This is a genomic window from Psychrobacter sp. 28M-43 (assembly GCF_014770435.1).
In the GTDB taxonomy this organism is placed as follows: Bacteria; Pseudomonadota; Gammaproteobacteria; order Pseudomonadales; family Moraxellaceae; genus Psychrobacter.
In genome coordinates, this window is sequence record NZ_CP061739.1 from 57,672 (window position 1) to 980,417 (window position 922,746).

The 922,746-nt window shown below is 42.9% G+C and carries 756 protein-coding genes, 23 tRNA genes, 3 rRNA genes, 1 other RNA gene, 7 pseudogenes and 1 riboswitch (2 of these 791 running past the window's edge); of the genes and pseudogenes, 505 read left to right on the plus strand and 285 right to left on the minus strand.

Annotated elements, in window-relative coordinates:
• A protein-coding gene (lptG, locus tag IEE84_RS00240) for an LPS export ABC transporter permease LptG (protein ID WP_191114482.1) crosses the window boundary here: on the plus strand, positions 1-197 show its 3' end. The gene continues 1,012 nt to the left of window position 1, outside the view; 197 of the gene's 1,209 nt are visible here — the last part of the coding sequence; its start codon lies beyond the left edge, outside the window; its stop codon occupies positions 195-197.
• Positions 198-311: 114 nt separating this feature from the next.
• Here the strand turns inward: lptG and IEE84_RS00245 are convergent, their stop codons facing one another.
• Positions 312-920 carry a class I SAM-dependent methyltransferase gene (locus tag IEE84_RS00245; RefSeq protein WP_101204678.1) on the minus strand — a complete coding sequence of 203 codons (609 nt, stop codon included), beginning with the start codon at positions 918-920 and terminating at the stop codon, positions 312-314.
• A 241-nt stretch (positions 921-1,161) separates the two neighbouring features.
• Here IEE84_RS00245 and IEE84_RS00250 point away from each other — a divergent pair, with 241 nt between their 5' ends.
• Positions 1,162-1,605: a PH domain-containing protein gene (locus tag IEE84_RS00250; protein ID WP_191114483.1), complete on the plus strand. Its 444-nt coding sequence runs from the start codon at positions 1,162-1,164 to the stop codon at positions 1,603-1,605.
• A 27-nt stretch (positions 1,606-1,632) separates the two neighbouring features.
• Here the strand turns inward: IEE84_RS00250 and IEE84_RS00255 are convergent, their stop codons facing one another.
• The 7 genes from IEE84_RS00255 to recN form a co-directional block, all read right to left on the minus strand.
• Positions 1,633-1,998, minus strand: coding sequence for a DUF3817 domain-containing protein (locus IEE84_RS00255; protein ID WP_224737797.1), 366 nt, complete (start codon positions 1,996-1,998; stop codon positions 1,633-1,635).
• A gap of 68 nt (positions 1,999-2,066) precedes the next feature.
• On the minus strand, positions 2,067-3,005 hold the full coding sequence (gene xerD, locus IEE84_RS00260) for a site-specific tyrosine recombinase XerD (RefSeq protein ID WP_191114484.1): 939 nt from the start codon (positions 3,003-3,005) through the stop codon (positions 2,067-2,069).
• Between the two features lie 66 nt (positions 3,006-3,071).
• Complete coding sequence (gene tusA / locus IEE84_RS00265) at positions 3,072-3,398, minus strand: sulfurtransferase TusA (RefSeq protein ID WP_191114485.1); 327 nt, start codon at positions 3,396-3,398, stop codon at positions 3,072-3,074.
• A gap of 92 nt (positions 3,399-3,490) precedes the next feature.
• Entirely contained in the window at positions 3,491-3,985 is a 495-nt protein-coding gene (locus tag IEE84_RS00270; protein WP_191114486.1) for a hypothetical protein, read from the minus strand.
• An 86-nt stretch (positions 3,986-4,071) separates the two neighbouring features.
• On the minus strand, positions 4,072-4,653 hold the full coding sequence (gene ruvX / locus IEE84_RS00275; protein ID WP_224737798.1) for a Holliday junction resolvase RuvX: 582 nt from the start codon (positions 4,651-4,653) through the stop codon (positions 4,072-4,074).
• 50 nt (positions 4,654-4,703) lie between these two features.
• Positions 4,704-5,267, minus strand: a complete 564-nt coding sequence (locus IEE84_RS00280) for a YqgE/AlgH family protein (RefSeq protein ID WP_101204671.1) — start codon at positions 5,265-5,267, stop codon at positions 4,704-4,706.
• Positions 5,268-5,433: 166 nt separating this feature from the next.
• Entirely contained in the window at positions 5,434-7,113 is a 1,680-nt protein-coding gene (gene recN, locus IEE84_RS00285) for a DNA repair protein RecN (RefSeq protein ID WP_191114487.1), read from the minus strand.
• Positions 7,114-7,877: 764 nt separating this feature from the next.
• Between recN and ppnP the strand changes: the two genes are divergently transcribed.
• Positions 7,878-8,213, plus strand: coding sequence for a pyrimidine/purine nucleoside phosphorylase (gene ppnP, locus IEE84_RS00290; RefSeq protein WP_191114488.1), 336 nt, complete (start codon positions 7,878-7,880; stop codon positions 8,211-8,213).
• A 223-nt stretch (positions 8,214-8,436) separates the two neighbouring features.
• Positions 8,437-9,207 (plus strand): 23S rRNA (guanosine(2251)-2'-O)-methyltransferase RlmB, encoded by a 771-nt coding sequence (rlmB, locus tag IEE84_RS00295; protein ID WP_102078746.1) that lies wholly within the window; start codon positions 8,437-8,439, stop codon positions 9,205-9,207.
• Here the strand turns inward: rlmB and coaE are convergent.
• The 4 genes from coaE to pilB form a co-directional block, all read right to left on the minus strand.
• The gene (gene coaE / locus IEE84_RS00300) at positions 9,170-9,856 is read right to left on the minus strand and encodes a dephospho-CoA kinase (protein WP_191114489.1); all 687 of its coding nucleotides are present in this window, start codon (positions 9,854-9,856) and stop codon (positions 9,170-9,172) included. The two genes, rlmB and coaE, sit on opposite strands and share 38 nt — an antisense overlap.
• A gap of 126 nt (positions 9,857-9,982) precedes the next feature.
• Positions 9,983-10,882, minus strand: a complete 900-nt coding sequence (locus IEE84_RS00305; protein ID WP_191115319.1) for a prepilin peptidase — start codon at positions 10,880-10,882, stop codon at positions 9,983-9,985.
• Between the two features lie 7 nt (positions 10,883-10,889).
• On the minus strand, positions 10,890-12,113 hold the full coding sequence (locus IEE84_RS00310; protein ID WP_191114490.1) for a type II secretion system F family protein: 1,224 nt from the start codon (positions 12,111-12,113) through the stop codon (positions 10,890-10,892).
• 220 nt (positions 12,114-12,333) lie between these two features.
• Entirely contained in the window at positions 12,334-14,049 is a 1,716-nt protein-coding gene (gene pilB / locus IEE84_RS00315) for a type IV-A pilus assembly ATPase PilB (protein ID WP_191114491.1), read from the minus strand.
• Positions 14,050-14,433: 384 nt separating this feature from the next.
• Between pilB and tpiA the strand changes: the two genes are divergently transcribed.
• The 14 genes from tpiA to pnp all read left to right on the plus strand — a co-directional run bounded on the left by tpiA (position 14,434) and on the right by pnp (position 28,243).
• Complete coding sequence (tpiA, locus tag IEE84_RS00320; protein WP_191114492.1) at positions 14,434-15,246, plus strand: triose-phosphate isomerase; 813 nt, start codon at positions 14,434-14,436, stop codon at positions 15,244-15,246.
• Between the two features lie 214 nt (positions 15,247-15,460).
• Positions 15,461-15,769, plus strand: a complete 309-nt coding sequence (secG, locus tag IEE84_RS00325; protein ID WP_191114493.1) for a preprotein translocase subunit SecG — start codon at positions 15,461-15,463, stop codon at positions 15,767-15,769.
• Between the two features lie 141 nt (positions 15,770-15,910).
• Positions 15,911-15,994, plus strand: a tRNA-Leu gene (locus IEE84_RS00330).
• 123 nt (positions 15,995-16,117) lie between these two features.
• Positions 16,118-16,194, plus strand: a tRNA-Met gene (locus IEE84_RS00335).
• A gap of 452 nt (positions 16,195-16,646) precedes the next feature.
• Entirely contained in the window at positions 16,647-17,147 is a 501-nt protein-coding gene (rimP, locus tag IEE84_RS00340; RefSeq protein ID WP_191114494.1) for a ribosome maturation factor RimP, read from the plus strand.
• Between the two features lie 135 nt (positions 17,148-17,282).
• A complete protein-coding gene (gene nusA, locus IEE84_RS00345) occupies positions 17,283-18,767 on the plus strand; it encodes a transcription termination factor NusA (protein WP_057757751.1) in 1,485 nt (494 codons plus the stop codon).
• Between the two features lie 148 nt (positions 18,768-18,915).
• Positions 18,916-21,642 (plus strand): translation initiation factor IF-2, encoded by a 2,727-nt coding sequence (infB, locus tag IEE84_RS00350; protein ID WP_057757754.1) that lies wholly within the window; start codon positions 18,916-18,918, stop codon positions 21,640-21,642.
• A 201-nt stretch (positions 21,643-21,843) separates the two neighbouring features.
• The gene (locus tag IEE84_RS00355) at positions 21,844-22,233 is read left to right on the plus strand and encodes a ribosome-binding factor A (protein ID WP_102078739.1); all 390 of its coding nucleotides are present in this window, start codon (positions 21,844-21,846) and stop codon (positions 22,231-22,233) included.
• Positions 22,234-22,242: 9 nt separating this feature from the next.
• Positions 22,243-23,334, plus strand: coding sequence for a tRNA pseudouridine(55) synthase TruB (truB, locus tag IEE84_RS00360; RefSeq protein ID WP_191114495.1), 1,092 nt, complete (start codon positions 22,243-22,245; stop codon positions 23,332-23,334).
• Between the two features lie 398 nt (positions 23,335-23,732).
• Positions 23,733-24,257 carry a type 1 glutamine amidotransferase domain-containing protein gene (locus IEE84_RS00365; protein ID WP_191114496.1) on the plus strand — a complete coding sequence of 175 codons (525 nt, stop codon included), beginning with the start codon at positions 23,733-23,735 and terminating at the stop codon, positions 24,255-24,257.
• 97 nt (positions 24,258-24,354) lie between these two features.
• The gene (locus IEE84_RS00370; protein WP_162799524.1) at positions 24,355-24,516 is read left to right on the plus strand and encodes a hypothetical protein; all 162 of its coding nucleotides are present in this window, start codon (positions 24,355-24,357) and stop codon (positions 24,514-24,516) included.
• A gap of 112 nt (positions 24,517-24,628) precedes the next feature.
• Positions 24,629-24,805: a hypothetical protein gene (locus tag IEE84_RS00375; protein WP_191114497.1), complete on the plus strand. Its 177-nt coding sequence runs from the start codon at positions 24,629-24,631 to the stop codon at positions 24,803-24,805.
• Between the two features lie 378 nt (positions 24,806-25,183).
• Complete coding sequence (gene rpsO / locus IEE84_RS00380) at positions 25,184-25,450, plus strand: 30S ribosomal protein S15 (RefSeq protein ID WP_045443035.1); 267 nt, start codon at positions 25,184-25,186, stop codon at positions 25,448-25,450.
• A gap of 690 nt (positions 25,451-26,140) precedes the next feature.
• Positions 26,141-28,243, plus strand: coding sequence for a polyribonucleotide nucleotidyltransferase (gene pnp / locus IEE84_RS00385; RefSeq protein WP_191114498.1), 2,103 nt, complete (start codon positions 26,141-26,143; stop codon positions 28,241-28,243).
• Positions 28,244-28,362: 119 nt separating this feature from the next.
• Here the strand turns inward: pnp and IEE84_RS00390 are convergent, their stop codons facing one another.
• The 4 genes from IEE84_RS00390 to IEE84_RS00405 form a co-directional block, all read right to left on the minus strand.
• Positions 28,363-28,926, minus strand: a complete 564-nt coding sequence (locus tag IEE84_RS00390; RefSeq protein ID WP_191114499.1) for a hypothetical protein — start codon at positions 28,924-28,926, stop codon at positions 28,363-28,365.
• A gap of 34 nt (positions 28,927-28,960) precedes the next feature.
• Positions 28,961-29,509 carry a hypothetical protein gene (locus tag IEE84_RS00395; RefSeq protein WP_191114500.1) on the minus strand — a complete coding sequence of 183 codons (549 nt, stop codon included), beginning with the start codon at positions 29,507-29,509 and terminating at the stop codon, positions 28,961-28,963.
• Between the two features lie 142 nt (positions 29,510-29,651).
• Entirely contained in the window at positions 29,652-29,909 is a 258-nt protein-coding gene (locus tag IEE84_RS00400) for a YheV family putative zinc ribbon protein (protein WP_191114501.1), read from the minus strand.
• A complete protein-coding gene (locus IEE84_RS00405; protein WP_191114502.1) occupies positions 29,910-32,120 on the minus strand; it encodes a M3 family metallopeptidase in 2,211 nt (736 codons plus the stop codon).
• A gap of 490 nt (positions 32,121-32,610) precedes the next feature.
• On the opposite strand from IEE84_RS00405, the gene IEE84_RS00410 reads away from it, so the two are divergent.
• The 4 genes from IEE84_RS00410 to IEE84_RS00425 all read left to right on the plus strand — a co-directional run bounded on the left by IEE84_RS00410 (position 32,611) and on the right by IEE84_RS00425 (position 36,958).
• Positions 32,611-33,723 carry an AOC03_06830 family ribosome hibernation factor gene (locus tag IEE84_RS00410; protein ID WP_191114503.1) on the plus strand — a complete coding sequence of 371 codons (1,113 nt, stop codon included), beginning with the start codon at positions 32,611-32,613 and terminating at the stop codon, positions 33,721-33,723.
• Positions 33,724-33,931: 208 nt separating this feature from the next.
• Complete coding sequence (locus tag IEE84_RS00415) at positions 33,932-34,687, plus strand: endonuclease/exonuclease/phosphatase family protein (protein WP_191114504.1); 756 nt, start codon at positions 33,932-33,934, stop codon at positions 34,685-34,687.
• A gap of 186 nt (positions 34,688-34,873) precedes the next feature.
• Complete coding sequence (locus IEE84_RS00420; protein ID WP_191114505.1) at positions 34,874-35,905, plus strand: NADP-dependent oxidoreductase; 1,032 nt, start codon at positions 34,874-34,876, stop codon at positions 35,903-35,905.
• Positions 35,906-36,100: 195 nt separating this feature from the next.
• Positions 36,101-36,958, plus strand: a complete 858-nt coding sequence (locus IEE84_RS00425) for an EcsC family protein (RefSeq protein WP_191114506.1) — start codon at positions 36,101-36,103, stop codon at positions 36,956-36,958.
• Between the two features lie 32 nt (positions 36,959-36,990).
• Here IEE84_RS00425 and IEE84_RS00430 read toward each other — a convergent pair whose 3' ends face one another.
• The 3 genes from IEE84_RS00430 to IEE84_RS00440 form a co-directional block, all read right to left on the minus strand.
• Positions 36,991-37,608 (minus strand): alpha-ketoglutarate-dependent dioxygenase AlkB family protein, encoded by a 618-nt coding sequence (locus tag IEE84_RS00430; protein ID WP_134292268.1) that lies wholly within the window; start codon positions 37,606-37,608, stop codon positions 36,991-36,993.
• 20 nt (positions 37,609-37,628) lie between these two features.
• The gene (locus IEE84_RS00435) at positions 37,629-38,519 is read right to left on the minus strand and encodes an alpha/beta fold hydrolase (RefSeq protein ID WP_191114507.1); all 891 of its coding nucleotides are present in this window, start codon (positions 38,517-38,519) and stop codon (positions 37,629-37,631) included.
• Between the two features lie 81 nt (positions 38,520-38,600).
• Positions 38,601-40,517, minus strand: coding sequence for an ABC transporter ATP-binding protein (locus IEE84_RS00440; protein WP_191114508.1), 1,917 nt, complete (start codon positions 40,515-40,517; stop codon positions 38,601-38,603).
• A gap of 369 nt (positions 40,518-40,886) precedes the next feature.
• On the opposite strand from IEE84_RS00440, the gene IEE84_RS00445 reads away from it, so the two are divergent.
• Together IEE84_RS00445 and IEE84_RS00450 are read left to right on the plus strand one after the other, a co-directional pair.
• Entirely contained in the window at positions 40,887-41,735 is an 849-nt protein-coding gene (locus tag IEE84_RS00445) for an EamA/RhaT family transporter (RefSeq protein WP_191114509.1), read from the plus strand.
• Positions 41,736-41,911: 176 nt separating this feature from the next.
• Positions 41,912-42,802 carry a fructose bisphosphate aldolase gene (locus IEE84_RS00450; RefSeq protein WP_191114510.1) on the plus strand — a complete coding sequence of 297 codons (891 nt, stop codon included), beginning with the start codon at positions 41,912-41,914 and terminating at the stop codon, positions 42,800-42,802.
• A gap of 124 nt (positions 42,803-42,926) precedes the next feature.
• Here the strand turns inward: IEE84_RS00450 and thiC are convergent, their stop codons facing one another.
• Positions 42,927-45,041 carry a phosphomethylpyrimidine synthase ThiC gene (gene thiC, locus IEE84_RS00455; protein WP_224737800.1) on the minus strand — a complete coding sequence of 705 codons (2,115 nt, stop codon included), beginning with the start codon at positions 45,039-45,041 and terminating at the stop codon, positions 42,927-42,929.
• Positions 45,042-45,289: 248 nt separating this feature from the next.
• Positions 45,290-45,434: riboswitch (TPP riboswitch) on the minus strand.
• 293 nt (positions 45,435-45,727) lie between these two features.
• On the opposite strand from thiC, the gene pstS reads away from it, so the two are divergent.
• From pstS to phoU, 5 genes are all read left to right on the plus strand, one after another.
• On the plus strand, positions 45,728-46,894 hold the full coding sequence (gene pstS / locus IEE84_RS00460; protein ID WP_101211185.1) for a phosphate ABC transporter substrate-binding protein PstS: 1,167 nt from the start codon (positions 45,728-45,730) through the stop codon (positions 46,892-46,894).
• Positions 46,895-47,103: 209 nt separating this feature from the next.
• On the plus strand, positions 47,104-48,057 hold the full coding sequence (gene pstC, locus IEE84_RS00465) for a phosphate ABC transporter permease subunit PstC (protein WP_191114511.1): 954 nt from the start codon (positions 47,104-47,106) through the stop codon (positions 48,055-48,057).
• 61 nt (positions 48,058-48,118) lie between these two features.
• Entirely contained in the window at positions 48,119-49,024 is a 906-nt protein-coding gene (gene pstA / locus IEE84_RS00470) for a phosphate ABC transporter permease PstA (protein WP_191114512.1), read from the plus strand.
• A gap of 172 nt (positions 49,025-49,196) precedes the next feature.
• The gene (pstB, locus tag IEE84_RS00475; protein WP_101204716.1) at positions 49,197-50,033 is read left to right on the plus strand and encodes a phosphate ABC transporter ATP-binding protein PstB; all 837 of its coding nucleotides are present in this window, start codon (positions 49,197-49,199) and stop codon (positions 50,031-50,033) included.
• Positions 50,034-50,152: 119 nt separating this feature from the next.
• Positions 50,153-50,935 carry a phosphate signaling complex protein PhoU gene (gene phoU, locus IEE84_RS00480; RefSeq protein WP_057757817.1) on the plus strand — a complete coding sequence of 261 codons (783 nt, stop codon included), beginning with the start codon at positions 50,153-50,155 and terminating at the stop codon, positions 50,933-50,935.
• 101 nt (positions 50,936-51,036) lie between these two features.
• Here the strand turns inward: phoU and IEE84_RS00485 are convergent, their stop codons facing one another.
• Both IEE84_RS00485 and argH read right to left on the minus strand, forming a co-directional pair.
• The gene (locus IEE84_RS00485; RefSeq protein ID WP_057757820.1) at positions 51,037-51,327 is read right to left on the minus strand and encodes an oxidative damage protection protein; all 291 of its coding nucleotides are present in this window, start codon (positions 51,325-51,327) and stop codon (positions 51,037-51,039) included.
• Between the two features lie 317 nt (positions 51,328-51,644).
• Positions 51,645-53,018 carry an argininosuccinate lyase gene (argH, locus tag IEE84_RS00490; RefSeq protein ID WP_191115321.1) on the minus strand — a complete coding sequence of 458 codons (1,374 nt, stop codon included), beginning with the start codon at positions 53,016-53,018 and terminating at the stop codon, positions 51,645-51,647.
• Between the two features lie 332 nt (positions 53,019-53,350).
• Here argH and IEE84_RS00495 point away from each other — a divergent pair, with 332 nt between their 5' ends.
• From IEE84_RS00495 to IEE84_RS00520, 6 genes are all read left to right on the plus strand, one after another.
• Entirely contained in the window at positions 53,351-54,283 is a 933-nt protein-coding gene (locus IEE84_RS00495; protein WP_224737802.1) for a histidine kinase, read from the plus strand.
• Between the two features lie 329 nt (positions 54,284-54,612).
• Entirely contained in the window at positions 54,613-55,350 is a 738-nt protein-coding gene (locus IEE84_RS00500) for a LytR/AlgR family response regulator transcription factor (protein WP_102078269.1), read from the plus strand.
• 228 nt (positions 55,351-55,578) lie between these two features.
• Positions 55,579-56,613 carry a hydroxymethylbilane synthase gene (hemC, locus tag IEE84_RS00505; protein WP_191114514.1) on the plus strand — a complete coding sequence of 345 codons (1,035 nt, stop codon included), beginning with the start codon at positions 55,579-55,581 and terminating at the stop codon, positions 56,611-56,613.
• 110 nt (positions 56,614-56,723) lie between these two features.
• Complete coding sequence (locus IEE84_RS00510) at positions 56,724-57,731, plus strand: uroporphyrinogen-III synthase (RefSeq protein WP_191114515.1); 1,008 nt, start codon at positions 56,724-56,726, stop codon at positions 57,729-57,731.
• Between the two features lie 60 nt (positions 57,732-57,791).
• Positions 57,792-58,826, plus strand: a complete 1,035-nt coding sequence (locus IEE84_RS00515; protein WP_191114516.1) for a hypothetical protein — start codon at positions 57,792-57,794, stop codon at positions 58,824-58,826.
• Positions 58,827-58,878: 52 nt separating this feature from the next.
• Entirely contained in the window at positions 58,879-59,370 is a 492-nt protein-coding gene (locus IEE84_RS00520; protein ID WP_191114517.1) for an acyl-CoA thioesterase, read from the plus strand.
• 141 nt (positions 59,371-59,511) lie between these two features.
• On the opposite strand, the gene ribBA is transcribed toward IEE84_RS00520, so the two are convergent.
• Entirely contained in the window at positions 59,512-60,624 is a 1,113-nt protein-coding gene (ribBA, locus tag IEE84_RS00525; protein WP_057757842.1) for a bifunctional 3,4-dihydroxy-2-butanone-4-phosphate synthase/GTP cyclohydrolase II, read from the minus strand.
• Between the two features lie 346 nt (positions 60,625-60,970).
• A complete protein-coding gene (locus tag IEE84_RS00530; protein WP_191114518.1) occupies positions 60,971-62,260 on the minus strand; it encodes a replication-associated recombination protein A in 1,290 nt (429 codons plus the stop codon).
• A gap of 437 nt (positions 62,261-62,697) precedes the next feature.
• Here IEE84_RS00530 and IEE84_RS00535 point away from each other — a divergent pair, with 437 nt between their 5' ends.
• Entirely contained in the window at positions 62,698-63,228 is a 531-nt protein-coding gene (locus tag IEE84_RS00535; protein WP_224737805.1) for a type IV secretion protein Rhs, read from the plus strand.
• Positions 63,229-63,439: 211 nt separating this feature from the next.
• Positions 63,440-64,372 carry a hypothetical protein gene (locus IEE84_RS00540; protein ID WP_191114519.1) on the plus strand — a complete coding sequence of 311 codons (933 nt, stop codon included), beginning with the start codon at positions 63,440-63,442 and terminating at the stop codon, positions 64,370-64,372.
• Positions 64,373-64,504: 132 nt separating this feature from the next.
• Here the strand turns inward: IEE84_RS00540 and gltA are convergent, their stop codons facing one another.
• Positions 64,505-65,785 carry a citrate synthase gene (gltA, locus tag IEE84_RS00545; RefSeq protein WP_057757851.1) on the minus strand — a complete coding sequence of 427 codons (1,281 nt, stop codon included), beginning with the start codon at positions 65,783-65,785 and terminating at the stop codon, positions 64,505-64,507.
• Positions 65,786-66,802: 1,017 nt separating this feature from the next.
• Between gltA and sdhC the strand changes: the two genes are divergently transcribed.
• The 13 genes from sdhC to IEE84_RS00610 all read left to right on the plus strand — a co-directional run bounded on the left by sdhC (position 66,803) and on the right by IEE84_RS00610 (position 85,197).
• The gene (gene sdhC, locus IEE84_RS00550; protein ID WP_082624524.1) at positions 66,803-67,189 is read left to right on the plus strand and encodes a succinate dehydrogenase, cytochrome b556 subunit; all 387 of its coding nucleotides are present in this window, start codon (positions 66,803-66,805) and stop codon (positions 67,187-67,189) included.
• Between the two features lie 2 nt (positions 67,190-67,191).
• Positions 67,192-67,596 carry a succinate dehydrogenase, hydrophobic membrane anchor protein gene (gene sdhD, locus IEE84_RS00555; RefSeq protein WP_224737948.1) on the plus strand — a complete coding sequence of 135 codons (405 nt, stop codon included), beginning with the start codon at positions 67,192-67,194 and terminating at the stop codon, positions 67,594-67,596.
• A gap of 327 nt (positions 67,597-67,923) precedes the next feature.
• On the plus strand, positions 67,924-69,774 hold the full coding sequence (gene sdhA / locus IEE84_RS00560) for a succinate dehydrogenase flavoprotein subunit (RefSeq protein ID WP_057757857.1): 1,851 nt from the start codon (positions 67,924-67,926) through the stop codon (positions 69,772-69,774).
• 223 nt (positions 69,775-69,997) lie between these two features.
• Positions 69,998-70,708 carry a succinate dehydrogenase iron-sulfur subunit gene (locus IEE84_RS00565; protein WP_055123743.1) on the plus strand — a complete coding sequence of 237 codons (711 nt, stop codon included), beginning with the start codon at positions 69,998-70,000 and terminating at the stop codon, positions 70,706-70,708.
• A gap of 914 nt (positions 70,709-71,622) precedes the next feature.
• Entirely contained in the window at positions 71,623-74,499 is a 2,877-nt protein-coding gene (locus tag IEE84_RS00570) for a 2-oxoglutarate dehydrogenase E1 component (RefSeq protein ID WP_191114521.1), read from the plus strand.
• A gap of 155 nt (positions 74,500-74,654) precedes the next feature.
• A complete protein-coding gene (gene odhB / locus IEE84_RS00575; RefSeq protein WP_191114522.1) occupies positions 74,655-75,902 on the plus strand; it encodes a 2-oxoglutarate dehydrogenase complex dihydrolipoyllysine-residue succinyltransferase in 1,248 nt (415 codons plus the stop codon).
• Between the two features lie 261 nt (positions 75,903-76,163).
• Positions 76,164-77,618 carry a dihydrolipoyl dehydrogenase gene (gene lpdA / locus IEE84_RS00580; RefSeq protein ID WP_114701392.1) on the plus strand — a complete coding sequence of 485 codons (1,455 nt, stop codon included), beginning with the start codon at positions 76,164-76,166 and terminating at the stop codon, positions 77,616-77,618.
• A gap of 158 nt (positions 77,619-77,776) precedes the next feature.
• Positions 77,777-78,943, plus strand: coding sequence for an ADP-forming succinate--CoA ligase subunit beta (gene sucC / locus IEE84_RS00585; RefSeq protein ID WP_057757869.1), 1,167 nt, complete (start codon positions 77,777-77,779; stop codon positions 78,941-78,943).
• A 150-nt stretch (positions 78,944-79,093) separates the two neighbouring features.
• On the plus strand, positions 79,094-79,969 hold the full coding sequence (gene sucD, locus IEE84_RS00590) for a succinate--CoA ligase subunit alpha (RefSeq protein ID WP_101204626.1): 876 nt from the start codon (positions 79,094-79,096) through the stop codon (positions 79,967-79,969).
• Between the two features lie 81 nt (positions 79,970-80,050).
• Positions 80,051-81,127, plus strand: coding sequence for a UDP-glucose 4-epimerase GalE (galE, locus tag IEE84_RS00595; RefSeq protein WP_224737808.1), 1,077 nt, complete (start codon positions 80,051-80,053; stop codon positions 81,125-81,127).
• Between the two features lie 80 nt (positions 81,128-81,207).
• Positions 81,208-82,092 (plus strand): UTP--glucose-1-phosphate uridylyltransferase, encoded by an 885-nt coding sequence (locus IEE84_RS00600; RefSeq protein ID WP_191114523.1) that lies wholly within the window; start codon positions 81,208-81,210, stop codon positions 82,090-82,092.
• A gap of 3 nt (positions 82,093-82,095) precedes the next feature.
• Entirely contained in the window at positions 82,096-83,775 is a 1,680-nt protein-coding gene (gene pgi / locus IEE84_RS00605) for a glucose-6-phosphate isomerase (RefSeq protein ID WP_191114524.1), read from the plus strand.
• A gap of 63 nt (positions 83,776-83,838) precedes the next feature.
• Positions 83,839-85,197 (plus strand): UDP-glucose/GDP-mannose dehydrogenase family protein, encoded by a 1,359-nt coding sequence (locus tag IEE84_RS00610; RefSeq protein WP_191114525.1) that lies wholly within the window; start codon positions 83,839-83,841, stop codon positions 85,195-85,197.
• Positions 85,198-85,299: 102 nt separating this feature from the next.
• Here the strand turns inward: IEE84_RS00610 and IEE84_RS00615 are convergent, their stop codons facing one another.
• Positions 85,300-86,787 carry a phosphohexomutase domain-containing protein gene (locus IEE84_RS00615; RefSeq protein WP_191114526.1) on the minus strand — a complete coding sequence of 496 codons (1,488 nt, stop codon included), beginning with the start codon at positions 86,785-86,787 and terminating at the stop codon, positions 85,300-85,302.
• 138 nt (positions 86,788-86,925) lie between these two features.
• On the opposite strand from IEE84_RS00615, the gene mazG reads away from it, so the two are divergent.
• From mazG to yjgA, 8 genes are all read left to right on the plus strand, one after another.
• Positions 86,926-87,792: a nucleoside triphosphate pyrophosphohydrolase gene (gene mazG / locus IEE84_RS00620; RefSeq protein ID WP_191114527.1), complete on the plus strand. Its 867-nt coding sequence runs from the start codon at positions 86,926-86,928 to the stop codon at positions 87,790-87,792.
• Positions 87,776-88,150, plus strand: coding sequence for a ComEA family DNA-binding protein (locus tag IEE84_RS00625; protein WP_191114528.1), 375 nt, complete (start codon positions 87,776-87,778; stop codon positions 88,148-88,150). The genes mazG and IEE84_RS00625 overlap by 17 nt, the downstream gene beginning before the upstream one ends.
• Positions 88,151-88,316: 166 nt before the next feature.
• The gene (gene pcnB, locus IEE84_RS00630) at positions 88,317-90,533 is read left to right on the plus strand and encodes a polynucleotide adenylyltransferase PcnB (RefSeq protein WP_191114529.1); all 2,217 of its coding nucleotides are present in this window, start codon (positions 88,317-88,319) and stop codon (positions 90,531-90,533) included.
• Position 90,534: 1 nt separating this feature from the next.
• Positions 90,535-91,056, plus strand: coding sequence for a 2-amino-4-hydroxy-6-hydroxymethyldihydropteridine diphosphokinase (gene folK, locus IEE84_RS00635; RefSeq protein WP_191114530.1), 522 nt, complete (start codon positions 90,535-90,537; stop codon positions 91,054-91,056).
• Positions 91,057-91,182: 126 nt separating this feature from the next.
• The gene (panB, locus tag IEE84_RS00640) at positions 91,183-91,983 is read left to right on the plus strand and encodes a 3-methyl-2-oxobutanoate hydroxymethyltransferase (protein ID WP_191114531.1); all 801 of its coding nucleotides are present in this window, start codon (positions 91,183-91,185) and stop codon (positions 91,981-91,983) included.
• A gap of 65 nt (positions 91,984-92,048) precedes the next feature.
• Positions 92,049-92,951 (plus strand): pantoate--beta-alanine ligase, encoded by a 903-nt coding sequence (gene panC / locus IEE84_RS00645; protein WP_191114532.1) that lies wholly within the window; start codon positions 92,049-92,051, stop codon positions 92,949-92,951.
• 51 nt (positions 92,952-93,002) lie between these two features.
• A complete protein-coding gene (gene rapZ, locus IEE84_RS00650; protein ID WP_191114533.1) occupies positions 93,003-93,968 on the plus strand; it encodes an RNase adapter RapZ in 966 nt (321 codons plus the stop codon).
• 49 nt (positions 93,969-94,017) lie between these two features.
• On the plus strand, positions 94,018-94,530 hold the full coding sequence (yjgA, locus tag IEE84_RS00655) for a ribosome biogenesis factor YjgA (protein WP_057757930.1): 513 nt from the start codon (positions 94,018-94,020) through the stop codon (positions 94,528-94,530).
• Positions 94,531-94,730: 200 nt separating this feature from the next.
• Here yjgA and IEE84_RS00660 read toward each other — a convergent pair whose 3' ends face one another.
• The gene (locus tag IEE84_RS00660) at positions 94,731-95,351 is read right to left on the minus strand and encodes a thiol:disulfide interchange protein DsbA/DsbL (protein ID WP_057757933.1); all 621 of its coding nucleotides are present in this window, start codon (positions 95,349-95,351) and stop codon (positions 94,731-94,733) included.
• Positions 95,352-95,856: 505 nt separating this feature from the next.
• Between IEE84_RS00660 and ubiG the strand changes: the two genes are divergently transcribed.
• From ubiG to IEE84_RS00680, 4 genes are all read left to right on the plus strand, one after another.
• Positions 95,857-96,684 carry a bifunctional 2-polyprenyl-6-hydroxyphenol methylase/3-demethylubiquinol 3-O-methyltransferase UbiG gene (gene ubiG, locus IEE84_RS00665; RefSeq protein WP_191114534.1) on the plus strand — a complete coding sequence of 276 codons (828 nt, stop codon included), beginning with the start codon at positions 95,857-95,859 and terminating at the stop codon, positions 96,682-96,684.
• Between the two features lie 67 nt (positions 96,685-96,751).
• Positions 96,752-97,462, plus strand: coding sequence for an HAD family hydrolase (locus IEE84_RS00670; RefSeq protein WP_191114535.1), 711 nt, complete (start codon positions 96,752-96,754; stop codon positions 97,460-97,462).
• Between the two features lie 125 nt (positions 97,463-97,587).
• Positions 97,588-98,424, plus strand: coding sequence for a YciK family oxidoreductase (locus IEE84_RS00675; protein WP_224737810.1), 837 nt, complete (start codon positions 97,588-97,590; stop codon positions 98,422-98,424).
• A gap of 157 nt (positions 98,425-98,581) precedes the next feature.
• Positions 98,582-98,848, plus strand: a complete 267-nt coding sequence (locus IEE84_RS00680) for a DksA/TraR family C4-type zinc finger protein (protein ID WP_101204603.1) — start codon at positions 98,582-98,584, stop codon at positions 98,846-98,848.
• Positions 98,849-98,926: 78 nt separating this feature from the next.
• Here IEE84_RS00680 and IEE84_RS00685 read toward each other — a convergent pair whose 3' ends face one another.
• Together IEE84_RS00685 and ompR are read right to left on the minus strand one after the other, a co-directional pair.
• Positions 98,927-100,186: a CobW family GTP-binding protein gene (locus IEE84_RS00685; protein ID WP_224737813.1), complete on the minus strand. Its 1,260-nt coding sequence runs from the start codon at positions 100,184-100,186 to the stop codon at positions 98,927-98,929.
• A 79-nt stretch (positions 100,187-100,265) separates the two neighbouring features.
• Entirely contained in the window at positions 100,266-101,024 is a 759-nt protein-coding gene (ompR, locus tag IEE84_RS00690) for an osmolarity response regulator transcription factor OmpR (protein ID WP_057757943.1), read from the minus strand.
• A 378-nt stretch (positions 101,025-101,402) separates the two neighbouring features.
• On the opposite strand from ompR, the gene IEE84_RS00695 reads away from it, so the two are divergent.
• On the plus strand, positions 101,403-103,949 hold the full coding sequence (locus IEE84_RS00695) for a Tex family protein (protein WP_191114536.1): 2,547 nt from the start codon (positions 101,403-101,405) through the stop codon (positions 103,947-103,949).
• A 116-nt stretch (positions 103,950-104,065) separates the two neighbouring features.
• On the opposite strand, the gene IEE84_RS00700 is transcribed toward IEE84_RS00695, so the two are convergent.
• Together IEE84_RS00700 and IEE84_RS00705 are read right to left on the minus strand one after the other, a co-directional pair.
• Positions 104,066-104,644: a hypothetical protein gene (locus IEE84_RS00700; RefSeq protein WP_191114537.1), complete on the minus strand. Its 579-nt coding sequence runs from the start codon at positions 104,642-104,644 to the stop codon at positions 104,066-104,068.
• A gap of 753 nt (positions 104,645-105,397) precedes the next feature.
• Positions 105,398-106,684 (minus strand): saccharopine dehydrogenase family protein, encoded by a 1,287-nt coding sequence (locus IEE84_RS00705; RefSeq protein ID WP_191114538.1) that lies wholly within the window; start codon positions 106,682-106,684, stop codon positions 105,398-105,400.
• Between the two features lie 502 nt (positions 106,685-107,186).
• Here IEE84_RS00705 and IEE84_RS00710 point away from each other — a divergent pair.
• The gene (locus IEE84_RS00710; RefSeq protein ID WP_082624527.1) at positions 107,187-107,342 is read left to right on the plus strand and encodes a DUF1328 domain-containing protein; all 156 of its coding nucleotides are present in this window, start codon (positions 107,187-107,189) and stop codon (positions 107,340-107,342) included.
• A gap of 110 nt (positions 107,343-107,452) precedes the next feature.
• On the opposite strand, the gene IEE84_RS00715 is transcribed toward IEE84_RS00710, so the two are convergent.
• The 4 genes from IEE84_RS00715 to IEE84_RS00730 all read right to left on the minus strand — a co-directional run bounded on the left by IEE84_RS00715 (position 107,453) and on the right by IEE84_RS00730 (position 111,206).
• The gene (locus tag IEE84_RS00715) at positions 107,453-107,746 is read right to left on the minus strand and encodes a 4a-hydroxytetrahydrobiopterin dehydratase (RefSeq protein ID WP_057757953.1); all 294 of its coding nucleotides are present in this window, start codon (positions 107,744-107,746) and stop codon (positions 107,453-107,455) included.
• A 157-nt stretch (positions 107,747-107,903) separates the two neighbouring features.
• Positions 107,904-108,197 carry a GNAT family N-acetyltransferase gene (locus IEE84_RS00720; RefSeq protein ID WP_191114539.1) on the minus strand — a complete coding sequence of 98 codons (294 nt, stop codon included), beginning with the start codon at positions 108,195-108,197 and terminating at the stop codon, positions 107,904-107,906.
• A 199-nt stretch (positions 108,198-108,396) separates the two neighbouring features.
• Positions 108,397-109,845, minus strand: coding sequence for a fatty acid desaturase family protein (locus IEE84_RS00725; protein ID WP_191114540.1), 1,449 nt, complete (start codon positions 109,843-109,845; stop codon positions 108,397-108,399).
• A 158-nt stretch (positions 109,846-110,003) separates the two neighbouring features.
• The gene (locus tag IEE84_RS00730; RefSeq protein WP_191114541.1) at positions 110,004-111,206 is read right to left on the minus strand and encodes a flavin reductase family protein; all 1,203 of its coding nucleotides are present in this window, start codon (positions 111,204-111,206) and stop codon (positions 110,004-110,006) included.
• A 450-nt stretch (positions 111,207-111,656) separates the two neighbouring features.
• Here IEE84_RS00730 and ettA point away from each other — a divergent pair, with 450 nt between their 5' ends.
• On the plus strand, positions 111,657-113,318 hold the full coding sequence (gene ettA, locus IEE84_RS00735) for an energy-dependent translational throttle protein EttA (protein WP_057757965.1): 1,662 nt from the start codon (positions 111,657-111,659) through the stop codon (positions 113,316-113,318).
• 102 nt (positions 113,319-113,420) lie between these two features.
• Here ettA and plsB read toward each other — a convergent pair whose 3' ends face one another.
• Positions 113,421-116,225, minus strand: a complete 2,805-nt coding sequence (gene plsB, locus IEE84_RS00740; RefSeq protein WP_191114542.1) for a glycerol-3-phosphate 1-O-acyltransferase PlsB — start codon at positions 116,223-116,225, stop codon at positions 113,421-113,423.
• 247 nt (positions 116,226-116,472) lie between these two features.
• Here plsB and ybaK point away from each other — a divergent pair, with 247 nt between their 5' ends.
• Together ybaK and IEE84_RS00750 are read left to right on the plus strand one after the other, a co-directional pair.
• Positions 116,473-116,961, plus strand: coding sequence for a Cys-tRNA(Pro) deacylase (gene ybaK, locus IEE84_RS00745; RefSeq protein WP_191114543.1), 489 nt, complete (start codon positions 116,473-116,475; stop codon positions 116,959-116,961).
• Between the two features lie 205 nt (positions 116,962-117,166).
• Positions 117,167-117,541, plus strand: coding sequence for a 5-carboxymethyl-2-hydroxymuconate Delta-isomerase (locus IEE84_RS00750; protein WP_191114544.1), 375 nt, complete (start codon positions 117,167-117,169; stop codon positions 117,539-117,541).
• Between the two features lie 123 nt (positions 117,542-117,664).
• Here the strand turns inward: IEE84_RS00750 and IEE84_RS00755 are convergent, their stop codons facing one another.
• A complete protein-coding gene (locus IEE84_RS00755) occupies positions 117,665-119,485 on the minus strand; it encodes an acyl-CoA dehydrogenase C-terminal domain-containing protein (RefSeq protein ID WP_191114545.1) in 1,821 nt (606 codons plus the stop codon).
• Positions 119,486-119,866: 381 nt separating this feature from the next.
• Here IEE84_RS00755 and IEE84_RS00760 point away from each other — a divergent pair, with 381 nt between their 5' ends.
• Complete coding sequence (locus tag IEE84_RS00760; RefSeq protein WP_191114546.1) at positions 119,867-120,988, plus strand: FUSC family protein; 1,122 nt, start codon at positions 119,867-119,869, stop codon at positions 120,986-120,988.
• 32 nt (positions 120,989-121,020) lie between these two features.
• On the opposite strand, the gene aroE is transcribed toward IEE84_RS00760, so the two are convergent.
• On the minus strand, positions 121,021-121,884 hold the full coding sequence (gene aroE, locus IEE84_RS00765; protein ID WP_191114547.1) for a shikimate dehydrogenase: 864 nt from the start codon (positions 121,882-121,884) through the stop codon (positions 121,021-121,023).
• A 490-nt stretch (positions 121,885-122,374) separates the two neighbouring features.
• On the opposite strand from aroE, the gene IEE84_RS00770 reads away from it, so the two are divergent.
• Both IEE84_RS00770 and IEE84_RS00775 read left to right on the plus strand, forming a co-directional pair.
• Positions 122,375-123,037, plus strand: a complete 663-nt coding sequence (locus IEE84_RS00770; protein WP_165598150.1) for a hypothetical protein — start codon at positions 122,375-122,377, stop codon at positions 123,035-123,037.
• 3 nt (positions 123,038-123,040) lie between these two features.
• Positions 123,041-124,051 (plus strand): aminotransferase class IV, encoded by a 1,011-nt coding sequence (locus IEE84_RS00775; RefSeq protein ID WP_224737814.1) that lies wholly within the window; start codon positions 123,041-123,043, stop codon positions 124,049-124,051.
• Here the strand turns inward: IEE84_RS00775 and IEE84_RS00780 are convergent.
• Both IEE84_RS00780 and IEE84_RS13050 read right to left on the minus strand, forming a co-directional pair.
• A complete protein-coding gene (locus IEE84_RS00780) occupies positions 124,048-124,878 on the minus strand; it encodes a DNA-methyltransferase (RefSeq protein WP_191114548.1) in 831 nt (276 codons plus the stop codon). The two genes, IEE84_RS00775 and IEE84_RS00780, sit on opposite strands and share 4 nt — an antisense overlap.
• Positions 124,879-124,880: 2 nt before the next feature.
• On the minus strand, positions 124,881-125,129 hold the full coding sequence (locus tag IEE84_RS13050; RefSeq protein ID WP_224737816.1) for a hypothetical protein: 249 nt from the start codon (positions 125,127-125,129) through the stop codon (positions 124,881-124,883).
• 89 nt (positions 125,130-125,218) lie between these two features.
• Here IEE84_RS13050 and IEE84_RS00790 point away from each other — a divergent pair, with 89 nt between their 5' ends.
• Together IEE84_RS00790 and IEE84_RS00795 are read left to right on the plus strand one after the other, a co-directional pair.
• Positions 125,219-125,440: a helix-turn-helix domain-containing protein gene (locus IEE84_RS00790; protein ID WP_191114550.1), complete on the plus strand. Its 222-nt coding sequence runs from the start codon at positions 125,219-125,221 to the stop codon at positions 125,438-125,440.
• 1 nt (position 125,441) lies between these two features.
• On the plus strand, positions 125,442-125,963 hold the full coding sequence (locus tag IEE84_RS00795) for a hypothetical protein (protein WP_191114551.1): 522 nt from the start codon (positions 125,442-125,444) through the stop codon (positions 125,961-125,963).
• Between the two features lie 24 nt (positions 125,964-125,987).
• Here IEE84_RS00795 and IEE84_RS00800 read toward each other — a convergent pair whose 3' ends face one another.
• Positions 125,988-126,887, minus strand: a complete 900-nt coding sequence (locus IEE84_RS00800) for a DNA adenine methylase (protein ID WP_224737818.1) — start codon at positions 126,885-126,887, stop codon at positions 125,988-125,990.
• Positions 126,888-127,039: 152 nt separating this feature from the next.
• Here IEE84_RS00800 and mltG point away from each other — a divergent pair, with 152 nt between their 5' ends.
• Both mltG and tmk read left to right on the plus strand, forming a co-directional pair.
• Positions 127,040-128,329, plus strand: coding sequence for an endolytic transglycosylase MltG (gene mltG, locus IEE84_RS00805; protein WP_191114552.1), 1,290 nt, complete (start codon positions 127,040-127,042; stop codon positions 128,327-128,329).
• A 100-nt stretch (positions 128,330-128,429) separates the two neighbouring features.
• The gene (gene tmk, locus IEE84_RS00810) at positions 128,430-129,149 is read left to right on the plus strand and encodes a dTMP kinase (RefSeq protein ID WP_191115328.1); all 720 of its coding nucleotides are present in this window, start codon (positions 128,430-128,432) and stop codon (positions 129,147-129,149) included.
• Between the two features lie 159 nt (positions 129,150-129,308).
• Here tmk and IEE84_RS00815 read toward each other — a convergent pair whose 3' ends face one another.
• Positions 129,309-131,582 (minus strand): cation:proton antiporter, encoded by a 2,274-nt coding sequence (locus IEE84_RS00815; protein ID WP_191114553.1) that lies wholly within the window; start codon positions 131,580-131,582, stop codon positions 129,309-129,311.
• Between the two features lie 967 nt (positions 131,583-132,549).
• Between IEE84_RS00815 and IEE84_RS00820 the strand changes: the two genes are divergently transcribed.
• From IEE84_RS00820 to purC, 4 genes are all read left to right on the plus strand, one after another.
• On the plus strand, positions 132,550-133,914 hold the full coding sequence (locus IEE84_RS00820; protein ID WP_416383477.1) for a Do family serine endopeptidase: 1,365 nt from the start codon (positions 132,550-132,552) through the stop codon (positions 133,912-133,914).
• A 653-nt stretch (positions 133,915-134,567) separates the two neighbouring features.
• Positions 134,568-135,473 carry a 4-hydroxy-tetrahydrodipicolinate synthase gene (gene dapA / locus IEE84_RS00825; RefSeq protein WP_191114554.1) on the plus strand — a complete coding sequence of 302 codons (906 nt, stop codon included), beginning with the start codon at positions 134,568-134,570 and terminating at the stop codon, positions 135,471-135,473.
• A gap of 141 nt (positions 135,474-135,614) precedes the next feature.
• On the plus strand, positions 135,615-135,959 hold the full coding sequence (locus IEE84_RS00830; protein WP_224737823.1) for a hypothetical protein: 345 nt from the start codon (positions 135,615-135,617) through the stop codon (positions 135,957-135,959).
• 128 nt (positions 135,960-136,087) lie between these two features.
• The gene (gene purC / locus IEE84_RS00835; protein ID WP_057757995.1) at positions 136,088-136,801 is read left to right on the plus strand and encodes a phosphoribosylaminoimidazolesuccinocarboxamide synthase; all 714 of its coding nucleotides are present in this window, start codon (positions 136,088-136,090) and stop codon (positions 136,799-136,801) included.
• 224 nt (positions 136,802-137,025) lie between these two features.
• On the opposite strand, the gene IEE84_RS00840 is transcribed toward purC, so the two are convergent.
• Positions 137,026-137,466 (minus strand): hypothetical protein, encoded by a 441-nt coding sequence (locus tag IEE84_RS00840; protein ID WP_191114555.1) that lies wholly within the window; start codon positions 137,464-137,466, stop codon positions 137,026-137,028.
• A 368-nt stretch (positions 137,467-137,834) separates the two neighbouring features.
• On the opposite strand from IEE84_RS00840, the gene IEE84_RS00845 reads away from it, so the two are divergent.
• Together IEE84_RS00845 and IEE84_RS00850 are read left to right on the plus strand one after the other, a co-directional pair.
• The gene (locus IEE84_RS00845) at positions 137,835-138,467 is read left to right on the plus strand and encodes a DNA-3-methyladenine glycosylase (protein ID WP_191114556.1); all 633 of its coding nucleotides are present in this window, start codon (positions 137,835-137,837) and stop codon (positions 138,465-138,467) included.
• 37 nt (positions 138,468-138,504) lie between these two features.
• On the plus strand, positions 138,505-138,816 hold the full coding sequence (locus IEE84_RS00850) for a YqfO family protein (protein ID WP_191114557.1): 312 nt from the start codon (positions 138,505-138,507) through the stop codon (positions 138,814-138,816).
• A gap of 142 nt (positions 138,817-138,958) precedes the next feature.
• On the opposite strand, the gene IEE84_RS00855 is transcribed toward IEE84_RS00850, so the two are convergent.
• The 4 genes from IEE84_RS00855 to IEE84_RS00870 all read right to left on the minus strand — a co-directional run bounded on the left by IEE84_RS00855 (position 138,959) and on the right by IEE84_RS00870 (position 142,700).
• Positions 138,959-139,333 (minus strand): hypothetical protein, encoded by a 375-nt coding sequence (locus IEE84_RS00855; RefSeq protein ID WP_191114558.1) that lies wholly within the window; start codon positions 139,331-139,333, stop codon positions 138,959-138,961.
• A gap of 84 nt (positions 139,334-139,417) precedes the next feature.
• Positions 139,418-140,080 (minus strand): hypothetical protein, encoded by a 663-nt coding sequence (locus IEE84_RS00860; protein WP_191114559.1) that lies wholly within the window; start codon positions 140,078-140,080, stop codon positions 139,418-139,420.
• Between the two features lie 737 nt (positions 140,081-140,817).
• Complete coding sequence (locus IEE84_RS00865; RefSeq protein WP_191114560.1) at positions 140,818-141,021, minus strand: CsbD family protein; 204 nt, start codon at positions 141,019-141,021, stop codon at positions 140,818-140,820.
• 437 nt (positions 141,022-141,458) lie between these two features.
• The gene (locus IEE84_RS00870; RefSeq protein WP_191114561.1) at positions 141,459-142,700 is read right to left on the minus strand and encodes an NADH:flavin oxidoreductase/NADH oxidase family protein; all 1,242 of its coding nucleotides are present in this window, start codon (positions 142,698-142,700) and stop codon (positions 141,459-141,461) included.
• 210 nt (positions 142,701-142,910) lie between these two features.
• On the opposite strand from IEE84_RS00870, the gene IEE84_RS00875 reads away from it, so the two are divergent.
• Together IEE84_RS00875 and IEE84_RS00880 are read left to right on the plus strand one after the other, a co-directional pair.
• Positions 142,911-143,609, plus strand: coding sequence for a TetR/AcrR family transcriptional regulator (locus tag IEE84_RS00875; RefSeq protein ID WP_191114562.1), 699 nt, complete (start codon positions 142,911-142,913; stop codon positions 143,607-143,609).
• A 65-nt stretch (positions 143,610-143,674) separates the two neighbouring features.
• Positions 143,675-145,873 carry a molybdopterin oxidoreductase family protein gene (locus IEE84_RS00880; RefSeq protein WP_191114563.1) on the plus strand — a complete coding sequence of 733 codons (2,199 nt, stop codon included), beginning with the start codon at positions 143,675-143,677 and terminating at the stop codon, positions 145,871-145,873.
• 89 nt (positions 145,874-145,962) lie between these two features.
• Here the strand turns inward: IEE84_RS00880 and IEE84_RS00885 are convergent, their stop codons facing one another.
• Together IEE84_RS00885 and ygfZ are read right to left on the minus strand one after the other, a co-directional pair.
• A complete protein-coding gene (locus IEE84_RS00885) occupies positions 145,963-147,288 on the minus strand; it encodes a D-amino acid dehydrogenase (protein WP_191114564.1) in 1,326 nt (441 codons plus the stop codon).
• Between the two features lie 91 nt (positions 147,289-147,379).
• A complete protein-coding gene (gene ygfZ / locus IEE84_RS00890; RefSeq protein ID WP_191114565.1) occupies positions 147,380-148,132 on the minus strand; it encodes a CAF17-like 4Fe-4S cluster assembly/insertion protein YgfZ in 753 nt (250 codons plus the stop codon).
• 468 nt (positions 148,133-148,600) lie between these two features.
• On the opposite strand from ygfZ, the gene IEE84_RS00895 reads away from it, so the two are divergent.
• Both IEE84_RS00895 and hemL read left to right on the plus strand, forming a co-directional pair.
• Complete coding sequence (locus IEE84_RS00895) at positions 148,601-148,954, plus strand: zinc ribbon domain-containing protein YjdM (protein WP_057758016.1); 354 nt, start codon at positions 148,601-148,603, stop codon at positions 148,952-148,954.
• Positions 148,955-149,057: 103 nt separating this feature from the next.
• A complete protein-coding gene (hemL, locus tag IEE84_RS00900; RefSeq protein WP_191114566.1) occupies positions 149,058-150,359 on the plus strand; it encodes a glutamate-1-semialdehyde 2,1-aminomutase in 1,302 nt (433 codons plus the stop codon).
• 161 nt (positions 150,360-150,520) lie between these two features.
• On the opposite strand, the gene IEE84_RS00905 is transcribed toward hemL, so the two are convergent.
• Positions 150,521-150,856 carry an Mpo1-like protein gene (locus tag IEE84_RS00905; RefSeq protein ID WP_191115331.1) on the minus strand — a complete coding sequence of 112 codons (336 nt, stop codon included), beginning with the start codon at positions 150,854-150,856 and terminating at the stop codon, positions 150,521-150,523.
• Positions 150,857-151,316: 460 nt separating this feature from the next.
• Here IEE84_RS00905 and ppx point away from each other — a divergent pair, with 460 nt between their 5' ends.
• The 5 genes from ppx to IEE84_RS00930 all read left to right on the plus strand — a co-directional run bounded on the left by ppx (position 151,317) and on the right by IEE84_RS00930 (position 157,305).
• The gene (ppx, locus tag IEE84_RS00910; protein ID WP_191114567.1) at positions 151,317-152,882 is read left to right on the plus strand and encodes an exopolyphosphatase; all 1,566 of its coding nucleotides are present in this window, start codon (positions 151,317-151,319) and stop codon (positions 152,880-152,882) included.
• Positions 152,883-153,059: 177 nt separating this feature from the next.
• Entirely contained in the window at positions 153,060-153,863 is an 804-nt protein-coding gene (locus IEE84_RS00915) for an acetyl-CoA carboxylase carboxyltransferase subunit alpha (RefSeq protein WP_191114568.1), read from the plus strand.
• Positions 153,864-154,030: 167 nt separating this feature from the next.
• On the plus strand, positions 154,031-155,605 hold the full coding sequence (tilS, locus tag IEE84_RS00920) for a tRNA lysidine(34) synthetase TilS (RefSeq protein WP_191114569.1): 1,575 nt from the start codon (positions 154,031-154,033) through the stop codon (positions 155,603-155,605).
• 177 nt (positions 155,606-155,782) lie between these two features.
• Positions 155,783-156,616: a pyrroline-5-carboxylate reductase gene (gene proC / locus IEE84_RS00925; RefSeq protein ID WP_191114570.1), complete on the plus strand. Its 834-nt coding sequence runs from the start codon at positions 155,783-155,785 to the stop codon at positions 156,614-156,616.
• Positions 156,617-156,744: 128 nt separating this feature from the next.
• Positions 156,745-157,305, plus strand: coding sequence for a YggT family protein (locus IEE84_RS00930; RefSeq protein WP_224737825.1), 561 nt, complete (start codon positions 156,745-156,747; stop codon positions 157,303-157,305).
• Positions 157,306-157,413: 108 nt separating this feature from the next.
• On the opposite strand, the gene IEE84_RS00935 is transcribed toward IEE84_RS00930, so the two are convergent.
• On the minus strand, positions 157,414-158,208 hold the full coding sequence (locus IEE84_RS00935) for a hydroxymethylpyrimidine/phosphomethylpyrimidine kinase (RefSeq protein WP_191114571.1): 795 nt from the start codon (positions 158,206-158,208) through the stop codon (positions 157,414-157,416).
• A 351-nt stretch (positions 158,209-158,559) separates the two neighbouring features.
• On the opposite strand from IEE84_RS00935, the gene IEE84_RS00940 reads away from it, so the two are divergent.
• From IEE84_RS00940 to IEE84_RS00950, 3 genes are all read left to right on the plus strand, one after another.
• Positions 158,560-158,649 (plus strand) — tRNA-Ser (locus IEE84_RS00940).
• 181 nt (positions 158,650-158,830) lie between these two features.
• A tRNA-Arg gene (locus IEE84_RS00945) sits at positions 158,831-158,907 on the plus strand.
• Between the two features lie 329 nt (positions 158,908-159,236).
• On the plus strand, positions 159,237-159,899 hold the full coding sequence (locus IEE84_RS00950) for an RDD family protein (RefSeq protein WP_191114572.1): 663 nt from the start codon (positions 159,237-159,239) through the stop codon (positions 159,897-159,899).
• A gap of 79 nt (positions 159,900-159,978) precedes the next feature.
• Here the strand turns inward: IEE84_RS00950 and IEE84_RS00955 are convergent, their stop codons facing one another.
• The 7 genes from IEE84_RS00955 to IEE84_RS00985 form a co-directional block, all read right to left on the minus strand.
• On the minus strand, positions 159,979-161,004 hold the full coding sequence (locus tag IEE84_RS00955; protein ID WP_191114573.1) for a calcium/sodium antiporter: 1,026 nt from the start codon (positions 161,002-161,004) through the stop codon (positions 159,979-159,981).
• A gap of 188 nt (positions 161,005-161,192) precedes the next feature.
• The gene (gene panD, locus IEE84_RS00960; protein WP_010196068.1) at positions 161,193-161,573 is read right to left on the minus strand and encodes an aspartate 1-decarboxylase; all 381 of its coding nucleotides are present in this window, start codon (positions 161,571-161,573) and stop codon (positions 161,193-161,195) included.
• Between the two features lie 100 nt (positions 161,574-161,673).
• Positions 161,674-162,255: an aminoacyl-tRNA hydrolase gene (pth, locus tag IEE84_RS00965; protein WP_101205142.1), complete on the minus strand. Its 582-nt coding sequence runs from the start codon at positions 162,253-162,255 to the stop codon at positions 161,674-161,676.
• A gap of 175 nt (positions 162,256-162,430) precedes the next feature.
• Positions 162,431-163,111: a 50S ribosomal protein L25/general stress protein Ctc gene (locus tag IEE84_RS00970; RefSeq protein WP_057758040.1), complete on the minus strand. Its 681-nt coding sequence runs from the start codon at positions 163,109-163,111 to the stop codon at positions 162,431-162,433.
• 421 nt (positions 163,112-163,532) lie between these two features.
• Positions 163,533-164,480 carry a ribose-phosphate pyrophosphokinase gene (locus IEE84_RS00975; protein ID WP_057758042.1) on the minus strand — a complete coding sequence of 316 codons (948 nt, stop codon included), beginning with the start codon at positions 164,478-164,480 and terminating at the stop codon, positions 163,533-163,535.
• A gap of 109 nt (positions 164,481-164,589) precedes the next feature.
• Positions 164,590-164,665 (minus strand) — tRNA-Gln (locus IEE84_RS00980).
• Between the two features lie 239 nt (positions 164,666-164,904).
• Positions 164,905-164,980, minus strand: a tRNA-Gln gene (locus tag IEE84_RS00985).
• A 220-nt stretch (positions 164,981-165,200) separates the two neighbouring features.
• Between IEE84_RS00985 and IEE84_RS00990 the strand changes: the two genes are divergently transcribed.
• Positions 165,201-165,614 carry a DUF6911 family protein gene (locus IEE84_RS00990; RefSeq protein ID WP_191114574.1) on the plus strand — a complete coding sequence of 138 codons (414 nt, stop codon included), beginning with the start codon at positions 165,201-165,203 and terminating at the stop codon, positions 165,612-165,614.
• A gap of 39 nt (positions 165,615-165,653) precedes the next feature.
• On the opposite strand, the gene ispE is transcribed toward IEE84_RS00990, so the two are convergent.
• From ispE to IEE84_RS01005, 3 genes are all read right to left on the minus strand, one after another.
• Positions 165,654-166,616 (minus strand): 4-(cytidine 5'-diphospho)-2-C-methyl-D-erythritol kinase, encoded by a 963-nt coding sequence (ispE, locus tag IEE84_RS00995; RefSeq protein WP_191114575.1) that lies wholly within the window; start codon positions 166,614-166,616, stop codon positions 165,654-165,656.
• A gap of 90 nt (positions 166,617-166,706) precedes the next feature.
• Positions 166,707-167,339, minus strand: coding sequence for a lipoprotein insertase outer membrane protein LolB (gene lolB, locus IEE84_RS01000; RefSeq protein WP_191114576.1), 633 nt, complete (start codon positions 167,337-167,339; stop codon positions 166,707-166,709).
• 191 nt (positions 167,340-167,530) lie between these two features.
• Positions 167,531-169,348: a tetratricopeptide repeat protein gene (locus IEE84_RS01005; RefSeq protein ID WP_224737827.1), complete on the minus strand. Its 1,818-nt coding sequence runs from the start codon at positions 169,346-169,348 to the stop codon at positions 167,531-167,533.
• A gap of 689 nt (positions 169,349-170,037) precedes the next feature.
• On the opposite strand from IEE84_RS01005, the gene hemA reads away from it, so the two are divergent.
• From hemA to IEE84_RS01025, 4 genes are all read left to right on the plus strand, one after another.
• Positions 170,038-171,450 (plus strand): glutamyl-tRNA reductase, encoded by a 1,413-nt coding sequence (hemA, locus tag IEE84_RS01010; protein ID WP_191114578.1) that lies wholly within the window; start codon positions 170,038-170,040, stop codon positions 171,448-171,450.
• Positions 171,451-171,805: 355 nt separating this feature from the next.
• The gene (locus IEE84_RS01015) at positions 171,806-172,942 is read left to right on the plus strand and encodes an aminotransferase class V-fold PLP-dependent enzyme (RefSeq protein WP_191114579.1); all 1,137 of its coding nucleotides are present in this window, start codon (positions 171,806-171,808) and stop codon (positions 172,940-172,942) included.
• A 235-nt stretch (positions 172,943-173,177) separates the two neighbouring features.
• Positions 173,178-173,615 (plus strand): YeeE/YedE family protein, encoded by a 438-nt coding sequence (locus tag IEE84_RS01020; RefSeq protein ID WP_191114580.1) that lies wholly within the window; start codon positions 173,178-173,180, stop codon positions 173,613-173,615.
• 98 nt (positions 173,616-173,713) lie between these two features.
• Complete coding sequence (locus tag IEE84_RS01025; RefSeq protein ID WP_191114581.1) at positions 173,714-174,133, plus strand: DUF6691 family protein; 420 nt, start codon at positions 173,714-173,716, stop codon at positions 174,131-174,133.
• Positions 174,134-174,240: 107 nt separating this feature from the next.
• Here IEE84_RS01025 and IEE84_RS01030 read toward each other — a convergent pair whose 3' ends face one another.
• Positions 174,241-175,905: an AMP-binding protein gene (locus IEE84_RS01030; RefSeq protein ID WP_191114582.1), complete on the minus strand. Its 1,665-nt coding sequence runs from the start codon at positions 175,903-175,905 to the stop codon at positions 174,241-174,243.
• A 388-nt stretch (positions 175,906-176,293) separates the two neighbouring features.
• Between IEE84_RS01030 and IEE84_RS01035 the strand changes: the two genes are divergently transcribed.
• Complete coding sequence (locus tag IEE84_RS01035) at positions 176,294-178,429, plus strand: NADPH-dependent 2,4-dienoyl-CoA reductase (protein ID WP_191114583.1); 2,136 nt, start codon at positions 176,294-176,296, stop codon at positions 178,427-178,429.
• A 145-nt stretch (positions 178,430-178,574) separates the two neighbouring features.
• On the opposite strand, the gene IEE84_RS01040 is transcribed toward IEE84_RS01035, so the two are convergent.
• The 4 genes from IEE84_RS01040 to IEE84_RS01055 all read right to left on the minus strand — a co-directional run bounded on the left by IEE84_RS01040 (position 178,575) and on the right by IEE84_RS01055 (position 181,804).
• The gene (locus IEE84_RS01040) at positions 178,575-179,342 is read right to left on the minus strand and encodes a lysozyme inhibitor LprI family protein (RefSeq protein ID WP_191114584.1); all 768 of its coding nucleotides are present in this window, start codon (positions 179,340-179,342) and stop codon (positions 178,575-178,577) included.
• Positions 179,343-179,471: 129 nt separating this feature from the next.
• On the minus strand, positions 179,472-179,888 hold the full coding sequence (locus IEE84_RS01045) for a VOC family protein (RefSeq protein WP_191114585.1): 417 nt from the start codon (positions 179,886-179,888) through the stop codon (positions 179,472-179,474).
• Between the two features lie 210 nt (positions 179,889-180,098).
• Complete coding sequence (locus IEE84_RS01050; protein WP_191114586.1) at positions 180,099-181,103, minus strand: lipoate--protein ligase; 1,005 nt, start codon at positions 181,101-181,103, stop codon at positions 180,099-180,101.
• 287 nt (positions 181,104-181,390) lie between these two features.
• Positions 181,391-181,804, minus strand: a complete 414-nt coding sequence (locus tag IEE84_RS01055; RefSeq protein WP_165597771.1) for a hypothetical protein — start codon at positions 181,802-181,804, stop codon at positions 181,391-181,393.
• Between the two features lie 603 nt (positions 181,805-182,407).
• On the opposite strand from IEE84_RS01055, the gene IEE84_RS01060 reads away from it, so the two are divergent.
• Both IEE84_RS01060 and nemA read left to right on the plus strand, forming a co-directional pair.
• Positions 182,408-183,331: a DMT family transporter gene (locus IEE84_RS01060; RefSeq protein ID WP_191114587.1), complete on the plus strand. Its 924-nt coding sequence runs from the start codon at positions 182,408-182,410 to the stop codon at positions 183,329-183,331.
• Positions 183,332-183,581: 250 nt separating this feature from the next.
• Positions 183,582-184,685 carry an alkene reductase gene (gene nemA, locus IEE84_RS01065; protein ID WP_191114588.1) on the plus strand — a complete coding sequence of 368 codons (1,104 nt, stop codon included), beginning with the start codon at positions 183,582-183,584 and terminating at the stop codon, positions 184,683-184,685.
• 87 nt (positions 184,686-184,772) lie between these two features.
• Here nemA and IEE84_RS01070 read toward each other — a convergent pair whose 3' ends face one another.
• Both IEE84_RS01070 and IEE84_RS01075 read right to left on the minus strand, forming a co-directional pair.
• Positions 184,773-185,738, minus strand: coding sequence for a pirin family protein (locus IEE84_RS01070; protein WP_191114589.1), 966 nt, complete (start codon positions 185,736-185,738; stop codon positions 184,773-184,775).
• A gap of 241 nt (positions 185,739-185,979) precedes the next feature.
• The gene (locus IEE84_RS01075; RefSeq protein ID WP_191114590.1) at positions 185,980-187,320 is read right to left on the minus strand and encodes a BaiN/RdsA family NAD(P)/FAD-dependent oxidoreductase; all 1,341 of its coding nucleotides are present in this window, start codon (positions 187,318-187,320) and stop codon (positions 185,980-185,982) included.
• A 347-nt stretch (positions 187,321-187,667) separates the two neighbouring features.
• On the opposite strand from IEE84_RS01075, the gene IEE84_RS01080 reads away from it, so the two are divergent.
• From IEE84_RS01080 to pgsA, 9 genes are all read left to right on the plus strand, one after another.
• The gene (locus tag IEE84_RS01080) at positions 187,668-188,546 is read left to right on the plus strand and encodes a branched-chain amino acid ABC transporter permease (RefSeq protein ID WP_057758078.1); all 879 of its coding nucleotides are present in this window, start codon (positions 187,668-187,670) and stop codon (positions 188,544-188,546) included.
• A gap of 76 nt (positions 188,547-188,622) precedes the next feature.
• Positions 188,623-189,720 carry a branched-chain amino acid ABC transporter permease gene (locus IEE84_RS01085; RefSeq protein WP_057758081.1) on the plus strand — a complete coding sequence of 366 codons (1,098 nt, stop codon included), beginning with the start codon at positions 188,623-188,625 and terminating at the stop codon, positions 189,718-189,720.
• Positions 189,717-190,484, plus strand: coding sequence for an ABC transporter ATP-binding protein (locus tag IEE84_RS01090; RefSeq protein ID WP_191114591.1), 768 nt, complete (start codon positions 189,717-189,719; stop codon positions 190,482-190,484). Before IEE84_RS01085 ends, IEE84_RS01090 begins: the two co-directional genes overlap by 4 nt.
• On the plus strand, positions 190,484-191,326 hold the full coding sequence (locus IEE84_RS01095) for an ABC transporter ATP-binding protein (RefSeq protein WP_228724810.1): 843 nt from the start codon (positions 190,484-190,486) through the stop codon (positions 191,324-191,326). The genes IEE84_RS01090 and IEE84_RS01095 overlap by 1 nt, the downstream gene beginning before the upstream one ends.
• 5 nt (positions 191,327-191,331) lie before the next feature.
• Entirely contained in the window at positions 191,332-193,308 is a 1,977-nt protein-coding gene (locus IEE84_RS01100) for an AMP-dependent synthetase/ligase (RefSeq protein ID WP_191114592.1), read from the plus strand.
• 121 nt (positions 193,309-193,429) lie between these two features.
• Positions 193,430-194,668, plus strand: coding sequence for an ABC transporter substrate-binding protein (locus IEE84_RS01105; RefSeq protein ID WP_191114593.1), 1,239 nt, complete (start codon positions 193,430-193,432; stop codon positions 194,666-194,668).
• Positions 194,669-195,083: 415 nt separating this feature from the next.
• Positions 195,084-197,045 carry an acetate--CoA ligase gene (gene acs, locus IEE84_RS01110; protein WP_165597556.1) on the plus strand — a complete coding sequence of 654 codons (1,962 nt, stop codon included), beginning with the start codon at positions 195,084-195,086 and terminating at the stop codon, positions 197,043-197,045.
• Between the two features lie 281 nt (positions 197,046-197,326).
• The gene (locus IEE84_RS01115) at positions 197,327-198,520 is read left to right on the plus strand and encodes an NAD(P)/FAD-dependent oxidoreductase (RefSeq protein ID WP_191114594.1); all 1,194 of its coding nucleotides are present in this window, start codon (positions 197,327-197,329) and stop codon (positions 198,518-198,520) included.
• Between the two features lie 624 nt (positions 198,521-199,144).
• Entirely contained in the window at positions 199,145-199,828 is a 684-nt protein-coding gene (gene pgsA, locus IEE84_RS01120) for a CDP-diacylglycerol--glycerol-3-phosphate 3-phosphatidyltransferase (RefSeq protein ID WP_191114595.1), read from the plus strand.
• 101 nt (positions 199,829-199,929) lie between these two features.
• On the opposite strand, the gene IEE84_RS01125 is transcribed toward pgsA, so the two are convergent.
• On the minus strand, positions 199,930-200,424 hold the full coding sequence (locus IEE84_RS01125; RefSeq protein WP_057758090.1) for a pyridoxamine 5'-phosphate oxidase family protein: 495 nt from the start codon (positions 200,422-200,424) through the stop codon (positions 199,930-199,932).
• 483 nt (positions 200,425-200,907) lie between these two features.
• Between IEE84_RS01125 and purL the strand changes: the two genes are divergently transcribed.
• Both purL and IEE84_RS01135 read left to right on the plus strand, forming a co-directional pair.
• A complete protein-coding gene (gene purL / locus IEE84_RS01130; RefSeq protein WP_191114596.1) occupies positions 200,908-204,918 on the plus strand; it encodes a phosphoribosylformylglycinamidine synthase in 4,011 nt (1,336 codons plus the stop codon).
• Between the two features lie 216 nt (positions 204,919-205,134).
• Complete coding sequence (locus tag IEE84_RS01135) at positions 205,135-205,533, plus strand: ACT domain-containing protein (RefSeq protein ID WP_191114597.1); 399 nt, start codon at positions 205,135-205,137, stop codon at positions 205,531-205,533.
• Between the two features lie 192 nt (positions 205,534-205,725).
• Here IEE84_RS01135 and tdh read toward each other — a convergent pair whose 3' ends face one another.
• The 10 genes from tdh to IEE84_RS01185 form a co-directional block, all read right to left on the minus strand.
• Positions 205,726-206,751, minus strand: a complete 1,026-nt coding sequence (gene tdh, locus IEE84_RS01140) for an L-threonine 3-dehydrogenase (RefSeq protein WP_191114598.1) — start codon at positions 206,749-206,751, stop codon at positions 205,726-205,728.
• Between the two features lie 65 nt (positions 206,752-206,816).
• Positions 206,817-208,007 carry a glycine C-acetyltransferase gene (kbl, locus tag IEE84_RS01145; protein WP_191114599.1) on the minus strand — a complete coding sequence of 397 codons (1,191 nt, stop codon included), beginning with the start codon at positions 208,005-208,007 and terminating at the stop codon, positions 206,817-206,819.
• Between the two features lie 383 nt (positions 208,008-208,390).
• Complete coding sequence (locus tag IEE84_RS01150; RefSeq protein ID WP_191114600.1) at positions 208,391-208,582, minus strand: hypothetical protein; 192 nt, start codon at positions 208,580-208,582, stop codon at positions 208,391-208,393.
• 29 nt (positions 208,583-208,611) lie between these two features.
• Positions 208,612-209,493, minus strand: a complete 882-nt coding sequence (locus IEE84_RS01155; protein ID WP_191114601.1) for an N-acetylmuramoyl-L-alanine amidase — start codon at positions 209,491-209,493, stop codon at positions 208,612-208,614.
• A gap of 107 nt (positions 209,494-209,600) precedes the next feature.
• The gene (locus IEE84_RS01160) at positions 209,601-210,965 is read right to left on the minus strand and encodes an APC family permease (RefSeq protein WP_191114602.1); all 1,365 of its coding nucleotides are present in this window, start codon (positions 210,963-210,965) and stop codon (positions 209,601-209,603) included.
• Between the two features lie 157 nt (positions 210,966-211,122).
• Entirely contained in the window at positions 211,123-211,902 is a 780-nt protein-coding gene (locus tag IEE84_RS01165; protein WP_191114603.1) for an MOSC domain-containing protein, read from the minus strand.
• A 230-nt stretch (positions 211,903-212,132) separates the two neighbouring features.
• On the minus strand, positions 212,133-212,546 hold the full coding sequence (gene rsfS, locus IEE84_RS01170; protein WP_057758112.1) for a ribosome silencing factor: 414 nt from the start codon (positions 212,544-212,546) through the stop codon (positions 212,133-212,135).
• Positions 212,547-212,677: 131 nt separating this feature from the next.
• The gene (locus IEE84_RS01175; protein ID WP_191114604.1) at positions 212,678-213,640 is read right to left on the minus strand and encodes a nicotinate-nicotinamide nucleotide adenylyltransferase; all 963 of its coding nucleotides are present in this window, start codon (positions 213,638-213,640) and stop codon (positions 212,678-212,680) included.
• A 218-nt stretch (positions 213,641-213,858) separates the two neighbouring features.
• The gene (gene pta, locus IEE84_RS01180; protein ID WP_191114605.1) at positions 213,859-216,006 is read right to left on the minus strand and encodes a phosphate acetyltransferase; all 2,148 of its coding nucleotides are present in this window, start codon (positions 216,004-216,006) and stop codon (positions 213,859-213,861) included.
• A 153-nt stretch (positions 216,007-216,159) separates the two neighbouring features.
• The gene (locus tag IEE84_RS01185; RefSeq protein WP_191114606.1) at positions 216,160-217,392 is read right to left on the minus strand and encodes an acetate/propionate family kinase; all 1,233 of its coding nucleotides are present in this window, start codon (positions 217,390-217,392) and stop codon (positions 216,160-216,162) included.
• Positions 217,393-218,197: 805 nt separating this feature from the next.
• Here IEE84_RS01185 and lptM point away from each other — a divergent pair.
• The 4 genes from lptM to IEE84_RS01205 all read left to right on the plus strand — a co-directional run bounded on the left by lptM (position 218,198) and on the right by IEE84_RS01205 (position 222,364).
• The gene (gene lptM, locus IEE84_RS01190; protein WP_057758119.1) at positions 218,198-218,512 is read left to right on the plus strand and encodes an LPS translocon maturation chaperone LptM; all 315 of its coding nucleotides are present in this window, start codon (positions 218,198-218,200) and stop codon (positions 218,510-218,512) included.
• 336 nt (positions 218,513-218,848) lie between these two features.
• A complete protein-coding gene (gene lysA / locus IEE84_RS01195) occupies positions 218,849-220,078 on the plus strand; it encodes a diaminopimelate decarboxylase (RefSeq protein WP_224737953.1) in 1,230 nt (409 codons plus the stop codon).
• A 329-nt stretch (positions 220,079-220,407) separates the two neighbouring features.
• A complete protein-coding gene (gene dapF / locus IEE84_RS01200; RefSeq protein WP_191114608.1) occupies positions 220,408-221,295 on the plus strand; it encodes a diaminopimelate epimerase in 888 nt (295 codons plus the stop codon).
• 46 nt (positions 221,296-221,341) lie between these two features.
• Positions 221,342-222,364, plus strand: coding sequence for a tyrosine recombinase XerC (locus IEE84_RS01205; protein ID WP_191114609.1), 1,023 nt, complete (start codon positions 221,342-221,344; stop codon positions 222,362-222,364).
• Positions 222,365-222,397: 33 nt separating this feature from the next.
• On the opposite strand, the gene IEE84_RS01210 is transcribed toward IEE84_RS01205, so the two are convergent.
• A complete protein-coding gene (locus IEE84_RS01210) occupies positions 222,398-223,267 on the minus strand; it encodes a nitrilase-related carbon-nitrogen hydrolase (protein WP_191114610.1) in 870 nt (289 codons plus the stop codon).
• 287 nt (positions 223,268-223,554) lie between these two features.
• Between IEE84_RS01210 and rpoN the strand changes: the two genes are divergently transcribed.
• Both rpoN and hpf read left to right on the plus strand, forming a co-directional pair.
• Entirely contained in the window at positions 223,555-225,213 is a 1,659-nt protein-coding gene (gene rpoN / locus IEE84_RS01215; protein WP_191114611.1) for an RNA polymerase factor sigma-54, read from the plus strand.
• 359 nt (positions 225,214-225,572) lie between these two features.
• On the plus strand, positions 225,573-225,953 hold the full coding sequence (gene hpf / locus IEE84_RS01220) for a ribosome hibernation-promoting factor, HPF/YfiA family (protein ID WP_057758130.1): 381 nt from the start codon (positions 225,573-225,575) through the stop codon (positions 225,951-225,953).
• 208 nt (positions 225,954-226,161) lie between these two features.
• Here the strand turns inward: hpf and thiS are convergent, their stop codons facing one another.
• The 4 genes from thiS to IEE84_RS01240 form a co-directional block, all read right to left on the minus strand.
• Positions 226,162-226,362, minus strand: coding sequence for a sulfur carrier protein ThiS (gene thiS / locus IEE84_RS01225; protein ID WP_057758131.1), 201 nt, complete (start codon positions 226,360-226,362; stop codon positions 226,162-226,164).
• Between the two features lie 127 nt (positions 226,363-226,489).
• Entirely contained in the window at positions 226,490-226,864 is a 375-nt protein-coding gene (locus IEE84_RS01230; RefSeq protein ID WP_191114612.1) for a DUF423 domain-containing protein, read from the minus strand.
• A gap of 24 nt (positions 226,865-226,888) precedes the next feature.
• Positions 226,889-227,752, minus strand: a complete 864-nt coding sequence (gene rpoH / locus IEE84_RS01235; RefSeq protein ID WP_224737955.1) for an RNA polymerase sigma factor RpoH — start codon at positions 227,750-227,752, stop codon at positions 226,889-226,891.
• 240 nt (positions 227,753-227,992) lie between these two features.
• Positions 227,993-228,448, minus strand: coding sequence for a sulfurtransferase TusA family protein (locus tag IEE84_RS01240; RefSeq protein WP_191114614.1), 456 nt, complete (start codon positions 228,446-228,448; stop codon positions 227,993-227,995).
• A 539-nt stretch (positions 228,449-228,987) separates the two neighbouring features.
• On the opposite strand from IEE84_RS01240, the gene IEE84_RS01245 reads away from it, so the two are divergent.
• Positions 228,988-230,559, plus strand: coding sequence for a M48 family metalloprotease (locus IEE84_RS01245; protein ID WP_224737830.1), 1,572 nt, complete (start codon positions 228,988-228,990; stop codon positions 230,557-230,559).
• A 42-nt stretch (positions 230,560-230,601) separates the two neighbouring features.
• Here the strand turns inward: IEE84_RS01245 and IEE84_RS01250 are convergent, their stop codons facing one another.
• Both IEE84_RS01250 and rpsU read right to left on the minus strand, forming a co-directional pair.
• Positions 230,602-231,051, minus strand: coding sequence for a GatB/YqeY domain-containing protein (locus tag IEE84_RS01250; protein WP_057758141.1), 450 nt, complete (start codon positions 231,049-231,051; stop codon positions 230,602-230,604).
• 203 nt (positions 231,052-231,254) lie between these two features.
• Positions 231,255-231,470 carry a 30S ribosomal protein S21 gene (gene rpsU, locus IEE84_RS01255; RefSeq protein WP_010195908.1) on the minus strand — a complete coding sequence of 72 codons (216 nt, stop codon included), beginning with the start codon at positions 231,468-231,470 and terminating at the stop codon, positions 231,255-231,257.
• Between the two features lie 698 nt (positions 231,471-232,168).
• Here rpsU and IEE84_RS01260 point away from each other — a divergent pair.
• The 4 genes from IEE84_RS01260 to crcB all read left to right on the plus strand — a co-directional run bounded on the left by IEE84_RS01260 (position 232,169) and on the right by crcB (position 235,007).
• Positions 232,169-232,534, plus strand: coding sequence for a hypothetical protein (locus IEE84_RS01260; RefSeq protein WP_191114616.1), 366 nt, complete (start codon positions 232,169-232,171; stop codon positions 232,532-232,534).
• A gap of 125 nt (positions 232,535-232,659) precedes the next feature.
• Entirely contained in the window at positions 232,660-233,190 is a 531-nt protein-coding gene (locus IEE84_RS01265) for a c-type cytochrome (RefSeq protein ID WP_191114617.1), read from the plus strand.
• A gap of 342 nt (positions 233,191-233,532) precedes the next feature.
• Entirely contained in the window at positions 233,533-234,591 is a 1,059-nt protein-coding gene (gene tsaD, locus IEE84_RS01270; protein ID WP_191114618.1) for a tRNA (adenosine(37)-N6)-threonylcarbamoyltransferase complex transferase subunit TsaD, read from the plus strand.
• 44 nt (positions 234,592-234,635) lie between these two features.
• The gene (gene crcB, locus IEE84_RS01275; RefSeq protein ID WP_102078044.1) at positions 234,636-235,007 is read left to right on the plus strand and encodes a fluoride efflux transporter CrcB; all 372 of its coding nucleotides are present in this window, start codon (positions 234,636-234,638) and stop codon (positions 235,005-235,007) included.
• A 120-nt stretch (positions 235,008-235,127) separates the two neighbouring features.
• Here crcB and IEE84_RS01280 read toward each other — a convergent pair whose 3' ends face one another.
• From IEE84_RS01280 to potA, 6 genes are all read right to left on the minus strand, one after another.
• Positions 235,128-235,571 (minus strand): hypothetical protein, encoded by a 444-nt coding sequence (locus tag IEE84_RS01280; RefSeq protein WP_191114619.1) that lies wholly within the window; start codon positions 235,569-235,571, stop codon positions 235,128-235,130.
• A gap of 91 nt (positions 235,572-235,662) precedes the next feature.
• Entirely contained in the window at positions 235,663-236,055 is a 393-nt protein-coding gene (locus IEE84_RS01285) for a CDI toxin immunity protein (RefSeq protein WP_191114620.1), read from the minus strand.
• A 253-nt stretch (positions 236,056-236,308) separates the two neighbouring features.
• The gene (locus IEE84_RS01290; RefSeq protein ID WP_191114621.1) at positions 236,309-237,199 is read right to left on the minus strand and encodes a LysR family transcriptional regulator; all 891 of its coding nucleotides are present in this window, start codon (positions 237,197-237,199) and stop codon (positions 236,309-236,311) included.
• A 157-nt stretch (positions 237,200-237,356) separates the two neighbouring features.
• Positions 237,357-238,163, minus strand: a complete 807-nt coding sequence (gene potC, locus IEE84_RS01295) for a spermidine/putrescine ABC transporter permease PotC (protein WP_191114622.1) — start codon at positions 238,161-238,163, stop codon at positions 237,357-237,359.
• A complete protein-coding gene (potB, locus tag IEE84_RS01300; protein WP_191114623.1) occupies positions 238,163-239,041 on the minus strand; it encodes a spermidine/putrescine ABC transporter permease PotB in 879 nt (292 codons plus the stop codon). Before potB ends, potC begins: the two co-directional genes overlap by 1 nt.
• A complete protein-coding gene (gene potA, locus IEE84_RS01305) occupies positions 239,041-240,282 on the minus strand; it encodes a spermidine/putrescine ABC transporter ATP-binding protein PotA (protein ID WP_191114624.1) in 1,242 nt (413 codons plus the stop codon). Before potA ends, potB begins: the two co-directional genes overlap by 1 nt.
• A gap of 413 nt (positions 240,283-240,695) precedes the next feature.
• On the opposite strand from potA, the gene IEE84_RS01310 reads away from it, so the two are divergent.
• The 3 genes from IEE84_RS01310 to IEE84_RS01320 all read left to right on the plus strand — a co-directional run bounded on the left by IEE84_RS01310 (position 240,696) and on the right by IEE84_RS01320 (position 243,139).
• Entirely contained in the window at positions 240,696-241,334 is a 639-nt protein-coding gene (locus IEE84_RS01310) for a carbonic anhydrase (RefSeq protein ID WP_057758161.1), read from the plus strand.
• 191 nt (positions 241,335-241,525) lie between these two features.
• Entirely contained in the window at positions 241,526-242,089 is a 564-nt protein-coding gene (gene gloA, locus IEE84_RS01315; RefSeq protein WP_191114625.1) for a lactoylglutathione lyase, read from the plus strand.
• A gap of 72 nt (positions 242,090-242,161) precedes the next feature.
• A complete protein-coding gene (locus IEE84_RS01320; protein ID WP_191114626.1) occupies positions 242,162-243,139 on the plus strand; it encodes a mechanosensitive ion channel family protein in 978 nt (325 codons plus the stop codon).
• A gap of 129 nt (positions 243,140-243,268) precedes the next feature.
• Here IEE84_RS01320 and IEE84_RS01325 read toward each other — a convergent pair whose 3' ends face one another.
• The 3 genes from IEE84_RS01325 to ribA form a co-directional block, all read right to left on the minus strand.
• Positions 243,269-243,745, minus strand: a complete 477-nt coding sequence (locus tag IEE84_RS01325) for a c-type cytochrome (protein ID WP_057758167.1) — start codon at positions 243,743-243,745, stop codon at positions 243,269-243,271.
• Positions 243,746-244,122: 377 nt separating this feature from the next.
• The gene (gene hemF / locus IEE84_RS01330; RefSeq protein WP_191114627.1) at positions 244,123-245,133 is read right to left on the minus strand and encodes an oxygen-dependent coproporphyrinogen oxidase; all 1,011 of its coding nucleotides are present in this window, start codon (positions 245,131-245,133) and stop codon (positions 244,123-244,125) included.
• A 7-nt stretch (positions 245,134-245,140) separates the two neighbouring features.
• Positions 245,141-245,869, minus strand: a complete 729-nt coding sequence (gene ribA, locus IEE84_RS01335) for a GTP cyclohydrolase II (RefSeq protein ID WP_191114628.1) — start codon at positions 245,867-245,869, stop codon at positions 245,141-245,143.
• Between the two features lie 633 nt (positions 245,870-246,502).
• Here ribA and dxs point away from each other — a divergent pair.
• Positions 246,503-248,575, plus strand: a complete 2,073-nt coding sequence (gene dxs, locus IEE84_RS01340; RefSeq protein WP_191114629.1) for a 1-deoxy-D-xylulose-5-phosphate synthase — start codon at positions 246,503-246,505, stop codon at positions 248,573-248,575.
• A gap of 354 nt (positions 248,576-248,929) precedes the next feature.
• A complete protein-coding gene (locus tag IEE84_RS01345; protein ID WP_191114630.1) occupies positions 248,930-249,757 on the plus strand; it encodes an inositol monophosphatase family protein in 828 nt (275 codons plus the stop codon).
• Between the two features lie 92 nt (positions 249,758-249,849).
• On the opposite strand, the gene IEE84_RS01350 is transcribed toward IEE84_RS01345, so the two are convergent.
• Together IEE84_RS01350 and IEE84_RS01355 are read right to left on the minus strand one after the other, a co-directional pair.
• Positions 249,850-251,289: a WS/DGAT/MGAT family O-acyltransferase gene (locus tag IEE84_RS01350; RefSeq protein WP_191114631.1), complete on the minus strand. Its 1,440-nt coding sequence runs from the start codon at positions 251,287-251,289 to the stop codon at positions 249,850-249,852.
• Between the two features lie 173 nt (positions 251,290-251,462).
• Positions 251,463-252,284 carry a thiazole synthase gene (locus tag IEE84_RS01355; RefSeq protein ID WP_191114632.1) on the minus strand — a complete coding sequence of 274 codons (822 nt, stop codon included), beginning with the start codon at positions 252,282-252,284 and terminating at the stop codon, positions 251,463-251,465.
• 318 nt (positions 252,285-252,602) lie between these two features.
• On the opposite strand from IEE84_RS01355, the gene gspE reads away from it, so the two are divergent.
• Positions 252,603-254,156: a type II secretion system ATPase GspE gene (gene gspE, locus IEE84_RS01360; RefSeq protein WP_191114633.1), complete on the plus strand. Its 1,554-nt coding sequence runs from the start codon at positions 252,603-252,605 to the stop codon at positions 254,154-254,156.
• Positions 254,157-254,261: 105 nt separating this feature from the next.
• Here the strand turns inward: gspE and IEE84_RS01365 are convergent, their stop codons facing one another.
• Together IEE84_RS01365 and IEE84_RS01370 are read right to left on the minus strand one after the other, a co-directional pair.
• Positions 254,262-254,735, minus strand: coding sequence for a RidA family protein (locus tag IEE84_RS01365; RefSeq protein WP_191114634.1), 474 nt, complete (start codon positions 254,733-254,735; stop codon positions 254,262-254,264).
• 38 nt (positions 254,736-254,773) lie between these two features.
• Positions 254,774-255,499 carry a DUF4442 domain-containing protein gene (locus IEE84_RS01370; protein WP_191114635.1) on the minus strand — a complete coding sequence of 242 codons (726 nt, stop codon included), beginning with the start codon at positions 255,497-255,499 and terminating at the stop codon, positions 254,774-254,776.
• Positions 255,500-255,925: 426 nt separating this feature from the next.
• Here IEE84_RS01370 and IEE84_RS01375 point away from each other — a divergent pair, with 426 nt between their 5' ends.
• The 24 genes and pseudogenes from IEE84_RS01375 to IEE84_RS13200 all read left to right on the plus strand — a co-directional run bounded on the left by IEE84_RS01375 (position 255,926) and on the right by IEE84_RS13200 (position 281,956).
• The gene (locus tag IEE84_RS01375; protein WP_224737831.1) at positions 255,926-257,443 is read left to right on the plus strand and encodes an McrB family protein; all 1,518 of its coding nucleotides are present in this window, start codon (positions 255,926-255,928) and stop codon (positions 257,441-257,443) included.
• Between the two features lie 15 nt (positions 257,444-257,458).
• Complete coding sequence (locus IEE84_RS01380) at positions 257,459-258,982, plus strand: McrC family protein (RefSeq protein ID WP_224737832.1); 1,524 nt, start codon at positions 257,459-257,461, stop codon at positions 258,980-258,982.
• Positions 258,983-259,236: 254 nt separating this feature from the next.
• Positions 259,237-259,313 (plus strand) — tRNA-Pro (locus IEE84_RS01385).
• 105 nt (positions 259,314-259,418) lie between these two features.
• Positions 259,419-259,495, plus strand: a tRNA-Arg gene (locus IEE84_RS01390).
• Positions 259,496-259,536: 41 nt separating this feature from the next.
• Positions 259,537-259,612 (plus strand) — tRNA-His (locus IEE84_RS01395).
• 447 nt (positions 259,613-260,059) lie between these two features.
• Positions 260,060-260,992 carry an AraC family transcriptional regulator gene (locus IEE84_RS01400; RefSeq protein WP_191114636.1) on the plus strand — a complete coding sequence of 311 codons (933 nt, stop codon included), beginning with the start codon at positions 260,060-260,062 and terminating at the stop codon, positions 260,990-260,992.
• Between the two features lie 320 nt (positions 260,993-261,312).
• Complete coding sequence (locus IEE84_RS01405) at positions 261,313-262,374, plus strand: hypothetical protein (protein WP_191114637.1); 1,062 nt, start codon at positions 261,313-261,315, stop codon at positions 262,372-262,374.
• 83 nt (positions 262,375-262,457) lie between these two features.
• Positions 262,458-263,660 carry a type II secretion system inner membrane protein GspF gene (gspF, locus tag IEE84_RS01410; RefSeq protein ID WP_191114638.1) on the plus strand — a complete coding sequence of 401 codons (1,203 nt, stop codon included), beginning with the start codon at positions 262,458-262,460 and terminating at the stop codon, positions 263,658-263,660.
• Positions 263,661-264,187: 527 nt separating this feature from the next.
• Entirely contained in the window at positions 264,188-264,625 is a 438-nt protein-coding gene (gspG, locus tag IEE84_RS01415; protein WP_102094728.1) for a type II secretion system major pseudopilin GspG, read from the plus strand.
• 338 nt (positions 264,626-264,963) lie between these two features.
• Positions 264,964-265,419: a protein-disulfide reductase DsbD domain-containing protein gene (locus IEE84_RS01420; protein ID WP_224737833.1), complete on the plus strand. Its 456-nt coding sequence runs from the start codon at positions 264,964-264,966 to the stop codon at positions 265,417-265,419.
• Positions 265,420-265,466: 47 nt separating this feature from the next.
• On the plus strand, positions 265,467-267,596 hold the full coding sequence (dsbD, locus tag IEE84_RS01425; protein WP_191114640.1) for a protein-disulfide reductase DsbD: 2,130 nt from the start codon (positions 265,467-265,469) through the stop codon (positions 267,594-267,596).
• Between the two features lie 384 nt (positions 267,597-267,980).
• Positions 267,981-269,429 (plus strand): phospholipase A, encoded by a 1,449-nt coding sequence (locus IEE84_RS01430; RefSeq protein WP_191114641.1) that lies wholly within the window; start codon positions 267,981-267,983, stop codon positions 269,427-269,429.
• Between the two features lie 75 nt (positions 269,430-269,504).
• On the plus strand, positions 269,505-270,341 hold the full coding sequence (locus tag IEE84_RS01435; protein ID WP_224737834.1) for a ComF family protein: 837 nt from the start codon (positions 269,505-269,507) through the stop codon (positions 270,339-270,341).
• A gap of 325 nt (positions 270,342-270,666) precedes the next feature.
• Positions 270,667-271,185 (plus strand): pilus assembly FimT family protein, encoded by a 519-nt coding sequence (locus IEE84_RS01440; protein ID WP_224737835.1) that lies wholly within the window; start codon positions 270,667-270,669, stop codon positions 271,183-271,185.
• Entirely contained in the window at positions 271,182-271,772 is a 591-nt protein-coding gene (pilV, locus tag IEE84_RS01445) for a type IV pilus modification protein PilV (protein ID WP_191114642.1), read from the plus strand. Before IEE84_RS01440 ends, pilV begins: the two co-directional genes overlap by 4 nt.
• A 1-nt stretch (position 271,773) precedes the next feature.
• Positions 271,774-272,883 (plus strand): PilW family protein, encoded by a 1,110-nt coding sequence (locus tag IEE84_RS01450; RefSeq protein WP_191114643.1) that lies wholly within the window; start codon positions 271,774-271,776, stop codon positions 272,881-272,883.
• 98 nt (positions 272,884-272,981) lie between these two features.
• Positions 272,982-273,026: pseudogene (locus IEE84_RS13230) on the plus strand (hypothetical protein); the annotation flags it as partial.
• Positions 273,027-273,029: 3 nt separating this feature from the next.
• Entirely contained in the window at positions 273,030-273,686 is a 657-nt protein-coding gene (locus IEE84_RS01455) for a hypothetical protein (protein WP_224737837.1), read from the plus strand.
• A gap of 82 nt (positions 273,687-273,768) precedes the next feature.
• The gene (locus IEE84_RS01460) at positions 273,769-277,842 is read left to right on the plus strand and encodes a pilus assembly protein (RefSeq protein WP_191114645.1); all 4,074 of its coding nucleotides are present in this window, start codon (positions 273,769-273,771) and stop codon (positions 277,840-277,842) included.
• A 1-nt stretch (position 277,843) separates the two neighbouring features.
• Positions 277,844-278,350 carry a type IV pilin protein gene (locus IEE84_RS01465; protein WP_191114646.1) on the plus strand — a complete coding sequence of 169 codons (507 nt, stop codon included), beginning with the start codon at positions 277,844-277,846 and terminating at the stop codon, positions 278,348-278,350.
• A gap of 77 nt (positions 278,351-278,427) precedes the next feature.
• Complete coding sequence (locus IEE84_RS01470) at positions 278,428-278,880, plus strand: type IV pilin protein (RefSeq protein ID WP_323969846.1); 453 nt, start codon at positions 278,428-278,430, stop codon at positions 278,878-278,880.
• A 368-nt stretch (positions 278,881-279,248) separates the two neighbouring features.
• Positions 279,249-279,692 (plus strand): pilin, encoded by a 444-nt coding sequence (locus IEE84_RS01475; RefSeq protein WP_191114648.1) that lies wholly within the window; start codon positions 279,249-279,251, stop codon positions 279,690-279,692.
• Positions 279,693-279,766: 74 nt separating this feature from the next.
• The gene (locus tag IEE84_RS01480) at positions 279,767-281,374 is read left to right on the plus strand and encodes an O-antigen ligase family protein (protein WP_191114649.1); all 1,608 of its coding nucleotides are present in this window, start codon (positions 279,767-279,769) and stop codon (positions 281,372-281,374) included.
• A 135-nt stretch (positions 281,375-281,509) separates the two neighbouring features.
• Positions 281,510-281,956 (plus strand): pilin, encoded by a 447-nt coding sequence (locus IEE84_RS13200; protein WP_191114650.1) that lies wholly within the window; start codon positions 281,510-281,512, stop codon positions 281,954-281,956.
• A gap of 87 nt (positions 281,957-282,043) precedes the next feature.
• Here IEE84_RS13200 and fdxA read toward each other — a convergent pair whose 3' ends face one another.
• Both fdxA and mutS read right to left on the minus strand, forming a co-directional pair.
• Positions 282,044-282,367, minus strand: a complete 324-nt coding sequence (gene fdxA / locus IEE84_RS01490; RefSeq protein ID WP_101205516.1) for a ferredoxin FdxA — start codon at positions 282,365-282,367, stop codon at positions 282,044-282,046.
• Between the two features lie 206 nt (positions 282,368-282,573).
• Entirely contained in the window at positions 282,574-285,675 is a 3,102-nt protein-coding gene (mutS, locus tag IEE84_RS01495; RefSeq protein ID WP_191114651.1) for a DNA mismatch repair protein MutS, read from the minus strand.
• Between the two features lie 455 nt (positions 285,676-286,130).
• On the opposite strand from mutS, the gene secA reads away from it, so the two are divergent.
• Positions 286,131-288,932, plus strand: a complete 2,802-nt coding sequence (gene secA, locus IEE84_RS01500; protein WP_191114652.1) for a preprotein translocase subunit SecA — start codon at positions 286,131-286,133, stop codon at positions 288,930-288,932.
• Between the two features lie 241 nt (positions 288,933-289,173).
• Positions 289,174-289,707, plus strand: a complete 534-nt coding sequence (locus IEE84_RS01505; RefSeq protein ID WP_191114653.1) for a hypothetical protein — start codon at positions 289,174-289,176, stop codon at positions 289,705-289,707.
• A gap of 124 nt (positions 289,708-289,831) precedes the next feature.
• Here IEE84_RS01505 and IEE84_RS01510 read toward each other — a convergent pair whose 3' ends face one another.
• From IEE84_RS01510 to IEE84_RS01530, 5 genes are all read right to left on the minus strand, one after another.
• Positions 289,832-290,398 carry a YsnF/AvaK domain-containing protein gene (locus tag IEE84_RS01510; protein ID WP_191114654.1) on the minus strand — a complete coding sequence of 189 codons (567 nt, stop codon included), beginning with the start codon at positions 290,396-290,398 and terminating at the stop codon, positions 289,832-289,834.
• A gap of 247 nt (positions 290,399-290,645) precedes the next feature.
• Entirely contained in the window at positions 290,646-291,494 is an 849-nt protein-coding gene (locus IEE84_RS01515; protein ID WP_191114655.1) for a DUF2382 domain-containing protein, read from the minus strand.
• Between the two features lie 397 nt (positions 291,495-291,891).
• The gene (locus IEE84_RS01520; RefSeq protein WP_191114656.1) at positions 291,892-293,073 is read right to left on the minus strand and encodes a thiolase family protein; all 1,182 of its coding nucleotides are present in this window, start codon (positions 293,071-293,073) and stop codon (positions 291,892-291,894) included.
• A gap of 109 nt (positions 293,074-293,182) precedes the next feature.
• On the minus strand, positions 293,183-294,523 hold the full coding sequence (locus IEE84_RS01525) for a homoserine dehydrogenase (protein ID WP_191114657.1): 1,341 nt from the start codon (positions 294,521-294,523) through the stop codon (positions 293,183-293,185).
• A gap of 428 nt (positions 294,524-294,951) precedes the next feature.
• A complete protein-coding gene (locus IEE84_RS01530) occupies positions 294,952-295,806 on the minus strand; it encodes a DsbC family protein (RefSeq protein ID WP_191114658.1) in 855 nt (284 codons plus the stop codon).
• A 405-nt stretch (positions 295,807-296,211) separates the two neighbouring features.
• Here IEE84_RS01530 and IEE84_RS01535 point away from each other — a divergent pair, with 405 nt between their 5' ends.
• Positions 296,212-297,153, plus strand: coding sequence for a DUF808 domain-containing protein (locus IEE84_RS01535; RefSeq protein WP_057758232.1), 942 nt, complete (start codon positions 296,212-296,214; stop codon positions 297,151-297,153).
• A 116-nt stretch (positions 297,154-297,269) separates the two neighbouring features.
• Here IEE84_RS01535 and IEE84_RS01540 read toward each other — a convergent pair whose 3' ends face one another.
• Entirely contained in the window at positions 297,270-301,442 is a 4,173-nt protein-coding gene (locus IEE84_RS01540; protein ID WP_191114659.1) for an Rne/Rng family ribonuclease, read from the minus strand.
• Positions 301,443-302,630: 1,188 nt separating this feature from the next.
• Here IEE84_RS01540 and IEE84_RS01545 point away from each other — a divergent pair.
• On the plus strand, positions 302,631-303,641 hold the full coding sequence (locus IEE84_RS01545; protein WP_191114660.1) for an RluA family pseudouridine synthase: 1,011 nt from the start codon (positions 302,631-302,633) through the stop codon (positions 303,639-303,641).
• Positions 303,642-303,774: 133 nt separating this feature from the next.
• Complete coding sequence (locus IEE84_RS01550; protein WP_191114661.1) at positions 303,775-304,482, plus strand: HAD family hydrolase; 708 nt, start codon at positions 303,775-303,777, stop codon at positions 304,480-304,482.
• 124 nt (positions 304,483-304,606) lie between these two features.
• Here the strand turns inward: IEE84_RS01550 and yihA are convergent, their stop codons facing one another.
• Complete coding sequence (yihA, locus tag IEE84_RS01555) at positions 304,607-305,377, minus strand: ribosome biogenesis GTP-binding protein YihA/YsxC (RefSeq protein ID WP_191114662.1); 771 nt, start codon at positions 305,375-305,377, stop codon at positions 304,607-304,609.
• A gap of 392 nt (positions 305,378-305,769) precedes the next feature.
• Here yihA and IEE84_RS01560 point away from each other — a divergent pair, with 392 nt between their 5' ends.
• The 4 genes from IEE84_RS01560 (at position 305,770) to IEE84_RS01575 (ending at position 308,938) form a co-directional block, all read left to right on the plus strand.
• Entirely contained in the window at positions 305,770-306,105 is a 336-nt protein-coding gene (locus tag IEE84_RS01560; RefSeq protein WP_057758239.1) for a c-type cytochrome, read from the plus strand.
• 318 nt (positions 306,106-306,423) lie between these two features.
• The gene (locus tag IEE84_RS01565) at positions 306,424-307,092 is read left to right on the plus strand and encodes a c-type cytochrome (RefSeq protein ID WP_101205531.1); all 669 of its coding nucleotides are present in this window, start codon (positions 306,424-306,426) and stop codon (positions 307,090-307,092) included.
• A gap of 353 nt (positions 307,093-307,445) precedes the next feature.
• A complete protein-coding gene (locus tag IEE84_RS01570; RefSeq protein WP_191114663.1) occupies positions 307,446-308,579 on the plus strand; it encodes a hypothetical protein in 1,134 nt (377 codons plus the stop codon).
• Positions 308,567-308,938, plus strand: a complete 372-nt coding sequence (locus tag IEE84_RS01575) for an RnfH family protein (protein WP_224737840.1) — start codon at positions 308,567-308,569, stop codon at positions 308,936-308,938. Before IEE84_RS01570 ends, IEE84_RS01575 begins: the two co-directional genes overlap by 13 nt.
• Positions 308,939-308,972: 34 nt before the next feature.
• Here the strand turns inward: IEE84_RS01575 and IEE84_RS01580 are convergent, their stop codons facing one another.
• On the minus strand, positions 308,973-309,392 hold the full coding sequence (locus IEE84_RS01580) for an outer membrane protein assembly factor BamE (RefSeq protein WP_191114664.1): 420 nt from the start codon (positions 309,390-309,392) through the stop codon (positions 308,973-308,975).
• A gap of 317 nt (positions 309,393-309,709) precedes the next feature.
• On the opposite strand from IEE84_RS01580, the gene fur reads away from it, so the two are divergent.
• Positions 309,710-310,144: a ferric iron uptake transcriptional regulator gene (gene fur, locus IEE84_RS01585; RefSeq protein ID WP_057758249.1), complete on the plus strand. Its 435-nt coding sequence runs from the start codon at positions 309,710-309,712 to the stop codon at positions 310,142-310,144.
• Positions 310,145-310,270: 126 nt separating this feature from the next.
• On the opposite strand, the gene IEE84_RS01590 is transcribed toward fur, so the two are convergent.
• Positions 310,271-311,392, minus strand: a complete 1,122-nt coding sequence (locus tag IEE84_RS01590) for a PilT/PilU family type 4a pilus ATPase (RefSeq protein ID WP_191114665.1) — start codon at positions 311,390-311,392, stop codon at positions 310,271-310,273.
• A 132-nt stretch (positions 311,393-311,524) separates the two neighbouring features.
• Positions 311,525-312,580 carry a type IV pilus twitching motility protein PilT gene (locus IEE84_RS01595; RefSeq protein WP_179798169.1) on the minus strand — a complete coding sequence of 352 codons (1,056 nt, stop codon included), beginning with the start codon at positions 312,578-312,580 and terminating at the stop codon, positions 311,525-311,527.
• 342 nt (positions 312,581-312,922) lie between these two features.
• Between IEE84_RS01595 and IEE84_RS01600 the strand changes: the two genes are divergently transcribed.
• Positions 312,923-313,639, plus strand: coding sequence for a YggS family pyridoxal phosphate-dependent enzyme (locus IEE84_RS01600; RefSeq protein WP_224737843.1), 717 nt, complete (start codon positions 312,923-312,925; stop codon positions 313,637-313,639).
• A 46-nt stretch (positions 313,640-313,685) separates the two neighbouring features.
• Here IEE84_RS01600 and paeA read toward each other — a convergent pair whose 3' ends face one another.
• Positions 313,686-314,960 carry a polyamine export protein PaeA gene (gene paeA / locus IEE84_RS01605; protein ID WP_057758257.1) on the minus strand — a complete coding sequence of 425 codons (1,275 nt, stop codon included), beginning with the start codon at positions 314,958-314,960 and terminating at the stop codon, positions 313,686-313,688.
• A gap of 212 nt (positions 314,961-315,172) precedes the next feature.
• Positions 315,173-316,864 (minus strand): NAD+ synthase, encoded by a 1,692-nt coding sequence (locus IEE84_RS01610; protein ID WP_057758259.1) that lies wholly within the window; start codon positions 316,862-316,864, stop codon positions 315,173-315,175.
• A gap of 875 nt (positions 316,865-317,739) precedes the next feature.
• Here IEE84_RS01610 and IEE84_RS01615 point away from each other — a divergent pair.
• From IEE84_RS01615 to epmA, 3 genes are all read left to right on the plus strand, one after another.
• Positions 317,740-318,867: an AI-2E family transporter gene (locus IEE84_RS01615; RefSeq protein WP_191114666.1), complete on the plus strand. Its 1,128-nt coding sequence runs from the start codon at positions 317,740-317,742 to the stop codon at positions 318,865-318,867.
• 108 nt (positions 318,868-318,975) lie between these two features.
• The gene (locus IEE84_RS01620; protein ID WP_191115338.1) at positions 318,976-320,085 is read left to right on the plus strand and encodes a 4-phosphoerythronate dehydrogenase; all 1,110 of its coding nucleotides are present in this window, start codon (positions 318,976-318,978) and stop codon (positions 320,083-320,085) included.
• A 50-nt stretch (positions 320,086-320,135) separates the two neighbouring features.
• On the plus strand, positions 320,136-321,164 hold the full coding sequence (gene epmA / locus IEE84_RS01625) for an EF-P lysine aminoacylase EpmA (RefSeq protein WP_191114667.1): 1,029 nt from the start codon (positions 320,136-320,138) through the stop codon (positions 321,162-321,164).
• A gap of 158 nt (positions 321,165-321,322) precedes the next feature.
• On the opposite strand, the gene IEE84_RS01630 is transcribed toward epmA, so the two are convergent.
• The 6 genes from IEE84_RS01630 to IEE84_RS01655 all read right to left on the minus strand — a co-directional run bounded on the left by IEE84_RS01630 (position 321,323) and on the right by IEE84_RS01655 (position 326,540).
• The gene (locus tag IEE84_RS01630; protein WP_191114668.1) at positions 321,323-321,964 is read right to left on the minus strand and encodes an NAD(P)H-binding protein; all 642 of its coding nucleotides are present in this window, start codon (positions 321,962-321,964) and stop codon (positions 321,323-321,325) included.
• A gap of 235 nt (positions 321,965-322,199) precedes the next feature.
• Entirely contained in the window at positions 322,200-322,649 is a 450-nt protein-coding gene (locus IEE84_RS01635) for a YaiI/YqxD family protein (protein ID WP_102093310.1), read from the minus strand.
• Positions 322,649-324,013, minus strand: a complete 1,365-nt coding sequence (locus IEE84_RS01640) for a 5-(carboxyamino)imidazole ribonucleotide synthase (protein ID WP_191114669.1) — start codon at positions 324,011-324,013, stop codon at positions 322,649-322,651. Before IEE84_RS01640 ends, IEE84_RS01635 begins: the two co-directional genes overlap by 1 nt.
• Before the next feature lie 199 nt (positions 324,014-324,212).
• The gene (gene purE / locus IEE84_RS01645; RefSeq protein ID WP_082624535.1) at positions 324,213-324,764 is read right to left on the minus strand and encodes a 5-(carboxyamino)imidazole ribonucleotide mutase; all 552 of its coding nucleotides are present in this window, start codon (positions 324,762-324,764) and stop codon (positions 324,213-324,215) included.
• A 107-nt stretch (positions 324,765-324,871) separates the two neighbouring features.
• The gene (locus tag IEE84_RS01650; RefSeq protein ID WP_191114670.1) at positions 324,872-325,828 is read right to left on the minus strand and encodes a metallophosphoesterase; all 957 of its coding nucleotides are present in this window, start codon (positions 325,826-325,828) and stop codon (positions 324,872-324,874) included.
• Positions 325,829-325,931: 103 nt separating this feature from the next.
• Positions 325,932-326,540, minus strand: coding sequence for a rhomboid family intramembrane serine protease (locus tag IEE84_RS01655; protein ID WP_191114671.1), 609 nt, complete (start codon positions 326,538-326,540; stop codon positions 325,932-325,934).
• Positions 326,541-326,963: 423 nt separating this feature from the next.
• On the opposite strand from IEE84_RS01655, the gene IEE84_RS01660 reads away from it, so the two are divergent.
• Together IEE84_RS01660 and IEE84_RS01665 are read left to right on the plus strand one after the other, a co-directional pair.
• Positions 326,964-328,598 (plus strand): hypothetical protein, encoded by a 1,635-nt coding sequence (locus tag IEE84_RS01660; RefSeq protein ID WP_191114672.1) that lies wholly within the window; start codon positions 326,964-326,966, stop codon positions 328,596-328,598.
• A gap of 297 nt (positions 328,599-328,895) precedes the next feature.
• Positions 328,896-330,494: an OmpA family protein gene (locus IEE84_RS01665; protein WP_191114673.1), complete on the plus strand. Its 1,599-nt coding sequence runs from the start codon at positions 328,896-328,898 to the stop codon at positions 330,492-330,494.
• 112 nt (positions 330,495-330,606) lie between these two features.
• Here the strand turns inward: IEE84_RS01665 and nagZ are convergent, their stop codons facing one another.
• Positions 330,607-331,683, minus strand: a complete 1,077-nt coding sequence (gene nagZ, locus IEE84_RS01670) for a beta-N-acetylhexosaminidase (RefSeq protein ID WP_191114674.1) — start codon at positions 331,681-331,683, stop codon at positions 330,607-330,609.
• A gap of 464 nt (positions 331,684-332,147) precedes the next feature.
• On the opposite strand from nagZ, the gene IEE84_RS01675 reads away from it, so the two are divergent.
• A complete protein-coding gene (locus IEE84_RS01675) occupies positions 332,148-334,358 on the plus strand; it encodes a carboxy terminal-processing peptidase (protein WP_101205548.1) in 2,211 nt (736 codons plus the stop codon).
• 506 nt (positions 334,359-334,864) lie between these two features.
• Here the strand turns inward: IEE84_RS01675 and IEE84_RS01680 are convergent.
• Positions 334,865-335,350, minus strand: coding sequence for an FKBP-type peptidyl-prolyl cis-trans isomerase (locus IEE84_RS01680; protein WP_057758283.1), 486 nt, complete (start codon positions 335,348-335,350; stop codon positions 334,865-334,867).
• Between the two features lie 324 nt (positions 335,351-335,674).
• Between IEE84_RS01680 and IEE84_RS01685 the strand changes: the two genes are divergently transcribed.
• Positions 335,675-337,705, plus strand: a complete 2,031-nt coding sequence (locus tag IEE84_RS01685) for a M61 family metallopeptidase (protein ID WP_191114675.1) — start codon at positions 335,675-335,677, stop codon at positions 337,703-337,705.
• A gap of 166 nt (positions 337,706-337,871) precedes the next feature.
• Here the strand turns inward: IEE84_RS01685 and copM are convergent, their stop codons facing one another.
• Both copM and IEE84_RS01695 read right to left on the minus strand, forming a co-directional pair.
• Positions 337,872-338,735, minus strand: coding sequence for a CopM family metallochaperone (gene copM / locus IEE84_RS01690; protein ID WP_191114676.1), 864 nt, complete (start codon positions 338,733-338,735; stop codon positions 337,872-337,874).
• Positions 338,736-338,948: 213 nt separating this feature from the next.
• The gene (locus IEE84_RS01695) at positions 338,949-339,563 is read right to left on the minus strand and encodes a pseudouridine synthase (RefSeq protein WP_191114677.1); all 615 of its coding nucleotides are present in this window, start codon (positions 339,561-339,563) and stop codon (positions 338,949-338,951) included.
• Positions 339,564-340,000: 437 nt separating this feature from the next.
• On the opposite strand from IEE84_RS01695, the gene icd reads away from it, so the two are divergent.
• Positions 340,001-341,260: an NADP-dependent isocitrate dehydrogenase gene (gene icd, locus IEE84_RS01700; protein WP_191114678.1), complete on the plus strand. Its 1,260-nt coding sequence runs from the start codon at positions 340,001-340,003 to the stop codon at positions 341,258-341,260.
• 234 nt (positions 341,261-341,494) lie between these two features.
• Here icd and IEE84_RS01705 read toward each other — a convergent pair whose 3' ends face one another.
• Complete coding sequence (locus tag IEE84_RS01705) at positions 341,495-343,714, minus strand: NADP-dependent isocitrate dehydrogenase (protein WP_191114679.1); 2,220 nt, start codon at positions 343,712-343,714, stop codon at positions 341,495-341,497.
• Between the two features lie 607 nt (positions 343,715-344,321).
• Between IEE84_RS01705 and IEE84_RS01710 the strand changes: the two genes are divergently transcribed.
• The 4 genes from IEE84_RS01710 (at position 344,322) to IEE84_RS01725 (ending at position 350,181) form a co-directional block, all read left to right on the plus strand.
• The gene (locus IEE84_RS01710; RefSeq protein ID WP_191114680.1) at positions 344,322-345,704 is read left to right on the plus strand and encodes a GNAT family N-acetyltransferase; all 1,383 of its coding nucleotides are present in this window, start codon (positions 344,322-344,324) and stop codon (positions 345,702-345,704) included.
• A gap of 99 nt (positions 345,705-345,803) precedes the next feature.
• Positions 345,804-346,292 (plus strand): chorismate--pyruvate lyase family protein, encoded by a 489-nt coding sequence (locus IEE84_RS01715; RefSeq protein WP_191114681.1) that lies wholly within the window; start codon positions 345,804-345,806, stop codon positions 346,290-346,292.
• A 687-nt stretch (positions 346,293-346,979) separates the two neighbouring features.
• On the plus strand, positions 346,980-348,236 hold the full coding sequence (gene glyA, locus IEE84_RS01720; RefSeq protein ID WP_191114682.1) for a serine hydroxymethyltransferase: 1,257 nt from the start codon (positions 346,980-346,982) through the stop codon (positions 348,234-348,236).
• Between the two features lie 409 nt (positions 348,237-348,645).
• A complete protein-coding gene (locus IEE84_RS01725) occupies positions 348,646-350,181 on the plus strand; it encodes an alanine/glycine:cation symporter family protein (protein ID WP_191114683.1) in 1,536 nt (511 codons plus the stop codon).
• 135 nt (positions 350,182-350,316) lie between these two features.
• Here the strand turns inward: IEE84_RS01725 and gltS are convergent, their stop codons facing one another.
• The 4 genes from gltS to IEE84_RS01745 all read right to left on the minus strand — a co-directional run bounded on the left by gltS (position 350,317) and on the right by IEE84_RS01745 (position 354,350).
• Positions 350,317-351,591, minus strand: coding sequence for a sodium/glutamate symporter (gene gltS, locus IEE84_RS01730; RefSeq protein WP_057758303.1), 1,275 nt, complete (start codon positions 351,589-351,591; stop codon positions 350,317-350,319).
• A gap of 138 nt (positions 351,592-351,729) precedes the next feature.
• Positions 351,730-352,179, minus strand: coding sequence for a barstar family protein (locus tag IEE84_RS01735; protein WP_224737844.1), 450 nt, complete (start codon positions 352,177-352,179; stop codon positions 351,730-351,732).
• Between the two features lies 1 nt (position 352,180).
• The gene (locus tag IEE84_RS01740; RefSeq protein ID WP_191114684.1) at positions 352,181-352,927 is read right to left on the minus strand and encodes a ribonuclease domain-containing protein; all 747 of its coding nucleotides are present in this window, start codon (positions 352,925-352,927) and stop codon (positions 352,181-352,183) included.
• 121 nt (positions 352,928-353,048) lie between these two features.
• The gene (locus tag IEE84_RS01745) at positions 353,049-354,350 is read right to left on the minus strand and encodes a glutamate-5-semialdehyde dehydrogenase (protein ID WP_191114685.1); all 1,302 of its coding nucleotides are present in this window, start codon (positions 354,348-354,350) and stop codon (positions 353,049-353,051) included.
• A gap of 431 nt (positions 354,351-354,781) precedes the next feature.
• Here IEE84_RS01745 and IEE84_RS01750 point away from each other — a divergent pair, with 431 nt between their 5' ends.
• The 10 genes from IEE84_RS01750 (at position 354,782) to IEE84_RS01795 (ending at position 366,441) form a co-directional block, all read left to right on the plus strand.
• On the plus strand, positions 354,782-355,087 hold the full coding sequence (locus IEE84_RS01750; RefSeq protein ID WP_165598284.1) for a hypothetical protein: 306 nt from the start codon (positions 354,782-354,784) through the stop codon (positions 355,085-355,087).
• A gap of 348 nt (positions 355,088-355,435) precedes the next feature.
• On the plus strand, positions 355,436-356,233 hold the full coding sequence (locus IEE84_RS01755) for an ABC transporter ATP-binding protein (RefSeq protein ID WP_057758311.1): 798 nt from the start codon (positions 355,436-355,438) through the stop codon (positions 356,231-356,233).
• A 330-nt stretch (positions 356,234-356,563) separates the two neighbouring features.
• Positions 356,564-357,364, plus strand: coding sequence for a transporter substrate-binding domain-containing protein (locus IEE84_RS01760; protein ID WP_179799075.1), 801 nt, complete (start codon positions 356,564-356,566; stop codon positions 357,362-357,364).
• A gap of 152 nt (positions 357,365-357,516) precedes the next feature.
• Complete coding sequence (locus tag IEE84_RS01765; protein ID WP_191114686.1) at positions 357,517-358,413, plus strand: transporter substrate-binding domain-containing protein; 897 nt, start codon at positions 357,517-357,519, stop codon at positions 358,411-358,413.
• A 72-nt stretch (positions 358,414-358,485) separates the two neighbouring features.
• Positions 358,486-359,439, plus strand: coding sequence for an ABC transporter substrate-binding protein (locus IEE84_RS01770; RefSeq protein WP_416383471.1), 954 nt, complete (start codon positions 358,486-358,488; stop codon positions 359,437-359,439).
• Between the two features lie 436 nt (positions 359,440-359,875).
• Positions 359,876-360,610: an ABC transporter permease gene (locus IEE84_RS01775; protein WP_057758316.1), complete on the plus strand. Its 735-nt coding sequence runs from the start codon at positions 359,876-359,878 to the stop codon at positions 360,608-360,610.
• A 12-nt stretch (positions 360,611-360,622) separates the two neighbouring features.
• Entirely contained in the window at positions 360,623-361,348 is a 726-nt protein-coding gene (locus tag IEE84_RS01780) for an ABC transporter permease (protein ID WP_191114687.1), read from the plus strand.
• Between the two features lie 202 nt (positions 361,349-361,550).
• Positions 361,551-362,180 carry a fumarylacetoacetate hydrolase family protein gene (locus IEE84_RS01785; RefSeq protein ID WP_416383478.1) on the plus strand — a complete coding sequence of 210 codons (630 nt, stop codon included), beginning with the start codon at positions 361,551-361,553 and terminating at the stop codon, positions 362,178-362,180.
• A 314-nt stretch (positions 362,181-362,494) separates the two neighbouring features.
• On the plus strand, positions 362,495-364,711 hold the full coding sequence (locus IEE84_RS01790; RefSeq protein ID WP_191114689.1) for a PhoX family protein: 2,217 nt from the start codon (positions 362,495-362,497) through the stop codon (positions 364,709-364,711).
• Positions 364,712-364,947: 236 nt separating this feature from the next.
• Positions 364,948-366,441, plus strand: coding sequence for a PGAP1-like alpha/beta domain-containing protein (locus tag IEE84_RS01795; RefSeq protein WP_191114690.1), 1,494 nt, complete (start codon positions 364,948-364,950; stop codon positions 366,439-366,441).
• A 47-nt stretch (positions 366,442-366,488) separates the two neighbouring features.
• On the opposite strand, the gene IEE84_RS01800 is transcribed toward IEE84_RS01795, so the two are convergent.
• Together IEE84_RS01800 and hslO are read right to left on the minus strand one after the other, a co-directional pair.
• Positions 366,489-367,358, minus strand: a complete 870-nt coding sequence (locus tag IEE84_RS01800) for a hypothetical protein (RefSeq protein ID WP_191114691.1) — start codon at positions 367,356-367,358, stop codon at positions 366,489-366,491.
• A gap of 160 nt (positions 367,359-367,518) precedes the next feature.
• The gene (gene hslO / locus IEE84_RS01805) at positions 367,519-368,499 is read right to left on the minus strand and encodes an Hsp33 family molecular chaperone HslO (protein ID WP_191114692.1); all 981 of its coding nucleotides are present in this window, start codon (positions 368,497-368,499) and stop codon (positions 367,519-367,521) included.
• A gap of 376 nt (positions 368,500-368,875) precedes the next feature.
• On the opposite strand from hslO, the gene IEE84_RS01810 reads away from it, so the two are divergent.
• The 12 genes from IEE84_RS01810 (at position 368,876) to IEE84_RS01865 (ending at position 384,214) form a co-directional block, all read left to right on the plus strand.
• Positions 368,876-369,850, plus strand: a complete 975-nt coding sequence (locus tag IEE84_RS01810) for a glutamate/aspartate ABC transporter substrate-binding protein (protein WP_180958124.1) — start codon at positions 368,876-368,878, stop codon at positions 369,848-369,850.
• Positions 369,851-369,947: 97 nt separating this feature from the next.
• On the plus strand, positions 369,948-370,694 hold the full coding sequence (locus IEE84_RS01815; protein WP_191114693.1) for an amino acid ABC transporter permease: 747 nt from the start codon (positions 369,948-369,950) through the stop codon (positions 370,692-370,694).
• The gene (locus tag IEE84_RS01820) at positions 370,691-371,359 is read left to right on the plus strand and encodes an ABC transporter permease subunit (RefSeq protein WP_102091653.1); all 669 of its coding nucleotides are present in this window, start codon (positions 370,691-370,693) and stop codon (positions 371,357-371,359) included. Before IEE84_RS01815 ends, IEE84_RS01820 begins: the two co-directional genes overlap by 4 nt.
• A gap of 248 nt (positions 371,360-371,607) precedes the next feature.
• On the plus strand, positions 371,608-372,339 hold the full coding sequence (locus IEE84_RS01825; protein WP_057762314.1) for an amino acid ABC transporter ATP-binding protein: 732 nt from the start codon (positions 371,608-371,610) through the stop codon (positions 372,337-372,339).
• A gap of 403 nt (positions 372,340-372,742) precedes the next feature.
• Positions 372,743-373,351: a DJ-1/PfpI family protein gene (locus tag IEE84_RS01830; RefSeq protein ID WP_191114694.1), complete on the plus strand. Its 609-nt coding sequence runs from the start codon at positions 372,743-372,745 to the stop codon at positions 373,349-373,351.
• A gap of 99 nt (positions 373,352-373,450) precedes the next feature.
• Entirely contained in the window at positions 373,451-374,704 is a 1,254-nt protein-coding gene (locus IEE84_RS01835) for an FAD-dependent oxidoreductase (RefSeq protein WP_191114695.1), read from the plus strand.
• Positions 374,705-375,073: 369 nt separating this feature from the next.
• Positions 375,074-376,849: an AMP-binding protein gene (locus IEE84_RS01840; protein ID WP_191114696.1), complete on the plus strand. Its 1,776-nt coding sequence runs from the start codon at positions 375,074-375,076 to the stop codon at positions 376,847-376,849.
• A 239-nt stretch (positions 376,850-377,088) separates the two neighbouring features.
• Positions 377,089-378,699 (plus strand): carboxyl transferase domain-containing protein, encoded by a 1,611-nt coding sequence (locus IEE84_RS01845; protein WP_191114697.1) that lies wholly within the window; start codon positions 377,089-377,091, stop codon positions 378,697-378,699.
• A 152-nt stretch (positions 378,700-378,851) separates the two neighbouring features.
• Complete coding sequence (locus IEE84_RS01850; RefSeq protein ID WP_191114698.1) at positions 378,852-379,661, plus strand: enoyl-CoA hydratase/isomerase family protein; 810 nt, start codon at positions 378,852-378,854, stop codon at positions 379,659-379,661.
• A 77-nt stretch (positions 379,662-379,738) separates the two neighbouring features.
• Positions 379,739-381,838 carry an acetyl/propionyl/methylcrotonyl-CoA carboxylase subunit alpha gene (locus IEE84_RS01855; RefSeq protein WP_191114699.1) on the plus strand — a complete coding sequence of 700 codons (2,100 nt, stop codon included), beginning with the start codon at positions 379,739-379,741 and terminating at the stop codon, positions 381,836-381,838.
• Between the two features lie 59 nt (positions 381,839-381,897).
• Entirely contained in the window at positions 381,898-382,815 is a 918-nt protein-coding gene (locus tag IEE84_RS01860) for a hydroxymethylglutaryl-CoA lyase (protein WP_191114700.1), read from the plus strand.
• Positions 382,816-383,026: 211 nt separating this feature from the next.
• Positions 383,027-384,214 (plus strand): isovaleryl-CoA dehydrogenase, encoded by a 1,188-nt coding sequence (locus tag IEE84_RS01865; RefSeq protein WP_191114701.1) that lies wholly within the window; start codon positions 383,027-383,029, stop codon positions 384,212-384,214.
• A 139-nt stretch (positions 384,215-384,353) separates the two neighbouring features.
• On the opposite strand, the gene IEE84_RS01870 is transcribed toward IEE84_RS01865, so the two are convergent.
• Both IEE84_RS01870 and IEE84_RS01875 read right to left on the minus strand, forming a co-directional pair.
• Positions 384,354-385,082, minus strand: coding sequence for a pantothenate kinase (locus IEE84_RS01870; protein WP_191114702.1), 729 nt, complete (start codon positions 385,080-385,082; stop codon positions 384,354-384,356).
• Between the two features lie 59 nt (positions 385,083-385,141).
• Complete coding sequence (locus IEE84_RS01875) at positions 385,142-386,083, minus strand: biotin--[acetyl-CoA-carboxylase] ligase (protein ID WP_191114703.1); 942 nt, start codon at positions 386,081-386,083, stop codon at positions 385,142-385,144.
• 175 nt (positions 386,084-386,258) lie between these two features.
• Here IEE84_RS01875 and IEE84_RS01880 point away from each other — a divergent pair, with 175 nt between their 5' ends.
• From IEE84_RS01880 to IEE84_RS01910, 7 genes are all read left to right on the plus strand, one after another.
• Entirely contained in the window at positions 386,259-387,062 is an 804-nt protein-coding gene (locus IEE84_RS01880; RefSeq protein WP_191115341.1) for a sulfite exporter TauE/SafE family protein, read from the plus strand.
• Between the two features lie 51 nt (positions 387,063-387,113).
• Complete coding sequence (locus IEE84_RS01885; RefSeq protein ID WP_191114704.1) at positions 387,114-388,055, plus strand: hypothetical protein; 942 nt, start codon at positions 387,114-387,116, stop codon at positions 388,053-388,055.
• A 66-nt stretch (positions 388,056-388,121) separates the two neighbouring features.
• Positions 388,122-392,066, plus strand: a complete 3,945-nt coding sequence (locus IEE84_RS01890; RefSeq protein WP_191114705.1) for an AAA family ATPase — start codon at positions 388,122-388,124, stop codon at positions 392,064-392,066.
• A gap of 215 nt (positions 392,067-392,281) precedes the next feature.
• On the plus strand, positions 392,282-393,298 hold the full coding sequence (locus tag IEE84_RS01895) for a cell division protein ZipA (RefSeq protein ID WP_191114706.1): 1,017 nt from the start codon (positions 392,282-392,284) through the stop codon (positions 393,296-393,298).
• A 315-nt stretch (positions 393,299-393,613) separates the two neighbouring features.
• Positions 393,614-395,659 carry an NAD-dependent DNA ligase LigA gene (gene ligA, locus IEE84_RS01900; protein ID WP_191115342.1) on the plus strand — a complete coding sequence of 682 codons (2,046 nt, stop codon included), beginning with the start codon at positions 393,614-393,616 and terminating at the stop codon, positions 395,657-395,659.
• A gap of 3 nt (positions 395,660-395,662) precedes the next feature.
• Positions 395,663-396,727 (plus strand): HNH endonuclease, encoded by a 1,065-nt coding sequence (locus IEE84_RS01905; RefSeq protein WP_191114707.1) that lies wholly within the window; start codon positions 395,663-395,665, stop codon positions 396,725-396,727.
• A gap of 354 nt (positions 396,728-397,081) precedes the next feature.
• Positions 397,082-397,945, plus strand: a complete 864-nt coding sequence (locus tag IEE84_RS01910; protein ID WP_224737845.1) for a MauE/DoxX family redox-associated membrane protein — start codon at positions 397,082-397,084, stop codon at positions 397,943-397,945.
• Between the two features lie 57 nt (positions 397,946-398,002).
• Here IEE84_RS01910 and IEE84_RS01915 read toward each other — a convergent pair whose 3' ends face one another.
• From IEE84_RS01915 to IEE84_RS01925, 3 genes are all read right to left on the minus strand, one after another.
• Complete coding sequence (locus IEE84_RS01915; protein ID WP_224737846.1) at positions 398,003-398,566, minus strand: hypothetical protein; 564 nt, start codon at positions 398,564-398,566, stop codon at positions 398,003-398,005.
• Positions 398,567-399,002: 436 nt separating this feature from the next.
• Positions 399,003-399,413, minus strand: a complete 411-nt coding sequence (locus IEE84_RS01920) for a hypothetical protein (RefSeq protein WP_134292608.1) — start codon at positions 399,411-399,413, stop codon at positions 399,003-399,005.
• Between the two features lie 326 nt (positions 399,414-399,739).
• A complete protein-coding gene (locus tag IEE84_RS01925) occupies positions 399,740-402,202 on the minus strand; it encodes a YgiQ family radical SAM protein (protein WP_191114708.1) in 2,463 nt (820 codons plus the stop codon).
• A gap of 579 nt (positions 402,203-402,781) precedes the next feature.
• Between IEE84_RS01925 and IEE84_RS01930 the strand changes: the two genes are divergently transcribed.
• Both IEE84_RS01930 and IEE84_RS01935 read left to right on the plus strand, forming a co-directional pair.
• Positions 402,782-404,092, plus strand: coding sequence for an ammonium transporter (locus tag IEE84_RS01930; protein WP_191115345.1), 1,311 nt, complete (start codon positions 402,782-402,784; stop codon positions 404,090-404,092).
• A 10-nt stretch (positions 404,093-404,102) separates the two neighbouring features.
• Entirely contained in the window at positions 404,103-404,744 is a 642-nt protein-coding gene (locus IEE84_RS01935; RefSeq protein WP_191114709.1) for a hypothetical protein, read from the plus strand.
• Between the two features lie 133 nt (positions 404,745-404,877).
• On the opposite strand, the gene IEE84_RS01940 is transcribed toward IEE84_RS01935, so the two are convergent.
• On the minus strand, positions 404,878-405,543 hold the full coding sequence (locus IEE84_RS01940) for a YidX family protein (protein WP_224737847.1): 666 nt from the start codon (positions 405,541-405,543) through the stop codon (positions 404,878-404,880).
• A gap of 253 nt (positions 405,544-405,796) precedes the next feature.
• Positions 405,797-406,264 (minus strand): Lrp/AsnC family transcriptional regulator, encoded by a 468-nt coding sequence (locus tag IEE84_RS01945; protein WP_114701186.1) that lies wholly within the window; start codon positions 406,262-406,264, stop codon positions 405,797-405,799.
• Between the two features lie 242 nt (positions 406,265-406,506).
• Here IEE84_RS01945 and rarD (IEE84_RS01950) point away from each other — a divergent pair, with 242 nt between their 5' ends.
• Positions 406,507-407,529, plus strand: coding sequence for an EamA family transporter RarD (gene rarD / locus IEE84_RS01950; protein WP_224737849.1), 1,023 nt, complete (start codon positions 406,507-406,509; stop codon positions 407,527-407,529).
• 139 nt (positions 407,530-407,668) lie between these two features.
• On the opposite strand, the gene smpB is transcribed toward rarD (IEE84_RS01950), so the two are convergent.
• Positions 407,669-408,145, minus strand: a complete 477-nt coding sequence (gene smpB / locus IEE84_RS01955; protein ID WP_057758370.1) for an SsrA-binding protein SmpB — start codon at positions 408,143-408,145, stop codon at positions 407,669-407,671.
• A 251-nt stretch (positions 408,146-408,396) separates the two neighbouring features.
• Here smpB and coaD point away from each other — a divergent pair, with 251 nt between their 5' ends.
• The 13 genes from coaD (at position 408,397) to IEE84_RS02020 (ending at position 419,781) form a co-directional block, all read left to right on the plus strand.
• The gene (gene coaD, locus IEE84_RS01960; protein WP_102094580.1) at positions 408,397-408,915 is read left to right on the plus strand and encodes a pantetheine-phosphate adenylyltransferase; all 519 of its coding nucleotides are present in this window, start codon (positions 408,397-408,399) and stop codon (positions 408,913-408,915) included.
• Between the two features lie 267 nt (positions 408,916-409,182).
• Positions 409,183-409,431, plus strand: coding sequence for a YfhL family 4Fe-4S dicluster ferredoxin (locus tag IEE84_RS01965; RefSeq protein ID WP_021814308.1), 249 nt, complete (start codon positions 409,183-409,185; stop codon positions 409,429-409,431).
• A 55-nt stretch (positions 409,432-409,486) separates the two neighbouring features.
• Entirely contained in the window at positions 409,487-410,812 is a 1,326-nt protein-coding gene (bioA, locus tag IEE84_RS01970; protein WP_191114710.1) for an adenosylmethionine--8-amino-7-oxononanoate transaminase, read from the plus strand.
• Complete coding sequence (bioD, locus tag IEE84_RS01975) at positions 410,809-411,525, plus strand: dethiobiotin synthase (RefSeq protein WP_191114711.1); 717 nt, start codon at positions 410,809-410,811, stop codon at positions 411,523-411,525. The genes bioA and bioD overlap by 4 nt, the downstream gene beginning before the upstream one ends.
• Positions 411,526-411,599: 74 nt before the next feature.
• Positions 411,600-411,966, plus strand: an RNA gene (gene rnpB, locus IEE84_RS01980) — RNase P RNA component class A.
• A 121-nt stretch (positions 411,967-412,087) separates the two neighbouring features.
• Positions 412,088-412,164: transfer RNA gene (locus IEE84_RS01985), tRNA-Met, on the plus strand.
• Between the two features lie 381 nt (positions 412,165-412,545).
• Positions 412,546-414,345 (plus strand): translation elongation factor 4, encoded by a 1,800-nt coding sequence (gene lepA, locus IEE84_RS01990; protein ID WP_101204270.1) that lies wholly within the window; start codon positions 412,546-412,548, stop codon positions 414,343-414,345.
• Between the two features lie 102 nt (positions 414,346-414,447).
• Positions 414,448-415,350 carry a signal peptidase I gene (gene lepB / locus IEE84_RS01995; protein ID WP_191114712.1) on the plus strand — a complete coding sequence of 301 codons (903 nt, stop codon included), beginning with the start codon at positions 414,448-414,450 and terminating at the stop codon, positions 415,348-415,350.
• Between the two features lie 131 nt (positions 415,351-415,481).
• Entirely contained in the window at positions 415,482-415,874 is a 393-nt protein-coding gene (locus IEE84_RS02000; protein WP_224737850.1) for a DUF4845 domain-containing protein, read from the plus strand.
• 102 nt (positions 415,875-415,976) lie between these two features.
• On the plus strand, positions 415,977-416,774 hold the full coding sequence (rnc, locus tag IEE84_RS02005) for a ribonuclease III (RefSeq protein WP_191114713.1): 798 nt from the start codon (positions 415,977-415,979) through the stop codon (positions 416,772-416,774).
• A 345-nt stretch (positions 416,775-417,119) separates the two neighbouring features.
• Positions 417,120-418,085, plus strand: a complete 966-nt coding sequence (era, locus tag IEE84_RS02010; RefSeq protein ID WP_057762330.1) for a GTPase Era — start codon at positions 417,120-417,122, stop codon at positions 418,083-418,085.
• A 63-nt stretch (positions 418,086-418,148) separates the two neighbouring features.
• A complete protein-coding gene (gene recO, locus IEE84_RS02015) occupies positions 418,149-418,940 on the plus strand; it encodes a DNA repair protein RecO (RefSeq protein ID WP_191114715.1) in 792 nt (263 codons plus the stop codon).
• 67 nt (positions 418,941-419,007) lie between these two features.
• Positions 419,008-419,781, plus strand: coding sequence for a pyridoxine 5'-phosphate synthase (locus tag IEE84_RS02020; protein ID WP_191114716.1), 774 nt, complete (start codon positions 419,008-419,010; stop codon positions 419,779-419,781).
• Between the two features lie 20 nt (positions 419,782-419,801).
• On the opposite strand, the gene IEE84_RS02025 is transcribed toward IEE84_RS02020, so the two are convergent.
• Complete coding sequence (locus IEE84_RS02025) at positions 419,802-420,530, minus strand: GspH/FimT family pseudopilin (protein ID WP_191114717.1); 729 nt, start codon at positions 420,528-420,530, stop codon at positions 419,802-419,804.
• Positions 420,531-421,114: 584 nt separating this feature from the next.
• Here IEE84_RS02025 and IEE84_RS02030 point away from each other — a divergent pair.
• From IEE84_RS02030 to mscL, 3 genes are all read left to right on the plus strand, one after another.
• Entirely contained in the window at positions 421,115-422,296 is a 1,182-nt protein-coding gene (locus tag IEE84_RS02030; RefSeq protein WP_102091525.1) for an OmpA family protein, read from the plus strand.
• A gap of 349 nt (positions 422,297-422,645) precedes the next feature.
• A complete protein-coding gene (gene typA / locus IEE84_RS02035; protein WP_057758402.1) occupies positions 422,646-424,496 on the plus strand; it encodes a translational GTPase TypA in 1,851 nt (616 codons plus the stop codon).
• Positions 424,497-424,776: 280 nt separating this feature from the next.
• Positions 424,777-425,232: a large conductance mechanosensitive channel protein MscL gene (mscL, locus tag IEE84_RS02040; RefSeq protein WP_191114718.1), complete on the plus strand. Its 456-nt coding sequence runs from the start codon at positions 424,777-424,779 to the stop codon at positions 425,230-425,232.
• 112 nt (positions 425,233-425,344) lie between these two features.
• Here mscL and IEE84_RS02045 read toward each other — a convergent pair whose 3' ends face one another.
• The 6 genes from IEE84_RS02045 to cysM form a co-directional block, all read right to left on the minus strand.
• Entirely contained in the window at positions 425,345-425,785 is a 441-nt protein-coding gene (locus tag IEE84_RS02045; RefSeq protein ID WP_191114719.1) for a hypothetical protein, read from the minus strand.
• A gap of 290 nt (positions 425,786-426,075) precedes the next feature.
• Complete coding sequence (mutM, locus tag IEE84_RS02050; RefSeq protein ID WP_191114720.1) at positions 426,076-427,017, minus strand: bifunctional DNA-formamidopyrimidine glycosylase/DNA-(apurinic or apyrimidinic site) lyase; 942 nt, start codon at positions 427,015-427,017, stop codon at positions 426,076-426,078.
• A 55-nt stretch (positions 427,018-427,072) separates the two neighbouring features.
• On the minus strand, positions 427,073-429,610 hold the full coding sequence (locus IEE84_RS02055; protein ID WP_191114721.1) for a RelA/SpoT family protein: 2,538 nt from the start codon (positions 429,608-429,610) through the stop codon (positions 427,073-427,075).
• Between the two features lie 423 nt (positions 429,611-430,033).
• Complete coding sequence (rlmD, locus tag IEE84_RS02060) at positions 430,034-431,605, minus strand: 23S rRNA (uracil(1939)-C(5))-methyltransferase RlmD (RefSeq protein WP_416383472.1); 1,572 nt, start codon at positions 431,603-431,605, stop codon at positions 430,034-430,036.
• Between the two features lie 61 nt (positions 431,606-431,666).
• Positions 431,667-432,491 carry a 3'-5' exonuclease gene (locus tag IEE84_RS02065; RefSeq protein ID WP_057758412.1) on the minus strand — a complete coding sequence of 275 codons (825 nt, stop codon included), beginning with the start codon at positions 432,489-432,491 and terminating at the stop codon, positions 431,667-431,669.
• Between the two features lie 142 nt (positions 432,492-432,633).
• Positions 432,634-433,605 carry a cysteine synthase CysM gene (gene cysM / locus IEE84_RS02070; protein ID WP_191114722.1) on the minus strand — a complete coding sequence of 324 codons (972 nt, stop codon included), beginning with the start codon at positions 433,603-433,605 and terminating at the stop codon, positions 432,634-432,636.
• Positions 433,606-434,197: 592 nt separating this feature from the next.
• Between cysM and IEE84_RS02075 the strand changes: the two genes are divergently transcribed.
• The 10 genes from IEE84_RS02075 (at position 434,198) to tsf (ending at position 447,864) form a co-directional block, all read left to right on the plus strand.
• On the plus strand, positions 434,198-437,827 hold the full coding sequence (locus IEE84_RS02075; RefSeq protein WP_191114723.1) for a hybrid sensor histidine kinase/response regulator: 3,630 nt from the start codon (positions 434,198-434,200) through the stop codon (positions 437,825-437,827).
• Between the two features lie 223 nt (positions 437,828-438,050).
• On the plus strand, positions 438,051-438,863 hold the full coding sequence (locus tag IEE84_RS02080) for a crotonase/enoyl-CoA hydratase family protein (RefSeq protein WP_134292623.1): 813 nt from the start codon (positions 438,051-438,053) through the stop codon (positions 438,861-438,863).
• A gap of 355 nt (positions 438,864-439,218) precedes the next feature.
• Positions 439,219-440,478, plus strand: coding sequence for a multidrug effflux MFS transporter (locus tag IEE84_RS02085; protein WP_191114724.1), 1,260 nt, complete (start codon positions 439,219-439,221; stop codon positions 440,476-440,478).
• Positions 440,479-440,835: 357 nt separating this feature from the next.
• Positions 440,836-441,699 carry a substrate-binding periplasmic protein gene (locus IEE84_RS02090; RefSeq protein WP_191114725.1) on the plus strand — a complete coding sequence of 288 codons (864 nt, stop codon included), beginning with the start codon at positions 440,836-440,838 and terminating at the stop codon, positions 441,697-441,699.
• An 82-nt stretch (positions 441,700-441,781) separates the two neighbouring features.
• The gene (locus tag IEE84_RS02095; protein WP_191114726.1) at positions 441,782-443,965 is read left to right on the plus strand and encodes an ATP-binding protein; all 2,184 of its coding nucleotides are present in this window, start codon (positions 441,782-441,784) and stop codon (positions 443,963-443,965) included.
• Positions 443,966-444,026: 61 nt separating this feature from the next.
• Positions 444,027-444,389 carry a response regulator gene (locus tag IEE84_RS02100; protein ID WP_057758425.1) on the plus strand — a complete coding sequence of 121 codons (363 nt, stop codon included), beginning with the start codon at positions 444,027-444,029 and terminating at the stop codon, positions 444,387-444,389.
• Between the two features lie 30 nt (positions 444,390-444,419).
• Positions 444,420-444,869, plus strand: a complete 450-nt coding sequence (locus tag IEE84_RS02105) for a chemotaxis protein CheX (RefSeq protein ID WP_057758427.1) — start codon at positions 444,420-444,422, stop codon at positions 444,867-444,869.
• A 35-nt stretch (positions 444,870-444,904) separates the two neighbouring features.
• Positions 444,905-445,354, plus strand: a complete 450-nt coding sequence (locus IEE84_RS02110; protein ID WP_057758429.1) for a chemotaxis protein CheX — start codon at positions 444,905-444,907, stop codon at positions 445,352-445,354.
• 462 nt (positions 445,355-445,816) lie between these two features.
• The gene (gene rpsB, locus IEE84_RS02115; RefSeq protein ID WP_057758431.1) at positions 445,817-446,608 is read left to right on the plus strand and encodes a 30S ribosomal protein S2; all 792 of its coding nucleotides are present in this window, start codon (positions 445,817-445,819) and stop codon (positions 446,606-446,608) included.
• Between the two features lie 374 nt (positions 446,609-446,982).
• Positions 446,983-447,864 (plus strand): translation elongation factor Ts, encoded by an 882-nt coding sequence (gene tsf, locus IEE84_RS02120; protein ID WP_057758434.1) that lies wholly within the window; start codon positions 446,983-446,985, stop codon positions 447,862-447,864.
• 156 nt (positions 447,865-448,020) lie between these two features.
• Here the strand turns inward: tsf and IEE84_RS02125 are convergent, their stop codons facing one another.
• The 4 genes from IEE84_RS02125 to hflX form a co-directional block, all read right to left on the minus strand.
• A complete protein-coding gene (locus IEE84_RS02125; RefSeq protein ID WP_179799031.1) occupies positions 448,021-448,827 on the minus strand; it encodes a lytic transglycosylase domain-containing protein in 807 nt (268 codons plus the stop codon).
• A 486-nt stretch (positions 448,828-449,313) separates the two neighbouring features.
• On the minus strand, positions 449,314-450,003 hold the full coding sequence (locus IEE84_RS02130; protein WP_191114727.1) for an LrgB family protein: 690 nt from the start codon (positions 450,001-450,003) through the stop codon (positions 449,314-449,316).
• A gap of 16 nt (positions 450,004-450,019) precedes the next feature.
• Positions 450,020-450,454 carry a hypothetical protein gene (locus IEE84_RS02135; RefSeq protein WP_057758440.1) on the minus strand — a complete coding sequence of 145 codons (435 nt, stop codon included), beginning with the start codon at positions 450,452-450,454 and terminating at the stop codon, positions 450,020-450,022.
• Between the two features lie 376 nt (positions 450,455-450,830).
• Complete coding sequence (gene hflX, locus IEE84_RS02140; protein ID WP_191114728.1) at positions 450,831-452,258, minus strand: ribosome rescue GTPase HflX; 1,428 nt, start codon at positions 452,256-452,258, stop codon at positions 450,831-450,833.
• A 306-nt stretch (positions 452,259-452,564) separates the two neighbouring features.
• Here hflX and IEE84_RS02145 point away from each other — a divergent pair, with 306 nt between their 5' ends.
• Positions 452,565-453,365 carry a lysophospholipid acyltransferase family protein gene (locus IEE84_RS02145; protein ID WP_191114729.1) on the plus strand — a complete coding sequence of 267 codons (801 nt, stop codon included), beginning with the start codon at positions 452,565-452,567 and terminating at the stop codon, positions 453,363-453,365.
• 174 nt (positions 453,366-453,539) lie between these two features.
• Here the strand turns inward: IEE84_RS02145 and IEE84_RS02150 are convergent, their stop codons facing one another.
• Both IEE84_RS02150 and IEE84_RS02155 read right to left on the minus strand, forming a co-directional pair.
• Positions 453,540-454,580 (minus strand): aldo/keto reductase, encoded by a 1,041-nt coding sequence (locus IEE84_RS02150; protein ID WP_191114730.1) that lies wholly within the window; start codon positions 454,578-454,580, stop codon positions 453,540-453,542.
• Between the two features lie 116 nt (positions 454,581-454,696).
• Positions 454,697-455,194 (minus strand): FKBP-type peptidyl-prolyl cis-trans isomerase, encoded by a 498-nt coding sequence (locus IEE84_RS02155; protein ID WP_191114731.1) that lies wholly within the window; start codon positions 455,192-455,194, stop codon positions 454,697-454,699.
• A 183-nt stretch (positions 455,195-455,377) separates the two neighbouring features.
• Between IEE84_RS02155 and IEE84_RS02160 the strand changes: the two genes are divergently transcribed.
• Together IEE84_RS02160 and IEE84_RS02165 are read left to right on the plus strand one after the other, a co-directional pair.
• Positions 455,378-456,034, plus strand: coding sequence for a DUF1294 domain-containing protein (locus IEE84_RS02160; RefSeq protein WP_224737853.1), 657 nt, complete (start codon positions 455,378-455,380; stop codon positions 456,032-456,034).
• 95 nt (positions 456,035-456,129) lie between these two features.
• The gene (locus IEE84_RS02165; protein WP_191114732.1) at positions 456,130-456,762 is read left to right on the plus strand and encodes a S24 family peptidase; all 633 of its coding nucleotides are present in this window, start codon (positions 456,130-456,132) and stop codon (positions 456,760-456,762) included.
• 122 nt (positions 456,763-456,884) lie between these two features.
• Here IEE84_RS02165 and lspA (IEE84_RS02170) read toward each other — a convergent pair whose 3' ends face one another.
• From lspA (IEE84_RS02170) to IEE84_RS02185, 4 genes are all read right to left on the minus strand, one after another.
• Positions 456,885-457,535, minus strand: a complete 651-nt coding sequence (gene lspA / locus IEE84_RS02170) for a signal peptidase II (protein WP_191114733.1) — start codon at positions 457,533-457,535, stop codon at positions 456,885-456,887.
• Positions 457,528-460,389: an isoleucine--tRNA ligase gene (gene ileS / locus IEE84_RS02175; RefSeq protein WP_191114734.1), complete on the minus strand. Its 2,862-nt coding sequence runs from the start codon at positions 460,387-460,389 to the stop codon at positions 457,528-457,530. Before ileS ends, lspA (IEE84_RS02170) begins: the two co-directional genes overlap by 8 nt.
• Before the next feature lie 450 nt (positions 460,390-460,839).
• Complete coding sequence (locus IEE84_RS02180; RefSeq protein WP_191114735.1) at positions 460,840-461,388, minus strand: protein disulfide oxidoreductase; 549 nt, start codon at positions 461,386-461,388, stop codon at positions 460,840-460,842.
• Between the two features lie 186 nt (positions 461,389-461,574).
• On the minus strand, positions 461,575-463,212 hold the full coding sequence (locus tag IEE84_RS02185; RefSeq protein WP_102094613.1) for a carbon-nitrogen hydrolase family protein: 1,638 nt from the start codon (positions 463,210-463,212) through the stop codon (positions 461,575-461,577).
• Positions 463,213-463,749: 537 nt separating this feature from the next.
• Between IEE84_RS02185 and IEE84_RS02190 the strand changes: the two genes are divergently transcribed.
• Positions 463,750-464,379 (plus strand): BLUF domain-containing protein, encoded by a 630-nt coding sequence (locus IEE84_RS02190; RefSeq protein ID WP_114701153.1) that lies wholly within the window; start codon positions 463,750-463,752, stop codon positions 464,377-464,379.
• Between the two features lie 92 nt (positions 464,380-464,471).
• On the opposite strand, the gene IEE84_RS02195 is transcribed toward IEE84_RS02190, so the two are convergent.
• Positions 464,472-465,908 carry an FAD-binding oxidoreductase gene (locus IEE84_RS02195; protein WP_191114736.1) on the minus strand — a complete coding sequence of 479 codons (1,437 nt, stop codon included), beginning with the start codon at positions 465,906-465,908 and terminating at the stop codon, positions 464,472-464,474.
• A gap of 336 nt (positions 465,909-466,244) precedes the next feature.
• Here IEE84_RS02195 and serA point away from each other — a divergent pair, with 336 nt between their 5' ends.
• Positions 466,245-467,471 (plus strand): phosphoglycerate dehydrogenase, encoded by a 1,227-nt coding sequence (serA, locus tag IEE84_RS02200; protein ID WP_057758460.1) that lies wholly within the window; start codon positions 466,245-466,247, stop codon positions 467,469-467,471.
• Positions 467,472-467,620: 149 nt separating this feature from the next.
• Here serA and trhO read toward each other — a convergent pair whose 3' ends face one another.
• The 4 genes from trhO to metX all read right to left on the minus strand — a co-directional run bounded on the left by trhO (position 467,621) and on the right by metX (position 471,858).
• Positions 467,621-468,679: an oxygen-dependent tRNA uridine(34) hydroxylase TrhO gene (trhO, locus tag IEE84_RS02205; protein ID WP_224737855.1), complete on the minus strand. Its 1,059-nt coding sequence runs from the start codon at positions 468,677-468,679 to the stop codon at positions 467,621-467,623.
• 229 nt (positions 468,680-468,908) lie between these two features.
• Entirely contained in the window at positions 468,909-469,490 is a 582-nt protein-coding gene (locus IEE84_RS02210) for a tetratricopeptide repeat protein (RefSeq protein WP_057758462.1), read from the minus strand.
• Between the two features lie 413 nt (positions 469,491-469,903).
• A complete protein-coding gene (gene metW / locus IEE84_RS02215) occupies positions 469,904-470,512 on the minus strand; it encodes a methionine biosynthesis protein MetW (protein ID WP_057758464.1) in 609 nt (202 codons plus the stop codon).
• Positions 470,509-471,858 carry a homoserine O-acetyltransferase MetX gene (gene metX, locus IEE84_RS02220; RefSeq protein WP_224737961.1) on the minus strand — a complete coding sequence of 450 codons (1,350 nt, stop codon included), beginning with the start codon at positions 471,856-471,858 and terminating at the stop codon, positions 470,509-470,511. Before metX ends, metW begins: the two co-directional genes overlap by 4 nt.
• 489 nt (positions 471,859-472,347) lie before the next feature.
• On the opposite strand from metX, the gene hemH reads away from it, so the two are divergent.
• On the plus strand, positions 472,348-473,367 hold the full coding sequence (gene hemH, locus IEE84_RS02225; protein WP_191114738.1) for a ferrochelatase: 1,020 nt from the start codon (positions 472,348-472,350) through the stop codon (positions 473,365-473,367).
• Between the two features lie 122 nt (positions 473,368-473,489).
• Here the strand turns inward: hemH and IEE84_RS02230 are convergent, their stop codons facing one another.
• The 4 genes from IEE84_RS02230 to IEE84_RS02245 all read right to left on the minus strand — a co-directional run bounded on the left by IEE84_RS02230 (position 473,490) and on the right by IEE84_RS02245 (position 478,633).
• Positions 473,490-473,864 carry a hypothetical protein gene (locus IEE84_RS02230; protein WP_191114739.1) on the minus strand — a complete coding sequence of 125 codons (375 nt, stop codon included), beginning with the start codon at positions 473,862-473,864 and terminating at the stop codon, positions 473,490-473,492.
• A gap of 288 nt (positions 473,865-474,152) precedes the next feature.
• Positions 474,153-474,611 carry a hypothetical protein gene (locus IEE84_RS02235; protein WP_191114740.1) on the minus strand — a complete coding sequence of 153 codons (459 nt, stop codon included), beginning with the start codon at positions 474,609-474,611 and terminating at the stop codon, positions 474,153-474,155.
• Positions 474,612-474,975: 364 nt separating this feature from the next.
• On the minus strand, positions 474,976-477,954 hold the full coding sequence (gene polA, locus IEE84_RS02240) for a DNA polymerase I (protein WP_191114741.1): 2,979 nt from the start codon (positions 477,952-477,954) through the stop codon (positions 474,976-474,978).
• Positions 477,955-478,219: 265 nt separating this feature from the next.
• A complete protein-coding gene (locus tag IEE84_RS02245) occupies positions 478,220-478,633 on the minus strand; it encodes an Ohr family peroxiredoxin (RefSeq protein ID WP_191114742.1) in 414 nt (137 codons plus the stop codon).
• A 268-nt stretch (positions 478,634-478,901) separates the two neighbouring features.
• On the opposite strand from IEE84_RS02245, the gene IEE84_RS02250 reads away from it, so the two are divergent.
• From IEE84_RS02250 to rimI, 12 genes are all read left to right on the plus strand, one after another.
• Positions 478,902-479,804, plus strand: a complete 903-nt coding sequence (locus tag IEE84_RS02250) for a hypothetical protein (protein ID WP_191114743.1) — start codon at positions 478,902-478,904, stop codon at positions 479,802-479,804.
• A 205-nt stretch (positions 479,805-480,009) separates the two neighbouring features.
• Positions 480,010-481,605, plus strand: a complete 1,596-nt coding sequence (locus IEE84_RS02255) for a peptide chain release factor 3 (protein ID WP_191114744.1) — start codon at positions 480,010-480,012, stop codon at positions 481,603-481,605.
• A gap of 202 nt (positions 481,606-481,807) precedes the next feature.
• Positions 481,808-482,659: an RsiV family protein gene (locus IEE84_RS02260; protein WP_191114745.1), complete on the plus strand. Its 852-nt coding sequence runs from the start codon at positions 481,808-481,810 to the stop codon at positions 482,657-482,659.
• Positions 482,660-482,816: 157 nt separating this feature from the next.
• On the plus strand, positions 482,817-484,085 hold the full coding sequence (locus IEE84_RS02265) for an FHA domain-containing protein (RefSeq protein WP_191114746.1): 1,269 nt from the start codon (positions 482,817-482,819) through the stop codon (positions 484,083-484,085).
• Positions 484,086-484,260: 175 nt separating this feature from the next.
• Entirely contained in the window at positions 484,261-485,757 is a 1,497-nt protein-coding gene (trpE, locus tag IEE84_RS02270) for an anthranilate synthase component I (protein ID WP_191114747.1), read from the plus strand.
• 192 nt (positions 485,758-485,949) lie between these two features.
• Positions 485,950-486,025 (plus strand) — tRNA-Thr (locus IEE84_RS02275).
• A gap of 67 nt (positions 486,026-486,092) precedes the next feature.
• Positions 486,093-486,176: transfer RNA gene (locus tag IEE84_RS02280), tRNA-Tyr, on the plus strand.
• An 84-nt stretch (positions 486,177-486,260) separates the two neighbouring features.
• Positions 486,261-486,334 (plus strand) — tRNA-Gly (locus IEE84_RS02285).
• Between the two features lie 103 nt (positions 486,335-486,437).
• Positions 486,438-486,512, plus strand: a tRNA-Thr gene (locus tag IEE84_RS02290).
• 209 nt (positions 486,513-486,721) lie between these two features.
• Positions 486,722-487,039 (plus strand): DUF6122 family protein, encoded by a 318-nt coding sequence (locus tag IEE84_RS13065; protein ID WP_224737857.1) that lies wholly within the window; start codon positions 486,722-486,724, stop codon positions 487,037-487,039.
• A gap of 278 nt (positions 487,040-487,317) precedes the next feature.
• Positions 487,318-488,508: an elongation factor Tu gene (tuf, locus tag IEE84_RS02295; RefSeq protein ID WP_057758488.1), complete on the plus strand. Its 1,191-nt coding sequence runs from the start codon at positions 487,318-487,320 to the stop codon at positions 488,506-488,508.
• 196 nt (positions 488,509-488,704) lie between these two features.
• Positions 488,705-489,199, plus strand: a complete 495-nt coding sequence (rimI, locus tag IEE84_RS02300; protein ID WP_191114748.1) for a ribosomal protein S18-alanine N-acetyltransferase — start codon at positions 488,705-488,707, stop codon at positions 489,197-489,199.
• 101 nt (positions 489,200-489,300) lie between these two features.
• On the opposite strand, the gene IEE84_RS02305 is transcribed toward rimI, so the two are convergent.
• Genes IEE84_RS02305 through trxB form a run of 3 tightly spaced genes read right to left on the minus strand, consistent with a single transcriptional unit; the run spans position 489,301 to position 491,594 of the window.
• Positions 489,301-489,735, minus strand: coding sequence for a MerR family transcriptional regulator (locus tag IEE84_RS02305; RefSeq protein ID WP_057758493.1), 435 nt, complete (start codon positions 489,733-489,735; stop codon positions 489,301-489,303).
• 29 nt (positions 489,736-489,764) lie between these two features.
• Positions 489,765-490,571 carry a leucyl/phenylalanyl-tRNA--protein transferase gene (gene aat / locus IEE84_RS02310; protein WP_191114749.1) on the minus strand — a complete coding sequence of 269 codons (807 nt, stop codon included), beginning with the start codon at positions 490,569-490,571 and terminating at the stop codon, positions 489,765-489,767.
• Positions 490,572-491,594, minus strand: a complete 1,023-nt coding sequence (trxB, locus tag IEE84_RS02315; RefSeq protein WP_057758497.1) for a thioredoxin-disulfide reductase — start codon at positions 491,592-491,594, stop codon at positions 490,572-490,574.
• A 547-nt stretch (positions 491,595-492,141) separates the two neighbouring features.
• Between trxB and IEE84_RS02320 the strand changes: the two genes are divergently transcribed.
• Both IEE84_RS02320 and IEE84_RS02325 read left to right on the plus strand, forming a co-directional pair.
• On the plus strand, positions 492,142-495,519 hold the full coding sequence (locus IEE84_RS02320; RefSeq protein ID WP_191114750.1) for a DNA translocase FtsK: 3,378 nt from the start codon (positions 492,142-492,144) through the stop codon (positions 495,517-495,519).
• Positions 495,520-495,843: 324 nt separating this feature from the next.
• Positions 495,844-497,337, plus strand: a complete 1,494-nt coding sequence (locus tag IEE84_RS02325) for an amidase (protein WP_191114751.1) — start codon at positions 495,844-495,846, stop codon at positions 497,335-497,337.
• A gap of 29 nt (positions 497,338-497,366) precedes the next feature.
• Here the strand turns inward: IEE84_RS02325 and IEE84_RS02330 are convergent, their stop codons facing one another.
• The 8 genes from IEE84_RS02330 to dapC form a co-directional block, all read right to left on the minus strand.
• Positions 497,367-498,257 carry a DODA-type extradiol aromatic ring-opening family dioxygenase gene (locus tag IEE84_RS02330; RefSeq protein WP_191114752.1) on the minus strand — a complete coding sequence of 297 codons (891 nt, stop codon included), beginning with the start codon at positions 498,255-498,257 and terminating at the stop codon, positions 497,367-497,369.
• 84 nt (positions 498,258-498,341) lie between these two features.
• Positions 498,342-498,830, minus strand: a complete 489-nt coding sequence (rlmH, locus tag IEE84_RS02335; RefSeq protein ID WP_057758501.1) for a 23S rRNA (pseudouridine(1915)-N(3))-methyltransferase RlmH — start codon at positions 498,828-498,830, stop codon at positions 498,342-498,344.
• 85 nt (positions 498,831-498,915) lie between these two features.
• The gene (locus IEE84_RS02340) at positions 498,916-499,452 is read right to left on the minus strand and encodes a DUF421 domain-containing protein (protein WP_102094292.1); all 537 of its coding nucleotides are present in this window, start codon (positions 499,450-499,452) and stop codon (positions 498,916-498,918) included.
• A 185-nt stretch (positions 499,453-499,637) separates the two neighbouring features.
• Positions 499,638-500,123 (minus strand): ABZJ_00895 family protein, encoded by a 486-nt coding sequence (locus IEE84_RS02345; RefSeq protein WP_191114753.1) that lies wholly within the window; start codon positions 500,121-500,123, stop codon positions 499,638-499,640.
• Positions 500,124-500,192: 69 nt separating this feature from the next.
• On the minus strand, positions 500,193-502,235 hold the full coding sequence (locus IEE84_RS02350) for a D-alanyl-D-alanine carboxypeptidase/D-alanyl-D-alanine-endopeptidase (protein ID WP_191114754.1): 2,043 nt from the start codon (positions 502,233-502,235) through the stop codon (positions 500,193-500,195).
• Between the two features lie 323 nt (positions 502,236-502,558).
• On the minus strand, positions 502,559-503,164 hold the full coding sequence (locus IEE84_RS02355) for a 3'-5' exonuclease (protein ID WP_191114755.1): 606 nt from the start codon (positions 503,162-503,164) through the stop codon (positions 502,559-502,561).
• An 82-nt stretch (positions 503,165-503,246) separates the two neighbouring features.
• A complete protein-coding gene (locus tag IEE84_RS02360; protein ID WP_191114756.1) occupies positions 503,247-505,241 on the minus strand; it encodes a DUF294 nucleotidyltransferase-like domain-containing protein in 1,995 nt (664 codons plus the stop codon).
• Positions 505,242-505,394: 153 nt separating this feature from the next.
• On the minus strand, positions 505,395-506,624 hold the full coding sequence (gene dapC / locus IEE84_RS02365; protein ID WP_191114757.1) for a succinyldiaminopimelate transaminase: 1,230 nt from the start codon (positions 506,622-506,624) through the stop codon (positions 505,395-505,397).
• 259 nt (positions 506,625-506,883) lie between these two features.
• Between dapC and IEE84_RS02370 the strand changes: the two genes are divergently transcribed.
• Positions 506,884-507,555, plus strand: coding sequence for a hypothetical protein (locus IEE84_RS02370; protein ID WP_191114758.1), 672 nt, complete (start codon positions 506,884-506,886; stop codon positions 507,553-507,555).
• Between the two features lie 81 nt (positions 507,556-507,636).
• On the opposite strand, the gene glnD is transcribed toward IEE84_RS02370, so the two are convergent.
• On the minus strand, positions 507,637-510,393 hold the full coding sequence (gene glnD / locus IEE84_RS02375; RefSeq protein WP_191114759.1) for a [protein-PII] uridylyltransferase: 2,757 nt from the start codon (positions 510,391-510,393) through the stop codon (positions 507,637-507,639).
• A 239-nt stretch (positions 510,394-510,632) separates the two neighbouring features.
• Positions 510,633-511,424: a type I methionyl aminopeptidase gene (map, locus tag IEE84_RS02380; RefSeq protein WP_371548431.1), complete on the minus strand. Its 792-nt coding sequence runs from the start codon at positions 511,422-511,424 to the stop codon at positions 510,633-510,635.
• A 298-nt stretch (positions 511,425-511,722) separates the two neighbouring features.
• Between map and IEE84_RS02385 the strand changes: the two genes are divergently transcribed.
• The 7 genes from IEE84_RS02385 (at position 511,723) to IEE84_RS02415 (ending at position 518,097) form a co-directional block, all read left to right on the plus strand.
• Entirely contained in the window at positions 511,723-512,799 is a 1,077-nt protein-coding gene (locus IEE84_RS02385) for an esterase/lipase family protein (RefSeq protein WP_191114760.1), read from the plus strand.
• A 46-nt stretch (positions 512,800-512,845) separates the two neighbouring features.
• The gene (locus IEE84_RS02390; protein ID WP_191114761.1) at positions 512,846-513,955 is read left to right on the plus strand and encodes a lipase secretion chaperone; all 1,110 of its coding nucleotides are present in this window, start codon (positions 512,846-512,848) and stop codon (positions 513,953-513,955) included.
• A gap of 355 nt (positions 513,956-514,310) precedes the next feature.
• Complete coding sequence (locus IEE84_RS02395) at positions 514,311-514,796, plus strand: META domain-containing protein (protein ID WP_191114762.1); 486 nt, start codon at positions 514,311-514,313, stop codon at positions 514,794-514,796.
• Between the two features lie 304 nt (positions 514,797-515,100).
• Positions 515,101-516,072, plus strand: a complete 972-nt coding sequence (locus IEE84_RS02400) for a PD40 domain-containing protein (RefSeq protein WP_191114763.1) — start codon at positions 515,101-515,103, stop codon at positions 516,070-516,072.
• A gap of 68 nt (positions 516,073-516,140) precedes the next feature.
• Positions 516,141-516,311, plus strand: a complete 171-nt coding sequence (locus IEE84_RS02405; RefSeq protein ID WP_010196547.1) for a DUF2256 domain-containing protein — start codon at positions 516,141-516,143, stop codon at positions 516,309-516,311.
• 45 nt (positions 516,312-516,356) lie between these two features.
• Positions 516,357-516,503, plus strand: a complete 147-nt coding sequence (locus IEE84_RS02410) for a DUF2256 domain-containing protein (protein WP_191115352.1) — start codon at positions 516,357-516,359, stop codon at positions 516,501-516,503.
• Positions 516,504-516,717: 214 nt separating this feature from the next.
• Positions 516,718-518,097 carry a hypothetical protein gene (locus IEE84_RS02415; RefSeq protein ID WP_191114764.1) on the plus strand — a complete coding sequence of 460 codons (1,380 nt, stop codon included), beginning with the start codon at positions 516,718-516,720 and terminating at the stop codon, positions 518,095-518,097.
• Positions 518,098-518,319: 222 nt separating this feature from the next.
• On the opposite strand, the gene IEE84_RS02420 is transcribed toward IEE84_RS02415, so the two are convergent.
• A complete protein-coding gene (locus IEE84_RS02420; protein ID WP_191114765.1) occupies positions 518,320-519,249 on the minus strand; it encodes a bile acid:sodium symporter family protein in 930 nt (309 codons plus the stop codon).
• A gap of 199 nt (positions 519,250-519,448) precedes the next feature.
• On the minus strand, positions 519,449-523,105 hold the full coding sequence (gene metH, locus IEE84_RS02425; RefSeq protein ID WP_416383479.1) for a methionine synthase: 3,657 nt from the start codon (positions 523,103-523,105) through the stop codon (positions 519,449-519,451).
• A gap of 725 nt (positions 523,106-523,830) precedes the next feature.
• Here metH and IEE84_RS02430 point away from each other — a divergent pair.
• Positions 523,831-524,385 carry a fasciclin domain-containing protein gene (locus IEE84_RS02430; protein ID WP_191114767.1) on the plus strand — a complete coding sequence of 185 codons (555 nt, stop codon included), beginning with the start codon at positions 523,831-523,833 and terminating at the stop codon, positions 524,383-524,385.
• A 422-nt stretch (positions 524,386-524,807) separates the two neighbouring features.
• Entirely contained in the window at positions 524,808-525,413 is a 606-nt protein-coding gene (locus IEE84_RS02435) for a fasciclin domain-containing protein (protein WP_057758535.1), read from the plus strand.
• Between the two features lie 440 nt (positions 525,414-525,853).
• Here the strand turns inward: IEE84_RS02435 and IEE84_RS02440 are convergent, their stop codons facing one another.
• The gene (locus IEE84_RS02440) at positions 525,854-527,401 is read right to left on the minus strand and encodes an alanine/glycine:cation symporter family protein (RefSeq protein ID WP_191114768.1); all 1,548 of its coding nucleotides are present in this window, start codon (positions 527,399-527,401) and stop codon (positions 525,854-525,856) included.
• A 956-nt stretch (positions 527,402-528,357) separates the two neighbouring features.
• On the opposite strand from IEE84_RS02440, the gene IEE84_RS02445 reads away from it, so the two are divergent.
• The 4 genes from IEE84_RS02445 to IEE84_RS02460 all read left to right on the plus strand — a co-directional run bounded on the left by IEE84_RS02445 (position 528,358) and on the right by IEE84_RS02460 (position 532,095).
• Positions 528,358-528,990 carry a LemA family protein gene (locus IEE84_RS02445; RefSeq protein WP_101204949.1) on the plus strand — a complete coding sequence of 211 codons (633 nt, stop codon included), beginning with the start codon at positions 528,358-528,360 and terminating at the stop codon, positions 528,988-528,990.
• A gap of 123 nt (positions 528,991-529,113) precedes the next feature.
• Positions 529,114-530,298 (plus strand): TPM domain-containing protein, encoded by a 1,185-nt coding sequence (locus tag IEE84_RS02450; protein ID WP_191114769.1) that lies wholly within the window; start codon positions 529,114-529,116, stop codon positions 530,296-530,298.
• Between the two features lie 71 nt (positions 530,299-530,369).
• Positions 530,370-530,894 carry a TPM domain-containing protein gene (locus IEE84_RS02455; RefSeq protein WP_191114770.1) on the plus strand — a complete coding sequence of 175 codons (525 nt, stop codon included), beginning with the start codon at positions 530,370-530,372 and terminating at the stop codon, positions 530,892-530,894.
• 202 nt (positions 530,895-531,096) lie between these two features.
• Complete coding sequence (locus IEE84_RS02460; protein WP_191114771.1) at positions 531,097-532,095, plus strand: adenosine deaminase; 999 nt, start codon at positions 531,097-531,099, stop codon at positions 532,093-532,095.
• A gap of 111 nt (positions 532,096-532,206) precedes the next feature.
• Here IEE84_RS02460 and IEE84_RS02465 read toward each other — a convergent pair whose 3' ends face one another.
• Positions 532,207-533,007 (minus strand): SIR2 family NAD-dependent protein deacylase, encoded by an 801-nt coding sequence (locus IEE84_RS02465; protein WP_191114772.1) that lies wholly within the window; start codon positions 533,005-533,007, stop codon positions 532,207-532,209.
• A gap of 35 nt (positions 533,008-533,042) precedes the next feature.
• Here IEE84_RS02465 and IEE84_RS02470 point away from each other — a divergent pair, with 35 nt between their 5' ends.
• A complete protein-coding gene (locus tag IEE84_RS02470) occupies positions 533,043-533,405 on the plus strand; it encodes a hypothetical protein (RefSeq protein ID WP_191114773.1) in 363 nt (120 codons plus the stop codon).
• A 136-nt stretch (positions 533,406-533,541) separates the two neighbouring features.
• Here the strand turns inward: IEE84_RS02470 and IEE84_RS02475 are convergent.
• Positions 533,542-533,618, minus strand: a tRNA-Arg gene (locus tag IEE84_RS02475).
• Between the two features lie 367 nt (positions 533,619-533,985).
• Here IEE84_RS02475 and IEE84_RS02480 point away from each other — a divergent pair.
• The 4 genes from IEE84_RS02480 (at position 533,986) to queF (ending at position 537,663) form a co-directional block, all read left to right on the plus strand.
• On the plus strand, positions 533,986-534,627 hold the full coding sequence (locus IEE84_RS02480) for a c-type cytochrome (protein ID WP_224737860.1): 642 nt from the start codon (positions 533,986-533,988) through the stop codon (positions 534,625-534,627).
• Between the two features lie 317 nt (positions 534,628-534,944).
• Positions 534,945-535,907, plus strand: coding sequence for an ABC transporter ATP-binding protein (locus tag IEE84_RS02485; protein ID WP_057758608.1), 963 nt, complete (start codon positions 534,945-534,947; stop codon positions 535,905-535,907).
• 29 nt (positions 535,908-535,936) lie between these two features.
• Positions 535,937-536,710, plus strand: coding sequence for an ABC transporter permease (locus IEE84_RS02490; RefSeq protein WP_160023143.1), 774 nt, complete (start codon positions 535,937-535,939; stop codon positions 536,708-536,710).
• A 68-nt stretch (positions 536,711-536,778) separates the two neighbouring features.
• Entirely contained in the window at positions 536,779-537,663 is an 885-nt protein-coding gene (gene queF, locus IEE84_RS02495) for an NADPH-dependent 7-cyano-7-deazaguanine reductase QueF (RefSeq protein ID WP_191114774.1), read from the plus strand.
• A 106-nt stretch (positions 537,664-537,769) separates the two neighbouring features.
• Here the strand turns inward: queF and IEE84_RS02500 are convergent, their stop codons facing one another.
• The gene (locus IEE84_RS02500; protein ID WP_191114775.1) at positions 537,770-539,488 is read right to left on the minus strand and encodes a proline--tRNA ligase; all 1,719 of its coding nucleotides are present in this window, start codon (positions 539,486-539,488) and stop codon (positions 537,770-537,772) included.
• 593 nt (positions 539,489-540,081) lie between these two features.
• On the opposite strand from IEE84_RS02500, the gene IEE84_RS02505 reads away from it, so the two are divergent.
• Positions 540,082-540,822, plus strand: a complete 741-nt coding sequence (locus IEE84_RS02505) for a DUF4230 domain-containing protein (RefSeq protein ID WP_224737861.1) — start codon at positions 540,082-540,084, stop codon at positions 540,820-540,822.
• A 21-nt stretch (positions 540,823-540,843) separates the two neighbouring features.
• Here the strand turns inward: IEE84_RS02505 and IEE84_RS02510 are convergent, their stop codons facing one another.
• Entirely contained in the window at positions 540,844-542,496 is a 1,653-nt protein-coding gene (locus IEE84_RS02510) for a cryptochrome/photolyase family protein (protein ID WP_191114776.1), read from the minus strand.
• A gap of 201 nt (positions 542,497-542,697) precedes the next feature.
• On the opposite strand from IEE84_RS02510, the gene IEE84_RS02515 reads away from it, so the two are divergent.
• From IEE84_RS02515 to IEE84_RS02545, 7 genes are all read left to right on the plus strand, one after another.
• Complete coding sequence (locus IEE84_RS02515) at positions 542,698-543,369, plus strand: phosphoribosylanthranilate isomerase (RefSeq protein ID WP_191114777.1); 672 nt, start codon at positions 542,698-542,700, stop codon at positions 543,367-543,369.
• A gap of 160 nt (positions 543,370-543,529) precedes the next feature.
• Positions 543,530-544,804: a tryptophan synthase subunit beta gene (gene trpB, locus IEE84_RS02520; protein ID WP_191114778.1), complete on the plus strand. Its 1,275-nt coding sequence runs from the start codon at positions 543,530-543,532 to the stop codon at positions 544,802-544,804.
• A gap of 142 nt (positions 544,805-544,946) precedes the next feature.
• Positions 544,947-545,771, plus strand: a complete 825-nt coding sequence (gene trpA, locus IEE84_RS02525) for a tryptophan synthase subunit alpha (RefSeq protein ID WP_191114779.1) — start codon at positions 544,947-544,949, stop codon at positions 545,769-545,771.
• Between the two features lie 413 nt (positions 545,772-546,184).
• Positions 546,185-547,132, plus strand: coding sequence for an acetyl-CoA carboxylase, carboxyltransferase subunit beta (gene accD, locus IEE84_RS02530; protein WP_180952657.1), 948 nt, complete (start codon positions 546,185-546,187; stop codon positions 547,130-547,132).
• A 200-nt stretch (positions 547,133-547,332) separates the two neighbouring features.
• Positions 547,333-548,706, plus strand: coding sequence for a bifunctional tetrahydrofolate synthase/dihydrofolate synthase (gene folC, locus IEE84_RS02535; RefSeq protein ID WP_191114780.1), 1,374 nt, complete (start codon positions 547,333-547,335; stop codon positions 548,704-548,706).
• A 258-nt stretch (positions 548,707-548,964) separates the two neighbouring features.
• Positions 548,965-550,170, plus strand: coding sequence for an SPOR and LysM peptidoglycan-binding domain-containing protein (locus IEE84_RS02540; protein ID WP_191114781.1), 1,206 nt, complete (start codon positions 548,965-548,967; stop codon positions 550,168-550,170).
• Positions 550,171-550,421: 251 nt separating this feature from the next.
• The gene (locus tag IEE84_RS02545; RefSeq protein WP_057758628.1) at positions 550,422-550,964 is read left to right on the plus strand and encodes a DUF2726 domain-containing protein; all 543 of its coding nucleotides are present in this window, start codon (positions 550,422-550,424) and stop codon (positions 550,962-550,964) included.
• Between the two features lie 81 nt (positions 550,965-551,045).
• Here the strand turns inward: IEE84_RS02545 and IEE84_RS02550 are convergent, their stop codons facing one another.
• The 7 genes from IEE84_RS02550 to IEE84_RS13170 all read right to left on the minus strand — a co-directional run bounded on the left by IEE84_RS02550 (position 551,046) and on the right by IEE84_RS13170 (position 557,372).
• Positions 551,046-552,023, minus strand: coding sequence for a DUF1853 family protein (locus IEE84_RS02550; protein ID WP_191114782.1), 978 nt, complete (start codon positions 552,021-552,023; stop codon positions 551,046-551,048).
• A 240-nt stretch (positions 552,024-552,263) separates the two neighbouring features.
• Positions 552,264-552,836: a DUF4760 domain-containing protein gene (locus IEE84_RS02555; RefSeq protein WP_191114783.1), complete on the minus strand. Its 573-nt coding sequence runs from the start codon at positions 552,834-552,836 to the stop codon at positions 552,264-552,266.
• Positions 552,837-553,105: 269 nt separating this feature from the next.
• Positions 553,106-553,182: transfer RNA gene (locus IEE84_RS02560), tRNA-Pro, on the minus strand.
• Positions 553,183-553,296: 114 nt separating this feature from the next.
• Positions 553,297-554,823: an Asp-tRNA(Asn)/Glu-tRNA(Gln) amidotransferase subunit GatB gene (gene gatB, locus IEE84_RS02565; RefSeq protein ID WP_102092404.1), complete on the minus strand. Its 1,527-nt coding sequence runs from the start codon at positions 554,821-554,823 to the stop codon at positions 553,297-553,299.
• Positions 554,823-556,319, minus strand: coding sequence for an Asp-tRNA(Asn)/Glu-tRNA(Gln) amidotransferase subunit GatA (gatA, locus tag IEE84_RS02570; RefSeq protein ID WP_191114784.1), 1,497 nt, complete (start codon positions 556,317-556,319; stop codon positions 554,823-554,825). The genes gatB and gatA overlap by 1 nt, the downstream gene beginning before the upstream one ends.
• 81 nt (positions 556,320-556,400) lie before the next feature.
• Complete coding sequence (gene gatC, locus IEE84_RS02575) at positions 556,401-556,715, minus strand: Asp-tRNA(Asn)/Glu-tRNA(Gln) amidotransferase subunit GatC (protein WP_057758683.1); 315 nt, start codon at positions 556,713-556,715, stop codon at positions 556,401-556,403.
• Positions 556,716-557,243: 528 nt separating this feature from the next.
• Positions 557,244-557,372: a hypothetical protein gene (locus IEE84_RS13170; protein WP_267442912.1), complete on the minus strand. Its 129-nt coding sequence runs from the start codon at positions 557,370-557,372 to the stop codon at positions 557,244-557,246.
• A 25-nt stretch (positions 557,373-557,397) separates the two neighbouring features.
• On the opposite strand from IEE84_RS13170, the gene IEE84_RS02580 reads away from it, so the two are divergent.
• The 33 genes from IEE84_RS02580 (at position 557,398) to rplQ (ending at position 577,261) form a co-directional block, all read left to right on the plus strand.
• A complete protein-coding gene (locus IEE84_RS02580) occupies positions 557,398-558,435 on the plus strand; it encodes a rod shape-determining protein (RefSeq protein WP_057758685.1) in 1,038 nt (345 codons plus the stop codon).
• A gap of 313 nt (positions 558,436-558,748) precedes the next feature.
• Positions 558,749-559,609: a rod shape-determining protein MreC gene (mreC, locus tag IEE84_RS02585; RefSeq protein WP_102092406.1), complete on the plus strand. Its 861-nt coding sequence runs from the start codon at positions 558,749-558,751 to the stop codon at positions 559,607-559,609.
• Positions 559,610-559,750: 141 nt separating this feature from the next.
• Positions 559,751-560,236 (plus strand): rod shape-determining protein MreD, encoded by a 486-nt coding sequence (gene mreD / locus IEE84_RS02590; protein WP_057758689.1) that lies wholly within the window; start codon positions 559,751-559,753, stop codon positions 560,234-560,236.
• Between the two features lie 105 nt (positions 560,237-560,341).
• Complete coding sequence (locus IEE84_RS02595; RefSeq protein ID WP_191114785.1) at positions 560,342-561,025, plus strand: Maf family protein; 684 nt, start codon at positions 560,342-560,344, stop codon at positions 561,023-561,025.
• Positions 561,026-561,145: 120 nt separating this feature from the next.
• A complete protein-coding gene (locus IEE84_RS02600; protein ID WP_191114786.1) occupies positions 561,146-562,744 on the plus strand; it encodes an Rne/Rng family ribonuclease in 1,599 nt (532 codons plus the stop codon).
• A gap of 410 nt (positions 562,745-563,154) precedes the next feature.
• Positions 563,155-563,466 carry a 30S ribosomal protein S10 gene (gene rpsJ / locus IEE84_RS02605; protein WP_010196670.1) on the plus strand — a complete coding sequence of 104 codons (312 nt, stop codon included), beginning with the start codon at positions 563,155-563,157 and terminating at the stop codon, positions 563,464-563,466.
• 49 nt (positions 563,467-563,515) lie between these two features.
• Entirely contained in the window at positions 563,516-564,154 is a 639-nt protein-coding gene (gene rplC, locus IEE84_RS02610) for a 50S ribosomal protein L3 (protein WP_057758696.1), read from the plus strand.
• A gap of 14 nt (positions 564,155-564,168) precedes the next feature.
• Positions 564,169-564,771: a 50S ribosomal protein L4 gene (rplD, locus tag IEE84_RS02615; RefSeq protein ID WP_057758698.1), complete on the plus strand. Its 603-nt coding sequence runs from the start codon at positions 564,169-564,171 to the stop codon at positions 564,769-564,771.
• A complete protein-coding gene (rplW, locus tag IEE84_RS02620; RefSeq protein WP_057758700.1) occupies positions 564,768-565,118 on the plus strand; it encodes a 50S ribosomal protein L23 in 351 nt (116 codons plus the stop codon). The genes rplD and rplW overlap by 4 nt, the downstream gene beginning before the upstream one ends.
• Positions 565,119-565,129: 11 nt before the next feature.
• The gene (gene rplB / locus IEE84_RS02625) at positions 565,130-565,957 is read left to right on the plus strand and encodes a 50S ribosomal protein L2 (protein ID WP_057758702.1); all 828 of its coding nucleotides are present in this window, start codon (positions 565,130-565,132) and stop codon (positions 565,955-565,957) included.
• 12 nt (positions 565,958-565,969) lie between these two features.
• On the plus strand, positions 565,970-566,245 hold the full coding sequence (gene rpsS, locus IEE84_RS02630; protein ID WP_010196682.1) for a 30S ribosomal protein S19: 276 nt from the start codon (positions 565,970-565,972) through the stop codon (positions 566,243-566,245).
• A 10-nt stretch (positions 566,246-566,255) separates the two neighbouring features.
• Positions 566,256-566,585 (plus strand): 50S ribosomal protein L22, encoded by a 330-nt coding sequence (gene rplV, locus IEE84_RS02635; RefSeq protein ID WP_021813373.1) that lies wholly within the window; start codon positions 566,256-566,258, stop codon positions 566,583-566,585.
• A gap of 3 nt (positions 566,586-566,588) precedes the next feature.
• Entirely contained in the window at positions 566,589-567,311 is a 723-nt protein-coding gene (gene rpsC / locus IEE84_RS02640; protein WP_057758704.1) for a 30S ribosomal protein S3, read from the plus strand.
• A gap of 3 nt (positions 567,312-567,314) precedes the next feature.
• Entirely contained in the window at positions 567,315-567,728 is a 414-nt protein-coding gene (rplP, locus tag IEE84_RS02645) for a 50S ribosomal protein L16 (protein WP_025644399.1), read from the plus strand.
• Positions 567,728-567,925, plus strand: coding sequence for a 50S ribosomal protein L29 (gene rpmC / locus IEE84_RS02650; RefSeq protein ID WP_025644397.1), 198 nt, complete (start codon positions 567,728-567,730; stop codon positions 567,923-567,925). Before rplP ends, rpmC begins: the two co-directional genes overlap by 1 nt.
• The gene (gene rpsQ / locus IEE84_RS02655; RefSeq protein ID WP_021813375.1) at positions 567,922-568,197 is read left to right on the plus strand and encodes a 30S ribosomal protein S17; all 276 of its coding nucleotides are present in this window, start codon (positions 567,922-567,924) and stop codon (positions 568,195-568,197) included. The genes rpmC and rpsQ overlap by 4 nt, the downstream gene beginning before the upstream one ends.
• A 183-nt stretch (positions 568,198-568,380) precedes the next feature.
• Complete coding sequence (gene rplN, locus IEE84_RS02660) at positions 568,381-568,749, plus strand: 50S ribosomal protein L14 (protein ID WP_010196702.1); 369 nt, start codon at positions 568,381-568,383, stop codon at positions 568,747-568,749.
• An 8-nt stretch (positions 568,750-568,757) separates the two neighbouring features.
• Positions 568,758-569,075 (plus strand): 50S ribosomal protein L24, encoded by a 318-nt coding sequence (gene rplX, locus IEE84_RS02665; RefSeq protein ID WP_101204866.1) that lies wholly within the window; start codon positions 568,758-568,760, stop codon positions 569,073-569,075.
• A 21-nt stretch (positions 569,076-569,096) separates the two neighbouring features.
• Positions 569,097-569,633 carry a 50S ribosomal protein L5 gene (gene rplE / locus IEE84_RS02670; RefSeq protein WP_101204865.1) on the plus strand — a complete coding sequence of 179 codons (537 nt, stop codon included), beginning with the start codon at positions 569,097-569,099 and terminating at the stop codon, positions 569,631-569,633.
• Between the two features lie 12 nt (positions 569,634-569,645).
• Positions 569,646-569,951, plus strand: a complete 306-nt coding sequence (rpsN, locus tag IEE84_RS02675; protein ID WP_010196705.1) for a 30S ribosomal protein S14 — start codon at positions 569,646-569,648, stop codon at positions 569,949-569,951.
• Between the two features lie 11 nt (positions 569,952-569,962).
• A complete protein-coding gene (gene rpsH / locus IEE84_RS02680) occupies positions 569,963-570,361 on the plus strand; it encodes a 30S ribosomal protein S8 (protein WP_191114787.1) in 399 nt (132 codons plus the stop codon).
• Between the two features lie 176 nt (positions 570,362-570,537).
• A complete protein-coding gene (gene rplF, locus IEE84_RS02685) occupies positions 570,538-571,071 on the plus strand; it encodes a 50S ribosomal protein L6 (protein ID WP_057758710.1) in 534 nt (177 codons plus the stop codon).
• Between the two features lie 11 nt (positions 571,072-571,082).
• Positions 571,083-571,433, plus strand: a complete 351-nt coding sequence (gene rplR, locus IEE84_RS02690; protein ID WP_057758713.1) for a 50S ribosomal protein L18 — start codon at positions 571,083-571,085, stop codon at positions 571,431-571,433.
• Positions 571,434-571,435: 2 nt separating this feature from the next.
• Positions 571,436-571,951 carry a 30S ribosomal protein S5 gene (gene rpsE / locus IEE84_RS02695; RefSeq protein ID WP_057758716.1) on the plus strand — a complete coding sequence of 172 codons (516 nt, stop codon included), beginning with the start codon at positions 571,436-571,438 and terminating at the stop codon, positions 571,949-571,951.
• A gap of 20 nt (positions 571,952-571,971) precedes the next feature.
• Positions 571,972-572,151: a 50S ribosomal protein L30 gene (gene rpmD, locus IEE84_RS02700; RefSeq protein ID WP_057758718.1), complete on the plus strand. Its 180-nt coding sequence runs from the start codon at positions 571,972-571,974 to the stop codon at positions 572,149-572,151.
• Entirely contained in the window at positions 572,151-572,591 is a 441-nt protein-coding gene (gene rplO, locus IEE84_RS02705) for a 50S ribosomal protein L15 (RefSeq protein WP_057758719.1), read from the plus strand. Before rpmD ends, rplO begins: the two co-directional genes overlap by 1 nt.
• Before the next feature lie 19 nt (positions 572,592-572,610).
• Complete coding sequence (secY, locus tag IEE84_RS02710) at positions 572,611-573,942, plus strand: preprotein translocase subunit SecY (RefSeq protein ID WP_166739245.1); 1,332 nt, start codon at positions 572,611-572,613, stop codon at positions 573,940-573,942.
• A gap of 31 nt (positions 573,943-573,973) precedes the next feature.
• Positions 573,974-574,090: a 50S ribosomal protein L36 gene (rpmJ, locus tag IEE84_RS02715; protein WP_010196721.1), complete on the plus strand. Its 117-nt coding sequence runs from the start codon at positions 573,974-573,976 to the stop codon at positions 574,088-574,090.
• Between the two features lie 247 nt (positions 574,091-574,337).
• The gene (rpsM, locus tag IEE84_RS02720; protein WP_021813384.1) at positions 574,338-574,694 is read left to right on the plus strand and encodes a 30S ribosomal protein S13; all 357 of its coding nucleotides are present in this window, start codon (positions 574,338-574,340) and stop codon (positions 574,692-574,694) included.
• Positions 574,695-574,714: 20 nt separating this feature from the next.
• Positions 574,715-575,104 carry a 30S ribosomal protein S11 gene (rpsK, locus tag IEE84_RS02725; RefSeq protein WP_010196728.1) on the plus strand — a complete coding sequence of 130 codons (390 nt, stop codon included), beginning with the start codon at positions 574,715-574,717 and terminating at the stop codon, positions 575,102-575,104.
• A gap of 48 nt (positions 575,105-575,152) precedes the next feature.
• Positions 575,153-575,794 (plus strand): 30S ribosomal protein S4, encoded by a 642-nt coding sequence (gene rpsD, locus IEE84_RS02730; RefSeq protein WP_057758723.1) that lies wholly within the window; start codon positions 575,153-575,155, stop codon positions 575,792-575,794.
• Positions 575,795-575,874: 80 nt separating this feature from the next.
• Positions 575,875-576,882, plus strand: coding sequence for a DNA-directed RNA polymerase subunit alpha (locus IEE84_RS02735; RefSeq protein WP_021813386.1), 1,008 nt, complete (start codon positions 575,875-575,877; stop codon positions 576,880-576,882).
• 19 nt (positions 576,883-576,901) lie between these two features.
• On the plus strand, positions 576,902-577,261 hold the full coding sequence (rplQ, locus tag IEE84_RS02740) for a 50S ribosomal protein L17 (protein ID WP_021813387.1): 360 nt from the start codon (positions 576,902-576,904) through the stop codon (positions 577,259-577,261).
• Between the two features lie 130 nt (positions 577,262-577,391).
• Here rplQ and IEE84_RS02745 read toward each other — a convergent pair whose 3' ends face one another.
• The 7 genes and pseudogenes from IEE84_RS02745 to IEE84_RS02775 all read right to left on the minus strand — a co-directional run bounded on the left by IEE84_RS02745 (position 577,392) and on the right by IEE84_RS02775 (position 585,458).
• On the minus strand, positions 577,392-578,012 hold the full coding sequence (locus tag IEE84_RS02745) for an L-threonylcarbamoyladenylate synthase (protein ID WP_160023599.1): 621 nt from the start codon (positions 578,010-578,012) through the stop codon (positions 577,392-577,394).
• 231 nt (positions 578,013-578,243) lie between these two features.
• Positions 578,244-578,600 (minus strand): annotated as a pseudogene (locus tag IEE84_RS02750) (elongation factor P hydroxylase); the annotation flags it as partial.
• Between the two features lie 409 nt (positions 578,601-579,009).
• Positions 579,010-579,507: an elongation factor P hydroxylase gene (locus tag IEE84_RS02755; RefSeq protein WP_057758727.1), complete on the minus strand. Its 498-nt coding sequence runs from the start codon at positions 579,505-579,507 to the stop codon at positions 579,010-579,012.
• 103 nt (positions 579,508-579,610) lie between these two features.
• Positions 579,611-580,030, minus strand: coding sequence for a hypothetical protein (locus tag IEE84_RS02760; RefSeq protein WP_057758729.1), 420 nt, complete (start codon positions 580,028-580,030; stop codon positions 579,611-579,613).
• Position 580,031: 1 nt separating this feature from the next.
• Positions 580,032-582,071, minus strand: a complete 2,040-nt coding sequence (locus IEE84_RS02765) for a hypothetical protein (RefSeq protein WP_057758731.1) — start codon at positions 582,069-582,071, stop codon at positions 580,032-580,034.
• The gene (locus IEE84_RS02770; RefSeq protein ID WP_057758733.1) at positions 582,068-584,029 is read right to left on the minus strand and encodes a hypothetical protein; all 1,962 of its coding nucleotides are present in this window, start codon (positions 584,027-584,029) and stop codon (positions 582,068-582,070) included. Before IEE84_RS02770 ends, IEE84_RS02765 begins: the two co-directional genes overlap by 4 nt.
• The gene (locus IEE84_RS02775) at positions 584,022-585,458 is read right to left on the minus strand and encodes a tyrosine-type recombinase/integrase (protein ID WP_057758735.1); all 1,437 of its coding nucleotides are present in this window, start codon (positions 585,456-585,458) and stop codon (positions 584,022-584,024) included. Before IEE84_RS02775 ends, IEE84_RS02770 begins: the two co-directional genes overlap by 8 nt.
• Positions 585,459-585,725: 267 nt before the next feature.
• Between IEE84_RS02775 and IEE84_RS02780 the strand changes: the two genes are divergently transcribed.
• Together IEE84_RS02780 and IEE84_RS02785 are read left to right on the plus strand one after the other, a co-directional pair.
• A complete protein-coding gene (locus tag IEE84_RS02780; RefSeq protein ID WP_057758737.1) occupies positions 585,726-586,670 on the plus strand; it encodes an Arc family DNA-binding protein in 945 nt (314 codons plus the stop codon).
• 106 nt (positions 586,671-586,776) lie between these two features.
• Positions 586,777-587,525, plus strand: a pseudogene (locus tag IEE84_RS02785) (IS5 family transposase).
• Positions 587,526-587,825: 300 nt separating this feature from the next.
• Here IEE84_RS02785 and IEE84_RS02790 read toward each other — a convergent pair.
• Positions 587,826-589,985: a cytochrome c biogenesis protein CcdA gene (locus tag IEE84_RS02790; protein WP_057758740.1), complete on the minus strand. Its 2,160-nt coding sequence runs from the start codon at positions 589,983-589,985 to the stop codon at positions 587,826-587,828.
• Between the two features lie 113 nt (positions 589,986-590,098).
• Positions 590,099-590,980 (minus strand): IS982 family transposase, encoded by an 882-nt coding sequence (locus IEE84_RS02795; protein ID WP_057758743.1) that lies wholly within the window; start codon positions 590,978-590,980, stop codon positions 590,099-590,101.
• 218 nt (positions 590,981-591,198) lie between these two features.
• On the opposite strand from IEE84_RS02795, the pseudogene IEE84_RS02800 reads away from it, so the two are divergent.
• Positions 591,199-592,423, plus strand: a pseudogene (locus IEE84_RS02800) (IS3 family transposase).
• A 140-nt stretch (positions 592,424-592,563) separates the two neighbouring features.
• Here the strand turns inward: IEE84_RS02800 and lnt are convergent.
• On the minus strand, positions 592,564-594,132 hold the full coding sequence (lnt, locus tag IEE84_RS02805; RefSeq protein ID WP_191114788.1) for an apolipoprotein N-acyltransferase: 1,569 nt from the start codon (positions 594,130-594,132) through the stop codon (positions 592,564-592,566).
• 239 nt (positions 594,133-594,371) lie between these two features.
• Here lnt and IEE84_RS02810 point away from each other — a divergent pair, with 239 nt between their 5' ends.
• Both IEE84_RS02810 and IEE84_RS02815 read left to right on the plus strand, forming a co-directional pair.
• Complete coding sequence (locus IEE84_RS02810; RefSeq protein WP_007394850.1) at positions 594,372-595,016, plus strand: DUF411 domain-containing protein; 645 nt, start codon at positions 594,372-594,374, stop codon at positions 595,014-595,016.
• A gap of 796 nt (positions 595,017-595,812) precedes the next feature.
• Complete coding sequence (locus tag IEE84_RS02815; protein WP_068405068.1) at positions 595,813-596,535, plus strand: CHAP domain-containing protein; 723 nt, start codon at positions 595,813-595,815, stop codon at positions 596,533-596,535.
• 116 nt (positions 596,536-596,651) lie between these two features.
• On the opposite strand, the gene IEE84_RS02820 is transcribed toward IEE84_RS02815, so the two are convergent.
• From IEE84_RS02820 to cadR, 3 genes are all read right to left on the minus strand, one after another.
• Positions 596,652-597,833 carry a cation diffusion facilitator family transporter gene (locus IEE84_RS02820; protein WP_077448184.1) on the minus strand — a complete coding sequence of 394 codons (1,182 nt, stop codon included), beginning with the start codon at positions 597,831-597,833 and terminating at the stop codon, positions 596,652-596,654.
• 265 nt (positions 597,834-598,098) lie between these two features.
• Positions 598,099-598,851, minus strand: a complete 753-nt coding sequence (locus tag IEE84_RS02825; protein ID WP_191114789.1) for an IS5 family transposase — start codon at positions 598,849-598,851, stop codon at positions 598,099-598,101.
• A gap of 192 nt (positions 598,852-599,043) precedes the next feature.
• The gene (cadR, locus tag IEE84_RS02830; RefSeq protein WP_007394845.1) at positions 599,044-599,454 is read right to left on the minus strand and encodes a Cd(II)/Pb(II)-responsive transcriptional regulator; all 411 of its coding nucleotides are present in this window, start codon (positions 599,452-599,454) and stop codon (positions 599,044-599,046) included.
• A gap of 142 nt (positions 599,455-599,596) precedes the next feature.
• Between cadR and IEE84_RS02835 the strand changes: the two genes are divergently transcribed.
• The 8 genes from IEE84_RS02835 (at position 599,597) to IEE84_RS02870 (ending at position 608,953) form a co-directional block, all read left to right on the plus strand.
• A complete protein-coding gene (locus IEE84_RS02835) occupies positions 599,597-601,798 on the plus strand; it encodes a heavy metal translocating P-type ATPase (protein ID WP_102083145.1) in 2,202 nt (733 codons plus the stop codon).
• A gap of 121 nt (positions 601,799-601,919) precedes the next feature.
• Positions 601,920-603,974, plus strand: a complete 2,055-nt coding sequence (locus tag IEE84_RS02840; RefSeq protein WP_191114790.1) for a heme lyase CcmF/NrfE family subunit — start codon at positions 601,920-601,922, stop codon at positions 603,972-603,974.
• Positions 603,967-604,617 carry a DsbE family thiol:disulfide interchange protein gene (locus IEE84_RS02845; RefSeq protein ID WP_058025866.1) on the plus strand — a complete coding sequence of 217 codons (651 nt, stop codon included), beginning with the start codon at positions 603,967-603,969 and terminating at the stop codon, positions 604,615-604,617. Before IEE84_RS02840 ends, IEE84_RS02845 begins: the two co-directional genes overlap by 8 nt.
• Entirely contained in the window at positions 604,614-605,165 is a 552-nt protein-coding gene (locus IEE84_RS02850; protein ID WP_191114791.1) for a cytochrome c-type biogenesis protein, read from the plus strand. The genes IEE84_RS02845 and IEE84_RS02850 overlap by 4 nt, the downstream gene beginning before the upstream one ends.
• The gene (gene ccmI / locus IEE84_RS02855) at positions 605,162-606,442 is read left to right on the plus strand and encodes a c-type cytochrome biogenesis protein CcmI (RefSeq protein ID WP_191114792.1); all 1,281 of its coding nucleotides are present in this window, start codon (positions 605,162-605,164) and stop codon (positions 606,440-606,442) included. The genes IEE84_RS02850 and ccmI overlap by 4 nt, the downstream gene beginning before the upstream one ends.
• Positions 606,443-606,583: 141 nt before the next feature.
• The gene (lspA, locus tag IEE84_RS02860) at positions 606,584-607,291 is read left to right on the plus strand and encodes a signal peptidase II (RefSeq protein ID WP_057758795.1); all 708 of its coding nucleotides are present in this window, start codon (positions 606,584-606,586) and stop codon (positions 607,289-607,291) included.
• Positions 607,292-607,524: 233 nt separating this feature from the next.
• Positions 607,525-608,361, plus strand: a complete 837-nt coding sequence (locus tag IEE84_RS02865; RefSeq protein WP_057758797.1) for a cation efflux transmembrane domain-containing protein — start codon at positions 607,525-607,527, stop codon at positions 608,359-608,361.
• A gap of 433 nt (positions 608,362-608,794) precedes the next feature.
• A complete protein-coding gene (locus IEE84_RS02870; RefSeq protein ID WP_224737862.1) occupies positions 608,795-608,953 on the plus strand; it encodes a transposase in 159 nt (52 codons plus the stop codon).
• A gap of 37 nt (positions 608,954-608,990) precedes the next feature.
• On the opposite strand, the gene IEE84_RS02875 is transcribed toward IEE84_RS02870, so the two are convergent.
• A complete protein-coding gene (locus IEE84_RS02875; RefSeq protein WP_058025361.1) occupies positions 608,991-609,200 on the minus strand; it encodes a helix-turn-helix domain-containing protein in 210 nt (69 codons plus the stop codon).
• A gap of 84 nt (positions 609,201-609,284) precedes the next feature.
• Between IEE84_RS02875 and IEE84_RS02880 the strand changes: the two genes are divergently transcribed.
• Together IEE84_RS02880 and IEE84_RS02885 are read left to right on the plus strand one after the other, a co-directional pair.
• Entirely contained in the window at positions 609,285-610,577 is a 1,293-nt protein-coding gene (locus tag IEE84_RS02880) for a hypothetical protein (RefSeq protein WP_057758801.1), read from the plus strand.
• Positions 610,578-610,705: 128 nt separating this feature from the next.
• On the plus strand, positions 610,706-610,954 hold the full coding sequence (locus IEE84_RS02885; protein ID WP_057758803.1) for an antitoxin VbhA family protein: 249 nt from the start codon (positions 610,706-610,708) through the stop codon (positions 610,952-610,954).
• A 781-nt stretch (positions 610,955-611,735) separates the two neighbouring features.
• Here IEE84_RS02885 and IEE84_RS13235 read toward each other — a convergent pair.
• Positions 611,736-612,014: pseudogene (locus tag IEE84_RS13235) on the minus strand (elongation factor P hydroxylase); the annotation flags it as partial.
• A 302-nt stretch (positions 612,015-612,316) separates the two neighbouring features.
• On the opposite strand from IEE84_RS13235, the gene IEE84_RS02895 reads away from it, so the two are divergent.
• The 6 genes from IEE84_RS02895 to lysM all read left to right on the plus strand — a co-directional run bounded on the left by IEE84_RS02895 (position 612,317) and on the right by lysM (position 616,829).
• On the plus strand, positions 612,317-612,910 hold the full coding sequence (locus IEE84_RS02895; protein ID WP_191114794.1) for a YceD family protein: 594 nt from the start codon (positions 612,317-612,319) through the stop codon (positions 612,908-612,910).
• A 318-nt stretch (positions 612,911-613,228) separates the two neighbouring features.
• Positions 613,229-613,411 (plus strand): 50S ribosomal protein L32, encoded by a 183-nt coding sequence (rpmF, locus tag IEE84_RS02900; protein WP_057758809.1) that lies wholly within the window; start codon positions 613,229-613,231, stop codon positions 613,409-613,411.
• 425 nt (positions 613,412-613,836) lie between these two features.
• The gene (gene fabD, locus IEE84_RS02905; RefSeq protein ID WP_191114795.1) at positions 613,837-614,805 is read left to right on the plus strand and encodes an ACP S-malonyltransferase; all 969 of its coding nucleotides are present in this window, start codon (positions 613,837-613,839) and stop codon (positions 614,803-614,805) included.
• Complete coding sequence (gene fabG, locus IEE84_RS02910; protein ID WP_057758813.1) at positions 614,802-615,530, plus strand: 3-oxoacyl-ACP reductase FabG; 729 nt, start codon at positions 614,802-614,804, stop codon at positions 615,528-615,530. Before fabD ends, fabG begins: the two co-directional genes overlap by 4 nt.
• Before the next feature lie 270 nt (positions 615,531-615,800).
• A complete protein-coding gene (acpP, locus tag IEE84_RS02915; protein WP_057758815.1) occupies positions 615,801-616,037 on the plus strand; it encodes an acyl carrier protein in 237 nt (78 codons plus the stop codon).
• 282 nt (positions 616,038-616,319) lie between these two features.
• Complete coding sequence (gene lysM, locus IEE84_RS02920) at positions 616,320-616,829, plus strand: peptidoglycan-binding protein LysM (protein WP_057758817.1); 510 nt, start codon at positions 616,320-616,322, stop codon at positions 616,827-616,829.
• A gap of 193 nt (positions 616,830-617,022) precedes the next feature.
• Here the strand turns inward: lysM and queG are convergent, their stop codons facing one another.
• Positions 617,023-618,180 (minus strand): tRNA epoxyqueuosine(34) reductase QueG, encoded by a 1,158-nt coding sequence (queG, locus tag IEE84_RS02925; protein WP_191114796.1) that lies wholly within the window; start codon positions 618,178-618,180, stop codon positions 617,023-617,025.
• A 245-nt stretch (positions 618,181-618,425) separates the two neighbouring features.
• Here queG and IEE84_RS02930 point away from each other — a divergent pair, with 245 nt between their 5' ends.
• A complete protein-coding gene (locus tag IEE84_RS02930) occupies positions 618,426-620,249 on the plus strand; it encodes an NAD(P)H-hydrate dehydratase (RefSeq protein ID WP_191114797.1) in 1,824 nt (607 codons plus the stop codon).
• Positions 620,250-620,271: 22 nt separating this feature from the next.
• Here IEE84_RS02930 and IEE84_RS02935 read toward each other — a convergent pair whose 3' ends face one another.
• The gene (locus IEE84_RS02935; protein ID WP_101204858.1) at positions 620,272-620,769 is read right to left on the minus strand and encodes a DUF4124 domain-containing protein; all 498 of its coding nucleotides are present in this window, start codon (positions 620,767-620,769) and stop codon (positions 620,272-620,274) included.
• Positions 620,770-621,759: 990 nt separating this feature from the next.
• Between IEE84_RS02935 and IEE84_RS02940 the strand changes: the two genes are divergently transcribed.
• From IEE84_RS02940 to IEE84_RS02975, 8 genes are all read left to right on the plus strand, one after another.
• Positions 621,760-623,472 carry an acetolactate synthase 3 large subunit gene (locus IEE84_RS02940; protein ID WP_224737964.1) on the plus strand — a complete coding sequence of 571 codons (1,713 nt, stop codon included), beginning with the start codon at positions 621,760-621,762 and terminating at the stop codon, positions 623,470-623,472.
• Positions 623,472-623,969 carry an acetolactate synthase small subunit gene (gene ilvN, locus IEE84_RS02945; protein ID WP_057758828.1) on the plus strand — a complete coding sequence of 166 codons (498 nt, stop codon included), beginning with the start codon at positions 623,472-623,474 and terminating at the stop codon, positions 623,967-623,969. The genes IEE84_RS02940 and ilvN overlap by 1 nt, the downstream gene beginning before the upstream one ends.
• A gap of 134 nt (positions 623,970-624,103) precedes the next feature.
• Positions 624,104-625,120 (plus strand): ketol-acid reductoisomerase, encoded by a 1,017-nt coding sequence (ilvC, locus tag IEE84_RS02950; RefSeq protein WP_101204856.1) that lies wholly within the window; start codon positions 624,104-624,106, stop codon positions 625,118-625,120.
• 297 nt (positions 625,121-625,417) lie between these two features.
• A complete protein-coding gene (locus tag IEE84_RS02955) occupies positions 625,418-625,849 on the plus strand; it encodes a hypothetical protein (protein ID WP_191114798.1) in 432 nt (143 codons plus the stop codon).
• 362 nt (positions 625,850-626,211) lie between these two features.
• The gene (locus IEE84_RS02960) at positions 626,212-626,424 is read left to right on the plus strand and encodes a cold-shock protein (protein WP_057758834.1); all 213 of its coding nucleotides are present in this window, start codon (positions 626,212-626,214) and stop codon (positions 626,422-626,424) included.
• Positions 626,425-626,691: 267 nt separating this feature from the next.
• The gene (locus IEE84_RS02965; protein WP_191114799.1) at positions 626,692-627,261 is read left to right on the plus strand and encodes a DUF421 domain-containing protein; all 570 of its coding nucleotides are present in this window, start codon (positions 626,692-626,694) and stop codon (positions 627,259-627,261) included.
• A gap of 449 nt (positions 627,262-627,710) precedes the next feature.
• On the plus strand, positions 627,711-628,460 hold the full coding sequence (locus IEE84_RS02970; RefSeq protein ID WP_191114800.1) for an electron transfer flavoprotein subunit beta/FixA family protein: 750 nt from the start codon (positions 627,711-627,713) through the stop codon (positions 628,458-628,460).
• 167 nt (positions 628,461-628,627) lie between these two features.
• Positions 628,628-629,560 carry an electron transfer flavoprotein subunit alpha/FixB family protein gene (locus tag IEE84_RS02975; RefSeq protein WP_057758839.1) on the plus strand — a complete coding sequence of 311 codons (933 nt, stop codon included), beginning with the start codon at positions 628,628-628,630 and terminating at the stop codon, positions 629,558-629,560.
• Positions 629,561-629,765: 205 nt separating this feature from the next.
• Here IEE84_RS02975 and IEE84_RS02980 read toward each other — a convergent pair whose 3' ends face one another.
• Both IEE84_RS02980 and IEE84_RS02985 read right to left on the minus strand, forming a co-directional pair.
• Entirely contained in the window at positions 629,766-630,560 is a 795-nt protein-coding gene (locus IEE84_RS02980) for a TrmH family RNA methyltransferase (protein WP_191114801.1), read from the minus strand.
• 281 nt (positions 630,561-630,841) lie between these two features.
• Positions 630,842-631,822: a class 1 fructose-bisphosphatase gene (locus tag IEE84_RS02985; protein ID WP_191114802.1), complete on the minus strand. Its 981-nt coding sequence runs from the start codon at positions 631,820-631,822 to the stop codon at positions 630,842-630,844.
• A 388-nt stretch (positions 631,823-632,210) separates the two neighbouring features.
• Here IEE84_RS02985 and IEE84_RS02990 point away from each other — a divergent pair, with 388 nt between their 5' ends.
• The 3 genes from IEE84_RS02990 to IEE84_RS03000 are packed head-to-tail and all read left to right on the plus strand — an operon-like array spanning position 632,211 to position 635,095.
• The gene (locus tag IEE84_RS02990) at positions 632,211-633,284 is read left to right on the plus strand and encodes an aspartate carbamoyltransferase catalytic subunit (protein WP_057758845.1); all 1,074 of its coding nucleotides are present in this window, start codon (positions 632,211-632,213) and stop codon (positions 633,282-633,284) included.
• A gap of 58 nt (positions 633,285-633,342) precedes the next feature.
• Positions 633,343-634,554, plus strand: coding sequence for a dihydroorotase (locus IEE84_RS02995; protein WP_191114803.1), 1,212 nt, complete (start codon positions 633,343-633,345; stop codon positions 634,552-634,554).
• Positions 634,555-634,609: 55 nt separating this feature from the next.
• On the plus strand, positions 634,610-635,095 hold the full coding sequence (locus IEE84_RS03000) for a DUF2127 domain-containing protein (protein ID WP_416383480.1): 486 nt from the start codon (positions 634,610-634,612) through the stop codon (positions 635,093-635,095).
• 78 nt (positions 635,096-635,173) lie between these two features.
• Here the strand turns inward: IEE84_RS03000 and IEE84_RS03005 are convergent, their stop codons facing one another.
• From IEE84_RS03005 to IEE84_RS03015, 3 genes are all read right to left on the minus strand, one after another.
• The gene (locus tag IEE84_RS03005) at positions 635,174-636,448 is read right to left on the minus strand and encodes a cation:proton antiporter (protein ID WP_191114805.1); all 1,275 of its coding nucleotides are present in this window, start codon (positions 636,446-636,448) and stop codon (positions 635,174-635,176) included.
• 154 nt (positions 636,449-636,602) lie between these two features.
• Positions 636,603-638,219 carry a DUF2254 domain-containing protein gene (locus tag IEE84_RS03010; RefSeq protein ID WP_224737863.1) on the minus strand — a complete coding sequence of 539 codons (1,617 nt, stop codon included), beginning with the start codon at positions 638,217-638,219 and terminating at the stop codon, positions 636,603-636,605.
• Complete coding sequence (locus IEE84_RS03015) at positions 638,212-639,795, minus strand: YihY/virulence factor BrkB family protein (protein ID WP_191114806.1); 1,584 nt, start codon at positions 639,793-639,795, stop codon at positions 638,212-638,214. The genes IEE84_RS03010 and IEE84_RS03015 overlap by 8 nt, the downstream gene beginning before the upstream one ends.
• A 256-nt stretch (positions 639,796-640,051) precedes the next feature.
• On the opposite strand from IEE84_RS03015, the gene wrbA reads away from it, so the two are divergent.
• Both wrbA and IEE84_RS03025 read left to right on the plus strand, forming a co-directional pair.
• Positions 640,052-640,669, plus strand: coding sequence for an NAD(P)H:quinone oxidoreductase (gene wrbA, locus IEE84_RS03020; RefSeq protein ID WP_057758854.1), 618 nt, complete (start codon positions 640,052-640,054; stop codon positions 640,667-640,669).
• Between the two features lie 140 nt (positions 640,670-640,809).
• A complete protein-coding gene (locus IEE84_RS03025) occupies positions 640,810-641,259 on the plus strand; it encodes a hypothetical protein (protein WP_191114807.1) in 450 nt (149 codons plus the stop codon).
• A gap of 110 nt (positions 641,260-641,369) precedes the next feature.
• Here the strand turns inward: IEE84_RS03025 and IEE84_RS03030 are convergent, their stop codons facing one another.
• Positions 641,370-642,149, minus strand: a complete 780-nt coding sequence (locus tag IEE84_RS03030) for a DUF3108 domain-containing protein (protein WP_191114808.1) — start codon at positions 642,147-642,149, stop codon at positions 641,370-641,372.
• A gap of 478 nt (positions 642,150-642,627) precedes the next feature.
• Here IEE84_RS03030 and groES point away from each other — a divergent pair, with 478 nt between their 5' ends.
• Both groES and groL read left to right on the plus strand, forming a co-directional pair.
• Positions 642,628-642,918 (plus strand): co-chaperone GroES, encoded by a 291-nt coding sequence (gene groES, locus IEE84_RS03035; RefSeq protein ID WP_057758860.1) that lies wholly within the window; start codon positions 642,628-642,630, stop codon positions 642,916-642,918.
• A gap of 123 nt (positions 642,919-643,041) precedes the next feature.
• Positions 643,042-644,691 (plus strand): chaperonin GroEL, encoded by a 1,650-nt coding sequence (gene groL / locus IEE84_RS03040; protein ID WP_101204842.1) that lies wholly within the window; start codon positions 643,042-643,044, stop codon positions 644,689-644,691.
• Between the two features lie 284 nt (positions 644,692-644,975).
• Here the strand turns inward: groL and IEE84_RS03045 are convergent, their stop codons facing one another.
• On the minus strand, positions 644,976-645,431 hold the full coding sequence (locus tag IEE84_RS03045) for an Lrp/AsnC family transcriptional regulator (protein ID WP_165598234.1): 456 nt from the start codon (positions 645,429-645,431) through the stop codon (positions 644,976-644,978).
• A gap of 147 nt (positions 645,432-645,578) precedes the next feature.
• Here IEE84_RS03045 and IEE84_RS03050 point away from each other — a divergent pair, with 147 nt between their 5' ends.
• The 3 genes from IEE84_RS03050 to IEE84_RS03060 all read left to right on the plus strand — a co-directional run bounded on the left by IEE84_RS03050 (position 645,579) and on the right by IEE84_RS03060 (position 648,387).
• Positions 645,579-646,496: a DMT family transporter gene (locus tag IEE84_RS03050; RefSeq protein ID WP_224737865.1), complete on the plus strand. Its 918-nt coding sequence runs from the start codon at positions 645,579-645,581 to the stop codon at positions 646,494-646,496.
• Positions 646,497-646,514: 18 nt separating this feature from the next.
• Positions 646,515-647,693 carry an amino acid aminotransferase gene (locus IEE84_RS03055; protein WP_224737867.1) on the plus strand — a complete coding sequence of 393 codons (1,179 nt, stop codon included), beginning with the start codon at positions 646,515-646,517 and terminating at the stop codon, positions 647,691-647,693.
• Positions 647,694-647,796: 103 nt separating this feature from the next.
• The gene (locus IEE84_RS03060) at positions 647,797-648,387 is read left to right on the plus strand and encodes a glutathione S-transferase family protein (RefSeq protein ID WP_267442913.1); all 591 of its coding nucleotides are present in this window, start codon (positions 647,797-647,799) and stop codon (positions 648,385-648,387) included.
• Between the two features lie 98 nt (positions 648,388-648,485).
• Here the strand turns inward: IEE84_RS03060 and yaaA (IEE84_RS03065) are convergent.
• Positions 648,486-648,677, minus strand: a pseudogene (gene yaaA / locus IEE84_RS03065) (peroxide stress protein YaaA); the annotation flags it as partial.
• Positions 648,678-648,934: 257 nt separating this feature from the next.
• Between yaaA (IEE84_RS03065) and IEE84_RS03070 the strand changes: the two are divergent.
• Positions 648,935-650,548: a glucosamine inositolphosphorylceramide transferase family protein gene (locus tag IEE84_RS03070; RefSeq protein ID WP_191114810.1), complete on the plus strand. Its 1,614-nt coding sequence runs from the start codon at positions 648,935-648,937 to the stop codon at positions 650,546-650,548.
• A gap of 94 nt (positions 650,549-650,642) precedes the next feature.
• Here IEE84_RS03070 and yaaA (IEE84_RS03075) read toward each other — a convergent pair whose 3' ends face one another.
• A complete protein-coding gene (gene yaaA, locus IEE84_RS03075; RefSeq protein WP_191114811.1) occupies positions 650,643-651,455 on the minus strand; it encodes a peroxide stress protein YaaA in 813 nt (270 codons plus the stop codon).
• Between the two features lie 497 nt (positions 651,456-651,952).
• On the opposite strand from yaaA (IEE84_RS03075), the gene IEE84_RS03080 reads away from it, so the two are divergent.
• From IEE84_RS03080 to IEE84_RS03105, 6 genes are all read left to right on the plus strand, one after another.
• Complete coding sequence (locus IEE84_RS03080) at positions 651,953-653,104, plus strand: Re/Si-specific NAD(P)(+) transhydrogenase subunit alpha (protein ID WP_191114812.1); 1,152 nt, start codon at positions 651,953-651,955, stop codon at positions 653,102-653,104.
• Between the two features lie 115 nt (positions 653,105-653,219).
• On the plus strand, positions 653,220-653,558 hold the full coding sequence (locus IEE84_RS03085; protein WP_197707696.1) for a proton-translocating transhydrogenase family protein: 339 nt from the start codon (positions 653,220-653,222) through the stop codon (positions 653,556-653,558).
• Positions 653,555-654,955, plus strand: coding sequence for an NAD(P)(+) transhydrogenase (Re/Si-specific) subunit beta (locus tag IEE84_RS03090; RefSeq protein ID WP_101204835.1), 1,401 nt, complete (start codon positions 653,555-653,557; stop codon positions 654,953-654,955). Before IEE84_RS03085 ends, IEE84_RS03090 begins: the two co-directional genes overlap by 4 nt.
• Before the next feature lie 279 nt (positions 654,956-655,234).
• Positions 655,235-655,771, plus strand: a complete 537-nt coding sequence (locus IEE84_RS03095; protein ID WP_191114813.1) for an acyl-CoA thioesterase — start codon at positions 655,235-655,237, stop codon at positions 655,769-655,771.
• Between the two features lie 176 nt (positions 655,772-655,947).
• A complete protein-coding gene (gene iscX, locus IEE84_RS03100) occupies positions 655,948-656,157 on the plus strand; it encodes a Fe-S cluster assembly protein IscX (protein ID WP_021812734.1) in 210 nt (69 codons plus the stop codon).
• 65 nt (positions 656,158-656,222) lie between these two features.
• Positions 656,223-656,726, plus strand: a complete 504-nt coding sequence (locus tag IEE84_RS03105) for a GyrI-like domain-containing protein (protein ID WP_191114814.1) — start codon at positions 656,223-656,225, stop codon at positions 656,724-656,726.
• Between the two features lie 142 nt (positions 656,727-656,868).
• Here the strand turns inward: IEE84_RS03105 and dapE are convergent, their stop codons facing one another.
• Together dapE and IEE84_RS03115 are read right to left on the minus strand one after the other, a co-directional pair.
• Complete coding sequence (gene dapE / locus IEE84_RS03110) at positions 656,869-658,086, minus strand: succinyl-diaminopimelate desuccinylase (protein ID WP_191114815.1); 1,218 nt, start codon at positions 658,084-658,086, stop codon at positions 656,869-656,871.
• Between the two features lie 62 nt (positions 658,087-658,148).
• Complete coding sequence (locus IEE84_RS03115) at positions 658,149-658,904, minus strand: 2OG-Fe(II) oxygenase (protein WP_191114816.1); 756 nt, start codon at positions 658,902-658,904, stop codon at positions 658,149-658,151.
• Between the two features lie 141 nt (positions 658,905-659,045).
• Here IEE84_RS03115 and IEE84_RS03120 point away from each other — a divergent pair, with 141 nt between their 5' ends.
• The 7 genes from IEE84_RS03120 to rrf all read left to right on the plus strand — a co-directional run bounded on the left by IEE84_RS03120 (position 659,046) and on the right by rrf (position 666,926).
• Complete coding sequence (locus tag IEE84_RS03120; RefSeq protein ID WP_057758888.1) at positions 659,046-659,933, plus strand: 23S rRNA (adenine(2030)-N(6))-methyltransferase RlmJ; 888 nt, start codon at positions 659,046-659,048, stop codon at positions 659,931-659,933.
• Between the two features lie 26 nt (positions 659,934-659,959).
• Entirely contained in the window at positions 659,960-660,874 is a 915-nt protein-coding gene (pssA, locus tag IEE84_RS03125) for a CDP-diacylglycerol--serine O-phosphatidyltransferase (RefSeq protein ID WP_224737870.1), read from the plus strand.
• A 776-nt stretch (positions 660,875-661,650) separates the two neighbouring features.
• Positions 661,651-663,189 (plus strand): 16S ribosomal RNA (locus IEE84_RS03130).
• 75 nt (positions 663,190-663,264) lie between these two features.
• Positions 663,265-663,341: transfer RNA gene (locus IEE84_RS03135), tRNA-Ile, on the plus strand.
• A gap of 9 nt (positions 663,342-663,350) precedes the next feature.
• Positions 663,351-663,426 (plus strand) — tRNA-Ala (locus IEE84_RS03140).
• 347 nt (positions 663,427-663,773) lie between these two features.
• Positions 663,774-666,627, plus strand: a 23S ribosomal RNA gene (locus IEE84_RS03145).
• A gap of 185 nt (positions 666,628-666,812) precedes the next feature.
• Positions 666,813-666,926: ribosomal RNA gene (gene rrf, locus IEE84_RS03150) — 5S ribosomal RNA — on the plus strand.
• Together the 16S, 23S and 5S rRNA genes with 2 tRNA genes alongside form the textbook arrangement of a ribosomal RNA operon.
• Before the next feature lie 994 nt (positions 666,927-667,920).
• Here the strand turns inward: rrf and IEE84_RS03155 are convergent.
• Complete coding sequence (locus IEE84_RS03155; protein ID WP_224737872.1) at positions 667,921-668,946, minus strand: purine-nucleoside phosphorylase; 1,026 nt, start codon at positions 668,944-668,946, stop codon at positions 667,921-667,923.
• A gap of 449 nt (positions 668,947-669,395) precedes the next feature.
• Between IEE84_RS03155 and IEE84_RS03160 the strand changes: the two genes are divergently transcribed.
• The 4 genes from IEE84_RS03160 to IEE84_RS03175 all read left to right on the plus strand — a co-directional run bounded on the left by IEE84_RS03160 (position 669,396) and on the right by IEE84_RS03175 (position 671,753).
• Complete coding sequence (locus tag IEE84_RS03160; protein WP_191114817.1) at positions 669,396-670,052, plus strand: hypothetical protein; 657 nt, start codon at positions 669,396-669,398, stop codon at positions 670,050-670,052.
• A gap of 31 nt (positions 670,053-670,083) precedes the next feature.
• Positions 670,084-670,497: an OsmC family protein gene (locus tag IEE84_RS03165; RefSeq protein WP_191114818.1), complete on the plus strand. Its 414-nt coding sequence runs from the start codon at positions 670,084-670,086 to the stop codon at positions 670,495-670,497.
• A 1-nt stretch (position 670,498) separates the two neighbouring features.
• The gene (locus IEE84_RS03170) at positions 670,499-670,963 is read left to right on the plus strand and encodes a flavodoxin family protein (protein ID WP_191114819.1); all 465 of its coding nucleotides are present in this window, start codon (positions 670,499-670,501) and stop codon (positions 670,961-670,963) included.
• Positions 670,964-671,063: 100 nt separating this feature from the next.
• Positions 671,064-671,753, plus strand: a complete 690-nt coding sequence (locus tag IEE84_RS03175) for a DUF938 domain-containing protein (protein ID WP_191114820.1) — start codon at positions 671,064-671,066, stop codon at positions 671,751-671,753.
• 129 nt (positions 671,754-671,882) lie between these two features.
• On the opposite strand, the gene IEE84_RS03180 is transcribed toward IEE84_RS03175, so the two are convergent.
• Positions 671,883-672,674 carry a dienelactone hydrolase family protein gene (locus IEE84_RS03180; RefSeq protein WP_191114821.1) on the minus strand — a complete coding sequence of 264 codons (792 nt, stop codon included), beginning with the start codon at positions 672,672-672,674 and terminating at the stop codon, positions 671,883-671,885.
• Positions 672,675-673,232: 558 nt separating this feature from the next.
• On the opposite strand from IEE84_RS03180, the gene IEE84_RS03185 reads away from it, so the two are divergent.
• A complete protein-coding gene (locus tag IEE84_RS03185) occupies positions 673,233-675,320 on the plus strand; it encodes a catalase (protein ID WP_191114822.1) in 2,088 nt (695 codons plus the stop codon).
• A gap of 310 nt (positions 675,321-675,630) precedes the next feature.
• The gene (locus IEE84_RS03190; protein ID WP_191114823.1) at positions 675,631-676,419 is read left to right on the plus strand and encodes an MBL fold metallo-hydrolase; all 789 of its coding nucleotides are present in this window, start codon (positions 675,631-675,633) and stop codon (positions 676,417-676,419) included.
• Positions 676,420-676,521: 102 nt separating this feature from the next.
• On the opposite strand, the gene IEE84_RS03195 is transcribed toward IEE84_RS03190, so the two are convergent.
• From IEE84_RS03195 to leuS, 7 genes are all read right to left on the minus strand, one after another.
• Positions 676,522-676,597 (minus strand) — tRNA-Lys (locus IEE84_RS03195).
• A 159-nt stretch (positions 676,598-676,756) separates the two neighbouring features.
• Positions 676,757-676,832, minus strand: a tRNA-Lys gene (locus IEE84_RS03200).
• A 194-nt stretch (positions 676,833-677,026) separates the two neighbouring features.
• Positions 677,027-678,976: a MacB family efflux pump subunit gene (locus IEE84_RS03205; protein WP_191115360.1), complete on the minus strand. Its 1,950-nt coding sequence runs from the start codon at positions 678,974-678,976 to the stop codon at positions 677,027-677,029.
• Between the two features lie 314 nt (positions 678,977-679,290).
• A complete protein-coding gene (locus tag IEE84_RS03210; RefSeq protein ID WP_191114824.1) occupies positions 679,291-680,616 on the minus strand; it encodes an efflux RND transporter periplasmic adaptor subunit in 1,326 nt (441 codons plus the stop codon).
• Positions 680,617-680,893: 277 nt separating this feature from the next.
• A complete protein-coding gene (locus tag IEE84_RS03215; protein WP_191114825.1) occupies positions 680,894-682,012 on the minus strand; it encodes a DNA polymerase III subunit delta in 1,119 nt (372 codons plus the stop codon).
• Positions 682,013-682,174: 162 nt separating this feature from the next.
• A complete protein-coding gene (locus tag IEE84_RS03220; RefSeq protein ID WP_224737874.1) occupies positions 682,175-682,888 on the minus strand; it encodes an LPS-assembly lipoprotein LptE in 714 nt (237 codons plus the stop codon).
• A gap of 66 nt (positions 682,889-682,954) precedes the next feature.
• Positions 682,955-685,642, minus strand: coding sequence for a leucine--tRNA ligase (leuS, locus tag IEE84_RS03225; RefSeq protein WP_191114826.1), 2,688 nt, complete (start codon positions 685,640-685,642; stop codon positions 682,955-682,957).
• 211 nt (positions 685,643-685,853) lie between these two features.
• On the opposite strand from leuS, the gene IEE84_RS03230 reads away from it, so the two are divergent.
• On the plus strand, positions 685,854-686,225 hold the full coding sequence (locus tag IEE84_RS03230) for a Spx/MgsR family RNA polymerase-binding regulatory protein (RefSeq protein ID WP_191114827.1): 372 nt from the start codon (positions 685,854-685,856) through the stop codon (positions 686,223-686,225).
• 128 nt (positions 686,226-686,353) lie between these two features.
• Here the strand turns inward: IEE84_RS03230 and argB are convergent, their stop codons facing one another.
• The 5 genes from argB to IEE84_RS03255 form a co-directional block, all read right to left on the minus strand.
• Positions 686,354-687,265 carry an acetylglutamate kinase gene (argB, locus tag IEE84_RS03235; protein WP_191114828.1) on the minus strand — a complete coding sequence of 304 codons (912 nt, stop codon included), beginning with the start codon at positions 687,263-687,265 and terminating at the stop codon, positions 686,354-686,356.
• A 77-nt stretch (positions 687,266-687,342) separates the two neighbouring features.
• Positions 687,343-689,163, minus strand: a complete 1,821-nt coding sequence (locus IEE84_RS03240; RefSeq protein ID WP_191114829.1) for a phosphohexomutase domain-containing protein — start codon at positions 689,161-689,163, stop codon at positions 687,343-687,345.
• Positions 689,164-689,300: 137 nt separating this feature from the next.
• Entirely contained in the window at positions 689,301-689,765 is a 465-nt protein-coding gene (dut, locus tag IEE84_RS03245) for a dUTP diphosphatase (RefSeq protein ID WP_191114830.1), read from the minus strand.
• Between the two features lie 199 nt (positions 689,766-689,964).
• Complete coding sequence (gene mgtE / locus IEE84_RS03250; protein ID WP_416383473.1) at positions 689,965-691,368, minus strand: magnesium transporter; 1,404 nt, start codon at positions 691,366-691,368, stop codon at positions 689,965-689,967.
• A 168-nt stretch (positions 691,369-691,536) separates the two neighbouring features.
• On the minus strand, positions 691,537-693,570 hold the full coding sequence (locus IEE84_RS03255; protein WP_114700718.1) for a UvrD-helicase domain-containing protein: 2,034 nt from the start codon (positions 693,568-693,570) through the stop codon (positions 691,537-691,539).
• Positions 693,571-694,398: 828 nt separating this feature from the next.
• Here IEE84_RS03255 and ndhC point away from each other — a divergent pair.
• From ndhC to IEE84_RS03325, 14 genes are all read left to right on the plus strand, one after another.
• Positions 694,399-695,022 (plus strand): NADH-quinone oxidoreductase subunit A, encoded by a 624-nt coding sequence (gene ndhC / locus IEE84_RS03260; protein ID WP_102091044.1) that lies wholly within the window; start codon positions 694,399-694,401, stop codon positions 695,020-695,022.
• Between the two features lie 174 nt (positions 695,023-695,196).
• The gene (locus tag IEE84_RS03265; RefSeq protein WP_101206265.1) at positions 695,197-695,865 is read left to right on the plus strand and encodes a NuoB/complex I 20 kDa subunit family protein; all 669 of its coding nucleotides are present in this window, start codon (positions 695,197-695,199) and stop codon (positions 695,863-695,865) included.
• Positions 695,866-696,057: 192 nt separating this feature from the next.
• Positions 696,058-697,833, plus strand: coding sequence for an NADH-quinone oxidoreductase subunit C/D (gene nuoC, locus IEE84_RS03270; RefSeq protein WP_057758925.1), 1,776 nt, complete (start codon positions 696,058-696,060; stop codon positions 697,831-697,833).
• A gap of 147 nt (positions 697,834-697,980) precedes the next feature.
• Complete coding sequence (gene nuoE, locus IEE84_RS03275; protein WP_057758927.1) at positions 697,981-698,490, plus strand: NADH-quinone oxidoreductase subunit NuoE; 510 nt, start codon at positions 697,981-697,983, stop codon at positions 698,488-698,490.
• On the plus strand, positions 698,487-699,911 hold the full coding sequence (gene nuoF, locus IEE84_RS03280; RefSeq protein ID WP_114700720.1) for an NADH-quinone oxidoreductase subunit NuoF: 1,425 nt from the start codon (positions 698,487-698,489) through the stop codon (positions 699,909-699,911). The genes nuoE and nuoF overlap by 4 nt, the downstream gene beginning before the upstream one ends.
• Positions 699,912-699,921: 10 nt before the next feature.
• Positions 699,922-702,990 carry an NADH-quinone oxidoreductase subunit NuoG gene (gene nuoG, locus IEE84_RS03285; protein ID WP_191114831.1) on the plus strand — a complete coding sequence of 1,023 codons (3,069 nt, stop codon included), beginning with the start codon at positions 699,922-699,924 and terminating at the stop codon, positions 702,988-702,990.
• A gap of 52 nt (positions 702,991-703,042) precedes the next feature.
• Positions 703,043-704,035 (plus strand): NADH-quinone oxidoreductase subunit NuoH, encoded by a 993-nt coding sequence (nuoH, locus tag IEE84_RS03290; RefSeq protein WP_191115363.1) that lies wholly within the window; start codon positions 703,043-703,045, stop codon positions 704,033-704,035.
• Positions 704,036-704,090: 55 nt separating this feature from the next.
• Positions 704,091-704,639: an NADH-quinone oxidoreductase subunit NuoI gene (gene nuoI, locus IEE84_RS03295; RefSeq protein ID WP_191114832.1), complete on the plus strand. Its 549-nt coding sequence runs from the start codon at positions 704,091-704,093 to the stop codon at positions 704,637-704,639.
• Positions 704,636-705,379: an NADH-quinone oxidoreductase subunit J gene (gene nuoJ, locus IEE84_RS03300; protein ID WP_114700722.1), complete on the plus strand. Its 744-nt coding sequence runs from the start codon at positions 704,636-704,638 to the stop codon at positions 705,377-705,379. Before nuoI ends, nuoJ begins: the two co-directional genes overlap by 4 nt.
• A gap of 98 nt (positions 705,380-705,477) precedes the next feature.
• A complete protein-coding gene (nuoK, locus tag IEE84_RS03305; RefSeq protein WP_025653102.1) occupies positions 705,478-705,786 on the plus strand; it encodes an NADH-quinone oxidoreductase subunit NuoK in 309 nt (102 codons plus the stop codon).
• Positions 705,787-705,790: 4 nt separating this feature from the next.
• Positions 705,791-707,665 (plus strand): NADH-quinone oxidoreductase subunit L, encoded by a 1,875-nt coding sequence (nuoL, locus tag IEE84_RS03310; RefSeq protein WP_191114833.1) that lies wholly within the window; start codon positions 705,791-705,793, stop codon positions 707,663-707,665.
• 2 nt (positions 707,666-707,667) lie between these two features.
• A complete protein-coding gene (nuoM, locus tag IEE84_RS03315) occupies positions 707,668-709,293 on the plus strand; it encodes an NADH-quinone oxidoreductase subunit M (protein WP_114700724.1) in 1,626 nt (541 codons plus the stop codon).
• 3 nt (positions 709,294-709,296) lie between these two features.
• A complete protein-coding gene (locus IEE84_RS03320; protein ID WP_057758941.1) occupies positions 709,297-710,775 on the plus strand; it encodes an NADH-quinone oxidoreductase subunit N in 1,479 nt (492 codons plus the stop codon).
• A 192-nt stretch (positions 710,776-710,967) separates the two neighbouring features.
• On the plus strand, positions 710,968-711,798 hold the full coding sequence (locus IEE84_RS03325; RefSeq protein ID WP_416383481.1) for a ferredoxin--NADP reductase: 831 nt from the start codon (positions 710,968-710,970) through the stop codon (positions 711,796-711,798).
• 107 nt (positions 711,799-711,905) lie between these two features.
• On the opposite strand, the gene IEE84_RS03330 is transcribed toward IEE84_RS03325, so the two are convergent.
• Complete coding sequence (locus tag IEE84_RS03330; protein WP_224737876.1) at positions 711,906-712,685, minus strand: hypothetical protein; 780 nt, start codon at positions 712,683-712,685, stop codon at positions 711,906-711,908.
• A 581-nt stretch (positions 712,686-713,266) separates the two neighbouring features.
• Between IEE84_RS03330 and IEE84_RS03335 the strand changes: the two genes are divergently transcribed.
• Both IEE84_RS03335 and IEE84_RS03340 read left to right on the plus strand, forming a co-directional pair.
• On the plus strand, positions 713,267-714,154 hold the full coding sequence (locus tag IEE84_RS03335; RefSeq protein WP_191114835.1) for a TonB family protein: 888 nt from the start codon (positions 713,267-713,269) through the stop codon (positions 714,152-714,154).
• Positions 714,155-714,343: 189 nt separating this feature from the next.
• Positions 714,344-715,219, plus strand: a complete 876-nt coding sequence (locus tag IEE84_RS03340) for a mechanosensitive ion channel family protein (protein WP_102092965.1) — start codon at positions 714,344-714,346, stop codon at positions 715,217-715,219.
• A gap of 49 nt (positions 715,220-715,268) precedes the next feature.
• Here IEE84_RS03340 and ybeY read toward each other — a convergent pair whose 3' ends face one another.
• Positions 715,269-715,868 (minus strand): rRNA maturation RNase YbeY, encoded by a 600-nt coding sequence (gene ybeY / locus IEE84_RS03345; RefSeq protein ID WP_191114836.1) that lies wholly within the window; start codon positions 715,866-715,868, stop codon positions 715,269-715,271.
• Between the two features lie 318 nt (positions 715,869-716,186).
• Entirely contained in the window at positions 716,187-717,290 is a 1,104-nt protein-coding gene (locus tag IEE84_RS03350) for a PhoH family protein (protein ID WP_191114837.1), read from the minus strand.
• A gap of 600 nt (positions 717,291-717,890) precedes the next feature.
• On the opposite strand from IEE84_RS03350, the gene IEE84_RS03355 reads away from it, so the two are divergent.
• Together IEE84_RS03355 and IEE84_RS03360 are read left to right on the plus strand one after the other, a co-directional pair.
• Positions 717,891-719,219, plus strand: coding sequence for a UbiH/UbiF/VisC/COQ6 family ubiquinone biosynthesis hydroxylase (locus IEE84_RS03355; RefSeq protein WP_191114838.1), 1,329 nt, complete (start codon positions 717,891-717,893; stop codon positions 719,217-719,219).
• 166 nt (positions 719,220-719,385) lie between these two features.
• The gene (locus tag IEE84_RS03360; protein WP_191114839.1) at positions 719,386-720,669 is read left to right on the plus strand and encodes an FAD-dependent monooxygenase; all 1,284 of its coding nucleotides are present in this window, start codon (positions 719,386-719,388) and stop codon (positions 720,667-720,669) included.
• Between the two features lie 4 nt (positions 720,670-720,673).
• Here the strand turns inward: IEE84_RS03360 and IEE84_RS03365 are convergent, their stop codons facing one another.
• A complete protein-coding gene (locus tag IEE84_RS03365; protein ID WP_191114840.1) occupies positions 720,674-721,585 on the minus strand; it encodes a LysO family transporter in 912 nt (303 codons plus the stop codon).
• A gap of 265 nt (positions 721,586-721,850) precedes the next feature.
• Here IEE84_RS03365 and IEE84_RS03370 point away from each other — a divergent pair, with 265 nt between their 5' ends.
• From IEE84_RS03370 to IEE84_RS03380, 3 genes are read left to right on the plus strand one after another with little or no spacing between them, the layout of a single operon-like run.
• Positions 721,851-724,544, plus strand: a complete 2,694-nt coding sequence (locus IEE84_RS03370; protein ID WP_191114841.1) for an alpha/beta fold hydrolase — start codon at positions 721,851-721,853, stop codon at positions 724,542-724,544.
• Positions 724,545-724,547: 3 nt separating this feature from the next.
• The gene (locus tag IEE84_RS03375; RefSeq protein WP_191114842.1) at positions 724,548-725,741 is read left to right on the plus strand and encodes a patatin-like phospholipase family protein; all 1,194 of its coding nucleotides are present in this window, start codon (positions 724,548-724,550) and stop codon (positions 725,739-725,741) included.
• Positions 725,738-726,565, plus strand: coding sequence for an SDR family NAD(P)-dependent oxidoreductase (locus tag IEE84_RS03380; RefSeq protein ID WP_191114843.1), 828 nt, complete (start codon positions 725,738-725,740; stop codon positions 726,563-726,565). The genes IEE84_RS03375 and IEE84_RS03380 overlap by 4 nt, the downstream gene beginning before the upstream one ends.
• A 26-nt stretch (positions 726,566-726,591) precedes the next feature.
• On the opposite strand, the gene IEE84_RS03385 is transcribed toward IEE84_RS03380, so the two are convergent.
• The 3 genes from IEE84_RS03385 to nadA form a co-directional block, all read right to left on the minus strand.
• Positions 726,592-727,485, minus strand: a complete 894-nt coding sequence (locus IEE84_RS03385; protein ID WP_191114844.1) for a phosphatidate cytidylyltransferase — start codon at positions 727,483-727,485, stop codon at positions 726,592-726,594.
• 121 nt (positions 727,486-727,606) lie between these two features.
• On the minus strand, positions 727,607-729,517 hold the full coding sequence (gene nadB / locus IEE84_RS03390; protein WP_191114845.1) for an L-aspartate oxidase: 1,911 nt from the start codon (positions 729,515-729,517) through the stop codon (positions 727,607-727,609).
• 70 nt (positions 729,518-729,587) lie between these two features.
• On the minus strand, positions 729,588-730,727 hold the full coding sequence (gene nadA, locus IEE84_RS03395; protein WP_191114846.1) for a quinolinate synthase NadA: 1,140 nt from the start codon (positions 730,725-730,727) through the stop codon (positions 729,588-729,590).
• A 360-nt stretch (positions 730,728-731,087) separates the two neighbouring features.
• On the opposite strand from nadA, the gene IEE84_RS03400 reads away from it, so the two are divergent.
• From IEE84_RS03400 to IEE84_RS03410, 3 genes are all read left to right on the plus strand, one after another.
• On the plus strand, positions 731,088-732,119 hold the full coding sequence (locus tag IEE84_RS03400) for an NUDIX hydrolase (RefSeq protein ID WP_191114847.1): 1,032 nt from the start codon (positions 731,088-731,090) through the stop codon (positions 732,117-732,119).
• 161 nt (positions 732,120-732,280) lie between these two features.
• Positions 732,281-733,141: a carboxylating nicotinate-nucleotide diphosphorylase gene (gene nadC / locus IEE84_RS03405; protein ID WP_191114848.1), complete on the plus strand. Its 861-nt coding sequence runs from the start codon at positions 732,281-732,283 to the stop codon at positions 733,139-733,141.
• 338 nt (positions 733,142-733,479) lie between these two features.
• Positions 733,480-734,085 carry a MarC family protein gene (locus tag IEE84_RS03410; RefSeq protein WP_057762384.1) on the plus strand — a complete coding sequence of 202 codons (606 nt, stop codon included), beginning with the start codon at positions 733,480-733,482 and terminating at the stop codon, positions 734,083-734,085.
• Positions 734,086-734,234: 149 nt separating this feature from the next.
• Here the strand turns inward: IEE84_RS03410 and IEE84_RS03415 are convergent, their stop codons facing one another.
• Complete coding sequence (locus tag IEE84_RS03415; RefSeq protein ID WP_101206238.1) at positions 734,235-734,837, minus strand: LysE/ArgO family amino acid transporter; 603 nt, start codon at positions 734,835-734,837, stop codon at positions 734,235-734,237.
• A gap of 166 nt (positions 734,838-735,003) precedes the next feature.
• Between IEE84_RS03415 and IEE84_RS03420 the strand changes: the two genes are divergently transcribed.
• From IEE84_RS03420 to IEE84_RS03430, 3 genes are all read left to right on the plus strand, one after another.
• Positions 735,004-735,732 (plus strand): hypothetical protein, encoded by a 729-nt coding sequence (locus IEE84_RS03420; protein ID WP_191115364.1) that lies wholly within the window; start codon positions 735,004-735,006, stop codon positions 735,730-735,732.
• 175 nt (positions 735,733-735,907) lie between these two features.
• Positions 735,908-736,594, plus strand: coding sequence for a hypothetical protein (locus IEE84_RS03425; protein WP_191114849.1), 687 nt, complete (start codon positions 735,908-735,910; stop codon positions 736,592-736,594).
• 40 nt (positions 736,595-736,634) lie between these two features.
• Entirely contained in the window at positions 736,635-737,186 is a 552-nt protein-coding gene (locus IEE84_RS03430) for a hypothetical protein (protein WP_191114850.1), read from the plus strand.
• A gap of 155 nt (positions 737,187-737,341) precedes the next feature.
• Here IEE84_RS03430 and rluB read toward each other — a convergent pair whose 3' ends face one another.
• Complete coding sequence (rluB, locus tag IEE84_RS03435) at positions 737,342-738,268, minus strand: 23S rRNA pseudouridine(2605) synthase RluB (RefSeq protein ID WP_191115365.1); 927 nt, start codon at positions 738,266-738,268, stop codon at positions 737,342-737,344.
• A 584-nt stretch (positions 738,269-738,852) separates the two neighbouring features.
• Between rluB and IEE84_RS03440 the strand changes: the two genes are divergently transcribed.
• The 16 genes from IEE84_RS03440 (at position 738,853) to IEE84_RS03515 (ending at position 758,315) form a co-directional block, all read left to right on the plus strand.
• The gene (locus IEE84_RS03440) at positions 738,853-739,944 is read left to right on the plus strand and encodes a polysaccharide biosynthesis/export family protein (RefSeq protein ID WP_191114851.1); all 1,092 of its coding nucleotides are present in this window, start codon (positions 738,853-738,855) and stop codon (positions 739,942-739,944) included.
• A gap of 198 nt (positions 739,945-740,142) precedes the next feature.
• Complete coding sequence (locus IEE84_RS03445; protein ID WP_224737879.1) at positions 740,143-742,404, plus strand: polysaccharide biosynthesis tyrosine autokinase; 2,262 nt, start codon at positions 740,143-740,145, stop codon at positions 742,402-742,404.
• Positions 742,405-742,462: 58 nt separating this feature from the next.
• Complete coding sequence (locus IEE84_RS03450; RefSeq protein WP_191114853.1) at positions 742,463-744,484, plus strand: polysaccharide biosynthesis protein; 2,022 nt, start codon at positions 742,463-742,465, stop codon at positions 744,482-744,484.
• Between the two features lie 132 nt (positions 744,485-744,616).
• Positions 744,617-745,933: a lipopolysaccharide biosynthesis protein gene (locus IEE84_RS03455; RefSeq protein ID WP_191114854.1), complete on the plus strand. Its 1,317-nt coding sequence runs from the start codon at positions 744,617-744,619 to the stop codon at positions 745,931-745,933.
• A gap of 69 nt (positions 745,934-746,002) precedes the next feature.
• Positions 746,003-747,019 carry a glycosyltransferase family 2 protein gene (locus IEE84_RS03460; protein WP_191114855.1) on the plus strand — a complete coding sequence of 339 codons (1,017 nt, stop codon included), beginning with the start codon at positions 746,003-746,005 and terminating at the stop codon, positions 747,017-747,019.
• Complete coding sequence (locus IEE84_RS03465) at positions 747,012-748,202, plus strand: hypothetical protein (RefSeq protein WP_191114856.1); 1,191 nt, start codon at positions 747,012-747,014, stop codon at positions 748,200-748,202. Before IEE84_RS03460 ends, IEE84_RS03465 begins: the two co-directional genes overlap by 8 nt.
• A 13-nt stretch (positions 748,203-748,215) precedes the next feature.
• Positions 748,216-749,298 carry a polysaccharide pyruvyl transferase family protein gene (locus tag IEE84_RS03470; RefSeq protein ID WP_191114857.1) on the plus strand — a complete coding sequence of 361 codons (1,083 nt, stop codon included), beginning with the start codon at positions 748,216-748,218 and terminating at the stop codon, positions 749,296-749,298.
• Positions 749,295-750,341, plus strand: coding sequence for a glycosyltransferase family 2 protein (locus tag IEE84_RS03475; protein ID WP_191114858.1), 1,047 nt, complete (start codon positions 749,295-749,297; stop codon positions 750,339-750,341). Before IEE84_RS03470 ends, IEE84_RS03475 begins: the two co-directional genes overlap by 4 nt.
• 5 nt (positions 750,342-750,346) lie before the next feature.
• A complete protein-coding gene (locus IEE84_RS03480; protein ID WP_224737880.1) occupies positions 750,347-751,459 on the plus strand; it encodes a glycosyltransferase in 1,113 nt (370 codons plus the stop codon).
• A 39-nt stretch (positions 751,460-751,498) separates the two neighbouring features.
• Positions 751,499-752,539, plus strand: coding sequence for an EpsG family protein (locus IEE84_RS03485; protein WP_191114859.1), 1,041 nt, complete (start codon positions 751,499-751,501; stop codon positions 752,537-752,539).
• Complete coding sequence (locus IEE84_RS03490) at positions 752,539-753,402, plus strand: glycosyltransferase family 2 protein (RefSeq protein WP_191114860.1); 864 nt, start codon at positions 752,539-752,541, stop codon at positions 753,400-753,402. Before IEE84_RS03485 ends, IEE84_RS03490 begins: the two co-directional genes overlap by 1 nt.
• Positions 753,403-753,434: 32 nt before the next feature.
• Complete coding sequence (locus tag IEE84_RS03495) at positions 753,435-754,577, plus strand: glycosyltransferase (RefSeq protein WP_191114861.1); 1,143 nt, start codon at positions 753,435-753,437, stop codon at positions 754,575-754,577.
• 3 nt (positions 754,578-754,580) lie between these two features.
• Positions 754,581-755,192: a sugar transferase gene (locus tag IEE84_RS03500; protein WP_191114862.1), complete on the plus strand. Its 612-nt coding sequence runs from the start codon at positions 754,581-754,583 to the stop codon at positions 755,190-755,192.
• 144 nt (positions 755,193-755,336) lie between these two features.
• On the plus strand, positions 755,337-756,536 hold the full coding sequence (locus tag IEE84_RS03505; RefSeq protein ID WP_191114863.1) for a DegT/DnrJ/EryC1/StrS family aminotransferase: 1,200 nt from the start codon (positions 755,337-755,339) through the stop codon (positions 756,534-756,536).
• A gap of 282 nt (positions 756,537-756,818) precedes the next feature.
• Positions 756,819-757,697 (plus strand): bifunctional methylenetetrahydrofolate dehydrogenase/methenyltetrahydrofolate cyclohydrolase FolD, encoded by an 879-nt coding sequence (gene folD, locus IEE84_RS03510; RefSeq protein WP_191114864.1) that lies wholly within the window; start codon positions 756,819-756,821, stop codon positions 757,695-757,697.
• 99 nt (positions 757,698-757,796) lie between these two features.
• Positions 757,797-758,315, plus strand: coding sequence for a phosphate-starvation-inducible protein PsiE (locus IEE84_RS03515; protein ID WP_191114865.1), 519 nt, complete (start codon positions 757,797-757,799; stop codon positions 758,313-758,315).
• An 80-nt stretch (positions 758,316-758,395) separates the two neighbouring features.
• Here IEE84_RS03515 and corA read toward each other — a convergent pair whose 3' ends face one another.
• The gene (gene corA, locus IEE84_RS03520) at positions 758,396-759,550 is read right to left on the minus strand and encodes a magnesium/cobalt transporter CorA (RefSeq protein ID WP_371546973.1); all 1,155 of its coding nucleotides are present in this window, start codon (positions 759,548-759,550) and stop codon (positions 758,396-758,398) included.
• Between the two features lie 145 nt (positions 759,551-759,695).
• The gene (locus tag IEE84_RS03525; protein WP_057759025.1) at positions 759,696-760,085 is read right to left on the minus strand and encodes a DUF2237 family protein; all 390 of its coding nucleotides are present in this window, start codon (positions 760,083-760,085) and stop codon (positions 759,696-759,698) included.
• A gap of 488 nt (positions 760,086-760,573) precedes the next feature.
• Here IEE84_RS03525 and IEE84_RS03530 point away from each other — a divergent pair, with 488 nt between their 5' ends.
• The 12 genes from IEE84_RS03530 (at position 760,574) to IEE84_RS03585 (ending at position 776,778) form a co-directional block, all read left to right on the plus strand.
• Positions 760,574-761,872, plus strand: coding sequence for an ATP phosphoribosyltransferase regulatory subunit (locus tag IEE84_RS03530; RefSeq protein ID WP_191114867.1), 1,299 nt, complete (start codon positions 760,574-760,576; stop codon positions 761,870-761,872).
• Positions 761,873-762,107: 235 nt separating this feature from the next.
• Positions 762,108-763,397 carry an adenylosuccinate synthase gene (locus IEE84_RS03535; RefSeq protein ID WP_057759029.1) on the plus strand — a complete coding sequence of 430 codons (1,290 nt, stop codon included), beginning with the start codon at positions 762,108-762,110 and terminating at the stop codon, positions 763,395-763,397.
• Positions 763,398-763,727: 330 nt separating this feature from the next.
• The gene (gene ndk, locus IEE84_RS03540; protein WP_057759031.1) at positions 763,728-764,159 is read left to right on the plus strand and encodes a nucleoside-diphosphate kinase; all 432 of its coding nucleotides are present in this window, start codon (positions 763,728-763,730) and stop codon (positions 764,157-764,159) included.
• 513 nt (positions 764,160-764,672) lie between these two features.
• The gene (gene rlmN / locus IEE84_RS03545) at positions 764,673-765,902 is read left to right on the plus strand and encodes a dual-specificity RNA methyltransferase RlmN (protein ID WP_191114868.1); all 1,230 of its coding nucleotides are present in this window, start codon (positions 764,673-764,675) and stop codon (positions 765,900-765,902) included.
• Positions 765,903-766,113: 211 nt separating this feature from the next.
• Positions 766,114-767,049 carry a type IV pilus biogenesis/stability protein PilW gene (pilW, locus tag IEE84_RS03550; protein WP_224737881.1) on the plus strand — a complete coding sequence of 312 codons (936 nt, stop codon included), beginning with the start codon at positions 766,114-766,116 and terminating at the stop codon, positions 767,047-767,049.
• Positions 767,046-767,858 (plus strand): helix-turn-helix domain-containing protein, encoded by an 813-nt coding sequence (locus IEE84_RS03555; RefSeq protein ID WP_191115367.1) that lies wholly within the window; start codon positions 767,046-767,048, stop codon positions 767,856-767,858. The genes pilW and IEE84_RS03555 overlap by 4 nt, the downstream gene beginning before the upstream one ends.
• Before the next feature lie 179 nt (positions 767,859-768,037).
• Positions 768,038-769,153 carry a flavodoxin-dependent (E)-4-hydroxy-3-methylbut-2-enyl-diphosphate synthase gene (ispG, locus tag IEE84_RS03560; RefSeq protein WP_057759039.1) on the plus strand — a complete coding sequence of 372 codons (1,116 nt, stop codon included), beginning with the start codon at positions 768,038-768,040 and terminating at the stop codon, positions 769,151-769,153.
• Between the two features lie 123 nt (positions 769,154-769,276).
• Positions 769,277-770,566: a histidine--tRNA ligase gene (hisS, locus tag IEE84_RS03565; RefSeq protein ID WP_191114870.1), complete on the plus strand. Its 1,290-nt coding sequence runs from the start codon at positions 769,277-769,279 to the stop codon at positions 770,564-770,566.
• 70 nt (positions 770,567-770,636) lie between these two features.
• A complete protein-coding gene (locus IEE84_RS03570) occupies positions 770,637-771,431 on the plus strand; it encodes a YfgM family protein (protein ID WP_191114871.1) in 795 nt (264 codons plus the stop codon).
• A 146-nt stretch (positions 771,432-771,577) separates the two neighbouring features.
• Positions 771,578-772,786 carry an outer membrane protein assembly factor BamB gene (gene bamB, locus IEE84_RS03575; protein WP_191114872.1) on the plus strand — a complete coding sequence of 403 codons (1,209 nt, stop codon included), beginning with the start codon at positions 771,578-771,580 and terminating at the stop codon, positions 772,784-772,786.
• Positions 772,787-773,179: 393 nt separating this feature from the next.
• Positions 773,180-774,601 (plus strand): ribosome biogenesis GTPase Der, encoded by a 1,422-nt coding sequence (gene der, locus IEE84_RS03580; protein WP_057759046.1) that lies wholly within the window; start codon positions 773,180-773,182, stop codon positions 774,599-774,601.
• A 206-nt stretch (positions 774,602-774,807) separates the two neighbouring features.
• Positions 774,808-776,778 carry a sensor histidine kinase gene (locus tag IEE84_RS03585; protein WP_191114873.1) on the plus strand — a complete coding sequence of 657 codons (1,971 nt, stop codon included), beginning with the start codon at positions 774,808-774,810 and terminating at the stop codon, positions 776,776-776,778.
• Between the two features lie 185 nt (positions 776,779-776,963).
• Here the strand turns inward: IEE84_RS03585 and IEE84_RS03590 are convergent, their stop codons facing one another.
• Together IEE84_RS03590 and IEE84_RS03595 are read right to left on the minus strand one after the other, a co-directional pair.
• Positions 776,964-778,130: a D-alanyl-D-alanine carboxypeptidase family protein gene (locus IEE84_RS03590; protein ID WP_191114874.1), complete on the minus strand. Its 1,167-nt coding sequence runs from the start codon at positions 778,128-778,130 to the stop codon at positions 776,964-776,966.
• 500 nt (positions 778,131-778,630) lie between these two features.
• Positions 778,631-779,065, minus strand: coding sequence for an MCR_0457 family protein (locus IEE84_RS03595; protein WP_057759051.1), 435 nt, complete (start codon positions 779,063-779,065; stop codon positions 778,631-778,633).
• A gap of 540 nt (positions 779,066-779,605) precedes the next feature.
• Between IEE84_RS03595 and surE the strand changes: the two genes are divergently transcribed.
• The 12 genes from surE (at position 779,606) to modB (ending at position 790,188) form a co-directional block, all read left to right on the plus strand.
• The gene (surE, locus tag IEE84_RS03600) at positions 779,606-780,424 is read left to right on the plus strand and encodes a 5'/3'-nucleotidase SurE (protein ID WP_191114875.1); all 819 of its coding nucleotides are present in this window, start codon (positions 779,606-779,608) and stop codon (positions 780,422-780,424) included.
• A gap of 135 nt (positions 780,425-780,559) precedes the next feature.
• On the plus strand, positions 780,560-781,348 hold the full coding sequence (locus IEE84_RS03605) for a peptidoglycan DD-metalloendopeptidase family protein (RefSeq protein ID WP_057759055.1): 789 nt from the start codon (positions 780,560-780,562) through the stop codon (positions 781,346-781,348).
• 69 nt (positions 781,349-781,417) lie between these two features.
• Entirely contained in the window at positions 781,418-782,716 is a 1,299-nt protein-coding gene (locus IEE84_RS03610; protein ID WP_191114876.1) for a lytic murein transglycosylase, read from the plus strand.
• 406 nt (positions 782,717-783,122) lie between these two features.
• A complete protein-coding gene (locus IEE84_RS03615; RefSeq protein WP_191114877.1) occupies positions 783,123-784,418 on the plus strand; it encodes a molybdopterin molybdotransferase MoeA in 1,296 nt (431 codons plus the stop codon).
• Positions 784,419-784,540: 122 nt separating this feature from the next.
• A complete protein-coding gene (gene moaA, locus IEE84_RS03620) occupies positions 784,541-785,653 on the plus strand; it encodes a GTP 3',8-cyclase MoaA (RefSeq protein WP_191114878.1) in 1,113 nt (370 codons plus the stop codon).
• Positions 785,654-785,781: 128 nt separating this feature from the next.
• Positions 785,782-786,312 (plus strand): molybdenum cofactor biosynthesis protein B, encoded by a 531-nt coding sequence (gene moaB, locus IEE84_RS03625; RefSeq protein ID WP_102078147.1) that lies wholly within the window; start codon positions 785,782-785,784, stop codon positions 786,310-786,312.
• Positions 786,313-786,368: 56 nt separating this feature from the next.
• On the plus strand, positions 786,369-787,073 hold the full coding sequence (mobA, locus tag IEE84_RS03630; RefSeq protein WP_191114879.1) for a molybdenum cofactor guanylyltransferase: 705 nt from the start codon (positions 786,369-786,371) through the stop codon (positions 787,071-787,073).
• Positions 787,074-787,103: 30 nt separating this feature from the next.
• On the plus strand, positions 787,104-787,610 hold the full coding sequence (gene moaC, locus IEE84_RS03635) for a cyclic pyranopterin monophosphate synthase MoaC (RefSeq protein WP_191114880.1): 507 nt from the start codon (positions 787,104-787,106) through the stop codon (positions 787,608-787,610).
• A 97-nt stretch (positions 787,611-787,707) separates the two neighbouring features.
• Entirely contained in the window at positions 787,708-787,989 is a 282-nt protein-coding gene (locus IEE84_RS03640) for a MoaD/ThiS family protein (protein WP_057759069.1), read from the plus strand.
• A gap of 94 nt (positions 787,990-788,083) precedes the next feature.
• On the plus strand, positions 788,084-788,575 hold the full coding sequence (locus IEE84_RS03645; protein ID WP_191114881.1) for a molybdenum cofactor biosynthesis protein MoaE: 492 nt from the start codon (positions 788,084-788,086) through the stop codon (positions 788,573-788,575).
• Positions 788,568-789,440 carry a molybdate ABC transporter substrate-binding protein gene (gene modA / locus IEE84_RS03650; protein WP_191114882.1) on the plus strand — a complete coding sequence of 291 codons (873 nt, stop codon included), beginning with the start codon at positions 788,568-788,570 and terminating at the stop codon, positions 789,438-789,440. Before IEE84_RS03645 ends, modA begins: the two co-directional genes overlap by 8 nt.
• Before the next feature lie 46 nt (positions 789,441-789,486).
• Positions 789,487-790,188: a molybdate ABC transporter permease subunit gene (gene modB, locus IEE84_RS03655; RefSeq protein ID WP_191114883.1), complete on the plus strand. Its 702-nt coding sequence runs from the start codon at positions 789,487-789,489 to the stop codon at positions 790,186-790,188.
• Positions 790,189-790,345: 157 nt separating this feature from the next.
• Here the strand turns inward: modB and IEE84_RS03660 are convergent.
• Both IEE84_RS03660 and IEE84_RS03665 read right to left on the minus strand, forming a co-directional pair.
• Positions 790,346-790,422 (minus strand) — tRNA-Asp (locus IEE84_RS03660).
• A 37-nt stretch (positions 790,423-790,459) separates the two neighbouring features.
• A tRNA-Val gene (locus IEE84_RS03665) sits at positions 790,460-790,535 on the minus strand.
• A 283-nt stretch (positions 790,536-790,818) separates the two neighbouring features.
• Between IEE84_RS03665 and IEE84_RS03670 the strand changes: the two genes are divergently transcribed.
• From IEE84_RS03670 to IEE84_RS03700, 7 genes are all read left to right on the plus strand, one after another.
• On the plus strand, positions 790,819-792,456 hold the full coding sequence (locus tag IEE84_RS03670) for a cardiolipin synthase (RefSeq protein WP_191114884.1): 1,638 nt from the start codon (positions 790,819-790,821) through the stop codon (positions 792,454-792,456).
• Between the two features lie 116 nt (positions 792,457-792,572).
• Entirely contained in the window at positions 792,573-794,105 is a 1,533-nt protein-coding gene (locus tag IEE84_RS03675) for a tetratricopeptide repeat protein (RefSeq protein ID WP_191114885.1), read from the plus strand.
• Between the two features lie 132 nt (positions 794,106-794,237).
• A complete protein-coding gene (locus tag IEE84_RS03680; protein WP_191114886.1) occupies positions 794,238-795,794 on the plus strand; it encodes a 3-deoxy-D-manno-octulosonic acid transferase in 1,557 nt (518 codons plus the stop codon).
• Entirely contained in the window at positions 795,791-796,513 is a 723-nt protein-coding gene (locus IEE84_RS03685) for a 16S rRNA (uracil(1498)-N(3))-methyltransferase (protein ID WP_191114887.1), read from the plus strand. The genes IEE84_RS03680 and IEE84_RS03685 overlap by 4 nt, the downstream gene beginning before the upstream one ends.
• A gap of 264 nt (positions 796,514-796,777) precedes the next feature.
• Positions 796,778-797,902, plus strand: coding sequence for an extracellular solute-binding protein (locus IEE84_RS03690; protein WP_191114888.1), 1,125 nt, complete (start codon positions 796,778-796,780; stop codon positions 797,900-797,902).
• Between the two features lie 170 nt (positions 797,903-798,072).
• Complete coding sequence (locus tag IEE84_RS03695) at positions 798,073-799,749, plus strand: ABC transporter permease (protein ID WP_191114889.1); 1,677 nt, start codon at positions 798,073-798,075, stop codon at positions 799,747-799,749.
• 124 nt (positions 799,750-799,873) lie between these two features.
• Positions 799,874-801,199 carry an ABC transporter ATP-binding protein gene (locus IEE84_RS03700; protein WP_224737883.1) on the plus strand — a complete coding sequence of 442 codons (1,326 nt, stop codon included), beginning with the start codon at positions 799,874-799,876 and terminating at the stop codon, positions 801,197-801,199.
• Between the two features lie 33 nt (positions 801,200-801,232).
• Here the strand turns inward: IEE84_RS03700 and IEE84_RS03705 are convergent, their stop codons facing one another.
• Both IEE84_RS03705 and IEE84_RS03710 read right to left on the minus strand, forming a co-directional pair.
• The gene (locus IEE84_RS03705) at positions 801,233-802,090 is read right to left on the minus strand and encodes a methyltransferase domain-containing protein (RefSeq protein ID WP_191114890.1); all 858 of its coding nucleotides are present in this window, start codon (positions 802,088-802,090) and stop codon (positions 801,233-801,235) included.
• Between the two features lie 55 nt (positions 802,091-802,145).
• Positions 802,146-802,427 carry a hypothetical protein gene (locus tag IEE84_RS03710; RefSeq protein ID WP_191114891.1) on the minus strand — a complete coding sequence of 94 codons (282 nt, stop codon included), beginning with the start codon at positions 802,425-802,427 and terminating at the stop codon, positions 802,146-802,148.
• A 468-nt stretch (positions 802,428-802,895) separates the two neighbouring features.
• On the opposite strand from IEE84_RS03710, the gene IEE84_RS03715 reads away from it, so the two are divergent.
• The 7 genes from IEE84_RS03715 to IEE84_RS03745 all read left to right on the plus strand — a co-directional run bounded on the left by IEE84_RS03715 (position 802,896) and on the right by IEE84_RS03745 (position 811,262).
• On the plus strand, positions 802,896-803,075 hold the full coding sequence (locus IEE84_RS03715; protein WP_191114892.1) for a YdcA family protein: 180 nt from the start codon (positions 802,896-802,898) through the stop codon (positions 803,073-803,075).
• Between the two features lie 292 nt (positions 803,076-803,367).
• Positions 803,368-806,166, plus strand: coding sequence for a DNA gyrase subunit A (gene gyrA / locus IEE84_RS03720; protein WP_191114893.1), 2,799 nt, complete (start codon positions 803,368-803,370; stop codon positions 806,164-806,166).
• A 176-nt stretch (positions 806,167-806,342) separates the two neighbouring features.
• The gene (gene rarD, locus IEE84_RS03725) at positions 806,343-807,413 is read left to right on the plus strand and encodes an EamA family transporter RarD (protein ID WP_191114894.1); all 1,071 of its coding nucleotides are present in this window, start codon (positions 806,343-806,345) and stop codon (positions 807,411-807,413) included.
• A gap of 240 nt (positions 807,414-807,653) precedes the next feature.
• The gene (rarD, locus tag IEE84_RS03730) at positions 807,654-808,724 is read left to right on the plus strand and encodes an EamA family transporter RarD (RefSeq protein WP_191114895.1); all 1,071 of its coding nucleotides are present in this window, start codon (positions 807,654-807,656) and stop codon (positions 808,722-808,724) included.
• Positions 808,725-808,936: 212 nt separating this feature from the next.
• On the plus strand, positions 808,937-809,605 hold the full coding sequence (locus IEE84_RS03735; RefSeq protein ID WP_191114896.1) for a glutathione S-transferase: 669 nt from the start codon (positions 808,937-808,939) through the stop codon (positions 809,603-809,605).
• A 94-nt stretch (positions 809,606-809,699) separates the two neighbouring features.
• Positions 809,700-810,011, plus strand: a complete 312-nt coding sequence (locus tag IEE84_RS03740) for a hypothetical protein (protein ID WP_191114897.1) — start codon at positions 809,700-809,702, stop codon at positions 810,009-810,011.
• Between the two features lie 102 nt (positions 810,012-810,113).
• Positions 810,114-811,262 (plus strand): ribonuclease Z, encoded by a 1,149-nt coding sequence (locus IEE84_RS03745; protein WP_191114898.1) that lies wholly within the window; start codon positions 810,114-810,116, stop codon positions 811,260-811,262.
• Positions 811,263-811,302: 40 nt separating this feature from the next.
• On the opposite strand, the gene IEE84_RS03750 is transcribed toward IEE84_RS03745, so the two are convergent.
• Positions 811,303-812,274 carry an ATP-binding protein gene (locus tag IEE84_RS03750; RefSeq protein ID WP_191114899.1) on the minus strand — a complete coding sequence of 324 codons (972 nt, stop codon included), beginning with the start codon at positions 812,272-812,274 and terminating at the stop codon, positions 811,303-811,305.
• 191 nt (positions 812,275-812,465) lie between these two features.
• Here IEE84_RS03750 and IEE84_RS03755 point away from each other — a divergent pair, with 191 nt between their 5' ends.
• The 3 genes from IEE84_RS03755 to IEE84_RS13150 all read left to right on the plus strand — a co-directional run bounded on the left by IEE84_RS03755 (position 812,466) and on the right by IEE84_RS13150 (position 814,660).
• Positions 812,466-813,491: a serine/threonine protein kinase gene (locus IEE84_RS03755; protein ID WP_191114900.1), complete on the plus strand. Its 1,026-nt coding sequence runs from the start codon at positions 812,466-812,468 to the stop codon at positions 813,489-813,491.
• Between the two features lie 154 nt (positions 813,492-813,645).
• On the plus strand, positions 813,646-814,206 hold the full coding sequence (locus tag IEE84_RS03760) for a DJ-1/PfpI family protein (RefSeq protein ID WP_323969952.1): 561 nt from the start codon (positions 813,646-813,648) through the stop codon (positions 814,204-814,206).
• Between the two features lie 55 nt (positions 814,207-814,261).
• Positions 814,262-814,660, plus strand: a complete 399-nt coding sequence (locus tag IEE84_RS13150) for a ribbon-helix-helix domain-containing protein (RefSeq protein WP_191114902.1) — start codon at positions 814,262-814,264, stop codon at positions 814,658-814,660.
• A gap of 213 nt (positions 814,661-814,873) precedes the next feature.
• On the opposite strand, the gene IEE84_RS03770 is transcribed toward IEE84_RS13150, so the two are convergent.
• From IEE84_RS03770 to IEE84_RS03780, 3 genes are all read right to left on the minus strand, one after another.
• Positions 814,874-814,958: transfer RNA gene (locus IEE84_RS03770), tRNA-Leu, on the minus strand.
• 218 nt (positions 814,959-815,176) lie between these two features.
• The gene (locus IEE84_RS03775; RefSeq protein ID WP_191114903.1) at positions 815,177-816,958 is read right to left on the minus strand and encodes a sigma 54-interacting transcriptional regulator; all 1,782 of its coding nucleotides are present in this window, start codon (positions 816,956-816,958) and stop codon (positions 815,177-815,179) included.
• Between the two features lie 99 nt (positions 816,959-817,057).
• The gene (locus IEE84_RS03780; protein WP_191114904.1) at positions 817,058-818,422 is read right to left on the minus strand and encodes a two-component system sensor histidine kinase NtrB; all 1,365 of its coding nucleotides are present in this window, start codon (positions 818,420-818,422) and stop codon (positions 817,058-817,060) included.
• A gap of 135 nt (positions 818,423-818,557) precedes the next feature.
• On the opposite strand from IEE84_RS03780, the gene rimO reads away from it, so the two are divergent.
• From rimO to IEE84_RS03840, 12 genes are all read left to right on the plus strand, one after another.
• Entirely contained in the window at positions 818,558-820,144 is a 1,587-nt protein-coding gene (rimO, locus tag IEE84_RS03785) for a 30S ribosomal protein S12 methylthiotransferase RimO (RefSeq protein ID WP_191114905.1), read from the plus strand.
• Positions 820,145-820,316: 172 nt separating this feature from the next.
• Positions 820,317-821,042 carry a UMP kinase gene (gene pyrH, locus IEE84_RS03790; protein ID WP_057759121.1) on the plus strand — a complete coding sequence of 242 codons (726 nt, stop codon included), beginning with the start codon at positions 820,317-820,319 and terminating at the stop codon, positions 821,040-821,042.
• 112 nt (positions 821,043-821,154) lie between these two features.
• On the plus strand, positions 821,155-821,709 hold the full coding sequence (frr, locus tag IEE84_RS03795; RefSeq protein ID WP_057759123.1) for a ribosome recycling factor: 555 nt from the start codon (positions 821,155-821,157) through the stop codon (positions 821,707-821,709).
• 389 nt (positions 821,710-822,098) lie between these two features.
• Positions 822,099-822,857 carry a polyprenyl diphosphate synthase gene (gene uppS / locus IEE84_RS03800; protein WP_191114906.1) on the plus strand — a complete coding sequence of 253 codons (759 nt, stop codon included), beginning with the start codon at positions 822,099-822,101 and terminating at the stop codon, positions 822,855-822,857.
• A 189-nt stretch (positions 822,858-823,046) separates the two neighbouring features.
• Complete coding sequence (locus IEE84_RS03805) at positions 823,047-823,856, plus strand: phosphatidate cytidylyltransferase (protein ID WP_191114907.1); 810 nt, start codon at positions 823,047-823,049, stop codon at positions 823,854-823,856.
• Positions 823,857-823,914: 58 nt separating this feature from the next.
• Positions 823,915-825,123 (plus strand): 1-deoxy-D-xylulose-5-phosphate reductoisomerase, encoded by a 1,209-nt coding sequence (gene ispC, locus IEE84_RS03810; RefSeq protein WP_191114908.1) that lies wholly within the window; start codon positions 823,915-823,917, stop codon positions 825,121-825,123.
• 95 nt (positions 825,124-825,218) lie between these two features.
• Positions 825,219-826,595 carry an RIP metalloprotease RseP gene (gene rseP / locus IEE84_RS03815; RefSeq protein ID WP_191114909.1) on the plus strand — a complete coding sequence of 459 codons (1,377 nt, stop codon included), beginning with the start codon at positions 825,219-825,221 and terminating at the stop codon, positions 826,593-826,595.
• Between the two features lie 262 nt (positions 826,596-826,857).
• Positions 826,858-829,251 carry an outer membrane protein assembly factor BamA gene (bamA, locus tag IEE84_RS03820; RefSeq protein WP_191114910.1) on the plus strand — a complete coding sequence of 798 codons (2,394 nt, stop codon included), beginning with the start codon at positions 826,858-826,860 and terminating at the stop codon, positions 829,249-829,251.
• A 146-nt stretch (positions 829,252-829,397) separates the two neighbouring features.
• On the plus strand, positions 829,398-830,414 hold the full coding sequence (gene lpxD / locus IEE84_RS03825; protein ID WP_191114911.1) for a UDP-3-O-(3-hydroxymyristoyl)glucosamine N-acyltransferase: 1,017 nt from the start codon (positions 829,398-829,400) through the stop codon (positions 830,412-830,414).
• Between the two features lie 52 nt (positions 830,415-830,466).
• Entirely contained in the window at positions 830,467-831,003 is a 537-nt protein-coding gene (fabZ, locus tag IEE84_RS03830; protein ID WP_057759133.1) for a 3-hydroxyacyl-ACP dehydratase FabZ, read from the plus strand.
• Between the two features lie 175 nt (positions 831,004-831,178).
• Complete coding sequence (lpxA, locus tag IEE84_RS03835) at positions 831,179-831,958, plus strand: acyl-ACP--UDP-N-acetylglucosamine O-acyltransferase (protein ID WP_057759135.1); 780 nt, start codon at positions 831,179-831,181, stop codon at positions 831,956-831,958.
• A 302-nt stretch (positions 831,959-832,260) separates the two neighbouring features.
• The gene (locus tag IEE84_RS03840) at positions 832,261-833,613 is read left to right on the plus strand and encodes a sodium-dependent transporter (RefSeq protein ID WP_191114912.1); all 1,353 of its coding nucleotides are present in this window, start codon (positions 832,261-832,263) and stop codon (positions 833,611-833,613) included.
• A gap of 142 nt (positions 833,614-833,755) precedes the next feature.
• Here the strand turns inward: IEE84_RS03840 and tgt are convergent, their stop codons facing one another.
• Positions 833,756-834,907, minus strand: coding sequence for a tRNA guanosine(34) transglycosylase Tgt (gene tgt / locus IEE84_RS03845; protein WP_057759140.1), 1,152 nt, complete (start codon positions 834,905-834,907; stop codon positions 833,756-833,758).
• A 361-nt stretch (positions 834,908-835,268) separates the two neighbouring features.
• Between tgt and IEE84_RS03850 the strand changes: the two genes are divergently transcribed.
• Entirely contained in the window at positions 835,269-835,919 is a 651-nt protein-coding gene (locus tag IEE84_RS03850) for an SOUL family heme-binding protein (protein ID WP_191114913.1), read from the plus strand.
• Positions 835,920-835,983: 64 nt separating this feature from the next.
• Here the strand turns inward: IEE84_RS03850 and asd are convergent, their stop codons facing one another.
• Entirely contained in the window at positions 835,984-837,117 is a 1,134-nt protein-coding gene (asd, locus tag IEE84_RS03855) for an aspartate-semialdehyde dehydrogenase (protein WP_191114914.1), read from the minus strand.
• A gap of 439 nt (positions 837,118-837,556) precedes the next feature.
• Here asd and IEE84_RS03860 point away from each other — a divergent pair, with 439 nt between their 5' ends.
• A complete protein-coding gene (locus tag IEE84_RS03860) occupies positions 837,557-838,687 on the plus strand; it encodes an endonuclease/exonuclease/phosphatase family protein (protein ID WP_191114915.1) in 1,131 nt (376 codons plus the stop codon).
• Positions 838,688-839,164: 477 nt separating this feature from the next.
• Here IEE84_RS03860 and IEE84_RS03865 read toward each other — a convergent pair whose 3' ends face one another.
• Together IEE84_RS03865 and IEE84_RS03870 are read right to left on the minus strand one after the other, a co-directional pair.
• A complete protein-coding gene (locus IEE84_RS03865) occupies positions 839,165-840,550 on the minus strand; it encodes a peptidylprolyl isomerase (protein WP_191114916.1) in 1,386 nt (461 codons plus the stop codon).
• Between the two features lie 156 nt (positions 840,551-840,706).
• The gene (locus IEE84_RS03870; RefSeq protein ID WP_191114917.1) at positions 840,707-843,781 is read right to left on the minus strand and encodes an LPS-assembly protein LptD; all 3,075 of its coding nucleotides are present in this window, start codon (positions 843,779-843,781) and stop codon (positions 840,707-840,709) included.
• A 381-nt stretch (positions 843,782-844,162) separates the two neighbouring features.
• Here IEE84_RS03870 and IEE84_RS03875 point away from each other — a divergent pair, with 381 nt between their 5' ends.
• On the plus strand, positions 844,163-845,266 hold the full coding sequence (locus IEE84_RS03875; RefSeq protein ID WP_224737885.1) for an aminoglycoside phosphotransferase family protein: 1,104 nt from the start codon (positions 844,163-844,165) through the stop codon (positions 845,264-845,266).
• 46 nt (positions 845,267-845,312) lie between these two features.
• Positions 845,313-846,050, plus strand: coding sequence for an N-acetylmuramate alpha-1-phosphate uridylyltransferase MurU (gene murU / locus IEE84_RS03880; RefSeq protein WP_191114919.1), 738 nt, complete (start codon positions 845,313-845,315; stop codon positions 846,048-846,050).
• A gap of 178 nt (positions 846,051-846,228) precedes the next feature.
• Here the strand turns inward: murU and IEE84_RS03885 are convergent, their stop codons facing one another.
• The 7 genes from IEE84_RS03885 to IEE84_RS03915 all read right to left on the minus strand — a co-directional run bounded on the left by IEE84_RS03885 (position 846,229) and on the right by IEE84_RS03915 (position 855,751).
• Positions 846,229-846,345 carry a DUF2474 domain-containing protein gene (locus IEE84_RS03885; RefSeq protein ID WP_101206161.1) on the minus strand — a complete coding sequence of 39 codons (117 nt, stop codon included), beginning with the start codon at positions 846,343-846,345 and terminating at the stop codon, positions 846,229-846,231.
• A 95-nt stretch (positions 846,346-846,440) separates the two neighbouring features.
• The gene (gene cydB / locus IEE84_RS03890; RefSeq protein ID WP_114700807.1) at positions 846,441-847,457 is read right to left on the minus strand and encodes a cytochrome d ubiquinol oxidase subunit II; all 1,017 of its coding nucleotides are present in this window, start codon (positions 847,455-847,457) and stop codon (positions 846,441-846,443) included.
• A complete protein-coding gene (locus IEE84_RS03895; RefSeq protein WP_191114920.1) occupies positions 847,457-848,953 on the minus strand; it encodes a cytochrome ubiquinol oxidase subunit I in 1,497 nt (498 codons plus the stop codon). Before IEE84_RS03895 ends, cydB begins: the two co-directional genes overlap by 1 nt.
• A gap of 454 nt (positions 848,954-849,407) precedes the next feature.
• Positions 849,408-851,882 (minus strand): esterase/lipase family protein, encoded by a 2,475-nt coding sequence (locus IEE84_RS03900; RefSeq protein WP_224737888.1) that lies wholly within the window; start codon positions 851,880-851,882, stop codon positions 849,408-849,410.
• A 302-nt stretch (positions 851,883-852,184) separates the two neighbouring features.
• The gene (locus IEE84_RS03905) at positions 852,185-853,309 is read right to left on the minus strand and encodes a tetratricopeptide repeat protein (RefSeq protein ID WP_191114921.1); all 1,125 of its coding nucleotides are present in this window, start codon (positions 853,307-853,309) and stop codon (positions 852,185-852,187) included.
• A gap of 236 nt (positions 853,310-853,545) precedes the next feature.
• Complete coding sequence (coq7, locus tag IEE84_RS03910; RefSeq protein ID WP_201571247.1) at positions 853,546-854,184, minus strand: 2-polyprenyl-3-methyl-6-methoxy-1,4-benzoquinone monooxygenase; 639 nt, start codon at positions 854,182-854,184, stop codon at positions 853,546-853,548.
• Positions 854,185-854,419: 235 nt separating this feature from the next.
• On the minus strand, positions 854,420-855,751 hold the full coding sequence (locus IEE84_RS03915) for an MFS transporter (RefSeq protein ID WP_191114922.1): 1,332 nt from the start codon (positions 855,749-855,751) through the stop codon (positions 854,420-854,422).
• Between the two features lie 465 nt (positions 855,752-856,216).
• On the opposite strand from IEE84_RS03915, the gene IEE84_RS03920 reads away from it, so the two are divergent.
• Entirely contained in the window at positions 856,217-859,777 is a 3,561-nt protein-coding gene (locus IEE84_RS03920; RefSeq protein WP_191114923.1) for a BamA/TamA family outer membrane protein, read from the plus strand.
• 102 nt (positions 859,778-859,879) lie between these two features.
• Positions 859,880-864,874, plus strand: a complete 4,995-nt coding sequence (locus tag IEE84_RS03925) for a translocation/assembly module TamB domain-containing protein (RefSeq protein ID WP_191114924.1) — start codon at positions 859,880-859,882, stop codon at positions 864,872-864,874.
• Between the two features lie 151 nt (positions 864,875-865,025).
• Here the strand turns inward: IEE84_RS03925 and hemP are convergent, their stop codons facing one another.
• Entirely contained in the window at positions 865,026-865,184 is a 159-nt protein-coding gene (hemP, locus tag IEE84_RS03930) for a hemin uptake protein HemP (RefSeq protein WP_227672156.1), read from the minus strand.
• Between the two features lie 299 nt (positions 865,185-865,483).
• Here hemP and IEE84_RS03935 point away from each other — a divergent pair, with 299 nt between their 5' ends.
• From IEE84_RS03935 to IEE84_RS13280, 19 genes are all read left to right on the plus strand, one after another.
• Positions 865,484-866,632 carry an NUDIX domain-containing protein gene (locus tag IEE84_RS03935; protein WP_191114925.1) on the plus strand — a complete coding sequence of 383 codons (1,149 nt, stop codon included), beginning with the start codon at positions 865,484-865,486 and terminating at the stop codon, positions 866,630-866,632.
• A 449-nt stretch (positions 866,633-867,081) separates the two neighbouring features.
• Complete coding sequence (locus IEE84_RS03940; RefSeq protein WP_191114926.1) at positions 867,082-868,308, plus strand: lipocalin family protein; 1,227 nt, start codon at positions 867,082-867,084, stop codon at positions 868,306-868,308.
• Between the two features lie 343 nt (positions 868,309-868,651).
• Positions 868,652-870,094 carry a glyceraldehyde-3-phosphate dehydrogenase gene (locus tag IEE84_RS03945; RefSeq protein ID WP_191114927.1) on the plus strand — a complete coding sequence of 481 codons (1,443 nt, stop codon included), beginning with the start codon at positions 868,652-868,654 and terminating at the stop codon, positions 870,092-870,094.
• Between the two features lie 290 nt (positions 870,095-870,384).
• A complete protein-coding gene (cgtA, locus tag IEE84_RS03950; RefSeq protein ID WP_057759175.1) occupies positions 870,385-871,590 on the plus strand; it encodes an Obg family GTPase CgtA in 1,206 nt (401 codons plus the stop codon).
• 77 nt (positions 871,591-871,667) lie between these two features.
• A complete protein-coding gene (gene proB / locus IEE84_RS03955) occupies positions 871,668-872,840 on the plus strand; it encodes a glutamate 5-kinase (RefSeq protein WP_057759177.1) in 1,173 nt (390 codons plus the stop codon).
• 92 nt (positions 872,841-872,932) lie between these two features.
• On the plus strand, positions 872,933-874,069 hold the full coding sequence (gene hemE, locus IEE84_RS03960; protein ID WP_191114928.1) for a uroporphyrinogen decarboxylase: 1,137 nt from the start codon (positions 872,933-872,935) through the stop codon (positions 874,067-874,069).
• A gap of 136 nt (positions 874,070-874,205) precedes the next feature.
• Positions 874,206-875,273: an N-acetyl-gamma-glutamyl-phosphate reductase gene (gene argC, locus IEE84_RS03965; protein WP_191114929.1), complete on the plus strand. Its 1,068-nt coding sequence runs from the start codon at positions 874,206-874,208 to the stop codon at positions 875,271-875,273.
• A gap of 103 nt (positions 875,274-875,376) precedes the next feature.
• A complete protein-coding gene (locus IEE84_RS03970; RefSeq protein ID WP_191114930.1) occupies positions 875,377-876,243 on the plus strand; it encodes a hypothetical protein in 867 nt (288 codons plus the stop codon).
• A 166-nt stretch (positions 876,244-876,409) separates the two neighbouring features.
• Entirely contained in the window at positions 876,410-876,805 is a 396-nt protein-coding gene (locus IEE84_RS03975; RefSeq protein WP_101206289.1) for an ATP-dependent Clp protease adaptor ClpS, read from the plus strand.
• A gap of 637 nt (positions 876,806-877,442) precedes the next feature.
• Entirely contained in the window at positions 877,443-879,974 is a 2,532-nt protein-coding gene (gene clpA, locus IEE84_RS03980) for an ATP-dependent Clp protease ATP-binding subunit ClpA (protein WP_191114931.1), read from the plus strand.
• 196 nt (positions 879,975-880,170) lie between these two features.
• The gene (locus IEE84_RS03985; RefSeq protein WP_114700820.1) at positions 880,171-880,908 is read left to right on the plus strand and encodes a uracil-DNA glycosylase; all 738 of its coding nucleotides are present in this window, start codon (positions 880,171-880,173) and stop codon (positions 880,906-880,908) included.
• Positions 880,909-881,460 carry a tRNA adenosine(34) deaminase TadA gene (gene tadA / locus IEE84_RS03990; protein WP_191114932.1) on the plus strand — a complete coding sequence of 184 codons (552 nt, stop codon included), beginning with the start codon at positions 880,909-880,911 and terminating at the stop codon, positions 881,458-881,460. It abuts the gene before it with no gap.
• 189 nt (positions 881,461-881,649) lie between these two features.
• Positions 881,650-882,417 carry a (d)CMP kinase gene (gene cmk, locus IEE84_RS03995; protein ID WP_191114933.1) on the plus strand — a complete coding sequence of 256 codons (768 nt, stop codon included), beginning with the start codon at positions 881,650-881,652 and terminating at the stop codon, positions 882,415-882,417.
• Positions 882,418-882,724: 307 nt separating this feature from the next.
• Positions 882,725-884,413, plus strand: coding sequence for a 30S ribosomal protein S1 (gene rpsA / locus IEE84_RS04000; RefSeq protein ID WP_191114934.1), 1,689 nt, complete (start codon positions 882,725-882,727; stop codon positions 884,411-884,413).
• Between the two features lie 324 nt (positions 884,414-884,737).
• Positions 884,738-885,043, plus strand: a complete 306-nt coding sequence (locus IEE84_RS04005) for an integration host factor subunit beta (RefSeq protein WP_057759195.1) — start codon at positions 884,738-884,740, stop codon at positions 885,041-885,043.
• A 62-nt stretch (positions 885,044-885,105) separates the two neighbouring features.
• Positions 885,106-885,513, plus strand: coding sequence for a lipopolysaccharide assembly protein LapA domain-containing protein (locus IEE84_RS04010; RefSeq protein ID WP_191114935.1), 408 nt, complete (start codon positions 885,106-885,108; stop codon positions 885,511-885,513).
• Between the two features lie 104 nt (positions 885,514-885,617).
• The gene (pyrF, locus tag IEE84_RS04015) at positions 885,618-886,316 is read left to right on the plus strand and encodes an orotidine-5'-phosphate decarboxylase (RefSeq protein ID WP_191114936.1); all 699 of its coding nucleotides are present in this window, start codon (positions 885,618-885,620) and stop codon (positions 886,314-886,316) included.
• Positions 886,317-886,540: 224 nt separating this feature from the next.
• Positions 886,541-887,338, plus strand: a complete 798-nt coding sequence (locus IEE84_RS04020; RefSeq protein ID WP_224737891.1) for a metallophosphoesterase — start codon at positions 886,541-886,543, stop codon at positions 887,336-887,338.
• A gap of 156 nt (positions 887,339-887,494) precedes the next feature.
• Positions 887,495-888,331 carry a histidine phosphatase family protein gene (locus IEE84_RS13280; protein WP_191114938.1) on the plus strand — a complete coding sequence of 279 codons (837 nt, stop codon included), beginning with the start codon at positions 887,495-887,497 and terminating at the stop codon, positions 888,329-888,331.
• A 155-nt stretch (positions 888,332-888,486) separates the two neighbouring features.
• On the opposite strand, the gene rpsT is transcribed toward IEE84_RS13280, so the two are convergent.
• Positions 888,487-888,753 carry a 30S ribosomal protein S20 gene (gene rpsT, locus IEE84_RS04030; protein ID WP_010200097.1) on the minus strand — a complete coding sequence of 89 codons (267 nt, stop codon included), beginning with the start codon at positions 888,751-888,753 and terminating at the stop codon, positions 888,487-888,489.
• Between the two features lie 464 nt (positions 888,754-889,217).
• Between rpsT and IEE84_RS04035 the strand changes: the two genes are divergently transcribed.
• The 5 genes from IEE84_RS04035 to IEE84_RS04055 all read left to right on the plus strand — a co-directional run bounded on the left by IEE84_RS04035 (position 889,218) and on the right by IEE84_RS04055 (position 896,884).
• Positions 889,218-889,919, plus strand: coding sequence for an NAD-dependent epimerase/dehydratase family protein (locus tag IEE84_RS04035; protein WP_191114939.1), 702 nt, complete (start codon positions 889,218-889,220; stop codon positions 889,917-889,919).
• Positions 889,920-890,108: 189 nt separating this feature from the next.
• Positions 890,109-890,645 (plus strand): ribonuclease E activity regulator RraA, encoded by a 537-nt coding sequence (gene rraA, locus IEE84_RS04040; RefSeq protein WP_191114940.1) that lies wholly within the window; start codon positions 890,109-890,111, stop codon positions 890,643-890,645.
• A 217-nt stretch (positions 890,646-890,862) separates the two neighbouring features.
• The gene (gene mfd / locus IEE84_RS04045; protein ID WP_191114941.1) at positions 890,863-894,573 is read left to right on the plus strand and encodes a transcription-repair coupling factor; all 3,711 of its coding nucleotides are present in this window, start codon (positions 890,863-890,865) and stop codon (positions 894,571-894,573) included.
• A gap of 149 nt (positions 894,574-894,722) precedes the next feature.
• Complete coding sequence (locus IEE84_RS04050; RefSeq protein ID WP_057759208.1) at positions 894,723-895,154, plus strand: HIT domain-containing protein; 432 nt, start codon at positions 894,723-894,725, stop codon at positions 895,152-895,154.
• A gap of 308 nt (positions 895,155-895,462) precedes the next feature.
• Entirely contained in the window at positions 895,463-896,884 is a 1,422-nt protein-coding gene (locus tag IEE84_RS04055; protein WP_191114942.1) for an adenylate/guanylate cyclase domain-containing protein, read from the plus strand.
• 97 nt (positions 896,885-896,981) lie between these two features.
• Here the strand turns inward: IEE84_RS04055 and fdx are convergent, their stop codons facing one another.
• The 8 genes from fdx to IEE84_RS04095 form a co-directional block, all read right to left on the minus strand.
• Positions 896,982-897,320, minus strand: coding sequence for an ISC system 2Fe-2S type ferredoxin (gene fdx / locus IEE84_RS04060; protein ID WP_101206134.1), 339 nt, complete (start codon positions 897,318-897,320; stop codon positions 896,982-896,984).
• A gap of 86 nt (positions 897,321-897,406) precedes the next feature.
• Positions 897,407-899,287 (minus strand): Fe-S protein assembly chaperone HscA, encoded by a 1,881-nt coding sequence (gene hscA / locus IEE84_RS04065; protein WP_191114943.1) that lies wholly within the window; start codon positions 899,285-899,287, stop codon positions 897,407-897,409.
• Positions 899,288-899,496: 209 nt separating this feature from the next.
• Positions 899,497-900,078: a Fe-S protein assembly co-chaperone HscB gene (hscB, locus tag IEE84_RS04070; protein WP_191114944.1), complete on the minus strand. Its 582-nt coding sequence runs from the start codon at positions 900,076-900,078 to the stop codon at positions 899,497-899,499.
• 175 nt (positions 900,079-900,253) lie between these two features.
• Positions 900,254-900,574: an iron-sulfur cluster assembly protein IscA gene (iscA, locus tag IEE84_RS04075; protein WP_021814983.1), complete on the minus strand. Its 321-nt coding sequence runs from the start codon at positions 900,572-900,574 to the stop codon at positions 900,254-900,256.
• A gap of 226 nt (positions 900,575-900,800) precedes the next feature.
• A complete protein-coding gene (iscU, locus tag IEE84_RS04080; RefSeq protein ID WP_057759218.1) occupies positions 900,801-901,211 on the minus strand; it encodes a Fe-S cluster assembly scaffold IscU in 411 nt (136 codons plus the stop codon).
• A gap of 154 nt (positions 901,212-901,365) precedes the next feature.
• A complete protein-coding gene (locus IEE84_RS04085) occupies positions 901,366-902,592 on the minus strand; it encodes an IscS subfamily cysteine desulfurase (protein WP_057759220.1) in 1,227 nt (408 codons plus the stop codon).
• Positions 902,589-903,098, minus strand: a complete 510-nt coding sequence (locus IEE84_RS04090) for an Rrf2 family transcriptional regulator (RefSeq protein ID WP_057759222.1) — start codon at positions 903,096-903,098, stop codon at positions 902,589-902,591. Before IEE84_RS04090 ends, IEE84_RS04085 begins: the two co-directional genes overlap by 4 nt.
• 395 nt (positions 903,099-903,493) lie before the next feature.
• A complete protein-coding gene (locus tag IEE84_RS04095; RefSeq protein WP_191114945.1) occupies positions 903,494-904,138 on the minus strand; it encodes a hypothetical protein in 645 nt (214 codons plus the stop codon).
• Between the two features lie 524 nt (positions 904,139-904,662).
• On the opposite strand from IEE84_RS04095, the gene IEE84_RS04100 reads away from it, so the two are divergent.
• The gene (locus tag IEE84_RS04100; RefSeq protein WP_045445077.1) at positions 904,663-904,935 is read left to right on the plus strand and encodes an HU family DNA-binding protein; all 273 of its coding nucleotides are present in this window, start codon (positions 904,663-904,665) and stop codon (positions 904,933-904,935) included.
• A gap of 351 nt (positions 904,936-905,286) precedes the next feature.
• On the plus strand, positions 905,287-907,161 hold the full coding sequence (locus tag IEE84_RS04105) for a SurA N-terminal domain-containing protein (RefSeq protein WP_191114946.1): 1,875 nt from the start codon (positions 905,287-905,289) through the stop codon (positions 907,159-907,161).
• Positions 907,162-907,353: 192 nt separating this feature from the next.
• Here IEE84_RS04105 and purH read toward each other — a convergent pair whose 3' ends face one another.
• From purH to mrcB, 6 genes are all read right to left on the minus strand, one after another.
• Positions 907,354-908,934, minus strand: coding sequence for a bifunctional phosphoribosylaminoimidazolecarboxamide formyltransferase/IMP cyclohydrolase (gene purH, locus IEE84_RS04110; protein WP_191114947.1), 1,581 nt, complete (start codon positions 908,932-908,934; stop codon positions 907,354-907,356).
• Between the two features lie 149 nt (positions 908,935-909,083).
• The gene (fis, locus tag IEE84_RS13250) at positions 909,084-909,446 is read right to left on the minus strand and encodes a DNA-binding transcriptional regulator Fis (protein WP_191114948.1); all 363 of its coding nucleotides are present in this window, start codon (positions 909,444-909,446) and stop codon (positions 909,084-909,086) included.
• A 178-nt stretch (positions 909,447-909,624) separates the two neighbouring features.
• Positions 909,625-910,887, minus strand: a complete 1,263-nt coding sequence (locus IEE84_RS04120; protein WP_191114949.1) for a DUF3426 domain-containing protein — start codon at positions 910,885-910,887, stop codon at positions 909,625-909,627.
• 172 nt (positions 910,888-911,059) lie between these two features.
• A complete protein-coding gene (gene prmA, locus IEE84_RS04125) occupies positions 911,060-911,986 on the minus strand; it encodes a 50S ribosomal protein L11 methyltransferase (protein WP_191114950.1) in 927 nt (308 codons plus the stop codon).
• A 133-nt stretch (positions 911,987-912,119) separates the two neighbouring features.
• A complete protein-coding gene (locus tag IEE84_RS04130) occupies positions 912,120-912,932 on the minus strand; it encodes a tetratricopeptide repeat protein (RefSeq protein WP_224737893.1) in 813 nt (270 codons plus the stop codon).
• 63 nt (positions 912,933-912,995) lie between these two features.
• Positions 912,996-915,500, minus strand: coding sequence for a penicillin-binding protein 1B (mrcB, locus tag IEE84_RS04135; protein WP_416383474.1), 2,505 nt, complete (start codon positions 915,498-915,500; stop codon positions 912,996-912,998).
• A 441-nt stretch (positions 915,501-915,941) separates the two neighbouring features.
• Between mrcB and IEE84_RS04140 the strand changes: the two genes are divergently transcribed.
• A complete protein-coding gene (locus tag IEE84_RS04140; RefSeq protein WP_191114951.1) occupies positions 915,942-918,740 on the plus strand; it encodes a heavy metal translocating P-type ATPase in 2,799 nt (932 codons plus the stop codon).
• A 120-nt stretch (positions 918,741-918,860) separates the two neighbouring features.
• On the opposite strand, the gene IEE84_RS04145 is transcribed toward IEE84_RS04140, so the two are convergent.
• Positions 918,861-919,583 (minus strand): Bax inhibitor-1/YccA family protein, encoded by a 723-nt coding sequence (locus IEE84_RS04145; protein WP_057759239.1) that lies wholly within the window; start codon positions 919,581-919,583, stop codon positions 918,861-918,863.
• Positions 919,584-919,998: 415 nt separating this feature from the next.
• Between IEE84_RS04145 and IEE84_RS04150 the strand changes: the two genes are divergently transcribed.
• Together IEE84_RS04150 and IEE84_RS04155 are read left to right on the plus strand one after the other, a co-directional pair.
• Positions 919,999-920,907 carry an NAD(+) kinase gene (locus IEE84_RS04150; RefSeq protein WP_057762401.1) on the plus strand — a complete coding sequence of 303 codons (909 nt, stop codon included), beginning with the start codon at positions 919,999-920,001 and terminating at the stop codon, positions 920,905-920,907.
• 55 nt (positions 920,908-920,962) lie between these two features.
• Positions 920,963-921,274: a YeaC family protein gene (locus IEE84_RS04155; RefSeq protein WP_102094259.1), complete on the plus strand. Its 312-nt coding sequence runs from the start codon at positions 920,963-920,965 to the stop codon at positions 921,272-921,274.
• Positions 921,275-921,400: 126 nt separating this feature from the next.
• Here the strand turns inward: IEE84_RS04155 and IEE84_RS04160 are convergent, their stop codons facing one another.
• The 3 genes and pseudogenes from IEE84_RS04160 to IEE84_RS04170 all read right to left on the minus strand — a co-directional run.
• Complete coding sequence (locus IEE84_RS04160; RefSeq protein ID WP_191114952.1) at positions 921,401-921,775, minus strand: HopJ type III effector protein; 375 nt, start codon at positions 921,773-921,775, stop codon at positions 921,401-921,403.
• Positions 921,776-921,954: 179 nt separating this feature from the next.
• Positions 921,955-922,122: pseudogene (gene csrA, locus IEE84_RS04165) on the minus strand (carbon storage regulator CsrA); the annotation flags it as partial.
• Positions 922,123-922,545: 423 nt separating this feature from the next.
• A protein-coding gene (locus IEE84_RS04170) for an aspartate kinase (protein WP_057759246.1) crosses the window boundary here: on the minus strand, positions 922,546-922,746 show its final stretch. Its footprint extends 1,086 nt past the window's final position; the window shows 201 of its 1,287 coding nt (coding positions 1,087-1,287); its start codon lies off the right edge, out of view — the gene reads right to left on this strand; the stop codon is at positions 922,546-922,548.

Genomic DNA, 922,746 nt, shown 5'->3' on the forward strand with positions numbered 1-922,746 from the left:
TCTTTGGCTCGCTACGGACGCACAGCTTAGGCTTGCGTATCGTCGTGGCATTGTTGTTTGGTCTGCTATTTAGCTATATTCAAGACCTAGTTGGTTTTGTATCGCTAGCCACAGGCTTTTCACCAATGCTTATGGTGCTATTACCGATTATCGGCAGCGCGCTATTGGGTGGATATTTGATAAAACGCCAGATGTAGAAGGACAGTTGGTCCTACCAAGTAAAAAGCACGCTAAATCTAATTTAGCGTGCTTTTTTATGTCGATTTCAATCTCAATATGAATAACTGAGACTTAATCAGGCAAAGCTAAAACTAGTCTTTGGTCGCCATCGTAATCGTATAGGTTTTACCTTGTTTGATTTTATCGCTATTGCCAAACACTTCGGTAAACGAGCGCTTCACAAATTGGCGTAGGCCATTGATGGTCACGACATAAAAACGGCCACCTTTACGCATGCGTGCATAGGCATCGAGGAAGTATAAATAATGCTGCTCTTTACCGACTTTGGCTGGCAAGTTTGACATCACAAGGCTAAAGTCTTTGTCTTTTGCCACATGATTAAAGCCATTTGATAAATGCACATCGACATTGTTTAGACCATTTTTCTCACAGTTACGGCGTGCGTATTCTACCGCCATAAAGTCTTTATCAATCAGCGTATGCTGACCATTTGGACATTCACGTGCTGCCGTCATACCAAGTACACCATAACCACAGCCCAAATCGATCGAGTCATCATCCTGCTCAAAATCCACATAATCAAGCAGCATCAAGCTACCGTCATCGAGCTTTTGCGGTGAAAAAATGCCCCACGTGGTCGCAAAATCAAACGGCTTACCCAGCACTTCTTGGCGAAAGTTAATGTCTTCGCGCCAGTGTTCGGCGTTTTTTAGTAGGTCAGCAGGTGGTCTATGGCTCATGAGATTCTCGGATAATAGATAGGTAAAAGGTAGTGCGCAGCCCAGTTAGGCAGCATGTACATCATGACGCACTTTAATAAGGGTATTGTAACGAGAAAAGGATGGGTTTGCAGCTATCTATTTCTAGAACTGCATTTTGCTGTATCGCAAAAATTTTTAAGAAAAAATGCTAGAGATATTAGATAAGAGGTATCGCTTAATATAGAATCGAATTTAACCTAATAGTCGCTAAGTATTATTTATGCCAGACATTATATTCGTATCTAAAGTAGACTTCTGGCTCGCACTGTTACTTTGGAGTTTGAGTTTATTTACTGTGTTTGTTCCATTATGGCAGTGGCAGCGAGGTGCTCACAAATCCCTCATACAAACTATATTAATGACGGTTATTCTCATACCTTTTGCAGCACTAATGCTCATCCCTTTTTTCGGTACTAAGTACATATTAACGAATGACCAACTACAAGTAGATAGTGGGTTCTCTGTTCAAAAAATTGAGATTACAGATATCACCTATATTACGCCGACTCGAAGTATGAGTTCTGCGCCAGCACTATCACTGGATAGAATTAAAATAGAATATCGGAACAAAGAAGTATTGATATCACCGAAAGATAGAGCAAGTTTTTATCAAGAAATACGAGCACGTAATCCCAAAATAGTGATAGATACAGCAGGCGAATAGAATGGTATTATCGTTAGCCGGATTCAGTTATACATCGTTCCTGATATTGAGTTTTTTTTGAAACCACTCCCCCAAACTCTTCTTTAATAAATGATCAAATATAAATGGTCCGAATGGCAAAAACGAGCCGAGCACCCCCGCAGGTAGCGCCCACAGTGGCATCTTTATTCTGCTCGCGGTGATGATTAATACCATGACATAAGCAACGAATAATACCCCATGCACTGGACCGACATAGCTTACTGCTTCTGGAATATCGAACATATACTTGAGTGGCATCGCGATACCAAGTAACAATAGAAAGGAAGTACCTTCTAAATAACCCATGATAGTAAGATTTCTGAGTGCAAAGTTTTGACTCTTTGTTAAGGTAGAAGGTTGAGCTTGCGACACAATATATTCCTCTTACAATCATCAATAATATTAGATTTCAATGCTGCCCATATAGCAATATGGTAAGGCTACCCACGTGGATGATGCTCGGCATGCAATTTCTGCAATCTTGCCGTTGCTACATGAGTATAGATTTGCGTGGTTGATAAATCGCTATGTCCTAGCAATAACTGCACACTACGCAAGTCTGCACCGTGATTGAGTAGATGCGTGGCAAAGGCATGACGTAGCGTGTGCGGGGATAATTCTTTATCGATACTGGCAACTTTGGCATACTTCTTAAGTAGATACCAAAAGTTCTGCCGCGTCATATATCCACCTTGCGCCGTCAAAAATACCGCTTGGCAATTGCCTGATTTCAAATGGGCAATCAAATCGCCACGTCCATGAGACAGATAATCTTCCAATGCATCCGCTGCATATTCGCCGAGGGGCACCAGTCGCGTTTTGTTGCCTTTACCCGTAATTTGTAGCCAGCCTGAGTTTAGATTCACTTGCTCTAATGAGAGGTTAATCAACTCACTCACTCGCAAACCGCAGGCGTATAAAACTTCTAGCATAGCTTTGTCACGCAGTCCAAGTGCCGTACTGGTATCAGGTGCGGCAAGTAGATTATCGACATCCGATTCAGCTAAGTCTTTTGGCAGCGGACGACCTAGCTTTGGGCTTTTAATACGCTCACAAGGATTATCCTCACGCAGATTGCTGGCAATCATCCATAAATAGAACTGACGCAAGCTTGAGAGCATGCGTGCTTGGGTACGTGGAGTTTTGCCATCTTTAGCAAGCAGGGACAGACAGTGCAGCACATCATCAGGCTGCCAGCGTGTCAGGGCGATAGAATTGGTCAGCTCGCAAGAGCGTAGGTCACGGACGTACGCATTACGAGTACGCGTTGCTAGACCGCGCGCCAGCATAGCTTGACGAAACTCAGTCATATAAGCTGGCTCATCATCGACCGCTAATGCTTTAGGTTGGCGTTGTTGCACGGCACGATCACGGCTCATAGGATAATACTCAGGTAGGGGTTAAGTGAGCGATGACAGACAGTCATTAATATAACGTCAAACCTATCATGCCATTTTTTTCTTAACCAGATAGCGATATAGCGTCACGCTTGCAGGCGTATTATCATCGCTATCGATGGTGATTTCATCAGGATCAGCATCTAAGTTTACGTTTTCAGCCAATGTTTCTTGACCGATTAGCTCATGACCCAAATGACGACAGAAATTCGGAATGTCGCGCGTGGTAGCAGGATCTGTCGCCAATATCTCAATCACTTCACCGCCATCTGCCTTTCGAATGACGCGGTGTAGCATCATGACCGGCTCAGGACAGATCAGCCCTTGAGTATCTAAGTGATGGTGGATAGGCGTGTCTGGTATCGAAGTGGTCATAGTCATTATCGTAAAACTAAATAAGTGGGTTTAAGGACAAGTAGGGTAAGTAGTTTGCTTAAGTGCTTATCGCGGCGTACTTTGTAGATCATCTATGCTTCAGTACTTTCAGCCTCTTCGTCGGCATCAGGCGTATCAGCTATTTCTAAAAAGTTAAAAAACCGCTTAAAGCTTACTTTAAATAAGAATGCCACGCCTAGCCAACAAGATAGTCCTAACCATGCAGTATCGGCAAAAATTAATCCACCAACCAATATAATGGTTGATACACCAATACTCATGGCAATCATCGATGGCTGATTTAAGCGATAACGATAAACGACCAATGCATCATAAATAGTAATGGGTATCGTGAGGGCTACTAAGGCATAGGGTAAATTGTAAAATAACTGATAAAGCAGCTGGTTATCATGGAAAGCTTTGATACTAGCAATCGTGCCAAAGACCACAAATGCAAAAACAGCCGCATAAATGAGATAAATCGCTATTTGGTTGGCACGTTGTGCGCCTTTAATACGGGCAATAGCAAGTGGAGCAAAACCATGCTGTGACTTATGTTGCGAAGATTGGTCTGAGACAGTGGTCATAGTAATCAGTCATTTATCCGTTGAGAGGTATGATGTATCGAAGTGACATTATAGCCGCACACGTGTCTTTTACCTATTTGGCTGCTTTATTCTGCTTTGATTGCATCGATAGCGATACTACTATTAGGATCAGCAAAATAGGTCGACATCAGAATACAAGCGGAGATATCATCGATTGGGTCGCGTTCGTTTTTGATCCAACCATTGTCCCATGCGATTTCTCTTGCTTCGATGGAAGTCAGCCGCTCATCACACAGTGATACGGTCACTGGCAAATGCTGCTCCATTACTCTATGGGCCAGACGACGAGCGAATTTGTGTGCTCGTTTTGAGAGCATAGAGCTAGTGCCATCCATATTAAGCGGTAGACCGACCACGACTTGCGTCACGCCCCAAACTTTGATGATACCAATTAGATTGTCCCAATCTGGCTGACCGTTATTCATTGCCAAAATATCAAAGGCACGCGCCGTCTGCGTAATGGTATTACCGAGCGCCATACCCATCTTTTTGACACCGTAGTCTAGCGCCAAGATAAGATGCGGCTTTACTTCTAGCTCAATAGTTTCAGCAGTGCTATTACTATCGTTATCGAGAGTATCAAATCCACTTTCAATGTCATTATCTATAGCGTCTGTGCTACTGGCTGTAAAAGTACTATCTACCATAGTAATGGGTGTCCTTTATTTCTTTATCTAAATTCGCAGAGCGTATGATATTACGCATGACCTATGTCACTACTAAGATAGTCGAAATTGACTCCGATTTTGTCGGCTGCGATTTGCCAGCGTTCTTCAAACGGGGTATCAAATAATAAATTCAGATCAGCAGGGCAGACTAACCAATCACCATTACTCAGCTCTTGGTCTAGCTGTTTTTTGCCCCAGCTGGCATGACCTAGGCACAGCTGATAGTGACCGACGCCTTGACCTGCGGCAATACGCTTTAGAATATCTTGGCTAGTCGTGATGCAAACATTTTCTGAAATAGCAAAAGAAGATGCCCATTCTGGCTGACCAGTATGCAGCACAAAGCCGACCTCAGGATACATAGGGCCGCCCTCTAATGCCACATCTTCCATCACCTGCGGATTGGTCACTTCAATGTCTAAATCTTCTAGCAGCTTACCTACGCGAGATTGCTCAAGCGGACGATTGACCATCAGACCTAGCGCACCATGCTTGTCATGACGGCAAATATATATAAGTGCCTGCTCAAACCTCGGGTCTGACAGTTCTGGTGCTGCGATCAAAAAATGATGGGTCAAATTGGTTTTAGACATAGAAACAAACGCAACCTAATAATAAGGGTGAAAGACCACTATATGGTGATAATCAACAGAAAAGCAAGATTCGCACCAATTGCTACTGACCATCATACATACTCAGCTAACCATCCGTTTTGATGCAAACGAACGATTATTTAACGTTAGATAGGTCAGATAAGCGTTACTTAACATCGGATAATAAACTGCGGGCATGATCGCGTGTGACATCGGTAATAATGACACCACCAGACATACGTGCTAACTCGTCTACTTGCGCACTGTTGGTCAGTATGAGTAGCTCGCTTTCGGTCTGTTCTTGATGGTGCTTTTGTACCAAGATATGTTGATGCGCTTGTGCCGCGACTTGCGCTTGGTGCGTAATAGCTAACAATTGCTGTGTTTGCCCAAGTGAACGTAGCAGTTCACCAACCACTTGCGCAGTACCGCCACTGATACCAACGTCGACCTCATCAAATACCAACATAGGCTTGGCGGCATTGTTATCAGCATTGGTCGCTTGTAAGACTTGCATCACGAGCGCCATACGTGACAGTTCACCACCTGAGGCGATTTTGTGTAGAGGCTGCATTGGCATACCAACATTGGCACTAAACAATAAATCAATATCGAAACAACCTTGGGCATTGTACTGACTAGGTTCAGCTTTCTTAGTAAAAACAAATTCACAGCGAGCATTAGGTAGCGCAAGTGGTTGTAGCTGTTTGATGAGTTGCTTACTGATTATCGGGGCAGCTTTTGCGCGCTCTTTATTTAACTGTGTGGCCAGAGCGAGATAGTCTTGCCAAGCCTGCTCAATTTGCGCTGCCATTGCATCACTACTTGGCTCGTTCTCTAGCTGCTCTAATTGCGCTTCCCAGCCTTTTGCTTCATCAATTAAATCACTCGCTGGCAAGCTATGCTTACGTGACAGACGATGTCCTAAGCTGATTAGGTTGTCTAGTGTTTGCAAACGTTCAGGATCAGGTAGCTGCTGTTCGGCGTAATCTGATAGCAGGGCAGTTACCTCAGTAATTTGCTGCTGTGCTAGATGGAGCTGTTCAGAAGCTTGTTCAAACGTTTGACTGACGCTTACTTGGTTGTCACAGAGTTTAATCGCTTGTCCGAGCAAGGTCATGACGTCTGGCTCATCGGTATCATTGTCGAGCAAATGCAGACCATGACTGGCCTCTTGCATTAGGGCTTCAATGTTGGAGAGCTCTTCGTGTTCAGATTCAACTTCTGCGTAGTCCACAGCCAATAACGGCGCAATATCTGCTAATTGACTCTCCAACAACTGAATACGATCTTGACGCTGGGCTTCGCGGCTCGCGATGTCATCTGCGCGACGTTTTAGCTGCTGATAGGCTTGATAGCTACTGGCAGTTTGGTTAGCTAACGGTGCTATCTGTGCCATCTCATCGAGCCATTGCACCACAAATTGCGGCTTAAGCAATGCTTGCTGAGCATGTTGGCTATGTATATTGACCAGTAAAGTGCCTAAACTCTTTAGCTCCGCTAAGCTAACCGGTGAACCATTTAACCATGCTTTTGAGCGACCAGTATTGCTTAATTGTCGACGAATAAGTACTTCAGGCTCTTCTAGCGGTCGATCATTTTTGGTAAACCACTCAGCGACGACACTGTTATTTTCTACATCGAATTGAGCGTAAATATCTGCATGCGCAGCGCCATGCCTGACCATCGCACTGTCTGCTCGTTCACCGACACATAATGATAGTGCATCTAGCAATAACGACTTGCCAGCACCTGTTTCACCAGTGATGACATTAAAACCTTCAGCCACGCTCAGCTCATGCTGAGCAATCAACGCAAACTGATGTAAAGTTAACGATACTAGCATCAACGCCTCTCAGGACAGACAATGGACATCATATAAATCTTAGGAAGCCATCTATAAATAGGGTAAATAAGGAAGTGGAAATATCTATTTAAACTTGCTAATTAGATAAATATTGTAGGCAAATAGTATGGTGTTAAATGTGCGTAAATACAAACTTTAAGACGAGGTATAACAGAATTTATTATTGGCAGATTACCATAAAACTATCAAAAACTGACAATAAATCATCAACATAATACCTATAATGTTAATCATTAGGGTTATTGAATATCTAAAGATAAGTATAGTATGCAAAGAAGTATTTTGACTGATAATTATAAAAACATACCTAAGTTAGTGGCCTAGCATCCGCCTAGAAAAATACTAAATAAATATTAAATGAGCGAATGGATACTTGCCATCAAATAGAATTTTCCTAGCCGCTTTAACAAACTTTATAGATATAATGTGGTAGCATAATCTCACATAATGATAAACTCTTCTTATGAGTTTGATGCGCGATACAACCTAATAACGAGTCATAATTTCGTAAAATTGTAGGCGTATAGTGGTAAAAACATGCCACTCGATCATTATTCAAAAGCGTTTTCATAGAACCTGTGGCTACCTTTAGCACGCAGATATCTACTATAGAGGGGTAAGGTGCCTAAAGCAGGCGTGTTTGCTTACTGGTCGCGTATTTGAAGCCCAGTGCAACTCTGTCGGTACTTTAACCCGTTACTTATTTTTTAGTTTTGCCATAATTATTTGATAAGGAAGCCACTATGACAGCGGCGCAATTTACTAACGTAACAGTTAATGCCCAAGCGACAGTATCTTATGATGGTCGCTGCTCAAGCCATACCATTATGTTTGAGGATGGTCGCCATAAAACGCTAGGCGTTATCTTACCTTGTGACAACTTGGTTGAGTATTATCACTTTAGCACCAATACCTCTGAGCGTATTGAAATCACCAGTGGTGAGTGTGAAGTGAAGATCAATGGTGATGATGAATTCAGCTACTACCGTGCAGGTCAGTCATTTGTCGTTGAAGGCAATAGCGGTTTTAACCTACGTACTGAAGAGATTGTTCAATATGTCTGTCATCTAGAAGGCTGATATTATTAATAGGGCGCTTGAGCTTTCATTCTAGCGTCTGTCCTATCACACATTAGTGTTTCGAGAAAATAAACAATATCTGATTGGTATTGTTTATTTCTTTTTTTTGACGTTTAGTTTATTGTCCTCTCATCATCAATGAGCTATGACATTTAAAGCCGACGTTATTCTCTTTTATCCCGTCGCCTAGTGCGATGTCCACTTTATATTTAGTAGGCCTATTATGGCAAAACCCATTTATTTTTACGGCATTCATGCAATCGATGCGTTACTTGAACATCGTCCTCTTGATGGTCTTAGCTTGTTTGTACAGCAAGGGCGTGAGAGTGACAGTCATGTACAAGCTATCATGGCCGAAGCGGAAGCAAACGGCATTAGCATTCAACCAACCCAAAAAGACAAGCTAACGCAATTATGTGGCAGTCCGCAGCATCAAGGCGTGGTGCTCAATGCTCGTCCGTTAGGTTTCGCTGATGAAGGTTTGCTTGATACTATTATTGGCCGTGAACAGTGCTTATTATTGGTACTAGATCAAATCACAGATGCACATAACTTTGGCGCCTGCCTACGTACCGCAGTGGCTATGGGTGTGGATGCAGTGGTTTGTCCAAAACACCATGCAGCGAGCCTAACGCCAACAGTGGCGAAAGTATCGGTTGGCGCAGCAGAGATGATGCCGATCGTCAGCGTTACGAACTTAGCACGCACGTTGTCGCAAATCAAAAATGCAGGCGTTTTCGTATTTGGTACGGCACTTAGTGAAGAGGCTAAGCCAATACATGCCGCTGACCTAACTGGCAAGACCGCTATTATTATGGGTTCAGAAGGAGAGGGTATGCGTCGCCTGACAATGGAAAGCTGTGATGAGTTGGTTTATATTCCAATGTCAGGAAACGAGCATGGTAATCTACAGAGCCTAAACGTGAGTGTTGCTACTGGCATGGCGTTGTATGAGGTTAATCGCCAGCGAACTTTAGCTGCTGGGCAAGCGTAAGATACTCTTGGTGCAAGGGTTCTAACTGTAGATATAGAGAGGCAAGGTCGCTCTCATTGAGTATGACATTGTCTGCATGACGATTACGTTCTTCACGACTCAGCTGATTGGTCATAATGGCCTTAATTTTTTGTATGCTTTGATCATCACGCTGACTGGCACGAGCAAGCTGCGTGTCTTCGGTCGCATCCATGACCAAAATACGTTGACATAAATTGGCCAGTCCTGCCTCTGCCGCCTCTATAAGTAGAGGCGCAGACAAGATTATATACGGTGAAGTACTAGCATCTAGCTGTGCTTTTGCTGTCTCACGTATTGCTGGGTGAGTGATAGCCTCAAGCTCAATCAGCGCTTCAGGATTTGCAAATACGTGTGTACGTACCGCTGCCCTATCCATGACACCATCATCCGTCAATATCCAATCACCAAATTTTTTCTGGATTTTTTGCAGAGTGGCGCTACCTTTAGCGACAATCTCATGGGCGATCACGTCTGCATCAATGATATCAATGCCTTGCTCAGAAAACCAAGCACTAGCGGCAGATTTGCCACTACCGATACCACCCGTCAAACCAACCACAAGCTTCTTATTTTTTGGTTGCGTGGTTTGTGGTTGGTGTGAATAAGAGTGTGATGTATTTTTTGACATAATAATGGCTTATCTGACAGATAGAACAATGAATGCAGCTTTAAACTCACAATCGGCCTTTTGAGGCTTTATTTATAAGTCACTGCCGAAAATTTACTACAATAATCTAGTGTACGCTGTCAGTTATTAGACATACATACCGAGATACCAGCTGACGATATCTGAGCCGTATAATAAGGCAACAATACCTGCAATAGCGATATAAGGTCCGAAAGCGAAAGGTCGGCTTTCACCCTGTTTTCTCATCAAGATTAGCCCAACGATAGAGCCGAGTAAAGATGATAGTAGAATAATCAAAGGTAACATCATAGGTCCAAGCCAAGCACCTAACACTGCTAGTAGTTTAAAATCCCCTTGACCCATTCCATGTTTCTTAGTAATTAAATAGAATACCTTGACTACTATCCATAGCGATAAAAACCCAAGTAGTAATCCCCATATCGACTGTGCTGGTGTGACAAACCAGCTTTGTGAATTCACCGCCAACCCTAAGCCTGCCAATGGAAAGGTGAGACGATCAGGTAGTAGCTGTGTGTCAAAGTCGATACCTGTTAGAGCTACCAATGTCCATACTAAAACCATTGCGGACAAACCTGTAGCGTTTACCCCAAACTTATATATTACTAATACGGATAGGATGGCAGTTACTAGCTCAACGAGAGGATAACGCAGACCGATAGCCGCTTTGCAGCTTGAACAGCGTCCACGTAATAACAGCCAACTTATTAAAGGGATATTTTCATACCACTTAATTTTATGTGCGCAATGAGGACAGCGTGAGGCAGGTCGACTTAAAGTAATTGGTTGGTCAGTAGCGACAATATTTGCTATAGGTAGCGTATGCTCGCGTGGCATATCTGCCTGTTCAGACATAAATTGGCTACACTCTTGTCTCCAACCATAGACCATCATCAGCGGTATGCGATGAATCACAACATTTAGAAAACTGCCAACGCAAAGACCTAATAGGCCAAATACGAATAAAGCTAGGGTACTGTTCTCTTGTAGTAACTGTATAAATTGCATCAAATCATTATCCTACTACTGAGCCCATCTGGAAGATAGGCAAGTACATTGCGATGACTAGACCACCAACTAATACACCTAATACTGCCATAATTAACGGTTCCATCAAGCTAGTCAAACCATCAACCGCATTATCAACTTCATTTTCATAGTAGACAGCGACTTTATCTAGCATCTCTTCTAAGCTACCAGACTCCTCGCCAATACCAACCATCTGAATGACCAGGCTCGGGAATAAGTTGGTCGAGCGTATGGAAAACTGTAATTGCTGGCCAGTAGATACATCATTTTTGATCTGTTGAGTCGCATTGTAGAACACAACGTTATTGGTCGCACCTGCAGTAGAGTCTAGGGCATCGATAAGCGGCACACCAGCGGCAAAAGTTGTAGATAGTGTACGAGAAAAGCGTGCAATAATCGCTTGATAGGCAATGTTGCCAAATATCGGAGCTTTAAGTACAGCACGGTCTAAAAAGTCACGGAATTTCTTAGATCGTTTTTTAGCTTCTGAGAAGCCAACGATTGCACCGCCGATAGCAATAATAAGGATAAACCACCATGCTTGCATCCATTCGGACATACCAACAACCATTTGCGTAAACGCTGGTAGCTCTGCACCAAATGAGCTAAATAAGTCAGAGAAAACAGGTACTACTTTTATCAACAGAATCATGGTGACAATGATAGCAACCACAATAACGGCAATAGGATACTTCATTGCTTTTTTGATTTTTGCTTTTAGTAGCTCACTCTTTTCTTTGTAAGTAGCGACTCGTTCAAGCATCGTCTCAAGTGCACCTGATTGTTCACCAGATTCGACGAGGGAGCAGAATAAATCATCAAAGTAACGAGGATGTTTGCGCAATGCAGAGGCAAAGGTACCACCTGCTTCAATATCTGCTTTGATTTGCAATACTAAGTCTTTCATACTCGGATTATCGAGGGAGTCGGCGACAATTTCGAAAGACTGGGTTAAAGGTACGCCCGCTTTCATCATTGTTGCTAGTTGCCGAGCAAAAATAGCAATATCAATGGCTTTAATGGCTTTTTTGAAGGTATAAAGTGGTTTTGGTTTTTTCTTAATCCCTTTAACCGTGATACCTTGTTTACGTAGGGTCGCTTTTGCCAGCTCTAAGCTACGACTGGTAGTTTCGCCCTTAACTTTCTGCCCGCGTCGGTTTACACCATCGTAAACAAAATCTAACAACATATCGGTCTTAGCTTTTGCCATATTACTACCCTCAAAATTGTCCAATATATATTGTAAATTTACAACAAAATACCAGACTTGAAATATTAGTCAGGCATACTTTATTTTAGCGTAAAAAACCAGTGTTTATCTGTTTTATTTTTAAAGTTATACGATAAAGAACATTGCTAGTTTATAACTTTTCTAGCAACCAAAAGTCAAGATGCTAAGAAATAGCAGATACATTCTACGTTTTTATTTATTATTCAGAAGTTACTCGCATCATTTCTTGAATACTTGTGACACCTTGCAACACTTTTAAAATCCCAGAACGACGCAAATCACGGAAACCATTTTTAATGGCAGCGTCTTTGATATCTATTGCATTTCCGTCTTCCATAATAATTCGTGAAATATCAGGGCTCACTTTCATGACTTCATAAATACCTACACGACCTTTATAACCTTCACGGCATTCGTTACAGCCTACTGGTTCATAAATGATATTATCAGTGTTATCTAAATCAGTATCGGTAAAACCAATCTCTAATAAGCTCTGACGCGGAATGCTAATAGGCTTTTTACAGTTCTTGCAGAGACGTCGTGCCAATCGTTGGGCAATAACTAGGTTGACTGATGTGGCAATGTTGAAGGAGGCGACGCCCATATTGCGTAGACGCGTTAATGTTTCAGGTGCCGAGTTGGTATGCAAGGTAGAAAGAACCATATGACCTGTCTGCGCCGCTTTAATAGCAATCTCAGCAGTCTCAAGGTCACGAATCTCACCGACCATGACAATATCAGGATCTTGACGTAAAAAAGACTTGAGCGCATTGGCAAACGTCAGACCAACTTTGGCATTGACATTGACTTGGTTAATCCCTTCAAGGTTAATTTCGACTGGATCTTCAGCTGTTGAGATATTGGTTGCGCCAGTATTCAAGATATTGATACCAGTGTAAAGGGAGACAGTCTTACCAGAACCAGTAGGGCCAGTGATAAGCAACATGCCTTGTGGTTTGTGTAATGCTTCTAAAAACATTTCTTGCTGATCTGGTTCATAGCCCAATGCATCAATACCTAGCATGGCTGATGATGGGTCAAGGATACGCAAAACAAGCTTTTCACCGAATAACGTCGGTAATGAGTTTACCCGGAAATCAATCGCTTTATTTTTAGAAATTTTTAGTTTAATACGCCCATCTTGTGGTACCCGACGTTCTGAGATATCCATCTGAGACATGACCTTTAAGCGTGCTGCAATTTTATTCGCAAGTTGAACCGGTGGATTGGCCATTTTTTGCATGACGCCATCGACACGAAATCGTACTCTGAAAGATTTTTCGTATGGCTCGAAATGTAAATCAGAAGCACCCATACGGATAGCATCGACTAGCATTTTATTGACGAATTTTACGACAGGTGCTTCATCGACGCCGTCGTTCAGCTGAGTTTCGCCATCCTCTTTATCTTCATCACCGTCTTCAAAGCCAACATTCAAATCACTATCAGAGAAGCTATCAAAGCTTTGCATCGTATCTGCATATGCACTTTCTATACGCTTTTTGAGCTTATTTTCTTCGACAACAATGGTTTCTATCGACAGTCGAGAATTAAAGGCTATTGCATCAATAGCATCAACGCGTGTGGGATCACTCAGCGCGACAAACAGTCGTTGTCCTCGTTTAAAGAGTGGTAATGCATTAAACTTGCGAACGATTTTTTCATCCACCAAGTCTTTTGGAATAACATCAATGTTTAATGCATCAAGATCAAATAGAGGGTCGCCGAAAGCTTGGGATAGCATTTGGGCAAGTTGATAAGCATCGGCCAATTTATTGTCTACCAGATAAGGTACCAGTCCTATTTGCTGCTGTTGCGACTCAGTCTGTGCCGTCTTCATATTCGCTTCGCTAACGACACCGTCGCTAATAAGTTGCTGCGCTAGACCACCATACTTACTGGTTGCGATAGACATTGTAACCTCTCCTTTGATACAAAATATTCTGTAGAACTGCTTTGTATTGCACGCTATATACTTGTCGTTGCTAGTCGATAACTCGCTCGAACTATCTTGCTTTGTTTATCTTATCTACCTGTAAATCTATATATAGAACTAGCAATAATATTTGATTTTATAAACTCTGTAGTATAGAACTTTACTTTAGTTTGAAAAAATTATATATACCATTAGACGACTAGCTCGTAAAAATAACGGTCTATTGATGTATTCTCTGTAGATAAGTTTGCAGAAGTGATTCTACTCATGGTGGCACGCTACTATAGCACTTACGAATTATTTGTTATACTGACGCGCATATTAGCCGAATTGGCATGAATACATGAGACAAGGTAAATAAGTATGCAAGCTTGGGTAATTGGCAATTGGAAACAGAATCCTGCGACTAACAGTGCTGTCAATGCACTATTGGACGACTTATTGACTAAAGTTAATACTGAAGAACAAGCCAACTCGCAGGCATCAGAAAACCGCTGTAAATTAATGGTAGCGCCCAGTTGTGTTCATTTAAGTACAGTGAGTACGTGTCTAGCAGATAGCTCAATACTCTGTGCCGCACAGGACGTCAGTACCTATAGTGCAAGTACAGGAGCCTATACGGGTGACTGCTCAGCACAGCAGGTAGCAGATGCAGGTGCTACTTGGACGCTACTTGGCCACTCTGAGCGTCGTCAATATCATAAAGAGTCTCATGATTGCCTGATAAGCAAATTGTCTCATGCGTTTTCTCAGAATTTAGGCGTGGTGTTTTGTATCGGCGAAACGCAAGAGCAGTACGACAATGGTCAAACACTCGACGTTATCAATGAGCAACTTTCGGTTATTAAGGATTTACTGACTCAACAGCCAGAGTTAGCATCATCGTTATCTGAAAAGCTGCTCGTCGCTTACGAACCTGTATGGGCCATTGGTACAGGTAAAGTGCCTACTGTGGCAGAAGTGAGTAAGACTCATCAGTATATCAAGCAGACGGTTGCAAGCTTTGCTGATATAACAGATACGATTACCGTGCTGTATGGCGGTAGTGTTAATGCTAATAATGCCAATAGCTTTGCTTCTGACGCTATGATTGATGGTGCATTAGTGGGCGGCGCCTCATTAAAAGCAGAGAGCTTCCTAGCGATTGCCGATGCCTTTAACCAAGCCAATGCTTAAATGAATAAATAACGCTCAGATATCAAGATCATAGCTTATAGAGAGTGTGGTTTTATCGGTTGGTAAAAGTAGGTTTAACACTACCCTTGCAATCGTGTACAATGCGCCTTATTTATATAGTCGATCTGGCATTTGATCATGCCGATTGTCATTCTATTAACCTTACGTTTTATTTTCCGTTATCAGTCGTCATTACGCGGCAAAAGAGGCCACCATGTTTACGTTTATATTAGCCCTGCATATTATTGTGGCCATTGCCATGATCGGCTTGATTCTGATACAGCATGGTAAAGGGGCAGACGCTGGAGCTTCTTTTGGTGCTGGTTCATCAGGTACCGTGTTTGGCGCAGCAGGAACTGCTAACTTCTTGACACGTGCCACGGCAGTACTAACGGTCATATTTTTTATTACAAGTATGACGCTTGCCGTTCATGCGCGTAAGCAAGCAGAAGATCAGTTTCGTCTAGATGCGCCAGTTTCAGCACCGCAAACGCCGCGTCCAATGACTCAACATTCCGAGTAAGCCTCTTTTAAGTAGGCAGCGCTTGCTATTTTGGTAGGTTAGATTTACAATGCTTTCCTGTTTTCGCAACTCCTGTTCTATAGGTGCCTACCTTAAGCATCATTGATTATAGACTGGATGATAGGAACAGAGCAGTACAATGCGATTGTGGTGGAATGGTAGACACGCCATCTTGAGGGGGTGGTGGCGAAAGCTGTGGGGGTTCAAGTCCCCCCAATCGCACCAAGTTTTACAGACGCAGCATAGCGTCAGGTTGGATTTTTAGCAGATAATACTTAATTTATAATTAATTTAAAAAAAGTATTGACACTTCTATTAAACCTCCCTATAATATGCGTTCTAGATTGATGCGGGGTGGAGCAGTCTGGTAGCTCGTCGGGCTCATAACCCGAAGGTCGTTGGTTCAAATCCAGCCCCCGCTACCACTTTTTATACTGATGTTTTGTACACTAAATTTGTCAGTACCGATTAGCCCACCATTATGTTTGTGGGTTTTTTTGTATCTAAAGGTCAGTGTTATCGCGGTATCTATCCTACTTATGCTAAGCTCTAAGTCTATAGAGTACGATATTACTCGTCACTGGTCATCATCGGCCGCTACCGGCACGATGCTTCTTAAGCAACACTATCTTTTATTCCTCATACTTTTATCGATAGTAGTGCTTTATAAATAATAAAAGCATTGTCTGGCCGAGCTTGATGTTTTTTACGCTCGTCCCTATATAAATGCACAATATGTATCATATATTTGTGATTTAAAATTATATACTGACCGTGATTCTTATCATCATAAGATTGTTATATATAGATAAGAGTTCATCTTTAATACGGTTTACTAAGTACGATAGATAAGTGAATAGGAAAATACAAAGAGATTATGAAGCTTTCGACTAAAGTTGCAGAACTGACTAATATTATTGCCCCTGCCGTGGCCGCTTGTGATGTGTCATTATGGGGTATCGAGTTTGCGCCACAAGGTCGTCGCTCTTTACTACGTATCTATATTGAGGCATTGCCAGAAGAGCAAGCCCAAGATAAACAAGTAACGATTGAAGATTGCGCGGCAGTAAACCATCAAGTAAGCGGTATTTTAGAAGTTCATGATCCTATCGCTGGTGAGTACGTTTTAGAAGTATCTTCACCTGGCTTTGACCGTGCGTTTTTCTCAGATGAGCAAATGCATGCGTATGTTGGTCAAACTGTGAGCTTGCGTCTGATTCAAGCTATCGGTACAGGCGATCAGAAACGTCGTAAAGCCACAGGTACTTTAGATAGTATTGATGAAAACTCTTTAAAACTGACGTCAAGCGATGGCGAGCAGTTTGAGATTGCATTAAGTAATATTGATAAAGCCAATTTGATTTATGAAGATGCCTAGATTTTTACTAGGGTAACTGTTTATAGATAGACAGTTTTATCTTCCAATAGCTTATGTGGCTTATAGCAACTATATAATAGCAGCACCCAAATTATAAAATTTAAGTCAATTAAAAAATGATAGGACAGGTATAGCATGAGTCGTGAAATCTTAACGGTAGTAGAAACTGTCAGTAATGAAAAGGGCTTAAATCCTGAAGATATCTTTGAAGCAATTGAAGACGCTTTGGTGGTATCGACTAAGAAGAAAGTATATACCGAGCAGCCAGAAGTGGCTGTACGAGTAGCGATCGACCGTGCAACTGGCGATTACGATACTTATCGTTACTGGACAGTGGTTGCAGATGAAGACCATGAAATGCCAGCTTGTCAGCTTGCTATCACCGATCTTGATCAGGAAGAATGGTCAATTGGTGATATTAAAGAAGAGCAAATTGAGTCAATCGAATTTGGTCGTATTGCTGCTACTCAAGCCAAACAGGTTATCATCCAAAAAATTCGTGAAGCTGAGCGTGCACTAGTTGCAGATGCTTTCGAGCCACGTGTTGGTGAGATGATGTATGGCGAAGTCAAAAAACAGACTCGTGATGGGTACATTATTGATTTGGGTGACAATGCCGAAGGTTATTTGTCACGTGATCAAATGTTGCCACGTGAACAACTACGTGCAAAATCGCGTATCAATGCGATCTTGTACCATGTGAACCGTGAAAACCGCGGTGCACAGTTATTGTTATCTCGCACGCATCCTGAAATGCTATCAGCATTGATGCAAAAAGAAGTGCCTGAGATTGCAGAACAAATTATCGAAATTCGTAACGTTGCTCGTCTGCCAGGTACTCGTGCTAAAATAGCTGTGAAGACCAACGATCATCGTATTGATCCAGTTGGCGCCTGCATTGGTATGCGTGGTACACGTATCCAAGCAGTACAGCAAGAGCTAGACGGTGAGCGTATTGATGTGGTGGTATGGTCAGATGATCCTGCCCAGTTTATCATCAGCTCTCTAGAGCCTGCTGACGTAAGCAGTATCATTTTAGATGAAGATACGCAAACAGCAGATATTATCTTTAGCACCAATGATCAATTGGCGCGTGCTATTGGCTCACAGGGTCAAAACGTACGTCTAGCGTCTGAGTTGACGGGCTATAAGCTTAATATGATGCTCGAAGAAGAGTATCAGCAACGTCAACAAAACGAATCAAAAGCGTTTATTGAATTATTCTATGAGCGCCTAGAAGTAGATAAAGATTTAGCACAGGCATTGGTTGATATTGGTTTTACCAGTATCGAAGAAGTTGCCTATGTACCAGTTGAGACTTTCTACGATATCGAAGGTCTAGACGATGAAGCGATTGATATGATTCAAGAGCGTGCTAAAGAAGTCGTCATCGCTGATGAACTGGTTAAACAACAGAACATGAAAGAGCCAAGTCAAGAGCTTCAAGAGCTTGAAGGTATGACAGTCAGTTGGGCTTATAAAATGGCGCAAAAAGACATCATTACTGTTGATGACTTGGCAGAACAAGCCGTCTTCGATCTAGAAGATATCGAAGGATTAGACTCTGAAACTGCAGGAAAACTCATCATGAAAGCTCGGGAATCTTGGTTCGATGAATAAGCGGTAACTGCATATCGCTGTCTTTTGGTGATATGCTATTGAGAATAAAGCGCTGATATCTATTTATAAATATCAGCCTTAACCCAATCATTTGTAGCCAACAACTGAATTGAACATATAGCAAATAATAGACAGTAGGTGATAATAAATGGCAGATAAGACCGTCAAAGAACTGGCAGAAATGGTAGGCAAAACTACAGATGCTGTAAAGCAGCAATTAGTAGATGCTGGCCTGCCTGCTCGCGCAGAGGATGACCTAGTCACCGAGCTTGAGCAAGAAAAGCTGGTGACGTATTTAAAGCAAAGTCATGGTCAACAAGAAAAGCGTCGTATTAGTCTTAAATCTAAGACGACCAGTACTGCACGTGTGACCGGCTCTTCTGGTAAATCTAAGAGCGTCAACGTAGAAGTGCGTAAAAAGAAAGTATTCGAAAAGCCTGATCCAGAAAAAATGGCTGAAGAGTTAGCCGCTCGTGAGCAGGCTCTAATTGAGTCTCAAGAACGTGCTGCAAAAGAAGCTGAAGAACGCGCCGCTACTAAGAAAAAAGCGGAAGAGCGTCAAGCAGCAACGCTAGCAGCGATGCGTGCAAGCTTAGGCTCTAGCAAAAAATCAGACGACAAAAACGATGATATTTCTACATCAGTTGTTGTCAAAAAGGGCGGTAAAGCAACTGCTGAAGTTAAGCCTAAAGAGCAGCCGAAGAAGAAAGTTGCTGCAACTAAGCCTAAAGTTGAAACCGCTGCTGAACGTAAAGCTCGCGAAACTCGTGAGAAAGAAGAAGCACGTCTGCGTGAAATCGAATTAGAAACACGCCGCACACAAGCTGAAGAAGCGCAAAAGCGTACACTTGAGCAAATGCGCAAAATGGCTGGTAAATATACAGATCGTGAACCTGTTACTGAAGTACGTAAAGATGAGCCATTGGCTGAAGGTCTGGTCGGTGATGCACTAGAAGAGTCTTTCGAAAAAGAGCGTCGCGAAATCAAACGTGGTTCGAACAGTACTGGTACTCGTGGTCGTCGTCGTAAGAACCAAGATGAGCGCGAAATCAAAAACCGCAAAAACGGTTTGCGTTCAACTCAGGCATCACAGCATAAGTTTGAAAAACCTGTCGAAAAAATCGTCTATGATGTCGAGATTAGTGAGCAAATTTCAGTTGCCGATCTTGCACAGCGTATGGCGGTTAAAGCTCGCGAAGTAACTAAATTACTTATGAAAATGGGTGAAATGGCTCGTGAGTCAGATACGATTGATCAAGCAACCGCAAGCTTGCTTGTTGAAGAAATGGGCCACAACCCAGTACCAGTTAGTGATACTAAAGTTGAAGATGACTTACAGTACGCAGTTGATGAGCGTAGTAGTAACATCCAGACTCGTCCACCAGTAGTGACTATCATGGGTCATGTTGATCATGGTAAAACCTCACTACTAGATAAAATTCGTGAAACGAAAGTTGCGAATGGTGAAGCGGGTGGTATTACCCAGCATATCGGTGCTTACCATGTAAAAACTGATCGCGGTGTTATCACCTTCCTTGATACTCCAGGTCACGCAGCGTTTAGCGCAATGCGTTCACGTGGTGCTCAAGCGACTGATATCGTTGTATTGGTGGTTGCAGCTGACGATGGCATGATGCCACAAACAGCAGAAGCCATTGATCATGCACGTGCAGCTGGTACGCCGATTATTGTTGCTATCAACAAAATGGATAAGCCAGGCGCTGATCCTGACCGTGTTCTTAATGAATTAACGACGAAAGAAGTTGTTTCAGAAGAATGGGGCGGCGATACACCAATGGCTCGTATCTCAGCCAAAACAGGCGAAGGTATCGAAGACCTACTAGAATTCATTAGCTTACAAGCTGAGCTAATGGAACTAGAAGCGCCACTAGACGGTGCTGCTCAGGGTGTGGTTATTGAATCAAGACTTGAAAAAGGTCGTGGTCCTGTCGTTAGTGTCCTAGTGAAAAAAGGTACATTGAAACAAGGCGACTTGGTTCTAGCTGGTGAACATTATGGTAAAGTTCGTGCATTAACAGACGAGCATGGCCAACGTATTAAATCAGCTGGTCCTTCTATCCCTGTAGAGATTTTAGGTCTGCCTGAGACACCTGCTGCTGGTAGTGAGTTCCTAGTGGTAACGGATGAGAAAAAAGCTCGTGAAGTTGCGGACTTTAGAACCAACCGTGAGCGTGAGCGTCAACTCGAACGTCAAAATGCTATGCGTTTAGAAAGCATGTTTGATCAGATGGGTCAAGGCGATGTGTCATTCTTGAATATCGTACTAAAAACAGACGTACGTGGTTCACTTGAAGCACTACTAGCTGCCTTAAATGAACTGTCTACTGACGAAGTAAAAGTCAGAGTGATCAGTTCAGGCGTTGGTCCTATCTCTGAGTCTGATGTAACCCTTGCAGAATCTAGTGAAGCGGTACTTTTAGGATTCAACGTTCGTGCAGATGCTACCGCACGTCGCAAAGCAGATACTGCTAATATGGATATTCGCTACTATAGCGTAATCTATGGTTTGATCGATGATGTTAAATCAGCAATGAGCGGTATGCTTGCTCCTGAACATCGCGAGAAAATCCTTGGTGTTGCAGACGTTCGTGAAGTTTTCCGTTCTAGTAAGTTCGGTGCCGCTGCTGGTTGTATGGTGGTCGAAGGCACAATCTATCGCAACAAACCTATCCGCGTATTGCGTGATGATCAAGTTATCTTTACTGGTCAATTGCAATCATTGCGTCGCTATAAAGAAGACGTTAATGAAGTACGTACTGGTATGGAATGTGGTCTGGCCGTTCGTGGCTATGATGTTGAAGCTGGCGATAAGATCGAAGTCTTTGAAATCCAAGAGTTCGCACGTACTATCTAAAGCTGTTGTTCGATAGCAGGGTATGTATTAATGCAATATGCGTAATCCGCTGAGCTGTTTAGATACTTTGCTAATATTCAGCTGTACTTAGGCCTAACAGGTACATCCTGCTAGGCCTTTTTTAGCACATATCAGTGCCACATCTATTAATCAGCAGACTTATACAGTAATAAAATAAGCCCATTAAAGTAAGGTAACAACATGAACCAACGTTTACAAAGATTGTCGGATCAGATTCAGCGTGAGCTTGCTGTTCTTATTCGCGATGAAGTTAATGATCCTCGTCTAACAGGTTTTGTCACGATTTCTAGTGTCAAAGTTAGCCCAGATTTAGGCTATGCGGACGTCTATGTCACTATCATGGAGCCTGAGCTCAATGATGCTATGAACAAGACCAATCATGAAGAAAGCATCAAAGTATTGAATAAAGCGGCAGGATTTTTGCGTACAGAATTAAGCCATAGCTTAAAGACACGTACTACGCCGCGCCTACGTTTTCATTATGATGAAGTAACGGCTCGTGGTAACTACATGATGGACTTGATTAGTAAGGCCGTGACTAAAACTGAGCAAAACGAGAATGACGAGTAAATTATTATTATGTCTATAGCGTCTAAGCAAGTTGATAAACAAGCCAATATGACGCCTGAAAAAGTAAAAGTTTCAGGTGTCATATTGGTGGATAAACCCAAAGGTATGACCTCGCAGCAAGTCGTGTCAAAAGTGAAGTATTTATTTAAATCACCGATACACGATAGTAAAAAAGCAGGGCATACAGGAACGCTTGATCCGATGGCAACTGGCCTGCTGCCTATTTGTTTGGGTGAAGCCACCAAGTTTAGCCATTATCAACTGGATGCTGATAAATCTTATCAAGCGACTATCTTGCTAGGTAGTCAAACCGATACTGGTGATGCTGATGGCCAAATCGTAACGCAGGCTTCTATCCCCGTATTTGATGAAGTATCATTGGCGACTATTGCACAGCAGTTTTTGGGTGCTCAGCAGCAGATACCACCGATGTATTCAGCGCTAAAAAAAGACGGTAAAAAACTGTATGAATATGCTCGCGCTGGTATTGAGGTTGATAGACCGCCCAGAGATATCACGATTAAAGCAATCAATCTACAGATGATAGATGATACCCAGATTAATCTAACGGTTACTTGTACTAAAGGTACGTATGTACGTGTATTAGCGGAAGATATTGCAAAGCAGCTAGGTACGCTAGGACATTTGACGGCATTACGCCGTACACAGGTAGGTAACTTCAGCATTAATGATGCGATCGCTTTATCATCGTTAGAAGAGCATGGTTTAGAGGAGCGTCAGTCTTGGCTACTGCCCATCGACGCTTGTATTGATATCGATGCTGAGCTAACCCTGACAGATGAGCAATGCGCCCGCGTACATATGGGGCAACGCCTAAACATATTTGATGAGCTGACAGGTAAGCTCAAAGATTATGTTGCTAATATGGTTTCTGACCAGCTGTCTAATAATAGCTCTGTCGATATCAACGATGACGCTAGTACCAATGGTAAAGCTGATACTGATCTTGATGTGCCTCAGCTCTTAGAGCACGAAATACCAGTTGATATACGTCTACTCAATGAGCAAGGAGAGTTTCTTGGTTTGGGGTCTGTGAGCTTAAACGGACGTTTACAACCTAAGAAATTGATTCAACGCTAATAGTCACGTTTTCACCAATGTTACTTAAATATAGAAACTACCACCTAACATTGACCTGATTTACTAATAGTTTACACTAATCACATACCGTCACATTTTATTGCAGGTTTCGCCTATGGTGAAACCTGTTTTTTTTGTACTCTAGATTCATCAGATAGGGAATGCTGAGCTAAAAAATAAAACGGATAAATATTATAAAAATAAAAAATTGCTATGAAGCAAATAATTAAAATAACAGACAATTAAAAATAGTCAATTAAAAGTAAAATCAATGCGGAAAGGATGCATTTTAATAAAAATAAAATAGTTCAAAGGAAAATGTACTACCGATTAATAATAAAACTAACTTATAAAAATATACTGACTCACAAAACTAATAGATAAGAAGAAGGAAAGTTATGAAAACGATCGCTTTTTTACTACATAACCACTTCGAACAAGCAGAGTACGAAGACGTCAATAATCAGCTAAAAGATAAAGGCTACAAAACACTTCTCATAACAACAAATGATAAAAAAGAAGTGCAAGCCATGCAGCAAGATGTAGATAAGAGTGATACTTTTACTGCTGATATCTTTGCGGAAAATGCCAACGTCTCTGACTATGATGCATTGGTGTTACCAGGTGGTACTGTCAACGCTGATACTATCCGTGGTAACGAAAAGGCTCATCAAATTATCAACGCTATCAATGAAGCAGGAAAGCCATTAGCTGTTATTTGTCATGCTCCTTGGGTTCTCATCAATACAGGTATTGCTAAAGGCAAAACCCTTACCGCTTATCCTACTTTGCAATTAGATTTAGAAAATGCTGGAGCAAACTACGTAGATAAGACAGTACAAGTAGATGGTAATCTTATTACCTCGCGTAACCCAGATGATATTCCTAATTTTGTTAATGCCATAGATAAAGCATTATCTTAGAATTTCGACTTCTAACTAAATAATTTCAATTAACTAAGTACTATTAAATTTCAAATTTTTATAACTAACATTTATAACCATAACTAAGGAAGATACTATGTCAAACTCTAATCCAAACGATACTAAGCTTGAGCAACAACGTTCTGATTCAGCAGAAGCAGCACTTAAAGGTCAAACTGAAGACAATCATAGTGAAAACAGCGAAGCAGCAGCAGAACGTATCGCAGCTAACTTAGAAAATGCGAAAGAAGATAAGTAGGTTTTAATATGCCACCTGTAATAGGTGACATTGATATGTTTATAGTTTGCACGTCTTATGATCGATGAGTGCAACGACAGTTAGTCCACAAAATAATAATTCAGGAGCTAATATGAGTAATTCACCGAGCAATATGGACGAGCAAGAAAAAGAGATTGAAAAGCTTGCAGAAGAAATCAATCCAAGTGAGCATACTGCCCCAGACAGTCTAGCGGAAGTGACTACTGCCGCCCCTCTTGAAGATGATGAACTAGGTGGCAATGCGACAGAGTCTGACGTTAATAAGTAGCTTAGGTAGGCTCTTAATAGATAGTTATCTATAGAATACTAGTTGTTAGAAATTAAATGTCGCTTTACAAGTATTATGAAAAACTGCTGCTAGTTCAGCAGTTTTTTGTTATAATTACCTCCACATTTAAATTAGGTTTTGAATGATGTACTGTAGTTAGCCCATTACTTTGATTAAGTAGTGCTATAGCTAACTATAATGTACGATTCAAAATATACTAAATGGTTGTTAACTGAGCTTGTCGTACACTAGGTCAACTCTAGTAATGCAGGGTTGTCCTGAATGGCGTACAGGTTATTTTATTTATTATTCTATTGCTTTAATACTGACTCAAATTGCAGTCCGTTTTTAAAGTTATTAGCATTGCTGGAGATATTTATGCTAACTAATACCGATCGTGAACAAATCATTGCTCAATACCAACGTGGCGAAAATGACACTGGTTCTCCAGAAGTTCAAGTGGCTTTGTTGAGTGCTCGTATTAATGATTTGCAGAACCACTTTAAAGCACACAAAGCTGACCATCATAGCCGTCGCGGTCTTATCCGTATGGTTAACACGCGTCGTAAACTGCTTGATTATTTAAAAGGTAAAGACCTTGGTCGTTACACTACTCTAATCAGCCAGTTGGGTCTACGTCGTTAATCTAACGACAATAGTACGAGTGTATGCTGAATTTTTTGCTAAGTCGCTTGGAACTTGTTTGTTATTATCGATAAAATAGATTTTTCTAAAAACGGTGTGGAATAGTTTCACGCCGTTTTTTTATGCTTATTCGTTTTAGATACCGTGCTCAAATAGTAAGAGCTATAACTCCTTCTATAGAATCGTTAAGAGGGATATTGGTATAAACTGTACTAACCAAGTCTCAAGTACGGTATTTCCTGACGATAATTGCGCTACTGTGCAATTAATTGGTCAATGGCCATAAATCACTGTAAAATAATGCCTTGTGAGTTTGATAGCGCATCTGCTACAGATATGGCGATTATTGTTAAGATATTTATGATTTGGCTTGGTAATCAGCGCAGATAGCTGATATTTGAAAGTTCAGAAAATAGCCTGTAGGGTTTTTAGCATCGAAGTCTTTTGACTTAATGTCTTTTTGATAGTATTTATAGTAAAGCCAAAATTGCACGACCGAATATACATAATAGTACGATGTCTAACTCAGACAAATATATGAGATAACCAAGTAACGTTATTGGCATTGGTTGCGATGATTTCTAATAGAAAGCATGTCAACTGATAGCCATATACACAGAATTTTAATGACAGATATCAGCTTTTTTTGACGCTGATATCAGTTTTGTCAGTCAACATTAGGAAGATTATATGACAATGTTCAACACCATTAAGCGTGAATTTCAGTATGGCAACCAGCAGGTTGTTATCGAGACAGGCCGTATTGCCCGTCAAGCAAACTCTATTTTAGTACACATGGGCGGCGTAACCGTATTAGTTGCAGCAGTCGTAAAATCAGAAGCTAAAGAAGGTCAAAACTTCTTTCCGCTAACGGTTAATTATCAAGAAAAAATGTATGCAGCGGGTAAAATTCCAGGTGCTTACGGCAAACGTGAAGGCCGTGCGAGCGAATTTGAAACCTTAACTTCACGCTTGATTGACCGTCCGATTCGTCCACTATTCCCAGAAGGCTATGTAAACGAAATCCAAATCACCGCTACAGTGGTTTCATCAGATAAAACTCAGTCTGCAGATATCGCTGCACTAATCGGTGCTTCAGCAGCACTAGCTATCTCTGATGCACCATTTAATGGTCCTGTTGCTGCCGCTCGTGTTGGTTTCATTAACGGCGAATACGTTCTAAACCCAACGTCTGAGCAGCTTGAAACTAGTGATCTAGATTTGGTTGTGGCTGGTACTAAGTCTGCAGTATTGATGGTTGAGTCTGAAGCGGCAGAGCTGTCAGAAGACCAGATGCTAGGTGCAGTATTGTACGGCCATCAGCAACAACAAATTGTTATTGATAACATTGCTTCAATGGCTGAAGAAATCGGTACTGCTAAGCAGCAATACTCTGCTCCTGAGCGTGACCAAGCACTTACTAGCAGCATGAAAGAACAGTTCGGCGAGCAAGTTGCTGACGCTTATACCATTACTGATAAGCAAGCACGTTACACGAAGCTTGATGAAATTAAGCAGTCAATTATTGATGCACTTGCTGGTGATGCTGAGTCAGAAACTTATGCTGATACCGTATCTGAGCTTAAAGAAATCTATAACGACCTTAAATATCGTACCGTTCGTGACAATATCTTGTCAGGTAAGCCGCGTATCGATGGTCGTGACCCTGAGACAGTTCGTGCGCTTGACGTACAAGTTGGTGTATTGCCGTATACGCATGGTTCAGCATTGTTCACACGTGGTGAGACGCAGGCATTGGTTACTACCACACTTGGTAACAGCCGTGACGTCAACATGATTGACTCACTAGGTGGTACGATTCGTGACCATTTCATGCTGCATTACAACTTCCCGCATTTCTCAGTTGGTGAAACGGGCCGTGAAGGTATTCCAAAACGTCGTGAAATCGGTCATGGTCGTCTAGCACGCCGCGGTGTACAAGCGATGTTACCAGATAGTGAGCGTTTCCCGTATGTGATTCGTGTGGTATCAGAAATCACTGAATCTAACGGTTCATCTTCTATGGCTTCTGTTTGTGGCGCAAGCTTGGCATTGATGGACGCAGGCGTACCATTAAAAGCACCAGTTGCTGGTATCGCGATGGGTCTGGTTAAAGAAGGCGATCGTTTCGCTGTATTGTCAGACATCTTGGGTGATGAAGATCATCTAGGTGATATGGACTTTAAAGTAGCTGGTTCTAAAAATGGTATCACTGCACTTCAGATGGATATCAAAATCGAAGGTATTACCCCTGACATCATGGAGCAAGCGCTTAAACAAGCCCATGCAGGTCGTATCCATATCCTAGAAGCAATGAACCAAGTATTGCCTGAGAGCCGTACTGAAATCAATGCTCATGCACCAAACTACGCGGTTATCGAAATCAACCCAGACAAGATTCGTGACGTTATCGGTAAAGGCGGCGCAACTATCCGTCAGCTAACGGAAGAAACTGGCGCGGTTATCGATATCGATGATGCAGGTACTATCCGTATCTTTGGTGAAAACAAAGCAGCGACCAAAGCAGCTATCGGCAAAATCGAAGCACTAACTGCTGAAGTTGAAGTTGGTAAAACTTATCAAGGTACCGTTGCTCGTATCGTCGACTTCGGTGCATTTGTAAATGTCTTGCCAAACACGGATGGCCTAGTACATATTTCACAAATCGCAGAAGAGCGCGTAGAGAATGTATCAGACTATCTAAAAGAAGGTCAGGTCGTTAAAGTACTCGTACAAGACGTTGACAACCGTGGTCGTATCAAACTAACTATGAAAGGTGTTGAGCAGAACTAATACTCAATATCTGATGTGGTTTAAGTAATAAAAAACCGCCTTGAAGTGCTCGTTATGAGTATTCAAGGCGGTTTTTTTATGTGCTCAAAAAGACGATGACTGGCTAGCTAAAAGGCCATTTATAACTCAATGCTTTTAGGCAGGTGTATATCGATACGAAGTTTTGGTAGGTCTTGTAAGTACTCAGTTAGTAATGGCAACGTATCAGCATGCCAGTCTAGGGGCAGGGTATCTGCTGTAGTGCTTTCATTGGATACGATATCACGTGGTTTGCCTGAGATAAGCGGCCGCGCAAGCAATGCAACTCTGCGTATACCTTGGTAACGTATAAGCGGCATTATTTGCTGTTGTAAATCAATTAAAGCAGCAGTCAGCCAGCTTGTGCGCGTTGGATGATAAGGATGGTTTGATATCACAAGGTTGGCAATATAGTTTGGCAGATTCCCGTTACTACTAATACCAAGTCCGACCTGCTCACGTGTACGCTTATTAAGTAAGCAGCTACCAACGTTCAGACTACCATCGCGGCACGCACGATGATAGCGACTATAATTATCAGGAAATAGAGTTTTTGCTCGTGTGAGTACAGGATCTAAAACGACACCAGCATTGTTGACAGGTAAAACAAGTAACTGTGCATTGCTATTTAAAATAGAGGCATGTGTGAGTTGTAAAATTGCCATCGTAAGCCTCTCTATAACCAAATCAAGTATACGGTTATTGAACCGTCGCTTTATTAGAGTCGTTTGCTTCTAACTGAGCAATTTGCTGTTCGAGTAGCGCAATTTGTTCTGCCTTCATATCAGTCAATTGCTTATTCATAGCCACTTGTTCAGCTGCTAACTTTTCTTGTTCGGCCAGTCGCTGACGCTCATCTTCTAAACGATCAATCTCTTCTTTCGCCAAGCTATTATTTTCTGGTAGAGGCGCATCTAATATAGCAGTAGGATTTGGTATCGCGTTATTGTCATTATTGGCTGCTTCAGAGTTTTCATCCATGAGTACACCATCGTTAATGACAGAATCATCTGATACTTCTGAGGTGCTGTCTGTGACTGATTCTGTCTGCATTTGCTTAGTTACTGGTACTGAAGTGGCGTCATCTATAGCGAGTGTGGACTGAGTGCCAGACCTTCCTACGATAAGGTAGACAATGACGATAAGTAGCAATACTGAGATAAGTATTGCCAAAATTTTCTGACGTGATTTAGTCTGCTTTTTCTTAGAAGCGTGGGTTGATGAAGGCCGGATGTTGTCTGGTTTCATATTATGATCGATTCATGTCAAGAATATAAGTAGCCATACTATAGCAAACTCAAAATAAAAAGCCTATCTATTGATAGATAGGCTTAATAGTCCATTAAATAATCAGGTATTTAATCTGTTTTTAAGTATGAAAACTAAATTACTAAGATTTAAATTTCACGGTACCACTAGTGCCAGTCGCCATCGCATCACGAGCTATCTGATCTTCTAAGTGGTTCTTGGCACTAATGGCATCAGGATCGGGGCGGTGCTCTGTGTGTCCGCACTGAGTGCATTCAATATACTCATCTGGGGCTGGGATGACGATATTGACTTGCACCACAGCGTCCATCTCCTGACATTTCGGACAACGTACCCCTGCTAAAAATCGGCGCTTGGGACTAGGTGATTGATAACGCATTTAAATGACCTCGCGAGTCGTTTGAGTATTTGCCGCCTCAATATTTTTAGCATCAGTGAAACCATTATGACGTAGCAAAGCGTCGATACTGGCGCTACGACCGCGGAAGTTTTCAAAGTTGGTCTTTGCTGGGAAACTGCCGCCAACAGATAAGATAGATTCACGGAACGCTTTGCCTGTCGCTGGGTTAAAAACACCGTCTTCTTCAAACTTGCTAAACGCATCCGCTGATAGCAGTTCCGCCCACTTATATGAGTAATAACCGGCAGCATAACCGCCCGCGAAGATATGACTGAAACCATTAGCAAAGCGGTTATAGTCAGGTGTTTGCATAACGGAGATATCATTACGGACAGTATTGAGCGTCTCTAAAATACCATCGTAATTAAACGCTGGCGTATGAGCATGAATGAGTAAGTCAAATAGAGCAAACTCAATCTGACGCAGCGTTTGCATGCCGCTCTGGAAATTTTTCACTGCTAGTAGTGCATCGAGCTTTTCTTTAGGTAATGGCTCACCAGTCTCAACGTGGCTGCTGATAAGGGCGATACCTTCAGCGTCCCAAGCCCAGTTTTCCATAAACTGACTAGGAAGTTCGACCGCATCCCACTCGACGCCATTGACACCAGCGACATCACCGACCGTGACTTGGGTTAATAAATGATGTAAGCCATGACCAAACTCGTGGAATAAGGTTAATACTTCATCATGGGTCAATAGACTAGGTTTGCCATCAAGTGCTGGCGTGAAATTACCAACCATAAAGCAGACGGGTAGTTGCTGATGGTTTTGTTCTTCATAGCTATAGCGAGATTGAAAACCACTCATCCATGCACCGCCACGCTTACCACTACGCGCAAATAAGTCAAAGTAAAAACCACCAAGCAAGCGATCATCAGCGTCGAATAATTGATAAAAACTCACATCGTCATGCCAGCGAGATACTGAATCACTTTCTGCATTTTTATGGCTTTGCTCTTGTACTTTGATACCGTATAGACGCTCAACGATAGTGAACAAGCCATTAACCACTTTAGGTAATGGGAAATATGGACGAATTTCCTCTTGCGATAAGCTGAACTCACTTTGTTTCACTTTTTCAGCGATGTAGGCGCTATCCCATGGTTGCAACTCGTCAATGCCATAATCGCTTGCGTATTTCTGTAGCTGTGCCAAATCTGCTTTGGCAGCAGGGTTTGCTTGCGTTGCTAAGTCACGTAAGAATGTTTCAACTTCTAAGACGCTATCTGCCATCTTAGTCGATAGCGATACTTCAGCATAATTTGCAAAACCAAGTAGCTTGGCTTTTTGCTCACGTAATGAGAGGATTTGACTCATATTGTCAGCGTTATTTAATGAGTTGCCTTTTACATTGGTATGTTTATCAAACTCAGAGGCACGCGTAACATAAGCACGATACAGCGTCTCACGTAGGCTACGATCGTCCGCATGAGTCATGATCGCTAGATATACAGGAATATTTAAACTGGCCACATAGTACGGAGTAGGAAGCGCATCTATATCTGTTTGACTTAGAGTGCCATTAGCAAGCTCACGCGCTTTGTATTGTTCGCCTGCATCTGCCAATAATGCCAAACCGCTCTCTGTTAAACCTTTTAATTGAGAGTCTTCTAAAGGCAGGGCAAATGCTTGCGTCGCATCCAAGATATTGTCCGAGAAAGTTGCAGACAGGGTTGATAACTCACTTTGGATAGCGGCAAACTTTTCTTGCTCAGCTTGAGGTAACGCAACGCCTGATAACTCAAAGCTACGTAATGCCAGTTCGATTGCACGTGCACGAGCAGGCTCTAACGTAGCAAAGAAATCTGTGTCATTGACGATAGCTTGATAGCGATTAAACAAAGGCTGATGCTGTCCAACTCGCGTACCGTAAGCAGATAGCTTTGGTAGCAGCTCATGATGAACATGACGAATCTCATCGTTGCTCATCACGCTATTGAGATGCGACAAAATACCCCAGCTACGATCTAATGCCAAATTCATATGATCAAAACTCATCACATCTGCCAAAGCTTGTTCAGCGCTTATTTTTTCAGCACTTGTTTTTTCAGCACTGTCGCTTTCTATCACGGTTAAGGTATCTAAAAAAGCATTGGCAGCATCAATAGCGTCAATCACTTGGTTCTGTAACGTATGTGGCGCAGTGTCGGCAAAATCGACAAGGCGTAAATCTAAAGGAGAAGGTGTCATATAGGTATCCGGTATCAATGAATTATTATTAATAAAAACGAGAAAAGTCTGGCTACTATTGAAATATACAGTGTGTTCTTATTTTATATATAGATTATATAAAAGATGGGTTCGTTTAGTAAAAATACAACCTAAGCACTTTTATACGATTCAAGTAATTAGGAGAGTGCTAGCAATCTGGAAGTAAATATCGAAATTCTGATACTTAGATTCAACTTCTCAAGATAATTATCCAAATATGTAGCTATGCTCGTTAAAGCAGTTCTTTAACAATATAGAGTGCTCTACTTACAAAGCGCTATCATTTGCTTGCAAATTAACCCTACAGGGAGTGGGGTATAGCTGTTAGCATCAAGATAATGGAATTTAAATATTATGCATCGACAGGATGCAAGAAAAACACGGATAGAAATTTCTACGCTTATAACAGTATATGAGTGAAGAAATACATAAAGTTAAAAATGAACGATAATAAAACAAGGAGCAATATATGAAAGCGACTCTTAAAAGTTTACGTGAAACTAAAGCTAACCCTGCAGTAAGTATCTTTGTTAAAACGCATCGTGAACATCCAGCTAACGAGCAAGATCCTATCGCTCTAAAAAACCAATTGAAGGTTGCCGAAGATCGTCTGACGAAAGAGTACGATAAACGCACAGCGACTACCATTCTAGATAACATTCAAAATAAAATCAGTGAGCTCAATCACAATTATAACCTCGATACTTTAGCTATATTTGCTAGTACAGATGATGTGCAAGTTATCCGTATGCCAATTGATACAACGGAACGTGTTGTGATCTCAGATAGGTTTGCTACGCGTGACTTGGTTCGTGATATGGCAAGTGCGGTTCATTATTATACTGTGGTCTTAACCCGTGACAATGCTCGTTTGATCGAAGCATCTAATGACCGTGTTGTGAGAGAATTCGACAAAGATGACGATGCACAAAACAATATGGAGAACATTCAGTTCCCTGTCGAAAACAACGGACTATACACAACAGGTGACGGTGGCTCAGATCGTTCATCAAACAACGAAAGCAGTCACTTAAAAGAATTCTTTAACCAAGTTGATAAAAGTGTCCAAGAACTATGGGGCGAGCATAAAATGCCTCTTGTCATAGTTGGTGATGCAAAAAATATTGGCTACTATAAAGAAGTCTGTGATCGTCCAGACAACATCATCGCTACAGTATCGAATGCGACCAATTTAGAAGATGGTAGCGCTCAACATATTGTAGATAGTGTGCAAGAAGCTGTAGAAGAGTATCGCACATCGCTGCACAAAGCTGCCTTAGGTGAAATTGACAAAGCTCGCGGTGCGAATATGTTGCAGACTGATTTACAGGAAGTATATCGCAGTGCCTTCCAAGGGGCTGGCGAGACACTTTATGTACGCCGTGGTTATATACAGTCCGCTAAGATTGATGAAAAGGCACAAACGTTAAGCCCTGCCAATGATGCGACTACGGAAGGTATCACAGATGATGCAATCGGTGAAATCATCGAACACGTCATTCACAATGGCGGCGAAGCTGTATTTATGCCACAAGACATCATGGGTGAAGATCAACCAATAGCGCTAGTAACTCGCTACTAATCTGACGATGCCACCTATACGCGATGTTCATTCATGAATCAGCCATTTATGAATTAGCCATTGATAATACATAGGTGTAATATGAGAGCATTGGTTCAATACGAGCCAGTGCTCTTTTTATGTCTGTCATTACCATCACTATGGATGCTATCGTAGCTGAGCTATTGATCTTTACTCCATAAATAATGAGCGTACAACTAATCAAACTATGACTACCACCTCTTTTGTTTTAACCAGCTACAACATCCATAAAGGCATGTCACCGCTAAATCGCCAAGTGAAGATGCAAGGTATTGCTCAGGCGCTAGAGTCTGTCGGTTCAGACGTCTTGTGTTTGCAAGAAGTGCAAGGCCAAAACCTCAAACGTAATATGCAATACAACGAGTACCCAGATCAGTCGCAGCATGAATGGTTTGGCGAATTTTTAGATCTGCAAAATAGTTATGGTAAAAACTCCGAATACGAAAACGGCCACCACGGCAATGCAGTATTGAGCCGCTTTCCGCTAGACCCCAAACACAATGTAAATATTACGGTTAATAAGCTTGAGCAGCGCGGTGTCTTGCACTGTGAGGTACAGCCTATCGGTTGGGAAATGCCAGTTGTCGTATTGTGTGCACATTTGAACTTGTTTGAGCGTGATCGTATCAAGCAGTATCAAGCGATTAGTGATTATGTGCGAAATGAGATTGCGCCGGATCAACCACTTATCTTGGCAGGCGATTTTAATGATTGGAAAAAGATGTCTTGTGACAAACTGGCGACAGATCTCGGTATGATAGAAGCGTTCAAGCATTGTCATGGCAAGCTGTTGCCAACCTTTCCAGCAAAGCTACCAGTACTCAGCTTGGATCGTATCTACGTGCGCAATTTGCTTGTGAAGGATGCTTGGGTACATACTGGGAAACCTTGGTCATCGCTATCAGACCACCTGCCTATCAGTGCAGAGCTGATGCTGCCCTAATACCCAACTATAATAATTCGTTTAAATGTATTATATTGGCAATCTATCGATATATGAACAATTGTCTTTATTGATCATATTATTGATTAACCATGTTTTCGATTGAAAGTGCTATTAACAGTACAACGTTTCAATAAAATGAATAACAAGTACAGCCTAATAAACAAAATATAAGGATATTCTACGATGGCAACAGCGTCTACTACCGATAATAATCAACAAGCTAACCACAACATACCTAAGACACAGCACGCCGTACTCATACGCGAGTTTGGTGAGCCTGAAGTAATGAAATACCAAGATGGTGCTGATGTCCCTGAGCTACAGGACGATCAAGTACTGGTAAAAATTGCCTATGCTGGAATTAACCCTGTCGATTATAAGACCCGCCAAGGTAAAGGCTGGGGTGCAGAGAACATTCGTAAAGACAAGTTTGAGAATGATCAGCCAGCTATTTTAGGGTTCGATGTATCAGGCGAAGTAGTCAGCAGCAATAGCGACGAATTTGCTGTCGGAGATAGAGTAGCGGCCTTGACCTTTAGTGGTGGTGGCTATGCGCAATATGTGGCAGTAGATGCCAAGTTGCTTGCAAAAGTACCAGAAGGTGTCAGCTTAGAGCAGGCAGGTGCTTTGCCTTGTATTGGACAAACGGCACTACAGTTTGTGGATTTTGCTGATATAAAAACAGGCGAGCATGTGGTGATTAATGCACCAGCAGGCGGTGTCGGTCATTTACTAATCCAATTGCTCATGAATAAAGTGGCGCAAGATAACATCAAGGTAACGGTAATTTGCTCACCAGAAAAGTACGCCAAGCTTGATGAGTTGATAGACGTGTCTAAGCTAGCGGGTTGGGTAGATTATACAAAAGATGAAGTGTTCCCTGATCTACAAGCCGACGTGCTACTTGATTTAGTTGGTGATGAAGCAGGTGTCCGTGCGCTTAGCGTGCTCAGATCAGGCGCTCGAGTAAATGTGTTGCCAACTATTTGGGTTGATAAGCTCAAAGAAGCTGGTCAGCAAAAAGACTTAGCAGTAGCAGGCTACAAAGCGCAGCGTAGTGGTCAAGATATGGCGCGTGTTTTACAGGAAGTGGCCGATGGTAATTTAACTTTAAAAATTCAAAAAACCTATCCACTCTCAGAAGTTGTTGCAGCGCACCACGAGCTACAAAAAGGCGATGCTTTTGGCAAGATTGTCTTGGCCGCTGCTGAGTGAATGTCAAGACTGCCCAAGTATTAGGTAGTGTTTGATAGGATTTATTAGTAAGTAGATGTCTGTTGAAACCCAGTAAACTTAACTGATGACTTAACAAATCATACAAAAGTTTTATTTTGGACAACAGAACATCCCTGTAGTCTTCGCTTATTTATCATAGGATAAAAAGCGAACGATACTAATAAAGGAAATAATATGACTATCAACAATAAGACCAGCACTGAAAAAACAGATGACCACATTGCTTATGAAGCAAAAGTACGTGCAGAGATAGAAGCATGGAAGAACCCTGATAAAGGGATTTTGGATAAGACGCTAGCAGTGCTTAATACCCCTGTGGTAGCCGCCGGTGATGCGTTGATGGAAGCTCCACAATTTGGCAATTCTCTAAAAAAAGCAACTGAGGAAACGATTACTGCTTTGAGTGATGCAGCCAACTGGACATTGGACACTCAAGGCATTATCGATACCTATCAAGAGACAGCAGATATTAATGACTCCTCTATTAAAACGCTGTCTGACATTAAACGTCTACCCATTGCTGTTGTAGATAAACAAGTTAAGCTTTTCAAAAGCAAATATGTAGCGCTAACCAGTGCGCAAGGGGTGACTACAGGGGTCGTAGGCTGGGCAGGTATCCCTGCTGATGTCGTTGGACTTATTACAGCTAATCTACGTGCGATTGGAGAATATGCAACGTACTATGGCTTTGATATCAATGATAAAGGCGAGCAGCTATTTGCTATGTCTTTATTGGCTGTAGCAACTTCTGCCTCTGTTGAGGAACGTAAAGCGGCGTTAGATGACACTCATGCAATGATCAAAGATCCAGAAACTCAAGCATTTAATCAGATTAATGAAGAAGTCATGTCTCGTGTACTGCGCCAGACAGCGACTAAAGTAGCCACTAACATCGTTAAGACAAAAGCCGCGCAAATTATTCCAGCAGTGGGTGCAGTAGTCGCAGGTGGTGTTAATGCTAGCTACACTGCCAATGTGTGTGAAGCTGCTTACCAGTGTTATCGTGAGCGCTTTTTAGATCGTCTCGCGTAAGATTTAGATGGCTCGTTAAGTCAGCGATAGTATCAAGATGTAAGCATATGCCGAAACGTTAAACTGATTCGCCCAGCATCGACCGTCTTTGTCTTGGTGATCGTATGTTTCCAAAAGGTTTGTGTGTCACCATGCATCACAACGAGCTGACCAGACTCAAGATAAAGTTCAACTTTGTCTTGAGTTTTTTTATGCTTAAAAACAAATTTGCGTGTGGCACCAAGCGATAAGGAGGCGATGACTGGTTGCTGACCGAGCTCTTTTTCGTCATCAGCATGGTAGCCCATACCATCAGCGCCAGAAGGATAGTAATTAAGCAGGCAGGTGTTGAAATTAGTGGTGACACCGATTTTTGCTAAAGCTTGCTCAATTCTCTGTTTCACGTGAAACACTTTATCTGACCATGGAACGGTTTGTCGCACATGTCCCGAGTATTGGTAATTGGCATTTTTGTCTCCCATCCAGACAATTTGCCGAGTGGTTATATGGGTTTTACCAAATAACGTCACGATGTCTGGCTGCCAAGGTAGCTCATTTAGTAGAGTGTTATAAAGGGCAGTGGCATCGTCGATAATTACGCCTAAATCATTTACCTTACCATCATAGGGTAGTAAGTTATCCGTGGGTGCAGGGGCAAAGAGGTCAGTCATAATTCAGTCGTTGTAAATCCTTATTTACTGCTTTGGTAGTGTTCGTTGATGATTTGAGCACATAGTTCAGGCGCTTCCATTGGCAATAGATGACCGTAATCTGACAGCGAAATAAGACTGCTATCTGGGACAAATTTTTTCCATTGCTTTCGTACTTTGTCATTGATGAACAGAGTAGGCTTGCCTGTAATCAACGTGTAGGGACAGTGTAGTTTTTTGAGTGCGGCATCGATATGAGGTGCGCCAAAATAATTGGCCAGCTCTTGTTCTGGTGCAAACATAAGCGTATAGCTACCATCTGTATTTTTGCTCAGACTTTGCTCAGCAAATACTTGCAAGTGTTCATCGCTGATACGTTTATAAGCACGCTGCGCACGTAGGCTCTCATAATAATTATGGGTACTTGGCCAAGTAGATTGCTTGGTTAACGTGCTTTTGAAAGGCTCGCGGCTCAGTAGGACAGAGCGTGGCAAAAGGTTATATAAGGTAGCTTGGTTTTTGGTAAATGTGACAGGCTCGATCAAGTATAACTGCGAAAATAGCTCTGGACGTTTGGCAGCTGCCATTGCTGTGGCCGTCGCCCCTTGCGAGTGACCAATACCTATGACAGGCTTATTTTGGGTTTTTTCTAAAAACTCAATCAGCATGTCGGCATCTTGCTCGCGCGTCAGACGACGGCTTTGCGGCTTATCATACCAGTAGCCACGCAGAGCAAGTGAGCTGATATCAAACCTAGTGGCTAGCTTGCTCAATAGTGGTGTGTAGGTACCGACGGTAAAACTATTACCACTATAAAAATGTGCTGGGGCGCGGGGAGTAAAGCTTGAATCTAGCGGCTGATTAAACTGGCTAAGGTCATAATAGCGTGCCTGTTTTCCGCCAAGATTAATGCGGTTTGTGAATGCTTCCATAAAATAAACACTTCCTTGTGACTTATTTTGAGTGATTTTTTTGTAGTTTGTCTTCTTATGATTGAGCTTACTTAATGTATCTTAGTTGTCTTCACCTAAGAAGCCACCGCTTTGACGTTGCCAAAGTCGAGCGTAGACACCATTCAATGCTAATAGTTCATCATGACTACCTTGCTCGATGATGCGGCCTTGATGCATAACGACCAGTCTATCCAATGCGGCAATAGTAGACAGGCGGTGGGCAATAGCAATAACGGTCTTGCCGGTCATGATGTCATTTAAGCTTTCGGTAATGGCATATTCAATCTCAGAATCTAGCGCACTGGTCGCTTCATCCAAAAGTAAAATCGGCGCATTTTTTAGCATAACACGTGAGATAGCGATACGCTGACGTTGACCGCCAGATAGTTTGACTCCGCGTTCACCCACTTGGGTATCAAGTCCTGTATTGCCTTTATCATCGTACAAATCTTTGATGAAATCCCATGCCTGAGCTTGTTTGGCAGCGATCATAATCTCTTCATCAGTAGCATCAGGACGACCATAAGCGATGTTCTCACGTACAGTACGATGTAGCAACGAGGTATCTTGAGTCACCATACCAATCTGTTGACGCAACGATTCTTGAGTGACCTCATCGATAGCTTGTCCATCAATCAAAATCTTACCGCTATCGACATCAAAAAAGCGCAGTAGCAAATTGACCAAGGTCGATTTACCAGCACCTGAACGCCCAACCAAACCAATCTTTTCACCCGGCTTAATATCTAAGTGGAAGTTGTCCAACAGTTTGATATATGAGTTAGGAGCGCGTTTATCAATGTTGGTACTATCAATAGGCTTACCAGTTTGGCCATTGTCTTCTTCGTCATTTTCATAACTGAAGTCAACATGGTCGAACACGATGCGACCGTCCGTGACGGCCAGCGCTGGCGCGTCAGGTTTATCGATGATTGTCTGCGGTGCTGACAACGTACGCATACCGTCTTGAACTGTACCGATACTCTCAAACAAACTGGCTGTCTGCCACATAATCCAACGCGTCAAACCATTTAGACGCAACGCCATCGCAGTCGCAGCAGCAATGGCACCAACACCAACTGCGCCTTGTTGCCACAAGTACAATCCAATACCTGCCGTACTACTGACCAAGATCACGCTGATAAGATGGGTCGATACTTCTAAATAGCTGACCCAGCGCATCTGCGCATGTACCGTACCTAGAAACTGTCCCATGGCATTTTTGGCATAGCCTAGCTCACGACGCGAATGGCTAAATAGCTTAACGGTCATGATATTGGCATAAGCATCAGTGATTCGCCCTGTCATCAAGGCACGCGCATCTGCTTGGACAATGGCTGTCTCTTTGAGTTTGGGGATAAAGTACCAAATGGTGATGGCAACCAAAACCAGCCAAATGACAAAAGGAATAAGTAGTAAGCTGTCTAAATTAAACAAAATCACCCCTGAGGTGATAAAGTAGACAGAGACATACATAAACATATCGGTGACGGTCATCACAGTATCGCGTACTGCTAGCGCTGTCTGCATTACCTTAGCTGAGACGCGACCCGAAAACTCGTCCTGATAAAACTGCATGGATTGCCCAAGCATGCGCTGATGAAACCGCCAGCGCATCTGCATAGGAAACACGCCTTGCAAGGTCTGAAAGTGGATAAACGATGACAAGGCAATCCACAATGGGCTTACTATCATGACGGCGAGCATGATGAGTAGCATATCGCCTTTTTCTACCCATAAGTTTTGCGGCGTATAAACGCCCAACCAATCGACGATATTACCTATCCAAGCAAACAGCATGGCCTCGTAGATACCGATACCAGCGGACAAAATCATAAAGATTAGTAGCCAGCCGCGTAAGCCATTGGTACATGCCCACAAAAACTTCAGCATACCATCGCGAGGTGATGGCAATGGCATAGGTGTATCTGGAAAGGCGGGTAGGCGGTTTTCGAAAAAGCGAAATAAAGCATTCATAGGCAGTAATAAAACGTCAATAGCAGTACGTCAAGATGAACGAGAGGACTCGTTATCTAGAATCTTTACTTTTGTGATTGGGATTAGGTGTTATTTTAGCAAAATTACTAATCATACCTGCATGCTAATTGTAATTTGCTTAAGAATAGCTGTGTCTTTAGTGCCTTAGTCACAACTATAATAAATAGATTGCTGTAGAAAACATATTTTGTTACATTCTACATCCAAACTTATTTATAGTTTAAATATTGCTTTTATAAGCATGATTTTATTGCAAAAATCAGCTGATTAGCGGGCATTCTATTTATTGGTTTTTATAAATATACGAACAGTAATAACTCAACATTGAAGTTCAAAAGGTAGCAGTGAATGATGTATTTAATAATAGCGGTGCTATGTAGCGTCGCCGTCTCCGTACTTTTGAAGATATTGCGCCAGAAAAATATAGATATTCGTCAGACCATCGTGGCAGGCTATCCTGTGGCTTTTTTACTGACTTGGGTATTACTAAAACCTGATGTAGGTGCCATTCATGCGCTTGATAGTGCTTGGGGAATCATCATCGCGCTTGGAGTATTATTACCTGCTGTATTTATCATTCTCGGACGAGCCATTGAGGCGGTGGGAATGGTAGCAACCGACGCGTCTCAGCGCTTATCACTCATTATTCCTATCGTAGCGGCTTTTTTGCTATTCGGTGAGGTGCTGACTGGTACACGTATACTTGGACTGGCGTTGGGTTTTCTGGCGTTAGGTGCGCTTGTCTATCGACCACAGCATAACGATATTAATCGGCAAGCAAAGCATACGCCACTGTGGTTATTCGGGGTATGGGCAGGCTACGGCATTATTGATATTTTGTTCAAACAAGTTGCCAAACAAGGTGCGGCCTTTCCATTGACTCTACTGGTAAGTTTTGGCGTAGCAGGTGTATTGCTTTTAGTCTATTTACTTGTCACGCGAGTACGTTGGCAAAAACAAGCACTTATGACAGGCTTGCTGCTCGGTATATTAAACATGGGCAATATTTATGCCTATGTACGGGCACACCAAGTGCTGCATGATTCTCCTAGCATCGTCTTTACTGGTATGAATGTCGGTGTTATTGCCGTAGCGACATTGATTGGCGTAGGTGTATTTAAAGAGCAGCTGAACCGTATCAACATAATAGGATTAGTATTGGCAGTCTGCTGTGTAGGGGTACTGTTTTTGGCGTAATGCACACTGTCCAAAAGTATTGGTTTCATGATTTTTAGGCTATATTGTCACGTATCCTATATAGGCATATAAATCATCCTATGATAAGGTTATCTACAAATAACACGGCTTGTATGGAATAAAAAAGCTTAGTTTATGATATTTAATTTAACCAATAAAAATAGGATGCAGGCTCAATGGAATACGATAAGCAATTACAGCGTATAAAAAATAGTTCAGGTTTTATTGCTGCTCTTGATCAAAGTGGCGGCAGCACACCGAAAGCGTTAGAGACTTATGGTGTCAGCAGCGATGCTTATGATAATGATGAGGCCATGTTTGATTTGGTTCATGAAATGCGTGCTCGTATCATGACTTGTGATTGTTTTGATAGTGAGCGTGTACTTGGTGCAATTTTATTTGAAGACACCATGGAGCGCGAAGTCAATGGCAAATCGACGGCCAATTATCTGTGGGAAGATAAAAATATCGTACCATTTTTAAAGGTAGATAAAGGTCTGGCTGAGCAAATGAGCGGTGTACAAGTCATGAAGCCGATTCCGAATCTAGATCTATTATTAGATAAAGCAAAAAACTATCCTGTATTCGGTACTAAAATGCGCTCAGTCATTTATGAGCCAAACGTCGATGGTATCGAGATTGTGGTACAGCAGCAGTTTGATGTGGCGAAGCAGATTATTTCAAAAGGCCTGATGCCTATCGTCGAGCCAGAGGTCAATATTGATAGCACTCAAAAGCATGAGTGCGAGTTACTGCTAAAGGCAGATATCTTGCGTAATCTGGAACGCTTGAATGACGAACATCAAGTGATGCTTAAGCTGACCCTACCAGAAGAGGCAGGGTTTTATCAGGAGCTGATTGACCATCCTAAAGTGCTAAAAGTAGTGGCGCTGTCTGGTGGTTATAGTCGTAGCGATGCTTGTGCCAAGCTTAAACAAAACCCAGGTATGATTGCGAGCTTCTCGCGTGCCTTTACCGAAGGTTTGAGTAAGCAACAAAGCGATAGTGAATTTGCCGAGACCATTAATGCTTCAATTGAAGAGATTTATCAGGCGTCAAAAGTGTAAACGTAGTAAATAGAAATTCGCACATAAGTCATGAGTAAATAAGCCAAAAAAAGCCCTACTAGATAAGTACGCAGATACTTAAATAGTAGGGCTTTTCTTATTTCAAAAGTATAGGTTATTAACCCTACACCTCCTTATATAACTGGCGCCCTTCGTTGTTATATTTCTTAGTCATCTCCGCCATGCCTTGGCGAATTTCCTCAGCAGTGGCTTCCCCAACTTGTCCGACGAGCTCTGTATCTACCTCTTTGATTAGATGACCAGCATCGGTTAAGTCGCCTGTTTGCGGCGTTACTTTTTGGTTAGCGGCATCTTTATCTAGTCCCGCTGCATATTCACGTACGTTTTGAGTGATTTTCATTGAACAAAACTTAGGGCCGCACATGGAGCAAAAGTGTGCCGATTTGTGTGCGTCTTTTGGCAACGTCTCATCATGATATTCACGTGCAGTATCAGGATCGAGCGCTAGATTGAACTGATCATCCCAGCGGAATTCAAAACGGGCTTTAGATAGTGCGTTATCACGTGCCTGTGCTCCCGGATGACCTTTAGCAAGGTCAGCAGCGTGTGCAGCGATTTTATAAGTGATAATGCCGTCTTTGACGTCTTTTTTGTTTGGCAGACCCAAGTGTTCTTTTGGCGTGACATAGCACAGCATCGCTGTACCAAACCAACCAATCATGGCAGCTCCGATGGCGCTAGTGATGTGGTCATAACCTGGGGCGATGTCTGTCGTTAATGGCCCTAAAGTATAGAAAGGCGCGTCCGCACAAAGCTCAAGCTGCAAGTCCATGTTTTCTTTGATGCGATTCATCGCGACGTGTCCAGGGCCTTCGATCATTACCTGTACATCGTGCTCCCATGCGACTTTGGTCAATTCACCAAGCGTACGTAGCTCGCCAAACTGCGCTTCATCATTGGCATCTTGCAAGCAACCAGGACGTAGGCCATCACCTAGACTAAATGCCACATCGTACTGTTTCATAATCTCGCAGATGTCTTCGAAATGCGTATATAAAAAGCTTTCTTTGTGATGGGCTAGACACCACTGCGCCATGATAGAGCCGCCGCGTGAGACGATACCTGTCAAACGTTTTGCGGTAAGTGGCACATAGCGTAATAGTACGCCAGCGTGAATAGTAAAGTAATCCACGCCTTGCTCTGCTTGCTCGATCAACGTATCACGGAATATCTCCCATGTTAGGTCTTCTGCGACGCCATCGACTTTTTCTAATGCTTGATAAATCGGTACCGTACCAATCGGCACAGGAGAGTTACGGATTAGCCATTCACGAGTTTCATGAATGTGATTGCCCGTTGATAAATCCATAATGGTATCCGCACCCCAACGCGTGGCCCACGTCATTTTGGATACTTCTTCATCGATAGACGAGCCTAGCGCTGAGTTACCGATATTGGCATTGATTTTCACCAAGAAATTGCGCCCGATGATCATCGGCTCAGATTCAGGGTGGTTGATGTTGTTTGGGATAATAGCGCGTCCAGCCGCCACTTCATCACGAACAAATTCAGGGGTAATGATTTGAGGCGTATTGGCACCGAAGCTCTCGCCATCGTGTTGACGCATATCGGTCAGTTCATGCTGCTTTTGCGTTTCGCGTATGGCGATATATTCCATCTCAGGAGTGATGATGCCACGACGTGCGTAGTACATTTGCGTGACGTTCTGTCCTGCTTTGGCGCGACGCGGTTTATCAATATGAGCAAATCTAAGGTTAGCAGTGCTGATATCGCGAGCACGTGCTTGTCCGTATGAGCTAGATAGGCCGCTTAACTGCTCTGTATCATTGCGTTCTGCGATCCAGTTCTCACGCAACTTTGGCAATCCACGTGTGAGGTCGATATCGACATTAGGGTCGGTATATACACCTGAGGTGTCATACACATAAAACGGTGGATTATGCTCACCGTCTTTATCTCCAGTACCGCCAACAGGCGTATCCGCCAAGCTGATTTCACGCATCGGTACTTGGATGTCAGGTCTTGAGCCTTCGATATAGACTTTTCTTGAGGCAGGTAAAATACGGTGTAGGTCGCGCGCATCTTCTTCGAAACGGGCATCACTTGCGGCACGGTGAGCAGGGGTTTTTAACGCATCTGCTTTTTTATCTGCCTTGACGTTGGTCGTGTCAGCAGCATTTGAGGCAAGCGTTGTGTTGTCGGCTGGGTTATGCGTTTGGGCTTTCGGTGCAATTGAGGTAGTGTCTGCAGTAGTCATATGCTGTCCTAGCGTGTTGGTTTTTGAATAAAATCAACACCGCCAGTATCTGCGGGGGTAAGCATCCATCATTTAGACAAATTTATATCATGAACCCACAACTTCGACCAAAAAATATCGTCGCGGATGGTGCTCATCAAATATTGGACGCAGCTTGATATCCTCTCTTCTTATCTGGTTATGCATCACGCATATCAAGACAGTAGTGACGATAAAAATGTATTTCTACGCGCCCTTTGTCATAAATAACAAAGTGCTTAAGACTTCCCTGCGTCGGTACTAACCGCATCAGGTTCGGCGGGTGATCTCTCAGCGAATGTATCAAGGCGACTACTTTAGTAAAGCAAGTTTAATAAAGTGAGCCAAAAATACACCGCACCCCGAGTCTGTCAGTGTTGTAAATCAGCCTTCATACTAACAAAATTATGTACCAACGGCTAATAGTATTTGGATACAAATATTCTGTGTCACGCACACAGTTCCATATTTTCATGAATAATTTTTCTGAGTGTTGATAGATGAGGATGCTTAGTACTACTAGGTTGTAGACAAATTATTCAAATATTATGTAAAGCGAATGAAGGATTCTAGAAGTTGTCATTAAACTGTCATAAAGATTTGGCAAGATAACACGCATATCACAAGCAATGCTTTTTTATACCGTTGTTAAACTTCAGGAGTCCTACATGCGTTATTCGTTATTAGCAGTGGCCGTCAGTTGTACATTAATGCTTACGGCGTGTAATAAGTCAACAGATACGGCGGAGCCAACTGCTGATACTAGCAGTAGCGCTGTGACAACAGCTGAAACAACCTCTCAAACAGCATCTTCTGCTACGTCAGATTTTAAATCTGCTGAAAATATCGCTATGAATATTACAGGTGCAGGTGCGTCGTTCCCGCAGCCTATCTATGCGAAATGGTCATATGACTACAATGCTGCGACCGGTGGCCAAGTCAACTATCAGTCGATTGGTTCATCTGGTGGTATCAAACAAATCCAGTCAAAAACAGTAGACTTTGGTGCTTCTGATGCCCCAATGACGCCTGAAGAGTTAGACGAAGCAGGTTTGATTCAGTTCCCAACAGTCATCGGTGGTGTTGTACCAATCGTCAACATCGACGGTGTTGAGCCTGGTGCATTGAAGCTAGACGGCACAACGTTGGCTGATATCTATTTGGGTAAGATTAGCAACTGGAATGACCCTGCAATTAAGGCGATGAACCCAGATTTGACCTTGCCAGATGCCGCAATCACAACGGTATTCCGCTCAGATGGTTCAGGTACGACGTTTAACTTCACTGATTATCTTGCCAAGGTTTCACCAGACTGGAAAGACACTGTTGGCGTTGATAAAACCGTCAAATGGCCGACTTCTGCTACTGGTGCAGGCGGTAAAGGTAACGAAGGCGTTTCAAGCTACGTAAACCGCATGAAAAACTCTATCGGTTATGTTGAGTATGCTTACGCTAAGCAAAATAAGATGTCACATACTGCGCTGAAAAACGCAGCTGGTAACATCGTACAGCCATCTGCTGAGACGTTTGCAGCAGCAGGTGATATCGATTGGTCACAACAAGAAGGCTTTTATAAAGTCATCACGAACTCTGAAACTGACCAAGCATGGCCTATCGCTGCTGCGACCTTTATCTTGGTACATAAGCAACCAGAAAATCCTCAGCAAGTCGCTGGCGTGTTGAACTTCTTTGACTGGGCTTATACCCAAGGTGATGACAGCGCCATGGAACTAGACTACGTACCATTCTCTGACACGGCAGTGGCCTTGTTCAAAGAGAAGTGGAACGAAGTAAAAGGTAGTGATGGACAGCCTGTCTACAAGCCAGCTCAGTAATTTGTTTCTGCTAAATACTATTTAGCAACTGACAAGTTATCCTCTCGAATAACTATTCTCCGGTAGTTGTTTGAGGGGTTTTAACACAGCAAATTTGACGAATACATCTCGATAAATATGCTTACACATCCCATTTAAGTTTGTTGTGTTAAAACCTGAGATACATCTTTTTAATATTTCGATTCATCCCATTCAATGCTGAGACACTTATGACAGACTTAAGGTCCCAACTGGCTAAACAAAAACGTTACGACGCTTTATTTGTGAATTCTACTAAAGCGTTTGCCATACTCGTCCTCCTATCTTTAGGGGGCATTTTGGTGTCTCTAATTGTTGGAGCATGGCCGAGTATTCAAGAGTTTGGTTTGGGATTTTATACCAGCAATAACTGGGATACAGTCGCCAATGAATATGGGGCATTAGCGCCTATTTACGGCACCTTAGTCACGTCATTTATCGCTATTATTATCGCGGTTCCAGTCAGTTTCGGTATTGCGATATTTTTAACCGAGATGTGCCCTAAGTTCCTCAAAAAACCACTTGGTATCGCCATTGAGTTGTTGGCTGGTATCCCATCTATTATTTATGGCATGTGGGGACTGTTCGTATTTGCGCCATTCTTTGGTGATCACATTCAGCCATGGTTCATTGAGCACGTCGGCCCTTTACCTATTATCGGTAAGCTGTTTGCAGGTGCACCTATGGGACTGGGTATGTTTACCGCCTCCCTAGTACTTGCCATTATGATCATACCGTTCATCGCTGCCACCATGCGTGATGTTTTCTCTGTCGTACCAGATTTACTGAAAGAGTCAGCATATGGCATGGGCGCGACGACTTGGGAAGTCATGTTCAAGATTATCCTGCCTTATACCAAAGCTGGTGTCGTTGGTGGCGTAATTTTGGGTCTTGGTCGTGCATTGGGTGAGACGATGGCAGTTACCTTCTTGATTGGTAATGCGTTTAATATCAGTCCAAGCCTATTTACTTCTGGTGTGACGATTACCTCGGCCTTGGCCAATGAGTTTGCTGAAGCGTCTAGTGAGCTACATCTTGCGTCTCTACTACATCTAGGCTTAATCTTATTTGTCATCACCTTCATTGTGCTGTCTTTAGCAAAACTGATGCTCATGCGCATGGATCACAAAGCAGGTAACCGATAAGTCTGTTACCGATTTATTGAACCTTGATAGATATTGATAAAAGATATGGGAAATAAATATTATGCCTGCTAACAATGCGATCAATGCACCACTACCTACTAAGCCAAACGGCGCTACTCGCTACAATCAAAGCCTGTATAACAAGCGTCGTTTGACCAACAAGTTAGGTCTAGGCTTTGCTATGTCAGCGATGGTTTTTGGCCTGTTTTGGTTGTCATGGATTTTGTTGACTTTGTTTGTTGAAGGCTTCCAAGGCATGGTGCAGCTACCAATCTTTACCGCTGATACGCCGCCACCGATGAGTGCGGGCGGTTTACGCAATGCTATCGTTGGTTCGGTCATGTTGGCGTTTTCAGGATTGTTTATCGGTGCACCTATTGGTCTTATGACAGGTATTTATTTATCTGAGTTTTCTAAAGGCAGTATGCTGGGCAAGGTCACTCGCTTTTTAAATGATATTCTATTGTCAGCGCCATCGATTGTCATCGGTCTATTTATCTATGCACTGATGGTAAAAGGTCAAAGTTTCTCTGGTTGGGCAGGCGCGTTGGCATTGGCACTGATTGTTATTCCAGTGGTGGTACGTACGACAGAAAACATGCTGAACTTGGTACCTAATAGTCTACGCGAAGCAGCCTATGCGCTAGGTACCCCTAAATGGAAACTGGTCACTCAGGTTACTGTGAAAGCTGCGCGAGCGGGACTGACCACAGGTGTGCTATTGGCTTTTGCTCGAATCACTGGTGAGACAGCGCCGTTACTATTTACCGCACTTAACAATCAATACTTCAGTACAGATATGGGTCAGCCTATTGCTAACTTACCCAATACCATCTACCAGTTTGCGATGAGTCCTTATGACAACTGGCATACATTGGCTTGGGCGGCAGCACTACTTATCACCGCGTCTGTCCTAGTGTTGAATATTTTGGCAAGATTTATCGGTGGTAGAGGTCAGCCCAAATAAGGGCTGAGAGCAGACCAGACTGTAGTACGCTACACGCTAAGCATTTACTTAAACTTATATGAAATTAATTAAGCTAGGTTGAAATATTATGAATGATGTCCTAAGCAACGTCCGTACGAACACGACTGCTGACAACTTTAATACGGCAACAGGCAGCCTATTAAATAGACCCATGTCTACTAGCGCCCAAGCTCAGCAACCAAACACTGCTGATTTTAATAAGCAAACGATTCAAGATATTCCTAAGAATATGCCTGCTGCAAAAATGGAAGTTCGAGATTTAAATTTCTATTACGATGATTTTCAGGCATTGAAAAACATCAATATCGATATCGCGGATAAAAAAGTGACTGCTTTTATTGGTCCTTCAGGTTGTGGTAAGTCTACGCTACTACGTACCTTTAATCGCATGTACGATCTATATCCAGGTATGCGCGCAGAGGGCAATATCAATCTAGATGGCAAAAACATCTTGGGTAAAGACATCGATGTGAACTTACTGCGTGCACAAGTTGGCATGGTTTTTCAGAAGCCAACGCCGTTCCCGATGTCAATCTATGACAATGTCGCCTTTGGCGTACGACTATACGAAAAATTAAGCAAAGACGAGCTGGATCATCGCGTAGAGTGGGCACTGAAAAAATCAGCGCTATGGCCAGAAGTGAAAGACAAGCTAAAAGCATCAGGACTGTCGTTATCAGGTGGTCAGCAGCAGCGTCTGTGTATCGCACGTAGTGTGGCGACCAAGCCTGAAGTACTGTTGCTTGACGAGCCGACATCAGCGTTGGATCCTATCTCGACGGGTGCTATCGAAGACTTGATCGAAGATCTGAAAAACGACTACACCATCGCCATCGTCACTCACAATATGCAGCAAGCAGCACGCGTATCTGATTATACGGTCTATATGTATCTAGGCGATATGATTGAGATGGGTGAGACCGATCAGATATTTACCAAACCTACCCAAACCGCGACGGAAGACTATATTACAGGTCGTTATGGCTAACATTGATTGAGATTGAAGTCGGTACAAGCAGACAAAGCTGATTTGCATGTCATAAGCCGACTTTCTAACTTCACAAGCACACCGCGCTATTAAAATATAGATTCTAGGGAATACCTCTCATGCAAAGTGATAAGCATATCTCCAAAAGTTTTGACCAAGATCTTGATGAAGCCATCCGTTTATTTTTATACATGGGTGATAGCGCGGCCAACCAAGTGGCCAAAGCTATCCATGCTCTTATCGATAAAGACGAAACACTGGCGCAAGAAGTCATCGATATGGACTTCGATATCAATCGAATGGAGGTCGAACTCGACGAGCACATTTTATTATTGGTTGCCAAGCGCCAGCCAGCTGCCAGTGATTTGCGCTTAGTCATGTCGATCAGTAAAGGTGTGGTTGATTTGGAACGTATCGGCGATGAAGCGGTAAAAATTGCGCGAATGGCCAGTAAAATTGCGGCAGAAGGTAAATCAGCATACGGCTATGCTGAGGTTCAGCATCTGAGTAATCAAGTGCGTCTGATGCTAAACAACTCGCTAGAAGCTTTTAGTCAATCGAATGCGGAGCAAGCGTTTGAAGTGATGCGTAATGACAGCGCGGTCAATACCGAATATCAGTCAGCCATACGCGCCTTGATGACCTATATTATGGAAGACTCGCGCCATGTATCAAAAGTCATCAATATCATGTGGATATTACGATCGCTTGAACGTATCGGTGACCATGCACAAAATGTCGCAGAGCTAGTGATTAACTATATCAGTGGGCAAGACGTACGTCATTCAGACTATGCGATGGTCGAAAAAGCGGTGCAAGAAGCAAATGACCGATTGGCTGCTCGTCAAGTTAGTACATTGTCAGCCAATGAGCTTGAAACGTCAGATAGTGATGAAGGCTAATAGGAAAGACTGTGATTTTCACCTTATAAAAAAACGCGCTATAGTAAGCGCGTTTTTTTATAACTACTAAATGTAGGTAGCTCGTAGAAGGTGAGTAAATACTAACTTTCAGGTGTCCAACCTTGTGCGCGCTCATAGTCTTCATTGTCTAAGAACTTATCACGCTGCTCTGTTAAAAACTTTTTAGCAGCAGGATCCATCATGCTTAGATGATTTTCATTGATGAGCATCGTTTGATGCTCAAGCCATTCTTTCCACGCCTTTTCAGATACGGTCTCTTGCAGCTCTTGACCTTTTTTATTAGGGAAGGGTGGATGCGGCATTTTCGGCAAATCTTGCTTATATTTACGACAAAACACAGTATTTGCTTGAGGGTTAAAAGTCTCAGTCATAAGGCATTCCTTATTCATTATATTAAGTGGTTAAATCAAATATCATATGAGTCTATGATAACGGTCTTGGTAGATTTAGCAAAGGGTACTAATGTATAGCGTCAAGCCTCTATCCATTTGTTATAAAGTCTCTGGTAGTTGGTGTATGACAAATATTATCTACGTTTAACCTTTTTATTTAGGTTTTTAAAGCTAGTGATATTTTGAAAATAACATTGGCCAAACCAGTAGAGGTCATAGGACAAATAAAAACACCCGCAGAAGTAGCGGGTGTTAAGTTTATATTAGCAAGTTGGCTGTTATTTGCAAATTAATGATTAAGCAAAGGCTTTTAAGCGAGCGCGGCCATTGACCACCGCTTGCTTGACTTGGTTTGGTGCAGTGCCACCTAGATGGTCACGAGCTGCTAATGAGCCTTCTAGCGTTAGATAGTCAAAGACATCCTCACCGATAGCATCGCTAAATTGCTGTAGCTGTGCCAATGACAAATCACTTAGATCAACACCCTCTTTGATGCCTAAAGCAACAGCGTTACCAACCACTTCATGGGCGTCACGGAATGCCACGCCTTGACGTACTAAGTAATCTGCCAAGTCAGTCGCAGTCGCATAGCCTTTCATCGTAGCAGCGCGCATGCTCTCCTTGTTTGGTGTGATATTCGGTAGCATATCAGCAAATGCTAATAGCGAACCTGTCAACGTATCAACGCAATCAAACAAAGGCTCTTTGTCTTCTTGATTGTCTTTATTGTAGGCGAGTGGCTGGCTTTTCATTAGGCTAAGTAAAGTCATCAACTGACCAAAGACACGTGCCGCTTTACCGCGTACCAACTCAGGTACGTCAGGATTTTTCTTTTGCGGCATGATCGATGAGCCAGTACAGAAGCGATCTGGTATTTGCACAAAATTAAACTGCGCTGACATCCAAAGAATAATCTCTTCGCTCATACGCGACATATGCATCATGAGAATAGATGCTGCTGAAGTAAACTCAATCGCAAAATCACGGTCTGAAACGGCATCGAGTGAGTTTTGGCAAATACCTTCAAAACCTAGTAGTTCAGCAGTGATGGTACGATCGATTGGGAAAGTCGTACCAGCAAGCGCTGCGCTACCAAGTGGCATCTGATTGATACGGCGACGTGCATCGACAAGACGCTCAGTATCGCGATACAACATCTCAAACCATGCCATCACGTGATGCCCAAAGCTAACAGGCTGTGCTGTTTGCAAATGAGTAAAGCCTGGCATGATAGTATCAGTATGTTGCTCAGCCAAATCAAGTAAACCACTTTGCAAACGTACTAATAATTCAATGATACTATCAGTCTCTTCGCGCAACCATAGGCGAATATCTGTGGCTACCTGATCGTTACGGCTACGACCAGTGTGTAGCTTTTTACCAACAGCACCTACAATATCAGTCAGACGTGATTCGACGTTCATATGCACGTCTTCAAGGGCGATTGACCAGTTAAACTCACCCGCTTCAATCTCGCGCAATACTTGCTGCAGGCCATCGATAATGGTGGCAACTTCATCAGCAGTTAGAATGTCACATTCTTTTAGCATCGTTGCATGAGCAATCGAACCTTGAATATCGTGACGAGCAAAGCGTTGGTCAAAGCCCACAGAGGCAGTAAAGGCAGCTACGAAGCTATCTGTCGCTTCACTGAAGCGTCCGCCCCACATTTGTTGGCCTTGACTACTCGCAGGCGCAGTCTGCGTTGTGGTACTTGTTATAGGAGCATCTGTGCTAAAATCAGAGTCAGATGAACTTTTACTTGATTCAGGATTACTAGGTTTTGAAGAATTGGCGTTCATATCAGTACAAGACAAGTCAAAAGAATAAGAACTCGAGTATAGCAAATGATGAGGTTGCCTTACTAGCTACACGCTTAGAGTTTTTTATTCCTAAACTCATGGAAATCATGAGGCCTTGGCAGTGGCTGACATATATCTTTTTTTGGTCCTTGTTCCTAACGGTAATGGAGCGCCATAGCTTAGCCACTTGGTCAGACTTCATGATTCAGCTTGTACGTAGCTTCACTCAAAATGCTCTGACAGTTATCCCGTCACTTTATCTAGTTGACTACCTACGCCCTGCCTTCAAAAACGCCAGTATTCTTAGCGTAAGTATGCGGATTGTATTGTTACTGATGTTTGCTGCTGCAGTTTCGATGGCGTTAGTTACATTATCTATGATTAATTTCGGTTGGCTAACATATGATAGTCGCACGTTTGTATTAAATATCGTGCTCAATACAGTGTTGGCGGGTGGTTTTACAACTGTATTTTTATTATATTTTTTGCGCAGCTATCGTGAGCTCAATGCACTTAAGCTGTCCTTTGAATATAAATTAACCGCGCAAAACGACCTAATCAAAGCCCGTACGGCTCCACACTTTTTCTTTAATACTATCAATACACTCGTATCACTGATTGAATCGAACCCGCCTAAAGCCGCTGACTTATTACAGCACGTCTCTGCACTATTCCGTGCTAGTTTTAGCGGTACACGCGAGATTAGCTTTGAAGAAGAGGTAGATCTCTGTGAGCATTATTTGGCAATCGAATCTAGTCGTCTGGCAGACAAGCTCGAAGTTAATTGGAAGTTGCCTGATGAAGATATCATGTACGATATGGTTATCACTGCGCTAACGCTACAAAGCGTTCTAGAGAAAATACTGCTTAATGTGGTAGAAATGACCACAGAAACTATCTGCATTAATATCGAAGTCACGTGGGAACAACACCGAGTTAAAATTATGATTGATGTTGCGCTTCCCAAAAAGACATTAATCATCAATCATGATTTGCGCCAACATATGAATTTCTATATTCAAGCTGATCGTTTGCGCGCCCATTTTGGACAAAGTGCTGACATTCAAAGCTCGGTAGCCAGCACTCAAATTATCACCATCATCGACTATCCTCTACAAGACGTCGGTTTATAACCTACTGTTCTTTATTAACTTTCTCCATTCTTTTAACTCTTAAAAGCCTATGTGGCATACTTATTGCAGAACCATGTATAGGTATCATTATTTATTTTTGATAAATAATGATTACGAATCATTAATATCATAACTACCGTGAAACACAATTACACCATATAAAATCTACCGATAGCAGGAATATATTGTCCGCTATAAAAACTGGTGGTTTTTGTCAGAATTTTATTAAATAATTTAGATTTTATATTCTAAGTGATTGATAATGAGTGCTAATATAGCCGTAATACTATTGAAAAAAATATTAAGTATGTCCTTGGATGGGAGTTTGCATGCGTATCGTAGTTTGTGATGATGAGCCCCTAGCGCGTGAGCGCTTGGTGAGAATTGTACAGGAGTCAGGCCATGAGGTAGTTGCTCAGGCCACAACAGGTGCAGAAGCCATCGTCGCTGTAAAAACCCAGCAGCCAGATATTATATTATTAGATATCCGAATGCCTGAAATGGACGGAGTGCGCTGTGCTCAAGAGCTTGCCAAACTTGAGCATCCACCAGCGATTATCTTTGTGACGGCATACGACCATTACGCGATCGCAGCGTTAAAAGCCAATGCAATTGGCTATTTGCTGAAACCTGCGAACAAAGATGAGCTACTAGAAGCATTAAACAAAGCAAAGAACTTAAATGCCGCTCAACTAAATGAAATTCGCAAGCTTGAAGACCCGACAGCACGCCCGATACGTGAACATATCGCTGCTCGTACGCATCGCGGTGTTGAACTGATTAAGCTAAAAGATATCTACTATTTTGCAGCAGATCAAAAATACGTCAAAGTGCGTCACAAAGACGGCATGGTATTGATTGATGAAACGCTAAAAGAGTTAGAGCAAGAATTTGATGATCGTCTGTTCCGAGTACATCGCAATGCCATCATCAACCTTAGTTATTTGGACTTTTTAGAAACTTTGGATGCAGGCCAGTATCAGATACGTTTTAAAGGTATTGATGAGACGCTAGCGGTCAGTCGTCGCCACTTACCTGCCTTACGTGATAAAATCCAAAGCATGTAATAGGCTGTCCTGATAGCGACCAATCATTCCATATCATCAAACCCTTATTTATGCTTAAATAGGGGTATTTTTTTGCGTCAGCATCTACTATTAATCATTTGAGTCGCCTATGCTTTGGCAAATTTGCCCTATCGAGTAATATCGATATTAGTCAGTATAAAGATGAACAGTACTGACATTAGGACTATAGCCACTACAATATTAATATCGAACTTATTGAGGCCCTTTATGAGCAATCCGCAGCAACCTGTTTTGACTACTTTAAATATCGCCACACGTCAAAGTCCTCTAGCCTTATGGCAGGCTGAGCATATTCGTGATCGATTATTGGCGTTGTATCCTAATCTAACGATTAATTTACTAAAAATTGTCACTAAGGGTGACAAGATTTTGGACACACCTTTGGCCAAAATTGGTGGTAAAGGATTGTTTGTAAAAGAGCTTGAACAAGCACTGTATGATAAACAAGCCGATATTGCAGTGCACTCGCTAAAAGATGTACCCATGCAGCTTCCCGAAGGTCTCACATTAGGTGTCTACTGTAAACGCGCCTCACCAACAGATGCCTTTGTCTCAAACACTTATAATAGTATTGATGAGTTACCACAGGGTGCGGTCGTTGGGACGTCAAGTTTACGTCGTCAATGCCAGATCAAAGCCTATCGACCTGACCTGCAAATCAAAACCTTGCGCGGCAATGTTGGCACTCGTTTGGGCAAGCTAGATGCTGGTGAATATGATGCCATTATTCTGGCAACAAGCGGCTTGCAACGTATTGAGCTAAACGCGAGAATACGCGGTGAGCTTGATATCGCGGCTTGCTTACCTGCAGTTGGGCAAGGTGCCTTAGCAATCGAATGCCGTGAAGGCGATGAAGAGGTACTTAAATTACTTGCACCACTCAATGATGATAAAGCCCGTATTCGACTTATCGCTGAGCGTGCTCTGAACCGTCATCTAGAGGGCGGTTGCCAAGTACCGATCGCCGCTTATGCAGTTTTGCAGACAGCTGAAGAAACCAGTGTTAATAATGATAACAATGGTGATAATGGTAATAACGACAACGGTAATGTGCTGTGGCTACGCGGTCGAGTAGGTCAAGCCGATGGTAGCGAATTGTTGAAGGCAGACAAACGAGCTACGTTGATTGGGACACAAGCCGAGCAAGAAGCCCAAGCCAACCAACTAGGTATCGATGTTGCAGAAATGCTACTTGCTGATGGCGCAGGCGCTATTTTGTCAGCTATTTATCAGCCTGAGTAGTACAAGTACAGTCGCTATAGGTTTGATTAACCGTAAGATAGGCTGATCTAAGCATCAGCCATTTTTGTAGGCTTGAACTTTTTTCATTCTTTTTTTGTCATGGTATACATATGTCATCACTGCCAACTCAGTCTACATACGTAACTTCTCATAAGAATTATGCTAATGATAAGTCAAAAGTAATGCCGCAAATTGTCATCAATACTCGCCCAGTAGAGCGAGCAGCACCGTTGACTCAGCATTTACAAGCGGCAGGATTGACAGCGATTGATATACCGATGTTGACGCTACGACCACGTCCAACAACTGATATAGATATTGCATTAATGCATCAGTGGTTGGCGGGGGAGTACAAAGTGCTTGTTATCGTCAGCCCAACTGCGGCAGCTTCAGGGTTAGCCGTTTGGCAATCACTCGACCATAAATATAAAGAGCATGAATACAAAGCAGAAGACAGTAGTGACAAGTACGAACAGAATTTACTAGAAGGTTTGTCACTACCTAGTCCTCTGGTTGCGGTTGGTGAAGCAACGGCGGCAGAGTTCAGTCAGGTGCGTATAGATACAACAAGCTATCAAATACTTCAGCCTGAGACGGCCAATAACGAAGGCATGCTAGCAATGCCTGAAATCGATAGCTTACAAGCAGGCGATAAATTGCTGATATGGCGCGGGCTTGGTGGACGACGATTATTGGTTGATACATTGCAGGCGCGCGGTGTACATATCGATAGTATTGCTTGGTACGAGCGTACAATGCCTATCGATGCAATGGCTGAGTATCAGCAGTGGCAACAAACATTTCTTACTCATAGTACTGCGTCAGATATTGCCCTACTAAAGCAGTCAAAGCCAATAGTCGTAATCAGTAGTGCGGCAGCTTTTGAGCATTGGTCAAATATCGTCAATAATGGCCAATCAAAGATAATAAACAAAGAGCAAGATTCTGATGCAGTGGCTAATACAACACAGCTTCTATCGCTTACGTTAAAAGATTTTTCTTACGTTGTGTTGGGTGAGCGTTTGGCCAATATGGTTGCCGCACAGCAGTTGAGCTACTGGCGAGTAGAGGATTTGTCGCCAGCTACGATTCTCTCAGCCATTCATTCTAAAATATAATACTTTAAACTTTCCATTTGCTTTAAACATGTTTATCTATACCAATAACGGTACTGCCTTATGTCAATGAATTCTGAGTCCTTATCTAAGGATCCTTCAACTGTTCAGCAGCGCCGGCAAGCAAATATTTTGCTGCTACGGATGCAATGGCTGGTTATCTTATTACTGATCGCTGCATTATTGTGGCTATATATTAGTCAGCAGCGCTTTCAGCATAGTGTCAACGATCGTTTGCAAAGTAATGAGCAAGTAATCAGTCGATTAAACGAAATGGACGATCGTCTATTTGCTATGAGTCAGCAGACGCTGCCAGAACCTAGAGTTAAAGCGAGTAGCCAAGCTCAGAATCAGTTGGACCTATTGCGTATCCAAATTAAAGCGGCTGATAGACTGTTGGCGGATAGTAATGACAGTGCCGCGATTGAGTTATTGCGAGGTCTACATTGGCAGTTATCGCAAAGCAGTAATGAGATTGCGCCTGCGCTCACCATCGTTATTAAGCAAAGTTTGCTCAAAGATATTGAGCGTCTGCAGGCCCAAAGCTCTCAGCCAAGCCCATGGCAAATACAAAATCTTGCGATTCAAAACATTCAGGAATTTTTGCATAGTCATGAGCGTCTTGGCAGCTATGAAGGTACGGATTTACAGCGTCGAGAGCTGGTAGATGCAGCTATTGAAAATAAACAGCAGCTCAAAACAACCAATGCTACTGATGCCCCAGCGGATAGTGATACAAACTTAACGCGTCGTCAGCTCACTATTCATGAAGTCATCATGACGTTAAATTTAGCAAGCCAAGCCAGTAATATGCGTAAGCAGGATCAACTGGTCAGCTATTTGACGCAAGCACGCAAACAGTTAAAAACGTTGGTGCCTAAGGCCTCAACTAGCGACAATAAAAAGTCAGTACAAGCTGGCGCGATTGGCATTGTACAAGCTGATAAAAAACCAATCGATGGTCAAAGTAATCTTGAGACAATGAAAGCGCCGAGTGACATACCAGAAGTAATTGTATGGCTAAATCAGTTGATTGCTCATGCACCCAAACCAACGCCATTATTGACGACAGAAATTTTGGATAAGCCGCAACGCTAACGAGAGCTAGTCACAATAGTTAATACGGAAAATATAAAACGTAAGGTAAGCAATGACCCATTTTAATGAAAGCTCAACATCTATGTTTGATGCAGCAAACGAACACCGCCCTGAATTACTAGCTCATTATCCTGTTATTCATCATCAGCCGATACAGTGGGGTGAGATGGATGCCTTCAATCACCTGAATAATGTGGTTTACTATCGTTACGCTGAGTCAGCACGCATTAGTTATTTGCATGCGCTAGGTATGTTTGATGGGAGTATGGTCACTGTTTTAGCCCAGTCTAGCTGTCAGTATTTACGCCCAGTTACCTATCCTGATACGTTATTGTTAGGAGTTCGTTGTAAGCGTTTGGGCAATACGAGTATGGCGATGGAATATAGTTACTATAGTACCGCGCAAGAAACAATCGTTGCTACGGCAGAGGCCGTGGTAGTGCGTCTGGATAGTGATGGAAAAGGTAAATTGCCATGGACAGCGGCAGAGCGTCAACAGCTGCTAGCACTGGAAGCCAAGTTTGGTCATACGCCTAAGCTTTAGGTTGGTTCCTATGTGAGTCGATTGTTCATTTCTTGAAAAAAGTTATCATAAAGTAAAAGCTAAAAACAAAAAAGGCACGCTAACATAATGTCAGCGTGCCTTTGTTATCACTCATTCTGCAACTATTTTCTTAAATAGTCGTTAATCTTGCTGCGGTGCATGAACAAAATCAACCACGTTTAGATCGAAACCTGACAATGCAAAAAACTTCATTGGTGATGACAATAAGCGCATATCACGGACACCTAAATGACGTAATATCTGTGCACCAACGCCGATACTACGATAAGGTTGCTGCGTGATGGTTGATTGCGACTCGTTGTCCGCGGCTTTGTCTAACGCATCTCCCAAATCAACTGGCTGATTGCTACCAATCCATACCAGCACACCGCGATCTGAAGCACTGATTTCTTCTAGTGCTGATTGTACGCTCCAGCCACTACGGCCAGTCATATCGTTTTTAGCTGCAAATAAATCGCGTAATGGGTGAAAGCCATGTACGCGTACAGTGCTGACGCCTTCGCTAACATCACCTTTTACCAAGGCTAAATGTGTTTCTTCAGCGCCAAACTCACGGAAGCGATGTAGCGTAAAAGTACCGTGTTCAGTTTCAAAAGGATGTGACTCAATTTCTTCTACTGTTTGCTCATTAGCGATACGGTAGTTGATAAGGTCAGCAATCGTGCCTATCTTGATGTCATGCTCTTTTGCAAATATTTCAAGGTCGTCACGGCGCGCCATCGTACCATCTGCATTGATAATCTCTACAATCACCGCTGCAGGCTCTAGACCCGCTAAACGTGCTAAATCACAACCTGCTTCTGTATGGCCTGCACGGTGCAGAACACCGCCGTTTTGTGCCATAATTGGAAAAATATGTCCAGGCTGAACAATGTCTTCAGGCTTTGCTGATGAAGATACCGCTGCCTGAATAGTACGTGCACGATCACCTGCAGAAATACCGGTGGTGACGCCTTCAGCCGCTTCAATCGAGACAGTAAAGTTGGTGCTAAACTTCGCCTCGTTACGATCTGACATCAGTGGCAGTGCCAATTGCTGGCAACGCGCTTGTGATAAGGTCAAACAAACCAAGCCGCGTGCGTGAGTAATCATAAAGTTAATATCTTCAGGGCGGACATGCGTCGCTGCCATGATGATATCACCTTCATTTTCGCGGTCTTCATCATCCATCAAGATGACCATTTTTCCAGCACGAATGTCTTCGATAATCTCAGGGATTGCATTTAAACTCATAGTAAATCTCAATATTTTATTATTTATAAATAGGTGTCATTTAGAATATAAGGCTCTATCTGCTTATTGTAGCAATAGATAATACAAAGCGCTGTTACGGTCAAGCAAAGCGCTACTACGGTCAAGTAAATCGCGTTATAAGCAATATAATTTGATATAAAAGTGACTCGCTTAATTGCTTGTATATATCATTATGAGGTTATTTTAACGCTTTTCAGCGTCACGTGCTGCGCCATCTTCCCACTATATCGTTCAGTATGTCAAAAATAGTCATAAATATTATTAATGAACATTAAAACTGACTCGTAAATCTGTGCGTTATCTTTTTTATTGATCTATATCGTAGTTAGTCATTGCTCGCAGCTTGGCTTTTTAACCAATCCATAAACTGCTTACTGTGCTGTTCTCGCTGATTATCTGCAAACTCATAAAAACTGGTACCAACCAAATTATCTGGTAAGTAGCTTTGAGGATAGTAATGGTTAGGATAATCGTGCGGGTAAGCATAACCTTGACCGTAGCCTTGACTACGCATCAGTTTCGTGACGCCATTGCGCAAATGTAGCGGTACAGATGAGGCATCTTTTTCAGCCAACGCCATTGCAGCATTGATCGCTTTGTAAGTGCTATTACTTTTGGCACTGGTCGCTAGATACACCACAACTTGACCTAAAATAATACGCGCCTCTGGCATACCTATGGATTGCACACTACGCAATGCTGCATCAGCTAGGAGTAAGGCATTAGGATTGGCATTACCAATATCTTCACTGGCCAAAATCACTAAGCGCCGCGCAATAAAATCAGCAGGTTCGCCGCCTACGAGCATACGTGCCATCCAATACAATGCCGCATCTGGATCTGAGCCGCGGACGGACTTTATCATCGCTGAGATAATATCGTAATGCTGCTCACCATCTTTGTCATATCTTACCAAAGCAGTCTGTGCCACTCGGCTGACCAATTCATCATTGATAATCACTGGCGACTGCTTGGTATCAGCGGTCTGAATGGCTAGCTCTAATAAATTTAGCGCTTTTCTAGCATCACCATGGGACAGCTGGCTGATGGTATCTTTTGCTTGTAAGTCGACGGTTAGTTTTTTGAGGATATTGTCTTCTGAAAGCGCTCGTTGCAGCACGGTACTTATCTGCTCAGGTGTTAACGGCTCTAAACGATAAACTTGGCAACGTGATAGTAGAGCGTTGTTGACACTAAATGATGGGTTCTCCGTAGTGGCACCAATCAAGGTAATATCACCAGACTCTACCGCACCCAAAAGTGCATCTTGCTGTGCTTTATTAAAGCGATGAATCTCATCAATGAAGACCACAGGTGATTCAAATGCCAACGAATCTTTATTATCTAGGACTTCACGTAACTGTTTAACGCCAGTATTTAACGCGGAAAGCGCATGAAAAGGTCGACTAACGGCATCGGCTAACAACATCGCAATGGTTGTTTTGCCAATACCTGCTTCACCGTGCAGGATAATAGATGGCAGATGCCCTTGCTCTACCAAACGTCGTAACGGTGCACCAGTTGCCAGCAAATGCTCTTGACCAATAATATCGGTAAGAGAAGTAGGGCGCATACGCTGAGCAAGTGGGGTATCGGCATGGAAGTTAGGTGGCATAAGACTCTCTATCGAAAAATGAAAAAACTATTTACTAGCTGCAAAAGTAGTAACGGCAAGGTCTCTATAGTTAAATCCAAATAACAGCATACTAGGCTAACTTCACCATTCTCATTGGATTTTAACACTCGTATACGTTTGGCATGATTTTCGCAGCAATTTTATAATAGCAATGAGTATTAGACATCAGCAGTAGAAGTAGGCTAGTTTATAAGGATGGTACTTGTTATAAATCATACGCGCTAGGTTAACGCAAAAATATGTTAATGAAAGCTAACTAAGCGTATAGCTTGTGTCCCGAGCGCTTTAGTTTTCATCATTCATCTATATTAACGGCTCTACTATTAACAGTTCTACCGTATTGATGACAAAGGTTGGCCAATCGCGACTATTAACTATTAAAAATGGCTTATCAAATATAAGGTATTGCATTAACGATGTCTGAACCGACTCTTAAACGCTTATTCAATAGCTACTGGCGTAGTGATACAGGTAAGCAGCAGTCACGTTATCTGACAGCTGGCGAGATAGCGTTGGCGTATTCAGTATTTGGTGACAGCATCAAACTTGATGAAGTGCAGTTAAAGACAGCGTGGTGGGTACTAAAACATTATGCCGTTAGCCCCAATGGCAATATCTACTTTAATTCAGTCGATTGGATTACGGATTTTAGCGAGGCTCCACTGAGTAAACAAAGCTGGCTTATACATGAGCTAACACACGTATGGCAGTTACAGCAAGGCTTAAAAGTGGTACGCGGAGCGATTATCAACCGAAAATACGACTACGTGTTAGAAACAGGCAAATCATTTTTTAAGTATGGTATTGAGCAGCAGGCACGCATGGTACAAGACTATTTTGTACGTCGTCATCGTGGTCAGAATTGCCAAGAGTGGGAAGCTTGTATTCCATTTTTGACAGAGCAGCCTATTAAGGCAAAAAATACTGATAATCCATCAATCATCTAATTTTTAAAAGTAACAGTAAGCTTGGCTATGATAAGTCATAACCGAACTATAGAACGATACATCAACTGAAACACAGGTCAGTTGGATAAATACTGGATAACTATATTGGACGATTTAATAGTCAGTTGTGTTTCTAAAAATCAAAGAATAATGAACCGCAATTGTAATTTACCCTTTAATAATTTTGCTTTACCAAAGGATATGTACTCTCATGTTTAAATTTTTGTCAGTAAAGCCTAATGTTGATACCCGCTACCCACCGACTCTGCTTGTAGCCGCACTGTCAGGAGTGTTGTTTTTGACAGGCTGTCAGCAGTCTGACACATCACCTGTGGCTGATGACAGTCAAACCAGTGAAAAAACAAGCGTAGAAGACAGTCAGCCTATGCCAAAAAGTGACTCAGCTGCTGCGCGCATAAAACAATTTCAGCCGATATATGTCGCACAGGCGCAGAGCTTACAGAGACGATTGCAAGCAGAGTATGAGTCATTGCAAGCGGCAGATGCGTCAGACAGTGAGGAGCTTTTATTACTGAATACTAATAATAGTGAAAATACAGATAGTAATAACGAAGTAGCGACCGATAATACCGCTCCTAACGTAAATACTACCGCTACCAGTTCTGAAGAAGTGGTGTCATCGAATATCGATATCGCCCCGATAGACAGCAATCCAAATGTAGATGCAGAGGTTGACGTCAATACTAGCATTGAAGTTGGTGAGCGTGACTTAACGGTGTTAAAACGTATCAGTCTTGAGCCGCGTAAACCTGTTATGTTGACTGAGGACCAAATTATAGAACGCTATCAGCAAACCATGGACGCTTTATATCAACCGGTGACAACACCGCTGAGCGCAGAGGATTCTGATACATTAATCAATGTGGCGACCTTGGTTCCGCAGTTATTTGAGCATGCAGAGATTGCTGGTAGAGTAAGTGCAAAAAGTCCGGCACTTGCCCGTTTAATTATTCAGCATCAGGTATGGGAACAAATAGAAGCTCAACAAGTGGTTGATATGCAGCAAATGAAACAGAAGCAGCAACAAGAGTTTGAAGCGTTAATGGCTAAGTTTAATGAAACTATTGAAGGATACGATGAACAGATTGCCAAATATGAGCAAACGTTAAAAGAGTTTCAGTAACTGACTATAATTTTATAAACTGATTGAGTTAGTCATTTCTCATAAAACAGCCAGTATTGAATAAAGAGAGTCAAGACAATAAAAAATCCCGCACGATGGCGGGATTTTTTATTGGATAACGATTATTTTTGCTTACTTGCGATCTTCAACTTTTACAAAATCACGGCGCGTTTCACCAGTGTATAACTGACGTGGACGACCGATTTTGAACGGTGCACTGTGCATTTCTAACCAATGGCTGATCCAACCTGAAGTACGAGCCAATGCAAAGATTACGGTAAACATTGACGTTGGGATACCGATAGCTTTCAAAATGATACCAGAGTAGAAATCAACGTTTGGATATAGGTTACGCTCGATGAAGAACGGGTCTTCTAACGCAATTTTCTCTAGTGCCATTGCCAATTCAAGCTTAGGATCGTTGATACCTAGTGCTTCTAGTACTTCATCACAAGTCTCTTTCATTACTTGAGCGCGTGGATCGAAGTTTTTGTAGACACGGTGACCAAAGCCCATTAGCTTCACTTCACGGCTTTTCACTTTTTCCATGAACTCAGGCACGTTCTCAACAGTACCGATTTCATCTAGCATCTCAAGAACAGCTTCGTTCGCGCCGCCATGTGATGGTCCCCAAAGGGCTGCGATACCAGCAGCAATACACGCATAAGGGTTTGCGCCAGTAGAACCAGCTAAACGTACCGTTGACGTAGAAGCGTTTTGCTCATGGTCAGCGTGCAAGGTAAAGATTTTGTCCATTGCGCGAGTGATAACGTCGTTTTTCTCATAGTCTACATCAGCAGGCGTTGCAAACATCATGTATAAGAAGTTTTCTGCATAGTTAAAGTCGTTACGCGGATACATGAACGGTTCGCCTTGTGAGTATTTATAACTCATCGCAGCAAGCGTAGGCATCTTAGCAATCAAACGAATAGCTGTGATTTCGCGATGTTCTTCATTGCTCACGTCTAGATCTTCATGATAGAACGCTGATAAGGCACCAACGACACCAACCATGATAGCCATTGGATGCGCGTCACGGCGGAAGCCTTCAAAAAACTTACGCAATTGATCATGAACAGGAGTATGCTCGCGGATTTTTTCAAAAAATTCTGCTTTTTGCTCAGCAGTAGGTAGGTCACCATGTAAAAGTGCATAAGCAACTTCTAGGTATTCAGCATTGTTCGCTAGCTCGTCGATAGGGTAGCCGCGGTGTAATAACTCGCCTTTGCCACCATCAATATAAGTAATCTTTGATTCAACAGGAGCAGTTACTTTAAAACCAGGGTCATAAGACCAAAATCCTGATTCTTGTAAAGCAGCAATATCGATAACTGGGCGCCCTAAAGTACCTTTAATAATAGGAAGTTCGTATTCTTCACCATTCACGGTTAGTTTGGCATTAGTATCAGCCATAAATTGCTCTCCATTGGTTTGACTTGTTAGAATAAATTACTACAGACGCATACCCTCGCGTCATTGTCGGTTGAACGGTAAAAGTGCATTCAACTCATTTAGTACGCAGGGTATATTAGCAGCAATTCTTGATGATTTGAAAAAACTTTTATGGACCATGTGTCCAATTGGCGCGGTGTGGCGGTAGTTATTCGCTGTAATTTTTGTATCAAAATATGTCTGTCGGGTTATTTTGCTTAAAATTCCTCTATTTTTGAGCAAGTTTATAGCAGCATTATCGAGCCAATATTTTGGGTTTCTAAACATATTTTAGAGACAAAACTCATAAATAATGACACCAAAAACTGGCAGACTATGCCTAGTAAGCGGATTAAAGTTTGTCATAATAATCAATGTTAAAACTAGCATTATTCTTATCCATTCATTTATTGATTAAATATGTATATATTCTTACTGAATGGATAAATTTGTAATTATTGCTCAGGCATTTTATAATTGTAGGAATTAACTGGCACTAGCTTTGCGCGAATTAATAAATGACCATGTTATAGTGTCGTTCAGAGCGTCTTCTATTCATGCTTATTTACGATTGTCTGGTGTTACGATAGACCAAACCGCATTCTATGGTTTGAAATTTCTTCTTAACCAATCTTTTTTATTTGTTTAGCACAAGATTTCAAGTGCCTAATATAAGGTCTGCTCTGATATAGAAGACATAGTAACGTTGTCTTACTATTCATACGACCTCTAAAATAGACTGGTTAGTCGATGTTACTCATGTTTATTCTCTTTGTTGTATAATAGATAGGTTGTTTGATAGGCCTGTCGATTTGACAAGCGACATTGAACAGTCTATCAATACCTTTATATACATGATCCTTTCTTCATATTTAGCGCAAACTAAACGAAGTCAGCTAGCTCTTCCTTACTTTATTCGTCTCGTGTGTTGCTCAATGCTCAATTGGCACTATTTATGTCAGGCGTTGATAGCAGATACAGGAGTATAACCGCAAAAGGATGCCCGCTGTGAAAAGCAACCGACCTATTGATCTGCCTTTAAGCCAAGTGATTAGCGTTAATCGCTCACCGATCGCGATCGCCTCTATCTTGCATCGTATCTCTGGCATTATTTTATTTTTATTGATTCCTGTCATGTTATGGATACTACAGAACTCATTGGCATCGCCTGAGAGTTTTGCGACCGTATTTGACAATGTACTTGTGCGCTTTTTGGCATGGATATTTGTTGCCGCTATTGCATATCATTTTGTAATGGGTATCAAACATTTATTTGCTGATATGGGCATGAACGAAGAGCTAAAATCTGGCCGCACTGCCTCTATGGTCAGTTTTGTGATTGCAGCGATTTTAGTTGTCGCGTCATTTGTATGGGTGATGTTCTAATGATAAAAAATGATTCAGGAATCAAAAGTGCTACTGGTCTGACAGGTTCAGGCTCACGTGATTGGATTGTCCAGCGTATTAGTGCTGTTGTTTTAGCCGTTTATAGTGTGGTATTGCTGGGCTTCTTTTTGACCCATGGTGATGTCACTTTTGTTGAATGGTCATCATTTATGACCAGCCTACCGATGCGTCTATTCAGCTTGGTTGCAGTACTTGCCCTAGCTGGTCATGCTTGGGTTGGGATGTGGACAGTATTTACTGACTATATTACATCTGGCAAGATGGGTGAAAGTGCGCCAAGACTACGTTTGGTATTACAGACTTTGATGATTATCGCTATTTTAGTATTTCTATTTTGGGGCATCATGATTTTTTGGGGTAACGGTTTCGGTATCGCTGCCGTTTAACCATCTCATAAAAAGCTCTGATATCTATATAACGACGGATGCATCCAACTGATACATTAGTTGGCAAAGTATTTTAGAGCCATCCGTTGATAGCCAAGAATAGTCATAGCATTGGACTGGCATTACTGATCAGCTAATCTGATTATAGTTGAGTAGGCTTAGTTCAGTATAACGATAGATATGCAAATTAAGTGATTAATGACTATTAAGACTCTTTATTTTATAAGCTTAGAAATGGCTAAATAGTAAGCCTTTATAGCTGTAATAGAGATATCTCAAAAGTCTTTAATTTACTTTTACGCATTAACAGGCATTAGGAAAACCGTAATGGCAACTAGACAAGACAATACCATTAGTAATATCAAGACCTTAAACTACGATGCAGTTATCGTTGGTGGCGGTGGCTCAGGTATGCGTGCTTCATTGCATTTAGCGGAAGCGGGCATGAAGGTTGCAGTCCTTACCAAAGTATTCCCAACGCGTTCGCACACGGTTGCCGCTCAGGGTGGTATCGGTGCAAGTTTGGGTAACATGAGTAATGACAACTGGCACTTTCACTTTTATGATACCGTTAAAGGATCAGATTGGTTAGGTGACCAAGACGCTATCGAATATATGTGCCGTGAAGCGCCAAAAGTAGTCTATGAGCTTGAGCACATGGGCATGCCGTTTGACCGTAACGAAGACGGTACTATTTATCAGCGTCCGTTCGGTGGTCACACGTCTAACTATGGTGAAAAAGCAGTACAACGTGCTTGTGCTGCTGCTGACCGTACAGGTCATGCACTACTACATACGCTATATCAGAAAAACCTAGAGCAGGGCACTGAGTTCTTTATCGAATGGATCGCCCTTGACTTGATCAAAGACGAAGCTGGTAACATCAACGGTGTTGTCGCGCTTGAGCAAGAGACGGGTACGATTGCTGTATTCCAGTCACCGATTACAGTTCTAGCGACAGGTGGTGCTGGTCGTATTTTCGCAGCTTCTACCAATGCTTATATCAATACTGGTGACGGTATTGGCATGGCAGTACGTGCTGGCATTCCATTGCAAGATATGGAGTTCTGGCAGTTCCACCCAACTGGTGTCCATGGTGCAGGTGTACTATTGACTGAAGGTTGCCGCGGTGAAGGTGCTATCTTGCGTAACAAAGATGGCGAAGCGTTCATGGAGCGTTATGCGCCAACCGTGAAAGACTTGGCACCACGTGATCTCGTATCGCGCTCAATGGACCAAGAAATCAAAGAAGGCCGTGGTTGTGGTCCTAATGCTGACCATATCGTAATGGATATGACGCATTTAGGTGTTGAAACCATTATGAAGCGTCTACCATCAGTATTTGAGATCGGTAAAAACTTCGCTAACGTTGACATCACTAAAGAGCCAATTCCAGTAATCCCAACCATTCACTACATGATGGGCGGTATTCCAACCACTATTCATGGTCAAGTGATTGTACCAGATCTAGAAGCAGGTACTGATGAAGACGGCCTATATGCTAAAGGCAATGTTGTTAAAGGTCTTTATGCAATTGGCGAGTGTGCTTGTGTCAGTGTACATGGTGCTAACCGTCTAGGTACGAACTCTCTACTAGATCTATTGGTATTTGGCCGTGCAGCTGGTAAGCATATCGTTGATGAATTCCATCATGCAGATCATAACTACAAGCCACTTGATCCACGCGTACTTGACTTTACAGTGAAGCGTTTAGACAAATTGCAACAGTCTACTGAAGGCTACAACGCGCAAGACGTGGCTGATGAGATTCGTGCTACGATGCAAAAACACGCTAGTGTATTCCGTACGCAAGCGATGATGGACGAAGGCGTTGAGAAAATTTTAGCGCTAGGTGAAAAAATCGACAAGATCCATCTTGGCGATAAATCACAAGTGTTCAACACAGCACGTATTGAAGCATTCGAAGTTGCTAACTTGTATGAAGTAGCAAAAGCGACAATGATATCTGCAGCGAAGCGTCATGAAAGCCGCGGCGCGCACAGTGTATCTGACTATGATCGTCCAGAAGATGATGATTACGCACCTAACGGCCGTAATGACCACGATTGGATGAAGCATACTTTATGGTACTCTGAAGGAAATCGCATCATTTATAAGCCAGTACGTAAAGTGCCATTGACTGTTGATTATATCGAACCAAAAGTCCGCGTCTACTAATTCTAGATTGCATACTTTATGTATAGTTGATAGATAACAGCAGTGTTAACGTTTTATCCCTTATTAATTTATTAAAAAGGTGACCGCCAGCTACATGCTCATGCCAGCGCTACTATGCTATTAATTGGTATCCGATATTGGTTATCAGTACTGATTAATAGCTAGCGCAAATATGTTGCAATCTTTGTATGCCCGCCATCACCTACGTGTGGAGTTTAGCATTATGAGCCGAGGTACTCGCACCATCGAAATCTATCGCTACGATCCTGATCTGGACGCAGCGCCACGTATGCAAACTTATACGATTGAGCTACTTGATTCAGATCGTATGTTGCTTGACGTACTATTACGCCTAAAGAAAGAAGACGAAACGCTTACTTTCCGTCGCTCTTGCCGTGAAGGTATTTGTGGCTCTGACGGCATGAACATTAATGGTAAGAACGGTTTGGCATGTCTAATCAACATGAACACGCTACCAGAAAAAGTAACGGTTCGTCCGCTACCTGGTTTGCCAGTGGTTCGTGATTTGGTTGTTGATATGAACCAGTTCTATGAGCAGTATGAGAAAGTACATCCATACTTAATTAATGATCAGCCAGCACCGCCAACAGAGCGTTTACAGTCGCCTGAACAGCGTGAAAAGCTGAACGGTCTATACGAATGTATTCTATGTGCTTGCTGTTCAACCAGCTGCCCATCATTCTGGTGGAACCCTGATAAGTTCCTAGGTCCATCAGCGTTACTGCATGCTTATCGCTTCGTTGCTGATAGCCGTGACGGTGATACTCAAGCACGTTTAGCTCGCTTAGACGATCCGTTTAGCTTGTTCCGTTGCCGCGGTATCATGAACTGTGTATCAGTTTGTCCAAAAGGCTTGAACCCAACCAAAGCCATCGGTCACTTACGTAATATGTTGATTGATCAAGCTGGTTAAGCATAAGTAATTGATCTCTATAGTTACTATACGAAAAACACCACCTATTCATTAGGTGGTGTTTTTGTTAGTTAAAAAGCTGATATATAGGTTTACTACTTTTTACAGCTAACTTGTCATTTAAAAATATGATGAATTTAGCCTATTAAAAAATAGGTATTAAATGATTTAAGAGTAAAACTGTATGGTCAATACGTTGGTCGTATGTAAGAAGAAATAATATATAGACAATCACCCTATATAATCGAATATAGACACAGTCGAATTTTGGTATAATTGTATTTGGTATTTAATGAGATGATCAAAGCGTCTTTTTTGGCGCTTAATATGTGTCGTTTGAGAAGATTATGACATTATCAGGCTAAAATACTATGCGCACAATGATTATGCGTTTATAATTGATGATAGATATTCATTACATAAATACCTAGTATTGAACAAACAAACTATGTCGCAAAAAATGGGCATGATAATCTATACAGCAATGTATGTCTGTCTGAAAAGGCAGGATTTATCAGCAAATTTAGGGTAATTCAGCATCGATAACCAGTTGATAGGTTAGCTGAAAATATAATTATCTATTAATAGCTTATCATTAATGGATTGGTTATGACTCAAAGAAGTATATATAAATTAATGTTGTGAAACGAGCTAGATAAGAAAACTGAGCGTTCACAAATAGTTTTATTTTTAGACGGGTATTGCAATAAGACTTGTTACCACTATTTAGCATCACTTGCTCTTGTAGACAATAACAGCAATATTCTATGGTGATGGCAATACTTAGGGATAAAAGTGTTTTATCGAATAGTATTTAACAGGATATGACACATTGTCTAACTACCTGAGCATACAACGACTGACACAATAATAAGCACGATTCCATTCATTTATCTATCAAATAGACGATTATTATGAATAGTATAACCAAAGAAAAATCTGGCCAAGTACATACCGAACTGGCTGCCGATAACGCCAACTATATAGAAGCTCTCTACGAGCAATACCTAACAGACCCTGATAGTGTTGATACTGACTGGCAAACGTACTTTGAACAGTATAAGTCGCAGAATGATGCTCAGCATAACGCTATCAAAGATCAGTTCTTACTACTTGCTCGTAATCAAACGGCAAATAAGAGTAGCAGTACTGATACCGATTCTAGCAGCTCTGCCAACTGCGATCCTAAGCAGATGGGCGTACAGCAACTAATCTCAGCATACCGTCGTCGCGGTCATCGCCGTGCCAAGCTTGATCCTTTAGATTTGCATCCACGTGCAGAAGTAGAAGACTTGACGCTTGCTTATCATAATTTGTCAGAAGCTGATCTCGATACCGTATTTCCAACCAATGATTTAGTCATTGGTAAAGATGAAGCGACATTGCGCGAAATCATCGAAATCATGGAGCGTGTTTACTGTGGCCATATCGGTGTCGAGTATATGCACGTTACCACCAGTACAGAAAAACGCTGGATGGAAGAATACCTAGAGACTAATCTAGGCTATATCAAATTCGATAAAGAAAAACGTTTATCTATTCTTGAGCGCTTGACGGCTGCTGAAGGTCTAGAAAAATATCTTGCTCGTAAATATACGGGTGTTAAGCGTTTTGGTTTGGAAGGCGGCGAGAGCTTCATTCCTGCTATCAATGAAATCATTCAACGTGCTGGTGGATATGGCACAAAAGAAATGGTCATTGGTATGGCTCACCGTGGCCGCCTAAACCTACTAGTCAACATCTTAGGTAAAAACCCTGCAGACTTATTTGATGAGTTTGATGGTAAAGTACAGCCAGAAAAAGGCTCAGGTGATGTTAAATACCACAATGGTTTCTCATCTAATGTGATGACACCAGGTGGCGAAGCGCATTTGGCTTTAGCATTTAACCCATCGCATCTTGAAATTGTCGCACCAGTACTACAAGGTTCAGTACGTGCCCGTCAAGTACGCCGTAACGATCAGCCACTATTAGACAACACTGGTGGCAACTCAGTATTACCTATCGTGATTCATGGTGATGCCGCTTTTGCTGGTCAAGGTGTGGTTCAAGAAACTTTCCAAATGTCACAGACTCGTGCTTATACCACTGGCGGTACTGTGCATATCGTGATCAACAACCAAGTTGGCTTTACTACTAGCCGTCAAGAAGATGTTCGTTCAACTGAATATTGTACTGACGTTGCCAAGATGGTTCATGCTCCTATCCTACATGTAAACGGTGATGATCCTGAAGCAGTCGTATTTGCCGCTCAGTTAGCATTAGATTATCGTCATAAGTTTGACAAAGACATCATCATTGATTTGTTCTGTTATCGCCGTAATGGACATAATGAGGCAGATGAGCCATCTGCAACTCAGCCATTGATGTATGCTGTTATTAAGAAGCTTCCAACTACTCGTACTCTGTATGCGCAGAAGCTTATCGCAGAAGGTATCTTGAATGCCGAAGAAGAGAAACAGTACGAAGATGACTATCGTGAGTCGTTAGACCGTGGTGATTATGTTGTTAGCTCATTGGTTCAAGAGCCTAACGAGCAGTTATTTGTAGATTGGAAACCTTATCTAGGTCATGACTTGGTTGATGACTGGGATACCAGTGTTGATATCGAAAAACTGAAAAGTTATGGACGCCGTATGGCCGAAATGCCAGAAGGTTATAAGCTACAACGTCAGGTTCAAAAAGTCGTTGAGCAGCGTCTAGCAATGCAAACGGGCGAAGAGCCTCTTAACTGGGGTGCAGCTGAGACATTGGCTTATGCATCATTGGTTGACAACGATGGCGTATTAGTCCGTATTACTGGTGAAGATGTAGGCCGTGGTACTTTCTCACACCGTCACAGCGAAATATACAATGTCAATGATGGCAGCATGTATGTACCGTTGTCTCATTTGAGCGAAAATCAAGCGCGCTTTGCTACTTATAACTCATTGCTATCAGAAGAAGCGGTACTAGCCTTTGAATATGGTTACGCGACCACCGTACCAAATGCATTGATCGTTTGGGAAGCACAGTTTGGTGATTTCGTTAACGGTGCTCAGGTTGTGATTGACCAGTTCATCTCAAGCGGCGAGACTAAATGGCAGCGTGTTTGTGGTTTGACGATGTTGTTACCACATGGCTTTGAAGGTCAAGGCCCTGAGCATTCATCTGCACGTCTAGAGCGTTTCTTACAGCTATGTGCTGAAGACAACATGCAGGTCATTACCCCAACGACTCCTGCGCAAATTTATCATGCATTACGTCGTCAGGCAGTACGTCCTATTCGTAAGCCATTGATTGTCATGTCACCAAAGAGCTTATTACGTCATAAGCTAGCAACTTCTAATCTAGAAGAGCTTGCTAACGGTAAGTTTGAGACGGTATTGCCAGAGATGGACGATCACAACGCAGATAAAGTGACTCGTATGGTTCTGTGTGGTGGTAAGGTTTATTATGATTTGTTAGAGCAGCGCCGCGCATTAGGTCTTGACCATGTGGCTATCGTTCGTATTGAGCAATTGTATCCATTGCCAGAGACTCGCTTAATCGCTGAAATTGAAAAATACAGCAACCTAACTGAAATCGTATGGACGCAAGAAGAGCCATTGAACCAAGGCGCTTGGTACTACTTAGCACCGCATATGTTCCGTATTGTCGTACCGCATCCAACCAAAGCAAAAGTCATGGAGCCAGTAGCGCGTCCTCCTAGTGCAGCCCCTGCAACAGGATCACCGAAACTGCATGCTCAACAACAGCAAGCACTCATTGCTGGTGGCCTTGGCATAAGTGTTGATGAATTAGCTCAGTAACACCTTGTCTAATCAAAAGATTATAGAAGATAAATGAATCAGGCGATGACAGTCAGTGTTTTTTAATAAAATATAAGCAAAGTTATTAGAAAACTACTGACTGCCTATCACGACTTAATAATAAGTATGAATATCCAAATCTAAGGAGTATATCGATGGCTGACATCAAAGCCCCCGTTTTTCCAGAATCGGTTGCCGATGGCACAATCGTTGAGTGGCACGTCACTGAAGGTCAACAAGTTAATCGTGATGACCTATTGGCTGAAATTGAAACTGATAAAGTTGTATTAGAAGTTGTGGCACCTGATGATGGTGTATTGACCAAAATCGTAAAGCAAGTTGACGATACTGTATTGTCTGATGAGCTTATCGCTCAGTTTGAAGCCGGTGCAAGTGCTAGTGCTAGCGCAGAAGAAGCGCCAGCAGTAGATCCAGACCAACCAGCTGCGCCAGTTCAAGCAAAGCAAGCTGCTGATGGTGGCGAGCCTGTTCAAGCAACAGATAAGAAAGGCGAAGCTGATCATAAAGATCAAAGCCCAGCAGTTCGTAAAGCAGCAAAAGAGTCAGGTGTAGACCCTAAAGAAGTTGAAGGTAGTGGCCGCGGTGGTCGTGTAACCAAAACTGATATGGCTAACCCAACATTGAAATCAGACAGCAGTATCAAGTCTGACAGTGGCCGTCCTGTTGCTGAATCAATGGGTGAGCGTACTGAAAAACGTGTTCCAATGACTCGTCTTCGTAAGCGTGTTGCTGAGCGTCTATTATCAGCATCACAAGATACAGCGATGTTGACGACGTTTAACGAAGTGAACATGAAGCCATTGATGGACATGCGCGCTAAGTACAAAGAGAAGTTTGAAAAACGTCATGGCGTACGTTTAGGCTTTATGTCGTTATTCGTAAAAGCAGCGACAGAAGCGCTAAAACGCTTCCCAGCAGTAAACGCTTCACTAGATGGCGATGACATTGTTTATCATGGTTTTTATGATATCGGTGTAGCAGTATCTTCAGATCGCGGTTTGGTTGTTCCAGTACTACGTGATACTGATCGCATGAGCATGGCTGACGTTGAAAGCACAATCCGTGAGTTTGGCGGTAAAGCACAGCAAGGTAAGCTTGGTCTAGAAGACATGACTGGCGGTACGTTCACTATCTCTAACGGTGGTGTATTTGGTTCATTGATGTCAACACCTATCTTGAACCCACCACAAACTGCTATCCTAGGTATGCATGCTATCAATGATCGCCCAATGGCAGTCGATGGCAAAGTTGAAATTTTACCAATGATGTACCTAGCACTATCTTATGACCATCGTATGATTGATGGTAAAGAAGCAGTACAGTTCTTGGTAACTATCAAAGAGTTGGTCGAAGACCCTGCAATGCTACTACTAGACCTGTAAGCTTTTAAGCTTGTATTGGCAACCGCTGATACAAGCTTTTTAACTTTGGTATAGATAATGATTTTTATTACTCAGCGATCACTTGATGCGCTGATAACTGTATTTAAATGAATTTAATAATGGTGACTTGCTATCGATTATCGATGAGTGAGTCTATCTCACTGATATAGTGTATTAACTATTCAGTGTAGATAACGCTGATCTATCAGCAAGATAACAACCAGTTTAAATGACACATACAATTAAAAATAGGAACGTACTATGAAAGACAATTATGATTTAGTCGTCATCGGCGGCGGTCCTGGTGGTTACGAAGCAGCTATTCGTGCAGGCCAGCTCGGTATGAGCGTTGCTTGTATCGAAAAGCGCGTTTATAAAGGCGAGCCAGCACTTGGTGGTACTTGCTTAAACGTTGGTTGTATCCCATCAAAAGCCCTACTTGACAGCTCACATCGTTACGAAGCTACTAAGCATGACCTTGACGAGCACGGTATCAGTACTGGTGACGTTGCTATCAATATCGAAAAAATGATAGAGCGTAAAGAAGGTATTGTTAAGCAGTTGACTGGTGGTGTTGCAGCGTTGCTAAAAGGCAATGGTGTTGACTGGCTACAAGGCTGGGGTACTTTAGTTGACGGTAAAGGTGCTGACAAAAAAGTTAAATTTACTGCTCTAGAAGACGAAAGCGAAACGACGATTACTGCTAAGAATGTCATTCTTGCGGCAGGTTCTGTGCCTATCGAGATTCCTGTTGCCAAAACTGACGGTGACCGTATTGTTGATTCAACTGGCGCACTTGATTTTACCTCAGTACCTAAGCGTCTAGGCGTCATCGGTGCTGGTGTTATTGGTCTTGAGCTTGGTTCAGTATGGCGTCGTCTAGGTGCAGAAGTAGTGGTATATGAAGCACTTCCTAGCTTCTTAGCTGCTGCTGACAAAGACATCTCAAAAGAAGCCGGCAAAATGCTGAAGAAGCAAGGTCTTGATATCCGTGTCGATACCAAAGTAACCAATGCTGAAGTACAAGGTGACCAAGTTGTCGTCACTAGCGAAAGCAAAGGCGAATCGAGTGAGGAGAGCTTTGACAAGCTAATCGTTTGTGTTGGCCGCCGTGCTTATTCTGAAAAGCTGCTTGGCGATGACAGCGGTATCACGTTGACTGAACGTGGCCTTATCGATGTCAATGACCAGTGCAAAACCAATCTTGATGGCGTTTATGCTATCGGTGATTTGGTCCGTGGTCCTATGCTTGCGCATAAAGCGATGGAAGAAGGCATGATGGCTGTTGAGCGTATTCATGGCGAAAAACCTCAAGTTAACTATGACACTATCATCAATGTCATTTATACTCACCCAGAAATCGCATGGGTAGGTTTGACTGAGCAAGAAGCTGAAGAAGCTGGCTATGAAGTTAAAACAGGTTCTTTTAACTTAGCTGCCAACGGACGTGCATTAGCGCAAAGTGAAGCGCAAGGTTCTGTGAAAGTAGTTGCTGATGCAAAAACAGATCGTTTATTAGGTATGCATGCTATCTCTGCTGGTGCTGGTGATATCGTCCATCAAGGTATGATCGCGATGGAGTTTGTCTCTAGTATCGAAGACTTGCAGTTGATGACATTTGCTCATCCAACTATTTCAGAAGCAGTGCATGAAGCTGCTCTATCTGCAGATGGCCGTGCTATTCACGCTATCCAGCGCAAAAAGCGTAAGAAATAAGTAGTTGCTCGTTTAGTTATTATCGATTTACAACCTGATTGGGGTATCGCTATTTTGGTGATGCCACAATCATGAGTGCGTCAGACGTATGATTAATATGTATATGTGCGCACTTGATTTCACTTTTTATTAATTGTAAAAAATAAAGGATACAATCAATGAATTTACATGAGTATCAAGCAAAAGAGCTATTAAAAAGCTACGGTTTGCCAATTCAAGAAGGCATCATCGCTCATAACGGCGAAGAGGCTGCTGCAGCTTTTGATAAAACCCCAACTGACATTGCGGTAATTAAAGCACAAGTACATGCTGGTGGTCGCGGTAAAGCTGGTGGTGTAAAACTGGTTAAAACTCGTGAAGAAGCTAAGCAAGTTGCTGAAGAGCTGATCGGTACTAACCTAGTAACGTTCCAAACTGATGCTGATGGTCAGCCAGTAAACTTCGTATTGGTTGCAGAAGATATGTATCCAGTACAAACTGAGCTATATCTTGGTGCAGTCGTTGATCGTGCAACTCGTCGTGTAACTTTCATGGCATCTACCGAAGGTGGCGTAGATATCGAAGAAGTAGCACACAGCACTCCAGAAAAAATCTTTAAAGTAAATGTTGATCCTTTAGTTGGTTTAATGCCTTTCCAAGCGCGCGACGTTGCGTTTAAACTTGGTCTAGAAGGCAAGCAAATCAATCAATTCGTTAAATTGATGACTGGCGCTTATAAAGCATTTGTTGAAAACGACTTTGCCCTAATGGAAATTAACCCATTAGCTGTTCGTGAAAATGGCGAAATCGTTTGTGTAGATGGCAAAATCGGTATCGACTCAAACGCACTATATCGTCTGCCAAAAATCGCAGCGCTACAAGACAAGACTCAAGAAAATGAGCGCGAGCTTAAAGCCGCTGAATTTGACCTAAACTATGTTGCTCTAGAAGGTAACATCGGTTGTATGGTTAACGGTGCTGGTCTTGCAATGGCGACCATGGACATCATCAAATTGTATGGCGGCAAGCCTGCTAACTTCTTGGACGTTGGCGGCGGCGCAACTAAAGATCGCGTTGTTGAAGCGTTCAAAATCATCCTAGAAGACAGCAGTGTTGAAGGCGTTCTAATCAACATCTTCGGCGGTATCGTACGTTGTGACATGATTGCAGAAGCTATTATCGCTGCTATCAAAGAAGTTGACGTACAAGTACCAGTTGTTGTTCGTTTAGAAGGTAACAACGCTGAGTTAGGCGCACAAATCCTAGAAGAGTCTGGTCTGAAACTGATTTCAGCTCAAGGTTTATCTGACGCGGCTCAAAAAATTGTCGATGCTGTTAAAGCGTAAGTCTTTAAATATAAGTGTTTAGAGATAAACGCTTAAGCATAGTAGTCAAATCGTAATAGTGGTTTTTATAATAGAGATTGGTTATCAATATTTGATAATAATAGTTATAAAGACCACTGTTACAAGACAACCGAATACAAGGAAAATATAATGAGTGTATTAATCGATAAAGATACCAAAGTATTGGTACAAGGTTTTACTGGTAAAAATGGTACGTTCCATTCTGAACAAGCCATCGAATATGGTACAAAAGTAGTTGGTGGTGTAACGCCAGGTAAAGGCGGTCAAACGCATCTAGGTCTACCAGTATTCAACACCATGGCGGAAGCCATGGAAGCGACTCAAGCTGACGCTTCTGTTATCTACGTACCAGCACCATTCGTACTAGACTCTATCGTTGAAGCAATCGATGCTGGCGTTAAGTTGATCGTTGTGATCACTGAAGGCGTACCGACTATCGATATGCTAAAAGCAAAACGCTATCTTGAAGAAGCTGGCGACGTACGTTTGGTTGGTCCTAACTGCCCAGGCGTTATCACTCCAGGTCAGTGCAAAATCGGTATCATGCCAGGCCATATCCATCAGCCAGGTAAAGTAGGTATCATCTCACGCTCTGGTACGTTGACTTACGAAGCTGTAGCTCAAACTACTAAACTTGGTTTTGGTCAGTCAACTTGTATCGGTATCGGTGGTGATCCTATCCCTGGTATGAACCAGATTGACGCATTGAAATTATTCGAAGCTGATCCACAAACTGAAGCTATCATCCTAATCGGTGAGATTGGTGGTACTGCTGAAGAAGAAGCTGCTGCTTATATCAAAGACCATGTAACTAAGCCAGTTGTTGGTTATATCGCTGGTGTTACTGCTCCAGAAGGCAAGCGTATGGGCCATGCTGGCGCTATCATCTCTGGTGGTCAAGGTACTGCTGAAGAGAAATTCAAAGCGTTTGAAGATGCTGGTATCGCGTACACACGTGACCCATCTAAACTTGGTGATAAGCTAAAAGAAGTTACTGGTTGGTAAGATAGGCATTAGTCTACAGTTAAACTACTAAATCTACATTGAAATATGATAAAGACACCCCTACAATGGGGTGTCTTTTTTATGCCTGAAAATTTTATGAAAAATAAGATACTAGTCACGGGTGGGGCAGGTTATATTGGTACGCATACCTGTATAGCATTGCATGAAGCAGGCTATGATGTTGTTGTGTACGATAACTTATCCAATAGTAGCCTTGAAGCGATTAACCGTGTCTCTACGCTTATTGGAGAGACAATTGAGTTTGTCGAAGGGGATGTTCGAGATACTGAGTCACTTAAAAAAGTGTTTGCTGCATATCATTTTTTTGGTGTGATTCACTTTGCTGGGTTAAAAGCAGTTGGGGAGTCAGTAGCAAAGCCATTGCTGTATTATAATAATAATGTCAGCGGCACCATAACCTTATTAGAAGTTATGGCAGAATATAATGTGAAGAATTTAGTTTTTTCATCGTCTGCCACTGTCTATGGTGATCCTGAATCCTTACCTATCGATGAGAGCTCAAAGCGTTCTTGTACCAATCCTTATGGACAAAGTAAGCTTGCTGTCGAATACATATTAGAAGACTTAGCTGTGTCTGATGGCAGCTGGAACCTGATTGCTCTTAGATACTTTAATCCAGTAGGCGCGCATCCATCAGGACAGATTGGCGAAGACCCTAATGACATTCCTAACAACTTGATGCCTTATATTTCTCAAGTAGCCGTCGGCAAACTTGAAAAGCTCAGTATCTTTGGTAATGACTATCCTACTGTCGATGGAACAGGTGTCCGTGACTTTATTCATGTTACTGATTTGGCTCAAGGTCATGTGGCTGCATTAAATTATCTAGATAAACAAACCAGACCAAACGAAAGTGGTACGACACAACAATATTCAATAGGCTTTTTACCTATTAACTTAGGAACTGGTAAAGGTACTTCTGTCTTGGAATTGGTATCTGCATTTTCTGATGTATCTGGAAAGGTTATTGCTTATCAGTTTACAGATCGTCGAGCAGGTGATATCGCGAGTTGTTATGCCAGTGCCGATAAAGCGAAAACGTTGTTAGGGTGGCAAGCTGAATTATCGATTACTAATATGTGTCAAGATACATGGCGTTGGCAGAGCATGAACCCGAATGGCTACGATGTCTCTTAAGTCGTATGGTGTTACAGCTGCCTAATAATGCGTTATGATTGACTCATTCCTACCCACCTTCTTAATATAGCTAACATACTATGAAAAAAATCACTCACGCCGTTATTCCTGTCGCAGGCTTTGGTACTCGTATGTTGCCATTGTCGAAATCTGTACCAAAAGAGTTGTTACCGCTTGGCAATCGTCCTGCCATCCATTACGTGGTCGAAGAGGCCATCGCTGCGGGTATCAAGCATATTGTCTTGGTCAGTCATGCGCAAAAGAGCGCGATTGAAAATTATTTTGATATCAATGCGGAATTGGACAATCAATTACGTCATAAAGGTAAAGATGAGCTAGCTGATAACTTAAATTGGTTGCCAGCGGATGTGACGGTATCGATGATACGCCAAGGTAAGGCGTTAGGTTTGGGACATGCAGTACTGACAGCGCGACCAATCATTGGTGAGCATGACTTTGCCGTATTGTTACCTGATGTCGTACTTGATCCATTCAGCACTAATATGTCTGCTGATAATTTGGCCTTTATGCTAGATGCCTTTGCTACAGATGGTCATTCACAGATATTGGTCGATCAAGTAGCGGATGAAGACGTACATAAGTATGGTATCGCTCGACTAGATGAAAAGTTCAGTGATACTAATGATATTAATGAAGAAATAAATATTAATGCTAGCTTTAAAGTGGTTGGTTTTGTAGAGAAGCCCAATTTAGATGATGCTCCTTCCAATCTGGCTGTGGTAGGGCGCTATGTATTTAGCAACCATATCTTTGATTACTTAACCAATACTAAAGCTTCAGTTGGCGGTGAGATTCAACTGACAGATGCGATTGACGCGCTCATTAGTGAATATGGTGTCCATGTCACAACTATGCGCGGCAATAGCTATGATGCAGGCGATATGCGCTCTTATATGCAGGCATTCATTTACTTTGCCGAGCAGCAATTAGCAGATGATGAATAGCTGATGAAAGAGATAAAGGGCGACAAGGCATATAGCAGTGCTCGACATTCTAAATACTGGCAGCAACTAGAAACGCTTGCAAAGCATCCGTGGTCGCTTGCACAGTTATTTGCGCAAGATGATAAGCGTACCAAGCATTTTAGCGTGCAGGCTGGTGCGCTGTATATGGATTTTAGTAAGCAGCGTATCGATCAGACAGTATTGTCTAACTTGCTAAGTTTGGCCGATAGTTGTGAGCTGGATGCTCGTATTGATTCATTACTACAAGGTGCAATGGTAAATACCAGCGAGCAGCGTGCTGCGTTGCATACGGCGCTACGTTTGCCAGCGACAGCGACATTACAAGTCGATGGACAAAATATCGTCACTGATGTACATCATAGTTTGTCACAAGTGGCACGCCTCTCAGAGCGCGTGCGCAATGGCACGTGGCGCGGGTTTTCGGGCAAGGCAATTACAGATGTCGTCAATATTGGGGTTGGTGGCTCTGATCTTGGCCCACTCATGGCAACTACGGCGCTTGATGAATGGGCAGATACCAGTATTGAGGTGCATTTTGTCTCCAATATGGACGGTACGCAGCTTGATAATCTACTCAAGCATTTAAATCCTGAAACCACACTATTTATTATCTCTTCCAAATCCTTTGGTACGGTTGACACTTTATCAAATGCTAAAACGGCGCTATCTTGGCTACTTGCAACGGCAAAACTTCGCGCCGGTACAGAAGATAGTGTGTTGCGTCGACACTTTATCGGCATCTCAGCCAATAGTGAAAAAATGAGTGCTTGGGGAATTCATCCTGAGCATCAGTTACAGCTTTGGGAATGGGTAGGCGGGCGCTTTTCTTTATGGTCGGCTATAGGACTTGCCATTGCTATTCGTATCGGTATGAATGGCTTTAAAGCTTTATTAAGCGGTGCCCATAGTATGGATGAGCATTTTGCACAGGCGGGCTTTGCTGATAACTTACCAGTGCTGCTAGGCTTGTTAGCTGTTTGGAACAGTACTTTTTTACAAGTAAATGCGCATACCGTATTACCTTATGATGGCAGGCTAGGCTATCTACCCAGCTATCTTACCCAGCTAGAGATGGAGAGTAATGGTAAGTCTGTTACTCGAAATGGGGATCATATTGATTATGATACGTGTCCAATTCTATGGGGTGAAATTGGCTCAAATGCGCAGCATGCATTCTATCAGCTGCTACACCAAGGCACGCAGCAGGTTTCCTGTGACTTTATCGCTTGTGTACGTCGCTACGGTGATGAGGCGCGAAACTCCTCATTGCAACAACAGCACGAATTGTCTTTAGCAAATTGTTTGGCGCAAAGTCGAGTATTGGCATTTGGCAATGCTGCTGTAACAGATCTGGTCGATCCACAGACAGTTTCTGAAGCAGACAAATATAAGTATTACCGTGGTAACCAACCGTCAACCACATTACTGATTGATGAGCTGACGCCGCATAGTTTAGGCGCATTGATAGCGCTCTACGAACATAAGGTCTATGTCATGGCCAGCATTTGGGATATCAATCCGTTTGATCAATGGGGCGTCGAGATGGGCAAGCAAATGGCAGATTCCGTACACCATGCCATGCAGCACGTGCAGGAAGACTCTCAAGGTCTCTTTGATACGTCTACTGACCAATTACTACAGCGTATCAAACAGCTGTCTTAGTAGTATTGATACGTCAATAATATAGGAAAGACGCTCATGGGGACGGCTTTATATGGTAGCTATATGAATAAAAACAATAATAAATCTGAACCAAACCAATTAACTGATTCTACAGTTTGTGTGCTTATTGGTCACAGCATAGAGGCGATTACCAGTGCAGTGGTGCTAGCAAGTTTAGGTCAGTGTGTGCATCTTTATGCAGACAAGGCGCTACTGACGCAGCAGATACAACAGTATGGTTTTGAGCATCATCTGCAAGCTCTATGGCAAATGTATGAGCAGCAGCAAGTCATTATCAGTAAGGAATTACCAACTAGTGCTGACATGCTAATAAGAGGCTATGAAGCAGCTGGTCATAATGAAACTGATGTTCAAAGTCCGGTGACGCTTTACTGGTTGTTTTTAGACAGTATTAAGCCTGTATGGACAGAAGAGAGTTGGATTACCGCTTTTAATCAAAGCCATCAGCAAGCACTACCTGTGATTATAAGCGGCATTGAGCAATTAGGCCATGTAGCCGATTTGGCTCAGCGCCTACAACGTGCTTGGGTGTATTACGTGCCATTTGTATTCTTGCAAGATGGCGATGCGTATAGCTCGATGCTGAATCCTTCGTTATGGCTACTGGGTGAAAAAACAGCAAGTAGCAGCCAACACTTGAATGTGTTGAAACCTTTAATACAGCATGCACGCGCTACTCATCATGCTGATATTGCAACGATAGAGTTTGCTCGCAGTAGTATCATGGCTATGCTAGCGACTAGAGTGAGCTTTATGAATGAGATGTCACGTTTGGCTGATAGTCAAAATGTTGATATTAGTCAAGTCAGTCGCATCATGGGATTGGATGAGCGGGTAGGCAGTAGTTATCTAAAAGCAGGGTGGGGATTCGGTGGTAATACTTTGCCCACTGAGCTGGCTAAATTGCAACAATCAAGCTTCACACACAGTTTAGATATGCCTTTATTACAATCTATTATGCATATTAATGAAGATCAAAAAGAGCTGATATTCCGTAAATTCTGGCAATATTTCGATGGTTTTATCGATAATAAAACAGTCATGATTTGGGGCGGTAGTTATAAGTCAGGTTCAGGACGTACCGCTGGTTCAGCTATCCATCCGTTGTTAGCATTACTGTGGTCTTATAATATTCGCACACTGGTTTATAGCGATAAGGCACAGCATGAACTTGCCGAGCTCTATCAACAACAACCTTTGCTTGAGCTTATTACTAGTCCCTATCAACAGCTTTGCGATACCCATGCTATTTTCATCGTTAGTTGGTCACCACGAGATCAATTGGATATTGGCAAAATCAATCAACAAGCCATGCCAGTATTTGATGCGCAAAATGCCCTGACACGCTCGCAAATTAATAGCTTAGTAGGTGACTATATGGGTATTGGTCGAACTAAATAGTTTGATTTAAGGTTTTCTGTGTATAGAAAAAAGGCTCGCTAATACTCATTAGCGAGCCTTTTTCGACTGACAATCAGAATGATTTTTACTGGGTCAATGACTTTATGCTGGTACGGCACCTTGCGTTGCTAACCATTGCTGAATTTCTTGAGTTTTAGCAGCCAGTAACGGTTGATCACCGCGACTTTCAATATTCAATCTGATAAGCGGTTCGGTATTCGATGCACGCAGATTGAAGCGCCAGTCACCAAAATTCAGACTTAAACCATCGAGTGTTGATTTAATTGGTTGCTCGTTGCTGAATTTATCTTCAATTGCGCTAATAATTGTTGGTGCGTCATAGGTTGTAAGACGAAAGTTTAGTTCACCTGAGCTAGGATAGGCGGCAATATAGCCTGTGACCAATTCGGATAGTGTTTTACCAGTGATAGACAACAGTTCAATGGTCAATAACCATGGAATCATGCCACTGTCGCAATAGAAGAAGTCGCGGAAATAATGATGCGCGGACATTTCACCGCCATATACAGCACCTGAGTCCCGCATGACTTGCTTGATAAATGAGTGTCCAGATTTACTAATGACAGCCTTACCGTTGTGTTCCTCTATCACTGCTTCGGTGTTATAAATCACTCGTGGATCATAGACGATTGATTCACTCGGGTATTTGTTCAAAAAAGCTTGAGCGAGCATACCGACGATATAGCTACCATCGATAAATTCGCCACGTTCATCGAATAGGAAGCAGCGATCAAAGTCACCATCAAAGGCAATGCCAAGATCCGCGTTATTTTCCAAAACGGCTTTCTGGGTGGCCACTCTATTGGCCTCAATCATTGGATTGGGGATGCCATTAGGGAAGCTACCATCTGGTGTATGATGCAATTTAATCACTTCAATCGGTGCATCTGCTTGTGCTAATTTATCAACTAATAAATCGACCACAGGACCTGCACTACCATTGCCTGAATTAACGACCAGTTTAAGTGGTTTTAGTTTATCAGTATTGATAAAAGTCATGACATGATCGATATACGCGCTTTTATCCGTCAATAACTGTAATTTGCCTGATTGATTATCCGTAGTGAACTGCCCAGATTCTGCCAGTGCTTGAATCTCTGCCAGCCCATCATCGGCACTGATTGGTTTTGAATGTTCTTTAACCAGTTTTAGGCCATTATAGTTGATAGGATTGTGACTGGCAGTCACTTCGATACCACCTAACGCCTGATAGTGACTGGTAGCAAAATATACTTCTTCAGTACCACTCATGCCCAAATCAATAACATCAACGCCTGCATCAACGATGCCTTTGATAGCGGCTTGCTTTAACTGCTCACTAGAGTGGCGAATATCACTACCGATAACGATAGCAGGTTTTAGAGTTGCTACATCATCGGCTTGGGTTTGAGCTGCTGCCTGATAACGCTGATATAAAATCTGTGCGAACGCGCGCCCGATACGGTAGGAAATCTCTTCATCGAGATTGACCCCAAGCTCACCCCGAATGTCATAGGCCTTAAATGAGCTGATAGTAATAGGGTCGAATGTCGCAGCTGGTTGATAGTTGGTGGTCGCAGAAGTGGGCATAATGATAAAATTCCTCTCGCATGAGCAGTGGTAAAATGAAGTCGTCAGTAGCACAATTATAAGCCAAGCTGTGTTCAATGATACACTAACTATTAGACGAATCAGCAAACAACACATAAAACGATAAGAGCCATCCTTATGAGTATTTCAGACAATAAAATTACCGTGCCCAAGCCCGTGCAAGGAACTCCAGACGCTACTGGCCAGCTTGATGATTTGTTAGCGTTGATGGCACGACTAAGGGCAGACTGTCCGTGGGACAAAAAGCAAACCAACCATAGCCTTATTCCGTATGCCATCGAAGAGGCTTATGAGCTAGGCGAAGCGGTACAAAGCGATGATGATGAGGACATCAAAGGTGAGCTTGGCGATGTGCTGCTGCAAGTGGTGTTTCATTGTCAGATGTATGCGGAGCAAGGGCGCTTTGATATGAGTGATGTCATTACGACCTTACAAGAAAAACTGGTTCGCCGTCATCCGCATGTGTTTGAAGCCGAAACGCTCAAAGACGATGCGGCAGTAAAAGTACGCTGGGACGAAATCAAGCTTGAGGAGCAGCAGGCACGCGAAGCACGTGGTAAATCAAAGCGTCGCTTAGATCAAATCAAAGCGGGTAGCGCATTGATGCAGGCGCAAGATGTACAAAAGCAAGCGTCAAAATTGGGTTTTGATTGGGAAGGTATTGCAGGGGCAGTGGATAAGCTAGATGAAGAGATTGCCGAGCTAAAACATGAGCTAACAGATAAGTCTACAGCTGAGGTTAAAGCTAACGTCAGAGAGGTCGAAAAGGAATTAGGCGACTGTATGTTTGCACTGGTCAATGTTGCACGCAAATTAAATTTGGATGCAGAGACAGCAACCTTAACCTGCGTGCACAAGTTTAAATCTCGCTTTGGCTACATTGAAACTCAATTGGCTGCTGCTGGCAAGCGTATCGAAGACAGCGATATAACAGAAATGGATGCACTGTGGGAAGCGGCGAAACAACATGAACGCTCATCGTAAATTTTCATTTGCCAACTTACTGACGACCACCGCTTTTAGTCTCCTATTGTCTGTGGTCGCACTCAGTAATGCAAATGCAGATCCTTGTTTTGACGACCCTCAGCGTGCCTATAAATATTTAATAGAAAAAGAACAAGCTATCACACAAGCGCGTGAGCAGAAAGTTATCAATATCAATCGAGCTAATGAAGGTGAGCTAGTGTCGTTAGATGGTATCGGCAGTAGTAAAGCGCAGGCGATAATTTTATATCGTGACATGTTTGGCGATTTTAAGACGGTGAATGAGTTGGCAAAGGTGAAAGGTATCGGTGCAAAAACAGTCGAGAAAAACCAAAGACGTTTAAGCGTGCGTGATTAATTATGGTGTTTTGCATTAATTAACCCCAATATTGACAAAATAGCATGTAAGTAAATGTCATAACACCCCCAGTAGGTCCAAAATTTGTTAAACTAGCGGGTACATCCGCCTGATAAACGCTGTGTTATTCAGGGGTAGTTAAAGAATACCGGCGAGGAGTAGATGCATGGCCGAGCGTGCCGCCAAGCAGTTAGAACTGAACAAATCTGAATTACCCAATTCCATTACTGAAGTGATTGCCACATTGACCCGTGCTGGGTTTGATGCGTATATCGTCGGTGGTGGTGTGCGCGATACTTTACTAGGTCTGCGCCCGAAAGACTTTGATGCCGTCACCGATGCCAAGCCGCATGAGATTAAAGATGTCTTTGGCAAGCGCTGCCGCATTATCGGTCGCCGCTTCCAGTTAGCGCATGTATATTCAGGTCGCGAGTTGATCGAAGTTGCTACTTTCCGTGGTCCACCAACCAGTGATGCTAATACCAATCAAGACGGTATGATTCTGCGCGACAATGTTTGGGGCGATATCCAACAAGATTTCTCCCGTCGCGATTTCTCTATTAATGCGCTTTATTATCAACCGCTCAAAGGCATCGTTCATGATTTCTGCGGCGCGCTTGATGATATTGATAACAGAATCATTCGTCTATTGGGCAATGCGCCAGTACGTATCGAAGAAGATCCTGTGCGCTTGTTACGTGCCTTACGTTTCAAAGCCAAGTTAGGTTTTGAGTTTGATGAAGCGTTGTCTGCTCAATTTAATGATGGGAACTGGGCGCTGCTTGAGCAAATATCACCGCATCGTCTCTATGATGAAACGCAAAAGATGTTTACCGGTGGCTATCTAGTACCCCTATTGCCATTATTGTTTGAATCAGGTGCGATTGATAGTCTCATTATCTATCCACCGTCTGAGCCAAGTGCTTTAGTCAATCAGGTAGCTATCAATACTGATAAGCGTATTGCAGCGGGCAAGAGTATCAACCCTGCGTTCTTCTATGCTGCCTTACTATGGGAAAACTATCTGCATCAATTGGCAAAAGCTAAGAAGCGCAATATGCCGTTTGCCGAAGCGCAAATGCATGCGGCTGGCAAAGTCATCGACCGTCAGCGTATCAAAACCGCTATTCCGAAGTTTGCTGAGCAGTTTATCCGTGATATCTGGATATTGCAGCCAAAACTTGCAGCCCCGCGTAGCAAGCAAATCGTTCAGCTATCTGAGCATCCACGTTTCCGTGCTGGCTTTGACTTTTTGTTATTGCGTGAGCAATGTGGCGATGCTGAGCATCCGCTATCAGAGTCAACCAACGATATGGGTGACTGGTGGCAGACGTATCAGACCTTGTCTGAACAAGAGCAGCAGCAAGCGATTGATGAGTTTGATGAAAATATTCGCCGAGGCGCTTATAAAAAAGGGCAACGTGGTCGCGGACGTAATCGTCAAGAATCAAAAACACAGACTACTGATAACGCAACACCTAATCAGAACAGTACAAAGCAAAATAAAGCCGATGACCGTGCTGAAAAAGGTGGAAATGATCAAACAATGGTAAATGATTCGTCAAATATTCCAGCCCGTCGTCGCCGTGCTGCCAGCCAATCTAAAGCTAGTCGCAATGACAGCGGAAGACACGGCGTGCAGCAAATAGAGCAAGACAATAACGAGCTTGCTCAGTTGCAGCAGTTGTCTCTTGCTAATAACAAACAATCGGCAAATCAACAGGCAAAGCCTAAGCCGTTATTTGTTATCGAGCACGAGAACGTTGTACCGCCATTGCAGAAGCAACTGTCAGCTGATGATACGTCGAAACGTAGTAAAGCACCTGTGCGAAAGCCAGCATCAACCAATCAAGATGCACCAAAGCAAGTGGTTAAGTCTGAACGCGTAGATAGTAGCACTCAGCCGTCTAAGACTAACCAGCCAGAAGCTCAAGCGTCAGCTAGTCAGGCTAGACCAGCTCGCTCGATCGCAAGATCACCTGCGTTAGTCAGTATGAATAACGAGCCGATCCCGCATAAGCGTCGCCGTCGTCAACCTACTGTAGACAATACGAGCAATATCGAAGTACAAGGCAATAGCGATGCGAAGGGTAGTAATGGCAAAGCACAGCCAGCAGCGAAGTATACAAAAAAAGCGCCTAAACCTGCCGTTGAATCGACTGATAAAAGCGATACTAAAAGTGTAAAGTCAGTAGGTAGCAAAGACGCGGCAAAAACCGCTGCACCTGCGAGAGCAAAGAAATCGGTGAAAACAAGTACTACAAAGGCTGCTAAAGCGAAGCAAGATACGAATGATCAGATGCCTGCTGTGAAAGTAACTGATAACAAAGGCCCTGTACCATCGAAGCGCCGCCGCCGTCAGCCTAGTACTGAAAGCGCATAATATGAATAACAGTACAGATAATAGTAACTGGGTTACCTGTTATGTGGGCTTGGGTAGCAACCTCGCTAATGAGCTAGGTTCGCCTGCCGATCATTTGCAGCAGGCACTTGCAGTAATGCGAGCACATGAGCAGGTACGTGAAGTAAGTGTCTCTTCTTTTTATGCTTCAGCACCGATGGGTCCGCAAGATCAGCCAGATTTTGTTAATGCAGTAGCTGGTTTTGAAACGACACTTACCCCTTATGAGCTGCTTGCTTTTTGTCAGCAGTTAGAGAGTATGGCCAAGCGGGCACGTTTGCGTCGTTGGGGTGAACGTAGTCTAGATGTTGATATTTTGCTATACGGCGAGACACAGATTATTGATCCAACACTGACAATACCGCACGCTGGTTTAAGTGAGCGCAATTTTGTCTTAATACCACTGCGAGAGTTGGCACCAAACTTAACCATCGCAGGTAAGTTGATAAGTGACTATTCACAGAGTCGCGATTGGACAGGTTTAATATTACTATCAAGCGATTGATTATAAGTAATTGATGCTAAGTGATAGACGTTAAATGTTTGAAAGATTCATCTAACGTATTTCAAGCATAGCTCTTATAGTAGCAATATTGATAATCAAAGGCATTGCAGATTAATTGAGGGTCATATGACGACATTATCTACTCTAAATAAATTTAAGAAAGACGGTACCAAGTTCACGTGCTTGACCTGTTATGACTCGATGTTTGCACGAATGATGGAAAAAGCCGAAATTGACACGATTCTAATTGGGGATAGCTTGGGCATGGTTGTACAAGGCCATGACTCGACATTACCTGTGACAGTCAATGATATGGCTTATCACACTGCCAATATTGCCCGTAGTAACAAGCATGCGTTGATATTGGCTGACCTGCCGTTTATGAGTTATGTGACATTGCCAGAAGCCGTTGCTAATAGCCGCACGCTGATGCAAGCAGGGGCGCATGTCATAAAAATCGAAGGTGGTAGCGAGCTGTGTGAATTGGTAACGACCTTGGCGCAAGCAGGTACACCAACTTGTGTACATCTTGGTTTGACTCCGCAATCAGTCAACGTGTTTGGCGGTTATAAAATTCAAGGTCGCGGTGATGAAGCGGCTGATAAACTGCTTGCTGACGCCAAAGCAGTTGTCGCTGCAGGTGCTGCACTGCTAGTACTAGAGTGTGTTCCAGCCGCGCTTGCAAAAGCCGTTACTGAAGCCGTTGCCGTGCCAGTTATCGGTATTGGTGCTGGAGCCGATACTGATGGTCAGGTATTGGTTATGCACGATATGCTAGGTATGGCGCATGGCCGAGTGCCACGTTTTGTCCATGACTTCTTAACCGATGAGCGTAATAGCGCACACAGTATCGAAGGTGCTTTTGCGCTCTATCAGCAGTCAGTACGTAAAGGTAGCTTCCCGACTGGGCAGCACCAATTTAGCTGATTTTGACGTTATTAAAGTTGTTTAAGCTATTGAAAAAAGAACGTTTGAATAGAAGAAAAGTAATCATGTCTCCAATTATTTATCATGATATCTCGTCACTACGTGAAGCGCTTCAGCCTTATCGTGGTCAGCAAAATGACAAACAAGGCCGTCAGCAGCGCATTGCGTTAGTACCAACGATGGGTAATCTGCATGACGGTCATCTTGAGCTAGTAAGAATTGCCAAGCAGCATGCAGATGTAGTGGTGGTCAGTATCTTTGTTAACCCTACTCAGTTTGGCGTTGGGGAAGATTTTGATAGCTATCCACGTACATTAGATGCAGATGTGGCCAAGCTTGCGACAGTTAATGCAGATTACGTGTTTGCACCTAGCATTGATGCAATGTATCCAGTATTACCACCACCTACTGCGGTGTTGGCTGGTGCTATTGCCAATCAGTTATGTGGTCAATCACGTCCTGGACACTTTGATGGTGTTGGTATTGTGGTCGCTAAATTATTCAATATCGTACAACCAGATGTGGCAGTATTTGGACAAAAAGACTATCAGCAGCTTGCTATCATTAAGCAGTTGGTACGTGACTTGAGTTATCCTATTAATATCATTGGTGCACCTATTGTTCGTGCTGATGATGGCTTAGCGCTATCATCGCGCAATCAATACTTAAGTGCAGATGAGCGTCAAGTAGCTCCTGTATTACATGAGGCATTGCAAGACTTAGCGCAGAGTTTGAAAAGTACGGTTCTTAGTCAGCAAGCATTTGATAAGCTATTAATAGAGACGCGGACACATATTAGTGACGCAGGTTTTATTATTGATTATCTGGAAATAAAGACTGAGGAGTTAGGTTCTGTCGTAAGTGACTCTAAAGCCTTTAATATAGAAAACAAAAACATCGTTATTTTAGTTGCAGCGTGGCTAGGAAAAGCGCGTTTGTTAGACAATCAGTTGGTAGTGGTAAATTAGCTTTTATGACATAGCAGTAGACTAGACACAATAGACTTGGATGAGTAGATCATGGGTGTAAGTCAGGATCAAAATAGTAATACAGCAGCAACGATAGCGGATCAGACGTCTACGAATAAGCTCAGTATATTGGTGGTCTCAGGGCGTTCAGGATCTGGTAAAACCTCAGTATTGAATATCTTAGAAGATCTAGGCTATTACTCTATTGATAATTTGCCGCTGTCTTTATTACCTAATGCTGCTCATAAGTTAGTCAATGAAAGCGGCATTCATCGTATTGCGCTGGGTGTCGATATTCGAACGCCACGTGCGGATTTATCTAACTTTGTAGTGACGTATGCTTCTCTCAAGGAGACTTATGGGTCTCATGCGGTACAGGTCTTATATGTGACTGCACAAGAGAGTACGCTGATAGCCCGTTTCAATGCGACGCGCCGTGTACATCCGCTAATGTCACAAGATATTGATAGTGATAACGCTAAACATATTGCCTTTAATTTACCTGCTGCTATCAAAAAAGAAGTTGAGCTATTAGAGCCAATTGCTAGTCATGCTGATATTAGGATTGATACCAGTAGCCTAAATATTCATCAGCTGAAAGACAGCTTGCGTGAACACATAGGCATGGACAATCAGATTGTCATCAATCTACTGTCTTTCGGTTTTAAATACGGTAGTCCTATCGATGCTGACTTTGTATTCGATGTTAGAATTTTACCGAATCCGCATTGGAACCCTGAGTTACGTGACTCGACAGGTCTAGATACTGAGGTAGGCGCATTCTTTTCAGATTATCCAGAAGTAGCAGAAATGATGGGTGATATTTATAAGTTTTTGACCCGTTGGCTACCAGAGTTTTTGCACAATAATCGTCATACGGTCACGGTTGCTATAGGCTGTACGGGCGGCAAACATCGCTCTGTTTTTATCACTGATCATCTACAACGCCGCCTTGCTGAGGCCATGCCTAAAGGCGTGAAGGTATTGGCAAAACACCGCGAAAAAAGTCGTTGGTAATGATATCAGATACTATTTAATTTATTAATTATTATTTTGGAAAGCTTTTATGATTGACTGGAAAGAACAGGACATGCGCGTCTCGCGCACAGAACTCAAAAAAGCCCATGAGCGCTTGCAGCAGTTATCGATACCGCTTGCTAGCTTATCGAAAAAACAGCTAAAAGCTTTACCTGCCAGTGATTATTTTATGGCAGAGCTAATGGCATTGGCTGATATTACTAGCGCCAATGCTCGCAACCGTCAGACCAAACGTGTTGGCAAGCTGATGATTGAAGAAAATCGCCATGAGCTGATAAAGGCATTATTTGATGCCTTTTTTCCTAAAGAGCAAGTCTCAAAAATAGAGAGCTGGTACGAGCGCCTGAATATCAATGATGAAGGTACGCTTAAGCAGTTTGTGAAGCAATATAAAGCTTCTGAGCACCATAGTATGTATCAGTTACTATTGTGGATAGAGTATGCCAAACACATGCAAGATGATGAGTTGCTAGCAGAATCCAAAGCAGATTTGGCAAGTTATATACGTGAAGTGGCTATTTTATCGCAGCTGAAGAAATAACATCTATATACCAAGCTAGAAATCTATTAATTAAAGTTTTATTAGTTGAAAGATAAGTAGTTAGAAAATGAGTAATTAAAAGACGTATAGCTAAAAGGTTAAGATGCAAAAAAGCCAATCAATTTATGATTGGCTTTTTTGTTCATGGCGTATAGATAGATCGTACGTCATGTGAGTTATTCAAGTACTTATGGCTTGAATTATTTCTTTTCAGCGCGAGTTTTGTCAACTAAGTAGTCAACAACTTTAGCGACTTTAGCGTTTTCACCAGTTACCACATATTTGCCTTGTACAACGACAGATGGAACACCAGTGATTTGATAACGCTTGGCGCCTTCTTGAGAGCGACCAATTTTTGTACCAACAGCGAATGAGTTATATAGGCTGTTAAATTTCTTTTCATCAACGCCTTTTGATGCATACCATTTGCTTAGTGACGCTTGATCAAACAGTTTTTTACCATCTTTATGGATAGCGTCAAATAATGCGTCATGAGTTTTGCTTTCAAAGCCTAAAAGCTGAGCTGCATAAAAACCGCGTGCATTGGCTTCCCAAACAGGGTTAAGTGCCGCTGGTGTCTTAAAGAATGCAACGTCTTTGTCTTTGGTTTTTGCCCATTTTTCCATGTGCGGGTTAAGCGCATTACAATGTGGGCAACCATACCAAAAGAATTCACGAACAATGATAGCATCACCGCTGATTTTCTCTGGGTTGTCTAGCACACGGTAATCTTTTCCAGCGACATAGTCTGCAGCTTGTGCGCCCATAGAGGCAAGTCCAATGGCCATGGCTAGACCAGTCAGTGTGATGACACGTTTCATACTTTATCCTTGAGGTGTGGAGACTTAGAATGGGTTAAGAGGTTGGTGTCTATATGGTTGTTAAACATTTGACACTTCAAAATATATAGCTTTTAAAGCGTCTAAACCAGACAGTGTCGAGTATAATCGAACAATAGCAAAGTATCGACTATGATAACGTAAAATGTATGTACTTGTGAATCGCATTCTTAACCGATAGTTGTAAAGCTGTTAGCTATTATTTAAGGTATATTGCTTGTTACTTTCTGAACCTACTGTTTCTCAAACGTCTAATTTGTTTCTATATAGGATTTAAGAGATTTAAAAGTATCAGAATGCGATGTTGTCACAAGGATACGTATCTTTTCTATATCAAGATACTGCCCAAAAAACAGGGTAAAGTTTAAGCCTATTCACAATCGCTGACGATGTGCTTACGACAAAACTGCTACTCTCATGCTAATATTAAGCACATAATCGTGCACTGTAAACGATAATAACGATAGTGACAATCAAGGAATATACCATGAGCTCAGCTTTAAATTCTTCATCAACTTCAAGTGATCAGAATAATAATAGTGCTTTCAATAATACAGAGTCTAACACCATCAACGTGGATCCTAGCGAAGTCGAAAAATTTAATAACTTGGCGAGTGAGTGGTGGAGCAATACAGGGGCGTTTGCAACGCTACACGAGATCAATCCATTACGTTTAAACTGGATAGAAGAAAACGTCAAACGTGGTTATCAAGACGCTGCTAATAAAACCGCTGAGCAAGGACTTGCTGGCAAAAAAGTACTCGATGTAGGGTGCGGCGGCGGAATATTGTCAGAATCTATGGCACGCCGCGGTGCTGATGTGACAGGGATTGATTTAGGTACAGAAAACTTAAAGGCTGCAGCATTACATGCGGAGCAAAGCCAGTTAGAGAGCACGCTTCGTTATCAGCATATACCCGTTGAAGAGTTGGCAAAAACACATGCTGGTCAGTTTGATGTAGTGACTTGTATGGAGATGCTAGAGCACGTGCCAGATCCTAGCTCGATCGTGCAGGCTTGTTATGAGTTGTTGGCTCCTGGCGGTGTCTGTGTACTATCAACGATTAATCGCAATCCTAAGTCTTATCTGTTTGCCATCGTTGGTGCAGAGTATGTACTGCGGTTGCTTGATCGCGGCACCCATGACTATGCTAAATTTATTACGCCAGCAGAATTAGACAAAATGGCCCTTAACACTGGATTTGTTCGTCAGGATATTATCGGTTTGCATTATAATCCGCTGACCAAACGCTACTGGCTTGCCCAAAACGTCGATGTTAATTATATGATAGCCGTACAAAAGCCATTGGTTTAATGCTGCACGCAGCCATTTATTTGCCATACTTTCACTAAACACGTCATCAATCTCAAGAGCATTCACTATGACCCAATTTGTAAAAGCTGTTTTATTTGACCTTGATGGGACATTAATCGATACTGCTGCTGATTTTGTTCGTATCATTGGTAAAATGAGTCTCGAAAATGACTGGCAGGCACCGCCTGAAGCGGAAATCCGCGAGCAAGTCTCTGCGGGTGCCTCGGCCATGGTGCAATTGATGCTAAGACATAACGATCAACTCGAAGTCAGCGAGGAAGAGTTGCTTGAGTTTCGTCAGCAGTTCTTAGATGATTATGAAGCAGATATCTGTGTCGATAGCTGCGTGTTTCAGGCGCTTGAAGCGGTACTGACTGAACTTGAAGCAAAGGGCGTGCCATGGGGTATCGTTACCAACAAGCCGCGTTATTTAGCCGAAAAGCTATTAAGTGAGATGCAACTGGATCAACGCTGTGCGGTTTTGGTCTGTCCAGATGATGTATCACGTACCAAACCAGACCCAGAGCCAATGTATATGGCGCTGGAAAAACTGGGTATTCCACGAGGCGCGGCAGGCTGCGTGCTCTATGTCGGTGATCATGTGCGTGATATTGAAGCTGGCAACGCCGCTGGCATGCCAACGATTTTGGCCGCTTATGGATATATTCCACCTGAAGATCAAAAGTCTTTAAAAAAATGGGGCGCCGACTATATTACGGATACGCCTGAGCAGTTAAATAAATTACTGCTATCGTCTGGTAAGTTTGAGTATTTATAGACTGCTATTTTCTAAGCTGCCTTAGTAGAGCTAGTAATAAAGCTAAAGCACAAATTTTATAACATCGAATTTATAACTATAAGCACATATCCTCAACGATTTAATGATAAGTAGTGAGCAATGCCATGAGTGACAATAATAACCAACCAGTCGTTCCACAAGACAATAAAAAAACTGCTCAAAGTCCTATTCAGCCTTTGACTCATGATGATATTCGTAGCTTTGTACCGTCAAGTAACTGCTTAAATGGCAAGACTATTTTAGTGACTGGAGCAGGGGATGGTATTGGCCGCGTTGCGGCGTTGACCTATGCTCGTTATGGTGCCACTGTTCTATTGTTAGGACGTACTAGTAGTAAACTTGAATACGTCTACGATGAGATTGAGAGCCTTGGTGGTAAGCAGCCTGCTATGTTGCCGATGAATCTAGAAGGGGCGACTTACGCTGAAATGCAGCAGCTCGAAGGGCTAATCAATAAAGAAGTCGGCCAGTTAGATGGCATATTGCATAATGCTGGTGTATTAGGACAACTGACGCCGCTTGAGATGTATGACGTCGATACTTTTGCCCAAGTGATGAAAGTTAATTTCACTGCGACTTTTATGCTGACTCAAGCGCTATTACCGCTATTAAAAGATGCTGATCATGGCTCTGTTGTCTTTACCTCTAGCACTGTAGGTACACATCCTCGCGCATTTTGGGGTGCTTATGCACTCTCCAAACAAGCAGTAGAAGGTATGAGTGATATCTTTACTCAAGAGACGCAGAACACAACCAATCTACGTTTTAACTGCGTTAATCCAGGTGGTACTCGTACCAATATGCGCTCACATGCGTATCCAGGTGAAAACCCTATGAGCTTAAAAACACCTGAAGATATCATGGCAGGCTATGTCTGTCTGATGAGTGATGAAAGTATTGGCGTACGCGGTCAAGTGATTGAGCTACAACCTAAAGATTAGTAGCGAAGTTTTAAGTTGAGTCAAAATAACTACGTCATTCTTTATTGACGGTTTTATACACTATTGCAGGTTGCAATTAACCATAGCTAGCCCCATCTATTTGTTATTAAAGACATTTGCATTGTCTAATTATAATGAATAAAAATAGGATAAAATTATGGCAGGTGGCTGGTCAAGAGATGGTGCTGAGCACGAACAAATGGATGCAACTGTAAATGATGCGTTGGAGCGAGCGCGACGTTCGTTACCGACAGGTGTGAGTGCTGAGCTGTGTGACGAATGTGGTAAGCCTATTCCAGAGGCAAGGCGACTGGCAGTGCCCGGTATTCAGCACTGCGTTAGCTGTCAGACGGAGCTTGAACAAGAAGCAAAAGCGGCTGAGCTATTTAACCGTCGTGGTAGTAAAGATAGTCAATTGCGTTAAAAAATAGTTAGTTGCGTTGAAAAAAAGGGCGGACATTGCTAGATAAAATAGCAATGTCCGCCCTTTTTTTGTCTGTTGCTATATAACCAGTGCCATCAGTTCGCGATCGCACTCTTCCCAATCTATCAATACTGATGACGCTTTGGCATCATTCTCAGTTTCTGATTTTTCTGTAGCTTTATCGACAGCATTTGTATCGACAGTATTGCCTAATTGCAAAATAATTTCCAATCGACTATCAGTCTGTGGGTCGATAGTTTTAGTGGTTAGACTACCAGGGTTAAAATTGATCTGCATCCAGCCGTCAGAAGTATGTACCACGCCTTTGATACGTTGCCAGTTTGGCAATGCTAACAACCAATTCTGTAAATCGTCAGCGTTTAGTATGTAGTGTGCAGGTAGTCGCCATCCAGCCAATTGAAAATCTTGCTGCTCTTCATGATAGCGATAGGGCAGATCACTATCAGCACTGGTCTGAGGATTGGCCTGAGCCTCGCTCTCATCGGTAGATGAACTCGATGATGGCAGAGTTGCTAAAGAGTTGGCTTGAGACTGTACAGCAATCATCGATTTTGTAGGATTAGAGATACTTACTTTTCGTTGATTCGAAATGATAGAGCTGGGCTTATTCAGTTGGTCGTTTAAAGTAGACGAGTATGCATCTGCTACAAGTTTATTTGCTACAAACTTATCTGATGAATGGACATCTGATGAGTCTGTTGTCTCAGGTGCCGTTAGTTCTGATGCTGCCCAGATGATTTTTACTTGTGAATTTAGCTTGGTTATCCATTCTACCAAGACCTGTTTTTCGCTAGTATCTAATTGGGTATAACGATTGATTATCAGCACATCGGCATCACGGACATGCGCTTGAAAACCATCATGGTCACGATACTTAATCTGTTGCCACTGCTCGCCACTCAGTACGGTTATCACTGCATTCATCTTTAGGGCAGTTTGCCAATGCGGCGCACTAAGTTGTAGTATCAGCTCACGTGGATGTGCCAATCCTGTGGGCTCGATTAATAATCGCTGTGCATGATGGTCACTGAGCAGACGACTGATTGCAATTTGTAAGGGCAGCTGACTGGTGCAGCAAATACAGCCACCACTGACCTCACGAATGGCGATATTTTTTTGCTCAAGATCGTTATCTTGAGAGCTTGCAAGGAGTGCGCCATCAATACCGATACGGCCAAACTCATTGATTAGGAGAGCCCAGTGCTCGTCATCAGGTTTCGAGGCCAGTAACTGATTAATTACAGTGGTTTTGCCAGCACCTAAAAACCCTGTCACTAACGTGCAGGGTATGTTTTGAAAAATAATTGGGTTTTTCACAAATAGGCTCATCATATTGGCACGTGTTTGTGAGTAAACAAACACGGCCTATATTAAAAGGAATTAGATCAGTCAAAAATTATTCACTCTTGATGGTTTCTACCTCAGCTTCATCAGGAACGAACACGTAGCCCACGCCCCATACGGTCTGGATATAACGCGCTTGTGAAGGGTTGTCCTCAATCAAGCGACGTAGACGTGATACTTGGACGTCGATAGAACGCTCCATCGCACCCCATTCACGACCACGGGCAAGGTTCATCAATTTATCACGGGTCAATGGCTCACGTGGATGCTGTACGAGCGCTTTTAGTACTGAAAACTCACCTGTCGTCAAAGTGACTACGTTACCATCACGTTTGAGCGTACGAGTCGATAGATCTAGTGTCCATGGACCAAACTCGACCACTTCCATTTGATGACTTGGCGCACCTGGCAACTCACGGTTTTGACGACGCAGTACTGCTTTGATACGAGCCAATAGCTCTTTTGGGTTAAAAGGCTTAGGCAGATAATCATCTGCACCCGCTTCTAGACCTGCAATACGGTCAGCATCGCCACCTTTGGCAGTCAGCATAATGATAGGAATATCTGCATTGTCTTCACGCAGACGCTTACAGATACTGATACCGTCTTCGCCTGGTAGCATCAAATCGAGTACGACCAAAGAGAAAAGCTCACGTTGCATGAGTTTGTCCATCTGACTACCATCATGAGCAGTACGAACGACAAAACCGTCGTCTTCTAGGAAGCGTTGCAACAAAGAGCGCAGACGAGCATCGTCATCGACGACTAAAATACGCTGAGTTAACGTGTCAGGGCTGTTGTTATCAGTCATACAGGCATCCTTTTATAAAAATTATTGTTATCAGAAACTACAAGTAAATAGCTATGAGCAAAAACACTGCCACTAATTATCATTATTTAATTATTGGTTACGAATAAGCACTTCATAAAATTAAAAACTATTGTTCAATATGTCAGCACATATCAATATTTGTGTTATTGATACTTTAGTGTATAAGATTGCACCGAGAATTGCATCACCCATGATAATAAATGCTGTATGCGTTTGTTTAACAAGTCCATAGGATGTGTGATATAGAACGATTTGCGTCCTAAAATGCGCAATAAATAACGAAAAGATAAAAAGGATTTTTATTCATGCAGCTTTTGCTATAATGCAAAGCTACATTTCTCAACGATTGATACGTATATGAGTAGCACTGATACCTTAACGTCATCTCAAACCTCGACAAATGCACAGGTTTTAGATGCAACCACACACGCGAATATTCACGACAAGCTTGCTCGCGCGCTTGGCATTAAGACTGCTCAAGTCAATGCGTTTGTCAAACTTTATGATGAAGGCGCGACGGTTCCTTTTATCGCGCGTTACCGCAAAGAAAAGACTCAGAATCTTGATGATGCGCAGCTGCGTGCTTTAGAGAAGTCTCTTAACTATGAGCGTGACATGGCAACACGTCGCCTCAAAATTACTGAGCTGCTAAGCACACAGGGCAATCTGACTGAAGAGCTACAGACGCGTATTGATAACGCGACGTCTAAGCTTGAGCTTGAAGACATCTATCTGCCATATCGTCCGCGTCGTCGTTCACCTGCTGCCAAAGCTCGCGCCGCTGGTCTTGATACTGCTGCCCAAGCGGTCTTGACCCAAGAAATCACTCCAACGGATGCCTTGGCTGATTATCAAGTCCAGTCAAGTATCACTGATGACAGTGGTAATGAAATCGAAGTTGATTTTAGCGATATTGAAAAACAACTCGCTGGCGTACAAGCGATTATCGTTGATGAATGGACACAAGCATTGGGCTTGTTGGACAACTTGCGCAGTGGCTTTGCCAAGACTGCTAGTATCGTATCGAGCGTTGCGAGCGAAGAAAAGCGCGAAGTTGGCGAAAAATTCAAAGACTACTTTGAGCATAGCGAAAGCCTTGCTCGACTGCCAAATCATCGCCTATTAGCAATGTTGCGCGGTCGTCAAGAAAACGTCTTGGGTCTAAAAATTGAAGGCGAAGACGCACCATTTATCGAAAAAATTATCAGTCATTTCGATGTTGATGCCAAAGCGCCAGCAGCACGCCGTGAGTTTTTGGCAGAGGCAGCCAGTAGCTTGTGGAAAGACAAATGGCGTCCGCATATTGAGCATCGCCTGTTAACTGAAAAGCGCTTAGCCGCAGAAGCGGATGCGATTGATGTGTTCGCTAGCAACTTACAGCATTTGCTAATGTCTGCACCTGCAGGCCCTAAAGTAATCTTAGGTGTCGATCCTGGTATCCGTCATGGCGTAAAAATGGCTATCGTCGATGCGCAAGGTCATGTCATGTCAGATAGCGAAGAGAAGCCTGTCATAGCGACAGTGTATCCGTTTGCACCTGATAATAAGATGGATGAAGCCAAGAAAGTCATCGATGCGCTGTTGAGCACTTATAACGTTGATTTGGTCGCTATCGGTAATGGTACGGCAAGTCGCGAAACAGATGCGATGATCAAAGAGATTCTGGCTGCAAATGATGCACTGAAAGCCAAAGCTGTCATTGTTAATGAGTCTGGCGCGTCTGTTTATTCAGCGAGTGAACTTGCTAGTGATGAGCTTGCCAATCTAGACGTTTCTGTACGTGGTGCGGTTTCTATCGCGCGTCGCTTGCAGGATCCATTATCAGAGCTTGTGAAAGTTGATCCAAAAGCCATTGGTGTGGGTCAATATCAGCATGACGTCAATCAAAACCAGCTTGCCGATAGTCTTGATAAAGTAACTCAAGATAGCGTGAATGCCGTGGGTGTGGATGTAAATACAGCCAGCCCAGCTATCTTGGCTCACATCGCAGGTCTTAACCGCAATGTGGCGCAGCAAATTGTCACCTATCGCAAAGAGCACGGTGCATTTGATAGCCGTGAAGCGCTTAAAAACGTCCCACGTCTAGGTGCTAAGACATTTGAGCAAGCAGCTGGTTTCTTGCGTATTCATAATGGTAGCAATCCATTAGATGCTACTGGTGTGCATCCAGAGAGCTATGCATTGGTCGATAGCTTACTCGCACAAGCGGACAAGCCGCTGTCAGAAGTCATCGGAAATGATGGCGTGTTAAATACTATTGATACGACTACATTGGCTGCTAATGACGACAATGTCAGCGTAAAAGCGATTATCGAAGAGCTTGCTAAACCTGCTCGTGATCCTCGTCCTGAGTTTAAAACGGCCAATTTCCGTGATGACGTCAATAGTATCAAAGATTTGAGCGAAGGCATGACGTTAGAAGGGGTAGTCACTAACGTAACGGCCTTTGGTTGTTTCGTTGATGTTGGCGTACATCAAGATGGTTTGGTACACATCTCGCAGATGGCCAATGACTTTGTCGCAGATCCTATGAATCGTGTCAAACCTGGTGATATCGTATCGGTACGGGTTATCTCTATCGATGAGAAACGTGGTCGTATCGGCTTTAGCATGAAACCTGAATCTGAAAAACCTGTCCGTACGGCTGCCAAGTCTACGACAGCTAGTACAGATGGTGAGAAAACCAGTCGTCCACGCAATAATAACGCAAATAGTGACCGTCCAAATAATAGCCGTCCAGCTGCTGACAAACGTCCGTCTAAGCCACGTAGCAAGCGTCAGGATAAAGACAACGCGAGCAATCGTAGTAAGCCAGTAAAAAATGATAAAGCTGAAGCCCCAAGTAAAATGGGTACATTCGGCGCTTTATTACAAGAAGCTGGTGTGACTAAAACTAAGAAATAAATACTGATAAAAATAGCTAAAATTTATAGTTTGGTATAACAAAAAAGGCAGCCATATGGCTGCCTTTTTATATAAGTAATACGCTTACAAACTAATCAAATAAACTAACTATCTGCTTAGCGTGATACAGCGATACGACGGTTTTCTTTAAACTGTACGTTTGCTGGCTGAGTAGCTAATAACTCACCACGTTTGTCTTTTTTCTTTTCTTGCAACGTACTAGCAGCATCTGCAACTTTATTCTCAGTAACCGCTTCACCAGCGATTAACGGCTGATAGTCTGCATTGCTGTGTTGCATGTTAGGCGCTTGAGCGTTCTGGACAGGAGCCTGAGCAGTTGTAGCAGTAGTCATTGCTGCCGCATTGGTTGTTGCCTGAGCGTTATTCATCAAAGCTGCGTTATCATCGCTTGCTTCATTACCCATATCGTCAGTTTCGTCGTTCATTTCATCTGCTTCACTATCCATGTCCATATCGACATCAGCAGTATTTGACGCTTCGACATCTACAGCGCCAGGTTGTGTCGCTAGCAACTCACCATCAGGACCTTCTATTTCGGCCTGTACAGTGCTTTTGACAGCAGCGTTACGCATATCTGCTGGCATTAGATCGCTATTGTTAACGGGTGCTGCCATTGCCATAGTTGGTAATACAAGGGTAGCGCCGACGATTAGTGATAAAATATTCTTTTTCATTATAGAACTCCATGATACATAATTAGCAATAGTTAAAAACGATAACTCATATTTAATGATGAGCCGTTTTTATTTAAAAGTGTCTGTAAATACTGTATGCAAATTATCAACGATGTAGTTTATATTTCAGTAGCAAACTCATTAAGGTTCTAACAGTTTAATGTTTTCTTGTGACGTTATGAAACTGTCATACTTAAAGTCTAGCTAGCATTCTGTCTTTAAATTTTATTAAAGATTCATTAGTAGCAAAGGTCGATTGTGTTATTAAAGCTGTTAATAAATGAGTCTGCTAATAACAAATATCTACCGACATCTCTAGTATTAAAAATATGAATTTTTGATTACTTATAGTTGTTATTTGAACTTAGCTGATTGTTATTAATAGTTTTTTTGAGTGCTATTTGTCAGCATTATAGAGACTTTTATCAGTAGTTTTTATTTATAATTTAAAGCCAGTGTTTAGATAATTCTTAAGTTCTATTATATAAATCCTTTGATAATGTATACTTAATTAAACTAATGTTTACATATAATTTTTCTACAATATCTATAAAATGATAGTAGCAATATTGGATTAGTAGTTAGTATCATAAAGTATTAAATAATCGGTAAACAGAAACATTGTTCACCAAAAAAATACGTTGTTCTTAATTTTATCTTCGTCTAAATATTTAGAGTAGACCATAAAAAAACCGTATCTCGAAACCAAGATACGGTCATAAAGACATTGAGCCTTTGTTCTCACTCAATAGACTAACTCTCAATCACTTCAAAGCTAAGACCAGAATGCGCTTCTAAGCGTGTTATGAGCTTATCTCCCATCGCAGATGCTGGCGTCCAGAATCCACCGCCAACGTCCTCTTTGCTGATATCTTGTGCCAGACATAATGCCGCCTGCGAAATCATGCGAGAAGTACTGCCGTAACCAGGATCTCGATCACCTGTTACTTTAACGGTAATAGTGTCATTTTTGGCCGTTTGTCCAAAGTGACGAATATCAAAGTAGCCGTTCTCTTGCTCGTCCTTAGAAGGGCCTGAGCCAGCTTTTGGTAAGACGTGCTTGGATAGTAACTCGCGACTTGGTTTAATCATCATCGCAGTGGCAAAGCCCAATAAACCTGCGCTCATGGCATAGCTAGACAGTTTTCCTTTGACACCGTCTTTCATCCACATCGCTTCGTCATACTTGAAATCGCGACCGTACTCATAGCTGAGCAATTGGTTAGTGCGATGGACGATACGCGTATTGATGGTTGCCATGACGAAGGGCGCTAACCAGCGCTTATGATTACTGTCATATACTGGTTTGCTAACATTATCCTGACGTACATTTGGTGCATCAGTATCATCGTTTAACAAGTAAGGGTTGGCCACTTGTTTGCGACGTGCTTTGTCCTCACCAGCTTCTTCAAATATTGATGCCATTGATGCGATAGTACCACCTGAGATACCACCTTTCGCTGCTTTGACACGCATATGGATGACATTACAGGTCTCACCGAACTTTTCTTCTGCCTTAGCTTGGGTAAAGTACGCACCCAAATCTGAAGGTATAGAATCAAAACCACAAGAGTTTACGATACGGGCACCACTTTGCTTGGCAGTGTCTTGGTACTTGTCCATCATATCTTTGATGAAAATAGCCTCACCAGTAAGATCGACATAATCCGTACCGTTTTCAGCACAAGATTTAATCAGTGGCTCACCATATTTCAGATATGGGCCTACAGTAGAAATGATGACTTTAGTTTGCTTTGTCATCTTATCAAGGCTGGTAGCATCGTTACTGTTGGCAATAATAATGTCTACCTTACTCTCAAGTTTGGCCTGTAGCTTATTGAGCTTGTCTTCATCACGACCTGCGATCGCCCATGATACATTTGAGCCATCTTCATTCTTATTATTTGACAAAAAATTGGTTAAATAGTGAGCAGTGATCTGACCGACGAAGCTTGTCGCACCATATAGAACAACTGCATAAGGGCGTGTGTCGCCGCTGGTTTGTTGTGTAGGGGTTTCAGTATCCGTATTAGTATCCATATGTATTGTCCTTAATAAGTTTGAGAATAAGTGGATAGTAAACTATAAACCAAGTCGTTTGATTAGGTTAGGGGTTTGTGAGGTCGCTACAGTTTATAGTTTGCAGCCAACCTTCCATAAAACATCGTATATAACGTGAGAAATTTAAAATAGTTCTGCATACAGTTGGAAGAGTAGCGTTCAGTAAAAGAGTACTCAATAAAAGCACATTCAGTTAAAAAGCGCTTAGTTAAACAACTCTCAGTTAAATAACGCTGTATTCAGAAATATAATTCTATTTCGAAAATATCATCTATTAAAGAAAAAGAGGTATGAGATATCAACAGTTACTACAAACTTTACATAACCTACCGATATTATTACTAAAATGAACGTTTTTTAGAGACGAACATTGCTAATCTATAAGCGTAAACAGTAATAACTAGCATTAGATAAAAACAAGTTAAATAGATGCTATATAAATTCTAATATCTGTTTTTTACCATTATTTGAGGAGAAGACTATGTTTCGTTGGGCTATTATTTTTGCAGTGATCGCATTATTAGCGAGTTTCCTAGGTTTTGGCGGTGTCGCAGGCTTGTCTGCTAATTTGGCATACATTTTCTTAGCAGTCGCTGTTATTTTGTTTATTGTTGCCTTTGTCAGTCGTAAAATGTAGACACGGCCTATTGTTGTAGATACCTACTATAAAAAAGACCCTCAATTGAGGGTCTTTTTTATGTTTCATCAAAGTTTTTGCTTATTAATCTGACGAATATGAATGTACTGCTATAATCGCTTGGGCTGAATAATATGCTCCATGCGTTTGGCTAAACGAATATCTAGGCTAGATATACCGCCTGTATCATGATTGGTTAAACGGACCTCTACTATATTGTAGGTATTGCGCCATTCTGGATGGTGCTCAAGCGCTTCAGCATGAAATGCTGCTTGGTTCATAAAGCTCATCGCTTCGATAAAGTCGCTGAAGTGATAGGTCTTGACGATACTATTGCCATCACGCTGCCAACCGGCAAGCTCTTCTAGCTGTAGATTTATTTGTTTGTCAGATAAACTACTCATATTAATAACCTTTATTGTTATGTCGAATTGGTTTATTAAAAGTGGTGCTGGGGTATGTCTCCTATGTTAAATAAATATCTACATATTTTTCTGCTTCGCCCGATGTCACTTAACTGAGTCTCGTTAACGAATTGATTAAGTCTAATTAGGTAGCCAGTTAAATCAAATCTTGATACTCAGGATGTTTGCTAATGTATGACGCGACAAATGAGCATTGCGGCACCACTTTCTTGTCTTGCTCACGCGCATAATTCAATGCGTGCTTTACCAGTGCTGAACCAACGCCTTGACCGCCTAATTGCTGCGGTACGATAGTATGATCGTAGACCAACTTGTCAGCACTGTCCTGATAGCTAATATAACCTGTCTGACCATTGATAGATGTCTCAAAGCGGTTCGCTGCTTGATTATGAACAATTTCTAGATTTGGTTTAGAGGTTTGGTTACTCATTCATATACTCCATTTCTTATTATCAAATTTTTATTATGAACTAAATATTTTATTAATTTAATAGTGCCAGTTTAGTATGTAGGTTTGATGCTTAACAATCTAGACGCTTACCGTAATGGTTGATAGGACGACTGTTAACGTCATCTATATCTTCCGTCCTACCTTATCATGGCCGTATCTGGTTGCAAATCTGAATATGTCACCATGCATAGGATATGGCTTTACGAACGACTGGAGGTAAAAAGCGAGTAAGATCGCCAGTATTTTCTATCGCTAATTTGTTTTCTAAATTGGCCGCTGACCTATCATCTTTATGAGTAGTACTATCTGCATTTTTCGTTGACTGTACATAGGCTTGCCATTCTTTTTCACTAGGTTTGCTAAAGTGATAAATACGTCCCAGTACTTGCTTGAGTTGTGTGCCAAAGCGGCCAGTGTTGTAGGTTAAACCATACTTACGGCATATGGCCTGTACCTGCGGTGCAATCTTTGCATAGTGGCCAGCTGGCATATCAGGAAATATATGATGCTCAATCTGATGAGATAAGTTACCTGTCAAAAGATGAAACCATTTGCTGCCTTTGATATTGCTAGAGCCAAGGATTTGGCGTACGTACCAGTCGCCTTTACTTTCATTGGCATCAAGATGGGTATAGATGTGCGCTTGCTCAGTGAAATGTCCGCAAAAAATCACCGCCCACGTCCATAGGTTACGGACAGTGTTGGCAGTCATGTTACCGCTCAACGTACTAAAGGCACTACGACGGCCTAGCGTCATCGCTACTATAGACGGCAGTACGATATAGTCTTTGCCTATTTGTCGTCCAATTTTAGCAAATAACGCGCGAGACTTTTGCTGCATGATTTTGTGCAAATCAGGAGAGTCAGCGTATTCATCTGCACTGATTTGAATATCATGAAAAGCTACTGCCCATTCAAAGCCAAATGCCAGTACCGCTGTACTAAACATATTGTAGCGATCTTCTGGCGTCCAAGGCTGCTCGTCGGTCACTCGAATCAAGTGATAGCCTACGTCATGATCACGGCCAACAATATTGGTAAAAGTGTGATGTAGATAATTATGTGAGTGTTGCCATAATGGAGCAGGGCAGACAATATCCCAGTCGAATTTTTGACTATTAAGGTGCGGATGTTGCATCCAGTCATATTGACCATGCATGACGTTATGACCCAGCTCCATATTGTTCAATATTTTGCTAAAGCTAAGTAAAGACGTACCTAGTAGCCAAGTAGTGATTAGACTGCGTTTCGATGGCATACGCCCAGCCGCAGCGAGTAAACCACGGGCAATAACTTCACTATATACCACGGTGGCATATATCCGCTGTATGTAGCGTGCATCCTCACTGCCTAGCGCATCCATAACGCTTTTATATAATGCATTGAGCTCTACGGCTAAAGCATCACTCTGAAGCTTTGATAAAGGTGCGCCAGTTACTGTTGGGTAGCGAGTCCGTATTAACGTGTCTGACTGATCGCTATCATTGATTGCTTTATCATTAAGCTGCGAGTACGGCGTTTGTGGCGTCAAAGGCAAAGGCGCGTTTTTCGCTAGCTGTGCATCGGACAGGGGCGTCAAAATAGGCACAGCAGATTGTGGCGTAGTAACGGGTGGTAGTAAGCGCATAAATAAATCCTTAACCGGAACGGCATGAGTAAGCAGCACTGCATCCGGTTTGATAAGTTATCTGAGTTTTAGCCTATAAAGTAACGCTTGTCTTCTATTTCTCATAGGTTGTCTGGCATATGCTTTCTTTTGAGCTGGTCGTTCTATTAAGTCAGTCATTAAATATCGAGTATTACATCAGTCATGGCAATATTGATGCAAGTCTGAATAGACTCGTAACCATCACCACTCACTTTCCCTGTTTGAATATTTTTGACCACGCCGCTGACTTTATTACAGCGGCACAATTGGCAAATGCCTTGCCGGCAACCATGTGCTAGCCGTACATCTGCATTCTCAGCCGCAGCCAGTATGGTCGTGTCACTGCTAAACTGTCGTTGCCGTGACCGCAAATAGACAGTGTGTTCTTCTACAGGTATCGTTTTATCGAATGTTTGATTACTGCTGATATCAACATTAGCTAGGGCATTACCAAAGCTCTCTACGATGATGTTATCGCGCAGCTGTTTGTCTGTAGGTAAGGTTATCTCTGCGGCAGCTTTATATAAGCCAGCTAATAACGCTTGTGAACCGCAGGCAAATATTTGCGTATCTGCTAGAGGTAAGTTTAGCGACAGCAGACCCTCTGCACTTAAACATCGTGTGCCAGCCAAATAGGTAGTCGGCTCTTCAGTATGGATTAGATGATAAGTGAAGTCTGGATATGCCTCGTTCAGCTGTTGCCACTGATGTTGCAGTTTGGATGAAACAGTCCGACTATAATGCAATAGCGCCACCTGATGTCCATTACTCAGGGCTTGAGTGATAAGTCCGAGCATGGGCGTGATACCGCTACCACCAGCAATAAATAGCAAAGGAATAGATTTGTCATTCTCTGATATTTCATGCCTTAGTATCGAGGTCTGTTCCAAAGTGAAATGCCCAAGTGGCAGACTTGTATCAACGACGCTAGCCAGTGGCATCTGCTTGGTTAAATAGTTAGATACCAATCCTTGCGGTTTAATCGCGATAGTTACCGTATGGCGTTGGTCTGCTGTGTTACTACTGGTAGTATCATCGAGCCACCAGAGGGGTTGATGATCCAAGCCCACTATCGAGTAGCTACGCTGGTAATAAACTCCATCGATACAAACGCGCAAATCAAGATATTGACCACCTTGCCAACCACCCATCAGCTCAGAAGTCTGTTGTTTAAAAACTCTATTGCTCTCAAATCGAAGTGCTATCAAATCATCACTTAATGTATAGCGTGCGATCAGGCGTAATTTAGGCGTCGTCAATGACCAAAACGGATGTAAGCGCGATCCGATAAAATCGACAAACGCACGTTGAATAATTTCAGGGCGATAGCCGTTGGCCATATTATCAGTACCTGTATGATTGCTATAAAGTAGGTGTTGAGACGAACACAAGGTCAGGTTATCAATCATTTTGATAATTAAATATCAAACGGATCTACTCGACCTTGTTAAGCCACACTAACATGCTAACGGCTATTGATTAAATTTGCGAAAGTTTTGATGCTATTTTTTGTGGTCTTTATAAAACGCTAATGAATCAAAATGTTAAGTTAGTTCATTAAGATAAGACTGCTTGAGTTACTTTTCCAACGCGTGTTTTATAGCTAAAGGCCATAGCCTGCTGTCAAAAACAGTAAAACAACTGGTAAAACAACCTGTCAGCTTGCAGGGTATGCGCCACAATGCGATAATGACCTATAATTTGTAACCCTGATTTTGAGGTACGGCACGCTTGGCATCATCGCTGAGTTGCATTTGCTGTTCTCTTCTATGCAGTCTATCGGAGTGTTAATGGCTCAATATATTTACACGATGAACAACGTGTCAAAACTTGTTCCCCCTAAGCGTGAAATCCTAAAAAATATTAACCTATCGTTTTTCCCTGGTGCCAAAATTGGTGTTTTGGGTATTAACGGTTCAGGTAAATCAACCTTGCTACGTATCATGGCAGGTGTGGATACTGAGTTTAGTGGTGAAGCACGCGCGCAAGCAGGTACCAAAGTTGGCTATCTGCCACAGGAACCACAGCTAGATGATAGCAAAGACGTTCGCGGTAATGTCGAAGACGGTATGCGCGAAGCGTTAGATGCGCTAGCACGTTTAGATGCTATCTATGCTGAATACGCAGAGCCTGATGCTGATTTTGATAAGCTTGCTGAAGAGCAAGGCAAGATGGAAGACATTATCCAGTCTTGGGATGCACACAACTTAAACAACCAGCTAGAAAAAGCAGCTGATGCGCTCCGTCTGCCACCATGGGATGCTGACGTTAGTAAGCTGTCTGGTGGTGAGAAACGCCGTGTGGCACTATGCCGTCTGCTATTGTCGCGCCCTGACATGCTATTACTTGACGAACCGACCAACCATTTGGACGCCGAGTCTGTTGCGTGGTTAGAGCAATTCTTGCAGAACTACAGCGGTACTATCGTTGCCATTACCCATGATCGCTATTTCTTGGATAACGTAGCTCAGTGGATCTTGGAGCTTGACCGTGGCCATGGCTATCCGTATGAAGGTAACTATACCGAGTGGCTAGAGCAAAAGAACACGCGTCTAGAGCAGCAGAACAAGCAAGAAGAATCATTTGCTAAAGCGCTGAAAAAAGAGCTTGAGTGGATTCGTAAAAACCAAAAAGGCCAACAGGCTAAATCTAAATCTCGTGTACAGCGTTTTGAAGAATTGAACTCAACTGAGTTCCAAAAACGTAATGAGACCTCTGAGATTTATATTCCACCTGGTCCACGTTTGGGTAACAAGGTTATTGAGATTAATGATATCTCTAAATCATTCGGCGATCGTCTGCTATATGAAAACCTAAGCTTTAACGTACCAGCTGGTGGTATCGTTGGTATTATCGGTCCAAATGGTGCGGGTAAAACCACGCTGTTTAACATGATTACTGAGCGCGATACGCCAGATACTGGTTCAGTCGATTTGGGTGAAAGTGTTAAAGTTGCCTATGTCGGTCAGGTACGTGATCATCTAGATGATAATAAAACCGTATGGGAAGAAGTTTCTGATGGCCTTGATATTATTACGGTTGGTGACTACACCACGCCAAGCCGTGCCTACATCGGACGTTTTAACTTTAAAGGCTCAGATCAGCAAAAGCACGTTGGTCAACTATCAGGTGGTGAGCGTAACCGTTTGCAGTTAGCGAAGACGCTAAAGCAAGGCGCAAACGTATTGCTCCTCGATGAACCATCAAACGATTTGGATATCGAAACCTTACGTGCACTAGAGGATGCGATTCAAGTATTCCCAGGTACAGTAATGGTCGTATCGCATGATCGCTGGTTCCTTGACCGTATCGCGACTCATATCTTGGCGTTCGAAGAAGAAGGCCCAGTCTGGTTCGACGGTAACTATACTGAGTTTGAAGCGTATCGTAAAAAGACAATGGGTGATGACGCCAGTCCTAAACGTGCCAAGTATAAGAAAATTACCAACTAATACGGCTGTTTAATGTAGTCCAATCCAAAAAAAGACCGCTAATCGTTAGCGGTCTTTTTTTGTTCAGCTTAAAATCTTAAAGGGTATGGGTATCCGTTAAAATTAACGCTTACGCCCAAACTTACGCTGCTTTTTATTACTAATCTCAGTAATGGCGTGAGTGATTTCTTCTTCATCCAAACTAGCAACTTGCTGCAAGATTTGCATCATATCAGGCGTTAGTACGTACTTAGCATGATGAGCGATGTCATTAATACGATGATCGAAAGTCAATATGCCTGTTTCATCATCTTTTTGTAGATAGTCAAGACGAGTCAACGCACTAATGAAACTGGTAAACAAGGCGCGGTCAAAGAAATCGGGAATATCATCTGCATAGAGCACAGACAAACGCTGCCCAAGCAGATGACACAGGTCCACAACTTCGTTTTCAGTTAAATTGCCAGATCCTTGCTGAGCAAGTAAAGCAAGCGTCATAAAGTAACGCTCAAGGCTTTGTCCAACTGGAGTCGCCAGTACTTGCAGCTGCTGATAGTGCTTGCTATTAGACTCAGGAACACTGAGCGTATCATCACCCAAGTCAACGATGAGTCCATGAGACAGCAGATTATCAACTTTCTTATTGAGCGTATCAGCCAAGCCATGTGCTGGATAATACAAGAACAGCTCACTTTGTAAGAACGGATATAACTGCTCAGCGATACTATCGAGACGGCTGCGTTTGATACGTCCATTGCGTGCGACTAGCGCAGACAGGAACGACAGCAGGATAAAGACATGCAAAATGTTGTTGCGGAAGTAGCTAAGTAATGCTGCTTGCTTACCTGCGACCTGAATGATATCGCCCAAGATATGCGGCGTACGCTCAATAAGTTTTAGCTTAATACCATAATCAATGATTTGCTGCGGCGTCATGTCAGTGATAACCGTATCATCTGAGTAGACCAACTGCTGAGCCAGACCTTGATACAAAGCGATTTGCTCACGGCAGATATTTTCATCCAATGCCGCTTTCGGTGCCGAGAGTAGAACCAATGATAATAAGGATACAGGGGTTACTACTGCAGCTTTATTGATATGCTGCATGACTTTCACACCAATGTTATCAACCATAGCACTGGTTTTTTCATCGAGCGGCGAGTCAGTACGATCAGATGGCAAGCTATTGGCTGGCACATCAAATTTTGTCATAAAATCGCTAAGGTGCAACGGTGTACCAAAGCTCAAGTGCACATTACCAAAGATACGTTCGATTTTGCGGCCAACTTTGAGCAGTCCGATTAAAGACTCTGATTCTTTTGGTTTACCTTTTAGCTCACCGACATAAGTGCCGCCTTCCATAATACGCTCGTAACCAATATAAGTCGGTATAAATACTACAGGCTTATTAGTTTGGCGTAGTTGGCTATGGACGGTCATCGCTAGCATACCCATTTTTGGCGGTAGCAGGCGACCTGAACGTGAGCGACCACCTTCAATAAAGTATTCAATCGGGGTGTTGCGCGTGATAAGGGTATGCATATATTCGCGCAATACTGCGGTATATAGTGCGTTACCACGGAAGCTACGACGAATATAAAAAGCAACGGCACCGCGTAATAGTGGGCCTAATACAGGTACATCTAAGTTATCACCTGCTGCAACATAAGGGATACTCAGGCCGCGTTTGTAGATGACATAAGATAGTAATAGATAGTCGACATGGCTGCGATGACAAGGCACATAAATCAGCTCATAATCGGTCGCAAGGTCACGTACTCGCTCGAAATGATGGACTTCTACGCCGTCATATAACTGCGTCCACAACCATGTCAGAAATTTATAAAAGCCTCTAATAATGGAATGAGAGTAGTCGTTGACCATCTCATTAGCATAGCCTCTGGCCTGACTGCGAGCTTCTCGAACGCTAGTCCCTTTTTCTGCCGCTTCCATCTCGATCGCATGCTTAATCGCTGGCGAGTACACCAGTTTGTCTACCAAGTTGCGTCTATCTGATAGATCTGGGCCAAGCATACTGGCGCGCTGCTTGTCTAAATAAAGCGACAGTTGCTGCTGTAACATACGAACCAGTTCACGATTACTATCGGCCGATGCGACTAGTGCATAGCTTGGTGCTTGCTCAGCGTCAGCTGCGGCATCACTGTTAGTGACAGTTGACTCTGTATCGACTGAATCCGCCGTTGTTAAATCTGCTTTAAGGGCATCTGTAGCAACTGAGTCAAAGGTAGCAGGTCCTTCCACGTCGCCTTTGAGATTATCATTGATAATGGTACGTAAGTCTTGCGGTGGGTGAAACTGTACAAAAGTGTCGCGGCCCATCACCCCGATATTAAATAATTGCTTAGTAATGCTAGGATCTTGCCAGTTGTCAGCAGTCAGTAGCTTAAATAACGAATCTTCTTTTTCAGGTGCACGTCCCCACAGAATCGATACTGGTACCAGACGTACCTTTAGCTCCGGATATTGCAGTACAGCTGAAACCAAGCGAGAAAGGCGAGGAGACAATTGGCTGTCTTTGGCACTTGGGTGATTCAAAAATATGATGGCCGCATTTTCTTTAATATTATGGGCGGCATCATTTACTCCAACCAATGCTGGCGGTAAGTTGTGCTCTTGCGTCTGCAAGTCAATCAGAATACTGTTGGAACGAGAGTAGTCCTGCAGTACATAAAACCTTAGCGTCTGATCATCATTGTCGAACTCAGGTAGCTCGCCTAATAGCTTAGGTTTTACGGCGATATCGAGCATCTGACCTGACAGCTTACGATACAGCTGATTGATCGGTGCATTAGAATAAGGCTTAGTAACGACTGCATTGCCATCAGTTTCAGCAGTGTCAGTTTCAGACGCACGGTCAGTCGCGACTGGAGCTTTAAAAATCCGTTTTTTTAGGAACTTCGGTATCATAATCAGTATCAAAAATAGTCAAATATGTTGCGCTTATGATGCCATAAAAGCCACCAAAGCGATATATAGTGTCTGTATATACTACCAATATTAATACGGTCTGGTTACGCTGTAGTGAGTGACCAATTATACAAAATGCTCAAACATTTGAAAGTTCATATATTTAGCGTAATAATATATTTTTATCACCGATGACTGATACATATAGCGTCCACTTTCCGATTCCATTTTACTAAGCCTAAAACTTATGACTCCAGCTATCGATCTTGCCAAAAAACGTAACCTTGATTACCAAATACACGAGTATACTCACGACAGCAATGCTGCATCTTTTGGTTTAGAAGCCGCAGAAAAGCTCGGCGTAGCGGTGACACAGGTGTTCAAAACTTTAGTAGTGACCACCGATACTGGCGTACTGGCTGTGGCGATATTGCCAGTCGATAAGACACTTAATTTTAAAAAAATGGCTAAGGCTTTATCTTCTAATAAATTGCTATCTTGCAAAAAAGTGCAGATGGCTGACCCCAAACAAGTAGAGCGCAGCACGGGCTATGTATTGGGCGGTGTCAGTCCACTGGGTCAAAAGAAGCGACTAAAAACCGTGATAGATAGCACAGCTCAAGATCAGGCCACAGTCTATGTAAGTGGGGGTCGCCGTGGTCTGGAGATTGAATTGCCGCCTGCACAGTTGGCTGCAACGCTTGATGCTTGCTTTAGTGACATTACTGATGAATAAAAGATTCTACGGTGGCTATAATCTGCCTATTATAAATTCGCCATGTCGACAATTTTGCTAAGCATATTTATGAGTAATCTATACTGGGTTTGCTTGTATTGAAGATATTTTGGCGCAAGATTGTTGTAGATTGACCATAGCGATAAGGCGTAGACTTATACGCCAGCTTATCTATTAATTTTTATCTACATTCAAGGACATGCTCATGCCACATTTAACCATTCAAGTAACACCCAACGTCAGTATCGCTCACGAAGAATCACTGCTCAAATCGTTAAACAAGGCGTTATGGGATAGCGGTCAGTTTAAGCTGCCTACTGATATCAAAGCCCGCATTGTGCCTATTAAGTCATTTCTAGTTGGTGTTGAAGACGATGAACAGGCCAATGGATTTATTTATGCTCACCTAAAGCTGATGAGCGGACGCGATACGGTCACTCGTGACCAGTTGGCTGAACTGTTGGTCGCTGCTATCGAGGAAAAAATAGGCGCAGAGCAGTCAGGACGTGCAGCATTGCAGATATGTGTAGAAGTTGAAGAGATAAGTGCTGTCTATCATAAGAAGATACTTGGTAGCTAACAGTACTCGCCTTAAATTGCTCGTTGCTGTGGATTCTATATAAATAGATTTTCAGTTAAGCATAAAAAAGCGCCTAAATGATAGGCGCTTTTTTATTAATTATCGATGCAGTTTTAGTCAATTTTAATCTAAGAAAGCAAAGTGATCGATTTCCATTGATGTCATGCTTTCGCTTGGGGCAACCATCGCTTCTGCGTGACCAGAAGTACGTGGTAGCAACTTATCAAAGTAGAATTCAGCAGTCTGAATTTTTGCTTTGTAGAATTCTGGTGCTTCTGTGCCGCCGGTTTCTAACTTTTCATAAGCGACAGCTGCCATACGCGCCCAATGATAACCCATCATTACGTAGCCTGAGTACATTAGGAAGTCCTCTGACGCTGCTGAGATGATTTCACGATCTTTACGTGCCATCAGCATCAAGCGTACCGTCAAGGTGTTCCACTCAGCACATAGTTTTGTCAGTGCCCAAACAAATTTACGCATTTCTTTATCGAGTGCGTACTCGCCACACCATTTCATGATGCTAGAGGTGTAGTCACGGATAATCTTACCTTTAGACTGTAAGATAACTTTACGACCTAGTAGATCAAGTGCTTGTACGCCAGTAGTCCCTTCGTACATCGTCGCAATACGAGCATCACGAGCGATCATCTCCATGCCCCATTCTTTGATGTAGCCGTGACCACCATAGACTTGCTGACCATGCTTAGCAGCTTCGATACCTAGCTCAGTTAAGAAGCCTTTTAGAATTGGCGTATAGAAGCCCAATTTGTCGTCCCATTTTTCGAACTCTTCGTCATCGCCATTGACGATACCTTGTGCCATTTTGTCAGCATAACGTGCTGAATGATAAATCATTGAGCGACCGCCTTCAGCAAAGGCTTTTTGCGTCAGTAGCATACGGCGTACGTCGGCATGATGGATAATAGCATCAGCTACCTTTTCAGGATCTTTAGTACCAGATAGCGTACGCATAGAACGGCGTTCTTTAGCATATGGCAAGGCGTTTTGGAAAGATAATTCAGTATGCGCCAGACCTTGGATACCAGTACCGATACGAGCCGTGTTCATAAAAGTAAACATAGCTTTTAGGCCTTTATGCGGTTCGCCAATCAAGTAGCCGACTGCGCCATCAAAGTTCAATACACATGTCGAAGATGCGCTGATGCCCATTTTGTGCTCAATTGAACCACAAACGACGGCATTGCGCTCGCCAGCTTCACCTTCAGCATTCGGCGTGAACTTAGGTACGATAAACAGTGAGATACCGCGTGTGCCTTCTGGTGCATTTGGTAGGCGTGCTAGAACGATATGGACGATGTTATCTGTTAAGTCATGCTCACCGCTTGAGATAAAGATTTTGGTACCGCTGATTTTATAGGTGCCGTCATCTTGTGGAATGGCTTTTGATTTAACTTGACCCAAATCCGTACCACATTGTGGTTCAGTCAGACACATGGTACCTGCCCATGAGCCTTCGACCAACTTAGGTAAATACAGTGCTTTTTGCTCGTCAGTACCGTACTGAAGCAATGTGTTGATACAACCTGTTGATAGACCAGGATACATCGACCATGACCAGTTAGCAGTACCGATCATTTCAGCTTTAATAAGGTTGATTGACGTTGGCAGATTCATACCACCGAATTCTTCAGGATATGAGATACCTTGCCAGCCGCCTTCTACGAACTGGTCATAAGCCTCTTTGAAGCCCTTTGGCGTGGTCACGACGCCATCTTCAAAATGACAGCCTTCTTCACCACCTGATTGATAGAGCGGGGCAATGACGTTTTCAGCAAAATCAGCCATACCTTGTAGAATCATGTCTACAGTTTCAGGATCAGCGTTTTCGCCGTTGTCTAAGCTTTTATAATGCGTTTGATAGTCAAATACATCATTAATCAAAAATTTGATATCACGTAAGGGGGCTTTGTAAGTTAACATAATCGCTCTCTTTGGTTAGTTCGCTATCATAGACTTATGGCGCAATATTTGAGTCACAACTTATGTAAGCGATATTTACTTATTTTAGATGAGCTAGACGTTATATTAGTCATCAAGTGAATTATTAGTGGACAGCTTTCCAGTGTGTTAGTTATTAGAACGTCTTTAGTGACGGACAGCTGTTATAGCGTTGATATGATTATAAATCTTAAACAGCGACAAATATACAACTAATAACTATTATTCATGATTAATTATGTTATTAATTCATTTTAGTTTGTATAGGTAAATTGTATCTTTACTTGAAATTATTCTATAAAGGGCTATGTAGACTCATCCAAATTCAAAGAAAAATGGACTTATCAGATAGGAAAGCCATTTATGAGTACCTCAAAAAAGCAACAGCGAGCCTCTTGGTTAAGCGCACTATTAACTCGTATCAAGTGGTTAATCGATGGTGAGCTGAATCATTTACTCACAGTCAATCGCAGTCAGCGACCATGGCATATGCCCATCATCGCGGCGATTGCGATTAGCTTTCCGGTGTTTGTAGGGGCTTATTTTGGTGACTTGTCTTCAGGTATCAAAGCATCGCTAGGCTCGATGATTATTCTAAACCTACCATTTACAGGCGGGCTACCACATCGGCTAGTGACGGTCATGGCTTGGGGGTTTGCGATGATACTCAGCTTTGCACTGGGGCTGATCGCGCAGCTGATGCCAGTGTTGCGGCTGCCTGTGTTTATGCTGATTGGGATTAGCGTGGTGATGTTAGGTCGTTATTATCGGCAACCACCACCCGCAGGATTATTTGTGTTGATGGCGGGTGCGATTGCGTTGTTTATCCCTGTCCCGATTGATCAAGTGCTCTCAGCGATTGGGCTTGTAATATTGGGTAGTGGCTCCTCGATGTTGCTAGCGCTACTCTATAGTTTGTTCTTATTGGCGACGCGTCCTGTTGCTTCTGTACCTGTCTATGACTATCAGCCTGATATGATTAGCGATAGTCTTATCGTAGTAAGTTTCGTCAGTTTGGCTTTGGTCGTCGCCGTTCTGTTAGAGCTGCCTTATCCATACTGGGCAGCGATGAGCTGCTTTATTATCATCCAAGGTATGCAGCTACGGACCATGTGGATCAAGCAGTTGCATCGATTATTGGGTACGTTAGTTGGCATGGGAGTGGCGGGCTGGATGCTGTCTTGGGGACTATCAGGATGGGGCATTGCTATCGCGATACTGTGTATGATGTTTTTGATTGAGTCATTTGTGGATCGGCATTATGGACTGGCGGTGATATTTATCACGCCGCTGACGATATTTATCGCTGAGTATGGTAGTACGATGTCAGTGCCACCAGTCGCTGGAGACGTTATCCAAGCGCGTATGATTGATACGGCGCTCGGTTGCGTGATTGGATTGAGCGGTGGTCTAGCGATACACTCTACGCGATTGCGTGTACCGCTGCGCCGTTTTGAAAATTGGCTATTACTACGTGCTAGTTAATAGCGTATAGCTTTGCAAAGATTTTTCTTTGATTAACGGTCTTTATTTAGCGCTGTTGTCGCTTGTGCGACATCGATAGTATGCCCAGTCCAACGCTCAAAACTTAAAGCGGCCTGACCGATAAGCATACCGTAGCCTTCAGAGGTCTGTGCGCCGCGAGCGGCAAAATGCTGTAAGAATGGCAGCGGACGTCCATACATCATGTCGTAAGCGTACTGACAGTTTAGAGCATCATCTAGCGGTAACGTATCACCTGACAAGCCAATAGAGGTGGCATTAATAACAATGTCAAAAGCGCCACTGAGTTCATTGGTCGCGCAAACCTCGATGTTTTGGTTATCGATTATTGAGCTGGCCGCGCTTAGCTCATTTACCAAATCGGCTGCCTTAGACAGGGTGCGATTGGCAATCGTGAGAGAGCCAATACCCGCTTCAAATAATGGCAATATTACGCCACGAGCGGCACCGCCTGCACCTATTAGCGCCATACGAGCATCGGTCAGTGGCCAGTCCATACTCATAATGTGATTGATAAGTCCTTGTCCATCCGTGTTATCACCATAGAGTGCTTCGGTGATTGGTACGCCGCTTTCTAATAGTGTTTTATTTAACAGTAACGTATTGACCGCGCCTGCCGTCTTGGCATGTTCTGATAAGCCACCACGCGCCGCACAGCAATCATAAGCGACTTGTTTAAAAGGAACTGTCACGTTAGCGCCCATACCGCCACCGCAAAAAAACGCCTCAACGACAGCCGTAAAACTGGCGGCATCATCAGGGCAGTACTGACGCTGATAGCTAATATCAATCCCTGCTTGTATAGCAAACTGCTTATGAATCTCAGGAGATTTACTATGGGCGATTGGATTGCCAATAACGATAAAGTGTTGGGTCATAAATAGTCCGCTGGCTAGAAAATAAAAATACTATAAAAGAAGCAATAAGTGGCGCTCAATCATCATAAGGGATAACGCTATGATTGACAAACCAAGACACTATCACCAATCAATGATTAGAAAGTGACAGCGTTAATCAGAGGCTGCCTTATCGCTTTTGAAAATAAATTGTGACATTGAGGCAAACATACTCAAAACACGCGCAAGCAGTTTTGTACTTTCTACTAAAGATAAAGTCGTTTTGGTACGTTATATATTTAACAAATCTGTACTCTCGGGGAGTGCTCCGCGTAACGTAAAAGGTAGTCAAGTGCTGAGCAGTTGGGTAAACTATAAAATATGGAAACCTATATCAATATGCTGTAATGACTGCTAGATTATAATATTTGTGAAATATGCTCTTTATTGAAAACTATTCGTTATCAGCGGCGTTCTTGCCAGCTCGTTAATACTATTTCGAGATCAATCTAAAAGTGTGAGTAAATTATCCATGTGGAATCCTAACCTACAGACCCTTCTAGTCGGTACGATAATGGCAGTTGGTGTGACGCTCAGTGGCTGTGACAGCACCAAAGAAGATGCTCCAAATCCAGATGCGGAGACCACTGAGCAGGCAACGACGAATGAGCCAGTACAGGACAGTGCAAACAACCCTGACCTAGACGGTGCCACTGCTCAGCAAGGCACGCCAGTGAGATATGATGTCGCAGCATGGGGTACTGATAAGGTTGAGTCGCTCGCTGTAGATGAGTTAGATAGTATAAAATCGGTGTTTGGCGAAGTGATGAGCACTGACGAAAACAGCCTAGACTATGCCAGTAATCCAGCGGCAAAATATCGCTTTATGAAAACGGATGCGCCTTATCTAGATATCATCGACTCTGAAAAATATCTAGAGCTAGGCTGGTACTATGCCAATCCTACTGACACAGACAAAGAAAAAGAGCTGAGCCAAAACCACGCCAAAAAAGCCTATCAGTTATCGCGTCAATTGATGGGTGATGATGGCGGAAAAATGGTTGCTGATATGCTCAATAGTCAAATCATCAAAAATAGAATCGTCGGTGGACAAAAAATAGAGCTAGCAAAATGTGAGTTTTATAGCTGTATGCTGGTGATCAATAAAGCCGCCGCTCAAACAGACAATAGCTAAATCATGACCGATACGATGTCAGTGCCAAACGGCTGGGTGTGTCTGTACCCTCAAGACAGCAGTGTGACCGATGACAGTAGTTTGACCGAAGATGATAGGGCAACCAGCCAAACGGTAACGATGTCTTTAGATAATCGCGGGCTGGCATACGCTGACGGTTTTTTTACCACCATGGGCGTCATTGATGGATTGATACTATGGTCAGACTATCATTATCAGCGGCTTGTCTCTCATGCTGAAGCCTTGCAGCTGAATATAGACAGCGAAGAGCTATTAGCCGTACTGCAACTGTATGCCCAGCAGTTAGAGCAGGGTATGCTAAAGCTAGTAGTCACCCGCGCTGCGCAGGATGTGCGCGGTTATGGCTATGCACCTAATGCAAATGGTAGCGACTGTGAGATATGGTTAAAGGCTACGGCAATGAGAGTTTCTACTGCGCTGCAATTGTCTTTGCCTGATGGAAACTTAGTACCTATCCAACCTAATGCTTCGGCAATATGTTTGTCTTCTCAGATTGCTTGCTTACCGCCACCGTTGGCAGGTCTCAAGAGCCTTAATCGTTTAGATAATGTTCTCGCTAGTGGTGAGCTACAACGGATAAAAGCTGAGCCATTGGCATCAAAGCTTGCTTCAACACTTAGTGAAGGACTGCTACGTGATATGAGCGGGCAGTGGGTTGAGGGTACGATGAGTAATGTATTCTATCAATTGGCAGAAGCACCACTATCAGAACCCAAAACTAGCTCTAGTATTCACAAAGATGATGAGAACTACCTAATCACTGGCCAGTGGTACACGCCTTCTATGGCTCAATCGGGTGTCGCTGGCGTCATGCGTCAGGTAATTATAGATGCACTATCTCCGACACAATATCCAGTCATAATCAGGTCGCTACAAGATGAGGATTTACCTGAACTAACGCAGCTCTTCTTTTGCAATGCACTGCGCGGTATCATGCCAATGAGCAGTCTGACGTTATTGTCAGGTGATGTTGTGGATTTTGAATCCGTTTAGCTGTTACTCTCTTTATTCAATAAACGATAGAAATGCTGTTTGAAAAACTCTTTTCTTCCTTCTTGTTGTAGGTCTTCGTAACGCGCTTGGCTAAGTTGTAGGTATTCAGCTTCCTGTTCAATACCAATAAACTGCCTTCCTAAGACATTACTTGCAATACCTGTCGTCGCAGAGCCAGAAAAAGGGTCGAGAACCACTGCATTTTTCTTAGTAGAAGCTAAAATAATTTGAGCTAGTAAAGCCAAAGGTTTTTGCGTAGGGTGCTTACCACAAGATTTTTCCCACTTAGCAATTGCTGGCAAGCGCCACACATCTTTCATTTGCTTATCGTTATTGAGTCTCTTCATCAAATCGTAATCGAAGTAGTGCGGTACTTTAGGATGTTTTCTTGCCCAAATAATAAATTCTGTAGAATGAGTAAAAAACCGACAAGAAAAGTTGGGTGGTGGATTGGTTTTTTCCCAAGTTATAACATTAAGTATCTTAAAACCAAGCTGCGGTAAAATACGTCCTAAGGTAAAAATATTATGGTGTGTACCACTGACCCATAAGGTCGCATTATCTGCCATTTTTTCTCGTACAGCAGACAGCCATTCGTAGGTAAATACGTAAGCATCATTGTCACTGACAAGCTTGTCCCATTGACCTTTATTGACTGACTGGACTTTACCGTTTTTCACTGTCAGACCATCATTGGACAAAAAATAAGGTGGATCGGCAAAGACCATATCTACATTATTATCTAACTGAGGGATAACAGTTAAGCAGTCACCTTTCAGTAAGCTAAAATCTAAATTAGTACTATTAAAAAACGAGTGACTTTCCATGTCTATTCCAGCATATCGGCTAAGAAGTAAAGGATCTCAGGCAAATTGAACTCTCCCTGTACAAAACCATACTGCCCGCAATCATTTGGAATAACAACAGTTTGACCAATAAACCTCTTATCTTCGCTAATGATTCGGAGCATGTTAATCAGTTCTTCCCTTACGTCTATGGGGCTTTGAGTATTTAAAAAATCATCAGATGTTGAAGAGGTAGCATTCATATTAATAGTAAGGTTCTCGATACTTATCATCATATTATCCTCAACGACTTATCCAAAAGATATAAAAATAACACTTATTGTGTGTTTTTTATAGTAACCAATTATTGAGCGTAGAGCAAATGAAAAAATTAATTCTAGTTAAGTTTGGCAAAAGAATTCGTGAGTTACGTAGAAGGCGTGAGTTAAGTCAAAAGCAGTTGGGTGAATTGACAGGCTTCCATTACAACTACGTGGGCATGATAGAGAGGGGTGAACGCAATCCATCATTAGAAAACATAGCAGTGTTTGCTAATGCATTTGAGATAAGTTTGTCGGAATTATTTACATTTGAGGTTGTTTAATATGTCAAGAAAACCAAATATATATGGCGGTGGCGCACAAACTAATGCTAATGGGCTAAAGTTTGAGAGGGATACAGATCTATTGCAGATTATCAGTAGCATTGATGGTTACAAGGTTGAAGGGAATAAAGTCTATAGAAGCGAAAATTTAGTAGCTGAGTATTTCTCGAAACATAGTCTTTATACTATGTTTTTAGAGCCCAAGGGAATTTTTTATAAAAATTATATCAGTGCCAAACTACTACCAGATGATGTTCTTATCGTTGGAGATACTTGCTATATTATTGAAAAAAAATATCAGAAAGTAGGTGGTTCAGTAGATGAAAAGCTAGTTACTTTTCCGTTCAAGAAAGAACAATATCAAAAAATGTTCTCCCCTTTAGATATGAAAGTCGAATTTTACTACCTATTAAATGATTGGTTCGAAAATGAAAGGTATCGAGATACATTGGCATATATTGAAAATAAAGGTTCTAGATATTTCTTTGTACCCAAGGAGCTCATTGATAGTGTTAACATTTGAGGTTATTTAGATAACACTCGCCTATCAGTAATTCCTAATCAGTAACTCATTAATTTGACCACGTTTTGAACCTTTTGAGTTAATACTTCGACTAGCTTTGACTCTCTCTATTTTATAGTCTGAATATAGAGTGTCAAAGAACATATTTTCTGCGTCAAGGTTTGTAGTATCAGAGTTACTAAGCAGCCACTGGTAACCTCTTTTATCTATTAAATCACAGAAAGACTTTAGCTTTTCTTGCTCTTCATCATTGAAGCTATCTTTAGAATAAGACGTAAAGCTAGAAGACTCACTTAAAGGTTTATAAGGTGGATCAAAATAAAACAAAGCAGGTAAGTTGTCTTTGTTTGATTGCTCCAAATGAGCGAGTGTATCTTCATAACTTTGATTGTATACCTCTACCTTACTCAATACTTCTGATGCTTTTAAGATAGTGTCTTCGAAAACAAAATTAGGTTTTTTATAGCTACCAATAGGAACATTAAATTTGTTCTTGCTATTTACTCTATATAGACCATTAAATCCTGCACGATTTAGAAAGATAAATAGACCAGCATGCTCAATGTCACTAGCTTGCCGAGTATTAAACTCGTCGCGTTTAGCATAATAATAAGGTTGCTTCGCTTCCTTGTCTTCAAGTTGGTCATATTCTGATTGAATTACTTTTAGACATGCTAATAGTTCATGAGGGTAAGACTTTATAACGTTATAAAGGTTAACGAGGTCAGTGTTTATATCGTTTAAGATAACTGCAGTAGGAGGATGCTCACTATCTAAAAGATGTAATGCCAATGCAGCACTACCACTAAAAGGCTCGACATAGATATATGGCAGGCCATTTTTTACATATTCAGGTAAGCGTTGAGTGATCTCTGGTATTAATTGGCCTTTACCGCCCACCCACTTTACAAATGGTTTTGCCATCACTAAGAACCTTCTTTGCATAGATTGTATTGCAGAATTTGAGCGCAAAATTATAGCATTTTTCACTCATCAATTCATAAGCTAAGCAAATACCATTGAAAATCGCACGGTTCAGTGCTAAATTCTAGCAAACATCTGCCTCGCGAGTTGCCATGAGCAAGCCTACACCCAATATACCACCTGAACGTCCCAATGAGTCGCCGTCAAATAAGCAAGATGGCACAGTCGAGGAGCGTGTCGATACCACGCTGCCGGACGCGCAACCAGTGGTAGATGAGGTGGAAGACACATCAGCAACGCCAGCAACCAACGTCTCGCTCATCAGCGGCAACAGTAAACCGCGTCAATATAAAGTCAATAACCCATCGTTTTTTATGCAACGTGGCTATCAAGTGCTGCTAGTGCTAGGGCTTATTGCTGCATTTTTCTTGGTCATGGTTTATCAGACGTTGTTTGGGCGTATCGAGCAGCCGCAGCAAATGGTCACGATTGAGCCAGGTCAGACGTATTATGGTCTACTACCGCAGTGGCAGCAGCAGATTCCGCTGTTTTCGGCAGGCGTGGCCAAGCTATATATCAAGTCACAAGTCGATGCGCCGTTGCATGCTGGTACGTATCAATTACCCGAAAACCCAACTATCGCTGAGGCGCTACAAATACTAGGTCAAGGCGCAAAAGCAGCCATGGTCAAGGTACAGATCATCGAAGGTAAGACATCCAAAGACCTTTACCAAGCGCTGCGTGACAACGACAAAATCGAAAAAGAAGTACTGACCGCAGATAGTGACAATGCCAGTATCGCCCAAGCACTAGATTTGACGGGTGTATTGCCAGATAGTGTGGCTAATAGCAGTGACCCGATTGTTAACTATAATCTTGAAGGTTGGTTCGCGCCTGATACCTATTATTATGGTGAAGGAACCAGCGATAAAAAAGTATTGACTGACTTGTATAAGCGTCAGCAGCAGGTACTGACTGATGCGTGGGAAAATCGTGCGCCGAATCTCCCTTATAAGAGTCCTTACGAAGCGTTAGTGATGGCGTCTATTATCGAAAAAGAGACCAGCGTTGCTGATGAACGTCCTTTAGTTTCTGCCGTATTTAGAAATCGCTTGAATAAAAACATGCGTATGCAGACGGACCCGACTATTATCTATGGTATGGGCAGTCGTTATGATGGCAATATCCGCCGCAAAGACATCGATGAGAAAACGTCTTATAACACCTACCAAATTGATGGTTTACCGCCAACGCCAATTGCGCTACCATCAGCGGCCTCTATCGAAGCGACCTTACATCCTGCTGATAGTGAAGCGTTGTATTTTGTGGCAACGGGCAATGGTGGGCACAAATTTACCAATAGCTTGGCTGAGCACAATCAAGCGGTAAAAGACTATCTCAGTGTCATGCGTGAGAAAAAATCTCAAACGCCGCCGCAGTAATATTCCTTCTTAATCCTCTTAAAAAACTTATCGTTTATTGAGCGCTACAAAGTAGAGGTAGCGCTCATCAATGACATAAGGTCATATCATGTCAGTATCTATGCACACCAGCGCAACACCGTCACATACCAACACCCCATCATCGAATCTACCTGAATCAAGTGCTTCAAATACGGAGACGGCACCTACGTTAGGCCGCTTTATTAGTTTTGAAGGGACTGAGGGCGTGGGCAAAACTACCGCGATTGAACAGTTATGCTTGCGCTTAGAAGCTAATGGCATCCCTTATCTACGTACTCGTGAGCCGGGTGGTAGCCCATTTGCCGAGCAATTGCGTGACATACTATTAGATCCAGCGACGGATATCGAAGACGATACCGAGTTGCTACTATTGTTTGCGGCGCGCTGTGATCACATGCAGCAGGTCATCTTACCAGCGCTTCAAAATGGTACTTGGGTAATATGTGACAGGTTTACCGACTCTACTATTGCGTATCAGGGGTTTGGGCGTGCGTATGGCGACGAGTTGGTACGCGGCAAAATCGATATGCTCATTAAACAATTTGTGACGCAGCTTCCTGAGCTAACATTGTGGCTAGATTTGCCAGTAGCAGAGGGTATGAAACGTGCCAATAAACGCAGTGCGGCAGATCGTTTTGAGCAGCAGGCTACCGAGTTTTTTACTTGGGTGCATACTGGTTTTAGCCAGCTTGCGAGCGAATATCCTGAGCGTATACAACGTATTGATGCATCGGGCAGTACGGATGATGTGAGTGCGCGTATATGGCAGACGGTTATGGACAGATTCGATATCAAATAACTAAATTTTGCCAAGTAGATTTATAGGGCAGTTAGAAGTATCGATAGCCAGTTATTAGCCAGTTAGTTAGCACCAATAAAAAGCCCCAGCACATTGCTGGGGCTTTTTATTACGGTAAATATTTTATCTTTAAGTCAGTAAAGCAGATAACTATGCACGTTATTTGTCATCTATTTTATCTACTTTTACACCATCAGTAGTAGCGATAGAGGCGTCGCTATCCTGAGCAGAGTCAGGTAGACGATTTGGGTCAAGCGCCCCTTTTTTGTTTTTAGGCGCACTACCATTGCCATTACTGTTCGTAGAGGTTTTGGTCTTCGAAGTCGCTGTTGAGTTTGCAGACATGACACCTTTATTATCCACATTAGTAGCAGACGTTTTTGGCTCTTCTACTGGCTCACTTTTCTCTACGGTATTGCTAGAAGGTGACTTAGTCTCGGTACTACTGCTTTGAGTGGTTGATAACTGATTAGCAGTGTTTTGCTCATCATTTTTGTCACTATCTACCGAAGACTCTGGCGCTGCTGTCTGATTGTCATCAGGGCTAGGCTCCTGCTCTTTGCGCTTTTCAGGGGCTTTTGAATTGGATTCAAAGTTAGCATCCGCTGCCATGCGAGCCTGCTCTTGCTTAGGCGTTACATCGACCGGCTTTGGCTGTACTTCATCGTCTACCACTAGCGATATAAGCTTACGGTCACGAGGGACAGTACCGTCAAACTTATCGGTGATAACGTGCAGTTTGCCTTCTTTGTCGACAGTATATAACGGTACGAATTGCTTATTATCCGCTTTATATTGCTCAAAGCTATAGCTATCCGTGATGTTGGTAATCTTAATTCGAGCTTTTTTGGACAGCATACTGGCAAGCTTGGTATAGGTCACGTCTTTGCCAAACAACCACTGTGAATGGAAGTTCGATTGCTTGTCATCACGCTCGCTTTTGACTTTCTCATCACTGAATTTAAGACGGTATAGCTTACGCTCACCAAATTCATGACGATAATGAATCTCGGACAATGTGTTCATTTCTTTGTCCATACTCATCGCAAACAAACGACCAATACCGATCAGATCCAAATGATGATCTGCGTGATCAGAGATGGGATTGCCAAAGTAAGTACGCAGACCGCTCATGCGTGCGCGTGCAATATTGGTGTAGTTATTGTGCGCAACGATGACGTCAAAGCCTTGGTCTTTGAGAGAGGTAGCAATCAATAGCGCAATTGGGTTTGAGCCAACGATAAGGATACCGTTAGTCTCAGGCTCACGTACGCCAAGTAAATTACCGACGACTTTTGCACCCAGACCCTGAATCATGACCGTACCGATGATAACCATAAATACGAGAGGTACAAGTAGCTCTACGCCCTGAATATCATACTCTTGCAAACGAATCGCAAACAGAGATGAGATGGCAGCGGCAACGATACCACGTGGCCCAATCCAGCTAATCATCAGCTTTTCATTGGTCTTAAGGTTAGAGCCGATAGCTGATGCCCAGACTGATAGTGGACGTGCGACAAACATCACGATAGCGAGCAGCACTAGCCCTGCAAAACCCACACTAAGCAAGCTTGCTAGCTCTACACGCGCCGCCAGAATGATGAATAGCACTGAAATCAGCAGAATAGTTAACGATTCATTGAACTCTAAAATCGTCTCACGGGGGAATTTTGGCCAGTTTGCCAACGCCACACCCAATACTGTAACGGTCAATAGACCAGATTCATGCTCTAGATGATTTGATATTGAAAATAACACCAGTACAAATGCTAGAGTAAAAACATTACGCAAAAACTCAGGAATCATATGACGACGCATAAGGAACGCAAGTAGCCAAGCGCCCGCCATACCCATTGCAGTAGCCAATACGACAATCTTAGCAAACAGTAGAATACTACTGGCTTCGCCGCCTGAGATAATGTACTCATAGACCAATACCACAGCGATAGCGCCGATTGGGTCAATGATAATACCTTCCCACTTTAGGATGTTGGAAATGGTTTTGTTGGGGCGTACACTACGCAGCAGCGGCATAATGACCGTCGGACCAGTCACACAGACTAGCGCACCGAATAGTAGAGCAATCAATGGATCGACATCGAATAGTAAATAAGTCGATAGGGCCACGATAGCAATGGTAATCAGTACACCGACCGATACCAGCATCTGTACCACGGTACCATGTTGCTTAATCTCATCGAACTCTAGCGTTAACGATCCTTCAAATAGAATAATCGCTACGCCCAAAGAGATGAAAGGAAACATCAGCTCGCCTAATACCAAATCTGGGTCAAATACACCCAGCACTGGGCCGACGATAATACCAATCAGTAATAAAAATAAAATGGATGGTTGCTTTAAATACCAAGCCAACCATTGGGCGGCAATGCCAATCCCAACCACGCCGGATAGCAAAAGGGCGGTATCCATAAATTAATCCTTTTATAATCTTGTCATATTTTATATCTATCGATAGCTGTTATAAGATAGTCGCTACCGTTTATTTAACAATAAGTTGTTATCCGTTTTTGTTGTAGTTAGGCCATCGCACTGATAGCCCTTATGAATCACAACATAAGCTAGATATGATATAACTACTATAAAGTAGCAAAGACAAAAGCGCTTCTAGATAAATCACAATACGCTAGAAATGCAAAAGATGGAAAACAAGAGTGATGATAGCCAGTTCATAAGCCTGCAATAAACAGCCTCATATACAAGCTAACTTTTGTTTGTTTAGTAAAATATTTGGTTTGACATCATACCATGATTTTATTTCAAGCTGATGTAAGCCGTACCTGCTAAAAAGCTATCTCAAGGCCACAAAAGTATACGAAGCCCATATGAAATAACGCTGCCTTGGGTTATCCTGCACTATGCAAAAGGCATCAGCACAATACTTTAAGTTTTTATTTATCATACAGTAGCTGCGTGGGGCATGCACGTCGCGCACAGGATAATAGTGTTAGCACCATGAAATGTCATATACTGATCGCTGAGAGTATTTATTTTTATAAGACACTATTAACCATGTTCTACACTATTAACCATCTTCTAAAGACAGGCACTCTATAAATATTCAAGTAATGAGTAGTGATAAAAATAAGCGTAAAGTAACGGCTAAAGAGCTATAACAAGAAGTTCGAATAAAAGTGCTGCGCCGCATAAATAGACAAGATAAATAGATAAAAGAATATAATTTCACCAAATAGTAACGAATAGGGGCATGCCGCTTGGTGTAGTCGCTATCGCTGACAATCATAACGTGGCTGTTAATAACAGCGATTACTCATATGGAGGACACAAAATGCCTATCAATATGTTCAAAGGACAGACCACTGCCAATATGCAGCACTGGTTACAACGTAGTGCTCTAGCACTCGCTGTTAGTACCACTATGTTCGCTAGTATTACTGTTACGACGATAAACAGTGCCCAGGCTGCAGTCACTACGGCTGATTTCTCTGGTTTGGTGCAACAAGTCACGCCAGCAGTGGCACGTGTCAATGTCACCAAAACGATTAGTGAAGCCGAGCTTGCTAAGGCTCAGACTGCTGAGGTGTTGCGTCAGTTCTTTGGTGATCGTCTACGCATCCCTGATCGAGTTGCTACGCCAGCGATTGAACATGCTTATGGTACGGCCTTTTTTATTACCTCCAATGGATATATGCTAACCAATCATCATGTCATCGCAGGTGCGGACAAAATCACTGTGACGCTCAATGATAGAACTGAGCTTGATGCAACTTTGGTTGGTAGTGACGAGCGCTCAGATGTGGCCGTGCTAAAAGTTGAGGGCAGTCAATTTCCAGCCCTGCCTATCGGCGACTCAAGTGGTCTAAAAGTAGGGGAGCCAGTGTTAGCAATTGGTTCGCCATTTGGTTTTGACTATTCAGCCTCTGCTGGTATTGTCAGTGCCAAGTCGCGTAGTTTTTCGCGTGAGACGAGCGTACCATTTATCCAAACGGATGTGGCATTAAACCCGGGTAACTCTGGCGGGCCACTATTTAACCAGCGCGGCGAAGTAATTGGTATTAACTCGCGCATTTTTAGTGGTACGGGCGGTTATATGGGACTGTCATTTTCTATCCCTATTGACGCTGCCATGGATATTTATGAGCAGCTAAAAAATGACGGTGAAGTGGCGCGTGCTTATCTAGGAATCTATCCACAAGATATCGATCGCAATCTGGCCGAGGCTTATAATTTAGAGCGCCCTCAAGGTGCCTTACTGACTCGTGTATCACCAGATTCACCAGCACAAAAATCAGGCCTAAAACCTGGTGACATCATTTTGCAATACAATGACGTACAAATCATGGAGGCATCAGATTTGCTGAACTTGCTCAATCGAGCGCGTCCAAGCGACCCCTTCCGTGCACGGATTCAGCGTAATGGTAAGCAGATGGTGATTAACGGCAAGCTCGCTTATGCACCCAATGATGTAAGAGCACAGAGCGGTAATGAGCAAAATGATGATGTACAGTTGGGCCTACGTTTACGCGATTTGACGGCAGATGAACAAGCAGAAATCGCTGTCGATAATAAAACAGGCATATTGGTTACCACGGTGGATCCTACTGGATTGGCCGCGCGCTCAGGTATTCTGGCAGGTGATGTTATTACCAACTTTCATCAAAAGCCGATCGAAACAGTGGCAGACTTTTCAGGTGCTATCTCATCTCTTCCTAAAAAAGGCGTGGTCACTATAGAAGTTATACGCCAAGGCATTCCTGCTATTATTGGTCTACGTATTGAGTAGGTGTCATAATTAAAGTGTGGCTGTTAATGTGACTAATAACGTAACTCAGATTACGGTGCAGAGTATAAAGGCAGCGCGCACGTCAATAATTGTGCTTTCTATTTAGCTTATTAATAGAATATTGTATATTTATGAGCATCGGTACGAGAGGGTTGCCTTTTCGATTCTATCGACCTACTATCGATGTGTTGACGATTCGTTAATATTACATAAGAGACTTATCAGCGTACATTGATTGAGCTAAACTGCTCCTTTAACGATGTAACTATTTATCTATAAGGTTTTAGTTCAAATTCTATAAGTCTAAGCGAAAAATAATGCCCATTTTTTGGTACTAAATTTATGGGCTGACTGCCAATTGATTGATAGCGGTCAAATCAAAATATGCTACACTAACGAGCACTCTTATTATTATATTTCTGTCGGTCAGTAGGTACGCCTATTATTCTTGGTGAATTGCCATCACGATACTGATATCGTAGATATAATAATCTATGATACAAACGCTATTATAGTAAATAGAGACGCAGCATTAACATCAAGTAAGTTACGCCATCAGCGTTTATCAACGCACACAAAGTAATGGACACTTGCAAACGACCTATCATGTGACAGCTTTAATAAAAGCTAGGATAATACAGTAAGGCACGGTTATGAGCACAGCATACGACGAGATCAAAACCCGACTACAAGGCTCAATGGTAGCCTTGGTAACGCCCATGCACCCTGACGGTAAGGTCGATTATAAACGTCTCGCAGATCTCATAGATTGGCAGATCGAGCAGGGCACGCATTGCCTTGTGGCTGTTGGTACTACTGGCGAATCAGCGACCCTATCTATGCAAGAGCATAGCGATGTCATTCGCTATTTCGTTCAGCATGTCAAAGGTCGTGTACCAGTCATCGCGGGTACTGGTGCCAACAACACGATGGAAGCCATCAAGCTGACTCAGGATGCTGCCGATGCAGGCGCAGACTGTGCGTTGCTAGTCGCTCCTTACTACAATAAGCCACCACAAGAAGGCTTGTTTCAGCATTATCAAGCCATTGCCAAAGCCGTAAATATACCGCAAATGCTGTATAACGTGCCTGGACGTACAGTGGTTGATATCGCTCAAGAAACGGTCGAGCGTTTGTGTGATATCGATAATATCGTTGCTATTAAAGATGCGACAGGATCTGTCGGTCGCGGTGAGCAATTGATCAAAGCTGTTGGTGACAGAATGGTTGTACTATCTGGTGATGACGGCACTGCACTTGATCTAATGAAAGTAGGCGGCAAAGGCAATATCTCAGTCACTGCTAACGTGGCGCCAAAAGCCATGAGTGAGACTTTTTCTGCAGGTTTACGTGGTGATTTTGAAGCGGCTGGTAAAATCCATGACGTGGTCAAGCATCTGCACCGTGACCTATTTATCGAATCAAGCCCTATTCCAGCGAAGTACGCCTTGCATAAAATGGGCATTATCGATAAAGGTATCCGTCTGCCATTGGTTTGGCTCGCGGAGCAGCATCATGCGACTATTGATGAAGCATTGGTTCGAGCAAATCTACGATAAATTGATATTTAGCCAATTGATATTCGGCGATTTTAGATTTGTTGCTAGCTCGATGATTGATATTCGAGCTAGCAGCAAGTCAACTTATCATGATAAGTCAATCGCCTACATGAGCAATAACTGCTAACTCAGAGAGACAACATGATGACAGTATCATCAAAAACAGTATCATCAAAAACAGTATCATCAAAGACGACAAAACTACTTCCAGCAATGCTGACCTTGGTTTTGGGTAGCACTTTGGTATTAAGCGGCTGTCAAGCGACCAAAAACCTGCTTGGTAAACGTGACAACGGCAGCTTAGATTATCAACAAAGCAAAAAGCTTGCACCGATAGAGCTACCTGCCGCCCAAGAAACGGCACCTTTTGTACCTTTGTATTCAACACCTAATGCTGGGGCAAACACGCTCCAACTACAAAATGAGTCAGGCAATCAGTATCAGCTGCCAAAACCTCAGCGTGCTGTTAGCAACACTTCGAACTAAACTTACTCCCTTATCTATATCGCTGACAGTTGCGTTTTTTATCATAGCCGCAAGCCATGTATCTTACATCAGTCAGCGGTAGCTGCGCGTTTTTACCACATAAGCTTGAACGAACAGGAACCCCCATAATGCAAAAGCAACAACTGCTGTATAAAGGTAAAGCCAAATCTGTCTATGAAACAGAAGACAATGATCTTCTGATTTTGCACTTCCGTGATGATACCTCAGCGCTTGATGGTAAGCGTATCGAACAATTAGCACGTAAAGGTGTGGTTAATAACCGCTTTAATGCTTTTATCATGCAAAAATTGTCTGATGCTGGTATCGAAACACATTTCGAGAAGCAATTGTCTGATGACGAAGTGTTGGTTAAACGCTTGGACATGATTCCTGTAGAGTGCGTGGTTCGTAACTTTGCAGCTGGTAGTTTGGTACGTCGTTTAGGTTTAGAAGAAGGTCAGGCACTAACGCCGCCAACGTATGAGCTGTTTTATAAAGATGATGCGCTAGGTGATCCGATGGTTAACGAATCACTTTCTGTATCTCTTGGTTGGGCGACCAAAGAGCAACTGGCTAAAATGGAAGAGCTGACCTATCAAGTCAACGATGTACTGAAGGCATTGTTTGATGCGGGTGATTTGATTCTAGTTGATTTTAAACTAGAGTTTGGCGTATTCCATGACCGTATCGTGTTAGGTGATGAGTTCTCACCAGATGGCTGCCGTATCTGGGATAAGAACACTAAGAAGAAACTTGATAAAGACCGTTTCCGTCAATCATTAGGTGATGTGATCGAAGCTTATGAAGAAGTCGCTGACCGTATTGGTGTACCATTAAAATAAGTATCTGATACTTAGCATAAAATAAAAAACTGAGCCTTGTGCTCAGTTTTTTTATGGCCTTATATTAATGTTGGTACCCTAGTGAGGACTTGAACCTTCGGCTGTAAGCTATATATGCCAATAGGTTAAATTGTTAAGATAATGACGGTGTACTTAGCATACATACTCTATCGTATTTGAATTGCTGGCTACCTAGTGTTTTTACCTATTAAAAAGTTCATATGTTAATTCAAGACCAAAAAAAATTTTGGTCTTGCGTCGGTCAATGCTTCTAAAAGGTACAAATCTTGAAAATTTCTTTCTCCCCATTCAACTAGTTGCAATTCCCCTGAAAGACTTTTAATGTAGGAATTCACAAAAGAAGACAACATATATTGCGAAAAAATAGGATGTTTATCAGTAAAGTATTTCCATCCAATAATGTAAACTTCTTTCCATTTTAACCAGTTTTCAATCAGATAATCTGATACTACATCTGTAAGCGCATCTAGGCTTTTACCTGTAACTAGCTTAGGGCTGTAAGATCCGTACAATACCTTCCCTATTGTCAAAGTGAAATCTTCTTTACTCTCACAGCCCATTAAGTCTATAACAACTATGTTAGGGTCATCCAATCTTTGCTGACCAAATTGAACCCAAGACTCGTTATCTCGAAAATAAATCATTTAATTCTCCCCAAAGCTTTACTGCCATGAATGCTAGGTTCAAACTCAGCTGCTGGACTAAATATGCAAACCTTATCCAGATCAGTACATACAAAGGGTATACCCCAACGAAACCAGTTATTTCACCCCAAGAACCTATTAACAGACTACTTAAAATAGACTGCCATAATGAACCACTTATAACAGACTGCAACTCCTATCTATTTATCAACCAGTATCATTCTTTAGGCACAGGCTAGTAGTTTAGCTCGTATAAAAAATCAAACATAGCGCCAACACTGTCCGCAATACCTTATCTTACTTTTATGCTAATTTGTTAGTACTTACTCATATCAATTAGACCATAAAAATAAGGAAAGGTTTCGCTGATGTCTACTGCCTCATCAACCGTTTTGGAGCCTGACTGGTTCACTCGTCCGACCTGTGTGGTCGCTGCTGATCTGATTGGTAAAGTCTTATGTCGAAAGCTAACCGATAGTGATGGACAACAAAAAACGCTACGTATGCGTATCTCAGAGACCGAAGCCTATATTGGTCAAGATGATCCCGCTTGCCATTCACATGCAGGCACTCGAACGGCGCGCACAGAAATTATGTATGAGCAAGGTGGCGTGTTCTATGTCTATCTGACCTATGGCGTGCATCATATGCTAAATTTGATTAGCGGCTCTGTAGAGTCACCTGAATCGGTATTGATTCGCGCTGGGTTTTTGACGGATGATAGCGACCGTCTGATTGAAGAGCAACAACTCAGTCCAGATAAGCAGTTTACACATCCTAAGCAGTTCGCAGGCCCTGGCAAATTAACTAAACGTTTGCAAATTAAGCGCGATTTATATGGCAAACCTGTTTCGCCGACATCAGACGTTTGGATAGAAGATGATGGCTGCCAGCCACCTGTATCACTACGCCCACGTATTGGTATTGATTATGCAGGTGACGCCAAAGACTGGCTGCTACGTTATATATGGACCGATCATCCTTCTTTATCTAAGAACTAGCAGATTGAGATTCAAAACCATTCTATGAGGTAAGCATATGTATAAGTTGACTGTTTTTATTCCTGATGCAGCGTTAGAACAAGTGAAATCTGCTCTGTTTACTGCTGGCGCTGGGAAGATTGGAAACTATGAGCAATGCTGTTGGCAGGTACAAGGAGCCGGTCAGTTTATGCCATTGGCAGGTAGTACGCCGCACATCGGTGAGCATGATAGCTTAAAAATGGTCGATGAATGGCGAGTGGAAATGGTGGTAGATGAAGCTTTTATCGATGCTACCATTGCAGCATTAAAAAAGGCACATCCCTATGAAACGCCAGCTTATGATGTGATAAAAGTTTTGGATTTTTAGTTTTATATAGGAAAATATCAGCTTATGGAGTGTAAGGTTTTTCATAAAAAAACCAAATAAATCATTTGATGACTTATTTGGTTATAAAGTTTTTATTGTTTCAACTGAGTATTAATAGTGAATATCAGACCCTAATGAACGATTAATCTTTTTTAAGCTTAATTACGTTGTAGCTTGGATAGCCTAGCTCGATTTTATAATTGTCGCGTCCACGTTCAGCCTTTATCTTAATCTTACGATCACCATTTTTATATTTGACGTCTTTGACACGGTATCCCATGCTACGGACTTTACTAGCAGCTCGTTGCTCGACAACGGAGACATAGCTGTCTTTGTCGTTCTTTTTGTCTTTGTGTTTTTTATGGCCTTTATTGTCCTTATGAGAGTGCTCGTAAAGGTCGTCATAGCCATTGTAGCCATTCGGCGCAGTCACACAGCCTGTGGTCACTGCTAATAAAGCTGCGACTGTGCTGCCAGTCGCTACCGTTTTTAATGTTGAAAATGATAGGGTTTTCATAATGATCTCCTAATAATATATCGTTGCTCAATATGGGTAAAAGTTAAACGTACCGAGCTCATTAGCTAAAAATGCTGAAAGTAATCAATCTTTTTTGACTTTGAGCACATCTAAATTTGGATAACTTAATAGTATCTCGTACTTCTGTGCACCTCGTTTGGCCTCAACCTCAAAAACGCCGCGCTTGTTTTTTTCTTCAAGATCGATATCTTCGACACGGTAGCCCATAGCCCTTACTTTATTGATAGCACGACGTTTGATAACTGGGTAACGTGATTCTCTTTTAATAGTGTCTTCGACATCGCCTTTTTTATAGCGCTGACCATTTTGATAATTATCTTGATGCTTGTTTTCTTTATAGCGGCCATTATTATTTTGCGATTTATTATTATCCCAATTATCTGGCCACGCTTTTTTGCTTGAGCTGATAAGTCTTAGTGCAGGGTAAGTATATTTTAGCTCGTAGGCTTGGTTGTTCTTTTTAGCATAAGCCGTAAGAGCTCGATCACCACGGTAACTATCAGCTCTGATATCTATAACTTGATAGCCTTTGCGGCGCAAGTCTTGTCGAAGCTGTTGACTGACGCGATTAAAATTATTATTTTGACTATTATTGTCACCACGATAGACAGGCTGATTGTCATATCCTGAGCCTACAACTGTACAACCCACTGTCGTACCCAATAATGCAACGACAAGGCCAGTAGACAAAGTGGCCTTAATAGAGAAGGGTTTTATTATTTTCATGGGGAGTATCCTATGATGGTATTAAGTAGGCGATATATGTTAGAAATATCTATAACTGCTATAACTATAAGATTTTTAAGGTATTTTGGTGCATTAAATTAGTTCGTAGTTAATAAGTATTTCTAGTGATTTATTTTTCGAAATATTTCCTTACATTATCTATAATAGAGTACAAAACTTTGCGCTAGGTGTCATTTGCGTTAATAAGTTGTAATAATTGTGGCAAGTAAAATAGATTGTTGTAAGCATATGCTTACACGCAATGACGTTTACGCGACTTAACATAAGAGTGAGAGTTAGGCATTATAGTCACACGGCATTAGGGAATGTGACTCAAGGATTGAGTTGACCGCATTAAGGATAATGATTCGATAACTAGCGTCAGGATGACAATAGCGATTGAAGTAAGGACACATACCCTTTGCTGATAGCAGCAAGTAATACTGAAGCTGTAGTGTAGTAAAAAGGGCAGGATGCCCAGTATCACAATATACTGAATATTTGTGCAAGGATGCATGAAAAGCAGTCGTGATAGGTAACATGGATAGTTAACAATAAAACCGCATAACAATTAATTGCTATGCGGTTTTATCGTGTCTGGAGGATGGTAATTTATTTCTCCAACAGCTTATCTGTACAGTATAAATCTGCCATAAAAAAACCGCATATATTTCTATGCGGTTTTTCAGTTTATTCAGTACAGTAACTATGCAGCGAATAAACATGCAACGAGTATATTAATATTTGTTTTCTACACGCCAATTATCTACTTCACGCTCTGCATCTTCTTTGGCATGACCGTAACGCTCTTGCACGCGACCTACTAGCTTGTCACGGCTACCTTCGATATGGGTAAGGTCATCATCTGTTAGCTCAGCCCATTTTTGTTTAACTGAGCCTTTCATTTGGTTCCATTCGCCTTTTAGAGTATGTTCATTCATTGTATTATTCCTTTTATTGAACTTATGGTGTTTGATTTATTTTTTGATCACTGTTTTGATTCTTATTTCACGATATTGATTACTGATACTACTATTTAATTTTTATTCTAATTGTATTGCACAAGGATAAATGATTGGTTCCAAATATCTTGTGAGATCAAATATAGGACTTTTCAATTCAGCTGTCTGTATATGCTATGTTTATAGTGTTACTTGATTATAGTGAGCGTTTACTAAGTGTTATCTACAGGGCCGCTCTAGTAGTGCCACGTAAATTGCGTCTACTATGCGTGAGAATACTTTCTTCTATGAACTTGTTTTTTATATGAATATTAAGAAAATATATTATTTATTCAAAAATACTTATGCAAATAAAAAAGCAGAGACTCAAAAATAGAGTAGCTGCTTTTTTTATTGTCTTTGAAATTAATTAAAAGTTATTTCGTCGAATATTTATTCAAATACTGATGATAGCGTTTGGTGAGTTTCTTTATTCGTATACGATCAGAAATCAATGAGAAAATTGGCGAGGCATTGGGTTTGGGTGACTTTCCTTGCCCCATGCGCTGTAATTGTCGCTTGATGACGGCCATTGTAGTAACTGCACTTAAGGTCTTATCTTTCCAGCGTACCACAGGATTGTGAGCACTGAGCGTACTGTCATTTTTCCAGTTATTCGGTAGAGCAGGGTTCATGGCTAATGCGGTTCCCATACCAACCACATCAATCCCTTGCGCCAGTACATCTTCTGCGACAGCCAATCGCCTAACGCCACCTGTCGTCATGATAGGCATGGTAGCAACTTGGGCAATCTCCTTTGCGAAATCTAAAAAGTAAGCTTCTCGTTGCAACGTACGACCATCTGCTGTGCTGCCTTGCATGGCGGGACTTTCATAGCTGCCACCTGATAGTTCAACCAAATCTACGGCCAATTCATTCATCGCTGAAATAACCACTTTGGCATCATCTGCATCAAATCCTCCGCGCTGGAAATCGGCCGAGTTTATCTTCACAGCGACTGCAAAGGTAGGCGCAACTTGAGCACGAACGGCTTTGATTACTTCGATCAATAATCGCATACGATTCTCAATCGAACCACCATATTTATCTTTACGTTTATTAGTAAGCGGTGATAAGAATTGAGAAATTAGATAGCCGTGGGCGGCATGAATTTGTACACCATCGAAGCCAGCTTGCTCTGCTTTTAGTGCACTATCGGCAAACCGCTGGACCAATTGTTCAATATCTTGCTGCGTCATCGCACGCGGTTTGCTAAATAGATGGGAGTGCTTGCCCAAGTCAATTGCCACGTCAGAAGGTGATAGCACATCGCCGCCCATGGCAGCATATACTTGACGGCCAGGATGGTTGAGCTGCATCCAAACCTGCGTATTGTTGTGCTTGGCAGCATTTGCCCACGCTCTAAAAGGCGCTATCTCACTGTGTTTGTCTAATACGACACCGCCAGGACCAGTCATAGCGCGGCCATCGACCATCACGTTTCCCGTGATTAACAGACCTGTCCCGCCTTCTGCCCAGTTCTTATATAGACGGAGCAGAGTAGGGCCAGGGACTTGACCGATATCAGCCATGTTTTCTTCCATGGCAGCTTTCGCTAAGCGGTTGGGTAAGGTAGCGCCACAAGGCAGCACTAAAGGGGTGAATACAGGTGATGTCATGATAGTGGCCTAGAAATGGTTGTTTTGTGAAGCATGAGTTCTACTATGGGTTTGGCTATAGACATATGGTTTAAATGACTATAACCTTATAGTTAAGATATTCGCTGTTGGCAATTGACCATTATCATCACATTTTTTTGGCACAATAGCACCTAAGGTAAATTACTGGTGTGTCGATATAATTATCTATTGAATAGGAATATCTCTGCATTGAATGTATTAGCGCAAGATTTGACAGTCCCAGTAGAATCTAAACGTGAGCTGGCAAAAGCCAAGACTCGGCGTGCGTTATTAAAAAGTGCCTTGCGGTTGTATAGTTTGGAAGGTGCTCAGGGCATGAGCATGAATAAAATTGCCAAAGGTGCAGGTATTGCACAACCCAGTTTTTACAATCATTTTGAGAGTCTAGAGGCGCTACAAAACGAGCTGAGCGCCCAACTAAAAGACAATTATCTATCACCGATGCGACTGGCATGGGTCAATATGCTCAAAGATTATGACCTGTTGAGTAAAGATCAGTTTAATCAGCAATGTCGACAATGTCTGATTATGATCTTTGATTCTGCATTTGAGAATATCGCGCTGTTTCAGCATTTGTTAGAGGATCGCCCACGGTTTAGTGACAGTATAGAAAACCAATCTTCATTAAATAATGGACTGGGCAATCTGATTACCGAAATACAAGAAGAATGGACAGAGATATTTATTCAAGGATTGCAGTTATCCAATCGTTCTTGCGAGCGCAGTGCTGTCAATCTATGCGTCGATATGGCGGCGGCACAAGTACATGAGTTGATATTGGGCTGTCATCAGCAGCGTTACTCAAGACAACAAGCGATTGCCACATTGAGTATCAGCTTTGACGCACTGTTCGCCAATTTTTTGCACGGAAGCAATACTAGTCAGTAGTGATAATAAGCAAAAATTATTGTCATGAAATCTAGAACAAAAAAAACACAACAGGGAGAGTGACTATGGCCACCACCACGGCTGCACCAACGTTAGGCGAAGCGCAAACGCATTTTAGAACTTGTACATTGTGCGAAGCAATGTGCGGCGTCGAAATAAAGCACGATGGCGAAAAAGTCTTGTCGATTAAAGGGGATAAAAACGATCCTTTTTCACAAGGCTATATTTGTCCGAAAGCCACTGCTTTGCAAGATTTGCATGAAGATCCTGACCGTTTGCGTCAGCCAGTAGAGAGAACGGCTGACGGTTGGAAATCTATTAGTTGGCCAGAAGCGTTGGATAAAGTCGCCGCAGGTATTCAATCCATACAGCAAAAGTATGGTCAAAATGCGTTGGGTGTTTATCTAGGTAATCCTAACGTACATAACATGGGTGGTATGTTGACCATCAAACAACTACTTACCAGTTTAAAGACGCGCAGTCGTTTTTCTGCCACTTCTATCGACCAGCTGCCACATCATATTATTAGCATGCATCTGTTTGGTCACATGCTGCGTATTCCAGTTCCTGATGTCAATAACACACAATACATGCTGATCATCGGTGGCAATCCGTTGGCTTCTAACGGCAGTATCATGACTGCGCCCAACATGCGTCAAAAGCTAAAAGATATCAAAGCGCGCGATGGCAAAGTAGTGGTGGTTGATCCAAGACGTACCGAAACCGCAGACATCGCTAGCGAACACCACTTTATTCGTCCAGCGACGGACGTATTGCTGCTATTAGCCATGCTCAATGAAATCTATACGCAGGGTTATGCCAAGCTCGATACTAGAGTGGCTGCCTTGGCACCTGAGATCGATCGACTTGCTTTGTTTGCTGAACAATATACGCCTGAGTCAGTGGCAGATATCACGGGTATTACCGCAGCCGAAATCAAACGTATCGTCAAAGAATTTTGTGAAGCGGAAAGCTCAGTTTGTTATGGCCGTATGGGCATCTCAGTGCAAGAGTTTGGTTTGCTGAGCCAATATCTATCTATGGTCATCAATATCGTCACGGGTCGTTTAGATGAGGTGGGCGGACTCATGTTCCCGAATCCTGCCGTCGATGTTGTGAATAGCTCTGGCCCAGGCTATCTGGGTAAACGTCATAGCCGCGTCAGCAACTTGCCAGATTTTAATGGTGAGTATCCAGTGGTTGCGATGGCGGATGAAATGTTAGTCGAAGGGGAAGGCCAGTTAAAGGGATTCGTCACAGTCGCTGGTAACCCAGTTCTGAGTACCCCAAATGGTGAAAAATTGGACGAAGCATTATCTCAGTTAGAGTTTATGGTTTCGCTTGATTATTTTGTGACTGAGACCAGTCGCCATGCCAATATTATTTTGCCGCCTGTATCGCCGTTAGAGCGCGACCATTATGACATTACTTTTAATGGTTTTGCCGTGCACAATGTCGCCAAATATTCGCCTGCTTTGTTTGAGAAAACTGACGATACCAAGCATGACTGGGAGATTTATTTAGGATTGGCTGACCGCTTAGACAAAGATGCGCCAGAAGCAACGCAAAAAGAACGTGCCGCGACAAAAGCCTTTGGTCCTAAGTTCTTGTTAGAGCAAGGTCTTAAGTATGGACCTCATAAAGAGGTAACGTTTGAAGCACTGATCGAAAATCCACATGGTATCGATTTGGGTCCACTACATCGTATGTTGCCAGAGGCTATTAAACACGCCGACAAACAAATTCATCTTCATGTTGATTTTTATCAGTCAGATTTGGCCCGTGTTAAAGAAATGGTGCAACAGTACAACAGTAATGAGATTTTGCTAATCGGTCGTCGTCATGTACGTAGCAACAATTCATGGTTGCACAATAGCCATCGATTGGTAAAAGGTAAATCTCGCTGTACATTGATGTTGCATCCGCAAACGGCAGCGCAACATGACATTGCAGAAGGTCAAGATGTCAGAGTGACTTCGCGGGTAGGTAGCGTGGTCATTGCAGCAGAAGTGACTGATGAGCTGATGCCAGGAGTGGTCAGCATCCCTCACGGCTTTGGTCACGGACGCAAAGGGGTGAAGCAGAAAATTGCGCAAGCACATGCAGGTGTCAGCGTTAATGATTTGACCGATGAAACCTTGATTGATCAGTTGAGTGGTAATGCCGCCGTTAATGGTGTGCCTGTGCAATTAGAAGCATTGGATATGGGTGTAGATAGTTTATCTGCTGCTACAGAGACTGTAGCAGCAGGCGCATTAGCATAAAGTTAATCATATATTTGTAGAAATATAAAAAAGGCGTTCACGTAAAGTGAGCGCCTTTTTTTTGCAATCTGAATACATCGCTGAGCCGATCAAACGCTCATGCCGATAAAATCAAAATCGACATTAGGGGTTTCGCCTTGGATTAGCAAACTAAGGGCCTTTGCAGAGCCGCAAGAGTGTGTCCATCCCAATGTACCATGTCCAGTGTTCAGCCATAAATTGTCAAAAGTCGCTGAAGTATTATGACTACCATGTTTGACTTGACCACAGTGTGCGCGACCAATTAGGGGCACGTTCGATGGGGTCATCGGGCGCAGTCCTGTCCAATATTGCACAGAGTTTGCGATAATACCTTTTGGAAATAACTGCTGCACACGGCGAGTGATGGCCTCACAGCGCGTGGCATTTAAATCTAGGTTATAGCCATTAAATTCAGCTGTACCAGCGACTCGCAACTTGTCACCCAATCGTGAGGTGACCAGCTTGAATTCATCATCAATTAGACTGACAAAAGGCGCTAAATGCGGCGCGCGTGGATTCACCGTATACGTAGCCGAATAACCTTTTGCTGGAAATATTGGCGCGTGTATCCCCAATGGTTTTAGTAGAGGTACGCTATAGCTGCCAAGCGCGACCACATGACTATCAGCCGTAAAGGTCTGCGCATTTTCGCCTTTTGGATGGATAGTAATACTGTGTACATGCGGACGCGCAGAGTCGGTATCGGTATTGAGTGCCAAAATCTCGGTATCATATAAAAACTGTACACCAGCATCGATACAACGCTGCGCTAACCGTTGGGTAAACAGGTGCGCATTGCCAGACTCGTCACGACTGGTATAGGTCGCTCCTGTGAGCTTATGCGCAATTGGGTAGAGCGCTGGTTCTAAGTTGACGGCATTACTAATATCAATCACATGGCGCTCACAACCAAGCGCTTGCATGCGTTCAGTTGGTTCAATAGCCGCATCAAACTCTGCCTGATTGGTATAAAAATGCATGATACCGCGTGTTTGCTGTTCATAGTCGATACCAATATCCGCGCGTAGCTGTTGTAAAGTATCTCTTGAATATAGACCTAAGCGCACCATTTGCACTAGGTTGGCATCGGCTCTATCGGCGCGGCACTCTTGTAGAAACTGCATCGCCCATTTGAGCTGCGCTTTATCCGCACGCAAGCGATACAATAGTGGAGCGTCTTCTTTAAATAACCACTTGAGCGCTTTCATCGGGGTCGTAGGGTTGGCCCAAGGCGTGGCATGTGAGACAGAGATTTGGCCGCCATTGGCAAATGACGTTTGCATACCTGCCGCTGACTCGCGCTCAATCACGGTCACATCATAGCCTGCCTGACGTAGATACCATGCGGTGGTCACGCCCACCACGCCTGCTCCGAGTACCGCGATATGTGTCATAGGATTCTCTATGCTCATGTTAGTCATGACGGTCGCGCTGTATTAAACGACCATCACCTTAGCTGCGTCGCTTGCCTGATTCGATGTGCTTTTATTTCGGGCGCGCAACATCTACTTGTAGTGCAGCTGGCAAGTCCAATATGCTCAAATCGCTTTCTGCCAATTGTTCAGGGCGTGCCACGACCAAAGCGGTAAAGCCATCGTCATTTTTCATCGCATTGACTACTTGGATTTTATCGAGTTTGTCACCTGCGCTTGGTGCTGCACCGGTGCCTTGTACATAGTGTAAAAATGCTTTGGGTGCAGATTTAAAGTAGATACGAGCGATGACTTCTTGACCTAAGTAGCAGCCTTTATCATAGTCCATACCGCCGCGTTGATGTAGACGCAACTCTTGCGGTTGGAACTCACCTTGAGTCGCGGCCACAATCCAATAATTACCAGTGGCAATACTGCATACCATCCAAGCCTGTGTATCGTCAGCAGTATTATGGTCGTCTTTATGGCTAAAAGTTGGCTCATCTGCTAGCACGCAAGGATAGATCGCTGCTGGTGCACTGGTCTCAAACTTAGAAAAAGCCCCGTACTTATTAAGATGCGCCTGCAAAGACTTAGCACAATCGCTACTTATGACCACATCATAATGTTTTTCTGCTTGTTTTTTGATCCAGATACCAAATTCAATACGACCTTTTAGGTTACCGATAGCGGCAGCCTGATAGCTAAGCCCGAGCTTGGTAACGTCACAAGTTAATTGCCCTTGCAAGAATTTTTCGGCGTCTTCGCCTTGGATAGTTAATTGCGAAAACTGCGGTACGGCTGATAAATTTGAAGACTGAGTCATTGTTATTATCCTTCTGATGAGAGCTTACTTATTAGGGCATGTTCCTAATTCAAATGTTTATGACTAAATGGGCTAAAAATGGATATATCTTTAGCAAACGGCGTCAAATAGCTGGCCAATAGCTCGATATTACCTGCGCTATTTTCCTTGTTTGCCTGCGATTTATCTCATTTTTATCGCCATTTTTAAAATAGGGACACGCCCTAATATAGAGGGTAAATCAAAGTGATAAAAAATTATATGGGTGCTTTTATCATTGACAGCATCTGTGCACATAAATCTAAATGAGGCTAAGAAGAGTACCACAAAAAACCCTATCATAAAAAACGTCATCAGTAAGCGATGAGTTAAGTGTTAAATTGGGCATAGCGTTTGATTTTCAAGCGTACAAATTGGTTAAAGATGGTGAGTTACGGTACAATATCAGCTCTACAATTAACCTAATGTACGATGGCTGTCGAGGAAATAATGAGCTTACCAAATTGCCCTAAATGTGATGCTGAATATACGTACGAAGATGGTGCGTTACTGGTATGTCCTATGTGTGCTCATGAATGGACGGCGGCTGAGACTGATGCAGCGCAAGCTGAAGACCAAGACGCAGTTATTCGTGATGCTGTTGGCAATGAGCTACAGGACGGCGATGCGGTGACGGTCATTAAAGACCTAAAAGTCAAAGGCTCTTCAATTGTGATTAAAGTAGGAACGAAAGCGAAAAGTATTCGCCTGTTACCAGATGCTACTGATGGTCATGATATCGACTGCAAACTTGATGGCTACGGACCAATGAAGCTTAAATCTTCTGTGGTCAAAAAAGCTTAAATTGTAAAAACTTCTTGAAAGATTCGATAATAAACAAATATAAAGCAGACGTTTAATCACAAAACATTGTCGTTATAAATGTCGCTATAAGTAGAGAATAATTATGGGTACTAAAAACGAACAGCTCTTTGCACAAGCACGTAAACATATTCCAGGTGGTGTTAACTCGCCAGTTCGCGCCTTTGCAGGGGTTGGTGGTACGCCAATCTTTATGCACCGTGCCAATGGTAGCAAAATTTACGATACCGAAGACAACGCCTATATCGATTATGTTGGCTCGTGGGGCCCAATGATTTTGGGTCATGCGCACCCAAAAGTCATCGATGCGGTGAAAAAAGCCGCTGATGATGGTCTAAGCTTTGGTACACCAACACCGTTTGAAACCACCGTTGCTGACAAGATTTGTGACATCGTACCGAGTGTTGAAATGATTCGTATGACCAGCTCTGGTACCGAAGCGACCATGAGTGCGATTCGCTTGGCACGTGGTTATACTCAGCGTGACAAAATCGTTAAGTTCGAAGGTTGTTACCATGGGCATTCAGACAGTCTGCTAGTAAAAGCAGGTTCGGGCATGCTTGATATTGGTGAGCCAACGTCAAAAGGTGTGCCTGCTGATTTTGCTAAGCATACGATTACGATTCCTTATAATGATCCGCAAGCGATTAAGGACTGCTTTGAAAAATGGGGTGAAGAGATTGCCTGCGTTATCTTAGAGCCTATCGCTGGCAACATGAACATGGTCATTCCTACACAAGAATTCCATGATACGTTGCGCGCAGAATGTACGGCTAATGGCGCGGTATTAATCTTTGATGAAGTGATGACGGGCTTCCGCGTTGGTCTTGGCGGTGCGCAAGCTCATTTCGGTATTGACCCAGACTTGACTTGCTTCGGTAAAATCATCGGTGCTGGCTTACCTGTTGGTGCTTTCGGTGGTAAAAAAGAAGTCATGTCTTGCATAGCACCACTTGGCGGTGTCTATCAAGCTGGTACGTTATCAGGTAACCCGCTAGCAATGCGCGCTGGTATTGCGATGTTTGAAGACTTAACGGCAGAAAATTTCTACGACGAGTTAGCAGCGAAAGTTGATCGTTTAGTAGACGGTTTCCAAGCAGCAGCTGACAAACATGGTATTCACCTACGTACCAATAAGCTTGGCGGTATGTTTGGCATGTTCTTTGTCAAAGACAGCACAACCGAAACACCAAAGAACTTCGATGACGTGACAGAGTGCGATATGGACGTATTCAATACTTTCTTCCACGGTATGCTAGATCGCAGTATTTACTTGGCACCGTCAGCTTATGAAGCAGGATTTATGTCTATCAAACATAGCGATGAAGACATTGATGCGTCAATCAAAGCGGCTGATGAGATATTTGCAGAAATGGCAAAAGCATAGTTTAGCCATGTAAGTTATTAGCTAACTAAAAAGTTAAAGCTTAAAAAACCAGTAAGGTCATCCCGTGATCTTTGCTGGTTTTTTTGTTTATCGATATTTTATTTATAATCGTATTGGGAGGAATATAAAGTGTGTCATTTCATTTATATGACGACTAAACCTCATCGTGCTTTATCAAACTTACGATTTCTCAAGCTTAGATTGCCTCGTAGTACATCGCTATACATACGAAAATCACTGACAAAGCTTTTCAATGGAAACTTAAAAGAAGCGGGTTTGTTCTTTTCAAAGAAAAAGTGTCCAACCCATGCACAGGCATATCCAGCAGCAATGCCCTTTACCAAAGGCTTAGCTGAGCCAGTTTTGACAGACTTTGCCAGTCCTAATAAGCCAAAGCTACTGCCTGCGAAATGTAGGCGGCGACAGGCTATGTTTTGATGCTCATCTAAGTAAAAATCATAAAATGCCTGTTTGGGCGAATTTTCAGTTTTTACCATGTCTTTTTTAGCACTACTGATAGGGGTCTCAGTATTTTGGGTAGCGTCTTTTGTGGTGGTCTGTTTCATGTGACTAGCTTCCTTGCTGGTGGGGTTGATAACTACTAATTGCGGATGATTTTTAACCGATTAGCTGGTGACTTTTGAAGTAAATTATACGGATAAAAATTCTGTAAATAACGGTTTTTTATTATGATATTGATAGCTTTCAATGTAGCAAACCGATATGCGTAACACAAGCGCTAGATGCTGAGTCGCTACCTGTCAGCTTATAGGGTGGTCGTCGATATCCCTGCTACAGTTTTGCATCGCTTGCGAGTGTTTGGCATAAATGCTTTAATGACAAAATTGCCCTGATTTTTGTGGTTACTACTTTTTTCTATACATGTGATTTTATAACTATATAGCACGTGATTTTGGTAAACTATCCACTCTCTCTAACACGGTGACGACTTGTCCTATGCCTATTGACTACCTTACGAATCCGCCAATTGGCGATGATGAAATGATGGCAGCCATCGATATTGGTTCCAACAGTTTCCATTTGGCCATTGCTCGTCTTGACCATGGGGAAGTGCGAAAAGTAGTCTCGATGTCTGAAAAGGTACAGCTCGCCGCCGGTTTGGACGAAAATAATATTCTAAGCGCAGCTGCTGAACAGCGCGGTCTTGATTGTTTAAGCCGCTTTGTGGCGCGCTTGGATTCAGTACCGCCAGAGCGTATTCGTGTGGTCGCGACCAATGCGTTGCGTCAAGCCAAAAACGCCAACGACTTTATTTCCCGTGCCAATAAAATCCTGCCAAAACCTATTGAGATTATCGCGGGCCGCGAAGAAGCGCGATTGATTTATTTGGGCGTCTCGCATACCAATGAGAGTAGTGATAAACGCTTGGTTATGGATATTGGCGGCGGTTCGACAGAGTTTATTATTGGTCAAAATTTTGATCCATTGTTGACTGAAAGTTTACAAATAGGCTGTGTTTCTTTTACCCAAAAATTCTTCGCTGACGGCCTGATTACTAAAGAAGCTTTTAATAGTGCGATTTCAGGTGCACGTAAAGAAGTCTTAGCGATTAACGGTCGTTATCAAAAGACGGGCTGGAGTAGCGTAGTCGGCTCAAGCGGTACAATCAAAGCGGTGCGCAATGTTTTAGTGTCAAAAGGTTGGGCCGATGAGCAAGAACGCATTACCTATAAAGGTGTCAAAAAATTAGAGAAATTGCTGATCAAGATTGGCAATATTGATGATATCGAGTTAGAAGGCGTCAAAGAACATCGTAAAGCCGTATTTCCTGCTGGCGTGGCAGTATTGCGCGCGGTAATGAAAGTATTGGGTGTTGAGACCATTACCTACTCAGATGGTGCGTTACGTGAAGGCGTTATGTACGATATGCTTGGTCGTTTTGCTAGTGAAGATGTGCGTGACCGCAGTGTATTGGCATTAATTAAGCGTTATTCAGGGGACAAAAAGCAAGCCAAACAAGTGGTAAAAACCAGCCGTCATTTATTTGAGCAAGTAAAAGACAAGCTTGCGCTGTCCAATGATGATTGCGACTTGCTCAGACGTGCTGCTTTCTTGCATGAGATAGGACTGGCAATCAGTCACAGTAGCTATCACAAGCACAGTGCGTATTTGCTTGAATACTCTGATATTCCAGGGTTTTCGCAAGTCGATCAGAAGCGCATGGCGCAGCTGATGCTCAATCATCGCCGCAAGCTCAAAGCCGATATGCTAGAGCAGACTTGTCAGATCGGTGGTGATCAGCTGGTTTATCTCTGCTTATTGTTGCGCCTTGCCGTACTGGCGCATCATAGCCGCAGTGATTATGCGCTACCAGAGTTAGAATTAAAGGTAGTCGCTGAAAACAGCTGGCAAATCACCTTGGCGGATAGCAGTGAGCATTATGCTTTCTTGCTGGCAGATTTGCGTACTGAAATTGACCAGTTTGCTAAGTGGGGCGTACAGCTTAGTGTGATTGAAGTCCAAGAGGTCGAGACTCCAGAGGTTGAGCAGTTACCGTTGTAAGTATTGAGTTAAAGATTAACGTAACAAAAGCGGCGTTGTCGATAATGTCATGCTATTTAAGATGTGCTACTATAGCTCCTATTGAGTTTACAACTGTACTTTCATTATCTGAACACGGATAACGATATTATTCTTAAACATAAATACATTAAGTATAATTATTAAAGGGAAGCGTCTATGAGCACTGTCTGGGATAGTGTGCAGCTTGCACGACACGCCAAGCGTCCATTATTTATGGACTATGTTAATCAGCTTTTTACCGAATTTGACGAGTTGCACGGCGATCGTGCTTTTGCCGATGACAAAGCCATTTTGGGTGGTCTTGCACGTTTTAATAGTCAGCCTGTAATGGTGATCGGTCAGCATCGTGGCCGCAGCACCCGTGAGCGTATTGCTCATAACTTTGGTATGGCCAATCCTGAAGGCTATCGTAAAGTGATTCGTTTGGTCAAAATGGCTGAGCGTTTTAATATTCCGGTGATGACCTTTGTGGATACCCAAGGTGCTTACCCTGGTATTGGTGCAGAAGAGCGCGGACAGGCGCAAGCGATTGCAGAAAGCATTGCTGTGTTCTCTAGTCTGAAAGTGCCTGTGATTGTGACTATCATTGGTGAAGGCGGCTCAGGCGGCGCACTGGCAATTGGTGTCGGTGATAAAGTAAATATGCTACAAAACAGCATTTACTCAGTGATCTCGCCAGAAGGCTGCGCTTCTATCCTCTGGAAAACCGCTGAAAAAGCACAAGACGCTAGTGAAGCACTAAAATTGAACGCCATTAACCTTTATCAAATGGGTTTGATTGACGCTGTCATCGAAGAAGGCGAGGGCGCACATGTGCAGCCACAACCTGTAATGAATGCACTAAAAGCACTGATTACTGAGCAGCTTGATGAGATTAAAGATTTAGATCCTCAAGAGCGCTGTGAGCTACGTTATGAAAAACTAAAGTCTTTCAACTCAGAAGTGATGTTGCCTGCTTAATTGGTTGCTATGGCACCTTTATTGTTAAGTCGCTATTATTCAATAATAGGTTTTTCATATTAGAGTCTGAGTCTTAATGCTAAAATAAAAACGTGTCATTTAATGGCGCGTTTTTTTTTGGCTGTTATTATATGAAGCATCTAAAATAACGAAAAATAAGGCTGACTATGACCAGCAGCGCAATCATCTCACACCCTATTAAATCAATTGGCGATTTGCCAGTTGATGAGACTCTGGCGACAGCTTTCTTGAGCAGTATGTCTGAGTATAGTGATCAGTTGCATGGTCGCCGTCTTTGGTTAGCATGTAGTGGTGGGCGTGATTCATTGGCACTTGCGGCGCTGTGTGTACAGCTCTATCGACAAGGTAGATTGCCATGTCTGCCGCAGCTATTACATGTCGATCATGGGTTACAATCGGATAGTCAGTATTGGGCTAAGCATGTCGCCAATTGGGCGCAAGCACAGCAGATACCTTGTCGCATTTTACAGGCACAAGTGAACGGACATGATGAGCAGGCCGCTCGGCAAGCACGCTATAACATCATGCGTGCTCATATTAACCAAGGCGATGTATTGCTATTAGCGCATCACGCTGATGACCAAGCTGAAACGGTGTTGATGCGATTGATTCAAGGAGCTGGGGTTAACGGCCTGTCTGGTATGCAGCCATGGCGAGTGCAAATGAAGGGCGTACAGCGCAATGTCCTGTGGCGACCTTGGCTCACGATACGACGAGCTACTATTAGCACCTACGCCAAGCGCTTAGAGTTGCCTTATATAGATGATCCTACGAATGACAGCGGCGACAACGTACGTAGTGGGCTACGCCGCGATATCATGCCAATATTGGCTAAATACAATCCTAATGCCATTGATAATATTGCTCGAAGTGCGCAGCTGTTAAATGATGCACAGGAAACAGTCAATGCTCAAGCTATGCAGGATATGCAGCAGACAGAAAATACAGACTTGCAACTTTTACCTGCACAGCGCGTGTTAAATATCGATACGTTGCAAAAGCTACCCATGTATCGGCAGCGGCAACTATTGCACTATTGGTTGGGTCAAGATGAGCCGCTACCGCCTGCTAAGCAACTCGTCGATGATGTGTTAACTCTAAGCCAACGTGATGACCAAGATCATCAGACAGAACTGTTTTGGCAAGGTCGTAAAGCATCTTATACCATTCGCCGCTATCGTCAGCAGCTCTATCGTATGAGCAGTGAGTGGCTATCTTGGCTGAAGCTACCGCTGACCGAGCAGGTACTACCATTATCTAGACCGACTTTATCTAGTAACTCATCTAGTCATTCAGCTAATAATCTAACATCACTAATCGTACGTAGCAGTGATCGTTATATTTGGCAGTTGCAAGTGAAAGTAGATGCCCTGTTACGATTGTTAGAAAATAGTGCGGACGGCATAGCAAAACAGGCAGTGTTAAAAATAGCACCGTTAGACCGTAAGCAACGGCTAAAGACCGAGATGGCTGCGCGCCCACAAGCAGGCAAAAAATTATATCAGACGCTAGGGGTTCCATTATGGCTACGAGAAAGCTTAATGGTAGTTAGCATTACCTTTATAAAAAAATCTGAAGATGGAGATGATATACAAACTGATATTCCTCTGTTACTAGTATCGCCATTTGAGGATTGGCTTTTGAGTTCTGAGCAGATCGATAGCGATGCTAAAAGCAATCAATTAGCCGAGCACATCAAAAGTGAGCTTAGTCTAAAATAGAAAGCGTCAAAAGTTTAATATCCGTTGGCTGACTCATTGATTTTTATCAGGTTGATGGCAGGCGTGACATTTTGAATTTATCAAACGGTAATAGTGGCAGTATGATAAACTGAGTGTCGTTTTACATATCAGTATGTTAAGTTGAATACCTTTGAATTTTGTGACTAGGAGACAAGTATGTCGGTATTAGATAATAAAAAAATCAGTTTTATTGGTGGCGGAAACATGGCACAAGCACTCATTAGCGGGCTTGTGGGTTGCGGCATCAAACCAAATCTAATCACGGTCGCCGATCCTAGCAGCGATGCACGTGAGCAATTAGCCGCCAAAGGTCTAAATACTGTTGATCCACTGGCTGATCCTAAATCTGCTGTAATCGGTGCGGATATCGTGGTACTCGCAGTCAAACCACAAATGATGAAAGTGGTGGTAAGTGCTTTTGCAGATGTGCTAGATAATCAGTTGGTTATTTCAGTAGCAGCAGGTTTATCGACTGATCTTTTATCAAACATGTTGGGCGGCTATAGCAATATCGTCCGTGCAATGCCAAACACGCCTTCTATGATTCAAATGGGTGCGACTGGCCTCTACGGTACAGACAATATCTCAGCGGAACAGAAGCAGCTAGCAACGGCTGTTATGGAAGCATCAGGTTTGGTTATGTGGGTCGATGACGAAGAGCATATGCATGCCGTTACAGCCGTATCAGGTTCAGCGCCAGCGTATATGTTTTACTTCATCGAATCGATGGTCGATGGAGCAGTTGCATTAGGGTTAGATAAAGGACAAGCCTCAGCGCTTGCTATGCAGACCATGTTAGGTGCTGCAAAAATGGCGATGAACAGTGATGATGCACCAGCTGAGTTACGCCGTAAAGTCACTTCGCCGAACGGTACTACTCAGGCAGCGGTCGAGTCAATGCAAGCCAATGAGATTGGTCGTCAAATCAGCGAGGCCATGCAAGCTTGCTATGCTCGTAGCCAAGCGTTAAGTGAAGAGATGAGTAAGTAAACACTGACAAGGTGTGCTGTGAGTCACAACTTACGACACACCTTATGTAATCATCAGCGTCTGATAATGACATTTGTCATCCTAGAATCTGTTAATAATGTCACATTGAGTAGCACTTCATGAACAACATGTTATTTCAAATTTTTGATTTGGTCACCACATTCGCTATGATGCTGGTGTTTATTCGTTTTATGTTGCAGTTTGCAGGAATGGATGCGAGCAATCCGATGATTGCACCTGCTTACAAAGCAACGCATATTGTCGATGTGTTTGGGCGTATTTTCCCGACTGTTGCACAGGGTCGTATTAGCATTGCTGCTATCGTACTAATGTTTTTGATTCGTCTAATCGACATTTCTGGAAAAGCCGCATTGACGCATAAAGGTATTGCCCCTGTACCGCTATTCTTTACGGGTACGACTAGCTTATTATTAGACTTTTTACGCATGTGTCGCTACTTGGTGATTGGTTCTATCATCGTTAGCTGGATTGTGGTGTTTACCAGATCTGAGCATCCGATTATTGGCATTATCATTAATTTGGCTGAGCCTATTTTGGCCCCTTTTCGTCGTATCACGCCGAATTTAGGTATGCTCGATTTATCGCCAATGGTGGCCTTCTTAGCATTTTATTTGCTGGAGATATTCATTGGTGGCTTGGCTGCGAGTGTGTTGCCAACCTTGGGTTAATCCTAATAGAGTTAAATCTGAAAACTGTCATAAAAAAGGCGTTCTATAAAAATATAGAGCGCCTTTTTTGCGTCTGCTACTTGGGTAAGCTATAGCTTGTTAGATATGCTAAAAACGAACAAAGCGATTTGGTATGAGTTGAGCTTGCGAATCATCAGGATGCGGTGCATCAGCTGCCCGCAATGTTTGGGTAATCCAGCTGTCTGCCGCTTGTACTGCATCGATGAGAGCATCGCCCATTGCCAAGCGTCCAGCGATAAAGCTGGCAAGTGAACATCCTGAGCCATGGAACTCACCATCTAAGCGCGGCAAGGTACTTTTATGGACCATCTCGCCCTGTATATACAAGTACTGCTCGATGTCACCGCTATCAAAATCATGTGAGGTTTTTACGAGTACCGCATGAGCGCCTTGAGCACATAGCTTTTGCGCACCGACATGCAGGTCTTGCTCACCGCTAAGCGCTCGTAGTTCATGAGTATTTGGAGTAATTAAAGTAGCATAGGGCAGCAATTGTCTAAAGGCGCTAACCAGTGTTTTCTCATCACCCAAACTGCCCCCGCTATTTGCAACTAGTACAGGGTCTAAGACAAATGGCGTATCATTATCGATAACTTGATCAGAAAATAGTTCGGTCAACATTGCGATGTTATCAGTGGTGCCGAGCATACCTGACTTGATAGCACTAACAGGCAAGTCATCAAGCACCGCAGTAGCTTGAGCTTTTACCAATGATGCTGCGCAAGCCTCAAAGCCAAACACCTGCTGTGAGCTTTGGATAGTGACCGCCGTACACGCGATGGCTGCATGTGCCCCTGATTGTCCAATGGCCTCGATATCCGCTTGTAATCCAGCACCGCCTGAAGGATCTAATCCTGAAAAACACAGTACGACAGGTCGCATAACAGCTCCTTTTGAGATATTTTGAAATAAGTAATAAATACTATAGCCACCTACTACTAAAAAATCTATCATAGTCTTATGCTTGTCGATTAGGTATAAGACGGTAGAGTGAGTAGGCCTAATATTAGTGAGCAGTTTGGTTGTTATATTTAGCAATGATATGTCGCAATTTTCCGTATAAAAATGCAATATAAGTACTTATATCTATAATTTTGATAAAAGCCGCATTAAATCTGTAGACAACGCTTGCAATTCGTTTCGGCTTTGTTATAATACTCGCCCACGACATGAGACGTATTGTTAGCATCAATACTATGTTTATAGAAATTTTATAAATGTCTTGAATCGTTAGGTGAAGTGGGTGAGTGGCTGAAACCAGTTCCCTGCTAAGGAACCATACGTGTAAGCGTATCGAGGGTTCGAATCCCTCCTTCACCGCCATTTATTCAGTTGTTATTAGAGTAATAACGCAATATACTGCGTTAAACATTTTAATAATTAATTCAAAAAATAATTTGTTTTAATTAAAAAAGATGTTGACACAAGCGATATTATCTATATAATGACCAACCTAATTTACTGCAAAAGATATTATCTTCGCAGTGGATAAAGTGCAAAATACGCGCCTGTAGCTCAGTTGGATAGAGCACTTGGCTACGAACTAAGGGGTCGGGAGTTCGAATCTCTCCAGGCGCACCATTTGCATAATAGCTTAATTTAAGCTAAAAAATATTAAAATAATCGCCTGTCTTATGACAATTGGCGGTTTTTTTATGTCTGTAACTTTTACCCTTCTACTTATTTATTCTACGACCATCTCTTATATGTAGCATGATTGGATATTGGATAACCAACTAACAATATTAAAGAGCAATCTAAGATATTGGAGAGCCATCTATTATACTGGACAGTCATCTACGGTGTTAGGCCATCTATGATGTTAGACAGTCATCTAGGATAATGTACGATAGCCCCACCATTTACGGTACAATAGCGTTACTATTCACTGCTTGCTATGAGCTTGTACCATGTCAAAAAGTCCATCTAAACGTCCGTCAAAAACGACTCGCAAATCAAAGCCTCAATCGAGTGCGCCTGTACAGCGAGATCCTAACGAAGAGCCAACCATCGCTAAGCCTATGATTCGTGTCGTGGCGATTCTCTATGATGGTATGCTGATTTTAGCGTTATTGTTTTTGGTTGGTACTATATTGACTGTGGTCGGCACGCTATTGACTATGGAGACGGGTACTGAATCCTCACAAGCTCAGTCACTGCCGCTTTGGTATCAGAACGCCATTATGACGCCATCATTTGTACTGACACTCGTAGCATTCTATGGAATATTTTGGCGCCGTGGTGGTCAGACATTGGGTATGCAGACGTGGCGATTAAAAACGATCAATGATGCAGGTCAATGGCTAACGTGGGGTCAGTCGTTTAAGCGTATTTTGGCCGCTTGTTTGATGCCGCTGATTTTTGGCATCATTGGCAGTCTTATTGATGGATCACGCGCCGCCTTATTGGCCAGCGCGTTTCTTGGTTTGGTATTCAATTATGTGTTCTGTCTGTTCAACCCTTGCGGTTTGGCAGTACAAGATATGCTGTCCAACACCATCACCCTAAAGATGCCAAAAGTGGCACATGAAGGGTTATGGCGCGGTTTTAAAAATCGTAAGAAAAAACTGTAGTCTGATTTTATTGACCTAGTAACTCTTATCGACGTAATAATTTAGTCTTATTACTGCTCAGTTGGTTTAGCCTAAAAAGTTACATACTAACGCTTTGGATCAGCCATGCGGTGTAGCCCATAAAGAACAGTACCAATGTGGCACCTGACGTACGACCAAACTGGCGCTTTGTTTTAAAGGCGAACACGCATAGTGTAACTAGCAATATCGTCAAGATTCCCATCGCCATCACATCACGCGATAGAATCACTGGGTCGGCGGCGATAGGAGCAATGACTGTTGCTAAGCCAACAACTGCCAAAGTATTGAAAATATTAGAGCCGATGATATTGCCAAGTGCCATATCATGTTCGCCTTTACGGGCAGCTGACAAGCTCGATACCAGCTCAGGCAATGATGTCCCAACTGCGACAATCGTTAGACCAATGATGAGCTCACTAAGCCCCCATAGCGTTGCTAACTCGACAGCACCCCAAACGATAGCGCGTGAGCTAGCTACGAGCATCAGCATACCGATAATTAAACTCACAAGACCACGCGTTACGCTTGGTTCTAGCTTTTCTAAGCTCTCTGAGTTATCTAAGTGCTCTAAGTTATTTGAGTGCGCTGAGTTAGCATTAGCCACGACTACATCGTCTTCGTGCTCATGATAGCCTTCGCGTATACTCATTATGATCTGTAGGCCTAAGACGGCGACCAATAGTATTAATAGTACGATACCATCAACTTGGCTCAATGTCCTATCACGTAGCTGCCAAGCGGCGATGACTGTAATCAGTAGCAGCAAGGGCAAGTCGCGTTTTACGATGCCTCTACGGATGATAATAGGGCTAATCAATACGGTTGCACCGAGTACCAATGCGATGTTGATGATATTTGAGCCATAAGCGTTACCTAGAGCCAGCTCAGGACTGCCTTCTATTGCTGCTAGTACTGATACCACCATCTCAGGCGCTGACGTGCCTATACCCAATATTAAGACACCAATTAAGAAGCTAGGCACACTAAACTTCTTTGCTAGTGCTGTCGCCCCATCAATAAAGACATCGGCACTCCAAACTAAAATTGCTAACCCAATCAGTATTGCAAGCGCGGCCAACCACATCAGTATGTTTCCTTGTATATGATAAAAAATGTGAATTTGATAAATAAAAGTGGCATAAAAAAAGCCGAATCTTGATTTAGATTCAGCTTTCCCTTTAGCATCGAGATTTTTAGTAATAATAGCAGCTAATTCAAAGATGTAACTTTGTGGTTATCTTAAATTTACCAAAACCTCACCATCCTGTCATATTAAGCAACTTGTACAGGAATGATATTTGCTGTGTCTTTAACGGTGTTGTCTTCGTTGCAATAGACAAGTTTTGGCTGATACGTTGACGCTTCAACTTCATCAAAATGCGCGTAAGCACAAATGATAACGATATCGCCCAAATCTGCCATATGAGCCGCAGCACCATTTAATGAGATAATACCAGAGCCCGCCTCAGCACGGATAGCATAGGTGCGAAAGCGCTTACCGTTGGTCACGTTATAGATATCAATAGATTCATTTTCGCGTAGACCAGCAAGATCTAATAGATCGCCGTCGATACCGCAAGAGCCTTCGTAATGAAGCTCGGCATGGGTAACACGGGCACGGTGTAATTTGCATTTAAGCATATTAAGTAGCATAGGTTGGTTCCTTGGCGTAACTGATATTAATTAACTAAATCAAAAGGTTAATGGGGATAAAATTGCCAAAATAAAAGGTCATTATCATTGAACGACTATATTATTCTGGTAATTTAAAGCCATTGATTTGTGAACGTGCTTTTTCGACATCACCATCTAACAACAATGGGAGCGCTTCAAAAGCAGCTGTCAGCGCGCTATCAATCGCAATCTGCTCATCAGGAGATGCTTTAGAGAGAACGTGTCCACTAACTTTAGACTTGTGACCAGGATGGCCGATACCCACACGCAGGCGATGGAAATCATTGCCGATATGCGGTGTGATATCACGTAGGCCGTTGTGACCACCATGTCCACCGTCTGTTTTGAGTTTGATACTACCAGCTGGAATATCGAGCTCATCATGAGCAATCAACAATTCATCATTTTTGATGCCATAGAAATTTACCATAGGCACCACTGACTGACCAGATTTATTCATAAACGTCAGCGGCATAAGTAAGCGCACATCAGACCCATGAATCTGCCCACGCCCTGTCACTCCATGAAATTTCTTATCAGGGGAGAGCGTGATATTAAACTGCTGAGCCAAATGATGGACAAACCAAAATCCTGCATTATGACGCGTAAACATATACTGCTGACCAGGATTACCAAGACCGACAATAAGCTTTATGGCCATAAAAACACCCTGCTTGAATTTGATAAATAGGGGTAAGGTGTGAAGTACTGATAGACAGTTTATTTTCAAACCTTACTTACAAAAACAGCAGGAGATTTTAATCACCTGCTGTCTTATTGACTAAACGAATGTATCACTAACCAGCACAAAATAATGCACTAGTTAGAAATAGTAATTACTCGCTGTCTTTGTTTTCTTCAGTACCGTCGTTTTGCTCAGTTGCTGGTACTTCATCAGCATCAACGTCAGCATCAGCATCAACTTCTTCTACTGTTGGTGGCTGCATGTTAACGATAGTACGGTCATGGCCGTCTTCTAGCTCAAGCTCATGAATAACAACGCCTTCAGGAAGTTTGATGTCTGATAGACGGAACAAATCACCAATTTCCATGCCAGACACATCTACTTCTAGGTATTCAGGAAGCTGTGATGGTAAGCAGATAACTTCGATATCAGATACTAGAGTAGATAGTACACCAGCAGCAGCAGTACCAGGCGCATCTTCACGACCAGTGAAATGAACAGGAACGTTCATGTGGATTTTCTGACCTTTTACAATGCGCTGGAAATCAGCATGCATTGGGAAGCCTTTAGCTGGATGGCGCTGCAAGTCTTTGATAACTGCTTGATGCTCTTCACCGTCAACGTTGATAGTCAAGATGTGTGAGAAAAACGCTTCGAATTCTAGTGATTTTACTAGTTCGTTAAGCTTGATAGAGATAGCTGTTGGCTCTTCGTTACCACCATAGATGATAGCAGGAACTAGGTTCTGCTTACGTAGGCGGCGGCTCGCACCTTTACCTTGTAGTTCAGCAGCACGATCAACGGCGTTTAGTTCAAAATGATTAATGCTCATGGATATAATCCTATAAAAAAAATGATGAAGTGTCTGGTCATAAAAAAGTGGATTTGCGACCAATCCACTAATACGTGATGATAGCTAATATTATGGTTACGAATAAAACTCGTAATGTCTAAGCTTAGCCATTTGCTTATAGCAGCGCTCGCTATGATAATTACCATAACGATGGTTGCTGTTAAGCATGATCAGCACTTTTGATAGTGCTAGCCTAATAAAAACAATGAAAAGGTCAGCACAGGCGCGCATTATACGTGATTCTGTAGCAATAATAAAGACCTACGCAAAACGCCAACCCAAAACAAAGCGCCAAGTAAGGATACTTGACGCTCTGTTTTTTAACTATTCAAGATATATTTCAGTAGCCATTGCTACTAAAAATTACCGCAATAGCTGTTTTAAAAATAACTGTATCAGATTAAGCGTCAAACATCGCGCTAATAGATTCTTCGTTATTAATACGGCGTAAGCTTTCAGCCAGCATCGGTGCAATACTTACCTGACGAATTTTGCTACAAGCTTTGGCTTCAGCGGATAGTGGAATTGTATCGGTCACAACCACTTCATCCAATGCAGATTCGCTGATGTTTTTCAGTGCGTTGCCTGATAGGACAGGGTGCGTGATGTAAGCTAAGACGCGACGGGCACCATTTTCTTTCAATGCTTCGGCAGCTTTACACAATGTACCTGCAGTATCGACCATATCATCAACGATAACGCAATCACGGTCACGAACATCACCGATGATATGCATTACTTGTGACTCATTGGCACGAGCACGGCGCTTGTCAATAATTGCCATATCGGTATCGCCTAACTGCTTAGCCATCGCACGTGCACGAACCACGCCGCCTACATCAGGTGAAACAACCATGATATTGTCATAGTCTTGCTTTTGTAGGTCGTTTAGCAATACAGGTGTGCCGTAGATGTTGTCTACAGGAATATCAAAGAAACCCTGAATCTGATCTGAGTGCAAATCAACAGTCATTACGCGATCGATACTGACGATGTTCAGCATGTCAGCGACCACTTTAGCCGAGATAGGTACACGAGCTGAGCGTGGACGACGATCCTGACGAGCATAACCAAAATACGGCATGACAGCTGTGATACGGCCAGCACTAGAGCGACGCAAAGCGTCAGCCATCATCATGATTTCCATCAAGTTGTCGTTGGTCGGTGCACAAGTAGGCTGCATGATAAACACATCTTTACCACGTACGTGTTCTTTGATTTCCACGGCAATTTCGCCATCAGAAAAACGCGTGATGTCAGCTTTACCAAGAGGTATGTGAAGATGATCGGCTACGGTTTTTGCTAATTCTGGGTGGGCATTACCCGTAAAAATCGCCAAATAAGGCATGACAGAAGTCCTATTGATTGACTCAAGCAGCGACCGCTAAGCAGTGTCAAACTGCTCAAATTAAGAAAAGAGTGGTGAAGGTGTTGAAGTATACTATTACAGTAAAAAATGGCAGGGGTAGCTGGACTCGAACCAACGGATGTCAGGATCAAAACCTGATGCCTTACCAACTTGGCTATACCCCTGTAATGTCTAGGCTATGAACAACCGATATATAATAGCGACTAAGTAGTCGTTCTTAATATGGTGTCATGACCTGTCAGTTATCTAAAAACGAATAAACCGTTTAAAACATAACTTTTCCCTAGCGGTGTCCATTGCGAACTATACCGAAACTGGGATAACGTTGTCAATGACAATAAGATAAGTGGCTGTCTATAAACCGCTTATACTCGATGTATCTCTAACGCTTCGTACTAAAAAATGGCAGGGGTAGCTGGACTCGAACCAACGGATGTCAGGATCAAAACCTGATGCCTTACCAACTTGGCTATACCCCTATTGTGGCGACCTATTATAAGTAAATTTTCAGATTTTGCAAGTCATTTGCGGCTTTTTCTGGTATTTATTCATATTAATTCAATGCTGAAAGAATTTTGGTAGGTTAATCCTAAGAAGCGTCGTTATATTTGACCTTAATGGTTTATTATAGTTTTAGATATTGATATAGATTATAAAGTGGTATGGCTATATTTTGAAATCAATTAGAGGCTGATGGTAATGATTGATATAAAATTTGAAGGATATTACGTAGACAGCGGTGTCAGTAAAAAAATATGTATAGTAGACAAGCCTAGCGAAGAGTATGTTTTGACAAACTTGAATGAGCTGAATGATAAATGCAGTGGCACAGTCGTCATGGAAAATATGCTTGCTAAAGAAGATGTTGAGCCACTAAATTTGACTCTATATCTAGAGAACGGAAGGTATTTGTTAATGCTATTGGACTATGATGAAGAGAGATATGTAGACGTAAGAACGGCTTATAATCCTGATGCTCCTAAAGGAGAATGGACGTATATCAAGGGAGAGTTGCATTGCGCTACAACGGTTATCAATGATTTAGAAATAGCGAAAGCATGCTTTTTAGAGTTTAATGCAACAGGTAATGTTTCCCAGAGTCTTTTAGATTGAAGTTCATACTTCAAAAGACATAGAAGTAATAATAGAAAATCACAAACTCCCCACCACATACCCTGCACAAGGTGCCTCTGTAACCCATTTTGCCAATAGCTTTTTATCAGAGGCAGCGCTCCTATCTAGAGGCAAAAACACTGCGCTACCAGACCCAGTCATGCGTGCTGTAGCCAGTGCTTGCTGCTCTAACCCTTGCAAGTAACATAAAGCCTCTTCAACAGCAGGAGCAAGGCTTGTGACCACTGGGGTAAAGACATTATGATAAGGCGTAGTGAGCGTTTGTACATAATCAGCGTATTGGCTTTGAATGGTTTCAATCGATAGGGGCGTGATGTCTCGCTCTAGTTTTGGATGAGCGAAAAGTGTGGCAGTGTTGACGTGTGCATCAGGTGTGAGGAGCAAATATTGCTGGTCAGGTAGGTCAATGGTAGTTAACTCTTCACCAATACCCATCGCAATAGCGTCTTGACCAAATATAAATATTGGTACATCCGCACCCACAGTTGCGCCAATCTTTATGAGCTCATCACAGGTAAAATTAAGCTGCCAAATCTCATTGAGCACTAGCATAGTCGTTGCTGCATTAGATGAGCCACCGCCTAGACCCGCGCCCATTGGCAAATGCTTATCTAAAGTGATATGCACTTTTGCTAATTGCTCAGGTAAAGTGTTTGACTGTATGGCAGATGCTAGCAGTGCGCGCGCTGCTTTGAAAATTAAATTGTCTTCTATACTAATAGTGATAGCCTCTGCACCAGCCAATATCAGTAGCTGATGACAGAATTGATCGGTGCTTAATTCACTATCTATAGTAGAAATCACGGCATTATCGCTGACCGAAAAATGCAAATAATCGCCCCAGTCGAGCAGGCGAAATACCGTTTGCAAATTATGATAGCCGTCGGCACGTTTACCCGTGATGTGTAAAAACAGATTGAGTTTTGCAGGTGATAAACGGGTAATCATAGAAACAGATGATGCGGCTATATTTTCAGTCATATTTTTTTATCATAAGGTGCAGTTATAAATAGCTATCTTAATTAGCAATGATGGTTTTTAGCAAGCTTTCTGTTGTTAATGAAGGATAGATTAATGGTTAATCGTCATTACAACTTTGTTGCCTTGTGGTTGTACGGCACTAATTTTACTAGGTAACTTATCGGTACCTTTATAAGTAAAGCTAGCTGTCCACTCACCATTGACTGAGCTAACTAAGCGGCTCTGATCATCCATTTGTGGTGCACTATCTGAAGGTGCTGGGCGACCAGAAATCCAATAAGGCATTTGTGAAATTGGTGCTTGCCAACCAGTGGCTTTCTTTAGCAAGGTTTCAGGATCGTCAGCGGTCAATGTACCTGTCTTTTCGCTGACTAGAGTAGCGGTCTGGCCATTGTATTCAATGTTGGTTTTACCAATACCGAGTGCGCCAATCAGCTCAATGGCAAATCGGTCATTTTGCTGACCCCATGCATAAAATGCACTACCACCTTGAGTACCTGTCGAATCATTCGCAGGCGTCGTTACCCCAATCTTACCGGTGATATTGAAGCTCTCTAGCTTTTTGGGTTGTTCAGCGTTTTGACCTTGTACAGTCGTCATTGGCTGGTTAGTCGCGTTGGCCGTTTTTAATGACTGACAACCAGAGGTAATGACCATTGCTGCAGTTATAGCAGTAAACAGAGCCAATTTATTTGGTTTAAAAGAAGTGATTGAAGCTGACATAATAGTTTCTCAAAATGGAAAGATGAACAAAGATATTAGCTTAAGCGTTATTTGTTGCTCGGTTATGCACGGCTGTTAGCTTCTTATAACGACCTTGTAATTTATAAATGCTTCGTTATTTATAAAAACCTTATCAACTATCATATCTCTGTGACTACAAAGCTCGAATAATATATCCAAAATCAGCGCTATTAATACAGCTGTATGCGGTCATTGATATTATGCTGTCCAAATGAGAAGCGCTGCTGCAAATCTGCGAGTAGTGCTTCAACTTTGTCATTGTTACCTAAGCCTTGATAGGCGCGCAATAACAGCGTGCCTGAGCGCAAAGTTGGTAGCACATCATAAGGTGTCTGTAGATAGTCGATAACCTGCTGATAGTTCTCTTTGGCCAATGCATTGCCCGCCAATACATTTAAGGCTTGCAGATGTAGGTCGTTATCATAACGTGGGTCATCATAGCGAATCTGGATAATTGCGGTAGCTAGTGCCAAACCTTGCTCTGAGCTGCGCTCATTTGCCAGTAGCAACTGTGCATAGCTCAACTGATAGGATAAATTGCTAGGATCTAATGCCTGCAAATGATTGAGCAAGGTGCGCTTAACGACATAGTCTTCTTTATCATCTAACAGCTGAGCCCGCGCGAAAAGTAGCATTTCATTATCAGGATATTTACGAGCGGCACGGGTTAGTAAACGCAGTGCTTCATCAGATTCGTTTTGTTGCCACAAGATATCGGCTTGCATAACAAAAGTGTCAGGCGCGAATACTGTGAAGTCTTTGCGCAGCTTCTCTAACGTCGCGATTGCCCCCTCGACATCGTTATCGAGTAATTCAAACGCCACTACCTTTCTACGCGCTTCTAATACCAAATCCTCTTGCATGACGCCATTGAGATAGTATTTGGCTTGATCGAACAACTGCTGACGCTCAGCACTTATACCCAGATAATAGTAGGCTTGATCAAGATAAGCTGGACTTTTGGCAAGCATATTGAGTAGCTCATCAGCACTAGCGTACTCTTCAATATCCAAGCTCACTAAGGCTGCGAGCAGAGTAATCTCAGAATCATCACTGAAACGGCTATGCGCCTCAAGTAGTAACTTCCACGCTTGTTCGCTTTGCTTTAAATCTAATAGATAGCGAATCTCATATAGATATAAGCTTTTGCTATCGGGGTTACGTAGACGAGCTTGACTGACATAATTGATGACAGTCTCTGCGGTCACGATTTTGCGTAATATATCCGCTTTTAAGGTAATAAAAGGCACGTAGTCTGGCTGACGCTCTAGCGCTCGATTGATATGAACGATAGCGACTTCAGGTTCGTTAAACTGATAGAGTAAACCCGCTTTTAATACTGACAATGAGGCATTTTGCTCGCTATCCAGTGGTTGCAACGCAGCAAGAAGTTCACGTTTGTCTTCATCATTGTTTGGATAAATACCTATGAGGATTTCGCTTAAGTCTGCGCGTGGATCATAGCGCAAGATGCGGTTTAAAGTTTCACCCGCTAATATGTAGTCGTGGGCACGTAAGGCCAAATGCGCGACATAAAACCAAGCAGGTACGTGGTCAGGGTTTTGGTCTTGCCATGTCTTGGCAAACTGTAATGAGTCTTCAACCCTTTCGTTACGCAAAGACAGGCTAAGCGCTCTCTCAAACACCGCTGTCGCATCTTCTTTAAAAGACTGTTGCTTATAAATAGAGACCGCACGTCGTTTGTCATCGCGATCAGCGGCAAACTCGGCATCTAGTAGAGCGTACAAGCTTGGTTCACTAAGCTCAGGCTGCCATAGACTGGCTGGCGCTAGACCATTAATATTTTTTACATTCTCTATGGTTAGTGTATCTTTATTATAAGGTGTATCAATCGCGGCATTACTATCATTTACTTTATTGCCATTTGGCTTATTGGCAGCTGCCGTGTTATCGGTAGTAACAGATACTTTAGGGATTTTTGCTTCTAGCAATACATCGGGATGGCTAGCATGAACAGGGGCTGACAAACACAGGCATACAGCTAGAGACAACGCTAGCTTATATCGTTGACACAGGAGCTCAATAGCAACATGCAATAAAGCACGGAAGCTAGAGTATTCGCTATAGGGATGTGGTGACCGAAGTAATGACCCAAAAAAAATCATAGATAGCCGTATTCGCCCATGGTTTACCTACACAGATAAGGCAAGTTTGTTTTAATCATTTTAAGTTATATATTGGCAATATGTACCCATGACAAACATTATAAGAGTAGACCGATGAGATAAACAATAGCATCCGTGTTACTCAAATATCGGCATGTCTAACTGTATGAATGTGCTACTAGCAGCGAGTACGTTGCCAAAGAACGATACTGAAGATGATTAAATATAGATAGGTCTGTCGAACTGAATATTATAGAAATATAGCAAGTTAAGATAGAGTAAGCGAATGATTTAACATTATATTATTGACCATAAGTCAAAACCCAGCTATTGATTTTATAAATCGTATGAGTAGTTGATTTGTTACATTTGCGACCAGATACAGAGATATGGTTATCATAGATGGGTGAGTGTTAATTAAAGCCCGCAATAATGATATAATAGGCGGTTTTTAGGGTCTTCCTTTTTAGCGCTGTCGTCAAAAACTGTCTTTTAAAAATAATAAGATAGCGTAAGGGGCAACTGAGCGTCATGTTTATGGTCTATCGATAATGAGATTAGTGGTCATTGGGGTCAATCACAAAACTGCACCAGTCGCTCTGCGAGAGCGCTTGGCGCTTGTGGGTGACGATGTAAATGTCGCGCTCAAACAAATAGAAGCCTTTACTGATGGTAGCGTAATCGTCTCTACTTGTAACCGCACTGAAATCTATGCGCTAGTGCCGCAAACTTCAACGTCGCAGCCCGCTAACGGCCAACTATCTGATTCACAATTATCTAATGTGCAGGATGTCAAAGCTGCTGGCCAATCATCATCCAATAATGCTTTTAGTAGTAGCATGAATATCTCGTCTGCTGCGATTAGTGCGCATATTACCAAAATCAAAACGTGGCTGGCTGACTTCAAGCAATTACCACTCATTGATATTGATCCTTATCTCTATGTACATCGTGATACTCATGCATTGACTCATTGGTTAAGAGTAGCTGCTGGTCTGGACTCTATGATACTGGGCGAGCCGCAGATTCTCGGGCAGATCAAAAACTCTGTGCACCTGGCTCAAGACCAAAAAGTACTCAGTAATCAGCTCGGCTGGATTATCGATCAAGTGTTCGCTGCCGCCAAACGAGTGCGTAACGAGACGCAGGTTGGCGCACAGGCTGTATCGCTTAGCTTTGCCGCAGCTAAACTGGTCACACAAATATTTGATGATTTACCCAGTCGTACTCTACTGGTCGTTGCAGCAGGCGAGATGAATCGCTTAGTGGCTACCCATATCGCAGGGCTAGGGGTTGGACGAGTCATTATCTGTAACCGTAATCCCGAACGTGCCGAAGCCTTGGCCGCTGAGCTACGTGGCCCTAATCGCCGCGTAGACGTTAGACCTTTACAAGAGTTGCCGCAAGTATTGGCAGAAGCCGATATCGTTAGCAGTTGTAGTGGTAGTATGGATTTATTGATTGATAAGACAATGACTATACAAGCGCTTAAGCGTCGCCGTTATCAGCCAATGCTTATGATAGATCTGGCCGTACCGCGCGATATTGATTCGACCATTAGCCGTATTGATGATGTTTATCTGTACTCTGTCGATGATTTGCAGCATGTCATTGCAGGTAATATCGAACAGCGTCGCCAAGCCGCAGTGGATGCTGAACTGTTAGTGAGTCAATTGGTGGTTGAAATAGATCGCCGCTTTCAGGTTCGCCAAGTCGGTAAAGATATTCAGCAGTACCGCGCGTGTACTCAAGGTCAAGTCGATAAGCTGCTGCATGAATCTATTGCTAAGCTGCAACAAGACGATGTCAGTCCAGAAGACATCATCACTGAGCTATCACGACGTCTGACTCAAACACTGACTCATGCGCCATCGAAACTGATGCGCAAAGCCGCACGCGAAGGCGACAGTGAGTTGCTAGACTTCGTGGTGTCAGGACTACAAGATGCTCATCGAGGACATTGATGTTTTATCGTGGCTGTATAAGTCAAAACTTATCAACCAATACCTATCAATAAATGCTCGATAGCGCAAGTCATATCGTTGCCTGAGCGTATCGTTGTCAACCTTCAGTATCAGTGCTAATATCAAGCTCTCATGGATGGCTCAGGTCAAGATATGTGCTGGTGTTTGCTCGTAATATGACTACACATATATTAACTTAATGTTAGTAGACCTCATCAGTGTTCGTTGTTTTTTGTTCGTTTAAAGACAACGCATCTCTAGACAGTGCAAGACCTCACCATCAAATAATAGTACTTGATTATAGTGCTATCTAATCCATGTCGCATATTATCTAACCATACACTAGGAGTGTTCAATGCCTGCATTACGTCAAGATATCGATCCAAACGGCTTATTAGAGTATTCAGTGGTTTACACCGATCGTGCGCTGAACCATATGTCAAAAGCCTTTCAGCAAGTGATGAACGACCTATCTAGTGACCTAAAATCTGTGTATAACGCGGACGCCGTGGTGATCGTTCCTGGTTCTGGTACTTATGGTATGGAAGCAGTCGCTCGCCAGTTGGCAAATGATGAAGACTGTCTAATCATTCGTAATGGCTGGTTCAGCTATCGTTGGACGCAAATCTTAGAAAAAGGCAAAATCGCCAAGTCATCTACAGTGCTCACCGCCAATCGTGCCGATGACAGTGAGTCGCCAAAGCCGTTTGCTCCAGTCGATATCGATGCTGCCGTAGCCAAAATCAAAGAAGAAAAGCCAGCAGTGGTATTTGCGCCGCATGTTGAAACCTCATCGGGCATCATCTTATCAGATGACTATATCAAAGCGTTGAGCGAAGCTGTGCATAGCGTCGGCGGATTGTTAGTCATTGATTGCATCGCTTCAGGCTGTGTATGGCTAGATATGAAAGCATTGGGCATCGATGTGCTGATTAGCGCACCGCAAAAAGGTTGGAGCAGTACGCCGGGCGCTGGCTTGGTCATGTTAAGCGACGCTGCTGTCAAAAAAGTGGACAGTACTGAGTCTGATAGCTTTAGTATCGACCTAAAGCAATGGCTAAACATCATGCGTGCTTACGAAAATGGCGGTCATGCGTACCATGCGACTATGCCGACAGACAGCTTACGTCAGTTCCGTGATGCTGTGAATGAAGCAAAAGCAATTGGTTTTGATAAATTGTGTGACGCGCAGTGGACACTTGGCAAACGTATCCGTGAAGTATTAGAAGCCAAGGGCGTTGAGAGCGTCGCTGCCGAAGGTTTTAAAGCGCCTGGCGTTGTCGTCTCTTATACTGATCGTGAGGACATACATAAAGGTAGCGCGTTCGCTGAAATCGGGGTGCAAATCGCGGCTGGCGTACCATTAAAAGTGGGCGAGCCTGATAACTTTAAAACTTTCCGATTGGGTCTGTTTGGCTTGGACAAATTGACTGATATCGATGGCACAGTAGCGCGTTTTGAAACGGCACTTGATAAAGTGCTAGGCCAGTAAAGATACCAACTAAGAGGGCTGATAAAGATATTAATGTGATAGCTTATTAAGTCTTTTTCACTGCCCTTTTTAAAGCCTTTACAGTACAGTCTTTACAGTTATAAAAAATACTGAACCATTAGTGTCATGCTAGGTTCAGTATTTTTTTACCTTTTTATTATATTTTATAATATAATGTATTTTTATAAATTAATACTTAAGCACGTATTTAATAAACTTAATTAGGTAGTCCGTTATGAGCATACAAATAGACTGGCAAGCATTTACGCCGATCTCCTTGGTAGGGGGTCTGATGCTAGGCGTAGCGACGGTTATCTTACTGCTAGGTATTGGCCGTATAGCAGGTATCAGTGGCATCTTTTCAAGCCTACTAAAACCCAAGCGTGTAGAGATGTGGCAGGTGCTATTTATACTGGGTCTGGTCATCTCACCACTGCTATATCAGTTAGCAAGACCGCTACCTGAGGTAGCTATCAGTACTTCTTTGCCATTATTGATTGGTGCAGGGTTACTGGTCGGCTTTGGCACGCGCTTAGGTTCTGGATGCACGAGTGGACATGGTATCTGTGGTAATGCACGGCTGTCTCCACGGTCATTGGCAGCGACTGTCACCTTTATGCTGTTTGGGATTGTGACCGTTTATATCGGTCGTCACGTACTAGGCCTACTATAGCGAACTCATGGCAGATTGCCAGATGAAGACTGATGGCCAGGTTCATACGCGAACGACATATGATGGTTAATAAAAGATAATAATAGCGAGATACGACGATGCTAAAAAATATAATCGGATTGCTGGCAGGACTGCTGTTTGGACTGGGACTACTGGTGTCAGGTATGACCGATCCTATAAAGGTACAAGGGTTTTTGGACGTATTTGGTGCATGGGATATCTCCCTTGCTCTTGTGATGGGCGGTGGTCTGATCGTTGCTTTCTTCGGTGTGCGATTTGCAAAGCGTCAACAAAGCAGCTGGATTGGTACACCGATTGATATGCCAAGCAAAACTGTCATTAATAAAAAATTGCTTATCGGTGCGATGTTGTTCGGTATCGGCTGGGGGTTGGTTGGTATCTGCCCAGGACCAGGAATTGTATTGCTTGGTACTGGCCAATGGCAAGCCTATGTCTTTATCCCTGCGATGATTATAGGAATGCTAGTTTATCAGTGGCTTGAGCCTAAGCTTGGCTAATATAGTCAATTTTATATAAATAGGCGAGCGCTCAAAAAAGGTCAGCTACATATAGCTGACCTTTTTAATGAGTGTTAATTAATAATATGACTTAATAAGTCGCCGTTTTATTTAGCACTAGCGGTTACTTTTGGCGTTTCGTGTGCCAATGACTTTGCCGCTTGGCGTAGCTCAAACTTTTGAACTTTACCGGTACTGGTCTTTGGTATTTCTGCAAAAACAATATATTTCGGCACTTTAAAGCCTGCTAGATGCTGACTACAATGCTCCATCACCGTATCGCGTTGCAAGGTGCTGCCAGCGTGAATCTCGATAAAGGCGACAGGCACTTCACCCCATTTATCATGTGGCGCGGCGACCACAGCGCAGCTTTCAATCGCAGGTAGTTTATACAAGACGTTTTCTACCTCGATACTAGAGATATTCTCACCGCCTGAGATGATAATATCTTTTAACCTGTCCATGATTTTGATATAGCCATCAGGGTACTTAACACCCAAATCGCCTGTGCGGAACCAGCCATCAGCGAATGCTTCTTCGGTAGCCTTGCGGCTTTTTAGATAGCCTTTCATTATCATATTGCCACGTAGCGCCAGCTCACCCATCTCTTCTCCATCAGCGGCGACTGGTTCAGTCGTACCTTGCTTAAACACCTCAAACCCTGCCATCAAGTGAGAAGTCATACCTTGACGTGATTTCTTTTGGGCACGGGTAGCCACATCAAGCTCATTCCATTCTTCCTGCTCAGCGCAGACCGTCACTGGCCCATATACTTCAGTGAGACCGTAGACATGCGAGATATGAAAGCCCATTGCTTCCATTGCAGCCAGCATGGTTTCAGACGGCGGTGCACCAGCGACCCAACCTTTGACCGTATGGGTAATAGCATCTTTATACTCTGGTTTGCCGCCTGCAATCATATTGTGCACGACTGGCGCAGAGCAGTAGTGGTTAACTTGATGCTTGGCAATCAGCTGCAATATCAAATCAGCATCAATTTTTCTCAAGCATACATTGACCCCAGCACGCTCGGCGATGGTCCACGGAAAGCACCAACCGTTACAATGAAACAGCGGCAGCGTCCATAGGTACATCGGGTGTTTGGGCATGTCCCAATCTAAAATATTAGAGATAGCATTGAGAGTTGCGCCGCGATGGTGATAGACCACGCCTTTGGGCTTGCCTGTTGTCCCAGAGGTATAGTTCAGCGCAATAGCGTCCCACTCATCTGTCGGCATCTCCCAATTATCCAAGCTGTCTGAACTGGCTACCAATGTTTCATAACTCATGTGCCCAAAGCGCTCGACATCGACAGCCTTGTCCGTTGAGTGAATGACGATTAAGTCTGGAAAAGTCTCATCGATAATCTCAGCATGTTCAGCAAATTCGCTATCTAAAATTAAAACCTTTGCTTCGGAATGCTGCAAACAAAAGGTAAGTGCATTGATGTCGAGACGAGTGTTCAAAGTACAGAGGACGCCGCCTGACATCGGCACACCAAAGGCACATTCGACCATCGCAGGCGTGTTCGGCAGCATCACGGCTACGGTGTCATTTTTATCGATACCCAATTTGCGCAGGCCATCAGCCAGTTGACGACAGCGATTATAAGTCTGTTGCCATGTCTGAGTCAGGTTGTTGTGTTCTAGGTCGTCATAAATGATGGCAGTCTTATTGGGATAAACTTGCGCGCTGCGAATGATAAAGTCAATAGGGGTAAGTGGTTGATGGTTGGCGGCGTTTTTGCCGAGACCTGTATGGAAATCTGTCATGATGATAGTCCTTTATCGTATTTCTATAATGCGTCAGTATGTTCTTTAGTACAGTAATCTAGCATAGAAGTTATAGGTATAAATCGATATTTATCGATTTATACCTTAGTCTAATTTTTAGGTGACATTAAGCTAACGGTATATAATCTACCTCAAAAGTTGGCTAGGTTTTGTGGTGTTTGCTTAACCATATACCACAGTACCGTCTGATACACCGTCCCGCTCGTTATAGCAATTAATATAGTGCTCACTCATCAGTCGCTTGTCTGCATAGCTGACAATAATCGCGGTGTGTTACGATATCGATGATGCTAAACCCTTAGCCCGATTAATTCTAAAAAGCCGTTTTTAAGAAGTAGCCTCATAAACTATTCATAAGGAAAATGATATGTCTGCCAGCCATAGTGCCAATACGATCCAAACCGCTAGCACCAATGAACACTATCCGCATTTATTTGAGCCGCTAGATTTGGGCTTTACTACGCTAAAAAACCGTATGGTGATGGGCTCAATGCATACTGGGCTTGAAGACCGTTTTTATAATTACGGCAAGCTGGCGGCGTATTTTGCAGAACGTGCTAAGGGCGGCGTGGCAATGATGATTACTGGCGGTATCTCGCCTAACCGCGAAGGTTGGTTGTTGCCTGCTGGCGGAACGATGAATACTAAAGCTGACGTTATCAATCACCAGCGCGTCACCCGTGCTGTGCATAAGCACGACAGCAAAATCATCATGCAGATATTGCACAGTGGTCGCTATGGCTATCATCCTTTCGCCGTATCCTCTAGCCCGATTAAATCCCCAATCTCACCGTTTAAACCGCGTAAGATGAGCATCAAAAACATCGAGCAGACGGTCAAAGACTATGCTCGCTCAGCCAAACTTGCCAAGCAAGCAGGCTATGATGGCGTCGAAATCATGGGCTCTGAAGGTTATCTACTCAATCAGTTTTTATCAAGCCATGTGAATAAGCGTAAAGACATTTATGGTGGTGATATTCATGGACGTATGAAGTTCGCTGTCGACGTGGTCAAAGCGGTACGTGAGGCGACTGGCGAAGATTTTATTATTCTATTCCGTTTATCGGTGATTGATTTGGTCAAAGACGGTAACGTCATGGATGAAGTCATCACCGTGGCTAAGGCACTAGAAGAAGCGGGCGTGACCATCATGAATACGGGCATTGGCTGGCATGAAGCGCGTGTTCCGACTATCGTAACTAGCGTACCACGAGCCGCTTTCGTTGATTTCACCGCTGAAATCAAAAAGCATATTAGCATCCCGATGATGGCGGCCAACCGTATCAACATGCCAGAAACAGCAGAAGAGATCGTTGCGACTGGTCAAGCAGATATGATTCAGATGGCGCGTCCATTCTTGGCTGATGCGCATTGGGTCAATAAAGCCAAAAACGGTCAGACAGATCGCATTAACACCTGTATTGCTTGTAACCAAGCCTGCCTCGACCATACGTTCGAAAACAAACGCTCGACTTGTTTGGTCAATCCGCAAGCTTGTTATGAGACTGAATTGGTCTATAAGAAAACCAAAAAACCGAAAAAAGTCGCCGTCATCGGTGGCGGTGTCGCTGGTATGTCAGCCGCTCATGTGGCCGCTTTACGTGGTCATGACGTGACTCTGTTTGAAGCTAAAGATGTGTTGGGCGGGCAGTTTAACTACGCTAAAGTTATCCCTGGTAAAGAAGAGTTCTTCGAGACTATTCGCTACTATATTAATGAGCTTGAGCATCTAGGTGTTGAAATTAAACTGAACACCAAAGTTGATAAAGACATGCTTGAAAAGGCTAAGTTCCATCATGTCATCGTGGCAACGGGTGTCGTACCGAGGAATCTAGAAGGTAAGCTCGAAGGTGCTGAGCTGCCACAAGTAATGAGCTATGCTGAGCTGCTATCTGGCGAAAAAGCAGTGGGTAACACAGTAGCGGTCATCGGTGCTGGTGGTATTGGCTTTGATGTAAGTGAGTATCTGACAGCCAATCATGGTAAGTCGCTGGATGAAATTGGTCCTGAGGGACTAAAAGATCCAAGCTATCGCCCTGAGCCACAGTCAATCAGCGAGTGGCGCGAAGAGTGGGGCGTGACCAACGATACCGACTATCAAAGTGATGGTGGTCTGGTCAGACCAGCAGCGATTAAACCAATTCGCCAAGTTTATCTCATGCAGCGTAGTAAAGGCCGTCTGGGTAGTGGTCTGAACAAAACCTCAGGCTGGGTACATCGTGCGCATATCAAGTCTCACGGCGTGATCCAAGTCGCTGGTGTGCAATATGACAAAATCACCAACGAAGGTATCTGGGTGACTAACCCACAAGGTCAAAGCCAGTTATTACGTGTCGATAGCGTCGTTGTCTGTGCCGGTCAAGAGTCAGTCGTTGAGCTGATGCCAAATGTTGGTGATGCACCAGACGCGCAGTACCACTTAATTGGTGGTGCTAAGCTAGCAGCTGAACTAGATGCCAAACGCGCGATTCGTGATGGTGCTGAGGTCGCTGCTCAGATTTAAACTCTTTAGCATTAATGTTAAATAATGGACGGCGAGGGGGTATCTCTTGCCGTCCTTTTTTATTCAGAATGAAAGTTTGACTTATTAAATTGGATATTCAGTTCAGCTTATGTTTATTTTGAGAGAATAGAGTGATTTTGTTCACTTACTCACGCTCTAATACAATCCCGTCAAAATACCCTCGCATACCACAATGCAGTCTTCTATATTGATCATCCATATCTCTTAATAATAATTGAGTTTTACCCTTATGAAGTGCTGGATATAAGCGTAGCTCAACGTTTTTATCTGATTGATCATCGTTGATGACCCAATGGTTTTCTGACCATATGGCTTTACTCTCTCCCAAATCACAGGTATGAGCATTGGTAAAAATCAAAACGCCCTCGATAATAGAAAGATAAGGTTTATTAGCGACACTATGAATCGATACCGTGTTTTTTGCCTCTCCCGTATCTTCCCAGCGCTGAGTACCTGAATTATATATTGAGATTTGAGATGTTTGAGAAAACTTACCAAAGGCACTTTTTCTCGGTAAATCAGAAGGACTTAACTCATCTGAAAAATTCCAAGCCACACCGTAACTGCTTTGCGCTTCGATATACTCTTTATACTCGCGTATCAGACATTCTTCACTTTTACAGGTATCCCGTTGAAAATTCAGCCATAATTTTTGATCTATAATCACATTGTTTTTATAGCTTTTGCTGTCTTCTTCGTTAGCTGCATTATTGAGATTAGTCCTATACTTCTTTGCCATTACGTTATCAAGCTTAGAAAGCTCAGGACTGTCGCAAACTGTTTTTTCTACCCAGCTAGCAGCTTTGTTGCAATCAAAACTTGCTGAATTTGCATAAGTGGAAAGTAGGCAGGTGCCTAAAATACCGATTGTAGTGATGCATAACTTTTTCATATTACCCTCATTTTTTAGAGCTTGATTGTATTTTAAGAAAGCTACAACCGTGATATATGTGTCATCATCACTTTCTGTAAAAAACGAATCAGTCCATCCATCCTAGCCCAACTAACCAGCCTCATTCATCTACCAACTGCCAATATTTTCCATCGAAATCCAAGGCTCAATAGGTTCTAAGTCTTCGCCATTTTGTAGCAGCTCAATTGAGATGTTATTAGGGTCTTTAACAAAAGCCATATGGCCATCTCTAGGCGGTCTTAATATCTCGATCCCTGCCTGTATAAAGGTGTCGCACTGTGCGTATATGTTATCGACTCTAAAGGCAAAGTGCCCAAAATTATCGCCATTGGTATATTCTCTTTCATCCCAGTTGTGTGTCACCTCAATCTCTGGCGCACCCTCATGCGTTGCTAAAAAATATAAGCTGAATCTGCCTGATTCAGAGTCTTTCTTTCTTAGCAGTTGTAAGCCCATAAGGTCACAATAGAAAAATAACGTTTCTTCTAGTTTGTTGGTTCTAATCATTGCATGTAAGTACTTCATGAAAATACCTTAATATTGATTATTCATAAAAAATGGAGTAATGGTAGGGTGCTTGTTATGCATCATTAATATACAAAATCTCAGATGGCGTATGTATGGTATCAATACCGTTAATTACATAAAGCGCATTTGTGTCAGTAAATTTTTATCAACCAGTGCAAGCAGCACACTCTATAATACTTGCTAGATTAAATCTGATGTCGCAAAATCTTAACCTTCCATCTCTCCAACTAACCATTTTTCAAAATCACTAACTTGCGCTGCCAATTCAGGTTGCGAATTTGCTAGGTCATCGAGCTTGTTTTTAATCTCAAGCTTATTATATTTAACGCCAGTCAATGTATTCTTAAGCAGGTCGATAAGCTCAACATTTAGCGCATCAGAGAAGATGACAACTTCGGTAATCATTGCCTGCTTCACATCCATATGCACATCCATCATGCCCCAATCAAAGCGCGTCTCGATATGATGAGTAAACTCAGGTGTTTTACCAAAGCGCCAATCCCAATCTGCCATTTGCTGATAGTAAGCGTTTAGCGTCGGCTGCTTGGCAAGGCTGGCTTCATCTAACTGCTCAACCTGTGCAGTCTCTCCATGATATTCACAGAACGCTTCGATAATCGCATCAGACAGTATCTCGTGATTGATAGTCTCATTAAAATCTACCAAGTTTGCCACGCGAGCACGCACAGATTTGATGCCTTTCGCTTTAAGCTTTAATGGATGCGGGTTTAGATAGTCGCCAAGCTTTTGCATGTTGGCATTGACCAGCAATGTGCCATGATGAAAGCTGCGATCGGCTGCATGTCTAAATGCGCTGCCCGATATTTTGCGGTCGCCGACCTGCATATCGTTACGACCAGACAGCGTGGCGTCTATGCCGAGTTTTTTAAGCGCATTGATGATGACGATGAAGTTTGCTTCTTGGTCGTAAGCATCACTGGGCGATAAAAAGGTAAAGTTGGTATTACCTAAATCGTGAAACACAGCGCCGCCGCCGCTCTGACGCCGTGCTAAAAATACATCGTCTGCTTCCATCTTATCGGTTTTGCACTCTACCCATGGATTTTGCGAGCGTCCAATAACCACGGTCTCAGAGTTACGCCATAAAAATAGGGTATGAGAGTCGGGATTGAGCGTATTAAATATCCAATCTTCGGTGGCAAGATTAAACCAAGGATTGGTCACAGCAGACTTTAGGATGCGCAGTTTCATGTATTTGACTCTTTAGTAAACTGGGTTGGTGAGTAGGTTTTATGAATAAGTAACACCATTCTTACCGATGCAGGGTTGTAATTCAATGGCTGTCCAACAGGGAGGTTGATTTTATCAGTGGTTTTGTCAGTGGTGAAGACGTTGAGTATATAGAGAAAACGGTGAGAAAATTTCACAGAAGAGGGCGATAAGGTTGATGCTTTAGTTTTAGCGGACGGCAATAAAAGCCAAGCAAAACGCTCAGCTTAATTACAGTTTAAGACAATAAATCTTGAGAGTACTTTGCTCTATTTAGCACAAATCTCCCACTGCGATTTTGTACTAAGATAACATTGCATAACCGCTTTACCAGACTGCGCATAGGCATCACTGACAATACGCTGATTGGTTGGCAGACGATATCTGATGATCGCGGGCTCGTCATTGACGGTGGTCGTCCATCCAGTCACTTCATTACGGTCATTATAGTTTGCGCTGGTAGAGGTTGCCATTTTGCCAAATCCTGGCAGGTTATAGGAGACCTGTCTAAAACTATAACTCATCGCTGCACCCTCAGCGCCCTCATACTGACAGTTTAGCTTTTTTTGCAGTTTATCTTGCTTATAGACATAGCAAGTGGTCTCATCTGAGAACTGACCAACCCCGCAAAAACCGGCCGTTGCAACTGATATCATACCGATAAATAACGCTATCCTTTTCATAACCATTCCTCAATAATTTATAAATCCTACTAATGATGTTTGCCATCTATTTTTTGTATTGCCAAATACTAACCAATACCTTGTAGATAGTAGAAAATTAGTAAACAAATATCAACTAATATATTTTAAGAAAATCTTGAACTGATGTATTAAAGCTACTTTTAACATCAGTATTATTAAGAGTAGCTGTTATAAGGTAGTGATATAAGCAGGGTTTACTATGACCGTGAATCTATTTTTGTAGATATTGAGCTGATTGTTTACTTAAGGATGACTTTGGAGTTCTTTAGTATGTGAATAGAAAGGCGTTGGAATAAGCTAAAGTATAAGAAATATAGGATCAGCGCTGCTTGCTGTATGGTGCTTACTAAAAGGGATTTGACCAAATTTATAAATTATCAAAAGGTGAAAACCTTGAAACTGTACTAAAAAATTAATAAATGGATAAAAACTCACTATAAATTTTATAAAAAATTACCCATCAAACAATTAAAAAGTTATCATCATGAGTTTTTAATTACATGATAATTTTTACAACGCATCAGACGCTTATGACCGACACGAGTTGGCAAACGCAGTCTAAGCGCTTAATAGGATTAACCAATGACCAACCGTGACCTCATCATCTTTGTGACGCTCTCTTTTATGTGGTCACTCTCTTTCGTTTTTTATCGTATTGGTGTCCCTGAGTTTGGCTCATTGGCATTCGCCAGTTTGCGTGTGATATTCGCCGGATTGGTCATGTTGGTATTTGTATTATTAAATAAGAAAAACAGAGTAGGCATCAAGGAGCATTGGAAAATGCTAGCGCTCGTTGGCTTGTTTTCAGCAGCACTGCCTTTTGTGTTGTTCTCGTTTTCCGCGCAGTCAGTGAACGCAGGCGTGCTAGCCGTACTAAATGCCTCTGTGCCGATGATGAGTGGTTTTATCGCTAGAGTCTTCTTTAAAGATAGGCTATCAAAAAAACAAGCACTCGGTTTGGTCATCGGAGTGATTGGGGTAATCATACTGATGAGCGAAAGCTTATTTGGTGGCGGTGAGCCAGGCAAAGGGTTGGTCGAAGGTCTATTACCAATGGGCTACGCGCTATTAGCTTGTGTAGGTTATGCGCTTGGGGCCAACATCACCAAAAACTATCTGTACGAAGTATCGCCAGTCGCTATCACCGCAGGCTCACTCATTATCGGTAGTATCATTATGCTGCCTGTGGCTTTTAATGAGTTCCCTTATGGTAAAGATATCAGCATAAAGGCGTGGGTATCAGTGATCTGTATCGGTGTATTTTCGACAGCCATTGCGCTTATCTTTATGAATCAGCTGATTAAAAACATTGGCCCGACGCGTGCCACTAGTATTACTTTGGTTATTCCAATTTTCGCTATTATTTTAGGGTATCTACTGCTTGGTGAAGCCTTAAATATCCAAGCCATCATCGGTTCAATGGTGATATTGTTTGGTACATATTTGTCATTAGAGCTGTCTGTGAAAAAGATGCTACAACCAAAGAATCCCACGCGGGCGACGTGAGTTTAAGCTACGGTAAACTGTCTTTGTAGCCTGTAATTACAAAGATTCGAATATCTAAATGTTGGTGTTTCTGTTTGTAAATATTGCTTGGAATAATCGCATTTGCCCCCTATAAAGAACTCGGCTTATGAGTAGCGTACTTCGCAAATTATAGAACGATAGCTAAGTGCTACCTACTAATATAAGTGCTATTTATTACCAATAATAGTAAACCCGATAGTAAGGTTTAAAACAATAAACAGGGCTTTTTATGGCACACGATAATTTATTTGAAACCGTCGAAATGGGTACCCAAACCCTAAAAAACCGCATCATTATGGCACCGTTGACGCGTCTGCGTTCGGTTGAGCCAAGTGATGTACCAACAGCACTTGCAAGCGAATATTATTCACAGCGTGCAGGTTCTGGCTTGGTAATCACTGAGGCAACGCAAGTATCTTTCCAAGCGAAAGGCTATGCTGGCGCGCCAGGCGTTCATACCACGGACCAAATCACTGCGTGGAAAACCATCGTGGACAATGTCCATGCTAAAGGTGGCAAAATCGTAGTACAGCTATGGCACACGGGCCTAGTCTCTCATGAGAGCGTACAGCCAGACGGCAAAGCGCCTATCTCTGCTTCTAACGTTGATGTTGGTGTACGTACCTCGCTACGTGACAGCGATAACCAAGCCATTCGTGTAGATGCAACGCCGCCTCGTCCAGCCACACTTGAAGAAATCAAGCAAGTTATCGCTGACTTTGGTCAAGCAACTAAGAACGCTAAAGAAGCGGGTTTTGATGGTGTAGAGATTCATGGTGCTCACGGTTACCTATTGCATCAGTTCTGGGTTGAGCAAACCAACCAACGTGATGATGAATACGGCGGTAGCCGCGAAAACCGTGCACGCTTGACGCTTGATGTTATCGATGCGTGCGTAGACGCTTGGGATGCAGATCATGTTGGTATTCGTATTTCACCACTTGGTACGTTCAACAACGTAGAAGCTGGATATAACGAAGACGAAAATATCTGGATGATTGAGCAGATTAACAAACGCGGAATCATGTATCTGCATCTGTCAGAGCCAGATTGGGCAGGTGGTACGCCGTATAGCGAAGACTTCCGTAAGCGTGTGCGTGCGGCTTTTGATCAAATGATTATCGCAGCTGGTGGCTACACTGCCGAAAAAGCAGAGCAAAATGTAAAAGCGGGCTATATTGATGCTGTTGCCTTTGGCCGTGACTATATCGCCAACCCTGACTTGGCTGAGCGTATCCAAAAAGGCGCGCCACTCAATGAGCAGCATCCAGAGTCTTTCTATGGTGGCGGTGCTGAAGGTTATACCGACTATCCATTTTTAGACCAAGCGTAATAGTTGGATTTTTGGCTAAATAACGCAACATAAAAAAGCCGCTTAACTATCGATAGTTGAGCGGCTTTTTTTATGCGTAGATTTTCATTATTTACCGAAAATGCCTATTTGATAATCACGAAAGGTTTGACGTAGTTCTTCTTGAGTATTCATGACAAAGGGGCCATGACCTGCGACTGGCTCACCGATTGGCTCGCCGCTTAGCAGTAGCAATTTGATAGGAGTGTCGTCATCGCTAGTTGTAGGGTAGGTCAATTCGATAGTATCAGTAGCAGGTGATGATGGATGTTCAGATTGAGTGCCTACATGATTTCGAATAGGCGCTGAAAATTCTATCAAACTCCCTGCGCTGACGGCTGTACCGTTGACCAATACTTGACCTTCTTGTACCAGCAGTAGGGTGTTGTGCGTTTTCGGCGCTTGTAGCGTGGTTGTACCTGCTGTATGTAGCTCAATATCCCACATATTGACTGGCGTAAAGGTCGTTGCTGCTCCCGTTATCCCATGCCAGTCACCGGCAATAATGGCAGCTTGGCCGATGACAGTTTGCTCGTCGCTATCGTCTATCAGATCAACGATAGGCATGTCAGCACGTTTGATAGATTGATATTTGGGGTCGGTCAGTTTGTAGGCGCTTGGCAAGTTGACCCATAACTGCACCATGCTAAAGACGCCGCCACGTTGACCAAAGGCTTCAGAGTGGAACTCTTCGTGCAGAATACCGCGACCCGCAGTCATCCACTGTACATCACCTTCTAAAATATCGCCGCGCCCACCTGTCGAGTCTGCATGACTAATCTCACCTGAATAAGCGATGGTTACGGTTTCAAAACCTTTGTGTGGATGCAGTCCAACACCATGCGGTTGCAGCTTATAATCAGGATTGGGTGAAAAGGTCGTAGGCTTACCGTAGTCAAATAGTAAAAAAGGATCGGTATGGCTATAGTTGAAATCAGGATTGTCATCGAGATGATTGATTAGGGTTTTTACAAAAAAACCGTCACCTACCCAATGCGGCTTTTTATCACCATGAATATGCTTGATTGGACGCATGGATTACCTCATAAGTCTAAGTGGCATTACTATCAATAGGATGAATGCCTTAGGTTAATTCTACTATAAAAATAGACTTATGTTGTGTTTATTCTCATTGCTCTTTAAGATTACTGTCTAAAACCATTCAACTATCATCAAACATACTGTCAGCCATTATCTGAGTAGTAGTCAATTATTCAAATGCTAACAGACACTAAAGCCACTATTATCGCTATAAATAGGGAGGCCATGGATGTTATTAAACGACTTCACCACTGACAAAACCACTGGCCCAAGCCCATTGAAAATTATAGCCGCCAAGCCAGCCAGTCACGTCGAGCACCTCACCGATAAAGTACAAGCCATCTTGCAAGTTGCTTTGCATTGTTTTGGAAGATACCTCGTCAGTAGTGACGCCGCCGCGTGTGACCTCAGCGGTACGGTAGCCTTCTGTACCAGAGGGCTTGAGCTGCCAGCCATTGAGCGTAGCCCCAAGTTCTGTAAGGCGCTCGTCTTTAATGTTGGCAAGTTCTGTATCTTTGATGTCTTCCCACAGATGCGTCTGTAGCGCTGCTAATAGCTTCTTGGGTAGCGCATTGTCTGTGTTTTCTGCCAATACGGTACGAATTAGTTGGCGTGGATGCGATTTTTTGCGAGCAAGTAAAAGTTCAGTGACGTCTATTTCAGGCAACAGATTGATACTGATGGTTTCGCCAGTCTGCCAATAGTTGGATAGCTGTAGCATGGCAGGGCCAGAGAGACCGCGATGGGTAAATAAGACGGGCAATTTAAAAGAGATACGCTCGTTACTGGCAATAACTGGCAGACTGATACCAGCCAAGGCATGAATAAGCTCGCCTGTTTTATCAGTGAAAGTAAACGGCACGAGACTGGCGTCAGTAGGCACGAGCGTATGTCCGAACTGCTGTGCCAACTCATAGCCGATACCACTTGCTCCCATGGTCGGGATAGACAGGCCACCAGTAGCGACCACCAAAGACTCACAGCTATAGCGTTTTTGCGCGGACTGAGTGCCGCTCGCGATGTCTTTTTTACCAAGCTTTTTGCTCGTCGTTAGATAAAAGCGTTCGCCGTTATCATGAGCAGCAGTTTTAACATGATCAATTTGAGCATTAAGCTTTACTTGTACGCCTACGGCCGCGCATTCATCTAGCAGCATAGATAAGATATCTTGTGCCGAGTCGTCACAGAATAGCTGACCATGTTCGCGCTCATGGTAGGCAATCTTATGCGACTCTACCATGCCGATAAACTCCCAACTCGGGTAACGACTCAGCGCCGATTTGCAGAAGTGGGGATTGGCACCGATAAAATGCTCAGGCTCCACAAAGTAATTGGTGAAATTACAGCGACCACCACCCGACATCAAAATCTTTTTGCCAGCTTTATTGGCATGATCCAACACCAATACGCGGCGACCGCGGCGACCAGCAGTCAGTGCGCAATACAATCCTGAAGCACCAGCACCGATGATGACGACGTCATAGTGATTATCAATGGATTTCTTAACTGACGATGGATTACCCGCTGATGAATTGCTTGGCTTAACTGGCTTTGCTTGTTTTGGCATTTGACTCATGATGATGACTTATAGAGTAGGTTTGGATAGACGATATAAAGTAGCTAATTATACCATGGCAATAATGGCGGTGTTTTTAGGTGAGTAATATAAATAGCTTTTGCCGCTTGCTATAAATCATTGAATAACTTTGATTTTTCTATAGACAATAATTCATGGTTGGTATAATGTGAATATATGAATATTATTCGCTACTACTGCTGCCATATTGATTGCTTACTAAAACGCTAGTCGTTTTGATACAAAGAAAATGAATTTCTTTACAAGTAGTTGATGAAAAAGTCAGTCGATTGAACCGCTTATTCAAACATTGTCACGGATGATAATGTTAAGACAAAAGGGACTTTATGGATATCCTACAACTGCTCATTAGCGGGATTGCTAATGGTTGTATCTATGGGCTGTTAGCGCTGGGTTTTGTACTCATTTACAAAGCTTCAGAAGCGGTCAATTTCGCCCAAGGCGACATGCTTATGCTCGGTGCCTTTTTGGGCATATCTTTCATCAATGCCGATCAGGCAAACCTTCCCTTCTTATTAGGCATCACCTTTGCTGCTGTGATCATGGGTGCATTTGGCTACTTACTAGATCGCTTTATCCTACGTGGTATTTTTGGTCAACCGCAATTTGCGATGGTCATCCTGACCATCTCGCTTGGTTTCCTAATGCGCTTTGTCGCTGGTGTCATCTGGGGACATAGCCCAGTCTCATTACAGACACCATTTTCAGGCAAGATGTTGGCATTAGGCTCGCTGAGTATCGCTTATGTTGACATCATTATCATCATATCTACTATCGCATTAACCTCCATTTTGTACTTCTTTTTTGCCCACACGCGACTTGGTATTGCGATGCAAGCCAGCAGTCAAAACCAAATGGCAGCCTACTATATGGGTATTCCCGTCAAGCGGGTCAATGGTATCGTTTGGGCTTTGTCAGGAGTGGTTGCCGCACTTGCCGGCATACTATTTGCGGCCAAAGGTGCCATTGAACCTTCTGTCGGATTACTGTTCGGTATCAAGGCCTTTGCCGCTGCGGTAATCGGTGGCTTAGGCTCCTTGCCTGGTGCGCTGGCAGGCGGATTGCTAGTAGGGGTGATAGAGCCCTTTGCTGGTCGTTATCTACCGCTAGGTCTTAGTCAAATTGCGCCTTATGTGGTTATGTTGATCGTACTAATCGTACGTCCGGGCGGTATTTTTTCTCAGGTCAAACAGAAAAAAGTATAGAAGCTTTGATCCAAGGAAGCTTTGATTCAAGGATGACAAAGCGGCCTCCAAATCTTTTCAAGGATGAGTACTGCCCATGAAAGCTCAGTTTAAACACAGCTATGATCAAGATATCAATATCTTCGATGACAAAAGCCAACTCATAAAGTATGGCGTGCTTCTCTTGCTACTACTAATGGCGCCTTGGTTGTTGAGCAACTATTACATCAGTGAGCTTAGCGCCATATTGATTTGGTCTATCTCTGGATTGGGTCTGATGCTCTTGACCGGGCACACCGGACAGGTCAGCTTAGGTCATGCCGCCTTTATGGCGATAGGGGCATTTAGCCATATGGCACTGATGGCTCGAGGGTGGAATTTTTTCCCTGCTTTGATTGCCTGCGCACTCATCACTGGGGTTATCGGCGCTATCATTGCCAGACCTATCCTACGAACTAGCGGTATCTATTTAGCCATCGCAACCTTAGCGCTTAGTATTATCGTCGAGGACATCGCTATCGTGGCTGAGCCTATTACTGGCGGCATCTCTGGTACCTTTGCTTCTCCCATTAACCTCTTTGGCTACACCATCGATCGTTATATCACGCCAAAAGCATTTTATTACTTATGCCTCGCGCTCGTGGTGCTAGTTACCTTAGGGTATATCAACTTACTCAGAAGTGGCACAGGACGATCGTTCTTAGCCATCAGAGACAGCGAAGTATCCGCCCGCGCGCTTGGCGTCAATGTACCGCAAGCCAAAACGCTAGCTTTTAGCATATCTTGCGCGATTACCGCTATTGGCGGCGCTATGTACGGGCATTTTGTGCAAGCGGTCAATTATGAGAGCTTCACCGTTATCATCTCTATCACCATCCTACTGCAAATTGTCATTGGCGGTTTGGGCTCCATACATGGTGCGTTTTTTGGTGCTGTCGTCGTTGTCTTATTGCCACAAGTGATTGCTATCTTGGGCGATATGGTTGGTCAAGGTGCGGGCTCTAGTATCACCAGTATTCCTGGTATTGATACGGCGCTGTTTGCCTTAGTTATTGTCATCATGATCATCTATGAGCCACGCGGTATATACGGTATTTGGATCAAGATACGGACTTGGTTTCAGATGTTTCCGTTATATCGAAAAGGACTGTTTCGCCGTTCTAAAACTTATCTTAAAACGGAGCGTATGCGATGAGCTTATTAAAAGTTGACTCCTTATCTATCGCGTTCGGTGGTGTGAAAGCCGTTGATGACATTAGCTTTGAGGTAAACGAGGGCGAGGTATTCACTATCGTAGGACCTAATGGCGCTGGTAAATCTACGATTTTTAACTTAATCAGTCGCTTGTACGAGCCGCTTAGTGGTCGTATTACCTTTGATGACACTAATATTACCAAGCTACCTGCTCACGATATCGCAAAACTGGGTATCGCCCGTACTTTTCAAAACATTGAGTTATTTGATCACTCAAGCGTGCTTCAAAACCTACTTATCGGCCGCCATTCACAACGCAATACGTCATGGATACAGGACTTATTGTTTTTGCCAAAGGTGCGCCGTAGCGAGCGCGAGCATCGTTTGCAAGTTGAAAAAATCATAGATTTTTTAGAGTTAGCGCCTTATCGAGATAAGTTGATTGCAGGTTTGCCTTACGGTATTAGAAAGGTGGTTGAGATTGCGCGCGCACTAGCCGCTAACCCCAAGCTTATTTTGCTCGATGAGCCAGCCTCTGGTCTTAGCGTAGAGGAGACGTCCGAGATGGCATGGTGGATTGAGGATATGCAGAAAGATCTTGGCTTGACTATCTTGATGGTAGAGCATGACATGAGTCTTGTGAATCGCGTATCAGATCGCGTATTGGCCGTCGCTGAAGGGAAATTTTTGGCTCAGGGCACGGCAGCTGAGGTACAAGCCAATCCACAGGTTATTGAAGCCTATCTTGGACAGGAGAGTGTGTAATGTCAGCTATTAAAAAGCCGCTATCCTCTGCCGCGCCAGCCACTGAAATGAACTTGGTCGACTCCGAAGTAAAAAACAACGTGCTTGAGGTGCGAAATCTAGAATCCGCTTATGGTCCAGTGATGGCATTGAGAGGCGTGAGTCTAGAGGTGCCGGAAGGCAAAGTGGTCACGATTTTGGGTGCGAATGGGGCGGGCAAGACGACGCTAATGAAAACCATCTCGGGGGTTATCAATCCTCGCAAGGGCGCAGTATGGTTCCACGGAGAGCGTATCGATGGTACTGAACCTGATCGCTTGGTCAAAAAAGGACTGTCGCACGTACCCGAAGGGCGCGAGGTATTTCCTTTTTTGAATGTCGCCGAAAATTTAGCGATGGGCGCTTATACTCGGCGTGACAAGTCTGAGATACAGCGTGATGTCGAGATGATATATGAGTATTTTCCTATTCTAAAAGATCGCCGTACACAAGCAGCGGGCACGATGTCTGGTGGTCAGCAGCAGATGCTCGCTATCGGTCGAGGGTTAATGTCACGACCATCTCTTATGCTACTCGATGAGCCATCTCTTGGACTGTCTCCATTATTGGTACAGGAGATATTTGCCATTATTCGACGATTAAATAAAGAACAAGGCGTCACTATTCTACTGGTTGAACAAAACGCCAGAGTTGCCTTGGCAGCAGCGGATTACGGTTACGTGTTAGAAACAGGGCGTATTGTCATGGCAGGCTCAGCGGACAAATTAATGCACTCTGATGATATTAAAGAGTTCTATTTGGGACAAACCAAAGATAACACTGCGGAAGCCACTCGGTGGAAACGCAAAAAGACTTGGCGATAATAATCATGACGACCTCTATTGATATTGATGTTAATACTGAAAATAATACTTCACTTTCTCCTACGGATGCGGCAGACATGAAAGAAACATCTGCCGCGCCAGTATCGTCTCACGATAATTCTAAAAATTATGATTACGATACGGGTCGAAAGATACACAACGCGCCTTTCGATCATCCGCCTCAAATCCTAGAAGGGTGTGATACGTTGAGCAAACTTTGGCGACAAGTTTGCTTGAGCCGAGGCGACAGGATTGCTCATCGCGAAAAGAGCTTTGGTATTTGGCAGAGTTATAGTTGGCTAGACTATTACCATCATAGCTGCGATATCGGCATGGCACTCGTCGAGCTTGGCCTGAGTAAAGGCGATACTGTCTCTATCTTGAGCGAAGACAATAAAGAATGGCTTTATTTTGATATGGGTGTCTGCGGCGTAGGCGGAATACCCAACGGTGTCTATACGACAGACAGTCCCGAGCAGCTTGCTTATATCCTAAATGATAGCCACTCAAAGTTTTTGATTGTAGAAAATGATGAGCAATTACATAAGTTTTTAGAGATTCGTGAACAGACGCCTAACGTTAAAAAAGTCATTGTCCTTGACCGTAAAGGTTTGCGTAGCCTAGAGGATGATCAGGTTGTTTTCCTCGATGAGCTATACACGATTGGTCGAAGTATTGATAACGCAAGAGAGCGTTTTAGCGATTATATCGATCAAGGCACATCTAATGACATACGTACTTTAATCTATACTTCTGGCACAACAGGCAATCCAAAAGGTGCGATTTTAACGCACGCCAATGTCCTCTTTGAGCTCAAAACAAGCATAGATATCCTCCCTATATTGCCCACTGATGAGCAGCTGTGTTTTCTGCCTTTATGCCATGTACTCGAACGTTTAACGTCAGTAGATCTGCCTATCCATCGAGGCTGTATTGTTAACTTTGCTGAGAGTACAGAGACGGTATTTGAGAATATGAAAGAAGTCTCACCTGATACCTTTACCGCTGTGCCCAGACTGTGGGAAAAAATGTACGCCTCTATCAGTAATATGCGTAGCGACGCCAGTGCACTCAATGGCTGGGCTTTTGATCAGGCCATAAAAGCAGGCCATGACTACGCTGATATCGTGATGGCAGGCAATACTCCTACGACAGGTCAACGACTGCGTTACGAGTTTTGGAACAGACTGGTACTATATAAAATCCGTGACCTTATAGGTATGAGCAATATTCGTCGTGCCACTACGGGTGCTGCGCCCATATCGCTAGATATTATCCGCTGGTTTCATGCGATAGGGGTGCCTATCTATGAAGGCTATGGCATGACCGAAAGTGCGGGCGTGATATCGGTCAATACGCCTGAAGCACAGATGGCTGGCAGTGTAGGCAAGGCACTACCAGACTCTGAAGTCCGTATCGCCGATAATGGGGAGATACTCGTAAGAGGGGCTAACGTGTTTGCAGGTTACTGGAATAAGCCAGAAAAAACCGCTGAGGACTTACGTGATGGCTGGCTACATACTGGCGATGTCGGTGAGATAAAAGAGGGCTATATATTCATCACGGGTCGTATCAAGGACATCATTATCACCGCAGGCGGCAAAAATGTCACACCAGCTGCGATTGAAAGCAAACTTAAATTCTCACCTTATATCTCAGATGCGGTCGTCATTGGCGATAAGCGAAAGTATTTGACTTGTCTGATCATGATAGATCAAGAAAACGTCGAAAAATATGCGCAAGACAATCAAGTGATGTTTTCTGATTTTCGCTCGTTGTGCCATGCGCCAGAAGTCATCGCCTTGATAGATGACGTTGTACAGTCTGCTAATGAAACCCTAGCTCAGGTAGAAACCATAAAGCAATTCAGGCTTATAGATGTGCTGCTCAGTCCTGAAGATGACGAATTGACCGCGACGATGAAATTGAAAAGAAACTTGGTTGAGAAAAAGCATCATGCTCTCATCGACTCTATGTACTGATCTAGCTCTTTATCACAGTTTAGCTTAGTACCGTTCAGCTTTTTTGAAGTCGTCTCAACCTCGTAAGTATTAATCTCAAGAGCATCAAACTAACAGCGACGGAGTCGCAAGGAGAAAGGCAATGAAATGGACATTCAAGACCACGCTACTAGCACTCACAGTCGGTACGATGGGTCTAGTGGGGTGTAGTGATCCAGAAACGACCGCAGCGACGGGCACTGATACTGAGGCTGCTACATCTACTTCTACAAGTGACATGCCAGTACAGGGCGTGACCGATACTGAGATTATCTTAGGCGGTGCAAATGATTTATCGGGTCCGTTTGCTGGATTTGGTAATCCTGCCGTCGCCGCAGCCAATATGTATTTTGATGAAGTGAATGCGGCAGGCGGGGTCAATGGTCGAAAGATTCGCTATATCGTCGAGGACCATTCTTATCAAGTACCAAAGGCCGTACAGTCTGCGAACAAATTGGTCAGCCGCGATAAAGTGTTTGCCATGCTGATGTCGCTTGGCACACCGCACAACTTAGCGAGCTTCCCTATTATGGATCGCGCCAATGTTCCTAGTATCATGCCGCTCACTTTTGCGCGAGCCATGCAAGAAGAAGGGGATTTCAATCGTCGCTATACCGCTGGTAGTACCTATTATGATTCAATAAAGTTAGGTATGGAGTACCTTATTGCCGAAAACAAAGTTAGCAATTTATGTGTCATGTATATCCCATCAGATTATGGTGAAGAGACCAATGAGGCGGCTAAGGATATCAGCGATAACAATCCTAACGTCACCCTCGTTCAGTCCAGCTCACATCGTCCTGATGAAACAGACTTTGCTGGGGCAATGGCCAAGTTAAAAGACGCTAAATGTGAGCTTATTGCCTTATCTTTAACCATTCGCGGTGCTATTACAGCGGTAGGTACGGCAAATGCTATGGGCTGGAGTGATGTGAAATTTATCGCTCCTGTCACTGGTTTCCATCCTGCAGTTGCAGCGGCACCAGGTGGCGCAAGTGAAGGCCTATACTCTGTGTCGTACTATAATGATTTGGCACTAAGAGCGAATGAACCTGAGACTAAGGCTTGGGTTGAGAAGTTTGAAAAAGCCACAGGAGAGGAAGTATCAGCAGGTGCTATTCTTGGTTATCTAGCTGCCAAAGTAACCGTTGACGGTCTATCCGCAGCAGGTCCTGATCTAAATGCTGACACTTTCAATAAGGGTCTTGAGACTGTCAGTTTTGTCGATGGCGTTACAGGATCTACAGTTGCCATCACGCCTGAGAGCCATGTCGCGATTAATGATATCTACTTGTCACAAGTACAAAATGGTCAATGGAAAACGGTGACGCAGCTTAAATAATACATCCTAGGTGTTTAGAGAATTTTGGATAGCAGCAAGCCATACATAAGTATGGCTTGTGTCGTTTATACGCTTTGGGCTTGGTAATAATTTTATTTTATATGTTAACTATTTTATGATTATTTATAAGTCCAAAACCCTTCTTAATACAAAATAAGCCATGAGCTACAAACAATAGAAATTGACTAGAGTGATGAGTCAACTTCCTTATAGCGACTAGATTATTTGTGCCTAAACATACAGATGTACAGTGAAATTGTTATGTTTGGCTTTTGATGTCTTGCAACCGTCACGCTTATTTGTCAAACTAACGATGAGTGTCACACATTATGGAAGATGACTCTTATCGCTTACATGGGGCGCGTCATAGACGTTTATCCGTGTAAGTCATAATAATTAAAAGGGACCCAACACTATGACTCAGAAATCATTTCCTATCTCAGCCGAGTTTATGGCTGCTGCCAATACCACACCTGATAAGTACCTTACAGACTACCAGCAATCTATCGAATCACCCGAAGCCATTGATGCTTTTTGGGCGAAGCGTGCTGAGCTAATCGACTGGATAAAAAAGCCGACCAAAGTCAGTAACGTCAATTATGACTTAGATGATTTTCGCATCAAGTGGTTTGAAGATGGTGAGCTGAACATTTCAGTCAACTGTCTTGATCGTCACCTCGAAGAAAACCCATACAAGCCTGCTATCATCTGGGAAGGTGATCACCCTTCACTGCACAAAATCATTTCTTTTAAAGAGCTACATGAAGCTGTCTGCCGTTTGGGTAATTCATTGCGCAAGCTTGGCGTTGTAAAAGGTGACCGCGTAACGCTATATATGCCGATGATACCGGAAGCTATGGTAGCGATGCTGGCATGTGCGCGTATCGGTGCGGTGCATTCAGTGGTGTTTGGTGGTTTTTCTGCCGAGAGTCTGGGCAATCGCTTGATAGATAGTCGCTCAAAAGTTGTTATTACCGCTGACGAAGGTTTACGTGGCGGCAAGCACACACCGCTTAAAGCCAATGTCGATCACGCACTCGACATGGATGGTACTGAGAGTGTCGAAAAAGTCATCGTCGTTCATCGTACGGGTAACTCTATACCGATGAGTGGCCGCCGTGATGTGTGGTATCACAATTTGGTCGATGGTCAATCAGAGATCTGCGAGCCTGAAGTCATGAACGCCGAAGACCCGCTATTCTTGTTATACACCTCTGGTTCTACAGGTAAGCCAAAAGGTGTAGTGCATACTACAGGCGGCTATATCACCTATGCTATCTCAACGTTCCGTGATGTGTTTGATATCAAAGAAGATGACGTCTATTGGTGTACGGCAGATGTGGGCTGGATTACTGGTCACACGTATTCAACCTATGCACCACTGGCCAATGGCACGACAACGGTAATGTTTGAAGGTGTACCAGAGCATCCAACATGGGCACGTATCGGTCATATTATTGATAAGCATGACGTGACTATCCTATACACTGCACCAACAGCCATTCGAGCAATGATGAAAGAGGGCGATGCTTTCGTTCGAGAGTCGGATCGTTCTAGTTTGCGTCTGCTAGGGTCAGTCGGTGAGCCCATCAACCCAGAAGCGTGGGACTGGTATTACAATGTCGTCGGTGATGGTAAATGTCCTATCGTCGATACATGGTGGCAGACCGAGACTGGTGGTATCTTAATGGCGCCAATACCAGGCACGGTCGATCTCAAACCGGGCGCGGCAATGACACCGCTATATGGCGTCAAACCAGAAGTCGTCGATAGTGATGGTGCGATTTTAGAAGGCCCTGCAGAAGGCAATTTGGTGATCAGTAGCGGTTGGCCGGGGCAGATGCGTACCATCTACAATGATCATCCACGCTTTTTGAAGACTTACTTTAGCGATTATCCGGGTCATTATTTCACAGGTGATGGCGCTCAGCGTGATGAAGATGGGCATTACTGGATTACCGGTCGTGTCGATGATGTACTCAACGTGGCAGGGCATCGCTTAGGCACAGCAGAGATTGAAAGCGCCGTGGTTGCGCATCCTGCAACTGCTGAAGCTGCGATCGTCGGTATGCCGCATGAGATACGCGGTACAGGTATCTGTGCATTTATCATTCTAAAGTCAGGTGAAGAAAAGACCGACGATCTAAAAGCAGAATTAAAACGCCATGTGCGTGCCGAGATTGGACCAATTGCGACTTTAGATGCCATCTATATGGTCGATGCACTACCAAAAACGCGCTCAGGAAAAATCATGCGCCGTATCTTGCGTAACCTTGCAGCAGGGCAATATGTGGGACTGGGTGACCTATCTACGCTTGCCGATAGCTCGGTGATTAATGACTTGGTCGAAGAAGTAAAAGCAGGCCGCGGAGAGTAGGTCAGTCTGCTAACGACCCTGTATTGTTAAGGATAGTTATTCAGTACTAGCCATTAATATTTGCACATCAAAGTTGAATAAGAGCCATGTTATCGAGAATAGCATGGCTTTTTTACGTAGACGATATTGATATTGAGTCACTTTGAAGGTTCAATAATGCTAACAAGACAACATCGCTACCATTTTAATTGACGATTAATTGACGAGTCACTCGGTACTTACTAGGCTAACTAATTAATATAGTAGCGACTCATAAATACTTTATAAGGTCTACTGTCATTATGACTGATCATGCTTTGTGCTTAACTGTTCTATCTGCCCCAAAGATCGCCATCATCGGTGGTGGCCTGACGGGTTTGCTCACCGCAACACTATTAGAACGCGCGTCAAACCAATCAAGCTCGTCATCTAACACCCCGCAAATCACTATCTTTGAAAAGTCACGTAGTGTAGGCCGTTTAGCGACCCGCTATCGCAGCGATAGTAAAACTGATAAAAACTGGCAATGGTCGTTCGGTGCGCAGTTTTTTACTGCGAAAACTGCTGACTTTCAACAATTTATCGCGCCTTGGTTAGATACAGGGTTACTACAGCCGTGGTGTGCCGAAGTGGTTGAGTTAACGCCATCAAGTGACAATGAGCAACCGCCTAATATCCAAAGCAAAGAGCAATGGGACGCGGTGCATGCACGCTATATCAGCATACCAAAAATGACCAGTTGGGGCCGTGAATTGGCCGCCGCGCTTAAGTACACGACCATAGTATTTAAGACCCGTGTCGCACCGCTCGCTCAGTATTTACAGTATCAAAATCAGCAGCAGTCTCAGCACCAAACTTTTAATCAAAACAGTAAGCAAACTGAGCTATTTGACGAAACTGGAGCCAGTCTGGGTTGGTTTGATTGGGTTATTTACACAGCGCCAAATGGTCAGGCATTAGAGCTAATGGCAGATAGCGGTTTTGCTCAACAAGACAAAATTACTAAACCGCAAATGCAAGCCTGCTATACGCTGATGCTTGGTTGGGATGATGTGCAAAAGCTACCTGAAACATTAAATGGCCAACTAGCACCGCAATGGGATGTCGCTTATTTAAATAGCGCTATTCTTGATAGGATATTCATTGAGCATAAAAAGCCTGCTCATGGTGAACTACTACCAAGTGTCACCATTCATGCACGTAATGACTGGTCAGAATCCCACGTCGATGATGATATGGAGTTGGTAAAAGAACAATTATTACAGGCGGCAAAACAAGCATTAAACTGGAATGAAGACAGCGCACCTAGCCAAACAGATTGTCATCGTTGGCGCTATGCAGCTACTATCGTAAATAAGGATACTGAAGAGTTGGGCATCTTAATCGATGCAACCAAACAATGGATCGTCAGTGGTGACTGGTGTGCTAAAGGTAATATTGAAAGCTGCTATCGAATGGCGCAGCAAACCGTTAAGGCAATCATGCAAATACAGTAAGCGTAATACCTATGTTCGTTACTTTGCATCGTTTAGAACTGAAGCTTATTTTAAAGCTAGTATTTAAGCATTATTTGGACAATAGAAAACTCGATACTTAGCAAAACGTAAGCAAAAAAAAGGCCCACAGAGGAGGTACTGTGGGCTGAGGAAAACGGGTCATGTATTAGCTACACAGGCCGTGGTCAAGAGTTGTTGTAATTATTGGTGCTCTCTACTGTTATTTATAAGGATAATAATTATCAATACAATAGGTGGAGATATTTAACTATTAATATTTACTGATTTAAGTGTACAAGTGTTCTGGTACAGTCGCTATGATAGCTCAATTGAATGCTGTCTGGCGGTTTTGGTTACAGTATATTACGTTGTAAAAATCCAAAAGACGCAAAGACTGGTATGAAGCACTGATATTTAGAGTAAGTAGCGGAGCTTTATGATTAAATTATTAATAAAGGCTTCCAATAATTTCAATAGCTTATGTCGATAGGAGAGCATCTAGTCACTCTTGATACCTTTCTTGATATCTTTGATAACTCAATCGCTGCAGAGATGGCATGACGCCTTGTCCGAAAAATGCTAAGCTATCTGCCATTATTATGTTCATATTAAACTGGGTTTGCCATGACTGACAGCACGCATTTGCATACGCAGGAAGAACCGCCAAGTTCGAAAAATACCAAAAGTATTTTTAACTTGCCTAACAACCTTACGATTGCGCGTATTTTGATGATTCCGCTATTTGTCGCGATTGCTTATTGGCCGCCAGCCATGGGTATCGGTATGCCTGCGATTTCAGATAATGTCATTGCGCGCGTTGGGATGAGCGAGTTTAGCGATAGCTTATTACGCCATTTATTATTGACCGGCGTCTTTATTATTGCCGCGATTACTGATTGGCTCGATGGGTATTTTGCTCGTAAACTAAATGTCATGTCAGCCTTTGGTCGATTTTTGGACCCTGTTGCTGATAAATTAATGGTAGCTGTAGCGCTCATCGTTCTTGTACAGTGGCATCCTAATATCATTATGGCGATAGCGGCTATTGTCATTATCTCGCGTGAGATCGCGGTATCAGCATTACGCGAATGGATGGCAGAGTTGGGCAAAAGCACTAGCGTCGCAGTATCTTATGTAGGCAAACTAAAGACTACGTTCCAGATGGTAGCAATTACCGTACTATTGCTTAATTGGCAGTCGCTTGAAACCATCGGTTATGTATTAATGGTCGCCGCTGTGATACTTACCTTATGGTCGATGATGATTTATCTAAAAGCAGCTTGGCCTTATTTAAAGCAAAGCGGATAACTCCATAAGACAAAAGTAATCAGCTCAAAACTTAAACAATAAAAAACGCCAGTCGCATTAGCCACTGGCGTTTTTGTTTTTACTGCTTAAATGCAGATAAATTATAGCGTTACTGAGTTGTTTTCGCCTAAGTTGGTCGCTTTCTTACCGTCCATTACTGCAGCAGTGGTCATCTTAAACATATTGACTACTGAGCTACCGCTTAGCCAGTACTCTGCACCGTGTGGGACGACTTTGATTAACTGTACATTTGGATCTTCTTTACCTTGCTCATAAAACGCATTGTAAATTGGCGACCATAGCTCGTCTAACTTCTCTTGGTCTTCGACCAACTCTGCTTTACCGTTGATTGAGACATAGTCTTTTGAATCTTGACTGACATAGGCCAAGTTCACTTGTGGGTCTTTTTCAATATCTTTGATGGTTTCAGTGGTTTTATCGCCAATAAACCAAATTTCTTTTGCACCAATGCTCGTCTCGCTAGTGGTCATTGGGCAGGCATGTAAATGGCCTTCATGAGTACGAGTGGTCATCATGGCAAATTTTACTTCTTTTACCAGTTCTTGTACTTTATCGATATGGTCTTGTCTACTCATAATAAATTTCCTTTTTTATAGTGTTTTAATTGGGCTTATATAGCGTTGTTTTAATTAGCCGAATTGAACAGTTGATTATTTATAGTAATTTTTCTTTAGGCTAGATATGTCTAACCATTAAATAAATCTAAAAGTTAAACGTTATCGTCGCCTTAACAACTGAGACTAGAATACCGAGTTGTCACCCTACATTTATATAGGTTCCCAGTAATGCGATGTGAGTGTTTGTAAGGAATATGAAGGTTAGGTAAAAATTGTGACAGCGTAGATTTGAGCGTTCTATTTTTCGATGGATAATTCAAAAACGACTTATAAAAGATACTTCTTTGAATTATCGATTCACAAATAGTAAGTCGCGATAGAACGCAACTTATCAGCAATTTATCTCGGTTTAGACCTGCTTATTACAGGTCTTCTTGTTATAATACCCAGACCATTTACTTAGCATGGCAGAGATGCCTTGATCTTACGGATTATGCCTTTATGATGACCATCGCCGGACAACCGTTTCTTACCGATTTTCAGACGCAGCAACTCATCAGTCAGTTTCAGCAAAAAACCGAGCTAAATGTCAGTCAAATAAGTACTCAGCAAGTGTATGTGCTATCACGAGAGCTATCTGGTGATGAACATAAAAAAGCGCTAGATCTACTGGCGGTTGACCAGTCAGCAACGCTAAATGCGCCGCAAGACAACCAACTACAAGTCATCGTTGGGCCACGTTTTGGTACGATATCGCCATGGGCAAGTAAAGCAACAGATATCTTTAATAACTGTGAAATCGAGATCAACCGCGTTGAGCGTGTCGTTGTTTATACGTTAACCCTCGATGAAAAAATAGACAGTGACGCAGGCGAAAAACTACCAGTAGACGCTGAGCAGTTATTGTTTGACCGTATGACTCAGAGCTTGGTTTATGACTTGAGCGATGTCAGCAAATTGTTTGACGATCAAGCGCCAGCCTCATTGAACTATGTTGATGTGATCGGACAAGGTCAGTCAGCACTAGAATCAGCTAATACAGAATTTGGCTTTGCGTTATCAAGTGAAGACATTGACTATTTGATGAATGCCTATGTCAATGAGCTAAAGCGTAATCCAACTGACGTTGAGCTGATGATGTTTGCACAGGCCAACTCAGAGCATTGCCGTCATAAGATTTTCAATGCTCAGTGGACAGTTGATGGTGAAGTGCAGCCAAAATCACTGTTCCAAATGATTAAAAACACGTACCAGTCGAACCCACAAGGTATCTTGTCAGCGTATAAAGACAATGCTGCGGTGATGGCAGGGTCTGACGGTATGCGTTTTTATCCTATCCCAACCGACGCGATGGATGCCAATTCAATCCATCCTTACGACTTTCATCAAGAAAACATCGATATCTTAATGAAAGTTGAGACGCACAATCACCCAACAGCAATTGCCCCTTATTCTGGTGCGGCTACAGGTGCTGGCGGTGAGATTCGTGACGAAGGTGCGACTGGTCGTGGCGGTAAGCCAAAAGCGGGTCTAACAGGATTCCACGTATCACATCTGCATATCCCAGAGCTTAGCGAAAAGTGGGAGCAGTCAGGTCAATTGAGCACGCAGGATTATGGTACGCCGGATCGTATGGCAACCAGCCTTGAGATCATGACCGAAGCGCCACTAGGCTCAGCCAACTTCTCAAACGAGTTTGGTCGTCCAAATCTATGCGGTTACTTCCGTAGTTTTCAGCTAGATACTTCTGCCGCAAAAGACGGTAGCGAGATGCGCGGCTATCATAAGCCAATCATGTTGGCAGGTGGTTACGGCAATATCAAACGCAACCTGATTGAAAAAAATGCGATTCGAAAAGGCGATTTGCTCATCGTCCTTGGTGGCCCTGCGATGCAAATCGGTCTGGGCGGCGGTGCAGCATCGTCAGTCGATAGTGGTGACCTTGATGAAGGCTTAGACTTTGCCTCAGTTCAGCGCGATAACGCTGAGATGGAGCGTCGTTGCCAAGAAGTCCTTGATCGCTGCTGGGCACTAGCGGGCGATGATGTCGATGTAAGTAATAACAGTAAAGACGGCAACCCAATTGTCTCACTACATGATGTAGGGGCAGGTGGTTTGTCTAACGCGATGCCAGAACTGGTCAATGATCATGAAATGGGCGCGCATCTGAACTTGCGTAAGATCCCATCGTTAGAAGCTGGCATGTCACCAATGGCTATCTGGTCAAACGAGGCGCAAGAGCGTTATGTGCTGGCGATTCGCCCAGAGAGCAAAGATCAGTTCGATGCGATCTGTGCCCGTGAGCGCTGCCCATATGCCATCTTGGGCGAGGCAACCGATATTCGTCAGTTAATCGTTGATGATGAGCTATTAACTGAGCAACCAGTCGATATGCCGATGCAAGTACTGCTCGGCGGTACACCAAAGATGCAACGTAGCTTTGAGCGTACCGAGAGCACATTACCAGCATTAGAGCTTGGCGATGTGAATCTAGCTGAATCAATCACCGATGTATTGCGTCACCCAACGGTGGCTAGCAAATCATTCTTGATTAGCATTGGTGACCGTTCTATCACGGGTATGGTCGTGCGTGATCAGTATGTGGGTCGCTATCAAGTACCTGTATCAGATTGTGCGGTGACTGCTTCTGGCTTGGTGGCATTAGATGGTCAGCCAATGACTGGCGAAGCCATGAGTGTCGGCGAGCGTACGCCTGTTGCGCTTATCAGTCCAAAAGCCTCGGCGCGTCTAGCGGTCGGTGAAGCGATTACTAACATCGCTGGTGCGCGTATCGCTCAATTGTCTGATATTACGATGTCAGCGAACTGGATGGCCGCGTGTGGTGATGATGTAGAAGATGCTGCATTGTTCGATGCGGTACACGCAATCGGCGAAGAGCTATGCCCAGCACTCGGTATCGCTATCCCTGTTGGTAAAGACTCCTTATCTATGCGTGCCAATTGGACTGATAACGAGAATGGTGAAAATAAAGATAAGTCAGTTGTGTCGCCAATGAGTTTGGTCGTAACTGCGTTTGCCCCTGTCGTTGACGTCGCAAAAACGCTAACCCCTGAGCTAATCAATGGCGATAGCGCGTTCTACCGTATTGACTTGTCAAAAGGTAAATTGCGTTTAGGCGGTTCAATCCTTGCGCAAACGCTTAGCCAACTAGGCAACGACTGCCCAGATTTAGCGCAGCCAAGTGATTTGGTCGACTTCTTTAACTTTATCCAAGCGGGTAATGAGCAAGGCGTCATCAGCGCTTATCACGATATCGGTGATGGCGGTCTGTTGGCAACTATCGCAGAAATGCAGTTTACCAGCCGTCAGGGTATCAAGCTGTCATTAAATGATGACAACTTACTTGGTCAACTGTTCAGTGAAGAGCTAGGTGCGGTTATCCAAGTATTACCAGAAAACGTCGCGGCTTTAATGCAATTGGCAGAAGAGTTTAACGTTGCTGATATGCTCAGCCTCGTTGGTCAAAGCTCTGAAGAAGACAGCTTACTAATTCAAACGCCAATGCTTATGGGTGACGACACCTTACGCTTTAGCCGTGCTGAATTACAGCAAGCATGGACGCAGGTCAGCTATCAAATCGCGCGTCGCCGTGATAATCCAGCGTGCGTACAGCAAGAGTATGACTTGATTAGCGACGCTAGCCATAAAGGTCTTATCGCTGCGCCAAACTTTGATTTGAATCAGAAAGTTGAAGAGCCATACTTGGCAAGCCGCGAGAATAAGCCAAGAGTCGCTATCTTGCGTGAGCAAGGCGTCAATGGTCAGACAGAGATGGCAGCAGGCTTTACCCAAGCTGGCTTTGAAGCGGTCGATGTACACATGAGTGATCTACTCAGTGGTCGCATCAATCTACGTGACTTCGACGGTTTGGTCGCTTGTGGTGGCTTTAGTTATGGTGACGTACTCGGCGCTGGCTCTGGCTGGGCGAACTCTATCTTGTTCCATGACGAGCTACGCATGCAGTTTGTCCGCTTCTTTGCCCGTCCTGATACCTTCTCACTAGGTGTCTGTAACGGCTGTCAGATGATGGCTCAGTTAAAAGACCTCATCCCAGGTGCAGAAAACTTCCCACGTTTCGTCGCGAACAAATCAGCTCGTTTTGAAGCGCGTACCGTCAACGTAAAAGTTGAGCGTACCAAGTCTATCCTGTTCAAAGGGATGCAAGACAGTATCTTGCCAATCGCTGTGGCGCATGGTGAAGGTTACGCCACGCTAGACAACACAGAAATCGACGGTATGGCAAAACACGGTCAGCTTGCGATGCGTTATGTCGATAGCCAAGGTCATCCAACTGAGACGTATCCGCTCAATCCAAACGGTTCGCTCGGTGGTGTCACGGGTCTATGTAGCACCGATGGTCGCGTCACTATCATGATGCCGCATCCTGAGCGTAACCTAAAAGCCTATAACCACAGCTGGAAACCAGAAGAGTGGGATGAGGACGGCGCGTGGATGCGTATGTTCCGTAACGCTCGCGCTTGGTTGCGCTAGTCGCTACTCAGACCTCTAGTAATTGCTTATAGTTTGAGATAGCTGTTGTTTAAAATAAAAAGGTGGGCTTAGGCTCACCTTTTTTGTGTTTAAGAGTTAAGTGTTTGGAAATGAGGGTTAGTGTTTATATCGTGTTTTCACGAGTATAGGTAATGACACCCATGCTAAGATTACAGTGAACAAAGACTGAAAATAAGCAAAATAAGGAAGAATAAAATGTCAGGAATCACAGATGTCAATGAGCTATTGAGTTCGATGCAGCCAGCACTGGTTGATGAATTATTTGTGTTTTGTACTGTAAAAGGGGAACTAGCAGAATACGTAAACTTAGCACCAATCGCGACGTTTGTAGAGCCAGAAGGGCTGACTTTGGTGCTAACAAAAGACAAAGCTGACGAGGCAGGTTTACAGTATGAGGGCGTGTTTCGACAAATCACTTTGACTGTGCATTCAAGCCTAGAAGCGGTAGGTCTAACCGCAGCAATAGCAACCAAGCTGACCTCAAAGGGTATCAGTGCCAATGTGATCGCTGCCTATTATCATGACCATATATTTGTGTCGAATGATAAGGCGGAGCAGGCACTATCAGCGTTAAAAGAGTTGAGTAATATATAAAGTTTTTAAAAATGAAAGCTAATATGTTTTTACCGAACTATGTATATTTCAAAATTTTTTAGCATTAGCGATCAACTTATGAATCTCATCACTTCTTAACATCCAAAAAAACGGCACTGAAATCAGTGCCGTTTTATAAGTCGTGACAATGTAAAAGCTAACTACGATTCCTGAAATGCTGAATCGTCAAAATCAATCCCAGCTTAAAATCACCTTACCGCATTGCCCACTTTCCATGATATCAAAGCCTTCTTGGAAGTCATCAATGTGCATGCGATGGGTAATGATTGGTGTCAAATCAATACCGCTAATCAGCATCTGCTCCATCTGATACCACGTCTCCCACATCTCACGCCCATAGATACCTTTTAGGGTTAACGCCTTAAAAATAATCTTGCTCCAATCCACCGTAGTGGTGTTAGGTAAAATACCCAAGAGCGCAATTTTAGAACCGTTATACATATTACTAATCATCGAATCAAAGGCCTGAGGCGAGCCTGACATCTCAAGCCCAATGTCAAAGCCATGCATTTTCAAGGTGTCGATAGCGCCTTCGATGGTTTCACCCTTGGCTGGGTTGATAGTCATCGTCGCGCCCATTTTTTTGGCAAGCTCTAGGCGATAATCACTAATATCACTGACTACAATATTACGCGCTCCGGCAAAGCGGCAAATCGCTGTTGCCATGGAACCAATCAGTCCTGCACCTGTGATTAGCACATCTTCACCAAGGACAGGAAATGAAAGGGCAGTATGAGTCGCATTGCCAAAGGGGTCCATAATGGCTGCCATCTCATCGCTGATACGCTCATCGAGTTTGATGACATTGTCGGCAGGTATCACCAAATATTCGGCAAACGCGCCATCACGATCGACGCCCACGCCGATGGTATTTTCGCACACATGTAGCTTACCACGGCGGCAGTTACGGCAATGCCCGCAAGCGATGTGTCCTTCGCCAGTGACTCGGTCACCTACTTCAAGATGCTTGACGCCATCGCCCATTTCACTAATGACACCGACGTATTCATGTCCGATAATCATTGGCGTTTTTATGGTCTTTTGTGACCACTCATCCCACTTATAAATGTGCAAGTCTGTGCCACAGATGGCGGTTTTTTTAATCTTAATTTTAACGTCATTGATGCCGACCGTAGGTTCTGGCATGTCTTGCATCCAGATGCCTTTTTCGGCATGAGCTTTAACCAGTGCTTTCATACTTTTCTCTTATTTAGTTGCGTTGTACTTAATTATTGAATTCAGCGAGTAAATCCGAACGACGCTTAATCAATCACCTTCATTTGCTTGGCGACTTTGATAAAGGCGGCGATACACTGGTCGAGCTGCTCGCGAGTATGGGCAGCAGAGAGCTGCACACGAATGCGAGCCTCATTTTTGGGCACGACAGGATAGAAGAAGCCAATCACATAAATGCCTTCTTCAAGCAGTGCGTCTGCCATTTGCTGCGAGACATTGGCGTCATAGAGCATCACTGCACAAATGGCCGATTCGGTAGGCTTGATATCGAAGCCTGCATCTTGCATTTTCTTCACAAAATAGGCGGTATTTTCATGCAATTGGTCTTGTAAGGTATTGTCTTGCGACAGCATCTCAAACGCTTTTACCCCAGCGGCCGCCACCATAGGAGGAATAGAGTTTGAAAACAGATACGGGCGTGAGCGTTGACGCAACATCTCTATGATTTCTTTTTTACCTGTCGTAAAGCCGCCAATAGCACCGCCAAACGCCTTGCCTAAAGTACCCGTGATCAGCTCAATGTCACCACGTAGATCAAACAATTCAGTCACGCCGCCACCAGTGCGACCGACCACGCCTGCTGAATGCGACTCGTCAATCATGACCATGGCATCATATTTTTGTGCCAACGCATAAATCTCATCCATTGGCGCTACGTTACCGTCCATTGAAAACACACCATCGGTGACAATCAAACGAAAACGCTGTGCTTGCGCCGCTTGCAATTGCGTTTCTAAATCTTGCATATCTGCATTGGCGTAGCGATAACGCGCGGCTTTACACAGGCGTACACCATCGATGATCGAGGCATGATTTAGCGAATCAGAAATAATGGCATCTTCGCTGGTCAGCAGTGGCTCAAAGGCACCGCCATTGGCATCGAAACAGGCCGCATAAAGAATGGTATCTTCAGTATTAAAAAACTTAGAAATCGCCGCCTCTAATTGCTTATGCAAATCTTGCGTACCACAAATAAAACGCACCGATGACATGCCATAACCTGAGTTTTCGATGGCTTGGATCGCCGCCTTTTTAATCTCAGGATGGTCAGACAATCCAAGATAATTATTGGCACAGAAGTTAAGCATCTCACGGCCATCGGCGATCTTGATGAGCGCGTCTTGCGGAGAGGTGATAACGCGCTCGTTTTTATACAGGCCTGCCGCGCGTATATCACTGATTTCTTGTTGTAGGTGTTTTTGAAAGGCTTGATACATAAATATTCCTTTTTTAGTATTATTGGTGTTCGTTTGATAATAAAGATATTGGGACTGGTCATAGAACTAGGCTATCAAAGCCAAGCTATCAAATTTGCACATCATCTTAGCCATCATTAAAACCAATGATAAAACCAACAATGCAGGAAGCCAATGAGATGGTGCGAGCAGTGATACTATCTATAACCCTGTGAGCGGTGATTTTATCATTAGCCTATCTCAATAAATAGCCTAAATAGTTGGTAGATAGGCCTTCTTTTATAAAGTGATATAGCGTTGTTTAGTTGTAGTGTTGGTCTCATAGCGGCTTAGCTATGTCTCAAAACATAAGACATCAACTTGCGCATTTATATAATCTTGATTGCTAAGTACCGTCTATCCAGTTAGTCATCTTTGGGACGCTTCTGAGCCTCAGCGATTAAGTCATGAATCTTGGCGCTTTCCTTTAGCACACAAGCATCATAGGCAGAAAGTGGCTCAGGCTCTTGTTCCCCTTCCTTTTCCTGCTCTTGCTTGGCTTTTTCTTCTAGATACTTTTGTAGATCGTCTTGCTCATTTTTTTGAGAGTTATTCATGGCTTATGTCTCCTGATAGTCTGTATTCTTCAATAAAAATCATCCCGACCAGCATACTTCTTATTTAGTGCCTGCAATATCGCATAGGTCTCGCTATCCATATTACCCGTTGGCTGCTGCGCTCTGAAATGCAGCTGAAATGCATAGACGACATCGCGACTGGCTTTGTCCCACGTATCAGTATCGTTGATTTGATAGCCATACTTGCGAAACGCTTGCTTGATTTCAGGTACCGTTGCCGACGCAAATCCATTTTGATTCATAAAGAACTGCTTATCAAACTCATCATACCAAGCGCCAATACTGTAATCGAAATACAGTCGCTCCCACGGGAACTTTGCACCGGGGTCTATCTTGCGCGAGGGTGCCATATCGGAGTGACCGATGATATTCTTTGGTGAGATGTCATAGCGCGTGGCGATATCTTGCACCAGTTGTGCGACTTTTTTAATCTGCAACTCATCAAATGCCACATAGTGCTCATAAGGGTGATAGTCGAGCGTGCCATTTTTCAGCGCGTCTCGATATTCAGGCTTGATACCGCTATTGACGATCTCGATACCGATAGAGGTATCGTTTAATATCGTCCGTCCTGCAAAGCCACCATCACCTGCATGCCATGCGCGCTCGCTCTCAGGCACTAAGTTATAGATTTTATTGTCATCATTGTCTAATACTAGATAGTGCGCGCTCACATTGCCCGTGGTCAATGTCTTTATCGAGCGCTCATTATCCGAGACGGTATAGTGCAAGACGATGGTTTTAATGCGCTCGCTTTTGCCCGTGGCTTGGTAGCTATCGCTGTCGATGATATAACGCGGTGCTGTCGTTGATACGCAGCCCACGAGCAATAGCATAGAGGATGATATTAATACTGATGCCAATGCAATCGAGGAAATGTTTTTTGCCATGAAATGCTCTGTGTGGGAATAGTTGCGGTTATAGCTTCGTTTGCGTTTGCGTTTGCGTTTGATGCTATTGGTGTCTATCTCTCTCGACAGGTAAATGCTACTTGCCGTTAATTAATGTCAGGATTAACATTAGGATTAACTGCGATTTTTTTATAACCAATTGCCCCAAGCAGAATAAAAAATCCTAGCAAGACATAAGCATTGAACGACAGCGCTGCTGGTGAAAATGGTAGTAGCAATAGCGATATAAAGACCACACTAATTAATACAGAGAGATAATTTAGCAGACCTGCCTGTTTCTTTTTTCGCTCATTGATGAGGTCGGCGGTCGTGACATAAGCAAAGCCAACGGTTATACCCAAGGACGCCATTGTCACGATATCGAGTAGATAGTTTCTACCTAGCCAAGGAGAGAGTAGGCATACCAAGCATATCAACATAACGGTTTTTTGCTTACTAAATTGGTTGTGTTTATCGGTAAATACGCTAGGCAATAATGACGTGTCGCCCATAGACTCTAAGAGCTTGACCGATGACAATATAAAGCCATTGATACCGCTCATTATCGAGCCAATCATAGCGATCGAGAGTAGCCAAATGCCGATGCTACCAATCCGATTGTCTATGCCTTCACCTGTCGCCCAGTGGCTGTCTTTGATCGCTTGATAGTCAAAGCTCATGTTTAGCGCGGTAAAGTAGTTGATTAAAAAGTAAAACAATACACCGGCGATGAGTGAAATTAGGATAATACTTTTGGTCTTGGTTTTTGAATCGCTGATGGCTTTTGAAATCTGCGGTGTGGTCTCAAAACCGACATACGCCCACGGCATAACGGCCAAGATAGGTAACCATGCCAGACTGGTGATAGAACTGCTAGACATATCAGTTGGCAAAAACGTTTGGGTCGTTGGTGTCATCCAAAGCGATGCAAAAAACAGCGCGGTGACTGATAGAATCATAAAGAGGGCGATATAGAGTTGGATTTTTGCGCCGACTCGTACGCCTTTTAGGTTGATATAACTGAACAAAACAATAGCCGCGCTGCATAAGAACACTTCACTGGCGTAGACTTCCCAACCAGCAATCGTATACAGATAGCCTAATTGTAAGCCGCTAGGTAACAGATAGCGCAGTAGCAAAGCAACGGCTGATATATTGAGCGCGATAATAGAAATATAGCCTATCGTGACGCCCCAACCATAAATATAGGCATGTTTGCGATTGATGTATTTTTCAATCCAATAGATGCCGCCTGACTCGTTCTCTGGCGTTTGGGTCAGCAAATTAATATAGGCACGTGCAACCATATAGATGGCTAAAGTACCGATAATAATAGCGACAGAAGAGCCTAATAGCTGTGATTGCGGTAAAAACAAATCGCCTGGCATGACATAAGCACCCCAGCCGATAATCGCACCGACGCTAATCGCTATCGCTTGTAGGTAGCTGATACTTTCTGTCTTTTCACTCATGGAGTGCTCCTTCACGATCAAAGATGGAGAAGAAGAGAGTGTTTATTACGGAACTGACATAGAACATGAAAAACCTTGTGACGCCATTACGCAGGGTAGTGGCTATCTTTTATAAATAGAAAAGTCATATTAAAGGTTTTTGTTGAGTGTTACCTTTTCAATCCTGTTGGATTTTTTTAGCCAGAACCTTTTTCCAACTGTCCTCTAGACAGTCAATCGCGAGCCAAGGTTCAATCACATTAGCATCAAACTTTTCTTTTGAGTTTGCCAGTTGCCATAACGTCTCTAATGTCGCAAACGGATAAGGGCGCTTAATCAAATTTACGGGTAAGTCAGCGTCTATAATGCCATCACGTACAACTTGGAAATACCAGCCAGAGATACCTTGCTTGCTGACCCATGCCGCGATATTTGGTACTTTGGTAAATTGGCCAATTTGGTCGTTGATTTTGTAGCAGGGGCGTCGCGGCTGGACGATACGTAACTGAACGCTAGCATCATCATTACTAGTGTCTTGACCGTTTTCAAAATGTCCACCATATTGAAAAATATCACCAATACAAACCGTAGATTCGGTCATTTCAGGCAAACCATTAACGGCTTCAGTCGTAAGGTTTTCTCCTAGCGTACCGACGCGAACCTTTAAACCGAACTCTGCATTGATTTTTTCATACGTCGCAGGCGCTAGTTGATGCACGGCCTTAAATGGGCCACCATGATGCTTACGGTCAGCCTGTTCATCAGTGGTTAAGCCCATAAAGTTGACGGCAACAGGAGATTTGATAGGTGCTTTATCAATGGCGCTCATTTCTTCACGAGCAAATGGCATAGACTTACCAGCGCGAACACAAGTGAGGGTAGCGATATGTAGGGGCAAGTCTTGGTTAAAGTCTGTTAAGGTTTGCTCAGGTGATGACGTGTTCGATTCTGCGCTCATATGGTTTCCTAATAAGTAGAATGAATAGGCGAAGGCGGCTTAACTTTGGCGGTTTAATTTTAGCGGCTAATAAATACTAATATGAAATGAGCTTATCTGTACTCAATGATATGTATCTGATTATACTGGTTCATCACCATAAAATTTACATAAAAAAAGACCAGAATAAGTATTCTGGTCTTTTTGGTGGAGCGTTTCTTAATTTTGAACGAATATCGTCACTGACAAGCTTATTTGTTTTTGTTACGACGGCCCGCAGTTTTCTTTTCGCGAGGCGTAGCAACTAGCTCAGCCAACTGCTCAGGTGATGACCATAGGCCTTCTAGGTCATAAAACTCACGTGCTTGCGGCGTCATCATGTGGACGACAACTGCGCCCAAATCGATCAACGTCCAATCAGAGTCGATGCCGCCTTCACGACCAAGTGGCATAAAACCAGCTTGCTTAGCTTCAGCGCCGACGCTATCAGCCATCGCACGTACATGACGCTTTGAGGTACCATCAGCGATGATGATGCGCTCTGTTACGTCAGTCAACTCTTCTACATTCATTACAGTGATGTTCTTTGCTTTCATATCATCTAGAGCGCTTTGTACTAGGGTCAAGCATTCTGTTAGGCGTTCTGCAGTCATGGTGTTGGTCATAAATTTTAATCTCTTGAATCGTAAATATGTAAAATAAAGGGGTAAAACGTCAATTTGTCTTATCCGACTGATCATATGTTGTCAGTCACGCATAGAGACAGGATAGGAAAAATGACATAGATAAGGCGATTTTAACGGAATTGAGCAGCAGAATATAGCTGATGGGCGATAATATATTGATAAACAGCAGGATTTAGCCATTTAGCTAATGGATTAGATTCAGTATTGCTAATGATATCATTTATTGATGCTATAGATGCGATTTGCCGTTGAGCGACTGGCATTTTATTTGTTTGATCGTCTAGTTTCTGTAGTTGTTCACGTATTTGTGTGCTTGATACTGCAGTAATGGGCCGAGGATCTATATAAATGCGTCCTTGAATGGCGTTTTTCAAGTCAGTGTTATTTGGGTCAGGGCTAGTCGGATCAGTGTTATTTGAGTTTAAGCTATTTGTCGAGTGATGAATAGGTGGAGTTAATAGCTCTATAGGTGAGTCTGTTATATGGGGCTGCAATGACAACGGCAATTGCGATTGTAGAGTAGCAATATCTTGTACGGTCGCTGTATGGTTTTCAGAAGATATAATACTATCAGAAAATTTTCGGCTAATGCCATCGCTCACATCGGTACTGCTCTGACGATTAAATACCCATAAATTGACATAGTCAGTGAGACGCAATCCATCTTTCCATTTGTCCAAACTATGTGCGCTGTCCATACCCATGATAAATAACAAACTGTCATTAGGATACCGCTGTCTTAATGTACGTACGCTGTCGATCGTATAGACAGGCGGCGCTTGCCACAGCTCCAGCTCATTAATCTGTATCAGCGTATTTTCCGTCGCTAGTTTTAACATCGCTAAACGATGGTTAGGGTCTGTACTTTGGGTCTTAAATGGCGAGCGTGCATTAGGTAATAAGGACACATGCAGTGTGCGCTGTAGCTGCTTGGCGATTGGTAGTAGGTGCTGATAGACCGACATTGCTACTTCTAAATGTCCATTATGTACGGGATCGAACGAGCCACCAAGATAGGCACGAATGGCAGGTGCAGGTGTTTTCTCTTGAGGGCTGTTGCTCGTATTTGGCATAAATAAATGTATAAAAGGAGATAGGGCGTACGTAAACTTTCATGCACCTTACTCTTTTACCAGCTGACCTTTTAGATTAAATGATTTGATGATAGCGCTATTGTAGAGGGCAGACGAGCATCTGTCACCACTGTCTGTCACAGAGCACCAATAAAAAACCGACCATCATAATGATAGTCGGCTTTATATAGGGCTTTAACGGTTGAGTCTTACAGCGATTAAATCAAATCGCTATACGCTTGGATAGCGGTTAACGCGATGGTATAAACGATATCGTCGACCAAGGCACCACGTGATAAATCATTCACGGGTTTATTCAAGCCCTGTAGCATAGGGCCAACACTGACGACGTTGGCACTACGCTGTACTGCTTTATAGGTGGTGTTACCAGTGTTGAGGTCAGGGAAGATAAAGACGTTGGCTTGTCCAGCGACAGGTGAGTCAGGTGCTTTTTGCTTACCGACGCTCATGACAGACGCCGCATCATACTGTAGTGGGCCGTCGACTTTGAGGTCTGGTGCGCGCTCGCGAACGATTTGGGTCGCACGGGCGACTTTTTCGACATCCGCGCCTGCGCCTGATGAGCCAGTAGAGTAGCTGATCATCGCAACTTTTGGATCGATACCAAAGGCAGCAGCAGACTGTGCTGATTGAATGGCAATCTCTGCAAGCTCTTCAGCGTTAGGGTCTGGGTTGATCGCACAATCACCATAGACGACCACTTGCTCAGGCAGTAGCATAAAGAACACTGATGACACGAGCGAATATTGCGGCGCGGTCTTAATCAACTGGAATGCTGGGCGTACTGTATTGGCAGTGGTATGAATCGCACCTGAGACCAGACCGTCGACTTCGTCTAGTTGGAGCATGATAGTACCTAGATAGACCGTGTCTTTTAGGTATTCAGCAGCGACTTCCGCAGTGGTTTTGCCTTTACGACGATCTACGACAGCAGCGATATATTTGCTCATATCTAGATTGTCAGGATCGATGATCTCTAACCCTTCAGGTAGCGTTAGATCACGGTTTTTGGCTACTTGCTCAACGTCACTGCGTTTAGCAAGTAATACGCAATTGGCGATACCACGACTTTGACAGATACAGGCAGCTTCGACCGTACGTGGTTCCGCGCCTTCTGGCAGCACAATACGTTTTTTGGCGTGTTGTGATTTTTTGACTAATTGATGGCGAAACGCTGATGGTGACAGACGCGGCTCATGATTGCGGCTGAAGTATTCTTTAATCCAGCTCAGATCCAAATGCGCTGCCACATAACGAGCGACTTCATCAGCACGTTCTGTATCATCACTTGGAATCTCAGAACTCATATGCATCAAGCTCTGTACTGTCTCGTAGCTGTCGCTTTCGACACTCATGACAGGGATGCCAGTTTTGAGCGCTGATTGCCAAAGCTCAGCAACTGTATCGCTTGGGGTGATACCACCTGTCAACACCAGACCTGCCAATGGAATTCCATTGATACAGGCCAATCCAGCAGCCAATAGTAAGTCATCACGGTCGCCGGGCACGACCATTAACGTACCACGCTTAAAGACTTCATTGACGCGCGCCACTGAACGAGCGGTTAGGCTGATACGATTGATACGTCGTGTCTTTGCTTCGCCAACATTTAGCCAAGTTGCATCGAGCTCTGTTGCGATATCCCATGTGCGCGGCACAGACAACGAGTCACTAAAAGGGACAACACCGATAAGGCGGAACACTTCGGTATTGAACGAAGGCGATAAGCGTTGAACCTCTTGCAGGAAGTTTGGATCTAAGCTGACAACGGCCTCACCCGGTGCGACAGGTTGATTGTCAAAGGTGTTCGGCACGTCTTGTACACGCATCAATATCACACCGAGCGTTCGTGAATCGATGACACCGCCAAACTCACGAGCATGGACATCCAGTTTGTCTGCTAAATAAGCAGGCTTACTGATGTCAGCGGTACTGACAAATATAATCTTGGCGTCGAGCGCATGGGCAAGTGCACGGTTGATTTGTGAAGCATAAGAGGTCTCAGTAGTTGGCACCAGACCTTCACAGATAATCACGTCATGACCATCATCGATCGTATGAAAATTGGCAATCACTTCTTCCATCAAGTCATCAAGATTGTCATCACCTAGCATGCGCTCGACGTGTTGACGGCTGATAGAATCAGGCGGATTTAAGCCAAATGCGTGCATGGTCAATGCGCTTGAGCTGTCTAAGCTGTGTTGTTTGTCTAGCGTATCATCTTGCAAAAACGGCTTCATAAAGCCCGCTTTGATACCGTTATAATCAAAGGCACGGATTAGCCCTAGCGCGGCTGATGTTACACCGATACCGCGACTAATGGGAACAAGTAAAATGGTTTGCATAATGTGTCCTACAATTTATTTTATTTTAGACGTCGAGTCATTTTGAGCAGCATGAGAAATGCAGTATAAAAACACCAAGCGCTTTATCTTATTTGTTCTCAGCTTTTTATAAGCGTCTAGAACGATAAGCGCTAGGCATTATAATCAATAGGCTTATACTAATTTCAATGCTTGACGAGTCTCTTGAGCGATGCGGTATTCTTCATCTGTTGGTATAACCCACAGCTCGACACTGCTACCTTCTGCTTGGAAGCTGCCTTCTTGGCCACCGTACAATCCAGCGTTCTTTTCAGCGTCCATTTTGATACCGAAATGACGCATGACGGCTAAAATACTTGCGCGCGTCGTGACAGAGTTTTCGCCGATACCACCTGTGAATACAATGCCAGTGAATTCAGGCAGTGCACAGCTTAAGCTGGCGAGGTATTTACCAGCGCGGTAGCAGAACATCTCGATGGCGAGCTGTGCATCTTTATGGCCTTCGCTCGCGGCTTGCTCAATAGTACGCAAATCATTTGATAGACCAGAGATACCAAGCAGACCGCTTTCGCTATTTAGCATCTTATCCGTTTCTTCCAAACTAATACCGAGCTGACGTTTCAGATGCATATGTAAGCTTGGGTCGACATCGCCGCTACGTGTACCCATCATCAGTCCCTCAAGCGGGGTCAGACCCATGCTGGTATCGAGACTTTTGCCATCATATACGGCAGTTGCTGAGCAACCATTGCCTAGATGCGCAGTAATCCAGCCATGAGGACCTTTTGCTTCAGTAACCTGGCTAGCACGTTCTGAGACGTAGGCATGAGACGTACCATGGAAGCCATAACGACGGATTTTGTGCTCTTCGTATAGATATTTTGGCAACGCATAGCGGAAGGCGACGGGTGGCATAGTTTGGTGAAAGGCGGTATCAAATACCACAACTTGTGGGATATCAGGATAAATAGCTTGAACCGCTTCAATACCCAAAGCATTTGCAGGGTTATGTAGTGGAGCTAGTATCTTTAAGCGTTTTACTTCTTCTAGCGCATGCTGATCAACGCGAACCGCTTCAGAGTACTCACGGCCGCCATGTACCACGCGGTGCCCGACTGCGATGAAATGATATTGCTCTAGTAGCTCTAGAATTTTTTGTAAGGCGAGTTTGTGACTACCACCAGGAATAGAGATCTCTAACTTATCGCCATTTAGCGTGGTGTGTTTGATACGGGCTGTATCGAGACCTAAGTTTTCGGCAAGACCGGTGATACGAGTAGAGTTGTCATCGCTGATCAACGCGTATTTGATAGAAGACGAACCGCAGTTGAGGACTAAAGTGGGGCTGGTTAGGGTTGATGTTTCACTGTTCTTATCATCAAAAGTGGTACTTAGGTTGGCGCTCATACTCTATCCTTAGATTGGTTTTTATAAAGGGCAAATCAATTATATCGTTCGTTCGATACAAAAAAGACGTCTATTGCCACGTCCTGTTTTATTATCATCAAATGCTACATCGCTGATATCTCAACTGCTGTAGTAAAGTTCACTGAGACATGATGTCATTATTATATGGAATTGATGAAGTTGATAACCGTCGAGTAAATAAAAATCAGCCATATCTATGCTGATCATATCAAGCAAGCATATTGGCGATTTTGTTTATACTTGGGCTACTATTTCTGACAGTCCTATGCATCCATGCTTATGAGGTAATGCGTATGCATCTCAGGCTAGCATCCTATTGCCGCCGCAAACTGGGAATATAATGTAACACATTTTTGTTTCTACACCACGACAGGGGCAAGGTTTAAAATGTGTGATTAATAAATGGCTAAATACGGAATAAATCAATTATATTCAGTGAGTTGTAGAAATATAAGTGGATAACTTGTATGGGCTACATAGCAGAACTATGACTCACGAAATTGTAAGAAATATTGTCGAGCCACCCATATGTCATACATTCATATCTAAGCTCGCAGACGATATTACTATAAAAATTCGACTAATGTTTTAGAAAATATCCAACATCACGCAAATTTATTCACCAATCATATTCAGTATCCGTACAGCTTTATGTAATAATGCTATGATTAAAATGGTCATAACGACAGTGCTTTCGCTGTTGGTTTTGCTGTCCATTTGTTTTTTATTTATCACGATTTACTATCGCCATTATGCCGTCGTAAGCTCACAGGTTATCTATTATATGTCTACTATACACAGCCCCTCAGCAGCCAAGCATGCTAGCTCGTTCGCTCGTACCAGTCGTCAGGCTGTCGCCACTTTATTTATTGGCAGTGTGGTTATGCTAGGATTGTCAGGCTGCGGGCAAAAAGGCGATCTATATCTGGCAGACTCTAGTAGTCAAACGATAGAGGGCAGTGCGTCTGTACTGGATAGTACTAGCCATCCACAAGACGCAGCCTTTGCCGGCATCGACGATGATAACTATCAAAAAAACCGCTACCTAGAAGAGCAAATGGTACTACCTGAGCCTAGTACTGATCCCAACGACTATTAATTGCTAAGCTATTAATTACTAGGCTAATAGTTGTTAAGCTGAGCCAATGGATAGCGGTTAGGTGCTTTTTAATTAACAGTTTAACTAACTGTCGATTCTTTACTACCTGATTGGCTACATAACTTTAGAGTTTTGCTACCTAAATTTAATTTTCACCCTTGATAATCTGATTATATTAGAGATGTTTATATGAGTCATTCTGAACTACCTGCTGACTTAATCGATTCTGCTACTGGCGAATCCGTTACTATCCAAACTGAGCAAGGGTTGTATGTTGACCCGAAAGCGTTGAGTGCTCACTTGCCAGCGCTAAGCTATCGCGACGATGTACTGTATATGGAGCAGGTCAGTATCGATGAGTTGGCAAAACAATATGGCACACCATGCTACGTGTATTCAAAGCAGGCAATATTGGATGTTTATCAAGCTTATACTGATAGCTTTGCCAGTCTGAATCATCAGGTATGCTATGCCGTAAAAGCAAACTCTAACCTTGCCGTGCTTGGTGTCTTGGCACAGGCAGGCGCTGGGTTTGACATTGTCTCTCGCGGTGAGCTAATGCGTGTGTTGGCGGCAGGTGGTGCAGCATCACGGGTGGTATTCTCAGGCGTTGGCAAAACGTATAGTGATATCGAATATGCGCTGACTCAAGGTATTGGCTGCTTCAATGTTGAGTCTATCAGCGAGCTGACTTTAATCAATGACGTCGCAAAGTCACTTGATAAGCCTGCGCCAATCTCGTTACGCGTCAACCCTAACGTCGATGCCAAAACCCATCCGTATATCTCAACAGGTCTTAAAGACAACAAGTTCGGTATCACTCATGAAGACGCACTAGCGGTTTATCAGCAAGCGGCTGATTTATCACATATCAACATCGTTGGTGTTGATTGTCATATTGGCTCGCAGTTGACTGAAGTAGAGCCATTTGTTGCAGCATTAGATAAAGTTATTGAGCTGATACATAGCCTGCGTGACGCAGGTGTTGAGTTACAGCATATCGATTTGGGCGGCGGTTTAGGTGTGCGCTATATCGATGAGACGCCTGTATCTATCGATGAGTTTGCCCAAGCGTTATTGCCAAAACTTAGCGAGCTTGGCTTGACTGTGTTTTTTGAGCCAGGTCGTAGTATCGTTGCCAACGCTGGTGTGCTATTGACTCAAGTTGACGTACTCAAGCCAACTGAGCATAAAAACTTTGCGATCGTTGATGCCGCTATGAATGACTTGATTCGTCCTGCTTTATATCAAGCTGAAATGGCCGTGATTCCAAGTGTGTTACCTAGTGCTGGTATCGATACGGATGGTACGCAGCCGTGGGATATCGTTGGCGCGATTTGCGAGACGGGTGATTTCTTGGCAAAAGACCGCCTACTATCATTGGCCACAGGTGATGTACTGGCCATTACGGGCGCAGGTGCTTACGGTTTTACCATGAGTAGTAATTATAACTCACGCCCGCGTGCTAGCGAAGTGATGGTGTCTGGCGATAGTCATCAGCTTATTCGCAAGCGCGAAACGATTGAAGCATTATATGCAGAAGAAGCATTGTGGCAGGCGCAGTAAGGCGATTAAAGACGAGCCAAAACTATCGCCGTATTTGATGGTTGAAGAGAACCCATTGTGATAATGACAATGGGTTTTTTTATGACTGGATTTTGAGGAAAGCGTTTTTTAATTAAAGCTGATTCTTAATTAAAGGCATGCCTTTAGTTGAAGGCAACACCATTCACAAAAATTAGAGTAGCAAGGAAAACGAGTGTAAGTACTACTCACTGTAGACTAAACAAGTTTGACACCGCTGCTCGTATTTTTTGGGATTGGTATTATTATGATTGTATCTGACAGCGTGCTAATATAAGGCATACATAAAAATAGGATAGGACATCAAAGATATGCTAATAGAGTTTACTAAAATGCATGGGTTGGGTAATGATTTCATGGTCATTGATTTAGTGACCCAGCGCTTAGATTTGACCAAGGATTTGGTGCAGTTATTGGGCGATCGTCACCTAGGCATTGGTTTTGATCAGCTGCTCGTAGTCGAGCCACCCATGCGCCCTGATGTCGATTTCAGTTATCGTATCTTTAATACTGATGGCACCGAAGTCGAACAATGCGGCAATGGCGCGCGTTGTTTCGCACGTTTTGTGCAGGCACGTAAACTGTCATTTAAGCAGCGTCTACGCGTTGAGACGGCCAGCGGTATTATTTCCCTGACTACTGATCGTTACGGTTGGGTAGATGTCGATATGGGCAAGCCTAAATTTGAGCCAGATGAGATTCCGTTTAGCCCAAGAGCGACGACCAAAATTCAAAACACCTATCATCTTGATGTAAATGGTACGCCTGTACAGCTGTACGTTGCCAATATGGGTAACCCGCACGCTGTGATAAAAGTCGATGACGTACTCGATGCTGATGTCGAGACTTTGGGCAAAGCAATTGAATCGCATCCTGCATTTCCAGACCGCGTCAATGTAGGCTTTATGCAAGTAATGAATCAGCGCCACATTCGTCTACGTGTGTACGAGCGCGGAGTGGGTGAGACGCAAGCTTGTGGTACGGGCGCGTGTGCAGCAGTAGCCGTTGGTATACGTGAAGGCTGGCTTGATGAGGGTGAGGAAGTTCGCGCACAGCTATACGGTGGTAGCATGATTATCAAATGGCAGCCAGGCTATTCAGTTACGATGACGGGTCCGACCGCTTTCGTCTACGAAGGTGTATTTAGTCCAGATGGCCTAATGGCACAAGCAGGCCTTAAACCCAATGCTGAAGGCTGATAACTGTTGTTAGGCCAGTCGTATAAATGCCAAGGATGGTTCTAATATGGTTATGTCTACTGATAAAGACACTCAGGCGGCGAGCTCAGCACCTTGGCTATCTACTGAGCTGGCCGCCAATATAGAGTCAGACGCTGCCTTACGAGAGCTACTCGCACCTGTGCATTGTTGGCTCAATACATTGTCTGTGCGCAACCATTCGCCGCATACTCTGACCGCTTATTTCGCTGGTTTAAATCAACTGGCGTTATTTTTGCGTGGGAAGCGTCTAACGTGGACACGCTGTGATAAACGGCAACTGGCCCAGCACATCAGTCAACGTCTTGATGAAGATAAGTTGGCGCTTGCCAGTGTCCAGCAAGAGTTGTCTGCGATTCGGCATTTTTATGGTTGGATGATTGAAGAAGCGCTAGCACGTATCAACCCAACCACTGGCTATCAGCTTAAGCGTAGTCCTAGACCGCTGCCTTCTATCGCTGATGTCGATTTACTGACTCAGCTACTCGATCAAGAGATTCCTGATACACCAGAGCAAGCGCGCTTATGGTTACGTGACAAAGCTATGTTTGAACTGCTCTATAGTAGTGGCTTGCGAGTTGGCGAGTTGGTTGCACTCGATATGGCAGATGTAGACTTGTCTGAGTTACGGGTACGCGTCACGGGTAAGGGTAATAAAACACGCCTAGTACCATTAGGGATAAAGGCTGCAGAAGCGATTAGTCGCTACCTGCCGCATCGTAACCTTTGGGTAGAGCAGATGGATAGCGCATTGTTCATCAGTGAAAAGCTTGGCACCAGATTATCAACACGGGCAGTGCAGCAGCGTTTAAAAGTCGCTGCCACCCGCGCAGGTATTGCCCAAAACATGTATCCCCATTTATTGCGTCATTGTTTTGCATCACATATGCTGTCAGGCAGTGGTGACTTGCGCGCTGTACAAGAGATGCTCGGGCATAGTGATATTAGCACCACGCAAATTTATACTCACGTTGATTTTGCAAAATTAACGCAGGTTTATGATCGCGCGCATCCACGAGCAACTCATGCTCAAAATGAAGAATTGCCTTAGCAATTAGGCACGAAATCCACTGAATTTCACAATTTACGCCAAACGATGGCAATCAAAGATAGGTAGTTTTTGGCGGCCTTGCTCTTGCGCTTGCTTGTCTAATGACGCCATGACGATGGCATATTGTTTATCCAACTCGCTATCGTCATAGATTGCGATAACACTACTATCAAACGCTGTAATAGCTGCATGTCCCCATGTTTGACGGGTACTACCATCTTTGTAGAGATGATCACCACCTTGCGCTGCGCCAATGACCATACATTGACTATCTAGAGCACGCGCTCGTAACAGCAGCGACCAGTGTGCTTGCCCAGTTAAGTATGTAAACGCAGAGGGTGCACTCAACAGTTCAGCACCTGCTTGTCGCAGACGCTGCGCCAATGCTGGGAAGCGCAAATCAAAACATACCATCATGCCGAGTTGATAGACTGTACTGCCTACTGCTAGTGGCGCAACTACGGTCTGCGTACCCGGTTCAAAGGTTGCAGCTTCGTTATAGCTGCCATGCTTATCGGCCACAGTTGCAGTAAACAGATGAATCTTATCGTAGCGTGCGACACGGGTGCCATCTGGTGCAAACAGCTGGCTCACTTGGCGCAATCTACCATCAGGAACGACAGTACCATCAGGACGATAATAGCAAGGTAATGAGCCTGCTAGTACATGGATACCAGCAGTGCGTGCGTAATCTGATATCGTCGCTGATAATTCGTCAAAACGCTCAGCAGTAGCAGATTGCTGTCCCATACTACAGCAGTTCTCAGGCAATACAACAAGCTCAGCACCTTGAGCTTGTGCGTCTGTGATAGCGGCTTTGATATCTGCTAGATTATCCTCAATATTCTGCTGACTGTTCATTTGAATAGCAGCGACGTTAAGTTGATGGTTACTTGAATTCATGACAATATTCCTATTGGGTGTGAGCTGTATTGGCCATTTACCGTAATTTATTTATTATAATATTTTCGCGGTAATGAGCAGACTGCTCGTATTTATGGGTTGCTCATCCTTGCCAAGATGATAGTTTACTAGCGATAGCAAACCAAACGTATCCGGACAAAACATAAATTATCATAGCAAAATTGTGGCAAAAAATGCTATCGTCATGTCCTAATAAGATTTATGTCGTTACCTTTACTGACAGAATAAACACAATATCACTAAGATCGGAGTGCAATAAGCCGCCCATGAGTATGTCGTTCGGATTGGCGACCACGCTGAGCAACTCACAAAAGCTAACCCCGCAAATGCAGCAAGCCATAAAATTGCTGCAGCTCTCTAGTCTTGAGCTCGCACAAGAGGTTCAGGCAAAGCTAGATAGTAATCCATTACTTGAACGTATCGAAAACGATGACGAATACGACAGTGGTGACGATGAAATAGAGGAGTGGAGCGAGCCGTTGACGCTTGATAGCTGGAATCAAAGTAGCAGTGACTCATTCGAATCAGTACCTACTACCAGTACAGAGTACAGCGGCGATAGTAGCGATAGCTTCAGTGATAGTTTAGATAAATTACAACAGCCTAATATCGATGATAGTGCAATAGATGTAGATAGCTACGGCAGTTCAGATGCTGATAGCTTTGATATAGGTAGCTTTGACACGGGTAACTATGCTTCTACCGCAGCGGGCTCTGGCAATAGTAGGGGTGATGAAGATTTTGATAGTTACCAAGGCGGTACTTCGTCCACCATTCAAGATCATGTGCGCTGGCAGCTGAACTTTAAGCGTTTATCAGAGGCCGATACGCTGATTGCAGAATATTTAATAGACTCCATGGATGATATGGGCTTTATTCGAATTGATATAGATGAGCTACTGCAGAGCTTTGATACGATGGCAAGTTTCTATCAATGGGATGAGCGCGTTGAAAAAGAAGAGGTCTTGACGGTATTACGTATCATCCAGTCCTGTGATCCAGTTGGCGTAGGGGCGCGTCATTTAAGCGAGTGCTTATCGATTCAGCTATCTAAGCTAGATGCCCACACCGAATATCTACAAGAAGCTCGAGCGTTGCTATCAGCGAGCGAGCATTTAGTCAGTAATAATATTAAAGCACTGACTGAACGCACAGGGCTTGCACCAGAATACATCACACCTGCGCTTACGCTACTACGTACCTTAAATGCTTCGCCAGGGCTGCTGTTTCAGTCTAGCCAGCCTGACTATGCCCAGCCGCCTGAGAGCTACGATATTCCAGATGTGTTGGTCACACCTGTTAGAAACAATAAGGCGACAAGTAACTCTGAAGTAGAAGAGGATGGCTGGTATGTACGCCTTAATCCAGACACCTTACCAAAACTACGCGTAAACCAAGAATATGCCAACTTAGTCAAGCGCGGCGATGACAGCCCTGACAATCAATATCTGCGCGAAAACCTTACTGATGCTCGACTGTTTATTCGTAGTATCGAAGAGCGCAATCAAAATCTACTTAAAGTAGCAACCAGCATTGTACGCTATCAACAAGAGTTCCTGCAGCATGGTGCAACCGCCATGCAACCTCTGATATTAAAGGCCATTGCTGAAGAAGTTGACTTGCATGAGTCTACGGTCTCACGCCTTACCACCAGTAAAACTATCTTGACGCCGCAAGGGTTGTTTTCTTTGAAACACTTCTTCTCATCTCACGTAAGTAGTGCTGACGGAGATATCTCATCGACCGCTATCAGTGCCATGATTAAAAAGCTCATCGCTGACGAAGATCCCAAAAAACCATTATCAGACAGTCGTATCAAAGATGAGCTGTTAGCAGATGGTATCGATATAGCCAGAAGAACCGTTGCCAAATATCGTGAAGCAATGAATATTGGCTCGTCTACTCAGCGCAAACAGAAATACTAATTATCTAAGCTCGTTTTTCTATAAGCTTAATGGCTACCTGTCTGTATAGTGCAATACAGATATAAAAAATAAAATTTTTTGATTATATAGAAACCAAATAGAAATAATAGTTATTGTTACACTTAATTACAATTTAACGGCTTGCTACTGAGCGATTTTCATGACAAATTAGAGTCATACCAACAATGAACACCAAATGCCGATTTATAGTATTTATTTACAACTAATAAAGGAGACGATAAAAGGATACGTCGACACATTACTAGAGGCATTGGTATAGTTAGTGGTAAGGCAGGATGACAAGAGCAAGAATGCTACCTCATCTGTTGATTGTAAGTTACAAATAAAAGGACAACAATATGAATGTTTCTATCAGTGGTCATCATATCAGCGTTACAGAAGCTATGGACACAGCAGTACGCGAGAAGCTTGAAAAAGTAGAGCGTCACTTCGATCAGATACAAAGTATTCAAGTGATTTTATCGTTAGACAATAGCGGTGCTAGCGACGGCGGTAAAAAGAGCCATAAAGCTGAAGCAATTATGCGTGTCTCGGGTCAAGAAATGTTTGTCCAAGCGTATGAAGATGATATGTATAAAGCCATTAACGAGATGGCAGACAAGCTAGATAGACAAGTACGTAAGTATAAAACCCGTCAGGAGCGCAAAAAGACTCAGGGTGCAGGACGCGATAGTCGCTATCAGGATCTAACCCCTGCAGAAGCAGTACCAGCAGCATAGTTCGAGTTTAAAACTTTGAACACTATCGTTACAAGCTAGTGAAAGTAGACTAAGAGAATAAAAAATTTATAAGTAGCTACTGCATTGGTTTGTAGTTGACATAAAAAAAGACCTCTAACGTGTAATACGTTGAGGTCTTTTTTAGCATTGGTAAACTTAGAACGAAAATGAACTAGCTGTCAGCTCAAGCTTATCTGTCTAAATACTATTAACCACCGCCGACGGCTTGTACTACTTCTATATTCATACCTTCTACAATACGTAGTTGAGCAAGCTCGCTTTTTGGCATCAACTCGCCGTCTACTTCTACAGCGTAACGACCTTGGCTAAGACCAAGTTCATTGATAACTAGTTGCACAGTCTGATGAGTGGTTTGCAAGCTTTTACCATTGACACTAATGGTGCTCATATTAAATACTCCCTAATATTTTAAAATTCCTGTTTATCTGCTATTCATTGCGTATCTTTTGCTTTATTACTGATAGTTCGTTGCAGCTGATGCAAAGAGCTAAAAATAACAATAACTATCGAGTAGCTCAGCTAACTGGGTCCTTCAATCGAAAGGCGGAAACGGCAAACCATAGCCAACCTGCAATCATAAGAACACCGCCAATAGGCGTAATCGCACCGAACCAACGCGGTGCACCAAGCGTCATGGCATACAAACTACCAGCGAAAATGATAATACCAATTTGTAGTAACCAAGCGGTCGTCTGAGTAATATCTCTCAAACGAATCAGTAAACCCACAAGCAATAATCCAAGCGCATGTACAAACAAATATAGCGTTGCCGTATGCCACCACTCGAGCTGCTGCATGCTGACATGACCTTCTAAACCATGCGCACCAAATGCACCTAAGGCCACGGCGATAGCCATATTAATTGCTGCAATACCGATCCAATTTAACATTGAACAACTCGTATCATCTTAAGGCTACTGAATATCATCTGGCAGAATCACACTGTCAATGGTCATCGCATCACGAATCTTGTCCATGGCATTTTTCTCGATCTGACGGACTCGCTCAGCTGAGATAGAGTAAACCGCAGCTAACTCATGCAAGGTGGATTTTTGCTCAGACAACCAGCGCTGTTCGACGATATCACGCGAACGCTCATCTAAGGTACCCATCGCAGCGATGAGTGCTGATGAGTTATTTTCTTCCCAATCCGCTTCTTCTAACTGCTCAGCTGGATCAATACCATCTTCCAAAAATAGCTGAGGGGCGTAGCGACCATCATCGTCGTCGCTTGACTGCGCCTCAAACGAAGCGTCATAAGAGGTTAGACGTGACTCCATCTCTAACACTTGCTTGCGTGTGACATTCAAGTCATTAGCAATAGCATCCGCTTCTTCTAGTGTCAGCTGATTATTGGTCTTCTTAAGGCTACGCAAGTTAAAGAACAGTTTACGATGAGCCTTGGTGGTCGCAACCTTGACGATACGCCAGTTGCGAATCACAAACTCATGAATTTCAGCTTTGATCCAATGCACAGCAAAGGATACCAAACGTACGCCTTTATTTGGGTCAAAACGTTTAACTGCTTTCATTAATCCTAAGTTACCTTCTTGGATTAAATCCGCTTGTGGCAATCCGTAACCCGAGTAGCTACGTGCGATATGAATTACAAAACGTAGATGCGACATTACCAGTAGACGAGCGGCTTCGACATCACCTTCATCATAATAGCGATGCGCCAACTCTTGCTCTTGTACCGGCGTCAAAATAGGGATTTGATGGACAGTATTGATATACGCACCCAAATTGACCCCTGGCGCTGACAGGTGAGTTGGCATAGCTGGTACTAAGTCGCGCGTACTAGTATTGCCCAATGCACTCGCGTCATAGGGTGGTCGCTGAGCAGCGGCCTTTAATGCAGCATCGCGTGCATCATTTTTTATAGGAGCTGAGCCATCTTTTTTATTTGTATTTACAGCATCAGTAGAAGTATTAGCCATATTCTTGACCTTGGTTAAATAGTTAAGCAAATAGTCAGATAAAAATCTTTATGATTTAATTGTAAAGGATAGCAGCGCTTAGTTGCTATCAGTTTTGGTAATGATGAAGTGATATATTGTAGCGAAACGCTGTAATGATGTGCCATCAACTGACGAGTGGTCAGTAACTTCATTGACCACTAGCTCTAAACAATCTGCCGCCTGTAATTGCTGACTTTGTCGACAAAACGCTGTGATATCAGCTTGCGAATTAGGGTCGGTTGCAACCACATATAACGAATCACCAACTGTTACGTCACGTAATGCCACTTTAGTTTTTAATAGTGGCATCGGGCATGCGAGACCGCGTCCATCAACAAAACCTTTTATATTTAGTCCAGATTGTGCTGTAGCTAAATCATCTGAATTATGACTTTCAGTCGGTAGCAGCTCTAGTAAACTCGCAATGTCGTTCTGCTGTGCATCAGTCAAATTCGCTGATAACTGTATAGAGTGCGATACACGTTCGATGACTAATTCACTAGCAGCGGGCATAACTTAAACCTTGTAGATATCTATATTTTAATTTGTTCTATTACCAATAGGCTTTGATATCGAGTACGAACATAATCCATCAATCATAAATTATGAGGTCGCCATCACAGTCATATAAACCTACTATCATTATTGCTTATTATACCAAATAGACAATGTATAGTTGCAGTTGAATATAATCAACGCTGTGTTCGGTTCACTAGAATCACATAACCAAGAGTTGCACGATTAGCAATTGCCCGATTAATAGTTATACGTTTGAAACTTACTGCATAAATAATAGCCCAATGAATAATTACACAGCCATGTTGCGCAATCGTGACGGGTGGCTAAGTTATTGGTAGTTAAGTTCATTGTAGAATTGACCTTGGATAAACAAGCTCGTATAGTCGAAAAGATGATCGTCAATTATCTTATAGGATATGCACTTGTACCACGCTCATAGAACGAAGCGACCTGACAGCAACAGCTCTTTAATACCCACAAATTCTGCAGGCTTGCCACTTATGTTGTCTAAGCAAAAAGGTAAACGTCATTTTATGAGTGTAGCTTTGCCAAATAGTATCAAGGTAGGGCTGTCAATGATGCTACTAGCCATGGCTAGCGGTGCACATAGTCAAGAGAGTCAAACGCTGCCATTTGCTGATAGCTCGTGGCAAGTCACAGATCCGCAAACGCTAGAGCTACCAAATTTGCGCGGACAAGGATTGAGCTTTGCTGAGCAATATCAAAACAAAATGCTTGGCGAGTGGTCATTACAGAATATCAATGGCCGTGTCAGAATGGAACATGATCCTTGGGTACAAGAAACGATAAAAGACATGACATGGCGTCTCAATGCCCAAGCTCGTCAGCAAGCACCACTTGGCGTTGTTATCATTGATAACCCTAGTATCAATGCTTTTGCAGCGCCTGGTGGCGTAATCGGTATCAATACTGGAACGATACTGTCAGCTAGTAGCATGGATGAGCTGGCAAGCGTCGTCGCGCATGAAGTTGCGCATATCAGTCAACGGCACTATGAAAGCGGCGCTGACGAACGTAAAAAAGCCTTGCTGATGCAGCTAGGCGGTATGCTAGCTGCGATTGCTGCCTCAGCTGTCGATGGTGATGCCGCTGCGGCTGTGATGATGGGCAGTCAGACAGCCTCTATGAATAGCAGCATGGCCTTTAGCCGTAGTAATGAACGCGAGGCTGACCGAGTTGGGATGCAGATTATGACCCAAGCGGGTTATGATCCTCGGGCGATGCCACGGTTCTTTGCCACGATGAATCAGCAGAGTCAGTTGAACCAAGTTGAGAATCAATTTTTACCGAGCTTTGTACGCTCACATCCTCTGAGTAATGAGCGGTTGAGCGAGTCACAAAGTCGCGCTCAGCAGTATCCAGCGCTCTCATTGAGCCAGCAGCAGCGCCATCAAGCATTGTTTGATTTGTTGTATTGGCGTGTGCAAGTGACTGGTAAACATGCATCCGAAGTCACACTGACAACGGCCGCTAAAAACAGTCTCGGGGCCAAACTTGCGCTAATGCATTGGTATGGAGAGCAGCAACGCTTTACAGATGCTAATAAGGTATTTGCCGAGATAAATGCGTTATCAAGCACGCAGCGTCAAAATTTAGAGCCCCTATTGTCGATTACCCACAGTCAGTTATTGAGTGAACAAGGTAAGTGGCAACAAACCGTAGATGTCTTAGAGAGCCAACAGCGCCTATATCCTGAGCGCCGCGATTTACGTCTTTATCTGGCCGAAGCGCTGACTAATAGCAATCAGCCGATAAAAGCTCAAGCGCTGTTGAAACCACTAACAGAGCAGCAGCCAAGCGATCGTTATGCATGGCAAAGCTTGCAACTCGCCAATGAAAAACTTGCTAAGACCACCACCTCACCACAGTTAGCCAATATCGCGACGATTAATGCATTGCGCTATCGCAGTTATGATCAGCTATGGAATGGACGCTATGAGAGTGCGCTGACCTCTTTGACACAGGCCAAACAGTTGACGGAAAATCTGCAAACCACGGAACAAGCCAATAGTGCGCGTCCGTTATTGGCCAATATTAATGCAGAACTCAAAGCAATAAAAACCGCCAAAGACTTTAAGCCTTAAGCGGTTATTTGTACAGATTAGCCTGCCAATCAATAGCAAGTGCTAGCCTTGTAGCGCGTCTTTGACCATTTTAGAAATCAAAGCAGGATCAGCACGGCCAGCTGTTTTATTCTTCAAAACACCCATGACGCTACCCATATCACGCATAGACGTAGCACCTTGCTCAGCGATTTCAGCATTTACCAATGCCATGATCTCGTCTTGATTCATTTGCTGCGGCATAAACTCGTTGATGATATCAATCTCAAACTGCTCTTTGGTGGCTAAGTCATCACGGCCATTTTCTGTAAAGATAGTTAGTGACTCTTGACGCTGTTTTAGCTGTTTTTGTAAAACTTCTAATACTTGGGCATCATCAAGTTCTGTTTGACGGTCAATTTCGATTTGTTTCACTACTGACTGTACATTGCGCAGTACTTTAACGCGCTCAAGCTCACGAGCTTTCATTGAAACTTTGATATTGTCTGATAACGTCTGTTTAAGTTGGCTCACTGCTATTATCCTTATCGATCTGTTAAATGCTATTCGTTAGAGGTCGTTTGTTAAATTTTTAGAACCAAACCTGCTGATAGTGGTTTTAATAAAAAATTATGTCAGCAGTAATAACAAAAATTGTAGCATAAAAAACGCCACTGATATCAATTGATAACAGTGGCGTTAGTGTAGCGCTTGTACTTAACTAATCAGATTACTGATTAGTACATACGAGTGGTACGAATAGTTTCGCGTTGTAACTTCTTCTTATAACGCTTTACGGCAGCAGCTTTTTTACGCTTACGTACTTGCGTTGGTTTTTCATAAAACTCACGCTTACGTACGTCTGATAATACACCAGCTTTTTCACAAGCACGTTTGAAACGACGGATAGCGATATCAACTGGTTCGTTTTCTTTAACCTTAACTGCAGGCATGAAGACTCCTCGATTAGGATGAGATATAAGGGCATTAGTTTGGCTGTGTATTAGTATTTAGCCGTAATATCTCAAGATTACAGGCATCAGCTCAAACTAGGACAATTCTCACGCATTAGCGTAAGGGCAAGTATTTTAATAAAAAATACCAACAAAGTCAATGATTTTAAGCATTTATTGCCGATAGGTTGTTCAATTAGATGGCTATTTGAATTTGGCTCTCAAACTATGAATTCGACATACATACAACGCTTTATCAATAAAAAACCCCTACCGTCTATAACGGTTTGATTGGAGTTTATGCTATGATAATTCCCATATTATAGGGTCTATTGAACATTCAAATATTAGGGCTGCTGATGGCTAAAGTTACACCAAACTAGGCGAAAACCGACGATAATGTCGAGACCTTAGCTAGGTTTTCAACAACGGTTGGGGTAATTTTAGCATCAGCCTTGAGAACGGATCGAGCAAAACACTGCTTTGCCCGTTCGCAAGGCAAGAGCTGTGCTCGAGTGGAGGGCAGTACTCTTTTTTGCCAATATATGGCGAAATAATTTAACCTAGAATGACTAGGCTTCAACAATTTCACTGCATATTGTCTAAAAAATAGTGACGGCCAGCACCAAATTTGAAAGGTCAATAGACCCTAGTAAGCCTATGAACCGTTTTGTGTGTATTTTATTGAGGATGTTGGAATGAAAAAAACAGTATTTAACACGGCATTAAGCATGGCACTTATCGTAGCTTTAGGTGTGAGCGTGAGCGCTTGTAGTGGCGGCGAAGAGCATGAAGAAGTGCTGGCTATCGATATGGTGGATGAAGCGGCTGAGTTGGCACGCGAAAACGCGCCTGAAGCAGAAGATATGGAATTCCCAGAGACAGCACCAATGCCAGCGACTGATGCAGCTGGTACAGAAGCTGACGGTACAGCTACTGCTGAAGCAGGAACGGCTGATACTGCAGAAGTAGCAGCTACCGATAGTGCGGATACAGCAGCTGCTCCTACTGACAGTGCTGATATGGCGGCTACTGACGATACGGCTGCAGCCACTGCTGAGTAATTTAGTGGTCAATGGACTATTAGCTCAATGGACTATTAAACAGTCGTTGGTCGTATACGTAAGTAATTTAAGCTGATATAGCGCATCACTAATTGATTGCAGACTGACTAAGTAAGGGTAAAACCATGATTGATATACAACCGTATATGAACAAGCTGAAATTGTCTGTGATCAGCATGAGTGTGGTATTTGCTGTGAGTGCTTGTAGCGGTGATAACACAGCTACGGAAGAGTCTGCAGTAGCCGATGAACCTGCTACCGCTATAGAAGAGAAAGCTGTATCAGAAACCGAAGGCACGACGCCTGAGTCTGTAGTTGATCCAGAAACAGAACCAAAATCAGCAACAGAGTCTGCTGACATAGTAGATGACGCAGTGGCAACACCTGAAACTGATTCTGAGCCTGAAGTGTTGGCCGCAGATGCAGGTGCCAAACTATATGAATCAAACTGTCAGGTTTGTCATGCTGCAGGTTTGCTCGATGCGCCAAAGTATGGTGATACAGCGGCTTGGACAGCTCGTCTAACCAAAGACAAAGAAACACTATATATGCACTCGGCTAAAGGCTTTAATAAAATGCCAGCGCAAGCAGTAAATGGTGTGACCGAAGCACAAGTTAAAGCGGCTGTTGATTATATGCTAGCGTCGGTAAGCTGATACGGTATATATAGAGTATGTCAGCTATTGAAATTTGCTAAACTGGCCGTCATTGTGACTGACAATGACGGTTTTTTTATGCACATTTTTTGTCATGCCAGTCTGAGAATATACAGCTGTATTAAGCGAGTTTAAGATAGTGTGTGGCTGATTGTATTATAGTCGGTGAACTCTAAACCGCTACGGCGTTACCCTCCTTAGATGTACTACTTGTACAATCTGCAGTCGGCTGCCTTGTACTCATTTTAGAGTTCTTTGACTATAGTTATCCAATTTTTCAAAATGATGTAAGATAAAAGTGCGACAAAAATAGCACGAAAACGAAAGTATAAAGGCAAAAGTATGAAAGTATTGGGCTTAGAGACCTCTTGTGATGAGACGGGGCTGGCGATTTTTGATAGTGAGCAAATAAATAGCGACAACCAAGGTTTGGTCGGGCAAGTACTGTACTCACAAATTGAGCTGCACGCACTTTATGGTGGCGTTGTGCCTGAGCTTGCTAGCCGCGATCATATTCGTAAGCTCGTGCCGTTATTGAATGAGCTGCTAGAGCAATGTGATATGAAAAAAAGCGACATCGATGCGATTGCCTATACTAAAGGACCTGGTCTTATTGGTGCATTGATGACAGGCGCACTGTTTGGTCGTAGCTTGGCATATGGTTTGGATATTCCAGCGATTGGTATTCATCATATGGAGGGGCATCTTTTGGCGCCGCTTATGGGCGCGAACCCTCCGGCATTTCCTTTTGTCTCGCTACTAGTATCTGGTGGGCATACGTTACTAATTGCTGCTCACGGCGTAGGGCAGTATGAGATATTGGGTGAGTCGATAGATGATGCGGCGGGTGAGTGCTTTGATAAAGCGGCTAAGATGCTAGGTTTACCTTATCCTGGCGGCCCTAATATTGCCAAACTGGCAGAAACTGGTAATCCTGATGCTTATGCACTACCAAGACCAATGCTACATCGCGGTCTAGACTTTTCGTTTAGTGGTATGAAAACAGCCGTACATAATCTGATTAAAGATACGCCACATTCAGGAGGGTCGGGTAATGGCGCTGATAGTGATCCACAGATTCGTGCTGATATTGCCGCGAGTTTTCAGCATGCAGTGGTCGACACGCTAGTGAAAAAATGTGTCAAAGCACTTAAGCAAGCAGATATGAGCCGCTTAGTAATTGCAGGCGGGGTCAGTGCCAATACTCATCTGCGCGAGACGTTAGAAGCGGAACTGGCTAAGATCAATGCGACGGTTCATTATGCACCGCCTGCGCTATGTACGGACAATGGTGCGATGATTGCTTACGCAGGTTTTGAGCGCTTGCAAGCAGGACAATCTGATGATTTGGCTGTTAGCTGTATTCCGCGTTGGCCGATGACAGAATTGCCAGCCGTATAAATGAGCATTTGGTCCAACACGTCTATATGAATTAAGGACAGTCTATGCAGTGGCTTGCTATCGGTTTGGGCGCAGCATTCGGTGCTTGTCTGCGAGCTTGGTTATCGCGTTTCAATGCCTTGCACGGTTGGGTGCCACTCGGTACCCTGAGCGCCAATATTCTAGGTGGGCTATTGATAGGGCTTGCGCTAGTATGGTTTGAGCGCATGGGAAGCAACTTATCTGATCATGTACGCGTGTTTGTGATTACTGGCTTTTTGGGCGGGTTAACTACCTTTAGTACGTTTAGTGCAGAGGTATTTGGCTTTATTCATGACGGGCGGTTGCTAGCAGGTTTAGCGCTCATCGGTTTGCATGTTGGGCTAACGTTACTGGCAACCGCGCTGGGCTTTTATTTCTTTAAGCTAGTTTTGTAGGCGTTGATAGATATTAATCGTTTAAAAGTCTGTTATAAGTGGTTCCATGATAGCAGTCTGTTTTGAGTGGTCTATTAATAGGTTTGTCGAGTGAGTTAGCTGGTTTCGTTAGGGTATACCCTAAAAGCGTTCCTCTTGAAATTCATGATATTTAGAAGACAATTTATGCAAATTACTTTTGGACTCTTCGTTTAAAGAATCATACAGGTCATTATTCAAGACATCATAAGCGCATATAAAAGCACTTTTGTTTTTTTGAGTATAGTCTTGCATCATGTCTATACAAGAAAATGAATTGAGTACGTTGAATAGAATACTAGTATTACAAGGGGCGTATTCCAAAGCTTTTTGGAAAAAAATCAGTCCAGAGTAGTTTTCTTTATCTTCCGAAAGATATGGAGCAAGATCTACAGTTATTCCTTTTAGGTTTAAAGCCTCCGCTATTTCACTATCTGTTGAATTACTATCAGAAATTACTTCATTTAAGATATCAAGAGCTAGCTCTGGTTCATAGTTTTGGTAAAAAATTTCTGCTTGGTTCAGCTTTTTTTCTATAGTAGACATTAGTTTTTTTATCCATTCATCTTTGGTTATACGGTAAGCAGTTCGATGCCTGTATAGCGCACCGATCACGTATAGAATACGCAGATAAACCCTAAAAAAACGTACTCATTCTTAAGCCGGAGGGAGTACTTTCAATTACATTATTGTTTTTTGGGATGAATATCCATGTATCAAAACTTACAGCTGTAACGTCGTCAAAAGCATTTACTATCCTTTCAACAGTAGTCTCTAGAATCGGGTGTGCTGCATCATTCCAGATAATAAAACAGTTATCTGCTAGTGTGAGATTTATTTGATTTTTAATTTCTTCTATACAGTTTAGTAGCACTTTTTTATCAACCTTGTTCCAGTCAATTCCTCCGTTACCACTAGTTCGTATCGGAAATGAGCTAACAAACTGACTCATTACTTTCCTAGACTCTTCATCTGCTAACACTCTAACTTCTTTAAGAGCAGCTGAAGCTTCATCGAATAAAATGTTCATACAAATGGCCTGTTAAATTGTTTAAGATAATTAAGAACAATTCGATTGAATCTTGAAAAACTCACTTTGTGTACATTACCAAGTACATCGTGACTACCTAAATAGCTCAAGATACTAATACCATTAGCCTACAGCCAAACATTCAAGTCCTCACTAGGGAACCATTATTGGGTTTATGTTTACCATAATATTCATTACGATATGAAAAGGTGAATAATATTTCATCACTATAAAAAAGTGATTAGTAATGAAACTACAACGGCTTCACTATCCCTTCCAATAAGCTCGCAAATCCCTGCATATACGCCGTATCTTTACTTGAGGTACGCGTTGCGGCGTACAGCTGACAATGCACACCTTCTCCTAGTGGCCGCGAGACGACCCACCCTTTTTTCTCGTATTCAGCAACCACCCAATCAGGCAATGCTGCGACACCGCGTTCACTAGCGACCAACTGAATCAGCATCGCGGTCAGCTCTGTCGTACGAACACTCTCAAAGCTTACTTGTGCTGGCGTCATAAAATTAGCAATGATATCGAGGCGTTTGGCTTCTACGGGATAGGCAATCAATGTCTCATTAATCAAATCATTGGGGTCAATAAATTTTTGAGTAGCTAAATCATGTGTTGGTGAAAGTACCAAACGACTCTCATATTCAAACAATGGCTGATAGCTGATACCATCGAGCGGTAAATCACTGGTAGTGATAAGCAGATCAATATCACCTTCCATGAGTAGATGATGCGGCTCAGGCTCAAACCCTGTGGCAAAGTCTAGCTCTACATCCGACCATTCACGGCGATAGTGGTTCAGTATCGGCATGAGCCAATCAAAGCAGCTGTGGCACTCTGATGCTAGGCGTAATCTACCTGCTTGACCGTGCGCTAAGCGTTTAAGGTTAGATTTGGTGCGAGTAACTTGCGGTAGGATATTGTCTGCCAATGCCAGTACTGCTTTACCTGCGGGCGTAAAACTAAGCGGTCGCGTCCGACGATTGACTAAACTGATGTCGTAATAGTTCTCAAGCTCTTTTAATTGATGCGAAACGGCCGAGGCAGTAACGTGTAGCTCATCCGCCGCTGCTGCAAGTGAACCATGCGCCCGTAGCGCGGTTAACGTATTAAGATGACGAAGCTCAAGCATAATATAACCTAACCGCTAAGGTGAGAAAAATTCATTATAGTACATATGTTGCTGATTTTCATTCATAGCGTATGATTAAAGCATGTTTGATATTCACAAATAGTCTCTGTCAGTGCCATGGTCGAATATCAAACATGCCCTAATGAGCCCTCCACAGCTAGCGTTTGCGTAACAGTAACTGTGAGATAACGACCAATACTAATGAAGCAACTAGCAATAACGTACCAATGGCGTTGACTTCGGGCTTGAGTCCTACGCGTACCATAGAATAAATACGCAGCGGTAAAATCTCATAGCTAGGTCCCGTGACAAAGGTCGACACCACTACATCATCTAGCGATAAAGTGAAAGCTAGCAACCAACCTGCCATGACCGCAGGCAAGATAACGGGAATCAATACGGTGCGCACCATGGTTGATTCGTTAGCACCCAAGTCGCGTGCCGCTTCCATCAATCGCTCATCTAAACTGCTTAATCGTGCAAAGACGGTAATCACAACAAAGGGCAAGCAAAAAGTAATGTGAGCCAATAGCAATGAGACAAAGCCCAGTTGCAAACCAATCAGTAAGAACAGTGCTAGTAATGAGATAGCGAGTACAATCTCAGGCGACATCATCAGTACAAACAGCAGCCCATTTAGTAAGCCTTTACCGCGAAAATTATAACGATGTAAGGCTAGGGCAGTGAGTGTGCCTATCAAAGTCGAGACAGTGGCCGCCACCAATCCCAAGACAATAGAATGCCAAAATGCATCGAGCATCGCTTGGTTATTGAATAGTGATTCGTACCACTTTAAGCTAAAACCGCCCCAGTTATAGCCAATTTTTGATTTGTTAAAGGACATCACCACCAAGACAATGATTGGCAGGTATAACAGGGTATAAATCAGTCCGAGATAGCCTTTGGCAGCGATACTACCAATCTTAAGCGGACGAGTTTTTGTGTTCGGTGAGCTATAAGACATTAGGCCACCTCGTTAAAGTCAGTTTTGCCAATGCGGCGACTACTAGCACGGTAAGCAAGTAATAATACCGCCATCGCTAGTGTCAGTAATACGCTGGCTGCTGCGCCAAAGGGCCAATCACGTGCATCCAAAAATTGGTTTTTAATGATATTACCGACCAATAAATTACGAGAGCCACCCAAGATATCTGCCACATAAAACATGCCCATTGCAGGCAATAGCACGAGCAGTACACCAGAGATAATCCCAGGTGTCGTTAATGGCAGTACTACATGCCAAAAGGTCTGTGCTCTAGTTGCACCCAAATCCTGCGAAGCCAATAGCATGTCATTACGCAAGTCGGTAAATACGGCATATAGTGGCAGTACCATAAACGGGAATAACAAGTAAGTTAGTCCTGCGATCACTGCGCCTTGGGTATATAAAATATCGATAGGGGTATCGATTACGCCGATGGCTAATAGCGATTTATTAATCAAACCATTGTTAGCAAAGAGCAGCTTTAATGCATACGTCCGTACCAAAGAGTTGGTCCAAAATGGCAGTATCAGTAGTAGCATCAGCAGCGGTTGCCAACGCACTTTCGTCTTAGAAACCAGCCATGCAAAAGGGTAGCCAAGCAGTAGACAGATAACCGTTGTGATACCTGCCATCCATAATGAGTGGACAAATACCTTAAAATACAATGGGTCAATCATCCGCACATAGCTGTCGATACTGACTGGCAAGCTGATAAAGGCACTACTATCACGGGTCAAAAAACTGACAGCGATGACTAGGATATTTGGTAATAGTGCAAATATCAGTAGCCAACCCCAGATTAACCAAAGCATAGCGGTACGAAACGGGCTTTTACTGCCTAAGTGGTTGCGGGCCATCAGCTACCATCCTTTTGTGCAGTTATGTCTGGCATAGTTACAGAGTCTTCTGGCAATACCCACTCCCAGCCATCTACCCATGAGACTTTGACACCTTCATTTAATTTGTAATCAAAGCTCGGGTCATCTTCATCAAAGAACTCAGACGCCTTAATGATATGACCATTTGCCAGTTCGATAATCGAATCTAAGGTGCTACCTTTATAGTTACTCTCGATGACACGGCCTAACAGTCCGCTATGTTCATTGTCTTTTGGATCATATATTCGTAAGTCTTCGGGGCGAAGTAGTAAATTGACGATATCGCCCACTTGCACGTCATTGGCGAAATTAGGACGACGTAAGTTGCGTAAGGTGGTCGGCCCTGCTTGCGCTTGCGCTTCACAGACTTCGACCTCGATGCGTCCGTTGGTTACCTTGCCATCGCGATCTGGCTGGTCTGGATGAACATCTTTAACCTCAGCTCTAAATAAATTGGTCTCGCCGATAAATTTTGCAGTAAATAGGTTGGCAGGGGTTTCATAGATCTCGATAGGCGTACCGATTTGCTGGAACGTGCCGTCTTTCATTACGGCAATACGGTCTGACATCGACAGCGCTTCTTCTTGATCATGGGTCACGAAGACAAAGGTAATGCCAAGCTCACGTTGTAGACGCTTTAGCTCAGATTGCATTTGCAGGCGCAGTTTGTGATCGAGTGCGGATAATGGCTCATCGAGCAATAGCAGTTTAGGGCGGTTAATCACCGCACGTGCAATCGCAACTCGCTGCTGCTGACCACCAGACAAATCTTGCGGCTTGCGGTTGGCCAGATGCTCTAGCTGTACCATCGCTAGCATCTCGCTGACACGTCTTTGGATTTCATCTTTTGGGATTTTTTTTAGCTTTAGGCCATAAGCTACGTTTTGGGCCACGCTCATGTGAGGGAACAGCGCATATTGCTGAAATACGGTATTTACCGGACGTTTATCAGCGGGCAAGCCTGCCATCTGTAAGCCATCCAAATATATCGCCCCAGCGTTCGGCTGCTCAAAGCCTGCAATCAAGCGTAGTAATGTTGTCTTACCACAGCCTGATGGGCCAAGTAGCGTCAAAAACTCACCATGTTTGATATCAAGGTTGATGTCTTTTAGGACTTCGGTTTGATCATAGGTTTTTTTTAGACCAGTCAGTTGCAGCAGCACCTGATCATCATGAGGTGACGCAGAGGTGTTATGCGTATTTTGAGATAAATCGGTCATAATATCTGTTCCTGAGCGTCCAATAGCTGTATACAGCTGCCAAGGTAACTGGCTGTCATTATAAGGATTGGCATGAGCGTAAGCACGATTTGATTACTGTCTGAATGCTGCCTGAGTGCTGCGTATTATAACAAACCCTTGATATAAGTCAGTGCAAGTTCGTTATAAGTTACGCGAGTCATACTATCGTAGCAGCGATATATACAGCTGTATTTTTAGATGTGACTACATTCACCTAGCGATATTTAGACAAATTTTTTTACCGTTTTTTGATTTTTATTGCTATACAATCACGTTATGGCTGACAAACATGACTAGCCTGATAGTTTGACGATAATTAGTCGATCTGTGCTTGAATACATGTATGCAAAACAGCTTATAACTCTAATATTATTGATGATAAAGGATCTCTCATGCCTACCGATATACGTCCAACCACAGGTCAAGAAGCGCTTGAGCTTTTAAAAGCAGGTAATGCACGCTACGTTGATAGCCTCACCAGTACCGATGAGTACATGCAGCGCCGTCCAGAGTTGGTCAAGGATCAAAATCCATTGGCCATTATTTTGGGTTGCTCAGATGCACGAGTACCAGTTGAGATTGTTTTTGATCAAGGTTTGGGAGATTTGTTTGTTATACGAGTCGCGGGTAACGTCGTTGCACCATCACAGATTGGTTCAATCGAGTTTGCAGCCGAAGCTTTTGGTACGCAATTGGTCGTGGTACTTGGACATTCAAAATGCGGCGCTGTCACGGCTTGCGTCGAGACATTGATTAATCCTGAACAGAACTATTCACCTAACTTGCAATCTATCGTTGATCGTATTCGCCCAAGCGTTTATAACTTGCACGAATTGGCAACTGCCAATGGTCAAGACGTCGATGCAGACGAGCTGGTCGATCGCTCTATCCGCGCTAACGTACGTATGTCTGTCAGTCAGCTAAAGCATGGCTCACGTGCATTAGAGGACTTAACCAATAGTGGTCAGCTATTGGTAGTCGGTGCTGAGTATGATCTTGAGACAGGAAAAGTGCGTTTTTTAGATAGTTAGTCAGTTTTAGATAGCTTCAGACAACTAGCTAGTTAGGGTAGGGTATACAGACAAACACACCTTGCTCATATTCTTACAAAACCCTATCAGTTATTTCGCCATTTTTTATTATGATAAGAGAACGACGCAAATTACGATAATTGTGATTTGCGTGTTTATACATTTATTTTTTGAATTATATTAGGATAATTATGTCTACTTCATCTAACAACAATAACGACGCAATAGACCAACCTGCTAGCAGCGTTAATACTGATGGTGTTCAGCCAATCTCATCACAGACGACCGGTTTTACTTTTAACCACACCATGTTGCGTGTCAAAGACCCTGTTAAATCATTAGAGTTTTACACTGGTGTCTTGGGTATGACGCTGCTTGCTGTTAAGAAGTTCCCTGAAATGGGGTTTGACTTATACTTTTTGGCTAAATTGACCGAAAGCGAGCGCGAAAACTTGCCAACTGGCGATGATCTAGAAATTTTTGCTTTCCGTCAGCGTGGTATTTTAGAGTTGACGCATAACTACGGCACCGAGACAAAAGCTGACTTTAGCTATCATGACGGCAATCAAGACCCGCAAGGTTTTGGTCATATTTGTTTTAGCGTTCCAAGTTTGGATGAAGCGGTTGCTTGGTTTGATAAAAATGACGTCGAATTTAAAAAGCGTCCAGAAGACGGCAGCATGAAAAATATTGCCTTTATCAAAGATATAGATGGCTACTGGATCGAAATCGTACAGGCCGATTTGATGGGCTAATTGTCAGAATGACAGCACCTATTAAGATAAGTGCGTTAATAGAAATAAATAGAATAAAGGAGTATCACCCATATGCCTACCTCTGAGGCAGACACGACACTGAGTGCTGAGACAGCTGCGCAGTCTACGACGACAGATGGATTGACCTACCAAAGCATTCTTGGTTCGGCAAATGAGATATGGGTTGGCTTTGTTGAACGCATCCCATACTTTGTCGCATCAATTATCGTTATCCTAATTTTTTGGTTTTTATCGATTGTCTTCAAAAAAATCGTTCACAAATTATTAGGCAGCCGTAGTCGGCATCAGAACTTGGTCAAAGTGTTTCAGCGGGTAGGTGGGGCGCTCATTTTCTTTATTGGTTTTATGATAGCGATGGTTATTGCAGTACCAGGGTTCACCCCTGCTAAGCTGATTGGCGCGCTTGGTATTGGTTCGGTGGCTATCGGTTTTGCTTTTAAGGATATCTTCCAAAATTTGCTTTCTGGTATCTTGCTCCTGATTTCAGAGCCGTTTCGTATCGGTGATCAAATCGTTTCAGGCGACTATGAAGGAACGGTCGAAGATATCAAAATCCGTGCAACCACCATCAGAACTTATGATGGTCGGCAAGTGGTGATTCCAAATTCAGATCTTTATACTTCAGCATTGACCGTCAATACCGCTTATAAGCAGCGCCGTCTACAAGTCGCAGTTGGTATTGGTTATGAAGATGACATCGAAGCGGCCAAAGCTGAGATTATAAAAGCATTAGACAAGATAGAGAGCGTCTCAAAGAAAGCAACACCAAGCGTGATTGCTACTGGTTTTGGTGGTTCGTCTATTGATCTCATGGTACGTTGGTTTATCGAAGATGGTACGCAAGCCAATAAGGTTGCCTCGATTCATCAAGTAATTGTAGGTATCAAAAACTCATTGGATGCAGCGGGCGTAAATATTCCATTCCCAATACGTACGATCGATTTGAGTGATCCTTCAGTAAGTGCAATCGTTAATAAAATGAACGAGCAGCAAGACATTTTGGACGTGAATAAAACAGTGGCAGAGTAGTGCGCTCGGTGAAATATTTAATTAGTGTCAAAAATGTGATATCTAATAATACTTAGAAAACTAAAAAACCGCCACATCAAACTATATGGCGGTTTTTTTTACGTGTCTACTTGCGATAAATATAAAGGCTTATTCGTCTTTTGCTCTAAAGTCGGTATGGCATGATTTACAGCTTGCACCAACTTGTCCAAAGGCAGGCTTAACATCGTCCATGCTAGTGGCATTTTGGGCGGCGGCGTTTAGCTCAGCAGTAACTTTTTGAAAGTTTTCAGCTTCAGCACTGAAGCCATCAGCATTAGACCAAACCGCTTCGGTAGCATTACCTACCGCTTCTGGGTCTTCAAAATGACTCCAAGGCTTGGCGGCATCTTCTGCCAGGAACGCCGCTTGCTCTTTAAATACATCGGCATCAAATGTGTCAGGTGCTTTTGCCATATCACCCATGACGCCCATTGCATCGCCCCAGTTTTTCATAGTGTCTTGACGCGCTTGCACGTCAGGGTTAGATCCTGTTGAAGTGCTACAGGCCGTTAGACCCAGTGCAGCCGCCATCAAAGTAACGCTAAACAGAGATTTGAAAGATTTGTTGGTATGAACCTGTGCCATATGACTTACTCCTTTAAACTTGGCTAATAGTAAGCGTGATTACAAACGCTCGCTTTGACTTAAAATATAGTTATACAAAATACTGCCTAAAATTCTTTTGAGCACAGTTGCTAATAAAGAACGTCTTCTATTGTAACGGTTATCTGGGCGATGGGAATTATATAGTTGTTATATCCTCGTAATATTTTAAATAAGCATACCTTAACTTGGTTATGGTTGGTTGCGGTGATTACATGGTAGTTAAACAACATATTTCTGTACGATAATGAAGTGAAAATGGCTCATTTGGATGGTACCGACAATAAAAAAGGCCAGCGAATAGAGGCTGACCTTTTTAATATTTTCCAAAAATATGAATGCTGTGATATTTACGGAAACTACAGTGCCAACCAATCACGTGGTTTTAGATAATAATCGGTCAACTCAAATTCAGGCGTTCCTTCAGCAGGCTCAAAACGATAATGCCAGCTTGCAAGCGGTGGCATACTGACTAGGATGGATTCGATACGTCCGTTACTCTGTAGCCCAAATAGCGTGCCACGATCGTAGACCAGGTTGTATTCGACGTAGCGACCACGGCGATAGAGTTGAAACTCGCGCTGCGCTTCAGTATAAGGCGTATTTTTACGTTGTTCAAAAATTGGCATGATACCGTCAAGATAACCGTTGCCAACTGCTTTCATAAAGTTAAAGCAAGTCTCAAAGTCCCAGCCGCGACTTTCAGTACTGACATCATCATAAAACAAGCCGCCAATGCCGCGCTGCTCATCACGATGGCGTAGATGGAAATACTCATCACACCACTGTTTAAAATCAGCGTAAATATTGTCCCCAAAAGGCGCACACAAGTCATGACAGACTTGATGCCAGTGTACACAATCAGCGAGTACTGGATAGAATGGTGTTAAGTCAAAACCACCACCAAACCACCAGATAGGAGCTTCACCTTCCGCTTCTGCTACGAATAAACGCACATTAGCATGGCTCGTAGGCACGTTTGGATTTCTGGGATGGACAACCAGTGATACGCCCATTGCCTGCGCTTTACGTCCAGCGATATTAGGGTGACGCGCGGTCGCAGAGGCGGGGAGGTTATGTACATGAATATGGCTAAACATGACGCCCGCTTTTTCGATGACCTCGCCATCTGCCAATACGCACGACCGACCGCCGCCACCTTCAGGACGTTCCCAGTCATCAGGTACAAAGGTCGCATACTCGTTGTTATTAGTACTACCATCACACTCTTGTGCTTCTAGCGATTCACAGATACGTGCCTGTAAATCAACCAAAAATTCACGCACTCGCATGATGTCGTTATTGGTTGGCGTCGTCACTGACGCTACCGTTGATAAGTCTGTTTCGTTATTTGTATTTGTAATACTCATAAGATATCTATTTATTCAGGTGTATGGCGGTATTAAGGTCTGTATCGAGAGAAGCGTCTATATCAAGATTGATATTTTTATCAAACAAGTGGCCCATGCGATCACGTTTGGTTGCTAGATATTCCGCATTCATATCATTGACACCGACCAACAATGGAACCCGTTCGACAACATCAATACCATGCTCAGTCAGATAAGCGACTTTGTTTGGATTGTTGGTGATGAGCCTGACAGCGTCGACCCCGATATGGGCAAGCATCGGACCACACATATCATAGATACGCGCATCGGCAGGCAAGCCCAACATAAGGTTTGCATCCAACGTATCATGCCCCTGATCTTGGAGGGCGTACGCACGAATCTTATTGGTCAAACCAATACCGCGGCCTTCTTGACGCAAATACAAAATCGCACCGCAACCTGACTCTTGGATAGCTTGCATAGCAGTATTGAGCTGTGGACCGCAGTCGCATTTCAATGAGCTAAACGCGTCGCCTGTCAGACATTCAGAATGAATACGAATGAGCGGCACTTGCTTCGCTATCGATTCGTTCTTTTGGTTCAGTATCATGTTGTCTAAAGGTTGGTTAGCGATATCGTCTGTCTGTTGATCGACCACAGCTAGACCAACGGTCAGCATGACATGCTCTTGACCTTCGCTATTTTCAAAGATATGAATATCAAACTCGCCGTGACGAGTGGGTAATTTGGCACTAGTGATAAATTGATATGACATTGCTGTCCTACATAAGCCTAAAGTCGTGGCGGTGAAAAGTGTGTTATTGCTGTTCGAGATGAGCGCTGTTTGAGCCGGTTACTGTTCGAGATAACTACTGTTTTCGAGATAACTATTAGTTGAGATGAGCATGTCACCTAAACTTTACTGCTAATACTAAGATGATACCAGTATACCCTGTTCATAAAGACAGCGTGCTCATTGTATTTTTTATAAAAACACACAAAGTTCACAGACGACGCACGATGATTAAAGCGACAATTAAAAAAAAATGCTATTATGCCATACTATTTTGACGGATACAGTGACAAGTCTTTACCCTTACATTACTATGTCGTCACTAACATCCGCTATTGATGCAAAATAATAGGGCATAATGTCACCCCTCAGTTGTCAATAGTATGAAAGCATCAATAGTTTGATATCAAAACGTTGGTATTGACGCGCAGTCTATTGTGCTAGCGTGTGTACTGTCGTAAGTAGCGCAGCTATACAAATACGAAAGTTGCATGAATAATTATATGGTCGATTACATCAATAATGATGTAGGTATTATTGACGTCTTTTGATTATAGTCACCGCTATATTTTAAAGACACGTCTTGTCAGCAGATTGGTAGGTATCGTACAGTTTATGCAGCAGTCACCTCATTCTCCAAAGTCTCAGTCCCTATCTACATCAGTGCTGGATTCTGCTGCTCAGTTATCGAGCTTACAGCAGACCTATACTGTGATTCCACGTGTGCGTCCTCATACGCCATTGCTTGATGTAATTGATACACCTACTGACCTTAGTAGACTTTCGGCTGCCAAGCTTATTACGCTGGCTGATGAATTGCGCCTTTTTCTATTGTATTCAGCTGGTCAAAGCGGTGGGCATTTTGGTGCCAATTTAGGCGTGGTTGAGCTGACCATAGTATTGCACTATTTGTTAGATACGCCGCAAGATCAAATCGTCTGGGACGTGGGTCATCAAGCCTATGCTCATAAAGTGCTGACAGGTCGCCGTGAGCAGCTAGGTACTATCAGATCTAAAGACGGTTTGACGGCATTTCCTGAGCGCGCAGAATCTGTCTACGATACATTTGGCGTTGGGCATTCATCGACTTCTATTTCAGCTGGTCTGGGCATGAGCCTCGCCCTGCGTTATCAAGGCCGCGAGCAAACGGTTGCTTGCATCATTGGTGATGGTGCAATGACAGGCGGTATGGCATTTGAAGCCATGAATGACGCAGTACAGCAAGATGCTGATTTGCTGGTCATTCTAAACGATAATGATATGTCGATATCTTGCTCTATTGGTGGATTTTCACGACATTTAGCTATGCTTTGGGAGTCAGGTTATCAAGTAGATATCTCTGAGTCAGGCGAGCCTGTACTCTGCCACCGTCCTGATATGCAAGCGTTCGATCGCCGCAAGCGTCATAAAGAGATGCGCGATGTGCCACAGCTAGAAGACAACTTATTCAAAGCGATTGGTTTTACCTATTTTGGTCCATTTGATGGGCATAATATTCCTGAGCTACTGCGCGTATTGTCACTGGCGAAGCAAGTAAAAGGCCCGGTATTGGTACATATCTATACGACTAAGGGTAAAGGGTTTGCGCCAGCAGAGTTAGATCCAGTGGGCTATCACGCAATCAGTAAATTGCCAGTCGAAAATCATAAAGAGCATGAAGAGTCTAAAGCTGACTCCATAGAGCAGCCAACGAAACAACTAAGCACAAAGCCAGCGTTAAAATATTCGCAAGTGTTTGGCCAGTTCTTATGTGATAAAGCGGCCGAGGACGATAAGCTGTTAGCTGTCACCCCTGCCATGGAAGAAGGCTCAGGGATGACGGACTTTGCTCGTCACTTTCCAGAGCGTTTCTTTGATGTGGCCATTGCTGAGCAACATGCTGTCACGCTAGCGGCTGGGATGGCAACTCAGGGTGTCAAACCTATTGTTGCGATTTATTCAACGTTCTTGCAGCGTGGATATGATCAGCTGATTCATGACGTGGCCTTACAGAATCTCGATGTGATGTTTGCCATCGATCGAGCGGGCCTAGTCGGTGAAGATGGTGCCACGCATGCTGGCGTGTTTGATTTTGGATTCTTGCGTTGTGTGCCTAATATGGTGATTGCAGCGCCAAAAGATGAGAACGAATGCTACCATTTGCTCAACACTTGCTATGAATATTCAGGCTGCACGGCGGTACGTTATCCACGTGGTACAGGCACAGGTGCTGATATTGAGCAGCCAGCCCAAACTTATAAAGTTGGAGAAGCGGTTGTCGAGTCAGTATTAGGTAAAACTGATGCGCCTTACAAATTGGCATTATTGGCCTTTGGTACGATGGTAGCAACTGTTCAGCAAGCCGCAGAAAGCTTAATAAATAACGATGCAGTGTTAGATTGCCAAATACAGGTGGTCAATATGCGCTGGGTAAAACCGCTAGACACAGCAATGCTTGAGACGTTATTAGCGCAAGGGGTCACTCATATAGCAACCCTAGAAGAGCACATGATTATGGGCGGCGCAGGTAGTGCAGTGAATGAATATTTGCTCAATGAATCGGCTGCCTTTAAGAGAAATCGTCCAGCTATTGCTAATATCGGTATTCCTGACCGCTTTATTGCTCACGGCTCTCAAGCAGAGCAATTGGCTGACTGTGGTCTAGATGTCGAGGGCGTGACTAAACAGCTTAAAACGCTCTTATCGTAAGCAATGTTTCTAGCGTTACAATATTATTTATAAAGTTAATGCGCTAAAAATGTGTTAATTAAAACCGATATAAGCTCCTTAAACAGAGCAAACGCCTGTTAGCCGCAGGTGCTAACTTTTTTACAACTTGCGCAGTTTAGATGATCGCCAAAGTACTGGATTGGTCAGCGTGACGGTTTTTTCGTTTTTATCGAACAATTTTAGTATAATGCGGGTGTCTTTTATAAGTTTTCGTTTATAAAAGACACGTTTTTAATCGCATAGATGTGGTGTGATGCGGCGGCTGTTTGGCATGTTGTGGGCACAGAGTTAGTCTTATTTTTTATATTCATTCATCAAGCAAATAGGTTATTTATGGAACCCATGGTCGTCATCGCAGCGCGTACTGCTGAAAAAGTTGGTAAAGAGATTTTATATGCGCATCAAAACCGCCACAAAATCGAGTTAGATATTGAGTCTAAAGGACTTGATGGTTTGGTTACCCGCATTGATCGCTTTAGCGAAGAGCTCACGATTGAGACGCTAAAAGCCAGCTATCCTAATCATTCATTCTTGGGTGAAGAGTTTGGTATGCAAGAAGGTCGCGGCGAAGATGCTGACTGGTGCTGGATTATCGATCCACTAGACGGCACTAAGAACTTCGTTCATGGTGTACCGCAGTTCTGCGTATCCATCGCAGTCCAGCATAAAGGTGTTACCCAACATGGTGTGATCTATGATCCAGTACGTGATGAGATGTTCTCAGCGAGCCGTGGTAAAGGCGCGCGCTTGAACAATCGCCGTATGCAAGTGAGCGAGCGTAAAACCATTGATGGCGGTTTCTTTACGACAGGACATCCGCTTGAGCGTAAGCGCAATGGCGAAGTTATCTCTTATGCTAAACAGCACTTTGAGAGCTTACAGAAGATATCTGAGGCAGGTGGTCAGGTACGTCGTATGGGTTCAGCTGCGCTTGATTTGTGCTATGTTGCTGCTGGTCGTTTTGACGGTTATTTTGAGATGTCTATCAAGCCTTGGGACATCGCTGCGGGCGAGCTTATCGTAACTGAAGCACGCGGTGTGGTGGTTGATCATACTGGCGCGCACAACTCTATGACATCAGGCTCTATCTTCGCTTGTAATGTGAAATTGCTCAAGCCATTGATGCAAACAGTTGTACCAATCTGGGGTGACGCAATCTAAACGTTAACCTTAATGGTATTAACGTTTAGCGCTTGCAAGATTTAAATTCAAGTAATATCTAGATTGAGTATGAACGAAAAAAGCTGGTTCCATTATGGAGCCAGCTTTTTTGTTTTATCATTACCCTTATTGTCATTTTTATCTTCGACAGTAATGCCTTTGAATGCTAGCTCTTTACTGGTAGTTTCTAGCAGTTGCAACTCTTCTTCTATCAGCATTAGCATATCTTGTACACGTGGTAATGCTTTGCTACAAGCGGTAATACCAAACTCAATCTTATCTAAATAACTGGCTAAAGTGATATTCATCGCTTGACCATTAAAGACGATAGAAGCAGGGTACAGCGATTGCAGACGTGCGCCATTCCAGTACAGCGGTTTTTCAGAACCAGGTACGTTAGAGATAATCAGGTTAAATGCCTGCTTTCTAGGAAACAATCCTGTCGCCAAATTAATGCCTTGCCACGCGTATGAGACAATACTGTAGTTAATGACCTGCGCTTGGTTCATGCGGCGAAAGCGACGTTTGCCGTTATTCATACTACGATGGATAAGCTCTATTCTGCGCAGTGGATTGTCCAAATGCGTACCCAAGTTTGCCAGTACAAATGACAGCTGGTTGCCCGAGATACTGTTATCTGTACGCAGTGACATCGGTACAAAAGCAATCAATGGTTTGCTCGGTAGCGCATCCATTGAGATTAGATAACGGCGAATAGCACCTGCACAGACTGCCAGTACCACATCGTTTCTACTAATTTTGAGCCTTTCAGCAATATCGTTAAACCGCTTTATATCATAAGATTGTGCGGCTATACGCCGTGAGGCTGATATACGTTTATTCAAGATACTCATTGGGGCGTCAAAAGTACCGACGTACCCTTCATCACCGTAGTTTTTTACATTATCTAGCAGTTCTGTAAATACAGGTTTGATGGTAGATATCTGCTCTTTTATGATGCCCCTGATAGATCGTTCGGCAGGCAGTATAGCGTTTACTTGGTTGCGATGGCGTGCCATCAGCGACCAGACAGGGAGAGTAACTGGTTCGGTTGGCGATTGAGATAAGGACTTTTGAACCAAACGCATCGCTGCGATGCCATCAACCAAAGAGTGATGAATCTTAAAATACCACGCAAAACGTTCAGGTCCACCTTCGATTTCTGGCTGGATACCTTCGATGACATGACATTCCCACAAAGGCATGGCACGATCTAATAAACGTCCATGTTCTCTTGAGACGTACATCAATAGTTCACGTACGCGTCCAGGACTTGGTAGCGCGACATGATGCAAATGATGCTCAACATCAAAATCTTTGTCTTTTTTCCAAAAGGCTAAATGCTCAAGTACCTGATTAAAAGGAAAGCTGGGCGGCACATCAGACTCTTGCATTTGTTTTACCAATTGATAGACAAAATCGCTATCCGCATTGTCTGGTAATTCAAATACAAACAGTCCACCAACGTGCATGGGCTGTTTACGCGACTCAAGAAGTAGAAACAACTGGTCGACTGCTGTGAGAAGTCGCATAATAAATCCTTTTATAACGATAAGTGTTATGTGAAGTTATGATAAGTAAATATTCAATCAAATAACATTTTTTATTATTTTATAGAGCGTGTTAAGCAATCAACCATAGCACTGACAGCACTATACGTAAATACTCAACACGCTCTATTATGATATGTCATTTATACTTTAGTTTATTGAAAGAAATAGCCTGTTTGTGGCGAGCTGGCCGTGGCCATTTTGCGCATCGGCATACGACCTGCCAAAAATGCCGCACGACCTGCCCACATAGCATGTTTCATTGCATGCGCCATCATCACAGGATTTTGTGCATTGGCAATGGCTGAGTTCATCAGTACGCCATCACAACCAAGCTCCATTGCAAGTGCAGCATCAGAGGCAGTGCCGACACCAGCGTCAACCAATACGGGTACTTTAGCGTTTTCGATTATTAAGCTAAGTGTATGACGATTGAGTAGACCAAGTCCTGAACCAATCAAGCTGCCAAGCGGCATAATGGCGACACAGCCCATGCTTTCTAACTCTTGTGCGACGATAGGGTCATCTGACGTATAAACCATCACTTCAAAACCATCATCGATCAATACTTTGGCGGCTTTTAAAGTTTCCATAACGTTTGGATATAAGGTTTTCTCATCACCCAATACCTCAAGCTTAACCAAATTATGCCCACCCAATAACTCGCGAGCAAGCTTACAAGTGCGAATGGCTGTTTCGGCGTCAAAGCAGCCAGCAGTATTCGGTAGTATTGTATGTTTATCAGGTGAAATCACATCTAATAAGTTAGGCTCATCACTATTTTGTCCAATATTGACACGGCGAATAGCAACGGTCACGATCTCGGCTGCTGAAGCAGCAATAGCTTCTCCAGTCTCTGTCATGTCTTTATACTTACCAGTACCGACTAGCAGACGTGAAGAAAAGGTACGGCTACCGACAGTAAAGGTATCTTGTAAAAGTGGTGTTGGATGAGTAGTGCTAACGTTCTCTGACATAACGGAAAATCCTAATATCGAGCGGGAGAAGGGGACAGACAAAATATGATGAGTAATCTAAAAGGTGTAATAGACAATGGCAAGCGGTCTGCAAAAAAAGGCATGATATGCTAACTCTGATAGTAATAATATGTGCTGGGCGATAGGTATAAAGCGCCAGTCACATAAAATAATACCCGTCTAAAACAAAATGCTATTATAACAAACTCATGCAACCTTACTGGCAGTCTTTTTTGATTCGAACTGTTAAGGACAAGGCATCCATCATGTCTTGACGTGCGTACTTCTTATCCTCTCCTCACTTATTGGGCCGTCTTTATGATGCAGTTGCCATACAGCTTTGCGAAACGCCATCAGATTTTGGCCATACTTGCGATAGATCCGGAATTGCCGCCAACATTGGTACTCACCAAAGCGACTCCGTTGTCAGCGATTAATGAAGCGGTACGGTTTTTACAGCAGCAAGGCGTTCGCGGTGTACCCACTTACGAAAGTGTTAGCGCGGATGATTTTGAAAAACGTATGAACGCCGCTTATGCTGGCAATACAGGAGAATCGCAGCATATTGCTGCTGGACTTGAAGACCACCCTGATCTCGATAGCTTGGCAGATAGCGTCCCTGAAACTGAAGACCTGATGGATCAACAAGACGATGCACCTATCATTCGTTTGATTAATGCATTGTTGTCCGAAGCCATCCGTTTAAGCGCCTCAGACATTCATATCGAAACCTTTGAAAAGCGTTTGGTTGTCCGTTTCCGAGTCGATGGTGAGCTAAAAGAAATTATCACACCAAAACGCCAACTAGCTCCATTGTTGGTCTCGCGTATTAAAGTAATGGCTAAATTAGACATCGCCGAAAAGCGGGTGCCGCAAGATGGTCGTATCAGTTTAAGACTGGCAGGGCGAGAAGTCGATGTGCGTGTATCGACCTTACCATCAAGCTTTGGTGAGCGTGTGGTGATGCGTCTATTAGACAAGCAAGCTGGCCGTTTGAATATGACGTATTTGGGGCTGTCTGATAATGACTATACTGAGCTAAAACGCTTAATCCATCGTCCGCATGGCATTATTTTGGTGACAGGGCCGACTGGTTCGGGTAAAACCACGACGTTATATTCTGCATTGACCGATTTAAATGATCAAACTCGCAATATCTTGACTGCTGAAGATCCGATTGAGTTTCAGCTTGATGGTATCGGGCAGACGCAGGTCAATAACAAAGTAGACATGACATTTGCTAAAAGTTTGCGCGCGATGTTGCGTCAAGATCCCGATGTGGTGATGGTTGGTGAAATTCGTGATTTAGAGACAGCAGAAATTGCCGTACAGGCTTCTTTGACAGGGCATTTGGTATTATCGACGCTGCATACCAACACTGCTATCGGCGCGGTCACTCGCTTACAGGACATGGGTGTTGAGCCGTTTCTGTTGTCCTCGTCACTTATTGGCGTAGTAGCGCAGCGTTTGGTACGTACCTTATGTTCACATTGTCAAAGCTGGCAGGCTGCTGATACCGAGCAAGCCAAGCTGTTTACCGAAATTGGGATTGGGACAACGCTGAAACGTGATGCCAAAGAGATAGCAAGTGAGTCGATTCGTTTGCCCAAGCCAGTTGGCTGCGATAAATGTAATCAGTCAGGATTTAAAGGACGTACTGCTATCTATGAAGTCGTGCCAATCGACGATACATTGCGCCGTATGATTCATAGCAATACGGCTGAGTATGAGCTGGAAGAGTATGCGCGCCAGCAAACACCATCGATACGTGCAGATGGTTTACGTAAAGTCATAGAAGGGCGTACGACATTGGAAGAAGTGCTGCGAGTGACGAAAGAGAGCGCCTTAACGGACGAGACAATATTGGTATAAATTTGCGAACTAGATACTGGTATAGCAAATAAAAAACAACTGGTGTGAATAGCCAGTTATTTTAATATTTTTCTAGTTGTGGAGCTTTAGAGTTTTTAGCCGCTATTATTTGGCAGCCATACACTCAACCTCAACGCTTGCTCCAGCAGCCAATTCTGATACACCAAAAGCTGAGCGTACAGGATAAGGCTTTATCATCTCAGCCTTGTAGACTTTGTTGAAGTCATCAAAGTCATCCATATCAGTCAGCATGACCATACATTTAACGATATCAGACTTTCGGTAGCCGTACTTTAATAGCGTGCTATGGATATTATATAGCACTTGCTTGGTTTCAGCTTTGATACCGCCTTTGACCAGTTTGCCATCTTTAAAGCCAATTTGTCCCGACATATACAATGTATTGCCCACGCGTACAGCTTCTGAAAAAGGATAAGTACCGCCATCGCCCAAGAAAGTAGGCCCAGACTTAGCAACGCTGACAGCTGTCGTTGTATTGGCATTAGCGCTATGAGCAAAACCCAATGAGCACAGAGTGGCTAGCGCTAGCGTAGATAGGCAAGTACTAAGTTTCGACATACTGTTTCCTCATTGGGTTTGTTATCAATTTTTACTAACTACTTATCAGTACTATTATTTTGAGTAGATAATGCATCGTTTTCTTCGATTGGTGCCTCGGTTTTAGTGTCATCTTCTGCAACTTTTTCAGACGCTTTACCTTGGCGGCGTGCCTCTAGTTCCGCTTTTGGTATCCATGCCCAGGTCATCTCAACCACAATTGGGTCACGATCACTATCAGATTCACGATCTTTGATGACACAAGGAATAATCATCTCACCTTTTTGCGTGTTTAGGATATCCAAACGCTGTTCGTCAGACAAGCTTGCAATAGCAGCAATTTGACCTTTTTTGATTGGACGATGAAAGTTTACCGAGTAAGATTTAATCAGCAGAATGCGATCAGAGGGCAAGTTTAAACCCAAAATAAACCCCGTAGCCGTCTCAGCCAGTAATGTGATGGCGACTGCATGGATAGAGCCGATATGGTTTTGGACGGCTTTATTGTTGTTTAAACTAACGACGACTTGGTTTGGTTCTACCGTCTCATAATAAATGCCGGTCGTGCCGACATAGGGAACGACCTTGCCAAAGGCTTTAGATAAAATACTTGAACGTGCACCAGCAGGCAGATATTTGGTGACGGATAACAGTTTGGTAAATTGATTGCTAATTGGTTTTAGCGTGCTACTGGATTTCTCAACTGAAGGTTTTGTGCTGTCAGATACTTTGGCTGGCAGTTTATTGGTCAACTTGGCGGGTAGCTTTTTTAATAATCCTGACATACAAAATTCCTTAACGTAAATGAGTTGAATGACATTCTTAGCATGGCTTTTTATGATAGCGACACAAATATAGATAATGAAAGTCGCTACAAATACTATGGTACATCAACCATTGCCTTCCTACTATTATTAGCATGAACTGCTGCGCTTACAAAACTATAGTAGCGTGGCTATGTTGCTAGGTTATGTCATTAGTTTAGATCGCCACTTAAAGCAGCCTAGCTATCTTATATATCACTATCATTTGGGCATTGGTATTATTAAGTGATTGGTATAGTCAGTTCAATATAATTTGGATACAAGGAAGCCGAGGGACAGTACTACAAGTAGTAGACTAAGTTAGACTGACACCCTATCTAATTTATAGAGGGTTAACTATAGTTACCATGCCAATAGACAGCCACGTTATAATGACAAAATGTTAGCATGTCTGTTTTAAACCTGTTTTCAATGCCGCTGGATAACGTTATGCCTGATATGTCTGCTCATGAACCGACCAATATTATTTATACGGGCGTTGCTGGTACAGGTAAAACCTATAGATTACTGCAAATCGCGAAGCAATATACCGACTATCTACCCAAGACTGAAAATGAGGACTTATTAGAACAGCTGCTGCAAGGTCTAAGCTGGCGCGAAGTATTGTGTCTGGTGTTTTTAGATCTACGTGCTGAACAACAGGATTTGTTAAAGGTACGAGAAATTATTGATCATCCTTTTTTTATGACCAAAGCTGCTCAGAACTCACGTGATAAAAATCTAGATAGTACAGCTTGGTTAGAGTTACGCAGACATAGTCCTACGAACTCTCAAACAGTCAGTTTTGATAACCGCGCTAGCCAAGCTTATTTTGATAAAGACAATAGTGGGGCATGGTATTTATTGCCAGAGAGTATGGTGCTACTAGAAGATTTATCGCAGCAATTAGCTGAGTTTCAGCAGGCACAGCGTGACAACCAAGCCCATCAAAATAAAAACATCGGTCAGCAACGTTTTAGTATGGTGAGCTTCCATCAAGCCTACGGTTATGAAGAGTTTGTAGAAGGTATACGCCCTGTCATGAATGGCGCTGCTCAAGCAAATAACAGCCCTTCTAATCAAACTCAAATGAGTTACGCGGTGCAAGACGGAGCGTTTTTAAAGCTGTGTCAACGCGCAGCTCGTGACCCTCAGCAGCGTTATGCCATGCTGATTGATGAGATTAACCGTGCTAACGTGTCACGGGTGTTTGGCGAGCTTCTCAGTTTGATAGAGCCTGATAAACGAGCGGGCAAGCCAAATGCGATGACAGTAAGTTTGGCATATTCTGGACGTGCCTTTAGTGTGCCTGCCAATGTCGATATTTATGCCACTATGAATACCCAAGACCATTCTTTAGCACCACTTGATATGGCATTACGTCGACGTTTTCGCTTTATGGATTGTCCACCGCAGCCTAATTTACTATCGACAATTTATGGTAGCAATGACACCGACACTGGACTGTCTGAAGACTTAGAAGCAGGTGCGATAGATTTGAGCAAATTACTAATAGGTTTAAATAGACGTATCGTGCAGACACTGGGAGTAGAAGCGCAGTTGGGACATGCTTTTTTATTCGCAGTCACTCAGTTAGAACAATTACAAACGGCTCTCGTTGAACAAATTATTCCTCAATTGGCTCAAGCTGCGGGTGGTCAAATTACGGTGCTGCAGTATATCTTTAGAGATGAGCAGCAACCGACGAGCAAGCAGTTCGTACAGGACAGTCAAGCATTGATGAATGACGACTTATATAATCCGATGGGCAACCAAAATAATGCTTCCGCTGAACACCAAATGTTTGCAGGGCAGGGTTCTTTTCTTGATCAGTCTATGAGTATGAATAGTTATACTATCAATGCCGATCTAATCGCTAGGGATGGTGAGTTTAATCATGCTGCTATCTATCAGCGTTTGTACTAGCAGGGTGACCGTTCAGTGATAACGAATAATCAATATTACGCCAAGCAACACGCTATTAGGGCAAACAGTCGCCAGACTCGCATCCCTAACAGTAGTGTCGCTACTATGAATGTTATCACCGTGTTTGAGCATCAACGTCTGACCGTGCATGATTTTTTGCACAGGTCTGACTTCGATTGGCTCATGGCGCAAGAGTTTGCAGTATTTACTATCAAGCGTAAGCGAGGCCAATGGCAGCTTAAGGTTGGGCACTATATTGGGATTATTCTACTACCCAGTGGTATAACGCTTGAGATATTGCCAAAGCTAAATCAGTCTACTCAGACCAATGATATCGTCCAGACCCGTCATTGGGTACAGGGTATGCTATCGGATTTAATTCATCTTGATGCGCATAACAATCGTAAGCTACCCAATACGAAAAACTTCGGTCAGTTTAGTTCCCAGTCTACTCCTTTACCGTCAAAAGTATTGCCTATATCAGATTGGCTGATTGAGCAGTTTTTGCAGCGTTTAATGGATTATCAACCAACCAAGCATTATCAGGCTCAGATTGAAAATCAGGCATCCCTGCAAGGTCGACTGCTCATCAAAGAGCAACTGCGTCATAATAGTATGCAACCGCATAAGTTTATCTGTGAAAGTAGCGTATTAAGTCACGACATGTTGGTCAATCGGTTGATTAAGAGTGCATTGGTTTACTTGATGCCTTTATTGCCCCAGTTTGTTTCTTCAAAATTGTTGCAGCCATGGCAGCAGGTGTCTACGCTAAACAACCGCGAAATGCAGCAGATAGCGTTAATATATGCTCAAGCAAAGCGTCAGCTAGACGTTCAACCACTCCAAAAGCAAAAATTGCACGCCGCGCAGCAGTTAGTAGACTTGGCATATTGGCTATTGAAACAGACGACAGCTGCGACAGGTAATGGTATTGATCCAAATAGACAAAATTGCTCTCAGCTAAGATTGTGTTTATTGATTGATATGAATCAAGCTTTTGAGCAATGGGCAAGTCAGCGTATCGCATCGATGTTTCAGCAGATTAGTAGTAATTACCGTCCTTTTTATCAAACCCAGAGTGTCTGGCTAAATGATGCTGAAGGACTAGCATGCTTATCTATACGGCCTGATTTGCTGATATTTGAAACCGTCTCTGATGATTGTCAAAACCAGAACGATACAGCAGCTAGTCAAACTAAAGCCAAAGACAAAAGCAAAGGTTGCTACAGTCATGTCATCGATATTAAGTGGAAGTATTTACCGCATGCCGCTGCGATTAGTGCGAGCGATGCTTATCAATTGACTAGCTATGCACAAGCTTACTTGGCAAGGCAGGTCTGGTTGGTTTACCCAGTGCTAGGTAGTGATAGACAGCCAGTGGTGCTTAAGCAGCAAACGCATTATGGTAGTAATGATAGCGACAGTAGCGATGATATTAAAAACAATGAATCAATTGATGCCCATTTATGGTTAATGCCGTTTGATGTTTTGACAGGTACACTCAACGGTGAAGTACTGCCACATTTGGACAAAGCTTAATATCGTTATCAATGACAGCGCGAATGACTGACTAATTGATAGGTAAATAAGAAAAGGGTCTTGCTACCGTTATTTTGGTGAAATTGACGTAATTTTAAAAAAATTAGCGATTATTTGAAATTAATCGAAAATAGGTGTTGACACAATCGCCTTTACCCCTTAATATGTGCACCTCGATAGCGAGGAACATTAACAAGTTAGCGGCATTGCCAACAACGAGTTGATTGACAAACTATCGTGATAATAGAGAATTTCGGAGTGTGGCGCAGTTTGGTAGCGCATCTGGTTTGGGACCAGAGGGTCGTAGGTTCGAATCCTATCACTCCGACCATCTATTTTAAGAGCCTTACAGGCTTTTTTTTATGTATAACGGTTTAGTTTCTGATATAGTAAAATATATCGTAAAGTAAGCTTAGTATATAAAAGTCCTCTAAGAGCGCCTGTAGCTCAGCTGGATAGAGCATCTCCCTTCTAAGGAGGTGGCCGCAGGTTCGAATCCTGCCAGGCGCACCATTTAGCCTGCAAATCTTGCCTATTCTTTGGCAATAGTTATGGCGGTTGTAGCTCAGTTGGTAGAGCCCCGGGTTGTGATCTCGGTTGTCGTGGGTTCGAGTCCCATCAGTCGCCCCATATTTTATTTTGTATATATCTACATACAAATCATATCTCTTAATCTAAAAATATATCAGTAATAGCACTCGCCCTTGATGGCGATTTTTTTATGCCTATTCGATTTTATCTCTATATTATCTTTATAATATTAAACAGATTGAGTTTGATAGCACCTTCAATACTAGATAATCCTCCAAATTCTTATCAACATTTCCTGTAGGTTTTCCTTGAGGCCTAGCGTGACTGTGTCTCCTCTATTATTGTTTAGTAATTCTAATAAGTAAATAGACATGACGTTTTAAATGATGCATTATGCTCAAGTGTTATCACATCCATCGTACTTAATAAAAATTATTTATTGGAGCACGCATTGGCATAGAGCAAACCGACAGAACTTGTTATTAAGAATACTATTATTTTTTTAAGATGAATCGTTATTAATCTGCATTATTGAGGAATTGATTGATGGACGCACTGAGTGTATTGCTGCAAAACGTGCATTTATTTGAGACTAAGTATTACCGTCTAAATGGCACTGGCAATTGGTCTTATTCTATTACTAGAAAAGACACCATTTTATTTTACTTAGTAATGTCTGGCGGTTTTTGCATCGATGTCGGTAATGGTCTACGGGAAGCTCGCGCTGGCGACATGATTATGATTCCGAATGCGCACAAGCATGTGAGTTACGCACTTAATCACCATGGCGATGTTGCTGAGTCGCTTGATGAACTATTGAGCAATTGCACTGAGCGTACACTTGATATCGATGGTGATGGAGACCCCAATTCATCTTTGATACTGATCGAATGCAAATACGACAAAGAGATGATTAATCCTCTGTTGTCAGTACTGCCACCGATATTACCTGAGCTCAATGATGCTGATGGTCGGTTTGAAGTGATCGATGTAGAGATAAAGCTGCTAACGCTAGAAGCTGAGCGTGAGCGTATGGGAAAAACGGCTGTAATCAATCATTGGGCAAGCATCATGATGATTGAATGTTTGCGTGTGTATATTGAAAGCTTGCCTGAAGCTACAGAAAACTGGCTCAAAGCCATGAAGGATCCGTTTTTGACCAAGGCGCTAGCCGCAATGCATGGGGCACCGAGTGAAAGCTGGACTATTCATCAGCTTGCCGAAGTAGCAGGGATGTCACGTTCTAGCTTTGCACAGCGTTTCAAAGACACCGTTGGTATGCCACCACTGACTTATCTGATCGATTACCGCTTACGATTGGCGGCTCGCTATTTACGTTTACAGCAAAACAGTATTAGCCGTATTAGCGAGATGGTGGGTTATGCCTCAGACTCGACTTTTAGTCAGGCGTTTAAACGTGTGTATGGTGTCTCGCCAAAAGCATACCGTCAGCAGTATCGACAGAACAATCTTGCATAGCTTCAGTTGCTGTTTATTTAAGTTATTTAAGTAGAATCTCGATTAGAAGCGCTAAGGTCATCTATATGTCCTTGGCGCTTTTTTTAATTTGTGAATACTTGTTATTTGTAGATGTTGAGTCACTCATATCTATAAGGCCCTTGGTAACTTGCTATGGCTATTTTAGTTAAGGGCAGCTGACAATGAGTCTGTGTTCAGGTACTATGGGTTGATGAGTCGTCGAGACAAAAGCGTTGATGTTGTAGCGCGTTATATGTCCTTATACGATAAGCATATAAAAGGATTGAGACGATGTTTATTTTCGCTGCTGATGGTATGTTATGACTGAACCGACCGCAAAGCTAAATGCAGGAAACAATGGCCAACAAGAGGCTGCTGCAACTGCTAAAACAGAAAGTAATGTTGATAAAAACACTGCTATAGAGAACCCGCATGTCGGCAAAGATGCGCCGAAAAATGAGCCGGTAGAGACACCTGATAAGGCGGCATTATTGACGATGTTTACTTTGTCAGGTATCGATGCGGTAGCAACTGAAGCAGTAATATCTGAGTCATCCGATAGTCTTACAGTAGCTGCAAAACCTGTGGCTCAAGAAACCAATATCGCTACGCAGCGTGTTGCGCTTTATCGTGCTCAGCATGAGCGTACTCGACTGTTATATATGGCATCTGCCAATACGCGTCCTACTTACTTAGTACAAACCCTGAAGCCACAATTCGCAGAATATCAGCAATATTTACTTGCGCAGCAGCTTGATAAACGTGGGTTGATGGATACGGATACGCTCGAAAGACTCTGGCAGCAGCTGCATGTGGTCGATGATATTATTGCAGATATCGTGCGTCATATGCCTGCACAGCAGCCCGCCGGTTGGCAGCTGACGACTCAAGATGGTCGCAATCCATTGTGCTTTGCTACAGTCGGTAAGTTAAAGCACGGCAAGCCAATTCGTGACCAAGGTAGCCTCAACAGTTATGTACTTGGGCATTTTGGCGTGAGTAGCTTTACCTACGATCGAGGCTATTATATCGGTCATGTGGTTGGTTATTTATTCAGCTGTTATTATTGTGCTCACTTGTCGATTACTTATGGCGTCACAGCCCTTGGCCAGCAAGTCGTGGCTGACTATGATTACGCCAGTCTTGAAACCCCGCATATGGTTAGATTATTACAAGGTCTTGACGGTTATTGCAAAAAACGCATTTATCAGTTGGCCGTTATTTGTGCGCGCTTGAGTGTTTTCGCGAGTGATAAACGTATTGAAAGAATGCTAATCGCTGAGGTTAATGACTTTGATAAAAAGCTACAGCAGCAGCATCTAGATGTCTTATTATTACAAGGTTTAATGCCTGATAGTAATGACTCAACGCCACTTTTTTAAGCGTCACATGTCAAATTAATAAATTTCTATTAAGTCATAAATTATAACTGTCTACCTGTAAGCCTCTTAGGATATCTGCTGCCATGCCTGCCTATCATTTCAAAGCGCTTGACGACCATGGCGTTGTCCAAAAAGGCTTGCTAGAGGGGGATTCTGCGCGGCAAATTCGCCAGCAGTTGCGCGATAAGCAATGGACACCCGTTGAAGTCAACCCGGTCAATGACAGACAGAGTCAGCGCAAAAATCGCTACAAAAAACCGTCTGCATACGAGCTGGCATTGCTGACACGTCAGTTATCTGTATTATTGGCAGCAGGTATCCCACTTGAAGAAACCTTGGCAGCGGTTGCTAAGCAATCTCCAAAGACTCACATCAAATCTCTGATGCTTGCAGTGCGCTCACATGTCTTGGAAGGACTCAGCTTAGCACGTGCTCTGCAACAAGCCGCTAGCTTTCCACCGTTATATATCGCTACGATTGCTGCAGGCGAAAAATCTGGTCACCTCGACCTTATCCTCAATCAGCTAGCAGACTACACCGAAAACCGTTTTGCTCTCCAAAAGAAAATCCAAGGGGCTATGGTCTATCCAATTGTCCTGATGGTAATGGCAATCGCGGTAATTATGGGGTTAATGAGTTTCGTTGTGCCCAAAATTGTCAAAGTCTTTGAACAGTCTGAGCAAGCGCTGCCTTTGATTACTCAAATCGTTCTCACGCTATCGAATATCATTACTCAGTGGTGGTGGTTAATATTATTGGTATTGGCAAGTACCGCATTTTTATTCTACCGTTTTGCCCAAACGCAAGCAGGTAAATTAACAATTGATAGCGTGGTGCTTAGATTGCCGATACTTGCCAGATTGTCCAAAGGTCTGAATGCCGCGCGTTTTGCCAGTACCCTTGCGATACTAGTACGCTCAGGAGTGCCTTTAATTGAGGCATTACATATCGGTGCTGCGGTCATGACCAATTTGCATATCCAAAACACCATTATCACTGCGGCTGATAGGGTCACAGAAGGCTCTAGTTTGTCTAGCCAGCTAGAGAAATCTACTTACTTTCCACCGATGATGGTACAGATGATAAAAAGTGGAGAGAACTCAGGCGAGCTTGAAAATATGCTGAGCCGTGCCGCCAATATGCAGGAAGCAGAAGCAACCAATTTTATCAGCACCTTATTATCATTACTTGAGCCTTTAATGCTGGTGTTGATGGGCGTAGTAGTTATGATTATTGTAATGGCGGTTATGTTACCTATCGTTAATATGAACGATTTAGCAGGCTAAGTTAATTCGCTAGCCGATGATTTATCATACTTTTTACATACAGACAGCTTCCTATCTCCAAAACCTCTATTTAGTTCTCTTTTACTCTATTCATATCACCTGACTTACTTGCTAAACCTTGGAATAGCTTTCTTAAGGTTTGCTTACTGTTGTATATTGTTGAACGAACGCTATTTTTGCTATGGCAAACACCAGCGCCGCGCTATAGTAAGCACGGTTTAATAGTCATACAGTTGGTGTCATTTAATATTTAGCTTTGGCTAAAATAGCAAACCCAAATTCAAACTAGGTACAGCGCTGGATAAAAATAAAACCATGGTTTATAGTGACAATAGTTTCAGAGCTCATTGATATATCATTGATGAGAGCCACAATAGAACGCCACTTTTACTATTTACATAACTGTGATGACCAAAGCGATGACTATGACTGACAAACTCCAAGTAAGTATGACGCCAAAAAGTGCTATTCAAAATACGCAATCCCATCCAAATATTGTAACTGACCATAAGAGTGCTTCTTCAGCTATGCAGCGCAGTGCGACAAAAAAGTCTGGTCAAGCAGGATTCACTCTTATCGAAATTATGGTCGTCATTGTGATCCTAGCCATTCTTGCTGGATTAGTGGTACCAAAAGTAGTTGGTCAAAGTGATAAGGCCCGTGTTAAAACAACTGAAACGGCGCTTGCTACTGTCTCAAATGCGCTAGATATGTATAAGGTTGATAACTCGCGCTATCCAACGACCGCTCAAGGTTTAGAGGCGCTTACGACACCGCCAGCTGATGCAAAAAACTATCCTGAAGGTGGGTATATTAAAGGTGGCTATCCAACTGATGGCTGGGAAAATGAGATGCAATATGTTGCACCAGGTAGTGAAGGGCGACCTTATGATTTATTTTCATTAGGTGCTGATGGTCAACAAGGTGGTGAAGGTCAAGATGCGGATCTTTATGCTCAGCTATAAAGCTTAATAACAGCCGTATAGTGAACAAATTCTGATACTGATATAGCTTTGTAGAATGAAACATTCGTTCATCCATGCACTTTCAACAATTTATAAATATCAACCAATATTCCCTTATTGGTTGATATTTTTTATCAGTAGATAAACTGCCTACTGTTCAATACAAGTTTGATAGCCAATGCTATGAATATATCTAGGCGCTCAGCAAAACAGTCATCGCAAACTGCAATTAAAGGTAATCATCTATGTTGATCCAACAGTCTAATAAATATTTTTCTAAAAACCTTTATAAATTGGTTCTAACTGTTGCAAGCACTTCATTAGTAACGGTCTTGTCAATGACATCGGTCAGTGCACAAGCAGCAGGGCTAAACGACTTATTTAAAAATAGCTCCTCGGCAAAATCAAAGTTCTTACCAGTGGATGAAGCCTTTCAGGTGGTCAGTAATACCAAAGCGACTTCCAAAGGCACGCGGTTGTCGATTAGTTTCGAAATTACGCCAGGGCATTATGTCTACAAGGATAAGCTTACGCTGAGCTTCCCTAAAGGAATAAACGCTACACCGTTCACTTTCAATCAAGCACCAGTATCAATCAATGATCCGACCTTTGGTCAGGTTCCTGTATTTACGCAAAGAAGCGTCATTGCAACCACGACGCTGACGACCAGTAATGGTAAGGGCGCCAAAAACGCACCCATTATTATTGGTTGGCAAGGGTGTGCAACAGCAGGGCTATGCTATCCACCAGAAAAAGTCAAAACCAAGATAGACATTGCTGCGACACGCAGATAAATATCGAGCAGATTGATTAAAATATCGGTAATAATAGGTAGCCATTCATGTCCATCAAGACATCACCAAAGTCCTCATCATCTAGCGTATCTACTCATTCGAAAAAATCCCATATCTTAGCGCTTGCTATCGCTAGTGGCTCATTGCTGACAGGGTTATCAACGACATCAACGGTACAAGCGGCAGGGTTAGGCGACCTTTTCGGTAGTAGTGAAAGCTCATCGAAGTCAAAGTTCTTGCCAGTAGATCAAGCGTTTCAGGTAAGTACAGATAGTACCCCTGTTAAATCGGGTACGCGGTTATCTATTAATTTCGATATCACCCCTGAACATTACGTCTATAAAAAGCAAATCAAACTTACGCTACCCGCTGGCGTGACGGCGGCACCTTTTACCTTTAGCCAGACACCATATTCGATAGATGATCCAACATTTGGCAAAGTACTGGTATTTGACCAAGCAAATATGGTCGCTACCACCACACTGACGAACGATAGTGGCAAGAATATAGAAGACGGAGCTATCGTCGTCGGGTGGCAAGGTTGTGCAAAAGCAGGACTATGCTATCCACCTGAAAAGATTAATACGACTGTCAATATTGTAGCCGCATCGACACAGGTATCAGCAGATAGTGAGAGTACTGCGAGCTCGACCGACTCAGAGAATAGTGCTACGGCGAAACCAGAGGAAGTAAGCTCAACAGCTCTTGATAATACTTTGCCTGATGAGGCGCAAGCACTGACAGACGATGGTGCTATTGACTATGATCTCATTGATGACAGCGCTGTAGAGTATGATTCTTTAGATAGTAGTGCAGCGACGAGTACGATTTCTGCAGCAAATAGCAGCGTAACAGGCGAGACGGCCAATAGCGAAAGTACCTTGAGCAACAGTTTCGTTGATAGCGATCCTTTTGGTTTGGCCTCTCACCCTTGGTTGGCATTAGTACTATTATTTTTAGCAGGCTTAGGCTTAGCTTTGACGCCATGTGTGTTACCGATGCTACCTATTGTGGCCAACATTGTAGCCCGCGAACAAAACCCAACGGTCAAACGCGGTGTCATCTTGACCACCAGTTACGCGATTGGGGTAGCGACTGCTTATGGTATTTTGGGTGCTGTTATCGCAGTATTCGGTGAGTCTTTAGGTATTATTGGTTGGCTGCAGAATCCAATTATTCTCATTAGCTTTGCTATTGTTTTTATACTTCTCGCACTATATATGCTGGGTCTTTTCAGTGTGCGATTACCACAAGTGATCAGTCGAAAGATGCAAGGCCTAAGCCAAGCAGGTGACAGTAAGCTTGGTAGTACAGGCGGCAGTTTGATCGCTGGGTTTTTATCAGCGCTAGTCGTGTCACCTTGTGTTTCTGCGCCATTATTTGGGGCATTATTGGCGGTCTCTACCATTGGTAGTCCTTTGCTCGGCTTTGCCGCTTTATTCATGCTAGGTTTTGGTTTATCAGCGCCGCTTATCTTAATCGGTGCTACTCAAGGCAAGATTATGCCAAAGGCAGGCGAGTGGATGAATTGGGTCAAGCAAGGTTTTGCTTTACTACTGTTTGCCGTGGCACTGCTATTGATTGAGCGCGTGTTTATATCGCCAGTCATGCTGATGGTGTGGGCGTTATGGTTTATGGTCGTGGCAACATGGGCATGGAGTTGGCTAGGTAAAGGTCGTATGCTGACCCAAGCATTAAGCCTTATCGCTGGTATTTGGGCAGCATGTTTAATAGTCGGCGCTGCACTGGGTGATGACGATAGCTTACATCCATTAGCGTCATTGGGTGCAGCACCGATGATGGTACAGTCAACGTCTGGTCAACCAGTGAATAGTGATAGCACCACTGATAAAACGATCACGACGCTGGTAGAGCTAGATGCCATTGTTGCAGCAAATCCGAATGTCATTGTCGATCTGACAGCAGAATGGTGTATTGAGTGCCGCATTATGGACAAGAACCTGTTTCATAATCGTCCAGCGCAGATGCAAGATTGGCAACTAGTGAAGCTCGATATCACTGAGACGACAGCAGACTCAAAAGCCGTGTTGTCTCGTTACCAACTCTTTGGTCCACCAGCGCTACTATATTATATTGATGGTCAGCTAGTAAATCAGCAAGTTGGTGAGATTGGTCGCTCAGAGTTTGAGCAAACATTATCGGCGTTGAACAACTAATATTTAACAATGAACACTTAAGAAACCAGTGTGATATTTCGAAAGTTTTTAAGAATGTTAAGAAGGCCAGTATACTAAGAAAGTATGCTGGCTTTTTTGATGCCATTAAATCCATACTATGGAATGTTTATTAAGTATTTGTTATATAAGTAATTATATTGATAGGTGCTTATTTTAACTGTCGATAAAGCTAGTATCGTACTTATATTTTCATTACAATAAAGAAACAATGCAGCAGGGGCGCCAATTGTCATTTTTTCCGCTTCTAATATCTGCGATTAGCTGATAGTCTCAGTCAATTCTATTTTAGCGACAACGCTAATGGCTATATTAATTACCTCATATACTCTGCTAGCGCTAATGCTAGTTAGATAAAGGACACTTATGTTTGCCCATACCATTACTCAGCGTCACCAACAGCCGTCTTACCAGAATGCACATATGCCTCTTCGTATTGCAGTTGCGCTTGCGTTGAGTTGTACCGCGATACAAGTACAAGCTGCTGATGATTCTCAAACCTATAACGAGCTGCCAGCACCTGAAGCTGCGTTTGAATATGAGGATCTTGACCTATCGCAGAGTCTCGATAACAGTGCTATATCTTCTGATATGAGTACACAAAGTGGCACAATAATTAGCAAAGAATTTATTGCTCAGCAAGCCAAGCTGTTTTCTGAATGTACTCAAGTCCAGTCTGGTGCTGCTCGCCTTGCTTGTTTTGATAAGGTAGCTGAACAAGGTAAGACACCAAGTTATACCTCAACCAAACAACCAATTGATTTGGCAAAAACTTTTCAAAGTACGGTCTCAGGTAATCCAAAAGTGATATTGGCTGAGTCTCAAACGGCGATGAGTGGGACTACAGTTGAAGATGCAGATACCATCTTAATGACCAATCAGCAAACAGCAGCCAGCAAATTGAAGGCAAACGGTGACGTAGAAGTAGATGCTGAAACGAATAGCGAGGCACAGATTTTAGAAAATGTCGGTGTCACTCAAACAGACATCGAAAAATTCTCGCCACTCAGTCTATCTTACGACCTAGATAAAAACAGTGAGCGTGGTACTTGGACGGTCAGACCATATCGACCGACGTATCTGTTGCCATTATTTTATACTTTCGATCCCAATTTAAATCCAAGCACACCATCACAAGAGACCGAGTCTCTAACTGCTAACGAGATGCGTGAAACTGAACTAAAATTCCAACTATCTTTGAAGACAAAGGTGGCAGAGGATTTGTTTGATACCAGTGCTGACCTATGGTTTGGCTATACTCAAGAATCACATTGGCAAGTTTATAACGAAGACAACTCACGTCCATTCCGTGCTACAGACTATCAACCTGAAATATTCCTGACCCAACCAGTAACAGCAGATCTACCTTTTGGTGGACGTTTACGTATGCTGGGCGCAGGTGCTGTGCATCACTCGAATGGACAAGATGATCCATTATCACGCTCATGGAACCGTGCTTATCTCATGGCGGGCGCAGAGTGGGGCAGACTCTCAGTCATACCGCGTCTATGGGCTCGCGTAAATAGTGATAGTAATAGCGATGATGACAACCCAGATATCGAAGACTACATGGGCTACGGTGATATCAAATTCTTGTATGACTTGCCGGCTGATCAGAGCATTAGTGGTACCTTGCGCTATAATCCAAGTACCAATAAAGGTGCTGCGCAAATCGACTATATCTATCCTATCTCAGAGAACGTTAATGGTATGGTTCAGCTATTCCAAGGCTATGGTGAGTCGATCATTGATTACAATCATGAAAATACCTCTATCGGCTTCGGTATTGTACTGAACGATTGGAAAGGGCTTTAATTTAGAAAGGACATCAATTTGAGAAAGGCTCTAATATAGGTAAATTTTATTATAAGTTATGAAAAATAATAGTTTATGCGCCGCTTAGCACCTTATCAAACTGGACTGTGGTTGGCAGAGTATATGGATATGCGCTGCCAACTATGCCGTATTTATCGTAGTACACCACAATCTCAACTACTGCGCCATCAAGCACCATCTAGCCTACATAATATAGTGGATGCGCCGCCTACACGGACAGCCTTAAAGAAACACTCTTTTCTTACTAATATCGTTCATCAAGCAAACAGCTATTTGAGCAGTGGTTTAATTTGTGCTCACTGTCACAACGATATCACTTGGTTACCAAGACCTTTTGAAGTTGATATCGCTCCTAGCATATCTCTATCTATCCAAGCCTCTACTTACTACGAGTATCCAATACGTCAAGCTATCCGAGCATTTAAGCATCAAGAGGATATGACGAAATTGCCGTTACTATTGCATGCTATACGTCAATTACCGCGTCCACACGGTTGTCATCGCAATAACAGCGTGATTGTTGCTATGCCAACGACAAGTCAACGATTGGTCAAACGAGGGTTCGATCCTGTCAGTATTCTATCTGCCCAATTGTCTAAACATTGGCAGATTCCTTTATGGCAAGGCGTTAAGCGTATTGACGATACAGTTAGTCAGCAAGGGCTGTCTCGTGCCGAACGTCTTAGTAACTTAGATAACGCCTTTGCTCTAATCGAAAAGCCTCCTACAAAACGCTTACTACTATTCGATGATGTATCTACCACAGGTGCAAGCTTACAAGCATTAGCGCGAGCGTTCATTCCACCTGCAGCTGTAAAATCAGCAAAAGATAGCAGCCATGATAGTTATCAAATTTCTGCTTATGTGTTAGCACATGGCAGCAAATCCTAAACCCAATTTATCTTTATCAGTAATATCTAATTATTGCTAATATATTTCCTTAACGCTATATTGTTATAGATATGTATATTAATTTTTTGCTATGAGCTAAATGTCTAAGCAGTTTTTTGGCGGACTAATATATGAGTGAAGGAGGCCAGAAAGCGCCTGTAGTCATTTCTACATGATGTTTATTAGATATCGTGGAATGAAAATTGCATGTTATTAAATAAATATATGTAGAAAATCATGGTAGTAAGGCAACAATATAAGATACTCGTAATCAATATGCCATAAATAAAAGACAGATAATCGCAGTTTTAAATAGGAACACGGTGTGAATGCATCTTTGAACACTCTACTACCTAAGCTGAAGAACGTAAGCTCAGGTTTTACCTTAATTGAATTGATGGTAACCATTGCTGTTCTTGCCATTATTGTGAGTATTGCAGCGCCTAGTATTAGTACTCAACTTGCTAATCAGCGTGTGAAGTCGACTACTTCCATAATAGAAAGCGCACTAAAAGAAGCTAAAGCTGAAAGTATTATTAAACGGCAAAATACTAGTGTTATTTATAACAATACTGCTAATCCTAGAACGATCACTGTGCAAAATAGCAGTGGTACATTACTTACTTATAATATAAATGACAGAAACACGGTGACGATCACGACTATGGGTAGTACTCCAGTTGCTATAACTACAGTTACCTTTCAACCAAACAAGGTCATTGCTAGCGATGAAAGTATTATGTATACCATTTGCGATACTGGCTCAAGCAATATTATACCTAGGCAAGTAAGTGTTAATAAGATTGCCAATATTAGTACTACAAACTCCGGAAGCTGCTCATGATTACTAAGTCTAGACAAGTAGGTGTAGGGCTAATAGAAGTTATGATTGCATTGCTATTGCTGAGTATCGCGGTGCTTGGCTATAGTGCACTGCAAGGACAAGCTATCAAGGTCACTAATGAATCCTTTGAACGCTCTCAGTCATTGGTAATGATGCGAAACATTGCAGAAAGAATACATTCAAATCCTTTTTCTATTAAAACTTATGAAAACGAAATTAATAAAACATCTTCTATTACTGCGCCTACTACACAATGTGGCTTAAATGGTGTAGCAGTGACTAAGCTTTGTACAGCAACAGAACTTGCAGTAGCCGAAAGTTATAGGATCAAGTTAGATTTACAGAGTTATGATTTTCAGATACAGATGCATCCTTGCCCTAATACTGGTGGCATAGGAACTGATGCAGCCACTAATATTATGTACTCATATTGTTTGATATCAGCTTGGGGGGAAACGACACCTACTATTGGTACAGATGATGAGACTGACTGTTTGACGGAAAGAGTGGTCGATGATAAAGATAAGACGGTAGTGGCTGGTGGTAATTATTACGCCAGAGCGACGTGTATGATGATGGAAATATAATATGAATCCACAACATCGAGACTATCCACAATCAGCTGTGCCGAGTAATAGCACACTTACTTTGCATACTGTAACTTTTAATAGAGTAAAGGGATTTACGCTAGTAGAGTTGATGATTGCTTTGGTACTTGGTCTATTGATATCAGCTGCTGCATTGCAGATTTTTTATACCAGCTCGGTGAATAGTCGTCGTCAAGAAGCCAGCTCACAAATTCAAGATAATGCTATCTTTGGTTTTTCGCAAATACAGCAGCATTTAAGACGAGCGAACTATGGTGCTAAATCAACCAGTGCTTATGATGAGTTTTTTATGAATCATTTAACGCCGCAAGGTGGATTAGTGCTGACTGCACCAAGTGGTACTGGTACGCCAGTCAGTTGGTTACAGGGTAATCTATCTGGATTGGTATTGAATGGTAAGGCTGTTCCAGCAGCTTTATTATCAAGTAATGCGTCTGGCAATAGCATAAGTAACATAGATGGTATTACTAATAGCGATCAGTTAACGATTCAGTATAGGTCGGATAGAACTGGTACTTTTGACTGTGAGGGTACTGCAATACCAGAAGGGTTTTATGTGATCGAGCGATACTTTGTACGGATGGATACTACAGTTACACCCAATGCTCCTGGATTGGCTTGTGCATCGGCTATTTATGATTATGATGAGTCAGTTGCTGGAAGCCCAACTGGTATGGATATAAAAGAATACATCGTGCCAGGTGAGACAGCTGGGACAGCTAATAATCTAGCAGGTACAGGTACTATTATTATACCTAACGTTGATTACTTTAGAGCGAAGCTAGGTATATCTTCAAGTAGAGATTTTGCTACAGACCCTCAAAATTTAGACATTGCCTATATACCAATTCCCACCACTACAAACCTTACAACAGCCCTTAGTGCTAAACGTATCGTTAGCCTACAAATTGGTATATTAGCCCGTTCAGACAATCCGACAGCGACTCCGCAAACAAATAGTGAGTTGGCATTTACAGTTCTTGATAAATCTAATGTGAAACTTAATAGTGCTGCTGTCAATGGGCCGACATATTTACGTAATGTCTATGAAACTACAGTGCTATTACGTAATGCTAGAGGGGGGTTGTGATGAGATCTAAATCTATAAATAATTCTAAATTATCAACCAGTTTATCCAGACAAACTGGTGCAGTATTAATCGTAGTATTGTTAGTACTTATTTTAATTATGATAGTAGGGGCGATTGCTGTCAGACAAAGCACTACGGACTTAAAGGTGGCAACAGCCGACCAAGTCAATAAACTTCTGTTTCAGGCCAATGATGCTGCTTTACTAAAAGTTGAAAAAGAGGATCGTATCTTGAGTGCTGCTAGCCGTGAGAAGAATGATACTCTAAAGGGTTATATGTCTAGTGGCGAACGTGAAGGTCACAAAGTCAGTTTTTGCGTTAGACCACGCAGTACTAAGCTATTTAGTATCCTTGAAATAAGTGAGGTGGATCGTAACAACGCCTTATTGACCTCTAAAAATAACGGTTATTGTAATCCTGACGATAGTAATGACTATGTCAGTGAAGGTCGCGTGATTACTCAAATGACTTTTGTTCGACCTGAAAGTACGAGTATATTTTCTCAAGAAGGCTCAGGTACCTCGTCAAACGATGTTGAACCTTCTACAACAGGGGTCAATGCAGCTATTGGCTGTACTACTTTTATAGGCTACGTAACTTCGGTTATACCTGCATTATCTAGCGCGCCATTAGGAAATGCTGCGAGCAAAGATACTACTTCTATAGCAGGTTGTTTTAAACAACCGCGTACTGGGACTGATACTGTAGATAGCTGCTTAACTGCACTAAGTGTTCCGTATCAAACGCAACAGCAGACTTATATAAACCAGCCTGTTGGCGTTACCTGTGTATCTGGAAGCTAAGAATATAATTTTTCAACTTGTCGTAGCAATATATAACAGTACCAGTTTATTTATAACAGTAATTAGTATATGGGTGGTTATTATGAAAGTTCCGAACAGAATCAAAGTTAATAAGGCCCATCCTATTACTACAGGTTGGTCTCTAAAATTACTATCGACTGTAGTATTAGGCTGCATGGCTAGTAGTGCAGGTCATACGACGGATCTGGAGATATATCAAGGAGCTACTTACGGTAACGCTTCTATTATGATGATGCTCGATAACTCAGGAAGTATGGATACAAGAAGTATTCGCAATGATTATTCAGCTGTCTCTTCTAGTGATGGTACCACTTCGGGAAAGCTAACTCAGGATCTTTACGATGATAAAGGTGTAAAAACAAATGAGTCTTATGAGTATGATGTAACTTATGTAAAAAAAGGCACTACAAAATACTACGACCGTATGTCACGTCTAAAAATGGCGCTTATGCCAATGTTTGCCAACCCGAAGAGTAATACCGCCTTTGGTGAGAATGTCGATTTAAGTAAATATAGAATAGGACTGGGTAGCTTCTATATTAGTTCTGGAAAAAATGGCGGTAAGATTATTAATCCAGTGTTAGATTTGACTTTAGACAATCGAAGAAAGTTACTTGCGACAGTTAAGTCTCTGAGTGCCAGTACTAATACGCCTACTGCTGATGCCTATGCTGAAGCAGGTGCCTATATGCTCGGGACTAACACGCAGAAAACAGAGACTGAAACAGTCTATACACCAGTAGGTGCTGTAGAGCATCGCAGTAATAATAATAAGAAATACTATTTGTACAATTGTTCTAACGTTAGCTCAACCACGTTTACGTATAATAGTAATACACATTTCTACTGTAATAATTTATCTAACATTGGGCCTAACGGTGGTGCTAAAGATCTCTCAGAACTTAAATTGAGCGACTTAGGAGCTTATGATTCAAGTAAAAATATAACAATATCCAGCGACAATGGAACGTTAACTTATTACTATCGCGCACAGACAAGAGAGGTCGTATCCAATTCAGCAAGTGGCTTTTCGCAATCTTCTGATGATACTAAAGTAAAGCCAGAGTTATCGAAGTACGATTCTCCTATCAAGGGTGAAGCCAATCAGTGTGATGGGTATGGCGTTTATTTTCTAACGGATGGCGAGCCTAATACATCAACTACTGATACTATTAACCTGATGGAAAATAGCTTGGCGGGTAGCTCGTTAAGTATGGGCAGTTCATGTGACTCTGGTTTGACCAGTACAGGCACTACATTCAAGGCAGCTTCTAGATGGGAGTGTATTGGTGAATATTCTAAAAACTTATATAACAAAAGCAACCCTAAAAGTACTCTTATTGCGACGGCAACGGTTGGCTTTGGTAGTGTATTCAAGCAACTCACAGATAAAGGAAAAATCACTAGAAATATTACTCGACCTAGTGGTGTTGTGGAGAAGGTAGAAGTTTATCAATGTGATGCTGACGGTATTGGTCAAGATGCCAAGAATCTATGTAAACTTGGCGAAAAAGGCGAAGGCTATGGTAATGGTGGCTTCTATTACACCGAAGAGCCAAAAGATATTGCCAACAGTGTTAGAAAGTTTATTGAGGATGTTAGTACTGCGGAAATTGATCCAATATCAGCAGGCACAATGTCGGTACCGCTTGATAGTCTAGGGGGGCTAGAATCTCGTCAATTCGCCTACTTACCTATTCTTGAGCCGATTCCTAAATCACCATTGTTATGGAAAGGTAATCTAAAGAAATATAAAGTCAAAAACTCTACTTTGCTTGGTGGTGACAACAAATTCGTCTTTTCTGATAGCAGTGGCCTGTTTGCAAAAAACACTCATGACTTATGGAATACAATCACTGATACCAGTCGTCTTGATACCGCGAGACCTGATGGCGGTGCGCCGCAAATCGGTGGTGCTTATCAAAAAGTATTTGAAAACGCTACTACTGGTATAGGTAACAGAAACTTGTTTGTCGATAGTGGTGATAGCCTGGTCAATCTGAAAGTGGCTAATAACAAGCCAGTAAACTTTAATTCTTTATCGACAACATATAATGATAAGCAGAAAGTAGCTCTACTTAACTTTATGGGTTATAGCGAACCAGAAGAAGCGAAGATCAAAGATAACACAGCGCTCACGTCTACTCAAAATAAGGCATTAAAGAATATTGGCGGTGTTTTGCATTCTATACCGCAGCTTATTACCAAAGAAGTAGCGGTTGATGCTACTGGCAAGTTCGATACCAGCAAGCGTAAAGATTATATTATCTATGGCTCTATGGACGGTGCGCTACATATGCTCGACGATAGTACGGGCAAAGAAACCTTTACTTTTGTACCAAAACAGATTCTTGATTTGCAACCTAAAGCACTCACTGGTAGTGGTTCTGCAGAAGATGGTAGTTATCCATACGGTGTCGATGCCCCTTGGTTAACTTATGCCTCTTATACTACTAAGTCTACTACTACAGGTACCGGTGCTGCCGCAACAACTGTCAATACTTACGAATCTGATCAAAGCTTTGCATTAGGTGGTTTGCGGATGGGCGGTTCTATGTATTATGCGTTAGACGTCTCAAACTTCGAAAGTCCTAAAATAATCTATAGTGTGGGTTCGAATTACGCTAATCGCTTAAAAAAACTTAGTACAGATATAAGTGGTGTCAAAAATGGTGTTAGTGCTATTACTAGTAGCGCAGCTGCATCTGCCGACCAAAAAGCCTATGCTCGTATGGGGCAAACATGGGGTAAGCCCGCTCTTGGCTATGTCAAAAGTGGCGGCAAACGTGTCATGGTTAGCTTTTTACCTGGTGGCTATGATGCTTGCTATGAGAATCCAACGTTTAAGTTAGATACCAGTTATCCGGATGATACTCAATGTAGCAATAAAGACGTTGCCCAGGGCAACAGCATTTATATGGTACAAGTAGGTGAGGTCATAACCGAAGCCAATAATGAAGAAAAAGTAGATACTTCAAAAAACAATGGTAACTTATTATGGTGGGCAAGTAATAGCGGTATTGGTAGTAACAGTACTTCTCGCTCTGCTTCATTACAATACTCGAAGGCAGATGACCTTAAGCATAGTGTTGTCACTCAGATTAGAACTCTAGATCGTAATTATGATGGTCTAATAGATCATATTTATTTTGCTGACTTGGGTGGTCAAGTATGGCGAGCAGATATCAATAACAATGCTGATACTGATAATTTCAAAGTAGACCGGGTAGTAAAAATATTAGATGTCAGTGATCAAGTTGGTACTGGTGATGCACCGCCGCGCATTTATGAGCGTCCGCTGATTACTTTCTATAACGGCAAGTATGCTTATAAAGATGCAGCTAATGCAACAGGTAATGCCAGTGGCGTACAAGCTATGGTAACAGTAGGGACGGGAGATCGCAGTAATCCAGTAACCGCAACCAGAAATATGCCTGACGCTCTATACAATATTATCGATAAGGATGTTACCCGTAGCGATTTATTCTATTATGGAACTGGTACAGCAACGACGATTAGCATGCGTACACCTGTAAACAAGGTTGGAGTTGCATCAGATGAAAATAACAAACTACAAAAACTGACGTTCTCAGCTACAGATATTGGTTCAAATGGTATTAAGCAAAATATGCAGAACAATGCGGTCCAAGGATGGTATATGCCATTTAACACTTGGCTAAACGAGACGACACAAACTACTGGTCCTTACAAAATAAAAATGTTTAATGAACCCGATGCATTAGCTGGAGTATTAGTGTCCTCCTCATACAACCCTGACAAAGGACAAGTGATCCAAGCATGTAGTGCTGGTGTTAAAGGTGAGACTCAACGTGAACGTACTTGCTTGCCTTATGGTGCTTGCCTAGATGGCACAGGTAATGATGTACTGACCAGTCGCTCTACGTTTAATGCAGGTTCAGGGATTGTCGATAATATTGTAACTCAGTTTAATGATACTAGTATTTTTAGCGGACTAGTTAATCGATGTGAAGGTAACTCTTGTACGCCTACACTTATTTGTCCAAATGGCAACTGTGATCTTGTACCGCCTACTTGTACGGGTCCTACTTGTAGTCCTCTAGATGGTTTTAATACTGACAAACGTATTAATCCACTCAGTTGGATTGAGCATTGATATGTCTCATTTATTAAACCATAAGGCTACGAAACAAGTAGGCTTTACTCTTATAGAGTTGATGATTGTTATAGCTATGGTTGGTATTTTAGCCGCTATTGCGATACCGAGCTATCGTGCCTATATCATTCGTAATGCTGAAGCAGATGTACAGCGTAAAATGCTGTCACTCTCTAACGAACTTGAGCAATGGCGAGCTAAAGCATTAACTTATAAAGGTTTTAAGCCTCGATCAGATAGTATCGCGGATAATACTGGAGCGATCAACCAACCTACTAATAATCCACGCTATATTATTAGGCTTGGACATACTACAGGTAGTACGCCAACATTTAGTACATTACATGAAGGAAGCGCGCGTGCTACAAACTGGGTAATGATGGCGACACCAGTCGATCTTACAGGTGCGAGCAGCTTTAAGATTACCAGCCAAGGTGTACGCTGTGCCAACAATATAAGTTTTGATATTGCGAGTAATAATTGCGGGATAGGGGGGACAACATGGTAACAATCAATGGGTCGGTTAGCACAGCAATATCCTCTGGGTCTTTTTCAAAGCAAGCTGGCTTTACACTTATAGAGTTAATGATCGTCGTTGCTATCATAGGGGTATTGGCAGCTATAGCGTATCCTAGTTACCAAGGGTATGTAGAAAGGACCAATCGTGCGGATATGATGAGTGAAATGCAACAGATTGCCAGTCGTATTGAGTCAAGCAAGGTCAACTATAAGCGCTATGATAGGATACCACTCTCGTCTATATTTTTGGATACTCCTGCTACAAATGGCAGTGTAAGTTTCCCTAATTCGGGAACGGCGCTTTATACAGTTACAGCAGGTACAGGAACGTGGGGAGAGGTAGACTGGACGACAAGCACTGGTACATTAGCAGGACGTGATTGGACTATTATAGCAATACCAGTTACCGGTCGACGTATGGCAAATGATGGTAGTCTGACTTTGGATGACCGAGGTATTAAATGCCGAATTATAGGAACTACAGAAAAATGTGGCAAAGATAATGAATGGAGTAAATAATATTTAAGTTTTACTAAACAATAAACTGACAAAAAATGTCATCATACTTACGGTAAATAATTACAATTTACATGAACTGACAATTTTTAGTAATTTAGTAGTGATATTTACACAGATAGTTATCAAATACCAAAAATATAAGCATCTATATAGTATAGGTATCAATAAAAAACATATTGTTTATAATAATAATTAGGTTAACGATAATAAGTTGGCACGTTACCTGCAACAATAATAGTACGAAGGTTAGATGAGTAAATTAAATAACTACTCAAACTAACAACTCCATATCTATAATAGATGGCAGATGGTGATACCAAATAGCGTATCAACCGACTTGTTATCGTCTTACTCCAAAGGACATATCTATGAACGCTCAAAAAGGTTTTACCCTAATCGAACTAATGATCGTTATCGCTATTATCGGTATCTTGGCTGCGATCGCTATTCCTGCTTATCAAGGCTATACCGCTAAATCACAAGTAGCTGCGGGATTAGCAGAGATTTCACCAGCGAAAACTAATGCTGAAGCAAAGTTGGCAGAGGGTATTTCTGATACTCTTACTACCGCTGATCTTGGTATACAGGGTTCGACTAGCCGTTGCTCTGCAATTACATCTAGTGTAATAGCGACTGGCAAATCTACAATTGCATGTACTTTAGTAGGTACTTCTTCCATTAATGGTGATACCATTCAATGGACTCGTGATGGAGATACAGACAGTGCAATTGGTGCGTGGACATGCTCAACTAATGTTCCTGAAGAGTCAGCACCTAAATCTTGTACAGTTGGTCTTGTTACTCCTAGCTAATATTATAAGTTACAACAATCATCAAAAAAGGGGAATAGCAATGCTGTTTTCCTTTTTTAGTATTTGGGATTTGTATGCTAGTTAAGTTAAGTCTAATTACAAGCATGATATTTTTTGTATTAGGAATACTAAATCCAGCTTATTACCCGCCATGGAATAGCTTTATTTCAGAATATTTTACTTTTCTATCTCTTTTGTTTTTGATACCTGTATTTGCTAAAAACCCTATTTCTATCCCTAGAATGTCACTTTTTTTTATCTTAATTAGTTTGTTACCTATAGTGCAGTATGCACTAGGTCAAATATTTTTCTTTGATAAAGCCGCTTTGTCTTTTATTTACATACTATCATTCTGGTTAGCTATTGTTATAGGTTTTAATAGCGTTTATAAGTATAAGCATAGTCTGGACTATTTTTATTTTATTATTTTAAGCTGTGGTTTGTTTTCTAGTATAATCGCTATAGCTCAATGGTTTAACATAGATATGAGTATCGACTGGGTCATGCCTGCTCGGTCTCGTCCATTTGCCAATATGGCACAGCCTAACCATCTTGCAACTTTTCTATTGTTAAGTCTAATGTCTTGCTTGTACTTTTACGAAAACAGAAAATTCAACAGCAAGACTCTTTTGTTATTTAGTTTAGTACTTCTAACTGTTATTGCAGTGACCCACTCGCGTACTGCATGGGTTGCTCTATTATTTGTATATTTATATTTAGCAGTATCTTATAAAAGAGATATCATAAATCTTAGCCTTAAAAAACAAAGCTTATTATTGGTTTATTTTGCTGTTGTTGCTATCTTATTACCACTACTTAAAGCCTCAGGATTAAAGTTAGAGACAGCAGTAGCAATAACCCAAAGATCATCTTCAATCTTAGAGCGTATTCAAATTTGGCAGCAAGGTATTGCCGCGATCAAATATCAGTCACTGTGGGGATATGGATGGAATCAAAGCTCTTTTGCACAGTATGATACTTTTGAAGTTGGCTATGCAAAACGTTATACCACCAGCTTTCATAATATATTTTTAGACATCATAGTATGGTGTGGTATTCCAATTGGAATGACTATAATAGTATTTTGTACATTCATAATCATTAAAGCATTGTTAAAGTCAGTTAACGCTTCTCAGACTTGTTTGATAGTTTCAATATGTGTCGTTTTAATTCACTCTTTACTTGAATTTCCTTTATCCTATTCTTATTTTTTATTACCTGTAGGCTTCATGTTAGGAGCTTTGTTTCTTACATTAAATAAAGAAGCTATACAAATAAATGGTATTTATTGCATTTTAGTTTTTTTATTTGGAGTAGGTTTAAATTTATATATAGTTAGAGAATATAGTTATATTCCAGATAATATGGTTGCTGCTGAAATACATGAGATGAATGAGCGAAAAAGTGTTCTTAGCTTACCATATCAACCTCACTTTTTTGATACTTTTGAAAGTCGTGCTAGATGGATTGGTTTGTATCCTTGCACTATGTTTGATAATTATCAGATTGAAGAGATACGATACATGGTTAAAACATATATGATTTACTATGACTTATACAAGTTTTCAGAAGTTTTGTATTTTAATGGTTATAAACGTGACGCACAAAAGCATCTGGATATGTTGAACTATATGTATAAAGAGAGCTTTAAATTAAGCGACTTACAGTGTGGAAATTATTAATAATCTCGATCAACATTAAAAATCTATGACTTTATATTGAAAGCTTACCCTATGAATTCAAATTTATTTTACTAATATAATAATATGGCACGATGTCTGCACTAATAGATTATTACCAATAGGTTATACAATCATATGTTATCGACATCGAATGGCTTATATAAATCTCAAGCTGGATTTACTCTTATTGAGATAATGATTGTTGTTGCGATCATAAGTATTTTGGTAGCCATAGCTACAGTAAGTTATCAAACTCAAGTTAGAAAGGCGCAGATCATGGTCATTTATCAGACTATGAATGACTTTAGAGTTCCATATCAAATACTTATAAATGATGGCGATGGAGTAACAGATTTCAGTCCAAATGGATTGAATATGCCAAGCAATACCAAATACTGTCAGTTTAGTGTCACTGCACCTAATCCTTTAGGAGTAACTATCAATGCTATACAGTGTAAAATCCAAAATCTGAGTTATTTATCAGAACAGACAATTAGCCTTGATAGAGCTTTGAACGGTAGTTGGAGTTGTAGAGCATCTGCTGACATATCAAAGTCTTATTTGCCTCAAGATTGCCAGTAAAAAACCACCTAACAGCATATTGCTATTAGGTGGTTTTTTGTGAACTGCATTTCTTTATCAATGTATTAAAAAATAGTACAAGGCTAACTATCTCTCTAAATACTGAATCTTACCTTCTACGCCATCCCACTTTTCAGCTTCTGGCATTTGCCCTTTCATCTCAGTGATGTTTGGCCATTTCTGCGCCAGCTCTTCATTTAGCTGAGTAAACATTTCTTGATCTTTCGGTACTTCATCTTCTGAGAAGATCGCATTAGCGGGACATTCAGGCTCGCATAGCGCGCAGTCGATGCACTCATCAGGATCGATGACTAGGAAGTTTGGGCCTTCATAAAAGCAGTCCACAGGACAGACTTCTACACAGTCGGTGTATTTGCAAAGAATGCAGTTATCTGTAACGACAAAGGTCATAGTGAGGTCTACCTGTTATTGGATTGGCTGATATAGTCAATCGCTTTCAAGAGAATTATTGTGTCAGCCTTGCCTGAAGTATTATTCATACCTCTGCGCTCAGCTGCAGTGTAATTCTTTTAAATTAAATCAACTATAAGGGCTACAAAGAATAGTTGGAAAATAAAGCGTATTTTAGCGCCTTTACTACGCTTTGACAATTCCCTTTAATGACTAATGATTTTCTTCAAATGATAAAGTAAATCATGCGCTTGCTTGGGCGTTAGACTATCAGGATCAATCATGCTCAGCTCATCTTGCAAGCTAAATAGCTGATTTTGTTTCGGATTTTCTAATGTGTCCGATATCTGAGCGTTATGACTTACTTCTTGATTGAGAGTAGCATTATTATAGCTCTCTTGCCGTTTATCCTTTACTGACTTAGCTAATTCATTTTTATCATCAACAGTTTTTGCTTTATCTACGGTTAAATGGTCTAACTGTAAGTTGTCTGCTAAATAGCGCTTAGCATCCTCTAGCACTTTGGTAGGAATACCAGCCATTTTTGCGACATGCAGCCCAAAGCTAGAGCTTGCTGCACCATCTTTAATTTGGTGCAATAGCAATAACTGACCATCAACTTCACTGGCTGCTACATGGACATTACGGATATCAGCATGATGCTTGCCAATATCATTCGTTAATTGGGTTAGCTCAAAATAGTGAGTGGCAAATAATGTCAGGCAACCAATTTCGACTAGGCGATTGACACAGGCATGGGCAATGGCCAAACCATCAGTGGTGGCAGTACCACGACCGACTTCGTCCATTAATACCAGTGATTTATTGGTTGCTTGATTTAAGATATTGGCTGTCTCAATCATCTCTACCATAAAGGTCGATTTGCCACCAGCCAAGTCATCAGCTGAACCAATACGCGTAAAAATACGATCGATATCACCAATATGAGCACTAGCTGCTGGCACAAAGCTGCCGCAATGAGCGAGTAGTACAATCAGCGCGGTCTGGCGCATATAGGTCGATTTACCACCCATATTAGGGCCGGTAATAAGCAGCAGTCTTTCAGGATGCCCATCACTACCTAGTGCACAGTCATTGGCGACAAAGTGGTTTGTACTTAAGGAATTACCGTTCCTACTGTTGGCGTTTGTTTGATTCAATGCTGCTTCAACCACAACATGACGACCTCGACGAATATCAATGCTGGTTTGATTTTTGGCCACCGATTCGTTTTGGTCTTTTGTATGTAGGCCCATGATTGGGCGCTGCCAGTTATATATCATGGCAAGATGAGCCCAATTGCTTAGCACATCTAGTTGGGCGATAGCCGCGCTAAGCTGTTGTAGTTCAGCCAAGTGTTGGTTTAATTGATTTAAGAGTTCTTGATACAGCTGCTTTTCACGCGCTAATGCCAAGGACTGGGCGCTTAGATATTCTGTCTCGACTTCCTTTAGCTCATCAGTGATAAAGCGCTCGCTACTTTTAAGCGTTTGTCGACGGATAAAGTGGGCAGGGGCATTCTTCGCCTGCATTTTGGGCAATTCAAAATAGAAGCCGCTAACTTTATTAAAGCCAACTTTTAGACTCGGTAATTGATTGTCTTGACGGGCACGCTCGACCATCTCGTCTAGCGTCGATTGAATATTGTCATGCAAATGGGTAAGGCGATCAAATTCTTCATCAAAGCCCGTCGCCAGCATTCCTCCATCGCGGATATGAGCAGGCGGTTCAATGACAATAGCGCGTTCGATTAATTCGGCGACGGATTGAACAGCAGGCAGTTGATCTGGCAATTGCTGCATCAACATTGGTAACAGGCCGGCGTCTTCATAACTGATACCCGATGCTTTCAATAGAGTAGTCAGCTGAGCACTACTAGCGATACCATCGGCAAGCTTGCGTAAGTCACGAGGTTTGGCGCTCATTAGCCCGATTCGACTGCTGATTCGTTCAATATCGCCAATAGTATTCAGCGTTTCTCGCAAACGTGTAACTAGTAAACTATCTTTCAAGTCTTGGTTTGACTCAATTGCGCCACTCTCTGGATTTAGCAAACAAGTTATCGCATCTAGACGCATATTGATACGTGAATGTTGACGTAGTGGACGCTTCATTTGCTGCACAAGTAGGCGTTTACCCATCGGAGTCTGACAATGGTTTAGCACAGATATTAAAGGAGTACCGTTGCTACTAACAGGGGTAAATAGCTCAAGGTTTTGTTGGCTATTAGCATCGATAATTAGGTAGTCATCACTATACTCGACAATGAGTTGGTTGACTTGAGGTACGTGGCGTTGCTGAGTTTGACGCGCATAGTGGATAAGCGCAGCACAACTGGTTTGCGCAAGTGGAGCCTCGTGAATGCCCAACCCGTCAAGACGCTGCACTTCGAACTGTTGACAAAGCGTGTCACTGGCATGCTCACAATGAAAGTCATTGGCAGCGACTTCTATAATAGGGCAGTCCAGATTTCGTCGTAACCACAGTAGCCACTCTGTATCATTGCTTCCAATGCTGTCGCCAACGCTATCAATAAGCGCTTCACTAATGATGCATTCACTAGGCGCAAAACGCGCCAAGACAGTCAGCATTTGAGTTTGCAAATTATCGATATCGTTTTTGTCTGCTATTAGTGTCTGGGTAGTCAGTGTACCCGCAGCCAAATCCATCTGGCTAACGGCTGCTTGTAACGTCTGGCTATTGTCTTGCGTTTTCATAGTCGCAATATCGATGGCAACCACAGTCGGCGTATGATTGGGTGCAATCAATGCATCATCAGTAATAGTACCTGCGGTAAGCGTTTTAACCACTTCACGGCGCATGATGCTACCAGCAGCAGATTTGCTTTTGTCTTTCTTTTGCTTGTCGCCCATCGCAGGGACATTAGACTTATTATCAGCGTTGCCAGTTGTCGATTCGTCAATTTGTTCGCATACAACCACTGTCTGACCAGCAGCGATCAAGCGTGCCATATAGCTATCGGCTGCATGAAACGGCACACCCGCCATGGCTATCGTGTTGCCTGCTTTATCCGTACCACGACGCGTCAGTGTGATATCTAGTATTTGCGCCGCACGCTTAGCATCGTCAAAGAACAGCTCATAAAAGTCACCCATCCGGTACAAGAGCAATGCTTGTGGATAGTTGGCTTTCATGGTTAGATATTGCACCATCATCGGCGTATGGTCTGCTAGATTGTAGACGTCATCGCCTATATTTAAGCAGTCAGAGGTCTCTTGTTTTGATAAGGGCTTTTCTGATGGATTAGGATTTGACGATTGATTTTGTCCAGATGGTTTTACGGTCATGCAGAGTCTCTTATAGTGCTTTAATGAGTGGTAATAGGTATTTTATGATAGGGGTGCTAAAGGGTTATTTGTCTTATGTACGAATTTGATAGATAGCTTTGGCTTGATCCATAAGCCAGTCACTTGTAGATAAATGGCTCCACGACAAATTTTGAGCCAAGATGCAGTGGTAGCAAACGTATAAAAATCAAACCGCGACAAACAAATAAAGTCGCTGAAAAAGCTAAGAAATTTAACAAGGTATTCGCTATTTTAACACGTCCTACTAGGTTTTTACTGTGGCAAATATCTACTCGCTGCCCTTGTATCCATCAGCGTCATAACCATATATAATGACGGCACACTTAATTGGGCGATACTAAATTAGGTAGTACTTAGTCGGGTGATGACAAGGCAGAGAGCTAAGCTTTGGCTAATGCGCACTAATTATCGAATATTCCATAGGTCAAAAAATTATGTTATCAAAGATTATAGGCAGTGTGGTTGGCACCAAAAATGACCGCGAATTAAAACGCATGCGTAAAGTGGTCAGCAAGATCAACGCACGAGAGGCTGAAATACAAGCCCTGTCTGATGAGCAACTACAACAAAAAACTGAAGAATTTAAAGCCAGACATCAAAAAGGCGAAAGCTTAGATGCGTTATTGCCAGAAGCATTTGCTGTCTGCCGCGAAGCATCATTACGTGTCAACGGCATGCGTCACTATGACGTGCAGCTGATCGGTGGTATCACCTTGCACGAAGGTAAAATCGCTGAGATGAAAACTGGTGAAGGTAAAACCCTAATGGGAACCTTGGCCATGTACCTAAATGCTATCAGCGGTAAAGGGGTTCATCTGGTCACGGTCAACGATTATTTGGCTGCGCGTGATGCTGAACTAAACCGCCCGTTGTTTGGGTTTTTGGGTATGACTGTTGGTGTGATTTACTCACAGCAGCCACCACAAGAAAAAATCGAAGCTTATCAAGCCGACATTACCTATGGTACCAATAACGAATACGGCTTCGATTATCTGCGCGATAACATGGTCTTTAGCCTTGCTGAGAAAAAACAGCGCCCGCTAAACTTTTGTATTATCGATGAAATTGATTCGATCTTGATTGATGAGGCTCGTACGCCGCTTATTATTTCGGGTCAAGCTGAAGATTCATCACGCATGTATGCGCTGATTAATACGATTATTCCTGTGCTAATCCGTTCAAAAGACGAAGAAGCGAACAAGAATAACGAAGAAGAAGACTTTTGGATTGATGAAAAAAATCGCCAGATTGAGATCAGTGAAAAAGGCTACGAGAAAATCGAGCGCTTCTTAATCGAAGTCGGTGAGCTGGGTGAGAACGAAAGCTTGTATAGCCCAAGTCGTTTGCCACTTTTGGCTCACGTTCAAGCGGCCATTCGTGCGCATCACGTATTTGTCAAAAACGTTCACTATATCGTGGATGAAGGCGAAGTGGTCATCGTTGATGAAAATACAGGTCGTACTATGCCTGGTCGTCGCTGGTCAGAAGGCTTGCATCAAGCAGTAGAAGCGAAAGAAAATGTTGAGATCCAAGCAGAAAACCAAACGCTTGCAACCACGACATTCCAGAACTATTTCCGTCTATATGACAAATTGTCTGGTATGACGGGTACTGCTGATACTGAAGCTGCCGAGTTCAAATCTACTTACGATCTAGATGTCATTGTCATTCCAACGCATGAGCCGATTGCTCGTATCGATATGGATGACCAGATTTTCTTAACCAAGTTAGGCAAATACAAAGGCATCATTCGCGAAATTAAAGAAATTCAAGCCAAAGGCGCGCCAGTACTGGTTGGTACAGCGACGATTGAGGCCAGTGAAGAGTTGTCTTACTTGCTCGACCAAGAAGGTGTTAAGCATAACGTCCTAAACGCCAAGCAGCATGAGCGTGAAGCAGAAATTATTGCACAGGCAGGTAGCCCAAAGTCAGTCACGATCGCGACTAACATGGCAGGCCGTGGTACGGATATTATCCTTGGTGGTAACTGGCAGTCGTTTATCGAAGATATCGATGCGGTGAGCCCAGAAGAGATGCAGCGTCTAAAATCTCAATGGCAAGTCAAACATGACCAAGTCGTAGCAGCTGGTGGTTTACATATCATCGGCTCTGAGCGCCATGAGTCACGCCGTATCGATAATCAGCTACGTGGTCGTGCTGGTCGTCAGGGTGACCCTGGTATGTCACGCTTTTTCTTATCGCTTGAAGATGATCTTATGCGTATCTTCGCAGGCGATCGCGTGGTCAATATGATGCGTGCGATGGGCCTCAAAGAAGATGAAGCCATCGAACATAAAATGGTCTCCAAATCAATCGAAAACGCGCAAGGTAAAGTTGAGAGTCGCGATTTTGATGCCCGTAAAAACCTATTGAAGTATGATGATGTTGCCAACGAGCAGCGTAAAGTTATCTATGGTCAGCGTGATGATTTATTAGCAGAGATGGACTTATTAGAAGCCATCGAAGTGATGCATCATGAAGTGTATAACGCGATGATCAATCAGTTTATTCCGCCTGGCTCTATTGATGATCAGTGGAATATTGACGGCTTAGAAGACGAATTAGAAGACGAATTCAAAATCTCAATGCCAATTAACGATTGGTTGGATGAAGATCGCCGTCTGGATGAAGAAGGGCTGCGTGAGAAAATCGTTCAAACGGCGATAGATCGTTATCACAGTCGCCGTGAGCAGATGGGTGAAAAAGACGCCGCTCAGCTTGAGCGTCATTTCATGTTACAGAGTCTAGATAAGCATTGGAAAGAGCATTTAACGCAGATGGATCAGTTACGTAAAGGGATTCATCTGCGGGGTTATGCACAGAAAAACCCTGAACAGGAATATAAGCGTGAGTCGTTTGAATTGTTCCAGATGATGCTTGGTGCGATTAAGTCTGAGACCGTACAAGACTTGTCACGTGTACATATCCCAACCAAGGAAGAGCTGGAAGCATTAGAAATTCAGCAACGTGAGAACGCTGCCCATATGCAAATGCAGTTTGAGCATGACGATGTAGATAACTTGGATAGCAATGCGAGTGGTTCAGCTGCTCAGCCGCAACCACAAAGCCGCACTCTAAACAGTGGGGCTACGGCAGCTGGCGTTGGTGCTGCTATAGCAGGTAACGGTAGTAATGCTAATGAACCAAACCCATATGCAGGTATGAATATCAGTCGTAATGCAGCGTGTCCTTGTGGCTCAGGTCTTAAGTACAAGCAGTGTCATGGTAAAATCTAGTCGTTAGTCATGGCAAGTTAATAGCTATGTATTGAACTGCTATTAAAGACAGCCTTTATATGAAAAAGCCCTTATCTTAAGTAGATAGGGGCTTTTTCATATCTGTTAAATAACTTATGCAAACTTAAAACTTGCTAGATTAAGACCAACAAACACTTTGTATTGATTACTTACAAATTCAGCATAGGCGTGAATTTATGGACACGCTATAGTGTTTAACATATTTATTTGGGAGAGTGTCATGAGTGTAGAATTCTTAAAAAAAGTACGCAGCTCAGTAGTTTTAACAAGTTTGTTGGCTGGCGCCTTGACGGTTAGTGCTTGTCAGCAACAGTCAGAGCCAGAGACGGGAATGGAAGAAGGTGCTAATACAGAAGAGTCCGTTCCAATGTCAGCGGAGCCTGCTGAACCTAGCGATGTCGTTGTCGATACCGAAGACGCTTCACTTAACGAAGTAGAAGGTGATACCACCGCTTCAGTAAACAGCGGCGTGATGCAGATGTCGTATCTATGTACACCTGAACTAAAAGTTGAGGCGACTTATAAAGAAGATGCCAATCAAGTTGTTGTCGCAACCGACATGGGTACAGTAACGTTGAACCAAACCAATGAAGGTAGTAATCCTGAAGTGTTTGAAGTGGCGACCGCAATTGATGGTGGTCAAGGATTCACACAATGGCGCGTAGGGCACGAAGCTCGTAAAACTGGCGTCATGCGTACCGCTGGTGCAGATGAGTCAAATGTTAATACATTCGAGTGTAATGAAGCTTCGTAGTTTATCTTCAATATTTAGTAAGTGATAGGCATTAAAAAAGCAACGCTAAGATAGCGTTGCTTTTTCATGTTGTGAAATAATCTTTATCAATCATACAAGTTCGTAGTAACTAAACTATCAGCGCTTATTTTAATGGAGATGTATCAGAACCATGAGCCAGCAAACCTTCTTCAGTCACATCTAACTCTTCATGTTTGAGCTCTACTTGAATGCTGTCAGTATGTACATGGGTGCTTTTGTTAATTTCGATGTCTTGGATAGCGTAGGTGTCTTTGGTAATGGTCGCCACTTGGCGAGATAGCACAATATCAATTGGTTCATCGCCAATCTCTATTTGCTTACCATTAATGGTCACTACGGCTTTGCTATCCAAAGAAGGCTCAACGTGGCGCAATATGTCTTTGTCATCATAGTTACCAGAGAGTAAATCTTGGCTTTCTGCGTCATTGTACTCAGTACGTATAGTAATATATTCTTCTACCAACTGAATTGGCACTTCGACAGTTTTAGTACGTGAATGCTTGGTAACGGTTACCTTACCTACATCCAAGCGTTCTTTGTTAACTACAGGACGCTCTTCTAATAGCTCTAAGTGTCCAACATTGACGGTATTATTCGTCTGCTTCGTTGAGATATTTTGTTCTTTATCCAAGTTATCTTGGTAAAGGCTGTTTCCATTTTCAGTAGTCATTATTATTCCTTTATAATTATAAAATGATGAATTTCTAATAATTTCAAACGTTATATGTTAATTAACCACATATATTAACTAGCTACATTGAATACTATAAACCATTCGCTCATGTTATGAATACAAAAAAGACCAGAGACATGCTCTGATCTTAATGGCTAAACATATGAGTTTAGCTAATTATTACTATTATATTTAACTGACGGTATAGGAAACTTACGTCGTTAAACTATGACGTATTAGCATATTACATGCCGCGAGCACGGCGTACATCTTCTGCTGTGATACCATCACGGTCTACTAAGTTACCTTCACGGTCAACCACATTGCCGTCGCCATCAACATCTAGCTCTTCGCGTTGAATGGTCTCAATCAAGGTTTCGGTATGGTGATCGGTCGTTTTACCGACATTTACTTCTTCAGAAACATATGTTTCTTTGCTGACGCGAGCACGTTCAGCTTGTAGTTCAACTTCAACTGTTTCAGTAGCATCAAGGTCGCCAATACGACGATCTGTTGGACGATCTACGCTAGTACGCTGAATATTGGCATGTTCTTCTTCTAGATCTACGTCGACATTACGCTCTTCAGTGACGACATGTTTACCCACTTTTACTAGACCAGCAACAATACGGTCTTTATTCACCGTTAGACGCTCTTCTAATAACTCTAGTGTGTTTGGTGCGTCATAAGAGTGATCTGCAATATCAACACGATCTTCTACAGGGAGTGTATCGGCAGTAAATGCTTGACGATCTCTTTCGTACTGCTCTTTGTAGCTGTACTGGTAATCGTGATCGTATACTTCCATAGCTTCTACTTGTGTTTTGGTCAAGCTATCAAAGAAGACATCATCACCAACGATACGGGCTAAGCCTGCTGGTACCAATACTTCTTTTGAACTAAACCAACCACCTGCATCTACTATTAAGTAGCGGATACGACCAGTGGTGTCTTCTACTAGTGCACCTTCGATCTTACCAATTTTTTCTTCATTGATACCGTAAGCAGTTTTATGCGTTGGGTCATAATAGTCATCACCAATTAAGTCTTGATGAGTAGCTTGAATATCTTTTAAACGGATTAGTTGACTCATTGTTATATTCCTTTTTTGCGAGTTTATTTTTTATAATGTAATGGTTGATGTTGTTATTAATTTTTAGTAGAACCATATTTATTACAGTTGAAGGTAAGTCAAACGAATAGCTTCCCTATCAACTTGTAGCTATCCTAACACCGTGATTTTTGATGAGATATATGAGCAAGGTAGCAAAATGTGCACTTGCAGTAATTGCGTGTAATAGGCTGTAAGTGGCATAACATAGGAGGGGGTAGAAGTTAACGAGACTTTACACAGAGTAATATTCAACATTCATCGAAAGAAAGCAGACACAAAAAAACCGCATTTCCATTAGCAATGCGGTTTCTCAATAAACATAACTATCTAGCTATTACTCAATTGACTTACTCTAAGTCAGCTAAACCTACTTTATTTAAGCAAGTTCAATAGCAACAGCTACCGCTTCACCACCACCGATACATAGCGTTGCAATACCTTTTTTGCCACCAGTACGTTTTAGAGAGTTGATAAGCGTAATCAGAATACGAGCACCTGAACAGCCTACTGGATGACCAAGGGCACATGCACCGCCTTCGATGTTTACTTTAGCATGGTCAAGTTTCAGCTCATCCATCGCAGCCATAGTAACCATCGCAAAGGCTTCATTGATTTCCCATAGATCTACATCATCTACTGACCAGCCAGCACCTGCTAATACTTTTTCAATGGCACCGATTGGCGCAATAGTGAATTCGCTTGGGTGACGTGAGTTTGAAGCAGTAGCAACGATACGAGCTTGATAGTCAAGGCCTTCGGCTTTCGCTTGTGACTCTTTCATCACGACGACAGCTGCAGCGCCGTCTGAAATTGAACTAGCATTTGCGGCAGTAATGGTACCGTCTTTAGCGAATGCTGGACGCAAAGTAGGAATACGATCAGCGTTAGCAAGAGCAGGTTGTTCATCGGTATCAACAGTTTGCTCGCCTTTACGCGTTGCAAACGTAACAGGCTCGATTTCATCTTTGAAGTGGTTGTCTTTGATAGCAGTCAGTGCACGGTTCAACGACTCAATAGCAAACTCATCCATTTGCTCACGTGTATAGCCTTTTTCATCGGCCATTTCTTGAGCAAACATACCCATAAGCTTACCAGTATCGGCATCTTCTAGACCATCTAAGAACATATGGTCTTTGACTTCTTTGTGACCCATACGATAGCCGCCACGTGAACCTGGCATGATATACGGTGCATTGGTCATTGACTCCATGCCACCTGCAACAGCGACGTTGAAGCTACCCGCTTTGATACCATCATGCGCTTGCATGACTGCTTTTAGGCCTGAACCACAAAGTTTATTGATCGTGACAGCACCAGTCGCATCCGGTAGACCTGCTTTACGCATGGCTTGACGGGCAGGGCCTTGACCCAGACCTGCCGTCAAGATACAACCCATAATGACTTCATCAACACTGTCAGTGCTAACACCTGAGCGTTCGACGGCAGCTTTGATAGCGGCGGCGCCCAGCTCGGTAGCACTCATGTCTTTTAGTGCGCCTTGAAAGCCACCCATTGGTGTACGTGCGCCGTTTAGGATTACAATTGCATCATTTGACATCGTTATTATTCCTTGTTGTGCGTTTTGATTAAGTATCTACCAAGAAATCAGATGCCGATTGGCTAGCTTTTGCTTATATTATAAGCATCTGTCTTCTTCAGTATGTGGTTTATGCTAGCTCATCTAATCGTATGCGTACTACTTTATCAGTAATGGTCTCTAACGTTTCAATTTTTTCGATAGCGAGATTCATCTGACTCTCGACCACAGGTAGCGTCAGAATAATCACCGGCACTTGACCTACTTTATGCGCAGGCTTTTGCAAGATTGCATCGATGTTGATACCGGCATCACTTAGGATGCGCGTGATATCTGCCAATACACCTGGACTATCATAAGCATGCACACGTAAATAATATCCAGTTACCATCTGATCAGCGCGCAATATAGGCGTGTCTGATAGCTGGTCAGGGATAAATGCTAAATGCGGGACATGATGTCCAGTGTTGCTCTGATCGTCGCGGTCTTTGCTACCCAGTACACGAACCAAATCCATGACGTCGGCCATCACTGCAGAAGCGGTTGCACCAGCACCAGCACCATCGCCGCAATAGAGCGTCTGGCCAAGTGGATGTGAGTTAACTAGTACTGCGTTTTTTACACCATTGACGTTCGCCAATAGCGCATCTTGTGGAATAAGTGTTGGGTGTACGCGTAATTCAACCCCTGCATCACCATCGTTTTCGCTATCGCGGCGTACTGCAAACCCTAAATGCTTGATACGGTAGCCAAGCTCTTCGGCATAGTTCACGTCTTGCAGGGTAATACCAGTGATACCTTCACAGTAGACTTTATCAAACTGTAGCGGAATACCAAAAGCGATAGAGGCGAGTAGCGCCAATTTATGAGCGGCATCAATACCTTCAACATCAAAAGTAGGATCTGCTTCTGCATAACCTAACTCTTGTGCTTCGCTTAATACGTCGGCAAATGGGCGACCCTTATCACGCATTTCGGTCATGATAAAGTTACCAGTACCGTTGATGATACCCGCGAGCCAGTCGATTTTGTTGGCAGCCAGTGCTTCACGCATTACCTTGATAATGGGAATACCGCCTGCTACCGCTGCTTCATAAGCAACATGCACATTGTTTTCTTCAGCGAAAGCAAAAATCTCATTACCGTGTTCAGCGAGTAGAGCCTTGTTTGCCGTAACCACATGCTTGCCGTTTTTAATGGCCTGCATAATTACGTCTTTGGCTAAGGTGGTACCACCAATCACTTCGATAACAATATCGACGTTTTCGCTTGCGGCAATTGCCATCAGATCGCTGTTTTGCATGATATCGGCATCAATATCATCACGCTGACGACGTGTACCGACTTCGGTAATAATAATGTCGCGTCCGCTACGGCGTTTTAGCTCATTTAAATTGTCATTGATCAGATTGATCACGCCCGTTCCGACGGTGCCCAGACCAAGTATCGCTAGTTTGATGGAATTACTCACAGTATCCTCAAGAGGTTAAATACAATGAAGTCAGTATAAGCGATGACAGTGTCAAATGAGTCTGCGACATCAAACAGAATGTCTGTGCCCATTGCCTGTACTGCTTGCCTATCTACTTCATCATAGTTGAATAAAAAAAGCTCAAATAAAAAGGGTGTTGCTCATTTTGCATCGCGCTTTATCGTATCATACCGACAAGGCATTGTGACGTCTATACAATCTCATAAAAGCCAATGTTCTGAAGGTTCATGTCATAAAGGCTAAGATTATAAAGACAACATCATCAAGGTTATATCAGCTGACGATTATAAAAAAGCGGTAGCTTCAATCTTGTTTGGCATATGTATATGTCATTTATGCTTGGTTACTAATATTAGTTACCAATATTAGTTGTTGATATGAGTCACTAATACTGGTAACTCACATTATTAATTAGCGCCTACTGCTTGTGCCAATTCTGCTGCAGGTAAGTAACCACCTACTTGTTGTCCTGTTTCGGTAAACACCGCCGGCGTACCGCGCACACCAAGTCTTGAGCCTAGAGCCATATGTTCTTGTACAGGGTTAGCACAGCTAGGGGCTTGTACATTAGCACCGATTTTTGCTTGATCCATCGCCGCTTTACGATCCTGACTACACCAGATCGCTTCCATCTTTGGTACAGACTCTTGACTGCGTGGCCATGCCAAATAACGAACCTCGATACCGCGCGCATTGATATCATCCATTTCTGAATGTAGTTTGCGACAGTAGCCACAGTCTGCGTCGGTAAAGGCATAAATAACGGCTTTGGTTTCACCTTTCGCTGGATAAATCACCATGTCTTTTTTATCGACGGCTTTTAGCGCTTCTTGTGCTGTCGTAGCAACCAATGCAGCACTGATATCAACCGGAGCGGCATTACCCACAGCAATAATCTGACCTTGAATAATATGCTTGCCAGCTTTATCAGTAAAGAAAGAAGGTAGACCTTCAGCGGTCACCCAATAAATACCATCCATATCTGTCGGTACGGCTGAAACGATAGTTTCCTCGATACCAGAGCTTTTTAGGTTCGCCTGTAATGCCTTCACCACGGTTGCATCATTACCAGCTGAGGGCTTAGTAGCAGTGGATTTTGTCTGGGCAGCGTTTACAACACTGGTATTGCTAGTTGCATCAGCGGCATTGTTTGAGCAGCCAGCAGCGATACCAACTAACAGCGCACTCATCATAAAACGAGATAGAACGGTACGAGAAAGAGGATTACGCAAGGTGGTGTTTTTGACAGTGGGGAACGGCATACGGGTTTCCTATAGGCGTCGCGCCTAATCATGAGTTCGTTATAAAAAACGCTATAAACTTTTCTATATAGTAATGTGTCTTGGCAGTGTTTTAAAGGTCTAACAATGAAGAAGTTTTTATAACTTATTGATAATAAAAGATAGGCAGTAATAGCCTTCATATTACCATATTTACGCCAAATAATAGCAAAGGGAAGACTGCCAAGAAGTATCAACGAAGCCAACTTTAAAGAATGGCTATCAACATAAATTCAAAAAATAAGATACATTTGTGCTATTTAATATAGTTGCTTGAACTTGTAGTCTAAGGCTAATCGCATTGTTTTTATAAAAATCTATATAAAATGCGTTGTATAAATCATTTGAGAACGACTTACTTTAACAAATTTGCTTTAAGGAGCACACATGGCAGGTGCCAGTTTATTAACCTTACTCGATGACATCAGCGTCTTAATGGATGATGTGAGCGTCATGACCAAAGTTGCCGCCAAAAAAACCGCGGGCTTAGTTGGTGATGATTTAGCACTCAACGCCGAGCAGGTCACAGGGGTTAAGCCAAATCGTGAGCTCCCCGTCATTTGGGCAGTAGCCAAAGGCTCTGCCGTGAACAAAGTGATTTTAGTACCAGCGGCACTATTGATCAGTTATTTTATACCGTGGTTGATTACTCCGCTATTGATGATCGGAGGGTTATACCTGAGTTATGAAGGGGCTGAGAAGGTCATTCACAAGTTTTGGCCGAAGTTGTTGCCTCATGATGAAGAGCAAAATGCCCGTTTAAAAGCCAATGCAGATGAGTCGGTAGATTTGGTCGCGTTTGAAAAGGACAAAATCAAAGGTGCCATACGTACAGACTTTATCTTATCAGCTGAGATTATTGTTATCTCTTTAGGCGCAATTACAGCAGCTGGTGGCGATATTGTCCAAAAGGGCATCGTACTTTCGATAGTGGCTGCTGTCGTGACCGTCGGTATTTACGGCTTAGTTGCAGGCATCGTAAAGATTGATGATGCGGGTCTGCATTTGATTGAAAACTCACAAGCAGGTGATAGTAAGCGCAAGTTTGGCGAGTTTATGCTTGCAGCTGCGCCAAAGCTTATGAAGTTTTTATCCATAGCGGGCACGATTGCGATGTTCTTGGTGGGCGGCGGTATCATCGTGCACGGTATCGGCTTTTTGCATCACAGTGTAGAAGACATTGCCCATCTTACTGGGGTATTTGAAGGGTTAACCGCGTCATTGTTAAATGGATTAGTCGGACTGATTGTTGGCGCTATTGTAGTAGCTATTGTTACTACTATTGGTAAAATCCGTGGTAAAGATGACACAGCGTCTTCTGCACATTAAGCTTATCTGCTCTCTATTGTCTCTCGTTTGAATTAGCAAGTAAGTTTGACTGTATTAAAATAAAAAGCCCCAAAGCTACGAATAGCTTTGGGGCTTTTACATTTGAGCTTATATGACTAGCTGTCGCTGTCTGTATCATCAGATGCGAGCTTTTCAGCTTGCGTCGGCTTCTTATGATCCGTCTTAGGCTTACGACTGCGTGCCTTTGGTACTTTTGGCGTAGTCAGATTAAACATACCGGTCTGTGGTAGCAGTTGCTCAGCCACATTTTCGATCATGTTTTTATAGCTGGCTATAGTCGTCTTAGACTTAGCTGCCTGACTGTCTTCTTTGCTAGCTTCTTTAGTAGCTTCCTCTACTGCCGATTCAGTCGTCTGCTCAGTCTCTGCAGCTATGTTTTCTGCAGCACCTTCTACTTCATTGACAGTTTGCTCTGTAGAGATTTCGACTTCTGCATCCTTAGCTTCTGACTGAGCACGCTCGACTTCTAGCAAGTGCTCACTATCAGCACTGATATCATCAGTTTGAGCCTGATTGGCGAGGGCGGTCGCTTCAACGTCATGCGCATCGACTTCACTATCAGTTTCGGTTTGCTCGACGATAGCTTGTTCAGCAGGTACGCTCAATACAGTGGGTTCTTGATAATCAGGATGCTGACCACGTGGATCATTGCTAGCACGCTTAGTGATAGCACGTGGCTCAACGGCTGTCTTACCTTGCGCGGCTGCAAATTGTCTGACCGCTTTGGTCATTGCTTCAAAGCGTGCAAGGTAGTCGGCAGCCAATGGTTGATAGCCATAGTTGCTAAAGTCAAAGCTCTGGCTAGCAGCATCAGAGCTATTATCAGTACTCTGAGACTGCTCATTATGCAACGCAATAGTCGCAATAAAGCAGTTGATAATGCCTTCTTCTACTAAGCGCGTTTGCGCCTCTGGTAGCGTGGCACGAATAAACTCACCAACCGTACCACGTATTGCTGGCACATTAGTAGCAGCTGGCTTGTCCGCTTGAGCGGCTTGCTGAGCGAGTACTACACGTGGATCGTTACTCGCTTGCCCAAATTTCTCAGCAGTCACGTAACGTGCGCCAAATAGTGCTTCATGAGTTAGCTCAAGTGCTGAGTTACTTACATTACTTGTGCTTGCACTATTACTGTCAGCCTGAGTATTCTGAGCTTCATAGCCCTTACTCACATTTTCAGCAGTCTTGGTTTCCTGCTGTTTTGGAGTCTGAGTTTCTTTAGCTGCTTCTACGTCAGCAGTTACCGATGTTGGAGCTTCCGCTTTACTTTCGGTGTTACTCGTAGAGGTCGATTGAGCTTCTACAACTACAGGTGCTTTTTTCTCTTCAGCAGCCTGTTCATGCTTAGGAGCATCGTTTTGCACCTTAGCTTGTTCAGTATTTGCACGCTTATCACTATTTACCTGATTAGCACTTGCTTCCACCGTACTTTCTGCATTATCACTTTTCTTATCAGTGTTTGGAGCATTGGTGTTTTGCTTACCAGTGTTCTGCTCATTGCTACTATGCTTATCGGTAGGTTTTTGAGCAGCTGTTTCGTTTGAACGCTCATCTTTTGCTACGTTATTTGTTGCGCTTCGCTGCTCGCTAGGCTGATTTTTAGCCTGTGTGGCTTTGCTATCATCTAAAGATAGATGAACCACTTCAGGCGCTTTTAGCTCAGTTGGCGCTTCATTGACCTGTAGCATGACCTCGTTAGGGTCCTGATTACGGCGCGTGTTAGATTGATTTTTGCTATTGGCAGCATCGTTATTTCTAGCGTTCTGCTGTTTGCTATGCTTAACGCTGTCAGCTGTTAATGTTTCACCGCGCTCTAGCTTACCGCGTGAGCCGCGTTGACTATGCGATTTGCGCTTAGTACGGGTTTGCTCATCTGCTTTAGAGCTGTTCTCGTTATCAGCATCACTGCGCTCACTTGCGTTACGATTGCTGCTCTGTTGATTGCTATCTTGGCGGTTATTACGATTGCGATCGTTCGTGCGTCTGTTATCGTTCTGACGCTTGTCTTGCTGTCTTTGGTCTTGAGTATCAGACGATTTGTCATCAGCACTGTTTGAGCCAGTACTTTCTGAGCTACTGTTTACGTTGCCAGCAGTCTCGTCAGTCGTCTCTTTTCTTTGACGCGGTTTAGAAGATCTAGACTTACGCGGCTTACGTCTTCTTCTGTCTTCATTGCTGCTGTCGTCAGTATCGCTGTCATTACGACGCGTATGTTGACGATTAGCGTTGTTATCTGACTGTTGGCTGTCGTTTTTCTGACTGTTGCTTTGTTGAGTTGGCTGCTCACCAGTTGCAGCGGCACTATTCAAGGCATTGCTATCAACTTGTCCAAACGAGCCTAAGCTTTGCGCGCCAGTGTTTACTAGCGCTTCGATTGCTTCAGCGGCATCTCGGCTACTGACACTAGGCGTCGTAGTAGCTTGCGGTGCTTGAGCAAATAGGTTTGATAACCACGCGACGGCTTTTGGCTGAGCAGTAGCTTCGACACTCTGTGTCTGCGGCGCTACTGGAGCGGCAACACTAGCGGTTTTATTGGCTTGCGGTGCATGTGCAGGCGACACATCGTTGGTATTTTTATGATTACGACGATCATTGCTATGATTTACCGTATCGTTCTGCGCTTGCGTGGCTGCATTCTGCTGCGTGTTTGAGCGGTTCTGCTTATCATCTGCAGTTTTACGAGGCTGGCGAGTAGGTTGCTGTTCAGGACGCTCTTTTTCAGCAGTCTGCCAGTCAACGTTGTAGCCAAGGTCACTGTGCTCTTGTTGCTGAGTATCAGTGATACGCTCATAGCTCGATGGTGCAAAGCCATCACGGTTGAAATGAAGCTTGAAGTTTGGTGATTCCAAATGCGCGTGTGGCAAAATAGTGATACGAGTGCCACTGTCTTGCTCAAGATAAACCAAGCTATCGCGCTTTTCGTTTAATAAGAATGCAGCGATGTCTGTCGGGACTTCTGCTTGTACTTCACCTTGGCGTTCTTTTAGAGCGATCTGCTCAATTTGACGCATGATAGATAATGACAATGAACGCAAGTCACGAATCATACCGTTGCCGTGACAACGTGGACAAATATAGCCTGTTGACTCTTCTAATGAAGGACGTAGACGCTGACGGCTCATTTCCATTAGACCAAACTTAGAGATATCACCAAATTGAACGCGCGCACGGTCATATTTGGTCGCGTCGATTAGACGTTTCTCTACTTCTTTTTGGTGCTTATTGTCATTCATGTCAATGAAGTCAATAACAATCAAACCACCCATATCACGCAAACGAAGCTGACGAGCAATCTCATCGGCTGCTTCTAAGTTAGTATGGTAAGCGGTCTCAGCAACATCTGAACCCTTGGTTGACTTAGCTGAGTTAATGTCGATAGAGACTAGTGCTTCTGTTTGGTCAATAACGATTGAGCCACCTGATGGCAGACGAACTTCACGCTGATAAGCGGTTTCAATTTGTTTTTCAATATTAAAGCGCGAAAACATCGGCTCATAGTCAGTATATTTGCGTAGCTTTTCGGCTTGTTTTGGCATTACTGCATCGATAAACCCAGCCGCTTCAATGTAAGCGTTTTCGTTATCAATCCAAATCTCAGCGATATCATCACGCAGATAATCACGAACAGCACGAGTGACAACGCCCGCTTCTTGGTGAACCAAGCGCGGTGATGGGTATTTTTGGTTTTGTTCTTGAATGGCTTGCCAAATATTGAGCAAGTGGTTTAAATCGTGCTGCAAGTCTTCTTGCGTTTTACCAATACCCGCAGTACGAATGATGACACTCATGCCTTTTGGTAAATCAAGGTTGCTCAGCATGCGCTTCATGTCTTCGCGCAGTTTGCCCGAGATTTGACGTGAGATACCACCGCCGCGAGGGTTGTTTGGCATCAATACCAGATAACGACCGGCTAATGACACATACGTCGATAGGGCAGCGCCTTTATTACCGCGCTCTTCTTTTTCGACTTGGACGATTAGCTCGTCGCCTTCTTTGATCAGCTTTTTGATGTTTTCGTCACGCGGGTTGCCGCTTAGGTATTCAGCAGAGATTTCACGAATTGGCAAAAAGCCTTGACGCTGAGAACCGTATTCGACAAATACTGCTTCGAGCGATGGCTCGACACGGGTCACATGACCTTTATAGATGTTAGATTTTTTTTGCTCGCGAGTACGGTTTTCTAGGTCGAAATCGTACAGGTGGTTGCCTTTACATAAGGCGACACGAATCTCTTCGTTTTGAGTGGCGTTGATCAAAATGCGTTTCATATTTGTATCCTATGAGTACGCATGACAACGATAAGACAGTCTTTAGGACATAGTGGCAAGTGTGGCTAATATTGTGATTAGCGTGTGTAGATGTTCATTAACGGTAGAACGTAAATCGTGGGTTTATAAAGCACATGGGCTTTTTCAATGGCTTCTTTTTTACCTGAAGTAATGAGCGGCGCTCAGATTAATATCAGTAATATAGGGTGTAAGGCTATGGTACTTATATTTTATCATCAGTAAACTTGGTACATATATGATTGGGTCAGCGAGTCAAAGCGCTCTTATTCTCAGTACGTTCTATTGGTAGTGATTTCAGCGCACGTTGTAAGCGTGGGCGAGGGTCAGTTACATCTCTAAAAAATACTGATATTAAAAAGGCGTGGTGCTGTTGCCATTCATCCATCAAAGTCTAACAATAATATCGCGGTCATGATTGCTACTATATAGTGGCGTCATTCAGCGGTTGTTTGTTCAGGCGAAGCAATTGGTTACTCTTTGTTTATCGTTCTTTGTCTAACGTCAATAATATCTTGGGTGTCTCAAGGTTAGGTGTCGCAGCTTTTGTTATCAGCGGGGCGTACTTGGCAAACAGAGTAATGGACCAGCTTGTCAGCGTGGTATCGTATTTACATTGTTATCGTCATCTGTTTGACCACCAATACTTAGGCAGCTATCGATATACTTTTCGATCCTAACGCTAAACTACCCATACTTGCTCAACTATGCTGGCATAAAGAACCATCAGATAAATAGTCATTAGATAATGATTGGTTATCGAGTACGGTCGTTGTCATGCAATTAGTGAGTCAGTGTTGTGTTGTAATCGGTTAATAAGCTGATTTATTATCAGTGTTATTAACGCGATGGTATTTAGTGTCACTATTTATTTTATGGTACCGAATAACATTCAGTACAGTATTTTTAATTTGTAGGGCTATATTTGGTAAGTAATACCTCTAAATAAATAACGCGCCCTAAAATCAGATGAAACGTGTCAGGTCAGCAGGATAAATAGTGTCAACCTCTTTACTGGCAAGTAGTAGAAAACTAACAGGCAATAAAACGGTGGTCAACTATTTGTAACAACAATGATTATTGCTGTCGCCTCTGCTTAATTGTCGCTCAACATGCTAAACTATAGCAAATCTTTGTGTAAATACCTAACTAAAAATGACAAACTCAAAAATGACTGACGACGCTACTACCCATGAAGCCCCTGCTATTTTTAATAGCAAAACACGCCCACAAAGCGCTGACGATGAGATTAGCAACTTCGGTAAGGTGAACTACCTCGAAGTAACGCGCCATCAACACGATCAGCGTTTGGATAATTTTTTGTTAAACCGTTTAAAAGGTTTGCCAAAATCGCATATCTACAAAATGATTCGCTCAGATGAGGTACGCGTTAATAATAAGCGCTGCAAAGCACACGATAGAGTGCAGCGCGAAGATGTCGTGCGTATTGCCCCTGTAGAGCTAGCAACGCGCGAGAAACCAATTATTAGCACTGAGTTTGCCAAAAGCTTGCTAGCTCGTGTGGTCTATGAAGATGATGGTTTGTTAGTGCTAAATAAGCCCTCTGGTATCGCTGTTCATGGCGGTAGCGGCTTGGACTTTGGTGTTATCGAAGCCATGCGTGAAGTGACGGGTAAAAAATACCTAGAGCTAATCCATCGCATTGATAAGGACACATCAGGGTTACTGATGATTTCCAAAAAACGCTCAACGCTCAAAGTGTTACAGCAGCATTTGGTAGACAAGACCATTCAAAAGCACTATCTATGTCTAGCCAAGGGACAGCCTGCGCTTAATGAGCAGCGTATCAATGCACCATTGCTACGTTACACGCTTGCCAGTGGTGAGCGCCGAGTGAAAGTAGATAGCCAAGACCCACAAGCGAAAGAAAGCCAGACTGATATTATTATCCATAATCGCTTTACGATTAATAGTCAGCCAGTAAGCTTGATTGAAGCCAAGCCATTGACAGGTCGCACTCATCAAATTCGTGTGCATTTAGCGCATATCGGTCATGCTATCTTGGGTGATGACAAATACAACGTTCATGACAAATCAGGCGTCCATCGTCTGTGTCTACATGCATGGCGCTTAGACATTCCAGGCTACAAGACCATTACTGCGCCATTGCCAGACGATATGGCAGATTGGTTACCAGAAACAACGAAATTGCCTGAATAGTTTTCCAAAATAAACTCTTAAGCCAAACTATTTTTGTACTTTCCTAAACGTCACGATATCTTATTTTTACGAATAAGCCACCGTGACGTTTTAGTATCTGCTATTTATTATTGTTATTCATTAAGGTAAACCCATGACCAAACCAGCTACAACTTCAGAGTGTGTTATAAATGCTCAACCATCAGCAGAACACAATTTGTCTGATAAGACATTAATTATTTTTGATTGGGACGGCACGCTAATGGATTCAATCGGCCTGATTGTTGAGTCTATGCATGTGGCTGGCGAAGCACACGGGTTTGAGACGACTGATAAAGCCGTAAAAGACATCATTGGTCTGAGTTTAATGAATGGTATTAAGATTTTATATCCGCAGGCAAACGATACGCAGTTGCTTGCCATTCAGCAAACCTATGCAGAGTACTATATTGCTAACAGTCATAGTACGCCGCTCTTTGAACCGATAGAGCATATGTTGCAAACTTTGCAACAGCAAAGCAAAACGCTCGCCGTAGCAACGGGCAAAAAAAGAAAAGGGCTAGATCGTGTATTAGATGCCTCCGATAGCCATGATTACTTTGCGATTACGCGTTGTGCTGATGAGTCAGGCTCCAAACCTGATCCGCAGATGTTGACCGATATTTTGGATTATACGCAGCAGCAGGTTTCTGATGCTGTGTTTATCGGTGACAGTATCTATGACATTCAAATGGCAACAGCATTGGGCATGACCAGTATAGCGGTGAACTATGGTACGGCAATGAGTGCAGAGCTTGCGGAGCAAAATCCAACCTACCAAGTTGATACTCCACAAGCGCTAGTAGACTTGTTATGCGGGTAGAGCTAATTTTATAATTCTTATTATTTTAATAGCATACCGACGATGATAATGAGTGAATAAACAGGCAATAAAAAAGGGTTTATCGTAATAGCGATAAACCCTTTTTTGTTAAAGATGATGATATCTATTTGTTTTCTTGATCAACTCTCTCTTTTTCACTGCTTTCTTTTTCAATAGCGTCTTCTAATTCAGCGCCTTCTAGCAATGCAAAAGAAGACTCAATGATTTTGTCTGCATCAAGCTGATACTCATACCAGTTGCCCATTATTCCAGCCAGCTCATCGAGACCTTCTTTTCTGAGGGCTGAAAATAACTGAATGGTACAGTTTAGGCCCAATTTTTTCAGGCGTTTACGAGTCTCAAGGAGGGCGTTTTTAGAAGCACCGTACTTTAATTTATCTGCTTTGGTTAGCAGAATATGTACTGGTAGCTCACCATCGTTTGCCCAGTGCAGCATTTGCTCATCAAAAAACTTAAGCGGATGACGAATGTCTGTCATCAGTACCAGACCTGCAAGGCTTGAGCGTGATACCAAGTATTCTTCTAGCTCAACCTGCCATTCTTTTTTCATCTCTAGCGGAACAGCTGCGTAGCCGTAACCAGGCAAATCGACCAAACGTCTGTCAGTATCACCGATACTAAAAAAGTTAATCATCTGCGTGCGTCCAGGTGTCTTAGACGAGCGAGCCAATTGACGCTGATTGGTTAAGGCGTTGATGGCTGATGATTTGCCAGCGTTTGAGCGACCTGCAAAAGCGACTTCCAATCCCATGTCAGGCGGACAGAGACGAAAGGTAGGTGCTGACATCATAAATTCAGTTTGCTGAATTTTCTGACGAGATTTGGTATTGAACAAGGCATGTTCAGCGGCGACATCGTTAAACGGGGTACTCATAAATGGCTCATTAATCTTAAAAAATTGGATGCGATTATAAAATTTTAGTCAGCTGATGATTCAAGTCATCGGCGCGGTCAAGCAATAGGTAAATCAAGTTAAAAGGCTATTATTCATTAATACAGTTATGTGCAAATCATAAAAGTAGCTATTTAATATTACTGGCTATTCTATACTATTCCGTGTCTTACTTATTGAAATAACTGCGATTAGCATCATATAAATAGTAGGATAACATTAAAGTTGGCCAGTCATTAAGACAAGTTCTCAGCTTTAACAAAGCCATATCCAAATTCTCTATGTTTATATGACATATATTGTTACAATGTTTAATGAAGGATGTTTAATAGAACGATTGATGAGACACGTGAAATATCACGAGGAGGTGCTCTATGTTTTCAATCAGTAAACTTCTTAGCACGAGTTATCGCGCTATAACGGCTAGCAGTGCTGCACTATTATTAAGTGGCATTATGATTAGCAGCGCAGGGGCAGCAGATATCGCCACTACCTATAATAACTCATGTGCAGCCTGTCACGATAGTGGGGCGTTAAATGCCATCAAAAAAGGCGATAGTGCCAAATGGCAACAGCTGATTAAACAAAAAAGTATGCCGACGCTTATTAAGTCTGTCAAAGGTGGTATGCCGCAGATGCCAGCAGGTGGTCTTTGCGACAAATGTAGTGATGACGACTATCGTAAACTTATCGAGTATATGAGCAAATAATCGACTTATAAATATAAGTTAAACATATAAAATAAAGCGCTAGGCTAACAACCTATCTGCGCTTTTTGTTTTTGCGTCATATTGTATATTGTGTTGCCAGAAAACTGATGGATACTATGATTAAGTAGGCAAATGATACAAAGTCTTGCTATAATAATCGAAAATAAACCCTGATGTTAGTAAGTACTTTCAGACTGCTTGTGTCCAAGACCTCAAAATATACGCCATTCTCATGATTAAAGAGGCGGCTATATCAGGTATCTTACCAGTGCAATCACTCTAAATAATGCTTACGCCGAGCTAGTAGGATTTGTATCAATGAAAAAGTTAATCGCTGCTGCCAGCTTATGCGTTGCAAGTTTCAGCGTACAAGCTGCTATTATTGTTCCTGAATATGACGTCAATGCAGGTCAAAAAGTTGCAGAAACCGTTTGTGCCGCTTGTCATGGTCTTAATGGCGTCAGCATTGTTCCTGCACAGCCAAACCTTGGCGGCCAAAACGTAAAGTACCTATATAAACAGCTAGTCAACTTTAAAGCAGGTTATCGCAAAAACGGTATCATGCAGTCACAAGTTGCTAACCTGTCTCAACAAGACCTAGCAAACGTAGCAGGTTACTATGCCAGTCAAGCGCCTTGGGGCGTCGGGTACGGCAATCCTGCAACCAACCAAGAAGCAACTAAGCTATTCTTGGGCGGCGATAAGTCGCGCGGTGTCATTGGCTGTGCTGGCTGTCATGGTCCAGATGCTGCAGGTAATACTTGGGCTGCATTTCCAAAGCTAGGCGGACAGCACGCTCAGTATATTGCTACTCAGCTAAAACTATTCCGTGCCGCTGGACGTGTTGATGATATCGATAGCGATGATCAAAAACGAGTCAATGATGCAGCCAAAGAAGGCGAGATGGGTATGATGCAAACGGTTGCATCTAAACTATCAGATCGTGATATTCGTATCTTGTCAGACTACGTAAGTGCTATTCACTAATTGAGTCGCACTAATTCAATATCTGATACAAGCTTTGCTTTGCATAGAAGGCCATAGAGTAGAGCCACTGAGTACTGAATCGCATATTGATTATATCTGAATGACTAAACCCCGATTTCGGGGTTTTTTTATAACTGTTTGTCCCTTATATTAAGACAGTATTTAGATGAATTCATTTACAGAAGCCAGTCGTTGCTCTGTATAATTATAAATTATCGTTATTCACTTTATACCAATTTTCAAAATACGATTGGCTTTTTCAAACATGTTCAGTCTACCATGCGTGGTAATTGCACGTGTTTTGTTTGCTAACCCAGTTTTGTGAATGGTATTAGATCGTTTGGATTGAAATTATGATGATCCGTTATGCTTCTTATTTTATCGCGGCGCTACTACCGTTATTGCTATTTCGTTGGTTTGCACCTGCGTCAATTGGTGAGATTGACTTTTGGCTGTTGTGGCTATTAGCCATGGTATTGGTTGCGCTGCCAGTTGTTTACGCTGAGATAGCGTTGGCCTATCGCAGTGTCGAAGGACCTCTAGCGGGTATGCAGAAGCTCACTCGTGAAGCAGATGTCAGTCCGATCTGGCGCAGCTTTGGTTGGTTAGCAGCATTAGTCTCTATTGTGATTGCAGCGTTGGTTATATCTGGCGCAAGTACGGGTATATTGTCTGCATTAACTGAGCTAAATAGCGTACCCGATGTGCCTAGCTTCGCAGTGGCTGCAGGACTGATGGTCATCGCGGTACTCTTAAGCTTACTGGGTGTTACGCCTCTACCTATTGGTTTGGGTTTGATGGTAATAGGGTTGCTGCTAGGGTTCGCAAATGGTGTACCAAGTGCTGGTTTTGCTATGACTGATGTCAGTTTGACGGAATGGGCACGTGCAGTCGCGTTAGCTTTAGTCAGTGTCGGTGCGGGTACAGGACTATACTGGTTCGGTCAGAACTTGGTGAGCAGACAAACAGTTACAGCGGTAGAAGCCAACAATCAGCAAACAAAAAACAGAGCGGCTACTCGTGAGTACCGTGCCACCAAGTTAGTGTTACCGATTTGGGTATTGCAACTACTGATAGGAGTAGTGGCTTTATTTACTAGTGGTATGTCGCTACCGCCGATTGGACAACTGTTATATTGGGGCGGGGTGTTATTTGTAGCCAGTTACTTGCTACATTACAGCACGCAGCAGTTAACGCATAAGTTTGGATTATTGGTTAGTTTGATAATCACTTTTGCTGTAGCGTTATTACTAGTGGTTGCGATTCCGACAGCATGGTTAGTTGGCATCTTGGTCATTATTAGTAGCATTGCTGTACTATTATTATCAGTATTTGCGGGTTGGCAGATGAAGATTAGCCATCTACGCAAGTCGTTAAATTTTAGCAATGAAGCAGTTTATAACTTGTGGCGAGTGGCGATACGTTTAGTCGTACCATTAGCATTACTGCTAGCATTGATAGGTTGGGTGATGCAGTGGTTGAGCTAACAGTCGAAGGTCGTGACAACAGCGTGCCACAGTCTACGCAAGCCAATCTAATGACAATATATCTGGCGTATGCTGAAGATGAGCAGCGCCAGCATTATCTAGCTTTGCGGGTCAAACAAGGTACTAGTTTGCATGAAGCATTGGCGCAAGCAGGGTGGCTTGAGAAATTTCCAGAACTGGCAGAATGGTGTGAGCAAGTAATAGATATCATCACGCCAACTGCGAAACGTTGGCATGTAGGGATTTATGCGCAGAAACAGCCACTAAGCTATTTGCTACAGCCTTTTGATCGTATCGAGGTATATCGCAGTTTAAGCGCTGATCCTATGTCTCAGCGCAAAAATAAATCTCGTAACTAAACCGTTTACTATCTAAGCTAATAGGTTTCGCTAACTATGATGCTGGTAGACTCTCAATACCTTCGATGCGCGTGACCAAACCATTATCATCAAAATAAATAACTAAATGCTGGCTAGCGTTTTTGACATCTGCGATGCCCTTACGGCTACCTTCAGTGCCTGCTTTGTAGTCATAGATATAATCCCAGCGTTTAGGCTCAAGAGTATCTCGAATCGCAGGGCTACCAAGAGTATAAAGAACTTGGTTTTGATTCATACCCACTTTTAGCTTTTGAGCTTGGGTTTGCGTAATCGCTGTGCCTTGCGGCAAATCAATCTTATAAACACTCAATAATGAGCAGCCAGACATAGCAACAGTAGCGCTAAGCATACTGGTGATAACGATCTTACGTAATGCGCTTGTGTGGCTTAACGGACGGAAATTTAATGTCTTTATCATGGTAAGATGACTCATAAGAAATGAATTAGGTGTGGCCAGCGTTAGGTCGTACCAGTCTGACCGACAATCTTGGACAAATGATACGTCATTTACTTGCAATTGCCTACCACTTACGACATTATTTACCAAACACAATCTGAATAGTTAGATTAATTATATTTTAAATTCATAGGCTTGCATCTCGATATTTAGAAAATAATAAGAGAGATGTCTGCGTAAGTTTCATCATTTTATTATTAATAATTTACTTTATATTAAATAAGAATAATCTTTGTTGATTATTTATCTCATATTTTCTATTTGTTAAGACTGTCACAGTCAAAAGGGATATTATGGCTTCTTTTACCAATCAAGATTTACGTAGAGCAGGACTCAAGGTCACGTTACCTCGTATCAAAATTTTAGAGCTATTAGAAAGCGCAGAGCTGCATCACATGAGTGCAGAAGAAGTGTATAAGGCGCTTATCGAGCAAGGTGAAGACGTAGGTCTTGCCACTGTCTATCGTGTCCTAACACAGTTTGAGCAAGCAGGTATTGTTGAGCGTCATAACTTTGAAAACAATCTATCTGTATTTGAGATTACTCAAGAAGAGCATCACGATCACCTAGTTTGTGATGTGTGTGGCAAGATTATAGAGTTTCATAATGAAGTCATCGAAGAAGAACAGCTAAAAGTAGCAGAAAAACATGGCTTTAAACTGTCTGGGCATTCTCTTGTGTTATATGGCATTTGCGCAGATCAAGCCTGTAGAGACAGCGCGAAGTAATCGTCTAGCGTATAAGTAAAAACGCTTATTTCTGCCAGTACTACGATATTGAACAGTAAAAAACCCTCGTTATTTATAACGAGGGTTTCTTTTTATATGTCTATTATGCGTAGAAAGCGCAATAATTTAGCTCACATCTAACGATAAACTATCGGCACCTTCATCTAAATTAGCCTTGCCATTTTTGCTGCTGAGCTTAATTTTGAGGCGTAGATCGTTAGGAGAGTCAGCATGTAAGATCGCTTCTTTATACGTTATCTCTCCTTGTTCATACAAATCAAAAAGCGCCTGATCAAAGGTTTGCATGCCACTGTCTCGTGAACGTGTCATCACATCTTTGATTTCATGGACCTCCCCTTTACGGATATAGTCACTGATCAGCTGCGAATTTAGCAAAATTTCGATAGCAGCACGTCTTCCTTTACCATCAGGTGTGGGGATAAGTTGCTGTGCGATAATAGCTCGCAAGTTCAACGACAAATCCATAAACAACTGGTTATGGCGACTAGTTTCAAAGAAGTGAATAATACGGTCAATTGCTTGGTTCGCATTGTTTGCGTGCAACGTTGCAAATACTAAATGACCTGTTTCTGCGTACTGGATAGCGTAGCTCATGACTTCACGGTTACGAATCTCGCCAATTAAGATGACATCGGGTGCTTGGCGTAGCGTATTTTTTAGGCCTGCTTCAAATGAATGGGTATCGATACCAACTTCACGCTGGGTAATAATACAGCCGCGATGTTTATGAACAAACTCAATAGGGTCTTCTATCGTAATAATATGACCATGAGAGTTTTGATTGCGATGTCCTATCATTGCTGCAAGGGTAGTGGATTTACCTGTACCCGTTGCGCCAACTAATAGAATAATACCGCGTTTTTTCATGGCCAATTCTTTTAGCGCTGGCGGTAAACGTAACTCTTCAACCGTTGGAATATTATTTTCAATTTTCCGTAAAATCATTCCTGCCATGTCGCGTTGTACAAATGCACTGACTCGAAAGCGAGCTTGCTGTGCTTCATCAGAGATGGCAAATTGACATTCATTGGTTTCTTCAAACTCTTTTCGTTGGCTTGGCGTCATCACACCTTTGACCAATCTCATGGTCTGCTCAGCACTTAAAGGTGTTCTACCGACAGGTAAAATTTTTCCATTCACTTTCATGGAAGGTGCTACGTCAGCAGTAATAAAAAGGTCAGAGCCATTTTTGCTGATCATTAACTGTAATAGTTTATCAATGTCCATATCGCACTTGTACCAGATGTAAGCCAATTAAAATCATATTTTAAAAACGTCAATAAAAAGTAAGAAAGTAATTACAGAGACCATGAGTTGTTTGTTATTTTTGATGGTATCTGTCAATACTGTCTGTCAGTACTATAAAAATGCCTCAGGCTGCTTGGCATAAGGACGTGCAACATCCTTACTAATAGTTCCTTTACTTACCAAGTTCTTTAACGTCTGATCAAGGGTAATCATGCCATCGCCTGCACCTGTTTGGATAGCAGAGTACATTTGGGCAATTTTGTTCTCACGTATTAAGTTACGGATAGCAGGGGTACCTATCATGATTTCATGGGCGGCTATACGTCCACCTACTTGACGACGCAACAATGTCTGTGAAATAACAGCTTGCAACGACTCGGATAGCATAGCGCGGATCATATCTTTTTCAGCGGCAGGAAATACATCAATAACACGGTCAATCGTTTTAGCCGCTGAGCTGGTATGCAAGGTGCCGAATACTAAGTGGCCAGTTTCTGCTGCGGTCAACGCTAAGCGGATAGTCTCAAGATCACGTAGCTCACCAACTAAGATGACATCGGGATCCTCACGTAGGGCAGAGCGCAATGCTGGCTCAAAACCCAAAGTATCACGGTGTACTTCACGCTGGTTGATCAAGCTTTTCTTAGATTGATGCACAAATTCAATCGGGTCTTCGATAGTTAAAATATGCTCTTTACGGCTTTCGTTAATATAGTCAATCATCGCCGCAAGTGTTGTCGATTTACCTGAGCCTGTTGGGCCCGTGACCAATACCACACCACGCTTAAAGTCTGAAACGCGTCTAAAGACATCGCCCATACCTAAGTCTTCCATCGTTAATACTTTAGAAGGAATGGTACGAAATACAGCACCTGCACCGCGGTTTTGATTAAAAGCGTTGACACGAAAACGTGCTAGATTAGGAATTTCAAAAGAAAAATCCGTTTCAAAAAACTCTTCAAAGTCGGCACGTTGCTTATCATTCATAATGTCATAAATAAGCTGATGCACAACTTGATGGGTCATTTCTGGCATATTGATACGTGTCATTTCACCATCGACACGTATCATGGCCGGCATACCTGCTGAAATATGTAAATCTGATGCCTTATGTTTAACCGTAAAGCGCAGCAAGTCTTCGATATTAAGATTATTTTTTTCAGCCATAATTTGATATTCCTATCACTTAGTCTAGGTAAGACAAAACACTATAAAAGTACGTGGTAAACTATTTATCGATAGCCTTAGTATAACAAGGGATGATAAGAGACTCACTAGTACATGTCTTTACCATCAGCAGCATATGTTAAAGCATGTAACAATATCATAACAAGACTGTGAGTATTTAACCATCTACTAAATTAAGAAAAAACAGAACTGGATCGTTTTAAAATAACTCTCATAGAAGTTATTTCTAATTTACTTTTAAGGATCGGATAGTTATGTTTTTTTTATAATAAAAATTGCCGAAAAAATCTCAAAAAATTAATCAAGCAATGAGGGCAGAGCATGAAGGAAATGAATGGCAATATTGATGAAGTGACACTTATCGATAACTGGCAACAAGTTAGTAAGCAGATGAAGCAAGCGTATAATCATGCTGACAGACAGGCTGACAATATTATGCTGCTGGCTGTTTCGAAAACGAAACCTGCCGATATGATCGCAACTTTAGCGAAGCAGGGACAGCGTGATTTTGGTGAAAACTATCTACAAGAAGCCATCGAAAAAATTACTAATCTTAAATCTCAACCTGTAGGCAAGAGTATCGTTTGGCATTATATCGGTAGTATTCAGCGTAATAAGACACGTGACATTGCAGAGCATTTTGATTGGGTGCAAACGGTTGAGCGCGATATCATCGCCAAACGATTGAATGACCAACGACCAGCTGACCTGTTACCATTGAATGTGTTGATCCAACTAAATATCGATAATGAAGACAGCAAGTCCGGATGTTTGCCAGCCCAGTTGCCAGAGCTGATAACAGCGATTAAAGGGTATAAGCGCTTACGACTGCGAGGTTTGATGATTATTCCTGCTAAAGCAAATACGGATGCCTTTGCTCGAACTAAGCAGTTGTTTGAAGAGGTCAAAGCCGATTGTCCAGAATTAAATAATTGGGATACGCTTAGTATGGGTATGAGTGGCGATATGGCAGAAGCGATAGAAAACGGCACAACGATGGTACGTGTCGGCACTGCTATCTTTGGTCAACGTGCTTGAAACCATATGAGTAGGCTAGTTAAGCATTCTTTAACTAGCCAGTAAATTAAATGACATCTTCTAATTTGGTTACTAGCATCTGTGTGATTTTAAGATTATCAGTCGCAATAATCTCAAATCGATAATTGGCATACTCAATCGTATCGGTCTTCTTAGGAATTTTTCGGAGCATATACATCATAAATCCACTGATAGTCTCGTAATTTTGACTGCGTGGTAGGTCGACGATATCTAATGCACGAATTACATCTTCGATAGGGGTCATGCCATCGATTAACCAGGAGTTGTCAGTGCGCTGGACAATAGGCTGTTCCTCTAGCGTTACCAACTCACCCATCACAATGCTCATCACGTCCTTTAAGGTGATAACACCAACGACTAGGGCATATTCATTCACAATAACCGCAAAATCAGCGCCAGTAGATTTAAACATCTCTAATACTTCAAACAAAGACAACGTATCAGGCACGAAAAGTGCTGGCTTCAATAGAGTCTTGTTTGTCAGGCTAACTTCCTGTTGGTTCAAAACCAAAGCTAAAAAGCTACGAGATTCCACATAACCAACGATATGTTCTAAATCGTCATCATGGCAGACCAAGAACTTATTGTGTGGCTGCTCAATCATGATATTCACGACTTCTTCGGTACTTGTCTTGGTATCAAAGTAAACGATATTTTCTCGAGGGTTCATTACTGAGGTGACGGTACGCTCCTGCATATCAAAGATATTTTCGATCAAGTGATGCTCTTGCTTTTTTAATACACCTGCTTCAGCACCTGCATCCATCACTGCATAAATATCTTCTGGTGTCATATCATCTTGACGTATGGTTGAGATGCCAAAAAGTTTAAACAGGATATTTGCAGCCCCATCGAACACCCATATAATGGGCTTTAGTATAAATATTAATAGCATCATCGGGCGTACGAGCCGTACTGCTATCGTTTCAGCATTTGACATGGCCAAACGCCTAGGCATTAGATCGGCAAGTAGTGAAAACAAACTCGTGATGAGTACAAATGATATAACCGATGCTATTGTTTCACTATTTAATAACTGCTCGAGATAAGGACTGATGGCTGATTCACCGACGGCACCAGCTGAAATAGCGACCGCATTTAGCACTATTTGTACGACGGTAATAAAACTTCCAGGATGCTCCTGCATATTAAGGACGTCAAGTGCGCGAACATCGCCTTCTTTTGCCATAATTTGGAGCTTGATTTTACGACCTGCGGCAATGGCAATCTCAGCAGCAGAGACAAAGGTACTTAAGGCAAGCAGTAAAAGAAGAAAAACACTAGCGGTTAGCAAACTCATGACGTACTCGAAAAAGAAATAAAGATAATTAAGGCAAAATAGTTGGTGAAACTGTGTGGAAAAAATCAGGTTAGGTGTAGAAATTTTTGGTGGATAAAAACCAAAAAAGCTGGGCAAGCACCCAGCTAATAGTAAAAATTCGATATCTTGTAAAACTGGCTAACTAGTACCTCTCAACTTATAAATAGTGAAAGTTGAGAGGTGTGTAGTAATTAACCTTTGATTGACCACTTATTAACCAATGGATAACGGCGCTCACGTCCGAAAGCTTTATGGCTAATCTTAGTGCCGATAGGAGATTGCAAGCGTTTGTATTCGCTGTTGTCTACCATTTTTATAACTTTAGCGACCATCTCAGCATCGAAGCCTTTATCAATAATCTCTTGATAGCCCATGTCTTCATCGATATATGACGTCAAGATACCATCTAACACATCGTAGTCAGGTAGGCTGTCTTGATCTTTTTGATCTGGACGTAATTCAGCCGATGGTGGACGAGTGATAACGCGCTCAGGAATAACCGGCGTATCTTCTAAACGGTTACGATAGCTTGCCAATTTATATACTTGAGACTTGTATACGTCTTTTAATACGTCAAAGCCGCCAGCCATGTCGCCATATAGCGTTGAGTAACCAACTGCCAATTCTGACTTGTTACCAGTCGTAATAACTAAATGACCGAATTTATTGGACAAGGCCATTAAAATAACACCGCGAGCGCGCGCTTGGATGTTTTCTTCGGTCGTGTCCGCTGGCGACTTATTGAATAAAGGCGCTAACGTATGACGGATGCCTTCGACAGCGTCAAAAATAGGGCAGACGGTGTAAGAAACATTTAAGCGACGTGCTTGGGCTTGAGCATCTTCTAGACTGATTTGAGAGGTATACTCGTATGGCATCATGACTGCGTATACCTTATCAGCGCCTAACGCGTCAACAGCGATACAGAGTGTCAATGCTGAGTCAATACCACCTGACAACCCGACAATAATGCCAGAGAATCCTGAATGGTTGACATAGTCGCGTAGACCGACGACTAACGCCTGATACATTTCAGATTCACGGCTCAAGGTTAGAGGCGCTTTGGTCTGCTCGTTAAACTTAGCAGTTTTCACATCTAACGTAGCCAGTAGCAACTGGTTCATAAAGCGTGGCGCTTCATGAGCAATGCTACCGTCAGCTTGTACAGCCATAGAGCCACCATCAAACACTAGATCGTCTTGCCCGCCCACTGCGTTGACATAGACGATAGGTAGCTTATTCTCACGACTACGCTTGGCCAGCATGGTTTTGCGATTGTCTTGCTTTTCAATCTCAAAAGGTGACGCGTTTAAGCTTACGATTAGATCAGCACCTTGCTTTTTAAGCTCAGAGATAGGACCTTTTTCCCATAAATCTTCACAGATAAGCAGACCAATAGTAATGCCTTTATAGTCAAATAAAACTTGATTGCGACCTTTGTCGAAGTAGCGACGTTCATCAAACACGCCATAATTCGGCAAAATTTGCTTATGATAAAAGCCTTTTTGATGACCATTATGCAGGATGGCAGCAGAGTTAAAAGTACCGTGATGATCGACATGCGGATAGCCGACAATCATGACGATATCATCGATATCACTCAAAGTAGACAAAGCGCTTTTAACGCGACCTGATAAGCTTGGACGTAGCAACAAATCTTGTGGAGGGTAGCCTAACAGCGCTAACTCTGGGAATACGATTACGTCAGCACCCTGTTCGCGTGCTTGTAGTGCTAGGGTACGCATTTTTTCGACGTTGGTTGCGATATCACCGACCAAAAAATGTGATTGAGCTAAGGCAAAAGTGACAGTATCTTGTGGTTTATTGGTCTTAATGGCTTCGTTTGAGGTGTTAGAGTTGGGGTTATCAGTGTCTTTTGACATTGTTATTGTTCCTATCGATATATTATTAAAATTTGGTGTGTCTGTATTGATTTCAAATAAAATCAAAGTAAATCCGAAATTAACTCAAAACTGCACTCTGGCATATCAAGCTCAAATATTGAGCTGATATGCTGAGTCTAAATCTCGTATAAGACTTTATAAAAGACTTATGATTTTGCTCAAGTAACTTACTCTAAGTGATAGCGACACCCTAAAATTAGAACTTATGATAGTCTAAAAGAAGACGATATAAGCGGGTGTTAAAATCTGGCTCAGAGGATTCGATGTCTGTACAACGATGTAAATAAATATGTGCAAATAAACTTAACTACACTGAAAAGCTTAAAATAATTGCTTTAGTATAACATCAATTGTCGCGACAAATAGAACGCACCAGTGGATTCCCTTATAAGATAACAGTTTCAAAGCTGAACATAAAAGCAGTTTTCAATACATCATTTTTACACACTAAATTCATGCATTATGCGCTAGTCATTATCGTCGTCATCTAGTAAGCTTGCATAGACAAAGTTGTAAGTAAAGATTACAACAACGCGTTATATAATTCACACGCTTTATTGCATAATAAAGTGTGCTAACTGCATTTTTATTGTGTTGTCTATGATAATAAATGGCTATGAATTTGTAGTATGGAGCTGAACACAGTCATACTATTTGACTGTTATATTACTTAATCTTCATGTGAATTTATAAGTCTGTAGCAATATAAGTCCGACACAATGCTTTTTTGTATGATTCGCAACTCTCGCTAATGGATATGGCTTACAGACAGTGTCTAAGAGCTGATATTCATCACACATTTATAAACTCGCCAGCAAAATTATCGTTTGCTGTCCGCTTTTGGTTTATACGCTATGATTGAAAACTGGACAAAAGAATTTATTATTCAGCGCTTATTAGCAATTACGTTGCTAGTGGTGCTATTCGTATTGTGTTTTCAAGTGGTGCAGTTTTTTATTGTACCAGCGCTGTGGGCAGCGATTTTGGCCTATGTAACTTTTCCTATCTATAATTTCTTCCATGAAAAGGTGAAGCTGAGCCCAGATTTTAGTGCCGCTATTATGACGGTGAGCATTTCACTGATAATAGGCGTGCCACTGGTCATCGGTGTGTTTATCTTGCAGCAAGAAGCTTTGAGTCTAATTAGTAACCTGATTTATCGTATCAAGGTAGGTTACTTAGATGTGCCTGACTCCCTCAAAGACTTGCCTATCATCGGTCAGCAAGTCAAAGACGTACTGTGGCGTATCAATAAAAACCCAGAAGGGACGCTAGAAGCTTTTCGCATCTGGGTTCAGTCGCATTTATATTATGGCAAAATAGCATTCGATGTGGTGTTCAGTAGTTTGGCCAAACTCGGTATGGCATTAATGACGCTCTTCTTCTTTTACCGAGATGGCACTAGTCTGGTTCGGCAGATTCGTCAAGCGCTGCGCAATATCATCGGCAATCGCATCGACGGTTATATTGACTCTGTGGGTACAACTACGCGTGCCGTGGTATACGGCATCGGACTGACGGCGTTGGCTCAGGCTTTATTGGCTGGTATCGGCTATTACTTTGCTGGTGCACCAAGTCCTATCTTATTGACCATTGTCACGTTTATTATTGCCTTGATTCCCTTTGGCACACCATTCGTTTGGGGCGGTGTATCGATTTGGCTGTTGAGCCAAGAACATACTGCAGAAGGTATTGGCTTGGCACTATGGGGTGTATTGGTGATTAGCTGGGTGGATAATTTGATTCGTCCTATCGTCATTAGCGGCGCGACCAAAATTCCTTTTATCATTATTTTTATTGGTGTACTGGGTGGTCTAACAGCGTTTGGCTTTGTCGGTTTGTTTATCGGGCCTGTCGTATTGGCTATCGGGCTTGCAGTATGGCGCGAGTGGATATCGCAGCATAAGAATGAGATATTTGCTCAGCAGGAGGTGATGCTTTCTGACTCTCGTGCGATAGATCCTGTGCATGGACCAGAATAACAAGTCGCTAGCAAATATGACGTAAAAAATTATCGATAGAGATGATGAATAATGACAAATGAGAATATGGCAGAATCGACGAATAATAAAATCGATAAATTAAGTACAATTAAAAATATCACTATTTTAGCGGACAGTAATATCGCCAGTCTGAATGATTTTTTTAATGACGTTACGCTTGGTCAGCTGACTGAGCATACGGTTGATATCATTACTGTCGCTGGTCGAGATATTAATGCAGCGCTACTTGCTAGAGTACAGCCAGATGTATTGCTGATACGCTCTGTGACGAAAGTAGATGAAGCGCTATTGGTTGACAATAACAGTGTGCAGTTTGTTGGGTCTGCGACTATTGGTACCGATCATGTAGATCAAGATTATCTAGCGTCTCGCAATATCACTTTTGCCAATGCGGCTGGTTGTAGCAAGCATTCTGTGGCTCAATATGTATTGACGGCTGTTTTCACTTTGCGTCCGCAGTATTGGCAGCAGTCAGCGTCATTAACATTAGGTATCATTGGTCTTGGTAATATCGGTAGTACACTTGCTCAATATGCCTATGATTTGGGTTGGCAGGTGCTAGGTTATGATCCCTTGTTACCAGCCTCTAAAACTAACAATGCTAGCCTTGAGCAGGTACTTAGCCAAAGTGACGTGATCAGTCTGCATGTACCTTTGACAAATGAAAAGAATGCGACGAATCCTAAAGGTAGTGATTACCCAACACGTCACCTTATCAACGCAGCTGCATTAGCAATGATGCCTGTCGATACGATGTTAATTAATAGTGCGCGCGGGCCTGTGATCGAAGAAGGCGCAATTAAAGCAGACATTGAGCATACTGGACGACAAGTGGTGCTAGATGTGTTTGAGCATGAGCCAGAGATTGCAGCAAGCTTACTATCCAAACTTACTATTGCCACACCGCACATCGCTGGCTATACGCTAGAAGGTAAGCTACGAGGCACACAAATCATTTATGATGCCTTGTGTGAAAAATTATCGATACCTCCAACTCAATCTATGTCCAATCTGCTACCGCTAAATATGTTCTTATGGTCTGAACTAAAATCACATCCAGACAGACTGTCAAAGTTTTATGACATTATGCAGGATGATACCTCGTTGCGAAATAAAGCAGTGGATGAGCAAGTAAATGGTGCTGACTTTGACGGTCTGAGACGTGATTACCACTTGCGCCGTGAGTGGCAGTTTTAATTAAACAAGATACTTAGCAACCAATTATTCATCAGTCGCAGTAGAGCCCAATGACTCAAGCAAACAACATTTCTTCGCAGCTTATTAATTCTAAGCCTAGCTATGCACCAACCATGACACTTGCGATGGCACAACAACGCGCGCAATTTATCAGTAGTATTCGGCGGTTTTTTACCAGTCGACAAGTGCTGGAAGTGCAAACACCGCTATTATCCCAAGCAGGTAATACAGACACTTTTTTGCAGTCTGTAGCAGCTCATGTGACCTATCAAGACCGTCCACGCACTTATTATTTGCATACCTCGCCTGAGTTTGCGATGAAGCGTTTATTAGCCAGCTGGCAAGTACCTATTTATCAGATTTGTCCTGTCTTTCGTGATAATGAAATAGGCACGCGTCATAATATTGAATTTACGATGCTTGAATGGTATCGACCTAATTATAGTCTGGACGAGATGGCAACTGAACTTAATGAGTTGTTAGAGACACTCTATGGTCATTCTGTTGTGATGAGTCATTATCGCTATGTCGATGCCTTTATGGACTTCGTGGGCATCCATCCGTTGACAGCGAGTTTAATTGCATTGCAAGCCGTGGCAGAAGATATGGGTTTGACAGGATTTGATTTTAATAATGCTGAAGACAGCGAAGAAAACCGTCGTCAGAGCTGGTTAGATTTGTTATTCAGTCATGCCGTAGAGCCAAACCTAGGTCATGATTTGCCGACATTGATTATAGAGTATCCACCTGCGACCGCTGCACTAGCGAAGACAGCCATGGATAAAGACGGTAATAAAATTGCGAAACGTTTCGAGCTATACATTAACGGCATTGAGATTGCCAATGCCTATGATGAACTAGCAGATGGTCAAGCATTGCGCAACCGTTTCGAACAGGATAATCAATTACGCGCGCGTCATGCTCTACCTCAAATGCCAATTGATGAACATCTATTAGCTGCCTCCAATGATTTGATGCCATGTAGCGGTATCGCAGTCGGTATGGATAGATTGCTAATGGTTGTAACAGGTGCAAGTAGCTTGGAAGAAGTCATTCCTTTTCCCAGTGGGCAAGCATAATTGAATGAGCTTCTTTTAGATTAGCTGTAATCTAAATACATAATAAAAAGGTCGTTGCCGATTTACCAATTAGATATTGGCGAATCGATAACGACCTTTTGTATTGGCTGCTTCTAAAATCTAGTGTTCACAACCAATTTTGGTAATGCTAAATTTATTTATACCGTAGCAACTGCTTCATTGATATCGATATCACCATTGTGTAGATTGAAGACTTTGCCTATGGTGTTATCTGCGGTTAGCACTGCGGCTAGCGTTGTCGCTACATCTTCGATTGCATTCTCACCAGAGCTGGTATCGTTGATAGTGATTTTGCCTGTACCAGCGCGTTCTTTTAGTGCGCCTGGCTGTACGATAGTGTAGTCAAGCGAACTGTTATTCACTAACCAGTGATCAGCGTAGTGTTTAGAGATATAGTATTCTTTTAGATCTGTAATACCAGGGTTTTCATCCCATTTGTCAGTTTCTAGTGAGAAGACTGAGCTCAGCATAATATAACGTTTAATACCTTTATCTTGTGCCGCTTGCATCGTTTTCACGGCACCATGCAGATCTACTTCTAAGACGTTTTTGCCACCAGATCCTGCTACAAAGTAAACAGCCTCTATATCCTGATCCAGTTGTTTTTCAATAGACTCTTTACTGGCTGTAATGTCTAAATCTAGCTGGGTATAGTTGTCATTATCAAATAGTTTTTCTTTCTGACGAGTCGTGCCAATAACTTGATGATCCTCAGCCAATAACTGCTTAACCAAATCTCCGCCCACTCGACCACTTGCACCAACGACTAAAATTTTCATAACCATTCCTATTTTTATTTAAATTCTATTGTTTAAATTATTCAGTAAGTTCATTTATCTTAAAAACCGAATATAGAGTAACAAAGATAGGTAGCACGCTTCGTTATAAAGCGTGCTGATTGAATAGTGTTTGGTTATAGAGTGTATACAGTTTGCAAGGAAGCAAACGTCGCTTAGATAGCATCATGTAATAGATAGCAGCATGGGTAGGCGTCAGATAGAACGATAAAAAGCACTAACGAACCAAGCGATTGAGACCATCGGCAAAGGCTTTTTTATCTCGATCGCCGTAGGGTTTCTGACCGCTCATTTCCTGTAACTCTAGGACGCCAGTACCGCGCATGGTGTCCATAAAGTCGCGCATATTGAGCTTTTGCTTGATGTTGTTCTTATCGTAGACCACGCCGCGCGTCGTCAATACCATACCACCTTTATCCAAAATGTCATTGGCCAAAGGAATGTCGCTAGTGATAGCCAAGTCACCAGCCTGTATCTGCTCGACGATATAATCATCCGCTTTGTCGAACCCTGATGGCACGACTGTCATGACAAGTAAGGGCGACTTGCGTAGCTTAATCGGCTGATTGGCCACAAATATGGCCATGGTCTTGGTACGTTCAGCCGTTTTAATAATTAGGTCTTTGGCAATCAATGGCACCGAGTCTGCGTCCACCCAAATCTGCATTATTTTTTGGCCTTCTCAGATTTTGATGGATTAGCAGTTAGGCTGTCTTTATTGTCTAGGTCATCAGCTTTGGCATCATTTTGAATACTGTTCTGAGCGCTATTTTTAGCATTACTCTTAGTATCGACGTCTGCTTTACTAGGCTGAGTATCTACATTTGCATATTCTTTATCTAGACCAACCTTGTTTGGCAAGATAGCGACCAGTTTTGCCATAGCAGGCTCTAAATCTGTCACGTCATTAGGCATCAAGGTGATATGAGCAATCTTACGATCGTCACGCTCAGCCTTATGATAGCTATGATAATGAGCGCCATCGATATTTAACACTGCACTGATATCAGGATATTGACCCAGCACATTTACCATAATCGCAGGATGCACGTTATCTGTATCGCCTAATGGCAAATTAACCACGGCACGGATATGGTTCTCAAACTGGCTGGTAATAGCGCCTTCGATACTCCAGTGTCCAGAGTTGTGGACCCGTGGTGCGATCTCATTCGCCAATATTGCGTTGTGACCGCGAGCATCTTTGGTGACGAATAATTCAAGCGCCATAACGCCGACATAGTCCAAATGGTTCATGACTTTGGTAATGGCGTCTGTTGCTTGTTGAAACAGATGACTCGTGCCAACAGCAGGCGCTTGAGTTTTGGCCAAAATACCGTTGTGATGATGATTTTCGACCAAATCGTAACAGCGTACCTGACCATTTTGCGCTCTTGCTGCAATGATAGAGACTTCACGGCTAAAGTTAATAAAACCTTCAGCAATTAACGGCGCAGGCGTTGGCGTGAGTGAGCCTTTGCCACTGACAGCGTCCTTTAAATCTAGCCAAGCAGTTTTAATATCACTGTCTTGCTTGATAACGAACTGTCCTTTGCCATCGTAACCACCTCGGCTGGTTTTTAGAACGATAGGCAGTCCTAATTCTTTACAAGCGTGCTTAAGCTCAGCTTCAGAATTTACTTCCATAAATGGCACGGTTGCGATATCAAGCGTGTTGAACATCTGCTTTTCTTTTAGACGATCTTGGGCAATATCAAGCGCAATCAGCGGTGGGAACATCCCTTGCTTGCTGCCAGATTTTGACAAGCTAACCAATTGCTCAACAGTAGACGTTGGCGTGTTTTCAAATTCTAACGTAAAGACATCCGCTGCTGCGATAAAGTCTTCTAATTGATCGCTATGAAAGACACGACCGTATAAGCTGGCAGGGCATTCTGGATTGTCTTCTAAGAATACGCATTGGTAACCCAATGGCATGGCGGCTTCGGCAAGCATCATACCAAGCTGACCACCGCCTAAAATACCGATGGTACGAATGGTTTGGGTAACAGGATAAGCGTTTGCTGTAGTCATGGCAGGCTCTTTGAATAAAAGTGAATAAGGTGTTTGGTATATAAAAATCTAAAACTCAATGGGTGAAAATAGGAAAAGGTGCACTGTATGCACCTTATCTCTACTCGGAATTGCTTAAAAATATACATTGATAACTTCAATTGTTAAGCGGTCAATCTAAAAGACGCTGCTATATAAAAGCTTATCGATTTATATTTACCTAAGGATTGATAATACCTGGTGTTGGGCTAGCAAGAATAGTCTCAGTCTGAGACTGGCGCATCTGATCGAGCTTGGTAGCAATCGTATCATCATGCAATGCCAATACTTGAATTGCAAGTAGGGCAGCATTATAAGCACCAGCAGCACCAATCGCCAAAGTACCAACAGCGACGCCTTTTGGCATTTGTACGATAGACAGTAGACTATCCCAACCGCTCAGCATAGATGACTTTACGGGGACACCAAAGACAGGTAGCGGCGTTTGACTGGCACACATACCCGGCAGATGAGCGGCACCGCCTGCACCAGCAATGATCACTTGTAGACCATTATCTTTTGCGCTTTTGGCATAATCAAATAATCTATCAGGCGTACGGTGTGCAGAGACCACTTCACAATCAAAAGCAATGTCAAAGTCTGCAAGCAATTGCGCAGCAGCACTCATAGTCGCCCAGTCAGACTGCGAACCCATGATAATGCCGACTTTCGGCTGACCAGCAGGGGAGGTGATTGGACCGTTCTGGTTAGCAGCAGTATTCGTGGTGCTCATGATTGGATATCCTCAAAAAGACCATCATACAAAAATTTTGCTACACTCGTAAAGTCAAGTTTGACTTTTAATACTTGTCTGGCGCTAATTGCAGTGATATCACGATTTTATACATGTTTTTCATCGTGATAATGCTGAACAAAGTGATTGACCGTCAATGGTAATGGATGTTCGGTATCCAGTTGATAGCATGTTAGATAGCCGCTATCTACTGCTGCAGAGTAGTCGGTACAAGCAACTTGTGGACTGAGTGGCTCAGGGGTGCCAGTGAGCCAATAATGTCCGACGAACACAGGTTTATGAGTTTTTAGCGCAAAGTCAATATTTTCAGCCAGCGCATCAGGCGGTATTTGTGCCAATGCGGACGATGGAGCACGAGACACTTCACGAAGTGTGCGTGTATTTAGCTCATCTAGCCACCAACGTACTCGTACTCGCGTACGCTCGGTACCTTCTTTGTCTACCATCACAATGCCATCAGGTAAGCCTGTTTCAACCCCTTTTAGTACTCGCTCCAAAGCGTCAAAGGCAACGGTATCTTCTTTAGCCGTTTCGATTAAACCTGCTGGAGTCAGACAGTTATCGTCATTCAGAAGGGGCTTTAGTATCGCCATGCTATCTGTATCCCAGCAAGCATGTACAAAACAGGCGTAGTCGGTCTCAATCCATAATGGAATTTCGTATAGACGCTGCAACCAGTACTCATGTTGCTCTGAGCCGAATAGTATCTCTGCTAGAAACGCCTCATGTTGGCGTCTATGGATATCATTGTGCGAGCGTAAATACTGGCTAGTATTATCAGGATCGCGCGTGGCATATGCCAACGCATTATATTCATGGTTGCCCATTACTGCATCGGCTACATCGGCATCTAGCATTGCAAAGACAATTTCCAGTGTAGCTAGTTGCTGCGAACCACGATCGATCAAATCACCAATGAACAAAGCCCTATGACCTGTCGGTGGCACGAAATGCTGACCGTTATGCTTATAGCCCAACTGATGCAGCAGACCGATCAGTTTGTCTGCATAACCATGTATATCACCGATAATATCTATAATCATAATGTATTACTAAATCTCAAATGTAGAAGTGTACCCTGCGCAAAATAGTATTTATAGAGTATAGCTGTGTTTAAAGTGATAGCTTTACTATACGTAGAAATGTCTAAAATCCTGGTGATAGTAACGCATTGATAAAGTGCGGTAGTACTTTTGGTTCCAAAACAATCGTAGCGATAACGCCAAATGCACCGCCCCACATATGAGCCATGTGATTGATATTTGAGCCACCGCGGCGATCAGCATAGAGACTATAAAATATATAAGCCACGGCAAATAGTATCGCAGGAATAGGAATTACGGCAAAGAGGTAAATTCTCTCCCACGGTGCTAGCAGGATAAAAGCAAATAGCACAGCCGATACACCGCCTGATGCGCCTAAACTCAAATAACTGGCGTTGTTCTTATTTTTCACGTAACTTGGAATCATGGCAACGATAATTGCCAACACATAAAAAACCACAAAACCGTAGCCGAATAAAAACGGCTGATATAGTCCTTCGATAGCACGCCCAAAGAAATATAAAGTAAACATATTAAAGAGCAAATGCATACTATCAGCATGGATAAAGCCATGGGTCACAAAGCGATCCCATTGCCCATTGTTGACTGCTGGCGGATAAAAGATCAGTCGATTAAATAGCGTCTTGTTTTGCCAAGCCAATAAGCTGACAATAACGGTAATAATGATAATAAGCGTCGTATGGTTTAACAAAGGAAAATCCTTAGGCCGTGCCTGATATGTGACAATGTTACAAATGACAAGCTACAAATGACAATATTCAAAGCCTAAGCATTACGGCTGATTAAAAAGTAAGTTTGACGTCTGATCCGTATTAAGTACTAACCATTAGCAATAGACTAATACTAACAGCAGTTGCGATAATGCGAATACCTATTGTGTGACAAAACGATGCTTTTTTATGCGGTTATAGTGAATAATGTAGCAGTGTACCATGCAACATAAGTGAAACTTTTAGAGCGATGGTAATGAAGACACCAATAACTAAGGTAATGCTCAGACTAGTTACGAGTACGGCCTTAGGTAAAAAAGTAACATTTCCAAATGATGTAGATAAAAATAAAATAAGTGCTTAGTTTTTGCACATTCAAATAAGGCTGATAGAGGCAGTGGATTATGAACATTATTGACCAGCTAGAACAAACGGTAACCCCAGCTGTAATGGGTAATGATGACAGCAATAATGTCGCCTATGTCAGTCTACTTGAGCAGTTTTATGCTGTTTTGGCCGCGCGCCTAGCTGTGCCACAGGTTTACTCACAGTTGCTGCGTACTGATCAAGTAATTACTAGCAGCAATAATGAAAGCCCTCTATTTGAACAAATATGGCAAGATAAAAGCCTGCAAAAGACTATCATCCAAGAATTATCAGCCACCCATCACATTGATGAACAGACAACTGAGCAATTACTAATTAGTGCCGCGCCGTTGGCATATCGTGAGCTAAAAGTATTGGCCAATGGGCAGTTTTTGCCAGCATTTCTACAAGACAAACAGGCTGCTTTACGTCCATATTTACCTATCTGGGCAGCCACTGTGATTGCGGCCAATCAAGGTATAAATCAGCAAGTACAAACAAGCTTCAATTCAGATGATGACCATGTGCAAGTACATGTGCCAGTAAGTGACGACATATCGAATAGACTTGACGATTCTACTTTAGATACTGGCATAGTCACACCAATAACGAACACTGATGCAGAAAGTATAGAGCAAAGATCAACTGCTGAGCGCGCAAACACTGAAGCGTTAGATAACGATACGATTGCCAATAGTGATGCTATTCATGCCAATCCAGCAGCCTACCATTTGGCAGAAAACAGTAACTTGAAGCATGCACAAGTACGCACTCGCAATCAACGAAATGATCTACTAATACGTGTGTTTTTATTAATAGTAGCCCTAGCCGCGCTTGCACTAGCAGCATGGGCATTGTTAGTGAAACCCAATAATGAAGTACCAGTAGAACCTGTGGCCGCAGCACCTGTTGAACCACCGCCAGCACCCGTGCCTCCTGTACCAACAACGACTCCTGTTGAGCTTATTGTCGGTGTAGACAACGGCGGTAATTTGTACACTTGTAGTGCGACCGTTGGCGATGCTGCGCTACAAAGCACGTTGCAACAGGCACTTAATACAAGTTTTGGCGAGCAGGCAAGTATTTGTGAATTAAACATACAGGATGGAGTAGCAACCACAATCGCTAATATGCCTGCGGAGACACTGCCCAATGTCTTGACGATGCTACGATCAACACCGTTTGCACGTTTACATGTGCAAAACGACCGTCTCACTCTGGAGGCGCCAGACAATATACTGCTACAAAAACTGGTCACAGAAGTACGCAACTTAGTACCAGCGATGGTAGTCGAGAGTACAGCGCCACTGCCGTTGCCTGATAATAGCAACATTGGTGATGCTACGAACAACATGGCAAACGCAAATAATCAGTTTGTAGATGATGGGGCGGGGATTAATAATCAATACAACAATAATGGGGTAAATAGTAACTCTGGCGAATACCAAGCATCAGATGATGTTACTGGAGATCGTGTGATACCAACTCCTTTGCCTAACAATAATAGCTTTAATAATGCGCCCAACAATCTGCCTACCAATGGCGCGAGTAATATTCCCAACAATTTTCCTTCGAATAATCAAACGACCAGACCGCCAGGCCCTTTTTCACCTTCAGAAGTGGATGAGATGGCAAACACGGTTATCGTTGCTGAACCAGCTCAAGTTAGATAGTTTTTATAAGGCACGCTGTTTCATAGGGCGTGTCTTTTTATATGGCCTATCTTTTCATGTAATTTAGCTACAGTTACGTGTGCCAACCGAAACATTACTTACTGTATCATTTGCACAACAACGTACAGACTGTGAATAGCAGCTTAAGAATTTTATAATAATCAAAACCAAATAAAGTAGTTTGATGAATTCATCGTCACCATGACTACTACTATGATGATTTAATACAAAAGAATGATACAGCTGCTTTTTGAGTGAACGAATAATATAAATAAAAATTAAGGGGAGAGCCATATTATGGATATTATTAGCCATTTGACACGCACCGTCAGCCCAGCCGTATTGGAAGATGACCGTAGCCCAGCTAAGAAAAATCTATTAGAGCAGTTTTATGCCATTTTTGCTGCTCGTCTTGCAGACAATGATACTTTTAGTCGCTTCGCTAATGAAAACATCGCCCGCGATGACAACGCTTTTTATGACCGTGTATGGACAGAAGGCGCACACCGCGACCAAATTTCTCGTGAACTGGCAGGTAAACACAACGTCGATGCAACCGCTTCACGTGGTTTGATTGCGATGGCAGCGCCCCTAGCTTTTCATGAGATCAAAAGCTTAGCTGGTACCACGCCTGTTCCGCAATTTTTGAATGACAACCTGAACAGTTACCAGCATCACATCCCTGCATGGGCAGGTACTGTTTTGCCTGCTAGTGCAGTCGCTGCCACTTCTACTACGGCTAGCACACCGATTTCTGATACCACCAGTACAGCGCCATTGCAAAAAGAAGAAGAGCCAAAAGAAAGCTTTATGAAAGCGCTGCTACCTATTATTGGTTTGATTATCCTAGGTGCATTGGCTTGGGCACTACTCAGAGGCTGTCAAGAAAACCCTGAACCTGTAGCAACGCCAGCGGCTACAGTACAGCAAGGGGCGCAAGGTAATGAGGCACTAGCGGTTGCAGGCGCGATTGAGCCTGCATCACTAAGTATCGCAACTGGTGAAAATAGCGAGCTGTATGCTTGTCGTATGAGTGTAGGTGATGAGACATTACAAACCAATGTTATGAATGCTTTGACTGGTGCATTTGGTGATGAAGCCAATAAATGCCGTGCTGATGTTGATGATAATTTTGCAGTAGATATGCCAGCATCCGCTCAACTGGCAACGATATTACCAATTATCAAAAATGTACCGAACGCGAGCATGATTATCAAAGGTGATAACATCACTGTCAATGCTCCTGATAAAGCTGCATTGGATAAGTTGGTTGCTGACTTACAAGCAGCTGCTCCTGCCATGACCGTGCAAGCTGAAGGTCCATTAGACTTGCAAGGTGAGATTGATGATAGTCTGGCTGCTGCAGATGTGGCGATGACCAATCTAGGGGAAAACCCAGATCCACGTGATGTTGCTCGCGCTTTGAGTATTCAGGTGATTAACTTCCAAGTAGACGAAGCGGTTATACCTGAAGTCAATAAGGCGCTGCTAGACCGTGCTGCAGAAATCATCAATAACGTACCTGATATGAAGCTGATGATTGTCGGTCATACGGACAGTCAAGCCTCTGATACCTATAATATGGAGCTGTCTCAGGAGCGTGCTGAGTCAGTGAAAGCGTATCTAGTGTCTAAAGGGATTGATGCCAGTAAATTAACTACCAAAGGCATGGGCGAATCAGAACCAATCGCGGACAATTCAACCGAACAAGGTCGCTTCCGCAATCGCCGTATTGAGTTTATGGTCAATGACGAAGTTGTCAGTACAAATGATGGCATGATGATAAACGGTGATTCGCTAGATCCAGATATGAACCCATTAGATAGTAACAATGATGATTTATTACCAGATGGCGATGACGCTACCCAAGGTACTGCGGTAGACCCAACCAATTAATCTACATGTTCTTATTTTGATTATAGTTAGACTATAGTAGCCAAATGACAAAAACCGCACCTTTATAAGATGCGGTTTTTTGTATGCTACTCGATGACAACTTAACAAGCTATTATTTATACAGAGTGGGGTCTGTTGATTCTTTAGCAGTCTGAGCATCAGCTTGCGCATCAAAAAAAGTCTGAGTAATATTTTGCTTGGCTTGCTGCCAGTATTCAAACTGCTGGCAGGTAGATTCAAGATCGCCTTGCCATGTTGGGATGTTGCCGCGCATGGTTTTGATACGTTGCTGGTTAGGGTAAGGCAGATCTTGCGCAGCTTTAGCCGCCTCATGAGCAGCCACACGGTCGTTGCACACGAGAGCAACATCACAACCAGCATTAATGGCCGCTTTTACGCGAGCACTGACATCACCAGCCGCCTTTGCACCTGCCATCGATAAATCATCAGAGAATAGTACGCCATCAAATTTAAGTTCATCTCGAATGATATCTTGTAGCCAAATTTTGGAGAATCCTGCTGGCTTGTCGTCTACTTGCGAAAATATCACATGTGCTGGCATAAGAGCGTCCAGACTATGTAGCGTTTGAGCAAAAGGTTGCATATCGCTATTGATGATTTCATCTAAGCTACGCGTATCGATGGCTTCTGATACGTGCGAGTCAGGAGCGATGGCACCATGACCGGGGAAGTGTTTACCAGTGGTTGCCATACCAGCTGCTTTCATTCCACGCATAAACTGTGTTGCAAGCGCAGTGATGGCTTGCGGCTCATAATGAAAGCTGCGATCACCGATGACTTGGCTAATACCATCTCTATCCAGTACGGGTGCAAAGCTCAAATCGATTCCTACAGCTAGCACTTCAGCTGCCATTAGATAACCGCAATCGTAGGCGCAGCTAAGTGCTTGACTTGGGTCTTGATTGAATAGCTCACCCAATCGTCCCATAGCAGGTAGGGGCGTGAAGCCTTCACGTAGTCTTGCGACTCGTCCACCTTCTTGGTCTACACCAATAAGTATGTCTTGATTGTGATAACGTATATCCTCACACAGTGCTCTGACTTGGGCCGCATCTGTGACGTTACGACCAAACAATATTACTCCACCGACCTGTGCTTGTTTAATCAAGCTGACATCTTCAGCGGTCAAAGCAGTACTATCGATATCTATCATTAAAACGCCGTACATCGCGTATTCCTTATTATTTTATATATGGTTATATTATGAGGGTGACTGATTATCTATCTATGGCTGTCTTATCGCTTATCAATCATTGTTCAGATGTCTTATTATGACAGCTATTATTAATTGAGCATAATGTGGCAGATTATTGGGGTCAAATCAATTTGCTAATAGCCATTAGATTTAGTCGTCAAATCGATGTTGATAGCCCTCGATTGCTATGTATGATAAAAGTGATAGAAAGTTTGGTATGTACAGGTGTAGCGTGTAAGATTGCTTATACAGTTTGAGACAGTTCAGTATTTATGCGCATGATAATATTGATTGATTTTTGACTATATATCAGTATTTAATGATACATAAAGTATAAGAATAAAAAGCGCAGCATTTATAGGTCACAACAGATTCGAGCATTTCTAATTCTGATGAATTACCCAATACTATTAACTTCAAATAACTAGGTACATATGATGAAAAAACAACCAGCACAGTGGTTACTCAGTGCAGCGTCAGTGGGCATCGCCGGTATTATTTTAACTCAAAGCTACGGTACTGCAGTCGCCGAAACCAATACGGGAAGTTTCGTTCAGACCCCTGAGCAAAAGGTCACCACCCGTCAAGTAGCCGCTTTGCTGGATCGCAGTCATTATCTTAATCAGCCTTTAGATAGCAAGACTGGTAGCGAAATCCTATCAATGTATATCGATAGCCTTGACCCAAACCATACGTTGTTTTTGCAATCCGATGTTGATGAGCTTAAGAAAAAACACGCTGAAGATTTTGGCGCTCGCCTAAAGCAAGGTGATCTATCTGCAGGGGTAGAGGTGTTTGATCGTTACCGCAAACGCTCAAATGAGTACTTTGCGATGGCCACCAAGATGCTCAAAACAGATATTGATTTGACAGGTAATGACACAATCATACTCGACCGTGAAAAACTTGGTCATTTTAAAACCAAAAAAGAGCAGCGCGATTACTGGGAACGTCAGCTAAAGTTTCAGTTGATGAGCATTACGCTCGGTCAAGAAGATGAAAAAGCCAAAGAGAAAGTATTTTTAAGCAACCCAGATATCACTCGTGGGCAAGACTTGGTACGCAACGATGAGCGTACGCCAAATGAGATTTTACAAAATCGTTTGTCGCGTCAACAAGAGCAGTTTAAGCGTCTCAAAGATGATGAAATCATGGAGACCATCTTAAATACGGCGATGCTGACCTATGATCCGCACAGTAATTACTATGCACCGATTCAAGCGACTGAATTGCAAATCCAGTCTAGTCTTCAGTTGGAAGGTATTGGTGTCTCTATTCGTCCAGATCGCAAAAATCCGGACTATACCCGTATTGTGACTTTGGTCGATGGTGGCCCAGCCGCCAAGTCGGGTCAGATTAAGCCCAATGATTTGATCGTTGGTATTGCAAAAGATGGCGAAACCATGACGGATGTGGTTGGTTGGTCAACACGTGAAATTGTCAGCTTGATTCGCGGAAAACGCGGTACATCGGTCACACTGAAACTACGTCAACCTAATACCCCAGATGCTAGCGCCCGTACGGTCACGGTAGTACGTGATATTATCCAGCAAGAGGAGTCAGGCGTCACTCAGCGAGTGGTAGAAGTACAGCGTCCTAATATTGATAAGACGCCAAAGCGTATTGGCGTACTTGAGATACCAAGCTTTTACTTAAACTATCGTGCGCGCCGTAATGGTGAAGACTACCGTAGCGTTAGTATCGATACTGAAAAAGCACTAAAAGAGTTGAATAAACAAAATATCGATGGTCTAGTGGTTGATTTGCGCAATAACCCTGGAGGCTCATTGGATGAAGTTGCTAAGATGTTAGGTTTCTTTATCAAAAGTGGACCATTAGTACAGATTCGTGATAATCGCGGCAATATTCAAGTATATCGTGACAACGATGGCGGCGAGCAGCTATATGATGGCAAGATGGCGGTCATTACCAATTTAGCATCAGCATCAGCCAGTGAAATCTTTGCTGCTGCTATTCAAGACTATGGTCGCGGATTAGTGGTTGGTAGTACGACAACTGGTAAAGGCTCTGCGCAGATCCAGCTCGATAGCTTAGCTTTAGGCTCTGCCACCTTAACTCAGCGTAAGTTTTATCGTGTCACTGGCGGTAGTACACAGAATAAAGGTGTCGTACCGGACGTTGAGCTAGTTAATATCTATGATGATGCAACCTTTGGCGAGCGAGCTCAGAAAAAAGCATTGCCTTGGGACACTATCAGAACGGCGCCGTATAAGCCTGAAGGGAAGTTTACCAGTGATACGTTGGCGACGCTCAATCAGCAGTCTAAGATTCGCCAACAGAAAGACCCGCAGTTTACTTATCTGTCGACGCTAAATGATATTCGTAACATGGATGATGAAAAGAAACCTGTTCGATTAGATATCAATAGTCGCCGAGCTAAAATGCAACTAATTGAAAAACGCTCATTAGAAGCAGAAAACAAGCGCCTTATCGCAACTGGTGAGCGTCCGTACTCTAACTGGAACACTTATCAGGCAGCGATGGACGCAAAGTTTGAAGAACGTAGCCGCATGAAAGCAGCTGAACGTCCAGAATTACCAGAGGATGAAGCGTTTATCAATGAGGCAGCTTACCTTATGCTCAGCGCTGAACCTAAGACAATGCTTAGCCCTGAAGAGAAGCTATAATGTGAAGTTATTATAGCGTTACGTAATCTATGTAAGCATATGCTTACATAGATTGACGTTTAGACCTCTTACCAACGAAGGGTCAATCTGCGATTATAACTGTACGGCACGATTGAACGAAACGGTTCATTGATACTAGGGATTGGTATCTTAAAGGTCGCACTAGGGATAAGTAGTTTGCTGATTAAGGATGATAAGGCTGGATGCCTGTCAGTTATGAGATGCCCCGGGATTAGGTATCACGTAACGCTAACATGGATGGTTGGTAATAAAAGCCGCATGACGCTTGTCGTTATGCGGCTTTGTTACGTCTGGATATTAATAATTTTTATAGCGGACTTTTTAAATAGATAGTATTCAAGTTGATTATATTTATATTAATTCAAAACTTACCATGAGATAAGCATAAAAAAAGGCCAGTAACCTTATCAGCTACTGGCCTTTCAGATTAGATGATAAATCTAATAATTTATCATCTAACTATTTTCACTATACTCTAGAAGAGATTAGTGCTCAACGCCACCTGCACCATGTACATGGCCATGGTTTAGTTCGTCTTCAGTTGCTGCACGTACTTCTTGAATTTCAACATCAAATGTCAAACGCTTACCAGCCAATGGATGGTTTGCATCAACAGTAACTTCTTGATCGTTTACAGCAGTTACGGTAACCAACATTACTTGGCCGCCAGCTTCTGACTGGAACTGCATACCAGGCTGAATGTCATCAACGCCTTGGAAGTTGTCACGTGGTACGTGCTGTACTGCTTGCTCTTGGTATTCGCCGTAGCCATCAGCAGGTTCAACGACTGCATTAACTTTTTCGCCAGCAGATTTACCTTCTAATTGTGCTTCTAGGCCTGGGATAATGTTGCTGTGACCATGTAGATAAGCAAGTGGCTGACCTTCTGGTGACTGGTCAAGGATATTGCCTTCGTCGTCTTTTAGTGTGTAATTGAATTTGACGGCAGTGTCTTTTGCGATAGTAGTCATAAAATATCCTAAATATATCTATGTAAAAAATTAAATACGGTTGCAATAAACCTAAAAAAGCCAATCTGCAAGCCAAAAGGCCACGTCATTAGTCAATTATCATCAGTTTATTAAAGTAACTTTAGCAGTTAGCATCTTTAATTGAGATGGCCCACATAACTTTCAAGGCAAAAAACATAAAAAATGCCAATTAATGCCACAATTTACAATAATAACTGCTATTTTCTATAGTTAATGCATAGCTATTGGCTATTCATGGTTTAGGAGTTGCTTTTTTAGAGCAGGACTTCTAGCATAATTATAAAAATAAGGATGAGAGACACGATGACTGCATTTGCCAATACCACTACCAAACAACCAGCGAGCAATGTTTCAACCAATCATCATGATACTAAGGCTAAAACGATAGCTGACATAAGCTATCAATTTGATTTTGCCCGTTTCTACGAGCATTTGGTCGATGTATCCCTGAGCTTTACAGCAGTATCCGATGCGCCGCAGCTTTGGTTACCAGCGTGGATACCAGGCAGTTATCTAATGCGTGAGTTTGCTCGAAACATCACTGCGGTACATTATCAAGTACTAGAGGCTCAAAAAGCGGATAGTGACGAGCAGTCAGCGACTTATCGCGCGCAGAAAATTGACAAAAACACATGGCAGCTGCCAGCGGTGCAAGCAGGGCAGACGGTCATCGTCGAGTACGAAGTCTATTGCTATGACTTGTCTGTGCGTACAGCCTATGTCGATCAGCAACGACTTTATGGCAATTTTACTTCGCTTGCGCTAGCCGTCGAAGGGCAAGAGCAAGCACCTGCCCAAGTTAGCTTAATCGTTCCTGAGACATTTTTTGCAGACAAAGAAAGTAGCAAAGTATTGTTGGCCTGTGGTTTGGACACTACGCACCTGCAGATTGATCAGCAGCAAAAAGACAATCAGCAAGCGAACCGTCAGCATATTTACAAGTTACAGGCATCGAATTATCACGAGCTGATTGATTATCCATTCGAAATCGCAGAACAAGAAAAGTTTGATTTTATTATTCATGATAATGAGCATCAGACGCTACATCATAGTTTTTACCTGTCAGGCAAGCAGAATGCCAATCTAGGTCGGTTGCAGCAGGATATTACTCAGATTTGTCAGACCTATGTAGATTGGTTAGGCGATGCGCCATTTGACGATTATACCTTTATGACTTTTGCCAGCGGTCAAGACTATGGTGGGCTTGAGCATATCAACTCTACTAGCCTTATCACCCCGCGCAATGATTTGCCAAGTGCCAATGAGCCAAAGCTACCGAGTACAGATTATCAGCGGTTTTTAGGCTTGTGTAGTCACGAGTATTTTCATTCATGGTGGGTGAAGACGGTACGTCCTGATGTCATGATCGATGTCGATTTACGACGTGAGGCATTTACGCCATTACTTTGGGTATTCGAAGGGTTTACGTCTTATATCGATGATTTTATGTTGCAAGCGTCAGGCGTGATTGATAAAGCCAATTATCTGCGACTGCTAGCAGAACAAATCAATCGCTACTATCAAACCCCAGGGCGTGGCAATCAAAGCGTGGCAGAGTCGAGCTTTGATGCTTGGATTAAACTGTATCGTACCGATGAAAATACAGGCAATGCAGGTATCAGCTACTATAACAAAGGGGCGTTGGTAGCTCTATGTTTGGATCTAATCTTACTCAAGCATAGTGATGGTCGTTATCGTTTGTTTGATGTGGTCAAAGCTTTTTATACACATGCCAAGCAGAACTACAGTAAGCGGATTGGTATCAGTAGTGCTGATATGGGCTCCGTCATTGAGCAGTTTATGCCGCTAGCAGAATGGGAAGATTTTGAGCGCCGTTACGTCAATGGGGTAGAAGAGCTGCCAATTGAAGCGTTGCTAGTTGCAAATGGTGTCAAGATACAGGCGAATACCAAAGAAACGGCTGACAAACATGTGCCTTGGGGTATGCGATGTAATGAGACGCCAGCTGGACTCAAAGTCAATCGTGTGATGCGAGGTAGTATTGCCGCTAGAGCTGGTATTTCAGCGCATGATGTTATTATCGCGATTGACGGCATCAAAGCAGATACGAAACAACTTACCGCCTTGGTTAATACAGTGCATTCTGTTGAATGTTATTTATTCCGCCGTGATGAGCTGATGTGTGTTCAGGTTCAACCCGAAACGACAACCAAAGTTAAGCCGCGAGATGAGACAACTGGCATGACTGGAGCAGTACCTCCTCATAAAGTAAGCCTACGCTTAGCAAAAGGAGATAAGACTTTAGAGAATGATAATGAGCAATTAAAAGGTGAGGCAGGTTGGGAGACATGGCTTAATGTTATGAAGCGATAGCCTTGATGCTATATCAAATACCTTTCCATACGAAAAACCCTTCCACATAAAAAACCCTCTTCCAAGCATTCATGCTTAGAAGAGGGTTTTTTAATAACTTTCAATATTGTTGATATGTCTAAGCAACCTAAGTGATTAACCAATCAGTGATTGGTGACGTATAAGATTACTGCTGTTTCGCTTTATTATCTGGGCTATCTGGGCTATCTGGGTTCTTATTAGCGGTAGTTTTAGGCTCAATATTTTCATCTACAGAGCTATCGTCTTCGTTGCTACTTGCAGCCTCAAGCGCAGCAATCCAGTTTTTCATCACATCAATTTCAGTTTGCTGGTTATCAATGACGTCTTGCGCCAACTGACGCATCTCTTCATCTGTCCCATATTCGAGCTGAACTTTTGCCATGTCAACAGCGGCAATATGATGCGGTAGCATGCCGCGTGCAAATGCCATATCAGGCACGGGATCAGACACACCCAAAGTCATTTCGCCATGCATATTTTCCATGCTCTTAGCATATGCTTGCTGCATCGCCACAGTATTTGACTTAGGTTTAGCAGCATCAGGATGACTAGCCAACCACTTGTTTAAGATATCGATGTCAGCTTGCTGTGCCGTGATGACGTCTTGAGCAAGTTGGCGCATCGCTTCGTCAGTGCCATACTTGAGCTCTATTTTTGCCATCTCTACCGCGCCGCGATGATGTCCCAACATGCCTTTAGCGAAAGCGGTATCAGGATCGTTATAACCCATACCAATCATCATCTCATCATGCATTCTAGTCATCGATCTCGTATAGTCTCTGAGCATATCGCTCATTTGAGACTCATCACTGACACTATTATCGCTGTTATTTGTTAGAGTATCATCTGCCATATCGTCATGCTCAGCATGTGGCATATCAGTTACTGGCGGTGAGGTTTCTTCTGCAGGATTTGATTGGCTGTCCTCTGTCGTTGGCTGACAAGCACTCAATACAAGCGCCGCAGAAATGCTAGTGATCAACGAAAGAAAACGACGAGAAGCAATCATGACATATCCCTATTGTGAAAAAACCAAACGATAAATGGATAATACCTATTATACATAATCAATTACGTGCTGAATGTTAGCAGATAAACCTTACCCATTCGAGACACTATGTTTAACAGGTCGTAATATATTAGTGTAAGAGCTTTATATTAGGGGCTAAACAGCCAAACAGTGTGAATTAATCAACAGTATCTAAATTTAAAACCATCTAAACTAGTTAGAAATACCTAGCTGACGACAGTGTTCGCTAGTTAGATGAACGCGTACAAACTCCCCAACAGCTAACTCACCTAGCTCAAATCCTGCCACTGACCAACGTATCAAACGCAGACAAGGCAGACCGACATGAGCGGTCATGCGTCTAACTTGGCGATTTTTCCCTTCATATATTGTCAGCATTAGCCATGAGTCCGGTACGCTTTTACGCTCACGTATTGGCGGATTTCGCTGCCAGAGTACCATCGGTAGCTCATCTTCACTGACGTGCTTGACCTCAGCAGGTAGCGTTTTACCGTCTTTTAAAACCACGCCACGTTTAAGCTTATTAAGTTGCTCAGCCGTAGGGATTCCTTCTACTTGCACTAAATAAGTTTTACCTTGTTTGCGCCCTGCATTGGCTTTTGGCGGATGAGTAATTGCTTTATTAACGCGACCATCATCAGTCAAAATCAGCAAGCCCTCCGAAGTGGCATCTAGCCTACCAGCAACTCGCAAAGCCTTATCGGTAAAGTATTGCGATAGGGTGGTGTGGTCGTTGTTACTATCATCTCTAAACTGACTTTGCACGCCGTAAGGCTTATTGAATAAGATGAGACTAGAAGTAGACATAAAACGGTGTTTCCTAGTTTTTGATGGACAATGAATCATTGTAGCGTATGTTTTGTGATGCAGAGCTAGTATTAAGCGGCAAGACAAAGGGCGATATATTTAATGTGCTGTATGCCACATGACCTGCTACAAAAGTAGGACAGCGCTTGTATAGATTTGCTGTTATCCTAAATCCGCATTCTGATAGTGGTATTTATATTTTCAATAGAAAAATATCTACTATTTGCAAGCGACAATCATTGTTTGGGTCTTTATTTTAATTTTTTAGCTTCGAGCTATTTTTAACATTGTTTAAATCAATGTCGCAAGTGTCGTACTCATCAAAGCTTTGCTTAACCGATAAGCGCCCAGCGCGTTACAACTATAATAAAACGGTTAGCATAACAAAGTGTCTAGTTCGCTTGCGACGTCCAACATACAACCAAGGAGTATCATCTATGTCATATGATAAGGTTATCGTGCCAAGAGACGGCGAAAAAGTGACCGTAAACGCAGATCTCACATTAAATGTTCCCAACCATCCGATTATTCCGTTTGTGGAAGGTGATGGAATCGGTGTAGATATCACGCCTGTCATGATAAAGGTAGTCAATGCTGCGGTTGATAAAGCGTATCACGGCAAGAAGTCTATCATTTGGATGGAGACTTATCTTGGTGAAAAAGCAGCGAAAGTATATGACGGCGATTATTTGCCAAGCGAGACGCTAGAGATTCTAAAAGACTACGTCATTAGTATCAAGGGTCCATTGACCACACCAGTGGGTGGCGGCTTTAGCTCGTTAAACGTCGCAGTGCGCCAAAACCTTGACCTGTATGTCTGTCAACGCCCAGTACGCTGGTTTGAGGGCGTACCAAGCCCAGTACAGCATCCAGAGCTGACGAATATGGTTATCTTCCGGGAAAACACAGAAGATATCTACACGGGTATCGAGTGGAAAGCGGGCAGTGATGATGCCAAAAAAGTTATCAATTTCTTAAGAGATGAGATGGGTGTGACCAGTATTCGCTTCCCTGAAGACTGCGGCATCGGTATCAAGCCTGTCTCAAAAGAAGGCTCACAGCGCTTAGTACGTAAAGCGATTCAGCATGCCATCGATAATGATCTGCCAAATGTGACCCTAGTGCACAAAGGTAATATTATGAAGTTCACTGAAGGCGCATTTAAGGATTGGGGCTATGAGCTAGCGGCAGAGCGTTTTGGTGCAGAGTTATTAGATGGCGGTCCATGGATGACTATTAAGAATCCAAAAACGGGTAATGATATTATTATTAAAGACGTCATCGCTGATGCCTTCTTGCAGCAGATTTTGATGCGTCCTGCAGATTATTCTGTAGTAGCGACACTCAATTTAAACGGTGACTATATCTCTGATGCCTTGGCAGCAGAAGTAGGCGGTATTGGTATCGCACCTGGTGCAAATAAAGGCGGCGCGATCGCTGTTTATGAAGCGACGCACGGTACTGCACCCAAGTACGCTGGTCAGAATAAAGTAAATCCAGGCTCATTGATATTGTCTGCTGAGATGATGCTTCGTGATATGGGTTGGACGGAAGCAGCTGATCTTGTTATCAGTGGTATCCAAGGTGCGATTGCCAATAAAACAGTCACGTATGATTTTGAGCGTCTGATGCCAGATGCTACCTTACTGAGTACTTCGGAGTTTGGTAAGGCGATTATTAAGCATATGGAAGCCTAAAACTACTTAAACTCTAAGTATTCTATTCTATTACTATGTATCAAAAGCCACCTATATAAATAGGTGGCTTTTTTTATTTCACTTTTTATAAAGCTTTTAGAAAACACAAAAAAACACCCCAACGTTCGAAGACGGTTGAGGTGTTTTTTACTAAGACTTAAACCTGCTTGATCGCTTCTGAGTATAAAACCCAAAAGCGATTAGGCTTAATGGTTTAAGAGCAATCGCTTAAAATTATAGCGATGCCAATGTCTCGTTAAACAAAGCGCTTGGACGCATTGCTTTCTTAGCCAATTCTTCATCAGCATAGTAGTAGCCTTTGATATCTACTGGCTTGCCTTGAGCTTGGTTAAGTTCTTTAACGATGGCTTCTTCGTTCTCTTTTAGTTTTTGCGCGAATGGTGTAAATTGCGCTTTTAGCTCGCTATCTTTATCTTGCGCTGCAAGCTCTTCTGCCCAGTACATCGCTAGATAGAAGTGGCTACCACGGTTGTCGAGCTCGCCAGTTTTACGTGATGGTGACTTGTCGTTTAATAGCAGTTTTTCTGTTGCTGTATCTAGCGTGTCTGCCAAGATTTGAGCCTTAGCATTGTTGTCGTTGTTTGCTAAATGCTCCAACGATACCGTCAATGCCAAGAACTCACCGAGTGAATCCCAACGTAGATGGTTTTCTTCTGTCAGCTGCTCAACATGCTTCGGTGCAGAACCACCAGCGCCAGTTTCAAACAAACCGCCGCCTTTCATTAATGGTACAACTGATAGCATCTTGGCACTGGTACCTAGCTCTAGGATAGGGAACAAGTCAGTTAGGTAATCGCGTAGGATGTTACCAGTCGCAGAGATAGTATCTAGACCACGAGCAACGCGCTCTAGGGTATAACGCATCGCACGAACCTGAGACATAATCTCGATATGTAAGCCAGTAGTATCATGATCTTTTAGATACGTTCTGACTTTTTTGATTAGCTCGTTTTCATGTGGACGGTATGGGTCTAACCAAAAGATAACAGGCGTATCTGATTCACGAGCACGGCGTACAGCAAGTTTTACCCAGTCTTGGATAGGCTCATCTTTAACCTGACACATGCGCCAGATATCACCTTTCTCAACACGTTTTTCGAGTAATACTTCATCAGTATCAATATCGACGATACGTGCAATACCAGCATCGCTAGACTCAAAAGTCTTGTCGTGCGAGCCATATTCTTCAGCTTTTTGAGCCATTAGGCCAACGTTAGGAACGGTGCCCATTGTTTTTGGATCAAAGTTACCATGCCATTTGCAGAAGTTGATCATTTCTTGGTAAATACGAGCAAAGGTAGACTCTGGCATGACCGCTTTACAGTCATACATTTTGCCATCAGCGCCCCACATTTTACCACCTGAGCGAATCATCGCTGGCATAGAAGCATCAACGATTACATCACTTGGTGAATGGAAGTTGGTGATACCTTTTGAAGAGTCAACCATCGCCAGACGTGGGCGATGCTCTTGACATGCATGTAAATCACGCTCAATCTCTTCACGCTTTGAAGCTGGTAGCGTTGAGATCTTGTCGTATAGATCTGCCATACCGTTGTTGACGTTAATACCTAGCTCATCAAAGAATGCGCCATGTTTTTCGAAAGCTTCTTTGTAGTAGATTCTGACCGCATGACCAAAGACGATAGGATGCGAGACCTTCATCATAGTCGCTTTCACGTGTAGTGAGAATAAGATACCAGCTTCGCGGCAATCTTCCATTTCACGCTCATAAAACTCTAACAATGCTTTTTTGCTCATGACCATCAGGTCGATGACTTCTTTATCAAGCAAAGCAATTTTAGGCTTTAATACTTTTTGAGTACCGTCATCAAGTAACAACTCCATACGTACCGTACGAGCTTTATCTAATGTCATAGATTGCTCGCCATCGTAGAAGTCGCCGCCATGCATGTGTGATACGTGCGTGCTTGACCACTGCTTCCACTCACCCATAGAGTGTGGGTGCTTGCGTGCATAGTTTTTAACTGCTTTAGGAGCACGGCGATCTGAGTTACCTTCACGGAGTACTGGGTTCACTGAACTGCCTAAGCTTTTGCCATAGCGCTTGCGTAGCTCTTTTTCTTCGTCAGTTTGTGGATCTTCTGGGAAGTTAGGGATAGCATAGCCTTTGCTCTGTAGCTCTTTGATAGCGGCTTTTAACTGCTGTACAGAAGCACTGATGTTTGGCAGTTTGATGATATTGGTGTTTGGATCTTGAGTCAGACGACCTAGCTCAGCTAAGTTGTCAGGAACACGTTGCTCTTCGGTCAAGTATTCAGGGAATTCGGCCAATATACGCGCTGCAACAGAGATGTCGCTGGTTTCAACTTCAACGCCTGCCGTTTTAGTGAATGCTTCGACAATAGGTAAGAACGACAGAGTCGCCAGCGCTGGGGCTTCGTCAGTTTTTGTATAAATAATTTTTGACATTTTAGTTAGATCTTCCTTTAGGCTGTAGTTAATAATAAAGCTCAAATATAGTGTTGAATATGCGTCAATGATACTATGCAATAATCCATGATATGGTTAGAACAAGTACTTCATATGTAGCTTCTTAGAAATTTTTAAGACAGGTCAGACATTTTCTTTTAATAATATTCATGAAAAAAGCATTTGAAGGCAACACGTTAACGGTCGGCGCAAAATTGCCTAAAAGTGAATCACTGACGCTACATTATAATCAATCCACTATAAATCCGATAGGATGTCAATCGTATACCATGAACTAAGTATACTGTTTTAGCTCGTATCCTATGGTTTCGAATTATACTAAGCTAATAACAACCTTATTCTACCAGTCATCGGCTTCGATATCATCTTTTCCATACAACTACTGTTTTTTCATGACGTTTTATATTGATCTTACTGCCCATGAGCGCAGTCGTACAAACCACCGGCGTTATCGTTGGTGGTTTTTTATTGGGTGCGGATAAGTTTTTGCAAATTGTGACAGCAATGACGTAAAAATTTGCTAGTCTAGGTCATCAATAGATTGGTTATCGATAAATATATCGCGATTATAATAGTGACGGTGAATATGAGTTTAGAGTATGCGCTGATTAATGATACCAGCTGGCAGAGCCAAACAGAGTGGCGTACGCCAGATACCCCTTTTATGTCATTTGCTTTTTGGCAAGCGCTGACTGACACCGGAGCAATTGGTGAGCAGGCAGGGTGGCTACCGATATTTATTTTGGTACATCGTGTCACAGGCGCTACTAACAGTGCCGATAGTGAAGATAGCACCGATACCTTAGTAGACAGTGCGGCAGAAAATACATTGCAGCCTGTGGCCGTCATGCCAGTATTTATAAAAGGCCATCATCGCGGTGAGTTTGTATTTGATCATGCCTGGGCAGAAGCTTATGCACGCTATGGTGTTGATTATTATCCGCGATTGGTCACTAGCGCACCATATACACCGATTACTGGTCAGAGAGTTTGGTTGGCAAAAGGTGAAATATTAAATGGAGATATCCTCAAAACAGCCATCGCAGGCATTGATGATATTGCTCAACAAGTGGGCGCTTCAAGCTGGCATGGACTGTTTGTGACACCTGAGCTTGCCTCTATCGCCACCACATCTATGCCAACTGAAATTGATGTAGAGCTTGCGATAGCGGCTCAAGAAAGCGGCGTAGAATCAGCTACTATTGAGCTACCAATATTTGAGCGTCAAGGTTGCCAGTTCTTATGGCAAAACAAAGACTTACTTAATGACAGTAAGCCATTTGCAGATTTTGATGCTTTTTTGACGACCTTAAAAGCCAAAAAGCGTAAAACCATTCGGGCTGAGCGCCGTAAAGTTGCCGAGCAAGGCATTAGTTGCCAGCGCAAGTGCGGTGATACTATTAGCGATGCTGATTGGAAGGCTTTTTATCATTGTTATGTGATGACCTATGCAGTACGCGGACAACAGCCTTATTTGACGATAGATTTTTTTATGGCGTTGGCAGCGAGCATGCCTGAGCATATAATGCTTGCGCAAGCACTCGATGCCAGTGGTGAGATTATCGCGAGTAGTTTGTTCTTATATGATAGACCTGATAGTGACAATGTTGATGGTGATAAGGCTGATGGCGATAATAATGCCACCTTATATGGTCGTTACTGGGGCGCGCTAGGTGAATATGACAGCTTACATTTTGAGCTATGCTATTACCAAGGTATCGAGTTTGCTATTGAGCAAGGATTGATGTCTTTTGATCCAGGTACGCAAGGCGAACATAAGCTGGTACGTGGTTTTATCCCAACGACGACGCATTCTATCCATCGTATCTATGATCCGCGTTTTGTACCGGCAATTGGCGATTTTTGTGTCAGAGATCGGATGCATATGGCGCAGTATCGTCAGCAGGCCTTTGAAGCTTTGCCTTTTAATGCAGACAATATGCCTGAATTTGATGGTAGTGACTCATAGCAGTGCTTCATCACGGTAATCACCTTTGATGAACTCTGTTTCTATTTGCAAGCACCTTTTAACTATCAAACATCCTATAAAAAATACTAGCCATAAACTATGACCAGCAATTCTTTTAATTTTACCAATGACCTACCTCCTACTGAACTCTTACCTTGGCTAAATGCTGAAGGCTCTCTCACTGCGATATTAGAAGAGAAGGCAGGGCAGCCGCTGCGTGTAAAACGCAGCTTTGAGGGCTATCGTTCGCTGACTTTAGGTCAAAAAAAGCAGCTGGGTGTACGAGGCATGATGCTAAATCGCCCAATCCAAGCATGGGTAAGGGAAGTGCAGCTATATGGCAATGATGACATGCCATGGGTGCAAGCACAGAGCATCTTTCCTTTAAACAGTTTAAAAGGTCAGTCACGTCGTCTGCAGCATCTGAAAAACACACCTATTGGCTACGTGTTATTTAAGCGTCGCCGTACCTTGCCAAATGAACGTTTTATCAGTCATACGAATGACGGTTGGCAACGACAAACGCGTTATGACTGGTATGGTCGTAAGATAATGATCAGTGAAACGTTCCTGCCAGCGTTCTTATAATCACTTCACTATAATAGCCACTTTACTATAAAAGTATTACTGCGTTAGCCTCGCTTGAGGTATTTGATATACATCTACACTCGGCTGCTTTGTACTACTTTTAAATTGAATCGACTATATAGTCAAGTCTATATAAATCCGCTACATCGTCATCCTCGCTAAGCATACTAATGTATAGCTTGCACTCGGTTTCCTTGTATCGAAATCATATTAAATTGACTATATCTAGCCACGCTTAAAAATATTTTATGCTTGAGTTAACATAAGAAGGCATATTGGCGAAAAAACTCAACGGGTAAATCCTTTATTTTATTGGCTATTTATCTGTGTTATATAGTCATTTAATTCCCTCATCTTAAGGTGAGGTTTTTTTGCGCTCACAGCACAAATTTTCATGTTACACTTAATCTTTCGCGATGATATCGATGCAAATGTACATCGATTTTATTGACGAATCAGTCAAGTTAATAACAGGTCAGTCGCCTGTATTTATTCTTATTTCAATCTTTGCTAATAGACTCCATTCACAATAATGGTCGTAACATAAAACAGACTGCAGAAAAACAGCGTGCAGGGGTATCAAGCGTACTTCAGCGACGTTGACGCAGTAGTTGTTTTATTGTGGGCAGGCTATAAGCTTCTTTTCAATGACGTTTTTTAATGACAGTCACTACTTAGGACATCACTATGTTTAAAGATATTTCTATCAAAGATTTTGATCCCGTACTTGCTGAAGCGATGGCCGCAGAAAGCGTTCGTCAAGAAAACCATATCGAGCTTATCGCCTCTGAAAACTACTGCTCACAAGCAGTGATGGAAGCACAAGGTACTGACCTTACCAATAAATACGCAGAAGGCTATCCTGGCAAGCGTTACTATGGTGGTTGTGAGCATGTGGACGTAGTTGAGCAATTGGCCATTGACCGCGCTAAAGAGTTGTTCGGTGCAGAGTATGTGAACGTTCAGCCGCATTCTGGTAGCCAAGCAAACTCAGCGGTATTTTTAGCATTGTTGGAGGCAAATGACACTGTACTAGGCATGAGCTTAGACGCTGGTGGTCACTTGACCCATGGCGCACACATCAACTTTTCAGGTTTGAACTACAATGCCGTACAGTACGGATTGGTAGATGGCACTGGCCTTATTGATTATGATCAAGTAGAGAGTCTAGCGCGTGAGCATAAGCCAAAAATGATCATTGCGGGTTTCTCAGCATACTCACAAGTAGTAGATTGGCAGCGTTTCCGTGACATCGCGGACGAAGTAGGCGCGTATCTATTGGTCGATATGGCACACGTTGCAGGCTTAGTTGCTGGCGGTGTTTATCCAAACCCAGTACCTTTCGCTGATGTGGTCACGACGACGACGCACAAAACCCTACGTGGCCCACGCTCAGGTATGATTTTGGCACGTGATGAAGTACTGGCTAAAAAGCTAAACTCAGCTGTATTCCCAGGCAACCAAGGTGGCCCGTTGATGCATGTTATCGCTGCAAAAGCGGTTTGCTTTAAAGAAGCGTTAGAAGATAGCTTCAAAACGTATCAGCAGCAAGTAGTGAAAAATGCGCAAGCAATGGCAAAAGTGGTTCAAGAGCGCGGCTATGAAGTTATCTCTGGTGGTACTGAAAACCATCTAATGCTGATCAGCCTCGTTAAGCAAGAAATGACGGGTAAAGAAGCGGATAAATGGCTTGGTGAAGCACACATCACTGTCAACAAAAACGCTGTACCAAACGATCCAAAATCACCATTCGTGACTTCTGGTATCCGTATCGGTACACCAGCTATTACTACTCGCGGTTTCAACGAAGCACAAGCGGGCGAGTTGGCAGGTTGGATCTGTGACGTACTAGACAGCCGCGGTGATGAAGCGGTTGCTACTGAAGTACGCGCTAAAGTAGAAGCGATTTGTGCAGAATTACCAGTCTATGCTAAAAATCAGTAAACTTTAGAATGGTAATAAAAAAAACCGCTAAGCTTTTGCTTAGCGGTTTTTTTGTTATTGCTCTTTATAAATATTAGAGCATTTAACGCAAACCTGTATTGATACTGCTATTTAGCTCTTTTAATCATATTTAAGTTGGCTATTTAACCTGAAAATTATTACCGACATTTTTCGATAAATGTAGTGAGCTTGACTAAACTTTCCTATTGGTTTTAAAGAGTTAAGTTGATGTTTAATTAAGAAAAATGTGTAAATCTCTTTGTTTATACAAAAATATTAGTATATAGTCAGTATTGGACATTTAGTAATAATACTAATACAAATTATAATAAATAGTTACACTTTGTATTAGTATCGCTGTAATTGATTGAATAATTATATAAATATTATTTTCAATAGAGGGATTTACATGAAAAAACAATCTTTAGTCGCAACGATGCTATTACTCAGCACGACTCTTGCGCAAGCAGCAGAACAATCAGGTTTAGCAGCATTTGGAGCAGGTCTCGATGGCTTTATGGCCAATATATTCGGCTGGTTCGTCGACCTTATTTTCTTTTCAGTACCTCTTGGAGACGTCAGCTTCCCGCTCATTGTGGGTTGGTTATTAGTTGCCGCACTCGTATTCACTTTTTACTTTGGATTTATTCAGTTTCGCCAAATAGGCTTGTCTCTAGATATTGTCAGAGGCAAATATACCGATCCCAATCCGGCCAACAAAGAAGAAGGCGAGGTCAGCCACTTTCAAGCCTTAGCTACTGCGTTATCAGGTACTGTTGGTCTTGGTAATATTGCAGGCGTTGGTGCAGCACTTGCTATTGGTGGACCAGGTGCTACCTTTTGGATGATTATGGTCGGCCTATTTGGTATGGCGACTAAGTTTGTAGAATGTACGTTAGGTGTCAAATACCGTACGGTACTACCGTCTGGTGTCGTATCAGGTGGCCCTATGTACTACCTAAGCCGCGGTATGGCTGAACGTGGTATGGGCGGATTAGGTAAGTTTCTGGCTGTTGGTTTTGCCCTTATGTGTATATTGGCGACCTTTGGTGCCGGTAACATGTTCCAAGGTAACCAAGCCTTTGCAGTCATGAGCTCTACTTTTAGCATTCCAACGGATTACAGTGTATTCTTTGGTATTGGCTTAGCATTTTTAGTCGGTATGGTTATCATTGGTGGTATGCCGCGCATCGCAACCGTTACCGAAAAAGTCGTACCTTTTATGGCTTTGTTATACATTACTATGGCGGTAATCGTACTGATTGCTAACTTTAATCATATCGGCACTGCATTTGGCGAGATTTTCACAGGTGCCTTCACTGGTGCTGGTGTGGCTGGTGGCTTTATTGGCGCATTGATTCAAGGTTTGAAACGTGCAACTTTCTCTAACGAGGCGGGTGTGGGTTCAGCCGCTATTGCTCACTCAGCAGTAAAAACCAAAGAGCCTGCTACTGAAGGTCTAGTAGCGCTGTTGGAGCCTTTCATTGATACGGTTGTTATCTGTACGATGACGGCGCTTGTTATTACTATCTCTGGGGTGAACACTGCCGCAAACTTACAAACCCAGGCGCTTACTGGTGTGGATCTAACCCGTGCGGCCTTTATGGAAACGGCGCCTATCTTCCAGTATTTCCTAGCTGTCGCGGTATTGTTGTTTGCTTTCTCAACGATGATTTCATGGTCATATTATGGTCTAAAAGCTTGGACTTACCTCTTTGGTGAAGGTAAAGGCGGTGAGATGATATACAAACTTATCTTCTTAATCTTCGTTGTTATCGGTACCATCGTACAGTTCAGCTTCGTTATCGACTTCTCAGATGCGGCTCTGTTCGCTATGGCTATCTTTAACATCATCGGTCTATACTTCTTGATGCCAATTGTGAAAAGAGAGGTTAATTCTTTCATAGCTCGTGTGAAAAGTGGTGAAGTTAAAAAGTATAAATAATGGGTTTGATTGAATACTCTATTATAATTTGATAATTAAAAAAGCCCGCCAAGACTTATCTTGGCGGGCTTTTCGATGGCCAGCATTTGTTATTTACTAGATAGCTATTAAGTTTTGATCTGTGACAGCATCAGTCTACATAAACGGCAACTTCGTAAATATCTGCAATATCGTGGCATTAACGATATCAACAAAGAACGCACCTACCATTGGCACAATTAGAAATGCTTTAGGTGAAGGCAGATAGCGATCAGTGACTGCCTGCATGTTCGCAATCGCTGTCGGTGTCGCACCCATACCAAAACCACAATGACCTGCTGATAATACAGCTGCGTCATAGTCTTTACCCATAATCTTAAAGGTAATCAGGTAAACATAGATAATCATAATGATGGTCTGTACAACCAATATGACTAGTACAGGGCCTGCCAAATCGGTCAATTGCCAAAGTTTTAAAGACAACAATGCCATCGCTAAAAATAGACTTAAAGATGCATTACCAAGTACATCAATTGAGCGGTCAAACATATCAAAATTGAAGACCATCGTCAGCACATTACGAATGATGACGCCGCCTGCCAGTGCCCATACGAACGTCGGCAGTTCAAACCATGTACCTTCAGCAACGATGGCCATTACATCGGCAAAAGCCAAAGCACCTGCGAATAGTGCCAAGGTTTCGATAGTAGAAGAAGCGGTGATAAAGCGCATGCTATCAGGTCTTTCAAAGATATCTTTATTACTACCTGCAGACTCTTCATCATGTTTGGTGCTATATAACGATTGTGCACCAGCAACTTTTTCGATATCGCTAGGATCAGGGTTGGCTGGCGTTGGTTTTAGGCCAAGTCGATTAATCAAGCGACGGGCAACAGGACCGCCAACGATACCACCCGCGACCAAACCATAAGTAGCAACGGCGATACCAAGTGTCGTCGCACCGACCACACCGTAGTCTTGTTCTAACGTAATACCCCAAGCGCCTGCTGTACCATGACCACCAGTTAGAGCGATAGAACCTGTCACTAGACCGAGCAAAGGATCAAGTCCTAACGCACTTGCCATGGCCACACCAACGACGTCCTGCAATACAATAAACACTGAAACAACGATAGTAAAAATTAGTAATGGTGTGCCGCCTGCTTTTAATCGACTAAAATCAGCGCTCAGACCGATGGAGGCAAAGAACATCAACATGGTGGCGGTCTGTAGTCCTTGATGAAAGTTAAAACTATATCCCCAAACCATATTGAGAGCATAGACAACAATCGCCGCGACCAAACCGCCAGCAACCGGTTCTGGAATATTAAAGTCTTCTAAGAATTTGACTCTCCGCACTAAAAACCGCCCAAGTAGCAGCACTAAGGTGGCCAATATCAGGGTGTAATAACCGTTTAAGGTAATCTCCATAGGTTAATCCTTTCTATAAAATAAATTAACCTGAATTCGGGATAAATATGGCTTTATCTCGAATTCAGGTTTCTATGATGACGAATAATTATCGGTGACTATTGTCGGTCGGGCTTGCAATATATAGGCTTTTAGCGACTAATTTTCTAACGCATAAGCTTCATCCTCAGATGGCACAATGATCCACAATTGTGGTTTGCCAAATTCTCTAAAGGCATCCTCAATGATGCTTTTAAAGACATTGAAGTCCTCAGTGTTTATCCTCTTGACGTCTGTCAAATCAAGCCTTAAATGAATTGCCTCACTGTCTGTTAGACAATCCCATGCACTGTCCCAGTTGTGTGAAAAATAACTAGGGAAGTCACAGGCCTTGGCCAAACTCGTCAATAGCTCAGTTTTTTCGAGCGTGTCACCTACGGCTATAGTAACAGCCTGCGCAGGAATGCTAGTACCCAGTGCTGTACCGTTTTGGTTAATGTGACCTTGATTAACATGGCTTTGATTAACATAGTGGATGGCTTTGTTTATACTGTCTCGATTCATATCGGCTTTGTCCGTATTCGCTTGTTTCATATCAGCTTTTTTCACATTAAGGCACCTGTAGTCTTTGAAAGCTATCATAGTGGTCGATAGTCAAGTAATAGACAGTAGGTGGGTTACCACCTGTGACGATACGCCGTGCGCCGCGATGAGAGACACCAGGGGTGGGCACGGTATATTCGCGGTAGTAGCCTTGTGACTGGGAAGGTAGTCTGCCTTCACGGTTATAAAACGTCGTGCCATCTTTATTTGGATACGGAAACGGTCCACCTTGCTGAATAAGCGCAATCGTATTATCGACCTGTGCATCACCCGTTATGCCAGCAGTGGCGACTTGGTTCGTATTATTAGTGACGTCTTGCGACACCGTTGTCGACTCGATGCTATCAGCAAACAATGTCGAATTTAAATCGCCAAAGAAATAAAAAGCGACAGCGATGATAGCGATCAGGCTAAATAGTGTAGAGCCTAAGCTTCTTTTATTGGATTTGCTGTTTTGATTGCTACGATTTGAGTTACGAGTGCTGTGATGGCTATTAGTATTAGTAGGTGTATAGTTTGGAACATCTGATGCAGTATCTTGGTCAAGGCTCAACGAAGATGAGGTCACTTCAGTGGCTCTCAATTGATTTTTGTCGTTACGGGCACTGTTAAAGTAGACGCTTTGTCCAACCGTTATAGGCTTCGCCAGTCTTGCTTTGCTTATATGAAAGAACACATCTTCATTTTGATTGTCTACATCGATAAAGCCATAGCCTTTATCTTCGTTCCAGTGCTTAATCTTGCCACTTTGCATGGTTGTACCGCTCCCTATAATTTAAATGCCTTAACTAAAATACTTATGATTCAAACGAAGAAACGCCAGCATAATTGCTGACGTTTCTGATTACTCGTTTCGATAGTGGATGCTGATATGATTAAGCACGGGTTTCGCCATGACCGTAGACGATCCATTTTTGTGAAGTCAGACCTTCGAGACCGACAGGACCACGGGCATGGATTTTGTCCGTTGAGATACCAATCTCAGCACCGAGACCGTATTCAAAACCATCAGCAAAACGGCTAGAAGCGTTAATCATAACGCTAGCCGAATCAACTTCACGGATGAAGCGCTGCGACTTGGTATAGTTATCAGTGATGATGACATCTGTATGATGACTGCCGTGCGTATTGATATGCTCAATTGCCTCATCAATACCTGAGACCACTTTTACCGCTAGGATAGGAGCTAGATATTCAGTATCCCAATCTTCAGCCGTGGCAGCTGATAGATGACTTTCAAGCTTAGCATTTTCATTTAGGATAGCTTGTGATTTGTCATCAAGGCGTAATTGCATTGCGTCATCAGCCGCGACGATGGCTTCTGCTATTTTAGGTAATAGCTCATCTGCGACTGTTTCATCGACCAGTAGCGTCTCCATCGTATTACAAGTACCGTAGCGATGTGTTTTTGCATTGACACTGACCTTAATCGCAATTTCAGGATCCGCATCACTATCGATAAAGGTATGGCAGTTACCGTCTAAATGCTTAATTACAGGGACTTTGGCATCGTTGCTGATACGTGCAATCAGACCTTTACCACCACGTGGCACGATGACATCGACATATTCAGTCATAGTAATCAGCTCACCAACGGCTGCACGATCGGTCGTTTGTAGCACTTGCACGCTATGTTCCGATAGATCAGTATGGCTAAGACCTTTAATAATGCATTTGGCAATGGCTTGGTTAGATTCAAATGCTTCAGAACCGCCACGTAAGATAATAGCATTGCCTGACTTGAGTGCTAGTGAGGCAGCTTCTAACGTTACATTAGGACGCGACTCATAAATCATACCGACCACACCAAGTGGTACTCGCATTTTGCCCAAATGAATACCCGATGGCTGATAAGTCATGTCAGTGACTTCACCGATTGGATCAGGAAGGCCAGCGACGTCTTTAAGACCTTGTAGCATACCGTTAAAACGTGCTTCGTTTAGCTCCAAGCGGTCGAGGAGTGCGCTATCAAGATTGTTTTTTTGACCGTTGTCCATATCGATTTTATTGGCAGCCAAGATGTCTTGTTTGGCATTGACCAGCTCATCATGAATGGCCAAGAGTGCTGAGTTTTTATCGCCAGTGTTGGCAGCAGCTAGTGCGCGAGAAGCGGCTCGTGCTTGCTTGCCAACAGACTGCATATAGGTCGTAATATCCGTAGTGTTCGATTGACTCATAAATTATTTTCCTTATGTGATACAGGTTTTTTATAACTAAAAGCGCCCAATTTTATATAGGTAAAAGTACCTAAAAAGGCGAAAAATGTCGCAAAAAAAGAAGTTTTGAATGCCTACTGAAATAGCGATAGGTCATTATGCTATTTAACATAGAGCAGATTGAGACGATAGTAAAGATGATTTTGTGAACAGAATCCGCTTTGCAACGCTCTTGTAAGGGCTTATTCAAAGTTATATTGCTCGTGCTAAGCGGTATTTATTTAAGATAGCTGCGTTATCAGTACTACACTATATCTTTACGTGTTTTTAACAGAATTGCGCTGTAAATACTAAGGTAGCTGCGAGATATCCTCAGTATAGTAAGCATTAAAACAGCAAGGCTATCAGTAGATAGTACTTAATCTTATTATGATGAGTGATGGAGAACGAACATGGCTACGAAAAATACAACTTATAAAAATTGGTTAACGGTTGGCTTGGTAGCAGGTGCTTTGGCATTAGGCGCTTGTAGCAAAAAAGACGACACACCGATGGAAACTGAAGCTGATACTACTGTAGATGCTCAAACCTCTGTAGAAGAAAGTGCGACAGCGAGTGACTCTGACGATGTGGCCGTTGCTAGTGCCGATGATGAAGGTATGGACGTTACCAATAACGATGATGTGGCAGTGGCGACAGCAGAAGATGCGGATATGATGGATGGGACTGAAGACTCAGAGCATGTATCGACGTACTAGTCGTACATTATAGAATGTATTAGCGACATATTAAATGTACTAACTACATACTATAAATAGGCAGTTATCAGATAACACAACGTCTCGTATTCTAAAGTGATAAAATAAAGCCCAGAGCGATAAATGCAGTCTGGGCTTTTTTGTATTCGTGTTTTGCTAAAAACTGATTAACCCGTTGGTTAAATACAATATTTGCCTTTTTACTGCGTAATAAGAGACAATATGGCATTTTTCTCTTTGCCTCATCAGGCATATTACGATAATGCATCTAGATGCTTGTACTATATATAGATATAGCTCTTATTTTATTCGTGTTTTCACTCATATTTATTGGAAGTCTGCTGAACCATGCTTGATACTGCAAAAAACCCGACTCGGCCTATCGCCCTAGACTTACAAGACATCCATAAAAGCTACGGCTCATTAGAGGTATTAAAAGGGGTATCCCTAACTGCCTATGATGGCGATGTTATCTCTATTTTGGGCTCATCTGGCTCAGGTAAGTCGACGTTGCTGCGTTGTATTAATCTTCTAGAAAACCCAAATCATGGTCGTATCTTGATCGGTAATGAAGAGCTGATGCTAAAACCTGCCAAATCAGGTGAGCTACAAGCAGCAGACGTAAAGCAGCTAGAAAGCTTGCGCGCTCGTGTAGGATTTGTCTTTCAGAACTTTAACCTATGGCCGCATAAGACAATTCTACAAAACATCATCGAAGGGCCAACGCAGGTCTTAAAGATTAAAAAAGACCAAGCGATTAGCGATGCAGAAAAACTGCTTGATAAAGTAGGTCTGCTCGACAAAAAAGACGCTTATCCTGCCAACTTATCTGGTGGTCAGCGTCAGCGTGTCGCTATTGCTCGTGCGCTTGCTATGCAGCCACAAGTTCTACTATTTGATGAACCAACCTCTGCACTAGATCCTGAACTGGTCAACGAAGTGCTTGCGGTAATGCGCGAGCTAGCAGAAGAGGGACGTACGATGCTTATCGTTACTCACGAAATGCGCTTTGCCCGTGAAGTATCAAGCAAAGTCGTCTTTTTACATCAAGGTGTGGTTGAAGAAATTGGCACACCTGAGCAAGTCTTTGATAACCCTACCTCTGAGCGCGTCAAAGACTTTATGGCATCGCACCGTCCTACTTAGTTATTAGTTTTTTGCCTAGTACCATGTCTGATACAGATGGTGGCAATACGCTTGCCACCATTTACCCTACCAAATGTAAAATCACTGTAACGTAACCATTGTTGACTGTTTATTGCCCAATGATAACTATGAGTATGCAAAACGTTTGTTTTTGATATTTTACTCAGGTATTATCAAAAGGTTTATAGGCCGTCATGTCTCGTGGCTGCCTGTTATTCTGCTATCTATATTGCTTGTCTGGCAGGGACGTCAGAGAACAAAATATCAGAACCCTAAGTCAGAAAATCCTGTCAAAAACTTATGTAAAACCCATCAGAATTTAAGGAACGTATGATGTCGAATTCTCGCCTATTGTGGTCATCAATGACCGTTACTGCTGCATTGATGTTGAGCGCTTGTAGCCAACCTGCCGATGAAACTACCGATACCAACGCTGACGCCCCTGCAGCAGAAACCACTGGTAAAACCATTCGTATCGCCACCGAAGGCGCTTACCCTCCATTCAACTACACCAACGCTGACGGCAGCTTGGCAGGTTTTGATATCGATGTTGCCAATGCCTTGTGTGATCAAATGCAAGCCAAATGTGAAATCGTTGCACAGGATTGGGACGGTATCATCCCTGGTCTATTGGCACAGAAATATGATGCTGTCATTGCAGGTATGTCTATTACCGCTGAGCGTCAAGAAAAAGTTGATTTCAGCGAGCCGTACTTTGCCAATACAATGGTATGGCTAACCAACACGGATGGTGGTTTTGATCCTATGGCGATTAAAGACGCAACGCTTGGTGGTCAACGCTCTACTACGCCAGGTGCTTATCTACAAGATAACTACGAAGGCAAAGAAGGCAACACCGTTCAGTTATATGACAACTATGACAATGCCTATCTAGATCTAAAATCTGGTCGTAGCGATGCCGTATTGGCTGAAAAAGTTTCTGCCAAATCATGGCTAGCAGAAAACGCAGCGGGCTTCGGTATCGTTGGTGATGAAATTGATAACGATGACAATATTGCCATTGCTGTACGTAAAGGTGACTCACTCAAAGCTGACTTTGACAAAGCATTGAGCGAAATCCGTAGTAACGGTGAGCTTGCACGTCTTGAGCAGATGAACTTTGGTCAATAATGACTCACTGAAGATTTATGCTTAGAACAAGTAACGTTTGATGCGAGTAATGCTTAAAACCAAGCATGTTTTAAATAAACGGTGTTTATAAGCATAAATCAGCAAGCAGTGATTGACGATACAGCTGGTAAATATATTAAGGAATAAAACTTATGACAATTTCAATGACATCATCAATGAGCAGAAAAGCATTGTGGCTAGCACCGCTTAGCGCAGCAATGCTAATGCTGGCAGGTTGTAACAATAGCTCAGAACCAGCAGAAAATGCTGAAGCTGATACCGCTACTGAAGCGCCTTTAAATATCAAAATTGCGACAGAATCAAGCTATAAGCCTTTCAGTTATACAGATGCAGATGGCAAGCTGATTGGTTACGAGATTGAGCTGGTTGACGCATTATGTGCACAAATGAAAGCTGAGTGTGAAGTCATCTCTCAAGATTGGGATGGTTTGATTCCAGGGCTTAACGCACAGAAATTTGATGCAGCTATTGCAGGTATGTCTATCACGCCTGAGCGTAAAGAAGTGGTTGATTTCAGTGACCCTTACTTCCATAGCGGTATCATCTTGATCGGCAAAAAAGGTGATGACTTAAGCGTTGAGTCGCTAACAGGTCTACCAATTGCCTCACAGCGCTCAACTGTTGCCTCTCAGTACCTACAAGACGAGCACGCAGATGCTGATATCAAGTTATATGATACGCAAGACAATGCTTATCTAGATCTGACCTCAGGCCGTGTGCGCGGTATGATGTCTGATAAAGTCACAGGTATCGACTGGTTAAAAACAGACGCAGGTAAAGGCTACGAAGTTAAAGGTGAAGAAATCAGCACCAATGATGACGCAATGGGTATTGCTTTCCGTAAAGGCGATCCGTTAGTTGCTAAGTTCAATGCAGCATTGGCTGAGCTAAAAGACAACGGCACCTATGATCAAATCACGGGTAGCTATTTTGGTACTAGCTCAACGGCTGCAGCACAAAAAGCGGTAGCAACAACTGATAGTGTCGAAGAAGTAGTGGTCGCTGAAGAAGAAGCGCCAGCTAACTAATACGATATCTAGCAGTTTGACTACTGTTGTTTGAAGACGTGTTGTTTACTCAAGAAAAAACCAAGGATGATCATGAGCAACCATTGTGCCCCAATCTGTATCACGACTGGCAAATCTAACATTAATGTAGCCAGTCGTCTGTCTATGTCATTGTTTGCACTAGCGACGGCCTTTACTGTTGCTGGCTGTAGCAATAGCCAAGAGAGTGCCGCTGATACCAATTCAGAGGCTACCGAAACAACGGCAGCCTCTACAGGTGATGTATTACGCATCGGTACAGAAGGGGCCTATGCACCTTTTAACTATACCAATGCTGATGGGACACTTGGTGGTTTTGATGTTGAGATAGCAAATGCACTCTGTGCGGATATGCAGGTGACCTGTGAGATTGTGGCGCAGGACTGGGACGGTATTATCCCTGGTCTAAAAGCAGGTAAGTACGATGCAATCGTGGCCGCGATGTCCGTTACTCCAGAGCGTTCGCAGCAGGTGAGCTTTACCGATCCGTACTTTAGCAATGCCTTGGTTTTTTTGGCCAAAAAAGACAGCAGCTTTGACCCTAGTAACAACAGCGATATTGACTCGCATTCTATTGCTGCACAGCGTTCAACTATTTCATCGCAGTGGCTAGAAGACACGTATCCAAAAGCCGATATGAAGCTTTATGATACGTTGAGCAATGCGTTTTTGGATCTTGGTTCAAACCGTGTCGATGCGATGATTTCTGATAAGTTGCCTGCCATAGAATGGCTGAGCTCAAATGCTGGTAGCAAATATGCGCTCAAAGGTGATGAAATTGATATCAATGATAATTTTGCCATAGCAGTACGCCCAGGCGATCCGCTACAAGCAAAGATCAATCAGTCTCTTGCCAATATAAAAGCTAATGGTACTTACGATAAAATCAATCAAAAGTATTTTGCGGTGCCAGCGTCTGCAACGAGCACAGTTGATGAAGACGCAAATACAGGCACAGATACAGATGCAGTTATTAGCGAGCAACCAGCGACAGAAAACGCTAGTTAATAGCTAACAGTAGTCAAAGATAGCAGTCAAAAAATATTGTTTTGATTAATTAAAGGATATCGCCACCATGGTGATGTCCTTTTTTATTTGTCGTTATATCAACGAATATACATCGTAGCAGCCTATCAATTTTGCTCAAATTTAGTCGGCTGATTGTATGTCTCTAGAGGCAAGTGTCTGTTTAAGTACGGTTTAGGCGCAGCTTTTACGCGTCAGTATTAACATCACGGCGAGTGAATATGATAAAATCAGCGCTCATTTCTACTGTGTCAATTATCGCAGCGTTAATCGTATTCTTCTGACGTCATTTTTTGACGCCGACCATCCCTATTGATTTGGTATAAAATACGGTGTTTCGCCGCGTTCAGCTATTGATGCTGATTCTTTTAACTCATATTTTGCAAATTGCTAATATAAAGAGACTGAGTGGATAATCGTGTTTGACTTACAAGGATTTGGCGCGCTTTTATTAAGCGGCGCTACCGTCACCATACAGCTAGCTGTGACCAGTTTGATCATTGGTCTGGCTTTAGGCTTGCTCGGCGCAACCGCAAAGATGTCCAATATCTGGTTGCTACGTAAACTTGCGACTGTCTATACTGCGACGATGCGCGGTATTCCTGAGCTGCTATTGGTGCTCTTTATTTATTATGGCGGCTCTATCTTATTGATGAGCATCCTCAAAAAGTTCGGCTATAACGACTATGTCGAGATTAGCGCTTTTTGGGGTGGTGTCATGGCACTGTCTATTGCTTTTGGTGCGTATGCGACTGAGATTTTTCGCATGTCCATTCAAGAGATTCCAGTGGGCCAGCGAGAGGCTGCGCAAGCGATTGGTATGCGTCCTTTTCAGACTTTTTATCGCATCACTTTACCGCAAGTATGGCAGATTGCTTTGCCAGGTTTGGGAAATTTATTTCTGGTACTGCTTAAAGATACCGCATTGGTATCGGTCGTGGGTCTCAAGGACATCATGTATCAGTCATCGCGTGCGGCACAGTCTACACAGCAGCCGTTTACCTTTTATATGGCAGCAGCGATTATTTATTTGGGTCTGACCATGTTGATTACTGGCTTTATGATGTGGCTTGAGTGGCGCGCCAATCCTGCGGCACGCTATGCCAAAAAGATAAGCCGTCAATCCACTCACAGTCAATCGACCATAGGGTAGAGGAGAGATACTATGGATTGGAATTGGCAGGTCATTTTTGACCATATCCCTGATTTACTAGGCGGCGCGGTATTGACCGTACAGCTGGTCTTGTTTTCAGGTGTGATTGGATTGCTGTTTGGTTTGGTTTTGGCATTATTACGACTGTCTAAGAACTGGATGGTACAGATACTACCGTTTCTGTATATCTTCTTTTTCCGTGGTACGCCGCTGCTGGTACAGATATTCCTGATTTATTACGGTTTGGGTCAATTTGAGGCCGTACGCGAGTCGTTCTTATGGGAGCCAGTGCTTAGCCAAGCATATTGGTGTGCCATTATTGCCTTTACCCTGAATACCAGTGCCTATCTAGCAGAGATTATACGCGGTGCGATTCAGACGATTCCGATTGGAGAGCTTGAAGCTGCTGATGCGCTTGGTATGTCAAAATGGCAAAAGCTAACACGGGTTACGCTACCGCGCGCATTTGGTATTGTGATTCCAGCGTACAGTAACGAAGTTATCTTTATGCTAAAGGGTAGTGCGCTAGCGTCGACTATTGCATTGATGGATATCACAGGTGTTGCTCGTACGATTAGTGCGCGTACCTATACCTTGATGGAGCTATTCTTTGCGGCTGGTATCGTCTATCTATTGCTGTCGTGGGTTATCTTGTTTAGCTTTAGAATGTTTGAAAAGCGTATGAACCGCCACGCCAGTTATGTACCACCAGATGTCGTGACCAATACGATTCCATAGTTAGCAGTTAGCAGTTAGCAGTTAGCAGTTAGCAACTAAAAATCGTCAAAGTCACTGTAGACAATATAGTATGGACAGCTGATAAAATAGCCATCATTTACAGGGAGAGTTTAGTATGAGCCAATCGCCACACGAGTCATTAGCGAACGCCATTGCAGCTGGTGTCAATGCCGAGCAGGGCGCTATCAATCATAATGAAAGATTGCGTGCTTCTATTGGTAAAGTTGTCTGTGTCGGTCGCAACTATGCGGCCCATGCTGCAGAGTTGGGCAATGAAGTACCAACCACGCCGATACTGTTTATGAAACCTGCGTCTTCAGTGGTCTCTATCCGTAGTGATGTGGTTCGCCCAAGTCCAGAGCTGTTTGGCGAGACTCACTACGAGGCCGAGCTATGTATTCAGCTATCAGCTGATTTATCTATGGCGACGATTGAGCAAGCTCAGCAAGCGATTGGTGGCGTGACATTGGGGCTGGATTTGACCTTGCGTGATTTGCAAAGCAAGCTAAAAGAAAAAGGTCATCCGTGGGAGCGTGCTAAGTGTTTTGACGGAGCTTGCGTCCTTGCTGATTGGGTCGACCCGCAAGCGTTTGGCAATCTGCAGAATGTACAGTATCAGCTATCTATCAATGATAAATTAACGCAAGATGGCGATAGTGCCTTAATGCTATTCCCTGTCTATGAATTGCTGGTCAATATCAGTCACGCCTTTAGCTTGCAAGCAGGTGATGTGATTATGACTGGTACGCCAAGTGGCGTTGGTGTGTTGCAAGCAGGCGATCAGCTTAAGCTAAAACTGGGTGCTCATGAGTGGGTATCACAAGTACAGTAAGCTTGATTACAATAACAGATATATATTAAAAACCCCGAGCAATTGCTTGGGGTTTTCGCTTTTAAACCTTTATATTTATTTCTAAAATTTGCTAAATACCAAACAATTCTAACTGCCAAACAATGCTAACTATCTAATCATTCTATTTTTCAATAATCATCAGTACAGTCGATTGTCATCAGTTTGTCACCTATTGTTCAGCGTGCTGTCATAAAGGTTGAGTAGACTTAAGCGGAATTCGTATTTTTGTGGTCGTAATGATAAAGCCGCGATCAACTCTCTGCCAATCTAGCCTAATAGCAAGGTGACTGATAATGACATTATTGAACAATGAGCGAACGCTTGCCCACGAAGTGGTTGAAGACTCAAATCCTACTAATAATACTGACTTTCAGACGATTATCAATCGTCGATTGAACCGCCGTAGTATCCTAAAAGGTGGCACAGGGTTGACGGCTGCTGCGTTTTTTGGTGCATTACCTTTGGTCGGTTGTAGTGAAGACGACGATAGCAGTATTGTTGGTAATGACGATAATGCCGCTATCCCTGCACAAGGTGATTTGAAGCGTCCTGATACCTTAAAGTTTGAGGCAGTCGCGCATTCAACAGCGGATACGATGACCGTAGCAGCGGGCTACAAGGCAGAGATGATATTACCACTTGGTACACCGCTGAACTCTGGTATCGAGGACTGGAAAGACAATCGCGAGCAATCAGCAGAGTCGTTTGAATGGCGTATGGGTGACAACCATGATGGGATGTGGTTCTTTGGCAAAAACGGTAACGCTTACGATGCTAAAGCATCAGAAAACAGCTTGCTAGTCATGAACCATGAATACGTCAATAGCAGTGAGCTTAGCCCATTTGGCTATTACGTCACTCAAGATAACGATGCTGCGCCTATTTTTCAAAACCGCCGTCTCGCAAGCGACGTCCGCCGTGAAGTCAATTGTCATGGCGTCTCAGTGGTTGAGTTAACTCGCCGTGCAGATGGTATGGGTTATGAGATGGTACCTGATTCTAAATACAATCGCCGCATTACCAGTAGTACAACAGCACAATTGGCTGGCCCTGTGGCAGGCTCTGCTCTGGTCAAGACTAAGTTTGATCCAACAGGCTATCAGACCCGCGGCATTAATAATAACTGCGGCGCAGGTCTGTCACCGTGGGGTACTTATCTGACTACCGAAGAGAACTTCTTGGGTGTGTTTGCCCGTGGACAAGATGCCAGTCAATTGAGTGCTGGTGATAACTACGCTCGCGAGCGCTACGGTGCAGTGGAGGACTTCCCAGGTTGGGAGTATCTATGGCATACCCCAGAGGCAAAGGATGCCAAAATAGCAGACGAGTTCTCACGCTGGGATATGACCGCAGTCGGTGCCAGTGCTGCTGAAGATTATCGCTACGGCTTTAACACTTTTGGTTATATTACTGAAATTGACCCATTTGACCAAAACTCTATACCGCAGAAACGCACTGCACTGGGCCGATTCGCTCATGAAAACTGTGCTTACGCTCCTGTTGAGCAAGGCAAGCCAGTAGTCTTCTACATGGGTGATGACGCCCGAGGGGAGTACATTTATAAGTTTGTCTCCAAAGCGATGTGGTCAAACTCGGACATCGGCGGCGGACTAAAAGCAGGTGACAAATATCTGAATGACGGCACGCTATACGTGGCAGTATTTAATGAAGATGGTAGCGGTGAGTGGAAAGCTCTCGTCCACGGTCAAAACGGACTGGATGCTTTTAATAGTGTACTGCCATTCAATGGACAAGATGAGGTATTGGTCTTTGCCCGTGCAGCTGCTGATGCTGCTGGTGCTACTAAGATGGATCGACCTGAATGGGTATCGGTCAGTCCTATGACGGGCGATGTATATGTCACATTGACCAATAATAAATATCGCGGCGTACGTGATGATCAGCCTGTCTCAGCCTCCAATCCGCGTAGCTATCAATCAAGCGGAAAAGCACTTGGTAATGACAATGGCCATATCATTCGCTGGGCAGAAGCAGGCGGTGACCATGCTGCAACGAGCTTTGAGTGGGATATTTATTTGTTTGGTGCGCCAAGTGACTTATCAGCAGAAAACCTATCTCAGCTAAATGACAATAATGACTTTTCTTCACCTGATGGGCTGTATTTTGACCCGCGCGGTGTCTTATGGATTCAGACAGATGACGGCGCTTATACCGATACCAGTAGCTGTATGTTGCTCGCGGCACTACCGGGTAAGGTCAGTGATGGCTCGATGACGACCACATCGGCAGGGCAGTCAACCCGTGTTGGCACATCTGCTAGCAATGACAATATTAAACGATTCTTTGTCGGTCCTGAAGGATGCGAAGTAACAGGTATCACCATGGCACCAGATTTTAAGACGCTGTTTATCAATATTCAGCATCCTGGCAATACGTGGGGCGCTGTCGCTGGTGGTAGTATACCTCGCTCAGCGACTGTGATGATTACTCGCGAGGATGGTGATGTCATACTGGCAGAATCATTTGATACAGCTGATAGCACGACATAGATAGATAAGCTATAGGCGGATAATAGAAACAACCAAAATGCTCACAACCATAAAAATCCCAAGTTAAGGCTTGGGATTTTTTGTTATCATATTGATTTGATGGTTAAATAGACCGTCTATCAGTAATCTGGCTCTGCTAGTCGTCATCGCGCTCTAAAGTCAAACCATTCACTTCTATTTGCTGCAGTTACAGGATAATATAGACCATTACTTTTCTCGCTGAATGTGCAAATATTATGAGCAGTCCAAAGGTGTTTTATAACGACGGTGTTAGTGACAGCGACGCTCAAAACGATAGCAGCTATACTCGTACTCATCATGAGCTCGATGCGCATTTTGTCCCAGATGCGAGTGTACCGCTACACAGTCATCTATATGAGCAAATCGACCAACTCGAAGCCATCGATATGGATGAGCTGGTCAAGCTACTGGCAGATTCGGATGACAGCGATGAAATCAACAAAACACCTGTGTCTTTGGCTGATTTTTTTGAAGGATTGGCCCAGCTCGCTACCATGGGTGTGGTTGAGATTACAGAAATCGTAGAAGCCATTCATCGTGAAGTTATTCTGCGTCCGCTAGGCCGTTTCAATGACAAACATTTAAATAAATGGTCGCGCGGATTTACTGGACGTATATATGGCACGATACGTCATGTGATGCAAATGGTCGGTAATAATCTAGCGTCTGTACTACGCATATACAAAAACCTGATTCTCCAAAAGTCAGTGCAGCCACTACCGGACTCACTAAAAAAACTGGTCAATGTGCTCAATGGTGTCATGGGTGATCATCTGGTCAACAACCAAAATGCGCTCGCCATTCCGATGATGCTATACACTCAAGACGGCAAACCACAGAATGAAGTGCTATCAGGCCGTATCACTATTTTGTGCCATGGTCTATGTATGAGTCATTTAAGCTGGCAAGCACAAGCAGGTAATGATTTAGGCGAGGCCATTCATGTCAGCCAGCCTGATACCACGGTGCTGTATTTGGATTACAATACAGGTCGCCGTATCTCACGTAGCGGTCGCAAGTTCTCTCAATTGCTACAAGCGCTGGTCGATGACAATCCAAATATCAGTCAGATAGATCTGGTCGGACATAGTATGGGTGGTTTGGTCTCTCGCAGTGCACTGTTTTATGGCGAGCAAGACCGCCTAGATTGGATAAAACGCGTGGGCAATCTCATCACGCTAGGTTCGCCGCATCATGGGGCAGTGCTTGAGCGTATCGGTAATTATGTACAAGACATCATTGCCAAGCTGCCGTTTGCAGGCTCACTGGCTAAGCTCGGGGATATGCGCAGTGCCGGTATTATCGATCTGCGTCATGGCAGTATTCGGGATGCAGATTGGAAAGCATTAGAAGGACGTAGCATGTTGCCACAAGACTTTCGCCATCCTGCACGGTTGCCAAGTGGTATCAAGACTTACTTTGTCGCCAGTGCTTTGCTTGAGACGCATTATGATTCTAAGGTAACGGATCTGCTAGGAGACAGTTTGGTATCGGTGGCTTCAGCCTTAGGTGAAGATGACGCTGAGCATGCCTTGTTTGTGCCAGATGGTCACAAAGCAGTATTTTATGGTGTGAACCATATGAACTTGATTCATAGTAGACGGGTGCGCGAGCAAGTGATTGAATGGCTACTTGATAATGGTCGAAGTGACTACGCTGGGCGTCCGCGCATACACTCTTATCCTAGAAGTTTAGATGTGGCGGTGTAGGTTCTATTTTTTTAAAACTATTCTGCCTTATAATTTTCATCCAATAATTACGGCATTGATATAGTCTGAGTGCTACTCTTTGAAAGAATTATTGCCTGATTAAAAATATAAAAGTTATATTTTTCAACTCCCATACCTGTACGTATTGAATCGTAGTAAATTGAAAGCTGGCAAAGTATCAATATATCCATTAGTATTTTTCTCATTACATATACAAGTTTACCTGTGTCTTTACCTTCTTGGACATAGTTTCCTAACATAATTTGTTCATGTGCCAAATCATGTAATGAAAAGTTAGAGTTGATTGTAAGGTTATTTGCATTCCATGTAACTATGAAAAGTTGTTGTTCTAAAAACTTAGCAATTGGGGAGTTGATATGGTTTTGTCTTAAGACCATACATTCGATATCTCTAATGTCGGCCTTTCCCCTTTTATTTAAATACTCTATGGTGATTTGAATATTCTTACGATTAAGATTGCTGTCACATATCTGACCAAGCTGTATATCAGTTACTTTTACAAAAAACTTGGGTCTATTAATATTTTTTTCTTCAATTGCTGTCTTGAACTGATATTCAGTAATTTCTAGCTGTTTTTCAATAATAGATAGTTGAGCTTTCATAGCTTCAGATTGTTCCTTTAAAGCTGTCTCTGAGCCTTCTTGAGCTAACACTGATTGCTCTAATGCTTTACGTTGTAAAGCTAGCTCTTCTCGCTGCAATTTTAATTCGTTGCTTTGGATTCGATAGCTTTTATAAAACCACAGCAGAGCAAGCGGCGCAAAAATTCCTGATAAGAAGGCACCTAATCCGCCAAATCCTTCAACATTATCAAAACCTTTCATTAGAAGAGCTAGCCAAAAAATTATCCATATAACGGTATAAATTACTGCCCAATCTATCTTCTTATAGTTCATTGTTTTAGCTCATCTTAATCAAGTTATGTATAATTAATTATAGCAATGAAACTAGAAAACAATCTGGCTTAGTAAGTTTATCAATTAGAAATAAAAAAACCCTCAAGCATGACGCTTGAGGGTTTTTTTATAAATACTGATTTATAGCGAGTAAGAAAACTTACTCAGCAAATATTGCTGCTACATCATTTTTGTTGAACTTATAGACTTCACCGCAGAATCCACAATCCATCTCAAATGTACCGCCTTGCTCTTCGACGATATCTAACGCTTCTGCTTCGCCGATTTGCTCGATTGCCATCTCGCACTTCTCGCGTGAGCAAGTGCAACCAAATGATAGAGGCGCAGGCTCAGGAGCAACGATGTTTTCTTCGTGATACAAGCGATAAAGGATTTCGTTAGCATCCAGTGTCGTTAGCTCTTCTGCTTTTACCGTACGCGTCAATACAGATAATCGTGTCCATAAATCATCGTCGATACCCGCATCTTGGTTTTGCTCAACTTCAGACGTTTCTTCAGCAGTACGCGGTAGCATTTGTACCAAGATACCACCGGCTTGCAGGCCATCAGATGCCAAGTTAATTAACGTTGGAATCTGTGCCGATTGCTTTTGGTAATGTGCTAAGCAGTTTGCTAGATTGTCGTGGCTACGCTCAACGATACCTTGGTATGGCTCACCGCCATCAGGCTGAATATTGATAAACAATACGCCTTGTCCCATCGCACCAAGTTCAGCAAACGCTTCTTTGGCATGGGTCATATTGTCCCATGCTTGTACTTGCTCATCCGTCTCGCCTTTCCAGCTAGCAAGTGCACGAATGATACCGTCTTGATCGCATTCTGCCATTGCCCAGTTTAGTAAGCTGTCACTGTCTGATGATTGCAACTGAATAGACAGGCGACCGTTGATTTTGACCGTACTGATTAGCAAACTTGCTGCGGTCAGCATCTCACCCAATAAGCGTTTGATGGCTTCAGGGTAGGGCTTTTGCGCAATCGTACTCGCGTAGCTGCGTGATAGGCGTACCACATCACCGCGCACGGGCGAGTCTTCAACAAAGAAACGTTGGCGAATGTCGTTGCTGCCATGGTTGCCAGTAGTTTGGCTGTCCGTATTTGGGACTTGGATATCTTGAGTCATAAGTCATTTGTAGTATAGAGAAGTTGTTTGCTTTATGGGGATTACTGCCGATTTATCAATCTCACTTAGTAGACTGTTTTGATGATTATGAGTAGTAATTGTCAGTAATGGGTTTAAAAAACCAAGCAGCTGTTTGTACAAAACTCTGAGTAGATAGCCGCTATGAGCCAACATTTTATAGTTAGAATATAAATATATTCATAAATATGTACTCTCTCAAAAAAAATTCACCCTCTACTGCAAATTTGTTGTACAGTAACATTAAGTTGCATTGTGATAAACAACAGCAACAACCGTACGGATGCGGGGCAGTCTGGTCAATCAGACCTATGTCGTCCAAGCACTCACTCAATCTTGCGATAAAAGGATGTATTTCATGACATACTCATTTTCCAAACCGTTGACTTTAGCTGCTGTTATGGCATTAGGCTTAGCGGGATGTAATAACAGCAGCCAGACCAGCACTGATGCGCCAGCAGATGATGCAGCGACGACAGAAACCACGACCAATGGTACGCTACAGAAAATCAAAGATTCTGGCACCATCGTCGTCGGTCACCGTGATTCCTCTATTCCTTTCTCTTATATCGCTGATGATCCCAATCAGCCGATTGGCTATGCACACGACTTGGAAATGAAAGTGGTTGAAGCCGTTAAGCAGAAGCTAAACATGCCAGACCTTAACGTTCGCTATAACCTAATCACTTCGCAGACTCGTATCCCATTGGTACAAAACGGCACGGTAGATTTTGAGTGTGGCTCAACCACCAATAACGAAGAACGTCAAAAGCAAGTCGCTTTCTCAAACGGTTTCTTTGAAATTGGTACGCGTCTGTTGACCAAAAAAGATTCTGGCATTCAAGATTTTGAAGACCTAAAAGGCAAAACCTTGGTAACGACAGCAGGCACGACTTCAGAGCGTTATATCCGTCAGTACAACGATGATAATAAAATGGATACCAATATCATCTCAGCAAAAGATCATGGCGAAGGCTTCCTAATGCTAGAAAATGGTCGCGCTGATGCCTTTATGATGGATGATGTATTGCTCGCGGGCGAAAAAGCCAAAGCAAAAAATCCTGATGAGTGGGTCATCGTCGGTACGCCGCAATCGTTTGAAATCTATGGTTGTATGATGCGTAAAGATGATCCTGAGTTCAAAGCTGTGGTTGATGAAGCACTTGCTAATGTGTTTAGTTCAGGCGAAATCAATAGCATTTATGACAAGTGGTTCTTGAACCCAATCCCACCAAAGAACGTCAATCTAAACTTTGAGATGTCAGACAACTTAAAGGCCTTGATTGCCAATCCGCATGACAGCGCTCAGCCTAAAGAAGCAGCAGCGCAGTAACGCTCATTGTCCCTCAACATAGCTTGCCTATACGTTTAGATAGCCAGTAATTTTATTTGACGTATAGGCTTATCAATCGTTGCTCGGAGAGACAACCATGAATTATAGCTGGAACTGGGGTGTGCTCTTTGAGCAGACTGGTATTGGCAACGAGCTCTATATCCATTGGATGATCACTGGTCTTGGCTGGCTGCTATTAATTGGCAGTATCGCTTGGGCCATCGCGATGGTCGTCGGTACTATCTTCGGTATCATGCGTACCTTGCCCAACAAGACCGCTCGTACAATCGGTACGGCTTATGTGACATTTTTTCGCAATATTCCACTGCTTGTTCAACTGTTCTTTTGGTTTTATATCGCCCCTGGCTGGCTCACGCCGACGATACAAGAATGGTGGTATAAGGACTTGTCTCCGAATACTTCAGCCATGTTATCAGCCAGTATCGGTTTGGGCTTATTTACCGCTGCTCGTATCGTTGAACAGGTACGAACGGGTATTGAGTCATTACCAGATGGACAAATCAATGCGGCCTACGCGTTAGGGTTTAGCATTCCACAAGTCTATAAAGAAGTACTGCTACCGCAGGCATTTCGTATTATCTTGCCACCGCTCAGCTCTGAGTTAACCAACTGTTTCAAAAACGCTTCTGTGGCCTCGTTAGTGGGGGTAATGGAGCTGATTAGCCAAACCAAAACCATCAGCGAATACACTCAAAATAGTATCGAGATATATACTTACGCGACGATTATTTATTTGGTTTTCAATTTATCCTTGATCGCTATTATGGGATTGATTGAACGTAAATTGCGTGTGCCTGGGCTTATTGCGGGAGGTCAGAAATGAATATGACCGAATTGGCAACAGCCTATCCTGGTTTGATGGGTGGCATGCTTACCACCTTAAAAGTGCTGTTTTTGGCTATTTTGGGCGGTATCAGCTTAGGTACCATACTGGCATTAATGCGCTTGTCAGGTATCAAAGCGCTTGAGATTCCAGCTAAACTATACGTCAATTACTTTCGCTCCGTGCCGCTGCTACTGGTACTGCTATGGTTCTACTTTGCTGTACCGATGATTTATCTTTGGGTAGCGGGTAAGTACCTGCAACTCGATGCGGCATTTGCCTCTTGTGTGGTCGCATTTATGATGTTTGAGGCGGCTTACTTCTCAGAAGTGGTGCGTGCTGGTATTCAATCGATTGGTAGCGGGCAGGTCAATGCGGCAAAAGCGCTCGGCATGACTTATGGGCAGACCATGCGTCTGGTCATCTTGCCACAAGCCTTTCGTAAGATGCTGCCACTGATTTTGCAGCAATGTATTATTTTATTCCAAGATACGACACTGGTATTTGCCATTGGTTTGACCGACTTTTTCCGCGCAGCCTACGTTCGCGGTGAGCTAATGGGCTTACTCACGCCGTATATCCTAGGTGCTGGCGCTGTCTACTTTGTGATTAGCTTAAGTGCTTCTATTGGCGTGCAACAATTACAGAAGCGTTTGCGGTTTTAGTATAGCTATTTTAATACATCTATCGCTTGCGCTGTTGAGTGTTGAGTGTTGAGTGTTGAGTGTTGAGTGTTGAGTGTTGAGTGTTGAGTGTTGAGTGTTGAGTGTTGAGAGCTCAAATATTTGATTTACCTTTTTTAAATAATGACTATCGAAAATAATGTGGTTAGGAGCCAGTGATGAGCAATGCTGATACGTACTTAAATGCCTTTGGCGGGCTGGTTACCAATAGTGGTCATGCTAGTGATGAGATGGTCATCGAGATATCTAATGTCAGTAAATGGTATGGAGATTTTCAAGTACTGACTGACTGTACGGCGCATGTACATAAAGGTGATGTCGTTGTTGTTTGTGGTCCATCGGGCAGTGGTAAATCAACTTTGATTAAGACAGTTAATGGACTTGAGCCTTTTCAAAAAGGTGACATCATGGTCAATGGCATCTCTGTCGGTGACCCAAAGACTAATCTACCTAAGTTACGCAGCCGTGTTGGCATGGTGTTTCAGCATTTTGAGTTGTTTCCACATTTGACTATTATTGATAATTTGACTGTGGCACAAATCAAAGTGTTGGGCCGTAAAGAGTCTGAGGCCAAACAAAAAGCGATGGCCTATCTAGACCGTGTTGGTCTGACGGTACAAGCGGCGAAATATCCAGCGGAGCTCTCTGGTGGTCAGCAGCAGCGTGTTGCGATTGCACGAGCGTTAGCCATGGATCCCGTCGCAATGCTGTTTGATGAGCCAACCTCCGCGCTTGATCCTGAGATGATTCAAGAGGTGCTAGATGTGATGGTCGAGCTGACTCGTGATGGTATGACCATGATGTGTGTGACGCATGAGATGGGCTTTGCCAGTCAGGTAGCCAATCGTATCATCTTTATGGATGAAGGGCATATCGTAGAAAACTGTAGTAAGGATGAGTTTTTTGAAGGCGCGAAAAGTGACCGTGCGCAGATGTTCTTGTCGAAGATTTTAAATCATTAAATACACTTTGATTTACGATTGTTTATAGCAGTATTTCTAAGATAAAGACATGTTCTAAAGCTTACTTTTCTTTCCACTGCTAATAATTATACAAAGCGCCCTATTAAAGACGGTTAAACGCTATCTTTAATAGGGCGCTTTGTATTTAGCCTTTTTTGTATAGCTATTTGAAAAACGATTTGGGGCTTATGATATCTACACACAAGGAATTCAAAGAAGAGATCTTTGAGACTATAAAGCCGCTGAAAATAGAGCGGGAATAGTCGCCGAATTAGAGAAATCGCAAACGGCAAAAGCAAATGAAATGTCTCATCTGATTAATCAAACAAATTTGAAAAGATAGTAATCATAATATAGATAAATTTAATTTTATTTAACGTTATTAACTGAATTAGGATTGAATATGACGCTAAAACGAACCGTCGGCATACTACTGTTCAATGAAGTAGAAGTATTGGATTTTGCAGGGCCTTTTGAGGTGTTTTCGTTGGCTGAAAATGCTGCCAGTTCTAGTGATGATAAGCACTTTAAGGTTATCACTATTGCCGAGAACCAAGCAACGATATCCGCTAGGAATGGTCTGCAAGTCATTCCTGACTATAGTTTTGCCAATCATCCAGACATTGATGTCTTAATCATCCCTGGTGGTTACGGTGCCGAAAAAACAGAAATATATAATAAGGTGGTAATTGACTGGATTATCACTCAAGCAAGTTTGGCAGAGCTGACGCTTTCAGTGTGTACAGGAGCGTTGCTGTTGGCTAAGGCAGGTTTGCTAGCTGGTAAGTCAGCAACCACGCACTGGATGGACTTGGATAATTTAGCATCCTATCCTGATATCGATGTGATCTCGCATACGCGTTTTGTAGATGCCAGTGATGATACTGGTAATATCGTCACATCAGCGGGGATAAGTGCAGGCATCCATGCAAGTCTATACTGTATAGAAAAATTAATAGATAGTGAAACCATGCGTGCAACAGCACATCGCATGGAATTCGATATTGACTAAGTGAATTGTTAGATAGGTGAGTGAATGGCTGTTTACTGATACAATAGCGGTCAATATTTTTGATAATTAAAATAATTCATAAACCATCTTGGAGTTTGTATGAGCGTAGAAAACCTATCTGTAGCATCGAGCACAGCAGCAAAAAAAGGTGTGGTTATTATTGGTGCAGGACTGGCAGGCTGGCATGTCATTGATGCCATTCGTGCCAAAGACACAGAGGTTCCAATCACATTAATCACGGCTGATAGTGGCGACCGTTATCACAAGCCGATGTTGACGATGGCAATCAGCCAAAACAAACGAGCATCAGACTTAGTACGGGCATCTGGTAGCGAAGCGGCGAACACAGCAGAAGTGACGTTGTTAGCCAATACGCAAGTGACAGATATTGATCCAGTGAGCCAAACCGTACAGGTGCGCTCTACTACGCAGTCAGATGACACACTGACGACTATCGGCTATGAGAAAATGGTGCTAGCGATGGGTGCTCATCCTATCTTCCCTAAAAGTCTGCCGCAAGATTTGGTTTGGCATGTCAATCATATCGAGCGTTTTAGTCAGCTACAAGAAAAGCTAGCAGCAGGTAGTCAGCATGTTGCGATCGTTGGTGCTGGTATGGTGGGTACAGAAATCGCAGAAGACCTACTTAAAGCTGGTCATAAAGTAACGCTCATTGATTTAAATGATGCACCGCTTTCGCAGATGCTACCAGCAAAAGCAACAGCACGTATCGCCAAAGCAATCGAGTCGCAGGGTATTCAATTCTTAGGTGGTTATCAAGTATCAGCTGTCGCTCGTGTTAGTGACGATGATAATAATGACAGCGAAGATGGCGAGAAACTACAAGTAGACTATGCACCGTTATCATCGGATGCAGACAATACTGATACTCAGTCGCTCGAACCACTGATTGTAGATCATGTGATTGCCAGTACAGGTCTGACAGTCGATGAGCAATTACCTGCGGCGGCTGGTGTGGAGTTCGATCGCCGTACGGGTATTGTGGTGGATGCAGCGACGTTGCGTACCAATGCAGCGAATATCTATGCCATCGGCGACTGTATGTCTATCAATGGGGTGGCTTGTCGTTATGTTGCGCCATTACGCGCGCAGGCTGCGACTATCGCTGATGATATCTTAGGTCACGAGCACAGCGGTTATGATCATAAGCCGCCGATGATTCGCCTTAAGAACAAAGCCATCTCTGTGATGGTGACGGGCGTACCGCAAGCAGCGGGCAATTGGCAAGTGAAGACTGAAAGTGATGATGAGCTAATCATGGATTTGATCGATGATAATGAAGCCGTTAGCGCAACGGTAACGATTAAGGCGCCTGCAGTTCCTAAAGCATGATGATTGCAATACCGTTTTTCGAAAAACTAATAAAGGACATCATTTATAAATAATGCCCTTTATTAGATGCTTTCCAGACAATTCTTTGAAAAGACAGTATCGATGATTGAGCCAGCCCATTATTTATGACGTGGCTGGCTTTTTTATGTCAAATATTTGCCATGATTCTATGCTACCTTTTAATAAATAGAAAAGCAGGCTGTTTAATTAAATGATACATACTGTATTGATATTGTTGACAGGCTTTCATTGATGGCGTTATAGTAGCTGAATGCTATGTAAGACCTGCCCAAGGAAGAAGGTTTGTACGCAGGCTATTAATAAGTGCTATTCATAAATAATATAAAAAGTAAAACGAAAGGACTCGTTATGACTCAAACTCCTGATTTCGATTCGACTCGCGTTGATTTCGACACTATTTTAAACAATATTCCTAGTATCAATATGGGCGCACGCTCAGCCAATGCACCACTTACTCAAAGCTATGATAAAGGTCCTGATGTACCGCTGATTGAAACGACAATCGGTGACTTTTTTGATGCTATTGTTTCTAAATATCCTGAGCGCGAAGCATTGGTCGTTCGTCATCAAAATATCCGCTGGACATATCGTGAGCTACAGCAGCAAGTGAACCAGCTAGCCAGTAGTATGATTGAGATGGGACTAGAGATTGGTGATCGTATCGGTATCTGGTCGCACAACAATGCCGAGTGGTTGCTCATGCAATTGGCTACGGCAAAAGTCGGCGTTATCCTCGTTAATATCAATCCTGCCTACCGTACTTTTGAATTGCAATATGCCCTAAATAAATTAGGCTGCTCAGCGCTCGTACTGATGCGTCATTTCAAAACCAGTGACTATGCCAGTTTAATCCGTGAGCTATGTCCTGAGATTTACCATAAAGACTACACTCAGCTTGATTTGGTTGAGATTCCGACGATTGAACGTATCATTTGGATTGATGAGCCAGAGTCGGACGAGACATTCGGCTTTATGCAGAAATTCTCTGCGTGGATGAGTGAGGGCGATGCCAACGATCCCCGTGTTGCCGAGCGCCAAGCTCAGCTTAAGAACACCGATGCCATCAATGTACAGTTCACCAGTGGCACGACAGGTACGCCAAAAGGTGCAACCTTAAGCCATCGTAACATCCTTAACAACGGCTACTTCATCGGTGAGGCCATGAACCTCACTGAAGAGGATAGGCTATGTATTCCAGTACCCTTGTATCATTGCTTTGGTATGGTACTTGGTAATCTAGCGATTCTCACGCATGGCGGTTGTATCGTATATCCAAACGACGGCTTTGAGCCATTAACCGTATTACAAGCAGTCGAAGAAGAGAAGTGTACAGGTCTGCACGGCGTGCCAACGATGTTTATCGCAGAGCTTGACCATCCTGAATTTGAAAACTTTGATTTGTCTACCTTACGTACTGGCATCATGGCTGGCTCTAGCTGTCCGATTGAAGTCATGCGCCGTGTCATCGATAAGATGCATATGAGCGAAGTCACTATTGCCTATGGTATGACAGAGACCAGTCCCGTATCTTGCCAGACCAATGAGCACACGCCACTTGATAAACAAGTCTCGACGGTAGGATTGGTACAGCCTGCGCTTGAGGTGAAAGTCGTTGATACAGAAACAGGTGAAGTTGTCCCGTTGGGCGAGACAGGTGAGCTGCTTACACGAGGCTATTCAGTGATGAAAGGCTATTGGGGCAGCCGCTTTAAAACGCGTGAAGCCATCCAAGATGGTTGGATGCATACGGGTGACTTGGCCACAATGGATGAAGACGGCTATGTCAAAATCGTCGGCCGTAGTAAAGACATGGTGATTCGCGGCGGCGAAAATATCTATCCAGTAGAAATTGAAAATTACCTCTATCGTCATCCAAAGATTCGTGATGTACAAATCGTGGGTATACCAGATGAGCGTTATGGTGAAGTGCTGGCAGCGTGGATTATTCCGAAAGAGCCTGGCTGCTTGACTGAACAGGAAGTGCGTGAGTTCTGTAGCGAGCATATCGCTCATTATAAAGTGCCGACTTACTATCGCTTTGTGACTGAATATCCAATGACTATCACTGGAAAAATTCAAAAATATAAAATCATTGAGCAAATGAAAGAAGAGCTGGGTTTGTAGTAAGCTTACTTATCTGCTCTAAAAAACAAAAGACTAACCATATTCATTTCATTATAAAAGTATTACAGCGTTAACCTCGCTTGAAGTATCACACATACATCTGCACTCGGTTGCCTTGTACTACTTTTAAATTGAATCGACTATATGTGAGCAACGCTTAAAAATAGCAGTTAGTATCATTTATATAAAAAGCTACTCACATCTACGTATCTATCTATGTATAAGAAAAAAGGGATATCATGAGCGCTATCATAACCAGTAAACTGAGTCCAAACTCAAGCGATTTTCAGCAAAACAGTGCCGCGATGCAAGAGATAGTCGATGACCTGTATGTACACTTGCGTAAAGTTGCCCAAGGTGGCTCAGCGCGCGCACGAGCCAAGCATCTAGCGCGTGGTAAGCTGTTACCACGTGAGCGTGTCGAGCGTTTATTGGATGTAGGCACGCCGTTCCTAGAAGTGGCTCCGATGGCCGCACATGATATGTATGGCGAAGAGATTCCAGCGGCTGGCGTGATTGCAGGTATCGGCCGTATCAATGGCATCGAATGTATGATTGTCTGTAATGATGCCACGGTAAAAGGCGGCACGTACTATCCAATGACGGTCAAAAAACACCTGCGCGCCCAAGAAATCGCGCAAGAAAATCATCTGCCATGTGTGTATCTGGTTGATTCAGGTGGTGCAAACTTACCGAATCAAGATGATGTGTTCCCTGATAAAGAGCATTTCGGCCGTATCTTTTTTAATCAAGCCAATCTGAGTGCGGCAGGCATTCCACAGATTGCTGTGGTTATGGGTAGCTGTACAGCTGGCGGTGCCTATGTGCCTGCCATGAGCGATGAGTCCATTATTGTAAAAGAGCAAGGTACGATATTTTTGGGTGGTCCACCACTGGTAAAAGCAGCAACGGGTGAAGAGGTTACCGCAGAAGACTTGGGCGGCGGTGATGTACATACTAGACTATCAGGTGTGGTCGATCATCTAGCGCAAAACGATACGCACGCACTATCGATTGCCCGTAATATCGTCAGTCACCTAAATCGCCCTACAAAAAATATTCCTAATCAAATCACACCGCGTCCGCCACGTTACGATGCCAAAGAACTCTATGGTGTGATTCCAACGGACAAGCGCAAGCCGTTTGATATCAGAGAAATCATCGCCCGTATCGTTGATGACAGTGCCTTTGATGAGTTTAAAGCACGCTTTGGTACGACGCTAGTGTGCGGGTTTGCCCATATCGAAGGGATGCCTGTTGGTATTATTGCCAATAACGGTATCTTATTCAGTGAGTCAGCGCAAAAAGGGACGCATTTCATCGAACTGTGCTGTAAGCGCAAAATCCCATTAGTATTCCTCCAGAATATTACTGGCTTCATGGTTGGCCGCAAATACGAAAACGAAGGTATCGCTCGTCATGGTGCCAAGATGGTAATGGCGGTGGCTAATGCCAAAGTACCAAAATTCACCGTTATCGTCGGTGGTTCGTTTGGTGCTGGTAACTACGGTATGTGTGGCCGTGCTTATAGCCCGCGTTTCTTATGGATGTGGCCAAATGCCCGTATCTCTGTCATGGGCGGCGAGCAAGCTGCATCAGTACTGGCAACGGTCAAACGTGATAACTTTGATCGCAAAGGTGAAGCGTGGAGCGATGAGGACGAAGCGGCATTTAAAGCGCCGATTCGCGAAATGTACGAAGAGCAAGGTCATCCGTATTATGCCACCGCACGTATGTGGGATGACGGCGTAATTGATCCTGCTGATACGCGCAGTGTATTGGCTTTAGGATTAAGCGCTGCGTATAACGCGCCGATTGAAGAGACGACGTTTGGTGTCTTTAGAATGTAGGAGTTCTAAGGTCTCCCCATAATAAGCGACTACTGCGTCAACTTCATTTGAAGTATGGTTTGTACATTTACAGTTGTTTTCCTTGTACTAACATCATTATGGATTGACCAAGAGTTTATTTAAGTATTTACATAAAAAATATAGAGAAAGTTATGCAAAAAGATAGTGATAAAAATTATAAAAGCCTACTGGTTAAAATGGAGCAACACGTTGCTACAGTGACGTTAAATCGTCCTGAGATACGTAATGCCTTTAACGATGAAATGATAGCCGAGCTAACCGATGCATTCAGTACGCTTGGTGCTGATGATGAGGTACGTGTCATTGTGCTAGCCGCTGCTGGCAAAGCGTTTTGTGCAGGCGCTGACCTCAATTGGATGCGTGCCATGGCGGATTATAGCTATGAAGAGAATCTAGCGGATGCTGACAAATTGGCGCAAATGCTTAAGACTATTTATGAATGCCCTAAGCCAACAGTTGCGGCTATTCAAGGCGACGTTTATGCAGGTGGCATGGGTTTAGTTGCTGTTTGCGACGTAGCCATTGCGGTCAAAATTGCTAATTTTTGCCTGAGTGAAGTGCGTTTGGGCTTAGCCCCTGCCACTATCAGTCCTTATGTTATCCGAGCGCTAGGTGCTAGAGCTGCGCAGCGTTATTTCTTAAGTGCAGAAGTATTTGATGCCAAAAAGGCGCGTCAGCTAGGTTTTATCCATGAGCGTGTTAGCGAAGAATGGCTAGCTGATGAAGTGGCTGCATTCTGTAATAAGGTCGTCAAAAATAGTCCAGATGCAGTCAAAACTTGCAAACAGCTATTACACGATGTCGCTGGTGCACCTATTACAGATGAGCTTATTGCTGACACGGTCAAAGGTATCGCTGATATTCGCTCATCAAAGCAAGGCCGCGAGGGGGTACAAGCATTTTTGCAAAAGCGTAAACCTGATTGGCTAATGGCAGACTAACTAGTAGTAGAACAATGATAGGCAAATGGGTAAATAGACAAGACGTCAAATAACAACGACAAGACACAGGGATAGTTATGTTTTCTAAAATTCTAATCGCCAACCGTGGTGAAATTGCTTGCCGAGTGGCTGCGACTGCTAAGCGTCTTGGCGTCAGTACCGTTGCTGTTTATTCCGATGCGGATCGTGAGGCCAAACATGTGGCTGTCTGTGATGAGGCTATCTATTTGGGTGGTTCGGCACCAAAAGACAGTTATCTCAAAGGTGATGCTATTATTGCGATAGCGCTTGAGACTGGCGCCCAAGCGATTCACCCAGGATATGGGTTTTTAAGCGAAAATGCAGACTTTGCACAAGCCTGCCAAGATGCTGGTCTAGTATTTATCGGTCCATCGGCGGAAGCTATCCGTGCTATGGGCGGCAAGTCTGAGTCTAAGCGCTTGATGGAGTCAGCTGGTGTGCCGCTGATACCGGGCTATCATGGTGACAATCAAGACGCACAGTTTTTGCAACAGCAGGCAGATGACATTGGCTATCCTGTCTTGATTAAAGCCAGTGCAGGTGGCGGCGGCAAAGGCATGCGTATCGTTGAAAAGAGCAGCGATTTTATTGACCTGTTAGATTCATGTCGCCGTGAAGCGATTACCAGTTTTGGCAATGATCAAGTGTTGGTTGAAAAATACGCGCTAAAACCACGTCATATCGAAATCCAAGTATTCGGTGATACGCATGGTAATTATGTGCATCTATTTGAGCGTGATTGCTCAGTACAGCGTCGCCATCAAAAAGTATTAGAAGAAGCGCCAGCGCCCGGTGTCGATACTGCCATGCGTGAAGCGATGGGCACAGCGGCAATCGAAGCAGCACGTGCGGTTGATTACGTGGGTGCAGGTACGGTTGAATTCATCGTTGAGCAGCGTGAAGGCACGATGAATTTCTATTTCATGGAGATGAACACGCGCTTGCAAGTTGAGCATCCGGTCAGTGAAGCGATCACTGGTGTGGATTTGGTCGAGTGGCAGCTATTGGTCGCTGCGGGTCAGCCATTGCCAAAATCACAAGACGATCTGGCTATCAACGGTCATGCAATTGAGGCGCGTATCTGTGCTGAAAACCCTGACAACAATTTCTTGCCAGCGACTGGGACTTTATTCACTTATCAAAAGCCTGAGCATAGTACCTTCAATATTACCGATGTGCGTATCGATGATGGCGTACGTGAGGGTGATGTGATCAGTCCTTTTTACGATTCTATGATTGCCAAGCTTATCGTGCATGCTCCTACGCGCGAGCAAGCGTTGGCGAGACTAGATCGTGCATTGGCACAGACGCGTATCGTTGGTCTACCAAACAACGTGGCATTCTTACGTTATATTTTAAATACCGATTCATTTAGCAAAGCCAATCTTGATACCGCATTGATAGAGCGTGAGCAGGATAAGCTTTTTGACCAGCATCCTCTTGAATTATCGACGCTTGTGGTGACTGCTATTACGCAGCAGCTTGCGAGTGAAGCGACCATGCAGGGCTCAGATCCGTTTAGCAAGCCAACGGGTTTCCGTGCTTATAGTGATTATACTCGTTCATTTAGCTTGGTTTATGATGAGCAGGCTTATAGTGCTCGCATCAGTAATTGGCATAATGCGAGTGGTGCTGATAGCAAAAAAGGCGGTGATAGTCTCAGTAGTTTTACGCTCGTCATTGGTAAAGAAATCGCGAATACGCAGGATGATAGCAATATCAATGTAGCGGCTCAGACCGAAACGGTTTATGAAGGGCAGATCAGCTATGATAGCAGTGACACACACAATCATACCTTATGGTTAGATGGTGCACGTATCAGTGCCCAAAGCTGGGTAAATAACGAGACAGTCTACGTATTCACAGATAGCGGACGTGATGAAATTAGGCTTGTCGACGTAATGGCACATGTGGGTGAAGACACAGCAGCGGTTGGCAGTTTAAAGTCACCAATGCCAGGACAAGTGGTTGCATTCAAAGTAGCTGTTGGTGATACTGTGAAAAAAGGCGAACCACTTGCCGTTATCGAAGCCATGAAAATCGAACATACGATTACCGCACCGACAGATGGTGTGGTGGCAGAGCTATTATTTGCAGCAGGTGACTTGGTCGCTGATGGTGATGAGCTACTGCGCATCGATAGTGAGAGCGCATAGCTGACGAAGCCTAATAAAAAAGCCTCATAAAAGGGCAAATAGCAAAAAGGACGACAAGTATGAGCCATTCGTATCCAAGCCATGTCAGCATTGTTGATGTCAGTCCACGTGATGGACTACAAAACGAATCCATGACGGTACCGACTGAAGTTAAGCAAACGCTCATTAATGATTTGATTTCGGCGGGTGTCAAAAAATTGGAAGCGACCAGTTTTGTCTCGCCAAAGTGGGTGCCACAAATGGGTGATAACAGCGCGTTGCTCGACGCACTAGCACCGACGCGGCAGACGGACGTTTGCTACTCGGTACTGGTGCCCAATATGCGCGGATTTGAAAATGCCATCGTACATCGCCCTGATGAAATCGTCATCTTTGGCTCAGCCAGCGAAACCTTTAGCCAAAAAAATATCAACTGTAGTATCGATGAGAGTATTGAGCGTTTTGCACCAGTGGCTGCGGCAGCAAAAGCACAAGGCATCAAGGTACGTGGCGTTATCTCTTGTACGGTTGGTTGTCCCTATGAAGGCGAGATTGACCCCAGTCAAGTAGCGTATGTCACCAAGCGATTGATTGAGATCGGTTCAGAGCAGATTGGCATTGCCGATACGATCGGTGTGGGTACGCCGCTCAAAGTACAACGAGCGTTGCAAGCTGCACTTGAGTATGCTGATATCTCTATGCTATCTGGGCATTTTCATGATACTTATGGTCAAGCACTAAGCAATACGCTAGCCGCACTACAAATGGGTGTCAGTGAATTTGATACCTCTGTCGCTGGCCTAGGTGGTTGTCCTTATGCTAAAGGCGCAACGGGCAATGTCGCGACCGAAGATGTGGTGTATATGCTGCATGGTATGGGTATCAGCACGGGTATCGATTTGGAAAAATTGGTCGTGGCAGGCGAACGTATCAGTGAATTTTTAAAGCGACCAAATGGCTCAAACGTAGCACGTGCTATCATTAATAAACGCCATTAATAAACGTCAGTCTTAAGTAGATAGTCAACCCACTATAGAAGTATGACAGCGTTAACCTCGTTTGAAGTATTCGATAGACATCTACACTCGGTTACCTTGTCATACTTTCACATTGAATGGACTATGACATCAAAGATGACATCGAAAATAATATGGTTTTAAAAAACAGATCAAAATTCGAAAACTAAATATTAAAATACAAGGAATGGTTATGAGTTTACCTGGATTGAATTTTCAACTTGGCGAAGATATTGACGCCCTACGTGATGTCGTACAGCAATTTGCAGCAAACGAGATCGCTCCACGTGCTGCTGAGATTGATAGCAGTGATGAATTCCCAATGGATCTATGGCAAAAAATGGGTGACCTCGGTCTACATGGCATTACCGTTCCTGAAGAGTACGGCGGCTCTAACATGGGCTACGTCGCACATATGGTTGCGATGGAAGAGATTAGCCGTGCTTCGGCATCGGTAGCACTGAGCTATGGCGCACATTCTAATCTATGTATTAACCAAATCAAACGTAACGGCTCTGAGGCACAAAAGCAGAAATATCTGCCAAAACTAATCAACGGTGAATTCATCGGTGCATTGGCGATGAGTGAGACAGGTGCTGGCTCAGACGTCGTCAGCATGAAGCTAAAAGCAGAAGAGAAAGACGGCAGCTATATTTTAAATGGTAGCAAGATGTGGATTACCAATGGTCCTGATGCGGACGTAATGGTGGTCTATGCCAAGACCAATCCTGAGATGGGTGCAAAAGGCATGACGGCCTTTATCGTTGAAAAAGGTATGGAAGGTTTTGGTACCGCGCAAAAGCTAGACAAGCTCGGCATGCGCGGTAGCCATACTGGCGAGATGACTTTTAATAATGTAAAAGTACCAAGCGAAAATATCTTGGGTGGTCTAAATGAGGGCGTTAAGGTACTGATGAGCGGCTTAGATTACGAGCGCGCTGTATTGGCTGCAGGTCCTATCGGTATCATGCAGGCAGTGATGGACAATGTGGTGCCTTATATCCATGATCGTAAACAGTTTGGTCAAGCGATCGGTGAATTCCAGCTTATCCAAGGTAAAGTTGCGGACATGTATACGATACTGCAAGCCGGTCGTAGCTTCTTATACACTGTCGGGAAAAACCTCGATATGTTGGACGCGCGCGGTGCGGGTCATAGTCGTGAAGTGCGCAAAGATTGCGCCAGTGTGATTCTATGGTGTGCCGAAAAAGCGACGTGGATGGCAGGCGAGGGTATTCAAATATTTGGTGGTAATGGCTATACCAATGAGTATCCACTTGGTCGCTACTGGCGCGATGCTAAGCTGTATGAGATTGGCGCAGGCACCAGTGAAATCCGCCGTATGCTAGTTGGTCGTGAGCTGTTTAACGAGACCAAATAAGAAAGTATTGTGGCAATAACTAGAAACACGTTAGCTATTTTCTAATAGTAAAATAAAAAAGCAGCACGTTCAAAACGTGCTGCTTTTTTTGTGGCAATATAACAATGTGACAACGTGCTACTAAGTTACCTATTATCGACTACGATTTATTACGATAATCAAAATACCTTGCCAAACCATTTAATAATAAATCATCACGTAAGCGCACTGGGCGATTAACATGCTGGGAGATAATGGCTGCATCTCCACCTGTCATAATCAACTCAAAATTAGGATGACGATGGCTAATCTCATTAATCGCCCCGACGATAGAGAGCAAAATACCGCGATGCACCGCGTCTTGAGTGGTCAAGCCTTGACTGACGCTATCAAAAGTACCGTTCGAGATAGTGATTTGCTTAGTACCAGAAAACAGTGACTCACGTTGCAGGTAGATACTGGGGAAAATATAACCGCCCAAATGCTCAGCATGATCAATCAAATCAATAGTCACCGCTGTACCGCAACCAATCACACACTGGCGTTTTTTCTTATCGACCGCGCCCAGCATCTGTAGCCAACGATCACAGCCGAGCTGCTGATCATCGTAAGCACTTTTCATCAGCGCGTGCGCCGCATCGACATGGACAAACTCAAACGGAATATTCAAACGACTGAGCGTCTCTGATACTTTGGCATTAAGGTTATCACCCAATACTGATGAGATACCAATAAAGTCAGGCGCATAACGCTCAAAACGATCGGTCAGACCCATAAGTAATTCGGCAGGTGCTTGCAGGTGCTGCTTAGCATCATGCGCGACTATTTGTCCGATATCATCGGTTAGCCAGTATTTTAGGCGGGTATTTCCAAGATCAAGCCAGAGCATAAAAGTCCCTTTATATAGTGCTCGTTAATGATGGTGTTCATCAATATAGTTGTCTAAGCCTAATAAATAACGTCGATGCGTCCAGTAAAAAGCGTAGAAATCTTACCGCTATCTTGGCGCAATTGCAAACAGCCATGTGTGTCGACACCGCAAGCGATTCCCGTCACGACTTTTTCTTCGTTATTATAGTCTTGCGTGACGCGTAAGCGCAGACCTGATAGCGCATCCATCATCGCGAACTGCTCCAAAAAACTATCTAAGTAATAAGTATGACCCGTTGGCTGCTCTATGCCCAAGTGCTCAAAGCGTGTCATCGCCGCCATCAATGCTTTGCACATCTGTTGATAGAGCATTGGTAGGTCTGGTAGGCGCGCAGATTGTGTCTCTAAAGGTAGCCTCTCATTAATATCTTGTAAGCTAATCGCTTGGTAACTCATGCCCTCTGACGTTTGCGTAGTGAGCTTTGGTGCTGCCTGTACGTTTAGGCCAATACCTAGCACCACACCGACCAACCTGCCAGCTTTCGTCACTGGCTCTATTAAAATCCCAGCCAGTTTATTAAAGGGTAGCGTACGCTGATTTGCAGCGGCGTTATTCGATGGTACAAGATGAGCCTCTTGAGTGGGATAAAACCCCAAGTCATTTGCCCATTTCACCCCAATTGGCGTCATCTTTTGCGCTTGTAGTTGCTCGTTCAAAGTTTGAATGACAGGCATCTTAGCCAGTTCAAGACCAATGATGAGCGATAGTAAACCACTGATCGGCATATGCACGGGATGATATAGCGATAGATAGACATTGCCGCGCGGTGACTGCCACGAGCGTCCGTGCTGACCACGACCTGCGCTTTGGGTTTCCGCGGTCAAAACGTGTACGGTGGCGACATCTAACGATCCGTTTTGCAAGGCTTCTATCAGCTCGCTATTGGTCGAGGCACTACTAGCCACATGACGGTGATTGAGCTCGGATAAGTAGGTAGAGAAACTAGTGAGTGGCGGCATAAGTTTAGTCGATGTGGTTAAAGGAAACTTTGATATACTGAGCGATTATTGCGGTCAGACAGTACCGAGTAAACAGCATAAAGGTCGCGTTGAGATTTGGCAAATACAATTAAGCACGCCTAAGCGCTAGTGAGTACTATAGCGCCAGTCAGTATTATAAAAGGTTCGTTCTATGATGTTATATGTGTGGTTTGTGATTGCAGGCGCGTTTGCCGGTGTCAGCGCGGGCTTGTTTGGCGTCGGCGGTGGCATGATTATCGTGCCCGCATTGGTTTGGATTTTTACCGCATATGACTTTTCGCCAGAAGTAATCACCCATTTGGCCATCGGGACGTCACTGGCGACCATCGTTGTGACCTCGATCAGCTCACTGACGGCACATAACAAGCGCGGCGGCGTGCGCTGGGAAGTATGGCGCAAGATGGCGCTTGGGTTGGTCATCGGTAGTTTGGTCGGCGCTGGTATCGCGGATATGATTGATGGGCAAGCGCTACAGGCTATCATTGGTTTCGGTGCGCTATTGGTTGCGCTAAAAATGCTGTTCTTTTCAAACAAAGAGCAGGTGGGTAAACCGTTACCATCGGCCGGCATCCAGTTTGGTGCAGGTACTGGCATTGGTATGGCGTCCTCTATCTTTGGTATTGGCGGCGGCAGCTTGACCGTGCCGTTCTTGAACTGGGCAGGGCTGCCGATGAAACAATCGGTCGGCACGTCAGCGGCACGTGGTTTACCAATTGCACTGGCTGGAGCAGCAGGCTTTGCTTGGTTCGGTCAAGACGTGGTCAATCTGCCCGAGGGCACGATAGGATTTGTCCATGTCACAGGATTTTTGTTTATCTCAGTCGCCAGCTTTGCGATGGCAAAGGTGGGCGCCAAGCTCGCTCATGTATTGCCCGCATTGATGCTTAAGCGCGCATTTGGCGTATTATTGATATTTGCTGGAGGACAGTTGTTGTTGAGTGGATTGGGTGTTTTATAGCAATAATGAGTTTTTATAAAATTAGTAAGCAAACCGTGAGACATTATTAGTATGAAAGCTGCAGAAAAATACCGCCGTGTTTTCGGCTCAATGAATCATCTAAAAGACCAGTTATCATGGACGACAGGTCTCTCTAATATGGTAGAGTTTTTGGCATGGGAGCCGCAGCGTATTTTAGGCATCACTAAAAAGCAATACGTACGCCAAATCATTGAGTGGGCGGCCCACCCAGAGTTAAAAGACAAAAATATAGAAGAGATTGAGCAATCAGTCATCAAAAAGCTCAATACAAAAATGAATGAAACTGAGCAGCTAGAGATGTATTCAACGCAAACGATGGGTATCTGTAATGCGAGAGAAGCCGTGCGTCGCGTAACGTTCTTTTCTGAAGACTATCTAAATAAAGAATTCGATATCTTTTTGAGTTTGTGCAGTGATGTCTACTTGGATTTGTTTTATCGTAAATTTATTAGCTTCGAGCCAAGTGGATCATGGTCGACACATGGTAATAGCGGCATGTTTGAAAACAGTACAGAGCTAAAAGCGATGTACATGGACAGCCTCGCCTATAACCATCAGGCGAATGTGCTGATAGCGAATGAGTTAAAGCTCGCTGGTCGGAAAAACCCAGACCCAATCCTAAAGTACTGCTTGATGTACGAGCATTTATTAGAAAAAGGCTTTATTGAAAAAGGGGCAAAGTTTTTGTTGTTATTTATCGGTGGTGACGCGCTAAAGCAAAACAAGCAAACGCTCGTAGATCGGGAGCTGGCTCTGTGTCATAAACGGCCAAGGAAATATCAGCATTTGCTAAGACCAGAGCTGTTAGACATAGTCGATCATTTAGAAGTGGCAAGTGTCTCTTGGTCAGCCTTTATCGAGTTTAATAATCACTACTTAGCAGAAAATAGCGTCTGCCAAGTAGAGCAAAAACTGCTACGAGGGTTCCATCAAAGCCTTGAATCAAAATCGTTTATGCAGTTAGCCGTTTAACCCTAAAAACCTACTACAATTTCAGGTAGAATAGCCGCCTGTTTTTGCTAAGTTTATTGACTCTTCATGCGTTTAAAATCTCTAAAGCTGGCAGGCTTCAAATCCTTTGCCAATCCAACCACTTTTACTTTTCGTCATGGTATCACTGCCATCGTCGGGCCAAACGGCTGTGGCAAATCCAATGTGATTGATGCCATCCGTTGGGTACTGGGCGAAACCTCTGCCAAGCAGTTACGCGGCGGGGCGATGAGCGATGTTATCTTCGCAGGTACGCAAGATAAAACAGCCAAAAGCGTCGCCAGTGTCGAGCTGACCTTTGAGCATACTCAAGATGAGCAGACTGGTATTCGCCACGAGTTTAACTTGTATCAAGAGTTATCGGTTCGCCGTCAGGTAAATAAGGATGGCCGCTCAGATTATTTTATCAATGGTACGCGTTGCCGTCGCCGAGATGTGGTTGATGTGTTTTTAGGTACAGGGCTGGGTGCACGTAGCTATGCGGTGATTGAGCAAGGCATGATTGGGCGCATCGTTGAGTCTAGTCCCGTGCAGCTGCGTGAGTTTATCGAAGAGGCGGCAGGTGTCTCGCGCTATCAGGCTCGCCGTGAAGAAACACAAAAGAAGTTAGAGAAAACAAAAGACAATCTAGCGCGTCTACACGATATGCAAAGCGAATTACTACGCCAACAGAAAACACTGTCTAAACAGGCGGCTAGTGCGCAGCGTTACGAAGAGCTCGCCTTAACACTGGCTGATATCGAGCAGCAGCTTGCTATCCAGCAGCTTTATCAAGCCAAGCAAACGCATCAACAGCAGAAAGTAGCGCATGAACGTAGTGCTACTGAGGTGTCGACACTACAAGCTGATTACGACACGCTCAAAGCTCAGCAAGACAAGCTCACTGCTCGTATCAATCAAGAGCAATGGCTCAAGGACGATGCTCAAAGCGCTCATTATCAGCAGCAGCTTGGCTATCAACAAGCGGAACATAAGCTAAGTGATGCTAAGTCACAGCTGACCGCTATTGAGCAGCAACTGTCTGGCTTGGCTCAGCAGCGTGACCAATCACTCGCTGATATCGAACGGCTCAACGCTGAACAAGCTGAGCAGAATCAAGCGTTAGAAGCGTTACGCCCGCAGCTGACTGAGCTGAAAGATAAACGCGATAACTATAAGCGCAATGAGCAGCCACTACAGCGCGCGTGGCATGAAGCGCAAAACAATCTGTCACGCTTACAAGATAAAGCCCGTTCGCTTGAGCAGCAGCAAGCTATTAACGCTCAAGCGCAAAAGCGCCATCAGCAAAGCTATGATAAATGGCAACGCCGCGAGCAAAACTGGCAAAACCTGTGGCTGCAATTACAGCAGTCTATAGCGCCATCTGCATTTGACAGTACTGATGTGAGTAAGACGGATGGTGTGCAAGATCTCAGTCATGCGCTAGAACAGCAAGTCACTGAGATAAACACACAGTTGCAGCAGGTTGAGCGTCAATACGAAGCCGTCGATGAACGCTTGTCCGAGATACAGCCGCAAGCGCACAGCTTGCAGCAGAGACTAAGCGCACAGCAGAGCGAGCTGAGCGATGATGAAAAGCGTCATGCGCTACTGGCAGGCGAATACGATACCCTGCATCAGATATTGCATCCGAAACCTATACAACAGCAATCAGCAGATACGAAAGTCACCGCGACAGATAATGCAGATAGCGATGGCATACATCATCAGCCGTTAGCAATTGCAACGCTACGTGAGCAGATTGAGCTAAGTGCCAAGGGGCAGGAGCATGCGCCGCTACTCGATAGTATCTTGGCGTTGTGGCTAGATAGCCATATGCTGGCTGCTAACAAACAAGCCAATCAAATCAAGAAATCAGACATTAATAATGCTAACGGCATTTCTCAACAAGCTAATAGCTTATGGCAAGCGCTTGAGCATGACGTTGAAGACTTACTGACTTATCAAACCGCACAAAATACACCTGCCAGTGCAAACGATAAAGCTCTAATAGAGACAAGTCATAGCCTATGGTTGCCTACTGCGCAAAATAGCATCAGTGACCATGATTTTGTCAGCGACTTGCCAGAAAATTTGATTGATAAAGTGTTGCCATTATCGCAGTTGATTACTCAGCCGCTACTCTCGCTATGGCAGCAATGTTATATATATACGTCGCAGTTTGAAACCAGTGAGCAGCATGAGATTGATACACTTACTGATGTATTAAAGTCATTACCGCCATCCACTATTTTGCTTACTGCAGACGGTTGGCTGATCAGTCGTCATGGAACAATTAATTTAAGCAAATTCGCTGGAGCGCAAGATAGTCAAAGTGATAGCAGCAGTCAATTTCTCACGCAGCGTTTGCAGCAGCGTACGCGTCTACAAGCGTTAGAAGACTTGCTTGATGAGTTTGAAAGCAAAATACAAGATCAGCAAAAATCTATTGCAAAAGACCAGCGCGATTATGACGCACTGATGATTAGTCTAGAAGAAACGCGTGCGCAAGCTGAGCAGTTAACCCGTGATAAGCATAAATACCAGCAGCAGCTGACGACCGAGCGAGCCAACGCTGAGCGCTTGCAAGCGGATAGCCAACGCCTAAACGCTGATAAAGCAACGCTTGAGCAGGAAAAGCAAGAACTGGCACAAGAGCAACAGACGCTTGAGCAAGAACAACAGCACATTGAAAGCGAGATTGCTACGCTAACGCCGCAAATAGTAGAAGCACGAGCGACAACTCAGCAACTGCAAGCTGAGCGCAGCGAGCTAAACCGTGCGCGTCAAGCTGATGATGATGCTTGGCAAGCATTGCAGCTGCGTATTCAGCAATACGAGATGCGCTTGGAGCATAGTGTTAGTAGTCTGGCTCGTGCAACTGAGCAACACGACAAGTCGTTAGAGAATGAGCAAAGTCTACAGACGCGTCACGAGAAGCAGCAGGCTAAATTGCCAGAGCTACAAGCAGCTTTGCAGTCTGCACAGGTAACGCGCGATGAGCAGCAAGTGCTATTGAACGAGCGCGATACTGCGCTAATGGCATTAAAACAAACGTACGCTGAGCAGCAGACAGCATTTGATACGTTGCAAAATACATTGCAAACGCAGCAAAGCGAGCTTGCCCGTCATGCTACTGAGTTGGCATTAAGCGCTGCACGGTTAGAGGATGCTAGCGCGCATACGCAAAGCGCTTTAGATGCCTACTATCGTGTAAGTTATAAATATAAAGCGCAAGCAGAGCAACCGCAACAAAGCATGAGCGTCTCAAACCTGCTAGCAGATTTTATCGCTCATGATCGCCGTGTCCGTCCAGACAAAATCGCTGAGCTAGAGTCCGAGCGAGCTAAGTTAACCCAGCAGTTGAGCAAGATTGGGCCAGTCAATTTAGCAGCGGTCGCAGAGTTGGCTGAGGTAAACGAGCGCTTAGAGCCACTCGCACAGCAGACGGCAGATATCGCGGCCAGTATGCAGACATTGACTGAAGCGATTGCCTCTATTGATGAGACGACCAAGACACTGTTTATGCAGACGCTTGATGCGGTCAATAATGAGCTAGCCAATTTATTTGCCAAGGTCTTTGGCGGTGGACAGGCTAGCCTGACGTTGAACACTGACGAGATGCCAGCCAATACGCCAAAGTCAGAACAGTGGCGGGCAGGGCTTACCTTAATGGCGCAGCCGAAGGGAAAACGTAATAGTCGCTTAGCGGTACTATCGGGCGGTGAAAAAACCCTTACTGCATTGAGTTTGATTTTTGCGATATTTAAGCAGCACCCTGCACCGTTCTGTGTGCTTGATGAGGTCGATGCACCGCTTGATGATGCAAACGTTGCGCGCTTTACCAGTCTCATCCATGAGCTAGCAGATGATTTGCAGTTTATCTTTATCAGTCATAATAAATTAACGATGCAAATTGCTGATGAGCTAAAAGGTATTACCATGCCAAGTGCGGGCATTTCTACACTAGTCAGTGTATCGCTTGATGAAGCTGCGCGTTACGTAGAGAGCTAAGCGTGAAATAGTCGACATTAAAAGTGCTATGAGAATCAGCGTGATGCAAATATAATCAATCAATTGGCATAAATGCAAATAAGCTTGACCTCAGTCCAGCATACTGGTTATAAAGTACACAATGTGGTGACGATATAGGTCAGCCATGCTAGAATATTGCCATTTATGCTCGTTTGTGTATTCCCTTTTGTTATATATACTAGGATGTATTTATCATGACCGTTATTCAGTTTATATTGATTGCCATTGCCGCGTTTATCGTGCTCGCAGGGCTGTTTATGGTCATTCGTAGCTTTAAGCGCCGCGGTGCTACTGAAGCTGCTGCGGTCAATTATGATAAAAATGGTATTCCCATCATACCGCGTCACGAGCGCAACATCGTTGATCAGCCAGACCTTGATGATACGGTCGCAGGCGAGACGAGCATCGGTCCAGATCGTAGCTACTTGGATGCCGTGGTTGAAGAAGAGCCATTGACGCAATCGCATACCAACGTTGATGCCCAGCTAACGGCTGAGCGTGACCATGTAGCAGCTGACGATCATGACGTCATCGATGAAGCCGACTACGCGCGCTGGCAAGAAGAGCAACGCCGTGCCGATAGTGCTGAGTTTGTAGAAGTCGCAGATCAGATGCATATCGAGCAAGAGCCTGATGCGTTCTCTAGCCTAATGTCAGCGACCGATAGCCTGATGCCAACCATTGATACGGCAGAAGAGCCAAGCTTCGATGACAACAGCCCGATACTGGATCAGCATCTATCAGAGTCAGGTGATGATGCGCAAAACGGCCCGTTGATCAATGCCAAAGACAATATCAATATTACCATCTTGCCGCACCAATATCGTGACCGTCCAGCGGCGATTATCCGTGGTCGTGATCTGTTAGCGTTGATTGATAAATACGGCCTACGCTATGGTGCGATGAATATGTTCCATCGCTATGAGCAAAAAGACGGTACGGGTATGCTGTGGTTTAGCATGATGGGCATCACTGATAGCGGTATCGCACCATTTGATCCGCATAGTGTCGCGACCAACACCTATAACGGTGTCGTCGTATTCTTGTCATTGCCGCATCCACAAGCCGTGCGCAGCTTTGATAGCATGATGAGCATCGCTTATATGATGGCAAGTGATCTGGACGCGATTATGCTGGATGAAGAGAATGAACCAATCACGCCTGAATACAAGCAGCAGCTACGTAACCAAGTTCGTGATTATGAGGGTTAGCAGCTTAAAAGCTACGAAAGTTAAAAGCTGATTAATAGCAGAAATCATAAAAAGGGCAAATAGCGATTAACGTTATTTGCCTTTTTTAATGGACTTTAGTTTCTGCAAAATGCTAACCATAGATAGTAGACTGAGCGAGCCTGACACAGTATCTGATTTATATAGGATTGACTATACCGAGCTTCCTACAAACTTGTTATCATATCGACATCTTGAATTGCAAAAAAGACGCCGACCATGACTGACGCTACCTCATCAAATAATTCTAAAAATCTATCTGCTCAAGTAGAAAACCAAACTCCTGCGACATCCAGTATGCCTAGTCCGACCGATAGTAGTACCAATAATAGTGCAGAGATTGTCTCAAAAATGCGTGCGCTTATTGAAGCGATTAAGACGCATAACTATGCCTATTATGTGCTCGATAATCCAATTCTAGAAGACAGCGAATACGACCAATTACGTCGCTCGTTGCTTGAGATCGAAGAAGAATATCCAGATTTGGTGCAGCCAGACAGTCCCATCAATCAAGTCGGTGATATGCCGCTATCGGCCTTTACCCAAGTCACGCATGATATTCCGATGCTATCGTTAGGCAACGTCTTTGAATATGATGATTTGCGCGATTTTATGCGCCGCGTCAATGATCGTCTCAGCGACTCGCAGCAAAACCCTGAATACGAGATGGAACTAAAGCTTGATGGACTGGCTGTCTCACTGAAGTATGAGCACGGTAAATTTGTCCAAGCGGTCACGCGCGGTGATGGGCAAACAGGGGAAGATATTACCCAAAATGCCAAAACCATTCGTAACTTGCCACTATGGATAGCCGATGCAGCTGATATTGGACTGTTAGAAGTGCGCGGTGAAGTATTGATGCCTAAGGCAGGGTTTGAGCGTCTTAACCGATTGGCAGAAGAGAACGAAGGTAAAACCTTTGCTAATCCGCGCAATGCCGCTGCTGGTAGCTTACGTCAGTTAGATCCAGCGATAGCAGCCAGTCGTCCACTGGCATTCTATGGCTATTCGGTCAATCAAGGTTTGCCAGATACTATCGACACTCAGTCAGGGGCGTTGGCATGGCTTACCGAGCTTGGGTTTACGGTCAGCGCAGTAGAAGTGGTCGCCAATCCACGCGCCGCGCAGACCTATTATGAGTCAGTGATAGAAGGGCGTAGCGATCTGCCATTTGAGATTGATGGCATGGTCATCAAGGTCAATAGCCTTGCTCTACAGCAGCAGCTTGGCTACTTATCACGCGAGCCACGCTGGGCGACTGCTTATAAATTCCCTGCCGAAACGGTGATGACGCGTCTCAATGATATCGAGTGGCAAGTCGGCCGTACGGGTCAAATCACACCAGTCGGTAAGCTTGAACCTGTCAAAGTCGGCGGCGTCACTGTCAGCAATGTCACTTTGCATAACTTTGGCGAGATTCAGCGTTTAGATGTGCGCGCAGGCGATACGGTCAGCGTCCATCGGGCGGGCGATGTCATACCAAAAGTCACTCGTGTCTGGCACGATCAGCGCCCAGCCGATAGCGAGCCAGTCACGCTACCCTCTACTTGCCCTGTCTGCGACTCTCCAGTCGTCCTGCCTGAAGATGAAGCATTGGCACGCTGTACGGGCGGACTATTTTGCCCAGCGCAGCAGCAAGAAGCGCTTATTCATTTTGTCTCACGCCGTGCCATGGATATCGATGGGCTTGGTGCGAGTTGGCTGATTAGCTTCTTTGAGCATGGTCTGGTCAAAACCGTCGCTGATATCTATCAGTTGCACAATCATGCAGATGAGATGGTCACCTTTGAGAAATTGGGTGAAAAATCGGTACAAAATATCATCAATGCAATCGAAGCCAGCAAGCATACGACATTGGCTCGCTTTATCTATGCACTTGGCATCCGCGGTGTTGGTGAAGGCACAGCACAGAACTTTGCTCAGCAATTTGGTGATTTAGATAGTCTAATGTCGGCCAGTATTGAGACATTAATAAAAACGCCAGATGTCGGAGAAATCACTGCCGAGCTGACTTATAAGTTCTTCCGTGCACCGCACAATATCGAAGTGATTAATTCATTGCTTGAAGCTGGCGTCTATTGGGATAAGGTCGAGCAGGTCGCATCAGAAGGACTACCGCTTGATGGGCAAACGTGGGTCATCACGGGTGCGCTCGATAGCATGGCGCGTGATGAAGCCAAAGCCAAGCTTCAAGCGTTGGGTGCAAAAGTCTCGGGCAGCATCTCGGCAAAAACTACTGCCCTACTGGCAGGTGATAAGGCTGGATCTAAGCTGACCAAAGCGGAAAAACTCGGCGTCAAAATTGTGGCTGAGGAAGAGTTTTTGGCGATGGTTGGGGAGTAGTGTATGGATGCTGATATAAGTAAATATAAAAAGTTATATGCTAGCTACAATAAGACTGAGGTTTCTTATCCAATAACCTATAGTAAGGGTGAGCATAAAGTCAGTGATAGACTGAGTCATAAAAGACTCTCTAAAAAAATTGCAGGAAACATGGAAGAGTATGTTTCCATATTTGATAATCGGGATTATCTTAGTCTAGATAGAGATACTTATATTTATCCTTTTGAGGGAAGTGTTAAAAAATGTGTGTTTTGCTTAAAAAGTGAGCCTTATGTCAGTTTTGAAAATAGACCACATGTAATTCCAGAGTTCTTAGGCAATAAGCATTTATTACATTACGATGAGTGTGATCAGTGCAACTCAGAATTTGGCAACACCATAGAGAGGGAGCTTAGCGAATATTTAAGACCTCGCAGAGTGTTTAGTAAAATAAAAGGCAAGAAAAGAAAATATATCAGTACTTATTCCAAGAATGAAGATAATGGGTTTGAGTTTTCAGAAGAAAAAAATAGTTATATCATACCAGTTGATAATAATTTAGATTTGAAATTTGAGGATAAGGAGTTTACTTATGTGTGTAAAGTAGCGAAATATACTCCTATAAACATTTATAAGGGGCTTATGAAGATTTTATATGGTCTACTACCTAGAGAACATAGAATGAAATTTGAGGTTATTAGAAATTTTTTAATAGACAATAAGTTGGATAAGATTTCAGATCAAATACCTATAAAAGTAGTTTCTACATTTATGCCTTACAATAACTTAAGCTCTCCTTATATAAATATTTTACATAGAAGTAAGAATACATCTGTAAATGAAATACTAGAAGAAGATTTTTTTGAATATGTAGGAACAATCTGCTTTGGAAATACTATTATCGAAATACCTATGTATTGTGATAATGATATTGAAAAAGCAATGAATAGAAAAAATATATCTTTGAAGCTAATTCCTAAGCCTTATGGTAGCTTTCAAGAAGAGATAGAAGAATTAAACGGAAGAGAGAGAATTGAATCGGAATATCCATTAAATTTTGGATATAATTCGATTACTGGTTTGGATTAGTAAATAGTAATGACCTACTAAAAAAATTAAATGTCTATTATGAGATAAATATTAAAGACAGTGTTAAAGAATCTATATAGCACCCGCTGCAACGCAATATCAGCCTTATTTAGCAAAGTTGTTTTGCGATACTGATGTCAAAATCGAACTATCGAACAATCCTTACCGCCAGACTTCGTAATAAAGTAATAGCGTGTGATAAGAACCGAAACACACGCTACCACTTATCATTAAACCTAACAAAGTTAACAAGACTGATTCAGATCATCCTTACCGATGCTTATAAGATAATAGTCACAGTCATAAGAAAAACTGTTATCAAGCAGCGAATAAGCAAAACGTAAGGAGCGCGTTATGGCAGACAATACTAACAATAAATCTAATACTGACACCATAGACAACAGCCAAAGCCAACAAGTACAACATCTCATCGATACCCTACAAGGCGAGCATATTGGCAAAGAAGGCGGGCAGTCTGCCATCATCTTTCGTATGGTGATGCCAGACCATCTATGTCCGTTTGGCCTCAAATCAATCGATGCGCTCAAGCACGCAGGCTACGACATCATTGATCGCCATATCACCACCCAAGATGAGAATGCACTGGTCAAAGATACGCTTGGGGTCAAGACCACGCCGCAGACATTTATCGATGGCAAGCGTGTTGGCGGTAATGATGATCTGCAAGTATTTTTGGGCAATCACGAACTCGAGACAGACGACGACACCACTTACGCGCCCATTATTGCGATATTTGCTGTTACCGCGCTGATGACGCTGGCATTATGCTGGGCCTTTGCCGTCAGCACCTTGTCGATACAAGCGCTTATGTGGTTTGTTGCGTTGTCTATGTGTGTATTAGCGATTAAAAAGCTTGAGGATTTAGAAGGATTTAGCACGGGATTTTTGGGTTATGATTTATTGGCACGCCGCGTAGTACGCTATGCCTATGTTTATCCGTTTTTAGAAGCGTTTGCAGGTATTGCTATGCTTGCCGATCAACCTTGGCTCAATTCGATTGCAGGTATCGTTGCTTTTAGCATTGGATTAGTTGGCGGAGTGTCTGTTATAAAAGCGGTCTATATCGACAAGCGCGAGCTAAAATGCGCCTGCGTCGGCGGCGATAGCAATGTGCCACTGGGAGTGATCTCCTTAACCGAAAACGTCATGATGTTCGGTATGGGTGGTTATATGCTGATTCGGGTATTTATATCATAACGGCTGTAATGCCATCAGTGCTATGATATGGTGCCACGTGCTAAGTGAAAAACCTGTTTATTCTGTTATCTCACCATGCGCCTTTGCATCACCTTTCTTACCATCTGGTTGAATCACGATAGGTAATACCAACCCTTTAGCAAAGTCATCAGACAGCACATAATCATAACGACTAGCAGCGACATCGGGCGTGGTATGAATGATAAGCGTCATCTCATTGCCGTCGGTTAGCTCATGTGAGACATAGGTTTCGCTGAGCTGATCTAACGCTTTCGATAATGCTTCGTTGCTTGCCATGCTCACCGTCAGGTTATGCTGAGCGGTCGCAGCGTCCACTTTGAAGTAATCTGCATAGTCTCGGACGTTTTGACTATCGATTGCAAATGGATACTTATAGTTGGTAGGGTCAGCAGGCTTTTCACCGCTATCTACCAGTGACCAGTCGATGGTGTCGGCTGCTGGTGCAGATGGATCTGCTGCTGTCTCCGTAGTTTGCTCAGTGGCATCGACAGAATCGGTAGCGTTATCGCAGCCTGTCAGCGCCCACATGCTTGCCGTTGCAATTACCATCATACTTATCAGACGCTTTGCCATCGAGTTACCCTTTTGATTGTTGGTCATGATTGATTTGCTCTATCTGCTATTTTGACAGCTTTCTTTGTGCTTCTCTAGCGAAATACATTAGATGGCAAGTTTTGATATAGTCCAATCCTCTATAAAAGAATGACAGCGTTAACCTCGCTTGCAGTATCACAATGATTACTGCGCTCGGCTGCCTTGTAATACTTTTAAATTGAATCAACTATATAGTCAAGTCTATATAAATCCGCTATATCGTCATCCTTGCTAAGCATACTAATGTATAACTTGCACTCGGTTTCCTTGTATCGAGATTATATTGAACTGACTATACAACCGTCTATCTGATGCTGATTTCCATAGCCATCTTTATACGCGTATCAAACGAACACGCATAAAAAAGCAGCCACTATTTAATGACTGCTTTTTGTCTATTACGACTATTTGTCTATTACGATATGAGCATACCTATAACTGGTTAGATTTGGCAGTTTACTTGGTATTCTTTACCGTCAGCCCACTTCATCGCAAAGATACCTTTGTCACCTTTCATGTGCCATGCATAGACGACTTCTGGGTTTGAATCATTTACATAGCTTGCGACTTCGCCTTTCACTTTACCGTTTAGAATAATTGGCTGCTCGGCCCATTTTACTTTTGGCAAGGTAGCGTTGAGCATCACTTGTTCTTTATTGATAGATTGCTTTGCCATGATTTTGCTGTCATCGGTACAGGTGTATGGTGCTGGTGCCATACGATCATAGGCAGCGGTTACTTTTTCTGGAACTGGCGTATCAGTTGCATCTGGGGTAGTTGGTGCGGTAGTCGCACAAGCGCTCAATAGGGCAAGAACTGGTAGGGTGGTCGCAATTTTAGTTATCATTTTCATAGTGCTCTCCAAAGCTTTTTACTAGTGTTATTTACTTGTTCTTAATGATGCGTTTAGCATATGAGGGTTATAGTAGCGAAAACGAACCATTTCAATGTTAGAAATTGTTCGTTACCTGTTAGCTTCGTTACCCAACCGCTGTCTAATGTAACTTGCAATTTGCGACAGGGTGAAAAGTAAGTCGTATTAATTATGAGATGCGCAACTATAAAATTAGCGCATAAAAAAGCGCCTATCAACGAGTGACTGATAGGCGCTTTTTTTTACTTAACACGCTCTAGATAGAGCATGTATTTTTATACTATGAACATTACTTGCTATAAACACTACTTGGTTTTGCGCGGTGGTAGACCAGTATGCTGCGTTTGGAAATTACCTTTGCTGACTTTCTTTTTACTATTTTTACCGACAGCATTTTTACCCGCTGCACCTTTAGCTGACACACTGTTGTTTGACGAGCCATTACTACGCTTCACTGAGTCATTGCCAACACGGCTATTCTTTTTGCGCGCTGACTGATAAGTATCTTGCGCGGCATCACGCCCTTCTAAACTGGCGTTAAATGGTGGAATCAAGCAACCACGATTTTTACCAATTAAGTCACTACGACCCATGTCTTGTAGGGCTTTACGTAGTAATACCCAGTTTTTTGGATCATGATAGCGTAAGAACGCTTTATGCAGTTTGCGCTGCTTGCCAGACTTGACGATATCCATGTCACCTTCATCACGGCTGACCTTATGTAGCGGATCTTTGTGCGTGTGATACATGGTAGTCGCGGTCGCCATTGGGCTTGGATAAAACGCCTGTACTTGGTCAGCACGGTAGCCATTACTTTTGAGCCAAAGGGCAAGGTTCATCATATCTTCATCTTTGGTGCCCGGGTGGGCCGCGATGAAGTAAGGAATCAGATATTGCTCTTTGCCCGCTTCTTGGCTGAACTGCTCAAACATGGCTTTGAACTGATCATAACTGCCCATGCCCGGCTTCATCATCTTCGATAGCACGCCTTCTTCAGAGTGCTCAGGCGCAATCTTGAGATAACCACCGACGTGATGACTGACTAACTCTTTCACATATTCAGGATCTTTTACTGCCAAGTCATAACGCAAGCCTGAAGCAATCAGGATTTTTTTCACGCCTTTGATATCACGCGCTTTGCGATATAGCTTGGTCAAGTTACTGTGATCGGTAATTAGGTTTTCACAGACATCAGGATAGACACAAGACGGCTTACGGCAGTTCTTCTCAATCGTTTCATCTTTACAGCTGAGGCGATACATGTTGGCAGTCGGGCCGCCAAGATCAGATATCACACCAGTAAAGTTCGGAGCGGTATCACGAATCGCTTCTACTTCGCGCAAGATTGAATCTTCTGAACGGCTTTGGATAATACGGCCTTCATGCTCAGTGATCGAGCAGAAGGTACAACCACCAAAACAGCCGCGCATGATATTGACCGAAAATTTGATCATGTCATAAGCAGGGATGCGCGCATCGCCATAGCTTGGATGCGGCAACCGTGCGTACGGCAAGTCAAACACATAATCCATCTCTTCTGTCGAGAGTGGCACTGGTGGTGGATTGAGCCAAACGTCGATAGAAGTATACGAGTTACCAGCACCGCTGCTATGACGCTGTACAAGCGCACGGGCATTACCTGGATTGGTCTCTAAATGCAGGATACGACTCGCATGGGCATAGAGCACAGGGTCAGATTTGACATGCTCGTAGTCAGGCAGACGAATCACTGTCTTTTCACGTGGTGGCATTTTTAGCTTATGCTTACGTGCCGTCATTGGCTTATCAAAGCCGCGCATTTGTACCACTTGCGTCTCTTCATCGACTTGTTCAGCGTTGATAATTTTATTAGCAACTGGTTCTGCGACAAAACCCTGATATTGCGATGACATAGATGAAGGCATGGCTTGGCCAACAGGCGAGTCCGATGGTTTGTTCTGCTCAATTGAACAGCTATCAACGTCTTCGGTCATTACATAAGGGTTGATGATTGGATCGACACGGCCAACGGTATCGACATCGTTACTCGCGACCTCGGTCATGTCTTCTTGCCAATGACGACGAGTCGGGGTCAATAAATAAGCCGTACCACGCAATTTGCTCATTTGCTCAAAGCTATAGCCTTTAGACAGACCATGTACCACATCGACGATCGCACGTTCAGCATTACCATATAATAAGACATCAGCACGCGCATCCAACAAGATACTACGGCGCACTTTGTCTGACCAGTAATCATAATGGGCGATACGGCGTAAGCTACCTTCAATACCGCCCAAAATAATAGGCACATCAGGATAGGCTTCACGGCAGCGCTGGCTATAGACGATAGCTGCGCGGTCAGGGCGTTTGTTTGCCACGTTGCCCGGAGAGTAAGCATCATCGCTACGGATTTTACGGTCGGCGGTATAGCGGTTGATCATGCTGTCCATGTTGCCCGCGGTCACGCCATAAGCATAGACAGGTTTGCCAAGTTCCATAAAGGCGTCTTTGCTCTTCCAATCTGGCTGAGCGATGATACCAACACGGAAGCCCTGCGACTCTAATAGACGACCGATGATGGCCATACCAAAGCTTGGATGATCGACATAAGCATCACCTGAGATGATGATGACGTCACAAGCATCCCAGCCTAGATCGTCCATCTCTTTGCGGCTCATCGGCAGATAAGGCGCCGGCTCGTAGCAGCTCGCCCAGTGTTTGTCATAATCATAAAGTGGCTTGGTGCCTTGTTTAAAGGCAGTGCGGGCGATGGTATCGGCAGACATGGGCGGACCTGTTAATTAGAAAAATGGCACTAAAAATACAGCCCTTATTACCCAATGATAATAAAGGCGAATTTAAAAGCGCTCATTTTAACATGAATCGCCTTCACTATGCGACCTATTCTATGATGGGAGATTGCCGATAAGTTATTGATAGCGTGAGATAAACTACTCAAGCAAAGTAAGCTATCCGCACAGCAAAATAATGGCAAAAACAGTCTAGACAGAACAGTCACATTATCAGTTCAATCAAACTTACTTCCAACAATCATTCTCTACCCTAGTTCAATTTATAGCTACATCCTCGCAAACGTAATAGTCAAAATACTGATTTATCTGATACTGGTCATTTGTTTTCTTACATTTAAGACTTACTTCAATTTCTAATGATAGGTTTTGGCACAGGTTTTGCTCCACCCTTATTAGGGCTTATTTGTGTGCATTAATGAGTAAAAATAGTGCACCGATAAAATTTGAACGGCTAGATAAGTGTTTGGAGATAAAATGAGAACATCATCTGTTGGACTGGACACGATAAAGACATTACCAAAACTATTAAAATCATCACTAAGTAGTAGGCTGATGCTAAGTATATTATCGTTTGCAACGATGGGTAGCGCTCAAGCCGCTGAGACTGACACATTGACCGTGGCACAGCTGCTCGAATATCAAAATATCGCTTGGATTATCTGGGGCGGGGTATTGGTGTTCTTTATGCAGGCAGGCTTTGCTCTACTTGAGAGCGGTTCAGTACGCGCAAAGAATGCGGTAAACGTGATGATGAAAAACTATACCGATATGTGTATCGGTGGTCTGGCGTTCTACTTAGTTGGTTTTGGGCTAATGATGGGTACTAATAATTCAGGCTTTGTCGGTACGGATCATTTTATGCCAGTCGCGTTGTCCAATATGGACTGGGCGTTGATGTTCTTTCAGATGATGTTTGCAGCGACAGCAGTGACCATTGCTAGTGGTGCGATGGCAGAGCGCGTCTCCTTTATTGGTTATGCAGTTGCCGCCTGTTTGATTTGTTTGTTTATCTACCCTGTGTTTGCTAGTTGGGTGTGGGGTGGTTACTTTGGTGGTACAGGCTGGCTAGCTGAGCTTGGCTTTATTGATTTTGCTGGGTCTACTGTCGTGCATTCTATCGGTGGTTGGTTGGCCTTGGCAGGCATCTTAGTCATTGGTCCAAGGTTGGGCCGCTTCGCACCTGATGGTACGCCAAGACTCATCGCAGGGCATAACATGACGTTGTTAGCGCTTGGTGGATTTATCTTATGGTTCGGCTGGTTCGGCTTCAATGCTGGATCGACCTTATCTATCACTGGCAATATTGGCTTAATCGCAGTCAATACTTTTGTCGCAGCAGTCAGTGCGGTGGTGAGCTACATGCTGATCTCCCGATCGCTCAACAAAGCCATTTTACTGAGCGATAGTGTTAATGCCAGCTTGATTGGTCTGGTATCGATTACTGCAGGTTGTGCGACCACAACGCCTGTCTTTGCCATTATTATCGGTGCGGTCGCTTCAGTGGTGTATATCTTATCGGCGCAAGCGCTATTAAAATTCAAAGTAGACGATGTGGTCTCGGCAGTGGCAGTACATGGCTTTGGCGGGGCATGGGGTACGCTCGCTGCAGGATTATTTTATACAGGAGATTTGTTTAACTTATCGCGGCTTGGCGTACAAGCGCTTGGCGTCGGCGTGGCATTAGGCTGGGGACTGGGACTGGGTCTAGTGATGTATAAGCTGATCGATTTAAGCTTTGGGTTAAAAGCAAGCCGCTTACATGAGCAGCGTGGCCTTGATTATACCGAGCATGCAGAGCTTGGTTACCCTGAGTTTCAGAAACAAATGTTTGATTCAAAGAGTTTAACCGAGCGGCATTTATAGGAGAGAGCTGATGAATATTGATACTCAATCCGTAGACCAAGCTGTGACTGCGATGGCAGAAGTGCTTGCCGATTATCTACATCCTGAAGAGGTGCGGCTGCTTAAATCACAGTGGCAGCGATACTCGACTGTCTCCGTAAAAATGATGCAACAGTGCGTCTTGGATGCGACAAGGCGCTATCCTGAGCTGCAAGCTTATAAGTCTGATATTAGGAAAGGCTTTTGGGCTACGTTGCAAGCGGATAGTCAGCAGACAGTAGAGTCTGGCAGTCACAATGATCACAATAGCCATAATGAAACAGTCAAAGCGCCAGTCCCTGTCTCTGAGTTGGTTTTGGCATTTTATACTGTCATAGAAGCACTGCGCAGTCAGCTATCAGAAACAGAAAGTCGCAACCTATTTCTGACCATGCACCAAACTGTTTCGCAAGAGCGCACCTTCAAAGGGCATAGCCTTAACATCAGTCAGTTTTTAGAAGGCAATCGCCCGTCTGTACCTGATAACGAGCATCTGTTAAATAATTTGATGCAGCTGGCTTATGTATGCTTATGTGATGTTGCAGGCCCTGTCGAAGCAGATGAGATGATGTTTCGAGCGGCAGAGAAGGCGAAACAAAACTACCCGAAAACACTGGTCGAAAAGTTATTCTAAGATATGAAGCAGGCACGTTACGGTTGAGTACGCAATACCTTTCGATAACGTGCCTTATATAAAGGGGCTTTTATAAAGTAGCTTTCATGGTGTACCTTGATACTAGACGATGAGTAGTCTAATAGTTAGCTATTTAATCTAATAACTGAAGCGGGAAAGTAACCACGTCAAAGGCGAGGGCAAAGGGTAGCAATACTAGCTTTTGTGCGCCATTTGGACCGCTACGAGTGACGACATCTTGCTGAGTCTGTGTATAGAAGCTCACCGTATATGGCTTGGTCAGTGCGCGATAGTTTGACTGAATCAAACCTAAGTTATTAACTTGCGGATAGATAGCGCCTTTGACAGGAACGCTAAAACAAAAACGCTGAGCATTGATACGTTGATCGCTCGCTGAGGTGCACTCTTTACCGTTATTTTGCAAAAAGAACTGATAGTCTGAGCGCCCAAATTCATCTTTTAATTTGGCATAAGACAGTTTCATTTCACCTTGGAAGTACCCATCATTATTGGGTACGTGAAAGCTCATTTCGTTATCCACTTGAATATTTTTTTGCGTGAGATTACTCAGTAAGTTCACCATTTCTGTCCCACCTTGGGTGAGGACGTAGCTGTTTTTTTCTCCTACGATAACCATTGACGCGTTTGGCATTTTTGGTAACGCCTGCGCAGGACGACCAAAAGCAACAATTTGATCTTCAGACAGTATTTGCTTCGTTGTATTCGTAGTGACATGCCCGCTATTGTCTAACAATGAGCTAGTCGCACAGCCTGAGCTGGCTAGTACCGCGGCAAACAAAGCGCCTGCTATCACCTTTTTGAATTTAATGGGTTTAATGGTTTTAGTGACGCTTTCATATTCTTGTTAGTAGCGTTTGTATGGTCAGTCATGATTAGGCTTCCTTGTCTAAAAAATAGGCTTATGAATCAGCTATTAGAATTTAATTTCCATCGAACGTTTAACGATATCGTAAAGGGTTTAGAAGCAACTTAGCTACTCATCATCCATTGTCATATGATAGGCAACTTCAGCTTAAACTGATTAATTATAATTAATCTAGCGTGATTTTGGTTCCACTCTTGGTAAAGTTCATCACAAACTGGCTTTTGAAATTGCGTACATTGTTCTCGTAAGTCAGTAAGCTGCGCGTGAACTGATGATAGTCGCTCATATTCTTGGCATTGACCATGAGCATAAAGTCAAAATCGCCCGATACTTCATAGCAGCTCATGATTCGTGATTGCGCATCCATTAGGCGCTCAAACCGATGCTGCATTGAGGTATTAGAGCGCTCCATTTCTATCATTACTACTGCTGTCAGACCATAGCCGACTTTGTCAGGATTGACGATGGCGACTTGTTTGGTAATCACGTCACTATCTATCAGCGCCTGTATGCGCCGCTGCGCCGTCGCGATAGATACATGCACTTGCTCTGCGACAGTTTTGAGCGGTAATGTCGCATCATCTTGCAGCAAGTTCAAAATAGCTTTATCAATATTATCTAAAGTATGGCTCATATCAGGATATCCTTAATAGCAGAGTTTTTTATCGGTTTTTATAAATATTATCACTAACAATCCTAATATAAGAAAATAATGATTTATATAATACTTATTTGATATTTTTATTCATAAAAATATTTATATAGAGATAATATATCAAAGCACCCTAGTAAAATAGACCATACCAACTAGAGCTACTTCAAAATAAGAGCTAGCAATTGGTTTTTAATAATCTATTAATAGCTACGGTGCTTATCATGTCTATCTCAATGCTCTCCAATGTATTCGCTAATACGCTAGCAACGACTGCTGCACGTTTGCCACTACCTGCGATTTGGACGACAGGTAGCGCACAACAACGCACTCTGATATTAGGGGTGTCTTTTGCCGTATTGTCCAACATGCTATTTGGCGTCCTCTATGCGTATAGCAGTTTTTTGTCGCCATTATCAGGGACGCAGGTTTTTATCTGGCGTATGCTCGCGATGTGGGCAGCGTTGGTCGGATACCTGATGGTAAGTGGACGTCTAGGATTACACATTGATAAACTAAAAGTGTTAAAAGGCGTTAAGCAGTGGGCTTGGCTGCTACTACCTACACCGATATTTCTCAGTCAGTTTTGGTTATTTATGTGGGCGCCAGTTAATGGGCAAGGTGTGCAAACCGCGATGGGATACTTCCTATTTCCACTGATGATGGTGGTGTTTGGTTGTGTCCTCTTTGGCGAAAAATTAAGCCGTTTGCAATGGTTAGCAGTGGCTTTTGCTGCATTGGGTGTGGGTAGTGAAGTTATCCGTACGCAAAGTGTCTCTTGGGCGACGCTATGGGTATGCGGTACGTATCCTGTTTACTACATTTTACGCCGACTGCAGGGAATTGGCGCAGTAACTGGTTTATTGATTGATTTAACGATATTTGCGCCCTTTGCGCTGGCTTACTTGTTCTTCTTTGCCCCAAGCAGTTTGGCATTGGTTAGCGGCTCTGGTTTCTTTATCATGATGCTGGTAGGTTTGGGTGTGCTCAGTGTCTTGGCAATGAAGACCAATATTGATGCCAGTCAAATGCTACCAGTCAATGTCTATGGCATGATGAGCTATTTGGAGCCAGCGCTACTATTTATTTTGGCAGTGACCGTACTAGGCAACCCATTTGAGTCAGCGATGATCTATAGCTATGGTCTAATTTGGTTAGGTATTGCATGTCTGATTGCTCATGGTGTTAGGCAATTGCGTCAGGCTAGTAGAAAGACAGCAGCATCTCTAGAAGAGCAAATGGCATAGTAGAATGGATTGCTAAATGCTTGTATGAGTTGTTATTGGTAGCTAAAGCTGAACGGTAATATTTATAGATATCGTAGATAACAAAAAAGGACGGCTCAGTAAATATTGAGTCGTCCTTTTTATATAGATTAAATAACGCTTAATCTAAATGCTGTTTGAAACCGCGCTGTTTATCACGTTCCCAGTCACGATCTTTTAGCGTTTTACGTTTGTCATGCTGCTTTTTACCCAATGCTAGGCCAATTTGGCACTTCACCAGTGAGTTTTTCCAGTAGCAAGACAGCGGTACGCAAGCGTAACCTTTCTGATTGATTGCCCCAGATAGTTTTTCGATTTCACGACGGTTCAGCAGCAGTTTACGGGTACGAATACTGTCTGGACTAACGTGCGTCGAGCTCGATAGTAATGGCTGAATGTGCGCACCAAACAAAAAGGCTTCGTTATTGCGGAATATGACATACGCTTCGGTAATGGTCATTTTTCCTGCACGAATGGCTTTGACTTCCCAACCTTGTAATGCCAGTCCTGCCTCAAAGGTTTCTTCGATAAAATACTCATGACGCGCCTTTTTATTGGCGCAAATCTGATTATCTGGCTTTTTTGATTTTTTTGACATAATTTCTCCATAAGGATGACCTAAAACACAGGCTCCTTATTTAATCAGTCCCACTAATTCCTCATCCTAATCCAATAAATAGTCTTGTTTTTTATTTCGATTATGAGATGGATGAGTCGAACTGCCTATTGTATCAAAGCCTCTGATGAAAAGGTAAATCAGCTGTTAGGACAAATGTAGCAGATAAGTATTAAGTTTGAGCAAAATTTGCTAGCATATGGCCTAATATCACCGATTATATCAGTCATGCTATGAGCCACTCTATTTCTCCTAATTCCTCAAAGCTACATACCAAAATCCTATACCCTGGTACCTTTGATCCTATTACCAATGGTCATGTAGATTTGGTCACACGCGCTGTCAAGCTATTTGATGAGGTCGTTATCGCGGTTGCCTCAGGACATCATAAAAAACCCTTGTTTAATTTTGAAGAGCGTGTTGCTTTGGTCGAAACTGTATTTGCAGACTTACCGCAAGTATCTGTGATTGGTTTTGAAGGGCTGCTTGTTGATTTTATGCGTGAAAAAAACGCCACGGCAGTTTTGCGTGGCTTGCGTGCAATGTCAGATTTTGAGTACGAGTTTCAGCTAGCCAATATGAATCGTGAGCTTGATGAAAACTTTGAGGCGGTTTTTTTGACCCCATCTCAAAATTACTCATTTATTTCATCTACCATGATTCGCGAAATTGCTAAGCTTGGCGGTGACGTCAATAAATTCGTTCCACCCTGTGTTTTGCAAGCATTCGACAAAAAGTTAAATAGTAAATAAAAGACGCTGCATTAAAGATAAGCTGCTAGCACTTGCTAAAACAGTAAGGAGTAGCCATATAGGAATAGGGCATGTCCCTATTTTAAAAATAGTGATAAAAATTAGATAAATCGCAGGCAAACAAGAAAAATAGTGCAGACAATATCGAGATATTGATTAGTTATTTGACGCCGTTTGTCAAAGATTTAACCATTTTTAGCCCATTTAGTGATAAACGTTTGGATTAGGGACAAGCCCTAATACGAGTAAAAATATAAGGAACAGTTCATGGCACTATTAATCACTGATGAGTGCATCAACTGTGATGTGTGCGAGCCTGCTTGCCCCAATGAAGCCATCTCAGAAGGGGATGATATCTATGTCATCGACCCTGATCTATGTACAGAATGTGTCGGACATTTTGACGAGCCACAATGCGTTGTGATTTGTCCAGTTGACTGTATTCCTCACGATCCCAATCATGTTGAAACTGAAAGCGACCTGCTATCTAAATACAAACGTATTACGGGTCAATAGAGTATTTATAAGCGATTGATGACGTTTAGGTTTACAACGTTTTAGGGACAACACGATGACCACGCAAACAACAACCACGCAATCCATCCAAGTCGTAAATGACTTCGATCAGCAACATCTTTGGCACCCTTATGCTAGTCTGCCACCCACTTATTCTAATATCGTAATCGATCGTGCTGAAGGTATTTATATCATCACCGAAGATGGCACGCGCCTGATCGATGGTATGTCGTCATGGTGGGCGAGCGTTCATGGTTATAACCATCCAAAACTGAATGACGCACTGACTAAGCAGTTGGGTAAAATGGCGCATGTCATGTTTGGTGGGTTAACCCATCAGCCGGCGATAGATTTAGGTAAAAAACTGCTCGACATTGTACCTGCTGGACTTGATGCAATTTTTTATGCGGACAGTGGCAGTATCGCGGTAGAAGTGGCACTAAAAATGACGTTGCAGTATCAAGTAGCTGCCAAGCGTCCAACCAAGCAACAATTTGCATCAACCCATTCAGGGTATTACGGAGACACGTGGCATGCCATGAGTGTCTGTGATCCTGTTAATGGTATGCACAGCCTATATGGCAAGCAATTACCGATGCAGCATTTCGTCCCTGCGCCGCCACTTGGCTTTGATCGCGCCTTGACAGTAGATGAGCGTGAATCATTAGCTCAGTTTTTTTTCAAGTATGGTGAGCAGCTGGCAGGTTTTATCATTGAGCCAATTATTCAGGGTGCAGGCGGGATGCGTTTTTATAGTCCTGAATATCTGCAATTGCTGCGTCAACTGTGCGATGAGCATGATGTACTATTGGTTGCGGATGAAATCGCCACTGGGTTTGGGCGCAGTGGTAAATTGTTTGCATGTGAACATGCTGGCATCAGCCCTGATATCATGACCATTGGCAAGGCGCTGACGGGTGGCTATATGACTTTTGCCGCAACGTTATGTACCCGAAAGATTGCCGATACCATCCATAATAGTGACTATCCGGCGCTGATGCATGGCCCAACCTTTATGGGCAATCCACTGGCTTGTGCAGTTGCGTGTGCATCGATTGATTTGATTATGTCTTATGATATCGAAGCACGTACCGCAAACATGCAGACTATTATGGAACAGCAGTTAGCGCCTGCTGCGTTATTAGACGGTGTTGCCGAGGTACGTTGTTTGGGTGCAGTCTCCGTCATTGAGTTGCATGAAGCGGTCGATATGTCTACATTTCAGTCTTTGTTGATTGATAATGGTATCTGGGTCAGACCATTTGGCAAGCTGGTGTATATCATGCCACCCTACGTGATTACTGATGATGAGCTGACTACCTTATGCCAATTACTGCTAAAAGTAGTGCGTACGTATTTAGAAAATCGAGGTCAACGATGAGTGTTCTATTTGTTTCTGGTATCGATACCGATATTGGTAAAACCTATGCTACTGGACTGCTTGCCAAAGCGCTTATGCAGCAAGGCTTAAATGTCATTACTCAAAAGTTAGTGCAAACGGGCGTATCGATTAATCCAAATAATGGTGAGATGAATATTGCTGATGATATCATTACTCATCGTCAACTTATGGACATTTCTTTACAGCCATGTGATCTCGATTTTACGACTTGTACTCATCGTTATAAGAAGCCAGCGTCTCCTCATCTGGCTACTAAATTATTAGGGGAAACACTTGATCCTGATATGATTACCAATGCTACTAAGCGCCTGCAATCTGAGTATGAGCTGGTACTACTAGAAGGTGCAGGTGGTTTGCTTGTGCCCATTACAGAGAATCTACTGATATTAGATTATATTGCCGAGCAAGGCTATCCTATTGTCTTGGTCACCTCTGGTCGATTGGGCAGCATCAATCACACTTTGCTGAGTTTAGAAGCTATAAAATCGCGAGGATTAATAGTACATAGCATAATTTATAATCATATTCATGATGATGCTGAGCAAACGGATACTGAAATCGCAAATAGTACTATTGAGTTTCTACGAGAATATTTGGACAATCATTATCCCGAAGCGCATTGGCTACAAATACCGTATCTAAAAGATAATCTGGTCGGTAATATTGACACACTACCAGCAAATTTTGTTTAGCCTATTTATGTTGTCCACAAAAATAAATCCAAAAGACATTCGCAGGCAGTCATAAGTTTGCTATACTAGTGCGCTTGGTAGACTAGGCGATCGCCGCTGCACACTGGCAACAGATGAGCAGGGGAGGAAAGTCCGGGCTACATAGGGCAGCGTGCCAGCTAACGGCTGGGCAGGGTAACTTGACGACCAGTGCAGCAGAGAGTAGACCGCCTTTAGTATCTTAGGGTATTATCGGTAAGGGTGAAAGGGTGTGGTAAGAGCGCACCGCGTGGCTGGCAACAGTTCACGGCATGGTAAACTCCACGCGTAGCAAGACCAAATAGGCATCGGCATGGCGCGGCCCGCGTTCGATGCGGGTAGGTTGCTTGAGCGTATTAGCGATGATACGCCTAGAGGAATGATCGTCCACGACAGAACCCGGCTTATCGGTTTACCAAACCTTTTTTATTGTTTGATGTAGTAATAGTTGCAATTAATCTGAATTAAATTCGTTTTTTTGCAAAAAATGCTTATTAGGGGTTGACGGCAGTCAACAGCTTGGGCATAATGTGCAGCCTAAAACGGCGATGTAGCTCAGCTGGTTAGAGCGCATGACTCATAATCGTGAGGTCAAGAGTTCAAGTCTCTTCATCGCCACCATATATAGCAGTACTAAAAAAACCAATCTATCGAGATTGGTTTTTTTTTGCCTAGAATAAATAATCTTCTCAAGATTTTATATTAGTTCTTGATATACTAGACACTCTCTATAAGTATTAAGTTTTTTTTCATTTCATCTGCAAGTCACATCTCTTCTAACAAAATCGCCTTACTTTGCAGTGGAAAACTGCTAGAATACTCTTTTATGTCTACGCATAAGAGTTAATGTGCTTGACTATGGATTTTAGACGGTAATATTAGCCCGATCGGCTTGTTATAACGGTTAACCTTCAAAGAAGTACAAGCACGTTATCAATTGCATCTGACAGTATCTATTTTTTAGTTTTATTATTCTATCACCCTTAATTTAGTAGGCGCTTTGTGACTGCATTAGCCAATATTCGTAACTTTTCAATCATTGCCCACATTGATCATGGTAAGTCGACACTTGCCGATCGTTTTATTCAAATGTGCGGTGCCTTGCAAGATCGCGAGATGCAGGCGCAGGTGCTCGACTCAATGGATATTGAGCGTGAGCGCGGTATCACTATTAAAGCACAGTCAGTAACACTGTTTTATGATCATCCAAATGGTGAGCGCTATCAGCTTAACTTTATTGATACCCCTGGTCACGTCGATTTTTCATATGAAGTTTCGCGTTCATTAGCAGCTTGTGAAGGTGCGCTATTGGTTGTTGATGCCGCTCAAGGCGTAGAAGCGCAGTCAGTGGCCAATTGCTATACAGCCGTTGATCAAGGCTTAGAAGTCATGGCGGTGTTAAATAAGATTGATTTACCGCAAGTTGAGCCTGAGCGCGTCATTCAAGAAATTGAAGATATTATCGGTATCGATGCCGTTGATGCACCGCGAGTATCAGCCAAATCTGGTCTGGGTGTTGATAAGCTGCTAGAAGCGCTAGTAGAGTTTATTCCGGCACCAACTGGTGATCGTGAAGCACCACTGCAAGCACTAATTATTGACTCTTGGTTCGATAATTATTTGGGCGTAGTCTCATTGGTACGGGTGCGTGAAGGTACTATACGTAAAGGTGACAAGTTATACATCAAATCGACTCAAGAGGCGCATCTGGTTGGCTCGATTGGTGTCTTTACGCCTAAGCCTGTAGATACGGGTGTTTTAGAAGCAGGGGAAGTCGGCTTTGTTATTGCGGGTATTAAGGATATTGCCGGAGCGCCAGTAGGCGACACTATCACTCATGCTAAGACCCCTGATGTGGATCGTATCCCAGGCTTTAAACAAGTCACGCCACAAGTCTATTCTGGTATGTTCCCAGTGGATTCGAGTGATTTTGAAAAATTCCGTGAAGCTTTGCAAAAACTGCAAATTAACGATGCTTCGCTGTTTTTTGAGCCAGATACGTCGGATGCGCTTGGCTTTGGTTTCCGCTGTGGCTTCTTGGGTATGCTGCACATGGAGATTATCCAAGAGCGTCTAGAGCGTGAATATGATCTAGATTTGATTACTACAGCGCCTTCAGTTATTTACGAAATTGAGAAAAAGAACGGCGATGTAATCTATGTAGATAATCCATCACATCTACCTGAGCCAAACAATATTGAAGAGTTCCGTGAGCCAATTGCCCGCTGTCAGATTTTAGTACCGCAAGAATTCTTAGGCAATGTAATGACGCTATGTATTGAGCGTCGTGGCGTTCAGGTTGATATGCGTTTTATGGGTCGACAAGTACAGCTGATATTTGATATCCCAATGGGCGAAGTGGTCATGGATTTCTTTGATCGCCTAAAGTCAGTCTCACGTGGTTTTGCATCGCTAGATTATAACTTTGAACGTTATCAAGCCGATAAGTTGGTGAGAGTTGATGTACTAATCAATGGCGATAAAGTTGATGCCTTAGCGATGATCGTGCACGAAACCCAATCACGTTATCGTGGTAATGCTCTAGTTACGAAGATGAAAGAGCTGATTCCGCGTCAAATGTTTGATGTTGCCATTCAAGCGGCTATCGGTAGCCAAATCATTGGTCGTAGTACGGTAAAAGCCATGCGTAAAGACGTATTAGCAAAATGCTATGGTGGCGATGTGTCACGTAAGAAAAAGCTACTGTCTAAGCAAAAGGCTGGTAAAAAACGTATGAAGCAAGTAGGTAATGTTGAAATTCCACAAGAAGCCTTCTTAGCTGTGTTGCAAGTTGATAGCTAATCGCTAAACGTAACCTAAGATAGTCATTGTAGATAACAGTCAAATGTAGTGAGTCTTATCGTAAAGGTGTTAGATAAGCCGCTCGTTAATAGGCAATTTGGTATGGATTTTGATTTTAATTTAATTTTAGTGCCGTTAACTATAGTCCTAGGAATTGTTTGGCTGTTAGATAAGCTAGCGCTCAAACAGCGCAAAACTCGTGGTCGAGGTCAAGAAGGCTTACTAGTTCGCTGGGCTTATGACTTTTTCCCTGTGTTAGCAGTGGTATTGATAGTACGCTCATTTTTAATTGAGCCATTTAATATTCCATCATCGTCTATGGTACCGACGCTATATACAGGTGATTTTATTGCTGTCAATAAGTATGCATATGGCGTGCGCTTGCCGTTAACCTATAATAAGGTGCTAGATACTGGTGAACCTGAGCATGGTGATGTGGCGGTGTTTCGCTACCCTGAAAACCCGAGCATTTATTATATTAAGCGCGTTATCGGTTTGCCTGGTGATACCGTAAGTTATAGTCAAGGCACGCTGTCTATCAATGACGTACCTATTGAGACTAAGTCTGTAGATTTCGCGGCAAATGCTGAATTGACTTCACAGCTATATTTACCCGGGCAAATTGGTCCAGGGCAAGTGTTGACTGAAGAGAGTGCTTCTGCAATGGGTCAACAAGAAGAAGACACAGCACAATATTTTGAAGAAGTACAAGGTGACAATAAGCACCTCGTGCGCTATTTAGACGGCATGAACAGTTCACAATACGCGCCATTTTTGCAGCAACAATCACCAGAGGTGGTTGAGTCAGAGGGTACTGAGTGGCGCATTAACGTGCCAGAAGATCAGTATTTTGTGATGGGTGATAATCGCGATCGCAGTGCAGATGGTAGATTTTGGGGATTCGTTCCGGATGAAAACCTAGCAGGTAAGGCTGTTTATATTTGGATGCATAAACCACCTGGTCTTAACCTACCGACCTTTGAGCGTAATGGTACTATTAATTAAGATTATGAGATTGTCTAGAGGTTGATTTGTTGATAATGGTTTTATGCTAATATCGTTGCTAAATAATTAATAGCTATTTATTATTTATACACTTATTCAAAATAGTCGTTTATCTTTAGAAGGATATCATAATGCAGCAATTATCTGGTTTGGCTATGCAGCGCGGCGCCAGTGTGACGAATGTTGTTCTCATTATTATGCTTTTAGGTATCGCGACTAAGTTGACAGTAGCCATCGTACCGGCTCAGATTGGTGACTATCAACTGACTAAGGTATTAAGTGCACAGCTAAAAGAAGCGAATAATAATAACGAAACAGCCAAGCAGTTCGTTGAACGTGTCAACAAACAGTTATCAATTAACGCAGATTACGATACTAAAGCGGAAGAGGTATTTATCTTTACTGATAAAAAAACAGGTCAATTGGCTATTCATAAAGAATATGCAATAACTAACAACTTTTTTAGCAATGTTGATATTATTAACCGTTTCGAGGGTGACGTCGAAATGGCAACAGCAGAGTAAGTCGCAATAGTACGACATAGCACATTCATTATTTCATAAAATATATCAAATGATATTATTAAACTAAATCTGTCAAGCAGAAGGGATAACCACAAACCTCGCATGAAACCAACTTTGCACCATTCCCAAGCGGCTTCTACTTCCCAAAAAAATAGTACGTCTGTTGACACGCTTGTTGTTAGCTCTGAATTCATTCAGCGGTTAGCAGTATTAACGCGTAAGTTAGGCTACGAGTTTAATGACTTGAGCCTACCTAAACTTGCGTTAACGCATCGCTCATTTGATAGCAAAAAAAACTATGAGCGCCTAGAGTTTTTAGGTGATGCACTGTTAGGGATGATTGTGGGTGAAGCTTTATATCATCGTTATCCTAGTCAAAATGAAGGGCGCTTAACGCGTATGCGTGCAACACTGGTGCGTCAAGAATCGTTGGTAATTATCGCTCAAAACTTAGAGCTGTCTAACCATCTTATATTAGGAGTAGGTGAGCGCAAAGGTGGCGGTCGCAATCGTGCTTCTATACTGGCCGATGCTGTAGAGTCTCTGATTGGTGCTATCTATTTAGATAGTCAGGATATGGATATTACTCGTAAGTGTGTTCTCTCTTGGTATGGTGATTTGATTGATAATGTCAATGACCAAAAAGCGCTAAAGGACGCCAAGAGTCGGTTACAAGAGTGGCTACAATCTAAACAGTTTGACTTGCCTAATTACGAGCTCATGGAAACGCGTGGTAATGCACCGCATCAAATTTTCGTTGTACGTTGCCATGTTAATATCAATAACTGCCCTGATATTACTGAATCTGGTGAGAGCCGCCGTATTGCTGAACAGAAAGCAGCAGAGCTTATGATTAACCAATTGCATAAATTGCCAGGTTCTGCCAAAAAACGTATATAGCAGATGTCTATTAATGCATTTTTAGATGCAGAATATTAGCTTAGATTGGTTGTAGCTTGCAAAACATATATTAAAACTACCTCACATATTATTTATTTTAAAACTTTAAATGTTTCTAGCCCGTTTTTAATGGTGACTAAATAAATTTACCATCAAAGACTGTTCGGCTAGTCACAAACCCTATAGGATTAACTTATGAGCAATCATACTGATTTGCCATCAAACAATGAAGACAGCACTCAAAATTCGGGTGAAAATACAGATATTGATTTAAGCCAAAATAATATCGAAGTTACTGAAGAGATTCATGCTACTGATGCAGAAGATATGGCATTAGACAATGATATGGCTATTGAAGAATTTTTTGCACCGAGTGGCAATGCTCGTATGGCTGATGATTTTAGAGCAGGTTATGTGGCCATTGTTGGACGTCCAAATGTTGGTAAATCAACTTTGATGAACCACTTGTTGGGTCAAAAGCTGTCTATCACTTCACGTAAACCGCAAACTACCCGTCATCGTATTCATGGCATTTTGTCAAATCATGAAATGCAAGCGGTGTTTGTTGATACACCAGGTATTCACCGTAACGAAGTACGTGCTATCAATGAACGTATGAATAAAGCGGCGGTATCGGCGTTAGTAGATGTAGATTTAGTACTGTTTGTTGTTGATTCAGATCAATGGCGTGACGATGATTTATTGACCTTACAAAAGCTTGGAGAGACCAATTTAACGGTCGTCTTGGTTATCAATAAGTCAGATACTCTAAAAGATAAAGGCAGCGTGCTACCACTTATCGAAACTTTCAACGATAGTTTCGATTTTGCTGATATCGTTCCTGTATCTGCACTAAAAAATCAAAACTTAGATCGTTTGCAAGAAGTGATTGCCTCACATTTACCAGTCGCTGCGCCTATTTACGATACAGAACAAATCACAGATCGTTCTGAGCGATTTTTGGCAAGTGAAATCATTCGCGAAAAAATCATGCGTAGTGCGGGTGATGAAGTGCCATATGATTTAACCGTACAGATTGATGAGTTTAAAGACGAACCTGCACATACTGATCCAAAAACAGGGCGTCCACGCAAAGCTTGTACTTTCATCGATGCGACTATCTATGTTGAACGCGGTGGTCAAAAAGCCATCGTTATCGGTGACAAAGGTCAGCGTATCAAACAAGTTGGTATGGATGCTCGTAAAGATATGGAGCAGTTGTTCGGTAAAAAAATTATGTTAACTTTGTGGGTTAAAGTGAAACGTGGCTGGTCTGATGATGAGCGTGCGTTGACCAGTTTGGGCTATTGATAGCGGTTAAGAACGAACGCTTCAAAAGCACTGTCTGCCTTTTAGCTATTTAGGTAATAAAAAATGCGTAATGAAGCGCTCGTCGGGTATTTATTGCATCAGCGTCCTTATCAGGAAAAACGCGCTTTGTATTATCTTTTTTCTCAACAACACGGTGTGATACATGGTGTTGGGAAAAAAGGCGCGCCACTATTTATGCCGTTACAGCTTTTTGCTACTGGTAAACGTGATCTAAAAACCTTTAGTCAAATTAATATTGCTTCGCAAGATAATACTCAAGCTGACAGTGTTCAAAAAGACAGTGTTCAAAAAGATAGTACACCTGCTGTCTTAGAGGCCGTACCTTACGCCAATATCAGCGGTCAACATCAATATGCCGCACTATATATAAACGAAATTCTGTGGCGGCTGTTACCTACTGAAGACCCAATGCCAGTATTGTGGCAGCATTATCAAATCAGTCTACAACAACTCAAACAACCTCTAAATAATAGCGAGCTTCGCCTCTGTCTACGTCAGTTTGAGCAGTATCTATTTACTGAATTAGGATTCACTTTAACGTTAACGCATGACAACGTTGAAGATCCCATCGAGTATGATTGTACTTACCGCTTTTTACCGGATGTCGGTTTGCTCCCTGTATTAGTACATAATGAAGAGTCTGAGCATTTAGCCAGTGAGTCTGGACAGACTGTTTTTAAGGGTGCGGATATCATAGAAATGGCACGTTTAGGTATTACTGAGCAAACGCTGAGCCATTGGTCAAAACTACATCGACATCTTATTGATCATTTGCTTGATTATCAGCCACTACAAAGCCGTCTGTTATGGCAGCAGCAGCAACGTTATCAATAACTGCATTCTCAACTATCATCGTATTATAAACTATATAAGTTAGGCTTAATTGCCCGAAGGATTTTTTATGAGTATCTCTGTATCTACCTCATCTGAAAACAATTCAAAAAAACCTTTGTTAGGCGTGAATATTGATCACGTGGCAACATTGCGTCAAGCGCGCGGTGTAAGTTATCCAAGTCCTTTGGCTGCTGCATTACTGTGCGAAAAGGCAGGGGCAGACGGTATCACTATACATCTACGTGAAGATCGTCGTCATATACAAGATGCGGATGTTTATGAAATGGCAGGCCAGTTGTCGACGAGAATGAACCTAGAGATGGCAGCAACGGATGAGATGCTTGCAATTGCCTGCGAAGTTAAACCTTTTTGGGTATGTCTAGTACCTGAAAAGCGTGCAGAGTTAACGACAGAAGGTGGTCTTGATGTTGCAGGGCAAGTCACGTCTCTAAAAGAGTATGTTCATAAGCTACAAGACTCTAATATTAAGGTTTCCTTATTCATTGATCCTGATGACAAGCAGATTGCAGCCGCGATAGAGTGTGGTGCAGACGCGATAGAATTGCATACTGGTGCTTATGCCGAAGCAGGCTTAGCAAATGATACTGACGCACAGTTGGCTGAACTTAAAAGAATTGAACATGCAGTAGCTACAGCACAGAGCCTAGACGATAAATTGCTTATCAACGCAGGTCATGGTTTAACGTGTGACAATGTTAATGCCATTGCAAAGATTGATGGTATATATGAGTTAAATATTGGTCATGCACTTATTGCAGATGCCGTATTTGTAGGATTAGAGAGTGCAGTGATAATGATGAAAGAGGCCATGCATAAATAGGTTTGCATATACGGCATCTATTACCCATTACATTTCGTAGGATGGTCTACGTTAAGTTTATGTTTGACGATACCGGATTGGTTGAAAGAGATTTGGTACATTGACTTGTTATAAGAAGAGGTAGGGCAGTATTTTATATGACCGAAGTGTCCTCGAGGTCTGCCGCTATCACCCCAAAATTTAGTATAGTGACGCCTACCGCCAACTCTTAATTTCACCGTACTATATTTCAGGTCTAAAGATTGCTGAGTTAATAAGGTGTCTACTTGAGGATCAAAATGCTTGTTGTTGTTTTTATCTACGAATAGTAGAAGCGTTTTATCACTGTTCCTATGACATTGCTGTGCATCATTCGATAAACAAACTAAGACATCCTGTCGACTTATATAACTTTCGGCCTTTGCTAAGGATAAAGTGTTCTCTAACTGATGCTTGACCCGTTGCGCCTCCATTCGTGCTAAGTGCGTTAAGATACTTGGCGCTGCAATAGCTGCGATAATCCCCAATACCATTGTCGTCAAAGTTAGCTCAACGAGAGTAAAGCCGTTTGACTGCTTAGCACTGAGAATATTATTGTTCTGAAGGGATGATTTCCTATAACTGACTAACTTCAATAGTTTATTGAATAACCTAGATGCAATAGCTAAGAAATTATCAATCCCATACCTGCTTTTTCTGCAAATAGGCAAACAAAAGGTAAAAATGAATATTCTTCTATAACTGGCCAGTACCTCATTAAATAAGTTCATAAAGCGCTACATCCTATAGCTATTTGTCATTCAAGTAAAAAACAACGTCTCATACATCCTTGTATCAACTATCTTTCAAGCACACCAATTGTCCAAATTCTTTAAACCTTCTCTGACTTAACTGTATATGAGAAAGATGCAATTGATAATTACTTGATTTTCAGAAGAATATTGGTTTTTTACAATATATATGTAATATATAGCGACTGTCAAAAAATGTTTCAATTAGTGAAAGAATGACATTAGCAATAGAGAAAAAATTCTAATTGTAATAAAATGCTTCAAGAAAATAGCTATCAATAGACTATTCATCTATCGCAAACTGATGTGTAAAAGATAAGAAGCGTAAGGTGTGTTAGTTCTGGGTAACTTAGACTGTTTATTGTGTTTTAGTTACAACATTATCGTGTAATAATGTGTAGCTCGTTAACGAAAAAAGTTGTAAACTGAATTAATAATCGCTAAGCTACTCCTTAATTGGTTTTGCTTTGTAACTTAAAATGCGTAAGAGATGTCTATCTTAGTACGTCTTGAGAATCGGTTTTGCTTAATGCATCACTAAAATTATCCTTTGGAGGAAGTCCATGAAATTGAATAAAATCGCTCTAGCTCTGTTCGCTGTAACAGCGGCTCCTTTAGCAGCTAACGCTGGTGTTACTATCAGCCCATTATTACTAGGTTATCATTACAGTGAAGGTGCTGATGATGATCAAGCTGAATTATTACAAAGCAATCAGGATGATAATAGCTTTTATAAAGAAGATGGTTTATATACTGGCGCTGCGCTAGGTATCGAGCTTACTCCTTCTACTCAGTTTCAAGTAGAATATGGTGTTTCAAATACTGATGCTATTGGCCAAGATGGTTCTGATTCTTTTGATGCAGAGCAAGAAATGATTTCTGGTAACTTCTTGATTGGTACTGAAGAATTTACTGGTTACACTGATAATGCATTGAAGCCTTATGTATTAGTTGGTGCGGGCCGTTCAAAGCTTGACATTGAAAATCGTGCTGGTGACAGAGTTGCAAACTCTACAGATACTATCGGTAACCTAGGTCTAGGTGCTATGTATCGCATTAATGACGCGCTAAGCCTACGTGGTGAAGCTCGTGCGATTCATAACTTTGACAACAACTGGTGGGAAGGCATGGCTTTGGCCGGTCTAGAAGTAGTACTAGGTGGCCATCTAGCACCTACAGTAGCAGTACCACCTATGCAAGAGCCAGTAGTTGATAACACTCCAGTAGTTGTTGTTGAAGCTGATCTTGATTCTGACGGTGATGGTGTACCTGATAGCATCGATGCATGCCCAGGCACTCCAATGAACGTAGTAGTTGATGAGCGCGGTTGCCCAGTACCAGTAGACATTACTGACGAACTGAAAATGGAACTACGTGTATTCTTTGATAACGACAAGTCAGCTATCAAAAACCAGTACAAGCCAGAAATCGCTAAAGTAGCAGAGAAGATGCGTGAGTATCCTAACTCTACCGCTCGTGTAGAAGGTCATGCTTCTAAGACTGGTCCTTCAGCACGTTATAACCAACGTCTATCTGAAGCTCGTGCCGTTGCTGTTAAATCTATGCTAACTAACGAATTCGGTATTGCTCCAAACCGTCTATCAACTGTAGGCTATGGTTATGACAACCCAATCGCTTCAAACGACACTGAAGAAGGTCGTGCTATGAACCGTCGTGTTTATGCCATCATCACTGGTGACAAAACAATGACTGTTGAACAAACTAAAGATATGGTTGTTCAGTAAGTATTAGCAAAATAACCGTATAGTTAAATATACAGTTACAAAAAAAGCCACCCAATGGGTGGCTTTTTTTTATTTATGTATTGAGAAAAGTGAGTTATTACATAAATTTATGAATCAATAATGTTATACTAGCCACCCAAACATTCTGTAAATTAACAGTATGTACATTAGCATAGCAATCTGTATGATGAATTCGTCAGTATAGATATTTGATTGTATTGAACTTTTTTATTTGATAGCATTCTTTTTTGCATCATCTTAGACTCAATATCTATCTGATTGATGATGAAAGTTTATTCAGCAGCGCTTACTGCTACTGCATTTTTTTAAGACGAAACGAGCATTTTATATGGCGAACGATATCAAACACCTGCGTAACATTGCAATTATTGCCCACGTTGACCACGGTAAGACAACTTTGGTTGATAAGTTATTACATCAGTCTGGTACTTTTGGCGACCGTGCAAACATTGCTGAGCGTGCAATGGACTCAGGTGATATTGAGCAAGAACGTGGTATTACCATTTTGGCTAAAAACACAGCTATCCGCTGGACAGATAAAACTTCAGAAACTGAATACCGTATCAACATTGTTGACACCCCAGGTCACGCCGATTTCGGTGGTGAAGTTGAGCGTGTAATGTCTATGGTTGACTGCGTACTTTTGGTTGTTGACGCTGTTGATGGCCCAATGCCTCAGACTCGTTTTGTGACGCAAAAAGCATTCGAACAAGGTCTAAAGCCGATCGTTGTTATTAACAAAATCGATCGTCCTGGCTCACGTCCTGACTGGGTAATGGATCAAATCTTTGATTTGTTTGACAACCTGGGTGCAAACGATGAGCAGCTTGATTTCCCAGTTGTTTATGCTTCAGCATTGAATGGTATCGCAGGTCTAGAAGCAGATGATTTAGCTGACGACATGACCCCATTGTTCAAAACTATCGTTGACGTTGTTCAGCCTCCACAGGTTGATGCTGACGCTCCGTTCCGTATGCAAATCTCAAGCCTTGACTACAACAGCTTTGTTGGTGTAATCGGTATTGGCCGTATTCAGCGTGGTAAAGTTAAACTTAACACGCCAGTAACTGTTATTGATAAGCATGGCAAAACGCGTAACGGCCGTATCTTAAAAATCATGGGCTACCATGGTCTTGACCGTATTGACGTTGAAGATGCACAAGCCGGTGATATCGTTTGTATCACAGGTATCGATGCGCTAAACATCTCTGATACTATTTGTGATCCTAACAACGTTGAAGCACTACCAGCATTAACGGTAGATCAACCTACAGTATCTATGAACTTCCAAGTAAACAATTCACCATTTGCTGGTCGTGAAGGTAAGTTTGTGACTTCACGTAACATTCGTGAGCGTCTTGAGCGTGAATTGATTCACAACGTAGCATTGCGTGTAGAAGACACTGAGTCTCCTGACAAATTTAAAGTATCAGGCCGTGGTGAGCTTCATTTATCAGTACTTATCGAAAACATGCGCCGTGAAGGTTTTGAGCTAGGTGTTTCTGGCCCAGAAGTTATCGTTAAAGAAGTTGATGGTAAGCTACAAGAGCCGTATGAAAACGTTGTCTTCGATATCGAAGAAGAGCATCAAGGTTCTATCATGGAGCAAGTTGGTCTACGCAAAGGCGAGATGACTAATATGGAGTTGGACGGTAAAGGCCGTATGCGTATCGAGGCGACCATACCAGCGCGTGGCTTGATCGGTTTCCGTTCTGAGTTCCTAACCCTGACTTCAGGTAGTGGTATCATGACCTCGAGCTTCTCACATTACGGTCCACAGAAGATCGGTGATGTTGGTGGTCGTTCTAACGGCGTATTGGTTTCTATGGCAAATGGTACTTGCCTAGGTTTTGCTCTATTTAACCTACAGAAACGTGGTAAGTTGTTTGCTGAGCCACAGCTTGAAGTTTATGAAGGTATGATTGTTGGTCTTAACTCTCGTAACGATGATATGACTGTTAACCCAACGACTGCTAAACAGCTAACCAACGTACGTGCTAGTGGTACTGACGAAGCATTGACGTTGACGCCAGCAGTGAAATTCACTCTTGAGCAAGCGCTTGAATTTATTCAAGACGATGAGCTAGTCGAAGTAACGCCAAAAGCGGTACGTATTCGTAAGCGCTACTTGACTGAAAGTGAGCGTAAGCGTCATGGCCGTGGTAAGAAAGGTGCTTAATATCAATCAGTGAGTTACTTAGTAATTCATAATATTGATGTTTGACGCGAACACTTAGTGTCAGTAGTTTCTACGGGCACTGAGTGATTCAAAAATGAGCAGTATAAGGTGAACTATTAGTGGTTCACTTTATACTGCTTTTTTTTGTGTTGTAATCTTGAAAAAATACAGACAGAATGAATAGTGGCATTAATGTATTCAATTGTCAGCATAAAAGCTAGATGTGACACTAATTATATAAATATCTATTTGTTTATAGATAAATTTTGAGGAAAAAACAATGAGTATGGTTTCAGAGTTTAAAGAGTTCGCTGTCAAAGGTAACGTGATGGATTTGGCAGTCGGTGTCATCATCGGCGGGGCTTTTGCCACCATCACAAAATCTTTGGTAGATGATATTATTATGCCGATTGTCGCTTTTATTTTTGGTGGCGAGATTAATTTTGAGAATATGTTCTTAGTTTTAGGCGATGCACCTGATGGTATTGCTATGACTTATGATGCGCTTAAAGAAGCAGGTGTACCTGTATTGGCTTACGGTAGTTTTATTACCGTACTTATTAACTTTCTAATCTTAGCTTTCATCATCTTTATGATGGTTAGAGGTGTTAATAAAATGCGCCGTGCTGAAGAAGTAGAGGAAGTTATAGAAGAAGCAGTAGAAGAGCCAACAGAGGAAGTGAAGTTGCTGCGTGAAATCAGTGCAAAATTAAGTAATACTAGTATTACGAAATAAATTATCAATTATTCAACAATAAAAAAGGCTAACTTCTCGTTAGCCTTTTTGCTATGAAATAGTCACAGTCATTTTTTATAAACTATTTGATGCGCCTACTAAAAGCAAATGGTTATGGAGTGACCACTACATAGTCATTAGTATTAATCAGAATCTCTGATGGTTGATCGACAACGATACGTACCACGTTATTATCAACAACTTGAGATTTGTAATAATTGTCTTCTGCAACTGTACAGCCTAAACAACGTCCCATCGCATCCCAAGGTTCAACAAATAGCTTCTGCTGTGCTTGATCTGCATTACCACCAATAAGTGAGAAAGGTAGGCTTACGATATAAGCTGCCGTACCAGCTACAGCATTCACAAGTTGCAATGGTTTACCAACAATCGTATCAACTACTATCGTTTCGTATGAAGGCCCGAAATCAGTTTCATCAATTTCTATAGCTGCAAAAGTAGGCTGAATAGTCGCAGCTACCAATCCTAAAATTGCCAATGCAGTAAAAAATCTCTGCTTAACTGTGCGTTGAGTTTTTGCTTTAACAGTCATAACGATATCCTGAAACTCATAATAGTATGATTAATGGCTGCTGCTATTTCCACACAGAAATCTTGCGGCAACAATAGTTAGGCTAAATATTACAGAAAAATAAATGATACGCACTATTTATGTAAGCGCTAGCACTATTAAAGCAAGATGCGCGCTAATAAGCAACAAAAATGAGAATAATCTAGTGATAGCTTTAGCAATATATAATACTTTTAAAAATAAATACTCTGTCTAGATATTAGCCTCATTTAATCTAAATATACCTCAAGCAAACAGGTATCAGTTATTAACTATTTTAACGGCTGACAATTTGGACAATAAACACTGGCTCTACCAGTAAGCTTGATGTTCTCTAGCGTCGTGCTGCAATGTAGGCAGCTTTCGCCTTGTCTACCATACACATTTAAGGTTTGCTGAAAGTAACCAGTCTGACCACTGGCTACTGTGAAATCTCGTAGTGTTGATCCGCCCAATTTTATCGCTTTCTTTAAAATTTCTTTAATATGATTAACTAAAATAACAGTCTGATCGTATGAAATTTGATTGGCTGGTGTAGCAGGGTGGATTCCGGACAAGTACAGACTTTCAGTCGCATAGATATTGCCAACACCGACCACGACTTCTTGTTCCATAATGACAGATTTAATCACTCGGGTAATAGGTTTTAGTCGCTTATTCGTTTTAGTATCATCTGACGATGACTCATTGCTATCCTGGCTAGATAAATCTATACGCTGGATTAAGCTGTACAAATAGTCTGCGGTAAAATCTTTTGAAAGCGGCTCAGGACCTAGATGATCTAGTAGTTTACTACCGTAATTCTTATGCCATAGTACTGAACCAAAACGTCTTGGATCATAGTAGTGTAGCTGAGACTTTTTATTATCAGTATCATTAAAAATGACGACCAGATGATCATGTTTGCGCTTATCAGTACCATAGCTATGCTGTTGTAAGCTACCTGACATTCCTAAGTGAATAAGAAGCTGACGTGGTTCAACTTTGCTGGCTGACATGGAAGCGTTATTCTGTGCATCTACTGGCAGAAAATTAAGAATCAGATACTTTGCTCGGCGCTCAACACTCTCTAACGTGTAATGAATTAGATCGTCTAAGTTATCTGGCATCATCCATCGCAGCTTTGGCTGAAATACTTTAACATCAACTACTTGTTGCCCCAATAATGGAGCAAGACTGGCTTTAGTGGTTTCTACTTCAGGTAATTCAGGCATAGTATTTTTTGACAACTCTATTGTGGAATAAACAACGACTGGCTTAAGGTTTTATTTACACGACTGCACGGCGCGCGTGCAAAATACCATGTTGCTGCTCTAATTTTGCGAGCAACTTAGACAGATGTGCCAAGCCTGAAACTTCAATATGGAACTTTAAAAAAGCAATATTGTCGTCATTGCTTAACGTTTGAACTTGGCGAATATTGACGTTTTCTTTATCAATTATCTGTGTCAAATCACGTAGCAAACCGCGTCGGTCATATGCTTCGACATGAATATCAACGGGCTGATAACGACCCGTCTGCACTTGCCACGCGGCTTCTATCTTGCGCTCAGGGTCACGCTCGACCAGACGTAAGTACTCTGGGCAGCCTCGATTATGCACGCTAACGCCACGCGATAAAGTGATGTAGCCAGCTATCGGTTCGCCATGCACAGGGTGGCAACAACCTGCCAAATTGATTTCAATATTATCCAAACCATCGATATGGATTTTATACGCATCGAGCTTACCTGTATCTCGGTTATCTACATGCGGTACAAAGCTCTCGGGTGGTATCTCAGGCTCTAGATGCAACTGACGAGAAATATGACTGGTCAACTGATTCAGGCCAATATCACCTGTCACCAGACCCACGATAATATCGTCGGTCGTATTGACATGAAAATGCTGAATATAGTCGTTTAGATCAATACTGTTAGGGTGAACAGATAGGCGCTCAAGCTCTTTACTGAGCATTTGGCGACCTATTTCAATATTCTTATCACGGTCTTGCTTATTAAACCATTGGCGCAGTTTTGAACGGGCCCGATTGGTATGGATATAACCTAGCGATGCTACTAACCAATCACGATTGGGCTCACGCGACGCCTTAGTGATAATCTCAACTTGCTCACCTGTTTTTAACTGATACGTCAGTGGCACATAGCGCTGATTGACACGGGCAGCCTGCGCACGGTTGCCAACTTGAGTATGCACATAGTAGGCAAAATCGAGAACGGTCGCGCCTTTTGGTAGCTCAGTAATATCACCGTCACGGCTAAAGATATAAATACGTTCTAGCTCATCAAAATCAACAAGTTGTTCTTCTTCGTCAAACTCGATATCGTCTATCTCTTCGCCCGCTACCACAGCTGAGCGTGGCTGATTACGTGTCTCATTATTAATAGATAATAATTGGCGTAGTGAGCTGATTCTTTGATTCAGATAATTGTCTTTTTTGTTCTTTAGTCCTTCTTTGTAATTAACGTGCGCACACATGCCAAGCTCTGCCTCAAAGTGCATCTCATGAGTACGAATTTGGACTTCCAGTGACTTGTTTTCTGCGATTACAGCCGTATGTAGTGAGCGATAGCCATTAGATTTAGGGTTAGTAATATAATCGTCAAACTGCTCAGGAATATAACGCCATAAGCCATGTACTAGGCCTAAAACATGATAGCAGTCAGAAGGGCTATTGACCAAGACGCGCAAGGCACGAATGTCATAAAGCTGATCGAAAGATAAGCCTTTGAGCTTCATTTTTCGATAAATAGAGTAGATATGTTTGACGCGCCCAGATACTTCGCCTTCGATACTGGCGTCTGCTAATGATTCATTTAATTTGTCTTGTACGCGCTGAATATAGGACTCACGTTCGCTACGTTTTTCTGACAGCAGCTTAGCAATTTCTTTATAGCGATCAGGCGCAAGATAACGGAAAGCTAAGTCTTCGAGCTCCCATTTCAGCTGTGCAATACCTAAGCGATGGGCTAATGGCGCATAAATAGTCATGACTTCACGTGCGACACGCGTTTGACGTTCTTGATTAGAAAAAGTCAATTCACGCATGGCGAAAGTACGTTCAGCCAATTTGATGAGTACCACGCGCACATCGTTAGTAACAGAGATGAGCATGCTATAAATATTTGATAGCTGATCACGTTGATTATTGACGAAATGGTCTTCTAAGCGCTTGTTGCTCTCAATAATCTCCGACAGCTTACCCATTGCAAGGGTATCTTTAACAAGCGTCAAAATATCTGGACCAAAGTTTTTTTCAACTTCAGCGAGACTAATAATTGATTTGCGCGCACTGCGATACAGCATGGCCGCGACCAATGCGTCTTCATCTTGATAAAGATAGGTCAAAATATCAGTCATACCAATACCTGTCACATAGGCACCTGAACGCTCAGATTCACTGGTATTCATATGACTGCGAATAAACTCGCAAGCTGCACTTAGGTTGGGTACTGACTCTTGTCCAATACGTTTGGCCACATTATCTAGCCAAGTAGGTACGTCGATATTGGCTTGGTCTAAGTCGACCGCCTCAAGCTCTTTGTTTGATAGCGTATTGGTATCATCTAAATACTCGTCTTCAGTATGAGGGTCATGCAAATGATAAGTGTGTGCGGCTGAGCGATCAAAAGTAGTATGTAGCTTGTGGGTTGCCAACTGGTATTTGATGTCGAGGGGAATTTGAGCATAACTATTGGCTGACTGGTGAGAGCGTTGGCTCGCCACCAGTTGCGCCGCAAGTGTTGCACTATCGGCCTGCGTGGTTTGTCCATCCACCAGCGGTAATCCTTCACGAATTTTTACCATAGCCGACTCCTCTTAGCTATTTTGAATTGATTATAACCTCATCTACTATGCACACACTCTGAATTAACGATCCATAAAGTGTCAGCTATAAACCAATACAACTGCTAAAAATGTTATTTTTAGCAGCTATAAAATGCGCGTAAAATATATAAAGCTATGAGTGCAAATGCTTGCTATGTAGCGATTGGAAACATCATCAAAAACATAGGAAGATTGTTTACTATTATCTCATTTTAAAGTGACAAATCAAGCGAGCCTCTGTATGGCTGTGGTCAATTACGCTAAATAATGGCTATTTATTAGCACAAACTTATCAAAGCTTTGGGTTAACTTAGATAATTGTAATAACGCTTAATTGTCTCTTTAATTAGGTTTAACTATCAGTTGTTATTAACTATTAATCATTTTTGAAGATTAATAGTGTTAAACCGCTACTTTTTCAAAGCGAGCGATAGATTCAACGTGACCCGTATGACAGAACATATCCATCACGCCAGCATGAGTCAGACGATAGCCTTGTTCTAACAATGCTTTTGTATCACGGGCAAGGGTCGCTGGATTACAAGAGACATAAACAATGCGCTCAGCATTAAATTTTGGCAAATATTGCATAATCTCCCAAGCACCAGAGCGCGGTGGATCAATCAAAAGTGCATCAAAACCTTGGTTGGCCCATGGCTTATCAGTACAGTCTTGAGTTAAATCTTGACTATAAAACTCAGTATTGTTGATACCGTTGCGACGAGCGTTGTCAGCAGCACGTGCGGTCATGGCCTCACTGCCTTCGACACCGACTACTGAGCCTGTCTCGCCAACGAGACGCGCTAGTGGCAAACTAAAGTTACCCAAACCACTGAATAAATCTAGTACGCGTTCGCCTGCTTTTAAGTCCAACAAGTCACAGGCAAGCTTGGTCATCTGACGGTTTACGGATAAATTTACTTGAGTAAAGTCAGTAGGGATAAATTCAAAAGTCAGATCATACTCTGGCAATTGATAGTATAAACGACCAAATTGCTCGCTCAAATCATCAGCGTCTGTCAACGCAATACGTTGGATGCTATCAACACCTTTCGACTGCAAATATAGCTGCCAATTACGCGCCGCGAAAAACACTTTTAGTTTGTCTATATCAGCGTCTGACAACGGTTCTAAATTACGTACGATGAGCGCAACTGGCTGATTGCCATCAGGTAGTTCTGGCAGTTGCTCACCCATTGCAAGCTCAAGCTGAGCAATCTTGTCACGGCTCTCTAAAGTGCTAATAAGCGTTTTTAGGTTTTCAATCTCGAAACCAATACGCGGATCTAAGATATGACACTCATTTAGCTCTGCTAAGAAGTTACTTGAACGCTCGCGGAAGCCGACAAGCGCGGTTTCTTTTTTGACAACATAGCGCACGCCCAAACGTGCTTTGGTACGATAACCAAGACGATCACCAACCACAGGGGCCAGCCAATTGTCAGGTTCTGCATTGGCTTGATGCATTAGCATTTCAGCCAGTACTGACTGTTTAAAGTTTATTTGACCATCTGGCTGCCAGTGCTGCAAGTTACAACCGCCGCAAGTACCGAAATGCGGGCAGGGTGGTACAGCACGTTCAGGGTTTGGGTTGGCGGTAATACTAATGGCATCGCCTTCTTCAAAGCTAGCACGGCTGTTGGTTATTTTTACTAAGGCGCTTTCACCTGGTAGAGCAAAGCTAACAAAGATTTTTTTGCCGTGCTTATCTTCAGCATGACCTTCCGCAACATCAAAACCATTACCATAGACAGCAACACCGCGACCATCATGTGACAAGCCATCAATATTAAATGGAATTGGCTCTGCGTCTTTTAGGCGACGACGTGTCTTTGATGATGGCTTTGATTTTTTCTTACTCGGCGGAATGACAATCGTTTGGGTGTCGTTTGTTTGAGCTTCATTCGTTTGAGCGTTACTGTTTTGCGCTGCCATATCAGATGCTGTAGATGTTTTTGAATCGGTGGGTTGCATAAACCTGCCTTAATAATAAATAACTAGAAGAGGGGAATAAAAACTACTAATAATGCGAATTCTATAATTCAGGTGCCGATGACCAGTCAGCGATAAACTCTTGATGTCGCGGACTACCGTCAGCTTGGGTATACTTTGCTAGATAGTCATAGCTCTGCTGCTGCCAAGCATCAAAATCTTGTGAAGACAATTGTCCTGTTAGACGTAACCAGCGTAAATAAATAAGCCAAGTGTTCATAACATCAGACTCACAGTATATAGATAGGGTCTGCCAGTCACCGCTACTAACAAGCGCACCGACCATGCTGCCATCTACATCAGTTTTACCGGGTAATCCGTACAAACTTGCGACGATATCCATCGCTTCGCGGCGGCTAGCACCGTACTGGCTAAACCGATCCATCAAGTCTAGATGACGCGTATGAAAGCGATTAACATAATTATCAAAGCGCATGTTTTTAATACGTTCGCCTTCTTCGAACAGCCATGGTGCTGACAAATCATATTGCATGGCACGATATATCAGTACAGGTATGTCAAAGCCCGAGCCATTCCAACTAATAAGTTGCGGCAATGTCTCAATGTCGTTAAATGCTCTAAAGAATTTGGCTAGGATTTCTTTTTCACTAAATTTATCGGCAGTCAAAGAAAATAGCGATAACTTACCATCTTTGATATACAGAGCTGAGATACAGACGATACGCTGTAGTGGCAAGCGCATGAAATCATGCCCTGCCTCTTGTGTACGTATCGCTGTCAGCGCACTTAACGCATCCGCATCATTAAGATCGGCCAATTGCGGATAAATACGGCGTGCTGCATCGACATCGGCGACAGTCTCGATATCGAAAACTAATATAGGGTCGGATGGTAGCGCTTGTGACATAGATAATCCTGACTATTTATGAGCTTATAGTTAATTCATTGTAAAAGAATGACAGCGCTAACCTAGCTTGAAGTATTACATCTGCACTTGGCTGCTCTGCACTTCTTTTAAATTAACGGTACTAAATGGTATTTCTTATGCATTAATTAACTTCTGCGCTGCTGTTATCCGTATTGCTATCGTCAACGTTATATAAACCCGTTGATAAATAACGATCGCCTCTATCGCAGACGATGAAAGCAATAACAGCATTAGGATTTTCTTTTGCCACTTGGGTCGCTGCCCATGCAGCTGCGCCCGAAGATACCCCAGCAAAAATACCTTCAGTTTTCGCCAATTTACGCATATATACTTCGGCAATACGCTGATCGATATCCATCACTTCATCAATCAAGTCTGCATCAAAAATACCTGGCATATAAGCCGCTGGCCAACGGCGAATACCAGCAATCGAAGCTTCTTCGTCAGGCTGTAGTCCGATGATTTTGACGTCTGGATTTTGCTCTTTTAAGTAACGTGATACACCAGTAATCGTACCTGTCGTGCCCATTGAACTTATAAAATGCGTAATTTTACCTTCTGTCTGTGCCCATAGCTCAGGGCCTGTAGTCAGGTAATGTGCTTGACTATTATCAGGATTATTAAACTGATCCAATACAACCCCTTTGCCCTCTGCTTGCATCTGTAATGCCAAATCACGCGCAGCTTCCATACCTTCGTCTACTTCAATCAGCGTTGCGCCATAAGCAATCATGGCATCTTTACGTTCTTGGGTAGAGTTGGTTGGCATCAGCAACGTTATCGGGTAGCCACGCATCGCAGCGACCATGGCCAATGCAATACCAGTATTGCCACTAGTGGCTTCAATCAACATATCGCCAGGCTTAATGTCACCGCGTTGTTCTGCTTGATAAATCATATTAAAAGCAGGACGATCCTTTACAGAACCCGCTGGATTATTACCTTCAAGCTTAGCTAATACTGTGGCGCCATTGGCAATGTGCTCTTGCTCAGGCAGACGTTGAAGTTTTACCAGTGGCGTTTGACCAACGCAATCAGCGAGGGTAGTGATTTGAGTAATAAAGTTAGCATTTGACATGGCCGTAGTGGACATAAAGTATCCTTTTCTATTTTTTGAATATGTTTTTAATGGCTTATTTTTGATGGAAGCACTGTTTTTATTGTTTGATCATAATTTTAGACAGTCGCTTGGGTTATAGGTTTACGGTGATAAGCGAGCTAAAAACGAAAGGCATTAGAGTGCGCTCTCATATGTTATGACTATGAGCGATATATTGTGGTAAATAAAAAGTGGCTTTATTATATCATTTTGTTTTCAGCTGCGCTTATCGCATCAAGGATTAATAGTCACTGTATCAGGTCAATGTTAATGTTACGTTGAAGGTTGCAAAAATGGGACTGTTCGCTTAAAGCCATATTTTCTTTGACACAGAGTGGTTGGTACTCTAATTATAACGTTATTCATCCCATGGAATGCCTAACCAGAACTTAGAGAATCCTGTTAAGATAATCTTGAGCTGTATAGTAGTTGCCTCGTCAAAATCAGTTACTTTATTAACGATTAATAGCTTCATTAAAAATAGCGCCTTACCCAGATGCTCTGATACGACACGCTACAAGTATCACGAATACTGACATTATTACGAAAATTCACGGCAAGAACCTTAGTAGAGAGTAGACCTAGCATGGCATATAAAAAACGTTTCGATACCAGTAGTGCTTATGGTCAGCTGATCATACTGGTGTTTTTGCCTATCTGTGTGTTGGCAGCAGTAGGCGGCATTTTGGTATTTCACGAAACCATGCGTGCAAGCGACTCGGAGCAAGAAGTATTGGCCGAAGCGGTACTTATTCGCTACACACCAGTCATAGCTGAACTGATTCCTGAGCTGCTAGAACAAGAGCGCCAACAAGTAGGGAGTAGTGCTGAGAGGACCCAGCAAGCGGCGATGACGACGCTAGAGGGTATCCAAGATAAGCTTGGACGTATGCAGTCCGAGCAGCATGTACAGCGCATTGCTATTATTAATGAAGGCAATCAAATATTAGCAACAGTCGGTTATGGCCTCAATGAAGAATGGCCGCTAATCAGTGATTCCGCAAGCTTTTTGTCACAACGCCCAACGCCTGTAGGCACAGCGTATGGCAGTGTATTGGGAGAATTTGAAGGGCAAACGTTGTGGCTGCTCGTCGATATGGATAATGAGCCGCTCTATATTGCACGCTACCGTATTGCGATGGCGTTAGTGATTACTGGTTTATTTACTATCCTGATTCTACTACTGAGCCTAAATATCTATTCGAAACGTTGGATTGCCCCTATTTATGAGCTGCGTTTGCAGTTGCAACGTACCCATGTCGATAATTTATACCAACCTGTACCCGTTGAGTCAGATGGTGAACTGAATCTATTACAGCAAGATTTAGTCAGAACGTTACGCCGCTTACATAGAAGCTTTCAAGAGCTCAAAGACCATGCCGAACAAACTGAAGATGATTTACGGTTGGCATTTGATGAGATGGAGATGCAAAACATCTCTATTCGAAATGCACGTGATGCAGCGATTTCAACCAGCCAAGCAAAATCTGCGTTTTTAGCCAATATCAGTCATGAATTGCGTACACCATTGAACAGTATCGATGGCTTTATTAATTTGCTGGCACGTCATGGCGAGCTTAATCCTGAGCAGGATTTGTATGTACAGACCATACGTAAGTCATCAGCCCATTTGCTTGCTTTGGTAAATGATGTCTTAGATTTTTCTAAAATTGAGGCAGGCAAGCTGGTATTGGATCGCCATGAGTTCGATCTCTATGACACCATTTATGATGTAGTCGATATGCTATCTCCTGTCTCTGCGGAGAAGGGTTTACGCATGGCGGTGCTGTTTTACAATGATGTGCCGATGCGTATCAATGGCGATGCGTTACGTCTTAAACAAGTATTGACCAATATCGTTGGTAATGCCATTAAGTTTACGGATAGTGGTGATGTGGTGGTGCGTGTGAGCTTAGATGACCACCGTGATAATTATCTGATGATTAGTGTGCAAGATAGCGGCAAAGGTATTTCTCTTGCAGATCAGAAAATGCTGTTCCAAAGCTTTAGCCAAGGCGATCCATCAATCACGCGTCAGTATGGCGGTACAGGGTTGGGTCTGGTCATTTCCAAACAGTTAACGCGCTTGATGGGTGGTGATATTGGATTTCATGATAATGCTCAAGAAAATATTGCCAACCAAGGTGCGACATTTTGGTTTCGCATGCCGGCCCATGTCGATGTGCTAGAGGCAGCCACAGGGCAGACGATTGAATTACCAGTATTAGCGCCACTGGCAAGCGAGACCGATGAGTTTAATGTACTGGTTTGGATCAATCATACTGCTTCGATACAAGTACTAAAGGCCAGCTTACAGTATTTACCAATTAAGTTGACTCAAGCAAACTCATTACCGGGTGTACTGGAGTCACTAAAAGAGCACGGCAACTATTGGGATTGGGTCATCGTTGATGATGACACGCAAGACGATATGATGGCGCTCCTTAAGCAAATTCGTCTGCATTATCAAGGTAAGCTTGCTGTGTTTGGCTATCAAGTGGCGGCCGATCAAGCACTACTCAACCGCTATCATGCCAATATATTGTATGAACCATTAGACAAAAGACAGCTGTATGCGATGCTCGATACTCAAAGCCGTAGTACGCCGCAAAGCCTGCAGGAACCACGTTGGAAAGGGGTCACAGTGCTGGCAGTTGATGACCATTTGCCTAATTTATTAGTGCTTGATGCTTTATTGAGCGAGCTGGGTATTCAGGTAGTCACGGCGAGCAGTGGGTTTGATGCTATCGAGATTATCAGTAAACAGCAAACCAAAAACATCAAAACTGCCAAGAGCGATAAGCAAAGCCTATCGAATAAAACGCAACTCTCTAAAGCAGAAACACGTGATGAAATAAATAAGAAAACAAATAGCGCGTTCTATCATGAGGACACGAGCGCTGACGATAAGGCGGCTACTCAAGACAAAGACAATATTGATTTGATATTTATGGATATTCAAATGCCGCGTATGTCAGGTCATGAGGCGGCTAAGCAGATTCGAAATATCGAAAATGCGGATAGTCGTATCCCTATTATCGCTCTGACAGCTCACGGGTTAGCAGATGAACGTGACAAACTTATAGCCAGCGGTATCAATGACTATGTCGGCAAACCTATTAGCCAACCTCAGTTATTACAGGTGCTACAGAAATGGCTTGGTCGCAAGAGTACGACACCACAATTGACCGCGCTGCCTGATACAGATTTGCAGAGCTTTGGTTTACAACATTCTGATTTGCAGAGTGATAATTTACAAGATGCTAATGTACAAGGTGCTAACGTAAAGGGTACCGACTCATCAGAGGCTGAGCTAACTACTATTGACTCACTGCGTGGTTACTCAATTAACGATAATGATTTATCGAACGACTTGCTCTCTAACAAGGTAAATAATAAAGAGTCTCAAGCCAGTTCAGGTATGTCTTCAGATGACTCAACCGCTACTTATCCAATAATAAGAGGAGACGGGGTAGATCGTAACAGCACTTCTGTCAGTAGCGAGCCAAAAATTACCCGTCCACTATCCCTGAAAAAAATCCGTGATGACTATCTGCGCGATAGTCAGCCTCGTGAAGGCTATAGACGAGATACTGCGCGTGATATTCAGCCGCGCTATGAAAGCTTACGTCTACAAAAACAAGGTCAGTCGCCACTACTACAATCACCAACAAAATCTATCGACAACTCTCCAGATAGAAGCATTCAAGACAGTAGTTCTCAAGATGGGACAGCTAACGCTAACTCAGCTTTACACGAGCAAATCAATAATGACCTTAGTAACAACAATATAAGCAAAAGTGATACCTCAAACATTTTGGATTGGCAAGATGCACTCACTCGTTCAGCGAACAAACCTGAATTGGCGGCCAAGCTGATTATCATGATGATCGATACTATCAATGATGAAAAACAGGCGCTTATTCAGGCATGGGAAGCGCATGACCGTAATATGTTGGCACAAATTGCCCATCGTATATTGGGTGGGAGTCGATATACAGGTGTACCGCAACTGCGTCAGGCTAGCCAAGATTTGGAAGATAAGTGCTTGCTGAATGTACAGCATACGACACCTGTGCAGTTTGCAATGATTGAGCCCTATTATGAGGCATTGTTAACGGCGCTAGACAACCTGCAAAAGGTAGATTTATCTTCTTATCCTCAGCTTAACTATCATCGCTTGAGCGAAAATGACATGACGTGGAAAATGATATAAGTTGAGGGTAAGGTAAAGCAGTCAGAATCATTCAGGTTCAGAGAGCGATAAGTAACCTCGTTAAATTTGCTTATCGCTATCAGCTAGACAGTCTGTGTCTGCTGTATATGTAACTGACTATAGTATCGTGGCAGTCAGTTATTACTACGGTACAACAAAGACAAGCCTGCTAATATTGTGAATATTAGAACCATATTTGTTTTATTCATTAATAAGGATTGTTATGAACGCGATTGCAAGTTATCAGTATGAGACCTTACAAGTTAGTATTACAGACAACATACTGACGGTTACCTTAAATCGTCCACATAAAAAAAATGCCATGAGCTTTCAGGTAATCAATGAGTTGATTAAGCTGGCAGGTCGTATTAGCAAGGACAGAACCATACGCGCTGTCATTCTAAATGGGGCAGAAGGAACGTTTTGCGCAGGGATTGATTTAGGAGACTTAAATCATCCAAAGAACACAGCATTTGCGCTTTGGGAGCTGATTAAGCCATGGCAAAGTGCGTTCCAACGGGTGTGCTTGGTATGGCGTGATCTACCAGTACCTGTCATAGCGGTGTTAGAGGGATACTGTATCGGCGCTGGGTTACAGTTGGCGTTGGCTTGTGACATACGTGTCAGTCACCCTGATTGTCAGTTATCTATTATGGAAGCTAAATGGGGGTTAGTGCCAGACATGGGGCTGACCCAATCAGCATTTGGGGTCCTACGAGAAGATACTCTAAAAGAGCTCGCCATGAGCGCTCGTATCATCGATGCTAATGAAGGCAAAGAGTTAGGCTTGATTAGTCATTGTAGTGAAGCGCCTCTTGAACAAGCACAAAAACTTGCTGCCGAATTCGCAGAGCGCTCTCCTGATGCGGTACTAGCAAGTAAACGCGTGATAAATGCGATGTATGATCAACCTGCCAAGACTTTGTATAAAGAAAAAGCATGGCAGCTTAAAATGATGCTTGGTCGTAATCGTAAGCTTGCCCTCAGAAAAGCCAAGCAGGCCAGCACCTTATTTGGCAAACGTCAATTCCGTTAAATTTTTTCCACTAGCAACTTTGCTAGTTCTGTTTTTTATTTGACTCGCTTTAATAGAAGAGGTTGCTACCTAAGAAAACCAGACATATTTTGATAAGTTCTTTTGACAAGTTTAATTATTAGCGGTTGTTTCGCTATTATCTTATAGCCATTGAAATGCAAGCAGATAGCACGATATAGCATTGTCTGCTTGCACCGATGTGGGTAAAGATGCACTATTGTTGTTAAAGGTATCTGTTTTGATTACTGGATAAGCCAGTAAAATGACGAAAGCCTACCTAACAACACGTGCAAGTAATTAAATGTCGAAAAATAAAATATCAAAAATAATAGCCACTATATAAAACGGTCTAAATATGTCTGCTTCAAAACCCTCCCTTCCAAACAAACCTATCGCTTCTGAGCGAGTGCGCTCTGCTGATTTGCCTGTTGCATGGATTATGATGCTTGGGCTGATGGTTGCGGTAGGCCCATTATCAATTGATATGTATCTGCCAGCATTGCCATCGATGGCCGATGATTTCGGTGTTTCAACGGCCTTTATGGCCAACTCTGTCCCTGCATACTTTTTAGGCTTGGTATTTGGACAGCTATTTTACGGACCATTCAGTGATCGTGTCGGCCGTGTCAAACCTTTATATATAGGTATGACGCTGTATGTTATCGCTTCTATCCTTTGTGCGACTACTGATAATGAGTACGTACTGTTTGCAGGCCGTACTTTACAAGCATTGGGCGCGTGCGTCGGTGCAGTAGTTACTCGTGCAGCAATTCGAGATCGCCTCACTGCCAAACAAACGGCAAAAGCTTTTTCCATCATGATTTTAGTGATGGGCTTAGCACCCATATTAGCACCATCGCTTGGCGCGCTATTCTTACAGTTTTTTGATTGGCACTCTATCTTTTGGTTCTTAGCCGCATTTGGCGCTCTAAACTTGCTACTTACCAAGTTTTTCTTTTTCGAAACTTTGACCGAAGAAAATCGTAACGTACGTCCTGCAAGGGAAGTGCTCAGTCAATATTGGGACTTATTAAAAGACCCGACTTTTAACTATCCAGCAATTGGTGGCGGATTGTTAATGGGAGCGATGTTTGTCTATATCAGCTCGGCTTCAGAGCTAATCATGGATACTTATGGCGTCTCAGCAACACATTTCGCTTGGTTGTTCGGAATGAATGCGGCGGGTTTCGTAGGTTTGACTCAGTTAAACCAATGGCTTACCAATCGCTTTCGAATACTAAGTATTTTACGCTTTGGGGCGATGATGCAGGTTATCTCTGCGGGTTTGCTATTCGTGATTGGTTTACTTTTAGGGACAGATGCTTGGTTGCCACTGGTGCTGGCTTGTATTTTCTTTTGTATCGCAGGATTAGGTCTGACCCAGCCCAATGCTTCTGCAATTGCGCTCGCTTTTCAGAAACGCCGTGCTGGTATGGCAAGCGCACTACAAGGCTCGCTAATGTTTTCAGTCGGTATCTTTGGCGGTTTGTTATTGAACTTGTTTCCAGTCAACCCTGTCCTCAAGGTCGGTATTGCCCTGTTTTCACTAATGAGTTTCGGTTCTTTCCTGATTTGGAAAATTGATCGTAACCTTAATTTGGACGACGCAGAGTAACAGCGTCTCTATTTTAAGTTAACTGTATTTTAAAAAAGCACTCATATGTTCACAGCGTATGAGTGCTTTTTTGTGCGCTCTATTTATTTTTATTCAGAGCAAAATTAGATTTTATAGACATTTTATATGATGGAATTTATTGATTATAAACGAGTATATATTATTTATGGTTATATGCAGCCTTTGCTATATATAGCTTACCTTAAATAATGTCCAAACATAATTATTGCAAACGTAAAATTAGGTAAGTATTATCTAACGTAACTTTCTGTAAGTGAATATGTATATACATTGCTAAACCTTGCTAGATTGTCATTCATTAAAATGTAAAACAACGTGAAGTTTCAAGGATAGATTATGATGCAGTTATATCGAGCGTTACCGATTCTTTTGGGTATTGGCCTATTCGGCTGCGGTAATTCTACTACTCAAGAAAGTGTAAGCACACCAGTAAAGGAAGACACAGATAGCTTTGTAAGTAATTTGCCTGATACGGCTCCAGTTATTAAGGTCGGTACTGAAGCTAATTATGCTCCTTATGAATTTAAAGATGAATATGGAAATGTAACAGGCTTCGATATAGAACTGATGCAATATATTGGTGAAAATCAAGGTTTTAAAGTTGAAGTTTATAATGATCCTTGGGAAGGATTGTTTGATAACTTGGACAATAAAAGTCGAGACATGGTAGCAGCAGGTCTTACTTACAGTAGCGAGCGTGCTAGCAAATATTTGCTTTCAGATGCTTATGCGCCTCTTCCTACTAGCCTTGTATATTTAGACGAGTCATTAAATATTAAGTCATTAGATGATTTAGGTACTTTAAGAGTAGGTGTATTGACCAGTTCAGAACCTTATGAATACTTCGCACAAGGTAAATATAAATTAGGTTCTTTAGAGCAATATCCGACTACATTTGCAGCGGTAGAAGCGATGGCACAAGACAAGGTCGATGCTGTCGTAGATGATTCTGGTGTACTCCGTTATACATTGAATGATCTACCCAGTTTGCAGCCACAATACTTTGACTATGAAAGCATTAGAGCGGACGGTGCTCGCAAAGTATTTCTAGTAGATAAAGCTCAGCCTGACCTGCTGAAAAAAGTGAATACAGGGTTAAAAGGGTTAAAAGAAGACGGTACTTACGCAAAGTTAACGACTAAATGGTTTGGTACAGATTTGACAAAAGCATCTTTGCAGCAACAGGAAATGTTGCAGTAACCCTAAGCGTAGTAGTTATGGAACGTATTATTTTTAAACAACCATAAATATAAATTTATCTATACATTGAAAGGACTATGCTATGACTATATCAACTCAAAACGGTAACTCGCGTTATCGTGGTTTGATCTTGTCGATTGCTGCCTTCTTGGCATTGATTGGGATACTGCTTGCATTTACGTTTTATACTTCAAGTGTTCTTGAACGCAACACCACATTGGTAAATATATCTAATAAAACAGCTAATAATGCTCAAGCTATCATCAAAGACTTGTTCGACTTACAAGGTAGTATTGGTGAACATATTAATTCTCCTCACCAGAAGCGTGTAAGAGAGAGACTAGACAATAATACCCAAGGTATTGATCAATTGCTTTCTAGTATGCGCGAAGGTTCGGAGTACATTGACGATTCTGGAAATGCTCATAAAATTCCAAGTATTAAAACATCAACTGAATTGGCAGCCTTAGAAAGAGCGCAGCAAGATTGGAGTGAGCTAAAACCACTAATTGCAAATTACCTTGAAGGTGCTGGTGATATTCGGATAGATTCTTCAGACGAGTTGGCATTAGCATATGAACAGGCAAAAACTTCTAGCTTGAGTATGAACGATGCGCTTGATGAGCTGACTAATGAAGTTTACGAAGAAACAAAGCGTCAAGCAACTACCATTCGTCTTATTCAGGTACTTGGTGTTGCCGCTATCTTTACCTACTTCCTAATCTTCGTATTCTTCTTTGTACGTCGTCTACGTGAAACGGATGCTGAAGCACTTGCCGCTCGCCAAGAAACGCAAGAAATTATGGAAACAGTAAACACGGGTCTTTTCCTACTTGATAAGGACTTGAATATTGGTCAACAGCATTCTCGCGCGCTGAACAATATCATCGGCTCTGATAGCTTGGCAGGGGAAAACTTTACCAATGTCTTGCGTGGTCGTATCTCTGATAAAGACCTCAAGACCACACAGCAGTTTATTGAACAGCTCTATAACCCTCGCGTTAAAGAAAAGCTGGTAGATTCACTTAACCCGTTAAACAAGGTCATGCTACATAACTTATCTGACGACAAGAGTCTTGATAATCGCTTCTTGGATTTTAAATTCTCACGTGTTTATGACAATAAAGACATTGCTCGTATCTTGGTCAACGTTAACGATGTATCAGATGCAGTCTACTTAGAACAGCGCCTAGAAAAAGAGCGTTCACAAAACGATATGCAGATTGAGATGTTAACGACTATCTTGAATGTAAATCCAAAGATTATTAATGAGTTTATTGGTAATACCCAAGCGCATATCGAGAAGATGAATAATATCTTGAAAAATCCTGGTAGCTCGCAGTATGAGCTTGAAGGCAAATTGAAAGCTATTTATCGTGAAATGCACAGTTTAAAAGGTGAAGCCTCAGCACTAAAACTACACAGCTTTACTAAGATTGCTTCTGATGCTGAAGACAAGTTGCATGCATTACAAAACCAAGGTCAGTTGTCTGGTAATGATTTCTTACCATTGGCGGTACATTTGGATGACTTACTCAGCTTATCGAACACGATTGCGACGTTGGGTGAGCGTATCAACCGCTCAGCACCGACAGCAGCTAAGTCGTCAACCGTACAAGCACCAGTCGCTACTCAAAATCCAGTAGCAGACCATGCAGCTAGCAATGCTGATTTTGATGGTGGGCTAGATATCGACTTAGACAATGAAGCAGATGACGATTTATTGTCTTTTTACAATGGATTCACAAAAGAGATTGCTGCAAGACAAGGCAAGCGAGTACAGCTAAAAAGTACGACGCTAACCCAAACCAGTATTCCAGCGCATCTTGCAAAGCCAATCAAAGAAATCAGTATCCAGTTGTTACGTAATGCGGTGGTCCATGGTATCGAGTCGCCAAGTGTGCGTCACACTGCTGGCAAAACTGACGTTGGGACCATAGATTTGGAAGTGCAAGACAACGGTTCAAACTTTATGTTGGTTGTGCAAGACGACGGACAAGGCGTCAACTATGACAGCATCCGTAATAAACTGATTCAAGAAGGTCGTTTCGGTACGGAAGAGGCAAATCAGCTTAGTAAAGGTGACTTGCTCAAACAGCTGTTCTCTTCTGGATTCTCTACTAAAGAGCACGCAGATGAAGACGGTGGTCGCGGTGTTGGACTTGATATCATCAAGGCAAAAGTAAAAGAGTATGATGGCAAGCTTAATGTAAATAGCGAGCTAGGTCAGATGACACGGTTTGTCATTACTTTACCTAAAGCTTAATTAAAATAGTAATTATATTGTCAGGGACGACAAGCACTTCATTAAAGGTAGTAGATAAGTTATGCATAAGTTAATGATTGTTGATGATTCAAATATTATTAGAAACCGTATTCAGCGCGCATACGATTCAGGAAAGTTCATGTTGGTTGCGACAGCGACTAGCGGTGTTCAAGCCATCGAAAAGTTTAACGTCCATCGTCCTGATGTGATCACCATGGACCTAACCATGCCACAGATGGATGGGCTAGAGTGTATTGAAAAAATCATCGCGATTGATCCTGAAGTACGCATTTTAGTGGTATCAGCGTTATCTGACAAAGCCACCGGCATTGAAGCACTGTCGTTAGGTGCTAGCGGATTTTTGTGCAAGCCTTTTTCGGAAGAGGAGCTTGTAGAGTCTTTGTATGAGCTGATGCAAGACTAATACCATTCATCGACCAAAGCAGATGTCATTATGAAAGAGCAAAAGCTACAGATTTTTTTAAGTATTATTAGTAATTATTTTGACCAGTTTGGGGGAGAAGAGCTTATTGCTGATACCCCTTACTTACTAGAAAACAAACAGCCAAAAGTCCACGATTATACGGGCGTGATTGGTATATCTGGTGGCCAAAAAGGGGTGGTGTATTTTTCGGCGACGCGTGACTTGCTGTCTTCAATATTAGACAGCATGGGCGAAACCGATAAAAGTGAAGAGAACTATGTAGATCTGGCTGGGGAAGTGGCCAATACAATTGCAGGCAATGCACGCAAAGAGTTTGGCTCAGAGTTTCATATCTCTGTACCATTTGTGTTCAAAGGTGCGCCGCAAAGTATTGTGTTGCCGAACGATGAGCGTTCTTTTATCATCCCCATCACTTGGCATTCTCAAGTAGGCGAGATTGTGGTTTGTTTGCAAGACTAATGCTGCCACGTAATACAGATGGATATTAATATATTATGGTTAAAGTAGAAAAATTGGGTGTGTTTCTAAGCTCGATTAATGCGTTTTTTGCGCAAATCGATGGCTCAGAAGTGTCAATTGATACCCCTTACTTGAACAACAACAAAAGCGCGATTGGCTTTGATTATAGCGGTGTTATCAAGATATCAGGGCCTTTAGAGGGCTGCGTCTATGTCAGTGCACCAAGCGTTATGTTGCGAGAAGTCATCAAAGTGATGGGCGAGCCTGACTCTTCAATCACCATGATGAAAGATTTGTTGGGTGAAATGGCCAATACAATCTCAGGTAATGCTCGTACAGAGTTTGGTTCAGAGTTTATTATCTCTCCGCCGCACATTGTGGAGAGTGCGCCAAGCGTGTCTTATTTGCCTAAAGATCGTCAAAGTTATATCACACCATTTACGTGGCGTGGTTACAAAGCGGTCATCGGTATTTGCATTGCATAAGTTATAGTCAATCCTCTAAACGAGTGATAACTATAAAAGAGCGACAGCATTAACCTTGCTTGAAAGTAGCTATTAAAAAGATAATTATGAAAAAAGCGATGCAATTGCGTCGCTTTTTTTTGTTTTATTATCGCCATATTTTGTTTTTATCTTATTGATACACTACGAATAAACTGCTGGAGATTTCAAGACGTTATGTGATAAAATACAGCGCAGCTATTTTTTATAATTCACTTTATAGTTTAGATTCGGGCATTTGCTTCAATCTAGCGATAGCTTCTTTTTTTAAACCAACCAATGACACACACATCATGGCAAAAAATTGCTGGGTGTTTGGCGACTTGATTAATTTGTGATCTGTTAGTGCTTTACTAATGAAAACTAACCGGTAGCAGATGCGTGTCGCTAAATAGGCTGTTTTTGTGATGTGGAGGCATAACCCAACCAATAGGATATATTCTCATGGCTACAAAGAATCCAACCAAAATCGAAATGCGCGACTTACTACAAGCAGGCGCTCACTTTGGTCACCAAACACGTTTTTGGAACCCAAAAATGGGTCCATACATCTTTGGCGCACGTAACAAAATCCATATCATCAACTTAGAGCACACCGTAAAAGCGTTCAACGAAGCGTTGACTTACGTAAACGGCCTAGCTGCTAAGAAAAACAAAGTATTATTTGTTGGTACTAAACGCGCTGCAAGCGGTATCGTACGTGAGCAAGCAGCTCGCGCTGGCATGCCATACGTTGACCATCGCTGGTTAGGTGGTATGTTGACTAACTGGAAAACTCTACGTCAGTCAATCAACCGTCTAAAAGAGCTAGAAAAGCAAGCAGAAGATGGTACTTTCGCTAAGCTGACTAAGCGTGAAGCGCTAGAGCGTACTCGCGATATGGAAAAACTTGAGCGTTCACTAGGTGGTATCAAAGATATGGGCGGCCTACCTGACGCTATCTTTGTAGTAGACGTAGATCACGAAGCTATCGCTATTAAAGAAGCCAAGAACTTGGGTATCCCAGTTATCGGTATCGTTGATACTAACTCTAGCCCAGACAACGTTGATTACATCATCCCAGCTAACGATGATGCTATCCGTGCTGTGACTTTGTACGTAACTTCTATGGCTGATGCTATCATCGCTGGTAAAGAATACGCACAAACTCAAGCTGGTGGTAAAGCTGAGCAAGCACCTGCTGCAACTGAAGAAGCGCCAGCTGCAGAAGAAGCTGCAGCAACTCCAGCAGAATAAGTAGCTGACTTGAAAAGTTTAACTTTGTAAGGATGTCTTGATAGTGTATCTATCAGCATCCATATAATGTTTTGAACAGCGTATAAGCTCATAATAGGCATGATGTAGTTTTACTCGTCATGCCTTGTTATTGAATAAAGCCTTATTAATAATGCCATTCGTAGAGCGAGTAGCTATTGGGCGAGTATTATCGTTCCTACTGGTCATATCGCTATATTGTAGAGATGTTATTTGTTTGACATCATCTATGGCTATATTAGTAATCGTTCAAAACGAGCTGTCTGCTAGATTTTAAGTAATACTAAGATATCGAATAGAAATACAGCATTTAGAAATATAGCACTCCTATACATAACTATACTAAGGTGACTCTTATGACAGAAGTAAAAGTATCTGCCAAAATGGTAAAAGAATTGCGTGACCGTACTGGTCTTGGCATGATGGAATGTAAAAAAGCGTTAGAAGAATCAAACGGTGATGTTGAAGTTGCCATTGATAACCTACGTAAATCTGGTCAAGCTAAAGCAGCTAAAAAAGCGGGTAACATCGCAGCTGACGGCGCTATCATCATCGCTCAAGGCGAAAACAAAGCATTCTTGTTAGAAGTTAACTGCCAGACTGATTTCGTTGCAAAAGATGACAGCTTCACTGCATTTGCAGAAAAAGTTGCTAACCTTGCATTAGAAAACAACGTAACTGACGTTGCTGCTATCTCTGAATTGTCTTATGGCGAAGGTCAGACTGTTGAAGAAGCACGTGTATCACTAGTACAGAAAATCGGTGAAAACATCCAGATTCGCCGTGTTGAAACTCTTGAAGGTGCTAACATCGCTGCATACCGTCATGGTCTGCGCATCGGTGTAGTTGTATCTTTTGAAGGTGGCGACGCTGACACTGGTAAAAACCTTGCTATGCATATCGCTGCATTCAACCCTGTTGCTGTAGATGACGAAGATGTTGCTGCTGACGTATTGGCACGCGAAAAAGACATCATCGAAGCAAAAGCTCGTGAGTCTGGCAAGCCTGACAATATCGTTGAAAAAATGATCGAAGGTGGCCTACGTAAGTACCTAGACGAAGTAACTTTACTACGTCAGCCATACGTTATGGACAACGACAAGAAAGTTGGCGAAGTCCTAAAAGCTGAAGGCGTAAAAGTACTTGGCTTCAAACGTCTAGAAGTTGGTGAAGGCATCGAGAAGAAGCAAGAAGACTTCGCTGCTGAAGTTGCTGCAACTCAGGCTGCTAACAAGTAAGTACCAAATAATGTTGGATCAGGCTGTGAGTCCTTAATTGTGGCTCATAGTTTGGCTTTATTAATCTTAATGCCTCACGATATAAAGCAGCCAGACATAAAAAGGCCCATTAATTTGTTAATGGGCTTTTTTATGTCTGGCTTTTAGGTAACTGGCTTAGCGTAAAGCTGCATAGGCTGAGTTGGCATAGCTGGCACTATTCACATTGCTGCTGGTGCCATAACTGACATTTTGTAAGCCACTACTTGTACTGGTGCTACTGGTTTGATTGTTAGCACTGATACTCGCACCAAACAGTCCTGCATCGTTCTTATACAAGCTATGATAACGGCTCATCACTCTTTGAACATAGTTGCGTGTTTCTTTGAACGGAGGGATGCCACCATATTTATCGACATTGCCTTCGCCCGCATTGTAGCCTGCGACAGCATGTTCGACATTATTGTTGAAGCGGCGCATAAGCCACGCGATATATTTGGCTGATCCTTCGATATTATCTGCAGGGTTCCAAGGATTGCTGACATTGAAACGGCGCGCAGTCGCTGGCATCAACTGCATAAGGCCTTGTGCGCCTACTGGTGAGCGTGCGTTTGGATTAAAAGCTGATTCGGTATGCATCATCGCTTTCATTAGGGCAGGGTCCACACCGTTGCGCTCAGCGGACGCACGAATGTAGCTGTCGTAAGAGTTGCGACTTCCGCTGTTGCTAGCGGCACTGCTACCATAGCTATCGCTGCTTCCGTCATACATCTTAGAGTCTTTATAATAAGTTACTTTTACTTTTTTCGTAAACTTATCAAAATTTCCACTAGGATTGACGTTGGTCAACAGTACTTGTCCACCTTTGTCTTTATAAATATACATGTTGCCTGCATTGGCAGCGACAGAAAAGGTCGAAAGAGCAATGGCACTTAGTAAAAGGGGAGATAAGCAGCGAGTCATCAAAGTAGCCGTATTTATCATAGTAAAATCACTTTTTATCGAATAACAGCAAATTATTTTGCCTACATATGCGTTGATTTAGGCGCTTAAGCGGTTACTGATTTTGCAGAATTATTTAGCCTACTGTGAGGACAGCAGCTGAGCAATTATCACTTTCAATAAGGAACCACTTGCAATAGATACAAAAAATAATAGTTGCTTACTATAACATATAATAACTTTTTGGCGCATCAGATTGACAAACTAAGTTGTAAAATCAGATTTTTATTATTAAATAATCGTAGATAAATCAATATACTAACTTTTCTAAATGACTTAATGAGCCATTTGTAGTGGGCTTTTTGAGTTTGTAGGTTTAGACAAATAAAGTGTCTCAATTTTTTAAGAAATAATAATGACATTTGAATAGTCGAGGTAATCTTTAATCTGAAATCAACAGTAGATAAGCCTATTAATGGTTAGGTTTTTAAAAATATAAGAATAGTTTAGGTAGACTTTTAGTGATGACTAGATACCGATAACACTGATAAAGATAGGTACCCAAACTGCAGTAACCAACCCATTCACTGCCAAGCCAAATGCGGCATAACGTCCTGCTGTATGACTGATCTGCCATGCCTCTACAGTACCAAACGCATGAGCTGCTAAACCTAGTGCTAGACCTTTGGCACGGTCATCATTGATACCGCGGAACAAAAAGCGAGCGACCGTACCACCTATCAATCCTGAGACGATGATAATTAGGTTAGCCATTGCCAATGGTGCTTTGATTAAATCTGCGACACTCAGGCCAATCGGCGTTGTAACAGAGCGGGTAGCGAAGGCCAATAGGGTCTCATGGCTGAGCGAAAATAAGTAAGCTAATGACATAGGCAGTAATGCGCCAACGACGCTAGCGATAGCGACAATTAAGGTGAGTTTTTTAACTGGTAAGCCTTTGAAATTCATCGCCGCCAATGGCACAGCCAGAAGTACTGTCACATATCCCAACAGATGGTCAAATACAGGTTTTGCCGCGCTGTAATAGTTGTTGTAATCCCACTGCAGTACAAATAGGAAAACAAGTACTAGAACAAGTGCGGTAATGACCATCGGTAGCCATGATAGTTTACGTGCCAATACACGTGCAATTACATGTGCTGCTAATGTCAATAATATTGCGGCTAGGGTTGCCATAAATACGCTGTCAAAAGTCATAATATCTCTCCGCAGCTCACGGCTGTCCCTTTTGCTCAGTGGTAGTCGTACTATCAGTATTTGCAGCGTGATTGAGCCAACGATTGGCCAATAATGCTAGTCCCCACAGTGGTATGAGCGTACTAACGATCATCGTTATCATCACACCCAATAGCTCATCTCCTAGAGCAAATAGCAACAAGCCTGCACCAGCGGAAACTGGTAAGAAGGCAAAACCACTATCGACTAGTAACGTATTACTGGCCTGTGTGAGCCAGCTCGGTAACCCCTTGAGCAGTCGCCACGCCATCAAAATGACAAACATCGCAACCAAGCCGACAATATTGGCCGCTTTTTCGATGCCTGCCATTTGACAGAGAACAACCGCCGTTTCTCGAACAACGATGACCATGGTCAACGTTAGAATTAACGCAAGCCATAGTGGGAGATGGGGAGAGTGAGCAGGCTTCATAAGCAATTCTGGCCAAGTCAGATATAAATGGATGGTGTACAAAACAAAATATATGATCGCACCAAGAACACAACGTAGAAAATGATGCTATACATACTGATGGTAGCAATGATTCACTTTCGAGAGATTAACGCTATCTATCAATATTTGTTGAATGTATAACAGGCGATTATATAGAGAGTGAGGCAACTAATAAAGCCTATGCACCGTGACTGGTCATATCCAAAAAAAATAGACGATATCAATGGATATCGTCTATTCTATTTTAACGTACTATACAAGGGTCTGTGGTCGAACAGTATGAATCAAACGTTCATTCAATTACTGCCGCAAATGACTCACTTTAACAATAGCTCTTATTATACAGAAACAACGATTATTTTTCTGAATCAGCTGTTTCTGAATGTAATGCATCAAACTCGTCAAATGCTTTTTCTTCAGCCTCTGTCATAGTCGGCTCTTCAACGTCATCAACTTTCTCAAACTCTTCGAGTACCGGGATAAGCAGTGTTGCTTGTGCAAGTGGCAACACATCGATAGGTTTCAAATTGGCTTGACCTAGTAGCTGTCTTAGACGGTCACTTGGCAAACGAATCGTCAGACATTCACGACCAGTATCGTCGTAGCTTTCTTCTTCAATAACACCCAGTTCATATAGAGTGTTTTTGAACTGTCCAGCATCATACGGCAAGGTCAAATCAAACGTCGTCAGTTTACCTGTCAGCAATTGCTGTACGGCAAGCGTTAGCTCTTCCATGCCGAGACTCTGTCTAGAAGAAACATAGACGCGGTTTGGCTGACCTTCGCTAGCATAGCCGATATGTGCAGGCTCATCAGTCAAATCAATCTTGTTGTAGACATTGAGCACAGGTACATCGTTATCGATTTCTGCCAATACTTCTTTGACCGCCTGTATCTGCTCGTGCATGTCTTCGCTAGAGGAATCGATGACATGCAATAACAAGTCTGCTTCTAGCGTTTCCTCTAAGGTTGCATGAAAAGACTCAACTAACTCATGCGGCAGATGACGGACAAAACCAACCGTATCGACTAAGACGACACGACCAACTCCCTGCCAGTCTAGACGGCGTAGAGTAGGGTCTAGCGTCGCAAATAGTTTGTCAGCAGCGTAGATGTTCTCATCGACCAAACGATTGAACAAAGTAGACTTGCCCGCATTGGTATAGCCGACCAATGAGATTGTCGGTACGTCTGATTTTTGGCGACGAGCGCGGCCTTGCGCACGGGTCTGACGGACTTTTTCTAGCTTGCTCTTTAGCTGATTGACGCGAGTCTGTAGTAGACGGCGATCGGTCTCAAGCTGAGTCTCACCCGGTCCACGCAGACCAATACCACCTTTTTGACGTTCCAAATGCGTCCAACCACGTACCAGACGCGTTGATAGATGGTTAAGCTGAGCCAGCTCTACTTGCAGCTTACCTTCGTAAGTACGAGCGCGCTGCGCAAAAATGTCCAAAATTAAACCAGTACGATCCAACACGCGGCACTTCACTAGCGCTTCGATATTACGCTCTTGTGACGGCGACAAGCTGTGGTTAAACAGTACGATATCGGCTTCGTGTTCGCGCACTAGTTCTGCGATTTCTTCTGCTTTTCCGCTACCAACGAAGTATTTGGCGTCAGGGCGCGAGCGTGATCCAGTGACTAGTGCCAAACGATCGGCACCTGCTGAATCAGCCAACAGCTCAAATTCACTAAGATCGTCAGGATCTTGAATTTGGCGGATGTCTAAATGTACTAAAATGGCGCGTTCGCCACCTTCATGTCTTTCAAAATAATCCAAAGAGTATCACCTATTTAATAAAGTAAATGTCTCGCCATAATCAGCTCAAGAAGCTTCAACGTAGCGTTCATATGATTATCTATATATGGCCTTATCACTTGATATTAAAGCGTATTAGCATAATTAGCGATGGTTTTATGTTACAGCATTTGCTACGGATAATTTTTTATAAATCTGCTTTATTACCCGTTTGTATAAAAGTCAGCACTCACTGAGTGAACAAGCTATCACTGAGTGTGCGAACTTTGTTATACTGAGCTCGTTTTTTGACTATTAAACACCCGTTATTTAATCATGAGGGCGAAGATGAGCCAAGCTAAATCAAGCTTTTCACTCAGACGACAGTTGAGCCGAGGTAGACAGGTTGCTGGTATGACCACGACCATGGTCGGCGGCATACGCGCGGCAAAGCGTATCGGTGCATTTAAGCAGCCACCACGCGAAACCCTACCACGTTATATCCAGACATTCTGCCGCAAGATGGCAGGCTCTTTTGGGGTAAAAGTGGTAGAAGTGGAACCTGTAGAGCAGTTCCATGGCTTATGGGTATCGAATCACGTGTCATGGATGGATATTCCTGTCGTTGGTACTGTGAGCCCAGCGTTCTTTTTATCCAAGGCTGAGATCGGTGAATGGCCTGTATTTGGCAAACTTGCTCATGCCGCAGGGACGCTTTTCATTGAGCGCGGCTCCGGTGATGCAAGTTCAGTATCGGCGCAGATTGCTGACTTTTTAGCCAAAGGATTTTCGATTATCTTCTTCCCTGAGGCAACCACCACCAGTGGTAAAAAAGTAAAGCGCATTCATGGAACATTGCTGCAAGCAGCCATAGATGCTGATGTGCCTATCAGACCGATTATCATCGCTTATGTCAATAAAGACGGCACATTAAGCGACGCATTGCCATACTATGGTAAGCTGACGATGAAAGAAAGCATGAAGAAAGTGCTCGATAGCAAAAACGTGACCGCTTATGTGTTGCCACTTGCGCCGATAGATCCAGAAGGTCGTAACAAAAGCGAGCTGACCAATTTATTGCAAGCACGCATGAACGAAGGATTAGCCGATCTACATTCAAGAGTTCTTAGCACACCAGTTGAAGACTGATTAACTTAGAGTTGAACTATTTAGAGTTGAGCTAGTGTAGCTAATCTCAGCCAGTCAATAAAAGGGCGCAAATCGAAACGATTTGCGCCCTTTTCTATAGGAAATTTAATAGAGCACACATAATATTATTTATTCAGCAGGCTCTATTAACATCAAGTCTCCATAAAAGACCAACTATGGCGATGGATTAGGCTGCTGTGTGTGCACCGCTTCAATGGCTTCTAATACATCTGCTGTTAGCTCTACATTGACACTGTCGATGTTTGATTTGAGTTGCTCGGTCGTCGTTGCCCCAATGATGTTACTGGTGACAAAGTGACGAGAGTTTACAAAAGCTAATGACATCTGCGCCATGTCCAAACCTGCATCAGCAGCTATCTTGGCATATTGTTCAGTCGCTGATTTGGCTTGCTCATTCACATAACGACCGAAACGATCATACATGGTGAGGCGTGCGCCAGTTGGACGTTTACCATCAAGGTATTTGCCAGACAATACACCAAAACCAAGCGGAGAATACGCCAGTAGACCAACGTTTTCACGATGGGCAATTTCAGCCATACCGACTTCGTATAAACGATTCAATAGGCTATATGGGTTTTGCACGGTAAGTGGTGGAATTAGGCCGTTTTTATCTGCTTCCCATAGATAGCGCATGAGTCCCCACGCGGTATCATTCGATAGGCCATAAGCACGAATACGGCCTTTTTTGATTTCATCGTTCAACGCTTGAATGGTCTCTAAAAATGGCGTTAAATCGTATAATGACTGTGAAGCCATCTCTTCATCATAGCCGCGCTGACCAAAGAAGTTGGCTTGGCGTTCAGGCCAATGCAGCTGATAGATATCGATATAGTCTGTCTGTAGACGTTCCAAATTACCATCGATAGCACTGCTGATGTGATCGGCATTAAAGCGCGTTTGTCCGTCACGCAAAAAGTTCATTGGCGATATTTTACTAGCGAGAATGACTTTATCACGCTGTTTGGTTTTATTAAACCAAGTGCCCATAAAGCGCTCGGTATCACCTTGTTTGTCTTTATCTGGCGGTGACGGGTACATCTCGGCGGTATCCCAAAAATTCACACCTTCACTGAGCGCCATGTCCATTTGCTCATGTGCTTCGGACTCAGTATTTTGCTGTCCCCATGTCATCGTGCCTAGACAGATTTTAGATACTTTTTCATTGAGTTGCGGTAACGTTTGATACTGCATATAAGTCTCCCTTTTGACTGTTTTTATCGATATTAACTTTTATCAATATCAAATTTTATCGTTGCTAGCTTTTATCTTAGTTAATGTATAACGAGTTTTTGTTAGTTTTTAAACGGCTACATCAATTTGATACCTGTGACGCCAGGTGGTGTGACTTTAAAGATTTTCACTTTGAATAATACGTCTTGTCCTGCCAGTGGGTGGTTAAAGTCTACTTCGACTTGGTCTTCATCGATGGCACTGATCGTACCGGGCAGCGTGTTTTTACCTTTGTCTTCGAACTCAACCATCATGCCAATCTCTGGATTGTCAGCGACTAGCGCAAACTGAGTACGGCTAAAGTGTTGGATGTTTTCAGGATTCCACTCACCAAATGCTTGCTCTGGCTCAAGGTGTGCGGTACGAGTGTCACCGGCGCGTAGATTCATCAGTACTTGCTCAAAACCAGGTAACAAGCTCTCATCACCAATAGTCAAAGACACAGGTGTATCACGATTAAAAGTTGAGTCGATGATGGTGCCGTTCTCTAGTGAAACTTCAAAGTGTAGCTTAACAAGGCTGCCGTGAGCGATACGAGTGTCTTCGTTTGGGTTAATAAATTGAGATTGAGTCATAATAAAAAGCCATCGGTTGCTAGAATAAAAGAATAGAAAATAATGCGTTTGATTACAGTCTCTTTAATTGCAGTACTATAGTGTAAGAAATAATAAGCCATCTAAGGCCAGATGTAAGCGTCAATAATGTAACGCAGATGGTGTACTATAATTGGCAATTCTAAAAGATATGAGGTGTCGATAGTGAATAAACAACAAGGCACTGTCAAAAAATGGCAGGACGATAAAGGGTTTGGCTTTATTGAAACTGAAGCGGGCGAGTCTATTTTCTTTCATGTGAGTGAGTTTAAGGCTCAGCGCCGTCCTAATATCGGTGAGGCAGTGGTCTTTAGCATTGGACAGGATGCGGAGGGACGCAAGCGAGCCAAGCAAGTACAAGAGCTTGGGTTTGTGCAGCAAAAAATGGCACAAAAAAATCAGCAGATCCGTCAGCGCAATCAGAAACGTAGCCATCAGGCAGAGTTTGAAGCGGGCCAAAAGAAACGCTCGTTTCTTGGACTGGCTTTTTATGGTGTCTTAGTTTTATTAGCAGCGACAGATAAACTGAGCTGGCTAGTGGTCGGCTGGTACGTCTTGCTAGGGATTATTACTTATGGCATGTATGCCAAAGACAAGGCTGCTGCGCAAAGTGGCGACTGGCGTACGCCTGAGTCTACACTGCATATACTAAGCGCGCTTGGCGGTTGGGTAGGCGCGCTATTGGCTCAGACGCATCTGCGTCACAAATCACAAAAACCCGAGTTTCGAGTGACTTATTATTTGACGGTTGTTGTGAACATGGCAGGATTACTGTTTTTATTGGCAGGTGGTGGGTTAGAGACTTTGAAAGGATTTCTCTAAAAATGGGTTTTACGGAAATAAAATTAACGGAGATATAAGTGTCTAAACTATTTACTAGTATCGAAGACATTAGACGCGAGAACGTCAGAAGACTTATGCAGCAATATAAAACAAAAAGGATGGATCTATCACAAGGCACAAAGATCAATTATGCATTACTAGGCCACTATATAGGTAAGAATCCTATCAAAGCTATTGGTGACGAAACTGCAAGTAAGATAGAAGCGTTTTTTAATAAACCTCCTAACTGGTTAGACCATGAACACAATAGCTTAGTTCAGGAAACAGTGAGTAATTTTTCTAAAGAAATAGTTGATGGTTTAATTGAGATACCAGTTTACAAGTCCTTTTTCTTTAATGAAGAAAACAATAGTTGTGATTTTGAAGACATTAAGGATATACATTTTTTCCAAGCTAACTACTTTAAAAGCAAAGGTATAAGCGTTGATTGTTTTAGAATGACTTTTGCGATTGATGATAGTATGCAGCCATATATAAACATTAAAGATAGAGTGGGAATTGCCACAGATGATACCGTCATAAGAGATGGTGATATATACGCCGTAATATTGAATGGCAAGTATTCTATGTTTAAACAGATATTTATAGAAACAGGTAACATGCTGCGACTACACAGCTTAAATAAAGACTATCCAGATAAATTAGTCGACTCAGATGAAAAGGTAAATCTAATCATTGTTGGTAAACAAATATACAGGGCTGGATAACTTATCAAATCATAAATAATGAGAGTGATTTTGGTACTTTATAATATAGATAAATCAAAAGTTCCACTATAGATAGCTATAGTGGGACTTTTTTATGATGGCATATTTTAGTTTAGATACTGCTATCTAGCTTCACGCTTTTTTTCCAAAAACAGCATATCGATGACAATCAATAATACACCAATAGAAATACCGATATCCGCGATATTAAAAATCGGATAATGCCAAACATCGGCATAATGCACATGGATAAAATCAATCACATGACCATGTAATAAGCGGTCGATTAAATTACCAACTGCACCGCCCAATACTAAGGCTAGGCCGAAAGATAACAGTGTGGCTTTGCGAGGTGCTTTAATCAGATAAATGATTAGAAACAGCGACATGAGCAATGCCAGTCCTGAAAAAAACCACTTCTGCCAACCGCCAGCATCTGCCAAAAAGCTAAATGCCGCGCCGTAGTTATAAGCCAATGTCCAATTGAGAAATGGCTCAATCACAGGCACTGGATCATGAAAGGTCAGCTTAGTTTCTGCCAACCATTTAGTCCACTGATCGATAACGACGATAACCAATGCCAATATATACCATACAAAAGCACGACTACCATTGGCCACCAGCTTTGGTGTCCTATTTGTTGACTTGGTCAGGCGACTTCTAGGTGTAGTCGAGCTACCCGTGGTTGCATGAGCAGGCTTAGGTGAATGGTCAATCTCAACCTGCGGCTGCTGGTCATGCTGGCTTTCAGACGAATCAGTTGGGTTAGGCATAGTGACGTACCTCGCCATCGCCACTGACATTGGTCACGCAGCGCGCGCATAGTTCAGGGTGTGCGCTATCTGTACCGATGTCATCACGAATGTGCCAGCAGCGTACGCACTTAGTACCAGTAGCCGCGCTTACTTGTACTACTAAATCTACAGATTCTTCGGTATTGGTGTCGGTCGCTTCATCTGTCTGTGTGATGCTATCAGCAGGCGCTTCGCTCATTGGCTTTAGCGCAGCGTTACTAGTAATTAGTACAAAACGAAGCTCTTCACCTAGTTTAGCTAAGCTCTCATGCATCGCACCGTCAGCGTATAGGCTCACGTCTGCAGACAAGTTGGCATTGATGATTTTTTCGCCACGTGCAGTTTCGATATGTTTGTTCACCATGTCTTTTGCGAACATAATACGCTGCCAGTCATCGTTGCTTATAGCACTTAGCTCAAACGCTGGGAACTCATACCATTCTTGAGTAAATACATAGCCGCCTTTATCCGCATCACGTTGGTTCAGCACTTCCCAAGCCTCTTGCGCCGTGAATGATAGGATTGGTGTAATCCAGCGAATCAGCGCATGAGTAATATGGTAAATAGCCGTCTGCGCAGAGCGACGAGGCTGACCATCTGCCTGCGTGGTGTACTGGCGATCCTTGATGATATCTAGATAGAAGCTACCCAAATCTTGCGAGCAAAATGCTGTCACGTGCTGAGTGACTTGGTGAAAGTCCATTGCATCGTAAGCGCTAATGATTTGCGCTTGTACGGTTTGCGCACGTTCAATAATGAATTTATCAAGGCTAACCAATTCGTTGATATCAATGCTGTCGGTCGCTGGATTGAAGTCATCGGTATTGGCAAGCAAGAAACGTAAGGTATTACGGATACGGCGATACATATCGATCGCACCTTTAAAGACCGTCTTACCTGCGCTCATCTCATAACGATAGTCACTCGATGCAATCCATAGACGCAGCATATCCGCGCCTGTTTTATTGATTTCTTCTTGCGGGGTGATGATATTGCCAAGTGACTTACTCATCTTGCGACCGTTCTCATCAACCACAAAACCATGCGTCAATACTTGCTTAAACGGTGGACGCTCATACATCGCTTCCGACGTCAGCAGTGAAGTCTGGAACCAACCGCGATGCTGATCAGAACCTTCTAGATACATATCAGCTGGATTGGTCAATTCATCACGTTGATCCAGTACCGCAAAATGCGTCGTGCCTGAGTCAAACCAAACGTCTAACGTATCAGTTGCTTTGTCATAGTCAGCGGCTTCACTACCTAAGAAGTCTTCACAGCTAGCATCAAACCAAGCTTCTACGCCGCCTTCATTGATTTTTTGCGCTGCAGTTTCCATTAACTCAAGTGTGTTTGGATGCAGCTCGCCTGTTTCTTTGTGCGTAAAGAAAGTAATCGGCACGCCCCACGTACGCTGACGCGAGATACACCAATCAGGACGACCTGTCATCATTGATTCGATACGGTTTTGTCCCCACGCTGGCGTCCAACTTACCGATGGAATATCAGCAAGCGCGCGAGCACGTAAGCCTTTGGTTTCCATATTGATAAACCATTGAGGCGTAGCACGGAAAATAATTGGTGACTTATGACGCCAGCAATGCGGATAGCTGTGCTCAATTTTGGTATGGCTGATTAGATGGCCATTGTCATGTAGTGCAGCGATGATTTTTGGATTGGCTTTATAGATGTGCTCGCCGGCAAATACAGCAGCGCTATCTAAATAAACGCCTGTACCGCTTACTGGATTTTCTACTGGTAAGTTGTATTTTAGACCAACGATATAATCGTCTAAACCGTGACCAGGTGCAGTATGTACCAGACCAGTACCACTATCAGTAGTTACATGGTCGCCCAAGATGAGTGGCACTTGACGGTCTGCAATTAGTGGATGCTGGGCATGTAGGCCTTCAAGCTCGCTGCCTGATACAGTTGCTAAGATGCCGTTATTTTCTAATTTAAGTTCGTTTAGAGCAGTTTCTACAAGATCCGCTGCGAGTAGTAGGTTGCCTTTTTCAGTAGCGACCACGCTATAGTTATGCTCTGGATGTACTGAAATAGCTTGGTTAGCAGGTAGCGTCCACGGCGTGGTAGTCCAAATAACAGCAGCGATGTTATCTGCGATATCTGCCAATGCGGCTACTTTGTCCGTACCGAGCACATCAAAGCTGACATAGATCGCGTCAGAGACTTTGTCTTGATATTCTACTTCAGCTTCTGCTAGGGCAGAACTACAGTCCAAGCACCAGTTGACCGGCTTCATACCGCGAGTCACATGACCATTGTCATAGATTTTGGCAAGTGCACGCACGATGTTGGCTTCTTGATGGAAGTTCATGGTCAGATAAGGGTTGTCCCAATCACCAAACACACCTAAGCGCTTGAAGTCTGCCTTTTGCAGTTCAATCTGAGTACTCGCATATTCGCGGCATAGACCACGGAATTCAGTAGCAGAAACCTTTTGACCAACTTTACCGACCTTGGCTTCGACTTTTTGTTCGATTGGCAGACCATGACAATCCCAACCAGGGACATAAGGCGCATCAAATCCTGACAAGGTTTTTGATTTTACAATAATATCTTTTAGTACTTTATTGACTGCGTGACCCAAGTGAATCTGACCGTTGGCGTATGGAGGGCCATCGTGCAAAATATATTTGGTTGCACCAGCACGCGCCTGACGAATTTTACCGTACACGTCATCCGCTTCCCAAGCAGCTAACCAATCTGGCTCGCGTTTGGCAAGGTTTGCGCGCATTGCAAATGGCGTATCCGCAAGGTTCAGCGTGTCTTTGTAATCTTGGCTTGGTGTGTCAGTGCTTTTATCAGTCATAGAAGGTATCTTTTTAAAAGGTAGGTTTGTGTGTCGGTTCAAAACCGGATACAAGGCTCGATGTTCAGTGTATTTCAATATAGTACTGAGGGTTACGCGGTATTGATAATGCTTAATTACTAATAGTAGGTATATTGCTCATCATAGTCGGTTTATCAACCATCATGTCAATAAATACCCATTATCGCTCATTAGTCGGTAAATAGTTACGTCAATAATAAATGGTAACGAGACGATTGCAACACAAAATATGCTAGCAAAAATAATTCAAAAAAAGATTTAGATCGGCAGCTATTATATGACAAAAAGGGTAGGGTAAAAAGAGCTGTGCGAGGTCAGCCCAATTTTGTCCAATATCAATCGTTTATCTGTGTCATATATCATTGGTGAAGACATAGCTATAAGCTCTTTAAATAATGATTTATTGAAACATAAAGTACGGCTCAACTGCTAAAAAACAGATGCTAACCATAAGCGCAGTTTCAATGACCATAATGGTTGAATCCCTGTTAGCCCTTGTGTCATCTCACCATTCTCTAATACCACATAAGACGGTGTGACTTGTCCTTGCCAATCCGCAAAGATATCACCTTGTTGATCATTTATGGTGGTGAAATCAAACTGATGTTGATCGAGGTAGCTGCGTAGCTCTTGGTTTGAGCCTGACTGTACGGCAACAGTGACCACGAGATAGTTATCTGCTGCTAGTTTATTGATGGTGGGCGAGGTAAAGCTGCAGACTGAACACCACGTACCCCAAAAGTATACCAGCGTAGGCTGCTCATGACTCATCGCTGCTAGATCGATAGTTTGTCCTTGGTAATCGATCAGTTGCAACTGAGGATTGGCAGGCATGACAGGCTGTCGCCACCAATTGACCACGCTATAGATCACGACAAACATGAGACCGTATAACATTATCGTTTTAATTATCGAAACTATCTTCGGCTTCGGCTGCTTCTTTGGTTTTACTTCTGTTTGCTCAATATCAGTCGTCATGACATCCGCTTTTTGGTTTGCATATTGTTTTCAGTTATTTTCAAATAATGGCTTATCGTTACTACTTATCTTATCGTGATTGCCTATATGATCATTGCACAAAGAGTAGACAGTAGATAAAAATAAACGGCTGAAAATCAGCCGTATTATTTATAAAGTCTACTATAAGTGTACTACGTCAACCTATTATGGCTTTTGTGCTCGGTTTTGTAATGGGTCGCCAATCAGCACGCTGCCTGAATTTTCGCGGCGCTGCTCATCACTCAACTTACTCGCTGGCACTTTAGCTTTGCGCTTCCATTTTAAGCTGAACAAATCATCACGGCGGTCGATTAAGTTATGTACTGAGCCTTCATGACGAACGTGAGTGAGCTTGTCTAAGTTTACATCAGAGAAGAATACCATCTCCGTGTTGGCAGTGGTTTCTGCCATGATCGCATCATGCGGGAACGCAAAATCTGACGGTGAAAAAATCGATGACTGAGCGTATTGAATATCTAAGCTCTCAACTTGCGGTAAGTTGCCCACTGAACCACAAATCATCACATAGCATTCGTTTTCGATAGCACGGGCTTGTGCACAATGGCGGACACGTAGATAGCCGTTTTTGGTGTCAGTCCAGAAGGGCACGAATAAGATATCCATGTCATCAAGTGCCATTAAACGTGCAAGCTCAGGGAACTCAACATCATAGCAGACCAAGATGCCGATACGACCCGCATCTGTGTCGAATACTTTGACTTCATCGCCACCTTCGATTACCCAAGCGCTACGCTCATGCGGAGTAATATGAATTTTGCGTTGCTCTTCAACGGTACCATCGCGGCGGCATAAATAGCTGACGTTATACAAGGTATCGTCTTCGTCCAGTAACGGCATCGAACCGGTAATGACGTTGACGTTATAACTGACGGCTAAATGCGAGATTTCATTTTTGAACCACTCGGTATAACCCGCCAAAAATCGAATGGCAATATTTTGATCGGTTTCTTCGCACAGACCCATCAATGGCGCATTGAAAAACTCAGGTAAGCAAGCAAAGTCTGAGTTGTAGTCAGCCATGATATCGACAAAGAACTCAACCTGTTGCAGTAATTCTTCAGGTGATTCGACTTCACGCATCTGCCACTGAATACCACCGATACGCACTTCAGACTTGCGAGTGTTAGGCTTATAGTCTTTAGGCTCATAATAGATGTTTGCCCACTCAAGCAAGGTAGCAAAGCCCTTTGATTGCTTATCATCTGGTAGATAAGCAGTCAAAATACGTTTAACGATAAAGCCATTAGATAGCTGGAACGACAAAGCCGAATCGTGAATTTCACGGCTTTCAACGGCATCAATATATTCGCCTGGAGTCAGATCTTTATGGTTATGGTAATTAGGTATGCGTCCGCCGGCTAAGATAGCGCGGAAATTTAACTGTCGGCATAACTCCTTGCGTGCATCATACAGACGACGACCGAGACGGTAGCCGCGATAATCAGGGTCGATGAGTGCATCCAAACCATAAATGGCATCACCTTCTGGATTGTCTCTGATGATTTCTTTTTGCCCAATCAAATCGTCATAAGTGTGCGGGTTCGAAAATTTGGCATAGTCAACGCGCATAGAGAGCACGATACCAATCAGCTGATCATGATCAAACAAGGCAATCTGGCCTTCTGGAAAAGCGTCAATCAAAGTATGAATGGTTGTCTTTGACCACGCGCCACCCAAGTTTACATAGACACGATCCATCAAGGCTTTTAATTGTGGGTAATCTTTTTTCTTAATCTCAGCAATCGTGAGGTGAAAGTCATCTAGTTTTTCCATCTTACTCATAAGTTTCCTGTTTTAAATAGCTATTGAATGTAGTGTGATCAAATAATGGGGTAATAGCACATTGGTGTGCCGATTTTTGTGCAAAAAAGTAATAAAAACATTCCAATAGGAAGATATTGTCGTTACAATAATTTATTGCCGTATTTACAATAGGTTATGTTGATATCTTAGACCGTTTTACTCATTATATTTAGTACTGTTTTTGGCTAACTTAGAGGGCTAAAGGATAGCGAACGCCGCATTCTATATCGCTTTATATCTATTAGGTTTGTGAATACCGATAAGCGCATAACTTTGCATTATCATTGTAACTACGACTGTCTTGCTATTTATTATCTCAATATAGAATCTAAATAATATCTATCAGCACCTTTTGTTTTGCTTGTTATCATAGCAAGCTGTAACGGTAATAACAGTCTCACGTAGTAAATATTTGCTACGTTTTTGTGAGTCAATTTTTTGGTTCAACTCAGGCATAGTATTGTGTTGCTTGTTTCGTTTAGCCGTATCTCATCGGCTTCTTAGGATTATTTTATTATGCCTTTAAATCATACCAATAGAATCATGAAGTGGGATGACATAGATGACTCCGCTTTGGTTCAATTGGTTTATGTCAGTACGCTGACTCTTGGCTCGCGTCTGAGCACCTCTATTTTTGATGAAGTAGAAGGTCACGCACGTAACTACAATCAGCAGCATAACATCACAGGCACGCTATGCTACGGCAATGGTCACTTCCTGCAATGTATCGAAGGTAAAAAGTCAGACGTATTTAATCTGCAAGAGCGTATCTTTGTCGATAGTCGTCATAAGAATGTAGAAGTGTTGCTATTACAAGTCATCAATCATCGCAGCTTTGCCGACTGGCGTATGCGCTTGCTGTTTTTGGAGCGTTGGTTATGGTCACCCGCGACCAAGAAACAGGCCGTACAATTATCTCCATTTTTACCATTTGCGCCGCACGGCTGGTCATCTGATCGGACCGAGCAGTTCTTGCAGATCATCAAAACTTTTGATAGTCCACCCCATATTAAGGCGGCAGGTATTACTTATAATGCATTGGGTAATATGGTGCGTCATATCGCGGCACCGCATCAGGCGTTTCTGATTATTCAAGGGTTTTTGAGCATACTACTGGTCGTCGCATTGATACTGTTATATTTATAAATCGTAGTTTTTGCGAATTATAAAGCAATAAAAAAGACGCTAGCCTTTCGGTTTAGCGTCTTTTTATTTGGGTTAAGCGTTTAGAGTGCTCATCACATATCAAAAATCTTACCGCGGTTCATGATATTGTTTGGATCGAAGACCTTTTTAACTTCTTTTAAGTATTCAATCTCAGTCTCACTGCGGCTATAGTGCAGATACGGCTTCTTCGTCATACCAACCCCATGCTCAGCAGACACCGAACCGCCATATTTTTGTACCGTCTCAAACACATATTTATTGACAACCTGACACTCAGCAAAGAAATCATCTTTGCTCATATTCTCAGGCTTTAAGATGTTGAGATGCAAATTACCATCGCCGATATGACCGAACCAACAGACTTCAAAGTCAGGATAGTTACTGCTGACAATATGATCAATCTCTTCGATAAAGGTCGGTACATGGCTGATAAGCACAGACACATCGTTTTTATAAGGCGTGAATACTGAGATAGTCTCTGAGATATACTCACGTAGCTTCCACAGCTCTTCGGCCTGTGCCAAGCTCTGACTCATGACACCATCGACGACCCAACCTTGCTCCATACAATGCTCAAATATGGCCATGGCTTTGTCCATGATTGGCTCATAAGGCGCTTCAAACTCTAGTAATGTATAGAACTTGGTACGTGATTCAAACGGCTCTTGTACTTGACCATGTGCCATTAGCTTATCAATCGCTACATCGTCAAAGAACTCAAAAGCGGTCAAATCAATTTGTGCTTGAAAGGCAGAGAGTACATTCATCACATCGTTAAAGCTGTCCATGCCAAGCACCATGACGTTTAAGTCTTGTGGCTGACGTTCAAGTTTGATTTGCGCATGAGTGACAAGGCCAAGTGTGCCTTCACTACCGATGAACAATTGGCGCAAGTCATAACCAGTAGCATTCTTTACCATGCCGCGATTCAGCTGCAAGATGTCACCTTTACCAGTGACGACAGTCAGACCCATGATCCACTGACGAGTCATGCCATAGCGAATGACTTTGATACCGCCTGCGTTGGTGCCGATGTTGCCGCCGATTTGACTAGAGCCTGCTGAGGCAAAGTCGACAGGGTAGTATAGGTCTTTTGATTCAGCGAATTCTTGCAACTGCTGAGTGACCACACCGGCTTCGACTTCAACTATTCGATCGGCAGGATAGAACTGTCCAATTTGATTCATTTTATCCATGCTGACCACGATTTCGCCATTAGCAGCCACGGCACCAGCAGATAAACCAGTACGACCACCGCTTGGGGTTAGGACGACGTTGTGCTCATTGGCCAGGAGGACGATAGTCTGTACTTGTTCAGTGGTCTTTGGAAAGACGATGGCAGCAGCAGCAGGGGCAAAATGCTTGGTCCAGTCTTTACCCCAATGCTCTAGACTCTCAGCATCGGTTTTGATTTGGGTTGGGTCGAAATTATGGGTATCAGTAAGCGTGCTCAAGATGGTTTGCACGGTATTGGTTTCGGATGTGTTCTGAGCGGTAGTTGGCGTCATGGTCAAATCTCAATATTGGCGTAAGCACGATGCTGGGACTGCTTATTATATAGTGAAATAACTATAAATTCAGTGATGAGTCAGCTCGTAGAGGTAATAAGTAGATGATAATTTTTACCTATAAGAAGAGGTAAGTAATAAATAATTGATTTGAGCGGTTTCAAACAGAATAATTCACTATAGCATAAAAAATTTTCAGGCTTGATAACCAATAATTCATCTAATCTGCTAACATCGACCTCAAATTTTGTGTAAGATATCGGGACTGTTTTCGTTTCATCCATCATAGATTATCCAACAGGTAATCTTATAAAACAATTATAGGACAGTTCTCATATGGCGTTATCACTACAAAAAGACAAAATCCGGTTTTTATTGCTTGAAGGTCTACATGACAATGCCCTAAAAGTACTAGAAGGCGCTGGTTACCACAACATCGAGAATATCAGTCACGCTTTAGATCAAGACGAGCTGATCGAAAAGATCAAAGATGCGCACTTTATCGGTATTCGTTCGCGCACTCAGTTGACGCGTGAAGTACTTGAGCACGCGCACAAGCTTATCGGCATTGGTTGCTTTTGTATTGGTACCAACCAAGTAGATCTAGACGCCGCTCGTGATCTTGGTATTCCTGTCTTTAACGCGCCATTCTCGAACACCCGTTCGGTAGCTGAGCTAGTATTGGCAGAAGCCATCATGCTGTATCGCGGTATTCCTGAAAAGAATGCAACTGTACATCGCGGCGGCTGGGGCAAGTCTGCGACTAACTCACACGAAGTGCGTGGCAAGACTATCGGTATCGTCGGTTATGGTTCTATCGGGTCGCAACTGTCTGTCTTAGCAGAAAGCTTCGGTATGAAAGTCATTTATCATGATGCTGTGACCAAATTGCCACTAGGCAACGCGGTACAAGTTGGTAGCTTAGAAGAGCTACTGTCAACGGCTGATATCGTGACATTGCATGTACCTGATGTACCAAGCACTCGCTATATGATGAAAGCTGAGCAGTTCGCTCAGATGAAAGAAGGCAGTTACTTTATCAATGCGGCTCGCGGTACGTGTGTTGAGATTGATGATCTAGCGGATGCGCTTGAGTCTGGTAAAATCTTGGGCGCAGCTATCGATGTGTTCCCGAAAGAGCCAAAATCAGCTGACGAAGAATTTGAGTCCCCACTACGTAAGTTTGATAATGTGATTTTGACGCCGCATATCGGTGGTTCAACACAAGAAGCACAGGCCAATATCGGACTGGAAGTAGCAGATAAGTTTGTTAGATACTCTGACCAAGGTGATACGGCGACGGCTGTGAACTTCCCAGAAGTTTCTATTCCGTTCAAAGAAAACTCGCATCGTCTGCTACATATTCACAAAAACGTGCCAGGCGTACTGTCTCAGATTAACCGCCTATTTGCTGAAGCTGGCATCAACATCCTAGCACAGAGCCTGATGACAGAAGGTGATGTTGGTTATCTAGTGATGGATGTCGATTACAATGATTCGACCGCTGCACTAGACCAATTAAAAGATGTAGAAGAGACTATCCGCGTACGTATCTTATTCTAATATAGTCAATCCGCTTTCAAATTGGATTAACTATATCGGTGCTATTAGTTTTGATACGCATTGAAGATTTGTCATAAAAAAAGAGAGGTTCTATTGATTAGAGCCTCTCTTTTTTATTTCACTTCTTTTTTATTGTACTAATACTAAGTTTAGTTCGCTTTAGTATTGTTTGCAGCTTCCGCTTGTAAACGAGCTTCCGTCTTAGCGGCTTTACGCTTTTCGATTACATCCATTACATCACTACCAATATGGGCTTCACCACGCTTCTTGGCTAGCTGCATTTGGTGCTCACGCTCACGGAAACGGGCTTTTTGCTCGTCGGTCGCTTTGTCGATACAGTGTGGGCATGACTCGCCTTTGATATAGGCAGGGCTTTGCATCTCATCGACAGTAATCGGCATACGGCAAGCAAAACACTGCTCGTAGCTGCCTTTTTCTAAGTTATGGTTTACTGACACACGGTTGTCAAAAACAAAGCAGTCGCCTTGCCACATAGAGTCACTGGCAGGGACTTCTTCAAGGTATTTTAGGATGCCGCCTTCTAAATGATAGACCTCTTCAAACCCTTGCTCGCGTAAATAGGCAGTAGATTTTTCGCAGCGGATACCACCTGTACAGAACATCGCCACTTTTTTATGCTTGGTTGGATCAAGCTCTTTTGAGACGTATTCTGGAAACTCGCGGAACGTTTCAGTGTTCGGATTGACCGCGTTTTGGAAAGTACCAATTTGCACTTCATAGTCGTTACGCGTGTCGATCAAGGTGACTTCGGGATCTGAGATCAACGCATTCCACTCGCTTGGTTTTACATAGCGACCAACGGATTCCAATGGATCGATATTCTCGACACCCATGGTAACGATTTCTTTTTTTAGCTTTACCTTAGTGCGATAAAAAGGCTGTGCGTCAGTATAGGACTCTTTGAAGGTAAACGTACCAATCGCCTCAATACTGCGCAGGTAGTCAAGTACGGTATCGATAGCTTGACGCGTACCAGAAATCGTACCGTTAATGCCTTCGCTGGCAAGTAACAACGTGCCTTTTACATCGTTATCGAGCATAGTGTTTAGGATAGACTCACGATATTGCTCAAAATCAGCAAAGCGCGTGAACTTATATAGTGCGGCAACGACGATATTATTAGTCACACTATCGTATACAGGGGCTGAATTGTTGTCAGTTATCGCGGTTTCTTTGTTGATGCTCATGTCTTTCTCCTGCTGGCTAGGTCGCAAACCTAGTGCAATGATAATAAAAAAGTAGATAGGCGTATAACATTATCTCAATTGTGGAATTGATTAATGCGCGCGTAGTGTAGCAAATTTTGCTAGAGTTTTGAATAGTTTGTATTGCTTGGCTTGCTGTTATAGAAAACAAAAAAGCCCAGTAAAATACTGAGCTTTTTTTATATTCAATTCGTAATACGAAAACTAGATATTACTTACTCTGAAACCAAGTATCCGCTTTGCTACGAGCACTGGCGATGTCATCACTTGATAAGTTTAATGCCAACTGACCAATTTTACCACGTGCCTTGTTACGGACTTTTTCGTCTAGCATGCCATCACGGGCAGCCAAGTCATACCATTTATAGGCATCAACCAGATTTTTTTGCTTTTCATCTAATAGCGCAAGCGTGTAGCTGGCACGGTTATCGCCACGCATTGCAGCTTTTTCTAACCACAAACGGGCTTGCTGTAAGTTAGGCTGTACACCTTCACCGCGCAAATACATGATGGCAAGGTTCAACTGAGCAGGGGCAACGCCTTGCTGAGCGGCTTTGGTATACCACTGGATTGCTTGTTGGGTATTTTGCGCAATACCTTCACCTTTTTGCAAACGCTTGGCCAAATAGAACTGAGCGTGATCGTTACCTTGGGCGGCACGACTAGACAACTCGCTCACAGGCATAAGCTCAAAACGTGAGGTATCAAGCGGTACGTTTGATATTAACTCAGCATTGGCTAAACCAGCACAAGAAAATAATGCAGTAAACAACGCAGCTTTTAATAATTTCATAGCAGCTCCAAAATTAGGCAGTTAATAAGCAAAAAAAATTGTACCGCTAAACATTGTCTCGCTAAAGACAGTCAGACGGCGATAACAATTAGGTGAAATCTTGCGATATGAACTTACCTAATCATTAGCAAAAGGGGGTTGTCATCTCTAAATCAGAGATTTCACCCTAACCGATTAGACAAACGGTTGTAATAGTGGGGTGGCTGACAATATTTTGCTAGCTTAACACCCAAACTTACGAAACTCAAATACTAATTACAAGGTCTCATAGACGTTTGTACCTGATTGTCCTTAACAAAATCAGGCAGTTACTAAAAAATTATATTAAGTTAACAATCTATTAAGGTTAATACCAACACGTACAGCACTGTTTAGCAGTCTCTAAGATCTCAAGACAGCTGATAATTTAACGGTTATTTTTTGGTCACTCGGTAGATAGCGACGTCTGCTAACAAGTTCGGCGCTTGCCTAATTAATGCCTTCATCAAAGGTGTATGACCTTTTTCAGAATCACTAACCGCAAAACGATTAATAATATGAATATCATGCTGCGCACATAACAGTTCAAAATCTTTGAAAGTACATAGATGAATGTTTGGTGTGTTGTACCATTCGTAAGGCAGTGCTTCAGAGACAGGCATCATACCTTTAAGCCCTAAATGAATGCGGTTTTGCCAATGCGCAAAGTTAGGAAAGGTGATGACTGCTTCACGGGCAACTCTCAGCATATCAAGCAACAACTCGTCAGGTGCTTTTACTGCTTGTAGGGCACGTGCCATGACAACCGTGTCAAAGCTGTTATCAGCAAAACGCGCTAAACCATCGTTGAGATCCTGCTCGACAATCGATAGACCATTACCAATCGCCTCATTGATTTTGTCTTCATCAATCTCTAGTCCGTAACCTGTCACGCCTAGTTTTTGCTGTAAGTGGGCAAGCAGCTCGCCATTACCACAACCTAAGTCCAGTACATGTGCTTGCGGCGCAATCCAGCGCTCTGCCAATTGGTGATCCATTCTCATGAGCGTTCTCCTATGGCTGAGCGGCTAGGGGTAATAAATGGCGCAGTCAAAAACCCTTTAACCGCACCCATGTAGCGAGGAATATCAAACAAGAATGAGTCATGTCCGTGCGGCGCGTCAATATTGATATAGCTGACTGGTTTGCCAGTGGCCATCAGTGCATCGACAATCTCTTGCGAGCGCTCAGGTGCAAAGCGCCAGTCAGTGGTAAATGACACGACTAGATACTGGCATTGTGTATGAGCAAAGGCAGCTTTAAGCGCAGAAAGCTCTTGTTGACGATCAGATTCAATATCTTCAATCGTCGTGACCGCATCTTCTAACTCACTCTGTGCACTGGCTTTGCTAGACTCAACTGACGCCGCGATTGAGTCTTCTATTTGTACTGCCGACTCTGTAGTATCTTTTGCTACCGTTGATGGATAGTCGCGCGTCGGATCAAAGTAATCTAAGGCTTTGGTCATAAGCAGATAGGTATTAGCATCGAAATTTTCACTAAAGCGCTCGCCTTGATAGCGTAGGTAGCTTTCGACCTGAAACTCGACATCGTAGCCATACATGAATTTACCTGATTTTAAATCACGGCCAAACTTGGCTTTCATCGCGTCATCAGTTAAATAGGTAATATGGCCAACCATACGCGCCAATATCAGCCCGCGACGAGGGTAAGTGCCTTCTTGTATATAGCGCCCGTCTTTAAAGTCAGGATCGGATAATATAGATTGACGCGCCACTTCGTTAAAGGCGATATTTTGAGCAGATAGCTTTGGCGTACTGGCGATGACCACACAGCGCTTTAATCGCTCTGGATAATCAACAGACCATTGTAGCGCTTGCATACCGCCCATTGAGCCACCGACAATGGCGTGCCAAACATCGATCCCTAAACGATCTGAGAGCATTGCTTGGGTTTTTACCCAGTCTTTGATGGTGATCAGCGGGAAATCAGGGCCATACACTTGTGGCTCATCGCTGCTATTTGCATCAAGGCTGTCCGAACCAACATTATCCGAACCAACGCTATCAGGGTTAATAGTGGTAGGCCCTGTTGAACCAAAACAGCTGCCGATATTATTGACACAGACCACATAGAACTGATTGGTATCAATCGCTTTATTAGGGCCAATCATATTGTCCCACCAGCCTGCTTTTTTGTCATCAGCGCTATGGAAGCCAGCTGCATGGTGATTACCCGATAACGCGTGGCAAATCAGAATCGCATTTGATTTTTCGCTATTGAGCGTACCGTAAGTCTCTACCATCAAGTCAAACGAGGGCAGGGTACGGTTGCATTCTAACGTTAAGGGCTCAGCAAAATGAAAATTCTGGGGCGTAACGACACCCACAGACCCTACAGCACTGTCGGTATTGGCTGAGCTATTAGGGTGAGGTTGTGAATCAGGATGCTGGTCATTGGTATTATCAGAGCGTGCGTTCAAAGCTACCTCGCAAGACTACAATCATCAATAAAATAAAAGCAAAATGGCACGTTGCTAACAGGCTATTTTACCTACACGGTTTTTATAAACTGGGCCTGCCTATTGTATGGTGATGCGCGTTGGAGTACAACCATCGAGCGCGCCTTTCGAGCGCATCGATCATAGTTTTTATAGAAGGTGCGCTAGAAATGAATAACGAGTAAGCCGCCAGCATCAAGTAATCAAGAGTTAATAAATAGCAACTGCGTATCAAATTGTATAGGTGCGCTTTTAGCCCGCGTCATTAATAGATAAAATGCTACACTAATGAGGTGTCTATTCAACTGTGTCTTAACAGTATCGTCTCTTATTATTTTGACCTCACCCTTAATAACTTACTGCTAATAAAGTGCTGCTATGAAACCTAAATTGCCCCCACGTATTGCCGTTTTGTTAGTGAATCTTGGTACCCCAGATGAGCCAACGGCCCCTGCCGTACGTCGCTACCTCAAACAGTTTTTGTCAGACCCACGAGTGATTGAGATTCCCAAATTTCTATGGGCTATTATTCTGAATCTATTTGTCTTACCCAGTCGTCCTAAGCGCGTAGCAAAGGCTTACGCGAGCATTTGGGAAGGTGATTCACCGATTCGTAAGATACTAAAAAGCCAAGTTGAGCTATTGGAACCACGTTTGACTGATAGTGTGGCGCCATTTCGTGTCTCTGTGCATCCTGCGATGAGCTATGGTAATCCTGGTTTACCTGATGTGATGGATGCGCTACGTGGAGAAGGGGTCGATCACTTTGTCATTCTGCCGTTGTTTCCGCAGTATTCGGCTTCTTCAGGCGGTGCGGTATATGATGCGCTGACGAAGTGGACGCTCAAGCAACGTAACTTGCCAAATTATACGATTGTTAAAGACTACTTTGCCCATCCACTATATATTCAAGCATTGGCCAACTCTATTCGCCGTTTTCAAGAGAAACATGGCAAGCCTGAAAAGTTGATGTTTAGTTTTCATGGTATCCCGCAGCCTTATGCTGATAAAGGCGATCCTTATCCTAAACGCTGTAAATGTACGGCTGCGCAAGTGGCGCATGAGCTTGGCCTGACAGAAGATGAGTGGATTATTAGTTTCCAATCACGCTTTGGCAAGCAAGAGTGGGTCAAGCCGTATACCGATGTGGTGTTGGAAGATTGGGGTCAGTCAGGTGTGCGCTCGGTACAGGTAATTAGTCCGGCGTTTTCAGCAGATTGTCTAGAGACACTAGAGGAGCTAGCCATTGAAAACCGTGATAACTTCCTTAATGCTGGCGGGCAAGAGTATCATTATATTCCTGCACTAAACCTTGATGAGACACATATTGAGTTGCTCGAAGCGTTGAGCTTGCCTCTAGTAAAAGGTTGGGCTGGCACGCTAGATGGCTGGGTTTAGACAGTCGAAAGTCGCTGTTTCAGTAAGTTGAATAGTAGAATAGTAGAATAAAAAAAGCACGCTTAATATAGTTAAGCGTGCTTTTTTATGACTAAAAATTGTATTAACAGTTATGTTAAGTTCTAAAAATCATCATCGTTGCTACGTTCGGCCGCTTCTCTATCAACAATATCCATGGCATCTGGATAATCGCTGTCATCAAGGTTGTCCTGAACCAAAATCTCATCGACACGTGACTCATCGATATTTTGACGATGCGCAGGTGTCAGCCCTTGGGTCGCATCACTACCGACTTCTGAGTTATTAAATCCCGCACTATTATCAATCACATCATCGTTATCAATAGTATGCAGCATAGGATTGTCCAAATCGACCAATTGGTTGTCTTGCTCATCCTGATTATTGTTATCTAAGTTATCGACGTTGTTATTATTGTCACGACGATTACCGTCAATATGATCCATCTCTTCTGGTAGTGGGTTTTTTGAGTTTTCCATGAATAATTCCTTGTTGTAGTTATTAGATGTCGCCATCATTAGAAGTAAAAATATCGCGCTGGCTTGTCAAAGCATTGCTCATTGCAATGTAGATAATATGCTTCTCAGTTTGTACGCTTATTCAACTTTTCACTAGTAGTAAGGTGTGACAGGATGTTCAAAAAATGTAAGACGATGACTAGAACGCAAAACGGCTACTCAAGATGAGTAGCCGTAATTGTTTATAAAATTCGTGCTAAGTCTCTATAAGGTAGCCAGATTGCTACATAAAAAATTAAACTTATAGTGTTAATTATTGGCGTGGTCAAACTTATAATTTAACTTCTGAACCAGATACGACTGATAGTTAGCCAGTTTAAATTGCCATAAATAGGTCAAGGCGATACCATAAATGGCAGTCTCAGCCAGCTCTTCGACAATTTCACCAAATGTATGCGGGAACATAATAGCGTTCTCGCCCATGTATTGCACGATAGCCAGTACAGTAACGCTAAGATAGAGCGAAACTGGCACGTTTTTTAGCACTGCCCATAGGTAATGCCTTGAGTAGACCAGCAAACCAAGCGCGACGAGATAGATAACGGTAAGGACGCTGTCCTCCCACCAGTCATAAGACTGACCAAGCATCGAAAAGTCGCTTGGAACCAGTAAGTCTGGTAGATAGTTCAACTCTCGACGAATGACAGAGACAAATATAAGTACGGCTGCTAGCCAAAAAGCCTTAATTTGTTTGACATGACTTTTCATAACATATTGTGAACTGCGCAATAGGCATATTATCAAAAGTATAATGCCAGGGATTTCAATGATGCCATCTGAACTCAAAATAACTGGCTCCTGCGTATCAAAAAGAATGTGTTAAAAACAAAAAAGTGAGCCCAAAGGCTCACTTTAAAGCAAAAATATCGAATAGTTAGGGTTTAACAGATGAGCTATTATAAACCCCGCACCTAGATATTACTGTTATGAAATATAACTAACTGGTCATAAGTGATTGTTAATATAAACAATATATAATGACTTATTGTAGTATTGGTTATTAAAAACTGTCATATCTGTAAGGTACATGAATAATCATATCTTACATGCTTGATTAAATGGCAGTGAGTGATTAATGCGCTTCATCCCAGTTTTGACCACTATCAGTCTCGACTAATAAAGGCACTGCAAAGTCGACATTCCAGCCTTTATCTACTGCCGTAGTCGTCAAGACATCTTGCATAGCATCAGTAATTAGCTGGCTAACTTCGTCTACTTTATCGGCATCCACTTCGAACACCAGTTCATCGTGAACCTGTAGCAGCATTTTGGCTTGTTCTTTTGGCAGCACTTTATCAACGGCAATCATAGCAAGCTTGATTAGATCAGCAGCAGAGCCTTGTAGTGGGGCGTTAATCGCCGCGCGCTCAGCACCTTGCTTGACCATACGATTGCTGTGATTGATATCAGGCGTATAGAGCTTACGGCCCAATATCGTCTCGACATAACCTTGCTCATAAGCGCTTGCACGCGTATTGATCATATAGTTTTTGACGCCTGGATAACGCTCAAAGTACATATCGATATAGTCTTGTGCCTCGCCGCGGCTCATCTGTAGCTGCTTAGCAAGTCCAAAGGCACTCATCCCGTATAACAGACCAAAGTTAATAGCTTTAGCATTACGACGTTCGGTCGAGGTGACGTCTGCGACATCCTTATCAAGTACTTCAGCAGCGGTAGCCGCATGAATATCTAATCCTTCGTTAAAGGCGTAGGTTAGGTTTTTATCACCTGAGAAGTGCGCCATTAAACGTAATTCAATTTGTGAATAATCCGCAGCCAAAATAACGCGACCTTCTGGTGCGATAAAGGCTTGACGAATGAGGCGACCAGTCGCAGTACGAATCGGGATGTTTTGTAAGTTAGGATCTGTTGAGGACAAACGCCCAGTGCTCGTTAATGCCTGATGGTAGCTAGTGTGCACACGATCGGTTTCGCTATCTGCGACATTATCCAGCGCATCGGTATAAGTACTTTTGAGCTTAGATAATCCACGATACTCTAGCGTAATATCGACCAATGGATGATCGATTTTTGATAGTACCGCCTCACCAGTCGAGTATTGACCAGACTTGGTTTTTTTGCCACCAGCAACGCCTAGCTTTTCAAACAGCATCTCACCGAGCTGCTTAGGAGAGCCTAAGTTAAATTCTTCACCTGCCACTTCATAAGCACGTTTTTCTAGGGCGATAATTTCTTCATCAAAGCGTTTTGACAGCTCGTTTAAGAATGAACGTTTAATCAAAATACCATGCGCTTCCATTTGGCAAAGTATCTCTGCCGTTGGAATCTCTAGCTCGTGTAGTAATTTGGCATTATTGGCATCGTTAGCCAGCTCAACGCTGAACACGTCAAATAATTGATAGGTGATGTCGGCATCTTCACAAGCATAGTCGCTTGCGATATCGATAGCCACTTGGTCAAAGGTAACTTGCTTAGCGCCTTTACCTGCTACATCTTCAAAGCTGATGGTTTGCGTTTGCAAATAATGACGTGCCAAATCATCCATACCATGGCGAGTAGCTGCCGCATTGATAACGTAGCTGGCAAGCATGGTGTCCATTGCCCAGTTATTTGGCTGCTCATGTATGGCGCCAACTAGATCGATATCATAGTGAGCGAGGATATGCGCATCGTACTTTAGATGCTGACCGATTTTACCGATATTTGGATTCTCTAGTATAGGTTTCAAGCGAGCTAATACCGTATCGCGATCAAGCTGCTTGGTTATTAGCTCATCACCTTCTAGGCTATGCGTAAGCGGAATGTAATACGCCTCATGTGCTTGCAACGCGAAAGATAAACCAACGATTTGTGCATCACGCCAATGAACGCTCGTAGTTTCGGTATCAATGACAAAATGCGGAGCAGCTTCTAACAATTCGACCAAGCTATCAAACGCTGGCTCATCGAGTACAGTGTGCCACGCTTTATCATGGTTAGTGCTGTCTTTGATGTTGTCGCTCTTGGTTGATTGGAGCGATTTTGCCACCTGTGCCTGTGACTCCGTATCGGCTTGGCTATCAGCAACACTTTTAGAGCCATTGGCAGGGTGGTTTGGATGATCAAGCGATGCCAGCTCATTTCTAAACTCAAGCTCATTATATAAGTCACGCAATTCATTTATATGAGCACAAGGGTCAGTATTGATTTTTAGGTCATTCCAATCTTGACCGATGGCTAAGTTAGTGACGATGGTGGCTAGCTTTCTGTTAAAAGGAATATCGTCGGCGTGTTCAATCAGACCTTTCGCCCCGCGACCTTTGATAAAGCCAATATGTTTGAGCATATTTTCGATATCACCATACTCAACGAGTAGGTCTTTAGCGGTCTTTTTACCGATACCAGGTACGCCTTTAATACCGTCAGAGGCATCACCCATTAGCGTTAAGAAATCGATCATTTGGTTTGGGTTAATACCGAATTTATCGATTACCGCTGGTGTATCCGTGACTTTGCCCGTAAAGCTGTCTTCCAGTATCACGCAGTCGTTGACCAGCTGCATCATGTCTTTATCACCCGTCGAGATGACCACATGATGACCTTGCTCGACAGCGCGATGGGCAAGTGTACCGATAATATCATCCGCTTCTGCACCCTCAATACGCAACAGTGGAATGCCTAATGCGGTGACTAAACGATGAATATAAGGAATTTGCTCTACCAGCTCGACATCGATGGGTGGACGAGCAGCCTTATAGTCAGCAGACATATGATGGCGAAAAGTCGGTGATTTGGTATCGAAGCAGACAGCCATATGGGTAGGGTGATAGCGACGCATCAGCTTGAGTAGCGCGTTGAGTGTACCGCGTATCGCATTGGTGATTAGGCCCTGCGAGTTTTGCATGGTTTTTGGTAGGGCGTGATAAGTGCGGAACAGATAATAGGAGCCATCAACCAAAATAAAAGGCGGCTGATCTTTGTCTACATGACTGGTATCCATCAGCGCCACGTTAGGCATGGTATCGAAGTTCGGTAATGCTTTTGGGTCAAGCGCTTGGTGAGAGTTGTGGTCATTATCGGTGGTATTGTCAGCTATGTCATCAGTCATAAAAGTCACTTATCAGCTATTAGATAAAAATATATACGCTTATTATAACGATAAAATCAGCGCATGCCGAACTGCTTAACCGTTACGAGATGTTCTATCGTGTTCTTTCTTATTGAAATCTATATTGGAGTTTTCGATATCTCATGTCTAGGACAAATAAATTGCTAAAGACAAAAAAAAGAACCCAGATAATCTGAGTTCTTTTAATGTCTGATGACTATCAATTATTTGTTATTAAATAGTTGATAAGGAATCTCTGAATGCATTACTTTACTTCTGAAGAGACTTCGACATCGATGTTACCGCTGGTTGCTTTCGAATATGGGCATACTTCATGCGCTTTTTCGACCAATTTTTGAATCTCGTCAGCAGATAGGTCTGTATTATCAGCGATGACGTGAATTTTTACGGCAAGCTTATATTCGTGATTGTCACCTTGTAATAGGTCTACAGAGGTCTCAACAGTTGAGCCAAATGTTGCGCTTTCCATTTTTTTGACTACGCCTAAAGCGCCATCAAAACAAGCACCATAACCCATAGCGAGTAATTGCTCAGGGTTATTACCTTTTTCATTAGCGCCTGGTGGTACCATGTTGATTTCAAGATCACTATCGCTTAAGGTTGCTGTACCCATGCGGCCGCCAGTAACAGTAGATTTGGTAGAGTATAGAGATTTCATGACATATCCTTTGTTGTAAGTTTTTATGTTTATATTTAAGTGGTAAATCTTAATATGAAACCTAGCATAACAAATCGCTCACGCAGCTCAGTGCATAGAGAGTAAATATATACTGCTAGTTTGTAAATGAGATTTCGAGCACAGTTTTATTCGTTTTTATATTTACAAGCTTATCGTACAGTCGTCAAAGAGGTACAATAGCGGTAATGAGCCATATATACGTTATCAGTATAGATAACAGAGATCTGAATCATAAGGACATTGTTTGATGAATAGATGGATTGCGATACCTAGTGTTTGCTTTTTGACGACGCTTGCTTTGATAGGATGCGAGGAAGAAGACGGCGCTTATGGGACGGCTAGTAGCGAGATTACATTGACAAGCTTTGCTAATAGTTATGATAGCAAAGCCAATGCTACAGCAATTGCACGAATTGATGAAACGTATCGTACTGGTGCGCGCGAGATCAAAACAACCAATCTCATCAACAGTTATAGCAACCAAAGCCTGAACGATTTAGACAGAACTGTGCTGGCAGATGACTTCGAGGGTCGACTTGAAAATAAAGACATCGAGGTTAATAATCGGACGGTCAAACGCCCCATCTATGAAAAAAACACCAATAATCAGCTAGACTACCAAACCACTTATAAGACGCTTAACTTATCAGGGCTGCGTGCTAACAGCTATGTTGCTAGTACAAACGTGAACAATAAATACGGTATTATTACCGACTTAAACAATTATTCTGAAATTCCGACCAATGTTGCTTTTCCTGAAGGGTCGGTTTGTTATATCCCTGTGGTAACCAGTGAGCGCTCGTTTTTGGCATTTAATGAGAAAAACAAGACTGGATATGCCTCAATAGAGAGGTGGATTGAAGTGGCCAAAACCCGCTTTAGTGCGGATAGAGATCATAGAACCTCTCAGTTCGGAGTGGGCATAGGCAATCAGCAGCAAGCCGCACAAGTCATGTTTTTTGAGTACGATGATCAGCCTGCTTATGAATATAGCGGTGTTGAGTACGGAAAGGACGTTTATGAAGCAAACTATGTCGCCAAAGGTAGCACCGACCCAAACACAGACAGCCGTTTTGACGTAGTTGATTGTACAATCGTCAATGAGGTGGCTGGCGACTTCTTGGCTGAGCAAATCGAACGCTACTATTGAGATGGATTGGTGGCTATTAGTCGTGCTACTCAAGCATGATAATCGCAATTAGAAAGCCAAAAAACACGCTTCGTTTAAATAACGGGGCGTGTTTTTTTATACGCTAATTCTGCACCCTGATGCTAAATCCGCTACAATACGCCCATTATTTATTTTATTTATTTAGAGTCACTTCTAAATCACATAACTGTTGAAGCTGAAAATTATGAGCGTAGATCCAAAGAAATTAAACAAAGAAGTTGCTAAGCGCCGCACCTTTGCCATTATCTCGCATCCCGATGCTGGTAAAACCACCATGACCGAAAAACTCCTGTTATGGGGTCAAGCGATTCAGGTAGTGGGCGAAGTAAAAGGCCGTAAGACGGATCGTCATGCAACCTCAGATTGGATGAGCATGGAGCAAGAGCGTGGTATCTCGATCACGACGTCTGTCATGCAGTTTCCGTATAAAGACCATATGGTCAACCTACTAGATACCCCAGGTCACGCCGACTTTAGTGAAGATACCTACCGCACTTTGACCGCAGTGGATAGTGCGCTGATGATGGTCGATGGTGCAAAAGGTGTAGAGGAACGAACCATCAAGCTGATGGAAGTATGTCGTATGCGCGATACGCCTATCATCTCATTCGTCAACAAGCTAGATCGTCAGATTCGTGAGCCGCTTGAGTTACTTAGCGAAATCGAAGCAGTGTTGAAAATCAAATGTATCCCAGTGACTTGGCCTATCGGTATGGGTCAAGACTTCATCGGTGTCTATCATTTGACTGAAAATAAAACTTACTTTTATGAAAAAGGCAACGGCGGTAAGATGACGGTCTCTGAGACCAGAGAAGGCTACGATTATCCAGATATCCGTGAGCGTCTAGGACAACTGATGTTTGACGCTTTCGAAGAGTCACTTGAGCTGGTACAGATGGCACTAGAAGAGTTCAGCGTTGACGCGTTTTTAGCGGGTGAGATGACGCCAGTATTGTTTGGCACGGCATTGGGTAACTTTGGGGTAAACATGGTACTTGATACCTTGGTCAAATATGCACCGCCGCCAAAAGCCCATCCAACGACTGAGCGTGAAGTATCAGCCACCGAGACAGATTTTACGGGCTTCGTCTTTAAGATTCAGGCCAATATGGACCCGCGTCACCGTGACCGTATTGCGTTCTTGCGAGTGTGCTCTGGTAAGTACGAAAAGGGCATGAAAATGAAGCACGTGCGTCTGGGGAAAGACGTACGTATTGCTGATGCTCTGACCTTTTTAGCAGGTGACCGTGAGGCGCTAGAAGAAGCTTATCCGGGTGATATCATTGGCTTGCACAACCATGGCACCATCTCTATCGGTGACAGCTTCACTGAAGGCGAAGAGTTAAGCTTTACAGGTATTCCGCATTTCGCCCCTGAACTGTTCCGCCGTGTAGTTCTAAAAGATCCGCTTAAATCAAAAGCATTGCAAAAAGGTCTTCAACAGTTAAGCGAAGAGGGTGCAACGCAGGTCTTTATGCCGCAGATTAATAATGACTTGGTATTGGGTGCGGTCGGTGTCCTACAGTTCGAAGTAGTCGCGCATCGTCTAAAAGAAGAGTACAAAGTTCAATGTACCTTTGAGCCAGTATCGATAGCTACGGTACGCTGGATTCATTGCGATGATGAAGTAGCATTGGCGAAGTTCAAGAAAAAAGCCCATGACCAATTATCATTAGATGGGGGCGGTTATCTAACCTATCTTGCGCCATCACGTGTCAATCTACAGCTGATGCAAGACCGCTATCCAGAAGTGACTTTTAGTAGCACTCGCGAACATTAAATTTATTTATACGCTTATATCGTTTATTGATTAAGACACGCCAGCCGTGTCTTTTTTATTGCCTGTATTTATGACTCAAATAGTAAGAGTTAGATAATCGTTTGCTTACATCACCTCAAAAACGTGAACAGTCTTCCTACAATACATTGCAATTGTTACGGTAGAATATTGAATGGCATTTTATATTTGTAGAAGAGGACATATGCACACTACGACTCAAACTGATGATAAATCTATATCGGCTGATCTATTTTCGATAAAGATAAGCCAGAGACGTTCAATTGCTATGTTGACTGGCAGCCTATTGTTAAGTGTCGTTAGTATGTCGGTCAATGCAGGAAGTTTCATTAGCAGCACGGAATATCTACCGTATCAGCTACCCAGTAATATACAAGAGACGTGTGACAAGCGTGATAACTGTCCAGAGATTGAGGTTAAGTATCTCAAAAGCAGTCAAAACTGGATAGATGAGATTGCCAATGCCCGTATCGATAACTTAGTCGTCAATAGTCAGATGACAGAGTCAGCACCTATCAAGGGTAAAAGCAGTGGAAAAGAAGTTACGGCTGCTCTTGATAGCTTTGTGAGTTCGCAATTCCAAGATATGCCTGATGATGTGTCATGGGGTTATAATCTGATGGTAGCGCCCAATTATCTAGGTCATGTCGATGATTTTGAACTGTTTGAGATTAGCTCCTATGTCTATACTGGCGGTGCACATGGCATGCCTTATAGCGAGTACCTAGTATTTGACCCAAGTACCAAAAAGCAGGTCACGCTTGACGACATGCTTATCTCAGGTAAAAAACCTCGTTTTGAGGCGCTGGCCTATGATGCTTATAAAGGATGGGTTAAAACGGTTGCCGAAGACGTGAGTAGTTATGAGAAAAACTGGCCATTTACGTTAAGCGATAATGTGACCTTAACAGACACGGGCGTTAGCATTCGTTATCAGCATTATTCTATTGGTCCATATGCTTACGGTATGCCTGTCCTTAATATCCCCTATAGCAAGCTTGATAAAGTTATAAAACCTCACTTTATACCAAAGTAAATACTGTATGGTGTTTGAGGAAAGTACTTAATAAACTGTACTAGGCAAATTCTATTAAAGAAATAGCGACAATACTTATCATGAAGTGGCAGTAATATTTTAGAGTTATTATTTTTAGCATCATTGGATATTCAATAGAAAAATAAGGAGTTATAACATGACAAACGAGACAGATAGTATGAATACGGCAGCAAGTACAACTTGGCAGCTAAATGCATTGACCGAAGCGCTAGGTGACCTAACACTGACAGTTAGTGATAGCTTATCTATAGGTCGTGGTAGTGATAACGACGTAGTGCTAGGTAGCAAACAGGTTTCTCGCAATCACGCGGTGCTCAGTGTGTTAGATGGTCAGCTGTATGTGAAGGACTTAGACTCTTCTAATGGTACGTTTATCAATGAGCAACGTATTGCAGGTAATGAATCTAGTCATTTAAAGGCAGACGATATGCTTGGCTTTGCAAGCTTTAGCTTTCAAGTACAGGCAACTACTGCACCTGTGACGACGTCAGAGAGTGAAACGCTAGCGCCAGTGACCACAGAAGAGCCAGTAGCAGATACACATGAGAATGCTGACATGGCTACTGTGCTAGAAAATCCTGCTAGTGAGCCTGTGACTGAAGAGCAAATAGTTGAAGAAAGCGTTCTTGAAGAAAGTCCGAGCAAAGAAGCTCTGATTGAAGAAGATCCGATCATAGAGCAAACAGTCAATGAGCCAGTGATCAAAGAAACTGGTATCGAAGAAATGTTACCTGCTACGGATGATACTGTACCTGTAGAACCTTCACCTGTAGATACCGGCTCAGATATGATCGAAGACTCAGTCACTTCTACGTATGAAACCGTTGAACCAGTTGTTGAAGAACCGGCTACTGAACAAGCCGTTGCTACAGAGCCAGTTGTCAAAAAAACAGGGATTGATGAAGTACTGTCTGACGCGGATGCGGCATCGCCTACGCCAGTAGAAGAAACGCCAGTTGCTACAGAAGTAGTAGCTGACGCATCTGTACCTACGGCAACTGAAACAGAAGCTGTGACAACTACAGAGTCATCACAGACAGCATCTGCTGATAGCGCGCCAGTGGTAGAAGAGCCAGCAGTGCATGAAGAGCCAGCAGTGCATGAAGAGCCAGCAGTCCAAGACGAACACGACAAAACTACAAAAACAGAGTTACAAGAAGAAGCTGACCCTGAAGTTTTAAAAGCCAAACAAGCAGCTAGTGCACAGTTTTCAGGCACGGCTAATTTAGGGCAGCCGCGCGATCTTGGTACCGAAGGCAATAATGCGATGGATCAAGAAATCAGCAACCCTGCTCATGCAGGTCATGTAGAGAAAAAAGCGAGCGGCGGCTGGTTTATATGGGTATTTGTGACCATTCTAATTATCGGTTTGGCCTTATGGTTGTTTAATATGGGCGGTGCATAATTCAAATACACACTAGGTCTTTGTCGTAATTTTTGATAGAGAGCCTTGTTGTGCTTACCATTTTTTAAACAAATGACTCATTATAGCGTCGATATTTTAGCGAATATTGGCGCTATATTTTATAGAGCAGCTTATAGTTTTATTATTGCCTATAAGCTGCTTAGAGAGCGCTATTATGATGACTTTTGAAGAATACCAAGCTTTTAGAGATAGGGGCTTTAGTCACGCACCGCTAGTAAAAAAGCGTCTGATGGATGCGCAGACTCCCGTATCTGTATTCTCCAAAGTACGTGATCTAAATGGCTCTGCCTATCTGTTTGAGTCTGTGGTAGGCGGTGAGCGCTGGGCGCGATACTCCATGATTGGATTGGGTAGTGATCTGATTTTGCAGTACGCTGATGGCAATATGACGACCAAACGAAACGATCATATCGATACAGAGGCAGTAGAGAATCCTTTTGATTACCTGCGTGAGCTGATGGAGCAGTATCAAATGCCAACTGCTGAAGATGTGCTGACCATGCCGAGCTTTAGCGGCGGTCTAGTCGGTTACTTTGGCTACGATATGGTACGTGTTATTGAGCCAAGTGTCGGCTTATCTGATGCGCCCAATCCAATGTCGATGCCAGATATGTGGCTGATGCTTTCGATGAGCGTTATTGTATTTGATAATTTAGAGAATACGCTGTCAATCATCGTCTATGCTGATTGCCAGTCTGAGGATGGCTACAGTTCAGCTATTCGTGAGCTAGAACAAATCGAGGAAAAGCTAGCAGAGCCATCAAACCTGCGAGCACCTGTAATGCCTACGCCTAAATTTATATCGCAAACAGGTGCCGAAAAATACTGTAGCGATGTCAATAAAATAAAGGATTACATTGCCGCAGGTGACGTCATGCAGGTAGTGCCAGCGCAGCGTTTGACAGCGGACTATACAGGCGACTCTCTAGCCGTCTATCGTGCGCTTCGCTACCTAAACCCATCACCATATCTGTTTTTGGTGCATGGCTATACACTCGATGATCACAAACGCTTTGATATTATCGGTGCTTCTCCTGAAATCCTATCCCGTATCGAAAATGGCAAGGTGACGGTAAGGCCGCTGGCAGGGACGCGGCAACGTGGCCGAGATGAGGCTGAAGACCTAGCGCTTGAGCAAGAGCTGCTAAATGATGAGAAGGAAACGGCCGAGCATCTGATGCTCATTGATTTGGGTCGCAATGATATTGGCCGCGTTTGCGAGTATGGCAGTGTCAAAGTCACAGAAAAGATGTTTATAGAGCGCTACTCACAAGTGATGCATATCGCATCTAATGTTGAGGGTACGATACGAGCTGACAAAGATGCACTAGATGTATTTTGTGCCACTTTCCCAGCTGGTACGCTATCGGGCACACCCAAAATCCGCGCCATGCAAATTATCGATGAGATAGAACCAGTACGTCGAACGGTATTTGGTGGCTCAGTTGGTTATTTAGGTTGGAATGGTAATATGGACACGGCCATTGCTATCCGTACTGCGGTGATGCGCCGTGCTGAGATACATATTCAAGCCGGAGCAGGGGTTGTTGCTGATTCTGTACCAGAAAAAGAATGGGATGAAACCAATAAAAAAGCATTGGCCCTAATAAAAGCGGTAGAAATGGCCTGTAATGGCTTGCGTATTCGCTAATTAAATAGCCAGTGATGTGGCAAAAATAAAGGCTGCAAGTAAAAAGCCAATTTATTGCCATATTTTTATTTATAAAAAAACCAGCTTAATCAGTGACTTAAATATTTATATCAAATTAATTTAAAAAAAGATGAAAAAGTACTTGCGCATCTCAAAAAATTTGATAGAATAGCCACCACTTTAAGAGAACAAGCCGACTTAGCTCAGTTGGTAGAGCAACTGACTTGTAATCAGTAGGTCGCCAGTTCGATCCCGGCAGTCGGCACCATCTCTCTTAAAGTAGCTTTTTATGAATTTGTCTTAAATGTAAGTCATTTTTGTTCAAAGCAACCTAAGGTGGGGTTGGGGAGCGGTCAAACCCAACAGACTGTAAATCTGTCGCGAAAGCTTCGAAGGTTCGAATCCTTCCCCCACCACCATATTTTCTAAAGTTTGTCATAGCGCCAAGCATACTCTCTATATCTCATAACTCTCGATTAGAGTTATCCTGAATAAGAGTAAATGCGGGTGTGGTATAATGGTAACACCTTAGCCTTCCAAGCTAATGACGCGGGTTCGATTCCCGCCACCCGCTCCATATATACACCATCGCAAAGCATAACAATAAATCATCACGAGAGTCAGTAATTATTGCTGCATCGTGATATTTTTTTTAGTGCAGTTCAAAGGTTTCAATATACGCTCATATAGCTCAGCGGTAGAGCACTCCCTTGGTAAGGGAGAGGTCTCGAGTTCAATTCTCGATATGAGCTCCATTTATTGTTTATGCCTTTTATGCTTGTTTTGCTATTTATATAACTTTGCGTCGATATCGAAATTATAGAATATTGAAATATATAACAGTAGTGCGGTAGACAATGATTCAAAGGTGACACTGAGGTGTTGCCTTTTAGTGCTGTCAGTATATTAATAAATATTGGTTTTGATGGTCTTATATAGAGAAGACTAAAACTAATAGGTCAGTATGCAGACGTTAATACATTATTTTTTGCATTTTGGTTTTCCTCTTTTTATCGCGATTGCGTTTTTTAGAAAAGAGTGGAAAAAAGCATATCTGATTTTGCTTGCGACCATGTTGGTTGATATAGATCATCTGGTAGCAAACCCAATATTTCAGGCAAATAGATGTAGCATTAATTTTCATCCGTTACATACTTATTATGCGATGCTAGTGTATTTTATTTTGCTCTTTCTTCGTAAGCCTTTTAATATCATTGGAGCTGGATTGCTGTTCCATATGTTAACGGATTTTACGGATTGTTTGATGATGTCGGTCAGCTAATATCGCGACCTTGCATATCAAGATAATTATACGGTTATAAGAAAGGTTATAATCAATCGAGCTTTGTATCTACTAGTTAGAGAGAAATTGATTTCGATTGAGAGATGTATGACTATTTAAGACAAGTCAGCGTATAATAACGGATACAAGAATTAGTTCGGAGCATTGTTTAAGCAGTGGTTCGTGCGGTTGATAGCTAGGTTTATGATGATTTAATTCTATTATGAGCCATTAAACAGCTTTTTATTGATCATTCACCAAAAAAAGAGGAAATACCCATGGCAAAGGCCAAGTTTGAACGTAACAAGCCACACGTCAACGTCGGTACAATCGGACACGTTGACCATGGTAAAACAACCCTTACCGCTGCAATCGCAACCGTAGCTGCAATCACCTCTGGTGGCGAAGCCAAAGACTACGCGTCTATTGACTCAGCACCAGAAGAAAAAGCACGTGGTATCACAATCAACACCTCACACGTAGAATATGACACAGACAGCCGTCACTACGCACACGTAGATTGCCCAGGTCACGCCGATTATGTTAAAAACATGATCACTGGTGCGGCACAGATGGACGGCGCAATCCTAGTCGTATCTGCAACTGACGGCCCAATGCCACAGACTCGTGAGCACATCTTGCTTTCACGTCAGGTTGGCGTACCGTACATCATCGTATTCATGAACAAATGTGACATGGTTGATGACGAAGAATTGTTAGAGCTAGTAGAAATGGAAGTTCGTGAATTATTGAACGACTATGACTTCCCAGGCGATGACACTCCTATCGTTAAAGGTTCTGCTACTGAAGCCCTAAAAGGCTCAGAAGAAAAATACGGCCAACCAGCTGTTGTAGAACTACTAAACGTACTAGACACTTATATCCCAGAGCCAGAGCGTGACATCGACAAAGCATTCCTAATGCCAATCGAAGACGTATTCTCAATCTCAGGTCGTGGTACTGTAGTAACAGGCCGTGTTGAATCTGGTATCGTTAAAGTTGGCGACGAGATCGAAATCGTTGGTATCCGTGACACTCAAAAAACCACCTGTACTGGTGTAGAGATGTTCCGTAAACTGCTTGACGAAGGTCGTGCAGGCGAAAACTGTGGCGTACTACTACGTGGTACTAAGCGTGAAGACGTACAACGTGGTCAAGTACTAGCTAAGCCAGGTTCAATCACTCCTCACACCAAGTTTGACGCTGAAGTATATGTATTGTCAAAAGAAGAGGGTGGTCGTCACACACCATTCCTAAACGGCTATCGTCCACAGTTCTACTTCCGTACTACTGACGTAACTGGCGCAATCCAATTACAAGACGGTACTGAAATGGTAATGCCTGGTGATAACGTTGAGATGGGCGTAGAGCTTATCCATCCAATCGCTATGGACAAAGGTCTTCGCTTCGCAATTCGTGAAGGCGGCCGTACTGTAGGCGCTGGTGTTGTTGCTAACGTATTGAACTAAGACTTAAGTCTCAGCAATGAGCTTATGAATTAGTCATAAAAAAGGCCATCCTATTTAGGGTGGCCTTTTTTTGTGGAGGAAAGTTGATTGTATAAGTACAGGACTACATAAATAAGCGTGTGGCAAGCTCTACATGTATTATCTAAGCGTAATATAATAATAAAAACAGCCTAACAATAAGCGTAAAAGGAACATCATGTTTGCGATAGAAGCACTACCAACGAATGCAGTAGAACTCGAAAATGTCATTCAAACTGTTGCCAATATAGAAACCATAGTGCAACCAGATGATGCTTGGAATCAGAGAGCATTGACTGAATTACTTGAACAAGACAGTATTCGTCTGCTGATTGCTTACGATCAAGCGAAAGAGGAGGATGTCTCTCATCGTGAGATAGTTGGCTATTGCTTATATCAAATGACTTTTGAGCAAGCAGAGGTGTTGCGTATCGGAACTGATCCAGAGCACCAACGACAAGGCATTGCTTCGCAGGTATTGAATAAACTGCATGAACTGTTACAGCTCAATCAGGTAGAGAGTCTTTTGTTAGAAGTACGTGCAGACAATACAGCGGCGATAGCGTTATACGAGCAACAGGCATTCAATATTATTCATAAGCGCAAAGGCTATTATAAAATGCCACATAAACCAGCAGTCGATGCATTAATCATGCAGCATACTTATATTTAACGAAGAAAATAAATCTTAATAAAAAATAAGTAATTCTAGTTAAGGTGGCTATAACGGCTACGATATAAAAACAGAATTAACTAAGATTTAAGATTTAAGCTTTATTGCAAAGGAATTTTCTTTTTACAGACTTCTACATCAAGCTGATAATCACTATCTGCTTTCATTCGACCTAAAATATCCAAGCGTTCGCTCAGTAGCTCAACCATTATGCTGATATTAGCTTGTTGTTTTTTAACTTGTTCTAATTTTTGCTGAGTGAGTAAAAGCTGCGAATCAATATCCAAGTGACCATCATAATAATCATTTAAGCTGTTTTTGATTTCAGTAAGGGTGAAGCCAATAGCTTGCGCACTTTTGATCAGCTCTATGCGTTCGATACACTCTGGATGAAATTCGGTATATAAACGTGAGCCTGCCTGACGCTTGCGAGATTTTAGCAGGCCTAATTGCTCGTAATGGCGAACCGTATCTTTGGTCGTATTGGCCTTTGCTGCTAGCTCTCCAATCAATAGAAACGATGTATCAAGTGCCATAATAACCTCTTATTTTTTCGCTATGATAATCATAACTCTAGTTGCCACGGCGATTCGCTATCCAGTAGCGATACGGCTAACGGTTTATGAGAGTGCTTTTGCCATGGCACAGACTGGCTGCCTATCAAGTTGTCTAACTGAGTTAGAAAGTCAGCACGCGGTAAGGTAGTCGCACCTAAGCTCATCAAATGATCATTCGGTAGCTGACAGTCAACGAGTGCGACATCACTTTGCTCACATAGGCGCATCAGACCCCAAAACGCTAGCTTTGATGCATTAGACGCTCGATGAAACATTGATTCACCAAAATAGATGCCGTTTATTTTTAACCCGTACAATCCGCCAATCAGTTGACCTGCTTCGTCCCAAACTTCTATGCTATGAGCAAAGCCTTGCGCATGCAGTTTGGTATAAGCTTCGATCATCTCATCATGAATCCAAGTATGCTCACCTTCAGGCTGATTGTCATTAAGGCCATCGCTACGCGGTAAGCTACAGGCATGTATGACATCGTCAAAAGCTTGATTAAGCGTCACTTGCCAACGTTCGCGATTTGCTTGCTTGCGTAGAGACTTGCTTGGTTGATAGGCAGAGGGGATGATCACACAACGCGGCTCGGGACACCACCAAGCAATAGGCTCATCTTCGTTAAACCAAGGAAATAGCCCCTGAGCATAGGCTGATATTAGCGTTTCAGGTGCTAGGTCACCGCCAATAGCGACGATACCAATACCATCAGGATCGATAGAAATGGGATCAGGAAAGTCATAACGCCCAAGACTTTTTAAAGTCTCAGGCGTAATGTGTTTATTGTTCTGTTGAGTAAAGTTGCACATTTAGGCTTCTTTATCTGCAGTTAGGGTTGAATCGTAAGTGTGGTCACGAGCGACGGTTTCGCCCAATGCATCCAAGTACTTTTCAGCATCCAACGCAGCCATACAGCCAGTGCCAGCAGAAGTGATAGCTTGGCGGTAAACATGATCAGCTACGTCACCTGCGGCAAACACACCTTCAATACTGGTCTGAGTAGCATTACCATTCAAGCCACTATTAACGATTAGATAGCCATCTTTCATATCCAACTGACCTTTGAACAAGTCAGTATTTGGCTTATGACCAATAGCGACAAACATACCCATTGTATCTAGTTGTTTGGTACTGCCATCAATCATAGATTCGATAACGACGCCATTGACGCCCATGTCATCACCGACCACTTCTTTTACTTGATGGTTCCATTCGATTTTGACATTACCATTTTTGGCTTTTTCAAATAGCTTGTCTTGTAGGATTTTTTCAGAGCGTAGGCTGTCACGGCGATGCACTAAGGTCACTTCAGACGCAATGTTAGATAAGTACAAAGCTTCTTCAACCGCTGTATTACCACCACCAATCACCGCAACTTTTTGGTTCTTATAAAAGAAACCATCACAAGTGGCACAGGCTGATACACCAAGACCTCTGAACTTGGTTTCTGATTCTAGCCCCAAGTACTGTGCAGAGGCACCAGTTGAGATAATGAGTGCATCACAAGTATAGCTACCGTTGTTACCTGTCAATTGAAAAGGACGCTCGTTTAGGTTTACTTCGTTGATGTGATCGTAGACCAATTCAGTACCGAAGCGCTCTGCATGCGCTTTCATCCGTTCCATCAGTGCAGGACCTGTCAAATCATGCGCATCACCTGGCCAGTTGTCGACTTCGGTAGTGGTGGTTAATTGTCCACCGACTTCCATACCAGTAACCATAACTGGCTTAAGGTTAGCGCGTGCTGCATAGACTGCGGCAGAGTAGCCAGCAGGGCCTGATCCTAAAATAATGAGCTTTTCGTGACGTGGAGCAGTAGTGTCAGTTGCCATGAGTTGTTCCTTGCTAAATATACGAATTAAAAATGTAAGTTATAAATATAATAAAAGAGGAATATCAAAAGTGACTACGAATATGCTTCTTCTAATTGCTGTGTGATAATAACATAAGGGCACAGCGCACAAAGTGCAAGTTTGCTAAAACAAACACAGGTATCATTAGAATCAAAGAATAAATAACTTTGGAACATAAGTGCAAAAACAGAGACTATTTTATAGAATTTAGGCAGTACAGTTAGCCATGTTTTGCCACTATTGTTTCGCTAACCAGCTGTTTTCTTACGCAAAGTGTCTACTGATTCACTTTCTTACACGCTTTCTTGATAAGACTGTCGCCACTGCACCTATGTATTTGTTATTATAAGAAGTTATGCCAAGTGTAGTAGGAGCCAAGCGATAACGGTTGTTTTAAGGCTCTATGATCGGCACATGCCAAACAAACACTTCGCTCGGTACATTTATGTCAACACTTTATGTCAGCATGATTAGGCTTAGTCATGCATTGGCGACCATTTAGTATTAATAACAAGGCAGATCTTACGTGATATCAGCACCGCTTATTGAGTATTTAAAAAAGGGAATGTTTACCCTCCTTGGGTTAATACTGGCCGTTTATCTGTTTGTCATTTTGATGACTTATACAGGCAACGATCCTAGCTGGTCGCACATCAGTAGTGATATGACCACGATTAATAATATGGGCGGCGAGGCAGGCGCATGGTTATCCGATTTGCTTTATAGCTTTTTTGGGTTTGGTGCTTGGTGGTTTTTGGCATTTGTGGTTTATGAATCTATCTTGATTTGGTGGGAAAACAAGCCAACGTTTTGGCTCATGCGATTGGTCGCTTATGTGTTTTTGCTATTAAGTGCTAGCGCATTATTTGCACAATTGGTCTCTTTAGTTCAGCAAGTCACGAACCCTGACGCAATCGGCCTCGAAGGTGTCGCTGGTGGTATCATCGGGCTAGAGTTACAGGCGCGTTTGGCACAGCTGCTATCGCAGTGGGGGAGTGTGGTTTTCTTGGCAGTATTCGTTGTGATTACTGCTACGTTTGCCTTTAATATCCATTGGATGACGATATATCAAAAGGTTCGTGCACTATCATGGCTTGGCTCAGGTGTAAAAAGTCAGGATACTATCGACGCTACTGAACCGAGTATTGCATTACAAGGTGATAGCCAAAACTTAGATGAGTCGGTAGATAAAAAAGTAGAGCATGAGCAGCTGCCACTTGAGTTACAGTCTGCTGAAAATACTAGCGGTACTCAAGACGTCAGCAGTAGCGGACGTTTCGGTAGTGTATTGTCAGACTTTTTGGCAACATCAGGATTGGCAGATAGTGTCAAAGCCTCCGTTATCGCAGCAAAAGCAGCGGCGACACCTAATAGCTCAAAAGGTGAGCAGGTAGATACCGATACAGGCTCGCTTAATAACTCTACTGATAATACGGTTAATAGTACAGTCCAGCCATTAGTTTCAAACTTGACCGCACCTGTTGCTCGCAAAGTTGAGCCAAGCTTTGCATGGAATGATGCCAATACGGTCGATGACTTACTAGCAAGTGAGCAGATGGCTTACAGTGCCAATAGCACGGACAGTTCGGCTATGCCTGTACCTAACTATTCCCAAACGGGTACTAGTGCCACAGCATCGTTAGAGAAATCAGTGCCTACTACTGTGACGACTACAACGATGGAAGCGGTTGCTCAACCAGATATACATGATAAAGAATCATTAGCTCAGTCATCAATTTTTGAGTCAGTGCATAGCGATTTAGCCAGTCAGCCACTCATTGAACCTGCTGAGCCTAAAATCTCTGCGACAAATGAGACTGCAGAAGTAGATAAGTTGGCAGAAGCATGGTTGGCAGAGCATGCTGATATATCAGAACCTACAGAGTCTATCGTAGGAACGTCTGAAGACTCTACGCCTATTCAGGAAACTGTAGCAGCTGAGCTGGTAGTGCAAGAGAAGACTCCAGAACCTATCGTAGAAGAGCCTATTAGTTTTGTACAGGATTCAGCCAATCAACTGTCTGATACGCCTGTAGAGTTGCCACATACTGAAAAGACAGCAGTAGTCTCTGAGCCTGAAGTTGCTCCGGTAACAGTAGAGACTGAGCCTGCATTGTCAGATTTGTCAGATTTGTCAGACGTTTCAGACATGACACCAACCAATACGCCTCCTGCCAATCCAAAAGCAGCACCTACTGTGGAGGCGGCCAGTCCTGTTGCTAGCATGCAACCTATAACGCCTGCCAAACCATCCGTCAGTTTTGCTGTTCCAGAAGGAGATAGCAGCAACCATATCACTGATATGATGCCAGACGATGACAGTCTTTCTGACGATATGACTGTGCCAGTTATGCCGCATATCAGTGATGATGCAGCCTTTAGCCAAAAGTCACGCTCGATGCAAACCGCCGCTTATCGCAGCAGTCTAACGCCTATTCCAGAGGTGTCGATATTAGACAAGCCTGATCCTGACCGCAAGCCCAGTTATACGATTGCTGAGCTTGAGCAATTGTCTGAGTTATTGGAAATTAAACTACAAGAATTCAATGTCAAAGCCTCGGTGGTCAATGCGATTCCAGGGCCTGTGGTCACTCGTTTTGAAGTGGAGCTGGCGGCTGGTGTCAAAGCCAGTAAGGTGACAGGGATTTCGCGTGACTTGGCGCGCTCACTCTCCATGGCGTCTTTGCGTGTGGTCGAAGTGATTCCGGGTAAACCGTACATCGGTATCGAAGTGCCGAACAAGAAACGTGAAATGGTACGTTTGATTGAATTGCTCAATACTGAAACGTTCAAAGACCCGAAAGCGCAGATTAGCATGGCGATGGGTAAAGACATCGGTGGTAATCCAATCATTACTGACCTTGCACGTGCGCCGCATATGCTGGTTGCTGGTACCACGGGCTCTGGTAAGTCAGTATTGGTCAACTCGATGCTACTATCGATGCTACTCAAATATACGCCCAATGAGCTTCGTCTTATTTTGATTGATCCAAAGCAGTTAGAGCTTGCCAACTATAACGATATTCCGCATTTACTAACGCCAGTAGTCACCGATATGACGGAAGCGGCCAGTGCCTTGTCATGGTGTGTGGCGGAGATGGAACGTCGCTATCAGCTAATGAGCTTGCTAAAGGTTCGTAAGCTCAATGAGTTCAACAAGAAGGTCATCGCGGCGGAAAAATCAGGTAATCCCATGCTCGATCCTCTATGGCGTCCAAATGACAGCGTAAGTATTAGCCAAGCACCCAAGCTAAAAACCTTACCAATGATTGTCATTGTCGCGGATGAGTTTGCTGATATGATTATGCAGGTTGGTAAACAGGCCGAAGAGCTCATCACACGTTTGGCGCAAAAATCGCGTGCTGCTGGTATTCATTTAATGCTAGCGACTCAGCGTCCATCAGTAGATGTTATTACAGGCCTGATTAAAGCCAACATTCCAGTGCGTGCAGCACTACGAGTCAACTCAAAAGTCGATTCACGTACGATTCTAGATAGTGGCGGTGCTGAGGACATGCTGGGTAACGGCGATATGTTGTTCTTAGGGCCAGGGCAGATTGAGCCGGATCGTGTACATGGTGCCTACGTCAGTGACGAAGAAGTCAATCGTGTCTGTGATGCGTGGCGTGAGCGCGGCGCGCCTGATTATATTGATAATATGGCAGGCAACTTTGAATTGTCTAGCCCAGGCGGTGGTAGTACAGCCAATGCCTCTGGTGAAGATGATGATTTATATGATGATGCCGTGGCCTTTATCATGGAAACACGTAAGGTGTCTGCCTCAAGCATTCAGCGTAAATTTAGTATCGGCTATAACCGTGCCGCTCGTATTGTCGACTCTATGGAAGAAGCTGGATTGGTCAGCTCGATGGGCAAAAGTGGCAAGCGTGAACTATTGATGTAGGATTAATTGTTAAGTTGATAACGAAAAAGCGAGTCATGAAATTGGCTCGTTTTTTTATGGAAGAAACTTAATAATGCTTTTATAAATTGTGGGTTTAGAAGTAAGCTCTTATTGTTCAATATGCTCTAGGGCGCGAAGTGTAGATTCGTATACTAGCTTACTAACTAGCGAAATCGACCAGATGACTAACGAGTCCGTTTATCAAATATCAGGCACGGTTTTTTATACTAAACTGACAGGAGTTTATGAAAAAATAGTCATTAGTTTTAGAAAGTATGCGTGCTACATAGTCTTAATAAAATTACTCTCCAAGGAAGGTTAGTTATGTTTAAAGAATATACTCAGTATGATGGGCTCGGCTTAGCAGCATTAGTCAATTCAGGTGAGGTCAGCGCAAAGGAATTACTAGACGCTGCTGTCCATCAAGCCAATCAAATCAACCCTAAGCTAAATGCCATTGTACATCGATTTGATGAGCGTGCTTACAATGCTGCGCAGGCAGGTTTACCTTCAGGTGTATTTACTGGCGTGCCGTATCTGCTAAAAGATTTATCATTTAGCTTCGCCGACGAACCCATTACGATGGGCAGTCGCAGCGTCAATATCATTTCGGAAAAAGACAGCGAAATCGTCAAACGGATGAAAGCGACAGGCGTTAATACCTTCGGCAAGACTAATACGCCTGAGTTTGGTCTGATTATCACCACTGAGCCAAAAGCGCATGGTGCTACTCACAATCCTTTTAAAAAAGGCTACAGTTCTGGCGGCTCGTCAGGTGGTAGTGCAGCAGCAGTTGCGAGCGGTATTGTACCGATGGCAGGCGGCGGTGATGGTGGCGGCTCGATACGTTTTCCATCTGCTTGGTGCGGTACGTTTGGGTTAAAGCCAAGCCGTGGACGTAATCCAATGGGCCCTAATCTTGGTGAAGGCTGGGAGGGCGCAGTCGCTGACCATGTGATTACGCGTTCAGTACGCGATAGTGCAGCGATGCTAGATGCTATTAGTGGAGCAGAGATTGGAGCGCCTTATGTTATAGCTCCACCAGACGGTACTTTTTTGCAAGCGGCAATGCGTGCACCGCGAAAGCTAAAAATCGCTTTGCATCAGCAGCCTTTGATAGCCAATACGACAGTGGACAAAGAAGTGCTGGCGGTACTTGAGCAAACAGCTAAGCAATTAGAGTCTATGGGTCATGAAGTAGTACTAGCCGAGCCAAAAATCAATATCGAGCAGTTTTGGCATGACTTTATCGTTGTAGTCTGCGCGCATACAGCATTTACGATTGATAATATCGAGCGTGAGTTTGGTGCTGATCACGTCAAAAACTTAGAACCGCAAACTTATAATATGGCACTGCTTGGGCGCTCATTGTCAGCGGTTGATTTAGCACACGCCAAACATGGCTGGCATCATAGCCAGTATCAGACGGGTCTATTGCTAGAAGACTACGATATGATTTTGTGCCCGACTGTACCTACGCCTGCGGTAAAGCATGGTGTACTACCGCCCAGTCGTATGGATGAGATGATGATGCGTAGCACCGAGGTGCTTAACAAGGGCTTTAATATGGGTAGATATGCCTTTAGCTCAGGCATGATAGAAAAGCTCAGCGCACCTGTATTAGGTAAGATGGGTTTTACGTTATTGGGTAATGTTACGGGGTTACCCGCGATGTCAGTACCCGTTGGTATGAGCAAAAAGGGTCTGCCAATTGGTATGCAGTTAATCGGGCGTATGAATGATGAAGCGACATTATTCAGTGTGGCGGGCGAGATGGAGCGTGCAGGTTTATTTACCAAACACGCTTTTGAGAAGTAGGGTTAAGCTATAGTTTGGATTAATAACACTCAATCAAAGCGATAAATATCCATACCCAAACTATGATGAGCCATACTTTGATGAACGACAGAGATGCGTTGACCAGTACCTAATGCAAAAAACAGCGGTAGCAAGTGCTCATCACTTGGATGAATGTCCTTATAATTTGGGTACTGCTGCCAGTCGAGCGCCGTGGGGATATCTATTTTGAGTTGCTGCAACAACCATTGTTTAAACGCTTTGGCTGCTTGATCGATGCTGTCGGCTTCCCAGCGCAATGCTTGCAAATTATGCGTAATGTTACCTGAGCCAATGACGAGAATTTGCTCATCACGTAGATGTGCTAACTGTGCCCCTAACTGATAGCAGGCAATACTGTCATAATGCTGTGGTAGTGATATCTGTATGATAGGCACATCGGCTTCTGGATACAGATGTCTAAGCGGCGCCCACACACCATGATCACAGGCACGTACTGGGTTGACACTACAAGTAATGCCACGTGCGGTCAGCTGCTGAGCAAGTGTCTCAGCCAGTGCAGGCTGGCCTGTAGCAGGATACTGAATGTCATAAAGTTCAGGCGAAAATCCTGAAAAGTCATGCCACGTCTTTGGCTGTGGATTGCTGCTAATCTCTAGCTTTGCTGACTGCCAATGCGCTGACATAATGACAATGGCACGTGGCTTAGGTAAGTTTTGACCGATACGTGCCAGTGCACTGGTCGTCGCAGACTGCTCAATTGCAAGCGTAGGTGCGCCATGCGAGATAAAGAGCGCTGGTAGCTTAGATGTATTCGTCGCTACATCAGATGTATTTCCCCATGCGGCAGCCGCTGTGATAGGCGTCTGCACACTATGATGGTCATCACGTTGATGAGAGGGCTTAGAGGCGTTGGGTGTCGCACGTTTTGGATATTTCATGTTGCATTTATTAGGGCGTGCGCCAGTTTTTCAATCTACTTTAGGGTCAATGTTTTAAATCGAAAAAATAGCTCAGTATTTTATTTAATTACCACGGTGATAAGGGTGGTTGTTGTTGATACTCATCGCGCGATACAATTGTTCCATAAGTACGACGCGCACTAGCGGATGCGGCAATGTCAGTGCTGATAGTGATAATTTTGCATCGGCCTTTGCCAATACTTCTGGCGAGACACCATCTGCACCGCCAATGACCAAGGCAATATCATCGCCTTGCAGCATGCCATCAGCGAGCTTATCAGCCAATCCTTCTGTCGAAATCATCTTGCCTTTGACATCTAATACCCATAATTGCTCGCGGCTCGATGCATTATGAGCAGCTAATATAGCCTGACCTTCCTGCTCACGGTACTGCGCCAAATTGGCATCTGAAGGGTTTTTCGCCCGCTTGGCTGCCGCAATTTCGACAATTTCTGTGCTTAGCATTGGTTGAATGCGTTTGTAATATTCGTCAAAACCCGTCTGTACCCAGCTAGGCATTTTATTGCCAACGGTCAAAATCCTTACTTTCATAATGCTTACCATCTCGATAATTGAATTCAAGCTTACTAGAGCGTGTTCTTAATAGTTGTATCGTTCGTTCTTTATTGTCTGCAATTTACATCAGAGGGTTAATCGTCTCTGATACGTTGCTACTTGCGCTTTGATCGTCCGCTTGGCTTGGCTTTGGAATAACAGTCAATTTTGCATCAGACTCAAAAACAATAGCTTCGACATCATCAAAACTATTAATCCCTTCAGAACGCATGGCACATTCGATTTCTTGACGCGTCAAGCGCTCATCACGCATGGCATCTGGCAAAAACTGCCCTTGATAAAAAACGATACGCGGCTCTGATAAAATAAAGTTACTAAATTGCGGTGAAACAGACGCATATTTGGTCACCACAAATTGCAATAGGTACAGCACTAAAATCGACGACACCCCTTCAACAAAGGGAATGTCTTTGAGCAAAATTGTACTGGCACCCAACGAGCCGATCATGACCGTCACGATCCAATCGAAGTTGTTGAGCTGCGATGTTGAGCGTTTGCCAGAGACTTTGGTAACTGTCACGATCAACACGTAAACCATAACAGTCGTCAAAACAATACGACCAAGCTTGTCTATGTTGTCAAAAAAGATCATGTCCATAATGTTCGCTCCTATTATAAAGGTAAAACAAGTCATCGCTAAAATACTACTTACTAGGGCGCGCCTTACTTTGTCTCATTTTTAGTACTATTCTTAAAATAATGACACACCCTAAACTTAGCCTAACGGATTTTACGCATTAGCAGGGGAAAACTTTGTAGCACCTTGTAGATGATGGTTTGTACTTACGTTGATTTGCGTATAGGGTCTAATAATCGATTGATAGACCATAGACTGATTCGCGCACTGACTAGAGTGAGAACCAGCATTAGCATTAGTGATGAAAGCAGGGGCAGTGGACGCTGCATTGCCATCTCAAACAATACCTCACGGCTTATCGTATCAAACAGCCAAAACCAGATGGCTGAAAAATAAATGACCGTCAGCATCCAGACAATCACAACCCCACCAAACATCAACTTATTAATCTCATCTCGCGCTAATGCTCGCTTCTGATGTTTGATAAATTTACTGACAGCGATATAAGCACCCACGATAATAGAAACCACCATGACCAATTGTGGATTGAGCGCAAGTTTGGTCTGTATCATCATAAATATGGTACTGGCGAGCGTGTATCCAATCGCAAAAAAACCGACATATCGTGCCAGTTTGGGCTGCACTTGTATAAGCGTCTGAGGTTTGTTGAGACTGGTTGTCTGGCGTGACATAAGCTAACCTTTATAAAGGTAAAAAATAGATTATTGATAATAAGTCGACTTAAAGCGTTAATTAAAATATCAACGCTGCGCTGTCCAGTCGAGCATGGCATCTAACACAGGTCGCGCGGCATAAGGATTTAATGCTTGATCGGTATTGATTATACCGACGACAACATAATCTTGTCCTGACAGCCCTTTGACGTAACCTGCCATTGAGGTGACGTTATTTAACGTGCCAGTCTTTATCCATGCGCGACCAGTTGCTGCTGATTCAGGCAAGCGATCGCTGTGGGCGGCAATAGTGCCACTAACCCCAGCGACCCCTAACGAGTCGACATAGGCTTCAAAATTTGGTCGACTATAAGCATAAGTCAGTAGCTCGCTTAGGTTGGCGGCGGTGATAGTACACTCACGGCAAAGTCCTGAGCCATTGGTCAAATGGGGCGGCGGCGTACTGAGATTGGTTTGCCACCATTGATTGATGGTTTGTAAGGCTGCAGGGTAATCTGTTGTAGCAGGTTTGCCAAACTGATATAAGCTATCAGCCTTTTTGCCACTAGATTTAACAGCCGCTACTTTATTATCCATCTCGTTACTAGCACTGGCTTCATGACTGCTTGGACTAGTCGCAGTTGTGCTAGCAGGTACTGCTTGAGTCAGCCTTTCTTTATCATAAGCGCCTATAGATAGCGCCACTTGCTCAGCCATGACATTGTTCGAAAAGTGATTAATGTCATGGATCTGCTCCGTTAAATTCAATGACGGATAGCTGACCATAGGTAGAGGCGACATCGCGATAGCCGTAAGTCCGTGCGCTCGTTTTATTGTCTTGATCATATCGTAAGGGGTTTCTTGCGAAATTACCTGCCCACTCAAAGTATTCCCCAGCGCTTGCCATTTGGCAGCGATAACGTGTGCGGCAAACTCTTTGGCATTGGGATATGCCACGTAAAAGACATGCTCACCGCAGCTCTCTGGCAGACTGGCATTTAACACAAGCTGCGTGTTTTGCCACTGCGGCGCTAGGCTATAGCTTGCTTGCCCACAACTGGCTGCACGGGTATTGATTGTAGCAGGCAGCTGATAGTTGGCTAACCGCGGCTTATAGGTCACGCTTGCTTGACCATTATCTTGAGGGTGAGTTTTGATACCAATGGTGCTAAAGTTGACCAAAAACCCATCTGGGCTAGCGTTATAGGGACGTAGCGGTGAGTTATCAAAGGCGGCAGGATCTTTACTAACATTGTTAAAAACTGCGCTGTCGATGATGATGTCACCATCGATATGACGAATACCTGATGCTTGCACTTTATACAGTAACTGCTGTAAGCGCTCGTGGGTCATTTTCGGGTCGCCACTTCCTTGAATAATCAAGTCACCATGTAGACGGTTGCCGATGACAATACCTGTGTGATAAACCCGTGTATGCCACACAAAATCTGCCCCTAAAGTGTCCAAAGCGATAAAGCTAGGCACGAGTTTCATGGTGCTGGCAGGCGTACGAGGGATGTCAGACTGGTGATCTAGCAAAGGCGAAAATGAAATCTTTATAGAGGTTTTATTATTGCTTGCCGTATCTTGGGCTTTGGCATTCTGATCAAGTGTATGCTGAGGTTCGTCAGGGATAACCGTTGGAATGCTCTCTACGCTCTGATAAGTATAAGGGTCATCGGTATAAGCATGTATTTTTTGCTCGTGCTTCTCAATGGTGCGCTGCTCTATGGTAACTAAGGCGCTCTGATGGCTCGGATCGCTGGTACTTGTATCCGTAGAGGCGTTAGTAACTGGGTGTTCAGATACTATAGTAGATGCAGATTGGCTGTCAGGTTCATCACTATCAATGACTTGAATAGGAGTAGGCAGACGGCTGGCAGTCTTGTTACCTACAGGTGTAATCACGATGCTGATATCCGCTTCTGTTAGGTCGGCACGTGCCAAGGCTTTTTGAATGGCTGCTGGCAACACGGCTTGTGCATGTATCGGTGCGACTATAACCGCTGCCAATAACGCTAACCTAGATAGACGTTTATTAGGTTGGTTTAGCGGTCGCAAATGACGACAAAGCGTGGTGATTTTGGTTGCAGCAGTAGAGTAATGACGGCGTTTAGAAGGGTATCGCATGAGCATCTTTCATCAGGTGGCAAAAACAGCCTATGGTAACATGAGTTGCTGTTTTCGCACACGATGTCAGCAGTACAATTTTAGGGCATGTCATCAATCTGAGCAGTAAACTGTAAACGCGCTAAAAATGGCTAAACCTTTGCCAAACTGCGTCAAGTAGCTGGCTGATATCTCGATATTATCTGTACTCCTTTCCTTGTTTGACTGCCATTTACTTCATTTTTATCACCATTTTCGAAATGAGGACACTCCTTTGCGATAACGACGCCCTTATTGAGATAACTAACTCTAACTATCGATTGAACTGAGAGCATGGTTTGCTGCTAACGCACATGCAAAAAAGCCATCGCCGTCATGACAGCATCGTTATAAGCATCGTGCGCGCCCAGTTCAGGAATGTTGTAATGGGCTAGGATACGATTCAGATGTTGAGCTTGGCCAGAAAGCCCTTGGGTGTGACCACTGATACGCCGACTGTACAGATGACGCAAATCTATGACTTCGTTTGGTAGCGAGGTTCCCATATAGCGTTTGACCAAAGGATTTAAAAAAGCCATGTCTAGCTGTGTGCAGAATCCAACGATTGGTCGATTGCCTATGAATGGTAGCAGCAGTGCCAACATGTCATAGTAACTCATGCCATGCTCAACATCGGCGGTACGCAAGCCATGAATAACAATAGTGTCGCGGTCTGGCATTACAGGAGGTCTGCAAACCAAATGCATGCCATTACCCGTGTCGATGGTATTGCCATTAATATGTATCGCTGCTACAGACAGCAGGTGATGCTTCTTGGGGTTCAGTCCTGTCATCTCGCAGTCAATCGCCACCCACTGCTCAGCCGAAGGTGTCGTAAACATTGAGACCAGCTCTGGACGCTGCAATTGCGTCTTTTGCCAAGCGCAAGATAACTGCTGTAACCAGCTCATATCGGTTGCTCATCCATATATGCTATTTTTGTATTTATAGAATTTTTCTATCCATGGAGCCTCTGTATTAAGACTGCCACATTTATGCGATTTCTAACTGATAGTGTTGACGCAATTGATTCTTAAAGCTTTTGACCACGGCCAGACACTCTTTGAGTAGGTCACGTTCAAGTGCAGTCAAAGTCGTTGGATCTACTTGCCGTGCATGCTTATCGTCGGTTGAGAGCGCCACAGATAAGCGCTGCGCCATAAAAAACTCTAAGGCTTCAAGCAAAGTATCGGCGCGCTCTTGGGTCATAGCATCAACCTGTACCAGAGCCTTTAAACGCGCTTTGGTACTAGGCACATCGAGCACATTGTTCTCTAATGCTAAGGTACGGACACCATGCACCAAGGGAAAGATACCAGCTTTTTTTAGGTCAATATCGGATGATGCTGATTTACCACCTAGTAAAGGGACAAACTTTTGCCACCATTGATTAACATCGCCAAACTGTAGCGCTGCCCGGGCAAACTGCCTGACAAACATAGGGTCTGCTTGTTGATGAGCAAGTTCTAAGTGCTGACGTACTTGAGTAAGCAGTGACTCATCGCCGCAGACGTATTCAGCATCTAGTATCGCAGACAAGTAAATACCATGCATCGGATCTGAATTTCTAAACCATAGGTTAATTTGTGCAGTGAATGGCTTGAGCGGTTGTCGCCACATAGGATTGGTCATCATAATATTGCCATCACACAGTGGGTAGCCAAGCGTTGCTAAATGGCTATTAAAAGTATCAGCAAACTGTGCTAGGTCAGGATGCGTATAGCCATCACGAATGATGAGCGCGTTGTCTTGATCGGTACGCATAATTTGCTCACCGCGCCCTTCTGAACCCATAACGATCAGGCAAGTATTGGCCATCACTTCATCAGGTACGATTAGCTGCCATAGTTTGGTAAATACCTGCGCATTTAGCGTCTGTACCATACGACTGATATTGCCGATTTTGACACCATTGTGATGCTGTGCTCGAATATAGCGACCGATCAGCTCAACAGCGGTATCTAGGCTTGATAAGTCCTGCGCCTGTTCGATTTGAATACTAATGAGCTGTGAATGATGGCCTATGTGAGCGAGCATATCGCTTTGCCCAAGCACACCGACGACATCGCCACTCTTATCAATGACTGGCAGTCTATGAATACGATAGCGAGTCATGGTCAGCAGCGCATCGCCAATCTCATCACTGGCTTTGATGGTTCGCAGATTAAAATTAGCATAGCGCTGGCAAGGAGTAATAGCTGGATCTTGTCTGTCACTCACCGCGCGGCAGATATCAGTATCGGTCAAAATCCCTAAAAGTAATCTTGTCTCAAGTTGCGCTGTTTGTGAGCTATCTAAATCATTTGAACTATCTAAGTCATCTAAGCCATCCAAACTATCTAAGCCATGTAGCGGTCTGACCAGTACATGTTTCAATCCAGCTTTGGTCATGATGCGGGCCGCTTCGTACAAGCTATCATTGGCATCGACGATATGGACTGGTAATAGATGAACATCTATCACTGGTTGCAGCATGATTTGCTGTACTTCTTGTTGGTTGGTATAGCTGGCAGGATCTAGCGTTTTATTATGACGTCGTTGGCGCAATGCTTTTAATCGTTCAGGCAGCTTGTCTGATAGCATTTGCCGTACCAAATGATTTTGCGCGCTGATTTTATCAATAGCGGTGCCAGCGACTTGGAGCAGTAACGTCTCTTCATTAGCTCGGAATTGATAGGGCTGTATGGACGTACTTTCAGGCTCTAGCTGATTATCCTTGGCAAGTGACTCAGGCAGGCGGCGACTATCAAACCAATCATTATTGTTCAGACCGTCAGCGTGATTGCTACCTACATAGGACGCGACAAACTCACCATCTAATGATTGCTCGATTTGCCCTTTGATGACCACATACAGACATTGCAGTTCCTCTGCAGGCAAGCCTTCGTTTTTGGCAAGGTAGCGTATTTGGGTGTTTTTCCTAATGCTTTGACGCTCAGCTAAGCTCAGTACATCAAAGGGCGGTTGGCTAAAATCAAGATGGGGCATGGCATCATCCTTGATGGCATATTTTCGGTAGAGACTTTACTATAGCATTAATAAAACAAAAAGCCTCCAATAACCCTATTTATATTGTGGTTATTTGAGGCTTTTTAATATTGTGACATTTATTCCAGCTACAGTAGATTTTTCTAATTAGCTTTAAGCACCTAATAATTTGCGGATACGACTGATTGATTCTCGGCTCTCATCGACACTCGCGACCAGAGCGATACGCACATAACCTTGTCCAGGATTATGACCATCAACTTCACGTGACAAATAGCGTCCTGCCAATGCATGAATATTGGCTTGCTCATACAACGCTTTGACAAAGATTTCATCATCACCATCGAACTGCTCAGGTACTTTGACCCAGAAGTAGAACCCAGCATCAGGCATACGTAACTCTAGCAATTCCCCAAGCTCAGACATCCATAGGGCAAACTTCTCTTGATATAGCGCTCGATTATGAGCGACGTGTTTTTCGTCTTGCCACGCAGCGATAGAGGCCAGCTGATGAGGTATCGGCATCGCACAACCTTGATAAGTACGATATTGCAAATAAGCCTGCAGAATTTTGGCATCACCAGCCACAAATCCAGAGCGTAAACCAGGCAGGTTGGAACGTTTGGATAGAGAGTGGAACACGATACAGTTTTTAAAATCACGGCGACCAAGGGCAGCACAAGCTTGAAGCAATCCAATCGGTGCTGTATCAAAATACAGCTCGCTATAACACTCGTCACTGGCAATAATAAAACCGTACTGATCTGATAGGCGAATGAGGTATTCCCAATCATCCATTGTCATGACGGCGCCTGTTGGATTGTTTGGACTACAGACAAACAATAGCTGCGTACGCGTCCAGACGTCTTTTGGTACCGCGCGAAAGTCACCTTTGTAGTCATTATCTGATGTACAAGGGACAAAGTAAGGCGTTGCCTGTGCCAGTATCGCTGCACCTTCATATATCTGATAAAACGGGTTGGGCATGACAACCGTAGGCGATGCATTAGACGCTGGAGCATTGCTCTCTGTGTCAGCTACATCATGATCAACGACCGCTTGTACAAAGCTAAAAATCGCTTCTCGTGTGCCCATTACTGGTAATACTTGAGTATTAGCATCGACGTGATTAAGAAAAAACCGCTTCTCTAACCAGTGGGCGATAGTTTGACGTAGCTCAAACATACCGTTTGTGGTTGGATAACGACTTATTTTGTCCAAGTTTTCGCGTAGGACGTCCAGCACAAATGCAGGGGGCTCATGTTTTGGCTCACCAATACCGAGCTTTATTTCACTGTAACCGTTGGCAGGCTTGCTATCGGCAAGCAAGGTTGCCATCTTTGCGAATGGATAAGGATATAGATGCTTTAAGTTGTGATTCATAAGTGTGATAACTATAATAGACAATTAATAATAAAGTTATAAAGAAAATTTACATTAGAGCAGTGTAGCACTTCTCTAATTTTTTGTCCTTTTCTTCTTATATCGTGAATAGGCATTTACCAAGCGTAAGCTATTCATTGTATGACTACCAAATAGGTAGTCGCCAAAAAGTCTTTTGAACCTTTCATATTTATAACCTATAACAATATAAAAAATGACTATTCACAAAAGTGGTAGATCGTTTTAAGGATAGTTTGATATGTCTAGTGTGCTAAATAATGATGATCTCATCGCTAAAGATATCAATAATGAAAAACTTGATAACAATTTACAGCGCTCTAACCTGTATAAACTGCTCAAAGAGCGTGAACAGAGCTGGTGGCAAGCGCGCCAGCAACTGATCGAGCGTCAAGAAAAGAAAATGTTTTGGTATGGTGAAAACAGCCTCATTATGTGGCTATTGTGGCAATTGGTCGGCTACGTGGTAGTGGCAATGGCCTTGATGCTGCTCAATAATATATTTGGTATTTCATTACCGCTATGGCAATACGTTTCTTTGTTTGTAATACAGACCATATTTTTTGTCAGCGCCCTTGCTGCTAAAGGCCAGTTGGAAAACAAACTTCAGCGCAAAATAGACAACGACGAGCTGATGCGCGAAGAGGCGCTCAACGAGATGATTATTTTGGCAGAGGATAGCCTGTATCCTGATGTACATGCCAAATCGCCTATTTCTTTAGAAGCCTTAGATGATTATCTAGATGGACAGTTTCACCTAGCAAGCTTGCAGTGTTTGCTACAAAAAGAAGTCGATGCTGGACGATTAATCATGGAGCAGCAGCCACCTGAAGTAGGTGTTTTGCCGCCAGAGCTTGCTGACGATGAATTGAACGAACATGCCAGCGAGATAACCTATAGAAGTACGTTATAAAACGTACTTCTATGATGACTATCAGACTACTTTTGCTAGTTAATATTCAAAATAATGGCTAACCAAAACTATCTAGCCGTATCAAAAATATATTACGCTATTATGCTCTTTCTGAACGGTAAGACTGGCTAACAGAGCTGCCTTTAATGCTTCCAGTCTATCAGGTGAGAGTGGCTTATCGTTTTGATCACTGATATAAAACATATCCTCAGCACGCTCACCTAGAGTAGTAATACGCGCAGCATGTACTTCGATTTGCTCTTGCAAAAACACTTGCCCAACTCGCGCCAGTAGCCCTGGCTGATCAAGCGTTTCTAAGCTCATGATGTGCTGATCTGATGCTTCATTAAACTCAAAGTTAATCACCGTTTTCACTTCAAAGTGTCTTAGCTGACGCGGCATACGCTTATTCGTCAGTTTAAGTACGGTAGGATCTTTGAACGAGTCGATTAAGCGTTGTTTTAGCTCTTGTTGGCTCTCCTCATCGACCAGCAATGTGCCACTAGGATCTAGCAATACATAAGAATCCAAAGCAAAGTCACGGGTCGCTGTGATAATACGTGCATCTAAAACATCTAGATTCATCTGATCAAATACCGCCATGGTGACGGCAAACAGGTTCATCTGATCTTGGGTGTAAACAAATACCTGTACCGCATCAAGTGCCAATTCGCGATGTTCACGCAAAACGACCAACGGCGGACTGTCAGCATTAGAAGCCAATCCAATCGGTGGATGATTCAAAATAGCTTCAGTATGCCATAAGATATCTTCTGCAATCTCTCGCAAGAAATACTCATCGCCCAAGTCATCCCATAGACGCAATACTTCATCGCGGTTCATATGTTGGTTATTGACATTATCTAGCATCGTCAACGCTTGCTTGCGTGTGGCGCTAATCATATCTTGACGATTGGTGGGCGCATCGATATCAGCGCGCAAGATGCGCCGAGTTTGTGAGTATAGCTGTTTCATGAGGGTCGCCCGCCAGCTGTTCCATAGCTGTGGGTTGGTCGCATTCATATCAGCCACCGTCAGTACATACAGATGGTTTAGATGAGTCACGTTACCGATGAGATCAGAGAAAATAGTCACCACCTCAGGGTCTGAGATATCTTTTTTCTGTGCAGTAATCGACATAAGAAGGTGATAGCGCGTGAGCCAGCCTACTAAGTTCGCATCCGCCAAGCTCATACCATGCGATAAACAAAACTCAATTGATTCGGTTTGACCAAGCTCACTATGATCGCCGCCACGGCCCTTAGCAATATCATGGAACATGGCTGCCAGCACCAAAATCTCTTTACGCTCGATACGCTGAAAGATAGAGCTGACCAGTGGAAACTCTTCGTGAAATGTCGGATCTGTAAATCGGTGTAAAATTCTAATCAAAAACAAGGTATGCGCATCTACTGTATAACGATGGAACAAGTCATACTGCATAAGGCCAGTGACTTGCGCAAAAGCAGGAATATAGTTACCCAATACTCCATAGCGATTCATGGTACGTAGACGATGAAATAGGTAGTTTTGTTCTTTTAGATTCGATAAAAACAACGCTTTGTGAGTAGGGTTGTCTCTATATATCTGATCGATGCCGCGTGCGGCAATTTTGAGTGCGCGCAAAGTATGGGTGCGAACTTTATCGATGCCATGCTGACCCATCAATAAAAACATCTCTAAGATAGAATCTGGGTGCTGTGCAAAAACTCGATGATGTGCGATGGCAATCTGGTTACCAATACGGTTGAATCGCGCATTTATAGGCTGTTTTTTTGGCCGTTCATCGTCAGGCAGCTGCGGCTCTATGATCGTTTCGTAATAATGATTGGTCAGCATCTCAGACAGCGTTGATATCTGCATCGCACAGCGATAGTAGTCGCGCATAAACCGTTCGACCGCAGCATTAGGCTGGTCATCAGGCTGGGTCTCGTAGCCCATTAGCTGAGCAATCTCACGCTGATAGTCGAATAACAGCTTGTTTTCGTTACGGCCAGTCAGTACATGTAAGTAATGACGAATTTGCCATAAGTACCCTTCGGCAAAGCTCAACTCATCAAACTCTTTTTCGGTCAAAAAATTCTGTTGCACTAAATCATATAGCTTGCTCACGCGAAAATAACGCTTGGTGACCCAGCCGATAATATGGATATCACGTAGCCCGCCTGGTGCTGTTTTGATATTGGGTTCAAGGTTGTATTCGGTGGCATTGTGCTGCAAGTAACGCGCTTTGGATTCTTCCATTTTCACATCAAAAAATGCGCGCGGAGACCACTGTTTATTAACGATTTGAGCGGGCATGTCTTGCAATGCTTCGTTACCGATTAGGAGTCGAGCCTCTAGCTGAGCACTAGCAATCGTATGATCAAGCGCGGCCTCTAGCGCATCATTAACACTACGTACGGAGAGAGCAGGCTCTAGTCCTATGTCCCATAGTAGAGCGACCAGTTTGTCGATTTTACTACTGGCATCAGCACCTATTTCACCAGGAGACAGGAGCAAAATATCGATGTCTGAATAAAGCGATAGCTCACCGCGCCCGTAGCCACCAGTCGCAAAAAACGCCAAATCAGTTTTATCTAACTCAAACCATTTAAACAACGCTATCAATAGGCTATCGATAGCGCAAGCACGCGCTGCAACCAACTGACGAATATTGGTACCACGTTCTAGTGAGCGGCTGATATCGTCGTTGATCTGGGCCAACCATTCAGGAATGCCAAGTAGATTCTTGTCTGTCACATTTTTGGCTGACAGTGGGGATGAGTCTGTCGCCACCTCACTTGGTAGTATCGGTAAAGGCGTCAAATCAACAGAGGCGATATCACAATTAAACATGAGTGTTATCCAGTTAAGAGTTTAGAAATAGAACGTTCGAGCTGAGCGCTATTAGGCATCTAATATGCCGATGGCTAATAAAAGTCACCAATAGCAATTATCAATAAAGGTGCTGATAAATATATCAATAGAAGTTATCAGGTCATCTGAGTATAAAGACAAAGCGCCTATAAGCACAATACTCAATATGCCCTAATTAAAGACCAAAAAAAAGACCGCCTAAGCGATCTTTGATTGTACTACTGCGTCAAAAAACTTAAATCTTCTTCAGGGCGAGTAGTAAATACCTCACAACCATTATCTGTTACGACCATGGTGTGCTCCCATTGAGCAGACAATTTGCGGTCTTTAGTAATCGCCGTCCACTCATCAGGCAAAATCTTAGTTTGCCACGTGCCTTGGTTAATCATAGGTTCGATGGTAAACGTCATACCTGTTTTTAGCTCAAAACCAGTGCCCTTTTTGCCATAGTGCATGACTTGTGGCTCATGGTGGAATTCGTCACTGATACCATGACCACAGAACTCGCGAACGATACTGAAGCGCTCAGGCTCGACAACGGCCTGAATAGCAGCACCGACATCACCTAGGCGTGCACCGTTTTTGACCACGCTCATACCCGCATAAAGGGCGTCTTGTGCCACTTTGCAAATACGCTGTGCCATGATAGAGCCGTTGCCGACGATCCACATTTTTGAGGTATCGCCATAGTAACCGTCTTTGATAACAGTCACATCGATGTTGATAATATCACCATCTTTTAGCAGCTTGCTTTCAGTTGGGATACCATGACAGACAACATGGTTGACTGAGGTACAGATAGATTTTGGAAAACCATTATAGTTAAGTGGGGCAGGGATAGCCTGCTGCACATTAACAATATAGTCATGGGCGATCTGATTGAGCGCTTCGGTACTGACGCCCACTTTGACATGCTCGTCGAGCATGACAAGCACATCACTAGCGAGTTTACCGGCCACACGCATTTTTTCTATGGCTTCTGGAGACTGGATAAGGGATTTTTTAGTCATCATCGTATATCTTATAATTATGGGTTCATTGTGGATAGATTATACCATAAACATACTAGTGACACTTTTACGTTAAGTGATAGTGTACCTATCATTATCATTGATAATAATTGCTTTACAGCATGGTGAGGGCTTATATGACTCATTAGTCAGACTGATATATTCATATTTTGACAAATTAGTTGAATGTTGCAGGATATATAAGTAATGTAATTTTGCCTGCTAACGGAATTAGCAGCAATTTTTACTGTAGTTGTGCAGTAAAAATAACCAAATCAATGATAACAAGGATGTTGTTATGACGCTTTCTTTGTACATTCGTGCAGCTCTCACACCGAGGACATTGTTACCGATACTGGGTTCAATCAGTGCTAGTGTGCTTCTAATGACCATGCAAACCACTTCTGCTCAAGCTGCAGGACAATACTATAATTGTGCCAATGCTAACGGTTGCAAGTTGGTGGACAGTAAATACTTCACTTCTAGTTACACTAAAACTCAATATCCAGTCGTCTTAGCACACGGGCTTGGCGGCTTCACAACGCTATTTGGAGTCATTGACTATTTTAATGGGATTCCAGAAGACTTGATGAAAGGTGGCTCAGAGGTATATACCACCAAAACGTCAGCGGTCAATAACAGCGAAGTTCGAGGTGAGCAACTGCTACAACAGGTCAAGACCATTGCCGCGATCTCAGGTGAGTCTAAAGTTAATTTATTTGGACACAGTCAGGGAGGTATAGATATCCGTTATGTCGCTGGCGTCGCGCCAAAGTACGTGGCTTCAGTAACCGCAGTATCAAGCCCAGAACAAGGATCAAAAACCGCTGATTTTGTGAAAAATGTCCTTGAACCAAATAATACTTCTGGACAGCCATCTAATGTCACCACCCAGCTAGTATCAGGCGTGTTTAATCTGATTGGTGGCTTTACAGATATTGGTTCTGGTATCAGTTTCAATCAAATTCAACAACAAGATGGCTGGCAAGCGCTCGTGGCTCTATCGACCGATGGTGCTGCTAAGTTCAATGCCAAATTTCCTGCAGCAATGCCAAAAAACTACTGTGGTCAGCCGACTAGTACGGCAGTCAATGGCATCAAGTATTATTCGTTTAGCGGCGTTGGGCAAATAACGAGCGCACTTGATCCTAGCGATTATCTATTGGCCGCAACGGGCGTACCATTTGCAGGTGAGTCTAATGATGGATTGGTATCTGCTTGCTCAAGTCGTCTTGGCTATGTAATTCGTGATAATTATAGAATGAACCATTTGGATTCCGCTGATCAAGTCTTGGGTTTGACGGCATGGGGAGAGTCTGAGCCAAAATCCATCTATCGCACCCAGGTAAACCGTCTGAAAAACGCCAACCTATAAGCTGAACTACAAAACAAGAATGCTCATTGATTGAGAAATATCGTTTATGTCAAATAACCGCCGTCCAGTCTATGCAACAATTGCTATCATCGCCGTGGTTATCATTGCCACAGCGGCGGTTATTTTATGGTTCAAGCCTGATAGCAACGATGTAAATTCAACTTCAATCAAATCGTCCGTCTCTGATAATGAGAATATCGAGTCAGTGACAACTGAGTTGGCTGCGGGACAAGTCGTGAAAGCTACAACGACACCCAGCCAGTCTCAATCTGTCACAGGACTAGAAAATTTACCACGCTCATTAAAGGGTACCCAAATTGATGGTGAAATCATCATCGATGAAAATAAACAGTTAGTCGTCACTGAAGGTCTGCGGCGTTTGTTCGATTATTTTTTATCTGCCCTGGGTGAGGAAGAAGAAGCGGTTATATTTGCCCGTGTGGAGAGTTATATTCGTCATCACACACCAGAGCCTGCCGCTAGCCAAGCGGTCACTATTTTTAATCGATATGTTGCTTATCTTAAAGCACTTCCTGAGATAGAAAAGCGTTATGGTAATCTGCAATTACAAGCGACCAAAAATGGTGAGTTGGACTTGAACGCAGTTGCCCAACAAAAACAAGACATCGCTAATCTACGACAGCAGTACTTTGACAAGCCAACCATTACAGCATTTTTTGGCGCAGAGGATGATTACGATAGTTATAGTATAGAGATGGTCAGAATTGACCAAAATAAGCAAATGTCTGACGCACAGAAACAAGCTGCCCGTCAGGACTATATTAGTCGATTGCCAGAGAATGCTACTAAAAGCAATATCATGCAACAAGCCAATATTAGCGAGTTGATGACTCGCACTGAACAGATGAAAGCTCGCGGCGCAACGCCCGAGGAGTTATATAATATGCGCCGAGAGCTAGTAGGCGCACCAGCAGCAGAAAGGCTGGCACAAGTAGATCAAGAAGACGCTAATTTTGACCAACGCTTCACCCAGTATGAAACTCAAAAGAATCGCTTATTAAGTCAAGGTGTCGATGCCGCCCAAGCGCAAATTCAGATAAATCAGCTTGAACAGCAACTATTTAATGACACTGAGCGTAAGCGTCTGGATGGTTATGCAGCATTGCAACGTCAGCAAGCTGTGAATAATCCCTAATGACCGTCAATAATTACTGTCACTAGCTATCATTAATAACAATCAATAACCATCGTTGATACGGATGGATATAGTTAGCAGCTCACTTAACTACTGGCAAGAGCAAGTAGTCAGATATTTGCAAAGTAGTACAAAATGCATTCCGAATAACTACCCAGTTTATGATGACACCTCCCTGTGAGTCATGCACAATATTGCCATTGTTTAGAGCATTAAATAAAACAATAAATGAATCATAATAAATCTGAGCTTTTACTATGTTTATTAGAGCTTATCGCCTTTCTATTAGAGCTGATGGCTCATGCAGATAGGGTGTCTAGTAAAAGTATCGGGTGTAATAAAGCGAGGAGTTGAAATGAAGAATATGACTAAAGTAATGATGGCCGTGACATTGGCAGTTGGTACACTTGCTGCGGGTTGTCAGACGACGAACTTGCCTGCGCCAGTTAACCAACCAATCACTGCAGATGTCTTGCAAGCACACAACTGGCAGCTCGTTGATGCCAAACGCAGTAATGGTGATAAAGTAACGCAATTATTTTTTGACCCAGCCAAGCCGTTAACGTTAAATTTCATGAATGATAACGGTAGAGATTACGTGGCATTTATGAATACCTGTAATAGCATGGGTGCTGGATATAGCGTCGCAAATGGTGAAGTCGAGATTAAAAACGGCATCAGTACTATGATGGCATGTCCTGAACCGCAAGCCAGCTTTGATACTGCTGCCTTAGCCACTGTACAAGGTAAGTATAGCCTTAGTAAGAATGCCAACAATGTGCCGATCTTGACCATTAAAAACGATGATCAAGTCGCTTATTTTAAAGCCGTTGCGAAGTAGCTTAATGATTGAGTAAAAAGTTTGACTGGTTCGTGAACTTAAGCAATTAGAGTTACTTGTCTGAAGTTACTCATTTAAAATTGCTCATTTAAAGCTACTCTTCTTGAAACGCAAAATGCCTCGCTATTAAGTGGGGCATTTTTTTATCCAAAGTTTGACTCAGTTTAGACTACACTAGAGCAATAACCCTATAATACCTTTGATATCGTGAGATACTAGCTATGGCTTTGAGTCGGCAACAGTGACGATAGTTTTTTAATTATTCACAATACTTTTATCATTAGGATCTATTGGATACCACGCTATGTTTGAAACCATAAAAGTCATTACTACGATAGCTATAGTTACCGTCCTCACTGGCTGTCAGACATTACCTAATACCTCAGTAAAAAAGCCAACCAGTACAGTCGAGACCAATCCGCTGACTGCACGTATGCCAGCTATTGATCGCCGAGGATACATTGCCTACATAGAAGAGCAGGGCGTAGGTACGGCAAAAGTATCGTCACTCTATAGTATCCGTCCTGACGGTAGCGATCGTCAGCTCATCGATCAGCTTAATGGCTATATCTATGCGCCAGCATGGTCGGCAAACGGACAGCTGCTTGCCTATAGCAAACAAGCCCCGCGTGAGCATCCCAAAATTTATATTTATGATCGTAGTAGCAATACGCGCAACCTAGTGGTGAATGCTGAAGGCAGTAATATGTCAGCGTCATTCTCACCCGATGGTCAAGATTTGCTTTATAGCTCTACGGTCGGTGGTAATGCTGATATTTATAAGATGCGTCTGAGTGATGGCAATACTCAGCAGTTAACGACCCTGCCAAGTACAGAGGTACAGCCCAGTTATGCTGCTGATGGCAAGAGCTTTGTCTATACCAGTGATAAAGTCCGTGCTGGAAGACCGCGAATTTATCGTTATGACTTCGCTACGGGCAATGCGACAGCTGTATCAACAAATGGGTATGTGGCCAGTCCTCAGCTTAGCTTAGATGGTCAGCGTATGGCTTATCTAAATGGTCGTAAAGCGGCTGTCATGACCTTGACGACTGGGCAAGTGGTCAACTTGGCAGAAACAGGGCTTGATGAACCCGCACGTCTATCTCCCTCTGGCAATTATGCCGTCTATCCAACTCGCCGCTTGAGTGTGGGCGGGCAAGCAGCAGGCCAATCTAGTGGTAGTCTAGTTATCCATTCGCTGTCAGGCAATACCAACTATGCCATTAGTGGACAAAATGGTGGAGTCGTGCGCTCACCGATATGGGGACGTTAATGTATTAAACGTATATCGAAATTCTAATATTTAATTCAAAAATAAGATAAATCTGAGGATGAAAATGTATGGCGCATAAAAAGAAGAACGTTCGCAAAAAACTTTGCCCTGTCTGCGAGCGTGAGTTTAGTTGGACTAAGAAGCTTGATAAAAACTGGGAGAGCATGGTCTATTGCTCAGACCAATGCCGCCGTGTTAAAAAATATGAAGGGCTAGATCATCAAAAAGAAGATAAGTAGTCGTTAATAAGTAAACAGAGCTATATAGGAACAAAGGAGCAGATGATGGCACATAAGAAAGTAAACTTACCGCAAAAAACTTGCCCTGTCTGCCAGCACCCATTTACGTGGCGTAAGAAGTGGGAGAAAGATTGGGAGCAGGTGATTTATTGTTCTGAGCGGTGTAGAAGGAGTAAAGGGAAAAGTGATTAACATTAAGAGCTTACGAATAAACTACTAATTAGACAATCATATTAATGAAATATGAGCTTTAACTCTTGGTAAAAGTTTTGTATATTAATATATGTCATATATTGAATATTATATGATTTTGCGTTATAGGTTCTTTTTATATATCCGATATAACTTACTGCATTACAAGGAACTTATAATTTATGTCAGTAAAATAAATACAAGGATGTTTATTATGAAATACATATTCGCTTGTTTTTGCTGCTTTATTTTAAGTTCCTGTGCGACTATCCCTGATCAAGCCTATCATAAAATCAAATGCGCTGATGATACTGCTTGTTCTAAAGCAGAATTGGACGTAAAAATCAATCCAGTCACTAACATGGTTGTTAAAAATGGCTGGTCAGTGTTTACTAGCGAAGAAGTTGTGATTACTGACACAGATCAAATCAATCGAACTTCTTTTAACTCATTTTATTTAGAGTACGATGAAGAGGGTAAAAAATTTGAAGGCAATAGACAGTTAGATATTATCAAGCATGCTATAGACACTTCAGATAAGCCAGTTTATCTAGTAGTATATGTTCATGGTTGGCATAATAATGCGGACACTTCGAATAAAAAATCAAGTTTTGATACGACCGCTTTTCCATATCTACTTGCTAGGCGCAGCTATCAATATCCAGAAATGGACGTGATTGGGGTCTATGTAGGTTGGCGCGGTGCTAAGTATAAATTTACTCCTACAGCACTTTTAACACCACTTGATAGAGCTCGTGCAGCTGATTTTATTGGTAAGGAAGGAGAAGTACGAGACGACTTAGTAGATTTAGTTAATTACGTTGAAAAAAGTGCTCACTCAGGCTATTCATTGATTATGGCACACTCTTTCGGTAGTAGGTTATTGTCTCAAGCATTCATGGATGATCTAGCCAATACAAAATCTATTGCTGACTGGCCTTTAGGAAGACAGTCACTACTTGTTAATCTTAACCCAGCAATAGGTGCAGATGCATTTGATGAAATATACAGTGACATGCCTGGACTTGGGGAGAATTTACAGCGACCTCTATGGATAAATCTAACTTCTAAAGATGATGATACTGTCAAAAAAATATTCCCAAACGCCCGTTTCCTCTTACAAGATCTAAGTGGTAAGCCTTACTCAGGGGTGAATGATACTATAGGTCATTATATGCCTTATCTTTCTCATGAGGTTACTGTTCATAACAAGATAGATAAGAATGCTGAATGTAATTTCATTAATGAAGAACAAATTCTGAATAATGAAAAGCCTTGGTTTGAGATACCTGTGAGAGTTGGGGAAGAAGTCGTATGTGCTACGCGCCATTTGTACTTAAATAAACAATCTAGAAATAACGAGTCTCGTTATTACACAACAGTCTTGAGACCTTTATATGAAAACCCTACGAAGATCACAGAAAGAAATTTAGGATATATGTGGAATTTTCGAGTAGATGAAAGCTTAATTGACCATAGCGATTTAGAAAAAGAACATAGTAAAAACGGTAAACATAATGCCTTTGTGCAGACGACTCTTGGTCGTATGCTTGATGATATGTTGTTTACTCCACCAGAAAAGCCATTAGGTTGACATGGTTCGTATATTTAATTTTCCTTTTTAAAAAGACGCTTCCCAAAATGCGAAGCGTCTTTTCTTATGAATATATCAATGTAAATTACAAATTCGGATTTAACCATTTCTCAGCAGTCTTCATATCCCAGCCTTTACGCTCAGTATAACTCTTCAACCGATCACGGCTTATTTTACCGATATTAAACCACTTATACTAAGATACAAGCAATAAATCCCCATCTACTTAGCATCCCGCTTAGCAAAAATATTAGCAACCAACGCACCACTAAAGTTATGCCATACACTAAATATTGCACTAGGTAAGGCTGCGACAGGATTGAAATAAGTTGCCGCAAGGGCAGCGCCCAGACCAGAGTTTTGCATACCCACTTCCACCATAATGGCGCGGCGCTGTTTTTCCGTAAATCCAGACAAGCGCGCGATTCCATATCCTAAGGTATAACCCAGCATATTATGTAGAGCAACGACTATAAAGACGATCGCACCACTATCTAAGATGGTTGCTTTAGACACGGCGACCACTGCCGCGATGATAATTGAGATACCCAATACCGATATCATCGGCAATACCTCGGTGACGAACTCGATTTTTTTACCCAAAAACTTATGAAAGATAACACCCAGTAATATGGGCAAGATAACGATTTTCGTAATGGTCATCATCATACTGGCTAGGTCGATATCGATCAGCTGACCAGCAAATACATTTAATAGAATCGGGGTCAAAAAAGGCGCAAGCAGGGTAGATATAGAGGTAATCGCCACACTCAATGCAACATCACCTTTGGCTAAGAACGTAATCACATTACTAGAAGTACCACCCGGGCAACAACCAACCAAAATAACGCCGACTGCTATTAAAGGATCAAGGTTGAAAATGACCGTTAATAGGTAAGCGATCAAAGGCATGAGCGTGAATTGTGCTAATAGTCCAACCAGTACAGGCTTGGGGCGTTTGACAATCTCTAGGAAATCTTCCGTTTTGAGCGTCATGCCCATCCCAAACATAATGATGCCAAGTATAGGAACGATCAAAAAAGCCAACGAGGCAAAAAATTCAGGAAAAATAAATCCCAAAACAGCACTGACCAATGCCCAAATTGCAAAAGTTTTGCCAATCCAACTAGAAAGTAATGCAATCTGATTCATAGCCTGTCTCAAAATAATAAAGTAGACAATAATCTAGCATGGTTCTTGTCAGTAAATGATAAAAGTATTTTGCTATGAACGTAGCGATAAGTTTGCTGAGGGTAGGCAAAATAGAATGCCATAAAAAATGGCTTACCCATATTAAATGAGTAAGCCAAAAAATAACTATCAGGTTTTTATAATTGCATTAGCCAATCGACTATAAATTTGGATTTAACCACTTCTCAGCCGTTTTCATATCCCAACCTTTACGATCAGCATAACTCTCTAACTGATCACGACTGATTTTTCCGACGTTGAAATACTCACTATCAGGATGTGAGTAATAGAATCCGCTGACCGATGATGCAGGCCACATCGCATAGCTTTCGGTCAACGTCGTACCGATTGCATCGACCGTACCAAGCCAGTCGAACAATTTGCCTTTTTCAGTATGCTCAGGGCAAGCAGGGTATCCAGGTGCAGGGCGGATGCCGACATATTTTTCTTTAATCATCTCATCATTGGTGAGTGACTCGGTCGGCTGATAGCCCCAGTACTCTTTACGGATGAGCTCATGTAGATGCTCGGCAAAGGCTTCAGCTAAGCGGTCAGACAGTGCCTGTACCATGATGGCATTATAGTCATCGCCTGCTGCTTTATATTGCTCAGCAAGCGCTTCTGTACCGACGATTGAGACGGTAAAGCCGCCTAAGTGATCGGTATGCGTCTCTGATGGCGAGATAAAGTCTGCCAAGCTAAAGTTTGGCTTACCACTTGCCTTGTCGCTTTGCTGACGTAAATGCTCAAACTGATACGCTGGGCTGCCACCATTTTGTGGGTCATTATCATATACAGTCACGGTGTCTGCGCCAGTGCGGCGAGCAGGCATGAGTTTAAACACCCCTTTGGCTACGATCGATTTCTCATCAATCATCTTTTGTAGTAACTCTTCGGCATTTTCAAACAGATCACGAGCTGCTTCACCGACCACATCATCTTGCAATATTTTTGGGTATTTACCGGTCAGACCCCAAGAGATGAAGAATGGTGTCCAGTCAATATAAGGCAGCAAGTTGGCGATTGGATAGTCATCCAATATGACTTGTCCTAGCTTATTTGGCACTGGTGGCACATAGGTTTCCCAATCATACTGAAAGCCAATCTTGACCGATTCGGCATAGGTGACTTTGGCGGCTTTTGGTTGACGCTTAGCCAGACGCTCACGCACTTTAATATATTCTTCACGTGTCTCATCGATGAGTGCGTGACGATGCTCTTTTGATAGCAATTTGGTCACCACGCCGACTGAGCGCGAAGCGTCCGATACATAGATGACGCCGTCGTTTTGATATTGTGGCTCGACCTTGACAGCAGTATGCGCTTTCGACGTCGTTGCACCGCCGATCATTAATGGTAGTGTCATGCCGCGCTCTTGCATTTGCTTGGCGACATAGACCATCTCATCGAGACTTGGAGTAATTAGACCAGACAGACCGATGATATCAACTTTCTCTGCGATGGCAGTATCGAGGATTTTTTCACATGGCACCATGACGCCTAGATCGACGATATCATAGCCATTACAGCCAAGCACCACACCGACGATGTTTTTGCCGATATCATGTACATCGCCTTTGACGGTTGCCATTAGGATTTTACCTTTGACTTCGCCTTCGACTTTTTCCGCTTCGATATATGGGTTTAACCATGCGACAGATTGCTTCATCACGCGAGCAGATTTTACGACTTGCGGTAGGAACATTTTACCTGCACCAAATAGGTCACCGACGATATTCATACCGTCCATCAGTGGCCCTTCGATGACTTCTAGCGGTTTGGGGTATTTCTCCCATGCTTCTTTGGTGTCCGCTTCGATAAAAGTCGTCACGCCTTTGACCAGTGCATGGGCGATACGTTCTTCTACTGTACCTTCGCGCCAGCTCATATCGATAGTACTGTCTTTTTTCTTGCCGCCATCTTGGTAATTTTCAGCGACGGTCATTAGACGTTCAGTCGCATCTTGACCAGTTTCACCTTGATTGCGGTTGAGCATGACGTCTTCGATAGCGTCACGGGCTTCCTTTGGAATATCATCGTACAGCTCAAGCATGGCTGGGTTGACGATACCCATGGTCAGACCGTTTTTGATCGCGTGGTATAAGAATACGGAGTTAATCGCTTCACGGATTGGGTTACCGCGGAAACTAAACGAGACGTTGGATACGCCGCCTGAGACCATGGCGTTCGGTAGGTTTTCCGTAATCCAACGTGTGGCATTGATAAAGTCAGCACCGTAGTTGTTATGCTCGGTGATACCTGTGGCGACGGCAAAGATATTTGGGTCAAAGATAATATCTTCTGATGGGAAGCCCACTTCGTTGACTAATACATCATAGCTGCGCTTAGATATCTCAATCTTGCGCTCGTAAGTGTCAGCCTGTCCGTCTTCATCGAATGCCATAACGATAATCGCAGCACCATAACGCATGCATAATTTGGCACGTTCAACGAACTCAGCATGACCTTCTTTTAATGAGATAGAGTTGACGACCGATTTACCCTGCGTACGTTTCAGACCTTCTTCGATAATGTCCCATTTAGATGAGTCGATCATCAATGGTACACGGCTAATGTCTGGCTCGCCTGAGACCAAGTTGACGAAGTGAATCATTGCCTGCTTGGAGTCGAGCATGCCTTCATCCATATTGATATCGACGATCTGCGCGCCGCCTTCGACCTGATCGCGCGCGACATCGAGTGCTTCGGTATAGGCTTCGGTTTTAATCAAGCGTAGGAATTTTTTAGAGCCTGTGACGTTGGTACGCTCACCGACATTGACAAACAAGCTATCAGAATTGATGGTAAATGGCTCTAGACCTGATAGTCGGCAGGCAGGCGCTATCTCAGGAATAACACGCGGTGGATAATTCGCCACGACTTTAGCAATTTGACGGATATGCTCAGGCGTCGTACCACAGCAGCCGCCCACGATATTTAGGATACCTGCTTTGGCAAACCCTTCGAGTAGGGCAGCCGTTTCTTCAGCGGTTTCATCATACTCACCAAACTCATTGGGCAGACCAGCGTTTGGATGCGCAGAGACGTAAGTATCAGCGATGTTTGACAATGTCTGAATATGTGGACGCAGCGCATCAGCACCTAGCGCACAGTTAAAGCCAACAGATAGAGGCTTGGCATGGCGGATAGAGTTATAAAATGCCTCGGCCGTTTGACCAGATAGCGTGCGACCTGACGCGTCGGTAATCGTACCCGAAATCATAATTGGCAATTCAAAGCCAATATCGTCGAACACACCAGTGATCGCAAATATCGCCGCTTTGGCATTTAGCGTATCAAAAATTGTCTCAATCAAGATGATATCGACGCCGCCTTCTATCAGGCATAAGGTCGCTTCACGGTAGTTGAGTACCAACTCATCAAAGGTAATATTACGAAACGCAGGATCATTGACATCAGGCGATAGCGAACACGTACGTGACGTCGGGCCCACGACACCCGCAACGAAGCGCGGTTTTTCAGGCGTTTTTGCGGTAAATTCATCAGCAGCTTCTCGAGCAATCTTGGCCGCCGTCCTATTCAGTTCTGGCACTAGGTACTGCATGTCATAGTCAGCCATCGACAGACGCGTACCATTAAAGGTATTGGTCTCGATGATATCAGCGCCCGCTAACAGATGATCGTGATGAATGTCTTTAATCATGTGCGGCTGAGTCAGTACCAGTAGGTCGTTGTTGCCGCGTACATCTTGGTCGATATCAGCAAAACGCTCACCACGATAATCCGCTTCTTCTAGCTTATAGGTCTGAATCTGCGTACCCATGGCACCGTCTAACATCAAAATGCGTGATGCCATCTGCTCAGTGATACGTGCACGAGCGGTTAGCTGCTGCTCTTTAAATGGAAATACAGCAGGTGGCGTTAATATAAAGTCATTAGCGGATGAGGAACTAGAGGCGGTATCGGTATGAGAATCGTTTGGTGAGGTCGTCGTTGGAATCATAGGTGTGCTGCTTATATCGTAATTATTAAAAAAAGAAGGAATAACAAACCAGTAGCGTGCAGAGTCTCATTAAGAGGGCCGCAAATTTGCATTATTTTAGCATGAAAAGTTTGCTACAAAGGGATACTGCATATTCCTCTTTGGCAATAGATAAATAAGAGGGGAGCTAAGTAACAAAGCAAGGTATTAGAGTCTATTTCATAAAGCAGATACGCACAAATGAATATCATTTCGCTAAGGGGTTACATAAAGCTTTTCTTTTGCAAATGAAAGCCAACGGGAATGCTCAGAAGTCAGACAGAATTTACACCCATACCACAAAAAATTGCGCAAAGGCAGGTTGATAAAGATTGCTTACATGTTAATTTAATTTCAGAAATACAAGGTCTTAGTAAGTCCTACTTATAAATACAGGCTCATTTATTAGCAATAACTGGTACTAAGAGTAAGAGTATTAGTGTTAGCAGTACACTATGGTGAGCAAATGGCATTAGCAGGCAAGATGATCTGTAAGACAGTAATATCATAGTTGAAACAATACCAACGTCAAAGAAATTTAAATCATTAAGGAAAATGTTATGAAACTTACTAAAATTGCCACCATCGGTACATTGGCTATCTCAATCGCAGGTCTGAGTGCTTGTAATAATATGATGCCAGCGAAGACAGGTGATATGAAAGCACCGATGCACAGTCAGAGTATGGCTAAGATGAATGTTGTACAAATTGCCCAAAGCAACCCTGATTTTTCAGTATTGGTAGAAGCGGTACAAGCAGCAGGCCTAGCCGATATGTTGTCTGATCCTAATGCTCACTATACGGTATTTGCTCCAACCAATGCTGCCTTTATGCAAGCATTGCAAGAAACAGGTATGACCAAAGCACAGTTATTTGCCAATAAGCCATTATTAACCAAAGTATTGGGTTATCACGTAGTCGCTGGTGATATGGCTATGTATGCCAAAGATGTGAAGCCTGGTAACGTAATGACTGCTAGCAAAGACACGCTAATGGTGACCAAAGAAGGCAAACTAATGGATGAAAACGGTCGCACAACAAACATCGTGAAGACTGACATCGCTGCCAACAATGGTGTCGTCCATGTAATCGATAGAGTATTGTTGCCTAAATAAGTATTAACTGAGGCATACCAACTGTATTTACTATAAGACTAAGCAGCCATTGTTTGTGATGATTTCATTATCAGACAATGGCTGTTTTAGACTTTAGAGCTTTATCTATATAAGTTTCTGTTTAGGTTTAAATTTTAAAACAGACATCTAAAAGTAGTTAATCAACAGCATTTTGTCTTGAACATCGCAATAACTGATATACAAGCAAACAATGCTATATACGTGATTGATACAGTGTTGCTACTTAAGTAAATACCATTTAAAAATTAAACAGTTAGACTGAGAACTATCAATATAACGGCCTAAATAATATGACTAAGTAATTGATAAATTTATTAATCATTGGTCGCCATTATATTTATCGAAAGTTATTAATTTAAATAAATCCCTTAATCAATTATTTATCCAAAAAGGAATTACCTATGTTAAAGAAGAACTTGTTATCTATCGCAGTTGTAACCGCAGCCATGTCACTAGCAGCGTGTAACGATACTGAAACTGTTGCAGAGCCAACTGAACCAGAAGCCACTGAAGAGATGGCAGTTGAGCCAGTTGCTGAGACAGAAGCTGTTGAAGCAGAGCCAATGGCCGAAATGGATATGGAAGCGACTCAAACTATTGCTGAAATCGCAGCAGAAAACGAAAACTTAACTATCTTAACCGCTGCGCTACAGGCTGCTGGTCTTGATACTATGCTAATGGAAGAAACCAAGCATACTGTATTTGCTCCAACTGATGATGCGTTTGCGCCAGTACTAGAAAAACTAGGCGTGACTAAAGAAGAGTTATTGGCCAATACAGACTTGCTAAAAACGGTTCTTCCTTACCATGTACTAGCAATGGAAGTTAAAGCGGCTGATATCCCATACGGTACTGAGATCGAAACAGCGAACGGTAAAACCATTACTATCAGTGAAGACAATGTGATTACTGATGCTACTGGTAATACAGCAAATATCACTGGTACAGATATCATGGCAACCAATGGTGTGGTCCACACTATCGATGCAGTACTAATGCCTGAATAAGCTATTTCTTAGTTTGTAGGTCTTGAATCTACAAGTTAGTTAAAGGAAGCCTAGCCATCGTGCTAGGCTTTTTTACGTCTATGAATTAAAAATAGGGGAACTGTGGCTTACCTATACTGGTACGACGACATAATTAAAATAAGGTTATAAAATACCAAAACAAGCTCCGTAAAGAAGTAAGCTTTATAAAGAAGACAGGCAAAAGATAAAGTGACCGTCATACATTACTTAAAATACAGGTTAACTTTAAAAGATAAAAGGGTGATTTTAAGGTGTTGAATCAGCTTATTAGATCAGCTCGTATGAACGTGAATTTTGATATTTTTTCGGTAAGCTATTCTGTAGCAGTGTATAAAATTAACCAAACAAAAAAGCCCGAGAACATGGTCTCGGGCTTTTTTTTATTCAATAAGATTAAGTAGCAATCTTATTAAATTGATTTACACTTTATCTTTACGTAATGGATCAGAGTTCATGCTTTTTTGCTGTGCCAGATGACGCTCTTCCCAATACGGTGCGTTTTTGATACCGAATTTAGCAGGATCAAAGCTATAGCGAGTTACGCCAGCTTTGCGCTGAGCTTCATAGTCTTTAAGCATAGTAAGGGTTGGACGAGCCACGATGAAGATGACAAGAATACCAACAATGTTAAGCCAAGCCATAAGACCAACACCGATATCACCGATTGCCCAAATATAACCAGCTGAGTTTAGACCACCATAAGCAACCATCGCCATGATAAGAACTTTCACTAGGAATAGACCAGTTCTGTTCGCACTACGACCAAGGAAGCGTGTTAAGTAAGCCACGTTTACTTCAGCGATGTAGTAGTAAGCCAGAATTGTTGTAAAGGCAAAGAAGAATACAGCGATTGCGATAAAGGCATTACCAAACGTACCGTATACAGATTCCATTGCCATTTGCGTGAACGCAGGAGCATTGATTTCAGTAGTAGCAGCAACGTTCTGTACGATGAATTGACCATCTGGTAGCGTACCTTGAATGTTGTACATACCAGTAGATAAGATCATGAATGCAGTAGCAGAACATACTAGTAATGTATCAACATATACTGAGAATGCCTGAACTAGACCCTGCTGTGATGGATGCTCAACTTCAGCAGCAGCAGCAGCGTGAGGACCCGTACCCTGACCAGCTTCGTTAGAGTAAATACCACGTTTTACACCCCAACCGATAGCAGCACCAAAACCTGCTTGTGCAGTGAATGCATCACCAACAATCATACCAAACACATCTGGAATCAAGCTGAAGTTGCTGAACATGATGATTAGCGCTAGGGCAATATAACCTAATGCCATGAAAGGTACTGCAAACTCAGTGAAGGTTGCAATACGCTTAATACCACCGAAGATGATGATACCTAGCACGACTAAGATGATAGCCAAGCCGACCAAACGCATAGAGCCAACTTCTAGGCCTGCAACGTTCATGATCGTACCTTCGCCCATTACCTGTGCAAATGCACTGATAACACCGTTCGCCTGTACACCGGGTAAGAACATACCACATGATAAAATAGAAGCGATTGCGAAGAGGATGCCGTACCACTTTTGACCAAGGGCACGTTCAAAGTAATAAGCTGGGCCACCGCGATATTCGCCAGTTACCACATCTTTTTCTTTATAAATTTGAGCAAGAGTAGATTCGACATAGGCTGTAGATGCGCCTAGGAAGGCTACGATCCACATCCAGAAAACGGCACCTGGGCCACCGAAGCCGATAGCAGCAGCTACCCCAGCGATGTTACCCATACCCACACGACCGGCGAGTGAGACGGCAAGTGCCTGAAATGATGAGATACCCTGTGCACTAGATTTACCAGTGAATAGGAGTTTGATCATCTCACCGAATAGACGTACTTGTACAAAGCGCGTCATAATGGAATAGAACAGACCGGCACCCAAGCAGAGATAAATCAGCGCTGGGCTCCAGATAATTCCATTTACTAAGTTAACTAAACCTTCCATATTTATGTTCCTAGTACTGTCTCAAGGTGGCACTGTTTGCTAGGAGTAAACTAACTGGTTAACTTACTTATTTAAGTTAAGCAGTTAAAGTCTCTGCATCGACTTATTTATTGTCTAAGTCTCATGTGCTTGGCCACCAAGAATGGACTGTAGTTGTCTGTATTTACCCGCGTATTTCATCAGTAATACGGACTATTTGCATAGCGCTTATCACTGACAATATAAATATCAGCTGCGTTTACTATTATTCTACAACCTCAACTACTGCGGTCTTCTATCATCATGTTAGATATCAGATGAATCATAAGTTGACCGGCGGATAAAACAGGCGGTTATATAATTAAATATCCATCACCATGATGGCATTCAACTTACTATGAGCTGTCTTGAATGAATACATGACTGGTATGGCGAATTGACAGTATTTAGCGATAATTTGACAGTTAATTGATGTTTTTATTAAGAAATTAACAACTCGCTAATACTAATCAAACTATAAGTCCACTACCAAATGTATTCAAACCGTACGGCTACGTAACTGCAATTTGCCATATTTTTGTACTAATTACTAGAAATTTCTTTATAGACGGTAGATATATTCGTATTTTATTTGGCTGATACATTAGCAAGATTTGGATTATATATAAATAATTGTTTGTACTTACATAACATTTATTCTGATAGCGCTAGACTGCTAGATTTTTGCTCTATATCTATCATGATAAAAACGCGTTATCGTTAACGCTATGCGGTTGTGTTTTGGTAACGACCAATTGTAAAAAGCCGTATATAACGCCATCATTAGGACAACTTCTTTTGATATCATGCTGATAGAGTAATGCGCAGATATACAGTATATAAAGTGCATGACTGCCGTATGAATACCAAGAAAACTTAAAAATATTAAAAACGTGGTACTGGATATTTGTTATTTATCATTATTAGGAGAATCAACAATGACGCGTAAATCTATTATGAAGCCGATGTTGCTAGCCGCTTTATTGACAACTTCTACAGTTGGTCTAAGCGGCTGTGGCTACAATAACCTGCAAGCACAAGATGAGCAGGTCACTGCTTCATGGTCAGAAGTGGTTAACCAGTATCAGCGCCGTTCTGATTTGGTGCCAAACTTAGTCAAAGTCGTACAGCAGTATGCCGAGCAAGAGCAAGAAGTCTTCACTCAAGTGGCAGAAGCTCGCTCACGTGCGGGTGGTATCACGGTAACGCCAGAAGTGCTTAATGACCCAGAAGCGATGGAGCGTTATGCAGCAGCGCAAGAGCAGATGACGGGGGCGTTGTCACGTTTGATGGCAGTGTCTGAGCGTTATCCTGATCTAAAATCAGATGCACTGTTTCAGGATTTGCAAGCGCAGTTAGAAGGTACTGAGAACCGTATTGCTGTGGCTCGTAACCGCTATATCCAAGAAGTGCAGGGATACAACACAACGGTACGTCAGTTCCCAACCAACATCACTGCAAAAGTATTTGGTATGGATACTAAGCCCAACTTTAGTGTGGCCAATGAAGAGGCAATTTCAACCGCACCAAGTGTTGATTTTGGCGACTCTGCAGAAAAGTCAGCTGAATAAAATTTAGAGTTAATGTGACGACAGAGCAGCATAGGCAGCTCTGTTCATTTAGCTAATAGTTCAATGATGATTAGTTAGAGTCTATCAATTGGTAAAGATGTTATCTGAGGTGGTATAGATTAGATGAATAATTCAAAAGCAATCTTATCAGCATTACTGTTTACGTTAGGTGTCGTCAGCGTGCCTGCATTGTACGCTGCACCCAATGATACAGCGGTGGCGACAGATAGCACCTCGGATCTGCAAAACCGTAGTGTCGAAGAGTTGGTGGCCGTTGCTAAAGCAGGCGAGTCTAACGAAGCAATCAATGATGCTGTATTAAATAACGATGCTATTAATGGGGCAGTGCTCGGCAACGACGCTATCAATCAAAACGCAGATAACCAAAGCACAGCAAATGATACAGCCAATGCCCAAACAACCGCTCAGCCACCTGTACGCTCCAGTGCCGAAGGTGTTGACGCTGATAAGTTGATACTCAATGAACCAGTCGTTGATCAGGCCAATATCTTAAATCCTCAAGAGAAGCTACGTCTAGAGGCGCAGCTTAGAAGTATTTATCAGCAGGGATTAGCACAAGCAGCGGTGGTTATCGTACCAACTACCAATGGCGTACCAATATTTGATTATGCCTTGCAAGTTGCTGAAAAGTGGGAGTTGGGTGATGAAGCTATCGATGATGGTCTGCTAATTGTGGTCGCTGTTAATGATCGTGATATGTATATCCTAACGGGTTATGGACTAGAAGGTGTCTTACCAGATGCGGCAGTCAACCGTGTCATTCGAGAAGATATCACGCCGTTATTTAAGCAAAATAACTATGGTGCAGGGATAGTCGCTGGCGTTGAAGCGCTTAAAACACGCTTAACTGCTGATCCTGAAGTCTTAGCCCGTGCTGATGCACAAGCCGCAGAACGTACTGCACAGCAAAGCTCAGACGAGCTGCCATCACCTATTTTCTTATTTATCATGGCGATGATTTTTGGTAGCTTTATTACTAATATATTGGGCCGAGTATTTGGTTCTATTATTACCGCTGGCGGGTTTTTTGCAGGTTCGATAGCCTTAGGTGGCGGCTTCTTTATGACGCTGATTATGGCAATATTCATCTGGATGTTTTTGATCTCACGCGGCGGTGGCGGTGGAAAAGGCGGCGGCGGTAAAGGTGGGCGCAGAGGCGGCATGATTTTCTTACCGGGTATGGGCGGCGGTAGTGGAGGCGGCTTTGGCGGTGGTGGTTTCGGAGGAGGCGGCTTTGGCGGCGGCGGCGGTGGTTTCGGCGGCGGCGGCGCAGGTGGCTCGTGGTAAGTATTCCACATACGCAAACAAGATAAACTCTACATAACCATCGAAAACGACGTACTTGAGGAAATAATATAATGGTAGAAGACAACGCTTCAAACCCCAGTTTTGCCCGCTGGTGGCGTCAAGTTTTGTTCGTCCCTTTATTACATAGTAAGTGGCTGACAACAGAATCCAAGGCACGCCTAACAGATGCTGTTACAAGAGCTGAGCGTGGACATCGTGGTGAGGTGTTCTTAATTGTAGAAAACCATCTGCCTATCCAAGAAGCTTATCGCATGAACTGCCGTGAGCGTGCAATTGATTTGTTTAGCGAATATCGCGTCTGGGACACGGAAGAAAATACGGGCGTCTTGATCTATGTCAATATATGCGAGCGTAAACTAGAGATTGTCGCAGACCGAGGTATCAGTGCCCATGTGAGTCCAACGGTATGGAATGCAATGTGCGAAAAGGCAGTATCTGGTATCGCTACCCAAAAGACAGAAGAGAGCTTGGCTGATTTGTTGGATGAAGTGGGGCAGGTACTACGTCAGTATTATCATTTAGAGCATGATCCAGAAGGCAATGAGCTGTCTGATACAGTGGTATTTTTAAAGTAGTTTGCGCCTTATACGGTTTTGTTAAGAAGGTTGCTTTTATAAGTAGCTTATCTATACGGTCAAAGGGTGTTGTTTTAGGTGATATGCTTTTAGTGTTAAAATGACTCTTCTGGGACAGATAATGCCTTATATATACAGTTTAATTATCCTACTGTAGAACATTCACTAGGGCTCGTCTCGATAACACCATTACTGGAATACTATGATTGAATTAATAAAGAAACTACCGAAAGCTGAACTTCATCTACATATTGAAGGTTCGCTAGAGCCTGAGCTGATGTTTAGACTGGCCAAAAAGAACAATGTAGAGATACCTTATGACAGCGTAGAAGACGTGCGCGCCGCCTATAACTTTAACAATCTTCAAAGTTTTTTAGATATTTACTATGCCGGCGCAAATGTTTTACTGACCAAAGATGATTTCTATGATTTGACGTGGGAATATATTCTTAGATGTGTCGAAGATAATGTCATTCACACAGAGATATTCTTTGATCCGCAGACGCATACCGAACGCGGCGTGCCTTTTGAAGCGGTCATCACAGGTATCAAAGAAGCGCTGGCAGATGCCAAAGCAAAATACGGTATCACGTCATGCATCATCATGTGTTTCTTGCGTCATTTATCGCAAGAAGAAGCGTTTGAGACATTAGAGCAAGCACTAGAGTATAAAGATGACATCATCGGTGTTGGCCTTGATTCATCAGAATTGGGTAACCCACCATCGAAATTCAAAGAAGTCTTCCAAAAAGCCAAAGAAGAAGGCTTTAAGTTGGTCGCTCATGCAGGCGAAGAAGCAGACTTCTCGTACATCTACGAAGCGTTAGACTTGTTGAATATCAATAGAATCGATCATGGTGTGCAGTCTATAAAAAGCCCAGAATTGATGCAAAGACTCAAAGATGAGCAAATGCCATTGACGGTTTGCCCGAACTCAAATATCGAGCTAAAGGTCTTTGAGACTTATAAAGAGCACAATATTAAAGAGCTTTTAGATTACGGTCTAAATATCAGCGTTAACTCAGATGATCCAGCGTATTTCAAAGGCTACGTGAATCAAAACTTCATCAATCTATATGAGAATCTACCGATTACGGAAGACGATGTTATTACTTTGGTAAAAAACTCGTTTAAATCGGCATTTATCAGTGATGAGTTAAAAGAAGCTTACTTAGCGAGAGTTGAGCTTGCATTGAAATAAGCTGCAACGAGTTTGTTTTTAATAGTAAAGGCTTAACGGTTTCTATAAATCGTTAAGCCTTTTTTATTGTCTATCACTCATTCATTCAGCAATATCTATAAGTAGTAGCAATTATAAAGCCGTAATCTCTGTTATAAGCAGTGGCAAAACGATTCCTGCTTTTTCTGCTAATGTGATATCGACGATAGTATTTGGCGTTGGGTCAGGGTTTATCTCAATAACTTGCGCGCCATTTTGTTTGGCTAGTTGTGCCAATCCAGCAGCAGGATAAACCAAGCTTGAGGTGCCGATACTGATAAACACTTCGCAATTAGCTGCAGCTTCTTCGGCAGTGTGCCATGCCTGCACAGGTAGAGCTTCGCCAAACCAAACAATATCTGGTCTAATATAACCGTCGCAATGCGGACAGCTAAGCAGTGATTCATCAAAACTCATGGTGCCTTGATTGTCGTATGCCGCTCTCGATTTATCTTGATAAGGTATCTCACACTGACCACAGCGGTTGCGCCACAGATGACCATGCAGGTGAGTCACTGCGCTACCCGCTTGCTCGTGCAAATCATCGACATTTTGGGTGATGAGTGTCACCTGCTGATCGGAGGTTTGCGCATGATACTGCCACTGAGCCAACGCATGATGGGCAGGATTTGGTGCTTTGTCTGCGACCATTTTTCGACGCCACTGATACCATGACCACACCAGCTTTGGATCACGAGTAAACGCTTCAGGGGTGGCCAAGTCTTCGACACCGTAGTTCTCCCACAGTCCTGTCTGTTTATCTCGAAACGTTGGGATGCCGCTTTCTGCTGAAATGCCAGCCCCAGTCAAAATGCAAATACGCTTTTTGGATGCCAGCAGTTGTGCTGCAAGTTTTACTTCTGCTATTAACGCTGGTGATAATTCTGCTAACATGAGCCAACCCTTGCTAATAATGGATATTTTTACTTATGATAGACGGAATTTGGTGGCTTGTCATATTGTTCGCTGTCATCGCAGTTTTATGGTTCGTGGCAAAATCGCGAGGTGCAAAAGCAGGCGAAAAGCATAATGGCGCAAAATCAAAAAATGCGACACCGAATGATGCGCTGCAAAAAACATCAGCGATATTAAAACAGCATTTTGCTCATTATCGAGTCACACGTAAGGCAAATCATTTACTCGTTAGCAAACAAGACAAAAAAATTGCAATGATTACGATTGATAAAAAGATTGCTGAGGGTCAGCGACGTTTGGGTGATGTGCCAGTGATTAATTATCACCGTATACCCAGCCGTGCTCAATTGACTGCCAATCTACAGGATGCAGAGTAAATTCTATATAGGTGAGAGCCTCAGAAGTATACAAGCACAGAAAAAACGCAAACATTTTGATATGTAGGTTTAATTATTATAGGTAGTTTAAGATAGTACTAAGGGAAGGGTAGAGCGAGATTGTAAACAGTATAATTGGTGCGCTCGGCGGGAATCGAACCCACGACCCTCGGCTTCGGAGACCGATACTCTATCCAACTGAGCTACGAGCGCATACGATAACGATATGTCTGACTGTCACGCTTAGATGCGCATGATAATTAGCATAAGGTGTTTAGAAATAAAGACCGCTTAGTCTAACAAATAAAAAGCATAAAGCCAATAAATGACAGTCGCGATTGAGGTTTTTTAAGAAAAAACAGCCAAGTCATTAAACAAGCATGGCAATTTACCTGCCTTTTCCCTTATAATGTTGGGGAGAATTCATATTTATAATCACCGATTGCAAGTGCGCTGGCACGCGGGATGGCTGTCTGCTATTGAGGACTTAGAGGTCGTCAAAGGAGGACAGACAGAATGTCCGAGCCGTGCTAGTACTTGTATACGTAATAAGAGAACGTGACGAATGAGAAAAGTAGTTATGTTATCGGCAGCAGCCATTCTAGGAATCGCTAGTATCGCGGTGAGCCAAGCTGAAGATGTTGTAGACACTCCTGTAACTGCGTCAGACGTAGCAGAAGGCCAAGAGGTCGTAGACGCTGCTCCTGAAACGCTAGGTGACGATACCCAAGCTGCTGCAGATACGACAGATGGTGCTGCGCCTACTGACGAAGCCGCTCCAGCAGAAGGCGAAGAAACTGCAGCAGCAGCGCCTGCCGCTGATGAAGAGCCAATTCCACAAGATACGCCGCAAGTGCAAAAGCTAATTGCTTTGTATCCTAATCTGATTGCGCGTATCCAGCCTGTTGCCAATATCTGTTTTGAAGATGATGAAGTTTGTGATGTAACGGCACGCTCATCTGGCCCAGCTGCTGGCGATGGCCCTCGTGATGGTAAAGCGGTATATAACGCTGTATGTCATACCTGTCATGCTGCTGGCTTGCTAGGCTCTCCTATCTTTGGTGATGCTGGCGCTTGGGGGCCACGTATCGCAAAAGGTAAAGATACGCTATATACCCATGCTATCAATGGTTTTAATGCGATGCCTGCCAAAGGTGGCGCGGATATTCCTGATGAAGAAGTTCAAAATGCCGTAGATTATATGGTCGCAGAAGCAAGCTAATCTTTGTTGATTACCTTTCAAGCTTTTACGATATATATCTATAAAGCGCCTATTTCAGTGATGAGATAGGCGCTTTTTCATGATGAGTATTATTAATATGGTACTTCGAATATAAGGCAGTTGAAATTCGCCATGAGTAGCCTCATTTTATGAGATTAGTTCGTTTATTACCGTACATTGTCACCTTTAGATAGTAGAGTGTGTTGAACATTCTTATACGGCTTTTGCCTATATGATAATGATAGTCGAATGTTCAACACGGCCTATTATTCTAAAATCGCATTTTATATAAATTGATAACAAATAAAGAGGTCTTCATGTCTGATGCACCAGCACTCTCCATAAAAAACCTATCCAAAACCTACGACAATGGGTTTTCGGCATTAAAAGGGGTTGATTTAACGGTACCACAAGGTGGTTTCTTTGCGTTACTTGGGCCAAACGGCGCAGGCAAATCTACCATGATTGGTATTATTAGCTCATTGTTTAAGCCAACCACCGGTAGCGTTCATATTTTCGGCACAGACCTATTAGAGAACCCTTCGATTGCCAAGCAATACCTTGGTGTTGTACCGCAAGAATTTAACTTTAATATGTTCGAAAAAGTCGAAGATATCTTGATTACGCAAGCGGGTTATTTTGGCATTCCAGCAAAAGAAGCCAAACCACGCGCAAAGAGACTATTAACAGCGTTGGGACTATGGGATAAACGCGATAGCAAATCACGTGAACTATCTGGCGGTATGAAACGTCGTCTGATGATTGCGCGAGCATTGATTCATAAGCCAAAATTATTGATTCTTGATGAGCCAACAGCGGGTGTCGATATCGAGCTACGCCGCTCAATGTGGGAATTCATGCAGCAGATTAATATCGAAGAAAACACCACTATTATTCTGACGACTCATTATCTCGAAGAAGCTGAGCAATTGTGTAAACGCATTGCGATCTTGGATCACGGTGAAATTCGTATCAATACGGAAATGAAAGAGCTACTGGCGCAGTTGTCGGTAGAGACGTTTGTATTTGATTTGGATACGCCGCTCACTGAGCAGTTGGCTCTAACAGGAGTTACAGGGGTCTCGCAACCAGATGAGCAAACGCTAGAAGTTACCTTGACAGAAGGTGAGTCACTAAACGGTGTCTTTGATCAGCTATCTGAGAAAGGTATCAGTGTGGCGAGTATGCGCAATAAAGCCAACCGACTAGAAGAGTTATTTATGCGCTTGGTAGACAAAAACATTCAGAGTGCAGATAGCATGAAGGAGGCGGGATTATGAGTCAGGAACTAATCGATCATAATAAAACAATGTCATTGAGTAAGAAGTGGATTGCATTTCGTACTATTTGGTTCAAAGAAGTGCGCCGTATTTTACGTATCTGGCCACAGACATTACTACCACCCGTTATCACGATGAGCTTGTACTTTGTCATCTTTGGTAAGATGATTGGCTCGCGTGTGGGTGAGATGGGCGGCGTGCCTTACATGCAGTTTATCGTGCCTGGTTTGATCATGATGTCGATCATTACCAACAGTTACTCTAACGTCGTCTCAAGCTTCTTTAGTGCTAAGTTCACGTCTAGTATCGAAGAGCTTTTGGTCTCACCCGTATCTAAGCATGCTATTTTGATGGGTTATATCAGTGGTGGTATCTTCCGTGGTCTGGCCATCGGTGTGATTGTCTCGATAGTGGCGCTGTTCTTTACTGATCTTGGTATCGAGCATTTATTTGTGACTATATTTACGGTACTTGGCACGTCTATCTTGTTTTCATTAGGCGGCTTTATCAATGCGGTATTTGCACGCTCGTTTGATGATATCTCTATTATCCCAAGCTTTGTACTGACGCCATTGACCTATCTTGGTGGTGTGTTTTATTCGATGGAGAATTTATCGCCATTTTGGCAAAATGTTTCGCTATTGAATCCTATCGTCTATATGGTCAACTCATTCCGTTACGGTATTCTTGGCTACTCTGATGTCAACGTTTGGTATTCGATGGCGGCTATTTTTGTGTTCTGTGCGATATTTTATACCATTGCTTATCGCTTGCTAAGTAACGGTTCACGTGTACGTTTGTAGTGTGTATTATTCGCTAAGCATATTATTATTTAGAGCAAATTTTAAACGGTTTAATATTAGGAAGACAGATGAGTATTCACGGTATCTTGGGTGAGCAAACCACAGACTATCCAACTGAGTATAGCCCAGAGACGCTATATCCGATTGCGCGCAGCATGGGACGTGATGCGATTGGTTGGCAAGACGACAAGTTAACAGTCGGTGTCGATTGGTGGCAGGCTTTTGAGATATCTTGGTTAAATCCGCAAGGTATCTCGCAAGTGGCTATCGCGCGCTTTAGCATTCCTGCTAGCTCACCGTTTATCGTAGAATCAAAGTCGCTCAAGCTATACTTGAATAGTATTAACTTTACCGAGTTTGCCAGTTGGAATGATGTACAAGCGTTGATTGCGAAAGACTTGTCAGCTTGTTTGCAAGCAGATGTACAGGTAGCGTTATTTGGTCTAAACGATGATTTAAATGGTAACGAGACAGCGTTATTGATTGCTCAGCCTGAGGGTGTTTGTATTGATGAAGCATTGGCAGGCAACACGGATAAAGTTGCATTAACTGAACGTCCTGATGCGTCGTTGCTGAGTGAAAACGAAGTAGGGGCTAGCGATGAAAGCGTGGCAAGTAATGGTACGCAGCCATATACCTTTTATTCCAATCTACTGCGTAGTAATTGCCCAGTGACCAATCAACCAGATTGGGGCACGTTGGCCGTATCGATTACAACTGATAAGCCTTTTAATAATGCAAATATGCTGCGTTATATATTGAGCTTCCGTCAGCACAATGGTTTCCATGAGCAGTGTGTAGAGCAGATATTTGCTGATTTGAGCCAATACTATCAGCCAAGTGAACTAATGGTGCGGGCGTGGTATACGCGCCGCGGTGGTATTGATATCAATCCTTGCCGTGTTAGTGATATTCGTTTATTGCCTAAGCCAAGCCGTTTAATCCGCCAGTAAGTTCTCGCTAAAAATACAATGTTAAATAGTTTTTAAGCCCATAAAAAAGCGCCTATCTCATCATGTGAGATAGGCGCTTTTTGTTGTATAGTCTTTATCTACAAGACTATTTACCGCTTACTTTTGCCATGACTTCTTCACGGCTCAGCATTTGTTTTTCAGCTTCACGGCGATTGACGTACTCATACTTGTCTTCCGCCAAGTTGCGATCAGAGACGACGATACGATGCGGTATACCAATCAACTCAAGATCAGCAAACTTAACGCCTGGGCGCTCATTACGATCGTCCAGTAGTACGTTGATACCTTGAGCTTTTAACTCTTCATACAGAGCGGTTGCCGTCTGCATGACCGTCTCTTCTTTAGACTTCATCGGGATGATGGCGACTTCAAAAGGAGCGATTGAATCATTAACCGTTGGCGTCTTCGGCCACATGATACCGTTTTCATCGTTGTTCTGCTCGATAGCAGCAGCGATGATACGGCTCACACCAATACCATAACAGCCCATCATCAAGGTGACAGGTTTGCCATCTTCGCCAGAAACTGTACAGTTCATCGCTTGTGAGTATTTATCACCCAACTGGAAGATATGACCGACTTCGATACCGCGTTTGATTTTTAGGCTGCCTTTACCATCAGGAGACGGGTCGCCTTCTTGTACATTGCGCACATCAACGATGCGAGTAATGCGAGTGTCACGTGCCCAGTTCATACCGATAGTATGTTTGTTCACTTCATTGGCACCGCAAACAAAATCTGACAACGCAGCTGCTGAACGATCAACGAATACAGGCATATCTAAATTAACGCCGATATAACCTTTGTGCAGGCCTGCCGCCTTTAGCTCTTCGTCAGAAGCTAACGTCAATGGTACGTTAGCTTCTTCGATTTTCTCAGCTTTGATAGTGTTGAGCTGGTGATCGCCGCGCAATACGATAGCAATCAGTTGTGGCTCATCATTCTCAGTATGACCATGAACGATCAAGGTTTTAACCGTCGTTTCTAACGGGATGTCCAAGTGTTCAGCAACCATTTTACAGCTGGTCATGCCTTCAGTTAGAACGTCTTCACGCTCCATTTTCGGTGGTTGACGCTCAGCAGTGCTGACAGATTCTGCTAGCTCTACGTTGGCTGCATAGTCAGATGAGTCCGAAAACGCAATATCGTCTTCGCCGCTATCTGCCAATACATGGAACTCATGTGAAGCAAAGCCACCGATAGAGCCTGTATCTGCTTGTACCGCACGGAAATCTAAGCCCAAGCGGGTAAAGATGCGTGTATAAGCGTCATACATATCATGGTAAGTTTTGGCCAATGAGGCTTGATCCACATGGAAAGAGTAAGCATCTTTCATGGTGAATTCACGTGCGCGCATCACACCGAAGCGTGGACGAATCTCATCACGGAACTTACCTTGAATCTGAAAGAAGGTAATCGGTAGCTGTTTATAACTACGTAGCTCGCCTTGTGCTAGATTGGTAATGACTTCTTCATGCGTTGGACCAAGTACAAAGTCGCGATCATGACGGTCTTTGAAGCGTAATAGCTCAGGACCATAATCATCAAAACGTCCGGTCGTCTGCCAAAGTTCAGCAGGCTGAGTCATCGGCATAAGCACTTCTTGTGCGCCGACATTTTGCATCTCTTCACGAACAATGCGTTCGACCTTTTGTAAGACGCGCAGACCCATAGGCAACCAAATATACAATCCAGAAGCAATCTTGCGGATAAGACCAGCACGCACCATCAATTGGCTTGAGGCGATGTCGGCGTCACTTGGGGTTTCTTTTAGTGTGGCAAATAAAAATTGACTGGCTTTCATAAATAAAGCGTAACCTTATCAACGATAAAAAAATAAGAAATAGTAGGATGTTGAGCGTATGGCTAATCGTTTCATTGCCGCCGCAAGCTTACCTTTATCACTTAGCAATAATCTAGGGTATTTCCTAGTTACCAACCTGCTTATATACAAAGCACATCAGTAAAAACCACTCTCATAAAAGAGAGGCAAATTTGATTTGATGTATCAATATGCCAAAAATGCGATATATTCAGGTTAAAACCCTGATAAATGCTTTAAGAATGACATTTTATTCATACAATCTGACTATGTTAGGTAAAGTTCGCCTAAGACGCAATGACTTTTTGTCTTTTCAGACCGAACGTGACACAAAGGCTTCAATAAGGGGTAAATAATTGAGCTATTCGTATGATTTTATAGCGAAAGCACTGCTTATTTTAGAGACAGTTTATTGAGATGATTGTGTAGAGGTTTATGGATAAAGTTATGTAGAGGAATGGTAGCCATTACTTGAAGTTACTGCACAATAGTCGCATTTATAGAATAAGCATCTGCTCCGTTTTTACAACGCTTTTAGCCTTACCAAACGATGCAACATTATAAAGGTAGCTTCTATGGATAATCCTGATATGAATAACGCTAATGCCACTCAAAAGCCTGCGAAACGTCCTATTGCGACAATGTCGTGGGTGATATTACTCATCGGTCTAGCAGCGATTGTCTTTGCTATTTATAGCGCGCAAAACAAACCAGAAGAAGCGCCGATAGAAACTATTACTCGCGAAGGGGTGGTTACGCAAATTCAGCAGTTAAATCGCTTACATACTGTCGCATTCAGTGTCGATACAGTGATTACGAGCGAGCGACCTGGGAGCTGGATGAAACTGTGGCAAGACGAGCAAAAGGCATTGTTTATCGCTCATGGTCGCGTAGAAGCAGGCGTTGATCTGAGTGCACTGACACCTGAGATGGTACAAGTAGTGCAACCTGCTCCAGCTAATGTGGATGAAGAGCAAGTAGCTGACACCAACTCACCAGCTGCCACTATGCCGCAAATCAATATTACTTTGCCGCCTACAGAGATATTTTCAGTATATCTAGATGATATTGATATTTATGACTGGCAGACAGGGGCTTTTGGCATGATGCAAGTCGACCCTAAGATATTGGCACAAGCACAGACCATGGCAAAAAAAGAAGTGCTTGAGCGTGCCTGCCGAGGTGATGTCATGAATATGGCATTGCAAAATGCGCAAACCCAGTTGCAGCAGCTGTTTGCACTCACGGGAGCGGTAGTGACGGTTACCACTCAGGGTGCAGGTGCATGTCAATTGCCAGTCACTACCAATAGCTAGTCTGCTGGTTGTTTTCTAAAATTAAGCTTCTTTTTTAAATTCGGCGATAGCTAACTTGCGTACTGATTTATGCTCAACCATCGGCGCAGGGTAATCGATATCGGCAAACTTACCACCTTTTGCCAGTTCTTTACGCATCTTATCTTCGTTGTGCAATATGCTATTAGGAATGTCCTTTAACTCTGGTAGCCAAGTCTTAATAAACAGAGCTTTAGGATCATGCGTATTGGCTTGGCTAAAGGGGTTCATAATGCGGAAGTAGGGCGCTGAGTCAGTACCTGTCGATGCGCTCCATTGCCAGCCGCCGTTATTGGACGCAAAATCCCCATCTATCAGCTGCTGCATAAAGTAGCGCTCACCCAAGCGCCAATCAATCAACAAGTCTTTGGTCAAAAACATCGCGGTGACCATGCGCAGACGATTGTGCATAAACCCTGTCGCATTTAGGCAACGCATTGCTGCATCGACTAATGGCACGCCTGTTTTGCCAGTGCACCATGTCTCAAAATCATCATTGTCATATGACCAATTAACCTTAGTGTCAGTATCTTCTTTATAAGCCTTATGACGGATCAGGTTTGGTTTTTCTACTAGCACATGACGATAAAAGTCTCGCCACGCAAACTCACTTATCCAGCGATTGATGTCTTCATTATCACCGTCATTGCCGTGTAGCTTTTCTTGTGCTTTGCTCGCCTGTAGATAGCAGAACCTAGGGCTGATAGAGCCTATAGTGAGATAAGCCGATAGCTGACTGGTTGCGTGCAGATGGGGGACATCACGGCTCACATCGTAATCATTGATATCATCATCGACGAATGCCTTTAGACGCTGGCAAGCGGCAGACTCACCTGCAGGATAAGCGTCTCTTGCTTGATCAAGCTGAGCTGTCATATCGATATGCTGCAACGAGTCGTTCTTTTCTAATGTCTGCTGATAGTCACTGAGTATTTTCTCACTTAGTGCTTTGATATCGTCGATTGTATTGGCAAACGTTTGCGATGATGGTAGTTTGATTTTATAATCGCTAACCACTGCGGGTGCTTCATGCATTTGGATGGTGCTGACGTCCAATGTATGTCGCCATTTTTTATAAAATGGGGTGAAGACCTTATACATGCTATCGCCATCATTGGTCGTGATGCTTTGCGGTGGCAAAATGCACTGGTCATGCCAGCGGACGAACTCGATATCGTCTTTTGCAAGTTGTTTGCTTAATTGCTCATCACGATCAATCTCATTACCTTCGTACTCGTGATTGGCCATGATGCAGCTAATTTCATTATCATTGCATAAAGTCGTGAGCGCTTCTATACAGTCAGCAAAGCTTGGACAGAGCTGTACTGTTAAAGTGATGTTCAGTTTTGATTGCAAGCCCTTTGCTAGAATAGGTAGCGCACGGGCAATATGATCGACTTGTACAAGGGACACATCGTGTGCTTGCCACTGCTCAGGCGTCAAAAAGTATACGGCAGACACTGAAGCGTTGTCTTCCTTTGCACGTTCACAAAGCGCTGCTAAAGCGATATTGTCATGAATGCGTAGGTCACGACGAAACCACATCAAGTAATGCGGTGGATTTTTGCTAGTAGCATTCTCGTCAGTATTAGTATTAGTATTAGTATTAGTATTAGTATTAGTATTAGTAGCGGCTGTCTGTGCAGTCTTAGACATCAAAGTATCCCTATATTAATCAATCGCAATCATAAACAAAACTAAGGATAAAAGTATGCTAGGATAAGTTTTTGGATGCAATGGCTTTGCCGTTTGGTTAACAAAACCTCATCACATCTAACGATTTATCTTTGGCTTGAACCTATCTGATGCCGCTATAATCGGCGTCATATTCAGTACCATGAAACGCAAGGTCACAAAATGCACGTTAAGTTTTGCGGGTTTACTCAGCTTAATGATATACAGACTGCTGCACAGTTAGGTGCAGATGCAGTGGGTTTGGTGTTTTATCCACCAAGTCCACGTGCAGTCACGATAGAGCAGGCGCAAACTCTGAGTGCTGCCGTACCTGCTTTTGTCAGCGTGGTGGCACTGGTAGTCAATATGCCCAAAGATGAGCTGATCAAATTAGCAAACAACGTCTCTTTTGATATTATTCAGTTCCACGGTGATGAAACGCCTGAGCAGTGCCAACAGCTGGCAGGCGTGATCAATAAACGCTGGATCAAAGCATTGCGTATCAATACAGAGCAAGACAGTCTCGATAGCGTTCGCGCCCAAATTAATCAATTTGCGACCGCAGGTGCCAGTAGTATTTTACTGGATGCTTATCATCAGCATAAGTATGGCGGTACAGGCGCACGTTTTGATTGGAGTCTCATTCCACATGACAGCGCACTACCAATCGTTCTGGCTGGCGGGCTCGATGCCGACAATGTTGCCGCTACATTAGATTTACCTATTTATGGCGTCGATGTGAGCGGTGGTATCGAGGTTGATAAAGGTAAAAAAGACGCTGCCAAAATGCGTGCCTTTATGAAAGCGGTCAAACGCGATCGATGGCAAAACGCTACGGTCACTGGCGTCATCTAAGTGGGTGTGTATCTAGCTATTTGCGATACGTAATCTGCTTAGTTGATCGTTATTCCGATTTTTCTGCTTAAATCTTATTAGATTGTTATCCCTTTTATTATTTTTTCTCTATTTATCTAAAGTTATCTAAAAAATACCACTTATTACAGTAGGAATTATCATGAGTCATGTCGAGAACAAAGATTTATCTGCTACCGCACAATCGGTTAATACTTTTACCAATCCTGAAAACGTACAGGACTTCAACCAGTATCCTGATGCGCGCGGTCATTTTGGTGTACATGGGGGGCGTTTTGTCTCTGAGACGCTAATGGCTGCTCTAGAAGAGCTAGAAACGCTTTATACCAAAGTAAAAGCAGACCCAGCATTCTGGGAAGAGTATCACAACGATTTGGTCAATTATGTCGGTCGTCCAACGCCGCTATATCATGCTAAGCGTTTGAGCGATGAGATTGGCGGTGCGCAAATTTACTTTAAGCGTGAAGACCTAAACCATACAGGCGCGCATAAAGTAAATAACACCATTGGTCAGGCACTGCTTGCCAAGATGTGCGGCAAAAAACGTATCATCGCTGAGACTGGTGCAGGACAGCATGGCGTAGCGACGGCGACAATTGCCGCACGCTTAGGCCTAGAATGTATCGTCTATATGGGTGCTGACGATGTCGAGCGTCAAAAAATGAACGTCTATCGTATGCGCTTGCTTGGCGCGACAGTTGTGCCCGTCACTTCTGGCTCACGCACGCTCAAAGACGCAATGAACGAAGCCATGCGTGACTGGGTGACCAATGTGGATAGCACCTATTACATTATCGGTACTGTGGCAGGCCCGCATCCTTATCCGCTGTTGGTTCGTGATTTCCAAGCGATTATCGGTAAAGAAGCACGTATTCAGCATCTAGAAAAAACAGGCAAAATGCCAGATGCCTTGGTTGCGTGTGTCGGTGGTGGCTCAAATGCTATTGGTTTGTTCTTTGACTTCCTAAACGATACTGACGTTAAAATGTATGGTGTCGAAGCGACAGGCGATGGTATCGAGTCAGGTCGTCATTCAGCACCATTGGCTGCTGGTCGTATCGGCGTGCTACATGGTAACCGTACTTACCTAATGGCAGATGATGATGGCCAGATTCAAGAGACGCATTCTATCTCAGCGGGTCTTGATTATCCTGGTGTCGGCCCAGAGCATAGCTTCCTAAAAGACATGAAGCGTGTTGAATATGTCGGCTGTACGGATAAAGAGGCGCTAGAAGGCTTCCATGAAGCAACTCGCAAAGAAGGCATCATTCCTGCGCTTGAAACTGCTCATGCCGTCGCTTATGCATTGAAACTGGCTAAAACCATGACTCCTGACCAAACGATCATCGTTAATATGTCAGGTCGCGGTGACAAGGATCTGCATTCAGTGATGAAAGCAGAAGGGATTGAGTTGTAGTAACGAGTATCTTTATAAGTTATCAAATTTATAAGTTACTAGATTTTTCTTTATAAGAAAAATTGTTTGACCTTTTATTGTTCAATATGGATTATTAAACGAAAGGTCAAACAAGCCAGTTTATAACAATTAAGAGACCACTATGACCAGAATTGAAAGTACCTTTGAAACCTTAAAATCACAAAATAAAAAAGCCTTGATTCCTTATGTCATGGCAGGCGATCCTAATCCGACCACTACGGTAGGTCTGTTGCACGACTTAGTGAAACACGGCGCTGATATGATCGAAGTCGGCTTACCATTCTCTGACCCAATGGCCGATGGTCCAACTGTGGCATTGGCTGGCGAGCGTGCGTTAGCAGCAGGTACAAGTACTCGTGATGCGCTAAAAATGGTCGCAGAGTTCCGTCAAACAGATACGCAAACGCCAATTATTCTGATGGGTTATCTAAATCCTGTTGAAATCATCGGCTATGACAACTTTGTCGCGCTATGCGAGCAGTCAGGCGTTGATGGTCTATTGATGGTAGATTTGCCGCCAGCAGAAGCGGGCAGTTTCACTCAGCATTTGACCGATCATTCGATGAATGAGATTTTCTTGCTATCGCCAACAACTTTGCCTGAGCGCCGTGAGCAAGTGTTGACTCATTGTGGCGGCTATATTTATTATGTGTCACTAAAAGGTGTGACTGGTTCAGCCACGCTAGATACTGACGATGTCGCAACTCAAGTACAAGCAATCAAGGCAGAAACAGACTTGCCAGTATGCGTCGGCTTTGGTATCCGTGATGGTGCCTCTGCAAAAGCGATCGGTACTCATGCAGATGGTGTTATCGTCGGTAGTGCCTTGGTACAGAATTTTGCCGATATTGATGCCAACGATGCCGCCGCGGTTGCAAATGCACAGCAGAATATCATGGCAAAAATGGATGAGCTACGTGAAGCGTTAGACAGCTTAAGCGCTTAATAGCTATTGCTTTCATATTGCTGTTACTTGAAGAAATAGTTATTTGAAGAAATAGTTATTTGAAGAAATAGTTATTTGAAATGGCAAAGTCAAATTGCAGCTATTGTTTACCTAAGACTTTACTTAAAAGCTTTACGTGAAGACAATACTAAATGACTTTGCTAAAATTAGTTTACGAGTGTAAACTAACATCACTATTATATGGTGTCTGATAGCAGTGATTTATTTGTCATTTTGATTGGCAAATATATTATCTATCAACAAGCGCATAATCAAATTACCGACATACGAGATTTATTTATCAGTATGTCGCATGATTGCTCATGTTATGACTGTATTAGACGCTTTGTTTAGACAACCATTAAACTCTCAATGACAAGCGAATGAGCAAACTTGTCAATAAGCCTTTTATGATGGCAAATAATATGACTGATACAATAACAAAACCCGATAACAATACTGCTAAAGCCGCGCCAAACAGCAATACGGATAGGCAGTCATGGTTTAACCGTCCTATTCCAGGCATCAAGCAGCATTTGACTGCGCCACTGTCTGCGGTAGAGACTGAACCGTCAACTAAGTGTAGTAATTGTCATTCAATGATTACCAACACGGCGCTGATTTTTAACTGTTATGTGTGCCCACATTGTGATCATCATTTACCGATGAGTGCTCGTGAGCGCTTGAACTGGTTGCTTGATCAAGTAGACGGCGAGACAGGACAAGAGTTTACGGCAAAAGATCCATTAAGCTTTGTGGATAGTAAGCCATATCCTGCGCGTATGAGTGAAGCACAAGAAAAAACAGGTGAGTCTGAGGCGTTGGTTGCTATGTATGGCAAACTGCGTAACCTGGATATCGTCGCCTGTGCTTTTGACTTCCGTTTTATGGGCGGGTCAATGGGTTCAGTCGTTGGCGATCGTTTCGTTCAAGCAGCTGAAAAAGCGCTAGAGCAAAAAGTACCTTTGGTTTGCTTTGCTGCTTCTGGCGGTGCACGCATGCAAGAAGGTCTATTGTCATTGATGCAAATGGCACGCACGGCAGCAGCGATTGAGCGTCTAAGAATCGCTGGGATTCCTTATATTGTGGTATTGACCAATCCGGTGTACGGCGGCGTAACTGCATCACTGGCGATGCTGGGTGATATTCATCTAGCAGAACCGAAAGCGATGATCGGTTTCGCTGGTAAGCGCGTGATCGAACAGACTGTACGTGAGACGTTAGAAGAGCCATTCCAACGCGCTGAGTTCTTATTAGAGCATGGCGTAGTGGATGAAGTAGTACATCGTCATCAGCTAATTGATACAATCTATCGTCTGCTTGCAAAACTATGCCGCGTCCCAAATGTAGATGCTCAGTAAAATGAGATGCTCGATAAGGTAAATGACTCAGTATAACGAATCATTTATTGAGTGCATAATGACTTAGCTGCATGCTAACATCTACTGCATGTGCAAGACCCTCTAATAGCATTTATCGTCATTGCACGGTAAATGCTATTTTTGGTTTTAGCCAACACATATATTTTTATCTTTTATTAAATTTTATATAGGTTTTATTCATGTCTGACCTTTTAGCCTCTGACCTTCGCAGCCCCAACGCCCATAGTCCTAATGAAAGTGCTAGCCTAACTGAATGGCTCGATTATATGCAGCAGATTCATGTATCTGCAATTGATATGGGATTGTCACGTGTATTGCCTGTCGCAGAAGCGTTAGGCGTGGTGCAGTCAGCCAAAGATGACGCTTATGTATTTACTGTGGCAGGTACCAATGGCAAAGGTTCTACAACCGCTGTCATCGCCGAAATGTGTAAAGCCGCAGGTTATAAGACGGCACTATATCAGTCGCCACATCTTAGTGCCTTCAACGAGCGTGTACGTATCAATGGCGAGATGGTCAGCGACCAGACGCTGATTGAGGCTTTTAGCAAAGTAGAGGCGGCACGCTTACAGTGTGATTTGACGTTGTCGTTCTTTGAGATGACCACATTAGCAGCGCTATTGATATTCGCTGAAGCAGACTGTGACGTGTGGGTATTAGAAGTAGGGTTGGGTGGACGCCTAGATGTGGTCAATATTATTGATCCTGACATGGCAGTCATTACCAATATTGGTATCGATCACGTTGACTGGTTGGGTGACAATGTCGAGGATATTGGTCGCGAAAAAGCAGGCATCTTGCGCAAAGGCATTCCTCTGATTTATGGTGCTACTGAGATGCCAGCTAGCGTGCAACACGCTATCGATACCCAGCAGGCAACTTGTTATCAGATTGGACAAGATTTTAGCTACCGCGATATTGATTCAACGACTTGGCAATATAGTAATGCAGCGGTTACCTTACAGTTACCACGTCCTGCGCTATCGTTGACTAACACGGCCAATGCACTATCAGCCGTATTAGCAAGTCCATTAGATGTTGAGATCAATGCGATTGAGCAAGCGCTACAAACTGTCAAGTTGGCAGGTCGTTTCGATTATCGTGAGAGCCATAGCCGCCATTGGTTATTTGATGTGGCGCATAATGAGCAAGGCGTTGAGTTCTTATTAGCGCAGCTATTACCATTTTGGCAGCAGCACGTAGCTAAGCAAAATAATCAAGATAGCTCAACAGATATCCTTACACCAAAGATAAAAATGCTATTTTCTATGTTAGGTGATAAAGATATTGATAAGGTTGTGCAGCGCTTAACTCAAGCAGGCTTACCGATTAGTGACTGGTTTATCGCTGAAATCGATTATCCTCGTGCCGCGACTACTGAGCAGCTGCAAGGTGTATTGGCCAAATATGTTGATAGCACCAATATATATGAGTTCGATAGTTTGCATACAGCGACCCATGCAGTGATAGAGGCGAGCCAGCCGCAAGACCTTATCGTCGTATGTGGCTCGTTTCATACGATTGGGGAAGCGTTAAGTGCCCTTAGCGTATGACAATTTAAGTTAAAGTAGTGCCTGTTTAATGTTAATCTTAGTCGTAGCCTGATAGCAGACAGCATGAAAAATATGCTTTATAATCAAAATGATTTGCCAGACCAGTATAAGATGGTCGGCACAAATTTTGAACACTGATGGCATTAACTGACAGTAACTGGCGGTAAGAGATCATGATTAAAGCGATTTGATATACTGCTTTGAGATAGTCGCTGCGCCGCTCAATCAACCTTATTACCAACTAAGAGACGTAAACGGATGAACTTTTCGAGACAAGCCTTATTGGGCATTGGGATGATTATCGGCGGTAGCGTGATGCTATACGCCATGGTGCAACAGATTGGTGATAGCGATCAACCAGAGCCGATGTCAGCGATGGTTGACAAACTAAGCTCGGAGCAAGAGTCTCCGCAGCCGCTCACAACTGATATCGAAACAGAAAAACGTATCCTTGCGCAAAAGCAAAAAGAGCGTGCAGCCCGCGTTGCAGAGCAAGAAAAACGTGCAAAAGAGTTTTTGACAGAGCAGGAAGTTGCAGAAGCAGAAGCATTGGCCAAGGCACGTGCTGAGAGCCAGCAATATGTTGATAATAGTGCGCCAGCTATTGATGACACCAGCAGTACAGAGTCTACAAAAGACGTTACTACAGATCTGACCGTTCAGCCTCGTACGGAGAGTCAGTCTGCTACTGATACTACAAAGTCTAGCGAAGCCGAGAAGCAAAAAGCGGTTCAAGAGCAACAAGAAGCTCAAAGGCAAGCTGCTATAAAAGAGCAAGCGGCTGCTAAAAAACTTGCTGAGAGCAAAAAACAAGCGGAGGCAGAGAAACTAGCCGAAGCAAAAAAGCAGGCTGAAGCCCAAGCAGCGGCTGAGAGAAAAAGAGAAGCAGCTGAAGCGGCTAAAAACGAGCCACCAAAATCGCCTTCTGAATACCAAATCAAGAAAGGCGATGGACTTATCAAGCTAGCAAGACAATATAATATGCCTGTAGAAGTATTGGCTCAAGCCAACAACTTATCACCATCAGCAGCGCTACAACTGGGTCAAAGTATCACCATCCCATCGAGCAAACAGGTACAGCGTCTGGAGCGTGAAGCGGCTGCCGCTGAACAAGCGCGTGAGAAGAAGCGTCAACAAGAAGAAGCGCTGGCGAAGAAATCTGCCGATGCAAAACGTGAAGCGCAGCAAAAACTGAGTGAAGCGCGTAAAGAAGTCAAAGAAACAGACGCTAAAGGTAGCTTTGGGGTGCAAGTGGCTCTAGCAAATGACCAAGCCAAAGCGGATGAGTTAGCGAAAAAGTTCCGAGCAGCAGGTTATCAAGTCAAGACCAGTGCGACTAGTCGTGGAGTGCGTGTTGTGGTTGGGCCTGAACGTGGCAAAGTCGCAGCATTGGCACTAAAAGATAAAATCAATAGTGATCCTAAGGTAAATACAACCAGTGCTTGGGTGCTTTACTGGCGTTAAGCTAGAGCGTTTCTAACGGTCTGGATTCGGCTTTTATCTACTCTATATAAAAACACGACAAATACTGTCGTGTTTTTTGTTTTATAGATTGCTGATTGGCGTAGCCTTAGTTAAGATGAGCGCCATTTTTATAATCCGTTGTTGTATAACCTGTCAGCCTATATAGGTTGCCTTGTCGTGATTGGCGCATTATTAATTGCTATCAATAATGACAATTAGCCCATCACTCTCATACTGTATAAGGTAGAACCATGTCGTTTGGTGTTATATTCTTAATATTGGCCGTTGGGTTTTTGGGGCTGATTACGTTACCGAAGCTGCTACCAACACTACTGACGAAGCGCCCCGTCGTTGAGCCTGATCCAAAACCTGTGCGCGGTGATGAGTTGGCTATTTGGCCATTTGCGCCGATGCCGATTATGACTGATACGGAAGTGATATTTTTTAATAAGTTAAAAAATGCGCTGCCGGAGTATCATATATTTGTTCAAGTACAATTATCACGGATCATTGAAGCCAATAGTAGCGAGACATCAGAGCGTAGCTTTTGGTTCAATCGTATTTGCCGTCAGAGCGTTGACTATGTGATTGTGGATGTCGATGCTCAGACTACATTGGTCGCTATCGAGCTTGATGACTGGACACATAGTAGCAAAGCCCGCCAAAAAGCGGATGACAAAAAAGACAAAGCGCTTGCCAGTGCAGGTATTGCGATGGTGCGCTTCCACGCTGAGCGTATGCCGAGTGCCGACATGCTTAGATATGAGCTAATGCAAGTGATTGAGAGCTATTAAGCATTCTGTGAAAGATGTTCGATTATTAAGGCCAAAACATTATCTAAGTAGCTTAATTTTAAAACTTTAGGTTAGCTAAATTTATTCATCGATCTGGTCTGATTGCCTTGGGTAAATAACGATTGGTCGATTACCTTCAAAATATAAACCTGTTTTAGGTAGTTCGCTATCTGACCAAACTATCGGCTGCTGATGACCATTATAAGCATTTCGCTCATCATAAAAGTCGCGCTTGGTGAACCATTCAATATAATGCGCGGCTCGCAAATCTGTAGTGTCAATCGTTGCAAGACCTGCCATGTCCCTCTTATCGCACCATTCATGTATTGGAAAACTCGGCGTTAGCCAATATGGCCAATCATGATTACCACAATCATTTGTATTAATCGGTAAAAAGAATCGGCCCTTAATCACGCCATAACGCTTATCGATTTTTACCTGTCCATGGTTTTCTGTATCTACCCACACCGCTCGGAACTGCTTGGTTTGCATGTGCGTCATCTTGCGTTGTAGATTATCATTAGAGTTAATCCCAACCCAGTTCACAGGTTCAAACGGTGCTGATCCCATAAAGAATTTGATCGCCAGTTCCCAATGTTCAACCAGCTGTTCTGCATGGTTATACAAGATCAAATCAAGCTCACCAGTCGTCTGCTTGCCATTATAGAGCTGCACATTGCTAGCCAGTATCTCATACGGATGTAGCTTGCGTGCAAATCCATCCTCTAACCAAAATGACAGTAAGCCTTCAAAATGAAAACCTAGACGATTGGGGCTAGGGCGTTTGAGTAAATAACGAGTCAGATCTTGATAAGCGGCAGTGGTATCTAGCTCTGCTAATCGTTGCTCAGACGCTTCAAACTGTGTCTGCCAAAATTGTGCGCTATGCACGGCAACCGTATGTGTATTCTGGTGCGGCGTAAAGTCTAGCCACTGTGTCAAAACATTGGGACATGCCAGTACATAAGCTAAATCACGCACATAGGGTCGGCGGTAACGTTCCCAAGGTGCATTATCTATACGGCGATTAGATATGGGCTGATTGACAAGCTCGGACATAGGATAAACCAGTGTGAAAGTGTAGCATTTACCCTAACGGCTTGCTTTATAAAAGTCTATAGGGTACGAGTATCGGCTAGGGTTGAAGTGATTAACGCAGGATAATAAAAAATTAATTTCGTTTAGTCTTGAGTGTGTTAAATCTAAAGTGTCTATCTTTAATAATCAACTGAGTAATTTTGATAAGAGGTCTGTGTATTACTGAGTTAATGGTAGTTAGCATCAGAAAAACGATAATAGTTATAGGTTTTTACTTCTTACACTTTCTTTCTTCCATTTCAGCGCTAGTCTTTCAAATTCCTCACCAATTTTAGGATTGCTTTCTAAACTTCTCAACTGAGTAAGCCATGGGGTCATAAACTCATAATCTCTTATCAATATCCCTCTATATACACTTCTATATATTTTCTCATCTAAAGCCTTCTCTCGTATACCTGTAGATATAAATTCATATTGGTTTAATACAGCCATTATAGGTCTATTATCTTCACGTCTAGAAATAGGATTATCATTCAACTGTGTCGTTAAATCTGCTTTGTCTGCTCTGAGCTTTGCAAAGTCGTCTCGCATTGTTTGATAATTAGAATCTGAATTCTGTGCTAGCATCAGGTCAATAGTGGCTCTTTGTCTAGATGTTTTTTCATGAGATCTAAATGCTAAGTAAGCGAAGAAAGCAGAAAATCCAATTAGAGTTGTTTGAACCCAAAAAGCTAGATTAGTACCTAAAAAACAGTTTAAACAATTGATATTGTCTACTATATAATTAATGAGTATATGAAATAAAAATAGGAGCATCAGCATTGATACTAACATGGTAAAACTTTGTTTAAAGCTATCGAACATATTGTGTTGTCTGAACATTAAGATGCCTACTAGTTTATGCATATAAGTTAGATTAACTTAATTAGGTCTATGATTATTGCTGAACTATTATCTTTGTACAACATAATAAAGTAAGAGCAATCAATAGGAATTTTTGATGAGCTATTCTGTAAGAAATCTATAGTTTAAGATTTAGAACAGCACAAAAAAAAGCCAACCATTGAAAACAATGATTGGCTTTTCTCTATTACTGCTATGTTTGGTCGGAACGGCAGGATTTGAACCTGCGACCACTACACCCCCAGTGTAGTGCGCTACCAGACTGCGCTACGCCCCGAGTGACTGACTATTTTACGCAAAATTATGTATATTGCAAGGGCTATTTCTAGCAGCCAAAATCTACAATATTATTCTGCCGAGCATAGTCAGTATAATCGCTTAGCAGCCAATGTTAGCCCAATAATTCTTTTAGAATTTGGTTCACTTGCTGTGGGTTAGCACTACCGCGACTGGCTTTCATGACCTGACCGACCAGACCATTAAAGGCTTTTTCTTTACCGCCGCGATATTCTTCTACCATCGCTTCATTTTTTGCGATGACTTCTTCGACCATCGCTTTGATAGCGCCAGTATCGGTTTCTTGCTTGAGGCCTTTGTCTTTGATGATTTTATCTGCTGCATCATCACCATCGCCGCCTTCGCGCTCATATAGGGCACTAAAGACTTTCTTAGCCAGTTTGCCAGATAGCGTGTCATCTTTGATACGCTTGAGCATGCCAGCCAATTGTTTGGCGCTGATAGGGGAGTCGATGATGTCTGTGTCATCTTTGTTCAGGGCGCCGAGCAAGTCGCCCATGACCCAGTTGCCAGCCATTTTGGCATCTTGCTGACCGATTTCAGCTACCACATCTTCGAAGTAGTCGGCAATTTGACGACTACCAGTCAAGATACGAGCGTCGTATTCTGACAGACCAAGCGCTTCTTCAAAGCGTGCGCGACGAGCGACTGGTAATTCTGGCATCGCTGCTTTGATCGCATCAACCGTATGCTGCTCGATACGGACAGGCAGCAGGTCAGGATCAGGGAAGTAGCGATAGTCGTTGGCGTCTTCTTTGGTACGCATGGTACGCGTTTCATCACGCTCTGGATCATATAGCATCGTCGCTTGAACGACTTTGCCGCCATCTTCTAGGATATCGATTTGACGTTCGATTTCACGATTGATAGCACGCTCGATAAAGCGGAACGAGTTTAGGTTCTTTAGCTCAGTACGTGTACCAAGATCAGCACCTGGCTTGCGCACAGAGACGTTGCAGTCACAGCGGAATGAGCCTTCGGCCATTACTGCGTCTGAGATACCTAGCCACGTGACTAGCTGATGGATGGCTTTGATATAAGCAAGTGCTTCGTGGGCTGAGCGCATGTCTGGCTCAGAAACGATTTCGATTAGTGGTGTACCTGCACGGTTCAAATCTACACCTGTCATACCATCGACTGCGTCATGTACAGATTTACCCGCATCTTCTTCTAGATGCGCGCGAGTGATACCCATACGTTTAGGGTATTCGTTCTTTTCGCCTTCGTTGACGACGACATCGATATAGCCTTCACCCACGATAGGATTAGCCATCTGGGTGATTTGATAGCCTTTAGGCAAATCAGGGTAAAAGTAGTTTTTACGGTCAAACGTATTAAACAGACCCAGCTCAGCATTGACACCGATACCGAACTTTAGCGCACGATCGACCACGCCAGCATTTAGCACTGGCAATACGCCAGGCAAACCCAAATCGACGATACTTGCTTGGCTGTTTGGCTCATGACCAAAGTCAGTCGGCGCACTTGAGAAAATTTTACTTTCCGTATTTAGCTGGCAGTGAATCTCGATACCGATGACCACTTCATAGCCATCGACAAATAGCTCTTTACGCACGGCGTGCTCACGGACAGCATTGTTATCAGTAGTAGCTGTACTCATTATACCGTCTCCTTTGCGATGGTAGAGTGTTGTAGGTGATGATCAGTATGCTGCTGGAACAGGTGCGCAGTCGTGAGCAGTTGACTCTCTTGCCAGTGCTTACCGATTAATTGTAAGCCAATAGGTAGGCCTTCTGTCGTCAAACCAACTGGCTGACTGAGGGCAGGTAGACCTGCTAGGTTGACCGCGATGGTATAAACGTCACCTAAATACATCGTTGCAGGATCTAGGTCTTCACTAAGCTTATAAGCCGCAGTCGGTGCAGTCGGGCTAGCAATCACATCACAGCTAGCAAATGCTTCGTCGAAGTCTTTGACGATCAAACGGCGAATCTTCTGTGCTTTAGTATAGTAAGCATCAAAGTAGCCAGCCGATAGCGCATAAGTCCCTGTCAAGATACGGCGCTGTACTTCAGGGCCAAAGCCTTCAGAGCGTGAACGTGTATATAGATCAATCAGATCCGTTGGGTTCTCACAGCGATAGCCAAAACGTACGCCATCGAAGCGTGACAGGTTTGATGAGGCTTCTGCAGGTGCCAACATATAGTAAGTAGCAAGCGTGATCTCAGGATCAGTGATGTTCACTTCTACAATCGTTGCGCCCAGCTCTTCGTATTTTTTGAGCGCAGCACGTGCTGCTTGCTCAACTTCGCTATCAAGCCCTGCGCCGAAGTATTCTTTGGCCACACCAATACGAAGGCCAGAAAATGGCTTATCACTAGCAGCAGCTTGGGCATCATTGATGTCTTGTACGTAGTCAGGCATCTCGTACTTGATAGAAGTTGCATCGCGCGGATCATGACCAATCATTGGCTGTAGCAAATAAGCGCAATCTTTCGCGCTGCGTCCCATACTACCCGCTTGATCTAGACTTGAGGCGTAGGCAATCATACCAAAGCGTGACACACGGCCATAAGTAGGTTTGATACCCGTTAGACCACAGAATGAAGCAGGCTGGCGAATAGAGCCACCCGTATCACTACCGGTAGCAACAGGAACAAAACCAGCAGCAACAGCAGCAGCACTACCACCTGACGAGCCACCAGGAACGCGCTCTAAGTTCCAAGGATTCTGTACGGTGCCGTAGTAAGAGCTACTGTTGTCTGAGCCCATCGCAAACTCATCCATATTGAGTTTACCTAAGCTAATCATGCCAGCTTTGTCGATATTAGAAACGATAGTCGCGTCATATGGTGAGACAAAGTTATGTAGCATCTTAGAGCCACAAGTGGTCAGTACGCCTTGGGTACAAAAGATATCTTTGTGCGCCATTGGTACACCAAGTAGTGGACGCTGATCTCCCTGAGCACGCATCTCGTCTGCCGCTTTCGCTTGTGCGCGTGCTGTCTCAGAAGTATGAGTGATAAAGCTGTTAATCTTGCTGTCTAGCGCGTCGATACGCTTGATGTAATGCTCGGTTAATTCCGCGCTGCTAAATTGTTTGTTTTGCAAGCCAGTGATGAGCTGCTCGGTACTTAATAAATGAAGTTCAGACATAAGGTGTCGTCCGTCAAAATGTTAATAGCATAAAATAAAATGAGGTAATGGCAAATGCGTGATTGTATTACTCAGCCACTATTATTCAATCACCTGAGGCACTAGATACAAGCCTTCTTCTACGGCAGGTGCGACTGACTGATTACGCTCACGATTGATGTCGTGTTTTGCCACATCAGCACGCAACTCTTGGCAAGCTTCATGGATATTGGCTAATGGCTTGATGTCTGTGGTATCAACGTTAGATAGCGTATTCATCAGTTTTAATACTTTACTGATATCATCAGCATAGCTATCGGCTGTACTTTCATCGACACCTAGGCGGGCAAGGTTGGCAACTTCTAGGATTTCTTCACGGCTGACGTTGCTGTCAGACGTTGCTGGCTGCTGAGACATAGTTTCTCCAGTTAAGGACAGTTTTTGTTAGAGTAGTTGATTACGAAAACGAAAATACGTAAGCGCTAAAATAGAGACAATTAAAATATAAACAAATAGTAAGTGGGCTTATTATAAAGCATCTGACTCAAGTTTACAGAGCATGACGCTTGATTGATGCACAATCTCAACCAAGAGGCTGAATTGATAAAGACGTAATATTAAATAAGATATGGTGCTAGCCGAGCCATAATGCCAATTCAGACACAATGATTTACAGAGAATTGCAAAACTGACCCCATAATTCATCATTGTTCCTCAATTGCTCTCCAATTAGCTTCTAAAATACGTTACAGTATGCATCTGCTATTAAGCAAAACATTCATCTGCCTGTAGAGCCTTGTTAGTTATCAGATTAAATGATGTTTCATTGAGTTGAATGATATTCACTACTATTTCAAACTTTGTAACAACTTTTGGCGTCTAAGACAAAAATCCTTACTTACTGATGCAAATATCTATGTTTTTTTTGAGCTAAATCGGTATAATTTAGCTCAGTTTTTTCATTTCATCATTATTGCTTGGATTTTGACTTGTTGGGATGATTAACTGTTGCCACAAGTAATGTTTAACGACGACCTGCTCAATACTGACGAGTAACACCTCAGTCAATCTCATTCGCCTCATTCGTAAGACGCTGGATATATTAGTCATGAACCTGTTTGGATTTTTATCAAATAATATCGCTATCGACCTCGGTACTGCGAACACCCTAATTTTTATTCCTAATAAAGGCGTCGTGCTTGACGAGCCTACGGTGGTCGCGTTACGAAGCAATCGTACTCAGAACCCGACCGTCGCCGCTGTTGGTATCGATGCCAAGCAGATGCTAGGTCGTACGCCTGCGAACATCACAGCGATTCGCCCGTTAAAAGACGGTGTGATTGCTGATTTTGAAGTGACGCAAAAAATGCTTAAGCACTTTATCGCTAAAGTAAAAGCCAAGCGTTTTATGGCACAGCCTAACGTCGTGGTTTGTGTACCATGTAAGTCTACCTTGGTTGAGCGTAAGGCGATTCGTGAGGCAGTATCATCAGCAGGTGCGAGCAAAGTACTATTGCTAGAAGAGCCTATGGCTGCGGCTATCGGTGCTGGTATGCCAGTTCATGAAGCCAGTGGTTCTATGGTGGTGGACATCGGTGGTGGGACAACTGAGATTGCTGTTATTGCACTGTCTGGTTGCGTATATGCTGAGTCAATTCGTATCGGTGGCGATATGTTTGATGAAGCGATCATCACTCATGTACGCCGTACGCATGGTTGTGTCATCGGTGAGACCACTGCTGAGCGCATCAAAAAAGAAGTCGGTTCTGCATTGAATGAAGACAGCCAACTAGAAGTAGAAGTTCGTGGTCGTAGCATGGCAGAAGGTGTGCCAAAGACCTTTACTGTCAATTCAGAAGAAGTGCAAAAAGCGTTGACTGATCCATTGAGCGGTATTGTTAGCGCTGTAAAAGTAGCACTTGAGCAGACTCCGCCAGAGTTGTCATCAGACATCGCTGAGCGTGGCATCGTATTGACAGGCGGCGGCGCGCTATTACGTGACTTAGACAAACTTATCTCGCAAGAGACCGGTTTGCCAGTGACGGTAGCAGAAGACCCACTAACCTGCGTTAGTCGCGGTGGTGGTATCGCGCTTGATTTCATCAATAACAAAAGTTTAAACATGATTTTTGTTTAATTCATCTTTATCCTTAATTGCTATATAGTCTTGGCAATATATGATGATGTATGTGAATAATGAAACTATAAATATAGTCGGTTTAATATAATTTGGATATAAGGAAGGCAAGCGAAAGTACTACAAGTATTAGGCTGAGCGTGACTGACACCGTATCCAATTTATAGAAAATTGACTATATATAAAATTAAAGGTAGCCGATTGTGCTACCTTTAATTGCATTCATTTGTGCTAGAACCCAATATCCTCGATAAACACTCATGCTGTAAATAAGTGCTATTGTTCATTTTAGAATCCTTAAATCAGACGACTTATGACTCCAAGTATTTTTGCTCGCCAGCCGTTATCACTTCGTAAGACTGTTATTGTATTGATAGCAGCCTTAATTTTGATGTGGTTTGATAGCAAAAACTCTGATTGGTTCAAGCCAGTACGTAGCACCAGTCATGCCGCCATGCAGCCAATCTATGAGCTGTCTCTATTACCAAGCTATGCCAAGCATTGGGCAGGCGGTAGTCTACAATCAAAAGAAGCACTGCGTCGCGAAAACATGCAGCTAAAGTCGCAATTGATACACGCGCATGCCAAGCTACAACAGCAAGATTATATTTTGGCACAGAACGCACGTCTGCAAGGTATCTTATCTACCACCAAGCCTGAGCAGTTCGATCTTAATTTGGCGCAAGTCATCGGTACAGATACCAATTTGCTCAGACAGATTGTCGTGCTTAATAAAGGTGAGCAAGACGGCGTACAAGTTGGGCAAACGGTCATCGATGAAGACGGTGTATTAGGACAGATTATCAATGTCTACCCGAATACTAGCCGTCTGTTATTGATTACAGATGAGCAGCAGTCAGTTGCGGTTACTGTTAAGCGTACTGGTCAGCGTGCAATCGTCACAGGCCAAGGTATCCCATCTTCATTAAGTCTCAATTACGTCTTCAAAACATCGGATGTGCGAGTAGGTGATGAGCTAGTGTCGTCAGGATTGGGCGGTCGTATTCCGGCAGGCTATCGAGTAGGGCGTATCGCGCATGTCAAAGATGAGCAAACCGACAACTTTAGAACGATCGAAGTTACTCCAGCAGCCAACTTTATCGATAATGCCTATGTTTTAATACTTCAAGACAAGCTGTTAAATGAGAACAATGCTGCTGCTAGTGCTCCATAGATAACGACGTAAGCCACAGTATTGACGGCTAATTAGCTGGCTTATTAATGTTTTAAAGCTTTCCATTTATGGTATTCACCTTGCCAATATCCAATCAACAATATAACAGCAACCATCAAACACTCGCTAAGGTAAGTACCCATGTCGTATCCTGATTCTGAGAATGCCACGGTACTATTGATAGTTGTGATTGTTCTGAGTTTCATCGCTGCATCATCACTCAATGTCTATCCACTAAGCCCAAGCATGGCCACATTGCGTCCCATGGTCATGATCATGGTGCTGATTTATTGGTTGCTGTTTCAGCCGCGCTATGTCGGCATTTTTACTGCATTTACGGTTGGGCTAATTGCTGATTTATTGATGGATACCCATTTAGGGCAGCAAGCGTTCGCCGCTGTTGTGGTTGCACTGGTTATTAAAATTACTAGTATCTACGTCAGACAGTTGAATACTGTTAGTGCGTGGTTAATTGCTAGTCTAGGGCTGATTGTCTTTCAGTTAAATCTATGGATACTACAGATGTTTATTCAAAACGTCTTTGTTGCCCAGTCTGCTTTGTCATTGTTTATGAGTATCATCAGCTGGCCACTCGTACTGTTTGCTTTGCGCAAGTTTTCGCGTTAATGAATCACTAGCTATAGCTGTTACTCTGATTAACCGCTTAGCTTGCTCTGTATACAATACTGTACAACCACACACATCATAAATTTATAAATGAAGAGAAAATCGATGGATATCGTTTTGGCATCTGGCTCTCCGCGTCGTCGTGAGCTACTAGAAAGAGCGCAACTAGACTTTACTATCTTAAGTGTAGATATTGATGAGACGCCGTTAGATAATGAGTCGCCAACAGACTATATCGAACGCATGGTCGAAACCAAAGCCGATGCCGCGACACAACAATTGAGCGATACATCTCAAGCGGATCACGATAGCCTCACCTCACCGTTTATTATTTTGACTTCTGATACCATTGGCGTGCTGTCAGATGGTAAGACAGTATTGGTCAAACCCGTCGATCGCGAGCACGCATATAGTATGTGGCAGCGTATGTCTGATAACGTCCACGAAGTATGGACTGCCGTCCAAGCGACTCAAGTACAGCTATTGCCCAAAGCAGAGACAAACCCCTCAGAACCTACACAGTTCTTGCAAATTATTAATCAGCAGCGAATCACTGAGCGTACGGAAGTGACTTTTATACCACTGACGACACAGATGATGAGCGACTATTGGGATAGTGGCGAACCTGCTGATAAAGCGGGTGGGTACGGCATTCAAGGACTGGGTGCTGCTTGGGTCAGTCGCATCAATGGCAGCTATACCAATGTCGTTGGTCTGCCACTGGCACAAACGCTGGCACTAATCAAAGAAATGACAGAAGGCAGTATGGACACAGTCAACCCGTTATAATGGGATATGCACATAATGACACGGTAGGGTAATGGGCAAGAGCAAGTCGCATTTGTTACACTGTCAATCTAATAGGCGATGACCGTCTAATAAGAAAGCTGAGAGATAAGAGAAAAAACTATGTCCGAAGAGCTGCTGATTAATATTAGTCCAATGGAATCCCGTGTTGCGGTTTTAGACAATGGTATTTTGGGCGAGATTTATATTGAACGACATCACAAACTGGGGTTGGTCGGCAATATCTATCTGGGAACGGTCGTACGTGTCCTTCCTGGCATGCAGGCAGCATTTGTGGATATTGGTCAATCGCGGACAGCATTTTTGCATGTTAATGATATGCAGCGTGAACCACGACCCGTTGTAGAAAAAAACAAAGCAGCTAAGGCCACTAAGCACGAGATAAATGAGGACGATGCGACTACCAATGCTGCTGATAGCTTGGCTGTGACACCGCCTATTGTCAGTGCGCAAAGTACAGAGATCGTACCAGCGTCTAAAACATTGATTCAGCATCGTCTGCATGAAAGTCAGCGTATTTTGGTACAGGTAACCAAAGACCAGTTAGGAAGTAAAGGTGCTCGTCTAACGACCAACATCTCACTGCCATCACGTTATCTAGTATATTTGCCATCGAGTGATCATATTGGTATATCGCAGCGTATCGATGGTGAAGAAGAGCGTAGCCGATTAAAGACCGAACTTAGTAGCCTGATGCAGACGGTCAATCTCAAGGGTGGTCTTATTGCCCGTACCGCTGCTGAGCGTGTGCCCGTCGATAAGCTAGAAGAGGACATCTATTATCTATTGCAGCTATGGCGTACCATCTGTGCTCGTCGCCAAGAGATTAATCATCATCAGAGCTCAGAGCTGATCTATCAAGAACTGTCACTACCATTACGTTCTATACGTGACTTGGTTCACGCTGATACCGAAAAAGTTATCATTGATAATACGCAAATTTATGAGCAAGTCAGATACTTTGCCAAAGAGTTTGTTCCATTCGTTTATGATCGAATCGTGCACTACACCGCTGAGCAGTCGTTATTCGATGTACACCGTGTCGAGGATGACTTACGTGATGCATTAAAGCGCCGTGTCGATCTCAAGTCTGGCGGTTATCTGATTATTGATCAGACCGAAGCCATGACGACGATTGATGTTAATACAGGTTCTTTTGTGGGCGGTCGCTCATTAGAGGATACGGTCTATAAGACTAATCTAGAAGCCACACATGCTATCGCTCGACAGTTGCGCTTACGTAATCTAGGCGGCATTATTATTCTAGATTTTATCGATATGCTTGAGCAACAGCATAAAGATGACGTGCTAGAGAGCTTGCAGGCGCAGCTTACTCAAGATTATGCAAAAACCAAGATTACGCAGGTCAGTGAGCTTGGACTAGTAGAGATGACACGCAAGCGCACGCGTGAATCGTTGGGCCAGCAGCTTTGTGAGCCGTGCTCAACTTGTCAAGGTCGTGGGTTCGTCAAGACGGCAGAGACGGTCTGTTTTGAGATTTTCCGAGAAATTATGCGCTGCGCTCGCACTTATAACTCTCCTAAAAAGTTCACAGTGGTGGCTCATGCGGCAGTCATTGATTTACTACTCACAACAGAGTCAGACACAGTGGCTGATTTAGAGTATCTACTAGGTAGGGTGATTACTTTTGATGTAGAGAATCTATACACTCAAGAGCAGTATGATATTGTTTTAGATTAATATTATTTAAAACAAATAATAATTTTAGATGAAAATATTTGTGTGATTAGTGGCTAGTACAAGAAAGAGCATCTCTAATGATACTAGAGATTGCTCTTGCAATACCTAAAATACTATGTATAATATACACCACTGAATTATATATGCGCAGCTGAATAAAAAAAGCTGGCGCTATTACAGCTAGAGCATCGTTTCTAGCACTATTTCATTATGCCTTTGCTACTTTCCAATTAATAGGAGGGTTGGCGGGGCTTTAAACTATTTTGCTTTTGGCACGCTATAAGTTCGGATAAAGAACTCATTCTGGTTAAGAACAGAAGGCCGCTTTAAGTGAATATTTAACCAAACTGCTTTTGATCATGGTCTTGCGACGCAAGAATGACAAAGGCACATATTAGGAGCTTGCTGGCATGGCTAACCAGAGAATCCGTATCCGTCTTAAGTCTTTTGATCATCGTCTGATTGATCAATCTGCACAAGAGATTGTTGATACTGCAAAGCGCACCGGTGCGCAAGTTTGTGGTCCTGTACCGTTGCCGACTCGCATTGAGCGCTTCAACGTTCTAACCTCACCACACGTTAACAAAGACGCTCGTGACCAGTACGAAATCCGTACTCATAAGCGTATGGTTGATATCGTTCAGCCAACTGACAAAACTGTGGATGCGCTAATGAAATTAGATTTAGCGGCGGGTGTTGACGTTCAAATTGCTTTGGGTTAATGCACATTAAACACCCAACCCATTAATATAAGATATAAAGAGGTCTAAAATGGCGATCGGTTTAGTCGGTAAAAAGTGCGGCATGACCCGTGTCTTCACTGAAACAGGCGCATCTATCCCTGTAACAGTTGTTGAGGTCGATGCAAACCGCATTACTCAAGTAAAAAATACTGATGTAGATGGTTATCAAGCCATCCAAATTACCACAGGTACTCGTCGTGACAGCCGCGTAACAGCTGCACAAAAGGGTCACTTCGCTAAAGCTGGTGTTAAAGCTGGCCGTGGTGTTTGGGAATTCCGTGCCAACGAAAGCGATCTTGAAGGTCGTGAGATTGGTGGCGAGATTCTAGCTGACTTGTTCGAACAAGGTCAGATGGTTGATGTGACAGGACAGAGCAAAGGTAAAGGTTTCCAAGGCCCTGTTAAGCGTCACAACTTTAGTATGCAAGATGCTACTCATGGTAACTCAGTGTCTCATCGTGCGCATGGTTCAACTGGTCAAAACCAGTCACCAGGTAAAGTATTCAAAGGCAAGAAGATGGCGGGTCAGATGGGTAACAAACGTGTTACCGTTCAGGGCCTAGAAGTGATTTCGGTTGATGCCGAAAAAGGGTTACTTGTCATCAAGGGTGCTATCCCAGGTGCCACCGGTGGCGATGTTATCGTACGTCCGTCAGTCAAAGCCTAAGCAAGGGGATTAACGTGGATTTAAAAACAGTTACAGGTGCGGCGGTTGAGCTTTCTGATACGGCATTTGGTCGTGAATTCAACGAAGCACTAGTGCATCAAGTCGTCACCGCTTATTTAGCTGGTGCTCGCCAAGGTACACGCGCACAAAAAACACGTGCCGAAGTTTCTGGCGGTGGTATTAAGCCATGGCGCCAAAAAGGTACTGGTCGCGCTCGTGCGGGTTCTATTCGTAGCCCAATCTGGCGTTCAGGTGGTCGTGCATTCGCTGCAAAACCACAAGATTGGTCACAGAAAGTAAACCGTAAAATGTATCGCGGTGCGATGCAGTGCATCCTAGCAGAATTGATTCGTCAAGAGCGTCTGATTTTGGTAGAAGAGTTGAGCGTTTCTGGGCCGAAAACCAAAGAACTGATTGCTAAGTTGAACGATTTGAATGCACCTCGTGCACTAATCGTTACTAAAGAAGTTGATGAAAACTTATACTTAGCTGCTCGCAACATTCCACATGTCAATGTACTTGGTACAAATGAAGTGGACCCAGTGAGCTTGATCGCATTTGATAAAGTGATCATGTCAGTTGAAGCTGCGAAACAATTTGAGGAAGCACTAGCATGAATAACGCAAGACTTTATCAGGTCTTAAGAGGGCCTGTATTCTCAGAAAAATCTCAAATGCTTGGCGACTCACTTGGTGTGCAGGTATTTAAAATTGATTCTAATGCTACTAAGCTTGAAGTCAAGAAAGCAGTTGAGTTGATGTTTGAAGGTGTTGAAGTCACTAAAGTAAACACTTTGAATGTTAAAGGTAAGACAAAGCGTTTTGGTAAAAGCATCGGCCGTCGTAACGACTACAAAAAAGCCTATGTTACCTTAAAAGCTGGTCAAGATGTACAAATGGCTGATGCTGGTGAAGAAGTAGCGAATACTACTGATTCTACTAGTGAAACAGCGAATAACGAATAAGGATTACACTCATGCCTATCGTAAGAGCAAAGCCAACATCACCAGGCCGTCGTTTTGTTGAAAAAGTAGTGCATCCACACCTGTACAAAGGTCGTCCGTTTGCAGCACTTCTAGAATCAAAAAGCAAGTCAGGTGGTCGTAACAATAATGGCCGCATTACTACTCGTCACATTGGCGGTGGTCATAAGCAACATTATCGCATTATCGATTTCAAACGTACTAAAGACAATATCCCCGCAACGGTAGAGCGTATCGAATACGATCCTAACCGTACTGCTCATATTGCTCTACTTAAGTATGCTGATGGCGAACGTCGTTACATTATCGCTGCTAAGAAGCAAGTAGTTGGTGATACAGTAATGTCAGGCGAGACTTCTCCAATTCGTCCAGGTAACTGCTTACCGCTAAAAAACATCCCATTGGGTACTGTGATTCACAATATCGAGCTTAAAATCGGTAAAGGTGCACAGATGGCTCGTTCTGCGGGTGCTAGCGTTCAGTTACTAGGTCGTGACGGTGTTTATGCTATTCTACGTATGCGTTCTGGCGAAACTCGCCGTGTACACGTAAATTGCCGCGCTGTTATTGGTGAAGTTTCTAACACTGAAAACAACTTGAAATCACTTGGTAAAGCCGGTGCTTCACGTTGGCGTGGTGTTCGTCCTTCTGTTCGTGGTGTCGCTATGAACCCGGTTGATCACCCACACGGTGGTGGTGAAGGTCGTAACAAAGGTCGCCATCCAACCAGCCCTTGGGGTCAGAAGTCTAAAGGACTTAAAACGCGTCACAATAAGCGTACTGACAACATGATCATCCGCCGTCGCGCCAAGAAGAAATAAAGGAAGAATTTCATGCCTCGTTCATTGAAAAAAGGTCCATTCATAGACGCGCACTTGTTTGCTAAAGTTGAGAATGCATTAGACACCAACTCACGCAAGCCAATTAAGACTTGGTCGCGCCGCTCGATGATTCTGCCACAAATGGTTGGCCTAACTTTATCTGTTCACAACGGCCGTACTCATGTACCGGTTATCGTGAGCGAGCAGATGGTTGGTCATAAACTAGGTGAATTTGCCCCGACTCGTACGTATCGTGGTCACGGCATTGACAAAAAAGCTAAGAGATAAGGTGCTTACCATGGAAGTAACTGCAAAATTACGCGGTGCCGCCATATCGGCACAAAAAGTTAGACTCGTTGCTGATGAAGTTCGTGGCAAATCTATTGAGCGTGCTTTGGATATCCTAACGTATAGCAATAAAAAAGGCGCTGTATTTGTTAAGAAATGCCTTAACTCAGCCATCGCCAATGCCGAACATAATCACGGCTTAGATATTGACGACCTAAAAGTCGCTACTATCTATGTTGATGAAGGCATTACGCTAAAACGTATCCTACCACGTGCCAAAGGCCGTGCTGATCGTATCAGCAAGCGTACTTGTCACATCACTATAAAGGTAGGAGAATAAGTTATGGGTCAAAAAGTACATCCAATCGGAATTCGTCTTGGTGTTGTAAAAAAGCATAACGCAAACTGGTATGCTAACCCTAAACAATACTCAGAATACCTAATCAACGACATTCAAGTTCGTGAATATCTACGCAAAAAGCTAGACAACGCTATGATCAGCAACATCATGATCGAGCGTCCTACTGGCGCTGCTAAGATTACCATCGCCACTGCGCGTCCTGGTATTGTTATCGGTAAGAAAGGCGAAGATATCGAAAGACTTCAAAAAGAATTGACCAAAATTATGGGCGTACCTGCTCAGGTCAACATTGAAGAAATCACATCACCTGACCTTGATGCACGTTTGGTAGCAGACGGCATCGGTAGCCAGCTTGAGCGTCGTGTTATGTTCCGTCGTGCGATGAAACGCGCGGTACAGAACAGCATGCGTTCTGGTGCTAAAGGTATCAAGGTTGAGCTGTCTGGCCGTCTAGGCGGTGCTGAGATTGCTCGTAGTGAATGGTACCGTGAAGGTCGTGTGCCATTGCATACACTCCGTGCTGATATTGACTACTCGTCAATTCGTGCAGAGACAACTTACGGCACCATCGGTGTTAAAGTTTGGATTTTCCGTGGCGAAATCCTTGACGGTATGAACAGTGTATATAATCCCGTCAAAGAAGAGCAGACTCGTGCGCCAAAACGCCGTGGTCGTGGAAACCGTCGAAACTCAGACAGAGGTTAAACTATGTTACAGCCAAAACGTACCAAGTTTCGTAAAATGCACAAAGGTCGTAACACTGGGCTAGCTCATCGTGGAAGCACCGTTGCATTCGGACAAATTGGTCTAAAATCATTGACGCGTGGTCGTATGACAGCTCGTCAAATCGAAGCAGCACGTCGTACCATCACTCGTAAAATTAAGCGTGGCGGTAAGATTTGGATTCGTGTATTCCCTGACAAACCAATTACCAACAAACCATTAGAAGTACGTATGGGTAAAGGTAAAGGTCCAGTAGAATATTGGGTATGCGAAATCAAACCTGGTAAAGTGCTATATGAAATTGAAGGGGTATCTGAAGAGCTTGCTCGTGATGCATTAACGCTCGCTGCAGCAAAATTGCCCTTTAAAACTACCATTGTTAAGCGGACGATAATGTAATGAAGATCAGTGAATTACGTGATAAATCATTAGAAGAACTGACCCAGTTACTTGATGAAAAGCAACTTGATGCTTTCCGTATTCGTATGGCTAAAGCAACTGGTCAGTTGGGTAATACCCATGAAGTTAGAGCCAATCGTCGTACGATTGCCCAGCTTCAGACTTTGATTAACGAGAAACAACGAGGCGACTCATGAGCGATAACAATCAAACAGCTACCAATGCTAGCGTATTGACAGGACGAGTTGTCAGCGACAAGATGGACAAGTCCATCACAGTTTTGATTGAGCGTCTGGTTCGTCATCCTTTGTATGGCAAGCAGCTTCGTCGTTCTACGAAAATCAAAGCTCATGATGAGAATAACGTTTGCCAACAAGGCGACCTTGTCCGCATCAAAGAAACGCGTCCAATCTCAAAAACTAAGTCTTGGACTTTAGTTGATGTGGTTGAAAAAGTAGAAAAAATCTAAGTAAATTGCATTAAAAGCCAGAAGCTGTTAAAATAGCCGCCTTTTTAAGGATGCTGATTGCGCCGAGCGTATATCACTCACATTAAGAGTAAGTCGCGGTTATTTATATTAAAATGCCGTCCTACTCATTCTGTGCTAGCGGCAGCAACTGGTTTTTATTGCTCATACGTGTGGAGTAACGCTATGATTCAGGTTGAGTCAATGCTGGAAGTTGCAGATAATAGCGGTGCAAGGCGAGTTCAGTGCATTAAAGTACTGGGTGGTTCTCATCGTCGTTATGCATCAGTTGGCGACATTATTAAAGTAACGGTTAAAGAAGCCATTCCTCGTGGTCGTGTTAAAAAAGGCGACGTGATGAATGCAGTAGTTGTACGTACCAAAAAAGGCGTTCGTCGTCCAGATGGTTCTGTGTTACGTTTTGACGACAATGCTGCGGTATTGTTGAATCAAAACAAAGCGCCGATTGCAACTCGTATTTTTGGACCGGTAACTCGTGAACTACGTGGTGATCAGTTTATGAAAATTGTATCACTAGCACCAGAAGTATTGTGAGGTAATCCATGTCAAAATTACGTAAAGGCGATACAGTTATCGTGATTGCTGGGAAAGACAAAGGCAAGCAAGGTACTGTACAAGCTGTAAAAAACGATCGTATTAAAGTTGAAGGCATTAATATTGTTACCAAACATCAGAAGCCAAATCAGGCAACTGGCGTTGAAGGTGGCATTCTTAAGCAAGAAGCTTTTCTGCATATCTCAAATGTCGCAATCTTAAATGCGCAAACCCAAAAAGCAGACCGTATTACTTATCAGTTTGGCGAAGACGGCAAGAAACAACGCGTCTATCGTTCAAGCGGTGAAGTAGTGGCGACTGCGTAAGACACTAAGGGTGTAATGGTAATGGCAAGATTAAAATCTTTATATAACGATGAACTAAAGCAGCAAATCAAAGAAGAGCTTGGTTTGGCAAATGTGATGCAAGTGCCTAAAATCACTAAAATCACACTTAACATGGGTGTAGGCGGCGCGTCTCAAGACAAGAAATTGTTGGAAGGTGCTGTAGCTGATATGACCGCGATTGCTGGTCAAAAACCTGTTGTCACCAAAGCGCGTAAATCAGTTGCTGGCTTTAAGATTCGTGAAGAATGGCCAATTGGCTGTAAAGTAACGCTACGCGGTGAGCAAATGTACGAATTTTTAGATCGTCTCGTTGCCATTGCAATTCCTCGTATTCGTGATTTCCGCGGTTTTTCACCTAAAGCCTTTGACGGACGTGGTAACTACTCATTGGGTATCAAAGAACAAATCGTATTCCCAGAAGTAGATTTTGACAAGATTGATCGTATCCGTGGTATGGATGTGACAATCACCACGTCAGCTCAATCTGATGAAGAAGGTCGTGCGTTGCTTAAAGCATTCGGCTTCCCATTTAAATAAGGTAAAGACGTTATGGCAAAGAAGAGCATGATTAACCGCGAATTGAAGCGCGAAAAAATGGTTGCTAAATATGCTGAAAAGCGTATCAAGCTAAAAGAAACTATCAGTGATATGACTGCAAGTGACGAAACTCGTATGGAAGCGATGTTAGAGCTACAAGCTCTTCCACGCAACTCATCACCAGTACGTCTGCGTAATCGTTGTGCTATCACCGGTCGTCCTCACGGTTACTTCCGCAAGTTTGGCTTATCACGCAATATGCTGCGTGAGCGTGTCATGCAAGGCGATGTGCCTGGTGTTCGTAAAGCAAGCTGGTAAGGAGTAACTATATGAGTATGCAAGATACCGTTGGGGATATGCTAACCCGTATCCGTAACGCACAAATGGCTAACAAAGTATCGGTAGCAATGCCGAGCTCTAAATTACGTAAATCAATTGCTGATTTGCTAGTTAGCGAAGGTTATGTGGCGAGCGCCGTTGTTACTGAGCAAGAAAACAACAAAGCAACCCTTACTATTGAATTGAAATATTTCGAAGGCCGTGCTGTCATCGAAACTATCCAACGTTACAGCCGTCCTGGTTTACGCCAGTTCCGCGGTAAAGACGCTATCCCTACTGTTAAGCAAGGTATGGGTGTTGCCATCGTATCTACTAGCCAAGGTATCATGAGCGATCGTGCTGCACGCGCTGCTGGTATCGGTGGTGAAATCGTCGCATTTGTAGCGTAAGCTATACGACGATGAAGTCTATTTGATGGTTGTTAGGCTTCTATTGATTGAGTAATATTAAATTATTTCGAATTGATAGATGTCTAACACAGTCAACTATGCTAAACTAACACGCTTTTTAGCCTGTTAGTTTTTTCGCTAATATAAAGAAGTTAAATTTTTTAAGGAATATTCCTATGTCTCGTGTGGCTAAAGCCCCAGTGACGCTGCCAAACGGCGTAAGCGTTACTTTGAACGATCGGCAGGTCGAAGTTAAAGGCAAGAACGGTTCTATGTCTTTACGCCTGCATGAATTGGTCGAGCTGAAACAGGAAGATGATGCTATCATTTTCTCACCTACAGTCGATTCAAAAGAAGCTATGATGCACACTGGCACCATGCGCGCTCTTGTTAACAACTATGTTACTGGCGTAAACGAAGGCTTTGAAAGACGTCTTCAGTTGATTGGTGTTGGTTATCGCGCGCAAGTTACTGGTAACAAAGTAACCTTGAACGTTGGTTATTCTCATCCAGTAGAGTATACGTTACCTGAAGGTGTATCAGCTGAAACGCCAACGCAAACTGAAATTGTTTTGAAATCAAACAATAAACAGCAGCTTGGTCAAGCAGCCGCCAACATCCGTGGTTTCCGCCCACCTGAGCCTTACAAAGGTAAAGGTATTCGTTATAGTGACGAGCATGTGATTCGCAAAGAAGCTAAGAAAAAATAAGGTGAGTTGAAATGTTTGATAAAAAAGCAGCTCGTCTGCGTCGAGCTAAGAAAACACGCGCGCATATCCGTTTCTTAGGCGTTCATCGCTTAACGGTTAACCGCACGTCAAAACATATTTATGCCCAGATTATCTCTCCAAATGGTGGTGAAGTGATTGCTCAGGCATCTACCTTAGACAGCAGCTTGCGTTCAGGCGCGACTGGTAATGCTGATTCAGCAACGTCTGTAGGCCAAATGATCGCAGAACGCGCAAAAGCAGCTGGCATTACTAAAGTTGCCTTTGACCGTAGTGGTTTCAAATATCATGGTCGAGTTAAAGCTTTAGCAGAAGCTGCTCGCGAAAACGGATTGGAGTTTTAATCATGGCTAGAAATGATAAAAATGATAAAAATGAACAGACTGACGGTCTAGTAGAACGCTTAGTTACCGTTGATCGCGTAGCGAAAGTTGTTAAAGGTGGTCGTATTTTCTCTTTCACTGCATTAACTGTAGTGGGCGATGGCAATGGTCGTGTAGGTTTTGGTCGCGGTAAAGCACGTGAAGTGCCAGCTGCTATCCAAAAAGCACTAGAAGCTGCCAAACGTAATATGATTACTGTTGAGCTAAATGATGCAACTTTGCATCATCCAATCAAAGCACGTCATGGTGCTAGTAAAGTCTATATGCAACCTGCATCTGAAGGTACTGGCGTAATCGCTGGTGGCGCAATGCGTGCTGTATTAGAAGTTGCTGGTGTCAAAGATGTTTTGACTAAATGTTATGGTTCTACCAATACTGCTAACGTTGTTCGCGCAACGTTTAACGGTTTACGTGATATGTCAACTCCAGAGAAGATGGCAGCTAAACGTGGTAAATCTGTAGACGAAATCTTGGGTTAACTTAGACTAGGTGAGTTACGATGAAAAAAATGAAAGTCACTCAATTTAAATCGGGTGCCCATCGCCTAAAGAGCCACAAAGCGAGCTTGAAAGGATTGGGTTTACGCCGTATTAATCATACTGTAGTAGTAGAAGATACTCCTTCGACTCGTGGTATGGTCAATCGCGTTAACTACATGGTAAAAGTGGAGGAAGCGTAATGGGTCTTAGATTAAATGAATTATCACCAGGTGTTGGCGCAAAGAAAACTGCCCAGCGTCGTGGTCGTGGTATCGGTTCAGGTCTTGGTAAGACTGGTGGTCGTGGTGTAAAAGGTCAGAAATCTCGTTCAGGTTCTAGCATTCGCTCAGGATTTGAAGGTGGTCAGATGCCTCTATATCGTCGTCTACCAAAATTTGGTTTTACCAGTAAACTGGCTATGAAGACTGCTGAAGTACGTCTTTCTGAACTGAATAAAATTGAAGGCGATGTAGTTAGCCTTGAAACACTTAAAGCTGCTAACCTTATCCGTCACGATATGAAACGTGCTCGTGTAATGCTATCAGGCGAAGTCACTAAAGCTTATACTTTCAAAGGTATTAAAGTGACTAAAGGTGCTAAGCAAGCTATCGAAGCTGCTGGTGGTAGCATCGAGGAGTAGTAACGTGTCAAAACAATCAATGTCATCGGCTGGTATACCGCTTAATCCATTCGCATTTATACGTAAGTATGATGAGCTATGGACGCGTTTATTATTTTTAATCGGCGCATTGATTGTTTATCGTTTAGGGTCACATATTCCAGTTCCGGGTATCAACCCAGTTAACTTGGCTGATCTGTTTTCGCGCAACGAAAACACCATTCTGAGCATGTTTAATATGTTCTCAGGTGGTGCGCTAGAGCGTATGTCTATCATGGCGCTTGGCATTATGCCATATATCTCAGCATCGATTATCGTACAGATGATGTCTGCAGTATTGCCATCGCTTGAAGCCCTCAAAAAAGAAGGTGAAGCGGGACGACGCAAGTTAAACAAGTATACCCGTCAGGGAACGCTTGCTTTAGCCCTAGTACAGTCATTAGGAATGTGTGCCGGCTTAATCAGCCAAAACCTTACTTTATCTACTGGTCTTACCTTTTATATTCCAGCTGTTACTTCTTTGGTAGCAGGCGCAATGTTCTTAATGTGGCTTGGTGAGCAGATTACAGAGCGCGGCGTAGGTAATGGTATTTCAATGCTCATTTTTGCGAGTATTGTGGCTGGTACGCCAGGTATGATTTCGCAGTCTATTGAACAGGTCAATCAAGGTCAGATGAACTTGATTGTGCTATTTATTTTTGTACTGCTAGGTATCGCGGTTACTGCGGGTATCGTTTATATTGAACGTGCTCAACGCCGTGTTCCTGTGAACTATGCACAAAAACAGCAACAAGGCCGCAAAATTTACGCTCAGCAGCAATCACATTTGCCGCTTAAGCTAAATATGGCAGGGGTTATCCCAGCTATTTTTGCCAGTTCTTTGTTATTGTTTCCTGCAAGTTTAGGGCAGTGGGTTGGTCAATCGACTGATCCTACCTTTGTACAGAAAATACTTCAAAATATGGCATTGGTGTTGTCTCCAGGACAGCCGCTATATTTAGTACTGTTTGGCGCAATGATTATCTTCTTTTGTTATTTTTATACGGCATTAGTATTTAGTCCGCGTGAAGTAGCAGAGAACCTTAAACGTAGTGGTGCGTATATCCCAGGTATTCGCCCAGGACAACAAACTCAGCGTTACCTCGATCATGTATTAAACCGACTGACCTTTATTGGCGCGATGTATATGACGGTTATTTGTTTAATGCCAATGGTCGTCCAGTCATCGTTTGGTGTGCCGTTTCAACTCGGTGGTACGTCTTTACTGATTATGGTGGTTGTGGTAATGGACTTCATCTCGCAGATTCAAGCGCATTTGATGACCCATCAATATCATGATCAGACGTTAATTCAATCGCCCACTCAACCTTAAATGAGCGGTACGATATTTCAAGGAGCATGCTATGAAAGTTCAAGCATCAGTTAAAAAGATTTGTGGTAGCTGTAAAGTTGTGCGCCGTAAAGGCCGTGTACATATTATTTGTACAGCAGAACCTCGCCACAAGCAACGTCAAGGTTAATATTTAGTATTAGAAAACCTCTAGTTTTCGCTGCTAATTAAATTAATACTTGAAAAATAACGGCGGATGCGATATCATCCGCCACTTGCCGTGTTTATACAAAATCTTTTATAATAGAATCGATGAGCAGACTTATAGTCAAAACATCGATAATGACTATAAAAGCTCTAGTATTAACAGCAACAAATCTGAAGAGTAAAGCCTTATCGCTAGATAACGCTTATTTTTCTTTAATGGAGAGAAATCAATGGCTCGTATTGCCGGCGTAAACATTCCGGATAATAAGCATGCTGTTATTTCACTAACTTACATCTTTGGTGTAGGTCGTACCACTGCTCAGAAAATCTTAGAAGCAGTTGGCATCGCCCCTACTACTAAAGTCAGTCAGTTAGATGATACACAGTTAGATGCTATCCGTGCACAAGTTGCAAACTACATGACTGAAGGTGACCTTCGTCGTGAAGTTTCAATGAACATCAAGCGTTTAGTTGATCTTGGTTGTTACCGTGGCATCCGTCATCGTCGTAACCTACCAGTTAGAGGTCAGAACACCAAGAACAACGCTCGTACTCGTAAGGGTCCGACACGCCCTCTCAAAAGATAATTAACTTAGGAAGCTAAAAGATGGCAAAAGACACTCGCAGTCGCAAAAAGGTGGCTCGTCGTTCAGTATCGGAGGGCATTGCCCATATCCATGCGTCTTTTAATAACACCATTGTTACGATTACCGATCGTCAAGGTAATGCATTGGCTTGGGCCACTTCAGGTGGACAAGGCTTCCGTGGTTCACGTAAATCTACACCATTTGCAGCTCAGGTTGCAGCTGAAGTCGCTGGTAAAGCGGCCCAAGAATATGGTGTTAAGAATATCGATGTTTTGGTCAAAGGACCAGGACCGGGTCGTGAGTCTGCGGTAAGAGCACTAGGTGCATTGGGTTATAAAGTTAACAGCATCTCTGATGTAACCCCAATCCCACACAATGGTTGCCGTGCGCCGAAAAAGCGCCGCGTCTAATATTAAAGACGAAGCTTTTTATACTAAAAGCTTATAGGAGACATAACAATGGCCCGCTATATTGGACCAAAACTGAAATTATCACGTCGTGAAGGTACGGATTTAGGCCTTAAGTCTGGCGTTAAACCGTATGACGTAAAAACGAAGAAAGCTGGTCGTCCACCAGGTCAGCATGGCGTAAGCCGTAACAAGACCTCAGAATATGCTCTACAGTTGCGTGAAAAGCAAAAAGTTAAGCGTATTTATGGTGTACTAGAGCGTCAATTCGCGAACTACTATAAAGAAGCTGCTCGTAAGCGTGGCGCTACTGGTGAAAACCTACTAGCAATGCTTGAGAGCCGTCTAGATAACGTTGTATATCGCATGGGCTTTGGCTCAACTCGCGCAGAAGCACGTCAGCTAGTCAGTCATCGTACTGTTATGGTAAAAAAAGCTGGCCGTGATGAGTTTGTTCGTGTGAACATTCCTTCAATTCAGCTTCAAGATGGTGATGTCATCGCTATCCAAGAGAAATCTCGCGAACAACTACGTATTAAAAACGCTATCGAATTAGCGACACAACGTGGTATTCCAGAATGGCTTGATGTTGACCACAGCAAACTACAAGGCACGTTTAAACATGCGCCTGATCGTATTGATCTACCTGCTGAAATCAACGAAAGCTTGATCGTTGAGCTATACTCTAAGTAATGACGTAATGCTCAATGTTATGAAAATGGCATTGAGCAATTAACGTTAATTAAACCAGTTTAATAAATCGAGGTGACATCATGATGCTAAATGCAACTGAGTTTCTAACGCCGAATGCCATTAATGTGGATACGGTTAACGAAACGATTGCGAAAGTCACGCTCGAACCGTTAGAACGCGGCTTTGGGCATACCCTAGGTAATGCTCTGCGTCGCATCTTGTTATCTTCATTACCTGGTGCTGCAGTCATTGAAGCTGAGATTGATGGTGTTGACCATGAATACTCAACGCTTGAAGGCTTGCAAGAAGACGTACTTGATTTGCTTTTGAACCTAAAAGGCTTAGCAATTACGCTTCATGACCAAAATGAAGTATTTTTGACCTTGGATAAACAAGGTCCAGGCACTATTACTGCTGCAGACATCGCGTTGCCGCACAATGTTGACATCATCAATCCAGAATTGGTCTTGGGTACATTGAGCGATCGTGGTCATCTTAAGATGCGTTTGCGTGTAGTGATGGGTCGTGGATATGAGCCAGCAAACCAGCGCCGTGAAGATGGTGATACTAAAGCAATTGGACGCTTAAAGCTTGATGCAAGTTTTAGTCCTGTGCTTCGTGTTGCTTATCAGGTTGAGAACGCTCGTGTAGAGCAGCGTACTGATCTTGATCGTCTTATCATTGAGCTTGAAACTAATGGCACTATAGATCCAGAAGAAGCAATTCGTAAAGCAGCCACTATTTTACAACAACAGATTTCTATCTTTGTTGACCTAGAAGCTGAAGAAGCGCCTGAGCCTGTGAAAGAGAAAGAAGAGGTTGATCCGGTGCTATTACGCCCTGTGGACGATCTTGAACTAACGGTTCGCTCAGCCAACTGCTTGAAAGCTGAAAACATTTACTATATCGGTGATTTGGTACAGCGTTCAGAGACTGAACTTCTAAAAACCCCAAATCTTGGTAAGAAATCATTAACAGAAATCAAGGACGTATTAGCGTCTAAAGATTTAGAGCTCGGTATGCGCCTAGATAACTGGCCACCAGCTGATTTACGTGTTGATGATCGCTTTTCTTATCGTAGCCGTTAAACTTTAAGGATTTTTGACTATGCGCCATCGTAAGAGTGGAGTCAAGCTGGGTCGTACCGGCAGTCATCGTAAGGCAATGTTTCAGAACATGACTAACTCATTATTTGAGCATGAACTGATCAAAACAACTTTACCAAAAGCTAAAGAACTACGTCGCGTTGCCGAGCCATTGATCACTATGGCTAAAGAAGACAGCGTTGCTAACCGTCGTTTAGCATTCAGCCGTATGCGTAGCAAAGCTATGGTAGGCAAATTATTTGGCACGTTAGGTCCTCGTTACCAGACGCGTCCAGGTGGTTATTTGCGTATCGTAAAATGCGGTTACCGTGATGGTGACAATGCGCCAATGGCTTATGTAGAATTGGTTGATCGTGACTAGTTTTACACCTAAGACATATTCCATAAAAAAGCTCCAATGCAATTGGAGCTTTTTTTTGTCTTAAATTTGACTAAATATACTATTAGTTGTTTAGGGCAATAACTGGCTATTTAGAACAATAACTAGCTGTTTAGAGTAATAACGAATCGACATCAGCCGCACCTTGCCTGATAACTTCAGGAACGCTGCTAGTCATATCTACGATAGTAGTAAGCTTGGTCGTCTTTATACCTGCATTGATCAGTCCGTCGATTTGATTGCCTAGTAAGTCTTCAATCTCAAACGGATCATCCAAAATATCGTCCCGATTAGGCAAAATCAGTGAGCTGGTTAAGATAGGTTCATCCATCGCTTCTAATAATGCTTGAGCAATGGGGTTGCTAGGCACACGAATACCAATGGTCTTTTTCTTTGCATGCGCCAGTTTCTTAGGTACGTCTTTGGTGGCAGTAAGAATAAAAGTAATTGGGGCAGGGGTGTGGGCTTTCAGCTGTTTAAATTGCACATTATCAACTGTTGCATAATTGGCAATTTCGCTTAGGTCGCGGCATAGTAAGGTAAATTGATGCTTATCATCGAGTTCACGGATTTGCTTAAGCTTCGCTAGCGCATCCTTTGCACCCAAACGGCAACCAAAAGCGTAACTGGTATCAGTTGGGTAAATGATTAATTGATCTCTGCGTAATAGGTCAGCGGCTTGCTCAATGAGACGTGGCTGCGGATTGTCTGGATGAATATAGAAGACTTCCATAGTGGTTCCTTATTTTATAATTATTGGTTTTTAATTGAGACAAATTTTCATTAATTAGATTTAGTTCAATTACTAAATATATTAGAAAAACTATTCTAGAACTAAAGCAGATCGATATCTTCAAAATACCACTTCAGTTATCAGTATAGCTCAAAGTAGATATAAGTTTAGTGGCAAGGCGTTACCAACCGTAGAAAATCGTTAATAAGTAGGGACGCTTAGTAATTTGAATTAAACGTTGATTTCAGATGGAGAAATGCAAGCGCTAAGTAACGCAGTCAGTAAAGTCTTAGCGTCACGCGGCAAAGTATGAGGTTTTGCTATATAGCTTTGGACTTGCTGATAGACATCAATAGCAAAGGTGCTACTACTGGTGTCGAAGTCGGCAAACAAGTTATCTTGTGAGACTTGGAAATTTCGTCCACACGCCAAGGTGAATAGACACTCCAATGCTTGAGGTTTGATTTCTACACGCTCAAATGCTTGTTGCTGAGCCGCTGATCGTCCATCTGGAGCATACCAGTAGCCAAAGTCAGATAGTTGTCTACGAGCGTCACCAGCTACGCACCAATGGCTGATTTCTAGTAAACTCTTAACTATAAATGTACATTACTAAGTTATTGATTGATAAAGAAGTAATTGTAATGATGTAAAATCAGCTTCTTGATAAAAAAATGTACAATATTCCTCATAAAAGGAGATATTGTACATTAAGTGAGTCATTGGAATTATCACTTTTCAAAGCACTAAGAAGCTTATATTAGCCGTGTATATACAATCGAGACATATCAATATTTTATTTTTGATGAATAGATCGGGACTTTTTGTTGGTTCTTCTCTTAGTAGATATTCTTTGTTTTTTCAATAAAATTGGGAAGGCTAGAATATTTACTATAGTTATCATCGGCTGAATAGTAGCCTGATGAATATACTTCACATGACTGCTTTGAAATTTTAAAATTAAGTAAGTATGAATTTGCAATATGTAGTTAATAAACTAATTATCCCTTAACGTAGAAAAATCTGTATGCATTAATGTTTCTAAAGCTATTCTAGCCGTAGGAGGAGGATTCGTAATCATCTCTTGATAATTAACTTCTAAGTTTTTTAGAAACACCTCTGATATCGGTCGACCTGAAAAATCATCAAAGCTAGGTGAAAAATGTATACCTATAGCTTCACACATAGCCTTTTCTAAGCCTTGAGGTCTTGCTTCAACCAATTGAAATAGCTCTTGCTCTTCACTTGTTCTACCACATTCAGTATACCAGTAACCATAGTCATCTAATTTGCGTCGTTTTTGCCCTGCCAAACAGTAATGAGCAATTTCATGTAATAGGCTTCTTGGGTAGTTTTCTTTAAAAAAGATCTTCGCATTTGTATCTGCTTTTGGCGCTTCATAGTAGGGTTCATCTACTCCACCAATTATGGTTAGAGTAGGAAAAAGATGTTCAAATAAAATTTTTAGTTTGTTACACAAATGATCGTCATTCATAGGAATACTTTTAAGGCATCTTAATAGCCGTAATATGAGAAATAAAGCTTTAGAGAGGCTTTATTCATAGATTGTATTTGAGCTAAACAGGAACAAGATTAAGCTATTTATTAGATCTTTTCACTAATCTTATATGTGGAGAATCTGCTAACTCTCTTTGAAGTTCAAAATTCTGTCTTAGAATGTTAAGATAATCTTGCATTATAATGTCATATTCTTCTTTTATCATGTCGTATTTCAAATTAGCTTTGATTTTGAGCTCTTTTTCATGTTTTAACTTAGTAGAAGTATTAGGTTTTTCTTGAGCACGATTTTTGCGTTCTTCTTCCGCTTTTGTTATTGCTTCGCAAAGTTCTGGATATCTCTCATTACGGACATACCCTTTTCCTTTACCTGCCTCTCTACCTACAGCGTCTCTAGTAAACTTAAACCGTGATGACTTTGTATTGACAATTTTGGCTGTACCATCTTGTAGACGATTCAAAGCATCCCAATAAGCCTGTTCTGCCTGGCTAGTTTTCATGTTATTTCTCTTGATTTACTTCTAATACTGAAAGAAGACTGTCTATTTTTTTAATACTCACTTCGTATTCATGATGAACACGCTTTGGAATATCTAAAGTGAGTTGAGACTTATAAAAATCTTTAGTTTGTAGCAAAATACTTTTGGATTCTGGTGAAAACACCGCATTTTCACAGCTAATACAAGCAGATGCCAATACACCAGCACCTTTATCACAAGGTTTAATAGACATACATCCGCCAACTAAAGTAGATCGATAACGAATTTTGCCATTTTTGACTGCTTTCTTAGTACTATTTCTATTATCTAAGAACTTAGGAAGCTTATTCTCTACTTTTCTTTTTTGTAGATTTTTACCAGCTGCACCAGTTAGTGTCACCCTGCTATCTAACAATTCATGCAAATTATCTGACTCTACTCTTGCTTGGGCCTCCTGCCATTCCTTTTGCATAGCTTTGACTTCAGGGCCGTTGCCTAAAATATTTATCGCTCTAGAGTTTGAGTCCGTGTAATAGACTGTCATCATCATGCTTATATGTTTTAGCTGGGATTTAAGAGTAGGATATGAAACATAACCACTAGAAGCAGCATACACGGCTAAGGAGCGTCTAAACTGATGAAAGCCTAAAGGCCAAGGCTTACCTAATTTAATATTATTAGATATTTCATCGCCGTATAAAAATTGACTGACTTCCTTTAAGTCTTGTTCTGAAATTAATAAGTGCTCTGATGACATTATTTTTTGAATGAGGTTGCTATTTAAGGCAGTTGTTGCATAATCAAAATGCGGATGAGGCTTTCCAGATTTCCCATTTTCAATTGAAAAAAACAACGGTAACTTACTCTCATCTTCTGCCACCTGACTCTTATTAGCAGACCAGTTCAAAGCTCCTTGAGTGATAAATTTAGCTGCTTCAAAAGCTTCTTCAACAATTGAACCTGTTACCCATTTTGTAAATCTTGGTACTCCATTACTTTCCAATTTTGTTGTAGTTGACCATACTACAGGTATATTCCCAGTATCGGAATGAATATGTCTTAGCCCGTTGAAAGGGATAGATAGTAATTCATTTTTACGCATACCTGTAAACGCAGCTATAACAAAAGCGCTTTTCATCTGTATTTGACCTAAGCTGATTGTTAAACTTAACCAATTAGCATTCTTGATGATGTTTAAATCTGTTAATTCTGCTAAAATCTTAGTTAGCTTTGTATCTGTCTTCAAAGCAGTTTGCCAATAAAATCTGATTAAGCTTTTTTGTGATTTAGTAAGCTTACTCATAGGTACACTCTGATCTAATCTTAATGCTTCATCTCTTACTTTAGTACGTGCAGAAAAAACATATGAGATCTGCTCAGCGTGCTTATTAAAAACCTGCAAACTTTCAATGGTATCTTTTAGCAGGTTCTGATAAATACGTGAAGGAATGATCATGGTTTGAAGACTTTGAGAAGTCTCAGGGAAAGATTTTCTAGTCTTTCTTAGTTTGCTTGAAAATTCTTTTGAAGGTTGCATGTTACACCAAAAATTACTTTGATTTAAAACAGATGCTGTATCAATAAATCTTTGTATCTTGCCTAAATGCAAACCTATTTGTTTCTCCGTCGAACTATTAGTTACTAGGAAGTCGATTGCACTACTGTCAGTAAATATATTATTAAAGTCAATATTATTGTTTACACAGTAACTAATTAGGAAGGATATAGCGACTATATCACTATTCAATTTTGACATAGAACATCCATTCATCTCACAATTCCAATTGAGAGTAAATACCTTCAAAAACTTAACTGCTGATTTGAATTTTTTGCCGTCGGTATTAATAGATGAGGATAGGTTCCGAATTTTAGTTCTAAAATTAATAGTTCTATGTGAATTGCTAGTAGCACTATAGTCCCAAATATCATCAGAGAATAATGATAAAGCATCTCCACTCTTGGAAAGCGTTACAATCAAACCAGATGATGGGTTTTCGATTAGGTCTTTAGATATTGGTTGTATCTCTTTAACGAGGGGTTCACGCATCATTGTCTTGGTCATAAACTTAAGCTTTTTCTGTTAGATTCTGAGGCTACAGTGAGAAAATTTATATGCTCATCCCAATACTCATTATAAATTTGCATTTTTATTTTTTGTTCAGCATCATCAACGAGTTCAATTACTCTATTATCTTTTCCTTTAAGAATATTGATAATCTCGTCAATTCTAAATAGTGATGGTTCTATAGAGAGAAGATGATATTCAGGATCATCACGAATCATAGAAGACTTTAGTAGAGCCTCCTTCAAACTTAATAGTTTATGTATATCTTCAAAATCTATATGAATTGCAAAAAATTCACAGAACAAACAACTTTCAAATGTAGCACAGGAAGGGTTGGGGGCTTCATTATTAAAGCCCAATGCCTTAACAGGATCATTATCTGATAGGTTAGAACAAGATCCTGCTGGTATTTTCTCCGTATCATAGTTAGTTGAAGTCTTGATAGATATAGTTTGTTCATTAGTTCGATTAGACCTAAGAACTGCGGTAATCATTTTTTCGTGATAATGATTCATCTCTATTGCTTGAGACTCAATATCGATCGAAGTGTAAGATTTAGCTACTGTAGTTAAAGAGTTATTCAACTTCCTAGCTACTAATGACAAATTTCCTTTAGAATGTTTTATGTAGTATTCCGCACATAGGTTTCTAATGTCTCTAGCAGTAACCCTTTTAACCCCTTTAAAAAGTGGAGTATTGTCGTCAATAGAACTGACAGAGCTACGTGCAAAACGCTTTAATTGACGATGTTCTCCAATACGCATAAACAAGTATTCTTGACAGTCTCCAGGAAGATGAAGGTTATCAACCCACTCTCTAAGTTTCAAATACTGTATGAGATAACGTTTTAAGTGAGAAGGAGCGGAAAATTCAATCTGTCTACCTGCTCGATATTTATGTTTTTTAGCAAAAGTTGATAAGCCAAGGTTTTCCAAATTTAAATCAGATATTTTCAAATCAAGTGTGGGTTGTATATTAGCAGCAGTGAAAGAAAGGTAAATGTAATAAAAGCAATATGTACATAGGTTATAAGCATAAATTTTTCTAGAGTCTAAATTCTCATTGATCCATGTATTTCTGTTGTTTATTAATGTGTTTTTATAGAAATCTTTCTTAGTATGCTCACAATTATAATAATTTGATAAAGCATTTTTTACCTCATTAAAGGGTAAGGGTTCACCACTATTGTAGAAGCAATTAGGTAGTTTCTTTATGCCATATTTTCTAGTTGAATCCCAATAATAATCATTACTTGATGATTTTGCTAAAGTAATAGGTATAGGGTAGATTTTATTTAATATGGCGTATGAGAATTCATTAAAGTATGTAATGCAGGTTTGTAAGAAGTTTTTGAAGTCTTCTAATGAGGAGTCTCTTTCTTTACTGTTATGCCCCATATGACGATGCTTGGGAATAATACTAAGTATATCGATATCAGATAAGTTATAAGCGATTTTTATGAAATCTCTTGCAGTATTTAGCTTGTCATAAAGAGTTGTAGTGCTTATAGATTTTGCACCACTTAAACGCGCCTTTTGATAGAGATTAATTTGATAATATTTATAATTAGATGCTAAATCATCTAAAGTAAGAGGCTTAGAGCCTTCAAAATCACAAAAATCAAAAAAATATCTTAAATTATGAAGGTAACCTCGCACCGTTTCATCTCTCAACCCTTTTTGAAGGATTTCCCTAAGGTACCTTCTCAACCATTCTACACGTTCTATAGACAATGTTGATTCATCAACTAGGCCCGTAATATAGCTCTTAGTTTTATCTCGGGAATGACCAGAATCGTTCTCTCTATTGGTATAGCAGACTCTACCAATATCGACTTTAAAGGACACACCATCAGCTCTTGAACCTACAATTACTGTGTATTGAGGATCAACGATATCTTCTATTTGCTTAGTGCTTATCTCAATAAGCTGCCTGTCATTGAAAGAATTAGACATTATATTCGCCCTTATCAAATGTTACGCCGAACGTATCTTGTATATCATTGAATTCTTTTACTTCCGAGTCGAATTTTAGATAGGCCTCAGTGGTTGTTAGGCTTCTATGGTTTAACCTTTGTCTGACATGATCAAATATCTTAGAATCAGGGTATTCCTTAGCTCTAAGGTTTCTTACGATATTCATCCCATAGGTAGCACGCAAATCATGGAATGAAAAATTTTGAAGACTTGGTTCAAATTTTTGAACCTTGGAAATGAATTTTTTTAATTCATTTCTTAAAGATTGGCCGTTTTTAGGTACCATAACGGGCGCTTCAGTGTTCCAAACTGGTTTAGGGTTGTTACGATTACGATCTATAATTTCTCTTTCAGCAGTTAAATAGGGGTTTCCAGTTCGAGTTAAAAACACATAGTTATCGTCAGTATTTGCATAAAAGCTGTTTATATTTTGTCTTCTATGTTCCGCTCTTTCGCAATCTATATATGTTGCTAAATGATCAATTAGGTTACGTGAAAACATTAAGCGGTTTAGTCGCCCACCCTTTGAATCTGTTCTGTATTTATATCCAGTATTTATCACGGCATAATTTGAATCAGCATTTTGTTCTAAGTAGTGGAGAGCAGTTTTGATACAAGCAATAGAGAGAGTGCATACGCTTTGTTGTCTAGCTCCTGTTCCGAGAGCTATTCTTATCATTAGCTCTAACTCTATTGACGCATAGTTTTTATCAAATGCCCTGAAAATAATTTCTTGTTCTTCAGAGCTTAAAGGACGCAGACTGCCTCCATCTCTCAACTTACCTAGTGATGGTAAGGGTTTTCTGCTGCTTCTTAGCTTGAGATCATTTGTAATAACACTAATATTCCTCATTATTCCTACATTATTATGAATAGGTATAGAAACCTTCCTTTCTCTAAAGGGCTTATTCTCTATATCAGACTGAGATACGAATGATTGATGCTGTATATAATTATAGAAATGAGCAACAGAGGACAGAATGTTATTAATGTATTGAGAGCTAAAGTCGTGCTGTTCTATTACAGCCTGTAAAAAAGCTTTGAATTTGCGAGGAACTCTTTGCTGATACTGGGTAGGTAAGTCTAAAAAGTGTTGGTTACTATGTTCTAGGTACTGTAGATAGTATTTTAGGTGGATAGCTCTTGCGGATAACGTTTTCATATTTGAAAGCGCAGGAGTGTCTAGTTGTCCCATGAGATATAGGTTACCTATTTTCCAAGGTAAACCATCTGATTGAATGATAACAGGCATTCTGAAGTGATAATCTGAGTTAGCTAAAGAGCTAAAAGTGTAATCGTAATCATTAGCCTGAGCAGTCTTTGACCAATTTGCATTCTGCAATCTAAACCGTCTTAGATAAATTACTTTTGCATTAGAGTCAAAAAGGTCTTTAAGAGAAGGTTTCATCTCTTTTCTAGTTCACTGAGTTCTTTGGCTTTAAACATAAGCTTTTCTATATATTGAGATAACGAATGGAACTGGTTCTTTGCATCATTTATGGCAAAATTCTTAAGTTCTTTAGGTACCCGGACGTTCATCTGAACCTTCTGATTTGACATGTATTTACCTCTTTAGGGTTTGTTACATAATATGATAGCATTATGCTATCATTGCCGCAAGTTCCTTATGGTAATATTATTTGTTTTAAATTCAATATTCTATTTGGGCTTTAAAATGTCAAAAAATGTGCAGTTTAATTTAAGAATTCCTACTGAATTGAAAGCCCTGATCTCCGATGCCTCAAAAGTTAGTGGACGTTCAATTAATGCCGAGGCACAGTATCGACTAGAAAAATCTTTTGAAGGTCAAGAAGGAAGTTATATCGAAGCTATCGACGATTTAAAGAGTTTTTTTGATGCTCATTTACGTAGCGATCGCTTAAATCTACTATCTGGCAAACTAAATTTCCTCTTGAGTGAAGCTAAGGCAACTGATAGTTTTCATACCCCAAGTATTTCTAGAGTTGCTGAGGCCCTGGGATACAATAGTGTGGGCGTTACTGAGGATTGGTTTGAAGGGCGAAAAGAGCCATCGTTTAACGAATTAGAAAAATTAGCCACATACTTTGGATGCCAAAAGAATTGGCTCGTTCATGATGAAGGAAGGCCTTTCGCAAAAGAAACATTTGAGTTTGGTTATGATATTGAAGAGAATGCTAGAAGCTTATTAAAAGGTAATAATGAAGATGAGGTTAAGTTGGTCTGGTTTGCTCGGAACAATACTGAAAACGGTGAACTAGTTATTATCAAGCATTACGATAGTTGGCATGGTTTGGTTCTAGACTCTCGTGTGCATGTCAGTGACAAAGTAGGTATAGGTGGCTCTGAAGACAGAGCGCTCCTATCCTTAACATTAAAGTATCTTTGTAAGTACCATATCTCAAAGATCAGAGGAGCAATAGTTTCAGAACCAGACTTTAACGAATTAATTTGGGCCAAACAAAATCCGATCAAAGTAATTGATAAGTATCGTCACAATTCTTGGATTGAAGATATTTGGGATAGGTCAATGTATTCAAAGAAAGCTAATAGTTACTGGAAAGGATGGAGTGAGATGTGCATGTCTAATGAACTTTATATTAGTGGACATGAGATTTTATCTAAAATATCTATAAAGTAATTTGAGATAAAATAAGTATGCCATACTAGGGCGTGTCATCAATTAGCATAGATATTTCAGAATAAGCTATACTTAGATCGTATTTAGGAATTTGAGCTCAATGACTATGACAAGACGACATGCCCTACGTGATGACCAATGGGAGAGAATTAAAGACATTCTACCTGGTAAACCAAGTGACGTTGGTGTTACTGCAAAGGATAACCGCTTGTTCGTAGAAGCGGTTCTGTACCGTTACAAGACCGGCATACCTTGGCGTGACCTACCTGAACGCTTTGGCGACTTCAGAGTGATTCATACTCGTTTTAGTCGCTGGTCAAAAAAAGGCGTATGGAAGCAGGTTTTTAATCAACTCTCTGAACAATCCGATGACGAATATGCCATGCTAGATGCCACGATTGTTAAAGCCCACCAGCACAGTGCTGGAAAAAAAGGGATCAAGCCATTGGACGCAGCAAAGGTGGACTGAAGACTAAAATACATACTCGAACAGATGCATTAGGCAATCCTACTGGCTTTTATCTAACAGGTGGGGCAGCTCATGACCTGTGTGGCTCAGATGAATTGCTTGATGTCAGTATTAGCCAAACGTGGCTTGCCGATAAAGCTTACGATGCTGATGCCCGCGTTATTGAACCGATTAAAGCAGTGCAAGGTAATGCAGTTATACCATCTAAGTGTCATCGGCTGCAGCCAAGAGACTTCGATAAAGAGCTTTATAAAGCGAGGCACCTAATAGAGAACTTCTTTGCCAAGATTAAGCAGTATCGTGCGATTGCCACTCGCTATGATAAGTTAGCCAGTCATTTCCTTAGTGCCATTCACTTAGTTTCTTGTGTCGTTTGGCTTAATTGATGACACGCCCTAAAGAAAATCAATAAATATGGACGTGCAAGGTAGCCATTACTCGTGGTAATGCGCCTTTAGCAATGTTGCTTTATTGTAATGAAAATAAGGGCACTATACTAGCGTTATTGCGAGCAAATACTGATGTAAATAATAAGGTAAGTAGTAATAAATAATGCTAAACCAAGGATTTAGCGTCTATGTTAAAAAGGCTATTTAGTAAGATTGAAAAAGACAACGTCCTATTATCAAAGGACGTTGTCTTTTTAATGGGTAGAAATGATGTGGAATTTATCTACATTTAAACGATTAATTTAGCGCGGTTAAGGTTTGCTCAAACGCTGCGCGCCCGATTTCACCCACTTGCTGATTGACCAATTGCCCGTCTTGATAATACAGCAATGCTGGCGGACCAAATAGTTTATAACGCGCTAAGATTGCTTTTGAATCAGCCGTAGTCTCCGTGATATCAAGTCTGACCAATTGCCAATCTTGCATTTGCGCAGGGCGATTATGAAATAAGTTTTTCTCCATAATCCGGCATGCAATACACCATTCGGCGGTGACATCGACCAGCACTTTAGGATTGGCGGCGACAATGGCATCTAACTCAGCAAGCGTAGTAACAGTTTTATCTGTTGCATTACTCATGGCTGGTTGATCAGCAGTCGTCTGCATCACCGGCGCGGCGCTTAATGACGCGAGCGGATGCAAGCTGTCGTCATTGCCCAATGCGGCGCCGACGATTAAACACGTCGCCCAAATACCAGCGATTAAGCCTAGCGCTTGGGTCAGCATCCGACCTTTGCCTAGCCAGCTCCACGCCCACATCGCCACGACCATAAACCACAGCGCCCAAACCATCAGCATCACAGGCGAGATAAAGACGCGTTCAATTAATAACAATGCCACGGCAAAAAGCAACAAAGCAAAGCCCTGCTTGACCCAATTCATCCACTCGCCTGCTTTTGGCATGATTTTACCTTGGGTCGCGCCAATTAAGATAAGCGGCGCCGATAAACCAAAACCGAGCATAAATAAAGCGGCAAAGCCAAGGAGCGGACTTCCAATCGTTGATACAGCAAGCAGCGCCCCAAATAAGGGTGCCGAAACGCATGGCGATACCACGAGCGCCGATAAGAATCCCGCAATTAAACTGCCACCCGTACTACCAAGTTTGCTATCCCCCGCTTGGCTTAGACCCTGCATTTTACTACTGATAAATCTCGGCAGACGAATGCTAAATACGCCCAACATATAAAGGGCTAATAAGACAAAAACGATGGCAAACCCAATTAAAATAATCGGATTTTGTAGCCAACCGATAATGCCTAACGATTCGCCAAATACCGCAATGACCGCGCCTAAAATACCATAAGCGATGGCAACACCAATAGCGTAGCTGGTCGTTAAAATAACACCGCGTTTTACCGTTGGATTGTCTTCACGCGCGACGATATTGGCAACAATCGGTAGCATCGGTAACACGCATGGCGTCAATGCCAAGACCAACCCTGCCAAGAACAATAACACCAATGCCAACCACGGATGCGAAGCTAAGCCAAAAGGGTCACTATTAATGGCGTTATCAACGACAACGGTATTGTTTGTTGCAGTTGTAGCGCTATCGTTTGCTGGCATATTACTTGTGACATTGTCGCCTACAACTTCTTCATCGGCACCAGAGATGGTATTGCTAGTACCAAGCTCTGCATCTAATGCTTCATCATCTAACAAAGCGTAATCAATCACCTCGTCATCTGGCGTAGTTTGCTCTGTAGCAAGACGATCAGTATCAGTCGCCTCTGTAGATGCTTGCGCAGTTTCTGCATTGCTGTTATTGCTCGCAGAAACTGTAGCAGTGCTACTTGAACTATTGGCTGCCGATTGTGACGCAGCAATTTTGACCGTGGTTTTTATTTTCTCCGGTGGATAACAAAGTCCTGCTTTGGCACAGCCTTGCCAACCTATCGTTACAGCGGCATTATTTATCGCCTTGCCATTACTACTGCTCAAAACGGTGCTAGCAACCATATTGGCTTGGTCAAAGACCAATACTTGACCAAAGGTCGGATCATCTATGGAGATAGGCTTTTGGCTAAAGCTAAAAGGTGCAGCGCTCACGCCAGCAGGCAACGTTAGCTTAATTTGGTCTTTATAAACATAGTGCTCAGGCGTAATGTCAAAGTTAATGGCTAAGCGCGTGCCATTATTGACAGGTTTACTACTGCTACTGACCTGAAACGCTTCATCAACAGGCAAAAATTTCGGTTGGGTCGCGCTTTTATCACTGCTAAATAAATCGCCCAATCCTGCCGCTTGCGATGCCACTGGCACGGCCGTCAGCCCAGTCGCTGCTAGCCCTGTCAATAATGAACCCGCGCTGAAAGCGAACGCCAACAGATAAGATTTTTTCGACGATTTATTTTGCGTTAATGACGGAGACTTTTCTGCGCTCTTAAGGGACATGAAGGGCTACCTATTATTTCCAATATTCGAATTGACCAATTCACTGTCTGTATGGACTTGTCTATTTACAACCCCAGTTCGGGATAAGCCACATTATAACTCATTGATACTATTTACAATGTTGCTACCTGTCCCTGCTGAGGCATATTTTTGATGGTGGGTTTATAGGGAAACCAGCAATAAGCAATTAAACCTGACAGCAAGTTTGTGATAAACCCCGTGACACTACGATGGCGTGAATGCTCAATCTGACACAAGTTTTTAAGCTCCCCAAACACCGTTTCAACCAAAGAGCGATGATTGAGTAGTGCCTCATCCATAGGCTCAAGTAATTGGGGTTTCATATTACGCCGAAGTTTCGTTATCAGCCTAGTATCACTGTGTTTTGTGAGCCACGCGTTTAGTGCTTTACTGATGTATCCTCTATCACCAAACAGCTTACCAAATAACGGCGTTGCCATATCCTTAACAGGCACTCTGTCATCCGTATTACCCGCAGTGACTTTAACAGATACAAGCTCGCCCTTATGATTGATAATGGCGTGCAGCTTAAAGCCATAGAACCAGCCCATGCTGCTTTTGCCTCGGGTTGCAAGTCCCTTAAAGACTTTATGACGGTAGATACGCTTGTTATGACAAACTGCTATCTTGGTTGAATCAATATAGCTGATACCCGTACAGTCGCCCATCATGCTTTGCAAGTAGCTGCACAGTGGTATGATACTGCGCGGTATAAGCTCTATAAATCGCGAGTAGCTCGGCAGATTTGGAAACTCCCGTTTCATCATGCCAAGCATGTGATGGTAGTAAAACGCCTTAAACTGTCGATAACGTAATTGATGAAACAGTATCAAGATGGTCATAATCTCTGCTACACTTATCTGGCATGCTCTTAACCTTTGGTGTCCCGTTGCGATTAAATGAGCGTCAAACTCAGGTTTGAATTGCTGATAAAAGTCGTCAATATGGCAGTATAGTTCGGTTAGGTTGTCCATGTAAGAAGTCCTTGTTGTGAAGTTTGTCTTGGTAAACTTACTTTAGCAACTTCGGACTTCTTTTTTTATTTTTTTTTTGAGCCCTTATCCCGAACTGGGGTTATATTATATACAACATACTACAATATACTATTAAGGGATACAAAATCATGGTGAGCTATGCTGAAGAAACCGTAGAGATAAACTTGGTAAACTAAGCGTATTGACAGGAGTTTACCATGACCAAGAAAGTAAGAACCTACAGTGACGAATTTAAAGCCGAGGCCGTCAAGAAGATATCAGACAATAATGGCAATATCTCAGCGACCGCAAAGCAACTTGGCATCGCCATGCAAACGCTATCCAACTGGCAGAACAAAGCTAATCAAGGCAAGCTTGTAGGAACAAAGCAGTATGACCCTGAACTTATGAGTGCGCTTGAAGAGGTAAAACGCCTAAAGCGACAGCTTAAAGTTGCCGAAGAGGAACGCGAAATACTAAATGAGGAGGGATAAAGCGAAGCACTGCTTCGCCCCGACGCAAGGGGAGAGCTATGCTCGAGTTGGCGACGGCGTACTTCGCGAGAAACAGTTAGTCAGGTACGCCTTTATCAAAGACAACCAGTTCCTCTTTCGCATCACCACTATGTGCCGTGTGTTAAGGGTTAAGCCATAAAGCTATTACGACTGGCTAAGTCGTGATCTCAGCGACCAACAGATACATCGCAACCAGTCTGAATTACTGGTTAAAGCGGCTCACAATGAAACGAAAGAACGTTATGGCGCAGATCGACTGCATGCTCATCTAAGCGAGCAAGGCCATAACATTAGCCTGTATATGGTAAGAAGCATCAAAGAGCAACACGGCATTAAATGTCGTCGTCATAAGCGCTTTAAAGTCACCACCGACTCCAATCACAACAAGCTGGTCTATCCAAACGTACTGGATCAGAAGTTTGATGCTAAGCGCCCTAACGAGTCGTGGGTCAGCGACATCACCTATATCTGGACGAATGAGGGTTGGCTGTACTTAGCAGGGGTCAAAGACTTATACACCAAAGAGCTTGTCGGTTACGCTATTAACAAGCGTATGACCGCAGATTTAGTTTGCAAAGCACTAAATATGGCCATCAAGAATAAACGTCCAAGCAAAGGGCTAATCGTTCATTCAGACAGAGGCAGTCAGTATTGCAGTCACGCCTACCACAAGACCATTAAGCAGCATCAATTTATAGGCTCAATGAGCGGCAAAGGCAACTGTTTCGATAACGCTCCGATAGAAAGCTTCTGGGGCACATTAAAGAATGAGCTGGTATATCATCAAGACTATAAAACAAGGTTCACAGCCATCAATGATATTATCAGTTATATCGAGCTGTACTACAATCAGACGAGGATTCAAAAGGGTTTGGGCTATCAATCGCCAAGACAGGTGTGGTTTGATTATTATCGTCAGGCTGCGTAATTAAAATCTCCCAAGTTTATGTATACGGATTTGACGGCAGGGGTCAATAGTTTAAAACTTTTATATTTACGTGCGTTAGGACGTTACCTAGAAAAAATAAAAAACTTACACTGATTAAATTATTATGATTAAGTTTACTATTACCCTCGTCTTCTAAGTGTGGTTAGACCTTTGCCAAAATAGCTTAGTAGTAATAACAAGGTTATTATTATCAAGATAGGATAATTTCCCATAAGCATAAAGGGCGTGTTACCAACCCGTGCCTGTATCTCACCACGTAGTACAGTACGCTCAAACTGCGGTGCGCGTTTTACAATACGACCTTTATGGTTAATGATAGCGGTAACACCAGTATTGGTCGCTCGAATAAACCAGCGCCCGTTCTCAAGCGCGCGCATTTGTACCATTTGCAAATGTTGCAATGGTCCTGCTGAAGTGCCAAACCAGGCATCGTTAGAGACGGTCAACAAAAATTCAGTATCGATGGCATTTTTACGCGTGGTATCTGGATAAGCTACCTCATAACAGATAGCCGTCCCTATATTGTGTCCACGCACCTTTAGAGGTGACTGCTGATCACTACCACGACTATAGTTCTTAATATCCTGACTACCGGCCAAACTTGGGAAAATATCGAGCACGCCTTCAAATGGAATATACTCTCCAAAAGGCACTAGACGCTGCTTCTTGTATAGGCCTTCCGCTTCTACACCTCGAGCAATCACGCTATTGTAAAATGGGGGATACTTATCCGTACTGGCATTGAATGCCGCTTTATCCTTATAAGGGATACCAGTTATCCATGTCGTATTGGTCGCATTGGCCATTTCTATCATTTCACTAATAAAGCCCGCAGCCTCATCCTGAAACATCGGAATAGATGATTCAGGCCACACCACCACATCACGTCCCCACTCAGTGCGCGTTAACTTCGCATAAATCTTTAGCGTTTCTACTTGATATTGCGTCAGCCACTTTATATCTTGTGAAATATTACCTTGAATCAATGACACTGACAGATCAGGTGTGCCCTTAGGTTTTGTCCATTGCGGATTGACCAGCCATAATGATGTGCTAATGGCTAATAACAGTACAGAAACGACGGCATAACTACTGCGTCGAAGCAGTAGCTCTACTAAACTTGCAGCCAATAGTATGGCAACAAAAGAGACGGCAAAAACACCAGCAACGGGTGCTAAGGACGATAACCAATACTCTTCAGTAAATGCATAACCAACAAATAGCCACGGAAAGCCTGTGAATAACCAAGTTTTTAACCATTCTTGTAGCACCCAAAGAGCAGCAAATGAAAAGGGTTGTTTGCCTACCATACGGTTAAAGACTAGTGCTAAAAATCCATGAAACAGTCCCATACCGAGACCCATCAATCCAATCATAATCAATGCGAGCCACGTTGGAGTATCGCTATAATCATGGATGGCAGTATAGAGCCAAAAGCCGCCGACGCACCATAGCCCCATACCGTAAGCTTCACCGATAATAAAAGCGCGACGACCACTCATATTTGGTACCAACAGCGCATATAAAATCGCTGGTGACACTATTGCTAGCGGCCAGAACCCATGAGGCGCTAGCGCAAATAAAAAAATAGCCCCTGCAAGCCATGCTGCTACTAGCGTAAACCATAGCGGTAATTGATTTAAGTGAGTACTCAAACGCTTTTGTAGATTAATAGTAGACAGGCGCATCGCAAATTATCCAAAATTATGAGTTTTGAATTTTTAATCAAAATCCAAAACTTAGATAGAGCCGTTAATACTACAGGCAGTATTTTAAAATAAAAACTGCTTATGATACCAGCCTGCACTGCTCAATGGATGAATTTATGTACTCCGTTTAATGGGTTATTATGCTACATTACCAAACGATATGAAGTGTTACTTGATCTTCTATAGCTCACAATACCTACAGTACATGAGAAAGCACTATGCCCCCCTTAAAAATAAAATCCAGTCTTATATGCAATCGTTATCTGTCTAAGGGGTTGCGTAGTACGTTATTATTACTGGCTGCCTCATCACTATTTGCTTGTAGCCAACCGAGTAGTGGCGTATCTGATGCAAGCACAACATCGGCATCAACTGAAGATGTTTTGGCTGTTCCAAAGACAGCTGAACCAAACGTTATAAATAATTCTATGATGACATCAGTAAGTAAACCAGACTTACTAAAAAACGTATCAGCCACTGTCTATAAAGATGCCAATTGCGGCTGCTGTAAAGAATGGATAAGTCATGCAGAAGATAATGGTCTAAGTGCAACCGCGCAAGATGTTGCGGACTTAGCCGTATTTAAAGAGCGCTACAGCGTTCCAAATGAAATGCGTTCTTGCCATACTGTAGTCACTACGGATGGTTACGTCTTTGAAGGTCATGTACCCGCTAAATATATGGCGCAGTTTTTAGAAAATCCGCCAGTACAAGCTATGGGTCTTGCCGTACCTGGCATGCCTATTGGTAGCCCAGGTATGGAGTATCAAAATAAATTCATGCCCTATCAGGTTATGCAGCTCAATAAAGACGGGACAACCCAAGTTTATGCTGATATTGAATCGGTAGAGCAGCAATTATAGTGTGTTAGCAGTTAAGAATACTTTGATTATAGTGTTAGCGTTAAAAGTAAATGAGGTAGGTATAAGACTGTTCTATTGCTTATAAAATGATTCTTCATCAAAAAATTCATTAGCTATTGCGACTTTAAAATTAAAAATAACTTTGAATTTGTAACTTTTGATGACAATGTAAGCGAATTTATCGGTTATTAACCCTTAAAATAGATAAATGACTAAGGGTTAATACAAGAATATACAGGATGTATCGAAACAATTACGTAATATTACATAAGCTAGTAGGGAATTAGCATCTATATTAATATTATAAATTATTATATTATCTTAATAATTAGTTAGACCCTATATAGGGTAATTACTTCATCCAATAGAAAAACGTCTGAGGGTTAAATCTAAATTATAGATTTAACCCTCAGACGTTTTTTTGCTTATAAAACAGTAGAAATTGTGGTCAATCTAGTCAGCTATATTCTGTACATGTTACACAAACTTACATTGTAAAATGTGGGATATTAGCAATTTTTTCGACATCAAAAAAGTATTTTTGGGGTTTTTAAGGGGAATGACAGGCTAAACAACCTATGCTAAAGTCGGCTTTGTGTTTTGGTCAGCAGCTTGATTTGTAACAGCTTCGTAAGACTTCAATGAGCTGTGATCGCCAATAATCATTTTTTATATGAATAATATGCAGCAGAAGTATCAGTCACTATGACATATATATACTTGAGTTATTGAGATTTAATTGACTGCGCTGTTGTTGATAACAGACGATTTTGAATTAACCGTAGGTATTAGATTTATGAAACAGGCTTTATTGATTTTGTCAGTACTGGGTATGGGCATAGCACAAACGAGTGGTGCTGCTATCACAATCTCTCAAACAAATAATACCATCACCAATACTTCTGTGGCATCAAACTACGGTTCATCAAAAAACATCTATAGCACCAAAAGTGGTGCTTATGTTTCTAATAATGATGAAATTAGTCAAGCAATTAGCAACCTAAGTGCGCAGGCCAAGCAAAAAGAGAATCAGCTTTCATCATTAAACAGCCGCTTATACGCTGAAAAACAACAGCAGCAAGTCAATAAGGTTCCTGACAGCAATTCAGCCCCCGCTATCGCTGCTGCTCGCGCCTCAAAAGTGGCTTTATCTGGCAGCTCTGGATATTGTGCCCGTTACGTACGTAAAGCACTACAATCAGCTGGTTATGAGTTCACTCCAAATCCTTCAGCCTATCAGTACGCTACTCGTGGCACACTTGAGAAAGCAGGTTTCAGCAAAATCAGCAATGATATGCCAACCCAAGTAGGTGATGTTATTGTCTATGATCGCTCATCAAAGCGTCCACATGGCCATATTCAAATTTTCGATGGTACAAATTGGATTTCTGACTTCCGTCAGAACAGCATCAGCCCATACAGTGGTGTCTATGCTTATACGACATGGCGCGATTCAAAATACGTGGATGACGCATCCGCATCAGATCGTAATATCTACCTTGCTATGAATGATAAATAAGACTTTCTAAGTCAGCACAACATAGTTGTTATTTCCTCCAACCCAGTAGGGCGTGTTGAACATTCACAAATAGTCTCTGTCAGTGCCATGGTTGAAGGTTCAACACGCCCTAGTGACTAGTGACTGTGCCCGATATGGTTATTCGCAGAGCTTTGCTGCTCTGATATGTCGCAGACCAATGCATCGCTATGGGCGCTGGTCTGCGGGTGTGACAAGCTTTCAACCTGAATGGTGGCGTGATGAATACCAAGCGCAAGCAACCCTTGCTCAAGATTGGCAATCAATACGCTGGCATCCGAGATTCTCATATCCCCATCGACCATCACATGGCAAGATAGCGCATTTAGCCCGCTGGTGATGCTCCAAATATGCAGGTCGTGGACTTGTTTTACTTGTGGATGGGCAAGCAGCTTGTCTTCCACATCTACCAGCGATATGCCTTCTGGCGTGCCCTCCATCAAGACATGTACCGAATCACGTACAACGCGGTAACCACTTACTAAGATAAGTACCGCGACGATCACCGACGCTGCGGCATCGGCCCAAACCCAGCCAAACCCCATCATCAGTAAAGCGGCGATGATCGCGGCGACAGAGCCCATCAAATCACTTAATACATGCAAGTAAGCGCTTTGCATATTGAGGTTGACAGGCTCTTTGGAATCATTGCTTTTATTTGCTTTTTCTTTATTTACTTTGTCTGCATTTGCTCCATGGCTGTGGGTGTGTCCATCGCTGCCGCTACTACCACGATGCATCAGCCAAGCGACCAAGATATTAACCAGCATACCGATGGTGGCGACGATTAGCATACCTTGGGTAGCAATCTCAGGCGGTGAGTTAAGGCGTTTGATCGCTTCATAAAAAATCATCAAGGCGATAATTACTAGCGTCGCACCATTGACGGTGGCCACGATAATCTCAAAGCGTTTATAGCCAAAGGTCTTTTGATGGGTGGCGGCTTTTTCGCCGATTTTAAATGCCATCAACGTCGCACCAAGGGCGATGGCGTCGCTGAGCATGTGTCCTGCATCAGAGAGTAACGCCAAGCTGCCTGTCAGTAAGCCACCAATCGCCTCGATAAACATATAGCCTGTGATGATCACAAAGCTAATCAGTAACGTACGCTGATAGCCTTTGGTATCTCTTGGTGCGGTGTTTTGCTCTAGGTGAGTGTCATGATCATGAGCGTCTTGATTGCCAGCAGTATAGTTACTATCGTTGTTTTTATAGACATCAATAGGCTCACTTGGAGGCAAATGCTTATTTTGCTTATGACTGGCATCTTCTTGACTCATAACGTTACTCAAATTTATTAAGACTTATGGTAAATAACTTCAAGGATTAATGATAAATCTAACATAGTCGAGTATTAGAAGCTGTAACGACGAGGTAAAAATGCAGCCAGTAAGCTATAGTCGATTCACTGCAAAAATGACATCGTGCTACTGGTATAAATTTTCCTTGCATGCTGTTATTACAGAGGCTGCGCAACATTCATTCCAGTAGCACTCTTCAATTTATCACCATGTTATTTTGAACTGACTAGGGCGTGTTGAACATTCATAATTTGAGCCAGATATAAGCACAAGCAAGAGCGACCGTATTTTCATAACTTTGCTTGAGCTTATCAAACCTGGTGGCAACCGCCCTATACTGTTTTAGTTTGGCGAAAGCATTTTCTACTAGATGCCTCGCTTTATATAAGTCCCAGTCCATATGGTCGTTAGAAGACTGAGTATTTCGTTTTCGAGGGATGTTATCCCGTGTCCCTGCTTGTTCAATATGCGCTCGTAGTGCATCAGAATCATAGCCTTTATCGGCACATAAAACCTCTGTGTTGCTCAAATTAACTTTGTCTACTAAGTCAGGTGCGACTTTAACATCGTGGGTCGTGCCATCTGACAAGATAAAGGTAATCGGATTGCCATGCGCATCTACTGCCAAGTGAATCTTGGTCGCGCGTCCTGCCACACTTTTACTAATGGATTGTAGGTTCTCATTGCCACCACTGCTGTGCTGATGCGCTTTAATATGAGTACCATCAATGAAGACCCACTCAAGGTCTGCGTCTTTGATTAATAAAGCAAACAGCGTAATCAGCTTATTACTACGAAACCAGCGCTGGTAAGCTTTATAGATGGTATTGGGCTTGCCAAAACACTCGGGTAAGTCGCACCAAGGACAGCCAACACGCATGCGATAAAGCACGCCTTCAACCGTTTGTCTAAGATTTCCTTTGTCATAGATATTAAGTTCTAGTAATATAGGTTTCAGTCTTGTCCAGTGTTCATCTTTGAGCATAGTGCGAGGCATAGCGAACGATATCTTTTTTGTGTGAGAACTTAAAGATTAACCGTTCGCTATTTTTTTTGCCATTAATTTATACCCAATGTTCAACACGCCCTAGTGATCTTAATATCATTGCTGGGTTTTTTTGTGCTTAACATCAGGGCGTATTTAACCTTTCATGATTTGATCCGTCAGAAATGAACACTACTGATATCATTACTCATGACAGGAGTTATCGACAAGCGCGTTTAAAATGCCACATGATGACGCTGGTGCACTACTTGCACATTTCTGGCGCAAAACGGTCAAGTGATGCTTTAAGTGCATCAGTTCTTCCATTCGTATTTCCACAGCATGAATGTGCTCATCTAGCAAGTTATTCACATCGCCGCAGTCCTTGTCAGGCGACTCCCAGTATTCAAGTAAGATTCGCACATCATCTAAAGCCATATCGAGCGTACGGCAATGTAGGATAAATTGTAGACGCTCAATGTGCTCTTCATTATATAAACGATAATTCCCTTCGCTACGAAAAGGCTCGGGTAATAAACGCTCTTTTTCATAATAGCGAATGGTTTCTACTGTGGCACCTGTGCGTTTAGCGAGCTCACCAATTTTGATTGTCATAACAACCTCTATGATTTAAATAATTAAAGTGGCTGTAAAGACTAGCGCTAGAGAAATTAAAATTACGAAACTGTAGATAAATAACCTTGACTCTAAAGCCACTATAGGGTTCATAATATCATTATTCAAAGGGTAAATTATTATGAAATATCATATTGAAGGTATGGACTGTGCCAGTTGCATCGGCAAGATTGAAACAGCTTTGAAACGTATGCCTGGGGTTTCTGATGTTCAGCTGAATTTCGCTACAGAAACGCTAGAGCTAAATTTAGCCCCTGGTGCGCCGACTCAGGCTAGTGATATCGAAAAAACAATCAAAAGCCTAGGGTTCGGCATCTCTGCCAATACTGGTCAACAAACTGTATCGGCTATTGATATTGACAGCGACAATCAGATGGCTCCGCAGGATAAGCAATGGTGGCAAACTCAAAAAGGCAAACAGGTTGTTGGCCTCGGTATTTTGATGGGCAGCGCTTATGCACTGTCACTACTGTTGCCCGCTTATGGGATATGGGTGTTTGCCATCGCTGTGATTGTAGGCGTTTTTCCATTTGCGCGCAAAGCCTTAGCACTGGCTAAAACAGGTTCATTCTTTTCAATTGAAACGCTGATGTCCGTCGCCGTGCTTGGCGCACTTATCATTGGTGAAGCTGAAGAGGCCGCAGCAGTTGTCTTTTTGTTCTCAATCGGTGAACTGTTTGAGAGTATCGCTGCTGATCGCGCTCGCGCTGGCATCAGAGCCTTATCATCGCTGGTTCCGAAAAGTGCAATTTTACTTGATGCTCAAGGTGGGCAGCGTAACGTTCCAGCGACTTCATTACAAGTGAATGACCTTGTGCTGGTGCGTCCTGGAGATAGGGTATCTGCTGATGGTTCCATTGTTCAAGGTGCGTCCAGCCTTGATGATTCGCCCGTGACGGGAGAGTCTGTTCCTGTTGCCAAGACGATGGGTGACAATGTATTTGCAGGGTCAATTAACATCGATGGTGTGCTCCAAGTGCGCGTAGAAAAGACAGCCGCCGATAACACCATTTCGCGCATTATTGAGCTGGTAGAGCAAGCCCAAGCCTCCAAAGCACCCACTGCCCGTTTTATTGAGAAATTCAGTCGCTATTACACACCGGCAGTGATGGCTATTGCCGCACTAATTATTATCATTCCACCGTTAGCCATGGGTGGAGATTGGTCGACTTGGTTGTATCGCGGTCTAGCACTGTTGCTGATTGCCTGTCCCTGTGCTCTTGTACTATCAACACCCGCTGCCATCGCCTCTGGTCTTGCTGTTGGTGCGCGCCGTGGCTTGCTGATCAAAGGCGGTAGTGCTTTAGAAACTATCGGCCAAGTGAAGACGGTCGCTTTTGACAAGACAGGCACTTTAACTGAAGGCAAACCACGCGTGACCGATGTTGTTGCCTTTACACAAGAGGACTCAAGTATTCAAGGTCAGAATTCTCAAGGTCAAGATGAGATATTGGCACTTTTTGCCAGTGTGGAGACTGGTTCTAGTCACCCACTTGCTGAAGCCATTGTCAGCCATGCTGAAGCCGCTAAAGTTGTTATACCTGTGGCTTCCAAAGCTTCTGCTACTGCGGGTAAAGCGGTACACGCAACTGTCGCGGAGCGCGCGCTAGCTATCGGTTCGCCTGTTTACGCAGCCGATGAGGCATTGATTTCATCCACACAACAGGCGCAAATTGAGGCGCTGCAAAATGAGGGTAAGACCGTCTCTGTTCTTTTCGATGAGCAAAACCGTGAAGTGCTTGGATTAATCGCGCTAAGAGACGAATTACGAGACGACGCTCATGAAGGTGTGGCTCAGCTCAAAGCGATGGGTGTGCGCTCCGTCATGCTAACAGGCGACAACCGCTTAACCGCTCAAGCACTTGCCAGTAATTTAGACGTGGAATGGGAAGCTGAGCTGTTGCCTGAGGACAAACTGCGCCTGCTTAACGAGATGAAGAACAACCGCAAAATAGCGATGGTTGGTGATGGTATTAACGATGCGCCAGCGCTAGCAACTGCCGATGTTGGCATCGCGATGGGTGGTGGTACCGATGTGGCCATTGAGACGGCCGATATCGCATTATTAAAAAGTCGTGTTACGGATATGGCTCATCTCATCGCACTTTCACGTGCCACCATGCGCAACATTCATCAGAACGTCATTTTCGCTTTGGGTCTCAAAGGCGTCTTTCTGATCACGACCGTATTCGGCATTACTGGACTATGGATTGCGGTTCTAGCTGATGCTGGAGCAACAGTGCTCGTTACTCTTAATGCGTTACGTTTACTGCGCTTTAAGGGAGCGCCTCCACTGGTAAATCCGCCTAAAGTAGTTAAATAAAACCCTTCGAAATCAATTAAAAACTAGAGATAGCAGCAGATTTCGGGGGTGGGTTCTAATAATAAAAATTCCACCGCCACAGTAAACTGCAACCGCATTAGAGTAAATAAGGTTAGACCGTATGTTGATTACAGAATTGGGCTATTTTGCCTTGCTTACCGCTTTTGTATTGGCGTTATTGCAGGTAATTCTGCCAACTATTGGTGTTATTCATAACCAAGTTGCTTGGCAACGACTAGCCCCTAGCTTAGCTTGGGCACAGTTTGCCGCCATGATAACGTCATTTGGCGCTTTGATAGCAGGTTTTTATTATAATGATTTTAGCCTCAGTTACGTCGCGCAGCATTCCAATACGCTGTTGCCTTGGTACTATAAGTTATCGGCGACATGGGGCGGACACGAGGGCTCTTTGCTGCTATGGATGACCATCATGGCCACATGGTGTGCACTGGTATCATACTTTAGTCGCGGCTTGCCGTTATCAATGCGTGCGCGGGTATTAGTTATTTTGGCCGGTGTACAGTTAATGATGCTAACGATGCTGATATTTACCTCGTCACCGTTTGAGCGTACCTTACCCAATCTAGCGGTCGATGGCGCTGATTTAAATCCTGTCCTACAAGATTTCGGTCTGATTATTCATCCGCCCATGTTATATATGGGCTATGTGGGTATGGTAGTACCTTTTGCATTTTGTATGGCGGCATTGTGGGAAGGGCGTTTAGATGCTGCTTGGACACGCTGGTCACGTCCATGGGCGCTCGCGGCTTGGGGGTTTTTGACCATTGGTATTGCACTGGGCTCGTGGTGGGCCTACTACGAGCTTGGCTGGGGCGGTTGGTGGTTTTGGGATCCGGTAGAGAATGCCTCGTTTATGCCTTGGCTTGTCGGCTTAGCATTGCTGCATTCATTAGCAGTCACTGAAAAGCGCGGGGTGTTTAAAGCATGGACCATTATGCTGGCTATTTTCGCCTTTGCCTTAAGCTTGCTTGGCACGTTCCTGGTACGCTCTGGAGTCCTTACCTCAGTGCATTCGTTTGCCGCTGATCCGACGCGTGGTTTGGTTATCTTAGCTATTCTTGGCATTATCATCGGTAGTGGTCTATTAATGTTTGCCGTTCGAGGTTGGCGTTTAACCGTTGAAAGTCAATATCAGCTGATTTCACGTGAGTCCTTTTTAGTGATCAACAACGCCATCATTTTGATTGCAACCTTAGTGGTGCTGCTCGGCACCCTTTACCCTATTATCGCTGATGCCTTTGGTTTAGGACAAGTGTCCGTTGGCCCTCCTTATTTTAATGCATTATTTGTACCTTTAACGTGGCTGTTATTAATAGCTATGGGTATGGGCTCAAATATTCGCTGGAAAAAAGACACCCGTCCACTACTGGGTATAGGCATGGTCATCGCCGTTAGTAGCTTAGTATTAGCCGCCATTATTACTTACTTTGTTAATCCATCGTCTATGCTTAATATTGGTGTGACTTTAGCCGTTAGCTTTTGGGCACTGCTATGGATGGCAGTTGATTTTAAAGATAAAACTAAGAATGCGCCTAATCTTTTTAACGGTTTGCGGCAGTTGCGTCTGAGCTATTGGGGTCAACAGACTGCTCATATTGGCGTATTGGTTGCTGTCATTGGCATAGCCTTTACTAGTAGCCTGAGTATTGAGCGTGACGTAGCAATGGGTATTGGCGATACAGTCAATGTTCAAGGTTACGATTTTGAAGTAACTGAATTTTTTGAAATAAAGGGTAGTAACTTTGATGCAACGCAAGCGCAAGTGGTGGTATCCAAAGACGGTCGTGAAGTGGCGAAACTGACTCCAGAAAAGCGTACTTATATTATCAGCACGATGCCAACAACTGAAGCTGCTATTGACCCCAGTCTTATGCGCGATGTTTATGTCGCACTGGGCGAACCTATTGCCGATGGTAGTAACCAATGGGCATTAAGGATTTATGTAAAACCATTAATTCGTTGGATATGGCTCGGCGCTATTATTATGGCATTGGGTGGTCTGCTGAGTATGCTTGATAGGCGCTATCGTCTCAAAACATCCAAGACCCCTGCACAAATTGCAGCGAGTAAGTCAGGCTTTACGACGGTTACTGATTTAGATGTTAAAAGCACTACTAATAACACGACACTAATAGGGGAGAAGCAAAATGACTAAGTCTAATCATTTTTCCGAGCAACCCCCTGAAACAAAAGGTAATCGAACAATGAAAAAAAGCCAAATTAGAATATGGTTTTTGATCCCGCTGATCATCTTTGCTGCTGTTATGGTTATGCTTTATTTTCGTTTGGGGCAGCCGACTGAAATCGTAACCAATACCGCGCTTGAACGCCCAGTACCAGCGTTTGAGCTGCCATTGTTGTCCGATACCAGTCGGATCATGACCAATGACAACTTACCTGATGAGCCCTTTTTGATGAATATTTGGGGCTCTTGGTGCCCAACTTGCGTTATTGAGCATCCTTTTTTGATGCAGCTAGAGGAGCGTGGTGTCAATCTGGTTGGCGTGAATTATAAAGACGATATCGGTGATGCGCTCAGCTATCTCAACCGAGGCGGTGATCCCTTTTCGATGTCTATTCAGGATTTGTCCGGCCAGTTTGCCTTGGACTTAGGGTTGACGGGTGCGCCTGAGACTTTCACTGTCGATGGTGAAGGCGTTATTCGCCAGCACATTGTTGGTGAGATTAACGAGAGTAACTGGCAAGATCGTATTGAGCCTTGCTTAACGGTACTCAATGATGCCAATGATAATAACGTCAGTCCAGATGCGATTCAGGTTGAAGAGGTGTGCAAATGATAGCCCGTTCAATAAAGGCCGTTACGATAAAAGTAGCGAGCTTAATACTTGCCTGTCTCCTAAGTGTGACCAGCTATGCGGCGATAGAGGTATATGATTTTGACTCTGCACAACAAGAAGCCCAATATCGAGGGCTAATCGAAGAGCTACGTTGCCCGAAATGCCAAAACCAAAACTTGGCAGGTTCTGATGCGCCGATTGCCCAAGACTTAAAGCAAAAAGTCTATGATTTGATTAAAGACAGACGTAGTGATGCGGAAATCCGGGATTATATGCAAGAGCGCTACGGCGATTTTATCAGCTACAAGCCGCCTGTACGTCCATCGACATGGATTTTATGGTTTTTTCCGCCATTGCTACTGATCGTATTATTGATAGGGTGGTTTTGGCAAAGTAAACGCCGCCAAGTTGTCGCCCGTGGCCAAAACGGCGTTACAGTGAACAGTACTGCTGCCTTGACCTCTGCGGAAAAGGCTGAGCTTGATCGTCTATTATCGCAAGCTGAGAATGTCGACCACGATATTACTAGCATAGAGGACAAAAAATGACTCTATTTTCTACTTTTGGCTTATTTGTAGCTCTAAGCTTGCTGATTGCTCTTATATTTGCGCTAATTGCTATTATGCCATGGCTACGAGCACCGCGTTTGCAGTCCAAACCAATAGACAATCAACTGCTAGATATTAATGTTGCAGTATTTCGCGAACGTTTAGCTGAGCTACAAACAGATAAAGACAGCGGTACTATTAATAATAGCCATTATCAAAATCAAAAGCTGGAACTGGAGCGTCAGCTATTGGATGCCCAGCGTGAAGTCACGCCGATGGTCACCCCTGGTATCAAAAGCCGCTTGATCCTCATGGTTTGGGTGCCTGTATTGGCTGCGCTGGCGTATCTGATGGTGGGTGACCGAACGCCTGTGTTTGATCTGTGGACGGCCGAAGACAAGGTCGGAAAAGTCGCTGATGACTTGTTGACTGGCAAAATCGATCAGCCACCTGTATGGGCAATCGAAAACGGCCAGCAGCTTATCAGCGCGATGCAGACCAACGTTTATCGTCATGCCGATGATCCTGATCGCTGGATGCGTTTGTCAGAGCTGTTTTTATCGCTTGAAGCTACCGACTCAGCGATTGAAGCTTTGTCACGCGCTTACCGTCTGTCACCAGACAATGAAGAGATTGCGACCACTTATGCGCAGATTAGCTTTTTTGCCAATAAAGGTCAGCTTGATGCCAGTAGCCGCCGTGTATTACAAGATGTCCTTGCCAAAAATCCACAGCATGAAGGTGCGCAGATGCTAATGGCAATGGGTGAGGCACGTGGTAGTAACTTTGCCCAAGCGCAAGGTTGGATTAAACGCTTACAAGGCAGCATTGTGGCCAAACCAGGTGATCATACTAAAGCTTTAGCAAGCTTAGATGAGTTAAGCAACTACGTTAGCACGCAAGAAAAGCAAGCGCTAGAAGGTATTGACGTGACAGTGAAAATTAACGCTAATTTATTACCGTTAGTGAAAGCTGATGATGTGTTGTTTGTAGCGATACGTGATGTGAAAGGGGGCCCTCCGTTTGCCGCCAAACGTTTACCCATTAGTATTATCAAGCAAGGTGAGGCTAGTATCCGCTTAAGCAATCTTGATGCGATGATGCCAGATCGCACGTTAAATTCAGCTCGTAGTGACAAAACTCAGTTAGCAGTCGTTGCTCGTATTAGTCATAGCGGTAATGCCATAGCAGAATCAGGCGACTTATCGGGTAATCCTATAATGATTAGCGTTGAACAGACTCAGGTTAATGTTGAAATCAATCAACAGATTCCCTAATAAAAAATTATTACCGTAAGTTTCATAATACCAGAGCGGTAAGTGGAGCCGTTTATGAAAGTGGCGCGATTAATAATCGTATACCAAAAACATATACGTTTAACATTGTTCATTGTATAAACATAGATAAAGGAAACAACTATGACTGAATCTACCGACAGATTAGATAGTACTAAATTGAATAGCGTTGAATCGGCTAGTACTAATATTGCTGACAAGAAGGTACCTATAGCTGTGAGTAGTACTCATCAATCGATTGACTCTAAAACCATAAATCATACGCCTAAAGCTATGTACGTGACTTCAGGCAACTCAATAACACCTAAAGATAAGTTGGACAAAATACCAAAAATGGTTGCCAATGGCAGTCGCGCTTTTATCTGGTATTTGTTGGCGATAATGGTATTAATACTTGATCAATGGACTAAGTGGTTGGCCCAAACCACATTAGCGTTCAATGACCCCGTACCGGTCATTGAACCATTTCTCAACTGGACACTCGCTTATAACTATGGGGCAGCATTTAGCTTTTTAGCCAACGCTGGCGGTTGGCAGAAATGGTTTTTCTCAGGCGTAGCTTTTGTAATGGCTATCTTTTTAACGGTTTATTTAATCAAAGCGCCACGTGCAGCCAAGCTATTATCTATGGGGTTGGCCTTAATGCTTGGTGGTGCGATTGGCAACTTAATCGATCGTTTAAGAATTGGTAAAGTGGTTGACTTTATCCATGTGCATTATGCTGATGTCTGGAATTATCCTCTTTTCAATGTTGCAGATATAGGTGTCTGTGTCGGTGTCGCATTGATTATAATTGACATGATATTTTTAGAAAGTAAGCGTAATAAATAAGCACATTGATGCCGATTATCACAAACAAAATGAACTAGCGTCGTATTCACTCTATACGGAAAAATACTTTTTATACTTGAGTATGTTTATAAAATGTGAACTGGAAGGTAATGTTACTTAGACAGGCTGGGCATTTGATGTATAGTGTCATTTGCATTTCACTATTTATCAATTTCTCAGCCTGTTTTTTTTCAGCCTACTTTTTGAACCACCACCCGGATATAAATGTAACTATGAATAAAACAACTTTTAAAATATCGAAGATGGACTGCCCTTCGGAGGAAAACCTAATCCGAATGAAATTAGAGGGCCACTCGAATATTGAACATCTTGAGTTCGACATTCCTAACCGTCAATTAACTGTGTTTCATCATGACAATATAGAAGGGATAGAGACTGCTATTCATGACCTAAAATTAGGAGACACCCTACTCTCGACCGAAACCATTGACCCCTCTGATCCCAACAATAATTTTAAAATTGATGCTGACTCTAGTCACAAAAAAGATGCTGAGCAAAGAAAGCTACTATGGATAGTGCTGGTCATTAACTTTGCTTTCTTTATTATTGAAATGAGCACGGGACTGATTTCTCGTTCGATGGGGTTGGTCGCCGACAGCTTAGATATGTTAGCAGATAGCTTGGTGTACGGAATTAGCTTATTTGCGGTCGGTGGAACGGTCATTAAGAAAAAACGGATTGCTAGAATTGCCGGATATTTTCAAATTACGCTAGCGATTCTTGGTTTTTTAGAAGTACTAAGACGTTTCTTTGGCAATGAGCAGTTACCTGACTTTTCTACCATGATAGTCATATCGATTCTTGCGCTAATTGCAAACTTGATTTGCCTCTATTTACTACAAAAATCGAAAAGCAAAGAAGGAGAAGAAGCCCATATGCAAGCCAGTATGATTTTCACTTCAAACGATGTGATTATCAATTTAGGGGTAATTGTTGCAGGGATTTTGGTTAATTGGTTACACTCTAGTACGCCTGATTTGATTATTGGTAGCATCGTATTTGCTTTAGTTATTCAGGGCGCCTTTAGAATATTGAAGTTGAGTAAGTAGCCAAGCCTAATAACTGAAGCAAATAGCTCAAGTAAGTAGCTTAATTAAACCGCTAAGTGTAAAGTAACTGGGTTTGAAGCAAATAAACATCATAAGGATATGAGACCTCAAGCAATGATTGAACAAACTTTAAATCTAGTCACCACCAAAGACCATCAGCAAGTTGCCGTTTGGCGAATAATAGATGATGAAGTCTTTGATAAGAATCTGGTGGTGGTCAACTAATTTAGGACACTAATAAAATTCAAACCTACATCGCCATTACTTATAACCCTGAGTCGAGAACGGATAATAATTATAAGCGTTGGGGCAACTTTTATGACCGCCAAGATCTGTTAGTAGGTGACGAGTTGTGTCAGGTGGTTAATTTTCAGAGACCTTCCTAAATTTTGTGTAAGTATTTAATCTAAACGTCAGTTACACAGAATCTGGGATGGTCTCTCGTATTCTTTGGTTGCCACCCTACAGCCCTGATCTAAATCCCATTGAAAAGAAGTGGGCACAGGCAAAATTTCTACGTCAAGGCTGGATGGAGAATAATCTACCTAAGCTGTTTCATGATATGGGTTGTATCTCTTTTATTCTAGACTGACTATAGTTAACTATCATATTATTATGAATCGAACAATTTAGACTAGATCCTTAATATCTATATCCAATGCATCGCAAATATCATAGGCCTTTTTGAGAGTGACATTCTTCTCTCCACGCTCGATATTTCCCATATAACTTCGATCAATATCTGCCATCTCTGCCAGCACTTCTTGAGATATTCCTTTGCTTCTGCGCACATCACGGATACGCTTTCCAAAGGCTATCATGCGTTCATCTGTCTTCATCTCACCAACCACTGCTAAAAATAGCAATACTCACAGTGGTGGGCTATAATATCCACGGGATATAGTCGGTATTATGAGGTGAGTATGAAAACAAAACTAGAGTATCAGCCAGATATAACAGAAACTAATAAGCTGATCTGTGAGAGGTACTGGTTAAGAGAAGGCGATAAACGAAGTGGTTTTATATATACCTGTAAAGAAATAGGTCAAGAGTTTGATGTTAAGCATCAGGATATACCTAGTATCGTTAAAATAAATGCTCATCTTGTCGTACTAGACTGCCAATGCATAGACTGCGGTACAACTAAGATTTGCTATACTCGCTCACAGCTAACTCGATTGGATCTTATTAGATGGCGGTGTGATGATTGCAGGGCGGCGCTTGAAAAAAGAATGGATCAAGAGTACTTAGAGTATCGTCTTAAACAAGACCGTTTAGCAGAAGAAAAGAGACAGACCGCTCTAGAGTACATCAATCAATGCCGAAGCATTCAATTAAGCAGTATTCCTTCAGTCACTGAGCTTAACGATGTGGATAAACTTCTACTCGCAGCGACTGTAGAGAGCCTAGGGGCAGATAATATAAGGAATACAGTCTCTCTACGTGACAATTTATCATTACCTTTATCACCGTTCTCTAAATTAGATGAAGAGATACTACAGCATCTTTTTAACCGAAATCTGCTCATACTCGCTTCTGAAAATAGCTACGAATACGTAACTATCAACGAAGAAAAAGAGCTAGAGATAGATTTCTATCAAGCGATCTTTGAGTTTGCTTATAGTATTGAGAATCTTACTAAAATCTTGATAAACGCTAAATCTCAGAAAAATACCAGTGCTCTAGTAGCGAATGATCAATTTAAGAACTGGTGTGAAAAGTTACAGCTAGGAGAGTGTTTAAGCTACCTGATTACTAGGTCAAGATTGAACTATCTAGCACCGCCTATTGGCGAAAAGCTAATTAGTATTCTCAGATCATGTTTAGCTGAATGCTCTGTATCAACCATGCATTATATCATTTGGAAGTCTGTGGAAAATGCTGCTGCATACGTGCAAAAACCAGGTATTACTCGAAAACATGCTTCAAATTCTGTTTCTGGTAATATAGAGAGAGTATTCAATAAAATATACAGTGGTAGTTGGAGTCACAATAAATCTTTTCGCGATGCTAGCCACCCTCAGTCTGCAATGGCCAAAATATTTTTTGATTATGTATTTGCAGTAGATGATGGTGGTTTTCACCATACTCTTGATGAGCTATTCAGCCCATATAGGTCCCAAAAAACTTTAGAGCAAGTAAGTTACGCAACTCTAGGAGATGCTAGAAGTACGAATTATTCAGTCACAATAGCTCTTGATATTAAACAATCATGATTTACCGATGTCTAAATCACTAATACAATTAAATCAGCCGAATAAGACATAGCAATGAGAGAAAGATTGTCTAGATAGAAGACTATCTGACTTGCTGAACAATTTTATTACTACTGATAGGAGCTAGTATGGAAGATTCTAAATTTGAAGCATCGATTACCGATGATCGTCCTATCCTCGTTAGCAAACAAGAAATAGAAAAGCGCCGCCGCATTAACTTTGATACTTTGGGCAGCTTCGCAGTCGATAATATTCCTATTAACCCAGATACTCAGCACATCTTTCAAGACTTTGAGGAAGGTAAAATTGCAACTAGCAAGGAAGTAAAAGCTTTGCTACATGCTCACTATACTAAGATAGCGCTCGAAGATAATTAGCTCTTATAGTTTGAGCCCGACGTTGCTAAGCTATTATAGTATTGCTTTTCACAGCCAGTATCGAAAGATGAAACATAATTAATTGTGCTATTCAATCATATTTATCAAATCATTTCACCTATGTAAGATTACTAGTCCAGTATCACTAACTCTCGTCCAGCCATCTCCGAAATAAAGAATAACTATTCTGCCCACAAACATAATAATGCTATAGCTAGTCAGCTTATTCGCTTAGTGAATAGATAAGCATTAAGACCTAATATCACCGTGGTGAATTACATCCTTGGGTCTGCTTCTATCTACACTCGCGTGCTTTAATATTACCATCATTATATCCGTGTTCATATGATTCGATATCTTGCAACTGACAATACTATGTGCAAAGACGTTAATGATAAACATGAATAGCAGAAAACTACTTTTACTTCTACCTATCTGACATAGATAAAATCTACTGGATTAGAGGATGGTACGATTGATCAAAAGTAACCATTAATAGATAGACGTAGCGAAGCGCATCATGTCCGCGTTTATAGCTTAGATAGGATGATATTAGAAAGAATGCTTCTGAAGATGTGAAAGATACCTGAAAAACTTAATTGTTATGATACCTAATTGATAGAACGACCATTATCTTTTGGATAGGTAAAAGTGATTTGTTCTGATAGGTTGTAATAATCACCGAAGTGATAGTTTTAATTTAGATGCCTACAAATAATATAGCGATGTACACTATTAGAATAAGAGGTTTCTAGCATGTCAACCTATAAGGAGATGTGTGAATTTCATGTAAAGCACTGGCAAAAAAGCCATGAGCGAACTCAATTCTGGCAGGTTTATCATTTTGAGCTGGAAAATACTCGGGTTCTCCATCACTACGAACCAATATAACTTGCTGATCAGCGAATAAAGTATTAAATAACTGTATGAGCCAATCGGTAGCTAATCGTTCGCCATCAACTACCAATTCTGCTGTGTGAGTATTGTCAAATTGAGTAATAGACAACTCTTGCCACTGACTTCTTAATTCGTTTAAATCCTCGTCTTTATCGAGGCACAGTCTATTATTAGGAACATTTTTAGTATGACTCCCTAGTTGAATAAGTTGTTGTAGCAACGAACTTGCTTCAGTAGGAGAAAGTAAATCAGAAAAATTAATTTTATTATCGGATAGATTCATAGAGAAGACATTGACTTAATAAATACTAAAGACAAAAAACTTTAGGTAAAAAGGTAAGTAGTAAAAGAGCTTAAACAAATTTACTATCAAAAAATCTTAACATACTAGCGCTAGCAGAATATGGCACTTTCCGTTAGTATGGCAGGCAATATTATACACCGTTTTTATGAATGAGGCCGCGCATGTCAAGCACTCCAGAAACTAAACCGTCAGCACTTCACGCTGACAATAAAAAAGCGCCTGTATCTACTGGCATGCCTGAGCATATTTCTTTAGATAAGTGGGCAGACACTGTTTATGAATGGTCAGGAGAGGTAAAACCAAGCTCGTTTTATCGTCTTGCTACTACTCTGAGCACTGAACATGAGCAGTCAGATATACAGCTCAACGCTAACTTGTATCGTCGTAACAACGTCTTGCATTTAGCATTTACTTTGACAGGTGATGTTTGGCTAACTTGTCAGCGCTGTTTACAACCAATCGCTATAGACTTGTCTGATGATTATGACATCGCGCTACTCGAAAACGATAGCCAGGTTCGCCTAGTCAAAGATGAACAAGATTATTTATTACTGGATGAAATCGTCACCGAGCAATCTCCAGAGCGTCTGCTACCATTTAAGAAATTGGTAGAAGACGAGATCTTGCTCAAAACACCAATGGCACCAAAGCACGACGATTGTGAGATGTCTGTTGAGCAGTTTGGTGAAATACCAGAAGAAGAGGAAGGTGAAAATCCTTTTGCTGCTTTAGCTTCGCTAAAAGGCAAACTATAAGCGCCAAAATTATCTACTCGATGCATTTAAAAAACCTTTTATCAGCTTTGTACAGAAGAGTGCGAGGCAGGGCTTTATTAATTTAATAAACATGCGTATAATGTCCGGTTTATTGCATTCGAGCAACCTGTTGCTTGCTGATAGAAACTGACTGGGTAAATTTTTTATAAAATTCAGCCTTGGTCAGTGCTTTATGTGAGTGGCAATCTATTTAACTAATGATGCTTAAGACTTAGGTTGTTGTGATTATATAGCCTCTGTCAGTATCGACTTAAGCTGAATTTCAAGCTTATCCCTTTTAAGTATAGGAGCTATATCATGGCTGTTCAAAAAAGTCGTAAAAGCCGTTCTCGTCGTGACATGCGCCGTTCACATCACCGTATGGAAATTGCTGAACTAAGCGTAGATGCTACTACTGGTGAAAAACATCGTCGTCATCACATGACTAAAGATGGTTTCTACCGTGGTCGTCAACTGTTCAAAGTCAGCCAAGACGCCTAAGACATTGGCTCTATGATAGCTTAGGCGAAGATGATAATAGTACTGGTGACTATTATTGTTTTTGCCTAGTTATTATTAGTCAATAAGCTTTGAGCTAAAAAAAGCCAAGTTATTTCGCTATCATATATTATGTGGCTGGATAACTTGGCTTTTTGTTATTTATAACTAGACTTATTGCTTAATTCGCTTGTTATTTTTAGTAGATTTAAAAATGTGCTGATATAATCTGCTCCTTTAATTTGGGCAGCGTTACTCTTGCTGTTTGGTTTGCATCCGCTATGATAATAGTGTCTGTCAGTGTATAGTTTACTGACAATCCGTTTTCTTACATAAATACTTGAAGTAGCGGCTTTGTATAACATCTAATAATATAATACCCCCCATTGTTTTTAGGGATATTTCTAATCAGATAAGGAATATTGGTTATGGCTTCTGTACCCGATATGGTAAAAAAGCAACCCGCTCGTATCGCGGTCATTTTTCCTGGACAAGGATCTCAAGCAGTCGCGATGACGAGCGAGCTTGCTGAAATCTATCCAGAGATACGTGATACATTTACCGAAGCGAGTGATGCGCTTGGTGAGGATTTGTGGGCAATCTGTCAGGACGAAGAAAAACTCAATCAAACCCAATATACTCAGCCTGCGCTTTTGACAGCTAGTATTGCTATTTGGCGTGTCCTACAACAAAAAATAGAAGAGACGCCTTGTTATTTAGCTGGTCACTCTCTAGGCGAGTACAGTGCCCTGTGTGCTGCCAATGTGATATCGCTGGGTGATGCAGTCACTTTAGTACATAAGCGCGGTCAGTTGATGCAAGAGGCCGTTGTAGGTGTCGATACTGCTATGGCTGCAGTACTAGGACTAGAAGATAACCGAGTCGAAAACTTGTGTGAGCAAGCAACCGAACACGTCGAAGATGCGGTAGTCGGTGCAGCCAATTTCAATAGTCCAGGACAAGTGGTTATCTCGGGTAACGCTGCTGGTGTTAATGCTGTTATTGATAAAGTCAAAAATACTGGCAAGAAATCTGTTCCTCTAAAAGTGAGTGTGCCATCTCATTGCGCACTTATGGAACCTGCCAGCAATGCATTGGCTGAGATATTAGCGGGTATCAAGTTTGATCAGGCAACCATTCCTGTTATACAAAATCGCTATGCACGCGTTGAAACCAGTGCGGTTGGAATCAAGCAAGCATTGACTGAACAGCTGAGTGAGCCAGTATTGTGGTCAAAAACCATGCAAGAGTTAGCTGATAAGCAAATTAATATCTTAATCGAATGCGGCAGTGGTAATGTACTGAGCAATTTGGCGAAGCGTCAGGCGCAGCCAATCGCCAGCTATCCTACTGACAAGCCTGCCCGTCTAGAAAAATTATTGGAGGTGTTATCATGAGCCGTACGATTACATTAGTAACTGGCGCCAGCCGAGGTATTGGCAAGGCAGTGGCCAAGCGTTTTGCTAAAGAAGGACATTTTGTCATTGGAACTGCGACCACTGAAAAAGGCGCTGAGCTTATCGATGACTACCTGCATGATACTGGTGGTATTGGTCGTGTTTTAGACGTACGTGATACTGCTCAAATTGACAAACTGTTTGAAGAGATTGAAAGCGTCTATGGTGCGGTACAAGTATTGGTTAACAATGCTGGTATCACTCAAGATGGCCTACTGATGCGCATGAAAGATGAAGATTGGGAAAATGTTATCGATACCAATTTGACATCGGTATATCGCATGAGTAAACGTGCCGTACGCGGTATGATGAAAGCACGCCGTGGCCGCATTATTAACATCACCTCTGTCGTCGCTCAAATGGGCAATGCGGGCCAATCTAACTACGCGGCGACCAAAGCTGGCGTAGAAGGGTTTAGCCGTACGCTCGCACGTGAGATTGGTTCACGCCAAGTAACCATCAACTGCGTGGCACCAGGCTTGATCGAAACAGATATGACAGATGAGCTTGATGAGCGCCTATTGAACTCTATGTTAGATGCTGTGCCTATCAGTCGTCTTGGTCAGCCAGAGGACATCGCTGCAGCGGTACATTTCTTGGCTAGCGACGAGGCTAGCTATATCACAGGCGCTGTTATTCCTGTCAATGGTGGCATGTATATGTAGTCAATATACGAGCGTTACATAGTTATAATAAAAAACTGTGTGAACGAGTGTAAACTATAATAAAGGGTGCTATAATGACGGATACTTTTGAGTCAAAGCCCTGTATGATAGCAGGGCTTTATTAGACATCAGACAGACTGTATAACATGTCATAGAGTACTCAGACAGCATTGCTGGTCTGGCAAACGCATTTTATATACCATGCTATAGCGTTAAATAAGGCGATATAGCAGTTTATTAAAAATAATAGATGATAACGGAGTGATCTACATGAGTAATGATATCGAGCTAAGAGTAAAAGCAGCAGTAGCTGAGCAACTAGGTATGAATGTTGAAGACATCAACAACGATGCTTCATTCATGGAAGACCTAGGTGCAGATTCTTTAGACCTAGTTGAATTGGTTATGTCATTTGAAAGTGATTTTGGTATCACTATTCCTGATGAAGATTCTGCAGAATTGACTACTGTTCAAAAAGCAATCGATTACGTACAAGCCCAACTATAATCTGCTACTTATTTAGCAGATTTATAATGCCGCTTATCTGATTAGATAGGCGGTTTTTTTATGGGCGCGTGATTATTATTTTTAAACGTAGCAATCGAATTTAACATTGACTACGTCAATTCAACATTACTCAACATACTATTACTATCTACATCGACTCCTTTTATCTATACTCATAATAGTAAGCCGTAGAAAAAGACGCCAGTTAGACATTTAAAATATCGTTTGATTGCGTATTTCATTAAAAGAATGACAAATAATAATATTTCAAGGAGTAGATATATGGGTATGTTTAGCTTTGCAAAAGATATCGGTGATAAGATTTTTAACCGTGATGACGAAAAGCATGATGCTAAGACAGAAACGAAAGCAGATGCTAATACACCAGTACAAAGCAGTGAGCCGAGTGCACAATCAGTTGCTAATATTCTATTGCGCCGTATTCAGCAGCAGAACCTCAATATCAGTAACCTAAAAATTAAATATAATGGTTCTACAGATACTGCAGAAATTAGTGGTAACGCTAAAACTCAAGCTGATCGTGAAAAAGCAATTATCGCTATCGGTAACGTGCAAAACGTTGCAAAAGTTATTGATAACATCGATATCGAAGAAGATGCACCTGAATCTACAATGTATACGGTAAAATCTGGTGACAGTTTATCTAAAATCGCTAAAGAAGTGTATGGTTCATCTGGCGATTATATGAAGATATTCGAAGCAAACAAGCCAATGTTATCTGATCCAGATAAAATCTATCCAGGTCAAGTATTACGTATTCCGAAGCCATAATTCTAGAAGAAGCGTATAGAACAATAATATTTTAAATATGACATTCTAATGAAAAAGCCTCTTATTATTAAGAGGCTTTTTTTATGTTGTACACTTCAAATAAACACTTTATCTCAGGAATATTTGATAGTCATAAAATAATTGGTTAATTGGTTAATTGGTTAATTGGTTAATTGGTTAATTGGTTAATTGGTTAATTGGTTGAGCCTAGCTTACTATGCTGCGCAGTTAAAGCCCATTCGATATGCTCATCTAGCATGTCATTATGTAAGGTCAATTTAGATTTTAATTGTTTGACCACTTCTAAGCTGGCATTAGCATTGCCAAGTCCGATAGCGATATTACGTAAAAAATTCATATAGCCGGTGCGTCTTAGCGGGCTACCTTGAGTGTTCTTCATAAAGTCGGCTTCTTGCCACTGCCATAGTTCAAGCAAGCTACTATTATCTAATCCATGCCTTGGTGCGAAGTCATCAACAGTCGTAAGGTTGGCATAACGATTCCATGGACAGATTAACTGGCAATCATCACAGCCAAAGACCCGATTGCCTATCGCGCGTCTATATTTGGTATCGATGACACCATCATGTTCGATAGTCAAATAGGAGATACAAGCAGAGGCGTTGAGCTCATGGGGCGCCACAATTGCTTGAGTAGGGCATATGTCGATACAAGCGCTACAACTACCGCAATGCTCCTTGACTGGTTTATCGTCAGGCAGTTCAAGGCTCAAAAATAGCTCACCAAGCACAAAAAATGAGCCAGCTTGCTTATTTATAAGTAATGTATGTTTACCTGTCCAACCGAGACCCGCAGCATCTGCAATAGGCCGCTCAAAGATAGGCGCCGAATCGCTAAAAGGTCTAAACACAAATTCTTTTTCTGAACCGATCTCCAAATGTTGCCATTCAGGAAGCATTGTTTCGATCTTTAAAGCCAATTGCTTTAAACGACTACGCATCGTTTTATGGTAGTCACGCCCTCTTGCATAACGCGCGATGATGCCTTTATTGGGATGATCGTTATCAGTGACAGCGCGCGGCGTTGGCGCTTGGGTTAGATAGTCCATACGTACGCTGATGATGGTCTTTGCGCCTTCGACTAGCTGATCAGGATGAGCGCGCAGATCATGATTATTGTGCATAAACTGCAGTTGACCCTCATAACCTTTATCTAGCCACTTTTTTAGCTGTTCAATTTGCTGAGTAAACAAAGGATGATGCACAGATAAAAAGCCACAATCAGCAAATCCTAGTGCTTGTGCTTGTGCTGTAATCCACTGCTTAACATCAGCTGTGGTTGCAAATACAGTTGGGTTCGTAATGGTGATTTTGTTTTTATCAGTAGGCATAGATAGTAGGTGCTTATTAGATGGTTTTCTCGTTTGTTTTAATCAGATTATTCATATCTGACAATCAGAGATAATGTAAATACCGCTATGATAAGCCAGTGAGCAATGAGTGCAAGTATAAAAGAAAATAAACTCATATTCATATTGATACATAAGTCGAGATAAGCTTTTGCTAAGCTGATATGAGAAATGAGCAACCAAATTTAGATAAAATAAAAAATGAGTAGAAACACCAAGGATAAGTTATGAGAAATAATACCAATTTGTCACCTATAAAAAATACAAAACCTATTGCGCTATATAGTAGTAAGCAGATTTATGCGATGGAACAGGCTTGGTTTGCAGAGGGGTACAATAGTTTTGGTTTGATGAAACAAGCTGCTTGGCAAATGACACAGCAAATAGAGCAGATTTATGAGCGAAAAACCGTCAGTGCCAGCCATTCTACCAACACTAACATTTATCACCGTAGTGCTCATCCACGTCGAGCAAGTATCTGGGTAGGGAAAGGTAACAATGGTGGTGATGGCTGGCTCATCGCTCATTATTTACAGCAAGTTGGCTGGCAAGTAGAAGTAATAACGGTTGGTTTTGGTGAAAATGATTTTGTTATCGATGATCAATCAGTAACTTCTAAAACTTCTAACAATAAAGATAGCGATAGTAGCAATATAACTGACGCGACAAAGGCATTACAGATAGCTTTAGCGAGCAGCTGTCACTATCAGCGATTTGAAGAGATTGTTAGTCACGATGATTCAAATAGGAAAGACTTACCAGCTGATGTCTATATCGATGCATTATTTGGTATTGGCTTAGATCGTGCACCAGAGGGAGCCTACAAAGCAGCTATTAAAGCTTTTAATAACTTTACTCAGCAAAATAACGCACTAGCAATTGCAGTTGATGTTCCGAGTGGGTTAGTGGCCTCTACTGGTGAGGTGTTCGATCGCATAGCAATACAAGCTGACGTGACTCTATGTTTGATTGCACGCAAGTTTGGTCTGCATACTAAAGATGGTACAGACTATAGCGGAGACGTAGTCGACATACCATTGATACCTTATCAAAAGGCATGTCAGCAAACAGCTAGCCATCATATGATACCTAAAAAAAATACCATTCAATCATTTGAGCCAGTTGCCACGCTGCTGACAGCTGCGCATAGTATGAAGGCGCGTCGCCAAAACAGCTACAAAGGTAGCTATGGTCATGTGCTAGTCATTGGTGGAAATCGCGTTGATGGCTCTCAAGGTATGGGCGGTGCTGCCATACTGTCTGCGGCCAGTACGATGGCGACAGGTGCTGGTAAAATAACTGTTGCCTGCCATGAGGCTTTTCATGGGTCACTATTGACCTCATTGCCAGATGCTATGACTATTAATTTACATGACGCAAGCGGCGTAAAAGGTCTGATTAAGCAGGCTAGTGTCGTTGCCATTGGGATGGGACTTGGCCGCGACGAAAAAGCCAAAGCATTATTTATTGATTATGTACAGGCTGCTATAGAGAATGAAAAATCAATTGTGATCGATGCAGATGGACTTTATCACTTGGCAGCGCTGTATACGGATAATCATGAGCTAATAACAGAGCTACGAGAATATAGTACTAATCATCGGGTTTGCTTGACGCCGCATAGTGGGGAAGCAGCTAGATTGCTTGAGCAAAAAGTAAGTGAGATTGAGTCCAATAGACTGCAAGCTATAAAAGAGTGTGCTGCAACGTATGGTGGTGACTGGGTATTAAAGGGGGCAGGATCATTAGTGCTAGAGCAAGAAAAGGGAGGAGAAAACGTATACATATGTGATGTAGGGAATGCTGGCATGGCAACCGCTGGCATGGGTGATGTGTTATCTGGGGTGATCGCTGGACTATTGTCACAGCAGGATTTATCAGTAGAGGCGCGTAGCTTACATCAAGCGGTTCTTATACATGGGTTTGCAGGAGATGTATTAGTAAATCAAGCGAATAGCGACACCAGTATATTGCTAGTAGGGCAACGAGGGCTACAAGCTCAAGATATGCCAGCAGCCATTCGTCACGTCATGCAGCTTATAATAGTTTGATATTTGCTTTCAAGAGGTCTGACTAGGTAGAAGGGTTGGAGCAATACTGAGTAATTGCTTGCTGTACGCGCTCGCGCTTAAGCTCAATCTCACGACCATCTAGGTATTGACGTTTACCGTTGGCATCCATTTCATAGATACGGCCGCCGACATTAAGGTTAGTTAAATTGTTACGTAGTGATTGGCAGCGTTGAGCATTAGCCTGAGCTTCTTGTTCTTTAATACGTGCTTCAAGTGCTGCTACTCGTTGTTCTTCTGCCGTTTGAGCATTGCTGCTTTGGTTAGGATCTGTTTTTCCTGCCATTTGTCCTGCATTGTTCTGTCTGCCGTCACTACGAAACTCAATCAGTTCAATATTTTTGCCGACTTGTGGCGCATGTTGGCTATATTTTACTTCACCATGTGCCCCAATAGATTTATAAACTTGAATGGCCTGACTAGCATTCATGGACAGCATTAGCATACACGCAGTACTCATCAACAGTTTGGCAGCGGTATATATCTTAGACGCATATGCCATAGTAGCAATCCTCTTATTTAATAAAAATCAAATGTATATGGGTGTAAATATAACACTTGAACGTTTTATTGGTAGTAATAATGTATCGACTATCGATTCTAGCAAATAATACTTATCAATGTATATTGTTTAATAACTAATAGTTTGGGATAGGCTTTAGAAGTTTTTCTTGACAATAACTCGTAAACCATCGAATATAATAGCAGTTGATTGGTCAGTGAGCGGCTTTTACGATGTTGCCGTGGCACTTGAGAAAGAAAACTACGAGTTACTTATCGGTAGCTTACGCAGTTTTATTTCCTTTGTGATAATGATATAGCAAGCATAGTGGCACAACGCCCACTATTGATAGCGATACATTGTCTCCGGACTTATCTGTCTACAATGACTAAGATAAACTTATTATTTGAAATGTGCTAAATGTGTTTTTAGCAGTTGTATCAAAAGCGATATAGTACGCCGTTGAGAGATTTCCCCAAAGCCGATTGTAAGTTCTAAAGATCTTATAATTTAGCATTGGTTATGAAGTTTTTTTGCTTGTGTATATCGATGCATCTGTACAAATAAAGTCACACGAATAAAGTCACAATAGGTACTTGCTAGTATCGAATCTCAATAATAAGCGTCTTCTTTTATAGATGCACTCGCATCTTGTCACTGTATATCGATAAACATCCATCACAAAGCTGACCTAAAATACACTGCTGTGTTTGATTAGTATTGTCCTATGAGACAGTGTTAATTAAACTTATTAGGCAGATATTCTTGATATGGACAAGAATTAGCGATCATTCAGTAAGTAAAAATAACGACGGTAAGTAATTATTTTTGCTCATAGAATCCCGCAAATTCTCGCCGCAAAAAAAGGTGATGACAGTGACGCAAACCACGCAAAGTCCGAACATGACGGGACATACCCAAACGGGTAATGCCGCCAAAAATTTTGAACAAAAGCAACAACGTCTTGCAGAAGGTAGTGCACAGCCTGTGATGCTATCGGGCGCTGAAATGCTGGTGCAAGCACTGACTGACGAAGGTGTCGAATACATCTTTGGCTATCCAGGTGGCGCGGTCTTACACATTTATGATGCGCTGTTTCAGCAAGAAAATATTGAGCACATCTTAGTACGTCATGAGCAAGCAGCGGGCCACATGGCCGATGCTTATTCGCGAGTAACTGGCAACACGGGCGTCGTGTTGGCTACATCGGGCCCTGGTGCGACCAATACCGTGACAGCTATTGCTACTGCCTTTATGGATTCTGTACCAATGGTTGTAATCGCAGGTCAGGTGCCAAGCAGCCTAATCGGTGAAGATGCTTTTCAAGAAACAGATATGGTAGGTGTGTCACGTCCTATCGTTAAGCATAGCTTCCAAGTACGTCATGCTAGCGAAATTCCAATGATTGTAAAAAAGGCATTTTATATTGCCCAGACTGGTCGGCCAGGCCCTGTCGTCATTGATGTGCCAAAAGACATGACTGCGCCTAGCGAAAAATTTGCTTACGAATATCCAGAAGAAGTGTTTATACGCTCGTATCAGCCTTCACTCAAAGGCCATAGCGGTCAAATCAAAAAAGCCATTGAAACGCTATTAGCAGCGCAGCGTCCTGTTGTATATGCAGGCGGCGGTGTGATTTGGAGCAATGCGCACGAAGAATTAACAGATCTTGCACATCGTCTGAATTTACCAGTGACCAACACCTTGATGGGTCTTGGTACATTCCCTGGCTCTGATCGTCAGTTCTTAGGTATGCTTGGCATGCACGGTACTTACGAAGCCAATATGAGCATGCATCATGCTGATGTGATTTTAGCTGTCGGCGCGCGTTTCGATGATCGTGTGACCAATAACGTTAAAAAATTCTGCCCTAATGCAACCATCATTCATATCGATATCGATCCTGCGTCAATTTCAAAAACGATTCTTGCGCACATTCCTATCGTAGGTGATGTGAAATCTGTCTTAACGGACATGCTAGAGATCGTTGGTCAAGACAAGCAGTTAGAGCAGCACGCATTGCTCGATTGGTGGTCACAAATTAATGAGTGGCGTAAGCGTCATGGTTTACGTTACGACACCAGCACAGATAATGGCATTAAGCCACAAAGTGTCGTGCAAGCTTTAGATAAAGTGACTAACAGTAACGCTATTATCACAAGTGACGTCGGTCAGCACCAGATGTTTGCGGCACTTTACTATACTTACAATGAGCCACGTCAATGGCTGAATTCAGGTGGTCTTGGTACCATGGGTGTTGGTCTGCCGTATGCAATGGCTGCCAAACTTGCCAATCCTGAGCGTGATGTGGTTTGTATTACTGGTGAGGGCTCTATTCAGATGAATATCCAAGAGCTATCGACCTGCTTGCAATATAACTTACCAGTTAAAATTTTGAACATTAACAATGCGCAGCTTGGTATGGTGAAGCAGTGGCAAGATATGCTGTATGAAGGTCGTCATGCCCAGTCTTATATGAACTCCTTACCAGATTTTGTCAAATTGGCTGAAAGCTATGGTCATGTCGGTATCAAAATTACTGACCCTGCAACCATGGAAACACAATTGGCTGAAGCAATGGCTATGAAAGACAAACTGGTATTTATCGATGTTTACGTCGATCGTAATGAGCATGTATATCCAATGCAAATCGCTGGACAGGCCATGCGTGATATGTGGTTAACAAAAGGGGAGCGTACCTAATGCAACAACAACATCTGATTTCGGTATTGATGGAAAACGAAGCGGGTTCGTTGTCGCGGTTAGTCGGCTTGTTCTCACAACGTGGCTACAATATCGAAACTTTGAACGTCGCGCCTACTGATGACCCAAGTATTTCACGTCTAACGGTTACGACCATTACGTCACCTGAAAGAATTGAGCAGATCACCAAACAATTGCATAAATTGATTGAAGTGGTTAAAGTGCTTAATCTGACAGAGAACGTACACGTTGAGCGTGAATTGATGCTCATCAAAGTCCGCGCAACAGGCGGTGTGCGTGAAGAGATCAAACGTAGCGCAGATATTTTCCGTGCACAAATCGTCGATGTAAATTCAAACTTATATACGATTCAAATCGTGGGCGACAAAGCCAAACTTGATGGTTTTATCGATGTGATTGGCCGTGAGCGCATTATGGAAGTGGTTCGCTCAGGTGTTATCGGTATTGCCCGCGGTGAAAAAACTCTAAGCATTTAAATATTTATCAAAACCAGTTTAAACCAATATCTATTTATCTAATCAACAAAGCGCTTATCTTAGTTATTATATTGACTACAGCGTAAGCGTTTACTATCCATGGCAAGCCATGATTGAGAACAAGGACTCTACTTATGAACGTTTATTATGACAAAGATTGTGACCTATCTATTATCCAAGGTAAAAAAGTTGCCATTATCGGTTACGGTTCACAAGGCCATGCACACGCGCTTAACCTACAAGATTCAGACGTCGATGTAACTGTTGGTCTACGTGCAAATTCAAGCTCATGGAAAAAAGCTGAAAATGCTGGCCTAAAAGTTGCTGAAGTAGAAGAAGCGGTAAAAGCTGCTGACGTTATCATGATTTTGACGCCTGATGAGTTCCAAAAAGAGCTTTATAATGATGTGATCGAGCCAAACATCAAAGAAGGTGCGACGTTAGCTTTCGCTCACGGTTTCGCGATTCATTACAACCAAGTGGTACCACGTGGCGATCTTGATGTCATCATGGTTGCACCAAAAGCACCAGGTCATACTGTACGTTCAGAGTTCGCTAAAGGCGGCGGTATCCCTGATCTTATCGCTATCTATCAAGACGCTTCTGGTCAAGCCAAACAGTTAGCATTGTCGTATGCTGCTGGCGTAGGTGGTGGTCGTTCAGGCATCATCGAAACAACGTTCAAAGATGAGACTGAGACGGATCTATTCGGTGAGCAAGCCGTACTTTGTGGTGGTGCAGTAGAGCTAGTTAAAATGGGCTTTGAGACACTAACAGAAGCGGGCTATGCACCAGAAATGGCTTATTTCGAATGCCTACATGAGCTAAAGCTTATCGTTGACTTGATGTATGAAGGCGGCATCGCTGACATGAACTACTCAATCAGTAACAACGCTGAATACGGCGAATATGTTACTGGCCCTGAAGTCATCAACGAGCAGTCACGTGAAGCTATGCGTAATGCACTAAAACGCATCCAGTCTGGTGAATACGCGAAGATGTTCATCTCTGAAGGCGCAACCAACTATCCATCAATGACTGCGCGTCGTCGTAACAACGCTGATCATCAAATCGAAATCACTGGTGCTAAGCTACGTGGCATGATGCCGTGGATCGGCGGCAACAAAATCATCGATAAAGACAAAAACTAAGTTTTATACAGATAAAAGTCTTATTCAGATAATAATCTGATTTAGATTAAATAGCCCATGTTATCACTTGATAGCATGGGTTTTTTTATGCAAAGTATTTGATGGACGCTTTTTGCTTTGATTTGAATCTGGGTTATCGGTTGAAAACAAGTAATTGCTACCCAATATAAGCAGGCACCTTAACATTGGCTAAAGCGCCTTTGCGATTAACATTCATCATTGTTCCAACCCGTTTCTAAGTATTCGAAGCGGGCGGATGCTTCATTCTCACTTTCTATAGATAATAGGTTGTATGCTGTGCAAATATCTTATTCAGACTGGCTAACGCCGCAATTCGTATATATTACTCTTAGCGCTGTGGTAGCAGTTTTAATTTGGATAGAAGGGGAGATGCTCAAACAGACCGATGGCAAACTGCCTCAATCTAAATTCTTCAAAGTTAGTTCATTGTTAGATACTCTATGGTTCTTCATATCAGTGGTGATTTTATACGTTATTGATTTGACCCCATTAGCTATCGCAGTGCCTGCTGCATATGGTATATACACGACTTTTGGTTGGATATACGGTACCAAGCTACTTAAGCGCAAAGGCATCCCTGACTCTCCTAAAGACTTAGTCATTCCATCAAAATATATTGCCTATAGTCAGTCATTTTCATTGGTGTTTTTTGCGTTATGTTTGCTCGTATTGAGTTCAGCATGGCTACCAACATCGCCATTGCAGTAACTAATATTCCAACCTACTATCATCTATGCTGACTTATTTGATCAGTGGTTTGCTAATTAGGTGTAGTACGTCTATAAATAAAAACCATTTCATATCAATAAGATATTGAGCTGATTACTATCGATATTAACTTGCAATAATGGTTAGTATTTATTTACAAAAATCAGCAATTTAGCCTGTTCCTGCCATGGAAAACTGTTATAATCAGACTGTACTCAAAATATTTGAGGCAAAAGATCCAGATTTTCTTTAAGATTATTTAGCATTTTTAGCCGCCGCATTTAGCAGAAAATATTAGGGTATATATCAATTAATCGGTGATGACACAAGTCTCGCCAACAGTTAAAGAGTCAGGAAAATTTATGTCAGATAAAGTTGAAGGCACTGTAAAGTGGTTTAATGAAGCTAAAGGTTTTGGTTTTATCGCTCAAGACAACGGCGGACAAGACGTATTCGCTCACTACAGCGCTATCCAAGGTAACGGTTTCAAAACTCTAGCCGAAGGCCAAAAAGTGTCTTTCATCTTAGGTGATGGCAAAAAAGGCCCACAAGCTGAGCAAATCGAAGCTATCTAATCTCATTTATTGTTAAGTTAACTGCTTGCCAGAAAGCTTAATGACAATAAGATTATCAATACGCATTGATTACTTTGTTTGTTAAAACAATAAAAATACTGTATCGACTTTAAAAAAAAGCAACCTCTTATCAGGTTGCTTTTTTTATGGGACTTTTTTGGTATGCCAAAGTGTTGCTAATATAAAGCGCTATTGATTTTGACAGTTAACATCATCAGGTAATAACGAACAATGATTTAATAAAAACGTAATAGATAAGGTTGTATTATGAAGTGGGAAAACTGGCTTTCAATTGACTGGCAACAGGTGCTAGGGATTTCTTTATCTGCAGTAGGCTTTTATGTAGGGCTGATGTTGTTTACTCGATTGATGGGTTTACGCAGTTTTTCCAAGTTATCAAGCCATGATTTTGCGATGACGGTTGGTATTGGTAGTATATTGGCGTCGACGGTATTGTCAGATAAACCCTCTCTATTTCAAGGATTGTTTGCTGTTGCAGTATTATTCTTGATTCAGGGCGTTATCTCAGTTATTAGACGTAAGATAAAACCGCTCAAAGCTTTAATAGACAATCAAGCTATTATCCTAATGGCTCATGGTGAATATTTAGAAGACAACTTAAAAGAGGCTAATCTTAGTACCAGCGATGTGCAGGAAGTGCTACGTAAAAATGGTATCAAAGCGAAAACAGAAGTGTTTACAGTGATTATGGAGACGACAGGTGATATGAGTGTCATCAAGAATAACGACGTTGAACCTGACTGGTCTTTATTTGACGATATACGTGATAGCGAATTATTGCTTGGTGCTAGTAAGAATGGTAAGTCGCAGGTCTGACTCGATTAACTATTCTTATCCGTTAACTTTGAAGAGATAAATAATAACAAAATATTAAGTAAAGATAAGGCTTAGAATGCTATAAAGGTACGAGTATTTTAATCTACTGAACAATAAAAATCGTGAAACGATGTGCTTATAGAGTATTTATTATAGAGTGTTGACAAATTTATGACGCATTATTCACGGCGTTGTCTTGACCTTATCTGCCTGCTGACGCAAGATACATAGGTCTGATAATAACGGTTGGCTTAGCTTTAGCAGATTTCATTAGTAAGAGATACAATGCTAATATGCTCTTAGATATTGGCTCATCTTTCTTAGTTAACTATATTCTGTTGATGTAGTAATAACCTTGAGCAGTATTTTGAACGACAATTTGAACCACAACGAACCTTTGGTTCTTAACTGACAATTTTTAACTCATAACATTAATAAACGAGGAACGTATGAAAGCATTAGTAGCGGTCAAGCGTGTCATTGATTATAACGTAAAAGTTCGTGTAAAAGCCGACAACTCTGGCGTTGACTTATCAAACACTAAAATGTCAATCAACCCTTTTGATGAAATCGCGGTCGAAGAAGCGGTTCGTCTAAAAGAAGCTGGCGTCATTGATGAGATCATTGTTGCTTCAATCGGTCCAAAAGAGTCACAAGAGCAGATTCGTGCAGCCCTAGCGCTAGGTGCTGACCGTGGTGTATTAATCGTAAGTGACGAAAAACCATATCCACTACAAGTTGCTAAGATTCTAAAAAGTATTGCTGAAGCTGAAAGCACTGATATTATCTTATTAGGTAAGCAAGCGATTGATGATGACAACAACCAAACTGGTCAGATGCTAGCGGCATTGATGGGTATCGGTCAGGGTACATTTGCATCAGAAGTAAAAGTTGAAGGCGACAAAGTAAACGTAACGCGTGAAATCGATGGCGGCCTACAAACAGTTGCTCTTGATTTGCCAGCAGTCATCACGACTGACCTCCGTTTGAATGAGCCACGTTATGCTAAATTGCCTAACATCATGAAAGCGAAGAAAAAGCCACTTGATGAGAAAACGCCAGCAGATTTCGGTGTTGATATGACATCTAAGCAAGAGATTATTAAAGTCGTGCCACCTGCTGACCGTAAAGCTGGTATTACAGTAGGGTCAGTTGATGAGTTGGTCGATAAGCTAAGAAACGAAGCAAAAGTCATTTAATTTTTTAATGATTGGATACTTCGCTACGGCATATCCTGTACAAGGTTAAGAATTTGAAGGCTATAAGTTTGACTGCTTTATTTCGTATTAAACGATAGTTGCTCAAATAGCTTTGTACACAAACAACCGCATGAATAGATAATACGAATATATAAAGGATTAAAACCATGGCAATTTTGGTATATGCAGAACATGACAATGCCAGTCTAAAAAAGGCAACTTTAAACACCATCGCTGCTGCTAAACAAATGGGTGATGATATCCATGTATTGGTTGCTGGTAGTGGTAGCCAAGCTGTTGCTGATGAAGCGGCAAAAGCAGAAGGCGTGACTAAAGTACTATTAGCTGACAATGCTGCTTATGAGCATCAATTGGCAGGTAACGTGGCGCTATTGGTTGCTGATATCGCTGGTGATTACAGCCATATCCTAGCGGCTGCGACCACGACTGGCAAAAACTTTATGCCACGCGTTGCAGCGTTACTCGACGTCAGCATGCTGTCTGAAATCTCAGGTGTGGTAGATGCGCAAACGTTTGAGCGTCCTATCTATGCAGGTAATGCAACAGCGACAGTCAAAACGACAGAAGATAAAGTCGTACTAACAGTACGTACCACTGCGTTTGACCCAGTGGCAAGCGAAGGCGGTTCAGCTACTGTTGAAACTATCGACAATGTACAAGAAACTGGTAAAGCTAGCTTCGTTAACGAAGAAATGGCTAAGTCTGATCGTCCAGAATTGACGTCAGCTGGTATCGTTGTTTCTGGTGGTCGTGCCTTGGCAAACGGTGAAAACTTTACCAAGTACATTGAGCCATTGGCTGATAAGCTAGGTGCTGCTGTTGGTGCATCGCGTGCTGCTGTTGACGCAGGATATGTACCAAACGATATGCAGGTCGGTCAAACGGGTAAAATCGTTGCACCGCAGCTATATATTGCAGCTGGTATCTCAGGCGCGATTCAGCATTTGGCTGGTATGAAAGACTCTAAAGTCATCGTTGCTATCAACAATGACCCAGAAGCACCTATCGCTAGCGTTGCTGATTACTTCTTAGAAGCTGATTTGTTCGAAGCATTGCCTGAGCTAACTAGCAAGGTTTAATATATAGTCGTAGAACTACTAAACGGCCACGGCGTTACCCTCCTTAGATGTACGACTTATACAATCTGCAGTCGGCTGCCTTGTATCCGTTTTAGACTTCTTTGACTACATCAGTAGTAGACAGACAATAAAAAACCCACTACCAATTGATAGTGGGTTTTTTATGCTTGATAGATAGGGTTTTAATAGCAGTTATAAATGGACGCTAAGAGTATTGTCTTTGGCGTAAGGTTTCGTACAGACATAAAGACCCTGCAATCGCTACATTTAAGCTCTCTTGCCCGTTTGGCTGCGGTAAAGCGATAGGCGTAGCACATTGCATTAGCTCATCGCTAACGCCTTGGCCTTCATGACCCATAATCCAAGCCACAGGCGCAGATAAATCGTGCTCGTAAATGATAGTATCTGTATGTGAGCTAGTCGCCAAAAGCGGCACTTGTACGTGATCTAAAATATCTTGCGTACTCAAGCCCTCATAGATAGTCAGGGCAAACTGTGCACCCATACCTGCTCGTAGCGTCTTGGGAGACCAAGCTTGAGCGGTCGCACTGGTACATAGAATATTGCGGATACCGACGGCTGCTGCTGTACGTAGCAGCGTACCAACATTCCCACTATCCTGCACGTCGTTCAAGATTAGGCAGTCTTCATTGATCATCGATAGGCTAGGCGTTGGTACTTTGATTATCGCCATGATATCAATGCCAGTACCCAAGCTACGAATACTCTCATAGAGTGAGTCTGACAAAGTTAGAATAGGCGTATAAGTGGGCAGGCGAGTCAATACCTGCTGAACTTCAGGGTGGCTACGCGCTGATTCAGACAGTAGTATCTGAGCAAAAGGATAGTCACTACGCAGCGCAGCATCTATCAAGTGGACGCCTTCTATGACTGTCTGACCGTTCTTCTTACGCTGGCGTGCTTGGGACAACAGTGCTTTTACAAGCTTCACTGTTGTGTTCTTATCTGAGGTAATCAGCTCGGTGGGATTTAATACCATAGTGGATCGCTTAGAGAAGAGTAAAGGAGTCGTTTAGATAACCAGCAAAATATCTATTATGAATTTAGAATTCTGCTGGCTGTTCTTAACAGGTGCGCAAATTAGGGCGTGTCCTCATTTTAAAAATGGTGATAAAAATGAGATAAATTGCCGTTAAACGAGGAAAATAGTGCAGATAATATCGAGATATTGACCAACTATTTGACGATGTTTGGCAAAATTTAGCTATTTTTAGCCCATTTAGAGGACACTCGTTTGAATTGAGGACACGCCCTAATTATTTATTTAGAATAATTTACGTGTAAGTCTTTCACATAATTGACTTCGTTTTTACTACCGAGTACCACAGGTACACGCTGATGGATATCAGTCGGTTCGATATCTAAGATACGGTTGACGGCGTCTGTTGCGCCGCCACCCGCGCGCTCAATCAATAAGCTCATTGGGTTGGCTTCATACATCAAGCGTAGTTTACCCGCTTTATGAGCGTATTTGGTATCAAACGGATAAGTGAACAGACCACCGCGACATAAAATACGATGGACGTCACCAACCATGGCGGCTACCCAGCGCGTATTGAAATCACGTCCACGTACACCTGTTTCACCAGCGATTAACTCATCAATGTACTGCTGCATCGGCACGCGCCAGTAGCGATAATTTGAGCTATTGATAGCATACTCGCTCGTATCGGCATCGATTTGAACATTGTCTTCTATCAGCACATAGTCAGACGTCTCTGGATCTAGGCTAAACATCACAACTTTATCAGCGATGGTTAGCGCTAGGACAGTAGAGGTACCATATAGCAGATAACCGGCTGCTAGCTGTTTGTTGCCTGCCTGTAGATAGTCGCTGTTTTCACTGGTTTGGCCTTGACGCTCATACGGTAAGATAGAAAAAATCGTACCCACTGCCATATTGATATCAATATTTGATGAGCCATCTAATGGGTCAAACAAAACTAATAGACTACCATCGTCATTAGCAGGGGTCGCGTCATCGAGCTCTTCTGAGGCAACACCAGCACAATGTGTATTTTTTGCCAATGCATCTAGCAATAAGTCATTGGCCAATACGTCGAGCTTTTTCTGATCTTCGCCTTGTACATTTTGATTACCTGCTTCGCCCAAGATATCTGCCAGAGCGCCTTTTCTAAGCAGTTGTGAAATTGTCTTACCGACATCAGTGACAGTGGTAATCACGTCATTGAGTGCAGGGCTAGTGGCATGTTGGTTTAGATAGTCTGCTAAGGTCGTCATAAGGCTTCCTAATAAATGGTATGGAAAGTAAAAGAACGGTAGGTGTCAAAGTAAAGAAGTAGGTGGCATTTAGCACACCTGAAATAGGTAAATTCTTAAATAGCTAATACGGCATCTTTGTCCCGACCATAAAATCGGCTACACTATATCTATTGTTATTCATTTATAGTTTTGTCAGAATTATTCTCTATGAGAATACAGCATGTCTACTCACGCTTTCTGATTGTCTGCTGAGGCTATTTTTTGGTCGAGTTTGATTACGGTAAATTGTAGCAAATAAGCGTCAAAAAGTCCTTTGTATCTATGCCTATCAGTGATAAATGATCGAACAAAGATGAATAAGTGATTACTATAGACTCATATAAACCCACAATAAAGACTCGCCATTATGTCAAATTCTATCGATAGTAGCGCTACACAACCAGTCTCACCGACTGATTATGCAAAATTTGATCCCAGTACGATTCATCAAAGACTCAATACCTCATTGAGTCGTCCGCAGCTCAACACTGATGGCAGTATTAGGCATTTTTTAGGTGTTGAAGGTCTTAATAAAGCACAGCTCAAAGCTATTATCGCAAAAGCAGAGACTTTCTTTGATGAAAATGGACAGCTAATCAATCGTCCTGAGTTAGACGGCTATACGGTCATGAATTTGTTTTTCGAACCATCGACTCGTACCCGGACGACATTCGAGGTGGCAGAAAAACGCTTGGGTGCCAATGTACTCAATATCGATATCGAACGTTCTAGTACCAAAAAAGGCGAGAGTCTGCGTGATACGCTGTGGAATCTACAGGCAATGACCGCGGATATCTTTGTAGTACGCCATTCAGCATCAGGTGCCGCGCATTTTATGGCGACAGAAGTGACGCCTGATATCGCTATCATTAATGGTGGTGATGGCTGGCATGCGCATCCTACTCAGGGAATGCTCGACATGTTGACTATTCACCGTGAAGCGCCGCGCCCATTTGAAGAGCTGTCTATCGCAATCGTTGGTGATATTAAGCATTCACGCGTGGCACGCTCCGATATCAGTGCACTGCAAACGCTAGGTGTAACAGACATCCGTGTTTGTGCGCCGCGTACTCTACTGCCCAAAGGTATCGAACGTTTCGGTGTGCAGGTATACGAAAACATGGACGAGTGTGTCACCGATTGTGATGTGATCATGGGCTTAAGAATACAAAATGAGCGTATTGGTTCGCCGCTATTGGCATCATCAAGTGAATACTATAAGCATTATGGGATCACGCCAGAGCGCGTAGCGCTTGCCAAGCCAGATGCATTGGTGATGCATCCAGGGCCGATGAACCGCGGTGTTGAGATTGCCTCTAGTGTGGCTGATGGCGCACAATCCGTTATCTTAAAGCAGGTAAATAACGGTATTGCTATTAGAATGGCAGTCTTATCACTTGCGATGGAAGGTCAACGTGCTCATCAAGCGGCTGGTAAGTAACAGGCTGCCGCGCGACTTATTCTCATTTATTTCATTTTATTGATACGGTAATAACGTTATGTCTACCATGCTTAATACGGATGCACCCATTCTTGACCATTTACCAAAAGCATTTAAAGATGCATTGCCGCAAACTGCAACAGAAAAACTGTCTACACTCGATTCTGGCCGTGAAATGTGGTTATTACCACCACTAGTAGATCTATGCGCGCGCTTGCGTGAGCCAGGCCAACAGCAACACGGTACGCTAAAATCAGAAGGCAGTGCTGCACGTGGTAATGGGTTCTTGCATGTAGTCACACCGCCTGACACCAATCCTATTTTAGAAAACGGCTCACTCTTGAAAGGTTTACGTGAGCGCGCCTTGAGTGATGGCGGGATTTACTTGCATATTTTGGGTGCATTGACCACAGGGTTAGAGGGCGAACGACCGTCTAATATCGCAGGGCTTAAGAAGGGCGGCTGTATTGCGGTATCTAATGCGCGTAGACCTTTTCGTAATGACTTAGTATTGCTACGTACACTAGAATACGCGGCGACTTTTGGTATGAAAGTATTCTTTTATCCTGATGAGCCAAGTCTGTCTGGAGATGGCGTGGCACATGAGGGCTATATTGCTTCTTATCATGGTCTGCAAGGGATTCCTTGGATTGCGGAAACTGTTGCATTGTCTACGCAGCTGCTGATGGTTGAAGAGACTGGAATCGCTGCTCATTTTAGCCAGTTATCATGTAAGTCTTCGATTGAGCTTATGCGCTGGGCAAAAGATAAAGGCTTGCCTGTTACGTGTGATGTTGCGATGCATCAGCTGTATTTAACTGATGATAACCTTGAAGGCTTTAATGCTCAGGCATATGTGTTGCCACCGCTACGTAGTAATACTGACCAGCAGGCAATTCGCCGTGGATTAAAAGATGGCACTATCGATGCTATTTGTAGTCATCACGAGCCACTAAATAGCACCGCCAAAAAAGCACCATTTGCTGAAAGTACGCCAGGTATTTCAAACTTCGATACGTTTATGGCGTTGGCTTGTCAGCTGGTCAATGATGAGGTATTAACACTCTCGCAATTAGTAGACAAAATCTGCCTGAATCCTGCAAAAATCGCTGGTATCAGTGAGCAGTATGAAGCTATCGGCGGTGCAGTATTAGTCGATCCTAACCTTGAGTGGCAAGTAACCGCGCAATCTATGCTATCGAGTGGTAAGAACACGCCGTTTTTCAATCAGCAGTTGCAAGGACGTGTTGTGGAGACATTCTTTGGCTAATTTGCCCCGACAGGATGACCGTCTGCCGCCATCCTCGAAGGATAAAGGGGTTACTATGAATGGTCAGCAAGAAAAATCGCGCAGTACGGCGAGTGAGTCTATTAAAGCGGTGGCCATCTATGAGGTAGTGAAAGGTGTTGGTGCGTTACTAGGAGCAGGGGCATTATGGTGGTGGCATACCAATCTTGAGCATTGGCTGACGACGGCAACGGTTACTTGGCAGCGCAGTTTCGGCCATATGCTTGCCCCGCAAATCGATAGTGCCGTACGTATTGCTCAGCAGGCAAGTAAAAACTGGCCGATGTTTTTATTATTGATATTTGCATATGCCAGTTTGCGTTTCCTCGAAGCCTATGGCTTATGGCATGACAAAACATGGGCGTATTGGTTTGGGGTATTAGGCTACGGGGTATTTATTCCTATAGAAATATACTATCTGATCGTTAACCCGTTTGACTGGTTTAAGCTTGGGATATTGGTTTCTAATCTACTCATTATTATTGTGGTTTATCGCAATATGAAACGAAAAGGCTTGATATAGCGTTTAAATTTAAGTTAAAAAATCCAGCATAAGACAAGTATCTGATGCTGGATTTTTTGTGCCTGATATATTTTTGGCTTATACGTCTACTGTTTTTTCATCGGTACGAATGCTTTTAGCGACTTTTCCAACGCTCAGACCTTGTACCAAAATGGAGAATATCACCACCGCATAAGTGAGTGCCAATAAAATCTCTCGTTCAGCCCCGATCGGTAGCTGTAATACTAACGCGACTGAGATTCCTCCGCGTAAGCCGCCCCATGTCAGAACTTTCCATGCGCCTGTAGGCAAATCAAGCTGACGATGAAAGGTCTTGGTCGTCATGCCTACCACGATAAATCGAGCAGTCAGCGCAATTAAAATCGTCAAACCACTCGCAATAAATAAATTGCCTGAATAAGCAATCATCACCACTTCTAGACCGATAAGCACAAACAAAATGGCGTTTAAAATCTCGTCAATCAATTCCCAAAACAAATCAATATAATGCCGTGTCTTATCACTCATGGCTAGCTCGCGACCACGGTTACCGACCATCAGACCCATCATGACCATGGCGAGTGGCCCTGATAAATGCCAATGGCTGGCCAACGCGTAGCCACCGATGACGCCTGCTAATGTTAATAGCACTTCTTCTTGATAGCTATCAATGCTCTTGAGCAAGTAATACAAAATCGCACCAAGTACCAGTCCGAAAACAACGCCGCCACCAGCTTCAACCGCTAATGTATGTGCGACGTAGTTGGCAGTAGGAATATCACCGCTAGATAAAATCCCCAGCAGTAAGACAAAAATAACCACGCCGATACCATCATTGAACAATGACTCGCCAGCGATGACGGTCTCGATGCTCTTTGGAGCACCTGCTGACGACAGGATACCCATGACGGCAATAGGATCGGTAGGGGAGATAAGCGCACCAAACAACAGACACCAGAGAAACGGCAGGCCAAAACCGAATAATGGCAGCATAAAATAAATCGCGGTCGCAATGAGCATCGCCGATATGATCGTACCAAGTCCAGCAAGGATGCCGATAGGCAGCTTGTAGCGTCTTAAATCACCAATATTGACGTGTAATGCGCCTGCAAATAGCAACATTGACAGCATACCGTCTAAGAGCACTTCGGTAAAATCAAGTTGCTCCAATAAACTGACTTCGTAATCAATTAGCTGATCAAATCCTAAGAAGCCCAAAAATATCGCACCGATTGACAATAAGATAGAGATGACCATGACACCGATAGTTGTCGGCAAACCAATAAAACGGTGATTAATATAAGTTAGTGAAGCAGTAATCGACAAAAATATGGCGCTGATTTCTAGGATGGTAAGGCTGGTTGCAGATGCCATAAAAAGTAGGTCTCATATGAATATAAAAAGTATCTAAAGCGCAGGGCTTCTAGGGACGTTATAAGTGTTTTTAGCTATAGGTGTTGTGATTATAAGTAATGTGTTTATAAAGGCTGATATTGCTATTTATTTAAACAGTTAATTAGTCATGTCATTAACTAGACTGTGTCTGTAACGCTTGACGAATATCGGCTTCAAAATCACTCACGTAATTAAAATGCTTGTGCTGCGCATCGTTATCAAGAATAAACTGCTTGGCTTGTTCGCACATAGCGACCAAATCATCAACCAATTCTTGATAATTTAAATTCTCTTCACCAGCGCGCCGAATCAGATGCAATTCATGTAATAGCGTTTGCTGCTGTGCGCTGTTTACCCGTGCATAGTTCAGATTGACCATTGCCTGACATAATGCTTTTAAGACCATTAGATCAGCAGATGCATAACGACGTATCTCACCGAGTGATACATTGATAAAGTCAGAAATCTTTGGGATATGAGTGACTAGTGCCAATATGGCCAGTCGCTTCTCTTTGATGGTAGTTTCAGAGCTATCGTTAGTCTCTGATTGCGGTATGTGAAAATGATAAGGGCTTGGTGGCTGACGACGCATCATGATACTCAGACAGCTGGTTAGAGATTGGACGCAATTGACCGCAGTCTTTGGGTCATTGATACCAGGGGATAGTGCCCGTACAGCAATTTCCGTCATTTGACCTAAGCTATAGGCGATGTCGTTGGAGTGCGCTAATCGTTGCTCAAGTCGTAGGCAACCTGCAAGACGTTGCCAAAACAGTCCATTAGGCGCTCTCGGTATCACTGCCAGATGCGGTGTTGCTGTCTTCTGTTGGTTATTTGGATGAGACGCAGGCCGCTGATAAAAATAGCCAATGACGTTTTTGTCAGTAACGTAATTACCGAGGTTGACATGCATTTGTACCACGCCACCATAATCTTGTGACAGCGCAATCAATGACTCAAGATAAATCTGCTGTAGATAACCTGAATTTGGTGAATAAATCGGCATAGCAGGCCAGTTTTGGAACTGCTCGATATCATGGTGCTCAGCATCGCGTTGATGTTGAATATCACAACGATCGTTATACCAATAGTAAATGTTTGCAATCGCATCGTTGCTAGCATTTTGAATGACGTGTGACGCTTGAATGGCATGCACCATATGCTGTACAAAATAAACTAAAAGCAGCGCACAGATAATTGCCATGATAATGGCAAAAGTTACTGCCAATTGCGGCACACCAAAAGCCACGTCAGACTTATGGATAGACTTTAGTACCAGTAAGCTATAGCTAAATGTACCGATAAAAGCGCCAAGGACAAACTGATTTGGAGTGTCGGTCAAAAAGTTACGTAGCAGTCTTGGGCCAAACTGTGAGGATGCCATCGACAGGACGGCGATCGTAATCGAAAACGTCGTACCAGCTACGCCCAATACGGCACCAGCAATGGCGGTCATAATCGCGCGCGCAGCCTCGTCATCACCAGTAAAAGCAAAGGAGATCTCTTTTACCGTTTCACGATCAAAATGCTGATCAATTGCGACTAGCAAAGGAGCAAGTAAAATACCGACAATGACACAAGCAGTTGGAATAAACCAATAGGAGCCAATCAGCCATTGCCACAAGTTATTTAAACGATCAGGCAAGTCAGTCAGCGTTTGTATTGACCACAACTTAGTGAGCTGCTTAAGCCTGTTTTGACCTGCATTGATCGTACGTGTCCAGATGCTGTCTCCGTCATTTTTATTCACTGTGATGAGCCTTAGGGTTATCTGCTTCTGTAATAATAGCGTTTTTGTGCGTACGTCTAGTCATATCTGTCTCAGTATGACTATCACTAGTTCCTAGAGGTATGATGGCCTCATTGTCGTGATCGTCATATTCAATAGCGCTGTCTTTGTCATAAGCCATAGGCTCTAGATGCGGTGAGGCTTCAAGATTTGGAGCATTGCCGTCGTAAGCACTCTCACCATGTCTATCTAGATTATCATGTCGTTGTACATTTTCAGTGGCGGCAGAGGTTTTTCTAAATAATTTATGGTCATCGCCATGCTTACTAGTAGATTGTTTACGCGGTTCGCTATTGGCAAAGATAGCATTTAGCGGTAGATGCAGTTGCTGTTTGGCATACGCTTCAGTATTCTCAAAGCGTTTTACCAGTAAACTTAGCCAAGGCTTTTGACCTTCCAATTTCATCTCATCCAACTCGTCCTTGATAGGAAGTGGGTAGGGCAAGGTACGATAAAAGTCCCATAACGTCATCCTACTCAGGTCTCTTTTGAGCACATAGTCATCATCATCTGTCATGGTAATCAGATTGCTGTCTTGTAGGTAGTTGATATAGGTATACCATTTCGGCAGCTCTTTTCGACCTAAGACATTGCGCAGCGCTTGTTCGCTAACGGCTTCACCTTTTAAGTGATGGGTATAAACCAAGTTCAACATGTCTAACAAGCTGAGTAACGGGTGACGAGGGTAGACTTCTTCCGTCTCAAAAATGGTCAAGGTATAGCTAATTTCAACGCCTAATAAAATCAAATTCCACGACAGATAAATCCATAGTAGAAAGATAGGCAATGCAGCAAAAGCGCCATAAATCGCTTCGTAGCTGGTAAAGTTAGCCATCACTGTACCAAACAGATGCTTCATTAATTCAAAGACAATGGCCACAAACACGCCAGCGATGGCTGCGTTCTTTGCTGGTACGCGCGCCTTTGGAATAAACCAGTACATACCAATAAAGCCTGCCATCGTAATACCAATCGATGCCATTTGTACCCAAAAACTCCAGTCGATACCGTAGCCTGCAATTTGACGATTGAGAAAGCTCAGACTCTGTACAGTACTGGAAGCGATAAAAGCGGTGCCCAATACTAACGGCCCTAAAGTAACGATAGTCCAATAACGCAGCATGCTTTTGATGCCACCAGAGCGATCTTCTACTCGCCAAATCTGGTTAAACGCGCGCTCAATAGTGGTCAAGGTCATGATAGTCGTAAAGAATAAAATCATGGCACCGATGATGGTTAGATTGGATGACTTTTCGGCAAAGCTATTAATATACTCACTAACTTGCATGCTCGACTGCGGCAACAGATTGCTATAGATGACGTCATAAATCTGCGCTCTAACCGATGCGAGTGCTGGTACGGATGACAAAATCATCAGTAATACCGTTAATACAGGCACGATCGACAGCATAGTAGTGTATGTCAGTGAAGCCGCTTTTTGCTGGCAATTATCCTCAAAAAAATGCCGAGTCAAAAACCGTAAGAACTGAAACCAGCGCTGCTGTAAAAACGGAAGTTTTTGAGATAATTTTTCCATGTCGACCATTAAGCAAAAGTAAGAGTGACAATAGTGTAACAAAGATGAACGGTTATCATCTGCGGTTTAATTGTGTCAAAATGCACTACCTAGCACATCAGATACAATATAAGTCAGGTTATCAATCATGGTTATTTGCATGACAGTGAATGACTCGGGCATAATGTGCACATATTCTACAATGCCAGTTAGTCGTATATTTCGCCGCATTTTTGGTGGCCAGTACGACTAACGATTTTATAAGGAAGCTTTGCTAATGAGTCAGACCGACCCTTATGTTTTGGTGCTTTATTATTCTAATTACGGTACGACTAAGACATTAGCATATGCTATCGCTCAAGGTATTGAAGATGCTGGCATGACTGCGCGTATCCGTACGGTACCGACAGTGGCACCTGAAACCACGTCAAGCAAGCCTGCGATACCTGATGAAGGCGACTTGTACTGTACGATGGACGATCTAAAAGACTGTAGCGGTCTTGCGCTTGGTAGCCCGACGCATTTTGGTAATATGGCCGCACCCATGAAGTATTTTTGGGATAATACTGTGACCTTATGGCTGGCAGGGAACCTACAGAACAAGCCTGCATCAGTGTTTACGGCGACAGGTTCCATGCATGGCGGTCAAGAAACGACATTGTTGACGATGATGTTGCCGCTGATGCATCACGGTATGGTCATCGTAGGTGTGCCCTATGCAGAGCCAGCATTGAACCGTACTCATCGCGGTGGCACGCCTTATGGTGCCAGCCATGTCAGCGGAGCATCACATGATCAGCCAATATCTGCTGACGAGCGAGATTTGGGTATTGCGCAGGGTCGCCGTTTAGCGATTACTGCAGCTGCATTAGCACAGGCTAATTGGGGCCGATAAGCAACTTTTATAAACCTGCTGTCTAGAATCGTCTGAGTCTCAAAATCTATGATTGAATGCCTATAATCACTTGATTATAAGCAAGCACTAACTATTCATATTCAGCAGTATATTATTCATTTAGGAAATCAAAATATCTAATGGCCACAACCCGCTCTAATACAAAGCCTCTTAAAACGGTTAAGCCTATCGCACCTATTGCACAGCGCTTGAAGGTTACGTGGTTAATTTGGCTCGTTTATAGACTGCTCGGATTGCCTATTTTTATTAGTGTCTTTAATCCTAGTAGCCCTGATATTGTTGGCGGTATTGCTTGGCAGGCATTATGGCTAGTGCCCGCGTTGATTCTGACGCCATGGATATTGCGCGGTCGTTCACCTTATGCATTGTTGATAAGCAGTATGTTCACTCTGGTATATTTGGGCGCGAGTGGCGTGGTGCTGTTTACTCGTATATATGGCAGTAGTTGGGCAGAAATCGCCGTATACTTAGCGGACTTCTTACTATTGCTTGCTATCAATATTTGGCTATTTATTCTGCTTAAACGCCTGCCTTCGATGAACAACGTTGTGAAGAAACCTCGTCAATAATTGAGGTTATCTGAAGCCTAATAAGTTATACCTATCAATCTAAAGCCATAAAAAAGCGGCACTCCATCTGGGGCGCCGCTTTTTTGTTTATAACTTTCAAGATAAGTAGATTAGTTAATCTTAGTTAATTCTAAATCCATTTTCTTACCATCGTTAATTTGACTAACTTTAACTGGCATATAGTCCAAGCTTGGGGCTAACCAAAAGCTGGTAGAGCGGCTATCGTCATCGTGGACGCGGTCAACACGTACCGTATCAAAGGTACCTGCTGGTACGGTAATTTTAGTGCTGCCTGATTTTTTAAATGGCGTCTTCTCGATTTTGTCTTTTTTCGCCATGTAGTAGTTACCAGAGAATTTACCGTTCAATAAATCCTGACGAATCTGTACCTCAAGGCTCAAGTCATCAAAGGCTTGTTGCGACATATTCATAGTTGTCGACTTGCCTTTATAGTTACTGGTGACTTTTTTGCTGCTCGGGTTAAAGTCTAGTTTATGCGTGCGACCCATGCCAAGTAATTTGTAAGTGGTGCTTGCCTGCGTGGGACTGACATTGTTGCCATTAATCGTAAAAGTGCTGTTTTGTGAGGCGCTAGCCACACCAGCGACGCGAGCCTTAACGTTATATTTCCACATATTACCAGATTTGCTTAGCGTACGAGTTGCTGTGCCTTTGTATTTGTCCTCAACAGTAAAACTATAATCGGCAGTTGATGGTTGGACGGTTTTTGCGCTAGCAAGGGTAGGTGCGGTCATACTCAAAGCTCCAACGGTAGAGATACTGATGCCTGTTACTAAGGCAGATAAAAATTTAGATGGACTGCGTTTTGCGTTATTAGCATTATCAACATTGTCGCTTGATGACTTTTTGTGCATTGATGAAAAACTCATAGATACCCCTTCATTAATTTATTGCCGATATAGCAATTTTTCTCGTTCGTTCTTATTATGTTTACCCGACCTATAATGGTCATATACTGTTACATTTTCAAGCGTGGTGTCATACCGCTTCGTGTAGTGCTTGTAGCAAATGTTTCTATAGTTGATTTGGTATTGGTCAAAATATAAATTCAGCTCATTAATATTTTTAAATATTCCTACTTTTTGTTCTTCATTTGATTAGCATATTGGCCTTACTAAACGTAAAGCATCGATATGAGATGTTGGTTGATAAATTTTTGTAAAATAATCTTGTAAATTTTTGGGCTTTACACTTGAACCGAACTCACCTTGCCCCCACTTTTTGTTACAAGCTCAAGGCTTATCTATAAAGCGTTGTTTTTGGCAGTGTTCCCTATAGATACTGGTATTGAGACCATTAATTCAAATAAACCCTTAATTTTATTAACCAACTTTTGGAGTCATATCGATGAACATTCGTCCTTTACATGACCGTATTGTCGTCCGCCGCATAGAAGAAGAAACAAAGACTGCTGGTGGTATCTTGCTTCCTGGTTCAGCACAAGAGAAACCTTCACAAGGTGAAGTGCTTGCAGTTGGTAATGGTCAAGTTCGTGACAACGGTGAAACTCGTGCGTTAGATGTAAAAGCTGGCGACAAAGTTTTGTTCGGTCAATATGCTGGTCAAACCGTAAAGGTTGACGGTGAAGAACTATTGATTATGAAAGAGTCTGATGTATTGGGTGTGCTAGAAGGCTAGTCCTTTTGAGTATTATTTTATACTCAGCGCATTTTGATAGCAGTGTCTAATAATCGCTTTTGATAAGCAACTATCAAATCAATCAATTGTATTCTCATACTTATAATAGTGGAGTAATTTAACATGGCAAAAGACGTAAAATTCGGCATTGATGCCCGTAAACAAATGATGGACGGCGTAAACGTTCTAGCAAACGCAGTACGTGTAACACTAGGCCCTAAAGGTCGTAACGTTGTTATCGACAAATCATTTGGCGCACCTACCATCACTAAAGATGGTGTTTCAGTTGCCAAAGAAATCGAGCTAGAAAACAAATTTGAAAACATGGGTGCACAGTTGGTACGTGAAGTGGCTAGTCGCACTAATGATGTCGCTGGTGATGGTACAACCACTGCGACTGTATTGGCTCAGTCAATCCTACAAGAAGGCATGAAGTCAGTTGCTGCCGGCATGAACCCAATGGATCTTAAGCGCGGTATCGACAAAGCGGTACGTGAAGCGGTTAAAGAAATCCATAAACTATCAACGCCAGCTGACGATCACAAAGCAATCGCTCAAGTTGGTTCTATCTCTGCAAACTCAGACACCAAAATCGGTGAACTGATCTCGCAAGCGATGGAAAAAGTAGGCAAGCAAGGCGTTATCACTGTTGAAGAAGGTTCAAGCTTCGAAGATACCCTAGAAGTTGTAGAAGGTATGCAGTTTGACCGTGGTTATATCAGCCCATACTTCGCTAACAAGCAAGACAGCCTAACTGCTGAATTTGAAAACCCATATATCTTGCTAGTTGACAAAAAAATCAGCAACATCCGTGAAATCGTGCCATTACTTGAGCAAGTAATGCAGCAGAGCAAACCGTTGCTAATCATCGCTGAAGATGTAGAAAACGAAGCACTAGCGACACTAGTTGTAAACAACATGCGTGGCGGCTTGAAAACTTGTGCTGTTAAAGCACCAGGTTTTGGCGATCGTCGTAAAGCAATGCTAGAAGACATCGCAACGCTAACTGGCGGTACTGTAATCTCTGAAGAGATTGGCCTAAGCTTAGAGACTGCTACTCTAGAGCAACTTGGTACTGCTAAGAAAGTGACTGTCGGTAAAGAAAACACGGTTATCGTTGATGGCGCTGGTAACAAAGCTGACATCGAGAACCGTGTTGAGTCTATCAACCGTCAAATTGAAGAGTCTACTTCTGACTATGACAAAGAAAAGCTACAAGAGCGTGTTGCTAAACTAGCAGGCGGCGTAGCAGTGATCAAAGTCGGCGCAGCAACTGAAACTGAAATGAAAGAGAAGAAAGACCGTGTTGACGATGCGCTACATGCAACTCGTGCAGCGGTTGAAGAAGGCGTTGTACCTGGCGGCGGTGTTGCCTTAGTTCGTGCGATGAATGCATTGTCTGAACTACGCGGTGACAACGACGACCAAAACGCTGGTATGAACATCCTACGTCGCGCGATGGAAGCACCACTACGTCAAATCGTAACCAACGCTGGCGAAGAAGCTTCAGTTGTGGTCAACGAAGTGAAGAGTGGTAGTGGTAACTACGGTTACAACGCAGCGACTGGCGAATATGGCGATATGCTAGAGATGGGTATCCTTGATCCAGCTAAAGTTGCTCGCTCAGCACTAGAAAATGCAGCATCTGTTGCAGGCTTAATGCTAACGACTGAAGTTATGATCACTGACTTACCGCAAGGTGATGACGGTATGGCTGCTATGGGCGGCGGTGCTGGAATGGGCGGTATGGGTGGAATGGGCGGCATGATGTAATTTTACTTCTGCTGCAAAGCGATTTATCTTTGTCAGATACGCTCAATGTATAACAAGTACTATTTTTGCTTATCTTCGATAAATCCGCTTTCGCTAAAAGTATGATTTTGTCATAAAGTCTATTTGACTATTAAAAGCTCTGTTATCGAAAGATAGCAGGGCTTTTTTATGCTCGATAATAAAGTTATGTAATCATTCAAATTAACCAGCTATTTATAATTATCTTAATGCACTTAACGTAAGTGAAGACCGTGCTCGACGTTGCTCATTAGTATAGAAGAATCTCACACAAAAATAGGTAAAGTCGTCTTATTGATTACCTTTCTTACCGATAAATGAGTGTGAATGTCTTTTACGCTAGCAAGCTTGTGCAGCTTACGGGTGAACCGCTCATAACCATCGAGATTGGGGCTTACCACTTCTAATAAATAATCATAAGAACCCGATACCACATGTCCATTAATCACCTCGTCCATATTGGACAGAGCGCGTTCGAAGGCTGCGATAGATTTTTCTTGGTGGCTGTTCAGACTGACCTCCACAAAGAAACTCATCGCAATACCCGCTTTGGCTTTGTTTACGTTTGCTTGATAGTTCTCTATATAGCCTTCGTCCTCCAAACGTTTGAGGCGTCGCGCGCAAGGAGAAGGCGACAGCCCTATACGTTCGGACAATTCCGCCGTAGATAAGCGCGCTTCTTTTTGGAGCACTTCCAAGATATGGCGATCGATTTTGTCCATAATTTACCTTTTGGCTTTTTAAGCCAATAATTTTGATTTGGTTAGCATTATCCATCAAATATTTGCAAAATTGCAATGAATAAATAGAGATAAAAGCGCGTATTTTAATCGATAATTGGTCTTTGTATAGCAGCATAAGACACGACTATGAATACGATATTCCATCCCTCATCGCGCAAAAATCCTTTGTTTATAATGTCGCCACTAACCAAAGGCTACATAGCGATGAGCGTCGTTTTATTGATTTGGTCAGGATTTGCGTTGACTGTACGAGCGGTTAGTACATCGTCGCTAAGTATTGCGGATGTCATGCTCATTCGCTTCAGTGTACCGCTGGTCTTATTGACTCCTTGGGTACTCTCTAGTTGGCATGAAGTCAAAAATATAAGACTGCCAGATATCATGTTCGTTTTACTTGGTGGCGTGCCTTTTCTTTTATTAGCCGCTTTTGGTGCAAGTACGGTACCAGCAGCTTATGTTGGTACTATTTTGACAGGTACGCCAGTCTTCTTTGCCGCAATATTGTCTTTTATTTTTTATCGTCAGCGAATATCATTGAGGAAATTTGCCGCATTAATCCTTATTCTCTTTGGTATCGCTACTATGATTGGCGGGCGTGCACAGTCAATACCTAATAGTCTTCTGTACGGTGTGGCGTTATTGTTGATGGCAAGCCTGATTTGGGCGGGTTATACCTTAGGGTTAAAAAGCACCAAGTTGAGTCCAATAGCTATCGCTATCGTACTTTCTTATACCTCGTTCTTTCTGACATTAGTGATGGTTCTGTCTGGTATCGTAGAGACCAATATAGGTTCTGTATCTTTTGATGAAGCGCTTCCGTTTATCCTAGTACAAGGACTTGGTGTAGGGGTGGTATCAACCATTGCGTTTTCTTATGCAGTCAAACAGCTGGGCTCCATTCGTACTTTATTACTTGGCTCTTTGTCCCCAGGATTAACCGCTATACTGGCTACGCTGATACTCAATGAGTCTTTATCAGTCATTATGATATGCGGCATCGTACTCAGTACCATTGGTGTCATCTTGTCCAATCGAGCGAAATAAACTAATTAAGGAAGTATCATGATGTTAGATAATATGCCTGTTATCAATGGTGATCCACTATGGGCATTATTAGGTAGGTTTCGCGCTGACCAGCGTAAACATAAAATAGATCTATTGGTTGGTGTCTATCGAGACGAGCATGGCAATACACCTCTGATGAAAACCGTGCAAGACGCAGAAATGCATCTTGCTCATGAAGCTCATTCGAAGGCTTATGGTATGTTATCGGGTAACGCTAGTTTTAACCAGCAAATGGCAAAGTTTGTACTGGGCGACAGTCCAAGTCTAAAAGACCAGTGCACGATTCAGACGGTTGGGGCATCAGGGGCGCTACGACTCATTGCTGATTTAATCGCTATACTCTCCCCAGATTCAACCGTTTGGATCAGTAACCCTGGCTATATCAATCATCGTCCGCTGATGGAAGGTGCTGGGTTAACGGTTAATACGTATCCTTGGCAAAATAAATATGGCCAGTTAGACATTGATGCGTGTTTTGCCGCGCTAGAAAAAGCAAAAGAAGGAGACGTGCTGTTATTACATGCGTGCTGCCATAATCCTACCGGTATAGATCCTTCTTTAGAGCAGTGGCAACTGTTTTCTGATAAATGTAAACAGAAAAATATTGTCCCGTTTATTGATATGGCGTATCAAGGTTTTGGAGATGATCCTGATACCGATGCTGCAGGTCTTCGTCTAATCATTGAAGACGCTGATTTTGCATTTATCGCCGCTAGCTGTTCAAAAAATATGGGTCTATACAATGAGCGGACGGGTATTGCCACGGTGGTAACGACGAACCATGAGCGTCACGCAGATATACAGACACTTTTAGAAACCATCACACGCGCCAACTACTCTATGCCGCCCAATCACGGTGCTGCAGTTGCTTCTTATTTACTAGACAAACCAGACGATTGGCTAGTAGAGCTGGCAAGCTACCGCGATAGGGTAGATACTATTCGCCAAGCATTAGGCACAGTATTAAAAGATAGAGGTGCACCTGCAGAGTTTTCGGACATCTCGCAACAAAAAGGCATGTTTTCTCTATTGCCGCTAACAGAAAATCAAATGCTGTTATTGCAAGATGAGTTCGCTATCTACGGTATGCCAAATGGTAGAATCAATATTGCCGGTTTGAAAATGATGGAAATCCCTCAACTGGCTGACGCTATCATGTCGATTATTTCACGTTAGATAATAATTTTTATCGTTCAGTGCAATGGTTTTATGCATTAATCGCCACAGCAAAAAGGACACGACTATTTATACTTTATATTGGGATAAGGGTGGCGCCAATATGGCTAGCCATGCTGTCTTTGAAGAGTTAGGCGCGTCTTATGAAATGATAGAAATAGACCTGTCTAAAAACATGCAAAAATCAGCTGAATATCTTGCCATTAATCCAAATGGCAAGGTACCTACGTTGGTGCATCAGGGGCAGGTTATTTATGAGTCTGCTGCAATTTTAATGTATGTGTTAGATCAACATCCAGAGTCTGGGCTAGCACCTGACACAGGATGCCCTAGGCGCGGTGTCTATTACCGGTATTTGTTTTGGATGTCTTCTACACTACAAGAAGCCGCTAATCACTGGGCACATCCCGAGCAGTACATCAACGGCGAGCACAATTTGCAACAAGTGAAAGATAAAGCGAATGATGTGCTAACCCACTGCTGGGGTATTGTTGAAAAGGGATTAGCAAATAATGGTCCATGGTTGTTGGGCGATAAATTAAGTGGGGCTGATTTTCATTTATTTATGATTGCTCATTGGAGTCAGCGATATGCGAGTCGAGCACAGGATTGGACACACCTAAATGCACACTATCAAGCCATGCTAAACCGCGCCTCGATAAAGGAAATGATGGCACAAGAAGGATTGTTGTGATCTGTTCATATGTTCAACTAAAGGATATCTGATGATTGGGCTAGAAGCACTGAATGCAATGCTTCTAGTGACTGTAGTAAATGTATTTTTATATCAAGCTACTGGCTTGATTCATCTCGTCTAAACGTCCACGTCTTATTATCGGACGCTTCTTCACAGTAATAATATTCTGCCAAATTAAACTGCTTTAGCTGCTCAGTATTGGTCAGCTTATTATCAGCAGCATATTTGACCATTAGTCCACGGGCTTTTTTGGCATAAAAGGTAATCACTTTATATTGACCATTTTCTCACCTTTCTCGATGAAACGCGTTTCGCTAAAAGTATAATTTTGTCATAAAGTCTATTTGACTACTAAAAGCTCTTTATCGAAAGATAGCAGGGCTTTTTTTGCGTCTAACTTTAATAGTGAGTTTCTTTTAACATGTATTACTATATATGCTATTATTTGAATATATAATGGAATGACACTTTACTTAAAAGGAGTTTGGACACGTGTTGCGGGTCAGAATTCGCAAATTATCGTGTGCCATTTAATGTGATAACGATGAAAAAAATTAGGCTTGGAATATTTATAGAAGATGAAACATTGGCATGGCACAAATTTATGCCATTAAAATCTCTAGTAGATGAAGGTATAGTTGAGGTTTGTATTGCTATCCAACGAAGTGCAGAACACCAAGCTAATCCCTCTCATATATCCAAGATTATACCGTCTATCAATCAAAAGTTATTTTCTATTCTTTCTCACGCTAAAAAGACTACCAAGCGTTATTCTATTCATGATTTAGTCCCAAATGGCAAAATGCCTGTCGTTACATCAATACCAAGACAGGATAAATCCAATGATGAAATTGAAGACTCAGTGATTAAGAGACTGCAGGCAACAGATTTAGATTACCTACTGAGTATGGATTTTCGAGACTTAATAGGGAAAGCGCTAGGCGTTACGAAGCATGGCATTCTCTTACTTCATTATGGTGATGAAAGAATACAGCGAGGCGGGCCTGCGTTGTATTGGCAATTTGCTGAGCAATGGGAAAATAGTGTCGTGACGCTGCAATTATTGAATAAGGACCATGATGTACACAAAGTGGTAGGTAGAGGTTATGGCAGTTTGTTTTACTGGGACTATAATTTGACGGAGGATAAGTTAAAAGGGGTTGCAGCATCAATACTGTATTGGTACTTCCGTAAAAATAAAATTGGCGTCGAGAGTGGAGATTTTATTAATTTAATTAACGATCGCACACTTTATGAAACGCCTCCACAGTTAACGGCCATACGACATTTGCAGAATTTTCTAAAAAACTACATGATAAAAAGATTTTATAAAAGACTTTATCTAAACAACTGGAGTATTTTTATTGGTTCTACTGATCAGCCGATACAAACATACACGGAGATACTACCTGAAAAGGGATGTTTTTGGGCCGATCCTTTTTATATTGAACACGACTCAAGACGTTACATATTTTTTGAAAGCTTGAACTACAAAGAGAATATTGGTCGAATAGAGTGGATAGAGCTGAATGGAAGCCATCAAGTTATTGGTTCAGGACAAGCTGATTTGGGTATTAGCACGCACTTAAGCTTTCCCAATGTATTCGAGTATGAAGATGCTGTCTATATGATTCCAGAGGCTGCAAAAACCAATTGTATTAGCTTATTAAAAGCGACAGATTTTCCGTATAAGTGGGAAAAAGTTCATGAGTTAGTTTCAGACGTTCAGGCCGTGGATAGCGCCGTGATTGAGCATAATGGATTATGGTATCTTTTCACAACTCACGGTTCAATTTCAGCATTTACTATGGATTTAGAGCTGTATATTTATACCTCTGACAAGCTGCAAGTAGATAATTGGAGTATTCATCCCTCGGCGCCTCTAAAGATTGATGTGCGTGGATCGCGATTAGCAGGCGCATTATTCCAAAAAAACGGTCAGCTCTTTCGTACTGCTCAGGATGGCACTCTTAGATATGGGCGTAGGGTCGCTCTATATCTAGTAGAAGAGTTGACACCGACCTCTTATAAAGAAACCTTTGTACGTTATATTGAGCCGAATTGGGAGACTGACATTGATCGTCTCCATACCTATAATGTTTATAATGAAACAGTAGTACTGGATGTTTCAAGGGATAAGTTGCGTTTTAGAGTATAGGACCTAAAATTTTTAGTGGTTGGAGAATAAGAAACCCATCATAAGTTTCGGCTTATGATGGGTTTTTTATAATTTTGACTCGTATTATATCAAGCTACTGATCCGCCGCATCTCTTCTAAACGTCCAAGTCTTATCATCAGACGCGTCTTCACAGTAATAATATCCTGCCAAGTCAAACTGCTTTAGCTGCTCAGCATTGGTCAGCTTGTTATCTGCTGCATATTTCACCATTAGTCCACGTGCTTTTTTGGCATAAAAGCCAATCACTTTATATTGACCATTTTTCTCGTCTTCAAATCGTGGCGTAATGATATCTGCCTTCAGTGCTTTTTTCTTTACCGCCTTAAAGTATTCATTGGAAGCTAAATTAACCAATGTTTTGTCATCGCTGTCAGCCATACGCGCATTGATAACGTTAGTCACTTCCTCACCCCAAAATTCATAAAGATTGTCACCGCGCTCATTTTTTAGCTTGGTGCCCATCTCTAAACGATATGGCTGGATCAGATCTAGTGGCTTTAGTACTCCATACAATCCAGACAAAATGCCTAAATGCTCATTGACATAAGTAGCGGTATCTTTGTCCATATGATACATATCAAGTCCAGTATAGACATCACCATCGAATAAATAGCCTGCAGGCTTGGCGGCATTATCAGAGGCATCATTGGTAAATGGTTGCTCTTCACTCCAATGCCATTGTTGATTGCGCGTGGCGTTAAGCTGAGCCAAATCGTCAGATATACTCATCAATTCTTGGAGGTCAACAGGCTCTTTTGACTTCAGTACTTTCATCAGTTCTTGTGAGCGTTCGATTAGTTCGGGCTGACTATAATAGTTGCCTAAACTTAATGGTATAGCATCTGTTTCGTTCAGGGATTTTGCAGGGGAGAGCAAAAAATACATGGTTATTCCTTATTATAATGAATCGATGACGAGTTTTTTTAAGTGTCAAGTATTCTTATTATACGGTATGCATGGGTGGAACTTGACTTCACCTTGCTTATTTTATGTTTATTGACGTTATTTGTTTAATAAAAGAACGGATTTAACATTAGGGAATAAATGGAGTCAGGCCTGTACCTATAAGGGCTAAGCGTGTTTCAGAAAAATAAAAGGCTTTAATATACCAACAAAAAGTATGCCAATGGTGTAAATACCTAAATTTTTATTTTACTTGTGGGTCATCATTAGACAATGAAACTTGACGAACGATATCTCTATAATAAAAAGGCATGATGGTAAAGTAGCTATCATTTATTAAATTGATAACCTTTGGTCGCTGTAATGGATTAATCATGATCAATGGGTTTTGTCCCCTGTGCTTTTTAGATGTGCGTTGAGGGTATTAAAGGTAGTCGTGAGACGTAAATATAGTCATTGGACGTAAGTAAGGAGACGGTATGAAAATCGGTGTAATCAGTGCAAATATCACGAGCGAGAGCCGTGTAGCCATAACCCCAGACGCAGTCAAAAAATTGCGTAAACTTGGGTTTGAAGTCGTCGTTCAGTCAGGTGCAGGCCAAGCAGCATACTATGCTGATGAGTTGTATCAGGCTGCCGGTGCCGACATTGCCAGTAGTCGTACCGAGGTGATTACCCAGTCTAAGATTATTACCACCGTCAATGACCTACCAGCGGAAGCTACTGAAAGCTTATCGTATGGTCAGATCGTCATTGGCATGCTCGACCCGTATCGCAACACTCAGCTTGATACTTATGCAGCCAAAGGCGCGACAGTCTTTGCGATGGAGTTATTGCCTCGTACACTGTCACGCGCACAGAATATGGACGTATTGTCGTCACAAGCCAACCTTGCTGGTTATAAAGCAGTATTGCTCGCGGCCAATGAGTATTCACGTCCTTTCCCGATGTTTATGACGTCGGCGGGTACGGTTAAGCCAGCCAAAGTCGTTATCTTAGGTGTTGGTGTTGCAGGTTTACAAGCAATTGCGACAGCCAAGCGTTTGGGTGCAGTGGTAGAAGCCAGTGACTTACGTCCGACCGCTCGTGAGCAAGTAGAATCACTCGGTGGTAAATGGCTTGATGTGCCGATGAGCGCAGAGGAGGCTGAAACAGCTAAGTCTACCGGTGGTTATGCATGGACGCCATCAGAGCAATATGTCAAAGATCAAGCGGCTGTCGTGGACAAAGCGCTCAGCAACGCTGACATCGTTATTACTACGGCGCAGATTCCTGGCCGTAACGCACCGCGTCTGGTACATGGTGCAACGCTTGCCAAAATGAAGGCAGGTTCCATACTGATCGATATGGCTGCTGGTACCGGTGGTAACGTCGAAGGCAGCGTGCCTAACGAAACCATCACCACAGACAACGGCGTACGTATCGTTGGTGCCGCCAATATCCCTTCACAGCTAGCCGCACAGTCTTCAGATTTGTATGCCAATAACCTTGTTAACTTTATTACGACATTGATTGCACCTGCTGGCGATGACGCATCAGCTAGCTTGGCACTTAACTTAGACATGGAAGACGAAATTCAGGGCGCACTGGCAGTGACACATGACAGTCAGGTACGACTAGCCAAACGCTAGTTTGAACAGTCTATTACCACATGTTTTGTCACTACACATTTGCCAGTAATGAATAAATTTTTAGGAGGATTAGATGATTGCCACTATTTTAGCTGCAGCGCCAGCCGGTGCGGCCATGAGTAGCACACCATTTGTAGCGATTTTCACTGTATTTGTGCTCGCTATTTTTGTCGGATATTACGTGGTTTGGGGCGTTACGCCTGCATTACATACACCATTGATGGCGGTAACCAACGCTTTATCAAGTATCGTCATCGTGGGTGCGATGCTACAGACCGTCACGATTGATGGTTCAATGTTTACACCGACCAGTTTGCTTGGTGCCTTCGCGGTATTTTTAGCCAGTATCAATATTTTCGGTGGCTTTGCCGTGACCGAGCGTATGCTTGCGATGTTTAAACCGAAAGTGAAAAAAGCGCCAGTCGCAACCACTGATGCCGGAGGTGATGCATGAACGACTTCTCAGCAATGATTGCGGCAAATGCAGATTGGTTCTATCTAGTCGGCGCTATTCTCTTTGTTTTAACCTTACGTGGTTTGTCTAGTCCAAAGACCGCGATTCGCGGTAACCGTTTTGGTATGGCAGCGATGGCGATTGCCGTTGTAACAACCTTCTTTTTAGCAGAAGGCCCTGTGCTTTGGTTGATTATCGGGGCGATGGTATTGGGTGCCCTCGTTGGTATGTGGAAAGCGAAAACAGTCGCAATGACCCAGATGCCAGAAACGGTTGCTTTGATGCATTCATTCGTCGGTTTAGCAGCGGTTGCAATTGCACTTGCAACGGTATTACACACTGAACAGCAGCATGGTGCTGTTGCTCGTATCGAGCTATTTATCGGTTGCTTCATCGGTGCGATTACCTTTTCAGCCTCGGTCTTTGCCTTTGGTAAATTGGCAGCGAAAAGCTGGGCGAAAACATTGGTTGGCGGCTGGGTAAAACCGGTTCAAGCGCTACTATTCATTGCGATGATTGGGTTTGGTGGGGTGTATTTCGTCACTGATTCATTACCAGCATTTTATGCGATGGCAGTGATTGCGGTTATCTTTGGTTGGATGTGGATTGCGCCAATTGGCGGCGGTGATATGCCAGTAGTTGTATCGCTATTGAACTCATTCTCAGGTTGGGCAGCAGCAGGTATTGGTTTTACGCTTGGCAACTCGATGCTGATTATCGCAGGTTCTCTAGTTGGTTCATCAGGTGCGATTTTGTCTTACATCATGTGTAAAGCCATGAACCGCTCACTACTTAATGTCTTGTTTGGTGGCATGGGTACGTCAGCTGTAGCAGCAGGCGGCGATGATGGAGCACCGAAGAACTACAAAGCGGGCTCAGCAGAGGATGCAGGATTTCTCATGTCTAATGCTAGTAGCGTGGTCATCGTGCCAGGTTACGGTATGGCACAAGGCCGTGCACAGAATGCGGTGAAAGAGCTATATGAACTATTAAAAGAAGAAGGTGTTAACGTTCGCTTTGCTATTCACCCGGTTGCGGGTCGTATGCCAGGCCATATGAACGTCCTATTGGCTGAAGCTGATGTCCCTTATGATGACATTTTAGAAATGGACGAGATTAACTCAGACTTTGCGAGTACAGATGTGGTCTTGGTTATCGGTGCAAACGACGTTGTGAATCCATCTGCGAAAGATGATCCTACTTCTCCAATCTTCGGTATGCCGATTCTAGAAGTCAGCAAAGCGCAGACGGTCATGGTCATCAAGCGTTCAATGAGTACCGGTTATGCAGGTCTGGATAATAGCTTGTTCTACATGGATAAAACCATGATGATCTTTGGCGATGCTAAGAAAATGGTAGAAGAGATGGTACGTACTATCAATGGCGGCGGTCATTAATCTCTAAGCTATGTTTTTAACCATTATTATTTGCAGATAATTTTTTAGATAAAGAAAGTCACTGAGGTGGCTTTTTTTGCGTTAAAGTGGGCGACATTTATGAGCCGACTATAGACTGAGATTATTTCCAATTACGGTCAGTTTTTAATGATAACAATATTAACTGTGCTTTATATACTCACTATACGATTTGCGCTTGATTAATCTTTTAGCCCATGTGAACTGCTTCAACGATAGACAATCACCAATTATAAATACGATGAAATAAGAGAAAGATTTATGAACATGTTACTGCGTTTTTTTATTATGATTAGCTTACTGAAGCAACAGCTCAAGCATCAATCGACGAGCGAAACTATCAGTCTAGAGACATTGACTGCACCGACCGTCCGCCATTATCGAATTTTGCCACATGATATGGGGTTTCGCGATCACTTACCCAATTATCGTTATTTATCATTTATTGAGCTCAACGTCACACGCTGGGTAAAGGCGTGCTGTCACGAAAAAGGCATTAAGTCACTGAATTGGGTGATTGCCATGCAAGAGATGATTTATCTTAAGCAAATTAAATTTTTGGATAAAATGACGCTTAGCAGTGTAGTCGCAGGATGGGATCATAAATATGTGTATTTTGAGCATCGTTTTTTTGTCAAAAACCAGCTGATGGGCGTTGGTATGACCAAGTTTGTTTTTACAGATAGTAAAGGTATGCGCACACCAGAAGTATTAGATATGATGGGCGAGCAATTAACAGACACCATTAACACATGGAATGAGCATCAAGTCGCGGTAAAATCGACTAAGTCAGCCTAAGCTACATCGCAAAACAGGATTGGAACCCAGTATTGGAAAACAACATCATAAAATAACTTGGCTATAATCATTTGCTGAATTTTGGTAGGATAGAGCCCATCAAGTCGTCAGTATTAGGACGATGGCATCGTTTTTAAAATGATGATTCTCAAAACGACTAAAAATAAGGTACCGTTATGACACCACAAAAATTAAAATGGACAGACAGCTTAGATATCGCGATTGAGCTTTATGAAAAATTCCCAGAAACAGATCCACAGTATATTCGCTTTACTGATTTGCATCGCTGGGTAACTGAGCTTGAAGGCTTTGATGATGATCCACAAAAATCAAATGAAGGCATCTTAGAAGCCATTCAAATGAACTGGATTGATGAAGCAGATTAATCGATTCGATCTGCCAGCATTGCCATAAATAGAAAACTAAATAAACAGATAAAAAAGGCCGCATCATGACCTCACAAATTAAAGAGCTACCAGAAGCGATAGCTTGTCGCGGTATCAGCGTTCGTACCACTAACAACGCTGAGATAAGCCATGACACTGCCAAACTTGGTAGATTATGGCAGAAATTTTATCAAAATCACGCGGGTGAACTTCCTGAAGGTGAAGACATTTATGGTGTCTATCACAACTACGAAAGCGATGATCTGGCAGGGGCGTTTGACGTTGTGGCCAGTTGGAAAGTAGCCAGCGAGCAAGATGCACAATCAGAAAGCGACAGTGTGGCCAATGCTAGTAATGTAGTGACGGTTGATATTCCTGCAGGAAAGTACCTGGTATTTTCTGAAGAAGGTTATATGCCTAACACTGTGATGAATGCATGGGAAAGTGCTTGGGAGTATTTCAATGCGCCCGATTGCGAGCATACCCGAACGTTTAATGTAGACTTTGAGCATTATATCGGTGGTAACTTAGAATACGGTCAAGTTGATGTCTATATTGGTATTGAATAAAGCTATTAATTGACTTAAGTAACTTAAGCTGATCAAGCCATTTTTGATAAAATAATGACAAAAAAAGCGCTAACCTAAATCAGGTAGCGCTTTTTTCTTTGAGCGGATGTCATCAATTAGACAGTCGCAATTAATACTACATTCAATCTAGCAACAAATTTTCCAAAATGCCTTCGTAAATCTGGGCAAGCTTTCCTAGATCATCGACTTCTACTTTTTCATCTACTTGATGAATCGTTGCATTACGCACACCCAGTTCGACCACTTGGGCACCAGTTGGTGCGATGAAGCGTCCATCGGAAGTACCACCAGAAGTTGATAATGTGGTATCGACATCGGTTACTTTTTTGATGGCGTTCTGACATGCCGAAACCAGTTTTCCTTCAGGGGTTAAGAACGGCTGACCAGATAATTTCCAATGAATATCGTAGCTCGCTTTACTGTTGGCAAAGTATTTATCAAAGATAGCATGCGTCTTTGCCTTTAGCTCATCTTCAGTCGTTTCAGTTGAGAAACGGAAGTTAAAGACCACGTTTAGCGTTTCAGGAATGACATTGGTTGCGCCTGTACCGCCATTGATATTTGATATTTGCAATGAGGTGGCCGGGAAATAGTCATTGCCATTGTCCCATGCGGTAGACGTCAGTTCAGCAAGGGCAGACATCGCCGCATGAATCGGATTAGATGCCAGATGTGGATAGGCGACATGGCCTTGTTTGCCTGTAACGGTAAGCTCTGCACCTAGCGAGCCACGACGACCGTTTTTGATGATATCGCCTAACGTATCAGTGCTCGAAGGCTCGCCAACGAGACAGTAAGTGATTTTTTCTTGACGCTCTTCTAGGGTCTCGATTACTTTAACCGTACCATTAATTGACGGGCCTTCTTCATCTGAAGTAATTAAAAAAGCAATAGAGCCATTGTGCTCAGGATGATTGGCGACGAAACGTTCAGCTGCAACAGTAAAAGCTGCAATACCAGTTTTCATATCGGCAGCACCGCGTGCCCATAAGTACCCATCAGCGATGGTCGGGGTAAATGGTGGGTAGGTCCAGTTTTTTTCGTCACCTGTTGGTACGACATCAGTATGCCCAGCAAAGCAAATCACTGGATCGGTAGTACCACGTCGTGCCCACAAGTTTTTGACTTCGGCATGTTCACCGCTTTGTTTTCTATCACCAAAATACATAAACTCGCAATCAAAACCTGCCTGCTCTAACCGTGCTGATAACATATCTTGGCAACCATCGTCATCGGGTGTCACTGAAGGGCGCTCTAACAGTGCAATACTTAAGTCTAAGGTTGCTTGCTGATGAGTCGTGTTTTGAGATGCGCTTGATTGGTTATGAGAGTCAGACATGGATAAGCCTTTTGTAGAATAAATTGAAATGGTAAATATAAATAAAGATTAGAGGATAAATGCTAAACGGCTACTTCGACAAAGGGTACAAGACCGTCACGGCGCATCCAAGTAGCGATAGAGTAGCGTTGGCGATGCGCAGTTTGTACTTGATGACGTAAATCACTATCAAAAATAATCAGTCTATTGGCAACGGGCATCACTTCATGATGCGTGCCATGCTTATCAACGACTTCTAGCGCACCGCCGTCGGTTGCTTCCCAATTATCATTGAGATAAAACACTGCCGAGATAACACGTTCATCACGTCCAGCAGGGTTGTCACTGTGCCACTGATAGCCAAAACCAGTCGGATAGCACGCATAATGCGCTTCACTATGGCGAATACCAGCGAATAAACTACGATTAAATAGCGAGGCCAAAGCATTGATGCTTTGTAGATAGTAATAGCCTGCAAAAAAGTCTTCAGTAATCCAGCGTATTCTATCGCCGCGAATATCACTGATGCGAACACCCGCGGTCAGCTCTGCATCACGATAGTCAATAAAACCGCTTTCTGCTTGTAGTGCTAATAAGGCAGTACTATTGAATACATCATCAATAATGAGCCAGCCATCAGTGACAAAGGTATCGAGCTGGTTATCCGTCAGCTTATCTTCCCAGTCCACCGCAAAGTCAGACATCTGCAATACGTGCTGAGTAGGAATTTCTTGGCTATCATTATGAGTATCTGGCAGCAGTAATGGTGGATTATCCTGACCTATCGGATGATCAACGACCAACGCTGTCTTGTTAAGGTTGCTAATAATCTGCGTCATTTCATCTCATTATTATCAATCAGCTGTCAATATACCGTCATTCAATACGTTTTTATTGAAAGCACTTACTAAAACCACATTATCTTTTACTCTGCCTATGCTACCATAGATGCAATTTTTCTTATTTAAACTTTTGAGATTATGAACTATAAACACGCCTACCACGCTGGTAACTTTGCTGATGTGGTTAAACACATTTTATTGGTACAACTGCTTAATCAACTGGGGCAGAAAAACAAACCTTTTTATGTGCTTGACGCTTATGGCGGTCGTGGACTGTATTCACTAAGCAGTGAAGAAGCGCGCAAAACAGGTGAAGCCAAAGGCGGTATTCAAGCTTTTCTAAAAGCAGATACCGAAAAAGCCCCAGCTGCTGTCAAAGATTATATGGAAGGCATTAAGCAGGCCAAATTCACTTACGACAATAAAGTCTACCCTGGTTCGCCATGGTGGGTAGCCCATCACGTCGAAAAAACCGCAGCTAAAAAGCCTGATGCTGGCGTGCGTGCTGAGGCTTTTGAAGCCAAAGCGACTGAATACGATGCGTTGAACTATCAGCTACATAAGTTGCCAATTGGTATTCAGCATCGTGATGCTTTTGAAGGTATCACTGCTGTTATTCCGCCAAAAGAAAAGCGCGGTTTGATTTTCCTTGATCCTCCTTATGAGCAAGAGCACAAAGATTTTACGCGCCTGATCGATTTATTAGTCGCGGCTTATAACAAATGGCCACAGGGTACTTATGCGCTTTGGTTCCCAATCAAAAATATCGAAGCCGTAGAGCTCTTCTATAAAAAGCTCAAACGTACTGAAATGAGACGTCAGCTGGTTTGTGAGCTAAACATTTATCCTAATGATGTTGCAGTTGGTCTGAACGGTACAGGTCTATTGGTTATCAATCCGCCATGGCAGTTTGATAACCATGCACGTGAGATACTACGTTTCCTACAGCCAGTACTAAAAGTAGAAGACGCGCCAAACTTGACGCCTGATAGTGCGACCAATGTGCGCTGGCTCGTCGGCGAATAGCAATAACGGCCAATAAGGATATTAAGATGACGATTCAGCCACCTATCGGCCAACCGAATAGTGCACCTTTGAACAATTCATCGCTAAACGACGGCTCGCTGCAAGATAATGCAGCGACACAGCCACCGTTTATCGATGAGCACGAGTTTAATATCCGCCTAGCGGATAACGATAGCTATGATGGTTTGACATTTGAGGTGATTGAAGCTGAAGTAGCCGAAGGTAAGCGAGTGGTTAGTCGCGGTGTCTATTTGGCGCCCAATCTGATCACTACCTTATCGCTACTGTCAGGCTTTTACTCGATTTTAGCGAGTACCCAAGGCGAGTTCTATAAGGCAGCTTTGGCTATCTTTTTATCCGCTATTCTTGATGGCGCAGATGGACGTGTCGCACGTATGCTCAATGCGCAAAGTCCATTTGGTGAGCAATATGACTCTTTAGCAGATATGCTAGCGTTTGGCGTTGCCCCTGCTATTCTGATTTATAGCTTTGCTTTAGAGCCTTTAGGTCGTATCGGCATTGGCTGTGCGTTTGTCTTTACTGCTTGTGCTGCTTTTCGCCTTGCACGCTTTAATGTTCAGGTCGGTATTGTTGATAAAAAATACTTTGTTGGTTTAGCCAGTCCGCTTGCTGCCATATTGGTGACATCTGCCGTGATGGTTGCAGTCGATCATAACGAGTGGATTGGTCAATACGATACAGCTGTCATGCTATTGTTTGCAGCTTGGGTAGTGACCTGTGGTCTACTGATGGTCAGCAATGTCAAATACTATAGCTTTAAAGAATTTGACAAAAAGAAAGTACCTTTTGTAGTGCTTATCATTGGAGTACTAGTCATGAGCATTGTGCTCTATGATATTCCTGTTGGTATCTTAGCTATCGGTATTATTTATGCACTATCAGGTATCGTGACTACGATTAAAACGAAAGTGAAAAGCTAGACACTGTATTCAGGTTCTACATAAAGGAACTTACCGTCAGGTAAGTTCCTTTTTTTTGTATGCTCTATATATTTCTAGAGTACGTCAGCCACTGTAAACAAGATCAATCTACAAATATAAAAAACAGTATTTAAAGTTTGATAGCGATAACAATAGGTTAGGTAAATAGAGTATCGCTGATAGAAAATAACTGAGATTATTTATAGAGTTTCCTTGTTTTCCATTTAAAATTCCGTATAATGCCACCCAGTCGAAAGGGAAGTGGGATACTGATTTGAACGATATAAATTGTTTGAATTAAATAGAAAATACTTCTTGACTAAATAAATATAGCGTCTATAATACGCACCTCATCAAGACGAGCTGGAAGTAGCTAGTGTGTAGATTACACATTAATAACCCAGTTAACTTGTTGAAACAAATTAAAAAAAGAAGTTGACAGACTATTAAAACATGATATGATGGTCAGCTCGCTAAATAGGATAAGCCACATTGGCTGACTTGTTTAGTTTGAAATACTAGCACTGGACGACAGTGTCAGACATTATTTAAAAGCATAACTAAAGAACAACTTGTGTGGATTTTTGCTGATTCAGAATGCTAAAAAATAAAGTTGACTATCTTTTCTTTTCGGGAAGATTATTAACTATAAAAATTATCATTTAAGACAGCAGAAAAACTCAAAGTTAATTCATTACGAACATAATTTTTAGCGATTTTGCCAGATTAAATGAGCCAAGTTTAGAAGCTTCTTTAAAGAGCTTCATAGCAAGATTAAACTGAAGAGTTTGATCATGGCTCAGATTGAACGCTGGCGGCAGGCTTAACACATGCAAGTCGAGCGGAAACGATGGTAGCTTGCTACCAGGCGTCGAGCGGCGGACGGGTGAGTAATACTTAGGAATCTACCTAGTAGTGGGGGATAGCACGGGGAAACTCGTATTAATACCGCATACGACCTACGGGAGAAAGGGGGCAGTTTACTGCTCTCGCTATTAGATGAGCCTAAGTCGGATTAGCTAGATGGTGGGGTAAAGGCCTACCATGGCGACGATCTGTAGCTGGTCTGAGAGGATGATCAGCCACACCGGGACTGAGACACGGCCCGGACTCCTACGGGAGGCAGCAGTGGGGAATATTGGACAATGGGGGAAACCCTGATCCAGCCATGCCGCGTGTGTGAAGAAGGCCTTTTGGTTGTAAAGCACTTTAAGCAGTGAAGAAGACTCTTCGGTTAATACCCGGAGACGATGACATTAGCTGCAGAATAAGCACCGGCTAACTCTGTGCCAGCAGCCGCGGTAATACAGAGGGTGCAAGCGTTAATCGGAATTACTGGGCGTAAAGCGAGCGTAGGTGGCTTGATAAGTCAGATGTGAAATCCCCGGGCTTAACCTGGGAACTGCATCTGAAACTGTTAGGCTAGAGTAGGTGAGAGGGAAGTAGAATTTCAGGTGTAGCGGTGAAATGCGTAGAGATCTGAAGGAATACCGATGGCGAAGGCAGCTTCCTGGCATCATACTGACACTGAGGCTCGAAAGCGTGGGTAGCAAACAGGATTAGATACCCTGGTAGTCCACGCCGTAAACGATGTCTACTAGTCGTTGGGTCCCTTGAGGACTTAGTGACGCAGCTAACGCAATAAGTAGACCGCCTGGGGAGTACGGCCGCAAGGTTAAAACTCAAATGAATTGACGGGGGCCCGCACAAGCGGTGGAGCATGTGGTTTAATTCGATGCAACGCGAAGAACCTTACCTGGTCTTGACATATCTAGAATCCTGCAGAGATGCGGGAGTGCCTTCGGGAATTAGAATACAGGTGCTGCATGGCTGTCGTCAGCTCGTGTCGTGAGATGTTGGGTTAAGTCCCGCAACGAGCGCAACCCTTGTCCTTAGTTACCAGCGGGTTAAGCCGGGAACTCTAAGGATACTGCCAGTGACAAACTGGAGGAAGGCGGGGACGACGTCAAGTCATCATGGCCCTTACGACCAGGGCTACACACGTGCTACAATGGTAGGTACAGAGGGCAGCTACACAGCGATGTGATGCGAATCTCAAAAAGCCTATCGTAGTCCAGATTGGAGTCTGCAACTCGACTCCATGAAGTAGGAATCGCTAGTAATCGCGGATCAGAATGCCGCGGTGAATACGTTCCCGGGCCTTGTACACACCGCCCGTCACACCATGGGAGTTGATTGCACCAGAAGTGGATAGCTTAACCTTCGGGGAGGCGTTCACCACGGTGTGGTTGATGACTGGGGTGAAGTCGTAACAAGGTAGCCGTAGGGGAACCTGCGGCTGGATCACCTCCTTATAGACGCATTCGGTCAGCAAGAATTCACAACAAGTTGTTCTTTAGTTTAAGCTTACGTTTTTAACAAACGTATTAGGGTCTGTAGCTCAGCTGGTTAGAGCACCGTGTTGATAACGCGGGGGTCGGTGGTTCAAGTCCACCTAGACCCACCATTTTACAATGGGGCCATAGCTCAGTTGGTAGAGCGCCTGCCTTGCACGCAGGAGGTCAACGGTTCGACTCCGTTTGGCTCCACCACTACTAAGACGGTTAAGTAAGCTTTAGATGCCAATAAATAAATAGGTATTAAATAGAAATAAGTGATTGTTAATGATTACTTCTTTCTGTTTTATACAGAATCTGTGACTCGACGAGAGCATAGAGACTATTTAAAAACATAGATATGAGTCTGGGTTAAGAAGAGCGTGTTCACGCGCACTTCTTAACCTTAATAACTCACCTCTTAACGACATCAGTTGTTATCCCAGGGGTGAGTTATTAAAAAAAGTAAAGAGAACTGAATCAAGCGTATAAACATAGGTGATATCGTTATCATAATTAGATTGTATGACACTTAGAAGTCGAAAGACTACTTGGGGTTGTATGGTCAAGTAATGAAGCGCACATGGTGGATGCCTTGGCAGTCAGAGGCGATGAAAGACGTGACAGCCTGCGATAAGCTTCGGGGAGGCGGCAATATCCTGTGATCCGGAGATATCTGAATGGGGAAACCCACTTACCATAAGGTAGGTATCCTAATTTATTAGGAAGCGAACGAGGGGAAGTGAAACATCTAAGTACCCTGAGGAAAAGAAATCAACCGAGATTCCCTTAGTAGTGGCGAGCGAACGGGGACCAGCCCTTGAGTTGATTTGAGAGTAGCGGAACGCTCTGGAAAGTGCGGCCATAGTGGGTGATAGCCCTGTACGCGAAACCTTAGAATCAATCAAATCGAGTAGGACGGGGCACGAGAAACCCTGTCTGAATATGGGGGGACCATCCTCCAAGGCTAAATACTCCTGACTGACCGATAGTGAACCAGTACCGTGAGGGAAAGGCGAAAAGAACCCCGGAGAGGGGAGTGAAATAGAACCTGAAACCGTATGCGTACAAGCAGTGGGAGCCCACTTTGTTGGGTGACTGCGTACCTTTTGTATAATGGGTCAGCGACTTATTTTCAGTGGCGAGCTTAACCGAATAGGGGAGGCGTAGCGAAAGCGAGTCTTAATAGGGCGTTTAGTCGCTGGGAATAGACCCGAAACCGGGCGATCTATCCATGAGCAGGTTGAAGGTTAGGTAACACTGACTGGAGGACCGAACCCACTTCCGTTGAAAAGGCAGGGGATGACTTGTGGATCGGAGTGAAAGGCTAATCAAGCTCGGAGATAGCTGGTTCTCCTCGAAAGCTATTTAGGTAGCGCCTCATGTATCACTCTGGGGGGTAGAGCACTGTTTCGGCTAGGGGGTCATCCCGACTTACCAAACCGATGCAAACTCCGAATACCCAGAAGTGCCGAGCATGGGAGACACACGGCGGGTGCTAACGTCCGTCGTGAAAAGGGAAACAACCCAGACCGTCAGCTAAGGTCCCAAAGTCCTGGTTAAGTGGTAAACGATGTGGGAAGGCTTAGACAGCTAGGAGGTTGGCTTAGAAGCAGCCACCCTTTAAAGAAAGCGTAATAGCTCACTAGTCGAGTCGGCCTGCGCGGAAGATGTAACGGGGCTCAAACCAGGCACCGAAGCTACGGGTATCACCTTTGGTGATGCGGTAGAGGAGCGTTCTGTAAGCCTGTGAAGGTGAGTTGAGAAGCTTGCTGGAGGTATCAGAAGTGCGAATGCTGACATGAGTAACGACAATGCGAGTGAAAAACTCGCACGCCGAAAGACCAAGGGTTCCTGCGCAACGTTAATCGACGCAGGGTGAGTCGGTCCCTAAGGCGAGGCTGAAAGGCGTAGTCGATGGGAAACGGGTTAATATTCCCGTACTTCTAGTTACTGCGATGGGGGGACGGAGAAGGCTAGGCCAGCTTGGCGTTGGTTGTCCAAGTTTAAGGTGGTAGGCTGACTGTTTAGGTAAATCCGGACAGTTAAGGCCGAGAGCTGATGACGATCCCTTCTTTTAGAAGGAGAAGTGGTTGATGCCATGCTTCCAGGAAAAGCCTCTAAGCTTCAGGTAACTAGGAACCGTACCCTAAACCGACACAGGTGGTCGGGTAGAGAATACCAAGGCGCTTGAGAGAACTCTGCTGAAGGAACTAGGCAAAATGGCACCGTAACTTCGGGAGAAGGTGCGCCGGTGAGGGTGAAGGGTTTACCCCGTAAGCTCATGCCGGTCGAAGATACCAGGCCGCTGCGACTGTTTATCAAAAACACAGGGCTATGCTAAATTGAAAGATGACGTATATGGCCTGACACCTGCCCGGTGCTGGAAGGTTAAGTGGAGGGTTTAGCTTCGGCGAAGATCTAAAATGAAGCCCCAGTAAACGGCGGCCGTAACTATAACGGTCCTAAGGTAGCGAAATTCCTTGTCGGGTAAGTTCCGACCTGCACGAATGGTGCAACGATCTGGACACTGTCTCAGCCATGAGCTCGGTGAAATTGTAGTATCGGTGAAGATGCCGATTACCCGCTGTGGGACGAAAAGACCCCGTGCACCTTTACTATAGCTTAGTATTGGTTTTGGATAAGTAATGTGTAGGATAGGTGGGAGACTTTGAAGCGGCGTCGCTAGGCGTTGTGGAGTCATTGTTGAAATACCACCCTTTGCTTGTCTAGAGTCTAACCTTCAATGAAGGGACAGTGCTTGGTGGGTAGTTTGACTGGGGTGGTCGCCTCCAAAAGAGTAACGGAGGCTTCTAAAGGTTCCCTCAGCACGCTTGGTAACCGTGCGTAGAGTGCAATGGCATAAGGGAGCTTGACTGAGAGACCTACAAGTCGATCAGGTACGAAAGTAGAGCATAGTGATCCGGTGGTTCCGTATGGAAGGGCCATCGCTCAAAGGATAAAAGGTACGCCGGGGATAACAGGCTGATCTCCCCCAAGAGCTCATATCGACGGGGGGGTTTGGCACCTCGATGTCGGCTCGTCACATCCTGGGGCTGGAGAAGGTCCCAAGGGTTGGGCTGTTCGCCCATTAAAGTGGCACGCGAGCTGGGTTCAGAACGTCGTGAGACAGTTCGGTCTCTATCTACAGTGGGCGTTAGAAATTTGAGTGGATCTGACTCTAGTACGAGAGGACCGAGTTGGACTAACCTCTGGTGTATCTGTTGTTCCGCCAGGAGCATTGCAGAGTAGCTACGTTGGGAAGGGATAAGCGCTGAAAGCATATAAGCGCGAAACCCACCACAAGATGAGATTTCTTTAAAGAGCCGTTCAAGACTAGGACGTTGATAGGCAGGGTGTGGAAGCGCAGCGATGCGTGTAGCTAACCTGTACTAATTGCTCGTTTGGCTTGACCATACAACACCCAAGTGGTTTGTATACAAGTCTAATTAATCTATCTTGTATAGCTCAGGCTATAGAATAAAGAAAGAATATTTCGATATCACCTTTAACCTTGATTCAGTTAGGTTACAAGTTGATCGACAACAAGCTCAAACTTGATGTCAATAAAAACAATAACAGACTCATATCTAACCCCCTTTGCTGACGACAATAGCGCGATGGCCCCACCTGATCCCTTCCCGAACTCAGAAGTGAAACATCGTAGCGCCAATGGTAGTGTGGTTCGCCCATGTGAGAGTAGGTCATCGTCAGCTCTCTATTCTGAATATCCCCCGACTAGTTACCTAGCCGGGGGATTTTCTTTGCGTCTATATTTTATTCCCGGTTACCTAAGCAGAAAATCCTATTTAAAGGTGAGCAAGGAATAACGACTGTCTCCCAGACAGTCGTCAGCAGCGCAAGATGAAAGGCTATGCCTGTAGATAGCTCTTGCGCTGCCTAGCAAAGCAATGTTTTGCTTTAACGGCGCTCTTCTCGTTCGTCAGCTCTCTATTCTAAATAAAGCCCTCTTCGCTAACGCGAAGAGGGCTTTTCTTTATCTAACATTAAAAATTATTTTGCCAATACTATAACGTATATGCGAACCTTACTACTGACAGAATCACAGATGCTTTCATTGCGTATGTACTATTTTAAAGCGAAACCCGTGCCCTAAGACAAAAGAAATATCTATCATCAGGCAAGACTATGCTATTCAATCTAACCAAATGTATTAGATTTATACCTAGCCAGTAGAGTTTATAAGCGATAAACGACGCCAAAATATCCGCTTCTACCCTTTTAGTATGATAAAGGAGAGAGCCGTGAGGTATTAGCATTGATATTGGGATAAGTACCCTTTACTGCGAGTGATGCGGTATCTTAATTATTGAGCGGAGTGATGTTTTTATCTTAAGCAGGGTTCTGTTGATAGAGGTGGAGACTTTATATCTAGCATATGAATTTGATTAGTTATCTGTTCATAATACCTTGATTGATTGGCTTTATAAAAATCTTTATATTGAATAGAGGTCTATACCAAGGATGAATCTTGTAGTTTACTTAATCGTATACTATCTAACGAGCGTAAGCCGGTCGAAGGCTTAATTATTTTCTAACGAATCTATAATGGAAGAGCTATAGTGATAGTAAATCTATAGGCCATAGTAGTTTCTAAAATGAGCGTAAACCCATTCTAGAAACTACTTACTTACTGACTGCTAACTATTAACTGTCTGTTGTATTACTTAAAATTTATCTTGGAGTTCTTTATTCTTCTTTGAATTCTGGCACACCTTTTTCCCAGACATCCCAGTTGTCAACGATGTGATCGATAGTTTTTGATCCTACTAGCACGATATTTTCTACTGTTTCTGCAAAGCCACCAGCTGTTTCTCCTGGCGCTGGATCTAGATGTTGAAGCGTAGTCTCATTTGGATTACCTTGGTCAAAATTCACTGCACCACGTAAGCTCATTATGCGTTCAATACCTACTGTTCTGTTAAGTACTTGTGCTATTGCAGCGGCTTCCATTTCAGTGATAATGTAATCATCTGCATTATATAGTTCAGCTATATATTGCGCTTGTTTTGACAGTCCTGGACCATGAAAAAAGGTATCTCCTGTCATATGAGTGCCTACGGTTATAGCTGGGCTCCGTCGTGCTGCTGCATCAGGATATTTCATTCGATAGGCGCTGGCTTCTTTTGAATCTTTTAAAGCAACTGATTGGCTTAGATGTAAATTCCATTTTAGTAGTTCAGAGTTAAGTTGATAGCGGCGAATATCTTCATAGCCTTTGCGGGGAGTAAACGTAGGTGCACCTTTTTCACCTTCTTCAGCTTTCCAGCGGTGACCTAAGTCGTAATCTACGAGCCAAGATGCCCAGCTGACATCACCTATCGTGCCTTTACTCGGTGGTGTTCCTGCGACACCGCTTAGAACGAAGTAGCTTTTGCTAAAGTCAAATTTAGGAGAAAGTGTGATTGCTTGCATGGATGCTGAAGATCCTACTTTACCCATCCCTAATACCGAACCACAGACACCTTCGGAGTTACAATAAACTGGGCTATGAGCGCCTTCTACTTTTATAGGCTTACTATCTGTAAAATATTGATTATACCAATGCTGAAATTCGCCTGCTTTATCTCCACTATTTTCACCAATTTCAAACATCGCTGCGATAAATACCTTTACTTGGATTTTATCTTGATGAGTTTCAGCTTGTGCACTATTGCAAAACATGAATATCATGGTAAAAATAGATAAATGAAAAAAATGTTTTTTTATAAACATATGGAACGCCTATTCAAAGTATTTGAGTCTGGATTTATAATTTAATTAGCAATAACTAAAAAACTTGCTAAAACTAAATAAATGCTTATATATATTCAACATAGAATAGCATGATCTGTAGATAGGCTGGAGCATTCGGCCAGTGTAGAGGGTAGGTCAAAAGGTTTTGGTTGGAACAGAGTTTCCCTTTTTACTGATTTTATTTAACTATTTACGCCGTGCAGTTATATTTTTCGATAAAGCGTTTCGGGTATAGAATTATTTATGCATTACCAAATCTAAATGTTATTTGACTATATCTCAAACAGTAAAGTATTTGTCAGAAAGTAACGTATATATTGAAATGAGGCTATAACATTCTTTTTAATAACCGACACACTTTAAAAGAAAGTTTGCCAACCACCCAACACACTTAAATTAGTGTTAAGCTTAATGAAAAGGTGTTGTAAATGCTTGACAAAAAATTGACTATGACCTTGATTTTTCTTACGTTAGTATTTTTGGCTATCGGAATAAAAACTGTAGATAGCATTGGCTACGGAAGTATGCTTAACTCTTTGAGTATAGGCTTTGTAGTCAGTTCTATATTTTATTTTCTTGTAGTATATATGCCTGAATATAAACGCAGGAGTTTAGTTCGTAAACACCTTGAAGGCCAATACATACAGTTCAAAATGTCATGTATTAGTACATTTCTAATACTTAGTGACTCTCAAGAATATCCTAATAAAGAAGAACTTCTTAATCTATCTGAATTTCGTCGTTATTTTAAAATGAAAAATACACGGGGAGAAAGTCGCTGGGGTGCTGTAGCTAACTCTCTTGAGGAGAGTGACTACTATCTTAAAGAGATCATATACTATCTTCAAATCTTAAATGAAGAAATAAAATATACACGCAATGTTGTCAACGTGAATGATCCCGAAGTAGTTAACTTTCTTAATAATCTTTCACAGATCATTATGAGAATGGAGTTAACAGAAGGAGAATACGAGGATGTAAAGTCACTCTGTAAATTTCTTTGGTCAGTTTTTACAGGATGGGACTTGGCTAAAGGTTATAGCGAAACAGATATAATAAAAGATATTATAGAGCGTGCTAAATAAAAAACAAAAAATATTCAAAAAAGAGAACCCTATGACAACCTCAAAAGTAACCTACCAAGGCAATTTACGCACCCAAGCCATTCACCTACAGTCGAATAATCAAATCATCACTGATGCGCCGACAGACAATCATGGTAAGGGCGAAGCGTTTTCACCGACTGATTTACTAGCGACCAGTTTGGGTAGTTGTATCTTAACAATTATTGGTATCAAAGCCGAAGCGATGGACATCGATATCTCAGGTACGACCGCAGAAGTTACCAAAGTCATGGTGGCGAAACCAAGACGTGTAAGTGAAATACACGTTGTGGTTAATTTTTCAAAAGCATTGGATGAGAGTACCTTAAAACGGTTTTATAAAACCGCGTTGACCTGTCCAGTAGGCAATAGCTTGGATCCTGCCATTACTCAAAATCTAGTGTTTAACAATGGCACAGACGCCTAATATGTCTACTAAGACGTTACTCATCGTCGCTCATACGCCATCGCCCAATACTCAGAAATTGGCGCAGGCAGCTTATGACGGTGCCAATCATCCTGATATAGATATCACTGTCATTTTGAAATCACCGCAGGACACACAGCCTGAGGATGTATTGACTGCTGATGCCTTGCTATTAGGTACGACCGAAAATCTAGCGTATATGGCAGGGCTGACCAAGGATTTTTTTGATCGTTGCTATTATCCAGTATTAGAAGAGAAGCAAGGTATGCCGTTTGCGGTATATATACGGGCAGGGCATGATGGTACAGGTACCAAGCTTGCGCTCAAAACGATTATAACGGGGCTACGCTGGTCATGGACTCAAGAGGCGCTGATACTACAGGGTGATTGGCAAGATAGCTTTGCTGAGCAAGTAGAAGAGCTTGCTATGACGTTGGCTGCTGGGGTAGAGGCAGGTATTTACTAGTAGTCAATTGTTTAGCGGGCATTAGGTCAGTCATAGACAGTGCTTGTTCATCTACTGCTATCAATACTGAGAGCATAATAGACGGTCTGGGAGGATAGTGATGCATGACCATAATCCGGATAGTGATAATCCAAATAATAAAGTAGATATTTCTGCATTGCCGTTTTCTCAAGCGTGTGAGAATAATAAACAGTCTATCTTAGAAGTGCTTCAAACTGAGCTGCAAGGCTTTAATCATGTGCTAGAGGTTGGCTCTGGGACAGGTCAGCATAGTGTTTACTTTGCCCCTAATCTGCCGGAGATACAGTGGCAAACTAGCGATGTCACTGGTAATCATCGCCATATAATCGCTTGGCACAATGCGTATCCTGCACCTAATTTATATTTGCCATTAGCGTTTGATTTGGCGCATGACTCAGTACCTGTTAGTAGTCATTTAGATAGTGGTCATTTAAATAGCAGTCATGTAGCCAAACCTTACGATGTGATATTTACGGCCAATACCTTGCATATTATTAGCTGGGCTTTGGTAGAGCGATTATTTGCATTGGCTGGTGAGGCACTACCTGTTGACGGTAAGCTGATTATATATGGCCCATTTAATGAGCATGGCAAATATACTAGTGAAGGTAATCAGCGATTTGATGCGATGTTGAGAGCAGGTAATCCTGACAGCGGCATTCGCGATAAAGAAGATGTCGTTAGTTTAGCAAACGCTCATTATCTACAACTTTTAAAAACGTATGCGATGCCTGCTAATAATCAACTATTGGTATTTCAGAAGCGCTAATTTTTTAAAGCGTCAGCAAAAACTAAATAAATAAAAAGACACCTTAATGGATCATTATTAGATCATAATTAAGGTGTCTTTTTGTTTGGGCTTGTTTATATTATTACTTATTCAACTTGTGCTGTTAGGTTATTTATATTCTTCTGCTAAAAAATCCAAGTAGCGTTTCCAAGAGCGTTCATCGGCGCGGGCATCATATCTATCGCTGCCAAATACGCTAAAGGCATGTGGCGCTCCACTATAAGTGACCATCTCGTGAGGTACTTTGGCTGCTTCTAATGTCTTGCCCAAAGTCGCAAAGCTCTCTAGCGAGACAGATTGGTCAGCAGAGCCATGGAAGACTAGGATTTCTCCCGTAGTGTTGTCATAGCTTTGACCAGTTGGAATATCAAAGGCACCGTGGAAGGGTACAAAGGCTTTTTGCTCAAAGCCTGAGCGTGCTAGCTCTAACGCGACCGTACCACCGAAACAATAGCCCATAGTCGTGCCTTTACGCACATCATTGCCTTGTAGTTGTCCTGCCGTTAATGCCCCTGCCAATATGCGACGCATTTTATTACGATCATCATATAGCTCCCCAGTTAGGCGTTTGTTTTCTTCGATAGAAGTGGGGCGAATGCCTTGTCCAAACATATCGGCCGCTAATACGTTGTAGCCTTCAGCCGCTAACATGTCAGCACGTTTGCGCTCATAGTCAGTTAGACCATCCCAATCATGAATCAATAAGATAAAAGGTGCATTAGCTTTGTCCGCCTTGGCGTAATAGCCTTCGTACGCTTTATCATCGACCGTGTAGGTCACGTTTTTGGTTGTGATAGCAGCAGCCGTTTGACTGAACGTTAATGCCATTAGACCCATTGACGCGCTTACTAGCAATGAGTGATAAGGTTTTTTAGTTGGGGAGCTTAGAGTTGGTAACATGGTAGGTAGCCTTATAGTTATATAAAATAGTCGCATCATCAAATCCCTACAAATCCGCTACATTATCATCCTCGCTAACCATACTAAGGTATAGCTTGTGCTCGGTTCTCTTGTAACGAAATCATTTGAATTCAACGATATAAAGAAGATAAATATAAGGCTAAAACCCTGCCAATTTATTTATCAATAGTCTTTGGTACTTCATAAAAAGCATACCTTAAAGAATAACTACATTACAAGATTCTATTGTTAACGTTTATGCGCCTTTAAGACCATCTAAAGTAGTCGCTTTATAGCATCTATAAACGTTAACTAAATATCAACAAGGTTTACTATATACGCAACTATATTTGACTTATTTTTTGGGTAGTATAAGTCCTAAGCCTATTATTCCTTTACGAATTTTAGTGCGGTATCAATTTAACGCTCGGCAATGCTGAAAACACAGATAAACAAATGACAGATGAAGTCACCATTATCTCAAAGGATATCGAACCTGTGTAGGCACTCTTTTAATGATTTAAAAGAGCACTCTCAATCTATTAGCTAGGACTTTTTATGAATAATAATATCGATCATACGGACCCCGCCAAAGACATGAATACTGAACGTGGCAATGGTGGTGAAACCCATCAGCGTGCAGGCGACGACACTAAGGTATTGACCACGCAACAAGGTGTGGCCATCGCTGATAACCAAAACTCTTTAAAAGCAGGTTCACGTGGACCGACGCTGTTAGAGGATTTTGTATTACGTGAAAAAATCAATCATTTTGACCATGAGCGCATCCCTGAGCGTATCGTCCATGCTCGTGGTAGCGCAGCACATGGTTATTTTGAGCTGACAGAGTCACTAGAAGAATATACGACTGCCAAAGTATTGACCGAAACGGGTAAGCAAACGCCACTATTTACACGTTTCTCAACGGTAGCGGGTAATAAAGGCTCAAAAGACACGCCGCGTGATGTGCGCGGTTTTGCTGTGAAAATGTATACGGAAGAAGGTAACTGGGACATTGTTGGTAACAACATGCCAATCTTCTTTATCCAAGACGCGATGAAGTTTCCAGATTTGATTCATGCGGTAAAACCAGAACCAGATCGCGGTTTCCCGCAAGCGGCATCTGCTCATGATACGTTTTGGGATTTTGTCTCGTTAAGTCCTGAAACCATGCACAATCTGATTTGGTTGATGAGTGATCGCGGTCTACCACGTAGCCTACGCATGATGGAAGGTTTTGGTATTCATAGCTATCGCTTAATCAACAAAGACGGTAAGAGTACCTTTGTACGTTTCCATTGGAAGCCAGTATTGGGCGTACAGTCAACCACATGGGATGAGGCAGTGAAAATCTCAGGTGCTGATCCTGATTACCATCGCCGCGACTTGTTTGAGTCGATCAACAATGGTGACTATCCTGAGTGGGAGTTTGGCGTGCAGTTATTTACTGAAGAAGAAGCCAACGAATTCCCATTTGATCATCTCGATGCGACAAAACTGATTCCAGAGGAATTGGTACCAGTGAAAGTTGTGGGTAAGATGGTATTGAACCGCTATCCAGATAACTTCTTTGCAGAGACTGAGCAGGTAGCATTCTGCCCATCGCATCTGCCACCGGGTGTTGATTTTAGTAATGACCCATTATTGCAAGGTCGTTTGTTCAGTTATCTAGACACCCAGCTATCACGTCTAGGCTCGCCAAATTTTGCCCAGATTCCTATCAATGCACCAAAATGCCCGTTTGCCAACAATCAGCAAGATGGTCATATGCAAATGCAAGTGCCTAAGACACGTGTACTCTATGAACCACAAAGCCTAGATCCAACTCGTCCTCGTGAAAGCGCTAAACGTGGTTTCAACTCATTCCATGAGCAACTAGATGATGGCGTAAAAGGACGCGTACGTGACGAGAGCTTTGCAGATCATTATAGCCAGCCACGTATGTTCTATCGCAGTCAAACAGCAACTGAGCAAGCACATATCGCAACCGCTTATGCGTTTGAGCTAGGTAAAGTAGACACAGCCCATGTACGTACGCGTATGCTTAGCCATTTGATCCATATCGATGAAGACTTGGCCAATCGAGTAGCAACGGCACTGGGTATGGAACTACCAGAGCCAGCTGATGCAGCTGCACCCGTGCAAGACTTGGGAACTTCTAAAGCGGTACAAACTATTGGCCTAACGCCTGATAGCCTAAAAGGTCGTATGATCGGTATCTTAGTTGCAGAAGGTTCTAATAGTAGTGAAGTTAAAAAGTTCGAAGATGCTGCTAAGGCGCAAGGTGCTAGTGTCAAGATTGTAGCGCCTAATAAAGAAGTCGTATTGGATGATGGTACACGCATACAAGCTGATGAGCGCCTTGCTGGTGGTCCGTCAGTGATGTTTGATGCCGTCGTTAGTATCATCATGCCTGACCAAGCTAAAAAGCTCGCAAAAGACAGCTCAGCGTTAGATTGGTTCAACGATGCGTACAACCATTGCAAAGCCATCGCCTATTGTGGTGCGACTGATGAATTTATCCTAAGTAAACTGCCAGTTGAAAAAGATGAATTTGTCACGCCATTGGCTGAGCTAGACGCCTTTATTAACAATGCTAAGTCTCGTCTATGGGAACGTGAGCCAAAGGTTCGTGATCTTGCCTAGTCGATAAGCAGGTAATTTACAAACTATCTAAATGCTAAATGTTTACTTAAACCCAGCCTAAGCGCTGGGTTTTTGCTTTTTATTGGTAAGGTGAGAATTGCCACGTATAAAACTATATATACAGGTTCTAATCGTTATTTGTTAATGGTATTAGCTTCATCGTCTCTCTATGCCATGTTACTTCTGTATATAGTCACAAGCGTTCACTCAAAGTCATTTTATTTGTGGTGACGGGCGCTATACTAAAGATTGGCTATAAAACTGAACAAAAGCCTCACAATAATAACGACGAATGAGGTAGGGAACACCAATGAGTCTATGTGAAATTGTACGTTTAGAAGGATATATCCAGAGTAGCTATCTGGCAGTATATCCAGATAAAATAATGCTGTTAGATGGTTGCTGCCGTGCTGATGTACCGATGGTGCTTGACTATATTAAGACAACGTTAAAACGACCCGTCACCGATCTAAAAGTAGTAGTGGTCACGCACATGCATCCGGATCATGCAGGCGGTGCGAATAAATTTCGAGAAAAGACTGGCTGTCTGATCGTCTCAGCAGATAGAAAAAAGCAGTGGTATAGCGGTATTGGTGGGCGCACGATGCACTTCGTAGATATACATCTAGGATATTATGTGGCCAGACGTCAAGGCCGCCCACTTAAAAACCTATATTACTCGGCAAGTCTGAAACCAGATATCACCGTCACAGATGGTGAGCTTGTGCCATATTTTGATGAATGGCAAGTACTAGAGACACCAGGTCATACGGATCGTGATTTGTCCTTGTTTCATCTGCCCAGTCGAGAAGTATACACTGCTGATTTAATCATCAAATTGCGCCATAAGTTCGTAGCACCGTTTCCTGTCTACTATCCTAAATACTATGTTCAATCGTTAAAAAAAATCAGGGCATTGCAACCGTCAATGGTAATGATGGCTCATGGACGAGAGCTTGCAATGAGTAAGGCAGAGTTTGATGAGTTTATCGCTCATGCGCCCAAGCACCCACGTACTATCAAAGATACGATCAGACATAAACTACTATGGCGCAAGAGAGATAACTTTCGACTGTTTAAACGTAAGCATAATAAATAGAGGTATATAAAAGTTAAGAAACTAATAGCTAAAAAACAACGTTTAAAAAGCCCAGACGAAAAAAAGCCCAGTTACTAAGATAGTAACTGGGCTTTCTAAATATGGTGGGCTGTCCGCGACTCGAACGCGGGACCAATTGATTAAAAGTCAACTGCTCTACCAACTGAGCTAACAGCCCTGAAGAGTATATAAAAAAGCGATGCTTTTTAACTCTGCAAGAGAAAATTCTAACTAAAGAACTTTCTAAAACTAAACATCTTAACGATGTCTTTTAAACTTATCTTTATTAGTCTACTACCGGATAGGGCAGAACGATTAATAAAGATTAAACTAAATATGGTGGGCTGTCCGCGACTCGAACGCGGGACCAATTGATTAAAAGTCAACTGCTCTACCAACTGAGCTAACAGCCCTAACGTTTAAAGTGTTTGTATCCCTAAACGTGAGAGCACATTATATATATTATTATGACAATTACAACCCCACATGATAAAAAAAGTGTAATTCTCTTATAAAATTGCCAATTTATTCCAGTTTCTTTAAATTTTTGCCATTATATCGATATTGACTGCTCTATTTTTGGCTAAAGCGAGTCAATAATCGGTTATTAGTCTCGAGAAAGTGCTTCAACAGGATCTAATTTGGCAGCATTACGCGCTGGCAAGAATCCAAATACTACGCCAATTAACGTCGAACAAACAAAAGCGGCAATAATAGAGGTTGATGAATAGATAACTTTGAAATTATCACCGCCCACGCTATTAATCAGCTCACCAATGGCAAAGGCCAGTCCAATACCAATCAGTCCTCCTAAGATACAGACCAGAACGGCCTCAATGAGGAACTGCTGCATAATATCGCTCTGACGCGCGCCCACTGCCATTCGTACACCAATCTCATTGGTGCGTTCGGTGACAGAGACTAGCATAATGTTCATCACCCCAATACCGCCGACGATCAATGAAATGACCGCGACCGATGAAATAAGCAGGGTCATTGTGCCTGTCGTCGATTCAATGGTTTGACGGATAGAGTCTGAGTTGCGTAACTCAAAGTCATCTTTGCCATGGCGACTCTCTATTAAGTCAGAGATGGCTGTCTCTGCGGCGCTAGAAGAGATACTATCATCTAACAACGCTACAAAGCGGTCAATATTGGTACTACCCGTGACACGCGACATCACCGTCGTATAAGGCATATATATAGTAGGCGTCGTCACACTGGGGCCAAAGCCACCATCGCTCTCTTCGAGGACGCCAATTACGCGTCCAGGTACACTACCAACCAGTATCACTTCACCGACAGGGTTATCAATATCTGAAAAAAAGGTCTGCTTGGCATTGTCATCGATGATGATATCTTGACTACGTAATGTGACGCTTTTTGCATCAAACCCTTGACCCAATGCCAATGTCTCACCAGTAACGGTTAGATAGTCTTCGCCAACGCCGTTGACGGTAGCATCCTCTTGTATACTTCGATAACGCACGCTAGAGTTGGCATTTACTTGAGGGCTAACGCTGATAATATATGGCTGATTGCCGACCGCTTCGGCGTCTTCTGGCGTCAAGTTGTCATCGTTATAGCGGCGTCTAGGGTCGCCTCTAGGGTAGCCATCATTGACGGTAATGGTATTGGTACCTAATGAGCTGATATTGGCGAGGATTTGCTGCTGAGAGCCTTGTCCAAGACCTACGATAGATACGACCGCAGCGATACCGATGATAATGCCGAGCATGGTCAGTAGGGTACGCATCTTATGCGCGCGCATGGCAAGCAAAGACATCTTAAACGCTTCAAGCAGTCGATCTATGAAACTACCAAAGGCACTTTTACGGTGTTCACCAAGGATAGATTCTGGTTTTTTGTCGGTGTGCTTATAATGCTCAGTTTGATAATCAGCGATGACATAGCCATCTTTTAACTCAATCACACGCTCCGCTTGCGCCGCTAGCTTTGGATCATGAGTGACCATGATAATGGTATGACCTTGTGCACTGAGGTCATGCAAAATTGCCATGACGTCTTCGCCAGACTTACTGTCTAGGGCACCCGTTGGCTCATCGGCCAAGATAACATCGCCACCATTCATCAGTGCACGAGCAACGGAAACACGCTGCTGCTGTCCACCTGAGAGCTGATTGGGACGGTTGTTGACCTTATTGCCAAGGCCGAGGTCAGTTAGTAGCTTCTCAGCACGATTGGTACGTGCCTCGGTATCCATGCCAACATACACAGCAGGGACGGCGACGTTGTCTTTGGCACTAATATCACCAAGCAAATGATAGCGCTGAAAAATAAAACCAAAGTGCTCACGGCGCAGTTCTGCTAGCTGATCGGCATCAAGCTTACGGGCAGATTGACCATAAATCTTATAATCGCCAGCAGTGGCTTGATCTAAGCAGCCTAAGATATTCATCAAGGTGGACTTACCAGAGCCTGATTGTCCAATGATAGCAACCATCTCACCTTGATTGATAGTTAGATTGATATCATGCAAGACGCGAATGGTTTGCTCACCAGCAGGGAACTCTCTGATAATGCCAGACAACTCCATAATGGGCTTGCCTGATGCAGGATGATTAGCAGTATTGGTTTTTGCCGGATTACTTAAATTATCTGAGCTGTCTAAGTTATTTAAGTTATCCAAATTGTCTAAATTATCTGAGTTGTTTGAAGGGTTAGCAGAAGTGTGTGACCCTAAGTTTTGAGCCGTGCTACTTTCAGAGCTATCTTCAGTCGACGGTTTAGGAGATTGAGATATAGTCATAGCAGTGTCTTTAATAAAGGCTAATAAGCGTTATAGCGTTGTTATGAAAGGGCTGCTATGTTTAACAAGCCCTTTTTTATTCAACATAGTCAAAGAACAAGTTACATTCGAGGTCCACCAGGGATACGGCCGCTACCTGATTTCTTACCGCTTTCTTCACTGATGATTACTTCTTCCCCTTCTTTCAAACCGCTTAAGATTTGCGCATTTACTCGGTTATCGATACCGACTTTCACGGTACGCTCTTCTACGGTTCCATCCTCTTTTAGTACACGTACAAACTTACCAGTGGCTGCTTTGCCTTTTTCTTTACCTTTAGAGCGTTTTTCTTGTATCACTGTTGACGGTACTAATAAGGCGTTTTTGGCTTCGTTAACAATAATATAAATCTGCGCTGTCATATCAATGCGGAATAAGCGGTCAGGGTTTGGTACTTCTACGTAGCCGACATAATAGATCGCAGCGTCTGTTGAGCTGGTGCTACTGATTTGCTCTGGGGCAGGCTCGATAGCAGTCAACGTCGCATCATACTGCTGATCTGGATTACCGATGATGTTGAAATAAGCAGGCATACCAGCATTGACGTTAATGACGTCCGCTTCCGAGATTTGCGCATTGATACGTACGGTCGATAAGTCTGCTAACGTCACTAGTGTTGGTGCCGTTTGATTAGCGTTAACCGTGGTGCCTTGCTCAGTCGTAATGGAAACGACGGTACCTGATATCGGGGCGCGAATCGTGGTATAGCTCAAATCTTCTTCAGCAGTACTGACGTTGGTTCGTGATTTGCGCAATGCTGCTTGCTGACTGTTGATATTGGCTTCGGTAGTCGCAATCGCGGCTTTTGCTGTATCGATAGCCGCACGTGCATTGGCAACGGCTGCTTTTGCGGTCTCGACACTGGTCGCCTGCGTATCATATTCTTGCTGCGAGATAGCGTCGATAGCGACTAAGTCTTGCAAACGCGCAAAATCAGACTGTGCTTGTTTGAGCTCAGACTGACGGCTGGCAAGATCGGCATAGGCACTTTTTAGACTGGCTTGTTTGCTTAACGATTCTGCTTGAGCACTTTGTAGCGCAGCTTCGCTTTGTTCAAGACTGGCTTGTTCATTGCTCAGGCTGTTCTTCTGAGTCACTTGATCAATCTGCGCAATCAAATCGCCTTGCTTGACTTCGTCACCGACTTCAACGTACAGGCGTTTTACTTCACCAGATACCTGTGCCCCTACATCGACGGTATTTAACGCTTTTACTTTACCAGACGCCATGACATTGTTTTCAATATCACCGACTTCAACGGTTGCGGTTAAATAGTTAGGTGTGGTTTCTTCTGGTTTTAAAAAAGTATAGGCCAAAGCCCCTAATGCTACGATAATTAAGGTGATGACACCCCATTTGATAGCAGACTTTTTGCTTATTTTGCGCATGACAACAATCCAATCACAATTAAATCAAGTGTAGATATAGTAGAGACTTCACCTACAAAAGGGAATGGAAATTAGTTTACGAAAGGTTAAGGTAGTCAAGAACAGAGTTAGGTACAGAAAAGAAATGCTTACTAAAAATCGATAAAACGGAGATTATAGGAGAACAAGATAAGGTAGTAGAATCTGGATTTATAGCGTTTAAATGTATGAATCAGTAAGAGAAGAGATGGATAACTCGTGAATAAGCGAAATAAAAGAAGGCGATGATAGGCTAGTCTTAGCGCATCGCAAATAAACGCTTACCTGCGAGCTCTAGTGCTGCTTGTAATAATAGCTCCCATGCTGGCTGGCGAATAAGGCCTTTAATAGCTTGGTCACAGCGGTAAAGCAGAGCAGGCCATTCGCTCGTTTGTTGTTTTGACTGACGACGACAGGCTTGTTGGTACAACCCTTGCTTACTACGCCAAATGCCTAATGCTTGAGGGTCTTGACCGTCCATAAGTTGAATGATTTGACGCATGTCTTTGCTAATAGCCCAGAGCACTAGGGTAGTGGGTTCATCGGTCGACTTTAGCTGAAACATGATTTTGGCGACCTGCGTACTCTTACCCGCGAGCATCGCATCAGACAAATCAAACACACTAAACTGCGCGTCGCTGACCAACGCTGCTTGTAGGTCTGTAATATCCAATGCCACATTATTCACAGGTTGTGAAAAGCTATTAGGTTGTTCGGTACTATTGTCATTAGCACTATCTTCACTAGTACGGCTATTTTCACTAGTACGGCTATTAGCAACTAGCTGCGGTGCAAACAGATAAGACAACCGCCATAAGGTTTGATAAGCACTTAGCAAATGATGCTCAGTGTGTGACATGAGTAGCTGCCACGCCTCTTGAGACAATCGTAAGCCAAACTTCTGAGCTTGTATTTGTAGTAGCTGTTGGCGCTGCTGCTCATTGTATAAATTGCAATCAATGACATTGCCATATTGTGCAAAAGGAGCAAACCATTTGCTGCTCTGGCTGCGTTTGTCTTGCTTAGGTGTGAGCCACAACACACTATGACTGTGTGTGCCAGCTTGTGCCTCGACCGCAAAACGTTCCAGCTCGGCGATAACTGCTTTGTCAGGTTTATGGTTGCCCGTCACGATTAAGGCACTGGCATCATCAAATAAAGACTGACTACCAAGCTCGGATAGTACTTCTTGCCAGCTTTTGACAGAAATCAACTCTATACGTTTGATTGCGTAATTCTGTGCGCGCCAGTGTGGACGCAGCGCATCTATCAACCATTGACTCAGCAGTGGCTCGTCACCGTGCGCCAGCCACAAGCCAGCTACCGCAACGGAAGGCTGCAGTAGTTTTGGGTAGGCTTTTATGAAAGTATCTTGCATAGCGTGGTGTTACACAGGTTGATGAGCAGGTAATACCAATTCCAAAAATATGATTAGTAGTATCAAGCTAGCCCAGTCTACTCAAGGTAGTACTTACACTCGCTTAGTTTGCTAGTCATATTTCTAGAAATGGTATCGTTTGATAATCAGAACGACTAACTATTACGGTTGTGGTACGACGACAACGGTTGGCGTCACGCCTTTATTCATTTGCACAGATTGTTTGGCAGCAGGTGCAACTTTTGGAAGCGAGATAGCAACATACTGGTCAGTGATACGGCGAGCTAAAGTATCATAGAGCCAATCGCGAGTCTGATCACCTTGCTGATCGTCAGTACTAACAGATGCTTCGTTGTACTGATAGCTTCGCTCGACCTGAATGGGGTTGCTCAGGGTTACAGGCTTACCATTTTCCATCGTTTGATAGCTGACATCTGCTGATAGTACTAAGCGAATTTCTGTTAATACGCCAACCAATTCGTAACGCTTAAAACGTACATTACGGATGTCGATAGCGGCAATAGACTCAGCCCCTGCTTGTTGGTTATTGCGGGCAACTTCTTCCGAGCTTATATTACTAATAACATCGACACCTAACGTCTTTAGGCGGCGCGTCAATGGTAGTTTCAGCGGGAATGAGGTGCGATTGTCTTCGATAATAACTGCTGTTTTTTCGACGTCAAGCAGCATCGCTGAGTCGTAGCCACGCAGCTGGAAGCCGCAGCCGCTAAGAGCAGCGGCTGCACCTACCACCGCAAACATTGGCAGCGTGGCAAGTAAGACTGCTCCGAGCTTTTGGCCATGGGACTTTTTGTTAGCTAGGCTGTGTGCGCTTAATTCTGGTTGCGCCTGCTCAGCTCGATGCTTGTATGACATAAACGCTATCCTCATATGATAAGAAGGCTTAGAGCACTAAGCCTAAAATACTTAGCTCAAGATACCTCAGCCTACAACCACGATGTTAACCAATTTATTAGGAACGACGATTTCTTTTTTGATCTCGCCCGTGATGAATTTTGCCACGCTTTCCATAGTGCGAGCTTGCTCTTTTAGCTGCTCAGGATCGCTGTTTGGTGCGACATCCATCTTACCACGCATCTTACCATTGACCTGTACCACCATCGTGATCATGTCTTGTACCAGCGCACTTTCATCAACGGTTGGGTAGTCCAACGTTAAGGTATCAAGACCTAACTGCTCAAGCAGATGTTCACCAACGTGCGGCGCATAGACAGACAGCATAATCAGCAGATTGGTCAACGCTTCGTGTTTGACGTGCAGCTCTTGCTCATTACTCGCGTTAAAACCAGTCAGCTCATTAGCAAGTTCCATCAGGCTTGATACTGGCGTGTTCAATGCCAGACGATCACCCAAATCACTGTCAATCTTAGCAATTGTTTCGTGCGTTTTACGGCGTAAGTTTTTGGCTTCTTTGCTCAACCCGTCTGTGTTCAAGGTAGCACTGTTCAGCGTATCAATGCTGATATTGGCGGCTGTTAGCGCTTGCGTATGGTCGGTTGCAATGCGCCATACTTTTTTCACAAAGTTATAAGGGCCTTTTAGCGCGTCATCTGACCATTCAAGCGTTTGATCCGCAGGCGCAGTAAATAGCGTATATAGACGAACCGTATCAGCACCATATTTATCAATGGTTAGCTGTGGATCTACGCCATTGTTTTTTGACTTAGACATTTTTTCGATTTTGCCAATCGTCACTGGCTGGCCGTCTGACTTCAAGATAGCTTTAATGGGTTGACCACGTTCGTTGAAGTCAATATCGATATCTTCTGCAAAGTAGTAAGTCGTACTGCCATCCGCATTGACGCGGTAGAACGTACCAGCGAGCACCATGCCTTGGGTCATTAGGTTGGCAAATGGCTCATCACCTGTGACTAAGTTTTCGTCACGCATCAGCTTATGGAAGAAGCGTGCATACAACAGATGCATCACCGCATGCTCGACACCGCCGACGTATTGATCGACTGGCAACCATTTATTGGCAGCAGATTTATTGACCATGTTTTGCGCATCATTTGGGCTAGCAAAGCGTGCATAGTACCAGCTAGACTCTACAAAGGTATCAAAGGTATCGGTCTCACGCTCAGCAGGGTTGCCACATTTAGGACAAGTGGTATTGACAAACTCTGGTATATTTTTAAGTGGGTTACCGCGACCATCAGGTACGACGTCGGTTGGCAACACAACTGGTAGGTCTTGCTCTTCAACAGGCACCGTACCACAATGCTCACAGTTGATCATTGGGATAGGGCAACCCCAATAACGCTGGCGAGACACCCCCCAATCACGTAGGCGATACTGGATCTTTTTCTTGGCCAGCTCTTTCGGCTCAAGCTTAGCTAGCATTGCTTCAAACGCTTGCTCAAAATCTAGACCGTCAAACTCACCTGAATTAACTAAGGTATTGCGCTCGGTATAAGCAAGATTGACTTCACTATCGTTCGCTTTGGCATCTGCTTTTAGCTCATCAAAATAACCATCAGGGGTATTGATGACTTGTTTGATTGGTAGGTCGTATTTATTGGCAAACTCATAATCACGCTCATCATGAGCAGGTACTGCCATGACTGCGCCTGAGCCATAGCTCATCAGCACATAGTTGGCAACCCACACTGGCACTTCTTCACCAGTCAAAGGATGCGTCACAGTGAGGCCTGTATCCATACCGATTTTTTCAGCTTTGGCCAGATCAGCTTCAGCGACTGAGCCTTTTTTACAAAGCGCACAGAATTGAGCGATTGCGTCATCTTGCTCAGAGGCATATTGTGCAAGTGGATGCTCTGCGGCAACAGCGACATAAGTCACACCCATCAAGGTATCAGGACGAGTAGTGAACACGTCTAAGGTGTTTTTTTCACCAGCAAGCTCATAAGGGAAGTGCACTTCCATACCAGCACTACGACCAATCCAGTTACGCTGCATGGTTAGTACTTCAGATGGCCAATGACCTTCTAGCTGATCCAAATCATCCAATAGCTCATCAGCATAGTCAGTGATGTTGAAGTAGTACATAGGTATGTCGCGTTTTTCGACCGCAGCACCACTACGCCAGCCTTTGCCATCGATGACTTGCTCGTTTGCTAAAACAGTGTTATCAACAGGATCCCAGTTGACCGTCGACAGCTTTTTGTAGACTAGACCTTTTTTGTATAATTGCAAAAACAACCATTGCTCCCACTGATAATATTCAGGGCTACAAGTGGCAAACTCACGCGACCAGTCAATAGACAGGCCTAGCAATTTAAGCTGCGCACGCATGCTGTCAATATTGGCAAATGTCCATGCAGCAGGTGGAGTCTGGTTAGCAATTGCCGCGTTTTCAGCTGGCAAGCCAAAACCATCCCAGCCCATTGGCTGCATGACTTCATAACCTTTGAGGCGATAATAACGACTCAATACGTCAGAAATCGTATAGTTACGTACGTGGCCCATATGCAGCTTACCACTTGGATAAGGGAACATCGACAGCATGTAACGACTTGGCTTGTCGCTTGGCTCATTGCTTACTTCAAAGCGCTTGTCAGTGGCCCATTTGGTTTGCTGCGCGGCTTCTATCGCTTGTGGGTTATAATAGCTGTTTTCTGCTTGGTCTGCTGTCACGGCGTTGCTCATAGTCGGCTCGAAATTGGTTGATACTGATTTGTTTAATACGGATCAAAATAGGTGGAATTTGACAATGCCATAGCATAGCGTAATTTGGCGAAAATTGCGACGATATGATGCAGTTGCTTACTAGGTTTGACGATTAAAAGTAATGCATTCTCTATATCTAGTCAGCCTTAGGTATAATAGACAAGTTAATGAATATTTATGAGGATTTATCATGACCATCACCATTTACGGTATCAAATCTTGTAGCACGATGAAAAAAGCGTTTACTAAGCTAAACGATCTAGATGTCAGCTACGATTTTCACGATTATAAAAAACAAGGTATTGATAAAGAAACAGTACAGCGCTGGGTAAATGAGCTAGGTATCGACAAAGTACTCAATAAGCGTGGTACGACATGGCGCAAGCTAGACGACAGTCAAAAGCACGCAGCTGATGCTAGTGTAGACAACGCCATAGATTTACTCGTGGAAAATAGCAGCATGATTAAACGCCCGATTGTAGAAGGTCAGTTAGCAGATAAAGATCAAGCAGTATTACTATGCGGCTTCGATGAAGCGGAGTTTGATAAAGTTTTTTCGTAAAATTAACTTATAAAAATTAAGCTAGGCTTATTTGTTAAGTATAAAAATACATAAGAAAGCCCGAGCATTTGTATTCACTCGGGCTTTTCCATATTTAGCTTTTCTACATCTAGTATTGCTAGATTTTGCTAGCTCAATGATGAGTCTATTTCTCGACTGATGAGCGTACCAACTCCTTCGTTAGTGAAAATCTCAAGTAAGGTCGCATGAGGGACACGACCATCAACGATTACCGCACTTTTGACGCCGCTACGCACCGCATCAAGCGCACATTGAATTTTAGGAATCATGCCGCCTGAGATAGTGCCATCTTCGATTAAGCTATCGACCTTCTTTGGTGTAAGTCCAGTCACCACTTCGCCATCACGGCCCAATACACCTTTGATATTGGTTAATAACATCAGTTTCTCTGCTTGTAAAAACTCTGCCACTTTACCTGCAACGAGATCAGCATTAATGTTATAGGTATTGCCTTCAGCGTCAACGCCAAGTGGCGCGATAACGGGAATAAAATCTGAGGCAATCAACATGTTAATCACGTCTTTATTGACACTTACTACATCACCGACGAATCCTAAATCAACTGGTACAGCGATACCATCTGTGCCAATTTTTTCCATCATCAGTTTTTTTGCTTGAATTAAGTTGGCATCTTTACCTGTAAGACCAATCGCGCGACCGCCATGTTTGTTAATCAAGCTAACAATCGATTTGTTGACGCTACCGCCCAAGACCATCTCTACGATATCCATGGTGCTTTTGTCAGTGACGCGCATCCCATCGATACGGTCTGATTGACGTCCGAGCTCTTTTAGGAGGTTGTCAACTTGCGGGCCGCCACCATGTACGACTACTGGATGCATACCGACGGTTTTTAGCAAAACAATATCACGAGCAAACGAGCTCTCAAGCTCAGGGTCGGTCATGGCGTTGCCGCCGTATTTTACGACGATGAGTTTATCAACAAAACGCTGGATATAAGGCAGAGCAGTGGTCAATACTTCAGCGGTGTTTTTGGCATCATCTAAATTAAGCGTCATTACAAACTCCTAAGGGCCGGTTTTAAATTGGTTGTTTTTTTACTATGTCTAATGAGACAGTTATGTGTTTTATGAGGCTACTCTGCAGGAATAGCAAGAATCTGTTCAGCTAGCGCTGCGTTAAATGGTTGGCATAAAGCGGCAAATGTCGCCTGAATATCTTTTAGGTCATCCACACTGTCACCTGCAAAGCGCGCGGTCAGGCTATTGCTGGTATTTGATTGACGCAGTACGCCAAAGCCATGCGCAAAATCTAAGCGCACACCATCGATACAGCTCAGCTTGGTTCCTACAGGTAATAATTCATGCGTCTGTTTTAATGCTATTTGCGCCTTCGCAGTAGCACAAGTACACGCTGACGACTTGCATGTCGTGGCGGGCAGGCAAGTATCTTTTAACTGCTGACTGTATGAAGAAGAGTTAGTATGAGTAGACATATCTACTAGATGCTGCAAATAATGACAAAATCTCGTTAGTTGCTCTACAAGTGAGCAGTCGGTAGTAGCCGTCTGCGGCATTGGCAAGTAATGGTCAGCAGTACTGACTATAGTGGGTAAGCTTTGGATGATATCTGCTAGCGGTTTTTTATCATTAGTATCATTATGAGTTTGGTCAAGCCAATGCAGCAACCGTAATGCAGCATACATCGCATCATCGTAAGGGATAAAGCGGCTGTCATTAAAGATGAAATGTCCTGATAATTCACCAGCGAAAACAATCTGATTGTCAGGATGCTGTACCTGTTGGCGCATAAAGCTGCTGCCAGTCTTGCTAATCACAGGTGTAGTACCAAGCTCAGATAACAGTCTTGGTAAATGATGAGCACATTTAATATCGAAAAGAACTTCAGATGCTAATAAAGAGTTGCTCAGGGAGTTAGGATGTTCAGTAATAGCAATACGTGCCAATAAATAGAGCAAATGATCGGGCGTGACTATCTTGCCGTTATTATCAACGATCATCAAACGATCGCCATCGCCATCAAACGCCAAGCCTATATCTGCTGCGTGCAAAACAACGGCTCGTTGCAATTCGTTTAAGCGGTTTGGTTCGGTGGGGTCTGGATTACCAAGGGGGAAATTACCGTCTGGTGTATCATTGAGAAAAATAACATGCTGGCAAAAATGTTCAAACAAGCGTTGAGCGATACTCCCAGTTGCGCCATGCATACAGTCAATGACTATGACCAAATCAAGTTTATAAGCGCTTTTCTGATTGGCTGCAGTTGCCGAGTGATTGTGCTGAAATAATTGTTCAAATACCTGCGCAATAGCATCTATATAGACGTTGACTACTTGATAAGCAGGTAGTTGCTCAAGTAGGTCGTTTGGTAATTTTGAGTCTTGGCTACTTTTAATGCTTTCAATGTTTTCTGAATGCAAGACAGAATTATTAGATTGGCTATCGGGACAGGCGTGATAACCATGATGGGCGGTTAGCTGATGATAGAGCGTCTGTATCTCTGAACTACTAGGAGACTTGTTATTCACCAACCATTTGATGCCTAATATGTCTTTAGCGGAATGGCTCGCTGTTACGACTATGCCATGACCTTGATATTGCGCTGCCCAAAATGCCATCATCGGCGTAGTAATCAGGCCTAACTGGATAACACGTAAACCATTATGAGCTAGTACAGTAGAAAGCGTATGGGCAATGGCTTCACTACCAATACGCATATCATAACCAATAACGACAACATTCTGCTTAGTAACAACAGAGGTACTAGCATTAGAGGCATTAGCATTGATGTTTTGAGTCGGTTGGCTATCTTGGGCATTGTAGAGAGTGGCAAAAGCATCGCCTAACGCGTGTATAAAACTGCTAGTGAAATACTGGTTGGCACCACGAATATCATAAGCACGGAATAAGGATTGCTGCGCCGCAAAAGGTGGCATTGCTTATTCTCCTTATAACCGTGATAGGTGTTCAATGATAAATAAAAATGGATAGCGCAAGGTTTTAGATATAGCTTAAGCAAAACCTTGAAGGCTATCTAAAAAGTTGTTATAAAAATTGACCGTCAAAATAGCTACTACTGACGACCTGAGTGTCCAAACCCACCTGCACCGCGTACGCTTTCATCACTGAATTCTGCAACCACTTCAAACTCAGGACGCGCAACAGGTACCACGATGTACTGTGCCATACGCTCAGCTACATTAAGAACAAAGTCATCCCCACTGCGGTTCCAAATACTAACCATCAGCTCGCCTTGATAGTCGGCATCGATTAACCCAACTAAGTTACCCAAGACGATACCGTGCTTATGACCAAGACCTGAACGCGGTAAAATCATACCTGCATAGTTAGGATCTTGGATATAAACCGCAAGGCCTGTACCTATTAAATGGGTTTCACCTGCTTTAATCGTTAATGGCTCATCGATACAAGCACGCAAGTCAATACCTGCACTGCCATCGGTGGCACGAGTTGGTAAAGAAAACGCTTTATCTTCAGTAATTTTAGGGTTTACCACTTTAACTTGTACAGCTTGCATAACACACTCACTTAACGATTTGATGGTTTTTAAATTATGATTTAAAACCAGAGCCTTGAACTATGATTTTAAATAAATCTTATTCGAAATTTTGATATAAATAACAATTCTATATTTTAATTATTCAGCAATTCAGCAATTCAGCAATTCAGCAATTCAGCAATTCAGCAATTCAGCAATTCAGCAATTCAGCAATCAACTAAAGTATCAACACGCTGGCCAATCCTAAAAATGACATAAAGCCGACGATATCCGTGACGGTCGTTAGGATAACCGAAGCAGATAGAGCAGGGTCAATATTCATCCGTTTTAGCATCAGCGGTATGCTGATACCAGAGACATTAGCCGCAGTCATATTGATCGCGATGGCAAAACCGATGACGGCACTGATCTTAATATCATGAAACCATAACTGAGCAATAAACGCCATAATTATCGCCCAGATGATACCGTTTATCGCACCCACCCATAGCTCTTTATTCAACAGCCAGACACGGTTGGAACCACCGATTTGACCCATCGCCATCCCGCGGATAACGACCGTCAGCGTTTGCGAGCCAGCAATACCGCCCATACTGGCGACTACTGGCATCAATATCGCTAGCGCCACGACTTGTGCCAATACTTCTTCAAATTGTCCAATCACTGCTGCGGCCAAAAGGGCGGTACATAAATTGATACCTAGCCAAACGCTACGGCTTTTAGCACTGGTTAGGATGGGGGCAAACAACTCTTCATCTTGGCTAACACCAGCAAGGTTTTTCATGGTGCTGTCGACATCATCTTGGATAATCTCCATGATGTCCTCGCCGTTTAGTTGACCAACCAGCTCGCCATGGCTATTGATGACGGGGGCAAAACGGATGTCTTCTGAACGAAAAATCGCAGCAGCATCTTGAATATCCAAGCGATCATTAATCGTAATGGCAGTGTCAATCAGATCCGAGACCAAGGTGTTTTGTTTATGCTTAATTAAGTCTACTAGACTCAGTAGTCCCAGCAATTGTTGGCTTTGATCAACAACTAACAGCTCTTGGCTCTCGTCATCGAGCAGGTCATCGTTTTCACGCAGCCACTCTTGTACATCTGCCAAATAGATATCATCCCTTATCTGAATAATATCAGGATCCATATAGCTACCAACTTCCCAGTCGGCATAAGTATCAAGCTTATTGACTTGAACCCGCGTCTCTTCGTCGAGCGTTGCCATGACTGAGGTACGTACGCTCTCAGTGACAGTGTCCAGAATCTCAGAAATATCTTGCGCATCAAGGTCTTGGGTAAACAAAGAGATTTCTTGAGAAGAAATATTCTCCATCAACGGCTGGCGCGTATCGACATCCAGTTCGGCAAGCACTTCACCTTTGATATGCTCTGGCACCTGAGCCCAAATCAACAGACGGTTTTGAGTTGGGAAGGACTCTAATAGGTTGGCAATCTCATATTCGGACTGCTTTTCTAAAAACTCTGTAATGGCCTCGTATGCTTTATCAGCAACCAAACCCTGCAGATACAGAAGCTTATATTCGGCACTATATTCAGCCGAATTATAGTCTCCTGACAGCATGGCAGTTCGTTCCTGATTGGGCGTCGAGGTAGGCATAAGTGTTCCAAGTTTTTACAGTCAATTTTCTACAGTATATAAAGAACAAGAGCAAGAACGATAACAATAACGATTATAACAATCGTTTTTTGCACAGTCTAAAGCGTGTTCTTGCAAGCGTTTTACTTAGGTGTTTATTACTCAGGTGCTTAAATATTTTGATTAAGATTAACGCTTACCCAATAACGCTCGAATATTGGCCAGATATTCATCAGCGACGGCTTCTGGGTCTTTGGTCGCTTTTTTCTTTTTCGCTTTGGCAGGCCAATCAATATGATCCTCAGGTAGCTCATCCAAAAATCTTGATTCTGAGGTAACGCGCATCTGACCACCAGCACGGCGTTGGGTCGCGAGCGTCAATGTCAGCTCACGGCGTGCACGAGTAATGCCCACGTACATCAGACGGCGCTCTTCTTCGACTGTCTCACTCATAATAGAGTTGCGATGCGGCAGCATCTCTTCTTCAAGCCCCATGATATACACAAAATCAAACTCCAAGCCCTTTGCTGCATGCAAGGTCATCAAGTTAACTTTGTTGGTATTCTCTTCTTCTTGCTGCTGCTCAAGCATATCAAGCAAAACCAACTTACGAATGATGGTGTCAATCGTTCGGTCTTCATCTTCTTCAGCACGATTAATCAACGACTGAATACTGGTGTACAGCATATCGATATTATCAATACGGTTTTTTTCTTGTTGCGGCGTTTTGGCATCGCTACGGACAAAGTCAATATAACCTGTCTCATCAATCATCTGGCGTACGATAGGTACAGGGTCTGGGTGTTGATCCAGCTCACGCGTATAGTGTTCAATGAACTCGCCAAACTCTTTTATCGTACCATAAGCCTTTGATGGCAATACATGAGTCAGGCCAGCGTGGGTACAAGAGGCCAGTAGCGATATGCTGTGCTCTTGCGCAAATAAGCCGAGTTTTTCTAGCGTTGCAGGTCCCATACCGCGCTTAGGCGTGTTGATAATACGCAAAAATGCGCTGTCATCTTCAGGGTTCAAAATCAGGCGCAAATACCCCATGATGTCTTTGATTTCACTACGCGCAAAGAATGACTGACCACCCGATAACTTATAAGGCACTTGCAGCTGACGCAGTTGTGCCTCTAGCATACGTGCTTGAAAGTTACTACGGTACAGCACCGCATACTGTTCCCACTCATTACCGAAACGCAGTTTATGCGTGACGATTTCTTTGGCCACGCGCTCCGATTCATCATCGTCGTTACGGCAGTTAATGATGCGGATTTTTTCGCCTTGACCTTTATCTGACCACAGTTTTTTCTCGAATAAATGCTCGTTATTTAGAATAACGGCGTTGGCAGAGGTCAAAATACGCGTGGTTGAGCGGTAATTTTGCTCAAGCATAACGATTTTTAGTTTTGGAAAATCTTCTTTTAGCAGTGCCATGTTTTCGGGCTTTGCCCCGCGCCACGCATAGATAGATTGGTCATCATCACCAACTACGGTAAAGCGACCTTGCGGCCCAACCAAGTATTTAATCATCTCATACTGGGCGGTATTGGTATCCTGATACTCATCGACCAATAGATAACGAATACGGTTTTGCCATTTGTCTCGCAGTTCTCTGTTTTCACGCAATATCTTGGTTGGCAATACAATCAAGTCATCAAAATCGACCGCATTATAAGCACGCAAGTTACGCTCATAAAGTGCATATAACGTGGCAAAAATCATGTCTTCTGGATCGTCTAGCGTTTCCATCGCCTTATCAGGCTCGACCAAGTCATTTTTCCAATCAGAAATCATTTTGATGGCTTTACCGACCAACTCGCGACTTTCAGCGCCACTTAAGTTGTCGCGCATCATCAGCTCCATCAGCAATCGCTTACTGTCGTCGCTGTCCATGATGGAAAAATTGCCTTTTAGCGGAGTATGAATCAGCTCATAGCGCAAAAACTGTAGACCAAATTGGTGAAAAGTCGACACCGTTAGACCGCGCATTTTTTCGCTTGGTAGCAGTTTGCTGACTCGCGCTTTCATCTCACGTGCCGCTTTATTGGTAAAGGTCACGGCGGTGATGCGCTCAGCTGGCATGTCACACTCTTGGATTAGGTAAGCAATCTTACGCGTAATCACAGAGGTCTTGCCGGAGCCAGCACCTGCAAGTACAAGTAATGGACCAGATACGTAGAGCATGGCTTCTTGTTGTTTGGGATTGAGTTGACTCATAACGTGACCTGTAAGACAAAAGCAAAAAAGAGGGTAGCGCTGATATGACAAAGATAGATAAACGCAGCGCGCATCATCAACATTCGTATCGTCGCGATATTTTAATAATCTTTATTATAAGAATAATAGAATTTAAGGTTTGATGATGGCATATCATAAAAATCTGGTGGGTCATTATAAAGCAAAAATGCCTACTTTGGGGGAGGACTTGGGTGATGAAAGTGGGGTATTCGGACACTTGATTTTTGACAAATAGCGTGGCAGTGTTTGCTCGTAGCCAAAAGTACGAATTTGGGGTTAATATAAGGTAAGGTCTATATCATAATTCATAGTAAAAAAAACACATTTTTTTTACACAGAAAGTGACCGTTCAATACAGTTAAAAACTAGCTTTTAGGCACTGATATGCGTATAGTACGTAAATAATTTATGCCAGTTGTCACGTCATTGTTGACCACGTGTAATGAGCTATTAAATCAATTAAGTAAGCAGTCAGATATGATATTGATTTAATACGTTGATCTTACGTTGTTAGAAGATGCGTTGGGCGACCAGCCTTTATCCGCGCGAATACCGGAATCTCTACAGTTGGTCACGTCTGACATCGTCGTCAATAAGCTTGATAATTGGTTGTTACCAGCAAAATACCTAACATGTGACTCAATGACAGTTACTTAAACACAGTGACAGTTACTGAAGTGCAGTGACAATTACTTAAATAAAGTCACTTTGTGTTTTCGTCTGCGTTATACCTGTCGTAACATGGCCTGAGTGGGTCAGTGCTTGCGCTGTGTCTAACACTCGATTGGGTGAGGAGCACGTATTATCATGTCTGCTTTTAATTGGTCAGCCATTGCTTTTATCTTAGCCGCCATTGGGCTAGTTGTCTTTATGCTGGTCGTACCGCGCTTACTTGGCGGTCGCTCTCAAGGCTCACAAAAGGAAGAAGTATTTGAAGCGGGTGTTGTCGGATCTGGCAACGCCCGTATTCGTTTGTCTGCCAAATTTTATTTGGTCGCAATTTTCTTTGTGATTTTTGATTTAGAGGCGCTATATCTCTACGCTTATGCTGTGTCGGTACGGGAGGCTGGTTGGCTTGGCTTTGCCGCCGCTGGCACGTTTATCACTATTCTAATTATTGGTTTGATTTATGAGCTGAGCTTGGGTGCGATGAACTGGGCACCTGCTGATAAGTTACGCAAAAAAGCACGCTTATATGCGGCGCCTGCAGGCTTTAATTTGGCAGACATCACCAAGTTTGATGGTGCTCATGAGCTAATGGTCGATCCGACAGGTAAAGTGCCCGCGCAGTCATCCGGTCAAATCAATGTCTCAAACAATATTGAGACCAATCGTCGTCATCTACAAAACATCGATCATATTAATACCACGGGTAACGTTACTTCTGTGGATTTTGCGACGTCTGCTCAGCAGGACAAAACTGAACGTTAATAGCAGTTGATGCTCAGCTTATAGCGTTTGCAAAAACGAGCAGCAAAGCATGAAGGCGTCAGTTCTGTTTGTATTAATGATCGCTGATGATTAGCCACTTATTAATAATAAAATTATGGCGACAGCGCGAGCAAGATGATTGCCACGCCAAGCCTAATATGAAGGTTGTATGTTATGAAATACACATTAACAAAAGCCAACCCCGATGCAGATACCTATCCTGCACAGACCAGTCAAACGGTCAATGATCCTATCGAAGATGAAGTGAATAAAAACGTCTTTATGGGTCGTCTCGAAGACCTCGTTCATTCAACAGCAAACTGGGGGCGTAAGAACTCACTGTGGCCATTTAACTTTGGTACCTCTTGCTGTTATGTTGAATACGCTACTACCTTAACCGCCGTTCATGATTTGTCACGTTTTGGGGCAGAGGTTATTCGTGCCTCGCCTCGTCAGGCAGATGTCATGATCGTCGCTGGTACTTGTTTTGTCAAAATGGCCCCTGTCATCCAGCGCCTATATGAGCAAATGCTTGAGCCAAAATGGGTTATCTCTATGGGTGCCTGTGCCAACTCGGGTGGCATGTATGATATTTATTCTGTCGTACAAGGCGTCGATAAGATTATCCCTGTTGATGTGTATGTGCCAGGTTGTCCGCCGCGTCCAGAAGCGCTTATTCAGGGTTTGATGTTGTTACAAGAATCTATTACTAAAGAGCGTCGTCCGCTGGGTATCCATGTCAATGAGCAGGGTATCTATCAGCCGCAAATGACGCCTGAGCGTGACCGCAAGCAGGCAGATCGTATCGCTGTTAAAAACTTGCGCAGCCCAGATAGTATTTAAGTTTCAAACAGCATTCAGACTTATAGCAACAGTTTCAATATTTTATGCGCTTATCATAGTTAGGTTATGATTAACATAGCTCAGTTATGGTTGACATAGTTCGGTTATGGTTGACATAGTTCGGTTATGGTTGACATAGTTCGGTTATGACTAACATAGTTCAGTTATGATTAATGAAGGAATACATCATTCATGGTCACGGTAGTCGAAAACATAGATCCTAAGATCAAGCCCGTCCCAGCAGTCATCACAGAGCTGGAGCAAAAGTATGCTGGTAAATTTGTCGTGCAGCAGACTGTGGATGAAATTCCAACGGTTTGGGTGGCGCGTGCTGATTTATTAGATATTCTCTTATTCTTGCGCAAACTGCCTAAACCGTATGTCATGCTATTTGACTTATCAGCGATAGATGAGCGTTTACGCCAGCATCGTGCAGGGTTGCCTGACAGTGACTTCACGGTGTTTTATCACTTGATGTCGCTTGAGCGTAATAGTGATGTACGTATCAAGGTCGCGCTGAGCGAAGACGATGTTAATGTACCGAGCGCCACCAATATTTGGCCAAATGCCAACTGGTATGAGCGTGAAGTGTGGGACATGTTTGGTATTGTCTTTACAGGTCATCCGCATTTGACCCGTATTTTATTACCGAAATACTGGGAAGGTCATCCACTGCGTAAAGAGTACCATGCACGCGCGACTGAATTTACCCCGTACTTCTTGAACACCGCTAAGCAGCAATACGAGCAAGAGAATCTGCGTTTTGTCCCAGAAGAATGGGGTATGAAGCGTTCGGGTCGTGATGAAGACTTTATGTTCTTGAACATCGGTCCTAACCATCCCTCTGCTCACGGTGCATTCCGTTTGGTATTACAGCTAGATGGTGAAGAAGTCGTCGATTGTATTCCTGATATTGGCTATCACCATCGCGGCGCAGAAAAGATGGCTGAGCGTCAAACTTGGCACTCATTTATTCCTTATACCGACCGTATTGATTATCTCGGCGGTGTAATGAATGAGCTGCCGTACATCATGTCGGTCGAAAAGTTGGCTGGAATTACCATTCCACCGCGCGCTGAAACTATCCGCGTAATGATGAGTGAGTTCTTCCGTATTACCAATAACTTGCTATTCGTCGGTACGTTTATTCAGGATGCGGGCGGTATGACCCCTGTATTCTATATGTTTACCGATCGCCAAAAAGCCTATGACGTCATCGAAGCCGTGACTGGCTATCGTATGCATCCTGCTTGGTTCCGTATCGGCGGTACTGCTGCTGATCTGCCACGTGGCTGGCAGCGTTTGGTTCGTGAGTTCTTAGATTGGATGCCAAAACGCTTGGACGAATATGTCAAAGCGGCATTGCAAAACAGCGTACTCAAAGGCCGTACCCAAGGGGTTGCTCAGTACAATGCTAAGCAAGCACTTGCTTGGGGTGTCACTGGTGCAGGTCTGCGCGCGACAGGCGTTGATTTCGACCTACGTAAAGCACGTCCATACATGGGCTATGAGAATTACGATTTTGAAGTGCCAGTCGGTTACAACGGTGATGCTTATGACCGCTGTATGGTAAAAGTCGAAGAGATGCGTCAGTCATTGCGTATCATCCGCCAGTGCATGGACAATATGCCACAAGGCCCTTACAAAGCGGATCATCCACTGGCCGTACCACCGCCGAAAGACCGTACATTGAATGATATCGAAACGCTTATTAATCACTTTATCTCAGTATCTTGGGGTCCTGTGATGCCAGCGGGCGAATGTACGACGATCGTTGAGGCGACTAAAGGTCTGAACAGTTATTACATTACCTCAGACAAGGCCACGATGAGCTATCGTACCCGTATTCGTACGCCGACATTTGCGCATTTGCAGCAGATGCCATCGGTCATCAATGGTTCGCTGGTTTCTGACGCCATTATGTACCTAGCATCGATTGATATTGTGATGGCGGATTGTGATCGTTAGAGCCGCTGCTGCAAAAGTATTTGTTCATCAATATATTATTGCCTGATGGCACACCAAAATGCTGTCATTCGCCAATATAACCACAGTTTTAATCAGACTGATATTGGCTTGTGATAGAGCAGGATGAGTGAGGAAAAACAGAAGATTATGAAAATTGTTTCCGACAAAATGCCAAAAGTAGATGTGGAAAGCATTCTCACTAGTGATGAAATCGCTGCCATTCATGAGTTTATGCACCATTACCCACAGGCGCGTGCCGCCTCGCTAGATGCACTAAAAATTGTGCAAAAGCGCAACGGCTGGGTCGATGATGCGCAAGCAAATGCCATTGCCAATATCCTAGATATCCCGATGTCAGACATGGACGGGGTTGCGACTTTCTTTAACCGTATTTATCGCCAGCCTGTCGGTCGCCATGTGATTCTCATATGTGACTCTGTGGCTTGTTATTTGACAGGTTATGAAGCGCTGTCAGCTGAGATCAGATCACAGCTGGGTATTGAGTATGGTCAGACAACTGCTGATGGACGTTTTACCCTATTGCCAATTTGCTGCTTGGGCAACTGTGATAAGGGACCAGCGGTACTGATTGATGAAGACACTTACGGCCCTGTCCAGCCATCTGAGGTCGCGCAATTATTGGAGCTATACGCATGAGTTTAACGATTTCAGAGCAAATTGCTCGTCGCGGTCAAGGCCAAGCGCCAAGCCAGCTAAATGCACAGCGTGTTCCAATCTATGGTGATAAAGCGACAGCCACTAGCGAAACCAAGCCTTTGACGTGGCGTTTGGCGCATCATGATGCGGTGCTTGATTTAGCCACTTATGAATCTCTAAAAGGCTTTACGGGTCTAAAAGAAGCGTTATCTAAGTCGCCTAAAGACGTTGGCAATATGATTAAAGCGGCCAATGTTCGAGGTCGCGGCGGTGCAGGTTTTAATGCTGGTCTTAAATGGTCATTTATGTCGCCGCCGGATGGTTTGCCGCGTTATCTCATCTGTAATGCTGATGAAATGGAGCCGGGCACGTTTAAAGACCGTTTGCTCATGGAGCGTCTACCGTTTCAGCTTATCGAAGGTATGCTAATTACCGCTCATGCGATTGGCGCCACTGACGGTTATATCTTTATCCGTGGTGAGTATATCTTGGCCGCTGAGCGTTTAGTCGCTGCTATCGAAGAGTGCTTGGCCAACAATCTAATGGGCGACAATATTTTAGGCTCAGATTTTAGTTTTAATCTGCATGTGCATACGGGCGCTGGACGTTATATCTGCGGTGAAGAAACAGCGTTGATTAACTGTCTAGAAGGCCGCCGTGCTAACCCACGTACCAAGCCGCCGTTTCCACAAATCTCTGGTGCATGGGGTCGTCCAACCGTTGTCAATAACGTTGAAACTCTGTGTAATATGCCAGCGATTTTGAATCATGGCGTTGAATGGTATCAGTCGTTATCTGAAATTAAAGGCAAAAGTAAAACGCCAGGCACCAAACTATTCGGCTGCTCAGGTTTAGTTAATGATCCAGGCCTTTGGGAATTACCGTTTGGTTATACAGCTCGCGAAATCATTGAAGATTTAGCGGGTGGTATGAAAGATGGTAAAACGCTCAAAGCATGGTTACCGGGCGGCGCATCGACTGACTTTTTAACCGCAGAGCATTTAGATGTGGTAGTAGATTTTGACACCATTCAAAACGCTGGTAGCCGTATGGGTACTGGTCTGATTATGGTTGTCGATGAATCACAAGACATGGTGCCATTACTGCGCAACCTTGAGATTTTCTTTCAGCGCGAGTCGTGCGGTTGGTGTACACCATGCCGTGATGGTCTGCCATGGGGCGTTAAACTGCTTACCGCCATCAATGATGGTGAAGGGCAAGTGGGCGATGTCGAAAAACTAGAAGGCCTGACACGTGACTTATGGATTGGTAAAACATTCTGTGCGCATGCTCCAGGTGCGATGGAACCACTAATGAGTGCGATTAAATATTTCCGTCCAGAGTTTGATCAAAAAATCGCGCAGGCGGTTGGTGTCGATGTTATTGATGCTGCAGCCAACCAACAGCCAGTAGTGAAATAAGGAGAGCGGCATGGCAGTCATACATATTGATGGAACCACTGTCGAAGTAGATAGCGCAGATAACTTGCTACAAGCCTGCTTATCACTCGGCATTGATGTGCCGTATTTTTGTTATCATCCAGCCCTTGGCTCAGTAGGCTCGTGCCGTCAGTGCGCGGTCAAGCAATTCCAAAATAAAGAAGATATGGAAGCAGGTCGCGGTCGTCTAGTCATGTCATGTATGGTCGCTCCTGGCGACGACATGTACATCTCGGTCACTGACGATGAAGCCAAAGCATTCCGCAAGTCGATGGTTGAGCTACTCATGACCAACCATCCACATGACTGTCCAACTTGTGAAGAAGGTGGACATTGTCATTTGCAGGATATGACCTATATGTCAGGTCACAGCCGTCGTCGCTATCGCTTTACCAAACGCACACATCATAACCAAGAGCTTGGCCCATTCATCGCGCATGAGATGAACCGCTGTATCGCTTGCTATCGCTGTGTACGTTTTTATAAAGACTATGCGGGTGGTGAAGATTTGGGCGTTTATGGCTCAAATAATCGTGTTTACTTTGGCCGTGATAAAGATGGTCAGTTTGAAAGCGAGTTTTCAGGCAACTTGACGGAAGTCTGTCCAACGGGTGTGTTTACTGATAAAACCCATTCCGAGCGCTACAACCGTAAATGGGACATGCAGTATGCGCCAAGCATCTGTCATGGTTGTTCAGCTGGTTGTAATATCTCACCGGGCGAGCGTTATGGTGAATTGCGCCGTATCGAAAACCGCTATAATGGCGAAGTAAACCGCTATTTCTTATGTGACCGTGGTCGCTTTGGTTATGGCTATGTCAATCGTGATGATCGTCCAACGCAAGCGCTTGAACGTATCAATGATAAGCATGTCAAAATCAATATTGACTACGCATTAGATGAAACCATCAAACGTATCAAAGATAAAAAAGTCATCGGGATTGGCTCACCGCGTGCCAGTTTAGAGACTAACTTTGCGCTAAAAAATCTGGTTGGCTTTGATAACTTCTCAACAGGGCTGAACCATCAGCAGCAAGCACTGGTCAATAAATGTATCGAAGTGCTCAGCACGGAAGGCATTTATAACCCTAGCATGACCGATATCGAAACGCATGATGCAGTGCTCGTATTAGGTGAAGATATCACTCAAACTTCATCACGTGTCGCGTTGTCAGTACGTCAAGCGGCAAAAAATGAAGGCCTAAAAATGGCGGCGGCGCTACAAACGCAGCCATGGCTTGCTGAACCTGTTAAGCGTATTGCTCAAGATGTGCTAAGCCCAGTCTATGTCATCGATGTAACGCAAACTAAGCTAGAAGATATCAGTAAAGTGAGCGTAGTGGCGACCCCTGAAGACATCACTAAACTTGGCTTCAAAGTTGCTGATGAGATTGCGAACTTCGCTGATGATTTAGCAGACATAGCAGATCCGCAAGCAGCTGATGCAAGTGCTGAAACTGACGGTATGCAAGCATTGGCACAGCAAATCGCTTATGACTTGATTCAAGCCGATAAGCCTTTAGTTGTCTCGGGTAGCAGCTTGTCTTCTACCGCATTAATAGAAGCAGCAGCACAGATTACCCAAGTGTTGACCCAAAAACGTGCATCTATTAAAGCGACTGAGCAGCAGCAGGTTGAGGCACATAATGCCAAAGTACAGGCAGCGCAAGCAAAAGCGGCTAATGACCAGCCTGAAGAAGACCAAGATTTATCTGCTAAGCCAAACAAACCTGAAACGGGCGTGAATACAGAAGCGCAGGATGATGTCGAGCGTGAGCCTGCTGAAAAACTCGAATTAAAAGAAGTGAATAACAAGTATCAGGCACAAGCAGGTATCTACCTAACGGTTCCTGATGCCAATAGCATGGGCGTTTGTATGCTTGGCGGTCAGTCAGTTGAAGAACTGCTAGCGACTGATTACGATGTGGTTGTGGTTGCAGAAAACCAGCTAACAGATGCGATTGATGCCAATAAATTGACGCAGCTATTGACTGATAAAACGGTCATTGCGTTAGATCATCAGCTCCTTGATTGGCACAAAGACGTCGATATTGTATTGCCAGCGGCTAGTTTTGCAGAAGCGGATGGTACATTGATATCAGCTGAAGGTCGTGCGCAGCGTTTCTTCCAAGTTTACGATAACGAATACTACCATCCGATGAGCAGTATTAAAGAAGGCTGGCGCTGGATACATGCTGTGCATAGCAGCATCGAAGGTTGTGATGTCGACTGGACGCAGTTGGATGATGTGATCAATGCATTGATTGCCACCCATCCTAAACTTGCGGGTATCAAAGGCGCTGCGCCTGATGCTGACTACCGTATAACAGGTCTTAAGATTGCGCGTCAACCGCGTCGTTATTCAGGTCGTACTGCTATGCGTGCGCCAATCTCTGTGCACGAGCCAATGCAGCCGAAAGATTTGGACACTGGTCTAACTTTCTCAATGGAAGGTTATAGCGGTAAAGAAACGCCAAGCTCGATGATTCCTTTTGCCAATGCGGCAGGTTGGAACTCACCGCAAGCATGGAACAAATACCAAGACAAAGTCGGCGGTCATCTGAAAAATGGTGATCCAGGTGTGCGTTTGTTCGATCAGCTAGAGCGCCTAGCCACTCGTCAATATGTGGCGCCAGAAGCGATGTCTTCGAATACAACTGACTTGCAGCAAGGTCAAGCGAAACTGGTACCGATTCATAATATCTATGCCAGCTCAATGATGGCATCACGTAGCCCAATCGTCGCAGAGCAGCTGCCAGTTGCAACATGGCGTATCGGTATAGACGATGCCAAAGACTGGAATATTGCTGCTGGTGATTACTTAGCGATTGAGATTGATAAGCAACAAATCACTTTGCCAGTACAGATTGTTGGTTACTTAGCGGAAGGCTGTATCGGTTACCCAGTCGGGCAGGTGAGTATCATTCACCCATCAATGCCAGCGTCGGTACGTAAAGTAGATGCACCAGTAACGATGATGGGTAGCATGGCTAACGATATGATTAATGATAATGACACAGCGCAAATAAACGCAGCGCCGACCACCACACAGGAGGTGTAATATGCAAGTTACCCGTATTATCCCTGATGTGCCAAGCTTTTTGGCCAATAGCATGAGTTTCGATAATTGGTCTATTCTGTTTTTGGTGGGTCAATCACTAGTCATCTTTTTGGTCGTTGTATTGGTTGCCGCGATGATGATTATTTATGAGCGCCGTATGTTGGCCTTATGGCAAGATCGTTATGGTCCAAACCGTGTTGGACCTTTTGGTTCGTTGCAGTTAGTCGCCGATATGCTCAAAATCTTCTTTAAAGAAGATTGGACACCAAACTTTACCGATAAGTTTATGTTTACCTTGGCACCTGCGGTCGCAATGTTTACTGCCTTGGCTTCATTTGCCATTATTCCTATCTCGCCAACGCTTGGCGTGGTTGATTGGGATATTGGTATTCTGTTTTTCTTTGCCATGGCTGGTATTGCTGTCTATGCGGTGATGTTTGGTGGTTGGGCGTCTGCCAACAAGTTCTCGCTACTCGGTGGTTTGCGTTCAGCTGCACAGACGATCAGTTACGAAGTGTTTCTAGGCTTGTCGTTGATGGGCGTTGTTGCTTTGACAGGTTCATTTAACTTACGCGCTATTGTTGAAGCGCAAGCGGATGGCTGGTATATCATTCCGCAGTTTTTTGGCTTTTTGACCTTTGTCGTGGCTGGTGTGGCCGTTACGCATAGACATCCATTTGACCAACCAGAAGCAGAGCAAGAACTGGCCGAAGGCTATCATGTCGAATATTCTGGCATGAAGTTCGGTATGTTCTTCATTGGTGAGTATGTCAATGTTGTCTTGATTTCTGCCTTGATGACTTGCTTGTTCTTTGGCGGTTGGCTTGCGCCGTTCAATTTAGATATTCCATTTATTCCACCAGCTTTTTGGTTCATGATTAAAACGCTGTTCTTTATGACCATGTTTGTTTTGGCTCGAGGCTCACTCATGCGTCCGCGTTATGATCAGGTGATGAACTTTGGCTGGAAAGTATGTCTGCCCGTAACCTTGATCAATCTGTTGATTACTGCTGCGGTCATTTTGATCTTTTCCCCAACGTTATAGTCATTACTAGCCATCACTGATGAACTAGGGTAAAGCTGATAAGGATAATAATCCCATGTTTACTACCATAAAAAAGACCGTCATTGGTATATTTACCATTGTCCGCAGCATGTGGATGGTCAATAGTCATGCGCTCAGACCGCGTGACACCATCCTTTATCCTGAAGAGCCGGTACCTGTACCGCCGCGTTTTCGCGGACGTATTGTCCTAACGCGTGATCCTGATGGAGACGAGCGCTGTGTCGCTTGTAACTTGTGTGCGGTGGCATGTCCGGTAGGGTGTATCTCATTACAAAAAGCCGAGCGTGAAGATGGACGCTGGTATCCAGAGTTTTTCCGTATTAACTTTTCACGCTGTATCTTTTGTGGATTGTGTGAAGAAGCCTGTCCAACGACAGCGATTCAAATGACCCCAGATTTTGAGCTGGGTGAATATAAGCGCCAAGATTTGGTCTATGAAAAAGAGCACTTGCTCATTTCAGGACCAGGTAAATACGCTGATTATAACTATTATCGTGTGACAGGTATGGCGGTAGCAGATAAACCAAAAGGCGCAGCACAAAACGAGTCTGCACCGATTGATCTAAGGAGCTTGCTACCATGATGAATATTTTAAACCATCCTGAATTGGCTGGGTTTTATTCACTTGCAGCAGTGGCGATATTTGCCAGTCTGCGCGTAGTGACTCAGGCCAATCCAGTGCACGCTATCTTATCGATGATTGTGTCGTTGTTAGCAATTGCTGGGATATTTTTTGTATTAGGTGCGCCGTTTGCAGGAGCGTTAGAGATTGTTGTCTATGCTGGTGCCATTATGGTGCTATTTGTCTTTGTCATTATGATGCTGAACTTGGGCATGAGTAATGACGAGCGCGAAGAGCGTTGGCTCGATGCAGGCACTTGGGCGATTCCAACAGGATTGACGATAATTATTGCCGTTGTGCTCTATGCGATGATTGGTCTTAATCACGATGAAGCTGTCATGATGGGTGGCACGACTATCTCTGCCAAAGCAGTCGGTACGGTGCTATTTACCAAATACATTATGCTGGTTGAAGTAGCAGCATTGCTATTATTAGCAGCCTTGGTCGCCGCTTATCATTTAGGTAAAGAGACAGTCGACGATGAGGTCATCGGTAACGATAGCCAAAATTTCAAGCCAAGCGTAGGTAGTATCAAACAATACGACAATGATAGTACGCTTACACAGCATGACGGCGTAGAAATGGCTAAGCCTTACGAATATAAAGATGTTGACCCGCATGACTATGTAGGTATGAAGGTAGGTATGAAAGCAGGTAGTCAAGTAGGTGCGAACAAAGTTACGCGCAAGGAGTCAGACTAATGGTACTAGCAGCAAGCGTGGCACAAGATGTGTCAAACGTGCCGTTTGCCCACGAGGTGGCAGGCTTAGTACAGCCAGTTGCTGAGGCGCAAAATGTACTGGGTATGATACCCATGAGCCATGGACTGATTTTGGCAGGTATTTTATTTGCCATCGGTCTGTGCGGCGTCATGGTACGACGTAACTTCCTATTCATGCTAATGAGTCTTGAGATCATGATGAATGCGGCAGCATTGGCATTTGTAGTAGCAGGTAGTCGCTGGGTCGATCCAGACGGACAGATTATGTTTATCTTTATTTTGACCTTGGCCGCGGCTGAAGCGTCAATTGGTCTGGCAATATTATTGCGTTTTTATCATCAGCGTGGGCATCTCGATGTCGATAGCGCCAATGAGATGAAAGGATGATGTCATGAGTTTATTACCATTAACCTTTATATTCCCGCTCATTGGCTTTTTGATTTTAGCCTTTATGCGCGACAAATTATCAGAAACGGTCGCAGCGATTGTTGGCGTGGGTAGCATGCTGTTATCAGCACTATGCACGCTAGTGGTTAGCTATACCTTTTTGACCACCAATCCAGCTGGAACGGTAATTGAAGTTCCGCTATGGACTTGGTTCCAAGTGGGCGATTTTGCCCCACATTTCGGTTTGAGCTTTGATGGTCTTGCATTGACCATGACAGGTGTTATCACTGGAATTGGCTTTTTGATTCACCTGTTTGCCTCTTGGTATATGAAAGGCGACACTGGCTTTGCTCGTTTCTTTAGCTATATGAACTTGTTTGTGGCCAGTATGTTGTTATTGGTACTCGCAGATGATTTGTTCTTGCTATATCTCGGTTGGGAAGGCGTAGGTATCTGTTCTTACCTATTGATTGGTTATTATTATCACGACAGAGCCAACGGCCGTGCCGCGATGAAAGCCTTTACCGTCACGCGTGTCGGTGATGTTTTCTTAGCCTTTGGTTTGTTTTTATTATTCCGCGAATTCGGTACGCTTAATATTCAAGAGATTATTACGCGCGCGCCAGAAGTATTCGATGTTAATAACCCAACGATGATGCTTACCACGATGATGTTGGTCGGCGGTGCGATGGGTAAATCAGCCCAGTTGCCACTACATACATGGCTTGCTGATGCGATGGCAGGTCCGACACCAGTATCGGCATTGATTCACGCTGCAACGATGGTTACAGCAGGTGTTTATTTAATCGCCCGTCTACATCCATTGTTTGAGCTGACCCCAGGTATCTTGTTATATTGGGTTGGCGGCGTAGGGGCATTGACGTTGGTCGTTGCTGGATTCTGTGCACTCGCGCAAACAGACATCAAACGTATCCTTGCTTATTCGACCATGAGTCAAATTGGCTATATGTTTTTAGCACTTGGCGTGGGCGCGTGGCAAGGGGCTATTTTTCATCTGATGACGCATGCTTTCTTTAAAGCATTGCTGTTCTTATCATCAGGGGCGGTCATCCTTGCAGTACATCACGAGCAAGACATCTTTAAGATGGGTGGTCTACGCAAAAAGATACCATTGGTATTTTGGTGTTATATCATCGGTGGCGGCGCACTCGCTGCCATACCTTGGGTTACCGTTGGTTTTTATTCTAAAGAAGCGATTCTTTGGGAGACGTATGCCACAGGTCACTTAGTACTATTTTATATGGGTGTATTCGGCGCATTCTTAACCGCGATTTATACATTCCGTATGATTTGGATTATCTTCTTTGGCGAAGAAAAAACCCATGCGCATAAGCTATCAGGTGTGTCGTATTGGTTGCCTTTGACCGTGTTGCTAGTGCTATCTACTGCCGTTGGTGCTTGGATTACGCCACCATTAGACGGTGTCTTACCAGAGAGCGTTGGTCATCTATTAGAAGTTGCTGGTCAAGCGCATGCTAAGCATACCGCAGAGTATATCGCGATGGGTGCCATGGCAGCAGGTTTGATATTGGCAGCACTGTTATATGTCGTCAATAAAGGTCGCATGCTTACTAGTTTTAAGCGATCACGTATTGGTGGGGCGCTATATCACTGGTGCTATCATGGCCTAGGTTTCGACGCGCTATATGATGTAATTTTTGTAAAACCCTTTTTATTCATCGGCCGCTTATTAAAAGCCGACCCTATCGATAAAACGTGGTTGCTGTTACCTAAACTGGCCTCAGCAGGTAATAAAGTATTGTCTGCGACGCAAACAGGGTCTCTTCGAGGTTATGCCACAAGCTTTGGCTTGGGTATGGCTGTATTGCTGGTGCTGGTAATGATGACGGTGGTGTAAAGATGATTGAGTTACAACAAACGTGGATGCTACCAGCATTAATCGCAATTCCTTTTATTGCAGGATTGCTATGCTGGTTGGTAGAGCGATTTAATAAACGTCTGCCGCGCTGGATTGCCTTGATCGGTATGATGTTGACCTTTGCTTTGTCATTGGTACTTTGGCAGCAAGGCGATTTTAGCGGTATGAGTCAGCAGGTCATTGCACCAGATGCTGCAGTGCCTTGGGTCGCGGAGTTCAGTGTGCCGTGGATACCGAGCTTTGGTATTAGCTTTCACTTAGCGCTAGATGGTTTGTCATTGATGATGGTAGCCCTAACAGGGTTGCTTGGTGTGGCAGCTGTTGCCTGTTCGTGGAATGAGATTCAGCGCCGTGTTGGCTTTTTCCATTTAAACTTGCTATGGAGTTTGGGCGGCGTTATCGGGGTTTTCTTGGCTATTGATTTGTTCTTATTCTTCTTCTTCTGGGAGATGATGCTGGTTCCTATCTACTTCTTGATCGCGATTTGGGGTCATGATGTGGTTGGCAAAACCAAAGAATACGCGGCCACCAAGTTCTTTATTTATACCCAAGCGTCTGGGCTTATCATGCTCATCGGTATTTTGGTATTGGTCATTATCAGCTACGCCCAAAAAGGGGTAGTGAGCTTTAACTATAATGACTTGCTCGGTACGTCACTTGGCGGCTGGGAATATCCAATCATGCTGTGCTTCTTCATTGGTTTTGCGGTGAAGTTGCCAATCATTCCGTTCCACGGCTGGTTGCCAGATGCGCATGCGCAGGCACCAACGGCAGGTTCGGTAGATTTGGCAGGTGTACTAATTAAAACTGCTGCATATGGTTTGATTCGTTTTGTGTTGCCGCTATTTCCAGCAGCGTCACAAGAGTTTGCGCCGATAGCGATTACTCTAGGTACGATTGGTATCTTCTATGGTGCATGGCTTGCGTTTATGCAGACTGATATGAAGCGTTTGCTAGCGTATACCAGTATCTCGCACATGGGTTTTGTGGTACTAGCAATCTATGCAGGAACATTGCTCAGCTTACAAGGTCTGATGATTCAGATGCTTGCTCATGGTTTGAGTTCAGCCGCACTATTCATTATGGCAGGACAGCTATATGAGCGTCTGCATACACGCGATTTGACCTTGATGGGTGGTATGTGGGGACAGTTCCGCTATTACGCACCGATATTGATGTTCTTCTGTGCCGCGCTGCTAGGTATTCCTGGTACGGGTAACTTCATTGGCGAGTTCATGATTTTATTTGGCTCATTTGCTCAGTATCCAGTATTCGTTGTTTTTGCAACATTCAGTTTGGTATTAGCAGGTCTTTATTCGCTGATTTTGATTCATCGCGCACTATTTGGTGAAAACAATATCGCCGCATTGGCAGAGCGAGAGACTAAGTCACATGGTCTGCCTGCACGTAAACTAAAAGATTTGGGCAAGCGCGAGCTGTCATTACTACTGATGCTAGCTGCTGGTTTGGTATGGCTCGGACTGTACCCACAGCCGTTCCTTGATACCTCAAGTCACGCTATGCAGTGGATCAATAACGCATATATATACAGTCAAGTGACACAGGTAGATGCGTCGCAGCTGCTTGATGTAATGGAGGCACGTTAAGTCATGAATGATATTACGATGAATGATTTGATAGGATTGTTGCCTTACGCGCCGATTATCGCCGTAGTGATTACGGTACTGACGGTTATGATCGCGATCACCTTTAAACGCTCGCATATGGTCACTGGTACGATTACAGTGGCAGGCTTAAACATTGGTCTATTTACCCTAATCGGGCAGATGATCGGGGTAATTGACAGCGGATCTATCGCGCCAAACGCTGAGCAACTATTTGTTATAGATAACTTTGCTCAGTTTAATATGGTGGTGATTTTTATCTGTGCCTTGGCTTGTTGTACGCTGTCTTATGCGTATCTGGCCAATCTCAAAGACAATAAAGAAGAGCTGTATTTGCTCATGCTGCTATCGACCATTGGTGCGTTGCTAATGGTAAGCGCGCAGCATATGGCATCATTCTTTATGAGCTTGGAGATGCTATCAGTACCACTATATGGCTTGCTTGCTTATACTTATATGCGCAACCAGTCACTTGAGTCGGGACTGAAGTATTTGGTATTATCTGCGACTGCATCAGCGACGTTGCTGATGGGTATGGCCTTTATCTATGCAGAAGTAGGCTCACTAGCATTTAAGCCAATCAGCATGGTGTTGGGTAATATCTTTGAGTCGCCACTACTGATACTGGGCGCGGCAATGATGATGTTTGGTATCGCCTTTAAACTCTCGGCTGCTCCTTTCCATATGTGGACGCCAGATGTTTACGAAGGTGCACCAGCGCCTATCGCTACCTTTTTAGCATCAGTATCAAAAGTGGCGATGATGGCACTAGCCGTGCGTTTCTTAATCGATACTGCTTTGCTGGCATTGCCATCAGTGCAGATGCTATTAATGGTCATGGCAACTTTATCTATCTTGGTAGGCAACTTGTTGGCAGTACGTCAAACTAGCCTTAAGCGTCTACTCGGTTACTCATCTATTGCCCATATGGGTTACGTGATGATCGTGATTGTCAGCATTGGCTCGGCCGCTGATAGTATCTCTAGTATGTATATGGCGGTTTATGCCTTTACCTCTATCGGTGCCTTTGGGGTAGTGACGTTGATGTCGAGTCCGTATCGCTTATCTGGTGAAGCTGATGAGTTGACGCATTATCAAGGGCTATTCTGGCGTCGTCCAGTATTGACTGCTGTCATGACCATCATGATGTTGTCATTGGCTGGTATTCCGTTGACGGCAGGCTTTATCACCAAGCTATTTGCTATCTTAGCTGCGGTACAAGGCACCAATTGGTTCTTGGCTGCGATGATTATCTTGGGCAGTGCGATTGGTCTATTCTACTACTTACGCGTTTTACTCACGCTGTTCAAACGTCCTAAGCAGTTCATCGAGTTTGACGTGTCTGGGCAATGGGGTATTCGTACCGGTGGTATTATGGTCATCGCTGTGACGGCGATTATCCTATTCTTTGGTATCTTGCCAAATAGTATGATTGAGTGGGCAAGTTTGGCTCGCATTTGGTAATGTCGCTGAGTCAATACGGCAGATAAGTCGCTGCGATCTATCTGTTGTTACGGTTAAAAAACCAAGATGCGCCAGCTTTATGATAAGCTTGGCGCATCTTTTTTTATGCTTACCTTTTTTGGTATTTATCTTCTTTTGCCTATCAAGGGTATCTTATAAAAATACAGTTTAATAAAGTATAAGTGACGAATAATTATGAGTGATAATATTCAAACCGTAACGGTGCTCAGCAAAACCACATGGACGCCAAATTTATTTAGCTTTACCGTCAGTCGTCCCGATAGTTTTAAGTTTACAGCGGGGCAGTTTGTACGTTTAGGCGTCAATCCCAGTCAATTAAAATATTATCAACAGACTGATGTAAGTGATGAAACTGCTGATACCGCATTGAATGAAGATGTCTTCCGCGCGTATTCGATTGTCTCTTCGCCCTTTGATGAGGTGATAGAATTCTTCTCTATCGTGATACCGGATGGGGCATTTACCTCGCAATTACAGCACTTACAAGTGGGTGATGAGCTACTGCTTAATACCATGCCATTTGGGTTTTTGACATTAGCACGTTACCAAAAACCATTACCAAAAGACTTATGGCTGCTAGCAACAGGGACTGGCTTAGCACCGTTCTTATCGATGCTACAAGATTTAAAGACATGGGAAGATTACGAACACATTGTATTGGCTTATAGCGCACGCTCGCTCGATGAACTTGCGTACGTTGAAAAAATAGAGAGCCTACAAGAAGACTTCGGCACGCTAGTTGATAATCCAGCAAAGCTTATCTTTATCCCAATCGTCACTCGTGAGCCTGTCGAAGGCGCGTTGTCAGAGCGTTTGCCAAAGCTACTACTAGAGGGGACGTTGCAAGAGCGCGCAGGTATCGCATTAGATATTGATAGTACGCATGTCATGCTATGTGGTAACCCAGATATGGTAGAAGATACTAAAGAGGCGTTAAAAACATTAGGACTGGTGATGAATCGCCGCGGCGAGGGTAATATTGCCGTAGAGAACTACTGGTAGTTATCGACTTTAGTAAAAAACGCTGCATCTTAAAGGTTCTTGGCCTTTAAGATGCAGCGTTTTTTTATGGGATAAAACATTGTCTTATGGGATAAGGCATTAGCAACTTACTCTTGGCTTGGCTCAGTCGCATCGTCTACAGGGTTAATAGGACCTTGCATCAATTCAGGATCGTCATCATCACCGATGATATCTTCGTTACTGCTGGCAGCCAGTAAATCACGATAGTTGATTTGAGCCTTCAAGATCATTTGCTCTTCTTCTAGCTCGCCATAATTTATCTGTACCTTATGCAAGGTGCTCATGATTTTTTTGTTGTTTTTTAACCAACGATGGATATCGAGATAAATCACTTCGTCTTTTGCGCGAGCAATATTGACGTACGACAGAATAAATCCTAAAGGGTCTTTTTTGAGGACGCTATGATAAAACCAAATCGCCAGTTTGACGCCTTGGCGTTTCACGAAAGATTCGCAGCGCAGATTTAATATATCGGTATAAGTTTGCTGACCAAATACAAAGCGCTGCACATTGCGATCGAGCTGAACGTGAACTAAGCTAAAGTTACTTGCCACCTCAGCATAGATGCCGCCTGCATTGACAGTGCAGTATAAACGAAACCAATCCTCATGCATCTCGACGCGTAGCTCTAAAATGGCTTTTACATTATCAGTGACGAATTTTTGTAGTGCATCATTAACGTAAGTCTGTGCCACGGGCAATGACAACTCATCTTCGAACTTGTCCGTCGTCTTATTATAGATATCTTTAACCGATTGGGCGATACGTTCCCACCCACTGCCGAATGACTCGTCAAAACGATAGCCAATACTCTCGAAGAACTCATCAAAATTGTCTGAATTATTCACGTTATCAAAGTCACTCAAACTTATTATCCTTATAGGGCGCGTCATTCAATCGGTGACGTAAAAATGGCTAAACAAACTTTGCAGGCTATCGTTAATTTGAACGAAAGCTAATTATCTATAATTTCTGAATATCTACGACCATTAGTAATTTTTATACTGATAGGTAGCAAAAGCGAAAAACTGACCTCTGATACTAGTGCGTAGTGAATCTGCACTTACTGTGCTGCTTGATCATCTATTATGCCTAATTAAGACGATGCACAGTTTTGATTGTTGCAAAGTATCGTGCTACTAATTCTATTGTGCTAAAGCAGTATATAACAAATACAGTGGCTTCAAAATGAACACATGCGTTTTATAGCAATTCATTTGGTATAGACAGTGTTTTTTCTGTCTTATATATTCTCAAATGCATGTTTTTCAATCAGCGGATAAGGTTACCAATACGGCATGGCAGATGTCAAAATGCCGTCTCAGTGCTTATACTGGCGACATAATTCTATGTCATGTTATGATAGCGCCAGTATAAATCATGCCTATCGTTACAACACTTGTTAAATAGTGCTTTGTACTGATGTGCTCACAAGCTGAGATTCATTGTGGCCTATATAAAAGACTCACAGAGCTATCATTTTTCCGCGCAAGCGCCCAAGCGCGATATAAGTTTGCCTGTCGCTATTGTTATTGCGGTGGCCGTTCATGTGCTGATTATTTTCGGGATTAGCTTCTCTATGGGAAAAGACCCAGCTGCTATGATGCAAGATGTGGCAAAGGTGCTGACCGACAATATGCAGCCCAATGAAGATGCGCACTTTATTGCCAACGCTTCACAAGAAGGCGGCGGTACAATAGAAGAGCAGCTCAGACAAGAAAACAATCAGCTAAGTGCAATGTCTGCTGAGCAAATGAGTGAGACTCAAGACATCGTTAACTTGCAGCGTAAAGTGCGTCAGCAGCGCTATCAAGAAAGCTACCTACGCACGACGTTAAGTTGGCGTCAGGCCACTGTAGAGTCGGATAATGACAGCGAGCAAGCGCAAGATGATGCGATGGCGCAAGAAGAGCGGCTACGTAAGCAGATTGCAACCTTAGAAGCTCAGCTATCTCAGCGTCAGCAGGTCTACGCGACCAAATCCAAAGTCGTGACCATGGATAGTAACTCGACCACACGGGGTGCGGCAGCAGACTATATCAATACATTCCGTGAGCATGTCGAGCGAGTGGGTAACTTGCATTATCCCGTACAAGCGCGTGCTCAAGGCATTACGGGTGAAGTACGGCTTATGGTTATCATCAGTAACGACGGCAATATCAAAGCCATTCGTTTACTTGAAAGCTCAAACTCTACGATATTGGATGAAGCGGCCAAGCAGTCGGTACGACAAGCAGCACCCTTTGGTAAATTTACCGAAGACATGAGCGATATCGTCGAGCTGCGCTTGATACGTACTTACCGCTATAGTGATACAGTCGAAGTAACGTACTAAGGTTAACGTATTTAAGCACTAAGAAGATAGGTGCTAAGAAGACAAGCACTAAGAAAAAAGCTACTGAAAATAAAGTTGCTGAAAAATGTCACTGAAAACATAATTGTTAAGAATAACGCTTAACGCACTATTTTTTATCATTAAAGATATTAAAGTTCATAACACACAGCTATAAAATAAAGAGTCAGTATGGAATTTTTAGGTTTTACCGTCGATGTCGCTACCTTAACGAGCAACGCCCTAGAGCTGGTCATCAAAGTCGCTTTAGCAATACTTATATTTATCGTTGGACGTTGGCTTGCCAAAAAGGCAGTCGCTTTTTCCGATCGCTTGATGACGCGTAGCCATCTGGATGAGACAGTTGCTAGTTTTTTAAGTCGTCTATTGTATGGCGTGCTACTGGTCGTGGTGATTTTAGCTGCACTTAGCAAAGTCGGTGTACAGACTACGTCTGTCGTCGCGATTTTAGGTGGTGCCGCTGTTGCCGTTGGTTTGTCACTAAAAGACCAACTCTCAAATTTTGCCGCTGGTATTATGATTGTGACATTTCGCCCGTTTGTACGCGGTGATTATGTACAGATTAGTAGCTACACAGGTACAGTGACTGAGATTACCTTGGTTAACACCCATCTGACGACCATTAACAATCACGATATCATCATTCCTAATAGCGATATCACGACTTCACCTGTGGTCAATTATACAGCGCTACCCAATCGCCGCGTCGATATCACCGTCGGTATTGGCTACGACGCTGATATCAAAACGGCTAAAGACGTGATGTTAAGTCTGGCAAGAAACAACCCATTGGCTTTTACTGATCCTGAGCCTATCGTACGAGTGACCAATCTAGGCGATAATTCAGTAGATCTTACCCTAAACGTTTGGACAACCAATGCCGACTGGTGGTCAATGCAATGCGAGCTACTAGAGCAATTCAAGCAAGCTCTAGATGATGAGAAAATCGAGATTCCATTCCCGCAGCGCAGTGTCCATGTTAAAGGCTTAGACCATATGATCAACCAAATGGGTCAAGCACAAAAATTGCCACTATCTAAAGATTAATAAATAGCTGCCTAATAGTTAGAAGGCTGTTTAATAAAGCAGTGCTAGTTTAGACATAAGGATTTGGTAGGTTTAGACCTGCCAAAATCTCAATTTCAAAGTACTCCATCTCATCTTGCTCAGCTTGTCCGAGCTCATGATCAAAACCCAGTAGGTGTAGCACGCCATGCACTAGCAAATGGCTGATGTGCTGCGCCACTGTTTTGTCCTGTTCAGCCGCTTCACGTACCATCACTTCATGACAGATAATTAGCTCTCCAAGAGGCAGTGTTGGCATCAGCTCAATGACGGCTGCAGGTAATTCGCTTGGATAAGACAAAATATTGGTCGCATAGTCTTTACCACGTGCTTCTAGATTTAAAGCACGGCCTTCGACGTCATCAGTGATATATATATCTAGTGTTTTAGACTTTTCCTGCCATAGCTCAGGATCGATATCTGCAAAATAGGGTAGGGTCAGACCATTATTAATACGACCGTCTATATAATCCAAAGTCGCCATCATGACTGATAGTAAATGCTCGCGATTATAAAAAGTATCTAATATTTCATCATTAATCCTGTCGGTCGCACTGATATCAAGTGCTGCTAAGCTGGCATGGTTGCTAGCAATCTTGTCATCGAAATTAGTATTGTCAGGTTGGCTCATATTGCTGTCCTTTTTATTATAAATAAATGTGTTTTTAAGGCTGCATTGTCTACGTTGTTTATTTGCCAGTTTTTTACCATAAAAGTAGTTCAATCACTGTTCATCTTATCGCTAAATTTTTGGCTAATAAATAGAGGCCAATGTATAGAATGTATAGAGGCTACTATAGCTAAGTTGCTGGTAGGCGACTAGTAGCGAAAGAGCTAAATTCAATAAACTGTTGGTAAGAAAAAACCGGACTACTTTGAGTAATCCGGTTTTCTTATGCAATATAAATGCTTGTAGCAAATGATTGTAATTCAATGATTAGCTTGATTATTACAGATTGGCTGCTGCATTGGCGACGGCTTGTCTACGCTCTTGTTCTTTAATACGTTCAAACTTACGTTTTTCTTCTAAAGCTATTTGCTCTTCATCAAATACGTCATAGGCTTCAACAATTTGCTGTACCAATTGATGTCGTACGACGTCTTTTGAATCAAACTTTGTGATATGAATCTCTTCGATATCTTTTAGAATATCCATTGCTTGGGCCAAGCCTGATTTGTGACCACGTGGCAAATCGACCTGAGTAATGTCACCAGTGATGACGGCACGTGAGCCAAAGCCCAAACGGGTCAAAAACATTTTCATCTGTTCAGGCGTGGTGTTCTGCGCTTCATCTAGAATGACAAACGAGTTATTCAAAGTACGACCACGCATATAGGCAAGCGGTGCTACTTCGATAATCTGACGCTCAATCATTTTACCGACTTTTTCAAAGCCTATCATCTCATAGAGTGCGTCATATAGCGGGCGTAAGTACGGATCGATTTTTTGGGTCAAATCACCTGGCAAGAAGCCTAGCTTTTCGCCAGCTTCTACCGCTGGACGCACTAGCAAAATACGCTCAATCTCATTACGCTCAAGCATATCGACGGCACAGGCCACCGCTAGATACGTTTTACCTGTACCAGCTGGCCCAATACCAAACGATACGTCAGAGCTCAGGACGTTTTTAACATAGCGTTGTTGGTTGCCACCACGCGGAACGATGCGGCCTTTACGTGTACGTAAGCTGATGGGCGTAAACTCGCTAGCCTCATCCAAGTCTTCATCATATTCCATATCATCGTGATCTTGTTCGTCTTCTTCGATGTCTTCATCACGAGAGAGGCTAGATTGGATGATGAGATGCAGCTCTTCAGCACTGATGTCTTTGGTGTTCTGTGCTTCATCTACCATTTTGTAGATAATACGTTCACCGCGTTCGACATTGGTCACATCGCCACTCAGGCAAAAATCGCCTTGGCGTTGCATGATTTTAATATCGAGGCGTTCTTGGATATATTTCATGTGATTGTTGTATTCACCAAGCACGGTTTTTAGCTGTGCTGGGGTCAATGATTCAAACTTTATACGGCGGCTCATGGAATCAGTCAAGCGATTATCCTTTTATTGTGTACCCGACGCTATGATTTGGTTTTAATTGCGTGGCGGGTTGCAGAGATAAAATAGTTAGTGGCGTTACAGTGTTTAAGTGATACAAAGATTGTAGATGATAAAAATGACGGCGATATTATTGTTGTTTTTGTGGAAGGTAATAAATGAAAGTAATGAAAAGTCTTGCCTTCATTATGGTAGAGAATTTTTAAATTTCAAGCCATACATCAGATAGATAGCGCTGTTTTTGTATGCGGATTGCAACTGCTACAGCGATTTTCTATAGATTGATTCGATATTGCTATCAGTTCTATATAGTTCATCGCTACCTATCGTATGATAGCGCTTTAATAAGATTAAGATTTTTGAGTTTTATAAATATAAACCTCGTTTATGATGAGAGTAAAGAAACGATTTGTCTACGGTTAAGACCACGGCAGAATAGACAATTTGTGGTAATCTATGGGCGATACCATAGGTTGCTGCAACCTATCTAACCACGACAGTAACGTGATAAAAATTATAAAATAAAGTCAGTGACGAGCAGTTGTCTATCATAAATAAACTGCTTGTCCAAAAAATTATAATAGGAAAATAACGATGCAAGATACTGATTCACATTTATCCAATGCTGACAGCATACCTAAAAAGTTCGACAGCATCTCTAAAAAGAAAGAAGCGATAACTGACCAGCAAGTGCTTATCGTGGGTGGTGGTCATGTCGGTTTGTCCTTTGCATTGCTATTGGCCCATCACGGTATTGCGAGTACCTTACTAGAAAAAAACAGCTATCCAACCATCAGTCCAACAGATGACAGTACTCGCAGTCATTATTTAGACAGTCGCAATACGGCGTTATCGCGGCGCACGGTACAGATATATCAAGAGATTGGACTGTGGGATGAATTACAGAGTCATGCCTGCCGTATCGACACCGTACAGATTAGTGAGCAAGGCAGTTTTGGGCGCGCGCAGCTGAATAAAGCAGAGGAAAAGGTTGAGTCGTTTGGGCAAGTCATCGAAAACGCTTGGCTGGGTCGTAAGCTTTTATTAGCCGCACAGCAAGAGCCATTAATTACCTTGATAGATAATGCCAATGTGACAACTGTCCAGCAGCATACCGATAGTGTGACACTTAGCTTTAATTACAACGATGAAGCCGAAAACGAGCAACAGCTGCAAGCTAGCGTATTAGTTGCTTGTGATGGGCGCGACTCTACAGTACGCCAACTGCTAGATATCAGTACAACGACGTATGACTATCAGCAAACTGCCATCGTCGGAGTAGTAGAGACAGATACGCCACACGAGCATGCAGCGATTGAGCGTTTTAGTCCAGCTGGCCCACTTGCCGTGCTCCCACTGACCGATCCAGAAGGCGATGGCAATGATGAGTATCAACAAGGTTACAGGCGCTCTGTGGTGTGGGTATGCCCAACGGGTGAAGAAACCAGGTATTTAGAAGACGACGCCCATTTCTTGCAGACGCTCCAGCAAGCCTTCGGTCAACGTGCTGGCAAGTTTACCACTGCTGGTCGTCGCGGCGCCTATCCATTGAGCCGCGTACTAGCGGATAAGCAGGTAAAAGGGCGCTGCGTCATTATGGGCAATGCCGCTCATACTTTGCACCCTGTCGCTGGTCAAGGCTTTAATCTCTGCATGCGAGATGCTCATGTATTGGCACAAATGCTGAATGCACAAGTGCTCAAAGGCGCAGATATCGGTGATGCACAGCTATTAAAGCGTTATGAGAAAGCACGTCAAACCGATCAGAAGCGAGTTATTCGTTTTTGTGATGCGGTAGTACATGGCTTCACGCATCCTAACCCAGCGATTAAGCTAGCGCGAAATATGGCGTTGTTAGCCTTTGATAAATTGCCAAATATCAAGCCACTAGTTGCAACCTATGCGATGGGTCTAAAGTCATAGTGCTATAGCTAATCCTCTTTAAAAGAGCGACAGCGTTAACCTCGCTTGAAGTATTGCCTATACATCTGCACTCGGTTGCCTCGTCTCTCTTTTAAACTGAATCAACTAACTGTAATTAAGATTGATAATAAGCATTCTAATATTGAGCAATATTGAGAGACACCTTATGAAAGACAACCATACGTTGATTATCGGTAGCGGTATCGTTGGGGCGACGCTTGCTCTAAAGCTGGCACAAGCAAAAATGCCGGTGACGTTGATTGATGCCCGTCCTGCACGTGATGAATCAGCTTGGCAACATGTACTTAGCAAACGTGATGCACGTGTCTATGCACTCAGTATGGCTAGTATTAATTTACTTGAAGACATTGGCGCGTGGCAAAAGATTGCTAGCTCTGAGCGTAAGGCTGATTACTCGCAAATGCAGGTATGGCAGCTCAATGGTATGGGTGAGTTGTTATTTGGCGAAAGTGAAGACAGCGGCGCCGAGGATAATAGTAGTGAAACTCATGAGCCTACATTATTAGGTAGTATGGTTGAGCCTGCTGTCATTGAGCACGCATTATGGCAACGCTTGCAAGAAGCTGATGTCAGTGAGTATCTGACTCTTATCGCTGGTCATAAAGTTGTCAATATGGATTGGCTAGGGGCGCAGCAAGGCTACCGTGTAACTCTAGACAATGGCGAAGCGATTGATACACGTCTATTAGTTGGCGCTGATGGGCGCGGTTCATTTGTTCGTCAGCAAGCAGGGATTGGCGTAGATACGTTAGATTATAATCAAACAGCAATCTGCTGTGCGATTCAGACTGAGAGACCGCATCAGGCAACGGCACGCCAAGCCATGCTACCAACGGGTACACTGGCACTATTGCCATTAGCAGATATAACTGATGCTGATAAGACAAATCCGCAGCATTGGCAGTCGATCGTATGGACATTGCCGCGCAATCAGGCATTGGCGTTGATAGAGGAAGAAGATCGTTTTATCGCTGATAAGTTAGCAGCTGCTAGCAATTACGAGCTGGGTGCGATTAATCAGATTGAGTCTATCGCTAGTTTTCCATTAGCGGCACAGCAAGCAAGCAGCTATGTGGCGGATAACTTGGTGCTGATCGGTGACGCTGCTCATGGCGTACATCCGCTGGCAGGTCAAGGACTGAACCTCGGTATGCTGGACGTGCAAGTATTATGTGAGCAGCTAAAGCATGACTTTACCCGTAGTGGCGGTACGCTGTGGGGCAGCAATCAAACGCTACGTCATTATGAGCGTTCGCGCCGTCCGCATAATAGCCTAATGATGCATAGCTTTTCTGCGCTTAACTGGTTATTTGCAGGGTCGCTTGCACAAATGCGTCCTGTGCAGCAGATACGTAATGAAGGCATGTACCGAGTCAGTAAAATAAAACCATTGATGCGCTTGTTTGCTAAGCAGGCGAGTGGGGTGTAGGAAACTACCCCAACGCCGAAAAGAACACCATCAGCACTGGCGAGACAATATTGATCAAAAAGCCAAAGCTAATCGCTAGTGGCACGACTTTTAGGCCACCTGACTGCTGAATGATAGGCAAGGTAAAGTCTAAGCTGGTCGCGCCGCCAAGCCCAACCGCAGCGGAGGGGTATTTGCGCATAAATACTGGAATAAAGATTAACGCAAAGAACTCACGTACTAAGTCGTTAAACAACGCAACACTGCCCCAAACCGCGCCATAAGCATCGGTCATGACAATCGCTGATAGCGAGTACCAACCAAACCCTGATGATAGTGCTAAGCCTTTCGTCCATGACACATCAGTAAATAGTAGCGCAAAGATAAGCCCACCCACCAATACCGCTAGCGTAAAGATGGCACTCATTTCTACGCCGCGTTTATTCAGTAATACTTCTTTTAAGGTGATGCCCGAGCCTTTTAAGCCTATACCAACCAGTAAAATTAAAATCATCAGCATGACGGTCATAGAGTTTTCAGGCGGCATATAATCAGCAGGCAAAAAATAGCCAATCACCATCCCAATCACCACACAAACCACTTGCGCTAAGCTACCGCGAATGCTCACTCGATGCTCTTTAGATTTTACACTTGGTTTTTTGGCATGCCACGGACGCAGATGGTCAAACAGCATAAGCGCAAACAATCCCGTGCCAATTGTCAGTATTGATAATATAGTGACATACAGTGCGATTTCACCCAGCTGATTGCCTAGACCTTCTACCTGAGACAGCTCAATACCGATCAACGCTAGGATAATAAATACCAAGTATGATAGACCTTTGTCGGCCACTTTTGTCATAGTAGGGTTAGACGGAATGGCAAAGCCAATAAACATTGGCATTAATACCAGAACAAGGGTGACTAGGCTTTGCATGATGGCGGGCTCGCAGCATTTTTAATAAGGCGTTTTTAAGAAGCTGAAGATTGTACCATACAAGGTTAGCAATACTGATATGAGCCATTGAGATTCATTGCAAATCATTGGTCGTTGTGGACTAAAATGGAAAAAACTGGACGCTTATAATGATGTTAATAAATATCTTTTTCAAAATATTTGAACGTTTTTGAGCGCTTTGTAATTCTTTACCTTACAAACTTTTGTTGCTACATTAAAGTACTGAAAATATTTGGCTAGACTCATGTCGCTATATCAGCTCAAAACTCAGTTTCAAAATCAACTACGTCCGATAAGCAATACGCTGGTTGAGCAAAACATTACCGCTAACCAAGTGACGGTATCCGCTGCTTTATTAAGTGTCGGTACTGCCTATATCATTGCCAAGTCAGCAGCTGAACAGCAGCGGCTGTGGCTTTTATTACCTTCATCATTGTTTGTACGTATGGCACTCAATGCCATCGATGGCATGATGGCGCGTGAGCATGGACAGACATCAAGGCTCGGAGCCGTGTTAAACGAGGTAGGTGATATGGTTGCCGATACGGCGCTATTGGCGAGCCTGACCCCTCATATCAATGATAAAGAACAGCAAACGTTAATAGCCAACTTGCCAACGAATATATCAACTTCTCAGCATCATATTACTGCTCTCATCGCCCTTAGTATAGGCACCGAGCTGTTGGGCGTTACTAGTAATACCATGTTAGGTGTTCGTGCTAATCAAGGGCCTTTGGGCAAAAGCGATCGTGCCTTCTTATTAGGTATGCTTGGTGCGTTTATGGGCATTAGAGCCAAAGCGCCAGTAAGTACTAAAACGCAGGTGGCTTTACCTGCTATCAAAATGGGTCAATTATTTATACTAACAGAGATAATGCTATTAAAGACTTGTCTTAATCGACTACGTTATATGACAGAGTTATACTTAATGCGTAACCCACCTGAGCTGCGATCCGTATTAGGTGAGACAACAAACAACTCACTATCTCTTACTATTGTTTTGCCAAATACTTCTACTGATAACGCTCGCCCATTGGAGTTCAAAGAAATGCCAACCACAACCGTTGATAGTCAAAAATTCGAAGAACAGGCCAGTGTTGGTTTTGACTTGCCTGCATCTAAAATCATCAATGGTGAAAGCTGTTATAACGCTTATGACGGCACGGCTATTTATTATCGCTATTGGCTAACGATGCCTTTAGAAGGCATGAAAAAATCAGCTATCAAGCAAGCCAACCAACCGTTGCGCCAAGTTATCTTATTACACCGAGGACATGAGCATTCAGGACGATTGGCAGAGCTAGGAGAGCAGTTTGCAAAAGCTGGCTATCAAGTGTTTGCTTGGGATGCGCGCGGTAATGGGCGTTCAGGGGGTATCAAAGATCATGCTGAGAGCGTTACCGAGCTTGAGCGAGATTTAGAAGGTTTTGTACAACTGGTGATTGGGCAAACAGGCATTGCTATCGAGGATACATTGATTGTCGCCAGTAGTATCGGCGCGGTATTGGCAGCAGCATGGGTACACGATTATGCGCCTAATATTCGCGGCATGATACTTGGCACGCCTGCGCTCAGTATTCGTCTGTATCTGCCCTTTGCTATACCATCGCTAAAGGTGGCACGTACGCTAGGTCTGATGTCACGTGTCAGCAGCTACGTTAAAGCACAAGTACTGACCCATGATAAAGACGCGCAGCAAGCTTACAATGCTGATCCGTTAATCTCAAACAGTATCTCGACTGATTTACTCATTGATACGCATGCGACGGGTCAGCGCTTGCTCGACGATGCAGGGGCTATCACTGTACCGACGTTCGTCTTATGTGCGGGCAAGGATTATGTGGTCGATAAGCAGGCTGAGCGCACGTTTTATGAAGCGATTAACACACCGATCAAACGCTGGCAGTTGTATCCAGACAGCTATCATGCAATCTTTCATGAGACCAATAAAGCCGATGTATTCGCGGACTGTATTGAGTTTGCCGAGCAGGTATTTAGCACACAAGTACAAGCGCTTGATTTGAGTACGGCTCACTTAAACAGTGCCAGTAAAGATAAAGTAGATCGTTTGGCGATTAAACCATTCAATCCAAACTTTGCAATTACTCGTTTTGCGATGCAGAAGTTTGGTCATGTCAGCGATGCGATTGCCACAGGGCTTGAGCATGGATTTGATTCAGGTCATTCGCTAGATCATGTCTATTACAACAAGCCTAGCGGTCAGAATAAGTTTGGACAGGCAGTCGATAAGTTTTACTTAAATAATATCGGCTGGCAAGGTATTCGCATTCGCCGTGAGCACATACTGGAGTTGGCACGCTTAGCACTTGCAGATATTGAAGATAAAAATCAAAGTAGTAATAAACCATACCGACCAAAACTGTTAGATATCGCTAGTGGACATGGTTTTTATGCATTTGATCTGCTGACAGAGTTTGCAGATTTGTATGCTGAGCTGCGTGATTATGAGATGCATAATATTCAAGCATTGCAAGCAAAGGCGGAGCGTTTGGCCATGAGCAATCGAGTAATGACCAGTCAAAAGGACGCCTTTGATCCTGCCAGTTATATTGATGTACATACGAATGACACTAGCACCGATACTAAAAAATCAGATCTTGCTATTGCTTCTGGGTTATTTGAACTGTTCTCTGATAATGCGCTACCAGCGACTGCATTGGCGGGTATTTATGACAGCCTAAAATTGGGCGGTTATTTGATTTATACCAACCAACCTTGGCATCCTGAGCAAGAATTTATCAGTAAAACATTAAACAATCATCGTGGCAGTAGTTGGGTGATGCGTTGTCGTTCGCAAGCAGAAATGGATCAACTGGTTGAGCGGGCAGGCTTTAGGAAAATCACGATGCGTATCGATCGCTTTGGGATATTTACTGTTTCGTTAGCGATTAAAACCGTACCAGCTGATGATGAGTGATAGATGAACAATGAGCAGGTTAAACCTTATGAGCGTGTTCAGCTGTTTTCAGGCGGCGGTTCACGTTTTGGTTATTATTTGGGCAGTTATGCAGCACTAGCAGCGCATGATTTGACGCCAGATATTATCGTTGGTACTTGCGGTGGGAGTTTGTCTGCTTACTTAGTACAACTTGCGCCTGACCCTAAAGATTTGCAAGCGTTGATGTGCAGCCGTGAGTTGTATCGCGTCATCACTGCCATCAGACATGTCGCGCCAGATGAAGCCAATAAACGTCTAAAACTGCGTTATATGACCCATGCACTTAAGCGTTGGCGGTTATCAAAGCAAAGGGATAATGGACAAGGACAACGTCAAGCAGACAGCTACGAGCGACTGTTAAATGAGTTACAGCAGTTAGCGATGTTTCGTATTGATAACGAACAGTACTGGCTAGATGAGCTGTCGCGGTTCGCTCCTAGTAATAATGGTAGCGCTGCTGATAAAGTAACACCAGAGATAGCTATCATTGCCAGTCGATTGTATCAAGCATCTGCTGATAGTTTGTATAATGAAAAAGTTGCACTACAAGAGTTGTTATTTGCGCCGCCGCGCTTAGCAAATTTGCCAAACCTTGTATCAGGTCTGGCTGACGAACAAATGACATCGCCTGCGCATACCTTCGCAAACGGACGCATACACCCTTCTGTAAAGGTACAGACGCAATGGGATTTTGCCCTAGTGATTCGCGCTTCTATGGCTGACATGTACTATCTACCGCCAACACATATCCCAGAGCTTGGCTGGTGTTTAGGAGGTGTGATTAATCTCACACCGATTGAGTTGGCCTGTCAGTTGGGTGACATCGTATTTGCAGAGACTAAGGCAGGTTATGACGCATGGCTGGCTGCTCCCGCGATTCAGCGTGTTTTTGGTTTTGATCCTAATAAGCGACTGGCAGCAGTACACGATTATCAACCAATCAGTGTGTCGGCACCCACTGAAACCATTAATAAAAACCGTCAGCTACATTGGTTACCATTTGCAGATAACGAGCAGCAACTGAGAGGGAAAAATGTGCAAAAGCGTTTTAACCTAGAGCAAATGACCGTCGAGCTAATACATAGCGATTATGACGGTTTTGTGCAGCAAATGCAGGCGCAATGGCAATATGGCTATCAGCGTACGGTCGACTATATACAGCAGCATAAATTATGAAAAACCTCGCAAAAGGTATCACTAAAAACCATGCGCCGCATATTATTATCGTCGGTGGCACGAGTGGCCTTGGCTTGGCATTAGCGCTGAATCATCAGATGCTTGGTTGGCAGGTGAGCGTTGTTGGTAGTAGCGCAGCAAAGATAGCCGATATCAACAGCCAGCATCCTGCTATCGTAACTTATGTATGTGATTTAACTGACCCAAGTCAAACGCGAACGTTATTAGACAATTTATCAGGTATTCCATTTCAAAGACTGATCTATAGTGCTGGTAGCTATACCAATGAGCGTATCCATCACTTAAATCAAACAGATAGCGACCAAATGCTAGCGATCAATTTACAGGCGTTTGAGCAAGTTTTTAGATGGGCAAGCAGTCAGTTGAAGCAGCAGTTAAAACAACCGCGTCAGGCGTTGGATTTGACTAAGGGTGGCAGACCTAGCCTCATTTGTATTGCCTCTATCGCAGGTACGATAGATTATCCTTATGCCAGCCTTTATGCAAAAAGCAAGCGTGCAATGATTGCTACTGCTAGCGCTTATCGGGCAGCACTTATACCTTATGATATCCAAGTAAACTGTATTGCCTCAGGCTATATTGATACCCAAGCATTACGTGATTTAAACGATGGCGATGCTAGCCATAAGCCATTTATCATGAGCACACAAGCAGCGGTTAATCATATTATGCAAACAATTGAAGATGACGTGGAACTAGCGATATTTCCACGCTCAATGCGCTATATCATGAGTGCCTTAAATCATTTACCTAAGCCTGTGCTCAATTGGATATTGCAGAGTAAACTGGATAAAGCCAGATAGTATGGCTATCAATATTTTGACTAGGTTTAACCAAGTAGCCAATAGAGTAAGGTAAATACTGGCACTCCAATCAGCAAACTGTCTATCCGATCTAATATCCCACCATGACCAGCGAGCATCGTTCCGGTGTCTTTTACCCCATGTCGGCGCTTAAATGCTGATTCCAGTAAGTCTCCAAATATACCGCTCACAGCCAAACTATACGCAGCTAATAGACAGACCCACCAAGTAAAAGGAGTGAGCCAAAGACCTAATACTGCTGCCAAGATTGCCGCAACTAAACTGCCAAAGATAGCACCTTCAATGCTTTTATTCGGGCTAATAGTCGGCGCTAGACCTCGTTTAAACAGCTTACGTCCAAGCAGTCTTCCGCATAGATATTGGGCAATATCATTAAACTGACTGGCAAATAATACGAAGAGTAAAACACCATATTGTTCGCGTTGCCAGGTCAATTGCTGTAAGGCTACAAGGCCAATGATGAGTGAGATGAATGCAACACTCAGTAGCAGATCTAAGGAGTTGAGCCGCGTATAGTGTTGAGTCAGATTGAGAGAGGTTTTCGCTAGCAGGGGAGTACTTGGCTGTAAACCTTGCGCTTGGAGTTTATGAATGAGTACGGCTTTACTGCGTAAACACCATAGACGTTTAATCTCGTAGCTGCCGCGTAAACCAATTAATATAAAAAATAAAATGAGCAGCCATTGATAGGCATATACTTGCAAATGAGAACCTTGCGTATCGTTCGTTATTTTTGCAATCACATAGCAAGTGCAGAGCACGGCTAGCATCAACCACCACGAGCGGGCTATCAGGTAGATTTTTGGCAAGCGTTTGCGCAGACGAGGTACGGCAAGTACACTCCAAGCCAAGCTGACGATTATCATCAGGGCAATCACAAACACAATATCAGAAGCCATACCGTGGACACTCAAAGAAGAGGTAATATTTGAAGCCTATCCATAATGATAGCTTAAATGCCTCTTTAACTATAGTGTTAGATATTGCCCTTGATGGATTTGGTTATTATCTGTCGTAGGCTTAAATATGGTCAGTAAAAGGTATCGGATAACGCTCGTCTTCTATAATGTGAGAAAAGGAGTGAAGCGTAGTTTTTCTTGATGGCAGAATGATACTGGTTAAAGGCGTTTCAGCTAAGTTAGGATAATCCTCACGATAATGCCCACCGCGACTTTCAAAACGCTGATAAGCCGATTGGACAATCATCGTTGCTAACGCTAATTGGCTCGCCAATTGAAAAATGGCAAGCTCACTGTTAGTAGTAGGAGTTCTACTGCTCGTATCAGATAGCATGATCTCAGTATGTTCGATTGACTCTTGCCACTGCTCAATTTGTCGCAATGCTTGCTCTAATTGTTTGGCACTACGTGTAATGCCCATATTGGCTGTCAAAAGAGCTTTCAACGCTATAGTTATCTCTGCACTATTTACGTCAGAATGAAGCGCTTTATCGGCATTATAAGTTGGATACGATGACTGCTTACAAGAGGGCAAGATGACGGGTTGAGTGTTTTGTAGTGTCGGAAATTGCCAAATATCGGCAGCTAACTGATGCAGTTCATAGTAGGTAGTCGTATGTGGCTGCGGCATTTTTTCTAAAGCTTCAGCCGTTTTCTTTAAAGCTTCTAAGTTCTTTAAGCGATCCAATTTTGTTAAGTAACGAGGTAAGTTGGCGGCGATGTTGCGACCAACTACCACACACTCCAACAATGAATTACTTGCTAAACGGTTGGCTCCATGTAGCCCTGTATAAGCAACTTCGCCTGCTGCATATAGTCCTGCGACGTCGGTCAAACCATTGGCGCAAGTCACCACGCCGCCACAACTATAGTGGGCAGTCGGAGCGACTGGAATAGGCTCTGTGGTCATATCGACGCCGAGTGCTAGCAGCGTCTGATAAATCTGCGGGAAATGCGCTTGTATAAATGCAGCTGGCAAGTGACTGACATCAAGGTGTACGTAGCCAAGTCCGTTACTACTAATCTGACTGGCTATTGCCCGAGCGACGATATCGCGTGGCGCCAATTCAGCACGCTCATCAATATCTAACATAAAGCGCGTACCAGTCTTTGGGCAATAGAGTCGTCCACCTTCACCGCGTAACGCTTCAGATATCAAAAAACTGCTGTCATCTAATGCCAGACCCGTTGGGTGAAATTGAATAAATTCTAAATTTGCCAAACGACAGCCTGCTTGCCATGCCATCATGACGCCATCACCAACACAGATGTTAGGCGCGCTGGCACGTTTAAATAACTGACCTAAGCCACCACTAGCGAGTACAACAGCCGCACTATGAATGGTGAGTTGGCGCTCATTGATATGATCAAAGACCAGCGCCCCTCGGCAATGTTTAATCTCGCTATCGTTCATGCTAAAAGAAGAGTCACCAATCATAGGTGAAGTCAATAACTCTAACGCTTCATGATAAGGCAAGATAGTGATGCGGGTCGCAGCTTGTGCCTTGGTAGTCAATGCGTCCATCACATGTCGACCCGTTGCATCATCCGCATGAGCCACACGTCTACAGCCATGACCGCCTTCTTTGGTCAAGTGTAAGTCACTGGTTTTTAAGACTGCAAAATCAGGTGTATTATCATTTTCTTTAATTAGAGTGGTTTGAGTAAATGGCACACCTTGTTCGCATAGCCACTGCACCGCTTGCTGTCCTGCACCCAAGATACGGGCAGTATTGTCAGTCGCACACAATCCTGCACCAGCGATTAAGGTATCAGCGACATGATCAGTCACAGAGTCTGCTTTGTCTAAGCTAGCTGCGATACCACCTTGAGCGTAGTGACTTGAGCACACCTCAAGCGCGGCTTTACTTAAAACAATGATAGTCAGCGATTTCGGCAGAGATAGCGCGGTGCTCAAACCTGCCAGACCAGCCCCAATAATAAGAACATCAGTTTTTATAATATTACTCATATCACTGCTGCTCCTGTTATTTATATAGCGAGTGGTGTTGGAACAATCAACTGAATGCGACGGACTCATGCTAGGCTGCCCCAACGTTAGCGAACAGTGTACGGTCTTTTACGATGTCGCCACTAGCGGCTACACGTTGCTTTTGTGCTTCAGCAAAATCGAGCATCCGTTGTAATGGTTTTTTTGCTGCAGTCGCGAGCTCAGGTGTCATTAGCACTTCACCGCTTTGATTTGTTAAGCACAGTTCAATACCTTTTAGACCGTTCATAGCCATCCAAGGACAAAACGCGCAGCTCTTACAGCTAGCGCTCTCGCCAGCAGTTGGTGCGGCCAAGAATCGCTTGTTTGGTGAGCGTTTTTGCATCTCATGCAATATGCCCAAATCAGTAGCGACGATAAAGGTATCAGCATCTATCTCATACGTTGATTGCAAAAGCTTGCTAGTCGAGCCGACCACATCAGCGAGTGCCACCACGCTATCAGGTGACTCAGGATGCACCAAGACTTTGGCCTCTGGGTGTTCCTCTTTCAGTTGCAGGAGTTCAGTGGCTTTAAATTCATTATGTACCAAACAAGACCCTTGCCAAAGCAGCATATCTGCGCCAGTCTCACGAGCGATGTATTTGCCCAAATGACGGTCAGGTCCCCAAATAATCGGCTCACCTTGGGCGTGTAAGTGACGAACGATGTCGATACCGACAGATGAGGTCACTACCCAATCAGCTCTCGCTTTTACTGCGGCGCTGGTATTGGCGTAGACGACAACAGTACGCTCAGGATGGGCATCACAAAATGCTGAAAACTCTTCAGCAGGACAGCCTAAATCGAGCGAGCATTCGGCTTCCAAATCTGGCATGAGAACGGTCTTTTCCATGCTTAATATTTTTGCCGATTCACCCATAAAGCGCACACCAGCGACCACCAATGTTTGGGCGCTATGAGCTTGTCCAAACCGAGCCATTTCAAGCGAGTCACCGACGCAGCCACCGGTTGCCAATGCCAAGTCTTGTATAAAAGGGTCGACATAGTAGTGAGCTACCAGTACGGCATTATTCTCTTTCAGTAGCTTCTTGATATTTTCTTCGACTACGATGCGTTCAGCGCGAGGCAAATCTGCTGGCATTTTAGCCTTGGCGTATTCAATGTTCATCTGAGTGGCGATGCGATTGTCCGTACTCATGATAGGTGCGTCGTAAGGATATTTTTTCATAATGGCAGCCTTTGTTGGTGCGATAACGATAAATGTATGAGCTAAAAAATAGATAATCGAACATAGTAAATTTATAAGTTGTATTAATTATGCTCATTTTGAGCATAATTACAAGTGGTTTTTTATACTTAATAAGTCAAAAGATTAGGTTTTATTGCTAAAAGTGATGTGCATTTAAACCGTACTAAGCTTAAAAATAATGCTAATTCATGCTTCTTATGACTATTTATCGCCATTGATTTTTCATACTTACAACCACAGACTATGATAGTTTTAGATTCGAGCTATACTAAGTCATACCATAGCTACTGACCCCAATAGCCTTTCACATTTCAGAGAAAAAGGATAATTCCCAAAGCCATGACGTTGTCTTATTCACATGCGCACCAGCAAGGTAGCGGCACGACAGAAGTGGTCGCCGTGTTGGTCGCTATCACCGATCATATCGCGCGCGTTTTAACCGTTGACCAAGGCAAGCTGTTGCCAAATGGGCCGCTTATGCCGCTACATCGCTCGCTACAAGCGGGAGTACGTCAATGGGTAGAGGAGCAAACACAACAACCGCTCGGATATTTGGAGCAGTTATATACCTTTGTCGATACTAACAGGCGCAATATCGACGGCCATGCGTTGGTGTATGTGAGTTATTTGGGTTTGGTGCAAGAGACGCAAACGCAGGCACTTCAAAGTAAAGCACTCTGGCGAGATTGGTATGATTATTTCCCGTGGGAAAATCATCTGGACGGTATGCCTAGTATTATTATGGACTTTATCGTGCCTGCGCTACTTGAATGGGCCAATATTGCCAACGATTCGATTGTTCAACAGCGCAGGCGTCAGCGCATTGGCCTATGTTGGGGGCTGGACGAAGCGTTTTTGGCAAGTGGCAAGCTCACTGACAGTCAATCAGTCAACGAACACGATAATGAAAGTAGAGAATGGATTGCAGAGCATGTATTACTACGTTATGAAATGCTTTATGAAGCAGGTCTAATCCCCGAAGCACCTAATTATCCGCCCAATTATCAGGCTGTTGCCTTGCCAGAGGATTGGTCACAACGCATAGGCGTACCCATGTATTACGATCACCGTCGCGTGATTGCTACTGCTATCTCAAGACTGCGCGCGAAAATTGAATATAGACCGCTTATTTTTGGTCTGATGCCAGACGTCTTTACCTTATCGCAGTTGCAGCAGAGTGTTGAGGCGTTATCAGGCGTGCGTTTGCACAAGCAAAACTTCCGTCGATTGCTCGATTCACAAAACCTAGTAATGGAGACAGGAGAGAGTAGTACTGCTCAGCGCGGTCGTCCTGCCAAGCTATATCGCTTCCGTCATGATATTGAGTTACAGAGTTTATTGATGGACAGCAAACTTCCCAAGCGCAAATAACGGATGAACATCAATAATATCTCGTGCTTGAAATGGTTAGTAAAACGAAAAATTTGCCACCTTTCCTTGCAGGGCCGTTAACTTTACGCTATATTTATGCTCATTTTGAGTTTAAATAAAGAGTAGTTTCTATCAATATCATGCCTAGATAAGGGTTAAAGATGACAATTGAAAAAGAGCCAGCATTGGATGACGTATTGCTTAAACCATTGGTTGAGAATGCACTAACTGAAGATTTGGGTAGGCGTGGTGATGTAACGTCGCAAGCTACTATCCCAGCCGATATGCAAGCGCAGCTACAGATCAAGGCACGGCAAGCAGGCGTGATATGTGGTATCGATTTGGCACGTTTGTCTTTTGCCTTAGTCGATGCGCAAATTGAGTTTATTGCACAAGTACAGGATGGCGAAACAGTAGAGGCTGGTGCAGTGTTAGCGACCGTAAAAGGTAACGCGCGTCATTTATTGACTGCAGAACGCACGGCACTGAATTTTATGACCCATCTCAGCGGCATTGCGACAGCGACACGTCAAATTGTCGATAGCGTGGCTCAATATCCTGCGCAAATTACTTGTACGCGCAAGACCATTCCAGGCTTACGTATTGTACAAAAATACGCCGTACGCTGCGGCGGCGGACGTAATCATCGCTTGGGGTTAGATGATGCGATTTTAATTAAAGACAACCATATCGCCATTGCGGGTGACATCAAAACGGCCATTCAGCAAGCACAGAAATTTGCTGGGCATCTGATTCCTATTGAGGTCGAAGTCGATACGCTAGAGCAATTAGAGCAAGCGCTCGATGCAGGTGTGAGTTTAGTGCTATTAGATAACATGTCGCCTGAAACATTGTCGCAAGCGGTTGCTATGTGTAAGGGGCGCGCAAAGACTGAAGCCTCAGGTGGTATTACGCCCGAAACGGTACAAGCGGCTGCAAGTACAGGGGTTGATTTTATCGCGATGGGTTATTTGACGCACAGTACTACTGCTTTGGATATTGGGCTAGATTTTAGTGCATAAATATAGATGTGCTAAAGGTTAATAGCGCTACATGCGCTCGATTTTATCGAAAAGACTATCAACGAGTTAGTAAAATGGTAATTTATACTGATAGCTTTTACTAACAACCTGTTAAATGCTTGTTTTTGCACTGAAGCTTTACTAAGGTGACATATAGGCATAACGGCGCAAAGTTAATGATTTTATTAGCTTATCTGCCTATGCTACAATGCTATTTTTAGTTGCCTATTGGGTCATCGTTGCACTCGCACGATGACCTTATCTTTTTGCACAAGCAGTATCAATAGACAAGCGAGCGCTCAGTGAATACTGAAATTATCAAGATAATCCTAGCCTTTATGGTATTGATCAATCCATTTAGCGCATTGACGTTATTTTTAGATTTGACTCGCGGCTATTCGATGAACAATCGACGTAAGGTCGCGCGCGTTGCTTGTCTGACCATTTTTATCACCATCAGCTTTTTTACGATTGCAGGTGAGACGTTACTAAAAACACTTGGTATTTCTATCGGCTCGTTCCAATTGGCAGGCGGTATATTGGTGTTTTTAATTGCCCTAAATATGATGAATGGAGAGGGTAACCCAGTTAAACCTGATCAAGAGAACTTCGATGTTGATCATGTGAAAGATGCGCCAGTCTCGATGGCAGCTGCCGTGGTTCCCCTAGCGATTCCAATGATGATTGGGCCTGGCGGTATCTCTACGGTTATCATTTACTCTTCACAAGTATCAGGTATTTTGCAGGTATCTGCCATTTTGATTGCTGGCTTATTTATCAGTCTGTTTTGCTATTTGGCATTGATGGCGGCAGGTCGTATCAGTCGCTTACTAGGCGATACTGGCTTGAACATCATGAGCCGAATCATGGGTATGCTATTGGCCGCCGTTTCTATCGAGATTATCGTTAATGGACTGCGTACGCTCTTTCCTAGCTTGATGTAAATGATCAATACAATATTATCGCTAACCATATATATTTATACAGTGGTTAGCGGATATCGACCTGATTCAGTATTATCCAATACGTCGTTTACTTAATAGTCAGTTTATTCAACACTCAGCTTATCTATCATTTCCTAGTTATATTTCTATCAGCTTTGATATAAATGCCAAGCCAGATACAGCATTAACAACCCTACCAAAGCATCCAGTATGTTCCATGCCTTAGGCTTCTCAAATAGAGGCCTGAGTAATCGCGCCCCATACCCAAGCGCAAAGAAGAAAAAGAACGAAGCGCTAATTGCACCTGCGGCAAACGTCAATTTACTGCTTGCACCCGTAGAAACCATGCCGACGAGTACCAATGTGTCTAGATAGACGTGCGGGTTTAACCAAGTAAAGCCAAAACATAGTAACAAGGCTTTTTTCAAACTCGTGACGACTTGTCCTTCGACAGTCAAAGCGTGTGACACGCGTACGCTGGCATACAAACTCTGTAAACCATATCCTAATAAAAATATAACGCCTGCTATTTTTGCGATATCTATAACGTGAGGATAGCGAGCTGTGACTGCACCAAAACCACCAACACCTGCTGAGATTAAAAACGCATCGCTCACCGCACAAAACAAACAAACAAAAAATATGTGCTCGCGTTTGAGACCTTGTTTGAGTACAAAGGCGTTTTGGGAACCAATAGCAATGATGAGAGATAGCCCAAGTAGGAAGCCAGAAATATAATCGGGAGCATTCATAATACGGTGCTTAACGGTTGAAGTGTAGGAATGGTGACATTTTGCTTACTGGCAGGCCAGCAAAAACCTGCTAAGATACGCTATTGAATGAATGTATGCAATATGCGCACAATGTGAGTGTAATAGACGAGGGGCAGAGCAAGTCATGGTAGTCAGTTTGACAAGAATGCTACAGTCATTTGGGCAAGCTCAAGATGACCTACCAACATTGGCAGCAAAGAATGCTCAGGAGATGAGCGTCAATCATGAACAGGATGCTGCTGCCGATAATGATAGCAATCACGCAGTACAAGAGCGTTCTACACTAACTCCGCCTGAACGTGTAAACCGTATATGTGATGCGTTGGCACAAGTGAGTGATAGCCAATCATCCACGCCTTTGACTGATCGCTATCTGAGTAATCGTGCTCAAATGCGCCCAACCAATAGACCGCCTTTTGACCCAGATACTTTGTGGTATCTCAAACATGGACGTTGTCCGATTATGACTGAGCTTGTTGATGTGGTCGATGAGGCCACCCTAAATGCCATGCCTATTGAAGCCGTTGCGATACTAGATCGTATCAACGGTAAGCTAAAGCGTTATCGTGAGTGGAGTAGTGAGCTGAACGAACAGCAACAGCAGCAACATAATGAGCGTCAGTTCGTCATCGATAAGCTAGTGTCCGAAAGTATCCCTGAAGCATTACATCATTATGAGCAGCTACAACGATTTAGTCCGCATCGCACTAAAAAAAATATGGTGCAGGGCAAGATGACGGCCGGTGATATGCTGACAGATTTGTTTTTAGAGATTGATTATGAGCTTGACGAATTGTTAGATGAATTGCATCAGACAGTTTTGAACCGCCTTGCCTCAACCCACCGTTATGTTAAGAGCCGTACGCAAAGTTAAATGTTCTTTGATAACGTTTTCTCTCGTACACTCGCAAAGGTTAAGTATTATCAAAAAACACAATCGACCCAGTGCATAACAATATAGGGCTTTAATAGAGCCTTATTTTTTTGTTTAATAATAACAACCATAAGAAATCAGCCACGACATTCTGATAAGTAATAAGGACAATATAATGACCCAAATGACTGCGATGTTCGTAATGTTTGTTTTGTATGGGCTGTTGCCAGCGGCTGGGTTATATCTAGGTTATCGTGGCATTAAAAAAGTCACAGCACCCAAAATGCTCGAATATAAGGCGATGCCGCAACTGGGTTATATACCTGAAAAAAGCCTACCCGTTGAAGTTAAAACCGCTTTGGAGCAAATTAATACAAAGGGTGAAAAGCTGCGTGTCATGTATGGCGATACCAATAATGATGGCAAGATTGATGACAAAGATACCGTCAATGAAACTTATATTATGATTCAAAACTTAATGGATAGGCACGTGCCACAAGCCGTCGCTGACTATCGTCGCTTGCACGATTTAGATGTGACAGATAGTGCGCTTGCTGATAATACCAAAATTAAGCATTCTAATGTCACGGGCAAAGAAGCCTTGTTAGACGTGCTTAAGACAATTAACACACAGTTCGATGACCTGCTCAACGCGTCATATCATCAAGACGGTCAAAAACTACTTGCGACCAATCGCTATCTCCAAAAACGTTTTGATAACCCTACTAGCAACACAGAGTTTCAAAAGCCCGATAGCAATGTCAGTAGTAATGCCAATAATAATGCTAGCAGTGAGGTAAATATCCAAGCGATTGAAAGCCCAACTGGTGAAAATGTGAGTGCTAAAGACATTAAGCTATAAATACAAAGTTGAATGGTGAAAGGGTAAAGAGCAAGCGTATATGAGTATCTTAATAGGCATCGGTATTGTAACGACCGTCACTACCTTTTATCTAGGTAGAAAAGGCTGGCAGGCTTTTCATAAAGCCGTCGGTATCTCACCTGGCGTACTTACTTATCAGGATTACGATGCGCCCTTGTCATTAGCCACATTAAGCTTGCAGCAGCTAACGTTAAATAAACAGCACTTAAAAAACTTATCTGAGCAGCAACTACGCCAGTTAAAACGTATTGATGAAAAAGTAAGCAGCTATCACGCTTATCAAGCAGTCATATATGCTCAACATAAGACACCAGCGGTAACAGAAGCACAGTTTGTGTTGAATAAAATGTTGCAAACACGGTTACCCGAAATGCTAGCCACTCATTATCAGTTAACAAATATAAATGTCACTAATGAGAATAACGAAAAGAGGTTAGAGGCTAGTGAGTTATTGCAGAGTGTTTTAGATAGTATCGAACAGCGTTTGGACAGGCTACTGGCGCAAATGGATGAGGAACAGCTACAAGAGCTGCGAGTCATGAAGCACTATATTAATAGCCACGATAGCTGAGCGGCTATATCTATACTGAGCAACTGTGACGCCTGTAAACTGTGACGCCCATAAAGAGACACAAAAAAAGCGGTCAATGACTATTCATCATTGACCGCTTTTTTATGTTTATTCTAAATCTATTTAAGACTTAGAATAATGTTAAACCAATTTAACTAGCGCTTATCATTGCGATCACGGGTGTTACGTGTACCGCGGCTAGCAGGGCTAGCACTACTTTTAGGTTTCGCGCTGTTATTACGGTTATCACTACGAGTATCAGTGCGACGCGCTTTAAGCGGCTTGTTTCTGATACGTTCTTGCTTTTCTTTGGCTGCGCCATGTAGACCCGTGCCATAACGTGGACGCAAGCTGACCAAATCCGTCAACGTGTTGATTTCTTTTTTATCAAGCTCTAAGAAACGACCAGTACGTAGCTCTTTTGGTAGAACAATCGTGCCATAGCGCGTGCGTAGTAGACGACTAACTTTTAGACCTTGTGACTCAAATAAACGACGTACTTCGCGGTTACGGCCTTCTTTTAGCTGGACGTGATACCATTTGTTGACGCCTTCGCCGCCGCCTTCTTTGATGTCTTCAAATTTTGCAAGGCCATCTTCTAGCATGACACCAGCGGTCAATGCACGGGCGATATCAGGCGTTACTTCACCCAATACACGTACCGCATATTCACGAGTAACTTCACCAGATGGATGCATCAAGCGATGCGCCATTTCGCCATCGTTAGTAAATAACAATAGGCCAGTTGAGTTAATGTCCAAGCGTCCAACCATTACCCAGCGGTCATGTGTTAGCTTTGGCAAACGTTCAAAGACAGTTGGGCGACCTTCTGGATCTTTAGCCGAGCAAACTTCGCCTTCAGGCTTGTAGTAAGCGATAACACGGCGACGCTTCTCGTTTTCAGAAGTGTATTTGATTTGACGGCCATCAACGCGAATCTCATCACCTTGCGAGACACGATCACCGATGGTCGCAGGACCATTATTAACCGTTACGCGGCCAGATTTGATGACTTCTTCCATTTGACGGCGTGAACCAAGTCCCATACGGGCTAGTGCTTTCTGTAATTTTTCATCTTTCATCATAATATCCTTGAGTCGGTGGGTTTACATTTCTCAATGTAAAAAATTGGATTGACTATTCTACGCTATTTTAACAAATTTAGCACGTAAACCAATACCTTACTGGTTATTAATGTATAAACAAACATGGTGCTAATCAATAAAAGTTTATTAGTCGTATACGAGATACAGACTAGAAGACTCTCAATGACTAACTATATAAGTTAATACACAGATACAAACACTTACACTATTTCGATGTTAAAAGGATAGTTCCAATCATAAATGCAATCTAAACAAGCCCTTATTAAGCTGAATTTTTTCAAATTAAAAATAAAAACTTTATTTATTACAAAGCTGTTTTCACTTCCGTTTTTTTAACGCTTAGTAATCTAAAGTTTGATATCAATTTTCGTAATTAGCCGTAAATAAAGGGCTTGATGAGAAATTGCAAAATAGTCACTTAATTATTTTATGACAAATTATATGTATTGCACTGAATATAGTTTAGGTGTATATTTATTAAATATATTCTTTTTTACGAATATAAATACTGTAGTAAGGTTTTCTGGTTTGATTCACAAATATAAATATGAGTAACTGTTATGGTTAATAAATATTTCATTTTTGTACACAAACGCTTCTTGGTAATGAGCATATTTTGCTTGTTTCTGATGGGGTTGTTTAGTGGCTGTACGATCAACTCAGGACTTCAGTCAGGAAATCTTCCTGAATCTGGCACCTTTACCGCAGAAAACGGTCTTCAATTTCATATTCAGCCTTTAAGTCTGGCAACTTTACCGCGTACAGCGCCGCCTAGTGTGACTCAAGATCTCTTTCATTTGATCAAAACCTCTGGACGAGTCAATTATGGCATTGCGAAAGGGGATGTGCTGAATATCATTCTTACCAATTATCCAGATATTAATGCGTCAACTGCTAGCTTAACGGTAGATCAACAAGGGTATATACAGTTTCCATTGATAGGTAGAGTTCAAGCCAGTGGGCTGAGCGTGCCGCAGTTCACCGCTACGTTGCAAAGCAAACTACAGCGTTATCTCAAGTACTCAGATCCTCAAGTCAAAATTATCAATTACCGTGGCAGCAAGTTTTTCGTAGATGGTGCGGTGAAGCAGTCTGGTGAGTTTGCTATTGCTGATGTGCCAGTGTCGGTATATGGGGCTATCTCTATGGCAGGTGGTACTACTGAGACTGGGGATTCAAACAACATTGTGCTAAATCGTCAGGGCAACAGCTATCGCTTAGGAGTGCAGTCACTACATAAAATGGGGCTGTCTGCCAATCAAATCTATCTACGAGATGGTGACTCTATTCACGTCAATAGCCAAAGCCGCAATAAAGTCTACGTGTTGGGTGAATTTGGCAAAATTGAGCCAGTTGCGATTCCAGAACAGGGGCTAAGCTTAGCGCATGTATTGGGCGAGTCAAATGGACTAAATTCCAATACGGCTAATGCAGCCAAAGTATATATCGTGCGCGACAACCCTCAGTACCAGTACACCAATATCTATTACGTCGACATGCAGAGCATCACAAGCTTGGCACTAGCCAGTCGCTTTGACATGCAAGCCAATGACATTCTTTATGTGGATCCAACAGGCTTGGCTCGCTGGAATCGTGTGATTAGCGCGATACTACCATCAACCTCTGCCATCAACGTGATATCAGGGTTATAAATGATAGCTAGTGAAAATACGGGGTGTGCTTTGAATTTCGATACTGAGATTAAGTGAGATAAGAATAGGAAGTAGAGTGATAGATTCTATAAGGTGCGATAAGGCAGAGAGCAATCTAACTGCAGTCAAGGGCAGTTAGGGTCTTGGAGCTAAGCGAAAGCTATTAAGCGATTAACATTGAATAATGGGTATATGGTTATGAATAATATAGATTCAAAAGACCTATCGACACCTAAGGGTGACAACGACAATGACAACATCGACTTAACGGCGCTGGTTTTGGTTTTGTTGCGTGGCTGGAAAGTCATAGCGCTCATGGCAGTAGTCGGAATCTTAATAGGATTTTTCTATACACGCTATATTAATCCGACCTTTAAGTCTGATGCGCTGATCCAAATTGAAGAAAACTCCCAAGGAGTCGATGCGCTTGGGGCGAATATCTCAGAGTTGGTCGGAGAAGAAGTGAGCAAGGCTGAGGCAGAAGCCGAGCTCATACGGTCTCGGATGATACTAGAGCCAGTCGTTGATATGCTACATCTAGACATCAAACTGACCGATCCTAATATTGGCTATCTCGATAAAATAACAAACGACCGCATTAACACTCAGTTGAATACAAATGATGGTGTATCTTTGAGCACAAAAAACGGTTCCGTTCAAATCAATCAGTTCGATGTGTCACCAGCGTATTTAAACCAGTCTTTTACGCTATCACAGTCTGACACAGGGTTTGTCCTGAGCAATGGACTAGATGATTTTAAAGGACAATTGGGTCAGCCGCATCAGTTTAATGGGGTAAACGGTGAGATTAATATTACGGTGACTGAGCTACCTATAGACGGCTATCCTATTGGCATCACTAAGCAGACCTTAAAGACCACGACAGATGCGATTAACAGCGCATTGTCTGTGGAAGAAAAAGGCGATAAAACCAATATTATTCAGCTGTCGATGACAGGCACAAACCAACAGCAAATCACGACCACACTTGATCAAATAGTTCAGTCTTATATCGATCAAAACCAATCTCGTGGTACGGAAGAAACGACCAAAACATTGGCTTTCATGGAAACGCAGATTCCAGCGTTAAAAGAGAAATTAGAAACCTCTGAAGCTCAGTTCAATGAGTTTCGTAAAAAGCACGGCACCATCGATGTAGGTAAAGAGGCTGAGCTATTACTAAATGAAAAATCTCGAATCGATGAGCAGCTCAATGATCTCAAATTAAAGAGAGCAGATCTAACGACTTACTATACCAATGAGCACCCACTCGTTATCCAGATAAATGAGCAACTAAAAGTCCTCAACAGTCGAATAGGAGCAATAGGTAGCACCGTTGCAGGACTGCCTGAAATACAGCGAGAGTTCTTAAAACTATCAGAAGATACAGCCATTAATAGAGAGATTTACCTCACACTGCTCAAAAATTATGAACAACTAAAAATCGTTAGAGCTGGTCAGGTTGGTTATGCCCGTATTCTAGATAGACCGACCAGTACCTTCGATACCATTGCGCCAAACAAATTCCAAATTATGCTGCTGGCGCTACTCGTAGGTACTGTACTTGGGGTAATGCTGGTTTTAATCAGAAACTTAATTAGAAATGTCGTAAAAGACCCAGAACATCTAGAGTCTAAAACGGGAATTCCTGTCATTGCAACGATTCCACGTTCGACCTCGATATCTAAGTTAGGTGGGAACAAAAAAAATACTGGTCGGATGCTTGCGCACGTTGATTACAATGGCTTGAGTTATGAAGCAATTAAAAATTTACGGACAAACCTTTTATTCGGTAAGACGACGAAGACAGTAGATGAAAAGTCTGCTCAGACCATATTAATCACTGGAGAAAGCCCAGGTGTCGGTAAATCTTTTATTACGGCTAATTTGTCTGAGGTATTTGCACAGCTTGACAAAAAAGTACTGATTATCGATGGAGATATGCGTTTAGGAGAGCTGCACAAAATGTTTGGTATGAATCCAGACAGTGGTCTCACAGATTATTTACTGCAGGATAAAGATAGCTCTCTAACAGATAATGAGCCTCGATTAGATAGTGATATGGCTAAGTTAAACCTTGAGAGCTTTATTCAGCCGACTGGTATGGAGCATATCGACCTTATATCGCGGGGACGACCGTCGCATAATCCGACTTCGTTATTGATAGGAGAGAGGTTTAATCATTTGATGGCAGCGCTCAAAACGAAGTACGACTATATCGTTATTGACGCGCCACCTATATTGGCTGCATCAGACGCCATGGTATTGGCACAACACGCAGACAAAGTACTGATCGTCACTAAATTTGATCATTCAGTAGAAGGCCAGTTGGTCTATGCCATCAAACAGATGAGTAAAGCCAACGTACAAGTCGATGGCATCATATTAAATGACATACAGCAAAGTATTCTGAATAGGTACAGCTATCACTACCATTATGCTTATGGACACAATTCGTAGTTAGTTACTGTTCATTGTCCATGGCAAACGAGCGTCATAACTTAAGTAGGTGGATCTTATGTTTATAAAAACAGAGTCTAACAATGCTTATCACACGCCAAGTGACCTCAATCGATGGTCGAAGCGTATGACGCTGTTTTTATTAGCCTTACCACGCTTTGCGAAATGCTCTATCTTATTTGGTATCGACTTTTCGGTTGCTGTCCTTTGCTTGGTAGCGGCATTGGCACTGCGTCAGGGTTATGTCGACGATCAAATTGGCCTTACGGTATTAGCTTTTTATGCATTGATACCTGTCGTCAGCTTGTATCTGATTGGCTTTTATAGAGGCGCCTCTAGAGGGTTTTTCGATGCGGCGATGGGTCGAGTACTACAGTTATTTTTATTACTTATTATCGTTTATCAGTTCATCATTTATGTAAATCCAGTATCAATGATGCCGCGCTCAGCGCCAATTATATTTCTATTCTTATTCTTTATTTGGTTGTGGAACAGTCGGCTAATGATTCGTGGGTTGCTGAATCGACTACAGAAACCAGACAATCAAGATCGCCTAGATAGTTGCTGTGATAACGTGATTATTTATGGTGCAGGATCGGCTGGTAGAGAGCTATTAGAGAGCTTGAGACATTCTCATAAATACAATGTAGTGGCATATATCGATGATGATCCGCAGCTGATAGGGGCTTATCTACATGGTAAAAAAATATATGCCGCTCATGCGTTACCTTGGTTAATAGAAAAATTAAATGTCGCGCAAGTGATTTTGGCAATGCCTTCTATGAGCCGTGGTCGTAAAAAACAGATTATGGATAGCATGTCAGGCGTTTCTGTCAAATTAAAAGATTTACCGAGCTTACGAGAGCTTGCTGATGAGATCGTAACAGTCAGCCATATACGTCCGGTCGATATATTAGATGTACTTGAAAGAGAGACTGTCGAACCAGTTGCTGAGCTCCTCCAAAAAAACATCACGGGTAAAAACGTACTCGTAACAGGGGCAGGGGGTTCTATTGGTAGTGAGCTGTGTAGACAAATCATGAAAAACAAACCTGCATGTTTGGTGTTATACGAGCAGTCTGAATATGCTTTGTACACAATCGATCAGGAACTTAGAAGCCTTGTCTCTAGTAACGTCGCTAGTAATGTCATTAGTGATATTGAGTATCAAAATATCGAGATTGTTAGCATCATTGGAAGCGTGGGTAACGAAAAAAAATTAATCAATATATTCGAAAAATACCATATAAAAACGATTTATCACGCTGCAGCATACAAACATGTACCGATTGTCGAGTCCAATCCATTTGAAGGCACGATTAACAATACTAAAGGCACCTACCATTGTGCTTGTGCTGCGGTAAAGGCTCACGTTGATACATTTGTACTGATCTCTACTGACAAAGCAGTGCGACCGACCAACGTAATGGGAGCCTCCAAACGCTTAGCTGAACTCGTCTGCCAAGGACTGAGCCAAAGTAACAGTCATACGTGTTTTAGTATGGTGCGTTTCGGCAACGTTTTGGGTTCATCAGGATCTGTGGTACCACTTTTCACCAAACAAATTGAGCAGGGTGGTCCTATTACCATCACCCATCCAGACATCACGCGCTACTTTATGACCATACCGGAAGCGGCCAGTTTGGTTATTCAAGCAGGGGCCATGGCGTTCGGTGGTGAAGTATTTGTGCTTGATATGGGTGCACCCGTCAAAATCGTCGATCTTGCAAAACGTATGATTCGTCTGACAGGGTGCGAGCTAAAAGATGCGAGCAATCCTAATGGTGATATCGAAATTGTGTTTACTGGATTGAGACCAGGTGAAAAGCTCTATGAAGAGTTAATCATTGGTGCCGACAACATAGAGACCACGTTTCATCCACTCATTATGCAAGCAATGGAGCATAGTTTTCCATTGGAAGACATCGAAGCTATCTTGTTTGAGTTTATCGAAAGATCAAAGCGGCACGATACTGAATGGTTGAAAGCACAGTTTAGGACTTTCGTTGAAGGCTACCGAGAAAACGATGACGCTGATGTCACACAGAAAGATGTAGAGCAGTTAGAGGTGGTTGGTTAAGGGATAGTAATGATATTAATTAACGGTGATAGGGTTGATATTGAAAAGATGATGAAATCACTTATTGGTAAGATTGTTTAGGATATGGTGATTTATATAAGTGCTATGACATACCAAATTGGATAATGAATAATGGCCTCTGAAGTGTTTTTATCGATACAGAGCATAATCAGTCGATTGAAAACCAGTCACTTTGTACGAGATGTGGCCATGGTTGGAGGCGGTATTGCTGCTGGTCAGGCAATCGCTATGGTCTTTATGCCGTTTCTTACCAGATTATATAGTCCTGAAGATTTTGGTATCGCTGCCGCATTTACCGCAGTCATTAGTATTATCACTCCGATTGCGACCATGGGTTATGCCAATGCTATTGTGATGCCTGATAACGATGAGGATGCCGCTGCCATTATCAGATTGTCTGTATTGCTCAGCTTGTTTATAGCGGCTATAGCGTTCATCGCTGTCTATTTCGGCAATGTTTATTTGGCACGATGGACGGGTATGGAAAGTGCACCATACATGTTGTATCTCATACCGTTGACGCTATTGGCCGGCGCGTTTCTATCTGTTGCTGATCAGTCTGCTATCAGAGTAGGTTTGTTCAAAGCCAAGGCTCGTGCTTATGTAGAGAGCAAGTTTGTGACAGATATCAGTAAGTTAGTAGGGGGTATGTGGGCCCCCTCTAGTATGTTGCTTATTTTATTAACGATAGCAGGACAGCTCACGAATTTTATGATGCAGATGCTTCGGGTGCCTAGGATTGGTATATTAAATGTCCGAAACTGGTTTGGCACGGTTGGTATCCGTAACGCTGCTATATCGCAGCGTGACTTTGCCATATACCGTATGCCGCAAAGTATGCTTAATGCTGCTTCAGTAGGGCTGCCAACTATCTTGTTAGCATCACTATTTAATGCTTCTTCTGCTGGGCAGTATTCATTGGCTGTTCTTGTGCTCGGCGCACCAGCGATGTTATTAGGGCAAGCTGTTGGAGAGGTTTTTTATCCTAAGATTACGCGTGCGATCACAGCAAAGTCACCAGAAGCTTATCAATTTTTATTAAAAGTAACGGTAATTCTATTAGTAGTTGGTATTGTTCCCTTCGGTACAGTGTTCGTTTTTGGCGATTATCTTTTTTCTTTAGTGTTTGGCGCAGAGTGGGCATTAGCAGGGAGTTATTCGCAGTGGCTTTCTATTTGGCTTTTGACCAGCTTGGTATCGGGTGCGAGTACTGCAGCATTGCCAGCATTACGTTTGCAGCGCTTTCTTTTGATTAGAGAGATTTTTGCAGTGATATTTCGTGCTGCAGCGCTGTATATAGGTTTTTACGTTTTTGAGTCAGATATGGTAGCCATTGCCCTGTTCTCATTTGTTGGGGTCTTGCTTAGCTTATCTATCGTTTATGTCGCTTTTCGGCGTCTTGTTCATATCCATAAAGTGCCGCAGTAGGTAAATGTTTTGACTGCGTTGGATGGCACAAAGGATATGCATTAGAAGTCTCAACTCAAGAGGCTCACTATGATTTCAGTTATTATCGCCGCATTTAATGCCGCTGCTACTATTGATCGTTGTATTAGTAGTATTGACGTTGCGAAAAAGAACCATGAGATTGAATTGATCATTATTGACGATGGTTCTGATGATGAAACTGCTAGGTTATTGCACAAGTGGGAAAGTGATAAGACATGGATTACGGTGCAATATCAAAAAAATGGGGGCGTGGCAGATGCTCGTAATACTGGGCTTGATATCGCAACCGGCAACTACATCGTTTTTATAGATGCGGACGACACTATCGACGATTGGTATTTTGACTTTGTGATTGCACAAACGGTTGATCGGGATATCGAGATGTTGGCGTTTGGTCATAAGCGCATCATGCTAAATGGCGATGTGCTCGAGCGACGTAACATTACAGCAGAATATTCACGGCAAGACATTAAAATGCTACAGCTGAGAGTGACAGAGAATAGAAATATATATTGGTATGTAACTACCAAGGTTTATAGCAAAAGCCTGATAGCGGATTTGCGGTTTAATTGTGACATAAAACTTGGTGAAGACGGTATCTTTAATATTGAGTGCTTGGGTAAATCGAACCATTTATCTGTCGTACCCGACTGTCCCTATAACTACTATGAAAATGTTACTTCGATGACGAGTTTGCAATATAAGCCAGGGCTACTCGAGTCTATAGAAGCAGACTATAACGCTAGAGCCAAGATACATGACTGGTCTATCAGTGCTGCTGAGAGGCAAATACTGCTATCAGATTTCGCCCGTAGTTATATCGAGCATATGCTGCCATATTTACTCAATAATTTGGCTCATATTCAGATGAGAAAACGCCATGCAGAGTTGATAAAAATACGCCAGTCTTTCGTTTATCAGAACTGTTTACCGCACTATCATCAACGACATCCAGCACGCGGTATTCGTATCTTGATTTCATGTTTTTCACGACGTTGGTATGTGATGACATTGGCTTTTTTGCAGCTATCTTGGTCTAAAGCAAAGGTAAAAAGACATGTTTAATATTGATTTGTTTCCTCAGGCTTTAAAAAGTGACGAACATGGACAGACCCGTTCTTGTTTGCTGAAACAAACAACCATGGGTGAAAGTGTCACTGAGCAAGAGTTGTGGTTTACATATCCTATCAATCTACCCATGCCAGAAGACGAAGATTGCGACTCTTATTTGTTAGCCACATTGTTGCCTGCGATGCATCTACGTGCGGCTATTCGGGTTCATGGCAGTGTGTCCCACGAGCTATTAGCTAATCTGACAGAACTACAGTATGTTTGGAATAAATGGTTACCAGAGCGTTATTTTGTGATTGATATACAAGTTGATCGTATTAGAGAGTGCGACGTACAAGTAGATGGTGCGATTGCTGCATTTTCTGGTGGCGTGGATGCTCAATTTACCGCTTATCGTCATGCGACAGGCAGAGCAGGATATGCCATGCGAGATATTAAGGCAGGGGTTTTTGTGCATGGCTTTGATATACCTTTAGATGATACAGAAGGTTTTGATAGTGCTGTAGAGATAGCGACCGAAGTACTTTCTGATATTAATGTTGATCTACTGCCGGTTAAGACGAATGTTCGAGTATTGTGGTCTATCGATTGGGAAGAATATCACGCGGCTGCCATTGCTTCCGTTCTATGTGGATTGAAACGATATGCAGGCACTGGACTCATCGGTAGTGGCGATTCTTATGATGTATTACTTACTCCATGGGGATCACATCCCATAACAGATCCATTATTGAGCTGTGGCAATTTTAGAATTATTCATGATGGTGCAGGGTTTCGTCGATCTGAGAAGTTAATCATTCTTTCAAATTGGTCTATAGGCATACGAAACCTACGTGTTTGCTGGGCTGGTAATAAGCATGATAGAAACTGCGGTCACTGTGAAAAATGTGTACGAACTCGACTGAATCTCTTACTTGCAGGTGTTGATAACCCTACTTGTTTTGACACTCCGATAGAGTCGTCACTTTTCAGGTTCATGGTTCTGAAAAGTAAAGCTGTACGCATAGACTGGTCTCTAATTCGTCAAGAAATGATTGAAACGGGCAGGGGTCTTGAGTGGCTTCCGTACATTGAAAAAGTACTCAAACGTAAGTCATCTCCAAAATTGAGTAGGTTGTTTCCTCTTGGGTCAAAGCGTCGCATGTGGGTAAAAAAAATATTAATGAGAAATAAATAAGGGAGTGTCAAAAATGAATACTACCGCCATAAAAAAGCTCATACCACTTAGACTAAAAAAACACTTAGTTACTTATATGGGCGCGCGAGATTTCCCCTTGCCTAGTAGTAATCGATGCTTCATTTTTCTGGCGGCTGACTACGGCAATATTGGTGATATTGCTATCTCTTACGCTCAAAAGCAATACTTGCAACATGTGATGACCAATTATGAAGTTGTCAGTGTTCCTATTAGCCAAACCAGATTGGTGCTTAATTCGATTAAACAACGAATACAACAGAGAGATATTGTCACTATTATTGGGGGAGGCAATATGGGTAGCTCGTATCCTGATATTGAAGAGCTGCGCCAATTAGTTATCAATACATTTCCTACAAATCGCGTTGTGTGTTTTCCTCAGACCTTGGATTGGAGTGATTCTGCTAAGTCTAAGCGAGCATTGCATCGTATCGTAAAGGTCTACGCCAAGCACCCAGATATACACATTTTCGCTAGAGAGTCGATGACAGCGGCCAAACTCACCAAGCTTTTTGCTGAGTATAGTAATGTCCATGTTGGTCTTGTGCCAGATATCGTTATGAGTGCAAACGCAGCAGTACTTGGGACGACAAATGACATAGAGTCTTCAACTATTCTGCGATGCTTACGAGATGACAAGGAAGCTGCTCTATCCACTGAACAATACGGCTTTATAGATAAAGCCTTAGCAGATACTGGTTATCAGATTGAAAAGACAGATACTCATGCTGGCGGCTCTCAATTGGACGAAGCACATTGCAAAAAATTACTGACTGACAAGCTTAGCCAGTTTCGTGCTGCAAAATTGGTCGTGACAGACCGCCTACATGGCATGATTTTATGTTTACTATCGGGTACACCTTGCTTGGTATTGCCGAACTCCAATCATAAGATAAGACAAACGCAGTTAGACTGGTTACGTAATCATCCAAGACTTGTGTTTTTAGAATTAGATGAGGTTGCTGAGATTTCGAAACATATCGACAAACTGCTATCTCTGTCTCATGGCACCATGAATGAGTCACCCGTTCATATCAATGAATACCATGAGTTAGAAAAATCGGTGGTTATGATATGACTAGCCTAGCAGAGCCATTGGTGAGCATTATCGTGCCAGTATACAACGTCGCGTTATATATCGACGCGTGCTTAGAATCTATCAAGCAGCAAACGTATAAGAATATTGAAATCATTGTCGTTGAAGATTGCTCTACTGATAATTCAAAACAAGCGCTTGCCTTACATCTCACAGATAAGCGTATAAGAGTCATTCAACATAATGAAAACAGCGGCCTTTCTGCTGCTCGCAATACTGGTATTAAATCTGCAGTAGGCGATTATATGATGTTCGTGGATTCCGATGACATTGTAGATACTCGCTTAGTAGCAGCTTGTGTAGATTGCGCTCTCACTACCAATGCAGAAGTAGTGACATATGGTTTTGTACCGTTCAAAGAGGGAGCGGCAAAGAATAAACTACCGTATCCAGCTGCTAGCTTGGCATTCGAGGCAACCAAGATAGACGATTCGTATTTTAGCTTACCGCATTTTGCATGGCTAAAATTTATTAAATCCAGTGTCGTGCAAACGGCTTCTCTAAGTTTTCCAGTGGGTTTGTATTACGAGGATTGGCCTTTCCATTGGCATCTTGGCTTATCTACTAAGGCTAGATATCAGTTGCTTATTAATTTTTACCTGTATAGACAGCGAGGCACGTCGATTACGGGTTCAACAGATAAAAAGCTATTAGACCTATTTATCATTCATTCAGAAGTCATGAGTCTAGTAGAAGACTATCAAGCGGATGACGTTAAAAAAATACTTGCCAATAAAATCAGACAAAGTCATTGGAGCATTCTCACCCGTATAGATAATGAGTATTTAGCAAGAGCATTAGCACAAGCTAAAAAAGCAGATAAAGCGCTACGATTAAAAGGTTATCAGAACAATTTGACGTTAAGAAATATAGTAATCAGCAATATAGTACGTATGCCAAGCCAAATCGCGCTGCCTATAATGCAGGTGCTTCGTCAAGCATTAAAGAAAGAAACAAGGTTAAAAGGAAGTAAATTGGAAATAGTTACGAGAAGCAAAGTTGGCTTTATGTTTCTTAGAAGGTAAATGATATGACTATCCGAAGAGTGCTGCACATAGTGGGAAAAATGGATCGTGCTGGGGCAGAGACCATGCTTATGAATTTATATCGTCATATAGATCATAGCCAGATTCAGTTTGATTTTGTTACTTTTACCGACGAGGTCGGCGACTATGACGCTGAGATAACAGCATTGGGCGGTAGGGTTATACCGATTTTAGCTGGTCATTCATTAACGCGCATGCTCAAACTTAAAAAATTCCTTAAACAGCAGCCTGATTATCAAATCGTTCATGCTCATATGCTATTAAACAATGCTTTTCATCTGTTGGCTGCTAAAGGTGCTGGCGTGCCGCATCGCATTTCGCACTCTCATAGCACCAGTAATGGTAAAACCAATATTATTAAAAAGATATATGAACAATGGGCATTAATTACCAATCGTACATTGGCTACTGAGAGAATCAGCTGCGGTGACCATGCTGCAAATTACCTATTTGGTACTACAAAAGATGTGTGGCTACTGCCCAATGCTGTTGATATACAGAAGATGATATCAGGCGCTAACCAATCACGGCATTATATTGATCAGGAGTTTGGTGCTAAAAAATTTGGAGATAAAGGGTTAAAAATCATCCAAGTTGGTCGTCTCAGTGAGGTTAAAAATCATCAGTTTTCTTTAGAAATCGCTGAACAGCTGAAAAGACGTCAAATCGATTTTACCTTATATATCGTTGGACAAGGTCCATTGGAAGATCAATTAAAACGACAAGTGAAAGAGCAAGCCTTAGGGGATAACATTAAGTTTTTGGGTATGCGTACTGATATTACTGAGTTAATGGCCAGTGCTGACTGTATGATTATGCCCTCCCTGCATGAAGGTTTCCCAGTGGTCTTAGTAGAAAGCCAGACAGTAGGACTTATGGCATTAGTCTCTGATCAAGTATCACCTGAAGTGGATTTAGGACTTGGACTTGTATGTTTTTTACCTATACAGTCAGCCAATGTTTGGGTGGATAGTTTGCTGAGTTTTCAGCCTCCAATATCCAATGAAGCAGAAATAACGAAGGCGCTAAATCTACATGGCTTTAGCGCCGCGACCAATTCGCAGAAGTTAACGCAAATGTATTTGAATATGCGATAAGGCTTTTACTTAATATTCAGCTACTTTATAGAGGGTTAAATGCTTCCTTATCTGTTGGTTCTTAGCCTTGTTGTTTTCTGGATAGTACTGGAGAAAAAATCTCTCAATCGTACGTCTTTTTGGCTGCCTTTAATTACTTTAGCGCTGTTCGCAGGCGGTCGTAGCTATTGGGTCGGTACGGATACTGCAAACTATACCAGAAATTTTAATAATAAATTGAGTCCTGAGTCCTTTAGATTTAATGAAGATGTTGAGTACGGTTACCAGCTATTTGAGTATTCATTACTGCATGTGACAAATAACTATTTTTGGCTACTGATTATCACCAGCTTGGTTATCGTCTATTGCTATTTAAAAGTCATTAAAAGATACAGTGTGAACTACTGGCTCTCTGTATTTCTGTTTATTACGCTAGGCGTCTATACCTTTTCATTTAATGGATTGCGTCAAGGAATCGCAATGGCTTTGTTTACTTTAGCCATTCCTTATCTGCTAGAGAAACGGCTTTTTCCTTATCTATTAATATGTGCTATTGCATCATTTTTTCATATCACGGCTTTATTTATCATTCCATTTTATTTCATTGTTAATTTGAGAGTGAAGCCAGCTTATAAAATACTTGCGACATTTTTTGGGTCGTTATTCGTCAGTAGGTTACTCGTATCTTATATTTCATCTACTAATGATCGATATGAAGATTATGCAAAAGTCTCTGAAGAGTCAGGCGGATTTTTGACACTTGGGTTTTACACAGTGCTCATGCTTCTCATCATTATTGCGAGCTATGTATATAAAATCAGAGACAATAGCTTTCAACAGCTATTGATGTTTTATGCATCAGGCGTGGTTTTTGTCATACCACTAGCGCTGTTAGGTACTAGTGCTTCAGGCCCGCAAAGAATCATTTCGTATTTTACATGGACTTTGGTTTTGTTACTGCCTGTGGTTTTGAAAAAGATAAATAACATTTATGTCTATATCATCAGTGTATTTATCTTCCTTGCGTATTTCATCTTGACGACATCAAAGTTCAGCGACCTGAGTCCTTATATTATCAATCCTATGTTTGAGGTGTTCTGATGAAAAGTCACGCTTATATCTCAATTGGCATTCCTATCTATAACGCTGAAGCCTATTTGGCGACAGCTATAAAGTCGATATGGGCGCAGACACACGAGCTGTGGGAGCTTATTTTGATAGATGATGGTTCTACAGACAACTCGCTAGCAATAGCCAAACAATTTGAAAAGGTTGATAGCAGAATAAGAGTGATATCTGATGGTTACAACAAGAAACTGCCTGCTCGTCTGAACCAGCTTATTGATGAATCAAAATATGATTACATTGCTCGTATGGATGCTGACGATCTCATTCATCCAGATAGATTAGCTATACAAATAAACTTTCTAGAGAACAATCCCAGTTATGACTTGGTGTCGACTGGTGTAGTATCTATTGATGCTCAAAACAAGGTGTATGGCTGTCGTCATATAGACGATTTATATGCAGGATTTGAGAGTGTGGAGACTGCATATCCTATTGTCCATGCGTCTATTTTGGCAAAAAAAAGTTGGTATGAGCGTAATAGATACAATGAGAATTATCCAAGGTCTGAAGATTATGACCTGTGGTGTAGAGCCATATCCAAACAGGATTTGCGCTTAGCCGTGCTCCCAGACTTGCTCTATTACTATAGAGAAGAGGGCAATCTGTCATTAGCAAAAATCGTTCGATCTTACAAAGATAGTCTTACGACATATAGTGAATATAAAAAAACCAATATCGTCGACAGTGCTAAGTTAGAAGCAAAAATCGGTGCGGTAAGGTTATTAGACTCGCTAGGGCTCTTGCAAAAGATAGCCAATAAGAGAAACAAAATAACGATGTCCGAGGAACTCAAAGACAGCCATCAAGCGGTTGTTGATGGTTTGGTTGCTGAATAAATTTATCAATGAAGTAATAATGAGGTGCTTAAATGAAACCAAAAATATGCTTTATTATGACGGACGCCGTTTCTTTTAATGTGTTGTATCGCAATCAGCTTGAATATATTAGAGACTCTTCAAACTTTGAGATTACGGTAATCTGTGGTGGCAGTAGGGAGCAGCTAGATCTTTTACGAGCTCGTAATCTAGGAGAGGTGGTTGATTTGAATTTTCAGCGCAAGCCTTCTGTACTACAAGATGCCAAATCATTAGTGCTATTGACTCGTTACCTGTTTACTAGACGATTTGATATTGTGATTTATTTAACACCAAAGGCTTTATTGTTAGGAAGCATAGCCAGCACACTCACTATGCAAAAGAGAAGGGTTGCCTTTAGTGTGGGACGAGCCTACGAGAACTTTTCAGGCCTAAAGAAGCGCGCTTTTCAGGGTCTTGATCAACTTAGCTTTGGTCTTTCTCATGAGGTTCTATTCGTTTCTGATTCTTTAGTAAATGTTTGCTTGTCAGAGAATCTTCTTAAAGAACATAAGGCTCGTGTCATCGATAATGGTTCATTTAACGGTATTGATATTGATGTGCTCAGACCGGTAGAGCAAATGGAAAAACAAAAATTAAGACGACAGTATGGAGTGCCTGTAGATGGCTTCGTGATTTGCGTTGTCGGTAGAATTTGTGAAGACAAAGGCCTAAAAGATATTGGTGAGATATCTGAAAGCCTTAAATCAGAGAATATTCACTTTATGTTCATCGGAGATTTCGAAGATGACATCGGCAAGGCGGTCGTTGATAGAATAGTGAGAGAGGGTAAGGGCGTATATATACCAGCCAATCCAAAAGTAGAAGAGGTAATTCAATGTGCTGATTTGCATCTATTTTTAAGCTACCGAGAAGGTTTTGGGAATGTTGCTATCGAAGCAGCTAGTTGCGGTGTGCCAACGTTTGCCTATGATGTGGTGGGTGTAAAAGATAGTGTAAAACAAGATATCAGCGGTCGAAAGTTCCAGTTAAAAGACACTGTGACCGTGACAGAAGCCATCAAGCAAGCAATCACTGATACCAATTTTAAAGATAAGTACCCTAAAGCGAGAGCTTGGGCGGTTCAGCACTTCGAACAAAAAGAACTATGGCAGAGTTATTTGGATTTTTATCTACACCATACAAATAAGGTCTAACAGATGATAAAACGACTATTTGACATTGTAGGTGCAACGACAGCGTTAGTAGTGCTGTCTCCTGTCTATGCTGCAACTGCATATAAGGTGAGTAAAAATCTTGGCGCGCCTGTTCTATTTCGTCAGATTCGTCCAGGTCTGTATGGCAAACCATTTGAGATGATAAAGTTTCGTTCCATGAAGGATGATATAGACGCAGATGGCAATCCTCTAGAAGATGGCGCGCGATTGACATCGTTTGGTAAAGCGCTGCGTAACACCAGCCTTGATGAGTTGCCTGAACTTTGGAATGTCATAAAAGGTGATATGAGTCTAGTGGGCCCGCGACCATTATTGATGGAGTATCTGCCCTTATATAATGATGAACAAGCGCGCCGACACAATGTGCGCCCAGGTATTACAGGTTATGCTCAAATTAATGGTCGCAATGCTATTGGATGGAATGAGAGGTTTGCATTGGACACATGGTATGTGGACAATCAGTCGCTGTGGTTGGATATCAAGATTTTATTTAAAACAGTGAAAAAAGTTATTGTCAAAGATGGTATCAGTGCTGAGGGTGAAGCGACTATGAGTAAATTCATGGGCAATAGTATTAATGAAGAAATGCTTTAAAAGTACTCTTTGCTGATAACAATACAGCTAATTGAAAAGTTTAGGCATGAAGCAAATCATGATAGATAAGAAGGTTAATAACATAGTGAGCAGTTTATCGTAGAGCGTGACACAACATTAGACATAAGTACCATAGAGGAACATATGCTAAATACCCCTTTTTCACCTTGGCCAAAATTTACGCAACATGAGGCTGATGCTGTCAGTCGAGTGCTACTATCTAATAAAGTCAATTATTGGACAGGCGAAGAATGTCGTCAGTTTGAGCGAGAGTTTGCTGATTGGACAGGTAGTAAATACGCAATAGCGTTGGGTAATGGCACCTTGGCATTAGATGTCGCGTTACAAGCACTCGATATAGGTACAGATGATGAGGTCATTGTCACACCGCGTACCTTTATTGCTAGTATCTCGTCAATCGTTAATGCAGGTGCGACCCCTATCTTTGCAGATGTCGATGAAGCAACTGGCAATATTACCGCTGAGACCATCACAGCTGTACTGAGTGATAAAACCAAAGGTATCGTATGCGTCCATCTAGCTGGCTGGCCATGCGATATGGACAGCATTATGGCACTGGCAGATGAGCATGACCTATATGTCATTGAAGATTGCGCACAAGCTCATGGCGCACGATATAAAGGGCGAAGTGTTGGCAGTATTGGTCATGTTGGGGCATGGAGTTTTTGCCAAGATAAAATTATGACCACAGGAGGTGAGGGCGGTATGGTCACCACCGATAGCGAGCTACTATGGCGAAAAATGTGGGCGTATAAGGATCATGGTAAGAGCTATGCTGCAGTCTATGAAACGGAGCAATCACCTGGCTACAACTGGCTGCATGAGAGCTTTGGCACCAATTGGCGTATGACTGAGATGCAAGGCGTTTTGGGACGTATTCAACTGGAAAAAATGAGTAAGTGGACAGCCAAACGGGCTGCTAATGCGCAAGCCATACTAGAGGCCTGTAGCAAATGGGAGTCCGAAGGTTACCTTTGTGTGCCGAGACTAGAGCATTTAGCGCAGTTCTCAAATGCTAACCATGCTTACTATAAATTATATGTCTATGTGCAGTCCGATAATCTACCTGATGGCTGGACACGTGACCGTATTATTGAAGCAATTAACAATCAAGGTGTGCCTTGCTTCTCTGGATCTGCGTCAGAAGTCTATTTGGAGAAGGCCTTTGATAATACTGGGTTGCGTCCAAGCATTAGATTGCCAATGGCAAAGCAGCTAGGTGAGAGTAGTCTGATGTTTCTAGTGCATCCTACGCTTACGGCAGCTGAAATTGGACTGACAATACAAGCGATCGATAGCGTGTTTGATTCGATGGTCAAATAAGACGATAATTAATTAATGATTATTTTTAGAAATCTACTTTGAATTTGACGCTATTTTTACTGAAAGCACAAGATACATTTGCCTACACATACGTAATGCTGTTTAATTCACTTATTATAAAAATTTATCAGTGCGCAGGCTTTATCTTACGCTAGGATTTTGTAGCGTACACAGGTACAATATTACTCTTAGTCAAAGATTGACGAACCAAAGGACAGGCATGCAAAATATTTGCGCGCGCTGTCTTTATTTTTTTATATCGTACCCTCTATTGGAGTTACTATGTCTACTGCCCAAGAATCTGCCACCGTTTTGGACGGCAAAGCACTTGCCAAACAAATAGAACAGGATCTGCGCACGCGCGTAGATATGATTAAGGAAAAGACTGGCCGCACCCCAAGCTTAGCGACGATATTGGTTGGTGACGATCCAGCCTCTGCCACTTATGTTCGTATGAAAGGCAACGCCTGTAAGCGTGTTGGCATGGACTCTATACGCGTTGAGATGCCGAGTGCCACGACCACTGAGCAGCTCATGGCAAAGATAGATGAGTTAAATAGCAATCCAGATGTACACGGCATTTTGCTACAGCATCCTGTTCCTGAGCATATTGATGAGCGTGCTTGTTTTGAGCAGATTGACTTAGCAAAAGACGTCGATGGTGTGACTTGCCTTGGTTTTGGTCGTATGGCGATGCAGCAGTCAGCTTATGGCTCATGCACACCGCAGGGCATTATGCATTTGTTAGAGCATCATAATATCGAGCTATCAGGTAAAGAAGCAGTAGTCGTAGGGCGTAGTGCTATCTTAGGTAAGCCAATGGCGATGATGCTATTGAATGCTAACTGTACGGTGACGATCTGCCATTCAAGAACTCAAGATTTGGCAGCGCATATCAAGCGTGCAGACATCGTGGTTGGTGCGGTAGGCGTACCTGAGCTGATTAAAGCGGAGTGGATCAAATCAGGGGCAGTTGTCATTGACGCAGGTTTCCATCCGACAGATGACGGCGGTGTTGGTGATATCGAAATGAAAGGCATGGAAAACATTGCCAGCGCTTATACGCCAGTACCAGGCGGCGTTGGCCCAATGACTATCAACACGCTTATTCGCCAAACGGTCGATGCTGCTGAAAAATCAGCGGGTTTGAATAACGGCTAAAAAAATAGTCATACGAATACTGATTGCCGATATATAAGGGGCCTGAGGTAACATAGACTCAGGCTAAGTCAACCACATTTCAGTTGATAGGACCTAAACATGGCTAAAAAAAACGTAGGTGTCCATGAGCGACTACAAGGTATTGGTAGAGAGTTTGTCGATGTCTGTCATTATGTTATTTTATTTCTAATCAGTGTAGTGGTAGTCTGGACCGCAGGTAAAGAGTTTATTTATATTGTCCAAAAGGGTTCAGCGGATCTAAAAGACATATTGATGTTATTTATTTACCTTGAGCTACTGGCTATGATAGGTATCTACTTTAAAACCCACCGACTGCCAGTACAGTTTTTGATATTTATTGCCATAACGGCCTTGTCACGACATTTGGTGGTTGATGTGCAGGCTGTTTCAGACTATTTCCATTTATGGCTACTAGCGACAATTTCCGTGGCCATCATGCTACTAAGCGGCTCTATTGTAATCTTGACTTGGACGGCCAAAACATTTGGTCGCCCAGAAGACAATCTTGATAGACAATATGCAAATTTAACAGTCAAAGCTATGCTGCCTGATAATGCACAAGCGCCTGATAGTCATACCAAGCATCGCCGTGAATAATTAGATAGCAATATAAAAAGATAGCAACATAAAAAAAGAGCGACCAGTGGTTGCTCTTTTTTTATACCTAGTGTTTGGTGTTATAACCATTTCAATCTTTTGAAGTTGTAGTACAGATAGCTACATAAGGCGATGATAATGGCCATAATAACAAGGTAAGAGTATTTCCAATGCAGCTCAGGCATAAAGTCAAAGTTCATGCCATAAATGCCAGCGATAGCTGTCGGCACTGCCAGAATACCTGCCCATGCCGCGAGCTTACGCACCACTTCATTCTGACCCATATTGACCATCGCCATATAGGTGTTCATCACCACACTCAGCATTTCATTGAGACCATTAATAGCATCTAGTGAGTGCAACAGGTGATCGTTAACATCGCGAAAATACGGCTTAGCGGCTTGAGAAAACCCAGAGACAATCTCACTTTTTTTATGATTGATAAAAAAGCTACAGATGTCTTGCACAGGTAAGATGATAGCGCGCATATGTACCAGTTGCGATTTAAGCTCGTAGAGGTTTTTTAGCGTGCCTTTATCAAACTCAGAAGTGAATACATAGCGCTCCTGCTCGCGCAAGTAACGGCCCAATCGATCGGTAATCGGCATATAGTTATCAACGATAAAATCAAGGATAGCGTGCAGTACAAAGATAGGACCCATACGTAACTTTTCAGGACGGCGATGGCAATGCTCACGTACTGGCGCATAGGAGTTTGACGGACCATTACGAATCGTAATGAGGTAGTTTTTACCCATAAATATCGCAGTAGTACCATAACGAATGACATTATCTTCTAGCTTGGCCGTACGTAGCACTACAAAGACCATGTCATTATCGTAGTTTTCGACCTTGGCACGTTGATGATCAGCAAAGGCATCTTCAATCGCTAGCTCATGCAGGTCAAAGGCTTCCTTTACTTTGACCATGGTTTCTAAGCTTGGATCATATAGCCCAAGCCAAATAAATTGACCGTTGTTCCCTAGCGTACGACTCACATCATTGAGTGCCACTCTATTAAGGTTCTCACCTGTTTTACGTGAGTAAGCGTAGCAATTGACCACTTCGCCTGCACTTGATGAATCAATATCTTCATAGCGTTCAGAGTCAGGATCGTAGACCGTCATAGTCTCGATAGTGTCTTCAGTAGTGGCGTCCACATCACCATAAATATAGCTATCATCATCGTCCAAATAGAGATGCTTGTCATTCATATTGGCGTAGATATGATTCATATTGGAATCAGGCGCAATATGAGCCGTTTTTTTAATCAATTGATTATTATCATTTTCCATATACTTTCCTGTCATATAATAAAAAACTTCAATAATCCAAATATGCTGTGAACGCTGCTACGGTTTTATCGTGTGCCAATGTTATCTATAGGGCATAGCTTTTTAGCGTATCGATATCTACCAATGCCAATAGGCTCTCGTGACACGCTTCTAGTTTGATTTGCGGTGCAATATCGAAGTCCAATGCTTCAACCCAACGTAGCGCACAGATGCACCAATAGTCACCAGGTTTGAGACCAGGAAAATTGTATTCAGGTAGTGGGGTAATCAGGTCGTTACCGCGACTGGCAGAGAAGTTTAAAAACTCGCTGGTCATCTTGGCGCAGACGGTATGTTGACCGACATCATGGTTGCCAGTATGGCAAAAACCATTGCGATAATAGCCAGTGATGGGATCGAAACAACAGCTGGCAAGTGCGGTGCCTAAGACATTGGTTTGGTTGATCGCAGGGTTTGGGTGGTAATCAGATGACATAAGGCTTCCGAGATAAAAATATGTGTTAGTGTATCATGAGTCTGTGTTGATGACGCTGCGATAATCGCGCTCATTATCTTATGGTTAACAAAAAATAAACCTCTCGGCTATTCGCCCAATATTGAGCCAAATATATCAATGATGACTGTTACATCTGCTAAGCTAATAAGCAGCAATTGAACTGTAATTAGATAGTGATTGTGGCTAATTGTCACTAGGCGAACCTTGAGTGCTATGCTAAACTAAAGCATAAAGTGCCTTGATTATTTGTCGCAATTTTTTAGCGCATAAAGATACTCGTCTTATCATTCTAAATTATACTTATTATTCACCCTTTTGCGGTTACCTGGTTTGTTTATAAATAATTGGGTCAATGATGTTGCGCGTTAAAAATAAATACACACAGCGTCAATACCCGGCAAATCACCCTTTAAGTACCGCATCAGTACCGCGTTTTTGGTAAGCGATACGCCAAACAAGGATTTATTGTGTCTGTTAGTTCTGATTCTGCAAAACCTGCCCAGCCAAATTCTACCAATGAAACAGTGTCTCAGCCTGCCGAAAACAGTGCTGCACCCAATCGTATGCCATATTTGAGTAACTTTGGCAGTGATGTTGCCAATAGTTGGCTATTGCCTGATGGGGTGGTTGATGTACTGTTTGAAGATGCGCATAAGCAAGAAGTGCTTAGACATCAGTTAATCGAGCAGCTTATTACTCATGGTTATCAGCTGGTTTGTCCGCCGATGATCGAGTTTACTGAGTCTTTGCTAAGTGATGCGTCAGAAGATCTGAAACGTCAAACCTTTAAGATTATCGATCAGTTGACTGGTCGCCTAATGGGCGTGCGCGCTGACATCACCCCGCAGATTTTGCGTATAGATGCGCATCATGGCGGTACAGGTATTGCGCGTTATTGCTATGTGGGCGATGTGATTCATACCTTGCCATCAGGTCTGTTTGGCTCACGTACGCCGCTACAGTTGGGTGCTGAGATATTTGGCTGTGCGTCATTAGCGGCAGATATTGAGCTGATAGATGTGCTGTTTACGATGGTAAATAAACTCAATATGAGTGCAGCGCTTCATATCGATTTGGGTCATGTAGCGATATTCAAACGTTTGGCTGAATTGGCTGAATTGTCAGACAGTGATACTGAGCAATTGATGTACTTATATGCCAACAAAAACCTACCAGAGCTTAAGCGTGTTTGCCGCGCTTTGCCAATGGGTGATGATTTTTATGTATTGGCACGCTTTGGTCACGATATCGCAAACCTATTAGCCAAATTATCAGATGCGGCGCAGCAAGACAGCCAAATCGCAACGGCAATCGATGAGCTACAGCGTCTGAAAAACTATCTACAAGACCAATGGCAGTGCCCAGTCAGTGTTGATGTGACTGAGCTATCAGGTTATCACTATCACACTGGCATCGTCTTCAATGGTTATATCAATAGCGAAACGCAGCCACTAGTACGTGGTGGTCGTTTTGATGGTATGCAAAGCCAGACGCAAGCGTTACGCGCGGCCACGGGCTTTAGTATGGATGTTAGCCGATTGCTGGCTCATACACAGTTAGATGCGCCAACCGTTGTCTTGGTTGATTTTGCCGCTTTGTCTAATGCAAGTACAGATGAGATGCAGACGCTACTGCAACAAGTAGAGAGTCTACGTCAGCAAGGCTATCGCGTCACTATGCCGTTAGATGCACAGGACAGTCCAGATGATGTTACGCATCGTTTGAGTATGTCTGATGACAGTCAATGGCAGCTACAAACTGTTTAGCTGTCTGATAGTAGGCGATTGAATGGCGCACGCAGCGCACGCAGCGCACGCAGCGCACGCAGCGCACGTAGCCAAAATTATTCAGTACAGATTACGAGAACGTAAAATTATTTGTTAGATATCTCAGTGTTTCTATTTCATAAATCACTGAGATAAAAAGATATAGCTAAGAAAATCATTTTAATTTTTCAGCTTTTATTGCACACACCTCAATACATAAAGGTAAGGATTGATCATGGGTAAGAATGTTGTAGTTTTGGGTAGCCAATGGGGCGACGAAGGTAAGGGTAAAATCGTTGATTTACTTACCGAAAAAGCCTCAGCAGTAGCCCGCTTCCAAGGCGGTCATAATGCTGGTCACACGTTGGTTGTCGATGGCAAAACCACTGTCTTGCATTTGATTCCATCAGGTATCTTGCGTGAAGGCGTCACTTGCTTTATCGGTAATGGCGTGGTGTTAGCACCTGACGCACTACTAAAGGAAATGAAAGAGCTAGAAGACAACAACGTACCAGTACGTGAGCGTCTACGTATCTCTCCTAATTGCCCACTTATCATGCCTTATCACGTGGCACTTGACCAAGCTCGTGAAGCCAAGCGTGGCAGCGGTAAAATCGGTACAACAGGTCGCGGTATCGGTCCTGCATACGAAGACAAAGTAGCACGTCGTGCGATTAAACTTGCTGATTTGTTCCGTGAAGATCTAGAGGAAAAACTACGTAACCTAATCGAATATCACAACTTCCAACTGACTGAGTATTATAAAGTTGAAGCGATTGATTTTGATGAGACACTTAAGCTTTGTAAAGAGTGGAAAGAAGAGATTAAAGGTATGGTTACTGATGTAACTGAAGACCTAAATCAATTACGTCTAGCTGGCAAAAACCTAATGTTTGAAGGTGCTCAAGGTACGCTACTTGATATCGATCATGGTACTTATCCGTTTGTAACCAGCTCAAGCGTAACCGCTGGCGGTGTATCAACGGGTACAGGTATCGGTCCATTGTACTTAGACTATGTGCTTGGTATTACCAAAGCCTACACTACGCGCGTTGGTAGTGGTCCGTTCCCAACTGAATTGTTCGATGATGTTGGTGCTCACTTAGCCAAAGTCGGTCATGAATTTGGTGCAACAACTGGCCGCGCCCGTCGCTGTGGTTGGTTCGATGCTGAAGCATTACGCCGTGCAGTAGTACTTAACTCTATGTCAGGTATCTGCTTGACCAAGCTTGACGTACTAGATGGTCTTGAAGAGTTGCTAATCGGTGTAGGTTATAACCTACCTGAAACTGAGTGTGCAGGCGCGCATGATGCTGAATTCTACGAGTCAGTCACGCCTAAGTACGAAACCATGCAAGGCTGGAGCGAGTCTACGGTTGGTATCACTAACTATGATGAGCTTCCAGAAAACGCTAAAAAATACATCAAACGTATCGAAGCATTGATTGGTTGCCCAGTGGATATTATCTCAACTGGTCCTGATCGCGAAGAGACTATCGTATTGCGTGATCCGTACGACGCTTAGTTTTTACTATAAACTTGATTAAATAGTTTTTAGTATTAATAAAAACCCCAATGCTAAGCGTTGGGGTTTTTGCTTTTGTTAGAACTTATAGCATTATCAACGACTAATGCACAATAAATTTACTTTTATGCAAGGTATGGTCATAAATTAACCCTATCATTTATGGCCTTAATCATTATAATAGGCAGCAATCCGATGTTGGCGCTTATGGTTATACACTGATATACCATGAGTTGTGTAAAACAGTCCAAGTCAACATTGTGGCTAAAGCTAAAACAACGCATTAATTTTTCATATTTTATTGAATTTATCATTTATTAGGAGCTTCTCATGGCTAACGAACGTACTTTATCTATCATTAAACCTGACGCAGTTGCTGGCAACCACATCGGCGCTATCTATAGCCGTTTCGAACAAGCTGGTCTAAAAATCGTTGCAGCTAAAATGCTACAACTTGATGATGAAAAAGCAGGCGGTTTTTATGCTGAGCACGCTGAGCGTCCATTTTACAACGACCTAAAGTCTTTCATGATGTCAGGTCCAGTATTGGTATCAGTACTAGAAGGCGAAAACGCTATCGCTCAGCATCGTGAAATCATGGGTGCAACTAACCCAAAAGAAGCTGCTGAAGGCACTATCCGTGCTGATTTCGCTAGCAGCATCGACGAAAACGCAGTACATGGTTCAGATTCAGCTGAGTCAGCAGCACGTGAAATCAGCTACTTCTTCAGCGATGATGAAGTTTGTGCACGTACACGCTAATATAGTAAACCAGCTATAAGCTTTTACGGCGTTCGATTTGTTTGAGGTAACTGCTATAATAAGACAGTTACGATTTAGACTGATCTTACCTGTATGAGTTTTATACTTGATTGACTATAGACGAATTATTTACAACATTGATTGTTTATAATTGGTTTGCGAGACGGCTTATATCTTATGGGTATAGGCCGTTTTAGCTATTATAATAATCCTATAATCAAAGAATTACTAAACTGCTAGGGCGTCACCCTCATCAGATGTACTACTTGTACAATCTGCAGTTGGCTGCCTTGTATCCGCTTTAGAGTTCTGTAGTTATATTATTCATTGAAATTCTTAGTGACTTGCCTCATTATTGATTTTACTTAGCGTTATCAATCCCTTATCAGCATGTTTTTGTCAATTTAGAAAACTGCGCTCATAGCGGATTGCTCATGCACCCATGTATGTATGGCAAAGCCCATATAAATAATTGCACCGCTTATCTAAGCTTCTGCAAAAAGGTTACCTATTATGTCAACTGTTCAAGCACCTACTCAGCACGTACCTGCTAAGATTACTGATAGCATCAAGCTAGTAGATGAGGTACATGCCAAAACCAATCTATTGGGTATGACGCAAGCGCAATTGGCTGACTACTTCAAAAGTATCGGCGAAAAACCATTCCGCTCAACTCAAGTGATTAAGTGGATTTATCAGCATGGCGTGACAGATTTTGAGCAAATGACCAATTTGAGTAAGTCATTACGAGACAAATTGTCGCTTAATGCTTGTGTGGTACCGCCTAAAGTAATTCATCGTCAATACAGTGATGATGGTACACGTAAGTGGGTATTTGAAGTCACTGGCGGCTCGTTGGTTGAGACGGTGCTTATCCCTGCAGATGATAGCAAGTTAAATGGCCGTAAGACATTATGCGTGTCTTCGCAAGTAGGCTGTGCACTAGACTGTAGCTTCTGTAGTACAGGTAAGCAAGGGTTCGAGCGTGACTTGAGTGCGGCTGAGATTATCGGTCAGTTATGGGTCGCTAATGCGTCATATATGACAGATGAAAATGAAAGTTTAGAAAACGTCGACCATAGCCTATGGGAAAATAACGTCACCAACGTAGTGATGATGGGCATGGGTGAGCCGCTATTGAACTACAAGCCTGTAGTAGGCTCAATGGAGCTGATGCTAAGCGATCATGCTTATGGATTATCAAAGCGCCGCGTCACGTTATCAACTTCTGGTGTCGTCCCGAAAATGTATCAGCTAGCACAAGACATCGATGTGGCATTGGCCATTTCACTGCATGCGCCAAATGATGAGCTGCGTAATGAGTTGGTACCAATTAACAAAAAATATCCGTTAGAAGAGCTGATTGCAGCGGCAAAAAACTATGTCTATGATGTCAATCCACGTCATAAGAAGCACGTTACGATTGAGTATGTGATGCTTGATGGGGTCAATGATAGCAATGAGCATGCCCATCAGTTGGTTGCGTTATTAGAAGGGTTACCAAGTAAAATTAACCTTATTCCGTTCAACCCATTCCCGCATGCACCCTATGACAAATCAAGCAACAACCGTATTCATGCGTTTAGCAATATACTGAGCGAAGCAGGTTTTGTTTGTACCATTCGTCAAACCCGTGGTGATGACATTGATGCTGCTTGTGGCCAATTGGTTGGACAAGTGGCGGATCGTACTAGACGCTCAGCCGCATGGCAGCAAAGCATTAAAGATCGTGAAAGCGTTTAGCACGTTCTCTAGAAGATAAACGCTATATTCGACTGGTATAGCGTTTTAGCTGTCTTTTGTCTGTCGCAATGGTAAGAAAATGTAGCAATGATTGTCAAGATTGCAGAACGTGGCAATTAATAACAACTAAATTGTACTTATAGGGGTTAAATCTATTAAACTGATGTTTCTTTGATCGAACGCATTGAATCCCAGTTTTATGATGGCGGCTATGATGACTTCTAAAAATTCTTGTCAGTTCAAATATCAAAAATCATTTTCTAAATTTTATAAGCAGTCGAGTATCAGTGCTGCCCAAACCGCTTTGCCAAAGCGTGCAGTGCTGTCAGCAGTGTTTGGCGTTCTTATATTAAGTGGCTGTCAGACCACCCCGACTAATGATTTGCTAGGTAACTCTCCTTATCAAACATCTACGCGCGCTAGCAATGATCGAAATTTAGATCAGCAGGAAATCGCCCGTGTGCGTACCTCACTTGCCGCGCAATACATCCGAAAAAATGAGCTAGATACCGCGCAGCAGCAGCTCGAAAAAGCCTTTGCTGCCGATAGCCGTTATGCGCCAGCCTATGATATGATGGGCGTTTTGTTGCAGCAAGAAGGCAGCCGTATCAATCTAGCCAAAGCTGATGAATATTTCAAAAAAGCAATCGCGCTAGATAAAGACTTTGTACAAGCACACAATAATTATGGCGTGTATCTGTCACAGACAAAGCGCTATCGTGAAGCAGCAGAACAGTTTGAGATTGCAGGGGCGACGCTAGGCTATGAAGGCCGTATTGGCGCGCTAGAAAACCTAGGTCGTACTTATCTACAGTTAGGTGATAATAGTGCTGCTTCAAAAGCATTTTTACGGGCACTCGATGGCAATCGTAATAGTATTATTGCTCATATCGAACTGGTAGATTTGCTACTCGACCAACAGCGTGTACCGCAGGCACAGAGACTGTATGATGAGACGCTGATATTGGTGCAAGGGCAGGGTATTAGCCCGCGCTTGCTCTTACAAGGTATCAAGCTTGCAGCAGCACAAAATAATATAACAACGCGCCAGCAATTGGCACAGCAGCTTTTATCCGCTTATCCGCTAAGTGATGAAGCAAAACAACTTAAGACTTGGCTTAACAATCCAGAGGCACCATGGAAATGATCACCCCATCATCTAACACTCAATCTAACGCTCAGGGATCATTTGGTGCCGTGTTGCAGCAAGCCCGTAAAAACAAGCAAGTAACTTTAGAAGCAGCGGCGGCTGAGCTGTTCATTCTAAAGCGTCATCTAGAGGCGCTAGAAAGCGAAAACTTCGCTGAGCTACCACAGGCTGCGTTTGCTCGTGGTTTTGCGATTAACTATGCTAAATATTTGGGCTTAGACTCAGCAAAAATCGCTAGTAGCTTCGATGCCGCTTATCCTAATGAGTTAAAGGCCAAATCAGCCAGCAATATCGATACGCCACTGCGCCCAATGGGGACGTTGCAGCGTGATACTCATAACCGTATCCGCTTTAACCCGCTATTGATCATAGGTGTTATCGGATTGATTATCTTGGCGGTTTTCCTATTTCGCATGGTAAGTAACGCTAGCAAAGAAAATACCCAAGAGCCTGTATCAGCTGTTGAAGACATGTCGGCGATAGAGCAAGCCCAAGGTGCCGCCATCAATAGTGATGCAAGTGGCGTTGGTGCTTCTGGCTCTGCATTGAATCTAGGTGATGCTGCAACGACTGCTACCCTAAACCTTGTATTAACAAGCGATGCTGTGGTTAGTATCACGGATGCTTCTGGAAACAGTCTGATAAATGGTTCTCAGTCAGCAGGTAACTATGACTTGTCAGGTATGCCACCGTTTAATGTGCAAATTGATAATATCGATAATGTTAGCTTGATGCTCAATCAACAACCAGTCGCGTTAGATACGTATGCAACAGATAAGCAAGCCACTTTCGAATTGGCACCATAGTTAATTGTATAAGCGCCAAATTTGAATAAAGCACTCATATGTTTGGATGAAGCATCTATGTGTTTGAATAAAGCAAATATGTATTTGAATAAAGCGAATATGTGTATGCTGATTTAGCTGGTTTATATTATATGTACAAAGGCCTAGGGCTTTTCTATTTTTGATTCAAGGATTTATGTATGTCAATGCCATCGCCTATTAATCGTCGTTTAACCAAAAAAATCTATGTCGGTGATGTCGCGGTTGGTGGTGATGCACCAATTAGCGTACAGAGCATGACCAATACTGATACCTGTGATGTAGCAGCGACGGTCGCTCAAATCGAGCGTTGTGTCGAAGCAGGTGCAGATTTGATGCGTGTATCTACGCCAACGATGGATACCGTTAAAGCCTTTGGTGAAATTCGCAAACTGGTAAGCGTGCCTTTGATCGCTGATGTGCATTTTGATCATAAAATCGCTTTGGCCGTTGCTGAAGCAGGCGCTGATTGTTTACGTATTAATCCGGGTAACATTGGTAGCGATGCTAAGGTACGTGAAGTGGTCGCTTGCGCCAAATATCACAATATTCCTATTCGTATTGGCGTGAATGCTGGCTCTTTGGAAAAAGACATACAGCGTAAGTATACTGAGCCAACTGGCGAGGCAATGCTAGAATCGGCAATGCGCCATATCGATATTTTAGAGCGTCTTAATTTTGACCAGTACAAAGTCTCTGTCAAAGCCAGCAACGTGTTTTTGACATTGGATGCTTATCGCTTAATATCAGCGCAAATTGATAATCCATTACATTTGGGCGTGACGGAAGCGGGTGTCTACCGTACGGGCGCTGTCAAATCCGCTATTGCATTAGGTGGATTATTGCTAGACGGTATTGGCGATACCATTCGTATCTCGTTAGCAGCTGAGCCTGAAGAAGAAATTAAGATTGGTTTTGATATTCTAAAATCGCTTAATATCCGCTCGAACGGTGTAAACTTTATCGCCTGTCCAAGTTGTTCGCGTCAAGAGTTTGACGTGATTAAAGTAATGACAGCGTTAGAGTCGCGCCTAGAAGATATTCGTGAACCGATGAATCTATCTGTGATCGGCTGTAAGGTGAATGGTCCAGGAGAGGCAAAAGAGGCCGATATTGGCATCGTTGGTGCTGCCCCTAGATCACTGGTCTATCGTATGGGTGAAAAAAGCCACCTTATCGATACAGGCAATCTGGTTGATGAAATAGAAGGTATGGTTCGCGCCCATGCAGAAGACTTAGCAAAAAAACGTGAGAATGAAATCATTCGCGTAAAATAAGCCATAGAATAGATTGATGCGTTAGGCTATATCGTCATAGCATCAATTAGATATAGCGCTTATTTGAATGCATAGAAAACAATAATAGAATACCTGTTAAACATTTAAGGATACGACCGTACCATGATCAAAGCTATCAAAGGTTTCAATGATATTTTGCCTGACCAATCCGCAAAGTGGCTGCATTTAGAAGCGATATTGGCTGATGTACTTGGTAGGTACGGTTACGAGCATATTCGCTTGCCTATCGTTGAACAAACGGATCTATTTTCGCGTGCTATTGGCGGCGCGACTGACATCGTCGAAAAAGAGATGTATAGCTTTACTGATAAATCTGAGCCGCCAACGCCGTTAGCGTTACGTCCTGAAGGCACAGCTGGAGCAGTACGTGCAGTTATCGAGCACAACTTGCTACGTGGTGACACGCCCAAGCTTTGGTACATCGGTCCGATGTTCCGCTACGAGCGTCCGCAAAAAGGCCGCTATCGCCAGTTTCATCAGTTAGGTGTCGAGAGCTTTGGTAGTGCACTACCAGATGCAGATGCTGAGCTGATTGCAATGACTCATCTGATGTGGCAAGAGTTAGGCCTCAACAATGAGATGCGTCTGCAACTAAACAGTTTGGGTGAGCTAGATGAGCGTTATGCTTATCGCGAAGCATTGGTTGCCTATTTAACTGATAAAAAAGACCAGTTAGACGAAGACAGCAAACGCCGCCTAACGACTAACCCTTTACGTATCTTGGACAGCAAAGAGGCGAGCACGCAAGCAGTATTGGCAGATGCGCCAAAGCTTGCTGACTTCTTGGGTGAAGAGAGTGTGGCGCATTTTGAGCAGGTCAAAGCCTATCTGACGGCGCTTAATATCGATTTTGAAATCAATCCGCACTTAGTACGTGGCCTTGATTATTACAATAAAACGGTATTTGAGTGGGTAACGGATAAGCTTGGAAGCCAAGCTACTGTTTGTGCGGGTGGTCGTTATGACGGGCTAGTAGGGCAATTAAAATCAATCGGTACAGATGGTAGTAAACCAGTAAAATCTGAGCCTGGTGTTGGTTTTGCAATGGGGCTTGAGCGTTTATTGCTACTTATAGAAGCAGTTGCGCCGATTGCTGATATACCTGCTTGTGATGTATTCGTGGTGGCCCATCCTGAGGTGTATAGTGCTGGTATAAGCTATGCACAGAACTTACGTCACAGTCGTCCAGATGTACGAGTAAAGATGGCCAGTGCCACGAGTCTAAAAGCGCAAATGAAAAAGGCAGACAAGTCAGGCGCGGCATTGACAGTCATCATTGCACAGCAAGAGCTGGATGATAATACGATTAGTATTAAAGACATGCAGACAGGTGAGCAAAAGACGGTCGCCCAAGATTGGCTATCAAATAAAGATAACTTTTCTCGTCGCTAGTCAGTTTTTAACTAATCAGCTTTGTTTGTCGCACTAGCAATTTAATGTAAATTTTATCAGGTAAATATATATGGCTCTGACACCTAATTCGCCGAATGCAGATAACTCCATGCAAGCGTTAAAGCAATATGGTAGTTATATCGTCACTGCGATTTTGTTAGCACTGGCCGCCTACTTTGGTTGGACGTACTGGCAAAACAACCATGCGCGAGTAGATACCGTCGCCGCCGATCAATATGCTGATATTCAGCAGCTAAACGAAGAGGTCAAACTGGCCTCGCAAAACCCAGATTTAGAAGCAGAAGCTCAAGAAGCACTTACCCAAAGTCGTAGCCAACTAGACAAAGATATTGATACTTTGGTCGGCACGCATGGTGAGTCGGTTTATGCATGGCAAGCGCTAATGATAAAGGCACGTCAGCAAGTAGACAATGATGACTTTGCAGCAGCGACTGAGACATTCAAAAAAGCATTGGCCATCGATTTGGGTGATGCTGGTCTAGAAGCGATTACTCGTTTACGCTATGCAAAAACGTTATTGGCCGCAGGTGATACAGATGCTGCACTGTCAGAAGCAAACAATGACATGCCAAGCTCGTTTGAAGCAAGTCAGCAGGAGTTGCTAGGGGATATTTACTTAGCGCAAGACAATAAAGACTCAGCGATTAAATCTTATAGCAATGCGTGGGAGCTATTACGTAGCCGTCAAGAAACGCGTGCAGTATTGGCATTAAAGATGGAGAGCTTAGGTATCACGGCTGAGCCGATTGCTGAGCAAACCAGTCTTATTCAAGAGCCATCTGCTCCTGAGCCATCGCTAGTGATGGATACCTCGAATGAAGTCGCTGTCGAAGCAGGACAGTAAGTCAGTAGGCTAGATATTAAGTCAGTAGTATAGTATTGAGAGTTGGTAATCATCCAAAGCTCTTTTTTAATATAACCTAATGATTACTAATTTGCGGTTGGCCAATTTACCAATTAATAATAATTTATCTGTAGTGAGAACATACAATGACTCAATCTATTCGCTCTAGCAAAATGTTAAACACCAAGACTATCAAAAAGACAGTCATGCATGTGGCCGTACTGGCAGTAATGAGCACGGCAGTGATTGGATGTAATCGCGGTATTAAGCCGGTCGTTAATGATCCGGTAAAATTGGTGCAAATCGCTCAGCCGATTAGCGTACTACAGCCTGTATTTAGTACCGATGTCGGCAATAAAAAAGCCAGCAAAAAAGATCCGCTAGATTTGCAAGTTGGCTATGCCAATGGTCAAATCGTTACTGCATCACGCGGTGGTGAACTGTCAGGGTTTAATAGTGCAGGTGAGCGCGTATGGTCAATCAATGTTGACGACCAAATCACCGGCGGTGTTGCAGTAGACGCATTGAGCCAGACAGCTATCGTTAGTACTCGTGGTGGCAAGGTCATGGCGTTTGATAGCACGACTGGTGCAAAGCGTTGGCAGCAGCAGTTATCAGGTTCGGTTTTGACGCCAGCACTGATTACCAATAATCGTGTGGTATTATCAGCGAATGATGGTTTCTTACATGGTCTGTCGCTGCAAACTGGACAATCGGTATGGCAGTTCGCAACTCAAGTACCTGCTATCAGCGTTCGCGGTAGCGCTGCGCCAACTTTATTAGACAATGAGACAGCGCTTTTGGCGACAGCTGATGGTCGTTTGCACGCAATTACTGTCGATAACGGTCTTCCGCTATGGTCAAGACGTGTTGGCGTAGGCGCTGGTAGTAGTGAAGTTGAGCGCATGAGTGATGTCGATGGCAAACCTATAGTAGATAAAAATCAGTTGTTTGCGATCAGCTATAGTGGTCAGCTATTAGGTATTGATTTAGCCTCGCGTCAGGTAATGTTCGTCAATGAAATTGCGAGTCTCAAATCACTGGCGGTAAATACTCAGAAAGTTATCGCTACCAGTTTAGATGGCAAAGTAGTTGCTTATGATCGCAACAGTGGCGAGACACTCTGGGAAAGTGACGAATTGGCTTACCGAGATCTTACCAATCCTGTGATGATTGGCAACTATATCGCCATTGGTGACTTTGATGGCGTAGTGCATTTGTTTGATCCTGCTACGGGTAGCATTGTCAGCCGCGTAGAAACAAAAGGGGCGTTGACCAACTTGCAAGTACAAGGTAGCCGTTTAATGACTCAAAGTACGTCAGGACAAGTTGCTATCTGGCAATTAGTGCGCTAATAACTATATAGATAAGTGATTATCGGTGATTAATGAAGTGTAATATTTCACTATAGCCGTTAAGCCTATTCTTGATTGTCATTTATGAAACACAAACGCTGCTTAGTCAGCGTTTAGTGCTTTGTGTAAATTGCTTGTTTAAACACAGGCTTTCGCGTACTCTATGCGACCGATGTGCTATCCATATATACTACTTATTTATGTATAATATGTATAATGAAGCCATCCTATATACTATTCTTAATCGTAAAATAGCCATCTATTATTTTTGCTATTGTTCTATCATTCATTTTAATTCACGGTCAATTGCAGCATATCTATTACTATTGTTATGTCACTGGTTATAAGAATAACTGTACTGCCCGTCATTGTGCCTTTCACTGAGAGTAACCCATGAGTATCAAGCCTGTGGTCGCCTTAATTGGTCGTCCAAACGTCGGTAAATCCACCTTATTTAATCAGTTCACTAAAAGTCGGCAGGCATTGGTCGCTGACCTTTCAGGATTGACTCGTGACCGTCAGTACGGTGATGCAACTTATGAAGACAAATCTTTTATCGTTGTAGATACGGGTGGTATCGGTGAAGCTGATGACGGTAGCGGTAATATTGATGACTATATGTCTGAGCAGTCGCATACAGCAATCCATGAAGCAGATATCATCGTATTCGTCGTTGACGCTCGTGCCGGTATGATTGGGGCTGATGCTGAAATTGGTAAGTTTTTGCATACGTTAGGCAAGCCTGTCTATGTTGTTGCCAATAAAGTCGACGGTGTACATGATGCAGCACCTGCTGAGTTTTATGCATTAGGATTGGGCGAACCATATCCGATGGCAGCCAGTCATGGTCGCGGTGTGGGTAACTTACTTGAAGTGCTAACGGCTGATATGCCTGAGCAAGAAAATATAGTAGAGCCAAGAGGCTTGAAGCTTGCCATTATTGGTCGTCCAAACGTTGGTAAATCGACGCTCGTCAACCGCCTGCTTGGCGAAGATCGAGTAGTGGTATTCGATATGCCAGGCACAACGCGTGATAGTATTTATATTCCTTATCAGCGTGAAGGTAGAGACTATGTTTTGATCGACACTGCGGGTGTACGTCGCCGTGGTAAAATCGATGAAAAAGTAGAAAAATTCTCTGTCATCAAGACCTTGCAAGCGATTGAAGATTCTAACGTAACCGTGATTGTCATTGATGCTCACGAAGGTATCGTGGATCAAGATTTGCATATGATCGGCTATGCGCTTGACGCTGGACGAGCGTTAGTCGTTGCGATTAACAAATGGGATGGTCTAACGCAAGATCAAAGAGACTATATCAAGCTTGAGATGGATCGCCGCTTTAGCTTTATTCCTTATGTAAAAATACATTTGATTTCAGCATTGCATGGTACAGGTGTCGGTAATTTATATCCGTCTATCTTACGTGCGTACAAATCTTCAATGTTCGAAGTATCGACCAACCGTTTGACTCAGATTTTGCAAGATGCGGTAACGGCCAATCCGCCACCGACCGTTGCTGGACGTCGTATCAAGTTGCGTTATGCACATATCGGTGGCCACAATCCACCCGTTATTGTGATTCATGGTAACCAAACCAGTGCGCTTCCTAAGAGCTATCAGCGTTATCTAGAGAACCAATTCCGTCAAGTATTTAAGTTAGAAGGCACACCGCTTAACGTTATCTTGAAGCAAAACGATAACCCATATGCGAATAAGAGCGACACACCGACTAAGGCAAAAGCTCAGCAATTGCGTCAGCGCGAACGTAATAGATCACAGAAATTTACTACCAAAGATAAAAAGCCTCGTTAATCCTCGTATTTTAGGCTTTATATCTTTAGCTTTATGATTAATGTCATCGCGTTCGATAGCGCGATGACATTTTTCTATTAATACGCTATAGTTTGGGCTCATCAATAGCTATCTCAGTGCTTCAAAAATACTCAAATGTTTTACTTATCACATCTTTAAAATACCTGTACTATAAATGAAAGCTGCACGCGACTCAGTAGAGTGATATGAACAACCGCTCGTTTCAAACCATACCCGTACTTATCTGGCGTTCTGTCATACAAGCTGTCGTATTGGCAGTGCTGGCAGGTTTTTTATTGCCTTTTATTTATGGCTTAGTGCATCACTATCAAGAAAAAAACCAGCATATTCAACAACTGGCATCTTTATTAACGACTAGCGCATCGACTGCAGATGGCGCAGATATCGTGGCTGAACAAGTCAATATCTTATTAGAAAACGAGCCGACGATTCAGAGTATTGTTTTCTATTCAACTTCTGAGCCAATTGAAGATATAGACCAGTCGATTGATGATTGGAAAAATGCTTTATTTGCGCATACGGTCAGTTTCAACTATCCAGTGATTAGTAAAGACCTTGATGCCAATAGTGCCGCGTCCAATAAGTCTGATTCCAATCAGCAGTTGGCACTGTCTTTATCAAACATTATGAGCGAATCGTCATCGCCAGATGAGACGACTGATATAGCTACCGAAAATAGCACATTGATTGGTTATATCAATATTACGATGGACGTAGAGTTGCTACGTTTACAGTGGTTCCAAAATATCCTGTGGTTATGGCTAACAACAGTGGTACTGATTGTCATGTTTGCCTTATACATTTTTAGAAAGCTTAATTGGCCAGTCAGAGATATCGAAACATTGACCGATGTTTGTGCCATTGTCATGAACAACGCAAATCTAGAGCAACTACCAGTCATCCCGCAGCAATTCAATTTCCAAGAACTGACCCAAATCAAAAAAGCATTAATTGTGTTATTTAATCGTTTACAAGAAGCACGGCAAGGTTATGAAACCCTTGCAGCCTTTGAACAGCAATTACACAATAAAGATATGTCACTTGATGTGCAATTGCACAATTTTCAAAGCATGATTTCTCATGAATTAAAAACGTCGTTGAATGCAATTGTAGGTGGTTTACAACTATTGGATCATGAGGCGCTCAACAGAGAGCAAAAAGACGCGGTAGAGATTATCAGTAGTGGTAGTGATAAATTGGTATTGTCGTTAGATCATATTATACAGTTGAACCAGATTCAAAAAGGCCAGATAAGAATTCATAAAAATGAGTTTAACCCATTACAGCTAATCGCTGATCTGCTAGCTAAGTTTGAAAATACGGCCACGCAAAAGGGGTTAGAGTTAATCAGTAATATTCATCATATAGACTATAGCCTATACGGTGATTCAGAAAAAATACATCAGATACTATCGATACTGCTCAATAATGCGATTAAGTTCACGCCTGTCGGAAAAATTACGATTACGTCGCAACTGACACATTTTAATAAAAGTAATCGCTGGCAAATTAGCGTAAAAGATACGGGTATTGGTATCGATAATGAGCACCTAGACGATATATTTAATCCGTTCTTTCAGGTGGATTCTTCGCAAACTCGCCAATACGAAGGCTCAGGGGTTGGCTTACCGATTGTTAGACAAATGGCGCAGCTTATGGGTGCTGCTATTGATGTTGATAGTGTGCTTGGCGTAGGTACACAGTTTACACTGACCATAGCGATGCCCAATCAACAGCAATCAAAGCAGCAGCGACTATTGTCTGGCCTAACGATTATTTATTATTACTATCATGAGACAGGCTCCTTGTTAGAGGAACTGGAATACCTAGGTGCTACGATTATTTGTCGTCAAGGTAATCAACTCGTCATAGAGGAGATGCGTAAGCAGAAAGTTGACATGGTCATGTTTGCTGAAGATGTTTTCCCAGAAAAAGCTGCGAAGCTAGCCAAACGTATTCGTCAGTATGAAAGCGATGAGGGTAGTAAGAGCGAGCATCGTGCGTTATTGGTATATTGGTATCCGCAGCATCGGGCGCGCCATGTAGACAGTTTTGAGTATGGTTTAAAAGCAGCTGGCATTGACTATTGTCATATTGCTACTTATAAAGACAAAGCGTTAAGCGACTTATTAAAACAATGGTTGGTTTGGACGTAGTACTGTTCTATTAGATCCGTGTTCCTAGTTGGTTTTATTTTACTAGGTAGCATTTTATATATTTACTACCTTTCAATACCGAAGCACTTTTAAATTAAAGTAAACATAAAAACAAAAAAGACGCCCATTTTGAGGCGTCTTTTTTTGAACAGTTTTTAGCTAGAATTGCTTTTTAAAGGTCTCTCTTAGAGAAGATTCTTTACCCAGCGTACGATATGTTCCCACGTACGGCTCATGAAGCCTGACTGTTCGATATCATTAGTTGCGATAATTGGAACTGAGGCTACCGCCTTACCATCGATGACAGCCATCATTTTACCAACTTCCTGACCTTTCTTGATCGGTGCTTCTAAGCTCTCAGGAATATCCACCACTGTGGTGATTTTATTTTTCTGTGTTTTACTGGTTAGGATTTGCAAGTTGTCGCCAGTTGCCAGTTCTACCTCGTCAGCTTCTCCAAACCATACTGGAAGCTTACTTACGAACTGTCCAGTAGGCGCCTTAGTAACCGTTGTAAAGTGCCCGAAACCCCAGTTAAGTAGTTCACGTGACTGATCGGCGCGAGCCTGTTGGCTCTTGGTACCCATAATGACAGAGATTAGACGCATGCCTTCACGGTTGCTTGATGCTACTAAGCAGTAGCCTGCCGCATCAGTGTGGCCAGTTTTCAGGCCATCAACAGTTGGGTCAGTAATCAGCAGAGCATTACGGTTACCTTGAGTAATACCGTTATACGTAAACTCTTTTTCTGCGTAGATACTATAGTAGTCGCCGCTATTTTTGATAATAGCGCGAGCAAGTTTAGACAAATCCAAAGCAGATGCTAAATGACCTTCATCAGGCATACCAGTAGCATTGACAAAGTTAGAGTTTTCCATGCCAATTTTTTGCGCTTGTTCGTTCATCAAGATTGCAAAAGAGGCTTCGCTACCAGCAATATGTTCAGCCATGGCTTTTGATGCATCATTACCTGATTGAATGATAATACCGCGTAGCATATCGATGACGCTGGCGGTTTTGTTCACAGGCACATACATACAAGATTGGCTGCTACTACCACGGCACCATGCATTTGGACTCATCAACACCTGTTCATCTTCTTTCAGGTCGCCTGATGCTAAGCGTTGCTCAATGATATAACTGGTCATCATCTTAGTCAGAGATGCTGGCGGCAGCGCCTCATTGGCGTTCTTTTGAGCCAAAATTTCGCCAGTGTTATAGTCCATCAACACATAGGCAGTATTGTCCATTTCAGGTGGTTGAATGGCTGCGTTTGCCATTACTGCACTCATCGAGATACTTACACCAACTACCAGCTGTATCAGCTGATTTTTTACACGCTTTACTGTCATATATCATTACACCGCATCATGGAACCAAATGTATCTATCGCTTATGTTTTGTACCTATTTTCATACATTATTTTAAGCAGCATGTCTTAAATGCAGTGTTTAAAATAATGTATCGATGAAAATAGTAACGCCTACACAATAGACATAAAATTAACGCCTTATCTTAGCAAAATGACTACCGATGGGGAATCGATAAATGCAAAAATAAGGCAAGTTTGAAAAGAAAAATGAAGACCTATCATATATTTGTTGTGACTATCATCTGACTAGTCTCTGTAATAAAAATTTAACGCTCACAAAAAAGCCTGCTGCACTGCTTGTGAATAACAAGTAAAGTGACAGCAAGCTTTGATGCTACAGATATCTAACCAATCAGTTGATAATATTTCCTTAACCGATGTTATAAAGAGTACATAGCTTTTATTTTATTATCATTGATACCAATATTATTAACACATTAAGCAGATGACGCTAATCATTGAATTAAACTAGATAGTTGCCTAATAATCCGCGTTTGCCAAATCTTCACATAGTGCTTTGTTTTCTTGCTTTGAGAAACCCATCGTCCAACTACGAATACCTTGTAGTATCTGGCGATAGTCTTGCTGTGTAGATAGGTATTGAATAGCCGCTTTTGGATCTTCTAAAGAAGGCATTAGCTCATGCAGCTGTACAGTGTACGACTTATAGAACCGCTGTTTTTGCTTACCATTTAGCATTGGTGGGCATATCTCTGATAGTACCTGCATTACCGCAATTTCGTGCTTAGTAATGTTGATGCCAGACATGTCTAGCGGAATAGTAGTGCCAGAGTTATTCGCAGCATTAGAAGCTTGAGACAGCATAGCAACAGACGTTATCAGTCCTGCAATCCCAACTTTTGAGGCAGTATTTGCTATCACAGAAGCTATAGATAATATCGATTGTTTATTCATTCAGTATTACACTCGCTCGTCTTTATTTAATGGTCATATGTTAATCGGTAAAAAAACAAAAGTCACATAAAATATTGATTTATGTGTAGATATCTTGTGAGCCAAAACCATTTTTTAGCAACATATCAGTAGCATACCCTAATGACGTTACTTCAGTATCAGTACATCGGTTTGTATTGTTGTGGGGTGTTGCGTATTGTAACGCGATGCTTAATCTACCGGTTGTCATTCGTTTGATACAGATCTTGTTACGCTACTTTCATCGTATAATTGTCAGCATAAGAAGAGCATGATACTTTGCTAAACACAGGGTTCGTGTCTTTATATTATTCAGTTATAATCGCTCATGCTATCAAAACGATACTTTTTCGTTAGACTGAGACGTCATATCATTGAAGAATTAGAGTATCATGTTTTCATTTTAAATATGAGCATCGTATTTTTATGCCATATCTTCAACAGACATGGCGCGATAGCAGAATTATCAAGTAGAGATGTAGAAAGACAGCTAATAAAATATTAACCATATACTGAGCAGAAATGAGATTTTTAATTAGTAATGATGACGGTGTGTATGCGCCAGGATTATTGGCACTATTTCAGGCGTTATCGACTATCGGCGAAGTCATAGTCGTTGCTCCTAACGATGAACAAAGCGGCTATGCCAGTGCGCTGAGTGTCTCAAGACCACTGCATACGCATCAGTTGCCTTCTGGATTTATAGCGGTAAATGGTTCACCAGCTGATTGTGTTTATCTAGCAGTCCATGAGTTGTATCGTGATACTGACTTTGACTGCGTGATTACAGGCATTAACTCAGGGGCTAACCTTGGACAGGATGTGATGTTCTCTGGTACGTTCGGTGCTGCATTGACTGCGCAACTATCTGGTATTCCTGCTATAGCAACGTCTTTGGTAGGCGGGGGTGTCAAGAACGGCGGGCAAGAATCAGCCAGTGATTATCAAGTGGCCGCACATGAAGTTGTCAAACTGCTTACTGAAACTTCGGTTTTAGAGATGCTCAAAAGTTTGCCCTATCATGTATTAAACGTTAATATTCCTGATGTGCAGCATGCTGATGATATCAAGGGTCGAAAAATAACCTCCTTAGGCCATAAGCAGGCTGCTCAGCCAGTACGCCATATGATAGATCCACGCGGCCGAGATGCGTATTGGTTGTCTCTACGCAAAGGTAAAAATGAGCCACCATCAGAGACATCAATCGATGCGGTACAAGCAAAGCAGGATATGATGACAGATTATCAAGCTGTAGCGGCAGGGTATGTCAGTTTATCACCAGTACGCTTACATCATACGCCAACGGCAGCGCTGAATAGATTATCAACACTCGCGCTATAAACTCTATAAGATATAATCCATACCGGCTTATTAAACACTGACGTGTTATGAGAATATCAAAAGACTCTTGTATGGCATTAAGAGCTTTTGAATGATTAAACAATGAATGAGCAACACAAAGAATAGGAACCTTGTATGAAAAAAATCATAGCTGGATCGCACCTTGTTAAAGCCGCGTTGATTGGTACTATGGCAGTCGCTACTCTATCTGTCGTCGGCTGTGCAACGAAGCCTACCTATCAATCAGCAAACCAAGCAGGTCCTAAGATTATTACTAACGCGCAAGGCGTCCCTAACTATCACCGTGTACAACGCGGCGATACGGTCAGCCAGATTGCAGCGCGCTATCGTCTGAACTACCGTCAAATCGGAGCGATGAACAATCTAGATAGTAAATACACCATCTATAGTGGCCAATGGCTCAAACTATGGCAAGGCAATGCGGCCACCACTGCAAGTAACAATAGCTACAGTGCTCCAGTTCAAACGCAACCAACTTATACGCCACCTGTGACCCAGTCTCAAACACCAGCTTATGAAGCCACTGCCAACTCGACCTCTGGTTATGATTATCCTACGCGCAACCCAGTGACTCGTAACATTGACCCTGCTGCGGGTAATATGGGAATGTGGTTTGCGGGCAAAGTTGGTGATCCAGTACTTGCCAGTCAATCAGGAACTGTGCTTTACTCAGGCAACGGTCTGCCAGAGTATGGCAATCTAATTATGATTCGTCATAGTGATAACTACATCACAGCCTACGCGCACAATAGCCAGTTGTTGGTGCAAGAGGGCGATACAGTACAGCGTGGCCAACGTATTGCTAGTATGGGCAGCAGTGGTCAGACCAATGAGGTAGGCTTAGAGTTTCAAGTTCGCTTAAATGGTAATCCTATTGACCCACGTAGCGTACTTGGGCGTTAGACTTAAATAATAGCTACGGATAGCTTGGCCACTGTGTGCCATTTTATTTATTCATGTTTGAGATTTTTTATGAGATTAAAAAAGCAATACCTCACCCTTGTGCCAGCATTAGTGATGGTCGGGTGTACAAGCCAGCAGGCAATGCAAAGTAAGCCTGTTCGTCAAGGCGGCGTTGAGATTACTCAAACCCAAACCGTTCAGGTCAAACCAACACCTGCGCCAGTTGTAAAACCGCAGCCTGCGCCAAAGCCTAGCTACAGTAGTTTTTCTGATTGGAAGTCAGACTTTTCTATGCGTGCCATATCGTCAGGCTATGATGCTCAAGTTATTGGTCGATTGCTCGATTCTGCTTATCTAAATCAGCAAGTCATCTCATTAGATTCAGGTCAGCCCGAGTTTTCTAAGATGCCATGGGAATACGTAGATTCTGCGGTATCAAGTGGACGCGTCAGTGTAGGTAAACGTAAATTTGCCGAACAGCGTGCTTATTTGTCTCAGCTAGAGTCTCAGTATGGGGTTAATGCAGAGATTATCGCTGCGATATGGGGTATGGAGTCATCGTATGGCGCTGTGACGGGCAATAGCGATCTGCCAAGTTCTCTTGCCAGCCTTGCCTATGATGGTCGTCGTCAAGAATTCGCTGAAACGCAGTTGCTATCGTTAGCGACACTGTTACAACGCGGTGACGTATCATGGACACAGCTCGACGGTTCTTGGGCAGGCGGCATGGGACAAACCCAGTTTATCCCTGAGACTTGGCTCAAACAAGGGGTCGATGGTGATGGTAATGGACATCGCAATCCTTGGGCGACTGGTGATGCACTAGCCTCGACTGCGAACTATCTTAGCAATTCAGGTTGGGTTCGTGGCTTAGCGCCTTTTTATGAGGCAACGGTGCCAGCATCGTTTGATTACTCAGTGGTTGGTAGTAAACAACCTGCTGCTAGATGGGCTGCGATGGGTGTCGATACGATAGCGGACGTTTACTTAGATGCCAATACTCAGATGGAGCTATGGTTGCCCGCTGGTAAAGACGGTCCCGTATTATTGCTGAGCCCAAACTTTGATGTGATCAAAGTCTATAACAACTCATCAAGTTATGCATTGGGTGTTAGTTTGCTAGGCAAAACGATCAATGGACAAAGCGGTTTGCAAAAATCTTGGCCTCGTTATGAGCGTCCATTATCGACCACGCAAGTGACTAACCTACAACGTCGTTTGACTAGCATGGGTTATGATACCAAAGGCGCTGATGGTATCGTGGGTACCAATACTCGTATGGCATTCCAGCGCTGGCAAGCAGATAACGGCCAAACGCCAGATGGATTTATCACTCAAAACAGTGCGTCTTCATTGGCTGGATGGTGAGGTAGGCTGACGGTATTTATACACTGTATAAAAGTGGTTCTTTTTAATAGTATTTAGCCATTATGCATCAGCCACTAGTCATCAAACGATAATTTACTTTGTTCTACAAAAAGCACCTTGCCAAGGTGCTTTTTTTGTCTCAATCTATGTCTGATTTTGCTGACATCTTTAACACCATGGACAATGCAATAAATATCAAATATTAAGACCAGTATAATCGGGCTTTATTCAAAACTTATCAGGACAAGGTTAATACAAGAAAGTTGATACTTTGAATGATAGACTCTAGATAATGTGTTTTTTAACGACGACTTTGACGCATAGTGTTTAGTAACAGTTTTTAACGACCATTTTAAATAACAGTTTCGATTATAAATAATTAGAACGACAGAAAGAGCGTGACCTTATGATTACCATGGAAGAATTACAAGCTGCGATACAGCAACGGATAGATAGTTATCATATTACTGATTTTCCGCTACAAAAAAGAGCCGTGAACACTCTAGAGTTGCTGGGCAGCCTAAACCACATACTGGCTCAAGATATTGCTTCACCTTTTGATGTGCCGCGACAGAATCTATCTGCTATGGATGGCTATGCGATTGCCAAAGGTAGTGAGTTATCAGAAAGCAGTACTATCGAAATCGTTGGTGAGTCGCAAGCTGGCAGTGCTTATACTGGTGAGACAGCGGCAGGGCAAGGGGTACGTATTTTTACGGGTGCAGTCGTGCCAGATTGCTGTGATACGGTCATTATGCAAGAGAATACAAACTTTGCAGATATCAAAGCGACCGTTGATAAATCTCGACCTTACGACATCACCCTCACGCAAACCGCCAAAGTTGATGGTAATATCCGCTCACAAGGCGAAGAGATTGAGTCTGGGGAAGCCGTTTTAAAAATCGGTAAACGACTAAATCCTGCAGATATTAGCTTACTCGCCAACCTTGGTATTAGCCAAGTGAACGTGTTTCAACCACTCGTTGTAGGCGTGTTGGCAACAGGTGATGAACTCGTAGCTATTGGTAATGAGCTACAAAGCTTAGCCCAAATATATAACTCTAATACTCCAACGCTCAAAAGCCTGCTATCAGATCTGCCTATCACTATTCGTGATTATGGCATTATTCCTGATAACCTAGAGCAGACAACTATCGCAGTCAATGAGGCCATGCAGGACTGTGATGTACTGATATCTACTGCAGGTGTCTCAGTTGGTGACTATGATTTTTTGACCACTGTAATCGAAACACTAGGTCAGATTAACCATTATAAAGTGGCGATGAAACCTGGTAAGCCTTTTGTATTTGGTGAATTGAATAAAAATCTTGATAAGCCGGTATTGTATTTTGGCCTACCGGGCAATCCGCTCTCTACGGTTGTGGGTACGCTACAGTTTGTGATACCTGCGTTGTGGCAAATGTCAGGTGCTAGCGTATCAGAGCAGCCAATGCCGCTAAATATCAAGGCCAAACTTATCAGTGATATCAGAAAATCTCCCGGCCGCAAAGACTTTCAGCGTGGCGTATTGTCACGAGACGATACAGGTCATTATCAAGTTGAGTGTTTCTCAAGACAGCAGTCACATAGAATCAAACAGCTGAGCCGTGCCAATTGCTTTATTGTATTGGACAAAGACAGTGGGAACGTAGCAGCTGGTAATGACGTCGTTGTACAACCGTTTCCTTGGCTACATCGCTAATTCATCGTTTGCCAATTTATTGTAAGGTTGTCATACAATGCTAGAGAGTAACCTTACACTGGTATGCTAAACACGAATAACAAAGTAGTGCTTATAGTAAGCAGTACTGATGGCAGTAACATATGATTGATGACAACATAGATGACAAACACAAAATAGACAGCCCGCAACTGTATTCACCGAGCTTGGCACCGGCATTATCTGACGGCTACATAGAGCCTTCCTTGGTCGTGCCTACTGAGCAGATGAGTGACTATCACCAGCCGCTAACCGATGGGTTTGCACGGCGTCTGACCTACTTGCGTCTGTCTATTACTGACTTCTGTAATTTTCGCTGTGAGTATTGCCTGCCAAATGGCTATCAAGGTAAGCGCCCTGATGATGAGCTGAGTATCTCTGAAATTGCCACCTTGGTGCGCGGCTTTGCTCAAGTAGGTACCAAAAAAGTTAGAATTACGGGCGGTGAGCCCTCTATTCGTCGTGATGTCGTCGAAATTATCGAAACGATTAAGCAGACTGACGGTATCGAGACGGTCGCGATGACCAGTAACGGTTATAAATTGGGTAAACATATAGCCAACTGGCAAGCTGCTGGACTTGATCAGCTTAATATCAGTATGGACAGCTTCGATGCCGCTACCTTTCATAAAATGACAGGCTTTGATACCTTGCCGCAGATATTGACTGATATGGATACATTGTTAGAAACGACTGATATCAAACTGAAAATAAATAGTGTCTTGATGGCAGAAACTGCTTTTGAGAATTTAATCACGGCGATCGACTATGTCAAAGACAGACAAGTGACCTATCGCTTTATTGAATTTATGCAGACCAGTGATAATAGCGATTTGTTTTTTGCTCAGCATGCTCAGTCTGATATTATCACCGATTACTTGTTAGAGAATGGTTGGCAGCCGCATGAGCGCGGTAGTGCCGATGGTCCAGCAGTAGAGTATAGCCACCCTGAGTATGTCGGTCGTATCGGTATGATTGCCCCGTATGCGGCGCACTTCTGTGATACCTGTAACCGCTTGCGTGTAAGCAGCCAAGGTAAGGTACATTTGTGTCTGTTTGATCAAGGCAATTACGATATCCGTCCATACCTACAGCAAGACGATATCCAAGGACTGGTTAACACTTTACATAGTTTTATGCCAATCAAGCCTGAGCATCATCATCTGTATGACTCTAACAGTGGCATTATGCACAATCTGTCAATAATCGGCGGATAAAACACCTTGAGTCTGCAATCATGACGCTGATAGAGATTGTCTTCCAGTGCAATCGTTTTTCAACATCGCTTTTTTAATACAACCGCTTTTTAATACAATTATAAAATGACATCTATAAAGGATTATTTATGAGTAAGCCTGCTGCACAATTTACACCGCTTAATATTGCTGTATTGACCGTTTCTGATAGCCGTACGCTGGCAGAAGATACGTCAGGCCAGTACTTAGTAGACAGCTTGACCGAAGCAGGGCATCATTTAGCAGATCGTCAACTAATTACCGACGATATTTACCAGATTCGCGCAGTCATCAGTGGTTGGATTGCTAGTCCAGACGTTCATGCGGTTATTACAACTGGCGGTACAGGGTTCTTCATCAGAGATAGCATGCCAGAAGCTGTGAGTGTACTGTTTGATAAATCAATCGATGGCTTTGGTGAAATGTTCCGTCTAATCTCAAAAGATGAAATCGGTATGTCTACCGTACAATCGCGAGCAGTTGCTGGCATGGCCAATGGTACGGGTATATTCTGTCTACCAGGCTCTTCTGGTGCTTGCCGTACGGGTTGGGAAAATATCTTAAAGGATCAGTTTGACAGTCGTACTCGTCCGTGCAATTTTGTGCCGCATTTTTTAGCACAAAATCCTAGCCATGATTGAGTTATAAATAATTGAGCTATGAGTGATATACAATCAAGTCTGACAGGTAATGGTAAATGAAAAACTGCTCAAATAATCTGGATGGTTTGGCAGGTGTGGTTATCTTGGCAGGCGGCGCATCTAGACGTATGGGAACGGCTAAGGCGATGCTGACACTACCGTCAGGTGAGCAGCTGTTAGACTATCATGTTCGTCATGCGAGCAAGTTACAGATTCCTATATTGGTTGCAGATAATGGTCGCGGCTTTCAAACTGGTTTAGATGTCCATTTAGAAAAAACCAATTCGCCTATTATTCATATTGCTGATTATGGTGCTGATGTTGACTCTAATGAGCATGATAGGCAGATCAAAACTGGCGGCGCTTTGGTCGCTATCGAATCAGCCTTACAAACATTGAGCGATTTGAATGATTCAGGCGTATCAAAAAACGTACAAGCATCGTGGTTACTGGTTATCAGCTGTGATAGCTTAATACCAGCAACTGACTTGTGGCAGAAATTACAATGTGAAATAAGCCTTGCTGCCGATAAAAAAGTAATTTGCTTAAAAGATGACAGTCACCTATATCCATTGTTAGGCCTGTATCAGTTAAGCATTGAGCGTGATTTGAAGGCCTATATAGATAGCGGGCAGCGTAAGGTGATGCAGTTTATTCAGCCTTTTGTACACTCCGTACCATTTAGCAAAGAGTGGCAAAATTTGACCAACTTTAATACGCCTGAAGATTTTAAGCAGGCATGTGCTGCTCTACCAAAATAATAAAAATATCACATAAGAAAGGTTATATAAATGAGTTACAGCGTTCAGACAAATCAGCAATCTACTTTATCTCACTTAGATAGTGATGGTGATATTACCATGGTCGATGTCAGTGGTAAGACAGCAACGACGCGAGAAGCCAATGCCACTGGACAAGTACGCTTTCCCAGTGAGATTTATGCGCAGATTAAAGCGGCTGATGGGATGACCAAAAAAGGCAGCATCACACAAACAGCTCATATCGCTGGTATCATGGCGGCTAAACGCACTCATGATCTTATACCGCTCTGTCATCCACTACCGCTAGACAAGATAGGCTTAAGCTTTGAGTATAACGACGCGCTCAGCAGCATCACGGTCAGTGCGGTGGTCAAGGTCACGCATAAGACAGGGGTTGAGATGGAAGCGCTAACAGCAGTCAGTGTAGCCTGCTTAACTATCTATGATATGACCAAAGCGCTATCACATGACATCGTTATAGATAATATTCATTTGGTTAAGAAGACAGGTGGTAAGTCAGATTACAGTCATGCTTAAAGTGACAACATTGCAGAGTGCGTCGTCAATCAATTAATCAATTATTAAAAATATGCTAAGTACCAAGCAAGGAAGCTTGTATAAGATGGAGAGGTTTATGAGTGCTATCGATATGACAACTAATATCGAATCAACGATGAATATTAATGTCATGTATTTTGCCAGTTTGGCTGATGAGGCCAATTGTCAGCAAGAGACAGTAAGCGTACAGCAAGATACGTCATTGACTGAACTATACGAACAGCTTAGTCAAAAGCATCGCTTTAGCCGTCCGCAGTCGGAGCTACGTGTTGCAGTAAATGACTACTTTGCTAAATGGACTGACCAGATAAATGATGGTGATAGCGTGGTTTTCATCACGCCAGTCGCTGGTGGTTAGATAAGCGTTTACTAGTGTCCATTTTGTCAGTGGCTATCCAGTGTCAGTAGCTATTCAGTGGTTACAAAGAAAAAATAATAAATAGAGAAGAAAAATGACCGACAATGTCCACGATCATTCAATGAGCATCAAACGTAGTGCTGACGAGGCTTACCTTATCGCTGAGCGTGATGGTTTTGCGCTACTAGATATTACTATAGACGAAGATAGGCTAAAAAGTACGTTAGATAATGACAGCTGCGGCGCGTTTGTTTGCTTTGAAGGGCGAGTGCGCAACCATAATAATGCCGCGAGCGTTGATAGCCTTACCTATTATGGTTATGAGGATTTGGCCATCAATCAAGGTCGCGCCATTGTAGAAGAAGCCAAAAAGCGTTTTGAAATTACGCATGCTATTGCGATACATCGTATCGGTGCGTTAGAGATTGGCGACGTAGCTGTGTGGGTAGGGGTAGTGTCAGCGCATCGTTATCCAGCATTTGATGCTTGTCGCTGGATATTAGATACCATCAAAGCGGATATTCCTGTGTGGAAGCAAGAATACTACGAAGACGACTCATCTAAATGGCTCAGCAATAATGGTTAAGTCATTAGTTGCTGTCTGTGTATCTGCTTGTCTGCTATTGTCACTAAGTGCTTGTACGCAAGACAAAGACGCCAATACGGCGCTTGCTGATGATATCACTGAGCAATCTCACACATTGCGTATCGCTGCGGCTGCTAACTTATCTGATGTACTCCCTCATATTATTGATAGCTATCAGGCTGATAACAACTCATCTGTCCAAAATATCTCAGGTATTTCAGATATTGAAGTTACTTATGCATCTTCTGGTAAGTTATATGCGCAAATTAGAGCAGGGGCACCGTATGATATATTCTTGTCTGCCAATCAAGATTTTCCTGCTAAATTGGCTGATGAAAATTCAGCTAGTGTTATTAACGAAAATAATAAGCTAGCCAAGCCTTTTACGTATACCAGAGGTCAATTAGCACTCTATAGTGTCACCAAACCTTTAAACGATTTTACGCCAACATCGCTAGGTGATGTGTTTACCAGCGCTGACTTTACTCAGGACAGCAAGGTAGCTATCGCTAACCCTAACCTTGCTCCTTATGGTGCCTCTGCGAAAGCCTATCTGCAATCACAAAATATGTACGATAAGTTAAATGCTCAAAAAAGCTTAATACAGTCAGAGAATATCGGTCAAGCATTTCAATATGCGCATACAGGTAGTGTGGACTATGGTTTTGTAGCACAGTCTCAGCTTGTTGCGATTAAAGCCAAGCCAGAGCAATTTATTACTTTGCTGCCAGCGTCTTATCCAGCTATCTTACAAGATGGGATAATTATTAATAATACTGCCTCAGCAGCAGGCTTCACCGACTACCTGCGCTCAAAAGTAGGGCAGCAGCACTTCTTACAAGCAGGCTATCTGGGCGTCCAGTAATACGTTAGACTAACCCCTCTCATCATAGAACGAGCAGTGACATTATATGATCGACCAATCTCTTATGTCAGATATGCTCAGTCCATTTTGGGTGAGCATCAAGCTCGCTTGCGTGACTACCTTATGTCTATTACTATTTGCAACGCCTATTGCGTACTGGTTGGCTAAGCCGAGCCGTATAAGAGCAATAGGACGTCTTAAGGTACTGCTCATGGGCATCATTGCGATGCCTCTGGTGCTACCACCTACCGTGATTGGTTTTTATCTACTGTTACTGCTCAGTCCTAGTGTGGGTATCGGTAAATGGTTGAGCGAACATAATATTAGCCCGCTGATTTTTACCTTTGAGGGTCTGGTCATTGGTTCTATTATTTACTCATTGCCTTTTTATATACAGCCTGTCTATGCACAGTTTTTGCGTATTCCGCAAAGTGTCACGGAAGTCGCTCATCTCTTAGAACCAAGTCGTATGCGGCGGTTTATGAAAGTGGCTTTACCGCAAGCACGGGTAGGTATCATTTTGGGTAGTTTGGTGAGCTTTGCCCATACGATTGGGGAGTTTGGTGTTGTACTGATGATAGGCGGCAGCATCTCAGGCGAGACTAAGGTGGTATCGATTGCGATATATGAGCAAGTAGAGGCTCTCAATTATGAGGCGGCGCATATGATGTCTGGTATTCTGATTGTCATGGGTGTAGTGATGGTAGCGTTAATCGCTAGCGTAAGCCGAATCAGTCAACGTCCATAGCACTGAGATATTTGTATGCGAGTTAAGAAGTGTTAGATAGCACAGTAGCTGTATAAACAATGTCTAAGCAAAATATGCAGACACAAAAAAACCTCAAACAATCTAATGCTTGAGGCGAAACTTGCTTAAACTCGAAAGTCTAAATTCGTTTTAAATATGGCGCAGCGGACGGGACTCGAACCCGCGACCCCCGGCGTGACAGGCCGGTATTCTAACCAACTGAACTACCGCTGCTTAGGTCTCTTAGCTTGTTTAGCCACTTGCTAAGAAGTGGTGGGTGATGACGGATTCGAACCGCCGACATTCTGCGTGTAAGGCAGACGCTCTACCAACTGAGCTAATCACCCTTCGAACAATCGCTAGGCAATTTATTCAACATCAACTGAGCTCTTAAGTTTGTCACTAAGCTCCGTTGCTGTGGGTGTGTATTATATAGATTTACTGTTGGGTGTCAAATATTATTTCAATGTTTTTAGAAAATAATTATAAATCGCACTTGTAATCTATCAAAAATAGCACTCAAAGCCATGTATTATATAGCATTTCTAAAAACGCACTTATTATCATTATTTGTTGTTTGGCGGTGAAAAGCTACTATACTATGGATGCTTTATTCGTTGAACACGGTTGATGGAGGCCAATATAAACACTTTTACTATTAAAGATACTTTTACTAGCTGGACCTGGGGAGACTTAGCGGGTCTAGGTCTAGTGCTGCATATTGTACTTATGATAGTAATGACGCTGCGCGTGGTTTCTGTGCAGCGCAATATTGGTGTGTCTATTGCTTGGGTTGCGGTGCTTTACACGTTACCAGTATTTGGTTTTGTGGCTTATATCCTGCTCGGTGAGCCGATGATTGGACGGCGCTATCGTGAACGCGTGGATCAAGCCAGCATTTTGATGAATGATATGGCAAGGCGTGAGCATCTGATTTTTGACAAAGGGCAGGACTTATTACCAGCCAACTACCGCGGTGTTAGCCAAATAGGAACGCGCTGGACAGGGTTTGGTGTATTTCCCAATCATCAAATGCAGCTGTTGACGGATCCTGCTTCTATTTTTCAGCGTTTGATTGAAGATATTCATGCCGCCCAGCGTATTGTCCTTATGGAATTTTATATTGTCTATCCAAAAGGACAGGTGCTAGAAGTCATAGAGGCGCTGTCTGTAGCGGCTCAGCGTGGCGTAGAGTGTCATATATTGGCCGATAGTGTGGGCAGCTTTAGCTTTATTAATAGTAGCGTACACCGTAAATTAGAAAAAGCAGGGGTTTATGTCCATCAGTCGTTGCCAGTAGGGTTGTTTAAGACATTATTTAAACGCTCTGATTTGCGCAATCATCGTAAAATGGTGGTTATCGATGAACATATTGGCTATATCGGCAGCTTCAACTTGGTTGATCCAAGGTTTTTTAAACAAAATAAAAACGTTGGTCAATGGATTGATGTGGCGCTACGAACGACTAGTCAGCACTCGATTAGTATCAATACAGCAATGGCTAAGGTGATTGTTACCGACATCGGTGCTGAAAGTAATGATAATCTTGCTGAGCTGCATCAGCGAGTTAATAACTATACCCGTAAGTTATATGTGATGCATCCGACCATCAATGATCTAAATAGCCGAGTGAAGGTATTGGCGGATACGATTGATGATCATGAGCAGCCAGATATAGGTGCCACCTCGATTGTCGTACCAAAGATGCCTGTCGTGGACAAGGTCTTAGCGCAGCTAATACCTTCAGCACCGCAGCTAACGGCTCATGTGATTTACAATACATTAGTTACCGTGATTCATCGTGCTAATAAGCGCATCCGCATTACCACGCCTTACTTTGTCCCTGATGAATCGCTATCGGGTGCGCTGACGATAGCGGCTAAGCGCGGCGTTGATGTGACGATTATTGTTCCTGAAAAAGTGGATTCATTTTTGGTACAGCATGCTTCTCAGGCTTATTATCAAGAGTTGTTGGATGCTGGAGTAACGATTGCATTATTTAGGGGTGGTTTGCTACACGCAAAAACAGTGGTGATTGATGATGACTACTGTCTATTTGGCACCGTCAATATTGATATGCGCAGCTTTTATCTAAATATGGAAGTCAGCTTGGCGATTTATACGCCAGAAATGGTTGCCCAAGTAGCGGACTGTCAGGAAGTCTATTTAGAAAACTGCCGAATCCTAGATAGTGATGAGTGGCAACAGCGTCATGGATCAAAACGCTTGTTTGATAATGTCGTGCGCTTGTTCAGTCCTTTATTGTAGCACTCGGGTTTTTAGGGTAAGGTAATCTACCAGTATTGTTCTATCATCTTAGTCGTAGCACTTTTATACCTTATACTTTTTTGGTTTATCTATCTGCAAAGAGGTCACTTCCGTCTATGTCTGCATCACCTTTAACACCACTGGACTATATTGCAGAAGGCTATTGGCAAGATTTCTTAGTTGGGCGTCCTATTGCGGGCGGTATCGCCTACGAAACTGAGCTGCGCGCTTATACGCTAGACGAGTCGCTTGAGAGTTTACAGCGTATCGACACGCTATTGTCCCAAGTGCGCCGAGATATGATTAAGAGCGGTATATGGGATGAGACGACGCTGCTGGTCGATGAACGCTATCGTAATTTTATGGTATTTTTGGCGTTTTATGCCGGTCGTGTGTTGGCGCAGCAGTGGCAAAGCAAGCCACATTGGTATGGTCAGTTTGAGCTGCGTAAACGTTACCCTAAGCTAACATTGATCACCGATGATTTTTATCAGCATATGGCGGTTGGTTATGATAATGATAGCGTGGTTAAAGAGCACTTATTTTTTGCACTAGAGCCAATAGGGCTGCGTCTGTTTGGTCATATTGATCGGCAGTTCAACGCAGTACAAGGCGGGCAAGTAGAGAGTGGATTGTATCAAGCAGTTAGCCTTAGACTACCAACTATTTTAAGTAAAGACGTTCATTTAGTGTCCGAATTAACAGCGGATAAAGTAGCAACAAACAAAGCAACAACACATAAAGCAACCACTCATCAAGTCACTGACAGTGGTAATCCGAGCGCAGATTCAAATATGTATGTCAGTACTAGCCAATCGAGTGAGCTTCTTGAAAAGCTAGAGGAAGTGTCGATAGGAGCTGAGCATAATCAAGCTAATGCAGTTGTAACTGACAGTGAGAGTCGCGCAATTCAGTCTGCTATGCCTGATACGGTAACTGAGTTACAGGCAAGCATAGTATCTGTTGAGTCAGAGAATCCAGTAAGGCCTGAGCTGACTAAAGTAACGAACCCAACAGCCAAGCCTACGTCGTCTGTAAAGAATACATCAACGCCTGAGATGTTTACGCAACTGCTGGTAGAATTAGATGAGATAGCGGTGCCACAACCAACTGGTGATGTTCAGTATCATCAAGCACGCAAAGTACTGGATCAGTTCGAGCAGCATATTGCCAAACAGAACAAACCTCGTCGCCAAGTTATATTTTCAAATGATCACAACACGGCAAAAAACAAAGCGCTGCTAACACTACAAGCGGCTGCTGAAGATGGCAATACAACTGCTATGTTACGTTTGGCCATGTATGAATTATTAGGTGAAGGCTTGACAGCGGACAGTGACAATCAAAAAAAATCTGGCGTAGAATGGGTCAATCAAGCCGCTAGCAAAAACGACAGCCGTGCTCAGCGTATACTCAGTAAAATGTATTACCAAGGAGTAGGGGTATCCCAAGATATAGATAGCGGTAAATATTGGTTAGAGCAAGCAGCGGATAATGGTCATACAGAAGCGGCCAATCTGGTTCAGCAATGGCAGCAAGCAGAAATGCTGCTGACCACACAGAAGCAAGAGCAGCATAGCACCAAGCGTTATCAGCTGTTAATTGGCGCAATCATCGCAGTCGCTTTATTGATAATATTAATTATCTAGCAATCATTATCTAATAACTATTTACTCAGTAACTTTTTAAAAGCTTATTGTTACAGCTTAAATTCAGGTAGAATTGGCGCGCTTTACCTTTACCCTTTTATTGTTTGATTCATAACTAATTTGGGCTGTTCCATGCCATCATCTAATACCTCGTTTGACCACTCTGCAAATCCAATTGACCCTGTATCATCGCCTAATCGTGCGGTACACGAGACACCTTTATATTATCAGTCTCTTATTGGGCTACTAAAGCCACTATATCGTCTGCAGGTATGGCGTCGATCTCATAAAAACGACAATTATAAGCAGGAAATCGATCAGCGTTTTGGTAAGCAGTATCCACTGCGTCCAGTGGTCGATGCTGATAGCGATAAAGGGGTGATTTGGTGCCACGCAGTCTCATTAGGCGAGACCAATACGGTCGCGCCTTTATTAGATATGTTATTGGCTAATGGCTATCAGATATGGTTGACCAATACGACTCAGACAGGTTTTGCTCGTGGCGCTAGTCGTTTTGCAGAACAGATAGCGCAGGGTCAGATGAGTCATAGCTATGTGCCAGTCGACAGCCCTACTGTGATCGAGACTTTCTTAACGCATGTGCAGCCGATCGCTGCCTTATTTGTAGAAACAGAGCTGTGGGCAAATATCTTGACCAAATTATCTCAGCACTGTATTCCAAGTATTCTAGTCAACGGTCGATTGTCGGCTTCTTCTTTTCAGAGTTATCAAAAGATTGGTGCAGTCAGCGCCAGTATGATGAAAAATCTCTCCTTAATTATTGCGCAAGACAGCGACTCTGCTAAACGCTTTAGGCAACTAGGGGCTAGTAGCGCCCAAATTCGTGTGGCAGGCTCATTAAAATGGGTAATCAATGCGTCCAAAACTGATGACAAAGCGATAGAAGATAACCGTATTTATAGTAAGAAAGCTGATCTGCGAGCAGAGTTTGGTATAGCAGATCGTCCTGTGTGGGTCGCTGCAAGTACTCACGATGGCGAAGAGGCAGCTGCGTTGTCATTGCAGCAGCAACTACTGTCTCAAGCGACATTAGCAGATACGTTGCTTGTTATCGTCCCTAGGCATCCTGAGCGTTTTGACGAAGTAGCAGATCTCATTCAAAAAACTGGGTTAAATATGGCTCGGCGCAGTGATGGAGATATGATTGGTGCAGATACGCAAGTCTATCTAGCAGATAGCATGGGTGAGATGATGACTTGGTATACATTGGCAAATGTAGCATTTGTGGGCGGTTCACTGGTAGATATTGGTGGGCATAATCCAGTGGAGCCTGCTAGTGTGGCCACGCCTGTACTGATGGGGCGTTATACTCAGTCGTGCCAAAGCGTGATAGATAAATTGGCTAGCGTAGGCGCTTTATATCAGCCAAATAATGACTTCTATCGCCCAATCGAGTCAAATAACTCAAGTAGTTCGGATGAGCAGATTGCCAGTAATGACCAGTTAAAGGCGAATAAAAAATCTTCTCGTAAGAAAACAGCTTATAACCGTGAAGACGCTGTTAGCATTTATATGCAGCTAGAGACTTGGCTACGCAATTTGCCATTGGCCGCGCAGGCAGGGCAAGCTGGCGAGCAAATGACGATACAGCAGCAAGCGGTATTGACCCGCCAATTTACTATGATTGAAGACGCAATCGAGCTGTCTTCTAACCAAGATAATTTATGAACTGTATATTATTGCCCACTAAAAACCTCTCAGCAGACGCAGCAAAAATCGATGCCTTGTCTCAAGTCAGCCATGTGACTAAAGTGCTAGGTGCAAAAATCGGTGATACGCTTAAAATTGGCCAGATCGGTGGCAACCTTGGTTCGGCTGTTATCGAAGATATTACCGCTGCCAGCATTCAGTTAAGTAACGTCCAGCTCAATACTGTGCCGCCAGCCAAATTGGATTTGACTGTTATTTTGGCGTTACCGCGTCCTAAAGTGCTACGGCGTTTAATCATGGATATGACAGCGCTTGGTGTACGCGATATCATTCTTATAAATAGTTACCGTACCCAAAAAAGTTATTGGCAAAGCCCAATGCTTGAGCGGATAGACGAGTTTGTATTAGAAGGCTTACAGCAGAGCATCGATACGATCGTTCCTAGTATTACGCTACAAAAACGTTTTAAACCGTTTGTTGAAGACTCACTTGCAAGCCTAATGAGCAATCCAGCGATTGTCGCACATCCCTACAGTCAGCAGTCCTTTTCTGAATTTTTACAACAGCAACCATCACGAGAGCTACCGAGTATAGTTTGCATAGGCGCTGAAGGTGGTTGGATTGACTATGAGATAGAGCTGTTGTCAGCACAAGGCTGCACGCCTGTACATATAGGCTCTCGTATCTTACGTACAGAAGCTGCGGTCAATGCGATCTTAGGGCAATGGTTGCTTTAGATGGACACTAAAACGCGTCGCTAGACCAAATTATTGAAAGAACTGGTGAAAAATAGTTCTTAAAAATCAATGCTCAAGACTCATCACAGGTATATTTACCAGTTAAACAAATGTATTGATAATTAATCTCACTTCCATTAGTATGTTGCTTTGATATATTATGGCCTGATTACTGCTAGCGCTTAGCAAGTCATCGTTATAATTACTGTTATTTTGTCTCACCATCCGTCTTATTTTTTTTATAGCATTACTATGGGGAAAACCATGTCATTGAACGCTATCAGCGCTAATCTAACCTCTACGAAGCTTATCCTACCTGCAGCCGTATTTGGCATGATGTTGGGTTTGGCAGGTTGTAGTAATTCTTCAACCACAGAAGAAAGCGTAGAAGTAGAGTCAACAGAAACAGGTGCTGAGCAGCAAGCAGCAACTGACGAAGCTACGACTGCTGATGGTCAGACAATTACTATCTACTCATCACGTAATGAGCAGCTGATTAAGCCATTGTTAGATCGCTATACTGAGCAAACAGGCGTAAAAGTTGAGCTGGTTACAGACCAAACTGGGCCCTTGATGGCGCGTCTAAAAGCTGAAGGTCAGAATACTCCAGCTGATATGCTATTGACCGTTGACGCTGGTAATTTATGGCAGGCTGCAGAGCAAGGCCTATTACAGCCAGTATCGTCTACTGTATTAGAAGCCAATGTCCCTGCAAAATACCGTGATCCAAAAGGTCAGTGGACAGGTCTGTCACTACGTGCACGTACTATCTTTTATGACCCAAGTAAAGTTACTGCCGACCAGTTATCTACTTATGCAGATTTGGCCGATCCAAAATGGAAAGGCAAACTATGCTTACGTACCTCTAAAAAGGTCTATAACCAATCGCTTGTTGCTAGCATGATGGAGCATTTGGGCGAAGAGAAGACCGAAGCAGTTATTAAAGGGTGGGTTGATAACCTAGCGACTGACGTGTTCAGTGATGACGTTGCGATGCTAGAAGCCATCGCTGCTGGTCAGTGTGAAGTCGGTATCGCCAATAGCTACTACTATGGTCGTCTATTGGACGAAAAACCAAACTTCCCTGTGAAGATATTCTGGGCAAACCAAGATACGACTGGTACGCACGTAAACATCTCAGGCGCTGGTGTGGTTGCAGGTTCAGACAATCCAGATGGTACGCTTAAACTGATAGAGTGGTTGTCATCTGATGAGGCACAAGGTCTTTATGCCAGCTCTGACAAAGAATTCCCAGTAAAAGTAGGTATCGATGAGTCAGATATGCTCAGATCATGGGGCGAGTTCAAAAAAGACGATATCAATGTACAGAAATTCGGTGAACTACAAACTCAAGCTATCCAAATGATGGATAAAGCGGGTTATAAATAAGGGATCGCCAGTAATACTGATACCAATCGCAAAATCATAACTTCGAGACAATAGTTCTTAAAAAATAGGTTCAAAGGTTAGTTATTACAGATCAGTTGTTCAAGTAATGATGATTTTGAGGTTGGTATAAGCTTACAAGGTCTCTATACATATGACACGGTAATGATAATATGATCACAACGCCAGATGCGTCTGTTAGTCAGAACGATACTGTCAATGACGGTGTTAATGACCAGCAGACTGTCAGCCAAGACCACGCCCTTCGTAAACGTATTATCTCGAAATCAGTCTTAGGGCTGATTTCGTTGTTTATGCTAGTACCGATTTTGATCGTGCTGCTGTCGTGGACTCAGCCAGTGGCAGAGATTTGGACACACATGGCAGATTATGTACTGCCGCAAGTGCTCAAAAACACGGCGATTTTATTGCTTATGGTGACTGTCGTTTCAGGCACTATTGGTACTGCTCTGGCTTGGGTCACTAGTATGTATCGTTTCCCTGGTCAGCGTTTCTTTTCGTGGGCGTTGATGTTGCCACTTGCCATCCCTGCTTATGTATTGGCATTTGTCACTATTGGGATTGTTGACTTTAGTGGGCCGCTACAGACAGCTCTGCGCGATTCCGGTATTAGTACTGCTATACCGTCGATAAGGAACGTATGGGGCGCAGGCTTGGTATTATCGTTGGCGTTTTATCCTTATGTATATTTGCTAGCGCGTCAGGCATTTTTATCACAAGGCAGGCGAGCGATAGAAGCGGGGCAGATGCTAGGTTTGAGTCGTAGCCGTGTATTTTTCCGATTGGCATTACCGCAAGCATTACCGTGGATCATTGGCGGCTTGCTGCTAGCCAGTATGGAAACCTTAGCGGATTTCGGTGCAGTATCGGTATTCAATGTTGATACTTTTACTACCGCCATTTATAAAGCATGGTTTGGTTTCTTTAGTTTGACCACAGCGGCTCAGCTAGCAGCCTTGCTCATTGGTGTGATTTTTATCGTGGTATTGTTTGAGCAGTATTGGCAAGCGAAGCGTGGTAGCTCACTTACCCAAGGTAGCAGCCAACGCTTTGACGCCAGTAAACCTGCCAAGCTCGCCATGACACTGCTGTGTACGCTCATTTTTTTAGTTGCCTTCTTAGTACCTTTTTTGCAGCTTATCTATTGGACAGCACTGAATTTTCGCCAAGATTTTGATGCACGTTACATTGATTTTGTCACCAACAGCCTCATGATTGCTAGTATGACCACGCTGTTTATCGCCTTTTTGGCCATTATTATTGCGTGGATCAAACGGCAGTATCCTGATAAATCGACTAAGCTAATGACCACTTTAGCCAATTTAGGCTATGTCGTACCGGGGACTGTATTGGCGGTAGGGATATTTATACCTATTGCGTGGCTTGATAATCAAATGATTGCCTTTGGTATCACCTCACAGCAAGTGCTTTCTGGCAGTGTCATTGTTATGCTACTGGCGCTATCGACACGTTTTATGACGGTGAGTTTTCAGCCAGTTGATAGACAATTGCAACGGTTGACTGTCAATCAAGAAGCTGCTGCAAAATTACTTAGCGACAGTCCTTATCAGCGCTGGCGTCATGTAATGCTGCCTGTACTTAGCCCTGGTGTATTGACCGCATTATTGATGGGCTTTGTCGAAGTGATGAAAGAGATGCCCATTACGCTAATGACACGGCGTCAAGGCTGGGACACGCTTGCAGTACGAGTGTTTGAAATGACGAGCGAAGGTATGTGGGGACGAGCCGCATTACCGAGTTTGCTAATCGTGTTAGTTGGCTTGCTTCCTGTCTGGATACTACTGCGTCAAAGCGATAAACACAGCTAATAGCAACAAAGTTAATAGCAATAATTTGGTATAAGTTTAACAGCACACTCGTAGTGTCAGCTATATTATAATTTGCTCTGTTTTATCGATGGTTTTACTTACTAATAGCGAACTGGTACCGTCTATGTACACTGATTCAATGAACGACTCTACAAATTCTAAGTCAGAAAAGGCTCGGGCTAACCACATGCCTGTAGCAAAATCACCACTGTCACAAAATAGAATCAATCCAGTTCAGCCGAATAAAACTGTAGAGCAGAGCAGTACCTCACAACAAAATACTGAGAAACATATCGCGACAGATCCTTACTTTAGTGTGCAAAATCTCATCGTAGGCTATGACGATACTATTGTCGTCAATGGTCTATCGTTGATGTTGGAGCAAGGAGAGATTGGTTGCTTCTTGGGTTATAGTGGCTGCGGGAAGACCACAGCGCTACGAGCAATCGCGGGACTGGAGCAAAGTCGCGGCGGCACTATCTATTTGAACAATCAGCGCCTAACTGAGAAGACAGCTCGTCAATCATTTGCAGTTGCGCCAGCCAAGCGTGGCATGGGCATGGTGTTTCAAGACTATGCTCTGTTTGGGCATTTAAGCGTGGCAAAAAACATCGCCTTTGGTCTCAATAAATGGTCAGCTGCTGACAAAAAAGCTCGAGTGGCTGAGATGCTAAGCTTAGTTGAATTGACTGAGCATGCGGATAAACGTCCTAATGAGCTCTCTGGTGGTCAGCAGCAGCGTGTGGCTCTCGCAAGAGCACTAGCCCCCAAACCAAAACTACTATTACTTGATGAGCCCTTCTCTAATCTAGATGTGGTGCTGCGTGAGTCATTGGCAATGAATGTCCGTGATATCCTCAAACGTACTAATACCACAGCGATTTTGGTCACTCATGATCAAAATGAAGCGTTTGCGTTAGCGGATAAAGTAGGGGTAATGGATAAAGGGCGATTGGTACAGTGGGCGCGACCAAGCGAGCTGTATCATGAGCCTGTCAGCCCTTTTGTCGCTGAGTTTGTGGGCGAAGGCGCGATGATAGACGGTATTATTAAAGAAGGTCATGTTGAGACGGCACTGGGTAATATCTATCGCCGCATGGAAGTCTATGATAAATCAGGACAACCACAGTACTGCGAATATGATTATCCAAACGGTACACCGATCAAAGTACTCGTACGCCCTGATGATATCATTCATGATGATGACAGTACGCAGACAGCCTTAGTCATTGGGCGTGTGTTTCGCGGTGCCAACTATTTGTACCGTCTGCAGTTAGACGACGGACAGACTGTCTTATCCTTGGTTGCGAGCCATCATAACCATGCAATCGGCTCGCATATTGGCATTCTGCCTTTGCTAGAGCATGTCGTAGTCTTCGATGAAAAAGACATCAATGCCACTACTTGGTCAGAATATGATAGATCATCGAGAATGGATGAAGAGGTTTAGCCATCTTTACAATTATTGAGCTGTCGTCTTAATTTACCGTTTAGCTAGAATATGTAAGTAACGACCAAGCCATTTGTACGGCTCTAACTGTGAGTAGCGTAACTCCATTCTGATTACTGCATCTGGGTCGTTATGACCGCCACGTTTGAGTGGTGCATAGTCATGAAATACTCGTAGACCACTGCTACGTACCGTCTGATAATCATGCGCTTTGAGCCAAGACTCGACTTCTTCTTTGGCCACGGGATGGTTGGGGGTGAGGCTTTTCTTATTGTCCGCTTTGTAATCGTTACCATCAAGTAAGCTATCGAGTAAGTTAAAATTCCCCATGATAAGATTGCGATAGTCAAAACTCGCTGGGTTGTAGAAGCAGACAGATAGCGCGCCACCATCTATTAAGTGCTTATCAAAAAAGTCCATGACCGCCGCTGGTTTTGCCAACCATTCAAGTAGCGCATGCGACATAATCAAATCAAACTTCTCTGTATGAGCCAGTTTTTCTTCAAGCGCTTGATAAGGGCAAACATACCATGTTATGTCTAGCTTTTTATCAATTTTTTCTGCGCTCGCTTTCGCCTTCTCAAGCATATTTGCTGATATATCATTGATGACTACGCTATGACCTTGAGCAGCAAGTTCTATCGCAATTTGCGCAAGCCCTGCACCCACATCCAAAATACGTAAAGGTCGCCCGAGCGTCTGACTCATCTGCGCACTATATTCAAAAATATCACGGCGTAGTACAGCTAATCGAATCTCACCTTTTAAACCACCATAAACCTTCTTTTCGAAATGATCGGCAATGGCATCGAAGCTACGATCTGCTCGTTTGTCTTCTGCTGATATAGAAAGGTTTGAGTCAGGCTGGCTATCTTTATGTTTAATTGTCATAGGTATTTAGATCAATAAGTAAGAGGGTCAAATTAATAAAACTATTCAGTATTAACTAGCGTTTCAGGCGTCTGTTAATTACCCATTTAAAAACGACTTTCGCTAATACAATAACGACAAATACCACGATAATAAACACCCACATACCATTGCCTTGTAGGTTTTCTTGATAGGCTTTAGACAAGTATGCTGATAAAGCCATAGCGACTAAAAGTGCTCCCCAACGGACATAAGGGACAACGCGATTGTTATGGTTAGGAAAGCTAGCAACGTAATCGCTCGAAAAGCTGTATAGCACCATTGCTAAAATCCAAACAATTGCAAGAATGATATCCATAATAAAAGTAGCCTGTTAGGTCGTTATTTAAGTGCTATAAAAGATGAGGTAGTGTAGCGTTTAGAATTTTTTTGTCCAGTATCACTCAAAAAATAGCTGCATCAAAGTGGTTTAAATCATAATGTGCTCATGAGAATAATATGACTGTTGAAAACAGTATGCTTATGAAAGAATTATGGTTGTAAAAAAAGCATGCTCATGAAAACAATCAGTTCACGTCAGAGACAGTTATAGGTGTTGTTGTATTGGCTAAATATTCTAAGCATCCTAGTTGTTTGCTAATAGAGCTTATATGCAAACCACGTATGAGCTCTATGCTCAAGATTTTAGCGTTAAATCAAATGTCATGTTGAACTGTAGATAGAAATATAAGTATCCACTCAGTTAGTCAAAATAAATCTTGTCGAGCTGTAGCCAATAAGTATAGTATTTTTCTATTTAATATCCATCAGATACGGAGAATAAACAATGAAAACAATCATCACAGCGCTACTCGCCCTAGTATTTGCCTTTACATCTATGAGCCAAGCACAAGCTCGAAATACGCCCTGTTCGGGTAAGATGGGCGGGGTGTCTCATTGCTCAGCAGATGGTAAGTTCGTCTGTAAAAATGGCAAAATCAGCCAATCAAAAAAAACCTGTCATTAGAATTATTTTAGCGTGTATGGATAATTCAAAATATCACTGCGAATGAACCGCCTAGCTTGATTTTAATGGTACTCAGAACCCCCTAAATCAGCAAATTTGTGCTAAAATAGCTTCTTTTATTAAACATTAAAACTATCGCTATTTTCCTATTGTTTTGCACGTGTAGCAGTGTTTTTTTATGGTAACTATTTTGGTCATGACTGCCCATTTATGTGGCAGTATTTTTATATGATCTATGGGTGCCATAAGCGATGTGTCAACGTTAGAAAAAAATGTGAGTGAAGGAGTGTATATGAGCGAATCGGTCAGTCCTATTGGCATCGTAGATGAACTAAAGCAGTCGTATTTGGATTATGCGATGAGCGTGATCGTCTCGCGTGCGCTGCCTGATGTGCGTGATGGGTTCAAACCTGTACACCGCCGCGTGATGTATGCCATGCACGTGCTATCAAACGATTATAATAAGCCGTATAAAAAATCAGCACGTGTGGTCGGTGATGTTATCGGTAAGTACCATCCACATGGCGATAGTGCCGTCTATGATGCCATCGTCCGTATGGCGCAGGATTTCAGCTTGCGCTATCCAATGGTTGACGGTCAAGGTAACTTTGGCTCGATCGATGATGATCCTCCGGCAGCGATGCGTTATACCGAAGTACGTATGACCAAGCTGACCCACCAGATGCTCGCTGATTTGGACAAAGACACGGTCGATTGGGAAGACAACTACGACGGCTCTGAGCGCATGCCAAGCGTGATGCCAGCGCGTATTCCTAACCTATTGGTCAATGGTGCGACGGGTATTGCCGTTGGTATGGCGACCAATATGGCCCCGCATAATTTGACCGAAGTGATCAATGCCTGTCTGGCCTATGCTGAAAACCCACAAGTTTCAGCCGAAGAGCTAATGTCGCATATCTCAGGTCCTGATTTTCCTACGGGCGGTATTATCTATGGTCGCGCGGGCATTTTAGATGCTTATCGTACGGGTAAAGGCCGTTTGCATATCCGTGGTCGCTATCATATCGAGCCGATGAGCAATGCTGGCGTTAACCGCGATCGTGAGCGCATCGTATTTACCGAAGTACCTTATCAGGCCAACAAAGCCAAACTGATTGAGCGTATCGCAGAGCTTGTTCGTGATAAAAAAATCGAAGGCATTAGCGAAATTCGTGATGAGTCTGATAAAGATGGTATGCGTATCGCTATTGATTTGCGTCGCGGTGAGACGGCTGAAGTTATTGTTAATAATTTATTCTTGCAAACGCCACTAGAGTCTAGCTTTAGTATCAATATGGTGGCACTCGATAATGGTCAGCCAAAACTATTGACCTTGCGTCAGCTTATCGCTGCATTTGTTCGTCATCGTCAAGAAGTGGTAACACGTCGTACGATTTATGAATTGAACAAAGCCCGTGTTCGTGGGCATTTGTTAGAAGGTCTAACGGTCGCTCTAGCCAATATCGACGAAATTATTGCGACGATTAAAGCGTCAGCAAACCGTGGATTGGCTCGTGAAAGTCTATTAAATAATACATGGGGTTCAGGTAGCGTTGTTGCGATGCTTACAGCTGCTGGTAGTCAGTCAGTGCGTCCTGAGTTTATCGATGGCGAAGATCCTAAAGCGCCGTTTGGTCTGATCGAAGGCGAAGAGCGCTATCGCTTGTCACTTGAGCAGGTCAATGCGATTTTAGATATGCAATTGCATCGTTTGACGGGTCTTGAGCAAGATAAATTGACCGAAGAATACCAAGATTTACTGCGTGAAATCGCACACTTAGAGTCTATCCTTGGCGATTTTGATAAGCTGATGGCGATTATCTCTAATGAGATGATCGAGATTCGTGATAACTTTGGTGATGAGCGCCGTACCGATATCATCGATTCACGTATGGACTTTAGTCGCGAAGACCTTATCCCTGAGCAAACGGTCGTCATGACGGTATCGCGTACTGGCTATGCTAAGACTCAGCCGATTGATGATTATGTTGCACAAAAACGTGGCGGTAAAGGTAAGTCTGCCACAGCAATGAAAGAAGACGATGTAATCGATCATTTAGTCGTGACATCAACGCATTCTACGGTACTGTGTTTTACTGATAGTGGACGTGTCTTTAGTCTACGTGGTTTTGAAGTGCCGATTGCCAGTCGTGGTGCTCGTGGTCGTCCATTGGTCAATCTAATTGGTCTAAATAGCGACGAAACCGTTACGACGATACTACCAATTCCAAAAATCGTAGAAGAGCTACCTGCGAAAGGCGACGCATCACTAGCAGACGACCTAGTAGACAATGATGAGCTAGAAGATAGCAACCAAGCAGAGCCACCTTTTGTATTCTTTGCCACTGCCAATGGTACAGTGAAGCGGGTAGAGCTGAAGCAGTTTGCCAATATCAGATCGAACGGTTTGATTGCGGTTGGACTAGAAGACGGTGATAAATTGGTCAGCGCTCGTATCACTAACGGTAGCCAAGAAGTGATGTTGTTTGCTTCAAGTGGTAAAGCGATTCGTTTTGATGAGAATGACGCGCGTGCGATGGGTCGTACAGCTAAAGGTGTCCGCGGTATGCGTTTGGCTACTGATGAATTTATCAAATCATTGGTCGTTATCGAAGACGATGTACGTGAAATCTTGATTGCTTGTGAAAACGGCTTTGGTAAACGTACCTTTATCGATGAGTTCAATACACAAAATCGTGGTGGTGGCGGTGTGATCGCTATCAAGACCAGTGAGCGTAATGGCGCGTTAGTACGAGCGACTAAGGTTGACTCTACTGATGATATTATCTTAATCTCTGATAAAGGTACGTTGGTTCGTACCCCAGTTGAGCATGTTGCTAGCTCTGGTCGTAATACGCAAGGCGTAACACTGATTCGTCTGTCAAAAGACGAAAAACTGGTTGCCATGGCGCGTGTTGAGCACGAAGATAGCGATGATGAGCTTATCGATGCCATGAAAGAAGACGGTACGTTTGAGGTAGAAGGTCAGGAGCAGATAGATATTGATGCGACAACTGACGATACTGCAACTACCGACGCCGATGATGTGATTGATATTGCAAACGATCATAAACCAAGTGACAACCTATAATAGACTAACTATGCATAAGACGATGATGAGCAATAGTCTTGGTAATTAGCTTTTGAGTCTAGTCTCTTAGCATTTTTCTAGAAAAAAGCCTCTGACGTTGTCGTCGGAGGCTTTTGTTTTTTCATTCTCATTTTTTCAATACTGTAAATAAGGTTCTATTTTTTAAGGCTGTTGTTATGCTTACGACCAATCAAACTTTTCAGGGAACGGTTGCTTCGGTATCATCGAGCTTTTTATTCTCGATGATGTTTTTGTTTGGACTGTTTATGCTGCCCTTAACAGGGACGCAGGTAGCATCATGGCGTGTGCTCATGATGTTGCTCAGTTTGGTGATATTGGTCAGTTTGACTAAGCAGTGGCAACGTGTTTTTGATTATATAAAGACGCTAAAGACAGTCAAGGAATGGTTAATATTTATATTGCCAGCGCCAATCCTAGGTGGGCAGATTTGGTTGTTTATGTGGGCACCGGTCAATGGGTTTGGTCTCGATGTTACGTTGGGCTATTTTTTATTGCCGCTAGTGATGATTGTGCTTGGTCGATTCTTTTACCATGAGTATATGAGCATTTTACAGTGGGCTGCCGCGATATTTGCAGCGCTTGGCATCGGCTACGATATTGTTCAGTATGGTTCGGTCTCTTGGGTGACACTGTTTGTATGCTTGGGTTATCCGCCATATTATCTGCTACGGCGTACCCTTTCTGTACCGCCCATTACAGGATTATTGTTTGATTTGACGCTGTTGACACCAGTCGTGCTCATCGTGCTTTATATGACGGGCGGTTTTGATGTTGCGGCGCAAGACATGAAGTTCTGGTATCTATTGCCGCTGCTTGGTGCTTTTAGTGCGCTTGCGATGTCGCTGACGATGATTGCCAGTAGCAAGTTGCCAGTATCGCTGTTTGGGGCATTAAGTTATATCGAGCCAATGCTGTTATTTGTGTTGTCTATCACGGTTCTGAGTCAAAGCCTTGAAGAAGGTGGTTCGCTCTTTATGTACGGCATGATTACCCTTGCGCTACTGGTTATGATGGCTGATAGCATAAAAGGCTACCTCGTTCGTCAGCGTAATGACCGCTTGCATGGTTATAGAGAGCTTCAGATTGGCGGCTTTCCACCGCGTCGTCACTTTATCAATCAGCGTATCGATGGCGTGCTAAAAGCCCATCGTTTTCGCAAGATTCGTCGTTACCAAAAGAAGATGGATAAGATACAGCAAAAAATCGAACAACTTGATGCAAAATAAGCACTTAACTGCATTAAATTTACTCAATTTAAAAGTTTAGACACTAGATGAACAGTGGCATTGCTTATTCATTCTGACTTTGACATAATGCCGACCATGATGTAAGCCTAATACATCAAAAGCGTTCAACTTAGATTGCGCGACGACCTTATATGCAAAAGCCTCAGACGTTCTCGTCTGAGGCTTTTGTTTTTTTTAAAAATTGCCATGGATGTGCCCCAATCTTTAAAGGCTGTTGTGATGCTGACTACTAACCAAACCTCGCAGGGTACAATCACTGCTGTCGCTGCAAATTTTTTATACTCATTACTGTTCTTATTTGGTCTACTGCTGCAACCATTATCAGGTACGCAAGTCGCTTCGTGGCGCGTGTTGACAATGTTTTTTAGTCTAGTACTGCTGGTGAGCGTACTAAAGCAATGGCAGCACATTTTTGATTATCTAAAAACACTAAAGAACGCAAAAGAGTGGTTTCTATTTATATTACCTACACCGATTTTGGGCGCGCAAATCTGGATATTTATGTGGGCGCCAGTCAATGGCTTAGGGCTTGAGGTAACGTTGGGTTACTTCCTATATCCGATGACTATGATTGTTGTTGGCAGGTTCTTTTACAACGAAGACATGAGCTTACTTCAGTGGGCTGCTATCGTATGTGCAGGTCTTGGTATCGCTTACGATATTTTTGAGTATGGTGCTATTTCTTGGGCGACTTTGTTTGTTTGCTTGGGTTATCCTCCTTATTATCTACTACGCCGTAAGCTTGCAGTACCGCCTATTACTGGTTTGATTTCAGACCTTATATTGTTATTGCCAGTGGTATTGGTCGCGCTGTATATGAATGGCGGTTTTGAAGTAGCAATTACTAACCACAAGCTTTGGTATCTGCTGCCGTTATTAGGTATTATCAGTACCGCTGCGATGTCACTAACGATGGTGGCGAGTCAGAAGCTGCCAGTCTCACTGTTTGGGACTTTGTGCTACCTTGAGCCAATATTCTTGTTCATATTCTCAATCGCAATTTTAGATCGCAGCCTACATGATGGTGGTTCTATGCTGATGTATAGCATGATTTTTATCGCATTGCTGATTATGATTGCTGATAGCGCATTAGGTTATATGGCGCGTAAACGTGAAGACCGCTTACATGGCTACAATGAGCCACAAGTGGGCAGTTTTCCACCACGTCGCCGCCTGAAAAATCGCCGTATCAAAGGCGTGCTAATCGCGCATCGATTCCGCCAAATCAAAAAATATCAGCAAAAAATAGATAAAATGACGCGCAAGATTGAAGCATTGCATTTAGATTGATGTTGAAGAGTATAGTGTCTTAGGCGTAGGTTGAGATGTGAATTGAACTGACTTGGTAGGCATTGTTTTCCAGTATGTCTGCCAACTCACAGTATTAAAGAAGTACAAATTACGCTATTATCGAGAGCAGTAGTGCCACGATCGAGTAAACGTATGGTGCTATATCTGAGATATTATGGCTGATTTACTACAATATATAACTAGGACGGTTTATGTTACATCTTCATCATTTAGCAAACTCGCGCTCGTTTCGTATTATCTGGCTGTTGGAAGAGCTCGGCGCCGATTATAAACTGACTTGCTATGAGCGCAACAAGGCATACCGTGCTCCTGATAGCTTAAAGCAAGTGCATCCGATTGGTAATGCACCGATACTAGAAGCGGACGATCGTGTGCTGATTGAGTCAGGGTTTATCATTGAGTATTTGATTAAGCACTATGATAAAGAAGAGCAGTTCAAACCTGATGATAATAACGAAGCAGCATGGGAAGCCTATACGTTTTGGCTACACTTTGCAGAGGCTTCATTGATGCCCCTGTTGGTCATGCGTTTGGTATTCACCAAAGTAGTGTCTCAGTCGCCCATGCTAATCAAACCTATCAGCAAAAAAATCCAAGGTCAGATTGAAAAAAATATGATCAGTAGCGGTTTGGAGAAGATGCTAGATATGATGGAGCGTCACTTGCATGAAAATCACTGGTTTGCAGGTAGCGAATTTAGTGCCGCTGATATTCAAATGCATCTTGCGGTCGTGGGTGCCAATGCTGGTGTAGGTTTAGATCAGAGTAAATATACCAATCTTTTGAACTGGCTCAAACGCTGCGAAGAACGAGATGCCTTTAAGCGAGCAGAAAAAAAGGGTGGCCGTCTGAATTTTTAGAGGATACTGGTATAATCCTCTCTCAACGCTTAAGTAGCCATGTAGACCAAAGGCTTTGTTTATGAATAAACAAAGCCTTTTTTAGGATAATGTTATGACAGATCTAAATACCTCGAATAAAGACCATCTGAAACAAAATAGCCTAGACAAAGATGACAATCAGTCAGCAACTCAAACGTCACTTAATAAGCAAGATACCAGTATGCAAGAAAATAATAGACAGCAGATTAATAGCCAACAAGTCTCTATCAAGTCGTGGTCACAGAAAATTCTAGTGGTAATTCTGTGTGCAGCGAGCTTTTATGGTGGCTGGAAATCTTACGAATCAAATATGGTAAATGAGTGCACCGCCAATGGTGGACAAATGGTTGAAGGTCAAAAAACCATGATATGCCAATTGTCGTAGCTAGGCATACTCTCCGTTTATCTTATTTCTGTTATCGTTTTAGAATGAAGAGACGCTCTCGTAAGTCTGAGCCAGTACTCCTGATAAATAAAAGGCATCATTATGCTAAAGCTAACCTTTTTGGGTACCTCTGCAGGTGTACCGACCAAACAGCGTAATGTGACTGCACTGGCAATAGAGTGTCTGAATCCGCATACCTCTGGCGTACAGCAAGGAAGTCGTCAACAGAATAATCAGAGTAAGAAATCTCGTCCATGGGTGCTGATTGATTGCGGTGAAGGCACACAGCAGCAGTTGCTACATACCAAACTCTCATTGCATCAATTGGCTGCTATTTGCATCACTCATGTGCATGGTGACCATTGCTACGGTCTGCCAGGGCTATTAGCAAGCGCTGCTATGTCAGGACGCCGTGAACCATTAACTTTGATTGCCCCAAAAGCGATTGCTACTTTGCTTGATGCCATTACCGTCACTACAGAGCTGTATCTACCCTTTGCTCTCGATTTTATCGCGATTGAAGAGGTGTTAGCTGAGCAAGGTGATACGAATAAGGTTAACATTAGCTTAAGCGACCAACATCAGCTTGATATTGATATCACGCCGCTATCACATCGGGTTGCTTCTCATGCCTTTGGTATTACTCAGACTATTAGCCGCCGCATCCTTAATACAGATAAGCTTGTGGCAGATGGTATTCCAGCAAGTGCACTATGGGGCAAGTTACAGCAAGGCGAAGATGTCACGACTGAGGATAATAGGCAATTGCACTCAGCAGATTATGTCGACGATGAGGTACAGCGGACGCGAGTGGTGATAGCAGGAGACAATGATACGCCAAACTGTTTGCGCAAAGCCGTTGTCGATGCGAATTTATTGGTGCATGAAGCGACTTATACCCATGAAGTGCTAACTAAGATTCAAGCCAAAAATCCAGACTATGATCCGATGCATAGTAGCGGCCAATTGCTCGGTGAATTTGCACAAGCTGCTGGACTCAAAAATATAATTTTGACCCACTTTAGCGCTCGCTATCAGAACTTTGATAATCCAGATAGCGAAACGCCAAATATGGCACATATTCGCCTAGATGCTGAGAGCGTTTATCAAGGTAATCTTTGGTTAGCCGCAGATTTTGACCAATATATGGTTGATGGTGCAGTTGAGTCGGTAAGCAACCAAGATGGTAGTCAAAAGGGCAGTCAAGAAGAGAATCGCGTGCAGTATATAGGCTCTGCACGCAATGATTAGATATGGCTAAGCTTAAATATGATTGAGTGTTAAATATGACCTAGTGCTTACTGTCTTCGATAGCCAATTGTGTTTTACCACTCCAAAAACGGCTAAATTGGTAAGCAACTCGTCCTGAGCGACCACCACGTTCTGAGGCCCAACGTAGCGCATCCTTTCTAACCTTATCAGGCATAGACTGACTTGCCAAAATGTCCTTAGCATCATTATCCATATCAGCTGAGATTTTTTGCTGCTCTAAATTTAGATAATGCTGAACGATATGCAAATAAGTCTGCTGATCCATAGGATGGAAGGTGAGGGACAAACCGAACCGATCTGATAATGACACGGTTTCATCAATGGCCTCATAGGGGTTGACTTCATCCGTCTGCCCATTATAGATATCGACATTGTCTTTCATCATCTGCGGTAGCAAGCGACGGCGATTACTAGTGGCGTAGACCAGTAGTTTGTCTTGCTCAGAGTCTAGCGAGCCATCGAGAACGCTCTTTAGCGCACGATAGCTTTCGTCTTGACCATTAAAAGCGAGGTCGTCACAGTATACGATATAGCGGCAATGACAATCTTCTGGTAGGGCATTAATAGCAGCACGAATCTTATCCAAGACTTGCAGATCATCGCGGGCCACCTCAATAATACGTAAGCCTTCACTATGATGGGCTTGTAGCAAAGCGCGAATCAATGATGACTTACCGGCACCGCGTGTGCCTGACATCAATACATGGTTGGCAGGGTAACCTTTAATAAACTGGCGGGTATTCTGTACCAGTTTCGACTTTTGTGTATCGATACCATGCAAGTCATCTAAGCTTAAAAACAGGTTGACCGACAAAGGCTGCAGGTGACCAGTGCGTCCACCAACCCAGCGATAAGCAAGCTGACTCGGATCGATTTCAATAGTTGGTGTGACTCGCTCTTGTAAGTACTGACTGAGTAAGTCTAACAAAGGTGCGGGTAGGGCATAAGTGGGTTGATCAGATGGCGTGGTTGGGATAGTTGGTTGTGACATAGTGGCTCTAGCATTAAGGTTGTCTTTAATACCATACCCAAAAATACAATTAACGCTGCTGAAATTTCAGTACCTACAATCTTAGTACCTATTAATCGTAGTACTTGTAATCATTATTCGCGCTATTATTATCTTTGGAAATGATACGAATGGGAAGGCAATAATCTCACTATATTATGAGAAACAATACCATGGAAAATAGTGCCAGTAATCCGTCTATTACGCAAGCTTTGCAAGCGCAGGCGATGCAGCTATTGCCCATTATTACCCAAGAACTGGACACACAATACTTTAGGGAAATAGTGCATCAACGTATTGCTCAGCAAAGCACAGAACAAACGCAAGATATCAAAACGCAACATATCGACAATACTTACTTCCAAGGACTAACACGTGCCCAGCATCCGCAATTTGGTAGGGTGATGATTAAATGGCAGTTGAGTGATGGCACTTATCCTATCGCTTCTGACTTAACTCATGAAGCGGATATTTTAGCTGCTGTAAATGCTTCATCGAAAATCAAAAATAACGCTATCGCACCGCCACTATTGGCTCATCATTGCGTGGACGTTCAAATACTAGAGCAGTTGCAACACCTAGTTATAGTAGTCATGCCTTATTACCCTAATGGTAGCTTGGCGAGTCAACTGACCGCTTCAAAACATCTGTCATTGATAGCGTCACAAAAGCATCATTTTATCGTGAAGTCTGCATACTTGATAGCCAATTTGCATCAGGCTGGCTGGCTACATAATGATATTAAACCTAGTAATATCTTGGTTGAAGGTTCTGATGATGAGTGGCCAGCAGATACTATGAGTAATGATCTGGCCCCTAGATTGTTACTCACTGATTTTGCTTTATCACAACGTATGACGATGGCTAATAGCCAACCAAATCCTGCTGGCACACCAGCGTATCTCGCACCTGAGCGCTGGCAAGGTCAGGGTGCAACGGTGCAAAGTGATATCTACGCGTTTGGCATAATGATGGTTGAGATACTAACAGGGAAACGCCCGTTTCAAGTAAGCGCCAATAGCCATGATAAATTAAAAGTGTGGGCGATTCAGCATTGCCAACAACCTATTCCAACGTTGTCAGCAGAATATAGTCACTATCAATATATTGTTGATAAGGCATTGGCTAAGCGGGTAGAGAGACGGTATCAGGACATAGATAAGATATTGATAGATTTAAAGTTATTAGACAACAGCTGAATTTATTATTTTATTTTAAAAAGTGATTGTTTGTAGTATTCACATATTACCTAGTCGTTGTTTTTTATGTTTGAATGGATATTCAGGCTCATTTTAAGCGAAGTCGCTATAAACTAATTTGGGTTCCCGTATTTCATTACAATACAGTGAGAATATCATGGCTAAAGTACTTATCATTACCGGTGATTTTGTTGAAGACTATGAAAACATGGTTCCGTTCCAAGCACTACTAGCAATGGGGCATGAGGTTGATGCGGTCTGCCCAGATAAAGTTGCAGGTGATAGCATTGCTACCTCAATACACGACTTCGAAGGTGATCAAACTTATACCGAAAAACGCGGTCATAATTTTGTCCTTAATGCGTCTTTTGCTGATATCAATGTAGAAGATTACGATGCTTTGTATTTGCCAGGCGGACGCGCGCCAGAATACTTGCGTTTGAATGCTAAGGTCATTGCAATGATTCAGCATTTCGCAAATACTGATAAACCGATTGCATCGGTTTGCCATGGGCCACAAATGCTGACGGCTGCGGGCGTATTAAAGGGTAAAAAAGTATCTGCTTATCCTGCGTGTCAGCCAGAAATAGAAATGGCTGGCGCTGAGTATGTCGAGTTACCTATGGATGGCGCTATTACAGATGGCCAACTGGTAACGGCACCTGCATGGCCTGCCCACCCAGCGATGCTAAAGCAGTTTGTTGCTTTACTATAAGTATTAATTCGGGTCTGTTGAATGTTCAATAGACCCCAGTATCGAGAGAGGATATATGTGCCAACTTTTTATTAGTGCTGATGACAGCTTGTGGAGCTCTAAAACCAAATCACTTCGAATCCAAGGAGTTGTCACATCAATTCGTTTAGAAGTGTTTTTTTGGGATATATTAGAAGAGTTGTCATTTCGCGATCAAATGACGGTTAATCAGCTGATCACTAAGCTATACCTTGAATCTCTCGATGCTGACCATGATATTGGCAATTTCACCTCTTTTTTAAGAGTGTGTTGTTCTCGTTATTTGTCTTTAATAGCCGATGGCGATCTTTCTCGCGAAACAAGATTACCTTTAGAAAAAGTCGATGCAAAAAATATCATTCAACGTGAAACCCTCCGCAAAAATCAACGTAGTGCATTATTTAATGATAGTGAGGGAAACCTTTCTATTAATTAATTATGCCTATGGCAGGTATATGCAAGCATTGGCAAAGCGGGTAGAGATGAGCTATCAGAGTATGGAGGAAGTATTAAAGGACTTAAAAAGGTTAAAAAAGTAGATTAATACTTCTCATGAAATATTTTATAGTTCTAATACCAAATTCCAGACACAAAAAAACCTGCTAAAAAGCAGGTTTTGATATTTGGTCTAAGATGTACTATCCGAAAATGGTGGGGCTGGAGAGACTCGAACTCTCACACCTTGCGGCGCCAGAACCTAAATCTGGTGCGTCTACCAATTCCGCCACAGCCCCATTTTCGTTACTCTATCATCAAAAGCGATTAAACTCAAACGCTATCTAGACAGTTAACTGATTCGGTAGTGCGTCTCAGTGGTTGGCTATTATATAGAGTTTTGATTGTTTGGCAACCCCTATTTGCAATTATTTTTAATTATTTATCATTTATTTTTGATATTAATTTTAAGTAATTGATATTAATAATAATTTATTATCATGTTTTATGCGTTTATTTACTCTTTAGTTGGTACTCTCGGGGCAGAGATATCCAACTGCTGCAATTTGCGTGTCAGAGTATTGCGTCCCCAACCAAGTAAGCTCGCGGCTTCTATCTTTTTACCGCCGCTATGATTGAGTGCTGCTGTTAATAAAACACGCTCAAACTCAGGGGTTGCTGTTTGCAGAATATCAGTTTCACCCGTGCTTAGCGACTGCTCAGCCCAATCAGCCAATGCTTGTTGCCAACTTTGGCTTTTAGGCAACTGGCTACTTCGCTCATTTTGATGACTGTCTAACGCACTGCCATTTAATACATTGCTACTTTGTACCAAATGCTCTTGAGCGTCTTCCTGTGATGAGCCATGCTCTTCAGAAAGCACCGTATTAGGTGAGATGTTCTCAAGTAGCTCTGGTGGCAAGTCTGTCGCCATCACAGTATCACCAGTGGCCATCACGGTGAGCCACAAGCAGACGTTTTCTAATTGACGCACGTTACCGCGCCAGTCAAACGTTTGCATAATTTGCAATGCGGCAGGATGTAGATGCTTTGGAGTGGTATTCATTTGCTCTGCGGCAGACTGCATAAAGTAAAGGGCTAATGCAGGAATGTCCTCAGGGCGTGTACGTAGTGGTGGTAGGGGTAATCGAATGACATTAAGGCGATAAAACAAATCTTCGCGGAATCGGCTTTGTTTTACCAGCTCTTCTAAGTTTTGGTGAGTGGCTGCGATGATACGTACATCGACCTTTATGGGCTGTTGACCACCAACACGATAAAACTCACCATTGGCCAGTACTCGTAACAGCCGTGTCTGAGTGCTAAAAGGCATGTCACCGATTTCATCTAAAAATAGAGTACCGCCGTCTGCCTGCTCAAAACGGCCTTGACGCATCGTCGTTGCACCAGTGAACGCGCCTTTTTCGTGACCGAATAGCTCAGACTCGATCAAGTCATGTGGTATGGCTGCCATATTGAGGGCAATAAACGGTTGCTGCTTACGCGGGGAGTGTTGATGTAAAGCACTGGCAACCAACTCTTTACCTGTTCCAGACTCACCAGTGATTAAGACGGAAATGGGAGATTGTGCCAGCCTGCCAATAGCACGAAACACTGTTTGCATGGCTGGAGACTGTCCAATGATGCCGCTAGGGTTCCCATTATCTTTGGTTACGCTGGCACCTTTGTTCTTATTTTCTTTAGTTGTCTTACTAGAAGATGCTGCTTTAGGTTTTATCAGGTCTTCGGTAGACGTGTCAGACGTTGTATTGGTATTGGATTCATCTGAAAGGGAAACAGTCGTTGTTTCTAAATTAGGCTGATAGTTGATGGCTTTATAAATCGTTGCAACTGCATCATCTAAGTCAAAAGGCTTGGGCAGGTATTCAAAAGCACCAGTCTGATAGCTATTGATAGCAGAGGTAAGGTCTGAATGTGCCGTCATAATTACGATTGGCATTTTAGGGAAATGCTGATGGACCCAGTCGCTAAAAGACAATCCATCCATCATTGGCATACGAATATCGGTCAGTATGACGTCTGGTAATTGCTCGGCTGACTCTTGCTGTTTTAAAACATCATTAAGGCGAGTCCATGCTGCTTGTGCCTGAGTAAAACTGATAACGGTCAATCCAGCATCTTCAAACGTGTCTGCCAACACCATACGTAGGGCTGCATCGTCATCGATTAACCACAATGTTGCAGGGTGGTCGCTGGGTGCATTATTCACAGTTACTATTTGTGATTGTGGTGATTGATCATCGCTTTTAGGTTGGAGGTCGTCGCTATATTCAGTCATGTATTGGGCCTAATCAGCAATTATTGATGGTAAGTTGGGGATTGGGAGTTGAGCGTTAGGAAACTTAGCAGTCTTTAACTCATAAATTCATAATTTGTTTTATGTCTCAGTGATGGGTTGAGTAAATGGTAGATATAACGTAAATCGGGTTTGCTTATCTTCTTGCTCTTTTGTCGAGCTCACATCAATCATACCATGATGATGACTGATAATATCTTGGACGATGGATAATCCAAGACCTGTACCGGCTGCACGGCTAGTGACCATCGGGAAAAATATCTGACCGATCAAAGCTGGATCAATACCTGAGCCATTATCGGTAATGGTAATTTGCATCACTTGCTTGTGCTGCTGCCCGACGATCGTATGCTGAAAGGCAACCCGCGTTTGAATATGCAATGTCGGTTGATAATCAGAATTGCTATCAGTTTGCATAGTAGCTTGTGGTGATTCTTGAGACTCTGAGATTTTATTCTGTTGTAGCGTTTGTTCGAACTCAGTCATCGACTCACAAGCATTGTTAATGAGGTTTAAAAACACTTGAATCAGCTGATCTTTGTCAGCGCACAACTCTGGCAATGATAAATCATAATCACGCTGTAACACTACCTGTGGATACTGATTGGTCACTAAGGTTAAGACATGTTCTAGGGGCTCATGGATATTAAGCGTTTGCCAGTTTGGCAGTTGATTGGAACCCAGGAGCTGCCCAATAAGATGGGTCAACCGATCAGTTTCTGAAATAATAATGTCCGTATAGTTGCGCAGCTTTTGATTCATTTTTTGCAAATCATGCTGCGTGTCAGTGTTGGTAGCTGTCAAAGCATTATCAGCGCTAGAGGTGCTAGTAGTAGATGCGTCGCTGAATTTAATAAACTGCCGTTGCAACAGCTGGGCTGCCCCGCGAATACCAGCAAGAGGGTTTTTTATTTCGTGTGCCACTGAGCGTAGCATATGACGGGCAACTGTATACTGCTGTTGTTGACGCTGCTCCTCAGAGATACGACTTTGACGATCTTTACCCCACATCTCGATAATAAAATAAGGCTGCTGTTCATAGATGACTGGCGTGACGCTATAGTCGACTGACAATGATAAATTACCATTTAGTGGTGTTTTGATAATGTGATCATGATCGATAAAAGGCTGCTGATAGTTCTGCGCTTGCACAAAGCGCTCGGTCAAAGAGTAAGCTGGCTCGCTCGAAGGCTCATTTTCATTTGTATCATTACTATCATTATCTATAGATACAGTATCTTTAGTCTTTAACTCATCGGGTGCTAGCAGGGTTAAGATGGATTGATTGATCAGTCTGCCGCTACTAATGGCAAGTAGCTGCTCGGCTTGAGCATTCAACCGTGTGATTGATAGCTCATCGTTGACCCATAAAATAGCGGTGAATAAATGCTGAGATATAAATGCGAGGTCAGGGGTTGTTTTGGCGGTTATAAAATCAGCGTTCATCGGTAGTGCCCAAAAAAGTCAGATGCTTGAGATAATATTTAACCACAAATCAAGACTATAGAGCGGCAAAACTGGTGATTTTTGCAAAAAAAACGTACAATGCGCTCAGCCAATTTATCTCTAGCAAGGTCAGCCATGTCCAAAACTTCTACCGAGTCAGTGAATACGACAGCAACAGCTCCTCTATCTGCCGTAAAAGACACTGCCACTATCTACAATCCTGCCGCGCCTACCATAGTACAAGCGCAGAGTCAGGCAGATGCCAGTCAAACAGACACTAAACAACCTTACCATCATAAAGCCAACCACAATCAGAACCGTAGTGTAGCCCAGAGCAGTGATGTAACGACTGCCAATGCGACTGCTACGATGCCAGTTAGTGCGGCGCCAAAGATTGGTTTTGTGTCACTAGGTTGTCCAAAAGCATTGGTGGATAGTGAGCGTATTATCACTGAGCTAAGCCGTGATGGCTATCAAGTAGCCAGTGATTATGATGGTGCTGACTTGGTCGTGGTAAACACTTGCGGCTTTATTGAGTCAGCGGTACAAGAGTCACTTGATGCGATCGGCGAGGCCATTAGCAAAAATGGTAAAGTGATTGTTACTGGCTGTTTGGGCAAAGAAGCAGACAAAATCCGTGAAATGCATCCAGCTGTACTAGCAGTGACGGGCGCACATGCCTATGACGAAGTGATTACGGCAGTAGCGCAGCATGTGCCTAAGCCAAATCGCAGTCAGGACGCCAACTATGATCCAAAAATAGATTTGATTAATGAAGCGGGTATCAAGCTGACCCCAAGCCATTATGCTTATCTAAAAATATCAGAAGGCTGTAATCACCGTTGTACGTTCTGCATTATCCCAAGCTTGCGCGGTGATTTGGTATCGCGCCCGATTGATAATGTGATGAACGAAGCACTGGCACTCAAAAAAGCTGGCGTGAAAGAATTACTTATCATCTCGCAAGATACCTCGGCATATGGTCTTGACCTAAAGTACAAGACCAGCTTTTGGAATGGCATGCCGCTCAAGTCTAAGTTTTATGACTTATGCCAAGCATTGAACGATTTGGGCATTTGGGTACGCCTGCATTATGTCTATCCGTATCCACATGTAGACAAAGTCGTTGAGTTGATGGGTGAGAAGAAACTGCTTCCTTATCTGGACATTCCGTTCCAGCATGCCAGCCATCGTATTCTAAAGGCGATGAAACGTCCTGCGCATAGCGAAAACACCTTGGCTCGTATCAAAGCGTGGCGTGATATCTGTCCTGATATCGTGATTCGTTCGACCTTTGTGGTTGGCTTCCCTGGCGAGACAGAAGAAGATTTTCAGTGCTTGCTTGATTGGCTAGTTGAGGCACGTCTTGATCGCGTGGGCGCATTCACTTATTCAGAAGTAGAAGGCGCAGTGGCCAACGACTTGCCTGACCATGTCCCTGAAGACATCAAGCAATCTCGTTATGAGCGTTTAATGGCGCTACAGCAAGATATTTCAGCGCAAAAGCTACAAGAAAAAGTCGGCAAGACCTTAACGGTATTGGTCGATGAAATTGATAGCGATGAAAATATTGCTATTTGCCGTAGCTATGCTGATGCACCTGAAATTGATGGTCATGTCTATGTTGATGACATCAACGCTCAAGTTAAAGTAGGGCAGTTCTTAACCGTGACTATCGATGATGCTAGCGAATATGATCTGTTCGCCAGTTATCAAGGCTAGATATCCAATAAGATATGCGAGTGAAAATTGCCCAATGGCGGGCAGTTTTTGCTACAATTAGCGCAATTTAGCCTTTTTAATACGCTTAGCTGTAAGTGTAGCGTTGTGGGCAAACTCGATTTGTATTTTACCGATAATTTTCTTTATAATTTCATGATAACAAGGTGACCTCATGTCTGACAAAAACCCGCGTTACGCTCGTATCTTGCTGAAACTCTCCGGTGAAGCCTTAGCTGGTAGTAAAGACATGGGTATTGATACCGAAGTGCTTGATAAAATGAGCTTATCTATCGCTCACTTGCGTGGACTCGGTGTCCAAGTTGGTATCGTAGTCGGCGGTGGTAACTTATATCGCGGTGCACAGTTACAAAAAGAAGGTCTCGTTGGCCGTGTTACTGGTGATCAGATGGGCATGCTAGCGACCGTTATGAACGGACTGGCAATGCGTGATGCGCTTGAGCGTCGCAATATCAAAACGCGCTTGATGTCAGCGCTACCGATTGGTGAAGTCACCGAAAGCTATAGCAGTCGTAATGCCATTCGTTATCTTAAAAACGGCGAAGTTTGTATCTTTGTTGCCGGAACAGGCAACCCATTCTTTACTACTGACACCGCTGCTTGTTTGCGCGGTATCGAGATCGAAGCTGGTTTGATTTTAAAAGCGACTAAGGTCGATGGCGTCTATGACAAAGACCCAAGTCTACATGACGATGCAGTCAAGTATGACGGTCTGACCTTTGATGAAGTACTAGAGCAAAAGCTAGGCGTCATGGATTTAACGGCTATCGCATTATGCCGTGAGCATAACGTACCGCTGCAAGTGTTTGACATGACTAAACCCAATGCATTATTGAATGTCATCATGGGTGAAAATGAAGGCACACGAGTTTTTCATTAATTGATGCGATACTGGCAACTAACGCCAGTAAGTAGCTAACGATTAGCAACACATAATTAATATCCCAATAGCAAATAAAAAATTTGTCGGTAACGATAAATAAGGATACACAATGATTAAAGAGATTAAGCAAGACGGCGAAGCACGCATGCAAAAAACATTGGAAGCGCTTGAAAGCACTTTCAGTAAAGTTCGTACTGGTCGTGCGCATCCAGGTATGTTGTCAGGTGTGATGGTCAGCTACTACGGTTCTGATACACCATTGAACCAAGTGGCAAGCGTCAACGTTGAAGACTCACGTACCTTGCTGGTTCAACCGTTTGACCGTACGATGGTACAAGCAGTAGATAAGGCCATTCGTGAAGCAGATTTGGGTCTAAACCCAATGTCTGCTGATGTGATTCGTGTGCCAATGCCAGCATTGACAGAAGATACTCGTCGCGATATGCAAAAACTTGCACGTGGTGAGGCTGAGAGCAGCCGAGTTTCTATCCGTAATATTCGCCGTGACATGATGAACGATATTAAAGACTTGGCAAAAGAAAAAGAAATCTCAGAAGATGACGAGCGCCGCGCTAGTGATGATATTCAAAAAATCACTGACAAGTATATCGAAACAATCGATGCTCGCTTGAGTAAGAAAGAAAGCGATTTGATGGAAGTTTAATACTGATATATTTGGTGTTGATAGCAAGAAATAGTTCGGAAGATTACCTGTAATTGAGCAGCCAATACTTTATAGCTATTGGCTGTTTATTATTGTGTAGACTGATATAGTCAATCCTTCATAAAAGAGCGACAGCGTTGACCTCGCTTAAAGTATCACAGTTACATCTGCACTCGGTTGCTCTGTTTCTCTTTTAAACTGAATCAACCATATGAGGCCATATCTAAGGCACGCAAAAGGTGTGATTGATTGAGCTGTATCTATCGCATTCTGAACACTAAAAACTAACGACGCAATTGTGATAAGTTAGTGAATTATATAAATGTCGCTTTTTAATCGCCGTTACACACGTTATTATTATTTTACCTTAACAATAAGCAAGTTCGCCTATGTCCACTTCAGCCGTTTTGGCACCCGCTATTCTTCCTCGTCATATCGCCATTATTATGGATGGTAATAATCGCTATGGTAAGGCCAATGATTTGGGCCACGGTCAAGGACATGTGGCTGGCAAAGATGCGCTCGACCCTATCGTTGATTACTGTGTCAATACAGGCATTGAAGTACTAACTGTATTTGCGTTTTCTAGCGAAAATTGGCAGAGACCGCCTAGTGAGGTAGCATTGTTGATGCAGCTACTCATATCGACAATTCATGAGCAAATGCCGCGTATGAATGAGTATCGTATTCGCTTGCGTTTCATTGGTGACCGTAGTCAGCTTAGTGAGTCATTACAAACGCTAATGGCTGACGCGGAAGAAAAGACGGCGGATTTTGATGCAATGACGCTGGTGATTGCAATTAGCTACGGTGGACAGTGGGATATTGCAAATGCAGCAAAACAGCTGGTTCAGCAAGTGCAAGCTGGTAAACTAAAAGCTGAAGATGTCAGCGAAGAGCTGTTAGGTAACTACGTACAATTAGCTGATGCCCCAGCAGTAGATATCCTGGTACGTACGGGCGGCGAGTATCGTATTTCTAATTTCTTATTGTGGCAATCTGCTTATGCTGAGCTGTTTTTCACTCCCACATTATGGCCAAATTTTACAGCAGAAGAGCTGGCTTTGATGATCGCAGAGTTTGCAAAACGTCAACGCCGCTTTGGCAAAACCAGCGAGCAGGTAGTAATAGAGCAGCAAGGGCACTGAGCAATGAGTTGATAGGTAAGTTTAGTCGGTTCAGTTCAGTTAGTATTGTATAACTGGTCAATAGGGTTGGTTTATGCAATGATAAATGGCTTGAATGAGTATTGAATGCTATCACTAGGCCATCGTTAGTTAGCTGCTATAATGCATTTTTTGACCATCTGTTCTTCATTATTATAAGGCTCGATAAGTATGTGGCAACGAATTAAGACGGCAATTGTTCTCGTTATTATCGTTGGTATTGCAATGTTTGCGAGCCAAACGCCTATTTTATTTGCACCACTGTTGGCCATTGGGGTCATTATCGCCGCTCATGAATGGGCTAAATTGATGCCTAAGTGGCGCCAGCCTGCTGTATTCGTTCTATTGATTTTGGCGCTTACTATATTCTCACTGATGTTCAAGGTAACTTGGTTGTTTTGGTGGGTGGCGTCACTCGTTATATGGCTGATGGCGCTGTCTTGGGTTCGAGTCTTCCCAACACAGACGAGATGGTACGGCAACCAGCTGGCAATGATGGGCGCGGTTATTTTGACGGCATCTATTACGGCGATGTTCTATCTCTGGCAATTGTCGGCATGGTGGCTGCTGTATGTGTTCTTATTAGTATGGTGTGCAGATAGTGGCGCATATTTTGTTGGACGTAAGCTTGGTCGCCGAAAAATGGCACCAAATGTCTCACCCAATAAGAGCATGGAAGGGTTGGCTGGTGGCCTCGTCACAGGGCTGCTAGTTGTGGTAGCCATTAGCGTCTTTAAATTACAGCTGACCGGTGTACCGTTAATCGCATTTGTAGCGTTATCGGCCATCACTATTCTTGCCTCTGTACTTGGGGACTTGTTCGAGTCGATGCTCAAGCGCCGTGCTGATGTAAAAGATTCAGGCACTATCTTGCCAGGTCACGGTGGTATCCTTGATCGTATTGACTCCCTGTTGTCTGCCACACCGATATTTGCCCTTGGTTTTTGGGCAATACAGCAGCTTGGGTTGATAGTGGTGTAAGGTTTATAGTTAACAGACGATATTCTATTTTTATTATTTTTAAGTATCATGGGCATTGATGGTTATGACGCAACGCATCGCCGTACTAGGCGCGACAGGCTCGATTGGCGATAGCACTTTAGCAATATTAGCGGCGCAACCGCATCACTATGAAGTCTATGCTTTGTCAGGCTATCATCGCTTAGATAAGCTATTTGCACTCTGCCAGCAGTTTTTGCCGAAACGCGTCAGTGTGCCGACGTCAGCCGTAGATGATTTTGCTCACAGGCTTAAAGCAGCAGGGATTGATAGTGATGTCGTAGGGGGCGAGGCAGGATTGGTAGATATTGCCACTGACTCACAGACTGATACGGTTGTAGCGGCGATTGTAGGGGCGGCAGGGTTGCCATCCACGTTAGCAGCAGCACGTGCAGGCAAACGTATCTTATTGGCCAACAAAGAAGCCTTAGTCATGGCAGGTAAAGTCATGATCGATGCGGTCAAGACGCACAAAGCCACTTTGCTGCCGCTGGACTCTGAACACAATGCCATTTTTCAATGCTTGCCACTCGCTATTCAGCAAGACAATACGCAAATTCATCAGCCAAATCATGGTGTCCGTAAACTATGGTTGACAGCTTCTGGTGGGCCATTTTTGCAGCAGTCGTTTGAGCAGATGCAGCAGGCAAGCGTCGCAGAAGCGGTCAAACACCCTAATTGGTCAATGGGTCAAAAGATATCTGTCGATTCGGCCACGATGATGAATAAGGGGCTTGAGCTGATAGAAGCCTGTCACTTATTTGATTTGCCTGAAGATAAGATAAATGTGGTCATTCATCCACAAAGTATCATTCACTCAATGGTAGAATATAGCGATGGCAGCTTTTTGGCGCAGTTGGGTAGTCCAGACATGAAAACGCCCATTGCGCACGCGCTTAGCTACCCTGATCGGATTGATAGTGGCTCACAGCCGTTAGACTTATTTGCACTTAGTGGTTTGGAGTTTATTGAGCCAGATCTACAAAAATTCGCCTGTTTGCGTTTGGCTCGCCAAGCTATGCAAGACGGAACACAAGCCACTATTGTGCTTAATGCGGCAAACGAAATTGCAGTAGCAGCGTTCCTCGATGGGAAGATTCGTTTGACTGATATTGCTAATATTAACGAACAAGCCTTAAATGATATACAGCTGCCGCCATTGAACGAAACTGCTGATATAGAAGATATATTGGCAATCGATAAGATTGCACGCCACTTGACTGATAAGTTGGTAGCAAAGCTGACATAATCGTAGCAAGCGTCTCTTAGCTGATATATGACATTGATAAACGATATTGGCGAAGATGTTAATAAAATGCTGAGAGACAATACTGAGAAAAAATCATGACGTTTTTACTAACACTTCTTGCCGCCATATTTGTTTTAGGCCCGCTTATTGCCTTACACGAGTGGGGACATTATATTGTGGCGCGGCTTTGCGGTGTCAAAGTGCTGACGTACTCTATCGGCTTTGGTCCTAAAGTTTTTGGCTGGACCAGCAAAAAGAGCGGTATCGACTATCGTATCTCAGCATTGCCACTTGGTGGCTATGTAAAAATGCTAGATGAGCGTGAAGGTAATGTCGCAAAAGATGAGCAGCATCTTGCGTTTAATCGACAGCATCCGCTCAAGAAAATTGCTATCGTTGCAGCTGGCCCTATCATGAATTTTGTTATCGCTATCGCGCTATTTTGGGTACTGTTTATGACCCCATCTGAGCAGTTGGCGACTAAGATTGGTCAGGTACTACCAGATACGCCTGCTGCAATGGCACAGCTGCCAGTCGGCGATAAGATCGTTGCGATTGATGGACATGATGTGCAGACATGGGAAGGTATTAACTATCGCCTTGCAGGACGTATGGGTGAGACGGATAATGTCAGCATTACCTTGCAGTCAGATGCCCAAACCGATCAGTCGACTAAGACATATAAAGCACCAGTTACGCAGTTTATGCAAGGCGATGCTCAAGGCAAAGACGCATTGACCAGCTTTGGTATGTTGCCGTGGCAGCCGCAGATTGCGCCGATTGTAGGTGGTTTGGCTCCCGATGGTGCCGCTAGCCGCCAAGGTCTAAAGGTTGGCGACCGCATTACTGCTATTAATAATGAGTCAATCGAAGATTGGATTACTGCCACGCGTATCATTCGTGATAATCCTGAAACGCTAATGAACTTTACGGTGTTGCGTGATGACAAGCCTGTACAGTTGCAGATTATGCCCCAAGGTAAAAAAGATAACTTGGGTAATGATTACGGACAGATTGGTGCAATGGTTGATCAGACTGAGATTGTTATTCCTGATGATTATAAGACCACCGTGGTCTATGGTCCTAGTGAGTCGTTAGTGAAGTCATTTGAAAAGACTGAGCAGCTCGCAGTAATGACCGTAAGTTCAATGGGAAAAATGCTGTCAGGTATGATTGGTTTAGACAATCTATCAGGGCCAATTACCATTGCCAAAGTCGCTAAGCAAAGCTTTGATATCAGTTGGCAGATGGTATTGTCGACAGCGGCGCTAATTAGCCTGAGTCTTGCCGTCTTAAACCTTTTGCCGGTTCCAGTATTAGACGGTGGTCATATAGTCTATCATTTTATCGAGCTGATTCGCGGTAAGCCACTGTCTGAAGGTGTGCAAATGATCGGTCTAAATATCGGTTTACTCTTGCTGGCAGGTTTCATGGTGTTAGCAATTGGTAATGACATCAGCCGGCTATTTTGACCGGCGGATGAGCAATATGGCTGATAAAGCACGATATACTAATGGTTTTACGCCTATTATAGGCTGATTATTGTTATGATAGGCATGCTACTCTGTGTCGCAGCCTCTGTACTAATCGTAATTTTTAGTTTATTTTGTGATGCAATTTATATAAAGTGTTCTGAGTTACCCTTGCATGGGTTTATAAACTTATGCGCACGGGTTAGACAATACGTGCCTTTTAACTTAACTTAAGCAATTTTTTTATTGACGGATAGTGTTTATGCGTACGCCTTTAATTATGAGCGCGGCTGGGTTGCCGTTAGTTGTAGCGATGATGAGTATGCCAGTACAGGCTGCAGAATTTGTAGTAACTGACATCGGTTTTAATGGCTTACAACGCCTAACCCCTGATAGCCTCTATCCGGTCTTACCTGTTACGGTAGGCGATACGGTGAATGATAGTAGCTTAGCTGCCAGTATTAAGGCGCTATATGCAACTGAGAACTTTGCTGATATTCAAAGCCGTGTCGAAGGTGGCAAACTAAGGTTTGACGTCATTGAGCGTCCAACGATTGCTGAAGTTACCTTTGAAGGTAACAAGCTCATTCCGAAAGAAGGACTTGAACAGGGACTGAAGAATGCGGGACTGTCTGCTGGTGACGTACTCAAGCAGTCTACTTTGCAAGGCGTGGCCAATGAGCTACAACAGCAATATATTAGCCAAGGTTACTACAATAGTAATATCGAAGTAGATCAAACGGTCCTTGATGGTAACCGTGTGAAACTTGATGTGCGCTTTGTAGAAGGCAAGCCTGCTAAAGTTGTCGATATCAATATTATTGGTAACAAACACTTTAGTGATGAAGAGATTAAAGACGTTTTCGCGGTAAAAGAATCTTCATGGACGCGTCTACTGTCTAAGTCTGATCGTTACGCTCAAGAAAAACTGGCCGCCAGTTTAGAGAGTTTAAAGGCACTATATCAGAACGATGGTTATGTACGTTTTTCAGTCGATAATGCTGTATTGAACATCAGCGAAGACAAGAGTAGCGTGTTTATCGAAGTTAGCCTAAGCGAAGGCGAGCAATACCAGTTTGGCGAAGTGAACTTTTTAGGTAAACCTACCTTTGAGAACAGTGAGCTAAAAGAGCTGGTTAGCTTTGCATCTAATGAAAAATACTCGCAAGCAAAACTAGACGAAACCACTGCTTCTCTTAAAAGACGCTATGGTAATGAAGGCTATTATCTAGCTCAAATCAGACCAGTACCACGTATCAATGACGATACGAAAATGGTCGATGTCGATTACTATATCGACCCTGCACGTCCTATCTACGTTCGCCGTATTAACTTTACGGGTAATATTAAAACGCAAGACGAAGTATTACGTCGTGAAATGCGTCAGTTAGAAGGTACGCTGTCGTCCAATGACAAAATTCAGCTGTCACGCACGCGTTTGATGCGTACTGGATTCTTTAAAAATGTCACTGTCGATGTTAAGCCAGTACCTAACCAGCCGGATCAAGTCGATGTGAACTATGTGGTTGAAGAGCAGCCTTCTGGTAGCTCAACGATTGCAGCTGGTTACTCACAGAGTGGCGGTGTAACTTTCCAATTGGATTTGACCCAAAACAACTTTATGGGTACCGGTAACCGTGTCAAGGCTGCGCTTTCTCGTTCAGAAACACGCGACTCTTATAGCCTAGGTTATACCGATCCGTACTTTACAGAAAACGGTGTTTCTCAAGGTATCAGCGGTTATTATCGCAAAACCAAATATGATGACGACAACGTTAGTAACTATGTGACCGATTCATATGGTGCGACGCTGAACTATAGCTATCCTATTGATGAAACCAAACGCCTGAGTGCTGGTCTAAATGTTGATAATACTACTGTACGTGGTGGTCGATATTTAGGAATATCTAATGTACAGCAGCTTCTAGATGATGGTGGTACACAAACACCTGAGAACGAGACTGATGGTATTGCCACCTTTAAGAATGATTATCAGACCTACAACCTTTTATTTGGTTGGGATTACAGTACTCTAGACCGTCCAGTATTCCCTACCAAAGGTATGAGTCATAAGGTTGATGCAACTATTGGGATAGGTGATGCTAATTATCAAAAGCTAACTTATAGCGGTAATATATATTATCCTCTTTATAAAGATGTGATCGCACGCGGTTATACCAAGCTTGGCTATGGTAACGATTTACCATTTTACGAAAACTTTTACGCTGGTGGTTATGGCTCTGTACGTGGCTATGAATCTTCAACGCTAGGTCCTAAATCAGAAAACTATTATGATGCCGTCAATGGTATTGCTGGGAACTTAGATGAAGAAGTCGGTGGTAACGCATTGGCAACGTTTGGTGCTGAATTGATTCTACCAATGCCATTTAAAGGTGATTGGGCAGATCAAGTACGTCCAGTATTGTTTGCTGAAGGTGGTCAAGTATTTGACACGACTGGGAAAGAAGACGAGACTTTCAGAGAAACCGATTATACTTTGATCACTCAAGATAATGACTTCCGCTACAGTGCTGGTGCTGGTGTCACTTGGTATACACCAATTGGTCCAATCTCACTTAGTTACGCGGTACCATTTGGTGACAAAGAAGGTGATGAGACTGAAAAAGTCCAGTTCCAGATTGGTAATACATTCTAAATTAATGACATCATTCTCATCTATTTGAGCAGTTTTAAAGATTGTCTCAAATAGACAGAAATATCATTAGAGCTTAGTAGGTCGTCAAAACGCATTGTTATTTTGGCGACCGTTTCATTTATAACCATATTTTATTAATAGTCATTATGATAACGATTGAGCAACTCATTACTCGAATTGAGCAGCGTCAGCCTATTATTAATAAGGCTGAGATTGATACTGAGCAATTGTGTCAACCATTCAGTAGCGTCGGTAGTTTGACGACGGCCAGTCAGCAGCAGTTAAGCTTTTTGGCAGATCCTCACTATATCTCTAGCTTGGCTAGCAGTGAGGCAGGCGCGGTGTTGGTAACGGAAGCATATCGTGACCAAGTGCCTACCTCAGCGATAGCGCTAGTCGTCTCAAATCCATATTTGGCTTATGCCAGTGCCAGTCAGCTGTTTGCACGTCATTCTTTATCTAACGGGATCCATCCTAGTGCGGTGATTGCAGAGAGTGCTGTTATTGGCGAGCAAGTCAATATCGGTCCTTTTTGTGTGATTGGTGACAACGTGCAGATAGGGGCACGCAGCTCACTCGATGCTCATGTCGTGGTTGAGGCCAATACCAGTATCGGTACCGATTGTGTGATTAAGTCGCAAGTCGTTGTCGGACCTGAGTGTGTCATTGGTAATTACGTTAGATTGCATGCAGGGGTAAGCATCGGATCTGAAGGGTTTGGGTTTGCGCCTACTAAAGATCCTAGTAACACAGGTTGGGAACGCATTGCCCAGTTAGGCCGTGTCATTATTGGTGATCATGTGCGAGTTGGTAGCCAGACATGTATCGATCGTGGCGCTATCGATGATACCGTTATTGGCAATCACGTTATTATTGATAATTTGGTACAAGTTGCTCATAACGTTCGTATCGGTGACGGCACGGCTATTGCTGCTCAAACGGGCATTGCGGGTAGTACTACGATAGGTAAGCGCTGTATAATAGGCGGCGCTGTCGGTATCACAGGACATATCGAGATTACAGACGATGTTGTTCTGTCTGGTATGACCATGGTAACCAAATCCATTAAAACCGCTGGTTCATATTCATCTGGTACTGCTGCAATGCCAACTGCTAATTGGCGACGTGCTGCTGTACGTTTTCGTCAGCTAGGCAATAACTAATGCAAACACAAACAAATAATAGATATTCAAAACACAGCAAGGAAGCGTCATTATGAGCAATAACAATATAGATATCCCAACTGATGAAGACGTTAAAAGCTTGGCTGAGCAAGGTCTTACGCTACCATTGACGTATCATACGATTAAGCATTATTTACCGCATCGTTATCCTTTTATGCTGGTAGATCGTATTGTAGCTTGTACGCCAGGTGAGTGTATTACTGGTATCAAGAACGTGACTATTAATGAAGAGTTCTTTAACGGTCACTTTCCTGATGAGCCGATTATGCCAGGGGTATTGATGGTGGAGTCAATGGCGCAGGTGTCAGGAGTGCTTGGTTTTATCAGTGCAGGGCTGACGGCAGAAGACGGTTATCTCTATCTGTTTGCAGGTGTGGATAAGGTCCGTTTTAAACGCCGTGTGATTCCTGGTGATCAGCTTATCATTCGTGCAAAAACTGTGATGCAAAGACATGGCATCTATAAATTTGATTGTACTGTCCATGTCGAAGATGAATTGGCTGCTAGTGCGCAAATTATGATTGCACGCCAAGAGCAGCAAAAACCTGCTAACACGAAGGGTGCTTAAGTTTTTAATAAGCCATACTGCACAAAGAGCGATGTTGAAATCGCTCACTATAGCTACAATAAACAGTTATATATAAACTCTCAACAACGCAACTGGTATTAGCTTCGTTAGTAACACTGAAATAGCGATACTTTTTTATTATTTACTCGCATCAAATGATACAAGGGCCCATCTTATGAGTCAGATTCATCCTACAGCACTCATCTCACCGTCCGCGCAGATTGACGAGACTGCTATCATCGGGCCCTATTGTATCGTTGGTGATGAAGTATCAATTGGTGCGCATACGGTTTTGCATAGACATGTCGTTGTGACTAAGCTGACTCGTATTGGCCAACACAATGAGTTTTATCAGTTTGCAAGTATCGGTGAAGATCCTCAAGATTTGAAATATGCAGGTGAGCGCACTTGGCTTGAAATCGGTGATCACAATACGATTCGCGAAGCCTGTAGCTTACACCGTGGTACAGCGCAAGACGGCGAGCTGACTAAAATCGGCAGTCATAATCTACTGATGGTAAACACCCATGTCGCACATGATTGTGTCATTGGCGATCATAACGTACTGGCCAACAATGTTGGTGTAGCAGGGCATGTGACTATTGGCGACCATACCATCATTGGCGGTAACTCAGGTATTCATCAGTTTTGTACAGTAGATGACTATAGCTTGATTGGCGGAGCAAGCCTCATTCTAAAAGATGTGGCTGCATTTACAATGGTATCTGGCAATCCAGCAAAGGCTCATGGACTCAATATTGAGGGTATGCGTCGTAAAGGTTGGTCAAAAGAAACCATCAATGTATTACGTCAAGCGTATCGTACGATTTTCAGATCAGGTTTGACTACTGCACAAGCGTTGGAAGTCCTACATAGTGAGCTATTGGCTAAAGAGCCAAAAATTCAGCTACTTATTGATTCCTTACAAAATAGCAGCCGCGGTGTTGTGCGCTAAAGAAAGCATAACTCGATTAATGATGAGTTTGATACTTTTAATCAGCTAAATTCTTATGGAATGAAGGCGAATTAGATGAAAGCCATAACTATTTGTTATGGCTTTTTATATTTATGAGTACTTGACTTTTTTGGTCGCTTAGCAGAAACTGAGCGTTTACGATATTGTAATCAATTCTTTCTTAATGTTGCTGGGCGTTTCACATCGAAGCGTTTACTAAATAGTCTAACGGTAAGGCTGACTATTTATGTTGATCAAGGAAGATTATCAGTAACGTTAATTGAAGCACGAGGACGGAAAAAATGGCTATCAATAAACAAGAACATGCCCAATGGAGCTCAAGCTTTGGCTTCGTATTGGCAGCAGTAGGCTCAGCAGTTGGTTTAGGAAACATATGGAAATTTCCATACATGGTTGGCGAAAGCGGTGGTTCAGCTTTCGTTATTGCTTATTTGTTCTGTATCGCGCTGGTCGGTTTTCCGATATTAGTTGCTGAATGGTTAATTGGTCGACGTGGTCAAAAAAACCCAGTCAATACTTTTTCAGACGTAGCAGCGAATGAAGGTAAGTCGCGTAGTTGGGGTATTATTGGTGCTACTGGTGTTTTGGGTGGCTTCTTAATTCTATCGTTCTATAGTGTGATCGGTGGTTGGGCGCTTAACTATATCACTAAAGTTGCAACAGGTAGCTTTGCTGGTCAAGACAGTGATTCTGTTGCTGCAACCTTTGATGCTATGCTTGCATCAGCTGGTACATTGACGATCTGGCATACGGTATTTATGATTTTAACCGCTGTCATCGTTGGTATTGGTGTGACAAGTGGTATCGAAAAAACAGCTAAGATTTTAATGCCATTATTGGGTGTGATTCTGTTCGTTATCGTTGGTTACAACGTAATGAACGGTGGATTCGGTGAAGCAGTTGCTTACCTATTTACGCCAGATCTTAGCAAACTAACGGCTGATGTTATGCTTGCAGCATTAGGCCATGCATTCTTCACCCTATCAATTGGTATGGGTATCATGGTCGCTTATGGCTCTTACTTGGGCCGTGAAGTAAACTTGCTAAAAACAGCACGTACCGTTGTTATTTTGGATACGGTTATTGCGTTGGCTGCTGGTCTTGCCATCTTCCCAATCATCTTTAGCAATGGTCTAGATCCTGCATCAGGTCCTGGTCTTATCTTTGTAAGCTTGCCAATTGCTTTCGGTAGCATGGGTGCGGGTACTATCATTGGTGCATTGTTCTTCTTGCTTATTACCTTTGCCGCTATTACTTCATCTATCTCGTTACTTGAGCCAACCGTTGAGCTGTTAGAAGAGCGTACGTCGATGAGTCGTACTGTATCGACTATCGTGGCAAGTACAGTAATCTGGTTGTTAGGTATTGCAGCATTGCTATCGTTCAATCTATGGTCTGACTTTACTATCATGGGTAATGGTATCTTTGATGCATTAGATAAGCTTACTAGTAAGTTCCTATTGCCTCTAACAGGTCTGGCTGCAATTGTATTTGTTGGTTGGAAAATGGATCAACGTAACATTCAGCAAGAGCTTGGTTTATCTAATGGTACATGGCAGCTGTGGCAAATCGTTGCGAAATTCATCGCACCAATCGCTGTTATTGTAGTATTTGTGACGTCATTGATGGGATAGTAGTCAAAATAGATTCTATTTGAATCATTAAGTGATAATCATTGAGTGATAAAAGCAGCACAGAAAAAAGGGCTTAAGATTATTCTTAAGCCCTTTTTTATTTCAACAGATATCGTTATACGGTCGTGAATATTAAACAGGATTAACGCAAGTTTAACTCAGGAACCGTTTGACCGCGTTTAGCATAAAACTCGCTGACAAACTCATCAAATTTATCTTGCTCGATAGCATCTCTGATACCTTGCATCAAACGTTGGTAATAGCGCAAATTATGAATGGTCGCTAACTGAGCACCTAGCATCTCTTTGCACTTATTAAGATGGTACAGATAAGCACGGCTAAAGTTTTGGCAAGTATAGCAGTCACATTCAGGATCTAATGGGCCTTCATCATTGCGATATTGGCTATTACGGATACGTACCACACCAGCATTATCTGCATCGCCCGTCACAAAGTAATGGCCGTTACGCGCGTTACGCGTTGGCATCACACAGTCGAACATATCTACGCCGCGACGTACGCCTTCAACTAAATCCTCAGGCTTACCAACACCCATAAGATAGCGTGGCTTATCTGCTGGCATATCATCAGGCAGGTAGTCTAGGACATCTATCATCTCTTCTTTAGGTTCGCCAACTGAAAGACCACCAATAGCATAACCATCGAAGCCAATCTCTAACAGGCCTTCAAGTGATTGCTGACGCAAATCAGGATACATACTGCCTTGTACAATACCGAATAATGCGTTGGTGCTGCCCAGTCTGTTGTGCTCATCGATACAGCGCTGACCCCAACGTAATGATAACTCTAACGACTTTTTCGCTTCGTCATGAGTGGCTGGATAAGGCGTACACTCATCGAACTGCATGACGATGTCTGAGTTCAAGCTGTACTGAATTTGCATGGATTTTTCTGGTGAGAGAAATACCTTTGCGCCATCGATAGGAGATTTAAAATTTACGCCTTCTTCGGTAATTTTACGCATTGCGCCGAGGCTGAATACTTGGAAACCGCCCGAATCGGTCAAGATAGGCTTGTCCCAATGCATAAACTTATGCAGGCCACCAAATTTATCAATGACTTCGGTACCCGGACGTAACCATAGATGAAAGGTATTGCCCAAAATAATATCAGCACCGATGGCTTCGATATCACGTGGCAGCATGCCTTTGACCGTACCATAAGTACCAACAGGCATAAAAGCAGGCGTTTGCACGTCGCCATGATTGAGATGAACCGTACCACGGCGTGCACGCGTTGCACCGCTAGCCGTTTTATGTAAGACAAATTGCATATGATAACCGCTATTTAAGCTATGAAAATGGCGCTAATTATAGCATTGTTAGCGGTTTTTTTGGACATATAGTCGGAGAATCACTGAACTGCTACGGCGTTACTCTCCCTAAATGTACTACTTGTATAATTTTCAGTCGGCGGCCTTGCATACATTTTAGCGTTCTTTGACTATAGTTATTAGATGTCATCGGTATACGCGCAATATACACTTTGGTAAATACCGCTTTACTATAACTAAAAAATACAGATAGCACGCCAAAAGACACAGACAATACTAAAGGTCTGTTGATACAGTAGAAGTTATACAGGTGAGGTAATAATCATTGCCACACCATGCTTTTAGATGCTGGAGACATAACATGAAAAAGACAGCTTACTTATTATTGAGTGGTTCATTATTGATATCAGGAGGGGCTATGGCTACTGAAGAGCCGAAATATACGGTGTTGACCCAAGTAGATGACTTTGAGCTGCGTCGTTATGATGAGCAGCTAGTAGCGCAAACGTGGGTGAGTGGTGACCAAGACTCAGCAAGTCGTGAAGGATTTAAGATTTTAGCGGACTATATTTTTGGTAATAACACAGCACCAAGTGGAGACAGTAGTAAAATCAGTATGACGGCACCTGTCACGATGCAAGCTGATAACAAAGAAAGTGATAATGAGTCACAAAAAATTGCGATGACAGCACCAGTAAGTATGCAACAAGACGATGGTAAGTGGCGTGTACAATTTACGATGCCTAGTAAATATACGATGCAAACACTGCCAAAGCCAAACAATCCAAACGTTGAGATTATAGAAGTGCCTGCACAGACGTACGGTGTGATTAAGTTCTCTTGGCTCGCAGGAGAAGATAAAGTAGCGGAAAAAACTGAAGCGCTGCAAACATGGATGCAAGACCAGAATTTGACGCCTACAGGCGAGCCTGAATTGGCACGTTATAACCCGCCTTGGACGTTGCCATTTTTACGTCGTAATGAGGTAATGATTGCTTATCAACCTAACTAGTAAACAACCCATAAAAAAAGACAGCAATCGCTGTCTTTTTTGTGCTTCATTTAAGGTATCTGAGTTAGACGTTTTGCTCACGGATGATATTAAGCATGCGACGTAATGGTTCTGCTGCGCCCCATAACAACTGATCACCAACGGTAAATGCACCTAGATACTCAGGGCCCATATTAAGCTTACGCAAGCGACCTAGAGCAACGGTTAAGGTTCCAGTCACTGCCACTGGAGTTAGGCGATTCATGGTAGCTTCTTTGTCATCTTCGACCAAGTCCAACCACTCGTTGCCACTGTTTTTGAGTGCAGCTTCAATCTCTTTTAGCGGAATGTCTTTTTTCAGTTTGATCGTTAGGCCTTGCGCATGACAACGCATAGCACCGACGCGTACACACATACCATCGATAGGAATCGTACTGGCTTCATCATTACCCAAGATCTTATTGGTCTCGACGCCGCCTTTCCATTCCTCTTTTGACTGTTTGTTTTCTAGCTGAGCATCGATATAAGGAATCAAGCTACCTGCCAGTGGTACACCGAAGTATTGTGTAGGGAAGTCTGCTGAACGCTGAGTCTGAGCGATTTTTTTATCAATCTCAAGAATAGCACTAGCAGGGTCAGCCAATTCGTCTTGGACGGCATCACGTAACACACCCATACCGTTGATGAGCTCGCGCATGTTATTTGCGCCAGAGCCACTAGCAGCTTGATATGTCATGGCGCTGACCCATTCGACCCAGCCTTTATTAAACAGCTCACCGATAGCCATCAGCATCAATGATACGGTACAGTTACCACCGATAAAGTCTTTTTTGCCATTGGCTAGGGCACTATCAATAACGTTACGGTTGACTGGATCAAGAATGATAATGCTGTCATCTTTCATTCGCAGCGTACTTGCCGCATCAACCCAATAGCCGTTCCAACCACTATCACGCAATGGTTGATGGACTTTTGACGTATAGTCACCACCTTGGCAAGTAATAACGACATCACAAGCAGCAAGTGATTCAATATCATGAGCGTCTTTTAGTTGGCCGGTTTCAATACCATCGAATTTTGGTGCATCACCACCAGCATTACTGGTAGAAAAAAACACGGGTTTGATCCCGTTAAAGTCATTTTCTTCCTGCATACGTTGTATCAATACTGACCCTACCATACCGCGCCAGCCTACCAAACCTACTGTTAAATCACTCATGAAGTTCAATCCTATTTACAATTATTTGTTGCATCGTCAACCGATAACAATGCCGTGAATGGCGCGAAAAAGCAAGGCGTTTTGGCTATTATTTGGTCGTTTTCCATACACTATTAACTATGTCGACTATAACTTTAAGTTATTACTATTGAATAGATACTGGGCTATCTGACGACCTCAAAAATATAATGTCTAATAAAGCACTCATTACATTGAATGAGCCAATATTGTAACGTTTTATGATAGTTGTCGCATAATTGAGACTCACCAGTAGGCGAGAATCTTCTGAAATGCTAAAGTAAGTCTCAAACGCAATTACTCGACGTTAGTTATTTGATGTCAGGTGAGTTACAACCACGATATTTCTTATCAAACAAAAGCTTAACCAATATACATCATCGGCTCTATCAACACTTTAATCAACGGTTAGTACCTACTTATGGATCTCTCACTATTATATTACGTCTTACAAGGTCTAGCAGGATTCATCGCCTTTGTCACAATCTGGGGCTGGTTGCCGCTGGATAACTGGTGGGTGCGCGGTGTTGAGTTTCCACGCATTCAAATAATGGTGCTTGGTATTATCGCTTGGGTTGGCATGTTAGTGTTTTTCTCAGAGTGGGAGTTATGGCAGTGGATATTGTTTGTTGTATTGAGCGGTACGTTAGCATTTCAGCTGAGAATGGTACTGCCATATACTAAGCTGTGGAAAAAAGAAGTTCAAAAGGCAAAAGATAAGCCAGAAGGGCAAGCGCATCAGATAAAAATCATGGTATCAAACGTATTGACGCCCAATGACGAAACGCAAAAACTGGTCGATTTGGTTAAGCAAAAGCAGCCTGATATCTTAATCACATTAGAGAGTGACAAGAAATGGGAGCAAGCCTTACAGCAAGTCGAGTCTGACTATCCCTACACCGTGAAAGTGCCACTAGATAATCTATATGGCATGCACTTGTATTCTAAGCTTGAGCTTATCGATCCTGAAGTTAAGTATTTAATGATAGATGATATACCATCTATCCATACACAACTGCGTTTGCAAGGAGGCCGCGTCATTTGGTTATATTGCTTGCATCCCATGCCGCCTAGCCCAACTGAAGCTGATAAGTCCACCACGCGTGATGCTGAGCTGCTCATGGTGGGTAAACATATAAAAGAAAACGACCAAACGGTGATACTGGCAGGTGACCTCAATGATGTCGCATGGTCAAAAACCACACGTCGTTTCCAACGTATCTCAGGACTACTAGATCCTCGTATTGGTCGACATTTTATTAATACCTTTCATGTTAAATACCCATTTCTGCGTTGGGCTTTAGACCATATCTTTCATAGTGCCTGTTTTACGGTAGTTGATATTCAGCGTATGCCATCCGTAGGGTCTGATCATTTCCCTGTGATGACTACCTTGCAATATGAGCCAGAAGAAGCAAGCAAGCAAGAAGGCAATGCGCCTACTGTACAAGCAGAAGATATCCAAGAGACTGATAACAAAATCGAAGAAGGCAAGAAAGAAGGCGAAAAAGTGTCAGAAGAGCACAGACAAGATCAGCGCAGCTTTGGTTAATAAAATAGGCTGTTTATTAGCTGTAATACATAAATGTGATGTAAGCATATGCTTACGCAAAATAGAGTCTTTAGCTTCTATCGGCACCAAACCCATTGGCCTATAATACATCCATCAACACAAGGATACGCATGGATGTAGTGTTGAGACAGTATCAATAAAAGCACAGGTCAGCCCGCTGTCTTATATAATACTGTTAAATGACTTAGGATGAGTCAGCACGGAAGAGAGATAATAACAATAACACGAAGTATTGAAACCCTGAACCAATCGCCCTAGGTTCGGGGTTTTTCTTTGTGTGGATTTTGGTTTATCAAGATTTAAACTATTTAAATTTGGGATTTTCCCATCAAAGCTTTCAATTAAATATTTAACTGCGCAAACCAAAGAAGGGTATATGCCATTGCATATACCCTTCTTTATTTAAATCGATTCAGTACTTTCGCTAACTTAATACTATTAGCTTATTACAACCTATTAGCCAAGTATCTGAATATAAGCGCCAGCACGTAGCTCTTGTAACCAGTCTTCTTGAGCTTGTGGTGCTAAGCGTTGATACAATGCTTGACGTGCCATATTGCGACGATATTGCTCGCTAATATCTTGATCGCGCTTACCATCAACTTTTAGGATATGCCAACCAAACTGTGTCTTAAATGGCGCAGAGTAATCACCAACAGCCGTATTTTTCATTGTGGCTTCAAATGGACCTACCATATCTTCTTCGCTAACCCAGTCAAGGTCACCGCCACGTCCGGCAGAACCTGGATCGTCTGAATACGTTGAGGCTAAGCTAGCAAAGTCAGCGCCGCCACGAAGCTGCTCGTATAGATCATTGATTTTTTGTTCAGCAAGCGCGTCAGTCTGTAGATTATCGACTTTAACTAAGATATGGCGAGTATGCCACTGTGGTATCAGCATTGTATTGCTGGCTTTTTTATCAGCAAGTTTGATTATATCAATACCTTCAGGAGTCAATAATGGATCGCTTACGGTACCAACGTCTAACTTGGTAATTTTGCTAGACAGCTCTGTCGGTAACGAGGCTGCCTTGTGAAAGCCCATATCTCCACCTTGCAATGGAATCGGATAGCTACCTTGGCTAGCAGCAACAGCTTCAGCGACATTGACATTTGGCTCAAGCAAACGCGTACGTAATGCTTGCGCAACTTTTAATGCTTCTTCACGTTGAGCGGGCGATAGGCGACTATAGTCATCTATATAAGGCACACGTACGTGAATGGTTTGATATTCGCTTTGATTCAGACGTTTGGCTTCAGGTGAGGCCAAAAATGCATCAATGTCTTGCTCGCTAATACGTACTCGGCGAGTAATTTGACGCTGCTGTAGCGCTTGGATAGAAGCCTCTTCGATCAGTTTGGCGCGTAGATTGGCATAACTACCAGGTTGTGCCGCATCTAGACGTTGCTGCAATGCTGCGATGCTCTTAAGGCCTTCAGCTTGAGCGATTTGACCAAGACGTTGATTGATCTCTGATTCATCAGCAGACAGTCCAGCACGTTTGACCATAGACAGTTGTAGTTCACGCAAAATAAGCGCGTTTAACACTTCAGACTGTAATTGTGCTGAGTTTGCGATAGGCTCTCCAGCAGCTTTTGCACGTGCTTGAGTTTGCTTGATAGCATCAACCAATTCGCTTTTTAAGATAGCATTTTCATTAACTAAAGCAATAATACCGTCTGTACTATTGGCTGGCGTCAATCGATCAACTGAGCTTTGCGCAGCAGAAGCTTGAGCTGCTGCAGGTTTAACAGTAGCAGCGTTGGCACTTAGCGTAAGCGTAAGGCCTGCCATAGATAGCAATACTGCTCTGCTAGTCTGACGTAAAGAAAAAAATCTCATGATGTTCCTCATCAATGTCATTGCATCGGATGGTAGTCGGTCAACTCTATCCAATACTCTTAATAATAAAATATTCGACAGCGTTTCCCATAATAGGGGTTCAAATAGTGTCTTATAAATATTTACGTAAATAATTCTAATCTAGCAAAAAACTGGTTAGTCTTTCCATGCCGTCTGTACAGGTTCAAAGCCCAAAATCTTATCAGCAAGCAATCGTGTCAAACGGCTACTACCGCTGCCAAGACCATTTAATCTAACTTCTGCCATAATAGCTTGTGTTGGCTCGTCTTTTACGTTTAGGTCATTGTAATAGCGGCGACCATAAACAGCAAAGCCGAAACAGCAGTCTTCGTAATCAACGCCAATGAGTGAATCAAGCATCTTGTTACGATTATAATCGTATTGACCTTGAGCCAATATGCGCCAGCTGTTATTGATAGGGAAAACAGCGGAGGCGGTAAACGCAGATAACGGCAACTGATCGGTATTGTCATCACGCTGACGCTTAACATAACCCACATTAAATAAGCTATTGTCTGACGGCTGATAGCGCAGTTCAGTCGTAATGTAGTTCAAATCATAATTACTGGTTAAGGCACCGCTAACATCAACCCAAAAATTATTATAAGGCTGAGTGCTGGTATCCCATACCATACCTGAAGACGACGAGGTAAAAACAGGCTGATCGTCATCAAGTGTTACACGTCCATCATCTAGATAGAACTGTTCTGCAATGCTACCATCAAAACGTGTCACACCCGTTGCATCGATGTAACGATAATTGACACCAGGCGTAATAGAATGCAAATCCTGCAAACGATCATGACCTAAGAACCAACTGTCCGAAAACAGCTGTTCATAATTAATAGAGGCAATACGCGTGTTAAAGTTAGGAATGTCGTTTTGGTTCTTATACGGTGAATACGTATATTTTACGCGTGGACTAAGTAAACGATAGCCGCCCATCGTATCGTCAAACGCACCAAATGGTGAGCCCGCTTGATAGAAGTGTAGACCTGCATCGATACTGGCTTGTGGGACAAACACGGACTGACTGCCATCTTCTTCACTAAGCTGATTATCTTCTAAGCTATCTTCATCATATGACGTATATAGATGCTGCAAGCTCAGCTTAGGTTTGATATAACCCCAAGAGGTTTCCATCGGATAGGCGGCGCTTAGTTTATTGTAAATACGTGCGCCACTTTTTTCGTTTTCAGAACCATCATCGATAGATTTTTTGAAGTATGCAGAATCATGAATACCAGTGATATCGAAGCGCTCAGCCCAAGGCAGGCGATAATTTAATTTGAGCTGTGGCAAGCGTGAGTACGGCTTGTCTTTGTCTTCTAACGCTTCACCACTATCAGTGAATGCATCTAAAGTCTGAAAGGTTTCTACTTTCAGTTCACCATCGACATAATCATTGTAGTAATTGACGCGGGCACGACGTGGCAAGTTTATTGTGCTGTCCGATAGTCCCAATGTATCAAAATCATTAAGGTAATCGGCATCCGATACATAGTTGTATTCGGCATCAGCACTTAAACGTGGAATGCTTTTCGACGACCAAGTATGGTCATAAAACAAGCTGGTACGATCTTCGTCGTCATATTCTTTATCGTTAGGTAAGTATGAACCGTTTAAAATACCTTCCCCATAATTCTCGGTCAGATAACGGAACTCACCTGATAGCATCGGGTTACGGTCAGTATAAATATGCGTGTTAAGGGTGGCATCATAATTAGGTGCTAAGTTGAAATAATAAGGAATATCAACTTCAAGACCGCTTTCACTGCTGACACTGGCACTTGGCAATAAAAACCCACTACTACGGCGACTGTCTATCGGGAAGTTAAAGTAGGGGAGATAAAATACGGGTATATCAGCCACATGGAAAGTAGTGTTATACGCTTCGCCGCGTCCTGTATCAGTATTTAGATCGATACTTTTGGCTTCAAACTGCCATTTGCGGTTGGTAGGTGGACAGGTACTAAACATAACCTGATCCAGCTCGTATTCACTTTCGTTAGGTTTGTTTAAGCGTTTGGCATAGCCGTGCGCTTGTAGACCGACACTGGCAAACGCCACATCATTGGCCGTCGATTGACCAGTCTCAGTATTGTAATTCAAGCTGTCTGCAACGCCAATTAGGCCGCCTTGTGCCGCTCTATCATTAAAGCTGGCTTGGCCGTTATTCGTAGCTGCATTGTTTGTAGAGACGTTGCTTGTACGCTGTCCAGTCGCATTATCTGTAAACATGACTTTGCCTTGAGCCGCCGCAACGCCATTGCTCAAGTCAATCATGACTTTTTCTGCTTCGATATGCTGAGTGCCTTGGTCAATTTTTACATTGCCAGATAGCTCGGCATAATTAATATTGTTGTAATAACCGTAATCTGACTCGGTAAATAAAGGGGCTTGATTGTTTGGAACGCTAGCCACATTTGGTGCTGGTTGTCCGTTTGCCGTACCAGCTTCATTCACAGCGCGTTGGTAATTGGGGTTACTCTGCGGATATACCCATTGACCTTCACAGCGCTGGGCACTGTCCACGGCATTTGGCAGTAGACGTAAATCTCTACCGACCTTTGGAATCGTCTGTGCGGCAGGCATCGCATTATTATGAGTATTGTTCGCTTCAGTATTGATAGCCTCATTGTTTAATGTTGAAGCATCAGTATCTGGTGTCAGCTCATAAAACTCTGCTAAGCGCATTAGGCTGGCTTGAATACTCTCGTCATTAAGGTCTAGCTTACCATTATTCGTTGTTATCGCTTTAGGAACAAAGGCACTGCTATCTGGTGTATCACTGCTTGGTTGGTTGCTAGTTTCTGTATTTAGATTAGCAGCATTAGAAACTTCGTTGCTAAAAGCTTCAGAGTCAGTAGCTTCATTAATCTCTGTAATATTTAGGTCATTGTTCTCAGAAAATTTACTATCTAACGCAGTATCATTCGATAAAGCAGCGTTATTCGTATTAGCATCGTCTGGATAGCTATCATTTAGAATATCTGCTTCTTGATAGCCATCATTACTTTGAGTACGACTAATACTATTGGCGTCAGTCGCCACACTATTAGAAGCATAGCTGCCTGTACTATCCGTAGTGAGTGGTTCAGTTTTTTGCGTATTGGCATCACCAATGGCAGCACTGACAGTTAGGCTAGATAAGCCTAAGGCACCAAATAAGATCAAGCGGATGCTTTGGTAAAGCGGAGAATATAACAAGGGCACACCTATGATTGCAGAGCTTATTGGATTGCATGACTGAGTTTAGTAGCGGTATCACCGAACGACATAAAGCAGTGAACGAGCAACTAAAATATGACTAATGTATTCTCAAAAATTTGGATGTTTTACATATAATGACGACTAATCATAGTCAAAAAAAACCAAATCAGCTACACTATTTACCAAAATTTATAATATAGCCATGCTGATTTTTAAGTAGCGATAGCGATTCTATCCGACATCAAGTATTGAATGATATAGCAATACGTCTGTGACAGCTTGTAGAGCACCGACACATATCGCTATTTTAGCAAGTATTTGTCAGACTTATCACTACTTTAATTATTTATGACTTATATTTAACCAGCGATGCCCAATATGACTGACAAAACGACTTTAGAGACTGATATGATCGATGAAAATAACAACCGCCAACAGCAATTAGAACAATGGTTACAGCAAGTATTTTTAGGTCAAACCTTTAGTCTAGACAGCTTACCTGGTGACGCCAGTGCCCGCCGATATCATCGTATCGACCTATCAGAGACAGACAATCGCGCCAATAAGCATTATATCGTCATGGACTCCGCTGACGAGCAAGATGCGATGCTGCAATTCATCAATGTCGCTAAGCTGATGGCACCTGCTGTCAACGTGCCGACTCTGACTGCACAAAACGTAGAAAAAGGATTTTTGGTATTACAAGATTTTGGCACAGTAGAATTTGCCCATTTGCTTGTCGATGCAACCGCAGACCAAATCAATGACTACTATCAACTAGCAATGCAGACATTGGTCGCGCTACAAACGGTACCAGTAGAAACGGCAAAGTCGCAACACCAGCTGCCAGATTATGACACAGCACTATTAGACCGCGAGATGGATTTATTTAGCGAATGGTTTATGCCTTATATTGGTGTCGCGCTAAATGAGCAGGTTTGGGGAAACCTAAAAACAGCGTTAATGAATGAGATTTTGCGACAGCCACAAGTGGTGGTCCATCGTGATTATCACAGCCGCAACCTTATGCAAGATCAAGCAGATCAATCAAAGTTGGGCGTGATTGATTTTCAAGATGCCGTCATTGGTTCGTATGCTTATGATTTAGTGTCGTTAGTCCGCGATGCTTATGTTGAGTGGCCAGAGAGCCAAATATCCACATGGATTGATGACTTTTGGCAGCTACAAAAACAAAAATCACTAACCACTGCTGATAGCGCGGTGCAGTTTGAAAACGATGTAAATGTCATAGGCGTACAACGTCATCTAAAAGTATTAGGGATTTTTATTCGTTTGTCTGAACGCGATGGCAAAGACCGCTATTTGGCGGATATTCCTAAAGTTATGCGTGATTTGATTATTGAATTAAACTGGCTTGCTGAACATGGCAACGATGAACTAAAGCAATCAATTATACCGTTTAACCAATGGCTACAAGAAGCAGTGCTACCTGCTTATAAAGAGAAGTTTGCTTCAGCGTAGATGACGCTCAGCTACATTAATTTAAATAATAAAGATAGGAGCGCAGATGTCTACCTCTACGATTACACAAGCCATGATTTTGGCAGCGGGCAAGGGCACACGCTTACGTCCATTAACGCTTGAGACGCCCAAGCCTTTGGTTGAAGTCGCAGGTCAACCGCTTATTATATGGCACATTAAAGCACTACAAGCAGCAGGCATCACCGATATCACGGTCAATGCCTCATGGTTGGCAGATAAGCTGATGGACAGCTTAGGCGACGGTTCACAGTATGGCGTAAAGCTGCATTGGTCAGTAGAAGACGATGAACCGCTTGAGACCGCAGGCGGCATTTTTCAAGCATTACAATCAGGTAAGCTAAAGGATGAGCCGTTTATTCTGGTCAATTCTGATGTCTGGACTACCTATGACTTCTCTCAATTAACAGACTATACATTGGGAGCGGATCAGCGCGCGCACTTGTTATTGATAGATAATCCAGAGCACAATAATGGCGGCGATTTTGCGATTAATAATGGCCTTGCTAGTGAACAGCCGGTGGGCGATGCAGATAAGTATACCTTCGCGGGTATTAGCGTAATATCACCTAAATTGGTAGAAGGTCTGGTATCAGGACAGCCTGCTGCATTAGCACCGCTACTAAAGCAAGCAATGATAAAGTTTCAGATTACCGCTGAAGTGACGACAGATAATTGGATAGACGTTGGGACGCCAGAGCGTCTAACACAGGTTAATGAGTTTATCGAACAGAATGATATCGAGCATGCAGGTAAACCAAACTGATAAATTTAAGATAAATAAAAAGCAGCGTCGATTATTCAACGCTGCTTTTTTTGTGTATATAGAAATACTTTTTACGACATGTCTAGAGGGTATATTGGCAAGACAAAAGTGCAAATGTAGCATCTAGCAAGCGATTCATTAACTAACTAGCACTCAATCGTATGAGTAGGCAATGATGCTAAACACCCATGGCCAACTTGATTAGCTGAGCAATGGTAAATACGACTAAAAACCCTGCTAAATATAGACCTACAAACCATGCCCATTGCGATTGTTTTTTACTGAACTTTTTCATAGAGATCTCCTGATTAGCGTATGAAGTGTGACTACCATCTACAAACAATGATAGCCATCCTTTTTAGCTGATCCGTTGCCCGCCGCGATTAGCGACTAGTACATCGGATTGTGATCAGATTTACCTTTGAAGGTATAGTAAGCAAATGCTGTATAGCTCAAGATAATCGGTAACATGATACAGGCGCCAATCAGCATAAATGATAACGAAGTATCGGCAGCCGCCGCTTCATAAATCGTCATTTGATACGGTACGATATAAGGGAATAGGGCGAAACAAACCCCGATATAACCCATTAAAAATAGAGCAACCGTTAGCAAAAATGGACGATACTCACGCTCAGTTTTTAAGTCTTTACGCATGATAAAGAATAAAAGCATGACAATGATAGGCATAGGAGCGAGGTATAATAAATCTGGGAAACTAAACCATCCTTCTAACGCATCGATGTCTGAGAAGTACATAAACGCTGTGACCACAACCATCGCTACTAGTAACGCAGTAAGCATCCATTTAGAAACTTGGCGCGCCCATACTTGCAACGTGTGCTCTGTTTTTATGATAAGCCACGTAGAGCCAAGCAAGGCATAACCAATAATCATGGCAAATCCGCACACAATCGAGAAGGGCGTGAGCCAATCAAATGGGCCACCAGTATATAGACGGTTACTGGCTTCTAACCCTTGCACTAACGCCCCAAGCATAATGCCTTGAGAGAAAGTGGCAACGACTGAACCGACAAAGAAAAAGGTATCCCATACGTGTCGGCGTGAAGAGGATTTGAAGCGAAACTCAAACGCTACGCCGCGCATGATAAGACCGAACAGCATGGCAGTCACGGGTAAATAAAGACCTGTCATAATGATGCCATAAGCAACAGGGAATGCTGCGAATAGACCACCACCGCCTAGTACTAACCACGTCTCATTACCGTCCCAAAATGGGGCGATAGAGTTCATCATGCGGCTACGGTTTTTATCTGATCCTGCAAATGGGAACAAGATACCGCAGCCCAAATCAAAGCCATCAAGCAGTACATAGACAAAAACAGACAAAGCAATCAAACCGCCCCAAATGAGAGGTAAATCTAATACATCACCGAAGTTAAACATTAGCGTAATCCTCCATCATCGACATCGTTTGCAGGCTCATCTAAGCCTTCTTCAGTACCTTTGGCAGGATTACTATCACCACTTAACGCGCGGCCTTGACTCTCGGTCACTGAGTGCTCGTAGAAGTTATCTTCTGCAGGATCTGTATAAGGTTTCGGCCCTTGAGCAATCAAGCGCAAGATATAAAAACTGCCTGCACCAAAGACAAATATGTACAGCACGATAAAGCCAATCAATGTCGTCGCTACTTGCTGTGCTGCAAGAGGAGACATACTTTCAGCAGTGCGAATGACCCCATAAACCGTCCAAGGCTGACGTCCTGTCTCGGTTACGAACCAACCTGATAATAAGGCGATAAAACCAAGCGGAGTCATCATCATCCAAGCACGGTGGAACCATACACTGTCAGTATTGAACTGCTGTTTTTTGAAGTATTTGTATAGACTGAATAGGCCGACCAGTACCATAAGCATGCCAATACCAACCATAATACGAAACGCCCAAAACACAATAATGACAGGTGGTTGATCTTCAGGTGCCCAGTTTTTGAGCCCTTTAACTTCACCATCTAACGAGTGGGTCAAGATTAAACCAGTCACATAAGGAATTTTTACTTCGTACTTATTGGTCTGATTTTCTTGATCGGGAATCGCAAAGAGACGTAGTGCGGCACCGCGCTCATCTTCCCAGAGCCCTTCCATCGCAGCCACTTTAGCAGGTTGATGCTCAAGGGTATTTAGACCATGCTCATCACCAATCAATACCTGCGCCGGTGCAACAAAGATGGCCATAATCATCGCCATGCCTAGCATCACACGACCATGCGCGCGGTGCTCAACATGCTTTTTGGATTGAATATAGTAAGCTCCAATACCACCAATGACAAAAGCAGTCGTTAGAAATGCTGCAGTCATCATATGAGCATAACGGTAAGGGAATGAAGGGTTGAAGATAATTTCAAGCCAGTCAGTAGGATAGAGCAGGCCATCTGCACCCATCATAAAGCCCTGAGGGGTCTGCATAAAGCTGTTAGCGGCCAATATCCAAAAGCCTGAAATCAAGGTACCAATAGCAACAATGGCGGTTGAAGCAAAATGCATGCGTTTGCTCACGCGGCCCCACCCAAATAGCATAATACCTAAGAAGGACGCTTCTAAAAAGAACGCTGTCAATACTTCGTAGGCGAGTAATGGGCCTAAAACGTTACCGGCTTTATCAGAGAATACTGCCCAGTTGGTACCGAACTGGTAGGACATCACCACGCCTGATACCACGCCTAAACCAAAGACGACAGCAAATATTTTGACCCAATGCTTGTAGACTTCAGCATAGATAGGTTCACCAGTTCTTAACCAGCGGAATTCAAGCACCGCAAGCCAGCTGGCAAGTCCGATAGAAAAAGCAGGAAAGACGATATGGAACGAGATAACAAAAGCGAATTGAATACGCGCAAGCAGCAGCGCATCGAGCTGGTCAATCATAAATGTAGCGAACATAAACGGTTACTCTCATCTGTTAGCTGAATAGCGCTGACTTCCATACAACGCTCAAGTAACTGTCCGTAACTATCCATCGATCAAAGTGGCAAGCATTACGGGCAATAGCTCAGTGACATGGACTTAGCTCCATTAGACATAAATTGTGGCTAAGTTTGCGACTCACTGTTTAGCTGAATTGAATAATTTATGTCCTTATAAATTTACATATTACTGTCATGTGCTATAGATATATTATGCGCTCACCTAGATATACACGCAAGCAACCCAGTCTGTCTGTTGCAGACCTAAGAGTCATCAAAATAACATAATTCAAACATTGAAAAATAAAATTAATATTATTAAAAACAAAGAAGTATGCGTGAACATACTGTTTATTTGAAACCTATAACTAATATTTAAAGGTTACGATTTATACGTCAAAAACCTTGTGAAATAACAAAAATCTACATCATTATTGTAGCTGCTTATGCAAAATTCTTCGCAACGTCAAAATGGTCTGCGGATTGGTCTGAATACTATGACCGCCATTGATAATTGTCTCAGACGCAGCACCGTCGAGATGGGCGCTATTATAAGGAACGATACCATCTGATAAACGCTCGGTCAGTGCTTGACTGATATCATCATTGACCGTTACAGCGGCAACAAGCGGCTCGGGTGGTAGCTGTGATGTCTCAGTATTGTCGCTGACATCAACGCTCGCTGTTTCATTTCCAGAGTTGTCTTCTACCGCTTGAGACAAATCAATCTTGGCACCATTTGGTTGCGTTTGTGCCAGTCCTTTAGTGATATCGGCATCGTTATTGGCAATGATTGAATGATAAGTGATACGCTCATTAATAGTGATGTCTTTAGTTAACTCTATAAAAGAAGACTTATCACTTAACTGGCTGGCACCATTCTGCAAATACAATGCTCCTAGTGGGTTTTGCGCCAAATCGCCTTGTGTGGCAATAGTCGCTAAGTTATCCGTGAATGTCTTGACCAGACCTACGGGTAAGTAAACGATGCGGCGTAGCGCACGGGTGAACCAACGATCTGCATAATCTGTACCACGGAAAGGTGCAGATAGAAAAACAGCGGTGTCTACCTGTGGCAATGCCTGTAGCTCAAAACGCTCCTTTAACTCATCTTCGCCAAAAGACGTTTTGAGCGCGTTACGGATTTGCTGTTTCTCATTACTAGAGAGGATATCTTTGTCATTGAGCTTATCTAAATCATCGACTAAATTTTCATCAGATAGCATCATACGAGCAATAATGGCCCCCATGCTATGACTGATAATCACACTGTTTTGACTGGCACGATTTTGTCCATTGGGATCAGTTTGCTGGTAAGTGCTGTTGATTAACTGCTGAATCTGATAGCGATTTTCTAAAATAGGCAGATTGGTTGGATAGAATATTTGCCAAACTTGGTAGTTATCACGCAGCTTGTCATCATTGAGAATATCGTTGGTCAGATTGACCCAAGTGGCCGGACTAGAGGCTAGGCCATGCAACATAATCAACACGCGTTTATCAGGATCATAAGGCTCGAGCATGAAGAGTTTGGGCAGCTGAGCATCTGGTTGGCGAGTAATCAAGTTTAAATAACCCACACCATCTAACTGATTTTCTGATAGCCATAAGCCATATCCCGCCGAAAAGTTGGCTGCCAGTGGGTAGTCATCATTGAGGATATTAACGGATTCGGTTTGGTACGGGTTATATAAATGAATATCAAGCTTACGACTGCTCAGCGCATCTAATACGCTATTGCCATCTGGCTTAATCAGACCAGTCAATAGCAGATGTCCCGTGGGATAAATACGTGAGCTTGGCTCGCTGTCGTCCGTATTTTTATCCTCATTTGTTAGACGACCAGATAAGGAGGCGACCAGTAACTGACGGATTGTGGTGGTGTAGCGATCATCCAATGACGCTACCAAACTGATGCCCAAACCAGGGCGCTTACTCACGGAATTGAGACCGGAGAGTCGTAGCTCATAAGTGGATGATAAGTCTGCCAAAGCGGAAGTTTGTTTATGGGCATTTTGCAGATAGTTGTTTTCGTTGGGCAAATAAATATCGAGGTTATAGTCATTTACTGTCACTTTCATGACTTTGACTTGGTCTGTTGCTTTGCCCTTTAGCGGTGGTCGATTGGCGATTGCTGCTTCATCCGTGTTGTCACGCTCGGTAGAGGTTATCGGCAAATACTCTACTGTCGTATCACCCATCAATTTATTGGCGTTTTCAGTCGATTGATAAATTTGAGTAATAACGTCATTGCTAGCAGCGTTATAAATGTCTTGGGTTTGGATATCATTGTCATTCGGAATACGGTTCTGCGCACGATGGCTATTGCTATTTTGCTCTGCACCTTCGAAGTCATGGGTCAAACTGTCATAAAACAGATAGGTGTAGCTGTATTTGACGGCATCAAACAACCTTGCTTGATAATCGGTTAAACACAGGTCGGTTTCTTTTTGCTGCGTTTTGGCGTCATCATCACTTAAAGGCGCATTGGCGTAATACGGATCAAGTGGCGGGCGTGCCAGTGCATTACGACAGTTTTTTGAATCAGATAGTTGACGCGCTTTTGCATAGTGCAGTTCTGCAAAAATAGCCAAAGCAGGGCGATAGTGCCTGTTAAGCATACTGTCAGAGAGCTGAGTCAAGCATAAGTCAAATTGCTGCATACAGGCTTGCTCATTCAGTCCTGCTGATAACAAAGCAGATGCTGTATCGCTACTTAGCGCATTGTCAGTGACGATATTGCCACGCTGCGCTGAGATGGTCTTGGCCGAGGCTTGTTTATCTACCGTCACCGTACTACACGCTGGTAGCAATACTGCTGCCGCCAAAAGCATAAATGACGTAATGGGCAGGGTTTTTTTATTCATATGCATTACTGTCTGTTTGCTAAAGCCAGCGAAAGTCATAAGTCAGTCCAATAAACGGTGGTTATGAGAGTATTAATAATGAAAGTAGCAATTGATAATGAGTGTAGCGCAACTTTTGGCGTTAGACTATTCATTTGCAGTTCTATAAAAGCGTGTTTTAAAACGAATGAGTTTCTGCTAGTCGAAAAAAAGCGCTTTTGTCTTATAGAGATAAAACAAAAGCGCTTGGTATTTAAAGCTTAGATTATTTATTAGAGTGTTTATCTATTGAGGGTCTTATGAATCAAATATCTTATGAATCAAATCTTCAATAGCAGCTAGTCTCAACAAGTACATAATTTCTAGGCACCTGGTTTTACACTGATGTCAGGGGCAGGTATATCCCAAATGTAGAACTTACCTTCTTCAACGAGTTTGATTTGTTGAGGAATGACAGTATTGTTAGGGTATTGCCCTTCAAGACGACGTAAGCGTTCTAACGCATTAGCACGGCGGTCACTAAGTAGATCTGACTGTGCCAAGCTTTGTTCTGCTTCGGTATATCCTAAAGCGACAGCGCGATCTAGATACTTTTGACCTTCTTTGAAGCCACCACCTTCTGATAGCATCATACCGTATAGGAAGTTAGCCTCACCACTATCAGGTTGCAGCTTGATAGCGCGATCGACATACTGACCACCACGTACCGTGTAGTCTGAACCCAAGTCTAGGTTACGACCCATACCGTTTAGCTTAGCGGCACGAAGCAACACATCATAAGAAGCATTTGGCGACTTGGCATACGGTTCGATCCAATCCGCTAATACTTTGATTTTTTCACGAGTGTAATGACGCTGTGTGCGGTTAGGGAAGTTGGGTGGATAGTGGCGCGCATTAGGGGATACATCGGCGATGAAATCGTCTAATAAGCTAACATCAAGCTTATCAGTACCTAGCCCTTTTTGTTGTGGAATCAGTACGGTTTTGACGAAGCTCATGTCTGAGAGCTGTACTTGCGGTGTAGGAATATTTGGAAGTTGTCCACTACGCAGGTCGATACCGGTAGCTGTCATTGGACCAGGCTCATAAACACGAGTAGTGCCATTCATGACAGGTGCAGCAGCAGGCGACATCATTTGCGGTGTTTGAGGTTGAGCAGTGCTAACAGATGCATTGTTTTGCAGAGTGCCGCTTAGTTGCATGTTAGTTGTTTGCGCATTAGTCGGCTGGCTGTTGCTCGCAGGTGTTGCTGGAAAGCTTGTTTGAGCGGTGTCGGCTTGAGCAGGACTAATGGCTGCATTAGGACGAGCAAGACGAATCACACGTTTGCTTGAGTCCATCGCACTAGGTACAGCTGTTGCAGTGGCATCAGTTTCTGCTGCATTCACGGGTGCAGATAACAGCATGGCACAGGTTGCAGCCATAACGGTCAACGTTGCAAACTTTGGTGACTTAATAGAGTGGCTACTAGAGAGAATCGCTTTCATAAAAATCGTTACCTTGTTTAATTTATTTGGTTGTTATTCATTGATTGGACGGTAATATAAATAGCGCATTGCTGCAAAATCGTACAAATTTTTAATACCGTAGCAAATTAAGCTTTACGCTATCTGTGGTAGGATTGTTAATCGCTAGAATTAAGCAAACCTACGTAAATCTGTATAGCCATTGATGCGTAAGAAAATCGACAACAGCAGCTAACAATAGTACCTGTAACCATAAGCTATAAGTGATAAGCGGTATCTTTCATACGATTTGCCATCCATCGCATGGTTCGACGTACAGGAGGGGATAAAGCAGCGCCGCCACTTGCAAGTGCTAGCTCACGATGATGCAGCTCCTCTTTATCCATTTGTGCCAATATTTCTTTTGAGCGCTGATCATGTTCAGGTAACTGCTTGATATGATCTTGTAGATGCTCGCTGACCTGCGCTTCTGTCTCTGCTACAAACCCTAGGCTAAACTCATTGGAGATCGCGCCTGCGACTGCACCAAGTCCAAAAGACATACCGTACCAAAGCGGCGTAAATACGCTGGCATGGCTACCAAGTTCGCTTAAGCGAGTCTCGCACCAGACCAAATGATCGACCTCTTCTTCGGCCGATTGTTGCATGGCTTGTTTGACACCACTATCTTTTGCGGCAAACGCTTGGCCATGGTATAGACCTTGAGCACATACTTCACCTGTATGATTGATACGCATAAGACCTGAGACGTGCCGCGCCTCTGTGATGGTCAACTCAGGAATCTCATCGCTACTGACGGGCAACGGACGCGTGCTTGGATTGGAATGTGGCACGACAGCTCGTAATGCCTTATCGACCCCAAGTAACAACTGGTCAATTTTAGATAAAGGACGCAGGGTCATAACTCACTCCTGATGGTGTTAAAAACTGTCAATAAAATAAAATGTATTACCGTCTAAATGCAACGGCATAATGCGTATTACTATAACAAACAATCCAAATTATCGGCTCAAATATTACTGTCTAGATAGCTCATAAATAATCTATAGATGGTTGGTAGACTACTATAGCTATAACAGCAACAAAATCATCAGCGCAACGGTTAGACTGTATCTATTGAGCTAACCATATTTACGGTGCTATACCATCGTTAGTTTGGATAACGGCATGCTTAATATGTTTATTGAGTTTGATGTATAAGAATGCGCCAAACACAATATTCAATAGCCCTGTCACCAAAAATAACTGCGGCAGCGTAAATCCTAAAACATTTAAGATAACAATCGCAAAAATCGCTGATGTGACCATAAATATCGCGTTAAAAATGTTATTCGCGCCAACAATACGTGCTCGATGACTCTTAGGTGCGTAGGCTTGCATAGAAGCATATAGCGGTACGATATACAAACCACCGCTAAATCCTAATAAGAACAAATCCGCGAACACTCGCCAGCTACCACTTATGTTAAACAAATCACCGATGCCAAGTAATGTGTCATTATTCACATTTATATCTAAACCTGAAAGTGAAAAATACAAATCAATAGCAAAGATACTTAATCCAGCAATACCGAATGGTAATAGACGCAAGCTAACTTTATTTTTGGTCAATGTTTTGCACAGTACCGAACCGATTGACACACCAACAGAAAACAATGTGAGTAAGAAAATAACGACTGACTCATCACCAAGCAAAATCACCTTGCTGAACTCTGGCACTTGGGTCAAAAACGTCGCCCCATAAAACCAAAACCAGCTGTTGCCAAGAATGATAAAGAACAAAAAAGGCAAGGAGTATAAGTAACGGATAGTAGCTAAGCTGGTCGTAATAATATTCCAGTTAATCTTTAGGTCAGGCTGCATCGCTGGCATAGTAGGGATATAGCGTGCAGCTAAATATCCTAAAACAGCGACAACCAATACCGTGGCACTAATCCAATACAGGGATTGTGATAGCTGAGTCAAAATACCAGCGACAATCATCCCGACCAAAATAGCCAGCGAAGTACCCATCTGAAAAAGGCCGTTGGCGCCGACCAACTCATCTTCTTTCATCGCTTGTGGCAGATAAGCGTATTTAATCGGTCCAAAGAAAGTCGAATGTGTACCCATCAAAAACAACGCGACAAATAGCAGTGCATACCATTCAAAAACAAAACCCACCGCGGCAACTGCCATAATGACCAGCTCAAGGAGTTTAATAAACTGCGTGAGCTTTGACTTTTCATATTTATCAGCAATCTGTCCTGCCAAAGCAGAAAACAAAAAGTAGGGCAAGATGAATAACATGGCGGCCAAGTTATTAAGGATGCTGACCTCTACGCCCAATTTACTGGCGGCAGTATAAGTGAGCACCAGTATGAGCGCCTGCTTAAAAATATTGTCATTGAATGCGCCCAAAAACTGGGTGAAAAACATAGCGCTAAAACGACGACGCTTGAATAACTGAAACTGGTTGGACATGGACATTCCTACAGATAAATCGCGACTGATAGAGAAAATAGCGGCGCTGAACGACAATTTTTTTATGAGAATAATCGTAAATTTTATTAAAAACTATATCAAGATATAGCATAGGTTTTATCAATATTAAGCCGTATAATAGCAAGGCTTCGGTGAAAATACATGCAGTCAATGCTATGATTCGATATTTAACTAAGTTATGATTTATAAATTTTATGTGATTGCGTTTTAGGGTATAAATAGTAGTGAGAACAAAGGCTACTACCCATCAATGCTATCTATAAGCTAGTAGACCTACAAGGCGATAGACGTACAGTGCTAAAGCCGACACTACAGATAACCAGTCATAAAATTAAAGTAGTAAACCATTAATTCCAGATAACTGCTATAAGTTTATTCACCGGTCAGACTTGACGATCGTTATCGTTGATAAGATTGTGCCGCGTGAGCTGATAGGACGTAAAGATGATAAAGCAGCCTTCAACTCGAGCATGCAAGGGTCTAATGATGCAGCGTGACACAGCCATAATCCAAAACGATAGTAATAATCCAAGTACATATCCAGCAGCGCCGCGTAAAAATCTCAGACGCTCTGCACTGTGCACTGCGCTTGCGACCAGTTTGTTCGGTATAGCACCTGCGGCAATGGCAGATACCATTAATAATGTAAACAATACCGCTATCACCAACTCATCTGCTGCTGACCAAACGGATAGCAATCAAACGCTTAGTAACCAGACTAACAATAGTCAAGCTGCGAATGATCAAGCATCTATCAAGCAGTCAGCTACATTGTCCGATGACGATACTCAGCTAGATATGGCTCTAGATGCGCTACGTCTAAAAAAGGCAGTAGAGCAAGGCATCATCGATCAGTCAGTATTGGACGACTATAGCGAACAGAGCTTGGGCATTAAGAAACCTAACTCGACAAAGTCAGGATCTAAAAACTCGACGACGCAAAATACCAATGCTCAAAACGCAACTTCTCAAAACAAAAACACTCAAAATCTAGAAACTTTCACTGATAGTCCAAGTACTTCATATAATCCAAATAACGCTCAATCAATCGCTTCTAATGATGACTTGTTGCAACAAGCAACCGCGATTCAGCAGCAGGGTTATCAAATGATGACGCCTGAGCAGATCGATCGTGAGCTAGCGGCAATGGATGCGCAGAATGCTCAAGACATTGACAGTATCAATATTAGCAATAATGACAGTGACTTTGATGCGCCAATCGCTACGTTAGATGACACAACATCGCCAATTGGTCTCGATGTAGAGCTAGATGCGACAAACTTGCCCGCGCCTAGCAACCTTGATACGTTGGGGAGAAGTGAAACAACGCAAGAACAGGCGAGCGCAGCTGAAGGGATGTCACGTCCGATTGAGGTGAGTGGTGCTGTCAGCAATGAAGATGTCGTTAGCACTGAAGCTACTGCTAAGAATGAAAGTGGCCTGACGACTGATGATAGTAGTGGTGAGGTGATAGCTGGTACGAATGTGCCTACCAATGTAGAAGGTACGACGACAGATATTATCAATCCTAATGACTATCTACCAGATTATCAGAATGATACTCAGGCCGTCGATCAAAGTATCGAACAAGCCAATAGACCACGGCCACGCGCGCGTAATAGAGGTAATATCGTGACGCGTCTCTACAATCGCTTTTTCAATGACGGTGGCGTGGTGGCTTTGCCAAATGTAGAAACCGCTATCTATCTAGAGCAAGTATCCGCTGAAGATTCTCCTAATGGTAAGGCTCAGCTAGTTGAAGCTGATAATGACATTCAGCCAATGAAAAACATCAAAGCGGCACTGGATGATACTTCAGTTCAGTCGGTTATTGACTTTACTGCGGCATTGCCACGTTTGCGCGAAACAGCACAGAATGCTGCTAAAGCCGTTGGTTACTATGAGGTTGAGATGCGTTTGACCCAACCTGATCGCGATACAGTTAATGTTGTGATTGAAGAGCTAGGCGAGCCGGTACTGGTAGATAGCCGTATTATTGAGATTCGCGGTGAGGGCAGTGAGCAAGAAGAGTTTGCATCGCTTGAGGCAGACTTGCCACCGCAAGAAGGTGATATTTTTAATCATCGTGTCTATAAGAGCAGTAAAGCGGCTTTAGAGGCCTTGAGCAATACCTACGGCTACTTTGACCAGTATTGGCTGAACAAATCCGTTGATATCATTTTGCCGGACAATAAAGCAGATGTCTCGTTGGTTTACAACACAGGTGATCGTTACGAGTTTGACGATGTGGTGTTTTTTACCTACGACAAAGAAACCAATACGCTGACCCAAGATCCTGACAAGCTACCAGTAGAGCTTTCATTATTACAACAGCTCTATGGCTTTACGCCGGGTGAGCCGTTTTATCGTCCAGCAGTTACGAAGTTTAGTAATGACTTATCGGCAACTCGTTACTTTAATACGGTCAACGTCGAGTCGATACTACCACCAACTGATAGTAGTGAAGCTGGTACCTTGGCGTTTGACAATGCTGCTACCGAGGGTAACGACACATTAGATGACGATATTAACAATGTAGACAATGATGGCGTCGCAGGTCTGAGTAGCAATGATGGCGCAGCTGCCTCAAATGTAACTGCTAGCAAAGAAGATACGGTCAATGATAATAGCGATATAGGTGCAGAGAGCGATAATGCTCTGAGTGCTAACAGCGGCGAGACAGTCAATGAAGCGGATATCGCTGCTATTGATTTTGAAGCTGATGAAGCCACCCTTGATAAGCTGCAAGCTATCAGACAAAAAGCAGAACGACTAAGCCGCTTGCCGAATGATCGCGTGCTTGATGAAAAAGATCAGGAAGCTGATAACCTATTGGGCAAAATCAGTGACTCAATCAGTAATGTCGCACAAAAGATATTCCCTGACGAAAAAAGTCTGATCGCTGACGAGAACTTTGTACCGCCAACGCTAGCAGGACGTAAAACGCCGCAAGACGTCGCAGAAAGCAAAAAGGTACCTTTGTATGTGTTTGTATACGCGGATAAACCACGTGATGCTCAAGTCGGTCTGGGTTATGGAACAGATACTGGCGTTCGCGCTACCGCAAAAATAGACTACAACTTGCTCAATCGCCAAGGCTATCAAGCGGGTGCAGAAACAGAAGTATCGAGAATCAGCAAAAACGTGGCTGTGTATGCCAGTCGACCATGGAAACATCCGCTCAATGATAAGCTAGATGCGCGTCTTACTTATGAAGAAGAAGTGATTGACCAAGGCGAAGGCAACTTTGATCTGTCGACCACAACGCTAAAAGCTGCTTTAGCACGTAACATTCGTAGTGACACTGGCTGGAATCGCAGCTACTCTGTGCGTTACCGCTTAGATGAGCTTGAAACGGGGGTTGATGGAGCGGCATTAGATGATCTGCCTATCCGCTTTACCTCTTCAAGTCCGAAACAGCGCGCGTTATTGTTTGGCTATGGTATGAATAAAACAGATACTGACAATGCGACCAACCCAACGCAAGGTATGCGCCAGTACTACTCAATCGAGGCTGGTACTGACAGCGCATTCAGTGATACTGATATGGCGATTATTCGCGCAGGCGTTAGTGGTATCTATAGCTTTGGCGAAGACAAAAAGCATCAAGTATTAGGTAGTGCCAATGCCGGTTATATCTGGGCGGATGATTTTTACGATGTGCCTTATAAGTTGCGTTTCTTTGCAGGTGGCGATCAGAGTATCCGCGGTTATGACTATGAGAGCTTGTCACCATTAGATAAAGGCTATCTAACGGGCGGGCAGGTGCTAGCGGTCGGTAGCGCTGAGTATAACTATGAATTTAAACCAGGTTTCCGTGGCGCATTCTTTACTGATGTTGGTAATGCCTACGACAAAGATTTTGATACTGAGACAAAAGTCGGCGTTGGTGTCGGTATCCGCTGGGCATCACCTGTAGGAATGGTGCGTGTCGATGTGGCTGCTGGCGTGACCGAGGAAAGCATTCCAGTACGACTACACTTCTTTATTGGTTCACCGTTATAATCGCTTAATGTAGTAGTTCCAAATGTTTAGTCGCTCCAAATGTTCTAATTATCACTTATCGTACCGATTGCTGGTCTTCATTTTTTAACGTAGTTGAGTGTCATGCTGACAGAAAATACCCCGCCTAATAATGCTCCAGATGAAGATCCAGCACAGCGTGATGCCCGTGCCGTTAGGCGTTGGTATCCGTTGTCATTTCTGCTCAAACTGCTGGTATTGGTGCTTATCGTACTAGCCATCATGTTTGCCATATTCTTTTATGCGGCAGGGACGGACGCTGGTACGAAGTTTATATTAGAAAAAATCAGTGTTGAAACAGGTATTGATTTCAAATACGGACGCGGTAACTTGCGCGATGGTATTTGGGTCACTGATATCGATATTGAAGCGACTGAAGATCTTGAGATATTAGTAGATAAGGCCTACGTCAAAATAGGTTGGCGTGCAGTATTTGCAAAAGAAGTGCATTTAAGTGATGCAGACATCCAGACCATAGAGATTATCAATAAAAAACCACCTACTGGTGAACCGTTTGATTATAAAACTTTAAAGTTGCCAGTGAATTTGCGTTTTGACCAAGCAAAAATTAAGAAAATCACTTATAAGCAAGTAACCAAAGATCCTATAGTTATTCAAGACATTACGGCGCGTGACCTGACGTGGGTAGGTAGTACGGTGACCGTTGGCCGTGGTGACTTGCAGTACGCTGATATTGTGAAAGTCAGTGCCTTACAAGGAGAGATCGACCTACAGGGCGACTATCCACTAGATTTGAGTGCGATTGCGGAAGTCAGCGCTCTTGAAAAAGCCTATATCGACCCATTGAATATCTCTGCAACAGGAACGCTCAAACGTACTGTTGGCAAGTTGCGTAGTCGTTATAACGATAGCGATGTAAAAGGCGACTTTGTAGTACAGGGGTTGGATGCGGGTGCGCCGTTTGATGCAAAACTACAGTGGGATGATATTCTTATCCCTTACGCTGATAGCCAAAACATTCGCCTACAAAGCGGTACAGCCACAGCTTCTGGTGTCATCTCTGAGATACGATTGCGTATCAATACTGAATTGACGGCCAAAGACATTCCATCAGGTCATTATCAAGGCCGCGCCGTTATCGCCAACAGTCAGCTACGTATAGATCGCCTAGATGCTGACGTGCCAGCGGGACGTTTGGCGTTGCAAGGTATTCTAGATTGGAAAGACAGCTTTGAGGCCACAGTGCGTGCGACGGGCAGTAATTTTAATATTCGTCAAGCTATTCCGGCTGAATATACTGATTTTAAAGCTTATGCGCCGCAAACCCTCAACGGTAGACTGTCACTGCGTTATCAGCAGCAGAATCCTACTGGTAATACGCAGATCGATGCAGATTTGCGTCAGCGCGATGGTGAGCATATCAATGCCAATATGGTCCGTGGTAAAACCTCTGCCAAATCTAAGCAAGTCGCGCCTTGGTATATTGATGCTAACTGGAAAAACCTAACCCGCCGTAACGTCCCCAATATTGGCAATATCGACAGTCCTAGTGGTCAGGCGGACGTCATCGTTCGTGGTTCGACTCTATCAGTCGATGCCAATGCCGTTATCAATGAGCTAAATGCTGCCCCCAAAGGCAACTATGATCTACGTATACGTAAGGCTGGTGATGTCATAGATATCAATCGTCTTAATTATAATGGCATCGTAGGAGACTTATCCGGCACAGGACAGATTCAGTTGGCGAGCAAGCAGCGTCCACTGACATGGCAGATTGATGCCAGTACCAAAGGTTTACTCCCTAAGAGATATCGTAGCGATTTACCGCTTGAGCGCCTAACAGGTAGTATAAGTGCGCGTGGTCGATTGCTAAACATCACCAAAAATGGTGTCAGCGGTCAACGTCATGTGATTACTTTAAACAATACCGATATGCAAGCGCAGCTCGATGCGTCGCAAGCAGATCGTGCTATTGGTATCACAGGTGCTGGTGATGCCAGTGTCGATATCGTAGGTGGTGAGCTGTCAGTGTTTGATGCGCGTTTTGATGGTCGGATTGATACAGCAGATGTACCGCAAGGTCGTCTGTCTATCGATGCTGCGGGTACGCCAAAGCTGATTAGTATTCGTAAGCTGAATTATAAGGGTGAGGCGGGCGCAGTTGATGCGAAAGGTGTTATCGACTTACGTAAAAATATCGGCTGGAATATAGATGGTCGTTTTGATCAGTTCAACTTGGGTTATTTCTTACCCAATAATCCAGCGATAATCACAGGCGATTTAAAAACCAGTGGCGAGTGGCAAAATGCATCAAAAAATAGCAAAAATACTGCAGGGGCATTGCAGCGCTTTGCCGTAAATTTCAACGGCATATTGGATGCTGAGCAATTGCCAGCAGGTAAGCTGAATATAGAAGCCAGTGGTGACAGTCAGCTGATCCGTATCAATCGTTTCCGTCATGTGGGTGCGGCAGGTAGTATCGATGCCAGCGGTACCGTTGATGTGCGTCAAGGCGTTGCATGGGATATCAACGCGGTGATGGATCGTTTTAATATTGGTTATTTCCTAAAAGATACCCCAAGCCTTATCACTGGTACGATTGATACAGATGGCCGCTGGAGTGACACGCAGCAGATTGTCAATATTAAACAAGTTAATCTAAATGGCATGCTAAAAGGGCAGCAACTGAGTGCCAAAGGCAGCCTATCAGCGAAAATGCGTTTGCCTAAAGATTTAGCAAGTTACTTCAAACAACTTCAGACCCAAGATGCCCAAGCACAATACAAGCAAGTAAATGCTTTGATTGATAGCCTAAATGCTAATAACCTTGTGCTGCGTTGGGGTGACAACTATGTCACGGCTAACGGCAATGCCAAGCAGCTACAAACCAAAATTAATATCACCAGTCTAGATCAGCTGTCTAGTCAACTGGCTGGTAAAATCACTGGCGGTGCCACGCTGTCTCAACCAGCTGGTCAAGCATTGCCTACTATTTATATTGACTTGGTCGGTGAGCGACTCGCGCTACCTGGCTTTATATTGCGTCAAGGCCGTGTACGCGGCAAGCTGGTCAACTTAGCAAATAGCCCAAGTCAGCTAATTGTAACTGCTGAAGGCCTAGATGCTGCTGGTCAGAGTTTCGATAGTGTCAAAGCGTCTTTTAATGGGACAGAGAAATCTCATGTGGTCGATCTCAATGTGGCCAATAAGCAACTCGATGTCGGCGCTAGGCTAAAAGGTGGTTTTGATCGAGACAGGCTAAGCTGGTCAGGTGTCATTGGAAAAGGCCGCATTAAATCTAAATATGCGACTTTGAATCAATTGCAACCTGCACAGCTGATTGTGAATTTGCCTTACAATCAGGGTGGTGAGAACCGTGATCTAAAAGTACAGCTTGCCGCTCACTGCTGGCAGGCCACGGATCAAACCGGCAAGCTTTGTCTACGTGAAAAACTAGTGGCATCACCAGACCAAGGTGAAGTCAATGTAGCGTTGCAGAATTTAGATACGTCGTTATTCTCAGTGTTCTTGCCAGAAGATATTGACTGGAATGGCAAGATTAATGGTAAAGCAATCGTCGGATGGCAACGTGGTCGTCCGCCAACTATCAATACCACGCTATACTCAGACAATGGCAAGATAGGCCTCGTTCAAGATGGCGAAAGCACATCAATAACCTTGCCATATAAGCGAGTGTCTCTCATTGCTCTGTCTGTGCCTGAGGGTATCAAGCTGCGTACTGATATCAATACTGGACGCGGGGCACGTGGTTATGCTGAAGTAATCGTCGATCCTTATAAAGACCCTAAACCAATCTCTGGTGCATTGGTGCTGAACGAGCTTGATCTTGCGATATTTAAGCCTTTCTTCCCTGGTATGCGCGTCCTAAGAGGTAATGTCACGATGGCGGGTGGTCTAGGTGGTACCTTAACCAAGCCGCAGTTCTATGGCGACGTAAAACTCTCTGACGGCCGTATAGCGATGCTTGATTTGCCAGTGAATTTGTCCAAAGTAAATGCGGCAGCCAAAATCCGCGGTACACAAGCGACCATTGATGGCACGTTCAATAGTGGTACAGGTGAAGGCGAATTGTCAGGGACAGTCAACTGGCAGCAAAAATTGCAGGCCAAATTGAGTATCGTCGGTGAAGGCCTAGTCATCACTCAACCGCCATTACTGGTTGCTGAAATTGATCCTGATATCGATATCATTGTGCGCCCAGGCGACCGTTATGTCGATATAAAAGGGGCAATCAGTGTGCCGTCTGCGACCATTCGTCCGCCTGAAGCCAGCGAAGATATCATCACTCAGACTGAGGACGCAGTCGTACTAGATCGTCGTTTGATTGGTAATATCGATGAAGTACTGGCTATCTCAAAACCTTGGTCAATCAATGCTGATATCGGTGTTGATTTGGGCGATGATATCAACTTCCGTGGTTTTGGCGCAGTCATTCCATTGGCAGGGGCGATTAATGTGACTCAGAATGGCACAGGTATCATGCGTGCCAGAGGTGTTGTACAGGTCTCACGCCGTACCAACATCAATGCCTTTGGACAGAGCCTAGAGCTGAATTATGGTCAAGTGCGTTTCAATGGCGATGTGATGAAACCGAGTCTGAGTATTGAAGCGGCCAAAACAATTAATGGCAAAACAGTTGGTCTGCGTGTCAAAGGAACGACTGAAAGCCCCAATATTATCGTCTTTAACAATGCAGGACTGACCCAGCAGCAAGCAATGAACGCGTTGGTGACAGGCCGCATCGATAATAAGAGCGCGACGCAAATTAGTGAGCAAGGGTTCAAATCGCAAGTGACCAATAATCTGGCTGCTGCTGGACTGAGCTTTGGTCTGAGTGGTACTCGTAGCCTGACCAATCAAATCGGACAGGCGTTTGGCTTGCAAAGTCTGACAGTCGATGCCTCAGGTAGCAGCGAAGATACTAATGTCAACGTCACAGGTTATGTGACCCCTGATTTATACATTCGCTATGGTGTGGGTGTTTTCAATGCGCAAAACAGTCTTTCTGTTCGTTATCAATTGACACGCCGTATCTATGTAGAAGCAAGCTCAGCAGCGGAAAATGCAGTAGATGTGGTCTATAGTTGGCAGTTCTAAATCGTTTATTTAGAGGACGACTGCTTTCTAGTTGATATCAACTGAGAGCGCTTTTGAAATTATTTTTAAGTTGTATAGCCTATAAAAAAACGCCTCATAATGAAGGCGTTTTTTTATAGAAGTATTGAAACAGATACTATTGAAATAGACGTTACTTGGTTAGAATCAAGCGATTGTTGCGAGTTAGGCGTAGTCGATACTCTTCGCCTTCATGCTCGATACGTACCTCTTTAGTCAGTGCAAATAGATGTTGTGATTGCAAAGTAGGTAGACGGTTTTCACGACAGTTTAAATAACGAGAGATGACCATGCTCATAGTAAATTCCTTTTGAGAAGAAGTGGCTTAAAAAATTGGCTAACCATAGCGTAATTGTTTTTAACGATAATAATTATCATTTAGATTTGATAAATTTGCAAGGCAATTGATAAAATAAAATGCAGTTATTATGTAAACTTATCTAAGTTTACTGTCATAAATCATTCCGATTGAATATTTTATCTATATAAATTAATAGGTTAGGTAGTAAATTTAAATAAATCATCTAGCCTATAAAAACTATTAAATTATCAAAAATAATCAGAGTAAACACCGAAATAAAGGATATAAGTATGTTGAACGGGGCAAATCAACAATCAGAGACAAAGCCGGAAAGTAAGACAAATAGTAAGACAAATAGTAAGACGAAAACTGACAAACCTAGCATTGTAAATGTTGCAGTGGCTGTCATTCATTATAAAGATCAGTATTTGCTTGGGTTTCGAGATGCTACTCAGCATCAGGGAAATCGTTACGAGTTCGTTGGTGGAAAGATAGAAGCAGATGAGTCAGCAGCGCAGGCGTTGATAAGAGAAGTGGCTGAAGAGACGGGTATCCTGCTTGATAATAATACTATCGTTAAGCTTGGGCGTTTGCATCATGATTATGGCGATAAGCAGGTCAGCCTACAGGTTTATAAGATTGAGCTGACAGCAGAGCAGTACGAGCAGCATAGACACTGTGAACAAGGTTTAGAAGGGCAGGCATTAACTTGGGTAAGCAAATCACAGCTTTTGGCAGGAGCGTATCATCTGCCCGCTGCTAATAAAACAATCCTTGAATGGTTGGAACTCCCATCGAAGATAGCGATTACTTATCCTCTAGCACATTTCGGCACACACATTGATGCAGCGGCGGCGTGGCTACAGTATCACCAAGAAAAGCTAACATCAGAGTCGTGGGTATATATCCGCTTGAAGGACGCAAATTCTAAGCATCTTACTGAACAACTGATGACGGCACGCCCAGATATTTTAGCGATTTTACCTGATGATAATGAGCAGCCTTTGAATGTTGAGGAATCACTAACCGCTAATGAGACAGAAACTGGCCAGCGAATAGTTGCTAAGCATTTAACACACTCAACACTGATGCATTGTTTCGATGAGGTAGGCAGTCCTACAGTTCTCACACAGTTGCTATCCAAAGACCATCCGCTTATCGTCAGCTGCCATGACATTGCGAGCATAACAGCAGCCAATCAACTTGCTAGCATGCGCATACAGAATGCATTACCACCAGTGATTGGTACTTTTATATCGCCTGTGCTCGCTACCCAAACACATCCTGATGACACACCGCTTGGCTGGGAAGCATGGTCAGCGTTAGCAGAGTTAGCTGATATGCCTGTCATTGGGTTAGGCGGGCTAGAACCTGCTATGCTCAATCAAGCATTGCAGTATGGCGGTATCAGTGTGGCAGGTATTCGTCAGTTTATATAATCCGCATGACTCAAGAAAGCTATAGGTAGTCTACGGTGTCACATGCCTGAATGTGACCCGTATTAGACTTGCGTATTAAGCTTAGTAAGTTCAAATAACTGATTTTTAATTTAGTTATCCAGCAAGTAACTGTGTGGTTATGATGTGTTCAAACAACACTCAAACCCCATAGTTACTTACAAACCGTTGCGTTTTCCTACATTGCACTACTGTTTTAATAGTCCAGTTGTCCTTAATATATATTGCATATCTACGATACGTTGATCTTATTTCTATAGACGAGTGACTAACCGAAAGTAATGTTCAAAATACAATAATAAAAAAGCTTTTGTAGAGTCAAGTTTTGCACAAATAATTTATACCAAAGCAAATGGCTTTTAGAAAACGAGACCAAATAGATGCCGTACATAAAGCGTTTTTAACAATCACTATTTAAGAATGGTACTCCTATGAAAACCAATAAGTTACCTGAGTCAGCATGGACTGATTCACAGGCAGCTGGTTCTCAACTTCAGCAGCCTAAGCAATCGCTCAATGACAATGAATATGGCGATGATACGCAACAGACAAATCAAGCTAGTAATGATGCTAGCTATAATCACGACAGCTCGAATGGCGAATATTCGCACCATCTGGCAAAAGACACGTCTTCGCAAGACAGCTATTTTGGATACAAAAGCGCCGACAAAAGCCCTAGGGCAAAAGAGTCAGCTATGAGTAACAATGAGATAAGCAAAGATCTAACAAATAGCAATGAAGACAATCATGATGTGGCTGGTGGCTATAAGTCAGCGCAAAATAAGCAGCCACAAAAGCTAAATGAAGATGAGCCATTAATGTCAGGACTGTTAGAGGATCAAATAGATAATCTAAACAGTGGTTCTGAACAGACCATCGACGCTGAGCAAACGAGTGATGCACCAACAAACAATTCATCTTACAAAGAAATACCGGAGCGCATATTTATGAATGGACTGATCAAACATACAGGCATTGCCTTAGCGATTATTATACCGTTAGCAGCGTTCTCAGCCTATGCGGCCACGCCGCCAGTGAACATGGCAACTAATAACACGGCAACTAATGGCATGTCTGATGACACGATGAGCGAGAAGACCACGACCGATATGCTATCGGTTCAGCCAAGTGATATTATTCATAAATCTGCAAGCACGCCAACTACTGTAGATAACGTAGATCTAAATACCTATGCAGGTACTTGGTATGAGATTGGCCGTTTGCCGATGTATTTCCAACGTAAATGTGCAGGCGATGTGACCGCCAACTATGCTCAAAAAGATGACGGCTCAGGAATCACGGTTACTAATAAGTGTGTGAGCGAGGACGGTTCAGGTATCGTGGCAGAAGGTTTGGCTAAACCAGTCGATGAAAGCGGCAGCAAACTAAAAGTGACGTTCTTACCAAAGTGGATTCGCTGGATTCCGGTCGGCCGTGCTGATTATTGGGTGCTAGCACGTGATGCAGATTATAAAACTGCGCTAGTAGGGACGCCTGATAAAAAATACTTATGGCTACTAGCACGCTCGCCAAATATCAGTCAGGAAACGTATACTAAATATCGTCAAATTGCTCAGCAGCAAGGTTATGACTTAAAAGAGTTTACATTAACGTCACAGAGCAACCAAACGGTAAATTTAGCACCACAAGCGTTATAACTAAATTTACTACTTTAATTAAACCATATAGCGATTATTATTTAATAACGTCTCGATAAGGCAGCATATATGGCTGCCTTTATTTTTATTACTAGCTGTATATGAGAACTATATATAAGAGCTATATACGAGAGTAAAACCTATTATGCACGCTAGCTAATCGGTTACTACTGGCAAAATGAGGCGTTTTAGGCTAAAATCTAGGCGATTCAAATACTCTAGCGTCAATAACCCATATTGATAGTGGTTGATTATCATATTAGAGTCGCCATTTAGAGCATACACGACCTATCTATTTTACACTTCTTCATATTTTATTGATCATACATTACTGACCATAAGGATGTTTCTCGTGAGCAACGCTGATACCTTACGCCAATTACATCAAGACCACTTGAGCAACTACAACAATCAAGAGCAACAAGCGATTGAGCTTATGGGGCTACTAAACAAGCTCTATAACCAGCAAGACGTACAAGTGACTTTGTTTGGTGAAACGCTAGACTCTACCTCAGTTGGTCAAATACTTGCTTTACATCAAAAAGTAGCACTACGCGACCATGGTGCCAAAGCTATCGATATCGCTGATACTCTAGCGATGGTAAAAGTTATCTCAGAAAATACTGATATTCAAGCCACTCGTATCGATGTTGGTCAATTGATTGCTAATGATACGGACTTACAAACCGCTCTACAGTCTATTAACAACGCTGGTGCTGTAAACGGCGCGACGGATGTTGTGCTGTATGGTTTTGGCCGTATCGGTCGTATCTTGACTCGTCTGCTATTGTCACAAGCGTCAAGCGCGAAAGGTCTACAACTAAAAGCGATCGTTGTGCGTCCAGCCGCTGCTGGTGACTTGGCTAAGCGTATCTCATTGCTTGAGCGTGACTCAATCCATGGCAGATTCTTAGGCGGCATCAGTATTGATGATGATAATAACGGCATGATCGTTAATGGTCGTTTTGTACAAGTTATCTATGCCAAAGACCCAAGCGAAATCGACTATACTGCTTATGGTATCGACAATGCTCTTGTTATCGATAACACAGGTATCTGGAAAGACGAAGCAGGCCTTGGTAAGCACTTACAGTCTACTGGCGTGAAAAAAGTGTTGCTAACAGCACCTGCTGGCGGCGATATCAAAAACGTCGTTTATGGCGTGAACAATGACACCGTTGGTGATGATACGATCGTTAGTGCTGCTAGCTGTACGACCAATGCGATTACGCCAACGCTGAATGTATTGAATGATGAGTACGGTATTGTAAATGGTCATGTAGAGACTATTCATTCATTTACCAATGATCAGAACTTAGTTGATAACTATCATAAAGCAGACCGCCGTGGTCGTAGTGCTGTAATGAACATGGTTATCACTAGTACTGGTGCTGCAAAAGCTGTCGGTAAAGCTTTGCCAGAATTAAATGGTAAGCTGACGGGTAACGCTATTCGTGTACCAACACCAAACGTCAGCTTAGCAATCTTGAACGTGAATCTGAAAACTGCTCCAGCAAGCGCTGATGCGTTGAATGAGTTCTTGCGTAAAATGGCTAACAGCAGCACTTGGCAGTCGCAGATTGCATATACGGATTCTACAGAAGCGGTATCAACTGACTTTGTTGGTACGACTCATGTTGGTATTGTCGATGCTCAAGCTACTATTTTGACTGACAACCAAGCTATCGTATATGTTTGGTATGATAACGAAGTAGGTTATAGTACTCAGGTATTGCGTTTGGCGACGCAAATGGCCGGAATCAGCTACGCTCAGATTCCAGCATAGATTACTAAATACAGTAGAGCAATAACGTCATACCAAGTATAGTAGCGCTATCGTGTCATAAGAATGGCGCTGTAGCAGATGCTACTTTGAATAGCTTGGTAGGATTTTAACTGTCATACTTAAACACCCGATAGTCCGATTGATTATCGGGTGTTATTGTCATAATGGGCACTAAGTAAAAGTAGACTTTATACAGTGTTTATTTTGACGCAACAACATAGCAAAACCCCAAAATACAACCGTTGGTTGTAACCAGTTTATAGACTGGATTGTGAATTAAGGAACGTAAGATGCGATTTATTGATGAAGCCGTCGTAACGGTAAAAGCAGGTGACGGTGGTAACGGAATCGCCAGTTTTCGCCGAGAGAAGTATGTCCCACGTGGTGGACCTGATGGTGGTGATGGCGGCAAGGGCGGAGATGTATATGTCATTGCAGAAGATAACACCAACACCCTAGTTGACTATCGTTATACGCGTCGTCATGACGCCATGCGTGCTGAGAACGGCCATAGTAGAAACTGTTCAGGTAAAGGGTCTGATGATCTTTATTTGCCAGTACCAGTTGGTACCACGGTAGTTGATACCGAAACAGACGAAGTATTGGGCGATTTGATTGAGATTGGCCAGACATTACTGATTGCCAAAGGTGGCGATGGTGGTCTGGGTAATACCCATTTTAAAAGCTCGACCAACCAAGCGCCGCGTAAAGCGACGTCAGGTTTTGAAGGTGAGCTAAAAGTTCTTAAGTTTGAGCTAAAAGTAGTGGCTGATGTTGGTTTGATTGGTTTGCCTAATGCTGGTAAATCGACTTTTATACGTCAAGTCTCTGCTGCTAGACCAAAAGTGGCTGATTATCCGTTTACCACCCTAGTACCAAACTTGGGTGTGGTCGATATTGGTCGTCATCGCTCATTTGTAATGGCCGATATTCCTGGTCTTATTGAAGGTGCATCAGAAGGTGCAGGACTTGGTATTCGCTTCTTAAAACATGTTGCGCGTACACGTCGTCTGTTACACTTAGTTGATGTCAAGCCTGTTGATGGCAGCGATCCAGTCGAAAATGCTCGCGTTATTTTAAATGAGCTTGAGCGTTTTTCTCCTGAATTGGCCAACTTACCGCAGATTTTGGTATTAAACAAAATCGATCAGGTCAATGATGAAGATTTGAACGCGCTTTGTACTCATATCGTCGCAGAGCTTGGTTGGACTGGTATGGTCTTCCGTACGGCAACGCTAACTGGTGAAGGCGTTGATGCGGTCAAATATCATCTAATGAATGATATCGAACTTGAGCGTGAGCGTGAAATAGAAGATCCTATCTTCGCTGAAGCACAAAAAGAACGTTTCGAGCGTCTAGAAGCTGAAGTACGTCTTAACACTGAAGCACAGCGTGAAGCATATCGTGCGGCTCGTAAAGCGGCGCGTGAAGGCTTGGATGCGTCTGATTTTGACGACGATGATGACGATGGCGTTGAGGTAATGTACGTTCCTTAAGCTAGTATGCTTGAGCAGTTATATTTGAATTGTGAATTTAATCCCTACAATCAATTAATATGAAAAAAGGAGTTTATATGGCAGATGACATAGCAAACACGATGGAAGAAGCAAGATTTGTTAAGCAAACTCGCAACTTTGATATTCAGCGCGTTATTGTCAAAATTGGTTCATCACTATTAACCAATAACGGTCGAGGGCTGGATCGTACTGCCATATATGAGTGGGCAAAGCAAATTGCTAAGCTGCACAAAAAAGGCGTTGAGGTACTGCTGGTATCATCAGGTGCCGTTGCTGAAGGTGTGGTACGTATGAACCTTGAGGAACGCCCTAAAAAACTAGCAGCACTACAAGCCTGTGCTTCTATTGGTCAAATGGGATTGATTGAAACATGGTGGTCAGCTTTGATTCAGCATGGTATTCAAAGCTCGCAGCTCCTGCTAACTCATGATGACTTGTCTAATCGTAGCCGTTATCTTAACACCACTGGTGCGCTGACCCAGTTATTAGAATGGCGCGTACTACCGGTTATCAATGAGAACGATACCATCACGATTGATGAGATTAAATTTGGCGACAACGATACCTTGGGTGCGATGGCAGCCGCGATGGTTAATGCTGATTTGTACATTATCTTAACCGATCAAGAAGGTGTCTTCACTGATAACCCACGTGATAATCCTGATGCCAAGATGATTCGCCAAGAACGTGCAATGGCGGATTATTTATTTGATATTGCAGGAGACGGTGGTAAGCTTGGACGCGGTGGTATGTTGACCAAAATCCGTGCTGGACGCCTTGCTGCAATGGGTGGCTGTCCTACCGTTATCGTCAGTGGTGCTATCGATGACGTTATTACCCGTGTGGTATCAGGCGAAGCTGTAGGTACCTTGCTGACGACTAATGACGAAGATAAAATCATCGCGCGCAAACAGTGGCTAGCTGCGCATCTACGTATGTCAGGTAGCTTGGTCGTCGATGCAGGTGCTGCAAGAGCATTGACTGAGCACAATAGAAGTTTATTGCCAGTGGGTGTTGTAGAAGTGCAGGGCGGATTTGATGAAGGTGATGTGGTAGAAATCATCCATCAAGATACAGGTGAACGTATTGCCGTTGGGCAGGTAAACTTCTCATCGAATGATGCGCGCCGCGTCGCTCGTGAGCGTACCGAACAGTTCGATAAGATCTTTGGCAGTAGCGAAGAACGTGTCGTCATGGTACACCGTGACAATCTTGCATTAACTGTATAGCGCTTTTATATAACCTTTTTTATTCAACTTATTTTATCCAGTACGATATCCATTGATAAATATGGATATTGTGCTGTTTTGGAGATTTGTACATGAGTGCTTCAGACGGTAGTAACTCGGTTCAGCAACAGTTTGCACCTTTAAAAAATGATAGATTGCTACGTGCATTACGTTTTGAGCCCATCGATACCACACCGGTATGGATGATGCGCCAAGCTGGTCGTTATTTGCCAGAATATAAAGCCACTCGTGCTGAAGCTGGTGACTTTATGAGCCTGTGCAAAGATACAGATCGCGCTACTGAAGTGACTCTGCAGCCATTGCGCCGTTATGATTTAGATGCTGCCATTTTATTTAGTGATATTTTAACTATCCCTGATGCGATGGGATTGGGCTTGTATTTCGAAACAGGTGAAGGTCCTAAATTTAAGCATCCTATTCGTGAGCAGGCTGATCTTGATAGATTGCCAGTGCTTGAGCCAAACGACTCTTTAGATTATGTAATGCGTGCTGTAACCAGTATTCGTAAAGCATTGAATGGTCAAGTTCCATTATTTGGTTTCTCCGGTAGTCCGTGGACGTTGGCTACTTATATGATAGAAGGCGGTAGCTCGAAAGATTATCGTTATACCAAAGGCTTCTTATATAGTAACCCTGATTTTTTACATCAGTTATTAGACAAGCTTGCGACGTCAGTTATTGACTATTTAGATGCCCAAATCGTCGCTGGTGCTCAAATTGTACAGATATTCGATAGTTGGGGCGGTGCGTTAGGCCATCGTCAATTTATCGAATTCTCACACATTTATAATAAACGTATTGTCGCTGAACTAAAGGAACGTCATCCACAAGTACCTGTAGTGCTATTCACTAAAGGTGGTGGGTTATGGCTTGATATTCAGGCTGACAGCGAAGCGGACGTGTTAGGTTTAGATTGGACGATGCCGATTGATCGTGCGCGTCAAGTATTGACTGAAAGTCAGCGTCAGTTGACCAAAAAGCATAAGAAATTGCAAAGCAGCAAAGCTATCCAAGGTAACTTAGATCCAGCGACGTTATACGGTTCGCCTGCGACAATTCGTTCTGAAGTGAACGCCATGCTTGACCGTGCTTACGCTGACGGTGAAAAGACTGGTTACATAGCAAACTTAGGTCACGGTATCACCCAGTGGGTTAACCCTGACAATGCCAAAGTGTTTGTGGATGCAGTACACGATTATAAAATTTAAGAGTCAGAATATTTAGAGAGTGATTCTGTCTTTGTTCGCATTTGTAGAACTATATAATTTATGGAACTGAATGAGTTATAAGCAAATATAGAATCTATCAGTGCATATTTAGTATTTACCAAGAAAAGGGTGTTTTATGATTTCAGCAGCGATCGTCGGTGGTACAGGCTATACGGGTATTGAGCTCATTCGCTTATTATCTGCTCATCCTGAGGTTTCTATTGATTTATTAACTTCTCGTAGCGAAGCTGGCACTCGTGCTGATGAAATCTTCCCAAGCTTACGCGGTGTGTCTGACATCGTTTTTAGCGACTTAGGTGATAATACGCTTGCTGCATTGCAAAAATGTGATGTTGTGTTTTTTGCGACGCCGCATGGTGTAGCAATGAAGCAAGCTGAAGCGCTTATTCAAGCTGGCGTTAAGGTCATCGATTTGGCTGCTGATTTTCGTTTGCAGTCACTGACTGACTTTGAGCACTGGTACAAACAGTCACATGCTTGCCCTGAATTGTTGAAAACAGCGATCTACGGCCTACCAGAAATCAATCGTGACAAGCTTGCGAATGCGTTACTAGTAGGCAACCCAGGTTGTTATCCAACCACTGCGATTTTGGGTTTAAAACCAATTGTCGCAGCCCAGAATAAGCAAGCAGAGCGTTTGATCGAGTCTCGTATTGTTATCGATGCAAAATCTGGCGTGTCTGGTGCAGGCCGTCAAGCATCACTTGCACTTAACTATGCTGAGACGACGGATAGCTTTAAAGCTTATAGCGTCGAAGGCCATCGTCATTTACCAGAGATTGAGCAGGGTGTTGCACAGTTATTAGACAGCCAGTTCGCGCATCGCATTCGCTTTTTGCCGCATTTAGTACCGATGATTCGGGGCATGCTAAGCTCTATTCATATGGAGCTGACCGATGCTGGTGCTGCTATCGATTGGCAGCAAGCGTTTGAAAATAGCTATGCGTCAGAGTTGTTTGTTGATGTCATGCCAAAAGGCCTTTATCCAGATACGCGTAGTGTTCGCGCTAGTAACCGTCTACGTATTGCCGTACATCAGGATAATGAGCGTGCTGAGCTAACAGTTATCGTTGTTCAAGATAACTTAGTCAAAGGTGCTGCTGGGCAGGCTGTGCAAAACATGAATGTGATGTTCGGTTTTGATGAGTCAATGGGGCTGAACTTTGCACCGATTGTTCCTTAATATCAACGACTTCATATTCCAATCATTCACATTTACGGTGCTAGGTATTGATTATAAATTCGGCTATAATGACTTGCCCTTACCCTTAAGAGATACTGTCTAAATGCGTGTTCAGCTCGTACTACGCTTTTGCTCACAGCCAGCACGTCAATCGTGTAAAGACTCGGTTATACCTAGCTTGGAGCGCAAACAGCATTCCTTTAGAAATAATAATGTCCCTATAAGTGGTATTGCTAGCTCACAACACGGCGCTTCTACGTTAGTATTGGCACTGTTTGTAGTGGCCGTATTAGTGACAGCAGTGGTTGGGCTGGTATTCGGTCATAAGCTTGGTTACCAACGTGGCCTTCATTCGATGGAAACAGAAGCCAAGCAAGCAATCATCGATAGCACTGAAGCGACACAAGCGCTAGAAGATTTGCGTCTTAGCAATAAGATAGCTACTAACCAAGCAGCGACTGCCAAACAAGAACTGGCTATCAGTTTGGCTAATTTAAAAGAACTGCGTGAAAGCCAGCAAGAACTAACAGTAGAAAATAAGCAAGTGTCACAGCTCAATGAGCTATATTCAGATGTCATTCGTGAGAAAGGTGGTATGCCTTTACAGGTATTAGGTGCCAAAATTTCGCCACTACCTGAAAATGCTTTTGAGTATGGTTTTGATATTGGGATGCTCAGCAGCGATGGTCAAGCCAAACGCCTACGGCCTGTATTGACGCTACTTAATAATGATGACCTTGTAGAGGTGCCACTTGACCCTGCATACCATATGATCGAAGGTATCGTTCGGATACGTGGTCGCTTTGTAATGCCATCAGGCTTTAGACCTTTGCAAGCCAAACTGACTTTGCAAGCTGGTGGTCAAAAAGTAGAGCAATTGTATGACTGGAAGCTCGGTGATAGTGTGGATAACATGCTACCATCGCTTTTAGATTTACCAGAAGTTGATGAAAGTCCTATCGTACCTTAATTACCTCATGTCTTAATGAATTACTCAGTGACGATGCTGTGGTTGAAATCAAAGCACAATGGCCTTAGTTAGTGGTTGTGCTTTATACCATGCCTTATCGCCTGCCTTAACAACCTCTTCTATCTTAAACTTACCTTATAATTATATTTTGATTATGATGAAAAAAATGATATCTCAAGCCACGCCAACGGTTGCTGATTGGCACTTTCCCAATATGCCTGCTCATCGTGCACAAGACGGTGATACCGATGGTGAAACGTCACCGCAAGCAGATGTATTGGTCGCAGAGCCTGAAGTAGCCAAACCGCCTATGTATGCGGTTGTTATGTACAATGACAACTACACGCCGATGGAGTTTGTTGTATACATATTGCAGTCAGAATTTCGTCATAGTATGGATTCTGCGGTCGAGATTATGCTGACTATTCATAATAGCAGCAAAGGTATTGCTGGCATTTACCCCAAAGATATCGCCGAGACCAAGGCTAAAAAAGTAAATAGTCTGGCACACCGCGAAGGTTATCCGTTATTAACTCAAATCGAACCGCATCAAGGCGAGTAGAGTAACTTATTAATTTCTTATACTGATATATGGCTCTATTAAAGTTTTACCTACTGTTCTTTATTTCTAAGTAATTCATATCAAAGCTCACCTTCATAGTGAGCTTTTTTGACTTTTCAGTCATCCCTCTTATATATGAACTTTGCCTCTTAAAATAGTTTTATTATCCATAGAGTCTTGATTTTTATAATAAATAACCCTATCTATTAAAATAGCCTGTTCAATAGTTTTAGACTAAGTATCTCAGTTAAACTTGCTAAAACTACGTCATTTCTAGCTTCTAAAATATCAATCTTTCTTTCTATCTAATCAGTTTTTCAACATTTAATATTCGTTATTAAGGTTGTCGCTACTAGCTTGTAGCACGCTTTGATACATTTTAGTCTGTGTTAATAGATTGACTCCGTTGAAGTATCGTGTTGATATAAAGAAAAGCGGCCATGGATAGTTATGATTACTGTTGGCTGATAGCGAGATTATAGTATTTAATCAATAGTCTACCGCTCACCTCATTTATTCATGACTTCTAATAATACGAATATAGCCCTTGAACAATTCATCTACCGCCCTGATTTACTTACTAACTCATTCATAAAACTATCAATTATAAAGATAGATATAACCGTAGGAAGTTGTTATGTTAAGTCGTCATCTTGAAGTTTCTCTACGTTTAGCAATGACGCTTGCGCGCCAAAAATCGCATGAGTATCTCACTGTTGAACACTTGCTTTTGGCCTTATTAGAAAACACTCATGCTGCCAATACGTTGACTGCTTGTAATGCTAATGTCTCGGCGTTGCGTACTGAGCTTGAGGTTTATATTAATAAACACACGCCAACTATTGATGCTGATACAGAACAGTCACCGCAGCCGACTCAAAGCTTTGATCGTATCTTGCAACGTGCTATTTTTCACGTGCAATCGATCGGTGGTGGTCGTTTGGTTGAAGGGTCTGATATTTTGGTCTCTATGTTTTCAGAACATGATACCTATGCTGTCTACTTGCTTAAAAAACAAGGCATCAGTCGCCTTGAGCTAACTCAGTATTTATCACACGGTCAAGATAAAGAAGAGCCATCTGAATCACGTGGTTCTGCAGGCACTGAGCGTCGTAGTGCTTCTGAAAAGACCAGTAAAGATCCATTGGTTGAATTTGCAACCAATCTAAACCAGCGAGCTGCTGAAGGTAAAACCGATCCTTTGATTGGGCGTGCTTCTGAAATTGAACGTGCTGCCCAAGTACTATGCCGTCGTCGTAAAAATAACCCATTGCTAGTAGGTGAGCCTGGTGTAGGTAAAACCTCTATCGCTGAAGGTTTAGCATGGTTAATTATTAACGACAAAGCACCGAAGCCCCTTAACGGTTGCGTGATTTATAGCCTTGATATTGGTTCACTAATTGCGGGAACTAAGTATCGCGGTGACTTTGAAAAACGCATGAAGTCATTGCTTGATGCATTAAAGAAAAAACCAAATGCTATTCTTTTTATCGATGAAATTCATATGATTATTGGTGCTGGTTCATCAATGAGCAGCAATATGGATGTATCGAACCTTATCAAGCCAGCGCTTGCCAACGGTGAGCTGCGTTGTATTGGTTCAACAACCTTTACTGAATATCGCCAAGTATTTGAAAAAGACCATGCATTGTCGCGTCGTTTCCAAAAAATTGATGTTAAAGAACCCAGTGTGGATGACACTATCGATATTCTGCGTGGTCTAAAACCTCGTTATGAAGAATTTCATAATGTTGAGTATACGGATGAAGCGTTGGTCACAGCGGTACAGTTATCAGCCAAACATATTCATGAGCGTTTTTTACCTGACAAAGCCATTGACGTGATTGACGAAGCAGGTGCGTATAAGCGCTTAGGCGTGGTGCCTGATGTCGATGATATCGAAGCGGAAGAAAGTTTCATTGCTGATTTAGAGCAAGATTTTGATGCACAGATCGATGCTGATATCGATAGTGATACAGATAATGAAATGCAAGATGAAGCAGCGACTGCGAAAGCAAGCGATAGTGCTAAATCGGCAGATGGTGTGAAGTTATCAAAGGGTCAAAAGCCACCGATGAAAATCGATGTGGCTGATATCGAGGCTATTATTGCTAAGTTGGCACGTATTCCACCCAAATCTGTATCGAGTGATGACAAGAGTATTCTTGAGCATTTAGATCGAGATCTTAAGCACTTGGTATTTGGTCAAGATGAGGCAATTGCCACGTTGGCTGATGCTATCAAGCTATCACGTGCAGGATTAAAAGCACCTGATAAGCCAATCGGTTCATTTATGTTTGCAGGTCCAACTGGTGTGGGTAAAACAGAAGTATCGCGTCAGTTAGCGAACCTGTTAGGTGTAGAATTGGTACGCTTTGATATGTCAGAGTACATGGAAGCGCACACGGCATCACGCTTGATTGGCGCGCCTCCAGGTTATGTTGGCTATGATCAAGGTGGCTTGCTTACTGAAAAAATCAATCAGCATCCACATTGCGTGTTGTTGCTTGATGAGATTGAAAAGGCGCATCCAGATGTCTTCAACTTGTTACTACAAGTAATGGATCATGGTACGTTGACTGATAACAATGGTCGTGTGGCCATCTTTAAACAGGTCATCGTTATTATGACAACGAACGTTGGTGCTGATAGTATCAGTCGCTCGTCAATGGGCTTTACTCAACAAGACCATAGTCGTGATAATACAGAGTCGCTGAAACGTGTCTTTACGCCAGAGTTCCGCAATCGCTTAGACGCTATAATTCAGTTCAACCCTCTAGATACGTCAGTTGTTGTATCGGTTGTCGATAAGTTCTTAGTTGAATTACAAGTACAGCTTGATGATAAGCAAGTGACATTAGAGATTGATGATGATGTACGTGACTACTTGGCGGACAAAGGCTATGACCGTCTAATGGGTGCACGTCCGATGCAACGTCTGATTCAAGATGAAATCAAAAAACCATTGGCAAGTATGATTTTGTTTGGTGATCTGGTTAATGGCGGTGTCGTTCATCTGACTTTAGAGCCTAAAGTCGATGATTCTCAAGAGAATGATACGATGAAGCTTGATAAGGTATCAGACAAAGGCTCAGCTGATAGTCGTATTATTCTGACAGTTGTTGAAACTCATGAGCCACATCCTGATTCTGAGTCTTTAGCCAGTTAAGTTATTTAGTGTTGACATCATAAAAACGGCTACCGTATTACTGCGGTAGCCGTTTTTTTATTGCTATAATTCATCAACAAAGCTCATACTATTTTTTGTTAGTATGATTATTTACAGTAAGCTGGCTTTAACGAAGCTATGGAACTTATAACAAGATAACAAGATAACAAGATAACAAGTATAAAAAGGACACACTATGGAACTGTTCGATGAACCGACAACAAAGACTCCAGAACAAAAACAAGCGATTTTAGACAATGTCCGTTTACCAGAAGATTGGAAAACGGCATTAGCAGATGAGCTAACATCTGAGAATATGGACAATCTACGCGCGTTCTTAAAAGAGGCGTATCAGTCGGATGATAGTATCTATCCGCCTGCACCATTGATGTTCAATGCGCTTAACCTCACGCCGTTATCGCAAGTCAAAGTGGTAATCTTGGGCCAAGATCCTTATCATCGTCCAGGTCAGGCTATGGGGTTATCATTTTCTGTTCCTAAAGCCATTCCTAAGCCACCATCATTAAATAATTTACTTAAAGAAATGGCAGATGACATTGGCATTCGGCCTTCAGCGCATGGCGATTTGACATACTGGGCACAGCAAGGCGTTCTACTGCTTAATAGCTCACTAACTGTCCGAGAAGGCGAGCCAAACAGTCATCAAAATAAAGGTTGGGAGCAGTTTACTGATGCTGTAATCGATGCCGTTAATGAACAGACCAAGCATACTGTATTTATTCTATGGGGTAGTAAAGCCCAGAAGAAAGGTAAGTATATCGATACGGATAAGCATTTGATTCTGACAGCGGTACACCCATCACCACTGGCGGCAAACCGTGGCGGCTTCTTTGGCACTAAACCTTTTTCTAAGACAAATGACTACTTGGCGCAGTATGGCCAAACTCCAATTGACTGGCAATTACCACAATAAATGCAAAATATACAAAATATAAGCTTAACGCCGTATCAACCTTTAAATATGCAGGCTAGCACCTTTTGGTTAGCTGAAGATATTAAATGGATGCAACAAGCAATCCAACTGGCTAAGCAGGGTGCTGAGCGAGGAGAGGTGCCTGTAGGTGCTGTATTGGTACATGATCAGCAGATTATCGGCCAAGGGTTTAATCAACCTATTAGTAGCCATGATGTTACTGCTCATGCAGAGATAGTTGCATTGAGAGACGCTTGTACGCGTTTAGAAAACTATCGATTGCCGCTACAAACTACTTTATATGTCACTTTAGAGCCTTGTACGATGTGTATCGGTGCTCTAATCCATGCGCGTGTAAACAAGTTGGTGTACGCAGCGAGTGAACCGCGTGCTGGGATGGTTGGTAGTCAAATGGACTTATCATTACAACCTTTTTACAACCACAGTATTCAAGCCTATAGCGGGTTATGCAGCAAGCATAGCAGTCAAATACTAAAGACATTTTTTCGTGAGCGTAGGCAAGCGGCGAAAAAGAATAAGGCCACTATATAAATTCAAAATACTAATAAACAAGATATCAGTCTTGGTGCTAGTGGTCACGATGATTTTTTGCTATAATATTGCCCTATTTGATAGCACCCATCTTAATAGGCTATTAAAGACTTAACATACGAATAAATATCGTTTTATTAATGACATACGATAAGCGATATAAGTAACGCATATTATTGAGTAAGTATTATGACTAGTTCTACACCTGATAATGTTTTACTCAATACAGAGAATAGCCACACCTCATCAGTGCGCTATCCTGTTATTTGTATCGATGGTCCTAGTGGCGCTGGTAAAGGCACGGTTACATGGCGTCTGGCACAAGTACTAGGTTATCAGTTGTTAGACTCTGGTGCGCTTTATAGGATTGTTGGGCTAAAAGCCTTTGAAGCGGGTTTGATTAGCGCAGATGCCAGCCAACCAATCGATGAAAATGCTGTATTAGCATTGACTGAAAGCTTGGATATAGCGTTTGTACCAAACAATGACTCAGGACGTGTAGATATCATTGTTAATGGACAAGCAGTAGGTGAGCAAGTACGCAATGAAACGATCGGAGGCTATGCATCACAGATAGCGGTCTTTCCACAAGTTCGTCAAGCATTGCTAAAGTTACAACAAGATATGGCTACTCGTTCAGGTTTGGTTGCTGATGGTCGCGATATGGGTACGGTTGTTTTCCCAGATGCTGATGTTAAGGTGTTTTTGACGGCTAGTGCTGAAGCACGTGCAGAGCGCCGTGTGACTCAGTTACTGAACGCTGGTCAAACAGCAGATTTTGAGGCGATTTTAGCGACGATAAAAGAGCGTGATGACCGAGATGAAAATCGTAGTACAGCGCCATCGAAGCCTGCGGCAGATGCATTATTACTTGATAGTTCAGAGCTTAATGCTGATGCAGTATATGAACGAGTCAAAAAGCATTGCCAAGATAAAGGTGTGTTTTTCACTAGCTAGTCATTTAATAGCTAGTAAAAACAACATATTAAGTACTAAAAAGTTTCCTATTAATCATTGTTTTAGTATAAAATGATACGGTTAAGTTGAATTTTATTGAAGCAGTAAGAAAAACTTAGTTTATTCAAGATGTTGCAGTCGATATAAGACAGTTGTTGTTAGTCAGTTTTAATTACGATGAGCTCACTATCAACAAACGTTTTTTTATATGATTGCATGGGATATAAAACCAGTATTTCGTTCTATACAATCATAAATTTGATCCGTACTGTGCTGGACAGGATACGGCTATACAAAGGTAGACATAATGGAATCATTTGCTGAACTATTTGAAGCGAGCATTGAAGAGCAGGGCCTAGATATCGAGCGTGGCTCGGTTATTACAGGTGCTGTTGTGGCCATCGATAGCGATTGGATCACAGTAGATACTGGTCTTAAATCTGAAGGTATCGTCGCTCGTGAAGAGTTTTTAAGCGAAGAAGGCGAACTTGAAGTTGAAGTTGGCGATAGCGTTGATGTCGTAGTTGAAGCGGTTGATAACGGCATGGGTCAAACCTTGCTGTCACGTGAGAAAGCTAAACGTGTTGAAACTTGGAACTTCCTTGAAAAAATCGCTGATAACGATGAAATCGTTAAAGGTATTATCTCAAGCAAAGTTAAAGGCGGTTTCACTGTAGATATCGGTTCAGTACGCGCGTTCTTACCAGGTTCATTGGTAGATGTACGTCCTATCCGTGATACAACGCATCTTGAAGGCAAAGAGCTAGAATTCAAAGTCATCAAACTTGACCAGAAGCGCAACAACGTTGTTGTTAGCCGTCGTGCAGTTATGGAAGCTGAAAACTCAGCTGAGCGCGAAGAGCTATTGAACAAGCTTGAAGAAGGCATCGAGATCGAAGGTATCGTTAAGAACCTTACTGATTACGGCGCGTTCGTTGATCTAGGTGGTATCGATGGTCTATTGCACATCACTGACATGGCATGGCGCCGTATCAAGCATCCATCTGAAGTTGTTGAAGTTGGCCAAGACCTAAAAGTTAAAGTATTGAAGTTTGACCGTGAACGCAACCGCGTTAGCCTAGGTCTAAAACAACTTGGTACTGATCCTTGGGATAACGTTGGCGGCACTTACCCAGTAGGTAGTGTTGTAAAAGCTCGCGTAACCAACTTGACTGACTATGGTTGTTTCGCTGAGATTTCTGAAGGTATCGAAGGTCTAGTACACGTATCAGAAATGGATCATACCAACAAAAACATCCACCCATCTAAAGTTGTTCAAGTGGGCGATGAAGTTGAAGTAATGATTCTTGATATCGATGAAGAACGTCGTCGTATCAGCCTAGGTATCAAACAAACTCTAGCTAACCCATGGGATGAGTTTGATAAGAAACATGAGCGCGGTGATAAAATCACTGGTACTATCAAATCAATCACTGACTTCGGTATCTTTATCGGTCTAGACGGTGGTATTGATGGTCTTGTTCATCTATCTGATATCTCTTGGAACGAAACTGGCGAAGATGCTATCCGTAACTACAACAAAGGTGACACCGTTGAAGCAATGGTATTGTCTGTAGATGCAGAAGCTAACCGTATCAGCCTAGGCGTTAAGCAGTTAAGCTCTGATCCATTCAACGAATACCTAGTCAACAATGACCGTGGTGCTATCGTTAATGGTAAAGTAAAAGAAGTAGACGCTAAAGGTGCTACTATCGAACTTGCTGACGAAGTTGAAGCTTATCTACGTGCTTCTGAAATCCAACGTGACCGCGTTGAAGATGCAACTAAGCATCTGACTGTTGGTGATGACGTTGAAGCGAAAATCATCAGTGTTGATCGTAAAACACGCAACATCAACTTGTCTATCAAAGCGAAAGACGAAGCTGAAGAGCGTCAAGCGATTAAAGAACTAAGCAGCACGAACACTACTGCTGCTCCAGGTTCTGATGCACAACCAAAAACTATTGGTGATTTGATCAAAGAGCAAATGCAGTAAGCTGCAAACTATTGATATAAAAGTAATATAAAAAAAGCGACTTCGGTCGCTTTTTTTTATGATTAGATTTTATTAACACAGTTAGTAATAAAGGTTTTTAGCCAAATGGGCAAACTCTTATTCCCATTTACGCTAATATCCGCTATCATTTGCACCATTGAGTAATGAGATGATAGTTATAAGCTTTTTATAGTCAGAATATGATTCTGAATGTTAGTTTTCAAAGATTAAGTATATATAGTTTAATTATACAAACGCATTTACGTACTATAGAGCGTTGACTTATCATCAGCTTATCCATCAATCAACAAGGCAAGCGTAATAATGCAGCAAGCGATTAACAAATCCGAATTTATTAGTAATTTGAGTGCAAACTGTGACAACATGGCAGACACCGTGGTTGATGACGCAGTGCGTGAAATCTTAAACTTGATGACCCATACTTTAGCCAATGATGGCCGAGTCGAAGTTCGCGGATTCGGTAGTTTTTGTCTACATCACCGCCGTGCCCGTATGGGACGCAATCCTAAGACAGGTGAAAGTGTACCTGTACCGGCTAAAGCTATTCCACACTTTAAGCCAGGCAAGGCCTTACGCGAAGCAGTAAACGATACGGTAGCAAACGGTTAGTTAAACCAGTACTGACTATTGAACCGTCAAAATTTATCACTCCAAACTGAGGTAACTGTCTCATGCGCTTTCTACTATTTGTATTGCTATTCTTGAGCTTTGCCTATTCACTTGGTTTGGTATTGGCAAATAATACTGAGGTCGGAGTCAACCTACTGTTTTCACAAGCACCTACGATGAATCTAGGGTTGCTACTTATTTTGTGTTTGATACTAGGTATTGTTATTGGTATTTTACTGGCATTACTTATCTTTCGTGTGCTGCAGAATAAGTGGGAAATCTCACGTCTGCAAAAAGCAAACGCAAATCTACAAGAGCAATTGACTCAAGCCAATACAGTTATCGATCGTCAGGCAAGCGCGCCGACAGTGGATGAAGCTGTTTATGGTGCTTCTGCTGCCAATGTGCAAAACACTGACGCAACTAGCCTAACTGAAGGCTCTACTCTGTCTAAGCGTAGACGAGATTAAGTCGTTAGGTAATTTTTTATGTGATCTGCTAGGTGATAGCTCAAAAATAGCAGTACTGACCTCAAATACAATACTTTGATAACTTCAAAATATATGGTAAAACCATGAATAATGTAATTAACTCTCCAATTGTCGTCGCTCTAGACAATATGACGGTAGAGGCGTCTCTAGCGTTAGCTGACCAGTTAGATCCGTCTCAATGTCGATTGAAAGTCGGTAAAGAGCTGTTTACGCGTTGTGGCCCTGATATCATCAAGGCACTGCATCAACGTGATTTTGAAGTGTTCTTAGACTTAAAATTTCATGACATTCCGAATACCACTGCTCAAGCAGTATTGGCTGCCGCTGAACTTGGTGTATGGATGGTGAATGTCCATGCAAGCGCAGGTCTAGAGGCCATGTCGTTGGCGAAACAGCGCTTGCTAGATAGAGGTCTCGATACCTTGCTTATCGCAGTCACTGTATTAACCTCTATGGATAGTGAAGCGTTGATGCAAACAGGCATTACTGATAGCTTAGATACCCAAGTCAGCCGACTAGCACAACTGACTAAGCAAGCTGGTCTTGATGGGGTAGTTTGCTCGGCTCAAGAAGCAAAGGCACTTAAAGCGTTATGTGGTCAGGATTTTAAACTGGTGACGCCTGGTATTCGCTTAGCTGAAGACAATGCAGATGATCAAAAACGTATCTGTACACCAAGTCAGGCGCTAATAGACGGTTCTGATTATTTAGTCATTGGTCGTTCGATCACTCAAGCTTCAGACCCTGCTGCTAAACTACAGACAATACTTCAAAGTATTTAAGTTTGAATAGATGTTAAGTAAAAAGACAGCCTAAATGGCTGTCTTTTTACTTTTTGATGGCAAAGAAAAAGCTGCTACACTACTTAAATTTATTCTTACAACCTTTCTAAAATATAATAACTATATGAAAAACGCTTATTTAGCTAAATATCAGTAGTACTGCTATGAGCGTTTATCGCTAATTAGATTTTTAATAATAACGCCACTAAATGATGTTGGATAATATGAAATTACAGATATTGAGTGACTTACATATTGATAGTTATGCACGTCAGTCGCACCCCATTGGACACATTCCTAAAACCGATGCAGAGTTAGTATTAGTAGCAGGAGATACTGCTAATAGCGACAAAGGTATGCCGTGGTTGCAAGAACAAGCAGCGCGCTTAGAAGTTCCACTAATTACTATCGCTGGTAATCATGAATACTTTGATGAAGACGTCTTGAACTTTGACCATAAACTGGCAACTTGGGATAACTATGATACTGCGTCTAAAAAGGGTGTTCGCGTATTACAATGTCAGCATATCGATATCGGTGATATACGCCTCTTAGGTTGTACGCTTTGGACAGATTATCAGTATCATGCTAACGAAGACACCATGGCTGCTGCTAGGCATTTTATGCGTGACTATAAGCAAATCTATGCAGGCAACGAATTGTTTTCACCTGAAGTATCTATGCAGATTCATGCGGAGCATCGTCAGTGGCTGCAGCAAGCTTTGATCGAATCTCATAAACTTGGTAAAAAAACAGTAGTCATGAGTCATCACAGCGTCAGTGCATTATCGGTGTCTGAAAAATATGCCAATCTACCGAGTAATGCGGCTTTCGTCAGTGACTTGTCAGGATGGATGCATGAGGATTGGGCACCGATGCTTTGGGTACATGGACATACTCATGAAGCATTTGATTATAAAATTGGTAATACGCGAGTGATCGTCAATCCACGAGCTTATCCAAATGAAGTTAGCAGTACTGCACTAGAGTTCGCGTGGGACAAAGTTATTGATATTGGCTAGAACTGTGTAAATATCTGGCAAATCTTCATTTATTCTAGGTATAGACTCTTTTGAATAAAGCGTTTTTTTAAAAGAGTGCAGAGTATTTATAAGATATATTGCAACTAGATTTGTCTGTGGTTCATTCCTGATAAGAAATCTGCTAGGCTTGCTGTCATGAGTAAATATCTGAATAACACCCTGTCAAAAATATCTGCTGACAAGCTTGCGAGTCACACCCCAAACGCGCCTGCACCTTCGCACCTACCAGATAGCATGATCTCCTCCGTCAGTCTATTGCCTGAAAACAAGCGGCTGATTCTATTTACGAGGCACTCTTTACGCGAGCGCTCTGATGGTAATGGCTTTGCCAGCTATCAGTTACCGTTGACTCCTAAAGGCCGCATACTGGCAAAGTCTTGGGGTCGGTGGTTATCAGGTCATCTACCATATTCGCTCGACGTCGATAGTATCTCTAGCCCCATTGGGCGTTGTATTGATACCGCGCAGCTGATGCAAGAGGGGGCTGGACTACGGCGTGGTATTACACATCAGTCGTTGTTGGTTGAGCCTGGCAGTCTTGTCACTGAGCCTGAAGTAGCCAATCCTGTGTTCAAAGAAATTGGCGTGTTGAACTTTATTAATCGTTTTTTGCAAGGCAATCTCGAAGGGACTAAAAACACCTATCAAGGCGGTTTGGATATCCTGTCGCTTTTTTACCAGAATCAGCCGCAGCATGGCCATCTGATGCTTGCTGTGAGTCATGATACGTTGCTATCTGCGTTCTTAGCAGTTATGTTCGATGTGGTAGAGATTGATTGGAATGATTGGCCAAAGATGATGGAAGGCGTGTTCTTATGGTTCGATGATAAGCCATTTGATCAAGCGAGCGCCCATTTTATTTGGCGGGGTCAGGTATATACTCGGCCGATTAGTTCATTGTTAGACGGTTATCGTGCAGCTGGCTATCATCCTAGCAAGTTGCTATTGCCGCCAGAAGTGCAGTGGAATTGATGTTTTATTCAAACATTGAGACGATTTCGTAGGGAAGCTGTTCATTGAATACGTTTTGAATAGGCATAAAAAAACCTTGCCATGGTATTAGAACCAGTGACAAGGTTTTAGTCATTACGCTATAAAAGCGAAATGCGGTCTAACCAATACAAATCTTAAGCTTGTAAGCCTTTGATTGTTTTGTTTAGGCGGCTCTTACGACGAGCAGCTTTATTCTTATGAATAATACCTTTGTCAGCCATACGATCAAGAACTGGTACCGCTTTTTTGTAAGCTTCGGTAGCCGCGTCATAATCTTTAGCTGCGATAGCCGCATCAACACGTTTTAAGTAAGTACGAACCATAGAGCGTTGTGACGCAGAGTTCTGACGACGTTTGGTGTTTTGACGGGCGCGTTTACGAGCTTGTGCAGTATTAGCCACGCGTATCTCCTTGATAAAGATAGATAAAAATATGAATGTTGATTGCAATAATGGGTTTAACAATCATCGGTGACGAGCAGCCGTCTCGTCAAATATGATGTCGATGTCTGATATTAAAGTATCTAATATGAATAGATCATCGTAAGCGTCAGAGCTGTTTGGAATAATTAAACAGCGTTGACGTGTAAAGCCGATTATCTTAGCAAATTATTGAACTAAGGACAATATATTTGATGATTAATGCTCAAAGAAGTTACGTAATATCATCGAATTTGGGTCATTCTAGTAACTAAATCAATAGTAAGCGCTGACAGACATAGAGCGTTGATAAAATCTCTTACAATATATCCTATATAATAGCGTCAGTTATTGAGGAATTTAGGTATGATATTCTAACGATAGACCTTGATATAGGTATTTTCTCATCAATATAGTTCATCTAATGTTATATAAGTGGATAGGATATGCAGCGAAAAGCAATTGTGATTGGCGCAACAGGATTAGTAGGGCAGCATTTGGTAAAGCAACTGAGTGAGCTTTATGACACGTTGATTGTGATTGCTCGTCGTCCGCCACGCTACATTAATGCCAGCATGCGTTTTTATCAAATCAATGATTTTGATAATCTCTCTGAAGTGTTTGCAAGCGTTGGTGCCGATCGAACCACGGATGCTTTTAGTTGTTTGGGTACAACAAAAAAACAGGCTGGTAGTGATGAGGCTTTTCGCAAAGTAGATCGAGACTATAACGTAAACTTTGCCAAGTTATGTCGTGATAAGGGGGTAGAGAATTTCTTTTTACTCTCTTCAATGAATGCAGATATTGACAGTCGTTTTTTATACAATCGAGTCAAGGCTGAGACAGAGCAGGCTGTTATGGCATTAGATTTTGGCCAATTGGTTGTCTTCCGTCCGTCATTATTGCTTGGTAAACATAAAGGTCGTCCGCTTGAGAGCCTTGGTCAAAAAGCCTTTAAACTCATCTCGCCGCTCGTGTCAGAGTCACTATCGTTACATCCTATTTCTGCTAAACGCGTTGCCAGTGCTATGGCCATGAGTGCTCATGATATCTACCATCGTAGTAAATATCGTACTGAACCTCAAATTAAGCATATCGACATTATCGAAAATAAGCAGATGCTAGCGATGACCCGGGTCAAAAAATAAATGACGGTTTTTCTAATGACAGACTAAGTCTCGAAATTGGGAAAATACAGGTATCGATTTTTAATTGTGTCAGAACAAGTTTGCATCAAAACCATAGTACAAGAGTAAAAAATACAATAACTATTATCAAAGCATCAATAAATATTGAAACACCAGTCAGTTGAATCACTAAAACAAGGAGCAGGAGCAATGTCAGAATCGATACAAATGGATAGAGGGAATTTTGTCACTTGTGATCTATTGGATGCCAATCCTGAGTCGCAAGTATGCTTACCAAATATCGAAGGCAAGTCATTCCGTCAGTTTGGTGCGAAAGACAAATTCTGCGGTGAAATCGTGACGGTTAAGTGCTTTGAAGACAATAGCCGCGTTAAGTCACTGTTGAATAGCGATGGCAAAGACAAAGAAGGCAATGGCAAAGTGTTGGTCGTTGATGGCGGCGGCTCTATGCGCTGTGCATTACTAGGTGATATGATTGCACAATCAGCTATCGATAACGGCTGGGCTGGGGTTATTGTATATGGCTGTGTCCGCGATATTGATGACATGGCAGAGATGGATCTTGGTGTAATGGCGCTTGGTTGTATCCCGCGTAAATCGACCCGCCGTGATGAAGGTCAAACGGATATCGAAATTAGTTTTGGTGATTTGACGTTGAACTCGGGTATGTTCGTTTATGCTGATAACAATGGCATCATCGCTAGCGATAAACCACTTATCAGCTGAAGTTTTAGGCTTGGCTTGATTAGTAAAAACGAAAACCTCAGCTGATAAGTTGGGGTTTTTTATTATGTAATGACAGTTAAAGCGCAATAATCGTTGTTAACCCTCAATCATTAATGAGTAAACTTTTAAGTGACAAACCGTTACGGCATAAGTTTTGGTAATTGCTCAAATATTCGTATAATAGCTTTCTGACTCCTTAACTTTGATCCTATTCTTTATGCCTATTACTGCTTTGACTGACGCGTTTGACCCTATTAACCAGCAGTTGTTTCCTATCCAAAATGCCGAGCGGCGTTGGCTAGCGCCTGTCCATGGTGCGGTCAGCAGTTTATGGTTGGCAAGCTTGGTGCAAACACCTATGTGGAATGTTGCCGAGCGCCTAAAAGTTGTGGTGGCACGTGACCAAAACCAACTCAATCAAATAGAGACTGAGCTGGCATTTTGCGGAGTCGATGCTTACGTATTCCCTGACTGGGAAACGCTAACCTATGATGAGCTATCTCCACATCAAGACATCGTTAGCGAACGTATCAATCTGTTGACGGATATGCCAAAAACGGGCGTGCTACTTATTTCAATACAAGCGCTCATGCATCGCGTCGCACCGCCAAGCTGGTTGATTGGACAGCATTTTGATTTGAGTGTCGGCGATCGTTTTGATATCAATACCCAACGTGGGCTATTGGCAAAAGCAGGTTATCGCGCGGTTGAAAATGTCTTTGAACCAGGTGAGTTTGCAGTACGTGGCAGTATTATTGATATTTTTGCCATGGGTCAGCCTTTTCCGCTACGTTTAGACTTGTTCGATGATGAAATTGAAACCATTCGCTTTTTTCATCCTCAAACGCAGCGTACATTGACTGCTGATGATTTGAAGGCGATGTTGACGGGCAACGATACGAGTATGACGAAGGAGTCATTGTCACTACTGCATAAGATGCCAGATATCTCTAAACCTATCGAACAGTTTCAAATCTTGCCTGCAAAAGAGTTTCCGCTTGATGAAGGGCGTGAGACGTTTCGCACGAACTTTGCTGCGATGTTCCCTAATACCAGTAGCCGTAAGTCTGAGCTGCACAAAGACGTAATGGCAGGGATTGCTAGTAGCGGATTAGAGTATTATCAGCCGCTATTTTTTGACTTAAAAGATTGGGAAGCGGAGAGTAGCTTATTTTCCTATTTACCAAGCGATGCGTTGTTTATCACCGATGAATTAATCCATGAAAAACAAGCTGATTACTGGTCACAAATCCAGCGCCGCTACGAAGAGCGTCGCCATGATATTGATAAGCCTATCGTAGAGCCAGCAATGCTGTATCTATTATCTAACGCGCTTAACGAACAGCTAAACCAGTACCCAAGAGTAATATTAAGTGCTCGTGATAAACTGGCTACGATGAATGATGTGGTAGTGCCAGAAAGTATAGATGCCTCACAAATACCATTGCCATCGAGTGTCACTAAACAACAAGGACTGGTGACATTAAGTGCTCAAGAGCCGCCACAATTAGCAGTCAATCATCAAAAGTCTGAACCATTATCCGAATTGCTCGACTTCTTGGATACGCAATCAAAGACTTCAACACCCGTACTAATCGTTGCAGAGACTGCAGGCCGTCGCGAGATTCTCATTGAACTCTTCAAAGGCAAGATTGATATCAAGGCGTATGATAGCTTTGAGGCATTTTTAGCCGCAGATAAAACTAGCGCTATTAATAACAGTCATCTACCACATGTCGGTCTGACCGTAGCGCCAATTGAGCGCGGTGTCTATGTGCCTGAGCGCTTGGTGTTGATTAGTGAGACACAGCTGTTCGGTCGTCAAGTATTACAGACACGCCGTCGTCGCCAAAGCGGGGTATCAGAAGAGTTCTTAGTCAAGAGCGTCACTGAAATAACAGATGGCAGTCCAGTGGTACATATCGAGCATGGTATCGGTCGTTATAATGGCTTGATTACCTTAGATGTGGGCGATGGTGAGCAAGAGTTTATCCACTTAAAATATTCTGATGACGCTAGTATCTATGTGCCAGTGGCCAATTTGCAAATGATTAGTCGTTATAGTGGCGGCGATCCAGCCTTAGCACCGCTACATAAGATTGGTAGTGGTAAATGGGACCGAGCCAAGCAAAAAGCGTTAGAACAAATTCATGACGTCGCTGCTGAACTACTCAATATGCAGGCAAGACGTGAGGCCAAAGTTGGCATTCATTTTAAGATAGACCCATCGCAGTATGAGCTATTTGCCAGTCAGTTTGCCTTTGAAGAAACCGCTGACCAGGCCAACGCTATTCATGCGGTTATGGAAGATATGAGACAAAACCAGCCGATGGATCGTCTTATTTGTGGCGACGTTGGTTTTGGTAAAACAGAGGTCGCGATGCGAGCGGCGTTTATTGCCGTTAGTGCTGGTTATCAGGTTGCCGTACTGGTGCCTACCACATTGCTTGCTGGTCAGCATGAAGACAACTTCCGCGATCGTTTTGCCGATTGGCCAGTTCGCATTGAAAGCTTGTCACGATTTGGCGGCAAAAAACATCAAGAAATGGTACTGGCCGATTTGGCTGCTGGCAAAGTGGACATTGTCATTGGTACTCATAAACTGCTACAACCGGATGTGAAATTTGCCAACCTTGGACTGATGATTGTTGATGAAGAGCATCGCTTTGGAGTGCGTCATAAAGAACGTATCAAGGCCATTCAGACAGATGTCGATAGCATGTCTATGACTGCGACTCCGATCCCTAGAACGCTTAATATGGCGCTCTCAGGCATGCGCGATATGTCGATTATCGCCACGCCACCTGCCCGTCGTCTTGCCATCAAAACCTTTGTGATGCAAAAGACAGAAGCCTTGATGAAAGAAGCCATATTGCGTGAGCTTCTGCGTGGTGGGCAGGTCTATCTACTACATAATGATGTTGCTAGTATTGAGCGTATGGCAGAGACCATTCGTGACCTAGTGCCAGAAGCACGAGTAGGAGTAGCTCATGGGCAAATGCAAGAGCGTCAGCTTGAGCAGATCATGCAGCAGTTTTATCATAAAAAATTCAACGTGTTGGTTTGTTCTACCATTATCGAAACGGGCATTGATGTGCCCAATGCCAATACGATCATCATTGAGCGTGCAGATAAGTTTGGTCTTGCGCAATTGCATCAGCTGAGAGGCCGAGTAGGACGCAGTCACCACCAAGCGTATTGCTACTTATTAGTGCCTTCCCTTAAAGGCCTCAAAGGTGATGCCAAGCGCCGTTTGCATGCGATTGAGCGTGCCAATACTTTGGGTGCAGGCTTTATGCTGGCAAGTGAGGATTTAGAGATTCGCGGTGCAGGGGAGATATTGGGTAAGCAGCAGAGTGGCAATATGCAGGCGATTGGTTTTAGCTTGTACATGGATATGCTTGAGCGGGCGACTAAAGCCATTAAAGCTGGCAAGGAGCCTGATTTAAATACACCATTGTCGTTGACCAGTGAAATCAATCTACACAGCTCTGCCCTCATTCCAGAGGAATATCTACATGACGTGCATCAGCGCTTATTGTTTTACAAACGTATTAGTAATACCGATGATAAAGAAGCATTGACGGATATTCGCACGGAAATGATAGATCGCTTCGGTGCACTGCCAGATCAAACCAAGCAGCTATTCGCTATTCATGGATTACGTTTACAAGCAGAGCCGCTGAAAATCAATAAAATCGATGCTAACAGTAGTAGTATGACGCTGGAATTTGCGCCAGATACTCCAGTTGATGCGTTAGCGATTATCAAGTTGATCCAATCAAATGGTCAGCATTATCGTATGAATGGTGCATCTGGTATCCGTTATCAAAATAGCGATAAACTGGCCACACCACAACAGCGCGTGACGGTCATACAAGAACTGCTGCGCTATTTTAGCGAGCACATGGTGACAGAGCCTGCTTAGTACATGGCTGGATATCAAGTAGGCTAGGTAGTCATTCCAAGGCAATAAATCATGGTGCTATTTTATCAACCAGATAACTGATAAAATAGCCAAACTAACTTTTAACCTTCTGTATTTTATTTGCATTAAACAACAAGAGAACCGTCATTATGTTCCAACTTCATCATAAACTTGCTGCTGATAGTTTTTTAGTGGGGGATTTTCCATTATCCACTTGTCGTTTAATCAATGACTGCCAATTTCCTTGGCTGATATTAGTGCCACGTGTATCCGGTATCAAAGAGTTATATGAGCTGTCTGAGGCAGACCAAACACAGTTTTTACGAGAGTCGAGCTGGTTGTCGAGTCAGTTAGCCAAAACCTTTCAAGCTGATAAAATGAATGTGGCCGCTCTTGGCAACCAAGTACCACAACTTCATTTTCATCACATTGTCCGTTATCAGAATGATATGCAATGGCCAAACCCAGTATGGGGTGTGCCAGCTGTGCCATATACTAAAGAAGTATTGGCGCAAATGCAGCAAACATTGATGATGGCGCTACGTGGTCATCACCAAATGCCGTTTGATTGGCAAATGTAATTATTATTCCAATCTGTCTTCAATAAGAATAGATTGAATTCAAATTTAAATAAAAAGAGAGGCCAAATACTTAAATGTATCTGGCCTCTCTTTTTATTTAAATTTGGATAAAAACTGTAAAACAATGAATAAACTAGACAAAAGGTCGCCTTATAGTCATCAGTAACCTTGTTTAAACTTATTTCGAAAGTATAATATATTATTAGATATATCTTATGATAAATCGTCATAAGGACAAATAACGTACATATGTTAGTGTAGTATGCCTTTGTCTCTCAGATAGCTCACCTTATTCAAGTGAATCTCATATGACCTTCTCAGAGACATTCAAACCAATGACGCCGTTAAAGGACACCGGGACATGTCATTTTGACTATCCAGAAGTGTTCGTGTTAATACTGACGGTTGTTTTGCGTGCTATATACTACGACTTCCGCTCTATCTCAATGGCATTATTGGTTATTATCACATTGCCAAGCCTCATGATACTGATATACAACTACCGACGTCAGACCAGCTTTTGGACGTCTAATATCGTTATTATTCTATTATCGGTTGTCATCGGCTCACTACAATGCTGTACGGTCATATCAATCAGTTTGGCTGCTTTGATTGGTGTACGTATCATTCTTAGCCGACCTGAGAATCACCTCAGACTGTTATCTGTATCTGTCGTGACGATCATTGTATTTTTCTACGTTAGCACAGTCTTAAATGCGAATAGTATGGACTTTGATGAAGGTCTATTACCATTGATAGTAATGGTGGCAAGCTTAGGCGTTATTTTGTACCAGTTCAGGCGTATCTATCAGCAACATATTACTTTTAAAGTACGTGCCCATCAGGCTAGTGGACGCCTGAATACGATGGTATCAGTGATCAATAAACTGACTCGATTTGTGCCACCACAAATTTGGGAGCCTATTGTCAAATCGGATAGCCCTGTTAAGGTTTCTAATAAACGCGCAAAAATAACTATCATGTTTTCAGATATTGTCGGCTTTACCGAGCTGTCTGATAGTCTAAGCTCTGATAATTTGGCAGATATTCTCAATACTTATATGCATTGCATGACGTCGATCGCTGACAAACATGGTGCAGTGCTTGATAAGTTTATTGGTGATGGCATGGTATGTTTTTTTGGTGAACCTAATAGCCGTGGCTCGCGTCAAGATGCACTAGATTGTGTGGCGATGGCAATTGATATGCGCCGAGAAATGCGCACCTTACGCCAGAAATGGCGGTTGATGGGGTTTGAAGGCTTATATATACGTGTTGGTATCACAACTGGCTACTGCCACGTTGGTAATTTTGGTAGTAATAGTCGATTAAGCTATACCATCATTGGTAAAGAAGCCAACCTAGCTTCTAGGCTTGAGTCCTGTGCGGGCAAAGATCAGATATTGGTCAGTGAAAGCACTTACGATTATATTTGCCATAACTATGAGTGCGAGCACGTTGCCGCATTTTGCTTGAAAGGTATTGATGAAAAGGTCGATGCATGGCAAGTACTCGATCCTAGTGCCAGTACAGGTCATTTATCTAAATGGGTCGACCACACATTACCTGGTTTCAATTTGCATTTGAATTTTAAAGATATGAAAGACAATGATTATCAAGATATTAGAGCTCGTTTAAATTTTGCGCTGGAACGCATAGAGCAAGAGGAAGAAAAAGTAGTAAAGAGCATAGCTGCAGAAAGTAAGCGTGAGAACGCCAATCGCAAGTAAGCGTTTCAAGTTTAATGTCTCAAATTCCTATATAGAAAAAGGCCAGCTATCACATAGCTGGCCTTTTTTAATCTTAACTAGGAAGTATTATCAGTGTTTAATGATTTTCTTTAGCATGATTGAGGGTATATTTAGGAACTTCGATGGTCAAATCCTCATCATCAAGCATGACCTGACAAGATAAACGTGAGTCAGGCTCTAGTCCCCAAGCACGATCAAGCAGATCCGCTTCAATATCATCCATCTCATCTAAACTGTTGAAACCCTTGCGTACTACAACATGGCATGTAGTACAAGCTTTTGACATCTCACAAGCATGCTCGATTTTGATGCCTTTTTCTAATAGTGCCTTGCATAAGTTTTCACCAGCTTGTAGCTCAACTTCTGCGCCTTCAGGGCAAATTTCGTGATGGGGTAGTACGGTAACTTTTGGCATAAATTATCTGTCCGATGCTAATCAATTTAAAAAATATTAGAAGTTAGCTTAACGTGTCAGCTAAGCGATATATGTCGATGTATTTATTACCAGTCTTTGGCACTAGTACCGGCCATACTGGTCTTGACGCTCTGATTCATAATACGTGCAGCAAAGGCATCACTATGCGGCTTAAGCTGAGCTTGTTGTGCTTCAATAAGCGCTAAGTCATCAGTGCTAAGAGAGTTACGTAGCGCTTGTATATGCTTTGCTAGTAACTGTTGTTCTTCAGTAGAAAGCAACGCCGCAAATTCGTTAAGTGCCGACTCTAGAGCAAGTACTTCACGTTCCGCTTCTACTTTGGTCTCAATTAAAGAACGCGCATTTTTGTCTTCTTCTGCGTGCTTAAATCCTGCAATCAGCAACTGTTCTTTTTGCTCATCTGATAGACCATAAGAAGGCACAATCTCGATTTTGCTTTCTGTTTTGGTCGTCGTCTCTTGGGCACTGACAGTAAGCTGACCGTTGGCATCAATACTAAAGGTAACTTCGATACGAGCAAACCCAGCTTTCATTGGCGGGATACCATACAGCTCAAAACGTCCAAGTGAGCGACAGTTTTCTACCGTTTCACGCTCACCTTGCACCACGTGAATCACCATGCCTGTTTGACCATCTTGATAAGTGGTAAACACTTGACGTTTCTTCACAGGGATAGGCGTGTTGCGTGGGATGAGTACTTCAACCAAACCGCCCATGGTCTCAAGACCTAATGATAATGGCGTCACGTCCAATAACAATAAATTGTTGTCACTATCGCCATTGACCAATTGATGAGCAGTCTGGGCAGCACCTAAAGCAACAACCTCATCTGGATTTAGACGGCAAAGTGGCTGCTTAGCAAAAAATTCAGTCACGACTTGCTGTACTGCAGGCATACGAGTCGAACCGCCCACTAAGATAACTTCATCTAGATCTGTAGTAGACAGCTTGGCATCGCGTAGGACTTGTTCGCACACACTGAGCGTACGGCGACTGACAGGCTCTACAATCGTTAGTACATCTGTACGGCTTAATACGCCTTGATAAGACTGACCATTGACAACCACATTGATGTCCACTTGCTCAGCGTCAGTCAATGCTTGTTTATAAGCTTTGGCTTGTTGAGCTAGTATTGATTTGTCATGCAGGCTTACGTCTTTTGGATCGATATTTAATTGTTTAATGATCCAATTGGTAATAAGACGATCGATATCGTCACCGCCTAGTGCGCTATTACCACCAGTTGCCAATACTTCAAAGACACCGTCGGTAAGCTTTAAGATAGAGACGTCAAAAGTACCACCGCCCAAATCATAGATTAAGTAATAGCTCTCTTTTTGACTGTCTTCTGATGATTGGTCAAGACCATAAGCGACCGCAGCCGCTGTTGGTTCATTCAACAGGCGAAGTACTTTGATGCCCGCTGCTTGAGCGGCATCTTTGGTTGCTTGACGCTGTGCTTCATCAAAATAAGCGGGAACCGTAATCACGGCACCTTCAATGCTATCTGCAGGTAAAGCGCTTGCTGCACGTTGCTCAAGAGCGGCTAGTATACGCGCCGATACTGCAACAGGAGAAACCTCACCTTGAGCAGTTACAAAGGCGGGCATATCATCTTTATTACCAGACAGCTCATAAGGGTGAGAGAATTTGATATCAGCTTGACTACGACCCATAAAACGCTTAGCCGAGACGATCGTATTTTTTGGATCATCCGCTAAATGCGCTAGGGCGTCATAGCCAACCAATGGCGTACCAGTAGCTGGATAATAGACAACAGACGGTAATAATGTATCTGTCGCTGAGCCTGCCTCTAAGACTTGTGCCTTACCTGAACGCACCACAGCAACCAACGAGCGTGTAGTACCGAGGTCGATGCCCAAGCCAAATTTATGTTGGTGAGGTTGAGCGCTTTGATTGGGTTCAGCAATTTGCATTAAAGACATAAGGATAACTCAGAGATAAAATGAATAAGTGAAATGGAGCAAATATAGCATACGCAGTACGAGAGCTTAACGTCGGTAATCTCATTCCATGGAATACGGATTCTGACAGTTTGATGCGCTTAGACTCAAAGATTATACGGTATCACGGTCACTATTTTAACCAAATATATAGAATCTAGCTTGTTAGTGAGAGCCATAACTACAGATGTTTAGACGTATAAGTCATCGTCATCTGAATGCGATGAATTTGCAACATCATCAAGCCCAGTTGTCACATCAGCATTTAGCTTAACTAAAAATTTTAGCTTCTGTGTCGCATCAATCGCTGTTTGCCAATCTTGATTTTGATAAGCATTATTAAAGCGCTCAGATTGATTTGCTAGACGATTTGTAATTTGAGGATGTAATTGCTGCAAGGCTACAAGATCTTTGTCTTCGATAGCATCATCTAGATCCATACGCATCTGCATCGCATCTTCTAAAAAGTCTAAATCTGCGATTGAGTGCTCTAAGTTTTGTGCTTGATCTGCCATATCTAATAAATAACCAGCACGGCTATCAGGAGCGCTTAGCGTTTGATACGCTTGATTAATTAAAGCCGACGCTTTTTCAGACTGCAACTGTGCTTGAACCATATCGGTCTGATTTTTGGCAACATTATCAGGATGATAGCGTTTCTGCAGCAGGCGCAAACGTTGCTCTAGACTGTTTTGATTGATTTCAAATTGTACAGGCTGCTCAAATAGGGCAAAGAAGTTATCAAACTGTGGTTCTGAAGTAATATCTGTCATAATCTGATGCCTTGCTTTTTTATTTATTTTTGAATTCATGACCTAGCTAAGAATATCTGAATCGCTTGGGTACTTAATTACATTAACCTTTCTTCATAGCGATAGTAGAGATACTGCACTATTTCTATGCAAGTTTGCTGAAGCATAAATCTATCAGTTTTCAGCCATTGAACAATTAAACTGTAAAGGACTCACCGCAACCACATTCACCTTTCTGGTTAGGGTTGGTGAATTTAAAGCCTTCGTTTAAACCTTCTTTTTCGTAATCCATTAACAAGCCGTCTAAATATACTAGGCTTTTAGGATCAATGAAAATGCTAACGCCGCGACTTTCATAGCGCGTGTCGTTTTCATCAGGGGTATCTACAAACTCTAAAACGTAAGCCAAGCCCGAGCAACCCGCCGTACGGATACCAACTCGAATGCCTTCGCCTTTGCCGCGATTGTCCAAAAAGTCTCGAACATGCTGAGCGGCGCGTTCTGTCATTTCAATCATGCCAACTCCCATTGACTATTAATCATAAATATCAATAAAAAATCTAGATAAACTGACAACCAAAATTACAAGATTGCCAAAACCATAGGCTTGCGACTATTAGAAAACAAAAGGTGACAATTACATAAGTGTCATTGTCACCTCTTTAGCGTCAGTAGCGATTACACATTGCTACTTTAGCGTTGCTAGTACAACGTAGCGCATACGCTAGCAAGCTTAGCCTAACTTAAATCGCAGCTTCTTCTGCTGGAGCTGCTACGCCATGCTTGCCTTTATAGTCGCTAATAGCGGCTTTAATGGCATCTTCTGCAAGTACAGAGCAATGCACTTTTACTGGTGGTAATGCTAGCTCTTGAGCGATATCATTGTTTTTGATTTCGCCAGCTTGATCCAAGCTCTTACCTTTTAGCCACTCAGTAACAAGCGAGCTTGAAGCAATCGCTGAACCGCAGCCATAAGTCTTGAAACGTGCATCTTCGATAATACCATTATCGTCGACTTGGATTTGTAGACGCATTACATCGCCACATGCTGGGGCACCGACCATACCGGTACCAACGTTCTTGGCGTTTTTATCAAGATTACCAACGTTGCGTGGGTTTTCGTAATGATCAATAACTTGGTCACTATAGGCCATGGGGTTTTCTCCTAGTTAGATGATGAGTAGTCGTTTATCAACTTTAAGTGTCTAACTACTCATCGATAATTGGGGTCAAACGCTTAATTTAATTGTCTGATCAATTGTTTAATAAATATATATTGCTAGCTATACTAAAAAGCTATCTTAGAAATTAATGCTCAGCCCACTCGACTGAGTTTAGATCAACACCTTCTTGGTACATATCCCAAAGTGGTGATAGGGCACGTAGTTTGTCAACGGCTTCATGCATCTGTTTGATAACAGTGTCGATGTCTTCATCAGTGGTATAACGGCCGAAGCTAAAGCGGATTGAACTATGTGCCAATTCATCTGGACGACCAATAGCACGTAGTACATATGATGGCTCAAGCGTTGCTGACGTACAGGCTGAACCTGATGATACCGCTAAGTCTTTAAGTGACATCATCAATGACTCGCCTTCAACGAAGTTAAAGCTGATGTTTACAATGTTTGGTACGCTGTTCTCAAGATCACCGTTTAAGTAAATCTCTTCGATGTCTTGTAGGCCATCCCAAAGCTTTTGACGTAGTTTGGCTGCATGTGCATGGTCGGCTTCATAGCTTTCATTAGCCAAAGCAAATGCTGCGCCTAGGCCAACGATTTGATGCGTCGGTAGTGTACCTGAACGCATACCGCGCTCATGACCACCGCCATGTTGCTCAGCTTTCAAGCGGATACGTGGCTTACGACGAACAAACAATGCGCCGATACCTTTAGGGCCGTATGCTTTATGACCTGAGAAGCTCATCAAATCAATTTTCATTTCTTCAAGATTGATTTTTACTTTACCAACAGACTGTGCGCCATCAACATGGAAAACTACGCCAGCTTCGCGAGTGATTTCACCAATCGCTGCAACATCAGTAATAGTACCAAGCTCATTGTTTACCATCATAAGTGATACTAGGATAGTATCATCACGCAGTGCTTCTTTTACTTGCTCTGGCAGGATAAGACCTGTGCTTGGCTGTGGCTCAAGATAAGTAATCTCAAAACCTTCTTGCTCAAGCTCACGGCAAGTATCTAATACAGCTTTGTGCTCAATTTTACTGGTAATGATATGTTTGCCACGAGACTGATAAAAATGTGCTGCACCTTTAATAGCTAGGTTATCAGACTCAGTCGCACCAGAAGTAAAGACGATTTCGCGTGGATCAGCGTTGATTACTTCAGCAACTTGACCGCGAGCAGTTTCTACTGCTTCTTCCGCTTGCCAGCCGTAACCATGTGAGCGTGAAGCTGGGTTACCAAAGACACCATCTACAGTCAAATACTCGCTCATTTTAGCAGCTACTGATTTAGCAACTGGGGTAGTGGCGGCATAATCTAAGTATATAAGGTTGTTATGTTGGCTCATGCTGGGTTTGCCTCGCTGTTCGATAGAGTAATAGTATTAATGTCTTTTATGGAAATATCTTTTGTAGAGGTGTGCTGACGCTCTGAGACTGACTGCACGTTTTCCATATCTAATAATTGCGCTAATGTTATATTTTTCAAGTACTGTTCGATATGATTTGATAGTGCACACCACAGATCGTGAGTTAGGCACATTGTACCACCTTGACAGTCACCGCGTCCTTCACACTGCATCGCGTTTACTGACTCATCAACCGCAGATATGATGCTCATCACATCTATCTCATTCAATGGTTTAGCTAGGTGATAACCACCTGCAGCACCGCGAATACTCGTGACAAGGCCGCGTTTACGGAGTTTAGAAAATAACTGTTCAAGATATGAGATTGAAATCGATTGCCGTTTGGCGATATCAGATAACGATACAGCACTGTCTTGTTGGCTAGTCTGTAATGCCAAATCTAATAATGCGGTAACAGCGTATCTGCCCCGAGTAGTCAAACGCATGTGTTATCTCCAAACTTAATGTCATTTATGTTTAACAACGATCTTAGCCAAAAGTCTTAATAAGTACTCATAAGATAAAAAGAGCAACCAATCATACGTCAGCTAAGTTTTGTCTTATCGTTATTGAACAACAGATGATTAACCCGATGTGTGCAACGATTAAGGTAATTATACTTAATCCCGAGTAATTTAGTCAAGATTAAAGTGTGGTTCAATGGTTAATCAAGCTTATTGCTGTAATTGATAAAAACAATGATGTTTAGAAGAGATATATGAGTGAGACACAAGCAGCTTAATTTGTCTGCTACAGATATATTTGACGAAGTAAAAAATAAGCGTTCAATATCTATAGAAGACATTGAACGCTTATTTATAGGTAATTCAGCGAACCAAAACTAATTCATCAGTAGTGCGATGACTGAGCCGATCATAATGACAAGCGCGACAACAGTGACAATCATCAACATCTTTTGCTTGCTTTGAAGCTCTCTTACGGTTGTTTCAAGTTCACGGTTTTTAATGGTCAAGGTATTAATCTGTGTTTGCTGTTCTTTAATACGAAGTTTGTAGTTGTTCTTTTTTTCTTCCAAATCAACTTCGGTAGGTTTGGTTTTGGCTTTACCACCCTTTATCTTTTTGATCAGCCCTTGGATCAAGCTGCCAAGCCCAAGTTGCATAATAAACTGTTTGACCAGTTGTACTTGAATCGACTCACCGCGCATCTGTAGCTTTTCAGTGGTTTCGCTATCATGAGTGGTGATGGCGTTGATAACTTGAATGCTATAGGCATTGATAACCACGTCAGGCTCACTACGACCAATCGGCAGCTGAGCATCTAGTAACACGCCCTTGGTACTAAAGGTGGCAAATACTTCTACATGTGGTAAATACAGGCGAAGCGCCACCACGGTGCCTTGCTTAGCAAGCGGATAAGCGGCCTTACGCAGTTCAGGATCCAAACGTAACAATAATGTCAGCGCCGACTCGATAAATACTAAAATGATATTAAGAAAAGAGTGAGACAACGTAGAACGCTTCATGTAAGTAATCCGTTTTTTATTTAGCAAGTTTTAGATATTTAGCAAACAGAAGTCTGTATTTGCCCAATACTTGCAGTGATATTTTGCTTATAGTAACGTCTTTATAATAAAAAGTAACGCTAGTTTCTGTAGTGGCTAAACTATTACATTACAATTTAGCAGTCAATAAAGACACTCTTATTTATGACCAGTAATATACAAACTTAATGTATAGCAATGCACAGACGGCAATTGACAAATCTGTCAAAGCATAGAAAATAGGAAAGCCAATCGTCTCAGTTATGCAGAGCCACTTATATATAAATTCCTAACGCTTTGCGTAACATTAGGTGTCAAATACGTAGTGTAGAGCACAAAAATATGTAAAATCGCTTGCGCTCCTTATGCTGCCTTGATATAAAGACGATAACAAAGAAGAACCTGTTAATGCGCCAGTTAGGTAGTTTTTATTGCGTAAGCACCATGAGAGCGTTACAATACTTGGCGTGAGCATTTATTACCCCCTTAAACTTGAAGGAAATTTTATGAATAAGTCAGAATTAATTGATAGCATCGCAGACAAAAGTGGTCTAAATAAAACCCAAGCTGGTGATGCACTAAACGCTGTTATGGAAAGTGTTGGCGAAGCACTAGAAGCTGGCGATAGCATCTCATTAGTTGGCTTTGGTACTTTCAGTGTAAAAGATCGCAAAGCACGCACTGGTCGCAACCCTAAGACTGGCGAAGAGCTAAGCATTCCAGCAAGCAAAGTACCAAGCTTCAAAGCTGGTAAAAACTTAAAAGAGCGCTTGAACTAAGCCGATTTTTTAAGCATAAAATGATAGTCGATGGTCTATAGCTGAAGTAATGAGCTAGCCATCGAAGAGAGCACCTAATATTTAGGTGCTTTTTTTATTGCTATAGTTTGTATCATGCGTCGTGAATATTTTGAGTCTGCATGAAAAATCACGTATCATAGGGCGCGCGATAGGTGTGTCATTTAAGTCAGATTTCTTTAGTAAATTTCGTTTTTTACTATAAAATGCATACGCTCTTACTCTTACCATTGCGAGCTTAGATAGCACTGATATTGGCAGGTTGCACTTAACAGCTCCTAACAGTATTACAATGGTTTTTCATCAATATAGGTTAATAAAGCAGAGATAACTATGGATAAATTGCGCGATTTCTTAAAAAGCTGGCCAGGTCGCATTTTATTGATTTTATGCCTATCGCCGCTCGCTCTCTTGGGTGTCGAAAGCTATTTTGGCGGCAACGTCGACCCCAACCAGATTGCGCAGGTAGGTGAGGCAAGCGTAGGACTGTCCGAGTATCAAACTGCTGTCAATAGCCGTCGTTCTGAAGTGCTAGAGCAAGTCGAAGATGCTAGCTTGTTGAATGAAGATGTGCTTCATGAGCAAGTATTAAAAGGTCTAATCGACCGTACGTTGTTAGAGCAGCAAGCAGGTAAGCTTGGTATGACAGTGTCTGATGACACGATCAATCGTTTGCTGCGTCAAGAAGAAATATTCCAAGATGCAGAGGGTAACTTTTCAAACGATCAGTTCTCAAACTTCTTGCGTCAGCGCGGCATGACCAAAAACCAGCTATTTGCGGAATTTCGCAATCAGTTAAGCTTGGATCAATTAAATGCCAGTATCGTTGGTACAGCCGTCTATCCTATGCAAGCAGTCAGTCAATTGATTGATTTGCAGCTTGAATCGCGCAACGTTTGGGTACATCGCTTTAATTGGCAAGATTATGCTGACAAAGTTAAGCTTAGCAAAGCAGACATTCAATCATATTATGATGCTAACAAAGACACATTGAAAAGTGCAGCGATGGTTGACTTGGCTTATATTCAGCTCAGCCCGCAAACTATCAAGGTTGATGAAGTAACCACAGAAGAGTTGCAGCAGCAGTATGAAGCATATAAGCAGAGCATTTCGGCTACTGATGAGCGTAAAGTCAGTCAGATTCTGTTTACTGGTAAAGATGCCAAGACACGAGCCGATAAAGTCAAAGCACGTCTGAATAAAGGTGAAGCGTTTGCTGCGCTTGCTAAAGCAGAGTCGGATGATCCATCAGGTGAAACAGGTGGTGATATCGGACGTTTCAATCCGTCAGTGTTTGGCAGTGATGCAGATACTGTACAAGAGGCACTAGAAGGGTTGAGCGTTGGTGATGTGACTGCACCTATCAAAACCAGCTTTGGTTATCAGATATTTACGGTTACTGAAGACAATGGCAAAAAGATTCCAAGCCTAGACAGTATGCGTGCTGAGCTGACTGCGAAAGCAAAAGAGTATAAACGTCAGGAAATCTATGCTGACAAAGTGACGTCAATCAACGATTTGGCGGCAGATGGTTTCAGTATCGAAGATATTGCACAGCAAGAAAACGTCAGTTTAAAGCGTATCAAAGATTATCGTAAAGTGAATAATAAGTCTGCATTGCCGCAACCAGCAGTGGTTAAACAGGCCTTTGATGAGTTTACTATTCAAGATCAAGCGGTAACGGCAGGCGTGGAAGTTGGTAACGGTACCGTATGGCTACAGCCAAGCAATTATCGTCCTACTAAGACGCTTGCTCTAGCAAATGCAACCCCAAGAATCACTCAAATACTCCGTCAGCAGAAAGCGACAGCATTAGCTTTAAAAGATGCTAAAGCATTGGCTGCTAGTATCAAGACGCCAGCTGATATAAGTAAGCAGTCGGTTAGTTTCCAAGCACTGGGTGAGATTAACCGTCAAACGACACAGCTAACGGACAAAGAGCGCGGATTGGCATTTAGCCAGCAAGCTGTTGATAATGGTGTCGTTGCGATTGCTAGTGAGACTGAGATGGGTGCAACGCTACTGGTTGGAGACCGTATTAAAACTGAGCAGCAGTCACCACTGTCTGATATGCAAAGAGCGCAAACAGCCAGTATTATCCGTGACAATTTAGGCCAAGACCAGTTGCAAGACTATTTGGACTATCTACGTATGGTGTATACGGTTGAGATTAATGAAAGCAATATGGCAAACGCACAAGGACGCTAAGTATTTGCTAGATTCTTATTTTTATTCTTATTTTTAGACGTAAAAAAGCCACCGTATCAATTGATACAGTGGCTTTTTTTTGGGAGATGCTTTAACGATAATTATCATGAATATTATATAGACTGAAAGTTAGTCGCATTAATAAATACAGCTGCTGCGACTAATCCCAGTCTTAAATTAATAGGTGGTTGTTTAATGACGGAAATGGCGCATTCCTGTGAATACCATCGCGATACCATGCTCATTAGCAGCAGCAATGGTTTCGTCATCACGCATAGAACCACCTGGCTGAATGATAGCAGAGATACCTACTTCAGCAGCATTGTCGATGCCATCACGGAAAGGGAAGAACGCATCTGATGCCATAACAGCACCTTCAGTTGCTAGTCCGGCATGTTCTGCTTTGATAGCAGCAATACGTGCTGAGTTAACGCGGCTCATTTGGCCTGCGCCAACACCGATAGTACGTTGGCCTTTTGCGTAGACAATGGCATTAGATTTGACGTATTTTGCCACGTTCCAGCTGAACAGTAGATCTGCCACTTGCGCTTCAGTTGGTTGTACATCAGTGACGATTTTTAAGTCGTTAGCCGTGATCAAACCAAGGTCTTGCTCTTGTACCAGTAAGCCACCGTTAACGCGCTTATAGTCAAGTTGGATATCACGCTGATCTGGTGCTGGTAGCTCGCCGCATACCAAGACACGTACGTTTTTCTTAGTAGCTGTCGCTTCAAGTACACCGTCTTCGATACTAGGTGCAATGATTACTTCTACGAACTGATTGTCGATAATGGCTTTTGCAGCAGCAAGCGTCAACGGACGGTTGAATGCGATGATACCGCCAAAAGACGATTCAGGATCGGTGCTAAAAGCAGTACGATAAGCAGCTACTTGGTCATTATCAACCGCGACACCGCAAGGGTTGGCATGCTTAACGATAACGCAAGCAGGCGTGCTGAAAGCTTTAACGCACTCAAGCGCAGCATCGGTATCAGCGATGTTGTTATAAGACAATGCTTTGCCTTGTAACTGTTTAGCTGTTGCGATTGAAGCTTGTTTGCTTTTTAAAGGCTGGTTTTCAGTATAGAAAGCCGCGTTTTGATGCGGGTTTTCGCCATAGCGTAGGTCTTGTGCTTTTTCAAGCTGTACATTGAATGTACGTGGGAAGTTTTCTGGCTCTTGAGTGTCGTTGACACGGCTACCTAAGAAGTTGGCAATCATACCGTCGTACTGTGCCGTATGTTCAAACGCCTTTACTGCCAAGTCATAACGTAAAGCAGTCGTCAGTTCAGTACCACCGTCTAAGGCGTTAAGTACACGGTCATAATCAGCTGGATCAGTGACGATACCTACATGAGCATGGTTTTTCGCCGCTGAACGTACCATGGTAGGGCCGCCAATATCGATGTTTTCGATAGCGTCGTTCATAGTCACATCCGCACGTGCGATCGTTTCAGCAAACGGATATAAGTTCACGACGACCAAGTCGATACGTTCGATCGAATGATCACTCATAACTGCATCATCTGTACCGCGGCGTCCTAGAATGCCACCGTGAATCTTAGGATGTAGCGTTTTAACACGGCCATCCATCATTTCAGGAAAGCCTGTGTAATCTGATACTTCAGTCACGTCGACATTGTTTTCTGTGAGCAGACGATAAGTACCGCCAGTAGATAATAAACCAAAACCTGCTTTGAGAAGGCCTTGAGCAAACTCGACGATATTAGACTTATCGGAGACCGATAGTAGGGCAAGTGGGGTTGTACTCATAAGAAATTTTCCATAAAAAAAGCCTGACGTAAACGTCTGGCAAGGTGATGATGACAACGGTATGCCGTATCATGATAGATAAAGCGACGAACGTTTGATTGCCATACATAATGATAGTCAATGATGATGGGTAAGCTCATATAACAATGCTACATTAAATCATAGGTCTTCATTTTTTTGCGCAAAGTGCCTCGATTTAGGCCTAATATCTGAGCACATTTGGTTTGGTTGCCTCTTGTTTTTTCTAGAACGACAGATAAGAGAGGCTCTTCGACTTGCTTTAAAATCAATTCATATAAATCAGTGGGCATCTCATCTCCTAGCATCGCAAAGTACTGACGCACCACACGCTCTACATGAACTCGTAGAGGTTGCTGCGCACTACTTGTATAGTTTTGACTAGCAAAATCAAAGCCGTGCGTAGGTGGCTGGTATTCGTCTTTATTATAATCGGCAGGGTGCTCAGAGCTTTTAGCAAAATGATTGGCATTATGCTGTGCATGAGGTGCCATAAAATAATATCCTTGAGATGAAGAAAAATTCTGATTGTGAGGGGTCAGAACCATAGTATATCAAATTAATATCGCCTAGCGCTGATAGATTCATCGTTATCTTGGCTATCACGGTTTAATTGAAAATGAATTTACGGTGTGTTTTCTACTCACACTTACCTATATATGACACTCTAATCTAATAAAGAGCGGTCATAGTAATGTCGCGAATTTGCGCATTAGCCACAGGAATAGTAAATAAAAGCTGTCTATCTGTATTGGCAGCTAACTGACTTTGCTTGCCTAATAAATAATCGTTTGGATCTGCAATAAACTCTCCAATAATCTCATCTTTACCATAAACGCTTATTTTTACATTAGGATATAGTTGTGATTGCGGGCTCCCATTACTTAGAGTAGCGCCTATATCACTAAATGTACCAGCAGTTTTAATCTGACTGCTTCTATGAAAGGTATTGTTGATGGTAAGCGCTGATAAGTCTGCACTGGGCAAGCTGCAGGCAGCGACAGAGCAGATCGATTGGAGACGCTGAGCATAGGCTGGGTTTTTGACTAAATTTTCTAAGTTAAAAATAACATACTGAGCCGCGAGTAGGAGTGCTAAGACCAAACAACCTAATATCCATAACAATGATGCAATTGAACGTGTCGTTTGGGCTGGTGCAAACGGTAGCTGTGTTTTTCTTAAGCGATCGTCGGCAGCAGGGTCTTCATCTTTAACGGGTACACCCATATCAGAGAGAAGCTGTGATAGATCTGTATCATCTGGTGGTGTTTCTTCGTCTTGATTTTGTTCTTCTAATAGTTTTTGCAGCCATGAATTGTTATCAGTACTCTCAACATTGGCATGAATATCATTGGCCGCTGCCGAGCTGAGCATGTCCTGTGTTGATGAGGATGCTGATATTGTACTAGTAGATGGTTTTTTGGTTGATGAATTAGAGCTTTTGATAGTTTCTTTAGAAAGGGGCGCTTTTGGTTTTTCTGTGGTTGCTACGCTAGGACTGGTATTACTGGCTTGGGTTAACCATGCATCCATACTATCTAATGAGTCATACTCTTGAACGTCTTCTTCTGGCTCGTCTATATCCATATCATCATAGATTAAGTCGTCATGAATCAAAGTATCAGATGATTTTTTCTTACTGATTGAAGATGTAGGGCGATTTGGCACACTTTGAAGTTTATGCTGATTACTACTAGTAGTCGCTTTTTTCTCGTTCAAAATTGGTTTAGTTTGAGCTGTTTGTTGAGCAGGAATATTTTTTTGTGGTGTTGGTTTTTGAATAACCTCAGAATTTACCACAAGATGCTTATTGACCAAAAAACTTTGCTGGCACCGATCACAGCTGATGGTAGCATTGACTTGATTCAGTTGAGTTTGTTTAACGCTATAGCAAGCTTGGCAATGGGGGCATTGGGTTTTTATTGGCGTGGTCATAGAGGCGAATCCAAAAAAGTATGGTTATCAATACCGCTTAGCCACTCACCAATAGCTGCCCACAATACTCATTGTACTTTTTCAATTTCGATGAATTATGGGCAAAGACAGAGTGGCGTCAAACACATAACATTTGACTGCCCTCTATCGTAACAGATGTAATTAAATGTTGCTAGCTGGTAAATGTACCTGATAAACGCTGCCAGTGCTGGTCTTCTTGCGCAGTAAAAGCATGCTTAGGGTCCAGTGCAAAATATGGCTGATAAGCTTCAGTGACTTGCTCGGTTTGCGATTCAATCAAGCCTGCCAATACGATACGGCCCTTTGGCGCAATCAGTGTTGCAAAGTAAGGTGCTAAACCAACAAGCGGCTTTGCTAAAATATTAGCAACGATCACTTCTACAGGCAACACATCATGTTGTGAGCAATACTCTGTAAATTCTTCTGGCAAAAATGCCTGCAAACGATCGCCTACATTGTTGCGTACCGCATTCTGATTGGTAGCAAGTACCGCCTGCGGGTCGATGTCGACTGCATATACCTGACGTGCACCCAATAGCAAAGCAGCAATCCCTAGAATACCTGAGCCACAACCATAATCGATCACTACTTTGTCTGTTAAGTCTTGCTCTGTTAGCCAGTCTAGACATAGGCGAGTCGTAGCATGATAGCCAGTACCAAATGCCAAGCCTGGGTCCATAATGATATTGGTGGCTTCAGGGTTAGGCGGCGTTAGCCAGTCAGGCACAATCCATAAGTCATTAGCACATTCGATAGGATGATAGTTGCTCATCCACTCGCGCTCCCAATCCTTATCATCAACAGCCGTTAACCAAATACGAGTAGCCTGTACTTGTGCAGCGATTTCATGACTTAATTGCTCAACCGCTTGACGACTGCCCGCATCAGTAGTCGCATCAAATAATCCTGTTAGTATCACCTCATCCCAAAGCGGTGATTCACCTGGAAGTGGCTCAAACAAAGGTTGATCGCCAGCATCGTCTAAAGCGATTGATAATGCGCCTGCTTCTAATAAAAGCGCTTCAGCCAAGTCGACGTTTGATTTTTCGCATTGTAAATGCAGTTGTTGCCATGCCATAAAGATAACCTTAAGCGGAAATAAAAATAAGTGTAGGTGTTAGGGGTTGCCCTAGATAAATCTACATACAATGAAATGCATGATGTATATAGAGGTTTTAACTAATGAGTCTAAAATGTGCAAATATCAGTTATTAGCGTAATGCTTGTTTTGCTTCATTGACTACGCGTGAGTTACCCTGAGCTTGTCCTGATTGTAATATAACTTGCCATAGTGCTCGTCTACGATTACTGTCTTGAGAGACACTAAGACCGCGACGTGCCATCGCTTCTGCCTTACGAGGCTGGTTCTTTTTTAATGCTACTTGTGCCAAATAGAAGTATACCGCCGATGATTTAGGCGCTAAACGCTGCGCACGGGTAAAGCTGCTTTCTGCATTGGTTAGATTGCCCGCTTTCAATTGACTGATACCTACTTGCATCAAATTGCGAAAGGCAGGCAGATTACTGTTGTTGCTGGCAGATTGTTGAGTACGTTGCTGCGAGTTTCTTCTAGCGTGCTCAAGTAACTCATTATGCGACGGTACTGTTGGCTCGGAGATTATATAGTCGTTACGAGAAGGCGCAATGATAACAGGATCAGGCTGCACCACTTCTGGAGCAGGAGGTGTAAATACAGGTGTCTCTTGCGTTAATGGATTTGGTGTTTCGGACTGTTCAACTGCATCGTAAGGCTCGGTTGGATAGTTGCTTTGATCATTTGCTTCCGTGATAGGCGCTTGAGCAGTTGTCGTTGATGGCACGGTCGGTTGTGATGTTGGTAATGTTTGAACAGGCGTGGTTTGCACTGTGGGCGATGTGCTAGGGGCCGTCTGACAAGCACTTAGACTTAGCATGCCAACGATCGCGCTACCTACAAGTAAAGCGTTGCTTGACGTAATTTTATTACGCCATAGCAGCATTGTTTGTTTTACTGAAGTAGTTGTCCGTAAAGATGACACCATCATGTTAAAACCTTTTTTAAATATTAAAAGCTAAATATCAAAAACACTATTAAAGCCATTCAACAGCTAGAACCATTCAACAGCGCGGTCATACCAAGTATCAGCACGGTCTTCATCACCTTCACTTTGCTCGCTGCTACCTTCTGCACCCTCAGATTCAACAGCTTCGCCATTTGGAATCTCTAAACCTTCGCGGCGACGTTGTTGATTGATATCACCTTGCTGATTTTGGAATTGTATCTGTTCACGAGCACGATCTTGCTGGTATAGGCTTAGCGCACAACTACTGGCTTCTTCTGGTAAATGAGCTGACATTACTGGTAGGTAGCGAGCGTTGGCACAGCGTTCATTAGACAGTTTGCCTGAGTTATTCTCTAGCCATAACCACTCGATACCTTCTGGCTCTGGTAGAGCAACCGGAGTCAGTTTTAGACGTTTCATATAATCTACCCAAACTGGTAAGGCGCCAGTACCACCACTCAAGCCAATCGGTTTATTATCATCACGACCAACCCAAACGACACTCACATAGTTGCCACTATAGCCTGCAAACCAAGCATCACGGTAATCGTTTGTCGTACCCGTTTTTCCTGCTAGGTTTAAATTACTACCGAGCGATTGTGCACGTCTAGCCGTACCATTTGAGACGACTTGCTGTAATGCATAGTTGGTCAAAAAGTTGGTTTCAGGTGGAATACTGCGCTGAGTGTTAAGCCCAGTACGCTGTAAGATACGGCCGCGATCATCAATGACAGTACGAATACTATGAATAGGAGTGCGGAAGCCACCAGTGGCAAATACTTGGTAAATACCAAGCATATCCATCGGGCTCAAATTAACTGAGCCTAGTAACGCTGATGGGTAAGGTGGGATTTTTTCTTTGATACCCATGCGCTGTAATTGCTTGGCAAAGGTATTAACGCCGAACTCCATACCTAAGCGTACTGCCGCTTGGTTATAGGATTGAGACAGTGCCGTGGTAAATGGTACATAGCCATGATCACGGTTGTCGTAGTTTTTAGGGTTCCAGTCAGTACCATCGTTTAGATTGACCGTAATAGGGGAGTCATCTACTGAACTGGCCAAGTTATAACGACCGCTCTCAAGCGCAGTCATATAAATGATAGGCTTCAGCAACGAGCCGACTTGACGTTTGGCATCGACCGCACGGTTAAACCCTGTAAATTCACTACCACTACCTACAACAGACACGAGCTCGCCAGTCTCAGGATTGGCACTGACTAATGCACCTTGCAAGTCCTTAGTTTTGCTACTGTTACGGCGCAGTTCACCAAGTTTTCTATCAACGGCTTTATCTGCGGCCAATTGAGCGATAGGGTCTAGAGTACTGATAATAATTAGACCTTCGTTCTTGAGGTCATCAGAATAATAGACGGTATTTAGCTCACGTTTGACAATATCTAAGAAGTCAGGGAACTGGCTTTTGCCTTCAGCAGGCTTATCCACGATGCCAAGTGGTTGCTTTAAGGCTTTATCGTAGTCTTCTTGGCTCAATGTGCCCATTGTCAGCATATTGTTAAGCACCACATCACGGCGTGCTTTTGAGTCATTTGGATTACGACGTGGATTATAGATACTTGGGCCTTTTGCCATACCAACCAGCATTGCTTGCTGATCTAAGCGCAGCTCATTAAGAGGTTTGTCAAAATAAAACTGTGATGCTAGGCCAAAACCATTGATAGAGCGGTTGCCATTTTGACCCAGATAAATCTCATTCAAATAGGTCTGTAAAATTTCATCTTTACTGTAATGAAGCTCAAGGAGCACGGCCATCAATGCTTCATTGGCTTTGCGTTTGATGGTGCGATCTGAATTGAGATAGAAGTTTTTGATCAGCTGCTGGGTGATGGTCGAGCCACCTTGTCTGGCACCACCAGTAAAGTTATTGATTACGGCACGGGCGATACCACGTACCGATACCCCTTTATGCTCATAAAACGCGCGATCTTCGGTAGCGATAAGGGCATCAATTAACGGCTGAGGCACTTCGTCCAAAGACACAACCATCCGATCTTCATTACTGTCTGGATAGATACCACCGATATTGACAGGCTCTAGACGAATGATGCCGCTTTTGGCAGGCAGAGTACTCTGGATAGATTCTACTTTATTGCCAGAAATTGTCATTTTGATGACTTGCTCGGCATCTTTATCATTGGCGCTATACGTAAAGCCGCGCGTGTGAATAAAGTAAGTATTACCTGTTCGATGATAGGTGCCTGTACGATCATAAGCTTTGTTGCTTTGATAATTAAGCAACTCTAGCCATGTCTTCATCGTATCTCTATCGACATTGGCACCTTGATACAGCTCAAGCGGCTGCGAATACACTTTGGCTGGAATGTCCCAGCGCTTGCCCTCAAACTTATGAGTAATGGTGCGATCAAGTTTGATCAAATATAGCGCCAACAGCACCATGCCTGCGATGATGGTAATTAATAGCAGACTACTAAAGACCAAGCCGCGCTGCTGCGAGGGTAGCGTGCGCATAGCAGACTTAGATGACGCTGATAACTTGGTATTTGGTAACTTGTAATTAGGTTTTTGCACGGATGTCGCACCATTTTTGGATAAAAAACTGCCTCATAATGACGCAAATTGATAAATTTTTCAATCTATCATCGTCAACGCGGGCATTTATTGGTCGTAGACCATGAGCGATGATACTGTTCATAGCGATAGCTTATAGTATAATCCCTATTAAAATACCGATACTTGTAATAAAGCGTCAGTCACTTTCAATCTGGTAGATAAACGCCATATAAGATAACAATTTACGATTGCCCTCACGATGTATTTTGTATGAATTCGCTGTTGCTAATTGTTTGCTATTAGCCGTTTGTTATTAATAATGTGCCACTAACTAGTGGTAGTGATATTCATGTGATTAAAAACGGCTCTATTGCATGACGTACAGTACAGTCAATACGAGCAAGTTTGCTTTAAATGAATGCATTTTAAGCAAGCCTGTCAAAGGAAGTAAGCGCGACTATGTCTAGTATCCAATCATCAGTATCATCTGCTACCAATCATTCTTATGAAGACACTTCTATCATCGAAGGCTTAGTGCTTCCGCTGGCTGATCACTGTTTCCACTGTGGTGACCCTGTACCTCAGCCACCGTTTCATGCTGAGATATTAGGTCAGTCACGAGAAATGTGTTGTATGGGCTGTCAGTTAGCTGCCCAAAGCATTGTAGAGGCTGGTCTTGAGCAATACTATCTTGACCGATCGGAAATTAACCGCACGGCAAGTTTGCCAACTCAGCTGACTCGCCTCGAAGTTTACGATCATGACGAAATAAAATCGCAATTCGTTTACGCGCAAGATGGCATGTCAGTAGCAGAGCTGTCGGTCAATAACTTACGCTGTGCTGCCTGTACGTGGCTGATTGAGTCGCGTCTCGATGAGCTAGAGGGTATTGGTAAATGTCAGGTAAATTTGACCAACCAACGTATGCGGGTCATTTGGGATGAGAGCAAATTACCCATCAGTCGCATTTTAGCGGTCATCAACGAAATCGGCTACGAAGCCAAGCCTTATCGCCAAGATACTCACGAAGCTATGCTGGCACGTCATAATAATCAAATGCTATTGCGTCTCGGCATCGCTGCACTAGGTTCGATGCAAGCGATGATGTATGCCGTTGCGCTGTATTTTGGCGAGTATAGCGACATGTTGATATTTCAGCGTGATTTTTTGCGTTGGGTGTCTTTATTTGTGAGTACGCCTGTATTTTTCTATGCTGGTATTCCTTTTTTTACCTCTGCATGGTCAGCAATTCGTGCGCGCCAAGTCAATATGGATGTGCCCGTCAGTCTTGCGTTGATTATTACTTTCTTTGCCAGTCTCTACGCTACCATCACTGGGCAAGGGGAGACGTATTATGACTCGGTCAGTATGTTTATCTTCTTTTTGTTGGCAGGGCGTTATATCGAGCACAATGCACGTCTAAAAGCCGCGACTATGGCTAATGATTTGGTCGTGGTTGAACCAGTACTGGTGCAAAAAGTCGCTGAAGATAAAGCCGCTGCCGAGCGTATTTTGCAGCGGCTTACAGAAAATAAGTCTCAACAAAGTGAAGCTATCGAAGATAATGCTCAAAAGGGTTCGAGTGTGGCGGCTGAAGTCATGCCTGATTTTATGCAGCGTATGGATGCCAATGTTCATCAGCTCACATCGCGTATCGCTCAAGACTGGCAGCAGTCACGCAACCAACAGAATGTGCAATCACAACCCGAAGGCGATATAGAGTCAAAGCAAATGGTCACCGCTCATAGTTTACAAGTGGGCGACATTATTTTGGTTGAAGCGGGCTCTGAGATTATCAGTGATGGCATCTTGCTAAGTTCTACCGCAACGGTGTCACAAAGTCTACTGACGGGCGAGGGTGATTTAATCATCAAATCTCAAGGCGATTATATTGTTGGTGGTGCACAAAATGACAGCCAGCCGTTTGAGATGCTAGTCACCGCCTTGCCAAAAGACAGCCAGATAGGCTTAATTGATCGATTGATGAATCGTGCCATGAGCGAAAAACCCAAATTGGCGCAGCAAGCAGATAAGTTGGCGCGTTGGTTTGTGGCACGTATTTTGGTTTTATCCGCCTTAGTATTTGTCGGCTGGTATATTGTTGACCCAAGCCAAGCCATTTGGGCAACCGTGGCAGTCTTAGTCGCTACTTGTCCATGTGCTCTGTCGTTGGCAACGCCGATTGCCTTGACCGTCTCAACCAATCGTCTGGCAAGCTATGGTTTTTTGACGACGCGTGGCCATACCTTACAAACGCTAGCTGAAATCACGCACGTTGCTTTTGATAAGACAGGCACGCTGACTTATGGTAAGCCAAATTTATTAAATATCGAATTAATCACACCAAAAAGCCAGACCGAAATTGACGATTTATCATTAATAGCGCAAAAAGATACGCTATTGGCCATTGCAGCTGCGCTAGAAGTGGGAAGTCGTCATCCCATTGCCCACGCATTACTGACGGCGGCCTATCAGTTACACCTGCCATCGACACAAGCCGTACAGCATTATCCAGCAGGCGGTGTAGAAGCGATGATTGATGGCACTGTATATCGAATCGGTCACAAGGACTTTGCGTTAGACAGAACAGATAATAGCGGCAATGATATAGATGCAAACGATGATTTAACCATCGATCTGGTAGCTCAGCGAGCCAGCTCAGCAGTCGTGTTATCTCGTCAAAATATTGATGATAATGAATGGCAGGCGCTGGCGTGCTTTTACTTTAACGACAAAGTACGGGATAGCGCTAAGTCCCTGCTCGATACGCTCAAAGGACTAGGTATCGAGTCTGTTATGTTGACAGGTGATCCAAGCCCGCAAGCGTTAGTGATGGCTGAGAACTTGGGAATGCAATCTGCATACAACGGACTATCACCAACCGATAAGGTCAATCATATTCAGCAGTTGCAAGCTAACGGTGCTGTGGTATTGATGGTAGGTGATGGTATCAACGATGCACCAGTGCTAGCAGCAGCAGATGTGTCGACCTCGATTGCAGGTGCGGCAGACTTAGCACAAGTATCTAGTGATAGTATTATCTTAAATGGACAAATCGAGGCCATCACTGCGGCTAAACGTATCTCTGATAAGACGGAACGTATTATCAAGCAAAACTTCCGTTGGGCACTCGCTTACAACAGTATCGTCCTGATACCAGCGGCTTTAGGTTATGTACCACCATGGCTCGCTGCAATTGGTATGTCGCTCAGTTCGCTATTTGTCGTATTAAATGCATTACGCTTAAAACGTGCTTAGTCTCTTTAAAAAGCATTTAATGTAAACAGGTCTGTAAAGTTTGCCCACAAAAAAACCGCCTTCCATCAAATGAAGGGCGGTTTTTTTCTATACAAAGATACTATTAGACAGCTCTTACAATTAGTCTTGTAGATAGCTTAGCAGACGCATAAATTCGATATACATCCAGACTAAGGTCGCAAGAATACCAATACTGAACAGCCACTCGTAATCTTCAGAAACACCCATCGCAACACCGCGATCAATATTATCGAAATCTAACAGCAAGGTGAAAGAAGCGATAACGATGACAAATAAGCTAAAGCCAATAGCGATAGCGCCACCTTCAAATAGGAACGGTAATGATGAGCCAAACGCTAGAGAAAGTACCCACTGTGCTACATAGACAAGCATGATAGCAATAACCGCCGAGGTCACAATAGAGCGGAACTTTTCAGTAACTTTAACTAAACCTGAACGATATAAACCTAGCATAACCGCAGCTGTGACGAAAGTTGCGCACATTGCAGTGACTGGTACTGTTGGATACATTCTCATGAAAAATAATGAGATACCGCCCAAAAATATGCCTTCTAACAAGGCGTAAGGCACTGCCAAAGTCTTGGCTTTTTGCGGCTTGAAGGTAATAAAAAGAGCCAGAACAAACGCAGCAATCATGCTACCAAAGGCTGCCATCGTAATAAAACCTTGCGATAAACCTGCCATAAGCGCATAAAAGAAAAAGCCCACACCAGTAATGGCTGATAAACCAAGTAATAAGCTGGTCTTTTGAATTACACCCTTGACCGTCATTGGATTACCGCCGATCGCAAGTTCTGCGCGACTGACAATAGGATTGGCCATACATAAGTCCTTAATAATAAAATATAAAAATAGTGATGTTAGTTACTTTAGCAAAACCGCTATTATTGTCAACTGTGTTTGCGTGACAACTACTGCGGCGCGACCTTTGGCTGCTCATTGGCTAGCGCATTGAGCCACTGTACCGCTCAATACGCTAATCGAAAAACTGAGCAGATAGATTCGGCTAAGTAAAACATTCGATAGCTTTTATATGGGGTCAGTTACGACAGTTAACAACGATAATTCATAAACATGCTAGTCTAAGCGCGCATTTATCGCTATCATTACCTTGTACTTCACCGTTATACCGAGTCGTTTTATGGAAAACTCAGCGCAGTCAGCAAGATTGCCACACTTACATGAATCAGAGCTATTCCACGCTATTAAAAACCCCGCCTTTAGGCGCATTGGTCTAATGGGACGTGCTGGTAAACGTAGTGTCACTCAAAGCTTGGTACAGATTGCCCAAACCGTCAATGACATGAATTTGACGTTGATAATGGATGTACAAACGGCCAATTTGCCAACGCTTGATCTCACAGACATAGAAAGAGTCAAAATCGTCAAACGTGGTTTGATTGGTGAGATTTGTGATTTGGTTATTGTGGTTGGCGGTGATGGTTCGATACTACATGCCGCTGAAGCGCTAGCACGCTACCGTGTACCTGTATTAGGGGTTAACCGTGGTCGTTTAGGGTTCTTAGCAGATGTAAAACCTGATGAAGCTGCGTTTAAGTTACGCCAAGTATTGATGGGAGACTATCAACTGGATCATCGGTTTTTATTGACGATGGAGATACGAGAAGGTCGCAAAATTATCCATGAAGACATGGCCCTGAACGACATCGTACTGCATGCTGGTAAATCCGTACATATGATTGATTTTCAGATGAAAATTGATGGACATGACGTTTATAGACAGCATAGTGATGGCTTGATAGCGGCAACACCGACTGGCTCTACCGCTTATGCCTTATCAGGTGGTGGTCCAATCATTCATCCGAGTATGGACGCTATTTGTCTGGTGCCGATGCATCCCCATACGTTATCTAGCAGACCGATTGTGGTCAGTGGTAATAGTGAGGTCTGTATTCGTATCCACGAAGACAATCGTACTCAGCCGATGGTGAGTGCGGACGGTAAGCCAAGCGTGCCACTTGAGCAAGAGCAACGTCTCCATATTCGTAAGCATCCTGATAAGCTTACTTTGTTGCACCCACCTGGGTTTGACTTTTATGAGGCCTGCCGTACAAAGTTGCACTGGAACGTACATGCCGAAGAATTCAGTCTTGATGTCGATGATGATATTATAGACGATGAATAAGCGTATCTATTAGACCCAAATATGATGCAAAAAATGGTAGTGGAGAGTAGGCAAGATGGATAAACAAACAATACTAGCAAGTCTAACGCCCGAAGTGGTTGATAAGTTTCGTATGGCGATTGAGCTAGGTAAATGGCCTGACGGTCGTAAGATTACCGCTGAGCAGCGTGAGACTTGTATGCAAGCAGTGATGGTATGGGAGCATGAGCATCTGCCGCCAGCTGAGCGTACAGGTTATATTCATAAACCTGTAAAAGACGATGGTACTGTCGTTGGCGCTGAATGTGATGTCGAGCACGAGCATCACTATCCTAATATGCCAAATCCTAAAGGTGCAGTACAGCCTGTTAAGTTTCGTGATAAATAGATTTATAAATAAGTTGTAATAGTTGTTATAAAAACACTCATCATAAAAAAGCCACGCTATATAGCGTGGCTTTTTTTACTTTACCAATAATTAAATCATCAGAAATAGCTTAATCACTATAAATGATTAAATAGCAGTCGTATCGACACTAGGACGAACCGTTAGCGGGTTCTTTTGCATCAAAAATCCTTGCCAACCCCAATGTAAAAAATTACGGATATTGGCATGATCGGTACCGTTAGGCGTTGCTTGAACCTTGGCATAGTGTTCGCCAAATAATTTAAGCGTGTCCAATTGGTTCAAACCATGGTGCTTAGCAAAACCAAAAATCTTTGCGCTACCTTCGTTCTCACCGGCTGTATTATGTACCATCCCATTTACAAAAGGGGCAGGTGCATAGCGATAAAAATCATCGATAAAGCTGATGACATCATTGAATCCAATGGCTTTTTTGTTCAAACCATTAAGTAATGCCGATACATCTGATTGGCGGATACTCATAAATAAATGACCTCAGAGCAGATTAAAAAAACAATATAATATTTATGTGTGCTCAATGATGATAGTAGCCGTTGAGCGTTCAGCATTATAATTTAGCTAGCTTAGCGATTAAAGTAGTCTTCGTCATCAAACGAAGGCGAAAAGTTGCCTTGCTCAAGATGCTGCATCTGCGACTGTACAGAACGCTCATGCTGAATACGTTGATAAATCTCTTCGCGGTGTACTGCAATATCTTTAGGTGCGTTTACACCGATACGTACTTGATTGCCTTTGACGCCTAGAACCGTCACACTTACTTCGTCGCCAATCATTAGCGTTTCGCCCACGCGGCGTGTCAAAATTAACATGCGTCACACTCCTTATGTCGCATCAACAAATTATTACTCATCAGATTACTTCTCAATTGCAGAACATCACCGCAGCACCAAACATGCAATATAACCATTATCACGATGCTCGATATCGTGCCAATAGCGGTAATGATAGGTAGATTCATTTAGCCCAAATGAAAGCCCCATTATAGGCGGCATAACAGATACTGTCACGGTTTTTCACAAAACTATTAGGTAAATGCTCATTTCAACTATGCTAAAAAATAAAAATAGGACCTAAAAAGATCCTATTTTATTTAAGTACTGTATTTATTTAGATATTATTAATTTAAACGCTATTAATCCATATGCTGTTTATCTACATACTATATAAAGTCATTAATAGCGGTTAATAGATAACCATCAATACTAATAATATATTTTAACAGTTTTTATGTCTTATAGCCCAGCGATTTTGCTTTCACCGTCTTCACGATCTAGGCCAAATGCCGTGTGCAACGACTTAACGGCTTTTTCTAAGTGTTGATCTTGAATCAGAACTGACACTTTGATTTCGCTGGTTGAAATCATTTGGATGTTGATGTTGTTTTCAGCCAGTGTTTGGAACATAAGACTAGCAACACCAGCGTGTGAACGCAT

What these genes read in the sequence shown, in the direction of transcription:
- IEE84_RS01595 (WP_179798169.1), bottom strand. Translation starts at nt 312,580, where the DNA reads ATGGCTGAAAAAAATAATCTTAATATCGAAGACTTGCTGCGCTTTACG.
- gatB (WP_102092404.1), bottom strand. Translation starts at nt 554,823, where the DNA reads ATGAGTACAGCTACTACTGATAACAATGCTGTCCGTGAGCACGCCGTG.
- IEE84_RS13065 (WP_224737857.1), top strand. Translation starts at nt 486,722, where the DNA reads ATGCAGACGTTAATACATTATTTTTTGCATTTTGGTTTTCCTCTTTTT.
- IEE84_RS02090 (WP_191114725.1), top strand. Translation starts at nt 440,836, where the DNA reads ATGATGCAGTTATATCGAGCGTTACCGATTCTTTTGGGTATTGGCCTA.
- IEE84_RS00840 (WP_191114555.1), bottom strand. Translation starts at nt 137,466, where the DNA reads ATGATTTATTTTCGAGATAACGAGTCTTGGGTTCAATTTGGTCAGCAA.
- IEE84_RS01405 (WP_191114637.1), top strand. Translation starts at nt 261,313, where the DNA reads ATGACTGAACCGACCGCAAAGCTAAATGCAGGAAACAATGGCCAACAA.
- IEE84_RS03905 (WP_191114921.1), bottom strand. Translation starts at nt 853,309, where the DNA reads ATGAAAGCGATTCTCTCTAGTAGCCACTCTATTAAGTCACCAAAGTTT.
- IEE84_RS03710 (WP_191114891.1), bottom strand. Translation starts at nt 802,427, where the DNA reads ATGGATATCATTCTTGCAATTGTTTGGATTTTAGCAATGGTGCTATAC.
- IEE84_RS01855 (WP_191114699.1), top strand. Translation starts at nt 379,739, where the DNA reads ATGTTTTCTAAAATTCTAATCGCCAACCGTGGTGAAATTGCTTGCCGA.
- metH (WP_416383479.1), bottom strand. Translation starts at nt 523,105, where the DNA reads ATGGCATCACGCATTTTGATGTTAGACGGTGCCATGGGTACGCAGATT.
- IEE84_RS02460 (WP_191114771.1), top strand. Translation starts at nt 531,097, where the DNA reads ATGATTGAATTAATAAAGAAACTACCGAAAGCTGAACTTCATCTACAT.
- frr (WP_057759123.1), top strand. Translation starts at nt 821,155, where the DNA reads ATGATTAAAGAGATTAAGCAAGACGGCGAAGCACGCATGCAAAAAACA.
- IEE84_RS00885 (WP_191114564.1), bottom strand. Translation starts at nt 147,288, where the DNA reads ATGACACATATCGCGGTACTCGGAGCAGGCGTGGTGGGCGTGACCACC.
- IEE84_RS04050 (WP_057759208.1), top strand. Translation starts at nt 894,723, where the DNA reads ATGTTCCAACTTCATCATAAACTTGCTGCTGATAGTTTTTTAGTGGGG.
- nuoI (WP_191114832.1), top strand. Translation starts at nt 704,091, where the DNA reads ATGTTTACTACCATAAAAAAGACCGTCATTGGTATATTTACCATTGTC.
- proC (WP_191114570.1), top strand. Translation starts at nt 155,783, where the DNA reads ATGTCGGTATTAGATAATAAAAAAATCAGTTTTATTGGTGGCGGAAAC.
- IEE84_RS04130 (WP_224737893.1), bottom strand. Translation starts at nt 912,932, where the DNA reads ATGATGGTGTCATCTTTACGGACAACTACTTCAGTAAAACAAACAATG.
- lysM (WP_057758817.1), top strand. Translation starts at nt 616,320, where the DNA reads ATGGGTATGTTTAGCTTTGCAAAAGATATCGGTGATAAGATTTTTAAC.
- IEE84_RS03915 (WP_191114922.1), bottom strand. Translation starts at nt 855,751, where the DNA reads ATGTCCAACCAGTTTCAGTTATTCAAGCGTCGTCGTTTTAGCGCTATG.
- IEE84_RS02065 (WP_057758412.1), bottom strand. Translation starts at nt 432,491, where the DNA reads ATGTCACAAGCGCTACCATCCGACCCTATATTAGTTTTCGATATCGAG.
- IEE84_RS00720 (WP_191114539.1), bottom strand. Translation starts at nt 108,197, where the DNA reads ATGAGTAACCAAACCTCTAAACCAAATCTAGAAATTGTTCATAATCAA.
- tmk (WP_191115328.1), top strand. Translation starts at nt 128,430, where the DNA reads ATGCACACCAGCGCAACACCGTCACATACCAACACCCCATCATCGAAT.
- IEE84_RS04055 (WP_191114942.1), top strand. Translation starts at nt 895,463, where the DNA reads ATGACCTTCTCAGAGACATTCAAACCAATGACGCCGTTAAAGGACACC.
- ispC (WP_191114908.1), top strand. Translation starts at nt 823,915, where the DNA reads ATGGTTATGACGCAACGCATCGCCGTACTAGGCGCGACAGGCTCGATT.
- IEE84_RS01175 (WP_191114604.1), bottom strand. Translation starts at nt 213,640, where the DNA reads ATGCCAAATACGAGCAACAGCCCTCAAGAGAAAACACCTGCACCTGCC.
- copM (WP_191114676.1), bottom strand. Translation starts at nt 338,735, where the DNA reads ATGATTGCTTCTCGTCGTTTTCTTTCGTTGATCACTAGCATTTCTGCG.
- tpiA (WP_191114492.1), top strand. Translation starts at nt 14,434, where the DNA reads ATGCAAGCTTGGGTAATTGGCAATTGGAAACAGAATCCTGCGACTAAC.
- rpsE (WP_057758716.1), top strand. Translation starts at nt 571,436, where the DNA reads ATGGCTAGAAATGATAAAAATGATAAAAATGAACAGACTGACGGTCTA.
- secG (WP_191114493.1), top strand. Translation starts at nt 15,461, where the DNA reads ATGTTTACGTTTATATTAGCCCTGCATATTATTGTGGCCATTGCCATG.
- IEE84_RS02865 (WP_057758797.1), top strand. Translation starts at nt 607,525, where the DNA reads ATGAATAAAACAACTTTTAAAATATCGAAGATGGACTGCCCTTCGGAG.
- IEE84_RS03920 (WP_191114923.1), top strand. Translation starts at nt 856,217, where the DNA reads ATGATAAAGCAGCCTTCAACTCGAGCATGCAAGGGTCTAATGATGCAG.
- IEE84_RS03120 (WP_057758888.1), top strand. Translation starts at nt 659,046, where the DNA reads ATGAACTATAAACACGCCTACCACGCTGGTAACTTTGCTGATGTGGTT.
- IEE84_RS00305 (WP_191115319.1), bottom strand. Translation starts at nt 10,882, where the DNA reads ATGCAATTTATACAGTTACTACAAGAGAACAGTACCCTAGCTTTATTC.
- IEE84_RS03180 (WP_191114821.1), bottom strand. Translation starts at nt 672,674, where the DNA reads ATGTTACCAACTCTAAGCTCCCCAACTAAAAAACCTTATCACTCATTG.
- IEE84_RS02385 (WP_191114760.1), top strand. Translation starts at nt 511,723, where the DNA reads ATGACGCTTTCTTTGTACATTCGTGCAGCTCTCACACCGAGGACATTG.
- dapF (WP_191114608.1), top strand. Translation starts at nt 220,408, where the DNA reads ATGCTAATAGAGTTTACTAAAATGCATGGGTTGGGTAATGATTTCATG.
- IEE84_RS03170 (WP_191114819.1), top strand. Translation starts at nt 670,499, where the DNA reads ATGTCTACTAAGACGTTACTCATCGTCGCTCATACGCCATCGCCCAAT.
- cysM (WP_191114722.1), bottom strand. Translation starts at nt 433,605, where the DNA reads ATGTCCACTACGGCCATGTCAAATGCTAACTTTATTACTCAAATCACT.
- IEE84_RS04005 (WP_057759195.1), top strand. Translation starts at nt 884,738, where the DNA reads ATGCAGCAAGCGATTAACAAATCCGAATTTATTAGTAATTTGAGTGCA.
- IEE84_RS01905 (WP_191114707.1), top strand. Translation starts at nt 395,663, where the DNA reads ATGGATGCTGATATAAGTAAATATAAAAAGTTATATGCTAGCTACAAT.
- pnp (WP_191114498.1), top strand. Translation starts at nt 26,141, where the DNA reads ATGACAATGTTCAACACCATTAAGCGTGAATTTCAGTATGGCAACCAG.
- IEE84_RS02000 (WP_224737850.1), top strand. Translation starts at nt 415,482, where the DNA reads ATGCAGCAATTATCTGGTTTGGCTATGCAGCGCGGCGCCAGTGTGACG.
- IEE84_RS00775 (WP_224737814.1), top strand. Translation starts at nt 123,041, where the DNA reads ATGACCGATACGATGTCAGTGCCAAACGGCTGGGTGTGTCTGTACCCT.
- smpB (WP_057758370.1), bottom strand. Translation starts at nt 408,145, where the DNA reads ATGTCAAAAAAATCAAAAAAGCCAGATAATCAGATTTGCGCCAATAAA.
- pilV (WP_191114642.1), top strand. Translation starts at nt 271,182, where the DNA reads ATGATTACTAAGTCTAGACAAGTAGGTGTAGGGCTAATAGAAGTTATG.
- IEE84_RS02850 (WP_191114791.1), top strand. Translation starts at nt 604,614, where the DNA reads ATGATAGCCCGTTCAATAAAGGCCGTTACGATAAAAGTAGCGAGCTTA.
- IEE84_RS02510 (WP_191114776.1), bottom strand. Translation starts at nt 542,496, where the DNA reads ATGTCTAAGACTGCACAGACAGCCGCTACTAATACTAATACTAATACT.
- IEE84_RS02825 (WP_191114789.1), bottom strand. Translation starts at nt 598,851, where the DNA reads ATGCCTCGCACTATGCTCAAAGATGAACACTGGACAAGACTGAAACCT.
- plsB (WP_191114542.1), bottom strand. Translation starts at nt 116,225, where the DNA reads ATGATACCGAAGTTCCTAAAAAAACGGATTTTTAAAGCTCCAGTCGCG.
- IEE84_RS04085 (WP_057759220.1), bottom strand. Translation starts at nt 902,592, where the DNA reads ATGAGCCAACATAACAACCTTATATACTTAGATTATGCCGCCACTACC.
- IEE84_RS13150 (WP_191114902.1), top strand. Translation starts at nt 814,262, where the DNA reads ATGTGCCAACTTTTTATTAGTGCTGATGACAGCTTGTGGAGCTCTAAA.
- IEE84_RS01160 (WP_191114602.1), bottom strand. Translation starts at nt 210,965, where the DNA reads ATGAGTGAAAAGACAGAAAGTATCAGCTACCTACAAGCGATAGCGATT.
- IEE84_RS02450 (WP_191114769.1), top strand. Translation starts at nt 529,114, where the DNA reads ATGAATAATTCAAAAGCAATCTTATCAGCATTACTGTTTACGTTAGGT.
- IEE84_RS01840 (WP_191114696.1), top strand. Translation starts at nt 375,074, where the DNA reads ATGACTCAAACTCCTGATTTCGATTCGACTCGCGTTGATTTCGACACT.
- IEE84_RS00880 (WP_191114563.1), top strand. Translation starts at nt 143,675, where the DNA reads ATGGCCACCACCACGGCTGCACCAACGTTAGGCGAAGCGCAAACGCAT.
- iscX (WP_021812734.1), top strand. Translation starts at nt 655,948, where the DNA reads ATGACACCACAAAAATTAAAATGGACAGACAGCTTAGATATCGCGATT.
- IEE84_RS03525 (WP_057759025.1), bottom strand. Translation starts at nt 760,085, where the DNA reads ATGTCATCTGATTACCACCCAAACCCTGCGATCAACCAAACCAATGTC.
- IEE84_RS03750 (WP_191114899.1), bottom strand. Translation starts at nt 812,274, where the DNA reads ATGTCACAACCAACTATCCCAACCACGCCATCTGATCAACCCACTTAT.
- IEE84_RS03735 (WP_191114896.1), top strand. Translation starts at nt 808,937, where the DNA reads ATGTTACATCTTCATCATTTAGCAAACTCGCGCTCGTTTCGTATTATC.
- IEE84_RS03015 (WP_191114806.1), bottom strand. Translation starts at nt 639,795, where the DNA reads ATGGAAAAATTATCTCAAAAACTTCCGTTTTTACAGCAGCGCTGGTTT.
- IEE84_RS03680 (WP_191114886.1), top strand. Translation starts at nt 794,238, where the DNA reads ATGCCATCATCTAATACCTCGTTTGACCACTCTGCAAATCCAATTGAC.
- icd (WP_191114678.1), top strand. Translation starts at nt 340,001, where the DNA reads ATGTCATATGATAAGGTTATCGTGCCAAGAGACGGCGAAAAAGTGACC.
- IEE84_RS01015 (WP_191114579.1), top strand. Translation starts at nt 171,806, where the DNA reads ATGCCTGCATTACGTCAAGATATCGATCCAAACGGCTTATTAGAGTAT.
- IEE84_RS02130 (WP_191114727.1), bottom strand. Translation starts at nt 450,003, where the DNA reads ATGACTTTTGACAGCGTATTTATGGCAACCCTAGCCGCAATATTATTG.
- IEE84_RS01885 (WP_191114704.1), top strand. Translation starts at nt 387,114, where the DNA reads ATGAAAGCTGCAGAAAAATACCGCCGTGTTTTCGGCTCAATGAATCAT.
- rraA (WP_191114940.1), top strand. Translation starts at nt 890,109, where the DNA reads ATGTCAGAATCGATACAAATGGATAGAGGGAATTTTGTCACTTGTGAT.
- IEE84_RS02500 (WP_191114775.1), bottom strand. Translation starts at nt 539,488, where the DNA reads ATGAAAGCCAGTCAATTTTTATTTGCCACACTAAAAGAAACCCCAAGT.
- IEE84_RS01475 (WP_191114648.1), top strand. Translation starts at nt 279,249, where the DNA reads ATGAACGCTCAAAAAGGTTTTACCCTAATCGAACTAATGATCGTTATC.
- IEE84_RS00675 (WP_224737810.1), top strand. Translation starts at nt 97,588, where the DNA reads ATGAGTGACAATAATAACCAACCAGTCGTTCCACAAGACAATAAAAAA.
- hemH (WP_191114738.1), top strand. Translation starts at nt 472,348, where the DNA reads ATGAAACCTAAATTGCCCCCACGTATTGCCGTTTTGTTAGTGAATCTT.
- IEE84_RS01880 (WP_191115341.1), top strand. Translation starts at nt 386,259, where the DNA reads ATGTTATATGTGTGGTTTGTGATTGCAGGCGCGTTTGCCGGTGTCAGC.
- IEE84_RS01660 (WP_191114672.1), top strand. Translation starts at nt 326,964, where the DNA reads ATGAACATTATTGACCAGCTAGAACAAACGGTAACCCCAGCTGTAATG.
- IEE84_RS03535 (WP_057759029.1), top strand. Translation starts at nt 762,108, where the DNA reads ATGGGTAAGAATGTTGTAGTTTTGGGTAGCCAATGGGGCGACGAAGGT.
- IEE84_RS03340 (WP_102092965.1), top strand. Translation starts at nt 714,344, where the DNA reads ATGGAATTTTTAGGTTTTACCGTCGATGTCGCTACCTTAACGAGCAAC.
- IEE84_RS02980 (WP_191114801.1), bottom strand. Translation starts at nt 630,560, where the DNA reads ATGGTATTAAATCCCACCGAGCTGATTACCTCAGATAAGAACACAACA.
- IEE84_RS04100 (WP_045445077.1), top strand. Translation starts at nt 904,663, where the DNA reads ATGAATAAGTCAGAATTAATTGATAGCATCGCAGACAAAAGTGGTCTA.
- IEE84_RS02435 (WP_057758535.1), top strand. Translation starts at nt 524,808, where the DNA reads ATGTTAAAGAAGAACTTGTTATCTATCGCAGTTGTAACCGCAGCCATG.
- IEE84_RS01030 (WP_191114582.1), bottom strand. Translation starts at nt 175,905, where the DNA reads ATGACAGATTTCCATACAGGTCTCGGCAAAAACGCCGCCAACCATCAA.
- IEE84_RS00440 (WP_191114508.1), bottom strand. Translation starts at nt 40,517, where the DNA reads ATGAATGCTTTATTTCGCTTTTTCGAAAACCGCCTACCCGCCTTTCCA.
- iscA (WP_021814983.1), bottom strand. Translation starts at nt 900,574, where the DNA reads ATGATTGAAATGACAGAACGCGCCGCTCAGCATGTTCGAGACTTTTTG.
- thiS (WP_057758131.1), bottom strand. Translation starts at nt 226,362, where the DNA reads ATGAGCACCATTAGTGTCAATGGTAAAAGCTTGCAAACCACTCATCAG.
- IEE84_RS04020 (WP_224737891.1), top strand. Translation starts at nt 886,541, where the DNA reads ATGAAATTACAGATATTGAGTGACTTACATATTGATAGTTATGCACGT.
- IEE84_RS01665 (WP_191114673.1), top strand. Translation starts at nt 328,896, where the DNA reads ATGGATATTATTAGCCATTTGACACGCACCGTCAGCCCAGCCGTATTG.
- dapC (WP_191114757.1), bottom strand. Translation starts at nt 506,624, where the DNA reads ATGAATCACAACTTAAAGCATCTATATCCTTATCCATTCGCAAAGATG.
- IEE84_RS03895 (WP_191114920.1), bottom strand. Translation starts at nt 848,953, where the DNA reads ATGTTCGCTACATTTATGATTGACCAGCTCGATGCGCTGCTGCTTGCG.
- IEE84_RS03610 (WP_191114876.1), top strand. Translation starts at nt 781,418, where the DNA reads ATGAGATTAAAAAAGCAATACCTCACCCTTGTGCCAGCATTAGTGATG.
- bioD (WP_191114711.1), top strand. Translation starts at nt 410,809, where the DNA reads ATGAGTGTTCTATTTGTTTCTGGTATCGATACCGATATTGGTAAAACC.
- murU (WP_191114919.1), top strand. Translation starts at nt 845,313, where the DNA reads ATGTCTACCTCTACGATTACACAAGCCATGATTTTGGCAGCGGGCAAG.
- IEE84_RS03255 (WP_114700718.1), bottom strand. Translation starts at nt 693,570, where the DNA reads ATGAGTCAACTCAATCCCAAACAACAAGAAGCCATGCTCTACGTATCT.
- IEE84_RS03490 (WP_191114860.1), top strand. Translation starts at nt 752,539, where the DNA reads ATGAAAAGTCACGCTTATATCTCAATTGGCATTCCTATCTATAACGCT.
- hisS (WP_191114870.1), top strand. Translation starts at nt 769,277, where the DNA reads ATGATCAAAGCTATCAAAGGTTTCAATGATATTTTGCCTGACCAATCC.
- rpsJ (WP_010196670.1), top strand. Translation starts at nt 563,155, where the DNA reads ATGGCTAACCAGAGAATCCGTATCCGTCTTAAGTCTTTTGATCATCGT.
- tgt (WP_057759140.1), bottom strand. Translation starts at nt 834,907, where the DNA reads ATGCAATTTGTCTTACATAAAACGGCTAGCGGTGCAACGCGTGCACGC.
- pcnB (WP_191114529.1), top strand. Translation starts at nt 88,317, where the DNA reads ATGGCCGAGCGTGCCGCCAAGCAGTTAGAACTGAACAAATCTGAATTA.
- IEE84_RS01320 (WP_191114626.1), top strand. Translation starts at nt 242,162, where the DNA reads ATGCCTACCTCTGAGGCAGACACGACACTGAGTGCTGAGACAGCTGCG.
- ileS (WP_191114734.1), bottom strand. Translation starts at nt 460,389, where the DNA reads ATGACTGATAAAAGCACTGACACACCAAGCCAAGATTACAAAGACACG.
- rimI (WP_191114748.1), top strand. Translation starts at nt 488,705, where the DNA reads ATGTTTGCGATAGAAGCACTACCAACGAATGCAGTAGAACTCGAAAAT.
- rarD (WP_191114895.1), top strand. Translation starts at nt 807,654, where the DNA reads ATGCTGACTACTAACCAAACCTCGCAGGGTACAATCACTGCTGTCGCT.
- nagZ (WP_191114674.1), bottom strand. Translation starts at nt 331,683, where the DNA reads ATGTACGGCGTTTTAATGATAGATATCGATAGTACTGCTTTGACCGCT.
- hscB (WP_191114944.1), bottom strand. Translation starts at nt 900,078, where the DNA reads ATGACAGATATTACTTCAGAACCACAGTTTGATAACTTCTTTGCCCTA.
- IEE84_RS03365 (WP_191114840.1), bottom strand. Translation starts at nt 721,585, where the DNA reads ATGCAAAGCCTAGTCACCCTTGTTCTGGTATTAATGCCAATGTTTATT.
- IEE84_RS00670 (WP_191114535.1), top strand. Translation starts at nt 96,752, where the DNA reads ATGACCCAATTTGTAAAAGCTGTTTTATTTGACCTTGATGGGACATTA.
- IEE84_RS02265 (WP_191114746.1), top strand. Translation starts at nt 482,817, where the DNA reads ATGACAAACGAGACAGATAGTATGAATACGGCAGCAAGTACAACTTGG.
- IEE84_RS01505 (WP_191114653.1), top strand. Translation starts at nt 289,174, where the DNA reads ATGAGTGTAGAATTCTTAAAAAAAGTACGCAGCTCAGTAGTTTTAACA.
- IEE84_RS00815 (WP_191114553.1), bottom strand. Translation starts at nt 131,582, where the DNA reads ATGGATACCGCCCTTTTGCTATCCGGCGTGGTTGGGATTGGCATTGCC.
- IEE84_RS01265 (WP_191114617.1), top strand. Translation starts at nt 232,660, where the DNA reads ATGATTGATATACAACCGTATATGAACAAGCTGAAATTGTCTGTGATC.
- rplX (WP_101204866.1), top strand. Translation starts at nt 568,758, where the DNA reads ATGTCAAAATTACGTAAAGGCGATACAGTTATCGTGATTGCTGGGAAA.
- IEE84_RS02780 (WP_057758737.1), top strand. Translation starts at nt 585,726, where the DNA reads ATGTCAAAAAATGTGCAGTTTAATTTAAGAATTCCTACTGAATTGAAA.
- IEE84_RS02795 (WP_057758743.1), bottom strand. Translation starts at nt 590,980, where the DNA reads ATGGACAACCTAACCGAACTATACTGCCATATTGACGACTTTTATCAG.
- ruvX (WP_224737798.1), bottom strand. Translation starts at nt 4,653, where the DNA reads ATGGTAGATAGTACTTTTACAGCCAGTAGCACAGACGCTATAGATAAT.
- IEE84_RS04035 (WP_191114939.1), top strand. Translation starts at nt 889,218, where the DNA reads ATGCAGCGAAAAGCAATTGTGATTGGCGCAACAGGATTAGTAGGGCAG.
- IEE84_RS02930 (WP_191114797.1), top strand. Translation starts at nt 618,426, where the DNA reads ATGAGAAATAATACCAATTTGTCACCTATAAAAAATACAAAACCTATT.
- IEE84_RS00530 (WP_191114518.1), bottom strand. Translation starts at nt 62,260, where the DNA reads ATGCCACCTAACTTCCATGCCGATACCCCACTTGCTCAGCGTATGCGC.
- lpdA (WP_114701392.1), top strand. Translation starts at nt 76,164, where the DNA reads ATGAAAGACAATTATGATTTAGTCGTCATCGGCGGCGGTCCTGGTGGT.
- rpmD (WP_057758718.1), top strand. Translation starts at nt 571,972, where the DNA reads ATGAAAAAAATGAAAGTCACTCAATTTAAATCGGGTGCCCATCGCCTA.
- IEE84_RS01680 (WP_057758283.1), bottom strand. Translation starts at nt 335,350, where the DNA reads ATGACTACTATCGCAAAAGACACTGCCGTCAAATTCAATTACACACTA.
- acpP (WP_057758815.1), top strand. Translation starts at nt 615,801, where the DNA reads ATGAGTAATGATATCGAGCTAAGAGTAAAAGCAGCAGTAGCTGAGCAA.
- IEE84_RS01245 (WP_224737830.1), top strand. Translation starts at nt 228,988, where the DNA reads ATGAGTGTAGCTTTGCCAAATAGTATCAAGGTAGGGCTGTCAATGATG.
- ybeY (WP_191114836.1), bottom strand. Translation starts at nt 715,868, where the DNA reads ATGAGCCAACCTGACAATACTAATTTCGATGACAAGATTGCTAGCAAC.
- IEE84_RS01630 (WP_191114668.1), bottom strand. Translation starts at nt 321,964, where the DNA reads ATGAAAATTTTAGTCGTTGGTGCAAGTGGTCGAGTGGGCGGAGATTTG.
- potB (WP_191114623.1), bottom strand. Translation starts at nt 239,041, where the DNA reads ATGGCCCGCAACCACTTAGGCAGTAAAAGCCCGTTTCGTACCGCTATG.
- IEE84_RS03375 (WP_191114842.1), top strand. Translation starts at nt 724,548, where the DNA reads ATGAACAATGAGCAGGTTAAACCTTATGAGCGTGTTCAGCTGTTTTCA.
- IEE84_RS02055 (WP_191114721.1), bottom strand. Translation starts at nt 429,610, where the DNA reads ATGGTAAAAATTCGTGAAGGATTACCGCTGGTGGATGGACAAACCACG.
- IEE84_RS01450 (WP_191114643.1), top strand. Translation starts at nt 271,774, where the DNA reads ATGAATCCACAACATCGAGACTATCCACAATCAGCTGTGCCGAGTAAT.
- IEE84_RS01530 (WP_191114658.1), bottom strand. Translation starts at nt 295,806, where the DNA reads ATGCCGTTCCCCACTGTCAAAAACACCACCTTGCGTAATCCTCTTTCT.
- nadA (WP_191114846.1), bottom strand. Translation starts at nt 730,727, where the DNA reads ATGAAAAAATATCCTTACGACGCACCTATCATGAGTACGGACAATCGC.
- IEE84_RS02330 (WP_191114752.1), bottom strand. Translation starts at nt 498,257, where the DNA reads ATGAAATATCCAAAACGTGCGACACCCAACGCCTCTAAGCCCTCTCAT.
- nuoE (WP_057758927.1), top strand. Translation starts at nt 697,981, where the DNA reads ATGAAAATTGTTTCCGACAAAATGCCAAAAGTAGATGTGGAAAGCATT.
- rlmB (WP_102078746.1), top strand. Translation starts at nt 8,437, where the DNA reads ATGGCAAAACCCATTTATTTTTACGGCATTCATGCAATCGATGCGTTA.
- IEE84_RS03970 (WP_191114930.1), top strand. Translation starts at nt 875,377, where the DNA reads ATGCGTGTTCAGCTCGTACTACGCTTTTGCTCACAGCCAGCACGTCAA.
- IEE84_RS03370 (WP_191114841.1), top strand. Translation starts at nt 721,851, where the DNA reads ATGTCGCTATATCAGCTCAAAACTCAGTTTCAAAATCAACTACGTCCG.
- IEE84_RS03505 (WP_191114863.1), top strand. Translation starts at nt 755,337, where the DNA reads ATGCTAAATACCCCTTTTTCACCTTGGCCAAAATTTACGCAACATGAG.
- IEE84_RS00795 (WP_191114551.1), top strand. Translation starts at nt 125,442, where the DNA reads ATGTCAAGAAAACCAAATATATATGGCGGTGGCGCACAAACTAATGCT.
- rpsU (WP_010195908.1), bottom strand. Translation starts at nt 231,470, where the DNA reads ATGCCTGCAGTTAAGGTTAAAGAAAACGAACCAGTTGATATCGCTATC.
- rpsO (WP_045443035.1), top strand. Translation starts at nt 25,184, where the DNA reads ATGCTAACTAATACCGATCGTGAACAAATCATTGCTCAATACCAACGT.
- IEE84_RS00280 (WP_101204671.1), bottom strand. Translation starts at nt 5,267, where the DNA reads ATGTCTAAAACCAATTTGACCCATCATTTTTTGATCGCAGCACCAGAA.
- rarD (WP_191114894.1), top strand. Translation starts at nt 806,343, where the DNA reads ATGCTTACGACCAATCAAACTTTTCAGGGAACGGTTGCTTCGGTATCA.
- IEE84_RS02150 (WP_191114730.1), bottom strand. Translation starts at nt 454,580, where the DNA reads ATGCAGTATCAAACGTTACCGCAACTCAATGAAAAAGTATCTAAAATC.
- IEE84_RS01105 (WP_191114593.1), top strand. Translation starts at nt 193,430, where the DNA reads ATGAAATGGACATTCAAGACCACGCTACTAGCACTCACAGTCGGTACG.
- IEE84_RS01155 (WP_191114601.1), bottom strand. Translation starts at nt 209,493, where the DNA reads ATGGCAAAAAACATTTCCTCGATTGCATTGGCATCAGTATTAATATCA.
- IEE84_RS00420 (WP_191114505.1), top strand. Translation starts at nt 34,874, where the DNA reads ATGGCAACAGCGTCTACTACCGATAATAATCAACAAGCTAACCACAAC.
- IEE84_RS01365 (WP_191114634.1), bottom strand. Translation starts at nt 254,735, where the DNA reads ATGTCGAAACTTAGTACTTGCCTATCTACGCTAGCGCTAGCCACTCTG.
- rarD (WP_224737849.1), top strand. Translation starts at nt 406,507, where the DNA reads ATGTCTATCTCAATGCTCTCCAATGTATTCGCTAATACGCTAGCAACG.
- rplV (WP_021813373.1), top strand. Translation starts at nt 566,256, where the DNA reads ATGGAAGTAACTGCAAAATTACGCGGTGCCGCCATATCGGCACAAAAA.
- IEE84_RS01535 (WP_057758232.1), top strand. Translation starts at nt 296,212, where the DNA reads ATGGCAGGTGCCAGTTTATTAACCTTACTCGATGACATCAGCGTCTTA.
- moaC (WP_191114880.1), top strand. Translation starts at nt 787,104, where the DNA reads ATGAGTTACAGCGTTCAGACAAATCAGCAATCTACTTTATCTCACTTA.
- IEE84_RS02250 (WP_191114743.1), top strand. Translation starts at nt 478,902, where the DNA reads ATGAATAGATGGATTGCGATACCTAGTGTTTGCTTTTTGACGACGCTT.
- ubiG (WP_191114534.1), top strand. Translation starts at nt 95,857, where the DNA reads ATGAGCTCAGCTTTAAATTCTTCATCAACTTCAAGTGATCAGAATAAT.
- IEE84_RS03645 (WP_191114881.1), top strand. Translation starts at nt 788,084, where the DNA reads ATGACCGACAATGTCCACGATCATTCAATGAGCATCAAACGTAGTGCT.
- IEE84_RS00515 (WP_191114516.1), top strand. Translation starts at nt 57,792, where the DNA reads ATGTCAATGAATTCTGAGTCCTTATCTAAGGATCCTTCAACTGTTCAG.
- uppS (WP_191114906.1), top strand. Translation starts at nt 822,099, where the DNA reads ATGTCCACTTCAGCCGTTTTGGCACCCGCTATTCTTCCTCGTCATATC.
- IEE84_RS01115 (WP_191114594.1), top strand. Translation starts at nt 197,327, where the DNA reads ATGACTGATCATGCTTTGTGCTTAACTGTTCTATCTGCCCCAAAGATC.
- IEE84_RS01870 (WP_191114702.1), bottom strand. Translation starts at nt 385,082, where the DNA reads ATGCTCTGGCTTGATCTTGGAAATACCCGCCTAAAATACTGGCTAACC.
- dut (WP_191114830.1), bottom strand. Translation starts at nt 689,765, where the DNA reads ATGCAAGCTGTACAAGTTAAAGTGGTAAACCCTAAAATTACTGAAGAT.
- IEE84_RS00495 (WP_224737802.1), top strand. Translation starts at nt 53,351, where the DNA reads ATGATTCAGCTTGTACGTAGCTTCACTCAAAATGCTCTGACAGTTATC.
- IEE84_RS03215 (WP_191114825.1), bottom strand. Translation starts at nt 682,012, where the DNA reads ATGCAAGATACTTTCATAAAAGCCTACCCAAAACTACTGCAGCCTTCC.
- yjgA (WP_057757930.1), top strand. Translation starts at nt 94,018, where the DNA reads ATGATTGACTGGAAAGAACAGGACATGCGCGTCTCGCGCACAGAACTC.
- pta (WP_191114605.1), bottom strand. Translation starts at nt 216,006, where the DNA reads ATGCAAACCATTTTACTTGTTCCCATTAGTCGCGGTATCGGTGTAACA.
- IEE84_RS00930 (WP_224737825.1), top strand. Translation starts at nt 156,745, where the DNA reads ATGTTATTTCAAATTTTTGATTTGGTCACCACATTCGCTATGATGCTG.
- IEE84_RS01430 (WP_191114641.1), top strand. Translation starts at nt 267,981, where the DNA reads ATGTTTGCCCATACCATTACTCAGCGTCACCAACAGCCGTCTTACCAG.
- ndk (WP_057759031.1), top strand. Translation starts at nt 763,728, where the DNA reads ATGGCTAACGAACGTACTTTATCTATCATTAAACCTGACGCAGTTGCT.
- rseP (WP_191114909.1), top strand. Translation starts at nt 825,219, where the DNA reads ATGACGTTTTTACTAACACTTCTTGCCGCCATATTTGTTTTAGGCCCG.
- IEE84_RS01920 (WP_134292608.1), bottom strand. Translation starts at nt 399,413, where the DNA reads ATGAAAATGATAACTAAAATTGCGACCACCCTACCAGTTCTTGCCCTA.
- IEE84_RS02260 (WP_191114745.1), top strand. Translation starts at nt 481,808, where the DNA reads ATGCACACTACGACTCAAACTGATGATAAATCTATATCGGCTGATCTA.
- IEE84_RS02540 (WP_191114781.1), top strand. Translation starts at nt 548,965, where the DNA reads ATGAACTTTTCGAGACAAGCCTTATTGGGCATTGGGATGATTATCGGC.
- groL (WP_101204842.1), top strand. Translation starts at nt 643,042, where the DNA reads ATGGCAAAAGACGTAAAATTCGGCATTGATGCCCGTAAACAAATGATG.
- IEE84_RS01650 (WP_191114670.1), bottom strand. Translation starts at nt 325,828, where the DNA reads ATGATTATAGATATTATCGGTGATATACATGGTTATGCAGACAAACTG.
- IEE84_RS00415 (WP_191114504.1), top strand. Translation starts at nt 33,932, where the DNA reads ATGACTACCACCTCTTTTGTTTTAACCAGCTACAACATCCATAAAGGC.
- IEE84_RS02395 (WP_191114762.1), top strand. Translation starts at nt 514,311, where the DNA reads ATGAAGAATATGACTAAAGTAATGATGGCCGTGACATTGGCAGTTGGT.
- IEE84_RS00780 (WP_191114548.1), bottom strand. Translation starts at nt 124,878, where the DNA reads ATGGAAAGTCACTCGTTTTTTAATAGTACTAATTTAGATTTTAGCTTA.
- rpoH (WP_224737955.1), bottom strand. Translation starts at nt 227,752, where the DNA reads ATGCCAACTCACCTGTCAGCGCCAGGGGTCAATTTGGGTGCGTATATC.
- accD (WP_180952657.1), top strand. Translation starts at nt 546,185, where the DNA reads ATGGCAAATAATATGACTGATACAATAACAAAACCCGATAACAATACT.
- aat (WP_191114749.1), bottom strand. Translation starts at nt 490,571, where the DNA reads ATGTGCAACTTTACTCAACAGAACAATAAACACATTACGCCTGAGACT.
- mutS (WP_191114651.1), bottom strand. Translation starts at nt 285,675, where the DNA reads ATGACCGTAAAACCATCTGGACAAAATCAATCGTCAAATCCTAATCCA.
- IEE84_RS00400 (WP_191114501.1), bottom strand. Translation starts at nt 29,909, where the DNA reads ATGCGTTATCAATCACCTAGTCCCAAGCGCCGATTTTTAGCAGGGGTA.
- IEE84_RS03585 (WP_191114873.1), top strand. Translation starts at nt 774,808, where the DNA reads ATGAACAACCGCTCGTTTCAAACCATACCCGTACTTATCTGGCGTTCT.
- polA (WP_191114741.1), bottom strand. Translation starts at nt 477,954, where the DNA reads ATGACTGATGACATAGCTGACAATACCACCGATAATGACCACAACTCT.
- IEE84_RS00390 (WP_191114499.1), bottom strand. Translation starts at nt 28,926, where the DNA reads ATGGCAATTTTACAACTCACACATGCCTCTATTTTAAATAGCAATGCA.
- IEE84_RS02105 (WP_057758427.1), top strand. Translation starts at nt 444,420, where the DNA reads ATGAAAGAGCAAAAGCTACAGATTTTTTTAAGTATTATTAGTAATTAT.
- IEE84_RS02370 (WP_191114758.1), top strand. Translation starts at nt 506,884, where the DNA reads ATGTCTAGTGTGCTAAATAATGATGATCTCATCGCTAAAGATATCAAT.
- IEE84_RS01020 (WP_191114580.1), top strand. Translation starts at nt 173,178, where the DNA reads ATGAGCATACAAATAGACTGGCAAGCATTTACGCCGATCTCCTTGGTA.
- tilS (WP_191114569.1), top strand. Translation starts at nt 154,031, where the DNA reads ATGACCAGCAGCGCAATCATCTCACACCCTATTAAATCAATTGGCGAT.
- modA (WP_191114882.1), top strand. Translation starts at nt 788,568, where the DNA reads ATGGTTAAGTCATTAGTTGCTGTCTGTGTATCTGCTTGTCTGCTATTG.
- modB (WP_191114883.1), top strand. Translation starts at nt 789,487, where the DNA reads ATGATCGACCAATCTCTTATGTCAGATATGCTCAGTCCATTTTGGGTG.
- pilB (WP_191114491.1), bottom strand. Translation starts at nt 14,049, where the DNA reads ATGTCTATCGCAACCAGTAAGTATGGTGGTCTAGCGCAGCAACTTATT.
- IEE84_RS03210 (WP_191114824.1), bottom strand. Translation starts at nt 680,616, where the DNA reads ATGCGCAAAATAAGCAAAAAGTCTGCTATCAAATGGGGTGTCATCACC.
- nuoG (WP_191114831.1), top strand. Translation starts at nt 699,922, where the DNA reads ATGGCAGTCATACATATTGATGGAACCACTGTCGAAGTAGATAGCGCA.
- IEE84_RS03090 (WP_101204835.1), top strand. Translation starts at nt 653,555, where the DNA reads ATGAACGACTTCTCAGCAATGATTGCGGCAAATGCAGATTGGTTCTAT.
- IEE84_RS01635 (WP_102093310.1), bottom strand. Translation starts at nt 322,649, where the DNA reads ATGCAGATTTGGGTGGACGCAGACTCGGTGCCATTGATTGCCAAAGAC.
- IEE84_RS02845 (WP_058025866.1), top strand. Translation starts at nt 603,967, where the DNA reads ATGACTAAGTCTAATCATTTTTCCGAGCAACCCCCTGAAACAAAAGGT.
- IEE84_RS03705 (WP_191114890.1), bottom strand. Translation starts at nt 802,090, where the DNA reads ATGACAATTAAACATAAAGATAGCCAGCCTGACTCAAACCTTTCTATA.
- IEE84_RS02325 (WP_191114751.1), top strand. Translation starts at nt 495,844, where the DNA reads ATGTTTAAAGAATATACTCAGTATGATGGGCTCGGCTTAGCAGCATTA.
- IEE84_RS01325 (WP_057758167.1), bottom strand. Translation starts at nt 243,745, where the DNA reads ATGGCACAGGTTCATACCAACAAATCTTTCAAATCTCTGTTTAGCGTT.
- IEE84_RS01240 (WP_191114614.1), bottom strand. Translation starts at nt 228,448, where the DNA reads ATGCCCGCTGCTAGTGAATTAGTCATCGAACGTGTATCGCACTCTATA.
- fdx (WP_101206134.1), bottom strand. Translation starts at nt 897,320, where the DNA reads ATGCCAAAAGTTACCGTACTACCCCATCACGAAATTTGCCCTGAAGGC.
- dxs (WP_191114629.1), top strand. Translation starts at nt 246,503, where the DNA reads ATGCAGCAGTCACCTCATTCTCCAAAGTCTCAGTCCCTATCTACATCA.
- cydB (WP_114700807.1), bottom strand. Translation starts at nt 847,457, where the DNA reads ATGTTTAACTTCGGTGATGTATTAGATTTACCTCTCATTTGGGGCGGT.
- nuoH (WP_191115363.1), top strand. Translation starts at nt 703,043, where the DNA reads ATGAGTTTCGATAATTGGTCTATTCTGTTTTTGGTGGGTCAATCACTA.
- pstA (WP_191114512.1), top strand. Translation starts at nt 48,119, where the DNA reads ATGCCTGCTAACAATGCGATCAATGCACCACTACCTACTAAGCCAAAC.
- recN (WP_191114487.1), bottom strand. Translation starts at nt 7,113, where the DNA reads ATGCTAGTATCGTTAACTTTACATCAGTTTGCGTTGATTGCTCAGCAT.
- IEE84_RS00970 (WP_057758040.1), bottom strand. Translation starts at nt 163,111, where the DNA reads ATGAGCATTAATCATTTTGAACTAAACGCCGTTGATCGTGCTGCTGAA.
- IEE84_RS01770 (WP_416383471.1), top strand. Translation starts at nt 358,486, where the DNA reads ATGAGCAACCATTGTGCCCCAATCTGTATCACGACTGGCAAATCTAAC.
- IEE84_RS02390 (WP_191114761.1), top strand. Translation starts at nt 512,846, where the DNA reads ATGTCAAATAACCGCCGTCCAGTCTATGCAACAATTGCTATCATCGCC.
- IEE84_RS03690 (WP_191114888.1), top strand. Translation starts at nt 796,778, where the DNA reads ATGTCATTGAACGCTATCAGCGCTAATCTAACCTCTACGAAGCTTATC.
- IEE84_RS03460 (WP_191114855.1), top strand. Translation starts at nt 746,003, where the DNA reads ATGATTTCAGTTATTATCGCCGCATTTAATGCCGCTGCTACTATTGAT.
- cadR (WP_007394845.1), bottom strand. Translation starts at nt 599,454, where the DNA reads ATGACAATCAAAATTGGTGAGCTCGCTAAACGCACAGGTGCCACAGTA.
- ispG (WP_057759039.1), top strand. Translation starts at nt 768,038, where the DNA reads ATGTCAATGCCATCGCCTATTAATCGTCGTTTAACCAAAAAAATCTAT.
- IEE84_RS01715 (WP_191114681.1), top strand. Translation starts at nt 345,804, where the DNA reads ATGACCAGCAATTCTTTTAATTTTACCAATGACCTACCTCCTACTGAA.
- IEE84_RS02095 (WP_191114726.1), top strand. Translation starts at nt 441,782, where the DNA reads ATGACTATATCAACTCAAAACGGTAACTCGCGTTATCGTGGTTTGATC.
- IEE84_RS04160 (WP_191114952.1), bottom strand. Translation starts at nt 921,775, where the DNA reads ATGAGTATCCGCCAATCAGATGTATCGGCATTACTTAATGGTTTGAAC.
- IEE84_RS01480 (WP_191114649.1), top strand. Translation starts at nt 279,767, where the DNA reads ATGCTAGTTAAGTTAAGTCTAATTACAAGCATGATATTTTTTGTATTA.
- IEE84_RS03060 (WP_267442913.1), top strand. Translation starts at nt 647,797, where the DNA reads ATGGCTAGCCATGCTGTCTTTGAAGAGTTAGGCGCGTCTTATGAAATG.
- lspA (WP_057758795.1), top strand. Translation starts at nt 606,584, where the DNA reads ATGACTGAATCTACCGACAGATTAGATAGTACTAAATTGAATAGCGTT.
- IEE84_RS00915 (WP_191114568.1), top strand. Translation starts at nt 153,060, where the DNA reads ATGAGCACTGTCTGGGATAGTGTGCAGCTTGCACGACACGCCAAGCGT.
- IEE84_RS02340 (WP_102094292.1), bottom strand. Translation starts at nt 499,452, where the DNA reads ATGGACATGATCTTTTTTGACAACATAGACAAGCTTGGTCGTATTGTT.
- IEE84_RS02430 (WP_191114767.1), top strand. Translation starts at nt 523,831, where the DNA reads ATGAAACTTACTAAAATTGCCACCATCGGTACATTGGCTATCTCAATC.
- rpsC (WP_057758704.1), top strand. Translation starts at nt 566,589, where the DNA reads ATGGGTCAAAAAGTACATCCAATCGGAATTCGTCTTGGTGTTGTAAAA.
- secY (WP_166739245.1), top strand. Translation starts at nt 572,611, where the DNA reads ATGTCATCGGCTGGTATACCGCTTAATCCATTCGCATTTATACGTAAG.
- IEE84_RS02770 (WP_057758733.1), bottom strand. Translation starts at nt 584,029, where the DNA reads ATGTCTAATTCTTTCAATGACAGGCAGCTTATTGAGATAAGCACTAAG.
- hscA (WP_191114943.1), bottom strand. Translation starts at nt 899,287, where the DNA reads ATGTCTTTAATGCAAATTGCTGAACCCAATCAAAGCGCTCAACCTCAC.
- IEE84_RS01515 (WP_191114655.1), bottom strand. Translation starts at nt 291,494, where the DNA reads ATGAGTCAACTAATCCGTTTAAAAGATATTCAAGCTACTCATCAAGAC.
- IEE84_RS02190 (WP_114701153.1), top strand. Translation starts at nt 463,750, where the DNA reads ATGCCTTTAAATCATACCAATAGAATCATGAAGTGGGATGACATAGAT.
- IEE84_RS02490 (WP_160023143.1), top strand. Translation starts at nt 535,937, where the DNA reads ATGTCATTGAGTAAGAAGTGGATTGCATTTCGTACTATTTGGTTCAAA.
- IEE84_RS01930 (WP_191115345.1), top strand. Translation starts at nt 402,782, where the DNA reads ATGCTAAGTATATTATCGTTTGCAACGATGGGTAGCGCTCAAGCCGCT.
- IEE84_RS01460 (WP_191114645.1), top strand. Translation starts at nt 273,769, where the DNA reads ATGAAAGTTCCGAACAGAATCAAAGTTAATAAGGCCCATCCTATTACT.
- gltS (WP_057758303.1), bottom strand. Translation starts at nt 351,591, where the DNA reads ATGGAGATTACCTTAAACGGTTATTACACCCTGATATTGGCCACCTTA.
- rpsM (WP_021813384.1), top strand. Translation starts at nt 574,338, where the DNA reads ATGGCTCGTATTGCCGGCGTAAACATTCCGGATAATAAGCATGCTGTT.
- lpxD (WP_191114911.1), top strand. Translation starts at nt 829,398, where the DNA reads ATGATAACGATTGAGCAACTCATTACTCGAATTGAGCAGCGTCAGCCT.
- IEE84_RS03000 (WP_416383480.1), top strand. Translation starts at nt 634,610, where the DNA reads ATGAATGGTCAGCAAGAAAAATCGCGCAGTACGGCGAGTGAGTCTATT.
- rplC (WP_057758696.1), top strand. Translation starts at nt 563,516, where the DNA reads ATGGCGATCGGTTTAGTCGGTAAAAAGTGCGGCATGACCCGTGTCTTC.
- IEE84_RS03640 (WP_057759069.1), top strand. Translation starts at nt 787,708, where the DNA reads ATGAGTGCTATCGATATGACAACTAATATCGAATCAACGATGAATATT.
- IEE84_RS01860 (WP_191114700.1), top strand. Translation starts at nt 381,898, where the DNA reads ATGAGCCATTCGTATCCAAGCCATGTCAGCATTGTTGATGTCAGTCCA.
- IEE84_RS01820 (WP_102091653.1), top strand. Translation starts at nt 370,691, where the DNA reads ATGAATATGACCGAATTGGCAACAGCCTATCCTGGTTTGATGGGTGGC.
- IEE84_RS02935 (WP_101204858.1), bottom strand. Translation starts at nt 620,769, where the DNA reads ATGGCATATGCGTCTAAGATATATACCGCTGCCAAACTGTTGATGAGT.
- fur (WP_057758249.1), top strand. Translation starts at nt 309,710, where the DNA reads ATGGCTTCTTTTACCAATCAAGATTTACGTAGAGCAGGACTCAAGGTC.
- IEE84_RS00660 (WP_057757933.1), bottom strand. Translation starts at nt 95,351, where the DNA reads ATGAAACGTGTCATCACACTGACTGGTCTAGCCATGGCCATTGGACTT.
- IEE84_RS03400 (WP_191114847.1), top strand. Translation starts at nt 731,088, where the DNA reads ATGACGTTGTCTTATTCACATGCGCACCAGCAAGGTAGCGGCACGACA.
- IEE84_RS03385 (WP_191114844.1), bottom strand. Translation starts at nt 727,485, where the DNA reads ATGGCTTCTGATATTGTGTTTGTGATTGCCCTGATGATAATCGTCAGC.
- rplP (WP_025644399.1), top strand. Translation starts at nt 567,315, where the DNA reads ATGTTACAGCCAAAACGTACCAAGTTTCGTAAAATGCACAAAGGTCGT.
- IEE84_RS01800 (WP_191114691.1), bottom strand. Translation starts at nt 367,358, where the DNA reads ATGAACTATAAGAAGATAGATTGGGCAGTAATTTATACCGTTATATGG.
- IEE84_RS02745 (WP_160023599.1), bottom strand. Translation starts at nt 578,012, where the DNA reads ATGGAAGTCTTCTATATTCATCCAGACAATCCGCAGCCACGTCTCATT.
- gltA (WP_057757851.1), bottom strand. Translation starts at nt 65,785, where the DNA reads ATGGCTGATACTAATGCCAAACTAACCGTGAATGGTGAAGAATACGAA.
- IEE84_RS03590 (WP_191114874.1), bottom strand. Translation starts at nt 778,130, where the DNA reads ATGACAGTAAAGCGTGTAAAAAATCAGCTGATACAGCTGGTAGTTGGT.
- gspF (WP_191114638.1), top strand. Translation starts at nt 262,458, where the DNA reads ATGCCTGCCTATCATTTCAAAGCGCTTGACGACCATGGCGTTGTCCAA.
- IEE84_RS02195 (WP_191114736.1), bottom strand. Translation starts at nt 465,908, where the DNA reads ATGACGCCAACTACCGCTCAGAACACATCCGAAACCAATACCGTGCAA.
- IEE84_RS00725 (WP_191114540.1), bottom strand. Translation starts at nt 109,845, where the DNA reads ATGCGCTTACTACCACCCGTTACTACGCCACAATCTGCTGTGCCTATT.
- IEE84_RS01055 (WP_165597771.1), bottom strand. Translation starts at nt 181,804, where the DNA reads ATGAAAAGGATAGCGTTATTTATCGGTATGATATCAGTTGCAACGGCC.
- IEE84_RS00435 (WP_191114507.1), bottom strand. Translation starts at nt 38,519, where the DNA reads ATGGAAGCATTCACAAACCGCATTAATCTTGGCGGAAAACAGGCACGC.
- ilvC (WP_101204856.1), top strand. Translation starts at nt 624,104, where the DNA reads ATGAACGTTTATTATGACAAAGATTGTGACCTATCTATTATCCAAGGT.
- IEE84_RS03670 (WP_191114884.1), top strand. Translation starts at nt 790,819, where the DNA reads ATGGAGGCCAATATAAACACTTTTACTATTAAAGATACTTTTACTAGC.
- IEE84_RS03985 (WP_114700820.1), top strand. Translation starts at nt 880,171, where the DNA reads ATGGAACTGTTCGATGAACCGACAACAAAGACTCCAGAACAAAAACAA.
- pyrH (WP_057759121.1), top strand. Translation starts at nt 820,317, where the DNA reads ATGTCTGACAAAAACCCGCGTTACGCTCGTATCTTGCTGAAACTCTCC.
- ndhC (WP_102091044.1), top strand. Translation starts at nt 694,399, where the DNA reads ATGTCTGCTTTTAATTGGTCAGCCATTGCTTTTATCTTAGCCGCCATT.
- ompR (WP_057757943.1), bottom strand. Translation starts at nt 101,024, where the DNA reads ATGACTGATAACAACAGCCCTGACACGTTAACTCAGCGTATTTTAGTC.
- IEE84_RS01285 (WP_191114620.1), bottom strand. Translation starts at nt 236,055, where the DNA reads ATGAACATTTTATTCGATGAAGCTTCAGCTGCTCTTAAAGAAGTTAGA.
- ligA (WP_191115342.1), top strand. Translation starts at nt 393,614, where the DNA reads ATGCCTAGTCCGACCGATAGTAGTACCAATAATAGTGCAGAGATTGTC.
- IEE84_RS02550 (WP_191114782.1), bottom strand. Translation starts at nt 552,023, where the DNA reads ATGTCCGAGCTTGTCAATCAGCCCATATCTAATCGCCGTATAGATAAT.
- IEE84_RS03500 (WP_191114862.1), top strand. Translation starts at nt 754,581, where the DNA reads ATGATAAAACGACTATTTGACATTGTAGGTGCAACGACAGCGTTAGTA.
- yaaA (WP_191114811.1), bottom strand. Translation starts at nt 651,455, where the DNA reads ATGTATTTTTTGCTCTCCCCTGCAAAATCCCTGAACGAAACAGATGCT.
- rpsS (WP_010196682.1), top strand. Translation starts at nt 565,970, where the DNA reads ATGCCTCGTTCATTGAAAAAAGGTCCATTCATAGACGCGCACTTGTTT.
- IEE84_RS03410 (WP_057762384.1), top strand. Translation starts at nt 733,480, where the DNA reads ATGGTATTGATCAATCCATTTAGCGCATTGACGTTATTTTTAGATTTG.
- IEE84_RS01260 (WP_191114616.1), top strand. Translation starts at nt 232,169, where the DNA reads ATGAAAAAAACAGTATTTAACACGGCATTAAGCATGGCACTTATCGTA.
- IEE84_RS01125 (WP_057758090.1), bottom strand. Translation starts at nt 200,424, where the DNA reads ATGAGTAGACAAGACCATATCGATAAAGTACAAGAACTGGTAAAAGAA.
- IEE84_RS01350 (WP_191114631.1), bottom strand. Translation starts at nt 251,289, where the DNA reads ATGCGACTTCTCACAGCAGTCGACCAGTTGTTTCTACTTCTTGAGTCG.
- tsf (WP_057758434.1), top strand. Translation starts at nt 446,983, where the DNA reads ATGACAGAAGTAAAAGTATCTGCCAAAATGGTAAAAGAATTGCGTGAC.
- glnD (WP_191114759.1), bottom strand. Translation starts at nt 510,393, where the DNA reads ATGTTTAATTGTGATATCGCCTCTGTTGATTTGACGCCTTTACCGATA.
- pgi (WP_191114524.1), top strand. Translation starts at nt 82,096, where the DNA reads ATGAAAGAGATAAAGGGCGACAAGGCATATAGCAGTGCTCGACATTCT.
- IEE84_RS01050 (WP_191114586.1), bottom strand. Translation starts at nt 181,103, where the DNA reads ATGAAACTGCGCATCCTAAAGTCTGCTGTGACCAATCCTTGGTTTAAT.
- IEE84_RS03055 (WP_224737867.1), top strand. Translation starts at nt 646,515, where the DNA reads ATGATGTTAGATAATATGCCTGTTATCAATGGTGATCCACTATGGGCA.
- yihA (WP_191114662.1), bottom strand. Translation starts at nt 305,377, where the DNA reads ATGAGTACCCCGTTTAACGATGTCGCCGCTGAACATGCCTTGTTCAAT.
- ilvN (WP_057758828.1), top strand. Translation starts at nt 623,472, where the DNA reads ATGCAACAACAACATCTGATTTCGGTATTGATGGAAAACGAAGCGGGT.
- IEE84_RS00395 (WP_191114500.1), bottom strand. Translation starts at nt 29,509, where the DNA reads ATGAAACCAGACAACATCCGGCCTTCATCAACCCACGCTTCTAAGAAA.
- bamA (WP_191114910.1), top strand. Translation starts at nt 826,858, where the DNA reads ATGCGTACGCCTTTAATTATGAGCGCGGCTGGGTTGCCGTTAGTTGTA.
- IEE84_RS01755 (WP_057758311.1), top strand. Translation starts at nt 355,436, where the DNA reads ATGCTTGATACTGCAAAAAACCCGACTCGGCCTATCGCCCTAGACTTA.
- IEE84_RS00610 (WP_191114525.1), top strand. Translation starts at nt 83,839, where the DNA reads ATGAATAAAAACAATAATAAATCTGAACCAAACCAATTAACTGATTCT.
- IEE84_RS03025 (WP_191114807.1), top strand. Translation starts at nt 640,810, where the DNA reads ATGGCCACAACCCGCTCTAATACAAAGCCTCTTAAAACGGTTAAGCCT.
- rnc (WP_191114713.1), top strand. Translation starts at nt 415,977, where the DNA reads ATGAAACCAACTTTGCACCATTCCCAAGCGGCTTCTACTTCCCAAAAA.
- pstB (WP_101204716.1), top strand. Translation starts at nt 49,197, where the DNA reads ATGTCTACTAGCGCCCAAGCTCAGCAACCAAACACTGCTGATTTTAAT.
- coaD (WP_102094580.1), top strand. Translation starts at nt 408,397, where the DNA reads ATGAGCCACTCTATTTCTCCTAATTCCTCAAAGCTACATACCAAAATC.
- argB (WP_191114828.1), bottom strand. Translation starts at nt 687,265, where the DNA reads ATGACGCTTAATTTAGATGATGCCAAAAACACCGCTGAAGTATTGACC.
- trpB (WP_191114778.1), top strand. Translation starts at nt 543,530, where the DNA reads ATGAGTCATGTCGAGAACAAAGATTTATCTGCTACCGCACAATCGGTT.
- nuoC (WP_057758925.1), top strand. Translation starts at nt 696,058, where the DNA reads ATGGTCACGGTAGTCGAAAACATAGATCCTAAGATCAAGCCCGTCCCA.
- IEE84_RS03875 (WP_224737885.1), top strand. Translation starts at nt 844,163, where the DNA reads ATGACTGACAAAACGACTTTAGAGACTGATATGATCGATGAAAATAAC.
- pilW (WP_224737881.1), top strand. Translation starts at nt 766,114, where the DNA reads ATGATGACTTCTAAAAATTCTTGTCAGTTCAAATATCAAAAATCATTT.
- IEE84_RS00500 (WP_102078269.1), top strand. Translation starts at nt 54,613, where the DNA reads ATGCGTATCGTAGTTTGTGATGATGAGCCCCTAGCGCGTGAGCGCTTG.
- IEE84_RS02970 (WP_191114800.1), top strand. Translation starts at nt 627,711, where the DNA reads ATGAAAGCATTAGTAGCGGTCAAGCGTGTCATTGATTATAACGTAAAA.
- IEE84_RS01675 (WP_101205548.1), top strand. Translation starts at nt 332,148, where the DNA reads ATGAAAAAACAACCAGCACAGTGGTTACTCAGTGCAGCGTCAGTGGGC.
- IEE84_RS01695 (WP_191114677.1), bottom strand. Translation starts at nt 339,563, where the DNA reads ATGTCTACTTCTAGTCTCATCTTATTCAATAAGCCTTACGGCGTGCAA.
- IEE84_RS00540 (WP_191114519.1), top strand. Translation starts at nt 63,440, where the DNA reads ATGTTTAAATTTTTGTCAGTAAAGCCTAATGTTGATACCCGCTACCCA.
- IEE84_RS02410 (WP_191115352.1), top strand. Translation starts at nt 516,357, where the DNA reads ATGGCACATAAGAAAGTAAACTTACCGCAAAAAACTTGCCCTGTCTGC.
- IEE84_RS01875 (WP_191114703.1), bottom strand. Translation starts at nt 386,083, where the DNA reads ATGCCGCCACTCACTAGTTTCTCTACCTACTTATCCGAGCTCAATCAC.
- IEE84_RS00600 (WP_191114523.1), top strand. Translation starts at nt 81,208, where the DNA reads ATGAAAAAAATCACTCACGCCGTTATTCCTGTCGCAGGCTTTGGTACT.
- IEE84_RS00310 (WP_191114490.1), bottom strand. Translation starts at nt 12,113, where the DNA reads ATGGCAAAAGCTAAGACCGATATGTTGTTAGATTTTGTTTACGATGGT.
- IEE84_RS04155 (WP_102094259.1), top strand. Translation starts at nt 920,963, where the DNA reads ATGGATAAACAAACAATACTAGCAAGTCTAACGCCCGAAGTGGTTGAT.
- wrbA (WP_057758854.1), top strand. Translation starts at nt 640,052, where the DNA reads ATGAGTCAGACCGACCCTTATGTTTTGGTGCTTTATTATTCTAATTAC.
- galE (WP_224737808.1), top strand. Translation starts at nt 80,051, where the DNA reads ATGCCTGAAAATTTTATGAAAAATAAGATACTAGTCACGGGTGGGGCA.
- nusA (WP_057757751.1), top strand. Translation starts at nt 17,283, where the DNA reads ATGAGTCGTGAAATCTTAACGGTAGTAGAAACTGTCAGTAATGAAAAG.
- IEE84_RS01035 (WP_191114583.1), top strand. Translation starts at nt 176,294, where the DNA reads ATGTCTGCCAGCCATAGTGCCAATACGATCCAAACCGCTAGCACCAAT.
- nadC (WP_191114848.1), top strand. Translation starts at nt 732,281, where the DNA reads ATGACAATTGAAAAAGAGCCAGCATTGGATGACGTATTGCTTAAACCA.
- IEE84_RS03570 (WP_191114871.1), top strand. Translation starts at nt 770,637, where the DNA reads ATGGCTCTGACACCTAATTCGCCGAATGCAGATAACTCCATGCAAGCG.
- IEE84_RS03155 (WP_224737872.1), bottom strand. Translation starts at nt 668,946, where the DNA reads ATGTTTATAAAAAAACATTTTTTTCATTTATCTATTTTTACCATGATA.
- IEE84_RS00705 (WP_191114538.1), bottom strand. Translation starts at nt 106,684, where the DNA reads ATGGATACTAATACGGATACTGAAACCCCTACACAACAAACCAGCGGC.
- IEE84_RS01205 (WP_191114609.1), top strand. Translation starts at nt 221,342, where the DNA reads ATGGTTATGTCTACTGATAAAGACACTCAGGCGGCGAGCTCAGCACCT.
- IEE84_RS02030 (WP_102091525.1), top strand. Translation starts at nt 421,115, where the DNA reads ATGAAATTGAATAAAATCGCTCTAGCTCTGTTCGCTGTAACAGCGGCT.
- bioA (WP_191114710.1), top strand. Translation starts at nt 409,487, where the DNA reads ATGACCACGCAAACAACAACCACGCAATCCATCCAAGTCGTAAATGAC.
- IEE84_RS03555 (WP_191115367.1), top strand. Translation starts at nt 767,046, where the DNA reads ATGATCACCCCATCATCTAACACTCAATCTAACGCTCAGGGATCATTT.
- IEE84_RS00990 (WP_191114574.1), top strand. Translation starts at nt 165,201, where the DNA reads ATGATTGATATAAAATTTGAAGGATATTACGTAGACAGCGGTGTCAGT.
- IEE84_RS01815 (WP_191114693.1), top strand. Translation starts at nt 369,948, where the DNA reads ATGAATTATAGCTGGAACTGGGGTGTGCTCTTTGAGCAGACTGGTATT.
- IEE84_RS01310 (WP_057758161.1), top strand. Translation starts at nt 240,696, where the DNA reads ATGCCTACCGATATACGTCCAACCACAGGTCAAGAAGCGCTTGAGCTT.
- IEE84_RS03045 (WP_165598234.1), bottom strand. Translation starts at nt 645,431, where the DNA reads ATGGACAAAATCGATCGCCATATCTTGGAAGTGCTCCAAAAAGAAGCG.
- IEE84_RS00820 (WP_416383477.1), top strand. Translation starts at nt 132,550, where the DNA reads ATGTTCGCTAGTATTACTGTTACGACGATAAACAGTGCCCAGGCTGCA.
- IEE84_RS01545 (WP_191114660.1), top strand. Translation starts at nt 302,631, where the DNA reads ATGACTGACGACGCTACTACCCATGAAGCCCCTGCTATTTTTAATAGC.
- coaE (WP_191114489.1), bottom strand. Translation starts at nt 9,856, where the DNA reads ATGTCAAAAAATACATCACACTCTTATTCACACCAACCACAAACCACG.
- IEE84_RS01910 (WP_224737845.1), top strand. Translation starts at nt 397,082, where the DNA reads ATGGCAGACAATACTAACAATAAATCTAATACTGACACCATAGACAAC.
- IEE84_RS03445 (WP_224737879.1), top strand. Translation starts at nt 740,143, where the DNA reads ATGAATAATATAGATTCAAAAGACCTATCGACACCTAAGGGTGACAAC.
- IEE84_RS01685 (WP_191114675.1), top strand. Translation starts at nt 335,675, where the DNA reads ATGACTGCATTTGCCAATACCACTACCAAACAACCAGCGAGCAATGTT.
- mreD (WP_057758689.1), top strand. Translation starts at nt 559,751, where the DNA reads ATGTCGTATCCTGATTCTGAGAATGCCACGGTACTATTGATAGTTGTG.
- IEE84_RS04140 (WP_191114951.1), top strand. Translation starts at nt 915,942, where the DNA reads ATGTCTAGTATCCAATCATCAGTATCATCTGCTACCAATCATTCTTAT.
- IEE84_RS00860 (WP_191114559.1), bottom strand. Translation starts at nt 140,080, where the DNA reads ATGAAAATAATAAAACCCTTCTCTATTAAGGCCACTTTGTCTACTGGC.
- nemA (WP_191114588.1), top strand. Translation starts at nt 183,582, where the DNA reads ATGGCACACGATAATTTATTTGAAACCGTCGAAATGGGTACCCAAACC.
- IEE84_RS01470 (WP_323969846.1), top strand. Translation starts at nt 278,428, where the DNA reads ATGATCGTCGTTGCTATCATAGGGGTATTGGCAGCTATAGCGTATCCT.
- map (WP_371548431.1), bottom strand. Translation starts at nt 511,424, where the DNA reads ATGACTAAAAAATCCCTTATCCAGTCTCCAGAAGCCATAGAAAAAATG.
- IEE84_RS00405 (WP_191114502.1), bottom strand. Translation starts at nt 32,120, where the DNA reads ATGACACCTTCTCCTTTAGATTTACGCCTTGTCGATTTTGCCGACACT.
- groES (WP_057758860.1), top strand. Translation starts at nt 642,628, where the DNA reads ATGAACATTCGTCCTTTACATGACCGTATTGTCGTCCGCCGCATAGAA.
- ispE (WP_191114575.1), bottom strand. Translation starts at nt 166,616, where the DNA reads ATGACTGAAAATATAGCCGCATCATCTGTTTCTATGATTACCCGTTTA.
- IEE84_RS01060 (WP_191114587.1), top strand. Translation starts at nt 182,408, where the DNA reads ATGACCAACCGTGACCTCATCATCTTTGTGACGCTCTCTTTTATGTGG.
- IEE84_RS03175 (WP_191114820.1), top strand. Translation starts at nt 671,064, where the DNA reads ATGCATGACCATAATCCGGATAGTGATAATCCAAATAATAAAGTAGAT.
- IEE84_RS00615 (WP_191114526.1), bottom strand. Translation starts at nt 86,787, where the DNA reads ATGCCCACTTCTGCGACCACCAACTATCAACCAGCTGCGACATTCGAC.
- IEE84_RS02735 (WP_021813386.1), top strand. Translation starts at nt 575,875, where the DNA reads ATGATGCTAAATGCAACTGAGTTTCTAACGCCGAATGCCATTAATGTG.
- IEE84_RS02135 (WP_057758440.1), bottom strand. Translation starts at nt 450,454, where the DNA reads ATGAAGCCTGCTCACTCTCCCCATCTCCCACTATGGCTTGCGTTAATT.
- IEE84_RS01510 (WP_191114654.1), bottom strand. Translation starts at nt 290,398, where the DNA reads ATGACTACTGAAAATGGAAACAGCCTTTACCAAGATAACTTGGATAAA.
- hslO (WP_191114692.1), bottom strand. Translation starts at nt 368,499, where the DNA reads ATGACTCAAGATATCCAAGTCCCAAATACGGACAGCCAAACTACTGGC.
- surE (WP_191114875.1), top strand. Translation starts at nt 779,606, where the DNA reads ATGAGATTTTTAATTAGTAATGATGACGGTGTGTATGCGCCAGGATTA.
- nadB (WP_191114845.1), bottom strand. Translation starts at nt 729,517, where the DNA reads ATGAGTAATATTATAAAAACTGATGTTCTTATTATTGGGGCTGGTCTG.
- IEE84_RS03360 (WP_191114839.1), top strand. Translation starts at nt 719,386, where the DNA reads ATGAAAGACAACCATACGTTGATTATCGGTAGCGGTATCGTTGGGGCG.
- IEE84_RS01465 (WP_191114646.1), top strand. Translation starts at nt 277,844, where the DNA reads ATGTCTCATTTATTAAACCATAAGGCTACGAAACAAGTAGGCTTTACT.
- rplN (WP_010196702.1), top strand. Translation starts at nt 568,381, where the DNA reads ATGATTCAGGTTGAGTCAATGCTGGAAGTTGCAGATAATAGCGGTGCA.
- IEE84_RS00845 (WP_191114556.1), top strand. Translation starts at nt 137,835, where the DNA reads ATGTCTACTGCCTCATCAACCGTTTTGGAGCCTGACTGGTTCACTCGT.
- IEE84_RS03615 (WP_191114877.1), top strand. Translation starts at nt 783,123, where the DNA reads ATGATTACCATGGAAGAATTACAAGCTGCGATACAGCAACGGATAGAT.
- gloA (WP_191114625.1), top strand. Translation starts at nt 241,526, where the DNA reads ATGTCTACTTCATCTAACAACAATAACGACGCAATAGACCAACCTGCT.
- hemC (WP_191114514.1), top strand. Translation starts at nt 55,579, where the DNA reads ATGAGCAATCCGCAGCAACCTGTTTTGACTACTTTAAATATCGCCACA.
- IEE84_RS01075 (WP_191114590.1), bottom strand. Translation starts at nt 187,320, where the DNA reads ATGAGTCAAATGCCAAAACAAGCAAAGCCAGTTAAGCCAAGCAATTCA.
- ppnP (WP_191114488.1), top strand. Translation starts at nt 7,878, where the DNA reads ATGACAGCGGCGCAATTTACTAACGTAACAGTTAATGCCCAAGCGACA.
- IEE84_RS02415 (WP_191114764.1), top strand. Translation starts at nt 516,718, where the DNA reads ATGAAATACATATTCGCTTGTTTTTGCTGCTTTATTTTAAGTTCCTGT.
- IEE84_RS01780 (WP_191114687.1), top strand. Translation starts at nt 360,623, where the DNA reads ATGGATTGGAATTGGCAGGTCATTTTTGACCATATCCCTGATTTACTA.
- argH (WP_191115321.1), bottom strand. Translation starts at nt 53,018, where the DNA reads ATGTGGGGCGGACGCTTCAGTGAAGCGACAGATAGCTTCGTAGCTGCC.
- IEE84_RS02940 (WP_224737964.1), top strand. Translation starts at nt 621,760, where the DNA reads ATGCTATCGGGCGCTGAAATGCTGGTGCAAGCACTGACTGACGAAGGT.
- IEE84_RS01560 (WP_057758239.1), top strand. Translation starts at nt 305,770, where the DNA reads ATGTTTTCAATCAGTAAACTTCTTAGCACGAGTTATCGCGCTATAACG.
- IEE84_RS02870 (WP_224737862.1), top strand. Translation starts at nt 608,795, where the DNA reads ATGGTCTCTCGTATTCTTTGGTTGCCACCCTACAGCCCTGATCTAAAT.
- IEE84_RS03320 (WP_057758941.1), top strand. Translation starts at nt 709,297, where the DNA reads ATGAATGATATTACGATGAATGATTTGATAGGATTGTTGCCTTACGCG.
- gatA (WP_191114784.1), bottom strand. Translation starts at nt 556,319, where the DNA reads ATGTCTGAACTTCATTTATTAAGTACCGAGCAGCTCATCACTGGCTTG.
- IEE84_RS03050 (WP_224737865.1), top strand. Translation starts at nt 645,579, where the DNA reads ATGAATACGATATTCCATCCCTCATCGCGCAAAAATCCTTTGTTTATA.
- IEE84_RS01795 (WP_191114690.1), top strand. Translation starts at nt 364,948, where the DNA reads ATGAGCAGTCCAAAGGTGTTTTATAACGACGGTGTTAGTGACAGCGAC.
- IEE84_RS02210 (WP_057758462.1), bottom strand. Translation starts at nt 469,490, where the DNA reads ATGAAATTATTAAAAGCTGCGTTGTTTACTGCATTATTTTCTTGTGCT.
- IEE84_RS13200 (WP_191114650.1), top strand. Translation starts at nt 281,510, where the DNA reads ATGTTATCGACATCGAATGGCTTATATAAATCTCAAGCTGGATTTACT.
- IEE84_RS13170 (WP_267442912.1), bottom strand. Translation starts at nt 557,372, where the DNA reads ATGAGATTGACTGAGGTGTTACTCGTCAGTATTGAGCAGGTCGTCGTT.
- IEE84_RS03480 (WP_224737880.1), top strand. Translation starts at nt 750,347, where the DNA reads ATGACTATCCGAAGAGTGCTGCACATAGTGGGAAAAATGGATCGTGCT.
- IEE84_RS02080 (WP_134292623.1), top strand. Translation starts at nt 438,051, where the DNA reads ATGAACGCGATTGCAAGTTATCAGTATGAGACCTTACAAGTTAGTATT.
- IEE84_RS02155 (WP_191114731.1), bottom strand. Translation starts at nt 455,194, where the DNA reads ATGACTCAATCTCAATTTATTAACCCAAACGAAGACACTCGTATCGCT.
- rplB (WP_057758702.1), top strand. Translation starts at nt 565,130, where the DNA reads ATGCCTATCGTAAGAGCAAAGCCAACATCACCAGGCCGTCGTTTTGTT.
- IEE84_RS00955 (WP_191114573.1), bottom strand. Translation starts at nt 161,004, where the DNA reads ATGTGGTTGGCCGCGCTTGCAATACTGATTGGGTTAGCAATTTTAGTT.
- IEE84_RS01845 (WP_191114697.1), top strand. Translation starts at nt 377,089, where the DNA reads ATGAGCGCTATCATAACCAGTAAACTGAGTCCAAACTCAAGCGATTTT.
- IEE84_RS02345 (WP_191114753.1), bottom strand. Translation starts at nt 500,123, where the DNA reads ATGTCACGCCAGACAACCAGTCTCAACAAACCTCAGACGCTTATACAA.
- rpmF (WP_057758809.1), top strand. Translation starts at nt 613,229, where the DNA reads ATGGCTGTTCAAAAAAGTCGTAAAAGCCGTTCTCGTCGTGACATGCGC.
- dapE (WP_191114815.1), bottom strand. Translation starts at nt 658,086, where the DNA reads ATGTCTGACTCTCATAACCAATCAAGCGCATCTCAAAACACGACTCAT.
- IEE84_RS01935 (WP_191114709.1), top strand. Translation starts at nt 404,103, where the DNA reads ATGAATATTGATACTCAATCCGTAGACCAAGCTGTGACTGCGATGGCA.
- IEE84_RS01290 (WP_191114621.1), bottom strand. Translation starts at nt 237,199, where the DNA reads ATGCTTGAGCTTCGTCATCTTAATACGTTAACCGCGCTACGGGCGCAT.
- sucD (WP_101204626.1), top strand. Translation starts at nt 79,094, where the DNA reads ATGAGTGTATTAATCGATAAAGATACCAAAGTATTGGTACAAGGTTTT.
- IEE84_RS01640 (WP_191114669.1), bottom strand. Translation starts at nt 324,013, where the DNA reads ATGACTACAGCAAACGCTTATCCTGTTACCCAAACCATTCGTACCATC.
- IEE84_RS01165 (WP_191114603.1), bottom strand. Translation starts at nt 211,902, where the DNA reads ATGAGCGCAGAATCGAACACGTCATCACCTGAGCAAACCTTAACAGAC.
- gspG (WP_102094728.1), top strand. Translation starts at nt 264,188, where the DNA reads ATGCAGCGCAGTGCGACAAAAAAGTCTGGTCAAGCAGGATTCACTCTT.
- IEE84_RS00895 (WP_057758016.1), top strand. Translation starts at nt 148,601, where the DNA reads ATGAGCTTACCAAATTGCCCTAAATGTGATGCTGAATATACGTACGAA.
- trpE (WP_191114747.1), top strand. Translation starts at nt 484,261, where the DNA reads ATGATGACTTTTGAAGAATACCAAGCTTTTAGAGATAGGGGCTTTAGT.
- rpsD (WP_057758723.1), top strand. Translation starts at nt 575,153, where the DNA reads ATGGCCCGCTATATTGGACCAAAACTGAAATTATCACGTCGTGAAGGT.
- hemF (WP_191114627.1), bottom strand. Translation starts at nt 245,133, where the DNA reads ATGAGTATTACAAATACAAATAACGAAACAGACTTATCAACGGTAGCG.
- IEE84_RS03805 (WP_191114907.1), top strand. Translation starts at nt 823,047, where the DNA reads ATGTGGCAACGAATTAAGACGGCAATTGTTCTCGTTATTATCGTTGGT.
- rplF (WP_057758710.1), top strand. Translation starts at nt 570,538, where the DNA reads ATGTCTCGTGTGGCTAAAGCCCCAGTGACGCTGCCAAACGGCGTAAGC.
- IEE84_RS02875 (WP_058025361.1), bottom strand. Translation starts at nt 609,200, where the DNA reads ATGAAGACAGATGAACGCATGATAGCCTTTGGAAAGCGTATCCGTGAT.
- moaB (WP_102078147.1), top strand. Translation starts at nt 785,782, where the DNA reads ATGAGTAAGCCTGCTGCACAATTTACACCGCTTAATATTGCTGTATTG.
- IEE84_RS03450 (WP_191114853.1), top strand. Translation starts at nt 742,463, where the DNA reads ATGTTTATAAAAACAGAGTCTAACAATGCTTATCACACGCCAAGTGAC.
- IEE84_RS13280 (WP_191114938.1), top strand. Translation starts at nt 887,495, where the DNA reads ATGAGTAAATATCTGAATAACACCCTGTCAAAAATATCTGCTGACAAG.
- IEE84_RS03190 (WP_191114823.1), top strand. Translation starts at nt 675,631, where the DNA reads ATGAGTCTATGTGAAATTGTACGTTTAGAAGGATATATCCAGAGTAGC.
- secA (WP_191114652.1), top strand. Translation starts at nt 286,131, where the DNA reads ATGTTATCAAAGATTATAGGCAGTGTGGTTGGCACCAAAAATGACCGC.
- IEE84_RS01945 (WP_114701186.1), bottom strand. Translation starts at nt 406,264, where the DNA reads ATGAGCCATACTTTAGATAATATTGATAAAGCTATTTTGAACTTGCTG.
- rplE (WP_101204865.1), top strand. Translation starts at nt 569,097, where the DNA reads ATGGCAAGATTAAAATCTTTATATAACGATGAACTAAAGCAGCAAATC.
- dsbD (WP_191114640.1), top strand. Translation starts at nt 265,467, where the DNA reads ATGTCCATCAAGACATCACCAAAGTCCTCATCATCTAGCGTATCTACT.
- tadA (WP_191114932.1), top strand. Translation starts at nt 880,909, where the DNA reads ATGCAAAATATACAAAATATAAGCTTAACGCCGTATCAACCTTTAAAT.
- IEE84_RS03775 (WP_191114903.1), bottom strand. Translation starts at nt 816,958, where the DNA reads ATGACTGAATATAGCGACGACCTCCAACCTAAAAGCGATGATCAATCA.
- IEE84_RS13050 (WP_224737816.1), bottom strand. Translation starts at nt 125,129, where the DNA reads ATGATAAGTATCGAGAACCTTACTATTAATATGAATGCTACCTCTTCA.
- fdxA (WP_101205516.1), bottom strand. Translation starts at nt 282,367, where the DNA reads ATGACCTTTGTCGTTACAGATAACTGCATTCTTTGCAAATACACCGAC.
- IEE84_RS02485 (WP_057758608.1), top strand. Translation starts at nt 534,945, where the DNA reads ATGTCTGATGCACCAGCACTCTCCATAAAAAACCTATCCAAAACCTAC.
- potA (WP_191114624.1), bottom strand. Translation starts at nt 240,282, where the DNA reads ATGACCGATTTATCTCAAAATACGCATAACACCTCTGCGTCACCTCAT.
- nuoJ (WP_114700722.1), top strand. Translation starts at nt 704,636, where the DNA reads ATGATGAATATTTTAAACCATCCTGAATTGGCTGGGTTTTATTCACTT.
- IEE84_RS03380 (WP_191114843.1), top strand. Translation starts at nt 725,738, where the DNA reads ATGAAAAACCTCGCAAAAGGTATCACTAAAAACCATGCGCCGCATATT.
- bamB (WP_191114872.1), top strand. Translation starts at nt 771,578, where the DNA reads ATGACTCAATCTATTCGCTCTAGCAAAATGTTAAACACCAAGACTATC.
- IEE84_RS01150 (WP_191114600.1), bottom strand. Translation starts at nt 208,582, where the DNA reads ATGAATAACTCTCAAAAAAATGAGCAAGACGATCTACAAAAGTATCTA.
- IEE84_RS03070 (WP_191114810.1), top strand. Translation starts at nt 648,935, where the DNA reads ATGAAAAAAATTAGGCTTGGAATATTTATAGAAGATGAAACATTGGCA.
- rapZ (WP_191114533.1), top strand. Translation starts at nt 93,003, where the DNA reads ATGGGTGTAAGTCAGGATCAAAATAGTAATACAGCAGCAACGATAGCG.
- IEE84_RS00710 (WP_082624527.1), top strand. Translation starts at nt 107,187, where the DNA reads ATGTTTCGTTGGGCTATTATTTTTGCAGTGATCGCATTATTAGCGAGT.
- IEE84_RS03885 (WP_101206161.1), bottom strand. Translation starts at nt 846,345, where the DNA reads ATGAAAAAGTTCAGTAAAAAACAATCGCAATGGGCATGGTTTGTAGGT.
- tusA (WP_191114485.1), bottom strand. Translation starts at nt 3,398, where the DNA reads ATGACCACTTCGATACCAGACACGCCTATCCACCATCACTTAGATACT.
- IEE84_RS01830 (WP_191114694.1), top strand. Translation starts at nt 372,743, where the DNA reads ATGACGCTAAAACGAACCGTCGGCATACTACTGTTCAATGAAGTAGAA.
- IEE84_RS00870 (WP_191114561.1), bottom strand. Translation starts at nt 142,700, where the DNA reads ATGACATCACCTGTATTCACCCCTTTAGTGCTGCCTTGTGGCGCTACC.
- IEE84_RS01520 (WP_191114656.1), bottom strand. Translation starts at nt 293,073, where the DNA reads ATGTCAAATGATGCAATTGTAATCCTAAACGGCGCACGTACACCAATG.
- IEE84_RS03425 (WP_191114849.1), top strand. Translation starts at nt 735,908, where the DNA reads ATGACCCAAATGACTGCGATGTTCGTAATGTTTGTTTTGTATGGGCTG.
- IEE84_RS02305 (WP_057758493.1), bottom strand. Translation starts at nt 489,735, where the DNA reads ATGGCACTTGATACATCGTTTCTATTGATTGGAGAGCTAGCAGCAAAG.
- moaA (WP_191114878.1), top strand. Translation starts at nt 784,541, where the DNA reads ATGATTGATGACAACATAGATGACAAACACAAAATAGACAGCCCGCAA.
- rsfS (WP_057758112.1), bottom strand. Translation starts at nt 212,546, where the DNA reads ATGACCAACACCATGACTGCAGAACGCCTAACAGAATGCTTGACCCTA.
- rpsH (WP_191114787.1), top strand. Translation starts at nt 569,963, where the DNA reads ATGAGTATGCAAGATACCGTTGGGGATATGCTAACCCGTATCCGTAAC.
- IEE84_RS01280 (WP_191114619.1), bottom strand. Translation starts at nt 235,571, where the DNA reads ATGTCTACTATAGAAAAAAAGCTGAACCAAGCAGAAATTTTTTACCAA.
- IEE84_RS00935 (WP_191114571.1), bottom strand. Translation starts at nt 158,208, where the DNA reads ATGCGACCTGTCGTACTGTGTTTTTCAGGATTAGATCCTTCAGGCGGT.
- IEE84_RS03675 (WP_191114885.1), top strand. Translation starts at nt 792,573, where the DNA reads ATGTCTGCATCACCTTTAACACCACTGGACTATATTGCAGAAGGCTAT.
- IEE84_RS01895 (WP_191114706.1), top strand. Translation starts at nt 392,282, where the DNA reads ATGACCGTTATTCAGTTTATATTGATTGCCATTGCCGCGTTTATCGTG.
- era (WP_057762330.1), top strand. Translation starts at nt 417,120, where the DNA reads ATGGCTATTGAAGAATTTTTTGCACCGAGTGGCAATGCTCGTATGGCT.
- IEE84_RS03945 (WP_191114927.1), top strand. Translation starts at nt 868,652, where the DNA reads ATGTTTCTCGTGAGCAACGCTGATACCTTACGCCAATTACATCAAGAC.
- IEE84_RS02455 (WP_191114770.1), top strand. Translation starts at nt 530,370, where the DNA reads ATGGTAGAAGACAACGCTTCAAACCCCAGTTTTGCCCGCTGGTGGCGT.
- folC (WP_191114780.1), top strand. Translation starts at nt 547,333, where the DNA reads ATGTCTGACCTTTTAGCCTCTGACCTTCGCAGCCCCAACGCCCATAGT.
- rluB (WP_191115365.1), bottom strand. Translation starts at nt 738,268, where the DNA reads ATGAAAGATGAAAAATTACAGAAAGCACTAGCCCGTATGGGACTTGGT.
- IEE84_RS00570 (WP_191114521.1), top strand. Translation starts at nt 71,623, where the DNA reads ATGAATAGTATAACCAAAGAAAAATCTGGCCAAGTACATACCGAACTG.
- IEE84_RS02110 (WP_057758429.1), top strand. Translation starts at nt 444,905, where the DNA reads ATGGTTAAAGTAGAAAAATTGGGTGTGTTTCTAAGCTCGATTAATGCG.
- IEE84_RS03095 (WP_191114813.1), top strand. Translation starts at nt 655,235, where the DNA reads ATGAACATGTTACTGCGTTTTTTTATTATGATTAGCTTACTGAAGCAA.
- IEE84_RS02995 (WP_191114803.1), top strand. Translation starts at nt 633,343, where the DNA reads ATGTCTACCATGCTTAATACGGATGCACCCATTCTTGACCATTTACCA.
- IEE84_RS02085 (WP_191114724.1), top strand. Translation starts at nt 439,219, where the DNA reads ATGTCTGCTTCAAAACCCTCCCTTCCAAACAAACCTATCGCTTCTGAG.
- IEE84_RS02125 (WP_179799031.1), bottom strand. Translation starts at nt 448,827, where the DNA reads ATGATAAATACGGCTACTTTGATGACTCGCTGCTTATCTCCCCTTTTA.
- IEE84_RS01420 (WP_224737833.1), top strand. Translation starts at nt 264,964, where the DNA reads ATGACATCGGTCAGTGCACAAGCAGCAGGGCTAAACGACTTATTTAAA.
- der (WP_057759046.1), top strand. Translation starts at nt 773,180, where the DNA reads ATGAGTATCAAGCCTGTGGTCGCCTTAATTGGTCGTCCAAACGTCGGT.
- IEE84_RS00410 (WP_191114503.1), top strand. Translation starts at nt 32,611, where the DNA reads ATGAAAGCGACTCTTAAAAGTTTACGTGAAACTAAAGCTAACCCTGCA.
- nuoM (WP_114700724.1), top strand. Translation starts at nt 707,668, where the DNA reads ATGATTGAGTTACAACAAACGTGGATGCTACCAGCATTAATCGCAATT.
- IEE84_RS00755 (WP_191114545.1), bottom strand. Translation starts at nt 119,485, where the DNA reads ATGTTAACTTACAAAGCCCCCTTACGTGATATCAAATTTTTGATTAAT.
- IEE84_RS03470 (WP_191114857.1), top strand. Translation starts at nt 748,216, where the DNA reads ATGAATACTACCGCCATAAAAAAGCTCATACCACTTAGACTAAAAAAA.
- IEE84_RS02840 (WP_191114790.1), top strand. Translation starts at nt 601,920, where the DNA reads ATGTTGATTACAGAATTGGGCTATTTTGCCTTGCTTACCGCTTTTGTA.
- rimO (WP_191114905.1), top strand. Translation starts at nt 818,558, where the DNA reads ATGTCCAAAACTTCTACCGAGTCAGTGAATACGACAGCAACAGCTCCT.
- lspA (WP_191114733.1), bottom strand. Translation starts at nt 457,535, where the DNA reads ATGCCTAACCCAACTGATTCGTCTGAAAGCCAGCATGACCAGCAGCCG.
- IEE84_RS01355 (WP_191114632.1), bottom strand. Translation starts at nt 252,284, where the DNA reads ATGTCAGAGAACGTTAGCACTACTCATCCAACACCACTTTTACAAGAT.
- gyrA (WP_191114893.1), top strand. Translation starts at nt 803,368, where the DNA reads ATGAGCGAATCGGTCAGTCCTATTGGCATCGTAGATGAACTAAAGCAG.
- IEE84_RS00950 (WP_191114572.1), top strand. Translation starts at nt 159,237, where the DNA reads ATGTCAAAAAGTCCATCTAAACGTCCGTCAAAAACGACTCGCAAATCA.
- IEE84_RS03105 (WP_191114814.1), top strand. Translation starts at nt 656,223, where the DNA reads ATGACCTCACAAATTAAAGAGCTACCAGAAGCGATAGCTTGTCGCGGT.
- ribBA (WP_057757842.1), bottom strand. Translation starts at nt 60,624, where the DNA reads ATGAGTTTAAATGCAATCCCTGAGATTATCGAAGACATTCGTGCTGGA.
- fabZ (WP_057759133.1), top strand. Translation starts at nt 830,467, where the DNA reads ATGAGCAATAACAATATAGATATCCCAACTGATGAAGACGTTAAAAGC.
- purE (WP_082624535.1), bottom strand. Translation starts at nt 324,764, where the DNA reads ATGAGCACCACGAATACTGCTGCTAACCAGAACGGTCCAATCACCTCC.
- IEE84_RS02765 (WP_057758731.1), bottom strand. Translation starts at nt 582,071, where the DNA reads ATGACCAAGACAATGATGCGTGAACCCCTCGTTAAAGAGATACAACCA.
- IEE84_RS02350 (WP_191114754.1), bottom strand. Translation starts at nt 502,235, where the DNA reads ATGCGATACCCTTCTAAACGCCGTCATTACTCTACTGCTGCAACCAAA.
- rlmN (WP_191114868.1), top strand. Translation starts at nt 764,673, where the DNA reads ATGTCAACTGTTCAAGCACCTACTCAGCACGTACCTGCTAAGATTACT.
- IEE84_RS02810 (WP_007394850.1), top strand. Translation starts at nt 594,372, where the DNA reads ATGCCCCCCTTAAAAATAAAATCCAGTCTTATATGCAATCGTTATCTG.
- hpf (WP_057758130.1), top strand. Translation starts at nt 225,573, where the DNA reads ATGAATGTTTCTATCAGTGGTCATCATATCAGCGTTACAGAAGCTATG.
- mreC (WP_102092406.1), top strand. Translation starts at nt 558,749, where the DNA reads ATGACTCCAAGTATTTTTGCTCGCCAGCCGTTATCACTTCGTAAGACT.
- IEE84_RS01565 (WP_101205531.1), top strand. Translation starts at nt 306,424, where the DNA reads ATGAAAAAGTTAATCGCTGCTGCCAGCTTATGCGTTGCAAGTTTCAGC.
- IEE84_RS00370 (WP_162799524.1), top strand. Translation starts at nt 24,355, where the DNA reads ATGTCAAACTCTAATCCAAACGATACTAAGCTTGAGCAACAACGTTCT.
- IEE84_RS03415 (WP_101206238.1), bottom strand. Translation starts at nt 734,837, where the DNA reads ATGAATGCTCCCGATTATATTTCTGGCTTCCTACTTGGGCTATCTCTC.
- IEE84_RS00485 (WP_057757820.1), bottom strand. Translation starts at nt 51,327, where the DNA reads ATGACTGAGACTTTTAACCCTCAAGCAAATACTGTGTTTTGTCGTAAA.
- IEE84_RS02760 (WP_057758729.1), bottom strand. Translation starts at nt 580,030, where the DNA reads ATGAAAACTAGCCAGGCAGAACAGGCTTATTGGGATGCTTTGAATCGT.
- ribA (WP_191114628.1), bottom strand. Translation starts at nt 245,869, where the DNA reads ATGTCATATCAATTTATCACTAGTGCCAAATTACCCACTCGTCACGGC.
- purL (WP_191114596.1), top strand. Translation starts at nt 200,908, where the DNA reads ATGATGACCATCGCCGGACAACCGTTTCTTACCGATTTTCAGACGCAG.
- IEE84_RS03925 (WP_191114924.1), top strand. Translation starts at nt 859,880, where the DNA reads ATGCTGACAGAAAATACCCCGCCTAATAATGCTCCAGATGAAGATCCA.
- IEE84_RS01765 (WP_191114686.1), top strand. Translation starts at nt 357,517, where the DNA reads ATGACAATTTCAATGACATCATCAATGAGCAGAAAAGCATTGTGGCTA.
- pstC (WP_191114511.1), top strand. Translation starts at nt 47,104, where the DNA reads ATGACAGACTTAAGGTCCCAACTGGCTAAACAAAAACGTTACGACGCT.
- IEE84_RS02960 (WP_057758834.1), top strand. Translation starts at nt 626,212, where the DNA reads ATGTCAGATAAAGTTGAAGGCACTGTAAAGTGGTTTAATGAAGCTAAA.
- IEE84_RS01570 (WP_191114663.1), top strand. Translation starts at nt 307,446, where the DNA reads ATGATGATCCGTTATGCTTCTTATTTTATCGCGGCGCTACTACCGTTA.
- pgsA (WP_191114595.1), top strand. Translation starts at nt 199,145, where the DNA reads ATGACTGACAGCACGCATTTGCATACGCAGGAAGAACCGCCAAGTTCG.
- IEE84_RS03440 (WP_191114851.1), top strand. Translation starts at nt 738,853, where the DNA reads ATGGTTAATAAATATTTCATTTTTGTACACAAACGCTTCTTGGTAATG.
- IEE84_RS01040 (WP_191114584.1), bottom strand. Translation starts at nt 179,342, where the DNA reads ATGAAAAAGTTATGCATCACTACAATCGGTATTTTAGGCACCTGCCTA.
- hemL (WP_191114566.1), top strand. Translation starts at nt 149,058, where the DNA reads ATGGGTACTAAAAACGAACAGCTCTTTGCACAAGCACGTAAACATATT.
- IEE84_RS00680 (WP_101204603.1), top strand. Translation starts at nt 98,582, where the DNA reads ATGGCAGGTGGCTGGTCAAGAGATGGTGCTGAGCACGAACAAATGGAT.
- lolB (WP_191114576.1), bottom strand. Translation starts at nt 167,339, where the DNA reads ATGTCAGCTTCAATCACTTCTTTTAAACCAAATAAATTGGCTCTGTTT.
- IEE84_RS02165 (WP_191114732.1), top strand. Translation starts at nt 456,130, where the DNA reads ATGCAGCAATATAAAACAAAAAGGATGGATCTATCACAAGGCACAAAG.
- IEE84_RS00365 (WP_191114496.1), top strand. Translation starts at nt 23,733, where the DNA reads ATGAAAACGATCGCTTTTTTACTACATAACCACTTCGAACAAGCAGAG.
- IEE84_RS04150 (WP_057762401.1), top strand. Translation starts at nt 919,999, where the DNA reads ATGGGACGTGCTGGTAAACGTAGTGTCACTCAAAGCTTGGTACAGATT.
- rplO (WP_057758719.1), top strand. Translation starts at nt 572,151, where the DNA reads ATGGGTCTTAGATTAAATGAATTATCACCAGGTGTTGGCGCAAAGAAA.
- IEE84_RS03605 (WP_057759055.1), top strand. Translation starts at nt 780,560, where the DNA reads ATGAAAAAAATCATAGCTGGATCGCACCTTGTTAAAGCCGCGTTGATT.
- IEE84_RS01090 (WP_191114591.1), top strand. Translation starts at nt 189,717, where the DNA reads ATGAGCTTATTAAAAGTTGACTCCTTATCTATCGCGTTCGGTGGTGTG.
- IEE84_RS02185 (WP_102094613.1), bottom strand. Translation starts at nt 463,212, where the DNA reads ATGAGTAAGATGGAAAAACTAGATGACTTTCACCTCACGATTGCTGAG.
- IEE84_RS03860 (WP_191114915.1), top strand. Translation starts at nt 837,557, where the DNA reads ATGGATCTCTCACTATTATATTACGTCTTACAAGGTCTAGCAGGATTC.
- IEE84_RS01590 (WP_191114665.1), bottom strand. Translation starts at nt 311,392, where the DNA reads ATGGACATTGATAAACTATTACAGTTAATGATCAGCAAAAATGGCTCT.
- IEE84_RS00715 (WP_057757953.1), bottom strand. Translation starts at nt 107,746, where the DNA reads ATGAGTAGTTTATCTGACAAACAAATAAATCTACAGCTAGAAGAGCTT.
- IEE84_RS02145 (WP_191114729.1), top strand. Translation starts at nt 452,565, where the DNA reads ATGAGCCAAGCTAAATCAAGCTTTTCACTCAGACGACAGTTGAGCCGA.
- gspE (WP_191114633.1), top strand. Translation starts at nt 252,603, where the DNA reads ATGATGCAGTTGCCATACAGCTTTGCGAAACGCCATCAGATTTTGGCC.
- ybaK (WP_191114543.1), top strand. Translation starts at nt 116,473, where the DNA reads ATGACTCCAGCTATCGATCTTGCCAAAAAACGTAACCTTGATTACCAA.
- lptM (WP_057758119.1), top strand. Translation starts at nt 218,198, where the DNA reads ATGTCTACTATACACAGCCCCTCAGCAGCCAAGCATGCTAGCTCGTTC.
- IEE84_RS02990 (WP_057758845.1), top strand. Translation starts at nt 632,211, where the DNA reads ATGTCAAATTCTATCGATAGTAGCGCTACACAACCAGTCTCACCGACT.
- IEE84_RS02595 (WP_191114785.1), top strand. Translation starts at nt 560,342, where the DNA reads ATGGATATCGTTTTGGCATCTGGCTCTCCGCGTCGTCGTGAGCTACTA.
- IEE84_RS02255 (WP_191114744.1), top strand. Translation starts at nt 480,010, where the DNA reads ATGAGCGTAGATCCAAAGAAATTAAACAAAGAAGTTGCTAAGCGCCGC.
- sucC (WP_057757869.1), top strand. Translation starts at nt 77,777, where the DNA reads ATGAATTTACATGAGTATCAAGCAAAAGAGCTATTAAAAAGCTACGGT.
- IEE84_RS01080 (WP_057758078.1), top strand. Translation starts at nt 187,668, where the DNA reads ATGGATATCCTACAACTGCTCATTAGCGGGATTGCTAATGGTTGTATC.
- IEE84_RS01400 (WP_191114636.1), top strand. Translation starts at nt 260,060, where the DNA reads ATGGACGCACTGAGTGTATTGCTGCAAAACGTGCATTTATTTGAGACT.
- tdh (WP_191114598.1), bottom strand. Translation starts at nt 206,751, where the DNA reads ATGAAAGCACTGGTTAAAGCTCATGCCGAAAAAGGCATCTGGATGCAA.
- IEE84_RS01370 (WP_191114635.1), bottom strand. Translation starts at nt 255,499, where the DNA reads ATGTCAGGATTATTAAAAAAGCTACCCGCCAAGTTGACCAATAAACTG.
- ppx (WP_191114567.1), top strand. Translation starts at nt 151,317, where the DNA reads ATGCCTATTGACTACCTTACGAATCCGCCAATTGGCGATGATGAAATG.
- IEE84_RS00695 (WP_191114536.1), top strand. Translation starts at nt 101,403, where the DNA reads ATGAGTAGCACTGATACCTTAACGTCATCTCAAACCTCGACAAATGCA.
- kbl (WP_191114599.1), bottom strand. Translation starts at nt 208,007, where the DNA reads ATGTATCAAGCCTTTCAAAAACACCTACAACAAGAAATCAGTGATATA.
- IEE84_RS00565 (WP_055123743.1), top strand. Translation starts at nt 69,998, where the DNA reads ATGAGCCGAGGTACTCGCACCATCGAAATCTATCGCTACGATCCTGAT.
- paeA (WP_057758257.1), bottom strand. Translation starts at nt 314,960, where the DNA reads ATGAGTTTGCTAACCGCTAGTGTTTTTCTTCTTTTACTGCTTGCCTTA.
- fabG (WP_057758813.1), top strand. Translation starts at nt 614,802, where the DNA reads ATGAGCCGTACGATTACATTAGTAACTGGCGCCAGCCGAGGTATTGGC.
- panD (WP_010196068.1), bottom strand. Translation starts at nt 161,573, where the DNA reads ATGCTACTTAATATGCTTAAATGCAAATTACACCGTGCCCGTGTTACC.
- IEE84_RS03595 (WP_057759051.1), bottom strand. Translation starts at nt 779,065, where the DNA reads ATGAATAAACAATCGATATTATCTATAGCTTCTGTGATAGCAAATACT.
- IEE84_RS02470 (WP_191114773.1), top strand. Translation starts at nt 533,043, where the DNA reads ATGATAGACGGAATTTGGTGGCTTGTCATATTGTTCGCTGTCATCGCA.
- IEE84_RS03455 (WP_191114854.1), top strand. Translation starts at nt 744,617, where the DNA reads ATGGCCTCTGAAGTGTTTTTATCGATACAGAGCATAATCAGTCGATTG.
- IEE84_RS04120 (WP_191114949.1), bottom strand. Translation starts at nt 910,887, where the DNA reads ATGACCACGCCAATAAAAACCCAATGCCCCCATTGCCAAGCTTGCTAT.
- IEE84_RS02235 (WP_191114740.1), bottom strand. Translation starts at nt 474,611, where the DNA reads ATGAAAAGTCATGTCAAACAAATTAAGGCTTTTTGGCTAGCAGCCGTA.
- rlmD (WP_416383472.1), bottom strand. Translation starts at nt 431,605, where the DNA reads ATGCAACCCACCGATTCAAAAACATCTACAGCATCTGATATGGCAGCG.
- IEE84_RS00445 (WP_191114509.1), top strand. Translation starts at nt 40,887, where the DNA reads ATGATGTATTTAATAATAGCGGTGCTATGTAGCGTCGCCGTCTCCGTA.
- folD (WP_191114864.1), top strand. Translation starts at nt 756,819, where the DNA reads ATGTCTACTGCCCAAGAATCTGCCACCGTTTTGGACGGCAAAGCACTT.
- IEE84_RS03265 (WP_101206265.1), top strand. Translation starts at nt 695,197, where the DNA reads ATGAAATACACATTAACAAAAGCCAACCCCGATGCAGATACCTATCCT.
- IEE84_RS00750 (WP_191114544.1), top strand. Translation starts at nt 117,167, where the DNA reads ATGCCACATTTAACCATTCAAGTAACACCCAACGTCAGTATCGCTCAC.
- sdhC (WP_082624524.1), top strand. Translation starts at nt 66,803, where the DNA reads ATGCCCGCTGTGAAAAGCAACCGACCTATTGATCTGCCTTTAAGCCAA.
- IEE84_RS01725 (WP_191114683.1), top strand. Translation starts at nt 348,646, where the DNA reads ATGAAAAAACAATCTTTAGTCGCAACGATGCTATTACTCAGCACGACT.
- IEE84_RS01135 (WP_191114597.1), top strand. Translation starts at nt 205,135, where the DNA reads ATGTCAGGAATCACAGATGTCAATGAGCTATTGAGTTCGATGCAGCCA.
- IEE84_RS02230 (WP_191114739.1), bottom strand. Translation starts at nt 473,864, where the DNA reads ATGGAAAACTCAAAAAACCCACTACCAGAAGAGATGGATCATATTGAC.
- IEE84_RS01825 (WP_057762314.1), top strand. Translation starts at nt 371,608, where the DNA reads ATGGTCATCGAGATATCTAATGTCAGTAAATGGTATGGAGATTTTCAA.
- IEE84_RS03420 (WP_191115364.1), top strand. Translation starts at nt 735,004, where the DNA reads ATGCTACAGTCATTTGGGCAAGCTCAAGATGACCTACCAACATTGGCA.
- potC (WP_191114622.1), bottom strand. Translation starts at nt 238,163, where the DNA reads ATGTCTTATAGCTCACCGAACACAAAAACTCGTCCGCTTAAGATTGGT.
- IEE84_RS00700 (WP_191114537.1), bottom strand. Translation starts at nt 104,644, where the DNA reads ATGAAAAAGAATATTTTATCACTAATCGTCGGCGCTACCCTTGTATTA.
- IEE84_RS02885 (WP_057758803.1), top strand. Translation starts at nt 610,706, where the DNA reads ATGGAAGATTCTAAATTTGAAGCATCGATTACCGATGATCGTCCTATC.
- IEE84_RS04105 (WP_191114946.1), top strand. Translation starts at nt 905,287, where the DNA reads ATGGATAAATTGCGCGATTTCTTAAAAAGCTGGCCAGGTCGCATTTTA.
- IEE84_RS04010 (WP_191114935.1), top strand. Translation starts at nt 885,106, where the DNA reads ATGCGCTTTCTACTATTTGTATTGCTATTCTTGAGCTTTGCCTATTCA.
- IEE84_RS01750 (WP_165598284.1), top strand. Translation starts at nt 354,782, where the DNA reads ATGGCTACGAAAAATACAACTTATAAAAATTGGTTAACGGTTGGCTTG.
- trxB (WP_057758497.1), bottom strand. Translation starts at nt 491,594, where the DNA reads ATGGCAACTGACACTACTGCTCCACGTCACGAAAAGCTCATTATTTTA.
- pssA (WP_224737870.1), top strand. Translation starts at nt 659,960, where the DNA reads ATGACGATTCAGCCACCTATCGGCCAACCGAATAGTGCACCTTTGAAC.
- nuoL (WP_191114833.1), top strand. Translation starts at nt 705,791, where the DNA reads ATGAGTTTATTACCATTAACCTTTATATTCCCGCTCATTGGCTTTTTG.
- IEE84_RS00535 (WP_224737805.1), top strand. Translation starts at nt 62,698, where the DNA reads ATGTCTGAACCGACTCTTAAACGCTTATTCAATAGCTACTGGCGTAGT.
- IEE84_RS01810 (WP_180958124.1), top strand. Translation starts at nt 368,876, where the DNA reads ATGACATACTCATTTTCCAAACCGTTGACTTTAGCTGCTGTTATGGCA.
- IEE84_RS02420 (WP_191114765.1), bottom strand. Translation starts at nt 519,249, where the DNA reads ATGAATCAGATTGCATTACTTTCTAGTTGGATTGGCAAAACTTTTGCA.
- IEE84_RS03695 (WP_191114889.1), top strand. Translation starts at nt 798,073, where the DNA reads ATGATCACAACGCCAGATGCGTCTGTTAGTCAGAACGATACTGTCAAT.
- IEE84_RS01435 (WP_224737834.1), top strand. Translation starts at nt 269,505, where the DNA reads ATGCGCCGCTTAGCACCTTATCAAACTGGACTGTGGTTGGCAGAGTAT.
- IEE84_RS00625 (WP_191114528.1), top strand. Translation starts at nt 87,776, where the DNA reads ATGAACGCTCATCGTAAATTTTCATTTGCCAACTTACTGACGACCACC.
- IEE84_RS01375 (WP_224737831.1), top strand. Translation starts at nt 255,926, where the DNA reads ATGTCTGTTTTAAACCTGTTTTCAATGCCGCTGGATAACGTTATGCCT.
- purH (WP_191114947.1), bottom strand. Translation starts at nt 908,934, where the DNA reads ATGAGTACAACCCCACTTGCCCTACTATCGGTCTCCGATAAGTCTAAT.
- thiC (WP_224737800.1), bottom strand. Translation starts at nt 45,041, where the DNA reads ATGACTACTGCAGACACTACCTCAATTGCACCGAAAGCCCAAACGCAT.
- IEE84_RS03865 (WP_191114916.1), bottom strand. Translation starts at nt 840,550, where the DNA reads ATGAGATTTTTTTCTTTACGTCAGACTAGCAGAGCAGTATTGCTATCT.
- IEE84_RS00850 (WP_191114557.1), top strand. Translation starts at nt 138,505, where the DNA reads ATGTATAAGTTGACTGTTTTTATTCCTGATGCAGCGTTAGAACAAGTG.
- mfd (WP_191114941.1), top strand. Translation starts at nt 890,863, where the DNA reads ATGCCTATTACTGCTTTGACTGACGCGTTTGACCCTATTAACCAGCAG.
- IEE84_RS02985 (WP_191114802.1), bottom strand. Translation starts at nt 631,822, where the DNA reads ATGACGACCTTAGCAGACTATCTAAACCAACATGCCACTAGCCCTGCA.
- queG (WP_191114796.1), bottom strand. Translation starts at nt 618,180, where the DNA reads ATGCCTACTGATAAAAACAAAATCACCATTACGAACCCAACTGTATTT.
- rplQ (WP_021813387.1), top strand. Translation starts at nt 576,902, where the DNA reads ATGCGCCATCGTAAGAGTGGAGTCAAGCTGGGTCGTACCGGCAGTCAT.
- iscU (WP_057759218.1), bottom strand. Translation starts at nt 901,211, where the DNA reads ATGGCCTATAGTGACCAAGTTATTGATCATTACGAAAACCCACGCAAC.
- IEE84_RS00730 (WP_191114541.1), bottom strand. Translation starts at nt 111,206, where the DNA reads ATGGCCAACGGCTATCGCCCTGAAATTATTCAACGTGCGTTTGTCGAT.
- IEE84_RS01915 (WP_224737846.1), bottom strand. Translation starts at nt 398,566, where the DNA reads ATGACCAACAATCAAAAGGGTAACTCGATGGCAAAGCGTCTGATAAGT.
- IEE84_RS02965 (WP_191114799.1), top strand. Translation starts at nt 626,692, where the DNA reads ATGAAGTGGGAAAACTGGCTTTCAATTGACTGGCAACAGGTGCTAGGG.
- IEE84_RS03080 (WP_191114812.1), top strand. Translation starts at nt 651,953, where the DNA reads ATGAAAATCGGTGTAATCAGTGCAAATATCACGAGCGAGAGCCGTGTA.
- IEE84_RS01790 (WP_191114689.1), top strand. Translation starts at nt 362,495, where the DNA reads ATGACATTATTGAACAATGAGCGAACGCTTGCCCACGAAGTGGTTGAA.
- IEE84_RS01070 (WP_191114589.1), bottom strand. Translation starts at nt 185,738, where the DNA reads ATGCGTCCAATCAAGCATATTCATGGTGATAAAAAGCCGCATTGGGTA.
- proB (WP_057759177.1), top strand. Translation starts at nt 871,668, where the DNA reads ATGGCAGATGACATAGCAAACACGATGGAAGAAGCAAGATTTGTTAAG.
- IEE84_RS00430 (WP_134292268.1), bottom strand. Translation starts at nt 37,608, where the DNA reads ATGACTGACCTCTTTGCCCCTGCACCCACGGATAACTTACTACCCTAT.
- leuS (WP_191114826.1), bottom strand. Translation starts at nt 685,642, where the DNA reads ATGAGCAACGCCGTGACAGCAGACCAAGCAGAAAACAGCTATTATAAC.
- metW (WP_057758464.1), bottom strand. Translation starts at nt 470,512, where the DNA reads ATGAGAATGGATCACCAATTGGCAGAGCGCTGGATTGCGCCGCAAGCA.
- aroE (WP_191114547.1), bottom strand. Translation starts at nt 121,884, where the DNA reads ATGACCCAACACTTTATCGTTATTGGCAATCCAATCGCCCATAGTAAA.
- IEE84_RS01835 (WP_191114695.1), top strand. Translation starts at nt 373,451, where the DNA reads ATGAGCGTAGAAAACCTATCTGTAGCATCGAGCACAGCAGCAAAAAAA.
- ccmI (WP_191114792.1), top strand. Translation starts at nt 605,162, where the DNA reads ATGACTCTATTTTCTACTTTTGGCTTATTTGTAGCTCTAAGCTTGCTG.
- IEE84_RS02020 (WP_191114716.1), top strand. Translation starts at nt 419,008, where the DNA reads ATGAGTATCTCTGTATCTACCTCATCTGAAAACAATTCAAAAAAACCT.
- IEE84_RS02025 (WP_191114717.1), bottom strand. Translation starts at nt 420,530, where the DNA reads ATGAACTTATTTAATGAGGTACTGGCCAGTTATAGAAGAATATTCATT.
- IEE84_RS01185 (WP_191114606.1), bottom strand. Translation starts at nt 217,392, where the DNA reads ATGAGCGCCAACCTAAGTACCACTTTTGATGATAAGAACAGTGAAACA.
- truB (WP_191114495.1), top strand. Translation starts at nt 22,243, where the DNA reads ATGTCTATAGCGTCTAAGCAAGTTGATAAACAAGCCAATATGACGCCT.
- IEE84_RS02400 (WP_191114763.1), top strand. Translation starts at nt 515,101, where the DNA reads ATGTTTGAAACCATAAAAGTCATTACTACGATAGCTATAGTTACCGTC.
- IEE84_RS02245 (WP_191114742.1), bottom strand. Translation starts at nt 478,633, where the DNA reads ATGAAATCTCTATACTCTACCAAATCTACTGTTACTGGCGGCCGCATG.
- folK (WP_191114530.1), top strand. Translation starts at nt 90,535, where the DNA reads ATGAATAACAGTACAGATAATAGTAACTGGGTTACCTGTTATGTGGGC.
- tsaD (WP_191114618.1), top strand. Translation starts at nt 233,533, where the DNA reads ATGAAAGTATTGGGCTTAGAGACCTCTTGTGATGAGACGGGGCTGGCG.
- IEE84_RS01095 (WP_228724810.1), top strand. Translation starts at nt 190,484, where the DNA reads ATGTCAGCTATTAAAAAGCCGCTATCCTCTGCCGCGCCAGCCACTGAA.
- mscL (WP_191114718.1), top strand. Translation starts at nt 424,777, where the DNA reads ATGAGTATGGTTTCAGAGTTTAAAGAGTTCGCTGTCAAAGGTAACGTG.
- IEE84_RS02790 (WP_057758740.1), bottom strand. Translation starts at nt 589,985, where the DNA reads ATGTCCCTTAAGAGCGCAGAAAAGTCTCCGTCATTAACGCAAAATAAA.
- IEE84_RS03355 (WP_191114838.1), top strand. Translation starts at nt 717,891, where the DNA reads ATGCAAGATACTGATTCACATTTATCCAATGCTGACAGCATACCTAAA.
- IEE84_RS03240 (WP_191114829.1), bottom strand. Translation starts at nt 689,163, where the DNA reads ATGCCACCTTTTGCGGCGCAGCAATCCTTATTCCGTGCTTATGATATT.
- pth (WP_101205142.1), bottom strand. Translation starts at nt 162,255, where the DNA reads ATGGCCATAAAGCTTATTGTCGGTCTTGGTAATCCTGGTCAGCAGTAT.
- IEE84_RS03430 (WP_191114850.1), top strand. Translation starts at nt 736,635, where the DNA reads ATGAGTATCTTAATAGGCATCGGTATTGTAACGACCGTCACTACCTTT.
- IEE84_RS01890 (WP_191114705.1), top strand. Translation starts at nt 388,122, where the DNA reads ATGCGTTTAAAATCTCTAAAGCTGGCAGGCTTCAAATCCTTTGCCAAT.
- rlmH (WP_057758501.1), bottom strand. Translation starts at nt 498,830, where the DNA reads ATGAAAGTAAGGATTTTGACCGTTGGCAATAAAATGCCTAGCTGGGTA.
- pyrF (WP_191114936.1), top strand. Translation starts at nt 885,618, where the DNA reads ATGAATAATGTAATTAACTCTCCAATTGTCGTCGCTCTAGACAATATG.
- IEE84_RS02515 (WP_191114777.1), top strand. Translation starts at nt 542,698, where the DNA reads ATGCACGTTAAGTTTTGCGGGTTTACTCAGCTTAATGATATACAGACT.
- rplR (WP_057758713.1), top strand. Translation starts at nt 571,083, where the DNA reads ATGTTTGATAAAAAAGCAGCTCGTCTGCGTCGAGCTAAGAAAACACGC.
- IEE84_RS01760 (WP_179799075.1), top strand. Translation starts at nt 356,564, where the DNA reads ATGATGTCGAATTCTCGCCTATTGTGGTCATCAATGACCGTTACTGCT.
- prmA (WP_191114950.1), bottom strand. Translation starts at nt 911,986, where the DNA reads ATGGCATGGCAACAACTGCATTTACAATGCGAAAAATCAAACGTCGAC.
- IEE84_RS01085 (WP_057758081.1), top strand. Translation starts at nt 188,623, where the DNA reads ATGAAAGCTCAGTTTAAACACAGCTATGATCAAGATATCAATATCTTC.
- IEE84_RS01540 (WP_191114659.1), bottom strand. Translation starts at nt 301,442, where the DNA reads ATGAAACGCATTTTGATCAACGCCACTCAAAACGAAGAGATTCGTGTC.
- IEE84_RS02775 (WP_057758735.1), bottom strand. Translation starts at nt 585,458, where the DNA reads ATGAAACCTTCTCTTAAAGACCTTTTTGACTCTAATGCAAAAGTAATT.
- IEE84_RS00250 (WP_191114483.1), top strand. Translation starts at nt 1,162, where the DNA reads ATGCCAGACATTATATTCGTATCTAAAGTAGACTTCTGGCTCGCACTG.
- IEE84_RS02480 (WP_224737860.1), top strand. Translation starts at nt 533,986, where the DNA reads ATGTTATCGGCAGCAGCCATTCTAGGAATCGCTAGTATCGCGGTGAGC.
- purC (WP_057757995.1), top strand. Translation starts at nt 136,088, where the DNA reads ATGCAAAAGCAACAACTGCTGTATAAAGGTAAAGCCAAATCTGTCTAT.
- glyA (WP_191114682.1), top strand. Translation starts at nt 346,980, where the DNA reads ATGTTTAAAGATATTTCTATCAAAGATTTTGATCCCGTACTTGCTGAA.
- IEE84_RS01865 (WP_191114701.1), top strand. Translation starts at nt 383,027, where the DNA reads ATGAGTTTACCTGGATTGAATTTTCAACTTGGCGAAGATATTGACGCC.
- IEE84_RS03205 (WP_191115360.1), bottom strand. Translation starts at nt 678,976, where the DNA reads ATGGAGTTGTCTGGCATTATCAGAGAGTTCCCTGCTGGTGAGCAAACC.
- mgtE (WP_416383473.1), bottom strand. Translation starts at nt 691,368, where the DNA reads ATGCCTACCTCGACGCCCAATCAGGAACGAACTGCCATGCTGTCAGGA.
- mazG (WP_191114527.1), top strand. Translation starts at nt 86,926, where the DNA reads ATGAGTATTTCAGACAATAAAATTACCGTGCCCAAGCCCGTGCAAGGA.
- hemA (WP_191114578.1), top strand. Translation starts at nt 170,038, where the DNA reads ATGAGATTAGTGGTCATTGGGGTCAATCACAAAACTGCACCAGTCGCT.
- IEE84_RS00830 (WP_224737823.1), top strand. Translation starts at nt 135,615, where the DNA reads ATGATGACAGTATCATCAAAAACAGTATCATCAAAAACAGTATCATCA.
- lysA (WP_224737953.1), top strand. Translation starts at nt 218,849, where the DNA reads ATGGAGCAGGTCAGTATCGATGAGTTGGCAAAACAATATGGCACACCA.
- lepB (WP_191114712.1), top strand. Translation starts at nt 414,448, where the DNA reads ATGGATTTTGATTTTAATTTAATTTTAGTGCCGTTAACTATAGTCCTA.
- mobA (WP_191114879.1), top strand. Translation starts at nt 786,369, where the DNA reads ATGAAAAACTGCTCAAATAATCTGGATGGTTTGGCAGGTGTGGTTATC.
- crcB (WP_102078044.1), top strand. Translation starts at nt 234,636, where the DNA reads ATGCAGTGGCTTGCTATCGGTTTGGGCGCAGCATTCGGTGCTTGTCTG.
- trhO (WP_224737855.1), bottom strand. Translation starts at nt 468,679, where the DNA reads ATGAGCATCAACAAAGAAACCGCGATAACTGACAACAATTCAGCCCCT.
- cgtA (WP_057759175.1), top strand. Translation starts at nt 870,385, where the DNA reads ATGCGATTTATTGATGAAGCCGTCGTAACGGTAAAAGCAGGTGACGGT.
- IEE84_RS02360 (WP_191114756.1), bottom strand. Translation starts at nt 505,241, where the DNA reads ATGCCCCATCTTGATTTTAGCCAACCGCCCTTTGATGTACTGAGCTTA.
- rimP (WP_191114494.1), top strand. Translation starts at nt 16,647, where the DNA reads ATGAAGCTTTCGACTAAAGTTGCAGAACTGACTAATATTATTGCCCCT.
- rpsQ (WP_021813375.1), top strand. Translation starts at nt 567,922, where the DNA reads ATGAGCGATAACAATCAAACAGCTACCAATGCTAGCGTATTGACAGGA.
- IEE84_RS00520 (WP_191114517.1), top strand. Translation starts at nt 58,879, where the DNA reads ATGACCCATTTTAATGAAAGCTCAACATCTATGTTTGATGCAGCAAAC.
- serA (WP_057758460.1), top strand. Translation starts at nt 466,245, where the DNA reads ATGGCGTTATCACTACAAAAAGACAAAATCCGGTTTTTATTGCTTGAA.
- IEE84_RS03935 (WP_191114925.1), top strand. Translation starts at nt 865,484, where the DNA reads ATGTTGAACGGGGCAAATCAACAATCAGAGACAAAGCCGGAAAGTAAG.
- panB (WP_191114531.1), top strand. Translation starts at nt 91,183, where the DNA reads ATGACGACATTATCTACTCTAAATAAATTTAAGAAAGACGGTACCAAG.
- IEE84_RS03005 (WP_191114805.1), bottom strand. Translation starts at nt 636,448, where the DNA reads ATGGCATCTGCAACCAGCCTTACCATCCTAGAAATCAGCGCCATATTT.
- IEE84_RS02075 (WP_191114723.1), top strand. Translation starts at nt 434,198, where the DNA reads ATGGCATATAAAAAACGTTTCGATACCAGTAGTGCTTATGGTCAGCTG.
- IEE84_RS03840 (WP_191114912.1), top strand. Translation starts at nt 832,261, where the DNA reads ATGGCTATCAATAAACAAGAACATGCCCAATGGAGCTCAAGCTTTGGC.
- IEE84_RS00510 (WP_191114515.1), top strand. Translation starts at nt 56,724, where the DNA reads ATGTCATCACTGCCAACTCAGTCTACATACGTAACTTCTCATAAGAAT.
- IEE84_RS03975 (WP_101206289.1), top strand. Translation starts at nt 876,410, where the DNA reads ATGATATCTCAAGCCACGCCAACGGTTGCTGATTGGCACTTTCCCAAT.
- hemP (WP_227672156.1), bottom strand. Translation starts at nt 865,184, where the DNA reads ATGGTCATCTCTCGTTATTTAAACTGTCGTGAAAACCGTCTACCTACT.
- mutM (WP_191114720.1), bottom strand. Translation starts at nt 427,017, where the DNA reads ATGCCTGAATTACCTGAAGTAGAAACCACTAAAGCCAGTCTTGCTCCA.
- IEE84_RS00270 (WP_191114486.1), bottom strand. Translation starts at nt 3,985, where the DNA reads ATGACCACTGTCTCAGACCAATCTTCGCAACATAAGTCACAGCATGGT.
- IEE84_RS00425 (WP_191114506.1), top strand. Translation starts at nt 36,101, where the DNA reads ATGACTATCAACAATAAGACCAGCACTGAAAAAACAGATGACCACATT.
- panC (WP_191114532.1), top strand. Translation starts at nt 92,049, where the DNA reads ATGTCTCCAATTATTTATCATGATATCTCGTCACTACGTGAAGCGCTT.
- IEE84_RS00905 (WP_191115331.1), bottom strand. Translation starts at nt 150,856, where the DNA reads ATGGTAAAAACTGAAAATTCGCCCAAACAGGCATTTTATGATTTTTAC.
- IEE84_RS02355 (WP_191114755.1), bottom strand. Translation starts at nt 503,164, where the DNA reads ATGAGCTGGTTACAGCAGTTATCTTGCGCTTGGCAAAAGACGCAATTG.
- IEE84_RS04095 (WP_191114945.1), bottom strand. Translation starts at nt 904,138, where the DNA reads ATGAAGCGTTCTACGTTGTCTCACTCTTTTCTTAATATCATTTTAGTA.
- IEE84_RS02880 (WP_057758801.1), top strand. Translation starts at nt 609,285, where the DNA reads ATGAAAACAAAACTAGAGTATCAGCCAGATATAACAGAAACTAATAAG.
- gatC (WP_057758683.1), bottom strand. Translation starts at nt 556,715, where the DNA reads ATGTCTCAGCAGCCAGCAACGTCTGACAGCAACGTCAGCCGTGAAGAA.
- IEE84_RS01580 (WP_191114664.1), bottom strand. Translation starts at nt 309,392, where the DNA reads ATGAGTCATCTTACCATGATAAAGACATTAAATTTCCGTCCGTTAAGC.
- clpA (WP_191114931.1), top strand. Translation starts at nt 877,443, where the DNA reads ATGTTAAGTCGTCATCTTGAAGTTTCTCTACGTTTAGCAATGACGCTT.
- argC (WP_191114929.1), top strand. Translation starts at nt 874,206, where the DNA reads ATGATTTCAGCAGCGATCGTCGGTGGTACAGGCTATACGGGTATTGAG.
- IEE84_RS01230 (WP_191114612.1), bottom strand. Translation starts at nt 226,864, where the DNA reads ATGTTAAATTGGATCGGTATTGCAGCAATTAATATGGCTATCGCCGTG.
- dapA (WP_191114554.1), top strand. Translation starts at nt 134,568, where the DNA reads ATGAGCACAGCATACGACGAGATCAAAACCCGACTACAAGGCTCAATG.
- IEE84_RS03900 (WP_224737888.1), bottom strand. Translation starts at nt 851,882, where the DNA reads ATGACTTTCGCTGGCTTTAGCAAACAGACAGTAATGCATATGAATAAA.
- rpoN (WP_191114611.1), top strand. Translation starts at nt 223,555, where the DNA reads ATGAGTATGTCGTTCGGATTGGCGACCACGCTGAGCAACTCACAAAAG.
- queF (WP_191114774.1), top strand. Translation starts at nt 536,779, where the DNA reads ATGAGTATTCACGGTATCTTGGGTGAGCAAACCACAGACTATCCAACT.
- IEE84_RS01210 (WP_191114610.1), bottom strand. Translation starts at nt 223,267, where the DNA reads ATGAATTCAAGTAACCATCAACTTAACGTCGCTGCTATTCAAATGAAC.
- IEE84_RS02815 (WP_068405068.1), top strand. Translation starts at nt 595,813, where the DNA reads ATGAAACAGGCTTTATTGATTTTGTCAGTACTGGGTATGGGCATAGCA.
- IEE84_RS03475 (WP_191114858.1), top strand. Translation starts at nt 749,295, where the DNA reads ATGACTAGCCTAGCAGAGCCATTGGTGAGCATTATCGTGCCAGTATAC.
- cmk (WP_191114933.1), top strand. Translation starts at nt 881,650, where the DNA reads ATGACTAGTTCTACACCTGATAATGTTTTACTCAATACAGAGAATAGC.
- typA (WP_057758402.1), top strand. Translation starts at nt 422,646, where the DNA reads ATGGCGAACGATATCAAACACCTGCGTAACATTGCAATTATTGCCCAC.
- corA (WP_371546973.1), bottom strand. Translation starts at nt 759,550, where the DNA reads ATGAATCATATCTACGCCAATATGAATGACAAGCATCTCTATTTGGAC.
- IEE84_RS02545 (WP_057758628.1), top strand. Translation starts at nt 550,422, where the DNA reads ATGTCGTTTGGTGTTATATTCTTAATATTGGCCGTTGGGTTTTTGGGG.
- IEE84_RS01550 (WP_191114661.1), top strand. Translation starts at nt 303,775, where the DNA reads ATGACCAAACCAGCTACAACTTCAGAGTGTGTTATAAATGCTCAACCA.
- IEE84_RS00855 (WP_191114558.1), bottom strand. Translation starts at nt 139,333, where the DNA reads ATGAAAACCCTATCATTTTCAACATTAAAAACGGTAGCGACTGGCAGC.
- IEE84_RS01600 (WP_224737843.1), top strand. Translation starts at nt 312,923, where the DNA reads ATGAAGGAAATGAATGGCAATATTGATGAAGTGACACTTATCGATAAC.
- IEE84_RS00770 (WP_165598150.1), top strand. Translation starts at nt 122,375, where the DNA reads ATGTGGAATCCTAACCTACAGACCCTTCTAGTCGGTACGATAATGGCA.
- IEE84_RS01965 (WP_021814308.1), top strand. Translation starts at nt 409,183, where the DNA reads ATGGCACTATTAATCACTGATGAGTGCATCAACTGTGATGTGTGCGAG.
- IEE84_RS03700 (WP_224737883.1), top strand. Translation starts at nt 799,874, where the DNA reads ATGTACACTGATTCAATGAACGACTCTACAAATTCTAAGTCAGAAAAG.
- IEE84_RS03160 (WP_191114817.1), top strand. Translation starts at nt 669,396, where the DNA reads ATGCTTGACAAAAAATTGACTATGACCTTGATTTTTCTTACGTTAGTA.
- lpxA (WP_057759135.1), top strand. Translation starts at nt 831,179, where the DNA reads ATGAGTCAGATTCATCCTACAGCACTCATCTCACCGTCCGCGCAGATT.
- IEE84_RS01045 (WP_191114585.1), bottom strand. Translation starts at nt 179,888, where the DNA reads ATGAAGTACTTACATGCAATGATTAGAACCAACAAACTAGAAGAAACG.
- IEE84_RS01710 (WP_191114680.1), top strand. Translation starts at nt 344,322, where the DNA reads ATGAGTTTAGAGTATGCGCTGATTAATGATACCAGCTGGCAGAGCCAA.
- rpmJ (WP_010196721.1), top strand. Translation starts at nt 573,974, where the DNA reads ATGAAAGTTCAAGCATCAGTTAAAAAGATTTGTGGTAGCTGTAAAGTT.
- tuf (WP_057758488.1), top strand. Translation starts at nt 487,318, where the DNA reads ATGGCAAAGGCCAAGTTTGAACGTAACAAGCCACACGTCAACGTCGGT.
- IEE84_RS03085 (WP_197707696.1), top strand. Translation starts at nt 653,220, where the DNA reads ATGAGTAGCACACCATTTGTAGCGATTTTCACTGTATTTGTGCTCGCT.
- mltG (WP_191114552.1), top strand. Translation starts at nt 127,040, where the DNA reads ATGAGCAAGCCTACACCCAATATACCACCTGAACGTCCCAATGAGTCG.
- rpmC (WP_025644397.1), top strand. Translation starts at nt 567,728, where the DNA reads ATGAAGATCAGTGAATTACGTGATAAATCATTAGAAGAACTGACCCAG.
- rplW (WP_057758700.1), top strand. Translation starts at nt 564,768, where the DNA reads ATGAATAACGCAAGACTTTATCAGGTCTTAAGAGGGCCTGTATTCTCA.
- IEE84_RS02895 (WP_191114794.1), top strand. Translation starts at nt 612,317, where the DNA reads ATGTCAAGCACTCCAGAAACTAAACCGTCAGCACTTCACGCTGACAAT.
- ygfZ (WP_191114565.1), bottom strand. Translation starts at nt 148,132, where the DNA reads ATGACTCAGTCTTCAAATTTATCAGCCGTACCGCAGTTTTCGCAATTA.
- IEE84_RS00800 (WP_224737818.1), bottom strand. Translation starts at nt 126,887, where the DNA reads ATGGCAAAACCATTTGTAAAGTGGGTGGGCGGTAAAGGCCAATTAATA.
- IEE84_RS03220 (WP_224737874.1), bottom strand. Translation starts at nt 682,888, where the DNA reads ATGTCATACAAGCATCGAGCTGAGCAGGCGCAACCAGAATTAAGCGCA.
- IEE84_RS01705 (WP_191114679.1), bottom strand. Translation starts at nt 343,714, where the DNA reads ATGTCAAAAATTATTTATACAAAAACTGACGAAGCCCCAGCGCTGGCG.
- phoU (WP_057757817.1), top strand. Translation starts at nt 50,153, where the DNA reads ATGCAAAGTGATAAGCATATCTCCAAAAGTTTTGACCAAGATCTTGAT.
- IEE84_RS03755 (WP_191114900.1), top strand. Translation starts at nt 812,466, where the DNA reads ATGGAAAATAGTGCCAGTAATCCGTCTATTACGCAAGCTTTGCAAGCG.
- IEE84_RS00975 (WP_057758042.1), bottom strand. Translation starts at nt 164,480, where the DNA reads ATGCCTTATTTGGCGATTTTTACGGGTAATGCCCACCCAGAATTAGCA.
- IEE84_RS01345 (WP_191114630.1), top strand. Translation starts at nt 248,930, where the DNA reads ATGGAACCCATGGTCGTCATCGCAGCGCGTACTGCTGAAAAAGTTGGT.
- odhB (WP_191114522.1), top strand. Translation starts at nt 74,655, where the DNA reads ATGGCTGACATCAAAGCCCCCGTTTTTCCAGAATCGGTTGCCGATGGC.
- lnt (WP_191114788.1), bottom strand. Translation starts at nt 594,132, where the DNA reads ATGCGCCTGTCTACTATTAATCTACAAAAGCGTTTGAGTACTCACTTA.
- IEE84_RS01100 (WP_191114592.1), top strand. Translation starts at nt 191,332, where the DNA reads ATGACGACCTCTATTGATATTGATGTTAATACTGAAAATAATACTTCA.
- IEE84_RS03115 (WP_191114816.1), bottom strand. Translation starts at nt 658,904, where the DNA reads ATGACGCAGATTATTAGCAACCTTAACAAGACAGCGTTGGTCGTTGAT.
- IEE84_RS02555 (WP_191114783.1), bottom strand. Translation starts at nt 552,836, where the DNA reads ATGTTAGTATCAATGCTGATGCTCCTATTTTTATTTCATATACTCATT.
- IEE84_RS02045 (WP_191114719.1), bottom strand. Translation starts at nt 425,785, where the DNA reads ATGACTGTTAAAGCAAAAACTCAACGCACAGTTAAGCAGAGATTTTTT.
- epmA (WP_191114667.1), top strand. Translation starts at nt 320,136, where the DNA reads ATGACTCAAGCAAACAACATTTCTTCGCAGCTTATTAATTCTAAGCCT.
- IEE84_RS00450 (WP_191114510.1), top strand. Translation starts at nt 41,912, where the DNA reads ATGGAATACGATAAGCAATTACAGCGTATAAAAAATAGTTCAGGTTTT.
- IEE84_RS03515 (WP_191114865.1), top strand. Translation starts at nt 757,797, where the DNA reads ATGGCTAAAAAAAACGTAGGTGTCCATGAGCGACTACAAGGTATTGGT.
- IEE84_RS00375 (WP_191114497.1), top strand. Translation starts at nt 24,629, where the DNA reads ATGAGTAATTCACCGAGCAATATGGACGAGCAAGAAAAAGAGATTGAA.
- infB (WP_057757754.1), top strand. Translation starts at nt 18,916, where the DNA reads ATGGCAGATAAGACCGTCAAAGAACTGGCAGAAATGGTAGGCAAAACT.
- IEE84_RS03780 (WP_191114904.1), bottom strand. Translation starts at nt 818,422, where the DNA reads ATGAACGCTGATTTTATAACCGCCAAAACAACCCCTGACCTCGCATTT.
- IEE84_RS03940 (WP_191114926.1), top strand. Translation starts at nt 867,082, where the DNA reads ATGAAAACCAATAAGTTACCTGAGTCAGCATGGACTGATTCACAGGCA.
- IEE84_RS02820 (WP_077448184.1), bottom strand. Translation starts at nt 597,833, where the DNA reads ATGAGTCAAGAAGATGCCAGTCATAAGCAAAATAAGCATTTGCCTCCA.
- nuoF (WP_114700720.1), top strand. Translation starts at nt 698,487, where the DNA reads ATGAGTTTAACGATTTCAGAGCAAATTGCTCGTCGCGGTCAAGGCCAA.
- asd (WP_191114914.1), bottom strand. Translation starts at nt 837,117, where the DNA reads ATGAGTGATTTAACAGTAGGTTTGGTAGGCTGGCGCGGTATGGTAGGG.
- IEE84_RS03230 (WP_191114827.1), top strand. Translation starts at nt 685,854, where the DNA reads ATGACCATCACCATTTACGGTATCAAATCTTGTAGCACGATGAAAAAA.
- ettA (WP_057757965.1), top strand. Translation starts at nt 111,657, where the DNA reads ATGGCTCAATATATTTACACGATGAACAACGTGTCAAAACTTGTTCCC.
- IEE84_RS00355 (WP_102078739.1), top strand. Translation starts at nt 21,844, where the DNA reads ATGAACCAACGTTTACAAAGATTGTCGGATCAGATTCAGCGTGAGCTT.
- IEE84_RS03485 (WP_191114859.1), top strand. Translation starts at nt 751,499, where the DNA reads ATGCTTCCTTATCTGTTGGTTCTTAGCCTTGTTGTTTTCTGGATAGTA.
- rpsB (WP_057758431.1), top strand. Translation starts at nt 445,817, where the DNA reads ATGGCTACAAAGAATCCAACCAAAATCGAAATGCGCGACTTACTACAA.
- IEE84_RS03850 (WP_191114913.1), top strand. Translation starts at nt 835,269, where the DNA reads ATGAAAAAGACAGCTTACTTATTATTGAGTGGTTCATTATTGATATCA.
- IEE84_RS01740 (WP_191114684.1), bottom strand. Translation starts at nt 352,927, where the DNA reads ATGCAAAGTGGCAAGATTAAGCACTGGAACGAAGATAAAGGCTATGGC.
- IEE84_RS02465 (WP_191114772.1), bottom strand. Translation starts at nt 533,007, where the DNA reads ATGTTAGCAGAATTATCACCAGCGTTAATAGCAGAAGTAAAACTTGCA.
- IEE84_RS02835 (WP_102083145.1), top strand. Translation starts at nt 599,597, where the DNA reads ATGAAATATCATATTGAAGGTATGGACTGTGCCAGTTGCATCGGCAAG.
- IEE84_RS03030 (WP_191114808.1), bottom strand. Translation starts at nt 642,149, where the DNA reads ATGAGTTTTTCATCAATGCACAAAAAGTCATCAAGCGACAATGTTGAT.
- IEE84_RS00760 (WP_191114546.1), top strand. Translation starts at nt 119,867, where the DNA reads ATGAGTACCTCAAAAAAGCAACAGCGAGCCTCTTGGTTAAGCGCACTA.
- IEE84_RS03740 (WP_191114897.1), top strand. Translation starts at nt 809,700, where the DNA reads ATGACAGATCTAAATACCTCGAATAAAGACCATCTGAAACAAAATAGC.
- rpsA (WP_191114934.1), top strand. Translation starts at nt 882,725, where the DNA reads ATGGAATCATTTGCTGAACTATTTGAAGCGAGCATTGAAGAGCAGGGC.
- IEE84_RS00865 (WP_191114560.1), bottom strand. Translation starts at nt 141,021, where the DNA reads ATGAATGAACATACTCTAAAAGGCGAATGGAACCAAATGAAAGGCTCA.
- rpsK (WP_010196728.1), top strand. Translation starts at nt 574,715, where the DNA reads ATGGCAAAAGACACTCGCAGTCGCAAAAAGGTGGCTCGTCGTTCAGTA.
- IEE84_RS01025 (WP_191114581.1), top strand. Translation starts at nt 173,714, where the DNA reads ATGCTAAAAAATATAATCGGATTGCTGGCAGGACTGCTGTTTGGACTG.
- fabD (WP_191114795.1), top strand. Translation starts at nt 613,837, where the DNA reads ATGGCTTCTGTACCCGATATGGTAAAAAAGCAACCCGCTCGTATCGCG.
- trpA (WP_191114779.1), top strand. Translation starts at nt 544,947, where the DNA reads ATGACCAGAATTGAAAGTACCTTTGAAACCTTAAAATCACAAAATAAA.
- IEE84_RS01745 (WP_191114685.1), bottom strand. Translation starts at nt 354,350, where the DNA reads ATGAGTCAATCGAACACTACGGATATTACGACCTATATGCAGTCTGTT.
- IEE84_RS01615 (WP_191114666.1), top strand. Translation starts at nt 317,740, where the DNA reads ATGATTGAAAACTGGACAAAAGAATTTATTATTCAGCGCTTATTAGCA.
- IEE84_RS02445 (WP_101204949.1), top strand. Translation starts at nt 528,358, where the DNA reads ATGACGCGTAAATCTATTATGAAGCCGATGTTGCTAGCCGCTTTATTG.
- fis (WP_191114948.1), bottom strand. Translation starts at nt 909,446, where the DNA reads ATGGCACCTCATGCACAGCATAATGCCAATCATTTTGCTAAAAGCTCT.
- hemE (WP_191114928.1), top strand. Translation starts at nt 872,933, where the DNA reads ATGAGTGCTTCAGACGGTAGTAACTCGGTTCAGCAACAGTTTGCACCT.
- IEE84_RS02600 (WP_191114786.1), top strand. Translation starts at nt 561,146, where the DNA reads ATGTCCGAAGAGCTGCTGATTAATATTAGTCCAATGGAATCCCGTGTT.
- IEE84_RS03185 (WP_191114822.1), top strand. Translation starts at nt 673,233, where the DNA reads ATGAATAATAATATCGATCATACGGACCCCGCCAAAGACATGAATACT.
- IEE84_RS02505 (WP_224737861.1), top strand. Translation starts at nt 540,082, where the DNA reads ATGGATAATCCTGATATGAATAACGCTAATGCCACTCAAAAGCCTGCG.
- IEE84_RS02440 (WP_191114768.1), bottom strand. Translation starts at nt 527,401, where the DNA reads ATGGAAGGTTTAGTTAACTTAGTAAATGGAATTATCTGGAGCCCAGCG.
- IEE84_RS03495 (WP_191114861.1), top strand. Translation starts at nt 753,435, where the DNA reads ATGAAACCAAAAATATGCTTTATTATGACGGACGCCGTTTCTTTTAAT.
- IEE84_RS02755 (WP_057758727.1), bottom strand. Translation starts at nt 579,507, where the DNA reads ATGAATGACGATCATTTGTGTAACAAACTAAAAATTTTATTTGAACAT.
- IEE84_RS02100 (WP_057758425.1), top strand. Translation starts at nt 444,027, where the DNA reads ATGCATAAGTTAATGATTGTTGATGATTCAAATATTATTAGAAACCGT.
- sdhA (WP_057757857.1), top strand. Translation starts at nt 67,924, where the DNA reads ATGGCAACTAGACAAGACAATACCATTAGTAATATCAAGACCTTAAAC.
- IEE84_RS02405 (WP_010196547.1), top strand. Translation starts at nt 516,141, where the DNA reads ATGGCGCATAAAAAGAAGAACGTTCGCAAAAAACTTTGCCCTGTCTGC.
- IEE84_RS03165 (WP_191114818.1), top strand. Translation starts at nt 670,084, where the DNA reads ATGACAACCTCAAAAGTAACCTACCAAGGCAATTTACGCACCCAAGCC.
- pstS (WP_101211185.1), top strand. Translation starts at nt 45,728, where the DNA reads ATGCGTTATTCGTTATTAGCAGTGGCCGTCAGTTGTACATTAATGCTT.
- IEE84_RS04145 (WP_057759239.1), bottom strand. Translation starts at nt 919,583, where the DNA reads ATGGCCAATCCTATTGTCAGTCGCGCAGAACTTGCGATCGGCGGTAAT.
- IEE84_RS01610 (WP_057758259.1), bottom strand. Translation starts at nt 316,864, where the DNA reads ATGTCAAAAGACACTGATAACCCCAACTCTAACACCTCAAACGAAGCC.
- IEE84_RS03685 (WP_191114887.1), top strand. Translation starts at nt 795,791, where the DNA reads ATGAACTGTATATTATTGCCCACTAAAAACCTCTCAGCAGACGCAGCA.
- IEE84_RS02180 (WP_191114735.1), bottom strand. Translation starts at nt 461,388, where the DNA reads ATGACGACTGATATTGAGCAAACAGAAGTAAAACCAAAGAAGCAGCCG.
- IEE84_RS01925 (WP_191114708.1), bottom strand. Translation starts at nt 402,202, where the DNA reads ATGTCTGCCGATACCATCGCCCGCACTGCCTTTAAACAAGGCACCAAG.
- IEE84_RS00245 (WP_101204678.1), bottom strand. Translation starts at nt 920, where the DNA reads ATGAGCCATAGACCACCTGCTGACCTACTAAAAAACGCCGAACACTGG.
- rpsN (WP_010196705.1), top strand. Translation starts at nt 569,646, where the DNA reads ATGGCAAAGAAGAGCATGATTAACCGCGAATTGAAGCGCGAAAAAATG.
- IEE84_RS02975 (WP_057758839.1), top strand. Translation starts at nt 628,628, where the DNA reads ATGGCAATTTTGGTATATGCAGAACATGACAATGCCAGTCTAAAAAAG.
- xerD (WP_191114484.1), bottom strand. Translation starts at nt 3,005, where the DNA reads ATGAGCCGTGATCGTGCCGTGCAACAACGCCAACCTAAAGCATTAGCG.
- IEE84_RS03465 (WP_191114856.1), top strand. Translation starts at nt 747,012, where the DNA reads ATGTTTAATATTGATTTGTTTCCTCAGGCTTTAAAAAGTGACGAACAT.
- IEE84_RS01850 (WP_191114698.1), top strand. Translation starts at nt 378,852, where the DNA reads ATGCAAAAAGATAGTGATAAAAATTATAAAAGCCTACTGGTTAAAATG.
- IEE84_RS03715 (WP_191114892.1), top strand. Translation starts at nt 802,896, where the DNA reads ATGAAAACAATCATCACAGCGCTACTCGCCCTAGTATTTGCCTTTACA.
- IEE84_RS04090 (WP_057759222.1), bottom strand. Translation starts at nt 903,098, where the DNA reads ATGCGTTTGACTACTCGGGGCAGATACGCTGTTACCGCATTATTAGAT.
- recO (WP_191114715.1), top strand. Translation starts at nt 418,149, where the DNA reads ATGCGTAATGAAGCGCTCGTCGGGTATTTATTGCATCAGCGTCCTTAT.
- IEE84_RS00790 (WP_191114550.1), top strand. Translation starts at nt 125,219, where the DNA reads ATGAAAAAATTAATTCTAGTTAAGTTTGGCAAAAGAATTCGTGAGTTA.
- acs (WP_165597556.1), top strand. Translation starts at nt 195,084, where the DNA reads ATGACTCAGAAATCATTTCCTATCTCAGCCGAGTTTATGGCTGCTGCC.
- IEE84_RS03745 (WP_191114898.1), top strand. Translation starts at nt 810,114, where the DNA reads ATGCTAAAGCTAACCTTTTTGGGTACCTCTGCAGGTGTACCGACCAAA.